Origin of the sequence: Streptomyces umbrinus, assembly GCF_030817415.1 — a bacterium.
In the GTDB taxonomy this organism is placed as follows: Bacteria; Actinomycetota; Actinomycetes; order Streptomycetales; family Streptomycetaceae; genus Streptomyces; species Streptomyces umbrinus_A.
Genome location: NZ_JAUSZI010000002.1, coordinates 3,780,548 through 4,703,293, shown reverse-complemented (window position 1 = coordinate 4,703,293; position 922,746 = coordinate 3,780,548). Strand labels below are relative to the sequence as shown.

Below are 922,746 nucleotides of genomic sequence, written 5' to 3'. Positions count from 1 at the left end.
ACCTGACGTCGTACGACGGTGAGGAAGCGGACGACGACGAGGACGAGGAGGACGAGGAGGACGCGGACGACGAGGAACTGGAGCGGCTCCTCGACGCGGTGGACGACGACACCCCCGGGCCGGTCCGCGAGGCCGTCCTCTACGGCGCTCCCTTCGACGGCGCCGAACTCGTGGTCGTCAGCGCTGACGAGGACCCGGACCAGCCGCCGCTCACGGAGTGGTCGACGGGACCGGTCCGGCCGTTGTCGCCGAGCGCGGGCATGAGACGGGTCGCCAAGGAGAAGGCCCGCGAGGAGCAGAACCGCCAACTGGAGGAACAGGCGAGGGAGTTGGTCGTCGACCGGCCGCCCGTCCCGGTCCGCCGCTGGCGTGCGGGCTGGCTCGACTGGGTGGCCGCGGCGCTGCTCGTGCTCTGGGGTGCCTGGTTCGTCACGATGTGGTTCTCCGAGTCCGGAGCGCCCCTGTGGAAACTGGCACTCCTCGGCGTACTCGGTCTCTACGGAGTCGTACGCGTCCCCGTGAAGCTCGCCTGGCGCATCACCGCCGACCGCTCGGGCCTGTGGGTCACCGGACTGCGCGGCCCCCGGCACGTCCCCTGGGACGACATCCGCTCCGTACGCCGTCAGTCCTTCGAACTGAAGCTCCGCTGGCGGGGCGACAACTGGTCGGTCGCCGCACCGCGCTGGGCGTGGTTCGAGCGGCGCCAGGGCCTGGTCCATCCCTACGACGCCCTGGCGGCCGAGCTCACGGCCATGCGTACGGATCCCGCGCTGCGGCCCACCGGAGAGAGCACCGCACCCGAACGGGGGCGCCCGCTCTGGCCGTTGGCCGTGGTGCTGGGGCTGGTGTGGGCTGCGGTTCTGGTGGTGTGGGGCTGAGGTGAGCGAGCGCGCGCGGCCCGTGCAACTGACGGGTCCGCGCGGCTCATGCCGCTCGTGTACGGCCGAAGTCGCCTGCGCGCGGCCGAAGTCGGTCATGCCCGACCGGCAACCTTCGCGGGAGTCGGCGGCGACCTGAGGGTGAAATCCCGTCCCCCACCAAGGGAGTTCACCGCGCACAGACACTTGGCGCGTCTGGTCACCGTTCTCGCCGCGCTGGTCGCGTTGGTCGCCTCGCCCCTCACGTCGGCGTCCCCGGCGAAGGCCGCCGACGTGTGGAACCCGCAACTACTCCCGCTGTCCGGGCGGCGCGGCCCGCCACTACGACCAGTCCCTCTGGCTCACCAAGGACTTCCAGGGCGGCGCCGGCGGCGACTGGGGCCAGCGCGTCGGCCAGGAGTACTTCACGGGCGCTCTGTCGCAGGAGAACATCCACCTGGGAACCGGAGGGTGCCCCGGCCTTCAGGCCGGGGGTGACTCCCGGTTCCCGCGTAGCGGGGCAGGAGAAGTCGTTACGCCTTCTGGGCGGAACGGCGTTCACCTTCCTCCACCGCACGCCGCACGAGCGACACCAGCCATGAGTTGAGGGAGCGGTCGTCTGCGGCGGCAAGTGCCTTGGTCCTGGCGTACAGGTCATCGGGAAGTCGAAGATTCAGCTTGATCATGCATCAATTCTGGCCCTAGGATGGGGCCATGTCCAGATTTCGTATGTACCCGACGCGTGCGCAGGAAGAGCAGATGCTCGAACACTGCGCGCACGCCCGGTACGTGTGGAACCTGGCCGTCGAGCAGCACTCGCACTGGTACAGGGGCCGCAAGGCCGCCCCCGGCTTCGCGGAACAGTGCCGCCAGCTCACCGAGGCCCGGCACGACAACGAATGGCTGCGCGCCGGGAACGCTGACGTCCAGCAGCAGGCACTCAAGGACTTCAACAAGGCCAAGGCCGCCCGCTTCGCATCCGGGTTCGGCGAGCCGACATGGCGCAAGAAGTTCGTGCACAACGGCTTCCGGGTCATCGGCACCGACCGCGTCCCGGAGCTCCAGGCGGACGGGTCACCGAAGCTCAACGCCAAGAGCAAGCAGGTCATGGGCCGCTCCGTCGTGGTGCAGAAGCTGAACCGGCACTGGGCGCAGGTGAAGGTACCCGGCTGCGGCTGGGTCCGCTTCCGCCTCACCCGAGGCGACCTGCCCACCGCGAAGACTTTCCGCGTCACCTGGCGCAACGGCCAGTGGCACATCGCCTTCGCGGTCATCCCCGCCCCCGTCCCCGCCCCCGGCACCGGCGAAGTCATCGGCATCGACAGGGGCGTGACGATCACCGCCGCACTGTCGGACGGCAGGAAACTGAACTGCCCGCAGCTCACCGTCAGGGAAGCTGCCCAGGTCCGCAAGCACCAGCGCCGCGCCGCTCGTGCACCCAGGGGCAGCGAGCGGAAGGCCGCCGGATACGCCGCCGTCGCACGGCTCAAGGCCCGCGAAGCGGACCGCCGCAAGGACTGGTGCGAGAAGAACAGCACGATGCTCTCCCGCACCTACGACGTGATCCGGTTCGAGAAGCTCAACATCAGGAACATGACCCGCTCGGCGAAAGGCACCGTCCAGGAGCCTGGCAGGAACGTGCGGCAGAAGAGCGGCCTGAACCGGGTCATCCTCGCCCAGGGCTGGGGCCTGCTCCGCCAGCGCACCGAGCACAAGGCCCTGGGCCGGGTCGAAGACGTCCCCGCCCCTTACACCAGCCTGCGATGCAGCGCCTGCGGATGGATCGACAAGAACTCGCGCAAGAGCCAAGCCGAATTCTGTTGCTCCTCCTGCGGTTTCACCTGCAACGCGGACACCAACGCAGCAACCAACGTCGCGGCAGGACAGGGCGGCATTCCCCGCCCCCGGAGCTCAGCCGGTGCCGGAGGGACGACACCGCCCACACAGCGGTCGAACGTCCGTGAACCTCAACCCACCCGGGTTGGAATCCCCCTCTTTTAAGAGGGGGAGGATGTCAAATCTACCTGCACGAGGTCGGCCACACCTTCGGCCTCGACGACTTCTACGACTGGACCCCGACCGGCCAGTGCTGCTTCCTCATGAAGGCGGGCAGCGCCGCTCAGATCACGGAGTTCGACAAGTGGATGTACCGGGACTTCTGGCGCCACTTGAAGAGCAGGTACGGCTTGTGACGCCTGGCTGCTGACAGGCGTGTCCGGCGGGGGCCGCGGTGGTAGGACCCGGCCCCCGTCGGGTATCCGTCCGGTCCTCAGATGCCCGCGGCCGCCGACAGGTCCCGCTTGATCGTCGTCAGGAGTTCCGTCGCCTTCGCGCGGGCCGCCGGGAGGTTGTCGTGGGTGCCCACCGGGACCACGACCTCCAGGTAGCACTTCAGCTTCGGCTCCGTACCGCTCGGGCGGACGATGACGCGGGCGCCGTCCAGCGTGTAGCGCAGGCCGTCGGTGGGCGGGAGCGTGTCCGTGCCCTTCGTCAGGTCCTCGGCCTTGGTGACGGACAGGCCCGCGAGCCGCGTGGGCGGCTGCTCGCGCAGACGGCGCATCGCGTCCGAGATGAGGGACAGGTCGTCCACGCGGACCGAGAGCTGGTCCGTGGCGTGCAGGCCGTGCTCGACCGCGAGGTCGTCGAGGAGGTCGAGGAGGGTGCGGCCCCCGGACTTGAGCTCCGAGGCCAGTTCCGTGATCAGGAGGGCCGCCGTGATGCCGTCCTTGTCCCGTACGCCCTCGGGGTCGACGCAGTAGCCCAGCGCCTCCTCGTAGCCGTACCGCAGGTCCTCCACGCGGGCGATCCACTTGAAGCCCGTCAGCGTCTCCTCGTACGGCAGGCCCGCCTTCTGGGCGATCCGGCCGAGGAGGGAGGACGAGACGATCGACTCCGCGAACGTGCCGCGTGCGCCCCTGCGGACGAGGTGCTCGGCGAGGAGCGCGCCCACCTCGTCGCCGCGCAGCATGCGCCAGTCCCCGCCGTCCTTGACGGCCGCCGCGCAGCGGTCCGCGTCCGGGTCGTTCGCGATGATCAGGTCCGGGTCCGTCTCGCGGGCCTTCGCGAAGGCCAGGTCCATCGCGCCGGGCTCTTCCGGGTTGGGGAAGGCGACGGTCGGGAAGTCCGGGTCGGGCTCGGCCTGTTCGGCGACGAGGACCGGTTCCGGGAAGCCGGCCCGGGCGAACGCCGCCAGGAGGGTCTCCTTGCCGACACCGTGCATCGCCGTGTAGACCGTGCGGGCCGTACGCGGGGAGCCGGCGGCCAGCACCTCGTCCGTACGGGCCAGATAGGCGTCCAGGACACCCTCGTCGAGGGTCTCCCAGCCGCTGTCCGGGCGGGGGACGTCGGCCAGGCTCGTGATCGCGGCGATCTCCGCGGCGATCTCGGCGTCCGCCGGGGGCACGATCTGGGAGCCGTCGCCGAGGTAGACCTTGTAGCCGTTGTCGCGCGGCGGGTTGTGGCTGGCCGTCACCTCGACGCCCGCCACCGCGCCCAAGTGCCTTATGGCGTAAGCCAGTACGGGGGTCGGGAGGGGGCGGGGGAGTACGGCTGCGCGCAGGCCCGCGCCCGTCATGACCGCCGCCGTGTCGCGGGCGAAGTCGGCGGACTTGTGGCGGGCGTCGTAGCCCACGACGACCAGGCCGCCGGTCCGGCCCTTCGCCTTGAGGTACGCGGCGAGCCCCGCGGCGGCGCGGATGACGACCGAGCGGTTCATCCGCATCGGGCCGGCGCCGAGTTCGCCGCGCAGGCCGGCCGTGCCGAACTGGAGGGTGCCGCTGAAGCGTGCGGTGAGCTCCGCCGTGTCCTCGGCGTCGATCAGCTTGGCGAGTTCCTCACGGGTTTCCGCGTCGGGGTCCTCGGCCAGCCATGCCTTGGCCCGTGCGGTGAGTCCGTCCTGCACGTCGGGTCAACCTCTCTCTTTGTCCTGGTGGCCTGTGGCGCCGCGTAGCCGTCCCGTTCCCGGGGGCTGCGTCCCCAGACCCCCTTTATCGGCCTGAACGGCCTCGTCCTCAAACGCCGGACGGGCTGAATGGGTCGGCCCGGGCCGCGAAGTCTTCAGCCCCTCCGGCGGTTGAGGAGCGGGGGTTCGGGGGCCGGCCCCCGAGTAAGTGACGGGAACTACAGCCGGTCCAGGACCTGGGTCAGCAGGGCACCCATGTGGGTGGCGGAGTCGCGGCCCGCCTGGAGGACCTCCTCGTGGTTGAGGGGCTCCCCGGTCATCCCGGCGGCGAGGTTGGTGACGAGGGAGATGCCGAGCACCTCCGCACCGGCCTCACGCGCCGCGATGGCCTCAAGAGTCGTCGACATCCCCACCAGGTCCGCCCCGATGACCCGCGCCATCCGAATCTCCGCGGGCGTCTCATAGTGCGGCCCGGGGAACTGCGCGTACACCCCCTCCTCAAGGGTCCCGTCGATCTCCTTGCACAGCGCGCGCAGCCGCGGCGAGTACAGATCCGTCAGATCGACGAAGTTCGCGCCGACGATCGGCGACGCCGCCGTCAGGTTGATGTGGTCGCTGATGAGGACCGGCTGCCCGGGCCGCATGCCCTCGCGCAGCCCCCCGCAGCCGTTGGTCAGCACGATTGTCTTGCAGCCGGCGGCCACGGCGGTACGGACGCCGTGCGCGACGGCGGCGACACCGCGGCCCTCGTAGAAGTGGGTGCGGCCCAGGAACACGAGCGCGCGCTTGTCGCCGATCTCGTACGAGCGGACCTTGCCGCCGTGTCCCTCGACCGCCGGCGGCGGGAAGCCGGGCAGCTCGGTGACCTGGAACTCGGCCGCGGGGTCGCCGAGGGCATCCACGGCCGGTGCCCAGCCGGAGCCCATCACGAGAGCGACGTCGTGGGTCTCGGCGCCCGTCAGTTCCCGTACGCGCACGGCGGCGGCGTCGGCGGCGGCGTACGGGTCGCCCTGGATGTCGTCCGGAAGAAGAGATGCGTTCACGCGCACGAGGGTAGCCGGTCCGGGCCTACGCGCGTAGATGGTGATGGTCACGGGATTGCGATCGTTGTCTTGTTGTTTCCGCCGAAGACCGCGAGGGCCGCCCGGGGACGGGCGCCCGTGCGGGAGCCGAACGCGGGGCCCGTGCGTCAGCAGGGACGCTTGCGCAGCTCCATCACGTAGTCGTGGGGGGCGCCCGCCGATTCCGCCGCGTCAGCGATCTCGCCGAGGTAGCGGGCCGAGGGGAGCCCTCCCTCGTAGCCGTTGAGGACGTAGACCCACGCGGCCTCCTCGCCCTCCAGCGTGTGGATCCGTACCCGCATCCGCCGGTAGACGTCCAGGCCGACGCCCTCCCAGCGGTCCATGGACTCCTCGTCCGGGGGTGCGATGTCGTACAGGGCGACGAAGACCTGCGAGCGCGGGGCCTCGACGATGGTGGCCAGCGCGCCCTCCCAGCCCATGTGCTCGCCGCCGAACGTCAGCCGCCAGCCGTTCAGCCACCCCGTGGCGCGCAGCGGCGAGTGCGGGGCGCGGCGCGTCATGAGCCGCGGGTCGAGATTGCCGGCGTACGCGGCGTAGAGCGACATGGATCGAGGGTACGGCAGCGAACGCTTACGCCTCTCCCGTAACCGGAGCACCCGGATTTCGTATCCGGGCCGTCGGGAGCCCGTACCCGCACCGCCCGGATCCCGTGATCCTCGTCCCGTCGGCGGCCCCCCGGGCGGAAGCACCTTGAAGCGTGCGGGACAATGGAGTACGTGACTCGGATCGTGATCATTGGTGGCGGACCCGGCGGATACGAGGCGGCCCTGGTGGCCGCCCAGCTCGGCGCGGAGGTGACCGTCGTCGACTGCGACGGTCTGGGCGGGGCGTCGGTGCTCACCGACTGCGTCCCGTCGAAGACCCTGATCGCGACGGCGGAGGTGATGACCACCTTCGACTCGTCGTACGAGGAGCTGGGGATCATCGTCGCCGATGACACTCCTCACATCGACACGCCCGCGCGGGTCGTCGGTGTCGACCTCGGGAAGGTCAACCGCCGTGTGAAGCGGCTCGCGCTCGCCCAGTCGCACGACATCACCGCCTCCGTGACGCGCGCCGGCGCCCGCGTCCTGCGCGGCCGCGGGCGGCTCGAGGGCATGCAGGCACTGGACGGCTCGCGCAAGGTCGTCGTACGGGCCGCCGACGGCAGCGAGGAGACGCTCGTCGCCGACGCCGTGCTCATCGCCACCGGCGGGCACCCCCGTGAGCTGCCCGACGCGCAGCCGGACGGGGAGCGGATCCTCAACTGGACGCAGGTCTACGACCTCGACGAGCTGCCCGAGGAGCTCATCGTCGTCGGGTCCGGTGTCACCGGTGCCGAGTTCGCCGGCGCCTACCAGGCCCTCGGCTCGCGGGTCACGCTCGTCTCCAGCCGCGACCGCGTGCTGCCGGGCGAGGACCCGGACGCGGCCGCCGTCCTGGAGGACGTGTTCCGCCGGCGCGGGATGAACGTCATGGCCCGCTCGCGCGCCGCGTCCGCCAAGCGTGTCGGCGACCGCGTCGAGGTGACGCTCGCCGACGGCCGGGTCATCACCGGCTCGCACTGTCTGATGGCCGTAGGCGCCATCCCCAACAGCCACGGCATGGGTCTCGAAGAAGCCGGGGTCAAGGTCCGGGAGTCCGGCCACATCTGGACCGACAGGGTCTCCAGGACCTCCGCCCCGGGCGTGTACGCCGCCGGTGACGTGACCGGCGTCTTCGCGCTCGCCTCCGTGGCCGCCATGCAGGGCCGAATCGCCATGTACCACTTCCTCGGCGACGCGGTCGCCCCGCTGAACCTCAAGACGGTCTCGTCGAACGTCTTCACCGACCCCGAGATCGCCACCGTCGGTTACTCCCAGGCGGATGTCGACGGCGGCGTGATCGACGCCCGGGTCGTCAAGCTGCCCCTGCTGCGCAACCCGCGCGCCAAGATGCAGGGCATCCGTGACGGCTTCGTCAAGATCTTCTGCCGCCCGGGCACCGGGATCGTCGTCGGCGGTGTCGTCGTCTCGCCGCGCGCCTCGGAACTCATCCACCCGATCTCGCTCGCGGTCGACAACAACCTGACCGTCGAACAGATCGCGAACGCCTTCACCGTGTACCCGTCCCTGTCGGGCTCGATCGCCGAGGTGGCCCGGCAGCTGCACACCCGGAAGACCGAGGGCGAATCCTGACGGCGAAAGACGGTTCCCCGCTGGTCACGGGGACCGTCGGCCCTTGGTGACGGTGAGTCGCGGCCCATTCGTACGGCATAGGCGCCGCGATTAGGCGCGTATACCACTTCGTGCCCTGCGGTGCGAACAACTTCTGTTATTCGGCGCAAACTGCTGAAAGCAGACGGTCGTTGGGGTTACTGTCAGTTTCGTGTTCGCTGCAGAACGTCGCCAATTGATCCTCGAAATGGTGCGAGCGAATGGGGCCGTGTCGCTCCGTGAGCTCGCCCGCGTCGTCCAGACCTCCGAAGTGACCGTACGGCGGGACGTGCGCGCACTGGAGGCAGAAGGACTCCTCGACCGCCGGCATGGCGGTGCGGTATTGCCGGGCGGGTTCACGCGGGAGTCCGGCTTTCCGCAGAAATCTCATCTCGCGACCGCCGAGAAGACGGCCATCGCCGATCTCGCCGCAAGTCTCGTCGAAGAGGGCGAGGCCATTGTGGTGGGGGCGGGAACCACGACACAGGAGCTGGCCCGCCGGCTCGCGCGGGTCCCCGGTCTGACCGTCGTCACCAACTCCCTGCTGGTGGCCCAGGCGCTGGCCCACGCCAACCGCGTGGAGGTCGTGATGACCGGCGGCACCCTGCGCGGTTCCAACTACGCCCTGGTCGGCAGCGGGGCCGAGCAGTCCCTCCAGGGGCTGCGGGTCTCCCGGGCCTTCCTGTCGGGGAGCGGACTGACCGCCGAGCGCGGCCTGTCCACCTCCAACATGCTGTCGGCGTCCGTCGACCGCGCGCTGGTGCAGGCGGCCGCCGAGGTCGTCGTCCTCGCCGACCACACCAAGCTCGGCACCGACACGATGTTCCAGACCGTGCCGACCGACGTGATCACCCGGCTCGTCACCGACGAGCCACCCGCCCACGACGACCGCGCGGGCACCGAACTGCAGGCCCTGGCGGATCAGGGCGTACAGATCGCGGTGGCCGGAGCCGGTGGTGCGGGCGGGGATACGGTCCCGGCGGGGCGTCAGCCGCCACGCCGGGACGTGCCGCTCCCCGGCCCCAGGCGTGGCCAGGTCCCCGGCGGAGGCCCGCAGTTGCGCAGTGCGGCCGCGGTGCTGGGGGAACGGGAACAGCCCCAGAGCGAGCGGGCGCGGGTCGCGGACCTGCGCCGACGCTGACGGGCAGCCGGCCGGCCCGGATCCTGACGGACGACGGTCCAGTTCGTACGTCAGGAAGCGCGGCCACGGTAGTGCGTGTGTTCGGTGTGCGGGGCGTCAGGACTTGAGGCCCTGCAGAGTCAGTGTCAGCAGGCGGTCGGCCAACTCCGGATCGTCCGGGGTCTCCTCGGCCGCCAGCGCGATGGCATTGGTCAGCTGGAGCAGGTCGCCGATGGAGACGTCGGAGCGCACGGCGCCCGCCCGCTGCGCCCGGACGAGCAGGGCGCTGCCCGCCTCACGCATCGGACCGCTGCACCGGGCGAGTTCCGAGGCGTCGTCGTGCGAGGCCGCCATGAGCGCCCGCGACAGACCGCGGTACTCACCCGCATGAGTGATGATGGCGCGCAGCCATGCCACGAGCGCCGTGCACGGCTGCGGGTCGTCCAGTAGTTCGCGCGAGAGGTCCAGGAGATCGCTCACCGCGTCCGAGAAGACCGAACTCAGCAGTGCGTGGCGGTTCGGGAAGTGCCGGTAGAGCGTGCCGATGCCCACTCCGGCCCTTCTGGCCACGTCTTCCAGGGAGGCGTCCGCGCCGAACTCCGCGAACGTGGTCCGCGCTTCGGAGACCAGCCGGTCGTGGTTGCGGCGTGCGTCGGCTCGCATGCGGGTGCCTGGCGGCGGCTTGGCCATGTGATTCACCCTCGCCTCTCTTGTGAGCGCAGGCCGGGATGTGGCTGTCCGAAGCCCTGCTCGTCTGCCCGATTGCTGTTGTTCCGGGGCTGCGGGTCGTGTGTGGCTGGTCGCGCAGTTCCCCGCGCCCCTTGAAAGGCCGAGGCGCCCGGCAGACAGGCTAAGCCTGTCTGCCGGGCGCCTCGGCCTGCGGAACTCACGTCGACCCGCACTATGCGAACCGGCCGCCACCCCCCAAGGGGCGCGGGGAACTGCGCGACCAGCCCCCACCGGGCTCGCAGACCGGACATGGGCGAACCACCCGCCCCCTGACGCGACTCAGGAGCCGAGGAGGTGGTCAGTCCTTGATCTCGCAGATGAGGGCGCCGGAGGTGACGGAGGCGCCGACTTCGGCGGACAGGGCCTTGACGGTGCCGGAGCGGTGGGCGTTGAGGGGCTGTTCCATCTTCATGGCTTCCAGGACGACGACGAGGTCGCCTTCCTTGACCTCCTGGCCCTCCTCGACGGCGACCTTGACGATGGTGCCCTGCATGGGGGAGGCGAGGGTGTCGCCGGAGGCGGCCGGGCCGGACTTCTTGGCCGCGCGGCGCTTGGGCTTGGCACCGGCCGCGAGGCCCGTACGGGCCAGGGACATGCCCAGGGAGACCGGCAGGGAGACTTCCAGGCGCTTGCCGCCGACCTCGACGACGACCGTCTCGCGGCCCGGCTCGTCCTCCACCTCGGTGTCCGCGGGAGCCGCGAACGGCTTGATCTCGTTGACGAACTCGGTCTCGATCCAGCGGGTGTGGACCGTGAACGGGTCGGCGGAGCCGGTCAGTTCGGGGGCGAACGCCGGGTCCTTCACCACCGCGCGGTGGAAGGGGATCGCGGTCGCCATGCCCTCGACGTTGAACTCGGCCAGCGCGCGGGCGGCCCGCTGCAGGGCCTGCTCGCGGGTGGCGCCGGTGACGATCAGCTTGGCGAGCAGGGAGTCCCAGGCCGGGCCGATGACCGAACCGCTCTCCACGCCCGCGTCCAGCCGCACACCCGGACCCGACGGCGGGGCGAACACCGTCACCGTGCCGGGGGCGGGCAGGAAGTTGCGGCCCGGGTCCTCGCCGTTGATGCGGAACTCGAAGGAGTGGCCGCGCAGTTCCGGGTCGCCGTAGCCGAGCTCCTCGCCGTCGGCGATGCGGAACATCTCGCGGACCAGGTCGATTCCGGCGACCTCCTCGGTCACCGGGTGCTCCACCTGCAGACGGGTGTTGACCTCCAGGAAGGAGATCGTGCCGTCCGTGCCGACCAGGAACTCGACGGTGCCGGCGCCGACGTAACCGGCCTCCTTGAGGATGGCCTTCGAGGAGGAGTACAGCTCGGCGACCTGCTCGTCGGAGAGGAACGGTGCGGGCGCCTCCTCGACCAGCTTCTGGTGCCGGCGCTGCAGCGAGCAGTCACGCGTCGACACGACGACCACGTTGCCGTGGCTGTCGGCCAGGCACTGGGTCTCCACGTGCCGCGGCTTGTCGAGGTAGCGCTCCACGAAGCACTCGCCGCGCCCGAAGGCGGCCACCGCCTCGCGGACGGCCGAGTCGTACAGCTCGGGGACTTCTTCCAGGGTGCGGGCGACCTTCAGGCCGCGACCCCCGCCGCCGAAGGCCGCCTTGATGGCGATCGGCAGGCCGTGCTGCTCGGCGAAGGCCACGACCTCCTCGGCGCCCGACACCGGGTCCGGGGTGCCGGCCACCAGCGGGGCACCGGCGCGCTGCGCGATGTGCCGGGCGGCGACCTTGTCACCCAGGTCGCGAATCGCCTGCGGCGGCGGGCCGATCCAGATCAGCCCGGCGTCCAGGACGGCCTGGGCGAAGTCGGCGTTCTCGGAAAGGAAGCCGTAGCCGGGGTGGATGGCGTCCGCGCCGGAGTCCTTGGCGGCCTGCAGCACCTTGGCCATGTCGAGGTAGCTGGTCGCGGGGGTGTCACCGCCCAGCGCGAACGCCTCGTCCGCGGCCCGCACATGCAGTGCGTCCCGGTCCGGCTCGGCGTACACCGCCACGCTCGCGATACCGGCGTCTCGGCACGCCCGGGCGACACGAACAGCGATTTCGCCACGGTTGGCGATCAACACCTTGCGCACGTTGGCTCCCTCTCCTTGAAACAAGCCGAGTTTAGGGACTGCCGACACGACGTATCGACCCGTCCCCGGTGGTGAGCTTGCCCACACGGAGCGTGATACGAGGCCCGCTCGTCCGCGAAATCCCTTGTCGCACCGCGGTACGCAGGGGGCTTCCCAAGAACCCTAGCCCTCCGATGTGGCCAAGGTCTCTGTGAGAGCGTGCTGCGCCCCACTCCGTTTCTTTGTGGAGTCCCTACGAATGGCCCAACGAATCTTTGCCCTCCGTAGATCCCTTGTCCCGCGGTTTACCCGTTAGTAGCGTGCAGGCTGCTGAAGAAAGCCTGTGGCCCGAAGGGCCCCGTTGAGGGGCGGTGGTCGGGCGGCTGGTGGGAGTACTTGAGGTAACAGCAGTTTTGGTCGAGCGGCAGTCGGAAGTGGGTGGGGACCGGTGGTGCGCAGACCGGTGGCATGGGTGACCGCGATCGTCCTCTTCGCGGAAGCGATAGGCATCGCGTTGGTCAACTGGTTCATGGGGATCGTCGTAGACCGGCAGGACATGTCCCTGGCGGGGCTCGACTCGGACGTGATGTCCACGTCCTCGAAAGTCGCCGGCCTGCTCTTCGGCCTCTACTTCGCGCTCTGCGGGGTCGTCGCGCTGCGCGTGGCCCTGCGCGACCGCGCCCCCGCCGGCGTCGGCCGCATCCTGCTGTTCAGCGCCGCGGTGGTGCACGCCCTGCTCGGCGCGTTCACGGTGGGCCTGGTGGGCTGGGGCGCGTTCGCCTTCATGATGGTGGTGCTCGGGCTGATCGTGCTCATCTTCATGACGTACGACCGTCGCGAGGGCACCGTCTCCGATGCCGGGCCGGACGACGCCAAGCCGGACGGCGGTACGACGGGCGGCGGCGCCGAGAGTGGCGGTAACGGGGGCGGAGGCGGGACGCCTGTCATCCCGCCTCCGGCGCCCTCGGCTTCCTGACGGCCTTACTCCCTCTTACTGCCCGACCGCTCGTCCCGCCCCGCGCGTCACTTCTCGCGCGGGGTCCACAACTCCGTGATGCCGACGCCCAGTTCGGCCAGCAGACGGCGTACCAACGGCAGCGAGATCCCGATGACGTTGCCGTGGTCGCCGTCGATGCCGTCGATGAACGGGGCGGAGCGGCCGTCGAGCGTGAACGCCCCCGCGACATGGAGGGGCTCGCCCGAGGCGACGTACGCGGCGATCTCGGCGTCGCTCGGCTCGCCGAAGCGGACCACGGTGGAGGCGACCCCCGAGGTGTGGCGCCCGGCCGTCGTGTCCCATACGCAGTGCCCGGTCTGGAGTGTGCCCGCGCGGCCGCGCATCGCCTTCCAGCGCGCGGTCGCCTCCTCGGCGTCGGCGGGCTTGCCGAGCGCCTCGCCGTCCAGGTCGAGCACCGAGTCGCAGCCGATCACCAGGGCACCCTTGACCTCCGGCCTCGCCGCCACCACGGACGCCTTCGCCTCGGCCAGCGCGAGTGCCAGTTCGGCGGGGGTCGGGGCGGTCACGGCGTCCTCGTCGACCCCGCTGACGATGACCTCGGGGGCGAGTCCGGCCTGCCGCAGCAGTCCGAGCCGGGCGGGGGACTGGGAGGCGAGGACGAGTCGGCGGCGTGGCTGATCAGTCATGCGGCCAGGGTATCGGCGGGGCCGGGGCGGCTCACATCACGCCGAGCACGATCATCGCGAGCACCGCGGCCAGCGCGAGGAGAACGCCCAGTCGCCGCAACATGTCCTGCATGTCGCGCAGTTCCTTGGGCGGCTCGTTCTCCGGGTCGGACCACAGCATGTAAACGATCGTGACTCCGCCGCGGGCGCGGGCGCCTGAGTACGCGTACTCATTTTGAGTAAAAGGTTCTGGGGTTCCATTAGGGCCCGCCTCCCTGCTACTGTTCCGGGCATCACTAAAGGGACTCTGATTCCATTAGGGAGCGGGTCCTGATCCTCTCAGGGAGGGATGTGCCGTGTTCACCACCGCCTGGACCGCCTCGCCCCAGCTGCCCAGCACGGGCTTCACGCCCAACTGGTCGCAGGAGGGCTTCTGGCGTCAGTCCCTGCGTCAGGTCGTCCGCCTCGGCGCGGGCGGCGACCGGATCCGTATCCGCCTCTCGAACGCGTACGGGACCTCGCCGCTCCGGATCGCGGGCGCGACGGTCGCCCGTACGGCCCGCGGAGCCGCCGTGCGAACGGACTCGGTCCGACGGCTCACCTTCGCGGGGTCCGACTCCGTCGCAGTGCCGGCGCGCGGGGAGATCATCGGCGACGCGGCCGAACTCGCCCTGGAGTCAGGCGAATCCGTGACGGTCACCCTCCATCTGGACGCCGTCACCGGGCCCGCCACCTTCCATGCGCAGGCCTTCGCCACCAGCTACCGGGGTGCGGGCGACCTCCTGGAGGACACCGGGGGCGAGGCCTTCGAAGAGGTCAGCGAGTCCTGGTACTTCCTGTCCGGCGTCGACGTCTCAGCGGGACGTACGGACGCCGTGGCCCTGTTCGGCGACTCGATCACCGACGGGTTCGGGTCCACGCCCGGTGCGAACCGGCGCTGGTCCGACGCCCTCGCCGAGCGCACGGGGCGGCCCGTCCTCAACGCGGGCATCGGCGGGAACCTGCTGCTCAACGACTCGGCCTGGTACGGGGAGAAGGGCGTCCGGCGCGTGGAGCGGGACGTGTTCGCGCTCGCGGGCGTCGACACGCTCGTCGTTCTGCTGGGGCTCAACGACATCGGCTTCAGCGAGACGGACGAGCAGCCGACGTATCGGCCCGCGCCGCTTGTGGAGGTGGGTGAACTCGTCGCGGGGCACCGGGAGTTGATACGGCTTGCTCGGGAGCGGGGGGTTCGGGCCGTGGGGGCGACCCTGCTTCCCTTCGGCGGGTCCGATCACTGGGGGGAGCGGGCGGCGAAGGTGAGTCATGAGGTGAACGAGTGGATTCGGTGCTCGGGGGAGTACGACGCGGTTGTCGATCTCCACCGGGCGCTGGGGGATCCTGACTCGCCGGATGTGCTGTGCGGTGCGTACGACTTCGGCGATCACCTGCACCCGAATGATGCCGGGTACGCGGTGATGGCCGAAGCCGTTGCTGTGGTTCTTTGACCGCGGCCCGGTGGGGGTTGATCGCGCAGTTCCCCGCGCCCCTGAAGGGGCGCGGCCGTCTAACCGGGCCAGAAGGTGCGGGCCCATGTTCGTGGCCCCGGTGTTGGCAGGCGCCTCTGGGCCACCCGGGACGGGTCGGACCATGCCGGGCGTTCCTGTGTCGCACCGGGCGGGGATGTTGCCGCCGCCGCGGCGCGGGCCTGGACCACCGCCAGTGCGGCGGCCAGCTCCTCGGGGGTCGGGTTGCCCCTTACGACCTTGATCATGAACGTTCCCGCTCTCGACTCGTCTGCTCTCGACCGGCGTCCTACAGGGGGATGTTGCCGTGCTTCTTCGGCGGCAGGGACTCCCGCTTGGACCGCAGCGACCGCAGGCCGCGTACGACGTGGGAGCGGGTGTCGGACGGCAGGATCACACCGTCGATGTACCCGCGCTCGGCAGCCGTGTAGGGGTTGAGGAGCGTGTCCTCGTACTCCTGGATCAGGCGGGCCCGGGTGGCCTCCTGCTCGTCGGCGGGGGCCGCGGCGATGGTGCGGCGGTGCAGGATGTTCACCGCGCCCTGCGCGCCCATCACGGCGATCTGGGCGGTCGGCCAGGCGAGGTTGAGGTCGGCACCCAGGTGCTTGGAGCCCATGACGTCGTACGCGCCGCCGAAGGCCTTGCGGGTGATGACCGTGATCAGCGGGACGGTGGCCTCCGCGTAGGCGTAGATCAGCTTCGCGCCGCGGCGGATGATGCCGTAGTGCTCCTGGTCCACGCCCGGGAGGAAGCCGGGGACGTCCACGAACGTGATGACGGGGACGTTGAAGGCGTCGCAGGTGCGGACGAAGCGGGCCGCCTTCTCGCTCGCGTCGATGTCGAGGCAGCCCGCGAACTGCATCGGCTGGTTGGCGACGATGCCCACCGGGTGGCCCTCGACCCGGCCGAAGCCGGTGAGGATGTTCGGCGCGAACAGCGGCTGGGTCTCGAAGAACTCGGCGTCGTCCAGGACGTGTTCGATCACCGTGTGCATGTCGTACGGCTGGTTCGCGCTGTCCGGGATCAGCGTGTCGAGCTCGCGGTCCTCGTCGGTCAGGGCCAGGTCCGCCTCCTCCGGGAAGGCGGGCGGCTCGCTGAGGTTGTTCGACGGGAGGTAGGACAGCAGCGACTTGACGTACTCGATCGCGTCCTTCTCGTCGCCCGCCATGTGATGGGCCACGCCCGACACCGCGTTGTGCGTGCGCGCGCCGCCCAGCTCCTCGAAGCCGACGTCCTCGCCGGTGACCGTCTTGATGACGTCGGGTCCTGTGATGAACATGTGCGAGGTCTGGTCGACCATCACCGTGAAGTCGGTGATCGCGGGGGAGTAGACCGCACCGCCCGCGCACGGGCCGACGACCAGGCTGATCTGCGGGATGACACCCGAGGCGTGGGTGTTGCGGCGGAAGATCTCGCCGTACATGCCGAGCGCCGAGACGCCCTCCTGGATACGGGCGCCGCCCGAGTCGTTGATGCCGATGACCGGACAGCCGGTCTTCAGCGCGAAGTCCATCACCTTCATGATCTTCTGGCCGTAGACCTCGCCGAGCGCGCCGCCGAAGACCGTGAAGTCCTGGGAGAACACGGCGACCGGGCGCCCGTCCACCGTGCCGTAGCCGGTCACGACCCCGTCGCCGTACGGGCGGTTGTTCTCCAGGCCGAAGTCCGTCGAGCGGTGCTGCGCGAACTCGTCGAACTCCACGAAGGAGCCCTCGTCCAGCAGCAGCTCGATCCGCTCACGAGCCGTCAACTTGCCCTTGGCGTGCTGCTTTTCGACGGCACGTGCCGAGCCGGCGTGCGTCGCCTCGTCGATGCGGCGCCGCAGATCCGCGAGCTTGCCCGCGGTGGTGTGGATGTCGATCTCATGCTGCTGTTCCGGCTCGGACATCGGGATGCGGCTCCCTGCCTGCTCAGTGGGGACGTGAGGGTGAGGTGACACGAGGTGCTTCGGACGTGCTGAACGCTGCTGGGTGGTGCTCAGAAGGGGGGTTGGCTACTCATCCGTAGCGTAGTGGCGCGCCTACCGTTCGGCAGTGCGGCGTTTACCACACTCCCCTCCCCTTCGCGTTGTACGATCAACGCGTCGCGGCGGGACACGCCGGAGGGGTGACATCACGAGAGTGATCGAGCGCCCGTGAACCTCAGCCCGTCAGGGCTGGAATCCGTCCCCTACTGCGGGACGGAGGATGTCAAACCTAGGGTGGGTTGCATGACGACGCCACCAGGTGCACAAGGAGACCCGTCCAACGAGCCGGGTGAGCCGAGGTCGGGCCGCTGGTCCGACCTCGGCCGGCCTCCTCTCAACGCCGCCTCCCTGCGCCGCGCACTCGTGCGGGACGGCGGGCTCTGGTCCGACTTTCAGTTGGTTGGCCGCACCGGCTCCACCAACTCCGACCTCGTCGCCTTGGCCACCGGGGGAAAGGCGGAAGAGGGGGCGATCCTCGTCGCCGAGGAACAGGACGCCGGGCGCGGGCGCCTCGACCGCCGGTGGACGGCACCTCCCCGCTCGGGCCTCTTCTTCTCCGTCCTGCTGAAACCGACCGGGGTGCCGGTCGAGCGCTGGGGCTGGCTGCCGCTGCTCGCCGGGGTCGCGACGGCCACCGCGCTGTCCCGCGCCGCCGGGGTCGACACGGCACTCAAGTGGCCCAACGACCTGCTGGTCACGGTGGACGGCCAGGAGCGCAAGACCGGCGGCATCCTCGCCGAGCGTGCCGGGCCCGACGCGGTCGTCGTCGGCATCGGCATCAACGTCACGCTCCGCGAGGACGAGCTGCCCGTGCCGGGCGCGGGTTCGCTGGTCCTCGCGGGAGCGACGACCACGGACCGTGACACGATCCTGCGGGCCGTGCTCCGGTCCCTCGGCCAGTGGTACGAGAAGTGGCGCAGCGTGGGCGGCGACCCGGCCAGGTCCGGCCTCCAGGACACGTACGCCGCCGGCTGCGCCACGCTCGGGCGGGTCGTACGGGCCGAACTGCCCGGCGACAAGTCGATCACCGGGGAGGCGGTGGCCGTGGACGGTGACGGACGGCTGGTCCTGGCCACGGCGGAGGGAGTGCAGCAGCCCGTGGGCGCGGGGGACATCGTGCATCTGCGGCCGGCGGGGGATCAGGGGGATACGGGAGACACGGGCGACCGGTGACGAACGTGCCCACAGGGGCGCGCGGGACACTTCGTGCCTGTCGTGCCTGGTGGTGAGCAAGGAGCGCGTACGAGCCGTACGAGTGGCAGTGGGCCGTCGGACCTACGCGGGAGGAGTGGGCCTGGGCCGTCCGGCCTCGGCGGTCGGGAGTGAGCCAGAGCACACCTGCCGTAGAGTTGAGGCCGGTCGATACCTGACCGCGGCAGATCGGAAGGGCAGCAGGCGTGACCGTCGACGACACGGGTTCCGGCACGGGTGACACCGCCTCCGACGGTGAGCCGGGGCGTACCACCGGGTCTGTCGCCGACACGGCGGCCGCACGCATCGATCGGGCCGAGGCGCACGCGCGGGTGGAGGAACAGGACCGAGTGGACGCGCAGGACGGCCGAACGGACCGGGCGGAAACGCCGGGCCGGACGGAGACGCCGGATGGGCCGCCGAGTGCGCCCGAGGCGTCGGATCAGACAGATCAGCAGACAGATCAGCAGGCAGATCAGGCAGAGGCGCCGGGTGGGACGTCGGCCGCGGGCCGGGCGGAGGGCTCGGGCCGGATGGAAACCTCCGGCCGGGCGGAGGGCTCGGGCCGGATGGAGACCTTGGGTCGGACGGACGGTGGCGGCCGGGGCGAGGTTGCGGGCCGGGGCGAGGGGTCGGACCGTGCGGAGGCGCAGGCCGCCGCCTCCGAGGAGGATCCGCTGGCCCTGCGGCTCGAACAGCTCATCCTCGGTGCCGAGCGCCGCTACACCCCCTTCCAGGCCGCCCGCAGCGCGGGCGTCTCCGTGGAGCTGGCCACCCGCTTCTGGCGGGCCATGGGCTTCGCGGACATCGGCCAGGCCAAGGCGCTCACGGAGGCCGACGTGCTGGCTCTGCGCCGGCTCTCCGGTCTGGTCGAGGCGGGGCTGCTCAGCGAGGCGATGGCGGTCCAGGTCGCCCGTTCGACCGGGCAGACCACCGCGCGGCTTGCCGAGTGGCAGATCGACTCCTTCCTGGAGGGTCTGACCGAGCCCCCGGAACCGGGCATGACGCGCACCGAGGTCACGTACCCCCTCGTCGAGCTGCTGCTGCCCGAGCTGGAGGAGTTCCTCGTCTACGTCTGGCGGCGCCAGCTCGCCGCCGCGACCGGCCGTGTCGTGCAGGCCGCGGACGACGAGGAGATGGTCGACCGTCGGCTCGCCGTCGGCTTCGCCGACCTCGTCGGCTTCACGCGACTGACCCGGCGCATGGAGGAGGAGGAACTCGGCGAACTCGTCGAGGCCTTCGAGACCACCGCGGCGGACCTGGTGGCCGCGCACGGTGGACGCCTGATCAAGACGTTGGGCGACGAGGTGCTGTACGCGGCCGACGACGCGGGCCTCGCCGCCGAGATCGCACTGCGCCTGATCGAGACCATGGCCGGCGACGAGACGATGCCCGAGCTGCGCGTCGGTATCGCCTTCGGCACGGTCACCACGCGGATGGGCGATGTCTTCGGTACGACCGTCAACCTCGCGTCCCGGCTGACCTCGATAGCTCCGAAGGACGCCGTCCTGGTCGACGGGGCGTTCGCCGAGGAACTCACCCGGACCGGCGACGCACCCGCCTCCGAGGCCGCTGCCGCCGACGAGGCCGCCGCCGCGGAGAAGGAGGGAGAGGAGCCGCCGTCGTACCGCTTCGCGCTTCAGCCGATGTGGCAGCGGGCGGTGCGGGGGCTGGGCGTGGTCGAGCCGTGGCAGCTCAGGCGTCGCAGTAACTAGCGACTAGCGGTGGGTGGTTTTTCCTTTTCCTACCTGTTGTTGCTGTCGTTTCCGTCGAAGCACAGGCCGACGACCGGGACGCACAGGCCTGTGCCCGGGCGGGCGGGGTTCTGTGGTGCACCGAGGGATGTCGGGGTCGGTGCCGGGGCTGTGGGTGTGGCGGCGGGAGGTCGGGCGGGTGGGGTGGTGGTGATGGGGACTGTGTCCTGGAGGTCGCCCGAGGGGTTGGGGGCCGGGTCGCGGGGGCCTGCCGGTCCTGTGGCTCCGCGCTGGGCTCCCGGGGCGGAGGCTCCGGGCGGCCCGTAGGACCCGTTGGGCTTGCTCGGCTCGTCCCGCCCGTTCAGCCTGTTCGGTTCGGAAGTTGACGTGGATCCCGAGGGTCCCGTGGTGGCCGTGGGTGAGGGGGATGCGCCGGTGGTGGGCGGTGCGGCGACGGGTACCGCCCCCGCGTCGTCCCGAGCCGGGTTGTCCGTCGAGCCGGCCGCGCTGGGGTCGATGTCCGTTGCCTCCATGCCGGTGTCTCCGCCGGTGGGCTGGGGTGCCATGCGGAGGAGGCTCAGGGCTCCTGCGGCGAGGGCGAGGCTTCCTACCGCGAAGAGGATGCGGCGGGGGCGGGGTTTGCGGTGGCGTCCTCGGGGGCGGGTGAGGGCCGGTTCCGGTGGTGTCGTCTCCGGTGTGACCGTTCCTGGCTTCGTTGCCGTGTCCGGCATGCAGTTCCCCTCCCCGACGCGAGGGCGCCCCCCGGCGCGCTGTCGCGGTGCGCAGGTTATGCGCGTGCTGGGGTGGTTGGGGGTGAGCCGGGTGCGCCATCACCCGAACGGGGTTTCTTCCGCCCCGCCGCCCCTACCCAATCCCGTCACTTACTCAGGGGCTTCGCCCCCGAACCCCCAAAAGACTGCGCAGTTCCCCGCGCCCCTAAAAAGGGGCGCGGGGAACTGCGCGATCAGCCACAACGCACCCGCACCCGACAACACACCCCACGGGGCCTGGGGCGAAGCCCCAGAACTACTCCCCGGGCCACTCCGGCCGGCGCTTCTCGTTGAAGGCTGCGACCCCCTCCGCCCGGTCGCCCGAGAAGGCGACCGAGCGCCACGCGGCGTCCTCGATCTCCAGACCCGCGCGGAGATCGAGCCCGTGCCCGAGCCGAAGCGCCCGCTTGGCGGCCCGCAGCCCGACGGGTGAGTTGACGGCGATACGGCCCGCAAGGGCCAGCCCCTCCGCATGCGCCTCGCCCGCGGGGACCAGGACGTCGATCAGCCCAAGGTCCGCCGCCTCCCCGGCCTCCACCCGCCGCGCCGAGAAGATCAGCTCGGCCGCCCGCGCGGCACCCACCCGCCGCGGCAGCAACTGCGTACCCCCGCCCCCGGGAATGACCCCGACGGACACCTCGGGCAGCCCCACCACGGCCGTACCGTCCGCCACGATCAGATCGCAGGCCAGGGCCAGCTCGAAGCCGCCGCCCAGCGCGAACCCGTGCACGGCGGCGACGGTGGGCATCGGCAGATCGAGTACGCCGGTGTACGCGGCCCGCGCCAGCGGACGCTGACGGACCAGCTCGGCGTCCGTGAGGGAGTTGCGCTCCTTGAGGTCGGCGCCGACGCAGAAGGCCCGCTCGTGGGTGGAGGTGAGGACGACCGCCCGGACGTCCCGGTCCGTGGCCAGCGCCTCGCACGCCGCGGCGATCGAGCGGGCCATGTCCGTCGACACGGCGTTCATGGCCTTGGGCCGGTCCAGGACGAGCTCGGCGACGTGCGACGACGTATGGCGTCGCACCACGACGTACTCCCCGAACCGCTGCTCCGCGCCTTGCTCGGACATGAGACTCTCCCGGTTCACGGTTTACGTTAACGGCGGTTAACTTCCCTGCGCCCCGATCATTCCAGCCACCCGCCTCGAGGGAAAGTCCCGCTCCGGACCCCTGTTCGCCGCATCAATGTCCCAAATCATTACAAACGTACCTAACCTGGAGTGATGGGCGGTGACGATGTGCGGTTGAGGGCCGTGGTGGCGCTGGCGCAGGGCATGGCCGCCGCGCACGCCCCGCGGGAGTCGTGGCGCGCGGCGGCGGCCGGAGCCTGCCGGGCGCTGGGCGGGAGCTTCGCCGCGCTGTCCGTGTGGGAGCGGGAGCTCGGGAGGCTGCGGGTCCTGGCGAACGTGGGGGAGCGGGCCCGGGACGAGGAGGAGTTCCCGGAGGACGAGGCCTACCCCGTGCACCAGTTCCCGGAGATCACGGAGTTCCTGCACGAACGCTGGGTCGGCGGCGGCGGACCCAACGCCTGGGTGGAGACGGCCGACGGACCCGCCACGGGGCACGCCGGGTACTGCCATCAGCGCGTCGCCGCCCTGCGCAGACGCGGCCGCGGGTGCTGTGTCGTGGCACCGATCGTCATGCACGGGCGCGCCTGGGGCGAGTTGTACGTCGCCCGCCCGGCCGGAGCCCCCGTCTTCGACCGCGCCGACGCCGACTTCGCGACCGTCCTCGCCTCCGTGGTCGCCGCCGGGATCGCGCAGACCGAACGCCTGGAGGAGGCCCGCCGCCTCGCCTTCACGGACGCCCTCACCGGCCTCGCGAACCGCCGTGCCGTGGACATGCGCCTGGACGAGGCCATCGAACGCCACCGAGCGGAAGGCGTGGTCGTGAGCCTCGTCGTGTGCGACCTCAACGGCCTCAAACGCGTCAACGACACCCGGGGCCACGCCGTCGGCGACCGGCTCCTGGAGCGCTTCGGGTCCGTCCTCTCGCTGTGCGGCGCGATGCTGCCCGGCACCCTCGCCGCCCGCCTCGGCGGCGACGAGTTCTGCCTGCTGGCCGTGGGTCCGGCCGCCGACGAGGTCGTACGCGTCGCCGACGAACTGTGCCGCCGCGCCGCCGAGTTGGAGCTCGGGGAGGGTGTGGCGTGCGGGGTCGCGTCGACCGAGGACCCGCTCGGGCCCGTCCGCTCCGCCCGGCGGCTCTTCCGCCTCGCCGACGCGGCCCAGTACCGCGCCAAGGCCATCCGCTCCGCGAAACCCGTCGTCGCGGGCCGCGAGGGGCCGGACGATCCGGTTGTCCGCCTCGCCGACGCGCCTCCGCCCGCGGCGGCCGAACGCCGGCGGTTCCGCGGCCGTCGGTAGGGTCGCCCCCGCCCGTCCGTCCCTGTGGGGTCCTGCGGGGTCCTGTGTGTAAGGACCCAACCCGCCACCCACTAGTGACACCAAGGCATTCACTGCGTACGCTCCTGAATATGGATATGCACACTGTGGTGGTGGGGACGACGGGTGTCACCGCGTCCGACGTTCTCGCCGTGGCGCGCGGCGGCGCCCGGGTCGAGCTCTCCGACGAGGCGGTGTCCGCGCTGGCCGCGGCCCGCGAGATCGTGGACGCGCTGGCGGCCAAGCCGGAGCCCGTGTACGGGGTCTCCACCGGCTTCGGAGCCCTCGCGACCCGGCACATCAGCCCGGAACTGCGCGCCCAGCTGCAGCGCAACATCGTGCGGTCGCACGCCGCCGGTATGGGCCCGCACGTCGAACGCGAGGTCGTCCGCGCCCTGATGTTCCTGCGGCTCAAGACCGTCTGCTCTGGCCGGACCGGCGTCCGCCCGTCCGTCGCGCAGACCATGGCCGACATCCTGAACGCCGGTATCACCCCGGTCGTCCACGAGTTCGGCTCCCTCGGCTGCTCCGGCGACCTCGCGCCGCTCTCCCACTGCGCCCTGACGCTCATGGGCGAGGGAGAGGCAAAGGGCCCGGACGGAACGATTCGCCCCGCCGGTGAACTCCTCGCCGCCCACGGCATCGAGCCCGTCGAACTGCGCGAGAAGGAGGGCCTGGCCCTCCTCAACGGCACCGACGGCATGCTCGGCATGCTGGTCATGGCCCTCGCCGACCTCGACACCCTCTACAAGTCCGCCGACATCACCGCGGCCCTCTCCCTCGAAGCCCTCCTCGGCACGGACCGGGTCCTCGCCCCCGAACTGCACGCCATCCGCCCCCACCCGGGCCAGGGCGCCAGCGCCGCCAACATGCTGGCCGTGCTGAAGGGTTCGGAGCTGACCGGCCACCACCAGGACGACGCCCCCCGCGTCCAGGACGCCTACTCCGTGCGCTGCGCCCCGCAGGTCGCGGGCGCCGGCCGCGACACCATGACCCACGCCCGGCTGGTCGCCGACCGTGAACTCGCCGCCGCCGTCGACAACCCCGTCGTCCTGCCCGACGGCCGCGTCGAGTCGAACGGCAACTTCCACGGTGCCCCGGTGGCGTACGTCCTGGACTTCCTCGCCATCGCCGCCGCCGACCTCGGCTCGATCACCGAGCGCCGCACGGACCGGCTCCTCGACAAGAACCGCTCGCACGGCCTGCCGCCGTTCCTCGCGGACGACGCCGGCGTCGACTCCGGCCTGATGATCGCCCAGTACACGCAGGCCGCCCTGGTCAGCGAGATGAAGCGGCTCGCCGTCCCGGCCTCCGCCGACTCCATCCCGTCCTCCGCCATGCAGGAGGACCACGTCTCGATGGGCTGGTCGGCCGCCCGCAAGCTCCGTACGGCCGTCGACAACCTGACCCGGATCGTCGCCATCGAGCTGTACGCCGCCACGCGCGCCATCGAACTGCGCACCGGGCTCACCCCCGCCCCCGCCTCGCAGGCCGCGATCTCCGCCGCCCGCGCCGCCGGTGTCGCGGGCCCGGGGCCCGACCGCTTCCTCTCGCCGGACCTGGCGGCCGCGGACGCGTTCGTGCGCGGCGGCCATCTGGTCGAGGCCGTGGAACCCGTAACGGGCCCACTGGCGTAAGGATTTCCGGGGTTCCTTCAGATGTGCGAGGTGGGGGCGCCGGGGCGTCGCGACGCCCCCACCGAAAACTGTGCTAGAGTTCCTAACGAAACGTTTTTGGTACCCATTAACTTTGTGCGCCTGAAAGGAATCCTCTCTCAGGCGCGTTTTGTTTTTCCGGTCATTTCCGGATGGGAGCCACCTATCTTGGAGAAATGACATGGCTACTGGCACCGTGAAGTGGTTCAACGCGGAAAAGGGCTTCGGCTTCATCGAGCAGGACGGCGGCGGCGCCGACGTCTTCGCCCACTACTCGAACATCGCCACCTCGGGCTTCCGTGAGCTGCAGGAGGGCCAGAAGGTCTCCTTCGACGTCACGCAGGGTCAGAAGGGCCCGCAGGCGGAGAACATCGTCCCCGCCTAATTCCGGGACGCGCATCACGCGAGCCGGGGCCCGCACCTTCGGGTGCGGGCCCCGGCTTGTGCTGTCCGTGTGTCCCTGAGCACGGGAAAACCGTGAGGCCCAGGAAGGAATTCCAGATCCAGCATGACTCGATCCGAACGTCCTGAACGACCCGCCGGCAAACGCCCGGCGAATTCCCGGGGTTCCCGTGGCTCTCGTGGCACACGCGGCGGAGCCCCTGCGGCTTCCGCCAACGGCGGCGCAAGGAACGTACGCAAGAAGCCGTCCCAGCAGTCGACGGCGCCGCGGGAGTTCACCCTGCCGCAGACGCTGACGCCCGCGCTGCCCGCCGTCGAGTCCTTCGACGCGCTGGACATGCCGGCCGCACTGACCAAGACCCTCACCGCCCAGGGGGTCATCGAGCCGTTCCCGATCCAGGGCGCGACGCTCCCCAACTCCCTCGCCGGGCGCGACATACTCGGCCGGGGCCGCACCGGCTCGGGCAAGACCCTCGCCTTCGGCCTCGCGCTGCTCGCCCGCACGGCCGGCCGGCGTGCCGAGCCCAAGGCGCCGCTCGCGCTCGTCCTCGTGCCCACGCGAGAGCTCGCGCAGCAGGTCACCGACGCGCTCACGCCGTACGCCACGGCCGTGAACCTGCGGCTCGCGACCGTCGTCGGCGGGCTCTCCATCGGCAAGCAGTCCGGTCTGCTGAGGCGCGGCGCCGAGGTGCTCGTGGCCACGCCCGGGCGGCTCAAGGACCTGATAGACCGCGGTGACTGCACCCTCGAGCGGGTGGGGATCACCGTCCTCGACGAGGCCGACCAGATGGCCGACATGGGCTTCATGCCCCAGGTCACGGCGCTCCTCAACCAGGTCGAGCCGGACGGGCAGCGCATGCTGTTCTCGGCGACCCTGGACAAGAACATCGACAAGCTCGTACGGATGTTCCTCACGGACCCCGTCGTGCACTCCGTCGACCCCTCCGCGGGCGCGGTGACGACGATGGAGCACCATGTGCTGCACGTGGCCGACGAGACCGACAAGAAGGCCGTCGCCATGCGGATCGCCGCGCGTGACGGGCGCGTGATTCTGTTCGTCGACACCAAGCGCGCCGCCGACCGCTTCGCCAAGCGGTTGCTGGCGAGTGGTGTGCGGGCCTCCGCGCTGCACGGCGGGCGGTCGCAGCCGCAGCGGAACCGGACGCTCGACCAGTTCAAGACCGGTCTCGTGACCGCGCTCGTCGCCACGAACGTCGCCGCTCGCGGGATTCACGTCGACGATCTCGACCTCGTCGTGAACGTCGATCCGCCGGTCGACCACAAGGACTATCTCCACCGGGGCGGGCGTACCGCTCGCGCGGGGGAGTCCGGGAGCGTCGTCACGCTCGTCCTTCCCGAGCAGAAGCGGGAGATGACCCGGCTGATGGCCGATGCCGGGATCAGTCCGCGGACGGCTCGGATCAAGTCGAGCGACGAGGAGCTCGTACGGATCACGGGGGCTCGGGAGCCGTCCGGGGTTCCTGTCGTCATTCCTGTGCCGGAGCCGGTTGCCGCGCAGGCTCAGCCGAAGTCGCAGCCGCGGGCTCGGCGGGGTGGGGGCGGGCGTGGGGCGCCCGCCGGGTCGCGGTCCGGCGCCGGTACCGGTGGGGGTTCGCGGGGGCGTGGTGGTGCGGGTTCTTCGCGTGCGCGTGGAGGTCAGGGAGGCGGGCGTCGGTCCGCCTGACAGCTCGGCGGGGGATGTCGGCTGGCGGCCGCGGGGCGGATGTGGCTTGTCGCGCCCGCGCGGCGGAGCCGCACAATGTCACAGCCCCGCGCCCCTTACAGGGCGCTGATTGCCACGTCGTTGGTGACGGTGAAGAAGTAGTGGGCCTGCACTGACTTGCCTGTTGGGGTGGTCAGCGTTGTGCCCGGGTGTTTCTCTGTGGGCTTGCGGTCGACGATGTCGTCGGTGACGCGGCCCACTCGGACGGGGGCGGCGGCTTCGGAGGGGCGCAGGAAGAGGTCCCACAGGGGCTTGTCCGCCTCGCTGGGGCGGGGCAGCGTCGTGATGCGGGCCCGGAACGTCCTTTCCCCGGTGGGTCTCGCGGGTGTGGTGAAGTTGTGGGCCTCGCCGTCGCGGGAGACGCCGAGCAGGACCGCGTCCTCGCCCAGGACCGCCCCGTGGAGCGTGCCTTCCACGGACAGTGAGTCGTCGTCGGTGCGCAGGGCGGTGGCTTCCGCGTGGGCCGGGCGGCGGAAGGTCCGCAGGGCCAGGTAGCCGTCCTTGGTCGCGTAGGGGATCCACCAGGCGAAGGCCCTGCCCGGGGTGGACGGCGTGGGTCTCGCCGTCAGCAGGCCGCGCTGCTCGACCAGTCCTGCCTTGAGGCGACGGCGTGCGCCGTCCTCCGCGCGTTCGACATGCAGGTCCCAACGGCCTTCCGCCAGGGCCAGTCGGGGGTGGGCCAGCTCCGTGGTCCAGGGCGACTTCGGGCCCGTCGGGGGATCCAGCGGGACGCGTTCCTCGTCGTCTCCGTGCCGGTGACGCAGGACCAGGGTGAGGCTCTCGCCGGACACGCCCGACGCGTTCACAGTGATCCGTACGCCGCCGGTGGAGTCGGTCGTGCAGCCGGCCTTCGGGCGCAGGGCGCGAGGCCGGTCGTCCGCGGCCGGTGGGGCGGCCGGGGGCGCCTCCTCGGGGCGGGGGCGTGAGCTCTGGGGCAGCAGCGCCCCGAGCGCGCGGCGCACCCGGCGCGTGACCTTCGTCGCCGTCGAGGTCCGGGCCTCGCGCAGTTCGCCGAACAGCCGCTCGTACTGATCCGCGATCAGGCGGGGAGCGAACCGCTGGACGGTCTCCCTGGCGGCCTCGCCCATGACCCGGCGCTGGTCCGCGTCCTCGATCAGCTTCAGCAGGCCCGCCGCGAAGGCGTCGGCGTCTCCCGGCGGTACGAGCAGTCCGTCGGAGCCGTCGGTGATGATCTCGCCGGGACCGTGCGGACAGTCGGTGGCCACCACCGGGACGCCGGCGTGCATGGCCTCCAGGATCGTCATGCCGAAGGACTCCCAGTCCGAACTCACGGCGGCGACGGAGGCCTTGGCCCACTCCGTCTCCATCTTCGGATGGGGTCCCATGAGGAAGACGTGGTCGTTGAGGCGGTGGGCGTCCACGGCGGCGCGCAGGGCCGCGCGCTCGGGGCCCTGGCCGTAGATCCGCAGCCGCCACTCCGGGCGTACGGCGACGACCCGGGCGAAGGCCTCGATCAGCAGGTCGTAGCGCTTGACCGGCATCAGCCGGCCCGCGGCGACGACCAACGGGGCCTGTACGTCGGAGCGCTCGGCCTTCGGCCGGGGCGCGGCGTTCGGGATGTCGGTGATCCGCGTCCGCAGCCCGGGCAGACGGTCGCGGTGGTCGGCCGCGTCCTGCGCGGAGACGGTGACGAAGGCGTCCAGGTGCCGGAAGGCCTCGTTCTGCGCGGTGCGTACGTCCGGGACGTGGTTGTCGTACGACAGGTGCTCCTGCCCGACGCGCAGATAGCGGCGTGAGCCGTGCCGGGCCAGGAAGACCACCAGTGCCGGGCGGGTGGCGACGACGACGTCCGCGTCCGTCTCGTCGAGGAAGCCGCGCAGCCGCTCGTCGGTGAGCTCGGTGTAGCGGTGGGCGAGGACCTCGGCGGGAGGTACGACCGTGGACGGGCGCGTCATGAGTGGGTTCTTCCCGTCGTACGTCGGCGCGCCGGGGCGCTCGTCGACGAGCGGGACGAGACGGACCTTGCGGTTCACTCCGAGCAGGGGTCTGTCCTCGCTGCGGAAGACCGAGACGATCTCCACCTCGTGCCGCGCGGCCAGTGCACCGGCGAGGTTGAGCGTCGAGCGCACCGTGCCGCCGATGGCATAGGCGTTGTGCAGCAGGAAGACGATCTTCACGTGAGCAACTCCCTGTTCACGCGGTACGGAGAAGCGACAGGGAGTGCGTGCGTGAACCCACGGACTGTAAACGGGTCCGCCCCTCTCTCGCCGGTCTTCCTTCGAGGATGACGCGAAATGGCTGAAAAGGGGGCGGATATCTCCACACCGGGCCGGGCGGGCACCCGGGCGGCAGGGAGACCTTCAGTACAAGGTCGTACGTTCCCGGCGTACGGAATACACCACGAACCCGGCGCCCAGGCTGAGGAACAGGGTGCCGCCGACCACGTACGGAGTCGTGTCGAAGCTTCCCGTGTCGGCCAGTTGGGTGCGGACGGCGGCCTTGGCCGCGCTCTCCTCGGACGTCTCGGCCTCGGCCTCGGCCTCGTCCCCGGCCTTGGTCTGCAGGGTCGTGGTCGTCGCTGTCTGTGTTCTGTGTTCTGCCGCCCCGTCCCCGGTCGCATTGGCGGACGGGACGAACCACAGGGCGCCCAGCAGGGTCCCCGCGGCGGTGGCGGTCAGCAACGATCGACGTGCGGACACGGAATATCGATCCCCTTGTGACGCTGGCGAATTGGCCGTGTGGGGAGATGTTAGTGAAAGGTGCGGGTCACGGGAAAGTCACGGTGGTGAAGAGCCTTACGCTCCGACGTATGAGCACACCTGAGACATCACGTTTTGTACGGTTGCGCGTCGAATTGGTCGTCGAGATCGACGACGAGGGCGCGCTCACCAAGGCGGCGCTGGGGCGCATCGCCGAGGACCCCGAGATCCCGGGCGACGAGCGGGCGCACGCCGAGAGCACAGTGACGGAAGACACTGCCGAGGCCCTCGCGTACCTCGTCGACCCGTTCGACCTGGTCAGCGAGGTCGTCGGGGTCGAACTCGCGCAGGCCTCCTGGAGCACCGAGCAGATCGACTACGACCCCGATTCGCCGGACTGGGACCTCGACGAGGATGATGAGGCCGGAGACGAGGAAGAGTTGGTCGGCTGAGGCGGCTTGGGAGAATCGTGACCCCGGGCGGCAACCGCCACCCGGGGTTCTGTCGTCTCAAGGGGCGCAGTGACCGACACCCGCACCAGTCGTAACAGCCGCACCGGTCGGATCGAGGACGATCCGGCGTGGGCCGAAATGGATCGACGTGGTGTGCCCCACACCTGGGAAGGGTGTGGAACGGGACGAACCGGTCGTAGCGTTTACAGGTGTTACGGGGACTCTCGGGGTTTTGGGGATTCGGCAACGATGGAGAAGCGTGTGATGACGGACAGTAAGCGGCGCAAGGGCCTCACGGTCGCGTCCGCACTGCTCGGCGGGGTGCTGGTGCTCTCTGCGTGCAGCGGAGGCGGCGACGACGACCCCAAGGGCGAAGGCGGTGACAGCACCTCGCAGGCCAAGGTCGACGAGGCGGCGGCCAAGAAGTCCTCCGAGGCCCAGATCAAGATCACACCCAAGGACGGCTCCGACAACGCCTCCATCAACAGTGCCGCGGCCGTCACTGTGACCAAGGGCACGCTGACCGACGTGACCATGAAGACGGCGGCCGGCACGGCTGTCGCGGGTGAGATATCCGCGGACAAGAAGAGCTGGAAGCCCAGCGCCCAGCTGGAGCGCGCCACTGCCTACAAGATCGCCGCGACGGCCAAGGACTCCGACGGCCGCGCCGCCCACGAGAACGCGTCGTTCACGACGGTCTCGCCGGCCAACAGCTTCATCGGCAACTTCACGCCCGAGGACGGTTCCACCGTCGGCGTCGGCATGCCGGTCTCGATCAACTTCGACAAGGCCATCACCAACAAGGCCGACGTGCAGAAGGGGATCACCGTCTCCTCCAGCAGCGGCCAGGAGGTCGTCGGCCACTGGTTCAACGCCAACCGGCTCGACTTCCGCCCCGAGGAGTACTGGAAGGGCAACTCGACCGTCACGCTCAAGCTGAACCTCGACGGTGTCGAGGGCGCCGACGGCGTCTACGGCGTGCAGCAGAAGACGGTCTCCTTCAAGATCGGCCGTAACCAGGTCTCGATCGTCGACGCGCAGACCAAGACCATGAAGGTCACGCAGGACGGCAAGACCATCCGGACGATCCCGATCTCCGCCGGTTCGCCCGAGAACAAGACGTACCAGGGCCAGATGGTGATCTCCGAGAAGTTCAAGGAGACCCGGATGAACGGCGCGACCGTGGGCTTCACGGACGACGACGGCAAGGGCGAGTACGACATCAAGGACGTCCCGAACGCGATGCGTCTGTCGAACTCCGGCACCTTCATCCACGGCAACTACTGGGGCGCCAAGTCCATCTTCGGCAGCGTCAACACCAGCCACGGCTGCGTCGGCCTGTCGGACACGAAGGGCGCCAACGACCCGAACACGCCGGGCGGCTGGTTCTTCAGCCACTCGATCGTCGGTGACGTCGTGGACGTGCGGAACACCGGTGACAAGACCATCGCCCCGGACAACGGCCTCAACGGCTGGAACCTGGACTGGGCGGCGTGGAAGGCCGGTTCGGCCGTCTGACCCGACCCGAACGTTTTCCGTCCCGAGGGCGGTTGTCCGTACGACTCGTACGGGCAACCGCCCTCGGCGTTCTCACAGGGTTCCGCGGCGGCGCACAGTGTTCTCATCCTTCTCTTATGCGGGCCTTATCCCGCCATCACGCGGTGTCCCTAGCTTTCGGCCATGTTCTTCGCCTACCTGAGGCGCGAACTGCGCCGCCGCAGAAAGGCGGCGCTCGTCGTCGCCTCCGGACTCGCCCTGGGCATCGCCCTGGTCATCGTGGTCAGTTCCGTGTCGTCCGGCATGGAGAAGGCGCAGGGTAAGGTCCTCCAGTCGCTCTACGGACTGGGTACGGACATGACGGTCACCAAGGCGGCCCAGGCACAGTCGAGCACGGGCGAGCGCCCGCGCTTCCAGTTCGACGCCCGGGGCAGCGACTCCGACGAAGAACAGAGCAGTGACCGCGTCATGGTGCAGGGCTTCCAGACCCTGGCCACGAGCACGGTCTCCAAGGTCGGCGCGCAGAAGGGTGTCTCGGACGTCGTCGGGGGGCTCAGCCTCCAAGTCGTCAAGGTCAGCGGCCAGTTCCGCCAGGGCCAGTTCCAGCAGGACCAGCAGAGCGGCGGCGGCAACCAGCAGGGCGGCGGTCAGCCCGGTGCCCAGCAGTCCCCCGAGGGCCGGGTCGAGGGCGGCGGCGCCGACTTCGACGTCAACAACTACTCCGTCTACGGCACGGACGTCACCAAGCCCGCGCTCGGCCCGCTGACCTCCTCGAAGATCACCAGCGGCCGGACCTTCAAGTCCTCCGAGACCAACGCCAAGGTCGTCGTCGCCGACAAGTCGTACGCCAAGGAGAAGAAGCTCGTCCTCGGTGACACGGTCACCATCAAGAGCGTCAAGTACAAGGTCATCGGCATCGCGACGCCGGACAGCGGTGACGCGGCGGCCAACCTCTACATCCCGCTCAAGCAGGCGCAGACGCTCAGCGACTCCAAGAACAAGGTCACCACGATCTACGTCAAGGCGTCCGACTCGCAGCAGATCAGCGCGGTCAAGTCGACCATCCAGAAGAACATCTCGGGTACGACCGTCACGACCTCCGCCGACCTCGCCGACACGGTCTCCGGCTCCCTCTCCACGGCCTCCGACCTCGCCTCCAACGTGGGCAAGTGGCTGTCGATCGCGGTGCTCGTGGCCGCGTTCCTGGTCGCGGGCCTGCTCACCTCCTCGGCCGTCTCCCGCCGCGTGAGGGAGTTCGGCACCCTCAAGGCGCTCGGCTGGAAGTCCGGCCGCGTCACCCGGCAGGTCGTCGGCGAGGCCGTCGTCAACGGCCTGGTCGGCGGCGCCCTCGGGATCGCGCTCGGCCTCGGCGGCGCCTACGTCGTCACCGCGATCAGCCCGACCCTCCAGGCCGAAGTCGGCTCCAGCGGCGGGGCAGCCGGCGGTCCCGGCGGCGGTGGCCCTGGCGGCGGCATGGGCGGACCCGCCCGTGAGACGGCGTCCAAGGCCCTCGACGTGGCACTGACCGCGCCCGTCGCGCTCAGCACGATCGCCCTCGCGGTCGGCCTCGCCGTCACCGGCGGCCTGATCGCGGGCGCCTTCGGCGGCTGGCGCGCCTCCCGGCTGCGACCGGCGGACGCCCTGCGCCGCGTGGAGTGACTCGGTGCCGTGCCGCGCCCCGTAAGGGACGCGGGGCCGCGTCGATTTGCGGCTCCGCCGCGTGGGCGCGCCCAGCCACGGACCACCCGCAGTTTGCGAACGGCGCTCCCGGCGGAGCCAACCCCCTTACGTATCCCAGGAGTTGCACCATGTACGAACTCAGAGGCGTCACCAAGCGCTACAAGCGGGGCAAGGAGTCCGTCGACGCGCTCGACGGGGTCGACCTGACCATCGGGGACGGTGACCGGCTGGTCATCCAGGGCCCCACCGGCGGTGGCAAGTCCACGCTGCTGCAGATGCTCGGCGGACTCGACCGGCCCACCGCCGGAAGCGTCGAACTCGACGGTACGGATCTTGCCAGACTGTCCGAGAGCAAACTCACCAAGGTCCGCAGCGAGAACATCGGGTTCGTCTTCCAGAGCTTCAACCTCATTCCCACGCTCACGGCCCAGGAGAACGTGGAAACCGCCCTCGTACCCCTGAAGCTGAAGGTCAAGGAACGGCGCGAACGGGCCGCGGCCGCACTGGATTCGGTGGGGCTCGCCGAGCGGCTCGGGCATCTGCCGGCCGAGCTGTCCGGCGGTCAGCAGCAGCGCGTCGCGATCGCCCGTGCCCTGGTCAAGCAGCCGAAGGTGCTCCTCGCCGACGAACCGACCGGAAACCTCGACGAGTCCATGCGCGACGAGATCATGGACGTACTCGAAACCATGTGGAAGGAGCACGGGCTCACTTTCATCATGGTTACGCACGATTCGGCGATCGCGAAGAAGGCCCCCCGGCTCGCCACGATCCGCAAGGGAAAGATCACCGTGAAGGAAAACGCGAACTCATAACAGCTGTCTCACTATTGAGCGCCTGTTCGCCTCCCGGCATACTGAGTATTCCGGGGGGTTACGCGCGAGCATGCGTACGGGACGTCCCCCGGCCGGATGAACGGGGATTCATCCCGGACCTGCATCTCCAGGGGGAGACTTGCGCAGACAAGTGAAAAGAGCGTGCGTGGCCACGATCGCCGCGGCGGCAGCCGTGGCCCTGGCGGCGGGCATGACCAGCCCGGCGTCGGCGGAGGCCAGGCCCACGGCCGCCGACTCGGCCGTGCCGACCACGCCCAAGCACCGCATCACCCTGATCACCGGCGACCGTGTGGTCGTCGACGCCAAGGGCCGCGTCGTCGGCCTGGAGCGGGCCAAGGGCCGCGAGGGGATACCCGTCCAGATCCGCACGGCCGGCGGCCACACGCTCGTCGTGCCGGCCGACGCCGCCCGCCTGATCGCCTCCGGCAAGCTCGACCAGCGGCTCTTCGACGTCACCGAGCTCAACAAGTCGGCCAACCGCAAGGCCCAGAAGCAGGGGCTCAAGCTGATCGTCGGCTACCGCGGCGCGGCCGCGGCGGCGAAGGCGGACGTCCGTGACGCCGGTGACACCAAGGTCCGCCGGACCCTCACGTCGCTGAACGCGGACGCGGTCCTGACACCGAAGGCCGACGCGACCGACCTCTGGGCCGCGGTCACCGACGCACAGGGCGGCAACGCGCGGACCGCGTCCGGGATCGCCCACGTGTGGCTCGACGGCGTCCGCAAGGCCAGCCTCGACAAGTCCGTCAAGCAGATCGGCGCCGACAAGGCCTGGGCCGCCGGGTTCGACGGCAAGGGCGTAAAGATCGCCGTCCTCGACACGGGTGTCGACACGACCCACCCGGACCTCAAGGACCAGGTCGTCGCCGAGAAGAACTTCTCCGCCGCTCCGGACGCGACCGACAAGTACGGCCACGGCACGCACGTGGCGTCCATCGCGGCCGGTACGGGCGCCAAGTCCGCGGGCAAGTACAAGGGCGTCGCACCGGGCGCCCAACTGCTCAACGGCAAGGTCCTCGACGACAACGGCTTCGGCGACGACTCCGGCATCCTCGCCGGCATGGACTGGGCGGCCGAGCAGGGCGCCGACGTCGTGAACCTCAGCCTGGGCGGCGGCGACACCGCGGAGATCGACCCGCTAGAGGCCCAGGTGAACAAGCTGTCGGCCGAGAAGGGCATCCTCTTCGCGATAGCCGCCGGCAACTCCGGCGAGTTCGGCGAGCAGACGGTCGGCTCCCCGGGCAGCGCGGCCGCCGCGCTCACCGTCGGCGCCGTCGACGACAGCGACAAACTGGCCGACTTCTCCAGCACCGGACCCGGCCTCGACGGCGCCATCAAGCCCGACGTGACCGCACCCGGCGTGGACACCACCGCCGCCTCGGCCAAGGGCAGCATCATCGCCCAGGAGGTCGGCGAGAAGCCCGCCGGATACGTCACCATCTCGGGTACGTCGATGGCGACCCCGCATGTCGCGGGCGCCGCCGCCATCCTCAAGCAGCAGCACCCGGACTGGAAGTACCCCGAGCTCAAAGCCGCGCTGACCGGCTCCACCAAGGGCGGCAAGTACACGCCGTTCCAGCAGGGTTCGGGCCGTATCCAGGTCGACAAGGCCATCAAGCAGACCGTGATCGCCGACCCGTCGTCCGTGAGCTTCGGCATCCAGCAGTGGCCGCACACCGACGACACCCCGGTCACGAAGAAGATCACGTACAAGAACCTCGGCACGGCCGACGTCACGCTGAGCCTCTCCGCGACCGCCACGAACCCGAAGGGCCAGGCAGCTCCGGCCGGCTTCTTCACCCTCGGCGCCAAGACGGTGACCGTCCCGGCGGGCGGCGGCACGGCCTCCGTCGACCTCACGGTCAACACCAAGCTGGGCGGCACGCTCGACGGTGGCTACTCCGCGTACGTGACCGCGACCGGCGGCGGCCAGAGCGTGCGCACGGCGGCGGCGGTGCAGCGGGAGGTGGAGTCGTACGACGTCACGCTCAAGATGATCGACCGTGACGGCAACCCGGCGAAGTACTACGACGCCAGCCTGACCGGTGTCTCCGGTACGGCCGCTGAGAAGTGGTTCTCGCCGTACGACGAGTCCGGCACGGTCAAGGTCCGGGTGCCCAAGGGCGGATTCATCCTCAACTCGGCGTTCTTCGCCGATCCGGAGGACTTCACCAAGGGTGCCGACTGGGTGGCCCAGCCGAAGCTGAGCATCACCAAGAACGTCACGATCACGGTGGACGCGCGGACCGCGAAGCCGGTGGACATCACCGTGCCCGACACGGCCGCCAAGTCGGAGTTCGCGTCGCCGGACTACATGGTGGAGGTGGGCAACAACGCCTACGGGTTCGGCTGGTGGCTGGACACGTACGCCAACTTCCGTACCGCGCACGCGGGTCCGGAGATCACCGACGGTTCGCTGTTCCAGCAGTGGGGCGGTCACTGGGCCAAGGACGGTGAGGAGTACAACACCGTCGCGGGCGGCAAGGTGAAGAAGCTCGCCACCGGCTACACCAAGCACTACAAGGCGAGCGAACTGGCCACCCTGAAGGTCGGCCTGGGCGCCTCGACGAGCGGCAAGAAGGGCGCGGTCAACACCACCGGCTGGCTGCCCGGAAGCTTCAGCGCCTCCTCGATCGGTGTCGCGCAGACGCTGCCCAGCACGCGGAAGGTGCACGTGAGCACCGCGGGCGGCGTGAAGTGGGAGCAGGACTTCGAGCAGCACGGCGGGATCGACCCGGACGGCTTCCCGATCACCGAGGCCTTCTACACGCTCGGCAGCGCCCAGACCTTCAAGGCGGGCAAGAGCTACGAGAAGATCTACAACACGGCGGTCTTCGGTCCGCGCGTCGGCTCCGGCTTCGGAATCCAGCGCGACGGCAACGAGATCTACGGCTACCTGCCGCTGTTCGCCGACGGCAGGACCCACGCCGGTTCCTCGCTCTTCTCGTCGGTCACCACGACGCTCTACCGCAACGGCACCAAGGTCGGCTCGAACGCCGACCCGCTGTTCGGCGAGGGAGTCTTCAAGGTCCCGGCCGGTGACGCCTCGTACAAGCTGACCACCTCGGTCAAGCGGAGCGTCAAGGTCGCGGCGGCCTCCACCCGCATCGACGCAAGCTGGACCTTCCGCTCCAAGAAGGTCACCAGTGCCGCGCTGCCCACCTCCTCGGTCCGCTTCAACGCGGCCGTCGGACTGGACAGCAGGGCACCGGCCGACAAGAAGGTCTCCATCCCGGTGACCGTCCAGGGTTCTGCCGCCGGCAAGAACCTCAAGTCGCTGTCGGTGTACGTGTCGTACGACTACGGCCAGACCTGGAAGAAGGTCACCGTCAAGAACGGCAAGATCGGCGTGACGAACCCGGCCAAGGGCAAGGGCATCTCGTTCCACGCGAAGATCACCGACAAGAAGAACAACAAGTCGACGATCTCGATCTACAACGCGTACTACGGGAAGTGAGCCGGCGGGGTCGGCCCGCAAGGCCGATCCCGTGGTTCGCTGAACGCTGACATACGCGAACGGCCCGACGGAAGTGCAGCTTCCGCGGGCCGTCCGTGTTTGTGTGGGGGCATGACAGCGCACACCGTTGAGTACATCCGGTACCGCATTCCCGAGCAGCAGTCGGCGGAGTTCCTCGCCGCCTACACCCGGGCCGCCGCCCAGCTCGCCGCGGCCCCGCAGTGTGTCGACTACGAACTGGCGCGCTGCGAGGAGGACTTCGAGCACTTCGTGCTCCGCATCACCTGGACCTCCACCGAGGATCACATCGAGGGCTTCCGCAAGTCCGAGCTCTTCGAGGAGTTCCTCGCCGAGATCCGGCCGTACATCAGCTCCATCGAGGAGATGCGGCACTACAAACCGACGACGGTACGGGGTACGGGGGCGTCCGTGCCCACGTTGTACGTCTGGGCGGGGGGTGCCGAGGCCTTCGACCGGCTCACCGAGGTCTTCTACGACAAGGTCCTCAAGGACGACGTCCTGGCGCCCGTCTTCGAGGGACTCGCTCCCGAGCACGCGTCGCATGTCGCGCTGTGGCTCGGGGAGGTGTTCGGGGGGCCGGCCGGGTACTCCGAGACGCAGGGCGGGCACGGGCACATGGTCGCGAAGCATCTCGGGAAGGGGATCACCGAGGTGCAGCGGCGGCGGTGGGTGAATCTGCTTCAGGACGCGGCGGACGATGCGGGGCTTCCCTCCGACGCCGAGTTCCGCTCCGCGTTCGTGGCGTACGCGGAGTGGGGGACTCGACTTGCCGTGTATTTCTCGGGCCCCGACGCGGTGCCTCCGGCGGAGCAGCCGGTTCCCAGGTGGACGTGGGGCTCGGCTCCGCCGTACCAGGGCTGACGCTCCGGTCGGGTTTTTCCTCGCCCCCGCCGCCCCTACCCGTCCCATCCCTGGGGGCTCCGCCCCCAGACCCGTATCGGCCTGAACGGCCTCGTCCTCAAACGCCGGACGGGCTGAAGATGTCGGCCCGGCCGCGAAAATCCAGCCCCTCCGGCGTTTGAGGAGCGGAGGTTCGGGGGCCGGCCCCCGAAAAGGGACGGGAATGGGTAGGGGCGGCGGGGGCGAGAAACCTACGCCTGCGGCGTCGACGTGCCCGCGCGGGTCGCGTCCCTGCCCCAGCTGGCCAGGAGCCGGAGGGCGTCGGACGAGGGGGAACCCGGTTCGGCGTGGTAGGTGATCATTGACTGTTCGTCGTCGTCGACGAGGCGGAAGGACTCGAAGGAGAGGGTCAGCTCGCCGACAAGGGGATGGTGCAGGCGCTTGACGCCGTGGCTCTTCTCCTTGACGTCGTGCGTCGCCCAGAGCCGACGGAACTCCTCGCTCTTCACGGACAGCTCGCCCACCAGGGCGGGACAGGCGCGGATCGTCGGGGTGGCACCCCGCGTCCATCCGCAGAAAGCTCACCATGTCGGACGCCTTCTGATCCCACTCCACGAACAGCTCGCGATACTCGGGCTTGAGAAACACCATCCGCGCCCAGTTCCGCTCCTGCGGCGGCACCTCCGACCAGTCCCCGAAGACGGCCGCTGCCATCCGGTTCCAGACGAGAATCTCCGACCGCCGCCCCACGACATACGCGGGCACCCCGTCGAACGTGTCGATCAGCTCCCGCAGAGCCACCCGCACCTGCTGCGGCCGGACCGACGGCTTCTTCTTGTGCTGCTTCGGCTTCGCGAGATGCGTGAGGTGCGCGTGCTCGGCCCCCGTCAGCCGCAGGGCGCGCGCGATCGAGTCGAGCACCTCCGCGGACACGTTCCGCCCATTGCCCTGCTCAAGGCGCGTGTAGTACGCCACGGACACCCCGGCCAGCTGCGCCAGCTCCTCGCGGCGCAGCCCGGGCACCCGGCGATGCCGCCCGAAGTCCGGCAGCCCTACGTCCTCGGGCTTCAGCCGGGCCCGGCGCGTGCGCAGGAACTCGCTGAGCTCGGCACGCCGGTCCAGCGGCCGCCCCGGCTCGTGTCCCGCCTGCCGTGCCTGTTCCGGCTGCCCGGCGGGCTCCTGAGAGGGCTGTTCATCCATACGTCCAGTATTCACGGTCGTACGCATACGAACCTGCCCCCATCAGTAGTAGGACCAGCGAACGTACGCAAAGCCGTGGTCTGGGTGACTTCCCGGACGAGGAGCAGGCTGGACGCCGTGCCCGGCCGGAAGGCAGGCCGGGCGCAGAACCCCTCCTTAGGAGAACCCCCGGCATGACCACTGTCGCCGCATACGCCGCTCCCGCCGCCAAGGCTCCGCTGGAGCGCACGACCATCGAGCGTCGCCCGGTCGGCGAGCACGACGTTCTGATCGAGATCAAGTTCGCCGGCATCTGTCACTCCGACATCCACCAGGCCCGCGAGGGCTGGGGCGAGGCCATCTTCCCGATGGTCCCCGGCCACGAGATCGCCGGCATCGTCACCGAGGTCGGCGCCGGTGTCACCAAGTTCGCGGCCGGCGACCGCGTGGGCGTGGGCTGCATGGTCGACTCCTGCCGCGAGTGCGAGAACTGCAAGGCGGGCCTGGAGCAGTACTGCACCCAGGGCAACGTCGGCACGTACAACGCCGTCGGCAAGGACGGCGAGCCCACCTACGGCGGCTACTCGACGCACATCGTCGTCGACGAGGCCTTCACCGTCCGTATCCCCGAGGGCCTGGCCCTCGACGAGGCCGCGCCGCTGCTGTGCGCCGGCATCACCACGTACTCCCCGCTCAAGCACTGGAACGCCGGCCCCGGCAAGAAGGTCGCCGTCCTCGGCATGGGCGGTCTCGGCCACATGGGCGTCAAGATCGCGCACGCCCTCGGTGCCGAGGTGACCGTACTTTCGCAGTCCCTGCGCAAGAAGGACGACGGGCTGAAGCTGGGCGCCGACCACTACTACGCGACCAGCGACCCGAAGACCTTCCAGGAACTGCGTGGTTCCTTCGACCTGATCCTGTCCACCGTGTCCGCCCCGCTGGACCTGGACGTCTTCCTCTCCCTCCTCAAGACGGACGGCGCCTTCGTGAACGTGGGCGCGCCCGAGGAGCCGGTCTCCCTGAACCTCTTCTCCGTGATCGGTGGCCGTAAGACCCTTGCCGGGTCCGGGATCGGTGGCATTCAGGAGACCCAGGAGATGCTGGACTTCTGTGCGGAGCACGGGTTTGGGGCGGAGATCGAGCTGATCAGTGCGAGTGAGATCAACGAGGCGTACGAGCGGGTGCTGAGCAGTGATGTGCGGTACCGGTTCGTGATCGACGCCGCGACGATTTAGTTCCACGACTTGGCTCCGCTGGGGGCGGGGTTCGGCTGCGGCTTCGTTGTGGCTTGTCGCGCAGTTCCCCGCGCCCCTAGAGGACGGGGCTTCGCCCCTGCCCTCTAGGGGCGCCGGCCAGGAGCCATAGCAAGTACGGGCCCCCACCAGCGCCGTCAGTGCCCCCACTGGGATTTCCAGTGGGGGCATCAGCGTGCGGGCCGCCAGGTCGGCCGTGATCAGTACGACCGCGCCCGTCAACGCCGACGTCGCCAGCGGGAGCTGGGGGGTGCGGGTCAGGCGGCGGGCCAGTTGGGGGGCCGTCAGGGCGATGAAGCCGATGGGGCCCGCCGCTCCCGTGGCGGTTGCCGCGAGGATCACGCCCAGGACGGTCAGGGCGAGCTGGGTCCGGTGTACGCGGACGCCCAGCGCGGCGGCCGTGTCGGGGTCCAGGCCGAGCGGGCGCAGGGCCCGGTTCGCCCACACCAGGGCGGGCAGGGAGAGGAGAAGGATCCAGGCGAGGGGTTCGGCCTGTTCCCAGCCGCGACCGTTGAGGCTGCCGGTCAGCCACAGCTTGACCTGCTCGGCCGCGCCGAGCTCGCTCTCCGTGAGATACAGCTGGACGACCGCGGAGAGGGCCACCCCGATGCCGACCCCGGTCAGCACGAACCGGCTGGGCTGCATGCCGTGCCGCCAGGCCAGTACGTACACGAGCGCCGCGGCCCCCAGACCGCCCGCGACGGAGACCGCCGGGAGCGCGCCGGGGGAGGCGACCGTGCCGGTGGCGAGGGCCAGGACCGTCGCGGCCGCCGCCCCGTGCCCGACGCCGATGACGTCCGGGCTGGCCAGCGGGTTGCGCGTCACGGTCTGCACGAGGGCTCCGGAGAGCCCGTACGCGGCGCCGACCAGCGCGCCGAGCACGATCCGCGGGACCCGCAGCTCCCCGACGATCAGGTCGTACGAACCGCCGTGGCCGCGCAGGACCCGCCAGACCTCGCCCGGCGACACGTACGTCTGCCCGACGCACGCCGAGAGCACCGTCACGCCGGCCAGGAGGAGCAGCAGTACGACGACCACTACCGCCGAGCGGCGGTGCAGGAGCAGCGAGAAGGAGCGGCGGCGGAGGACCGAGAGGCCCGCCGAGTGGGGGTAAGTGGGGTCCGCGGACGGTCTTGGGGGCGTCAGCCGCTCGGACGGGGGCCGGGATGTCGTCGTCACGAAGCCGCTCCCTTCCGGCGTACGAGAACGACCAGGACCGGCACGCCCACGAGGGCCGTCATCACCCCGGCCGGTACCTCCGCGGGCGCGCGGACCACCCGTCCCGCGACGTCCGCCGCGAGCAGCAGGGCCGCGCCGAGCAGGGCGGAGAGCGGCAGGGTCCAGCGGTGACCGCCCGAGACGAGGCGGCGGGCCAGGTGCGGTACGGCGAGACCGATGAAGGCGATCGGCCCGGCGGCGGCCACCGCGGCGGCGGTCAGGACGGTCGCGCCGAGCGCCGCGCAGACCCGTACGAGCTGGACCTTGTGCCCCAGCGCACGCGCGGCGTCGTCACCGAGGGCGAGCGCGTCCAGGCCGCGGGCGCAGCAGAGCACCAGCAGCGCGCCCGCGACGAGGAAGGGCAGCATCTGCCCGACCGTCCCCGCGTCGCGCCCGCTGAGCGCGCCCACCTGCCAGAACCTGAACTGGTCGAGCGTCGCCGAACTCGACGTCAGGACCACGGTGGTGGCCCCGCCGACCATCGCGGACAGCGCGGTTCCGGCGAGCGCGAGCTTGACCGGCGAGGCACCGCCCCGGCCGCGCGAGGCGACGGCGTACACCAGGCAGGCGGCGACGACCGCGCCCACGAAGGCGAACCAGACGTAGCCGCCGAAGCCGTTCGCCAGTCCGCCCGTGATCGCGAACACCACGCCGGCCGCGGCACCCTGGCTCAGCCCGAGGATCCCCGGATCGGCCAGCGGATTGCGGGTGACGGCCTGCAGCGCCGCCCCCGCGACGCCGAGCGCGGCCCCCGCGGTGAGCCCGACGGCGGTCCGGGGCAGCCGCAGCGACCGTACGACCAGCGCGTCCCGCGAGCCGCCGCCGTGCAGCAGCGCGTCGAGTACGGCGGACAGCGGCACCTGCCGGGTGCCGACGGCGAGGCTGAGGGCCACCGCGACGAGGGTGAGGAGGAGGGCGACCGCCAGCCAGGAGGTGCGTACGGTCGTGGTGCGCGTGGTCACGTGCTCGCGGACCTACTTGGCGAGTGACTCGGTGAGCTGCTTCACGACCAGGTCGGCCGCTGTGGGGCCCGCGTTGAGGTACCAGGGGTCGTCGTCGACCTTGACGGCGTGCCCGGCCTCGACGGCCTTCATCGACTTCCACAGCGGCCCGGCGAGGACGCTCCCGGCGTCGGTCTTGTCCTGCGCGCCCTGCACGGAGTAGAAGATCCAGTCGCCGTCCGCCACATCGATGCTCTCGGCGCCGATGTCCTCCGAAATGGCGTTGAACTGCTGGGACTTGGGCCGTCCGATCCCCATGTCGACGGCGATCGAACCGGTGAAGGAGGAGACGCCGAACATCCGGGTCCGGTCGGGCGTGAACCGCAGCATGGACACCGTGGTGTTCTTCCCGTCCACCTTCGTGCCCGCCGCGGCCGCCTCGTCCGCGTGCTCGTCGAGGAGCTTCCGCGCCTGCTCGCCCTTGCCGACGGCGTCGCCGACCAGCAGCAGGTCCCGCTTCCAGTTGATGCCGTTGCCCGCGGTGATCACGGTCGGGGCGATCTTCGACAGCTTGGGGTAGAGGTCGCCGAGCGAGTCGTTGGCGAGGATGAGGTCGGGCTCGGCGGTGGCCAGCGTTTCGAGGTTGGGCGCGGCCCGCGTGCCCGCGTCGGTCATCTTCGCGAGCTGCTTCTTGTACTGGGGGAAGGCGTCGGCGAGGTAGCCGGGTACGAGTCCGGCGTTGTCGGCGCGGGTGGTGGCGGCCGGTACGACTCCCAGGGTCAGTACGTCGTCGAGCTGCCCGGTGCTGAGCACGGCTATCCGCTTCGGCGCGGCCGCGATCTCCGTCCTGCCCTTGAAGTGGCTGACGGTACGGGGGAACTCGCCGTCGGCCGCCTTCGTACCCATGCCGGCGGCGAGGGCGCTGGGGGCGGCGGAGGGGCCCCTCGGAGGCGCCGGCGACGAGGTTGCGGTCGCTCTTGCCGCCGCCCTCGCTGCTCTTGCCGTTCTCCGACGACGCGCATCCGGCCATCAGTCCGCCGACCACGGACACGGCCAGGACGGCTTTGAATCCCGATGTGCGCACGACTCGCTCCGGTTTTTCGATCTATTAGGCAAGGCTTACCTTATCCCGCTTTCCGGAGTGGCCACTTCCGGGGCTGCGCACGCGTTGCGGGGGCGCCTAGCGTGGAAAGGGATACGCGAAGAAAGGGAGGAAAAGGCCGCCAGGAGGCAGGAAAAGGCCGCCGACGCCGAGCGGCACGCCAGGAACCATGACGAGCAACGCGCCAAGGAGGTACGCACGATGACCGTCGAGCTGAACCACACGATCGTCGCCGCCCACGACAAGAAGACCTCGGCCCGGTTCCTCGCCGACATCCTGGGCCTTGAGGTGAGCCCGCAGTACGGCCCGTTCATCCCGGTCCGGATCCCGAACGGTGTGACCCTCGACTACATGGACGCGACCGGGCCCATCCCGCCCCAGCACTACGCGTTCCTGGTTTCGGAGGACGACTTCGACACGATCTTCGCCCGCATCCGGGACGCGGGTCTGACGTACTGGGCGGACCCCTTCCACCGCCACGTCGACGAGATCAACACGAACGACGGCGGCCGCGGCACGTACTTCGACGACCCGAGCGGCCACAACCTGGAGATTCTTACGCGGCCTTATGGGAGCGGGAGTCAGGGGTAGGGGACATCAGTGGACGGTCTTCGCCGCCCACAGCACCGCGTCGCCGGACTTGATCACGACGTTGCCGTCGGCCTGGAGAACCAGGACCGCTCCCGGGTGGCCGAACGTCTGCGAGGCCCACACGGGTTTCCCGGCGCTGTTGTGGACCACCAGATTGCCGTCGTCCTGGAAGCGGGCGGTGTTGCCGGTGCCCGATGTCGCGGCGGCCCAGAGGGGGCGGTCCTTCTTGTCGGTGATCACGAGGTTGCCGTCCCGCTGCATGACCAGCTTCGTCTTGCTGGTCTGCACGGACTCTCCGACGCCCAGGTCGTACACGGCCTCGAGGATCCTGCGTACCGGGCTCGCCGGGTTCACCGGCTTCGTGGCCTCGGCCGACGCCGAGGGCCGTGTCTTCGCGCCGCCGGAGGAGTCGTCCGACGAATCGGAACCGGAGCCGCGCATACCGACGTATGCGGCGACCGAGACGGCGGTCACGGCGACGGCGGCCGCCGCGGCGACGGCGACGACCAGCCAGAGGGGGCGCCGACGTCTCCCGGGCGGGCCGCCCGGGACGGCCAGGACGGTGCTGTCCTGCGTCTGCCCGGCGGCCGGGTGCCCGGGACCGGGAGCCATGGAGTGGTGGGGCCGCGGATGGTACGCGGGGTGTGGCTGCACGTGGGTCTGTGCGCCGGGCAGCAGGTCGGGCGGGAGGTCGGGCCGCGGGTCGACGAGGGTGTGCGTCGGCTGCTCGTGCGCCGTCAGTTCCGTGGCGAGGGCAGGAGGACGGACGTCCGGCCAGTTGCCGGTACGGGCGCCGATCTGCTCCAGGCGCCTGCCCAGTTCGGCCGCGGTCGGACGGTCGCCCGGGGCCTTGGCCAGACATGAGGCGAGTACGGGGACCAGGGTCGGCGGAACGCCTTGGAGGTCGGGCGCCTCGTGGACGGCCCGGTAGACCAGGGCGGCCATGGCCACGTTCTCCTGCGGGCGCGCGAACGGGCCGTGGCCGGTGGCGGCGTACACCAGGACAGCGGCCAGCGAGAACACGTCGGCGGGCTCGGCCGGCACACCACCGACGGCCTGGTCCGGCGCGAGAAAGCCGGGCGAACCGAGAACTCCGCCGACCTGGGTGTGCCGGGGGTCGTCGGCGGCCCGCGCGATGCCGAAGTCGATCAGCCGCGGGCGGTCGCGTGCCAGCAGGACGTTGCCCGGCTTCACGTCCCGGTGCGTGAGGTCGGCCTGATGCACCGACTGCAGCGCGCCGCACAGTTCGGCGGCGAGCGAGAGGACTGCGGCCTGCGGCAGCGGGCCGTGGCGCGCGACCCATTCGTCGAGCGACGGCGCCGGTACGTACTCGGTGGCCAGCCACTGCGGACGCTGGCCCGGCGGGCTGTAGTCCACGACGGTCACCGTCCATGGCGAGCGCACCCGGTCGCTGTTGCGTATCTCGCGCGCGAACCGCTCCTCGAACCCCGGATCACTGCTGAGATCCTCACGGATCGTCTTCAGCGCCAGCAGACGCCCGGACGGCGTACGGGACAGGAACACCTGCCCCATGCCTCCCGCTCCGAGCCGGTTCAGAAGCGGGTAGCCGCCGATGGACGACGGATCCGAAGGCTGAAGGTTCTTCATGAAAGCTGCACCCCAGGGATCGGCCTCGCCGCTTCAACAGCGCGTCGCGGCCTGGTAGTTGAATCGAGGAGCAGCGTAGTTGGCGGGGCGCGTGCAGGTGGTCCGAGTGAGCGTGTTGGGCCGGGCCTGTGCCGCGGTTGTGTCGAGCTTGTGGCGTGTCGGGGCCGCTGCGGGGAGGTGAGCGGCCCAGTGGTGGGCCGTCGGTCGGCGTGGACTGGGGGCTCTTGGAAGGGCTAGGGCGCCTCGCGGGAGCCAGAGGCGGCCTCAACGGGCCTAGGGGCGGCCCACGATGCCCACGACCGGGGCCGGCAGGCGGAGCACCTCCGCGGTGAAGCCACCCGCTTCGAACGTGCCGGTGACCTTCGCGGTGAGCTCGTCGAGGCGTTCTTCCAGACGTCCGTCCAGTCGCCCGCCCGGCGGCTCGTAGAACGCGTGCAGGGCGCCGCCCGGGGCCAAGAGGTGGGCGGCGAGGGCCAGTTCGGCGCGGGCGGGGCCGGTCCAGAACAGGTTGACGTCGATCGCGAAGATCTTGTCGAAGCGTCGGCCGGCGAGACCCGCGGCCGACAGACCGGGCTCGGTGAAGGCGGCCGTGACGATCGTGGCCCGCCCGTCCCCGACCGGGCCCGCGTTGCGCCGTGCGGCCCGGGCCGTGGCCGTCGCGGAACGGTCGACGGCCGTGATCGTGCCCGTGGTCAGCAGCGCACAGACCAGCCCGACCGCGACCCCGCCGCCACAGCCGATCTCCAACAGCCGGTCGTCGGCTCGCACGTCCAGCGCGGCGACCGCCTGCCTGATCCGCTCCGGTACCGCTGAGCCTGTCACGGGCGACGAGTGTAGGGCCACAACTTGGGCTGAAATGCCCCGTACGGGCGGGGAGTTGTGTTCGATAGCCTGCCCGGGCCGACGGCCGGGCACTTGGGTGCTTGGGCGCGTGATCGTGCCGATGTGAGGTCGTGGCAGTTGAGCGGTCGTCATGGGGGCTTGGCATGCGAGCGGTCGTCGTGGGAGCGGGTATCGGGGGACTGGCGGCGACGTTGAGCCTGCGCCGGGCCGGTCATGAGGTCACGCTGGTCGAGCAGGCGGTGCGGTTCACCGAGATCGGTGCCGGGATCCAGCTCGCGCCCAACGCCACGCGTCTGCTGCGCCGGCTGGACCTCCTCGACGCGGTCGCCGCACAGGCCGCCCGCCCCTCCCACGTGAGCTTCCGCACCTGGTCCGACGGGGCCGAGATCTGCCGTTACGCGCTGGGGCGTGCGGCCGAGGACGTGTTCGGGGCGCCCTACCTGCTGCTCCACCGGGCCGATCTGCATCAGGCCCTGGCCGCCGCGGTGCCGCCCTCGTCGGTGCGCCTCAATACCGTTGTCGTGGGCATCGACCAGGACGACCGGTCCGCCTCCGTGACCACGGCGAGCGGCGAACGCCTGCGCGCGGACCTGGTCGTGGCCGCCGACGGGATACGGTCGGCCGCCCGCCAGTGGCTCTTCGGCGCGGACGAGGCGGTCTTCTCCAGGACCGTCGCCTACCGGGCGCTGCTCCCGGCCGGCGAGGTGGCCGATCTGGACCTGCCCGACCTCGGCATCTGGCTCGGTCCTGGCCGGCACTTCGTCCACTACTGGGTGCGTCGTGGGGAACTGCTCAACGTCGTGGCCGTCTTCACGGCCGAGGCGGCGACAGCCACGGAGTCGTGGACCGCCCGGGCGGAACCGGGCGAGCAACTGCGCGAGTTCGACGGCTGGGACTCCCGGGTGCTCGACGTCCTCGAACGCGCGGGGCAGGTGTTCCGCTACGGCATCCATACGCGGGTGCCGCTCGCGCGGTGGAACATCGGCCGGGTGACCCTGCTGGGCGACAGCGCCCACGCGATGGTCCCGTTCCAGGCCCAGGGCGCGGCACAGGCGATCATGGACGCGGCCGTACTCGGCGACGCCCTCACGGGTGCGACCCCGGCCGAGGTGCCCGACGCGCTCGACCGGTACGTACGCCGGCGTCTCGCGACCGCCACCAGCATGCAGGCCAACTCCGCGCGGGCGGGCGACGACTTCCACCTCCCGGACGGTCCCGAGGCCCAGGCACGGAACGCCCGCATGTCGGCGTACGCGGCCGGGCACGTCTTCCTGCCCCAGGCGACGGGGTGGGCGGTGGACGTCCTTGACGACCGACCACCATCGCGGGGCTAGGCCGTCGTCGTCGGCTTCATGACGTGCTGCTTGACGAGTTCGTACGACCGCAGCCGGTCGGCCAGTGCGTAGACGGGTGTTACGAGCATGAGTTCGTCCGCGCCGGTCAGGTCGACCAGGTCCGTCAGCTGCTTCGAGACGGTCTCGGGTGAGCCTTGGGCCTGGTGGGCGCGGAAGCCTGACAGGAGCTGCGCCTCTTGCGCGGTGAACGAGTGGGCAGCCGCCTCTTCGGGCGTGGGGAAGGGGATGCCGCCCTGTCCCTTGAGGAGTCCGGCCTTGATGATGTCCATCGGGCCGACGAGTCGGGCCGCCTCCTCGTCCGTCTCGGCGCAGACCGTTTCCACGCAGAGCAGCACGCGCGGGCTCGCGCACCAGCGGGACGGGGTGAAGTGCTCGCGGTAGTGGGCGAGCGCGGCCAGGGTGTTGTCGGGGCGGATGTGATGGGCGAAGGCGATCGGCAGTCCGAGTTCCGCGGCGAGCGCGGCACCGGCCGTGCTGGAGGACAGCAGCCATGGCTCCGGGAGCGGGTCGAGGCCGACCTCGTCCACCAGGAGCCGCAGCGTCGATGACACGTCGTCGCGGTACTCGTCGTCCGTCGTCGGACCGGCCCCGCGGCGCAGGGCCCGCGCCGTGGATTCGTCGAAGGTCCCCGGGCCCCGGCCGATGCCCAGGTCGATCCGGCCCCCGTGCAGCGCGGCCAGTGTGCCGAACTGCTCCGCCAGCATGATCGGGGCGTGGTTCGGAGCGAGAACGCCCCCCGAGCCCAGCCGGATGGACGCCGTCAACGCGGCCGCGTGGGCGGTCAGTACGACGGGCGGGAACGCTCCGATGGCCGGGGAATGGTGGTGCTCGGCGTACCAGAGCCGCTGGTAACCGAGTTCTTCGACGCGTCGGGCGAACTCGGTGGTGTCTCGCAACGTGTCCTCGGCCGGAGTACCCGTCTGGACCATGGCCACTTCGAGCGCGCTGAGCGGAACGGTGATCATTCGCTCAGTATAGAAATCGTCTGCTCCTTCCAACTTCCGCTGTACGTACGGTGGATCGGCCGCTGTGCCGGACGCCGGGGGCGAGGGCGGGGGCGGGGGCGGGGCTGGGCGTGGGAGCGTGGGGCGCGGTCGGTGCCGGTGGCCGGACGGCGCGAGCGTCGGACACCGCGTTGGTCAGGTGGACGGGGCGGCGAAGTAGTGGCCCTTGTCGAGGTCGTCGAGGAGCCCGGGCCCGGTCGGCTGCCACCCCAGCAGTTCACGGGTGTACGCACTGGAGACGGGGCTGTCCATGGCGAGGAAGGCGGCCAGCCAGGTGAAGTGCCCGGCCGCGTCGTCGGGGGAGACCGAGGCCACGGGCAGACCGAGGTGCCGCCCGATCACCTCGGCGACGGCACGTATCGGCACGCCCTGGTCCGCGATCGCGTGCAGCGTGGAGCCGGCCGGAGCGCTCTCCAGCGCGAGGCGGAAGAGGTGCGCGGCGTCGGACCGGTGCACGGCGGGCCAGCGGTTGGCGCCGTCGCCGATGTAGCCCGAGACGCCCTTCTCGCGGGCGACGGCCACCACGGTGGCGAGGAAGCCGTGGTCCCCGTCGCCGTGCACGGTCGGAGGAAGCCGTACGACGGACGAGCGGACGCCGCGGTCCGCGAGGGCGGCCGTGGCGTGCGCGTTGGCCAGCCGCTTGACGGGACCGGCGGCCCAGTGGCCGCCGAGCTGGCCGGCCGCCTGGCCGTCCCGCTCGGTGGCGACCTGCCCCGGCGCCAGCCCGAGAGTCCCGGACGCGATGACGAACGGGCGGTCGGATCCGGTGAGTGCCTCGCCGAACGTGTCGATGGCGCGCCGGTCCGCGTCGGCCGCGTCCTCGAAGCCGCCGCTGAACGCGATGTCGTGCTTGAAGGCGAGGTGGATCACGCCGTCGGACTCGGCGGCCGCGTCGCGCAGGGTGTCGAGATCGTCGAGCGTGCCGCGGCGCACCTCGGCGCCGGCTTCGGCGAGAGCGGCGGCCGAGGCGTCCGAGCGGGCGAGCCCGACGACATGGTGGCCGGCGCCGATGAGCTCCGGAACAACGGCTGAACCGATCCAGCCGGACGCGCCGGTGACGAACACACGCATGAGGAGAACCTCCGGGTAGGTCGACCGTCCTGGCCGTGGGCGCCCGTGCGCCCGGGCTACGGGCGCACGGAATGCATCGGATGCACGGAATGCATCGGATGCACGGATGCACGGAATGCACGGATGCATGCCTTGCGCGGCGGCGAACGAGCCGATGTCAGTGACTGACATCAACCGTAGCACCTGATGTCAGCCACTGTCATCGCGTACGATCAGGGCTATGAGTCGATGGGAGCCGGACGCGCGCGGGCGGCTTGAGAAGGCGGCGCTGGACCTCTACAGCGAGCGCGGGTACGAGCAGACGACCGCCGCACAGATCGCCGAGCGCGCGGGGCTGACCGAGCGGACGTTCTTCCGGCACTACGCCGACAAACGCGAGGTGCTCTTCGGGGGTTCGAGCCTGCTGGAGGAGTTCTTCGTGGACGCTCTCGCCGGCACCCCGGACACGGCCCCGCCGATCGACGCGATGGCCACGACGCTGGAGGCCGTCGCCGCACTCTTCCTGGAGCGCCACGAGCACTCCCGGCAGCGCCAGGCCGTCATCGTGGCCAACGCGGAGCTGCGCGAGCGCGAGCTGATCAAGCTCGCGTCCCTGTCCGCGGCACTCGCCGCCACGCTCCGCCGCCGCGGCGTCGAGGACCCGGCCGCGACCCTCACCGCGGAGGCCGGCATAACCGTCTTCAAGGTCGGCTTCGAACGCTGGGTCGGCGACAACGGCGACCGCCCCCTGGCGGACTTCCTGCGCGAGTCACTCAACGAACTCAAGGTGGTGACGGGGGGCGGGTAGCCGCGGGCAGGTATGGACGGTGACCGTGATCCGACTCGGCCGCCGCTAACCGGAGTTGGAGTGGCGAGTGCGGTCCTACTCCGTATCGCCTGAAGGCTCGGGCGCTCGCGCATGCTCGCGCTCACCGCGGCCGATCGTCATGGCCCACCGCACCGACGAGGGCGCCAGAACCGAGACGGTGCCCTTCTTCTCCGCTCCCGCGACGCCGATCTGGTTGTAGGTGGTGCTGGTGCTGGTGCTGGTGCTGGTGGCGGTGCTTGCTTCGCCATCGACGCATTCCAGCGGGAAGCCGACGTTCACCGGCTTCACGGAGACCTCGATCTCCCCTTTGCCCTGGCACCGGACGGCGATGATCAGGGGATCACCTTTCTCGCCCTCGCCGAACTCGAAGGTGCCGGCACCACGGGTCTCACCCTGACGTGCGACGACGGTCTCGGAGCCGTCCAACTCGGGTGGGGACTTAGCGGAGTCCGGGTCCGGGTCCGGGTCTGAGTCCTGTTCAGGGCGGGGAGAGGCGGCGGTTGCCGTCGTGCTGGGAGTAGCAGGCTCCGAAGCACGTGCGACGTCCGTCTCCTGATCGGACGTACAGGCAACTGCAAGCGCCAGCACTGCCGTCGCGAGGCCTGACGCAATCAGCGGCGAGGCCGCTCTTGGAGTTCGTATGACGGTTCCCCCTGATCGGACGGGTGGGGGGCAACCGGTCGTGATGCCCCCACCCGCGGTCACCTGATCTTGCGGCGTGTCACCTCGGCGGACAAGGTCCCGGCGAAAACGCTGAGGGGAACGTGAGATTCAGTTTCTGTCCGAGACGGCCCGCGCCACGTTTCATGCGTGAGGGGCGCGCCCTTGACCAGGGCGCGCCCCCTGCCCACCGCCTGCTGTCTACTCGGTGCCGTTGTCGGCGAACGTCCACACGGCGCGGCTGCCCGGGCCGACGATGAGGTTGGAGTGGCCGATCTGCTCCACGTGCCGGTCCTTGACGGGCCGGTTGAGCGAGAACTCGACCCGCTGCAGCCTCGCCTGGTCGCGCGGGACGGCGTCGAACCGAATCGTGGTCCCGCCACGCGTTGCGACGACGCCACCGTCGCCCAGGGTCCGGACGGCGAACCCGCCGGCCCGCAGCAGCGGCACGTTGTCGGCGAGGTCGCCTTCGGTGACCGCGAGGCGGACAGAGGTCACGTCACGCATCAGATGGGTGCGGTAGTCGTCGGACAGGTAGCGCTCCCTGCCGACGTCACCGGGGAAGCTCGCCGGCTCGGTCTTGCCGCGCGGGTCGGCGAAGTACTCCGGCCGGTACTCCATCGCCCAGGCCCCGAACGCGTCGTACTCGGTGGTGGTGAGGATGGCGTCGAACCACGGCACGGGGACACCGTCACCGAAGTCACGCGTCTGGAGGAACTCGACGGGGTCGGCGACGCCCTCGTCCTTCAGGCGCTCGGTGACCGCCACCAGGTCTCCCGCCCGCTCGGTCGAGAGTCCGAGCCCGGCGGAGCCGAGGGTGCCGTCCTGGCCGGCGATGTCACCGACTCCGAACAGTTCGAGGTAGGTCTGGCGGCCCATCAGATAGCGGCCGGTCCACGTCTGTCCGCCGGTACCGGTCGTCGTACGGACCTGGAAGTTGGCGAAGTCCCGCAGGTAGTCGGAGTGCTCGATGGCGTCGGCGGTCTCCCGGTCGAGGACACCGTAGGAGTGGTTGTAGAACAGCAACTGCCGATCGTGCGCCGACGGGCCGTTCCCCTCGGCCTGCGCGATCCCCACACCACCCCCGACCACACCGGCGAGGGTCACAGCGAGCACGATGATCATCCGTAATGTCCGGCGAATCAGCATGCGAGGGATCGTAGGACGGGGAGTACGCGAACGCTGTTCATTTCGAACGAGGCCGAATTGACCGAAGCGTGACCTCTGGCGAGGCGCCGCTTCCACGGCACCGGTGCCACCCCGAGCGACGGGGTCGCAGGTGCCGATCACGCTCGGGGTGCGCTCCACGTACGTAGCTCGACAGGCTCGCGTGGCGCAACGCCCACTCGAACAGTTGCTGGAGACCGGCGTCGGACTTCACGACGCGTAGTAGGTGGCGTACCAGGCCGAGTGCCGTGCGGCGGAGAAATCCTCGAAGTCCCCGGCCGCTTCACAGCGGAGCAGTCGTTGAAGCGCCGCTTCGGCTTCGGGGAGGTGTCGGCTCGACAGGTACGCCTTGGTCCTGGCCAGTCCGCTTCCGCACAGCAACTGGATGTCGATCGAGCAGCCGGCGTCCATACTCGCGGACTTGGCCCGCCAGATGAGGAGCACGTCTTCGAGGGTCCCGGCGTTGAACAACTGCACGCAGCACAGCTTCATGAGCTCCGTGTCACCGTCTCCCTGCGCGCGCTGCTCCCGCTGGGTTCGCGCGGCGAGCAGACCTCGAACCTCGTCGAGATTCGCGCCGGCGGGATGCAGCCCGTAGCGGTGCAGGCTCTCGTCCTCGTCCATCGCCATCCCTTCTCGGTGGGAGCGGGCCCGCGTCGCGGACCGGTCAGCGTTGAGCGTCGCTGCTGCCGTTGCTGTGCTCAGGGCGGCGGGTCCACAAAGACACATCACTGCTCGTCGCGACGGCGATGGTCTCTCCGGAGGGAGAGAATCCGAAGGCTCGAAATTCCGAGTACGTGGAGTGGAAGATGTGCCACCACCGTTCTCCGTGCGGGCCGGAGTGAGGGAGTCCGCCGTCGATCGAGAGCAGCACACGATCGTTGGGCCAGGCCGGGGTGACAACCTCCAGGGTCCAGCCGTCCCCGGTCGTGGTGTGCAACCCTCCGCCGAAGAGCCCTGCGATGTGTACGCGGCTGCCGGCGACCGGTCCCAGTCCGGGGCAGGACAGGTCAGCGACCGCGTCGGGGGTGCTGTCCTCGGGATCGGGGTCGCGGTCCCTGGCGATCTTCTCCCCGGTGACGGCGTCGAAGAGGCCATGACCGTCGCCGGAGACGACCATCACCAGGTCACGGCCGCTCTCGGGGTGCGACGCGAAGCCGATCCCGAGAAGTCCGCCGACAGGGACGCCGTACTCGTACTCGAAGACAGGCCGCCAGGGGTCGGGCGCGGGCATCACAGGGGCGGCGAGGAGCCGGTCCCGCAGGGCCTGTTGATACGCGGAAAGCGTCTGTTCACGAACGGGTTGCTCCGCCGGGTCCGCCTTCTTGAGCCGCTTCATCACCGGTTCACGATCTCGCATTGACGACTACCCTGCACAACCGGGTAGTTGAGAAGATCACGGCATGGCGGCTTCCGGCGAACATCCCCCCGACGGCTGGGCATTCCTCGGGATCGGCGACCCGCTCCTGGTCGTCCATGACGAGCGGCGCGGCCTTCTGGCGGTGGCAGGCACGGATGCGGACGCCGGAACCACGCCGGTCGCGGTCTACCAGAGCCGCTATTTCGCCCGCAGCGCGCTCATCCGCTCACGCTTCCCCGTCCACGCGATGGCCTTCCATCCCAGGCGTCCGCTGCTCGCGGTAGGCACCGGAAGGTACGACGGCGGCTACTTCTTCGAGGGCGAGCTACTACTTCTGCACCTCAAGACGGGCGCGGTCGTCTCTCTCATCGAGCACTGGCTCGGCCGTCAGGTTCTGGGCCTGGAGTGGCTCGACGAACAGTCACTCCGTGTCCTCATGGCACCCCCCGACGACTGGCAGGACGAAGCGGCACACGAGCACGGCCACGTCGCCGTGGCAAACCGGACCGACTGGACCACCGTCCCCGCACAATCGCTCACCGGCCAGGACCTGGCCGGCCCCCGGATCCCCGCCCCGCGCCCGAACCCCCACGACGAAGCGCAACGAGCGGTCGCCACACTGCGATCGGTCTGGGAAGCCCAACGCGCCGCCCCTTCGGAGGATCCCTGAGAGGCATCTCCCTCGGGGACATCGACCTCAACGCGATCGACCTCCACGCGATGGAAGGAGCGGCTCGGTTGCTGATTGAGCCTGTGGATGCTGCTTGGTGAGCCGGGTCAAGCCGCGCTCACAGACCGCATTCGGGGCAGTTGCTTCGGACGCAGCGGGCTCACACCGGCTACATCGACACCTTGTCCCATCGCGTGTCCACGCTCCATGCGGCCTCGCCTGAAGCGAAGTCAGCGAAGATCGTTGCTACTTGGTCCTTCTCGCTCAGTACGCACCGGTAGTGCCGGTCCGGCGAACCATCCCGGTGTTCGACAGCAAATCCGCCTGCGGACAGGCCCGCGTTCGGCCCTTGACCGACCTGGAGGTAGCGGCCCAGCCGCTTCTCCAGAATCAAGAACCAGTTCTCCGAGGACAAACGGCGTACGGCACGTTCGATCACATCAGGGTCCGGGTCCTCGACCTTCAGCCCGACGCACGGCTGAAGACTCAATCCATCTGCCCCGCGCAGCGCGGGCGGGAGGTGAAGCACCTCCGCCTGCGGGTCGAAACAGACCAGTCCATGGCGGCCGGCGAGGGCCACTACCTCGGGCGCCGTCTCACTGGCCCGACTCCACGACATGGGCATGAGCACATGAGCGGCAGAGACATCGAGGCCTGCCGTCCACGGCGACACCGCCACCTGTTGACAGTCGTCCCCGGCAGACGAGAGCTCCGGGAAATCCATGATCAGCGCCTGATGGAACGCAGATACGGCCTCGCTCGCGACGACTCCCGCCCCTGCGAGGTCGCTGCCACACAGCCGCTCATACTTCCCGGCGGCGTCAGAGGCCGAGACCCGCTCGGGCTCGAACCACACCGCAAGATCAAAACTCACGTCTTCCCATCCGCCGCTGCCTGCCTTCGAACGGGACTGAGCCTATGGCGGACCACTGACAACGCCAGCGCCCCTCAACTCGTGCTCACCGCTGCGCTGACCCGTTACTGGGCATCCGACCGGGAGGCTCACGTCAAGCCTCGCTCACAGCCCATCTCAGGGCTTGCACTCCGCGAGGCCAAGCCACGGTCGTGGTGGGAGTGATCGCCGTCACCGCCTGATCCGGTGGGCAGTACTCCACTCCAGCTCTAGCCTGGCCACCGTGAGCGGCAGTGACAGGCTGGCCGAGACATTCGTGGGCTGCGGCCGACCGGGCGAAGGGGATGCCTTTCCCCTCTGTGAGGGCCTACTGGTCGCTCTCAACGAGGAGCGGCGGCACGGCATGTACACCGAGTGTGACTTGGCCGTCCTGGCGAAAGGACTGACACGGTGGAGCTGGCCTTCGCAGGCCGGGTGGTCGAGTGGCGCGGGCCGTCGCCGTACTACTTCGTCCCTGTGCCGGATGAGGAGTCCGCAGACATCCGCGAGGTGGCCGCGATGGCTTCGTACGGCTGGGGGGTGATCCCGGTCGAGGCACGGATCGGCGAAGTCGCCTTCGAGACGTCGCTCTTCCCCAAGGACGGCCGCTACCTGCTGCCGCTCAAGGCCGCCGTACGCAAGCGACAGGGCATCTCGGCAGGGGACGACGTTGCCGTGGAGATCTCCGTCCGCCTCTAGCCCCAAACAGTGAGTGCTGCGGGTGGCAGGCGCTCCTTGGCGTCATCGATCCGGCAGTTCGCACGACCTGTGCTCGCAGGTGCCGCTGCCACCGCTTCCCAGCTGTGGAAAAGAGCTTGAACGCGGCTTGGTGATCCATGTCATGCGGTCGCCCTTCCACGCGGAGGGAAAGCGGTCCTCGCGTACGGAGGGCAGGCCGATTTCGGGGGCGTACGCCTGGTAGCCGGTGATCGTGGATTTCGAGTGGACTGCGCGGATCCGGCGGTGCGGTTCTTCCATGGCCCACAGCGTGGGGCCGGCCGGGTCTGGGCGGCCACCGATTTTCGACCGCATCGGCAACCGGACGGCCGACAGCCGTGTCGCCAGACCCAGTAGCGTCCTCTTGGTGAATCTTCGCCTCATCAACGATGTGCCCGACGGGCTGACCCGAAGAGCTCGGTCCTTTGTCAGTGCGCACGGCGTCAAGGTCGACGTCCGGCCGGTTGCGGAGCACAGGCAGTGGTGGCTTGATCGGGAAATCCCGGCTGCGGTGATCGACCGGATGGTGGCCTATCAAGAGCGGTGGGGCGGCCTGCTCTTGCCGCCCGCATCGCAGTACGACGGAGGACCCAAGTACTTCGATCCCGACTCGCCCGAAGGCTCTCCGTCCGAAGGGTGGTGGTTCGAGGCAGGCATGCAGCGGACCGCAGTCCCGTACTCATTCATGATCGGGCCGGACGGTGAGTTCGGGATCCATGCAGGTCGGTGGACGCCTCTCCACGCGACGGTCGAGGGATGGGTGGAGTCGATAGCGCTGACGTACCACGCGTCCATGTGGGCGAAGCACATCACGAAAGCCACTGGCGATGACATCGATCGCATCGCGCTGGACACCTACGAGCCGGGGCAAGAGGTTGAGGGGTTGGCCGACACCTGGTGGCGGGGAGGGGACTCGTTGGTGGCGATCTATTCCGGGGAGGCTGGAAGTCTCTCCTTCCCCAGCGGGCGCACAGCGCTCATCTACTCCGGCCTTGACGAGTGGGGCCTGCATGGGGGAGTCGGGCCGTAGCACCGTCTGATGTGCCAGTGCCAGTGCCACGGCCGTCCGCTCGACGTATCAGGGCTCGCGCCACCGGCTACTTCTGCCTTCGGCGCCGGCGCGATGCCCGTCGTGCAAGACGCCCCCAGTTCGTCCCGAACGGGGTGCTTGGCTTGCCCCCGCCTCGCCGCGTCTGCGATGCCGTGTGCCCCGGCAGCGACGGCCGGTTGGGCGGGTACGGAATCGCCCGGAACCCTCGCGCGTTGAGGACAGTGGGTAAGGGATGCCGGTGGTGTGCGAGCCGATGACCCCGAGTGACCGAGCTGACAGATACAGACATTGGAAGGGGCCGTGATGGCTGCGCAGACGCAGAGGGCCGTACTGGCGGGCGGATGCTTCTGGGGGATGGAGGAGCTGATCCGCCGACTCCCGGGCGTGACGGCGACCCGGGTGGGCTACACCGGGGGTGACGTGCCGAACGCGACGTACCGTAACCACGGCACGCACGCGGAGGCCATCGAGATCCTTTTCGACCCCGAGAAGACCGACTACCGCGCGCTCCTGGAGTTCTTCTTCCAGATCCACGACCCGAGCACCAAGAACCGCCAGGGCAACGACATCGGCCTCAGCTACCGCTCGGCGATCTACTACGTGGACGACGAGCAGAAGCGGGTCGCCGAGGACACGATCGCGGACGTGGACGCCTCCGGGCTGTGGCCGGACAAGGTCGTCACCGAGGTGGAGCCGGTCGGCCCCTTCTGGGAGGCCGAGCCCGAGCACCAGGACTACCTGCAGCGTTACCCGGACGGCTACACCTGCCACTTCCCCCGCCCGGGCTGGCGTCTGCCTGCCCGCACGGAGGGCTGACCGCAAGGCGGCCCGGCGGAAGGCGGAGGCCCCACTGGCCGAGGCTCCGTAGCCGGGCCCCGCTTTCCCCTCCGGGGCCGCGGGGCACCTGCTTCCCCTTCGGGGCGGCAGGTGCCCTGCCGTGCACGAAGGGCGCTGCGCTGAAGGCTCCCCGTGACCGGCCGGTCAGAGATCGGCGGGGTGGCTGGAGAGCCAGCCGATCCGCCTTCGCGACACCGGCCTGGCAGCACGCGCCGGCGTGGCGCCTGCCCGGGCAGTACCCGTTCAGGACTCTGCCGCTCGAAAGATACGGCTGGTGGCCGCCGCCGTCTGCGATATTCCCCGGGTCCACAAGACCAGAGACGGTCGGCCCGCTCAGTGCGGCAGCGTCGCCGGGCTCCCTCCGTTTGCCTCGTAGCCGCCCACTGCCAGGGCGCGGTACACGGCGTAGTCCGCTGCCGGGTCGGATGTCAGGGTCCAGGGGAGGGCTCCCACGTGGCCGTCGACGTGGACCAGCTGGGTCATTGCCTCCGACCAGCGTTCGCCGCGGACCAGGAAGCAGACCAGGAGGTGGCGGACGTGGGCGAGCATCGGGTCGTCGGGGCGGGCCGAGTGGACCGCGTAGAGGGCGCCGTGGACCGCCTTGGTCACGACCTCGCTCTGGTAGAAGCTGCTGACCAGGTTCACCTCGGGCAGGTGCTCGAACACTGCGAAGAGGGGCATCGCGGCCAGGAGCGAGCCCTGGGGCGCCCGGGCCGCCGCCGCCTCCGCGAAGGAGTACGCCACCTCGCGCGAACCGTGCCACTTCTCGCACCAGTAGTGCAGCGCCGCCAGATGCGCCCCCATGTGCGCGGGTGCGCGGTCCAGGATCTTCAGCCAGACCTTCTCGAACTCCGCCTGGGGGTAGGCGAGTCCGCGGCCCACGGAGAGCTCGATGACGTACGGGATCGGGTCGCCCGGAGACAGCAGCGCGGCCTCGCCGCAGGCCGCTCTCGCCTCCTCCATGATGATCCGGAACTCGTCCGTCCCCGGCGACGACGTACGCCACGCCTGCTGCACCAGGAACTCCGCGTGCACCGCGGCGCCGCCCGCGTCCTTGGGATTCTCGGCCCGCCACACCCGCAGCCACTGCCCGCCGGGGGAGTCGCTCACCCCGCCGGGGCGCTGCTGCAGCTCCAGCGACGCGGCGCCCGCGAAGGCCTGCACGCGCTGCCAGCGCCGCTCGCCCTCGATCTCGGTGCCGGCCAGGAGCTGCGACGCCGCCCGGTAGTCCTGGGTGCGCTGCACGAGGTCCAGGACCTCCAGCAGGTCCTGGTCGGGGCCGGGCATGCGGATGTCCAGCTCCTCCTGGCGAAGGAAGCCGTAGTTCGCCGGGTCGGCCGCGTCCGGGTCGCCCGGAGCGACCTGTTGGATACCACCGGCACGCCTGCGCAGAAGGTACGGCCAGAGGATGAGGCTCACCATGAGCATCGCCATCAGGACCCAGAGAATCTCCATGCCTCAAGCGAACCAGACTCGTCCGACAATTGGCGAACCTGGTCACCACTCCTGTGGAAAACGGTCGGCGCCTCCTGTGGAAAAACCCGGACGCATCCTGGTCCCAGGCCCGCACAAGGCCCGTACCAAGCCCGCCCTGCCCGCGCCCCCGCCCCGTACTCCCGCCCCGTACTCCCGCCCCCCACCGGCGCCCCATGCCGTCACTTTCCCCGCGGGCGCATTACCCTCGGTGCCCATGAGCGACAGGCACATCAGCCAGCACTTCGAAACCGTGGCGATCCACGCGGGCAACACCGCCGATCCCCTCACCGGCGCGGTCGTCCCGCCGATCTACCAGGTTTCGACCTACAAGCAGGACGGCGTCGGCGGTCTGCGCGGCGGCTACGAGTACAGCCGCAGCGCCAACCCCACCAGGACCGCCCTGGAGGAGAACCTCGCCGCCCTGGAGGGCGGGCGCCGCGGGCTCGCGTTCGCGTCCGGACTGGCGGCCGAGGACTGCCTGTTGCGTACGCTGCTCAGCCCGGGCGACCACGTGGTCATCCCCAATGACGCGTACGGCGGTACGTTCCGTCTCTTCGCGAAGGTCGTCTCCCGGTGGGGCGTGGAGTGGTCGGTCGCCGACACCAGCGACCCCGCGGCCGTACGGGCCGCCATCACCCCCAAGACCAAGGCCGTCTGGGTGGAGACACCCTCCAACCCCCTCCTCGGCATCACCGACATCGCCGCGCTCTCGCAGGTCGCGCGTGAGGCCGGCGCGAAGCTGGTCGTCGACAACACCTTCGCCAGCCCTTACCTCCAGCAGCCGCTCGCGCTCGGCGCGGACGTCGTCGTGCACTCGCTGACCAAGTACATGGGCGGCCACTCGGACGTCGTCGGCGGCGCGCTCGTGGTCGCCGACCAGGCGCTCGGCGAGGAGCTCGCCTACCACCAGAACGCGATGGGCGCGGTCGCCGGGCCCATGGACGCCTGGCTGGTGCTGCGCGGCATCAAGACGCTCGCCGTCCGCATGGACCGGCACAGCGAGAACGCCACGCAGGTCGCGGAGATGCTCACCCGGCACGCGCGCGTGACGCGCGTTCTGTACCCGGGCCTCCCGGAGCACCCCGGTCACGAGATCGCCGCCAAGCAGATGAAGTCGTTCGGCGGCATGGTCTCCTTCCAGGTCGAGGGCGGCGAGGAGGCGGCCGTCGAGGTCTGCAACCGCGCCAAGGTGTTCACGCTCGGCGAGTCGCTGGGCGGCGTCGAGTCCCTGATCGAGCACCCGGGACGCATGACGCACGCGTCCGTGGCCGGGTCCCTCCTGGAGGTCCCCGCCGATCTCGTACGCCTCTCCGTAGGCATCGAAAACATCGACGACCTCCTCCAGGACCTCAAGCAGGCCCTGGGCTAGTCACCGACGGGCTCACCGACCGGGCAACGGGACACCCCCGGCAACGGGTCACCCCCGGCAACGGGTCACCCCCGGCAACGGGCTCACCGGCCGCCACTGGGCTCACCAACCGGTCAGCGGTGGAGTCGTCTCCGACGGCGGCTCCACCCACGGCTGGGTCAGCGACGCCCACACCACGAAGGCCACGACCGCCGCGAACAGCAGCAGCCAGAACAGCCGCCTCGCCGCCCTCCTGCGGCGCAGCATCCGCCCGCCCCGGCGCAGCGCCTCCCCGTACAGATCGGGCGGTACGGACGGCTGCGGCTCCTCCAGGATCCGGCGGACGTCCGCCTCCCTGCGGCTCATCGAGCTCATGACGGGGCCACCTTCGCGATCACCGGAGCGGCCTCCCGCGGCGGGTGCAGCAGCGTCGCCATGGCCCGCGCGCAGATGGCCCGTACGCGCTCCGTGGGCAGCCCCAGCAGCGCCGCGGCCTGCTCCTCGGCGACGCCCTCGTACAGGCGCAGCACGAGGATCAGGCGCTCCTGTGGAGTGAGGCAGTACAGGACGCTGTCGAGTTTCCGGTGGCTCCGGGGGTGCGCCCAGCCCAGGCCGCCGTACTCATGCCACGCCCCGCGCGCGAAGCGCACGGCAAGCTGCTGCCGGGTCCGGTCGTACGGGTCCTCGCCGCGCAGCCGGTCCCAGGAGGCGTACGTATGGGCGAGGGCGGCCGTGAGCAGGCGCCGCGCGCGCGGGTTGTCGTCCGGGGGCTCAGCCGTGAGCAGTGTGGCGGCATGCAGCAGCCGCCCTGCCGCGCCCGCGACGAACGCCTCGAACTCCCGGGCCCGGCGGGCGTTCTGGGACGCCTGCCGCTCTCGCACCGCGCCTCCCGGCTGAGGGAAACCGGGCCCTTAAGACGTACGCCGAGGACAGCCGCGTACGACAGGACCCGGTCTCATATGAGGCCAGGCGCGGGTCCCTGGTCAAGAGGCCGGGGCCGATGCGGTGCGCGAGGGGTGTTTCAGGAGGGCTCCGGTGCCTCCGCGGAGGGGGATGCGGCCATGCGGGCGGAGAGCGCGAGGTTGAACCGGGTGAGCAGTGTGCAGAAGGCCTCGCGCTCCTCGGGGGCCCACTCCTGGGTCAGCTCTGCCATCAACTGGCGCCTTGAGGACCGCACTTCCTCCAGGCGGGAGAGCCCGCGCGGCGACAGCTGGAGCACCACGGCACGTCCGTCCTCCGGGTGGGAGGTGCGCTTGACGAGCCCGGTGTCGACGAGCGGGGCGACCTGCCGGGTGACCGTCGACGAGTCGATGCCCATGCTCGCGGCGAGTGCCTTGACGCCCATCGGCCCCTCCTTGTCGAGGCGGTTGAGCAGCAGGTATGCGGCACGGTCCATGGAGTTGCGCACCTGGCCGACCCCGCCGAGCCGGGTCTGTTCGGCACGGCGGGCGAACACCGCCACCTCGTGTTGCAGCGATTCGAGAAGACCGGTGTCACCGACGGTCGTCATGTCCATCGACATTTCAGGTGTTGTGGGCATGGCCGGAGGCTCTATTCATGCGTGGGGCTGGGTTGGGGGACAGAGTACGCGGACGAGGGGCGGGCCGTACCTGCGCTGAGCAAACCAGTCTCGGACGTTGGTCACAGCCGGTGTGGCGCCACGTGAACTGCGAGACTGGTGGTCATGAGCTACCGCACGGCTGACTCCTTGCCGCTGGTGACCCTCGACGATGTACGCGGCGCCCAGAAGATGCTCGCGGGCGTGGCGCGGATGACCGCCATGGAGGGCAGCAGGCACCTGTCCCGGCTGGTGGGCGCGCCGGTCCACTTCAAATGCGAGAACCTCCAGCGGACGGGTTCGTTCAAACTGCGCGGCGCGTACGTGCGGATCGCCGGGCTGCTTCCCGAGGAGCGGGCCGCGGGCGTGGTCGCGGCGAGCGCGGGGAACCACGCGCAGGGCGTCGCCCTCGCCTCTTCCCTGCTGGGTGTGCGCTCCACGGTGTTCATGCCCAAGGGCGCCCCGCTGCCGAAGGTCGCGGCGACCCGGCACTACGGCGCCGAGGTGCGCGCGCACGGCACGGTGGTGGACGAGACGCTGGCCGCCGCCCAGGAGTACGCGGCCGAGACGGGCGCCGTCTTCATCCACCCCTTCGACCATCCCGACATCATCGCCGGTCAGGGCACCGTCGGCCTGGAGATCCTGGAGCAGTGCCCCGAGGTGCGCACGATCGTCGTCGGGATCGGCGGCGGCGGTCTCGCCGCGGGCATCGCGGTCGCCGTGAAGGCGCTGCGGCCGGACGTACGGATCGTGGGGGTGCAGGCGGCGGGCGCGGCCGCGTACCCGCCCTCGCTGGCGGCCGGGCGCCCGCTGTCCATCGAGAACCCCGCGACGATGGCCGACGGCATCAAGGTCGGGCGGCCCGGCGACGTGCCGTTCGGGATCATCGGCGACCTGGTGGACGAGGTCCGTACGGTCTCCGAGAACGATCTGTCCAGCGCGCTGCTGCTCTGCCTGGAGCGGGCCAAGCTGGTCGTCGAGCCGGCCGGCGCGAGTCCCGTCGCGGCGCTGCTGAGCGAGCCGGAGGCCTTCGAGGGCCCGGTCGTGGCGCTGCTGTCCGGCGGGAACGTGGACCCGCTGCTGATGCAGCGCATCCTGCGCCACGGCATGGCCGCGGGCGGCCGCTACCTGGCGGTCACGCTGCGGCTGACCGATCGTCCCGGGGCTCTGGCCACACTTCTCGGGGTGTTGTCAGTGGTGGACGCTAACGTCCTCGATGTGAGCCACGTACGGACCGACCCACGGCTCGGGCTCACGGAGGTGGAGGTCGAGCTGCACCTGGAGACCAAGGGACCGGAGCACTGTGCCGAGGTGAACTCCGCGCTGCGGAAGGCGGGTTACACGGTCATCGACTGAGGTCGGGTCGGTGTTCGCTCCGGTTGGAAAATTCCATTGAGAAACGCGATACATCGCGTTATGGTGCGTCTCTGGTCACAGATCCGCCTCGTCGCCGACCCGCTCGTCGGACGTGGCAAACCTGAGAAAAATAGCCTCTTTCCGCAGGATCCCCAACCACTTTTCGGAGACTCATATGCCAGGCGCCATCTACGCCGAAGGCCTGGTGAAGACCTTCGGCGACGTAAGGGCTCTGGACGGCGTCGACCTCGATGTCCCGGAGGGCACCGTCCTCGGCCTGCTCGGGCCGAACGGCGCGGGAAAGACCACCACGGTCCGCTGCCTCACCACCCTGCTCCGGCCCGACAGCGGCAAGGCCGTCGTCGCAGGCATCGACGTGCTGAAGCAGCCGAACGAGGTGCGGCGCTCGATCGGCCTGTCCGGCCAGTTCGCCGCGGTCGACGAATACCTGACGGGCCGCGAGAACCTCCACATGGTCGGCCAGCTCTACCAGATGCGGGCGAAGCAGGCGAAGGTCCGCGCGGTCGAGCTCCTTGAGCAGTTCCACCTCACGGACGCCGCCGACCGCCCCGCCAAGACGTACTCCGGCGGTATGCGCCGCCGGCTCGACCTCGCGGCGGCGCTCGTCGTCTCGCCGCCGGTCATGTTCATGGACGAGCCGACGACCGGCCTCGACCCGCGCAACCGCCAGCAGTTGTGGGAGGTCATCAAGGACCTGGTCTCGGGCGGTACGACACTGCTGCTCACCACCCAGTACCTCGAAGAGGCCGACCACCTCGCGCACGAGATCGCCGTGGTCGACCACGGCCGCGTCATCGCCCGGGGAACCGCCGACCAGCTCAAGGCCCGCACCGGCGGCGAGCGAGTCGAGGTCGTCGTGCACGAGCGCGAGCACATCGAGACGGCGTCCGAGGTGCTGCGCGGCTTCGGCAAGGGCGACACCACCGTCGAGCAGCACACCCGCAAGCTGACCGTCCCCGTCACCGGTGGCGCGAAGCTCCTCGCGGAGGTCATCCGCGAGCTGGACACCCGCGGCATCGAGATCGACGACATCGGTCTGCGCCGCCCCACCCTCGACGACGTCTTCCTCTCGCTGACAGGCCACCACGCCGAGGCGGAGGAGCAGGAGAACGGCACGGACGAGGACGCCAAGGGCCGCAAGGACAAGAAGGAGGCCGCCAAGTGAGCGCCGTCACCGACGCCGTGCGGACCGCTGCCCCGGGAGGCTCGTTCGGCCAGTCCGTCCGGGACTCCCTGGTCGTGGCCAAGCGGAATCTGATCCGCATGACCCGTATCCCCGAAATGATCCTGTTCGGGCTGATCCAGCCAGTGATGTTCGTGGTGCTGTTCACGTACGTCTTCGGCGGCTCGATGCAGATCGGCGACACCACCAACCCGGACGTCTACAAGAACTTCCTGATGGCCGGCATCTTCGCGCAGACCGTCACCTTCGCCACCGCGGGCGCCGGTGCGGGCATCGCGGACGACATGCACAAGGGCCTCATCGACCGGTTCCGCTCGCTGCCCATGGCGCGTGGCGCGGTACTGACCGGCCGCACCGTCGCGGACCTCGTCCAGACGGCCCTGACGCTGCTCGTCCTCGCGATGGTCGCGCTGCTCGTGGGCTGGCGTCCCGGCTCCATGGAGCCGACCAACTTCGGGAAGATCATGGGCGGCTTCGGCCTGCTCCTGCTGCTCGGGTACGCGTTCACCTGGATCGGCGCGCTGATCGGCCTGTCCGTGCGCACACCGGAGGCGGCGACCTCGGGTGGTCTGATCTGGCTCTTTCCGGTGACGTTCCTGTCCAACGCGTTCGTGGACTCCAGCAAGATGACGCCCTGGCTGCGCCACATCGCCGACTGGAACCCGTTCAGCGCGACCGTTCAGGCCTGCCGCAAGCTCTTCGGCGACCCCGGCCTGTCCACGTCCGGCGCCTGGCCCATGCAGCACCCGGTCTGGGCCTCGCTCATCTACTCGATCCTGATCGTCGTCATCTTCCGGACGCTGGCGGTGCGGAAGTACCGCTCGGCGGCTGCCTGAGACGCGGCGGGCCCGCCCGGAGCATGAACATGGTGAGCCCCCGGAGCACGAACATGGTGAAGCCCCCGGACCATGGGCACCGGGGGCTTCACCAGGGGCGACGCGCTGGAAGGGTCGCGAGGCGCAGCCAGTGCGCGACGCGACGCGGGAGGAACTACGCGGCGTACGGCTTGGCCTCCAGGATCGTCACCGAGGCCAGCTTGCCGTTCGGCAGTTCGTACTCGGCGTCCTGGCCGATCTTCTTCCCGTTCACGCCGGAGCCCAGCGGGGACTGCGGCGAGTACGTCTCGATGCTCGCGCTCGCGTACTCACGCGAGGCGAGCAGGAACGTGAGCGTGTCGTCCTTGTCGCCGTCGAAGGCGATGGTCACGACCATGCCGGGCGCGACCGCGCCGTCGGCCGCCGGGGCCTCGCCGACCTTGGCGTTCTCCAGGAGCTGGGTCAGCTGGCGCACACGGAGCTCCTGCTTGCCCTGCTCCTCCTTGGCCGCGTGGTACCCGCCGTTCTCGCGCAGATCGCCCTCCTCGCGCGCAGCCGCGATCTTGGCGGCGATCTCCGTGCGCGCAGGACCAGACAGGTGATCCAGCTCGGCCTTGAGCTGGTTGTACGCCTCCTGGGTCAGCCAGGTGACGTTCTCGCTGGTCTGGGTCACAGGTGCTCCTCGTAGGTACTGGGAATACAAAGCATCGCCCTACCCAGAAGAATGTTCCTTCACGGGTGGGCGAAACCACGAGCCTAACAATTCACGGACCAAAGGGGGAGGACATAAGCCATCAGACATACGTCAACGCAGGTCAGCGGCTAGTTGTCCAGGGTGACATCCGTCAGCCGCGGGACGGGACTCAGTCCGCGTGGCAGCCGAGCAGTTCCGCGGTCGTGCCGGGGGCCGTCGTGCGGAGGGTGACGACCTTGTCGATGCGGGTGGAGTCCTGGTCGAAGCGGAAGTCCGCGCGGCCCACCTCGGCGCCGCTCTCGGCCTGTGAGCGGATCGTGCAGTAGCCGCTCGCGTCCGCGTCCTTGCGGACCTCCAGGTGCACCTTGACCGAGGTGTCCGCGAGGTCGTAGGTGATGATCTCGGCGCTGATCTTGTTGCCGCCGACGTAGTAGTACGCGAAATAGCCGACCAGGGCGAGCAGGGCCGCCCCCAGCACCGCACCGATGATCCTGAGCCTGCGGTCGGCGCGTCCGTCCGTGGAGCGGCCGTACCGGCCCTCGGGCAGCTGCACCGTACTCATGATCGTCCTCTCCGGGGCGAGCGGGCGGGGTTCGGGGCCCGGAATTATTAGCCCCCCGATTCGGTCACTATAGAAGCGCCGATCGCGCCGTTTCACACAGGGGCGCCGACTTACGAGGATTGAGTCTTGACTGACCAGCTGCGACTGATGGCCGTCCACGCCCACCCCGACGACGAGTCGTCGAAGGGCGCGGCCACCATGGCGAAGTACGTGTCCGAGGGGGTGGACGTGCTGGTCGTGACCTGCACGGGCGGGGAGCGCGGCTCCATCCTCAATCCGAAGCTTCAGGGGGACAAGTACGTCGAGGAGCACATCCACGAGGTACGCAAGAAGGAGATGGACGAGGCCCGCGAGATCCTCGGCGTCAAGCAGGAGTGGCTCGGCTTCGTGGACTCGGGCCTGCCCGAGGGCGACCCGCTGCCGCCGCTGCCCGAGGGCTGCTTCGCCCTGGAGGACGTCGACAAGGCGGCCGGCGAGCTGGTCCGCAAGATCCGCGCCTTCCGTCCGCAGGTGATCACCACCTACGACGAGAACGGCGGGTATCCGCACCCGGACCACATCATGACCCACAAGATCTCGATGGTGGCGTTCGAGGGCGCGGCGGACACCGAGAAGTACCCGGAGTCGGAGTTCGGCCCGGTCTTCCAGCCGCAGAAGCTCTACTACAACCAGGGCTTCAACCGCCCGCGCACCGAGGCGCTGCACAACGCGATGCTGGAGCGCGGCCTGGAGTCTCCGTACGGGGACTGGCTGAAGCGCTGGGACGAGTTCGAGCGCACCGAGCGGATCCTGACGACGCACGTCCCGTGCGCCGACTTCTACGAGATCCGCGACAAGGCCCTCATCGCCCACGCCACGCAGATCGACCCCGACGGCGGCTGGTTCCGGATCCCGATGGACCTCCAGCGGAAGGTCTGGCCGACGGAGGAGTACGAGCTCGCGAAGTCCCTCGTCGATACCTCCCTCCCCGAGGACGACCTCTTCGCGGGCATCCGCGACAATGCCTGACATGAGCGCAAGCCTGGCACTGACACACCTCGTCCCCCTCGCCAAGGAGGTCGACGAGAACAAGGTCACCCCCGGTGTCCTCGGCTTCATCGTCTTCGCGGTGATGGCCCTGGCCGTGTGGGGGCTGATGAAGTCCATGAACCGGCAGCTGGGAAGGGTCGACTTCACGGAGGAGGCGGACCCGAAGGCGGCCGCCTCCGAGCCGGAACCGGCCGGTCCGGCGGGTTCCGGGGGGAAGACCTCGCCCGCCAAGGGCTGAGGCCGACCGGGCCCGCATCGGGCCGAGGCCCTGATGCGGTGACATGCCACAGACGTCACCGCGTCAGGACCCTGCGTGTGCCTGCGTGCCTCACACCCGGCGCGGGCCCCTCACACCCGCCGGGCCGACACCGCCACCCCCATGACCTCCCGCGCATGCCGGTTCGGCACCATGCCCAGGCGCCATGCCTGCCAGCCGGCCTCCAGGTCGGCCCCCCGTTCCAGGAGCAGTTGGTACGCCTCGATGTAGTCGTCGAGCTTTCCGTCGCGGGTCGGGTGGCCGGTGCGGGAGAGCTGGGTCAGTTCCTCCTGGGCCACCGCCGTGCCGACCTCCACGCCGCCCGGGGAGGCGTACGGCAACAACGTGCAGCGCAGGAAGCGGGACCAGTCCTCGCCGCGGCGGTCGCCGTAGGAGGCGAAGAGGGACGCGGCCTCGTCGCAGAGGGTGAGGGCCGGCTGGGTACGGGCGTTGCCGGCGTCGACCACCGCCAGTTCCAGGCAGGTCCAGGCCTCGCCGTGGGCGACGCCGATCCGCTGGAAGTCGGCCCGTGCGTCGACCAGGAGCTGGCGGGCGAAGCCCGAGTTCCGCAGGGAGCCGGTCTGGGCGGCACGCTGGTCGCGGGTGACCCGGGCCGAGTGGTGGCGGGCGCAGGCGAGTCCGTACACGTCTCGGATGCGGGAGAACATCGTACGTGAGCGTTCCAGTTCACGGACCGCCTGATCGAGGTTGCCGGTCTCCTCCAGGGCCTGGCCGAGGTAGTAGACCGTCCAGGCCTCGCCCCGTGAGTCCTCGTTGTCGCGGTGGCGGGAGGCCGCCTGGCGCAGGCCGTCCACCGCCGAGGACGGGTCGCCGTCGACCAGGCGGGCCCGGGCGAGCTGGGTGAGGGCCCAGGCCTCGCCGCGGGCGTCGCGCGTGCGGCCGTACAGATCGAGGGCCTCGCGGAGCTCGGACTCGGCGCGCGGTACGTCGCCCATGCGCAGACCCAGCTGGCCGAGCTGGAAGTGGGCCCACGCCTCGCCGTGCACGGACTCGCCCTCGCGGTGCAGGACCAGGGCCTGGGTCAGGAGGTCGAGCGCCTCGCGCAGTCTCGCGCGGTCCCGTTCCACGGCCGCCAGCGCGTGCATCGTCCAGGCGCGGTCCGCCGAGAGCTCGGGGGAGGCCTGGAGGTCCATGGCCTCCTGGAGCTTCGCCGCCGCCTCCGTGAGATTGCCCTGGTGGTGGAGGGTGATCCCGAGCGAGCAGAGCGCCCGTGCCGCGCCCGCGTCGTGGTGCGCCTCGAAGTAGAGGTCGACCACGGAGGCCAGTTGCGTACGCGCCTTGTCCAGCTCGCCGAGCTGGCGGGCCGCGATGCCCGTGCGCCACTGGACCGAGCGCACCAGCAGTCCCTGGTCGACGGCCTGCGTCAACTCGCTGATCTCGCCCAGGCGGTAGAGGTCGCCGCGCAGCAGGCAGTAGTCGCACAGCGCGCCCAGGAGGTTGAGCACAGTCGCCTGGTTGACGCCCTCCGCGTGCCGCAGGGCCGCCGTGATGAAGCTCGACTCGTCGTCCAGCCAGCGCAGGGCCGCGTCCAGCGAGGTGAAGCCGTGCGGGCCGAACTGGTCGGCGCGGGTGGACGTCTTGCCGTCGACCAGGCGGATCACCGAGTCCGCGAGCTCGGCGTAGTTCGCGATGAGACGTTCCTGCGCGGCCGTGCGCTCGGACGGCTCCTCCTCGTCGAGGAGGCGGGCCTGCGCGAAGGCGCGTACGAGGTCGTGCAGGCGGTAGCGGCTGCCGCGTACATGGTCGATGAGGCCCGCGCGGGAGAGTGCCTCCAGGTGGCGGGTCGCCTCCGGCTCGTCCGTCGCGAGCAGGGCGGCCGCCGCGGCCGCGCCCAGCGAGGCGCGGCCCGCCAGCGCGAGCCGTCGCAGCAGCCGCCGCGCCGTGTCCGACTGGTCGGTGTAGCGCAGCCACAGCACCCGCTCGACCGGCTCGACCGGTCCGTACGCCGCCAGGTCGCCGGCGAGCCGGCTGGGTGTGCGCGGGCCGAGGGACGAGCCCGCGATGCGCAGCGCCAGCGGGAGGCCGCCGCACAACTCCCTCACCTGGTCGGTGGATTCGGCGTCGTACGGGGACGAGTCGTCCTGTGCCGCCGCCTTCAGGAGCTCCTCGGCGCCGGGCGCGGTCAGCGGTTCCACGGCCAACTGGTGCACCCAGGCGGGGAGATCGGCGGGCAGGTCGAGGGGTTTGCGGGCGGTGACCACGACGAGGCTGTCGGAGCGCTCGGGCACGAGCGTGCGCACCTGGTCCACATCGCTCGCGTCGTTGAGCACGATCGTGACCGGGAGGCCGGTCAGATGCTTGTGGTAGAGCTCGGCGAGCCGCCTGACCTGCTGGTCCTGCGAGGAACGCTCACGGAACAGCAGCTGCTCGCGGGGTGCGCCGAGACGGTTGAGCAGGTGCAGCAGAGCGTCGCGGGTCGTCAGCGGCGACTCCTCCGGGCTGTCGCCGCGCAGGTCCACCACGCACGCGCCGCGGAACTGGTCCTTCAGTTCGTGCGCCGCCCGGACGGCGAGGGTGCTGCGGCCGGAGCCGGGCGCGCCGTACAGCACGACCACCGTCGGTTTGGTCTCCGTGCTCGCCCGGGCCGCGTGCACCCACTGCGCGACGCGCAACAGCTCCTGCCGACGGCCCGCGAACGGACCGACCGGCTCGGGAAGTTGGCCGAACGACTGCTCCAGGACACTCCGTCTGCGGGCCGCCGCGCTCTTGTCCGTACGCCGTAGCTGGGGCGCCCCCTTCTTCGCGCCGGTGGACGCGATGAGGACGCGCTGCTGGTCGAAGAACGGCCGGATGCCGCGCACCTCCAGGGCGGTCAGCCACGCCAGGCGCAGCTGCTCCGGGCCGCCGGGCTGGCCGAGGGCCCCCGCCCGGCGGCTCGCGGCCGGCAGATGGGAGGCCGTCACCTTCGCCACCGTGGCCGCGGCGCCCGCGATGCCGACCACCGCGCCGGCGGCCACCGCAGTGCCTGTGCCGATGCCGAGCGCGAGGTCCGCGACGACGGCCGCGAGCGCGGCAACCGCGGCCACCAGCAGGGGAGTTCCGGCGCCCTCGCGGGCGTACCGCTGGCCGAAGGTGAGCCGGCCCACCTCCGCCTCGTCCAGCGCCGAGGTGAACGCCTCGTACTCCTCCGTGGCGGTCTGCTCCATCGTGTCCAGAGCGGCCCGTGCCCGCGACAGCAGCGCGCCCCCGTCGGCCCGCCCGCCCGAACGCCGGACCTCCTCCTCCACGGCCCGCACCAACAGCCGTTCGGCCTCCGCCCGATGGCTGTCCCGCATATCGCGTCCCCCTCCGCCGGTAACGGCTTTCTTGGTCAAGTGTCCTGCGGATGGGCGGGGAAGGCGAGAGAGTCAGCCTCTGTCATGACCACGCCCAACCGGATTGCGTCGGACCCATCACCTACCCCCGGCGCGCACGGGTGATCCGCATTGCCCACCGGGTACTGCGGCAGGATGGACCCCATGCCGAACCGACTGGCCCATGAGACGTCTCCCTACCTCCTCCAGCACGCCGACAACCCCGTTGACTGGTGGCCCTGGTCGGCCGACGCCTTCGAGGAGGCACGCAGGAGCGGCAAACCCGTGCTGCTGAGCGTCGGGTATTCGAGTTGCCACTGGTGCCACGTCATGGCGCACGAGTCCTTCGAGGACCAGGAGACCGCCGACTACCTCAACGCGCACTTCGTGAGCGTCAAGGTCGACCGGGAGGAGCGGCCCGACGTCGACGCCGTCTACATGGAGGCCGTGCAGGCGGCGACCGGGCAGGGCGGCTGGCCCATGACGGTCTTCCTCACACCCGACGCCGAGCCGTTCTACTTCGGCACCTACTTCCCGCCCGCGCCCCGGCAGGGGAGCCCCTCCTTCCGGCAGGTCCTCGAAGGTGTGCACAGCGCGTGGACCGACCGGCGGGACGAGGTCACGGAGGTCGCCGAGAAGATCGTGCGGGACCTGGCGGGCCGGGAGATCGCGTTCGGCGACACCCAGGTGCCCGGCGAGGAGGACCTGGCGGGGGCGCTGCTCGGCCTCACCCGGGACTACGACTCCGGCCACGGCGGCTTCGGCCGCGCGCCCAAGTTCCCGCCATCCATGGCCGTCGAGTTCCTGCTGCGGCATCACGCCCGCACAGGCTCCGAGGGCGCGCTGCAGATGGCCGCCGACACCTGCGAGCGGATGGCCCGCGGCGGCATCTACGACCAGCTCGGCGGCGGCTTCGCCCGCTACTCCGTCGACCGCGAGTGGGTCGTGCCGCACTTCGAGAAGATGCTGTACGACAACGCCCTGCTGTGCCGGGTGTACGCGCACCTGTGGCGGTCCACCGGGTCCGACCTCGCGCGCCGTGTCGCCCTGGAGACGGCCGACTTCATGGTCCGCGAACTCCGGACGAACGAGGGCGGGTTCGCCTCCGCCCTCGACGCCGACAGCGACGACGGGAACGGGAAGCACGTCGAGGGCGCGTACTACGTCTGGACGCCCGCGCAGCTCCGCGAGGTCCTCGGTGAGCAGGACGCCGAACTCGCCGCCGACTACTTCGGCGTGACCGAGGAGGGCACCTTCGAGGAGGGGGCCTCCGTCCTCCAGCTCCCGCAGAGCGAGGGCGTGTTCGACGCCGAGAGGATCGCCTCCATCCGTGCGCGGCTCCTCGAAGCACGCGGCGAACGCCCCGCCCCCGGCCGGGACGACAAGGTGGTCGCCGCCTGGAACGGTCTCGCCGTCGCGGCCCTCGCCGAGACCGGCGCGTACTTCGACCGCCCCGATCTGATCGAGGCGGCACTCGGCGCCGCCGACCTCCTCGTCCGGCTCCACCTGGACGAGCACGCCCGGCTCGCCCGTACCAGCAAGGACGGCCGCGTCGGCGCCAACGCGGGTGTGCTGGAGGACTACGCGGACGTCTCGGAGGGCTTCCTCGCGCTCGCCTCGGTGACCGGCGAGGGCGTCTGGCTGGAATTCGCCGGTTTCCTGCTCGACCACGTCCTCGTGCAGTTCACCGACGAGGAGTCAGGAACGCTGTACGACACGGCCGCCGACGCCGAGAAGCTCATCCGCCGCCCGCAGGATCCGACCGACAACGCCACGCCCTCCGGCTGGAGTGCGGCCGCCGGCGCTTTGCTGAGCTACGCGGCCCAGACCGGCGCCGAGCCCCACCGGGCCGCCGCGGAGCGGGCGTTGGGCGTCGTCAAGGCGCTCGGTCCGCGCGCCCCGCGCTTCATCGGCTGGGGTCTCGCCACGGCCGAGGCGCTGCTCGACGGGCCGCGTGAGGTCGCCGTGGTCGGACCGGTCGACGATCCGGCGACCAAGGAGCTCCACCGGGCGGCCCTCCTCGCCACCGCGCCCGGCGCGGTCGTCGCCGTGGGCGCTCCTGACAGTGACGAACTGCCTTTGCTCGCGGAACGATTGCTTGTGAGCGGTGAACCGACGGCGTATGTCTGCCGTAACTTCACTTGTGACGCTCCGACGACCGATGTCGACCGTCTCCGGGAGGCCCTCAAGCGCTGAGCGGTGAAAGCGCCTGCTCAGTGGGGGTTAATGTGCGCACGTGTTCGGATACGTCCTACAAGTCGACTGACCATTCCGAAACACGCTATTTATCAGAACACCTCCCGGACTTCACAGAACCCCCATAGTCTCTGTCCCGGACACGACAGGAGTGACTCGCTGTCGTGACAGGGGGTTATGGGGATCCTGGGGGGATCTGTTGCTTACGTCTGTGCTCATTGCTGCCGTTTCGCTTGCCCTTTTCGGGATGGCTGCCTTCACTTTGTGGTGGCAGATGCACGCGTGGCGTACGCCCGAAGTGCTCGCGTCCACCCGGTTCAGCAGTCCCGACGGGGGTGAACACCTGTCGTTCTCGCTGCTGCTGCCGGCGAGACACGAGCAGGCGGTGCTCGACCACACCATCCAGCGACTGCTGGAATCCAGCCACACCGACTTCGAGATCATCGTGATCGTCGGCCACGACGACCCGGAGACCACCGAGGTGGCCTGCGAGGCCGCGGAGCGCGACCCGCGCGTACGCGTCGTCGTCGACACCCACGAGAAGAAGAACAAACCGAGGGCCATGAACACGGCGTTGCCGCACTGTCGCGGTGACGTCGTCGGAGTCTTCGACGCCGAGGACCAGGTCCACCCGGAGCTCCTCGCGCACGTCGACCACGCCTTCCGGTCGACCGACGCCGACGTCGTCCAGGGCGGCGTCCAGCTGATCAACTTCAACTCCAGCTGGTACAGCCTGCGCAACTGCCTGGAGTACTTCTTCTGGTTCCGCTCGCGGCTTCACCTGCACGCGCAGAAGGGTTTCATTCCTCTCGGCGGCAACACCGTGTTCGTCCGCACGGACGTCCTGCGGGCCGCCGACGGCTGGGACCCCGACTGCCTCGCCGAGGACTGCGACCTGGGCGTGCGGCTCTCCAGCATCGGCAAGAAGGTCGTCGTCGCGTACGACTCCGACATGGTGACCAAGGAGGAGACCCCCGGCAGCCTGATGTCGCTGCTCAAGCAGCGCACCCGGTGGAACCAGGGCTTCCTGCAGGTCTACCGGAAGAAGGACTGGAAGCAGCTGCCCGGCTTCGGCCAGCGGCTGCTCGCCCGCTACACGCTGATGACGCCGTATCTCCAGGCGATCTCCGGCGTGATCATCCCGCTCAACGTGGCCGTGGCGCTCTTCCTCGACGTCCCGGTCGGCATCGCGTTCATCACCTTCCTCCCGGCCGTCACCGCCTTCGTCACCTTCGTCTTCGAGCTTGTCGGACTGCACGACTTCGGCAAGCAGTACGGGCTTCGCGTCCGATTCGTCCACTACCTCAAGCTCATCCTCGGCGGCCCCTTCTACCAGGTGCTCCTCGCCGGAGCGGCCGTCCGTGCCGTGTGGCGTGAGCAGCGGGGCCGCAACGACTGGGAGCTGACCAGCCATGTCGGCGCACATCTCACCGATATCGGGGCCGCCCGCGCCCTCGAAGCCACTGAAGCAACCGTTGCCGCGGCCGTAGCGTCCCGCGGGTCCCGAGAGGACGTTCCTGCGTGACCTCCACCCTTCCCGCGGTGACCACCCCAAAGGTCCCCGCGCAGCGGACACCTGTCCCCGAGGCCGGTTCGACTCCTCGAACGACCCCGCTCCCGTCCCGGCTGCGCACCTCGCGTGCCGACCTGATCCTGTGCGGCGTTCTCCTCGTGGTTGTCATGACCGTGCAGGGCTGGAACATCGCCGACTATCCCGCGCTCAGCGACGACGAGGGCACCTACCTCGCCCAGGCCTGGTCCGTGCAGCAGGGCAACGGCCTCGCCCACTACACCTACTGGTACGACCACCCGCCGCTCGGCTGGATACAGATAGCCCTGCTGACCTGGATACCGTCCCTGATCAGCCCCGAGTCGATGACGGTCGGCTCGATGCGGATCGTGATGCTCCTGGTCAGCGCCATCAGCGCGGTCCTCGTCTACGTACTGGCCCGCCGCCTGTGGCTGCCCCGCTGGGCGGCCGGGCTCGCGATGCTGCTCTTCGGGCTCTCGCCGCTGTCGGTCGTCCTCCAGCGGGAGATCTTCCTCGACAACATCGCGGTGATGTGGACGCTGGTGGCGTTCTGCCTCGCCGCCTCCCCGAGCCGCCACCTCTGGCACCACTTCGGGGCGGGCCTCGCGGCCGCTGCGGCCGTCCTCACCAAAGAGACGATGATCTTCGTGCTGCCCGCGGTGATGATCACCATGTGGCGCCACAGCCACCGGGACACCCGCAAGTTCGCCCTCACCGGCGCCATCACGGCCTGCGTGCTGATCGGCCTGTCGTACCCGCTCTTCGCCCTCCTCAAGGGCGAACTGTTCCCCGGCGGCGGACACGTCTCGCTGTGGGACGGCCTCGAATACCAGCTGACCAGGCCCGGTTCGGGATTCATCCTCGACCAGGGCTCCGGCTCGTACGGCGTCCTGCAGTCCTGGCTCTACTACGACCGCGTGCTGCCCCTCGGCGGCCTCGCGGGCGCCCTGCTCCTCCTGGTCACCTGGCGCTGGTCGGTGACCGCGCGAGCCCTGGCCGGACCCGCGTTCACCGTCGCCATCCTCGCGCTGGTCGCCCTGCGCCCGGCCGGCTACCTGCCCGCGATGTACGTCATCCAGGCCCTGCCGTTCCTCGCGCTCGTCCTCGCCGGAGGCGCCGCGAGCGTCGCGCACGGCGTGCTGCGCAGGTGGCGGAGCACCGACGAGAGGGAGTTCGTCACCCGCGCCCGGTACGCGGTCGCGGCACTGCTCGTCGCGGCCTCGGCGGCGTACGTCGTACCCCGCTGGTACGACGGCGACCGCACCGCCGTCACCGCCGACGCCAACGCCCCCTACCGGGCGGCCTCCAAGTGGCTGGCCACCGAGGTCGACCACCCCGAGGACACCCGCGTCCTCGTCGACGACGCGCTCTGGCTCGACCTCGTGCACGCGGGCTACGAGCCGGGCCTCGGCGTCATCTGGTTCTACAAGGCCGACCTCGACCCCGCGGTGACCAAGACGATGCCGCGCGGCTGGCGCGACATCGACTACGTCGTCGCCTCCCCGACCGTGCGGCGCGACGCGGCCGACCTGCCCAACGTCAAGCAGGCGATGAAGCACTCGACACCCGTCGCCACCTTTGGCAGGGGCCCGGACCGGATCGAGATCCGGCAGGTCAGGGGCGGCTCCACGGCAAGCACGACGGGCACGGACGACACCGCCGACGAGGCGACCACCGGAGGCGACCGATGACGTACGAGTCCACCGTCCCGGGGGAGTTGCACGACCCCGCCCTGAAAGCGGCCTCCTCCGTTCCCGAACCCGGCGCCGTCACCATCGTCGTGCCGACCTTCAACGAGTCCGTGAACATCCGGGAGTTGCTGCACCGGATCACCGAGTCGGTGCCCTCGCGGCTGCCCTGCGAGGTCGTCTTCGTGGACGACTCCACCGACGACACACCCGAAGTCATCCGGGACGCCGCGCGGGACTGCCCGTACCCGGTGACCGTGCTGCACCGCGAGACACCGGTCGGCGGGCTCGGCGGCGCGGTCGTCGAGGGCATCCGGGCCGCGAGCTCCGACTGGATCGTCGTCATGGACGGCGACCTCCAGCATCCCCCGTCCCTGGTACCGGAGTTGGTGGCCGCGGGCGAGCGCGAGCACGCCGGGCTCGTCGTCGCCTCCCGCTACATCAAGGGCGGCAGCCGGGCCGGACTCGCGGGCGGCTACCGCATCGCCGTCTCCCGCGGCGCGACCTTGCTGACGAAGACGCTGTTCCCGCGGCGGCTGCATGGCATCAGCGACCCGATGAGCGGCTTCTTCGCGATCCGCCGCAGCGCGGTCACGGCGGACGTCCTCAAGCCGCTCGGCTACAAGATCCTCCTCGAAATGGCCGTACGCGCCCGCCCGCGCCACGTCACCGAGGTGCCGTTCGTCTTCCAGGACCGGTTCGCGGGCGAGTCCAAGTCGACCGCGCAGGAGGGCATCCGCTTCCTGCGGCACCTCGCCGGGCTGCGCACCGCCTCGCCGGTCGCCCGCATGGTGGTGTTCGGGCTGATCGGCGCGACCGGCTTCCTGCCGAACCTCGCCGCGCTGTGGGCCCTCACCTCCGTCGGGATGCACTACCTGCCCGCCGAGATCGTCGCCAACCAGTTCGGCGTCGCCTGGAACTTCCTGCTCATCGAGCACCTCTGCTTCCGGGACCGCCGGCAGCACCGGCGCTGGTGGGACCGCTCGGGCCGGTTCGCGCTGCTGGCCAACGCCGACCTGGTGCTGCGCATCCCGCTCATCGCGCTGTTCGTGGGCCAGTTCGGGATGTCCGTCCTCGGCGCCACCGCACTCGCCTTGGTGACCACCTTCGTCCTGCGGTTCGCGGGGACGGAGGCCCTGGTCTATCTGCCGCGGAAGGGAGGGCGCGCAGGAAACACGACGGCCGCCGAGACGGGCCGTCACGCAGGGAGCCGCACAGCAAGGAGATCCAGCTGATGTTCAGTAGACCCGCTCCGAAGTTCAGAAGACCTGCCCGCTCCGGACGACCCGCCCGCCCTCGCCGCCGTACCGCCCTGCTGGCCGTGGGCGCCCTCACCTCGGGGCTGCTCCTCATCGCCCCGCAGCCCGCCTCGGCCGCCAACCTCGTGAAGAACCCCGGCTTCGAGACCGCAGGCACGGACGACATGCCGTACTGCTGGGAGAAGTCCGGCTGGGGCGACAACGACTTCACCTTCTCCACGGTCGGCGACGCCCACTCCGGCTCCAAGGCCATGAAGGTCGAGCTGACCCGCCGCACCGAGGGCGACCGCAAGGCGCTGATCACCGAGTCCGCCGAGTGCGCGCCGGTCGTCAGCGTCGGCAAGCAGTACGACCTCGGGCTCTGGTACAAGTCGACGACCCCGGACACTTCGCTCACGCTCTTCCGGCACGACGCGACCGCCGGCTGGCAGTACTGGACCGACCTCAAGACCCTGCCGATCAGCGGCAGTTGGGCCGAGGCCACGGTCCGTACGCCCGAGGTCCCCGCGGGCACCGACCGCATCACCTGGGGCGTCTCCGTCTACGGCACCGGAGCCGTGACCACCGACGACTACACGATGGACCAGGTCGCCGACCCGATCCCGGACCCCGTGTGCACCGGCACGGCCGAGGAGTGCGCCAACGGCAAGTGGGACGTGCTGCCCACGCAGAACCCGGTCCGCTCCATGCACTCCGTCGTCCTCAACAACGGCAAGGTGCTGCTGATCGCGGGCTCCGGCAACAGCGAGGAGATGTTCAAGGCGGGCACGTTCACCAGCGCGGTCTACGACCCGGTGAACGGCACGTACAAGCAGATCCCCACGCCGAAGGACATGTTCTGCGCCGGGCATGTGCAGTTGCAGGACGGCCGGGTCCTCGTGATGAGCGGCAACAAGGGCTACCCGTCTGCCGACGGCACGATCGGCTACCAGGGCTACAAGGACTCGTACACCTTCGACCCGGTCACCGAGACGTACAGCAAGACGAACGACATGAACGACGGGCACTGGTACCCGTCGGCGACGATCCTCGGCAACGGTGACGTGATCTCCTTCGGCGGGCTGAAGGAGGACTCCACGGGGTCCGTGACGGCCGAGCGCTGGTCGGCGGCCGAGAACAAGTGGCTGCCGCTGTGGCAGGTCAACCAGACCTGGTCGTACTGGGGTCTGTACCCGTCGATGGTCCTGATGCAGGACGGCCGCCTCTTCTACACGGGCAGCCACACCTTCGGCAACAACATCCCCGGCACGGGTTCGGCGATCTACGACTACGACGCCAACACCACGACCGAGGTGCCAGGCCTGCAGCGCAAGGACGAGCGCGACCAGTCGGCGAGCGTCCTGCTGCCCCCGGCCCAGGACCAGAAGGTCCTCACCGTCGGCGGCGGCAACATCGACTCGAACCCCGACGCGAACCGGCTCACGGACATCATCGACCTGAAGTCCGCCAACCCCGCGTACGTCGCCGGGCCGCCGCTCCCGCAGGGCACCGTCGACCTGGGCAACGGCAAGATCCCGCAGACCGGCAACCAGGGCAAGATGTACGTCTCCACCGTGCTTCTGCCCGACGGGAAGGTCCTGGAGACCGGCGGCGCCCTGCACAACCGCGCCAACCCCGTCTACGAGTCGTCGATCTTCGACCCGGCGACGGAGACCTTCGACCCGGTGGCCGCCGACCCCGAGGCCCGCGGCTACCACTCCTCCGCGTTCCTGCTGCCGGACGGCCGGGTGATGGCGACCGGCGACAACCCGGGCAACGGCTCCTGGAACCACAACGTGTCGATCTACACCCCGCCGTACCTTCTCAAGGGCGCCCGCCCGACGATCACTTCGGTGATCGACAACGAGTGGACGTACGGCGACACGCAGCGCATCACGGTCGACCGGCCCATCGCCAAGGCGGAGCTGATCCGCCCGGCCGCGGTGACGCACTCGTCCGACCCGAACCAGCGCTTCGTGGACCTGCCGCTCTCCGTCGACGGCAACAACGTCGACCTGAACGTGACGAGCAACCCCAACCTGGCCCCGCCCGGCTGGTACATGCTCTTCGCGGTCGACGCGAGCGGTGTGCCGTCGGTGGCGAAGTGGGTCCACCTCCAGGGCCCGTCGGCCATGGCGGCGGCCTCCGACACGCCCTCGGCGCACGAGCACTCCTTCGCGGACTCCCTCGAAGGCAAGGTCAAGAAGCCCGGCAAGAAGCGCTCCTCGGCCAAGGTCAGCCCGACCGTGGCCGGCTGCGACCGCCACTACGGCTCCGTCAACGTCTGCGTACCGACCGTCTTCCCGGACGAGGTCAAGAAGACGACGGCGGCCCGCTGCGCCTGGCTGAAGGAGAACGACTACGGCCGCCTCAAGATCAACGGCAAGGACGACCCGCTGCGTCTGGACCGCGACAAGGACGGGGTGGCGTGCGGGAAGGGTGACGTGACGAGGCGCTGAGCTCGCCTTGGTGAGTCGGTGAGTTCGTGAGACGGAGTTGCCCCCGCCCCTTCCAAGGGGCGGGGGCAACTGCCTTCTTCTGTTACTCGGTCCGTGGCGTGAGCCCGTGCTCCAGGACGTCCATGGCGCGGTCGACGAGGCCGGCGAAGTCATCCGCGTGGTCGTGCTGGGCCCAGTACAGGGACACCTCCATCAGACCGCCGATGAGGGACATCGCGAAGACGCGTACCTCGAAGCTGTCGGGGCCCCGGCCGGTGCGCTCGCCGATGACCTGGCAGAGCAGATGACTCGTGACCGACATGCTCTCCATCATCCGAGAACGCACCGCGGGCACTTCGGCCATCAGCCTGGTCCGCAGCCGGGTGACCTCGGCGTCCTCGGCCATCCCGAGACCCACGGCCTTCCCCAGTACGTGCCGGAGGGAGTCCATCGGCGGCTCGTCGGCCGGCCGTGCCCGCAGCTCCGCCTCCAGCAGCGGGTCGTACTCGTCCGTGAGGACGATGTCCTCCTTGGTCGGGAAGTAGCGGAAGACCGTGGACGGCGACACCTCGGCGAGCTCGGCGATCTGCTCGATCGTCGTGGCGTCGTACCCCTGCTCCTCGATCAGCCGGTAGGTCGCGTCACGGATCGCCGTCCGTGTCTTGATCTTCTTCCGCTCACGAAGTCCCAGCTGGGGGCGGTCGGCGGGGATGGAGCTGCGTGCGGCCGTCATGGGGGTCATTGTCGGCCATCGGCCGGGGCGGAGGCCATGTCCGGGGTCGCCTCCGGGGCCGGCTTCCCCTTCACGGGCCCCGTGACGTCCCGCGACCCGGTGCTCGACTCGGTGTTCGGCAGGAACGCCCCCGCGAGCAGCGCCGCCACCAGCGAGGCGATCCCGCACACCAGCAGGACGAGGCCCATGCCATGGACGTACGCCGAGTTCGCGGAGGTCACCAGGTCGGCGGCGCCCGCGCGGTCGCCGACGAGATGGGCCGCGACCACGGACTCCCGGGCCGTGTCCGCCGCCCCCTCGGGCAGCCCGGTCACATCGAGCCGGTCCCGGAACGCGCTCGCCAGCAGACTGCCGAGCAGCGCGATACCGATCGCCCCGCCGACCTGCCGCAGCGTCATGAGGAGCCCGGAGCCGCTGCCCGCCCGGTCGGCGGGGAGCGTGGCGAGCGCCCCGTCCATCGCGGGGACGACGGCGAAGCCGAAGCCGAGGCCCGCGATCGACAGCCACAGCGCGGTGAAGCCGTACCCGGACTCGACCGTCGTACGGCTGCCGAGGATCGCGGCGAAGGCCAGCACCACCAGACCGGCGCTCACCACGCCACGCGACCCGAACCGTTCGACGACCGGCTGGGCCGCCCTCGCCGCGACCATCAGCCCGCCCATCATCGGCAGCATGCGCACGCCCGTACCGAGGGCGTCGTTGCCGAGGACGGCCTGCAGATACTGCGGGAGCACGAACATCAGGCCGGACAGGACGAACATCACGAGCGTCGCCGCGACCGCGTTGAGCAGGAAGCCGCGGTGCGCGAGCAGCGACATGTCGAGCATGGGGCGTATGGACCGGCGCTCGCGCACCACCAGCGCGGCCAGCAGGACGACGGACCCGGCGATCAGGGCGAGCACGAGCGGGTCGCCCCAGCCGCGGTTCGGCGCCTCGATGATCGCGTAGATCAGCGCGCCGAGCCCGGCCGCGGTGAGCGCGGTGGAGACGGCGTCGACCTTGGGGGAGCTCGGGTCGCGGGTCTCCGGCAGCAGGAAGAGGCAGGCGGCGATGCCGATCGCGGCCATCGGGACGTTGATCAGGAAGACCGAGCCCCACCAGAAGTGGTCGAGCAGCCAGCCGCCGATGATCGGGCCGAGCGGCATGCCGAGCGCGGACGCGGCCGAGATGACGCCGACCGCCTTGGTGCGCTCGGTGGGCGGGAAGAGCGAGGGCAGGACGGACAGGGCGAGCGGCATCACCAGCGCGCCGCCCACGCCCATCACCGCACGGGCGACGACGACCCAGGTCACATCGCCGGCCAGGGCGCCGACCAGCGAACCGGCGAGGAAGACGCCGAGCCCGACCATCAGCATCCGGCGCCGGCCGAACCGGTCGCCGAGCAGCCCGGCCGGGAGCATCAGCGCCGCGAAGACGACGACGTACGCGTCCGCCATCCACTGCTGCTCACCGGTGCTCGCGCCGAGCTCCCCGGCCATCGTCGGGAGCGCCACATTGAGGATCGTCATGTCGAAGCCGAGTACGAGCATGCTCGCGACCAGGGCGCCGAGGGCCCACCAGCGACGGGGGTCGAGGTGTGTCTCGGGAGGTGGAGTGACGGTAGCCATGAAATGAGAGTAACTCTCAAAAGGGAGTTGCTGTCAATGTGAGGGCATGCAAAAGGGCCCCACCGCGCGATGCGGTGGGGCCCTTCGTCGAATGCCGGCTGCGGCGCTCCGGGGGTGTCTCTGCTGGTGCGGGGGCTATCCGTGCTGGTAGGCCACCATCGAGATGCCGACGTAGTGGGTGGCGAACGCCGCGAGCGTGAGGGAGTGGAACACCTCGTGGAAGCCGAACCAGCGCGGAGACGGGTTCGGGCGCTTGAGCGCGTAGATCACGCCGCCCGCGCTGTAGAGGAGCCCGCCCACGATCACCAGGACCAGCACGGCGATGCCGCCCGCCCGCATGAAGTCGGGCAGGAAGAAGACGGCCGCCCAGCCCATCGCGATGTAGCACGGGGTGTAGAGCCAGCGCGGTGCCCCGATCCAGAACACCCGGAAGGCGATGCCCGCGATCGCGGCGCCCCAGATGCCCCACAGCAGCCACTGCCCCTTGGCCTCGGGCAGCAGCAGCATCGTCAGCGGTGTGTACGAGCCCGCGATGATCAGGAAGATGTTCGAGTGGTCGAGTCTGCGCAGCACGCCGTCCATGCGTGGCGTCCAGGTGCCCCGGTGGTAGATCGCGCTGACGCCGAACAGCAGGCAGGCTGTGAGCGCGAAGATCCCGCAGGCGATACGGGCGCGGGTCGAGTCGGCGAGAGCGGTCAGGACGAGGCCGGAGACCAGTACGGCCGGGAACATCCCGGCGTGCAGCCAGCCTCGGAGCTTCGGCTTGACCGGATGCGGCAGGGAGAGCGCTTCGGCGACGCGGTCTACGACCGGCGTGTCCGAGGGCGCGTCGGGGACGGGCGCAGTCATGCAGGGCATCGTACCTACGGAACCGTAAGTTACGCATCAGTCCGACCGCATGAAGGGCGCGAAGTGGCCATGGTCTCACCGGCGTACGAGGCGGAGTTCCACCGGCGTGCGAGGTGAGCGGCTCGCGGGCGACCGGTGGGCCGGGAATGGCCCGGGTAAATGACCGGCAATAAGTGGTGATGCTCACGCTGCTCACGTGTGAGGCCCTCTGGACATATGCGCGGACCCGTCGGATGATCAAATGAGTGCGGTCGGCACCGGATGAGCGCCTAAGCGTCACCACGTGAAGCATCCGGGTCGCAGCCCCCACGGGGCATCAACAACCAAAACCCCTCATCTAGGAGCAATCGTGGCGCGCGACATCGCGGCTCCCTCAACCGTTCCCACCAATCACCAGGAACTGATCTCGTGGGTCAACGAGATCACCGAACTGACGCAGCCGGACAGCGTGGTCTGGTGTGACGGCTCAGAGGCCGAATACGAGCGACTGAGCGAGGAGCTCGTCCGCAAGGGCACCTTCAAGAAGCTCGACCCGATCAAGCGCCCCAACTCCTACTACGCCGCCTCGGACCCGACCGATGTCGCTCGGGTCGAGGACCGGACGTTCATCTGCTCCGAGAAGGAGCAGGACGCGGGCCCGACGAACCACTGGAAGGCCCCCGCGGAGATGCGGGAGATCTTCCAGGGCACGGGCACCGGCGCGGACGCCAAGGGCGGCGTCTTCCGCGGCTCGATGAAGGGCCGGACGATGTACGTCGTCCCGTTCTGCATGGGCCCGCTCGGCTCCGACCTCTCCGCCATCGGCGTCGAGATCACCGACTCGGCGTACGTCGCCGTGTCCATGCGCACCATGACCCGCATGGGTCAGCCTGTGCTGGACGAGCTCGGCTCCGACGGTTTCTTCGTGCGTGCTGTGCACACGCTCGGGGCGCCGCTGGAGGCGGGCGAGGCGGACGTGCCGTGGCCGTGCAACTCCACCAAGTACATCTCCCACTTCCCGGAGACCCGCGAGATCTGGTCGTACGGCTCCGGGTACGGCGGCAACGCGCTGCTCGGCAAGAAGTGCTACGCCCTGCGCATCGCGTCCGTGATGGCGCGTGACGAGGGCTGGCTCGCCGAGCACATGCTGATCCTCAAGCTCACGCCCCCGCAGGGCGAGTCGAAGTACGTGGCGGCGGCCTTCCCGTCGGCCTGCGGCAAGACCAACCTCGCGATGCTGGAGCCGACGGTCGGCGGCTGGACCGTCGAGACGATCGGCGACGACATCGCCTGGATGCGCTTCGGCGAGGACGGACGCCTCTACGCCATCAACCCCGAGGCGGGCTTCTTCGGCGTCGCCCCCGGCACCGGTGAGCACACCAACGCCAACGCGATGAAGACGCTGTGGGGCAACTCCGTCTTCACGAACGTCGCGCTGACCGACGACAACGACATCTGGTGGGAGGGCATGACGGAGGAGACTCCGGCCCACCTGACGGACTGGAAGGGCAACGACTGGACCCCGGAGTCAGGGACCCCGGCGGCCCACCCCAACGCCCGCTTCACCGTGCCGGCCGCGCAGTGCCCGATCATCGCGCCGGAGTGGGAGGACCCGAAGGGCGTGCCGATCTCGGCGATCCTCTTCGGCGGCCGTCGTGCCACGGCGGTCCCGCTGGTGACGGAGTCCTTCGACTGGAACCACGGTGTCTTCCTCGGCGCGAACGTGGCGTCGGAGAAGACGGCGGCGGCCGAGGGCAAGGTCGGCGAGCTGCGCCGCGACCCCTTCGCGATGCTCCCGTTCTGCGGCTACAACATGGGCGACTACATGGGCCACTGGGTGGACGTGGCCAAGGACAAGGACGCCTCCAAACTCCCGAAGATCTACTACGTCAACTGGTTCCGCAAGAACGACGAGGGCAAGTTCGTCTGGCCCGGCTTCGGTGAGAACAGCCGTGTCCTGAAGTGGATCGTGGACCGCCTCGACGGCAAGGCGGAGGGCGTCGAGACGCCCATCGGCATCCTGCCGACGAAGGAGTCCCTCGACACGAACGGTCTCGAACTTTCGGACTCCGACCTCGACTTCCTCCTCACGGTCGACAAGGAGGTCTGGCGCGAGGAGGCGGCGCTGGTTCCCGAGCACCTCAACACCTTCGGTGATCACACGCCGACGGAGCTGTGGGACGAGTACCGGGCCCTGGTGAAGCGCCTGGGCTGACGCCCCGCCGTATGAACTCCGCGGCCGGCCCCGAGTTGCCCTGACCTGCGACGTCGTTTGGGGCCGGCCGCGGTGGCATTTTTTCGCCCCCGCCGCCCCTACCCATTCCCGTCCCCTGGGGCTTCGCCCCAGACCCCGTGGGGTGGGTCGTCGGGTGGAGGTCGGCTGTGGCTGGCCGCGCAGTTCCCCGCGCCCCTAAAAACCTAGGGGTGCGGGGAACTGCGCAGTCTTTTGGGGGTTCGGGGGCGGAGCCCCTGAGTTAGTGACGGCGGCGGGGGCGAAAATAGCCCTACGAGCGGTCCTCCAAATAGCGGGTGTGGGATTCCTGGCGGCGGGCTTCCGCTTCGTGGAGGGTTGTTGCCAGGGACTGGGCCTCGCCGTGGAGTACGGAGAGCTGGCGCTCCAGGTGCCGTTCCGGCGGTTCCGTGCCCGGTGCCAGACGCGTCCACCACCTCGTCCGTACGAACGTGTCGACCGCCTCCGGGATGTCCTGCCGTACAGCCCGGGACACGGCGTGCACCCCCTCCGGGTCCTGGGCGAGGACCTCGGCGACCCAGCCGGGGTCCAGTAGGGCGGCCAGGAGGTCCGTCAGTTCGGTCAGGCGGCCTGCCGCGGCCGGTGGGGAGTTCGATGTCCGTGAGGTAGGCGCGCAGCTTGGCGAAGTCGCCTCGTAGTTCGTCCAGTTGGGCGGACGGGTCCGGGAAGTCCGGGAGCGGCGGCCGTTCAGGGGGAGCGACCAGTGCCCCCGCGCCGTACAGGCCCACGACAACCACCGGCCAGTACGGGCCCGCCACCCCCGCGAACGTCAGCGCCAGGCCGACGATCCCGCACGCGCTGCCGGTGAGGTTCTTGCGGGACTCCAGGTAACCCAGGAACTTATTGGTAGCCACGGATCTCCTCGAAGGCGCCGTCGAGCGAACCCTTCTGGGCGTCGAAGAGCCGGCCGCCGGTCAGCTCGGCGATGTGCTCCAGCTCGCCCCGGTCGGAGTCGCCGAAGAGGATCGGGAAGACCGGGATCTCCCGTTCGGCTTCCGGCAGTGCGCCGTAGAAACCGTCGAACGCCGCCGGGCTCGCCCCCGCCGTGTTCTCGCCGTCCGTCATCAGCACGATCGACGTGAACGCGTCGTCGTCGGCGCCCAGATGCTCGTACGCCTTCTCCAGCGAGGTGTAGATCGCGGTGTCCCCGTCGGCGGTGAGCGCCTCGGTGTCGCGGCGGATCCCGTCGAGCCCCGACTTCGGGTTCTCGGGCCGCACCACATGCGTCCGTACGCTCTTGACCGCCGAGCCGAACGGCATCAGCGTCACCTCCTCCCGGTCGCGGAAGTCGCTCGTCAGATCGGTGAGCGCCTTCTTCAGTCGGCCGAGCCGCCCGTCGTCGCCCATCGAGCCCGAGGTGTCCAGGACGTATACCGTGCGCGAGGGCCTGCGCAGTTTGTTCTCGTACGCGTCCAGGAGGCCGTCTGCCACTGAACGGCTGCCCGGGAAGGGGAGTTCGCGGCGGCGGGTGGTGTCCAGGCCCGTCGCGGGTGGGACCGAGGCGACCACCGGGCGGCGCAGGGTGCGGTCGGTGATCAGCCGCTGGGCCGCCGGTGCGCGCAGCGCCTCGGTGAGGCGGCGGACGTCGTCGCGGACCGCCTGGCTCGTGGACGCGAGCGAGGAGAGCGGATAGTCGGCGGTGACCACGCCGTCGCGCGGCCGGATCACCGTGAGGTCCTTGCGCGCCTTCAGCACCGACTCGTAGTTGAGCAGCGCGTCGACGTCGCCGCGCCGGTCGTACGCCTCCGCCAGCCAGCCCGACGAACCGGACGTCAGCTTCTGTCCCTTGAAGAACTCCGCCAGCCTGGGCGTCGCCTGCTGTACATCCTTGTCCGTCAGCGCGGACTGGGCGTCCGACAGGCCCGACGCCACCGAAACCAGGGTGGAGAAGCCGGAGTTGGAGCGGGACGGGTCGGTCATGCCGTACGTCAGATCGCCGTCCGCCACCGCCTTCTCGATGTCCGCCCAGGTGACGTTCTCCGGCTTCCAGCCCAGCTCTCGTACGGTGGCGTTCTTCACGCCGATGGCCACCGGGCTGGACATGACCGGGGTCTCCGACACGATCTGCTGCGCGGCGGTGGGGTTGAGGCGGAGGTAGTCGTTGGAGGAGAGCCAGATCGCGTCGTAGGTGCCCTTGGCCTTGTCCTTGCCCAGGAGGTTCACGGCGTCGAGGGTGCCCATGTAGGTGGGGCGGACCTTGATGCCGGTGTCCTGCTGGATCTGGGCCAGCACGGTCTTCATGTCTGAGAGTTCGCTGGAGGCGAGGATGCGTAGGGTGCCGGGTTCGGCCTTGTTGGAAGGGTCCGGCTCTTCCGTTGTTGATGTGCATCCTGCCGTCACCAGTGCCAGTGCGATGGCGGCTGCGGCCAGATGGGTGGGCACGGACGACAGGCGGCGGGCCTCGAAGTTGCCCCATCTCATGCGAGGCCCCCGTCCAGCGCCGCCCGCGAGCGGCTGCGGTCCAAGTACGCGCTCGCGTGCTGGAGTTCCGACGTCAGGGACTCCACCGTCGCCGCCATGGACTCCGTGGCCTGGGCCTTGTACGTGTCGATGGTGTCGAGGGTCCGGTAGATCTGCTGGAAGGCCGCGCGGAGGGTCTCCGCGCCGACGGCCGGGTCGGCGGCGATGCGCTGGATCTCGCCGGACTGTGTGGCGAGCATCTCCGCGTTGCCGCGGATGAGGTCCTCGGTCGTGCCGCGCAGGGCGTTGACCTGCTCGACGACCTTGCGCTGGTTGTCGAGGGCGGAGGCGAGCATCACGGAGATGCGCAGCGCGGAGACGGTCGTGGTGGCCGCGCGGTCGACGCCCTTGATCAGCTCGTCGTTGTTGCGCCGGACCACGTCCATCGCCAGATAGCCCTGGGCGCACACCGCGAGCTGGGTGAGCAGGTCCTGGTGCTTCTGGCGGACCGGGAAGAGGACGTCGGCGCGCAAGGTGTCCGCCTGGGCGGGGTCGGCCGCCTCCACGCCGGCTATGTGGCCCTCGACCGCCGCGTCCAGGGCCTCCGTCAGGACGACGTACTCCTGGAGCTTGCCCATGGAGTCCCAGAGTCGGACGCGTTCGGTCTGCAACGCGGCGTTGTCGCGGCGCAGTTCGTCCTGGCCGCCGCGGAGCGAGCCGACGATCTTGTTCAACGTGCCCTGCGCGGAGGCGTACTTGGCGACGTGGTCGCGGAGCTTGTTGCCGCCGGGGAGCCGGGACAGCAGCTTGCGGGCCTTGCCGCCGGGCAGGTCGCGCGGGTCCAGGTCCTCGACGGTGCGCCGCAGTTCGACGAGCGAGGACGAGACGCGGGACTGGGCGTCCTCGCCGTTGGCGGGCAGGCTGCGGATCGTGCGCTCCAGCATGCGGTTCGACTGGGCGGCGGCGCCGCGCATCTCACCGGAGCCGAGGCCGACGATCTCCCCGATCTTCCCCGCGAACTCGGGGGAGCGGGCGTCGAGCGCGGCGAGCCCGTCGACGTACTCGGCGGCCTTGCGCGCCATGTCGGTACGGACCGAGTCGTCGACCGGCACGAGTCCGCCGGCCTTCTCCTTCGGAACGGCCGCGACGGCCTGCGGAGGTGTCAGGACAAAAGTGTCTTCGGTGTTGCTCACTTGCTGTTCCCCCTAGCCCCGCGCCCGGCGCGCCATCTCGTGCAGCACCTTGGAGGCGGGCACGGGCGACTGCCGGACACCGGTCAGCTTCTGGTTGAGATACGTGGTGTGGGCGGCGGTGGCCGCCGTGAACTCGGCGCTCGTGCCCTGCGGCCGGAACCCGTGCCGTACCGCGAGCTTCCGCAACTCCTTGTCCGTGCTGAGGAGTTCACCGAGCGCCCGGCCCTCGTCCGTGAGGGGGACGACGGTGTGGTCGCTGTTCGCGGTGGTGTCGGGGTAGAGGACGGTCAGGTCGCCGACGTCCTGGCCCCGCGCGAGCAGCGAGGCGACCTGCGACTCGTACACGAGGACCAGCGGGTTGCCGACGCCGCTGATGAAGTCCCTGAACGCCGCGTCCGAACTGGTCTGCTGGGCGCCCTGGACGCTGATCAGCTTGCGCATCAGCGGAGCCGTGCGGTTCACCGCGGCGGTGCCGTCGGCGACCCGGCCGCCGTCGGCGACGTACGAGGCGGCGGCGAGGTAGAGCGCACCGGAGTTCGAACTGGTCGGATCCGTGGTGGAGATGAAGAGCGTGCCGCTCAACTCACCGTGCCGCCCTGCCCCCTTGAGCTGTTGCCAGGTGCGGTCGGCACCGGCGGCCTTGAGGTAGGCGGACATCCTGAACGTGCCGTTGCCCTTGGCCGGCAGAGTCGCGAGCCCGTTGTCGGCCAGCACCCCGGCGGCGCTTCGGTGCGCCACGACCACGAGGGGCGAGTAGAAGGGGCGCGGCAGGGGCTGCCGTACGCCGTACTTCGCGGCCAGTTCGTCGGCGGGGGCCTGGCTGGACGGGAAGGCGAAGTCGTACCCCTTGAGGTCGAGTCCCTCCATGGCCCAGGACCCGGAGGTCTCCGTCTTCAGGGTGTAGCCCTTGGCAGCGAGGGCCTTCACCACATCCGGATCGGCGAAGAACTCCGCCTTCTCCGAACCGATCACTCCCAGCACGGTCTTCGTTGCCGTGCTCTTGTCCTGCTTCTCGCGGCCCGCGACGACGGCTGCTGCAACTCCGCCGATCAGGAACACCGCCAGGACGATGGCGACTATTCGTCTCACACCCGGAGCCTGCTCCCGGAACCCAACATTCCGCACGGTTCCGGATGAACGCGGGGTGACGACCCCATCCCAGTACGCAACCGGATCAGCCTGTTCCGGGTGCCCCGTAAGGGGCGCGGGGAACTGCGCGATCAGCCCCCGCCGACCCGCAGATTCGTACCGGCGCCCAGCGGAGCGCAATGGCACCCGGCCCGCGCGTCACTGCGGGCGCACGCGGGCCGGGGCCGACCGGGGGAGCCCTGAGGGCTCAGTGGGTGGTGAGTGCGCGGCGGGCCTCGGTGGCCGCCGTGTGTACGTCCATGCGCTCGGCGGCCAGGATCGCGGCGGCCGTGTCGGCGCGGGACGCCGCGACGACGAGGGCGCGGCCCGCGAGGGCGTGCGCCCGCTCATGGAGCGCCGCGACCTGGGCGGACTCGGCAGTGGTACCGGCACCGGTCACCGACGCGCGGACCGGCGGACGGCCCCCGCGAAGACGCGTGACCTGCGCGGTCAGCCGGTCGGCGGCGACGTCGAGCTCGGCGGACGGTTCGATACCGCGCAGCTCGTCGGTCACGGCCAGCAGTGCCGCGAGGTGGCCGGCGAGCTGGATGTCCAGCTCCTCTTCGCGCGACCGATGGGGAAAGTCGGCGGTGCCGGCCATCGTGTGGACCGACTTGGTGCGGATCGGTTCGTACATGGGAGATGGCCTCCTGTGCTCTGACAGGAAACCATCCTAGCTTGGATTTCGTCTAAAGTTGAGTCGGTTCGGAAAAGCGGGCCGGTTGACCACGGAGCGTGACTGATCGAGCGTCAGGGCTGGCCGTATCCGTCCAGGAAGTTCCCGATCCGGGTCACGGCGTCCGTCAGATCCCGGGCCGTGGGCAGGGTGACGACCCGGAAGTGATCGGGCTCCGGCCAGTTGAAGCCCGTCCCCTGCACCACCATGATCTTCTCGGTCCGCAGCAGGTCCAGTACCATCTGCCGGTCGTCCTTGATCTTGAAGACCTTCGGGTCGAGGCGTGGGAAGAGATAGAGCGCGCCCTTCGGCTTCACGCACGTCACGCCGGGAATCTGCGTCAGCAGCGCGTGCGCCACGTCCCGCTGCTCCCGCAGCCGCCCGCCGGGAAGCACGAGCTCGTTGATCGTCTGCCGCCCGCTCAGCGCGGCGACCACGCCGTGCTGACCCGGCATGTTCGCGCACAGCCGCATGTTCGCGAGGATGGTCAGCCCCTCGATGTACGAGTCGGCGTGCGCCCGCGGCCCCGAGATCGACATCCACCCGACCCGGTACCCGGCCACGCGGTACGCCTTCGACATGCCGTTGAAGGTGAGCGTCAGCAGGTCGGGGGCGACCTTGGCGGTCGGTGTGTGCGTGGCCTCGTCGTACAGGATCTTGTCGTAGATCTCGTCCGAGCAGACCAGCAGGTTGTGGCGGCGGGCGATGTCGGTCAGCCCGCGCAGCATCGCCTCGTCGTAGACCGCGCCCGTCGGGTTGTTCGGGTTGATGATCACGATGGCCTTGGTGCGGTCGGTGACCTTCCGCTCCACGTCGGCCAGATCGGGCATCCAGTCGGACTGCTCGTCGCACCGGTAGTGCACGGCCGTACCGCCGGACAGTGACACGGCGGCGGTCCACAGGGGGTAGTCGGGCGCCGGTACGAGCACCTCGTCGCCGTCGTCCAGCAGCCCCTGCATCGCCATCACGATGAGCTCGGAGACGCCGTTGCCGATGAAGACGTGCTCGACGTCGGTCTCGATGCCGAGGGTCTGGTTGTGCATGACCACGGCCCGGCGCGCCGCCAGCAGGCCCTTCGCGTCGCCGTACCCGTGTGCCGACGAGACGTTGCGGAGGATGTCCTCCAGGATCTCGGGCGGACACTCGAACCCGAACGCGGCCGGATTCCCCGTGTTCAGCTTGAGAATGCGATGCCCAGCCGCTTCGAGCCGCATCGCCTCCTCGAGCACCGGGCCCCGGATCTCGTAACAGACGTTGGCGAGCTTGGTCGACTGGATCACCTGCATGTCCGTGAGCTTACGGCCGGGTAACGCTTCCCGCGGCGTGTTTTCCACCACGTGAGACGGGTGGTTTGAGTGGTTATCGTCGGTAGTTGTCCCGTCGGCCTCTCCCGTCCCTACAATGCGCGGCCATGTCGAGGCCACCTGAGAACGAAAACGGTGTGTCCGGCGCGAACGCCGCGAACAACGCGGCCGGCGCGCCGGCCGCCCATGGTGCGCAGCGGGAAGGCGACGAGCCCGTGGTCCCGCCGATCGTGTATCACCCGCAGGTCGAGGAGACCCCGGCGTACGACGAGTACGCCGACCCGGCGACTGCCCACGGCTGGCAGAACGCGTACGACGAGACCCGCGAGCTGCCACCCGTGGCAGCCGGAGCGGAAGATCGCCGCCGGGTCGGCGGCGGCCGTCGCTCCCGGCGGAAGCCCGGAGCCTTGCCGTCACGGCGTGTGGCGGTCGCCGCCGGGGCGGTGGGCGCGGTGTCCCTGGCCGCAGTGATGGCCGGGTTCTCCTTCGGGCCGTCGGACGGTGGAGCGCGAGGCAACGAGGACCGCACGAGCCCGACGGCCGGGGATCCCGCGTCGCCCACGGACGCCAAGTCCTCGGGCGGAGCCTCCGCCGCACGGTCGTCCGACGGCGGGGAGCCGTTTCGCACAGGGGACCCGAGCAGCTCGGCGAGCCCCGCCCCGACGGGCGACGAGACCGAGAAACCCGCGGCCAAGTCCCCCACCACCCCTTTGGCCTCCTCCACGCCCACCGCCATCACGAGCCCGAGGGGCCCGGGCAACTCCGACGGCAAGCCGGGGCGCGGCCAGGGTGGCACCAAGGGGCCCAAGTAACCGTCGCCCGGCTCAAGTAGCCGCCGCCCGGCCCGAGCAGCCCCCGAGCCGGCCAGACCGCCGCACGGCTCCCGGGGGGCGACCCCGTTCACGTTCACCGTGCCGGGGGATGGGCAGGAGCAGTCCGGGAATGCGAGGGAATCCGCCAACGCCGCGCCTGAAGCAGCTCCTTGCCCACACCCCCCTCTCACTTCACAATGTGCATGACAGACGTATGGGCGGCCGGAAATTCTCCGGCCGCCCGAGTCACAATGAGGGGACCCCCACATGAGAAAGCCTCTCGGCGCCGCGCTGTTCGCCCTGGTGATAGCCGGGGCGGGCGCGGCACCCGCGGTCGCGGCGCCCGACCCCCAGTCAGTGGGCGTCGTGGACACGGACACCGCCACCTCGGTGGTCAGAGACGCCGTCACGTCCACGACGGCGGCCGTGTCCAGGATCACCGCGCCGACCGTCCAGGCCGTCAACTTCGCCGGCACCGTCTCGCTCAGCAACTGCTCGGGCTCCGTCGTCCGCTTCCCGGACTCGGAGGACAACGACCCGGCGATGGTCATGTCCAACGGCCACTGTCTGGAGACCGGCTTCCCCGCGGCCGGTGAGGTCATCGTCGACCGGGCCTCCAGCCGCACCTTCGGCCTGCTCAACGCCGCGGGCAGCCGGGTCGCCACCCTGCGCGCCAGCAAGATCGCGTACGCGACGATGACCGACACGGACGTCTCGCTGTACCAGCTCACCACCACGTACGCGCAGATCAAGAGCTCGTACAACATCAGCCCGTTGACGATGAACGACACGCACCCGGTCGCCGGGACCGCCATCACGGTCGTCTCGGGCTACTGGAAGCGGACGTACGCCTGCAACGTCGACGGCTTCGCCTACCGCCTCAAGGAAGGCGCCTGGACCTGGAAGGACTCGGTCCGCTACACCTCGGCCTGCCAGACCATCGGCGGCACCTCGGGCTCGCCGGTCGTCGACAACGCCACCGGCAACGTCGTCGCCGTCAACAACACCGGCAACGAGGACGGCGGCCGCTGCACCGACAACAACCCCTGTGAGGTCGACGAGAGCGGCAACGTGACCGTCCGCGCGGGCATCAACTACGCCCAGGAGACCTACCAGATCCCGGCGTGCTTCGGCATCGACAACAAGCTCGACCTGAGCGCGAGCGGGTGCACCCTGCCCAAGCCGTGATCCCGCGGCGGGCGGTCACGGAGCAGTTCCGCGCACCGCCCGCCCCGCGAGCACATCCGTCCGGCGCCCGTCCTCCACGACGAACCGCCCGTCGATCAGGACGTACGGAATGCCCGTCGGAAGTACGCGAGGGTCCTCGAAGGTCGACCCCGCCGCCACCGTGGCCGGATCGAACAGCACCAGATCCGCCCGGTACCCCTCGCGGACCAGCCCCCGGTCGGGCAGCCGCAGCCGGGCCGCGGGCCGCGACGTCAGATGGGCGACGCACTCCTCCAGCCCGAGAACGCCCAACTCCCTCACATACCGGCCGAGATACTGCGGGAACGTGCCGTACGCGCGCGGGTGGGGCTTGTCGCCGCGCAGGATGCCGTCCGAGCCGCCGGTGTGGACGCGGTGCCGCATGATCGCCCGCACGTTCTCCTCGTGCCCGACGTGCTGGAGGATCGTCGAGCCGAGCCCGTCGTCGAGAAGCAGCCGCCGCGCGGTGACCCAGGGAGCCTCGCCACGAGCGTCGGCCGACTCCTGCACGGTCCGGCCCACATACTCCGCGAGCGCCGCATCAGCGACCCCCGAGATCTCAATGGTGTCCCACTCGATGGGAACGCCATGGCACCCGTCCGCACCCACCACTTCCATGTGATGGCGGATCTTCTCCGCGGTCTCGTCATCCTTCAACCGGGCGAGAATCGCCTCGGGACCACCCTCACTGGCCCAACTGGGCAGCATCGCCACAAGAGTCGTACAGCCGGGCGTGTACGGATACGTGTCCAGACTGATGTCGGCCCCGCCGGCCAGCGCGTCATCGACGAGCGCCAGCAACTCGGGCCCTCTGCCCTTGTTCACACCGAAGTTCATGGTGGCGTGGGCCAGATGAAGGGAGCAGCCCGCCTCGCGCGTCAGCTCCACCATCTCTCTGTACGCGTCCAGGGCACCGGCTCCGTACGACCGATGATGCGGGCAGTAGTAGCCGCCGAACTCCGCAACCACCCGGCACAACTCGGTGAGTTCGGAATCCTTGGCGTACATGCCCGGGGTGTACGTGAGCCCGGACGACATCCCGACCGCACCCTCCCGCATACCGTCCGCGACCAACTGCCGCATCCGGTCCAGTTCCCGTGGCGTCGCCTCACGATCGTCCCAGCCGACGGCGAGCATCCGCACCGAGCCCTGAGGAATCAGATAGGCGGCATTGACGGCGATGCCCTCACCGTCAAAACCATGATCCAGCCGGTCCAGATACTCGCCCACGGACCGCCAGCCGAAGTCGATGTCGTCCCCGTTGCCGTTCCACCCGGTGATCGCCCTGCGCACCTCGGCGAGGGTCCGGTCGTCGACCGGGGCGTACGACAGCCCGTCCTGCCCGATGACCTCCAGCGTCACGCCCTGCGCGACCTTCGCGCTGTGGTCGGGGTCCCGCAGCAGGGCCAGATCACTGTGGGCGTGCATGTCGATGAAGCCGGGGGAGAGGACGAGCCCCTCGGCGTCCAGCACCCGACGGGCGACGGGCCGCAGGCACCCAGCAGCAGCGGCCTCCTGGACCACGGCGGTGATCCTGCCGCCCTCGATGCCCACGTCGGCCCGGTAGGAGGGGCCTCCGCTCCCGTCGACAACCTCCACGTCACGCACTACGAGGTCCATCATGGCGGGCTCCTAGAAGTAGGTGCGGATGTAGTCGACGACCGTGCCGTCCTGCTCCACCACCGGAATCAGCTCCCACTTGTCGAAGGACGTACAGGGATGGGAGAGCCCCATACCCACCCAGTCACCGACCTGGAGCTCGACCCCTTCGTCCGTACGAATCCAGGCATGCTGATCGGACAGACCGGTGACCGCGACACCGTCGGCGGACCGCTCCCCCTCATCCGAGCGCAGCACCTGCACCTCGGGCAGATCAAGGTCATAGGCGGCATCCCGCTTGCCCGCGTTGACGAAGGCCTGCTCGGCAGAGGGCCGGGAAACAACCTGGGCCCAGAGCCGGAACGCGGGCTGGAGGGCACCCTCCTCGGGAACCCGGTTGAACGGAGTGATCTTCCGGTAGTGCCCGTCATCGTGCGAGACATAGGCACCGGACCGCAGCAACTTCAGCACAGGCAGCGACAGTTCAGGAATCCCGGCAAAGACATCGGCCACGGCGTCGAACCAGGCGCTGCCCCCCGCACTGACCACAATCTCTTCGACCCCGTCGAAACGACCGTCCTTGTCAAAGCCGACGGCCAACGCGACAAGCCGCCGCAGCCACCCCCGCACCCGCTCCGAGTCGGCGTCCGGCACCTCTCCCTCGTACCCCGCGACACCCACCAACCGCAGGGTGTCCACACCGGCGACGGCGTCGGCGACGGCGGCGCACTCTTCCTCCCTCCGCACCCCGGTCCGAGCACCTTCACCGGCAGCCAGCTCGACAACGACGTCCACGGGCCGACGACCACCCCGCAACGCGGAGTCCATCAACTCCACCCCGCGCACGGAGTCGACGTAACAGACAAAACGAAACCCGGGATCGGCGTCGAGCTGCGAGGAAACCCACTTCAGAGCAGCGGAATCCACCACTTCATTCGCCAGGAAGACCCGCTGGACCCCGAACGCCCGCGCAACCCGTACCTGATGAGGCACGGCCAGCGTGATCCCCCAGGCCCCACGCTCGATCTGACGCTGAAAAAGCTGGGGGGCCATGGAGGTCTTGCCGTGCGGGGCGAAGGCGAGCCCGTGCCGGACCGAATAGGTCTCCATGAGCCGCAGATTGTGATCGAGCCGCTCGGCGGACAGGGCGAGCACCGGAGTGGTGAACCCGCCACCGAACAGATTGCGGCGCTGAGCGGCCAGCTCGCCAACCGTGAGCCCGTCGGCATCGGGCGGGAGCCCCTTGAACCGGTGGTCGACACGTTCGTCCGCGAGCGCGGCAAGACGCTCCGCACCGGTGCCGGAATCGGCGGCCATGAAGCCTCCCAAATATTCGCCGTTGCACTCCTTGCAACAGTCATTGCGTGTCGCGCTTACTGCTGTCTAACATCTCGGCCAACGCCGGGTCAACGAAGCCGCCGAGACCCACAAAGGCCAAGGAGCCCAAGCCATCGTGACCCCCACCGGACCCGCCCCCACGGCCGCCGCGCCCGCCGTGGATGTCGTCACCCTCGGCGAGTCCATGGTCACGTTCCTCCCCTCCCGCCCGGGCCGCCTCGCGGACGTGCCGTCCTTCGACCGGGCGATCGGCGGTGCGGAGTCCAACGTGGCCTGCGCACTGGCAGCCGCCGGCCACACCGCGAAGTGGGTCAGCCGGGTGGGCGCCGACGGCTTCGGCGACCACCTGACCGAGGCGATCGGGGCGTACGGGGTCGACACCTCCGCCGTACAACGCGACCCCACCCGCCCCACCGGCATCTACTTCCGCACGGCGAGCGACCGTTCCACCGACGCCCACGAGGTGGCGTACTACCGCACAGGCTCCGCGGCCTCGGCCATGTCCAAGGCCACCGCAGACATGGCGGCCATCCACTCGGGCCGAATCCTCCACCTCTCCGGCATCACAGCGGCACTTTCCCCCGACTGCCGGACCCTCATGACCGCCCTCACGGCACCAGCCCCCCACCGCCCGCTGATCTCGTTCGACGTCAACTACCGCGCGGGCCTTTGGCCTACCCCGTCCAAAGCAGGGGCCACCCTCCTCACACTCGCCCGCGGAGCAGACCTCGTATTCGTCGGCGAGGACGAGGCGGAGGAGGCCTGGGGCATCACAGGCGGCCCCACCGCGATCCGCGCCGCACTCCCGGAACCCCGCGTACTGGTGGTCAAGGCCGGCAGCCAAGGCGCCACGGCCTTCGAGGCAGCGCCCCCCACGCACCCGCACCCGACCACGGACGGAAGGGGGCGTGTCGGGGGGTGTCCGCCCGCAGCGGATGGCGTGTCAACTCGTAGCCCTTCCAAGGCAACCGATTCCACGCCAGACCGAGGACGGATACCCCCCGGCGCGCACCCGGCCCACCCCCACGGCGAGGGCGAACGCACCACGGCGCGGCACCCGCACACCCCACGCCAGGGTGACCGAACCGCGGCGCCCCACCCGAGCGACACGATCACCTTCGTCCCCGCCCTCCAGGTGGACGTGGTCGCCCCCGTAGGAGCGGGCGACGCCTTCGCGGCAGGCTTCCTGTCGGCGACCCTCCGCGGACTCCCTCCCCGAGCCCGCCTCCGCCACGGCCACCTCATGGCCGCCGCCACGCTCACCGACCCCGGAGACCTGGGCGCACCCCCCGACCGCGACCACGCCGACCGCCTCGCCGCCCTGGACGACGACGCGTGGGGCACACTTCGACTCGGCCCCGGCTGGACGCACCCCGCAGACCGGGCCCAGGAGGAGGTACCCACCCCATGAGCCAGACCGTCGACAGAGCGCTGTCCATCCTGCCGCTCCTAGCCGAGGGCCCCGCCGACCTGGGCCAGGTCGCCGACCGCCTGGGCGTCCACAAGTCCACCGCCCTGCGCCTCCTGCGCACGCTCCACGAACACGGCCTCGTCTACCGCCAGTCCGACCAGCGCTACCGCCTGGGCGCCCGCCTCTTCGCGCTGGCCCAGGAGGCCGTGGAGAACCTGGACGTACGGGAGATCGCCCACCCCCACCTCGTACGCCTCAACGAGCAGTGCGGCCACACCGTCCACCTCGCCGTGCACGAGGAGGGCGAGGTCCTCTACATCGACAAGGTCGAGAGCCGCTACCCGGTCCGCATGTACTCCCGCATCGGCAAACCAGTGGCCATCACGGTCGCCGCGGTGGCGAAACTGCTCCTCGCCGACCTCCCGGAACCCGAGCGCCACACGTTCGCCGACAAACTCGACTACCCGATGTACACATCCCGCTCGACCCCCAACGCCCCGGCGTTCCTGAGGGAGTTGGAGAAGGTGAGAGACCAGGGCTGGGCCACGGACCTGGGCGGCCACGAAGAGTCCATCAACTGCGTGGCGGCCCCCATCCGAGGCACCGACGGCCGAGTCGTCGCAGCCATGTCCGTCTCCGCCCCGAACGTAGTCGTCACCGCCGACGAACTCCTCACACTGCTCCCACTGGTGCGCCGTACCGCGGCGGCCATCAGCGGAGAGTACTCAGGCAAGACCCCGACGAAGGAAACCAGCTCATGACCGACAAGATCGCCCTCACCCCCAAGACCCACACCACCCCGCCGGCCAGGTTCTCGCACGGCGTCAGGAAGGGGAACATCCTCCAGGTCGCGGGCCAGGTCGGCTTCCTGCCCGCGGTGGAGGGCGAGCCCCCCACGCCCGCAGGCCCGACCTTGCGGGAGCAGACCCTCCAGACCCTCGCCAACGTCAAGGCCATCCTCGAAGAGGGCGGCTCCTCCTGGGACGACGCGATGATGATCCGCGTCTACCTGACGGACGTGGACCACTTCGCCGAGATGAACGCGATCTACAACGCGTACTTCGAGGAGCAAGGCCTCACAACGCCCCCCGCAGCTCGCACAACGGTGTACGTGGGCCTCCCCGCAGGCTTGCTGATCGAAATCGACGCACTAGCAGTACTGGGCTAACAGCCCCGCAAGCCCCACAACGCGCCCCCCACAACGCGCCCCCCACAACGCGCCCCCCACAACGCGCCCCCCACAACGCGTCCCCCCCACAAGGCCCCCACCCCCCCCCACAACACCCGCACCCCGTAAGTAATCAAGGTCCGGCGCCCACCCCAGGGCGCCGCACCGCGATCCCCCCTGCCCGAAAGCTCCATGCCCTTAAGAAGAGGCCCCCCATGTCGTCCCTGCTCGCAGCCACACCCACCCCGGAAGCGCCACCCCACACAGGCGGCCTGCTCCTGCTCATCGACGGCACCGCAGGCCTGCTGACGGTCGCGGCCCTCGGCATAGTCCTGCTCCTGGTCCTGATCATCAAAGTCAGACTGCAGCCGTTCGTAGCGTTGCTCGCGGTGTCCATAGCCGTCGGCCTCTCGGCCGGCCTCTCCGTCACCGAACTCTTCGGCACGGTCCAGCGGTCGACCTCCGTCTCGATGATCGAGTCGGGCATGGGCGGCATCCTCGGCCACGTCGCGATCATCATCGGCCTCGGCACGATGCTCGGCGCGATCCTGGAGGTGTCGGGCGGCGCGGAGGCGCTCTCGGCCCGCCTGCTCAACCTGTTCGGCGAGAAGCGCGCCCCGCTCGCCATGGGCCTGACCGGCCTCATCTTCGGCATCCCGGTCTTCTTCGACGTAGGCATCTTCGTCCTGGCGCCGATCGTCTACGCGGCCGCCAAGCGCTCCGGCAAGTCGATCCTGCTCTACGCCATGCCGCTCCTCGCGGGCCTGTCGATGACGCACGCGTTCCTGCCGCCGCACCCCGGCCCGGTCGCCGCAGCCGGTCTGTTCAAGGTGGACCTGGGCTGGGTCATCCTGATGGGCGTCGTCGTCGGCATCCCCGCCGTACTCGCCGCGTGGGCGTACGCCGCCTGGATCGGCAAGCGCCTCTTCGTCCCCGTACCGCAGGACATGGTAGAGGCCGCGGACGAGGCGAAGGCGGCGGTGGCCGCGGAGCGCGCGGCGCGCCGGGCGGCGGTCGGGGGCCCCACGGACGGCGCAGGCACAGCCACGGGCAAGAGCACAGGCCCGGCCCAAAGCACAGGCACAGGCACAGGCGCGGGCTCCGGTTCGGTCGCCGTCGCCGAAGGCCCGTCCGAGGCCCCCGCGGAGCAGCCGCCCTCCCTCTCCACGGTCTTCCTCATCATCGGTACGCCGCTGCTGCTGATCCTCGCCGCGACGTTCTCCTCCATCGCCCTGGACCCGTCGACGTTCCGCTCGGTCATCGAGTTCTTCGGGCACCCCTTCGTGGCGCTGACGATCGCGCTGCTGATGGCGTACTACCTGCTGGGCATCCGGCGCGGCTGGTCGCGCAAGTCGCTGGAGACGGTGTCGACGGCGTCCCTGAAGCCGGTCGGCAACATCCTGCTGGTGGTCGGCGCGGGCGGCGTCTTCGGCGCCGTACTGAAGGGCTCGGGCATCGCGGACGCGCTGGCGGACACGTTCAACGACGTGGGCCTGCCGGTCGTCGTGCTGGCCTGGCTGATCTCCGTAGTGCTGCGGGTCGCCCAGGGTTCGGCGACGGTCGCCATCGTCACCACGGCCGGCATCGTCGTCCCGCTGGTCGAGGGACAGGACCTCTCGCAGGCCCATCTGGCGCTGATCATCATGGCGATCTCGGCCGGTTCGATCTTCGCCTCGCACGTCAACGACGGAGGCTTCTGGATCGTCGCCAAGTACTTCGGCATCTCCGAACGAGACACCCTCAAGTCCTGGACGGTCCTGGAAACGGTCCTGTCCGTGGCGGGCTTCGCGGTGGCGGCGCTGCTGAGCATCTTCATATAGCGGGACGAAGCGGAGGCCGACTGTTCTCGACACAGGATCGTCGACCATACTGCCCGCTGTGGAGCAGCGCATAGGACCCAACATCCAGCCCCTGCAAGGCGCCGCGGTCGACCCGGCGTTCGTGCCCGGCATCACGGGCCCGCGCCCCGCCGAGCCGAAGGACGCCGAGCCGACGGAGGCCGTCTCCGAGGAGACGGCCTCGGACGGGGAGACGGCCCCTGAGGAGGAGACGGCCCCCGAGAAGCGGACGCCTGCCAAGCAGACGAACCTCAAGAAGGAAGCCGCAGAGGAGGAACCCTCCGAAGACGAGCCCTCCAGCGACGAGCCCTCCGGCGAAGAACCATCCGGCGAGGAACCCTCCAGCGACGAGCCGGAGGAGCCCGAGGAGGCTCCCGAGGGCGGCCCCGTCTTCGAGGCCTCCGACCGTCGCGCGAAGATCGTCGCCGACCACAGCGGCGTACGGCTGCGCCTGGACGACCAGGAGGCCGAGTTCCGCTGGGAGGAGATCGGCGCGGTCGAGACCGAGTCACCGCGCTTCGGGAAGCGGTTCACCATCACGGTGCACACCCCCGACCGCCGCTGGTACCCGATCGAGATCGAGGCGTCGGCCAGGTCCCGCTTCAAGGAGTGGGAGACCCAGCTGGACGAGGTCCTGGACACGTACTTCGAGGACGCCGAAGAGGTTGAGGAGAGCGCCCCGTAAGGGGCGTGGGGAACTGCGCGACCAGCCACAACGGCCCCGCAGTTCCCCACGCACGTCACACCTCAAGCCTCAAGCCGCAAACCACCCGGCTCAACTGCAGTACTGCGCTTCCTTCCCGATGGACCGGTACATGCAGTCGGAGTTCTCCAACAACTGCAGCACCGCGTCCCGGTTCCGCGCGGTCTCCCGCTCGATCACCTCGTCGGGCGGGTAGAACCCGCCCCCGCCACTGGACCCCGGATACATCTCGAAGGTGTAGGCGAAGATCTTCTGACTGCCCCACAGGTAGTCGTCGATCGACCCGTCGGTGATGTAGAGGTCGCTGGACTGCTCGGGCGTGTAGCCGTTGCTGGCGGCCATCTTCTGCCCGACCGTGGCGAAGGCGTTGCGGTCGTCGACCGTCATACCGGTCGTGGTGTCCGCGTTGGTGTAGCCGAAGGGCCACAGCACCAGCTCGCTGTACGTGTGGAAGTCCACGCCGGCCCTGATCTGCTGCTTGCCGCCCACGACCCGGCTGCGTACGAAGTCGGCCACCACCTTCACCTCGGGCGCGGACTCGGCAGCGGTACCCCGGTAGGTCTCGGAGGACGTGGAGCCCGACGAGCCGCCGCAGCAGCCCCAGCGGTAGTTCCAGTTGCGGTTCATGTCCGTGCCGACGTACGAACTGCCGCTGTTGGGCTGGCGGTTCTTGCGCCACGAGCGGTAGGCGCCGGATGCGATGTCGTACTCGCCGCCGTCCGGGTTGAGGTCCGGGACGATCCAGATCTCGCGGTTGTTCACCATGTTCGTGACGCGGGAGTCGGAGCCGTACCCGGCGCCCAGCTCACGCAGCAGATAGAGCGCCATCTCCACGGTGAGGTGCTCGCGCGCGTGCTGGTGGTGGGTGAACAGGACCTCGGGCTCGGACTCGTCGGTCGCGACGTTGTCGCTGATCTTGATGGCGACGATGTCCCGGCCCTGGTACGACTTCCCGATCACGCGCTTGCTCATGATGCTCGGGTAGGCGGCCAGGCGCTGGTTGATCTCCGTGTTCATCTCGGCGTAGTTGTGATACCGCGAGTCGGCGGAGGGGAAGTCGAGGATGCCCACGTCCGCGGCGCTCGACCGGTCGGGGGCGGAGCCGAGGGCCGTGACCTCGTAGCCGAGCTGCCGCAGCTTCTTCGCCTGGGCCGCGCGTCCCGAGACGACGACGGTCTCCTCGTCGGCCTCGTCGATCGACACGCCCGTCTGGGAGATCGCCGTACGGGTGGCCGAGGTGCTGCCGTGGACATGGACCTCGTACTGACGGATGTCCTCCGTGTCGGAGGCGGGAGCCGCCCCGGAGGCGCTGTTCGCGCTGGTCGTGGCGGCGATGGGGGCCGCCAGAGCCAGAGCGAGCAGTGTGGCGAGGGCGGCCGTGCGTCGGCCGCGTCTGCCGGGTGAGGGGGGTGCGGCGGGTGTGCCGCCGCCTTTGATGCGAAGCCGCATTGATTCTCCTAGTTTCTCCAGAAATTCCGGGATCACCGGAAGTGTGGGGAGTGGAGCGGGGGGTGGATCGGTGCGACGTGCCGGGGCTGTCCGCCGAATGCGCCGACAGGAGCCCGTATGCGGGTGTGGCGCTCATCGTGGGGCTATGGCATGTCCGGGTCAAGACCAGACCGAAACCAGCCGTCGCGAACCGGCCGAAACGAGACGGTCGCCCCCGGCCCCGGGCCCCGTGCGCCGGTCGGTACGCGCGCACACCGACCCCGCCTCATCAGGGGCGCGGGGAACTGCGCGACAAGCCCCCACCGGCCCGCAGGCACTCAACAGCCCAAGCGGAGCGCCAGCGCACGCCGGGCGCCACAGGGCGCACAAGCCGGGCGCAATGCATATATGGGGCCCGGCAGTGTACGCGCCCACACCCCACACGTCGCGGACCCACTCAAAGTGCACCCACGGGTGTGACGCACGCGTGCGAAGCCGAGGCGCAGCCGGAAGACTGAGAACCGGCACAAGAGGAGCCACCCACTCCGGCTCCCGTCTCACACCCCAGAGGACTGGCTGATCATGGGCGGATCAGCGCCGCGAAGGGTCCATCAGCCACCGGTCGAGACGACCAGCTTCGTCGACCGACGGGACGAACTGGCCGAGGGGCGGCGGCTGTTGGCCACCGCACGACTGGTCACGCTGACCGGACCCGGCGGCGTCGGCAAGACGCGGCTGGCCGGGCGGATCGCCGCCCGGGTCGAGCGGGCGTTCCCCGACGGCGTGCGCTTCGCGCACCTCGCCTGCCTGCACGACCCGGCGCTCGTCCCGCTCGCCGCGGCCGACGCGCTCGGCCTGCACGACCACTCCGAACAGCCGCCCCTGGACACGCTGGTCGAGCGGCTGCGCGACCGCCGACTGCTCCTGGTCCTCGACAACTGCGAGCATCTGCTGTCCGCCTGCGCGGAGTTGGCGGCCGCGCTGCTGCACGGCACGACCGGCGTCCGCGTCCTCGCGACGAGCCGCCACCGCCTGGCCCTCACGGAGGAACACCTCCTGGACGTACGGCCCCTGCCGGTGCCCGACCCGGACTCGGACCTCTCGGCCGCCGCGACCTACCCGGCACTGGCGCTCTTCGCCGACCGGGCCGCCGCCGTCGCCCCCGGCTTCGAACTCACCCCCGACAACCGGGCCGCCGTGGCCCGCCTCTGCCGCCGCCTCGACGGCCTGCCCCTCGCCATCGAGCTCGCGGCCGTCCGGATGCGCGTCCTCGGCGTCGACCAGCTCGTCGCCCGGCTCGACGACCGCTACCGCCTCCTCACCACGGGCAGCCCGGCCGTTCTTCCCCGCCACCAGACGCTGCGCGCGGCGGTCGACTGGAGCCACGAACTCTGCACGGAGGCGGAGCAGTTGGTGTGGGCGCGGGCCTCGGTATTCGCGGGGAGCTTCGATCTGGAGGCGGCGGAGGCGGTATGCGCGGACGCGCACGCGCACGATGACGTGGACGAGGACGAGTGGGGGAACGGCGACCAGGGCGACGGTACGAGCCTCGGCGACGGCAAGAGCATCGACGTACATCCCCAGGACGTCCTCGAAGCCGTGGCCGGCCTGGTGGACAAATCCGTGCTGTGCAGAGAAGGCGGCCCCGGCACGGCCAGATACCGCCTGCTCGACACCCTGCGGCACTACGGGCTCGACAAGCTGCGGCAGTGGCCCGGGGAGGAGTCGGCGGCCCGGCGGCGGCAGCGGGACTGGGCCCAGGAGGTTGCCGCGGAGTGCGAGCGGAGGTGGTTCGGGCCGGGGCAGCGGGAGATCGTGGCCCGGCTGCGGGCCGACCAGGACAACCTGCGGGCCGCCCTGGAGTTCAGCCTCACCGTGCCGGGCGAGGCCCGGGCCGGACTCGGGCTCGCCGGAACCCTGTGGTTCTACTGGCACGCCTGCGGAGCACCCCGCGAGGGCCGGTACTGGCTGGACCGCGCGCTCGACGCGCACCCCGAGCCCACCCGGGAGCGCGCCAGGGCACTCTGGGTCGCGGGCCTGCTCGCCGGCTGCCCCGAGGACCTCACCCGGGGCCGCGACCGCGCCGAGGACGCCCGCGCGCTGGCCCGCCGCCTCGGCGACCCGGCCGAGGTCGCGCACGCGGAGTACCTGCTCGGCCTGATGGCCCTGTTCGGCGACGACCTCCCCGCCGCCCTTGAGCACTACGAGGCCGCCGTCGCCCGCAACCCCGTCGACGGCCAGCTCCCCAGCCTCGCCGTCCTCGACCAGGTCGAACTCGCCGCCAGCCTCGCCTTCCTGGGCCACACCGACCGGGCCGTCCAGGTCTGCGAGGACGCCCACCGCCTCTGCGAGGAGCACGGCGAGGAGTGGGTCCGCTCGTACGTCCTGCGGGTCCTCGCCCTCGCGTACGCGGAGCGGAAGGAGTGGGACCGCGCGGAGCCGCACGCCCGTGACGCCCTGCGCCGCAAGCTCGCCGTGCACGACGTCATCGGCATCGGCCTCACCCTCGACCTGCTGGTGGTCATCACCGCCGCCCGCGGCGCCCACGAACGCGCCGCCGTGCTGCTCGGCGGCGCCGACCGCGTCTGGGCCGGCATCGACGGCAACCGCTTCGGCTCCACGACGTACAACTCCGCGCGCAGGGAGAGCGAGACGCGGGTGCGGGCGGCCGTCGGACAGGGGGTCTTCGACCGGGCGTACCGGCGGGGTGGCGGGCTCGGGCTCACCGCGATCGTCTCGTACGCCCTCCAGGAAGCCGGGAAACCGGTCGTCCCCGGCCCCCGCCGGGCCGAAGGGAACCCGCACCCGGACTCCGTCAGGGCGGACCCCCGTCTCGCGTCGCTCACCCGGCGCGAGAGGGAGGTCGCCGAGCTCGTCGCCGAGGGGCTCGCCAACCAGCAGATCGCCGACCGCCTGGTGATCGCCCGCCGCACCGCGGAGGGCCACGTGGAACGCATCCTCGGCAAGCTCGGCTTCAGCAACCGCAGCCAGATCGCGGCGTGGGTCGCCGCACGCCGCTGAACCCCCGATCCCGGGGTCCCGATGGGCGAGGTGCCACAACGCCCGCCCACAGCCGGGAACGCCCGCCCACAGCCGGGCAGTTCGCCCACAGCCGGGCGGCCCGCCCACAACCAGGTGGATACGACAGAAGGGGAACCCTCGTGACTGCCGAACCAACCAGGCCGACCGAACCGACCAAGTCGGTCAAGCCCTCCCAGGCGGCTCAACCAGCCCCGCCCCCAGGGGCGTTCGACCACCGCATGGCGGTGTTCGACTCCGACGACGCGTTCGTCGCGGCCGCGCTCCCCTTCCTTGCGGAGGGTCTCGCCGCACCGGACGAACCACCGCCCGTGGCCATCGCCGACCCCGGCAGGCTCGCCGTCCTGCGGGACGCGCTGGGCACGGACGCCAAGAGCGTCACCTTCGTGCCCCACACCGAGTGGTACACGGGTTCGGCGGCCAACGCCGTCGCCCAGAGCGCCGGTTACCTCTCCGCGAACGCGGGACCCGGCGGCCGGATCCACCTCCTCATGGAGCCGCACTGGGCCGGCCGCGCCGGGCGCTCGACGCGCGAGACCACCGAGTGGATCCGCTACGAGTCGCTCGCCAACCTCCTCTTCGCGCCGTTCGCGACGACCGCCCTGTGCGCGTACGACACCCGCACCGCGGGCCCCGCCATCGTCGACGCCGCCCGCCGCGCGCACCCCGACACCCCGGCGTACGAGCAACCGGCCCGCCTGGTCCACGAGTTGGACTGGGTCCCCCTGCCCCCGCCGCCACCGGACGCCGAGCGCCTCACCGCCCCGGATCGCGACACCCTCCGCGAGCGGGCCCGGGCGCGCGGACTCACCCCCGCGGACGCAGACCTGTTCGCGACAGCGGTCACCGAGGCAACGACCCCGTACATCTCCTCGATCCCCGAGGCGGCGACCCCGTACGCACCCCTGATCCCCACCCCGTCCCTCCCCGAGGTCCTGCTGTGGGGCGAGGCGCCCGCCTGTGTCTGCGAGCTGCGCGTCCCCGAGCGGATCACGGACCCGCTCGCCGGCTTCGTCCCACCGCCCGCCGAGGGCCCGTCCCCCGGCCAGGGCCTTTGGTTCACCCGCCAGGTCTGCGCGTACGTGGACATCCGGGACGCGGAGTCGGGCGACGGCTCGCTGATCCGTGTCCAGTACGCGTAGGTGCACAGGTGCACCCGGCGCTGCACGGTCCCGGACGCCCCCGTACGGCGAAGGCACCCGCATGCCCCAAAACCGGTGCGAACGCATGTTTTCAGGTAGGTATTCAGGTAGTCCTCCCCGTGCCGACGAGCCGCGGGGAGCCGAAGCTTTGGACATGCTGGAACTCTCCGGAGGGCATCTTCCGGATCCCGACGCCGCGTACGGCTGGTACCCCCAACCACCCTTGGGAGCAGGCCACTCAAGTGTCGTGTACGACCCCCGCCCCGTCGCGGCGGCCGAGGCCCGCGCGGAGGTCAGGCGGCGGCTGGAGGGCTGGGGGCTCGCGGAACAGAGCGACACGGCGGAGCTCCTCGTCAGCGAACTCGTCACCAACTCCCTGATACACGCGGCGAGTCGCCTCCGCCTCACCCTCTCGGCCGCGCACGGAGTCCTGCGCTGCGAGGTCTCCGAGGCAGGCCGCCGCCCCGCGGAGGTGCCCGGGGCGGGCACCGCGGTGGGCGGCTGCGGGATGTTCCTGGTGGATGCGCTCGCGAGGCGCTGGGGCTGCCACCAGGACGGGCCGGGCCGGACCCTCTGGTTCGAGCTCGGCACGTGCGGGTCCGACGGCTGTGGTCGGCGACAGCCGTAGTGCCCCGCCAGTTCCGGACGAACCGTTGTCCACCTCCGGAACCACAGCCCGGGCCCCGGTGGCGCGCCCAGCCGCCGGGGCCCGCCCGAACGTCTTCTCCTCGGTGCGCACACTCCTCACCTGTGCACATCGGGTGGTGATCACCGCACGCCCTCTTGTGCCCCCGTTCTCTTTACGCTTTCTTGATCCGCATGGCTGACACCTCTGGGAACGCGGACACCACTGGAAGCACGGCCACGGGAGAGACGGGGAAGGCCGCCTCCGCTCCCCGCAAGTCCAGTTGGAAATACATCGGCCCCGGCATCGTGGTGGCCGCGACGGGCGTCGGCGCAGGCGACCTCGTCGCCACGCTCATCGCGGGCTCGAACTTCGGCTACACGCTCCTGTGGGCCGCCGTCATCGGCTGTCTCGTCAAGATCTCGCTGGCCGAGGCGGCGGGCCGCTGGCACCTGTCCACCGGCCGCACGCTCTTCGACGGCTGGGCGAGCCTGGGCCGCTGGACGTCGTGGTTCTTCGTCGTGTACGTCGTGATCTGGGGCTTCGTCTACGGAGCCGCGGCCATGTCCTCGTCGGGCCTGCCACTGCAGGCGCTCTTCCCGGACGTCATGGACCTGGAGTGGTGGGCCGTCCTGACCGGTCTGGTCGGCCTGGTCTTCGTCTGGTTCAACAAGTACGAGGTCTTCGAGAAGGTCATGACCGTCCTGGTGGGCGTGATGTTCGTCGTCACGGTCTACCTGGCGATCCGCGTCACCCCGAACCTCGGCGACGCCTTCGCGGGCCTGCTCCCGGTCCTCCCCGACGAGAAGGACTCGATCCTCAACACGCTGGGCCTGATCGGCGGTGTGGGCGGCACGATCACGCTGGCCGCGTACGGCTACTGGGTCAACGCGAAGGGCTGGACGAACACCGGCTGGATGAAGGTGATGCGCCTGGACAACCGCGTCGCGTACATCACCACCGGCATCTTCGTCATCTCGATGCTCTTCGTCGGCGCGGAACTCCTGCACTCCTCCAACGTGGCCATCGCGAGCGGCGACAAGGGCCTCATCCAGCTCGGCGACATCCTGGAGGACGAGTACGGCACGGCGACCGCCAAGTTCTTCCTCATCGGCTTCTTCGCCACGTCCTTCACGTCCCTGATCGGCGTCTGGCACGGCGTGAGCCTGATGTTCGCGGACTTCGTGGAGCGCTACCGCAAGGACAGGGCCGGCCGCGCGACCGGCGAAGGGGAGACCCCGGCCGGGAAGGCGACGTCCGGCGAGGGAACGACATCCGGCGAGGAGGTGGCCTCGGGCGCCCGCGAGCGCTCCTGGCCCTTCCGCGGCTACCTCCTGTGGCTGACCTTCCCGCCGATCGTCCTCCTCTTCCAGGGCGAGCCCTTCCGCCTGATCATCCTGTACGGAGTCCTGGGCGCCGCCTTCCTCCCCTTCCTCGCCCTCACCCTGGTCTGGCTCCTCAACTCCTCCCGCACCCCCGCGGAATGGCGCAACGGAATCCTCAGCAACTCCATGCTGACGATCGCGGGCCTGATCTTCATCGTCCTGTGCGTGAAGCAGATCTGGGACCAGCCGTGGTCGGAGTTCTTCTAGCCGCGGCCGTGATCCGGGCGGACACGCGGACACACGGAAGCGCCGCCGCCGGATCGGCGGCGGCGCTTGACCGTTGACGAGCCGTCCCTACGGGAGCCCGTGCACGTGCGGTCCCACCGCGTTCGACCAGGTGTTGCCGGCCGTCGCGTCCCAGTTCGTCGACCAGGTCATGGCGCCGCGCAGGTCCGGGTAGGTCCTGGAGGGCTTGAAGGAGCCGCAGTTGGTGCCCTTGGTGAGGCAGTCGAGGGCGTTGTTCACGATGCTGGGGGAGACGTAGCCGCTGCCCGCGCCCCTTGTCGAGGCCGGCAGGCCGAGGCCCACCTGGGACGGCGCGAGGCCGCCCTCCAGCTGGATGCAGGCGAGGGCGGTGAGGAAGTCCACCGAGCCCTGGGAGTACACCTTGCCGTCGCAGCCGAGCATCGAACCGCTGTTGTAGTACTGCATGTTGACGACGGTGAGGATGTCCTTGATGTTCAGGGCCGTCTGGAAGTAGCCGTTCGACGTGGACTGCATGTCGATCGTCTGCGGGGCCATCGTGATGATCAGCGAGGAGCCCGCCTTCGAGGACAGGGACCGCAGCGCCTGCGTCATGTACGTGGCGTTGAGGCCGTTCTCCAGGTCGATGTCGACGCCGTCGAAGCCGTACGTCTGCATCAGGGTGTAGACGGAGTTGGCGAAGTTCGTCGCCGAGACGGAGTCGTTCACGGCGACCGTGCCGCGCTCGCCGCCGATCGAGATGATCACCTTCTTGCCCGCGGCCTGCTTGGCCCGGACGTCCGCCTTGAACTGGTCGACGGTGTAGCCGCCGAGCCCGGCCGAGTCGAGGTTGAAGGTCACGGCGCCCGGTGTCGTCGTGGCATCGGCGAAGGACACCGCGATGATGTCGTACTGGGACTGGACGTCGGAGATCTTCTGGACGGCCGCGCCGTTGTTGAAGTTCTGCCAGTAACCCGTCACCGCGTGCTTGGGCAGCCCGGTCCCGCCGCCCGAGTTCGCCTTGGTCGTCCCGGTGACCGCCGTCGACTTCACCGACTCACCGGCCGAGTTCGTCGCGGTGACCTGGAAGGAGTACGACGTGGCGGCGGCGAGGCCGGTGACCGTCGCCGAGGTGCCCGTCACCGCGAGCACCTTCGTACCGGCGCGGTAGACGTTGTAGCCGGTCGCGTCCGACACCGTGTTCCAGGCGAGGGAGACGGAGGAGGAGGTCGTGGACGCCACGTTCAGGCCGGCCGGTGTCGACGGGACGACCGGATCGGGGTCGCCGCCTCCGCCCCCGTCGGGCCCGAACACGGACACGTCGTCGGCGAAGTAGGCCGCCTGTCCGTACCAGCCGTGCGTGTAGACGGTCACGGACGTCGTGGACGAGCCCGTCGTGAAGGACGTCGTCAGCTGCTTCCAGGAGGAGGAGTCCGGGGTCCAGGTGGACACGTCCGTCGTGCCCGTGCCGCTCGTCCCGAGGTACGCGTACCCGCCCTGCACCCACGCGCTCAGCGTGTACGTCGAGTTGGGCTTCACCGCCACGGTCTGGCTGCACCGGGCGTTGTCCTGCCCGGCGGGCGTGGCCTTGAGGGCGGACGCGCCGCCGTGCACGGGGGAGGAGACGGCGGCGCCGCTGCCCGCCGAGCAGGTCCAGTTGGAGAGCCCCGACTCGTAACCGGCGTTCTTGGTGTTGTTGACGTCGGCGGCCGAGGCCTGGCCGGCTCCGGCGAGGGAGAGGACGGACGCCGCGAGCGCGGTGGCGAGGGCTGCCGCCCAGGTCCGTCTGCGTCTGGGCATGCCTGGTACGCGGTCCACTGGGGCCTCCGGTGGGGGAGTGGGAGTCAAAAGTGGGGGACGACTACGGTGGCCACCGCTGGAGGACCAAGGTGGTCCAGACCAATCCGGTTGTCAAGACCTCTGACCGAGGTCAACGCCCTTGCCGTACCGTCGAGTTGAGGCATATGCGCCTCACTCTGTGTGGATCACCCACGCACCTTGTGTGAGGTGATCTCGCGGATCCGGTGTTGAGTGGCCCATGCCGTGGATAAGGTGCAGTTGCAGAAGGGCGCACAGTGACAAATTCGCGTTCTTCCGTGAAGGTTTGATGGCGAAGTCAGGGGCGATCTGAGGCGGTGGTTGACCACCCCGCCGCAGTGAACGGGGTGGTGTGCAGCGTGCCGACCGCGATAGCCGTCACCAGTTCCGACCTGGTGCTCCCACCGCACGACCGGCAGACCCCGCCCGCCGCCGTCCAGCCCCTCGAAAGCCTCGAAAGCTCCCTCACCGGGATGCACGCGCTCATCGAGCAGCACGGATACGTGATCGCGCTGTACCCGGCCTCCACATCGGGTGACGTCACCCGGCGGCTGCACGCCGTGCGCTCCGTCCTGGAGAGCGACCGCATCGCGCTGCTCGGCCTGGACCTGCCGCCGCTCGGACTTGCCCTGCTCGCCCAGCAGTTGCGCCAGCTCTCCGTCTGCGACTTCAGCCCCGGCGTGCTCGCCTCCTCCGCGCGGCTGCTCGCCCACTACATCTACGCGGGCGCCCTGCTCGGCTCGGTCGCCAAGCTGGACCGCATCCCCGTGTCCCTGAAGTCGCACGCCAAGTCATGGGTGCCGGGCGCCCAGTTCGCCGTACTGGCCAATCCGCGGCCCCAACTGGTCCGCGTCGGCCAGGAGGAGCTCACCGGGCCCGAGTTCGGGACACGGATGCTCGTCGCGGCCGGACAACTGCCCGCCGAGTGGCTCACCGGGACGCTCGCGCCCGCCTGGCGCGTCCAGGGCGTCACGACCGTGCCCCTGCCCGCCGAGTCCACACGCTGGTGGGGCACGGGCAAGGTCGCCGAGTTCGCCGCCGGGCTCTACGACGTGTCCGTGCTGTACCAACTCGTCTCGTCCGTGCGGCGCGAGGAGTGTCACTGGTGCGGTCTTGAACTCATCGGCGACCGCTGTGGATTCTGTGCGGCGCCTTTGCCACCGCCCCAGGAGCTTCCGAGGGCCACGGTGCGGGCAGCTTCTTCGGTACGTGCCCTGCCCCGAGGGGCTTCGTAAACCACGTAAGTCATGTACGTACACCTGAATAACGGTGCACAACAGGCACGTAGAACGAGATACGAGGCACACGCAGCACCACATATTTGGCACCAGGCACCAGCAATACGCACCCAGCACCAGGCACAACCGCTCGACCCCGCTGTCCCCGCCCTCCCCCGATCGAGGTTGTCCGCGTCATGAATTCACGCCAGCGCCGCGGCGTCATCCTGCTGGTCCTCTCGGCCCTGTGCGCCCTGGGCGCCTTCGCCGGAGTGCTCTCGGTGATCCGCGACGTGAACTCGAAGGTCGGCCCCGAGGTCGCGGCGTACCGCCTGAAGGACGACGTCGCGCCCTACCGGGAGCTGACGTCCGACCAGTTCGAGAAGGTCTCGATGCCCGAGCGGTGGCTGTCGTCCACCGCCGTCACCAATCTCTCCGAGATCCGCGGCAAGATCGCGGTCACCCGGCTGGAGAAGGGCTCGCTGCTCCAGAGGGACATGATCGTGGACCGGCCCGAACTGGAGGCCGGCCAGCAGGAGATCGCGATCATGATCGACGCGGCGACCGGTGTGGCGGGCAAGATCAACCCGGGCTCACGGGTCAACATCTACGCCACGTTCAAGGACGAGACCGACAACGGCAAGGACCAGTCGAAGGTCATCGTCGAGGACGCCCGCGTCATCGACGTCGGCAAGCTGACCGCCCTCGACCCGGGCCAGTCGAGCAACGACCGCCGCCGCACCGCGAACGAGGCGGTCCCGATCACCTTCGCCCTCGACACCGCCGACGCCCAACGCGTCGCGTACGCCGAGTCGTTCGCCGAACACGTCCGCCTGGCGCTGGTCGCGGGCGGCACCGACGCCACCGTCGCCCCCGGCGACCGCACGTACACCCTCGACGAGGACAAGTAGGAGGCCGTGATGCGCTCAGCCCCCACGTGGCCAGGCCGAGGGAACGGCGTGCCAGGCCGAGGCCGAGGGACCGGCCGATGACCATCCGCATCCTGCCCGCCGTCGGCGACATCGACTCGGCCCGCGCGCTCAGCACACTGCTGAGCCAGCTCGCCGACGCCGAGCCCGCGCCGCCAGTAGCGGACACCACGGCCCTGCTGGACACCCTGGCCCGCCTCGCCGCCGACTCCCTGGAGGAGCTGCCCGAGGTCGTCCTCGTCCACGAGCGGATCGGCCCGGTCCCGGCGCTCGACGTCATCCGCGACCTGGTGATGAGCTTCCCGGCCGTCGGTGTCGTCCTCATCACCGCCGACACGAGCACCAACGTGCTCACCGCCGCCATGGACTCCGGCGCCCGCGGCATCATCGGCCTGCCCCTCGGCTACGACGCCCTCGCCGAACGCGTCCACGCGGCCGCCGCCTGGTCCATGGGCATGCGGCGCCATCTCGGCAGCGGCACACCCGAGTTGTACACCGGACCCGGCGGCCGGGTCGTCACCGTCACCGGGGCGAAGGGTGGCGTGGGCGCCACCGTCGCCGCGGTCCAGCTCGCCCTGGCCGCCCAGGCGTCGGGCCGCTCCGTGGCCCTGCTCGACCTGGACCTCCAGTCGGGGGACGTGGCCTCGTACCTCGACGTGCAGTTCCGCCGCTCCATCGCCGACCTCGCCGGGATCAGCGACATCAACCCGCGCGTGCTCCAGGACGCCGTCTACACCCACGACACCGGACTCGGCCTCCTCCTCGCCCCCGCCGAGGGCGAACGCGGCGAGGAGATCACCGACCGGGTGGCCCGCCAGGTCCTCGCCGCCCTGCGCTCCCGCTACGAGGTCGTGGTCGTCGACTGCGGCGCCCAGCTGAACGCCGCGAACGCGGCGGCCGTCGAACTGGCCGACCAGGCGCTGCTGTTGGTGACCCCCGACGTGGTCGCCGTCCGCGCCGCCAAACGCATGGTCCGCATGTGGGACCGCCTCCAGATCCGCAAGGCCGAGGAGACCCTGACCGTCGTCAACCGCTTCTCCCGCGGTACGGAGATACAGCCCTCCCTCGTCGAACGCGTCACCGGCACGAAGGTCGCCCGTTCCACGGTGCCCGCCGCCTTCAAGGAGCTCCAGTCGGTGGTGGACGCCGGCCGCATGCAGGACCTGGACGCCCGCTCCACCGTCAAGCAGGCGCTGTGGGCCCTGGCGGGCGAGCTGGATCTGGTGGTCAAGCAGGAGGGCGGTGGCGGCGGCCGGCGTCGTAAGACGTCCTCGGACCGGGGGGCCCTCGCCCTGCGCCGCAAGGGCGGCGACCGAGGAGCGGTCACCCTCGAATTCGCCGGGATGTTCCCGATCCTGCTGGTCGTGATGACGATCCTGTGGCAGTGCGTGCTGTACGGCTACACGTACTCCCTCGCGGGGAACGCGGCGGACGAGGCGGCGCGGGCCGCGACGGCGGCGAACGCGGTGACTCCGGGGGCGTATGCCGGTGCCTGCGCGGAAGCGGGAAGCGAGCACCTCCCGGACTCCTGGCAGGGCGCGACCATCAACTGCGGCGAGGACGGCACGGTCATGCGGGCCACGGTCACCGCCCAGGTCCCGCTGTTCTTCCCGGGCTTCGACGCGGGCTGGGAGGTCCAGGCCGAGGCGGGCGCGGCCCTGGAAGGGGAGGACGACTGATGAGCGTGCTCCGCAGGATCTGGCGCAGGGCCCGGGACGACCGAGGCGTCTCCATGCTGGAGTTCGCCGGATTCCTGCCCATCCTGCTGCTCATCGGGATGGCCACCATCCAGCTGGGCCTCGTCGGATACGCCGCCAACCAGGCGGGCTCCGGCGCCCGGGCCGCCGCGCGGGTCGCCTCGCAGGACGGAGCGGGGGAGGCGGCCGGCCAAGCCGCCATGAGCGACTGGCTGGACGCGAACGTATCCGCACCCAAGGGCGGCGACACGACCACCGCCACCGTGACCGTGCAGGTCCCGCTCCTCCTCCCGTTCGTGGGCGAGGGCTGGACCGTGACCAAGCGCGCCACGATGCCCAATGACAACGACGACTGAACCCGTGCCGAACCGACCTCCCCCGGAAGGGAGTTGAAGACATGAGCCTCAGGGCCCGTATCGCCGCCCCCGAAGAGGGCGGATCAGGCCGCGAGGACGGCCACCTCGTCGCCGTCTACCGTGCCAAGCTGCTCGAAGAGATCGACCTCGCCGAGATGTCGAGCCTCGCGGCGGCCGAGCGGCGGATGCGTCTGGAGCGCGTGCTCGGGCACATCATCAGCCGCGAGGGCCCGGTCCTGTCGTCGGCCGAGCGCTCCCAGCTGATCAGAAGGGTCGTCGACGAGGCACTGGGCCTCGGCGTCCTCGAACCACTCCTCGCCGACGCGTCCATCACCGAGATCATGGTCAACGGACCGGACTCGATCTTCGTGGAGCGGGCGGGCCGCGTGGAGCAGCTCCCGCTCCGGTTCGCCTCGAACGAGCAGCTGATGCAGACCATCGAGCGCATAGTCTCCACGGTCAACCGCCGCGTGGACGAGTCGAATCCGATGGTCGACGCCCGCCTCCCCACCGGCGAGCGCGTCAACGTCATCATCCCGCCGCTCGCCCTCACCGGCCCGACCCTCACGATCCGCCGCTTCCCGCGCGCGTACACACTCCCGGAGCTGATCGGCCTCGGCTCGCTCGACGAGCAGATGCTGATGCTGCTCGCCGCGTTCGTCCGGGCCCGCTTCAACGTCATCGTCAGCGGCGGTACGGGCTCCGGCAAGACCACGCTCCTGAACGCGCTCTCCGGCCTCGTCCCGTCCCACGAGCGCATCATCACCATCGAGGACTCCGCCGAACTCCAGCTCCAGCAGGAGCATGTGATCCGCCTCGAATCCCGCCCCCCGAACGTGGAGGGCAAGGGCCAGATCACCATCCGCGACCTGGTCCGCAACTCGCTGCGAATGCGCCCCGACCGCATCATCGTCGGTGAGGTCCGCGGCGGCGAGACCCTCGACATGCTCCAGGCCATGTCGACGGGCCACGACGGCTCCCTCGCGACCGTCCACTCGAACTCCGCCGAGGACGCCCTGATGAGGCTCCAGACCCTCGGCTCGATGTCCGAGGTCCAGATCCCCTTCGAGGCGCTCAAGGACCAGATCAACTCCGCGGTCGACGTCATCGTCCAGCTCACCCGCCACGCCGACGGCTCCCGCAAGGTCACCGAGATCGCCCTGCTGGTCTCGCACGGCCGCGAACAGTTCCGCGTCGTCCCGGTCACCCGCTTCGTGCCGCGCCCGACGGGTCCCGACCGTGTCGTCCACGGCCACTTCGAACACCTGCCGCTGCCCCGCTCGGTCGCCGAGAAGCTGTACGTCGCCAACGAGCCCCTGCCGCCCGCCTTCGGGGTCGCCGAGGCCATCGACGTCCTCAACACGAGGCAGGCCATCGGATGACCGCCCGGACGCTCCGCCGGACGACCCCCACCACCGAGACCGACAAGACTGATGAGAGGAGCGAGCCGTGAACAACCAGGCCCTGCTCGCCCTCGGCGGCACCGTCCTGTGCGGCACACTCGCCGTCGCGGGCGTGCACACGTACGCGTCGGGCCGCGCCCAGCGCCAGGCCCTCGTCGACCGCCTCTCCGGCGGCGGCCCGCTGCGCACCGCGGCCGGCCGCGCCCGCCGCTTCGCCGCCGTCGACCGCCGGCTGCGCCGCACCCGCCTCGGCCGCACGATCCAGCTTCGTCTCTCGGCGACGGGACTCGACCTGACCGCGGGCGAGTTCTTCACGTACGTCGCCGCCGTGGTCGTCGGCCTCTGGCTGACCGCGGCCGCCGCCCTGGCCCCGTTCTTCGGCCCCATCGCGGGCCTGGCGGGCATCTGGAGCGCGGCGATCTTCCTCAACTGGCAGCGCCAGAAGCGCATCGAGGCCTTCATCAACCAACTCCCCGACGTGGCACGCCTGCTGGCCAACGCGGCGGCGGCCGGCCTCGCCCTGCGCACGGCCCTGGCGATGGCGGCGGAGGAGCTGGAGGCCCCGGCGGGCGAGGAACTGGCCCGGGTGGCCGACCAGTTGACCCTGGGCCGCTCGGTCGACGACGCCCTCGGCGAACTGGCCGAACGCCTTCCGTCCCGCGAACTGGTCGTCCTCGTCACGACCCTCGTCCTGTCCAACAAGGCGGGCGGCTCGGTCGTCAACTCCCTGCGGAACCTCACCCAGACCCTGGAGGACCGCAAGGAGACCCGCCGCGAGGTCCGCACCATGCTCTCCGAGGTCAACGCGACCGCCTTCACGGTCCCCCTCCTCGGCGTCGGCTCGCTCCTCCTCATCAACTCCTCGAACGAGGGCGCCCTGGCCAAGGTGACCGGCTCCCCGCTCGGCCAGACCCTGGTGCTCATCGCCATGGGCCTCTACACCATCGGCTTCTTCGTCATCCGCCGCCTCGGCAAGATCGAAGTATGAGGAGGAGGGGATTACGTTGCTGGCCTTGCTCCTTGCCGCACTGACCGGCCTCGCCGTCGGGGGCATGCTCCTCGGCATCCGCATGTACCGCGCGGAGGCCAAGCTCCCCGGCGACATGGCGCTGGCCCTGGAGGTTGGAGCCACCCGCGTCTCGAAGTCCGACTCGGCCGTCGACCGCCTCGGCATGCGGTTCGCCCCGCTCGTCCTGCGGCTGATGGGCCCCCGCCGCGTCGACGCCAAACGCCGCCGCATCGACATGGCGGGCAACCCCGGCGGCCTGACCCTGAACCGCTACGCGGCCCGTCGCGCGGTGTATGGGGTCTTCGGCGTCCTGCTCTTCCTGATCTTCCTCACCAACGGACAGCCGCTCTTCTCGCTGATGGCCCTGGCCTTCGGCCTGCTCGCCGCCGACGCCCTCATCTGGCAGGCCATCCGCGAACGCAAGGAGGTCATCGACCGCACCCTCCCTGACTTCCTGGACGTCCTGGCGGTCGTGGTGTCCGCGGGGCTCGGCTTCCGCCAGGCCCTGGACCGGGTCGCGGACCACTACGAGGGCCCGTGGGCGGACGAACTGCGCATCACGCTGCGCCAGATGGACATGGGCGTCAGCCGCCGCCAGGCCTTCGACGAACTGCGCAGGCGCAACTCCTCCGAACAGGTCGCCCAGTTCGTCTCGGCGCTCCAGCAGGGCGAGGAGCTGGGCTCCCCGATCGCGGACACCCTCATCCAGCTCGCCACGGACATGCGCCGCACCGACGCCCAGAACTCCCGCCGCCGGGCCGCCAAGACGATCCCCAAGGCCACCATGGTCACCCTGGTCTTCATGCTCCCCGCCACGATGATCCTCATCGCCACAGGCATGTTCCTGGGCTCCGGCTCGAACTTCGGCTCGATCCTGGGGCGCTGAGATGGCAGTGGACTGGGAACGCGTGCGCCGGGCAGCGCCCCGCAGGGGGCGCTGTCAGGGGCGCGGGGAACTGCGCGCCCAGCCACAACCGGCCCGCAGCCAACGCCCAACCCTTTCCCCGGGCGGCGGCCCCGCCAAGTGGGCCACAGGCTACTTCGCAGACGACGCGGCAGCCCCCGGCAGCGTCCGTCTCCAGCTCAACGCCCTCCAGGCCCTCTGCCGCCAGGCGTTCGCGGTCAGGCTCACCCTGATCGCGATCGGCGCCCCCTTCGCGACGGCCAACGCGACGGACGGCCCGCCCCGCTACGGCGTCCTCGCCGCGGCGGTCCTCGGCGTCATGGGCTCGTACGCCATGCTCAGGGACTGGGACCGCTTCGCCCCCCGCTTGCTGGCCCACCCCACCCTCATGGCGGTGGACCTGGTCTTCGGCGCGATACTCCTGCTGACCGCGTCCCCCGCCTCCCCCCTCGCGTACGCGGCCGTCTGCACCCCGCTCCTGGCGGGCCTGCTGTACGGCTGGCGCGGCTCCGGAGTCTTCACGGGGCTCCAACTCGTCGTGCTGCTCACGGTGTTCAGAGCCTGGGAACACCGTCCGGGCGCCGGCGCCAGTACCCTCCTGGTCGCCGGCTTCTGCATCGCGGCAGGGATCGTCGGGGTCACCCTCCGCAACCTGATGTTCCGCTTCGGCACGGCCAGCCAGGCCCTCGCCGAGGCCAACTCCCGGCTGGCCGTCGCGGAGGCGGTCGAGTCCGAACGGGCCCGGCTGGCCCGGGAGATGCACGACTCCGTGGCGAAGACCCTGCACGGCCTGGCCCTGGCCGCCGAGGCCCTCGCGGTCGCCGCCGACCACGACACGGACCCCCGCGCCCTCAAGTCCCAGGCCACGGCGGTGGCAGGCGCGGCCCGTCGCGCGGCGGCGGAGTCCCGCGACCTGCTGACGGACCTCCGCCACCACACCGCGATGTCGACGCCGCCCATGGACCTCGGCACGGAACTGACAGCGAGGGCGGCGGACTTCACCTCCCGCACAGGCATCACGGCGAGCGTCGACTACACGGCGCCCCTCACGCTCGTACTGCCGCCCGAGGCGTCCCGCCACCTTCTGGCGATCCTCTCGGAGGCACTGGAGAACACGCACCGCCACGCGACGGGGGCGACCCGGGTGGACGTGACCCTCGACGCCTCGCCCTCCTCCCTCCACCTGACCGTGCGGGACGACGGAACCGGCACGGCCGTATCCCTCGATGACGTACAACACCTGGCGAAATCCGGCCACTTCGGCCTGCTGGGCATGCTGGAGCGCGCGGCCTCGATGGGCGCGGGCCTCCGGCTGCACCGAGCCGAGCAGGGCGGCACGGAGGTCAAGGTCGACCTCCCGCTGGCCGCCGCCCTGCCGGTATCCCCCTCACACACTCCTCAAGAGGAGGCCGCACATGCCTGACCAGGCACTTCCCGGCCCGCCCCTACGAGTGCTCGTGGCCGACGACAACCCCGTCGTCCGGGCGGGCCTGGCGGCCCTGCTCGACGCCCACCCCGACATCCGGGTCACGGCCCGGGCGTCGAACGGTGCGGAGGCGCTCACGGCCGCGACCCGCCACCGCCCCGACGTGATCCTCCTTGACGTCCGCATGCCGGGCACGGACGGCCTCACGGCACTGCCTTCGCTGGCCGCGCTGGCTCCCGTGATGATGCTGACCTACAGCCGTGAACCCGAGGTGGTGGCACAGACGTTGAGCCTGGGAGCCGTCGGTTACCTCGTGCACGGCGAGTTCACGGCGGACGAACTGATCACCGCCGTCCGTGACTTGAGTGACGGAAGGGCCACCTTCACGGCCTCCGCCGCCGAGGCCGCCGCTGTGTCGAATTCACTCGGTGTTTCGTACGAACCGAACGAAATCTCTTCGCATCTGCAATCGGTTGTGGGACAGTCGTCGAAGGCTCGACCCGCCTCCGCGGCGGCGCTCCACCGTCGCGGCCGCAACCCACTGGAATTCGGGCTGAGTTCACGGGAGGTGGAGGTCATGGATCTCATCGCGGCCGGCATGAATAACCGGCAGATCGCCGCCACGTGCTTCATCAGCGAGAAGACCGTCAAGAACCACATCAATCGCATCTTCGCAAAGCTGCACAGTTCAACGCGCAGCGAAGCGATCGCCCACTGGCTGGGCACGGCCCACGGGGGGTGGAACCGGTGACTCCGAACTCGGGAAGTTGGGCCCCTGGACCCACCCGGAGTAGGCGTGTTCTCACGTACGGTGCGCGGGACGGTAGTGGTTTTGGGTGGGAGGGAAGGGATCACTGTGACCAAGAGCCTGCAGCCGGAGACGTCCATGAAGGCGAAGCGAGCGGTTCGGGGGTGGGTCCGCACCGTTGCCTCCCGAACGCGAGGACGGGACCGGGACGCGGGAGCGGGCTTCGTGGAGTACGCGGGCCTGATGATCCTGATCGCGGGAATCTTCACGCTGATCGACGGGCTCGGGCTCGACGGCCTGATCTCGGGAGCGATCCTGACAGCGGTCACCAGCGTCGTCGGAGGCTGATCACCGCACCTCTGCGAATTTCCGCACCTCTGCGAAGCGACCGAGGGTCGACTCTCCCCATCTACATCTGGCTGACGGGGATTCTGCTCTTCGCCGCGTTCGCGTTCTTCGCATTCGCTCAAGCGGCGTCCGCCCGGAATGGAGCTCAATCCGCGGCGGACGCCGCTGCGTTGGCGGCGGCGCAGGACGCCCGCGACGAGCTGATGGAAGGCCTCGGAGCCGCCATCGGCGCGGACGGCAATTGGCTGGACTGGCTCGACGGCGACCAGTTCGAGGGCGTCGGAGCCACGGCCGCGGCACAGCAACTGGCCGGCGAGAACGACTCGACCGTCCAGGGCGGTGCTCAACCGACCACCATTGGCGGCTTTCCCGGGTTCCGGGTGGCCATCGAGACGAACTACACGGTGGGCGACTCGATCATCCCGGGCACGGAGACCCAGCATGCCAACGCGCATGCCACGGCCGTCATCGAACCGCGGTGTGATCTCCCCGTGGACGCCGATCCCACGAAGCTCGTCACCCTCGACTGCGACGGCGAAGTGGTGAACATCGACCCCGAAGATTTCGATTTGGACGACCTTCCGGACGCGTCCGTGCTGTTCTCTGTGCAACTGGCCGAGTGAAAGGAAGCCGTACCGATGAACATTCGGCGCACCACGAAGGGCCGCACGGTAATGACCGCGGTGGCGATCACGACTGGGCTGGTCCTCACGGTGGCCGGCTGCGGCGGTGGGGGAGACGACGGCGCCTCGGACAAGAAGACGTCGTCCTCGTCGCCTGCGAAGAACGACGACGGGGACGACGACAAGCAGGAGTCCCAGGCCCCTCCCGCCAAGGAGACGCTGGCGGAGGTCAAGGCCGGCGGTCTGACCCTGGCCGTCACGTCGGCCGTCCGTGACGACGGCGGCTTCGTCACCGTCGAGGGAACGGTGACGAACGGCAGCGGCAAGCCGTGGGTCGCCGCGGACTGGCGGGGCGACGAGAGCGAACTGGCCAAGAACGGCGGGTCGATCGCCGGCGCCAGCCTGGTCGACCAGACGGGCAAGAAGAAGTACCTCGTCCTGCGCGACACGGAAGGGCGCTGCCTGTGCACCCGGTTCACCGGCGGTGTGCTGTCGGGCGCCACCACGGAGTGGTTCGCCCAGTTCCCCGCCCCACCCGAGGACACCACCAAGGTCTCCTTCCAGGTCGGCTCCATGCCCCCCGCCGCCGTCGAGCTCTCCGAGGGCGAGTGACCATGTCCCTCACCCTCCGCACCACCGCGATCACCTTCACCGCCCTCACCACGCTCGTTTTCCTGACACCGCTCACCCCGGCCCAGGCGGACGACGAGGACCCGAGTGCTCCGCCGGGCAGTGTGAGCAGTTCTCCACCTCCTGAAGTGGACGCGAACAGCCCGGGGCTGAAGCTCGCCGACGGCGCCACGCTCGCGCCCGCGCGGGTGCTGGACATCAAGTCGGTCGTCGAGGACCTCGGCGGCGAGGAACGCCGCGTGGACACCAACGAGGACGTGACGTTCGCGCTCCAGGCGGAGGTCCTCTTCCCGAAGGACAGCTCGAAGCTCAACCCCGAGGCACGGTCCCGCATCAAGGCGATCGCGGACGAGATCAAGGCCCAGAACGCCACGAACGTCCGCGTCTTCGGCTTCACCGACAACCTCGGCTCGTACGCCCACGGCCTGACCCTCTCCAAGAACCGCGCCGAGGTCGTCCACGAGGAACTCGCCTCCGCCCTCGGCGACACGAACGTCACCTTCGCGGTACGCGGCTACAGCGAGGACTACCCGATCGCCGACAACACCTCGGAACAGGGCCGCCGCAAGAACCGCCGCGTGGAGGTGACGTTCCCGAAGGGCGGCTAGTCCCCGTCACCCGCCTCCCGGGACTCGCGCCGCGTGGGTGCGCAATTCGTCGAAGTGCTCCCCGGTTTCCACGACCGGCCCCGAGGCATGGTGCCCCCATGTCGAGGCCCGACCGCACGGCAACACCGCCCACATCCGCGTACCCCCTCCCGGCTCCCGCGCCTCACCGAATCCCCAGTCGCCCTCGCAGGCCCGCACGACGCAGCCGAGCAGGCGCAACGACGCTCGGCGGCGGGTGTCGCAGGCGGCGGCGAGGCGGAGGTTGGTGTGGCGCGGGTGCCCGTCGTAGACGATGACGCGCAGGGCTCGGTCCCGAAGGCGGAGGGAGAGATAGACCTTGTCCGCGGGCGTGAACCGACACGCGACGGCGACCAGTTCGCCCACCGTCTGCTCGGCGGGGTCGACCAGCGCACCGAGCCCGTGCGCGACCAGTACGGTACGGGTCGCCGCCCGGGCGATCGCCGACGATCTGAGTGTGGCGGGCAGGGTGAGGCTGTACGCGAGGGATTCGGGCGCGGGGGCGGAGTGGTCGCCCTGGACGGCGCAGAGGGAAATGGGCATGCGGAACTCCCGTGCGGTGAGTCGAGGTACGTCGTGTCCGGTGACGCGACGATCACGGCGGCCAGTGGCTCGTCTCCCTGACGCGGGCCCGCCCCTCCCAGGGAAGGAGTACCGGGGCATGCTCGCGCGATGCACTGCCAACTGCCGTGTGTAGCGTGTGCGTTACTCAACGTAGAGCATGTGGGAGTACGTGTACTACATATCGACCGGAATTCACCCCGATCGTGGTGGACCCGTCTGCTCGCACGGAGGCAGACTTGCCCTGTCACGGGGCCGAACTGGAGGGGCGCATGCCGCCGAGGAGCACACCGACCGAGCGGCAGCGACGGCTCGGTGCGGAGCTGCGCAAACTGCGTGCTGCCGCAGGCATGACGACGGAGTACGCCGCAGGGCTGCTCGGCGTTCCGCGCACGAACGTGCCGAACATGGAGTCCGGCCGGTCCGGCATCAGCCCTGAACGCGTACGTACCCTCGCAGCCAACTACGGCTGCGCGGACGAGGCGCTTGTTGAGGCGCTGGCCGACATGGCCGCCGAGCGCGACAAAGGCTGGTGGGAGACGTACCGGGGTCAACTCCCGGCGAGCTTCGTGGACATCGCCGAGATGGAGTGGCGCGCCAAGCGCCTCCGCATCGCGCTGACCGTGCACCTGCCGGGACTGCTTCAGACCGAGGACCACGCCCGCGCGGTCTTCGAGGCGGTGATCCCCCGCCTGCCCGCCGCCGACGTCGCCGTACGCCTGGCGCACCGCATGGACCGGCAGCAGGTGCTCGACCGACCCGAACCGCCCGTCCTCGACGTCATCGTCCATGAGGCTGCCCTACGCATGGAGTTCGGCGGCACAGCCGTGGCGCGGCGGCAACTGGCGCACATCCTGTACCTGTCGGAGTGCGACCACACCACCGTGCGGGTCATCCCCTTCAAGGCAGGCGGCTTTCCTGGAGCCGGACAGTCGGTCGTGTACGCGGAATCCTCCGTCCCCACCCTCGACACCGTGGAACTCGACAGCACGCACGGACCGGAGTTCATCGACATCGAGATGCAGCTACATAAGTACCGGGCCCAGCTCGACGCGGCGGAGGCCGTGGCCCTGGCCCCCGACGCGTCACGCGATTTCATCCAGAAACTCGCAGCCGACCTCTAGGAGACACAGCCGTGCCGGACATCACCTGGGAACCCCCCTTCTGCGGAGAGGGCGCCAACTGCTTCCGCATAGGCACCGACACCTCCGGCAACGCCTACATCGCCCTCGCGGGAGCCGAGGACACGTATCTCACCGACACCCGCGAAGCCCTCCGCACGCTCATCCAGGACATCAAGGCAGGCAAGGCGGACCACCTCCTGTGACCCCCGCACCCCCACCCCCTGTCATCGTCCCCAACGCCCGCCGGATCGTGGCGATCATCGCCCCCGGGGCGTGGAACACCTGCTCCGCCGTGAACCGCAGCGCGCCCCGCACCTCGGCGCACTGCTGAAGGTCGTTGAAACGGGCGACATCGCGACGGTGGTCCTCGCGGCTGCCGTGATAGGCGTAGCCCTCGATCTCGACGGCGACGCCCTGTGCCCGGAACAGGAAGTCGGGGCGCAGCACGCGTCCGGTGAAGGTGACGACCTCGGCCTGCGTCTCGGGGTACAGGCCGGCGTCATACATCCGCAGCCGCGCCATCGTCTCCGCCGGTGAACCGCACGCCGGGTCGGCGAGTGCGAGCCACTCCCGGGCCCGGACGGCACCACGCCTCCGCTGCCCGAGTGCGGTGGCGACCGTGTCGAGACGGGTGAGCGGCGCCCGCCGGATCCGCCGCTCGCGCTCGCGGTCACCCACGCCGACCGAGCGGCGGGCGAGCGCCGAGTCGACGGCCACCACCGCTTCGTCCCGCGGCCCCGACAGCAACAGGTCGGCCAGCGTGCGGTCGACGCTCGTGATCCGCAACCCGTCACGCTCGACCACGTCACCAGCAGGCAGCGCACTGCGGTGCACCCGCACGCTCTTCCGCTTCCGTACCCCTTCGGGATCGGTGAACTCCGCCTCCACCCGCAGCAGTTCGATCCGCCAGAGCCAGGCTGCCGCCCGGTGACTGACGACGAACCCCGGAGCGGCGAACTGCACGGCCCTGAGCCTCGTGCGGAGATCCACTCCCACCCCCGGCTCCGCCCACGCACCCTCACCGAGCGCGGTCCACCCCTCCTCCTTCAGACACCGATAGAGCCCGGACCGAGACCACCCCTTGCCCAGAGCCCACGCCGTAACCAACACCCCACCCACAGCCACATCCCGCAACTCCCGCACCCCCCAACCTTCCCGCACCCCCTCTTCTCGGGCCCCGCCCTGTGGATAACCCCAGCGAGTCGAGGGAGTGGGGAGGCGAATGTCTTCCGAGTCCCAGACATCGACCGACGCAAGGGTCTCTGACCTGGGGTTACGAGGAAACGCTGACGAACCTCCTGGGACGGTGGGCCCAATTGCTCGCGCCCTTGTCCGGGGCGCGCTGATATCTGCGGAGCTTGAGGGCGTTGTGTGCCATGTGAGTGGTGGGTAGGAAGGCCCCATGACTGCACTAGGTGCCGTGTTCCGGCCTCAGCTGCCCCCAGAACGTCTGCGTGCGATGGTCCGTACGGCGGAGGATGCGGGGCTGGAGGAGTTGTGGTTGTGGGAGGACTGTTTTCTGGAAGGCGGGATCTCCGCGGCGGCGGCAGCGCTGGCCTGGACGGAACGGCTGCGGGTGGGAGTGGGGCTGTTGCCCGTGCCGTTGCGGAACGTTGCCGTGACGGCGATGGAGACCGCCACTCTGGACCGGCTCTTCCCGGGGCGGGCGATCGTCGGCGTCGGGCACGGCGTACAGGACTGGATGGGGCAGGTCGGGGCGCGGGCCGAGTCGCCCGTGACGCTGCTGCGTGAGTACCTCGTGGCGTTGCGCGCACTGCTGCGGGGCGAGCGCGTGACCACGGACGGCCGGTACGTGAAGCTCGACGGCGTCGCCCTCGACTGGCCCCCGCAGACACTGGTGGAGATCCTCGCGGGAGCCACCGGCCCGCGTACGCTCCGGCTCTCGGGCGAGTTCGCGGACGGCACCATCCTCACCTCAGGTACGTCCCCTGAGGGCGTACGCAAGGCGTGCCAACTCATCGACGAGGGGCGGAAGTCGGCCTCCCGCGACGGCAGGCACGAGGTCGTCGTCTACCTCCTCACCGCCACCGGCCCGGACGCCGCCGCGCGCCTCCGCGCCGAGCTGGAGGCGGACGGCGTGGCGTCGGTCCCAGACCTCGGGGTCGCCGGGGACGCGAAAGCGGTCGCGGAGGCCGTCCGTCGCCTCGCGGACGCCGGCGCCGACACCGTGATCCTCCAGCCGACCGCCGACGAACCGGACCCCGAGGGCTTCCTGCGCTTCACCGCCGAGGACGTACGCCCCCTCGTCCCGTAACGGCCCCGAGCCGCCACACGCACCCCGGCACGTACAGCCCGGAATTCGGTCGCGGCACACGAACCCCGCCTGTCACCATCGCCGGATGAGCCCGACCACTCCCTCCTTCGAAGAGCTCGTCGCCGAAGCCGAAGCCGTTCCCACCGAGGGCTGGGACTTCTCGTGGTTCGAGGGGCGGGCCACCGAGGAGCGGCCCTCCTGGGGATATGCGCGAGCCATGGGTGAGCGGCTGGCGACGGCGGAGGCGGCGCTCGACATCCAGACCGGTGGTGGCGAAGTGCTGGCGTCGGCGCGGGAGTTGCCGCGGCTGACCGTCGCCACCGAGGGCTGGCCGCCGAACGTCGCCAAGGCCACCGCCCTGCTCCACCCGCGCGGCGCGGTGGTCGTCGCCTCGCCGGAAGACGCCCCGCTGCCGTTCGGCGACGCGGCGTTCGACCTCGTCGTGAGCAGGCACCCGGTGACGGCGCACTGGACGGAGATCGCCCGCGTCCTCGTGCCCGGCGGCACCTACTTCGCCCAGCACGTGGGCCCCAGCAGCGCGTACGAACTCGTCGAGTACTTCCTCGGCCCGCAGCCGGAGGCCAACCGCAACGCCCGCCATCCGGACCACGAGCGCGCCGGAGCCGAGGCGGCCGGACTTGAGATCGTGGATCTGCGCGCGGAGCGGCTGCGGATGGAGTTCCACGACATCGGGGCGGTCGTGCACTTCCTGCGGAAGGTGGTGTGGATGGTGCCGGGCTTCACCGTGGACCAGTACCGGACCCGGCTCCTGGACCTGCACGAGCGGATCGTGGCCGAGGGCCCGTTCGTGGCCCACAGCTCCCGCCACCTCGTCGAGGCGCGCCGGCCGTAGAGCGCGCGGCGGGCATGTCGAGCGTGGCGCGAACAAGTCCCGGAGGGTTGGGCGGAGTTGACGTCCGACGGTTACGCGTGCGGGCCCGCCGTCACCTTTCCCACCACCAGCTCCGGTGTGGCCTCCAGGACTTCACCGACCCGCTCCACCTGTTCCCGCAGCTCCCGCTCCTGCGCCTTGGTGAACCGGCCCAGGGGCTCCACCGTCACCGTGGTCCGCCTGCCCTGCCGCCGCTGGTGCCAGACCCCGGCCACCACACCGTCGACGAGCAGCACGGGATAGTTCCCCGCCTGCCCGCCCGCCAGGGCCCGCTCGTACGCCGCGCCGGGGAACATCCGCTCGCGGGGCTGCGCGGCGATGGCGTACGCGTCGAAGTAGGGGAGCAGCCGCATCCCGCGTACGGCCCCCGTCGGGAAATCCGTGTCGCCCGCCACCACCCAGGCCGGCGCCCCCTCGAAGTCGACCTCCTCGATCCCGCCCGCGGAAGTCAGCGAGGTGAAGAGGTCGGCGGCCCAACCTCGGGGCGCGGCAGCCCACTTGGCGAAGTGCTGCGGCGTCGCGGGACCGTACGCGTGCAAATAGTGGTGCACGAGCGTGGCGAGCGCCTCGTCCGCGGGGAGCGGGGCGAAGTGCGGCGGGCGGGTGTAGGCGGCCTTGCGGCCGCGGTTGGGGGCGAAGCACAGCGCGCCCAGCTGGCCCGCGCGATGCATGACCTGCCGCCAGCGCGGCCACTTGCCCTGGAACGCCTCCATCACCAGGTCACCGGCCCACGGGCCGGTGCGGGCCACGACCTCCTCGGACAACTCGTCGATGGTCAGCTGCCGCCCGTCGAGGGCGTCACCGATCGCGGCGACGACCTGCTCCTCCTGCCCGGGCGTCATCCGCACGTCCGGCGGGGCGCCCGCGCCGCTCGGCACGGCGGTCAGCGCGGCGCTCCAGAAGGGGAGCTCGGCGGCGGCCAGGAGATGGATCGTGCCGCGCGGCCCGTACGTCTTCACCACACTCCGGTCGTCCCACAGCGCCGCGCGCACGTCCTGGCGGGTGGCGCCACCGAGCCTCAGGCCGACGGAGAGCTCGGCCGCCGACAGGACCTGCGCATGCGTGGCGAGCAGCGTGGAAACGACCTCGGCGACAGGTGTGCCGGCCGGCGCGGGCACTCCCAGCAGTTGCCGCTCGTAGCGCCGCGCGCTCGCCTCGGCCCATGTGATCCTCGATGTCATGGCGGCGACGGTAGACCGGAACCAGGTCAGATCCTGTCCGCTGCCCCGGTCTTGGGAGGAGTCGACCATGTCGAAGGGCAAGGGGCCCTACAGCTGTGGCCTGGACGCGGCCGTGGATGTCGTGGGCGGCAAGTGGAAGCCGATGATCCTCTGGGAGCTGCACGTGGGCGGCACCCTGCGCTTCGGGGAGCTGCGCCGGAACATCGGGGGCGGGCACTCCCCGGGAATCAGCGAGAAGGTGCTCAGCCGGCAGTTGCGCGAACTGGAGACCGACGGAGTGGTGCACCGGGAGGTGTACGGCGAGGTGCCACCCCGCGTGGAGTACTCGCTCACCGAGCTGGGCAAGGCACTGAACACCGCGCTCCTGCCGCTGGGCGAATGGGGTGATCTGCACATGAAGGAAATTGTCGCCCGTAAACACCCAGGTCTAAGCAAAGAGCCGCCGGTCGGCGCCCAGTCCGGGTGAGGGTCTTCACGAAAATCCCGGAACGCTCACAGGGTTTCCACATCGTTACCCCGGATGGTCCGTCGCACCTCCCCGGCTCACGTAAATTCGAAGCAAGGTAATTCGCGTGAGCAAAGCTGCGCGGGACGGTACCGCGCGGAGGAGGGGGCCGCGCGGTGCCCTGCCGAAAGCGCCCGGGGGCGCGTTCGGGAGTCCCGTACGGGGTTCCGGGTGCGGACGGAATCACGAAGCGGCCGCGGCCGCGAAACCATCCTTGGCGTCAAGTGGACGTTCCCGGGCCCTTCACCCTTGGGGCGTACGTCCGAGGCGGATGGCCCAATACCCCAGAACCGCTCGGAAACCCCCTGGTTCCCTCCGGATTCGCCTCCGCCGCCTTGGAATCCGCTGTGATTCGGCCATGTTCTGCCCTTGAATGAACGCTTCCGCACCCATCCAGGCGTTGCCGGGCGACTCCGGAGAGTAGTTGTGGCACGCCGATGCACGCAGCATCACTCACGAAGGGTTATGGTGGAAACCCCCCCTCGGGCCGGTCCGTCTCCCCCCCACGGACCGGCCCGTTTTTTGTGCGCTCACACGCCCCGGCGTACGCCCCTGAGGTGCCATCGCCCGTACCGACGTCGGTGCCGTCGCCTGTGCAGTCGTCCCGCACGGCCCGCCCTCGCCCCGTACCGCCCGGAGAGCAGAAGGCCTTGCACCCCAAGGGGGAGCGGCGCTTCAGCAGCGGTAGGGTGTCGCCCTCGGGGGACCGTTATCTGCACGGAGGGGCTGACGAAAACGTGAACCTGCGCGACAACCTGCGCCGCTTGCTGGTCAGGTTCTATGCACGCAGGGTGGAAGGCCACCTTGACCACGACCAGGTGCCCAAGCACATCGGGGTCATCATGGACGGCAACCGGCGCTGGGCGAAGGCGGCGGGCAACACCGCCGCCCAGGGACACCGGGCCGGCGCCGACAAGATCGAGGAATTCCTCGGCTGGTGCTCCGAGACCGACGTCGAGGTCGTCACCCTCTGGCTGTTGTCCACGGACAACTTCGACCGCCCGGAGGAAGAGCTCGTACCGCTGCTCGGCATCATCGAGAACGTCGTGAGCTCGCTCGCCGCCGACGGCCGCTGGCGTGTGCACCACGTCGGCACGCCGGACATCCTGCCCTCCCGGATGCAGACCGTCCTGAAGGAGGCCGAGGAGTCCACCGCGCACGTCGACGGAATACTCGTGAACTGCGCCATCGGCTACGGCGGCCGCCAGGAGATCGCCGACGCCGTGCGCTCGATGATCCTCGACCACGCCGAGAAGGGCACCTCGATGGAGGAGCTCGCCGACCAGGTCGACACCGACATGATCGGCAAGCACCTCTACACCAGCGCCCAGCCCGACCCCGACCTCGTGATCCGTACGAGCGGTGAGCAGCGGCTGTCCGGGTTCATGCTCTGGCAGACGGCCCACTCCGAGTACTACTTCTGTGAGGTCTTCTGGCCGGCCTTCCGCAAGGTCGACTTCCTGCGCGCGATGCGCGACTACGCGGCGCGACACCGCCGCTACGGAGGCTAGACGCTCCGCTGGTTGCGGGTTGTTCGCTGCGGGCCCGAGTGGGCTGGTCGCGCAGTTCCCCGCGCCCCTTACGGGGCGCAGCAGGTACGTACGTCATTTGGAGTTAACGAACGCGCCGCTTCGTGATCTGGCATGGCATCGCGCGTTCGAGGGCATAAGCCTTGCAGGTCGACACCCGAACCACGGGTGTCGTATCTCAGCGGACGGCACGGGGCCGTCCGCCCGGGAGGCCCTTTGCACCAGCCCGACCGTGCGGTCAGTACGGACGAAGCGGAGAGGGCCGGTAGTCGGCCCGTGCATCGCGGCCGGACACCGGTCCAGCTCTCCTCCGTCGCTCCCCGACCTCATCCGAGGGGGTACGTCCTTCCGTGGTGACCAGCACAAAGCGCCGTATGCCAGACCGGCGCACCTATGTTCTCGACACCAGCGTCCTGCTGGCCGACCCGCACGCCATGAACCGCTTCGACGAGCACGAAGTAGTGCTTCCGATCGTCGTGGTCACGGAATTGGAGGCCAAGCGGCACCATCCCGAACTCGGCTACTTCGCCCGGCAGGCCCTGCGCCTGCTGGACGACTACCGGGTGAAGTACGGCCGTCTCGATGCCCCCATCCCCACCGGGGAACTGGGCGGGACCGTACGTGTCGAGCTCAATCACTCGGACCCCAGCGTGCTGCCCAGCGGCTATCGCCTGGGGGACAACGACTCCCGCATCCTCGCGGTCGCCCGCAATCTGCAGGCCGAGGGGTTCGACGTCACAGTCGTGTCGAAGGACCTGCCGCTCAGGATCAAGGCCTCCTCGGTCGGGCTTCTCGCCGAGGAGTACCGCGCGGAGCTCGCCATCACGGGCTCCTCCGGCTGGACCGGAATGTCCGAACTGACGCTCTCCGGCGAGCAGGTGGACCTCCTCTTCGACCAGGAGACCCTGTACGTCCCCGAGGCGTCCGACTACCCGGTCCACACGGGCCTGATGATCCAGTCCGAGCGTGGCAAGGCCCTGGGGCGCGTGACGGCCGAGGGCAACGTCCGGCTCGTACGGGGTGATCGGGAGGCCTTCGGCATCAAGGGCCGCAGCGCGGAGCAGCGCATCGCGCTGGATCTGCTGCTCGACCCGGACGTCGGGATCGTCTCGATGGGCGGCCGGGCCGGCACCGGAAAGTCGGCGCTCGCCCTGTGCGCGGGCCTGGAGGCCGTGCTCGAGCGGCGCCAGCACCAGAAGGTGATGGTCTTCCGTCCGCTCTACGCGGTCGGCGGGCAGGAGCTCGGCTATCTGCCCGGCTCCGAGTCCGAGAAGATGGGCCCCTGGGCGCAGGCGGTCTTCGACACGCTCTCCGCGGTCACCAGCCGCGAAGTCATCGAAGAGGTCACCGCGCGCGGAATGCTGGAGGTCCTGCCGCTCACGCACATCCGCGGCCGCTCCCTCCACGACGCGTTCGTGATCGTGGACGAGGCCCAATCCCTGGAACGGAACGTCCTGTTGACCGTTCTGTCCCGAATCGGCGCGAATTCACGGGTGATCCTGACCCATGACGTGGCCCAGCGGGACAACCTCAGGGTCGGCCGGTACGACGGTGTCGTGGCCGTCGTGGAGAAGCTGAAGGGTCATCCGCTCTTCGCGCACGTCACACTCACCAGGTCCGAGCGGTCCCAGATTGCGGCGCTTGTGACCGAAATGCTGGAGGACGGGCACATCTGATCAAGGTCGCCCCACCCGTCCGGTCTGTCCAACGGGTGGTGGCTACACGGTAATTGACGCCGTCCGGCAAAGGCTGAAGAGCATAGCCGGGCGGCGTCCTGGCGTGTGCTCGTTTCCGAAAAACTCCTGGGCCAAACGAGGTGTGAGCTTTCACACCCGACACAGAATTGCCTTCCGTTGTCGGGGTGCGGCAGAGTCTCACTCCTGTCAGGCCCCGCATACGACACACCTGTGCCCCCAGCGGTACGGCACCACAGAAGTAACAGAACTCCATAAAGCCGTCGTATGCCGCCCGAGCACCACGCGGCGCTCCCTTCATGGGAGTTGCCCATCGGGCCCGCGCCTCCCGTGACCCCGCAGTTGGGAGGCCAGCGTCAAGGGCACGATTGCGTCCGCGAGGGTCACCTGTAGCGGGCGATGCTGGAAGGAAACCGTGTGAGCCGGATTTCGGTCCGGGGATTCGCAGTGGCCTCGGCCACCGCGGTCACCGCTGTCGGCGCTGTCACCGGTGTTGCCTCGGGCAACACCGCGTCCTCGAGCGACGACGCGGAGGCAACGGCAGCAGGCGCGACGCTTCTCGCGGACATACCCGCGGGTGCGCAGGCGCAGGTGCAGACCGCATCCCTGACTCAGCAGGCCGACTCGCAGGCCATCGCGGCCGACGCGACCGCCAAGAAGGACGCCGAGGAGTCTGCGCGCAAGCAGGCCGCCAAGGACGCCGTCGCCAAGCAGAAGGCCGCGGAGAAGGCCGAGCAGGAGGCGAAGGAGCGCAAGGAAGCCCTGAAGGCTGCCAGCCGTTCCGCCACGCGTGACGCCTCCAGTTTCCCGACGCAGTCCTCGTACAGCGTCGCGGAGATCCAGGCGATGGCGCGCCAGATCGTCCCGGCGGACCAGTTCCAGTGCTTCAGCACCATCGTGGACCACGAGTCCAGCTGGAACTACCGGGCGGACAACCCCACCTCGGACGCCTACGGTCTGATGCAGGCGCTGCCCGGCTCCAAGATGTCCTCCGCCGGCGCGGACTGGGCGACCAACCCGGCCACCCAGATCAAGTGGGGCCTCGGCTACATGAACGACCGGTACGGCAGCCCTTGCGGAGCCTGGGACTTCTGGCAGTCCAACAACTACTACTAGGCCGACAGCCACTCGGTCCTCTCAACCTTTTCAGAGCCCCTCACCGTCCTACGGTGAGGGGCTTCTGCCATGTACGGTCGATGCCGACGACTCCAGGGGGGAGTGGTGGGGCACGACGGGGAAAAGGGACGGATCATGTCGCGAGTGCCAGGGTGGCTCAGCCGGGTCGGCGCCGGACTCACCGAAATGGGAGACCGGTTGAGCGCACGCCGCGCGCAGGCCGAGGAGGACGACGACTTCGGCGGGGACGGCGACTTCGGCCGGAGCAACGGCATCGACCGGAGCGGCAAGGACAGCTCCGACGCCCGGGCCGCGTCCACCGAGACCGGCACGCCCCCTCCCTCCTACCCTCCCTCGGACACTCTCGTGGCAGCCCCGGCCCCCGCCGCTCGCCCCGATCCCGCCGCGGCCGTCCCCTGGGGCATGCGGGTCGCCGCCGAGGCCGGCTGGCGACTGCTCGTACTCGCGGGCACCGTCTGGGTGTTGATGCGCGTCATCAGCGCCGTGCAGCTCGTCGTCCTCGCCTTCGTCGCCGCGCTCCTCATCACCGCGCTGCTCCAGCCCACCGTGGCGCGACTGCGGCGGTACGGGGTGCCGCGCGGGCTCGCCACCGCGCTGACCGCGACCCTCGGCTTCGTGGTCATGGGGCTCGTCGGATGGTTCGTGGTCTGGCAGGTCATGGAGAACATCGACAACCTCTCCGACCAGATCCAGGACGGCATCGACGAGTTGCAGCGCTGGCTGCTCAACAGCCCGTTCCACGTCACCGAGGACCAGATCAAGGACATCGCCAAGAGCCTGCGCGAGGCCGTCGGCGCCAACACGGACGAGATCACGTCGGCGGGCCTGGAAGGCGTCACCGTCATCGTCGAGGCCCTCACCGGCATCCTCCTCACGATGTTCTCCACGCTCTTCCTCCTCTACGACGGCAAGCGCATCTGGCAGTGGACGCTCAAGCTCGTGCCCGCGGCGGCGCGGCCCGGGGTGGCGGGGGCCGGTCCGCGTGCCTGGCGCACGCTCACGGCCTATGTCCGCGGGACGGTGATAGTCGCGTTGATCGACGCCATCTTCATCGGCCTGGGCATCTTCTTCCTGGACGTCCCGATGGCTGTCCCGCTGGCCGTCTTCATCTTCCTGTTCGCGTTCATCCCGCTGGTCGGTGCCGTCGTCTCGGGTGCGCTGGCGGTGGTGGTCGCGCTGGTGACGCAGGGGGTCTTCACCGCGGTCATGGCGCTGCTCGTCGTGCTCGCCGTCCAGCAGATCGAGGGCCACATCCTCCAGCCGTTCATCCTCGGCCGGGCGGTTCGGGTCCATCCGCTCGCCGTCGTCCTTTCGGTGGCGGCGGGTGGGATGGTCGCGGGGATCGGCGGCGCGGTCGTCGCCGTCCCGCTCGTCGCCGTCACCAACACGGTGGTCGGCTACCTGCGTTCGTACTCCCAGGAGCCGGCGTTGCGTACGTCGCCGGTGCCGCGGGGGGCGACGGCGACGGGGGTGGCCCCGGTGGAACACCGGCCGCCGTCGTAGGGCGTCCCCGTCCCCTGGGGCTCCGCCCCAGACCCCGTGGGATGCGATCTCGGGTGCGGGCCCGGTAGGGGCTGGTCGCGCAGTTCCCCGCGCCCCTTTTCAGGGGCGCGGGGAACTGCGCAGCGGCGGGGGCGAAGAAGATCCGAAGCCCCGCCCACCGGCGGAGCTACTCCGCCAGTACCGCCTCCGAGTCCAGGGTGACTCCCACCGCCTGGACGACCGCCGCGATCTTGAACGCCTCCTGGACCGTCTCCCGGTCGACACCGGCCTTGCGGAGCACCTGTTCGTGGGAGTCGAGACACTCCCCGCACCCATTGATCGCGGACACGGCCAGCGACCACAGCTCGAAGTCGACCTTCTCCACACCCGGGTTGCCGATCACGTTCATACGGAGCCCGGCCCGCAGGGTCCCGTACGCCGGGTCGGAGAGCAGATGCCGCGTGCGGTGGAAGACGTTGTTCATCGCCATGACCGCCGCGGCGGACTTGGCCGCCGTGTACGCCTCGGGCGAGAGCTTCGCGTTGGCCTCCTCCTCCAGTTCACGGAGGACACGGGGAGACCGGGAGGCGATGGCGCAGACGAGTACCGTCCCCCACAGCTGCTGCTGCGTCAGCGCGGAGTTGCCGAGCACCGAACCGAGGTTCAGCCGGAGGTCCTTGGCGTAGTCCGGGATCGCGGACTTCAGCGCGTCGAGCGACATGGTTCACTCACCGGCCGGCGGTTCGAAGGCGGGCGGACGGTCACCTACGGCGAGCATGGGGCTCCTCTTGGGTGACGGAAGAGACCGCTACGCGGCCTTCCGTGCGGTTTGGACCCGCCAAGACTGCCATGGAGCAACTGGCCGGTGAAACAGGCCAGGTCGGGGCAAGCCGGATGATGACGTCGGCAACGGCTGCGCCCCTTCTTCTCGGGGGCGCAGCCGTGGGGCGTGCCGACAGGCGCGTTACTCCGTACGCAGCCCGTCCGGGCGCATCAGCCGCAGCAGCGGCGGCACACTGAGGGCCGTCACCACGAGGACGACCGCCGAGCCGATGCCCGTCATGGCCAGGACGCTCAGCCAGTCGACGGTCACCTTGGTGTCCGTCATCTTCAGCAGGACCGCGCCCAGGGTGAGGCCCACCACCGAGGCGAGGAGCAGGCCGAGGGCGACCGGGATCGCGGTCTGCCACAGCACTGACAGGCTCAGCGTGCGGCGCCGGGTGCCGAAGGCGACGAGGACCGACAGGAGCTTCTTGCGCTCGCGCAGCTGCTCCAGCTGTGAGACGAGCAGGCTCGCCCCGATCAGCGCGAGAACACAGGCCGCACCGACGAACAGTCCGGTGCGGATGGAGTCGAAGGTGTCGGAGCGCTCAGTCGCCGAGTACGACCAGGGGCTCGAGAGCGGGTCCACCTTCGCCGCGGTGTTGCGTACGAGTTCCTGCACGTCCGGGACCGCCATGTCGAGCTGCAGATAGATCTGCCCGTCGAGGGTCGAGGCCGCCGCGGTGGGCAGCGCGCTCGGGGTGAACAGGAAACCGCCCCGCTCCCAGCCCTTCGGGTCATTGCCCGGGGCGGCCTTCATGATGCCCCGCGGCACCGTCCAGGCGACCTCCTTGCCCTTCTCTTCCCCGCTGTAGGAGGGGTCGATGTAGAGCTTCCCGCCGGGTGCGGCGAGCTTCGGGGTGTCCGTGTCGTAATCGGCGCCGTGCACCGCGAAGACGTCACCCTCGCGGCACGAGGGCAGCTTCGCCACCTCGCGCAGGGAGGCGCAGTCGCCGACGGTCAGCTGCGTGGTCGTCTCGGGGTCCTTCCTGCCCGCGCCCAGCCAGCCGTCGGAGAGCGCCATGGCCTGGCGCACACCACGGGTCTCGGCGAGGGACTGCCGGGCCTCGGCGAGTGGGGCGGTCCTCGGTACGGACATCTGCATCTGGGCGCGCGAGAGGTCGTTGCCGGTGGACTCCGTGTAGTCGCCCTGGACTCCGGCGAACAGCATCTGCAGGGCGATCGCGCCGGCCACCGCCACCGCGATGCCGTTCACCATGCGGGCCGCCGTACCGCTGCTCAACTGGAGCCTGCGGACCGCCAGTTGCCAGGAGACCGAGCCCGAGTTCAGCCGGGCCACGACGGCCTCCACGATCCACGGCAGCAGCGCGGTGATGCCGACGAGGAGCAGGATGACGCCACCGGTCACCATGTACTCGTTGAAGTTCCCGTTCTCGGTGCCCTTCCCGATCATCGGGACGAGCAGCCCGATACCGCCCAGCGGCAGCAGCAGCCGCCACCACAGACGGCGTCGCGCGGGCCTGGCCGTGCGCACCACGCCGAGCGGCTCGATGACCACACCGCGCAGGGCGAGCAGCGTCACCGCGACCGCGGCCGCCGGGACCGCGACGGCGATCAGGACGGCGAGTACGGGCGTCGGGTTGAGGTAGCTCGGGAAGACGCTGAAGCCGAAGACCTCGACGGAGCCCGCGATCTGACGGCCGATCAGGAAGAAGCCGGTGCCGAAGAGCAGCCCGAGCACCGCGCCGGAGAGTGCCTCGCCCGCGGCGATCCGGCGGGTCATGCGGCTGTCGGCGCCGACCAGCCGCAGTGCCGCGAGCCTGCGGTCGCGCCGCTCGCCGCCGAAGCGTACGGCCGCGGCGATGAAGACGCCGACGGGCATCAGCAGCACCACGAAGACCGTGAGGACGAGCAGCAGCAGGACCGGGTCCATCTCCTCCGCGGGCTCCTCCTCCCCCTGGAAGGTGTTGATACGGGTGACGTTGGCGCCGCCGTGGTACCGGGCCAGGTTCTCGCCGCCCGCGTAGAAGGCGAGTTCGGCCGAACCGATGAGGCCCGGCTCGCTGATCGTGCCGGTGATCCGCTCCGGCAGCCGCTCATGCAGCAGCTTGGCGTCCTTGGACTCCAGCAGCTCCTTGAGCGCGGGCGACACGACCATCTCGCCCGGCGCGGGGAACTTCTTCAGCCCCGGCGGCAGCGGTGCCCGCAGGCCCTCGGGCTCTAGTTGGCGGCCGCGGATGTCGTGGCTGCGGAACTCGGTGTCGACGTTCGCGACGAGCACGGTGTTGTCGGCCTTGGGCGGCTCGGTCTCGCCGAACGTCATGTCCGTGCGCGCGTTCTCGCGGTCGGACCGTGCCTGCATCGCGCTCGGTATCGCGGTGGTGAGCAGCAGCAGCGCCACACCGAGACCGACTCCCACGCCCGTGAGCAGGACGCGGACCCAGCCCTCGCGGCCCCCGGTGAACGCGAACTTGGCGCCCATGGCCAGGTCCTTCGACCACTGGCGTGCACTCATACGACGCGCTCCATGTCCCGGGACTTGCCGTCGCGTACGACGATCTCGCGGTCCGAGTAGGCGGCGACGCGGGCCTCGTGGGTGACGAGGACGACGGCGGCGTTGGCGGAGCGGGCGGCGTCGGTGAGCAGCTCCATCACGCGTTCGCCGTTGAGGGAGTCGAGGGCGCCGGTGGGCTCGTCGGCGAACAGCACGCGCGGGTCGGTGACCAGGGCGCGGGCGACGGCGACGCGCTGGCCCTGGCCGCCGGAGACCTCGCCGGGCCGCTTGGCCTTGAGGTCGTCGACCTCCAGCTGCTCCATCCGCGCCAGGGCGGTGCGCTCGGCCTCCTTGCGGGAGGCGCCGTTGAGCCGCAGCGGCAGGGCCACGTTCTCGACGCAGGTCAGCTCCGGTACGAGCTGGCCGAACTGGAAGACGAAGCCGAACTGGGAGCGGCGCAGCGCGCTGCGCTGGGCGTCGTTCATGGTGGCCATTTCCTGGCCGCCGTACATGATCGAGCCCGAGTCGGGCGTCACGATGCCGGCGAGGCAGTGCAGGAGGGTCGACTTGCCGGAGCCCGAGGGGCCCATCACGGCGACGACCTCGCCCGGGTGGATGTTGAACCCGGCGCCGTCCAGGGCGTTGGTGGGGCCGTACGCCTTGCGCAGGTCGTGGGCCACGAGCAGGGAGCCTGCGGGGGTCATCGAGTCACCGCCTCTGCGAGCTTGCCGAGGCGCGCGGCGGTGAGTTCCAGCCAGCGCAGGTCGGCTTCGAGATGGAAGAGTGCGTGGTCGCAGATCAGCTGGTCGGCGAGATCGCCCTTGCGCTTGCGGTCGGTGAGCATCCGCATCATGCGCAGGTGCTCGGCGCGCTGGGTGTCGAGGATCCCGGACGCGTCGCGGTGCGTCAGGAGGGCGAGGACGACCTTCGTGTAGAGGGTCGACTGGAGGTAGGGCTCCGGCTTCTCCGGTGTGGCGAGCCACCGCTGGACGTCGGTGACGCCCGCCTCGGTGATCGCGTACCGCTTGCGCTCGGGGCCGTCGCCCGCCTCTATCCCGTCGACCTCCACGAGGCCGTTCTTCAGCAGCCGGGACATCGTCGAATAGACCTGGCCGTAGTGGAGCGGCCGGTCGTGACCGAACTTCTCGTCGAAGGCCCGCTTCAGGTCGTAACCGTGGCGGGGCCCGGACTCCAGGAGTCCTAGGAGCGTGTGACCGATGGACATGCGGAGCACTGTACACAGGGCGTATACACCGCGTGTATACGCACCGTGGACAGCCGCGTTCGAGGCGTACGGGTCCGCAGGTCAGGCTTGATTGTCACGGTTCTGTCACTGGGGTGACGGGTGGGGTGTCAGGACCTTTTCCGAACCCCCAAAAGCCTGTGCAGTTCCCCCCCGCGCCCCTAGGTCTTCAGGGGCGCGGGGAACTGCGCGACCAGCCACAACGCACCCGCAGGCACATCGCAGCCTGTCCGGCCGTCTAGTCCTCGGGCTCCCCGGAAAGGGGAGGCCGGCCACGGCGAGGTATCGGTCCAGCCCCGCCGGGAAGGCGCCCCGTTTCCGCCAGCGCCCTCCGCAGCAGGAACTCGATCTGCGCGTTGGCGGAGCGCAGCTCGTCGCCGGCCCACCGGGCAAGCGCCTCGTACACGAGCGGATCCAGCCGCAACAGCACCTGCTTGCGCTGCTGCGGCCGCCGCTGGGGGGAAGCCCCCTCGGAAGGTGAGGTCACTGGTAGAGGCACCCCGTGTTGAGGACGGGCTGCGGGGCGCGGTCCCCGCACAGGACCACCAACAGGTTCGACACCATCGCCGCCTTCCGCTCGGAGTCCAGCTCGACGATGTCCCTCCCCCAGCCTCGAACAGCCTCGGCCGGGGGGACCCCGATGGTGATCCGGGCGAGCGCGTCCTCGACCATGCCGACCGCACCGTCCACGATCTGCCGCCGCGCGGCGACGACCGCACCCGCCTGCTGCCGCTGGAGCATCGCCGAGGCGATCTCGGGAGCGTACGCGAGATGTGTGAAGCGGGACTCGATGATCTGGACACCCGCGGCCTCCACGCGCGCGTGCAGTTCGACGGCGAGCTTCTCGGTGATCTCCTCGGCGTTGCCCCGCAGCGACAGACCGTCCTCGTCATGGGCGTCGTACGGGTACTCGATGGCGATGTGACGCACCGCCGCCTCGGTCTGGGTGGCGACGAACTCCGGGAAGTCGTCCACCTCGAAGCTCGCCTGCGCGGTGTCCTCGACCTTCCACACCACGACCGCGGCGAGCTCGATCGGGTTGCCGTACGCGTCGTTGACCTTGAGGACGGCCGTCTCGTGATTGCGTACCCGCGTCGAGATCTTCGTACGGGACGAATGGGGGTCCCCCCGCTCGAGCGCAGTCGAGAGTGGGGGAGGGTTCACCCAGCGCAGGCCGTCCTCGCGGATCGTCCCCCGGCGGCGGCCGAAGAGCTGGACGACGCGGACCTCGCCCGGCGCCACCATGTTCAGACCGCACATGGCGATGAAGGCCGCGAGGCCGATCAGGATGCCGAACACGATCAGCGCGGCCTTGCCGCCGGTGGAGTCCACCGCGGTGGCGCTGACGATCATTCCGGCGCCCGCCGGCAGTCCGACCAGCCCGAGCAGCAGCGCGAGCCCGCCGCCGATGCTGTGCGCGACGGACTCCCGGACGCGCGGTGCGGGCATCTCGGGTACGTCGGCGGAGTGTGGAGTGTCGTGCGTGGACACGGGTGATCCCCCGTTTCGTGGTGCGGTGTCTCGCGGTGCCGCGGCTCGTCGCGCGAGCCCTTAGCTTGATGATAGCTAAGTGATAACACTTTACCCGCCACAGCAACCTTCTACTCATCCGAATCGTCGGTTCCATAGGGACACGTCGGGACAGGTGCTGATTGTCACGTCCGCAAAAGACGGGATCGAGCGTCCTATGTCCCCACGCGCGGTGTTAGTTTGCTGAGCTGACCTGAGCTGTGAACCTGTGAGACACGAGAGACGGAAGCGGAGCGGATCGGACCCATGGGACGAGCGGAAGAAAGACGAGCGCGGCAGCGCGGCGGTGGACACCGCGCAGCGCCGAAGCGCTCGTCCAGAGCCGGCGCCAAGGGTGGTGCCAAGGCCGGCGCGAAGAGTGGCATACGTCGCTTCTTCACCTGGAAGAAGCTCCTCGGTACGTTCTTCGGCCTCTGTCTGCTCGGGATGGCGGCCTTCGTCGCTCTGTACCTGATGATCGACGTTCCCAAGGGCAACGCCGCCGCGGTCCAGCAGAGCAACATCTACAAGTACAGCAACGGCGACACGCTCGCCCGCGACGGCGACGTCAACCGCGAGCTCGTCGACCTGGACCAGGTCTCCAAGGGCGTCCGGATGACCTTCGTCGCCGCCGAGAACAAGTCCTTCTACGAGGACGCCGGCGTCGACTTCAAGGGCACGGCCCGCGGTCTGCTCAACACCCTCTCCGGCAAGGGCAAGCAGGGTGGTTCGACGATCACCCAGCAGTACGTCAAGAACTACTACCTGACGCAGGACCAGACCGTCACGCGCAAGCTGAAGGAACTGGTCATCTCCCTGAAGGTGGACCGCCAGGAGTCCAAGGACGACATCCTCGCGGGCTACATGAACACCAGCTACTACGGCCGCAACGCGTGGGGCATCCAGGCCGCCGCGCAGGCCTACTACCGCGTCGACGCGGTGGACCTCGACGTCGCGCAGGGCGCGTACCTCGCCGCACTGCTCCAGGCGCCGAGCCAGTACGACTGGGCGGTCGCGAGCGACACCAGCAAGAAGCTGGTCACCGCCCGCTGGAACTACGTCCTGGACAACATGGTCGAGGAGGGCTGGCTCAGCTCCGCCAAGCGCGACGGCATGAAGTTCCCCGTGCCGAAGGACCCCAAGGGCGCGCCCGGTCTGCAGGGCCAGGCCGGCTACCTGGTGGAGGCCGCCGACACCGCGCTGAAGAAGCAGCTCGTCGCGCAGGGCACGGCCGCGGACATGGATGAGGCCGAGACCATGGTCAAGGCCGGCGGCTGGACGATCACCCTGAACATCGACAAGAAGAAGCAGGCCCAGCTGGAGAAGTCGGTCAAGAGCCAGCTGACCAGCAAGCTGGACGCCGAGAAGCGGAACATCGACGCCGACGTCCAGGCCGGTGCCGCGTCCGTCGACCCGAAGACCGGCAGGGTCCTCGCGATGTACGGCGGCGTGGACTACGTGAAGCACTACACGAACAACGCGACGCGCCGCGACTACCAGCCCGCCTCCACCTTCAAGCCGCTGATCCTGGCCGCGGCCGTCGACAAGGACGCCGAGACACAGGACGGCACGCCGGTCACGGCGAAGACCATCTACGACGGCACCAGCAAGCGTCCCGTCGTCGACGACGGCAAGAAGGTCGGCTTCGCCCCGCCGAACGAGGACGACGTCGACTACGGAGACGTCACCGTCCAGACCGCGATGAACAAGTCCATCAACTCCGTCTTCGCCCAGCTGGGCGTCGACGTCGGCATGGACCAGGTCATGAAGACCGCGGGCGACCTCGGCATGGACGTCGAGGGCGCCAAGTCGGTGCCCGCCCAGACCCTCGGCACGATGGGCGCGAGCCCGCTGGAGATGGCGGGCGTCTACGCGACGCTCGACAACCACGGCAAGAAGGTCACGCCGGCCCTCGTGAAGTCGGTCGAGCACAAGGACCGGGCGGTCAAGTTCCCGGACCCGATCGGCGACCAGGTCATCAGCCCCGAGGCCGCCGACACGGTCACCTCGGTGCTGACCGGCGTGGTCGACGACGGTACGGCCAAGACGTCCGTACGCGACAACCCGGCCCGTGACGGCCAGCAGGTCGCGGGCAAGACCGGTACGTCCGACTGCAACAAGTCGGCCTGGTTCACCGGCTACACGCCCAAGCTCGTCACCTCGGTGGGTGTCTTCGGCGAGGCGGCCAAGGCGGGCACGACCCGCTGCGGCAAGGACAAGCCGGTGAAGGTCAAGGCGTTCAGCCAGGTCACGCTGCAGGGCGCGGCCGGCGGCGGCCGGGTCAACGGCGGTGGCTTCCCGGCCCAGATATGGGCGACGTACACCTTCGGCGTGATGGGCAGTGTCTCCAAGTTCGACCTGGACACCGACCAGGGCGCGGCCGTCCAGCCGACGATCACGCCGACGGCCACTCAGCCGCCGACGACCCCGTCCGACGATCCGAGCACCGAGGATCCGACGACGAAGCCGCCGACCACCAGCCCGCCGCCGGAGAGCAGTCCCGAGGAGACCCCGACCGAGAGCGAGGATCCTCCGACGCCGACCACCAGCGCACCGTCACCACCGGACGGCATAGAACTGCCGACGGACCCGGACGACCCACAGTCGGATCAGTAGCGGCGCCCCGGCAAAAGAGGCGCCCCGTAAGGGGCGCGGGGAGCTGCGCGACCAGCCACGAACAACGCGCAGCTCACAGCGCGCAGTTCCCCGACGCCGCTTCAAAGACCGCTCACTGCGGAGCGACCTCGTGGGCGATCCGGTCACCGATTTCCTTGTCGATGTTCCGCCAGTACTGCAGCGCACGCTCCAGCACGGGCCGGGACACATCGGCCTGCAGATGCCCGCTGACGTTCGACACGAGCCGGTCCCGGGCGGCGTCGTCGAGGACCTGCCGGACCATCGTCCCGGCCTGCCCCCAGTCGTCGTCCTCCCGGTGCCGCTCGGTCGCCTCGCGCACCAGCTCCCCGAGGGTCTGCCAGCTCGCCGGATCGCCGAACCGCCCGTAGTCGGCCGCGGGCCCGCCGTAGGAGTTGGGCGCGTACGGGCGGGCCGCGTTGGACGCCTCGTACCGCATGGGGCCGTCCTTGGCGTACGAGTTGACCGGAGCGTGCGGCCGGTTGGGCGGCAGCTGCGCGTAGTTGGGGCCGATCCGGTACCGGTGGGTGTCCGGGTACGAGAACAGCCGGCCAAGGAGCATCTTGTCCGGCGAGGGGCCGATGCCCGGCACCAGGTTGGACGGCTCGAAGGCGGCCTGCTCGATGTGGATGAAGTAGTCCTCGGGGTTCCTGTCGAGGGTCATCCGGCCGACGTCGATGAGCGGGTAGTCGCCGTGCGGCCAGACCTTCGTCAGGTCGAACGGGTTGAAGCGGTAGTCCGCAGCGTCCTCGAACGGCATGATCTGGACCTTGAGCGTCCAGCTCGGCGCGTTCCCGGACTCGATCGACTCGTACAGGTCCCGGCGGTGCTTGTCCGCGTCCGAACCGGCGAGTTCGTCGGCCTCGTCCTGTGTGAGGAAGTCGATGCCCTGGTCGGTCTTGAAGTGGTACTTCACCCAGAACCGCTCACCGGCGCCGTTGATCCACATGTAGGTGTGGGACGAGTAGCCGTTCATGTGGCGGTACGTCTTCGGGATGCCGCGGTCGCCCATCAGCCAGGTCACCTGGTGTGCCGACTCGGGCGAGAGCGTCCAGAAGTCCCACTGCATGTCGTTGCTGCGCAGCCCGGTCGCCGGGTGGCGCTTCTGCGAGCGGATGAAGTCCTGGAACTTGATCGTGTCACGGACGAAGAAGACCGGCGTGTTGTTGCCCACGAGGTCGTAGTTGCCGTGCTCGGTATAGAACTTGAGCGCGAAACCGCGGGGGTCGCGCCAGGTGTCGGGCGAGCCCTGCTCACCGGCGACGGTCGAGAAGCGCGCCAGCATCTCCGTGCGCTTCCCGGGCTGGAACAGATCGGCCTTGGTGAACTGGCTGACGTCATTGGTGACTTCGAAGAATCCGTACGCGCCACTGCCCTTGGCGTGCACCACCCGCTCGGGGACCCGCTCCCGGTTGAACTGGGCCATCTTCTCGATGAGGTAGTGGTCCTGGAGCAGGATCGGGCCGTCGGGACCGACGGTGAGCGAGTGTTCGTCGCTCTCCACCGGAATTCCGACGTTGTTCGTGGTGTACGGAGCCTTCTGGGGTGCCTGCGTCACGAGCGTCCTCCCGTCAAGAAGAGAGTCGTTAGGTCGCTTCGGCCACCCCAGCAGTCAACTCCGCCGACGGGATGTCGGCAACATTTGGACGCGGTCCAATACCGGTTCGGGTCTCACTCGGCTGCCGGGGGGCGTCTCCCGTGGGTACCCCCCGATCAGGGATCGACTCGGCCGTCGTCCGACTCAGCCGTGGTTCAGCTCGAACCAGACCACCTTTCCCGTGCTGAGCCGGGTCGCGCCCCACCGCCTGGCCAGCTTGTTCACCAGGTAGAGCCCGCGGCCGCCCTCGTCCGTGGCCCGTGCCTGCCGCAGCCGCGGCAACTGCGGCACGTCGTCACCGACCTCGCAGCGCAGCACGTCCGTACGGAGCAGACGCAGCGTGACCGGCCGTGACGTGTAGCGCACGGCGTTCGTCACGACCTCACTGACGAGCAGCTCCAGGGAGTCCGTGAGCTCCTCCAGACCCCAACGGGAGAGCGCCTTGCGGGCCAGTCGGCGGGCCCGGCCGGGCGCCGCGTCCTCGGGGTCCAGATGCCAGAACGCGACGTCGCTCGGCGCGATCCCGTCGAAGCGGGCGGCGAGCAGCGCGATGTCGTCGTCCCGGTCGCCCGGGCCGAGCATGTCGAGCACCTCGTCGCACAGCGCCTCAAGGGGCGGCGGATGGTCGGCGCCGGTCAGCTGCGCGGTGGCGGCGAGCTTCTCGCGCAGCTGTTCTATACCGGTCCACACGTCACGCAGCCGCGACTCGACCAGGCCGTCGGTGTAGAGCAGCAGGGTGGCGCCGGCGGGCGCGTCCAGCTCGACCGCCTCGAAGTCCACCCCGCCGACACCGATCGGGGCGCCCGGCGGTACGCGCAGGACCTCGGCCCGGCCGCCCAGGTGGAGCAGGACGGGCGGGGGATGGCCCGCGTTGGCGATGGTGATGCGGTGCGCGACCGGGTCGTACACCGCGTACAGGCAGGTAGCCATGCGGTCGGTGCCGAGCCGCTGGGCCTGCTCGTCCAGGTGGTGCAGGACCTCCTGCGGCGGCAGGTCGAGCCCTGCGAGGGTCTGTGCGGTCGTCCGCAGTTGGCCCATGATCGCGGCCGAGGTCATGGAGTGGCCCATGACGTCACCGACGACGAGGGCGACCCGGCTGCCGGGCAGCGGGATCGCGTCGTACCAGTCGCCGCCGACCCTGGCCGTCTCCGCGGCAGGCAGATAGCGGGACGCCAGCCGCACGCCGGTCGGCCGGGGCAGCGTCTCGGGCAGCATCGTGCGCTGCAGCTCGTCCGCGATGTACGCCTCGCGCCCGTACAGCACGGCCTTGTCGATGCCGAGGGCGCTGTGCGTGGCGAGCTGGGCCGCGACGAGCAGATCGTCGGTCTCGAACGCGGGCCGGTCCGGGCGGCGCAGGAACAGCGCGGCGCCGATCACACGGCGGCGGCCCCTCAGCGGGGCGAGGATCGCCCGCTGGCCGCCGGGCACGGTCAGGTCCTCGCCGATCAGCTCGGGCAGCGCGGCCCGTGCGGCGGGCGCGTCCGCGAAGACGGGCCGGACACCGCGCAGCACCTCGTTCAGCGCGCCGCCGGGCCGTACGGTGCACAGCTCGGCGGTGATGCCGAGGTCGGGCTCGGGCTGGAGCGCGGGCAGCAGGAAGCCCTCGGTGTCCCGGTCCTCGGGGATCCGGTCCGTGCGCCGCAGCCGCAGCACGACGGGCCCGGTGGGCCGTTCGTCGCCGACGGGCAGCGGGTCGCGCAGATAGACGAGGATCGCGTCCGAGAAGGTCGGCACGGTGGCCCGGCACAGGCCCATCACGATCTCGTCGAGGTCGATGCCGCGGGCGATCCGCCGGGTGGCGGCCCCCACGAAGCGCAGCCGGTCGCCGTCCCGGCGCATGGGCATGGGAGTGCCCGGCGCGGTCCCCTGCCCCGTACGCCGCTCCTTGCCGCTCTGGACCGCGGCCGCCTCGGCACCCGACTGGGCCGGGATGGTCTCGGGCGCGGGCCGCGGGCGATGCGGGTCCGGCTCCGTGACGGACGGCTGGGAATGCTCGGATCCCGATCCGGCGGGAGCGTCCGTCGGGCCGTGACCGCCGGAGGGCGCGGGCGGGCCCTGGCTGTCGGCCGGGGTCCCGGACGCGGCGGGCGTGCCCGTGGCGGCGGCGAGGGCGCCCGGGGGCGTGGGGGAGCCGGTCGGGCCCTGGCCGTCGGAAGCGGGCGCGCCCGGGATCCCGGGCGAGGCGGGGGCCTCGGCCGGCCGTCCCTGTGCGGGTAAACCGGTGGAACCCTGCGCCGGCGGCTCCGGGGTACGCAGAAGCGCCCCGCGGGGGTCCGCGGGGGCGGTGGGCCGGGCAGCGCTTGGCTGGCGGCGCTCGTGGGAGGTGGGGTGCTCCGTCACGCGTGTCGAATCCATCCGTCCGGTGCTGCGCGCCGTGCGTGCAGTTCGTCCCGCAGAAATCCCGATACCCGGAATGCGTGCCCCGGGAACGGAATCACCGCGTGGTCAGACAGCCTCTCAGAAGAGGGACCGTCGGGCACCGGCGGGAACAGCCCGTCCGGCCGTCTCCTGACCGTACCGCTGTGGCCCTCGTGTCCCTCGCTCACGTCCTGCCGCCCCTCGGTGACGTTCGGTCAAGCCCAGCGTGTGCTCCGGGAGTTGTCGCCTCGCGCCCGCCCGCCACCCGACCACCACTCCTCAACGACGGTGCTGCGCACCGACCGTGACTGTTCGTTGCGGAGGACGATCCTACGGTTCTACCACGGGGGCACATCAAGGGTCTCATGTGGACACGTGCGCGGGCGTACGATCCCAGTCGTCCGGCAGTGACGGTACGGACCAGGACGGATCCGGGCGCCAGTGCTGCCAGCCGTCCGACAACGGCGGGCCCCAGGCGCGGATCACCTCCACCGCGGCCCGGCCGGCCTCCCGCACCCGCGCGGCCAGTCGGGCGTCCATCAGGCCGTCCCGCTGGGCCTGCGCGAACTCGTCCTCGTCGCGCCAGTCCCAAGTCCGGTCCGGGTTCACCGAGATGTCGAGGAAGTGGTCCTCGGAGTCCACCCCGCCGGCCCATCTGGCCAGCGGTTCCTCCAAGTTGACGTACCAGTTCTTGAACTGCCAGCCCGGCTCCCAGAACAGCCACACCGACCACGGCTCACCGGGCCGCGCCAGCTTCAGCACGCCGGTGCCGAACCAGTGGCCGCGCTGCACGGTCCTGGGCTTGGTGTAACGGGACTCCAGCGGCTCCACGTGCACGGGCGTCCCGTCGGCGAGGACGGGCTTCACGCACTCCGTCCCGGGGGCCAGCCACACGGCGAGCAGCTCCTCGTCGTCCCGCACGACGGTCACGGGGCGCACGATGTGGAAGCGTTCGCCGGCGTTCTCCCGGTAACGCCACAGGATCCGACTCCCGGGGTTCCAGTACGCCGCCGACCCGCCCGCTTCCACGTGTGTCACCGCTTCACCCTCTGCCATGAACAGATATTAGGTGCCCATGGCATACGACGCTGCGGCGCGCGTCACGGTTCGCGCGCCGGGCCGAATGACGTTACGGGCGCGTCATCCGCAGGACATCCAGGGCCTCGTCGAGCTGTTCCCGGGTGAGATCTCCCCGCTCGACGTACCCCGACTCCAGGACGACCTCACGGATGGTCCTCCGCTCGGCGAGGGCCTTCTTGGCGACCTTCGCGGCCTCCTCGTAGCCGATGTACTTGTTCAGCGGCGTCACGACGGACGGCGACGACTCGGCGTACTCGCGGGCCCGCTCGCGGTCGGCGGTGATCCCGTCGACGGTCCGGTCGGCGAGCAGCCGGGAGACGTTCGCGAGGAGCCGGATCGACTCCAGTACGTTCCTGGCGATTACCGGCAGCATCACGTTGAGCTCGAAGTTTCCGGAGGCTCCGGCAGTGGCGATCGTCGCGTCGTTGCCGGTCACCTGCGCGGCGACCATCAGTACGGCCTCGGGAATGACCGGATTGACCTTGCCCGGCATGATCGACGACCCGGGCTGGAGGTCGGGAAGACTGATCTCGGCCAGACCGGTCCGGGGCCCGGAGGCCATCCACCGAAGGTCATTCGAGATCTTCGTGAGCCCCACTGCGATGGTCCGCAGCTGCCCACTGGTCTCGACGATCCCGTCGCGCGCCCCCTGCGCCTCGAAGTGGTCGCGCGCCTCGGTGAGCGGCAGCCCGGTGCTCCGCGCGACCTCGGCGATCACGGCGGCGGAGAACCCGGGCGGGGTATTGATCCCGGTCCCCACCGCGGTCCCCCCGAGCGGCAGCTCGGCGAGCCGCGGCAGGGAGGCCTGAAGCCGCTCGACCCCGTACCGCACCTGGGCGGCATACCCGCCGAACTCCTGCCCGAGCGTCACGGGCGTCGCGTCCATCAGATGCGTACGCCCGGACTTCACGACGTCGGCGAACTCCTCGGACTTGCGGGTGAGCGCGTCCGCGAGGTGCTCCAGGGCGGGGACGAGATCGCGGGTGACGGCGGCGGTCGCGGCGATGTGGATGGACGAGGGGAAGACGTCGTTGCTGGACTGCGAGGCGTTCACATGGTCGTTCGGATGTACGTCCCTGCCGAGCCGTTCCGTCGCCAGCGTGGCGATGACCTCGTTCGTGTTCATGTTGGACGAGGTCCCGGAGCCTGTCTGAAAAACGTCCACGGGGAAGTGGTCGTCCCACTTCCCGTCCACGACCTCCGCGGCAGCTTCCTGGATGGCCTCCGACACGTCCTTGTCGAGCACCCCGAGCCCGGCGTTCACCTTGGCCGCGGCCGCCTTGATCCTGGCGAGGGCCTCGATGTGCGCCCGCTCGATCCGCTGCCCGGAGATGGGGAAGTTCTCGACGGCACGCTGGGTCTGCGCCCGCCATTTCGCGTCCGCGGGGACGCGGACCTCACCCATGGAGTCGTGTTCGATCCGGTAGTCGCTCATGAGACGTACAGCGCCCCCGCCGCCCCTACCCATTCCCGTCCCCTGGGGCTCCGCCCCAGACCCCGTGGGGTGCGTTGTCGGGTGCGGGCCCAGGTGTGGCTGATCGCGCAGTTCCCCGCGCCCCTTTTAGGGGCGCGGGGAACTGCGCAGTCTTTTGGGGGTTCGGGGGCGGAGCCCCTGAGTCAGGGACGGTGGGGGTCCCCCCGCTCGAGCGAAGCCGAGAGTGGGGGAGGGTAGGGGCGGCGGGGGCGAGGAAACCCCGCCGCGGCCACGGCTAACCCAGCCCAGGCCCCCGCACAGGAATGGACGTGAACGTAGGCGCCGGCGCCGGGTCCTTGAAGAAGTCGTTGCCCTTGTCATCGACGACGATGAACGCCGGGAAGTCCTCCACCTCGATCTTCCACACGGCCTCCATCCCGAGCTCCTCGTACTCGACGACCTCGACCTTCTTGATGCAGTCCTGCGCAAGCCGCGCGGCGGGGCCCCCGATGGAGCCGAGGTAGAAACCACCGTGCGCGTCACAGGCGTTGGTGACCTGCACGGACCGGTTCCCCTTGGCGAGCATCACCTTGGACCCACCCGCCGCCTGGAACTGCTCCACGTACGAGTCCATCCGCCCGGCCGTGGTGGGCCCGAACGACCCGGACGCGTACCCCTCGGGCGTCTTGGCCGGCCCCGCGTAGTACACGGGGTGGTCCTTCAGGTACTGCGGCATCTCCTCGCCCGCGTCCAACCGCTCCTTGATCTTGGCGTGCGCGATGTCCCGCGCCACGACGAGCGGCCCGGAGAGGGACAGCCGGGTCTTCACCGGGAACTTGGTGAGCTCGGCGAGGATGTCGTCCATGGGCTGGTTCAGGTCGATCTTGACGACGTCCGACGCCTCGTCGAGGTGCTCGCCCGTGGTCTCCGGCAGGAACCGCGCCGGGTCGGTCTCCAACTGCTCAAGGAAGACGCCCTCGGCGGTGATCTTCGCGACGGCCTGCCGGTCCGCGGAGCAGGACACGGCGATGGCGACCGGACAGGACGCCCCGTGCCGCGGCAGCCGCACCACACGCACGTCGTGACAGAAGTACTTGCCGCCGAACTGCGCCCCGATCCCGATCCGCTGCGTCAGCTCGAAGACCTTCTCCTCCAGCTCCTTGTCCCGGAAGCCGTGTCCGAGTTCGGAGCCCTCGGCCGGGATCTCGTCCAGGTAGTGCGCGGAGGCGTACTTCGCGGTCTTCAGGGCGTACTCGGCGCTCGTACCGCCGACGACGATCGCCAGGTGGTAGGGCGGGCAGGCCGCGGTACCCAGGGAGCGGATCTTCTCCTCCAGGAACTTCATCATGGAGGACTCGTTCAGAACGGCCTTCGTCTCCTGGTAGAGGAACGACTTGTTGGCCGAGCCGCCGCCCTTGGCCATGAAGAGGAACTTGTAGGCGCCGCCGTCCGTCGCGTACAGCTCGATCTGGGCGGGCAGGTTCGACCCGGTGTTCTTCTCGTCCCACATGGTGAGAGGGGCCATCTGCGAGTAGCGCAGGTTGAGGTTCAGGTAGGCGTCGTAGATTCCGCGGCTCAGCGCGGCCTCGTCGCCGCCCTCGGTGAGCACGTTCTGCCCGCGTTTGCCCATGACGATCGCCGTGCCGGTGTCCTGGCACATGGGCAGGACGCCCGCGGCGGCGATGTTCGCGTTCTTCAGGAGGTCCAGCGCGACGAACTTGTCGTTGCCCGACGCCTCGGGGTCGTCGATGATGCGCCGCAGCTGGGCGAGGTGCGCCGGCCGCAGATAGTGCTGGATGTCGTGGATGGCCTCGGCGGCGAGCGTGCGCAGAGCCTCCGGCTCCACCTTGAGGAACGTGCGCCCGTCGGCCTCGAAGGTGGAGACACCCTCGGAGGTCACCAGCCGGTAGGGGGTGGTGTCCTCTCCCTGGGGGAGCAGATCGGTGTACGCGAACGCCGGGCTGGGCGGGGGGGAATTATGCGGCATCTCGCCAAATCCTTCATCGACAGACAGCGGCCGGCCTCCGTTGGCGGGCGCACACCAGCGTAGAACCTGCTACCGACACCGAGCTTGTGAGGTAAGGCTCAGTTCGCCGTCCACACCCTCTAGTCGCGATCTATCGCGTTTGGGTACGCTGCTGTCGTGGACCTAGAGAAGCGCACCGCACCCGCACCCGACCTTCGGAAGCAGACCGACCTCCGGGCGTCCGACGCCGACCGCGACCGGACGGCGGACATCCTGCGCGAGGCCCTCGCCGAGGGCCGCCTCACCGCGGAGGAGCACTCCGAGCGGGTCGAGGACGTCTTCCGCGCGAAGACCGTCGGCGAGCTGGAACCACTCGTGGCGGACCTGCCGGTGGCCCATCGGTCCCACTCGGCGGCGACGTTCGCCCCGGCGCCGAACCGCCCCACCCCGGGCACGGTCCCCCCGGTCGCCGAGGAGAACGTGGTGGCGGTGTTCAGCGCCGCGGTCCGCAAGGGCCGCTGGCGCATCGGCCGCCGCACGCACGCGTACGCGATCTTCGGCAGCGTGGAGATAGACCTCAGCGAGGCGGTCTTCGAGCACCAGCAGGTCGTGATCAAGGCGATAGCGGTCTTCGGCAACGTCGAGATCCGCGTCCCGGAGAACGTGTCGTTGCGCGGCAACGGCGGCGGGGTCCTCGGCAACTTCGAGGTGGACACGCTCGATTCGGCGGACCACGACGCACCCGTGGTGTACGTGGACGGACTGGCCGTACTGGGAAATATCGAGGCAAAACCCAAGCGGGGCAAGCTGATCGAGGACATCCTCGACCGGGTCGGGGACCGGGTGAACGCCAAGTTGCGCAAACACCTCGGGCATTGACGGTCGCGAATTTCGCGGCCAGCGGAGGGTATTGGTCCAGTAGTGACGGTCCAGTGCCGGTCGGGATCTCCCGCGCTTCGGAACTGAGTGCATAGGCGCGCGTACAGCGGGTAGGCCTTGCTGCATCGTCTCTCGCTCGCGAAGCCGTCGTCAGGAGTAGACCGTGCTGCATCCGCCGCATCAGTCCCTGCAGGTCGCTGCCGTTCCGCCCCAGCCGGTGCCGGTGCGCGACAGGGACCAGGACGCCCCTTGGCACACGGAGGCCGTGTGCCGCCGGGACGAGGCCGGGCTGTTCTTCGCGCCCTCGAAAGAACCCACCGCGGCCCGGCTGTCCCGGGAGGAGGCGGCAAAGCGGGTCTGCGCACGCTGTCCGGTGATGGTCGAATGCCGCGAACACGCACTGCTGCAACCCGAGCCGTACGGAGTATGGGGCGGCCTCACCGCTGCCGAGCGCCGAGTGGTCCTGGCCCGGCGCCGCCGCCGCGACCTCGAACTGCAGAAGGCGGCCCGCGCCACAGGCCCGATAGCCGCCGCCGGCTGACTCGTACGGCGATGGGGCGCCCCTCCGCACAAGGGGCGCCCCATCACCGTACAAGAATCAGCCGTTGCCGTACAGCGCCGGCCAGGTTGCGCCCCTTCAGGGGCGCGGGGCTGTGACATTTTTCGGCTCCGCCGCGGGGCGCGACCAGCCCAGACGAACCCGCGCTACCGACGGCCCGCAGTGAACGGCGCAGCCGGCGAACCTACTTGGCGCGATCGAAGTCGATCGCGCTATAAGCCCGCAGCTTCGCCAACCGGTGCTCCGAGTTGATCTGCCGCACCGTCCCCGACTTCGACCGCATCACGATCGAGTCGGTCGTCGCGGTCTCGGGCCGATACCGAACCCCCCGCAGCAGCTCACCGTCGGTGATCCCGGTCGCGACGAAGAAGACGTTCTCGCCGGAGACCAGGTCGTCGGTGAACAGGACCCGGTCGAGGTCGTGGCCCGCGTCGACGGCCCGGGCGCGCTCCTCGTCGTCCTTGGGCCACAACTTGCCCTGGATCGTGCCGCCCAGGCACTTCACCGCACAGGCGGAGATGATGCCCTCGGGCGTACCGCCGATGCCGAGCAGCAGGTCGATACCGGTGCCCTCGCGCAGCGCCAGGATCGAGCCCGCGACATCGCCGTCGGAGATGAGCTTGATGCGGGCGCCGGTCTCCCGGATCTCCTTGATGATGCCGTCGTGGCGCGGCCGGTCGAGGATGACGACCGTGACGTCCTCGGGCGTGACGCGCTTGGCCTTGGCGACCCGGCGGATGTTCACGGACACGGGCGCGTTGATGTCGACGAAGTCGGCGGCCTCGGGGCCGGTGACCAGCTTGTCCATGTAGAAGACCGCGGACGGGTCGAACATGGTGCCGCGGTCGGCGGCGGCCAGCACCGCGATCGCGTTCGTCATGCCCTTCGCGGTGAGCGTGGTGCCGTCGATCGGGTCGACGGCGATGTCGCACTCGGGGCCCGTCCCGTCTCCGACGCGCTCCCCGTTGAAGAGCATCGGGGCCTCGTCCTTCTCGCCCTCCCCGATGACGACGACGCCGTTCATCGAGACGGTGGAGACGAGGGTCCGCATGGCCCGTACGGCCGCTCCGTCGGCGCCGTTCTTGTCGCCGCGGCCGACCCAGCGGCCCGCGGCCATGGCGGCGGCTTCGGTGACCCGGACGAGCTCAAGGGCGAGGTTTCGGTCGGGGGCCTCGGACGGGACCTCGAGTTCGGACGGCAAGTGATGCTCGGTCATCGGAGCGCACCTTTCTGATACGACGACGGCCGGATGAGGGTTCGGCCCGACTCTATCCTCAGTCCGACAAAATGAGCAGGGGGGCCCACGGATGAGCAGACCAGTACACCTGCGACGATGGGGACGTGGCAGGTATGAAAGGCAAGCAGTCGGTCCGGGACATGGTGTTGTCCCTGGGCCTGATCGGCATAGTCGCGGGCTTCATCTACGTCTTCATTCCCAATGACGACTCGGAGCCCCCTCTCAAGCGGGTCGACTACCGCGTGGAGCTCCTGACGGCCCGCCGCGCGGCCGCCTATCCGGTGGCGGCGCCCGAGGGCCTGGCCAAGGAGTGGAAGGCCACGTCGGTGCGGTTCCAGGGCGCCGACTTCGACGCGTGGCACCTCGGCTTCCACGACCCCGACGGTGAGTACGTGGCGATCGAGCAGTCGACTCAGAAGCCCGTCACGTTCATCGACGACGCGAGCCAGGGTGCCGAGGAGACGAACACGACGCAGCGCATCGGCGAGCGCTCCTGGGAGCGGTACGAGGGCGCGAAGTACGACGCCCTCGTCCTCCGGGAGAAGGGCTCGACGACGGTCGTGACCGGCACGGCGTCCTTCGCGCAGCTGACGAAGATGGCCCAAGCCCTGAAGACGGAGTAGGTCCCGTACGCATGACGACGGCCCCCGGCGTTCGTGCCGGGGGCCGTCGTCATGCGTACGGAGAGGTCAGACCGTCGTGATGACCTGGTCGGCCTCCAGGCGCGGGGAGCGAGGGAACCAGGCGTCCTCGGCGGGCCGGCCGATGTTGACCACCATCAGCGGGGTGTGGTCGCCGTCGAGGAACTCCTTCTGGACGCCCGCGAAGTCGAAGCCCGTCATCGGACCGGCGGCCAGACCGGCGGCGCGGACGCCGATGATGAAGTACGCGGCCTGCAGCGCGGCGTTGAGAGAGGCGGCACCCTCACGGGCCGGGCGCTCGGCGAAGAAGACGTCCTTGGCCTGCGGGAAGTGCGGGAACAGGTGCGGGAGTTCCTCGTGGAACTCGTTGTCCGCGGAGAGGATCGCGACGAGCGGGGCGGTGGCCGTCTTCGGCTGGTTGCCCTCGGCCATGTGCTGCACGAGGCGCTCGCGGGCCTCGGCGGAGCGGACCAGGGTGATGCGCAGCGGGGACTGGTTGAAGGCGGTCGGGCCGAACTTGACCAGGTCGTAGATCGCCTGCACCTGCTCCTCGGAGACGGGCTCGTCGGTGAAGGCGTTCGCGGTGCGGGCCTCGCGGAAGAGCAGGTCCTGGGCGGTGGGGTCAAGGACGAGGGACATGAATCAACCTTTTCGGGGAGTGCGTCGAACCCTGTGGGGGATCGCCTTGCACTTCCGAAGGTACGTCGATGAAGTTTAGGATTCAACTAAAACTGGAGCATGGTGATCCGATTCACAGGCCGTGGGGGTCGGTGAAGCGGGTGTGAACGTGAGCACGGAGGGTGTTTTTGGGAGGGGTTGCCCGTGCCTGACGGTCGTGACAGTCGTGCGTGACGGCCGTCAGGCACAGGCCCCTGAGCTACTCGGAGCCGGAGCCGGAGCCGGAGCCGGAGCCGGAGCCGGAGTCGCCAGACGCCTCCTCGGCTTCCTCTCCCGCTTCCGCCCCCGCCAGAGCCGCGTCGAGGCGGGCGCGGGCGCCGTCCAGCCACCGCCGGCACACCTTGGCCAACTCCTCGCCCCGCTCCCACAGGGCGAGCGACTCCTCAAGTGTCGTACCGCCCGCCTCCAGGCGTCGTACGACCTCGATGAGCTCGTCCCGTGCCTGCTCGTACCCGAGCGCCTCGTCCGTCCTGCTGGTCATGCGCCCACCCTAGGGTCTGTCTCGGACATCGACTCGTACCGTGAACTCGCCCTCGGCGACCCGCGCCCGCAGGGACTCGTCCCCCGTCACCTCGTCCGGGGACCGGACCGCGTGACCGTCGGACTTCTGCAGCACCGCGTACCCCCGCTTGAGGGTCGCGGCGGGGGAGAGGGCCACCACGCGCGCGTGCGTGTGCGTCAGCTCCGAGTCGGCGCGGTCGAGGAGGTGCCCGAGCGTGCGGCGGCCGCGGTCCAGCAGCGAGGCGACATGGTCCGCACGCTCGTCGACCATCCGGTGCGGATCCTCTATCGAGGGACGGGCCAGCGCGTGGGCGAGGCCTCTCTCCTCCCGGTCGATCAGGGACTGGACGCTGCGGCGGGCGCGGTCCCGCAGGAACTGGACGCGCTCGTACTCCTCACCGACGTCCGGGACGACCTTCTTCGCCGCGTCGGTGGGGGTGGAGGCGCGCAGGTCGGCCACGTGGTCGAGCAGCGGGTTGTCGGGTTCGTGCCCGATGGCCGACACGACCGGTGTACGGCAGGACGCGACCGCCCGTACGAGCTGCTCGTCCGAGAACGGGAGCAGGTCCTCCACGCTGCCGCCACCGCGCGCCACGATGATCACGTCCACGTCGTCGAGCCCGTCCAGCTCCTTCACGGCCTGGACGACCTGGGGGACCGCGTGGACGCCCTGCACGGCGACGTTGCGCACCTCGAAGCGGACGGCGGGCCAGCGGTGGCGCGCGTTCTCCAGCACGTCCCGCTCGGCGGCGGAGGCACGGCCGCAGACGAGCCCGATGAGCTGGGGCAGGAAGGGCAGCGGCTTCTTGCGCTCGGCCGCGAACAGCCCCTCACGTGCCAGGGACTTCTTCAACTGCTCAAGCCGGGCAAGCAGTTCGCCCACGCCCACCGGCTTTATCTCGCTGGCCCGCAACGACAGCTGCCCACGAGGCGCGTACCACTCGGGCTTCGCGAGTACGACGACACGGGCGCCCTCGCTCACCACGTCGGCGACCGCGTCGAACACCTGGCGGTAGCAGGTCACGCTCACCGAGATGTCGTGCGAGGGATCGCGCAGCGTCAGAAACACGACACCCGCGCCCGGCCGCCGCGACAGCTGAGTGATCTGCCCCTCCACCCACACCGCCCCGAGCCGGTCGATCCACCCCCCGATGAGCCGCGACACCTCACCGACGGGGATGGGGGCGTCCGAGGACGTGTTGAGAGCCATGCGGCGAGCGTAGCCGCAGGCTGTGACAGTGCCGCCCAGTCCCCCGCGCCCCTAAAAAGGCAAGCCGGGGCGCCAGCATGCCTTTAGGGGCGCGGGGAACTGCGCGACCAGCCCCCACGAACCCGCACACTCCCACGCACCGAGTCTCCCCAAGGGGGGTCAGGGGGCGCAGCCCCCAGGGACGGGGCGGGTAGGGGCGGCGGGGGCGAGAAAACCCCCGGTCAGCCCGCCGCAGACCCCCGCTGCGCCACCAACACCCCCACCCCGACAACCAGCCACACCGCCCCCACCACCTGCGCCGCCCCCGACGCCTCGAAGATCACGGCCACAGTGATCGCCGCCCCCACAACAGGCATCAGCACATGCCGCCACCACACCACCGCCCCACCCCGCCGCCGCACGGCGAACCAGCCCACCACGCTCGCGTGCAGCAGCGTGAACGCGGTCAACGCCCCGATGTCGACCACCGACACCAGATGGTCCATCCCGTCATCACGCCGAGCGGCCCACACCGCGGCCACCATCGTGATGACGGCCGCGCAGAGCAGAGCCACCCGCGGCACCCCGGAGTCCGTCCGGGACAGAACCCGCGGCAGCCGCCGGTCCCGGGACATGGCGAACAGCAGCCGCCCGGCCGCCGCCTGCCCGGCCAGCGCCGCGAAGGCCGCCCCGATGGCCTTGCTCACCGCCACCAGATCGTGCAGCCACGTCCCGACGGAGGCGTCCACGGCGTCGTAGAACGCCGACCCCTGCTTGCCCGGATCGGCGGCGAGCTGCGCGGACGACAGCGGTTCGAGCAGGGCGATGAGATACGTCTGAGCGATGAACAGCACACCGGCGAGGGCGAGGCAGAACAGCACCGCCCTGGCCACCTTCTCCGAACTCCCCGTCACCTCCTCGGCGAAGGAGGCGATCGCGTCGAAGCCGAGATAGGAGAGCACGGCGATCGAGACGGCCCCGACGACGGCGGACAACGCGAACGCCCCCTGGGAGCCGTCACCCGACAGCGGCGACAGCCACCCCCGCTCGGCCCCGTCGCGCGCGAGGACGACGACCGCCGACACGACGAAGACAAGGAGGACCACGATCTCCATCGCGAGCACCAGGAAACCGACACGCGCGGCGGCCCGTACGCCCCACAGGTTGAGCAGTGTCGTGACGACGACGGCGAGCGCCGTCCACACCCACCGCGAGACCTCCGGGACCAGGGAGTTCATCGCGATCCCGGAGAAGAGGTACGCCACCGCCGGGATGAGGAGGTAGTCCAGCATCGCCATCCAGCCGGCGATGAACCCCGCCTCTTTTCCGAGCGCCGCGCGCGCGTAGGCGAACACCGAACCCGCCTGGGGGACCACGCGCACCATCTGGGCGTAGCTGAAAGCGGTGAACGCCATCGCGACCGTGGCGACGACGTAGACCAGCGCGACCGCCCCGTGCGACTTGGCGTCGAGGGTCCCGAAGATGCCGACCGGCGCCATGGGGGCGATGAACAGCAGCCCGTAGACGACCAGATCGCGGAAGCCTAGATTCCGCCGTAGACCCTGCTCGTCGTCGGCCGTGCGGGCCGAGGTCTCCGTGCCGGACATCCGTACCTCCCGAGAGTCGCGCCTTGCCCCACCCCTCCCAGCTCCACAGCTCCCGACCAGTCTCCCCAAGGCGGCGATCTTTGACGCGCCGGGCGCGGCCTTACGATGGGATGCATGACTGCTTCGACTGGCCGCCGTGTCCTCCTCGCCGCCCCTCGTGGCTACTGCGCGGGAGTCGACCGTGCCGTGATCGCCGTCGAGAAGGCCCTGGAGCAGTACGGGGCCCCGATCTATGTCCGCCACGAAATCGTCCACAACAAGTACGTCGTGCGGACCCTGGAGAAGAAGGGTGCGATCTTCGTCGAGCAGACGGCGGAGGTCCCCGAGGGGTCCATCGTCATGTTCTCGGCGCACGGCGTCGCCCCGGTCGTCCACGACGAGGCCGCGGCGGGCAAGCTCGCCACCATCGACGCGACCTGCCCGCTGGTCACCAAGGTCCACAAGGAAGCCGTCCGCTTCGCCAAGGAGGACTACGACATCCTCCTGATCGGGCACGAGGGCCACGAGGAGGTCATCGGCACGTCCGGCGAGGCGCCCGAGCACATCACGCTGGTCGACGGCCCCGAGGACGTGGCCGAGGTCGAGGTGCGCGACCCCTCCAAGGTGGTCTGGCTCTCCCAGACCACGCTGTCGGTCGACGAGACCATGGAGACGGTCGACGCGCTCAAGGACAAGTTCCCGCAGCTCATCTCCCCGCCCAGTGACGACATCTGCTACGCCACGCAGAACCGCCAGATCGCGGTGAAGAAGCTCGCCGAGGACGCTCAGCTGGTGATCGTGGTGGGCTCGAAGAACTCCTCGAACTCGATCCGGATGGTCGAGGTCGCCCTGGACGCGGGCGCCTCCGCCGCACACCTGGTGGACTTCGCCGCCGAGATCGACGAGGCCTGGCTGGAGGGCGTCACCACGGTCGGTCTGACCTCCGGTGCCTCGGTCCCGGACGTACTGGTGGACGGCGTGCTGGAGTGGCTGGCCGAGCGTGGCTACGGGGACGTGGAGACGGTGAAGACGGCCGAGGAGTCCATCACGTTCTCGCTCCCCAAGGAACTGCGCCGTGACCTGCGCGCGGAGGCGGCGGCCCTGGTGGCGGACCGCACCGGTAGCACCCCCTCGGCGGAGTGACTGTCCGTCGTACGACGTAACGTAGAGCCATGCAGATCTTCGGTGTGGACATCGGCGGCTCAGGGATCAAGGGTGCGCCCGTGGACCTGGACCGCGGGGACCTGGCGGAGGAGCGCTACAAGGTGCTCACGCCGCACCCCGCGACGCCCGACGCGGTGGCGGACGGCGTGAAGGAGGTCGTCGGCCACTTCGGCTGGACGGGCCCGGTCGGGATCACCTTCCCGGGTGTGGTCACCGGCGGCGCCACCATCCGTACGGCCGCCAACGTGGACAAGGACTGGATCGACACGGACGCCCGCGCCCTGCTCGGCGACCGGCTGGGCGGACTGCCGGTGACGGTGCTGAACGACGCGGACGCGGCGGGCGTCGCAGAGATGCAGTTCGGCGCGGGCCGCGACCGCCAGGGCACGGTCATCCTCCTGACGTTCGGTACGGGGATCGGCAGCGCCGTCTTCGTGGACGGCGTCCTGGTGCCGAACACGGAGCTGGGCCACCTGGAGCTGAACGGCCACGACGCGGAGAAGCACGCGTCGACCAAGGCCAAGGAGGACCACGACCTCACGTGGGAGCACTGGGCCCGGCGCGTCCAGAAGTACCTCGCCCATGTGGAGATGCTCTTCTCGCCCGAGCTGTTCATCATCGGCGGCGGCGTCAGCCGCAAGTCCCAGAAGTTCCTGCCCCTGATCGAGGACATCAAGGCGGAGATCGTCCCGGCCCAGCTGCAGAACAACGCGGGGATCGTGGGCGCGGCGATGAGGGCGGCGAAGGCGAGCTAGCGACCACCGTCGGCGACGCCGGGCGCCGACCGCCCAGGGGGACGGAACCTCAGGCGGCTGTCCGGCGCCGCTGCGCCGCACGACGGCTCATCATCCGCACCTTGCGCACGGTGACGATGAGCCCGGCGACCAGCGTGCCCCCGTACAGCCATCCCGCGTGCAGCGCGAGAGCGGTGACCAGCCCCATCACCCGCCCGAAGAATCCCCCACTGCTGTCGGCGATCGGCAGGAGTCCGACGGCGAAGGCGATCGGCACGGCGACGACCGCAGTGACGAGGTCGGCCCGCCGCACCCACACCGCCGTCAACGCGCACACGGGCAGGAACAGCACCCCGTAGACGACGAGCGAGGACCCGAACAGCAGTGCGTCGAGACAGGCCAGCGCGAACATCGACGCGGCACAGAACAGTCCGCTGCCCAGCCCGGTGAGCCGGGGGTTGGGGAACCGGCGGACGGCCTGCACGAGCGGTGACACGGCCGGCGCGGTCCGCGGGACACCGGCCCCGGCCTGTCGGGTCGTGCGGGCTCCACCCCGTCCGGCCTGCGGGGGAAGGGGCGCGCCGCGCAGCGGCGGTGACTGAGGGGGACGAGTTCTGTGTTGCTCCACAGGTCCAACTTAGGTCGGGTTATGTGCGGAATGGCACCCGAGACACGCGCTTTGAATGACCTTGGCCAAGCGTTCGATACGTCGCCGGTACGGGGCGCGGAACGCCGTAGACTGGTGGATCGTCTGGATCGTCCTCCACCCTTACGTACGGGAAGTCGCAACGTGTCGCTCACGATCGGAATCGTCGGTCTGCCGAATGTCGGCAAGTCGACCCTGTTCAACGCCCTGACCAAGAACGACGTGCTGGCGGCCAACTACCCGTTCGCCACGATCGAGCCGAACGTCGGCGTGGTCGGCGTCCCCGACGCCAGGCTGACCAAGCTGGCGGAGATCTTCAGCTCCCAGAAGATCCTCCCGGCCACGGTCGACTTCGTGGATATCGCGGGCATCGTGCGCGGCGCGAGCGAGGGCGAGGGCCTCGGCAACAAGTTCCTCGCGAACATCCGTGAGTCCGACGCGATCTGCCAGGTCATCCGTGCCTTCAAGGACGAGAACGTCGTGCACGTGGACGGCAAGGTCTCGCCGAAGGACGACATCGAGACGATCAACACCGAGCTGATCCTCGCCGACCTGCAGACCATCGAGAAGGTCCTGCCGCGCCTCCAGAAGGAGTCGCGGATCAAGAAGGACGTCGTGGCGAAGGTGGCGGCGGTCGAGGCGGCCAAGGAGATCCTGGACGGCGGCCAGACCCTCTTCGCCGCGGGCATCAAGCAGGACTCGGAGCAGGAGGCACTCCTCCACGACCTGCACCTGCTCACCGTCAAGCCGTTCCTCTACGTCTTCAACGTCGACGAGGACGAGCTGACCGACGACGCCTTCAAGGCCGAGCAGAGCGCACTGGTCGCCCCCGCCGAGGCGATCTTCCTCAACGCCAAGCTGGAGGCGGACCTCGCCGAACTGGACGACGAGGAGGCCCTGGAACTCCTCCAGTCCGTCGGAGTGGAGGAGCCCGGCCTCGCCACGCTCGCCCACGTCGGCTTCAACACCCTCGGCCTGCAGACGTACCTCACCGCCGGCCCCAAGGAATCCCGAGCCTGGACCATCAAGAAGGGCGCCACCGCCCCCGAGGCCGCCGGAGTCATCCACACCGACTTCCAGAAGGGCTTCATCAAGGCGGAGGTCATCTCCTTCGAAGACCTCGTCGAAACAGGCTCAGTGGCCGAGGCCCGAGCCAAGGGCAAGGCCCGCATGGAGGGCAAGGAGTATGTGATGCAGGACGGGGATGTGGTGGAGTTCCGCTTCAACAACTGAACTCCACCACGTTGCTGATGTGGTGGAGTTCAACGCCAAAGTACAAGTGGTCGGCGCCGGGTCGGTTCATCCCGGTGCCGACCATTCGCTGCCGTCTTCCAGTGTCGGTCTCGAAAACGAGGCCGGCGCGGAAGGCTGCGAACCGTGCCGCTACGCCAGAGCCGCTGACGACTTCCGCAGATCGTCACGTGTGGCTGGTCGGTCAGTCGGCCGGCTCGGAGCCGTTGGCCGGCGCGGACCGCTGGATGTCGTCGTTGGTCGCGGCCCAGCTGGCCAGCAGGTTGAGAGCGTCCTGTGTGGGTGAGGCGGGCTCGGCGGTGTAGGTGAGGAGTACCTGGCTGGGGTCGGCGCCCAGTGGGAAGGTCTCGAAGGGCAGGTCGAGGTCGCCGACGACCGGGTGGTGGAGGAGCTTCACGCCGGTGGTGTGCATGCGGACGTTGTGGGCGGCCCAGCGGCGGCGGAATTCCTCGCTGCGGGTGGACAGCTCCCCGATCAGGTCCGTCAGCCGCCGGTCGTAGAGATCGCGGCCGGCCTCGGCGCGCAGCATGGCGACCGTGTCGCCTGCGACTTGGTCCCAGTCGCGGAAGAACTCGGTCGCGTGCGGGTCGAGAAAGACGAACCGGGCGTTGTTGGGTGGCCGCGCCGGGTCGGCGTAGACCGGGGAGAACAGGGCGCGCCCGAGAGGGTTTGCGGCCAGGATGTCCCCGCGTCCGCTGAGGATGAACGCTGGTGTGCCGCTCATCGAGTCCAGTACGCGCTGCACCGCGGGCCGCACGCGCTGTTGGACGGGTCGGCGGCGCGGCGGGCGCGTCGTGCCGGCGCCGCGCAGGAGGTCGAGCAGGTGGATTCGTTCGGCTTCGTCGAGCTGAAGTGCTTGCGCGATGCCGTCGATGACGCTCTCGGAGACGCCGGTGGCGTTGCCGCGCTCCAGTCGGGTGTAGTACTCGCTGGAGATGCCTGCGAGTAGGGCGACCTCCTCGCGGCGCAGCCCGGTGACCCGTCGGCGCTCCCCGCCGTAGACGGGCAGTCCGGCCTGCTCGGGGGTGACCTTGGCCCGTCGTGTGCCGAGGAATTCCCGGATCTCCGCGCGGAAATCGTCACGGATGTCGCGGTTGGTGCCGTTGGGGTTGTTTCTGCCTGCCATGCGCTTCACTCTACGAGCGCTTCCGCCGGGTTGGGGGTCCCTGGCAGTGACCCCCTCATCAGGGACTCCCACACGCCCGTGACACCCGGTTCTGTTGGCGGTGCACCGCCCACGGCGGTGTGAACGGCCCGGATACGGCGGCGCGCTTGTGCCGCCGGTCTCCAGCCCCTCTGCGGCGCAGTCGGCGCTGAACGCATCACCCCCCGCGCACACCGGGTGCCGGATACGGCGCCTGAAAGGACCCCCCATGAGCAAGGTCATTTTTGTCACCGGTGCCGGACGCGGTCTCGGCACGGACATCGCCCGCGAGGCCCTCGCCGCCGGCCACCAGGTCGTCGCCACCGGCCGCCGCCCCGAGGAGGTCGAGAAGACCCTGGGCGGGCCGCAGGACAACCTGCTGGTCACCAAGCTGGACGTCACCAGCCTGGAGGACGCCGAGGCCGCCGCGCAGGCCGCCGTCGACCGCTTCGGCCGTATCGACGTCCTGATCAACAACGCCGGGAACCTCTTCGCCGGCTACTTCGAGGAGATCTCGCCCGCGCAGATGCGCCAGCAGTTCGAGACCAACCTCTTCGGCCCGATGAACGTCACCCGCGCCGTCCTGCCCGTCCTGCGCAAGCAGCGCGCCGGCCACATCATCACCATCACCTCGACCGCCGGGCTGGTCGGCATGGAGTTCACCTCCGCCTACGCCGCCTCCAAGTTCGCGGAAGAGGGCTGGATGGAGTCCCTGCGCTACGACGTCGAGCCGTACGACATCCACACCACCATCGTGGAGCCCGGCTACTTCCGCACCGAACTCCTCGTGGACGGCTCCACCACCTGGCCCGAGCTGTCCATCGACGACTACGCCCCCCGCACCGCCCCGACGATCGAGGGCATGAAGAGCATGAACGGCCAGCAGCCCGGCGACCCCGCCAAGCTCGCCCGCGCCCTGCTCACCATCGCCGACCAGGACAAGCCGCTGCAGCGCTTCGTCGCCGGCGCGGACGCCATCGAGGCCGCCGAGGCCAAGGCGAGGGAACTCCTCGCCCAGGCCCAGGCATCCCGCGAGCTCGGCTGCGCCCTCGCCTACGACGAGGCCCACGCCTGAGCGATACGCCCGGCACTTCCGCCGAGGCGGAGGCCGGCCACCAGTGCATTTCCGACAGTTTGGAGAGAGGCGACATGCCACTCAAAGGCGAGTACGAGCCGAGCAAGGCGCAGTTTGTACGTGACCAAGTGGAGCTCTATGAAGGGTCCGGTGGTACGGAGGGAACGACGTTGCAGGACCTGCCCGTCGTCATCCTGACCACCCTGGGCGCGAAGAGCGGCAAGATCCGCAAGGTCCCGGTCATGCGGGTCGAGCACGAGGGCTCCTACGCCGTGGTCGCCTCCATGGCAGGAGCCCCCAGCCACCCGGTCTGGTACCACAACGCGGTCGCCGACTCCCGGGTCGAGCTTCAGGACGGCCCGGTGCGCCAGGACATGCTGGCACGCGAGGTGACCGGGGACGAGAAGGCCGTGTGGTGGGCCCGAGCCGTCGAGGTGTTCCCGGACTACGCCGAGTACCAGAAGAAGACGGCCCGCGAGATTCCGGTTCTCGTTCTGGAACCGGCAGCTCAGGAGCGCTGACGCGGCACAGGCCGGTTCAGCCTACGGACACGGCCCGCCGGCTGATGGCGCACCGCACTGGCTGGACGTCACCGCCCCGAAGCGGTCACCCATGGCCGGATCACCGTACGTGATCACCTGGGCGGCGCCTTCGCCGAGGCTGTCGTCGCGGAGTACCACATCGCGGAGTCCGTCCCCGCCCGTCTCAGCCCCGCGCTCCTGGAGCCCGCGCAGGAGAGGGGCGACCGACGCCCGGCGAATTCCTGATCCGTCACACCTGACCAATCCGTATCCGTTCACCCCTATCACTGATCACTGAAAAGGTTCCTCATCATGTCCAAGGTTCTCCTTGTCGTAGGCCATCCCGACCTGTCCCAGTCGAAGGCCAACGCGGCGCTCGTGGACGCCGTGCGCGATCTGGCCCATGTCACCGTGCACGACCTCTACGCCGCCTACCCCGACTTCCGGATCGACGCCGACGCCGAGCGGGCGCTGCTGGCCGAGCACGACGTGATCGTCTTCCAGCACCCGGTGTACTGGTACAACACCACCCCTCTGTTGAAGCAGTGGCAGGACAAGGTCTTCACCCTTGGCTGGGCCTTCACCATGGACGGCTCTCCCTCACAGCTGGCCGGCAAGAAGGCAGTCGTCGCCGTCACCGCCGGCGTCCCCGCCGAGCACTACACCCCCGAAGGCGCGAACCAGACCACCCTGGAGGCCCTCCTCAGCAGCTGGCACTCGACCCTGCGGCTCTGCCAGTTCGACATCCAGCCGATGGTCAAGCTGTACGGCACCGCCTTCGGCCTCTCGGACGAGGAACTGGCCACCGCCGCCAAGCAGTACAACGAACTGCTCGACTCCTTCGCCGCCTGACCGCGCATTCACCACAGCGGCCGCTCTCGTCGATCGCGACGCAGTGGTGATGGGTTCTACCGGTCTCCGGCCGCTCTTTGTCTGATCGGCGTCGAGCGGCCGGAGACCTGGCTGCGCGGAAAACCAGCGCCCTGCGCCGTAAGTGCTCTCATGGGCGGTCAGCACCGGGGTGAGCGGGGTGATCTGGTCGTGCGGAACGAAGCGGCAGCCGCACCAGCAGTGAACGATGCGCGCACCGGCCCGGCCCCCTTGTCCCTCGGCGTCCTGAGGACGAGACGGAACGTCACCACGTCGGCGACCTCGACGGCTACCTGCCGCCCGCATGGCCATCCGGCTTGCGTAGGCGCGTCGTCCTCGTTGCGGAAGGTGGGCGCCGCGCCGACATCGATGAGCGTCGGAGCCAGCCCGGAGAGATCCTCCGCACGGGCCGGGCCGGCGTACGGCGTCAGGGCGGCACGAGCGCTCTGACGCCCCGGTGTGGGGCCGATCGCCGCCACGATAGGCCGCGAAGCTGCCCGGCCACACCCCTGGCGGGACACCACCCCTGACGCTCCCCCAGTAACTGTCGGACGGAGAAATTCGCATACGCGGACTCTTTGCATCCGGCAAGGGAGAATTTCCTCCCCCTCACAGAACGGATATCCGGTGCGAGGCTGTGCGGCGTCAGCACTCTCCGCGGCCAGTCGCAGCCCGCTCCGGAAAGAGAACACCACCCCCATGTCACCCTGACCGACGACCGATCCGCCAAGCTGCCTTTCGTTGTCCTGGTGCTGGCAACCGGGACGTTTCTGATGGGCACCACCGAGTTCGTCATTGCGGGCCTGCTGCCCGAGATCGCGGATGATCTGGGCGTCAGTGTGTCTCACGCGGGGCTGCTGATCACGGCGTTCGCGGCAGGCATGATCGTCGGCGCTCCGGCGATGGCGATCGCGACGCTGCGCCTGCCGCGGCGGTTCACGCTGGTCCTCGCGCTCGTCGTCTTCGCCCTCGGCCATGCGGTCGCCGCCCTCAGTCCGTCCTTCGCGGTTGTGCTCGCGGCCCGTGTGGTGACCGCGCTGGCTACAGGTGCCTTCTGGTGCGTCGGCGCGGTCGTGGCGACGACCGCGGCAGGGCCGGCAGCGACGTCCCGGGCTCTGGGCATGCTGCTCGGGGGCATGACCGTGGCCAACGTCGCCGGTGTACCGCTGGGCGCGTGGCTGGGGCAGATGTCCAACTGGCGAGCACCGTTCTGGGTGCTGGCCACCTTGTCGGCCGGCGCCGCGGCGGTCATCGGCCGGTTCATTCCCGACGAGGAGCAGCGCGAAGTGCGTTCTGTGCGGGCCGAGTTGGCCGCGTTGCGCCAGGCCCGCGTCTGGCTGGCGCTGAGTGCCATCGCGTTGCTCCTGGGAGGTGTCCTGGCGACCTACACCTACATCTCGCCCCTGCTCACCGAGCGGGCCGGGATTCCCACCGCGGCCGTGCCCCTGGTCCTGACCGGCTACGGGGTGGGTGCCCTGCTGGGCACCACGGTCGGCGGGCGCCTGGGTGACCGTCGGCCGCTCGCCACCCTCATCACGGCCGCCACCGCGAGCACGCTGGTCCTGCTCTTGCTGGTGTTCTTCTCCACGAGCCTCGTGGCGACCGTTGTCCTGGTGACGGTGATGGGGGTGACCGGTTTCACCGCGACCCCAGTGCTCGGCGCGCTGGTCATGCGGTTCGCCGGTTCCGCGCCCACGCTCGCCTCCGCGCTGGCCAGTTCGTCGTCCAACGTGGGGATCGCCGTCGGCTCCTGGGCGGCAGGCATCGCCCTGGCCTCGCCACTGGGGCAGGCCGGGCCACCGCTGGTCGGCACGGCGACGGCCGCACTGACCCTCGTACCGCTGACCGCGCTCGCGCTGATGCGCGCCACCCGATCTGACCACCACCACGCCGCCGGCGGCCCCTCGCCCCGTGGTCGAGCCCGGGTGGGGTGACGAAGCAGCACCTGCAGATCCCCGTAGTGAGACTGCCGAGAGAGGCCATTGTGACCACTCCGCCCGAAGCCGCAGCCGACGGCATCATCCATCTCCGCGCAGCTGGTGTGAGCCTGGTACTCGACCTGCGGGGCAACGGTCTGCCCGCCGTTCTGCACTGGGGCGCCGACCTCGGTGACCTCAGCCGTCAGGACCTGGACCGGTTGGCCGAGGCCGTCACCATGCCGCCGATCGCGGGATTCCCCGACGCCGTACCGCGTGCCGCACTGCTGCCCGAGCACGGCACCGGCTGGCCCGGGCGGCCCGGGCTGACCGGTCACCGCCAAGGAGGCGACTGGTCACCCCTGTTCACCCGCGACTCGCTGGAACTGGATACCGCGGCACAATCCGTGAAGGTGCGGGCCACCGACGCCGCGGCCAGGCTCAGCCTGGTACTGGAGGCCGGACTCACCACGTCCGGCCTCGTGCGCATGCGAGCCGCCGTACGCAACGACGACCCGGGCCGCGACTACACCCTCGACGGCCTGCTGCTCGCCCTGCCGGTCCCCGACACTGCCACCGAACTGCTCGATCTCACCGGCCGGTGGTGCCGCGAACGCGCCCCGCAGCGCCGGCCCTTCACCCAGGGCACCTGGCTGCGCGAGACCCGCAGCGGACGCACCGGCCACGACGCCCCCCTCGTCCTGGCGGCCGGAACCGCGGGCTTCGGCTTCGGCACCGGCGAGGTATGGGGCCTGCACCTGGCCTGGAGCGGCAACCACCGCGTCCTGGCCGAGCGACTCCCCACCGGCCGTCCGGTCATCGCTGCCGGCGAACTGCTGCTGCCGGGCGAGCTGATGCTCGGCCCGGGCGAGGAGTACACCGGCCCGTGGCTGTACGCCTCCCACAGCGGCCAGGGGCTCGACGACCTTTCCGCCCGCTTCCACGACCACCTCCGTTTCCGTCCCGGCCACCCCAACCGCCCTCGCCCGGTGGTGCTCAACACCTGGGAGGCCGTCTACTTCGACCACGATCTCGACCGGCTCACCCACCTTGCCGACCGCGGCGCCGAGGTCGGCGTGGAGCGTTTCGTCCTGGACGACGGCTGGTTCCGCCACCGTCGCGACGACCGGGCAGGGCTTGGCGACTGGTACGTCGACGAGAAGGTCTGGCCGAACGGACTGCACCCCCTCATCAGCCACGTCCGGGGTCTTGGCATGGAGTTCGGCCTTTGGGTCGAACCGGAAATGATCAACCCCGACTCCGACCTGGCCCGGGCCCACCCCGAATGCATCCTGGCCACCGGTGGCCGCACCCCCGCCGACCGGCGCTTCCAGCAGGTCCTGGACCTCACCCACCCCGAGGCGTACGCCCACATCCTGCAGCGGCTCGACGCCCTGCTCAGCGAGTACGACATCGCCTACCTCAAGTGGGACCACAACCGCGAACTGGTCGACGCCGGCCACTCACCGGGCGGCGAGCCCGCCGTCCACGCCCAGACCCTTGCCGTCTACGCCCTGCTGGACGAACTGCGCCGACGCCACCCCGGGTTGGAGATCGAGTCCTGTGCCAGCGGAGGTGGACGCGTCGACCTCGCCATCCTGGAACGCACCGACCGCGTGTGGGCCAGCGACTGCAACGACGCCCTGGAACGCCAGTCCATCAACCGCTGGACCCAACTGCTCCTGCCGCCCGAACTGATCGGTTCGCACATCGGCGCCGCCCGCTCCCACACCACCGGCCGCACCCACGACCTCACCTTCCGGGCAGGGACCGCACTCTTCGGCCACCTCGGCATCGAATGGGACCTCACCCGCGCAACTGAGACCGAACGCACCGAACTGGCCCGCTGGATCGCCCTCCACAAGCAGCTGCGAGGGCTGCTGCACACCGGCCGCGTCGTACGCATCGACCACCCGGACCCGGCCCTGTGGGCACACGGCGTCGTCTCCCAGGACCGCACCGAAGCCATCTTCGCCCTCACCGCCGTGGCCACGCCGCTTGCCGCCCTCCCCGGCACGGTACGGCTGCGCGGGCTCGACCTGAACACCACCTACCGCCTGCGCCCGCTGCCGCCCGCGGACCGAGCGCCCGGCATGGAGCGCGGCACCCCCGCCTGGTGCACGAGAGTCGGCATCACCCTCCCCGGCAGCGTCCTGGCACGCGTCGGGATACAGATCCCCGCCCTCCACCCGGAACAGCTGCTCCTACTGCATCTGACGAAGGACTGAAGCTGCTTGGTCTCGGTCTCCACGATCGAATGTTGCGCACTTACGACCAGGACTTGTCCGGGCGATCACGTGCGGAGCCAGATGACCAGGGCTGCGGCGGTCGAGGTGCCGAGGAAGACGTAGCCGCGCTTGTCCTAGCGTGTGGCCACGGCCCGGGACTACTTCAGGCTGTTGATCGCGCGCTCGACGGTGTCGCGTACGAGCGCGCCGACGTGATTTCCCCGCGCCCGGCCCTGCTCGTCGCCGGCGAGAACGCGCATTCGCGCTACTTCAGCGAGGCCGCATATGCCAAGGCGGCCGAGCCGAAGGAGCTCTACATCGTTCCCAAGGCCACCCACGTGGACCTCTACGACCGGGTGAGGCTCATCCCGTGGGACAAGCTCGAATCCTTCTTCGACCGGCAACTCGCGAAATAGCCGTGCGGAGTCCCGGTCACTGCTGAGGTGTTACCTGGAGCCTGGTCACCCCAGCGGGCCCGCCAAGCCGTCCGGTAGTCGGTCCCCCCGTCCGGCTGCCGGGCCTCCAGGGCCGCCGTCGTGACGCTTCCCCGGCGTCGCGACGGCGGCCCACCCACAGGTCCGCATCATGGAGCGCCTGCTGCGCGGATGGCGCCGACAGCGTCGCGACGCAGGCCGCTTCGCAGGAAACGTGCCCGTGGACGGCTCCTGCGCTCGCGGACGGGAACGGCCAGAACGTGCTGCCGGGCTCGATCGTGCCGATCCCTCCCGTCGGGGCGGCTCGCGGGGTCAGGCCGGCGTTTGCGACGCGGACAGGTGCTGGTCGGCGGCCCAGGAGGAGAGGATGCGCAGCCGTTCGTGGGTGGGGGAGCCGGGGGCGGCGGTCCAGACGGTCAGGTGCTGGTCGGGGTCGGTGTTGGCGGTGAGGGTGTCCCAGTCCAGGACGAGTTCGCCGACGACCGGATGGTTGAGAGTCTTGGTGCCGACGGTGCGGGCGGCGACGTGGTGATCGCCCCACCATCGGGCGAACTGCTTGTCGCGCATGGACAGTTCACCGACCAGCTCGATCAGCCGGGGGTCCTCGGGATACTTCGCGGCTTCCATGCGCAGCTGGGCGACGGCGACGTGGGCGGAGGTCTCCCAGTCGGCGTACAGGGTGAGCATGGCCGGGTCGGTGAAGATGATCCGAGGGTAGTTGCGGTGCTTTTCCGGGATGCGGGAGAAGTCGGTGACCAGGGCGGCTGCGAGGGCGTTCCAGGCGAGGATGTCCCCGCGCCGGCCCTGCACGATGGCCGGGGTGGCCGTGAGGTCGTCCAGGACCCGCTGCAGCTGTGGCTGGACCTTCTGCCTGCTGCGGCGCCTCGTGCGGGTGGTGGTCTTGCCGGCGAGCTGGAAGAGGTAGCCGCGCTCGTCGTCGTCCAGGTGGAGTACGCGGGCGAGGACGTCCAGCACGGGCGCAGATGCCTGCATGCGGCCCTGTTCGAGGCGGGTGTAGTAGTCGGTGCTGATGCTGGCGAGCTGGGCGACCTCCTCGCGGCGCAGCCCGTCGACTCGGCGGGGCCGGCCGGTATCGGGCAGTCCGACCGTGCGCGGGCTCAGCTCCGAGCGGCGCTTCTTGAGGAATTCTCCTAGTTCATTGAGGGGGACGTTGGCGTTCATGCTTCCCAGCATGACACCGGTCGTACCTGGGGAAGGGGGGAGAATTTACTCCCAGGATGTTTCCCTCCCGGGATGGATTTCTCCGCTTTTCGCGCGTGCCCTCGCGTGTGAGGCTCGATATCGAGCAGCCGTTCCTGACCCCGGCTGCGGCACACCGACCCTCGCACCGAAGGAAGCACCCCCATGCGCGGAGCAGTCATTCACGCCCCCGGCGACGTGCGCTTCGAGACCTTGGACGACCCGAAGATCCTCCATCCGACCGACGCCGTCATCCGCACGGTCGCCACCTGTGTGTGCGGCTCGGACCTGTGGCCGTATCGCGGCGCGGAACCCGTCGACGAACCCCATCCGATGGGGCACGAGTACGTCGGGATCGTCGAGGAGGTGGGCAGCGAGGTCGCCAACGTCAAGCCGGGCCAGTTCGTGGTCGGCTCGTTCGCCACCTCGGACAACACCTGCGTGAACTGTCGTAACGGCTGGCAGTCGTCCTGCCTGCACCGCGAGTTCATGAGCACCTGTCAGGCCGACTACGTCCGCATTCCCAACGCGCACGGCACCCTGGTCGCCACGGACGAGCACCCGGACGGCGAGATGGTGCCCGGCCTGCTCGCCGTCTCCGACGTGATGGGCACCGGCTGGTACGCCGCCCTCGCCGCCGAAGTGCAGCCCGGCTCCACCGCTGTCGTGGTCGGCGACGGCGCGGTCGGCCTGTGCGGCGTGATCGCCGCCAAGGAGCTCGGCGCGGAGCGGATCATCGCCATGAGCCGACATGAATCCCGGCAGAAGCTCGCCCTCGAATTCGGCGCCACCGACATCGTCAGCGAGCGCGGCGAAGAAGGCATCGTCCGCGTGAAGGAGCTGACGAACGGCATCGGCGCCGACTCCGTGCTGGAGTGCGTCGGCACCCCGGAATCCATGCGGCAGGCCCTGTACTCCGCCAGGCCCGGCGGCAACGTCGGCTTCGTCGGCGTCCCGCACGACGTGGCGATCGACGGGCAGGAGCTGTTCTTCTCCCAGGTCGGCCTGCGTGGCGGCCCCGCCCCCGTGCGCCGCTACCTGCCCGATCTGATCGACCGGGTCCTCTCCGGCCGGATCAACCCGGGAAAGGTCTTCGACCTCACCCTGCCCCTGGACCAGGTCGCCGAGGGCTACAAGGCGATGGACGAGCGCCGCGCCATCAAGGCCCTCCTCAAGCCCTGACCGCACACGCGTCCACACCCGGGGCCGCACCCAAGCGGTGCGGCCCCGGGACGGGAACCACCCCGCTCACCCAAGGACTGTCCATGACGACCTTCGCCCTCGTCGGCGCGGGACCCGGCCTCGGCCTGGCCAGCGCCCGGCGCTTCGGAGCCGCCGGCCACACCGTCGCTCTTATCTCCCGCGATGCGGAGAAGCTGGACGGCCTGACCGCCGAACTCGCCCGTGACAACATCCAGGCCCGCGGCTTCACCGCCGACGTCCTCGACATCGAGTCCCTGACCACGGCCCTGCACGCAGCCGCGGTGGCCCTGGGGCCCATCGAGATCCTGCAGTACAGCCCGGTGCCGCGCGCCGACTTTATGAAGCCGGTCCTCGACACGAGCGCCGACGACCTCGACGCCCCGCTCGCCTTCTCCGTCAAGGGCACCGTCACCGCCGTGAACGCGGTCCTGCCCGGCATGCGCAACCTGGGCCGCGGCACCCTGCTGTTCGTCAACGGCTCCAGCGCCGTACGCCCCAACCCGAAGGTGGCCGGCACCTCGGTCGCCTTCGCCGCGGAGAGCGCGTACGTCGGCATGCTGCACGACGCCCTCGCCCCGGAGAACATCCACGCCGCGCAGCTGATCGTCCCCGGAGCCATCCGGCCCACTTCCGCACACAGCAGCCCTGACGTCCTGGCCCAGCGCCTGTTCGACATCCACCAGCAGCGGGACGGCTTCCGCCACTACTCCGAGCCCCTGCCCGACTGACCCCCGGGACGACACCCATGAACACGGCTACCCTCCGTGCCCTCGCCCGCGCCGCCACGGCCACCGCTGTCCTGCTGACCGTGGCGGCCTGCACCGACACCTCGCCTGCCTCCCCGCCTGCGACATCCTCCGCCCGGCAGCAGACACCGACGGCCGAGGCACCCACCGCACCCTCCGGCAGGAACGCCGCACCGTCCGACAGGAACACCGCCATGGACATCCGGGTCACCCTCGACGGCCGCCCCGTCGACGCCACCTTGAACGACAGCCCGGCCGCCCGTGACTTCGCCGGGCTGCTCCCGCTCACCCTGGACCTGGAGGACTTCCACCAGACGGAGCGGATCGCCGACCTGCCGCGCAGACTGACCACCTCCGGCGCTCCCGAGCCGGCCGCGCCCAAGGCCGGCGACCTGACCTACTACGCGCCCTGGGGCAACCTGGCCCTCTTCTACCGCGATGGCCCCTCCGCCTCCGCCGACCTGCTCATCCTCGGCCACATCGACGCCGACACCGACCGGCTTGCCGGGGCCGACCGCATCACCATCGAAGCCGCGTCCTGACCCGCCCGACCGCAGCACTCGCCACTCACGCGGACATCCACCCGAGAAGGGGGGAGAAGATCCTCCCCTTTTCACCCGGCTGGTTCCACGGAACCGTGAAGGACGTGGCCGCGCCGTCCGCAGCCCGCCGTGACGCCCCCGGCCGCCACCATGATCCGCCGATTTCCACTCAAGGAGAGAGCACACGTATGCCTTCCGCATCCGGGACCACCCCCGGCAGGCTCCCCTTCGTCGTCTGGGTGCTCGCCGCCGGCACGTTCCTGATGGGGACCACCGAGTTCGTCGTCGCCGGCCTGCTGCCGGAGCTGGCCGGTGACCTCGGAGTCAGCGTCTCCCACGCCGGCCTGCTGATCACCGCCTTCGCCATCGGCATGATCGTCGGCGCGCCGACCATGGCCATGGCGACCCTGCGCCTTCCTCCGCGCCGGACGCTGATCCTGGCCCTGTCCGTGTTCTGCCTCGGGCACCTCGTCGCCGCCCTCAGCACGTCCTTCACGATCGTCCTTGCCGCCCGCGTCGTCACCGCCCTGGCCACCGGAGCGTTCTGGTCCGTCGGCTTCGTCGTCGCCACCACCGCCGCCGGGCCGCGCAACGCCACCCGCGCCACGGGCGTCATGATCGGCGGCCTGACCCTGGCCAACGTCGTCGGCGTTCCGATCGGTTCCTTCGCCGGCCAGTTCACCGGCTGGCGCGGCCCCTTCTGGGCTCTCGCCGTCCTCTCCGGGCTTGCCGCCGTGTTCATCGGCCGCTTCATCCCGGCCCAGGAGCAGCGTGCCGAGGTGTCCCTCCGGGCCGAGGTCCGGGCTCTGCGGCAGGGCCGGCTGTGGTTGGCGCTCGGCGCCGCGATGCTGATCATGGGCGGTGTCCTGGCGACGTACACCTATGTCACCCCGCTGCTGACCGACCGCGCCGGGATCCCCGAGGGTGCCGTCCCGCTCGTCCTCATCGCCTTCGGTGTCGGCGCCCTGGGCGGCACGACCACCGGGGGCCGCCTGGGGGACCGCCGCCCGATGGCCACCACCATCACGGCCGCCGCGGCCACCGCCCTGGTCCTGCTCCTGCTGATCCCGCTGTCCGGCAACCCGGTGACGGCCACCCTTCTCGTCTTCCTCATGGGTCTGACCGGCTTCACGGTCAACCCGGTCGTCACCGCCCTCGCCATGCGCTTCGCGGGCGACGCCCCCACCCTCACCTCGGCGCTGACCACCTCCGCCTTCAACGTCGGCGTCGCCGCCGGCTCGGCGATCGCCGGTACGGCCCTGGACTCCTCCCTCGGCCTGACCGGCCCGCCCCTGGTCGGCACCGTCATCGCCGCCCTCACCCTGCTGCCCCTGATCGCCCTCGCCGTCCACGGCACCTCCCCCAAGGGCCGGATCGTGGCCCAGAGCAGCGCTCCCACGCACGTGCGACGCGACGAACCCGCGCAGGTGCCCTGGCAGCACTGACCCAAACCCGGATCCGCCTCCTGCCGATACGAACCCGCGGACGTACCAGCAAGCGGGAGGACTCCGCCCATGACCGTGAGCAGCGCGGCCTTCACCGGTAAGGCGGTCTTCGTGACCAGAGCCGGATCCGGAATCGGCCGCACCACCGCCGTCGCCTTCGCCACCAGCCACGCCCTGGTCGTCGACGGCGGCCAAACCGTCTGACGGCAGCTCGGCAATGCGTCGTGGCACCGCAGCTCAAGCAGCCCCAGTACCACTCGCACCGCCGCACCCAAGCGCTCGAAGGGACAACCACACGTGAATCCCAGCTACGACTTCACCGGCCAGGTCGCTCTCGTCACCGGGGCCGGCGCCGGTATGGGCCTGGCGACAGCCCGCGCGTTCGCCGAGTCCGGAGCAGCCGTCGCCCTCACGGACATCGACGAAGCAGCCCTGAACGCAGCCGCGAAGGAACTCACCGACGTCGGCCACCAGGTCCTCGCCCTCACCTGCGACGTCAGCGACGAGGACCAGGTCGCCGCCGCGGTCGACCGCACCGTGGAGACCTTCGGCCGCCTCGACATGGCCTACAACAACGCCGGGATTCAGATTCCGCCCAGCGACGCCGCCGACGAACCCGCCGAGAGGTTCGACCGCGTCAACGCCATCAACCTCCGTGGCGTGTGGGCCTGCATGAAGCACGAGCTGCGGCACATGCGTGCCCAGGGCAGCGGAGCCATCGTCAACTGTTCCTCCCTCGGCGGCCTCGTCGGACTCCCCGGCCGCGCCTCCTACCACGCCTCCAAGCACGGCGTGATCGGCCTGACCACCAGCGCGGCCCTCGAATACGCCCCCCGGGGCATCCGCGTCAACGCCATCTGCCCCGGCACCATCGACACCCCCATGGTCAGCGACATGATCGCGAAGGGGGAGCTCGACCGTGTCGAGGAGGAGGCCAACCAGCCCATCAACCGGCTCGGCACGGCCGAGGAGATCGCCCAGGCGGTCCTGTGGCTGTGCAGCCCCGGAGCGAGTTTCGTCGTCGGCGTCGCCCTGCCCGTCGACGGCGGCTACGTCGCCCGCTGAAGACAGCCCGGACGAGAGAGAGTTGAGAGACACCATGGAATTCATCAAGCAGCAGCCCAGCAGCAAGGCCCCGGCGGACTGGTTCACCGGCGACGTGTGGTGGGACGTCATCGTGGCCGGCCAGGAGCCGTCCCGGATGCGCGCCAACCTGGTCCGCTTCTCCCCGGGCGCCCGCACCAACTGGCACTCCCACGCCGTGGGCCAGACCCTGCACGTCGTTTCCGGCATCGCTCTGGTCGGCACCCGGGACGGCACCGTCTTCGAGGCACACCCGGGCGAGACCGTGGCCTGCCCGCCGAACGAGGAGCACTGGCACGGCGCCGTCCCCGACCGGTTCATGGAGCACATCGCCCTGTGGGAGGGCGGAGGCGACGGCACCCCCGAGACCACCTGGGCCGAGCCGGTCACCGACCAGCAGTACAACAGCCCCCGCACCCGTAATCAGTAACCCCGGCCAATCATCGATCACGCAACCCGGGCTCACTCAGGACGTCAGTCCGTACCGGACGATCAGTCCGCCACGCACAACGACGTGGTGAGCGGCGCGGACGCACCCCCACCGTGGAGGCAGCGCGGCTCCGTCCTGCCTCCACCCGCGCGAAAGTGCCCCCGATCATGTCGGCAAGCCGCTCCTGACAGAGGCTGAAGGGGGGAGGAAAGTCTCCCTGCCACGAGCGTTGCCGGTGGTGCGAGACTCCCGATGCGACCAGTTCACCGCTGCCAAGCCGCGCGGTGGCCCAGTTCCCTGCGGTGACGACGATTCAGTCTCCCGTTCCGCTGTTGAGTACGGCTGATCCGTCCGCGATACGAAGGCGTACGTATGTCCACTGAACTCCCTGAGTCTGCCGTTCCGCCCCCCACCGGAGCCGGCGAGTCCTCCCAGGCGCCCACTCGGCGCACTTTCATCGCCACCAGTACGGCGGTCGGTGGTGCGGTTGTCGCGGGCGGGGTGATCGGAGGATCGTTCCTCGCGGCTCCGGAGGAGGTGGCCGCCGCCGAGGCGCCGCCCTCCAGCCGTGTGTCCCTGACGGTCAACGGCACCCGGCGGACGGTGACGGTCGACAACCGCACGTCGCTGCTGGATCTGCTGCGCGAGCACCTCGGCCTCGCCGGCTCCAAGAAGGGCTGCAACGCCGGGGCCTGCGGTGCGTGCACGGTGCTGGTCGACGGCCGGCGGGTCAATGCCTGTCTGACGCTGGCCGTTCGCCTGGAGGGTGCCGAGGTCACCACGATCGAGGGCCTGGCCGAGGGCGACCGACTCCACCCGCTGCAGCAGGCGTTCATCGACGAGGACGCCTTCCAGTGCGGCTACTGCACACCCGGCCAGATCGTCTCCGGTGTCGGCTGCATCCAGGAAGGCCACACCGGCTCCCCGGAGGAGATCCGGGAGTGGATGAGCGGCAACATCTGCCGCTGCGGCTGCTACGTGAAAATCGTCCGCGCGGTCGACCAGACCGCCGCCCGCAAGTAAGGAGCGGCCGTCATGCATCCCTTCACCTACACCCGCGTGTCCGACACGCGGGAAGCCCTCAACGCCGGTCGCCGCGGCGGGCGTTACATCGCCGGCGGCACCACGTTGGTCGACCTGATGCGGGAGACCGTCGAGCGCCCCGAGACGTTGGTCGACATCAGCGGTCTGCCGCTGGACGAGATCACCGTCACCGAGCGCGGCGGGCTGCGTATCGGTGCGCTGGTGACCATGTCCGAGGCCGCCGCCCACCGCAAGGTGCGCACCCTGTTCCCGGTCATCTCCGAGGCGCTGGAGCTGAGCGCGTCGGCCCAGCTGCGGAACATGGCCACCATCGGCGGCAACATCATGCAGCGCACCCGCTGCACCTACTTCCGGGACGTGACCGCCGACTGCAACAAGCGCGAGCCCGGTTCCGGCTGCGCGGCGCTGGAAGGCGTCAACCGTACCCACGCCATCCTGGGCACCTCCGACGCCTGCGTGGCCACCCACCCCTCCGACGTCGCCGTGGCGTTCACGGCGCTTGAGGCGCAGGTGCGCCTGCTGGGCCCGGACGGGGAGCGCCAGGTCCCCTTCGCCGACTTCCTGTTGCGGCCGGGCAGCACTCCGAACCGTGAACAGGACCTCAGAAATGGTGAGTTGATTACCGCGGTGGAGATCCCCGCGGTGCCGCGTCCGCTGAAGTCGGGCTACCTGAAGGTGCGTGACCGGCAGTCCTACGAGTTCGCCCTGACCTCGGCGGCCGTCGCCCTGCATGTGCGCGGCGGGGTGATCCGCGAGGCGAGAGTGGCCGCCGGAGGGGTGGGCACGGTGCCGTGGAAGCTGCCGGCCGTCGAGCGGCACCTCGTCGGCGAGCGCCCCTCGGACGCGTTGTGGACGGCGGCTGCCGCCAAGGCGGCGGAAGGCGCCCGTCCCCTTCAACACAACCGGTTCAAGGTCGAGTTGCTGAAGCGGACCGTCGAACGCCAGCTGCGCATCGTAGGAGGTACCAAGTGAGCCCCCAGCCGCAGGCAGCCGTGGGTGCGCCGCTGTCCCGGGTGGACGGCCGGCTGAAGGTCACGGGCAAGGCGCGGTACGCCGCCGAGTTCGATGTCGATGGTGCGGTGCACGCCGTCATCGTGGACGCGAGCATCGGCCGCGGGCGTATCACCGGCATCGACACGGGCGCCGCCGAGGCCCAGCCGGGCGTGCTGCGGGTGATCCACCACGGCAACGCACCGAAGCTGCCGTACCGCGACAACGCCGGGTCGAACAACCCGCCGGGCCGGCGGCTGCGGGTCTTCCAGGACGACCGTGTCCGCTTCCACGGCCAGCCGGTCGCCGTCGTGGTCGCCACCACCCTGGAGGCAGCGCAGCACGGCGCGAGCCTGGTGAAGGTCGAGTACGACGCCGAACAGCCCTCGACCGACCTGCACGAGGCGGAGCGGGACAAGCCGACGAACTACGCGCGCGGCGATGCGGAAGCGGGCCTGCGCGGCGCTCCCGTACGGCTGGATCTGACGTACCAACTGGCGCGCAATCACCACAATCCGATGGAGCCGCACGCCACCATCGCCCGCTGGGACGGCGACAAGCTGACCGTGTGGGACAAGACGCAGTGGGTGATGGGCACGCACGACGAGCTCGCGGCCGTGTTCGACCTGCCCGCGGACTCGGTGCGCGTCATCAACCCGTTCGTCGGCGGCGGCTTCGGCAGCGGACTGCGCTGCTGGCCGCACAGCGTCGTCGCCGCCCTGGCCGCGCGGGAGACGAAGTGTCCGGTCAAGCTGGTGCTGAGCCGCAGACAGATGTACTTCGGCGTCGGCTTCCGGCCGTCGTACGAGTACCGGCTGCGCCTCGGCAGCGACCGGCGCGGCCGGCTGACCGCCGCGATCCACGACATCGACGCCGAGACCTCCTCGTACGAGACGTTCACCGAGGCCGTCATGGGCGCGGGGCAGATGCTCTACAGCATGCCGAACGTCAGCCAGGCGTACCGGACGGTCCCGCTGGACGTGAACACCCCGATCTGGATGCGTGGCCCCGGCTTCGCCTCGGCGTCGTTCGTGATCGAGTCGGCCATGGACGAACTCGCGCACAGGCTGGGCGTCGACCCGATCGAGCTGCGCCGGCGCAACGAACCGAACGAGGACGAGTCGAGCAACCTGCCGTTCTCCACCCGTCGGCTGCGCGAGTGCTACACCGTCGGCGCCCGCGAGTTCGGCTGGCAGCGCCGCAACCCCCGACCCCGTTCGAGGCGCGATGGCGACTGGCTGATCGGCCTGGGGATGGCCGCCGGTGTCTACGACCCCGGGCGTTACCCCGCACAGGCCCGGGCCCGCCTCGATGCCGACGGCACCGCTGTGGTCGAGGCGGCCACCAGTGACATGGGACCGGGCACCTACACCTCCCAGACCCAGGTCGCCGCCGACGCCCTCGGGCTGACCATGCGCACCGTCACCTTCCGGCTCGGCGACTCCCTCTACCCGCCGACCTCGCCGCACGGCGGCTCGGCGACCATGGCCAGCGTCGGCACCGCCGTCCACGACGCCTGCACCCAGGTGCGGCAGCAGGCGATCAAGCTGGCCGTCGAGGACCGCGAGTCACCGCTGTACGGGGTGAAGGCGGACGACGTGGTCGTACGCGGCGGCCGGCTGCACGTGCAGGGCAACCCGACCCGCGGCGAGACGTACCGGACGCTACTGGCCCGCAACGACCGCACCCACCTCGAAGCGGGCGGCTCCTACACCGGGCCGCCCAGTCCCGAGCGGCACTCCTACCACGCCTACAACGCCACCTTCGCCGAGGTCGCCGTCGACGCGACCCTGGGCCTCGTACGGGTCAGGCGCATGCTCGGCGTGTACGACGCGGGCCGCATCATCAGCCCCAAGCTCGCCGACAGCCAGGCGATCGGCGGCATCGTGGGCGGCATCGGCACGGCCCTGCTGGAACACACGGCCACCGACCACCGCGACGGCCGGATCGTCAACGCCAACCTCGCCGACTACCTCGTCCCCGTCAACGCCGACGTCCCCGACGTCAGGGCGATCTACCTGGACGGCGAGGACAACGACGGCAACGCGCTCGGCGTCAAGGGGCTCGGCGAGGTCGTCCAGGTGGGTGTGGCGGCCGCGATCGGCAACGCGGTCTTCAACGCCACGGGCCGCCGCGTCCGTGAACTGCCCATCACCGCCGAGGCGTTGCTCTGACCCGTGCGCTTCGGGCCGGTGCGGTGCACACCGCTCGTCCGGCGGCCCGCGCCCGTTCGGCCGCCGGACCTCCCAGGGCCGCCGCCGCATGACGCTTTCCCCGGCATCGTGGCGGCGGCCCGCTCACCTTCCGATCCTGTCCTGCCATGGAGAACCGCCATGCTCAACATCGCGGACACACTGCACCGCTGGTGCCGCGAGGCACGCCCCTTCGCCCTGGCCACCGTCGTCGACGTCACCGGCAGCGCACCCCTGCCGGTCGGTACGTCGGTCGCGGTGGACGAGGACGGCACCGCGGTCGGCAGCATCTCCGGCGGCTGCGTCGAGGGCGCGGTCTACGAACTGTGCCAACAGGTGCTCCGCGACCGGGGGGCTCCGCAACGGGCCTGGTTCGGCTACTCCGACGACGACGCCTTCGCCGTCGGCCTGACCTGCGGCGGCGAACTCGACGTCCTCGTCCAGCGCATCGATCCCGCGGCCCAGCCGCACCTGTCCACGGCCCTCTCCAAGATCGCTCAAGGGCGACCGGTCGCCGTGGCACAGGTCGTGGACGGGCCGGAGCGACTCCTCGGCTCCACGTTGAGCGTGCTCGGCGGTGACCATGCCGCCTACGGGCGCGTGGACGGCGGCCCGGCGGACCGGGCGGCGGCCGACCGGGCCAGGGCCCTGCTGCGGGCCGGCCGCACCGCCCGCGTCGACATCGGCGGAGAGGGAGACGGCTGCCCCGAACGGCTGTCCGTCCTCGTCCACGTCCATGCGTCCAGGCCGCGCCTGCTGGTCTTCGGCGCGGTCGACTTCGCCGCCGCCCTCAGCCAGGCCGGCCGCTTCCTCGGCTACCGGGTCACCGTCTGCGACGCCCGCCCCGTCTTCGCCACGACCGCACGCTTCCCCCACGCCGACGAGGTGGTGGTCGAATGGCCCCACCGCTACCTGGAACGCACCGAGGTGGACGAGCGCACCGCCGTATGCGTCCTCACCCACGACGCCAAGTTCGACGTCCCCCTGCTGCGCCTGGCACTCGACCTGCCCATCGCCTACGTGGGGGCCATGGGCTCCCGGCGCACCCACGACGAGCGCCTGCGCCTCCTGCGCGAGGAGGGCGTCAGGGAAGACCACCTGGCCCGGCTGCGTTCCCCGATCGGCCTCGACCTCGGAGCCCGCACACCCGAGGAGACAGCGGTCTCCATCACCGCGGAGATCATCGCTCAGGCCAACCAGGGCACGGGCCGGCCCCTGACCCGGATCACCGGCCCGATCCACCGGCCGCCGCCGAGGTTGATGAACTACCGGTAGGCAGTCCAGATCAAGCGCCGCCGCACCGACCACAAGACCGGGAAGACCACCGTCAAGGACGTTCTACGCCGTCACAGCCTGACCGCCGAGCAGGTCACCGTGGCCCAGCTCGCCCAACTCGTCCGCGACCACTGGAAGATCGAGGCCCTGCACCAACGGTGCCTCCACATGATCAGGTAGCCGCGCCTGTCTCTGCCTCGGCCAGCTCCGGCTCCTCTCGCGGGCCGGTCGTCGGAGGCCATCGGTTGCTAGACGGTGCGGATGACAGGGGCGGGTTTGATGTCCTGGGCGTCGATGAGGGTGCGGATGTCGTTCGGGTCTGAGGTCCAGATGATGGCGCCGAGGCTGGCTGCCATGGTCACGACGATGGCGTCGACGATGTCGGAGGTGCCCGCCTTGCCGCAGAGGATGCCTGCGGTTTTGGCGGATTCGAGGCCGACGGGTACGACGTGGCACCCGGCGAGGAACTTGCCGAGTCTGACCTGGCGGCGGGAGTCCCGCCATGCCTGGCTGACGACGACGGACGGGACGTGGATGTCCCGTCCGTCCTCCAGGGCCAGGCTGTGGCGGGCCCACATGCGTCGGTCGTCGTTGTCGATGGCGATGAGTACCCCGGAGTCGTACAGGTAGGGGATGTTCACGCGGCCGAGGCTCCCGAGCTGCTGAGGTACTCGGCGTCGGCGGCGGCCAGGTCCGCGCGGGCGGCAGCAAGCTCTTCCGGGGTGAAGGCGCCGTGTTCGGCCTGCCACTCCTGGATGACGGCGCGGCCGGCCCGCAGGCGCAGCTCGCGTTCGGCTGCTCCGGCGACGAGGCGGGAGAGCGGGATGCCTTCTTCCTCGGCGGCTCCGGCCAGGGCTTCGACCAGGGTTTCGTCGAGAGTGATAGTCACCTTCTTGGTAGCCATACATCAACCATAGCGCGGTATGGCCTTCGGTGCGGATACACGGATCACGTTGCGGCGAGCGCGGTGGGTGCGAGCGCATCCAGCGAGGAGGCCCCTCGCCGACTCGATGGCCCGCCGGGCTGCGGATGAGGCTGGGTCCGCATTCGCCGGACGCCATGCGCCCGGCGCGCGGCCGTAGCTCAGGGGAAGGGGACCTCGTACTGGTCCAGGGCCGTACTTGTTCCTCGCGCCCTGGCATCAAAACCCGAACGCCCAGCTGTTTGAGGTGCCCTCGTCAGTCAGTTCATTGCGGCATGCAAGGACGTTGCAGTCCGGCCAGGCCGAGCTCGGCCCGTCGTGGCGGGTCGGCTGTGGCAAGGAGCTGAGCGGTGACCATGTTGTGCTGGCTACAGGTTCGAGTCCTGGGCAGGGCGGTCACCGTCATGGGGCCGAGTGGCTCACGTGTACCACAACGGAGCCGGTCGTTCGGGGCGTGCAGGATGAACCGTCACCGTGCTGGATCATCTGGTATGTCGCCATCTGTTGTCATTTCTGGGTAGCCGCACCGTGCGCATCCCGGGATGGCTGGTTCTCTTGCCAGGATCAGCGGGGTTGGTCAGGCGCTCTGTGCCGGTGCGATGAGGGCGCGTAGTTCAGCTGCTTCCGTGCTTCCTGTCTGCTCAAGGATGACGAGAGCCTCCCGCCAGCAGGCCCTGGCCCGGTCGTCCTGCCCCAGAGCGGACAGGGCCCGCCCCAGGAGCGTCAGAACATGGCCCCGCATCCAGTCGCCCCCGATGCATCGCAGGGCGAGGGCCTGTTCGGCGTGTTGCGCCGCCTGGGCGGGGCGTCGCGCGGCCAGGTGGACCTCGGCGATGCGGAAGTGCGTCGTTCCCTCCCAGAGCCGTTGCCGGTGCTCGACGAAGATATCCAGGGCCTCGGTGAACTGGCCGAGAGCCTCGGCGTGACTGCCGGCCCTGTTCAAAGCGATGCCCACGGCGTAATGACCATTGGCGACGCGCACCGTCCGACCGAACTCGGCATGTGCCGCGAGGCCTCGCTGTGCGATCTCGACGGCCTTGGCGATGTTGCCCATGCGCAGGTGGGCCTGTGAGAGGTTGCACAGGCTGGTCGCTTCGAAGGGGAGGTTGCCGAGTGCATGGAACCCCTCGATGGCTTGGTCGAAGAAGGTCTTGCCCTCCCTGTACCGGCCCTGGTGAAGGCAGATGAGGCCCCGGATGTTGGCCACCCAGCTGATGGCGGTGGCATCCTGCGCGGGGCCCGCGAAGTCCATGGCGAGCTGCGCCTGCTCCTCCGCCTGCCGGACATGACCGGAGTCCAGGAGGACTTCGGTGAGGACCGTACGGGCTCTGCCCTCCGCACGGATGTCTCCGGCGGCCCGGGTGGCGTCGCACATGGCCCTCGCCGTCGTCTCGTACTGGTGGGAGATGGCCCCCGACTCGGCGAGGTCCCTGGCAGCCCACAGCAGATCCACCGCCCGCCGCAGCCGACCCGTCCCCGCGGCCTGCCGTGCACAGGCCAGCAGTGGAACCGCCTCCGAGTACAGCCAGTCCAGGGCCGCGGTCCCCTCGGAGAACCGCAGCCCCGCGTAGTCCGTGGGCTCCAGGTCGTCCACCAGCCGGTCTCCGGGCCGCTCGATCGCGTACACCCCGGCCGCTGTGGCCAGGTAGAAGTCGAGCAGCCGGGACATCGCCGCCTCACGCTCGCCCGGCGGCTGTTCGTCCCGTTCGGCACAGGCGCGCGCGTAGAGGCGTACGAGGTCGTGGAAGCGGTAGCGGCCGGGCGCCGCCGATTCCAGCAGGGACGTATCGACCAATGCCTCCAGCAGGTCCTCGGCGCCGTCGGCCGGGAGATCCAGTACGGCCGCGGCGGCGGCCAGGGAGATGTCCGGGCCGTCGGCCAGGCCCAGCAGCCGGAACGCCCGTGCCTGCGCCGGCTCCAACCGTCCGTAGCCCAGCTCGAAGGTCGCCTTCACGGCAAGGTCCCCGGCCTGGAGTTCGTCCAGACGACGGCGCGAGTCCGCGAGCTTCGCCGCCAGGACCGAGACCGTCCACGTACGACGTGCCGCCAGCCTCGACGCGGCGATTCTGATCGCCAGCGGCAGGAAACCGCACGCCGCCACCACGTCCAGCGCGGACTTCCTCTCCGAGGCCACCCGCTCCTCGCCCACGATCTTCGTGAACAGTTGGAGGGCCTCCTCGGGCGACATCACGTCCAGGTCGACCAGATGCGCCCCCGCCAGGTCCACCATCCGCGCCCGGGAGGTCACCAGGGCCGCGCACCCCTCAGTCCCGGGCAGCAGGGGCCGTACCTGGGCCGCGTCCCGGGCGTTGTCCAGCAGTACCAGCACCCGGCGGCCGTCCAGCGCGGCACGGTACAGCGCTGCCCGCTCCTCCAGAGTGTCCGGGATCGCGGAATCGACGGTTCCGAGGGCTCTCAAGAACGAGCCCAGCACCGTCTCCGGCTCGGCGGGCCGCGTCCCGGAGCCTTGCAGGTCCACGTACAACTGCCCGTCCGGGAACGCCGTTCGTGCCTGATGTGCGACATGGACCGCCAGCGTCGTCTTCCCCACGCCCCCGATCCCGGCAAGCGCCGACACCGCCATCACCCGCCCCTCGGCGGCGGAGGGCAGCACCTCGCTCAGCTCGGCCACGAGGCGTGTCCGACCCGTGAAGTCGGGCACTGTGGCCGGGAGTTGGGTCGGGCGCACGGGCGCGGCCGTCGGCTCCGCCACCGGTGCCGACGGTTCCGCCAGGCCTGGGTCCGCCTGCAGAATCCGCTGCTGGAGTTCCTTCAGGCCGGGGCGCGGGTCGACGCCGAGTTCGTCGGCCAGCAGGCGCCGCGTGTCCGCGTACACGGCGAGCGCCTCGGCCTGGCGTCCGCTGCGGTACAGGGCGAGCATGAGCAGTTCGCGGAGGCGTTCCCGCAGGGGGTGGGCTGCCGTGAGCGCCGTCAGTTCCGACACCGCCTCCGCGTGGGAGCCCTGTTCCAGGTCCATGTCCAGGCGGGACTCGACGAGTTGGAGGCGCCACTCGTTCAGCCGCTGTCGCTGCGCCTCCGCGTACGGACCCGGAACGCCCGTCAAGACCTCCCCGTCCCACAGGCTCAGCGCCTTGTTGAGCAGATCACGCGCGTGGAGCAGATCCCCGGCTTCCTTCGCCCTCTCCGCGTCCGCGGCCAACTCCTGGGCCATCGCCAGGTCCAGGGAGTCGCGCTCTGCGGAGAGCCGGATCGCGTAACCGCCCGACTCACTGACCAATACCTCGGAGGACAGGATTTTGCGCAGCCGGGACCCGTACGTCCGCACAGCCGCCAGTGCCTGGGAGGGCGGCTCGTCGCCCCACAGCGCGTCGATCAGCTCGCTCGCCGTGGCCGTACGGCCCTCGCGGAGCAGCAGTGCGGCCAGCAGGGCCCTTTGCTGTGGCGAGCCGGTGGGCAGCGAGTCAGCGCCGCGCCAGGCGCGCACCGGCCCGAGCACGCTGAAGCGCAGGTCCCCCGATTCTTCTGCCGCCCGCCACTGCGACGCAGGTGGCAGAGGTGACCGGTTCTCCGGCACTCTCGGGATCGGCTGAACGGCCGGTCCCGCGGTTGTCCCGGGTCGGACCGAAGGGGGTGGCGTCGGCGGCAAACGCGTCCGCACCGCAGCCACTCCTTGTTCGCCTTCGGAACGTTGCTCGCCCTCGGAACGTTGTGCCGCCGCGACAACCATGGCCTGAGCTCCGGCAAGCCGCCGCTCGTCGCCCAGAGCCCGCGCGGCCTCGAACTCCGTGGTCGCGAGGTTCTCCAGAGCGGAGAGGGACAAGGGATGGCGTGGCCCGAGCATCGCGGACGCCTTCTGCGCGGCGACGGCGAGTACGTCGGCCGCCCGCTCCCATCGTTCGCGGTCGTCCGCTGCCATCGCCGACCTGAACTCGGCCCGGGCCAGGGTGATCAGCGCCGAGAGGGACTGCGGATGGTCGCTGCCGAGAAGCCGTGCCAGCTGCCGTGCCGTGCGGGCGACACCATGCACCAGTTCGTCCGCTTCGGCGTGGCGTCCCTGTCGGCGGGCGGTCTCCGCCAGCACCGACCTCGCCAGCAGCTGGATTTCCAGTTGTTCTTGGCGGGAGCCGTCCGGGGTGCCGCCGCCCAGGACCTGTTCAGCCGTGCTCGTCGCTCCGGCGAGATCGCCCAGCCGGAGCTTGACCGCCGCCAGGTTGGCCAGGTTCCGGGTGGCGGCCCCGCCCCGGTCGTCCTTCGCCCCCAAGGCGACGGCCGGTGACAGGACGGTGACCGCGGCAGTGACAAAGCCGCGGTCCGCCAGGAGCACGGCCAACTCGTTCCTGACGTCGCCAGGCAGCGAGGGGGACTTCGGGTCCCAGTGAAGACGTGAGACCACGTGCTCCAGGAGCGCGCGTGATTCCTCGTTCAGACGGAGCGCTTCGAGCAGCGACGTCAGGTAGGCGAGATCCCTGCCGAGCGTCGGCCGCCGGAGCGGATCAGGGTCTTCGCGCAGTGCCACCGCGGCCTCTGACGCGGTCAGGCGGGCCGCGACGTTTCCACGGAGGGCGCGTTCGGCGCCGGCGATGGCCTGCTGCCAGAGATCGGTCATGCCCCGTCACCTCGCAGCTGACGCTCCATGACCGCTTTCGCGGCCGTGAACTTGAGTTCGGCGACCTGGGACGGATCGAGAACCTGGCGCTTCGCCCAATCGTCGATGAGACCGAACCACGACTCCGCCGCGGCGGCGGCCGCGTCCACGGTCAACTTCTCACTGTTCGCCGCCTGTTGGGGCGCTGCGGTCGCCGGGTGGAGCACATCCATCAGATGCCCCACATCGAACTGGTCGAAGCGGCGCATGGCCTCCCCGATGGTGGCGGCGAAGAGGACGTTGGCAGAGCGGCCGGCGGTGGCCCGGTCCGGGGCCTGCTCCAGAAGGATGCCCACGACCACGGTTTCACGCGCCTCTGGAACGCCCTTGACCACCGGCCCGCCGGAGTAACCCGAGTAGTCGCCCAGGTGCTGATGCGTTGTCAGTTGCAGCGCCTGGATGACCGCACCCCCCTCGCAGAGGTACTCCGCCCTGCCGCTGTCCACCTGCCCTCCGAGATGCACCTCGGACGCCGCGGGACGGTATGGGCTGTGCCAGTCGTCCCCACCGTGAGCGACGCCGGCCTGGGGTATCGGCAGCAGGACCTCGTACGTGGCGGAGATCATGATCAGGGCCAGGTCCGCGTCCTTCTCACGGCGGCACACCTGGCCCGGAAGCCGGCTGCCGTCGGCCAGGACGATGTCCACGTGCTCGTCCAGTGAGGTGAGACCCCGCAAACAGTGAAGTGCGGTCACCACATAGCGGCGCGTCAGCAGGAAACCACCGCCGAGGCGCTGTTCGGACTGGAAGAGCTCGACCCAGTAGCCCGCGCCGGTCATGGTGTCTCCGGGGCCCGCTCCACGGTGAGAGTGACCTCGAACGACGCCTCGGCCGACGCCTTGGACAGGATGACTCCCGCCTCTGCCGCCAGGGTGAGTCCGAAGGTGACGTCCATGCTCGATACCTGCCAGCCGTCCCGGCGAGGTACCTGGGAGAGGGACCGCTGGGCGATGGCCGAGGCCTGGACGATGGCTTCCTCCAGCTCGGCGGCACGGTCACCGAGGGAGGAACTGGACCGCGTACGACTGGAGATCTGGCGACTGCCGGCTGCGTCCAGAGGCACCGTCTCGACCCGAACTTCGGGCATGTGTCTCCCTGTTGGTGAGGCGCGGGTGGCACTGGTTCTCAGTCCCGTCGGAAGCGTAGCGAGCGACATGCCGAGCTCGCGACCCGTTCGGCACCTGCAAGATCCGGTCGGCGGGGCCCGGGAGGTCGTTGATCTGACGCAGGCGAAAGGCCAGTGGTCCATCAGCGATCAACCACTGGTCTGCTCGTCCCGGCGGCAGTACTCCGGGTCACGGCGGGCAAGAGGACACAGCTCACCGCTTCTACGAACGGCCTTCTAGGGCGCGGGTGCCGCCCGCCGGTGACCGAACAGCGGCGTGGCGTCGGCCGTCGCGGCCATACTGGTGGACCTGTCGCAGCGGGGGAGGCGTGCAGCACATGGGGTCCGGGACAGACCTGCCGGAGCGTATCGGCGTATACACCGTGGAACGGCGGTTGGGTGCGGGCGGCATGGGCACGGTCTACCTGGCCCGATCGCGTGGTGGCCGTGCTGTGGCCGTCAAGGTGGTACGCCCAGAGTTGGCCGCTGACCGGCAATTTCGTGAACGGTTCCGTGCCGAGGTGGATGCCGCCCGCAGAGTCGGCGGTTTCCACACAGCCCCGGTCGTGGGCGCCGACCCGGACGCGGAGACCCCGTGGCTGGCTACGGCGTACATCCCGGGTCCCACTCTGTCCGGGCTGCTCGCGGACCAAGGGCCGATGGGCGAACACCGTCTGAGGCTGTTGGGCGCCGCCCTGGCGGAAGCGCTGCAGGCCATCCACGGTTGCGGCCTCGTGCACCGCGACCTGAAGCCCGGAAACATCGTCATGGCCGAGGACGGTCCCCGGGTCCTCGACTTCGGCATCGCACGGGCGCTGGAGTCCACCCGGCTCACCGCTACCGGAGCTGCCTTCGGCACGCCCGGCTTCCTGGCCCCCGAGCAGGCGCAGGGCCTTGAAGTCAGCGGCGCCGCCGATGTGTTCGCACTCGGCGCGGTACTGGTTGCGGCGGCGGGCGGCAGCGCGTTCGGCACGGGCACGCCCATAGGGCTGATGTACCGCTCCGTGCACGAGCCCGCGGACCTGTCCGCCGTGCCGGAGGACTTGCGCTCCCTGGCAGCCGACTGTCTGTCCAAGGACCCGGCCCACCGGCCCACACCTGAGAGGCTCCTGGAGCTTTTCCTGCCTGGCCCGGCGACGTACACCCCCACTCTGGTCCCCCCAGGGACGGAGGCACCGACCCTGCCCGAGGATTCCCGGCCTCAAGCCGGGGAGGAAAGCGGTACGGACAGTCCTGAGACCGTCCTCATCGCTGCGGCCGGCCCGAGTGATGGTGGGACGCACGGCGACGCACTGACTCTCGGCTCCGGCAGCCAGGACATCCTGCCTGCCCGGGATGAGATCGGCACCGCCGGCCCACGTCGGCCCACCGGAGGCAAGCGTTCGCGTAGGCGCATCCTGATCATGGTGCTCGTGGCCACGGCCGCGACGGGCGCGCTCGTCGGCGGCGCCGTCTACCTCACGCAGCAGGGCGACCACACCGACGCTCCTTCCGCCTCCCCGTCGGGATCCCGGCAAGGATCTTCACCCTCGCCGGAACCCACCCCCGCGAACAGCGGGGGCACCGGCGTGCCCAAGGACGAGGTCACGGTGCTGATCAGCGGCGAGGACGGGCGGAGCTGGGTCTCGGCCAAGGACGCCGATGGCCAACTCCTGTTCGACGGAGTGCTCAACAAGGGCGAGACCAAGACCTTCACGGACAAGGAACGCATCGACCTCGTACTCGGCGATGCGGCCGCGGTCGGGCTCGTTGTCAACGGAAGGAAGGTCCGAAATGATTCTCCGCCCGGCCAGGTCGAGCGTCTGACTTACACGAGGAACGACTAGCGACCAGTCGCGTCGTTCGGCCGGACGACGCGACTGGTCTGTCGCAGGCCCGCGCGGCTCCCTGGTCGGACATTCCGGTCCCGTCGCTGGATCCCTGCTGGATCGCGTCCCGAGAACAGCGATATCCCCAGGTCATTGAACCGGCGCCAATATTCCGCTTCAACGTTCAGTTTCGCTTGGGATCGCCCCTGGTCTGCATTTGTGCAGGTCAGGGGGCTATTTGCTGCCTGGGTTCGCGCGTTGCGGCGGAACGTTCAAGGGCTGGGTCCACGAGATGCAGCAAGGTGTTTGCGCAGGTCAGGTTGGTGCCGTCCGGTAGTTGAATCCGGGCGGGGGTTCCGGTTGCTGGATTTTTGCCGGTTCGGTCGGGGTGGCCGGGAGGGGCCGGGTGGGCGGCAGTTTGGAGTCCCCCGATACCTGGGTCGGCCTTCGGCGGGTGCTCAGGTGCGGGCTGCGTCGGGGCGCACGGGGCTTTTGTCGTACAGGGCTGGGCGCGAGGGCAGGCCCGGGTTCCGCATCCGGTTGCGATGGCTTCGTGCATGCCGGGCGACTTGAACCTTATGCCCCGAACTCCGGCGTCCTTTGCACCCTGTTGTCGGGGACCTTCTCCAACTGCTTGGCCTCTTCTGGATCCGGCTCCGACGCGAGTATCTTCTCCGCGCGCTGGTCGATGGTGCGGGTGAGGGCGATCTGGGCCAGCCCGAAGACCACGGCACAGGCCACGACGTCGCGCCAGGATTCAGGAGCCTCGATCATCGGCAGCCATTCGGTGCCCACCAGAAGGAGCCCGATCACGGCAGTGAGTGCCCCGATGGGGAGCTTGATGAGTTCTTGGTAGAAGGGCAGGTTGTAGGGGTTCCAACTGCCGCCCATCTTCTGCAGCCGCCTGAGGGGCCACGAAGTTTCCGGACAGGTACCCAATAGGGTTGTCCTGAACAAGGAAACGAGGAAGAAGTGGCGCCACCCAGTAAGTACTCGCCGGAGTTCCGCGAGGAAGCCGTCCAGATCGCGTTGAGGTCGAGCAAGACGATCTCTGAAGTCGCCCGGGAGCTTGAGCTGAACTCGGAGACGCTACGCGGCTGGGTGAAGAAGCACCAGAAGCAGCAGGAACCGGCCCCCGATGCGGAACTGACGGTGAACGAGCGGGCGCGCCTGAAGGAACTCGAACGACGCAACCGCGAGCTGGAGATGGAAGTTACCTTCCTGAAAAAAGCCGCAGCGTACTTCGCGAAGGATCCCCGGTAGCAAGCAAGTACGAGTTCATCGACGAGATGCGGCTCGACACCGAGGAGTACGCCTACAGCGTCGAGTTCATGTGCGGCCGACTCGGCGTGTCCAGGTCCGGCTACTACGACTGGCGATCCCGCCCGGAATCCGCAACGGCCCAGCGGCGCGAAGAATTGAAACTGCTCATCAAGAAAGCCTTCGACATATCCGACAGCACCTACGGGCACCGGCGCATCCAGGCTCAACTGGATCGCTGGGGCGTCGCCGCGGGCATGGAGCTGGTCCGCTGCCTCATGCGTGAACTGGGCCTGGTGCCCTGCCAGCCAAGGCCGAAGAGGTTCGGCCTCACCCAGGCCGCAGCCGGCCAGGTACCGGATCTGGTGGGCCGTGACTTCACCGCAGATGCGCCTGGCGAAAAGCTCGTCGGTGACATCACCTACATCACGACCGGGGAAGGCTGGCTGTACCTCGCGACGGTCATCGACTGCTGCACGAAGGAAGTTATCGGTTACGCGATGGACGACCACTACCAAACCTCGCTGATATCCAGGGCGATCCGCAACGCGGCACGGAACAGAAGCCTCTCGGCGGGAGCGATATTTCACTCGGACCGCGGAAGCAACTACATGTCAGCCGAGTTCGGGAAGACGCTCAACCGGTTCGGACTGCGCAGGTCTTCCGGCCGTACCGGGATCTGTTTCGACAATGCCATGGCCGAATCGTTCTTCGGCGTGTTGAAGAACGAGCGCGTATCTCGGGTCACTTACCTGACCCGAGAGGCTGCCCGGCAGGACATCACTCGGTACATTGAATTCTGGTACAATCGCAAACGCCTCCACTCGGCGGTGGGTTACCGCCCTCCACGTGAAGTCCACGCCGAGTACGAAAAGTTGCGAATCGCCGCGTGAAATAGACAGTCAGACGCCTGTCCGGAAAGCACGTGGCCCCTCAGCCCCACCACATGAGTGGCCGCACCGAGCATGCCCAGAAGCATGACCAACCCGACTTCACGGAGGCCGGGGTCTGCCCCGCCGGGGCAGCCGCTCGTGCAGACGGGGATCGCTCCCGCATTGCGCCAGGCCACCACGACGGTCACCACAAGCAGTAGCGTCAGCACGCTGCCTGCTCGGATGAGTCGATTGCGGAAGTTGCGGCTACGCACGGCTCGTTCCTCCTGGACCGCGTAGGCCGCCTCCAGGAGGGCCGCGACAGCCCAAGGCACACGATTGTCCTGTGGCTTGCCCTTCTGTTTCAGCTGCTCGACGAGGGCAAGGCGGGGATCCATCTGGCAGAGCGGGCCTGCCAGGGCGAGCACCGCGTCGATCCGGGTCCACGCCCGGACGGGTTGGGACAGCGTGATGATCGCGACCTCGGCGGCGTGCAAGCATGAAAGGGTGCCTTCGTATGCCTGGCCGTTCCACCAACTGCCGAGCCTCCAGCTCGTTTTCTGGCTCTCGGCGGCCTGCTGCATGTGACGCTCGGCCGCGTCGAGGAGACAGTTCACGCCCGCCTTCAGCTCCGCTTGCCGGACCCCGTTGTGACACAGGCGATCAGGTTGCCCGCACGTGGCCTTGAGCTCGTATCGCAGTACACATAAACGTGTTTGCGCACGATGCAGCCACGTATTGGACCTGAGATGAGGAGGTCCTGCGGCAGCGGATGCCGATGAGGTGCCCTGTGCGGCAGTCCGTGTTGCTGCTCGGCGGGCGTGGGTTCTGTTCCGCCAGCCTTGGCGGCCTTGGGCGTTCATGATTTCCCCCGTTCCGTTGGCGGGGTCAGGGTGGCGGGCCCGCCCCGCCCTGCGAGGGGTGATAGCGGTTCAGCCACTGCCGGAAGTCCCAAGTGGCCAGGAACTGCTGTGCGGCGCTGCGGCCGTTGGTGTACAGCGTCTCGACCTGCTCCTGGGCAATGCGGAAGTCGGTCGACCGGACCTTGTCGGTGTCGACGAAGATGGTGCGGTCCTGCACGTGGCTCTGATCCACGTGGATCCGGTCGTGGGCGCTGGTCATGGTGGAGACCAGCCGCCTCGCCAACTCCACGGGATTTCGGGCCGGTTGCCATCCCTGGCTGGGAGTCCGCCGCATCGAGAGTTTGATGCCGATGGTCGGCCAGCGGGGCGGTGTCGAGTCCCGCCGGTCGAACAGGTCGACGGGGAAGTTGGACAGCAGGCCGCCGTCGACGAGCATCAGTCGTTGCGACTCCTGTGACGGGCCGGTACGGAACCTCACCGGCCGGAAGTAGAAGGGGATCGAGGCGGAGGCACGCACTGCGTCGGCGACCTTCGCGGTGTCGGGATCCACCCCACACAACGCCTGGTAGTCCTCGGGCAGGTGCAGCTCAAGCCCCCGGCTTATGTCGCTCACGACGACGGCCAGCTTGTAGGGCGGCGTGCCGGTATCGTCTCCTTCCTCCTGGCGGCGCAGTTGCTGGAAGGTGATGACGTTCTTGTCCGCCAGTCGCTCTTCGATCCAGGCATGCAGAGCATCGCCCTTGAAGACACCGTTGTGCAGCAGCACGGCCAATGCCGCCCCGACCTTCCCGAAATGACGCGCCGGCCCGTCCTGGAGCGAGGCGAAGTCCAGGCTCCGCATCTCCTGCTCCAACTCCGGGACGGTGTACCCGGCCGCCAGCAGTGCCGCGACGATGGCTCCCGCCGACGTACCGGCCACACGCTGCACGGTATGTGCCGCGCAGAGCTCCCTCAGCGCACCGACGAGAGCGATGCCTTTGACGCCGCCCCCCTCCAGAACCACGTCCACGTTCGTCCTGGTCGAAGCGCCGGTTACAGCGTTGCCGTCCATGATGATCGCCCCCGTAGCCGATGGGCGAGTCCGTCGATACGTCCTGCTCCATCACGCTTCCTGAAGCATGCTCCGGAAAGCGAACAACGTCCACCGCGACGGCACAGACATAATCCGCCCTCTACGGCGGAGCCGAGGGACAGTCGGCGTAGCGCACTCGCGAAGACGGCGCGGTTCGGCTTGCACTGGCCGGGCTGCGTAGCAGTAGGCGCTGCGACCCGATGTGCAACGGCGGGATTCACGCGGGAGCGGATGAGGACAGTGGCTGGGCTCGTTGTCTGCCATTCCGCGAACGTCGTTCTGATAGGGGTCTGTTGCAGACAATTGTGGCGAACTGTCGTCTGTGCTTCAGTGAGTCCAGGGAGCGCGAGCGCACAGGGCGTGGGGACGGGGCGGCGGCTCAGGTGGCGGATCAGCAGGTGATGGTGGGGCGGGAGCGGGAGCGCCTGCTGTTGGACGGCCTGCTGATCGCGGTCGCAGAGCGCGGTGCCGCGCTCGTGCTGCGGGGTGAGCCGGGAATGGGCAAGACCGCGCTGCTGAACTACGCAAGCGTCGGAGCCTCTGCCCGCGGCGCACGCGTGGTGCGGTTGTGCGGCGTCGAGTCGGAGTCGGTGCTGCCCTTTGCGGCGCTCGCCGATCTGATGACCCCCTTCCGCGTGGGGCTGGCGGACCTGCCGGAGGCCCAGCGCTCCGCGCTGGACGTGTGCCTGGCCTTGGCGGCCGGCCCGCCCCCGAACTCCCTCGCCGTCTGCGCGGGAACGCTGAACGTACTCGCGGCGGCCGCGGATGCCACCCCCCTGGTCGTGCTCGTGGACGACTTGCAGTGGGTGGACGCCTCGTCGCGGCAGGTGCTGCTCTTCGTGGCGCGGCGGCTGTCCAGCGAACGGGTGGCCATGGTGCTGGCCGTCCGGTCCGACGCCCCTGAGCCGACCGCCTCGGGGCTGCCGGGCGTCGACTTGGCCGGCCTCCCCGCCGACGTGTGTGCCGAGCTGTTGGCGGGCCGGGGCGTCGCTCCGTCGCCCCAGGTGCTGGCCGACCTGGTACGCGCCACCGGGGGCAACCCGCTGGCGCTGCTGGAGACGGCGGCGGGTCTGAGCGCGGGCCAATTATCAGGGATGCGGCCCATGCCGGAACTTCTTCCCATGGGACAGCAGCTCCACCGCGCGTGGACGGCCCGGCTGGACATGCTGCCGGAGCGCACCCGACGGGCGCTGGCCCTGCTCGCGGCGGGACGCTCCGCAGCCCCCGACGTACTGGCCAGGGCCTTCGCCTCGGTCGGTCTGTCTCCGGCGGATGTCGACCCGGCGCATGCCGCGGGCCTTGTGACGGTGACGGGCAAGGCCCTGGACCTGCGCCACCCGTTGCTGCGTCTGGTGGTGCTGGAAGGCCTCACTCCATCGGCCCGGCTCGACGTCTACCGGGTGCTGGCCGGGGCGTCCACCGGCGAGGTGCGGGTCTGGTACCGGGCCGCGGCGGCCTCCGGGCCGGACGAGGAGGTCGCTGCGGCACTGGACGCGGCAGCCGACCGGGCGCGGGAGCGCAGCGGATTCGGGGTGGCGGCGCGGGCGTTGCGGCGGGCAGCGGAGCTGACCTCGGACCGCCGACTCCGGGTGGAGCGGTTGCTGCGGGCTGCCGTGGATGCGCACCTGGGTGGACTGCCGCACGATGCCGCGGCGTGGTGCGACGCCGCCGCTGCGGAGACCACCGATCCGCTGCTGCGCGCGGACATAGCGCTGGTCCGCGGTCGTGTGCTGATCTGGATCGGACAGGTTGCGCGTGCCCACGATCAACTGCTCGACGCTGCCGATGCCGTCCGCACCATCGATCCGGCCCGGGCAGGCACACTCCTCGCCGAGGCGGCCTTGTCCGCGGCCATGTCCGGGAAGGGCAGCCTGGCTCTGAGGGATGCGGAAGAGGCCGCCCAGCTGGCGGCAGCCCCACCGTCGATGCGGGCCCCTGCCTCACCCTCTGACGGCCGACACCCCGCCGCGTCCGCCGGGCCTTCGGGGCCGGCGGTTCCGGACGGGCATGGCTCGGTGGAGGCACCGTCCGCGTTGGCGGGGCCCGGCGAAGGCGCCGAGCTGCCCCTGGAGATCTCCGCCTGCGCCTCGTTCGCTCTGGCCCTCACCGGGCAGGTGACAGCCGCCCGTCGGTGGCTGGAGTCGGCACGTACGGCTCTGGAATCGGCGGATGCCGTGGACACGCAGCAAACGCTCGTGCTGATCGGCCGGGTGTGCGGATGGCTGGAGGACGACGACACCGCCCGCAGGGTGCTCACCTCCGCGATCAACGCAGCGCGCCGGTCCGGGGCCCCAGCCACGCTCGCGTACGCCCTCGGCGCACGCGGCGAGCTGGATCGCTGGGCCGGGCTGTGGTCCGCTGCCTACGCCGACGCGACCGAGGCGCTGCGCTGGGCGGAGGAACTGCGCCAGATGGGCGCGATCGGCTACAGCCTGCTGAGCCTGGCCCGCCTCGACGCGGCCCGGGGCGAACGGGCGCTGTGTGAGGAACGCATCGAACGGACCCGGCGTGAGGTCGGACCGCTGGGCATCGGTTCCCTGGAGGTCTACGGATCCGGCACCCTCGGTCTGGTCGCGCTGGGCCACGGCGAACACAGCGTCGCCGTCGCGTATCTCGAACACGCTCGCGCGCTGGCCGCCGACGGTGGCCTCGGCAATCCCGTCATCGTGCCGTTCGCCGCCGACCTCGTCGAGGCCCACCTGCGCACCGGCGACCGCGACCGGGCCGAGACCGTCCTGGCGTGGTTGGAGGAGCGCGCCCGGTCCACCGGTCTGGCCTGGCCGGCCGCAGCCGCCGGGCGTGGCCGAGTGCTGCTCGCCGGCGACGGTGACGAGGCCGAGGCTTGCTACGCGGTGGCCGAAGTCGCGCACCGGCGTAGGGAGATGCCGTTCGAGGCCGCCCGCACCCAGCTGTGCCTGGGCGAGGTGTTGCGCCGTTGCCGCCGCCCGGCGGCGGCCCGGCTGCCCCTGCTGGCGGCTCACGCGACGTTCCAGTCGCTGGGCGCCCGGCCGTGGACGGCCAGGGCCGCGGTAGAGCTGGCCGCCGCGGGTGAGCGCCCGACGCCCGGTACTTCGGCCCCCGCGTTCGACCGGCTCACGCCGCAGGAGTTACAGGTCGCGCGGACCATCGCCGACGGGATGAACAACGTCGAGACGGCGGCCGCGCTGTTCATCTCGCACAAGACGGTCGAGGCCCACCTGACCCGCGTCTATCGCAAACTGGGCGTCCGCTCCCGCACCGAACTCACCCGCATCCTGATGTCCCACGGCCTGGTTCCTGCCCCGCCCGGCTAGCCGGATCGTTTCCGGCTCCTCCAGCACCGGGCGCCGCAGTCGGCGCCCATGATCGGGTGGACACGGCCTGGACCGCTACGCCGGGTCCGAGGGTTTTCCCCGATGCGCCCGTCGGCCGTCCCCGGTTGCCTGGGCGGCAGGCCGGGGAGTCCGGCTCTCACGAGGGGGAGGATCGCCGTGCCCGTTGATCTCACTGTTCCGCTGTCCTGGAAGGGCGCATCCGGCGACGCCGACGCGATGCTGGACGACCTGCAGTCGAACATCCTCAAGCCCTGCGTCCGGGAACACCTGCACATACTGCTGCTGGGGTTTACCGACAGCCCGGAGGGTGCCGCGGAGGCGCGGGCGTTCCTGAATGCGCTCGCATCAAAGGTGAAGCCGGTGCGCACGCACCTGCGCGAGGTGGACACGTTCAAGTCGGGCGGCGTCGGCGGCACGCCCTACGTCGGCGTGGGGCTGACACATGCCGGCTACGGCAAGCTGGGGCTGTCGGCCCAGGCGCCCGCCGACCCGTCGTTCAGGCGGGGGATGCGGGACGCGCAGACCCAGCAGGACCTCAGCGACCCGGCCGTCCCGGAGTGGGAGGAGCCGTACCGCGAGGAGATCCATGCGGTTGTGCTTGTCGGCGATGCCTCCGCCACCGCGGCGACGGCCGAGTACCAGTTGGTGAAGGCGTTGCTACCTCCCTCGGTCCGGCTGATCGGCGAGGAGACCGGTCTTGGCATGCGTAACGCGGACGGTGACGGAATCGAGCACTTCGGTTACGTCGACGGGCGCAGCCAGCCGCTGTTCCTCACCGAGGACGTCGACGACGAGCGGCGCAGCACGGACGGAACCTCCGTGTGGAACCCGGCCACCGCACTGGATCGCGTCCTGGTGGCGGATCCACCCGCGTCGGGGGAGGTCATCGGCAGCTATTTCGTGTTGCGCAAGCTGGAGCAGAACGTCCGGGTGTTCAGGCAGGCCGAGGAGGAGCTCGCCAATGAGCTGAAGCTGGTCGGCAGCGACCGCGACCGCGCGGGCGCGATGGTCGTCGGCCGTTTCCGGGACGGCACGCCGGTGACGCTGCAGAGCGCGGCCGGGCCGCACAGCCCGGTGATGAACAACTTCGACTACGCGAGCGACGATCAGGCCGTGAAGTGTCCATTCCAGGGCCACATCCGCAAGACCAACCCGCGCGGCTCGGGCGGTTTCGAACCGCCGGAGAACGAGCGCGAGCACCTGATGGCACGGCGCGGGCAGACCTACGGGGAGCGGAAGGACGATCCCGCGGGCCGTGACGTTCCGCTGAACTACCGGCCCACCGGGGGCGTCGGCCTGCTGTTCATGGCATTCAACTCCGACCTGGGCAACCAGTTCGAGTTCACGCAGCAGAGGTGGGCCAACGGCAGTGGCTTCCCGAGGGTCCCGACGGGTACCCCGGAGCCCGGCCTCGACCTCGTGATCGGCCAGGGCAGTCGTCCCGCGGCGGTATGGCCGCTCAACTGGGGCGAGCAGGGCACCGGTCCGGGGCTGGGTACCCCGGCGTTCCCGCAGGCCGTGACCATGAAGGGCGGCGAGTACTTCTTCATGCCGTTGCTCTCCTTCCTGCGCAGTCTCAGTCCAACAACAGCAAACACAGCAACAGGAATCTGACCGACGGACTCCGGCTCCACTCGATCCGACCCGAAAGGGACGTGCGATGCCGAACGTGTTCCGACCCGTGCCCGACTGGTTCTCCCACGAGAACCAGGGTGCCGGGGTCGCGGTGGCCGATCTCGACGGCGATGGCCGCAAGGACCTGCTCGTGTTCATGGTCGACGACCCGCCGGGGCAGAACCGCGGGCTGTTTCGGATCGGCCGGGGCTTGTCCGCCGACGGGACCGTCATGGGCCCCTGGACACCGTGGACCGATGTCCCCGACTGGTTCTCCCACGAGAACCAGGGCGCCGGAGTCACCCTGGCCGACCTCGACGCCAACGGCCGCCAGGACCTGGTCGTCGCCATGGTGGATGGCGCAGCGGGGCAGAACCGCGGACTGTTCCGGATCGGCCGGGGCCTGTCCGCCGACGGGACCGTGACCGGTGGCTGGACGCCCTGGACCGATGTCCCCGACTGGTTCTCCCACGAGAACCAGGGGGTGTCCGTCGCCGTGACGCCGCCGGACCCGCAGGGCGTCCGCGACCTGCTCGTTTTCATGATTGACAACGGGCCGGGGCAGAACCGGGGGCTGTACCGGATCGGCCACGGACTCGGGGCGGACGGTGCCGTGACCGGCGGCTGGACGCCGTGGCAGGACGTCCCCGACTGGTTCTCGTGGGAGAACGCGGCCTGCGGCGTCGCGGTCGCCGACCTCGACCGGGACGGTGGCCGCGACCTGATCGTCTTCCATGTCGACGACGCCGCCGACCAGAACCAGGCTTTCTACCGGATCGCCCGGGACCTTGGCCCGGACGGCCTGCCCGGCGGCGGGTGGGGAGAGTGGCGCGGCGTGCCGAACTGGTTCTCCTGGCAGAACCAGGGCGGCGGGATCGCGGTCGCGGAACTTGACGGGCGGCTGACGCTGATCGCGTCGATGGCCGACGCCCCACCGCAGCAGAACCAGGGCCTGTACGAGGTGCTGGAGCTGGAACCGGACCCGGCGCGGGAGGGGCGCTGGGAGCTGTTGCCGTTCCACTCGGGCGTCCTGGCGGTGCACGCCGCACTGCTGCCGAAGGGCGACGTGCTGTTCTTCGCCGGGTCGGGCAGCAGTGCGAAGCGGTTCGACAGCCCGCTCTTCGGCGACGAGGACGAGGGAGTCTTCACCAGCGTCGTCTGGGACCCGCCGGGCAACGCCTTCACTCACCCGGGGACCCTGCGTACGGCAGACGGCCGGCCCTTCGACATGTTCTGCGGCGGCGACGTCTTCCTCCCGGACGGCCGGATGCTGTCCGCCGGGGGCACGCTCGCCTACAACCCGTTCAAGGGCCGCAAGGACGTCGCGGTCTTCGCCCCGGGCAGCGGGAAGTGGTCGTTCGCTGCTTCGATGGCGCACGGGCGTTGGTACCCGACGCTGATCGCGCTCGGCGACGGGACGGTGCTGGCCACGACCGGACTCGACGAGTCCGGCGCGGGCCACAACCAGACACTGGAGACCTACTCGCCTGAGACGGACGACTGGCGGGAGACGGACCTGGAGCCCGGCTTCCCCGGACTGCCGCTGTACGCCCACCTGTTTCTGATGGCCGACGGCCGGGTCTTTTTCTCCGGCGGGCGGATGGACGACCCGCTCGACGTCGAGCCCGGCATACTCGACCTCGCTCACGACCCCGTTCAGGTGGTCGCGGTTCCGGACCTGCTCATGCCCGACATGCGCAACCAGTCCGCCAGCGTGATCCTCCCCCCGGCCCAGGATCAGCGGGTGATGGTCATCGGCGGTGGTCCGGTCGGCAAGCCCGACCGGACGGACGCGACGGACGCGGTCAGCGTCGTCGATCTCACCACCGGCGAGCCCCGCTACTCGGCGGCCGCGCCGCTGGGCCTGCCGCGGCTACACCTGAACGCCGTACTGCTGCCCGACCGCACGGTTTTCGTCGGCGGAGGCTCGCTGAAGCAGGAGGACGAGCCCCTGGCCCGGCACGAGGCGGAGATCTACGACCCCGCCTCGGACAGCTGGAGCCTGATGGCGGCTGCCACCGTGCCACGCCTGTACCACTCCACGGCTGTGTTGCTGCCGGACGGTCGGGTTGTCGCGGCGGGCGGTAACCCGGAGGGCGGCCAATCGGTCACCTTCGAGCCGCCGGACGAGAACGAGGAGATGCGGCTGGAGATCTTCAGCCCGCCCTACCTCTTCCGAGGAGGGCGCCCGACCATCGGCTCGGTTTCCGAAGAGTGGCAATACGGCGAGACAGTGACGGTCGTGACTCCGGACGCGGATTCCATCCGATGGGCCTCGCTGCTGCGGAACGGGGTCACGACGCACTCCTTCGACAGCAACCAGCGGCTTGTCGATCTGGTGATGGCGCGACAGGGTGGTGGGACGCTTGACGTGCGAGTGACGGAGAATCGCGACATCGCGCCGCCGGGTTGGTACATGCTCTTCCTCGTCGACGAGGAGGGTGTGCCCTCCATCGCAGAGTGGGTGCATCTGAGCTGACGGCGGCAGCAGCATGCATGTCGTGGCCAAGCTGTTCGGACCGGGTCAGTGTCCATGACCCGTCGCAACGGCAGCCCGGGCCGTTCCGCCGGTACAAGGACGTGCTGTCCACCTCGCCAACGGAGCAGTACCGGTAGGTGCTGCTCGCCGCGGCACGGCAGCATGGCCGGACCTGGGGCGGGCTCGCCCACCACGACCACCACTCCGGAATACGGGGTCCTGAGCGATCGGGCGTGGCCCGAGACCGAGGCCATCGGCGGCTGGTGGAACCGTCAGAACAACCCCGAGATCGATCTCGTCGGGGCAGACCGCGAGCCGGTGGCCCGGCAGGTGCACTTCGTCGGGTCGGTGAAGTGGCTGGAGACGCAGCCCTTCGGCCGCCATGACTACGACGCTCTGGTACGCGACATGCTCGCCGTCCCCGGAACCACGACGGACACCCCACTGGTCGCGGTCTCCCGCTGTGGGGTGTCCGATGGTCTGCCGCTCACCACGCACTGGGGGCCCGAGGACCTCGTACGGGCGTGGAGTACGGGTGTGCAGTAATGACGTGCCGTACTGATGTGGAGTACTAGCGCGGCGGGACCGGGCGGTCGTAGATGTTCTTCGGGGTCACGATTTCGGTGATCTTCTGGGCGAGGACCGAGGACGGCTCCTTGCCCTCGTAGGAGATGTCGGTGTTGAGGAGGACCACCAAGGTGGCCTTCTTCGACGGCAGGTAGACGGTCACGCTCTCGTATCCGGGGATGGAGCCGTTGTGGCCGATCCAGCCGTCGGACTCGAAGATGCCGAGGCCGTAGTTCGTGCCGGGGTAGCCGGTCGGCAGGGTCTTGAGCCGTTCCTTCTGGGTCTGCGGGCTGAGCAGTGTCCCGGTGGCGACGATCTTGGCCCAGCGGCGCAGGTCGTGCAGGTTCGAGATCATCGCCCCTGCCGCCCAGCCCCAGCTGGGGTTCCAGTCCGTGGAGTCCTCGACGTCGCCGCTCAGCGTCTGGTTGGTGTAGCCGCGCGGGTGCGGTTCGGGGAACTCGGCGTCCAGGGGGAACAGCGTGTGGCCCAGGTGGGCCGGGCGGAGCACCCGCTTGTCGATGAAGTCGACGAGGTTGTGCCCGCTGACCTTCTCGATCACCAGGCCGAGGAGGACGAGGTTGCTGTTGGAGTACTGGAACTGCTTCCCCGGCTTGAAGGTGTTCTTGTGCTTGAAGCCGTACGCGAGCACCTCCTGCGGGGTGAACGAACGGCTCGGGTCGCTCAGCAGGTCGTGCACGAAGCCCGGGTCGGCGCTGTACGGGAACAGGCCGCTGCGCATCTCGGCGAGATGACGCAGCGTGATCCGCTTGCCGCCCGGCACGCCGTGGATGTACTTGGAGATCGGGTCGTCCAGGCGGATCCGTCCGTCGTCGACGAGCTCGAGCAGCGCGGTGACCGTGAAGGTCTTGGTCTCGCTGCCGATCCGCATGTACGGGTCGGTGGTCATCGGCCGGCCGGTGGCGGTGTCGGCGACCCCGGTCGCGCGTACGTAGCTTCCCTTGCCCGGCATCCACAGTCCGACGATGACACCGGGGATGTCGGCATCCCGGCGGACGTCCGCGATGGCCTTGTCCAGCCGGGCGGTCAGCTTGGGACCGAGACCGTTCGGCGGGCACTCGTCCTTGTCATGCCGGTCGACGCCGTGCCGGCCGCCGCCGTGCTGGCCGCCGCCGTGCGGGGCGCCGCAGTGCCGGTTGCCGTCGTGCCGGTCGACGCCCGCGGCGTTGACCGCCGTGGCGGGAATCGCGGTCATCGGTGCCAGCACGGACGCCACGAGGAGCGCCGCGGTGAACAGCCGTCGGGAGGGGGTACGTCGCATGTCGGGGCGCCTCTTCCAGGTCAGGGGCTCGGACGGCAACGTCACCACCCGGACCCCGGGCGGAGGTCCCCGTCCGGTAATCGTTCCGGCGAGTCCACTCGTTCGGAGCCACCCGGGATTGCGGGGCGGCGGCACCCGCGCCGGTCAGGGTGGGGGAGCGGGCGCGGGTGAGGGCGTGGGCCGGCGTGGAGCAGGTGGCGTCGGGGGAGTGGACGGGGGAGGGGCCGGCTCGGCGAGGGTGTGGAGGATGGCTCTGCGGACCGCCGCGATCCTGGGGTCCCTGCGGTATCCGTTGTGCCGCTCCAGGGGCCAGAAGACGGGCTGGGCGCGGGTGCGGGCATGCGACCGCCCGGCGTCGGGGTCCATCGGCGCCACCCCGTCCTTCCACTCCTGGTCCACGCCGTCGACATGGGTCGGGCCGGCCAGCAGGTCGGTCTCGCGGTGGATGTTGACCCATGTCCTGAGCAGGCGAGTCCTGTCCGGGTCGCCGTCGGCCCCGTCTTCGTCCTCGTTGTGGACCAGGGCGTCGAGGGACTCGGCCGTGACATAGCCGGGGTAGTGGCGTGCGAACACGGCGCCGATCGGACTTCCCGTGGTCAACAGGCCGATCCGCGGACGCAGTTCGGGCGGGATCTGCCACAGCGCGGCCACGGCGATCACCGACCCCATGGACTGCGCGTGCAGCAGTATCCGCGTACGGCTGTCGGAGTCGAGCAGATGCTCGATGCGGTGCACGAGTTCGGGCACGGTCCGTACGGTCCAGGCCGCCGGGGCGAAAGGGTGCGCGGCGCGCGGCCAGAACACCCCGAAGGCCCAGGCGATGCCCGTGTTCCTGCGCATCTCGGGGCGGAGCGCGACGGCCCGTACCGCGAGCACCGCGACCGCCACGAGGGCGATCAGGGCGAGGGCGCCGAGGGTGGTGAGCTGCTTGACCGTGTCGTTCGTGGTCCGGCGGACGCTCGTCGTCAGGGAACCGTCGCCCACCCAGCTCGCCGGGTACAGGACGAGGACCAGGGCCACGATGAGCGAGGCCAGCGCGGCGAGGCCCTGGTCGTACCAGTTCAGGCCGTCCTCTCCCACGTTCCGTGCCCAGTTGATCTCGCTGCGGTGTTTCCTGTCCTCCTTCTCCTCCCCCGGGTGGGCCGGGGCTCCCGTCCTGCGCTTCCACAGTTTCCACAGGGCGTTGGCCCCGGCAGCGAGCCCGCCCAGCACCACCACCAGCGGGAAGGCCGCGGCGATCACCCGCACCGCCCTGGGGAGTTCGGTGGCGTACGGATCGCCGTCCGGGGTGAGCCAGCCCTGCGCCCACAGGGAGAACGCCGCCGTGTAGAGCCACCCGATGAAGCAGGCCACCACCGCGACCACGGGCCCCAACAGCCCGTACAGGGACGTCCTTCCGGCACGGTCTCGGTCCCTGAGGCACATCACCAGACAGGCGACGACCATCAGCAGCACGCCGACGCCCTGGGCGATCACGACGTCGTTGGCCTCCTCGCCCATTCCCGGCAGCATCCGGGAACTCCCGCGCGCCGCGAGCCAGTCCCGCTCGGGCAGCGCGCAGTAGAGCATGGCGGAGACCGTCACCCCGAGACACACGCCGAGGGTGGTGCGCCGGTGATTGGGCAGCCACCGCCTCGACCACGCCACACTTCTGAACCAGGGCCCGTCGGCGACCATCAGCGCCGCCAGCACCAGAATCAGCACGAACAGCACCAGCCCGACGACCGTGCCGTCCCGGCGCAGGTCGTACTGGAGCCCCGGCACGATCACCAGCATCGCGACGGTGAGCAGCCCCGCACACCGATGCTGTGAAGTGAGGCCCTCGGCCCGCCAGTTGTACTCCCAGAAACCGCGCACCTCCAGCGGCCGCCGCACCTTGCCGATCCCCCTGGCCTGCCGCTTGTCCTCCCGGTCCAGGCGCCGGTACTCCTCGCCCTCCACGGTCTTCAGGACCGGCCGGTACTCCTTCTTGGCGTCCCTCGCGCTGAACGCCATCACCGCTCCGACGAGCAGCGGCACCACGGCCGCGAGGGTCAGCCCGAGTCCCGTGCCCACGTCGCGCGCGGCCCCGACCAACGGGTTCTCCGCACCGCAGGCGGAGTGCGCGGGCGCCCCGCACTGCCACACGACCTGGTCCATGGCGGCCTGCCCGAACACGCCCACCAGCATCACCGTCAGCGACAGTCCGAGCAGCCGGGCCCCGAAGTCGTACAGCCAGCCCGACACCCTGCTGTGCCGCGGAAGTCTGGGCTGCATCCACGTCACCAGGTTGATCAGCAGAAAGGGCAGCAGGAGCAGCCACATCGCCCGGCCCGCGCCGCCGATCGTGAGCCGGTTCCAGTCGTACACCTGCCGTTCGACGACGGGCTCGGCGTCGTCCTCCTCCACCGCTCCGTACCAGCCGGCGGCCTCGTCCCCGCTGATCCGGTGGACGACCGGTGGCTCCAGCGCCTCCGTGCGGTCCACCGGACCGATACCGGGCACGACCAGCTCGACCAGGCGAGTCTCCCGGGCCTGTGATCCGTTGTCCATGGCAGATCACAGTGAGGGCCATGGGTGCCCGCTCACAATGCGTAAAAAGTACGAGACCGAGAGTGGTCACCGTGATTCCGCTTCGGCCGGCCACGGGGTGGGAACCGGGCCGAGCCGTCCGTACGTTGAGGGGTACACGAGGGAAGCCAGGAGGTTCTCATGGCGTACGGGCCGTACGGCGTGGCTGTTCCCGCGCCGGTGTCGCGCGGTGAGCGGGTCAAGAACGCGTCCCTGCTGGTGGGCGGCTGGGTCGCCCTGCTCTGGGTGCTCGAAGGCATCGACGTGGCGACCGGCCACGCCCTGGACACGTTCGGCATCACGCCGCGGGAGTTCGGCGAGCTGCGGGACATCGTGCCCGCCGCCTTCGTGCACTTCGGCTGGGACCATCTCGCGGCGAACAGCGTGCCGTTGCTGCTCCTCGGCTTCCTCGCCGCGCTGTCCGGGATCCGCCGCTTTCTCGCCGTCGTCACCGTGACGATCCTCGTCAGCGGCCTGGGCGTCTGGCTCACCGCGTCCGAACACTCCATAACCGCGGGCGCTTCCGGCGTCGTCTTCGGCCTCTTCGGTTATCTGCTGGTCCGCGGCTTCGTGGACCGCCGGATCGGTGACGTGGTCATAGGGCTCGTCGTCGGCGCGGTCTACGGCTCGATCCTGTGGGGAGTACTGCCGACGACGGCCGGAGTCAGCTGGCAGGGGCATCTCTTCGGCCTCATCGGCGGGGTGGCCTCGGCGTTCGTGTTCCGCCGTCCTCGCGAAGCCCGCGCATAGCGGAGGTGCCTCGGCGGACCGGGCGGGCGCTCGGCCCGTTCGTCGTCCGGCGCGACTGTCGGTCCCCCGTGGAAGGATGACCGCTCATCGCGGCGTACGGCACACAAGGGGCGTCATGGCGGAGGGTGAGGGGGCGGTCGACAGCCCCGTACCGGTGGGGCGGAGGACCCGTACGGTCGTCGGGCGGGCCGAGCGGTTGCGCGGGCTCGCACGAGGAGTGCTCGACGATCACGCGCGGGCCGTCGACCAGGTGCGTACGGCCCTCGCGCCGGTCCTCGCCGAGCTGGTCGCCCAGGAGCTGGAGGGCATCCCGGTCTCACGCCTGAAGGACGTCACCGAGGGGCGGCTCAGGCTCGGGGCGGTCGAGGCGGCGGGTCTCGGATCGGTGCGGGCCGTGTTCGACGCGAGCCGGTACGAGCTGCGGCAGATACCGGGCGTCGGAGCCCAGACCGCCGACCAGGCGCTCGCCGCCGCCCGGCAGATCGCCCGCGCTGTCGAGGAGACCGTGTCCGTACGGATCGACGTCGACCGCCCCGAACCGCGGACCACAGCCCTCGTCATCGCGCTGCGCCGGCTCGTCGAGGCCGGACCCGAACTGCGCCGGGCCGTGGACGCCGCCACGGAGCTCGACCGCAGGTTCAAGACGCTTCTCCCGGCGGCCCGTCCGGCCACCGGGCGGCTGCGGATGGCACTCACGGGCAGAGTCAGGCGTGAGAGCGCCCTCGCCGCCGTCGCGGAACTCCGCGCGCTGACGGGCGACGCGGTCGCCAAGGGCGTACCGATGCTGCTCACACAGGCATCCACCGACCTGCTGCGGGAGTCCGCGTCCGACGCCGAGGCGTGGGTGGACTTCGAGCTGCGGTCCCCGGAGTACTACAGCCAGCTCGCCGAGATCGCCGGGAGCGCGCCCGACGTCGAGGCCGCCGAGGGGTTCCTGCCGGCCGAGGTCGCGGACCGGGTGCACGCGCAGGGGCTCGACGACACGCACCGGCGGGTCTCGCTCCGCGGATACCAGTCCTTCGGCGCGCGGTTCGCGCTCGCCCAGCGCCGCGTGGTCCTCGGTGACGAGATGGGCCTCGGCAAGACCGTCCAGGCCATCGCCGTGCTCGCGCATCTCGCCGCCGACGGGCACAAGCACTTCATGGTGGTGTGCCCGGCGAGCGTACTGATCAACTGGACGCGCGAGATCCGCTCCCGCAGCACCCTGCGCGCGGTGCCCGTGCACGGACCCGACCGGCAGGACGCGTACGCCGAGTGGCGCGAGCGCGGCGGCGTCGCGGTGACCACGTTCGACGTGCTGCACAGCCTGCCGGACCCGGACCCGGACCCGGACCCGGACCCGGACCCGGACCCGGACCCGGACCCGGCGAAGGGTGCGCGGCGGGGTGCGAAGGGCCTGGCCGGGATCCCCGCCGCCGCACCCGCCGCACCCACCGTGCTCGTCGTCGACGAGGCCCACTACGTCAAGAACCCCGACGCCCGTCGCTCCCGGGCCGTCGCGCGCTGGACCGACCGGTGCGAGCGCGTCCTGTTCCTCACGGGTACGCCGATGGAGAACCGTGTCGAGGAGTTCCGCACCCTCGTCCGCTACCTCCAGCCCGAGCTGGTGCCGAAGATCCAGGGCAGCGACGCCGTCGCGGGCCCGCACACCTTCCGCAGGTCCGTCGCCCCCGCCTATCTGCGGCGCAACCAGCAGGACGTGCTCACCGAACTGCCCGCGCTCGTCCAGGTCGACGAGTGGGAGGAGTTCAGCGCCGCCGACCAGGACGCCTACCGCGAGGCCGTCGCCGCCGGGAACTTCATGGCGATGCGCAGAGCCGCGTACGCGCACGCCGAGAAGTCGGCGAAGCTCCAGCGGCTGCGCGAGCTCGTCGCGGAGGCCGCCGTGAACGACCTGAAGGTGGTCGTCTTCTCCTACTTCCGGGACGTCCTCGCCACCGTCCAACAGGTCGTCGGCGAAGGGGTGTTGGGGCCGCTGGCGGGTGGAGTGCCGGCCACCCGGCGGCAGCAGCTCGTCGACGAGTTCACGTCCGCGCCCGGGCATGCCGTGCTGCTCTGCCAGATCGAGGCCGGCGGTGTCGGACTCAACCTCCAGGCCGCATCCGTCGTGATCCTCTGCGAGCCGCAGGTCAAGCCGACCCTGGAGCACCAGGCCGTCGCCCGCGCCCACCGCATGGGCCAGGTCCGTTCGGTCCAGGTGCACCGGCTGCTCGCCACGGACAGCGTGGACGACCGGCTGTTGCGGATCCTGGAGAGCAAGTCCCGTCTCTTCGACGCGTATGCCCGGCGCAGCGATGTCGCCGAGGCGACGCCGGATGCGGTTGATGTGTCGGACGGGACGATTGCTCGGCGGATTGTGGAGGAGGAGCAGCAACGGTTGGCCGTCCCCGGCGGGGGCGCTCCGCGGGGGGAGTAGGGGGCGGATCCGTTCGTCGGCTGCTTGCCCGGTGGGGGTTGGTCGCGCAGTTCCCCACGCCCCCAAAAGATGAAAGACAGGGGCGCGGGGAACTGCGCGACCAACCCCCACCCACCCGCACCCGAGTCGCAACCCGAAACCCTACGAACGCGCGAGCCCTGTTTTCAGGCCCGCCCCGCACAGGGGTACGACAGCTGTGCGCGCCCCCAGCGCCCCCTCCCGTACAGCCGCCCAGCAGGCCACACCCGTCGATTCCACGTACAGGCCCTGTGAGGCCAGGTCTCTCTGGGCGTGGCGGAGTTGGTCCTCCGTGACGGTGAGGAAGGTGCCGCCGGACTCCCGGACCGTGCGCAGGATCTGCCGGGCCCGGGGCGGCCGGGGGATGGCGATGCCCTCGGCGAACGTGGGGGCCGCCGGGGTGACCCCGACCAGCTCGTCGGCGCCCTCGTGCCAGGCGTGGGCGAGCGGGGCGACGGCGGCGGACTGGACCGCGTACAGGGCGGGCCGGCGGTCGATCATTCCCGCCGCGTGCAGCTCGGCGATCGCGAGGGACGCGCCGAGCAGGAGCGTCCCGTTGCCGACGGGGACGACGATCACGTCGGGGAGCCGGCCGCCGAGGTCTTCCCACACCTCGTGGACGTACGTCTTCGTGCCGTGCAGGAAGTACGGGTTGAAGACGTGCGAGGCGTAGAACGTGCCGTCCTCGTCCGCCGCCTCCCGGGCCGCCCGTGCGGCCGCCTCCCGGTCGCCCGGGACGACTTCGAGGCGGGCCCCGTGCGCCCCGATCTGCTCCAGCTTCTTCGCGGACGTGCCGTCGGGTACGTAGACCGTGCAGGGCAGTTGGGCCCGGGCGCAGTACGCGGCGACCGCCGTGCCCGCGTTGCCGCTGCTGTCCGCGACCACCCGGCCCGGTCGCAGCCGCAGGGCCAGCTCGGCGAGCAGGACGGCCCCGCGGTCCTTGAAGGAGAGCGTCGGCATCAGGAAGTCCAGCTTGGCCGAGACGCCGTTTTTGAGCGGGACCAGTGGGGTGCGGCCCTCGCCGAGCGACACCGACGGGGACGACAGGGGCAGGCACTCCGCGTACCGCCAGAGGGAATTCACCCTGCCCGCCAGGGACTTGAGGGAGGCGGGCGTGGGTGCGAAGTCCAGGTCGAGCGGGCCGCGGCAGACCGGACAGCACCACGCGAGCGAACCCATGGGGACGCGCGTGCCGTCCACCGGGCAGAAACAATCCGGCAAGGGAGTCATGTCGGCAGGTTAGATGCCCCGATTGGTGACGGAGTGTCATGACTGGCATATGGCACCTGCGTTACGTCCGTGCAGGGCTCTTGTGCAATTCCTGGGGAAGCCGCAATCTTTCGGCTGAGCGCAGGGCCGAAGTGGCCAGTTCTTGACATGGCCCTGTCGTCTTTGCGTGCGTACGACCGCACCACCCCCCACCACCAGCGCACCACCGATGAGGAGGATCCTCAGATGGCAGTGATGCGTCATGCCCGGCGAAGACTCGCCGGTATCACCGGATTCACCGGTATCAGCCGATTCGCCGGTATCGCGGGCATCGGTACAGCAGCCCTCGTCGCCGGTCTCGTCTCCGCCCTCCCGGCGCAGGCGGCCGCGGGCCCCGAGGGCCGGATCCAGTACGCCGGCGCGCCCGACACGATCGCGAACAGCTACATCGTGACGCTCCACGCGGACGCCGCGAAGTCCGGCTCGGCGGAGGGCAGGGCCCTCGCGAAGGAGTACGGCGCCACGATCGAGCGTACGTACAGGAAGGCGCTGAACGGTTACGCCGTCGAGGCCACCGAGGCCGAGGCGAAGAGGTTCGCCGCAGACCCGGCCGTCGCCTCCGTCGTCCAGAACCGCGTCTTCTCCATCGAGACGACCCAGCCCAACCCGCCCTCCTGGGGCCTCGACCGCATCGACCAGGCGGCCCTCCCGCTCAACCAGAGCTACACCTACGACGACACCGCCGGTGAGGGCGTCACCGCCTACGTCATCGACACCGGTGTCCGCATCACCCACACCGACTTCGGCGGCCGGGCCTCCTACGGCTACGACGCCGTCGACAACGACAACACCGCCCAGGACGGCCACGGCCACGGCACGCACGTCGCGGGCACGGTCGCCGGGACGTCGTACGGCGTCGCCAAGAAGGCGAAGATCGTCGGCGTCCGCGTCCTCAACAACTCGGGCTCCGGCACCACCGCCCAGGTCGTCGCGGGCATCGACTGGGTGACGACCAACGCCGTCAAGCCGGCCGTCGCCAACATGAGCCTCGGCGGGACCGTCGACACGGCGATCGACACCGCCGTACGCAACTCCATCACCTCCGGTGTCACCTACGCCGTCGCGGCCGGCAACGAGACGACGAACGCCTCCACCCGCTCGCCCGCCCGCGTCACCGAGGCCATCACCGTCGGCGCCACCACCAGCACCGACGCCAAGGCCAGCTACTCCAACTACGGCACGGTCCTCGACCTGTTCGCCCCCGGCTCCTCCATCACCTCCGCCTGGGGCACGGGCGACACCGCGACCAACACGATCTCCGGTACGTCCATGGCGACCCCGCATGTCGCCGGGGCCGCCGCGCTCTATCTGGCCGACAACCCGACCGCGACGCCCGCCGCCGTCCAGACCGCGCTGGTCAACTCCGCCACCACCGGGGTCGTCACCAGCCCTGGTACGGGCTCGCCCAACCGTCTGCTGAACGTCGGTGGCGGTGGTACCACTCCGCCGCCCACGGGTGACCTCTTCGAGAACACCGCGGACTACGCGATCGCCGACAACTCCACCGTGAACTCGCCTGTCACGGTGAGCGGCGTCACCGGCAACGCGCCAGCCGCGCTGAGCGTGCCCGTGAACATCGTCCACACCTACATCGGTGACCTTCAGGTCCAGTTGATCGCTCCCGACGGGACGGCCTACACGCTGAAGGCGTACGGGACCGGGGGGTCGACGGACAACATCAACACCACGTACACGGTGAACGCCTCTTCCGAGGTCGCCAATGGGACGTGGACGCTGCGGGTGAGCGACAACGCTTCGCTCGACACCGGGTACATCAACTCTTGGGGGCTGCAGTTCTGATCCGCCCGACGGTCATGTGGCGGTAGCGGTTCGTCAGTAGCTCTCCTCGCCCTCGCGGCACGGCTTGCGGTCCTCGACCTGGGCCGCCGCGGGGGCGAGGCAAGTTGGATTTCGCCCCCGCCGCCCCTACCCTCCCCCACTCTCGGCTTCGCTCGAGCGGGGGGACCCCCATCGTCCCTTACTCAGGGGCTCCGCCCCCGAACCCCCGCCAAAAGATTGTGCAGTTCCCCGCGCCCCTGAAAGGGGCGCGGGGAACTGCGCGACAAGCCACAGCCGGACCCGCACCCGACAACACACCCCACGGGGCCTGGGGCGGAGCCCCAGAAGGACGATGGGGGTCCCCCCGCTCGAGCGAAGCCGAGAGTGGGGGAGGGTAGGGGCGGCGGGGGCGAAGAAATGTAGCCGCCGACCGAATCATCGGGATTGTTCCCTGTGTTCCGTCGCCGTCCGGGCCGCGCTTACGATGCGCCCTGTCGTACGTCAGTTCCGCACCACCCGGACACAGCACTCGGACGAGGAGCACGGTACTAGTGGAGATACCCCCGCCCTCCGGGCCCCAGCACCCGCAGGGGCAGCCTCAGGGGCAACCCCAGGGGCCGTACCCGCCGCCGGGCCAGCCGCAGGGCCCGTACGGCGCGTACCCGGGCGGGCCGCAAGGTCCGGGACCGGGTCCGTACGGCTATCAGCCCTGGGGGCAGGGCTACTCCCCGTACAACAGCCCGGCCCCGGTCAACGGCCTGGCCATCGCCGCACTCGTGCTCGGCATCCTGTGCTTCCTCCCCCTGGTCGGCCTGATTCTCGGGTTCTTCGCGCTGGCGCAGATCAGGAGGAAGGGCGAGCGCGGCAAGGGCATGGCGATCGCCGGGATGATCCTGTCGGGCATCGGCGCCGCGATCCTCGCCCTCGCGCTCGCCACCGGCGGAGCGGCCGAGTTCTGGGACGGCTTCCAGGAGGGAGCGCGCGAGGCGAGCGAGAACGGCGCGACCTTCTCCGTGGACGAGGGCGAGTGCTTCGATACGCCGGGCGGCTCGCTGGAAGGCATGGCGTACGACGTCGACACGGTGTCCTGCGACGAGGAGCACGACGGCGAGGTCTTCGCGAACTTCAGGATGGCGAGCGGCAGTTACCCCGGTGACAGCGAGATCACCGAGGCCGCCGACGAGAAGTGCTACACGCTCCAGTACGCCTACGCCATGGACACCTGGGCCATCCCGGACAACGTCGACATCTACTACTTCACACCGACCCGGGACAGCTGGAGCCTCGGCGACCGCGAGATCAGCTGCCTGTTCGGCAACGTGGACGAGAAGGGCAGCCTGACCGGCTCGCTGCGCCAGGACGAGACGACCCTCGACGCCGACCAGGTCACGTATCTCAAGGCGGCCCAGGTCCTCAACGAGGCCATGGACTCGGCGCCCGAGGAGGAGTACGTCGAGGACGATCTGCCCGGCCACAAGGAGTGGGCGACCAGGGTCTCGGCCGCCATCACCGAACAGCTCGGCATGCTGCGAGGCCACGACTGGCCCGCCGACGCGAAGGAGCCGGTCGCCGCGCTGGTCAAGGACCTGGACAAGGCGCAGGGGGAGTGGACGGCGGCGGCGAAGGCCACCGACGCGGACGTCTTCTACGAGCACTACGACAAGGCGCTGGAACTCACCGACGCCAAGAAGACGGTCACCACGCGCAAGGCTCTGGGCCTCGCCTCGGCGCCGCCGGAGTCGTACGAGGACGACGGCGGTGAGGACGCCGGTACGGGAGGCAGCTCAGGAGGCAGCGGCGCAGAGGTGTGACGGCGGCCGTAGTGGGGAGAAAGTGCCTGCGTAAAGCCTTGAGCGGGCGCAAGTCATCACATCGAGTGATTCTCTGGCCTTCGCTTGCCTGGCACAACCCACGGTTGCCACCCTGTAGCTGTCTGTACAACCTGACGGGAGTGGCCAGTGACATTCGGTGAGCAGCCGGCGTATCTGCGCGTCGCAGGTGATCTTCGCAAGAAGATCGTCGACGGATCGCTGCCACCGCACACACGGCTCCCGTCGCAGGCCAGAATCCGCGAGGAGTACGGCGTCTCGGACACGGTCGCGCTCGAGGCCCGCAAGGTCCTGATGGCCGAGGGGCTGGTCGAGGGCCGCTCCGGGTCCGGGACGTATGTGCGCGAACGTCCGGTGCCGCGCCGCGTCGCCCGCTCCGGGTACCGGCCGGACAGCGGGTCGACGCCGTTCCGCCAGGAGCAGGCCGACGTCTCCGCGCGCGGTACGTGGGAGTCGCACAGCGCTCAGGCCGAGGCGAGCGGTGCCATCGCCGAGCGGCTCGGCCTTCAGGCCGGCGACCGCGTGATGTGCACGAAGTACGTCTTCCGGGACGCGGGCGAGGCGATGATGCTCTCCACGTCCTGGGAGCCCCTCGCCGTCACGGGCCGCACACCGGTGATGCTTCCCGAGGAAGGTCCCCTGGGCGGCATGGGTGTCGTCGAGCGCATGGCCGCCATCGACGTGATCGTGGACAACGTCACGGAGGAGGTGGGCGCCCGGCCCGGCCTCGCCGAGGAGGTGTCGGCGCTGGGGGGTGTGCCCGGGCATGTGGTGGTCGTCATCCAGCGGACGTACTACGCGTCGGGGCGGCCGGTGGAGACGGCGGACGTGGTCGTGCCGGCGGACCGGTACCGGATCGCGTATCACCTGCCGGTGAAATAGGCCGTAGCTGCCGTTCATGACTTGGGTCGGTTGCTGGTAGTCGGCTGCCGGTTGTCGGCTGCTGGTTGGCGGGGCGGTGCGGTGGAATCCGGTCGTTCTCCTGGGGGTGTTCGGCGCGGTCTCTGCGCTGTCGGCGGGAGCCTGAGCGGGATGAGGGGGCGTGTCCGTGAGGATGCGCCCCCTCAGTGCTGGCCGATTGCGTACCTCTCGGGCATCTCGCGCATACCTCTTTGTGAAAAGCCGTATTCGCTGCGTGAAGGTTAGGCGTAGGCTCGGGCATATGCGGATTGCGGTTTCCTTATGTGGCGGGGCAGGACGCGAGCCGGGGGCGGGGAGCGGAGGGGCGCGATGAACGACGGCACCATCACACTTCCCTGGCTCGTCATACGACAGGACGACAACGGCAATCGCTACCGCGTCGGCAGGTACGCGACGAGGGCCGAGGCCCAGAAGATCGCGGACAGCCTCGACGACCGTGGGCACAAGCAGCTCTACTGGGTCGAGCGGATCGGGCAGAACGGCTCGAAGTGACGCGTGTGGGTGGGCCCGTGGGGCTCCCGTAGGCTCCGGCGCATGACCGAACGGATCGTGGTGGTGGGAGCCGCCGTGTTGAGCGACGGGTGTCTTCTTGCCGCGCGTCGTAGTGCGCCCGCGGAGTTGGCCGGGCGGTGGGAGTTGCCCGGGGGGAAGGTCGAGTCCTGGGAGACTTCCGAGGGGGCGCTCGTGCGGGAGCTTCGGGAGGAGCTCGGGGTTGAGGCGGAGGTGCTTGCGCGGGTTCCGGGCGAGTGGCCTCTGCGGTCGCCGTACACCCTCCAGGTGTGGACCGTTCGTCTTCTCCCCGACTCTCCTGCGCCCAAGCCGCTCCAGGATCACGACGAGCTCCGCTGGTTGACACCTGATGAGCTCTGGGACGTGGAGTGGCTGGAGCAGGACGTGGCGGCCGTGATGGAGGTCGCGCGGGGGGTTTGGGGGAGTGGGGCGGCTGCGGGGTAGGCCGGAGGGGCTGAAGATTTCGTGGCCAGGGCCGGCACACTCAGCCCGTCCGGCGTTTGAGGACGAGGCCGTTCAGGCCGATGGCGGGGGTCTGGGGGCGGAGCCCTCAGAAGGGACGGGAACGGGTAGGGGCGGCGGGGGCGAAGAAAAGGTGTGACCATCACAACTTCGCGCACTCGAGTCTGCGGGGTGCGGGACGCACACCGTACGTGGGACGCTCGGGCTCGCGAGGCGCATGTGGCGGCTGAGACGAGCGCCGAGTACGCCGTTCGCGCCACAGTGCGCCCTCGCGCACGGTACTCCGCCCGGGATATCGGGTATGTGCCCATTAACCCCATGAAACCGGACATGGTCCGCTTCTGGCCTGGGAGTGATCTGCGTGATCCACACCGAGGGCGATATCGCCGAGTGGACCTTTCCCGCGGATCCAGGCGCCGTCCGGACCGCCCGAACCGTCGTCCGGGGCCAGCTCCATGCCTGGGACCTCGACTCCCTCGGAGACGTGACCGCGCTGTTGGTCAGCGAACTGGTCACCAACTCCCTGCGGCACGCCACTGGTCCCATCGGGGTACGCCTCGTACGCCCCTCGGAACCGATGGACGTCCTGCTCGTCGAGGTCTCCGACCCCCTCCCGGATCCACCGCGGGAACGTGACGCGGAGCCCGAGGACGAAAGCGGCCGAGGTCTTCAGCTCGTGGCGAACTCCTCCCGCCGCTGGGGCACCCGGCCAGGCGGAAAGGGCAAGACGGTGTGGTTCGAACTGGCACTCCCGAGCTGACCGGCAGCCACTCCGCAGCCGACCGGTAGCCGATCGCGAGTCCGCCCGCAGCCGCTCGGCAGCCAACCACCGGCCGGCCCCGATCCGATCAGCAGCCGATCCCCAGCCGGCCAACAGCTGACCCCAAGCCAAGTCGCGGCTGCCTTCCAGCCGATCCGCCCCCCGCCCAGGCAGTCGATCCGCGGCCGCCGCCCAAGCCGATCCGCAGTCGGCCCGGAGCCGGCCAGGAGCCGATCCGCACGCGCCCCGCCCCCACCCTCCGGTCAACCCGCAGCCGTTCCCCAGCCAATCCCCAGCCTTCCCCCACCCGATCCCAAGCACCCCCCGAACAACCCCCGACCCCTCGGACACACGAGCCACCCCCCAAGTCCGTGGTTCGACGGGGTCCCACATGGTTAGAAGACTGGGAGTGTCTGTCGCGGGCGGTCCTAAAAGCATCGGGACCGTGCTGTGATCGTGAACACCGTGTTGTGCGGCACCGTAGTGCTGGATACTGCGGGCAGCCGCCTCCGGTGACCGGTGCCGGACGCGGTGAGCTGGAGGGGACGGTTCGCGTGAGCGAGATACCAGCGAAGGCCACGGAGTCCGAGGACCCGTCGGGCGGCGCGATGGCTGATGCGACGACAGGCGATGGCGCGTTGCCGATGCCGGACGAGGCGCGGGGCGCGGAGCACGGCGGAATATCCGGTGTGCCCGTCGAGGCGCCGGGCGAGGTGCCCGGCGAGGTCGTGTGGCAGAGCAGTCCGCCCGGATCGATCTACGACTACATCAAGGTCGCCTCGTTCTCCATCGGCCCCGACGGCCTCGTCGACCAGTGGAGTCTGCGCGCCGAGCAGCTCTTCGGCATCCCGACCGAGCGTGCGGTCGGCATGGACCCCATCGAGGCCTTCGTCGCCGAGGACAAGCGCGAGCTGGGCCAGCGGAAGATGGCCGAGGTCCTCGACGGCCGCGAGTGGACCGGTGTGGTCCCCTTCCGGCTGCCCGATCCCGAGGGCACCGGCCTGACCACCGAAGGACTCGCCGAGGTCTACGTCATGCCGACGCGGACCGAGGAGGGCGAGCGGGCCGCCGTGTGCATCGTCGTCGACGTACGCATTCTGCGCCGGATCGAGACCGATCTTGCCGCGTCGCAGGCCATTTTCGGCCAATCTCCTTTCGGTTTCCTGCTGATCGACCCGGACCTGCGCATCCGCCGTGCCAACGAGCGGTTCGCCTCGGTCTTCGGCGGCACGGTCGAAGACCATCGCGGACGCACCGTCAAGGACTATCTGTCACCGGGCGAGGCCGAGCGGGTCTCCGCGATTCTGCGGCGGGTCCTGGAGACCGGCGACATGGTCAACGAGCTGCTGGTCAGCGGCACCGTGCCCGGCTCGAGCGAGCGCCGCCACTGGTCCATCAACCTCTATCGCGTACACAGCGGTTCGGGCCGTCCGATCGGCATCGCCTGGCTGGGCACCGACATCACCGCACGCCGCGCCGCGGCCCGCGAGGCCGCGCAGGCACGGCGCAATCTCGCCCTTCTGAACGAGGCGGGCGCGCGCATAGGCAACTCGCTCGACCTGGAGACCACGGCCCGCGAACTCCTCGACGTGGCCGTCCCGGGCTTCTGCGACCTGGCCTCCGTCGACCTCTACCAAGGCCTCCTGGCCGGCGACGAGACCCCGCCGGGCCTCGCCGACGGCAGCGCCGAGCTGCGCCGCGTCGCCTACGCCAGCGCGGTCTCGGACGCGCCCTTCATCAGTGGCCCGGAGCCCGTGAACGTCGGCGCGGTCCATCACTACGCCTTCAACTCGCCCTTCGCGGACGCCCTGCGGACCGCCCGCCTGCAGAGCGTCGCCGCCGAGGAGGGCGGCCTGATCCAGTCCACGCTCGCGGTGCCGATGGTCGCCCACGACACGGTCGTCGGCCTGGTCCAGTTCTCGCGTACGAAGGGGAGCGAGCCGTTCGGGGAACGTGACAGCTCCCTCGCGTTCGAACTGGCCTCGCGCGCCGCGGTCTGTATCGACAACGCCCGCCTCTACCGGCGGGAGCACGAGCGCGCCCTGATACTGCAGCGCTCCCTGCTCCCCCCGGGCGACCCGGAGGCCTCCGGCCTGGACATCGCCTGCCGCTACCTTCCCGGAAACGCGGCCACGGAGGTCGGCGGCGACTGGTTCGACGTCATCGAACTCCCCGGCCACCGCACGGCGTTGGTCATCGGCGACGTGATGGGCCGCGGTCTGCGCGCGGCCGTCGCGATGGGCGAACTCCGCACGGCCGTACGCACCTTGGCGCTGCTCGACCTCGAACCGGCCGAGGTCCTCTCCGCCTTGGACGAGATCGCCCGCGGTCTGGGAACGCCCGGCGGGGTTCAGCAGTCTACGCGCGGTGCGCGCCAGTCCCGGGACGCCGACCTCTCCGAGGTCTACCTCGCCACCTGCGTGTACGCGGTCTACGACTCCGTCACCCGCCGCTGCACCTTCGCCAACGCGGGCCACCTCCCGCCGGTCATCGTGGAGCCGGGCGAGAGTGCGCTCATGCTCGACGTACCGCCTGGGATGCCGCTCGGCGTCGGCGGCGAGCCGTTCGAGGAGGTGGAGGTGGAGCTGCCGGAAGGCGCCCTTCTGGCGCTCTACACCGACGGACTGGTCGAATCCCGCGACCACCCCCTCGACGAGGGCCTACAGGCCTTCGTGGGCGCCCTCACGGACCCCTCCAGCCCTCTGGAGGACGTCTGCGACCACATTCTCAACACGCTCGACACACATCACGGCGAGGACGACATCGCCTTGCTGATGGCACGTGTCCAGGGGCTGCCGGCCGAGTCCGTCGGCGACTGGACGCTGCCGCGCGAGCCGCGCAGCGTGGGCCGCGCGCGGGAGTACGCCCGGGGCCAGCTCCTCAGCTGGGACCTCGAACCCCTCGTCGACACGGCCGAGTTGCTCGTCAGCGAACTCGTCACCAACGCCCTGCGCTACGGCGAGGGCGAGATCCGTCTGCGTCTCCTCCTCGACCGCACCCTGGTCTGCGAGGTCTGGGACGCCGGCCTGGTGCAGCCCCGCCGCCGCCGTGCCCGCGACACGGACGAGGGCGGCCGAGGCCTCCAGCTCGTCGGGCTCCTGAGCGATGCCTGGGGCTCCCGCCGCACACCCCGCGGCAAGACGGTCTGGTTCGAACTCCCCCTGCCCAACGGTGCGACAGGCCTCACGGACCCGGCAGAGGCTCTGCTGAGCCTGTTCTGACCCCGGCCGGGTCCCGCCCCGCCCCTACACCGCCCCGGACGGCCGCCTGCGGATCTTGTCGCCCAGCCACACCAGCGGATCGTACTTACGGTCGACAGCCCGTTCCTTCAAGGGAATCAGGGCGTTGTCCGTGATCTTGATGCCCTCAGGGCAGACCTCCGTGCAGCACTTGGTGATGTTGCAGTAGCCGAGGCCGTGCTCGTCCTGGGCGGTCTTCTTGCGGTCCAGGCCGCTCTCCTCGGCCGCGTCCAGGGGATGCATGTCCAGTTCGGCCACCCGCATCAGGAAACGCGGGCCGGCGAACGCGGTCTTGTTCTCCTCGTGGTCGCGCACCACATGGCAGGTGTCCTGGCACAGGAAGCACTCGATGCACTTGCGGAACTCCTGCGACCGGTCCACGTCCTCCTGCATCATCCGGTACTCACCGGGACCGAGGTCCTCCGGCGGCACGAACGCGGGCACCTCCCGCGCCTTCGTGTAGTTGAAGCCGACGTTCGTCACCAGGTCCCGTACGACCGGGAACGCCCGCAGCGGGGTCACGGTGATCGTTTCCTCGCGGGTGAACACCGACATCCGCGTCATGCACAACAGTCGCGGACGTCCGTTGATCTCCGCCGAGCACGAACCGCACTTGCCCGCCTTGCAGTTCCAGCGCACGGCCAGGTCGGGTGCCTGGGTCGCCTGGATGCGGTGGATGATGTCGAGCACCACCTCGCCGTCGTTGACCTCGATCCCGAAGTCCTCCAGGCCGCCGCCCTCGGCATCTCCGCGCCACACCTTGAAGCGGGCCTCATAGCTGCTCACTCGTAGAGCTCCTCTTCGGCGAGGTACTTGACCAGCTCCTCCTTGTCGAAGAGGGCGAGCAGGTCGGGGCGGATGGGTTCGGTGGTCTCCCGGACCAGGTCGATCTGCCCGCGCACGGGATCGGTCGCCGCCAACCCCCCGGAGGGATCGACCAGTTGGCAGAGCAGGTTCACGCGCCGCCACGCCCGGTCCATCGTCGGATGGTCCTCCCGCGTGTGGCCGCCCCGCGACTCCGTCCGCTCCAGCGCGGCCCGTGCCACGCACTCGCTGACGAGCAGCATGTTCCGCAGGTCCAGGGCGAGGTGCCAGCCGGGGTTGAACTGCCGGTGCCCCTCGACCCCGGCCCGCCTGGCCCGTACACGCAGGTCGGCGAGTTTCTCCAGGGCCGCCTCCATCTCCGCCTCACGACGGATGATGCCGACGAGGTCGTTCATCGTCTGCTGGAGTTCCTGGTGGAGGGTGTACGGGTTCTCCGGCGGCCGCCCGTTCTCGGCGCCGGGCTCGGGGCCCTCGGCGGAGAAGGGCCGCAGGGCTTCCGCGGCCGCCGTGTCCACCTGGACCTCGTCCACGAGGGGCCGTGCCCCGGTGAGTCCCGTGGCGTACTGCGCCGCGTGCAGCCCGGCCCGGCGTCCGAACACCAGCAGGTCGGAAAGCGAGTTGCCGCCGAGCCGGTTGGAGCCGTGCATGCCGCCGGCGACCTCCCCGGCCGCGAAGAGACCGGGCACGCCACGCGCGGACGCGCTGTCCGACTCGACCGCGATCCCGCCCATCACGTAGTGACAGGTGGGCCCGACCTCCATCGCCTCGGCGGTGATGTCGACGTCCGCGAGTTCCTTGAACTGGTGGTACATGGACGGCAGCCGGCGCCTGATGACCTCGGCGGGCATCCGGGTCGACACGTCCAGGAAGACGCCCCCGTGCGGGGAGCCGCGGCCGGCCTTCACCTCGGAGTTGATGGCCCGCGCCACCTCGTCCCGGGGGAGCAGCTCAGGGGGCCGTCGGTTGTGGTCCGGATCCTCGTACCACCGGTCGCCCTCCTCCTCCGACTGCGCGTACTTCTCCTTGAAGACATCGGGGATGTAGTCGAACATGAACCGCTTGCCCTCGGAGTTCCTCAGAACCCCGCCGTCCCCGCGCACGGACTCCGTGACGAGGATGCCCTTCACCGACGGCGGCCAGACCATGCCCGTCGGGTGGAACTGCACGAACTCCATGTTCAGCAGCGGCGCGCCCGCGAGCAGCGCCAGCGCGTGTCCGTCGCCCGTGTACTCCCACGAGTTCGACGTCACCTTGAAGGACTTGCCGATGCCGCCGGTGGAGACCACGACCGAGGGTGCTTCAAGCACGAAGAAACGGCCGGACTCGCGCTCGTAGCAGAAGGCCCCGGAAACCCGGCTGCCGTCCTTGAGGATCCGGGTGACCGTGCACTCCTGGTAGACCTTCAGGCGGGACTCGTAGTCCCCGGTCTCCTTGAAGTCCTCCTGCTGGAGGGACACGATCTTCTGCTGGAGGGTCCGGATCAGTTCCAGGCCCGTACGGTCGCCGACGTGCGCGAGCCGTGGGTATTCGTGCCCGCCGAAGTTGCGCTGCGAGATGCGCCCGTCCTTCGTGCGGTCGAAGAGGGCGCCCCAGGTCTCCAGCTCCCATACGCGGTCGGGGGCCTCCTGCGCGTGCAGCTCGGCCATCCGCCACTGGTTGAGGAACTTGCCGCCGCGCATGGTGTCACGGAAGTGGACCTGCCAGTTGTCGCCGGAGTTCACGTTGCCCATGGCCGCCGCGATGCCGCCCTCGGCCATCACCGTGTGTGCCTTGCCGAACAGCGACTTGCAGATCACGGCCGTACGGGCCCCGCGCTCACGTGCCTCGATGGCGGCCCGGAGGCCCGCGCCCCCGGCACCGACCACGACGACGTCCCACTCCTGCCGGTCGACCACGGACATCAGAAGAACCTCGGATCATCGAAAGCGCCGGAGGCGACCAGGTACACGTAGAAGTCGGCGAGCGCCACGCTGATCAACGACGCCCAGGCGAGCTGCATGTGACGGGCGTTCAGCTTGCCCACGAACTGCCAGGTCTTGTACCGGACCGGGTGCTTGGAGAAGTGCTTGAGCTTGCCGCCGACGATGTGCCGGCAGGAGTGGCAGGAGAGCGTGTACGCCCAGATCAGCGTGATGTTGACCAGGAACACGAGCGTGCCGAGCCCCATGTGGCCCCACTCGTAGTGCTCGTCACGGAAGGCGAGCACGGTGTCGTACGTGAGGATCCCGGCGACCGGCACCGCCGCGTAGAAGAAGTAGCGGTGGATGTTCTGGAAGATCAGCGGGAATCGGGTCTCGCCGGTGTACTTCTTGTGCGGCTCGGCGACCGCGCAGGCCGGCGGCGAGGCCCAGAAGCCGCGGTAGTAGGCCTTGCGGTAGTAGTAGCAGGTCAGCCGGAAGCCGAGCGGGAAGATCAGGATCAGCAGCGCGGGGGAGAGGCCCCACCAGCTTCCGAAGATCTCCCAGTTCGGACCGCTCCGCATCGGCTCGCAGTTCTCCGCCAGACAGGGCGAGTAGAACGGCGAGACGTACGGGGCCGCGTAGTAGTCGCTGTTCGCGAACGCCCGCCAGGTCGAGTAGACGACGAAGGCCAGCAGCCCGGCCGCGGTGGCGGCGGGCGCCAGCCACCAGCGGTCGGTCCGCAGATGCGGGGCGTCGATCGCGGCGCGCGTACGGGTCCGTACGCCGCCGCTGTTCATTTGGGGTTCCGTACCAGTGGCCAACTTCAGACGCACCTTCTTTTTTTGGCTCGGTTCGCGCGCCCCTTCGGCTCACTCGCCGCTCGGCCGGTGTGTTCATGGGGCGTGGCGGTCGCGGGCGCCGAGACCCTCGTCGTCGGAGTCCGTCCACAGGGTGTTGTCGTACGGGGTGTCGGGGATGGACACGAGGTCGGGGCGCCGCGGTTTGCCGAGGCCGGGTGCGGCCTCGCGGAGCAGCGCAACGCTCTCGCGGAGGTGGTCGGCGTCGGTGCGCACCCTGCGCATCTCCAGGCCGCCGCCACCCATTTGCTGTTCCAGACGCTTCACGGACCTCACCAGGTCGTCGAGACAGCGCTGGACTGACGTCAGGTCATCGTGCACGGACATGACTTGCCCTCACTTCCGCGGACCTCCGGCCCAAGGCGGCAACGTTCATGCGCCTGCGAGTGTCGCGCGTCACATCGGCCCCTGTGAAGGGATCTGCATGGATTACCGGATCGTGTCGCTCTCCGCACGCCCTGCGTGCGCCCCCGGCCGGGAGGGGGCGCGCCCGGTGGCGCGGAGCCATTGAGCCGCACGGGTGGGCTTCCGTGGGCCGGTCGCCGTGTCGCCGCCCGGAGGCGGCGACTCTCCCCTTCAGTGGGGCGATAGATCAGATCAACTCCATTATACCGCCAAAAGTGATCTACATCACAGTGCCTGACCTGGCCTGCCCTGTCCGTTCTGCTCCTCGTGATCAGCACCGCCCCGGAGGTACCAGTCATGTCCCACGACGGCGTCGGACCCCGCGCGGTGATGCGCTCGGTCGCGTTCCTCACGGCGGGCGTGCTCACGGTGCCCGCCCTGGCCGGATGCAGCGAGAAGGACCCGGCGGGCAAGCCCACCGCCGGTCAGGAGATCGCCCCCGCGGAGCGCGGACAGATCGCGGACGGCGGGACCCTGCACTGGGCCGTGGACGCCCTCCCGGAGACCCTCAACGCCTTCCAGGCCGACGCCGACGCCGCCACCTCCAAGGTCGCGGGTGCCGTGCTGCCCTCCATGTACCGGCTCGACGCGAACGGCCGGCCGCAGCGCAACCCCGACTACCTGGAGTCCGCGAAGATCGTCGACCGCGAGCCCAGGCAGGTCGTGCTCTACAAGCTCAACCAGCAGGCCGTCTGGAGCGACGGCCGGGAGATCGGCGCCGCCGACTTCGCCGCCCAGTGGCGCGCCCTGTCCGGCAAGGACACCGCGTACTGGACCGCCCGCAACGCCGGCTACGACCGCATCGAGAAGATCGAGCGCGGCGCCGACGACCTGGAGGTGCGGGTCACCTTCAGCAAGCCGTACGCCGACTGGCAGTCGCTGTTCTCGCCGCTGTACCCGAAGGAGGTCATGGGCACCCCGGACGCCTTCAACGACGGCGCCCGCCGCAAGCTGAAGGTCACCGCGGGTCCCTTCGCCCTCGACACCGTCGACAAGGACTCCGGCGAGGTCAGGCTGAAGCGCAACCCGCGCTGGTGGGGCCGCCCCGCCAAGCTCTCCGAGCTGGTCCTGCGCGCCGTACCGCGTGACAAGCGCACCGCCGCGCTCGCCGAGGGCAAGGTCGACCTGGCCGAGATCGACTCCTCCGAGGCCCACCGCATCACGCTCGCCGCCCGCGACAAGGGCAAGGGCAACGGGGCGCCGCTCGCCCACGGTCCCGGCGCCGCCCTCACGCCCGGCAAATCGCTGCGCTCCTGGGCGATCGCGCACGGCTCCGACGAGGAGGCGGCCGACGAGGAGATCCTGGCCCGCAAGAAGCGGGGCAAGGCCGTCGCGAAGTACGCGGACGAGCAGTCGTCCCTGCGCGGCTTCGAGGTCCGCAAGTCCCTCGAACCCGCCTTCACCCAGCTCGCGTTGAACGGCGAGGAGGGTCCGCTCGCCGACGAGCGCGTCCGCCGGGCCGTGGCCCGCGCCCTCGACCGGGAGGAGCTCGCCCGGGTCGTCCTGAGGCCGCTCGGCCTGCCCGCCGAGCCCGTCGGCAGCCATCTCGCGCTCTCCGGACAGCACGCGTACGCCGACAACAGCGGAGCGCTCGGCGGCCAGGACACCAAGGAGGCGCAGGCCCTGCTGGCCGACGCCGGGTGGGTGTCCGGCGGCCCCGTCAAGGAGGAGCAGAAGGAGAAGAAGGCCGCCGGCGCGGGGGCCTCCAAGGATCCGGCCGGCTCGGAGGCGTCGGGGACCCCCGCGGGCTCGGACTCGGGCTCGGAATCGGACTCGAACTCCGACTCCGACTCCGACGAAGGCTCGACAGGCTCCGAGGATTCCGGCAGCTCGGGCAGCTCCAGCAGTTCCGACGGCTCGGAGAGTTCCAGCAGTTCCGACGGCTCCGAGGGCTCCACGAGCTCCGACAGCGCCGACAGCTCGAACAGCGCCGGCAGCTCCGACAGCTCCGACAGCTCCGACAGCTCCGGGGACGACGGTACGTACATCGTCGGTGAGGACGGGAAGCCGGGCGACGGCAAGCCGGGCGAGAACCGTGCCCCGGCCCTGCTCGTGCCCGCGCCCCTGGCCGAACTGCAGCGGGTCGCACTCCTCGACCAGGCGTACGTCCTGGGCGTCCACGGCCAGATCGAGAAGGCGAAGAAGGGGAAGAAGCAGAAGGCCGGGAAGAAGCAGCGGGCCGGGAAGAAGCAGCAGGCCGAGACGGAGAAGAAGCAGAAGAAGGACGGGCCGGGCACGTCCGGCAAGGTGGAGAAGAACCTCGCCCGCGAAGGCCAGTCGCGGTTCCAGCACGGCGGGGCCCCCGGAGCGTACGCACCCAAGGGCACCGCCGCCCCGGGGCGTGCCGCGGCCGGGCCGCTGGCCAAGAACGGCAAGCCGCTGTCGCTGCGTTTCGTGCTCCCGTCCGGCCCCGGCTCCCAGTCGCTGCGGGCGGTGGGCGAGCGGATCGCGCGGATGCTGGAACGTATCGGCATCCGTACGGAGATCTCCAAGGTCGCCGACGAGAGCTACTTCAAGGACCACATCGCCTCGGGCCAGTACAACCTGGCGCTGTACTCCTGGCCCGCGTCCGCCTTCCCCGCGACCGACGCCCGCCCGATCTACTCCAAGCCGGTACCGGCAGCCGACGGGTCCCTGAACGTCGAGCAGAACTACACCCGCGTCGGCACGGACCAGGTCGACCAGCTCTTCGACCAGGCCATCGCCGAACTCGACCCGGGCGAGTCCCGCTCCCTGGTCCGCAAGGCGGACGCCCGCATCTGGGCCGCCGCCGGCTCGATCCCCCTCTACCAGCGCCCCCAGCTCACCGCAGCCCGAACCAACCTCGCCAACGCGGGCGCCTTCGGCTTCCAGACCCCGGTGTACGAGGACATGGGCTTCCTGAAAAAGGGCACAAAGCCGCAGGCGAGCCCATCGTCCTGAGCGGGTCCGCGGCCCCGTAAGGGGCGCGGGGAACTGCGCGACAAGCCCCCACCGATCCGCACTGTGAGGACTACCCCACCCAGCCCGCGGAGCCCCAGCGGCAGCGTGCACGTACGATGGGGTAAGGCCGTGGCACGTTTCAGCCCGGCAGGGCCCCGCGCAGCGGAGGCCGTTCACTCACTCCGGGAGAAGCGCCTCAATATGGCCACGCGCCACGACATCCGCAACGTCGCCATCGTCGCCCACGTCGACCATGGCAAGACCACCCTGGTCGACGCCATGCTCAAGCAGGCCGGTGCCTTCGCCGCGCACGCCGCCGAGTCGCTCGACGACCGCATGATGGACAGCAACGACCTGGAGCGTGAGAAGGGCATCACGATCCTGGCCAAGAACACGGCCGTGAAGTACCACCCGAAGGATGGCGGCGACGTCATCACGATCAACATCATCGACACCCCGGGCCACGCCGACTTCGGCGGCGAGGTCGAGCGCGGTCTGTCGATGGTCGACGCGGTCGTGCTGCTCGTCGACGCGTCCGAGGGCCCGCTGCCCCAGACCCGCTTCGTGCTGCGCAAGGCGCTCCAGCAGCGTCTGCCGGTCATCCTGTGCATCAACAAGACCGACCGCGCGGACTCCCGGATCGACGAGGTCGTCAACGAGACCTACGACCTCTTCCTGGACCTGGAGGCGGACGAGGAGCAGATCGAGTTCCCCATCGTCTACGCGTGTGCGCGTGACGGCGTGGCCTCGCTGACCAAGCCCGAGGACGGCACCGTCCCGGCCGACAGCGACAGCCTGGAGCCGTTCTTCTCCACGATCCTGTCCCACGTCCCGGCTCCGCAGTTCGACACCGAGGCCCCGCTCCAGGCGCACGTCACCAACCTGGACGCGGACAACTTCCTCGGCCGTATCGCGCTGCTCCGCGTCGAGCAGGGCGAGCTGCGCAAGGGCCAGACCGTCACGTGGATCAAGCGCGACGGCACGATGTCCAACGTGCGCATCACCGAGCTGCTGATGACCGAGGCGCTCACCCGCAAGCCGGCCGAGATGGCGGGTCCGGGTGACATCTGCGCCGTCGCCGGTATCCCGGACATCATGATCGGTGAGACCCTCGCCGACCCCGAGAACCCGATCGCGCTGCCGCTGATCACGGTCGACGAACCGGCGATCTCGATGACCATCGGTACGAACACCTCGCCGCTGGTCGGCCGTGGCGGCACCGGCAAGGGCGCCTCCGCGAAGGCCGCCGTCAAGGACCGCAAGGTCACCGCCCGCCAGGTCAAGGACCGTCTGGACCGCGAGCTGATCGGTAACGTCTCGCTGCGGGTCCTGGACACCGAGCGTCCCGACGCCTGGGAGGTCCAGGGCCGGGGTGAGCTCGCGCTCGCCATCCTGGTCGAGCAGATGCGCCGCGAGGGCTTCGAGCTGACCATCGGCAAGCCGCAGGTGGTCACGCAGGAGATCGACGGCAAGGTTCACGAGCCCGTCGAGCGCATGACGATCGACGTCCCCGAGGAGCACATGGGCGCGGTCACGCAGCTCATGGGTGTCCGCAAGGGCCGGATGGACAACATGTCCAACCACGGTTCGGGATGGGTGCGTCTGGAGTTCGTCGTACCGTCGCGCGGCCTCATCGGCTTCCGTACGGAGTTCCTGACCGGCACGCGTGGCACGGGCATCGCGCACTCCATCCACGAGGGTCACGAGCCCTGGTTCGGAGTGCTGACGACCCGCAACAACGGCTCGCTGGTCGCCGACCGCGCCGGTGCCGTCACCGCGTTCGCGATGACGAACCTCCAGGAGCGCGGCGTGCTGTTCACCGACCCCGGCACCGAGGTGTACGAGGGCATGATCGTCGGCGAGAACTCGCGCGCCGACGACATGGACGTGAACATCACCAAGGAGAAGAAGCTCACCAACATGCGGTCGGCCGCGGCCGACTCGTTCGAGGCGATCGTCCCGCCGCGCAAGCTCTCCCTGGAGCAGTCCCTGGAGTTCTGCCGCGACGACGAGTGCGTCGAGGTCACCCCGGAGTCGGTCCGCATCCGCAAGGTGAACCTGGACGCCCGCGAGCGCGCCCGTTCCGCGAGCCGCGCCAAGCACGGCTGACGCCCTCTCAGGGCTGCTGAACGCCCGGTTCTCCGCACAAAAGTGGGGAGCCGGGCCTTCGGCGTACCCGGACGCCGAAACCGTGTCAGTTCGGGCAACGGTGCAATGGAAGTGGCGGCGTTCGCATATCGGGCATTGCCCAATCAAGTTTCGGACACGTAAACGAAATTATCGTCAACAGTGTCCGTTTCGCCGGAATCTTATCTCACCTGTCAAGCGCGCGCAGGTGTCAATCTTTGCAATTTTTGCTCAAAATATGGACGGTAGGGAGATCCCTATGCCTTCCGCCCTTGACGCGCGTTGACCCACTTGGTGAAAGTTCCCTGAAACCACAGAACCTGCCGGTATCTGTGCTGCGCTCAACTCTCCATCCCCCGGGGGAAGAACAAAGATGACCAGTCCAACCAAGGCCGAGGGCTCCGGGCCGTCGGCGGCCTTGGACCCCGAGCTCGCGTCGAACACCGAGCCGGTCGAGGCGGAGAAGCTCGAAGGCCGCTCCCCCGGGCAGTTGATGTGGCATCGCTTCAAGCGAGACCGTACCGGAGTCATCTCCGCGTGCGTGGTGATTTTTTTCTTCGCGATCGCCGCACTGGCTCCGGTCATCTCGAGCCTGTACGGGAAGGATCCGTACACGCTCTACGCGCAGGAGCCCGACTACCCGTTCCTGCTCGACGACTTCGCCATGCCCACCGGCTCCTTCGGGGGGATGTCGGGTGACTTCTGGTTCGGAGTCGAGCCCAAGCTCGGGCGCGACGTGTTCACGATGCTGCTGTACGGCATGCGGACGTCGCTCTACATGGCTGTGATGGTCACGGTGTTCAGCGTTCTGACGGGCGTCGTCATCGGCATGGTCAGCGGCTACTTCGGCGGCAAGGTCGACTACTGGCTGGGCCGGGTCACCGACTTCTTCCTGGCGTTCCCGCAGCAGCTGTTCTTCATCGCCTTCATGCCCGTGGTCACGGCGCTGTTCGTCTCCCCGACGGACGAGACCCCGGTCTATCTGCGTGCCGTCGCGATCATCCTCGTGATGTGGTTCCTCGGCTGGATGGGCATGGCCCGCCTGGTGCGCAGCTCCGTACTCTCCCTGCGGGAGCGGGAGTTCGTCGAGGCGGCCAAGGTCTCGGGAGCCTCTCCGACGCGCATCGTGCGCAAGGAGATCCTGCCGAACATCGTCACGCCGATCCTCGTACAGGGCACCTACATGCTGCCCAGCTCGATCCTCTCCATCGCCTTCCTCTCGTACGTCGGTGTGGGCTTCGTCGAGCCGACGCCGGACTGGGGCCGGATGTTCGCCATCGGCTCCGAGATCTATGAGCAGGACCCGATGTTCATGTTCTTCCCGGGCGTGGCGATGGTGGTCTTCGTGCTCGCCTTCAATCTTCTCGGCGACTCCGTCCGGGACGCTTTCGACCCCAAGACCGGACGCTAACCGTCCATTGGTGGTGGGGGGACTGCCACCCCCGTTCCGGGTGACCGGACCGTCAGGCAGTACTCGTGGACAACTATCGACAGGTAGGTGCATCGGCATCATGAAGCCCATCAGAACGCGCACCGTGCGCGCTATAGCCGTCGCCATCACAGCGGGGTCGCTGGCGCTGACCGGCTGCTCCAGTGACAGCGGCAAGGACAACTCCAAGGACAACTCCAAGTCCAAGGAAGATGCCGCCTCGCAGTCGACGCCTGTCGCCTACGGTGATGCCCAGGCGTCGAACGGCCCGGCCGAAGCGGTGGCGGGGGCCAAGACCGGCGGCACCATCAACGTCTACCAGCAGTCCGACCTGACCCACATGGACCCGGGCCAGATCTACGTCAGCGACGCGGGCCAGTTCGCCAACCTGGTCCACCGCGGCCTGACGAACTTCCAGGAGGACGACAAGGGCAACCTGACGGTCGTCGGTGACGTCGCCACCGACTCCGGCAAGTCGTCCGAGGGCGGCAAGACCTGGACGTACACCCTCAAGGACGGCATCAAGGACGAGGACGGCAACGCCATCACGTCCGCCGACGTCCGCCACACCATCGAGCGGCAGTACGCCAAGTTCATCTTCGACGGCCCGACCTACGTCCAGAACTGGCTCTCGGGCGCCGAGTACCGCAAGGCGCTGCCGGACGGCCCGTACAAGGGCAAGCACCTGCCGGACTCCGTCCTCGAGACCCCTGACGCCAAGACCGTCGTCTTCCACTTCAAGACGGCCCAGCCGGACCTCCCGCAGGCCCTGGCCATGGCCGGCTACGCCATCGTGCCCGAGAAGCAGGACACGAAGGAGAAGTACGACAAGGCTCCGGCCTCGCTCGGCCCGTACAAGGTCTCCGAGTACAAGGCCGGCAAGTCGGTGACGCTGGTCAAGAACACCCAGTGGGACCCGAAGACGGACTCGGTGCGCCACCAGTACGTCGACGGCTACAACTTCAGCAACACCATCGACCAGGCCAGCCAGACCAAGCGCCTGCTCGCCGACCAGGGCGAGGCCAAGAACGCCATCCAGTTCACGGACTCGGTGGACCCGGCCCAGCTGTCCACGGTCATCGGCAACGCGGCGGCGAAGAAGCGCACCATCCAGGGCTACCAGCCCTACGTGTGGCAGCTCTCGTACAACCTCGACAGCGCCAAGATGAAGGACAAGAAGGTCCGCGACGCGATCACCTACGCGATCCCGAACCAGTCCATGGTCCAGGCGGACGGCGGCCGTTACGGCGGCGAGGTGGCCGGCGGTCTGATGGCGCCGACCCTGCCGGGCTTCGACCCGACGTACGACCCGTTCGGCAAGCTGAAGAAGCCCAACGGTGACCCGGCGAAGGCCAAGGAGCTGCTGAAGGAGGCGGGGGTCAAGGAGGGCACCAAGCTCAGCTACGCCTACTCCAACACCCCGCGTGGCCAGGCCCAGATGGTCATCATCAAGGACGCGCTGAACAAGCTCGGCTTCGACGTCCAGGCCAAGGAGATCGACCGCGCGACCTTCTACGAGCAGGTCGGCAAGCTGAAGAACCCGTACGACCTCTACATGACCGGCTGGGGCCAGGACTGGCCGTCCCCGGGCACGGTCATCACCCCGGTCTACGACGGCACGCAGGTCGCCGACGGTTCGCCGAACTACTCGCACATCAACGACAAGCAGGTCAACGCCCTCATCCAGAAGGCCGTGACGCAGGAGCCCGAGGAAGCCGCCAAGACCTGGGAGCAGGCTCACCACCGCATCGTGGAGGAGATCAACCCCGGTGCCCCGGTGTACTACTCGAAGCAGATCCAGCTCTACGGTTCGAACATCGGCGGTGCCCGGTACAGCACGGAGTCGAGCTACATCGACATCAACGACCTGTACCTGAAGAAGCCGTAATCCCTCAGCTCGGCTGATCCGTGGGGGTGTGCGCCAGGCGGAGCGCACCCCCGCGGACGGTATCCCCCTCCTGCCGCCGCGTTTCGAAGAGAGCACCCACCCGCCATGCTTCAGTTCCTCATCCGCAGGCTGAGCGGCGCCGTCGTGATCATGTTCCTGATCGGCGCCTTCACGTTCTTCCTGTTCTATACGATCCCCCAGGACTTCGCGCAGCTGTCCTGCGGCAAGAACTGTTCCCCCGAGAACATCGCGGTCATCCGTGAGAACCTCGGCCTCGACAAGCCCATCACCACCCAGTTCTGGGAATTCATGATGGGCATCGTGTCCGGCCGGGACTTCCCGCAGGGACACTGTGCCGCCCCGTGCCTGGGTGTCTCCTTCGACAGCGGCGACTTCGTCTGGGACTCCATCATGGACCGCTTCCCGCTGACGCTCTCGCTGACCGTCGGCGGCCTGGTGATCTTCCTGCTCTTCGGTCTCGGTACGGGTCTGCTCGCAGCCTGGAAGCGCGGTACCGCCGTGGACAAGGTGGTCAGCGGTTCCTCGATGGTGCTCAGCTCGTTCCAGATCTACTTCCTGGGTCCCATCGTCCTCAGCCTCCTCGTCTACAACACCGGCTGGCTGGAGAACCCCAAGTACGTGTCGTTCACGGACGACCCGGGCGGCTGGTTCATGGGCATGCTGATCCCCTGGGCCGTGATGGCCACGATCTTCACCGCCCAGTACACGCGTATGGCGCGCTCGACCATGATCGAGCAGCTGCAGGAGGAGCACGTCCGCACCGCCCGCGCCAAGGGCATGCGACAGCGGTACGTCTTCTTCCGCTACGCCTGGCGTGGTTCACTCATCCCGATCGTCACGATCATCGGCATGGACCTCAGCGCGCTGCTCTCGGGCGCGGTGGTCACGGAGTTCACCTTCGACCTCGCCGGTATCGGGCGTCTCGCGGTCGAGGGCTCGCTGACCAAGGACCTTCCGCTGACGATGGGCGTCATGCTGTTCGGGGCTTTCTTCATCCTGATCCTGAACATCATCGTGGACCTCGCCTACGCCTACATCGACCCGCGCGTGCGCCTCGCCTAGGAGAAATACCGTGACCACACTGACCAAGACCGAAGGCGAGAAGGCCCCGAGCGGGCCGGAGGCCTTCCTCTCGGTCCGCGACCTGCGGGTGCGGTTCTCCACCGAGGACGGCATCGTGAAGGCCGTCGACGGGCTCTCCTTCGACGTCGAACGAGGCAAGACGCTCGGCATCGTGGGCGAGTCGGGCTCCGGCAAGTCCGTCACCAACCTGACCGTCCTCGGCCTGCACAACCCGAAGACCTCCACCGTCGAGGGCGAGATCGTCCTGGACGGCAAGGAACTGGTCACCGCGACCGAGAAGGAGATGGAGAAGCTCCGCGGCAACAAGGTCGCGATGATCTTCCAGGACCCGCTGACCGCGCTCTCGCCGTACTACACGGTGGGCCGGCAGATCGCGGAACCGTTCATGAAGCACACCGGAGCCTCCAAGAAGGAGGCGAAGGCGCGGGCCATCGAGATGCTCGACAAGGTCGGCATCCCGCAGCCCGCCACGCGCTTCAACGACTATCCGCACCAGTTCTCCGGCGGTATGCGCCAGCGCGCGATGATCGCCATGGCGCTGATCTGCGACCCCGACCTGCTGATCGCGGACGAGCCGACCACGGCCCTGGACGTGACCGTCCAGGCGCAGATCCTCGACCTGCTCAAGGACCTCCAGCAGGAGTTCGGCTCGGCGATCATCTTCATCACCCACGACCTCGGCGTCATCTCCAACATGGCCGACGACCTGCTGGTGATGTACTCGGGCCGGGCCGTGGAACGCGGCACCGTCCGCGAAGTGCTGCGCAACCCCCAGCACCCCTACACCTGGGGCCTGCTGAGCTCCATGCCGCGACTCGGCGGCGACACCGCGCAGGCGCTCACGCCGATCCCCGGAACTCCGCCCAGCCTGCTGAACCCGCCGTCGGGCTGCCCCTTCCACCCGCGCTGCGGCTTCACCGCCGAGGTCGGCGGAACCCGCTGCACCGACGAGCGGCCGCAGCTGCCCGAGGGCCGGGGCTCCGCCTGCCACCTCGACGCGGCGCAGAAGTCGACCTTTTTCATCGAGCAGATCAAACCCCGGCTGGGCTAGGGAGAACGAGACATGAGCGACAAACTCACCCTGCCGAAGCCGCAGGGCCCCGTCGACGGAGTCGGCGAACCGCTGCTCTCCGTCGAGGGCCTGACCAAGCACTTCCCGATCTACGGCGGATTCCCGATCAAGCGCAAGGTCGGAGCCGTGCAGGCGGTGGACGGGGTCGACCTGACCGTCGGCGTCGGCGAGAGCGTCGGCCTGGTCGGCGAGTCCGGCTGCGGCAAGTCGACGACGGGCCGGCTCATCACCCGCCTCCTGGAGCCGACCGCCGGAAAGATCACGTACGCGGGGCAGGACATCACGCACGCCTCGCGCAGGCAGATCGCGCCCGTGCGGTCCGAGATCCAGATGATCTTCCAGGACCCGTACTCCTCGCTGAACCCGCGGCAGACCGTCGGCACGATCATCAAGTCGCCGATGGAGGTCAACGGGATCAAGCCCGCGGGCGGCGTCGAGAAGCGCGTGCGTGAGCTGCTGGAGCTCGTCGGTCTGAACCCCGAGCACTACAACCGCTTCCCGCACGAGTTCTCCGGCGGTCAGCGCCAGCGCATCGGTGTGGCCCGCGCGCTGGCCCTGAACCCGAAGCTGATCGTCGCGGACGAGCCGGTCTCCGCCCTGGACGTGTCGATCCAGGCGCAGGTGGTGAACCTTCTCCAGAAGGTCCAGGAAGAGATGGGCATCGCCTTCCTCTTCATCGCCCACGACCTGGCGATCGTGCGGCACTTCTCGCAGCGGCTCGCGGTGATGTACCTCGGCAAGGTGGTGGAGGTCGGGGACCGGGACTCCATCTACAACCGGCCGCGGCATCCCTACACGCACGCTCTGCTGTCGGCGGTTCCGGAGGTCGCCCTCGACGACGAGCCCCTCGACCGGGAGCGGATCCGGCTCTCCGGTGACGTGCCCTCGCCGATTCATCCGCCGAGCGGGTGCCGGTTCCGGACCCGTTGCTGGAAGGCTCAGGACAAGTGCGCCACGGAGGAGCCTCCGCTGGTGCAGATCTCCGGCAACCGTGAGGGGCACCTGACGGCGTGCCACTTCCCGGAGGATCCGACGACGGAGGCGCGGGACGAGGACGTCGTACTCGACCCGGCGCTGAAGGCGCTGGAGGACAGCGCCGGGGGAGAGGCTGTCGCCAAGGGCTGACACAGGTCAGCGAGCGGCTCGTCGTGCGACGGTGATGATTTCGGGACTGGCGAGGGCGAATGGCCTCCGCACCCAGTCCCCGAACCGCCGCCGTACGGCGAGTCCCGCACCGCTGAGGAAGCGGGCCAGGACGTCCGGAACAGTCAGCGGATGACGCGGCCGCGCAGGACGATGCGGCGGGGATGCCGCAGGACGCCGGGTTCGCGCCTCGGGTCGGCGGCGTAGACCGTGACGTCCGCGAGGCCGCCTTCGGTCAGGCCGCTCAGGCCCAGGAAGTCGCGCGCGGTCCAGCTCGCGGCGCCGACGGCGGCCTCGGTCGGCAGCCCGGCTGCGATGAGGTGCTCGACCTCGGTGGCCACGTTCCCGAAGGGCGCGGAGTCGGTGCCGGCCAGGACGGTGACCCCGGCGTCGTGGGCCTCGCGGACACGCCGGACCATCGTGCGGTGACCCTCCTGCCAGAGGGTTCCTCTGGGGCTGGGCTTGATCTTGGGCGCGCTCCGCGCGAAGGCGGTGAGCGTGGGGACGTACACGGTGCCGTGCGCGGCCATCAACCCGACGCACTCCTCGGGCATGCCCATCCCGTGCTCGACGGAGTCGACCCCGGCCCGTGCGGCGCCCAGCACACCCTCCGCGGACTGACAGTGCACCGCGACCCGCCCGCCGGCCGCGTGCACGGCCCCGACGACCGCCCGCAGCAGCTCGTACGGGACGGGTGCCGCCTCGAAGTCCCAGTCGCCCATGAGCTTGCACCAGCCGTCGTTGGCCTTCGTCTCCGCCACCGCGTACGCCACCAGGTCGTCGGTGACCGTATGGAACCCGGCACTCTTCGACAGTCCCGCCCAGGCCAGCCAGCGCCCCGCGGTGATCATCCGGGGCGAGTCCGGCGCCTCACGCGACGGGGCGGGTACCTCGCCCAGGAGTCCGGGGAAGCGTAGGGCCGTCGTACCCGCGTCACGGTGGGCGGCGACCTGCTCCGCGAAGAGGTCCGCGTCGAACCGCGGGGCGTCGGAGTCGTCGCCGCCCCCCGGGTGCGTGTGCACATCGACGAGTCCGGGCAGCAGAAAACCGCCATCGACGACGGTGTTGGCCGGGTCATGAGGGCGGTCGAAGGTGATCCGGTCGCCGAGTATCCAGAGATCGCGTACGGCCCCGCCGGGCAGGACGGTTCCGCGCAGGTGAAGGGCCATGACATGGCAGTCTGCCGCTGGGGCCGTGACAACGACAAGGCTGGTCCTGGTCGTTCGGCGGCCGAGCCGCCTTATTCGTTCGACAACGGAATCTGCGACAGGGATGCTTCGCCCCGATGACTCGAACAGATGCGCCTGGGCGCTGCTGCCCGGCGGAGCCTCCGGAAACAGGGGAGAGGACAGCCTGTTGAACCCCACGATCCGCCACCTCACGTTCGACTGCACGGGGGACCCGTACGACCTCGGGCTGTTCTGGAGCGAGCTCCTCGGACGGCCGCTGGCCGACGACGACAAGCCTGGAGACCCGGAGGCGTTGCTCCGTGATCCCGACGGCGGGCCGAGTCTGCTCTTCGTGCGGGTCCCGGAGGGCAAGTCGGCCAAGAACCGCATCCACTTCGACCTCCAGCCGAGTGGACGCACGCGGGCGGAGGAGGTCGAGCGGGCTCTCACCCTCGGCGCCCGCCAGCTCGCGGACCACACACGGCCGGACGGTGGAGGCTGGGTCATGATGGCCGATCCCGAAGGCAATGAATTCTGCGTGGAGCGCGGGGAGTTGGGCTGAGTGCCGGATCTCCGCCTGGAGAAGGTGACACCGGACAACGTCGACGCCGCGTGCCGCCTCGCGGTGCGCTCCGACCAGGAGCGGTTCGTGGCTCCGGTGGTGAAGTCGCTGGCCGAGGCCTATGTGCAGCCGGAGGTCGCCTGGCCTCGCCTGGTCTTCGCAGGCGAGGAACTCGTCGGCTTCGTGATGGCCTTCTTCGATGTCCGCTTCGACCCGGCGAACTCGGATGACCGTCCCCGTTCCGGCCTTTGGCGGCTGAACATCGCCGACGGCCAACAGGGGCGTGGGTACGGCCGCTTCGCCGTGGAGTCCGTGTGCGAGGAGATCCGCAGGCGTGGCCAGTCGCGCGTCACGGTGACCTGGGGGCAGGGGGCAGGGGGACCGGAGCGGTTCTACCTCAAGCTCGGATTCTGCCTCACCGGTGAGATGAGCGGAGACCAGGTCGTCGGTGAACTGGACCTGCCCACAAGCTGAGTGCGTCCGAGAGTGAAGGCCCGTGCATCTCTGGGGGCCCACGGGTCTTCGCTCTCGTCGACCTGACATTCGTGGGGCTCGGGAGCGAGACCGAGTGGGCCGCAGTCGTTCAGCAAGTCAGGTCGACGACGCGGGCAAAACGCTTCTCGTAGAGGCTGGGGCGGACAGTTGCGATGAACGGCTCCTCGTACTCCTCACCCACACGACGTGCCGCCTCGACGGCTGCGGCGAAGCCGAACGGCAATCCCTCGTGGTGCAGTTGGCAGCAGGTCAGAGTGGCGGGGTGGTCGAGGTCGACCGTAGCGATGCCGAGTTGCCCGATGTGGACGGCGATGCTGGGACGTTCGCGTTCGGCCTCGATGACGGAGAGTGCTGGCGTATGCAGGAACACGTCCGGTTCGAGCCGGGCCGCGTGGACGAGGCCGGAGACCTGCCGGTTCCCGCCCAGCGCCAGCAGGGTGTCGGTGTCAAGGATGTAGTGCTCTCGGATCACGCGGCACCCTGCTCGGCCGCGTGGTGGGCGACGACCTGGCCGCGCACCTTGCGCAGGACCTCGGCGCCGGCCTCGTCGGTGACGGTGACCCCGAAGTGTTCGGCGAGGTACTCGGCGGTGTGGGCGGCGCGTTCCTTCAGCTCGCTCGGGGTGAGAGTGCTCTCGGCGAACTGCTCGATGAGGTGGCGCATGGTCGTACCCCGGGCCTGCGCGAGGACGGCGAGACGGTCACGGGTCTTGGAGTCAACCTTGATCGTGGTGTCCATGGGGTGAGCATACCGACCGGAATACCCGATATCGGAGGGCTTGCCAGAGCTCATCACCGCGGCGCTCGCCGCGCTGCGCGGCAGGGTCAAGCCCGGTGATGTTCCCCAGAGTTGACCCCGTCGAGCGATGTCAGAGCAGCGTCGGCTTACCCGACCGGAAGTCCCGCAGGGAGTCGACCGGCAGGATGGCTACGTCCTGGCCCGCGGCACCCAGGGCGTCGCGGTAGGCGCACAGGTCGTCCGGGTCGGAGGTGAGGATGACGGCGCGTTCGTGGCGCGCGGCGACAACCGTCACGAGGGCGTCCACCGCGTCAGGGGCCTTCTTGGCGGGCAGGACAGCTCTCGCCGCCACGACGCCCGCGCGTTTGCCGTCGTCGACAGCATGACCCGCCTGGCACAGTCCGCACGTGCCGAGGTCCCGCTGCGCCGAGAACACCACGCATTCGGCCAGCGCCTTGGACAGAGGTGTCCAATGCCCGGGCTGCGGGCGCCAGACTTGTGCCAGGACGGGAATGAGCACGATGGGCGGGTGGAAGCCCTCGCGTGCGGCAAGCCGGGAATGGAAGCGTTGGGCTTCCGGATCTTTGCGCTCCAGGGCGATCAGCGCGCCGGTATCGTAGACGAAGACGCTCACGCGGCCGTGCTTCCGCGGGTGCCGAAGCCACCGTCGATGGCGTCCAGGTAGGCGTCCATGGCGGCATCGTCCTCGGGAGACGTGTCGGGCTGGACATCGGGCACGTTGTCTTCGGCGGCGCGACTGACCGCGTCCACCTCGGCGAACCGGTCGCGGACGCGTCGGCACCGTGCCACCTCGGCGAGTGCCGCGGTGCGCAGGAACGCGGACAGATCGAGGCCGTACTCGGCTGCGGCTTCGCGGATCGCGGCGTCCTCGCCGGGATCGAGGGTGAGGGTGATGCGGTTCTTCGCCATGAACCTACCGTAGGACGGCGTAGGACGTTCTTGCAACGAAGACTGCGCGGCGCCCACCCCTCCGTGTGCCGTCGCCGCGCACTTCCGTCAGTGTGACTTGGTCCCGGCTTTTCCGTAGCGGCGGAAACGGTCGGTCTCCACCGTCCACGGGCCGAACGGCACGGCGTCACCAAAGATGTGCGGGGCCTTGTCCTCGTAGCGGCCCTTGCACGGGGCGGACTGAACCTCAACGGTGCCCGTGCGCGGGTCGACGATCATGTAGTGGGCGATCCCCATGGCCGGGTACTCGGCGAGCTTCTCCCCGTAGTCGTTGTCAGGATTCGACGGCGAGACGATCTCGATGACCGCCAGCACCTGGCTCGCGTCGACGGCGAGGCCCTCCTCGTCGAGCACGTCCTCGGGGATGACGACCGCGTCGGGGCGCCGCATGCGGCCGATCGACGGGTGCTCGATCTCGGGACCGTTCTCGCAGATGTAGCCGGGGTGGGTGGCGGGGAGCTGCTTGTTGAGCTGGTTCCGGATGCGTCGGACCGCGCCCACGTGGCGCTTGGAGGGGCTCATCATGGCAAGGGACGGTCCGCAGGGCCCGATCTCGACGATCCACGCTCCCTCGAGGTGCTCGGCGTACTCCGTGAGCTCCTCGGCGATCACGCGCATCTTCGCGTAGTCCATGACGCCAGGGTAGGTGTCAGGCCGCGATCCCGGGGCCTTCGGAGGGCCGGGGCCCGGGGACCGTGTCCCTGGTCTCCGGGTAATGACAAGCCGTCAGATGCCCCACCCCGTTCCCCTCGACCCGCACCAGCGCAGGCGTCTCCGACGCGCACCTCTCCGTCGCCTTCCAGCAGCGGGTGCGGAAGCGGCAACCGGACGGCGGGTTGAGCGGGGAGGGCACGTCTCCGGTCAGGCGGATGCGTTCGCGGGCTGGGACGTCCGATGCCGTCGCCTCCGGAACCGCGGACAGGAGCGCCCGTGTGTACGGGTGCCGCGGATTCTCGTACAGGTCGTCGCGGTCGGCCGTCTCGACGATGCGGCCGAGGTACATCACGGCGACGCGCTGAGAGAAGTGGCGGACGATCGCCAGGTCGTGGGCGATGAAGACGAAGGCGATGCCCAGGTCCCTCTGCAGGGTCTGGAGGAGGTTCACCACCTGGGCCTGGATCGACACGTCCAGGGCGGAGACCGGTTCGTCCGCCACTATCAGCCTCGGCTGCAGTGCCAACGCCCTTGCCACGCCGATCCGTTGGCGCTGGCCGCCGGAGAACTCGTGCGGGAAGCGGTTGTAGTGCTCCGGGTTCAGACCGACGATCTCCAGGAGTTCGCGGGCGCGCCTCTCGTGGCCGCCCACCGGGTTGAGTCCGTTGATCTCCATGGGGCCGGAGACGATCTTCCCGACCGTGTGCCGCGGGTTCAGCGAGGCGTACGGGTCCTGGAAGATCATCTGGATCTCGGAGCGGACCGGGGCCAGTTCCCTGCGCGAGGCGTGCGTGATGTCCTGCCCCGCGTACGTGATCTTTCCGGCGGTCGGTTCCAGGAGGCGGGTGATGAGCCGGCCCGTGGTCGACTTGCCGCAGCCGGACTCGCCGACCAGGCCCAGGCTCTCGCCCTCGGCGACCCGGAGGTCGAGCCCGTCCACCGCCTGCACCGCGCCCACCGTGCGGCGGACGGGGAAGCCGCCCCGTACCGGGAAGTGCTTGGTGAGCCCGGTGACGTCCAGGAGGGAGTCGGAGTCCGTGCCGCTCATGATCGTTGAATACCTTCTTCCGGCTCTGGTACGTCAGTTGGGCTGGGGTGTCGCGTAGTCGACGAAGAACTCCCGGCGCTGCTCGGCGGTCAGGTGGCAGGCCGTGCCGCGGCCGCCGCCGTTGATCTCCAGCGGTGGGCTGTCCGTGGCGCACAGCCCGCCGTGGACCTTCTCCGCGAACGCGCACCGCGGGTGGAAGCGGCAGCCGGAGGGCGGGTTGAGCAGCGAGGGCGGCAGGCCGGGGATCGGTGACAGCGGCACGTCGACCGGCCCGTCGAGGCTCGGCATCGAGCCCAGCAGGCCCCAGGTGTACGGGTGCTGGGGTGTCCGCAGCACCTGGTTCCGCGTGCCCCGTTCCACACAGCGGCCGCCGTACATCACCAGCACGTCGTCGGCGATGTTCGCGATGACGCCCAGGTCGTGGGTGATGAAGACGATCGCCGTGCCGAACTCCTGCTGGAGGTCCTTGAGCAGGTCCATGATCTGGGCCTGGACCGTCACGTCGAGCGCGGTCGTCGGCTCGTCGGCGATCAGCAGCTCCGGGTCGCAGACCAGGGCCATGGCGATCATCGCGCGCTGGCGCATACCGCCCGAGAACTGGTGGGGATAGTCGTCCACGCGGAGGTCGGGCTGCGGGATGCCGACGCGCCGGAGCATCTCGACCGACCGCGCCCGGGCCTCGTGCCGGGACGCCCCGGTGTGTTTTCGGTACGTCTCGCCGATCTGCTTGCCGACCGTGTGGAAGGGCGAGAGCGAGGCCAGCGCGTCCTGGAAGATCATGGACATGGTGTTGCCGCGCAGCCGCTCCAGCTCCCGCTCGGTCGCCGTCAGCAGATCCTTGCCGTCGAGCAGGATCTCGCCGTCCACGTCCGTGTGTTCGCGGTCGTGCAGGCCGAGGATCGCCATGCTGGTGACGGACTTGCCCGAGCCGGACTCGCCCACGATGCCGAGCGTGCTGCCCTGGGCCAGGTCGAAGGAGAGCCCGTCGACGGCCCTGACGACGCCGTCCTCGGTGGAGAAGGCGACACGCAGATCGCGTACGGAGAGGAAGGGGGTGCTCATGAGGTCGTCCTCTCCTAGGCGAGCCGGATGCGCGGGTCGATGAGGGCGTAGACGGCGTCGACGACGATGTTGGCGACGACGATCGCGGCGGCCGCGGTGAGGACGACACCGAGCAGCAGCGGCAGGTCGTTGTCCCGTACGGCCTTGATGGACAGCGCGCCGATGCCGTGCAGCCCGAACGTCTCCTCGGTGATGATCGCGCCGCCGAGGAGATAGCCGATGTCGAGGCCGAGGATCGTGACGATCGGGCCCATGGCGCCCCGCCAGGCGAACCGGAAGAAGACCGTCCGGCGGGACAGGCCCTTGGCACGGGCCGTGCGTACGTAGTCCTCGCTGAGGCTCTCCACGAGCTGGGAGCGGGTCATCCGCGTGTAGTTGGCCGTGAAGATCAGCGCGAGGACCAGCCACGGCAGCAGCAGCCCCTTGAACCACCCGCCCGGATCCTGGGTGAACCCCGCGCTGTCCTGCGGCCGGGGGAGCAGATGCCACTCGTCGGAGAGGTAGTACATCGCGACCACGCCGACGATGTAGATCTGCAGCGACGAGCCGACCAGCGAGGCGGAGGACGCGATCTTGTCCAGCGCCTTGCCCTGCTTGACCGCCGCGATCATGCCCGTACCGACGCCGAAGACCACGAACACCAGCGCACTGCCGATGGAGAGCGAGAGCGTCGTCGGGAAACGGTCGGTGATCAGGCCGAGCACCGGCTCGTGGTTGGTGAACGAGTAGCCGAGGCAGGGCGCGGGACAGTGCCCGAGCCCGGTGTAGTCCCGGCCGGCGAACACGCCCACGAGCCAGTGCCAGTACTGGACCGGCAGCGGGTCGGAGATCCCGAGGTTGTGCCGGACCAGCGCGAGCGTCTGGGGAGTGCAGAGCTTGCCGCAGGCGGCGCGGGCCGGGTCGCGCGGGGCGACGTAGAAGAGCACGAAGGTGAGGGCGCTGATGATCAGCAGGATCAGCAGCGCGCCGAGCGTCCGACGGACGAGGAAGCGGAACATGGCGAGGCGATTCCCTGGTGGCCGGTGGTCTCAGGCCTTGGCGTACAGCTTGTAGAGGATGAACGCCGAGAACAGCGGGTCGAACTCGCTCCCGCCCACCTTGTCCCCGTACAGGTAGTAGCGGCGCTGGTACGTCTCGGGGATGATCGGCGCCTCCTTCTCCATGATCTGCCGGTCCAGCGCGGCCCAGGCGGCGTTGGCCTTGGTCGCGTCCGGGATGACGGCGTTTTTCTTGATCGCCGCGTTCACCCAGGGCACGTTCAGCTGGGAGACGTTGTTGGCGCCGTTGGCGATCGTGGTGCCGTCGAAGAGGGGCTGGAGGAGCGTGTAGCCGGTGGGCCAGTCGGGGGACCAGCCGAACCACATCACGTCGAACTGGTTGTCTATCTGCTGGACCTGGTCGTAGTAGCTGGTCGACTCGACGGGCTTCACGACCGGGTCGAAGCCGGCCTCCTTCAGGGCTGCGGCGATGACGACCTTGGTCTTGTCGTACGCGTCGCTCGCGCCCTGCGGATAGGTGTAGACGATCTTCTGGCCGAGCTTCCCGGCCTCCTTGAGCAGGGCCTTCGCCTTCGCCGTGTCGCCCTGCGGCTTGGTCAGCTTGCCGTAGATGTCGAACTTCACCCGGCCCGCGATGTCGGGAGAGAGGACGGTGGTCGCGTACTCGCCGGCGGACGGGCCGCCGTAGATCCGGCGGATCTGCTCCAGCGGCCAGGCGTAGTTGAGCGCCTGGCGCACCTTCACGTCGGTGATCCGCTTGCAGTTGATGGCGTAGTAGTAGAGGCCGGTCAGCAGGCCGTCGACGGTACGGGCCTTCAGGTCGGCCGTGCCGAGCACCTTCTGGATGCGCTCGGCCGGCACCCCGCTGTACGCCATGACCGCGAACTGGTCGTTCCCGGAGTCGGCGATCAGCCGGTCCGTGGCCTGGAGCCCCTCCGGACCGAACTCGAAGACGAAGGAGTCCGGGTAGGCGCTGCGGATCGGGTCCGTCGCCGGGTCCCAGTGCGTGTTGCGCACCAGCGTCAGGGACTTGTCGACCGAGTGCTGCTTGATCCGGTACGGACCGCAGGAGACCGGGTCCTTGTCGTACTTCTCCTTGGTGTCGTGCTTGACGGGCACGGCGCCGTAGGAGTGCATCGCCAGCGTCCAGTTGAGGTCCGGGCGTGCCGTCTTCAGATGGAAGGTGATGGTCTTCTTCGCGGTGTCCGTGACGACCGAGCTGAGGTGCTTGCCGCCGTACGGGCCCTTGTAGACCGAGCGGAAGTCGTTCGTGCCGGTCAGCGCGGACTGGAGGTAGGTCGCCCCCTCGGTGGTGAAGCTCGCGAAGCCGCGCTCGATGCCGTGGCGTACGTCCTCCACGGTGAGCTCGCTGCCGTCCTCCCACTTCAGCCCGTCCTTCAGGGTGAAGGTCCAGGTCTTGCCGTCGTCGGACATGGTGCCGGTGTCGGTGGCGAGGTCGCCGACCAGCTTCATGGCGCCGCCGGAGGCGATCTTGTAGCCGGTCAGACAGCGGATGTAGAGGTTGCCGACCGTGGAGTTCCACGAGTAGTAGATCCGCTGCGGATCGAGGTGCGAGAAGTCGTCCGGCCCGATCGGGTGGATCGTCCCGCCCTTGCGCGCACCGGCGACCGCGGGCGCGGGCCCGGTGGAGTCGTCCGCGGTGCCGATGGTGACGGCGGAGTACTTGGCGGTACTCGCCGTACCGCCACCCCCCGTACCGCCACCGCCCCCACCACTGCTGCAAGCAGAGAGCACCATGGAGCCGCCTGCCGCGACCGAGGTGGCGATGACGAAGTTTCTACGCGAGAGAGACATGCGTGTCCTGCCTGAATGAGGGAGAGGGGGCGCCCCTGTTCTTTAGGGGCGCGGGGAACTGCGCGACCGGCCACAACGAACCCGCAGGTTCAAACCGGCATGTCCAGCGGAGCTACCGGCGGCGGGTCTTCGGATCCAGCGCATCCCGAACGGAGTCACCAAGAAGGTTGAAGGCGATCACAAAGATCACCATCGTCAAGCCGGGAAAGAGCATGTAAGTGATGTCGTTCTGATAGACCTGCGCCCCGCGCTGGATCATCACGCCCCAGTCCGGCGTCGGATCACTGAGCCCCACGCCGAGGAAGGCGAGGGCGGCCTCCGTGGTGACGTACATCGGCAGCGCGAGGGTCGCCTGGATGAGGATCGGCGTCCACAGGTTCGGCAGCAGCTCCTTGAAGATGATCCGGGCCGGCGACGCCCCGGTCACCTTGGACGCCTCCACGAACTCCCGCTCGCGCAGGGCCAGTACCTCGCCGCGCAGCAGCCGGGCGATCGGCGCCCATCCGAACGCGGTCATCACCGAGATCAGGCTGACCACCGTGAGCCAGGTCGGGGTGGCGTCCTCCGGCGAGACGAGGATCGAGATCATCACGGGCCAGAAGGCGATGAAGAAGAGCGTGGAGGGGAAGGCCAGCAGGATGTCGATGACCCTGCCGACCAGGTAGTCGGTACGGCCGCCGAGATAGCCGGCCGTGAGCCCGACGACGATGCCGAGGAAGGTGACCAGCAGGGTCGTCACCGTGGCGATCAGCAGCGAGTTGCGGATGCCGTAGAGCAGCAGGGTGAAGACGTCCCGCCCGAGCTGCGGTTCGACGCCGAACCAGAAGCCGCCGCTGATGCCGCCGTTGGGCCGGACGGGGAAACCGAAGTCGTTGAGCAGACCCGCCGTGTTCTGGCCGTAGGTCGTGTACGGATCCTTGCCGTACGGCTTGGCGATCAGCGGGGCGCCGACTCCGGCGACGAAGAAGACCAGCACCACACAGGCCGAGACCACGCCCGTGCGGTCGCGCTTGAAGCGCAGCCAGGCGAGCCGGCCGGGGGAGCGGCTGTCACCGCCTCGGGGCGGCGTCTTCGGCGCCGTGGGTACGGCGTCTTCGGCCACCACCATGGGTGCGGTGGTGGCAGAGGGTGTAGGCGAGGTCACGGTGCTCCTGGCCCGAACTGTCGAGGGGTCTGCACGACGCGACCCATGGGCTGAGCGTCCACTGCGAAGTCCGGTGCGGTTCGGCAGCGCCCCGAAGGGGCGCGGGGAACTGCGCGACAAGCCACGACCCACCCGCAGGTGGCGTACCGGACTTCCAGCGGAGCGCTCAGCGCGACCATTTCAACGCCATTCAGGCAGCGTCAATGAAACGTTGACGGCTTTGATCTGGTCTTTTGTCGTTTGACCTGAGGCTGGCCGCCCGCTTGGCGTGGCTTGGTACTGCCATGACCAAAGCGAGGTCCGATATGCGGTTCGCCATGTTTCGGCATACGTGCATTCGGAGGGTGTTCCCACTCGTAAGAGTGGGACGAATGGGCGTCAAGTCTCTTATGCCCCGATATTGGGCGCTGAAGGCACAGCGCTCCCGCGCCGGAGCCACAGCGCACGGAAAGTGCACTGGAAGCGCACTGAAGAGGAGGCACTCCATGCGTGGAGCCACGCACGCCAGATGGGCCGCATGCGCGGCGGCGGTAGCTCTCGCCGCGACGGCCTGCGGGGACGACGGGGGCGGCGACAGCGGCGGCGGCGACGGCTCCGGCATCGTGAGCTCCTCGTGGGGCGACCCGCAGAATCCCCTGGAGCCGGCCAACACCAACGAGGTGCAGGGCGGCAAGGTCCTCGACATGCTCTTCCGCGGTCTCAAGCGCTACGACGCCAAGACCGGCAAGGCCAACGACATGCTCGCCGAGAAGATCGAGACCTCGGACTCGACGAACTTCACCGTCACCGTCAAGAGCGGCTGGAAGTTCAGCAACGGCGAGGCCGTCACCGCCAAGTCGTTCGTGGACGCCTGGAACTACGGCGCCAGCCTCAAGAACAACCAGAAGAACGCGTACTTCTTCGGGTACATCGACGGCTACGACAAGGTGCACCCGGAGGACGGCAGCAAGCAGACGACCGACACCCTCTCCGGCCTCAAGATCACCGGCGACAACACCTTCACGGTCAAGCTCAACCAGAAGTTCTCGACCTTCCCCGACACCCTGGGCTACTCGGCCTTCTCCCCGCTGCCGAAGGCGTTCTTCGACGACCACGCGGCCTGGCTGAACGAGCCGGTCGGCAACGGCCCGTACACCGTCGACTCGTACGCCAAGGGCTCGGTGATGAAGATGCGCGCGTGGGCGCAGTACCCGGGCGAGGACAAGGCGCAGAACGGCGGCGTGGACCTCAAGGTCTACACCGACAACAACACCGCCTACACGGACCTGATGGCCGGCAACCTCGACCTCGTCGACGACGTGCCCGCCTCCCAGCTCAAGAACGCCAAGAGCGACCTCGGCGACCGGTACATCAACACGCCCGCCGGCATCATCCAGACCCTCGCCTTCCCGTTCTACGACAAGGCCTGGGACAAGGACGGCATGGAGAAGGTCCGCACGGGCCTGTCCCGGGCCATCGACCGCGATCAGATCACCGAGACCATCTTCCAGAAGACGCGCACACCCGCGACCGACTGGACCTCGCCCGTCCTCGGCGAGGCCGGCGGCTTCAAGGAGGGGCTGTGCGGTGACGCCTGCGAGTACGACCCCGACGAGGCCAAGAAGCTGATCGAGGAGGGCGGCGGGCTGCCCGGCGGCCAGGTCAAGATCTCGTACAACGCGGACACCGGCTCCCACAAGGAGTGGGTGGACGCCGTCTGCAACTCCGTCAACAACGCGCTGGACAACGACAAGGCCTGCGTCGGCAACCCCATCGGCACCTTCGCCGACTTCCGCAACCAGATCACCCAGTCCAAGATGTCCGGCCCCTTCCGGGCCGGCTGGCAGATGGACTACCCGCTGATCCAGAACTTCCTGCAGCCGCTGTACTACACCAACGCCTCGTCCAACGACGGCAAGTGGACCAGCGCCGAGTTCGACAAGCTCGTGAACGAGGCCAACGCGGAGACCGACCAGGCCAAGGCCGTCGACCTCTTCCAGCAGGCCGAGGAGGTCCTGCGGGACGACATGGGCGCCATCCCGCTCTGGTACCAGAACGGCAGCGCCGGCTACTCGGAGCGGGTCTCCGACGTGGCGCTCAACCAGTTCAGCGTCCCCGTCTACAACGAGATCAAGGTCAGCTGAGCCGCGGGGGCACCCGTCGACACTCGGGTGCCCCCGCCTACCTCCGGAGCCCTCATGGGACGGTATGTGATCCGGCGTCTGCTGCAGATGATCCCGGTCTTCTTCGGCGCCACCCTGTTGATCTTCCTGATGGTGAACGTGATGGGCGACCCCATCGCGGGCCTGTGCGGCGACCGGCAGTGCGACCCCGCGACGGCCACCCAGCTGCGCAAGGAGTTCGGCCTCGACAAGCCCCTGTGGCAGCAATACGTGACGTACATGGGCAACGTCTTCACCGGCGACTTCGGCACCGCGTTCAACGGTCAGGAGGTCACCGAGCTGATGGCGAGCGCCTTCCCGGTCACCATCCGGCTCACGATCGTGGCGATCCTCTTCGAGATCGTCATCGGCATCACACTCGGCGTCGTCACCGGACTGCGCCGCGGCCGTCCCGTCGACACCGGCGTCCTGCTGGTCACCCTCGTCGTCATCTCCGTGCCGACCTTCGTCACCGGTCTGCTGCTCCAGCTGCTGCTGGGCGTCGAATGGGGCTGGATCAGTCCGTCCGTCTCCCCGGAGGCCCCCTTCGACGAGCTGATCGTGCCGGGCCTGGTGCTCGCGTCCGTCTCCCTCGCGTACGTGACCCGGCTGACCCGCACCTCCATCGCGGAGAACCGGCGCGCCGACTACGTCCGTACGGCCGTCGCCAAGGGGCTTCCCCGGCGGCGGGTCATCACCCGGCATCTGCTGCGCAACTCGCTGATCCCGGTCGTCACCTTCATCGGCACCGACATCGGCGCGCTGATGGGCGGCGCGATCGTCACCGAGCGCATCTTCAACATCCACGGCGTCGGCTTCCAGCTCTACCAGGGCATCCTGCGCCAGAACACCCAGACCGTCGTCGGTTTCGTGACCGTCCTGGTCCTCGTCTTCCTGGTGGCCAACCTGCTGGTCGACCTCCTGTACGCCGTACTCGACCCGAGGATCCGCTATGCCTGAACCGATGCCGCGGGAACCTCATCTGTCGGGCGGGGGCCGCGCCGCGGAGGACGGCGCCATCGCCGCGACGGGCATGGGCGGCGCGATGGACCTGGCCACGGCGGAGGCCACGACCCTGGAGAAGCGCCCGGGCGGCCCGGACGGCACGGACCCGTCCGAGCTGGATTCATCAGCCGCCTCCGGCGGACGGGCACGCTCCCTCTGGTCCGACGCCTGGCGCGACCTGCGCCGCAACCCCGTCTTCATCATCTCGGCGCTCATCATCCTGTTCCTGGTCTTCATCTCCCTGTGGCCGGGGGTGATCGCCACCCAGAACCCGCTCAAGTGCGACCTCGCCAAGGCCCAGGAGGGCTCCCAGCCCGGACACCCCTTCGGCTTCAACGGCCAGGGCTGCGACGTCTACACCCGCACGGTGTACGGGGCCCGGGTCTCCGTCACCGTCGGTGTGTGCGCCACGCTCGGGGTCGCGATCCTCGGCTCGGTGCTCGGCGGGCTCGCCGGGTTCTTCGGCGGGTCGGGGGACGCGGTCCTGTCCCGGATCACCGACATCTTCTTCGCGATCCCCGTCGTCCTCGGCGGTCTGGTGCTGCTGTCCGTCGTCACCAGCTCCACGGTCTGGCCGGTGATCGGGTTCATGGTGCTGCTGGGCTGGCCGCAGATCTCCCGTATCGCCCGGGGATCCGTCATCACCACCAAGCAGAACGACTACGTCCAGGCGGCCCGGGCGCTCGGCGCCTCCAACTCCCGGATGATGCTGCGGCACATCACGCCCAACGCCATCGCCCCGGTCATCGTCGTGGCGACCATCGCGCTCGGTACGTACATCTCGCTGGAGGCGACCCTCTCGTACCTCGGCGTCGGGCTGAAGCCGCCCACCGTGAGCTGGGGCATCGACATCTCCTCGGCGTCCCAGTACATCCGCACGGCGCCGCACGCGCTCCTGTGGCCGGCCGGGGCCCTCGCCGTCACCGTCCTCGCGTTCATCATGCTCGGCGACGCGGTGCGCGACGCCCTCGACCCGAAGCTGAGGTGACCGCCGTGCTGCTCGAAGTGCGCGATCTGCACGTGGAGTTCAGGACCAGGGACGGGGTGGCCAAGGCCGTCAACGGCGTCTCCTACAGCGTCGACGAGGGCGAGACGCTCGCCGTGCTCGGCGAGTCCGGCTCCGGCAAGTCCGTGACCGCCCAGGCGATCATGGGCATCCTCGACACACCGCCCGGGAAGATCACCGCGGGCGAGATCCTCTTCCAGGGCGAGGACCTCCTGAAGTTCAGGGAGGAGGAGCGGCGCAAGGTCCGCGGCGCCCGGATGGCGATGATCTTCCAGGACGCGCTGTCGTCCCTGAACCCGGTGCTCAGCGTCGGCGCCCAGCTCGGCGAGATGTTCACCGTCCACCAGGGCATGTCCAGGAAGGCCGCCAAGGCCAAGGCGATCGAGCTGATGGAGCGGGTGCGCATCCCGGCCGCGGCCGCCCGGGTCGGCGACTACCCTCACCAGTTCTCCGGCGGAATGCGCCAGCGCATCATGATCGCCATGGCGCTGGCCCTCGAACCGGACCTGATCATCGCCGACGAACCCACCACCGCCCTCGACGTCACCGTCCAGGCCCAGGTCATGGACCTCCTCGCCGAGCTCCAGCGCGAGCTCAACATGGGGCTCATCCTCATCACCCACGACCTCGGTGTGGTCGCGGACGTCGCCGACCGGATCGCCGTGATGTACGCGGGCCGGATCGTCGAGTCCGCCCCGGTCCACGACATCTACAAGGCCCCCGCGCACCCGTACACGAAGGGCCTCCTGGAGTCGATCCCGCGGCTCGACCAGAAGGGCAAGGAGCTGTACGCCATCAAGGGCCTGCCGCCGAACCTCATGCACATCCCGCCCGGCTGCGCCTTCAACCCGCGCTGCCCACTGGCCCAGGACGTCTGCCGGACCGACGTACCGCCGCTGTACGAGGTGACCGAGGCGGGCACGGACCGCGTGAGCGCCTGCCACTTCTGGCGGGAGTGCCTCCATGGCTGAGCCGATCCTCCAGGTGCGGGGCCTGGTCAAGCACTACCCGCTCACCCAGGGCATCGTCTTCAGGAAACAGATCGGCGCGGTGAAGGCCGTCGACGGCGTCGACTTCGAACTCGCCGCGGGCGAGACCCTCGGCATCGTCGGCGAGTCCGGCTGCGGCAAGTCCACGGTCGCCAAGATGCTGGTCAACCTGGAGAAGCCGACGGCCGGCGAGATCGCGTACAAGGGCGAGGACGTCACCAGGCTCTCCGGCCGCGCCCTGAAGGCCGTCCGCCGCAACATCCAGATGGTCTTCCAGGACCCGTACACCTCGCTCAACCCGCGCATGACCGTCGGCGACATCATCGGGGAGCCGTACGAGATCCACCCCGAGGTCGCGCCGAAGGGCGACCGGCGCCGGAAGGTCCAGGACCTGCTGGACGTGGTCGGGCTCAACCCGGAGTACATCAACCGCTATCCGCACCAGTTCTCCGGCGGCCAGCGCCAGCGCATCGGCATCGCGCGCGGACTGGCCCTGCGCCCCGAGATCATCGTCGCCGACGAGCCGGTGTCCGCCCTCGACGTGTCGGTGCAGGCCCAGGTCATCAACCTGATGGACCGGCTCCAGAGCGAGTTCGACCTGTCGTACGTGTTCATCGCGCACGACCTCTCGATCGTGCGGCACATCTCCGACCGGGTCGGGGTGATGTACCTCGGGCGGATCGTGGAGATCGGCAGGGACGCCGAGATCTACGACCACCCGACGCATCCTTATACACAGGCCCTGCTGTCCGCCGTGCCCGTCCCGGACCCGGAGGCCCGAGAGCACCGGGAGCGGATCATCCTCTTCGGCGACGTGCCGTCACCGGCGAACATCCCCTCCGGCTGCCGCTTCCGCACCCGCTGCTGGAAGGCCCAGGAGCGCTGCGCCCTGGAGGTGCCGCTGCTCGCGGTGCCCGCGGAGTTCCGGCACGAGGCGGCCGGTCCCGCGGCCCACGACTCGGCGTGCCACTTCGCGGAGGAGAAGCAGGTGGTCCCACCGGAGGAGCCGACGGACGAGAGCCCGAAGGGGCCCACGGACAAGATCCAGGACGAGCCCACGGACGACGTGAAATAGCATGACAAATGCGCATCAACTTCGTTAACACGCAGGCAACTTCACCGACCCGATACCGATATACGGACGCGTCAGTCTGAACAGCGTACGGCCGTGCGGGTGCCGTAGACCGGCCGGGGCGCGCCATGTCTCCCCGGCCGGTCGCACGCCCCCTTTGTGCCTGAACCGGCGCCGCTCTCGCGGACCTGGCTGGTGCTTCGTCGTGGTTCCTCAATGGATGGTTGCTGTGCTCGGTGGAGTATCGCTGTTCAGCCCAGTTTGAGAGCGCGCCGTAGGAAGTCCACCTGGAGCAGCAGGAGATTCTCCGCGACCTGCTCCTGCGGGGTCATGTGCGTGACCCCCGACAGCGGCAGCACCTCGTGCGGACGGCCCGCGGCCAGCAGTGCGGAGGACAGCCGCAGCGAGTGCGCGACCACCACGTTGTCGTCGGCGAGACCGTGCACGATCATCATCGGCCGGGCCGGTTCGGCCGCCCCCACCAGACCGTCGTCGTCGATCAGCGAGTTCGCCGCGTACACCTCCGGCTGGGTGTTGGGGTCGCCCAGATACCGCTCGGTGTAGTGGGTGTCGTACAGCCGCTGGTCCGTCACCGGCGCGCCCACCACGCCCGCGTGGAAGACGTCCGGGCGGCGCAGCACCGCGAGCCCCGCGAGATAGCCGCCGAACGACCAGCCGCGGATCGCCACCCGGTCCAGGTCCAGCGGGAAGCGTTCGGCGAGCGCCCGGAGCGCGTGGATCTGGTCGTCGAGGACGACCGCCGCGAGATCGTCCTTGATCGACTTCTCCCAGGCCGGTGAGCGGCCCGGCATGCCCCGCCCGTCCGCGACGATCACGGCGAACCCCTGGTCGGCGAACCACTGCGAGGTCAGATATGGGTTGTGCGCGGCCAGCACACGCTGCCCGTGCGGTCCGCCGTACGGGTCCATCAGCACCGGCAGCGGACCGTCGGTGTAGCCCGTGGGGAGCAGAACGGCGCACGGCACACGGCGCTCGCCCGCCTCCGTGAGCGTCACGCGCGGGCTCAGTCCGGGGTGTTCGGCGTACGACGTCACGGTCGCCGCGGACTTGCCGTCGCGCAGCACCTGTACCTGGGCGCCCGGCCGGTCGGGCACGGCCGACACGAGCACGGTCACACCGCCCGCGCGGACCGCCGAGTGGACGCCGGGTTCCTGCGAAATCCGTTCCACACCAAGGTCGTTGACCCGGTAGACGTGCACCTCGCCGATCTCCGGGGCGGCCGCCGCAGCACCGGCCGACGCGGAGACCAGCACGTCGTCGTCCGACACGTCGAGCACCGCTCGCACATGCAACTGCGGTCCCGTCAACGGGCGTTCGCCGACCGCGAGCACGCGCGCCCCGCCCTCGTCGGCGATCCGCACGAGCTGTCCGCTCGGGCTCCAGCTCGGTACCCCGGGGAAAAGATCAAGCCATTGTGGATCTTCGTCCGCGTGCACCATCCGGGTCGCCCCGGTGTCCGGGTCGACGGCCAGATAGAGCTGGCTCTTCTGGTCGCGCGTCTGGACGAGCAGCAGCGGCGCTCCGGCCGCGGACCAGTGCACCCGCGCGAGGTAGGGGTAGCGCGCCCGGTCCCACGCGACCTCCGTGCGCGCCCCTTCGAGTCCGATCACGAAGAGCCGCACCTCGGCGTTGTCCGTCCCGGCCGCCGGATAGGCGACCTGCTGCGGATCCCGCTCGGGATGCGCCGGATCGGAGATCCACCAGCGGCGTACGGGGGCGTCGTCGGCCCGGGCGACCAGCAGCCGGTCCGACTCCGGCGACCACCAGAAACCGCGCGAACGGCCCATCTCCTCGGCCGCGATGAACTCGGCGAGACCGTAGGCGACCGTGTCGGACTCCGGCTCCACGAGCGCCCTGTCGTCCTCCCCCTCGGCGCCGACGACCCTCAGGGCGCCCCCGGAGACGTACGCGACGAGCCGTCCGTCGGGGGACGGGCGGGGGTCCAGCACGGGCCCGGGAACCCGCAGTTCACGTGCCGTGCCCGCCCGCAGCTCCGCGGTGAACAGCCGTCCCGACAGGGCGAAGGACGCCAACTCCACGGCCGCGTCGGTGGCATAGCCGACGATGCCCGCCCCGCCCTCGCGGCTGCGCTCGCGCCGGGCCCGCTCGGCGGCCGACAGCCGCTCCGAGGAGCCTCCGAGCAGCGCCCCCGGATCGGCGGCGGGACGTTCCTCGCCGTCCGCCACGTCGAGAACCCACAGCTGGTTCGCCCGGTCCGTACCGGACGAGGACCGCAGGTACACGACACGGGAACCGTCGGGCGCCACGGTGAACGCACGGGGCGCGCCGAGCGTGAAGCGCAGGGTGCGCGCCTGCCGGCGGGGAAAGGAGAGAGGCTCGGTCGTCATGCTCCGACCATATTGGCCATGCGCCCCCTTGTGCGGCCGTGCGCCGATCAATGCGCACGTACGAATAGTTATGATCACTACTGCTGCGTGGGTATCAACCTGCTGGCCGTTGTACGGATTTACTGCCCCCATCATCCGACCCCCCGCGTCCCTGGGATCCTTGGAGGTGAGCCGCCGTGGCACTCTCGATTTCGGCGGTGGTGCTGCTGGCGATCATCGTCTTCATCCTGATCAAGAAATCAGGACTGAAGGCGCCTCACGCCATCGTGTGTGTCCTGTTCGGCTTCTACCTGGCCAGCTCGACGATCGCGCCCACGATCAACGATCTGACCACGAACATCGCGGGCATGATCGGAGACATCAAGTTCTGACCCGCCTCGTAGGGTGGGGTCCATGACGGAACTGCCCTCCCGGCGTCTTCTCCTGGTGCACGCGCACCCGGACGACGAGGCGATCAACAACGGCACGACCATGGCCAGGTACGCGGCCGAGGGCGCCCACGTCACGCTCGTGACCTGCACCCTTGGCCAGCGGGGCGAGGTCATCCCGCCCGGCCTCGCCCACCTGTCGGGCGAGGCCCTCGGCGATCACCGCCGGACCGAGCTCGCCGCGGCGATGCGCGAGCTCGGGGTGAGCGACTTCCGCTCCCTCGGCGGCCCGGGCCGCTACCACGACTCCGGAATGATGGGCCTGCCCGACAACGACGACCCGCGCTGCTTCTGGCAGGCGGACGTCGACGAGGCGGCCGCGGATCTCGTCCGTGTGATCCGCGAGGTGCGCCCCCAGGTGCTCGTGACGTACGACACGAACGGCGGCTACGGCCACCCGGACCACATCCAGGCCCACCGCGTCGCCATGCGCGCCGCCGACCTGGCCGCGGAGCCCGGCTTCGGTCCGGAGCTCGGCGAACCGTGGACGATCGCAAAGATCTACTGGAACCGCGTACCGCGCCCGGTCGCCGAGGAGGGCTTCGCCCGCCTCAAGGACGTCCTCGACGAACTGCCGTTCCCCGCCTCCGCGGCCGTCGACGACGTGCCGGGCGTGGTGGACGACTCCCTGATCACCACCGAGATCGACGGCACCCCCTTCGCCGCGGCCAAGGCCGCCGCGATGCGGGCGCACGCCACCCAGATCGAGGTCGTCGAGCCGTGGTTCGCGCTCTCCAACCAGCTCGCGCAGCCGCTGTTCGTCGTGGAGTACTACGAGTTGGTGCGCGGCGAGCACGAAGGCCCGGCGCGGGAGACGGACCTGTTCGCCGGGACGGTCGAAAAGGATGAGGGTGTCCGATGAGTCGTGTTGGATGTCCGACACGTAATGAAGTGAGTGGCTGATGAGTACGGCGAACAGGCCGGGTGCGGGCAGCATGCTCGCCGAGCCCCCGCGAGCGCCCTCGGCGGGACGGATCCTCGTCCACCTGGGGCTCTTCGTGCTGGGTGCCGTGGTCGGGGCGTCCGGCGGACTGGTCCAGTCGGGCCTGTTCCCGGGCGGGCTGCTGCTCGCGCTGGCCGGCGCGGCGGGGCTCTTCGTCGGCGGGGGACGGGCGACCGGTGGCCGGGGCGGGGCCGTCGCACCCGCCGCCGGCTGGATGATCGCCGTCGTCCTGCTCACCGCGAGCAGGCCGGAGGGGGACTTCCTTTTCGCCGCGGGAGCGGGCTCCTACCTCTTCCTGCTCGGCGGAATGGCCGTGGCTGTGATGTGCGCCACCCTTGGCCCGGGGCGGCAACCAGGTGGGCCCGCCGCCCGACTTGGCAAGTGACGTACCACTTCGCCACAGTGCGCAGGTGCAAGTCCGGTGTGGGTTTCCCCTACGGCCGAAGGTTGCGGGCGACAAGTGGCCAGTATGGTGGTGCGCGCCGCCGAGCCGCCCGAAGCGAGGTCGAGTACACGGGCGGTGGAGCCAACCAGGAGAACCTGCCTTGAGTCGTGAAACTGACAGTCCGTCCTCCGGGCCCAACGGGCGCGGCGGAACCGCATACCCGTCGGGGACTCCGCCGTACGGAACGCCCAAGGCTTCCGACGGCGCCGCCGACAATGGCCGTTCCGCCGGTGACCGGCCGGAGCAGCCCAAGACCGAGACCACGCTGACGACGCGGATCCGCATCAACATCCCCGGATCCCGGCCCATTCCGCCGGTGGTCGTGCGCACGCCCGTCGGAGGCGGTGAGACCTCCGACAGCACGAGTGTGCCCACACAGGCCCCTGTCGACACCGGGCCGAGCACCGGCGTGGGCGGGCCCGTGGACTCCGACACCGGATCCCACCCCATGCCCACGGCCGCCGCCGAGGACAAGACCAGCGACTGGTTCGCGCCACGCAAGTCCGGTGCGCCCAAGGGCGGTCCGGGCGGTGGCGGCACCAACGGCGCCGGGACGCCCGGCGCTTCGGGTGCGCCGGGCCCCGGTACGGGAGTTGGCGCTTCCGGTGCACCCGCTGCACGGCCCTCCGGCTCAGGTGCGCCCAACGGCGCCGGTGCCGGTGGTGCGGCCAGGCCCGGTGGCTCCCGGCCCGGCGGCACCAACGGCGCCGGGCTGCCCGGCGCGGGCGGTACCGGGCCCGTGGCGCCCGGCCACGGCGGCGGTACCGGTTCCTTCGACGTGTCCGCGGCACTGGCGGCGGGGCCGCTGGGCAACGGCCCCGGCAACTCGCCGTATCCGACGGACGGCACGGGCGACGGCGGCGGTGAGCCGCGGCGCGACGGGCTTCCCTACTTCTCCGGCGGCGGCCAGGGCGGACCTTCGGGCCCGACCGGCGGGCCGGCCACCGGCGACGGCCGCCTGACACCGCCCGGCGCTGTGCGCGGCGGAGTCCCGGGCGGGCCCGGCGGGCCCGGTGGCCCCGGTGGTCAGGGCGGCCCCGGTGCACCCGGCGGTCCGCGGGTCCGTGGTGGCATGGGCGACCAGAACGGTCAGGGTGCCGCCGCGTTCCACGGCGCTCCCGGCGGACCGGGTGGCGCCGGAGCACCGGACGGCTCGGGCTTCCCCGGCCCCAACGGCGCGCAGAACGGCTCCGGCTTCCCCGGCGGATCGGGTGGACCCGGAGCACCGGACGGCTCGGGCTTCCCCGGCCCCAACGGCGCCCAGCACGGCTCCGGTTTCCCCGGCGGACCTGGTGGTCCTGGCGGTCAGGGCGCCGGCCCCGGTGGTCCCGGCGGCTCGGGCTTCGCCGGTGGTCCCGGTGGCCCCGCTGGTCAGGGCGCCGGCCCCAGTGGTCCCGGCTTCCCCGGTGGCAAGGGCGCCCAGCACGGCTCGTCCTTCACCGGAGGACCCGGCGGCGGGATGAGCGACGACACCGCGATCCTCACCCCGCAGAAGCCCGCCCCCGAACCCGGTACGCCGGGCTACGGCGGCGCCGGTGAGAACGTCTCCGGACACACGCTGACCAGCGGCATCCCCGTCGTACCGCCCGCCCCGAACTCCTCGTTCGGACCGGGCGCGCACACCGACGGACCGCTGCCGCACCAGCCCCCGAAGCTGCCCGACCCGGTCTCGCCGGCGGCGCCCGCGGCCTCGCGGCCCAAGAAGAAAAAGGGCCGCAGCAAGCTCGTTCTGCTGGTCACCGGCGTGGTCACACTCGGCGGCATCGCGTACGGCGCCGGGCTGCTCATGAACCACTCCGACGTGCCCAAGGGCACCACCGTGCTCGGCGTCGACATCGGCGGCGGCACCCGTGACGAGGCCGTCAAGAAGCTCGACGACGCCTTCAAGACGCGGGCGGCCAAGCCGCTGCGGCTCTCGGTCGAGGGCGACACCGTCACCCTCAGGCCGGACCAGGCCGGTCTCCAGCTCGACAGCCAGGCGACGGTACGGTCCGCGGCGGGCAGCGACTACAACCCCGTCTCGGTGATCGGCTCGCTGTTCGGCAACCATCGCGTGGTCGACCCATCGATGCCCGTCGACGAGGAGAAGCTGACGGCCGCCCTGGAGCGCGCCGCGGGCGGCTCCGGCTCGGCGACCGAGGGCACGATCAAGTTCCAGTCGGGCAAGGCCGTCGCCGTCTACGGCAAGGCGGGCAAGGGCATCGACACCGGACAGTCGACGGAGGCCGTCGAGGAGGCGTACCGCGCGCAGGTGGAGACCGGCAAGGCGGCGACCGTCAAGGTTCCCACCACGACCAAGGAGCCCAAGGTCACCAAGGCCGAGGTCGACCGCATGATGAAGGCGTTCGCGCAGCCGGCGATGTCGGCCAACGTGACGGTCAAGGCCGGCGGGGTGGAGCTCCAGTTCAGCCCGGAGAACTCCCTGTGGAAGTTCCTCGGCGTCAAGGCCAACGCCCAGGGCAAGCTGGTCGAGTACTACGACCTGGAAGCGCTGAAGGAGCTGTACGGCAGCGCCTACGACGGCGTGCTGATCACCCGGGGCAACGGCAAGAAGACCCCCGTGACGCCCCAGGACGTGGTCGGCGCGATGCGCCCGGCGCTCCTCGGCAAGACGGCGGCGGACCGTGTCGGAGTGATCGAGACCAACCCCAGCTAGTCGCGCACTGGTTGAGCCGACTGGTTGAAGGGGGCACCCGGTGATGGCCGGGTGTCCCCTTGTCTCGTTCCGGCGTCCGGCTCATCGTGGCCCGAGTGGCCCGCGCCGGGCGGGTGCCGAAGGGGCGGGTGCCGTATGGGCTGGGAGTTCACGGACGACCGGGGGATCACGTTACGGCGCATCGGGCGGCCCGAGAGGGTGGCCGCGTACGTCCGCGCGGGCGCGGCACTGTGGGATCTGGGGGTGCGGCCCGTCGGGGTGTACGGATCAGGCCACGACGGCGACGAGCCCGACCGTGCCAAGTCCGGTGCCCTGGCCGACGTCCCGTACCTGGGCGCGGGCAAGGGACTCGACGACGGGGCCATACGTTCCGTACGGCCCGACATCGTCGTCGACGTCACGTACGACCGGGAGAAGCCGTACGCCGTCACGGAGGCGGCGGCGAAACGGGCCGGCGCACCCGTCCTCGCGCTCGCGGTCGGCGGCGACACCTCGCTGCCCGACATCCTGGGGCGCTTCGACCAACTGTCGGTGGCCCTCGGCGGCGAACCGGCGGGTGGGGACAGCGAGTTGGCCGCCGCGGAGGACGCCGTACGGGCCGCCGCCGCTCCGCTGAAGGTGCTCGCGCTGTCGGCCGCCGGAGCCCGCCAGGTGCATCTCGCCCGGCCCGGGACCTGGCCCGAACTGCGTCATCTGGCCGAGCTGGGCGTGGAGTTCGTCGAGCCGGGTGCCGGGGGCGCGAACTGGGCCACGACCACTTGGGAGCATGCCGTCGGCCTCGCCCCCGACCTGGTCCTCGCGGACGCCCGCGTGAACGCCGTACCGGCGGGGGAGTTGGAGTCCGTGCCCGCCTGGCACGCCCTCACCTCGACCGCGACCGTGGAGCCCTGGAACCCGGAACTGCCGTGCAGCGCCCACGCGTACGCCGCTTTTCTCCGGTCGGTGGCGGACGCGCTCGAGGTGCTCGGGGCCAAGAGGTGAGCTTCGCGTGACCCCCCTGACCGCCCGGGCCGGTCCCCTTTGCCGGTCGCCTCCGCGTACCCGCACATGACATCTGTCATCCGGGAGTCACGACGGCCGACACTGCCGGGCGGGGCCCGCCTCCCGCCACGCTGGGTCACATGACAGCGACTGCGACAGCGGAGGCCACCGGCTCGGTGGTCGGGTTCGATCAGGTGACCAAGACCTACGGAAGCGTACGGGCCGTGGACGGGCTCACGCTGGCCCTGCACCCGGGCGAGACCGTGGCCCTGCTGGGGCCGAACGGCGCCGGCAAGTCGACCACGCTCGACCTGCTGCTCGGCCTCAAGCACCCGGACAGCGGCTCGGTGCGGGTGTTCGGCGGCAGTCCGCGGGACGCCATCGTCGCCGGGCGCGTCGGCGCGATGCTGCAGAGCGGCGGGCTGATGGACGAGGTCACGGTCGGGGAACTGGTGCGGCTGGCCTGCGACCTGCACCCGAAGCCGTTTCCCGTGCAGGACGTGCTCGCCCGCGCGAGCCTCACACAGATGGCGGACCGCAAGGTCAACAAGCTCTCGGGCGGCCAGCAGCAGCGCGTGCGCTTCGCGCTCGCCACGGCCGGGGACAGCGACCTCATCGTCCTCGACGAGCCGACGACCGGCATGGACGTCTCCGCGCGCCAGGCATTCTGGGCCACCATGCGCGAGCAGGCCGACCAGGGGCGGACGGTCCTCTTCGCCACGCACTACCTGGAGGAGGCCGACACCATAGCCGACCGCGTGCTCGTCCTGCACCGGGGACGGCTGCTCGCGGACGGCACCGCCGCCGAGATCAAGGCGAAGGCCGGCGCCCGGCGGATCGCGTTCGACCTGGAGGGGCCGGTCGACGATCTCGCACTGCGCGACCTGCCCTTCCTCACCTCGCTCGACGTGTCGGGCCACACGGTCCGCATCCAGTCCTCCGACGCCGACGCGACTGTCCACGCCCTCTACGGACTAGGCGTCTACCCCCGCAACCTCGAAGTGGCCGGGCTCGGACTGGAGCAGGCCTTCGTCGCCATCACCGCCGCCGAGGAGGCGCGCACCTCATGAACGCCATGAACCCCATGAAGGCCGTGAACGGCATGTCCGGTATGAGCGGTCTGACAAAGCTGGAGATCATCCGCGCCCTGCGCAACCGCAAGTTCCTGTTCTTCTCGGTGATCTACCCCTCGGCCCTGTTCCTGCTGATCGCGGGCAGCGCCGACAGCACCACCAAGGTCGACGGCACCGGGCTCACCCTGCCGACCTTCTTCATGGTCTCCATGGCGTCCTTCGGCGCCCTGACAGCCGTCCTCATGGGCAACAGCGAGCGCATCGCCAAGGAGCGCGAGAGCGGCTGGGTACGGCAGTTGCGGCTCACCACCCTGCCCGGACGCGGCTACGTCTTCGCGAAGACCGCGAGCGCCGCCGTGATCAGCCTGCCGTCGATCGTCGTCGTCTTCGTGGTCGCCGCGGCCGTGAAGGACGTACGCCTGGACGTCTGGCAGTGGCTCGCGCTCACCGGCGCGATCTGGGCCGGCAGCCTCGTCTTCGCCGCGCTCGGCGTCGCCATCGGCTACCTGGCGAGCGGTGACGCGGTCCGCCCGATCACGATGATCGTGTACTTCGGCCTGTCCATGCTGGGCGGACTGTGGATGCCCACGACGACCTTCCCGGACTGGCTGCAGGACATCGCGAAGTGGCTGCCCACGCACGCGTACGCTGCCCTCGGGCAGGCCATCGAACAGAGCCGGGCCCCGCACGCGAAGGACCTCGCCATCCTCGCAGTCTCCTTCGTCCTGTTCGCGGGCGGCGCGGCCTGGCTGTACAGGAAGGACACGCTGAAGGCGTGAGCGGTGTGGAGATCGGCATCGGGCAGCGCCCCACGAACCGGAAGCAGCGGGCGGTCAAGCTCCTCTGGACCAGCATCTGGCTCGCCTACCTGAGCGCACCCGTGAGCGACCTGCTGCACGGCGGGCACAGCGACGGAGTCCGCGTCCTCGGCGTCCTCGGCCTGGTGGCCTTCGTCGTCTGGTACTTCGCCCTGATCTTCCGCGCCGGACGCGGTGAGACGAACGGTGTGGTGCTCGGCTCACTGGCCGTGCTCGCGGCCCAGTCCTCGATCCTCTCGCTCACCCTCGGCCGCGAGTGGCTCGTCCTGTTCGTGTACGTGTCGGTCGCGTCCGGCGCGGCACTGCCTCCGCGGCTGGCACGGCTGACCGTCCCGGGCGTGTCCGCGCTGATGACGGTGATCGCCCTCTCCGTACCGGAGGGGAACGAGTACCTGGCCTCGCTGCTCCTCCCGGCGCTCCTCGGCGGTTTCGCCATGGTCGGCGTCCGCACCCTGATCCGTACGACGATCGAGCTGCGTGAGGCGCGCGCCACCGTCGCCCAGCTCGCGGCCAACGAGGAACGGCTGCGGCTTGCCCGCGACCTGCACGACCTGCTCGGTCACTCGCTCTCGCTGATCACTCTGAAGAGCGAGCTCGCGGGCCGGATGCTGCCCGAGCACCCCGACAAGGCGGCCCAGCAGGTCGCCGACATCGAGAACGTCAGCCGGCAGGCCATGGTCGACGTCCGGGAGGCGGTCACCGGCTACCGGCGGCCCCGGCTGCCCGGCGAACTCGCGGGCGCGCGGGTCGCCCTCACGGCGGCGGGCATCACGGCCGAACTGCCTGCCGAACCGGACCTCACGGGCGTCGCCTCGGAGACCGAGTCCGCGCTGGCCTGGGCGCTGCGCGAGGCGATCACCAACGTCGTACGCCACAGCGGCGCCCGGCGCTGCGCGGTGGAGCTGGTGCGGCGCCAGACGCTGGACGGGCCGGTGCTGGAGCTGAGCGTGGAGGACGACGGGGGCGGCGCGGACAGCGGTCCGGGCAACGGGCTGACCGGACTGCGGGAACGGCTGGAGAAGGTGGGCGGAGAGCTGGAGGCGGGGGGCGGGCGGCGCGGGCGGCACGGGTTCCGGCTGCTGGCCCGCGTACCGGCGGACGCGGCGGCCGTAGGATCCGGGGCATGAGCCGAACGATCAAGGTCCTGCTCGCAGAGGACCAGTCGATGGTCCGCGAGGCACTCGCGGCTCTGCTCGGCCTCGAACCGGACATCGACGTGGTGGCACAGGTCGCCCGCGGCGACGAGGTGCTGGCCGCCGTACGCGGGCACGACGTGGACGTGGCGCTCCTGGACATCGAAATGCCGGGCGCCACCGGCATCGAGGCGGCGGCCGAGCTCCACCGGGAGTTCCCCGCGCTCAAGCTGGTCATCCTCACGACCTTCGGCCGCCCCGGCTACCTCCGCAGCGCCATGGAGGCGGGCGCCGACGCCTTCCTGGTGAAGGACGCGCCCGCCGCCCAACTCGCCGCGGCCGTACGCAAGGTCCTCACCGGCGAACGCGTCATCGACCCCGCCCTCGCCGCGGCCGCCCTGGCCGAGGGCGCCAACCCCCTGACCGACCGCGAACGCGAGATCCTCCGCGCGGCGGCCGACGGCTCCACCAACGCCGACCTGGCAACGACCCTCCACCTCTCCCAGGGCACGGTCCGCAACTACCTCTCCACAGCCATCCAAAAACTGGCGGCACGGAACAGGGCGGAGGCGGTCAGAATCGCAAGGGAGAAGGGCTGGCTGTAGGGCCCCGCCAAGGGGCCGCCCCTTCAGGGGCGCCCCGTAGGGGCGCGGGGCTGTGACATTTGCGGCTCCGCCGCGGGGCGCGACAAGCCACAACGCACCCGCAGCCGCGCTACAACAACAGCCCTACGGCGCCTGGGTGAATGATCCGCGAGCCTCAGTTGAGCATGGCCCGCGCGGCCCGAGCCTGCCGCCGAACCCGATCGGCCGCAGGCTCATCAACGGCGGCCACAACCTCCGCGTACGCATCGAGTTCCGTCGCCCCCGTGAGAAAGTCCCCCCGCTCAACGAGCAGTTGCGCCCGGTCGTACCGAAGCCGAGCAGGATGGGAGGGCAGCAGCAGGGAAAGCTCGACGGCCCAGAGCGCGACATCGGAGCGCTCCGGCCGGGCGGCGGCCCAGGCACGGACGTTGTTCAGGATGCGCAGCGCGACGTCCAGCGGATCCGCGGGCGACAGCATCGAAGGATCCAGCGGCGCCCCCGTCGCCCCGGCGACGAGCAACTCCGCATCGGTCCCGGTCAGCACCCGGCCCCCGTCGAAGGGATCGACGAGAACCTGCTGCTCCGGCGGCCCGAACCCCACGACGAAGTGCCCCGGCAGAGCAACCCCGTACACGGGAGCCCCGGCCCGCCTCGCGACCTCCATCCACACTACCGAGAGCAGGATGGGCAGCCCGCGCCGCCGCCGCAGCACCTCGTGCAGCAGCGAGGAGTCCAGCCGCTGATAGTCACCGGGCGTACCCCGGAACCCGCAGCGGCCGCCGAGGTGCTCGGCGAGCGCCGCGGCCCAGGACCGCGGCCCGCCGGGCCGGAACGGCAGCTCCCCGGCCAGCCGGTCCAGCTCGATCTGCGCCGCGTCGATCCCGGCCTCGTCCAGCTCCCCGTCCGCCTGGGCGCCCACCAGCAGACACAACGCCGACAGATCGGGCCGCTCGGCCCGCGCCTCGTCGCCGAACCGCCGCCGCCACTCGGCACTCCGCTCGGGCCCGGGAGGATGAAGAGGACGCATAGCTGCCTCGTGCCCTTTCACACCGATCGATACCGCTCTGTGGCTCCGCCACGAATGTCGCCGCCGGAACCGTGGCCGACCTGTTCGTCGGCGCCCGTGGAGCTCCCGCCGCCCGTTGCCTGGGTCCCGCGATAGTGGTGGTACGCGTGATGCGCCGCGAAGCCCATGCCCGCGTACAGGGCCCGGGCGCCCGCGTTGTCGGCCTCCACCTGGAGCCATGCCGCCGAGGCGCCCTCGGACAGCGCCCGGCGGGCCAGGGCCGTCATGACCGTGGTGGCGAGACCCTGGCGGCGCAGGGACGGATCGACCTCCACCGCCGCGAACCCGGCCCAGCGCCCGTCGATCACACAGCGGCCGATCGCCGCGGGTATGCCCGGCTCGGCGCCCGGCACGGTCGCGAACCACACCGAGGGCCCGCTGCCCAGCACCTCCAGAGCCACTTCGCTCACGCCCTTGCGCTGGTAGCGGCCGAGCCACGCCTCGTCCGCCTCGCGCGCCAGCACGACGGTCCGGTCCGGTCCGGGGTCCGGGAGATCACCGATCGGTGCCAGCGCGCCGATCCACATCTCCGCGGTCACCTCGCGCTCCCACCCCCGCGCCTCCAGCTCCGCGCACAGCAGCTCCTGCGTGCCCGCGGCTCCGGTCGCGGTCTGCACGTACGCGGGCAGCTCCCGGGCCGCGTACCACTCCCGTACGAGCGACAGCGCGTCGTCCAGCGGAACGCCGGGGTCGCCGATCGGCAGCACCGAGTTGGCCCGCCGGGTGAATCCCGCGGCGGCCCGCAGCTCCCACTCGCCGAGCCGCTCCCGCTCGACCGGCTGCCAGGCCCGGGCGGCGACCCGTGCCAGCTCCTCGTACGAGGCCGCCGGGCCCCTTCGCCGGGCCGGCGCGGACGGTACGACCTTGCCCGCCACCAGCGCCGATTCCGGAATACGGACGCTCTCCCCGGACCGTCGTGTGATCAGCAGCACACCGTCGTCCCATGATGTGAGAACGCCAACCGTGTCGGTGAACTTCTCACCCTCAGGAGGGTCTTCGCGCAACCGTCGTACCGAGACACGTTTCCCCACGTCAGCGGGGGTAACACGGACTTCGAGACGGAAGTGTGCGGAGAATTCCACAGCTCAGTCCAACCCTCCTGTTCGGATCATGCCCAAGAACGGAGATACTAGGTGCGGGCATCGACGACGCCGCGCTCCCGCGCGCCAGGTGGCGGAGCCTGAAGACGGCTCGCCAGCGCCCTATCGAGGAGGAACGACAGCGTGACCTACGTCATCGCGCAGCCTTGTGTCGACGTCAAGGACAAGGCGTGCATCGAGGAGTGCCCGGTCGACTGCATCTACGAGGGCTCCCGGTCCTTGTACATCCACCCGGACGAATGCGTCGACTGTGGTGCCTGTGAGCCGGTCTGCCCGGTCGAGGCGATCTTCTACGAAGACGACACTCCTGAGGAGTGGAAGGACTACTACAAGGCGAACGTCGAGTTCTTCGACGAGCTCGGCTCGCCCGGCGGTGCCAGCAAGCTGGGACTCATCGAGCGCGACCACCCCTTCGTCGCAGCGCTGCCGCCGCAGAACCAGTAAGCGGTACGTACGCCGGGGGCCCCGCCCAGCGACGCTGGGGCCCCGCCCGGCGGTAGAAGCGCCGCCTCGGTCCCGTACGGCCTGCCGCCGTACGGGACCGAGGCGTTTGCCGTACATGCCACCCGTCCGTACGGACGCCCCCGTCCGTACGAGAAAGTGAGCCAGAACCCGTGTCCGCAGTCTCCGACCGGCTTCCCACGTTCCCCTGGGACAAGCTGGAGCCCTTCAAGGCGACGGCCGCCGCTCACCCGGGCGGCATCGTCGACCTGTCCGTCGGCACCCCGGTCGACCCGGTGCCCGACCTGATCCAGAAAGCCCTGGTCGCGGCCGCCGACTCGCCCGGCTATCCCACGGTGTGGGGCACGCCGGAGCTGCGGGACGCCCTGGTGGGCTGGTGCGAGCGACGGCTGGGCGCACGGGACTTCACTCACCGCAACGTCCTGCCGGTGGTCGGCTCCAAGGAGCTGGTGGCCTGGCTGCCGACGCAGCTGGGCCTCGGCCCCGGCGACCGGGTCGCCTACCCGCGCCTGGCGTACCCGACGTACGAGGTCGGCGCGCGCCTGGCCCGCGCGGACCACGTGGCGTACGAGGACCCCACGGACCTGGACCCCACCGGCCTCGAGCTGCTGTGGCTCAACTCCCCGTCGAACCCGACGGGCCGGGTGCTCTCCCTCCCGGAGCTCACCCGGATCGTGGCCTGGGCGCGCGAGCACGGCATCCTCGTCTTCTCCGACGAGTGCTACATCGAGCTGGGCTGGGAGGCCGACCCGGTCTCGGTCCTGCACCCCGACGTGTGCGGCGGCTCGTACGAGGGGATCGTGTCGGTCCACTCGCTCTCGAAGCGGTCGAATCTGGCGGGCTACCGCTCGGCGTTCCTGGCCGGTGACTCCGCGGTCCTCGGCGACCTCCTCCAGATCCGCAAGCACGGCGGCATGATGACCTCCGCGCCCACCCAGGCCGCGACGGTCGCCGCCCTCTCGGACGACACCCACGTCCACGAACAGCGCGCCCGCTACACGGCCCGCCGCACCGCCCTCCGCGACGCCCTCCTGACCCACGGCTTCCGCATCGAACACAGCGAGGCCAGCCTCTACCTCTGGGCCACCAGGGACGAACCCTGCTGGGACACAGTGGCCCACCTCGCCGACCTCGGCATCCTGGTGGCGCCGGGCGACTTCTACGGCCCGGCGGGCGACAAGTTCGTCCGCGTGGCACTGACGGCAACAGACGAACGGGTTCAGGCGGCGGTAAACCGCCTGGCGCCCCTTTAGGGGCGGAGGGAACTGCGCGATCAGCCACAGCGCACCCGCACCCACCCACCGGGCACAAGCGAAGGGGTCCAGGGAGACTCCCTGGACCCCTTCGCCGTACAGCCCCCGGGGGGCTTAGCCGAGCGGCGGCCCCTGAAGCGGCAGCTGCTCCGCCCCAGGCAGCCCACCCTTGGCAACGGAATCGGTCGGCAACCCACTACCGGTGGCCCCCGCGGCGTCACCGAGCACGTCACCCGCGGTTCCGGCGACATCCCCGGCGGTCTTCTGCGCCGCGGGAGTCGTGGTCTTGACGGCCTTGCCGCCTGTCTTGCCCGCGGTCGGCACGGCCTTCTTGACGGCCTTGCCGCCTGTCTTGCCCGCGGTCGGCACGGCCTTCTTGACGGCCTTGCTGCCCGCGTCACCCGCGAGCCCGGTGGCGTTCTGCGCGGCGCCGTCGACGGTGGTGCCCGCGTTGTCCAGCGCGGTCAGCCCGCCGAGGTCGGGGGTGGCCGGCAGTTCGGCCGCGCTCGCGGAGCCGGCCGCACCGACCCCGGCTGCCGCTCCCGCTGCGACGAGCAGCGCGGCACGGGCGATCCGGCGGGTCAGGGTGAGGGACATGATGCTCCTTTGACGGAAGAGAACGGTGAAGTGTCGTGCCGTGCCCGGCAGTTGACCGACTGGCTGTCGGTCTTCCGTCGATCGACCGGCTGTTGATCGTTCCGGGCTCGGACGCAGTGACTACCGCTCGAAGTCCGCGAAGGTTGCGGTGGTCCAACGTAAAGAGTTGGTAATGCGTCGCATTATCGGCTGTGGAGAAACCCGGGCAAGAACGTCAGATGAGGAAGTCTGCCGAATCGCTACGGCCCTTTGACCCCAAGGGATTTGGCGGATTCGAGAGAGGCGCGGGAAGTGCCGGAGGAAATCCCCGGCGAGTCGTCGACATGCCGTGCCGGGCATGCCCCCAACGGGTGAAGGCCCGTACTACTGCCCGATGACGATTCGGACTTCGCCCGTGGAGTTCCGCGCACCCGAGTCGTCGCGCCACTCGCTCCGGGTGTTTCCGGCCGTCCACGCCCGGCCCGCGTACGAGACCCGCTCGACGTGCAGCGCCGACGAGTTGGCCACGGCCCAGTGCGCCAGGGCCCAGCCGCGCCGCCGCTCCCCGCCCTGCGCGGCCGGGGTCTTCGGGACGGTCACGGTCACGGTGCGCGTGCCGCCGGCGCCGTTCGGGGCGGTGGACGAGGTGGACGGTACGGCCGTCGGGGCCGACGGAGAGGGCGAGGGCGTGGCGGCCACTTCGGCGCCCGTCTCCTGGAACGCGTCGCGCCCGAAGTCCCGTACGAGCGCGGCACGCACCGCGTCCGGGCCCTCGGGCGGTGTGCTCGGGTGCCCCTCGCAGGTGAAGGTGGCGGCCGCGCGCCCGGTCAGGGCCGCGGCGAGGAGCGTGGCGTCCGGCTCGTGCTTCGCGTACGCCTCCGGGAAGCCGCTGCGCTGGACGCGCTGCGCGGCGACGGTGAGCGGCAGTTTCGTGTAGTCCGGCACCTTCTCCAGGTGCTCGTAGAACTCGCCGGCCGCGTATGCCGGGTCCAGGATCTCCTTCTCGGTGCCCCAGCCCTGTGACGGCCGCTGCTGGAACAGGCCCAGCGAATCACGGTCGCCGTGGCTGATATTGCGCAGGGCGGACTCCTGGAGGGCCGTCGCGAGGGCGATGGTGACGGCACGCTCGGGCACGCCGCGGTTGGTGCCGACGGCCGTGATCGTCGCCGCGTTCACCGCCTGTTCCGCCGTGAACTCGTACGACGCTCTGTCGCCGTTGCCGGAGACGACCGTGCACTTCGGTTCTCCGGTGCTCCCTGTCAGGTACTGCACGGCGAGATAGCCGGCGAGGGCGAGCAGCACGGCGAAGGCGGCTCCGGAGCGGAGGAGACGGCCACGGCGTACGGGTCTGGCGGAGGTGGGGGACGGCTCTGGCACGCGTACAAGGTACTGGAGAGTACTGTCCGCCATCTGTGGGACTGTGGACAAGCCGGTGACGGCAGAGGTATCAGGCCACCGACCGGGCCGGGACCCGCCTCGCGTTAGGGTCGACGGCATGGCCGACACCCAACTTGACCTCGTCCTGGACGCCGCCCGGCTCACCGCGCAGCTCGTCGACTTCCCCTCCGAGAGCGGCACCGAGAAGCCCCTCGCGGACGCGATCGAGGGCGTGCTGCGGTCCCTGCCGCACCTGACGGTCGAGCGGTACGGCAACAACGTCGTCGCGCGTACGAACCTGGGCCGGGCCGAGCGCGTGATCCTGGCAGGCCACATCGACACGGTCCCGATCGCCGACAACGTGCCCTCGCGCCTCGACGAGGACGGCGTGCTGTGGGGCTGCGGCACCTGCGACATGAAGTCGGGCGTCGCCGTCCAGCTGCGGATCGCGGCCACGGTCCCGGCCCCCAACCGCGACCTCACCTTCGTCTTCTACGACAACGAAGAGGTCGCCGCACACCTCAACGGGCTGAAGCATGTGTCCGAGGCGCACCCTGAGTGGCTGGAGGGCGACTTCGCGGTCCTCCTGGAGCCGTCCGACGGGCAGGTGGAGGGCGGCTGCCAGGGCACCCTGCGCGTCCTGCTGAGGACGAAGGGCGAGCGGGCGCACTCCGCGCGCGGCTGGATGGGCTCCAACGCCATCCACGCCGCCGCCCCGATCCTCGCGCGCCTCGCCGCCTACGAGCCGCGCTACCCGTTCATCGACGGCCTGGAGTACCGCGAGGGCCTCAACGCCGTCGGCATCTCGGGCGGGGTGGCGGGCAACGTCATCCCCGACGAGTGCGTGGTGACCGTCAACTTCCGCTACGCGCCCGACCGCACGGAGGCCGAGGCCCTGGCCCACGTCCACGAGGTCTTCGCCGACTGCGGCGTCGAGGAGTTCGTGGTCGACGACCACAGCGGAGCGGCGCTGCCGGGCCTCTCCCACCCCGCGGCCGCCGCCTTCATCGAGGCCGTCGGGGGCACCCCCCAGCCCAAGTACGGCTGGACGGACGTCTCCCGCTTCAGTGCGCTGGGCGTCCCGGCCGTCAACTACGGTCCCGGAAACCCGCATTTGGCACACAAGCGGGACGAAAGGGTGGAAACCGCGAAGATCCTCGCGGGCGAGGAGCGGCTGAGGGCGTGGCTGACCGCCTGACCCGTACCTGACGGCGGTTCATGGCGGACATGTCGGCGTCCCCCCTCCGTAACCCGCGTAGATCTACGCTGGGGTGGAACGACCCGCACGTGTGGAGGGAGCGGACATGGCTACTGGCAACCCGGAGGGCAAGAAGCGGCCACCGGAGGAGCAGCGGCTGGGCCCCGTGCTGCGCAGGCGGGGACAGGTGCAGGCGAGCACGACGGACCAGCGGCTGCTGGACGCGGGCGGGCCGTCGGACTGGGTCCACACCGATCCCTGGCGGGTGCTGCGCATCCAGTCGGAGTTCATCGAGGGCTTCGGCACGCTGGCCGAACTGCCGCCCGCGATCAGTGTGTTCGGCTCGGCGCGGACGCGGGCGGACTCTCCGGAGTACGAGGCGGGGGTCGCGCTCGGGCGCGGGCTGGTCGAGGCGGGCTTCGCAGTGATCACCGGCGGCGGCCCCGGTGCCATGGAGGCCGCCAACAAGGGGGCCTGCGAGGCGAAGGGCATCTCCGTCGGACTCGGCATCGAGCTGCCCTTCGAGCAGGGGCTCAACCAGTACGTCGACATCGGCCTCAACTTCCGCTACTTCTTCGTGCGGAAGATGATGTTCGTGAAGTACGCCCAGGGGTTCGTGGTCCTGCCCGGCGGCCTCGGCACCCTCGACGAACTCTTCGAGGCGCTCACCCTCGTCCAGACCCAGAAGGTCACCCGCTTCCCGATCGTCCTCTTCGGTACGGAGTACTGGGGCGGGTTGGTGGACTGGCTCAAGAACACCTTGATCGCCCAGGGCAAGGCCTCGGAGAAGGACCTGCTCCTGTTCCACCTCACGGACGACGTGGACGAGGCGGTGGCGCTGGTGTCGAAGGAGGCGGGGAGGTAGGGGCTTGTTCTTCGCCCCCGCCGCCCCTACCCGTCCCGTCCCTGGGGGCTGCCGCCCCCAGACCCCCGCATCGCGCTGCCGCGCTCGTCCTCAAACGCCGGAGGGGCTGAAAATCAGCCCCTCCGGCGTTTGAGGAGCGGGGGTTCGGGGGCGGAGCCCCTGAGGCAGGGACGGGAATGGGTCGGGGCGGCGGGGGCGAAAAAAGCCCTACGCCAGCCCCCGTCGGGCAACGGCCGGCGGACGGTGGCCGGCGATCGACGCGACCATGTCCAGGACCTGCCGCGTCTCGGCAACCTCGTGGACCCGGTACACCTGAGCCCCCAGCCAAGCCGACACCGCGGTGGTCGCGAGCGTCCCCACCACCCGCTCCTTCACCGGCCGATCGAGCGTCTCACCCACAAAGTCCTTGTTGGACAGGGACACCAGCACGGGCCAACCCGTATCCACCATCTCCCTGAGCCGCCGCGTCGCCTCAAGACTGTGCCGCGTGTTCTTCCCGAAGTCGTGCCCGGGATCGATGAGCACGGACTCCCGAGCCACCCCCACCTCCACGGCCCGCTCGGCCAGCGCCACAGTCACCCGCAGGATGTCGGCCATGACGTCGTCGTAGGCGATGCGGTGAGGACGGGTCCGGGGCTGGGTCTCACCGGCGTGCGTACACACGAGCCCCGCGCCGTACCGCCCGGCGACCTCCGCGAGCCGCGGATCGACCCCGCCCCACGCGTCGTTGAGCAGATCCGCACCCACGTCGCACACGGCCTCGCCCACCTCGTGCCGCCAGGTGTCGACACTGATGATCACGTCGGGGAAACGGCGCCGCACCTCGGCGACGAAGCCGACCGTCCGCCGCGCCTCCTCCTCGGCGGTGACCTCCTCGCCGGGCCCGGCCTTGACCCCGCCGATGTCGATGATGGCGGCGCCCTCGGACACCGCCTGCTCCACGCGCGCGAGCGCGGGCTCGTCGCGGAAGGTGGCGCCCTGGTCGTAGAAGGAGTCGGGGGTCCGGTTCACGATCGCCATGATCACCGGCTCGTGCGCCTCGAACTCGCGCCTGCCCAGCCTGAGCATCCGCTGTGACCTCTCCCAGTAGTTGGCAACGGATGTCGCCGTTCCGCCGCCTGCGACCCTAACTGTCAGAGTCGCATGGCACGATCGGAGCCTGATACTTTCCGCGCCGACGCGTCCGCGTCGGCACCAGAGTGTGGGGACCTCAGCGATGTTCATGTTCTTGTTCCTGGTCGTCGCCCTCGTCGTCGTGGTCGGCGCGGTGACTCTCTCCGTGGTGGGCGGCGGTGAGAGTGGCGCCCTTCCCGAGACCCCGCCGGAGCGCCTGCAGGACCCGCTGCCCCTTGACCGCCCCGTGCACCGCGGTGACGTGGAGGCACTGCGCTTCCCGCTCACGATGCGCGGCTACCGCATGGCGGACGTGGACGACGCCCTGGGCCGCCTCGGTGCCGAGCTGGCCGAGCGGGACGCCCGGATCTCCGACCTGGAGGCCGCGCTGGCCGGAGCGGCCCACGCGGCCCGGTCCACCTCCCTGGAGAAGCCCGCCGAGGAGGACCACCGATGAGCGACGCCCTGAAGGGCTCGGACGGCGCCCTGCGCTGCCCCTGGGCGCTGTCGACCGAGGACTACGTGACGTACCACGACGAGGAGTGGGGCCGCCCGGTCCACGGCGACGACGAGTTGTACGAGCGGCTGTGCCTGGAGGCCTTCCAGTCGGGCCTCTCCTGGATCACGATCCTGCGCCGCCGCGAGGGCTTCCGTACCGCCTTCGCGGGCTTCAAGATCTCCGAGGTCGCCACGTTCACGGACGCCGACAAGGAGCGCCTCCTCGCCGACCCCGGCATCATCCGCAACCGCGCCAAGATCGAGGCGACGGTGGCCAACGCGCGCGTACTCACGGAATGGGCACCGGGCGAGCTGGACGAACTGATCTGGTCCTTCGCCCCCGACCCGACGACCCGCCCGGCCCCGAAGGCCCTCGCCGACGTCCCTGCGGTCACCGACGAGTCGAAAGCCCTCTCCAAGGCCCTCAAGAAGCAAGGCATCCGCTTCGTGGGCCCCACCACGGCCTACGCCTTGATGCAGGCGTGCGGCTTGGTCAACGATCACCTGGCAGATTGCGTGGCCAGAGGCGCGACCCGTTAGGGGCGCGGGGAACTGCGCGACCAGCCCCCACCGGGCCGGCAGTCTCTGAACCGGCCCGATCCAGCGAAGCGTCACCGCCCCAGATACTTCGGCTTCTCCTTGTTGACGAACGCCTGCACAGCGATCACATGATCCTCGGAAGACCCGGCCCGAGTCTGCAACTCGTCCTCCTTCTCCAAGGTCTCCTCCAAGGAGTGGGTCAGCCCGTAAGCGAGAGACTCCTTCAACGCGGCATACGCCAGAGTCGGCCCCTCGGCCAGCCCCCGAGCCACCTTCACCGCCTCAGCCGCCAGCTCGGCACCCGGCACAACCCGATTGGCGATCCCCAGCTCGTACGCCTCCTGGGCGGTGATGCTGCGCGGAAACAGCAGCAGATCCGCGGCCCGCGAAGGCCCGACGACCCGGGGCAGCGTCCACGAGATCCCGGAGTCGGCGGTCAACGCGACCCCGGCGAACGACGTGTTGAAGGCGGCGGTGTCGGCGACGATGCGATAGTCCGCCGCGAGGGCGAAACCGAGGCCGGCACCGGCCGCGACCCCGTTGACGGCCGCCACGACCGGCTTCGCCGCCCTGGTCAGGGCCCGCACGATCGGGTTGTAGTGCTCCTGGACGGTGCTCATGACACCCCCGCCCGAGCCGGACTCGCGCGCCGCCATCAGCCCGCCGATGTGCTCCTTGAGGTCCTGGCCCACACAGAACGCCCGGTCGCCGGCGGCGGTGAGCAGGATGGCCCGTACGGAGTCGTCCGCCGCGGCCGCCTGTGCCGCCTCGCGGAAGGCGACCTTGGTCTCGATGTTCATCGCGTTCATCGCCTCGGGGCGGTTGAGCGTGATCGTCGCGAGTCCGTCGCTCACCTCGTAGAGCACGGTGTCGGCCATGGGGGTCCCCTCCGGTTCGCGGCTCCGTCGTACCCGTCGGTACGTTCTGGTCTGAGGACAGCATGGCGGAGATCACGAGCGGCGGCGGGGTTCGGACATGTGACCTGCGTCAAAGAATTCCGGCGTCCGAAAGTCCATGCAGCGGCGCGGCAGCGGCGCAGTATCGCAGCCACTTCGGCGAATTGAGTGGTTTTGCTCAAGCGCGTTGCGCAAGCGATGCCGACTGATGTTGGTCATCGGGTCCTGAGATGCGGGATAATGGCCTGGAAGCAATGTGTTCGATGCCGGTGACGCGTGTCCGACGAGAGGATGCGTGCCCTTCAGTGGGGCCGTCGGCGACGATGAGCTGGTTTCAGGAAGGGGAACGAGCATGGCGGCCATGAAGCCGCGGACGGGCGATGGCCCGCTCGAGGTGACCAAGGAGGGGCGGGGCATCGTCATGCGCGTTCCGCTCGAAGGCGGCGGTCGGCTCGTCGTCGAGCTGACCCCCGACGAGGCCGACGCGCTCGGCGACGCCCTCAAGAAGGTCGTCGGCTGACGCGGAACGCGACCATACCTGTCCACTGCCCCGGCATCCAAAGTGATGCCGGGGCAGTGGGTTTTCAGGGGTACGTCAGGGACGTATGCCATGCATGTTCGTGCAGGTCAGAAGGGGTTTAGCGGCGGTCCGGAGAGGGGCCGGATCAGCGTTTGACCGCACACAGCAGGCCGTCGCCGACCGGCAGGAGCGAGGGAATCAGCTCTTGGCTCTCGCGGACGGCGCGCAGCAGTTCGCGCAGCCGCAGGACCTCCGTGGGCTGCGGGCCCGACTCCACGGTCCGGCCGTTCGCGAAGACACCCTCGAAGACGACCAGGCCACCGGGCCTGAGCAGGCGCAACGATTCAGCGAGGTAGTCGAGGCTCTCGAGACGGTCGCCGTCGCAGAAGACGAGGTCGTAGCCGGCGTCCGCGAGCCGGGGCAGGACGTCCAGCGCGCGGCCCGGGATGAAGCGGGCCCGGTTGCTCGCGAAGCCGCACGCGCGGAAGGCCTGGCGGGCGAACTGCTGGTGCTCCGGCTCCGGATCCACGGTCGTCAGTACACCGTCCGGCCGCATGCCGTGCAGAAGATGCATTCCGGAGACTCCGGTGCCGGTCCCGATCTCCGCGACCGCCTTGGCGTCCACGGTGGCGGCGAGCAGTCGCAGCGCTGCGCCCGTGCCGGGCGACACAGAGCGCAGCCCTGCGTCCCGGGCCCGGTCCCGGGCCCAGTGCAGTGCTTCGTCCTCGGCGACAAAGGCGTCGGCGAACGCCCAGCTCGTCAGCCGGTTGCCGGTAATGGCCCTCTCCTGTCCCCGTGGTTGCCTGGGCGTGACTGTATCCGTTGCCGCCGGGAACCCGCAGATGGGACCGGGCGTTTAGAGGGGGTGGGGAACTACGCGGGGGTAGCAGATGGATCAGGACACCGAGCAAGTGCTGACGCAGCCATATGAGCGCGTATCAAATTCTCGTAAAACCGCTTATCCGGAGCTAACGGGCGAGGTGGCTATGGTAGGGGCTCCACCGGACACCACCAGAGCCGACAGGGGAGGTGCGGCTGCGCCTGTGGATCGGGGAGGGGTGCTGAGGCGCCTGCTCAGATCGGCGGGTGAGCCGAAATCTGTGAACGACACCGCTGACCGTTTCCGCACCGCTGACTCCGCTCAGACCGCGACCTTCACGTCCGACGCGGACTCGCAGGCGTGGACTCCGCCCACCTGGGAGGAGATCGTCAGCACGCACAGCGCCAGGGTCTACCGTCTCGCCTACCGCCTGACGGGCAACCAGCACGACGCCGAGGACCTGACCCAGGAAGTCTTCGTCCGGGTCTTCCGTTCCCTGTCGACGTACACGCCGGGCACCTTCGAGGGCTGGCTCCACCGCATCACCACCAACCTCTTCCTGGACATGGTCCGCCGCAAGCAGCGCATCCGCTTCGACGCCCTCGGTGACGACGCGGCCGAGCGCCTGCCCAGCCGCGAGCCCTCCCCGCAGCAGGTCTTCAACGACACGCACTTCGACGCGGACGTCCAGCAGGCCCTCGACACCCTCGCCCCGGAGTTCCGCGCCGCGGTCGTCCTGTGCGACATCGAAGGGCTTTCGTACGAGGAGATCGCCGCGACCCTGGGCGTCAAGCTCGGCACGGTCCGCAGCCGCATCCACCGCGGCCGCTCCCAGCTGCGCAAGGCGCTCGCCCACCGCTCGCCCGAGGCCCGTGCCGAGCGCCGCGGTTTCGCGGTCACCGGAGTGCCCGCTCTGGGAGGAGGGGGCGCGAGCGCGTGAGTGGATCACGGCTTAATCCTGCCGATCGGCCCCTTACCGAGCAGCACCTCGGAGACCGGCTCTCCGCCCTCGTGGACGGCGAGCTCGGTCACGAGGCGCGCGAGCGTGTCCTCGCGCACCTCGCCACGTGCGCGAAGTGCAAAGCCGAGGCCGACGAGCAGCGACGACTGAAGAACGTGTTCGCGGAGGTCGCTCCGCCACCCCCCTCCGAGAGCTTCCTGGCCCGTCTGCAGGGGCTCCCCGGAGGAGGTGACTCGGATGGCGACGGATCGCCGCTGGGCAGGGGAGGGTTCGGCACGTCCGGAGTCTTCGGCATGAAGCCGGACTCCTTCGGCTATGTGCCGTCCGGCCCCCACGCCGCCGTGCTGCCCTCCGAGCAGCGCGGGTTCCGCATCCATGACATAAGCCGGCGTGAGGCCGAGCGGTCGGCCTCACGGGGACTGCGCTTCGCGGCCGCCGCGGCCGGTGCCGTGTCGCTCGCCGCGATCGCGCTCGGCGGGGTGTCGACGGGCATGCCGACGGACACCACGGACGCGCGCGGCGGGTCGGGCTCCGGAAGCAACGTGACCCCGATGCGGACGGCGAACGTGGGCGGGGCGACCAACCCCGACTCGCAGCGCCGCCGGTCCCTCACACCGCTGCTCGCGCAGGGACAGCGCTCCTTCACCGCGGAGGGGGGCGCGCAGACCGAGATGTCGGCGCCGCTGCTGCCCGGGGTGCCCGCGCCCCTGACACCCTCGCCCGCCGAGCAGGACGCGCGCACGCTGCACGCGCTGACCACCCCCGTGGTGGCCGGTGCCGCGGCCATGTCCCCGCTCATACGCCCCTTCAGCCCGGCCCCACCGGTCGCGCTGACCGCGTTCTCGACGGCGTCGGAGCTGGAGACGTCCCTGCTGCCGCTGGTGCCGCAGTCCGACTCGTCCGCCTCACCTTCGCCTTCCTCCCCCGGCTGAACCGGCCCTCTGCGCGGCGGCCCGTGAACCTGGTTGAATCCAGGGATGGGCCGCGCCCGCGGTAGGAAATCGGGCTCGGAGTGGACAAACCGCGGTGACCGCCGATGTGCCGAGCCGCGGGTCAGGTGTGGGGAGAGCATGGACGAGGGGAAGCCCACGAAGCCGAAGTGGTGGAGCCGGCCCCGGACCGACGTGCCGGAATCCGCTCCGGCGGACCCGGCTTCCGCGGGGGACGGCGCGAGTGGGTTCCACGGGGGAGACATGGACGGCGACTTCGAGCTGGAGAAGCCCGCGGTCGCCGGTGCCGCAGGTGGCTCCGGTGGCGCGGGTATGACCGGCGGGGCTTCCACCGAGGCTCCGAGCCTGGTCCCGAGCCAGGTGCCGGCTGACGCGAGCGGTGGCGCAGACGTGCCCGGTGAGCGGCCCGAGCCTCTCGGGGAGCGGGAGCGCCCCAAGCCGCTGCACGACCCGGATCCCTACAGCACGCCGCCCTACGGCGGACCCGGCCCCTGGGCGCCCGCGCCCCCGGTCCAGCACCCGGCGACGACTCCCGCGCACGGGACGGCCGTCCATGCCGTGACTCCGCCCCAGGGCACCCCGGCAGGAGCTGGGCCCGAGGACTCCGTCCCGCGGCCGGCCGCCACCCAGGGCATCCTCGGACCGGCGCTGCCCTCCGGCTACCACCAGGCGGCGGCCCCCCTCCACGGCACTCCCGACCACGGCCCCACCGACCACGGCGCCCCCGCGCCGGCCCCGGCTCCCCACCCCTCGGCCCCCCACGTTCCGGCCGCCCACGCACCCGTGCCCCAGGCAGACGCTCAGACCCACCCCCAGACGCATCCTCAGCCCCATCACCCTCAGCCCCACCCCCAAGCACTCCACGCCCCCTGGCAGAACTACGACCCCTGGGCCGCCGCCCCCCTCCAGCAGAACGGGGCGGCCGTCGAGAGCACGACCGGGCGGCGTCGGCGTACGAGGCGGGCGCTGGTCCTGGGGGCCGCGCTCCTCGCCCTCGTGTCCGGCGGTGTCGGCGGGGCCGTAGGGGCGTATCTGGAGCGCAACGGCGGGATCGACGACGTCGAGCTGCCGCAGGCCGGGACCGAGGCCAAGGGACGGGCCGCGGACAGCGTGGCCGGGATCGCGGCCAGCGCGCTGCCCAGTGTGGTGACGCTGCATGTGAGCGGGTCGGAGTCGCAGGGCACCGGCACCGGGTTCGTGCTCGACCAGCGCGGCCACATCCTCACCAACAACCACGTGGTCGACCCGGCCGACGGCAGCGGCGAGATAACCGTGACCTTCAGCGGCGGCCAGACCGCCAAGGCCAAGGTCGTCGGTCACGACAGCGGCTACGACCTCGCCGTCGTGAAGGTGAGCGGTGTCAGAGGCCTCAAGCCCCTGGCCCTCGGCAACTCCGACAACGTCCAGGTCGGCGACCCGGTCGTGGCCATCGGCGCCCCCTTCGACCTGGAGAACACCGTCACCGCCGGCATCATCAGCGCCAAGGAGCGCCCCATCACGGCGGGCGGCGAGGAGGGCGACGGCAGCGACATCTCGTACGTGGACGCGCTGCAGACGGACGCCCCGATAAACCCCGGCAACTCGGGCGGCCCGCTGGTCGACTCCAAGGCCCGGGTCATCGGCATCAACAGCGCCATCCGCTCCGCCGACAGCGGCTCGGACCTGGAGGGCGGCCAGTCCGGCTCGATCGGCCTCGGGTTCGCCATCCCCATCAACCAGGGCAAGCGCGTCGCCGAGGAGCTCATCAACACCGGCAAGGCCACGCACCCGGTGATCGGCGTGACACTCGACATGGACTACAGCGGCGACGGCGCCCGCGTCGGCACCAAGGGCAACGACGGCAGCCCCCCGGTCAACCAGGACGGCCCTGGCGACCGGGCCGGCATCAAGCCCGGTGACGTCATCACCGAGGTCGACGGGCAGCGCGTGCACTCCGGCGAGGAGCTCATCGTCAAGACCCGGGCCCACCGCCCCGGCGACCGCCTGGAGCTGACGCTGGAGCGCGACGGCAAGGAGAAGAAGGTCACGCTCGTCCTCGGTTCGGCCGACGGCGACTGACGGAACGATTGCGCGGGGCAACCGACAGGAACTTCACAGGAAGCGGGCCGTACCCGGGCCCCATCAGGCAAACATCCTGGAAAACCCGGCGTGTACACGCGGTCGGAGGGCCCGGGACAGTACCGGACAGACAGGATCGCCGGGTACCGTGGACCCGGCCCGGACCACGGAAAGACCTGCCGAGGGCCGAGGACATCGCAAGGAGCTGAAGGTGTTCAATGACATAGGACCGCTCGAGCTCGTGACGCTCGTCGTCCTTGCCGTGCTCGTCTTCGGCCCGGAGAAGCTCCCGAAGATGATCCAGGACGTCACGCGCACCATCCGCAAGATCCGTGACTTCTCGGAGAGCGCCAAGGCGGACATCCGCGAGGAACTCGGCCCGGAGTTCAAGGACTTCGAGTTCGAGGACCTCAACCCCAAGACGTTCATCCGCAAGCAGCTGGACAACGACGAGCTGGGGCTCAAGGAGATCCGTAACGGCTTCGACCTGAAGAAGGAGATGGCCGACGTCACGGACGCGGTGCACGGCCGCGAGTCCGAGTCCTCCGCCTCGTCGTCCTCCTCGTCCGGGTCCACCGGCGGCACCGTCGACATGACGAAGAAGCGGGAGAAGCTCGATCAGGACGAGCGCCCTCCGTTCGACGCCGACGCGACCTGAGCCGGTCCCGGCCGCTCGGCCGACCGGCCCTGACCTGGTCCGACTCGGACCGCTCCGAACGGCCCGGGTCCAAGGCGTACGCCCGCGGCCCGTCGACGTGCGGCACGCCCGCCGTCCGGAACGCGCTTCGGCCGGGTCGCCGACACCCCTTTTCCCCGTACGCCGCCTGCGTTCTGCCTGCTCAAAGGGGGCCGGATGTGACGCCTACGCGACCCACGAGCCGACCGGTTTCCCGGGGCGCCGCGGACCTGTGGCTATCCTGCCTAGTTGTTGTGCGGACCGGAAGGACGCCCGAAGGGGGGCGGGCCGCCCGGTCCGACTAGAGCGAGGAGGCGTCCGGGCGATGGAGACGACAAGTCGGGTAGGCGCGCAGGCGCCGGCTGCGGAGGGCGGACAACAGGTCCCCTCCGCCCGGCGCACGGTCGACGGCTACCTGCTGGCGCCCTTCCCGTGGTACGGCCTCGACGAGGCCTTCACGGGACCGCGCTGGCTGATGCAGGTCGGTGCTTCGGCCGACGGAGCCATTGAGCACGGATCGATCGGGCACGGCGACGAGCCCTCGGTACGCGGCGAGACCACGGAGGACAAGGAGCGGTTCGCGGTCGTGGTGACCGTGGCGGCCAGCCCGGTGCGGCGCAGTGCCGACGGCACGGGGCTGTTGGAGGCCACCTCGGTGTCCTCGGCGGCCTGGCTCGCGGGGGTCGGGCTGCTGTCCTTCACCTGGCCCGGGCAGATGGACCACACGCTGCGGGACGACTGGCTGGACCAGCAGACCGAGACGGCGTGGGTCCTCGCGGACGATCTGGACGGCGCCGACTGGTCCACGCTCTCGCTTCCCGTGGACGGCGTTCCGACGCCGTTCCACTACCGCGAGTCCGAGTTCGGGTGGGTTCTTGCGGGGTCCACGCAGGAGGGGGTCCACCTGGGGGCGTACGGGCGGGGGATGAGCGCGTACGGGTTGGGCTTCGCCGTGATCAAGGACATCGCTACGTACGCCTAGGCGGCGGGCTGAGCGAGGAGGGCACCGTCTGCTGACGGTGCCCTCCTCGGTGTCGTTCGTCGCCCGCGGGTGCGTGGGGGCTGGTCGCGCAGTTCCCTGCGCCCCTGGAGGGGGTGGCTGAGGCCGGTGGGTACACGTGCGGGTTGTTCGTGGCTGAGCGCGCAGTTCCCCGCGCCCCTAAAAGCAGGCCCGTCTCTTTGAGGGGCGCGGGGAACTGCGCGACCAGCCCCCACCGGCCCGCAGCCGCCCCACAAGAAGCGGCCGCAGGGCATTGGGCGAAGTCCTAGAACTTGTTCCGCGGGGTGATGCCCAAGGACATGCCCGACAGACCCCGCTGACGGCCGCCCAGCTTGCCGGCGATGGCTCGCAGGGCGGACCCCGCGGGGGAGTCGGGGTCCGTCAGAACCACCGGCTTGCCCTCGTCGCCGCCCTCGCGGAGGCGGAGGTCGATGGGGATGGAGCCGAGCACCGGGACGGTGGCACCGGTGGTGCGGGTCAGGCCGTCGGCGACCGACTGGCCACCACCCGTGCCGAAGATGTCGACCATCTCGTCGCAGTGCGGGCACGGCATGCCCGACATGTTCTCGACGACGCCCACGATCTTCTGGTGGGTCTGGACGGCGATCGAGCCGGCCCGCTCGGCGACCTCGGCGGCGGCCTGCTGAGGCGTCGTCACGACCAGGATCTCCGCGTTCGGGACGAGCTGCGCGACGGAGATCGCGATGTCGCCCGTACCCGGCGGAAGGTCCAGGAGCAGGACGTCCAGGTCGCCCCAGTAGACGTCCGAGAGGAACTGCTGGAGGGCGCGGTGGAGCATCGGGCCGCGCCACACGACGGGCGCGTTGCCGGGGGTGAACATGCCGATCGAGATGACCTTCACGCCGTTCGCCGACGGCGGCATGATCATGTTCTCGACCTGGGTCGGGTGGCCGTCGGCGCCGAGCATGCGGGGCACGGAGTGGCCGTAGATGTCGGCGTCCACGACACCGACCTTGAGGCCGTCGGCGGCCATCGCCGCCGCGAGGTTGACCGTCACGGACGACTTGCCGACGCCGCCCTTGCCGGAGGCGACCGCGTACACACGCGTCAGCGAACCCGGCTTGGCGAACGGGACCTCCCGCTCGCCCTGGCCGCCGCGCAGCGCGGACGCCAGCTCCTTGCGCTGTTCGTCGCCCATCACGTCCAGCGTCACGTCGACACGGGTGACGCCCTCGACCGCCGCGACGGCGTCCGTGACGTTCTTCGTGATGGTCTCGCGCATCGGACAGCCGGAGACCGTGAGGTAGACGGTGACCGCGACAGCACCGTCCGCACCGATCTCCACCGACTTGACCATTCCGAGCTCGGTGATCGGACGATGGATCTCGGGGTCGTTCACTGTCGCCAGTGCTTCACGCACCGCGTCTTCCGTAGCCATAGGGTCGATGGTACGGCGCTTCCCACCGGCCCTGGAAAGCCTGTCACCGGTCGTCTACGTCACGTCCCCGAGGGTGTTCTGCCGGGAATACGACACGAGCGTCGCCGCGCGCCCCGGGACGCCGCTCGTCCAGCTCCTTGACCAGGTCCTCCAGCTCCGAGCGGATCCAGTCACGGGTGGCGACCTCGCCGAGGCCCATGCGCAGCGCGGCGATCTCCCGGGTCAGGTACTCGGTGTCCGCGATGGACCGCTCGTTCTGCTTGCGGTCCTGTTCGAGGTTGACCTTGTCGCGGTCGTCCTGCCGGTTCTGCGCGAGAAGGATCAGCGGGGCGGCGTACGAGGCCTGGAGCGAGAGCATCAGCGTCAGGAAGATGAACGGGTAGTTGTCGAAGCGCAGGTCACGCGGCGCGAACACATTCCACACCACCCACAGGATGATGACGAACGTCATCCAGACGATGAACCGCCCGGTGCCGAGGAAACGGGCGATCCGCTCGGACAGCCGGCCGAAGGCCTCCGGGTCGTACTCGGGCAGGAACCGGCGCCGCGGCGGCTGCGGCTGGTCGAGCCGGGTGCGCGGCCGGCCGGCGGCGGTCGCCCCGGTGGCGGCCCGTTCGCGGGAGGCCTCGCGCTCAGGAGCCATCAGAAGCCCCCTCACCGGCCGTCTCCGCCGGTGTCTCCCCGTCCAGGTGGAACTCCGTCTCGCGCCAGTCCTCGGGCAGCATGTGGTCGAGTACGTCGTCCACGGTGACCGCGCCCAGCAGCGAGCCGCTCTCGTCGACGACGGGCGCCGCGACCATGTCGTACGCCGCGAAGAAGCCCGCCACGACGGGCAGTACGGCCTCCGGGTCCAGCGGCTGCAGATCGTCGTCGATCATCGAGCCGACGAGCGTGTACGGCGGATCGCGCAGCAGCCGCTGGAAGTGGACCGTGCCCAGGTACTTGCCGGTCGGCGTCTCGTCCGGCGGGCGGCACACGTACACCTGGGCGGCCAGCGCGGGGGAGAGGTCGGGGTTGCGCACCCGCGCGAGCGCGTCCGCGACGGTCGCGTCGGGACGCAGCACGATCGGCTCGGTCGTCATCAGACCGCCCGCGGTGCGCTCCTCGTACGCCATCAGCCGCCGTACGTCCGCCGCGTCGTCCGGCCGCATCAGCGCCAGCAGACGCTCCTTGTCCTCCTCCGGCAGCTCACCGAGCAGGTCGGCCGCGTCGTCGGGGTCCATCGCCTCCAGGACGTCGGCGGCGCGCTCCTCCTTGAGCTTGCCGAGGATCTCGATCTGGTCGTCCTCGGGGAGCTCCTCCAGGACGTCCGCGAGCCGGTCGTCGTCCAGGGCGGCCGCGACCTCCGCGCGCCGCTTGGAGGACAGATGGTGCAGCACGTTCGCGAGGTCGGCGGGGCGCAGCTGCTCGAAGGTGGCGAGGAGGTTCTCGGCGCCCTGCCCGTGCTCCTCCAGCGAGAACCCGGTGACGGCCGACCACTCGACGGTCAGCGTCTCGCCCCTGGCCCGCCGGAAGGCGCTGCCCATGCGCCCCTTCCGTACGAAGACCCGGTCGATCTCCCAGTCGCGACGGGCGGGCAACTGCTGGATGGAGATGTCGAGGACGGTGACCTCCTCGTCCGTCTCGACGAGCGTGACCCGCCGGTCGAGCAGCTCCCCGATGACGAGCCGCTCGGTGGGCCGCTGCTCGAAGCGGCGGACGTTGAGGACGCCGGTGGTGATGACCTGACCCGACTCGATGCCGGTCACCCGGGTCATGGGCAGGAAGATGCGGCGGCGGGTGGACAGTTCGACGACGAGGCCGAGCAGCCGAGGGGGCCGCCTCCCGACGCGCAGCATGGCGACCAGGTCGCGCACCCGGCCCACCTGGTCGCCGCTCGGGTCGAAGACGGCGATGCCGGAGAGGTGTGAGACGAAGATCCTGGGGGCGCCTGCCGCCATGCCCGCGCCTCCTTCTTCGTACGGGCTTCGGTACGGGTGTTTTGGTGTGTCATGTCCGCTCGGGTGGGCTTCAGGCTAGCCCGTCCCGGTCGGATACGCCCTGGTGAGCGGTGCGGACGGACTGACTCCGAGTGGCGTAGGGGGCCCCGGTACGCTGCGGTACGCCGTTGAGGTCACCCGCATGAGAGGCAGCGCCACCTGTGACTGCGATTCCCCAGGGACGTACCCGTAGGGCCGCGTTGGCGAGCGCCGTGTGTGCGCTGGTCGTGACGGGGACAGGGGTGACGGGGTGCGGCGGTGACGACCCGGACGCGGGCACGAACGGGGTCGGGAAACTGCCCCCTGCCAAGATCCAGAGCAGAACGCAGTCGGCCGCCCAGGCCGCGGAGACGGTACGGCTGTCGGGCGCCGTGATCAGCGGCAAGCGCACCTACAAGCTGGACATGCAGCTGAAGGGTGACGGCGGCACCGGCTCGGTCACTTCGAAGGGAGTGACGTTCCAGCTCCTACGGGTCGACGAGCACCTCTTCATCAAGGCCGACGCGGACTTCTGGGACCACCAGGACGGCAAGAGCGACGACGGTACGTCCGACGCGACGGCCGCGGGCAAGCTCGAGGGCAAGTATGTGAAGGTCCCCAAGGGTGACCCCGCCTACAAGCAGCTCAGTGTCTTCACCGACAAGGACGTGCTCCTCGACGGCCTCCTCACCCTCCACGGTGAGCTGGCCACCGACGGCCACCATGAGCAGCGCGGGCTCCGCACGATCCGGATCACCGGTGACAAGGGCTCCGGCGGCGAGCTGGACGTCTCCCTGGAGGGCAAGCCGTACCCTCTCCTGCTCGTCCGCGCCGGCGGGGCGGGGACGCTCCGCCTGACGGACTGGGGCAAGGGGTTTGCCCTGGAGGCCCCGGACAAGGACGACACGGTCGACTATGGACAGCAGCTCCCGTCGTCCTGAGGGCTGGTGCAGGGTTGTGGGTCGGCTGCGGGTGCGTGGTGGCTTGTCGCGCAGTTCCCCGCGCCCCTGGAGGGGGTGGCTGAGGCCGGTGGATGCAAACGCGGGTTGTTCGTGGCTGAGCGCGCAGTTCCCCGCGCCCCTAAAGACAAAAGCAGGGGCGCAGCCACGCTTTTAGGGGCGCGGGGAACTGCGCGACCAGCCACGAACAACCCGCAGACGACAACGGCCCCCGCGGAGCGTTCAGCGGCGCTTGCGCTTCTTGAAAAGCAGCCGCGGCAACCCCGCCGGAATCGCCTGCCGCGTAGTCGCAGACGTAGGCAACGGCACCGCGGCGAGCGATCCGTCCGGCAGCGACGCGGTCGACCCCGTCGGCGCGAGCCGAACCACCCGGCACTCCCGGGCCCACCGCCCGGTCATGGCCTCGCCGTCGGGCGCGTTCAGCCGCTTGCCCTTCAGCTCGCCGACGGCCGCGTCCCACTCCTCGGACCCGGGAGCGAGCTCCACCACCTTCGCGGACCAGGAGACAAGGCGACCGCCCTTGTCCTTGCTGCGGACGGTGACGACGGCCTCGCCCCCGTCCACGAGCCCGGGCAACGGCTGCTCACCGGGCCCGTCCCCGACCAGACACACCGCCCCGTCGTGCCACACGTGCCACAGGGCCTGGGAGGACGCACCGTCCTTCTGGACGGAGACCCCGGCCCCCTGGGCGGGAAGCCCCCGCACCCAGACGAGTCCGGACTTCTTGGTGGCCTCCTCGACGAGGGCCTGATCGAGCAGCTGATCCGACATGGGGCCAGCCTAGTGCCGGGCCCCTCGGGGCAGGTCAGAGCCAGCCGTTGCGCTTCAGGGTGCGGTGGATGCCCAGGCAGAGCACCACGGTGATGCCCATGATCACCGGGTAGCCGTACTTCCAGTGCAGCTCCGGCATGTGGTCGAAGTTCATGCCGTACACACCGCACACCATCGTCGGCACGGCGATGATCGCCGCCCAGGAGGTGATCTTGCGCATGTCCTCGTTCTGCGCGACGGAGGCCTGCGCGAGGTTGGCCTGGAGGATCGAGTTGAGCAGTTCGTCGAAGCCGACGACCTGCTCCTGGACCCGCGCGAGGTGGTCGGCGACATCGCGGAAGTACTTCTGGATGTCGGGGTCGACCAGCCGCATCGGCCGCTCGCTGAGCAGCTGCATGGGCCGCATCAGCGGCGACACCGCGCGCTTGAACTCCAGCACCTCGCGCTTGAGCTGGTAGATCCGCGCCGAGTCGACACCGCGCGACACCCCGCCCCGGGGCCCGGGCGAGAACACCTCGGTCTCGACCTCGTCGACGTCGTCCTGAAGGGCGTCCGCGACGGCCACGTACCCGTCGACGACGTGGTCGGCGATGGCGTGCAGCACGGCCGAGGGGCCTTTGGTGAGCAGCTCGGGGTCGTCCTGCAGCCGGTGCCGCAGCGCCCGCAGCGAGCCCTGGCCGCCGTGCCGCACGGTGATGAAGAAGTCCCGTCCGGTGAAGCACATCACCTCGCCGGTCTCGACGACCTCGCTGGTGGCGGTGAGCTCGTCGTGCTCGACGTAGTGGATGGTCTTGAAGACGGCGAACAGTGTGTCGTCGTACCGCTCGAGCTTGGGGCGCTGGTGGGCGTGGACGGCGTCCTCGACGGCCAGCGGGTGCAGCCCGAACTCGGCGGCCACACCGGCGAATTCGGCCTCGGTCGGCTCGTGCAGACCGATCCAGGCGAACCCGCCGTCCCGCCGCGCCTGACGGATCGCCGCACGCGGGGTGAGGCCGTCGTCGGACGGGAGGCGGACGCCGTCGCGGTAGACCGCGCAGTCCACGACGGCCGAACTGGCCCCGGCCGCGCGGGTGGTGTCGTACGCGCCGCCGTCCTTGCGCAGCGAGGGACGGACCGCGGCACGCAGGTCACGAATCATCGACATGGCTGGCTCCTTCGCGGAACGAGAGCCGCCGGCAACGGTTGAGACTGCCCGGAATGGGGACGTCCTGACTGCGGATGTTTGGCACGTCCACAAAGCGGGGAGCACCGCACCGTCGCGGTGGCAGCTTCGCTACTGATACAGATCAGAAAATTCAGACAGATCAGGAAAAACGAAGTGCTCTTCCGTTGTGCACCGGAGGCCAGGACGCGAGAGCGAGAGGTGGCAGCCAGTAGAGCGTGAGCTCTGGAGCTGAGAGGGACTCAGCAGCCGGAAGAGCGGGTGGTACTGCACGGTCGACTTCGATCCATGGAGCCCCACCTCCTCCGGCCGGTCCCCCGTAGGGGAGGTCCATCCCCCGTAGGGGAGTCTCATGCGTCGAGACTGTCGAGACTTGGGTCGGGACTCGAGAGCGACGCTTCTGCGTGCTGCCCCGACCAGCGGCCAAGACTATCAGCCGACTGAAGTGTCAAGCCGTCGCTTTGCCCGTCACTGACGAGTTCTATGCTCGGCGCATGGCTGATGTTCTTCCTCTGGTCGAGACCCGGTTGCGTACCGCGCTGGGCGAACCGGACGCGCGCGCCGCGGTGACCTTCCTCGGCACGGACCGCATCGAGGTGCTCCGTTTCACGGACGGAACCGGCGGAGGAACGGACACGGGGATCGTCCGCTACGCCACGCTCGGCATGTCCGCCCAGCCGATGGCCGACCCCACGGCGGTCGTCGCAGACCCGGTCGCGGGTCCGCGCGCCGAGCTGGTCCTCTCCGTACGGGCCGGCGCCGCCGACACCGACAAGGTGCTCCGCCCGCTCGCCGTACTGGCCGCGTCCCCGCAGGTCGAGGGCCTGGTCGTGGCCCCGGGCGCCTCGCTCGACGTGGGTGAGCCCCTGTGGCCGGGCGCCCCCTTCACCTCCGTACTGGTCGCCGAGGCGGGCGGTCTGATCGAGGACCTGGAGCTCGACGCACCCCTCGATCCCGTACGTTTCCTGCCGCTGCTCCCCATGACGCCGAACGAGGCCGCGTGGAAGCGGGTGCACGGCGCGGGGGCCCTCCAGGAGCGCTGGCTGACGAGCGGAACGGACCTGCGCGATCCCTCACGCACGTCCGTCCCACTGGACTGATCCGGGCGGCCCGGGGGTGAGTAACGTCACCAACCCGTGGCCGAAATCCGTCAGTTGGCAAACACGGCCACACTGTCCTCGGTCGCGTGCCGGGTCTCGAGTTCCTCGGCCTCGTGTGCGAGCGACTTCCGGCGTACGAGGACGACGACCGCACCCAGTACCGCGGTGACCGTCGCGACCACGAACGGGATGTGGATGTCGGTCCACTCCTCGATCCTCGGCGCGAAGAAGGGCGCGGCGGCGGCCGCGAACCAGCGGACGAAGTTGTAGCCGGCGCTCGCCACCGGGCGCGGGGCGTCCGAGACGCCGAGCGCGAGCTCCGTGTAGACGGTGTTGTTCACGCCGATGAAGGCGCCGGAGAGGATCGTGCAGACGACGGCCGCGGTGTGGCTGCCGTAGCCGAGGACGAGCACGTCGGCCGCGAGCAGCACCAGTGAACCGCCGAGCACCTTCAGCGACCCGAACCGTGCCTGCAGTCGCGGCGCCACGAGCACCGAGAACACCGCGAGCAGCAGCCCCCAGGCGAAGAAGACCGCGCCGGACTTGTACGGGCTCATGTTCAGCACGAACGGCGTGAAGGCCAGCACGGTGAAGAACGTGTAGTTGTAGAAGAACGCGGAGGCGGCCGCCGAGGCGAGCCCGCCGTGGCCGAGCGCCTTGATCGGGTCGAGCAGGCCGGTCTTGCGCGCGGGCTTCGGCTGCTCCTTCAGGAACGCCGTGATGCACAGGAACCCGATCGCCATCAGGACCGCGGTGCCGAAGAACGGGTAGCGCCAGCTGGCGTCCCCGAGCAGTGCGCCCAGCAGGGGTCCGCAGGCCATGCCGAGGCCCAGGGCGGACTCGTACAGCAGGATCGCCGCGGCGCTGCCGCCGGCCGCCGCGCCGACGATGACCGCGAGGGCCGTCGAGACGAACAGCGCGTTGCCGAGCCCCCAGCCCGCGCGGAATCCGACGAGTTCGCCGACCGAACCGGACGTGCCGGACAGGCCCGCGAAGACCACGACCAGGGCGAGGCCGAGGAGCAGGGTCCTGCGGCCGCCGATGCGGCTGGAGACGAAGCCCGTGACCAGCATCGCGACGGCCGTGATCAGGAAGTAGGAGGTGAAGAGCAGCGAGACCTGGCCCGCGGTGGCGTCCAGGCCCTTGGCGATGGAGGGCAGGATCGGGTCGACGAGCCCGATGCCCATGAAGGCGACGACGGATGCCCCGGCGGTCGCCCAGACCGCCTTCGGCTGACGCAGGAGGCCGCCGGCCCCCGCGTCGAACGTGTCCCCTTCGGCGGGACCTCCTGTGTGCTCTGCCGTACCGCTGTTCATGCCGGCTCCTTCACTCCTCGCATCGGGATCGTTGGCGTATACACATAATAAGTTAGCTCGACTAATAAATGCAAGCTACATCTAGTTTTCCGAGGTGAGGGGAAGGTGACAGGCACACGCCGGACGGGTGATCGTCCTTGACGCAACCAAATACGGGGAGGACCGTTGGGCCCTATGAGGGGCGAACCCAGTTGCCCGAAGTGTGGTGGCCGGGTCAGGGCTCCCGGCCTCTTTGCCGACTCCTGGCAGTGCGATGTGCACGGCATCGTGCATCCGCTGCAGCCCGTGATCCCGCCCAGCGTCGAAGCCCTCGGCGTGGTCGTGCACCGTGCGCGCGTACCGGTGTGGATGCCGTGGCCGCTGCCCGTCGGCTGGCTCTTCACGGGCGCCGCGTTCGCCGGCGACGACCGCAGTGGCGGTCGCGCCACGGCGGTGGCCTGCTCCGGGCCGGGGCCGCTCGGTGGCATAGGGGAGCTGGTGCTCATCGCCGAGGAACTCGGGGTCGGGCTCGGCGCGCGGTACGCGGGGATCGACGGGCCCGATCCGGGGCCGTACATGAGCGTCGAGAAGCCCGCCCAGGCGAAGTTGCTCGCCGCGGGGCGGCCGACGCCGTTGTGGCATGTCGCCGGGACACCCGACGACCGGGCCGTCTTCGCGGGGGAGGCGCGGGGGTTGTGGCTGTGGGCCGTTGTGTGGCCCGAGCAGTCGGGGTTGCTGATGTATGACGAGCTGGTGCTCACGGATCTGCGGGATGCGGGGGCGGAAGTGGATCTGTTGCCTTGTGGGGCGTTGTCGCCGCGGATTCTTGAGCCGTAGTTTTTTGGGCGGCCACGGGGGTGGGGTGTCTGTGGTCTGCCGGGTGCGGGTGGTGTGTGGCTGGTCGCGCAGTTCCCCGCGCCCCTGAAAAGTGCGGGCGTGCTGCCACGGAGCTGTCCTCCTGCGCCCCTGAAAAGAACAAGCGCCCTGCCGCAGAGCCGTTTGTAGGGGGTGACCCCGTGCTTTGGGTGTGACAGGGGGCGTTCCTGGGGCCGTTATCCTTGAGCGGTCCGTCTTGTTCCGTTCGTGTCTGGAGTCTGTGTCGTGCGCATCGATCTGCACTGCCACTCCACGGCGTCCGACGGTACGGACACCCCCGCCGAGCTGGTGCGCAACGCCGGTGCCGCCGGGCTCGACGTCGTCGCGCTGACCGATCACGACACCACCCGCGGGTACGCGGAGGCCCTGGCGGCCCTGCCCGCCGGGCTCACGTTGGTGACGGGAGCCGAGCTCTCCTGCCGTCTCGACGGAGTGGGGCTGCACATGCTGGCGTACCTCTTCGATCCCGAGGAGCCCGAGCTGCTGAGCGAGCGCGAGCTCGTACGCGACGACCGGGTGCCGCGGGCCCAGGCGATGATCGCCAACCTCCAGGAGCTGGGCGTGCCGGTCACCTGGGAGCAGGTCGAGCGCATCGCGGCCGGCGGTTCCGTGGGGCGGCCGCACATCGCCACCGCGCTGGTCGAGCTGGGTGTCGTACGCAGCGTCTCCGACGCGTTCACGACCGAGTGGCTCGCCGACGGCGGGCGCGCCTACGTCGAGAAGCACGAGTCGGACCCCTTCGAGATGATCCGGCTCGTCAAGGCCGCGGGCGGCGTGACCGTCTTCGCGCATCCCGCCGCCTCCAAGCGTGGGCAGACCGTGCCGGAGTCCGCGATCGCGGAGCTCGCGGCGGCCGGGCTCGACGGGATCGAGGTCGACCACATGGACCACGAACCGGCCACCCGGGCCCGACTGCGCGGCCTCGCGGGCGAGTTGGGGCTGTTGCCGACCGGCTCCAGCGACTATCACGGCAGCCGCAAGACGTGTGTGCTCGGGGAGTTCACGACGGATCCCGAGATCTACGGGGAGATCACCCGGCGGGCCACCGGCGCGTTTCCCGTACCGGGCGCCGGCGGAGGCGCTGGGCGCTGAGCGGTCCCGCCGACCCCCGGCACGGTCTCGTTCGCTTCCTGCCCAGTTCCGCTCGGTTCCTGCCCGGTTCCCGCTCAGTCGCTTCCGAAGGCGGTCGCGCCCCGGGCCATGCCCACCGGTTGCCGGCTGTGCCCACCCCTCCCGGGCCGCGCAACGCCTGCCCACAGCGATGGGCGCTGCGCCGTCCTACGGCCCGTCCTCGCTGTTCCACTTCCTCGTCTCGTCCCTCTTCTCGCAAGGCTCACCGTGTTCGACCTCGCCGTCTTCGGCTCCCTCTTCCTGACCCTCTTCGTCATCATGGATCCCCCCGGGATCACCCCGATCTTCCTCGCGCTGACGGCCGGACGGCCGGCCAAGGTGCAGAAGCGGATGGCGTTCCAGGCCGTCTGCGTGGCCGGCGGAGTCATCGCCGTCTTCGGGCTGCTCGGGCACCAGATCCTCAACTACCTGCACGTGTCCGTCCCCGCGCTGATGATCGCGGGCGGGCTGCTGCTCCTGCTCATCGCGCTCGACCTGCTCACGGGCAAGACGGACGAGCCCAAGCAGACGAAGGACGTCAACGTCGCCCTCGTGCCGCTGGGCATGCCGTTGCTCGCCGGGCCGGGCGCGATCGTGTCCGTCATCCTCGCCGTGCAGAAGGCCGACGGCGTGGCGTCGCAGGTGTCGGTGTGGGCCGCGATCGTCGCGATCCATGTCGTGCTGTGGGTGGTGATGCGGTACTCGCTGCTGATCATCCGGGTCATCAAGGACGGCGGTGTCGTGCTGGTGACGCGGCTCGCGGGCATGATGCTCTCCGCGATCGCCGTGCAGCAGATCATCAACGGCGTCACGCAGGTCATCCAGAGCAGCTGAGCGCCTTTGCGCGCGCCCTCCGCGGTGCCGCGCAACGCAGAACCGCACCCTCCGAGGCGCCGGCCGCGCAACGCAGAACCCCCGTACGGCGTCGGTGCCGTACGGGGGTTCTGAAGTCTGTCTGTCCGTCAGTCAGTCTTCGTCTGTCGAGCGTCCGATGTTATGAGGCCGAGGTGTTGGCCGGGCGGATCCAGAGGCGCTGCCCGATGGCTGCGGCCTGCTGAACGATCCGGTTGACGGAGGCGGCGTCCACGACGGTGCTGTCCACGGGGGTTCCGTCGACGTCGTCAAGGCGCATGATTTCGAAGCGCACAGGCTTCTCCCTTCGTCTGGTCATCCTCCTGAGGAGAACTACTTGGTTACATAGGGATCCAACGGCATGCGTGTTACAAACATTCCCTACGCTAAAGAAATTTTTCGAACGGCTAACTACTGACTGGTATCCGACCGGTCTCCAAGCCGGCTTTCAGATCGATTTCCGGACCGGTTGTGTTCGTCCCGTGACCGCCTGCGACAATGAGGCGCATATGAATGACGACCTCGATCCAGCGGTGCTCGGTGCGCGTATCGACCGCACGAACGAGCTGCTCCTGCGCATGCTCGCCGAGGTGGCGAAGACGCCGTCGACTCATGCGATCTTCGTCGACGCGGGGTATCTCTACGCGGCCGCGGGCCGGCTCGTCGCCGGGACGGAGGACCGCCGGGCCTTCGATCTGGACGCCGAGGGACTCATCGAGGCGCTCATCGACCGGGCCCGCACGATCTTCGCGGACAGCAGGCTGCTGCGCGTCTACTGGTACGACGGGGCGCGGCGCCGCATCCACACCGCGGAGCAGCAGTCCATCGCCGAGCTGCCCGACGTGAAGGTCCGCCTCGGCAACCTCAACGCCAACAACCAGCAGAAGGGCGTCGACTCCCTGATCCGTACGGATCTGGAGTCGCTGGCCCGGCACCGCGCCATCAGCGACGCGGCGCTCATCGGCGGCGACGAGGACCTGGTCTCGGCGGTCGAGGCGGCGCAGGGGTACGGGGCCCGCGTGCACCTCTGGGGCATCGAGGCGCCGGAGGGGCGCAACCAGGCGGAGCCGCTGCTCTGGGAGGTCGACAGTCAGCGCACGTTCGACCTGGAGTTCTTCAAGCCGTACGTCGCCCGGCGGACCTCCGCCTCGTACGACACGTCGGCGGCGGGCCGGCCCACGCGCGAGGACGTGCGGTTCGTGGGCGCGCAGATCGCCGCGAAGTGGCTGGCCGCGCGGGGGCGCGAGGCGCTGGCGGAGCTGCTGCCCGGGCATCCCTATCTGCCAGGGCCTGTCGACCAGGATCTGCTCGTGGAGGCGGAGGGGCTGCTGCAGTACTCGCTGCGGGGGCAGGCGGATCTGCGAAGGTCCCTGCGGGACGGCTTCTGGGAGCACTTGCAGGGGCAGTACTAGCTCGTCTGCTGCTTCGGGCCGGCCCCATAAGGGGCGCGGGGAACTGCGCGCCCAGCCACGAACGGCCCGCAGCCGAAGAACTTGCGGGCAGAGCGTCAGCTCACCTGGTGCCAGAACGCCGCGAGCGCCTCCGCCGTCTCCCGCGGACGGTCCGAGTTGGGTGAGTGCTCGGCCCCGCCGACGATCGTGCGGTGCGCGTCGAGGCGTACGGCCATGTCGTCGAGGAGCGGCACAGGCCATGTGTCGTCGCGTTCGCCCGACAGGACATGGACGGGCAGTCCGACGGCGGCCAGCTCGGCCACCCGGTCGGGCTCCTCGCACAACTGCCGCCCCGCCGCGATGAGTTGGGCCGGGCTGTTGCCGAGCCAGCGCCGCTTCAGGTCGTCCTGGTCGTCCAGACCCGCGTCCAGGTCGCCCTCGGCGTCCTCCGGCGGCTCAAGCGCCTGGATGGCCTCCCACACCTGACCCAGGTCCATCACGGCGAGCGCGTCCCGCAGGAGCTTCACGCGCTGCTGCTGGGAGGGGGAGATCTCGGCGGGGCCCGACGCCATCAGGGTGAGCGACCGGAAACGGGACGGATCCAGCAGCACGGCCGCCCGGGCGACCTGCCCGCCGAAGGAGTGGCCCACGAGGTGGACGCGCTCCCGCGGGCCGTCGGTCGGACCGCCGGTCAGCGCGTCGATCTGGGCGAGGACGTCCTGCGCCAACTCGGCCTGCGCGTAAGGCGCTTCGTCGTTTGTCGGGCCCGGCGACTCGTACTGACCGCGCCCGTCCACGGCGACGGTCCGGTATCCGGCCGCGGCCAGCGGTTCGTGCAGCGAGATGAAGTCCTCCTTGCTGCCGGTGAACCCCGGCAGCAGGAGCGCGGTGCCCTTCTCGGGGCTGCCCGCCTCGATCACGGCGAACTCCCCGCGCGCGGTGGCGAGCCGATACGCGCGGGCTCCGGACGGCGGGACGAAAGTGGCGGGCCTGCTCATGAGGAGGAGGCTATCCGGGGAACCTTTCGAACGGCATGCCGGGCGGCGGCCGAGGGACGACGGGCCGGGGACACGGCCCACGACCGTGTGCGGGGACGCCGACGACGGCCTGTGGCCGTGTGCGGGAATGCCGCGATGGGCCGGCGGTCGCGCGGGACGCCGACGAGGGGCCCCGCGACCGTGTGCGGGAATGCCGGCGACGGCCTGCGACTGTGTGCGGGGATGCCGGCGACGGCCTGCGACTGTGTGCGGGAATGCCGACGACGGGCCTGCGACCGTGTGCGGGAACGTCGCGACAGACCCGCGACCGCGTGCGGGAACGCCGACGGCCCGGCCCCGCCGAAGGGGGACCGGGCCGTCAGGTGTGAGCGTCAGCTCTCCGTCGTCTCGGCGACCGCTGCCGTCTTGCGCGCACGGCGGCGGGGCTTGGCCTCGGGGGCGGCCTCCGCCGTGACAGCGTCCGCGACGGTGGCCGTGGCCGCCGTCTTGCGGGTGCGGCGCGGCTTGACCGGGGCCTCGGCCGGGGCGGCCTCGGTGGCCTGGGCCGGGATGTCGGCCTCGGCGACCGCGACCTTGCGGGTGGTGCGGCGGCGGGGCTTCGTCTCGGCAGCCTCGGTCGCCTCCGCGGTGTCCACGGCGGCCTCTGCGGCTGCCGCGGTCTTGTGGGTGCGGCGCGACTTCGTCGCCGCGGCCGCCGGTGCCTCGACTGTGGTGCCCTCAGCGGTGTCCACCGCTACCTCGGCGGCCTTGCGCGTACGCCGACGCGGCTTGGCCTCCGCGACGGGCGCCTCGTCCACCGGAGCGATCTCCGCGACAGTGGCGGCCGTGACGGCCTTGCGGGTGCGGCGGCCCGGCTTGGCCTCGGCCTCCTCGGCCACCTGGGCCGGGATGGCGGCTTCGACGGCTGCGGCGACCTCGTCGGAAGCGGCGGCCTTACGAGTACGGCGGCGCGGCTTGGCCTCCGCGGCCTCGGCGGTGTCCAGGGCGGCCTCCGCGGCCGCCGTGGTCGTCGCCTTGCGAGTGCGGCGCGGCTTGGCCTCGACGGCCTCCACCGGCTCGACAGCGGCTTCCACCACGGCCTCGGGGGCCTGGGCGGCCTTCCGCGTACGGCGGCGCGGCTTCGTCTCGGTGACCTCCGCCGCCTCGACGACCGTGCCCTCGGCGGTGTCCACCGCGGTCTCGGCGGCCGTGGCGGCCTTACGGGTCCGGCGGCGCGGCCTGGTCTCGGACGCCGGCTCGGACACCTCGACCGCCTCGGCGACGGGGGCCACGGGAGCCGTGGGTGCCTCCTCGACGACGGCGACCTCGGGCTGAGCGGCCTCCGCGGTCCGGCGCGAACGGCGGCGACGCGACCTGGGCTCCGCGGCGACCGGTTCGGCCGACGCGATCGGCCCGGCGGCGTCCGCCACCGTGCCCTCGGCCGTGGCGACGGCCGTCTCGGCGGCCTCCGACGCGCCACCGGAACGCGTACGACGACGGCGACGCGGCGTGCGCGGCTCCGTGGCCGCGGCGGCCGGCGCCGACTCCGTGGTCTCAGGGGTGGTCTGCTGCTCCGTGGCGTCGAGCGGCGTGCCGTTGCGGGTGCGGCGACGGCGACGCGGCGTACGGGCCGGGCGCTCGCGGTCGCGCTCGGCGACCGGGGCGGAGGCCGAGGCCGGGGCGCCGGAACGGCCACCGCGGCCGCGCGGGCCACGCCCGCCGGTCTCGCCGAGGTCCTCGACCACCTCGGCGGAGAGACCGGCGCGGGTGCGCTCGGCACGCGGCAGGACGCCCTTGGTGCCCGCCGGGATGCTCAGCTCCTCGTAGAGGCGCGGGGACGTGGAGTACGTCTCCGGCGGGTCGCTCAGACCGAGGTCCAGCGCCTTGTTGATGAGCTGCCAGCGCGGGATGTCGTCCCAGTCGACGAGGGTGATCGCGATGCCCTTGGCACCCGCGCGGCCCGTACGGCCGATGCGGTGCAGGTACGTCTTCTCGTCCTCGGGGGACTGGTAGTTGATGACGTGCGTGACGCCCTCGACGTCGATGCCGCGCGCGGCCACGTCGGTGCAGACGAGCACGTCCACCTTGCCGTTGCGGAAGGCGCGCAGCGCCTGCTCGCGGGCGCCCTGGCCGAGGTCGCCGTGGACCGCGCCGGAGGCGAAACCGCGCTGCTGCAACTGGTCGGCGAGATCCGCCGCCGTCCGCTTGGTGCGGCAGAAGACCATCACGAGACCGCGGCCGTCGGCCTGCAGTATCCGCGAGACCATCTCCGGCTTGTCCATGTTGTGCGCGCGGTAGACGAACTGCTTGGTGTTGCGGACCGTCTGGCCCTCGTCGTCCGGCGCCGTGGCGCGGATGTGTGTGGGCTGCGACATGTAGCGGCGCGCGAGACCGATGACCGCGCCCGGCATGGTCGCCGAGAACAGCATCGTTTGACGGCGGGCCGGCAGCATGTTGATGATCTTCTCGACGTCGGGCAGGAAGCCCAGGTCGAGCATCTCGTCGGCCTCGTCGAGGACGAGGGACTTGATGTGCTTGAGGTCGAGCTTCCGCTGGCCCGCCAGGTCCAGCAGCCGGCCCGGGGTGCCGACGATCACGTCGACGCCCTTCTTGAGGGCCTCGACCTGCGGCTCGTACGCCCGGCCGCCATAGATGGCCAGAACGCGTACGTTACGGACCTTGCCGGCGGTCAGCAGGTCGTTCGTGACCTGCGTGCACAGCTCGCGCGTCGGGACGACGACGAGGGCCTGCGGGGCGTCGGTGAGCTGCTCGGGCTGGGCCCGGCCCGCCTCGACGTCCGCGGGAACGGTCACGCGCTCCAGGAGCGGAAGGCCGAAGCCCAGCGTCTTGCCGGTGCCGGTCTTGGCCTGGCCGATGACGTCGGTGCCGGTCAGGGCAACGGGGAGCGTCATCTCCTGGATGGGGAAGGGACTCGTGATGCCGACCGCCTCAAGGGCCTCGGCAGTCTCGGGAAGGATCCCGAGGTCTCGGAAAGTAGTCAGGGTGCTGCCTCTTCTGTGTACGCGGTGCGAGGCGAGCGCGGGGGTCGTGTCGGGACCGTGCCGGGGACGTCGGCCGCTCTTGACCAGCGGGCCGGGTGGCATGGGACCACTGCCGACGCTCGAGCTCTCGTGCCGCTGAGGGTTCCCTCCGGGTGTCGTACGCAATGTGCCGTACCGACGTGGAGGGCTGTCTGGTCGGAGCCGATCGGGCCACCGACCGGGCATCCTCATTCGTGCGGCCCGTCGAGTTACGTAGATCAACTCAGCGAGCGCATTACCACCATACCCCGGAATCGCGCATATGCGATGGCCGATTTGGTCACGTAGTCGTCGTCACACTGATTGACCAGGGCCTTCCGTCGTACGGTGGGCGGGCTATTGTGCGCTTCATGACGACGCCTGACAACGCTTCCGACGCATCTGCCGCTCACACCGGAGTCGCCGCCCAGGACTGGGCCAAGGCCTCCGTCGACCCCCAGTACCGCGCCGCGGTCGTGGACCTGATCGGAGCGCTCGCGTACGGGGAGCTGGCGGCGTTCGAGCGCCTCGCGGAGGACGCGAAGCTGGCGCCGACGCTCGCGGACAAGGCGGAGCTGGCGAAGATGGCGTCGGCGGAGTTCCACCACTTCGAGCAGTTGCGGGACCGGCTCACGGAGATCGGGGCGGAGCCGACGCAGGCGATGGAGCCGTTCGTCGCCGCGCTCGACGGTTTCCACAAGCAGACCGCGCCCTCGGACTGGCTGGAGGGGCTCGTCAAGGCGTACGTCGGCGACTCGATCGCCAGTGACTTCTACCGGGAGGTCGCGGCCCGCCTCGACTCCGATACGCGGGGACTCGTACTGGCCGTGCTCGACGACACCGGGCACGCGTCGTTCGCCGTCGAGAAGGTGCGGGCCGCCATCGACGCGGATCCGCGTGTGGGCGGTCGACTCGCCCTGTGGGCGCGGCGGTTGATGGGTGAGGCGTTGTCGCAGTCCCAGCGGGTGGTTGCCGACCGGGACGCCCTGTCGACGATGCTCGTCGGTGGGGTGGCCGATGGGTTCGATCTCGCCGAGGTGGGGCGGATGTTCTCGCGGATCACCGAGGCGCACACGAAGCGGATGGCTGCGCTGGGCTTGGCCGCCTAGCCCTTTTTGGCGCCGGTTCGTTTTCTGGGCTCGTTTGTTTTCTGCGGGTGCGTGGGGGCTGGTCGCGCAGTTCCCCGCGCCCCTAAAGGGGCGCCTCAGTCGTCGTCTCTTACACCGTTGCCGAGTGGCGGCCGAGTCTTCCCGCGGGGCGCAGGAGCAGGGAGACGGAGGCTGCCGAGACCGCCACCGCGCCGAGCATTACGGGCAGGAAGCCGACGGAGCCCAGGGCGGTGTGGGTGAGGAAGGCGCCGAAAAGGCCTCCCGCGATGCCTGTCCCGAGGACGAGGCGGCGAGCGGGCAGGCGGTGCGGCAGGCGATACGCGGCAGCCCAGGCCAGTGCCAGACCGAGGATCGCGGAGCCGAGCGCTTCCAAGAACATCAGGGGGTCCCTCCCGCACGGCCGTGTGCACTTCGGTCGTAGCCCTGCATACCCGTGACCTGCGGAATGCAATCCTCCTCTGTGAGCGAGTTGTGCTCCATCCGTGAAGCACGGACACCTGGGGCGAGAGCATGGAAAAGGGGCTCGGCGGCAGTTGCCACCGAGCCCCTTCTCTTCGCCTTACAGCGCGCTGAAGCCCACCTTGCGGGTCGTCGGCTCGCCGAGCTCCACGTAGGCGAGGCGGTCCGCCGGAACCAGGACCTTGCGGCCGTGGTCGTCCACGAGGCTGAGCAGCTGCGACTTGCCGGCCAGCGCCTCGGACACCGCGCGCTCGACCTCTTCCGGGGTCTGACCGCTCTCCAGAACGATCTCGCGGGGCGCGTGCTGCACGCCGATCTTGACCTCCACGGCTATGTCCCTCCGACGGTCACTGATGTGCGCGTTCGTCCGCGCCGTACGCAGCACACATTAGCCCGGTGAGGGGACGTACATGCTCCGCCCGAGAACGCCAGGAGCGAACATCCGGTGGGAACAAAGTGGCGGTCAGTGGTGATCCCCCGTGGTGACCTCTGTGATCCCCGGGATCAGTGCTGCCGCGATCCCCGTGATCAGTGGTGCTCGCTGCCGTGCAGCGGGAAACCGGCGATGCCCCGCCATGCCAGCGAGGTCAGCAGCTGCACCGCCTGGTCGCGCGGCACGCTGCGGTCGCTGTGCAGCCAGGAGCGGGCCACCACCTGGGCGAGTCCGCCGAGACCCGAGGCCAGCAGCATCGACTCGGCCTTGGACAGACCGGTGTCCTCCGCGATGACCTCGCAGATCGCCTCCGCGCACTCGAACGTGACCTTGTCGACCCGCTCGCGCACGGCGGGTTCGTTCGTCAGGTCCGACTCGAAGACCAGGCGGAACGCGCCGCCGTCGTCCTCCACGTACGCGAAGTACGCGTCCATGGTCGCCCGCACCCGCAGCTTGTTGTCCGTGGTGGACGCCAGGGCGGCCCGCACGGCCTGCAGCAGTGACTCGCAGTGCTGGTCCAGCAGCGCGAGGTAGAGGTCGAGTTTGCCGGGAAAGTGCTGGTAGAGCACCGGCTTGCTGACGCCCGCGCGTTCGGCGATGTCGTCCATCGCGGCCGCGTGATACCCCTGCGCGACAAACACTTCCTGGGCAGCGCCGAGGAGCTGGTTGCGTCGGGCACGGCGCGGCAGGCGTGTGCCCCGCGGGCGCGCCGCCTCTGTCTGCTCGATGGCTGTCACGCCGCCTCCCAAAATCGTCCACATTGCGGTGAGCGCCGCGCGGCCATCGTACTTTTCGGTAACCGTGGTGTGCGCGGTGCGAGCGCAGAATTTCACGGACCGGACGCCGGTGAAAACCCTGCATAACGCTTGATGAAGGGGCATACCGGGCGGTCAGGTCTTCTCCGGCCCCGGCCAGGTTCGCCTCACCTCGGCTCAGCGGTAGTCGTCCTCGTCGAGTTCGACGACTCTCGCCTGTTCCGCGAGGTCCGCCTCGTCGGCGCTGTCCTTGTCCGCATCGGTCAGCGATTCGTCGCGGTGGGGTGCCAGGTCCGCGTGCTGTTCGGCCGCGTCGGCTTCGGGGGCCTCGACACCGATCTCGGTGTCGTCGGATTCCTCGATGGTCTCGGGGTCGGTGGGGTCGACGGTCATGTGTCCTCTTCCCGAGTGGGTGCGAGTGCGCTCTTGTGCGAGTAACGAGTGCCCTCGTCTATGAAGCGTATGAGAGTCGAGATCGGGACGCTATGCGATCGCGCCGCCGTCCGGTCGTAGTCCGTCGTGCGACACCGGGCCCTGTGACTGCGAACACACGATCCAGCGCGTGATCGTCTCGTAACATTGCCGCATGTCTTCGACCGAACTGCCGTCCGTACTGGCCACTTCAGTCGCTCCGAAGGTCGGGACCGTCAGGGTGGCCGCGGGGGAGCGGCTGCGCACGGTCGGGCTCCCCGGGATCACGCTGACGGTGCGGTCGAGACCGCCGGTGCGGGAGGGACTGCCGCCCGCGCTGTACGTGCACGGGCTGGGCGGTTCCTCGCAGAACTGGTCGGCGCTGATGCCCCTCATGGACGGCCTCGTGGACAGCGAGGCCGTCGATCTGCCGGGCTTCGGCGACTCGCCGCCGCCGGACGACGGCGACTACTCGGTGACCGGGCACGCGCGCGCGGTCATCCGTTTTCTCGACGCGGCCGAGCGCGGTCCCGTGCACCTTTTCGGGAACTCGCTGGGCGGCGCGGTCACCACGCGCGTCGCGGCCGTACGGCCCGATCTCGTGCGCACGCTGACCCTCGTCTCGCCGGCGCTCCCGGAGATCCGGGTGCAGCGCTCGGCCGTGCCGACAGCGCTGCTCGCCCTGCCCGGTGTCGCGGGCCTGTTCACCAGGTTCACCAAGGACTGGTCGGCCGAACAGCGCGTACGAGGGGTCACGGCGCTCTGTTACGGCGACCCCGGCATGGTCACGCCCGAGGGATTCCGCAACGCGGTCGAGGAGATGGAGCGGCGGCTCGCCCTCCCCTACTTCTGGGACGCCATGGCACGCTCGGCACGCGGCATCGTGAACGCGTACACACTGGGTGGCCAGCACGGACTGTGGCGCCAGGCCGAGCGGGTGCTCGCGCCGACACTCCTCGTCTACGGGGGTCGCGACCAGCTCGTCTCGTACCGTATGGCCCAGCGCGCGGCACGCGCCTTTCGCGACTCGCGGCTGCTGACGTTGCCTGACGCGGGACATGTGGCGATGATGGAGTACCCGGAGACCGTGGCCACGGCCTTCCGCGAACTCCTCGCGGACACCGGCGAGTTGGCCGACACCGGCCCTACCAGCGCGAGGAGCTGAGGCGGGACGTGGGACGTCACAGCCGCCGCGGGCCGGCCCCCAAGGGCGACACCGCCGACATACACGTGGTTCCCGCTGCCCGGTCGGAACCGGAGCCGGAGAAGAGGAAACGGGCCGGGCGCCGGCGGGGGTCTGCTGAGCAGCAGGCGACTCAGCCGCCGAGGGGCGGGCCGCCGGCCCAGGGTGTGCCCCGGCTGCCCGAGGGGTGGGCACCCCGAGGGCCCGAGGGCGTACAGGGGCAGGGAGCTCCGCGGGGCGGGATGCCTCCGGGCGGGGCCCCGGGATTCGCGGGTGGCGCGCCGACGGGGGGACCTTCGCGGTTCTCCGGCGGCCCGCCGACGGGAGGAGCGGCCGGTGGGGGAGCGCCCGCCGGGCGGCTTCCCGACGGCACACCCGCGTACGGGTTTCCGCGCCTTCCCGACGGAACTCCGGCTCACGGCTTTCCGCGGATGCAGGACGGGCGGCCGCAGGACGGGCGGATGCAGGACGGAACGCCCGCTCGTGGGGTTCCGCGCCCGCAGGACGGCACCCCTGCCCACGGCTTTCCGCGGTTGCCCGACGGGACTCCGGCGCACGGGTTTCCCGGGCTGCCCGACGGGGCTCCGGTCCGTGGCACGCCGCGTTACCCCGACGGAACCCCCGCTCACGGCGTACCGCGGGTCCGCGGTGGGCACCCCGAGCAGCGCGAAACCGGCGGTGCGTGGGGCGAGTTGAGGGGTGGGACGCGCGCGGGCGCCGGGTACGGCGGACCGCAGGCATCCCCGCAAGGGCCTCCCGGGGCAGTGCGGCCCGGGCCCGGACAAGGTCAGGGCGGGCCGCCCGGCCGGCCCGGCCCGACGGTTCCCCGGCAGCGGTTCGCGCCGCCCCGGTCGGGAGCCGGCGGTCCCCGGCAGGCGTACGTCGACGCCTTCGACCAGGGCGACGACTCCTTCGCGCCCCGTCCGGCCGCCACGGCGACGCTTCGCTCGGGCCCCTACGCCTCCGTCACCGTCTGGGACGACGAGGTCGAGCACAAGGTGGCCCCGGGCGATCAGGAACGCCCGGACGCGCGGCCCGAGAAGGCCAGGGGAGGCAAGGGCCGGGCCTTCACCGGTATCGCGGCCGCCGCCGTCACCACCGTGCTTGCCGTTGTCGTGGCCGGGCAGGTCACCGGCGGGCGCGAGGACGACTCCGTGCGCCCGCAGTCCGCGAGCGGCGCCGACCGGGAGGGCAAGGACTCGGCGTCGCGCACCGACAGCCGTCCGGTCCCGTCCGCGTCGGCGGGCGAGGGTGCGGTCACGCTGTCGTACTCCCAGCAGATGGCGAAGAAGTATCCCCTGGCGGCCGATCTCAAGGGCTCCGGGGAATTCGACGCGGTCCCCGGATTCGCCAAGGCGCCGGGGACCGGGCGGAAATACACCTACCGTGTCGACGTCGAGAAGGACCTCGGCCTCGACGGCGGGCTCTTCGCGGAGGCCGTGCAGAAGACCCTGAACGACGACCGGAGCTGGGCTCACGACGGCGGACGTACCTTCGAGCGGGTCTCGTCCGGGAAGCCCGACTTCGTCATCACCCTCGCGAGTCCTGGGACGACGGCGTTCTGGTGTGCCAAATCGGGCCTCGACACCACCGAGGACAACGTCTCCTGCGACTCGGCCGCCACCGAACGCGTGATGATCAACGCGTACCGCTGGGCCCAGGGTTCCGAGACGTACGGCGACAAGATGTACGCGTACCGCCAGATGCTGATCAACCACGAGATCGGCCACCGGCTCGGCTTCGGCCATGTGAGCTGCAGTGTGGACGGCGCGCTCGCCCCCGTCATGCAGCAGCAGACCAAGTTCCTCGACCACGACGGAATCCGCTGCCGGCCCAACCCCTGGGCGTTTTCCGGGAGCTGACGCCTTTCCCCGGGAACCGACGGCATTTCGCCGGAGACCGGCGGGCCGTGACATGACGAAACGTGTTCGGTTGATCTCTTAGCGCGACAGAACGCGACCCGCACGCGAAAGTTACGACCGTTCACCCCTTTTGGTGGCGCGATGGACAACCGTCCATCGCGCCACCGTCATGTCCGCATACGTTCGTCCCGCTGCGAGCCGCCGGGTCAACGGCGGCTCCCCATACGGGAGATCGGGGGTGCGCTCGTGCGCATCGGACTGCTTACGGAGGGTGGCTATCCGTATGTGAGCGGTGACGCCAGGCTCTGGTGCGACCGGCTCGTGCGCGGGCTCGGGCAGCACGAGTTCGACATCTACGCGCTCAGCCGCAGCGAGCAACAGGAGGACGAGGGCTGGATCGAGCTCCCGCCCCAGGTCAGCCGCGTACGCACCGCACCGCTGTGGACCGCCGACGACGACGGTGTCGGTTACGGGCGACGGGCGCGGCGGCGGTTCGCCGAGTGCTACGAGGAGTTGGCGGCGGCCGTGTGCGCCGGGGACGCGCCCGTGGGATCCGCCGCGTTCGAGGGGTCGGCCGGGTCTGCTGTGGCAGCCGGATCCGCGGAAACGGCTGAGGGCGGAGGAACGGCCGGGGGTGCCTCCGCGGCTGTGGCGGACCGTTTCGGCAATGCCCTGTACGGACTCGCGGAACTCGCCCGGGACGAGGGCGGACTGGTCGGCGCCCTGCGCTCCGAGACCGCTGTGCGCGCTCTGGAGTGCGCCTGCCGCGCGCCCGGCGCACTTCGTGCCGCCCGCGGCGCACGCGTACCGGATCTGCTCACCGTCGCCGCCCAGGTGGAGCGCACGCTGAGACCGCTGTCCCTCGACTGGTACGAGGACGACGGGCTCGGCTCGGTCGACCTGTGCCACGCAACCTCCGGCGGCGCGGCGGCCCTGCCCGGGCTGCTGGCGCGGCACTTCACGGGCGTGCCCCTGCTGGTCACCGAGTACGGCGTGCAGTTGCGGGCGCACTATCTGGGTGCGCGGGAGGACCTGGAGGGCCGTGCGGCCTCGTCCTCGGCGCGGGCGCTGCTCGCCGCGTTCCACGGCCGGCTCGCCGCCGAGGCGTACCGGCAGGCCGAGATCATCACGCCCGGCAACACACACGCCCGCCGCTGGCAGGAGCGCTGCGGCGCCGACCGCGCCAGGATCCGTACGGTCTATCCCGGCATGGAGGCGTCCCGCTTCTCGGACGTGGGCGAGAGCGCCGAGGCCGCCGACGCGGACACCCTGGTGTGGGTCGGGCGCATCGAGCCGGCCAAGGACCTGATCTCGCTGCTGCACGCCTTCGCCGAGATCCGCAAGGACGAGCCGAAGACGCGGTTGCGGATCGTCGGCGCGCCGGCCGAGGGGCTGGAGGGCGCGATCTATCTGTCGCACTGCAAGGCGCTCGCCGCGCAGCTCTTCCCCGACGAGGCGGACGGCGTCCACACCGTCGGCGACAACCCCGTCTCCTTCGAGGAGATCGGCGGACCGGAGGTACCGACCCTCCCCGAGGCGTACGAGGCGGGCGCCGTCGTCGTCCTGTCCAGCGTCGTCGAGGGCTTCCCGATCAGCCTCGTCGAGGCGATGTTCTGCGGACGCGCCACGGTGTCCACCGATGTCGGCGCGGTCGTGGAGGTCATCGGCGGTACGGGTCTCGTGGTGCCGCCGCGCAATCCGCGGGCGCTCGCCGAGGCATGCGTCTCCCTGCTGCGCGACTCGGAGCGTCGTGCACGCCTCGGCGCGGCGGCACGCGCGCGTGCGCTCGAACTGTTCACCGTCGAGCAGAACATCACGGCATTTCACGGCATTTACCTGGAGATCGTCGCGCGCTGTCCGGTCCGGCGGGTCCTCGTCGACGCCTCGGGCGAGCCCCTGCCGTTCGCCATACCGGCCGAGGTCCATGTGCCGGGGCGGTGGGCCGACTCCGGCACCCGACTGGTCGCGGGCAGACCCGGGCCGGGATGGGCCGCGGGACCACCCGTCCGGGGTGTCCCACTCGGGTCCGCCTCTGAGGCCGCTTCTGGTGAGCCCGTGCCCGCGGGGGAGGGGGCGCGGTGAACGGACGACGACGGACGGGGCGTGCGGACGCCACCCGGGCGCCGGGAAGCCCCGAGGCATGGGACGCAAGGTCCGAGGAGTGGCTGATGGGCGCCGAGGAGCCGAGGACGATCCCGGACGCCGAGGTGGGCGAGACGAGGGTGGTCGACGTCCAGCCGGGAGAAGTCCGCGTGGTGGATGTGCAGTTGGGGGAGTCGAGGGTGGCGGATGCCCGGCGCGAGGCGTCGAGCGTGGCGGATGCCCGGCGCGGGTGGGATGTCGCTGCCGGTGCCGGTGCCGGTGCCGGTGCCGCTTCCGGTGGCGGTGGCGGTGGCGATGGCGGTTTGGGTGCGGGTTTGGGTGCGGGCGTGGTTCCGGCTTCCGGCCGGAAGCCGTCGGCTCACGCGGGCGAGGCCGCTTCCGCCGCCCGCGGGGCTTCCGCCCACGGGAGCGAACCGGCCGACTCGGACCGCGAGGTGTCCGCCTTCGCCGGGGTAGGCGCTGCCGGGGACCGCAAGCCCTCCGCCCGGCGCGGTGCCGTCGACCCCGTGAAGGCCCTGATGCACCGCCACCGCGAACTGTGCGAGCGCGCGGTGGACCCGCTGGAGATCGCCGCGGGGCTGGAGGCCCACGGTGTGACCGACCGGACCGCCACGCGCTTCCGGCACCGGGACGTGTTCTCGCTCGCCGAGGAGATGTACGCGCGCGTGCCCCGCGCCGGTGACACGGCACCGCAGTCCGAGGCGCCCGACACACCCAGGGTGCGCGCCGACTGGGCCCTGCTCACCCTGCTGCCGGGCGCCCTCTGCGCGGCGACCGTGACCGGACTCCGGCTCACGGAGGGACGGCCGCGTCTCGCGGTGGCCGTCGTCGGCGTGTTCGCCATCTCCATGGGCCTGCGCGCGGCCGTACGCCGCGGCCCCCTGCGCGCCGCACGCGCGTGGCACCCGACCACGTCCACGCGTGCGTGGACGTGCGGGCTCCTCGCCTACGCACTCCTGGGCGACGGCCTGCTCGCCGCGGGCATCGAGGGCGGCCCCGCCGGACCGCCCACCGGAGGCTCCGACAGCCCCTGGCCGATAGCCCTCGCGTCCGTCCTCGCCCTCACCCTGGCCGTCGCCCCGGCGACCTGGTGCGCCCATCTCTTCGCTGTACGCGCCCGGCGCCGACTCGCCACCAGCCGGGGCCTGGAGGAGTTCGCCTCCTCCGTGAGGCCCCTGCTCCTGGGCGTGTTCGGACTGTTCCTCTGCGCCCTGGGCGGCCTGCTCGCCGGCAGCGGGGCATGGCTGGGCGAGCCTCCCGCGTACGCCGCGGCCGGTGCCCTCGGCGCGCTTCTGCTGCTCGCCCGGCTCCTCACCGTGCACGGTTTCACCCACGCTCCCGCCGTCATCCTCGCGGCCGCGGGCACGGCCGAGGCGCTGGCACTGGTGAGCGTCTTCGCCGGCCGCCTGCCCGGCTGCTCGCTCCTGGCCCGGCCCGTCGAGACCGTGGCCGCCGCCTGGGGGCCGGGATCCGTCCCCGCCCTCGTGTGCGGGGGCGCGGCACTCGTCCTCCTGATCCACGCGACCAGGACCCTCACCCGGGCCTCGGCCCACGCGGCACACGGCGACACACCGTGAACCGCCCCCGGCGCCCGGCCTCCGCGCCGAGCGCCCTTCCCGCGGGGCCGACACTGCGGGCCTTCCGTACGACCCACGGCAACACCCTGAAGGAGAACGCCAGATGATCACCCTCCGCATCGGAGAATCCGCCCCGGGAGCCGCCCGATGAGGGTGCTGCTGATCGGAGCCAACGGATACCTGGGCCGGTTCGTCGCCGACCGCCTCCTCGCCGACCCCGCCGTGCAGCTCACCGCGCTCGGCCGGGGCGACGACGCGGACGTGCGCTTCGACCTCGCCAGCGGCAGCCCGGGCGCGCTCACCCGCTTCCTGGACGCGGTGCACCCCGGCGTGGTCGTCAACTGCGCCGGAGCCACCCGTGGCGGCGCCCGCGAGCTGACCCGGCACAACACCGTCGCCGTCGCCACCGTCTGCGAAGCCCTGCGCCGCAGCGGCTGCGGAGCACGGCTCGTGCAGATCGGCTGCGGCGCGGAGTACGGCCCCAGCCAGCCCGGCTCCTCCACGGCCGAGGACGCCGTGCCCCGCCCCGGCGGCCCGTACGGCGTCAGCAAGCTCGCCGCCACCGAACTGGTCCTCGGGTCCGGCCTCGACGCCGTCGTCCTGCGGGTGTTCTCGCCCGCCGGACCCGGCACCCCGGCCGGTTCGCCCCTCGGCCGCCTCGCCGAGGCCATGCGCCGCGCGATGCAGTCCGGCGACGGCGAACTCAAACTCGGTGGCCTCGGCGTCCAACGCGACTTCATCGACGTACGCGACGTCGCCCGTGCCGTCCATGCCGCCTCCCTCTCCGCCGCACAGGGCGTCATCAACATCGGCTCCGGTCGTGCCGTACGCCTCCGCGACGCCGCCTCCGTCCTCGCACGCGTCGCCGGCTACGGCGGTGCTCTGCACGAACTCGACGGACCGCCCATCCCGGTCAGGCCGTCCATCGGCCACCCCCGCTCCGAGACGGAGCACACGGCCCCGGCTGCCGCCTACCCCTACCCGGACGGCTGCGGCAGCTGGCAGCAGGCCGACGTGCGCACCGCACGCGACCGGCTCGGCTGGCGCCCCCGGATCAACCTCGAGGAATCCCTCGCCGACATCTGGATGGAGGCGGCATGCCGCATCTGACCAGCACCGCAACGGGCACCGCGAGCACCGGCTTACGGGCCGGATTCGGTATCCCCGGCTATGCGCACCCCCTTGTCGCCCCGGTCGAATGGGGCGAACTCACCCGCCCCGGAACCCCCTTGCACTGGGTCGTCCTGAACGTCGCCGACGGCCCCGGCACCCGCCCCGACCCCCGCTGCCTGGAGGCGGCCGGACGCCTGCGCAACGCGGGCGTCCGTGTCCTCGGCCACCTGGATGTGACATACGGCGCACGAGCCTTCGGCGAGCTCGTCTCCGACGCACACCGCTATCGCGACTGGTACCAGGTCGACGGCTTCCTCCTGGACCGCTGTCCCACGGAGCGGACAGCGCTGCCCGAGATCCGGCGCACGGCCACCACCCTGCGCGCGCTCTTCGGCGCGGGCCGCGAGGGCCACATCGTCCTCGGCCACGGCACCCACCCGTATCCCGGATATGCCGAGGCCGCCGACCAGTTGGTGACCTTCGCCGGGCCCTGGAGCGATTACCGCTGGTCGCAGGTGGCCGAGTGGACCGCCGAGTACCCGCCCGAGCGCTTCTGCCACTTCGTGCACAGCGTGCCCCGCGGCCATCTCGACGAGGCGCTGCGCATCGCGCGCTGGCAGGGCGCCTCGACGATCTACTTCACCGACCGCACGGATCGCGGGGGTTCGGCCGACCCCTGGGAGAGCATGCCCGGCTACTGGGACGAAATCGTCTCGCGGATCGGAACGGGTGTCTCGGAATGAAGAAGGGCGTGGCAGTGTTACGGGGAGAACAACTGTAGTGATTGACCGACCAACGGAGTCCCCGTGTCGCTGCCACCCCTGGTCGAGCCAGCTGCTGAGCTCACCGTAGACGAGGTCCGCAGGTACTCCCGCCACCTGATCATCCCCGACGTGGGCATGGACGGGCAGAAGCGGCTGAAGAACGCCAAGGTGCTCTGTGTGGGCGCCGGCGGCCTGGGCTCGCCGGCGCTGATGTACCTGGCCGCCGCCGGCGTCGGCACGCTCGGCATCGTGGAGTTCGACGAGGTCGACGAGTCGAACCTGCAGCGCCAGATCATCCACAGCCAGGCGGACATCGGCCGCTCCAAGGCCGAGTCGGCTCGAGACAGCGTGCTGGGCATCAACCCGTACGTGAACGTGGTCCTTCACGAAGAGCGGCTCGAGGCCGAGAACGTGATGGACATCTTCAGCCAGTACGACCTGATCGTCGACGGCACGGACAACTTCGCGACCCGCTACCTGGTCAACGACGCGTGCGTGCTGCTCAACAAGCCGTACGTGTGGGGCTCGATCTACCGCTTCGACGGCCAGGCTTCCGTCTTCTGGTCCGAGCACGGCCCCTGCTACCGCTGCCTCTACCCGGAGCCCCCGCCGCCGGGCATGGTCCCCTCCTGCGCCGAGGGCGGCGTCCTGGGCGTGCTGTGCGCGTCCATCGGTTCCATCCAGGTCAACGAGGCCATCAAGCTTCTCGCGGGCATCGGCGAGCCGCTCCTCGGCCGCCTGATGATCTACGACGCCCTGGAGATGCAGTACCGCCAGGTCAAGGTCCGCAAGGACCCGAACTGCGCGGTCTGCGGCGAGAACCCCACCGTCACCGAGCTCATCGACTACGAGGCCTTCTGCGGCGTCGTCTCCGAGGAGGCCCAGGAGGCGGCCGCCGGCTCGACGATCACTCCCAAGCAGCTCAAGGAGTGGATCGACGACGGCGAGAACATCGAGATCATCGACGTCCGCGAGATCAACGAGTACGAGATCGTCTCGATCCCCGGCGCCAAGCTGATCCCGAAGAACGAGTTCCTCATGGGCACCGCCCTGGAGACCCTCCCGCAGGACAAGAAGATCGTCCTGCACTGCAAGACGGGTGTCCGCAGCGCGGAGGTCCTCGCGGTCCTCAAGTCGGCTGGTTTCGCGGACGCCGTGCATGTGGGCGGCGGCGTGATCGGCTGGGTCAACCAGATCGAGCCGGAGAAGCCCGTCTACTAGGAGCAGGCTTCGCAGGCACAGGCCTTGCGACGAGGGGCTCGGCACCAGGTGTGCCGGGCCCCTTTCCGTTGCCCCGGTCAGGACCGCCCCGGTCAGGACCGTCCCGTGCAGGATTGCTCCGGTCGGGACTGTCCCGGTCGGGATCGCTCCCGTCGAGACCGCCCGGGCCGCTACTCGCAGACCTTGCCGTCGTCCGGCACCTTCCCGTCCAGCAGGTAGTCGTTCACCGTGCTGTCGACACAGTCGCTCCCGCTCCCGTACGCCCCGTGTCCCTCGCCCTTCCAGGTGAGCTGCACACCGACGCCCTTGCCCAGCTCGTCGGCCATCTTGCGGGCGCCCTCGTACGGCGTCGCCGGGTCGCCGGTGTTGCCCACCACCAGGACGGGCTCCGCGCCGGGCGCGCTCACCTCCGCGGTCTCGTACTGGCCGGCCACCGGCCAGTCGTGGCACCAGCCCGCGGTGTCCCAGCCCATCGAATCGCCGAAGACGGGCGAGATCTTCCGGAACTCGGGGAGCAGCGCCTTCGCCTCCTCGGGCGTCGGCCGCTCCTTGTCGTCCAAGCACGATATGACCCGTTGTGAATGCGTCGTCGTGCCGTAGCGCCCCGACGCGTCACGGTCGTTGTAGCCGTCCGCCTGCGCGAGCAGCTCCGTACCGTCGCCGTCCTCGGCCGCTTCGAGCGCGCTGGTGAGCGCGGGCCAGGACGACTTGCTGTAGAGCGGGTAGATGACGCCCGTGAGGGCCAGCTGCTGGGTGAGGTCGCGGCCGCTCGCCGTCGGCAGCGGCTCGGAGTCGATCCGCTTCAGCAGATCCACGATCTTCTGGGAACCCTCCTGCGGGTCCTGGCCCGTCGACTTGAGGTAGTCCTCCAGGGCGCGCTGGAAGCCCTTGGCCTGGTTCTTGGCGTGGCCGACCGTGCCCGCGCTCGGGTCGACGACCGCGTCGAGGAGCAGACGCCCCACGTTCTTGGGGAACAAGTGGGCGTACACGCCGCCCAGTTCCGTGCCGTACGAGATGCCGAAGTAGTGCATCTTCTGGTCGCCGAGGACATGGCGCATCAGGTCCATGTCCCGGGCCGTGTCGGTCGTCGAGACGTGATCCATGAGCTTGCCCGCCGACTCCTGGCAGCCCTTGCCGAAGTCGGCCGCGTCCTTGAGGAACGTGGTCTCCTCGGCGGAGGTGTCCGGTGTGGTGTCGACCGACTCGGCCTTCTGGATCTCCTTGTTGTCGCGACAGCGCACGCCCTCGCTGGCCGCGACGCCACGCGGGTCCCAGCTCACCAGGTCGTACCGCTTGTGGAGCTCGGCGAACGTGGGCCCGTACGGCGGCAGATAGTCGACGCCCGAGCCGCCCGGGCCGCCGAAGTTGAACAACAGCGAGCCGATGCGCTCGTCCGAGGAGCCGCTCGACTCGCTGCGGATCAGCGCTATGCCGATGGTCTCGCCCGTCGGCTTCGACCAGTCCAGCGGCACCTTGAGCGTCGCGCACCTCCAGTCGCCGCCCGGCGCGGGGCCCGTCTCCGTGGCTTTGCAGCCCTCCCAGTCGAGCTTCTGCGAAGTGAGGGAAGCGGGCAGCCCGGTGGTGTCGGAGGGCGCCGCGGCAGGCGGCCTTCCGTCGTCCTTGCTCTCGTCCCCGTCGCTCCCGGACGAGCCGCTGCAGCCGGCCACCAGCAACGCGGCGGCGGCCGCAGCCGTCCACCGTGCGATACGCGCCATGAACACTTCCCCCCTCGCGGGCGTCGTCCGCCGGATGCCGCGGATGACAGTCAGGCAATAGTAGGCAGATGGCCGCGAGCGCCGTGAAGCCCTGTGGATAACCTTCTGACCTGCTGTTTCACGAGCAGACCTTGCCGGTCGGCGGGACCTTGCCGTTCAGCAGGTAGCCGTTCACGGCGTCGCGCACGCACTTGTTTCCGCTGTCGTACGACCCGTGCCCCTGGCCCTTGTACGTCAGCTCCACCCCGACGCCCTTGCCCAGCGAGTCCACCATCTTGCGGGCGCCCTCGTAAGGCGTCGCCGGGTCGCCGGTGTTCCCGACCACGAGGATCGGCGCCGAGCCGGGCGCGCTCACGTCCGGGTGGTCGGCGGCACCCGCCACGGCCCAGTCGGTGCAGCCGACCAGGCCCCACGCCAGATAGTCGCCGAAGAGGGGCGAGGCCTCGCGGAACTCCGGAAGCTTCGCCTGCACGTCGGCGGTGGTGTAGCGCGGCTTGTCGTCGGCGCAGTTGATGGAGACGTTGGCGGCGGCGATGTTGCTGTACTCGCCGTCCTGGTTGCGCCCGTTCATCGAGTCGGCCAGCAGCATCAACACCCTGCCGTCGCCGTCGTACGCCTGCTGGAGTCCCTCGGTGAGGTACTCCCAGAAGTCCTGCGAGTACAGGGACTGCGCGATGCCGCTGGTGGCGGCGGTCTGGGTCAGCTGACGGGGGAAGACGCCCGGGATGGGCTTGCTGTCGAGGTCCGTGAGCAGTTTGGCGATCCGGTCCTTGACGTCCTGGGCGCTGTCGCCGAGCGGGCAGTCCTCCGTCTTCGACGTGCAGTCCTCGGCGAAGTTGTCGAGCGCGAGCTGGAAGCCCTTGGCCTGCCCGAGCGACCCCTGCTCCGAGTTCTGCGTCGGGTCCACGACCGCGTCGAAGACGGCCCGCCCCACCTTCCTGGGGAACAAGTGGGCGTACACACCGCCCAGTTCCGTGCCGTACGAGATGCCGAAGTAGTGCATCTTGTCGTCGCCGAGGACCTGCCGCATCAGGTCCACGTCGCGGGCCGCGTCCGTGGTGCGTACGTACGGGAGGGTCTTGCCGGAGTTCTTCTCGCAGGCCGCGTTGAACTCCTTGGTGTCGTCCAGGAGCGTCTTCTGTTCGGCTGTGTCGTCGGGGGTGGCGTCCTGCTGGAAGTACTCGTCGAGCTGTTCGTTGTTCTCGCACTTCACGCCCGCGCTGCGGCCGACGCCCCGGGGGTCGAAGCTGACCAGGTCGTAGCGGGTGCGCAGTTGCTCGTAGTCCTGGCCGAACGCGGGGAGCGTGGTCACGCCCGAGCCGCCCGGGCCGCCGAAGTTGAAGATCAGTGAGCCGATGCGCTTGTCCTTGGCGCCGCTCGCCTCCGCGCGGATCAGCGCGAGCCCGATCGTGTCCCCTTTGGGCTTGTCCCAGTCGAGGGGCGCCTTGAGGGTCGCGCACTTCCACGTGTCACCGTCCGGCAGGGGCGACGGGGCGTCTCCGCCGCCCTCGGACTCGGAAGGCTCGGGGCAGTCCTTCCAGCTCAGCTTCTGCGCCGACAGGTCCTCGTCCTTGGAGTCACCGTCGCCGCCGCAGCCGGCGAGGCCCGCCGACAGCAGAACGGCGGTGGCGGTCAGGGCGGCGGCCCGCAGCGGGGAAGGGTTCGGCATGCTCCCATCCTGAGGTCGCCCAGGGCGGGACGCTCGGGGCACGGGCCGTGCGGGTGAGAGCCTCTACGTCCCTCTGTGGAGCGCGCTCTCGTGTCCCAGGGGCAGCTCAGGAGCAGCCCGGGGGCGCCTCAGGGTCAGAGCGCGCCCTTGCGTGTGAGGTGGTTGAAGAACAGCCACCCCGGCAGCACGGGCAGCCACAGAGTGAGCAGTCGGTACAGGAGGACGGCGGGCGCCGCGACCTCGCTGGGGAGCCCGACGGCGATCAGACCGACCGTCAGGGTCGCCTCGACCGCACCCACGCCACCCGGGGTCGGCGCCGCGGAGCCGAGCGCGTTTCCGGCGAGGAAGACCACGGCGACGCTGGCGATGCTCAGCGAGGGCATGCCCTCGGTCCCGAACGCCCGGACCGACGCGTCGAGGCACATCACGAAGCAGGCCGTCAGCAGAAGCATGCCGCCGATGCCGGTGAGGAGCTTCTGCGGCCGTTGCAGCACATCCAGCATGCGCGGCACGACTCCCGCGAACAGCGACCTCACGCGCGTGACGACGAATTTCCGCAGGAACGGCACCGACGTCACCACGAGGACGAGGACCGCGACCGTCAGCAGACCCGCGATGACGGTCCTGGACGGCGACAAGGAGGGCGTCTTCTCGGTACCCGTCAGATAGCCGAAGGAGAGCAGCATCAGGATGTGGCAGCCGAGTCCGAACAGCTGCGACGCGCCGACACTCGCCACCGCGAGCCCCGGCCGTACCCCCGAGCGCTGGAGGAACCGCGTGTTGAGGGCGACACCGCCCACCGCCGCGGGCGCCACGATCTTCACGAAGGACCCGGCGACCTGCGCGGCCACCGTCCGCATGAACGGCACCCGTTCGGGCACGAAGCCCAGCAGGCTCATGGCCGCCGCGAAGTAGCTCAGCATCGAGAAGAGCACGGCCGCGGCGACCCAGCCCCACTCGGCGTTGTCGAAGAGCGTGCCGAACTCGATGTGCGTGAGCTGCGTCAGCAGGAAGTACGCGCCGAACGCGCCCGCGATGAAACTGATCAGCGTGCGCGGCCGGATGCGCTCCAGACGGGCCGGTTCGACCGGTGCCTGCGGCCTGATCAGGAGCACCTGGTGACGGATCTGGGTGAGCAGATCCTCCTCGCGCGCCTCCTCAAGGGCGTCGTCGATGGCGCGCTTCTCGGCCCGTTGTTCGGCGCGTACGGCCTTCTTGTCGGGCTTCTCCAGGACGGGTCTGGTCGCCTCGGGGGTGTGCTCGTGCTCCTCGGCGCGGGCCAGTTTGGCCTGCCGGGAGGCCTCCAGGACGGCCTCGCGCTCGCGCTCCGACCGCTCCCGGGCCAGCTTCCGCAGCGTCGCGCGGTGGGAGCGGGTGAGCGCGATGGGCTGCAGCATGGGCAGACAGTCCGCGACCGCGTCCGGGCCGAGCACCCCGACGGCCGACGCCACCGCGCGCTCCGCGCCGACCCGCAGGCCGAGCGTGGTCACCAGCTGGGCGACGTCCATGCGCAGCAGCAGCTCACCGGCCGCGATCTCGCCGTTGCGCAGGTCCGTGAGGATCACGGTGCCGGAACGATCCACCAGGATGGCGTCGCCGGCGAGCCTGCGGTGCGCGATGCGCCGGGACTGCAGCGCCTGCACCTGGTGCCAGGTGTCCCGGAGCAGGTCGTCGGTGATGTCCTCGTCCGGCAGCGAGTCGAGCGTGCGACCACCGGTGTGCTCGTAGACCAGCATCACGGCGTCCGGGCCGAGCTCGGAGGTCGCGATCAGTTTGGGCGCGTTGGCTCCGGCCGCGATGGCCGCGTACGCGAGGAGGGCCTCCTGCTCCAGGGCCTGGCGCAGTGACTGGAGGCTGCGACGCGTGGTGATGCCGCGCAGCGTCAGACGGCGCCACACGCGGTAGAAGAAGCCCTGCGCCTGCTGCTCGCGGTCGACCACCGTGACGTCCAGCGGTGGACCGTCCTGGAGCGTCACGAAGTACCGGCGGCCACGGTCACCGTCCAGGGCCTCCGGAGTTTCGTCCCTGGCCGCGCTCACCGGGTGGAAGCCGACGTGCCGCAGGCCCGCCATCAGGGTCCGTCCCGTGGGCCGCACGTTCGGCGAGCCGACCGCGTACAGCGTCCCGTACGCCACGCTCCAGCCGATCAGCACGGTCAGGATGATCGAGAACGGGGTCGTGTAGCCGGTGACCAGCATGGAGAAGGCGTCGAGCATCAGCACGACCCACAGCACCGCGCGCCAGCGTGGCCGGCGCGACATGCCGACGGCCGTCATGTACGCGATGACCGGCGCGAGATAGCCGTGCACCGGGTCGGTGAGGGCTTGGATGTCGCCGGGGGAGGGCTGGGTGAGCGCCTTCTGGATCGAGTCCGGTGCCGCCTTGGCGACCCACAGATCGGTGGCGAGTGTCACTCCGTGTGCGAGGACGGCGGCCAGTACGCCGTCGGCGATGCGCAATCCGTCGCGTTTGATCAGCCGCTCGATGGCGAACGCGACCGGCACCAGGAGGATCGCGATGCTTGACGCGAGCCCCGCGATCTTGATCAGCAGGTCGGGTGCCTCGTCGGTGCCCTTGTTGATGTCCTGTGCCAGCCCTGACGTCGTGCCGTGCGCGAACGCGGCGATCGCCAGCAACAGGGCGATCGCGAGCACGCCCACCAGGAGACGCATCAGGTCGGAAGGGCGGTGCACGCGCGCGGGGAGCAGCGGTTCGTCGCCCTCGACCTCTTCGCTGTGGGCGTCGTCGTCGGCGCAGTCCGCCGCCTCGTCGCCCCTCTCCTTGTGCGCGTCCGCCTGTCCGTCGGCTCGACCGTCGGGGTCCGTGTTCTTGGTCGGACCGGCCTTCTCGGACGGGTTCTCGGGGCGCTCGTCCGAGTCGTCGCCGGTGTCCGGGCGCGACGAAACCTCAGAGGTACCCTCCGCGTCTTCGGGGTGCACGCCCTGCTGTTTCATCGTCTCTTCTTGATCTCGTATCACCAGTAACCGCCCGCACGATGGTGGCATGCCCCGCCGACACAGAGGGGCATCAGGGTGCAATGCGGGGTCGCACAGTCTGCCTGAAGCGCTGCTCCGGGGCGAGGGATACGCACAGTCGCCACCGCGTCACGATGTCGGTGCTCTGGGGCAGGATGGGCCGGATGAGCGAGCAGAGCCTTCCGGCGGACGCCCTGCCGGAGTACGCGGAGCGGGTCCTCGACGTCGCCGAGCTGATCCCGCCCGGGCGTGTCATGACGTACGGAGATGTCGCCGAGTGGCTGGAGGAGGGCGGACCCCGGCAGGTCGGCCGGGTCATGGCCCTCTACGGAGGAGCCGTTCCCTGGTGGCGGGTCATACGCGCGGACGGCAAGCTGCTCCCCGGCCACGAGCTGGAGGCGCTGGGGCACTACCGCGCCGAGGAAACGCCCCTGAAGGAGGCGAGCAGGGCCTCCGAGGGCCATCTCCCGCGGGTCGACATGAAACGGGCCCGGTGGGACGGCGGCGGGCGCACGGAGGGTCACACCTGACAGCATCCGGCATCGAGCTGTCAGGAGGGGGCGCGGTGGCCCGTACGGGGGAAGCGGGGCACATCCGTGACATGCCGTACGTTCGTGAGGCGGGAGACGCGTGTGCCTGGTGGGAACAAGAGGAAGCGCTGCTTCCACCACATCCACCGGCGTAGCGTCGACGGCGCACATCCCGTTCATCCCGCGGCCACCGCGCCTGACCGCGCGAGGGGCCCTCCACCCGTCGCCCCACGACCACCGCTGAATGACGGCGTTCCGCGTCGACAGAGACAGACCCAAGCACACCCACCAGGACCGGCGAACCACGTGAGCTCCTCTTTCTCCACCAGGCGCCTGTCGCACCCCCAGGGGCGACAGGGGGCCCGTGGCGCTTACCGACTGGTGCGTACCCCGCCGGCCAGGGTGGCTCCCCCTCTGCTGGACGCAGGGCAGCGTGCGGCGGTTGACCACGAGCACGGCCCGCTGCTCGTCCTCGCAGGTCCGGGCACCGGCAAGACGACCACACTCGTGGAGTCCGTCGCGGCGCGGATCGCGCGCGGCGCGGCCCCCGAGCGGATCCTGGTGCTCACGTTCAGCCGCAAGGCCGCCGTGGAACTGCGCGACCGCATGGCGCTGCGCATAGGAGCGGCCCGCGCGCCCCAGGCGACGACCTTCCACTCCTTCTGCTACGCCCTGGTCCGAGCCCACCAGGACAGCGACCTGTTCGTGGAGCCGCTGCGGCTGCTCTCCGGCCCCGAACAGGACGTGGCGGTACGGGAACTGCTCGCCGGCCAGCCGGGCCTGGAGCGGCTCGGCCTCGCCCATGTGCGCTGGCCGGACGAGCTCCGGGCAGGCCTGACCACGCGCGGCTTCGCCGACGAGGTCCGCGCGGTCCTCGCCCGCAGCCGCGAACTGGGCCTCGGTCCCGACGCCCTCCAGGCCTTCGCGCGGCACATCGGCCGCCCCGACTGGCTCGCCGCCTCCGCCTTCCTCGCCGAGTATCTCGACGTCCTCGACATGCAAGGAGTCCTCGACTACGCGGAACTGGTGCACCGAGCAGTGCTCCTCGCCCGGCGCCCCGAGGTCGCCGAGCGCCTCGCCGCCCAGTACGACGCCGTCTTCGTGGACGAGTACCAGGACACCGATCCGGCACAGGTACGGCTGCTGCACGCCCTCGCGGGCGGTGGCCGCACCCTCGTGGCCTTCGGCGACCCCGACCAGTCGATCTACACGTTCCGGGGCGCCGACGTGAACGGCATCCTCCAGTTCCCGGAGGCCTTCCCGCGCGCGGACGGTACATCGGCACCGATGGAGGTCCTGAGGACCTCACGCCGGTCCGGCGCCGGCCTCCTGGCGGCCACCCGGCTGCTGACCCAGCGCATGCCCCTGACGCGCCTGCCCGCGGAGAAGGTACGCGCCCACAGGGAACTGGCCCCCGTACGGGACGGCGGCAGCGTCGAGGTCCACACGTACCCGACGCCCGGCACGGAGCTGGACAACATCGCGGACATCCTGCGCCGCGCCCACCTGGAGGACGGCGTCCCCTGGAACGAGATGGCCGTTCTGGTGCGCGCGGGCTCCCGCACCATCCCGACGATCCGCCGCACCCTGACCGCGGCCGGCGTCCCCCTCGACATCGACGGCGACGACCTGGCACTGCGGCACGAACCGGCCGTGTCGCCGCTCCTGACGGCACTCAGGGCGGTGGCCGCGGCGGAGACCTCGGGGACTGTGGGGACCGCGGAGACCGCGGGAGCCGCGGGGGCCGCGGGCGCGGCGGCAGACGCACAGGCCGACGAGGGTGTACCGGCTGACGGGGATGTACGGGCCGACGACGATGCGGGTCTCAACGACGAGGTGCGTCTCGACGAGGGCGTACGAGTCGAGACGGATGAACCCGCGGAGGCGGACCACCAGGACGCACCCTCCGAAGGCGTCGGCGCGCCACCCGAAGAAGCCGGCGCGCCCGACGAGGAGCCCGATGGCGCCGTCGGCCCCTCCGAGGAATCCGCGCCGGAAGTGCCCTCGCCCGACAGGCCCTGGCTCGACACCGAGACCGCGCTCAGCCTCCTCGCGTCCCCGCTGGCAGGCATGGACGCCGCCGATCTGCGCCGCCTGGGCCGTGCCCTGCGCGAGGAGGAGCGCGCCGCGGGCAACCATGTGCCGCCGCCCTCCGACGAGTTGCTGGCGCGAGCCCTGGCCGAGCCGGAGCGGCTGGTGGCCCACGACCCGTCGTACGCGCGCGGAGCCCAGCGTCTGGGTGCTCTGCTGCGGAAGGCACGGGAGCGCCTCGCGGGCGGCGGTACGGCCGAGGAGGCGCTCTGGGAGCTGTGGGACGGCACGCCCTGGCCGCAGCGCCTGGAGCGGGCCGCCCGGCGCGGCGGCGCGGCCGGCCGCAACGCGGACCGTGACCTCGACGCCGTGTGCGCGCTGTTCGCCACGGCGTCCCGCGCGGAGGAACGCACCGGAGGCCGCGGCGCGCTCAACTTCCTGGAGGAGATCGACGCCGAGGACATCGCCGCCGACACGCTGACCCGCAGGGCCGTACGCCCCGACGCCGTACGTCTGATGACCGCGCACCGCTCCAAGGGCCTGGAGTGGCGCCTCGTGGTCGTCGCGGGCGTCCAGGAGGGTCTGTGGCCCGACCTGCGCCGCCGCGGTTCCCTCCTGGAGGCCGACCGCATCGGGCGCGACGGCCTCGCGGAGCCGCTGACCCCCGGAGCGCTCCTCTCCGAAGAGCGCCGCTTGTTCTATGTGGCCGCCACGCGTGCGCGTGAGCGCCTCGTCGTCACCGCCGTGAAGGCCCCGGCCGACGACGGCGACCAGCCCTCGCGCTTCCTCACCGAACTCGGCGTGGAGCCCAAGGACACGACGGGCCGTCCCCGCCGCCCCCTGTCCGTCGCCGCGCTCGTCGCCGAACTGCGCGCCACGACGGTCGACCCACGCGTCTCGGACCGGCTCAGGGAGGCCGCGGCCCGCCGGCTGGCCAGGCTCGCCGCGCTCGGCGACGAGGACGGCCGCCCTCTCGTGCCGTCCGCCCACCCCTACCGCTGGTGGGGCATGTACGAGCCGACCGAGAGCAAGGTGCCGCTGCGCGACCGCGACCATCCCGTGGTGCTGTCCGGGAGCGCCCTCGACCAACTCGCCAACACCTGCGCCCTGCAGTGGTTCCTGGGCCGCGAGGTGAAGGCCGACGCCCCCGCGACCGTCGCCCAGGGCTTCGGCAACGTGGTGCACGTCCTGGCCGACGAGGTCGCCTCCGGCCGCACCCCCGCGGACCTCGCCGTCCTCATGGAGCGCCTCGACTCCGTGTGGGACGCGCTCGCCTTCGACGCACCCTGGAAGTCGGCGCAGGAGAAGGAGCACGCGCGCGTGGCGCTCGAACGTTTCCTGAAGTGGCACGTCATGGACCGCACGGGCCGCACGCCGGTGGCGAGCGAGCACGACTTCGACGTCACCCTCGAAGCGGGCTCCTACGAAGTACGCATCCGCGGCTCCATGGACCGCGTCGAGCAGGACGCCGAAGGCCGCGCCTACGTAGTCGACTTCAAGACCGGCAAACAGGCACCGAGCGCGGCCGACGTGGCCCACCACCCGCAGCTCGCCGTCTACCAGCTCGCAGTCCGTGAAGGCGCGGTCGACGAGGCCTTCGAGGGCGAGCGCCCCGACGCGGGCGGCGCCGAACTCGTCCAACTCCGGCAGGGCGCACCCAAGAAGGACGGCGGCGAGACCCTGCCCAAGGTGCAGGCACAGGAGCCGCTGGAGGGGGAGTGGGTCGGCGACCTCCTTGCCACCGCGGCGGGCAAGGTCCTCGACGAACGGTTCACGCCGACGACCGGACAGCACTGCACGCACTGCGCGTTCCGGGCCTCGTGCAGCGCGCGGCCGGAGGGGCGGCAGGTGATCGAGTGAGCCGGAAGGGCGGCAAGTGGTCGGGTCGGGTGATGGCCACGGTCGAGTGACAGGGCGCGGGCTGCTCCTGGAGGGCGTGCGGACATCCGCCGTACCGGAGGCTCCGCCGTTCGAAGGGCCCCTGCCGTACGCGAAGTGACGTACGGCACCACGGGTGCTGACCAGCGCATCCTCCGGCCCGGCCACCGATTCGGCACCGGCTGTCAGTGGGCGCGGCTAGCCTCTCTGACGTGCCAGCCCGTATCTCTGACCCCGAGCAGCTCAAGGAGCTCCTCGGCATCCCGTTCACCCCGGAGCAGACGGCCTGCATCACCGCACCGCCAGCCCCGCAGGTGATCGTGGCCGGCGCAGGCTCCGGCAAGACCACGGTGATGGCCGCGCGCGTGGTGTGGCTGGTCGGCACCGGACAGGTCGCCCCCGAACAGGTCCTCGGACTGACGTTCACCAACAAGGCGGCGGGCGAACTCGCCGAGCGCGTACGGAAAGCCCTCATCAAGGCGGGCGTCACCGATCCGGACGTGATCGATCCGGACAACCCGCCCGGCGAGCCGGTCATCTCCACCTACCACGCCTTCGCGGGCCGCCTGCTGACCGACCACGGACTGCGCATCGGGCTCGAACCCACCGCGCGTCTCCTCGCCGACGCGACCCGCTACCAGCTCGCCGCACGCGTCCTTAGGGAGGCACCGGGGCCCTACCCCGCGCTCACCCGCTCCTTTCCCGACCTGGTCAGCGACCTTCTCACGCTCGACGCCGAGCTCGCCGAACACCTCGTACACCCCCAGGACCTGCGCGCCTACGACGCCGCGCTGCTGCGCGACCTGGCGAGCGTCAAGCTCACCAACGCCGACCTGCGCAAGGTCCCCGAGACGGCCGCCGCCCGGCGTGAACTGGCCGAACTGGTGAGCCGCTACAGGGCCGCCAAACGCGAGCGCGACCTCCTCGACTTCGGTGACCAGATCGCCCTCTCTGCGACGCTCGCCAGCACGCGCCCCGAGGTCGGCGGCATCCTGCGCGACGAGTTCCGAGTGGTCCTGCTCGACGAGTACCAGGACACCTCCGTGGCCCAGCGCATCCTCCTGGCGGGCCTGTTCGGCAGCGGCACGGGCCACCCGGTGACCGCCGTCGGCGACCCCTGCCAGGCGATCTACGGCTGGCGCGGCGCCTCCGTGGCCAACCTCGACGACTTCCCCGAGCACTTCGCCCACGCCGACGGCCGTCCCGCGACCCGCCAGTCGCTCAGCGAGAACCGCCGCAGCGGCGGCCGCCTCCTCGACCTCGCCAACGGCCTCGCCGAACCCCTGCGCGCCCTGCACGCGGGCGTGGAGGCCCTCCGCCCGGCCCCGGGCGCCGAGCGGGACGGCATGGTCCGCTGCGCCCTGCTGCGCACCCACGCCGAGGAGATGGACTGGCTCGCCGACTCCATCGCCCATCTCGTACGCACCGGAAAGGCGCCCGGCGAGATCGCCGTCCTGTGCCGTACAGCGACCGATTTCGCCGAGATCCAGGGCGCTCTCGTGGCCCGCGACATCCCCGTCGAGGTCGTCGGCCTCTCCGGGCTGCTGCACCTGCCCGAGGTCGCCGACCTGGTCGCCGTCTGCGAGGTCCTCCAGGACCCGGGCGCCAACGCCTCGCTGGTCCGCCTGCTCACCGGCCCGCGCTGGCGCATCGGCGCCCGCGACCTCGCCCTCCTGGGACGCCGGGCCCGTCTTCTCGTGTCGCACGCGCGCGTGGGGGCCGACGACGACCCCGACCGGCGGCTCGCCGCCGCCGTCGAGGGCATCGACCCGGCCGAGATCATCTCGCTCGCGGACGCCCTCGACACGTTCCTGGAGACACCCCTCGGAGGCCACGGGGACGACGACGGACTGCCCTTCTCCGCCGACGCCCGCGTACGGTTCGCACGCCTCGCCACCGAACTGCGCGACCTGCGCCGCTCGCTCTCCGACCCGCTCATGGACGTCCTGCACCGGGTCCTCGCCACCACCGGCCTGGAGGTGGAGCTCTCCGCGTCCCCGCACGCCCTGGCCGCCCGCCGCCGCGAGACCCTCTCCAACTTCCTGGACATCGCCGCGTCCTTCGCCGCCAACGAAGGCGAGGCCAGCCTCCTCGCCTTCCTCGGCTTCCTGCGCACCGCCGTCCAGTACGAGAAGGGCCTCGACAACGCCCTGCCGGGCGGCGAGAACACCGTCAAGGTGCTCACCGCGCACAAGTCCAAGGGCCTGGAGTGGGACGTCGTCGCGGTCCCCGGGCTAGTCACCGGCACCTTCCCCAGCAGCCAGGGCCGCGAGAAATGGACGGCCCAGGGCAAGGTCCTGCCGCACGAGCTCCGCGGTGACGCCGACACCCTGCCGGACATCGGCGCCTGGGACTCCCGCAGCATGAAGGCCTTCCACGAGGCCATGAAGGAGCACCAGCACACCGAGGAACTCCGCCTCGGCTACGTCACGTTCACCCGCCCCCGCTCCCTGCTGCTCGGCTCGGGCCACTGGTGGGGCCCCTCCCAGAAGAAGCCCCGCGGACCTTCCGACTTCCTGCACGAGCTGTACGCGCACTGCGAGGCCGGGCACGGCGAGATCGAGGCCTGGGCGGACGAACCCGAGGAGACCGAGGAGAACCCCGCGCTGCACGAGGCCCGCGGCGACCACGCCTGGCCGCTCCCGCTCGACGACGCGGCCATGGCCCGCCGACGCGCGGCCGCCCAGACGGTCCTGGCCCACCTGGAGTCCGGCCACTCCCACGAGACGGCCCATCCCTCGTCCCACGACGCCCCGGACTCGTACGACGACCCGGACTGGCCGCCTCCGCCCGAGGACGACGAACCGCCTTACGACGAGCCCCCTTACGGGGAGGACGACTTCCCCGATGAGCTTCCCTACGGGGACGACCTCCACGAAGAGACCGACTTCACAGACGAGGCGGCCCGCGGAGACTGGGACTCGTGGACCACGAACCGTCCCAGGGTTCCGCACCCCACCCAGTCTCCGGACGCGCACCCCATCCGCTCACCGGACGCGCGCCCACACCCTACGGAGACGCCGCGCCCCGTCTCCGAGACCAGGCACCTCACCCCGGAGGAAGCCCGCACCATCGCCTCCTGGGACCGCGACCTGGACGCCCTCACCGGAGAGCTCCTGCGGGCCCGCGAACGCGTCACGGACGTCACTCTGCCGGCCTCCCTGACCGCCTCCCAGCTGCTGCGCCTTGCCGCCGACCCGGACGACTTCGCACAGGAACTGGCGCGCCCCATGCCGCGCCCGCCCCAGCCGGCCGCCCGCCGAGGCACCCGCTTCCACGCCTGGGTCGAGGCCCGCTTCGAAGAGCTGCGACTGCCGATGCTGGAACCGGAGGAACTGCCCGGCAGCGAGGCCGAGATCGCCGACGAACGCGACCTGGAAGCCCTCAAGGACGCCTTCGAACGCACCCCGTACGCCCACCGCACCCCCTACCGCGTCGAGGCACCCTTCCAGCTCGCGATCGCCGGACGCGTCGTACGGGGCCGCATCGACGCCGTCTACAAAGAAGACGACGGCAACGGGACGACGTACGAGATCGTCGACTGGAAGACCAGCCGCGCCCGCAACGCCGACCCCCTCCAGCTCGCCCTCTACCGGCTCGCCTGGGCCGAGCAGCACGGCGTACCCCTGGAATCAGTACGGGCCGCCTTCCTGTACGTGCGCAGCGGCGAGGTCGTACGTCCCGGGAGCCTGCCCGACCGGGCCGCACTGGAGCGGCTCCTCCTCGAAGAACCACCCGATGGGGTCCCCGAGGAACCGCCGGACCAGCACGCGCGCGTGGACGGCTAGGCTCGTGACCATGAGCAAGACTCCGGACAGCGCCGTCCGCGCGTACATCGAGCAGCACCGCGCCGCCTTCCTCGACGACCTCGCCGAGTGGCTGCGCATCCCGTCCGTGTCGGCCCAGCCCGAACACGCCGCGGATGTACGGCGCAGCGCCGACTGGCTCGCCGCCAAACTCCAGGAGACCGGCTTCCCGACCTGCGAGGTCTGGGCGACACCAGGTGCCCCGGCCGTCTTCGCCGAATGGCCCTCCGACGACCCGCAGGCACCCACGGTCCTCGTCTACGGACATCACGACGTCCAGCCCGCGGCTCGTGAGGACGGCTGGGACAGCGACCCCTTCGAGCCCGTCGTCCGCGGAAACCGCCTCCACGCGCGCGGGGCGGCCGACGACAAGGGCCAGGTGTTCTTCCACACACTCGGCGTCCGCGCACACCTCGCCGCCACCGGCCGCACCGCCCCCGCCGTCCATCTGAAGCTGCTCATCGAGGGCGAGGAGGAGTCCGGCTCCCCGCACTTCCGCGCACTCGTCGAAGAGCGGCAGGACCGCCTCGCCGCCGACGCCGTGATCGTCTCCGACACCAGCATGTGGTCCGAGGACACCCCCACCGTGTGCACCGGCATGCGCGGTCTCGCCGAATGCGAGATCGAGCTTCACGGGCCCGACCAGGACATCCACTCCGGCGCCTTCGGCGGCGCCGTACCCAATCCGGCCACCGCCGCGGCACGCCTCGTCGCGGACCTGCACGACGAGCACGCGCGCGTGGCCGTCCCCGGCTTCTACGAAGGCGTCACCGAACTCACCGACCGCGAGCGCGAACTCTTCGCCGAACTGCCCTTCGACGAGCAGGAGTGGCTGCGCACCGCCAGGTCGACGGCCACCCACGGAGAGGCCGGACGGACCACCCTGGAGCGGATCTGGGCCCGGCCGACCGCAGAGGTCAACGGCATCGGAGGCGGCTACCAAGGCCCCGGCAGCAAGACGATCATCCCCTCATCGGCGATGGTGAAGCTCTCCTTCCGGCTCGTCGCCGGACAGGACCCCGACCACATCGAGAAGATCGTCCGGGCCTGGACCGCAGAGCGGATACCCGCCGGAATTCGCCACGAGATCACCTTCGCCGCCGCCACGCGCCCGTGCCTCACACCGCTCGACCACCCGGCACTGCAGTCCGTCGCACGCGCCATGGGCCGCGCCTTCGAGCAGGAGATCCGCTTCACCCGCGAGGGAGGATCAGGGCCCGCCGCGGACCTCCAGGACGTCCTCGTCGCACCCGTGCTGTTCCTCGGCATCTCCGTACCGTCCGACGGCTGGCACGCACCCAACGAGAAGGTCGAACTCGACCTGCTTCTCAAGGGCGTCGAAACCACCGCCTACCTGTGGGGCGACCTGGCCGAGAACTGGCGCGATGCACACTGAAAAAGCCCCGTCGCACACGTCCTGCCGTACAGCCGCTGAACCACCCGCCGAAACAACCGTTCCACCGGGGGAGTTGGAAGCACCCGTGACCACCTGGACCGACCACACCGCCGACCGTCCCATCTCGCTCACCGCCCCGAGCGGCATCGACCGGGCCGCCCACCACCGGCTCGACGAGGCCTGGCTCGCCGCGGCGTGGAGCCACCCCACCACCCGCGCCTTCGTGGTCTCCGGCGGCCAGGTCCTCATCGACGAGACGGCGGACGGCACCACCGAGCTCGTCATGACCCCGTCCTTCGAAGCGCCCCTCACCGAAGCACACCGCTACTTCCTGGGCACCGACGACGACGGCGTCAGCTACTTCGCACTCCAGAAGGACGCCCTTCCGGGCCGTATGGACCAGTCCGCGCGCGCGGCAGGCCTGCGCGAAGCCGGCCTGCTCCTCTCACAGCGCGACGCCGGCCTGATGGTGCACGCGGTCGCCCTGGAGAACTGGCAGCGCCTGCACCGCTTCTGCTCCCGCTGCGGCGAACGTACGGTGATCGCGGCGGCCGGTCACATCCGCCGCTGCCCCGCCTGCGGCGCCGAGCACTACCCGCGCACGGACCCCGCTGTGATCATGGCCGTCACCGACCATGAGGACCGCATCCTCCTCGGCCGGCAGGTCCACTGGCCCGAAGGGCGCTTCTCCACCCTTGCCGGATTCGTCGAGCCCGGTGAGTCCATCGAGCAGTCGGTCCGGCGCGAGGTCTTCGAGGAGGCCGGGGTCACCGTCGGAGAGGTCGAGTACATCGCCAGCCAGCCCTGGCCCTTCCCCTCCAGCCTCATGCTGGGCTTCATGGCCCGCGCCACCTCGGCGGAGATCAACGTCGACGGCGAGGAGATCCAGGAAGCCCGCTGGTTCTCCCGCGAAGACCTGCGGGCCGCCTTCGAGTCCGGGGAGGTCCTGCCTCCGTACGGCATCTCGATTGCGGCCCGCCTGATCGAGCTCTGGTACGGCAAGCCCCTGCCGACGCGCGGAACGGCCGCCTGAGGCACGTACCGACTACGCGCCGATCTTCTGCTTGACCTGCGCCAGCGAAGGGTTCGTCAGCGTCGAACCGTCCGGGAAGAGGACGGTGGGAACCGTCTGGTTCCCGCCGTTCGCCTTCTCCACGAAGGCCGCGGACGCCGGGTCCTGCTCGATGTTGATCTCGTTGTACGTGATGCCCTCGCGGTCCATCTGGCCCTTCAACCGGCGGCAGTAGCCACACCACGTGGTGCTGTACATCGTCACAGTGCCCAGCATGTCTCTCATGCTCCTTCGCTGCAGGGAGTGCGTGTTCGCAGTGATGGAACGTACGCGACCTGGCCGCCATTCCCATACGGGGCAGGGGAGAGAGCCGGTCCACACGGCGGAGGACGGCTCCGGCGAAAGGCGCGCTGACGCTGGTGCCGAACCGAGCGACTGCCGCATTAGTACGACTGCGAGCGCCTCCCTGTGGACAACCGGCGCACCCGTCTCCGCCGACCTGGCAGCATGGCGGGGTGACAGCAGCAACGCATTCCACCCTCTTCCCGCAGGCCCCTGACACGGCCGACGCGGTACTGGAAGGGCTCGACCCCGAGCAGCGCGAGGTCGCCACCGCCCTGCACGGCCCGGTGTGCGTGCTGGCGGGAGCCGGTACGGGCAAGACCCGCGCCATCACCCACCGCATCGCCTACGGAGTGCGCGCGGGGATCCTCCAGCCCTCCAGCGTGCTCGCCGTCACCTTCACCAACCGCGCCGCCGGAGAGATGCGCGGCCGGCTCCGCCAGCTCGGCGCCTCCGGAGTCCAGGCCCGCACCTTCCACTCCGCCGCCCTGCGTCAGCTCCAGTACTTCTGGCCGAAAGCCGTCGGAGGCAGCCTGCCGCGGATCGTCGACCGCAAGATCCAGCTCGTCGCCGACGCCGCGGCCACCTGCCGCGTGCGCCTCGACCGCGGCGAGCTGCGGGACGTCACCGCCGAGATCGAATGGTCCAAGGTCACCCAGACCGTCCCCTCCGACTACGCCGCCGCCGCGGCCAAGGCCGGCCGCGAGGCCCCCCGCGACCGCGCCGAGATCGCCCAGCTCTACGCCGCGTACGAGGATCTCAAGCGCGACCGCAGCGTCATCGACTTCGAGGACGTCCTGCTGCTGACCGTCGCCATCCTCCAGGACCAGCACGACATCGCCGAGGCGGTCCGCGCCCAGTACCAGCACTTCGTGGTCGACGAGTACCAGGACGTCAGCCCCCTCCAGCAGCGCCTCCTCGAACTGTGGCTCGGCGAGCGCGACAGCCTCTGTGTCGTCGGCGACGCCAGCCAGACCATCTACTCCTTCACCGGCGCGACCCCCGACCACCTCCTCGACTTCCGCACCCGCCACCCCGGAGCCACGGTCGTCAAACTCGTCCGGGACTACCGCTCCACCCCCCAGGTCGTCCACCTCGCCAACGGCCTGCTCGCCCAGGCCCGCGGCCGCGCCGCCGACCACCGCCTGGAGCTGATCTCCCAGCGCACCGCGGGCCCCGAACCCGGCTACGCCGAATACACCGACGAGCCCGCCGAGGCCGAAGGAGCCGCCCGCCGCATCCGCGACCTCATCGCCTCCGGCATCCCCGCGAGCGAGATCGCGATCCTCTTCCGTACGAACTCGCAGTCCGAGATCTACGAACAGGCCCTAGCCGACGTCGCGGTGCCCTACCAACTGCGCGGAGCCGAGCGCTTCTTCGACCGGCCCGAGGTGAAGAGAGCCATCCACGCCCTGCGCGGTGCGGCCCGCTTCGGGGGCAACGACTCACTCCTCGACGACGCCCCGGACCTGCCCTCGCAGGTGCGAGCCGTCCTCTCAGGAGACGGCTGGACCCACCAGCCCCCCGCGGGCTCCGGGGCCGTCAGAGAGCGCTGGGAGTCCCTCGCCGCCCTCGCCCACCTGGCCCAGGACTTCGCCGCCGCCAAGCCCGACGCCACCCTCGGCGACCTCGTGGCCGAACTCGACGAACGCGCCGGCGCCCAGCACGCCCCGACCGTCCAGGGCGTCACCCTGGCCTCCCTCCACTCCGCCAAGGGCCTGGAGTGGGACGTCGTGTTCCTGGTCGGCGTCGCCGAAGGCATGATGCCGATCACCTACGCGAAGACCGAGGAACAGATCGAGGAGGAGCGCCGCCTCCTCTACGTCGGCGTCACCCGGGCCAGAGAGCACCTCTCCGTCTCCTGGGCGCTGTCCCGCTCACCCGGCGGCCGGCCCAACCGGCGCCCCAGCCGCTTCCTCGACGGACTGCGCCCCGGCTCCGTCACCACGGCGAACCGCGGCGGCGCGGCAGGCCCCCTCGGCTCGGGCGGCATCGAGCGCGGCGCTCCCGGCAGCGCTCCGGGCGTCACCCGACGGGCGAACCGCACCCCCGCCCGCTGCCGGGTCTGCGGCCGCACCCTCAACGAGGCCGGCGAGATGAAACTGATGCGCTGCGAGGACTGCCCGTCCGACATGGACGAAGGCCTCTACGAGCGGTTGCGCGACTGGCGGGCGGTCCAGGCGGAGCGCAGCGGGCAGCCGGACTTCTGCGTCTTCACGGACAAGACCCTGATGGCCATCGCGGAAGCGGTGCCGTCCACTCCGGTCGAGCTGTCCCGCATCCCGGGGGTCCGCGCCCGCAAGCTCAACCGCTACGGGGCCGACGTACTCGCCATCTGCGCAGGTCAGGAACTTGAGGATGGTGCAGACGAGGACTGATTCAAACTCGTCGAGAAAATAGTTTGCGCATGCCCCAGCAATCCCCATAGGTTCTAAAGCACGGAAACGGCGGCCTTCTCGAAGGCCCTGGTTCCGTGCTGTACTTAATAACCGTCGGACCGGCTCGCCCGGTCCCAGAGACGCCGAGAGGAGGCGATTCCAGTGATCAGCATCAACAGCAGCTCCGTCAGCACCGCCAAATTGACCGATCGCTCGGTCGTCTCCACGTGCCTGCTCGGCTTCTCGAACCTGGGCACCGGTCTGTCCGGCATTCCTGCCGTCCGGCCGGCGTCCTCCGTGTCTCTCTCGGGTCTCCCTGTCCGTGAGCGCAATGAGCGACCGATGAAGGCACTGGAAGCAGTAGAGGCACAGGCGCAGGCCTATGCCTTTGCGGCCACCGGTGCCGGAGCCGCCAAGCAGACGCACCACACGATGTGGGCCTTCCGTGGGCCTGAACCCTGGAGTGATCCAGCCTGATCGACGATCAGGCCGGCGCCTTCAGGGCCGCGGAACCCCACCCGGGATCCGCGGCCCTTCTGTTTGTCCCCGAACAGGGACGACAGAGCGAAGGGGCCTCGGGACAAGAAAAGAACCCGGTACCAGCCGCCAACCGGCCGACCCGGCCGGCACGACCAGACGAGGAAGACCAACCGTGCAACTCGAAGCGCACGCCCCGTCCGTACCGCCTTCCGAAACGATCCCCCCGCCCGGCCTCACGGAGGACTCCACCTTGATCCCGCTCACTGCGCTCACCGCGCTCGACGACGCCATCGAGAACCTCGGCGTACCCGTCCCCTGCCGCTCCTACGACCCGGAGGTCTTCTTCGCCGAGTCGCCGGCCGACGTCGAGTACGCCAAGTCCCTCTGCCGCACCTGCCCGCTGATCGAGGCCTGCCTCGCCGGCGCCAAGGAGCGGCGTGAGCCCTGGGGCGTCTGGGGTGGCGAGCTCTTCGTCCAGGGTGTCGTTGTCGCCCGGAAGCGGCCGCGTGGCCGCCCGCGCAAGAACCCGGTTTCGGCATGAACACCCTAGGAACGATCGATCGCCCCCTGACGCACGACCCCAAGAAGCAGGTCCCGATGAAGCCGTCCACCAGCGAGCCCGCCGGCTCCGCGACCCCAGACTTCACCTCCACCGGCGCGAACGACACGCGCCAGAACAGGACCCGAGAGATGCAACTCATCCCAGAAGCCCTGGCTCGTGCGCATATGCACGACCGGCTGCATGAGGCGGAGCAGGAACGCCGGGCGATGCGCCTGGTGACCGCCCGCCGCATGCAGCGCCGTGCCGAGCGCGCCTCACGCCGCGCCCGCCGCGCACTGGCCATGGCGGTCATGCAGTAGAGCCGTTTTCGCAACGGCGACAGAAGCAACAGCTGATGCGGGGGCCGGTCCGAACGGACCGGCCCCCGCGGTGCGTTGTGCCTCACCAACCGTGGATCCCGGAGTTATCGTCACCACGTGACGAGTCTTCCCGGGGACAGTGACAGCGGCGGCTCCACCCCGGAGCCCCGGCCCATCGCGTGCGCCCGCTGCGGCGCGACGGCGGAGGAACCGCCACTCACCTGGACCTTCTCCGTGGAGAACGGCACCCGCCACTACATCTGCGACGGCTGCGCCCGGGCCAACCTCAGAGCGATCGAGGGCCGACTGGACTCGACTTGGTGGTGAGCTCCGGAGTCCCAAGCTCACGCCCCAGCCGCTGAGTCCTCCTCCGTCAGTGTCTGGTCGTCGTCCAGGACGAATCCCGGCAGCCACTCCTCCAGCTCGTCCCGCAGTCGTACTGTCGCTCCCAGCTGGCACAGCACGCCGATGGTGCTCAAGGTCACTCGGTGTATCAGCAGGTACGCCGGGGGCAGGTTGAGTTGTTTGCCGAGTTGGTGGGCGGGGGAGCGGGGGTCGGCGATGCGGGCCGCCTGGCTGCGCATCCAGCCGCGGGTGAAGGTGAACTCGTCGGCCTGGGCCGGCTCGATGATGGGGAGCAGGTAGTCCAGTACGGCGTCCGGGTCGAGCTCTATGGACTCCTTGACGAAGCCCTCCTCGCGGAGCAGGTCGTAGACCGCCTCGGCGTCGCCGTCGAGGGTCATGCGGAGCGAGTCGCCGATCGTCGCAGGAAGGCCGCCCGGCAGGCGGTCCACCGTGCCGAAGTCCAGGACGCCGAGCCGCCAGCCGCCCTTGCCGCCGGAGCCCTCGGCGTCTTCGGCGACTTCGGCGTCCTCGGGGTCGTCCGGCAGGAGACGGAAGTTGCCCGGGTGAGGGTCGGCGTGCAGCAGGCCGGTGCGGGACGGGCCCGAGAAGAGGAAGCGGGCCAGGAGCTGGCCTGCCCGGTCCCGCTGCTCCTGCGTACCGTCGGTGATCACCTCGGACAGGGGGATCCCGTCGATCCACTCCGTCACCAGGACCTGCTCGCACTGATGGACCACCGCCGGCACGAGGACGTCCGGGTCGTCCGCGAACTCCTCCGCGTGCGCCCGCTGTGCCTGTGCCTCCAGGGCGTAGTCGAGCTCCTCGGACACCCGGTCGCGCAGCTCCGCGATGAGCGGCTTGATGTCCATGCCGGGAATCAGCGGTCCCAGGAGGCGGGCAAAACGTCTCAATTGGTTCAGATCGGACAGTAGAGCCTCACCCGCCCCGGGGTACTGCACCTTGACCGCGACCTCCCGGCCGTCGTGCCACACCGCCCGGTGCACCTGGCCGATCGAGGCCGCCGCGGCGGGCGTGTCCTCGAACTCCAGGAACAGGTCGTGCCAGTCCTCGCCGAGCCGCTCCGCCAGCACGGAGTGCACCGTGCGGGTCGGCATCGGCGGAGCCGCTTCCTGGAGTTTCGTCAGCGCCGCGCGGTAGGGACCCGCGACCTCCTCGGGCAGCGCCGATTCGAAGACGGACATGGCCTGCCCGAACTTCATGGCGCCGCCCTTGAGCTCGCCGAGCACCTTGAAAAGCTGCTCCGCCGTGCGCTGTTGCAGCTCGCGACCCACGAGCTCGGCGGACTTGCCGCCGATTCGTTTGCCGAGTCCCCAGGTCGCCCGCCCGGCGAAGCCGAGCGGTAGTGCGGCGAGCTTGGCGGTTCGGGTGACCGCCTTCCGGGGAAGATCAGACATGCGCCCTCCAAGTACCGGACAGCCGTGCCGCGTGCGGCTGTTGCCCGGCCATTGTCTCGTGCGGCCCTTCGTCGTCCGAGGTCTGCTCCCCCTTACCTTTCTCCGCGGCCCCGCAACGGCATGCGGGATGCTCCCACACCGGCGTCGAGTGCCAGTCGAAACCAGGCACCGAGACCTCCCAGCGGGCCCCCGCACTCGACGGCAGTTCCCCGTCCAGAAAAGCGAGGGCATGCCCCGCGGCCAGACCGGCGACCGCCGTGGACAGCGCCAGATCACACGCCTGTACGTGACGGGACTGGGCGGAACGCCACTGCGCCAGCAGGCGTGGCCAGGTCGGGTCCCGGTCGGTGCGTCCCAGATCCAGGCAGCCCGCGCAGGCCGTGTCGCCCGGCAGGACGAGCGGGCCGACGACTCCCGTGCCCTCCACCACCCCGGCGTACAGATGGGGTGTTCCGGAGCCGATCAGCGGCTCGGTGGCCGACGGGTCGGGCGCGTGGACGGCGAGACCGTCCCGGGGGGTGACGATCACGAGGGAGAGGCCCGGATCCTCTTCTTCGGCGGCCGGGCGTGCGCTGCCGCGCCGGGGCGGGCGGTTCGGTGCCGCACGGCGCACCGCACGGCGTGCGGCCTCGTCCCTGCGCTCGCCGATGGATTCGACGGGCAGCCCGCCCGGAGCCACGTCCCACGGCTCGACGCAGCCGCCGTCCTGCACGTCGACCTGGCCCACGCCGGCTCCCGCCAGCGCCGCGGCCAGTACCACTCCCACCCGGCCCGCGCCCCGTACCTGTACGCGCAGCGAGCGGCGGGCCGCCAGTCGGCGCATGGCCTCGCCCGGTCCGGGAGTGACCAGGGAGAGCGATGCGACGTCGGGCCGCAGCCGGTCCAGGACCGCCGGTTTCTTGCGCAAAGCGTCGGCGGCCGCGCCGCCGCCCGTCGCGTCGTCCAGCAGTCCCGCCTGGGCCAGCCGCTCCACCAGACCGTCGACATGGCCGTCGGGCAGACCCATGCGGCGCCCCTCGTCGCGTAACAGCGGCAGTCCGCGGGTGCCGTCGAACAAGGTCAGGAGGCTGCCCGTCGCCGTGTCCATCGGGCCGAGCACCATCGCGTGTGCGGGTGCCATCCCGAACTGCACGGTGTTGAGATCCCGCCAACCGCGCCGCAGCGCGGGTTTCACCATCGGATGCATGACCGACCCCCGTACGTCCCCGTTGTGCCGACGGCTGTTCGTCCTGCTCCGCCGGTCGGATGTCAGCATGCCCGCATTGCCCGGCGCGTGCCGAAAGTTGTCCACAGGCGGTGGATATTCGTCGTACAAATCGAGCGCGTGGGGTGCGGTTCGGCATCGATGCGTCCCGGAGGCGGGACTTCCCCCGTGTGCAACGGGTAACGTCGGGGCGTGCCCGCCGACCCACTGCACCGCGCCGGAAACCCACAGCGCAGCACGACGAGCCAGCCGCCAAGCGGCTCGGGGGCGAGCGCGATCGAGGTCCGCAGGAGCGCGCGACGGCGCAGAACGGTCTCCGCGTACCGTGAAGGCGATCGCACCGTCGTGCTCATCCCCGCCCGCATGTCCGAGGCGGAGGAGCAGCGCTGGGTGAGCGTCATGCTCGACAAGCTGGCCGCCCAGGAGAACAAGCGGGTCCTCGGCGACACGGAGCTGTCCGAGCGGGCCGCGCGCCTCTCCGATCTGTACTTCGACGGCCGGGCCCGGCCCACTTCGGTCCGCTGGGTCACCAATCAGAACACCCGCTGGGGCTCGTGCACCCCCGCCGAGGGCAGTATCCGTCTTTCGCACCGGCTGCAGGGCATGCCCGAATACGTCGTCGACTACGTCCTCGTCCATGAACTCGCGCATCTGCTCGTTCCCGGCCACGGCCCCGATTTCTGGCGGCTCCTGGAGGCCTATCCGCGGACCGAGCGGGCCCGCGGCTACCTCGAAGGGGTTGTCGCCGCCGACCGGCTGCCCCACCTGCCCGCCACCCGGGGCGAGTGACGTCGGCCTGACGCCCGTCCGCGCCGAAACCCTGCCAGGACCGCTCGAAGCAGGGATTCTGTACCGGGTCTGTACCGGCTTCGTCCGCGGCCGGATTTTGCCGTTAGCCTGACGCGACGCACTCGTATCGGGATGGGGGACGGTCGTTACGCATGGCCAGGGAATTCCAACGCGGCCACAAGGCCAAGATCAGTGACCTCACCGCGGGCACCGATCTGTACGTGGGTGTGCAGATCACCGGCCCCGGACTGAGCTTCGACATCAGCTGCTTCGGTCTCGACGCCGACGAACAGCTTTCGGACGACCGGTTCTTCGTCTTCTTCAACCAGCCGAAGACCCCCGAAGAGTCCATCCAGCTTCTCGGTGCGCAGGCGGGTGACACGGAGTCCTTCCGCGTCACGCTCGACAGGATCCCGTCGCAGATCCAGAAGCTGTCCTTCACGGCGACGATCGACGGCGCCGGACAGATGTCGCAGGTTGCCCCCGGGTACCTCCGCATCGTCGCGGGCGGCGAGGAGGTGGCCCGCTACTCGTTCAACGGTGGCGAGTTCTCCACCGAACGCGCCGTGATGCTGGGCGACTTCTACCTCAAGGACGTATGGCGGTTCGCCGCGGTCGGACAGGGCTTCGACGGCGGGCTCGACGCGCTGCTGAAGAACTTCGGCGGCGAGGTCGCCGAGGAGGAGCCTGCGGCTCCGGCACCGGGGGCCGCCGCGCCCTCGTTCGCGCCGCCCGCCCAGGGCGCCGCACCGCCCGCGTTCGGCGCCCCGGCAGGCCCCGCCGTGCCGGCTCCAACACCTGCTCCGCAGCCTGCCGCCCAGGGTTTCGCACCGCCCCAGGGAGCCACGCCACCGCCGGCCCCCGCGCCGTCGGTACACGCGGCGCCGACCATCATCGCGCCCATGACCCCGCCCGGCGGCGCCCCGGTACCGCCTCCGGCTCCCGCCCCGGCGCCCTACGGGCAGCCCGGCCAGCAGCAGCCTCCGTACGGCCAGGCCCCCGGCCAGACCGCACCCCTGCCGCCCGGCTACGGCCAGCCCCAGGCACCTCAGGCACCCGCCCCGCCCCCGGGCTACGGCCAGCCGACCCCGCCTCCGGGCTACGGTCAGCAGCCGCCGTTCGGCCACGTGCCCGGTCAGCCCGGCGCGCCGGGTGCGCCCACCGCCTACGGAGTCCCTCAAGGCGCTCCCCAGGGAGGCGCCGGTGTCACCGCGGCGCTGCAGGCGTACAAGGAGACGCCCACCGGGCAGCGCTGGACCCAGCAGAACAAGAAGATGGTCCGTGTCGACCTCGGCATGGGCGGCGACCAGGCCGTGCTGGCCCGCCAGGGCAGCATGGTGCTCTACCAGGGCAAGGTCGACTTCAGCTACAAGGGCGCCGGATTCTCCGGGCGGATCGTGGGCAACGCGACCGGCCAGGAGATGCAGCTCATGCGCTGTTCGGGCCGCGGCCAGGTCTTCCTCGCGGAGAACGGCGCCATGCTGCACCCCATCGAGCTGCAAGGAGACGCCGTCTGTGTCTCCGCGGAGAACGTCCTGGCCTTCGACGAGACGCTGCAGTACGAGGTGCGTCGCGTCGAAGGACACGGCATCCCCGGCGGAGCTCTGTTCACGATGCAGTTCCAGGGCACCGGCACGGTCGTCGTGAAGACGCGTGGCGTGCCCGTGGTCCTGCCCGTGACGCCGACGACGTTCGCCGACTGCAACGCCGTCGTCGCGTGGTCCGCAGCCTCCCAGGTGATCGTCTCCAGCCAGGTGAGGATGCGCAGGAACGCCTACCCGGGCGACACCGGCGAGAGCGTGAACCTCCAGTTCCGCGGCGCGCCCGGCAATTTCATCGTCGTCCAGCCGTACGAGGTCTGAGGGAGCCCGTCCTAATGAACCAGCAGCTCGCGGGCTTCGCCCCGGCACCCGTTGCCGCACGCATGGAGAACCACGGCAACCACATGCTCAAGGTCGCCATGCAGACCGGAAACGACCTCCTCGCGCGCGTGGGGTCGATGGTCGCCTACGAAGGCTTCGTCCAGTACGAGCCGAATCCGCCGGCCGTGCGCCAGATCGCCAAGGACTGGATGACCGGCGAGGGCGCACCCCTGATGAAGTGCTCCGGAGACGGTCTGCTGTACCTCTCCGACTACGGGGCGAACGTCGTCGTCATCAACCTCAACGGCGACGCGATCTCCGTCAACGCCACCAACCTGCTCGCCTTCGACGCGCACCTCACCTGGGGCGTCGAGCGCGTCAAGGGGCTGGCGAAGTTCGCCGGACAGGGCCTGTGGAACACCAAGATCTCCGGGCAGGGCTGGGTCGCCCTGACCTCCCGGGGCAAGCCCATCGTCGTCGACTGCGGCGGCGGCGAGGACGAGACGTACGTCGACCCGGACGCGCTCGTCGCCTGGTCCCCGAACCTCAAGGTGAAGGGCAAGCGCAGCTTCAAGGCGCAGTCCCTGATCGGGCGGGGCAGCGGCGAGGCCTTCCAGATGGCCTTCTCCGGACAGGGCATCGTCGTCGTCCAGCCCAGCGAGGACAGCACCGACCGCCTCCGGGTACGGGGCTGAGGGGGAGCACACACACCATGCAGAGCCCGCTTTTCGCCTACAACGACCAGCAGTCCCAGGAGCGCTACAGCCTGCAGAACAAGCAGATGCTGCGCGTCGTCCTGGAGGGCCACGACGACATGCTGGCCCGCAAGGGCACCATGGTCGCCTACCAGGGCCTTGTGGAGTTCGACGCCGAGTACCAGAACTCCGGTCAGCAGCGTTCACGCGCGCACACCGGAGAGGGCCTCGACCTGATGCGCTGCCACGGGCAGGGCACCGTCTACCTGGCCAACCTCGCCCAGCACATCCATGTGGTGGACGTGGACCAGGACGGCCTCACCGTGGACAGCAGCTACGTCCTCGCGATGGACTCCTCGCTGCACCACGAGGTGATCGCCGTGGACAGCCAGTACGGGATCTCCGGCTCCGGCAAGTACCAGCTCAACATCACCGGGCGCGGCAAGGTCGCCCTGATGACGTCGGGCATGCCGCTGATGCTTCAGGTCACGCCGGACCGGTACGTCAACTGCGACGCCGACGCGATCGTCGCCTGGTCGACGAGTCTGCGCGTACAGATGCAGGCCCAGACCCACTCCTCCGGCGTGTTCCGGCGCCGCGGCAACACCGGTGAGGGCTGGGAGCTCAGTTTCATGGGCCAGGGGTACGCGCTCGTCCAGCCCAGTGAGATGCTGCCGCCGCAGAACGCGGCGATCGGGTCGGGCCTTTCTGCCCAGTACGGGATGGGGCAGCAGGGGGCCCGGGGGCAGAACCAGGGCAACGCCTGGAGTTAGGACCTTTCGCCCGGCACTCTTCGGAGTGCCCCGCGAAAGCTCCGGGGCCGGGGGTTGGCCGCGGGTCCGCCGTGGCTGGGCGCGCAGTTCCCCGCGCCCTTGTCAGCGTGTGTGTAAGGGGCGGCCGCTATTGCGGCCGCCCCTTACACATGCCTCTTCAGAGCCTTGCTCGTGTTGCACTCAGCAGGCGTACGACCGAGTCGTCCGCCACCTTCGCCACCTCGTCGTACGGGAACCAGCGCAGGTCGAGGGACTCGTCGCTGATCTCCTGGACGGCGCCCGGCTCGGCCACGACCGCGTACTGGACGTCGAAGTGGCAGTGGCAGGGCGGCGGGATGGGGTGCCGGTCCAGTCGTACGGGACCGCCCGGGAGCAGGGTCAGGCCCGCGATGCCCGACTCCTCCGTGGCCTCGCGCAGGGCCGCGGCCTCCAGCGTGGCGTCACCGGGCTCGCAGTGGCCACCCATCTGGAGCCACATCCGCAGCTTTTTGTGAAGCGTCAGCAGCACCCTGCCGTGCCCGGGATCGATCACCAGGGCGCTCGCGGTGACGTGCCCGGCCGTGCAGGCCTTCCACATACCGTCCGGATGCGCCTCCAGATGGTCGAGATAGGCCTGGCGCAGCTCCTCCTGGCCCTCGATGCCCTTCAGGACCAGGACGGCGTCGTCGTACAGGCTCACTTGTCGTCGTCGCCCTTTTCCTCGCCCTTTTCGTCGTCCCTGGGCTCGTCCTTCGTGAGGTTCGGCTTCTCGGAGGGGCCGCTCGCGGCCTCGCCGAGCATCTTGTCGAGCTCGGAGAAGTCCAGCTGCTCGCGGTGCACGAAGCCGTCCGGGTCGTCCAGGTCGGAGGCGGTCGGCAGCATGTCCGGGTGCGCCCACAGGCCGTCGCGGCCGTCGACACCGCGCGCGTCCGTGAGCGAGGCCCACAGGCGCGAGGCGTCCCGCAGGCGGCGCGGGCGCAGCTCCAGGCCGATCAGTGTGGCGAAGGTCTGCTCGGCGGGGCCGCCCGTGGCACGGCGGCGGCGCAGCGTCTCCCGCAGCGCGTCGGCGGACGACAGACGCGGCTTCGCGGCCGAGTGGACCACCGCGTCCACCCAGCCCTCGACGAGCGCGAGCGCCGTCTCCAGGCGGGCCAGGGCGGCCTTCTGCTCGGGCGTGTCCTCCGGCTGGAACATGCCCTGCTGGAGTGCCTGCTGCAGCTCCTCCGGGTTCTGCGGGTCGAACTGGCCGACCACGTCCTCCAGCTTCGCCGTGTCGACCTTGATCCCGCGCGCGTACCCCTCGACCGCGCCGAACAGGTGCGAGCGCAGCCACGGCACGTGGGCGAAGAGCCGCTGGTGGGCGGCCTCGCGCAGGGCGAGGTAGAGCCGCACCTCCTCCTGGGGGACGCTCAGGTCCTTGCCGAACGACTCGATGTTCAGCGGCAGCAGCGCGGCCTTGCCGACCGGGCCGAGCGGCAGGCCGATGTCGGTCGAGCCGACGACCTCGCCCGCGAGCACGCCGACAGCCTGCCCGATCTGCGTGCCGAACATGGCCCCGCCCATGGAGCGCATCATCCCGAGGAGCGGGCCCGCCATGGCCTGCATCTCCTCGGGCAGTACGTCGCCCATGGCCGCGCCGACCCGCTCGGCGACCGGGTCGACGAGCTCCTTCCACACCGGCAGGGTCGCCTCGACCCACTCCGCGCGGCTCCAGGCCACAGCGGAGCCGGCGCCGGACGGCAGCGACGTCGCGTCGTCCAGCCACAGGTCGGCCAGGCGCACCGCCTCGTCGACCTGGGTGCGCTCGGCGGGGCCGATGCTCGCGTCCTTGGTGCCGTCGGGAGTGCCCTGGGACACCGTCTGGCGGGCGATCTGCTTGGCCATGTCCCAGTTCACCGGCCCGCCCTCGTACGAGAGCATCTGGCCGAGCTGCTGGAACGCGGCGCCCAGGTCGTTGGGGTTCAGCGAACCGAACATGGCTGCGAGCGGGTTGTCGCCACCCGGTCCTCCGGGCCCGAAACCGAACGGGTTGGCAGGTCCCTGACCACCACCGCTCTGCTGGTCCTTCTTCTTGCCCTCGTCGCCGTCGTCCGGCTCCTCCGGCGGAAGGCCGAATCCGAATGGGGTGTCACTCACGGGATTCCTCGGCTGTTAAGGCCGCCGGTTCGCTCCGACGGCGGCTGCCCTACATCACCACCCAGCGTAGACACCACAACCGGTTCGGGCCTCGGTGCTTCGCCGACTCAGCGGCTGCGGCAGGATGGATGCCACCTGGTACGTACGCGTCACGCGCGTTCTTACTGAAGACAACCGCTGGAGACGCCCGGTGAGTTCCCCAGATCCACAGGTTCGCGCAGCGCGAAACCCTTCAACCAATCCGGCCCTACGCGGCCCAGTCGTCGCGATCACCGGCGCCGCGGCCGGAATCGGCGCGATGCTCACCGAGCGGCTCGCCGCCAGCGACGAGATCAAGCAGGTCATCGCCATCGACGAGCGGCGCGGGGAGTGCGCCGCCGCGCAGTGGCACATCCTGGATGTCCGGGATCCGGCGATCGCCGAGAAGCTGCGCGGCGCGGACGTCGTGGTGCACCTCGCGCTCGATCTCGACCTGGAGACGGATCCGGCCGCACGTACGGCCTACAACGTGCGGGGGACACAGACCGTGCTGACGGCCGCCGCCGCGGCCGGGGTGCACCGTGTCGTGCTGTGCACCTCGGCGATGGTCTACGGAGCCCTGCCCGACAACGAACTGCCCCTCTCCGAAGACGCCGAACTGCAGGCGACCGCGGAGGCCACAGGCGTGGGGGACCTCCTGGAGGTCGAGCGGCTCGCGCGGCGGGCGCCGCGTGCGCATCCCGGGCTCAACGTCACCGTCGTACGGCCTGCCGTGCTGGTCGGAGGCACCGACACGGCGCTCACCCGGTACTTCGAGTCGCCCCGGCTGCTGGTCGTCGCCGGGTCCCGGCCCGCCTGGCAGTTCTGCCATGTCGAGGATCTGTGCGGGGCTCTGGAGTACGCCGTTCTGGAGAAGGTCGAAGGGGAGCTGGCCGTCGGGTGCGAGGGGTGGCTGGAGCAGGAGGAGGTCGAGGAGCTCAGCGGGATCCGGCGGATGGAGTTGCCGTCGGCCGTCGCGCTGGGGGCCGCGGCTCGGCTGCACCGGATCGGGCTCACGCCGTCTCCGGCGGGGGATCTCGCCTACACGATGTATCCCTGGGTGGTGAGCGGGAGCCGGCTGCATGATGCCGGGTGGCGGCCGCAGTGGACCAATGAGGAGGTCCTTGCGGAGCTTCTGGAGGAGGTTGCCGGGCGGCACACGCTGGCCGGGCGGCGGCTCGGGCGGAAGGATGCCACTGCCGCGGGGGCCGCGGGGGCGACTGTTGCTCTGTTGGGTACGGCTGCGTTGGTGCGGCGGGCTCGGAAGGCTCGGCGGCGGATCTGAGACGGTGGGGTTGTCGGCGTGGGGGTTTTTCGCCCCCGCCGCCCCTTCCCATTCCCGTCCCTTTCTGGGGGCTCCGCCCCCAGGCCCCCGTATCGCGCTGAACGCGCTCGTCCTCAAACGCCGGACGGGCTGAGCCCCTGTAGGAGGCTCCAATCGTGCACGCGCGTGTGCGGGAGGAAATCCGTATTCCGTGGGGTTGGCGGAGTGGGGCACGATGGGGGTATGGCACCCATGAATGATCATCCCGGTGAGCAGGCCGCTCAGGAGCCCATCAAGCTGCTGGCGATTCGGGAGACCGCTCTCTCCTTGGACGAGGTTTTCCGGGCTGTCGGGGACGATGCCTCCGGGGGAACCGCGCTGTTCGTGGGGACCGTGCGGAATCATGACGGGGGAGCCGATGTCGACGCGCTCGGCTACTCGTGCCATCCGAGTGCCGAGGCGGAGATGCGGCGGGTCGCCGAGAAGGTCGTCGCCGAGTATCCGGTGCGGGCGCTCGCCGCGGTGCACCGAATCGGTGACCTTCGGGTGGGTGATCTCGCGGTGGTCGTCGCCGTTTCCTGTCCGCATCGGGGCGAGGCGTTCGAGGCCTGCCGGAAGCTGATCGACGATCTCAAGCACGAGGTACCGATCTGGAAACACCAGACGTTTTCCGACGGTACGGAGGAGTGGGTCGGGGCCTGTTGAGGTCACACTGGTCACCTGAGACGCAGGTGCCACTTCTGTCCGTCGTTCCGGTTGCGTAACCCGACCCCTGCCGTGAGCGTTGAACATGCGGATGGTTAATCTGCTGATCAGTCAGTTGCGGTCGCTCATGGGGTTGGGAGGTCGGCATGGCGGCGCTCGCCTGGTTGCTGATTCCGCTTTTGGCCGCGATCGGCGCCGGACTGTGGGGCAGTTGGGCCGGACGGAACCGAAAGACCCTCGGAGACGGCAGCGAGCTCGCGGGCTACACACGCTTCCGCGAGGCCATGGAGAAGTCGGAGAACCCGGAGAAGTCGGAGCAATTGCGCACGGATGCCTGACCGGCCCGGATTCCCCGGACGGACGGCCCTGACGGTGCGCTGACAGACCGGTCCCGTACTGTCGTTCCATGCCACGCCGCACCGCGACGATGCTCGCCTCCACCCTGATGCTGATCGCGCTCCTGTGCGCGGGAGTCTTCATCAATGTGCCGTATTCGGAGATGTCACCGGGTCCGACGGTGAACACGCTCGGTGAGCACGACGGCGAGCCGGTGCTCCAGATCTCAGGTCGCAAGACCTACGCGACGACCGGGCATCTGAACATGACCACCGTCCGGGTCACCAGCGCCGACTACAAGATGAACCTCGTCGAGGCCGTGTACGGGTGGCTGGCCCACGACAACAAGGTCGTTCCGCACGACACCCTCTATCCGAACGGCAAGACGGAGGAGCAGTCGACACAGGAGAACGCCGAGGAGTTCAGCCAGTCCCAGGAGAGCGCCAAGGTGGCGGCCCTCAAGGAACTGAAGATCCCGGTGAAGTCCTGGGTGATCGTCTCCACCGTCGTCAAGGACACCCCCGCCGAGGGCAGGCTGCACGCCGGTGACGTCATCAAGGCCGTCGACGGTACGACGGTGAAGGCGCCCGACGACGTCGCGAAGCTGGTCACCAAGCACAAGCCCGGTGAGAAGGTCGTCTTCACGATCGTGCCTGCCAAGGAACAGGCCGCCGCCGAGAAGGAGAACCGGACGGCGACCAAAACCGAGGAGATCACGATCACCACCGCCAAGTCCGACGACACCGGCGAGCAGCGTGCGATCGTCGGCATCTCGGCCGGGACCGACCACACGCTTCCGTTCGCCATCGACATCAAGCTCGCCGACGTAGGCGGCCCGAGTGCCGGCCTGATGTTCGCCCTCGGCATCGTCGACAAGCTGACGCCGGGCAACCTCACCGGCGGCAAGTTCGTCGCCGGCACTGGCATGATCACCGACGACGGCAAGGTCGGACCGATCGGCGGCATCGAGATGAAGACTGTCGGCGCCCGCGACAAGGGCGCCCAGTACTTCCTGACGCCCAAGGACAACTGCGCGGCCGCCTCCCGTGACGTCCCCGAGGGGCTCACCCTCGTCAAGGTCGACACCATCGACGACGCGATGAGCGCCCTGAAGGACATCCGCGGCGGCAAGACGGCCGACCTGCCGAATTGCACCAAGAGCTAGGGCCTGTCTGGCAATTCCCTCCCCCCAGCCTCCGGCCGGGAGGTGCCCCCAGCCTCGCGACGCCATGCATGCACTCTCGCCGCACCGGGCGCAGACCCAAGTACGTCCAGTACGAGGATCTACGCCCGGCGCACCGAGAGCACGCACCTGACGCCGCCAGGCCGCCCTCCGGGCGACGACGGGAATTGCCGGACAGGCCCTACCGCACCCGGCGGGCCGGCCCGCTCCGCGCTACTCCGCGAACGTCGCCGTCAGGGCGTCGGCCAGGCCCGGCACGAGGTCGGAGCCGGTGAGCACGTCCGTCGCCGCGTCCTTCTCGCGCAGCCGCAGCGCCGACTCGCGCTTCCCGCCGCGCAGCACCGCGACGGTCATCCGGACCTCCTGGCGCTCCGGGTGCTCGGCGACCCACTTCGCCAGCCGCTTCTCGTCGAGGCCGTCCGGTACGGACGCCTCCGCGGACGGCGGGAGCATCAGCCGCTCCACGGACAGGGCGCAGCCGACCACAGCGTCCGGCCAGGCGATGGTGCCGAGGAACTCGTCCAGCGGGCTGCCCGCGGGGAGTTCGTCCTGCTCAATCGGGGTAAGGGTGCCCTCTGGGGCGTCTTCGGTCAGGCCGAGGCGCTCGGCGAGCCCCGGTTCCTGGGAGCGCAGCCGGCCGGTGTCGACCAGGGCGAAGAGGCGGGCGGGCTGGTCCCAGCCGAGCCCCGCTACGTACTCGTCGATCTCGAGGACGGCACGGGTGAGGGGCCCGGCCGCCATGGGTGTGCCTGAGGAGGCGGTGTTGGACATGGTCACAATCCTGCCTCGTTCGGCCCCCGAAGCGGGAACCGAGTAAAGCATCAGTAAGTTGCATAGATGTGGCCCGGCGTTTGCGGGGCCCCCAGATACCAACAGCGAACTTCGAGGTGCGCACCTTGGCTTTCCAGATGCCGGACCGCGGCGGAGGCCCGACGGGGCCACGGATCAGAGTGGGCCGACCGTCCCGGCGCGTCCGGACCCTGCTCATGACACTGGGTGTACTGGCCGTGCTGGCCATGGCCTTCGTCATGTTCGCGGGGTTCTGGACGGACTGGCTCTGGTATCGATCGGTCAAGTATTCGTCCGTCTTCACGACCACCCTGTGGACCAAGATCGGCCTGTTCTTCGTCTTCGGACTGCTGATGGCCACGGCCGTCGGTGTGAACATCTGGCTGGCCCACAGGTTGCGGCCGCCACTGAGCGCCATGTCGATGGAGCAACAGAGCCTCGACCGCTACCGCATGGGCGTGGCCCCGTACAAGAAGTGGATTCTTCTCGGGATCACCGCCCTGGTCGGGCTGATCGCGGGCGCCTCCGCGGCGGGCCAGTGGCGTACGTGGCTGCTCTGGGTGAACGGAGTGCCCTTCAACCAGAAGGACCCCCAGTTCCACCTGGACATCGCCTTCTACGCCTTCGATCTGCCCTGGTACCGCTTCCTGCTGGGCTTCGGATTCGCTGCCGCGATCCTTTCGGTGATCGCCGCCGCGCTGACCCACTACCTGTACGGCGGGCTGCGCATCACCAGCCCCGGAGCGCGCGCCACGGCCGCGGCCACCGGGCATCTCTCCGTGCTGCTCGGTCTCTTCGTCGCCCTGAAGGCGGTCGCGTACTGGCTCGACCGGTACGGCCTCGCGGTGAAGTCCAGTGACTTCAAGGCGACGGACAACTGGACGGGCCTCAGGTACGTCGACGCGAACGCGTATCTGCCCGCCAAGACGATCCTGTTCTGCATCGCCGTCATCTGCGCCCTGCTGTTCTTCGCCACCCTGTGGCGGCGCACCTGGCAGCTGCCCGTCATCGGCTTCGGCCTGATGGTGCTCTCGGCGATCCTGATCGGCGGTCTGTACCCGGCGATCGTCCAGAAGTTCCAGGTCCAGCCGAACGAGCAGGCCAAGGAAGCGCCGTACGTCGACAAGAACATCAAGGCGACGCGCGAGGCCTACGGCATCGACGACGCCAAGGTGACGGACTACTCCGGCAAGGGCGGCACGGAGAACGCGGAGCAGATCCGCAAGGACGCCGAGTCGGCGGCCAGTTACCGGCTGATCGACCCGAACGTCGTCTCGCCCGCCTTCCAGCAGCTCCAGCAGGAGCGCAAGTACTACCAGTTCCCCTCCACGCTCGATGTCGACCGGTACACGGACGCCAACGGCAAGGAGCAGGACACCGTCATCGGTCTGCGCGAGCTGAACCTGAACGGCATCCCGAAGAGCAACTGGATCAACGACCACTTCACGTACACCCACGGCTACGGCGCGGTCGCGGCCAGGGGCACGGCGACCGGTTCCGATCCGCCGGGTTCTCCGGACTTCTCCGAGTCGGGGCTGCCGACCACCGGTGACCTCGGCAAGTACGAGCAGCGGATCTACTACGGGGAGAAGACCGAGCAGTACTCCATCGTGGGCGGCCCGCAGAAGGAGCTCGACTACGAGGAGAACGGCGAGAAGACCACCAGCTACAAGGGCAAGAGCGGCGTCAACCTCGCCAACCCGATCAACCGCGCCGCGTACGCGGTCGCGTTCGGCGAGCCGCAGATGTTCTACTCGGGCGCGATCGGCGAGGGTTCCCGAATCCTCTACAACCGCACGCCCAAGGAGCGCGTCGAGGCCGTGGCCCCGTGGCTGACCATCGACGGCGACGCCTATCCGGCGATCGTGGACGGCAAGATCCAGTGGATCGTCGACGCCTACACGACGACCAACGGGTACCCCTACGCCTCCCGTACGACGCTGGGGGACACCACGGCGGACTCGCTGACCGACAACCAGCGGGCGGTGGTGGCGCAGCAGAACCGCGTCAACTACATCCGCAACTCGGTGAAGGCGACCGTCGACGCGTACGACGGCTCGGTCAAGCTCTACCAGTGGGACACCAAGGACCCGGTCCTCAAGACCTGGATGAAGGCGTTCCCCGACACGGTGAAGCCGAAGACCGACATCAGCGACTCGCTGATGGAGCACCTGCGCTACCCGCAGGACCTGTTCAAGGTCCAGCGCGAGCTGCTCACCCGCTACCACGTCACCGACGCCGCCCAGTTCTACAGCGGCAGTGACGCCTGGCAGGTGCCGGACGACCCGACCAACAAGGACAGCAGTGCGGTCCCGCCGTACTACCTGAGCCTGAAGATGCCGGGGCAGAACGCGCAGCAGTTCTCGCTGACCACGACCTTCACGCCCAACGGGCGCCCGAACCTAGGGGCGTTCATGGCGGTGGACGCCGACGCGGCCAGTAAGGACTACGGCACGATAAGGCTGTTGAGAGTGACCTCCACGGTGAGAGGTCCACAACAGGTGCAGAGCGAGCTCAACAGCAACGCCGACGTCGCCGAGTTCGTCCGCAACCTCAGAGGTACGGACTCCGACATCGAGTACGGAAACCTGCTGACCGTGCCACTCAACGGCGGGTTCCTGTACATCGAGCCGGTGTACGCGCGCGGCGGCACGTCCAACTACCCGCTGCTGAGGAAGGTGGGCGTCGCCTACGGCGACCAGACCGTCTTCAAGGACACCCTCGCCGAAGGGCTGAACACGGTCTTCGGAGTGGACGGCGAGGACACCACCGAGCCACCACCCAAGGACGGTGAGACCCCGAAGCCACCGACGACGGGCGACACCGACCTGGCGAAGGCCATCGCCGACGCCGAGGACGCCTACACGGCCGGCGAGGAAGCGCTCAAGAAGGGCGACTGGGAGGCGTACGGCAAGGCCCAGGAGGACCTTCAGGACGCGCTCCAGCGCGCCTCCGAGGCCGAGCAGAAGGCCAGCTCGGCCAGTGGTGCCAACGGCGACGCCGACAAGGAAAAGAGCGGTCAACAGGACGGTGACCAGGGCAGTTGAGTAGTCCCACCCCGCGCCGTGGTACGGTTGCAACACAACGGCGCGGGGTGGAGCAGCTCGGTAGCTCGCTGGGCTCATAACCCAGAGGTCGCAGGTTCAAATCCTGTCCCCGCTACTGAAATAGAAGGACCCGGATCCTCAAAGGATCCGGGTCCTTCTACGTGTGCGGACCGTGCCGGGATCGCGTGCGTGCGCCCATCGCTCATCAGTGCTGCTGCGACGAAGGCTGCGCCATCCGCCTGGAGTTAGGAATTCTGTGTTTCACTTGTCTCTCTGTGGGCATGTCGACAAAACGCTGAAGTGACCTCACTGGCTGCGGTATACCAGGTGTACCCAGGTTGCAGGTGGTGCGACGATGGACGTTATGGGGGACAAGGCAACTCTGTTGGAGACAGGGCGGTTTGTGCAGCCTTCCGACCGGGACGAGACCGGCGAGGCTGCGGAGGAGGCGCGCCGACGACTCGCCGCGGAGGCGGGCGACGTCGAGGCGATGAGCGTTCTCGGAGCCATGCTGCTCCGCCGCGGTGATCTCGACGGGGCCGAGCCTCAGCTCCGCGCTGCCACGGCGGCCGGTGACCGGGCCGCCGCCAACAACCTGGGTGTCCTCCTGCACCAGCGCGGCTACGCCGAGGAGGCGGCCGGCTGGTGGCGGATCGCCGCCGTCGCCGGATCCGCGGCCGCCGCGCACGCGCTTGGCCGCCACCACCGCGAGCGCGGGGACGAGCCCGCCGCCGAGTACTGGCTGCGCCAGTCCGCCGAGCAGGGCCACGCCCTCGGTGCGTACGCGCTCGCCGACCTCCTGGAGCACCGCGGCGACGCCGGTGCCGTGGACTGGATGCGGGCTGCCGCCGAGCGGGGGCACCGCGAGGCGGCGTACCGGCTCGCGCGAACACTGGACCGCAAGGCCGTGCAGGCGGGCGAGGACGAGGGTGACAACGGTGTCGCGGCGACCGTCGCGGCGCAGGCCGAGCAGTGGTACCGGCAGGCGGCCGCGCGCGGTCACCGCCGTGCCGCGCTGCACCTCGGAGCGATCCTGGAGAGGCGCGGGGAGCTCAAGGAGGCCGGGCGCTGGTATCTGACCTCCGCCAAGGACGGCGAGGCGCGGGCCGCCTGCGCGCTCGGGTTCCTGCTGCGGGACGCCGGCGACACCGAGAGCGCCGCCGTGTGGTGGCTGCGGGCCGCCCAGGACGGCGACGGGAACGCCGCCAACGCGCTCGGCGCGCTGCATGCCGAGCGGGGCGAGACCCAGACCGCCGAGCGGTGGTACCGGGCCGCGATGGACGCGGGCGATGTGAACGGTGCGTACAACCTCGGGCTGCTCTGCGCCGAGCAGGCGCGGACCGCGCAGGCCGAGCAGTGGTACCGGCGTGCGGCGTACGCGGGGCACCGGGAGGCCGCGAACGCGCTGGCCATTCTGCTGCTGCAGGTCGGTGACGCGTCCGGGGCCGAGCCGTGGTTCTCCAAGGCCGCGGAGGCCGGGAGTGTGGACGCCGCCTTCAACCTCGGGATCCTGCACGCCGGGCGGGGCGAGGACGCGGCGGCGCTGCGGTGGTACGAGCGGGCCGCTGCCGCCGGGCACACCGAGGCCGCGCTGCAGGTGGGGATCGCGCGTCTTCGGGACGGGGACGAGCGGGCTGCCGAGCGGCACCTTCGGTGTGCCGCGGGTGGGGGTAGCGCTGAGGCCGCCTATCGGCTGGCCACCGTGCTCGACGCGCGGCGGCCGCCTGCGCCCGCGCACGAGTTGGGGGAACCGGCTACCGAGAAGAGTGAGTGCGAGGGAGTGGTACGAGCGGGCCGCTTCCCAGGGGCATCGGCGGGCTCAGGTTCGGGTGGGGATGCTTGCCTCCGCGCGCGGGGATGTCGTGGATGCGGCTCGGTGGTACCGGGAGGCCGCGGAGGCGGGGTCTCGGAACGGGGCGTTCAATCTTGGGCTGTTGCTCGCCCGGGAGGGGAGTGAGCCGGAGGCTGCCCTGTGGTGGACTCGGGCCGCTGATGCGGGGCATGGGCGGGCGGCGTTGCGGCTTGCTCTCGTCTACGCGCGTCGTGGTGAGCTGGCGGAGGGGCAGCGGTGGGCTGATCGGGCCGTGTCGCTCGGGCCCGAGGAGGTTTCTGAGCGGGCGGCTCGGTTGCGGGATGCGTTGCGGCAGGAGTTGTCGGCCTGACGGGGTGGCGGGGGTGGGTTTTTCGCCCCCGCCGCCCTTACCCTCCCCCACTCTCGGCTTCGCTCGAGCGGGGGGACCCCCATCGTCCCTTTCAGGGGCTCCGCCCCCGAACCCCCGTATCGCGCTGCCGCGCTCGTCCTCAAGCGCCGGACGGGCTGGGTGGGTGCGGGCTGGCGTGGGTGGGTGGGTTGACCGGGGTGGGTGGGAAGTCGGCCTGGCGGCCTCGTCCTCAAGCGCCGGACGGGCTGAAGGTGTCGGCCCGGGCTGCGAAGGCGCCGCATTCAGGGGCGCGGGGAACTGATTTGCACTGGTCGGCGCCGGTGACGTACTGTTCAGACATCGCCGCGGGGTGGAGCAGCTCGGTAGCTCGCTGGGCTCATAACCCAGAGGTCGCAGGTTCAAATCCTGTCCCCGCTACTGAAGGCCGAAGGCCCGGAACCAATGGTTCCGGGCCTTCGGTGTGTTCGGGGGTAAGGGGTAGAGGGGTCGGGATGTTGAAAGCCCCGGCCTTCTTGTGGCCGGGGCTTCGGGGGTGTGTGGGGCCGGTCGTCAGGCCGCCGCGCAGTTCGGGCATACGCCGCGGTACGTGACCTCGACGCCCGAGACCGTGAAGCCGAAGCGCTCGGAGTCGGGGAGGTCCGCCAGCGGGTTGCCGCCCGGGTGGACGTCCTTGATCGCGCCGCACTGGGCGCAGACCAGGTGGTGGTGCGGACTGTGCGCGTTCGGGTCGTACCGCTTCGCGCGCTTGTCCGTGGCGACTTCCAGCACCTCGCCGAGCGAGACCAGCTCACCCAGCGTGTTGTAGACGGTCGCCCTGGAGATCTCGGGCAGCTTGGCCACGGCCCTCGCGTGGACCTCGTCGGCCGTCAGGTGGACGTGATCGCCGTCGAGGACCTCGGCCACGACACGCCGTTGCGCGGTCATGCGCCAGCCGCGTCCGCGCAGTCGTTCCAACAGGTCGCTCATACCACCAAGCCTAGCAGCAGGTAGGCCCAGTTTCCGAACAGGTGTGACTTTGGAGCATTCCTTGACTTAGACATTGTCTATTGTAGGATCGAGTTCGGCCTTGGCTGAGGGACAGGAACGGCCAGGATCAGCAAGGAATGACGCAGGAGGCGTGCGTGACTCAGGGACCGCTTACGACGGAGGCCGGCGCGCCGGTGGCCGACAACCAGAACAGCGAGACCGCGGGCATCGGCGGCCCTGTTCTCGTCCAGGACCAGCTCCTCCTGGAGAAGCTCGCGCACTTCAACCGGGAGCGCATCCCGGAGCGTGTGGTGCACGCCCGTGGCGCCGGCGCCTACGGCACCTTCACCGTCACCGCGGACGTCAGCCGGTACACGCGCGCCCACTTCCTCTCCGAGGTCGGCAAGCAGACCGAGACGTTCCTGCGCTTCTCCACCGTGGCCGGCAACCTCGGTTCGGCCGACGCCGTCCGTGACCCGCGCGGCTGGGCGCTGAAGTTCTATACCGAGGAGGGCAACTACGACCTCGTCGGCAACAACACTCCGGTGTTCTTCATCAAGGACGCCATCAAGTTCCCCGACTTCATCCACACGCAGAAGCGCGACCCGTACACGGGCTCCCAGGAGGCCGACAACGTCTGGGACTTCTGGGGGCTCAGCCCGGAGAGCACCCACCAGGTGACCTGGCTCTTCGGCGACCGCGGCATCCCCGCCTCGTACCGCCACATGAACGGGTACGGCTCGCACACCTACCAGTGGAGCAACGAGGCCGGCGAGGTCTTCTGGGTCAAGTACCACTTCAAGACCGACCAGGGCATCAAGAACCTGACATCGGCAGAGGCCGCGAGGATCGCCGGTGAGGACGCCGACTCGCACCAGCGCGATCTGCGCGAGTCGATCGAGCGCGGCGACTTCCCGACCTGGACCGTGCAGGTGCAGATCATGCCGGCGGCCGACGCGGCGACGTACCGCTTCAATCCGTTCGACCTCACCAAGGTGTGGCCGCACGAGGACTACCCGCCGATCGAGATCGGCAGGCTGGAGCTCAACCGCAATCCGGAGAACGTCTTCGCGGAGGTCGAGCAGAGCGTCTTCTCGCCCGCGCACTTCGTGCCCGGCATCGGACCCTCGCCCGACAAGATGCTCCAGGGCCGCCTGTTCGCGTACGGCGACGCCCACCGCTACCGCGTCGGCGTCAACGCCGACCACCTGCCGGTGAACCGTCCGCACGCCACCGAGGCGCGTACGCACTCCCGTGACGGTTTCCTGTACGACGGCCGCCACAAGGGTGCCAGGAACTACGAGCCGAACAGCTTCGGCGGCCCGTTCCAGACCGAGCGGCCGCTGTGGCAGTCGACCGCGAACTTCACGGCCGGCACCGGCAACCACGAGGCCCCGGTCCACTCCGAGGACGACGACTTCGTGCAGGCGGGCAACCTCTACCGCCTGATGTCCGAGGACGAGAAGGGCCGTCTGATCGACAACCTCGCGGGCTTCATCGCCAAGGTCTCGCGCGACGACATCGCCGAGCGCGCGATCGACAACTTCCGTCAGGCCGACGGAGACTTCGGCAAGCGGCTGGAAGCCGCGGTCCAGGCCCTGCGCGGCTGACGCCAGCACTGGAACGCTTGTCGTCGAAGAGCGGGCCGGATCTCCCGTACCGGAGATCCGGCCCGTTCGCTTTCCGGGTCGGTTACGTGCAGAGCCGTGCTCAGGCGGAGCTGCGCTCAGGCCGGGGCGTGCTGTCGCAGCGGTGCCCAGCAGCGGATGATGTCGCGGACCGAGACGATGCCGACCGGCTCGCCGCGGTCGAGGACGACGAGGTGGCGGAAACCGCCGTGGGTCATGGCGAGCGACGCCTCCTCCAGCGTCCAGGTCGGGGCGGCGAACACCACGTCGGTGGTCGTGTGGGCGTGGGCCCGCTCGGCGTCCGGGCTCTGGCCCAGGCCTACGGAGTTGAGGATGTCGCGCTCGGTGAGAATGCCGAGCCCGCCTTCGTCGGGATCGAGAACCACGGCCGCGCCGACGCGGCGTGCGGACATCAGCGCGGCGGCCTGCCGGAGGGTGTGAGCGGGTCCGATGGTGAGGACCACCGTGCTCATGGCGTCGCGGACGAGCATGGACGGAGCCACCTCCTACGAATCCGTTAGTTAACGGATTCACAAGTTCACAAGTGGGGGGACTCTCAGAGTCGCAGTTAAAGAGACGGTCAACAAGAGGGCGCGTGCAGGCGATATTTGGGGCGCTTTCCCACCTGTCAGTGCCTCAACTGCCCCCAGGCGCCTCAGTAGCGCTGGTTCAGATAACCCAGCAGCTCGTCGTGGAGGATGCCGTTCGACGCGGCCGCGTTGCCGCTGTGCGGGCCCGGGCGGCCGTCGAGGCCCGTGAAGGAGCCGCCCGCCTCGGTCACGATGATCGCGGTCGCCGCCATGTCCCACAGCGACAGTTCGGGCTCCGCGCAGATGTCGACCGCGCCCTCGGCGACCATCATGTACGGCCAGAAGTCGCCGTACGCGCGCGTGCGCCACACCTCGCGGGTCAGGTCGAGGAAGCCGTCGAGCAGGCTGCGCTCCTCCCAGCCGCCCAGGGAGGAGTACGCGAAGGACGCGTCCTTCATGCGCGAGACCTGCGAGACCTTGAGCCGGGACGCGGACGACAGGCTGCGGCCGGTGAACGCGCCGTGGCTCTTCGCCGCCCACCAGCGGCGGCTCAGCGCGGGCGCGGAGACCACGCCGACGACCGGCTGGTAACCGCCCTCGCTCGCCTCCATCAGCGCGATGAGCGTGGCCCAGACGGGTACGCCGCGTACGTAGTTCTTGGTGCCGTCGATCGGGTCGATCACCCAGCGGCGGGGGCCGGTGCCCTCGACGCCGTACTCCTCGCCGAGGATCGCGTCCCGCGGCCGTGCCCGTTGGAGGTGGCCGCGGATCAGCTCCTCGGCGGCCTTGTCGGCCTCGCTCACCGGGGTCATGTCCGGCTTGGTCTCGACCTTGAGGTCGAGCGCCTTGAACCGGTCCATCGTCGCGGCGTCGGCGGCGTCCGCCAGGACATGGGCGAGGCGCAGGTCATCGCGATAGTCGGGCATGAGCGAACCGTATCTTCCGGGTCGCTCCGCGGGGAACGGGGGGAGACCGGGGGTTGTGTTACAGGTGCGGGTCGGATGTAGCCGGTCGCACTCCGCCGCAGCCGGTCGCGCCCCGCGACGGGCCGCGGTTCGGCACAGCCGCGCGCCCCTTGGCGGCGCTTGGCGCCCCCGGGTCATGCCGCGAACCCTTGACAGTGCCTCCGTGCGCGTCAACTCTGAAGCGCAGAGCCGATCGCCCCAGGGAGGCGACGATGCCTGCAGCGCGGGAATCCCTACTGGACGCCGCCTCCACGGCGCTCGGACGCCGTCCGTGGTCCGCCGTGCGGATGGTCGACGTGGCCGCCGCGGCCGGGGTTTCCCGGCAGACCCTCTACAACGAGTTCGGGAGCAAGGAGGGGCTTGCGCGTGCGCTCGTACGGCGGGAGGCCGATGCGTATCTCGCGGGGGTCGAGCGGGCTCTGGTGAGCCGTGCGGAGCCTCGGGAGCGGTTGGCCGCGGCGGCGGAGTGGACGGTGTCGGCGGCCCGGGGGAACGCGCTGGTGCGGGCGATGCTCACGGGGTGCTGGGCGGAGCGGCTGCCCTCGCCCACCCTGTCCGCGGTGCCGTCCTCGTCGGCCGTGCCCGCTCAGCGGAGGGCCGATGGGCCGTTGCCGTCGCCGGGGGACTTCGTGGGGTTGGTACGGGACCGGGCCGTCGCCTCGCTGACCGTGCCGGGTGTGTCGAAGTCCGAGGCCGCGGAGCTGGCCCGGGCCTGTGAGCTCGTGGTGCGGTTGGGGGTGTCGTGCGTGCTGGCCCCTGCCGGGGAGGGGGGTACGGCGGGGATGGTTCGGGACGCTTTGACGACTGTGCGATCCGTGAGTTGATGCGGCTGCGGGTGGGTGGGCACAAACCAAGGACCGGTGAGCGGTGGCCAGTGACCGGTGGCCAGTGACCGGTGGCCAGTGACCGGTGGTCAGTGACCGGCGGTCCTAGTGGGACGAGCCCGACAGCTGCAGGCCGATGACTCCTATGATCACCAGGGAGATCGAGATGATCTTCAGGGTCGAGACCAGGTCGTCGAGGAAGATCATGCCGTAGATGGCGGTGCCGGCGGCCCCGATGCCTGTCCAGACCGCGTACGCGGGTCCCACGTCGAGCTTCTTGAGGGACAGGGTGAGGAGGCCGAAGCTGCCCAGGGCGAAGATACAGAAGGCCACTGTGGGCCAGAGTCTCGTGAAGCCGTGGGAGAGCTTGAGGCAGACGGCGAAACCCGTCTCCAGGAGCCCCGCGACGACAACCAGCAGCCACGCCATGTGATGCCCTCCCACGCTCCGTGACCGCTTCGTCTCGCTTGCATCCCGCTTGGTGCGATTATGCCTTTACCGTCGCAGCGGGGATGCAAACAACACTGAGGTCAAACGAAGATCGGTCGGAGATCGGCTGGAGATCAGCCGCAGATCAGTCCCCCTCGCGCCGTTCGCGCGTGGAGAGCAGCCGGCGCAGCGAGTAGAGGCGGGCCGGGTCCGCGTGCCCCTCGGCCACCCAGGCGTCCAGTGCGCAGTCCGGTTCGTCGTGGCTGCACGCGCGCGGACAGCCCTCGGTGCCGGGTTCCAGGTCGGGGAAGGCCTTGATGACGCGGGACGGGTCCACATGGTGCAGGCCGAAGGACCGTACGCCCGGCGTGTCGACGACCCAGCCGTCGTTGTCGGGCAGGGGGATCGCCCGCGCCGATGTCGTGGTGTGCCTGCCTCGGCCGGTGACCGCGTTGACCACGCCCGTCGAGCGTCGTCGCTCCCGCGACACGAGCGCGTTGACGAGTGTCGTCTTGCCGACGCCCGAGTGGCCCACGAACGCTGTGATCTTGCCGTCCAGTTGCTTGTGCACGCGGTCCAGTGCCTCGCCGCTCTCCAGCTCCTGACGGCTCGTCACGATGTACGGGACGCCCAACGCCCCGTACATCTCCAGGAGTTCGTCGGGCGGGGCCAGGTCCGACTTCGTCAGGACCAGCAGGGGGTCCAGACCGCCGTCGTACGCCGCCACCAGGCAGCGGTCGATGAGGCGCGGGCGGGGCTCGGGGTCGGCCAGGGCCGTGACGATGGCCAGCTGGTCGGCGTTGGCGACGACCACACGCTCGTACGGATCGTCGTCGTCGGCCGTGCGGCGCAGCACGGAGGTGCGCGGCTCGATGCGGACGATGCGGGCCAGGGTGTCCTTCTCGCCGGACAGGTCGCCGACGATGGCCACCCGGTCGCCGACGACCGCGGCCTTGCGGCCCAGTTCGCGGGCCTTCATCGCCATGACGACCCGGTCGTCCACCAGGCAGGTCAGGCGGCCCCGGTCGACGGTGAGGACCATGCCCTCGACCGCCTCCTCGTGCTTGGGGCGGATGTTCGTACGAGGCCGGTTGCCCTTGCGGTTCGGGCGCTGGCGGATGTCGTCCTCGTCGGTGTGCTTGCCGTAACGGCGCATGATCCCGGTCCGCCCGTCAGTTCCCGAGCATTCCGGTCCACAGATCGGGGAAGTCCGGCAGGGTCTTCGCCGTCGTCGCCACGTTCTCGATCTGTACGTCGTCGACCGCGAGGCCGATGATCGCGCCCGCGGTGGCCATGCGGTGGTCGTCGTACGTGTGGAAGACCCCGCCGTGCAGCCGGCGCGGGCGGATGTGGAGGCCGTCGGCGGTCTCGGTGACGTCGCCGCCCAGTTCGTTGATCTCCTTGGTGAGCGCGGCCAGCCGGTCCGTCTCGTGCAGACGCAGATGGGCCACGCCGCGGAGGGTGGAGGGGGAGTCGGCGAGGGCCGCGACCGCCGCGATGCCCGGCGTCAGTTCGCCGACCTCGCCGAGGTCCACGTCGATGCCGTGGATCGAGCCGGAGCCGGTGAACTCCAGGCCCCGGTCGGTCAGTTCGCAGGAACCGCCCATCTCGGTGAAGATCTCACGCAGCTTGTCACCGGGCTGGGTGGTGCGCAGCGGCCAGTCCGGGATGACGACCCTGCCGCCGGTGACCAGGGCGGACGCAAGGAAGGGCTGGGCGTTCGACAGGTCCGGCTCGACGGTGAGGTCGCGGCCGAGGAGCGCGCCCGGTGTGACCCGCCAGACGTTCGGCTCGCCGCCCGACTCCGGGGTGTCCACCTGGGCACCGATCGAGCGCAGCATGTCGACGGTCATCCGGATGTGCGGCATGGAGGGGAGCCTCGAACCGGTGTGCCGGACCTCCACGCCCTGGTTGAAGCGCGGGCCGGACAGCAGGAGCGCCGACACGAACTGGGACGACGAGGACGCGTCGATCTCCACCGGGCCGCCCTCCAGCGCCCCGGAGCCGTGCACGGTCAGCGGCAGCGCGCCGCGGCTGTCGTCGTCGATACGGGCGCCGAGGGCGCGCAGCGCGTCGATCACTCCGTGCAGGGGGCGCTCGTACGAACGCGGGTCGCCGTCGAACCGGATGGGGCCGTCCGCGAGGGCGGCGACCGGGGGCAGGAACCGCATCACCGTGCCGGCGTTGCCGACGTCGACCGTCGCCGGGCCGTGCAGGCCCGAGGGGATGACACGCCAGGCCTCGCCGGAGCCGTCGGGGCCGACGCCCTCCTCGATGCCCACGCCCATCGCACGCAGGGCGCCGGCCATCAGGAGGGTGTCGCGGGAGCGGAGGGGGCGGCGCAGCCAGCCGGGCTCCGCCGCGAGGGCGGCGAGGACGAGGGCGCGGTTGGTGACCGACTTGGACCCGGGCACGTGGACCGTCGCGTCGACGGCTCCGCTCGCGTGCGGGGCGGGCCAGAGGGCGGTGTGGGCGGCGTTAACGGGCATGCCCTCACTTTAGTGGGGGTTCGCTCTGCTGGGTTTGGCCGGGAACGTGGGTCGTGGGTTGGCTGCGGGCGCGTTGTGGCTGGTCGCGCCCACGCGGCGGAGCCGCATATCGATACAGCCCCCCACGGGGCGCGGCTCACAACCCCAGCAGCCACCTGCCCCCGCCCAGCAGTGAGCACAGTGACACCGCGTGGAACAGGAACAGCCATACGCCCGCCGGGACGTGGGTCAGGCGGGAGAGCTGGTCGGCGTCGGAGTCGCCGGCTCCGCCGCGGCTGCGCTTCATCTGGAGTTCGAAGGCCGGGCGGACGCCGCCGAGGAGGAGGAACCAGACGACGGCGTAGGCGAAGGCGGCCTGGACCTGGGGGCCGGCCAGCCAGGAGACCACCACGAACGTGCCGCCGGTGAGGAGGACCGTGAGGGCGCCGTACGCGTTGCGGATCATCACCAGCATCGCCACGAGGAGCAGCGTGGCCAGCCACAACAGGGCCGTGATGTGCCCCGCAGCCAGAAGCGCGGCGCCGCCGAGGCCGAGCAGTGGGGGAGCGGTGTAGCCGGAGGCCGCCGTGAGGATCATGCCGAGGCCGGTCGGCTTGCCGCGGCTGACGGTGAGGCCGCTGGTGTCGGAGTGCAGCCGGATGCCGCTGAGGCTGCGGCCCGTGAGCAGCGCCACCAGACCGTGGCCGCCCTCGTGCGCGATGGTGATGGCGTTGCGCGAGAGCCGCCAGACGTTGTGCGGGACGATCACGGCCAGTGCCGCGACCATCGTGGCTATGACCACCCAGGTGTCCGGGTCGGGCTGGCTCCCGAAAACCTCGTCCCAGAGGGAGGCCAGCGAGGTGGCGGCGATGCTGTCCATTGTGGGGTTGGGCTCCCTCGGGTCGTGGTCAACAGGGGTTTGCGCGTAGCGCAATCGTTGAGGGGTGGTGGTCGGGCGACGGGCGGGCCTGGCAGTCTGGCACGTATGTGCGGACGGTATGCAGCGAGTCGTGGACCCGAGGATCTCGCAGGAATCTTTGAGATCGAGAAGTGGGAGCCGGAGGAGGCTCTGGCCCCCGATTTCAACGTGGCTCCCACCAAAGAGGTCTACGCGGTCCTGGACCGTCCTCTTAAGGACGCGGGAGACCCGAAGCCGGTTCGGCAGCTGCGCACGCTCAAGTGGGGGCTCGTCCCGTCCTGGTCGAAGACCCCCGAGGGCGGCGCCCGGATGATCAACGCCCGGGCCGAGACCGTCCACGAGAAGCCCTCGTACCGGCGGGCCTTCGCCACCCGGCGCTGCATCATCCCCGCCGACGGCTACTACGAGTGGGTGACCGGGACCGGTGAGCGCGAGCTGGAGGTCGAGGGCAAGAAGAAGCGGCCGCGCAAGCAGCCCTACTTCGTGCTCCCCGCCGACGGGTCCGTCTTCGCGATGGCCGGGCTGTACGAGTTCTGGCGTGACAAGACGCTGCCCGACGACCATCCGCGGGCCTGGTGGGTGACGTGCTCCGTCATCACCACGGAGGCCGAGACCTCGCCGCTCGCCGTCGGACCGGAGGAGGGGCCGCGCGCGCTGGCCGACATCCACCCGCGCATGCCGCTCATGCTCACCCCGGACCGCTGGGACTCCTGGCTCGACCCGTCCCGTACGGATGTCGAGGACCTGCGCTCCCTGCTCGCGCCGCCCCCGGAGGGGCTGATGCGGGCCTACCCCGTCTCCACGGCCGTGAGCAATGTCCGCAACAACGGGCCGGAGCTGCTGAAGGAGCTGGAGGGGCCCGAAGAGGGCACACTCTTCTGACGTGACGGATCATGTGACGGAGATCATCGAGACCATCGACACCGACGCGGGTACGGCCCGCGTCACCTGGCACCGGGCGAGGAAGGCGCGGCTGGTGCTGGCCGTCAGCCATGGCGCCGGCGGCGGGACCGAGGCGCGGGACCTCCGGGCGCTCGCCGCGGAGCTGCCCGCCCACGGTGTGAGCGTGGCCCGCGTCGAGCAGCCCTGGCGGGTGGCGGGCAAGAAGCTCGCGCCCGCGCCGAAGACGCTGGACGTGGGATGGCGGGGCATCTGGCCCGCCCTGGTGAAGCCCGGGCTGCCGGTGATCGCGGGCGGCCGCAGCGCCGGAGCCCGCGTCGCCTGCCGCACGGCCACCGAACTCGGCGCCCACGCCGTCCTCGCGCTCAGCTTCCCCCTCCACCCGCCGGGCAAGCCGGAGAAGTCCCGCGCCGACGAACTGCTCGGGGCCGGAGTGCCCACGCTGGTCGTCCAGGGCGGCAACGACCCGTTCGGCAGGCCGGAGGAGTTCCCGGAGGGCGCGTACGAGATGGTCGAGGTGCCGTACGGCGATCATGGCTTCGCCGTGCCGAAGCGTGCCCCGATCGACCAGGACCAGGCCCTGAAGATCATCACCGATGGCGTACTGAAGTGGACCTCCTCACTCGGGTGACCCCCGGGAATGCTGAGCCCCGGGCCACTGTTGTGCGGATCAGACAGCACGACACGTGCTGTGAGAAGTCGCATGAGAGGAAGTCCGCCGCATGGGTTCGACCATCTGCCCGAGCCGTAGCAGCAGCGCTGACCTGGAGTGGTCGGTTCTGCATGCGGCAAAGACCACCCCTATTCGGGCGGCGGCCGGGCCGGATCGTCGTCTATCCTCCGATTCTGGTGGGACCGGTTTCGGTCCTGCCCAGACTCTGGAGGAGGTGGGTCCGGTCACAGGGACCGACGCAGGGACCGAAAACGGCCAGGCGGAGCAGCCCGAGGGCCCGGGCAGCGGCGAGTCGACCGCCGAGCGCAGTGCGCGCTTCGAGCGGGACGCGCTGGAGTTCCTCGACCAGATGTACTCGGCCGCGCTGCGCATGACGCGGAACCCGGCCGACGCCGAGGACCTGGTGCAGGAGACGTACGCGAAGGCGTACGCGTCCTTCCACCAGTTCCGTGAGGGCACCAACCTCAAGGCGTGGCTGTACAGGATCCTCACCAACACCTTCATCAACTCGTACCGCAAGAAGCAGCGCGAGCCCCAGCGGTCCGCCGCCGAGGAGATCGAGGACTGGCAGCTCGCGCGCGCCGAGTCGCACATGTCGACCGGTCTGCGCTCCGCCGAGTCGCAGGCGCTCGACCACCTGCCCGACTCGGACGTCAAGTCCGCGCTGCAGGCGATCCCCGAGGAATTCCGCATCGCCGTCTATCTCGCTGACGTAGAGGGCTTTGCGTACAAGGAGATCGCGGACATCATGGGGACACCCATCGGTACGGTGATGTCCCGGCTGCACCGGGGCCGCCGCCAGCTGCGCGGCATGCTCGAGGACTACGCGAAGGACCGCGGCCTGGTCCCGGCGGGCGCCGGGGAGTCGGACGGAACGAAAGGCTCGGGCTCATGAGCTGCGGAGAGCCGCACGAGACGGACTGCAGTGAAGTACTCGATCATCTCTACGAGTTCCTCGACCGGGAGATGCCGGATGCCGACTGCACCAAGTTCGAGGTGCACTTCGAGGAGTGCTCCCCGTGCCTGGAGAAGTACGGCCTCGAGCAGGCCGTGAAGAAGCTGGTCAAGCGGTGCTGCGGCCATGACGACGTGCCGACGGACCTGCGGGCCAAGGTCATGGGCCGTATCGAGCTGATCCGCTCCGGCGAGACCGTGCCCGAGCACGACGTCACCGTCGCCGACGTCCGCGGCGCGGCCACCGAGGGCTGAGCGCCCCGGTCCCTGCTCTTCGCGCTGCCGGTCCTGAGACCGGCCCCGGTCGCCAAGCTGCCCGCGGCCGGACCGGGTTGACCGGTCCGGCCGCGGGCAGCGGCGTCTGACCTGCGACGTCCGGGGGCGTTTCAGATCTCCAGGCCGTTCTCGATCCGCTTCAGGCTGTGCCGGGCCAGTGCCAGGTTGCTGCGGGAGCGGTCGAGCGCGAGGTAGAGGAAGAGCGTGCCGCTGCTGCTGCCGAGCGGGCGGATCAGGTGGTACTGCTTGCCCAGCGTGATCAGGATGTCCTCGATGGTGTCGTCCATGGCCAGCGACGCCAGCGTGCGCATCTTCGAGCGCACCACCTCGGTGTTGCCCGCGGCGGCGAGTTCGAGGTCGAGCGACGGTCCGCCGCCGAGCGTGCCGAGCGACATTCCGCTTTCGTAGTCGACGAGGGCGATGCCGATGGCCCCGTCCACGGTCATGGCTTCCTTGAGTGCGGTCTCGATGTTCACGTTGCCCCAATTCCTCAGTGACGCTGACGGTCGTTGCTCGTACAACTACGATCGAACACACGTGGCTTGTGCGTCACAAAACATCAAATTTGTTACCTGTTGCGTTAGTTGATGTTCAAAGTACTGTGCGACGTTCGGACGTGAAGGGGGAAACGGGGAAATGACGACGGCCGTTGAAGCCTCCCTGGCCCGGCTCCTCGAATCCCCCGGGGTCACCGGTGTCGCCCTGGTCGACGCGGTCACGGGCCTCACCTACGGGGTGGCCGGGGACTCCGAGGAGGCCGCGGGTGGCGCGGAGTGCGCAGAACTCGCCGCGCTCATCGTCGAACGGCTCGGACAGGCGGGCGCCGAGGGGGAGTTGGAGAGCGTGATCACGACCAGCGCCCGGCGCCACCAGGTGCTGCTCGCGGTGACACGGCCGGCCGGCGACCCCCTGCTGCTGGCGGCGGGCATGGACCGGGAGCGGGCCAACCTGGCGCTCGCCACGCGGAGTCTGGGCGACCGCGTCGCAGAGGTGCTCGCATGACGGGAGCCCCGGCGCGCAATCTGCCCGCGCTTCTGCAGGAGCTGTACGAGGAGGGCTTCACCGGCACGGTGCGGGTCTCCGGCGCCCCGGGCGGAACGATTCATCTGAGGGACGGTCTGATCGGCGCGGTCGAGACACCGGGCGCGCCCACCGCCACATCGGTCCTGCTCACACCGGGCCGCATCGACGACGAGGCCTGGCTGGCCGCGTGTGCGGCGGAGCGTGACATGGACCGGCTGGGCGGGCAGTTGGTGGCCGCGGGCCTGATCGGCGCCGCCGAACTGGAGGTCGTGTGCACCGCGGCCGTGTTCGACGCGGCCTTCGCCATGGCGCTCGGTCCGCCCGGCAGTTGGACGCTGAGCGACCCCGAGCCCACCCTCCTCGCCGTGCCGGGTGTGGAACCGCGGCGGCTGACCGAGGAGACCACGCGGCGCATGGTGCAGTTGTCCGGTCCGTGGGGGGCGCCGGGAGAACTCGCGCGTGTGCGGCCCACCCCGGTTCCGGGACCCGGGCCGGGCCGCTGGCTGCCGCACCGACATCAGTCCGTGCTGAACACCGTCAACGGGCGCCGTACGGCCCGGGACATCGCCTTCACGCTCGGCCGCGGCCTGTACGCGGTCATGCTCGACCTGACCCGCCTGGAGGCACTGGAACTCGTCCGGTGGGACGCGGGCAGGGAACCCGGCGGCAGGCCGAGCACCGCGCCGCGTGTACTGCCCGAACGGCGTTCCGCGACACCGCAGCCGTCGAGGTCGGGCGCCGGGTCAGGGGCAGCGTCCGGGTTCGGGTCACAGTCCATGGCCGAACCGCTGCCGAGGCGCAGGCCCGGCGGTGCGTCGAGGGTGGGAGAAGGGCCGGCACGGGAGGGTCCCGCGGGCCAACGGCCCGCGGGGGGAAGCAATGCTTTTGCCGCAGGGAAGGACGGGGGGACGGGGGGGTAGTGAGTTCACGCAGACGTCGGGCAGCGATGCGCCGACGGAGCACGGAGGCCGAAGCGAGGCGGGCCGCGAAACGGCGGACACGAGGACCGGACGCGGACGCCCCACAGGCGCGGCCCGGGCACTCCGCCGGACCCGCCACTCCACCGCAGGTTCCCCAGGCACCGCAGGGCCAGGAGCCGCCGCAGGTGCAACAGGTCCCGCAGGTACAACAGGCGCCGCCGGCGCGGCCGTTATCCCCGGTCGGCAGACCGCCGCTGCCCGTGCGGGGCGCCGCGGCCTCGTCGTCCGGGGCCGACGGGGACACCGCCGGTGAGTCTCCGGGGGCGCAGCCGTTCGTACTCCCCATGCTCTCGCCCGAGGACCTGGCCGCCGACCAACCCTCCATCGACATGCTGCGACGTGTCCGCCGGGGCCTGACGGGACTGCCGGAATCCGACTGACCGCTTGGACCGTACCAGTTGGACCGTACCAGGATTGCATATGCCTTTAGCAAGGAGCTCGTCATGAGTGAACAGCCGCCGCCCAGTCCCCTGACGGAGATCCTGACCTCGCTGCGGGACCGGGTGATGGGGATATCCCAGAGCGTTCTGTCCACGGCGGACGGCCTCCTCGTCGTCCACGACTCGGACTCCGTCCACCCCGAGTCCGTCGCCGCGCTGGCCGCCGCGACGCTCGGCGTGGGGCGGCGGATGGCGGACCAGGCGGGCGTCGGCGCGCTCCGCGAGGTGGTGGCGAGGTGCGGCTCCGGACACGTCATCGTGATGGCGGTCGGCGACCGGGCACTGCTGACCGTCATGGGGGACGACGGCCTCGACATCCCCGCGTTCCAGCGCGAGTCACCGGCGACGGTGGAGCAGCTGACCCGGGCGCTCGCGGCCGATGTGGCGCACTGACGGCTTCGACGAGGCTCTGACGACGTTCTGACGAATCTCTGACCACGCAGCACCCCGCGCCCACCCGGCTCACTCGAACGGGCGAATCTGCCTCCTGGGCCCGTCGAATCGTTCCATGCCTCCCCCGAGCCGTGCCCGGCCGCCCTATCGTCCATGTCCCAAGGCCTGTACGGGGCTTGTGCCGGAGCCGCCCCGCCCGGTCGGCCGACAGGGGCCGGGCCACAGGGAAGGGGACGCCATGCGGCCGGTTTCGCCGTGGGCGCGTGTCTACGTCGTCTGCACCGCGCTCGGAGCGGCGTGCTGCGCCCTCCCGCTGCCGGCCACGCACGCCCCGTGGGGTGCGGTGCTGCTCTTCGCGGCGCTCTGCGCGGGGTGCGAAGGGCTCGCCGGAAGCCGGTTCGGGGCGGGCCGCACGCCCGAGGGCGCGGGGGTGGCCGGGGAACCGGGCGGTTCCCCCAGGTGGCACACGCCCGTGATCCTCGCCGCGGCCTTTCTGCTGCCGCCTCCGGCCGCGGCGCTCGTGGCCCTGCCGGGGGCGCTGCTGACCCGGGTCGAGCAGCGGCCGCGATGGCTGCGCCGGGTGTGGCGGGCCGGACAGCTCGCACTCGCGGCATGGGCCGCCTCGTGGGTGCACTGGGCGATGGACGGGCGGGACGCGGTCCTCTCGTCCCACTTCCCCTACGTCCTCGTGACCGCCGGCGCGGCCGTCGTGGCGTTCTGCCTGGTGCTGACCGTGCTCGACGGCGGAATCCTGGTCCTCGCCGAGCGCGTGCCGGTACGGAGTGCCTGGCGCGGCCTCTTCCTCCGCTCGCTCGCGCCCGTCGCCGTGCACGGGCTCGCCGGGCTGATGATGGCGGTGCTCTGGCGCAGTCCGTACGGGCCGGTCTCCGCGCTGCTCGTGCTGTTGCCGATGTACGTGTCGTGGTGGGTGTTCGCCCAGTACCACCGGGAACGGGCCGCCCACCAGGCGACCATCCGGGCGCTCGTGCAGGCCGTCGACATCAAGGACGGATACACGCGCGGGCACAGCGAGCGGGTGGGGCAGGCGTCGATGGTGATCGCGCGCGAACTGGGCATGGACGACGAGCGGGCCGAGGTGCTCAGGTTCGCCGGGATCCTCCACGACGTCGGCAAACTCGGGGTCCCCACGCGGCTGTTGCGCAAGGACGGGCCGCTGACGCCCGAGGAGCGGCGGGTGATCGAACTGCATCCCGAGTACGGGCACGAGATGGTGCGCGGGATCGGGTTTTTTTCTGGGGGAGGCCAGGTCGGCGATCCTGCACCACCACGAGCGGCTGGACGGGAGCGGGTATCCGTACGGGCTCAAGGGGGGCCAGATTCCGGAGTTCGCGCGGGTGGTGGCGGTCGCGGACGCCTTCGACGCGATGACGTCCACCCGGTCGTACCGGCGGGCGCGGCCTGTTGCGGCCGCGCTGGAGGAGTTGGAGCGGTGTGCGGGGGCGCAGTTCGATCCGCGGATGGTGGAGGCGCTGGTGCGGGGGCTTGCCCGCAGGGGGTGGCATCCCGTCGTGACGGCCGACGAGACGCCGCTGCGCGGCGATCCTTACCCACCCGCTCCGCCCGTTTCCAGCACACCAGGTGAACGCAAAAGCCTCGACGGAACCAGACCGTGAGGGCCCCCACGCCCTCCTTCGGCGTGCCCCGCTCCAGAGCCACAGCCCGCCGGAGGTCCCCGTGAACCCCTCGCGCCCCCTGTCCGTGCTCACCCTCGCGCGCCTCACCGCCGCCCTTCTCGCGGTCGTCGCCCTCGTCGCGACCCTCTGGCACGGACTTGACGAACGCGGTGTCGCGCTCGCCTTCGGGGTGCTGATCGCCGTTGGGGAGCTGGCTCGGTGGGGTGGGGCGGAGCAGCGGGAGTCGGCGCCGCTCGGGGCGGCCGGGGCGCTCGCGTACGCGCTGCTCGGGGAGAACGGCGGGCAGAGCACCCACCACGGGGTTCTGCAGACCGTCGCCGTCGTCGTGGCGGCCTCGCTGGTGGGGTGCGTGCCTCACGTGGCCAAGGGGCACGGGCCCACCGCCGACCACCTCACGCGGCGCGTCCTGACCGTCGCCTTCGCCGCCGTCTGCTTCCAACCCCTCTACAACCAGGGCAGGTTGAGGGAGTGGGCCGAGGACGGACCCACGTACGCGGCCCTCGTCGTCGCGCTGCTCGTGCTGAGCGCGCTGTGGGACGCCGTCCTGGCCGCCGCCATGGCGCACGCGCGGACGCGCTGGCCGTTCGGGCCGCTGCTGCGGGACGAGCTGCGGGGCACGCTCGGCATCGGGTCGGCGGTCTGCGCGACCGGTGCCGTGATGGCGCTCGCGGTCGCCGTCGCCGGCCTGTGGGCGCTGCCCGTGTTCTCTCTGCCGCTGCTGCTCACCCAGCTGTCCTTCCGGCGGTACGCGGCCGTGCGGACCACCTACCGTCAGACCATCGCCTCCCTCGCCCGGGCCACCGAGATCGCCGGCTACACCCCGGCGGGGCATGCCAGACGCGTGGCCGCGCTCAGCCGGGCCGTCGGCCGTGAGCTGGGGCTTTCCGAGCCCGAGCTGACCGTTCTGGAGTACGCGGCCCTGATGCACGACATCGGTCAGCTGTCCCTCGTCGACCCCGTTCCCGCGGGGGCCACCGCCTCCCTCGCCCCCGACGACCAGCGGCGCATCGCCCTGCTCGGCGGCGCCGTGGTGCGCCGGACCGGGGTGGACGCCGAGGTCGCCGTGGTGGTGGAGCGCCAGGCGGACCCGTACCGCGAACAGCCGGTCAGCGCCAGAATCGTACGGGCGGTCAACGCGTACGAGGAGAAAGCCAGGGAAGCAGGTCCCGGCGGGCCCCTCAAGGCGTTGGAGGAGCTGAGGCTCGGCACCGCCCGGGACTTTCAGCCCGAGGTGGTGGAGTCGCTGGCCAGGGTGCTGGCGAGGGGCAGTCTTATGCTGCCCCTGGCTGGGTAACCCATGGGTAATGAGCGCCCGTCCGACCGTCCGTGGTTGGATGCGAGGAAGAGGACATCAGGGGGCACAGTCCAGCCCGAGGCTGCACGCTCTTCAACGAACTGGCAGGCGGGAATCGTGAGGATCTTCGGCAAGGGACGGCACCGGCCCTCCGCCTCATGGCGGCAGGCCACCGACCGTGCGTTCACGCTGATCGGAGACGGCCGGTACGAGGACGCGGGCGCGCTGCTGACGCGCGCCGCGGACCTGGAGCCCTGGCTGTCCGAGTCGTGGTTCAACCTCGCGCTGCTGCACAAGTTCCGGCACGACTGGGAGCAGGCGCGGGCGGCCGGTCTGAGGGCCGTGGCACTGCTCGACCGGGAGACCGGGGCCCCTGATTGGTGGAACGTCGGCATCGCGGCCACCGCCCTGCAGGACTGGCCGCTCGCGCGGCGGGCCTGGCAGGCCTACGGGCTGCGGGTGCCCGGCGGCGCAACCGCCTCGGGCGAACCGGTGGGCATGGACCTCGGCAGCGCGGCTGTACGGCTCTCGCCCGAGGGCGAGGCCGAGGTCGTGTGGGGGCGGCGGCTCGACCCCGCCCGCATCGAGGTCCTCTCCATCCCGCTGCCGTCCTCCGGGCGGCGCTGGGGCGAGGTCGTGCTGCACGACGGGGTTCCGCACGGTGAGCGGACGACCGCCGCGGGCCACTCCTATCCCGTGTTCGACGAGATCGAGCTGTGGGCGCCCTCTCCCGTGCCGACCTGGGTGGTGCTCCTGGAGGCGGAGACCGAGGACGACCGGAACGCCCTGGAGCGGCTGGCCGCCGACGCGGGGTTCGCCGCGGAGGACTGGTCGTCGTCGGTCCGGCTGCTCTGTCGGATGTGTTCGGAGTCCCGGATGCCGTCCGACGAGGGGGACGGGGAGCATCTCGATCCGCACGATCACAGTGAGCCGGGGCATCCGGGGCCGCTCGGGCACCGGACGGATGGGCAGCTGTGGGTGCCCGAGCGGGAGTGTGGGCTTGCCGCCCCCGCCTCGTTGGTGCGGGGGTTGCTGGACGGGTGGGTTGCCGACAGCCCGGATTCCAGGGACTGGCGGGATCTCGAAGAGGTTTGTTAGGGGCTGCGTGGGCGGTTCGTAGGCTGCGGGCCGTCCCTGGCTGGTCGCGCAGTTCCCCGCGCCCCTTTCAGGGGCGTGCCACCCGTACCCTGTTCAGCATCACAACCCTGTTTTCCGAGGAAGGCTTACGTCGGTCATGGCGCAGCAGGACACCGATCAGCAGCACGTGGGCGTGCTCCCCGTGGACGACGAGGGCTTCGTCATCGACAGCGAGGACGACGCGGGGGAGCGTGAGGCGGCCTATCGCGGGCGCGGTTCCTCGCGGCCCATCACGGTCGTGGGAAATCCCGTACTGCACAAGGAGTGCAAGGACGTCACGGAGTTCGGCGACGACCTCGCCAAGCTGGTCGACGACATGTTCGCCAGCCAGCACACCGCCGAGGGTGTGGGCCTGGCCGCCAACCAGGTCGGCGTCGACCTGAAGGTCTTCGTCTACGACTGCCCGGACGACGAGGGCAAGCGGCACGTGGGCGTGGTCTGCAACCCCGTGCTCGTCGAGCTGCCCGCCGAGCGGCGCCAGCTGGACGAGAGCAACGAGGGCTGCCTGTCGGTGCCGACGGCGTACGCGCCGCTCGCCCGGCCCGACTACGCCGAGGTCACCGGGCAGGACGAGAAGGGCAACCCGATCAAGGTGCGCGGCACCGGCTACTTCGCGCGCTGCCTCCAGCACGAGACGGACCACCTGTACGGGTACCTCTACATCGACCGGCTCTCCAAGCGCGAGCGCAAGGACGCGCTGCGGCAGATGGCCGAGAACGAGCCGCGGTACCCCGTCGTCGCGAACGACTGAACCCTCGCTGCCGAGCGGTGCCCTGCCGAGCGTGCGGCGCGCGTTCAGGCGGCCTGTGTGCCCCTGAACGTGCGCCGGTACGCGTTCGGGGTCGTCCCGAGCGAGCGGACGAACTGGTGGCGCAGCGCGGCCGCGGTCCCGAACCCCGTGCGGTCCGCGATGAAGTCCATGGTCTCGTCCGTGGCCTCCAGCAACTCCTGGGCCAGCAGCACCCGTTGACGCAGCAGCCAGCGGTACGGGGTCGTGCCCGTCTCCTGCTGGAAGCGGCGGGCGAACGTGCGCGGGGACATGAGCGCGCGAGCGGCGAGCTGTTCGACGGTCACCTCCTCGTCGAGGTGGCGCTCCATCCAGGCGAGCACCTCGCCGACCGTGTCGCACTGCGAGCGCGGCAGCGGCCGCTCGACGTACTGGGCCTGGCCGCCGTCGCGGTGCGGGGGTACCACCATGCGGCGGGCGATTGCGTTGGCGACCTCGGGGCCCTGCTCCTTGCGGACGATGTGCAGACAGGCGTCGATGCCGGCCGCGGTGCCCGCGGAGGTGATCACCGGGTCCTCGTCCACGTACAGCACGTCCGGCTCGACCCTCGCCCGCGGGTACTGCCGGGCCAGCGTGTCCACGTGCTGCCAGTGCACGGCGCAGCGCCGCTCGTCCAGGAGCCCGGCGGCACCGAGCACGAAGACTCCGGAGCAGACGCTCAGGACCCGGGCCCCGCGGTCCACGGCCCGGCGCAGCGCATCGAGCATCTCGGGCGGATACTCGCGTACGGCATAGGTGCTTCCGGCGGGTACGACGACCAGGTCGGCCTCTTCCAGCCGGTCGAGGCCGTACGGAGTGGCGACCGTGAACCCGGCGACATGGGTGCTGAGGCTCGCGCCCGGAGCCTCGGCCGAGACCACCGCGAAGTCGTACACCGGCAGCCCCTCGTCGCTGCGGTCGAGGCCGAACACCTCGCAGACCACACCGAGTTCGAAAGGATGCACACCGTCGAGCAGGACGACGGCCACGTTGTTCAGCATGCTGCCAGTGTGCACCCGATCTGGCAGGAAATCGAGGGTGTGCGGCAGTCCTGCCACTCACGGTAAGGAGCAATCGGCGCGACAGTGGTGTCCATGGAAACGACACAGCTGGAAGGCCTGATCTCAATGCTCTTCGTCCTCGGAATCCTGGTCCTGCTCGTCCTCCCCTCGGTGATCGGCATCGTGCGCGACCGGCGCATCGACCGTCAGCTCAGGGAGGCCGAGCAGGGACACCGCAAGGATCAGAAGTCCTCGTCGAAGCCGACCGAACCCTCCACGGCCACCTGGTACGCCGAAGGCCGGCGCTCGAAGAAGTTGGTCAGCTCCTGAACGCCCTGCAGCTCCATGAACGAGAAGGGGTTCTCGGAGCCGTACACCGGAGCGAAGCCGAGGCGCGTCAGGCGCTGGTCGGCGACACACTCCAGGTACTGCCTCATCGAGTCGGTGTTCATGCCCGGAAGGCCGTCACCGCACAGGTCGCGCGCGAACTGCAGCTCGGCCTCGACGGCCTCCCGGAGCATGTCGGTGACCTGCTCCTGGAGCAGGTCGTCGAAGAGCTCCGGCTCCTCCTTGCGGACGGTGTCCACGACCTCGAAGGCGAAGCTCATGTGCATCGTCTCGTCGCGGAACACCCAGTTGGTGCCCGTCGCCAGACCGTGCAGCAGACCCCGGCTGCGGAACCAGTAGACGTACGCGAAGGCACCGTAGAAGAACAGCCCCTCGATGCACGCGGCGAAGCAGATGAGGTTGAGCAGGAAACGGCGGCGGTCGGCCTGGGTCTGCAGGCTGTCCAGCTTCTCGACCTCGTTGATCCACTTGAAGCAGAACTCGGCCTTCTCGCGGATGGAGGGGATGCTCTCCACCGCGTCGAAGGCGGCCGCCCTGTCCTCCGGGTCGGGGAGGTAGGTGTCCAGCAGCGTCAGATAGAACTGGACGTGCACGGCCTCCTCGAAGAGCTGACGGCTCAAGTACAGCCGCGCCTCGGGGGAGTTGATGTGCTTGTAGAGCGTCAGTACCAGGTTGTTCGACACGATCGAGTCGCCCGTCGCGAAGAACGCGACCAGCCGGCCGATCATGTGCTGCTCGCCCGCTGACAGCTTCGCCAGGTCGGTGACGTCCGAGTGGAGGTCGACCTCCTCGACGGTCCAGGTGTTCTTGATCGCGTCCCGGTAGCGCTCGTAGAAGTCCGGGTAGCGCATGGGGCGCAGGGTCAGTTCGAAGCCCGGGTCGAGCAGGTTCTTCTGGATCTTTTCGGTCTTCTCTGTGTTCTCGGGAGCGGTGGTCATTACTGGCAGGCCTCGCAGGACTCGGGGTTCTCAAGGGAGCAGGCGACGGCGTCCTCGTCGGGAGTCGCCTGTACGGGAACGGCGGCGGCCGCGGCCGTGGAGGAACCCGCGGCACGGGCGATGCGCGTCGCCGGGCGCGAGCGCAGGTAGTACGTCGTCTTCAGCCCCGACTTCCAGGCGTACGCGTACATCGAGGAGAGCTTGCCGATGGTCGGCGTCTCCAGGAACAGGTTCAGCGACTGGGACTGGTCCAGGAACGGGGTCCGGGCGGCGGCCATGTCGATCAGGTCGCGCTGAGGGATCTCCCACGCCGTGCGGTACAGATCGCGCACGTCCTGCGGCACCCAGGTGAAGCCCTGCACCGAGCCGTTCGACTCGCGCAGCGCCTCCCGGGTCTGCGCGTCCCACACGCCGAGCTTCTTCAGCTCCGCCACCAGGTAGGAGTTGACCTGGAGGAACTCGCCGGAGAGGGTCTCGCGCTTGAAGAGGTTGGAGACCTGCGGCTCGATGCACTCGTAGACGCCCGCGATGGACGCGATCGTCGCGGTGGGCGCGATCGCGAGCAGCAGCGAGTTGCGCATGCCGACCGAGGTGATCCGCTCCCGCAGCGCCGCCCAGCGCTCCGGCCAGTTCAGCTCCACGTCGTAGTGGTCGGGGTGCAGCACGCCCTGCGCGGTACGGGTCTTCTCCCAGGCGGGCAGCGGGCCGTTGCGCTCGGCGAGATCGGCAGACGCCTCGTACGCGGCGAGCATGACGCGCTCGGCGATACGGGTGGAGAGTGCCTTGGCCTCGGCGGAGTCGAAGGGCAGCCGCAGCTTGAAGAAGACGTCCTGCAGACCCATCGCTCCCAGGCCCACCGGCCGCCACTTGGCGTTGGAGCGGCCCGCCTGCTCGGTCGGATAGAAGTTGATGTCGACGACCCGGTCGAGGAAGGTGACGGCCGTACGGACGGTCGCGTCCAGCCGCTCCCAGTCGATGACGTCGGTGGCCCCGGGGTCCGTGTCCACGAACGCGCCGAGGTTGACCGATCCGAGGTTGCAGACCGCCGTCTCGCCGTCGTCCGTGACCTCCAGGATCTCCGTGCAGAGGTTGGAGGAGTGGACCGTGTGGCCCGGCAGCGCGGTCTGGTTGGCCGTGCGGTTGGCGGCGTCCTTGAAGGTCATCCAGCCGTTGCCGGTCTGCGCGAGGGTGCGCATCATGCGGCCGTACAGATCGCGGGCCGGGATCGTCTTCTTGGCGAGGCCCCGGTCCTCCGCCTTGCGGTAGGCGGCGTCGAACTCCTCGCCCCACAGGTCGACCAGCTCAGGCACGTCGGCCGGCGAGAACAGCGACCACACGCGGTCCTCGTTCACCCGCCGCATGAACTCGTCCGGGATCCAGTGCGCGAGGTTCAGGTTGTGCGTACGCCGGGCGTCCTCACCGGTGTTGTCGCGCAGCTCCAGGAACTCCTCGATGTCGGAGTGCCAGGTCTCCAGGTAGACCGCGGCCGCGCCCTTGCGCCGGCCGCCCTGGTTCACGGCGGCGACCGAGGCGTCGAGCGTCTTGAGGAACGGGACGATGCCGTTCGAGTGCCCGTTCGTCCCGCGGATCAGGGAACCGCGCGAGCGCACACGGGAGTACGCGATGCCGATGCCGCCCGCGTGCTTCGAGAGACGGGCCACCTGGTGGTAGCGGTCGTAGATGGAGTCCAGCTCGTCCAGCGGGGAGTCGAGGAGGTAGCAGGACGACATCTGAGGGTGCCGCGTACCGGAGTTGAAGAGCGTGGGGGAGGACGGCAGGTAGTCGAGGCGGCTCATCAGCCGGTACAGGGCGGCCACTTCGTCGACGGACCTGGCCGAGTCGTCCTCGGCCAGCCCGCTCGCCACGCGCAGCATGAAGTGCTGGGGCGTCTCGATGACGGACCGCGTGATCGGGTGCCGCAGCAGATACCGGCTGTGCAGCGTGCGCAGGCCGAAGTAGCCGAAGCGGTCGTCGCCCTCGAGGTCGATCAGCGCGTCCAGACGGGCCGCGTGGGTCCGTACGAACTCGGCGGTGCGGTCGGCGATCAGGCCCTCGCGGTGGCCGACCGCGACGGACTCGGAGAAGGACCTGACCCCCTGCGAGGCGGCCTCCTCGGCGATGCCGATCGTCAGCAGGCGGGCGGCCAGCTTCGAGTACACGGGGTCCTCGGAGATCAGGCCCGCGGCCGCCTCAGTGGCCAGCTCGCGCAGCTCCGCGGTGATCCCGTCGGCCCCCACGGAGGACCGGCCGCGCAGCGCGGCGGCGGCGACCCTGCCGGGATCGGCGTCGGGAAGGTCGGCGGTGAGGTCGGTCAGGGTCCGCAGCAACACGGTTCCCGGTCCGTCGGCCTCGGCCCTGTCCTGCTGGTACTGGGGCGCTTTCGCTGAGACCGGATCGGCTGGCGCGATGGTCACGTGGGGCTCTCCCTCGCTCGGCACGGGGCCTGCGGGGAGGGGGGTTCGGGGCACACGGGGGTACACGCTCTGCGCAGCGGTACGCCGCGTCCACCGGCCCACTCCGCGAGGCCCGGACGTCATGGCACCCGGGCCGGGTGGCCTGGGCACGCTGTCGGCAGGTCCTCGGACTGACCAGGCGCACGGCTCTCCTCCGGGGACAGACATGCACAAGTACACCGTTGCGGGACAGTTCCGGATTCGCACCGGATTCCCCTGCGGCGACAGCGAGCATGAGCATACATCTTGTGCCGGGCTCGGGAAGCACCCCCACATGTTGTGTCGTGTCGGCTTCGGAGGGTGTCAGAGTGTCAACTCGTAGGTGAGCAGCATGATGTCGTCGAGGTCCGGGATCGGGTTCCAGTCGCGGTCGGGGGCGCGGGTGAAGCCGAGGCGTCCGTAGATGCGATGGGCGCTGTGCATGGTGCGCTGGGTGGACAGCACGACGCGTACGCAGCCGTCCGTGGCCCGGGCGCGGTCGACGCAGGCGCGTACGAGGGCCTCGCCCGCCCCGTGCCCGCGGGCCTCCTTGGCGACCGCCAGCATCCGTATCTCGGCCTCACCCTCGCGCGCGATGTCGGCCATCGGCCCGCCGGACGGGACGAAGGTCACGCCGCCGACGACCCGCTCGCCCGCTCCTGCCCCCACGACGGCCACCAGCACGTCGGCGGCCGCGGCCCGCTTCGCGACGTCCCGCAGCTCGCCCAGATACTCGTCGCTCTCCCCGAAGTCGAGGAGCCCGTCCCCGAGATAGGCCTGCGCGGTTATCTCTCCCACAGCCTCGTACTCCTCGGGCCTCGCCCGCCTGATCAGGATGTCCATGCTCGGCAGTGTGCCCGAGGGGTACGGCGCGGGGCTGCCGAGTTTTTCCCGCACCGGTTGCCCGGGGGCGTCGCGCCGGTGCCAGGGACGTCCGAGGGGGCGGGCTCAGGCCATGGCCGGCCACTGCGGCAGGGTCGTGACGAAGTCCTTCGTGAAGTCGCGCGGGCCCGGGCCGAGGGCCACGCGGCCCGTGTGGCGGGTGCGGGCGGTCAGGGCGGGCGACTCGGTGTAGTAGTTCCGCTCGGCGGCCGAGGGGACGAACACGGTCTGGCCGCGGGTGAGTTCGCTGGAGCACTCGACCACGACGGCTCCCTCCGCGAGCGTCACGAACGACTCGTCCGCGCACACGCCCACGGCGAGCGGGTCGTGCAACGGGCAGGAGTCGCCTCCGCCGTGGCGGCGGTAGGAGTCGGTGTAGACCCGCAGCAGCCGGGCCGCGAGCGCCGCACCCGCTCCCGCCGCCTCCAGCGCGGCGAGGTCGGCGGGGCCGAAGAGCCAGCGGTGCGAGGCGTCCAGATCGACCATGGTGAACGGGATGCCGGAGGAGAGCACCACCTCGGCGGCGTCCGGGTCCGCCCACATGTTGAACTCGGCGACCGGGGTGATGTTGCCCGGCACCTGCGCGTTGCCGCCCATGAACACGAACTTCTTCACGCGCCGGGCGAAGACCGGGTCCTCCAGGAGCGCGATGGCCACGTTGGTGAGCGGGCCGGTGGCGCAGACGGTCAACTCGCCCTCGTGCTCCCGGGAGAGGCGCAGCAGCGCCTGTGCGGAGGACTCCGTCAGGTGCGCGGCGGTCGAGTCGGGCAGCATTTCGTGGCCGAGGCCCGCGGGGCCGTGGAAGTGGGCGGCGGCCGCGTACGGGAGGCGGGTGAGGGGGCGGGCCGCTCCGCGGTGGACCGGGACGTCGGTGTCGATGCGGAGGGCTCTCGCCAGGGCGCGGGCGTTGCGGTAGGTCTGCTCGGCGGGGAGGTTGCCGCCCACCGAGGTGTAGGCCCTGAGGTCCCACCTGCCTGTGCCGAGCAGGTACTGGAGGGCCACGGCGTCGTCTATGCCGGGATCACTGTCGAGGACGATCGGTGAGCGAACGGTCACACTGGCCAGCGTAACCGCGAACTTTCGCGTGACCAGGGGCAGTTGGCGTGTGCGGCTGCGTTGTGGCTGGTCGCGCGGTTCCCCGCGCCCCTTCTAGGGGCGCGGGGAACCGCGCAGCGGGGGTTCGGGGGCGGAGCCCCCGAGTCAGTGGCTGGCCCCCGCCGTCGCCGGCGGCAGCTCGACCTGGACGCCCTTGTCGCCCGCGTCCGCCGTGTAGTCCTCGGGGGACGTCTCGTCGATGCCGTCGGGGGCCTTGAAGGCCCTGAGGGCGAAGGTCAGGACGACCGTGACGACCACGTTCAGGACGAACGCCGTCAGACCGATGTACCCGATCTCCCCGATCCCGGGAATCTCCTTCGCGGAACCACCGAAGTGCTTCTGCGTCGGCGAGGCGACACCGTACGCGGCGATCGTCCCGTACAGCATGCCGACCGCCCAGCCCGCGAGCAGCGCCCACCGGTGGAACCACCGGGTGAACAGCCCACCGACCAGCGCCGGGAACGTCTGCAGGATCCAGATCCCGCCCAACAGCTGGAAGTTGATGGCCACCGTCTTGTCCATGGTGAGGACGAAGACCAGCGCACCCACCTTCACGAGCAGCGAGACCAGCTTGGAGACCTTGGTCTCCTGGGCCGGCGTCGCGTCGGGCCGGATGAAGTCCTTGTAGATGTTGCGGGTGAAGAGGTTCGCCGCAGCGATGGACATGATCGCCGCGGGCACCAGCGCACCGATACCGATCGCCGCGAAGGCCACCCCCGCGAACCACGCCGGGAACATGTCCTCGAAGAGCTGCGGGATCGCCAACTGCCCGTTGCTGACCTTGACTCCGGCCGCGATCGCCATGAACCCGAGCAGCGCGAGCAGGCCCAGCATCAGCGAGTACAGCGGCAGGATCGTGGTGTTGCGCCGGATCACCTCACGGCTGCGCGACGACAGCGTGGCCGTGATCGAGTGCGGGTACATGAAGAGTGCCAGGGCGGAGCCCAACGCCAGCGTGGCGTACGTCCATTGGCCCGCCTCGCCCGGTGCCAGCGCACCGCGCGGCGCGCCCGTCGCCGGGTTGGTCTGGCTGTACGCCTCGCCCGCCTTGGCGAAGATCTCGTCGAAGCCGCCCAGCTTGATCGGGATGTAGATGATCGCCACCGCGATGACGATGTAGATCAGCGTGTCCTTCACGAACGCGATCAGGGCGGGCGCGCGCAGACCGGACGAGTACGTGTACGCGGCCAGCACGCCGAAGGCGATGAGCAGCGGCAGGTCCTTGACGAACCAGTTGGTGTCCTCGCCGCCGCCGACGCCCATCACGTCCAGGACGGCCTGGATGCCGACCAGTTGGAGCGCGATGTACGGCATCGTCGCGAGGATGCCCGTCACCGCGACGGCCAGCGACAGGCCCTTCGAGCCGAAGCGTCCGCGCACGAAGTCCGACGTCGTCACGTACCCGTGCTTGTGCGAGACCGACCACAGGCGGGGCAGGAACGTGAAGATCAGCGGATAGACGAGGATCGTGTACGGCACGGCGAAGAAGCCGGCCGCGCCCGCCGCGTAGATCGCCGCCGGGACCGCCACGAACGTATACGCCGTGTAGAGGTCGCCGCCGAGCAGGAACCAGGTGACCCAGGTGCCGAACGACCGTCCGCCCAGGCCCCATTCGTCGAGACTGTCGGTCTCGGCCCGGCGCCAGCGCGCGGCCAGGAAGCCCATGACCGTGACGGCCACGAAGAAGAAGATGAAGACGGCGAGTGCCACGCCGTTCACGCCGTCGTTCATGCGGACGCGCCCTCCTTCTGGGACTTGCGGGCGCGCTGGTCACGGTTCCAGAGCTTGTACGCGACCATCGTGAGCGCGGTCGAGATGAACACCCAGAGCATCTGGTACCAGTAGAAGAACGGGATGCCGATGAAGGCCGGGTCGACCTTCGCGTACGAGCCCACCCAGAGCATCGCCACGAACGGCGCGATCAGACAGACGGCGATCACCGCACGGACCGGTGTGACGACAGGCGGTGTCACGACCGGCGGGGTCTCCACCGGCGGTTTCCCTTCGGGCGCTCTTGGCGCATCCGGCGCTTCAGACATACGGCGGCTCCGTCCCCTCACTGATCACCTGTGCAACGCGCAGGAAATCTAAGGGACGGTTCCGCTTTATGGAACCCCTGTCCGTATAACGGATACGACGTTCCGCTCACTGCTGCTCACCGCCGCTCGCTGCCGAGCGCGGGGGCCCGACAGCGAGCGGACATCGCGCTCAGCAGCAGCGGAAGCCCTGCCGGGGATCCTCCTCCTGACGGTCCGTACGCATCCGCTCGAACTCCCGCCGCGACGGCACGGCCGCGTCCGGGTGCCCCTTGCGTAGGTGTGCGACATAGCGGTCGTACGCCGACTCGTCGGTGAGCTCCCGTACGTACCAGCGCACGCCCCTGACCGCCCGGCTAGCCGCCCGGTGCAGCGCCGACCGCATCGCGTTCCTCCTCCTTCTCCTCCTTGGTCGGGATCAGCCCGGCCGGAGCGACGATCTTCGACTCGACGTACGGCGACTCGCTGAGCGTGGAGAGCGCGGGGCGGCGTACGTGCCGGATGCACACCCTCGTGGCGTCCGCGATCACGACCACGATGAGCAGGGCGAGAGCCGCCGTGAGGACGCCGTCGACTGTGGAGTTCGTGACGATCGTGTGCATGTCGTCCATGCTCTTGGCGGGTGCGATGAGCTCGCCCCTGTCGATGCCGTCCTGGTAGACCGAGCGCTGCTTGAAGAAGCCGACGCGCGGGTCGCTGGAGAACACCTTCTGCCAGCTCGCGGTCAGCGTCACCGTGGCGTCCCAGACGAGCGGAATCCCCGTGATCCAGGCCCACTTGAGGCGTCCGGACTTCACCAGCAGGGTCGTGCAGACGGCCAGGGCGACCGCCGCGAGGAGCTGGTTGGAGATGCCGAAGATCGGGAAGAGCTGGTTGATCCCGCCGAGTGGTTCATGGACGCCGACCCACAGGAAGTAGCCCCAGAGACCGCAGACGATGGCGCTCGTGATGACCAGCCCGGGCTTCCAGCTCACATTCTTGAAGGGTTTGTAGAGATTGCCGAGCGTGTCCTGGAGCATGAAGCGGCCCACGCGGGTGCCCGCGTCGAGCGCGGTCAGGATGAACAGCGCCTCGAACATGATGGCGAAGTGATACCAGAACGCGCGCAGACTGCCCCCGGTGACCTCGGAGAAGATCTCCGAGACGCCGATCGCGAGGGTGGGCGCGCCACCGGTCCGCGACAGCAGGGATGCCTCCTCGACGTTCTTCGCCGCGGCCGCCAGGTCCTCGGGGGATATCTGGTACCCCCAGCTCCCCACCACCTGCGAGGCGTTCTGGACGGTGTCCCCGATGACACCGGCCGGCGCGTTCATCGCGAAGTACAGGCCCGGGTCGATGATGGACGCCGCGATCAGCGCCATCACGGCGACGGACGACTCCATGAGCATGGAGCCGTACCCGATCATCCGGACCTGCGTCTCCTTCTGGATCATCTTCGGCGTCGTACCGGAGGAGATGAGGGAGTGGAAGCCGGACAGGGCCCCGCACGCGATGGTGATGAAGACGAACGGGAAGAGCGAACCGGCGAAGACCGGCCCGTCGCCGCGCGTGGCGAAGTCCGTGACCGGGTCCATCTTCAGCGTCGGCATCGAGACGACGACGCCGATCGCGAGCAGTGCGATGGTGCCGATCTTCATGAAGGTGGAGAGGTAGTCGCGGGGCGCCAGCAGCATCCACACCGGCAGGATCGACGCGATGAAGCCGTACGCCACCAGCCAGATCACCAGCGTCGAGGGCGCGAGCGTGAACGTGCCGGCCCACGACGACTCGGCGACCCAACGGCCCGCGACCAGCGCGAGCAGCAGCAGGGCGACACCGATCAGCGAGACCTCGCTGACCCGGCCGGGCCGCAGGACCCGCAGGTAGAAGCCCATCAGCAGGGCGATCGGGATCGTCATCGCGATGGAGAAGGTGCCCCACGGCGACTGGGCGAGCGCGTTCACGATGACCAGCGCGAGCACCCCGAGCAGGATGATCATGATGGCGAAGGCGGCGAGCAGGGCGGCCGCGCCGCCGAACGGGCCGATCTCCTCGCGTGCCATCTGCCCGAGGGACCGGCCGTCCCGGCGGGTGGAGAAGAACAGGACGACCATGTCCTGGACCGCCCCCGCGAAGATCACGCCGACGATGATCCAGATGGTGCCCGGCAGATATCCCATCTGCGCGGCCAGTACGGGCCCGACCAGGGGGCCCGCCCCCGCGATCGCCGCGAAGTGGTGGCCGAGCAGGACGCGCCGGTCGGTGGGGTGGAAGTCGATGCCGTTGTTGAGCCGCTCGGCGGGCGTGGCCCGGGTCTTGTCGACCTTCAGGACCTTGTAGGCGATGAACTTCGAGTAGAAGCGATAGGCGATGGCGTACGAGCCGAGGGCGGCGGCCACCATCCAGACGGCCGACACCTCCTCGCCCCGGGACAGCGCGAGGACCGACCAACCGGCCGCGCACACCAGCGCGACGACGGTCCAGATGACGATGGTTTGCGGACTTGCCTTGCGAGGGCCTTGAGGGGATGCCGTCTGTGGGCTGTCGGTGCGCACGGGTCGTCCTCCCGTCCATGGGTGACGGGAGGACCGTAGAACAGGAAGAGGACCAGCGCTACACCATGCGCACCAGTCGGTGTGCGCTATGTGAACTGCCTTGCCCTGGCGGGAGCTTGGGCCGGTGGACATTGTGCGGGCCCGGTGGGGGCTGGTCGCGCAGTTCCCCGCGCCCCTGAAGACGAAAGGCCGGGCGCAACCCCCTGCTTTTAGGGGCGCGGGGAACTGCGCGACCAGCCACGACGCACCCGCAGCCGCCCACCCACCCCCACACCCCTATTCCACGGGCCTCTTGAGACGCGCAACGAACTTGTACCGGTCCCCCCGGTACACCGACCGCACCCACTCCACCGGCAGCCCGCCCCTGTCCAGCGAGTGCCGGGACAGCATCAGCATCGGCAGTCCCACATCCGTACCGAGAAGGCCGGCCTCCCGAGGAGTCGCCAGCGACGTCTCGATCGTCTCCTCGGCCTCGGCGAGATGAACGTCGTACACCTCGGCCAACGCCGTGTACAGCGAGGTGTACTTCACGAGCGACCGCCGCAACGCGGGAAACCGCTTCGCGGACAGATGCGTCGTCTCGATCGCCATCGGTTCCCCGCTCGCGAGCCGCAGCCGCTCGATGCGCAGAACGCGTCCGCCGGCGGTGATGTCGAGCAGCCCGGCGAGCGTCTCGTCGGCGGTGATGTAGCCGATGTCCAGGAGCTGCGAGGTGGGTTCGAGGCCCTGGGCCCTCATGTCCTCGGTGTACGAGGTGAGTTGGAGCGCCTGCGAGACCTTCGGCTTGGCGACGAACGTGCCCTTGCCCTGGATGCGCTCCAGGCGCCCCTCGACGACCAGCTCCTGAAGGGCCTGGCGCACGGTCGTGCGCGAGGTGTCGAACTCTGCGGCGAGGGTGCGCTCGGGCGGTACCGGTGTGCCGGGCGGCAGTGTCTCCGTCATGTCGAGCAGATGCTTCTTGAGGCGGTAGTACTTGGGCACGCGCGCGGTACGGATGGGGGCCCCACCCTCGTTCTCCGCACTGCTGACGTCGGTGCTCATACTCTGCCTTCCCGGCTCCAGGTGCCGATGGGCCGACGTGCGCGTCGGCCGCGGCTCACATCGTGGCACGGCTTGCCGTGCGAGTGTCCCCCCGCACGCTGCGTGATCCCCTCTATATACCGTCGGGGTCTCTTTTGGTCTAGTCCACAGCGCTGGAGAGCGGTTGCTGCGGTGCCCTGTCGGGGCCGGTGGGGCGCCCGTCGGAGCATGCCCGTTCTGTTCCCCGTGTAGTGAAAGGTCCCTGCATATGTAGGTCGCGTAACGGACGGCCGGGAGCGGCTTTTCGGCCCTTGACACCCCTCTAGGTCTAGGCCAAGCTCCCCCCTACTGGTCTAAACCATTGAGGACCAGGTCCCAGCCCCACGGGCAGTACTCGTCGTAAGTCACGCGGTGGGCAGGGGGGTTGCTGGCATCCCTGAGGAGGGTGACGTGAAGCGCAAGCTCATTGCGGCTGTCGGTGTCGCGGGCATGTTGATGTCTGTCGCGGCGTGTGGCGGCGACGACGGTGACGGTGGCGAGAAGACGGGGGCCGACGGTTTCAAGGGCCAGACCCTGACCGTCTGGGCCATGGACGGCTCCACGCCGCCCGGCTGGACCAAGGACCTCACGGCCGCCTTCGAGAAGAAGACGAAGGCCAAGCTGAAGTTCGAGACCCAGCAGTGGAACGGCATCCAGCAGAAGATCACCACCTCGCTCTCCGAGGACAACCCGCCGGACGTCCTGGAGGTCGGCAACACCCAGACCCCGGCGTACGCGGCCACCGGCGGTCTCGCCGACCTGTCGGACCTCAAGTCGGAGATAGGCGCCGACTGGACCGAGGCCCTCAACGAGTCCTCCGTCTTCGACGGCAAGCAGTACGCGGCCCCGTGGTACTTCGCCAACCGTGTCGTCGTCTACAACAAGAAGGTCTGGGCCGAGGCGGGCATCAAGGACACCCCCAAGACGAGGGCCGAGTTCTTCGAGGACCTGAAGGCCATCGACAAGAAGACCGACGCCGAGCCGCTCTACCTGCCCGGCCAGAACTGGTACTTCTTCGACGGTCTGACCATCGGCCAGGGCGCCGACCTGGTGAAGAAGGACGGCGACAAGTACGTCTCCAACCTCGCGGACCCGAAGGTCGGCAAGGCCATGGAGATCTACAAGGAGTACCAGGCCTTCTCCAAGGCACCCAAGGACAAGGACGAGGCGACCCCGCAGCAGGCCGAGGTCTTCGCCAAGGGCAACGTCGGCGCCTTCATCGGCATGGGCTGGGAGGCCGGCACGGCCATCGCCGCCAACAAGAAGATCGAGAAGGACATCGGCTACTTCACCATCCCCGGTGAGACGGCCGACAAGCCCGAGGGTGTCTTCCTCGGCGGCTCCAACTTCGCGGTCGCCGCGGGCAGCAAGAAGCAGGAGCTCGCCAAGGAGTTCCTGAAGATCGCGCTGTCGGACAAGTTCGAGGGCGCGCTCGCCAAGGAGAACGGCGTCATCCCGAACAAGGAGTCGCTGCAGACCAACCTGTCGGCCAACCCCGCCGCGGTGGCCGCCGCCCCGGCCGCGGCCGGCGGTGGCACCACGCCGCTGATCCCCGAGTGGGCCGCCGTGGAGAACGACCCGAACCCGATCAAGAGCTACATGACCGCGGTTCTGAAGGGCAAGTCGCCCGCCGAGGCCGCCAAGCAGGTCGAGGCGGAGATCAACAAGCGGCTCGCACAGAGCAGCTGATCACCTTCGCGCCGGGGGCGGCCCTGTCCGTCCCCGGCGCGTCGGCGCATCGAACGATCTGCGACTCCCGAACCTGGAAGAGATGGCGAGCATGTCAGTGCAGACCGAACGCACGGACACAGGCACGGCCGCGGCGCCCGGTGTCCGTAAAACCGACGTAACCCCGCCCGGCGACACGGGCCCGGCGAGAAGACGCGGCGGCGCGTCCGCCCCGTATCTGCTTCTGCTGCCCGCCCTGCTCGCCACGGTGATCCTGCTCGGCTGGCCGCTGGTCAAGAACGGCGTGCTGTCGTTCCAGAACCTCAACCCGCGCCAGCTGATCCTGCACCTCACCGAGTGGCGGGGGTTCGACAACTACACGGACGTCCTGAGCGGTTCGGACTTCTGGAAGGTCGTCCAGCGGACGGTCGTCTTCACCGCCGTGAACGTCGCCCTCATCATGCTGCTCGGCACGCTCGTCGGCCTGCTCCTCGCCCGCCTCGGCAAGCGCATGCGGCTGCTGCTGATGCTCGGTCTGGTGCTGGCCTGGGCGATGCCGGTGATCGCCGCGACCACGGTCTACCAGTGGCTGTTCGCCCAGCGCTTCGGCGTCGTCAACTGGCTGCTCGCCAAGGCGGGCTGGACGTCGATGGCCGACTACAACTGGTTCGGCACCCAGCTCTCCACCTTCTCCGTGATCACCCTGCTGATCGTCTGGCAGTCGATCCCGTTCGTGGCGATCAACCTGTACGCCGCCACCACCACCATCCCGAAAGAGCTGTACGAGGCCGCCTCGATCGACGGGGCCGGCACGTGGAAGAGCTTCACCCACGTGACCTTTCCCTTCATGCGGCCGTTCCTGTGGGCGACGACCTTCCTCGAGGTCATCTGGGTCTTCAAGGCGTTCCCGCAGATCTTCGCCATGAACAGGGGCGGTCCCGACCGGCTCACCGAGACCCTGCCGATCTACGCGTTCGTCGAGGGCCCCGGCAACCAGCACTACGGGATGGGAGCGGCGATCTCGTTCCTGACGATCCTCATCCTGCTCGGCCTGACGGCCTACTACCTGCGTACCGTTCTCAAGCAAGAGGAGGACGAGCTGTGAAGCGCTCCCTGATGGCCCGGCTGTGGCCCAACGCGACGGCCCTCGTGCTCTTCGTGGTCTTCGCGTTCCCCGTCTACTGGATGTTCGCGACCTCGCTGAAGCCGGCCGGCGACATCATCGCCGACGACCCGGTCTTCCTGCCGACCGACATCACGTTCGACCACTTCCAGAAGGCGCTCGACGCCGACCACTTCTGGACGCTCGTCGGCAACTCCCTGACGGTGACCGTCCTCGCGGTGGTCTTCTCCCTCGTCATCGCGCTGCTCGCGTCCTTCGCGCTGGCCCGGATGCGGTTCAAGGGCCGTCGCGGATTCATCCTGACCTTCATGATCGCGCAGATGGCGCCCTGGGAGGTCATGGTCATCGCGATCTACATCATCGTGCGTGACGCCGACCTGCTGAACAGCCTCGTCCCGCTCACCGTCTTCTACATGATCATGGTGCTGCCCTTCACCGTCCTGACGCTGCGCGGATACGTTGCCGCCGTGCCGAAGGAACTGGAGGAGTCGGCGATGGTGGACGGCTGCACCCGCAGGCAGGCCTTCGTGAAGGTCATCCTCCCGCTGCTCGCCCCGGGACTGATGGCGACCTCGCTCTTCGGCTTCATCACGGCGTGGAACGAGTTCCCGCTGGTCCTGATCCTCAACAAGGACGCCGAGAAGCAGACGCTCCCGCTGTGGCTCTCCAGCTTCCAGACGACGTTCGGCGACGACTGGGGGGCCACCATGGCGGCGGCCTCGCTCTTCGCCGTCCCGATCCTGGTCCTCTTCGTCTTCCTCCAGCGCAAGGCCGTCAGCGGACTCACCTCCGGCGCGGTGAAGGGATAACGCCCCCCGATGACCACCATCGCCTCCGGCACGGACACGCTGACCCGTGACGCCCTTGCCGTCCTGCAGCCCGGTTTCACCGGGACCTCGGCTCCCTCCTGGCTGCTGCGGCGGCTGGGCGAAGGCCTCGCCTCCGTCGGCCTGTTCGGCCGCAACATCGCCACCTCCGCCCAAGTGGCCGCCCTGACGTCCCAGTTGCGCGCGGAACGCGACGACGTGCTGGTCGCCATCGACGAGGAGGGCGGTGACGTGACCCGCCTGGAGGTCCGTACGGGATCCTCCTTCCCCGGCAACCACGCGCTGGGCGCGGTCGACGACACCGCACTGACCGAGGCGGTCGCCCACGAGCTGGGCCGCCGGCTGGCCGCCTGCGGAGTGAACCTCAACTGGGCGCCGTCCGCCGACATCAACTCCAACGTCGACAACCCCGTGATCGGCGTACGGTCCTTCGGCGCCGACACCTCACTGGTGGCCCGGCACACGGCCGCGTACGTCTCCGGACTGCAGTCCGCCGGGGTCGCCGCCTGCACCAAGCACTTCCCGGGGCACGGCGACACGGCGGTCGACTCGCACCACGCGATGCCGCGCATCGACGCGGAGCTCCCGGTCCTGGAGTCCCGCGAACTGATGCCGTTCCGCGCGGCCATCGAGGCGGGCACGCGTGCCGTGATGAGCGCGCACATCCTGGTCCCGGCCCTGGACCCCGTCCACCCCGCGACCCTCTCGCGCCGCATCCTCACCGGGCTGCTCCGCGAGGAACTGGGCTACGACGGCCTGATCGTCACCGACGGCATGGAGATGCAGGCCATCTCGGCGACCTACGGCATCGAACGGGGCAGCGTCCTCGCGATCGCCGCCGGCGCCGACGCCATCTGCGTGGGCGGAGGCCTCTCCGACGAGCCGACGGTCCTGCGCCTGCGCGACGCCCTGGTCGCGGCTGTCCGCTCGGGCGAACTCCCCGAGGAACGCCTGGCGGACGCGGCGGCCCGCGTCAGGGCACTGGCGGCCTGGACGGCTTCGACGCAGACGACGACTCCCTCGCCTTCGGTGAACGGGGGCGCGCCGGGCGGGACTTCAGGGCCGGGCTCGTCCTCCGGAGCAGGTTCCGCAGCGGGGTCCCATGCCGGGTCCGCTGCGAGCACCGACGTCGGGCTGGTGGCGGCCCGGCGCGCGCTGACGGTCACGCGCGGAGCGCACTTCGCGCCGGTCACCGAGGCTCCGTACGTCGCCGCCCTCACCCCCGTCGCCAACATCGCCGTCGGTGACGAGACCCCGTGGGGCGTCGCCGCCGAACTGCGGAGGATGCTGCCGGGCACGGAGACCGGGAGCTTCACGGGGGAGCGGGCCGGGGCCGAGGCCCTCGCGGCGGCCGGCTCCCGCCGCGTGGTCGCGGTGGTCCGTGACGCCCACCGCCACACCTGGATGGCCGAGGCCCTCGACATCCTGCTCGCCGCCCGCCCCGACACGGTCGTGGTCGAGATGGGCGTGCCCCAGTCACCGCCCCGGGGCGCCCTCCACATCGCCACGCACGGCGCGGCCCGCGTCTGCGGCCTCGCGGCGGCGGAGGCCATCGCGGGGGCGTAGGCCGACGGGACGAAAACGCAGGTCACCGCGCCAGGGTGCAGGTCACCGCGCCAGGGCGCGGGGCGACGCAAGGATGAAGATGCCGGGTTCACCACGAGGGGACCCGGCATCTTCGCGTCGTGGAGCGGGTCGCCTAAATGCCCTGCCAGTCCGGCTTGTTGGCGTACGTGTGCCGGAAGTAGTCCGCGAGCTTCAGCTTGGACGCGGCCGCCTCGTCCACGACGACCGTGGCATGCGGATGCAACTGGAGCGCCGACGCGGGGCACACCGCGGCGATGGGCCCCTCGACCGTCGCCGCCACGGCATCGGCCTTGCCCTCACCCGTGGCGAGCAGCACCAGATGCCGTGCCTCCAGGATCGTCCCGATCCCCTGGGTGATCACGTGATGCGGCACCTGCTCGATGTCGCCCTCGAAGAACCGAGCGTTGTCCACCCGCGTCTGCTCGGTGAGGGTCTTGATCCGTGTGCGCGAGGCGAGCGACGAGCACGGCTCGTTGAACCCTATGTGCCCGTCGGTCCCGATCCCGAGGAGCTGGAGATCGACCCCGCCCGCCTCGGCGAGCGCCTTGTCGTACGCCTCGCACGCGGCCCGCACGTCCTCGGCGGTCCCGTCCGGCCCCATGAATGAGTCGACGTTCAGCCCCAACGGCTCCAGCACCTCGCGCCGCAGCACCGACCGGTACGACTCGGGATGCTCGGCCGGCAGTCCCACGTACTCGTCGAGCTGCGCCACCCGCGCCCGCGAGGCGTCCACGGCCCCGGAAAGCACCTTCGCCGCCAGCGCCTCATAGATGGGCAGCGGCGTCGAGCCGGTGGCCACCCCGAGCAGCGCGTCGGGCTTGTGCCGGAGCAGCTCCGCCATGGCCTCGGCAATGAGCTCGCCACCCGCCTTGGCGTCCGAAACGATGACAACTTCCACGCTGGGCCTGCCGTTCTGAAAGGTGAAGGGGACACAACCGAACATGTGGTATAGACCAATCTAGCAGAACGGCTCTCCCCGGTCGCCCCTCACTTGCCCTCGGCCGCCCCGACCCAGGGCGCCCGGTCGACGGCACACGAGCGACACCTCGATCGACCGCACCCGAGAGGCGCGTCGACGAGCCGCGTCGGGAAGCACGTCAAGGAGCCACGCCCGAGTGGCCCCCCGACCGACGGCTCCGACCGACGCCCCTGACCGCCACCCACCCCCGAGCGGGCGCCGCGCGCCCCGGGGGAGTGGAATGGAACCTGCGCACGCGCAATCAAGCCCCGCCCCCCTCCCGCGGACGCAGCTCCGCCCGCCACGCAACAGCCCCAGGAGGAAACGCCATGACCGCCACCCCGCCGGACCCCCAGCCCGACGCGCAGCCGGTACCCGCCGAGTCCGACCGCCCGGGCCGGATCATGGCCCGCGAGATGGCCGAGCAGCCCGCCGTCCTGCGGCGGATCCTGGAGGAGGGAGCCCCGCGCATCCAGGACGTGGCCCAGCGGGTGGCCGCCCGCAAGCCCCGATTCGTACTGCTCACCGCCCGGGGGACCTCCGACAACGCCGCCCTCTACGCCAAGTACCTCCTGGAGATCCGCCTCGGCCTGCCGTGCGGCCTCACCTCCATGTCGACCACGACGGCCTACGGCGCCCGCCCCGACCTCACCGACGTCCTGGTGATCACGGTCAGCCAGTCCGGCGGCTCCCCGGACCTGGTGGCCTCGACCCGGGCCGCCCGCGAGGCCGGCGCCATCACGCTCGCGGTGACCAACAACCCGGACTCACCCCTGGCCGCCGTCTCCGAGTACCACCTTGACATCATGGCCGGGCCGGAGAAGGCGCTCCCCGCGACCAAGACCTACACCGCCTCCCTCCTCGCCCTCTATCTCTTCGTCGAAGGACTGCGCGGCGGTGACGGCGCCCAGGCCAAGGTGCTCCCCGACCTCGCCGAGCACCTGCTGGCCCGCCAGGACGAGATCCGCACCCTCGCCTCGCGCTACCGCTTCGCCGAGCGCATGGTCATCACCTCTCGCGGCTACGGCTACCCCACCGCCAAGGAAGCCGCCCTCAAACTGATGGAGACCAGCTACATCCCCGCCCTCTCCTACTCCGGCGCGGACCTGCTGCACGGCCCGCTCGCCATGGTCGACAACATCTCCCCGGTCATCGCGGTCGTCACCGACGGCAGGGGCGGCGCGGCACTCCAGCCCGTGCTCGACCGGCTGCGCGGACGCGGCGCCGACCTCGTCGTCATCGGCCCCCGCCCCCAGGTCGAACTGGCCTCCGCCGGCTTCGTCCTGCCCACCGAGGGCGTGGCCGAGGAGGTCCAGCCGATCCTGGAGATCCTCCCGCTCCAACTCCTCGCCTACGAGGTGACCATCGCCCGCGGCCAGGACCCGGACGCGCCCCGCGCCCTCGCGAAGGTCACGGAAACCCGCTGATCCCGAGCCGTCCCGCCGATCCCGCCGGGCCGAAGCCGTCCTGCCGGGCCGAAGGTGCCCCGCCGGGCCCGGGGCGCCCCGGCGGCCGAGGGCTCAGGTCAGCGAACCTCCCGTCGCGTCCATCCAGTGCCCGGTCACCCACCGCCCCTGGTCCGAGGCGAGGAAGGCCACCGCGTCGGCGATGTCGGCGGTCTCGCCCACCCGGCCGAGCGCCGATATCGCCGCGGCCTTCGCCCACCCGTCGGTAGTGCCGTACAGCAGCTCGGCCGTGTTGTCGGTGTCGACGATGCCCGGCGCCAGCGAGTTCACGGTGATGCCGCGGGCGCCCAGCACCTTGGACAGGTCCCGGGAGAAGACGTCCAGGGCGCCCTTCGTCATCGCGTAGGCGATCAGGTGGGGGAAGGCCGCAGCCCGTGCCAGCCCCGAGGAGATGTTGACGACCCGGCCGCCGTCGCGCAGGCGCTCCAGGCCGTGCCTGACGATGAAGAACGGCGCCTTCACATTCACCGCGAAGACCTGGTCGTACGTCTCCTCGTCGATCTCCTCGATCGGTGGCGTCGTACCGATCCCGGCGTTGTTCACCAGGATGTCCACCCCGTCCGCGTGCCGGTCGAACTCCTCCCACAGGGCCGCCGCGTCCCTCGGCGCCCCGAGCTCCGCGTGGATCGCGAACGCCGAGCCGCCGGCCGCCTCGATCGTCGCCACCGTCTCCTTCGCGGCCGCCTCGCTCCTGCCGTAGTGCACCCCGACCCGCGCCCCGTCGCGGCCGAGCCGCTCGGCGATCCCGCGTCCGATACCCCTGCTCGCCCCGGTGACGAGTGCCGTCCTGCCCGTGAGCACGCCCATGCCGGCGCCCCCTTCTCATTTGTCTAGTGGTCGCTACAAAAAGACCGTACAACGAGCCGCGGACATTTCTCTAGCACCCGCTATACAATTCACTCCATGGTGAGCAGCCACGACATCAAGGACGTCGCCGGCCAGGCCTCGAAGCCTCGCGGCCGCCCCCGCTCCTTCGACCGCGAGACCGCGCTGGAGAAGGCGATCCTCGCCTTCTGGGAGCACGGCTACGAGGCGACCTCCGTCTCGGACCTCACTCAGGTCATGGGCATCGGCGCCCCCAGCCTCTACGCGGCCTTCGGTGACAAGCGCTCGCTCTTCGACGAGGTCGTACGGGAGTACGGCGAGAGGTACGGCTCGTTCGGCGACCGGGCCTTCGCCGAGGAGCCGACGGCCCGGGCCGGGGTCGAGCGGATGCTGCGCGAGGCCGCGGCCGAGTACACCGAGCCGGGCCGCCCGCATGGCTGCCTGATCGTCCACGCGGCCACCAACTGCACGACCTCGGAGGTGGAGGAGTCCCTCCGTGAGCGGCGCAACGCGAACATCGCCGCCATCGAGAGCCGCATCAGGTCCGGCGTCGCCGCAGGTGAGCTGCCTGCGGACACCGACGCGGCGGCCCTGGCCCGGCACGCCGGCGCCATGATCCAGGGCATGTCCCAGCAGGCCCGCGACGGCGCCACCAAGGAAGAGCTGGAGGCGCTCGCCGAACTTGCCATGCGAATCTGGCCCCGCTCGTGAACCGCTCGGGGATAGGCTGCGTGGTGGATGTAGGACGTGAGTTGTTGGATAAAGAGACAACAACAAACATCCGCCAACGCATGGACAGTCGAGAGTGGTCTAGTCCACAATCGTACAAAGCTTGAGAATGCAACTTGATGATCAAGCCGTCCGTATGACCAAGCCTCCGTCTTCCCCGCACAGGAAGACGGACCGAGGAGCCGGCGCTCTCTGCCCTGACTGCACCGGATCCTCGTCTTCGGCCGAACGGGACCGCACACCCCGCGGCCGATGTTGCTCCGGGCTGCGGTGCCGGGAGGGTTGAGGGTCCCTCCCAGGCGCCGCGGCCCGCGGGTGTTTCCGGGCCCGTGCGGGTGGCCGATATCGGAGCATGTCGCACCCGGCGGGTACGCTCGCACACGTGCCCTCCATGAACGACCTCGTCCGCCAGCACACCGCCCTCGGTGACTCCGACCTCGAGTGGCTGCACCTGCTGGTCTCGGAGTGGCAGCTGCTCTCCGACCTCTCCTTCGCGGACCTCGTCCTGTGGGTTCCCACCCGTGACGGCACCCGCTATGTCTCGGTCGCCCAGATGAGGCCCAACACCGGCCCCACCTCGTACCAGGACGACATGGTCGGCCACCTCGTCCCGCGCGGCCGCCGCCCCATGCTGGACGCGGCCCTGGACGAGGGCCGGATCGTGCGCGAGGGCGACCCGGAGTGGCGCGAGGAGGTTCCCGTCCGGGTCGAGTCGATCCCCGTGCGCAGGGAGGGGCGCGTCCTGGGCGTCATCGCCCGCAACACCAACCTCCTCACCGTGCGCACGCCCTCGCGGCTCGAACTCACCTATCTGCAGAGCGCGTCCGACCTCGCACAGATGATCGCGGCCGGCTCCTTCCCGTTCCCCAACCAGCAGGTCGACATGGACGCCTCGCCGCGGGTGGGTGACGGCCTGATCCGGCTGGACGCGGAGGGCATCGTCCAGTACGCGTCACCGAACGCGCTGTCGGCGTACCACCGTCTCGGTCTCGCCGCCGACCTGGTCGGCCACCACCTCGGCAAGACCACGGCCGAACTCGCCCCGTCCCGCGGCCCGGTGGACGAGGCGCTGGCCAAGGTCGCCAGCGGCTGGGCGCCCCGCGAGTTCGAGATCGAGAGCGCCGACGGCGTGATCCAGCTGCGCGCCATCCCGCTCAAACCCAAGGGCACGCGGGTGGGTTCGCTCGTACTCCTGCGTGATGTGACCGAACTGCGGCGCCGCGAGCGGGAGTTGATCACCAAGGACGCGACCATCCGGGAGATCCACCACCGCGTGAAGAACAACCTCCAGACGGTCGCGGCCCTGCTCCGCCTCCAGGCCCGCCGTATCGAGTCCGACCGGGGCCGTGAGGCGCTCGAAGAGGCCGTGCGCCGGGTCGGATCGATCGCCATCGTGCACGAGACTCTCTCCCAGAATCTGGACGAGCGCGTGGAGTTCGACGAGATCGCCGACCGAGTGCTCGCCATGGTCGCCGAGATCTCCCCGGGCAAGGTCGTCGGCCGGCGCACCGGACGCTTCGGCATACTCGACGCCGAGGTCGCGACCCCGCTCTCCATGGTCCTCACGGAGATCCTGCAGAACGCGCTGGAGCACGGCTTCCGGGAGGGCGACCGCGGCACGGTCGAGGTGTCCGCGGTCCGCGGCGGCAGCACCAAGGAGGCCCGCCTCCTGGTCACCGTCCAGGACGACGGCATCGGTCTGCCCGAGGGCTTCGACCCGCACCGCTCGGGCAACCTGGGCCTGCAGATCGTACGGACGCTGGTGGAGGGGGAGTTGGGCGGAACCTTCGACATGGTCCGCGCCCCCGAGCGCGGAACGCAGGTCGTCCTGGACATTCCCGTGGTGCCCCACAAGTGACGCACAGGCAATCCGCACCATTACTCCACGCGCACGCTGCGTAATCATCACGAGTTGCCGGGAGCGGCCGGCGGTCGCCGGGCACCCCACGAAGACGCAGCCGCAAACAGCAATGAGCCCCGGACCGTTTTCCGGTCCGGGGCTCATCGTGCTCGTTGCTATCTGCGCATCGGGGGTACTGCGCGCTGCGGCTCGGGGGCGGGAGAAGCGTACTCGCTGTACGCGCCGCCAAGCTCAGGGCCGTGTGGGGTGGGTTGTCAGGCGGATGCCTGGCGGGCCCGGTTGCGGGCGGCGCGGCGCTTCATGGCGCGGCGCTCGTCCTCGCTGAGACCACCCCAGACGCCGGAGTCCTGGCCGGACTCGAGCGCCCACTGCAGGCACTGCTCCATGACGGGGCAGCGACGGCAGACGGCCTTGGCTTCCTCGATCTGCAGCAGCGCAGGACCGGTGTTGCCGATGGGGAAGAAGAGCTCGGGGTCTTCCTCGCGGCAAACGGCGTTGTGACGCCAGTCCATGGCTGCTACCTCTCCTTGGTATTACATGCACGTTGCTTGTGAATGTGAACGCTTTCACGAATCCCTCAACAAGTGAAGGGCCGACCACCAGACGGACTGGTGTGGTCCTGTGAATTGAGGAGGGGTTCCGGCGCTCTGTGGGGGCGATGTTGCGGCCCGTCCCGAGCGCCACAAAGAGACTCGCAAACCTCAGCGGCGGATACAACCCCTACCGGAAAGTTTTTTTTGATTCCTCGGTGTCGACTAGGTCACAGCCGTACTTCCATGGGGTGGATCCTGGCCTAAACGTTCGAGTGGAAGGACTTTAGCCCGTTCCGCTCACACAATCACACGCAGTGCACGGCGAACGCCTGTGAACGTCACGCTCGTACGCAGTCCGAGGTGGTCGCCGTCCATCTGGAGGGGGAGTGGGACCTTCGAATGCAAGGTGAAGTCGGTCAGGTCGTGCAGGGACACTGCGTGCTTCCCATGGGGTCCGCGCTCGGGGGACGAAGTGAGCAACTGGGTGCCATACCGGGCAACCGCGGTCGTCGACATGCGGCTGAGACCGAGTACGTCGAGCCCGGTATCGAACGAGGCCTTAGGCGACGCGTACACCGGGCGATTGCCCAGATACGTCCACGGAGAGGTGTTGCAGACTATCGACAGCACCAAATCGGTCACCGGGTCCGCGCCGGGCCGATCCAGCGTGATCGTGCCGTGGCGGCGGTGGGTCTCCCCGAAGAACTGGCGCATCGCCTGGCGCAGGTAGAGGGAGTGCGTGGAACGCTTGCCGCGCTCGCGGTGCTGTTCGACGCGGCCGACCACGCCGGCGTCGAAGCCGAGGCCCGCGTTGAAGGTGAACCAGCGGGCGGGGACGCCTTCGTCCTCGCTGCCCGGGGTGCCCGCGGCGAGGCCCAGGCCCACCGTGCGCTGCCGGCCCTCGCGCAGCGCGTCGAGGAGGGCGCCGGTGGCCTCCACGGGCTCGTTCGGCAGGCCGAGGGCGCGCGCGAAGACATTGGTGGAGCCGCCGGGGACGACGGCGAGGCCGGGCAGCCGGTCCGGGTCGGGGCCGCCGTGCAGCAGGCCGTTCACGACCTCGTTGACCGTGCCGTCGCCGCCGAGGGCCACGACCAGTTCTATGTCCTTGCTCTCCGCGGCCTGCCGGCCGAGGTCCCTGGCGTGCCCGCGGTACTCGGTGGTGACCGCTTCGAGCTTCATCTCGCTCGCCAACGCGTGGATCAAGACGTCACGCGTGCGTGCGCTTGTGGTGGTTGCTGCCGGATTGACCACGAGAAGTGCACGCATGCGATGCAGCGTACCTACCGCGTGGTACTCGGCCCATACCGAGGTAGGGATCAGGTGTGAGGGGCACCACACAGCGGGTTCCCGGGGGTGCCCCGGGGCCGTTGGCGGGTACGGGGTGAGAGCTACTCTTCAGGGGTGAGTTCTGAGCAGAAATCGACCCCGGACACCTCCGACGCCGAACCCCGTCCCACGCGGCTGACCGTCGCGGCGGCGCTGGCCGCGCTGGAGGGGCTCGCTCTTGTGGTCGGCGGCGGCTACATGCTGGTGATGGGTCTCACGGGGCACCCGGACGACCGGAGTCAGGCCGTCACCGGGGGCGTGACGCTGATCGTGCTCGCGCTGCTTCCGCTGCTGGCCGCGCGCGGGCTGATGCTGCGGCGCGGGTGGAGCCGGGGGCCGACGATCATCACGCAGATCATGGCGCTGCCCGTCGCGTACAACCTGCTTCAGGCCGACAGTCTCGCCATTCCCGGGGGGATCGCCCTGGCGGTGGTGGCTGTCGCGGCGCTGGTGCTGATCGTGAATCCGGAGACGACCAGGGCCCTGGGGATCACCGGGCCGGGTGGCGTACGGGAGTCGAAGTAGGCCGGGGTGGGCTGAGGGCGTACCGAGTCTGCGGGCCCGCTGATCGCGCAGTTCCCCGCGCCCCGTGAAAAGCCATGCGTCCCCGTGTCCCTGGGGGAGCGCAGTTGCCCGTTCCGCCGAGAACCGCATGGTGCCCGCGCCCCGCAGAGGGGCGCGGTCTGTTACTCCTCCACCAGGAGCTTTTCCCGTAGCTGGGCCAGGGTGCGGGCCAGCAGGCGGGAGACGTGCATCTGGGAAATGCCCACCTCCTGGGCGATCTGGGACTGGGTCATGTTGGCGAAGAAGCGCAGGAGGAGGATCCGCTTCTCGCGCGGTGGAAGGTCCTCAAGGAGGGGCTTGAGGGACTCGCGGTACTCGACGCCCTCCAGGGCCTCGTCGTACGCGCCCAGGGTGTCCGCGACCGCCGGGGACTCGTCGTCCGTGTCGGGGACGTCCAGGGACAGCGTGGAGTACGCGTTGGCCGACTCCAGGCCCTCCAGGACCTCCTCCTCCGAGATGCCCAGCTTCTCGGCCAGCTCGTGGACCGTGGGTGAGCGGCCGTGCCGCTGCGAGAGCTCCGCGGTCGCCGTGGTGAGAGCGAGCCGCAACTCCTGCAGCCGGCGCGGCACCCGCACTGCCCAGCCCTTGTCGCGGAAGTGCCGCTTGATCTCGCCGACCACCGTCGGAGTCGCGTACGTCGAGAACTCGACACCGCGCTCCGGGTCGAAGCGGTCAACCGACTTGATCAGGCCGATGGTGGCGACCTGTGTGAGGTCGTCCAGCGGCTCGCCGCGGTTGCGGAAGCGGCGCGCGAGGTGCTCCACGAGCGGCAGATGCATCCGGACCAGCCGGTTGCGCAGCTCCGCGTACTCCGGGCTGCTGGGGTCCAGCTTGCGCAGCTCGATGAACCTGGCCCGCGCCCCGGCGCGGTCGTGGGGGTCGTGCTGCGTACCCGACGCGCCGCTGTCGGCATTTCGTTCGTGCTCGTGCTGCTCGCTCATGATCCCGCCCGTCACCCGCCGCCGCCCTTCCGAGGACGTCCCCCCAGACTCCGTCCGGGGGGACCCCCTCTGCGCGGCAACGTCTGGATCCTGTCGCCCGTCACTGTCGGAGAGCGCCTCGCGCCCGTCCTTGTCGATCGGCTCTTCCCGCTGAGGCGCTTCTTCGGCCGCCGCGGAGGCGATGTCCTCCGGATGCGGCCGGGCCTGCTGCTCGGGGATGCCGTCGACACCTTCCGCCGGACGCCGAGGCCCGGTCGGGCCGTCCTCGCCCTTGCCGGGAAGTTCCCGTGTGCCGCGCTCTTCGTCCCGCACCGGCCCGTCCCCGTTCCTCACGCCGGCCCGGGTCCCGCGCCGCGCTGTTTGTAGAGGCTGATCGAAACGGTTTTGTCGTCGGCCACCGAGGAGGACACCTTGCCTGCGAGGGCCGACAGCACGGTCCAGGCGAAGGTGTCCCGCGCGGGGGCATGGCCGTCGGTGGTCGGGGCCGAGACGGTCACCTCGAGCGAGTCGTCGATCAGGCGGAAGACACAGCTGAGCACGGAGCCCGGCACCGCCTGTTGCAACAGGATCGCGCACGCCTCGTCCACGGCGATGCGCAAGTCCTCGATCTCGTCGAGGGTGAAGTCCAAACGCGCCGCGAGGCCGGCTGTGGCCGTGCGCAGCACCGACAGGTAGGCACCCGCAGCCGGCAGCCGGACTTCCACGAAGTCCTGGGTCGCGGGCTCGCCTGCGATCTGGGACACCCTCACCTCCAAGGTGGTACAAGCTCTTTCGGGGGCCGAGGGTCGCCCCCCGGGGTAACGCGCAACGTGGTTCAGCGGTGACGCTATCGCGCTCTCAGGTTTCCTGTCCCCGGGACCCCAACCCCTTGCTGTCACTCATAGTAAACCTATGGATACGCACAGTGGCTAGGGGTCTGCGGGCCCAATTGGGAAGAGCGCGCGCCGGGTTGACGTACCCAACGGTCAGAGGGTCGAACCGTCCGGATCCCTCGTCACACGAGTACGTGGTCGACGAAGCACCAGCGCCAGTTCTCTCCGGGCTCGAACGTGCGCATGATCGGGTGTCCCGTCTCCTTGAAGTGCTCCGTCGCGTGCCGCAGCGGCGACGAGTCGCAGCAGCCCACGTCTCCGCAGATGAGACACAGTCGCAACTGCACGGGGTGCGAGCCGGCCGCCAGACACTCCAGGCAGGTCTCGCTCAGCGGCTCGGGTTCTGGATGCGGCAGCGCGTCGGCGTGCGTGCACTGTTTCATGATTGCCAGATTACGTCGGGCGTGCGGGAATCCGCGCGGAAACGAAGGTGGGCCGAAGCCGATGCACGTGATGCCCCTCCTCCTGCTGGTCGCGGGCAGCGCCGTGGTCGCCGGCGCGGCCCGCCGTACCCCGGTGCCCGCGCCGCTGCTGCTGGTCACCGCGGGCCTGATCGTCTCGTACCTGCCCGGGGTCCCCGAATACACCCTCGACCCCGACGTGGTGCTCCCGCTGGTGCTGCCCCCGCTGCTCTACACGGCGGCCACGGACAGCTCGTACCTCGATCTGCGGGCGCAGCTCAGGCCGGTCGCGCTGTTGTCGGTCGGGTACGTGCTCTTCGCGACGCTCGTCGTCGGCTGGGCCGCGTACATGATCGTGCCGGATTTGTCGCTGACGGCGGCGCTCGTGCTGGGCGCGGTCGTGGCGCCCCCGGACGCGGTGGCGGCCACGGCTGTGGCGCGCCGGGTAGGGCTGCCCTCCAGGGTCACCACGATCCTGCAGGGCGAGTCCCTGGTGAACGACGCGACCGCGATCACCGCCTACCGGGTGGCAATCGCCGCTGCCGTCGGTGAGGGCGCGACCTGGGCGGGCGGCATCGGCGAGTTCCTGCTCGCGGCGATCGGCGGCATCGGCATCGGAGTCGTCCTGATGGTGCCGCTCCACTGGCTGCGCACGCACCTGAAGGAGGCGCTCCTCCAGAACTCCCTGTCCCTGCTGATCCCGTTCTTCGCGTACGCGGTCGCCGAGCAGGTGCACGCCTCCGGAGTGCTCGCCGTGGTCGTCGTCGCGCTCTACCTCGGGCACCGCAACTGGGAGGTCGACTTCGCGACCCGGCTGCAGGAGGAGGCGGTGTGGAAGATGGTCGCGTTCATCCTGGAGTCGGCGGTCTTCGCGCTGATCGGCCTGCAGCTCCCGATCGTCCTCAAGGGCCTCGACGAGTACGAGGGAGTGAGCGCCGCCTGGTACGCGGTGGCCGTCTTCCTGGTCGTCGTGGTGTCCCGCTTCGTGTGGGTGTATCCCGCGACTTTCCTGCCACACATCCTGTCCAAGCGGATCCGGGAACGGGAGGACAACCCCACCTGGAAGGGGCCCTTCATCATCAGCTGGGCCGGGATGAGAGGCGTGGTCTCGCTCGCCATCGCCTTCTCGATCCCGCTCACCGCTGAGGGCGGGGAGGACTTCCCGGGCCGCAATCTGATCCTCTTCCTGACCTTCACGACGGTGATCGGCACGCTGGTGGTCCAAGGGCTGACACTGCCCCCGCTGGTCCGGCTGCTGAAGCTGCCCGAGCGGGACCGGCAGGCCGAGACACTCGCCGAGGCGAACGCCCAGGCGCAGGCGTCCCGGACCGCGGAACGCCGCCTGGACGAACTCCTCGACGACGAGCGCAACGCGCTGCCGCCGCCGCTCGCCGACCGGCTCCGCTCGGTCCTGGAGCGTCGCCGCAACGCCGTGTGGGAGCGGCTCGGGACGGTGAACCCCGTGACCGGGGAGACCGCCGACGACACGTACCGGCGGCTGTCGCGCGAGATGATCGGCGCCGAGCGGGCGATGTTCGTGAGACTCCGGGACGGCCGTTACATCGACGACGAGATGCTCCGGACGCTGCTGCGACGCCTGGACCTGGAGGAGGCGGCGGCGTTCCGCGAGGCGACGTAGGGCCTAGACCTTGTCGGCGGTTCGGAGGTGGGGGCTGCCGGTGACGACCGCCGCGATCGTCGTCCCGCGCGCGAACGCGCCCTCCTCGGCGAGGGCGACAAGTCCGTACAGCAACTTGGCGACATAGAGACGCTCCACGGGCAGCTCGTGGCGCTGCTCGAAGTCGGCGGCGAACGCGTCGAGTTCGGGTGGCGTGCGGGCGTAACCGCCGAAGTGGAAGCGGTCGTCGAGCGACCAGTCGCCGCGCGGGCCGCCGAAGGCCTCGTCCTGGAGCGTACGTATCTCCGCGTCGAGGAAGCCGCCCTTGAGGACGGGTATGCCGAGGGCGCGCCGGCCCGGGCCGAGGCCGGCGGCCAGGCCCGCGAAGGTGCCGCCCGTGCCGCAGGCGACCGCGGCCACGTCGACACCGCCGTGGTCGCGCAGTTCCTCGCCGAGGGCTCGGCAGCCCTGAACGGCAAGGGAGTTGCTGCCGCCCTCCGGGATCACGTACGCGTCCTCGGCGGCGCACGCGCGAAGGAGGGCGGCCAGCGTCTTCGGCTCGCTCTTGCGGCGGTACGTCGATCTGTCGATGAAGTGGAACCGCATGCCGTCGGCCGCGCACTGGGCCAGGGACGGGTTGAGCGGTCGGTCGGCGAGCTCCTGGCCGCGGACCACGCCGACGGTGGGCAGGCCCAGGAGGCGGCCCGCGGCGGCGGTGGCCCGCAGATGGTTCGAGTACGCGCCGCCGAAGGTGAGGACAGTGCGGCCCGCCGCCGCTCGCAGGTTCGGGGCGAGCTTGCGCCACTTGTTGCCGACCAGCTCCGGGTGGATCAGATCGTCCCGCTTGAGCAGCAGCCGGACACCGCGCCGCGCGAACCGCTCGTCCACGGCCTCTCGCACCGGGGACGGCAGCCGTGGCCGCAGGGCGCCCAGGCCGAGCGCTTCGGGGGTCTCGGGGCTGATCACCCACCCATTGTCGGACACGCGTCCGAGCGGGGCAGGGCCACGGCGGCACGGGCCCGCCACCAGGGCGCTACTTCAGTCGTTCGTGGATGCGATCCCGCATGGCCGCCATCGTGAAGCCGCGGGGGTCGATCTTGCCCGGCTGCCATTCGAGGTGGCCGATGACCGAGCGGGCCGTCCAGCCGTGGTGGCGGCAGACCGCTGCCGCTGCGCGCTCGATGGCGTCGAGCTGGGCTTCGGGCCAGGGATCCTCGCCGTCGCCGAGGTTCTCGCACTCGAAGCCGTAGAAGTGGCGGTTGCCGTCGGTGTTCGCCTCGTTGTCCGGCGGGAGGGCCTTCTCCGCGATGACCGCGCGCAGGACGTCGTCGTCGCCCAGGCCCGCGTGGTTGGAACGGCCGTAGCCGACGAGGTGGACTCTGCCGTCCTTGGTGATGACGCCGTGGCACAGCGGGCCGGGCAGACCGCTGTAGCCGTCACGGCAGATCTCGACCGTGCGCCGGCTCCCCGATGTCACCGTGTGGTGGATCATCACGCCGTGGACCGGGCCCCACGGGCCCTTGTGATTGCGGTTGTGATGCTCCCAGTCGCCGACCTCGACGACGGTGAGCCCTTCCGCCTTGAGCCGGCTCAGAAAGCTGCCCGCGGACATGGGTGGGGCCATGACCGCCTCCTTGCAGGGCCGCGACGGCCACCCTTCGTGGCCGTCTCGTACCGCTGCTTGTACCCGGTCTCCCCGGTCGGGACCACTTGTTCGCACGGCGTGCGAGCCGATCCGGTCAGCGGTACGCGCGGACCGCCTCAGGCGCGCAGAAAGCCGTCCCCGTGCGTCGCGATGTGGCTTTCCACGGCCTGGAGAGCCTGCTGTGTGGCCTGCGGAGAGCCGCTGCCGCGCCGCTCCGCGAGGTAGGCCGCGCCCAGGCTCTTCAGCAGATCGCCGCCCGCCCGCTGTGCCTGGACGTCGTCGAGCTTCTGCTTGCCCTGCGTGAGGCCGCGCTGTGCTTGTTCCTTGGCGCGGTCCAGGAAGCCTGCCATTGCCGTCTCCTCATGGTTCGTCCGTGTTGCCGGTTGAACGGGCGGCCCGATCTTGAAGTTCCCGATCGGGAAGTGACCGGGAAACGATCGAGAAGATCCACCTCGCCGGGCCGGCCGGTCGCCCGGACCTGTCGGCCCGGGCGGGGGTCCTCCGTTATGCCCTGCTTTCGAAGATCCATTCCCCCTCTTTCGTGTAATAGCACCGGCACGGTCCGTGATGGAAGTGTTCTCGGCGCAGCTCATTGCACGATGGGGAGGGCAATTTCATGTCGGTAGGCGAAGAGATCCGCGCGGACCAGGATCAGCCGCAGAAGAGTCTCGGCACATCCGCGGCGCGGAACCTGGCCACCACCACCAAGTCCGCGCCACAGATGCAGGAGATCAGCTCACGATGGCTGCTGCGCATGCTGCCGTGGGTGAACGTGCAGGGCGGCACATACCGCGTGAACCGCAGGCTCAGCTACTCGGTGGGCGACGGTCGCGTGACGTTCGTGAAGACCGGTGACCGCGTTCAGGTCATCCCCGCGGAGCTCGGCGAACTGCCGGCACTGCGCACCTACGAGGACCCGGAGGTGCTCGCCGAGCTCGCACAGCGCTGCCAGCAGCGGGAGTTCGACCCGGGCGACGTGCTCGCCTCCTTCGGCAGCCAGGCCGACGAGGTGTTCCTGCTCGCGCACGGCAAGGTCGAGAAGATCGGCACGGGCCCGTACGGGGACGACGCGGTCCTCGGCGTCCTGGCCGACGGCGCCTACTTCGGCGAGCAGGCGATCACCGACCCGGAGGCGATCTGGGAGTACACGGCCCGCGCGGTCACGGCCTGCACGGTGCTCGCGCTGCCCCGCCAGGACCTCGACCAGATCGCCGAGCGCTCCGAGTCCCTGCGCGAGCACCTTCAGCAACTGCGCGCGATTCCCACGCAGCGCGCCAACAACTACGGCGAGAAGGAGATCGACCTCGCCGCCGGTCACACCGGAGAACAGGCCATCCCGGGGACGTACGTCGACTACGACGCGGCACCGCGCGAGTACGAACTCAGCGTCGCCCAGACCGTGCTGCGCATCCACACGCGCGTGGCCGACCTCTACAACCAGCCGATGAACCAGACCGAGCAGCAGTTGCGGCTCACGGTCGAGGCGTTGAAGGAGCGCCAGGAGCACGAGCTCATCAACAACCGGGAGTTCGGGCTGCTCAACAACTGCGAGTACGACCAGCGGCTGCAGCCGCACGACGGCGTACCCAGCCCGGACGACCTGGACGAGCTGCTCACCAGGCGGCGCGGCACCAAGCTGCTGCTCGCCCACCCGCGCGCGATCTCCGCGTTCGGCCGCGAGCTCAACAAGCGGGGGCTCGTCCCGGAGACCATCGACATGGGCGGCAACCGCATTCCCACCTGGCGCGGTGTGCCGATGTTCCCGTGCAACAAGATCCCGGTCACCGAGGCCCGCACGACCTCGATCATCGCCATGCGTACGGGCGAGGCCGACCAGGGCGTCATCGGACTCCAGCAGGCCGGCATCCCGGACGAGATCGAGCCGAGCCTGTCCGTGCGGTTCATGGGCATCAGTGAGCAGGCGATCATGTCCTACCTGGTGACGACGTACTACTCGGCCGCGGTCCTGGTGCCTGATGCGCTCGGGGTCCTGGAGAACGTCGAGATCGGCCGCTGGAGGTGACGTCCCGTACGGCGCGCGCCGTGTCCCCGTCCGCCGGTGGGGGCGGACCGAGGGGGTACGCGCCCGTCGCCGGCGGAGCCGCCACCGTCCACGCACTCTGCGAGGCGGATCCATGGGTGAGCTCATGACGGAGACGCAACAGAGCCCGCTGCCGGCCGTGGAAGGACCGGAAGCGCGGGGAGGGCCGGTGCCGGGTGGCGTGCCCGGCGGGCGACGGGGGTCGCCCGAAGGGCAGGAGGCCGCCGGGATCCTGGAGCGGTCCCGGGCGTCGGTCGACCCCGAACTGCGCCGGGCCGTCGAGTCGTTGCCCGGCCCGTTGCGCCGGATCGCGCTCTACCACTTCGGGTGGGAGCACGCGGACGGCAGCCCTGCGGCGGGGAACTCGGGCAAGGCGATCCGGCCCGCGCTCGTGCTGGCCGCGGTCCGGGCGCTCGGCGGAGAGCAGGAGACGGCCGTACGGGCGGCCGCCGCGGTGGAGCTCGTGCACAACTTCACCCTGCTGCACGACGACGTGATGGACCGGGACACCACCCGCAGGCACCGGCCCACCGCGTGGGCGGTGTTCGGGGACGCCGACGCGGTCCTTGCCGGGGACTCCCTGCAGGCACTGGCCCACCAGTTGCTCGCCGAGGATCCGCGTCCGGCGTCCTCGGCTGCGGCCGCGCGGCTCGCGAGCTGTGTCGTCGAACTGTGCGCGGGCCAGCACACGGACACCGTCATGGAGCGCCGCGGCCCCGACGACGTCACGCTCGAAGAGGTGCTCACCATGGCCGAGGCCAAGACGGGGGCGCTGCTCGGCTGCGCGTGCGCGCTCGGGGCGCTGTACGCGGGGGCCGGAGAGGAGGACGTCGACGCTCTCGACGCGTTCGGTCGGGAGGCCGGGCTCGCCTTCCAGCTCATCGACGACGTGATCGGCATCTGGGGGGACCCGAGCCGCACCGGCAAGCCGGCCGGGGCGGACCTGATGGCCCGCAAGAAGTCCCTCCCCGTGGTCGCCGCGCTCGCCTCGGGCACACCGGCCGCGGCCGAACTGGCCGAGCTGTACCGGGTTCCGTACCGCGACGGCGATCTGGAGCGTACGGTCCTCGCCGTCGAGCGGGCGGGTGGGCGTGACTGGGCCCAGGTCCAGGCCGCCGACCGGATGGCCAGGGCCCTGCGGCACCTGTCCCGGGCCGTCCCGGATCCGGAAGCGGCGGGAGGGCTTCTGTCGCTGGCGGAGTTCGTGACGCGGCGGAGCACGTGAGTTCGGGACGCGGATGGGAGCGGCGAGTGAGCCGGGTGAGACGGGTGCGACGAGTGAAGAGTGATCGAAGGGCGGCGCGTATGTAGAGATCAGGAGGCCGATGCCGTGCGGTGCCCGCGGGGACGCGGCAGCCGAAGCCGCACGGCGTCGGAAGCGGGGGGCAGAGGAGGGGCGGGTGCGGAAGGGACAAGGGGTGGGGACAGTTGAGGAGGGCTGAGGAAGGCTGACGGGGACGTGCGGGCGGGCGGCGCTGCCCGGGTGGGATGGCTCGGCTGGGCGCGGTGGATGAGGCCGTGTGGCGGGTGGGCTGTCGGTGCCTGGGGGTGGGTGGGGCTCCGACCCGGCTCGACGGACCTCGACCCGATCCGGCACGACCCGATCCGGCTCGGTGCGGCGGAGCGGGATGGTGCTGCCTGGTCGGTCTGGCCGGCCCGACTCGGTTCGGCGTGGCGGGGTGCGGTGCTGCCCGGTCGGTTTGGCTGGGCCCGACTCGGTTCGGCGTGGCGGGGTGCGGTGCCGCCTGGTCGGTTTGGCTGGGCCCGACTCGGTTCGGCGTGGCGGGGTGCGGTGCCGCCTGGTCGGTTTGGCTGGGCCCGACTCGGTTCGGTGCGGCGGGGCGTGGTGCTGCCCGGTCGGTCTGGCTCGGTCCGACTCGATTCGGTTCGGGGCGGCACGCCGGGCCGGGCGGTATGCGCCTCGCTCCAGCCCGCCCCGCTTTGAGCCCGCCCGGCTTCCAGGCCCGCCCGCCTCCAGTTCGCCCCGCATCCACACCGCCCGCCTACGCCCCGCCTCCACCCTCACTTCACTTCTGCCACTCCTCCCTGAGCGGTGCGGCGTTCGTCGGCCGTAATGGGTACGAGACTCCGGGGCCCTCTTCGCCGCGCGGTGCCTGACAACGCGGTGAGGCGGAGGGGTTCCGGTTCCGGCGGGCCCCGCGCATCCCCACGGTGTGCGGGGCTCGTCGCCTTCTGCCGAAGTGATCGCTAGGCTGCAACGGCCGAGTGGGCATGGGCAGTTGAGGCAAAGGGGCGGGCTATGGGCGTGGCGATCCGCAGAGCGGGCGAGGACGACCGGGAGGCCGTGATACGGCTCCTCGACGAGGCCTTCCAGAGCGACCCGGTGAGCAGTTGGGTCTTTCCCGACGCGGAACACCGGCGGCTCAGGCATCCGTTGCTGATGGGTGCTTTCGTCGACGCCGTGCTCGCCGAGGGGTACGTGGATGTCACGGAGGACGGTTCGGCCTGTGCGCTGTGGCTTTCGGTGCCGGCGGAGCCCGCCGGGGAGGACGACGAGGACGGGCCCGCCCAACTGCGCGAGAACGTCGACCCCGAGAACGAACGGGTCGAGCTGATAAGCCGGTTGACCGCCGGGATCCACCCGGAGGGGCAGGCCCACGAGTACCTCTGGATGATCGGCGTCACGCCCGGCCGGCAGGGGGAGGGGCTCGGCGCCGCGCTTGTCCAGCATGTGCTGGACCGGTGCGACGGTGAAGGTGTGGCCGCGTATCTGGAGGCGAGCAGTGCGCGCAGCCGGGGGCTCTACGAGCGGCTCGGGTTCGAATTCACGGGAAGCGCGCTTGAGCTTCCGGCCGGGCCGTTGATGTGGCCCATGTGGCGTGAGCCCGTCCGTGAGCCGCTCCGCGGGGAGGCCGGTTCGTAGTCCGCGGGTCGGCGGGGGCTGGGCGCGCAGTTCCCCGCGCCCCTGATGGGGCGCCCCCGTCAGCTCAGTCGCCCCGCTCCGGCACGATCGTCGCGACGATCCGTTCCACCAGCCCGTCCGGGACGGTGACTCCCGGCAGTACGCCCTCCAGGACGCCCGGCAGGGTCAGGTGTTCCAGGATCAGGCCGAGCATGGCGAGGTACAGGACCGTCACCGTCTCGTCGCCGCCGGGGAGGCCTGCCCCGCGGTGGAACTCCATGCCGTATTCGAGGTCGGCGCGGATCGTCTTCGTGTAGGAGGCGCGGAGTTCGGGGCGGCGCGTGGCCTCCAGGCGCATCTCCAGCAGGGCCAGATAGCCCGTGCGGTCCCGTTGGGCGCGGGCCATGAGGTCGTGCATGAACGCCGTGACCAGGGTGCGGTCCTTGGGGGCCTTCATGAGTTCGGCCAGGACCTCGGGGTCCGGGGCGAGGCGTTCGTGGAGGTGGGCGTCGATCTGGCGGAGCAGGTCGTCGCGGCCGCCGAAGTAGTTCGAGGCCGTGCCCACCGGCACCCCGGCCTCACCGTCCACCGCGCGGAACGTCAGCCCGCGTGCCCCCTCGCGCGCCAGCACCTCCACACCGGCGTCGACCAGGGCGGCCCGGCGCTCCGGATTGCTCGCCATGCGGAATCCCCTCTCTTACTTGAGTCCCGTACGGGAGATCCTCGGAAATCCCCTTGCAACCACTACAGATGAAGCACTATGAATGGAGTGGTTCACGCATCCTACGGAAAGAGACCGGCTTGCGAAAGCTCACGTATTTCATCGCCTGCTCGATCGACGGCTTCATCGGCGACCCGAGCGGCGACGCACAGATGATGGTGGAGATGGTCGACGAGGAGTTCTTCGACTTCCTCAGGACCGAGTACCCGGAGACGTTGCCGACCCACGGCCGTCGGGCGACGGGCACGGATCACCTGGCGAACCAGAAGTTCGACACGATCATCCAGGGCCGTGCCAGCTACGACATCGCGCTGGAGCTCGGCGTCACCAGCCCGTACGCCCACATGCGCGAGTACGTCGCCTCGCGCAGCCTGGAGGAGTCGCCCGACCCGCACGTCGAGATCATCTCCGACGACCTGGTCGGCAAGGTCCGCGAGCTCAAGGCGGAGGACGGTGATCTCGGGATCTACCTGTGCGGCGGCTCGCGGCTCGCGGGTGAGCTGGTCGACGAGATCGACGAGCTCATCGTCAAGACGTACCCGATCGTGCTCGGCTCCGGCATGCCGATGTTCGGCTCCGGGTTCGCCGTCGGCGAGTTCACGCTCGGCGAGGTGCGCACGTTCAAGAACGGGGCGGTCGTGCGGACGTACAGCAGGAAGCGCTGATTCCGGGGTGGCGCCGTCGTCCGCCTGTCGGCGCGCCGCCTCCCGCAATACCCTGGGGACATGACCAGTGATGAGTATGTCTGTCCGGTCTGCAAGCAGACCGTGGACACGGTCGTGCGTCGGCACAAGACCCTCGGGGTCTTTGTGCCCCTGTGGGGCGCGGGCCCCTGCCGGAACCCCCAGTGCGCGGAGTACGAGGAGGGGGAGGCCGAGAAGACCGAGGCGGAGTCGGACCGCGTCCTGGCGAGCGAGCCCGGGCCGCCCGAGGCACCTCAGGCGGCCGCCGGTCAGACACCTGCGGACCAGGCGTCCGTGGAGCGGGATTCCTGAGTGCGGCGGCCCGCGAGGAAACGCGGGAAAGTTTTTTTCGCGCTCTTGTAGAGAACCGCGGCCCGGCTCCGACGTCCCCTGTGAGAGCCACCCACTGCGGGCGGCCCGAACCGAAGGAGCGGACTCATGAAGTACCTCGTGATGATCCAGGGCACGCAGGCCGACTACGAGGCGCAGAGCGGCAAGGGCTCCGCCGACGCGCCCGTCTGGACCGAGAAGGACGTCCAGACCATGTACGCGCACATGGGCGCGATCAACAACGACCTCGCCGAGACCGGGGAGATTGTCGACGCCAACGGTCTGTCGGAGCCCGCGAAGGCCAGGTTCGTCGAGCGGGGCCCGGACGGGAAGCCCGTGATCACCGACGGGCCGTACAGCGAGACGAAGGAAGTGCTCGCCGGGTACTGGGTCCTGGACTGCGCCAGCCTGGAACGGGTCACGGAGATCGCTGCCCGGGTGCTCGAATGCCCCGTCCCCGAGGGCACGAAGCAGTACCCGCTGGTCATCCGCGCGATTCCCGACTTCGACGGCGGCGGGGACGTGTGAGCCGTCCCCCCAGACGCCCCTCGGGACGTACGACCGAGGTCGAGGACCTGCTGCGCCGCCACGCGCCGCAGGTCCTCGGCGCGCTCGTGCGCCGGTACGGGCACTTCGACGCCGCCGAGGACGCCGTACAGGAGGCGCTCCTCGCGGCGGCCGGGCAGTGGCCGGAGGCCGGGGTGCCCGACAACCCGCGCGGCTGGCTGATCAAGGTCGCCTCGCGGCGGCTCACGGACGTGCTGCGCAGCGAGGAGGCGCGCCGGCTGCGCGAGGAGCGGGCGGCGGCGCTCACTCCGCGCGACGCGTTCACGGCTCCGCCGCCCGGCGCCGACCGCGCGCCGTCCGAGGACGACACCCTCACCCTGCTCTTCCTCTGCTGCCACCCCGAACTGCCCCAGCCCGCGCGGATCGCGCTCACGCTGCGGGCGGTCGGCGGTCTGACGACGGCCGAGATCGCCCGTGCGCATCTGATGCCCGAGGCGAGCATGGCGCAGCGGATCAGCCGGGCCAAGCAGAAGGTGAAGGGCACGAGCTTCGGCCGCCCCGAGAACTGGGAGGAGCGGCTGCCGGCGGTCCTGCACGTCCTGTACCTGATCTTCAACGAGGGGTACACGGCCACGTCCGGCGCGGCGCTCCAGCGGGCCGAACTCGCGGGCGAGGCCATCCGCTTGACCCGTACGGTGCACGCGCTGCTGCCAGGCCACTGCGAGGTGACGGGTCTGCTGGCGCTCATGCTCCTCACCGACGCCCGCCGCGCCGCGCGCACCGGGCCGCACGGCGAACTGGTGCCGCTCGACGAGCAGGACCGTGCGCTGTGGGACAAGACGGCGATCGACGAGGGTGTGGCCCTCGTGACACGGGCGCTGGCCCAACCGCGGCTGGGTCCCTACCAGTTGAGGGCCGCGATCGCCGCCGTCCACGACGAGGCGGCCTCGCCCGACGACACCGACTGGCAGGAGATTCTCGGCCTCTACGACATCCTCGTCCGGCTGGTCCCCGGTCCCATGGAACGCCTCAACCGCACGGTGGCCGTCGCGATGGTCCACGGCCCGGAGGCCGGTCTCGCCGAACTCGACTCCCTGGAAGATGAGTTGTCGACGGGCCACCGCCTCGACGCGGTCCGCGCGCACCTCCTGGAACGGGCCGGCGACACCGAGGCCGCCCGCACCGCCTACGAGTCGGCCGCCGCCAAGACCCTCAGCCGCCCGGAACAGCGCTACCTACGGGCGCGCGCGTCCCGCCTGGTGACCTGAAGCGTGCGCTGCCCTCAGGACGGGGGCTCGGACGCCCGGACGCGCGTGGGCCGGGTGTACATCTTCGCCACGCAGGCCGGGATCGCCGCCCCCTCGTCGTGCGGCCGGGCCCGGTACGCGCTCGGCGACTCGCCCACCAGCTCGGTGAAACGGGAGCTGAACGACCCCAGTGACGTACACCCGACCGCTATGCAGACCTCCGTCACCGTCAGATCGCCGCGCCGCAGCAGCGCCTTCGCGCGCTCGATGCGGCGCGTCATGAGATAGCTGTACGGAGTCTCGCCGAAGGCCGACCGGAAGCTGCGCTGGAAGTGGCCCGCCGACATCAGCGCCGTACGCGCGAGCGCGGGCACGTCCAGCGGCTCGGCGTACTCACGGTCCATCCGGTCGCGCGCCTTGCGCAGCCGGACCAGATCTTCCGGATTCATGCCCTTCAGCATGCCACGGCCCACCGACAGCGGGCCCACCCACAGCGGGCCCACCGACAGGGAAACGAGGAAGGGGCCCGGCCAAAGGTATTGGCCGGGCCCCTCCACCGCGAAAACGGAAGGCGTTGGGTCACGCCTTCTTGGTCTCCCAGAAGATCTTGTCGATCTGGGCGATGTAGTCCAGCGCCTTCTGGCCCGTGGCCGGGTCGGTCGAGCCCTTGGCGGCCGAGAGGGCCTTGAGGGCGTCGTTGACCAGCTGGTGCAGCTCCGGGTACTTCTCGAAGTGCGGGGGCTTGAAGTAGTCGCTCCAGAGCACCGAGACGTGGTGCTTGGCGAGCTCGGCGCGCTGCTCCTTGATGACGGTGGCGCGAGCCTGGAAGTGCGGGTCGTCGTTGGCGGCCATCTTTTCCTGCACGGCCTTCACCGACTCCGCCTCGATGCGGGCCTGGGCCGGGTCGTACACACCGCAGGGCAGGTCGCAGTGTGCGCTGACCTTGACCTTGGGGGCAAACAGGCGGGAGAGCATTGAGCTGTCCTTCCTCGTGATCGTCTTCTCAGGTGGGACATTACTCCGTGAGGGACGGGTTTTCGCGAGTGCCCCCATGGGCTTAGGACAAAAGTCCAGGGTGAGACTGGGACTCGTGGAGGATAGGACCGGGGAGGTGCCGGTGATGCCGGAGCTGTCGCAGGAGACCGAGCGTGGAAGGGCCGCCCTGCCCTTCGGTACGGCCGAGGTGACGGGGCCGTCCATGGTGCCCACACTGCAGCACGGGGATCTCCTCGTCGTGCAGTACGGGGCCCGGGTCAGGCCTGGTGACGTGGTCGTACTGCGTCATCCGTTCCAGCAGGACCTGCTGGTCGTCAAGCGCGCGGCCGAGCGGCGCGAGGGCGGCTGGTGGGTGCTCGGCGACAACGCGTACGCGGGTGGGGACAGTACCGACTACGGGACCGTGCCCGAGGAGCTCGTCCTCGGGAAGGTGCGGTTCCGGTACCGGCCGCTCAAAAAGGATCAGCGCTCGCCGTTCGCGGTCGCGCGCTGGCTGCTGTCGGCCGCCAGGCCGGTGCTCTCCGACCGGTCCGCCTCCAGGCGTTTGCGGGCCCGGTAGGCGGCGACGTTCGCCCGGGTCGCGCAGCGGTCCGAGCAGTAGCGCCGGGAGCGGTTCGTCGAGGTGTCGAGGTAGGCGTTGCGGCACGGCGCTGCCTCGCACAGGCCCAGGCGGTCCACGCCGTACTCGGTGAGGTGGAAGGCCAGGCCCATCGCGGCGGTCGCGGCATACCCCGCGGTCGCGTTCGACGGGTGGTCCGCAAGGTGCATGTGCCACAGCGGGCGGCCGTTGTCGTCCCGGAAGTCGTGGCCCGAGATCTGCGGGCTCACCGGGAACTCCAGCAGCAGCGAGTTCAGCAGGTCCACGGCGAGGGTCTCGTCACCGCCGTCTGCCGCCTCGAAGACCGCGCGCAGCCTGGCCCGCACGCCGCGGAAGCGGGTCACGTCCGCGTCCGTGGCGCGGCGGGCCGCCGAGGAGTTGCCGCCGAAGAGGTCGCGGACGGCCTCGACCGAGGTGAGCGCGTCCTTGCCCCGGGCCGGTTCCTCGCTGTTGACGAGTCGCACGGCGTAATCCGAGTAATAGGCCAGTTCCACTTGTAGTCCTTACGGAGGCACTCTATCGTCGTGGTGCGGACAGGTAATGGCTAATTGCACTTCCAGGGTATTACATGCTGGAGGGGAGAGGGGTATCCATGACGACCGACATCGGAGCCGACTGGGCTGCCTGGCAGGAGAGCTGGGACCGGCAGCAGGAGTGGTACATGCCGGACCGCGAGGAGCGCTTCCGGGTCATGCTCGACATGGTCGAGGCCCTCGTGGGCCCCGAGCCGCGCGTCCTGGACCTCGCGTGCGGTACGGGAAGTATCACGGCCCGCCTCTTCGAAAGGTTCCCGAAGGCGGTCAGTACCGGCGTCGACCTCGACCCCGCGCTCCTGACCATCGCCGAGGGCACCTTCCGGGGCGACGACCGGGTCACCTTCGTCACGGCCGACCTCAAGGACCCCGACTGGCCGGCGAGGCTGCCGTACGACTCGTACGACGCCGTCCTCACGGCCACCGCTCTCCACTGGCTGCACAGGGAACCCCTCGCGGTCCTCTACGGTCAGGTCGCCGAACTCGTCCGCGACGGTGGTGTGTTCATGAACGCGGATCACATGATCGACGAGACGACTCCGCGGATCAATGCGGCGGACCGGGCCCAGCGGCATGCGCGCATGGACCAGGCCAAGGCCGCCGGTGTTCTCGACTGGGCCGACTGGTGGCAGCTCGCCGGCCAGGATCCCGTCCTCGCCGAGCCCACGGCCCGCCGCTTCGAGATCTACGGTGAGCACGCGGAGGGGGATACGCCGTCCGCGGAGTGGCACGCGCGCATGCTGCGCGACAAGGGCTTCGCGGAGGCCCGCGAGGTGTGGCGCTCCCCATCGGACGGCCTGGTACTGGCTCTCAAGTAGCCAGAGTTTCCCGCCCCCGCCACCCCTACCCATTCCCGTCCCCTGGGGGCTCCGCCACCGGACCCCCGGTATCGCGCTCCGCGCTCGTCCTCAAACGCCGGACGGGCTGGAGTATGCGGGACCGGGCTGAGAAGTGCGCCCTTTCAGGGCGCGGGGAACTGCGCGCTCAGCCCCCACCGGCCCGCAGACGAGACACCGCCCGGCGTCGGCCGAACACGAAGGGGCGGTACGGAGAATCCGTACCGCCCCTTCGAACACCTGCCGAACCGCCGGAGGCTAAAGCACCTTCGACAGGAACGACTGCGTCCGCTCGTGCTGCGGATTAGTCAGTACGTCCCGCGGGTTGCCGGACTCGACCACCACACCCTCGTCCATGAAGACCAGCGAGTCGCCGACCTCCCGGGCGAAGCCCATCTCGTGGGTGACGACGATCATCGTCATACCGGACTCGGCGAGGTCGCGCATCACGTCGAGGACGTCGCCGACGAGCTCCGGGTCGAGGGCCGAGGTCGGCTCGTCGAACAGCATCAGCTTCGGGTCCATGGCGAGGGCCCGGGCGATGGCGACCCGCTGCTGCTGGCCACCGGAGAGCTGCGAGGGGTAGTTGCCCGCCTTGTCGGCGAGACCGACCCGATCGAGGAGCTGCGCCGCACGCTCCCGCGCCTGCGCCTTGCTGACGCCCTTGACCTGGATCGGCGCCTCCATGACGTTCTCCGTCGCCGTCATGTGCGGGAACAGGTTGAAGCGCTGGAACACCATGCCGATGTCCCGCCGCTTGCGCGCGACCTCGCTGTCCTTGAGCTCGTACAGCTTGTCGCCCCGCTGGCGGTAGCCGACCAGCTCCCCGTCCACGTACAGGCGCCCGGCGTTGACCTTCTCCAGGTGGTTGATGCACCGCAGGAACGTCGACTTGCCGGAGCCGGAGGGGCCGATGAGGCAGAAGACCTCGCTGGGCTTGACTTCGAGGTCGATGCCCTTGAGGACCTCGACCGGACCGAACGACTTGTGGACGCCTTCGGCCTTCACCATGGGCGTACCGGAGCCCGCCGTGGTCGCGTTCTTGGTGACGTCGGCGCTCATGAGTTGGCCCCTCCCCCCGAGCGGTTGGACAGTGACAGCATGTTCGCCTTGATCTTCTGGAACGGTGTGGCCGGCAGCGAACGGCTCGAACCGCGGGCGTAGTACCGCTCGATGTAGTACTGCCCGACGCTGAGCACCGAGGTCAGGACCAGGTACCAGGCGGCGGCCAGGAAGTACATCTCCACCGGTGCGCCCGAGGACTGGCCGATGTCCTGGGCGTACCGGAACAGTTCGGCGAACTGGACCACCGACACCAGTGAGGTCGTCTTCAGCATGTTGATGACCTCGTTGCCCGTGGGGGGCACGATCACGCGCATCGCCTGCGGGATCACGATCCGCCGCAGGGTCTTGCTGTGGCTCATGCCCAGGGCGTGCGAGGCCTCGGTCTGGCCCTCGTCGACCGACAGGAGACCCGCGCGGCAGATCTCCGCCATGTACGCGGCCTCGTTCAGACCGAGTCCCAGGAGCGCCGTCAGCAGCGGCGTCATGAAGCTCGACCAGTAGTCCTTGTAGATCGGACCGAGGTTGATGTACTCGAAGACCAGGCCCAGGTTGAACCAGACGACGAGCTGCACCAGGACCGGGGTGCCGCGGAAGAACCAGATGTAGAACCACGCGATCGACGAGGTCACCGGGTTCCTCGACAGGCGCATCACCGCGAGGAGGATGCCGCCCGCGATGCCGATCACCATCGAGAGGACGGTGAGGAGCATCGTCTGGCCGACGCCCTTGAGGATCCGGTCGTCGAGGAAGTAGTCCGGTACGGCGCCCCAGTTGATCTTGCCCTGGGCGAACGCGTAGATGATCGAGACGAAGATCGCGATCGCGATGACGGCCGAGACGTACCGCCCGTAGTGACGGACCGGAATGGCCTTGATGGCCTCCGGTCCGCCCGGGGGGGTGTCCTGGGGGCCGGCCGTCTTGTCGATGTCAACAGTCACGGATGTTGCCTTTCAGTGCCGCTGGGAACGCGGTCACTTGCCGCCGTTGAGGGTGGCTTCCTTGACGGCGCCGGCCTCGACGCCCCACTTCGCGATGATCTTGTCGTACTCGCCGTTCTTGATGATCGCGTCGAGCGCGGCCTTCAGGGCGTCCCGCAGCTCGGTGTTCGACTTGGCGATCGCGATGCCGTACGGAGCGGCCTCGACCTGCTCGCCGACGACCTCGAAGTCCTTGCCGCCACCGGAGGTCTTCGCCGCGTACGCCGCGACGGGGAAGTCCGAGGAACCGGCGTCGGCGCCGCCGGCGCGCAGCCGGGTCTGGGCCTGCTGGTCGTTGTCGAAGGCCTCGATGGAGAGCTTCTTGCCGGCCGGGCACTTCTCGGCCTGGGCCTTGGCAAGGTCGTTCGAGACGGTGTTGCGCTGCACCACGATCTTCTTGCCGCAGAGGTCGTCCCAGGTCTTGATGCCCTGGTCGTCACCCTGCTTGGTGTAGATCGAGACGCCCGCGGTGAAGTAGTCGAGGAAGTCGACGCCCTCGCCGACCTTCTTGCCGGTGTCGGCGTCGATGCCCTCCTGGCGGTCCTTGGTGTCCGTCATCGCCGACATCGCGATGTCGTACCGCTTGGAGCGCAGGCCGGTGAGCAGGGTGTCGAACGTGCCGTTCTCGAACTCGAACTTCACGCCGAGCTGCTTGCCCATGGCGTCGGCGAGGTCGGGGTCGATGCCCACGGTCTTGCCGGAGTCGTCCTTGAACTCGACGGGTGCGTACGCGATGTCCGAGCCGACCTTGATGACGCCCTTGTCGCGGATGGCCGCGGGCAGCTGGTCGGCGAGCGGGGCGGCGCTGGAGTCAGCGGTCTCCGAGCTGCCGCTGTCCTTGTCCTTGGTCTGGTCACCGCAGCCGGTCAGCAGCAGGGCGCCTGCGACCGCGATCGCACCGACCGCGGCTATCCGGGACTGCGCGGCGGTCGTACGACGGGTGGAGCTTGCGGTCATGGTGGGTTCCTCCGGCGGGTGGGTGGAGTTGCCGATGGGTCGGCAGTAGCCGATGGGTCGACGAGAACACACACCTTCGGGTGTCGCGACCTCGTGTGATTACGGCATCTTGCCATTCGGACTCGCGCCTTCAGGGTGCCCGCCATGTCAAAATCGGATAACGGGTGACCCCCGAACCGGACCGAGCCGGTCCGTCGAAGCCGGATCTTGTGCGGAATACCCCCCGTCACGACCGGAAGATCTTCGGTGCACTGGGCGAAACGGGCGACCGCTTCTCCGCGTACGTGGTGCTTCGGTGCGCATCGGAGGATTGTTCGCCAAATGGGCGCCTTCGGTACATTCGGTCATGAGTCATGTCACCGGTATGTGACCTTCGCTCTCCGGTATTCGGCCTGTATTCGGCCTGTATCCGGCTCACGGTCCTCCGATATGTGACCTTCCGCCGTCGACGTGTGACCTTCGCGCCATGGACTCGTCTGCGATGCGGTCCGTCGGGTAAGAAGGTTCCTTACACCCCTCATCCGGGGCTCAGGGCGCGTGTGCGGCGCGCCCGTCGCGTATGACCCGTACGTATGCGTACGTAACCGTCATCTGGGACATATGCGGTGCCCGCCTGCTCCTCACCCGGAGCGGAGACCCTCAACCATTAAGACTTAAGGGGTAAAACAAAGTGGCAGCGGAGATCGTCAATCCTCGCAGCGACAGCAGTACGGATCAGGAAGGCGGGGCCGAGCCCCTCGATTCCTTCGATCCGGCATTCGCGCTGCACCGCGGCGGCAAGATGGCCGTGCAGGCCACGGTGCCCGTCCGTGACAAGGACGACCTGTCCCTGGCGTACACGCCCGGCGTCGCGAAGGTCTGCACGGCCATCGCGGAGAAGCCGGAACTCGTCCACGACTACACGTGGAAGTCGTCCGTGGTCGCCGTCGTGACCGACGGCACCGCCGTGCTTGGGCTCGGTGACATCGGGCCCGAGGCCTCCCTCCCCGTGATGGAGGGCAAGGCGATCCTGTTCAAGCAGTTCGGCGGGGTCGACGCCGTGCCGATCGCGCTCGCCTGCACCGGCGTCGACGAGATCGTCGAGACCGTGGTGCGGCTCGCGCCGTCCTTCGGCGGCGTGAACCTGGAGGACATCTCGGCGCCCCGGTGCTTCGAGATCGAGCGGCAGCTGCAGGAGCGGCTCGACATTCCCGTCTTCCACGACGACCAGCACGGCACGGCCGTCGTCACGCTGGCGGCCCTGCGGAACGCCGCGCGGCTGACCGGGCGGAGCCTCGGGCAGCTCCGGGCCGTCATCTCGGGCGCGGGTGCGGCCGGGGTCGCCATCGCCAAGTTCCTGCTTGAGGCGGGGCTCGGGGATGTCGCGGTCGCCGACCGCAAGGGCATCGTGTCGACGGACCGGGACGACCTGACGCCGGTCAAGCGGGAACTGGCCGCCATGACCAACAAGGCGGGGCTGTCGGGCTCGCTGGAGTCCGCGCTCGCCGGGGCCGACGTCTTCATCGGCGTTTCCGGCGGTACGGTGCCGGAGCCGGCCGTGGCCTCCATGGCCGAGGGTGCGTTCGTCTTCGCCATGGCGAACCCGACTCCCGAGGTGCATCCCGATGTCGCCCACAAGTACGCGGCGGTCGTCGCCACCGGGCGGTCGGACTATCCGAACCAGATCAACAACGTGCTGGCGTTCCCCGGGATCTTCGCGGGGGCGCTTCAGGTGCGGGCCTCTCGGATCACCGAGGGGATGAAGATCGCCGCTGCGGAGGCGTTGGCTTCTGTCGTCGGGGACGACCTTGCCGCGGACTATGTGATTCCGTCGCCGTTCGACGAGCGGGTTGCTCCCGCGGTCACGGCCGCGGTGGCCGCGGCTGCCCGGGCTGAGGGTGTGGCTCGGCGGTAGGTCGTTTGTCGCTCGTCGTTCTGCTTGAGGTTCGGGTCCCGTCCTGGTGGGCGGGGCCCGGATTTTTGTGCGTGAATTTTTTACTTGAGGGTTCGGCTGGGTGGGTGGGTGCGGGCCGGTGGGGGCTGGTCGCGCAGTTCCCCGCGCCCCTAAAGACAAAAGACCGTGCGCACCCCCCGCTTTCAGGGGCGCGGGGAACTGCGCGCTCAGCCCCCACCGAACCCGCACCCACACATTCGGCCCAAACCCACCCACCCGGCGGGACACGCGTCACAGGGGGACGTGGTTCCGTCGGGAGGCCGGTGGAGCCTAGGGTCGAGGACATGTTCGCTGCCTACGCTGCTCGTATTGACCGGGACCAGCCGTTGAACGGCCTCGAGTTGGGGGAGCGGCCCGCTCCCGCGGCCCGGGACGGCTGGACGACCGTGAACGTCAAGGCCGCCTCCCTGAACCACCACGACCTCTGGTCGCTGCGCGGCGTGGGGCTCGCCGAGGACAAGCTGCCGATGATCCTCGGATGCGATGCCGCCGGCGTCGACGAGGACGGCAACGAGGTCGTACTGCACTCCGTCATCGGGCAGACGGGACACGGCGTCGGCCCCAAGGAGCCGCGCTCCATCCTCACCGAGCGGTACCAGGGCACCTTTGCCGAGCAGGTTTCCGTGCCCTCGTGGAACGTCCTGCCCAAGCCCGAGGAGCTCTCCTTCGAAGAGGCGGCCTGTCTGCCCACCGCGTGGCTGACGGCGTACCGCATGCTCTTCACCAACGCCGGTGTACGCCCCGGTGACTCCGTTCTCGTGCAGGGCGCCGGAGGCGGTGTCGCCACCGCCGCGATCGCGCTCGGGAAGGCGGCGGGGCTGCGGGTCTTCGCGACCAGCCGCGACGAGGCCAAGCGCAAGCGGGCCCTCGAACTGGGCGCCGTGGACGCCGTGGAGTCCGGCGCGCGGCTGCCGCAGCGCGTGGACGCCGTCATCGAGACCGTCGGCGCCGCCACCTGGTCCCACTCGGTCAAGTCCCTCAAGCCGGGCGGCACGCTGGTCATCTCGGGTGCCACCAGCGGCGACCGCCCCTCGCACGCCGAACTGACCCGGATCTTCTTCCTCGAACTCAAGGTCGTCGGCTCCACGATGGGCACGAAGGACGAGCTGGAGGACCTGCTCTCCTTCTGCGCCGCCACCGGTGTCCGTCCCGTCATCGACGAGGTCCTTCCGCTGGACCGGGCCCGCGAGGGCTTCGAGCGGATGGAGTCCGGTGAACTCTTCGGCAAGGTCGTTCTGACCACTCCCTGATGCCGTTCCGGACCTTGGTGCCGGTCTTGCGCAGGTCTCGCGCGCCCTTGTGTGTCAACTACGGTTGACATTCGAGGGCGTGTCAATCTAAGTTGACATCATGACCGAAGCAACGGATCTCGCCGAGCGCGCGGGCGACCGCGATCCGCGGATCGGGCTGCGGGCCGTCTCCGCGTTGCGGCGGCTGCTTGAGCAGCTCGAAGCGGTTCAGGTGCGCAGTGCGCGCAATCAGGGTTGGTCGTGGCAGGAGATCGCCGCGGAACTGGGTGTCAGCAGGCAGGCCGTGCACAAGAAGTACGGGAGGCAGTGATGTTCGAACGGTTCACCAAGGACGCCCGGGCGGTGGTGCTCGGCGCGGTCGATCACGCCGAGCGGCTGCACGCGGAGACGGTCGAGGAACAGCACGTGCTGCTGGCGCTGCTCGACCGTGAAGCCAGCCGCGCGTCGTTCGCCCTCATGTCGCTGGGGCTCGCGGAGCGCAAGGAGTCCGCAGAGCAGGCACTGGCTGAGGCGCGGCGTCGGGGCGGTCTCTCCCGCGCCGACACGGACGCGCTCTCCGGGCTGGGCATCGACGTCTCGGAGATCGTCTCCCGGGTCGAAGAAGCCCACGGCGAGGGCGCGCTGCGGTCCGGCAGGGCCGGCGCCGGGCGGGGCAGGGGTTGGTGGTCCGGGCTTGTCGGCGGGCATCGACCTTTCGCTCAGGGGGCCAAGGACCTTCTCACGGAGTCCCTGCGGATGGCTCTCGCCCAGCGGGACCGGTACATCGGCGACGAACACCTACTCCTCGCCCTGGCCGCCCGCCCCGGCGTCCCCGCGGAGGTCCTGGCCGACCACGGGGTGACGTACGCGTCGCTGCGGCGGGTGCTGTACGGCGGGGGAGAGGCGAAGGCGGGCTGAGGGGGGCTGGCCTTCGCTGTCGGCCGGGCGGGCCGCCACCGGATGGGTCCAGCGCGGGGCTACCACGGTTGGCCCGGGTCAGCCCGGTCGACCGTGGTGGCCCGGGCTGGGGCGACCCGGTCGGCCGGGCCCGTCGTAGGGGTCGGCGGCGGTGGGGCCGCCGCCGAGCTGACCATGCTGGGGCCGGTGCCGAACCGGCCATGGCGGGCCCGGTGCGGGGCGACCATGGTGGGCCCCGCCCGTCGTAGGAGCCGGTGGTGGCAGTGGGCCCACCGTCGGAGCCTGCCGGGGCGGGGCGCCCTGGAGTCGATGGGCGCCCCCCCCGGCCGGCCTCCGCTCCTCAGCCCCTGGGCGTCCGCAGTGCCGCCCCTATGTGCGCCGCCGCCGTCGACAAGTGGCGTCGGGCGTCGCGCAGTTGCTCCTCCGTGACCCCGTGGTCGCGGGCCGCGTCGCGGATGTCGTCGCGGAAGCGGTCCAGGAGGCGGTCGAGATCGCGGGCGGGGTCGCCCGTGGAGTCCTCGTGGGCCCAGGAGGGTTCGTACTCGGCGGGGAAGTCCTCGGGGGTGACGGTGTAGTCGGGCTCCCTTGTCCGGGCCCCAGCGCCAGCCCCAGTCCCGGCGGCCCCGGCGCCTGCTCCCGTCCCCGCCCCCTTTCCTGTTCCGGGTCGGCCGAAGCCGAAGTCCTTACCGAACTCCTTGCCGAAGTCCTTTCCGAACTCGCCGAATTCCTTGGCCAGTTCGGTGATGCCCTCGCGCACGCCCGTCGGCCAGTCGCCCCGGGTGAAGTGGTCCTGCACCTGGTCCTGGACGCGCTTGGCGATGCGCTGGAGCTCCTCCTGGGCCTGCGCGCGCGCCCGCTCCTGCGCCTCCTTGGCCTGGTGGCGTGCCCGCTGGGCATCCTCGCGGGCCCGCCGGCTCTCGTCCTTGGCCCGCCGGGCCTGCTCCTTCCACTCCTGCTTGACGCGGCGCATCTCCTCCTTCGCGATGCGCCACGCCTCCTTGTCGCCGTAGTCCGTGAAGTCCCCGTGGGCACCCTCGTGTTCGGCGCGCTCCCCCTTGGCGCCCGTTCCCGTGGAACTCCGCCGTGCCTCGCTCGCCGCCGCCCGCATCTCCCGGCGCAGATCACCTGCCGCGCCGCGCACATCGGCACGGATCTCGGCGGCGAGCTCGGCGACCGACTCGCGGATCTCCAGCTCCAGATCGGCCAGTTCACCGCTGCGGTCGGCCAGCTCGGCCCGGCCCGCGTCCGTGATCGCGTACACCTTCCGGCCGCCCTCGCTGGTGTGGGTGACCAGGCCCTCGGCCTCCAGCTTGGACAGCCGGGGGTACACGGTGCCCGCCGACGGCGCGTACAGCCCCTGGAAGCGCTCCTCCAGGAGGCGGATCACCTCGTAACCGTGGCGCGGTGCCTCGTCCAGGAGCTTCAGCAGGTAGAGCCGCAGGCGGCCATGGGCAAAGACGGGAGCCATGTCAGAGCCCCTTCTCGTGGGTCGGGTCGTCGGTGACGCCGGCGTCGGAATGCTCGGTGGGGCCGGAGGCGGGACCGGAATCGGGGCCCGCGTCGGAGGCCGCGCCGGGGGTCGGGGACTCGGCGGGACCGTCCGGCGGCGGGGCGCCCGGTCCGGCACCGTCCTGACCGCCGGACACCGTGTCCTCGGGCACCGCACTGTGCCTCTTGCCGTGCTCGGACCCGGCCCCAACAGGAACCGCGTCCTCCGGCTCATCCTCCCCGAAGTCCGTCCCCTTCTTGAAATCCACTCCCTCGTCCCATGGTTCGTCCTCCGAAGGGGGGCGTCGCAGCAGGGCGATGGAGCCCGAGACGGTGGTCGCCTTCAGTCGGCCGTTCCCGGCGCCCAGCCTGCCCGTGATCTTCTTGGCGCCCCACTGGCCGCCGACCCGCAGGTCCTCGAAGGCGCTGGAGACCGTGCCGCTCGCCGAGTCCACCTGGACCTCCGCGTCGGCCGGATGCGGCAGGCGGATCGCGATCTCGCCCGAGATGCTGGTCAGGCTGATGTCGCTGGGCCGCCCCGCCGGGTCGAGGTCGACGATCACGGAACCGCTGACCGACTCGACCCGCACGGAGGGGCTCGATCCCTCGATGACGGTCAGGTCGCCCGAGACGGAGTTGAGCCGGAGGTCGCCGGTGAGGGCCTGCGCCTCCACGTTCCCCGACACCGTGTCCGCGCGCACCGGTCCGGAGAGCCCCACGAGTGTCGTGTCGCCGGAGATGCCCTTCACCACCGCGCGCCCGTCGACCCCGGAGATCACGGCGGTGGCGCTGACCACGCCGACCTCGACGCGCGTGCGCGCCGGAACGGCCAGGGAGACCACCGCGCTGCGGCGCCAGCCCTTGCGGTCGAGCCATTTGAGGAAGCCCTTCCAGGGCAGGTCCTCGTAGGCGACCGTGAGTGTGCCGTTCTCCTGGGTCACCATCAGTGGTGGTCCCTCTATCGAGGACACTTCGAGCCTGGTGGAACCCTCGTCGACCCCCACGACGTTCACCGTTCCATTGGCGATGCGCACATGGAGGGCCGACACCGGTTCGTCGAACGTGAGCTTGCCGGGCTCTGTGACGGACCACTCGGACATGGTGCTGACCTCCTCGGCCGGGGCGGGACGCGACACGCCATATCGCGTCTTCCAATAGACACGATATATCGCGGATCCGCGAAGTCAAGGCACTCGTTCTGGTGATCCAGGGAGCATTAATCAGCCTAAAACCTAATAATCTGGGCGCATGTCGCCCCATGAACCGGAGATTCCGCAGGCGCCCGCGCCTCCCGACCGGGCGGCCGGTGCCCTGCTGCTCTGCCGCGCGGAACCCGAGGCCGTCGGCCCCGTCGCCCGGCTGCTGCGCGAGCGCATGCTGCTCGCCCGGGCCGGCCCGCGGTGGAGTGTGCTGGTTCCCGAGGGGAAGCCCTGGCTGCACGGCGGCGAACCGGTCGGCCGCGTCCTCACCGGCTGGGCCACCGCCCTGGCCGTCGGCGCCCCCTGGCCCGTACTCGCCCTGTGGTGGGACGCCGACCACGGCGGCTGCATCCTCGCCGCCGGTTTCCGCCGCCCGGTCGGTTACGAGTGGCTCGCCAACGGCACACCCGTGGGTGAGGCCGAGGCCATGCGCGCCCTCGCCGCGCGCCTGGGCCTCGACCCGGTCCTGGACCTGCAGTCCCTCGACGGCCTCACGAAACCCGACTCCGATGCCGACGCCCGAGCCCGTCTGCTTGGCCTGCTCGCCGTCCTCACGCGCGCGGGTGTCGCCCTCCCCGCCGGGCTCACCCCGGGCGAACCCGCCGACCGCCTCCGCGAGGCGGCCCGCGCCCGGACCGACGCACAGCCCCTCGAATGGTCCGGGTGGCGTCACGCCGTCCGCGCGGAACTCGATGCCGTGGAGCGGGGATCACTCGGCCCCTGGCTGCCCTGGGCCGGCACCCCCAGGGCCCGCGCCCTGGCACTCGCCCAGGTGACGGCGGGCCTGCCGCTCACCGCCTGGGGCGTGCACCGACGCAGCGGCGGCTGGATCACGGCGGGGGCGCTCCTGGTGGCGCACGGGGCGCTCGGACTGGCGTACGACCTCATGCGCCCGCGCGACTGACAGGGGGCGGGGGCCGGAGGCCCGAGCTCGCCGGACAGCCGAGCAAGCTCGAGGAGGAGGGCGGGAGGGTGAGAAGGCTCGGGGGCAGAAGGGCGAGGGAGCTCTCCGGAGAGGGCGGGCGGCTTCGCCAGAAAGGCTGAGCGAGCCCGCCAGAAAGGCTGAGCGAGCCCGCCGGGATGGCTGATCGAGCCCGCTGGGAAGGTTGAGCGGACCCGCCGCAGACGTTGAACTGGCCCGCCAGCCCGCCAGCCCGCCAGCCCGCCAGCCCGCCAGCCCGCCAGCCCGCCAGCCCGCCAGCCCGCCAGCCCGCCAGCCCGCCAGCCCGCCAGCCCGCCAGCCCGCCAGCCCGCCAGCCCGCCAGCCCGCCAGCCGGACGTCAGCCCGGATGGAAGCCGACCGTGCCGAGCGGTCACGCCCGGCGAAGCCGGGCGCAGCCCGCACCCGCCCGCACCCGCCAGGTGCCCGCACCCGCCCGCACCCGCCAGGTGCCCGCACCCGCCCGCACCCGCCAGGTGCCCGCACCCGCCCGCACCCGCCAGGTGCCCGCAGCCGTGGACCGGAGCCCCGGGCCTGCCGCCTACTCCTCGTCCTCGTCGTCCAGTCGTGCCAGCCAGGTTGCCAGGCGCTCGACCGGGACCTCGAAGTCCGGGTTGAGGTCGACGAACGTACGCAGCTGCTCGGCGAGCCACTCGAAGGTGACCTCTTCCTGGCCGCGCCGCTTCTCCAGTTCCTCGATGCCGCGGTCGGTGAAGTACATGGGGTGTTCTCCTGCGTGCGTCCGTGTTCCGTTTCCGCTCACAGCCTATGTACTGCCCGCCGGATCCGGTCTCCGGGAGCCGCCACCGACAGGTGCCCCTCGCGCAGGTGCCCCTCGCACATGTCCCAGGTCGGGAGTTAGCCTTCTCCTCCCCTGCGGTAGGGGGAGCTTCACAGCTGGCAGAGGGAAACCGGCAGCGAACGGACGGGGGCGCCGTGGGTGGAGGGATCGAACGGATACGGCTCGACGACGGGACCGTCGTATGGGCGAGGGTCAGTGCGGCGGACGAGGCCGCGCTGGACGGGGACGGATATCAGGACACCGGGGTCGGGGACCGGATCGTCGACATGGCGGGCGGACTGGCCGACGCGGTCGGTGGCGTCGTGCGCTCCCTGCGCGCCGGTCTGGACACCCCGGCGCCCGTCGAGGTGGCCGTGAGCTTCGGCATCGAACTGTCGGCGCAGGCAGGCAGGATCGTAGGGGCCATCGCGGGAGGCGGTGGCCAGGCTTCCCTTTCCGTGTCCCTGACCTGGACCGAGCCCGCGGGGCAGGCGGGCGCGGCGGGTGCGGGGCAGGGAGACGGCGGCGACGGGCAGCCCGGACCCTCGGCCTCCGGCACCGGATGAGCGCCCTTGAGGAGATGGTGCGCCCCTCGCTCGCGCGCATCGTGGCACCGGGCGACGGGTATGCACCGGACCGTGAGGAGTACTGGGGCAGCGGTTTCTTCATAGCACCCGGCTGGCTGCTGACCTGCGCCCATGTCGTGGGAAAGGGGGGAGCGGCCGTGTGGCGAAGTGGCAACGCCGTCGGCGTGACCTGGCAGGGCGGCAAGACCACCGGCGAGGTGGTGCTCGCCAAACCGCGGCCCGAGGAGCCCGACGGGGCCCGCGGCAGCTGGCGGTTCCCGGACATCGCGCTCGTCAGGGTGCGGGGCGCGGACGACGCGCCGTGCGTCTGGCTGAGCGACCGGGAGCCGACCATCCCCGCCCCGGTCAGTCTGCACGGCTGGTCACGGCAGACCGGCGACCTCGGTATGCGGCACGGCATCGGAGAGGCGTCGGCCCTGGACGGCAAGGCGCTGCTCCTCACCGGCCAGACGCCGGTCGAGGGAGTCTCGGGCGGGCCCGTGGTCGACCTGCGGCACGGCGCCGTCATCGGCATGAACAAGGGGCGCGGCCGGCACGAGGGGGCCGCCGTCCCCATCACCGCGCTGCGCGAGCTGTACGACGTGCGGGGCGGCGAGATCCTGCACACCGTCATGGGGGAGCACGACCTCCATCACCTCGACCGCTTCAACGACCCGGCGGCGGGCGCGGACTGGACCAGGACCCAGACCCGGCTGCGCGGTCCCGGTGCCCACGGTCTCGCCCCGGTACTGCGTGTGCGTCTCTACGGCCACTTCGCCCATCTCCCGCCGCCCGGCGGCCCGGGCGAGGTCATGCACCTCGTCCACGAGGTCAAGTCCCGTGTGGTGCAGGAGGACTACCGCTCGCCCATCGAGCACGACCCGCGCACCTGGCGCGAGGGCGCCGGACTCCTGCACGGCCTGCGGGACCCGGGCGACCACGGCGGCAGACCCGAACTCGCCCTCGACGCCGTCCTGTTGTACGCGGCCAAGGTGGCCAGGCACACCGCCCTCGACCACCCCGCCGACGTGGACCGCGACCGGCTGCGCGACTTCACCGCCTGGATCACCGAGCAGGCGACCCTCTACGCGCGCCAGGCCATCCGCGAGGACATCGACGCCCTCCTGGACCGCCTGTCCGAGGAGACCCTCCGGACACCGGCGACCGTCGCCGCTCCGGCCCGGACAGCGTCCCGCGCCCGGGCCGACGTCCTCGTCGACGTCGGGGAGCCCGTCTACGGAGAGCGGTATCCCCTGAGCGTCAAGCTCCTCTACGACGGCCAGGACGTCACCCCGCTCTACAGCAACGACCACGGCGTGCGCCGCGACGAACTGCACCAGTACCTGAGGGAGCCGCTGGCGGAGGCCCTGCGCCTGGGCGACCGCGGCGAACACCTGGCCGCGGTCGAGGCCTTCCTGCCGCGCCGGCTGTTCGACGTACCGCTCGACGACTGGCGGCTCAGCGCCGACGACGCCTGGGACGACGCCGATCTCTTCGACGAACAGTCCATGCCGCTCGGACTGCGCAGGGTCGTCGTCATTCGAGACCGCCGGCGCAACGCCCGGCCGGCCAGCCCCGAATGGCGCCGCAGATGGGCGGGCGTGGCGAGCCGGCCGCTGTCCGCCGGGCCGCTGAGGGGTGAGGCGACGGCTCAGGGGCACCCGGAGGCGGGACGCCCGGAGGGCAGGATGGCGGCGTACGGCCGGCTCTCGGGCATGGACGAGGCGTGCGTTCCCGTCCACTGCGGTCCGGTCGGCAGCGGTCCCGGCCTCGACGCGATGGCGGCCGCGCTCGCCGCCGGGCATCCTCTGGTCCTGTGGCGCAGGGACGGCCACGACCATGAGGAGTGCCGCGGGTTCCACTCGCAGGCCGGGCAGTTGCTGGGTCTGGCGGGCGGGGCCGAGGGTCTGCACCGGCAGGTGCGCGAGCTCAGGATCCGGGTGTCGGATCCCGACACGGCGGAGGGTCTCGTGGGCGACATCGCTGTACTGTTCGATCCGCCGGATCGTCCGCCGCACGGAACGGAACCCATGCAACCGCCCCTCATGGCAGCCCCCGACACGTGAATCGACTCCCAACTCCCTTGCCTCGCACGGATGTTCGCTGACCGGATTCGATACCGGACGAACAGGAAGCTCGGCAGGCCCGGCGCACCGGCGGTAACGTCGTACATCGAACAGCCGGGTCCCGCTGCATGATCACCAGAGCCGGGAGGAGCCCATGGTGAACGACTGGCGGATCTACCGCGGGGTGGGTCAGCCGCACGACGGTGTGCGGCAGTTACCCCCGCCGCCCCCTTGGCGGGACTTCGCGGCGGCACCCGACCGACCCGAGTCCGGACCGGACGACCCCAGCAGCGCCCGCCGGCTCGGCGTACGACGGCGCCTCGTGGAGAACTACGCGCCCCGGCCCGCCGAGGTCGACGCCGTGAACGCGGCCCTGTATCTGCGCCGCCCCCTCCTCGTCACCGGCAACCCGGGCACCGGCAAGTCCACCCTCGCCTACGCGGTGGCACACGAGCTGGGCCTCGGCCGCGTACTGCGCTGGCCCGTCGTCAGCCGCACCACACTCCAGGACGGCCTGTACCGCTACGACGCCATCGGCCGCCTCCAGGACGTCCAGCTGGAGCGGGCCCAGGGCGCCACCGCGGCGCCCGCGGCAGCCCCGTCCGGCATCGGATCGTACGTACGACTCGGTCCCCTCGGCACCGCGCTGCTGCCCGCCGAGGTGCCCCGCGTCCTGCTGATCGACGAGCTCGACAAGAGCGACCTCGACCTGCCCAACGACCTGCTGAACACGCTGGAGGAAGGCGAGTTCGCCGTCCCCGAGCTGGAGCGCGTGGCCGACCGCGAACCCGTCGTCGAGGTGCTCACCCACGACGGCCGCCGCGTGCCCGTGCACGGCGGACGCGTCGCCTGCACCGCCTTCCCGCTCATCATCCTGACGTCCAACGGAGAACGGGACTTCCCGGCTCCCCTTCTGCGGCGCTGCATCCAGCTGGAGCTCGAACCGCCCGGCGAGGAACAGCTCACCGCCATGGTCGAGGCACACCTCGGCGGCGAGAGCGTCGAGCAGGGCCGCGATCTCATCGACCGCTACCTCGACCGGGAGCCCGGCGAGGTCGTCGCCGCGGACCAACTGCTCAACGCCCTCTTCCTCACCCAGCACGCCCCCCACGCGGAGCGCCTCACCCGCGAGCGGATCGCGGACCTGCTCATGCACCCACTCGACCGCTCGCGGTGAGCCGGATGCACGGGATGCATCTGGAGGACCTGATCGGCAGGCTGCGCCGGGGCGGTCTCGACCCCACCGCCGAAGAGGTGGCCGACGCCGTCTGGCTGTCCCGGTGGCTCGACCCGGCGCCGCCCCGTGCCGAGCGGGACCGCAGGCCGGCCGACCCGTCCGCCCCGCCGGAGAACGGGACGGGGCCGGCGAGCCGCCCACCGGCGGACCACACCCCCGGGACCGGCCAGGAACCCGGCACGGACACCTCGCTCGGCGCCGTCCCCCTGCACACGGCGGGCGGCGGCGCCGGTCCGGGGACCGACGGCGTCCGGCAGGTCTTCCCGGTGCGCGCCCCGGCGGCCACCGCGCTGCCGGGCCTGCTGGGCCTCGAACAGGCGCTGCGCGCCCTGGGCCGCTACCGGGGACCCGCCGCCCCGCCCCGCGACGGGGCGATCGACGAGGAGGCGACCGCCGACCACGCGGCCGCCAGCGGAGTCCTGGTGCCCGTCCGCCGCCCGGGCCGCCGCCGGCGCTGCGACATCCAGCTCCTGATGGACACCGGCCCCGCGATGGCCGTCTGGGGGCAACTGGTCGAGGAACTGCGGCAGGCCTGCCAGCAGTCCGGGGCCTTCGGCAGCGTCCGGGTCCACCACCTGTACGCGGGCGACGGCGGCATCCCGCTCATCGGCACCACCGCGGGGCCCCGCCACCACACCCGGCTGCGCTCGGCCGACGAGTTCCACGACCCCACGGGTCGCTGGCTCACCCTCGTGATCAGCGACTGCGTGGGACCCCTGTGGCAGAACGGCAGCGCACAGCGGCTCCTGCACGGCTGGCCCCGCACCTCGCCGCTCGCCGTCGTCCAGCCGCTGCCGCCCCGGCTCTGGGGCCGCACCGCACTGCCCGCCGAACCGGGGCTCCTGGTCAGGCAGGCGGAGACCGGCGGACGCACCACCTTCCTGCCCGACGAGGAACCCTGGGACGTGCCGGCCGCCGGAGCCCGCCCCGTGCCGGTGCTCCAGCCGACCCCAGAGGCATTCGAGGCCTTCTCCCGCCTTCTGTCCGGCACCGGCCCCACCAGCGAACGGGCCTGGGCCGCCTGGACCACCCCCGCCCCCGCCCCGGCGGAGAACGTGCCCGCAGGGCCGCCCGCCCCACGCGGCGACGACGAACTCCTGCGCGCCTTCCGCGCCGGCGCCTCCCCTGGCGCGGTCCGCCTGGCCGTGTACCTCGCCGCGGCCCCGCTCACCCTGCCCGTCATGCAACTCGTCCAGCGGGCCATGCTCCCCGACACCGGACCCATGGAACTGGCCGAAGTCCTCCTGGGCGGCCTGCTCAGGCAACTGCCCGGCACCGAACGGCAGCCCTGCTTCGTCTACCCCGGCCGCGTCCAGGACCTGCTGCTCAGCTCGCTCGACCAGGACACCGCCGGGCTGGTCCTCAAACACTGCTCCGCCTACGTGGAACGCCACTTCGGCAAGGGCACCCGCAACTTCGCCGCGTTCGCCGCCGCCCGGCTCGCCGACCACGGCACGACCGTCACCGCGACCGGCGTCACCGACGGCGAGCGACAGCAGGACGACCGCGGCGATGTCGAGGCCGAGCTGTTCGCCCGCATCCCCGCCCGCGTCCTGCGCTTCTACCTGCCCGACCTGGAGACGCCCGTCCCCCTCGCCGAGGCCGAGCGGCTCCTCGGCCAGTGGCAGGCCCTGGCCGACCCGACCGTCCTGCGCCGCGCGAAGGAACAGGCCGAAGCAGCCGTACGCCAGGGCGGCGCCGCCCTCCCCGACGCCGTACGCGCCCATGTGCTCCTGGGCCGCGTCCTGCGGGCGGAGGCCGGCACCGCGGCCGCGCGCACCGGCGACCGCCGCGCGGAACTCCTCAACGCCGCCGTCGCCGAGTTCGCCCGCGCCCACCGCACGGCACCGGCCGGCAGCACCCACCGCAGCGAGGCCGCACTGGAACTCGCCGCGTCCCGCCACGAGTTGTGGCGCCTCACCGCGGACACCGCACACCTCACCGCTGCACTCGACGTCCTCGGCGTCCCGTCGGACCCGGACGCCCACTGGCCCGCACCCCTGCGCCGGGCGCGGCTGCTGCGCCGCGGACGCCTGCTGCTCGACCTGGACCGGCCCGGCGAGGCGGTCCCCGAACTCCGCGAAGGATGCGCCCTGTTGGACAGCGAGGGCGCCCCCGACGCCGTACGCGGACCGGCCCTGCTGGATCTCGCCCGCGCCCTGCACGCCTCCGGGGCCGACGGATCCGAGGCGCACGACGCCCTCGTACGCGCCGAACGCGCCGCGGCCGACGACCCGGCCCTGCGCCTGTCCTGCCTCGCCGCCCGGGCCGCCTTCCACGACGCCGCGGGCGACCACCCGGCGGCCGACGAGGCGTACGAGACGGCTGCCATGCTCGCCCCGCCGGACAGTGTCCGGCGCTGCGAACTCCTCACCGCCTGGGGCGAGTCACTGCTCCGGCGCGCCTCCCGTCCGGACGGCGCCGGCATCGTCGACCGCGCCGAGAACGTCCTGCGCGAGGCACTCAAGGCCCTGCCCGCCCGGTCCGCCCAGCGAGGCAGACTCCAGGGACTCATCGGGAGCGCGCTCGCACAACGGTTCCGGCATCTGGGCTTCCTGCCGGACCTGTACGAGAGCCGGCATCTGCTGGGCCAGGCGGTCCGGGCTGCCGTCTCCGACGGCGTACAGGCCGAGTCCTGGCTCCAGTTGGGCCGGGTGCGCCTCGAACTGTGGCACCGCGCCGGGGCGCCCGTCCTGGCCGACGCGCTCCAGGCGTACGAGGCCGCGGAGCGCGAGGCCCGGCGGGCCCACGGCGACGACCCCGGCTCGGTGACGGCCGCCCGCGCGCTGCACGGCCGCGCCGCGGTCCTCGCCCTCATGGGACGCCCCGCCGCGGCCGGCGAGGCCTACCGGGCGGCCCGCGACCAGTGGCAGCGGCTCGTCGGTGCGCTCACCGAAGTCGACTGGGACGACGTCGAGTCGACCCGCGGAGCGGCGGAGGAACTCGCCGCGCAGACGGCCCCGCCGAGCGGGCGGCGACCACTGCCGGACGACGAGTGGAGCCGCGCCTCGCCGCCCTGGTACCCCTGGTCCGAGGAGCGGCTCAACCACGCGGCGCATGACCGGAGTTGATCGGTAAGGGTTTCTGATTCCCACGCGTCGGGAAGAACTGGGCAGCCGTTGCGGCCGTGCGGGGCGGGCGTCGGCAGGGAGGAGCCGAGGGTGGGGGAGCAGAGGAATCGGGCGGCCGACCCTGGCCGGGACACCGGACGGACGGTGGCCCTGCCCGACCTCACCGACGTCGACCTGCGGACATTGCGTGCCATGGATGATCCGGGGCTCGTCGCGGCTGTCGATCAAGTGCTGAAGAGTTCCCGCGAGTTCGGGCAGATCTGGTACGTGGGCAGCGAAGGCGGCCAGCGAACGTTTCCGGTCACTGGCGGCTTACCGAGCGAGGAAGGCCAGGGATGACCCTGGCCGCCGTCCCCTTGGAGGTCTTCACGGAACTCGCGCGGACCCGGCCCCACCCGGCGGTCACCGCGGCACTGCGTGCCGTACTCCACGCGCGTCGCCTGCTGCTTCTCAAATCCCTCCTTGTCCTGGTCGAACAGCGCCGGGCCCGGCTGGCCCCCGAGGCGCGCCGGCGCTTCGAGCGGGACTGGATACTGCTGGAGCGGGCGGAGCGGACGGACCCCGCCGCCGTCCGTGACGTCGTCGACTACCCGATGACCGGGGCGTGGCTCACCGAGACGCTCGCGGCGGCCGAAGGCCCTGCCTTCGAGAGACACCTGGCGCACCTGGGCGGCGTGGCCGTCGCCGCCGCCGTCCGCGCGGGCTGCCAGGTCGACGGCACGCTCACCCAGCCGTCGGGCTCCTTGGTGCTGCCCGGACTCGGCGCGCTGTACTGTCCGTCAGGCAGCGTCCGGCTGAGCGGCGGGGCAGGACTGGTACGCCTCACGGACGGCGCGGGCGCGAGCGATGTGGTGCTGAGCCGCCCCTTGGCCCGGGCGGAGCCCGGCACACGGCGTCCGGTCGGCAGCGGGACCGGCTGGGCCGCCCTGCGCACCCTGCCCGGCAGCACGGTCGTCCTCGACGACCTCGACCCCTACCGGGTGCCGCCCCGGGGGATCGGTCCCAAGGCCCTGGCGGCGGCCCGGCGCCCGCACTCCGCCCATCGGCTGTGGGCCCGGTCGTGGAGTGAGGCGCAGGCGCTCCTGTCGGCGACTGACGCCGGGCGCGGGGCGGAGACGGGCGTGGTGCTGCGCGCCGTGGTGCCGCTCATGCCGCTGGTGGGCGACGGAGGCACCACGATGAGCGCCACCCTCCGGTCCGCTCCGGGCGCCGTGCTGTCCCAACTGCCCGCCGACGCGAGGGAGCTGGCGGAGTCCCTGGTGCACGAGTCCCACCACACCAAGCTGGCCGCCCTGCATGAGTTCGAGCCCCTGTACCGACCGAGCGGTGGGACCCTGCACCGAGTGGCGTGGCGGCGCGACCCGCGCCCCCTTTCGGGCGTGCTCCAAGGTGCGTACGCGCATCTGGCGCTCACCGATCTCTGGTGGCGGGCACGGGCCGGGCCCGCCACTCCCGAGGCCTGGCGACACAAGGCCACACAGCGGTTCGAGACGTATCGGGAACAGGTCGGGGAAGCCTTGTCCATTCTCCTCGAATCCGATGAACTTACCTTTGCTGGAAGGGAGTTCGTCCAGGAAATGAGCAGGCACCACGAGAGTCTCGGCGTGGCGACCCGAAATCCTGGGTGACACTGGGTGCAAGATCAGTTGCGTCGTGTGCGGGCGGATGAGCGTTCGCATCCGGCGGGCAGGTGTGACGGACGTGGGAGCAGGGAGCGTGTGATGGCGGAACAACGGGGGACGGGCCGTGACACTGCGGCGGCACCCGAGCATTTCCTCGTGGTCTTCCCCGGATACCACCGTTCGTGGGCGGCATGGATCGCCCAGTGCCTGGAGCGGCACGGTCACCGCGCCACCCAGCAGCGCTGGGACCCGCCCCGCGAGGTCTCGCTGGAGGACTCGCTCGGCGACCTCCTGCTGTCGAGCGGGCGTGTACTCCTCGTCCTCAACGACTGGTTCTTCGAACTCGGTCCGCGCCCCGCAGGTGAGTGGAACGACGCCCTGCGCGGTTTCGTCGCAGCGCACGCCGACCGCTTCGCCGCCGTCAACCTCACCAACCGGCCGCTGCTCCCGGCCACCGCGGTCCTCGAACCGGCCAGTCTGTGGGGCCTGAGCGAGGAGGGGGCGGAGGAACGCCTGCTGAGCAGGCTCGGCCTGGAGCGCCGCCGCACCCCGAGGACACTCCCCACCCAACTCCGCTACCCCGAGACGCGCGCCGAGATCTGGGGCGAGATCCCGCGCCGCAACCCGAGGTTCACCGGCCGCGACGACCTGCTCACCGACCTCCACCAGCGTCTTTCCGACGCCGAGCAGGGCGCCGCCGCCTGCACCCTGCTCGGCATGTCCGGCATCGGCAAGACCCAGCTCGCCGCCGAGTACGCACACCGCTTCAGCCCCGACTACGACATGGTGTGGTGGATCAACTCCGACGACCGCAACATCCAGCGTGACCGCTTCGGCGAACTCGCCGTGGAACTGGATCTGCGCAGCGGCAGTGAGCCGGGCGAGCGTATCCGAGCCGTGCGGGACGCCCTGCGCCGCGGGGACCCGCACTCCCGCTGGCTGCTGATCTTCGACGGCTGGGACGACACCGAAGGCATCGACGTACTGCTCCCGCAGGGCCCGGGACACGTCCTGGTCACCTCCCGAAACCGCGGCTGGAGCGAGCACACGGAGGTCCTGGAGATCCCCGCCTTCCTGCGCGCGGAGTCCACCGCCTATCTGATGCGCCGAGCCCCACACATCACCGCGGACCAGGCCGACGAGGTCGCTGTCGAGTTCGGCGACGTACCCCTGCCGCTCGTCCAGGCCGCGTCCTGGCTCGGTGAGTCGGGAATGGAGGCCCCCGAGTACCTGCGTATGGTGCGCGAGCGCAAGCTCACGACCGTCGACGAACCCACCACGGGCGAGGGCTTCCCCCAGTCGTCCATGACGTCCTGGTCGATACTGCTCAACCGGCTCCGGCGCTCGCAGCCGCAGGCCATCGACGTCCTCAGCCTGAGTACGTCCTTCGCACCCGGACGCATCCCGCTCGGCCTCATCCGTGCCTATCCGCAGGCGGAACTCCCCGAGGAGCTGCGGTGGATGTCCAGCGACCTGCCCGCTTGGACCCGGGCCCTGGACACGCTGGTCAACTACTCGGTGCTCACCCGCGAGACCCGCGGACCAGCGGGCGCGGAGATGGGCCCGCACCAGGAGTCCGTGCACATGCACCGTCTCGTCCACGACATCGTCTCCAAGCTGACCAGCGAGGAGAGCCGCGCCACCCACCGCAAGGCGGTCCGCAGCCTCCTCGCCGAGGCCGACCCCGGTAACCCCGTGGACACCAGGAACTGGCCTCGATACGCCGAACTGCTCCCGCACCTGGAACCCTCCGGCGCGCTGGACAGCACCCGGGCACGGGTCCAGGGGGCGGTCCTGAACTGCCTGCGGTACTGCTTCCGCAGCGGCGAGTACAAGGGCGGCCTGGAACTCGCGCAGCAGATCCGCGACCGCTGGTCCCGGAATCTGGAGCCGCTCGCCCGGCCCATGCTCGACCTCACCACCCAGGAGAGCAACATCCTGCGGGCCAGCGGCCGGTTCCGGGACGCGTACGAACTCGACAACGGCGTTCTCGAGAGGCTGCGGGCCGCCCCACAGCGCCAGGAGCAGGGCGAGCTGCGCACCAAGGCAGCCATGGCCAACAGCCTGCTCCACCTCGGCCGGTACGAGGAGGCGCACACCTTGCAGCAGGAGGTCCTCGTCGGCAACGACCGCCTGCTCGGCCCGAACGAGACCGCCACCCTGATCGCCCGGCACAACCTCGGCGTCGGCCTGCGTCTCCTCGGCCGCTACGCGGAGGCGTACGAACTGGACCTGGAGACGCTCTCGCTGCGGGAGAGCGTGCTCCGCGCCCGGCACATCAGCACGCTCAACTCGGGCAGCGCGGTCGTTCACGACCTGCGTCTCCTCGGGCGCTACCGCGACGCGCTGTCCCGCCAGGAGCCGGTCGTCAGGCTCCATGTGCAGGTGCTCGGTCCACTGCATCCGCAGACCCTGGAGGCACGCGTCCAGCTGGCCCTGTGCCGCCGTCGCGAGGGCGGTTACACACAGGACGTGGGGCCCTCCATGGCCAGTCTCCTGGAACAGCTGGGCCAGCTGCACGGCCGGGAGCACTACCGCACGCTGTCCTTCCTCACGAACTACGGCAACTTCCTGCGGGAGCACGGCGACCTGAGCCAGGCACGCGATCTGATCGCGGAGGCGGAAGCCGGCTACCGGGCCCTCCTCGGCCCCGCGCACCCCGTCGCGACCGGCATGCTCACCAACACCGGCCTGGTCATGCAGGCCGCCGGCGAACGCGCCGAAGCCATGTCGATGTTCGAGTCCGCGATGGCCGGTCTCACCGCCACGCTCGGCCCCGACCACCCCTGGGTGCTGGGCTGTGCGCTGAACGCCGCGAGCGCGCGCAACTTCAACGGCCGTATCTCGGACGCCGTCGAACTGAGCCGCGACACCCTCCGCCGCGCCCGGCACTCGCTGGGGGAGGAGCACCCGCTCACCCTCTCCTGCCAGGTGGCCCTCTCCGCGGACCTGCGTGCGGCCCGGGAGCAGGAGGAGGCCGGGAAGCTGGAGGAGGACGGCCTTCTCTCCCTCACCCGCACCCTGGGCGCCCAGCACCCGCACACCATCTCGGCCCGCCAGCGCACCCGGCCCTACTGGGACTTCGAGCCCTACCTGGGCTAGACGGGACGTACGAAAGGGGTCGGCCCCGAGTCCTGAGGACTCGGGGCCGACCCCTTTCACATGCCGTGGGACGAGGCCTAGGCCTCGAACACCTCCCGAACCAACTGCTCCTGCTCAGCCTGGTGCCGCTTCGCCGAGCCGACCGCCGGTGAAGAGGACGCCGGACGGGAGATCCGCCGCAGCCGCTCCCCGTGAGGAACGTCCGCGCCGACCGCCAGGTCCAGGTGGTCGATCAGGTTGAGGGCGATGAACGGCCAGGCACCCTGGTTCGCCGGCTCCTCCTGGGCCCACAGGTACTTCTCGGCGTTCGGGTACTTGGCGATCTCCGCCTGGAGCTCGGCACCCGGGAGCGGGTACAGGCGCTCGATGCGGATGATGGCCGTGTCCGTCGAGCCGCGCTTGGTGCGCTCCGCGTCGAGGTCGTAGTAGACCTTGCCCGCGGTGAAGACGACCTTGCGGACGGCGGACGGGTCCACGGACGCGTCGCCGATGACCGGACGGAAGCCGCCCGTCGTGAACTCCTCCGCCTTCGACGCGGCCGCCTTGAGGCGGAGCATCGACTTCGGGGTGAAGACCACCAGCGGCTTGTGGTGCGGGTTGTGCACCTGCCACCGCAGGAGGTGGAAGTAGTTCGACGGGAGGGTCGGCATCGCGACCGTCATGTTGTTCTGCGCGCAGATCTGGAGGAAGCGCTCGGGACGCGCGGACGAGTGGTCCGGGCCCTGGCCCTCGTAGCCGTGGGGGAGCAGGAGCGTGACGCCGGACGTCTGGCCCCACTTCTGCTCCGCCGACGAGATGAACTCGTCCACGACCGTCTGGGCGCCGTTGACGAAGTCGCCGAACTGCGCCTCCCACATGACCAGGGACTCGGGCCTCGCGAGCGAGTAGCCGTACTCGAAGCCCATCGCCGCGTACTCGCTCAGGAGCGAGTCGTAGATGTTGTAACGGGCCTGGTCCTCGGACATGTACTGGAGCGGGGTGAAGTCCTCGCCCGTCTCCCGGTCGATCAGCACCGCGTGGCGCTGGCCGAACGTGCCGCGGCGGGAGTCCTGGCCCGAGAGGCGCACCGGGGTGCCCTCAAGGAGCAGGGAGCCGATGGCCAGCGTCTCGCCCATGCCCCAGTCGATCGTGCCGTCCTCGACCATGGCCGCGCGGCGCTGCAGCTGGGGCAGCAGACGCGGGTGGACGGTGACGCGCTCGGGGATGTTGACCTGGGACTCGGCGATGCGCTTGACGACCTCCTGGGAGACCGCCGTGGTGACGGTCACCGGGAACTCGGGCTGCGCGTCCGGGACATGGGCCTCGGCCGGCGTGTTGGTCGCCTCGCGGACCTCCGTGAAGACCTTCTCCAGCTGGCCCTGGTAGTCCTGCAGGGCCTGCTCGGCCTCTTCCAGCGTGATGTCGCCGCGACCGATGAGCGACTCGGTGTAGAGCTTGCGCACCGAGCGCTTCTTGTCGATCAGGTCGTACATCAGGGGCTGGGTGAAGGCCGGGTTGTCCGACTCGTTGTGACCGCGGCGGCGGTAGCAGATGAGGTCGATCACCACGTCCTTGTTGAACGCCTGGCGGAACTCGAAGGCCAGCCGCGCGACGCGGACCACGGCCTCCGGGTCGTCGCCGTTCACGTGGAAGATCGGGGCCTCGATCATGCGGGCCACGTCGGTCGAGTACATGGAGGAGCGCGAGGACTCGGGCGCCGCCGTGAAACCGACCTGGTTGTTGATGACCACGTGGACCGTGCCGCCGGTGCGGTAGCCCCGTAGCTGCGACATGTTCAGGGTCTCCGCGACCACGCCCTGGCCCGCGAAGGCCGCGTCGCCGTGCAGGGCCACCGGCAGGACCGTGAAGTCCGTGCCGCCCTTGTTGATGACGTCCTGCTTGGCGCGGACGACACCCTCCAGGACCGGGTCGACCGCCTCCAGGTGCGAGGGGTTGGCGGCCAGCGAGACCTTGATCTGCTCGCCGTCCAGACCGGTGAACACGCCCTCGGCGCCCAGGTGGTACTTCACGTCGCCGGAGCCGTGCATCGACTTCGGGTCGAGGTTGCCCTCGAACTCGCGGAAGATCTGCGCGTACGACTTGCCGACGATGTTCGCCAGCACGTTCAGGCGGCCGCGGTGGGCCATGCCGATGACGACCTCGTCGAGACGGGACTCCGCCGCGCTGTCGAGCACCGCGTCGAGCAGCGGGATGACGGACTCGCCGCCCTCCAGGGAGAACCGCTTCTGGCCGACGTACTTCGTCTGCAGGAAGGTCTCGAAGGCCTCCGCCGCGTTCAGCCGGCGCAGGATGCGCAGCTGCTCCTCGCGCTCCGGCTTGGTGTTCGAGCGCTCGATGCGGTCCTGGATCCACTTGCGCTGCTTCGGGTCCTGGATGTGCATGAACTCGACGCCGGTGGTGCGGCAGTACGAGTCGCGCAGGACGCCGAGGATGTCGCGCAGCTTCATCATCGACTTGCCGGCGAAGCCGCCGACGGCGAACTCGCGCTCCAGGTCCCACAGGGTGAGCCCGTGCTCGGTGATGTCCAGGTCGGGGTGCTTGCGCTGCTTGTACTCCAGCGGGTCGGTGTCGGCCATGACGTGGCCGCGGACCCGGTAGGAGTGGATCAGCTCGAAGACACGCGCGGCCTTCGTGACGTCGTCGTCGTGCGAGGCGTCGATGTCCTTGAGCCAGCGGACCGGCTCGTACGGAATGCGCAGGGCCTCGAAGATCTCGTCGTAGAAGCCGTTCTCGCCGAGGAGGTAGTTCGCGACGATGCGGAGGAACTCGCCAGAGGCGGCGCCCTGGATCACCCGGTGGTCGTAGGTCGACGTGAGCGTCATGACCTTCGAGATGCCGAGCTTGTTCAGGGTGTCCTGGGAGGTGCCCTGGAACTCCGCCGGGTAGTCCATCGAGCCGACGCCCATGATGACCGACTGACCGGGCATCAGACGCGGGACCGAGTGGACGGTGCCGAGGCCGCCGGGGTTGGTCAGCGAGACCGTGACACCGGTGAAGTCGTCCATCGTCAGCTTGCCGTCACGGGCGCGGCGGACGATGTCCTCGTAGGCCTGCCAGAACTCGAAGAAGTTCAGCGTCTCGGCCTTCTTGATGCCCGCGACGACCAGCTGGCGGTCGCCGTTGGGCTTCACCAGGTCGATGGCGAGGCCGAAGTTGATGTGCTCCGGCTTGACCAGCGTCGGCTTGCCGTCCTTCTCGACGAACGAGTAGTTCATCGACGGCATGGCCTTGATGGCCTGCACCATCGCGTAGCCGATGAGGTGGGTGAAGGAGATCTTCCCGCCCCGGGCACGCTTCAGGTGGTTGTTGATGACGATGCGGTTGTCGAAGAGCAGCTTCACCGGGACGGCGCGCACGGACGTGGCCGTGGGCAGCTCCAGCGAGGCGTTCATGTTCTTCGCGACCGCGGCGCTCGGTCCGCGCAGCGTCACGTACTCCGGACCCGCGGCGGACTCCGACGCGGGCGCGGCCTTCGCCGCGGCCGGCTTGGCCGCGGCGGGCTTCGCCGGAGCCGCGGCAGGAGCAGCGGCGGCGGGCTTCGCCGGCGCGGCGGCTGCCGGCTTCGGCGCCGCGGGTGCGGCCTGGGCCGGAGCGGCCTGGGCCGGAGCCGCGGGCGCCGCAGGGGCGGCCGGAGCGACCGTGGTGGTCCCCGCGGCCCCCGCGGCCGCGGTACCCGACGGGGCCGAGGCGGCGACGCCGCCCGGCTTGTAGTCGGCGAAGAAGTCCCACCAGGCTCGGTCTACCGAATTCGGGTCCTGGAGGTACTGCTGATAGATCTCGTCGACGAGCCACTCATTGGGACCGAACGCAGCAGCGGGGTTCTTCCCGGCTTGGTCCTCGGTCGAGGTGCTCGAGTTACTGGGGGACTGTGGCGACACGGCGGCAACCGCCCTCTTCCGCTTCACAAGGTGATGGACAGCGGGAATAAAGGCTACGCCTCCCGGACCGCGTAGGTCAGGCCGGGCCTGGTCATCGTCGCGTAAGTCACATCGAAAAGCGTGTTTCGGTGGTGGAAATGGCGGGAAACAAGCGAGGTTCCGATGCGGAACCGACACGTCGGGTCAGGACTGCGACCCCGAAAGGCCGAGCCTCCGTACGAGGACCGCGCGATGACACGTGTCCTGCTGCCCGATCACACGATTCACTCATGGATCTTAGGCTCTGGATTTGAACCCTACGTCAATCTGTCAAGGGAAGGCACGCCCGGAAGGGTGACCTGGATCCGGCAGCCACGCGGGGATTCGGCCACACCGATCCGGCCGCCGTGCAGATCCACCGCCCAGCGGGCGATCGCGAGCCCGAGGCCCGTACCGCCGTCGCTGCCGGGACCGTGCGGGGCGACCACGCCGCCGCGGTTGAACCGCTCGAAGACCCGGTGCCACTCCGAGCGCGGGATGCCAGGACCCTCGTCCAGGACCTCCAGGTCCAGCGACTCGTGTCCCTCGCCGCGCCGGGCCTTCACCGTGACGCGGCCGTGCGGCGGGCTGTGCTTGACCGCGTTGTCGATGAGGTTGGCGACGACCTGGTGTATCCGCTCCGGGTCCGCGTGAGCGGTCAGCTCGGGCGGCGACACGTCCAGGTGCAGATGGACGTCCGTACGCGTGTGACTGCCGGAGCCGGAAGCGATGCCCGCGCGCGCCGAGGCCACCATGTTGGCCTCCTTCAGTACGCCGGACAGGTACGGCCACACCTCGAAGCGCCGCTTGCGCAGCGGTACGACGCCGTTGTCCAGGCGTGAGAGGTCCAGCAGCGTCTCCACGAGCCGCCCCAGCCGCTCCGTCTGCTTCAGGGCCGTACGCATCGTCTCGGGGTCGGCGGCGGAGACGCCGTCCACCACGTTCTCCAGGACCGCGCGCAGGCCGGCGATGGGGGTGCGCAGCTCGTGGGAGACGTTCGCCACGAGTTCCTTGCGCTGGCGCTCCTGGGCCTCCAGGTCGTCCGCCATACGGTTGATCGTCTGGGCCAGGTCGCCCAGCTCGTCGCGGCGGTCGGCGCCCCTGACCCGGCGGGTGTAGTCACCGTGCGAGATACCCCGCGCCACGGTGTTCATCTCGTCCAGCGGGGATGTCAGCGAGTGCGCCACGAACTGGGTGATCAGCAGGGTCGCGATCACCGAGAAGACCGTGATGAAGCGCAGCTCCGTCTCGGTGCGCACCGCGATCATCAGCAGACCGGTGGTGATGAAGACCGAGACGACGACCAGAGCGCCGAGCTTCGTCTTGATCGAGAAGGGCCGCACCTCGCCCCAGGAGCCCGTGGCCGATCCCACCGCGGAGGCGGTACCGGCGGCCGACGTCATCGCGGAAGCGGGGGCCGTTCCGGAAACCGCTGCCGATCCGGACGCCGCACTCGAACCGGGCGCCGGACTCAGTCCGGACACCGAGCCCGAACCGGTACCGGCATCGATACCGGTACCAGGACCGGTATGGAGCGGTGAATCCGAACCGGGGCCGACGAACGCACCCGTACCCGAGTCGGCGAGCGGTCCCGCGTCCGAGCCGGTGTGCGACCTCGCACCCGAGCGCCTGCCCGAGCGCGGGCGCCTGCCGAAAAGCGAACGGGAACCCGCACCCGCCAGCACGCTCTTGCGCCACGCACCGATACCGCTCATCACTTCCGCCCCCTCAACCAGGGTGCCCGACTCTAGGGCGTCGGGGTCTCCAGCGCGTAGCCCACGCCATGAACCGTACGGATGCGCTCGGCGCCGATCTTCCGGCGCAGCGCCTTGATGTGGCTGTCCACGGTGCGGGTGCCGGACGCGTCGGCCCAGTCCCACACCTCGGCCAGCAACTGCTCGCGCGAGAGCACCGCGCGCGGCGTGTTCGCCAGGCAGACCAGCAGGTCGAACTCCGTGGGCGTGAGATGCACGTCCTCGGAGCGCACCCGGACCCTGCGCTGCGCGTGGTCGATCTCCAGCTCGCCGAGCCGCAAAATGCCCGAGCGCGGCGTCGACGCGGCCAGCGCGGCGCGCTCCACGCGTCGTAGCAGTACGTGCACGCGCGCGGCCAGCTCGCGCATCGAGAACGGCTTCGTCATGTAGTCGTCGGCGCCCACGCCGAGCCCGACCAGCATGTCCGTCTCGTCGTCGCGCGCGGTGAGCATCAGCACCGGCACCGGACGCGCCGCCTGTACCCGACGACAGACCTCCAGGCCGTCGAAGCCGGGCAGCATGATGTCGAGGATCAGCAGGTCGGGCTGCCATGCCTCGGCCGTATCCACGGCGGCCGGCCCGTCACCCGCCGTTTGCACGAGGAATCCCTCGGCACGCAGGCGGGCGGCGATGGCGTCCACGATCGTCGGATCGTCCTCGATCACCAGCACCCGGCGCTGAGCGCCCGGCGTGGCCGCCGTGCCGTTCTGGGAGGTGTGTGTCTGCTCCATCGCCCGCCCCTGAGTGTGCTTTCCGGAACCAGTGGGGTGATTCCATGACTGCGCTTGACGCTTGAATGATCGGCGTCAGGTCAGCAGGGTACGGGCAGTGACCGCCGCTCGGCTATCCAGGCCCGATCGCGAGATGCACGACGTCCGGAACGCCCCGGGCAACCGGGATCTCTTCGGTACGCACCTGTCGGAACCCGGCATTCCCCAAGGTTCTTGCGAAATCAGGCGAGGGTTGGGCGGACCACACGGCCAGTACCCCGCCGGGCCTCAACACCCTTGCGCACGCGGCGAGTCCGGCCGTCGAGTAGAGGTTTTCGTTGCCCTCCGTGACGGTCCACTCGGGTCCGTTGTCGATGTCGAGGCACAGCGCGTCGTACGTGTCGGACGTCTCATTGACGTATGCGACGAGATCCGCCTCGATGATCTCCGTGCGCGGATCCGCGAGCGCCCGCGACGAAAGGGCGGCGAGCGGCCCGGCTCGGTGCCAGTCGATGATGGCCCGCTCCCGTTCGACGACGGCGATCCGGCCCCAGCGCGGCTCGGCGGCCGCGTGTGCGAGCGAGAAGCCGACGCCCAGGCCGCCGATCAGGACGTCGGGCCCCGGCCGGCCGTCCAGCGCGCCGAGCGCGGCCTCGACCAGCCGTCTCTCCGAGCGTCCGTCGGAGGTGTCCATGAGGAAGCAGCCGTTGGCGATGATCTGCAGCAGCCCGCCGTGCCGGCGGAGTACAACCTCGCCGTACGGCCCCTCGCGACGGTCGATGACTTCAGGAGTGCCGTGGGAAGCGTCGTAAGTGGTGTTGTAGGGGGCGTCGTGCGAGGTGGTCATGCGGCCATCCTGGCAAGTTCCCTCGGTACGAGCAGCTGAATTGCGCCGGGCCGACGGTTGTCACCTTCTCGGCCGTGAACGGCCGAGCTTGTGCACTCGGTCGTTCACACCTTGTCGCGCTCCCGACTGCCCCCTACGACGGGACGGTCACGGGTCGCATCTCCCCACGGTCCGGCCCGTTCAGGCCGGTGCGGAGACGGGTGTGGTGACGAACACTCACGCCGAGCGTGCGCGGTTGCGCACGTTGACCCCGGCGACGACATCGGCGGGCCCAGCGAGGCCGCACCGACGACAGGAAAAGTGGTCCCGTGTGGACCGGTTGGCCCGCTCGGTGTGCCCGCAGCGCGGGCAGCGCTGCGAGGTGTAGGCCGCATCCACCTCCAGGAACGGCACCCCGGCCCGGCGGGCCTTGTAGGCGAGATGCTGTCCGAGCTGGTGGAACGGCCAGGAGGAGAGCGTGGCCCGCTGGTCGCGACGAAGCCGTACCCGCTCGCGGATCCCGTCGAGCTGCTCGACTGCGATCCCACGACCGGTGCGTTTGGCGACGGACACGATCTCCTTGCTGATCCGATGGTTCACATCCGTGGCATGACGCTGCTCCTTCTTCGCACGAGCACCCAGACGGCGGGTGGCCGAACGGGTGCGCCTGGCCTGGAGTGCGGCACGTTTGCGGGCCTTCCAGCGCCGGTAACGGTTCAGACGGCGGCCCTGGTAATTGCTGCCGTCGCTGGTGGTAGCGAGGTTGACGATGCCCCGGTCCACACCGATCCAGTCAGCCGGCTCGTAGACCTCCGGATCGGGCAGGTCGCAGGTCGCGATCAGAAACCACTTCCCGCCCCGCCGGACCAGGTCACTCTCGCCCCTGCGGTACTCGGCCAGGGTCTTGAGCTGGTCCGGTGAGCCGGTGTATCGAATGCCCCGCATCCGCCCGTCCACCGTCCAGATGGACACCGTGCGCCCGTCCGTCTGCCAGGACAGGCACCGGTCGTCGAACGGCTGCGCGGCCTCCGGCCGGAAGCCGACCGGCGAACCGACGGCGCTGCGGTACCGCTTGGACCCCGGACCGCCCAGCCGCCCGGCTTTCAGGCCGGCCGCGAGCGCGCTGTAGGCGTCGACGACCTTCTTCACCACCCGCACCGCGGGCTGCGCCGACAGCCCGAACGTGGCCTTGACATCCGCGTAGACCAGCTTCTGCAGGCCGTTGCGATCCTTCACACCGGATCCGAACGCAACCTGCGAGACGTGGTCGGCGGCCCGGTTGCAGGCACCCAGGGTCGCCAACAGCGCCGCCGCCTGCTCCGGTGACGGCAACAGCTTCACCTGCACCACCAGCTTCATGACATCGGACCGTAGTACGACCACCACACACACGAACGCCCACCGCCGACGAATCACCACCACCAGCGACCAATCGATCAGTTGTTCACATCTCCTGGCCCCGTCGGGCAGCCGTGCGAGCACTCCGCGCCCGGCATGGAACAGGTGCGGCGATGCTCCGCATCGCGATCACGAGAGGCGATTCCTCCCCGGCGTGAACGCCAGGGCATCCTCGCCAGAAGCAGGTGAATCGGCCCTTCGGTGGCGCCCGTCACAGACAGCCAGGCTGTGCGAAGCTGAGGGTGGGGGTGACGGAAGGAGCCTCCACCGTGAAAAGGCCTGTGACGAGCGGCGCGGAGAAGACGACCCCCGCTGCACCCTCCGTCTCCACCGCCGATCCTTACGCCGTTCGCGCCACCGATCCGGGCGCCGCTCCCGCCGCCGGGCTCGACGGCATCCCGCGGCAGCGGCCTCTCGCCGTCGAGAGCGCGCACGTCGCTGTCGCCGTCCGTGCGCCCGCCGTCGTCGAGAGCACGCCCGCCGCTGCCGGGGGCGTCCGGCCCCGGCCCGCGCCCCTTCGCCGTGTCCGGCCCTGGCGGCTGTTCCCCACACCCACCGGGACCCCCTTCACCTTCGGGTACGCGGTCGTCCTCGCGGTGACCTCTCTCGTCGCCGAGTACGCGGACCCGGACCTGGTGGACCGGGTGCTTCAGACGTCCAGTACCGACGTGGCCCATCTGGCGCAGTCGCCGGTGCGTGTGCTGGTCGCCAGCGCGCTGTGGATCGCGGGCGGCCTCACGTCGGCGTACGTGATCGCCTTTCTGCTGGTGCTGACCGCGTTGGAGCGGCGGATCGGCGGGTGGCGTACGGCGGGCGTTTTCCTCCTGGGCCATGGCCTGGCGACGCTGGCCACCGAGATACCCGTCGGCCTCTCCGTCCTCGCCGGGCATCTCCCCGAGAGCTCGCTGCACCGCTACGACTACGGCATCAGCTTCGGTGTCGCCACGAGCGCCGGCGCGCTGGCCGGGCTGCTGAGGCCCTGGCTGCGCTGGACCGTGCTCGCGGTGTTCGGCTGGATGGTCATCGGCGACCTGATCGCGTTCACGGATCCGATGACGAACTGGGGACACACGATGGCGCTGGCCATAGGGGTGGCCACCTGGCCGCTGTTGCGCCGGGTCAGCTCGCCGGGTCAGCTCCAGGACGACGACCGGGACCACGGAGACCCTTCGTAAGGCACGGGCCTGCCCGTGAACGCGTCGAGGAGCATGCGGTCGCCGACCGGCCGGTCCAGTTTCACGGTCACCTTCTTCATGCGCATGTCCGACGTGCAGGGGCCGTCGGAGGGGTTGCGGATCCAGGCGGAGAACACCACGTTGTCCGCGCTCTCCAGCACGTCGACGCCGGGGCCGTCGTCGCAGGACCCGTGGTGGGCGCGCAGCACGACGGTCCGGCCGTCCCGCGACACCGTGTCCAGTCCGGCGAGCTCCCACAGGTCATCCGTCAGGTCCGGTACGGGCTTGACCGGGGGCTTCGGAAGCTTCGAGGCGACGACCGCGACGCGCTTGAGCGGCGAGTCGTAGCCCTTGATCGTGAAGTGCCAGGCGGGGACCGTCGCCGTCCCCCGGCTGGTGTGGATCGTCATCTCCCCGAGCTTCGCACCGGTCACGGTGAGCCGGGGCCCCGGACCGGCCGCACCGGAACCCCCGCCGATCTGCTCGTACGCCGCCCGCGCGGAGACGACCGGAACGGCCAGCGAGCCGCCGCCGCGCCAGCGGATCTCCTCCTTCTCCGGCGGGGCGCCGGGGAGCGAGCCGCGGATCTCGAAGTTCTGACTCTGGTACGCCTGCTTGTCGGCGTCGTTGTGGAACGCCCCCTCGGGCAGCTGGACCGGATCCCCCAGCGGGAAGTAGCCCTCACGCCACACCCGCGCCGCCGCCGAGCCCTCCCAGGCGTCGGAGACCTGACGCGCGCGTTCCGCGGTACGAGCCGGGTCGTGTGTACCGGCATCGCCGTACTTGTCTCCGCAGGAGGTGACTCCGACGGCCGCAGTGGCGAACAGGCTTAGGCCGACGAGCAACCGACGCAGTTGTGCGGTCCGCATGATGCCCCCGAGGCAGACGACTGGAACGGACAAGGAATCCGACGCCGCACCTGTGACGCAGCGGCCGGGCGAGACGTTCACCGGCGTTCGGCGACCCGATCGCTCACAGCGAACAGCGCCTGGGGAACAATTGAAGGCTCACATGCATTGAGTCGGCATAGCTCAACTTGAATGCCGAAGGGGAGATCATGACTCTGACGTCCGAACCGCTCACTCTGCCCGTGCTGCCGCTCGACGACGAGGTCGTGCTGCCCGGCATGGTGGTGCCCCTGGACCTCAACGACGCCGACGTACGCGCCGCGGTGGAGGCCGCACAGGCCGCCGCGCGGTCCAGTGGAGGAAGCAAGCCGAGGGTGCTGCTTGTTCCGCGGATCGACGGGACGTACGCGAACACGGGTGTGCTGGGCACGGTCGAGCAGGTCGGACGCCTCGCCGACGGAGACCCCGGCGCCCTGATCCGCGGGCGCGGCCGGGTGCGCGTGGGCGCCGGTACGACCGGCCCCGGAGCCGCTCTGTGGGTGGAGGGCGTCCAGGTCGAGGAGACCGTGCCCGACCCGCTGCCCGGTGCCGTGACCGAGCTGGTCAAGGAGTACAAGGCGCTGGCCACCAACTGGCTGAAGAAGCGTGCCGCCTGGCAGGTCGTGGACCGTGTCCAGGCCATCGACGACGTGTCCGCGCTCGCCGACAACTCCGGATACTCGCCGTTCCTGACGACCGCCCAGAAGGTCGAGCTGCTTGAGACCGCCGACCCGGTGGCCCGCCTGAAGCTCGCCACAGAGCAGCTGCGCGAGCACCTCGCCGAGCAGGATGTCGCCGAGTCCATCGCCAAGGACGTACAGGAAGGCGTGGACAAGCAGCAGCGGGAGTTCCTGCTGCGGCGCCAGCTGGAGGCCGTCCGCAAGGAGCTGCGCGAGCTGAACGGCGAGGCGGAGGGCGAGGAGTCCGACGACTACCGGACCCGCGTCGAGGCCGCCGACCTCCCCGAGAAGGTCCGCGAGGCCGCACTCAAGGAGGTCGAGAAGCTGGAGCGCTCCAGCGACCAGTCGCCCGAGGGCTCCTGGATCCGCACCTGGCTCGACACCGTGCTCGAACTGCCGTGGAACGAGCGGACCGAGGACGAGTACGACATCCAGGGCGCCAAGGCGATCCTGGACGCCGAGCACGCCGGTCTGGAGGACGTGAAGGAGCGGATCACCGAGTACCTGGCCGTGCGCAAGCGGCGCAACGACCGGGGCCTGGGTGTCGTGGGCGGCCGCCGCGGCGGTGCCGTGCTCGCGCTCGTCGGACCTCCCGGCGTCGGCAAGACCAGCCTCGGCGAGTCCGTCGCGCACGCCATGGGCCGCAAGTTCGTCCGGGTCGCCCTCGGCGGCGTACGGGACGAGGCGGAGATCCGCGGCCACCGGCGTACGTACGTCGGCGCGCTGCCCGGCCGTGTCGTGCGGGCCATCAAGGAGGCCGGGTCCATGAACCCGGTGGTCCTGCTGGACGAGATCGACAAGGTGGGCTCCGACTTCCGCGGCGACCCGGCCGCGGCCCTGCTCGAAGTCCTCGACCCGGCGCAGAACCACACCTTCCGGGACCACTACCTGGAGGTCGAACTCGACCTGAGCGACGTGGTGTTCCTCGCCACGGCCAACGTGCTCGAAGCCATCCCGGAGGCACTGCTCGACCGTATGGAGCTGGTGCGCCTGGACGGCTACACCGAGGACGAGAAGGTCGTCATCGCCCGGGACCACCTGCTGCCGCGTCAGCTGGAGCGGGCCGGTCTGGAGAAGGCCGAAGTCACCCTGGACGAGAGTGCGTTGCGCAAGCTGGCCGGCGAGTACACGCGGGAGGCGGGCGTACGCAACCTGGAGCGGTCCGTCGCACGGCTGCTCCGCAAGGTCGCGGCACAGCACGAACTCGGCGAGCGGGAACTGCCGTTCACGGTTGGCGCCGACGATCTGCGCGCGCTGATCGGACGGCCGCACCACGTGCCCGAGTCCGCCACGGACCCGGCCGAGCGCCGCACCGCGGTGCCCGGCGTGGCGACAGGCCTCGCGGTCACGGGTGCGGGCGGTGACGTCCTCTTCGTGGAGGCGTCGCTGGCCGACCCCGAGACGGGCGCGTCGGGTCTGACCCTCACCGGTCAGCTCGGTGACGTCATGAAGGAGTCGGCGCAGATCGCGCTCTCCTTCCTGCGGAGTCACGGAGCCGAACTCGAACTGCCCGTGGGTGACCTGAAGGACCGGGGTGCGCACATCCACTTCCCGGCCGGCGCGGTCCCCAAGGACGGCCCGAGCGCCGGTGTCACGATGACGACGGCCCTCGCCTCGCTCCTGTCGGGCCGGCTGGTCCGTACGGACGTGGCCATGACGGGTGAGGTCTCGCTCACCGGCCGGGTGCTCCCGATCGGCGGCGTGAAGCAGAAGCTGCTCGCCGCGCACCGGGCCGGGGTCACGACCGTGATCATCCCGAAGCGCAACGAGGCCGACCTGGACGACGTCCCGGCCGAGGTCCTGGAGAAGCTCGACGTCCACGCGGTCACGGACGTCCGCCAGGTCCTCGAACTGGCGCTCGCCCCGGCGACGAACGGCGCGGCGACGGAGGTTCCGGTGGCGGCGTGACGGGCGTCCACCGGTAACGCAAGGCCCGGGTCCCTCTTTATGAGGGGCTCGGGCCTTCCGCGTATCCCTGTACGCGCGGATCGTGGGTGGGTTCGGTGTCTGTGGGTGCGGGTCAGCCGTTGGCCAGGGCCACCACCCGGTCCAGGGCCCCGTTGCTGTGTCTTCCCGGGGGACAACCCCCGGACCCCCGGCCGGGAGCGCTGTTCACGTTAGCCATTTGCCAGGGCCACCACCCGGTCCAGGGCGCCGTTGAACTTGTCGTGGTCGCCGACCGTCGGGCCGGAGGAGGTGTACTGCCACATCGTGTAGTAGCTCCAGCCCGCCGGGAGTGTGCCCACCGCCGAGGCGTAGCGCGCGATCCAGAGCGGGTTGGCGGAAGCGAAGCCGGCGTAGTTGCCGGTGCACTCGGTCCACCAGCTGGTGGCCGTGTAGATGACGGCGTCGCGGCCGGTACGGGCCTTGTACTGGTTCAGGAAGTCGCGGATCCAGGTGACCATCGCGCTCTGCGTCTTGCCGAAGCAGGCCGCGCCGTACGGGTTCCACTCGATGTCGAGGGCGCCCGGCAGCGTCCTGCCGTCCTTGGACCAGCCGCCGCCGTGGTCGACGAAGTAGTTGGCCTGGGCGGCGCCGCCGGTCGTGTCGGGGGTCGCGAAGTGGTACGCGCCACGGATCATGCCGACGTTGTACGAGCCGTTGTACTGCTGGGCGAAGTAGGGGTTCGTGTAGTACGTCCCCTCGGTGGCCTTGACGTAGGCCCACTTGACCCCGCTGGTCCACAGGGTCGACCAGGCGACGTTGCCCTGGTGGCTGCTGACGTCCACGCCCTCCGTCTGCGTGGCGTCACCGGGGGTCGGCAGACCGCCCTGGCCGTCGTGCGGGATGACGCCCATTCCCATGTGGGCGGAGCCCCGGGGCGGGACGTCGGCCGCCTGGGCCGGGAGCGGGATCGTGAGGAGGAGAGAGGCGAGGGAGAAGAGGGCTGCGAGCAGTAATCGGGATCTGTGCACGGGCATTGCGTGCCTCCGAAGGCTCGGCGTGCTCGAAGGTGCGGGAACGTGCTCGAAGAGTGGGCTCGACGAGTGGGCTCGAAGAGTGCTCGATGTGGGTAGTGGCGTGGGCATGCCATTGAGTGCCTCTCAGCGAAGCTACGCGCCCCGGCGACCGGGCGGAAAGAGGGGCCGGAGGCTGCCGTTGGTCTATTCCTGCGAAATACTGGCCCAGCTGCGGCAATGGCGGTCTTTGGCGGAAACTTTCACGATCGGGAAACCGGGTCATGGGTGCTGACGTGCACGAGGGCGGAAACGGCGAAGGGCACCGGACGAAATCCGGTGCTCCGGCGAGTGGTGTGGACCAGGGCGGGGTGGACCAGGAGTTCCTGGCGCTGGAACGCGAGCTGACCGTCCTGCTGCGGCGTGCCCGCGCCTCCTCCGGCGAGATGGTCCGCGAGGTCCATCCCGACCTGGAGTCCTCCGCGTACGGCCTGCTCGTGCGGCTGGAGGAACTGGGGCGGCAGCGGGCGACGGAGCTTGCCGCCTATATCGGTGTCGGCAAGGCCACGATGTCGCGGCAGTTGCGGGCGCTGGAGGAGATGGGCGTCGTCGCCCGGGAGCCGGATCCCGCGGATGGGCGGGCCTGGCTCGTTCATCTCACGGAGGAGGGGCGGGTGCGGTTTCGTGCCGTGCGGGATGCCCGGCGGGCGCGGTACGTACGGGAGCTTGCCAGCTGGGACCGGAAGGAAGTGGCTGAGCTGGCTCGGTTGTTGCATCGGCTGAACCGGGGGGTTGAGAGCTGAGCGGGTTCCCTCCCGGGGTTGTTCGTCGGCTGCCGGCCGGTTGTGGCTGGTCGCGCAGTTCCCCGCGCCCCTGAAGGGGCGCGCCCTGGTGGTCGCGAGCCTGAAGGGGCAGCCCCGATCGGCTCACAACCTCGCGCAGACCACTGCCGGTTGACCGGCCCCCCGCGCAGACCACTGCCGGTTGACCGGCCCCCCGCGCAGACCACTGCCGGTTGACCGGCCCCCCGCGCAGACCACCGCCGATTGGCCGACACTCCGCGCAGCCCACCGTCGATCGGCCTACAACTCCACGTACGCCACCGTCGCGTCGTCATGCTGCTTTGAGCGGCCCAGGAACTTGCGCTCCACATCTGCCAGTTCCAGGGCTCGTACGCGGTCTATCAACGCCTGGCCGCCCTCCTTTCTTACGAGGGCGAACAAGTCCGTCCAGTCGCCCTCGTGGAACTTGTCCGTCCAGCGGGTCGCGCCGTCCGTGAGGGCGGCCAGGGCGCGGACGTCGGAGCGGGGGAGGGTTCCCGTCACCGCTCGGGACGCCACCGAGGGATCCGCCGCCGCTGTGAAGAAGCCGCCCTCCTTGTTGCGGAGGGTGGCGTCCGTGGCGGTGTGGGAGGTCAGGGTGGCGCGGGGGACTCGGGAGAGGCGGTCGTCGAGGAGCGGGGTGACCTCGCCGGCGGGGGATTCCACGAGGAGGGCCGAGTCCGAGAGGACCAGGTACTCGACGGATTCCGGGGACCAGCGGGCCAGTACGACGGTTGCCTGTGGGGTGCGCGGGTGAGAAAGGTCACAGGTGGCGCGATGGGCGTCGGCGGTACGCAGGATGGCTTGCGCGAGCACCTCGGTCAGCGTCAGATCTCGCCGTGAAACGGACAGTTCGTGCAGGGATCCGCCGAGGCGGGCTGTGAACCAGGGGACGGAATGCAGACAGGCGTAGTCGGTGGCCGGTGGCGTCACACCGTCCAGGACGACGAGCGAACCCCCCTGTCCGGAGGCGGGAAGTCCGAGCGACGCGTAGTCCTCGTCGGGGCGGGCAGGGTCACCGGGGACCGAGATCAGTTCCGAGCGCATTCGGCCAGTCTGCACGAGGCCTTCACAAGCTTCGCCAAAGGCTGGCAACCGTCCTCGAATCGCCCCCGACAGGCAGGTCAGACGCCTGTTTTGAGGTGGAATCACCGACTCCGCTGAAGCGTGGCAGCGCATCTTGCCACCGGTCGCTGTGGACGTCCAACCGGCCCGCCGCGCAAGGGTGTCGCACGCGCCACGGGAACTTGCCGGTCCGCTCCTCGGGGATGTTCACTCCTTCGTGTGGCGGGTCAGGCGATGCACGACCACTGCCCACCGGCACTGGGAGGGTCGGGAGCCGTACCGGGACGAAACGCGAGTTGACGGATCGTCACCCGGGCCCATGGGGACACGAGTCAAGAATGCGAGCACCGGTGCAGAAAATGCGGCCTCGGCGCAAAGGCAGGCAGTCGGCCTCGGGTGAAGCCTCCGGGCACACGCCGAACTCGCCGACCGCACAGAACACCCCGGACCCCGCGGGCCGCGGTCGCCCCGCGCACGTACGCAGTCGGCTGATCATCGCCGTCGCCGTCGTGGCCGCCGCGATCGCCGGAGCCGGCGCCCCGTCCGTGATCGCCGCGTCGAGCGAGCTGAACGACTCCCAGAACCTGGTGACGCTCGCCGGACGCACGCAGGACGCGCTGGCCCTCGCCCACTCGCTCTCCGACGAACGCGACGAGGTCACCTCCTACATCGCGGCCGGCCGCCCCGACGGCAAGGGCCCCTCCGAGAACCGCGGCGCCCGCGTCGACCGGCAGGTCGACGAACTCCGCGCGGAAGCCGTCGAGGCCGACGCCCCCGCGGCGTTCCGCGAGACCCTCGACAACATCGCCACCGTGCGCCGAGCGGCTCTCACCGGGAAGAACACCGCTCTCGAAGCGCACCAGGCGTACTCCGCCGCCCTCACCGAACTCCACGGCCTCGCCGAGGAACTGGCCGAGCAGCTCCCGCCCCGCGCGGGCGCCGGCGCGCACGCCCTCGCCGAGCTCGACACCGCGGTCCAGCAGGCCGCAGCGACCCGCGGCCTCCTCCTCGCGGCCCTGAACGTCCCCACCTCCACGCAGACCGAGACCGACCCGATCACGGGTCTGCCCACGACGAGCACCACGTCGACCGCCGCGGACACCAAGCAGCGCAACGCGCTCTCGGCCGCCGCCATGCAGTCCAACGTTCGTGAGCAGGCGGCGATCGCCGGCTTCCGCGAGACCGCGCCGAAGACCGACCGTGCCTCGTACGACTCCACGGTGACCGGCGCCGAGGTCAACACCGCCGACAAGTACCTCGCGAGCCTGGCGACCCGGCCCACCCTCTCCGACTCCCAACTCGGCACCGACGCCAAGAAGCTGGACGCCGCGCTCTCCGCCCGCGTCGAGCAGATGCGCGGTGTCGAGGCCTCTCTCAACACCCAACGGGCCAAGGAACTCGCCCAGTTGAGGGACGACGACGTCACCGCGCTGGAGATCCGGATCGCGATCCTCGGCGCCCTGATGCTGCTCGCCGTCGGCGTCGCCACGGGCATGGCCCGCTCGCTCACCCGCCCGCTCGCCGTCCTGCGCCTCGGCTCGGCGCGCCTCGCCGCCGAACCGGCGACCCAGGAACCGGTCAAGTTCACCGGCCGCAACGACGAGTTCGCCCAGGTCGTACGCTCCGTCAACACGCTCCACGCGCACGCCCTCGCGGCCCACGAGCGGCTGGCGACCCTGGAGGACGACCGCAAGCACCTCATCGGCAAGCGCCAGAAGATGGCCGACGAGCGCGACCGGCTCCGCTCCGAACTCGCGGACGCCGTGGCGCACTTGGAGCAGGTCCGCAGCAGCATCCACGGCACCTTCGTCAACCTCGCCCTGCGCACCCTCGGCCTCGTCGAGCGCCAACTCGGCGTCATCGAGGGCCTGGAGGAGCGCGAGCAGGACCCCGACCGCCTCGCCACCCTCTTCCGGCTCGACCACTTCGCCACCGTCATGCGCCGCCACAGCGAGAACCTGCTGGTCCTCGCGGGCGCCGACCACGGCCACCAGCACCCCGGCCCGGTCCCGCTCGTCGACGTCGTACGCGCCGCAGTCAGCGAGATCGAGCGGTACGAGCGGGTACGGATCGCCGCGCTGCCGCCGCACGCGCACCTCGCCGGGTTCGCCGCGGACGACATCAGCCACCTGGTGGCCGAACTCCTGGAGAACGCCTCGTCGTTCTCGCCGCCGGACATGCCCGTCGAGGTCTCCGGCTGGCTCCTGGAGAGCGGCGAGGTCATGCTCTCCGTCCAGGACGAGGGCATCGGCATGACCGGCGACAGGCTCACCCAGCTCAACGCCCGCCTCTCGGACTTCGACCCCGAGGACGCGTACGACCAGGAGACCGGCGAAGGACTCGGTCTCGGCCTGTACGTGGTGGCCCGGCTCGCCCACCGGCACGGCGTACGGGTGCAGTTGCGCGAGCAGAGGCAGGGCGGCATCACGGCGGTCGTCGTCCTGCCCAAGTCCCTGCTCGCCGCCGCGCCCGCGGTCGCCGTCCCCTCGGCGACCACCGCCCGTACGGCGGGCGGCGCCCCCGCGCTCTCCCTCCCGGGCGCGGACGCCGAGGTCAACTCCAATGTCCTGTACGCCCGTTCGGACCGCGACCCGCTGATCGCGGCCGCGGAGGAGTCGCTGCGGGACGCCGGCGAGGCGCCCCTCGTCGACAGTCCCGTACGCGAGGACGACGCGGACGACACGGGCGACGAAGCCCACGAGGACGCGAGCCCGCAGGCCGGCACCCAGGAGGAGCGGTCCACCGAGCCCGTCGCCACCGGCCCCGAGACGACCATGGTGCTCATGGCGCCGGTACCCCCGGCCGAGGGCCTCTCCGAACCCGCCGAGCCCGCCGAGGCCGAGGCCCGCGAACCCGAGGCCGCCACCCCGTCCATCACGCTCCCCACCCAGAAGAGCACCGACCCGTACGCCATCGGCCCGGACGCCCACGACCGCGTCCCCGACGCGCCGCACCAGCCGCAGCCGGCGTACGAACCGCAGACAGCGCACGAACCGCACGCACCGCAGGAATCGCACACACCGCAGGAACCGGACGAGCCGGTCACCGACAAGGGGCTGCCCAAGCGGACCCCCAGGATCTCCGCGCCCGCCCCGGCGGCGAGGCCGCGCAACGCGTCCGTGGACGCCGAGGCCCTGCGCCGCAGGCTCGGCGGCTTCCACCGGGGCGCGAACCACGGCCGCCGTGACGTCGAAGCGGAGATCGCCGAACAGACGTCGGGGCTGCAGCAGCCCGCCGCACATGCCGTAGAAACCAAGGGGGACACAGTCGAGGAGGCAAGCAGTTGACCGCGCCCAGTACCTTCGGACTGAGCAGTGAAGCCCGCAATCTGCACTGGCTGCTGACGAACCTCGTCGAGGAGGTGCCGGGGCTCCTGTCCGTCGCGGTGGTCTCCTCCGACGGCCTGCTGCTGCTCTCCTCCGACCCCGGGAGAAACGCCCAGGCACGTCGCACCACGGACAAGCGCACGAGCCCCAGGGGCTCCGCGGCGGACCTGGCGACCATCGTGTCCGGCATCGGCAGCCTCGCCATCGGCGCCGCCAAGCTGATGGACGGCGGCGGCGTCAAGCAGACGATGGTCGCGATGGAGGACGGCGGCCTGTTCGTCATGTCGATCAGCGACGGCTCGCTGCTCGGTGTGCACGGCGCCCCGGACTGCGACATGAGCGTCGTCGCGTACCACATGGCGCTCTTCGTGGGCCGTGCCGGGCACGTCCTGACCCCCGAACTCCGCAGCGAGCTGCGGCAGTCGATCGAGGCCACGACGATGGAGGCGGCCAAGTGAACGACGTGAGCGGCACGCCCAGACTCCCGGTCCGCGGCGGCGACAGGAAACCCGCCCGCGTACGCCCGTACTCGCTCACCGGCGGCCGTACGCGCTTCGGGCACGTCCTGCTCGTCGAGACGTTCGTGGCGGCGCTCGAAGCCCCGCCGGAGCGCCCGGAACTGGAGAATGGTTCACTCTCCACCCGGGTGATGCCGGAGATGCGGGCCATCGTCGAACTCTGCCGCCGGATGCGTACGGTGGCCGAGGTCGCCGCCCTGCTGAAGATGCCGCTCGGTGTGGTCCGGGTGCTCCTCAGCGACCTGGCGGACCAGGGAAAGATCCGTGTGTACGGAACAGGTCACGGCCCGGGACAGCCGGACCGCGCTCTGCTGGAAAGGGTGCTGAGTGGACTCCGTCGTCTCTGACGCCTCCCGCGTCGCAGATGCCTCGCGATACACGCAATTCGCAAAGGATCCTCAACTCCTCGAGCCTGACGATGAGTTGAAGGCCTGGCAGAAGGACCGTACGCGCGCCCCGATCGCCACGAAGATAGTGGTGGCCGGCGGCTTCGGCGTCGGCAAGACCACCCTCGTCACCGCCGTCTCGGAGATCACGCCTCTCCAGACGGAGGCGTTGATGACCGAGGCGAGCGAGGACACCGACGACCTCAGCTCGACCCCGGAGAAGCTGACCACCACCGTGGCCATGGACTTCGGCCGCATCACGCTCGACGACGACCTGGTCCTGTACCTGTTCGGCACGCCGGGGCAGCAGCGGTTCTGGTTCATGTGGGACGACCTGGTGCGCGGGGCGATCGGCGCGGTGGTCCTCGCCGACACCCGCCGCCTGAAGGACTGCTTCCCGGCGCTCGACTACTTCGAGAGCTGCGGGCTGCCGTACGTCGTCGCCGTCAACCACTTCGACGGCAGCGAGAAGTACGAGCCGGAGGACGTACGCGAGGCCCTCACGATTCCCCCGCACATTCCTGTCATGATCATGGACGCGCGCAGCAGGTTCTCGGCGATCGAGACCCTGCTGGCCCTCGTGGGCCACGCACTCGAAGTCAGCCCGGAATAACCGGAATAAGACGCCGGAACAACCGGATCAAGACACCGGAACAAGACGTACGCAGAGAAGGACAGGCATGCGGAAGATACTCGTCGTCGGAGCCGGCCAGTCCGGACTCCAGCTCGCCCTCGGACTCCAGTCGAACGGGTACGAGGTCACCCTGATGTCCAACCGCACGGCGGACGAGATCCGTACCGGCCGCGTCATGTCGACGCAGTGCATGTTCCACACGGCGTTGCAGCACGAGCGCGATCTCCAGGTGAACTTCTGGGAGTCCCAGGCCCCGAAGGTCGAAGGACTCGGCGTCTCGGTCGCCGCCCCCGGCTCGCACGACCCCGGCCCGACCCAGCGCGTGATCGACTGGGTCGGCAGGCTCGACGGGTACGCACAGTCCGTCGACCAGCGCGTCAAGATGGCCGGCTGGATGGAGACGTTCGCCCAGCGCGGCGGTCAACTGGTCATCCACGGCGCGGCGGTCGGCGACCTCGACTACTTCGCCCGAACGTACGACCTGGTCCTCGTCTCGGCAGGCAAGGGCGAACTGGTGTCGATGTTCGGCCGCGACGCCTCCCGCTCTCCGTACACGGAGCCGCAGCGCGCACTGGCCGTCGTGTACGTCCACGGCCTCGGCCCGCGCCCGGAGCACCCGGACTACGACGCGGTGCGCTGCAACCTCGTCCCCGGCGTGGGTGAACTCTTCGTCATGCCCACCCTCACCACCTCCGGCCGGGCGGACATCCTCTTCTGGGAGGGCATACCCGGCGGCCCGCTGGACGCCTTCCAGGGTGTCAAGGACCCGGCCGAACACCTCTCCCTGACCCTGGAACTCATGGAGCGGTTCACGCCGTGGGAGTACGCGCGGGCCACCAAGGTCGAACTCACCGACGTCGGCGGCACGTTGTCCGGACGCTACGCGCCCACGGTCCGCAACCCCATCGGCCGGCTGCCCGGCGGTGGCCTGGTCCTCGGCGTCGCCGATGTGATCGTCGCCAACGACCCGATCACCGGCCAGGGCTCCAACTCGGCCTCGAAGTGCGCCGCTTCGTACCTCGACTCGATCCTCTCGCACGGCGAGAAGGAGTTCGACGAGACGTGGATGCGGGACACGTTCGAGCGGTACTGGGAGACGGCCCAGCACGTGACCAAGTGGACGAACGCGATGCTCGGCGCACCGCCGGAGCACGTCCTCAACCTGATCGGCGCGGCGGGCCAACTCCCCCCGGTCGCCGACCGCTTCGCGAACGGCTTCAACGACCCGTCGGACTTCGAGAACTTCTTCTACGACCCGGAGAAGACGGGCGCCTACCTGGCTTCGGTCACCGGAGCCTGACAGGACAGTCGCGCTGCCCCTCGACGCGTGCGTGCTTGCCCAGCTACCAGCGCAACTCCCCGTTCTCGTCCTGGAGAGTTCCTGTGGGGCCGTCCGCGTCGAGGGTTGCCAGGCGCACCACAGTTCTGGCGCTCTCTTCCACCGGCCTTCCGATTCCGAGGGCCGCGGTCATGTCGGTGGCGGTGGTGCCGGGCTCAAGGGCATTGAACTTGATGCCCGGCTGGGACTTTGCGTACTGCACCGTGAGCATGGTCGCGGCTGACTTGGACGCGGAGTAGAGCGCCAATGGCACGTTGAACTCCGGCCGGTCGGGGTTGTTCACCGCCCAGAACGACCCGAGGCTGCTCGAAACGTTGACCACGGTGGGGTTCGAGGAGTTGCGCAACAGGGGAAGGGCCGCCTCCGTGACGCGCACGACTCCCACCGTGTTGGTGTCGAATACCCGCACTGCCTCGGGACCGTTGATGACGTCACTCCCGAGGATTCCGGCGTTGTTCACGAGAACGTCGAGCCGGCCCTCGGCCGAATCGATCGTCGCCAGCGCGCTGCTCACCGATGCCTCGTCGGTCACATCGAGCTGCACGAACTGTGCGCCGAGCTCCGCGGCGGCCTTCTTGCCCCGCTCGACGTCACGCGCTCCTATGTAGACGACGTGGCCCAGCTCCAGAAGTTGTCTGGCTGTCTCGAAGCCGATGCCCTTGTTGGCCCCGGTGATCAGTGTGACGGTCATGCCTTTCCTCCAGAATCAAGTGGCCCGAGTGGGCCGATATCGGTGTCCGGACAGTTCTCTGCGTTGCTGACGCCGATCCGGGAGATCAACCGGTCAACTGACGGCGCATTTCACCGGCGTCGTGCAGAGCGGTCATATGCACGAACCGCCCGTCGCGGACCTGGTAGATGGCGTATTCGACGATCTCGAACGAGGCGCCGGTGGGGGCCACGCCGAGCCATTCCTTCACCGGAGTGCCCGTGTTGATCAGACGGGCGGCCAGCCGGTCACCGTCGAAGAGCAGTTCCTTGAGCTCCCAGTGGAGGTCCGGAACCGCGTCCACGGCCTGCCTCTGAACCGAGAGAACGTCGTTCCGGGTGACGGGCACACCGTTCAACGTGGTCCGGTCGTCGATGAATTCGTCCATACCGTCGAACTTGTGGGCGTTGAGCTGCTCGATATAGCGCAGGTAGAAAGCGCGCAGATCGCTGTCGGACATGGAATGACCTCCGGATGCGCGGTCATGGAACTCAGATCTGGTTCAGACCGCCGTCGACGTACAGGCTCGAACCGGTGATGAAGCTGCTCTGGTCGGAGGCGAGGAAGGCCACCGCGGCGGCGACCTCCTCCGGGCGCCCGAGCCGGCCCAGCGGCACACGTGCCGCCAGTTGCCGCTGGAACCGCTCCGGGTCGGGAGTGAGGGCCGACAGGGCGGGGGTGTCGGTCGGGCCGGGCGTAACGGTGTTGACCCGGATGCCGCGCCCCTTGAGTTCGTTGGCCCAGGTCCGGGCGAATGATCGAGTGGCGGCCTTGGTCGCCGCGTACACGCCGAGCGCCTCATCGCCGACGTCCACGTTGGTGGAGCCGTTCAGGATCACCGAGGCGCCGTCGTTGAGCAGGGGCAGCGCCTTCTTGACGGTGAACAGCGTGCCCCGGACGTTGATGCCGAAGAGGGTGTCGAAGTGCTCCTCGGTGACCTCCTCGAGCGTCACGAGCTCGGCGACGGAGGCGTTCGCGAACAGTACGTCCAGACCTCGTCCCCGGCTGCGGATCGTCTCGTAGAGCCGGTCCAGGTCGGCCAGGTCCGAGATGTCGCCGGTCACCGCGGTGGCGGCTGAACCGATCGCTTCCACGGCCGCGTCGAGTTCGGTCTTGCGGCGGCCGGTGATGAACACATGCGCACCCTCGGCCGCCAGTCGCACGGCGCCGGCCAGGCCGATTCCGGTGCTGCCCCCGGTGACGAGAGCGGTCTTCCCCTCGAGCAACCCCACGTGAACAGCCTCCTTCGACTTCTGCAGCGATCTCTGCAGAAGTCGAACGATAGCACTTCCGCATCGATCGATGCGGAAGAGGTAGACTGCGCGGGTGGAGACGAAACAGAGCGGCCCCATCGGCCGACCGCGAGGGTTCGACGCCGACGAGGCTCTCGAACGGGCCATGCTGGTCTTCTGGGAGCACGGCTACGAGGGGGCCAGCCTGGCCTGCCTGACGAATGCCATGGGCATCTCCACCACCAGCATGTACGCGGCCTTCGGCAACAAGGAGGCGCTGTTCCGCAAGGCCCTGGAGCGGTACACCGAAGGCCCGAGCGCCTACGTGCCCCGGGCCCTGGAAGAGCCGACCGCCCTCGGCGTCGCCACCGCGATCCTGGCCGGCACCATTCGGACCACCACCCGCCCGGCCCATCCCAACGGCTGCCTGGGCGTCCAGAGCGCCCTGACCGTCAGTGACTCCGGGCGGGAGGTCCGTGACCTTCTCGTCGCCTGGCGTGACGACGGCTACACCCTCATCCGAGAGCGGTTCCAGCGGGCCGTCGACGACGGCGACCTGCCTCCGGAGACGGACCCGGGGCTACTGGCCCGCTACCTCACCGCCTTGGGGTACGGCATCGCCGTGCAGGCCGCGAGCGGTGTGGGCCGCGACGAACTCCAGGAGATGGCCGACGCCGCTCTGCGCAACTGGCCGCTCTCCTGAGCTCTCACCTCGGGTGCGGATCGGTCGTGGCTGATTGCGCAGTTCCCAGCGCCCCTGGGTGGGAAGTGGTGCTGTAGCCCTCGTCCGAACCGTCCGTCGCGCCCTCCGGGAGCTCCGGCGGGGTGTAGGTCTGCAGGGGCTCTCCGTCTGGGTCCGGCCGAACGGCACCCAGTACGGGATTGGCGGCGATGGGGGACACCTTGACCGTCGCCCCAGGCCTCGGAGCCTGGACGACCATGCCATCACCCAGGTACATGGCGACATGGGTGGCCTCGGGGAAGTAGACGACCAGGTCCCCCGGACGCAGCTCGTTCAGCTCCACGCGAGGCAGTTGGGCCCACTGCTCCTGGCTGGTACGGGGAATGGCGCGGCCCGCGCTGCCCCAGGCCTCCGAGGTGAGACCGGAGCAGTCGTACGTGTCCGGTCCCTCGGCGCCCCACTCGTACGGCTTGCCGATCTGGTCCACGGCATGGCGCAGCGCCTCGTCGCCTTCACGGGAGGGCGGCCGCGCACTGCTCAGCGCACCCGAGGTCACGAGCTCGTCCTGCGCCTCGGCCACGCCCGACTTCTCCAACTCGGCGACCCGGGCGAGCTGTTCGGCGCTCAGTGAGACGAGCAGCTCCTCGACGTCCTTCAGCCGCTTGCCCACGAGGTCGCGGTCCTTCTTCTGCCGTTCGGCGAGGGTGAGTTGCTCGTCGAGCGCGCGGCGGGCCTCCCGCGCCAGCCTGTCGCTCCTCCGCTCGTCCACCGCCAGCCGGTCGACCGTTCCGGCGCGCTCCAGCGAGACCTGCCGGATCACCTGGCCCTGGTCGAGCGCGTGCTGAGGATCGCGGGCGAGCAGCAGCCGTACGTACGAGGAGATCTCGCTCGTGCCCTGGTACTGCTGCCGGGCGAGCCGTCCGGCGGCGCCGCGGCTGCCCTGGAGCGAGAGCCTGGCCGCGGAGAGGCGCCCGTTGAGCCTGGCGACCTCGGTCCGCTGCCGCTTCAGCTTCTCCTCGGTCGCGTTGTACGTCTCGGTCGCCTCCTCGGCCTCCCGGTACAGCCGCTGGAGGTCGGTCAGCAACTCGGCGACGGACGGCTCGCCCTCCGGTACGGAATCCGGTGCAAGGCTCTCACCGGGCTCGGCCACCGGACTCTCACCGGGCTCGGGCACCGCCGCCGCGGGCCCGGGTGCGAGGACGGCGCCGGCCGCGATCGCCGCCGTACAGACCAGCCGCAGAAGCCTTCCTGACACGTCATCACCTCCGGTGCGGGGCGCGGCCCTTCCGCTCCTCCGCACCACGAGCGTCAGACGCGCGCGCGAGCCCCGCGCGGCGAGCGTGGGCGATCCGGCCCAACAAGGTCACTCGTCGGTGTCGTCCGACTTGCCGTCCGGCGTGGCGTCTGGCTTGATGACCGGCTTGGACCACGGCCACCGGAGCCTGCCGCCGCTCGTGTCCGCGCCCCCTTCACCTTCGGCGGAGTACTGGTACTTCCATCCCTGATGCAGCGCGAGCCGCCTGCTGGTCCCCGACTGCACGCGCCGGTAGACGAGCACGGTCGGCGGGCCACCGGCGTTGTCCGGGACCGGGACCCGGTACACCTTCGGCGGGTGTCCGGTCGGACCGAGCAGGACCGGCAGCACCCGGCCGTCCAGGGGGCCGCCTTCGAAGGGGGTGTCTTCGCTCTTCACGCAGCCAGTGTCACAGCAGGTGGGCCGCGTCGCTCACGACGGGCAGCACCGCCCGGGCGAACGTGCCCATCGGGCCGTCCGCGGGCTCCATCGCGAGCGCGGCCCGTACGGCACCGGCGGCCTGGGCGTCGCGCCCCGCGGTCGCCACGAGACACGCGACGAACTGCTCGACGAGCCAGTCCCGCAGCTCGTCCAGCGGCGGTTCCTTCTCTTCATCCAGCCAGATCAGGGAGGCGGCCTCGACCGCCGTGATCCACATCCGGACGGTCATCCGGAGCCGGGGTGCCGGCTCCTCGACCTCCAGATGAACCAGGATGTGCTCGGCGGCGGCCCGTCGCACGCCGTCCACGATGGCCGTGGTCCGTGACGTCTCGACGACACTTCCGCCCTGCAACAGCGCGCTGAATCCGGCGTCGTGCTCGTCAACGAAGGCGAGGTAGCGGTCGAGGGCGTTGGAGAGCCGCTGGGTGAGCGGGCCCTCCGGGGGTTCGGCGAAACAGTGCTCCAGCTCTTCGGCGGCGGACCTCAGTGCGGCTTCGTACAACTGCTGCTTGCCGCCGGGGAAGTACCGGTACACCAGGGGGCGCGATACGCCGGCCGCTTCCGCGACATCGTCCAGGGAGACGTCCTCGGGGGCCCGGGCCGCGAACAACGACAGCGCCGCGTCGAGCAGTTGGCTCCGCCGCTCCTCGACACTGAGCCGCCGATACGCGCGTGTGGGAACCTCCGAGGTCATGTCCCGCAGCGTAACCTTTCTCGCCCCCGCCGCCCCTACCCGTCCCATCCCTGGGGGCTGCCGCCCCCAGACCCCCGCTCATCGGCCTGAACGGCCTTGTCCTCAAACGCCGGACGGGCTGGGTGGTGCCGGGCTGGCGGGGTGGGTTGGCTGGCCGTGGGTGGGTGGGGCATCGGCCTGGCGGCCTCGTCCTCAAACGCCGGACGGGCTGAGTGGGGCGGGGCTGATGGGAGCGGCTGCGCGCCGCGCGGCTCCTGGTCGAGCGGGTGGTTCGAGAGCCGGCCACGGACGCTGCGCCGCCCGGGGCGATGGTCAACGATTTTCGCGTCGGCCGCGGATGCTGAGGGCGATGGCGGAGACGAGGAACCAGAAGGCGCCGAAGGCGGAGTATCCGGCGAGGGTGGACAGGCTGCTCGTCGCAGAGGAGGACATGGCGGCGAAGGAGGCACCGGCGAGGACGGACAGGCCGCCGCTGATGACCATGGGCCACTGGGCACCGAGGGTGCGCCGGCGCCGGATCGCCACGACGAGCTGGACCGCTCCGGAAAGGAGGGCCCAGATGCCGAACACGAGCAGGGTCGTCCCGATGGTGGAGAAGACGGCGATGAGCATCCCGGCGGTGGTGGCCAGGCCGAGAGCCATGTTGACCGTACCGACGCGGTCCGTGGAGCCGGTGGCGGCGGCCATGCGACGTTCGACGAGCGTGGCGATGGCGTCCCACAGGGGGTAGACGACGAGCAGCACGGCCGCAGCCACGGTGGGCTTGTCCGTCGACACCAGCGAGGCGGAGGTCGCGGTGACGAGTGCCACCCAGACCAGGGAGAAGGCGACCCGGATCAGGTAGAGCGATCGGAGCCCGGAGAGCGTCGTCGAGGTCGTGGTCGTGCTCGGATTCACAGTGGTCTGAGTCATCGGGTGTCCCGTTTTGTGATCGTGATGGTGTGAGACGGTCGCCTCGACGAGGAGTCTCGGCGGCCTCGGGTGGGACCGCGTACTTCGAACGAAGTAGTTCTGCCATCCACTTCGGATCGAACGATTTCCGCCGTCCCCCACCGCACCCGGACCGGGCCCGCCGTGTACTTCATTCGAAGTACACGGCCGCGGCACACGTGGACGAGAATCAAGCCATGGCCAAGGCGCACAACAACCACGACGAGCCCGTGGCACCCCTGTGGGTCCGCCGCCCCGAGGCCCTGCACCTCATCGCCTATTCCCTGGCCGCCCTGGTCTTCACCGGCCAGATCGTGGCAGCGATCCTGCGAGGGTCGGACTGGCCGACGGCCCTCTCCGTGCTCCTCGCCGGTGGCGGCGTCGCCCTCTCCTGGCGGAGCCCGTGGGCAGGACTGGTCGTGACGAGCGCCGCGTCCTTCGCCGTCACAGCGGTGGGCCACGACCCCCTGTCGGTGTGGATGATGGCGGTGCTCGTACTGTTCTCGGTCACCGTCAGGGGGAAGCAGCCGCTCGTCGGAACCGGCATCGTGGCGGCGTCCTTCCTGGGGGCGTTCATGACGCTGGGAGGATTCCGTGGCGGCGCGATCGTGGGAGCCGCCGCACTCTTCTCGGCCATGGCGGGAGGCGCGACAGGGGCCGCGCTGCGCATCCATCGCGAGCACTGGCGCACCCTGGAGGAACGGGCCGAGAGCGCCATCGCCACCCGCGAGATCGAAGCCACCCGACGGGTGACCGAGGAACGGCTCCGCATCGCCCGGGACCTCCACGACGTCATCGGTCACCAGGTCGCGATGCTGAGCATGCATCTCGGTGCCGCGGAGATCGGGCTGCCCGAAGACGCCGAGTCCTCCCGGCAGGCCCTCGTCTCGGCCAGGTCCAGCGCCCGTACCGTCGTCGTCGAAACACAACGGATCCTCGCGCTCCTCCGCCTCGGAGACGACACTGCCGACGACGAGGCGCTCCGGCCGACCCCGGCGCTCAGCGGCCTGGAAGGCCTCATCGCCTCTTTCGAGAGCATCGGCCTCGACGTCCGTCCCTCCATCGACATCCCGGCCGGTTTCGTGGAGCCCAGCGTCGGCGTGACGGTCTACCGGGTCGTTCAGGAAGCACTCACGAATGCGTACCGGCATGGAGAGGGGACGGCAACAGTGGACGTGCGCGAGCGCGACGGCAGGATCTGCGTGACCGTGGAGAACCGCGTCGGTCACACACAGCGCGGCTCGGGCAGCGGACTCGGCCTCCTGGGCATGCGCGAACGCGTCGAGTCCTCCAGCGGTCGCCTGACGATCGACAGTGACGACGGGCGATTCCGCGTCCACGCGGAGTTCAGCCCCTTGGGAGCCACCGTCCGATGACACGGATTCTGATCGTCGACGACCAGGAAGAGATCAGGGCCGGCATCAAAGCGATGCTCAGGCTCGACCCCGGTCTTGTCGTCACGGGCGATCTCTCCGACGGACTCCAGGTCGTCCCCTACCTCCGGGACCACCCCGTCGACCTCGTCCTGATGGACATCCGGATGCCCGGCATCGACGGTGTCGAGGCCACCCGCCGGATCCGCAAGGAACACCCACCCGAAGAGCTGCGGGTGATCGTGCTGACCACCTTCGACCAGGACGACATCGTTCTCGCCGCCCTCCGCGCGGGTGCCAACGGCTTCCTGAGCAAGACCGTGAGCCCCGCCGAACTCGTAGCCGGAATCACCGAGGTCGTAGGCGGCGGCGGTGCACTGTCGGCCGCCGCGACGGCCGCGCTCATCGGCCACATGACCGACAGCCCGCCCCCGCTGATCGACCAGGAACTGCTACGACGCTTCGACGCCCTGACACCCAGGGAGCGGGACGTGATCGTCCTCGTCGCGAGCGGCCTAGGCAACGACGAGATCGCGGCCCAGCTCTCCGTGTCGCCCTTCACCGTGAAAACGCATGCAGTGCGGGCCATGACAAAGGTCGGCGCCCGCGACCGAGCCCAACTCGTCTCGTTCACCTTCCGCGCCGGCCTCTACCCCTGAACCCCGAGCGGCGGTGCCTGAACCTCCCGCGGATGCGTGCCGCAGCGAAGGAGCGAGGCCGGTCGTGCCCGCAGCCGGCATCGTGCCGGAGGGGATGGGGCGGGGGTGTCCGCCCGCAGCGGATGGCGTGTCAACTCGGGCGCCCTTGAAGGCAACCTATTTCGCGCCAGACCGAGGACGGATACCCCCGGCCCGTCCCCGCCCCCACGACAACGGACGCAAAAAACAACCCGCACCTTGCAACCGGACCGCACCCCCACCGACCCAGGGGCGCGAGGCGGTGACATTTGCGGCTCCGCCGCAGGGCGCGACCAGCCCCACACAACCCGCACCCGACCCCCGTCCCCTCAGGCCAGCAACCCCGAAGACCTCCAGAGCCGCCGCCCCACACCCCGCAACACCCCAATGTCATCCAGGAAGTCGGTCAACCGCTTAGAACCCGTCTGCATAACCTCCCGCCGATGCCCACTCGCCTTCACCTGAGCCATCGCCTCCCGCCGGTCGAGCCCCACGTTCTCGTACACATCGGGATTGACGAAAGCCACCGAGAACACCCGAGCGAACTCCCCGGACGTAACCCGCGTGAACTCCTGCGACCACCGAGGCGCGGTAACCATCTGCCGACGGAGTTCCTCCCGCGCGTACCGCACATGCCGGGCCTCCTCCACCACATGGATCCGCGTCACACCCCGGACCAACGTCTGCACCCGCTCGTCAGGGAAGGTCAGCCGCTGCATCCAGTCGAGCACCTCCTCACCGAGCAACGTCGCCGTGAACGACCCCGGCGTGGTCGACACCGTCTTGAAGAACCGCCCGAGGTTCTGATGGGCCCGGCTCACCGGATACCAGGGCGTCCCACCGGACGCGATCAGCCGCGCGAACATCTTCGAGTGTCGGCACTCGTCCTCGATCTCGGTCAGCGCATAGCGCACATGCGCACTCGTCGCCGCCTTGTCATAGATGTGCCGCACGAGCAGCTGCATCAGGATGATCTCGAACCAGATCCCCAGCGAGGCCAGCGCGGCGGCCTCGTGCCGCGACAGCAGAATCCGCTGCTCCTCACTCATCCGCTTCCACAGCGGGGTGTCGTACAGCGACACCAGCTCCGGCGGCCAGAACCACTTCCCCTCCTCGAAGGGCGCGTCCCAGTCCAGCTCCTTGTCCGGGTCGAAGGAGTGCTTCGCGGAGGAGTCGAGCAGCCGCTCGGCCACCTGCTCCCGGTCCTTGAGCAGACCGAGCGCATCGCGCAGCACCTCGGCCTCCGTAACGGTCGTCATGGCTGTGCCCACCTCGTCGTACGGGAAGAAACCTGGGGTTACCGCCGGTCACTCCTTATGAGACTGCTTGTCAGCAAGCCCGTCAATCCCTCGCGCGCAACTTGTTGACCCGTCGTCTACTACGTGTGAGCCTGCGAGACATGTCCACCTACGACCTGTACGCCAAGGACCCCGGAGCCCCCCTCTGGCAGGTGCCCGCGACCGGCGCGGCACGGTTCAGCTGGGAGTACGACGAAGGACGCGAACGCTTGCTCGCCCTGTACCAGAAGGGCAAGGACAAGCAGTGGGACGGCCGGAAGCGGATCGACTGGGACCTGGAAGTGGACCCGTATGATCCGCTCGGCACCCCCGACGAGTCGATCTCGATCTACGGCACGCCCTACTGGGCGAGGATGAACGACCGCGACAAGGGCGAACTCCGCAAGCACTTCGCCTCATGGCAGTTCAGCCAGTTCCTGCACGGCGAGCAGGGAGCCATGGTCTGCGCGGCCCGCATCGTCGAATCGGTCCCCGACCTGGACGCCAAGCTCTACTCCGCGACCCAGACCATGGACGAGGCCCGGCACGCGGAGATCTACGCCCGCTTCCTCCACGAGAAGATCGGGATGCTGTACCCGGTCAACGACAACCTCCAGTCGCTGCTGGGGGACACCCTCCGCGACTCCCGCTGGGACATGCCCTACCTCGGCATGCAGGTGCTCATCGAGGGCCTGGCGCTGGCCGCGTTCGGCATGATCAGGGACACCACGGACAAGCCGCTGCCCAAGCAGATCCTCGCGTACGTGATGCAGGACGAGGCCCGCCATGTGGCCTTCGGCCGGATGGCGCTGCGCGACTACTACAAGCAGCTCACCGACGCCGAGCTCCGCGAACGCGAGGAGTTCGTCATCGAGGGCTGCTACCTGATGCGCGACCGGCTGCGCGGCGTGGAGGTCCTGGAGAACTTCGGCATCCCCAAGGCGGAGGCGGAGGAGTACAGCGAGCGGTCCGAATTCCTCGCGCTGTTCCGCCAGTTGCTGTTTCTCCCGGATCGTCCCGTGCGTCAAGGACATCGGCCTGTGGGGCAAGCGCCTCCAGCAAGCCTACGTCGACATGGGCGTCTTCGACATGGGCAACTCCAACCTCGACCTCCTCATGGCCCAGGACGAGGAACTGGCCGAAAAACTGGACGCGGAACGCTTCGCCGCCGAGGAGAAGGCCCGGGTCGCAGAAGTGGAGGAGGCCATCGAGGCCGGCGCGGAATCCTAGACAGGGCACTCCACGTCGGGACTACACAGGGCACTCCACGTCGGGACTAGACAGGGCACTCCACATCGGGAAGGGCCCGAGTCTCCTCGGACAGGGCCGTCGGCGCAGCCTCCCCGGCCGGGAACGACGTCCGCAGCGTGAACGCGTACGCGGTCGCCCCGTGCGCCCGCAGATGCAGCAGCCGCTCCTCCGCCTCGGCGACCGTCGGCCGGTGCCCGGCCGGCACCCACCACAGAGCCGTCATCGCCTCCTGGATCCGCTCGAACCATTCATTGCGGCGGGTGAGCAGCTCACGGTGCTGTCCCTGGTACATGAACGCGGTCAGGGCGTTGGTGTCCCGCCACACCGTCAGGTTGATGATCAGCCAGTCGTCGCCGAAGACGGACGTGTCCGTCGCGTTGCCGGAGTCGCTCTGCAGACGCCAGACGAAACCGTCCGCGGCGTCGGCGACGGCGTTCACCGGATCGAGGGCGTCGACGAAGTCCTTCAACTGCGGGGAGTCCAACGGGGCTTTGAGCCGGGAGATGTTCACCTGGGCGAGTTCGTACGCGGCTGCGGGCTGAGTCATGAACCGAACGGTAGGTCGGGAGACGGGAGCGCAACACCCCCCGTCTCACGGAGTGAGCACCGCCTCCATCACATCCCGAGCGATCGGCGCCGCGTCCCCGCCCCCGCTGATGTCCCCCCGGTCGGCCTCCGCGTCCTCGACGACGACCGCGACGGCCACGGCCGGCTCCATCGCGTCGTCGGCCTTCGCCCAGGAGATGAACCAGGCATACGGCGTACCGGAGTTGTGGATGCCGTGCTGGGCGGTGCCGGACTTGCCGCCGACGGTGGCGCCGGGGATGGCGGCGTTCTTGCCGGTGCCCCGCTCCACCACGTCCGTCATCAGCTCGCGCAGCTGTACGGCGGTGGCGGGGTTCATGGCCTGGCGGAGGGTGCGCTGCCCGGTGGCCGACACCGTGTCGCCGTCGTCGGTGGTCGTCCGCTCCACCAGATGGGGCGTACGCACCGAGCCGTTGTTCGCGACGGCCCCGGCGACCATCGCCATCTGCAGCGGCGTCGCCCGGGTGTTGTACTGGCCGATGGAGGAGAGCGCGAGCTGCGCCTGGTCCACCCGGGTGTCGAAGGTGCTGGGGGAGACCCGGAAGGGGATCCTCAACTGCCGTTCGTTGAAGCCGAATCCGGCAGCCCCCGCCCGCATGCGGACCACCCCGACGTCCACGCCCAGCTTGGCGAAGACGGTGTTGCAGGACCAGGTGAAGGCGTACCGCAGGGACGCGTCCGCGCAGCCCTCGACCTCGTTCGTCAGCCGGACCGAGCTGCCCGGCAGCCGGTAGGGGGCGGGGGACTTCGTGGGCTCGTCGAGGTCCTCCACCACGCCCGCGTCGAGGGCCGCCGCCGCGGTGACCACCTTGAAGGTCGAGCCGGGCGGATAGGTCTGCCGCACGGCCCGGTTGAGCATCGGCTTGTTGGCCGCCTGGTTCAGCCGCGTCCAGGCCCGGGCCACCGCCGAGTCCGTCCCGGAGAGCTCCTCGGGGTTGTAGGAGGGGGTGGAGACCAGCGCCAGGATCCGTCCCGTGGACGGTTCGAGCGCGGCCACCGCGCCACGCCGGTCGCCGAGCCCCGCGAACGCCGCCTCCTGCGCGGCCGGGTCGAGGGTCGTGACGACATGGCCGCCGGGGTTGCGGGCCCGGGTGAGGTCGTTCCACAGGGGGAGCGGCGACAGCAGTGGGTCGGTGCCCGCCAGGATGTCGTCCTCGGCGCCCTCCAGCAGATTCGTCCCGTACACCTGCGAGGAGAAGCCGGTGACGGGTGCGTACAACGGGCCGTTCCTGTAGGTCCGTTCGTAGCGGAACTGCTCCCCGGAGTCCTTGGAACCGGTGACAGGCTTGCCGCCGACGAGGATGTCGCCGCGCGGCTGGCCGTAACGGGCGATGGTGTGGCGGCGGTTGGCCGGGTTCTCGTCGTACGAGCGGGCCTGGACGAGCTGGATGCGGGTGGCGTTGACGAGGAGGGCGATCAGGAGCAGGGCACAGAAGGCGGCGGCGTGCCGGATGTAACGGGTCATGGGGCGGCCGTTCCCGGTCATGGCGTGGCTCCTCCTCTGACTCCCTCGATTCCCTCGGCCGTCGCCGTCCCCGACCGGTCGCGTGCCGAGTCGCTGAGGCGCATCAGCAGGGCCACGATGATCCAGTTGGTGACGACCGACGAACCGCCCTGCGCCAGGAAGGGCATCGCCATTCCGGTCAGGGGGATCAGCCCCGTCACCCCGCCCGCGATCACGAAGACCTGGAGGGCGACGATCGAGGCGAGTCCGACCGCGAGCAGCCGGCCGAAGGGGTCGCGCAGGGCGAGGCCCGCCCGGTAGCCGCGCTCGACCAGCAGCCCGTACAGCAGGAAGATCGCGGAGAGGCCGGCCAGACCCAGTTCCTCGCCCGCCGTGGCCAGGATGAAGTCCGACTTGGCGGCGAAGCCGATGAGGATGGAGTGGCCGAGGCCGAGTCCCGTGCCCAGCATCCCCCCGGCGGCGAACGAGAAGAGCGACTGGGCGAGTTGGTTCGGACCCAGGCCCGCCTCGATCGACGCGAACGGGTGCAGCCAGTCCTCGACCCTGCTGTGCACATGCGGTTCGAGCCAGCCGACGGCGACGGCCCCGCACACCGCGAGCAGCAGGCCCACCGCGATCCAGCCGGTGCGGCCCGTGGCGACGTACAGCAGGATCACGAACAGGCCGAAGAAGAGCAGCGAGGTGCCGAGGTCCCGTTCCAGGACCAGGACGCCGACGCTCAGCAGCCAGATCGCGAGGATCGGGCCGAGGACGCGCCCGGTGGGCAGTTGGAGCCGCCAGACGCGACGGCCGGTGTACGCGAGGGCGTTGCGGTTCGCCGCGAGGTAGCCGGCGAAGAACACCGCGAGCAGGACCTTCGCGAACTCGCCGGGCTGGATGGAGAATCCGGCGACCCTGACCCAGATCCGGGCGCCGTTCACGGAGGGGAAGAAGATGGGCAGGACGAGCAGGACGAGCGCGCTCACGACGGACACGTACGTGTAGCGCTGGAGCACCCGGTGGTCGCGCAGCAGCACCATGACCGCGATGAACAGGCCCATGCCCAGCGTCGACCAGACGAGCTGCGTCGGGGCCGCCGGGTCGTCCGGGGTCTCCAGGTCGAGCCGGTAGATGAGCACCAGGCCCAGTCCGTTGAGCAGGACGCCGATCGGCAGCAGCAGCGGATCGGCGTACGGGGCCCGCAGACGCACCGCGAGATGCGCGAGGAGCGCGAGTACGCCGAGCCCGGCGCCGTAGCCGACGGCGCCGGGCGGGACCGATCCGGTCCGGGCGATGCCCACGTCGCAGTAGCCGTACACGGAGAGCAGGACGGCCAGGACGATGAGGGTGAACTCGATGCCACGGCGCCGGGGGAGGGGGACGACGGGAGTGGGCGGGTCCGCCTGCGCTGTCGTTCCGGGCGAGAGCATGTCCGGAACGTAGCAAGCGAAACAGTCCATGTCCCGCTATAGAGGGTCAAACGGGCTTCTCGGGTGCAGCTCGGTCGCCCCTTCAGGGGCGCCGGGCTTTCAGCACCAGCGGGGCGCCGGACCGATGTTCTCGATGAAGCGGGCCGTCGCCCAGGCCCAGGTGCCGTCCGCGAGGAGGTACCAGAGGTGGTTGCCCTGGACGTTCTCGCCGCTCGTCTTGCAGAAGATGGAGACCTTCTGGTTGTAGCCGACGAAGCCGACGATGGCGCTGCCGCGGGTCGGCCTGTCGCGGAGGTTCAGTCCGCCGGGCGCGGTGACGACGCCTTTGTAGAGCTTGTGGTGACTGCCGTTGTTGTGGTGGCCCCAGTCGTCGTTCGCGAGAGCGGGGCTTGCGGCTCCGACGACGAGGGCGCCGCCGGCGGCGGCTATGCCGATGCGGGTGAGAGCGGTACGCAGTGACATTGCTGGCTCCTCCAGAAGGGGGCAGAGCTGACTAATCGCCACATTATGAGCGCTCTGCGTGGCGCGCCCGCCATGCTGGGCCATCAGAGACAAGCAACCGCTCAGCCCAAGCCCCGTCAGGGCGCGAGGAACGGCGTGACCAGCCACAACGCACCCGCAGAGGCCGGATCACGCGCACCCCCGAGCTCTGCCGCCTTCCTGTCCCCGGGGCTCAGCGGAGCGAAAGCGACGCGACAGCCCCACCATCCGCCGCGTTCGCGAACAGGAGCCGCGCCCCCAACACCCCCGCCTGCCCCAGCGCGATGGTCAGCCCCAGCCCGTGCCCCTTGGAGCCCCCCTCCGTCCGGAACCGCTGCGGCCCGTGCTCGACGAGGTACGCCGGAAAGCCGTCACCGTGGTCCCGCACGGTGACGAGATGTCCGTCGACCGTCAGCGACACCGGCGCCCGCCCGTGCTTGTGCGCGTTGGCGACGAGATTGCCCAACACCCGCTCCAGGCGCCGCCGGTCGGTCTCCACGACCGCGTCCCGTACGACCAGGACCTCCGTGTCCGTGCCGGACGCCCGGACCACCCGCTCGGCCACTTCCGCGAGCCGCACCGCGTCCACGTCCAGCCGCTCGCTGCGTGTGTCGAGCCGGGAGATCTCCAACAGGTCCTCGGTGAGCGTGCGCAGCGCGGCGACCCGGTCGCGGACCAGCTCGGTCGGGCGGCCCGGCGGCAGCAGCTCCGCCGCCGCGTGCAGCCCGGTCAGCGGGGTCCGCAGCTCGTGGGCGACGTCCGCCGTGAAGCGCTGCTCGCTCTGCAGCTTGCCCTGCAGCGAGGACGCCATCGTGTCCAGCGCGCCCGCGACCGCGGCCACCTCGTCCTGGGGGCGTGTCGGGTCCTCGGCCCGCGGATCGTTCACCCGCGCGTCCAGGTCGCCCGCGCTGATCCGCCGCGCCACCTGGGCCGTACCGTGCAGCCGCCGCGTCACGCGCGTCACCGCGAACGCGCCCACGAGCAGCGTCACGCCGATCGCCAGCGCCGAGGAGCCGAGGATCGCCCGGTCGAGGCCGTCGATCGTGCGGACCCCTTGCGAGTAGTCGACCCGCACGGCGAGCGCGCGCCCGCCGCTCGCGGGGCCGGCCGCCCACATCGTGGGGTGCGGGTCGTCGCTGCCGACCATCGTGCCGCGGTCCCCGGCCGCGGCGAGCGTGCGCAGTTCGACGGGCAGGCCCGCCAGGCCGACGCCCGCGCCGTGCGGCAGCCGGTCGCCCGCCTCGTACGCCTCCGTCGCCTCGGCGAGCCGGTCGAGCGCGCGGTCGCGGGCCTCGCCGACGGTCTGGTTGGTCACCGAGACGTGCACGAGGGTGCCGAGGAGCGCGGCCAGCCCGCAGCACATCACGGCGATGAAGGCGGCGGCCTTCCAGGTGAGGGTGGCCGTCCAGTGGCGCAGGCGCCGCATCCCGGTGGGCGGCCCGGCCGGCCGCGGGCGCCTCACCGGGTGTCCGCGGCCGGGGAACGCGAGGGGGCGGGGCCGCTGGGCGTGGCGCTCGACCCCACCCGCAGGATCTCGTCCTTCGCCGCGAGCATCGCCTTCTGGCGGCGGTCCCAGGACCACACCGTGCGGTACTCGTAGCCCGCCAGCGTCGACGGCGAACGGATGATCACGTCATGGTCCGCGATCTGGACGCTGAGCGTGCTGTCCGTCGTGGCCATGACCTCGACCAGCCGGTGACCGATGAAGGTGTACGCGCGCACGCCCAGCTGGTTCTCGGGCATCCGCACGCCGAGCACCATGTCGTCCCGGCCGTCGCCGGTGATGTCCCGGAAGTACGGGCGCAGGACCGGGCACTTCCGGCCAGGCTCGCCCTTCTTGCCGCACTCCTTCGTCCGCTGGGCCGTCTCCGCGTACGAGGCCCCGTCGTCGGTGTAGAGATCCGGGTGGCGGGCGATCTCCGCGCGGAAGACGGTGGCCGGGTCGACCTTGTGGATGTCGTCGCCCGGCGCGGTGACGCCCTGGACGGTCTCGGTGTCCGCCTCGCCGTAGTCGAGGGCGGGCGAGGCGGCTGGCGGAACCTCCGGCCACAGCCGGGTCGGGCCCACGGCGGTGGACGTCGGGCCCGACCCGCGCAGATCGCCCGGATCGCCGCAGCCCGCGAGCAGCAGGGCGGCGACGGGCAGCGCGAGCGCCGCGCGCGCGAGGCGGCGGGAGCCCGCGGGGCGGTTGTGGATCACTGCGCTCCTGCGTCAGGGCCACTCGCCCGGTGCGAGATCGGCGTGGACCGGGGTGGTGCCGGGGTGGTGCCGCGATCACCGGCCATGGCCGATAACCGCCGCCCGTACACCCTATTCGTACGGAAGTCCTTTTTGTTCACCGGCGCTGTTTCCCCGCGCTGTTCACCGGCCGGAACGGGCTACTCGGCGAGCTCTTCGAGGAACCGGACCGTGTCGAGCCCGGTGTGCAGGTACTCCACGAACAACTCGTTGTGCAGCGCCCACGGGGAACGGCGTGAGCGGATCAGACGGATCGCGTCCTCGGCGGTGCTGCCCGCGCGGACCAGGGCGTGGGCGACGACCAGGCCCGAGCGGTTGTAGCCGTGGTAGCAGCGGACCAGGACACGCCGGCCGGCGTCCCGCGCCTCGTCCGCGGTCCGCGCGAGCCGCATCACACCGGCCAGCTGGGTGCCGTCCAGCGGTCCGTCGGGGATCGGCCACACATGGTGTTCCACGCCCGGGTCGGGGCCGTGGCCGGGTAGTCGCAGCAGGGTCAGTACCAGGTCGAACTCGTCTCGTACGACGGCGAACTCCGGTTGTCCCGACCGGCCCGTGTACTCGTGCCCGCCCATCCACAGGCCGGGCACGATCTCGCTCCACGGGCTGTCCGGGGCCGGCGCATTGGATTGCTTCCCGCGATCCCGCAACGGCGCCTCCCCCTCCACTGTCCCCAAAGGTAACCGGCTTCTTGCCCCTGGAGCACCCCGCCTGTTCCCATGGTCGTGGGGTGATGGTGCATGAGCGGACTGCGCGTCATACCGACCTGGCGCCACGGCCAGGAGCGGCTTTACGTCTGTCTCACCGACGGCAGGAACGTCGCCTGGTACGACAGGGAGGCGGCCAGGGTCAACCTGCTCAGCGAGGAGCGGCGCGAGGACGTGCTCGACGTGCTCGGGCCGTTCCTGACCGGCGAGGTGACGGTGGGTCCGCCACCCGTGCCCACGCCCGCGGAGCTCGCGCGGCTGTCCCTCCACCCGGACGACGACCTCGCGCCGAACCGGCCCGGCGAGGCACTCCAGATCGCCCTCGACCGCGAACCGGCCGCCCCACGCCGCATGCGCCCCGATCCACGCCGGCGCGCGCTCGCGGCGGAGCAGGCGGTGGGGGAGGCCCTGGACCGGCTGGACGGGGCGGGCTGGCACACCCTGCACTCGGTCCCGCTCCCGGGCGGCGACCGCATCCACCATCTCGTCATCGGCCCCGGCGGACTCTTCGCCGTACGCGCCCTCTACGCCCGCAAACAGCGGGTCCTGGTGGCCGACCCGATGGTCACGGTCGGCCGCCGCGAGCCGCACCCACTGCTCCGCGCCGTACGCGCCGACGCCGCCCGCGCCTCGTACGCCCTGACCGCGGAGGTCCGCCCGGTCCTGGCCGTCTTCGCCCCCTCCGCCCTCGACATCACCGCCCCCCTGCGGGAGGCCCGCGTGCTCACCGACACGGACCTCCCGACGCTGACCCGCCTCGGCGGAACCCTGAAACCGGCGGACGTCGAGGCACTGCACGCGGTGGCCCGCGACCGGCACACGTGGACGCGGGTGTGAGGGCCTCAGGACCGGCGCGGCGGCTCGAACCACGCCGATCAGGGCAGCGGCGCGAAGTGGTGGTCGAGTGCCCAGTTGCCGATGTGCCGGCCGATCCGGTTGCCGAGGACGTCGGCGGTGCGGAAGTGGATCCCGCTCCAGATCCGGGCGTTGATCACATCACGGTTGTAGTCGGCCGACCGCGTGTACGTACGGGTGGTGCCCGTCACCGCCGACGAGACGCGGAGGTCGATGTCACCGCCGGTCAGCCGGTCCAGTACGGCCATGACAGCCCCGTCGTTGGCGCAGTGGCCGCCGATGTACTCCGGGTACGGGGGTGTGTTGAGCAGCGGCTCCCAGGACGGGTCGGCCTCGGTGGCGGGGTTGCCGTCGGTGTCGGCCAGCCGGATCGCGGTGATCGGACGCCACAGGGCGTGGGTGAACTTGGAGTTCCACGTGGTGATCGTCGCGTCGGCACTTGCCGTGTTGGCGGCGGCGAACAACCGGGCCGCCTCGACGATGTCCATTCCGTGCCGTGCCGTGTGGTCGCGGTAGGCGGCCTGGAGCTGCTGCGGCAGGGGGTCGGAGAAGAAGCGCGCGGTCTCCGTCTGCCGGGCCGTCCGCCCAGGGCTGTTCCTCGCGCCCATCGACTTCACCTCGGCGAAGTCCCGGGCGTACCTCTTCGACGTCAGCGCGGGCGGCGGCCCTGGCATGAACCGGTCCGGCGAGTCGAAGAGCATCGGCCGCAGCTTCCCGAGCCACGGGTTCACGAAGGGCCTGAAGCCGGGCGGGGTCGGGCGCCAGACGCCGGGGGCGGGCTCCTTGTCGTACGTCACCGGGTTGTCGCGCCCGTCGTTCTCACGCAGCTCGACGATCCGCGCGGCGGCGCGCTCCCCGAAGCGGACGCCCAGGTCCTCGGCCTTTCCGTCGGGGATCCTCGCGAGCGACGCGGTGTAGGCGGTGTCGATCCGGGCCTTCGAGGCGGGGAAGTACGTCAGGAGGACCCGGCGGGCGGCAGCCGCCGCGGCCGCCTCGGACGAGGCGGCGCGAGGACCGCGTACGTGCCACTTGTACGGGGTGTAGCGGCCCTCGATGCCGACGACCGCGTTGTAGACGGCGGCCGAGACGAAGCCGTACCAGAGGAACGGTTCGGCCGTCGGGCGCGCGGCGTCCACGCTGACCACGGCGGCGGCGGTCTCGCTCCACTCGGTGATCACCTTGGCGCCCGGGACCTGTGCCGAGGCCCGGTCCGGGGAGGCCGTGGCGGCCGAGGGTGCCCAGGGCAGGGCGCCGAGGGCGAGAGCCGTCAGCCCGATGACGAGTGAGCGGCGGACGGTACGGGAGGGCGGTGGTGCTTGCATGGTGCTCCTTTGTTGTGAGGTGGTCCCCCCTCGTCTTGGGTGTGAGCCCCGCCCTCGGCCCGCCGTGCTCAGGGCAGCGGGCCCGCGTGCCGCGGATCGAGCAGCGGGGCCAGCAGGTCGCCGTGGTTCCGCAGCCGCTGCGCGATGTCCGGGGCCAGGAAGGTGAGCGGGCGGGCGGACCGGCACTCCTCGACCTCGGCCCACGTCACCGGCGCCGACACCGTCGGCTCTGCCCGGGCCCGCAGGGTGTAGGGGGTGGCGGTCGTCTTCCGGGCCGCGTTCTGGCTCCAGTCGACGAAGACCTTGCCCGGCCGCAGGCTGCGCGTCATCCGGTGCACGACGAGCCGCGGCAGCGCCTTCTCCGCCTCCATCGCGAGCTCCTTGGCGTACTCCGTCGTCCGGCCGGAGGGCGTCGGTCGCAGCGCCGCCAGCAGATGCAGCCCCTTCGACCCCGACGTCTTGGCGTACGCCTCGATCCCGTCCGCCGCGAGCCGCTCCCGCAGCCAGAGCGCGACCTCACAGCACTCGACGACGGTCGCGGGCGCCCCCGGGTCGAGGTCGAAGACGAGCCGGTCGGCCTCGCCCGGGGCGTCGATCAGCCACTGGGGCGTGTGGAACTCGGTCACGAGGTTCGCCGCCCACACGAGGCTCGCGAGGTCCTGGACCAGCACCATGCGGGCCGGTCCCTCCGACCTCGGCACCTCGGCCGTGGTGACCCACTCGGGCGTACCCGGCGGCACGTTCTTGGCGAAGAAGACCTGGCCGTCAGGCCCGTCCGGGTAGCGCAGGAAGGACAGCGGCCGGTCGCGGAGGTGGGGCAGCAGGACCTCGGCGGTCGTCGCGTAGTAGTGCAGCAGCTCGCCCTTGGTGAAGCCGGTCGCCGGATGGAGGACCTTCTCCAGATTGCTCAGCGCGAGCCTTCGCCCCTCCACCTCCGTGATCGGCGTCATAGGATGACAATCCCACGATTTCACAATGAATCCCCGGAATTCATCCCAAACCGATCGGAAAGGTGCTGCACGTGCGATCCATATGGAACGGCGCCATCTCCTTCGGCCTGGTCAGCATCCCGATCAAGCTCGTGAACGCCACCGAGAGCCACTCGATCTCCTTCCGCCAGATCCACCTGGAGGACGGCGGCCGCATTCGCTACCGCAAGGTGTGCGAGCTGGAGGAGCGCGAGGTGTCGTCGCCGGAGATCGGCAAGGCGTACGAGGACGCGGACGGGTCGATGATCCCGATCACGGACGAGGACCTGGCGTCCCTGCCCATCCCGACCGCCCGGACGATCGAGATCGTGGCCTTCGTGCCGGCCGACCGGATCGATCCGCTCCAGATGGACACGGCGTACTACCTGGCGGCGAACGGGGTGCCGGCGGCCAAGCCGTACACGTTGCTGCGGGAGGCGCTGAAGCGCAGCCAGAAGGTCGCCATCGCGAAGTTCGCCCTGCGCGGGCGTGAGCGGCTCGGGATGCTGCGTGTCGTCGACGACGTCATCGCGATGCACGGGCTTCTGTGGCCGGACGAGATCCGTACGCCCGAGAGTGTCGCCCCCGACTCCAGTGTCACCGTCCGGGACAAGGAACTCGATCTCGCGGACGCGTTGATGGACACCCTTGGTGAGGTCGACCTCAACGACCTTCACGACGACTATCGCGAGGCCGTGGAGGAACTCATCGCGGCGAAGGCCTCCGGCGAGAAGGTGCCGGCCGCGCCTTCCGGCGAGAAGGGCGGTGGCAAGGTCATCGACCTCATGGCCGCGCTGGAGAGCAGTGTGCGGCAGGCCAAGGTGGCCCGCGGCGAGGACGCCGCCGACTCCGCCGCCGACGTCAAGCCCCTCCGCAAGGGTCCCGCCCGCAAGGCCTCCCCCAAGCCGGCGTCCGGCAAGAAGCCGACGGCCAAGAAGACGGCCGCCAAGAAAACGGCGGCAACCAAGAAAACGACGGCGGACGCCACGAAGAAGACAGCCGCGAAGAAGACCCCGGCCAAGAAGACACCCCCACGCAAGCGGGCCTCGGCCTGACAGGCCGCCGGGGGTGGGTGGGGGATCGGGGTGGTTGGGCGGCTGCGGGCCCGTTCCGGCTGATCGCGCAGTTCCCCGCGCCCCTGAAAACCCGTGGCCTAGGCCCGCTCACCACGTGCCGGTCCGCTCTGGTTGCTCGCGCAGTTCCCCGCGCCCCCGAAGACGCCGGTGCCTAGGTCGGATCACCACGTGCCGGTTCGTTCCGGTTGCTCGCGCAGTTCCCCGCGCCCCTAGCGGGGGACCGGCCGGAGGGGACGTGGCGGGATGTGTGGCCGCAGCTTACGAAGAGACTGGGTTGCGGTCACCGTGCGGCAACGGGCCGTACGTCCTCCGCTGCGGACGGACATCCCGACGCGTCCCCGCACCTGACAGACGAGCCGAAACCCCCAACCACCCAGGGGCGCGGGGAACTGCGCAATCTTTTAGGGGCGCGGGGAACGGCGCGACCAGCCCCCACCCACCCGCAGGCAAACAAACAACCCTCACCGCACCCCGTGCCGCATCTCCCGAGGACTGACCCCGAACCGTTGCTTGAACGCCGTGCTCAGCGCACTCGCCGACGAGAACCCCGACGCATACGCCAGATCCGTGATCGTCATGTGCTCACACTCCCCGCACTGAAGCCGATCCCGCACAAGCCGCAACCGCTCCTCACGGATCAACTCCCGCGGCGTGGTCCCCACCCGCTGCAACGCCAGCTGAATCTGCCGCAACGACCACCCGAGCGCCCGCGCCATCGACGTCCCGGTGAGCCCGGGATCCGCCGCGTGCTCCCGCACATGACGGCGTACCACCGCCTCGACCTCCGTCAGATGCCCGGACGAGTCGGGCCGGTCGTCCCCGACAGTGATCATGCACAGCAGCTCGACGATCCGGTCGGACACGGCGTTGAACTCGGTCGTCGTCAGACTGTCCCGCTCCGCCGACAGGCTCTCGATCATGGCGCCGACGACCCGCCCCAGCCCGGTCGTCAGATCGATACCGGTCGCCAACGGCGACTTCCGGTTCAGCGGCCCGTCGATCTCACGGGCCGGTATGGAGAAGATGATCCCCCGCAACGACGCGTCGTGGAGCAACTGGAACGGCGCCCCCAGCGTCATCAGACTCCCCGCACCGGGCGTGAGCCGCGCCTCCTGGTCGTCCTGCCGCAGCACCAGCTCCCCGGAGAGCGGGAGCAGAAACCGGTAGTCGGGATCGGGCTCCTGCCGCACGAGCCGCGGCGTACGGACGTACTCGATCTTGTCGCAACTCCAGTCGACGATCTGGTACGTGTCGGTGCCCTGCCGGACCATCTCGCCGCGGAATGTCTCGGGACTCGCGTATCTGAAGTCCATCCGGGTCTGGTAGGACCCGACATGCTCGCTCCAGAAGTCGGTCCGCTCACGCGGATCCATCTCACCGGTCGTCTGCGACTCCACGATGTAGGTTCCCGCGGGCAATGCACTTCCTCCGCCCAGAGTGTGCCCGGCCGTAGCCGACGTGCCTGATCAACTGGCCTTCTGGCCACGGCAGTTACGACTCGTAAGCGTAGTGCACACATTCCGTTTGTGCGGTCCGAGCGGAACATGTGAATGGCAGACGGCACCCGCACGTACTCAGTGGCGTGCGAAGCCATCCGTGCGCCCCGCGTGCGACGGTGCGCCTCACGGCAACTTCCTTGCGCGCGCGGGAAAGTGCGCGCGCCCGCTCGCGACTACCGTCGGGCGCCGCGTCCCCCACCTCCCCACGCCCCTCATCCCCTACACCCACCACACTCACCCCGCTCGCCACACCCACCCCTCAATCACCAACCTCTCCGCCTTTGAGAACTTCGAGGACTTCATGAAGGAACAGATACCGGAGGCGGTGTTCTGGTGCGTGGCCGTCGGCCTGCTCGCCGTCACCGTGCTGCTGGTGCGCCAGCGCGGAATCACCGCGCGGCTGCGCCGACGCACCACCGAGCTGGCCGAGGACGTGCGCACCCGGGAGGACGAGGTACGGCACCTGGTCGCCGTACGCCTCCCCGCGCTTGAGGACCACGGCCCCCAGCAGCCGCTCGCCGGCGTGGGCCTGCTCGACGCCAGACTCTCCGGCAGCGGCTTCGCGAAGTCCCTCGACCACGTCCTGGAGCGGTTCGCCACCGCCGTGGAGCACGCCCAGGCCCGCGCCGACCAGTCCGCGAAGGCCGCCCTGAAGTCGTCGATGCGCTCGATCCAGGCGCTGGCCAACGAGCAGCAGGTCGCCATCTCCGACATGCAGGACCGCCACGACCGCCCCGACGTCCTGCGCGACCTGCTCGAAATCGACCACGCCAACGCCCAGTTCGGCCGCCGCGCCCAGGCCATCGCCGTACTGTGCGGATCCTGGCCGGGCCGCCAGCGCTCCACTTCCGCGCTGATCGAGGTCGTCCGCGGTGCCACCTCCCGCATCCGCGACTACCGGCGTGTACAGATCCACGGCCAGGCCGACATCGCCGTCGAGAGCCGGGCCGTCGAGCCCGTCGTACTCACCATCGCCGAGCTGCTCGACAACGCGGCCCGCCACTCGCAGCCCAACACCAAGGTCGAGGTCAACGTCCAGTCCGTGCACAACGGCGCCTGCGTGATCATCGACGACGCGGGGGTCGGCATGGACGCCCACGCGACCGAGCGGGCCGCCGCCCTGCTGTCCGGACGGCACGCGGTGGACGTCACCCGGCTCGACGACCCGCCCCAGTTCGGGTTCGCCGTCATCGGCGTGCTCGCCGCGCGTTACGGGTTCAGCGTCTCCGCCGACACCCGCTCCCCGTACGGAGGCGTCCGTGCCGTCGTGTTCCTGCCGTCCGCCCTGCTCACGCACCGGGACATCGCGGAGGAGCTGCCGCCCGTGACCGCCGCACCGCCCGCCCGCGCCGCCTCCTCCCGTACGCCGGCCGCGTCGGCCCGTACGACCGAGTCCGCCCGTACCACCGAGTCCGCCCGTACCACCGAGCCCGGTCGTACGCCCGTGTCCGCCGAAACGTCCGAAGCGGCGCTCGCGCCGTCCTCCGGCTCCGCTTCCGTGTCTCCTTCCGCCTCCGCCTCCGCCGACGAGCCGGTGGCCGGCCGGTCCGCCGGGCTGCCGTTGCCCGCGGAGACGGCGTCCGCGGCCGCCACGGCGACCACGGCCGGTGGACTGCCCAAGCGTCGCCGGCGGGCCCAGGCGCAGGCGGAGCCCGCCGCCGGAACGCAGGAGCCGCCCGCGCCCCTCGACGATCCCGGCGACCGCTCGGCCGAGGAGACCGCCCGCCGCATGGGTGCGTTCGCCCGCGGCACGCTCCACGGCCGTGCCGCCCAGGACACCACCCCCCACGAAGACGAAGGGAACATCCAAGGATGATCGAGCCCACCACGAACAACGAGTTGGGCTGGATGCTCGATGAGGTCCTGAAGGTCCCCGAGGCGCGGCACGCGATCCTGCTCTCGGCCGACGGCATGCTCCGCGCCCACTCCGCGGACATCGGCAGGGACGACGCCGAACGGCTCGCCGCGGGGCTCTCCGGCGTCCAGTCGATCAGCCGCAGCACCGCCGAGTTCTGCGGCAGCCCGCACACCCCCTGGCGGCAGACCCTGATCGAGTTCGCGCACGGCTACGTCTTCCTCGTGGCCGCCGGCGAGGGCGCCTACCTCGCGGTGTCCACCACCGAGCACGTGGACATGGAGGCCGTCACGTACCGCATGCACAAGCTCGTCGACCGGCTCGGCAAGGAACTGACCAGCCCGGCGCGGCGGGACGCCGGCAGCCCGGCATGACACCGCCCAGGCGTCCCGGAGGGAAGCTGGTGCGGCCGTACGTCGTCACCGACGGCCGCTCCCACCCGACCCGCAACACCCTGGACCTGGTCACGCTGCTGATCGCCGCCGACGATCTGCCGCTGACCGGACTGAGCCCGGAGAAGCGGGCGTTGATGGAGCTGTGCCGGCCCGGCGCGCTGTCCGTCGCCGAGGTGGCCGGACATCTGGCGCTGCCGGTCAGCGTCACCAAGGTGCTGATCGCCGACCTCATGGACAGCGGCCACGTCGTCACCCGCGCCCCCATCCCGTCCGCCCGGCCGTCCGAGGCCCGCATCCTCCAGGAGGTCCTCGATGGGCTCCGCGCCCGCCTCTGAAGACAGCCCCGCCGGGGGCGTCTACCTGCCGAGCGGTGTGCAGACCGCCGTCAAGGTCCTGATCGTGGGGCACTTCGCGGTCGGCAAGACCACCTTCGTCGGCGCGCTGTCCGAGATCCGGCCGCTGCGCACGGAGGAGGTCATGACCCAGGCCGGCGCGCTCGTCGACGACCTCGCGGGCACGAAGGACAAGACGACCACCACCGTCGCCCTCGACTTCGGCCGCCTCACCCTCAACGACTCCCTCGTGCTGTACCTCTTCGGCACCCCCGGCCAGCAGCGCTTCACCGAGCTGTGGCAGGACATGACCCGCGGCGCGCTCGGCGCGCTCGTCCTCGCCGACACGCGCCGCCTCGGCCAGTCCTTCGACGTCATGGGCGTCCTGGAGGAACTGGGCCTGCCGTACGCCGTCGCCCTCAACGACTTCGACGACGCCTCCGCCGAGCACGACCTGGAAGAGGTCCGCGAGGCCCTCGACCTGCTCCCCGAAACACCCCTCGTACGGTGCGACGCCCGCGACCGGATCTCCTCCACGCACGCGCTGATCGCCCTCGTCGAGTACCTCCTCACCCGCAATGCCGGCAGCGCCGACGACAGTGCCGGTACTGTCGGCAGCGCCGGCGACAGTGAACTGGAGCACGCGTGACCTCCCCCGAAGCCCCCGGCCCCGTCTCCGCGCCACCTGAGGGCTGCCCCTTCCACCACCCCATGTACGGCCCCGAGTTCGCCGCCGACCCTGGTGCCCTCTACGGGAAGCTGCGGGCGCACGGCAACACCGCGCCCGTCGAACTCGCGCCCGGCGTGCGCGCCACCCTCGTCACCGGGTACGAGGCCGCGCTGCACGTCCTGCGCAGCCCGGAGACCTTCTCCAAGGACCCGCGCCGCTGGCGCGACCTGGCCGACGGCACGGTCGCGCCGGACAGCCCGGTCGTGCCGATGATGATGTACCGGCCGAACGCGCTGTTCACCGACGGCGAGGAGCACCGCAGGCTCCGCGGCGCCATCACCGACAGCCTGGCCCGCGTCGAGCCCAACACCCTGCGCGGATACGTCGAGCGCAGCGCCGACACGCTGATCGACCTGATCGCGCCGCGCGGCGAGGCGGACCTGCTCGGTGAGTACGCCCAGGTCTTGCCGCTGCTCGTCTTCAACCGGCTCTTCGGGTGCCCGCCCGACCTCGGTGAGCGGCTGGTCGAGGGCATGTCCGGGATCTTCGACGGCGTGGACGCGGAGAAGGCCAACGAGCTGCTCACCGTGACCCTGCTCGACCTCATCGCGCTCAAGCGGGCCCGGCCGGGGCAGGACATGACGTCCTGGATGATGGCCCACCCGGCCGCCCTCACCGACGAGGAGATGATCCACGAGCTCGTCGTCCTCATGGGCGCGGGCACCGAGCCCCAGCAGAACCTGATCTCCAACGGTCTGCGGCTGCTGCTCTCCGACGACCGGTTCGCGGGCAGCCTCGGCGGTGGGAGCCTGCCGGTGGAGGATGCTCTCGACGAGGTCCTGTGGACCGATCCGCCGATGGCCAACTACGCGGTGCACTATCCGGTTCGGGACGTCGTGTACGAGGGGACGCTGCTGCGGGCCGGTGATCCGGTCGTCATCAGTCTCGCGGCCGCGAACACGGATCCGGCGCTGACGAATGATCAGCGTGCGGGGAATCGCGCCCACCTGGCGTGGAGCGCCGGGCCGCACAACTGCCCCGCGCAGAGCCCTGCCCGGTTGATCGCGGCGGTGGCGGTCGAGAAGCTGCTCGACCGGTTGCCTGATGTGGAGCTCGCGGTGCCGGTGGGGGAGCTGGAGTGGCGGCCGGGGCCGTTCCACCGGGCGTTGGCTTCGTTGCCTGTGCGGTTTCCTGTGGCGCCGGTCAGTGGGGAGACGGTGGCTGGTCGGGAGGGTGGGCGGCCCGCACTGCCCGCGTTCGCCGGGCAGCCGGAGGCGCCGGCGCCCCCGCCAGTCCGCCCGGAGGGCGCGTGGGCGCGGCTGCGGGCGTGGTGGCGGGGGGAGTAGGGGGGCTGGTTCGTGTTCGTCCACGGGTGCGTGGGGGCTGATCGCGCAGTTCCCCGCGCCCCTGGGGTGGGTGGGGGCTGACGTCCGTCGTCCGGGTGCGGGGCCGCGCCGGAATGTCCGCCCGCAGCGGAGGCCGCAACCCCCGCTTGCCAGGTGTCCGCCTCCCCGTCTCCTCGTAAGCTGCGGCCACACATCCCGCCACGTCCCCTCCGCCCCGTGGGACCACCGGGGCCCCGCCAGGGCGCGGGCAATGGAGGGGGCCGCCCCTTTAGGGTCGCGAGGACCGGCGGGGGCGCCCCTTCAGGGGCGCGGGGAACGGCGCGAGCAACGACGACGGACCGGCACGTGGCGAACCGGCCCAGGCACCGGTGTCTTTAGGGGCGCGGGGAACGGCGCGAGCAACCACGACGGACCCGCACGTGATGAACCGGCCCAGGCCACGGGCTTTTAGGGGCGCGGGGAACTGCGCGACCGGCCCCCACCGGCCCGCAGCGTGGCCCCCGGCCGAACCCGTCACCCGGCCGGGTTCAGCCGTACCGGCAGGGAGCGGTGACCGTTGGAGATGAAGGAGGCCACCGGAGCCAAGTCCTGGTCAGGAACGGCCAGTTCGAGGTCGGGGTAGCGCTCGAAGAGGGCAGGGAGCGCGATGCGGGCCTCCATGCGGCCCAGCGGCGCGCCGAGGCAGAAGTGGACGCCATGGCCGAAGGCCAGGTGCTCCTTGCCGAGGCGCGTGACGTCGAACCGGTCGGCGTCCACCCCGTGGTCGACGGGGTTACGCCCGGCGGCGGCGTACGCCGCGAGGATCGCCTCACCCTTGGCGATCACCACACCTTCGGGCCCGCCCAGTTCACCGACCGCCAGGTCCTCCACGGCGTACCGCAACGGCAGGCTGGCCACCGGCGCCTGCACCCGCAGGGTCTCCTCGATCACGTCGTCCCACGTGGCACGCCCCGCCCGGACGTGCGCCAGCTGGTCGGGATGGGTCAGCAGAGCGTGAATCGCGTTGTCGATGAGATTGACCGTCGTCTCATGCCCCGCGCTGATCATCAACACCAGCGTGTCGAGCAGCTCCTGCTCGCTCAGCCGCGTGTCACCCTCGTCGTCACGCGCGGCGATGAGCGCGGAGGTGAGGTCGTCGCCGGGCGACTCCCGCTTGGCCGCGACGAGTTCGCCGAGGGCCGCGTACAGCCTCGTATAGATGTCCGTGACCTCCTCCGGCGTGGCGGCGGTGTTGAAGATGCCGTCCACGACGGCCCGCAGCTCCGCGCCCTTCTCCTCGGGCAGTCCGAACAGCTCGCTGATCACCTGGATCGGCAGCGGATAGCAGAGCTCCTCGCGCAGATCGACGACCTCGCTCCGCCGCCCGGCCTCGTCGATACGGTCGAGCAGGGACTTGGTGATCTCCTCGACACGCGGCTGGAGCGCGGCCGTCCGGCGGGCGGTGAACGCCTTCGCCACCAGGGTCCGCAGGCGTTTGTGCTCTCCGCCGTACGCCGTGAACATGTTCTGCACGGCGACCCAGGTGAACAGCGGCCACTCCGGGGAGATCTCCCCGTTGATCCACAGCGGCCAGTGCTGACGCGGGTCCTTCGAGACCCGTGGGTCGGTGAGCAGCTTCTTCAGCAGGTCCGTACTGCTGACCGCCCAGGCCTCCACACCGTCGGGGAGCTCGACTCGGGTCACCGGACCGCGCTCCCGTATCCGTGTCGCCTCGCCGTGGATGTCGCGACCGGACGGGTCGATGACGATGGAGCCCTGCTCTGACATGGGAGCCTCCCAGTATCTGAAACGCGAACTGCTCGAACACCAATACGGCGAGTGACGTTACGCGGCCGTAGGGTTCGCGAACGAGAGCGCGTGGGACGTGCTGCGCATGTCGACAAGTTCCCTACGCGTACTGGCAAGTTGGTGAACCGGGTCCGCCCTAGGGTCGTGCTCCCGTGCGAGAGGCGGTGAGTTCCGGACCATGCCCAGCAGCGATGTCCCCAGGTGGCTGCGTCCCCTCGGACCGGACGTGCGGACCCTGCCGGCCGGCGAGTGGTGGGACGCGGTGCGGGTTCCGCTGGCCACAGGCCTGAGCATCCTCGAACACCTCGGGCCGCGCACGGGAGCCGTCATCGAGGACGGCTACGGCGGCAGCGGCATCCTCTACTGGCTCGTCCCGCCCGGCGAGGCCGCCGACTGGGACCTCCCTCCGGCCCAGATCCTCGGCCCCGGCTCCCATGTGGCCATCCCACCGCGCCACCGTACGTACGCTCCTGGCCTGCACTGGCGGGTGCCGCCGACCAGGACCCGGCACTGGACGGACCCGGCCGGCCTCCACGCCGCCCTGCGCGCCTCGCTGTCCTGACCGGCTCGGGGAGTCCCCGGCCGGACTCCCGGCCTGGTCGCGACCTCACCCGCACTGCCTTGCCGCAGAGATCTTGACGGCTTGAGTTACCGGTAACATCATGGTTCTCGTAGCGCTGCCGCCGGCGTCCGGGCCGGCTCGTCGCCCACGGGAGCGTGGGCCGTCCACTGGAGTCCCGCGTGAGTGACCACGTGACAGGTCAGACGACCGCGCAACCGGTCGCGAGCGTCCCGAAGCATGCCCAAGTGGCCCCGGACAAGCCCGTGTTCAGCCGGGCGGAGGTCGTCGCCTCCTGTGTCGGCTTCGTCCTCATCGGTGCGCTCCAGGCGCTGTACGGTCCCGCGATCCCCGCCTTCCGCGAGGAGTTCGGGCTTTCGCCCTCGGCCGCCGGACTGGGGCTGAGCGCCCACTTCGTCGGCGGGGTCGCGGGGGTCCTCCTCTTCGACCGGCTGTACGGGCGGCTCGGCAACCGGCAGATCCTCGGCGCCTCGTATCTGCTGATGGGCGTCGGCGCGGCCGGCTTCGCGCTGGCGCCGAACTGGCCGCTCGCCCTGGCCGCGGCCCTGCTCGCGGGGCTGGGTTTCGGCGGCATCGACTACGGGCTCAACCAGTTGTTCGCCGTCGGCTTCGGCCATCGCTCGACCGCCATGCTCAACATCCTCAACGCACACTTCGGTATCGGCGCGATCCTCGGCCCGGCCGTGATCGGCCTGATCGGCTCCGAGCACTATCCGGCGGTCTTCCTCGTCTTCGCCGCCGCCAACCTGCCGCTGCTGCTCTGCCTCAGGGGCGTACGCGACCATGTGCCGCATCCCGCCACCGGCGAACCGGCGGGGGAGCGGGGCGGACGGCGGGTGCTCGGCCGCAGCCTCGGGTCCGTACTCGCCGTCTTCGTCACCCTCTACGTCCTGCACGTGGGCATCGAGGCGGGCGTCGGCGGCTGGGAGCCCACCCATCTGGAGACCGTCGGTTACGGCGCCGGGGCCGCCGCCACCGCAACCTCCGTGTACTGGCTGATGATGACCGTCGGCCGTTTCCTCGTGGCACCGGTCGCGCTCCGGTACTCGGCTCAGACCATCATCACGGTCTCGTGCGCGGGGATGACGGTCTGCCTGCTGCTGGCCGCCGTACCGGGGCTCGCCCCCTACGCGTACGCCGGTGTCGGGCTGTTCATCGCGCCGATCTTCCCCACCGGGCTGCCCTGGCTCAACAGGGCCGCCCCGAAGGCCCGTAGGGCCGGAGCGGTGGTCATCGCCGCGTCCATGGTCGGCGGAGTCGCGGCCGGACCCGCACTCGGCAAGGCCATCGAGTGGTCCGGCGTCCGTGCGGTGCCCCTCCTGCTGTGCGCGGTCTCGGCACTGTGCCTGACGGCGACGGTGTGGCTGATCCGTGCGACGCGGCCTGTCGACGCCGACGTCGGCTGACGAGGACTCCCCGCCCGGCTCGGCCGGTCCCGCCCCGAACTCCGTTGAACCGAAAGGAAGTTCCCGCATGTCCGCTCTGACGACGTCGTCCGACGGTTTCCTCCTCCACGGCGAGCCGTTCCGCATCATCTCCGGCGCGATGCACTACTTCCGCATCCACCCCGACCAGTGGACCGACCGGCTCCGCAAGGCCCGTCTGATGGGGCTCAACACGGTGGAGACGTACGTACCGTGGAACCTCCACCAGCCGGAGCCCGGCACCCTCGTCCTCGACGGCTTCCTCGACCTGCCGCGCTTTCTGCGCCTCGCCCGCTCCGAGGGACTGCACGTCCTGCTGCGCCCCGGCCCGTACATCTGCGCCGAGTGGGACGGCGGCGGCCTGCCCTCGTGGCTGACCACCGACCCCGACATCCGGCTGCGCTCCAGCGACCCCCGCTTCACGGACGCGCTCGACCGCTACCTCGACCTGCTGCTGCCCCCGATCGTGCCCCAACTGGCCGCGAACGGCGGCCCGGTGATCGCCGTACAGGTGGAGAACGAGTACGGGGCGTACGGCGACGACACCGCGTATCTCGAACACCTCGCCCAGTCCCTGCGCTCGCGCGGCATCGACGAACTCCTCTTCACCTGCGACCAGGCCAACCCCGAGCACCTGGCGGCCGGCAGCCTGCCCGGTGTCCTCAGCACCGGCACCTTCGGCAGCAGAGTCGAGTCCTCCCTGCAGCAGCTGCGCGCACACCAGCCCGAAGGGCCCCTGATGTGCGCGGAGTTCTGGATCGGCTGGTTCGACCACTGGGGCGAGCCGCACCATGTGAGGGATGCCGATGACGCCGCCGCCGATCTCGACCGGCTGCTCACGGCGGGCGCGTCCGTGAACATCTACATGTTCCACGGCGGCACCAACTTCGCCTTCACCAACGGCGCGAACCACGACCACGCGTACGAGCCGATCGTGACCTCGTACGACTACGACGCCGCCCTCACCGAGTCCGGCGACCCCGGCCCCAAATACCACGCCTTCCGCGAGGTGATCGCCCGCCACGCCCCCGTCCCCGACGAGCCGGTCCCGGCACCTTCCCGCAAACTCCCGCTCACCACAGTGGAGTTGGACCGCCGGGCCGCGCTGCTCCCGCACGCGACCGCCCTGGCCAAGCCCGTACGTGTCGACGCGGACCCGGTGACCGCGGAGGAGCTGGGCCTGCGGTCGGGTTACGTCCTCTACCGCACCACGGTCCCGGTCCACGGTGACGGACTCCTGCACTTCTCGGGCGGCGTCGGCGACCGCGCCCAGGTCTTCGTGGACGGCGCCCCCGTCGGCGTACTCGAACGTGAACGCCACGAGGAGGCCCTGCCCGTGCGCGTTCCGCGGGCCGGCGCCTCGCTCGACGTGCTCGTGGAGAACATGGGCGGCGTCAACTACGGCCCGCGCATCGGTGCGCCGAAGGGGCTGCTCGGCCCGGTCACCTTCAAGGGCACGGCCCTGCAGGGTTGGGACTGCCATCCGCTGTCCCTGGACAACCTGGGCGCGGTGCCCTTCGCCCCGGCGTCCGAAGCGCCCTCGGACGCCGGTCCCGCCTTCCACCACGGCACCTTCGAGGTCCACGCACCCGCCGACACGTTCCTCTCCCTGCCCGGCTGGACCAAGGGCCAGGCCTGGGTCAACGGCTTCCACCTCGGCCGCTACTGGAACCGCGGCCCGCAGCGCACGCTGTACGTCCCGGCACCCGTACTGCGCCGCGGCACCAACGAACTGGTCCTGCTGGAGCTCCAGGCCACGACCGGCCCGCGCGCGCTGCTCACCGACACGCCCGACCTCGGCCCGGTGAAGCCCTGATGCCCCACCACTTGCGCGTTCCCGCGCCCGCCGCACCCCCGTTAGCAGGCCATCTCCCCTTCACCGACGCCACCGGCGTCCCCGACCCGATCGAGGTCACCAGCCGCTACCTCACCCGCGGGGGCCGCCCCTGGTTCCCGGTCTCCGGCGAGTTCCACTACACCCGTTACCCGGCCCGGGAATGGGAGGAGGAACTCCTGAAGATGAAGGCGGGCGGGGTGACCGCCGTCGCCAGCTACGTCATCTGGATCCACCACGAGGAGGCCGAGGGCCGCATCCGCTTCGACGGCGACAGGGACCTGCGGCGTTTCGCCGAACTCTGTGGCCGCCACGGGCTGGACTTCATCCCTCGTATCGGTCCCTGGTCCCACGCGGAGGTGCGCAACGGCGGCCTCCCCGACTGGCTGCTCGCCCGCGCCTGCACCCCGCGCACGGACGATCCGGCCTACCTGGCCCCCGTACGCACCTGGTTCGAGGCGATCGCCGGGCAGCTGCGCGGGCTCGACCGCGCGCACGGCGGCCCGATCGTCGCGATCCAGATCGAGAACGAGCTCTACGACCGGCCCGGCCATCTGCTGACGCTGAAGCGCATGGCACAGGAGGCCGGGCTGAGCGCTCCGCTCTGGACGTCGACGGCGTGGGGCGGGGTCCAGCTCCCGCCCGACGAACTGCTTCCGCTCTACGGCGGCTACCCCGAGACCTTCTGGACGGAGGCGGACGGCGGCTGGCCCGACACCTGCCGCAAGCACTTCTTCTTCACCCACCAGCGCGACGACGAGGGCATCGGCGCGGACCTGCGGCCGACCGTCGTACGCGGTGGCGATCCTGCGTCCACGGACCGATTCCCGTGGGCCACCTGCGAGTTGGGCGGCGGAATGGCGGTCGCCTATCACCGCCGCCCGTACGTCGACACGGCCGACGTGGGCGCCCTCGGCCTCACCAAGATCGGCTGCGGCTCGGTGTGGCAGGGCTACTACATGTTCCACGGCGGTACGAATCCGCCGGGCGAGCTGACGCCCCTTCAGGAGTCCCACGCCACCGGCTATCCCAACGACCTGCCGGTCCTCACGTACGACTTCCAGGCCCCGCTGGGGGAGTACGGCCAGTACCGGCCCTCGTACGACGCACTCCGGCTCCAGCACCTGATGCTGGCCGACTTCGGTCATCTGATCGCGCCCATGGAGTCCGTGCTTCCCGAGCGGGGGCCGGCCGGGCAGTACGACCGGGAGACGCTCCGGTGGGCGGTCCGCGCGGACGGGCAGTCCGGGTTCCTCTTCGTCAACAACCATCAGCCGCACGAACCGCTGCCGGACCATCCGGACACGCAGTTCACGGTGGAGTTCCCGGACGCCGGTGAACTGACGTTTCCGAGCACACCGGTGACGGTCCATCAAGGAGCCTATTTCTGCTGGCCGTTACGGCTCGACGTGGCCGGACTGCGGCTCGACTGGGCCACCGCCCAGCCCGTCTGCACGGTCGACGCGGACGGTCGTACGGTCCTGGTGCTGGCCGCCGTCGACGGGATCGCCCCCGAACTCGCCCTGGACGCAAGCACGTTGAGGTCGGTCTACGCGCCGACGCGGCGGGTCTCCTCGGCCGGCGGCCGCGTCCTGATCACCGGGCTGCGGCCCGGCACCGACGCCCTCGTCGAGGTCGTCACGACGGACGGCAACCGGGTGGGCCTCCTGGTCCTGGACGCGGCGACGGCCCGTACCGCCTACCGGGGTGTCGCCTGGGGAGCGGAGCGGCTGGTGCTCTGCGCCGATGGTGTCGTCTTCGACGAGCAGGCGGGGGACGGCCGAGGGCAGGGAGATGGGCAGGGAGATGGGCAGGAGGATGGTCAGGGGCGGGGCGAGGTGCGGGTGCACAGCCGGCTGGCCGGGGAACCGTCGTTCGCGGTGCTGCCTGCGCCGGAGCGGGCGCCGGTGGTGACGGAGGCGAGTGGGGTGGGGGTGACCGGGGCCGTTGTTCGGGAGGCGGCGGACGGGGTGCTCACGCGCTACACCGTGCAGGGCGGCGGCCTCCACACCGTCGTGGAGGCGTCGGCCACGCTGATCCGGGCCGCCACGGGACCGGCGCCCGAGCCGGTGACGGGCGTCCTGGGCCGGGCGAGCGCGCCGGCGGACAAGTACTTCGACACGGCGGCGGCCGCCGAGTACGCCGTCGCCCTGCCGGACGGTCTTCCGATCCCGGGCACCCTCCTGCGCGTCCACTGGACCGGAGACGTGGCGCGGGCGTACGTGGGGGACACGCTCGTGGCGGACCAGTTCGCCGCGGGGCGGGTCTGGGACATCGCCCTGGACCGCCTCCCCGCGGACGCCCTTCGCGAGGAGGGCCTGCGGCTGCGGGTCCTGCCCCGGCACGCGGACGCCCGGGTGTACGTGGCGGCGGAGGCGGGCGGCACTGGGGGAGCGGAGACGAGCGGAGACGGGGAAGCGGTGGTGGCGGAGACGAGCGGAGACGGGGAAGCGGTGGTGGCGCGGACGAGCGGAGACGGGGAAGCGGTGGCGGCGCGGACGAGCGGGGACGGGGGAGCGGTGGCGGCGCGGATCGGGCGTGTCGAGTGGGTGACGGGCCGCACGTGGGTGATGCGCGCGGGCTGAGCCCCCGAGGCCCGGCCGCCGGGGCCCGCTCCCTCCCGGCGGCCTATCCTGTGGGCCAGCCGGGCGGGGCACGACCGCCGGGACGAACCCGAAGGACATCACCCGTCATGACCCGAAGTGCCGGTGACGGCGCGCCGCCCCAAGGCCCTCCCAAGGGTCGCAGCCGACGCAACTTCGCGGGGGCGCGGCCGGTGATGGACGACGTGGCGCGCCTGGCCGGTGTCTCCAAGCAGACCGTCTCCCGCGTACTGAACGACAACCCGTCCGTCCGCCCCGAGACCCGCGAGGCGGTCCGGACGGCCATGCGTACGCTCGGCTACCGCCCGAGCCGCAGCGCACGCTCCCTGGCGAGCGGCAGGACGCGCATGCTGGGCGTGATCTCCTTCGACGCGGCGCGGTTCGGTCCCGCCTCGATCTTGACCGCGATCAACACGGCGGCCCAGGAGGCCGGTTACCTGGTAAGTTCCATCGCTCTGGACACGGCGGACCGGGCCACCGTCGTACGGGCCGTGGACACGCTGTCGGCCGAGGGCGCGGACGGTGTGATAGCCATCGCCCCGCAGCGCTGGGTGGGCAGGGCGCTGGCGGAGGCACAGCTGGACACCCCGCTGATGGTGCTGGAGAACGACCTGGGCAAGGACGCGTCCTTCGTCACGGCGGACAACCGGGCGGGCGCGCGCAAGGCCACGGAACACCTGCTGGCGCTGGGCCACACGACGGTCTGGCACATCGCGGGCCCCACGGGCTGGCTGTCGGCGGACAGAAGGGTGGAGGCATGGCGGGCCACGCTGGAGGCGGCGGGGGCCGAGGTCCCCGAGCCCCTCATCGGTGACTGGAGCGCCGACTCGGGCTACGAACTGGGCCGCCGACTGGCTGCCCGGCCCGAGGTCACGGCGATCTTCGCCTCCAACGACCAGATGGCGCTGGGCCTGCTGCGGGCCCTGTATGAGGCGGGACGCCGCGTCCCCGACGATGTCAGCGTCGTCGGCTACGACGACATCCCCGAGGCCGCGCACCTGCTGCCTCCGCTGACCACGGTCCGCACCGACTTCCCCGAGATCGGCACCCGTTCCCTGCACCTGCTCCTGTCCCAGCTGGACGGCCCGCCCGAACCGGCCGTCGGCCGCGTCGTACCGGTCGAACTGATCGTCCGGAGGAGTACGGGACCGGCGCCGGGCCGTTGACCTGGACCCGGGCTCCCCGGGCACGGCCGAGCGCTGCCGGGCCGTCGACCTCGTACGCAGGTCATGGAGCTCGTACGCAGGTCATGGAGAAGGAAAATCTGTGCCGATCAGGTGAGTGGCCGGGCACCTCGGCGGGATACAAAGGACACATGCCGGAGCACGAGACCCCCGCCGGGGCCATGGACGATGTCGACGCGGTGACCCATGCGGTACTGACCGCCTCCCGCCTTCTCGTCGCGGTCTCGGCGCGCTCGCTCGCCGAGGTCGAGGAGCGCGTGACGCTGCCGCAGGTCCGGATGCTGATGGTGCTCGCCACGCGCGGCGCCACCAAACTGGTCACGCTCGCCGATCTGCTCCAGGTCGCGCCCTCCACCGCCATGCGCATGATCGACCGGCTCATCGCCGCCGGGCTGGCCGACCGCCGGACCAACCCCACCAACCGCCGCGAGACCCTGCTGCAGCTCACGGAGGAGGGGCGGCACGCGGTCGCCAACGTGACCGCCCGCCGGCGCGCCGAGATCTCCGCGATCGTCGAACGGCTCACCCCGAAACAGCGTGAGGCACTGGTCGACGCGCTGACGGCGTTCAACGAGGCGGGCGGCGAGCCTCTGGCCCCGGCGCTGGACGACGCGGAGCCGTACCCCCTGGGCTGGGTGGACGTGCCGGCGACGCACGACGCCTGAGCCCTTCCTTCCGGAGGCGCTCGGGGTCACCCGGCGCTGGGGCTGGGAGCGGGCGTCGGGGAACTCGTGTTCACATCCAGCCCCGGGGGCCTGTTGAGTACGAGAACGGGCGAGCCGGGCTGCGGTGCGGGCGGCGTCATCTCGTCCTTGGGGAGCTTCGGCGGGGTGGTCTGCTGGAAGTTGACCTGGTCGTAGTTGACGAGGTCGGTCTTCTCCAGCACGGTGATGTGGTCGAGGACGGTGTCGTTGGCCAGGTCGGCGAGCTGCCGGATCATGCTGTTCTGGGTACTGGCCCGGATCTTGGCGATGGTCGGGAAGATCTGCCCGTGCGTCACCCGCATGATGTTCACCGCGGTCGTGTCGAACTGCTTGCCGGTACTTCCGTCCACGGTCGCCACGAACTGCTGCTGTTGCGGGCTGGCCTGGTTGGGCAGGGTGATGCCCAGCTCGGGAGCGATGTTCCGGCACATCTCGTCGAGCCCGGAGTGCCCCGCGACCAGATGCTCCCCGGCCTCCTTCATCTCCGGGGTCGTCCCCCGCTCCATGGCCATCAGCCCCAACGGGTGCTCCCACAGCCCCGCCGCCCGAACCTTGATGACGAAGTCCCGGTCCGCCTCCGTCAACGGCCCGTACCGGGTGTTGGCGATGATCCGTGCCTGGTCGGTCGTCGTCTTCTCTACCCCGACGAGGGCGGGGTAGGCCAGCGCGGTGAGCGTCACGGCCAGCCCACCGATCACGAATACGGTTCCTGCCGTGCGTTGCGTTACGCGCATTAGTGCCTCCTGGGTGAACGGCTCGGTCCACAGGGGGTACGGACGAGAAGCACAATGCAATCATTGCTCAGTATAAATTTTGCACTCTGCCCCTCCTGTCGCTCCTGCGGCTCCCTCGGCTCGTCCCGTCCTCCCGCCGACGGGTCATACCCTCCAGTACGCCCCTAGGGTGGTCGGGCATGGGAACGGCCCGCACCATCTCTGCTCGGGGGAGGGCGCCATGCCACGTCCGCGCCATGCCAGGTGGTCGATTTTCCTGATCATGACGTTGGTCGCCGCGATTCAACTGGGGTCAATACCCAGCGCTTCGGGTCACGGTGACCACCGCGGTGAAGGCCGCGTCGTCGAGCCGCGCAAGAAGATGGACGGACTGACCGGACGCGATGCCATGGGGGAGGGCTGGTACCGGACGTTCACCCTGCCCGCGGCGGAGAATCCGTGGTTCGAGAAGGGCGAACGGTGCGTGAAGCTCGGACGCACCGGAAAGGTTCTCCTGGCCATCGGAAACGGCCCTCCGCAGAACTGCACCGTGAAGGAAGGAACAGCGGTGTTCGTCCTCGGAATCACGACCGTCTGCGACGACGTCGAGGAGCCTCCGTACTACGCGGTCGGCGAAGCCGCCCAACGCAGGTGCGCCTGGGCCGACCTCCGTGCCACCACCGAGTCGGTGCGGCTCACTGTCGACGGCGGCAAGGCCATCGATCTCCAGAAGCGACGCTTCGCCGTATGCGCACCGCAGCAGGCGGTTCAACTGCGGCCGGACAACTTCCTGAACGTACCCGCGCAGCCCGCGACCTTCACCGCTTGCGGGTGGGTGGCATGGCTGACGGACCTCGCACCGGGCCGGCACGTCCTCCGCTCGGAAGCGACCTACTTCGACGGCTCCGCGCCGCATGTATGGGCCCCCGTCATCAACGTGGTCCGCAAGAACCACCACTGAGGACCGTCGCCGAGTTCGTCGTACTCCGAGATCCGCGACCTGTCAGTGGCCCATGGCACGATCGCGAACATGAGATCGATCGACGACCCGCTCATGCTGGAGACGGCCGCCAAGTATGGCGTTCCGGGCCCCGTCGCACAGGATCTGTCTGCAGTCCGCGCTGGCGCCTCTTACGTCGTCTGGGACGGAACGACGTCAGCGCCTGGACCGCTGGCAGCAGGCCGGAGTCTTCGACCAGCTGCACCACATCCTGCTCGCCGAACTCAACACAGCCGGCGAACTCGACTGGTCCCGGGCCTACGTGGACGGCTCCCACATCCGCGCGAAAAATGGGGGCACCGACACCGGTCCGTCGCCGTCAACTGTCGGAAGGCAGGCAGCAACACCACCTGATCTGCGACGGACGGCTCACCACGCTCAAAGTCGACACCGCCGCCGCCAACGTCAATGACGTCACGCAGATCCTCGCCCTCGTCGACGGCATCCCACCTGTCGTGGGACGGTCCGGCCGACCGTGCCGCCGACCCGACTCGCTTCTCGGCGACAAGGCCTACGACTCCAAACCCAACCGCGAAGAGCTCCGCAAACGCCGGATCCTGCCCGTCATCTCCCGCAAGGATGCCCTCAACATCAAAGGCCTGGGGAAGCTCCGCTATGTCGTCGAGCAGACATTCATGTTAATCCCCGGTTCAAGCGTCTGGCTGTCCGCTGGGTACGCCGTACCGAATTCCACGACGCGTTCGTCTCCCTCGCCTGCGGGCTCATCTGCTGGAGACGACTCAAGAAGGCCCGCTCATGATCCCGTTACGAACTCTTACGGGTCGATCGAGCGAAGATGATACGAACTCCCCAGTAGGGCGCTAGTGTGATGCGCCAGAAATCCTGATGGTTAGTTTTGCTCGGTTTTCTGGCCGGTGGTTCCGACCTTGGTGAGGTAGTCGGCGAGAGAGTTGAGGATCTCGTCGGCTGTCTTGGTCCAGGTGAAGGGCCGCGGGTTCTGGTTCCAGGTGTCGATCCATGCGGTGATGTCGTCCTCCAGCGCCTTCACGGAGGTGTGGACGCTGCGGCGGATGAGCTTGTCGGTCAGCAGGCCGAACCACCGCTCTACCTGGTTCATCCACGAGGAGCCGGTGGGGGTGAAGTGGACGTGGAAGCGTGGGTGTCTGCCGAGCCATGTCCTGATGTCGGCGGTGTTGTGGGTGGCGTAGTTGTCGCAGACGAGGTGCACGTCGAGCCCGGCGGGCACCGCCTTGTCTATCGTGACCAGGAACTTCTTGAACTCGATCGCCCGGTGGCGGCGGTGCAGTGCTGATATGACGGTGCCGTCGGCGATGTTGAAGGCGGCGAACAGGCTGGTGATGCCGTGCCTCAGATAGTCGTGGGTGCGGCGTTCGGGCATGCCCGGCATCATCGGCAGCACCGGCTGCGAGCGGTCCAGCGCCTGGATCTGGCTCTTCTCGTCCACGCAGAGCACGACCGCCTTCTCGGGCGGGTGGTGGTACAGGCCGACAACGTCGACGACCTTGGCGACGAACTGCGGGTCGGTGGAGAGCTTGAAGGAGTCCTGCAGGTGGGGCTTGAGGTCGAACCGCTTCCAGATTCGCCCGATGGTCGATTTCGACAGGCCGGTGCGCTGGGCCATCGAGGCCCGTGACCAGTGCGTGTCCTGGCCCGGGACCGACTCCAGGGTGGCCACGACGACCTCCTCGACCTGGTCGAGGAGGATCGAAGGCGGTCGGCCCGAGCGGGGCTCGTCCTGCAGACCCTCGAGGCGTTTCGCGATGAACCGGGCCCGCCAGCGGTCCACGGTCGACCTGTCGATGCCGAGGTCGGCCGCGGCCTGCTGGTTCGTCCCGCCCTCCGCGCAGCGCAGCACGATCTTGGCCCGCAACGCGAGGAATTGGGCGGTCTTGGCCTGCCGAGCCCACTGCTGGAGCTGTCTGCGCTCGGCATCGTCGAGGATCAGGTCGGCCTTCGGCCGGCCAATCCAGCCGGCGTCTTCCAGCCCGGCCATCCGCTCTGCGGCGAATGCCCGACGCCACTTGCCGACCGTCTTGGCCTGGACACCGACGAGCCGTGCGACACCCGCGTTTGACATGCCGTCAGCACACGCCAGGATGATGCGGGCCTTCTCGGCCGAGCGCCGGTGCGGCAATTCCGTCCGGCGCACCAACTCGGCACGCTCCGTCTCGGACAACGTGATCGCCACAGCAGAAGGCCCCGAATGCGACATGCCAACAGGGTAGTAACTAACCATCAGGATTTCTGGCGCATCACACTAGCATCCAGCTTCGGGCTCGATAGGGTCATGCGGTGCGTCGACTTGACGGTCACCCATGCCCCACTCCGACTAGTGTTTGAGAGCAATGGCGTCAGCTGATTCAAATGTGTCTCGGGATGCGTAAGTTGTAGTTGCTGAGTCGACGCGGACATATTTCAAGCAAGGGGGGGGCAATGCCTCACTGGAAAGCCTTGCCGGAGGAACTTGACCCGATGGTCAGGGAGTTCGCGAGTCAGCTGCGCGCGCTGGTGGACGACAGTGGGATGAGTATCAAGTCTGTGGCAGACAGCACGGACTACTCCAAGACGTCCTGGCAGCGATATTTAAACGGCCGATTGCTCGCGCCCAAGGGTGCGGTGGTGGCGCTGGCTGAGATCACCGGCGCCGACCTGATCTCTCTCACGACTATGTGGGAACTCGCGGAACGCTCCTGGAGTCGATCCGAGATGCGACACGACATAACCGCGGAGGCCATTCGGATCTCCCGAGCGCGTGCGGCACTCGGCGAGTTCGGACCGGCGTCGGCTGACGCACTCAGCGATTTCGCACCGGCATTGGTTCCTGAAACCGCACCCACCTCTCCAGGCAGGAAACGGTCCAAGAGGCGCGGCACGAGACCCAGCGCGAAGCGCATTCTGCTCCCCATCGCCCTAATGTTCGCCGCTGTGGGGTACGGCCTCCTTCTATGGAATGGCCCATGGTGGATCGATGGCGCTCACCTCCGCACGAAGAACCTTCAGCCCGCCGACGGCGTCGTCATCACCGGCTTCCGCACCATGCTTGTTGCTCTCGGGGCTGGGGTCGTTGCGGGCTTCGGACTCTGGTATACGCACAAGTCTCACCAGCACACGGAATTGCTGTTCCAGCACACTCGGAAGAAGGACCGCGAGCAGGCAGAGCTGGCTCGCGAGGGCCAGGTGACCGAGCGCTATGTCGAGGCCATCAAGCTCCTGTCGTCGGACAGCCTCACCCAGAGGCTCGGGGGTATCTACTCACTCGAACGCATCATGAGGGACTCCGATAAGGATCATGCGACCGTCATCGACGTATTGGTGTCCTTCATACGGCAGCATGCCGGCGTGGATTCGGATGACCCACCCGACAACGGAAATGCCAAGCCTCGTGAGGATGTCCAGGCCGCTCTGACCGTCCTAGGGCGAAGGCCCAACCGCAGCGCAGGCCGAGTGCATATCAACCTCCGGCGTACTGACCTCCGCGGAGCGGACATGAGTGACGGTATGTTCAATCACGTCGATTTGCGGAACGCCTGGATCCAGAACGTTAACCTTGCTCGGTCGTCTTTACTGAATGCGCTCTTTCAGGGCGCCGCGCTCCAGAAGGCGGACCTCATGTTCGCACACCTCGGCGGTGCAACGTTCCATGAGGCGAATATGGAGGAGGCCACGTTTAGGTTGGCAGATGCGAGGGGAGCCAATTTCTCCCACGCCAACTTGGAGCGGGTCAGCTTTCGCCAAGCTAAACTCCAGAACGCCGAATTCCTCCAGTCCCGCCTGTCTTCCGCCGATTTCCGTGACGCCATGCTGGAGAGCGCCGATCTTTCACAGGCCAAGGGGCTGAGGGCCGAACAAATCTCCGCAGCCCGACTGCACCGGAGCACGAAACTGCCCCCTGGCATGAAGCTCGGCGCATACCAGAGCCGTGCCAGTAACGGAGACCGCGAATAGGTAAACTGAAAGCCTACTCCAGTCAGAACTTTTAGGCTTGACCTGGGGAAAAGGGGTCAGGATCTGTCGAAGCATGGGCTGAGGATGCCAGGTGGGCAGAGCTGAAAGAGGCCAGTCAGCTGACCTTGCGCTACGAACCAGCTGGAAGGTCAGGGCGTGTCGCGTGTATCGCAGATAGTGCGCGAACAGTGAGAGACAACGAGAAAGAGCGGGAGTCAGTGAGACTGACTCCCGCTCTCTCATCTAGGCATCCGCCCAGCTCAGTGCTTGATTTAGGCTGGCTGTGTGGTGAGTGCCCCGGCAGGATTCGAACCTGCGCACACGGCTCCGGAGGGATAGTTCCCACAGGTTTTGGCAGGCCAGTGGCTTATCTGACTGGCCGTCAAGCCCGCCGTCCCGCACATGTCCCGCGAATGTGAAATGACCTGTTTGGTCGTCTTGTGGCGAACTTCAGTCTGATGCTCGTCGGTTCCGCCGTATGGGGAGGCGTGTCGGGGCGCGCGGGCAGGTCCTACGGCTTCTCGTTTTCTCGTTCTGATGGCCGGGGCGTGTGCCTATACCGAGGTTCCGGCTTCCGGGGGCCGATGGCTCAAGGCTGGCCCGGCTGTATGTAGGTGTGGGCATCGTAATTGATCAGGCGGGCGGTGTGCGCTCAGATCTTGATGACGGTGACGCGCCCACGGCAGAGCGCGGCGAGGTCCTCGGGGTCAGAGGTGAGAACGGTGACGGGTCGGGGGGCGACCAGTGCCGTGGCGCTGAGCATGGCGTCGATGGCGCACTTGTGGCCGTGCAGGCCGACGTCGGCGAGGAGGGCGGCGGCGTGACGGGCGAGGGGCTCGGTGACCGGTTCGATGACAAGGCGGGACAGGGTCCATTCCAGCGCTGGGCGATTGATCCGTGGGTGGATCACTTCCACGAGGGTGGCTGCGGAAGTGATCACCCGCAGGTCGTCGGCGCGGGCGAGAGCGAGCCAGCCGGTGACAGTACGGTCGCGCAGGACGGCCTTGGCCAGCCCTTCGCTGTCGAGAACCAGGGTGCCGCCGGGGGCGGCGGGGGAGGGGGTCACGCGGCGTTCGCCCCGCCTTGGGTCTGCTGCTCTCGGGCTTGGTGGAGTTGGTCGCGCAGAGCCTGAACCTCTTCGTCGGTGATGGGGCCGTGTTCGGCCTCCGCCACCGTGATGAGCTCGTTGAGGTTGTCCCGCTCGATCTGGCGGGCGACGGCTGCGGCGACGTAGGCGGACAGGCCGGAGGGGCCACTGCGGGCCTTGGCGGCTTCGGCGATATCGCGCGGCATGGTGATCGAGTACTTGCCGGTAGGCTCACTCATGCTACCTATCCTACCTTTCATCCTCCCTTGATCGAATGGGGCTGGCAGAGACAGCCGCGAGGTGCAGGTCCGATCCGCGCTCGAATCTGGGTTTGGGTGTACGACGGGACTCCAGGGGGCGTTGTTGCTGCCGGGCTTTGGCTGAGACCGTCGACCAGGTCGACCCGCGGGTGGTCGCCAACTCGAGCCAGGCACGTTCCCTGTTGTGCGCGGTCTCCTACGTCGGCGGTTACCGGCGGGCGCGTGGACGGCGGTTGGTAGGGCTGTTCGCCGGGATGTACTACGCCGGGCTGCGCCCCGCCGAAGCGGTCGGGGTGTCTCTGCTCAACTGCGTGTCTGCGCGGAGGGCTGGGGCCAGGTGACTGTGCACCGCACACTGCCGCTGGCGGGCAAGCGGTGGACCGACACCGGAAGAGCCCACGACGAACGCGGTCTCAAGGGCCGTCCAGCCGACGACACCCGGCCCGTACCACTGCCACCCGAACTGGTAGCGCTTTGGCGAGAGACCTTCGGCACCTTCGGCACCTTCGGCACCTTCGGCACCTTCGGCACCGTGGACGACGGGCGGCTGTTCTTCAACGAGCGCGGTGGCATCGTCGGATCCAGTACCTACGACCGTGCCTGGCACGAGGCCCGTGAACGCGGCCTTCCTCCGGATCTGGTGTGCTCTCTGCTCGCGGCCCGCCCTTACGATCTGCGCCACTCGGCACTGTCCACCTGGCTCAACGCCGGCGTCGACCCGACCGAGATGGCCGAGCGCGCCGGTAACAGCGTCAAGGTGCTCATGACCACCTACGCCAAGTGTCTGTATGGGCGGCAGGAGATCGCCAACCAGCGCATCGACAAACTTCTGCGCGAATACGAGTAGCGCTCGCAGGCGCCTGATTCCGGCGAGGCGGTTGACGGTGCACACGATGCACACGCGTCCTGGCGTGCACCCCGACCCATCCGTCGGAATCTGGTCTCGAAGAACTGAACGGGTGTGTGGTGCGGGTCGGTCGATGCCTTCCTGATGACGCATTATGTGGAGTGTGTGGCGATCCTCGATCCTGCCGGAAGGGCCGCTGACCTGTGGTTTCGGTGAGTGTGCAAGATGTGCGTCGTGTGCGCTATGGGCGATACCTTGACGGTGAAGTGACGCTTTCGGAGGTGTCCCGACGCTCGCCCTGATGGGGTGTCAGAAGTATTGGGATGCTGCTCAAGTTGCCTGTTGCGGCGGAGGGGACGGGTTGCTCTTCAGTGAAAGGAGCCCCCAACGTTGCCCGGTGGTCGCGCCAGCGTCGCCGCTCGGGGGCCGTCGACGCCCGCCATCATCCGGGGCCAGCCACCTCATGGTCACCGATGTCACCAACGGCGGGTGGAGCGCCGTACCAGACGTCGGCCACGTCCCGGCTTTAGGCGGCCGGGACAGGCGCAGCGATGCCAGGATCAGCGCCCGCTCCTCCGGCCTCGCCCTGCGGGTCAGCCACATCAGCGTGGCGTGCGGCCCGGCGGTCTGGACGAGCATCAGCCCCGCGGCGACGAAGGTCCGACGGCGCCGGAGTGCAAGTCCCTCTGGGGCGACGGCAACGTGACGCCTTCGCCGACAGCGTCTTTTGGGGACTGTGAAGGACTGGCGCGGCGGGCCGACCCCGCCACGTTAGAGCCCTGGACAACGACGTCACCCCCTGAAGTCAAGAGGCCCAAGAGTCTCCAATGGCCCGACCGGTGAGCTGATGGACGTCCATCCTGGGTGCATGACTCAGTCCGACCCCTCCCCGGCACCGCACAACACGCCGAAGATCACGACGGTGACGCGACGCGACATCTTTGACTACCTGCGCGGCGAGGGCGGCCCCTGGTGGGGACGGCTCGACGAGACGGACTTCCTGGAGGGCCTGTACGACCTGGACGGACTGGCGTCGACGGACCGCCGGTTCACGACGGCGCGTGGCGACGTCGTCCAGCATCGGATCAACAACCCATTGGACTGGCTCGACGACTGGGTCTTTGAGGACCCACGTTTCCAACTGCTCGATGGCCCCGATGAAGTGCTTCTCGCCTTCCTGGCACGGCTCGTTCATCCAGAAGTACAGCCCGACGTCGACCAGTCATCCCAACGTGTCGAGGAGCTGAACCGCCTCCTGGGGCCGGACGGCTGGACCCTCCGCGCCTTCGAGTTCTTGTCGGGCCGGCCGCTCTACACGCCGGTCCCCACGCAGGCCACCGGCCCGCTGGTCTCGCTGCCCCTCGATGACGACGACACCGGCAAACTCGACCTCGTTCTCGGCCAGACCTACGGCCTCCTCGACCACGATGGCGAGGAGGCCGCCCGCGACCTGCTCCGCCCGACCGTCCTCACGCTGCGCCGTGACGGCGGCTTCTACCACCCCATGCCTGGTGACGGATGGACGGCCGCCACGTACAAGGCCGTCCTCACCGTGGATCGCGTGCTCCTACCCGCGTTCACAAAAGCGGTCACCGACGCGATCTGGCAGCGGCTGGAATCCGTGCTCACCCGGCTCCAGCGCGAAGATGTTCAGTCCCTCGTGATCGAAGGTGACATCGGGCCGCTGCCAGCCGTCCCACCGGACTGGAGGAACCAGACGGTCGAGCCCGATGCCCCGGTCGTTCGGCGCCTCCGCATCGACTTCCCGTCCACAGAGTTCGATGTCACACAGCAGGACTTCTCCGACCTTGAGATCCGCGGCCACGGATTCCCCTACTTCTACGACGCCCGCACGGGTCGGAAGATCACCGACTTCCTCCTCGATGACAGGCCGCTGGTGGCAACGCTGTGCCACGTCGCCCTCATCAACAAGGACGGCGCCCTCTCACCCAGGATCAAACTGTGGAAGAAGGACAAGACCAAGGCCGTGAGGACAGCGGCCATGGAGGCGATACCCGGCACCGAGGCCACTCAGATAATCAAGGCGCTCGTCGACACCAGCGATGTCCACGAGAACTTCTGGAAGGTCATCAGCTTTCTCCAGAGTTGCGTCGGGTTGGACATCCCTGGGAGCAGCCTGCGGTTGGTCGTCGGCGACGAAGCCGAGTTGGCTCGGTTGCTCGCCGACCAGGATCGGACGACGCTCCTCGAAGCCGTCAGGACCGCCATCGGCGGCGCCCTCACGGAAGAGGACATTCGGCGAATCAGCAACCGCAAGTCGCAACTCCAACGGTTCAAGAAGCTGTTGACCGACCCGGAGTTCTTCGAGCGGGAGCGCGGCCGGGTGGCAGGGTCGGAGGCGGTCTGGCAGGGATTCTTCGAGGAGAATCCGTGGATCTTCGGGTACGGCCTCAACCTCGTCGCCTGTGAACCCCTCGACGACGGCAAGCTGGAGCGCATCACGACTGGCGCCAACATCTTTACAGGGGCGGGTAAGCGCAGTGACGCCGTCATGCGTTCCAAGGGCTTCATCAGCAGCCTGCTGCTCTGCGAGATCAAGACCCACGTGACACCCCTGCTGGCCCGCGCGCCGTACCGGCCCCCGGACGTCTACCAGGTCTCCAAGGATGTTGTCGGCGCCGTGGCGCAGGTGCAGAAGACCGCCCACAAGGCCCTACGGCTGGTCACCGGCGAACTGCACCGGCTCTATCGGGACGACGGTGTTCCGACCGACATCGAAATCTCCACCGTTCGCCCGCGACAGGTGCTGGTGATCGGAAGCCTCAGCGAGTTCACCGACCGTGGCGCGACGAACCCGGAGAAGATCACCTCCTTCGAGCAGTACAGGCGATCTATCCAGGACGTCGAAGTCATCACGTTCGACGAGCTCTATGAACGGGCCTGCTTCATTGTGGAGGACCGGTGAGGCGCACTCGACCGCGCCAAGGCGGGACCCTGGTCGCCCCTGGCCCCGGCTTTGGCCGCCGTAATGGTGCGCCCGTCTGGGCGGTCAGCGGACTCAGCGGACATGCGGCATACCGCTGTCGGGCGGACGCGAACGCCTTCGCGAGACTGTGCCGAAACGCTGGCACGACAACTGGACGCGCTCGGCCTGGAGTCAGACTTTCCCGGTCTCAGCGCTGACGTGAACGTCTTCGGCGAAGGCCTTGTGAGCCAGGGCTCGATCCGACCGGAAGCGGCAGTACTCCTGGCTGAGTTGATCGCGTCAGGACTGGCTGTGGAGATGACCGAGGTGCGGCTCCCACACCAGGCGAGCATGAACACTGGAACGCTCCGGTGGCCTGAGAACTGATGCCGCCCTTAACCTCCGGTCCGCTGCGGTCGATAGAGACTCCCCTCTCGCAGCGGACCGGACCCTGCCCTGTGCGCCGGCTGCCTCCGCCACGGCAACCGGCGCACAGGGCTTTGACGTGACGGTGCACGTTTCGTGCACGGCGGTCGCGCCCGTCCGCCCGGCCGGGACCGGCGCCCCAGTGCCGCAGCCCGGACGGCACGGCGGGACGACCGCCCACGCGTGCGGGACTGCTCAGCGGCGAGCGTCTGAATCCTCATTCTCACGTCGGGCCGCTCCTCAGCGGCAAACCCCACCGCACTCGGGTTGCCTCTACCTCCGGCATAGGGAACTCACGGTCAGCTCTATTCTGCCGAGAACCTCCACCATTTGTGATCTCTGGCTCCGCCAGACGTCCGCTACGTAGCAGTGGGTCGGTTCAGCTGCCACTGGGCGAATCCTGTGCGCACAGCGCTGGTGAAGGCATCCCCCCACTCTGGGGCGCCGTGGATGCGCCAGAGGTCAGAGTCCCGCTGCAAGCGGTGCACAAGCAGCTTGGCGTCATCGGCGGAATGGAACAGCCGCTTCCTTTCGGCGGCTACTGGGAGTACCTGAGCGACCGTGCCGAAGTCGATGACGTTGGCGCCCGGTGCCGTGAAGAAAACGAGACGGTTGAACGTCAGCACGAGCACGCCGTGTATCCATCCCCTACCCGACGCGTGCGCCATGCAGATGATGTACTCGTCGGCCGGAAGCTGCTGCGCTATCTGGCCGACGAGCTGTGCGTAGGGCTCCTGCCGTAGTTCTTGAGCATCTTGGGCAGGCATCTGCTCCAAGAGTTCTTCAAGGTCTTTTCTCACGCTTCCCCCTCGTGCGGCAGCGAGTGTGCACCTCCTTCTCATCGTGGCAGGAAGCGCGCAATACGCCTCCTGTGAGGCATGCGCAGATCCTCTGGTTCGCCGAAAACAGCAGAAGCAGCATGCACCGTTCCAACCGCTCGGAACGGTGAACCCTCAGCTTGGGAAGCTGCGATCATTTGGGACTGATTCCGGCGCTGACCTGGGTGAACGGCTGGGCTGCGCCCTAGTCAGGCCCGACCGCTTTCCCCGTGGTCCCCCGTTGTTCCCCGCTCGATCTGGTGCGGTTGCTGTGCGGGCTTAGCGGAGCACCGCCGAGGGACACCATGGCCATAGGGTGGCTTGCCAGGAAAGCATGTCCGCTCAACTTTCGCTGTCGGTCGGTCTCGTGCACCCTCGCAAGGCCAGGCACGGCCCAGCGATCAACTCGACTGTTCCTGGACTGGCCCAGCGAACGGATCACTCACCAGCCGGTCCTTGGCCTCAACGGGTAGGGCCAAGGACCGGGACGGAACCTCGGCGGCAAGCCGCGTCTGTTGGAAGAGCCGCCACAGCGCGCGGTTGCCCGCCTATCCTGACCTTATGGGGACTGAGTGGGGGGATGTTCCAACATGGGTTGGCGCGATCACCACGAGCGGCACTCTCTTGCTCGGAATGATGATCCTGACACGCGGTCAGGAACGACAGCGCAGCGAATTAATCAGTCAAGTCTCTTACTGGGCTCGCGTAGGTCTCGATGGCAAGGTGTATGCCTACCTTGACAACAAGGGGCCACTGCCTGTAAAGGTGATTATGGAGGGTCGCGAGAATTTCACTCCTCTTTCCATCCGTTGGGGTCGCGCAGCAGTCGAGGAACCCCTCACTCTTCAAGTATCACACCTTTACTTCGTTCCGCCCGGAAGTGGATTCAAAGTATCTTTCCAGCAAGCGCGGGAAGGGGGTGACGTTTCAACAAGACGTCAGAACGGAGGTGCAATTCCCTACGACCCGCTAGGCCTCACAGTTGTTGATAATCGGTCTCTGACATGGACTTCTACTCCAAGCGGCTGGAAGAGAGTAAAAATCACTGCGGCAATTAGGCGAGTCCTGGCGGGCAGATCGCTTCCTCCAGGGAGCGCCGGTTATTGATACTTGACGGCGCGCCATCGTTGAAAATATTCCCCCGCAACGATATTTAGACCGCCATCTTTCGAGTGAGATCGCCACCGTATGGAGTGAGACATGGGGTTAAATATCGCCGCACTCGCTATATCTGTCGTGGCATTGCTTTTCTCTAGCGTGATTGCATACGGTCAACTGCGCTCAACGCAAAAAGCGAACGCATTGGCAATGGTGTTCGACGGGTTCCGGGAGGGGCGCTCACCAGAGTTTCGGAAGTCGATGGAATACGTGCTCTATCACCTCAAAGAAGAGTTTCCGGAATCTATCTCTTACCTAGAACTTCCCGAGGGGCCCAAGGAGTGTGTGCGTCGCGTTGCTTTCTTTTTCGAGGAATTGGGAAAGCTTGTGGTGCACGGGGTCGTTGATCAAGATTTGATCATCGGATCCTATGGCCTGAGTATGCATCGAGCCTGGGTCGTCGTGGCTCCCTACGTATACCGGGAGCGTGAGATTCGGCAGAGGGTCGTGCTGCCGTACTTTGAGCATATGGCTGCAGTAACAAGCGAGATCACAGCGGCAGATGTGCATCGAAAGATGAAATTAAGGATCTATCCTCCAACATCATGACAAAGTCGCCCTGATTTCAGGCACTGGCCTGGACGCCGTGCGCGTTCGCGGTCGAGTATGCAGACGCCCGCGGGGCGACACTCGTGGTCACCGCCAACCAGCCGCATCCGAGCAACTGGTTCGGACGTGAGGTCAATCCGTACTGCTATCCGACGTCGCTCACGCCATCGAGTTTGCCCTAGGCGAGGGACGGACCCCAACAGAATCCTGGCTCCCCGTTCTGCCCGCTGGCTTCGCGCCCTCACCCTGAGCGGAGCAGATGGTGAACGCCGCTTTAGGAGTTCGATCGGGAGTCCTATGCGGAGCCCAGCTCCCTGTACCGGGACGCTGCTTGGGGCTGTCCAAGGTTGCTTCTGTCCGCAGCCGTTGATGTCAACTGGTGATGTCAGGAGTGGGGGCGTTCCTCACGTGTGCCACGTGCGCCCGCATCGCTGTGCGTAGGACTTCGAGTTCGGTTCGGGGAAACGGACGGCCCCACTGGGCAACGTAAGCCTCTTCACCGAGTTCGTGAGTGACCTGATCGAAGGCGCGGACGGCCGACCGGGCCAGTGCCGCAAGCGTGTGGCGACCTGACCAGAGGATGGTTCCCGAACTCTCCGGTGCTTGGTCGTCATCGGCCACGACGAGACGGATGTCGACCTCGGATCCGTCCCGACGGAAAAGCCATCGGTAGACCTGAGGCTCCCCCTCCAACTCGGCGCGCGTCTCTCGATCCCCCAGCACTAGTCTGGCAACCGCATACAAGAACTGCTCGGGCCCGTCAGTGAGCCCTTTTCAAGCTGGCGGCGCTGACCGCGAGTTGGACTGTCCTGCACAACGACGAAGCTCCTGGTAGACGGGTTCTCGACCAAGATCACCCGTGTCCGCCAGGAGCTTCGCGTGCTTGTCTACCCGTCCTCGATTGATCTGTCCAGCCGCACCTTGCGGTTCCTGACCGGGCAACTGACAGCCCGGCGGCAGGAGATCGGAACGCGGTGGCGGCGCCTTCCTGCCGGACGTCAGGCCCTGCTCGCCCTGGCCCACCTGCGGTGCGGTGACACTTACGCCCAGCTCGCCGCCGGGTTCGGCATCGGGATCGCGACCGCGTACCGCTACATACGTGAAGCCGTCGAGGCCCTGGCCGCCCTTGCGCCGTCCCTGGACGAGGCGATGACGACTATCCGGGCGAAGGCGTTCGTCATCCTCGACGGCACCTTGCTGCCGATCGACCGCATCGCCGCCGACGCCCCGTACTACTCAGGGAAACATAAACGCCATGGCATGAACGTCCAGGTCCTCACCGATCCCTTCGGACGACTGCTCTGGGCCTCGCCGGCTCTGCCCGGCTCGACTCACGACCTGACCGCCGCGCGGCAGCACGGGATCATCGAAGCCCTCGCCGATGCGGGGCTCAATTGCTGGGCGGACAAGGCGTATCAAGGCGCCGGCGGATCCGTCCGGGTTCCGTTTCGGGGCCGCCGCCTCAAGCGATGGAAGCGTCGCCACAACACCAGCCACGCCAAGATCCGCTGCCTCGGCGAGCGGGCCATGGCCACCATCAAGGGCTGGCGCCTCCTGCGGAAGCTCCGCTGCAGCACCAACCGAATCACCGACGTGGTGAAGGCCGTCCTCGTCCTTCACCACGCATCAGCGTGAGGTTGGAAAAGGCTCACTGCAACCGGGCGACACTTCTCTATTGACAAGAAGGTTTCCACCTACGCCTGGGCCTACGACGTCGCCTTGAGGCGAATCAGCGGAGATAGTGGCCCGGTCATACGTGACACCCCATGACGCAGGTCGGTGGAGCGGCTTTGGGCTGGAGCTGCTTTGGCGCGAGTGATCATGGCCCCGTAAGCTTCCGGCGCGTCGGGCAGTCTGTGGACCTGCCCGTTAAGGCACGACGTTGGGGCCATGATCTTCGAGGCTCGCGCCAAAGTGGCTGCGTAAAGCCGCGGAGCCGACCGCCCCAGCCACGAGGTACCCCTTCTCTCATTTCAAGTGGCTGATTGCTATGAGCGCGGCTCGGACATCGGCCGGGCTGGAGCGGGGCGGAGACAGGAGCGCAGGCACGGCCGGGGGCGTGGCCTGGTCCACTTCCATGCCGTGATCCGCCTCGATGGGCCGGACGGACCGACCTCGGTCCCGCCCGGCTGGGTGACAAACGGATCTCCTGGCGGAGGCGGTGCGGGTGGTCGTCGTACGGGTGCGGCTCGTAGCTCCCGGCGCGGAGGTCGTCGGTCCTCGCGTGCTGAGGTTCGGCGAACAGGTCGACGTGCGGCCCATCGCGTCGTTAGGTGCGGGGGAGCGGCTGACCTCGGCTGCCGTCGCGGGCTACATAGCCAAGTACGCAGCCAAAGGAGCGGAGTCCGCCGGCGCGGTGGACGGCCGGGTTCACCACGCACGGGACCTGGTCATGCTGCCCGTACGGGCTCACGTACTCCGCCTGATCAGTACCTGCTGGTGGCTCGGCGGCCTGCCCCCGTTCGAACCTCTCGGGTTGCGACGCTGGGCGCACATGCTCGGCTACGGCGGCCACTTCTCCACGAAGTCACGCCGCTACTCCACCACCCTGACCGCACTCCGTCAGGCCCGTGCAGAACACCGTGCGGAGGAACAGCGCACGGCCCTCGGTATCGGCGCGCGGCCAACCGTCACGGTCGGCCAGTGGCGCTACGCCGGGCGCGGCTACTCGCCTGAGGCGGCACTCTCCTGGCCGCCTCGGTGCGGGAGGGCGGTGGTCCTCATGGCGCGTGAGAAAGCGGCCGAACTGCTCACCGTGCGGCAGGTAATCGAGGAACTGGGCGGGATCTCCCGGCGCACCTTCTACCGCTGGCGGGAACTGCGCATTGCCCCTCGCTGCATCCGGTTACCGAACGGGGAGCTTCGGGTCCGGCGGGACGTGCTCAACGACTGGTTGGAGAAGCGTGCGGAGGGGGCCGCGTCGTGAAGTCGTACAAGGTCGTCATCTGGAAGCTCAGTATCAACCGGTCGGCGAAGAAACCGACGTACCTCGTGCGCTGGTCCGTTGACGGCGAGCCGTTCCACGAGTCGCACAAGACGAAGGCGCTGGCCGACCGCTTCCGCGCGAAGCTGCTCCGGGCGGCGGACCAGGGCGAGCCCTTCGACACTGTGACTGGTCTGCCGGACTCGCTCCGGGGTGGCAAGGCGGCGCTGTCGTTCCTGGAGCTGGCACTCAAGTACATCGATGGCCGGTGGGCGGAGGCGTCGGCGAAGCAACGGGACAGCGTGACCGACTCGTTGGCAACGGTTGTGCCCGCACTGGTCAAGCCGGGACGTGGGCGGCCCACTGCCGAGATCCTGCGGCGGGCGCTGCGCTCGTACCTGCTGCCTCCGCCTCGTACGGAGAGGGAGCGGCCCGAGGAGATCGCTTCCGCAGTGCGCTGGATTGAGAAAGCGTCGCTTCCGGTTGCGGAGTTGCAGGAGATCGCGCGGGTTCATGAGCTGATCGGCGCACTCGGCCGGAAGCTGGATGGCAAGCCCGCGGCGACGCAGACGTACCGGCGACGGCGCGCGGTGGTCTTCAACTCCCTTGAGTTCGCTGTGGAGTTGGAGGCTCTGCCGTCCAATCCGCTGAGCCGGGTGCGGCGCAAGAGGGGTAAGCGGCCAGTGCAGGAGGTCGACCGGCGGGTGGTGGTCAACCTTCGACAGGCGCGTGAGTTGCTGACGGCGGTGACGTACGTGGGCGGCTACGAGCGGGCCAGCGGTCGACGACTGCGGGCGTTCTTCGGATGCTTGTACTACGCAGCCGTGCGGCCCGGTGAGGCGCTGGGCCTGCGTCGCTCGGATTGCACGCTCCCGGCGAAGGGCTGGGGCGCATCGAACTGGCTGAGACCCGGCCGACGGCGGGCAAGGCATGGACCGACTCCGGCGAGGCGCACGATCGGAGAGGTCTCAAGCAGCGGGCAGAGGGAGAGGGAGAGGTACGGATCGTGCCCATCCCACCTCCGTTGGTGCGGCTGCTTCGTGAACACCTGAAGGAGTTCGGCACAGCGAAGGACGGTCGGCTCTTCGCGAGCGAGCGGGGCAATGTCGTGGCCGCGTCGTCGTACTCCCGTGTGTGGAAGCAGACGCGGGAACTGGCGCTCCTGCCGGAACAGGTCTCCTCGGTCCTGGCCTTCCGGCCGTACGACCTTCGCCACGCGGGCGTCTCTCAGTGGCTCAACTCCGGAGTGCCCGCGCCGGAGGTGGCCGCTCGCGCCGGCCACTCGGTCGACGTCCTTCTGAAGATCTACGCCAAGTGCATCGATGGCCAGGAACAGGAGATGAACTACCGGATCTCGGCGGGCCTGGGAGAGGGGGACGGCACCAAAGACTGAAGGGCCCACACGCCCCTCACGCGAGCCCCGGAGTGATCCGGGGCTTTCGTCGTGTCGGAGGTGTGTCGGAAAGCTACGCTCAAGGGGACGACAAACAGCCGTTGACCTGCCGGAAGGGTCGCCAAGATCATTACGTCGTCATTACGTGATCACTGGCAAACGACTGCTTTCGGCGGCATCCGCCTGCACACACGCCAAGACCCCGTCCTCAGCTAAAGCGCTGATGGCGGGGTCTTCGGGCACCTCATAAAGGGTGCCCCCGGCAGGATTCGAACCTGCGCACACGGCTCCGGAGGCCGTTGCTCTATCCCCTGAGCTACGGGGGCGTGTCGGGCGCGGTGTTTGCGGCGACGGGTAGAACCCTACCAGCTCTTTCGGGGTCGTCATGAACGGGTTTTGGGGGTCGGGGAGGGGGTGTCGGGGGGCGTTCCGATCTTGGGCGGCGGGTGGGTTACGGGTGGGTTCGGGATCGCTCGCGCGGGGTGGAAGTGGGGAAAAGCCGGACGCGGCCCCACGTGCCGACCTACTCTCGAGTTGTGCCAGGCGCGTCGGGTCGGGTGCTTGTTGTGGACGACAACAAGGTCATCCGGCAACTGATCAGGGTCAATCTCGAGCTGGAGGGTCTCGAGGTCGTGACCGCGGCCGACGGTGTCGAGTGTCTGGACGTCATCCACCAGGTCAGGCCCGATGTGGTCACCCTCGACGTGGTCATGCCCCGGCTCGACGGATTGCGTACCGCCGCCCGGCTCCGCGCCGATCCGCGGACCCGCAACCTCCCCCTCGCCATCGTGAGCGCCTGCAACCAGTACGAGGTCGAGAACGGCCTCGAAGTCGGCGTCGACGCCTTCCTCGCCAAGCCCTTCGAGCCCGCCGAACTCGTCCGACTCGTACGCCAGTTGCTTGAGCGGCGGGAGACTCCGGCCACCAGTGCCTCCTTCGAAGGCGCCGACAGCATCTACGGCTCCGGCGAGACCGAGCGAGCCGGCCGCACCGGCAGCTGAGGCGACCACCTAGGTCGAGCGCCCGAGACCGGTTAGCCCCACCCACCCGCGGGCGCCCACCCACCCGCGGGCGCCCGACCGCCGCAGAGGTCGTGGCGACGTGTCCGCCCGCAGTGGATGGCGCGTCCCCGCCGGGTTCCCTGCGATGCAATCCCACTTCATCGCGCCCGACCGCGGTCGGACACGTCACCACGTCCCCGACCCCACCACGGCGACCCGGCGACCCGGCGACCGGACGACCGGGCGCAGCAACCCCCCACCGGCCCGCACCCCACCCCCGCGCCCGTCCCAACCTCACCCACCGTCCACATCCCGGACCCTCCCCCAAACCAGTTCGCCTACCCACCCCCCTCCTCCCCTACGCTTGTCCCGTGACCCCCGTCGAGCTCTCCCGTACCGTCCTGCGTGCAGTGCGCCGCGCGGTGGACGTGGGCGAGCTTGTCGTGCCCGTGCCGGAGAGTGTCCAGGTCGCGGCCCCGGGGCCCGGCGGCCGCGGCGATTACGCCACGAACGTAGCCCTGAAGCTGGCCCGTCCCGCCGGCCGCCCGTCTCACGAGGTCGCCGAGATCCTGCGGTCGCACCTCGCGGACGCGGAAGGCGTGACCGGCGTCGACATCACCGGGCCCGGCTTCCTCAACATCACCCTCGACGGGAGCGGAGAGCAGGCCCTTGTCGCCGAGATTCTGAGGTGCGGCGCGCGGTACGGGTTCGTCGACGAGCCCACCGGGGAGCTCGTACAGCTCCACCACCCCCGCGAAGTACGCGCCGCCGTCACCGCTCAAGCAGTCGCCCGGATCCTTCGCTCCCAGGGCGCCCTCGTCCGTACTTCCTGCGAGGACGAGCCCGACCCCGCCTGGGCGGCCGTCCTCGGTGTCAGCGTCGACGCCCACGGCACCCCCGCCGCGCCGGCACCTCTCAAGGTCAACGTCCGGCCCGTACCGGCCGGCCAGGACCCCACCCCGCTCGGCCGCGACGCCGCCCGCTGGGCCCTGCTGCACCCCGCGTCGCACGACCACCCCCGCATCACCGCGGACCACCTCGTCCAGCGCGAGACCAACCCCCTCTTCAGGGTCCGGTACGCCCACGCCCGCACCCGGGCCCTCAGCCGCAACGCCGCCGCCCTCGGCTTCACCAGCGCCCCCGGCGACGTACAGGGCGACACAGCACACCTCGTCGACGCCCTCGCCGCACACCCCCACACCCTCGCCACCGCGGCCCGCCACCGTGCGCCCGACCGTCTCGCCCGGCATCTCGTCACCACCGCCGACGCGATGCTCGCCTTCCAGCACACCGTGCTTCCGCTGGGTGACGAGAAACCCTCGGCCGCCCACCGTGCCCGGCTCGCGCGTGCCGAAGCCGCCGGGACGGTGCTGGCCGGCGGCCTGTCCCTGCTCGGCATCGACGCCCCAGAACATCTCTAGAACTTCTCTGAGGAAGCCCAACAGACATGAGCCGTTCCGCACACCCCGCCGGGCCCCGTCACGCTGATGTCTGGCCCGAGGGCCACTACTCCGCCCCGCCCGCCGACCTGAACGCCCTCGACCCGAAGGTCTGGGCCCAGACCGTCACGCGTACGGACACCGGTGAGGTCAGCGTCGGGGGGATCGGCGTCGCGGCGCTCGCCGAGGAGTTCGGCACCCCCGCCTACTTCGTCGACGAGACCGATTTCCGGGCCCGCGCCCGCGCGTGGCGTACCGCCTTCGGGCACGACGCCGATGTGTTCTATGCCGGCAAGGCGTTCCTGTCCCGAGCCATCGTGCGCTGGCTGCACGAGGAAGGGTTGAACCTCGACGTCTGCTCCGGCGGCGAGCTCACCACCGCCCTCTCCGCCGGAATGCCCGCCGACCGCATCGCCTTCCACGGCAACAACAAGTCGACGGATGAGATCACTCAGGCCATTGAGGCCGGTGTCGGGCGGATCGTTCTCGACTCCTTCCAGGAGATCGTGCGCGTTGCCCACATCGCGCAGTCGCTCGGCACGCGGCAGCGCGTGCAGATCCGGGTGACCGTCGGCGTCGAGGCCCACACGCACGAGTTCATCGCCACCGCGCACGAGGACCAGAAGTTCGGCATCGCGCTCGCGGACGGGCAGGCCGCCGAGGCCGTACGGCGCGCGCTGACCCTCGACGGGCTCGAACTGATCGGCATCCACTCCCACATCGGGTCGCAGATCTTCGACATGGCGGGGTTCGAAGTCGCCGCCCGTCGTGTCGTGGCACTCCTCGCCGCCGTCCGTGACGAGCACGGCGTCGAGCTTCCCGAGATCGACCTCGGTGGTGGCCTCGGCATCGCCTACACCAGCGACGACGACCCGCGTGAGCCGCACGAGATCGCCAAGGCGCTCGGCGAGATCGTCACGCGTGAGTGCGAGGCCGCCAAGCTGCGGACGCCCCGGATCTCGGTCGAGCCCGGGCGCGCCATCGTCGGGCCCACCGCTCTCACCCTCTACGAGGTCGGCACCATCAAGCCCCTCGAAGGACTGCGCACGTACGTCTCCGTCGACGGCGGCATGTCCGACAACATCCGCACCGCGCTGTACGACGCCGAGTACAGCGTCGCGCTCGTCTCCCGTACGAGCGACGCCGAACCCATGCTCGTACGCGTCGTCGGCAAGCACTGCGAGAGCGGCGACATCGTCGTGAAGGACGCCTTCCTGCCCTCCGACCTCGCGCCCGGCGACCTCATCGCGGTGCCGGCCACCGGCGCGTACTGCCGCTCGATGGCGAGCAACTACAACCACGCCCTGCGCCCGCCGGTCGTCGCGGTCCGCGACGGCGAGGCGCGCGTGATCGTCCGCCGCGAGACGGAGGAGGACCTCCTGCGTCTCGACGTCGGCTGACAGGAATGACGGCACAATGCTGAGCAGGGCGGAAGATCTCCCGTCTGCCGCCCTCGCACAAATGAAATAGACATCTCACGATCCGGACGAGGGATAGAAACCCCCGTCCGGTGAGTGAGACTGGTCCCACCGTGACGGTATGAGGAAACGAGGTCGGATGATGCGTACGCGTCCGCTGAAGGTGGCGCTGCTGGGCTGTGGGGTTGTCGGCTCAGAGGTGGCGCGCATCATGACGACGCACGCCGACGATCTCGCCGCGCGCATCGGCGCCCCCGTCGAACTTGCGGGTGTGGCGGTACGCCGGCCCTCCAAGGTGCGTGAGGGCATCGACCCCGCCCTCGTCACCACCGACGCCACCGCGCTCGTCAAGAGCGGGGACATCGACGTCGTCGTCGAGGTCATCGGCGGTATCGAGCCCGCCCGCACGCTCATCACCACCGCCTTCGAGCACGGCGCGTCCGTCGTCTCCGCGAACAAGGCGCTCCTCGCCCAGGACGGTGCCGCGCTGCACGCCCTCGCCGAGGAGCAGGGCAGGGACCTCTATTACGAGGCCGCCGTCGCCGGTGCCATCCCGCTGATCCGGCCGCTGCGCGAGTCCCTCGCCGGCGACAAGGTCAACCGGGTGCTGGGCATCGTCAACGGCACCACCAACTTCATCCTCGACAAGATGGACTCCACGGGGGCCGGCTACCAGGAGGCCCTCGACGAGGCCACCGCCCTGGGGTACGCCGAGGCCGACCCGACCGCCGACGTCGAGGGGTTCGACGCCGCCGCCAAGGCCGCCATCCTCGCCGGGATCGCCTTCCACACGCGCGTGCGTCTCGACGACGTCTACCGCGAGGGCATGACCGAGGTCACCGCCGCCGACTTCGCCTCGGCGAGGCGGATGGGCTGCACCATCAAGCTGCTCGCCATCTGTGAGCGGGCCGCCGACGGGGGATCGGTCACCGCGCGCGTGCACCCCGCCATGATTCCGCTGAGCCACCCGCTCGCCTCCGTGCGCGGCGCGTACAACGCCGTGTTCGTCGAGTCGGACGCCGCCGGGCAGCTCATGTTCTACGGGCCGGGCGCCGGTGGTGCGCCGACCGCCTCCGCCGTTCTCGGCGACCTCGTCGCCGTCTGTCGCAACAAGCTCAGCGGCGCGACCGGGCCCGGCGACTCGGCGTACACCCAGCTGCCCGTGAGCCCCATGGGTGAGGTCGTGACCCGCTATCACATCAGCCTCGATGTGGCGGACAAACCGGGTGTTCTCGCCCAGGTTGCGACCGTTTTCGCCGAGCACGGTGTCTCGATCGATACCGTTCGGCAGCAAGGCCGACAGGACGGAGGCGGCGAGGCCTCTCTCGTCGTCGTCACGCACCGCGCGTCCGACGCGTCCCTCAACGGGACAGTCGAGGCGTTGCGCAACCTCGACACCGTGCGGGGTGTCGCCAGCATCATGCGGGTTGAAGGAGAGTAACGAGCAATGACCCACCAGTGGCGCGGAATCATCGAGGAGTACCGGGACCGGCTGCCGGTATCCGACACCACGCCGGTCGTGACGCTGCGCGAGGGCGGTACGCCGCTCGTGCCGGCGCAGGTGCTCTCCGAGCGCACGGGCTGCGAGGTCCACCTCAAGGTCGAGGGTGCCAACCCCACCGGGTCCTTCAAGGACCGCGGCATGACCATGGCCATCACGCGGGCCAAGGAGGAGGGCGCGAAGGCCGTCATCTGTGCCTCGACGGGCAATACGTCGGCGTCCGCCGCCGCGTATGCCGTACGGGCCGGAATGGTCTGTGCCGTTCTTGTACCGCAGGGCAAGATCGCGCTCGGCAAGATGGGCCAGGCCCTCGTGCACGGCGCGAAGATCCTCCAGGTCGACGGCAACTTCGACGACTGCCTCACGCTGGCGCGCAGCCTCTCCGACAACTACCCGGTGGCGCTGGTCAATTCGGTGAACCCGGTGCGTATCGAGGGGCAGAAGACCGCCGCCTTCGAGATCGTGGACATGCTGGGTGACGCACCCGACATCCACGTCCTTCCGGTGGGCAACGCGGGCAACATCACCGCGTACTGGAAGGGGTACACCGAATACGCCGCCGACGGGATCGCCAAGCAGACCCCGCGCATGTGGGGCTTCCAGGCGTCCGGTTCCGCGCCCATCGTGCGCGGCGAGGTCGTCAAGGACCCCTCGACGATCGCCACCGCGATCCGCATCGGCAACCCGGCCTCGTGGAAGTTCGCGCTGGCCGCGCGGGACGAGTCGGGCGGCTTCATCGACGAGGTGACGGACCGTGAGATCCTGCGCGCCTACCGCTTGTTGGCCGCTCAGGAGGGCGTCTTCGTGGAGCCCGCCTCCGCGGCCTCGGTCGCCGGTCTGCTCAAGGCCGCCGAGCAGGGCAAGGTCGACCCGGGCCAGCGCATCGTCTGCACGGTGACCGGAAACGGCCTCAAGGACCCCGACTGGGCCGTCGCGGGCGCACCGCAGCCGGTCACGGTCCCGGTCGACGCGGCAACGGCCGCAGAGCGCCTCGGCCTGGCGTAACACGGGAGCTCAGCCTGGCATAGCCCCACACCAGCGCCGGGCCCCCAACAGCGAGTGAGCCGAAGGGGCGCGCCTGTGTTGAGAGGCCGAGCGCGCGGAGGCCCGACGAAGGAGGGTCGAGCACGCTCGGCCTCTCAACACAGGCTTTGGCGCCCCGGAGGCGAACCGAGCTTTGAAAAAAAGGGGGGGTGCACGAGGGGCTTACGACACGCATCGTGCGCCTCCTGTGCGCCCTATGTCGCCACAGAACCTTCCTTCGATAGGCTGTACCGAACCCGCCCGCCGCATATGCCGCGGTGCCGCGCCGTCCCTGCGGCCTCCGGGTCTTCCGCATTTTCCGTATGTCTCGCAGGATTTCGAGAATCTCGCAGCTCAAGCTCAAGGAGAGTCATCGAGCGATGGCCGGTCCAGCGTTCCGCGCCGCCGCCGTCCGGGTGCGCGTCCCCGCCACCAGTGCCAACCTCGGCCCGGGCTTCGACGCCTTCGGTCTGTCACTGGGGTTGTACGACGACGTGGTCGTCCGGGTGGCCGACTCCGGACTGAACATCGACATCGCAGGCGAGGGCAGCGAGACGCTCCCACGCGACGAGAGCCACCTGCTCGTACGCTCCCTGCGCACCGCCTTCGATCTGCTCGGCGGACAGCCGCGCGGTCTCGAGATCGTCTGCGCCAACCGCATCCCGCACGGCAGGGGCCTCGGCTCCTCGTCCGCAGCCATCTGCGCGGGCATCGTCGCTGCACGCGCAGTGACCATAGGCGGCGACAGCAAGCTCGACGACGAGGCACTTCTGGAGCTCGCGACGGAGATCGAGGGCCACCCCGACAACGTCGCGGCCTGTCTGCTCGGCGGGTTCACACTGTCCTGGCTGGAGGGCGGATCCGCGCGCGCCATCAGGATGGAACCCGCCGATTCCATCGTTCCGGTGGTTTTCGTACCGGCGAAACCGGTCCTCACCGAGACCGCCCGGGGACTGCTCCCACGCGCCGTTCCGCATGTGGACGCCGCAGCCAACGCGGGCCGCGCCGCACTGCTTGTCGAGGCCCTGACCAGGCGCCCCGAGCTGCTGCTGCCCGCCACCGAGGACCGACTGCACCAGGAGTACCGCGCCCCGGCCATGCCGGAGAGCGCGGCTCTGGTGGAGCGGCTGCGGGCCGACGGAATTCCCGCGGTGATCTCCGGCGCCGGGCCCACCGTGCTCGCGCTCGCCGCCGACACCGCGGCCGACAAGGTCGCACGACTGGCGGGCGAGGGCTGGGCGGCCAACCGGCTGGGCCTCGACGCCACGGGGGCGAGCGTGCTGCCGCTGGCTCCGTGACACACGGTCGCCGGATTTCGAGAGGGGGAATGTTTGTTGGATCCGGTAGTGTTAACCTCAAGTCTGCACCCGACCCCACCATGGCGAGGTGCTTCACGTCCCCGTCCGGGACAACCATTCTTCCGGGAGCCCCCCAAATCGCTTTGTGCCATGCATTGGGTGCTACGCGCTGAGCGGTGCTGAGCACGCTCCGGAACCGGCGTGACCGAGCCGATGGACACGGAACCTCAGTGCCCCGGCCCCGGGAATCGCCATCCCAGAAATTCCCTCCGCCTTTTGGCGGACCACCGCCCCGGCACGGTCCACACAGCAAGGACCACTGCCGGACAGCACAACCGGTCGCCGAGCCAGACAGGCCGACGTCCGCTCCAGGGAAGGACCCTTCGTGAGCGACACCACCGATCTGATGGGCGCACGTGTCGAGGAGACCGCTGCCGCGCCCGCCACGGACGCCTCCGCGCCTGCCACCGGTGCCGGCTCCCGTCGGCGCCGCGGTACCGGCCTCGAGGGCATGGTGCTGGCCGAGCTGCAGCAGGTCGCATCCGGCCTCGGCATCAGGGGCACCGCGCGGATGCGCAAGAGCCAGCTGATCGAGGTCATCAAGGAGGCGCAGGCGGGCGGGGGTGCTCCGGCCAAGGCCGAGACCGCCACCGAGACCAAGCCGAAGCGCCGGGCCACCTCGAAGGCCCGTACGGGCGACGACGCCGCTCCCGCCGACAAGAAGGCGGAGGCCAAGGCCGAGAAGGCCGTGGCACAGCAGCAGATCGAGATCCCCGGCCAGCCCGCGAGTGACGACGCCCCGGCCGAGCGCCGCCGGCGCCGCGCGACCTCCGAGGCCGGCAGCCCCGAGACGGTCACAGCCGAGGCGAAGAGCGAGCCGAAGGCCGAGACGCCCGCCCAGTCCCAGGGCGAGGCCAAGGGCGACGCCGGTGACGGTGGCGAGGGCCGTCAGGGCCGCCGCGACCGCCGTGACCGTGGCGAGCGCGGCGACCGTGACCGCGGAGGCCGCGGCGACCGCGACCGCCGTGGCAAGGGCGACGAGCAGCAGGGCGGCCAGGGTGGCCAGGGCGGCGGCAACCAGCAGCGCCAGGACCGTCAGGGCGGCCAGCAGCAGGGCGGCGGCCGTCAGGACCGCCAGGACCGTCAGCGTGACAACGGGCCCCAGGACGACGACGACTTCGAGGGTGGCCGCCGCGGCCGCCGCGGTCGTTACCGGGACCGCCGTGGCCGGCGTGGCCGCGACGAGTTCGGCCCCAACGAGCCGCAGGTCGCCGACGACGACGTCCTGATTCCCGTCGCGGGAATTCTGGACATCCTCGACAACTACGCGTTCATTCGTACGTCGGGCTACCTGCCCGGCCCGAACGACGTGTACGTCTCCCTCGCCCAGGTCCGCAAGAACGGTCTGCGCAAGGGTGACCACGTCACCGGTGCGGTCCGTCAGCCCAAGGACGGCGAGCGCCGCGAGAAGTTCAACGCGCTGGTCCGCCTGGACTCCGCGAACGGCATGGCTGCCGAATCCGGCCGCGGCCGCCCGGAGTTCAACAAGCTGACGCCCCTTTACCCGCAGGACCGGCTCCGTCTGGAGACCGACCCGGGCGTGCTGACCACCCGCATCATCGACCTCGTCGCGCCGATCGGTAAGGGCCAGCGCGGTCTGATCGTGGCCCCGCCGAAGACCGGCAAGACCATGATCATGCAGGCGATCGCCAACGCGATCACGCACAACAACCCCGAGTGCCACCTGATGGTCGTCCTGGTCGACGAGCGTCCGGAAGAGGTCACCGACATGCAGCGGTCGGTGAAGGGCGAGGTCATCTCCTCGACCTTCGACCGTCCGGCCGAGGACCACACCACGGTCGCCGAGCTCGCCATCGAGCGTGCGAAGCGCCTGGTTGAGCTGGGTCACGACGTCGTCGTACTGCTCGACTCGATCACGCGCCTGGGCCGTGCGTACAACCTTGCCGCCCCGGCCTCCGGCCGCATCCTGTCCGGTGGTGTCGACTCGACCGCGCTCTACCCGCCGAAGCGCTTCTTCGGTGCCGCGCGCAACATCGAGGACGGCGGCTCGCTGACCATCCTGGCCACCGCGCTCGTCGACACCGGCTCGCGCATGGACGAGGTCATCTTCGAGGAGTTCAAGGGCACCGGCAACGCCGAGCTCAAGCTCGACCGGAAGCTCGCCGACAAGCGCGTCTTCCCGGCGGTGGACGTCGACGCGTCCGGTACCCGTAAGGAAGAGCTGCTGCTCGGCAGCGACGAGCTCGCCATCACCTGGAAGCTGCGCCGCGTGCTGCACGCGCTCGACCAGCAGCAGGCGATCGAGCTGCTGCTGGACAAGATGAAGCAGACGAAGTCGAACGCCGAGTTCCTGCTGCAGATCCAGAAGACGACGCCGATGCCGGGCAACGGCAACGACTGAGGCAGCACGGCCGGCCATGCCGGTACCGCGAAGGGCCACCCCGTGTACGTAACGGGGTGGCCCTTCGCGTGGGCCTTTGCGTGGGCCTTTTCGAGTTGCAGGAGCCCCGGTGAAATGGGCTGTGAAGAGACCTTCGCCACAGATGTGAGGAGCGCCACGTGCTCGCGGAAGCACGCCGTCCGCCATCGAAAGCCCAGGTGAGCGCTCGACGGTCCGTCCCGACCTTCACACAGCGTGCTCATTGATCCACAGCGCGGTCACAGCGCGTCGTGCAACCCTTTTTCCGGTTTCAACGTCTGACCGGACGGGTCCTGACAGAGACGTCGCGGCAGATGACCACGCCTGACCCTGACTGCAGGGGGTAACCGAACGTACGAGGACTGAGGAGCACATGTCTGCCGAGAGCATGCCGGAACCCGGCACACCGGAGGATTCCGGTTCGAGCGCCCCGCGCCGCCGCGGCAAGGGCAGCCGCCGCAAGCCGCGGAGTACGCGCCACAAGGCGCTCGTCATCACGGCCTGGGCCGCCGCGGGCGTCGTCGTGCTGGGCGGTACCGGCCTCGGGTTCATGTACTTCAAGCTCAACGACAACATCAAGAGCGTCGACATCAACCAGGCACTCGGCACCGACCGGCCCCTGGACGTCGACAACGGCTCGCAGGACATCCTCGTACTCGGCTCCGACACCCGCTCCGGCGGCAACAAGGAGCTGGGCGGCGGCGTCGACGACGGCAGTGCCCGCTCGGACACCGCGATGATCGTGCACGTCTACGAGGGCCACAAGAAGGCCAGCGTGGTCTCCATACCCCGTGACACCCTCGTGGACCGGCCCGAGTGCACCGACAGCAAGGGCGTCGAGCACGACGCCGGGTCCCAGGTGATGTTCAACTCCGCGTACTCGACCGGCGGCGCCGCCTGTGCCGTGAAGACCGTCGAGTCGATGACCGGCATCCGCATGGACCACTACATCGAGGTCGACTTCAGCGGTTTCCAGAAGCTCATCGACGAACTCGGCGGCGTGGAGGTCACCACGACCAAGAGCATCCGGGACGAGGAGAGCCACCTCGATCTCAAGGCCGGCACGCACCAGCTCACCGGCAAGCAGGCGCTCGGTCTGGTCCGCACCAGGCACGGTGTCGGCGACGGCTCCGACCTCGGCCGGATCCAGCTCCAGCAGGCGTTCATCAAGGCCCTGGTCGAGCAGGTCAAGGACATCGGAGTGCTGACCAGCCCGAAGAAGCTGTTCGACCTCGCCGACACCGCGACCAAGACCGTCACCACCGACACCGACCTCGACACGGTCAAGGACCTGGCCTCGTTCGCCAACGGCCTCAAGGGCATCAGCCCCTCGAACATGAACATGGTGACGATGCCGGTCCAGTACGACCCGGCCGACGGCAACCGTGTCCTCGTCCTCAAGGCCAAGTCCCAGCAGGTCTGGGACGCCCTGAAGAACGACCGCCCGATCCCTAAGTCGGCGACCAAGGGGGCGGCGACGGGTGCGGCGAAGGGTGTTGTGAGCTAGGCGCTCCGCTGGGGCGGTTGATTGGCTGCGGGCCCGGTGGGGGTCGCTCGCGCAGTTCCCCGCGCCCCTGAAAGGCGGGGCTGCGCCCCTGCCTTTCGTCTTTTGGGGGCGCGGGGAACTGCGCGCCAAGCCCCCACCGGGCCCGCGGGGAATACACAACGCGAACCCCCGGTTTTGGGGGATGGCCCCAGTCCTGGCAGACTGGTACGTCGGCCCCGGTTCACGCTCCGCAGCCCGCGGCAGCGACCCGGCGCCCTCCCGAAACTAGGAGACACCTTGAAGCGCGACATCCACCCCGAGTACGTCGAGACGCAGGTCAGCTGCACCTGTGGCGCGTCGTTCACCACCCGCAGCACGATCTCCAGCGGCGCCGTCCGCGCCGAGGTCTGCTCCGAGTGCCACCCGTTCTACACGGGCAAGCAGAAGATCCTCGACACCGGTGGCCGCGTGGCCCGCTTCGAGGCCCGCTTCGGCAAGGCCAAGGCTGCCGCTGACAACAAGTAGCGAGCCCACAGCGCCGGTCTTCGGTGCCTCCGTCCAGGGGGCGCTGGGACCGGCGCTTTGCGGTGCAGCCCCCATTCGTCGTACCTACGTCCCGCGCCCGTCATGGAGCGGGGGACAGCCCATTGGAGCCGGAGATGTTCGAGGCGGTCGAGGAACTGATCGGCGAGCACGCCGATCTGGAGAAGAAGCTCGCTGACCCGTCGGTCCACGCCGACCAGGCCAACGCGCGCAAGCTCAACAAGCGCTACGCCGAGCTCACCCCGATCGTCGCGACGTACCGCTCCTGGAAGCAGACCGGGGACGACATCGAGACGGCGAAGGAGTTCGTCGCCGACGACCCGGACTTCGCGGCCGAGGTCAAGGAGCTGGAGAAGCAGCGCGAGGAACTGACGGAGAAGCTGCGGCTGCTCCTCGTCCCGCGCGACCCCAGCGACGACAAGGACGTCATCCTGGAGATCAAGGCGGGAGCGGGCGGCGACGAGTCGGCCCTGTTCGCCGGTGACCTGCTGCGCATGTATCTCCGGTACGCCGAGCGCGTCGGCTGGAAGACCGAGATCATCGACTCCACCGAGTCCGAGCTGGGCGGCTACAAGGACGTCCAGGTCGCCGTGAAGACCAAGGGCGGCCAGGGCGCCACCGAGCCCGGCCAGGGGGTCTGGGCCCGGATGAAGTACGAGGGCGGGGTGCACCGCGTGCAGCGGGTGCCCTCGACCGAGTCGCAGGGCCGTATCCACACCTCCGCCGCCGGTGTGCTCGTCACGCCCGAGGCCGAGGAGGTCGACGTCGAGATCCTCGCGAACGACCTGCGGATCGACGTCTACCGCTCCTCCGGTCCCGGCGGCCAGTCCGTCAACACGACCGACTCCGCCGTGCGCATCACGCACATTCCCACCGGAGTCGTTGCCTCCTGCCAGAACGAGAAGAGCCAGCTGCAGAACAAGGAGCAGGCGATGCGTATCCTGCGCTCCAGGCTGCTGGCCGCGGCGCAGGAGGAGGCGGAGAGCAAGGCCGCGGACGCCCGCCGCAGCCAGGTCCGTACCGTCGACCGCTCCGAGAAGATCCGTACGTACAACTTCCCGGAGAACCGCATCTCGGACCACCGGGTCGGCTTCAAGGCGTACAACTTGGACCAGGTGCTCGACGGTGATCTGGACGCGGTGATCCAGGCGTGCGTCGACGCGGACTCGGCCGCCAAGCTCGCCGCGGCGTAGGGCACGTACAAGTACACAGCGCAGTACACATCCGCTCGACGGACAACAGCACAGCTCCCGGAGGACCAGCGTGAACCTGCTGCTCGCGGAAGTGGCCCAGGCCACCCAGCGGCTGGCCGACGCCGGCGTGCCCTCGCCGCGCAACGACGCCGAGGAACTCGCCGCGTTCGTGCACGGCGTGAAGCGGGGCGAGCTGCACACCGTCAAGGACGCGGACTTCGACGCCCGGTACTGGGAGGTGATCGCGCGCCGCGAGGCCCGCGAGCCGCTCCAGCACATCACCGGGCGGGCCTACTTCCGCTATCTGGAACTCCAGGTCGGGCCGGGCGTGTTCGTGCCCCGGCCCGAGACGGAGTCCGTGGTCGGCTGGGCCATAGACGCCGTCCGCGCGATGGACGTCGTCGAGCCGCTGATCGTCGACCTGTGCACCGGCTCGGGCGCGATCGCGCTCGCCCTCGCGCAGGAGGTGCCCCGCTCGCGCGTCCACGCCGTCGAACTGTCCGAGGATGCCCTGCGGTGGACCCGTAAGAACGTCGAGGGATCCAGGGTCGACCTGCGGCAGGGCAACGCCCTGGACGCGTTCCGCGACCTCGACGGCCAGGTCGACCTCGTCATCTCCAACCCGCCGTACATCCCGCTGACCGAATGGGAGTACGTCGCTCCGGAGGCCCGGGACTACGATCCCGAACTCGCCCTGTTCTCGGGGGAGGACGGTCTCGACCTCATCCGCGGTCTGGAGCGCACCGCGCACCGGCTGCTGCGGCCCGGCGGTGTCGTCGTCATCGAGCACGCCGACACCCAGGGCGGGCAGGTGCCGTGGATCTTCACGGAGGAGCGGGGCTGGGCCGACGCCGCGGACCATCCCGACCTCAACAACCGGCCGCGGTTCGCGACCGCCCGCAGGGCGACGCCATGACAGCGGCGACTTCTTGCGTGGACGACGTGGAAATCGTTAGATGCGCGGCCAACGGGGCCCGCGTGTTCGAGGAGGCTTGCTGATATGGCACGGCGATACGACACCAACGACGCGACCGACCGCTCGACGGGTCTGCGCGAGGCCGCGTCCGCCGTCCGCCGCGGCGAGCTCGTGGTGCTGCCGACCGACACCGTGTACGGGATCGGCGCCGACGCGTTCAGCTCGGAGGCCGTGACCGACCTGCTGGAGGCCAAGGGCCGCGGCCGGAACATGCCCACGCCCGTCCTCATCGGCTCCCCGAACACGCTGCACGGCCTGGTCACCGACTTCTCCGAGATGGCGTGGGAGCTCGTCGACGCGTTCTGGCCGGGCGCGCTCACGCTCGTCGCCAAGCACCAGCCGTCCCTCCAGTGGGACCTGGGCGACACCCGTGGCACGGTCGCCGTACGTATGCCGCTGCACCCGGTCGCCATCGAGCTGCTGACCGAGGTCGGTCCGATGGCCGTCTCCTCCGCGAACCTGACCGGCCACCCGGCTCCCGAGGACTGTGACGCCGCGCAGGAGATGCTCGGCGACTCCGTCTCCGTGTACCTGGACGGCGGGCCGACCCCCGGCAACGTCCCGTCGTCGATCGTCGACGTCACGGGCAAGGTGCCGGTGCTCCTGCGGGCGGGAGCCCTGTCCGCGGAGGAGCTGCGCAAGGTCGTCCCCGACCTCGAGGTGGCGAATTGACAGCCCCTGACGCGGGGCGTGGCATAGGGACGGGGACGGGGTACACGGGGGCTTACGGCGACGGGGCCTCGGGGGACTCCTCTTTTCGCATCCTCCACGTCAGCACCGGCAATGTGTGCCGCTCGCCGATCACCGAGCGGCTGACCCGTCATGCCCTGGCGGACCGGCTCGGCGACCCCCTGTGGGGCGGCCTGATCGTGGAGAGCGCCGGTACCTGGGGTCATGAGGGCGCGCCCATGGAGGCCAACGCGGAGGCGGTCCTCGCGGACTTCGGCGCGGACGCCTCCGGCTTCGTCGGCCGTGAGCTGCTGGACGAGCACGTCATCAGGGCGGACCTCGTCCTCACGGCCACCCGCGACCACCGCGCCCAGGTCATCTCCATGGGCCACTCGGCGGGCCTGCGCACCTTCACCCTGAAGGAGTTCACCCGCCTGGTCCGCGCCATAGACCCCGCCACCCTCCCTCCCCTGGACGACGGCATGGTCGAACGCGCCCGAGCCCTGGTCCGCGCGGCAGCGGCTCTACGCGGGTGGCTCCTGGCCCCGACAGCGGAGGCGGACGAGGTGTACGACCCGTACGGCGCCCCTCTCCCGTTCTTCCGGTCAGTGGGCGATGAGATCAATCAGGCGCTGGATCCGGTGGTCACGGCGTTGACGGGTGTGCCCGCACGCGCCTGACCCGGGCGAGAGACGTGTCAAGGAGGGGCCCCGCTCGGGCGTAACACCGGGCGCAGCAGGGGTCACGGTTCTACATTGGACTTAGCGTCCCCCCCCGTCGAGGTCCGGAGTCCGCCATGCCGGTCGCACACACGCTTGAAGGTCCGCTGTCGGTCGACGTGCTCGGCCGGCAGGATCCGGAGCTGGCCGAGATCCTGCTTGGAGAGCTGGCGCGGCAGTCGACGACGCTGCAGCTCATCGCCGCCGAGAACTTCACCTCGCCGGCCGTGCTGGCGGCGCTGGGCTCGCCGCTCGCGAACAAGTACGCCGAGGGATATCCCGGCGCCCGGCACCACGGCGGCTGCGAGATCGTCGACGTGGCCGAGCGCATCGCCGTGGAGCGCGCCAAGGCCCTGTTCGGCGCCGATCACGCCAACGTGCAGTCCCACTCCGGGAGTTCGGCCGTCCTGGCCGCGTACGCCGCCCTGCTGCGTCCGGGAGACACCGTCCTCGCGATGGGTCTGCCGCACGGCGGCCACCTCACGCACGGGTCGCCCGCGAACTTCTCCGGCCGCTGGTTCGACTTCGTCGGCTACGGCGTCGACCCCGAGAGCGGGCTCATCGACCACGAGCAGGTGCGCACCCTGGCCCGTACGCACCGGCCGAAGGCCATCGTGTGCGGGTCGATCTCGTATCCCCGGCACATCGACTACGCCGCCTTCCGCGAGGTCGCGGACGAGGTCGGGGCCTATCTCATCGCGGACGCCGCCCATCCGATCGGGCTCGTCGCCGGGGGAGCGGCGCCCAGTCCGGTCCCGTACGCCGATGTGGTGTGCGCGACCACGCACAAGGTGCTGCGCGGCCCGCGTGGCGGCATGCTGCTGTGCGGGAGCGAACTGGCCGAGCGGGTGGACCGGGCGGTGTTCCCCTTCACACAGGGCGGCGCGCAGATGCACACCATCGCCGCCAAGGCCGTCGCGTTCGGCGAGGCGGCAACACCGGCGTTCACCGCGTACGCCCATCAGGTGGTGGCGAATGCGCGGGTACTGGCGCAGGGCCTGGCCGCCGAGGGACTCGCGGTCACCACCGGCGGCACCGACACCCATCTGCTCACCGTCGACCCGGCACCGCTCGGGGTGGACGGCCGCACCGCCCGCGGCCGTCTCGCAGCCGCCGGAATGGTCCTCGACACCTGTGCCCTGCCCCATCCCGACGTGCGAGGACTGCGTCTGGGCACGGCCGCCCTGACCACTCAGGGGATGGGCGAGGCCGAGACCGCACGCATCGCGGTGCTGTTCGCGACGGCCCTGCGGGACGAGTCCGCCGGGCGTGGAGTGCGTGAAGAAGTGCGGGATCTGACCGGAAGATTTCCGCCCTATCCCGCCCAGTGAGGGGTGGACGATCACCGGTGCACAGCCACTCGTGCAACCATCGGCTCTACCCGGAAGTCCCCAACCGTATGCGCACGAAGCTAGGGTGTGGGGCTGAGATGGCCAGCGAGATCTGTGGGGAAGCCTGTGCGTGAATACCTCCTGACGCTCTGCATCACGGCCGCGGTGACGTACCTGCTGACCGGGCCGGTGCGGAAGTTCGCGATCGTGGCCGGAGCGATGCCGGAGATCCGGGCACGTGACGTGCACCGGGAACCCACACCGCGCCTGGGCGGCATCGCGATGTTCTTCGGGCTGTGCGCCGGCCTGCTGGTCGCCGACCACCTGACGAACCTCAGTGAGGTCTTCGAGAACTCCAACGAGCCGCGTGCCCTGCTCTCCGGCGCGGCCCTGATCTGGCTGATCGGCGTACTGGACGACAAGTTCGAGATCGACGCCCTCATCAAGCTCGGCGGCCAGATGATCGCCGCGGGCGTCATGGTCATGCAGGGTCTGACGATCCTGTGGCTGCCGATCCCCGGCGTCGGCTCGGTCTCCCTGACCCAGTGGCAGGGCACGCTGCTGACCGTCGCGCTCGTCGTGATCACCATCAACGCCGTGAACTTCGCCGACGGCCTCGACGGCCTCGCCGCCGGCATGGTGTGCATCGCGTCCGCCGCGTTCTTCATGTACGGCTACCGCATCTGGTACGGCTACGGCCTTGAGTCCGCCGCCCCCGCCACCCTCTTCTCCGCGCTCCTCATGGGCATGTGCCTCGGCTTCCTGCCGCACAACATGCACCCCGCGCGGATCTTCATGGGCGACTCGGGCTCGATGCTCATCGGCCTGGTGCTGGCGGCCGGTGCCATCTCCATCACCGGGCAGGTCGACCCGGACGCGATGAACCTCTTCGCCGGGTCCGAGAAGGAGGCCGTGCACCAGACGGTGCCGGTCTACATCCCGCTGCTGCTGCCGCTGACGATCATCGCGGTCCCGGCGGCCGACCTGGTGCTCGCCATCGTGCGGCGCACCTGGCGCGGTCAGTCGCCGTTCGCCGCCGACCGCGGCCACCTGCACCACCGTCTCCTCGAGATCGGCCACTCGCACAGCCGGGCCGTGCTCATCATGTACTTCTGGTCGGCGCTCATCGCCTTCGGAGCCCTGGCCTACTCGGTGAACTCCGGGGCCATGTGGATCGTGCTCGGCATCATGGCGCTCAGCGCGGTGGGCCTGGTCCTGCTCCTGCTGCCGCGCTTCACGCCGCGCGCCCCGCGCTGGGCCGAGCACTTCGTGCCGCCGCGCTACCGCCGCCGCAGGGCCGCGCAGCTGTCGGCGGAGGCTTCGACGGCAGTCGCGTACGCCGCGGGTGACGGGACGCACGGCCGGGCACCCGTCGGAGCCGGCGACGGGGTCGGCGACGGCACTGACGACGACGGCGACGGTGAGCGTGAGGAACACCGCACTCCGGTTGTCGCCGGTGTCTCAGGAGTCAACGGGGCGACGGCTGTTGGCCCCCGTTCGCGCCTCCTGGACGGGCGCAAAGCCGGAACGTCGCGCTGACGCGAGGTAAGAATCGTGCAAGAACCACCGATACGACGGCATCCGTAAACCGCCCCAATACCAGACAAGTTGGTCGCCTGAGTGCACAGACGTGCAGTTTCACTCTCATGTGTGACGCCGAGCACACCAACCAGGTAAAGACCTCATCAAATAGTTTGTGATACGGTTCACGAGAACCCGGGACAGAGCCGAAGGGTCGCAGTGCGACGGTCCATTGGCGGTGAGGTTCTCTCTCTGTCCGGGACTACGCTCGTCCATGACGACACCTGCCCCCTTGAGCAAGCGGAGTTGCCGCCATGCCGTCCAATGACGTCCGGATCCTTCTCCAGGCCGCTGTGCCCACAGCTGCCGTCGGCGCGATCGCCGCCGTCGTCAGTGGTGTGGTCGCCGGTGGCAAGGGAGCGATCGGGGCGGGCTTCGCGACGCTGGTCGTGATCCTCTTCATGGGCATCGGGCTGTACGTCCTGCAGCGCACCGCCAAATCGCTTCCGCACCTTTTCCAGGCGATGGGTCTGATGCTCTATACGGCACAGATTCTGCTGCTGTTCATCTTCGTCGCCGCCTTCAAGAACACGACGCTGTTCAACCCCAAGGCTTTCGCGATCACGCTGGTCGCCACCACGCTCGCGTGGATCGGCGCCCAGGCGCGTGCCCACATGAAGGCCAAGATCCTCTATGTCGAACCCGACTCCTCGAAGGGCGACAAGCCCGAAAAGACGGGGCACTCGTCGTGAGGGGTAGGGCCGGGATAAGCGCGGGTGGGAGATCCTGCTATCGTCCGGTGCCAACTGCGGCATCGCGGGCGCGGGCATATGAGCTGACGCCTGCTCCAGCGCGAGGCTCGATGCCCTCCAGCCGCCCCCACATCCGTAACACCAGTCCAGTGCCGAACCGCGGCTGCTCGCCGCGCCGACACAACGAGGTTGCCGTACCCATGCGTCACGCTGAAGGAGCCCGCGGTGAGTGCTGACCCGACGCAGGTGCTCGCCTTCGAGACCGACTGCCACATCTTCGACGGCTGTGGATTCCCGGCTCCCGGCCTGCACTCGTTCATGTTCGAGCCCCTGGTGGGCGATGCGGACAGCAGCATCTATTTCAACAAGACGATGTTGCTGGCGCTGCTCGGCTCCGTCATCATCATCGGTTTCTTCTGGGCCGCCTTCCGCAAGCCGCAGGTCGTCCCGGGGAAGCTGCAGATGGTGGCCGAGGCGGGCTACGACTTCATCCGTCGCGGCATCGTCTACGAGACGATCGGCAAGAAGGAAGGCGAGAAGTACGTTCCACTCATCGTCTCGCTGTTCTTCTTCGTCTGGATGATGAACCTCTGGTCGATCATTCCGCTCGCCCAGTTCCCGGTGACGTCGATCATCTCGTACCCGCTGGTGCTAGCCCTGATCGTCTACGTTCTGTGGGTTTCGCTGACGTTCAAGCGACACGGTTTCGTCGGTGCCTTCAAAAACATCACGGGTTACGACAAGTCGCTCGGCCCGGTGCTGCCGCTGGCCATGACCATCGAGTTCTTCTCGAACCTGCTGGTCCGGCCGTTCACGCACGCCGTGCGACTCTTCGCGAACATGTTCGCGGGGCACACCCTGCTCCTGCTCTTCACGATCGCGAGCTGGTACCTGCTCAACGGCGTCGGGATCGCCTATGCCGGCGTCTCGTTCGTGATGGTCATCGTGATGACCGCCTTCGAGCTCTTCATCCAAGCGCTGCAGGCTTACGTCTTCGTGCTTCTGACCTGCACCTACATTCAGGGCGCGCTCGCCGAGCACCACTGAGCCACTCCCTGTAAAACCCCTTAAGCGTCCGGTGGTCAACCCCCGCCGGTCCGTACAGAGAAGGAAGAATCAGCATGGCTGCCACTGAGACCCTCGCCGCCGTCACCGGTTCGCTCGGCTCCATCGGCTACGGCCTCGCCGCGATCGGCCCCGGCGTCGGCGTCGGCATCATCTTCGGCAACGGCACCCAGGCCCTCGCCCGTCAGCCCGAGGCTGCCGGCCTGATCCGCGCCAACCAGATCCTCGGCTTCGCCTTCTGTGAGGCGCTCGCCCTCATCGGTCTGGTCATGCCGTTCGTCTACGGCAAGTGATCTGACGATCCACGACCAGCCGACTAGACGAAAGGCACTGACATGAGCCAGCTGCTCATTCTGGCGGCCGAGGAGGCGGAGAACCCTCTCGTCCCGCCGATTCCCGAGCTCGTCATCGGCCTGATCGCCTTTGTCATCGTCTTCGGGCTTCTCGCCAAGAAGCTTCTTCCGAACATCAACAAGGTTCTGGAGCAGCGTCGCGAGGCCATCGAGGGCGGTATCGAGAAGGCCGAGGCCGCTCAGACCGAAGCCCAGAGCGTGCTGGAGCAGTACAAGGCTCAGCTCGCCGAGGCCCGGCACGAGGCCGCGCGTCTGCGCCAGGAGGCGCAGGAGCAGGGCGCCACGCTCATCGCCGAGATGCGTGCGGAAGGCCAGCGGCAGCGCGAGGAGATCATCGCCGCCGGTCACTCGCAGATCGCGGCCGACCGCAAGGCCGCGTCGTCGGCGCTGCGTCAGGACGTGGGCCAGCTGGCCACCGAACTGGCCGGCAAGCTCGTCGGTGAGTCCCTCGAGGACCACGCCCGGCAGAGCCGCACGATCGACCGGTTCCTCGACGGTCTCGACGAGTCCGCTTCGAAGGCCGAGGCGTCGCGATGAACGGAGCGAGCCGCGAGGCCCTGGCCGCCGCACGAGAGCGTCTCGACGCGCTGACGGACAACACGTCCGTGGACGCGACGCTGCTCGCCGACGAGCTGGCCGCCGTCACCGCGCTGCTCGACCGCGAGGTGTCACTGCGTCGGGTCCTCACCGACCCGGCGCAGGCCGGAGAGGCGAAGGCCGAACTGGCCGGGCGTCTGTTCGGCGGCCAGGTCGGCGGCACGACCGCCGATCTGGTGGCCGGTCTGGTGCGCTCCCGCTGGTCGCGCTCGCGTGACCTGGTCGACTCCATCGAGGAGCTGGCCGACACCGCCGACCTCACGGCGGCGCAGCAGGCGGGCACGCTTGACGAGGTCGAGGACGAGCTGTTCCGGTTCGGCCGGATCGTCTCTTCGAACACCGGGCTGCGTGCCGCACTGACCGACCGCGGCGCCACGACCGCGGCCAAGAGCGAGCTGCTGCGCAGCCTGCTCGGCGGCCGGGCCAGGGCGACGACCGAGCGTCTGGTCACGCGCCTTGTGACCGCGCCCCGGGGACGTAGCCTGGAGTCGGGACTCGAGTCCCTGTCCAAGCTCGCCGCCGAGCGTCGTAGCCGCATGGTCGCCGTCGTCACCTCGGCGGTTCCGCTGAGCGACCCGCAGAAGCAGCGCCTGGGTGCCGCCCTCGCGAAGCTCTACGGCCGCCAGATGCACCTCAACCTCGACGTGGACCCCGAGGTCCTCGGCGGGATCCGGGTGCAGGTCGGCGACGAGGTCATCAACGGCTCCATCGCGGACCGGCTGGAGGACGTCGGCCGCCGCATGGCGAGCTAGCGACAGCAACTCAATACACGTACGTAAACAGTTACACGCGGTAATACGGCCCTGGTTGGGCCGTGCAGAGGATTCCTGGGGGCTGACCCCAGACCCCCCAAGAAAACTTCGGGCCCAACAAGGAGAGCAGGGAACCCAGATGGCGGAGCTCACGATCCGGCCGGAGGAGATCCGGGATGCGCTGGAGAACTTTGTCCAGTCGTACAAGCCGGACGCGGCCTCGCGCGAGGAGGTCGGTACGGTCACCCTTGCCGGCGACGGCATCGCGAAGGTCGAGGGCCTTCCCTCGGCCATGGCCAACGAACTGCTGAAGTTCGAGGACGGCACCCTCGGCCTCGCGCTCAACCTGGAAGAGCGCGAGATCGGCGCCATCGTCCTCGGTGAGTTCAGCGGCATCGAGGAGGGGCAGCCGGTCACCCGTACCGGCGAGGTCCTGTCCGTGGCCGTCGGCGAGGGCTACCTCGGCCGCGTTGTCGACCCGCTCGGCACCCCGATCGACGGTCTCGGCGAGATCGAGACGTCCGGCCGCCGCGCCCTCGAGCTGCAGGCCCCGGGCGTCATGGCCCGTAAGTCGGTGCACGAGCCGATGGAGACCGGCTACAAGGCCGTCGACGCGATGACCCCGATCGGCCGTGGCCAGCGTCAGCTGATCATCGGTGACCGCCAGACCGGCAAGACCGCCCTGGCCGTCGACACGATCATCAACCAGCGCGACAACTGGCGCACCGGCGACCCGAACAAGCAGGTCCGCTGCGTGTACGTCGCCATCGGCCAGAAGGGCTCGACCATCGCCTCCGTGCGTGGCGCCCTCGAAGAGGCCGGCGCGCTGGAGTACACGACCATCGTCGCCGCCCCGGCGTCCGACCCGGCCGGCTTCAAGTACCTTGCGCCGTACACCGGTTCGGCCATCGGCCAGCAGTGGATGTACGAGGGCAAGCACGTCCTCATCATCTTCGACGACCTCTCGAAGCAGGCCGACGCCTACCGCGCCGTGTCCCTGCTGCTCCGCCGTCCGCCAGGGCGCGAGGCCTACCCCGGTGATGTCTTCTACCTGCACTCCCGTCTGCTGGAGCGCTGCGCGAAGCTCTCCGACGAGATGGGCGCGGGCTCGATGACCGGTCTGCCGATCGTCGAGACGAAGGCCAACGACGTCTCGGCGTTCATCCCGACCAACGTCATCTCCATCACCGACGGCCAGTGCTTCCTGGAGTCGGACCTGTTCAACGCCGGTCAGCGCCCCGCGCTGAACGTCGGTATCTCCGTCTCCCGAGTCGGTGGCAGCGCGCAGCACAAGGCGATGCGCCAGGTGTCCGGCCGACTGCGCGTGGACCTCGCCCAGTTCCGTGAGCTGGAGGCGTTCGCCGCCTTCGGTTCCGACCTGGACGCCGCGTCGAAGTCGCAGCTGGAGCGCGGTCAGCGGATGGTCGAGCTGCTCAAGCAGGCTCAGTACCAGCCGATGGCCACCGAGGACCAGGTCGTCTCCATCTGGGCCGGCACCACCGGCAAGATGGACGAGGTGCCGGTGAACGACGTCCGCCGCTTCGAGAAGGAGCTCCTGGAGTACCTGCACCGCAAGGAGCAGGGCCTCATGACCTCCATCAAGGAGGGCGGCAAGATGTCGGACGACACCCTGCAGGCCATCGCCGACGCGATCGCGGACTTCAAGAAGCAGTTCGAGACGTCGGACGGCAAGCTGCTCGGCGAGGACACCCCTGCCGCTGCGGGCAAGTGACGACGGAAGGGACCTGACTCATGGGAGCCCAGCTCCGGGTCTACAAGCGTCGCATCAAATCCGTCACCGCGACCAAGAAGATCACCAAGGCGATGGAGATGATCGCCGCCTCGCGCGTCGTCAAGGCGCAGCGCAAGGTGGCGGCCTCCACGCCGTACGCGACCGAGCTCACCCGGGCGGTCACGGCGGTCGGCACGGGCTCGAACACCCACCACCCGCTGACCACCGAGGCCGAGGCGCCGACGCGTTCCGCCGTGCTGCTCCTGTCGAGCGACCGCGGCCTCGCCGGCGCGTTCAACTCCAACGCCATCAAGGCGGCGGAGCAGCTGACCGCGCGTCTTGAGGCGGAGGGCAAGGAGGTCGACACGTACATCGTCGGCCGCCGCGGTCTGGCCCACTACAACTTCCGTGAGCGCAAGGTCTCGGAGTCGTGGTCGGGCTTCACCGACGAGCCCACGTACGCGGACGCCAAGAAGGTCGCCGTTCCGCTGATCGAGGCCATCGAGAAGGAGACGGCGGACGGCGGCGTGGACGAACTCCACATCGTCTACACCGAGTTCGTCTCGATGATGACGCAGACGGCGGTCGACAGCCGACTGCTGCCGCTCAGCCTCGAAGAGGTCGCGGAGGAGTCCACGTCCAAGGGCGAGATCCTTCCGCTGTACGACTTCGAGCCGTCGGCGGAGGACGTCCTCGACGCCCTTCTGCCCCGGTACGTCGAGAGCCGTATCTACAATGCGCTGCTCCAGTCGGCCGCCTCCAAGCACGCGGCCACCCGCCGCGCGATGAAGTCGGCGACCGACAACGCGGGAGACCTGATCACTTCACTCTCCCGACTTGCCAACGCGGCCCGCCAGGCCGAAATCACCCAGGAAATCAGCGAGATCGTCGGTGGCACCGCAGCCCTGGCCGACGCGACCGCGGGGAGTGACAGGTAAATGACGACGACAGTTGAGACGGCCGTTGCCACGGGCCGCGTCGCCCGGGTCATCGGCCCGGTCGTCGACGTGGAATTCCCCGTCGACGCCATGCCGGAGATCTACAACGCCCTTCACGTCGAGGTGGCCGACCCGGCCAACGCCGGCGAGAAGAAGATTCTGACCCCTGGAGGTCGCCCAGCACCTGGGTGACGGCCTGGTCCGCACCATCTCGATGCAGCCCACCGACGGTCTGGTCCGCCAGGCCGCGGTGACCGACACGGGCTCGGGCATCAGCGTCCCCGTCGGTGACTTCACCAAGGGCAAGGTGTTCAACACCCTCGGTGAGGTCCTGAACACCGACGAGCAGTACGAGGGCGAGCGCTGGACCATCCACCGCAAGGCCCCCGCGTTCGACCAGCTCGAGTCGAAGACCGAGATGTTCGAGACGGGCCTGAAGGTCGTCGACCTTCTCACCCCGTACGTCAAGGGCGGCAAGATCGGTCTGTTCGGTGGTGCCGGTGTCGGCAAGACCGTGCTGATCCAGGAAATGATCATGCGTGTCGCCAACCTCCACGAGGGCGTCTCCGTCTTCGCGGGCGTCGGTGAGCGCACCCGTGAGGGCAACGACCTCATCGCGGAGATGGAAGAGAGCGGCGTTCTCGACAAGACCGCCCTTGTCTTCGGTCAGATGGACGAGCCCCCGGGCACCCGTCTGCGCGTGGCCCTCGCCGGTCTGACCATGGCGGAGTACTTCCGCGATGTGCAGAAGCAGGACGTGCTGTTCTTCATCGACAACATCTTCCGCTTCACCCAGGCCGGTTCCGAGGTGTCGACCCTGCTCGGCCGTATGCCCTCCGCGGTGGGTTACCAGCCGACCCTGGCCGACGAGATGGGCCTCCTCCAGGAGCGCATCACCTCGACGCGTGGTCACTCGATCACCTCGATGCAGGCGATCTACGTCCCCGCGGACGACCTGACCGACCCGGCCCCGGCCACCACGTTCGCCCACCTCGACGCGACGACGGTTCTCTCCCGTCCGATCTCCGAGAAGGGCATCTACCCGGCCGTGGACCCGCTGGACTCCACGTCCCGCATCCTGGACCCGCGGTACATCGCGCAGGACCACTACGACGCCGCCATGCGCGTCAAGACGATCCTGCAGAAGAACAAGGACCTCCAGGACATCATCGCGATCCTCGGTATCGACGAGCTCGGCGAGGAGGACAAGCTCGTCGTCCACCGTGCCCGTCGCGTGGAGCGCTTCCTGTCCCAGAACACCCACGCCGCCAAGCAGTTCACCGGCGTGGACGGTTCGGACGTTCCGCTGGAGGAGTCGATCGCGGCCTTCAACTCGATCTGCGACGGCGAGTACGACCACTTCCCGGAGCAGGCGTTCTTCATGTGCGGTGGCCTGGAGGACCTCAAGGCCAAGGCCAAGGAGCTCGGCGTCTCCTGAACCAGCGCTTCTGATCGAGCACTGCTTCACGAAGAGGGGCGGGTGCGTCCCGCCCCTCTTCGTACGCCCACGCAGCATCTCCCGGGGGCCAACCCCCGGACCCCCGGCCGAGAGGCGGGGCGGGGCCCGGCACTTCCGTACTCGGCGCCCTACTAGACTTAGACCCAACACCCGGCGGCAAAAGCCGGGTGGTGACCCGAGGAGCCCACCTTGGCTGCTGAGCTGCACGTCGAGCTCGTCGCCGCGGACCGCAGTGTCTGGTCCGGCGAGGCCACCCTGGTCGTCGCGCGTACCGCGTCCGGCGACATCGGCGTCATGCCCGGCCACCAGCCGCTGCTCGGTGTGCTGGAGTCGGGCCCGGTGACCATCCGTACGAGTGATGGTGGAACTGTCGTCGCCGCGGTGCACGGCGGTTTCATCTCGTTCGCGGACAACAAGCTGTCGCTGCTGGCCGAGATCGCCGAGCTGTCGGACGAGATCGATGTCCAGCGTGCGGAGCGGGAGCTCGAGCGCGCGAAGGCGGAGGGCGACGCCTCCGCCGAGCGTCGCGCGGACGTCCGTCTGCGAGCGGCGTCGACGCACTGAAACCAGCGCGCGACGAGATGTGACTCAGCCGCGGCCAGGACCGGAGCTTGCTCCGGACCGGGTCGCGGCTGAGGCGATGCGGGTGCTTTTTTCCTTTCCGTTACCTAGGAGACGAGGAGGTCGGTGTCGATGGTCCTCGCTCTGACTGTGTGCGGGTTGGTAGTCGTGCTGGTGGCGGTGGCACTCTTCGTGTTCCATCTGCGCCGCCGGCTGATCCAGCGCTCCGGAGGTACGTTCGACTGCAGTCTCCGCTGGGACGCCCCGGAGAAGAGCGACACCAGCGGCAAAGGCTGGGGCTACGGCATCGCCCGCTACAACGGCGACCGCATCGAGTGGTTCCGCATCTTCTCGTACGCTCCCCGCCCGCGCCGTGTCCTTGAGCGCTCGTCGATCGAAGTGGCCGGCCGCCGCACCCCGGACGGCGAGGAGGAGCTGGCGCTGCTCGCCGACCAGATCATCCTCGCCTGCGTCCATCGCGGTACGCGCCTTGAGCTGGCCATGAGCGAGGACGCGCTGACCGGTTTCCTCGCGTGGCTTGAAGCAGCCCCGCCCGGACAGCGAGTGAACGTGGCGTAGCCACGTTCACTCGCTGGTTGGGGGTCCCCCCGGACGAAGTCTGGGGGAGCGTCAATGTCGCTTGATGGTGCTTGATCTCATCCGTTGGTGCTGACGGTCCTTAGTTCAGGCCGCCGTTGATCGCGCTCACCAGTTCTCCGTTGCTGGTGTCGCCGCTGAACTCCCAGAAGAACGCGCCGCCCAGGCCCTGGTTCTTGGCCCAGGTCATCTTCGAGCCGATGGTGGCCGGGGTGTCGTAGCTCCACCAGTTGTTGCCGCAGTAGGCGTAGGCGGTGCCGGCGATGGTGCCGGTGGCCGGGCAGGAGTTCTTGAGGACCTTGTAGTCCTCGATTCCCGCCTCGTACGTGCCGGGTGCCGCGCCGGTCGCCGAGCCGCCGGGAGTGGACTGGGTCACGCCGGTCCAGCCGCGCCCGTAGAAGCCGATACCGAGCAGCAGCTTCTTGGCGGGTACGCCCTTGCTCTTGAGCTTGGCGATCGCGTCGGCCGAGTTGAAGCCGGCCGCAGGAATGCCCGCGTACGAGGTCAGCGGCGAGTGCGGGGCGGTCGGACCGTCCGCGTCGAAGGCGCCGAAGTAGTCGTACGTCATCACGTTGTACCAGTCGAGGGACGCCGAGGCGCCGCCGTAGTCGGCCGCGTCGATCTTGCCGCCGGAGGAGCCGTCGGCGGTGATGGCCGCGGTGACCAGGTAGTTGGAGCCGAACTCGGTGCGCAGCGCCTGGCTGAGCGTCTTGAACGAGCTGAAGCCGGACGTGTCGCAGGTCAGGCCGCAGGCGTTCGGGTACTCCCAGTCGATGTCGATGCCGTCGAAGACGTCGGCCCAGCGCGGGTCCTCGACAACCGCCTTGCAGGAGGCGGCGAACGCGGCCGGGTTGGCGGCGGCCTGCGTGAAGCCGCCGGAGTAGGTCCAGCCGCCGAAGGAGTACAGCACCTTGATGTGCGGGTACTTGGCCTTCAGCTGGCGGAGCTGGTTGAAGTTGCCGCGCAGCGGCTGGTCCCAGGTGTCGGCGGTGCCGCTGACGGACTGGTCGGCGGTGTACGCCTTGTCGTAGGCGGCGTAGGTGTCGTCGACGACGCACTTGCCGTCCTTGACGTTGCCGAACGCGTAGTTGATGTGCGTGATCTTCGACGCGGAGCCGGAGGTCACCAGGTTCTTGACGTGGTAGTTGCGGCCGTAGACGCCCCACTCGGTGAAGTAGCCGAGCTTGACCTTGTCGCCGGTGGGCGGCTCGGTGGTGCCGCCGGTGGTGCGCACGGCGACCGCTCCACTGGCCGGACCTGTCTGGTCGGCGGTGTCACGGGCCTGGACGGTGTACGAGTAGTCGGTGCCGGCGGTCAGACCGGTGTTCGTGTACGAGGTGGTCGTGACGGTGGCGACCTTCGCGCCGTCGCGCAGGACGTCGTAGTTCTTGATGCCCTTGTCGTCGGTGGCCGCGCTCCAGGACAGCTTCACCGAGGTGTTGGTGACGGCGGAGGCCGTGGGGGTGCCGGGAGCCGAGGGGGCGGCGTCGCCGGGGACACTGCCGCCGTCACAACTGCCGCCGTTCAGCTTGCAGTTGGCGGGGGAGCCGGTGCCGGAGCCGTTGAAGCCGAAGGAGACGGAGGCGCCGGGGGCGAGGCTGCCGTTCCAGGACTTGTTCTTGGCGGTCCAGTGGGTGCCGGAGTTCGTGACGTCGGCGTCCCAGGCGGAGGTGACCGCGGTGCCCGAGGGGAAGTCCCACTCGACGTTCCAGGAACTGATGGCCGTGGTGCCGGTGTTCTTGACGGTCCACTTGCCTTCGAAGCCGGATCCCCAGTCCTGGGTCTTGGCGTAGGTGGCGGTCGCCGACGTGGCGGCGGAGGCGGGGCTCGCGAGCCCGACCAGGGCGGCGAACGGCAACAACAGGGTGGTGAGCCCTGCCACGGCTCTCTGTCCGAGTCTGTGTCTGAGGCGCATCCGCGTCTCCTATGGGGAGTTTGATGAGGTGCGCAGGACAATAGAAAGGTCTGGACCATAGGTCAATAGGTCCAGACCACTGCGGGGGTGTCGAGCGGCTACTTGTTACAAGCGCCGGCCGATGTACGCCGCGACTCGTAACGTCCCGCCCGCTACACGCCCAACTCCTGTGCCAGGACCGCCGCTTGGACCCGGCTGCGCAGTTCGAGCTTTCCCAGCAGGCGGCTGACGTGCGTCTTCACGGTCGCCTCCGCCATGTCGAGACGTACGCCGATCTCCGCGTTGGGCAGGCCCTCCCCGAGGCAGGAGAGCACCTCCCGCTCCCGCCGAGTCAGCGAGTCGAGGACGGACGGATCGGCCGACGGTTCGCGTACGGGCTTCGCCGCGAACTCGGAGATCAGCCGGCGGGTCACCGCGGGCGCGATCAGACCCTCACCCCGCGCCACCGTCCGTACCGCGTCGAGGAGTTGACGTGCCTCGGTGTTCTTCAGCAGGAAGCCGGCGGCGCCCGCGCGCAGCGCGCCGAAGACGTACTCGTCCAGGTCGAACGTGGTCAGTACGAGCACGTCGGCGAGGCGCTCGGCGACGACCTGGCGGGTGGCGGAAACACCGTCGAGGCGGGGCATCTGAATGTCCATCAGGACGAGGTCGGGTCGCAGTTCCCGGGCCAGGGCCACCGCCTGCTCGCCGTCCGCGGCCTCGCCGACCACCTCGATGTCGGGGGCGCTGCGCAGGATGAGGACGAGACCGGCGCGTACGGCGGACTGGTCCTCGGCGACGAGCACACGGATCATTCGGTTTCTCCTTCGGTGATCGGGAGGGTGGCGCGTACGGTCCAGGCCTTGCCGTCGGCGGAGGCCGGGTCCCCGACCGGTCCGGCCTCGAACGTGCCGTGCAGCAGGGCGACCCGCTCGCGCATCCCTATCAGGCCGGCGCCCGAGCCGGGCGCGCGCGGGCCGTCGTCCCGGGCACCGCCGTACGGGCTGGTCACCCGCACGTCGAAGGAGTGGTCGCGCTGGGCGAGGGTGACGGTGACCCGGCCGGGGGAGGCGTGCTTGAGGGCGTTGGTCAGGCACTCCTGCACGATGCGGTAGGCGGCCAGCTCGACCGGGGCGGGGAGCGCCGTGTGTGTGCAGTCCAGGTCGACGTCGAGGCCGTTGGCGCGGGCCTGGTTCACCAGCGCGCCGAGTCCGTCGAGGGTGGGCGCGGCCACCGCCTCCGTGTCGCCGCTACTGTCGCGCAGGATGCCGATGAGACGGCGCATCTCGGCGAGCCCTTCGACGCTGTTCTCGCGGATGACACCGAGGGCCTGCTTCGAGGTGTCGGGGTCGTCGAGCGAGAGCGCGGCCGTGGAGTGGATGGCGATCGCGGAGAGGTGGTTGGCGACCATGTCGTGCAACTCGCGTGCCATGCGCGCCCGTTCGGCGGTGACGGCCTGGGTGCGGTCCATCTCGGCGAGGAGGGCGGTCTGTTCGGCGCGGAGCCTTGCGGCTTCGGCGGCGTCGCGGTGGTTGCGGACGATCCAGCCGGTGGCGGCGGGTGCCAGCGCCACGACGCCGACGCCCACGCCGATCAGCAGGACCTCCGGCTCACGCCAGATCGCCACGGGCGCGATCGTTCCGGCCACCGTGAGCAGCCCGGTGATCCACGGGATGCGCCGGGCGGAGGCCGGTGGCCCGTACAGCACCGCCGCGTACACGAGGTCGGTGAACATCACGACGGTGGCCAGGCTGCCTCGTGTGAACAGGTCCGCGACCACCGCGACCGTGCCGAGGAGCAGGGCCGTGCGCGGCATGGTCCGGCGCAGCAGCTCGCAGCCCGTCATCACGACGAGCGGGATCAGCAGTGCCCGGCTGTCGGACCACAGGACGATCGGCTCGTCGGCCGGCCGGGTGCCCAGCCCGACCGCGTACAGGAAGAGCCCGCCGAGCAGTCCCGCGGCCGCGATGCGCACGTCGTCTCGGTGGGGGCGGGGGAGTCGTACGGCCATGGCTCCATCCAACACGGAGTGCCCGGCCGACGCCTGATCCCCGGGGACGGTCCTCGGCTACATCGAAGGATGCAGTGCCGTTTCGTCACTGGTGACGACGATCGGGGCTCGGGGCGCCGGGAGCCTGGAAGGGTGACCGAGAGGAGCGAGTCGTGATCGTCACGCTGATCGTCCTGTGCGAGGTCGGCTTCTGGGTGCTGCTGGCCGCGGGCCTCGCCTTCCGCTATCTGTTCAAGATGCCCCGTACGGGGCTGGCCCTGCTGTTGTGCGAGCCGCTGCTGGAGGTCGTGCTGCTGGTCGTCACCGCGATGGACCTCAAGGACGGGGCGGAGCCGAGCTGGAAGCACGGGCTGGCCGCGCTGTACATCGGCTACACCGTGGGGCATGGCCACCGGACGGTGAAGTGGCTCGACGGGCATGCGGCCCATCGGTTCGGGGGTGCGGCCCGGCCCGTCGGGCCGCCGCGGTACGGGATGGCTCGTGCGCGGCACGAGGGCAAGGTGTGGATGGGGTCCGTGGTGGCCGCGGCCGTCGCGACCGGGTTGTTGCAGGTCGCCATCTGGTACGTCGGGGATTCCGGGAGTACGGGGTCGTTGGAGAGCTGGCGGTATGTGGTTTGGCGGGCCGTTGGGATTCATGGGGTGATCGCGTTGACTTACCTGATCTGGCCCAAGAAGGCCCCGGAGCGCTCCGCTGGGGAGGGGGCTTCGGAGGAGCGGAGCCTCACCAAGAAGTGAGGCTCCGCCGGGGGTGAGGGGTGAGGGATGGTGCGTTTGTAGCTGCGGGTGCGCCGTGGCTGGTCGCGCAGTTCCCCGCGCCCCTAAAAGCCAAAAGCCAAAAGCCAAAAGACTGCGCAGTTCCCCGCGCCCCCTGAAGCGTCCCCGGCGACCCCGAATCCGTTCTCAGCGTTCGCCGCCCGGGACCCAGAGGACGTCGCCCGTCTCCTTGTTCGCCGTCCTTGCCAGGATGAAGAGGAGGTCGGAGAGGCGGTTGAGGTAGGTCGCCGTCAGGGGGTTCATCACCTCCTCGTGCACCTCCAGGGCCGCCCATGTCGAGCGCTCGGCACGGCGGACCACCGTGCACGCCTGGTGGAGGAGGGCCGCGCCCGGGGTGCCGCCGGGGAGGATGAAGGAGCGGAGCTTCTCCAGCTGTTCGTTGAAGTGGTCGCAGTCCGCCTCCAGCTTGTCGATGTAGAACTGCTCGACCCGCAGGGGAGGGAACTCGGGGTTCTCGGCGACCGGCGTGGAGAGGTCCGCGCCCACGTCGAACAGGTCGTTCTGGACGCGGGTGAGGACCTTGACGATCTCCTCGCCGAGGGCGCCGAGGGCGATCGCCGTGCCGATGGCCGCGTTCGCCTCGTTGGCGTCGGCGTACGCCGAGATCCGCGGGTCGGTCTTGGCGACCCGGCTCATGTCGCCCAGGTTCGTCGTGCCCCGGTCGCCGGTCCTGGTGTAGATGCGCGTCAGATTGACCATGCGGCCAGCGTAGTTACGCCCCGGCCTTCCGGAACACTCGTGTGCCCACCGTCACGGCGAGTCCCGCGAGGCCGACGGCCACCAGGACGCCGTACGCCATGGAGGCGGTCGCGTACGAGCCGACGTACGCGTCCCGCATCGCGTCCACCAGATAGCGGAAGGGCATGACGTGCGAGAGGGCGTCCAGCCAGCCGGGTGCCAGCGACATGGGGAGCATGAGGCCGGACAGGAGCATGGACGGCATGGTCAGGGCGTTGATCGTCGGGCCGAACGCCGCGGGCGTACTGATCCTCATGGCCAGCGCGTACGACAGCGAGGCCAGCGAGACGGTCAGCAGCGCGACGAACGCGAAGCCGATCAGGATGCCTGCCAGCGGTGCGCGCAGACCCATCACCACGGCGGCCAGGACCAGCAGGACCGCCTGGAAGACGAAGACCGCCGTGTCGCGCAGCACCCGGCCGAGCAGGAGCGCGAGCCGGCTGACCGGGGTGACGCGCATCCGCTCCACGACCCCGTGGCTCTTCTCGACGATGATCATGAAACCGGCGAACACGGCCCCGAACAGGCCGAGTTGGAGCAGCAGTCCGGGGACCAGGACCTGCCAGGAACTCCCGCCGCCGCCCAGCGGCAGATCGGTGAGCAGCGGGCCGAAGAAGAGCAGGTACAGCAGCGGCATCAGTACGCCGAAGAGCATCGCGAACCTGGAGCGCAGGGTCTGGCGCATGTAGCGCCCGAAGATCAGCGCGGTGTCCTGGAGAAGCATGTCGGTCACTTCCTGGAGGGTCAGACGGCTACGGGGGTGGCGTCGGTCGGCGTGGGGGCGCGGCCGGTGATGGCGAGGAAGGTGTCCTGGAGCGTCGCGTCGATCGACCCTCCGTGCTGGAGCTTGAGCGCGCTCGGCGTGCCCTCCGCCACCACGACGCCCTGGTCGACGATCACCAGCCGGTCGGCGAGCGCGTCCGCCTCGTCGAGGTAGTGCGTGGTCAGGAAGACGGTCGTGCCGTGGTCGTCGCGCAGGCGTCGGACCAGGTCCCAGAGGTCCGCCCTGCTCGCCGGGTCGAGGCCCGTGGTCGGCTCGTCGAGGAACAGCACCTTCGGGCGGTGGGTGAGGCCGAGCGCGATGTCGAGACGGCGGCGCTGACCGCCGGAGAGCGCCGACGTCTTCCGGTCGAGGAGGCCGGTCAGGTCCAGGTCGCGCGCCAACTCCTCGGCGCGCTGCACCGCCTGATCCTTGGTCAGGCGGTAGAGCCGTCCCTGCGTGACCAGTTCCTCGCGTACGGAGATCTGGGGGTCGACCCCGCCCGACTGCGCCACGTATCCGCTCGCGAGGCGGACGCCCTCCGGATCGGTGGCCAGGTCGTGGCCCGCGACGGTGGCGGCGCCGCCGGTCGGGGCCAGCAGGGTCGTGAGCATCCGGAGCGTGGTCGTCTTGCCCGCTCCGTTCGGGCCGAGGAAGCCGAGGATCTCGCCCGCCCCGACGGTGAGGTCGATGCCGCGGACCGCCTCGACGGGGCCGCTTTTGGTCTGGAAGGTCCGGGCGAGGCCGGCCGTGCTGATGATGGGCATGTGCCAAGAAAAACAGAGTGACTTAAAGTTTGCAATGCCACCAAAATTTCAGAGAGACCAGAAATCATCGGTCCGGCCTACGATGAAGCCATGGCAGAGGGGCTCAGGGAGCGGAAGAAGCGCGAGACCAGGCAGCGCATCTCGGACATCGCCACGGGACTGTTCCTGGAGCACGGCTTCGTGACGGTGACCATGGCCGAGGTCGCGGACGCGGCCGACGTCTCCGTGAACACCGTCTACAACTACTTCCCGGCCAAGGAGGACCTCTTCTTCGACTGCAGCCGGGGTGTCGTCGACCGGCTCTCGCGCTGGGTGCGCGGCCGCCGCGTCGGCGAGTCGGCCGCCGTCGCCGTCCTGCGCGAGCTGCGCGAGGAGGTCGAGGCGGTCTCGCCCCGGGTCGGACTGATGGAGGGGTACGACCGCTTCATGCGGGTCATCCATGACGCGCCCGCCCTCCGGTCCCGCCTGTGGAGCCTCCAGCAGGAGGTCCACGACGACCTGGAGGCGGCGCTGCGCGAGGAGACGGGCGCCGATCCGGACGATCCGACACCGGGTCTGATGGCCGGGCAGATCGGCTGGCTCCACCAGACGGTCATGAGCAACATCAGCCGCGAGATGATGGCGTGCCGCGATCCGGCCGAGGTGTCCCGGGAAGTGCTGGCCCTCCTCGACGGCATGGAGGACCTTTTGAGCGAGAAGGTCCTCAACTACGCCGTACGGGCGGCGGAATGAGCCGCTCGGTGTGATGTCCGTCCTATGAGACGTGACGCGCGTTACTTACCGGTCACACAGCGCCTCACGAGCGCTAGGGTCCGCCGAAGAGGCAACTCAACAGCGTGTTACTCGGGGTTGTCTCGCGATGGTCAACGCCGGGAAAACGCAGCAGGGGAGTCGGACAGTGGCACGGAAGCTCGCCGTCATCGGGGCCGGACTCATGGGTTCAGGTATCGCCCAGGTCTCCGCACAGGCCGGCTGGGACGTCGTCCTGCGCGATGTCACCGACGAGGCGTTGACCCGTGGCACCGACGGCATCAAGGCCTCGTACGACAAGTTCGTGAGCAAGGGCAGGCTGGACGCCGGCGCGGCCGAGCAGGCGTTGGGCCGCATCACCACGACCACCGATCTGGACGCGGTCGCCGACGCCGACATCGTCGTCGAGGCCGTCTTCGAGAAGCTGGAAGTCAAGCACGAGATCTTCCGTACGCTCGACAAGCTGGTGAAGGACGAGACCGTACTCGCCTCCAACACCTCCGCCATCCCGATCACCAAGATCGCGGCGGCCACCGAGCGCCCGGAGCGGGTCGTAGGCGTCCACTTCTTCTCGCCGGTCCCGATGATGCAGCTCTGCGAACTGGTCCGCGGCTACAAGACGAGCGACGAAACACTCGCCACCGCGCGGGAGTTCGCCGAGTCGGTCGGCAAGACCTGCATCGTCGTCAACCGCGACGTGGCCGGCTTCGTGACCACCCGGCTCATCTCGGCGCTCGTCGTCGAGGCGGCCAAGCTGTACGAGTCGGGGGTGGCGACCGCCGAGGACATCGACCTCGCCTGCAAGCTGGGCTTCGGTCACGCGATGGGTCCTCTCGCCACCGCCGACCTCACGGGCGTCGACATCCTTCTGCACGCGACCAGCAACATCTACACCGAGTCCCAGGACGAGAAGTTCGCCCCGCCGGAGCTGATGCGCCGGATGGTTGACGCCGGTGACATCGGCCGTAAGAGCGGGCAAGGCTTCTACACGTACTGACACACGTACTGACTCTGTGGCGATCTTCGACCGGTCACTCCTCGGAGTGAATTCAGTATCGGTTCGCTTACAGAGGGCAACTTCTGGCCCGGTACGGCAGTCAGTCCTGGCAACACAGGACACGACGAAGACGCAGCGTACGAAACGCACTCTCGGGGAGCGCATATGTACATCAGGGGCGACCACGCCGAGCTGGTCGTCGGGGGCCGCCTCGACGTCCGCAGCGCGGCGGACGCCCGTACGGTCCTGCACTCGGCAGTCGACGACGGCGTCGGCGACCTGGTGCTCGACCTGTCAGAGCTGGACTCCTGGGACGCCACCGGGCTCGGTGTCATCATGGGGGCCCACCGGCGGGCGGGGCGGTGCGGCCGGAGGCTTGTGCTGCGCGGCGTCCCGCCGCAGATGCAGCGACTGCTGGTAGCCACCCGGCTCCACCGGATCCTGGCGATCGAGGGCGGCATCGGCGTCGAGTCGCTGCCCCGGGTGTGACCCCGCGCACCTTCCGGACCTGACCCCCGCTTGACGCGACCCGGCGCCGCTCCTGGATGTGACTCGGCGTCACTGTCGCAAACGGCGAAGATCGGGTAGGAAGCGATCGTACGAAACGTATGTCGCGAACAATCCTCACGAAGCTGTGACGTCTCGGACGGCGCGGTACCCCGTGTGTTCGTAGATACTGTGCGAAGGTTTAGGGTTCGGCTGCCCGCGTCTTGACGAACCCGTGAGCGGGCACCGGACCAGAAGCGACAGCGCAGTGTGCAGCAAGGCCGGGAGGGGCTCGGCACACCACGCTTTTGGGGGGCTTGGACCTATGGACCCGATGAACCGGGGACCCGAAGAGTACGGCCACGACGACGACGGCTCGGCGCCACGACAGCGCCCGCCGCGCGATCCTCTGACGTCCGACTTCGGTCAGCACACGCCAGCACTGGCCCGCACCGTCCAACTCGTGTCGGGCGACCATCTGCTCACCGTCAATCCCGTCGACGGCAGCGAGATCGAGCTCTGCCCGCCGGGCGAGCGACCGCCGCGGCCCACGAAGTACAGCGCAGCCGACCGGGCCGAGCTGGCCCGCTCGACACGACCTCCCGTACCACCCGGGGCCTCGCTGCCCAGACTGCCGCTCCTGGAGCGGCAGGAGGAGCGTGAGCGGCTTGTGCGCCTGCTCGCGCGCGGGCGCTCCGTGCGGCTCACCGGGCCCTCGGGTTCGGGCCGCACCGTGCTTCTGGACGCCGTCGCCGACGACTGCGCGGACCTCGCTCCGGACGGTGTGGTGCGCCTCAGCGGCCACCGCCGTACCCCGGACGATCTCCTGCACGACCTCTTCGCGGCCGTCTTCAACGCTCCGCTGCACCGGCCGGAGCGGGAGGAACTGCTCGCATTCGTCCACGAGATCGGCGCGGTCGTCGTCCTGGACGACGTGGAGTTCGGCGGTACCGCGCTCGACGAACTGCTCGACGCGACCCCCGAGTGCGCCTTCCTGATCTCCGCGACACCGGACGTTCCCGCGCCGTCGACCGACTCGCTCCTCGAAGAGGTCTTCCTCGGCGGCCTCGGCCGCGGCGGAGGTCTCGAACTGCTGGAGCGCGCCGTGGGCCGCGTCCTGACCGAGGACGAGGCGAACTGGGCGGGCGACCTCTGGTTCGAGTCCGAGGGGCTGCCGCTGCGCTTCGTACAGGCCGGTGCGCTGCTGCGGCAGCGCGACCAGCTCCGCGCCGACCCGAACGCCTTCGACGAGTTCGGCTACTACGAGGACGCGCCCGTGGACGCGCCCTTCGACGCCGAGGACGGCCACGACGTACCGCTGCCGTCGCTCGCCGAGGGCGCCGCCCCGGCCGCGCTGCTCGCGACCCGGCTCAGCGAGTCGGCGCGCGCCACGCTGCGCTTCGCCGTCGCGCTGGGCGGCGAGGTGCCGCACCAGGCGCATCTGCCCGCCCTGGTGGGGGACACGCACGCGGACGCCGCGCTCGCCGAGCTCGTCGGCTGCGCGCTCGTCACCCCGGTCGGCTCGCACTACCGGCTCGCGGCCGGCGTACAGACCCAGCTGGAGGCCGTCGGGTACGCGTCCGACGCCGAGGAGAAGGCGCGCGCCGCCGCCGAGCACTACGCCTGGTGGGCGGGACATCCGTCGGTCACCCCGGAGCGGGTCGTCGCCGAGGTGGACGCCGTGCTCGCCGCGCTGACCGCTCTGGCGCCCCTCACGGCGCCGCCGGCCGAGGACGAGGAGAGCGCCACCGCGGTACGGCTGGGGCGCACGGCCGCGCCCGCGTTCGCCGCGGGGCTGCACTGGAGTGCCTGGGAGCGTGCGCTGCGCTCGGGCGCCGAGGCGGCCCGGCTGTCCGGCGAGGTCTCGGATCAAGCCTATTTCCACCACGAGCTGGGCATCCTCGCGGTCTGCGCCGGGCAGTTCGACCGGGCCCGCGCCGAACTGGAGGCGTCCATCGGGCTGCGCGGCGCCCTCGCCGAGAAGCGCGGCACCGTCGCCGGCCGCCGCGCACTGGCGCTGGTCGCGGACCGCACCGGCACCACACCGCCGGCCGGGATCAGTGCGACGGCGGGCGAGGAGGTGCCCGACGCGCGGTACGAGGAGTCGGCGTCGCCGCCCGGTGGCGTACCGGCCGGGTTCACGCCCGTCCCGTCGCTCCAGCCGCCGGGCGAGCCCGCGACGGTCATCAGCCGCAGCGGTTCCGCCTCCGCGGCGAAGCCGGGCCGCGTCAAGGGCCTGGTCAACGGCACCCGGCGCAACCTCGCGGCCGCGGGTGCGGGCGCGCTCCTGGCCGCCGTGCTCGGCACGGTGGTGACGCTCGGCGCGACGTCCAACCCCGACGACAACGTCCCGTCGGAGCGGGTCGGCCCCAACCCGTCGGCCAGCGCCGGTGACGAGGGCGACGGACTCGGCGCGGACCGGCCGCAGAAGGGCAGCGGCGACGCGGACTCGACGAGCCGTCCCACCGATCCGGGCGACGACGGGATCATCGGGACCTCGGACGACCCGGCGCCCTCTTCGAGCACGGAGCCCTCGGACGATCCGACCGGGACCAAGGACCCGAGCACGAACAAGCCCACGACGAAGCCGCCGTCCTCGACCAAGCCGCCGACTTCGCCGAAGCCGCCGACCAGCCCGACGCCGACACCCACGCCGACTCCGACACCGACCGACCCCGATCCGACCGGTGAGCCGAGCGAGACTCCGCCGACCACGCCGGAGACCTCCGACTCGGCCAGCGGCCCGGCCTCCAGCCCGGCCGAGAGCAGCAGCGCCGCGAGCAGCCCGGCGGACAGCGACTCGCCGACGATCTGACACCCGGGGTACGACACCCGCGTAAGCCACCACGGCATGACAGTGGGCCGGGTCCTCTCACAGGACCCGGCCCACTGTCATGCCGTACGGAAGAACCTCGTGGCCGTCAGAACAGCCGCAGCTTGTCGTCCTCGATGCCGCGCAGCGCGTTGTAGTCGAGGACCGCGCAGCCGATGCCCCGGTCGGTGGCGAGGACGCGGGCCTGGGGCTTGATCTCCTGGGCCGCGAAGATGCCGCGGACCGGCGCGAGGTGCGGGTCGCGGTTCAACAGCTCCAGATAGCGCGTCAGTTGCTCCACGCCGTCGATCTCGCCACGCCGCTTGATCTCCACGGCGACGGTCTGGCCGGCGCCGTCACGGCACAGGATGTCGACCGGGCCGATGGCCGTCATGTACTCGCGGCGGATCAGCGAGTAGCCCTCGCCGAGGGTGTCGATGCGGTCGGCGAGGAGCTCCTGGAGGTGCGCCTCCACGCCGTCCTTGATCAGGCCGGGGTCCACGCCGAGTTCGTGCGAGGAGTCGTGGAGGACCTCCTCCATCGTGATGATGAGCTTCTCGCCCGCCTTGTTGATGACGGTCCAGACACCCTCGTCGTCCCCCGAACCCTCCTTCAGCGTGCAGGGCGGCGACATCCAGTTGAGGGGCTTGTAGGCCCTGTCGTCCGCATGGATCGAGACACTGCCGTCGGCCTTCACAAGGATCAGGCGGGGGGCCGACGGGAGATGGGCGGTGAGCCGGCCCGCGTAGTCAACGGAGCAGCGGGCAATGACGAGACGCATGGTCCGCAACGCTACTCGACACCCGTGGGTGCACGCGATTCGCTCTGCTCACAGCCCACACGAATGTTCACTGTCCGACGGAACATGCCAGTGGCAACTGTTCGTTTTTGGCTGATTGTGTGCCCACTGGGGGCCCTCTGTGTACGCGTTCTCCTGGTGCGGTCACGGTCCGTTGCTTACCGTATAAGCGGGAGGTCGCGACGCGTGTACTCAGCGTGTTCGGCGTCGCGGTCTCCTTCCCTGTCCGTCAACCCCCTCTGCCGAGGGGGTGCGAGAGGAGAACCCATGTCGCTGGACGTCTCACCGGCCCTACTCGAAAAGGCCGAGCGAGGCGAGGTCGACGAAGCGGAATTCGTCGACTGCGTCCGGATTTCCCTGCCCTACGCATGGGAGATGATCAGCTCCCTGGTGGCTCAGCTGAAGGTGGACGGCGGCAACTTCGCCGACAACCAGACGCCTCCGCCGGACGAGCAGGCGCGCGGCCAGCTGCTGCGTGCGCTCGCGAGTGACGCGATACGCGGTGCGCTGCAGCGGCACTTCGGGGTGCGCCTGGCCTTCCAGAACTGCCACCGCGTGGCGGTGTTCCCGCTGGACGGCTCGGTGGACGACACCTTGACCCGCTTCACCTCGGTGCGCAGCCAGCTGCTGAACCAGTCGCCGGAGTTCCGGGACTGCTGAGGCGGTGATGCTGCACGGCTTGCCGCTCCGTACGCGGGAGGTGCTTTTGTACTGGGGCGGCAAGCTCCCCGCGGCGCACACCGGTTGGGCCCGGACAGGGATCTGTTCCGGTCGGATAGGGCCCGTTGCGACCGGACGCGGCCCCATCACCGGTAGGCGTACGCCAGTTCGGCCCGGACGGAGTCGGGCTCGGCCCGGACCCACTCCGGTTCGGCCGGGGCCTGCTTCGGTTCGGCCCGGACCCACTCCGGTTCCGTCCGGACGCACCCCGGTTCCGTCCGGACGCACCCCGGTTCGGCTCGGACGCCCCCAGGCTCGGCCCGGTCGCATCCCGGCTCGGCCGGGACGCGGTTTCCTTCGGCTCGGCCCCGGCGGGGCCGAGCTCACCGCAGCCGCGGCAGCACCTCGTCCCCCAGCCGCCGTACGTTGTCCTCGGTCGCCGCCAGGTCGCCCGAGCCCTCCGTGAGAAGCGCGAAGCGCGTGATCCCCGTGCGCTCGGACGTCGCCGCGAGGCGGTCGGCGCACAGGCGGGGCGTGCCCACCGGGTGCAGACCGCAGAGCAGTTCGGTGTAGGCCACCGGATCCCGCATCGGGCGGGCCCGGCCGTCCACGGTCACATGGGCGTCGAGACCCTGCTTCAGCCAGCCCGGCATGGCCTTCAGGAGCATCTCGACCGCGTCCGTGCGCCGGTCCGCGACCTGGGCGATGCCGGCCGAGACATGGGCCGCGTCCGCGATCGCCTCGGGTGAGTACCCCGCGTCGCGCGCGCACGTACGCCACAGCGCGACCATCTCCGCCTTCTCCTCGTCCCCGACATGCATCCCGAGGAGCATCGGCAGCCCGCGCTCGGCGGCCAGCCGGACGCTCGCCGGTGAGGTGCAGGCGACGACGACCTCGGGGCTCTCACCGCCCGTCAGGGCCTCCGACGGCCTTGGCACGACGGGGACTTCACGGAAGGCGAAGCGCTCCGAACCGCCCGCGACGGACGGCTCACGCAGCCACCGCACCAGCAGATCGAGTGATTCCGGGAACCCCTTCTCGTACGCGTCGAGGCCCGTCCCGAAGACCTCCAGGTCCACCCACGGTCCGCCGCGCCCCAGCCCGAGCGAGAAGCGCCCGCCGGACGTCACGTGCAGCAGCGCGGCCTGCTCGCCGAGCGCCACGGGGTGCACGGTGGGCAGCACGCTGACCGCCGTGCCGACCCGGATCCGACGGGTGCGGCCGAGCAGTAACGCCGCGAGCGTGATGGCCGACGGGCACGTCCCGTACGGCACGAAGTGGTGCTCGGCCAGCCATACGGCGTCGAGCCCCGCCTCCTCGGCGACCTCGGCGGACCGCACCGCGCGGTGCAGTGCCTCCCCCTGGCCCTGGCCCGGGAACTGGGCCGCCAGTACAAAACTTCCTACGCGCATCGCACTCCTGCCTCCTTGTGCCGACGCGGCTCCCCCACCTCGCATAACCGTCTGACACGTGCCAAGGACACGGCTTGGCGGGGAGATTGGCGGATTGTCTGCAGAATGAGCCGGCCGTGCGGGGGATCTGTGGGGGTTGGTGACGTACGCGTACCCCTGGGTGCTCCGCGTAGGCTGGACACAGCCCGTGCTCCCTGTATAGCTCCGTGAGGTGTCCTGTGTCCCCGCGTCGCAACCGTCCCAAGGGTGCCGGTGACTCCGGCCGGAGCCCGGACGGGGATCCGTCCGACCGTTACGGGGGCTGGCAGTCGACGGAGAGCTGGCAGGGCGAGGCGTGGAGCGTGCGGCACGTGGCGGGCGCGAGTGCCCAGGGCAAGACGTATCGCTGCCCTGGCTGCGACCAGCAGATTCCCTCCGGCATCCCGCACGTGGTGGCCTGGCCCGAGCACTCCGGTGTGGACGAGCGGCGGCACTGGCACAGGGCCTGCTGGAACGCGAAGGACCGCCGCACCACACGGGTGCAGCGGTCCCGGAACGCCCCGAGGTTCTAGACCTTCGAACGATTTTGCGTAGGTCGTCTATGCCCTAGACGTCCCGCTTCTCCAGCAGCGCGTAGGCCCCGGCGATCGCCGCCGCGGTCACGCCCACGAGGAGGAGGAGCTGGGAACTGCCGTTCCCGTTGTCGGAGTCGAGCTGGAAGATCCGGGCGAGCGCGTTCGGAGCGTTGTACTCCATCATCTTCTCGCCGATCGTCCGCATGCTCTCGGACATCAGCAGGAACGCGGGCAGGATCGCGGGCACCAGCACCACACCGAGCATCGTGGTGATCGCGCCGGCGGAGTGCCGCAGCATCGAGCCCACGGCGAGCGCGAGCACGCCGAGCAGCGACACGTACAGCGCGCCCATCAGGACGGTCCCGCCCCACTCGTTGTCCGACGATCCGCCGTGCATGCCCGACGTGATCAGGCCGACCACTCCGATGGAGAGGGCCGACACGACGAACGCGACGACGAAGAAGATCATCAGCTTGGCGGTGAGCACCCGGTAGCGCTGGGGCGACGCCGTGAAGGTCGTACGGATCATGCCCGTGCCGTACTCCGACGAGACCACGAGCACGCCCAGCGTGATCAGGCAGATCTGCCCGAGGATCAGGCCGAAGAAGGCGGGGACCGTGTACGGGACGTCCGCGAAGTCCTCGTTGGTGGTCTGGGCGGCGACCAGGAAGCCGATGCCGACGACCAGCAGCACGAAGACACCGAGCGTCCACATCGTGGAGCGCACCGACTTGATCTTCGTCCACTCGGAGGCGAGCGCGTGACCGAGGTGCGTACGCGTGATCGGAATCGGCGAGGTGTACGAAGTCCCGGGCGCGCCCTGCCAGTTGGGGGCAGGGGCAGCCTGCTGCTGCATCTGGTGCTGGGGCGTGCTCATCGGGCGTCCTCGGGCTTGGTCGGGTCGGGCGCGGCGGAGGAGGGCTGCGCGGGGGCGGGCTGTGCGGGAGCGGCGGCCACAGGCGCGGTGCCGGCGGGCTGGGCGTACGGGTTGGGTTCCCCGGCTCCGGGCGCGGCCGGAGCGCCGTACGGGCCCGTGGGCGCCTGCGGCTGAGCCTGCGGCATCGCGAACGGCTGGCCGCCCTGCTGGGGCGGCGGCGGGGCGTACCAGCCCGGCTGGCCCTGACCCGGCACCGGCATCTGCGGTGGCGGCATCGCGCCCGGCGGCAGCTCCTGCTGCAGGCCCGCGCGCTGGTCGATGGTGGAGCGGTAGTCGACGGCGCCCTGCGTCATCCGCATGTACGCCTCCTCCAGCGAGGCCTGGTGCGGGGAGAGCTCCCACAGGCGTACGTCGGCGCTGTGCGCGAGATCGCTGATCCGGGGGAGCGGCAGGCCCATGACACGCAACGCGCCGTCCTGCTCGGGCAGCACCTGGCCGCCGGCCTCGGTCAGCGCCGCCGTCAGCTTCTCGCGCTGCTGGGGCTCGGTGTCGGGCGTGCGTACGCGGGCGAAGTCGGCGGAGTTGTGCGAGATGAAGTCGCGGACGCTCATGTCGGCGAGCAGCTGGCCGCGGCCGATCACGATGAGGTGGTCGGCGGTGACGGCCATCTCGCTCATGAGGTGGGAGGAGACGAAGACGGTCCGGCCCTCCGCGGCCAGCGACTTCATCAGGTTCCGCACCCAGAGGATGCCCTCGGGGTCGAGGCCGTTGACCGGCTCGTCGAAGAGCAGCACCTGCGGGTCGCCGAGGAGCGCGGCGGCGATGCCGAGCCGCTGGCCCATGCCGAGCGAGAAGCCCTTGGAGCGCTTTTTCGCCACGTCCTGGAGGCCGACGACGCCCAGTACCTCGTCCACGCGGCGGGCCGGGATGCCGGAGAGCTGGGCGAGGCACAGGAGGTGGTTGCGGGCGTGCCGGCCACCGTGCACGGCCTTGGCGTCGAGGAGCGCGCCGACCTGGCGGGGGGCGTTGGGCAGCTTGCGGTAGGGGTAGCCGCCGATCGTGACCTGACCGGAGCTGGGGTTGTCGAGCCCGAGGATCATGCGCATGGTCGTCGACTTGCCCGACCCGTTGGGCCCGAGGAAACCGGTGACGGAACCCGGCCTTACCTGGAAGGAAAGGTTGTACACGGCTGTCTTGTCGCCATAGCGCTTCGTCAGGCCGACTGCCTCGATCATTCTCCGCACCCATCGAATGGTTCAGGACGTCGGGGCACACGCCCCCGTAAGGGTTAGGAGGATAGCCGGGCGCTGACGGTTCCCCCCAAAGCTGAGCAAAATCGTGAGCCCTACGCGTCCCTCTTCTTCAGCAGCACATATCCGCCCACCACCGCCACCAGCACCCACAGGACCATGATTCCCAGGCCGCCCCAGGGGCCGTACGGCACATCGTCGTCGATCGGGGTGACGACCTGCATGATCTTGCTGCCCGCCTGGTCCGGGAGGTACTGGCCGACCTTCTTGGTGGCGTCGACGTTGCCGAGGATGGCGGAGATCAGGAAGAAGAAGGGCATCAGGATGCCGAGGGAGAGCATCGGGCTGCGCAGCATCGTGGCGACGCCCATCGAGAAGAGGGCGATGAGGGTCATGTAGAGGCCGCCGCCGATGACCGCGCGCAGGACACCCGGGTCGCCGATCGAGGCCCGGTGCGAGCCCAGCATCGCCTGGCCGAGGAAGAAGGCGACGAAGCTGGTGGCGAGGGCGACGACGAAGGCGAGTCCGGTCGCCACCGCGATCTTGCTGAAGAGGAACGTGCCGCGCTGCGGAACCGCGGCGAGCGAGGTGCGGATCATGCCGGTGCTGTACTCGTTGGAGACCACCAGCACACCGAACACGATCATCGCCAGCTGACCGAGGCTCATCCCCGCGAAGCTGATGAACGTCGGGTCGAAGGAGAGCTGGTCCTTCGTGCTCAGATCGTCGAACTCGTTCTTGGACAGCAGCGAGATGAGCACGCCGAGCGCGACGGTGACCACCGCGGCGAGAGAGAGCGTCCACACCGTGGACGCCACCGACCGGATCTTGGTCCACTCGGACCGGACGACCTGGGTCGCGGCCATGGATTCAGCCCTTCTTCCAGTCGTTGCCCCACTGGGGCGCCTGCGGCTGACCGGTGGGTGCGACGGCGGTCGGCACGGTGCCGGCGAGCCCCGGGTCCGAGTGCGCGTGGTACTCCACCGACTCCGCCGTCAGCTGCATGAACGCCTCTTCCAGCGAGGCCTGTTGAGGGCTCAGCTCATGCAGCACGATCTGGTGCTGAGCCGCGAGCTCCCCGATGTGCTCCGACTTCGAGCCGTCCACTTCGAGCGCCTCGCCGCCCGCCTCGACGACGGTGACCCCGGCCCCGTGCAGCACGTCGAGCAGCCGCTCCCGCTGGGGCGACCGGATCCGTACGTACGAGCGTGAGTTCTGCCGGATGAAGTCGGCCATGGAGGTGTCGGCGAGCAGCCGGCCCTGGCCGATCACGACGAGGTGGTCGGCGGTCAGCGCCATCTCGCTCATCAGATGCGAGGAGACGAAGACCGTACGGCCCTGGGCGGCCAGGGACTTCATCAGGTTGCGGATCCAGTGGATGCCCTCGGGGTCGAGCCCGTTGACCGGCTCGTCGAACATCAGGATCCGGGGGTCGCCGAGGAGCGCGCCCGCGATACCGAGCCGCTGCCCCATACCGAGCGAGAAGCCTTTGGCCTTCTTCTTCGCCACCGCCGTGAGGCCCACCGTGTCGAGGACCTCGTGCACCCGCGCCCGCGGAATCCCGTTGCTCTGCGCGAGGCACAGAAGATGGTTGAAGGCGCTGCGTCCGCCGTGCATGGCCTTGGCGTCGAGCAGGGCACCGATGTACTTCAGCGGATCCTTGAGATGGTCGTAGTGCTGCCCGTCGATCCGCACATCACCCGCGGTCGGCCGGTCGAGCCCGAGCAGCATCCGCATCGTCGTGGACTTCCCGGCCCCGTTCGGCCCCAGAAACCCGGTCACGATCCCCGGCCGCACGGTGAACGTCAGATGATTCACCGCCATTTTCTCGCCGTACCGCTTGGTAAGCCCTTCAAGCTCGATCATGGGGCCCACGCTAAAACGCGACAAAGCCCCCTGCCACTTCAGTGACAGGGGGCTCTATGTCTCTTAGCGGCCGCGCCCCGTCAAGGGGCGCGGGGAACTGCGCGACCAGCCACAACCGGCCCGCAGCTCTCCCGCAACCCATCCCTACCGGGACTGCTGCGCCGGCACCCCACGAGAGATCGGCTCGTCCTCGGCCGGCGACCCGGCGGCAGCCACAGCCGCACCGGTCAGCGTCGCGAGCATCTCGCGGACATTCGTCAGCTGAGCGTTGATCGAGTCGCGACGGTTCGTAAGAGCCGCCAGCTCCCGCTCGGATTCGGAACGGATCCGGTCCGCCTTGGCGTTCGCGTCGGCCACGATGTCCTCGGCCTGGCGCTGAGCCGTCTCCACCGTCTGACGGGCGCGGCGCTCCGCGTCCGTACGCAGCTTCTCGGCCTCCAGGCGGAGCTGCTCCGCGCGGTGCTCGATCTCCGCGAGACGCTTCTCGGCCTTGGCCTGACGCGAGGCCAGGTCGCGCTCGGACTGCTCCCGGCGCTTGGCGAGGTTCGTCTCGAAGTCGGCGGCGGCCTGAGCGGCCTTCGCACGGGTCTCCTCGAAGAGGGCGTCCGCCTCCTCACGCTTGGACTGCGCGTCCTTCTGAGCCTCGGTACGCAGCTGAGAAGCGTCGGACTTGGCCTTCTCGACGATCCGGACGCCCTCGTCCTCCGCCTTGGCCTTGCGGTCCGCAGCGAACGATTCTGCGTCGTTACGCACCTGCTGGGCCGCCGACTCGGCGAGCTCACGGTGCTGTTCCGCCGCGCGACGGGCCTCTTCGCGCAGGTCCTTCGCCTCCTCCTCGGCGAGGCGGAGGATCTTCTCGACGCGCGCGCCGAGGCCGGCGTACGACGGCTCGGCGTCGCTGACCTGGGCCTGGGCGTTCTGCGTTTCGAGATGGAGCTCCTCGATGCGCTTTTCCAGAGCAGTGATACGGGCCAGAGCGCTGTCACGGTCGGAGACGAGCTTCGAAATGCGTTCGTCCACCTGAGCGCGGTCGTACCCACGCCGCACAAGCTCGAAGCCGTAGGGGGAAGTGTCGCTCATGGGGTTCCTGTCGAATGAGACCGGTGAGGTGATAGGTGGAATCCTAGGGGTCAAGACGGTGTGTCATCGAGCAGTAGCCCGATTGATATGGAGAATGACACCCTTTTTGGTGGCTAACAGCCGGACCGCTTGCCAGAGACGATGCCGAAGGCCTCTGGCAAGCACGGAAGTTGGCCATTTGGCTAGCCCTCCGACGGCTTGCCACCCGAACGAGTCGCACCGGCCGCAGCGGCAGCCTTGACGCCACCGTCCTTGCCACTCGACGGGGCCTCAAACGACTCCAACGCCTCAAGGACATCCTGGACACGGGAGATCTCGGCATTGATGTCCTCGCGGCGCCGGACCAGCACCTCCAGCTCGCGCTTGCCCTCCTCGACCGCGGCCCGCGCCTCGCGCACCGCCTCGGACCTGATCGCCTCGGCCTCGGAGATGAGTGCGGCCTTCTTCTGCTCGGCCTCCTTGAGGAGCCCCTCTGCCTTCTTCACGGCGGCGATCCGGACCTTGCCCGCCTCGGAGTTGGCCTCCGACACCAGGTCCTTGGCCTTCGACTCGGCTTCCCTCAGCTGGTCCTCGGCGGCCTTGATGAGCGCGTCGCAGCGGTCGCCCGCCGCCTTCATCGTCTCCGCGGACTCCCGGCGGGCCCGGTCGTGCAGATCCTCGATCTCGCCGGTGATCCGGTCACGCAGCTCCTCCGCCCGCTCTCTTATGGCGGTGGCGTCCCGGCGCGCGCCGACCAGCAGCTCGTCCGCGTCCGTCCGGGCCCGCTCCACCAGCGAGTTGCCCTCGACGGTCGCCTCGGAGACCAGCCGCTCCGCCTCGTTGCGGGCGGCGCCGACCATCGTGTCGGCATGGCCCTCGGCGTCCGCGGTGGTCTTGTGTGCCGTCTGCTGGGCCTCGGTGATCAGCTTGTCGGCCTCGGCGGCCGTCTCCGAGATCAGCGTGTCGACCTGCTCGGCCGCCTCGGAGCGCCGCTTGTTGGCCTCCTTGCGCGCCTTGTCGAGCGTGTCGTCGGCCTCGTCGCGTGCGTTCGACATGAGCCGGTCCGCCTCGGCGGCCGCCTCGTTCTTGACGCGCGCCGCCTCCGACCTGACCCGCTCGGCGTGCTGCTGCGCGGAACCGACCGTCTCGGCCGCCTCGGCGCGCAGCCGCTCCGCGTCGGCCGTCGCGTCCGCGATCAGCTTCTCGGCCTTCGCCACCGACTCCGAACGGACCCGCTCCGCCTCCGCGTTGGTCTCCGCCGTGAGCCGCTCCGCCTCCGAGGTCACCTCGGTGATGAGGGTGTCGGCCTGCGTCGCCGCGTCCGACCGGATGCGGTTGGCGTCCTCGCGGGCCTCGGCCCGCGCCCGTGAGGCGTCCTGCTCGGCCGACGCGACGGTGTCCGAAGCCTCCGTACGGGCCCGCTGGACGAACTCCGAGGCATCCGAGCGCAGCCGCTCGGACTCGGTGATCGCCTCCGAAACCGTGCGCTCCGCAAGGGACTTGGCGGCCTCCGACTCCTGGTGCGCCTCGCGCCGGAGGCGGTTGCCGTCCTCGGCGGCCCGCTCCCGCTCCGCGTACGCGTCGGCGCGGACCCGGTCGGCCTCCTGCTGCGCCTCCGTACGCGTGCGCTCCGCCGAGTGCTCGGCGGCGCTGCGCAGGCCCGTGATCTCCTCCTGGGCCTGCTCGTGCAGCCCGGCGACGGAGTCCCGTACCTGCTGTGCGGTCTGCTCGGCGGCCGACACCATCTCGGTCGCCCGGCGGTCAGCCTCCTCGACCAGCCGTACGGCCTCGGTCTGGGCCTCGTCCACGCGGTTGCGCGCCGACGCCAGCAGCTCCTCGCTCTGCTCGCGAGCCCGCTCCCGCTCCTGGTCGGCCTCCTGCCGGGCGGCGCCGAGGAGCTCCTCGGCCTCGCGGCGGCGCCTGGCGGCCTCCTCCTGGGCGGCGGACAGCGCCTCGGCCGCCTCCGTGGCGAGCCGCTCGGCGGCGGCCTGCGCCTCGGACCGTACGCGGTCCGCGGTGTCCTGAGCCTCCGACTTCAGCCGCTCGGCCTCCGCCGCGGCCTCCGAACGCAGCCGTACGGCGATGGACTCGCCCTCGGCACGCGACGCGGACGCGTCGGAAGCGGCCTCGTCGCGCAGCCGCTCGGCCTCCGCCTCGGCCTGCGCCTGGAGTGTCCGGATCCGCTCGGCGGCCTCGCCGCGCAGCCGGTCGATCTCCTCGGCGGCCTCACGACGGATCCGCTCGCCCTCCGCGCGCGCGTCGGTCAGCGCCTCCTCGGCGGACGCGAGGCGCTCCTCGGCCTCCGTGTGCAGCCGGGTCAGCCCCTCGGCGGCCTCGGCCTGGCGGGCCGCTATGGCCCGCTCGGTGTCCTCGTGCAGTTCACGGGCGGCGCGCTCGGCCTCCGCGATGATGCCCTCGGACTGCTCGACGGCCTCCGCCCGGTGCCGCTCGGCCTCCGCGCGGGTGCGCTCCAGGGTCTCCTCGGCCTGCCGGCGCAGCGTCGTGGCGCGCTCGATGGCCTCGGTGCGGACCCGCTGGCTCTCCGTCGTCGCGTTCGACCGCTGGTCGTCCGCGTCGGCCTTCGCCTTGGCGAGCAGCTCCTCGGCGGTCTTGGCCGCCTCCTCGATCTGCTGGACGGCCTCGCGCCGGGCCTCGGAACGGATCCGCTCGCCCTCGGCGTTGGCGTCCGCGCGCAGCTGCTCGGCGTCGCCGCGCAGCCGGCGCGCCTCCTCCTGCAGCTCGACCGTCTTGGCGCGGTACTCCTTGGTGTCGTCCTTCGCCGTGCCCTTGAGCTGCTCGGCGATGTCGTGCGCCTCGGCACGCAGCCGGTCCGCCTCCGCCTCGGCCCCGGCGCGGATCCGCTCGGCCTCCTCGGAGGCGGCCTTGGTGGTCGACTTGGCTTCCTCGGACGCCTTGTTCAGGACGTCCTCGGCCGTACGGGCCGCCTTGGCGAGCTGGGAGGCGGTCTCCTCGGCGGTGAGGCTGCGCGCGTTCTCCTCGGCCTCCGCGACGATCTTCTCGGCGGCGGTCTTGGCGTCCGCGACGACCTGCTCGGCCTCGGCCTTGGTGGTCTCGGCCTCCTTGGTGGCCTCGCTGACCAGCCGGGCGACCTGCTCCTTCGCCGTACGCGTGCGCTGCTCGTTCGCCGACTCCGCGCCGGCGAGCGCCTTGGCCGCGGCCTCCTTCGCCTCGGCGAGGACCTTCTCCGCCTCGGCCCGCGCCTCGCGCAGCGCAGACTCGGCCTCGCTTATGCGCTGCTCGGCGGCCCGGCTCAGCTCGCCGGCCTGACGGCGCGCGCTGTCCGACTCGGTGGCGGTCGAACTGCGCAGCTGTTCGGCGTGGTCGGTGGCCTCCTGGGCCTGCGTCGACGCCGCGTTCAGCAGCCGCTCGGCGTCGGTACGGGCCCGGCGCAGCAGCGCCTCGGCCTCCGCACGCGCCTGCTCCGCGTCGCTCTGCAGCCGCTGACGGGCCTCCGCGGCGACCCGCTCGGCCTCCGCGCGGGCGGCGGCCAGGGCCTGCTCCGCCTCACCACGGGACTCGTCGACCAGCCGGCGGGCCTGCTGCTCGCTGCGGGCCCGCAGCTGCTCGGCCCACGCCACGTTCTCGTTGACGTGCGACTCGACGCTCTGCCGGCGCTCGGAGAGCTCCTGATCGAGCTGCTGGCGACGGGTGACCGCCTCCTGGTGCAGCTCCGCCTGGAGGCGGGCGGCCTGCTCGGCATGCTCCTGGAGGATCCGCTGAGTCTGTGCGCGGGCCTGGCTCAGCTCCCGCTCGGCGTCCTGGCGCAGCTGGTCGGCCTGGATCTGCGCGTTACGGAGCATCTGCTCGGCCTGATAGCCGATGTCGGCGCTGTCGTAGGCAGGCCGGGTCGCCAGACTGCGGCGCGCCTCGTGCAGCTTGGCGCGCAGCACCTCGACCTGATAGCCGAGGTCCTCGGCGTGCTGGACGGCCTTCTCCCGCTCGGTCTTCAGCCGTTCCATCTCGGCCTCGAACCGAGAGAGGTGGTCGACGTCAGCCGCCGGCTCTCGCTCCTGGCGTTCGTAGCCCCGCACTGCGCGGTCCCATCCGTCCCCTGGTCGCAAGTCTCTCCAAACGAGCACCGTCCATCCGCCGAACGGGGCCCCCGGGGAATGGTGTCAGATCAACGGCGGAGCACACGCTGCTGCCCCGCCACTCGCCCCCGAAACCTGGACCCCGGCCCTCGGATCCTGACGATGAGGACCCGGACCGCCCCGAAGAAGCGGCGGCCGTCCCCAACCCTACCGGCCCTTATGTACGCGGGTCAGTGCTCAGGTGACTCAACGGGCGCCGATGTGACCAGTTCTGTCAGGACCCCATGGCAATCCTTGGGGTGCAGAAAGGTGATGCGCGACCCCATCGAACCCCTGCGCGGCTCGTCGTACAGCACGCGTACGCCCTTGTCGCCGATGGCGGCCGCGTCCGCGTCCACATCCGCCGTACCGAAAGCGATGTGGTGCACGCCCTCACCGTTCTTGGCCAGCCATTTCCCGACGGCGGAGTCCTCGCGGGTGGGTTCCAGGAGCTGGAGATAGGAGGCGCCCCCGTCGGATGTCTCATTGATCTTGAGCATGGCCTCACGCACGCCCTGCTCCTCGTTGACCTCGGTGTGGAAGACCTCGAAGCCGTACGTCGCACGGTAGAACTCGACAGTCGTGTCGAGGTCGAAACAGGCGATCCCGATGTGGTCGATTCGCGTCAGCATGGTGTCAGTGCAGCGCTCCTGAAGCGGTTACGCAACGTGCGCGCGATCACACACCGCGCCGGATGACGCGTGGCGTACCGGTCAGTACATTTCAAGTAAACCCTCGTTCACTCCTCAGCTGTGCAAGCTGGAAGGGGATCGCTCATCATGTCTGGAACGAACAGCACCACCTCCGTCATCGTCGCGGGTGCCCGCACCCCGATGGGACGGCTGCTCGGCTCTCTCAAGTCCTTCTCCGGAGCCGACCTCGGTGGTTTCGCGATCAAGGCCGCCCTCGACCGTGCGGGCATCGGCGGCGACCAGGTGCAGTACGTGATCATGGGTCAGGTGCTCCAGGCCGGGGCAGGGCAGATCCCGGCACGCCAGGCCGCGGTCAAGGCGGGCATCCCGATGAGCGTCCCGGCGCTCACGATCAACAAGGTCTGTCTGTCGGGCCTCGACGCCGTCGCGCTCGCCGACCAGTTGATCCGCGCCGGCGAGTTCGACGTGATCGTGGCGGGCGGTCAGGAGTCCATGACCAACGCTCCCCACCTGCTCCCGAAGTCCCGGGAGGGCTACAAGTACGGCGCGATCGAGATGCTCGACGCGATGGCGTACGACGGGCTCACCGACGCCTTCGAGAACATCGCCATGGGTGAGTCGACCGAGAAGCACAACACGCGCCTCGGCATCCTGCGGCCCGAGCAGGACGATTTCTCCGCTCTCTCGCACCAGCGGGCCGCCGCCGCGCAGAAGAACGGCCTCTTCGAGGCCGAGATCACCCCGGTCGAGATTCCGCAGCGCAAGGGCGAGCCCGTCGTCTTCAGCAAGGACGAGGGCATCCGCGGCGAGACGACCACCGAGTCGCTCGGCAAGCTGCGGCCCGCGTTCGCGAAGGACGGGACGATCACCGCCGGCTCGGCCTCGCAGATCTCCGACGGGGCGGCCGCCGTCGTCGTCATGAGCAAGGCCAAGGCCCTGGAGCTCGGCCTGGACTGGATCGCGGAGATCGGCGCCCACGGAAACGTCGCGGGACCGGACAACTCTTTGCAGTCGCAGCCGTCGAACGCGATCCAGCACGCCCTCAAGAAGGAGGGCATCGGCGTCGAGGATCTTGACCTGATCGAGATCAACGAAGCCTTCGCCGCCGTCGCGGTCCAGTCAATGAAGGACCTCGGGGTGTCCACGGAAAAGGTGAACGTCAACGGCGGTGCCATCGCCCTCGGTCACCCGATCGGCATGTCCGGCGCCCGGCTCGTACTGCACCTCGCCCTCGAACTGAAGCGGCGGGGCGGCGGAGTGGGCGCGGCGGCGCTGTGCGGTGGCGGCGGGCAGGGTGACGCGCTGATCGTGCGGGTACCCAAGGTCTGACGCGCGTTTCCCGCCCGATGAACGGAGCTGTGATGCAGGACGTCGCCTCGCTGGTGACCCAGGCCAGGGAAGGCCGGCCGCGGGCCGTGGCCCGGTTGATCTCCCTGGTGGAGGGGGCGTCCCCGCAGCTCCGCGAGGTCATGGCCGCACTGGCGCCGCTCGCGGGCAACGCGTACGTCGTGGGGCTCACGGGCTCGCCCGGTGTCGGTAAGTCGACGTGCACGTCGGCGCTCGTGACGGCCTACCGGCGGCAGGGCCGGCGAGTCGGTGTCCTCGCCGTCGACCCGTCCTCGCCCTTCTCGGGCGGTGCGCTCCTCGGGGACCGGGTGCGGATGTCGGAGCATGCCTCGGATCCCGGCGTCTACATCCGCTCCATGGCGACACGGGGGCATCTCGGCGGGCTCGCCTGGGCCGCCCCGCAGGCCATCCGGGTGCTGGACGCGGCCGGGTGCGACATCGTCCTCGTGGAGACCGTCGGCGTCGGGCAGTCCGAGGTCGAGATCGCGTCGCAGGCCGACACGAGTGTGGTGCTGCTGGCTCCCGGCATGGGCGACGGCATCCAGGCCGCCAAGGCGGGGATCCTGGAGATCGGTGACGTGTACGTGGTCAACAAGGCCGACCGGGACGGGGCGGACGCGACCGCCCGCGAGCTGAACCACATGCTGGGGCTCGGGGAGTCCCGGGGGCCGGGGGACTGGCGGCCGCCGATCGTGAAGACGGTCGCTGCGCGGGAGGAAGGGATCGACGAGGTCGTCGAGGCGCTCGAGAAGCACCGGGCGTGGATGGAGGAGCGGGGGGTGCTCTTGGAGCGGCGTCTCGCTCGGGCCTCCCGTGAGGTCGAGACGATCGCCGTCACGGCCCTCCGCGAACGGATCGCCGACCTCCATGGCGACCGCCGCCTCAGCGCCCTCGCCGAGCGAATCGTCGCGGGCGACCTGGACCCGTACCGGGCGGCGGACTCCCTGGTGGAGGGCCTGACAGAGGGCTGACCCTGGGGCTTCGCCCCAGACCCCGTGGGGTTGTGATTTCGGGTGCGGGCCGGCTGTGGCTGATCGCGCAGTTCCCCGCGCCCCTAAAAACCTAGGGGCGCGGGGAACTGCGCAGTCTTTTGGGGGTTCGGGGGCGGAGCCCCTGAGTAAGGGACGATGGGGGTCCCCCCGCTCGAGCGAAGCCGAGAGTGGGGGAGGGTAGGGGCGGCGGGGGCGAGAAAAGGCCTGTTGGTCGCCCGGGGGCGCTGGTAACTTCAGGGGCGTGTTCCTCCTCTTGGCATAGGGCCCGTCCCGGCCCGCGATCGGCAGCGCGGTAGGCGCAGCCGTCGCGGAGCACAGGCGTCCCCGCTGCCCGGGCGCACGCCCACCCAGGCGGCGCCCTCTTTCTGAGGAACCCTTCGCATGTCTGCGTCTTCAACGCGGCCCTCGTACGCCGCGGTACTACGCACGCCCCACGCCACCCGCACCTTCACAGCCGCCCTCGTCGGCAGGCTCTCGTACGGCATGGTCTCGCTGGCCGTGATGCTGGCGGTGAGCCGCGCCACCGGCTCGTACGCCGTGGCCGGCATCGTCATGGCGCTCTTCGGCGCCGCGAGCGTGTTTCTGTCGCCCCTGAGGGCGGCCCTGGTGGACCGGCACGGCCCGCGCCGCGCACTGCTGCCGATGGCCGCGCTGTACGCGGGCCTGCTCGGCACACTCGCCGCGGCGACCTGGCGCCCCGGTGCACCCGCGCCGCTCCTCGGCACGGTCGCCGTCGCGGCGGGCGCGTGCACCCCGCCCCTCGGCCCCACCATGCGGGCCGTCTGGGGTGAACTCGTCACCGACCGACGGCTGTTGCAGCGCGCGTACAGCCTGGACGGCGTCGCCGAGGAGCTGCTGTTCGTCTCGGGGCCGCTGCTGGTGGGAGTGGTCGTGGGGTTCGCGCCCCCGGCCGCGGGGGTCGCCGTCAGCGCCCTGCTGGTGGGCATCGGCACCCTGGCGTTCGTCACCTCGCCCGTGGTGAAGAGCGTCGCCGTACGGGCCTCCCGCGTCCGGGCCCGGACGCGGATCGAGCGCGGGCTCGTCCGGCCCGTCGTCGTGGCCGCGGGCGTCGGGCTCGCGCTCGGCGGCGTCGACCTTCTCGTGCTGGCCTTCGCCGGGCAGCGGGGCCACGGGGACGACACCGTGGCGTGGATCTTCGCCGCGCTGTCGGCCGGGAGCGCGGTGGGCGGGCTGCTGTACGGCGCGGTCGAGTGGCGCGCCGGAACCCGGGTGCGCCTGCCGGCGCTGACGGCGGGCCTCGGCCTCGCCCTGGCCGTCGCCGGGTTCGCCCCGGGCCTCGCCACGCTCACCGCCGCCGTCGTGTGTGCCGGGTTCTTCGTCGCCCCGGCGCTCACCACCGCGTATCTGGTGGCCGACGAGTCCGCCGCGCCGGGCGCCCGGGTCCAGGCCGGTGCCTGGGTCAACACCGCGGTGAACGCGGGCATTTCGACGGGTGCGGCGGCCGCGGGACTACTGGTGGGCCGTCTGCCCCTGGAGGCGGGATTCGCCCTGGCCGGCGGGGCGGCGCTGCTCGCGGCCGTCGCCGTCGGCGTGGGAACCCGGTACCCCCGCGCACTGCCTCAGGAGCGGAAGCAGGAGCAGGAGCACGAGGAGGAGCAGAAGGCGGAGACGGAGGCCGGCGCGGCGGAACAGGCCCGCGAACGCCGGTAAGGGCACCCGGTGCCGGGTGCCCCTACCTGTGGTCCCTGGGGTGGGAGGAGGAGACGTCAGTCGTTCGAGCGGTCAGCCGTGACCTTGCCGGAGTCGGGGTCGACCCTCCAGTCGCTGCCGGTGCCGTTCGCGGCGGTGGTGTCGACCTCCCAGGCCTTGTCCGTGCTCTCCTCGTCGAGGTCGACGGAGGTCACCGTGCCCTTGGCGGCGCCGGCCTCCGCGGCCTCGGCGGCGGTGACGGAGCTGCCCTTCAGAGCGGCACGGATCTGGGCGGTCTCGGCGGCGTCGTCACCGTCGTCGTCCCGGTCGACGTGGGAGCCGACGACCTTGCCGTTGGCGGGGTCGACCTGGACGCTGTGCCAGGTGCCGCCGTCGGTGAGGACGTCCACGTCCCACACGTGCTTCGTGCCCTCGTCGTCCAGGTCGGCCGAGACCGCCGTACCGGCCGTGTTCTTCAGAGCCGCCTTGATCGCGTCGGCGGCGTCGACCTTCGCGACCTTGGCGTCGGTGGCGTTCTCGGCCTTGTCCTCGGCGTCCTCGCCGGTGTCCTTCGCGGCCTGGTCCTCGGCAGCGTCGGCCTTGTCCTCCGCCTTGTCGTCCGCGTCGTTGTCGTCGGTGTCGTTCACATTGGCGTCGTCGTCGCGGCCGGTGTCGTCGTTCGACACCTGCACGTTGGACTTCTTCGCCGGCGCCTCTTCGTCACCCGAGACCGCTAGGGCGGTCGCGGTGCCGCCGCCGATCAGGGCCGCGGCCGCGATGGTGGCGATGACGATGTTGCGCTTCATGGGATCCTCCGAATTTCGACTGGTTGCAACCAGTAACGGATGTTGTCGCCGGTTGCAGTGGCTTGTCCGCCTCGTCTGCTGTCGACGGGAACCAATCTGGCCGACCGACGCTGAAGCGGACCTGAAGCCTCCTGAAGGCTTCTTCAGGTTCGGTTTGCGATTCTTGGCCCATGCGCCTGTTGATCGTGGAGGACGAAAAGCGGCTCGCCCTGTCGCTCGCCAAGGGCCTGACGGCCGAGGGCTACGCCGTGGACGTGGTCCACGACGGCCTGGAGGGGCTGCACCTGGCCGGCGAGGGCTCGTACGACCTCGTCGTCCTCGACATCATGCTGCCCGGGATGAACGGCTACCGCGTGTGCGGCGCCCTGCGCGCCGCGGGACACGACGTGCCGATCCTGATGCTCACCGCCAAGGACGGCGAGTACGACGAGGCCGAGGGCCTCGACACGGGCGCCGACGACTATCTGACCAAGCCGTTCTCCTACGTCGTCCTCGTCGCCCGGGTGAAGGCGCTCCTGCGGCGGCGCGGCCCGTCGGGCGGGGCCTCGCCCGTGTACGAGTTCGGGCACCTGAAGGTCGACACCGCCGCCCGGCGCGTGTACCTCGCGGACGACGAGATCACCCTGACCACCAAGGAGTTCTCCGTCCTCGAGCAGCTCGTCGTGCGGGCCGGGGAGGTCGTGTCGAAGGCCGACATCCTGGAGCACGTCTGGGACTTCGCATACGAGGGCGACCCGAACATCGTCGAGGTCTACATCAGCACCCTGCGCCGCAAGCTCGGCCCGGAGCTGATCAGGACCGTACGCGGGGCCGGATACAGACTGGAGGCACGGGCGTGAGGCGGCGAATGCGATCGGTACGGGCCCGCGCCACGCTCGCCGCGACCCTCGTCGTCGCCATAGCCCTGGTCGCCGCGGGAGCCGCCGTGCTGCTCGCGCTGCGGGCCAGCCTCATCGGCCAGGCGGACACCGAGGCCGACTCGGTGGCCCGCAACGCCGCCTCGGCACTGTCGAACGGGCTCGCGTACAACGATCTCGACCTGCCGGACGGCGACGAGAACCCTGTCGAGGTCCTGGACCGGAAGGGGAAGGCCGTCGCCTTCGGCGAGGACGTCGAGGGCATGAGCGTGGCCGCCAGGGCCTCGGATCGACTGAACTCCGTCGCCAATGACGACGCCGGTGACACGGACGAGGGGCTGGCCGACGAGGAGGACGCTCTCGAAGCCGGCGACATCGCCGACGAGACCTGGTACGGCCAGGGCACCGCGACCGTCGAGGGGGAGACGGCCGACTACCGGTTCGCCGGGGTCGACGTGGTCACGAAGGGAGGTGTCCCGCTCACCGTCTACGCGGGCGCTCCGCTCTCCGCCGAACAGGGCGCCGTCGGCACGGCGTTGACGGCCATGCTGATCGGCCTGCCCCTGCTGCTGGTCACGGTCAGCGGGGTGACGTACGTCGTCACCAGGCGGGCCCTGCGCCCCGTTGAGGGGATCCGTGCCGAGATGGCCGCCATCACGGCCTCCGAGGATCTCTCGCGGCGCGTCCCCGAGCCCGCCACCCACGACGAGGTCGCACGCCTGGCCCGTACGACGAACGAGACGCTCGCCGCTCTGGAGGCCTCGGTGGAGCGCCAGCGCGCGTTCGTCGCCGACGCCTCGCACGAACTGCGCAGCCCCATCGCCTCACTGCGCACCCAGCTCGAAGTGGGCGCCGCGCACCCGGAGTTGCTGGACGTGGACGGGGCCGTCGAGGACACCGTACGGCTGCAGCGGCTGGCGGCCGACCTGCTGCTGCTCGCCCGGCTGGACGCGGGGGAGCGGTCGGCGGACGCGCCCCTGGACCTGGCGGCGTTCGTCCGCGAGGAGGCGGGCCAGCGGGTCGGGGACCGGGTCGAGGTGTCCGTGGACGCCGAGTCCGTCGAGGTGGCAGGGTCGCGCGGGCAGCTGGCGCGCGTGCTGGGCAATCTGCTGGACAACGCGCAGCGGCACACGCGGACCTCGGTCGCCGTGACCGTGCGGCGCTCGGGGGAGTGGGCGGTCCTCGGGGTCGCGGACGACGGCGAGGGCGTGCCCGCAGACGAGCGCGAGCGGGTCTTCGAGCGGTTCGTACGGCTCGACGAGGCCCGTACCCGCGACGACGGCGGAGCCGGTCTCGGCCTCGCCATCGCCCGCGACGTCGCCGTCCGGCACGGTGGATCACTCACCGTCCGGGACGCGCCGACAGGCGGAGCCCTGTTCGAACTCCGCCTGCCCTTGGACCGGTCGGCCCGACCCACTCAGCCGGTCTAGCCGGCCGAGTCAGCCGGTCTGCTCGGCCGGTCTACTCGGCCGCCAGGTCGGTCCGGTCGATCAGGTCGTACGTCACGAACGTCCCCGCTGCCCCCGCAGGTGCTCCGCGATGGGGGTCAGGGACTTGTGGAGCTCTTCCAGGGCCTCCGGCGAGAGGAGGTCGATGAAGTGCCGCCGCACGGACGCCACATGATGAGGCGCGACCTTCTTCATCGTCTCCATGCCGTGGTCCGTGAGCACGGCGTACAGCCCACGGCGGTCGGACTCGCAGTTCTCGCGCCTGACCAGGTCCGCGTTCTCCATGCGGGTGATCTGGTGGGAGAGGCGGCTCTTGGACTGGAGGGTGGCGGACGCGAGGTCGCTCATCCGCATCCGTACGCCCTCCGACTCGGAGAGGTTCACCAGGATCTCGTAGTCGTTCATCGTCAGGCCGAACGGTTGGAGGTCCTTTTCGAGCTGATACGTCAACAGCCTGTTGACCTCCAGGTGGGTGCGCCAGGCGCACTGCTCCGCATCGGTCAGCCAGCGAGTGGCCGTCTCGGTCTCCATGTATGAATTCTACCTAAGATGTTGAAAAGGGAACTAGTGAGGGTTGCGTGACGGCGCGCACATGTTCGACGTCACACTCCGCAGACTACCGCTCACAGCCCGAAGCGACGCTGGAGGTCTCCCAGCTGTCCGGGAAGGCGCGGTGCGCCGGCTTGCTGTCCCTGGTGGCCGGGTGCCCCGCCACCACCCGGCACTCCAGCCTGGTTCGGGACCGCGCCCGCGGCCTGCTCCGCCATCAGGGCCTCGCTGGACTGGAGCAGCACCGTGCCGGCTCCCACGAACTCGAACTGGTGCTCCTCCCCGGAGGCCCCTCCCATGCCCGTCAGTGCACGTAGACCGCCCATCAGGCCTGTCATGTACCCGTGGTCGTAATGGTGGCACGGCGAGGGGCAGTCGGCCCAGCCGACCAGGGCCTGCGGGTCGACCCGGATCGGGGGTTCCATGAACACCACGGGACCGTTCGACGCGGCCACGAACTTGCCCGTCCCGATCAGCGTGAGGAAGCCCGGCACGATCGACTGCTTGAGCGCGAGACTTGGCTGAAAAGCGAGGAGGTTGCCCGAGCGAATGGTCAGATTGCCCTCCTCCAGGTCGAAGGAGTTCACGTCGAAGGCCCGGTCGGCGAGGAGCATCTTGCCCGAGCCGGAGGCCACGACCCAGTCGCTCGCGTGCAACGGCGAATGAAAACTCGTCCGCACCAGCCGGTCGAGACGACCGTGCCCGATGCCGTTGAACTCCATCGAGCCGTAGTAGGCGATCATCTTGCCCTTCTGCAGGAACCACTCGCTCCCCTTGAGCTCCACGCAGAAGGTGTACGCGTTCACGTTGTCGTCGACCGGCAGTGTCGACGGGTCGTGGATCACGGGGCCCGTGCCCGGGTAGGTGGTCACAGCTTCTCCTCCGACGCCTGCACGTACACCGCACCACTCCCGCTGAGCTCCAGCTGGAACGCCTCGCCCGAGCCGCGGCCCACCAGATCGCGCAGACCGAGCGCGCTGGAGAGCTTGTTGCGTACGTCCCCGTGGTGGGCGACGTACGCCTGCGGATCGACATGGACCGGGCGCTGCGGGCTGATCGGCACCTCGATGACCCCGCCGTGCGCCATGACGGCGACGCTGCCGTGCCCCTTGAGGGTCGTGGTGAACAGCCCCTGACCCGTCATCTGGCCGCGCACCATGCCCATGACCCCGCCCTGCGAGCCCATGAACATCGTGCCCTGCTCCAGGGTGCCGTCGAAGGCCAGCAGCCGGTCCGCCTCCACGTACAGGGTCTCGCCCGTGAGGCTGATCACCTGGATGTGGTGGCCGCCGTGCCCGAACAGGACGGTGCCGGAGCCCTCGACGGTCATCAGCGGAGTCGCCTCGTCGGCCACCCGCCGTCCGATCATCGACATGAGGCCGCCCTGGCCGCCCTGCATGTTGGGGGTGAAGGACACCTCGCCCTTGTAGGCGAGCATCGCGCCGCGCTGGCTGAACAGCCGCTGCCCCGGCATGACCGTGGCCTCGATCATCTTCGAGTTGATCTCACGGAAGGGCATGTCACACATCTCCCGCGATCGAGTTGCGCTCACTGGGCTGCACGTACACGACGCCGTCGCCCTCGAAGCGGATCTGGAAGGCCTCGCCGCCGCCCTCGCCCATGAACGTGCGGAACGTCACACCGGACTGGAAGGACTGCCGCAGATTGCCCTGATGGGCGATGTACGCCCCCGGGTCCACGGTCAGCGGGTACTGCGAGCTGACCCGCAGCACCACGGCCGGCCCGTCCGACATGATCGCCGCCTGGCCGTGCCCCTCGATGGTCGTCGTGAAGAGCCCGTTGCCCTGCGAGGCGCCCCTGAGTCCCGTGAAGGACGTGCCCGTGCGCAGGCCGGAGTCGGTCGCGAGCAGATTGCTCGACTCGACGAAGAGTTTGTCGCCCTGGAGGTTCACGAGGTTGATCTCGCTTGCCCGGTCGGCGAACCAGCAGGTCCCCTGTCCCTTCACCTCCATGAGGGTCATCTGCTCACCGGTGATCCGGCGCGTCACCATGCCGCGGATACCCTCGCCACCGCCGCTGAGCTTCTTGAAGGCCATCTGACCGTCGTACGCCACCATCGACCCGTTCTTCGCCTTCACGGCGTCGCCGGTCATGTCGACGGCCAGCACCTTGCTGCCTTGGAGTCGGAACATCGCCACGGTGATGACGGTAGCCGTCGGGCCTGGTCGCCGAACAGATCCTTCGGGATGATCCGTCCCTGAAGACACCTCGGGGTCCGGTCTGTCAGGTGCCGCCTGCCCGGACCCCGCGGCCGGGCGGCCGGGGCCCGGATGCTTCAATGGGAAAGCTTGTGCGTGCGTTCACAAAGCATCGGCGCGGCACCGGCACCCCTTCCGAATCCACCCCAGACTCCTCCCACCGAAGGTGACTCGTGGACATCAAGACCGCCTCCGCCCTCCGTCGTCTCCGTCTGGTCTCGGCTCCCGAGGCCGTTTCCTTCCTCCTCCTGCTGGTCTGCTCGGTGCTGAAGCGGACGACGGACTTCAACGCGGTACCCGTGATGGGCATGGTCCACGGCGTCCTCTTCATCCTGTACCTGATCTTCTGGGCCGACGCCTGGAACCGCGCCAAGTGGGACCTGAAGACCGCGGCCCTCTACTTCGTCCTCTCCGTGCTGCCGGCCGGCGGCTTCTTCGCCGAGCGCAAGCTCAAGCGCGAGGCGGAGAACGCGCTCATCGCGTCCCGCGCCCGCAACGAGGGGATCGTCAGCGCATGATCGTCGCTTTCTCCGTGACGCCGCTGGGTGTCGGTGAGGACGTGGGCGAGTACGTCGCCGACGCCGTGCGGGTCGTGCGGGAGTCGGGGCTGCCCAATCGCACCGACGCGATGTTTACCTCGATCGAGGGGGAGTGGGACGAAGTGATGGCCGTCGTGAAGCGTGCCGTCGCTGTGGTGGAGGAGCGGGCGCCACGTGTGTCCGTCGTCCTCAAGGCGGACATCAGGCCCGGTGTCACCGACGGACTGACGTCCAAGGTCGACACGGTGGAGCGACACCTGTCGGTGTAGCCGCTCTGCCTTGCCCTGTCGCTTCCGCGGGGCTGTGTGGTGGGTGCGGGCCGGTGGGGGCTTGTCGCGCAGTTCCCCGCGCCCCTGAGAACGGTGGCCGAGGTTGCTTCGTCGCGTGCCGGTCGTCGTGGGCTGGTCGCGCAGTTCCCCGCACCCCTGAAAGAACCGGTGCTCGGGCCTGGTTGTCGCGTGACCGCCGTCTTGGGTTGCTCGCGCAGTTCCCCGCGCCCCCAACCCCCTAAGGGGCGCGGGGAACTGCGCAGTCTTTTAGGGGCGCGAGGAACTGCGCGAGCAACCCCCACCCGCCCGCAGGTGGATCGACAACGCCTCGCCCCCCTACCCCCCAACTGGACCCCCTCCGTTCGACACGCCGACCAAAAGCCACTTTTGTGTGGGTATCGGCTCGTTCGATCACTGGAGGGCGCTGTGCGGCCGGAGGGCTACGACTACGACACCCACAGCCAACTGGCCGGACCGCTCGCGGAGCCGTCCGGCACCGCGTACCGGGTGCAGTACACAAAGCTCCTGTCGCGCGAGCCACACCGAATACGAGCCGTCCTGCTCATGACGCTCGCCCCGCTGCTCACGGGGCTGCTCCTCGTCTACCTGGTCTGGCCGACCCACTGGGTCGTCAGAGAGGGCGGCACCCGCTGGCTGGTCGGCCTCGACATCGCGATGCTCATATCCATCGGCCTGATCGAGCTGTTCATGGTCGTCAACGTGGTCTCCATCGCCCACGCGACCATGGTGGCGAGGGACCCGATACCCGTCTTCCCGGAGCCCGGCACCAGGGTCGCCTTCCTCACCACGTACGTCCCGGGCAAGGAACCGCTCTCGATGGTCCGCGCCACTCTGGAAGGCGCCGTCCGCGTCACCCACCCCGGCCCCCACGGCGTCGACGTATGGCTCCTGGACGAGGGCGACGACGAACAGGCCAAGGCCCTCTGTGTCGAACTGGGCGTACGGCACTTCACCCGCCACGGCGTCCCCGAGTGGAACAGGGTCAAGGGCGTCCACAAGGCCCGTACGAAGCACGGCAACTACAACGCGTGGATCGCGATGCACGGCGGCGAGTACGACTTCTTCGCCTCCGTCGACACCGACCACGTCCCGCTCCCCGAGTTCCTGGAGCGGATGATGGGCTACTTCCGCGACCCGGACGTCGCGTTCGTCGTCGGCCCGCAGGTGTACGGCAACTACACCACTCCGGTCACCAAGGCGGCCGAGTCCCAGCAGTTCCTGTTCCACGCGCTGATCCAGCGGGCCGGCAACCGCTACCGCGCCCCCATGTTCGTCGGCACCAACAACGTCGTACGGATCGCGGCCGTCCGGCAGGTCGGCGGGCTGTACGACTCCATCACCGAGGACATGGCCACCGGGTTCGAGCTGCACCGGCACAAGAACCCGAGGACCGGCCACCACTGGCAGTCGGTCTACACACCCGACGTGCTGGCCGTGGGCGAGGGCCCCGAGTCCTGGACCGACTTCTTCACCCAGCAGATGCGCTGGTCGCGCGGTACGTACGAGACGCTGTTCAAGCAGTACTGGAAGGCACCCTTCACGATGCCGCCCGGCCGGCTGTTCTCGTACACGATGATGCTCGTCTACTACCCGATGACGGCCGTCAACTGGCTGCTGGGCATCCTCAGTTGCGTCCTGTTCCTGTGGTTCGGCGCGTCCGGCACCCAGGTCGCCGCCTCCATGTGGCTGATGCTCTACAGCGACGCCGCCGCCCTCCAGATCGGCCTCTATCTCTGGAACCGGCGGCACAACGTCTCCCCGCACGAACCGGAAGGCTCGGGCGGCCTCGCCGGCATGGCGATGTCGGCCCTGTCCGCGCCGATCTACCTCAAGTCGCTCGGCGCGGCCGTGGTCCGCCGCCCCAGCCGTTTCGTGGTCACCCCGAAGGGCGGCGGCGCCAGCCCCGATCGGGTGCTGACCTTCCGGATCCACCTGTTCTGGGCGGCAGTCCTGACGGCCTCGCTGGTGGCGTCGTTCGTCCTAGGGCACACGCACGCGGCCATGCGCACCTGGGCCGTCCTCGCCCTGGCGATCTCCCTCGCTCCGGTCGGCGTGTGGCTGGGCACCCGGTTCCAGGAACGCCGGGCCCGGCAGCGCGTCGCCACCCCGGCCGTCGCCCGGATCCCGGACGGCGAGCCCGCACCCGCGCCGGCCTTCAGCGCCGGCGGCACGCTTCCCAGCGGCTCGCTCCCCAGCGGCTCGCTCCCCAGCGGGACGGTCTCCAGCGGGACGGTCTCCAGCGGTACGACAGGAGGTAACTAGGCCATGGCCTACCGCCCTTCGAAGAAGACCCAGAAGAGGCTGCTCGGCATAGGCGGCGTCGCGCTGCTCGCCGGACTCAACGCCCCGGCCGCGATCGGCTTCGCCTCGGAGCAGTACTACGAGTACAAGATCGCCCAGCCGGGCTACAAGGCGAAGTACGGCTCCTGGAAGCATCTGGACATTCCGAAGGAGTTCCGCACCAACGCCATCCACGCGGCGCTCCTGCACACCGGCAAGGTGCTGATCGTCGCGGGCTCCGGCAACGAGCAGAAGAAGTTCGACAAGGGCTCCTTCGACACCGTCCTGTGGGACCCGAGGAACGACACCTTCAAGAAGATCCCCACCCCGGACGACTTCTTCTGCGCCGGACACGCCCAACTCCCCAGCGGCAGGATGCTGGTGGCCGGCGGCACGGCGCGTTACGAGCTGCTCGACGGCGAGGTCGACCGGGCCGGCGGCGGCATGCGCGTGAAGAACGAGAACCCCGACAGGCCGGTCGTCCTCAAGAAGGGCACCCGGTTCCGTTCGCCGACCGGGGTGGAGTACGTCAGCAGGTTCGACGTCACCGTCCCCAAGGCCAAGCGCACGCAGGAGATCACGTACAACAGGGCCGGTGTGATGCAGCCCTGGAAGACGAAGGTCACCGCGAGCGAGGCCCGGGTCTTCGTCGAGGCCGCCGAGTTGGGGCAGCGGTCGGTCGCGGGCAAGCAGGCCCAGTACGAGATTCTCGGCCTGAAGGGGAAGGAGGCGGCCAATACATATGGCCTCTCCGAGAAGATCACCATGGACAAGCAGGACTTCCAGGGGATCAAGGCCGCGTACGAGTTCGACCCGACGGCGGAGAAGTACGTGCCCGTCGCGCCGATGGGCAAGGCCCGCTGGTATCCGACGCTGGTCGGTCTGGAGGACGGGCGGGTGCTAGCGGTCTCCGGGCTCGACGACGTCGGGGTGATCGACCCGGGCGACAACGAGATCTACGACCCGAAGACCAAGAAGTGGACCCCGGGCCCCAAGCACTACTTCCCGACCTATCCCGCCCTCTTCCTCACCAAGGGCGGCAAGCTCTTCTACCCGGCCTCGAACGCCGGTTACGGGCCCGCCACCATGGGGCGCGAACCCGGCCTGTGGGATCTGAAGACCAACAAGTTCGAGAAGGTGCCGGGGCTGAGCGACACCGACCAGACGGAGACGTCGGCGTCCCTGCTGCTGCCCCCGGCCCAGGACCAGAAGGTGATGATCCTCGGCGGCGGAGGCGTCGGCGAGTCCAAGAAGGCGACCTCGCGCACCGCGGTCATCGACCTCAAGAAGGACAACCCCGTCTTCGAGGACGGCCCCGACCTGCCGCAGGGCACCCGCTACCTGAACAGCGTGATCATGCCGGACGACTCGGTGTTCACATCCAACGGCTCCTCGGACTACCGCGGGCGCAGCGCCAGCAACATCCTCAAGGCGCAGTTCTACGACCCCAGGTCCAACTCCTTCCGTTCGGCGGCCTCGCCCAGGGTCGGCCGCAACTACCACTCGGAGGCGCTGCTGCTGCCCGACGGCCGGGTCGCCACGTTCGGCTCCGACCCGCTCTTCGACGACCAGCAGAACACCAAGCTCGGCCACTTCGAGCAGCGCATGGAGATCTACACCCCGCCCACCCTGCACAAGAACGCCAAGACCCGTCCCGTACTCGGCGACGGTCCGCAGGAGGTCGACGGCGAGGGCCGCGCGACCTTCGCGACCCGGCATCCGGACCGGATCGTGAACGCCCGTCTGATGCGGCCGAGCGCGGTCACCCACACCACCGACGTCGAGCAGCGGTCCATCGCGCTCGGGGTCACGAAGACGGAGGACTCGGTCACCGTGGACGTACCGAAGGACCGGACGCTGGTGCCGCCCGGCTGGTACATGCTGTTCGTGACGGACGCGGACGGGACGCCGTCGGAGGCGAAGTGGGTCCAGGTGCGGTGACGCTCCGCTTGGTTGCCCGTTTGTGTCTGCGGGTTGTTCGTGGCTGGTCGCGCAGTTCCCCGCGCCCCTTATGGGGCGCTGGAGTTGCGGGCCAGAGCCAGGGCGTAGTCCGCCCACCATTGACCCGCCGACGGTCCGCCGCGGCACTGTCCGTCCGACTCCCCGGGGCGCTTGATCCACAGGTAGGCGTCCACGAGGGGGTCGCCGGTTTCCTTGGTGGGCGGGGTGCCCAGCGCGCGGCCCGGCGGGTTGCACCAGGCCTGGGAGGGGTCGCCGTCCAGCGGGCCGTTGCCGTTGCGGCTGGTGTCCACGACGAAGTGCTTGCCGCCGAGGTCCTCCGAGAGGCGGCGGCCGTACTCCTTCGTCGTCTCGTCCGTCTGGAAGTTGGAGACGTTCAGGGCGAAGCCGTCGGCGTTCGCGACGCCCGCGCGCCTGAGAGGCTCGACCAGCTTCCACGACTCCCGGATCCAGGCCGGATTGCCCGCGTCGAGGTACACCTTCGTCCGCGGCTGCCGCTTCAGCCGCACGATCGCCTCGGTGAGCATCTGCTCGCGCTCGGCGTGGTACTCGCCCGGGGTGCAGCCGTCCACGATGTGCGCGACCGCGTCCGGCTCCAGCACGACCAGGGCCTCGCTGTCGCCGATGGCCCGCGCGAACCGGTCGATCCAGTCCCGGTAGGCGTCCGCGCCGTACGCCCCGCCCGCCGAGTGCTGTCCGCAGTCGCGGTGCGGGATGTCGTACGCGACGAAGACCGCGGTACGCCCCTCCCGGGCCGCCGCCGCGGTCGCCTCCTTGATCTTCGGCTCGGGGCGCTCGGCGGAGGGCCAGATCGCGGCGGGCCGGTCCGCGATGAGCTTCAGGAGCCGGGCGTCGCGCTCGCGCCCCTGCTGCTCCCACCGCTGCACCTGCTGGGCCGCGGGGCTCGCCGGGTCGACCCAGAACGGGGAACCGGCGGCGGGGCTCGCCAGCGGGGACGTCTCACGGGCGGCGGTGTCCGTGTCGGCCTCGGGCGCGGACGAGCAGCCCGCCACGAGTCCGAGCACGGCGAGCGCCGCGAGGGTACGGGTACGGGTCTGCCGGAACATCCTGCCCCCTTGGGCGAAGGTGACGGTCAGTGACGATGTCCGACTATCGTGGCATAACGGACTTGACCGGCAGGGGTGCGACACCGTGGGCGGCCGCCTCCGGTAGGGCTGCTGTCGGGGCGTCAGGCGCCGCCCGACGCCAGTGCGATGCCCAGCGGCGTCCTCTCGTACAGCACCTGGTGTCCGTACCGGCGCGAGACGAGCAGACCCGCGTCGCGTAGCGCCGACAGATGCGCCGACACCGACGAGGGCGCGAGGCCGAGGCGGTGCGCGAGGCCCGTCGTGGTGGCGGGGTCGTCGAGCGCGGTCAGGACGGCGGCGCGGCCGCGGCCGAGGATCCGTTCCAGCGCCTCGGGCGTGCGGTCGGACGGCTCGGCCCACAGGCCCGCGATGCCGCGCGCCGGGTAGACCAGCGTCGGCTGCCAGGGCGGATCGAAGCCGCTCACCACATTCGGCCAGGAGAAGACGCTGGGCATCAACACCAGGCCCTGGCCGCCGAGTTCGCGGACGTGGTCGCCCTTGACGTCGATCGTGAGCGTGCCGGCGTCCCAGGCGAGCCGCCGGTCCAGCTCGGACAGCAGCCCGCCCAGGCCCACCTCGGCCAGGCGCCGCGAGTGGAAGACCACATCGGCCTCCAGGAGGGCGCGCAGCCTCGGCCAGTCGGGCTCGACGAGGGCGCGCCAGGCCGCCGCCAGCAGGTCGGTCAGCTCCTGGATCATGCGGACCGGGTCGGCCAGCAGGGCGCGCCCGCGCGGGGATTCGAGGGCGCCCGGGGTGTCCGCGAGCGCCAGTGCGGTGTCCTCGCGGGCCGCCTCGGGATCGGCACCGCGAACCGCCGCGATCTCCTCGTCGAACGTGGCCGAGGGGCCGAGCGGCGGAGGCCCCAGCCAGTCCGGGGTGTGCCCGCGCTGGGGCATCAACAGCCACAGAGACGTCAGATCGAGCTCCGCGGCCGCCGAACGCGTACGACGGAGCCAGTGCGCGTGATACCCGTGCCGCTCGGGGCGGTTGAGGGTACGGACCGCCTCCTGGGTCTCCCACAGCGGGGACACCGCGAAGCGGCACCTGAGGAGGTCGTCCTCGCCGAAGTGCAGATGGAACGGCATGGACCCTCCCGCCGGGGTCGATCACGAAGATTCGGCTGACACCGAAACTCTACGGCGGGCGGCCCGTGCACAGGCACGCTGCGGGACATGCCGGAAGAGAACAGGGGCACGTCGACGCTGCCCACCCCCGAGAAGACCGGTTACGGTCCCGTCTTCGCCGTACGCGAGTTCCGTGCCGTGTTCCTCGCACACGCCCTGTCGCTGCTCGGCGTCGTCGTCAGCGAGATCGCGCTGACCGTGCTCGTGTACGGGCTCACGGGGTCGCCGCTGCTCAGCGCCCTGGTGTTCGCGCTGGGCTTCCTCCCCTACCTCGTCGGCGGCACGCTGCTGTCCGGGGTGGCCGACCGGTTCCCGCCGCGGCGGGTGCTCGTCGTCTGCGACCTGGTGTGCGCCGGGTGCGCGGCGCTGATGGCCCTGCCGGCCACACCCGTCGCCGCACTGCTCGTGCTGCGGTGCGTCATCGCGGCCGTGTCACCGGTGTTCAGCGGGACACGGATGGCCACGCTGACCGACATCCTCGGCGACGGCGACCTGTTCGTGCTCGGCCGGTCCCTGCTGCGGATCGTGTCGCAGAGCGCCGTGCTCGTGGGCTTCGGCCTCGGCGGTGTCCTGCTCACCGTGGTCCCGCCGCGCGGGGCACTGGCCGTCACGCTGGGCACCTTCCTCGCCTCGGCGCTGCTTTTGCGGTTGGGCACGCGCCGCCGACCGGCCCGTGCCGGGGGCGGGGCGCTCGTGCGGTACTCGCTCTCCGGCGCACGGCAGGTTCTCGCCGACCGCCGGATCCGGGCGCTGCTGCTTCTCCTGTGGGTGCCGCCCATGTTCGTCGTGGCACCCGAGGCGCTGGCCGCCGCGTACGCGGACGAGATCGGGGTCGGCACGGCCTGGATCGGACTGCTGATGTGCGCGATGCCGGTCGGGACGATCGCGGGGGAGCTGTACGCCGGCGCCGCCCTGTCGCCCGCGGCCCGCTCCCGGATCGTGCTGCCCCTGGCGGGCGGCGGACTGCTGCCGCTCCTCCTCTACCCCTTCCACCCGGGCCTCGGCTGGATCCTGCTCGTGCTGGTGTTCGCCGGGTCGGCGGGCGCGTACACCCTCGGGCTCGACCGCTGGTTCGTGGACGCCGTTCCCGAGGAACTGCGCGGGCGGGCCATGACCGTGCACACCGCCGGGCTGATGACGATCCAGGGCGTGGGCATGGCGCTCGCCGGTGCGGCCGCCGAGTTCTGGGCGGTCAGCACGGTCGTGGGCGGCGTCGGCGTGGTGGGGACCGTGTGCTGCGTGCTCCTGGCGGTGGAGGTACGGCGTACGGGAGGGGCCCGGGAAGGCGAGGGGAAGGCGCCGGCGAAGGGGCGGGGAGTGAGGGCGGCAAAGGGGGCGAATATCGATACGCGAGACGGGGCTGACCACGATATGACCGGCCGGTAGGGTCTTTGCCGTGCCGAAGCCGCTCAGTCTTGCCTTCGATCCCATCGCCCGTGCCGACGAGCACTGGAAGCAACGCTGGGGATCCGTGCCGTCCATGGGCGCGATCACCTCCATCATGCGCGCGCACCAGATCCTCCTCGCCGAGGTCGACGCGGTCGTCAAGCCGTACGAGCTGACGTTCGCGCGCTACGAGGCCCTGGTGCTGCTCACCTTCTCCAAGGCCGGCGAGCTGCCGATGTCCAAGATCGGCGAACGGCTGATGGTGCACCCGACGTCGGTGACCAACACCGTGGACCGGCTCGCCCGGTCAGGACTGGTCGACAAGCGCCCCAACCCCAACGACGGCCGCGGCACCCTCGCCTCCATCACCGACAAGGGCCGCGAGGTCTGCGACGCCGCCACCCGCGACCTGATGTCGATGGAGTTCGGTCTCGGCGTGTACGACGCCGAGGAGTGCCGGGAGATCTTCGCGATGCTGCGTCCGCTGAGGGTGGCGGCGCACGACTTCGACGAGTAGCTCCGCCGGGTGCGGTTCGTCGACAGCGGGGTTGGCGGGGGCTGGTCGCGCCCACGCGGCGGAGCCGCATGATGTCCCGCCCCGCGCCGCTTGTGGGGCCCGTTGCCGGCCTCCGACGACGGGCGGGGGTGCCCGAAGATCGTGCGAAACCGGTGGTTACGCTCGTAGCCATGAAAAAGAGCGTGCTGACCCGCTACCGCGTCATGGCCTACGTCACCGGTGTCCTGCTGGTCCTGTTGGTCCTCGGGATGATCGGCAAGTACGTGCTCGACCTGGACGGCGCCGCGGACTTCACGCGTGTCGTCAGCGTCGCGCACGGCTGGCTGTACGTCGTCTACCTGGTCTTCGCCTTCGACCTGGGCTCCAAGGCCAAGTGGCCGGTCCCGAAGCTGCTGTGGGTGCTGCTCGCGGGCACCGTCCCCACGGCCGCCTTCTTCGTGGAGCGCAAGGTCAGCCGCGAGCTGGAGTCCAAGGTCACGGAGGACGCGGGCGCGGTCGCAAAGGCGTGACGGACTGACTGACGGGCTGGGAGCCACCACCGCCACGGGTGTGATCTGTGGCGGTTTGCCGTCGACGATTACTAGGACGTCCTAGTAACTTTGATGGTATGGACGCTGATGCCATCGAGGAGGGCCGCCGTCGCTGGCAGGCCCGGTACGACACCTCGCACAAGCGGGAAGCCGCCGGGGGTTTGGGGGCGAAGCCCCCAAGGGATTGGACACGCACGACGCTCTCCGGTGATGCGGTGGAGCCCGTGTACGGGCCTCGGCCCGGGGACGCGTACGCCGGGTTCGAGCGGATCGGCTGGCCGGGGGAGTACCCCTTCACGCGCGGGCTCTACTCGACCGGCTACCGCGGGCGGACGTGGACCATCCGGCAGTTCGCGGGTTTCGGGAACGCCGAGCAGACCAACGAGCGGTACAAGAAGATCCTCGCCGACGGCGGGGGCGGGCTCTCCGTGGCCTTCGACATGCCCACGCTCATGGGGCGCGACTCCGACGATCCGCGTTCGCTCGGCGAGGTCGGCCACTGCGGGGTCGCGATCGATTCCGCGGCCGACATGGAGGTCCTGTTCAAGGACATCCCGCTGGGCGACGTGACGACGTCGATGACGATCAGCGGACCGGCCGTCCCGGTCTTCTGCATGTACCTGGTGGCCGCCGAGCGGCAGGGCGTCGACCCGCCTGTGCTGAACGGCACGCTCCAGACCGACATCTTCAAGGAGTACATCGCGCAGAAGGAGTGGCTCTTCCAGCCGGAGCCGCATCTGCGCCTCATCGGCGACCTGATGGAGCACTGCGCCTCGTCGATCCCCGCGTACAAGCCGCTGTCCGTCTCCGGCTACCACATCCGCGAGGCCGGCTCCACGGCCGCGCAGGAACTGGCGTACACGCTGGCGGACGGGTTCGGGTACGTGGAGCTGGGGCTGTCGCGCGGGCTCGACGTCGACGTCTTCGCGCCGGGGCTGTCCTTCTTCTTCGACGCGCACGTCGACTTCTTCGAGGAGATCGCCAAGTTCCGGGCCGCGCGGCGGATCTGGGCGCGGTGGATGCGGGACGTGTACGGGGCGCGGTCCGAGAAGGCGCAGTGGCTGCGCTTCCACACGCAGACGGCGGGCGTCTCGCTGACGGCCCAGCAGCCGTACAACAACGTCGTCCGTACGGCGGTCGAGGCGCTCGCGGCGGTGCTGGGCGGCACGAACTCCCTCCACACGAACGCGCTCGACGAGACGCTCGCCCTGCCGTCCGAGCAGGCCGCGGAGATCGCCCTGCGTACGCAGCAGGTGCTGATGGAGGAGACCGGTGTCGCCAACGTCGCGGATCCGCTGGGCGGTTCCTGGTACGTCGAGCAGCTGACGGACCGGATCGAGGCGGATGCGGAGCGGATCTTCGAGCAGATCAGGGAACGGGGGGAGCGGGCGCATCCCGACGGGGTGCATCCGATCGGGCCCGTCACGTCCGGGATTCTGCGGGGGATCGAGGACGGGTGGTTCACCGGGGAGATCGCGGAGTCGGCGTTCCGGTACCAGCGGGCTGTGGAGAAGGGGGAGAAGCGGGTTGTGGGTGTCAACGTCCACCACGGCTCTGTCACTGGTGACTTGGAGATTCTGCGGGTCGGGCATGAGGTGGAGCGGGAGCAGGTTCGGGTGCTCTCGGGGCGGCGGGCGGGTCGGTCGGAGTCGGCTGTGCATGGGGCCATTGCCGCGATGCTCGCCGCCGCGCGGGACGGGTCGAACATGATCGTGCCGATGCTCGCCGCGGTGCGGGCCGAGGCGACCCTCGGCGAGATTTGCGATGCCCTCCGGGAAGAGTGGGGCGAGTACACGGAACCGGCGGGGTTCTAGCCGTTTTTTTCGCCCCCGCCGCCTCTACCCTCCCCCACTCTCGGCTTCGCTCGAGCGGGGGGACCCCCATCGTCCCTTTCTGGGGGCTCCGCCCCCAGGCCCCCGGAATCGCGCTGAACGCGCTCGTCCTCAAACGCCGGACAGGCTGAAAGACAGGGGCGCAGCCCCGTCTTTCAGGGGCGCGGGGAACTGCGCGACCAGCCACACACCACCCGCACCCGACTAACGGGGGTTCGGGGGCGGAGCCCCTGAGCTAGTGACGGGAATGGGTAGGGGCGGCGGGGGCGACAAAAGGGTTCAAGCCTCCGGCGTTGCCGCACCCGACAAGCCCAGTAGCAGGACCCGGGTGAAGTCGTGGACCCACGTCGGGGTGACCGGTTCGGCGCAGACCAGGGTGCGGTGGACCACCGCACCGGCGACCATGTCGAAGATGAGATCGACCGTGCGGGCCGCGGCCGAGGGGTCGGACTCCGGAGGGAGTTCACCACGGACCTGGGCCCGCCGCCGCCCTTCAACCACCAACCGCTTCTGACGGTCGACGACAGACGCCCGGATCCGCTCCCGCAGCGCGTCGTCCCGCGTGGACTCGGCGAGGACCGCCATCAACCCGCTCTTCGCCTCCGGGCGCGCGAGGATCGCCGCGAACTGGAGCACCACACCCTCGATGTCCGCCGAGAGGCTCCCCCGGTCGGGCAGCTCCAGCTCGTCGAAGAGCGCCGCCACCGCGTCGACCACGAGCTCGTTCTTGCCCGCCCAGCGACGGTAGAGGGTCGTTTTGGCCACCCCGGCACGTGTCGCCACGTCCCCCAGCGTCAGCTTGGACCAGCCCAGTTCGACCAGAGCCGCACGCGTCGCCGCCAGGATCGCGGCGTCCGCGGCGGCGCTGCGGGGACGCCCGGTGCGGGGGGCGGAGGTGCGGCTCTGCATGCCGGTGACCATATCCGGGGACTCTGAGTAAGGGGATTCCGTGGAGCCGTGAGGGAGATCACCGGAATGCGCCTGACGCGATTCCCCGGAGAGAGTTACGCTACGACCCGTAGCGAAAGCTCGTGTGCGAGCGACAACCGCGCGGCGCCAGGTGGGGACCCGGCGCCAGGACCGACGTCGACCAGTACTGGACCACGTAATCGACCAGCTTTCACAACGCTTTTCACAGAGGCGCGCGGAGGGGGGAGGATAGACGCATGCAGCCACGGAACATGTCCATGAGCGGAGTCGTCGACCTCGCCGCGGTGAAGGCGGCCCAAGAGGCCAAGGCGAAGGCGGAGCAGGCGCGTGCGGAAGCGGCGCGGCAGGGCGGCGGAGCCGTCTCCGCGGTGTCGCCGTCGAGTCTCGTCATCGACGTCGACGAGGCGGGTTTTGAGCGGGACGTCCTGCAGCGCTCCACCGAGGTGCCGGTCGTCATCGACTTCTGGGCCGAGTGGTGCGAGCCGTGCAAGCAGCTCAGCCCGCTCCTGGAGCGGCTCACCGCCGAGTACAACGGCCGGTTCGTCCTCGCCAAGATCGACGTCGACGCGAATCAGATGCTGATGCAGCAGTTCGGGATCCAGGGGATCCCGGCGGTGTTCGCGGTGGTGGCCGGTCAGGCCCTGCCGCTCTTCCAGGGGGCCGCCCCCGAGGCCCAGATCCGGGGCACCCTCGACCAGCTCGTGCAGGTCGCCGAGGAGCGCTTCGGCCTGACGGGTCTGACCGTCGACCCGGACGGCGAGCAGGGTGCGCAGAGCGGGCAGCCCGTGGAGGCCCAGGTCCCGGCCGGTCCGTACGACGCGCTGCTCGAAGCCGCCGTACAGGCCCTGGATGCGGGCGACTTCGGCGGCGCGGTGCAGGCGTACAAGAACGTGCTGAGTGACGACCCGGGCAACACGGAGGCCAAGCTGGGCCTGGCCCAGGCCGAGTTGCTCCAGCGCGTGCAGGGCGCCGACCCGCAGCAGGTGCGCAAGGAAGCCGCCGACAACCCCGGTGACGTACCGGCGCAGATCGCCGCCGCCGACCTGGACCTGGTGGGCGGCCATGTCGAGGACGCCTTCGGGCGGCTCGTCGACGCGGTGGCGCGTACGGCGGGTGACGACCGGGACGCGGCGCGCGTACGGCTTCTTGAGCTCTTCGAGGTAGTGGGCGCCGACGACCCGCGTGTCGCCGCGGCGCGCCGGGCGCTGGCCCGGGCCCTGTTCTGACCAGTCGCTAAACGTCGGGACCCGTGGTGCCCGAGTGAAGAATTTGGCGACAGAGCGGTACTGCGGCCGCGTTTTACCAAAACTTGGTAAACGCGGCCGCTGTTACTGCGAGTAAGTCAGGGGCGGTGATCTGTCGGATTCCGTCCAAGGTTCGATCACTTTGTCACCGCCCTTGGTGCCACCCAGAGTTGTCGGCCGATACCGACGGGTCGTTGTTCGGTTATCCGGCCGTTACTAGCCAGTAACGAACCCCCTTGTGCGGGCGGCGAGAATGCACCACGATCGGCGACGCTCGGTCCATTCCCCTTCCCCGACAGCCAATCGGGTCAGCGGGTTTCCTTGGGTCCCCACCGAGTAGGGACGGCGGCAGTGGCGCCGTCCCTTGGGCAGGGGGGTCTTCGCCGTTCGGTGGAGCCTGTCCAGCAGGTTGTGCGTGAAGTGTTCAGGCGCGACCAGTGGTTGTCGCTCGGGGGTGATCGCCGGTGATTCGGGTGCGTTCCGCGCCTCCGGGTTGGGGCGCTCTCCTTCCCGAGGACGTAGCACTTCTCCCATCCCTGCCCGGCTGAGCCGCCGTCTGGGGGCAGCCAGGGCCGGAGATGTACGTCCGAGAAGGAGGAAATATGGAGTCCCAGGTGCGTGGCGGGACCAGATGGAAGCGGTTCGCGGTAGTCATGGTGCCCAGCGTGGCCGCGACCGCCGCGATAGGTGTCGCCCTGGCTCAGGGTGCTCTCGCCGCGTCGTTCAGCGTGTCGGGTCAGTCGTTCAAGGTGACGGCGGACCGGCTCGACGGTGTTGGCTTCTCGCAGTACGGGGCCATCGACCAGGGCTACACGCTCAAGGGTGAGAAGACGGCGCACCCGGTTGCGGTGTCGGCGTTCAAGAGCGCCAAGATCACCAACATGTGCCAGTCCGTGGTCACCCCGGACATCCCGTTGATCGGTTCCGTCAGCCTGACGCTGAAGGCCGGTGGCGGCAGCACGCCGGTCGAGGCCGAGAACCTCTACATCGACGTCGAGGATCTGCAGGCCAACGCGACCTTCCGCAACATCGACATCGGTGTTGCCGCCGGGAACGCCGACAAGGGCCCCGGTATGAAGGGCGGCAAGGAGCAGGCGAACCCCTACGGTTTCGCCCAGCAGGCCGACTCGGCCACGCTGACCGACGTGAAGCAGACGGCGTGGGCGACCACCGCCGGCACCTTCAAGCTCAGCGGCCTGAAGATGTCGCTGTCCAAGGGTGTCAAGGAGTGCTACTAGGCACTCCGTGGGCGGGTGAGGGAGCCTGCGCTGCCTCGCCCGCCCGTCCCTTTTCGTAGTACGTGAAAACCCTCAGCAACGCCGTTCCAGGGAGCTGTTTTCCATGAGCGCCGAGACTCCTGCCGCGCGCGGTCAATTCCACATCTGGCGGCTGCGGTTCCGTGCCTGGCGGGGCGGCCGGCCGTTCTGGGCTGGCCTGTTCATCCTGATCGCCGGATTCCCGATCGCATACCTTCCGTACGCGAACCTGCAGATCGGGCATCTCACGCTGGCCATGGCGACGACCGCGGGTGCGGGGTCTCTCATCATCGGCGTGCTCCTGGGTGTTCTCGGAATCAGCCTCTGGTACCAGAAGCACATCCGGACCTTCGCCGGTGTCGCGGCGATCCTGCTGGGCCTGGTGTCGCTGCCGGTGTCCAACTTCGGAGGCTTCTTCGTCGGCTTCCTGCTGGCCCTCGTGGGCGGCGGAATGGCCGTGGCCTGGGCCCCGGGCGAGGAGCCCGCCGCGCGCCCGGCCGAGACGGACCGTACGGACAAGGGTGACGCCCCGGAGGCCGCACTGGCCAACGGCGCGAGCGAGCCGAACGATCTGTCAGGAACGAGCCCGACCAACGGGGCGAACGGGAGGCACAGTGCCGGCTGACGAGGTCCAATACGCGGGCCCCGCGGGGGAGTCCCGTGAGAGAACCGGGCCGCGGCACGCAGCCCCCAAGAAGCCGTTGTTCACCAGGTTGCACGTGCCCGCGGGCAAGGCGATAGCCATCGCGTCGATGCCGACGGCCATCCTCATGGGGATGGGCTTCACGCCGACGCTCGCCCGGGCCGAGGACAAGCCGTCGGCGAAGAACCTGACGATCGACGAGTACAAGGACTGCGTCGACGCGCTGGAGGAGGAGACCGAAGAGGCCAAGGACGACGCGTCCCCCACGCCGTCGCCGTCCGCCTCGACGAGCACCCCCGCGGACGACGAGAAGGAGCCGAGCGCCTCGGACCCGTCGGGTTCGGACACGCCGGGCTCGGGCTCTTCGTCGGATTCAGGTTCCGACGACAAGCCCGAACCGACGCCGTCCGCCTCGGAGTCCAAGGCGCCCGCCGAGAACACCGAGCCGACACCGACGCCCACCCCCTCGGCGTCCGAGTCGAAGAACCCGCTCGACCCCCTGGGTCTCGGCGAGGCGATCAAGGACATCTTCACCCCCGACGAGGAGACGGCCACCCCGACCCCGACTCCCTCCGCGTCGACCCCCGCGGCCGAGAAGCCCGCCGAGACGTCGGCGGACAAGGCCGAGGACCCGGTCAAGGACACGGTGGACAAGGCCGAGGACACGGTCAAGGACGTCACCGACGCGGCGACCGATGCTGCCGAGGACACCGCGGACAAGGCGGAGGAGGCGGCCGACGACGCCACCGCGTCCCCGACCCCCAGCCCGTCCGCGAGCTCCTCGACCGACCCGGACGACTGCCCGGCCGCCACGGACGACGAGGGCGGTGTCGAGCAGGGCATTCCCGCCCTGGCCGACGACCCCTGGCAGCTGGAGGCCAGTTCGCTCCTGCTCAAGGGCGCCGACTACCAGGGCATCGTCAAGGTGAAGACGGCCAGCGGCAAGGTCAAGGAGGTCCTCAAGTACGTGATCTCCGACGGCACCGACATCGGTGACCTGCACCAGACGGTCACCGACAAGCAGGCCGGCAAGACCTACCACGTGCAGGCGGGCAAGGGCACCACGTCCACCATCCGCGACGGTAAGACGGTCATGTACACGGAGAGCATCTCCGGCAACCTGCTCGGTCTGATCCCGATCACGTTCGACCCGGAGCACCCGCCGCCGCTGAACATCCCGCTGATCTACTTCACGAAGGTGAAGGTCGTGCAGGCCGCCCAGTTCGGCGGGACGCTGACCGTCCCCGGCATGCACCAGTTCACGACGGACTGACCCGGACGCGACGGACGGGCCGTACGCGGCCCTCCGGGCGCCCACCGGAGCCAACCGACCTCCGGGAGCCGCAAAACACGCTGAGGGCGCCCCCTGCGCGGCAGGGGGCGCCCTCAGCGGCGTACAGGCGGCCGTACGGACCACAAGCGGGGCCGTACGGCCGCTTCTTGGCGGCCGTACGGGCCGGATCAGCCGCCCAGGTGGTGCACGCGGACCATGTTGGTGGTGCCGGGGACGCCGGGGGGAGAGCCGGCGGTCATCACGACGATGTCGCCCTCGGTGAAGCGGTTGAGCTTGCGCAGCTCGTTGTCGACCAGGTCGACCATCTCGTCGGTGCTGTGCACGAACGGCACGACGTAGGACTCGACGCCCCAGCTCAGCGCGAGCTGGTTGCGGGTGCCCTCCTCCGTGGTGAAGGCCACGATCGGCTGCTCGGCGCGGTAGCGGGACAGCCGGCGGGCCGTGTCACCGGACTTGGTGAAGGCCACCAGGCCCTTGCCGCCCAGGAAGTCCGCGATCTCGCACGCGGCACGGGCCACCGAACCACCCTGCGTACGCGGCTTCTTGCCGGGCACGAGCGGCTGCAGGCCCTTGGAGAGCAGCTCCTGCTCGGCCGCGACGACGATCTTCGACATCGTCTTCACGGTCTCGATCGGATACGCGCCCACGCTCGACTCGGCCGACAGCATGACCGCGTCCGCCCCGTCCAGGATCGCGTTGGCGACGTCGGACGCCTCGGCGCGCGTGGGGCGGGAGTTGGTGATCATCGACTCCATCATCTGGGTCGCCACGATCACCGGCTTGGCGTTGCGCCGGCACAGCTCCACGAGGCGCTTCTGCACCATCGGGACCTTTTCCAGGGGGTACTCGACGGCGAGGTCGCCACGGGCCACCATCACACCGTCGAAGGCCGCGACGACGGCGTCCATGTTCTCGACCGCCTGGGGCTTCTCCACCTTGGCGATGACGGGGACCCGGCGGCCCTCCTCGTCCATGATCTTGTGCACGTCGTTCACATCGTGGGCGTCGCGCACGAAGGACAGCGCCACCAGGTCGCAGCCCATCCTCAGGGCGAAGCGCAGGTCCTCGACGTCCTTCTCGGACAGTGCCGGCACGTTCACGGCCGTGCCGGGCAGGTTGATGCCCTTGTGGTCCGAGATGACACCGCCCTCGATGACGATCGTCCTGACCTGGGGGCCCTCGACCTCGACGACCCGCAGCTCGACGTTGCCGTCGTTGATCAGGACCTGGTCGCCCTTGGAGACATCGCCCGGCAGACCCTTGTACGTGGTGCCGCAGACCGACTTGTCGCCCGGGACGTCCTCGGTCGTGATGGTGAACTCGTCACCCCGCTCCAGCTCCACGGGACCCTCGGCGAAGGTCTCCAGCCGGATCTTGGGGCCCTGCAGGTCGGCGAGCACGCCGATGGCGCGGCCCGTCTCCTGGGCGGCGGCCCGGACCCGCTCGTAGCGGCCCTGGTGCTCGGCGTGGGAGCCGTGGCTGAAGTTGAAACGGGCCACGCTCATGCCGGCCTCGATCAGCGAGACGAGCTGCTCGTGGGAGTCGACGGCGGGGCCCAGTGTGCAGACGATTTTGGAACGGCGCATGGGGCGATCCTATCGGTTTGTTTCGCTACGGAATATTCCGTCTGGTGGAAGATACAAATGGGCGGGTACGCGCTCAGGCGTGGGCCTGGCCGGCTTCCTCGGCGCTCTCCTGGAGCGGCTCGTCGGCCGCTCCCCGGCTGCTCCTCAGGCGTTCCCGTTCCTCACGAGTGCGTAGGTCTGGTCGGCGATCTCCAGTTCCTCGTCGGTCGGTACGACGGCCACCGCGACCCGCGCGCCCTCGGGCGAGATCAGGCGCGGCTCGCCGGACCGTACGGCGTTCAGTTCGCCGTCGACCGCCAGGCCCAGCGCCTCCAGGCCCGCGATCGCGGCCTCGCGCACAGGGGCGGCGTTCTCGCCGACGCCCGCCGTGAAGGCCACCGCGTCGACCCGGCCGAGCACCGCGTAGTACGCGCCGATGTACTTCTTGAGTCTGTGTATGTAGATGTCGAAGGCGAGTCGGGCCTGTGCGGCGTCCTCGGCACCTTCGTCGATGCGGCGGCGGATCTCCCGCATGTCGTTGTCGCCGCACAGGCCGATCAGACCGCTCTTCTTGTTGAGAAGAGTGTCGATCTCGTCCGTGGACATCCCGCCAACACGCATCAAATGGAAGATGACTGCGGGATCCATGTCACCGGACCGCGTACCCATCACGAGCCCCTCCAAGGGCGTCAGTCCCATGGAGGTGTCCACACACCGGCCCCTCTCGACCGCCGACGCCGAGGCGCCGTTGCCGAGGTGCAGCACGATGACGTTCACCTCCTCCGGCGCCTTGCCGAGCAGCTCGGCGGTCGCGCGGGACACGTACGCGTGCGAGGTGCCGTGGAAGCCGTACCGGCGGATGCGGTGCTCGTCGGCGGTCTTCACGTCGATCGCGTAGCGGGCCGCGGCCTCCGGCATCGTCGTGTGGAAGGCCGTGTCGAAGACGGCGACCTGCGGGAGGTCCGGGCGCAGTGCCTGTGCGGTACGGATTCCGGTGAGGTTGGCCGGGTTGTGCAGGGGCGCCACCGGGATGAGGCGCTCGATCTCGGCGAGCACGGCGTCGTCGACGACGGTCGGCTCGGTGAAGGTCTTGCCGCCGTGCACGACCCGGTGGCCGATCGCGGCCAGCTCGGGGGAGTCGAGGCCGAGCCCGTCCTTGGCCAGCTCCTCGGCGACGGCCTTCAGGGCGGCTTCGTGGTCGGCGATCGGCCCGTTCGTCTCGCGGGACTCGCCGGTGGCGAGGGGCGTGTGCTTCAGCCGGGAGGTCTCCTCGCCGATGCGCTCGACGAGCCCCACCGCCAGCCGGCTGCTGTCGCTCATGTCGAGCAGCTGGTACTTCACCGACGAGGAGCCGGAGTTGAGGACGAGGACGCGGGTGGCTGTCACTGGGCGGAGGCCTTCTGGGTCGGGTACGCGGACGGGGAGGAGGCGGCCGAGGGGTCCTGCCGGGCGGCCTGGGCCTGGATCGCCGTGATGGCGACGGTGTTCACGATGTCCCCGACCAGGGCGCCGCGGGACAGGTCGTTGACCGGCTTGCGCAGGCCCTGCAGAACGGGCCCGACGGCGATCGCGCCGGCCGAACGCTGAACGGCCTTGTACGTGTTGTTGCCGGTGTTGAGGTCCGGGAAGATCAGCACGGACGCCTGTCCCGCGACCTCCGACCCCGGCAGCTTGGTGGCCGCGACGGTCGGCTCGACGGCGGCGTCGTACTGGATCGGCCCCTCGATCTTCAGGTCGTCGCGGCGCGAGCGGACCAGCTCGGTGGCCGTGCGCACCTTGTCGACGTCCGCGCCCGAGCCGGACGTGCCGGTCGAGTACGAAAGCATCGCGATCCGCGCCTCGACCCCGAACTGCTCGGCGGTGGCGGCCGACTGGATGGCGATGTCGGCCAACTGCTCCGCGTTCGGGTCGGGGTTGACCGCGCAGTCGCCGTACACGAGGACCTTGTCGGCGAGACACATGAAGAAGACCGAGGAGACGATCGAGGCTTCCGGCTTCGTCTTGATGATCTCGAATGCCGGGCGGATGGTGGCCGCCGTGGAGTGCACGGACCCGGACACCATGCCGTCGGCCAGGCCCTCCTCGACCATCAGCGTGCCGAAGTAGTTCACGTCCGACACGACGTCGTACGCGAGCTCGACGGATACGCCCTTGTGGGCCCGGAGCTGGGCGTACTTCTCGGCGAACCGGTCGCGCAGCTCGGAGGTCTGCGGGTCGATCAGCTGGGCGCCGCCGAGGTCGATGCCGAGGTCGGCGGCCTTCTTGCGGATCTGGTCGACCGGGCCGAGCAGCGTGAGGTCGCAGACACCGCGGCGCAGCAGCACCTCGGCGGCGTGCAGGACGCGGGCCTCGGTGCCCTCGGGCAGCACGACGCGCCGCTTGTCGGAGCGGGCCTGCTCCAGCAGCTTGTGCTCGAACATCATCGGCGTGACCCGGCCGCTGCTGGGCGCCGAGACCCGCTTCAGCAGGCCGCCCGTGTCCACGTACCGCTCGAAGAGACCGAGGGCCGTCTCCGCCTTGCGGGGCGTCGTCGCGTTCAACTTCCCCTCCATGCCGAAGAGTTCGGACGCCGTGAGGAAGGAGCCGGTCTCGACCGCGACCACCGGCGTGCCGGGGGCGAGACGGGCGGCGAGGGTGAGAACGAGGTCGCTGGGACGCTCGTTCAGGGTCAGCAGGACGCCCGCGATGGGCGGGGTGCCGGCGCTGTGCGCGGCGAGGGCGCCCACCACGAGGTCGGCGCGGTCGCCGGGCGTGACGACCATGCAGCCGGGGGTCAGCGCGCCCAGGAAGTTCGGCAGCATGGCGCCGCCGAAGACGAAGTTCAGCGCGTCGCGCGCGAGCCCCGAGTCGTCGCCGAGGAGCACCTTGCCGCCGAGGGCATGGGTGATCTGGGCGACCGTCGGCGCGGAGAGCGCGGGCTCGTCCGGCAGCACGTAACACGGCACGGGGAGGCGGTTGTCGAGCCGCGCGTGTATCTCGGCGCGGTCGGCCGGGCTGACCCGGTTCACCACCATCGCGAGTACGTCGCAGCCGAGGCCGTCGTAGGCGCGGAACGCGTTGCGGGTCTCCGCGAGCACAGACTCCGAGGTCTGGTTGCGGCCGCCCACGACCGGGATCACGGCGGCGCCGAACTCGTTCGCCAGCCGGGCGTTGAGCGCGAGCTCGTCGGGGAACTGGGTGTCCGCGTAGTCCGTGCCGAGCACGAGGACGACGTCGTAGTCGCGGGCCACCCGGTGGAAGCGGTCGACGAGCTGCGAGACCAGCTCGTCGGAGCCCTGTTCGGCCTGGAGCGCGGACGCCTCGTGGTAGTCCATGCCGTAGACCGTCGCCGGGTCCTGGGCCAGCCGGTAGCGGGCCCGCAGCAGCTCGAAGAGACGGTCGGGCCCGTCGTGGACGAGGGGGCGGAACACCCCCACCCGGTCCACCTGGCGGGTCAGGAGCTCCATGACTCCCAGCTCGATGACCTGGCGGCCGTCTCCTCGGTCGATCCCGGTCACGTACACGCTGCGCGTCACGCGTGCTCTCCGTTTCCTCCGATAGCGGTAAAAAGACAGCCGTTATCATCGGCTGTGCCCTCTTGACAATACCTCCGGGCATGGTTAGGGCGCCCGTCACGGCAGGGGGCGGACGGCGGCTCCGCCGAGGGGGAGCGGGGGCTTGAGGGGCGCGCCTGGGGCGTGCGCAGGCGCGAAGGGCGCGGACAGCGCCCCCCTGTCGCCCATGAAACAATCGGACTGGCTCTCAGGTACCACAGGAGAAACAGCCCAACAGCGAGCAGGAGACACAGCACGATGCGCATCGGAGTTCTCACCGCAGGCGGCGACTGCCCGGGGCTGAACGCAGTGATCCGGTCGGTCGTGCACCGAGCCGTCACGAACTACGGCGACGAGGTCATCGGCTTCGAGGACGGCTACGCCGGACTGCTCGAAGGCCACTACCGGGGCCTCGACCTCGACGCCGTCAGCGGCATCCTCGCCCGCGGCGGCACCATCCTCGGCTCCTCCCGCCTCCAGCGCGACCGCCTCCGCGAGGCCTGCGAGAACGCGCAGGACATGGCCCGCGAGTTCGGCATCGACGTGCTGATCCCGATCGGCGGCGAGGGCACCCTGACGGCGGCGCGCATGCTGTCGGACGCGGGCCTGCCGGTGGTCGGCGTCCCCAAGACGATCGACAACGACATCTCGTCGACGGACCGCACCTTCGGTTTCGACACCGCGGTCGGTGTCGCCACCGAGGCGATGGACCGCCTCAAGACGACCGCCGAGTCCCACCAGCGGGTGATGGTCGTCGAGGTCATGGGCCGGCACGCCGGCTGGATCGCCCTGGAGTCCGGCATGGCCGCCGGCGCCCACGGCATCTGCCTGCCCGAGCGGGCCTTCGACCCGGCCGACCTGGTCAAGATGGTCGAGGAACGCTTCGCGCGCGGCAAGAAGTTCGCCGTCGTCTGCGTCGCCGAGGGTGCCCATCCCGCCGAGGGCACCATGGACTACGGCCACGGAGCGATCGACCAGTTCGGCCACGAGCGCTTCCAGGGCATCGGCACGGCGCTCGCCTACGAACTGGAGCGCCGCCTCGGCAAGGAGGCCAAGCCGGTCATCCTCGGCCACATCCAGCGCGGCGGCACGCCGACCGCGTACGACCGGGTGCTGGCGACGCGCTTCGGATGGCACGCGGTCGAGGCCGCGCACCGGTCCGACTTCGGCCGGATGACCGCGCTGCGCGGCACGGACGTCGTGATGGTGCCGCTGGCGGAGGCGACCACCGAGCTCAAGACGGTCCCGAAGGACCGGATGGACGAGGCGGAGTCGGTCTTCTAGAAGATCGGCTTCCAGAAGACCGGTTGTTCAGAAGACCGGTTGTTCAGGGGGCGTCGCGGGCCGGCCCGAGCGGTCGCTACGGGCCTGCCCTGCCGGTCCGGGGCTTCTCGGCAACCCCTGTCAACCGCTGTCAGACGCTGTTGCGCTGGACCACCGACCAGAAGCGGTCGACGATCCGGTCCAGGAAGTCCCGGCCCGCGTCGTCGGCCTCACCGGCGGCCGCCCCGCCGCTCCAGCTCAGCGTGGCCACCATCTGGCCCTGGTACTCGGTGTGCAGCGCCCGCAGCACATCACCCACGAGGCGCCGGTCCAGCGGCAGCAGCTTGCCCACCGGGCGTACGTACGCCTGCCAGCGGGTCGTCACGGCGTTGCGCAGCATCTCCGCCAGCTTCGTCTCGTGGCCCGTGACCGTGACGAGGTCCGCCAGGGAGAGGTCGAGCACCTCGGAGAGCGCCGAGGACTGACGCTCGTTGCCGCGCCACTCGTCGGCCTCCTCCATCCCTACGTACACGAGGAGTTCGAGCCCGACGGCGCGCGCGACGTCCTCGGCCGCGAGACCGCGCGCGATGCGGTGCTCGCGCAACGTCCGCGGCGCGCCGATGAGATCGCCCGGCGAGCACCACAACACGCCCGCGAGCGCGGTGAGTTCGGTATTGCTCGGTGCGGCTATGCCCCGCTCCCAGGCGACGACCAGGTCCGGGGTGACATAGGGCAGTCCGAACGAGGCCTGCATGCCGTACGCGACATGCTCGGGCCCCATGCGCAGGGCGAGGCGCAGTTTGCGGGCGGCCGGGGCGTCGAAGGGCGGGGTGGGCTGTTGGGCCGACGGTTGGTGCACGCGCACAACGTATGGGTGCGGGGCTGCGGTGACTACGGTCTGTTCGGCCAGGAATACGGATCGTGTGAACCTACGGTTTCGGATGTCTGTCCGAGGCCTGTTCGGGGTGGCCGAAGATCAGCTGGTGGCCGGGCCGTGTGGAGATCAGGATGTCGGGCAGGGGCTCGTGCGGACGAGTCGGACGGACGGATCGAAGGTGGCAAGCGCCGTGAGCAGGATCGAAGGGCATATTCGCGAGCGACTGCTGGCGCCGAACTTCTGGCATCTGGCGACCGTGGGCGCGGACGGATCACCGCAGGTGTCGCCCATGTGGGCGGACCTCGAAGGCGAGTACGTCATGGTCAACACGTCGATGGGCCGCGTGAAGGAGGAGAATCTTCGGCGCAATCCGTTCGTTTCCCTGTCCCATCACGACACCGAGAACCCCTATGACCGGGTGGAGATCCGGGGGCAGGTCGTCCGCTTCGTCGAGGGCGAGGTGGCCGAGCGGGCCATGGACCGGCTCACTCTGAAGTACATCGGCGAGGACCGGTATCCGTGGCTGCTGCCGGGAGAGCGGCGCGTGATGATCCTGATCGAGCCGACGCGGGTGCGGCATGTGGTGGGCGTGGAGAAGTTCCGTCCCGGGGTGCTTCCGGAGGCTTCCGAACCCGCCGAGTGATGTCGGGCCGCCTTCCCGAGTGAGGCCGGCCCGGCTCCCCGCCCGTCCCGTTGTCGGTGCCGACTGACAGGATCTGAGGCCAAGTCGGCCCAGACGAAGGCGGGTTCAATGAAGGTGCTTGTCGATGACGAGGTGCGTGTCGACTACGGGCAGATCTTCGTGGAGAGCGGCGAGGACGAATGCGACCTGCATGACGCCTTCGCCGGGCAGGAGGGTGTCGGGCTCTGCGGGGGCGGGACGGACGGGACGCTGCTTCTGCTGACCGGTCTGTGGATCGGCGGCGTCGACCTGACCGCCGAGCTGCATGACAGCCGGCCCGAGCTGGACGAGACGTGGGAGGAGATCGTGGAGGTCCCGTTCCGGCCGGTGTCGCAGGAGACGAAGTTGCGGCAGTGGAACGGGAAGGACTGGTGGGAGCTGGGCCTGGAGGAGCGCGACTACCGCGTGCGGTACTGCGCCTCCGGCATGGACGACGGCCGGAGCAAGAACGTCCGGGAGGACGACGAGCCCCAGACGGACGACCGCTACCTCCTCCAGTTCTGGCCCGCCTCGCCCGGACCGGCCCGGCTGCTCAAGCAGACCAGCCGCACAGCCGCGACCTGGCACGACTTCGCCACTTCGCCCGTGGGTTGACGGCCTCAAGGGGCGGGGTAACCCTGTCCCCTTCATGCCCCCTCACCCCTTGACCGCCCCACCCAGCGCGAACCCTCCGCCCAGCCGCCTCGCCACCAGCACGTACAGCAGGACCACCGGCGTCGAGTAGATGATCGAGAACGCGGCCAGTTGCCCGTACACCACCGTTCCGCGGTTTCCGAAGAAGTCGTTGATGCTCACCGATGCCGGCATCTGGTCCGGGGTCAGCAGGAGCATGAAGGGGACGAAGAAGTTGCCCCACATCATCACGAACGAGAAGACGGTGACCACGGCCACGCCGGGGCCCATCAGTGGCAGCACGATCCGCAGGAGGGACTGGAACGAGGACGCGCCGTCCGTCCAGGCCGCCTCCTCCAGTTCCTTCGGTACGCCGTCCATGAAGTTCTTCATCAGCCAGATGGCAAAGGGCAGTTGGGACGCGGCGAAGAAGAAGATCGTGCCCTGCATCGTGTCGATCAGGTCCACCTGAACGAACAGCGCGTACACGGGAACCATGATCGCCGTGATCGGCAGGCTCGTCGCGAAGAGGATCGTCAGGAGGAAGGGGCGGTTGAGGCGGGAGCGGAACCGGGACAGCGGGTAGGCGGCCAGGGCCGCGCACACCACCGTCAGCAGCGTCGCCCCGCCGCACAGAATCAGGCTGTTGAGGAGGGGCGTGAACGTGATGTCCGGCTTCAGGACCGCGTCGAAGTTGTCGAGGGTGACGCCGTCGGGGACCTTCACCAACAGGTCGGCCTTCGGGTCCACCGACGAGAGGAGGACCCAGGCGAGGGGGAGGACGAACGCGGCCGCCACGAAGAGAAGGCCCGCGTCGGCGGCGTAGCGGCGGCTGTTGCGGCGGGACACGAGGGTCGTACTGCCGGGCATGTCAGACCTCCGTCCGCAGCAGGCGCATATAGACCAGGGAGAAGAGCGAGCCGACCACCAGAAGGAGCAGGGCCACGGCCGTTCCGTAGCCGATCATGCTCTTCTGGAAGGCCTGTTCGTACATGAAGAGCGGGAGCGTCTGGCTGCGGTTTCCCGGGCCGCCTCTCGTCATCACCCAGATCAGACCGAAGACCGAGAGGGTCTGGAGGGTGTTCAGCATCAGGTTCGTACCGATGGAACGGCGGATCATCGGCAGCGTGATGTGCCACATCCGCCGCCAGCCGCCGGCGCCGTCGACCTCCGCCGCCTCCGTGATCTCCTTCGGGATCTCGTTCAGGGCCGCCGAGTAGACCAGCATCGAGAAAGCCGTTCCCCGCCAGACGTTCGCGAAGGACACCGCGAGGATCGGCAGCGTGAACAGCCAGTTCTGGGACGGGAGATGGAGCCAGTCCAGGACGGCGTTCAGCGTGCCCTCCCGGCGGAAGAAGGCGTAGAGCAGGAATCCCGCCACGACCTCCGGCAGCACCCAGGCGGCGATGACGATGCCGCCGGTGACCGTACGGACCGGCTTCGACGCGCGCTGCATCAGTACGGCCAGGCTCAGGCCGAGCGTGTTCTGACCGATCAGGGAACTCAGCACCGTGAACACCAGCGTCAGCCATACGGCGTTGAGGAACGCGTCGTCCTTGAACGCGGCCCGGAAGTTGTCGAAGCCGATGAACGACGACTCGGCCTGACCGGTGAGCTGGAGATCCGTGAAGGCGATGTACACGCAGTACGCGATGGGCCCGGCGAGGAAGAGAAGCAGCAGGACGACGGCGGGAGAGAGGGGCAGCGCCCGCGTCAGGACACGGCGGACATCGCGGCGGCCGCCGGGCGTGGACGGTGGGGCGGTCGGGCCCGGCGCGGTCTTCACCACGCCGGGGCCCGCCGGAGGTGCGGAGGTCATGAGCGGCTGATCATTTCTCACTCATCCTCTGGTGCGGCCGGTCGTCTTCCGGCGCGGGCGGGCCGGGACCCGGCTCCGGTGCTTCCGAACCCCGGTCATTTCTTGATGACCTGGTTGTCCGTGGCCGTCTTCAGCTCCTCGTCGTACCCCTTCGCCGCCTCCGCGACCGAGCTGTCGCCCGTCGTCACGCCCTCCATCGCCTCCTGGATGGCCGTCGAGACCTTCGGGTACGCGGGATACGCGGGGCGGTAGTGCGTGCTGGCCACCAGGTCCGTGAAGAACTTGATGCCGGGCTGCGCCTTCACGTACGCCGGGTCCTCGGCCACGTCCGTGCGCACGGAGATGCCGGAGTTGGCGATGTACCACTTCTGGGCGTTCGCCTTCGTCTGCATCGTCTTGATGAACTCGAAGGCCAGGTCGGGGTTGCCGGCCTTGCTCGGGATCGCCCAGGTCCAGCCGCCCGACATGCTCACCTTGCTCGGCGCCTGGCCGGTCTGCGTCGGCATGTACGCGAGGCCCAGCTTCTCGGACCACTCCGGCCATTCGTGGCCGCTGCCCTCCAGCCAGTCCTGGGGGAGCCAGGAGCCGTCGAGGTTGATGCCGAGCTTGCCCTTGGGGAGGAACTCGCCGCGGACCCTGGTCGCGATGTTCGGGTCGAGGGCGTCCGAGACGTCCGGGCCGAGCTTCTCCTTGAAGACCGTCTCGACGAATTCGAGAGAGTCCTTGAAGCCCTGGCTACCCGTGATCCACTTCTTGGACGCCGGGTCGTAGAGGGGGCTCTCGTTGGCCCCGCTGGCCGTCCCGTAGAGGAGCATCTCGAAGCCCTGCATGGTGGCCGCTTCACCCGCGGGCTTGCCCGTGTAGATGTTCATGGGGATGACGCCGGGGACCTTCGCCTTGATCGCGCGGGCCGCGTCGAGGATGTCCGCCCAGTTCGTCGGCTGCCAGTCGGCGGGGAGCCCGGCCTTCTTGAATATCGCCTTGTCGAACCAGAGGCCCCGGGTGTCGGTTCCGTCGGGCACGCCGTACGTCTTCCCGTCCTGGGCCTGCGCCGCCTCCTTCGCCGTGTCGATGAACTGGCTCCAGTCGTCCCACTTGGCGAGATACGGGTCCAGAGGCTTGAGGTATCCGCTCGTGATGTCGGAGTTGATGAGGAACGTGTCCTCGTAGACCAGGTCCGGGGCCGTCTTCGGCGAGCGGAGCACCTGCTGGAGCTTCGTGTAGTACTCCGAGTCCGGGGCCTTGATCGGGACGAGCTCCACTCTCTTGCCCGGGTTGGCCTTCTCGAACTGCTCCTTGATGTCGGCGAGATACGTGTCCATCACCTTGATGGAGTTGTCCGTCGACTGTTTGAAGGAGATCTTCACCGTGTCCGGATCACTTCCGGATTCGCTGCCGCAGGCACTGAGCGCGGTGGCGGTGAGCAGGGTGGCGAGGAGAAGTGGAACGGCTGTGGGGCGCACGGGTACAACCTCCTGCTGGCCGACATCTTTGTGGCCGGGTTGGGCTGCACGAGAACCTAAGAGGACTGGTCCAGCCAGGTCAATGACTTTGCATGATCAGTCCGACACAGTGCGTGTGGTCGCGCGCACTCAAGGTACTGCCGAGCCGCCCTCGCGGCGGGGTGTCGGGCGTCCTGAAGGGAGCGCGAAATGCCGGAACAGGACGTGACCGCCGTGGCCGCCGCCTCGGCACAGGCCGGAGAGACCTCCATGCTGCCGGCGCTTCCGCCCGTGTGCGTCGTGCTCGGGTGGACCCACCTCGTGAACGACGAGAAGATCTCGGCGATCGGGGCGTATGTACGGGGCGACTTGAGCCCCCGGCCGGCCGACCTCGCGCAGATCGAGCGATCGGCGGCCTTCGGCTGGGAGGCCGCCCACCGCGCCGACACCCGTCGCACATCACGGAAGGCGATCCAGTGCGGGGTCGATCTACTGGCCTTCTGCGTCGTGCCGTTGGCGGGACTCGTCGTGTACTGGGCCGGCGGGCAGGTCGGCCGGGGGCTGCAGGTGCTGTCCGTGATCGAGGCGCTGGTGGTGGTGGGGCCGGCGGTCCAAGTCGTGTTGTACGCCGGGGTGTTCGGCCCGGGACGGCGATGACCGACGTACCTCTCGGGTACGAAGACCCCGTCCGGCTAGCCCTTCACCCACCGGTACTGCAGCTCAGGTCTCCCCACCTGACCGTACTGAGGACTGCGCCCCGCTCTCCCCGCGTCCACCAGGTGCTCCAGATAGCGCCGGGCCGTGATCCGGGAGATGCCGACGGCCTCGGCGACGCCTGTCGCGGTCAGGCCCTCGTCGGAGTCGCGCAGGGCGCGGGTCACGCGCTCCAGCGTGGGGGCGCTGAGCCCTTTGGGCAGGGCCGCCGGACCGGGAGCCCGGAGGGTGGCGAGGGCGCGGTCGACCTCGTCCTGCCCGCTGGCCTCGCCGGCCGCCGCGTGGAACTCGGCGTAGCGCACGAGGCGGTCACGGAGGGTGGCGAAGGTGAACGGTTTCAGTACGTACTGCACCACTCCCAGCGACACCCCCTCCCGCACCACCGTCAGGTCGCGCGCCGAGGTCACCGCGATGACGTCCGCGTGGTGGCCGGCGGCGCGCAGCGAGCGGGCCAGCTGCAGGCCGTGCACGTCCGGCAGGTGGAGGTCCAGGAGGAGCAGGTCCACGGGCATGCGGTCCAGCGCCCGGCGGGCCTCCGCGCCCGTGTGCGCCTTGCCGACGGCCGTGAAGCCGGGCACCCGGCCCACGTACAGGACATGCGCGTCCGCCGCGACGGGGTCGTCCTCGACGACCAGGACGCGGATGTCCCGCGAGGGGGAAGGCGTGCTCATACGGTGCCTCCGTGCGGCGTCGGCTCGGGCGCGGGCTCGTGCGTGAGCCCAGGACCGCCGCCGGACCCGTCCCCGGACCCGTCCACGGCCCCTGACCCGGACTCGGGCCCGGCGTGGACCTTAGTCCTCCCACGCCCCGCCGTCGGCAGCGGCAGCCGTACCTCGAAGGACGCCCCGCCGCCCGGGGCCTGGGTCACGGTCAGTGTCCCGTCGTGCCGGGCCACCGCCTGCCGTACGAGGGCCAGGCCCAGCCCCCGCCCGCCGGGCCCCGCGGGCTTGGTGGACCAGCCGCGCTGGAAGACCGCCTCCGCGTGGGCCGGGTCCACGCCCGTACCGGTGTCGACGACCCACAGGACCAGCCCGTCGGCGTCCGCGATCGCCGTGACCGTGACCCGGGCGCCGACCGAGCCCTGCGCCGCGTCCACGGCGTTGTCGATCAGGTTGCCGAGGACCGTCACCAGGTCACGGGAGGGCAGGGACTCCGGGAGCAGGCCGTCGTCGATGCTGCTGTCCTCGGAGACCAGCAGCTCGACGCCGCGCTCGTTCGCCTGGGCCGTCTTGCCCAGGAGCAGCGCGGCCAGCACCGGCTCGCTGACCGCCGCGACGACCTGGTCGGTCAGCGCCTGGGCCAGTTCCAGCTCGGCCGTGGCGAAGTCGACGGCCTCCTCGGCCCGGTCCAGCTCGATGAGGGAGACGACGGTGTGGAGGCGGTTCGCGGCCTCGTGCGCCTGCGAGCGCAGGGCCGTGGTGAAGCCCCGCTCGGAGTCCAACTCGCCCATCAGGGACTGCAGTTCGGTCACGTCGCGCAGTGTCACGACGGTGCCCCGGCGTTCGCCGCCCGACACCGGCGAGGTGTTCACGACGAGCACCCGCGAGTCGGTCAGATGCACCTCGTCCACCCGCGGCTCCCCGGACAGCAGCGCCCCCGTCAGCGGCGTCGGCAGGCCGATGTCCGCCACCGAGCGGCCCACCACGTCGTCGGTCACGTCGAGCAGCTCGCGCCCGCCGTCGTTGATCAGCGCCACCCGGAACTGCCCGTCCAGCATCAGCAGTCCCTCGCGCACGGCGTGCAGCGCTGCCTCGTGGTAGTCGTGCATCCGGCTGAGCTCGGCCGCGTTCATCCCGTGGGTGGAGCGGCGCAGCCGGGCGTTGATGACGTACGTGCCGACGGCACCCAGGGCCAGGGCGGCCGCCGCGACGCCGATCAGGGCCTGCACCTGGCCCTCGACCCGCTGACTGATCTCGTCGACCTTGATGCCCGCGCTGACCAGGCCGACGATGCGGCCGTTGTCGTATATCGGCGTGACGGCCCGCACGGACTCGCCGAGGGTGCCCGTGTACGTCTCGGTGAAGGGATGCCCGAGGAGCGCCGACTGCGTGTTGCCGAGGAAGTGCTTGCCGATCAGGTCCTTGTTGGGGTGCGTCCAGCGGATGCCCTCGGGGTTCATGATCGTGACGAAGTCGACCTGGGCGTCGCGCTGCACCGACGTCGCGTACGGCTGGAGCGTCTTCGTCGGATCGTCCGTACGTATGGCCTCCCGTACGGACGGGGAGTCCGCGACCGACCGGGCCACCGCCATGGCCTGCCGTCCCGCCGCGTCCTCGGCCTGGCTGCGGTCACTGATGTAGGTGAAGAGCGCACAGCCCGCGACCACGACAGCGACAAGCACGGCCTGCATGGCAAAGAGCTGACCAGCCAGGCTGCGGGGACGTGGAGCACGAGGGAGGCGCATGGAAACAGTGTGCCTCGCTCCTGCCTGCTGCCCGTCCTCCGCGGACCCGCCCGCGGATAAGCGCGAACTGATTGGCCTCTCCCCACTTCGAAAAGGGGGATCTCCGACTCTGCGCCGTTACACGGCGCTCCTTCGGAGCTTTCCTGCTTCAGCGCCGGTCGCCCGCCCGGAAGATCTCCGTTGAGGTCTTACACCGGCTCCACAGGCCGACACCGCCGGCCCGGCGGCCAGAATGTTCTTCGCCGCGTTCTCGTCCCGGTCGTGGATCGCTCCGCACGCGGCGCAGGTCCATTCCCGGGTGTTCAGCGGCAGTTTCGCGACCAGGCGGCCGCAGGACGAGCAGGTCTTGCTCGATGGATACCAGCGGTCCACCGCAATGAGTTCTCGGCCGTACCACTGAGCCTTGTACTCCAGCATGGAGCGCAGTCCGGTCCAGGACGCGTCGGAGATCGCACGGGCGAGCGTGTGATTCTTCGGCATGTTGCGGACGGTGAGGTCCTCGATCACGATCGTTTGGTTCTCACGAACGAGCCGCGTGGACAGTTTGTGCAGGAAGTCCCGGCGCCGGTCGGCAATCCGGGCATGGATACGGGCGACTCGGCGGCGCGCCTTGTCGCGGTTCTTGGAATCCTTCTGCTTGCGGGACAACTCGCGCTGGGCGCGGGCGAGCCTTGCCCGGTCCTTCTTCTCGAACTTCGGGTTGGTGATCTTCTCCCCGGTCGACAGGGTCACCAGCGAAGTGATGCCCGCGTCGACACCCACGGCCGTGCCGGTGGCCGGGAACACCCTCACCGTGGCGTCCTGGCACAGCATCGAGACGAACCAGCGTCCCGCGGCGTCCTGCGACACCGTCACTGTCGACGGCACCTGACCCTCGGGCAGAGGCCGGGACCAGACGATGTCCAGCGGCTCCCGCATCCTCGCCAGTGTCATTCGCCCGTCGCGGTAGGTGAAGGCCGAGCGGGTGTACTCCGCGCTGTTGCGTGACTTCTTGCGGGACTTGAAGCGCGGATAGGCGGAGCGCCGCTCGAAGAAGTTGGTGAACGCACATTGCAGATGCCGCAGCGTCTGCTGCGGGGGAACCGACGAGACCTCGGCCAGGAAGGCGTACTCCTCGGCCTTCTTCCACTCGGTCAGAAGTGCGGAGGTCTGGACGCAGTTGATCCGGCGGTGCTCGGAGAACCAGGCGGCGGTGCGGGCCTGCAGAGCCAGGTTGTAGACCTTGCGCACGCAACCGAACGTACGCGTCGTGTGAGGCCCTGGGAGTCCGCCTCCTTGTGAACGAAATGAACGGAAGGGTGACCGGCCTCACAAGGCGGGAGATAGTCACCGACAACCCCCGGACGTGAGCCGCACGCCGGATGATGCCGACGACGTCGTCAAGGAGGGCAGCCGTGACCAGTACATCGAATACGGCACCTGCCGCTCCCGCTGCCAAGCGGGACCGCACCCACTACCTGTACATCGCGGTGATCGCCGCCGTGGCCGCCGGCATCGCCGTGGGCCTGATCGCTCCCGACTTCGCGGTCGAGCTGAAGCCCATCGGTACCGGCTTCGTGAACCTGATCAAGATGATGATCTCGCCGATCATCTTCTGCACGATCGTGCTGGGCATCGGCTCGGTACGGAAGGCCGCCAAGGTCGGCGCGGTGGGTGGCATCGCGCTCGGCTACTTCGTGGTCATGTCGTTCGTCGCCCTCGCCATCGGCCTGGTCGTCGGCAACATCCTGGAGCCCGGCACGGGCCTCGCGGTGACCGACGCGATCAAGGACGCCGGTCAGGGCCAGGTCACCGAGGCCAAGAACACCGAGGAGTTCCTGCTCGGGATCATCCCGACGACGATCGTCTCCGCCTTCACCGGCGGCGAGGTCCTGCAGACCCTGCTCGTCGCGCTGCTCGCCGGGTTCGCGCTCCAGGCCATGGGCTCGTCCGGTGCGCCGATCCTGCGCGGCGTGGAGCACATCCAGCGCCTGGTCTTCCGCATCCTCGCCATGGTGATGTGGGCGGCGCCCATCGGTGCGTTCGGCGCGATGGCGGCGGTCACCGGCTCAGCGGGTCTGGACGCACTCAAGAGCCTCGCCGTCCTGATGCTCGGCTTCTACGTCACCTGTTTCCTCTTCGTCTTCATCGTGCTCGGCACGATGCTGCGGGTCGTCGCGGGTCTCAACATCCTCACGCTCTTCAAGTACCTGGGCCGTGAGTTCCTGCTGATCCTGTCGACCTCCTCCTCCGAGTCCGCCCTGCCGCGGCTCATCGCGAAGATGGAGCACCTGGGCGTCAGCAAGCCGGTGGTCGGCATCACCGTCCCGACCGGTTACTCCTTCAACCTCGACGGCACCATGATCTACATGACCATGGCCTCGCTGTTCATCGCCGACGCCATGGGTACGCCGATGTCGGTGGGCGAGCAGATTCCGCTGCTCCTCTTCCTGCTGGTCGCCTCCAAGGGCGCGGCGGGTGTCACCGGAGCGGGTCTGGCCACCCTGGCGGGCGGCCTCGCGTCCCACAAGCCCGCGCTGGTGGACGGCATCGGTCTGATCGTCGGCATCGACCGCTTCATGAGCGAGGCCCGCGCCCTGACGAACTTCGCCGGCAACGCGGTCGCCACGGTTCTGATCGGTACGTGGACCAAGGAGATCGACAAGGGCCGCGTCGACCAGGTGCTCGCGGGGCAACTCCCCTTCGACGAGACGACCCTCCTGGACGACGGCCACGGTTCCGCTCCCGCCGCGGCGGAGGTCCCGGACCAGCCGGAGGACAAGACGCTGGCCAAGGCCTGACCCCAGGCCCGGGCCCCGTCCCAGAACTCCGGGCGGCTGGGTGCATCCCCCGTCGCTCAGCCGCCCGGTCACTCCCCTCACCCCGCACTTCCCCGGCCACCGGCCGGTGGCCCCGGTCCTCCCCGACCGGGCCCACCGGCCGGTGGCTTTTGGGCGGGCGGGCGTGTTCGCCAGGGTGCGGGCGCGTCGTGGCCGAGCGCGCAGTCCCCCGCGCCCCCAAAAAGCACCGATGGCCCAGGCAAGCCCCGTCAGGGGCGCGGGGAACGGCGCGATCAACCCACGACGACCGGAGGCATACGCACCGGCCTGGGCGCCCCCTCAGGGGCGCGGGGAACGGCGCGACCAGCCCACCACGGCCCCAGCCATGCCCACCGGCCCCCGCACCTCCGGACCGACTCCCCGGCGGCGCAAGCCGGTTCCCGTGGGGTTACCCACTTACCTTCCGCTCAGTACCTGACCAAATAGTGCGTACTTGTGGGGAGTTGGGCCCGATACCAGCATGGTCGGCATGACAGATGACCTTGAAAAGACCCCCGTCACCGTCCTGGGAATGGGCGCCATGGGCCAGGCCCTCGCCACCGCGTTCCTGAAGGCGGGCCACCCCACCACCATCTGGAACCGTTCCCCCGGCAAGGGCGACGACCTGGTCGCAAGGGGCGCCGCAAGGGCGACCAGCGCCCGCGAAGCCGTACGCGCCGCCGACCTGGTCGTCATCTGCGTGGTCGACCACAACGCGGCTGGCGCCGTCCTCGACTCGGTCGCGGACGAGCTGCCCGGCCGGGTACTGGTCAACCTGACCTCGGACACCCCGGAACGCGCCCGTACGACAGGAGCCTGGGCCCAGGAACGCGGCATCGACTACCTGGACGGCTCGATCATGGTGCCGGTAGACCTGATCGGACAGCCGCCTGCCCTGATCTTCTACAGCGGGCCGCGGGCCGCGTACGACAAGCACGAGACGGCACTGAAGGCGCTGGGCGGCAAGCCCGCCCACCTCGGCGAGGACCAGGGCCTGGCCGCCGTCTACGACCTGGCGCTGCTCGACTACTTCTACGGCTCGATCTCCGGCCTGCTGCACGCGTACGCGCTCGCCGGTGCCGACGGGGTGCGCGCGGCGGATCTCGCCCCCTACCTGGACACCATCACCGCCTTCATGCCGTCCCTGGCCGCCGAGGCCGCTCAGCACGTCGACGCGGGCAGCCACCCGGGCGAGGCGGCCAACCTCGGCATGATGGCGTCCGGCGTGGGCCACATCCTGGAGTGGGCCGAACACCGCGGCCTCGACGTGAGCACCCTCCGCCCGATCAAGGAGGTCTACGACAAGGCCGTCGCCCTCGGCCACGCCGCCGACAGCTGGACGAGCACGATCGAAGTCGTACGCGGCGACGCAGGCATGCCACGCGGCGACCGAGCGAGCCGAACCGTGTGACGCGCCCGCGAGTTCGTGCCCGTTGGCCCCCCTTCGGGCCGGGCCCCTGGACGGAGCACGGCTCGACACGCCCTCAGGAACCCACCCCCGCCTCCAGCCGCGCCACCTCCTCCGGCGTCAGCTCCAGATCCGCCGCGCCCGCCGAGTCCCGTATCGTCCCGGGCCGGCTGGCGCCCGGGATCGGGATGACCACGGGCGAGCGGGCCAACAGCCAGGCCAGACAGACCTGTTGAGGACTGACACCCCGCTCACGAGCCACCGCGTGGAAGGCGCCGAGACCATTGCCGTGGCTCGGGCCGGTGGAGTGGCCGGTGTCTTCGGGCGGCAGCCGCCGCGACGGCCCGTCCAGCGAGCTCCGCGATATCCCGCCCAGCGGACTCCACGGCAGGAAGGCCAGTCCCAGCTCGGCGCAGAGCCGTAGTTCGGGCTCGCTGTCCCGGACGGCGGGGGAGTAGCGGTTCTGGACCGAGACCAGCCGGTCGCCGAGGAGGGCGTGGGCCCGGCGGATCCGGCCTACGTCCGTGTTGGAGATGCCGGCGTAGCGGATCTTGCCCTCGTCGAGCAGGTCGCGCAGGGCGCCCACCGACTCCTCGAAGGGGACGGCGGGGTCGGGCTTGTGGAGCTGGTAAAGGCCGATCGCCTCGACGCCCAGCCGCTTGAGCGAGGCCTCCGCGGCCGACTTCAGATGCCGGGGAGACCCCGTCACCGTCCAGCTCCCGTCGGCCGGTCTGCCGCGCCCGCCCTTCGTGGTCACCAGGACGCCGGCCGGGTCGCCGCCGTACGTGGCGAGGGCACGGGCCACGAGACGCTCGTTGTGCCCGGGCTCGTCCCCGGGCAGGTGGTAGGAGTCCGCCGTGTCCAGGAGCGTGACGCCCGCGTCCAGGGCGGCGTGCACCGTGGCCATGGCCCGCCCCTCGTCCGGCCGGCCCTCGATGGACAACGGCATGGCACCGAGCCCGACGGCACTCACCCGCAGGCCGCCAACTGCGCGGTATCGCATGTCAGTTGACCTTCGCCCCGAGCGTCTCCGTCACGGCATGCGGCAGCCATTCCCGTGCCTTCCCGAAGGAGAACCCGAGCCGCGTGGCCCGCGCGTTGTCCATCCCGTACGAACGCGCGAAGGAGAACGGCGAGAACTCCCCGACCTCGACGGCCCGGAACACGGCCTGGAACATGGTCCTTCCGCCGGGGAGGTGTTCGGTCAGCGCCTCGCACAACTCCCCGGTGGTGAGCACCCCGTGGGACGCGGCGTTCACCGGCCCGGTGAACTCCTCGCCCGCCGCCCACATCAGGAAGTCGGCGATCTCCTCCACGTGGATGTATGTCGCGGGGTGGTTCGTTGCGGGGACGGCGATCGCCTCGCCCGCGCGGATCCGCTCGGCGTAGTGGTCGAGCCGGCCCGTGAAGTCGTCGTCCCCGCCCAGCACATGGGCGACCCGCACGGTCACGTACGGAAACCCGGGGTCGGCCGCGAAGACCGCCTCCGCCTGCCGCTTGCCCTCGCCGTAGTGGGTGTCGAGGAACTCCGGGTCGTCCCAGGGGAGTTCGAGATCGACGGCGACCGTACGCGGGTTCACGGCGTCTTCGCGTACGAGCTGCGCCGAGTCCTCGTACTCGTACACCTCGACCGTCGAGGTCATCACGTATCGCCGGGTGCGTACCGCGAAGACCCGGCGGGCGATCTCCGCCTGCCTGGGTGTGTAGCAGACCTGGTCGACGACGACGTCGAAAGTCCGTGAACCGAGCGCTTTCTCAAGGGAATTCTCGTCGTTGCGGTCGGCGACGAGATGAATCGTTCCCGGGGGAGGCGGCGACGAGCCGCGATTGATGACGGTGACCCTGTCTCCCGCGGCCATCAGCCTGGCTATCAGCCTCTTGCCGAAATACCGGTTACCGCCAATGACACACACCTCGCGCACGGCGCCCCTCCCGTAATGCCCTTCACCGCGGTCCTGTTCCGTGGACCCTGTGGTCATAATTCTTCCGGCGTACGAGTGAGGTCTGAAGGGGGAGTCATGGGAGATCCGGCCGCGGTACCGAAAGAACCACGGCATCTGCGAGCCGCCGCCAACGAAACGTCGGCGGCCTTCGACGCCCTGGACCGGCAGATCCTGGAGCTGCTCCAGAGCGACGGCCGGATCAGGCTCAGCGAGCTGGGCCGCCGGGTCCGGCTGTCCCCGGCCGCGGTCGCCGAACGCGTCCGCCGGCTGGAGTCCGTCGGTGCCGTCACCGGCTACGGCGCCCATGTCTCGCCGTCCCGCCTCGGCTACGGCATGCAGGCCTTCATCCGCGTCAACCCGCACGGCGGCTACACGCTGAAGCACCCGAGGACCCTGGAGCTGCTCGCCCGCCCCGAGATCACCGAAGCCCACCACGTCGTCGGTGAGGACTGCTGGATCCTCAAGGTCGCGGTCGAGGACACCCTCCACCTGGAGGAGGTCCTGGAACAGACCTCGGCACTCGGCCGTACGACGACGTCGATCCTCCTGTCGTCCCCGGTGGAGCGGAAGCCGCTGCTGCCGCCGGCGTTGCCTTGACGCCAGGGTCAAGGATTACGTTCGTACGCATGCGAATCGGCGAGCTGGCGGCGCGGGCCGGGACCACCACGCGGACCCTCAGGTACTACGAGTCGCGGGGGCTGCTGCCCGCGCGGCGGGGGAGCAACGGGTACCGCACCTACGACGAGGACGACTTGAAGCTTCTGCGGCAGATCAGGACGCTGCAGGACTTCGGGTTCGACCTGGAGGAGACGCGGCCCTTCGTGGAGTGTCTGCGGGCCGGGCATCCGGAGGGCGACTCCTGCCCGGCGTCACTCGCCGTGTACCGGCGCAAGCTGGGCGAACTCGACGCGCTGATCGGTGAGTTGCAGGCCGTACGCGCGCACGTCGGCGGGCAGTTGGCGCGGGCCGAGGCGTCGAGGGACGAGCTGGCGGCCGGGGCGGAGGTTCCGGGCGGTCCGGAGCCCGTGTGCGAACTGGGAGGGACCTTCAAGTGATCAGAGCAGCGGGTGTGGCCGAAGTGACGGACGCGGACTTCGAGGCCGAGGTGATCGGGGCGGAGCTGCCCGTGCTGGTGGAGTTCACCGCCGACTGGTGCCCGCCGTGCCGGCAGATCGCGCCGGTGCTGAGCGCCGTCGCCGCCGAGCAGGGCGACCGGCTCAAGGTGGTGCAACTGGACGTGGACACGAACCCGGAGACCACGAACGCGTACGGAGTGCTGTCGATGCCCACGCTCATCGTGTTCCGCGACGGGCAGCCGGTGAAGTCGATGGTGGGCGCCCGGCCCAAGCGGCGGCTGCTGGAGGAACTGGCCGACGTGCTGTAGCCGGCGCAAACAACAAATCCCCCGCGGTCAATTGCCTGCGGGGGATTTCTCTGCGTATATTGAATGGTTCGCGACTTCAAGGAAGTTGGTCGCGAAGAAGTTCACTAGGCGCAGTATATCCGGCCAGGAGCGGAATTGTCAAACAGGGGATCACACACAGAATTCACCGACGATGAATTGAGGCACGAGCAGGAATTCATCGACGGTCTGTACGCGCGCGTGGACGCCCTGCGCGGCGGCACCGAGGCCTCGGTGGCGGACGCGCTCGCGCAGGGCAGCGCACCACAGCAGGCCCGACTGGAGCGGGACATCCTCGTCGCCGAGCGCTCCGGCCTGCTCGCCGCGCTCAACGCGGTGGACGGCTCGCTCTGCTTCGGCCGCATCGACCTGACCACGGGCCTCACCCACCACATCGGCCGCATCGGCATCCGCGCCGACGACACCGAGCACACCCCGATCCTGATCGACTGGCGGGCCCCGGTCGCCCGCCCCTTCTACCTCGCCACCGGCCACACCCCGATGGGCCTGCGCCGCCGTCGGCACATCACCACCGAGGGCCGCTCGGTCGCCGCCCTGCACGACGAGATCCTCGACCTGGGGGACCAGCAGCGCACCGGGCACGAGGACCCGACCGGCGACGCCGTGCTGCTCGCCGCCCTCAACTCCGCGCGCACCGGCCGCATGAGCGACATCGTGCAGACCATCCAGGCCGAGCAGGACCGCATCATCCGCGCCCCACACCGCGGTGTGCTGGTGGTGGAGGGCGGCCCGGGCACCGGCAAGACCGCCGTGGCACTCCACCGGGCGGCCTATCTCCTCTACGAACACCGGGAGCTGCTCGCCAAGCGTGCCGTCCTGATCGTCGGCCCGAACCCCGCCTTCCTCGGCTACATCGGCGAGGTCCTGCCCTCGCTCGGCGAGACGGGCGTGCTGCTCGCGACCGTCGGCGAGCTGTACCCCGGAGTGAAGGCGACCGCGTCCGACACCCCCGAGGCCGCCGCCGTGAAGGGCCGCGCCGAGATGGCCGACGTCCTGGCCGCCGTCGTACGCGACCGCCAGGCGCTGCCCGACCCGGTGATCGCCATCGAGCACGACCGGGACATCCTGATGCTCGACGCCGGTCTCGTACGCGTCGCCCGTGACCGCACCCGCGAGGTGAACCTGCCGCACAACGCGGCCCGTGAGCACTTCGAGGGCCACATCCTCAACACCCTCACCGACATGCTCGCCGAGCGGATCGGCACGGACCCCTTCGACGGCACGAACCTGCTCGACCCGAGCGACGTCACCCAGATCCGCGACGAGCTGGCCGAGAACCGCGAAGTCTGGGCCGCCATCGACCAGTTGTGGCCGCGCGTCACCCCGCGGCGGCTGATCGCGGACTTCCTCGCCGAACCCGACGCGTACGTCTGTGAAGCCGACGCGAACGCCATCCGCCGTACGGTGACCCGGGCCTGGACCACCGCCGACGTCCCCCTGCTCGACGAGGCCGCCGAACTCCTGGGCGAGGACGACCGGTTGGCGAGGGCGGCCGCGGAGCGGGAACGCAACCAGCAGGTCGCCTACGCCCAGGGCGTGCTGGACGTCTCCTACGCCTCCAGGACGTACGAGTTCGAGGACAAGGAGGACAGTGACCCGGACGCCGCCGAGGTTCTCTCCGCGCACGACATCATCGACGCCGAGCGGATGGCCGAGCGTCACGAGGAGGACGACCACCGCAGCGCCGCCGAACGGGCCGCGGCCGACCGGACCTGGGCGTTCGGGCACATCATCGTCGACGAGGCGCAGGAGCTGTCGCCGATGGCGTGGCGCCTGCTGATGCGCCGTAGCCCCACGCGGTCCATGACGCTCGTCGGCGACCCCGCGCAGACGGCCGACGCGGCGGGTGTCGGCTCCTGGTCGGACATCCTCCAGCCCTATGTCGAGGACCGTTGGGAGCACACCCGTCTCGCGGTCAACTACCGCACGCCGTCCGAGATCATGGACGTGGCGGCGGCCGTCCCGCGCGCCGAACACCCGGACTTCGAGCCGCCGAGTTCGGTCCGCTCGACCGGCGTACGCCCCTGGGTGCGCGAGGCCGCCGACGCCGCCGAGCTGCCCGGCGCCGTGGAGAAGGCCGTCGCGGAGCTGGCTCCCGCGGAGGGGCGGCTCGCGGTGATCGCGCCGCGGGACCTGCACGTGGCGCTGGCCGCGCGGCTCGACGGGGTCACGGCCGGGGCGGATCCCGACCTGACCCGTGCGGTCGTGCTCCTTGACCCCCGTCAGTCGAAGGGCCTGGAGTTCGACGCGGTACTCGTCGTCGAGCCGGCCCGCTACGGCACGAGTGACCTGTATGTGGCCCTGACGCGGGCCACGCAGGCGTTGGGGATCGTCCACGCGGGGGAGCTGCCGCTGCCCCTGGCGAAGGCGCTGGCCCGCTAAGCCTGTTTTCGCCCCCGCCGCCCCTACCCATTCCCGTCACTACTCGGGGGCTCCGCCCCCGAACCCCCGCTGCGCAGTTCCCCGCGCCTCTAAAAGGGGCGCGGGGAACTGCGCGATCAGCCACAGCCGGCCCGCACCCGACAACACACCCCACGGGGCCTGGGGCGGAGCCCCAGAAAAGGGACGGGAATGGGTAGGGGCGGCGGGGGCGAGAAAGGCCATGCCGCTATGCCGGGCGGAGCCACACCGTTGCCAGGGGTGGCAAGGTGAGGCGGATGCTGGCCGGGCGGCCGTGCCAGGGCTGGGCGTCGGGCTTGACGGGGTCGGGGTTCGTGACGTCGGCCCCGCCGTAGCGGCCGACGTCCGTGTTCAGGACCTCGTGCCAGGCGGGCACGTCATCCGGAACACCGAGCCGGTACTCGTGCCGTACAACCGGCGAGAAGTTGGACACCGCCAGCAACGGCGACCCGTCCGCCGCGTGGCGGAGGAACGCGAAGACGTTGTCCTCGACCGCGTCCCCCGCGATCCAGGCGAACCCGGAGGGATCGATGTCCCGCTCCCAGAGCGCAGGAGCATGCCGGTACACAGTGTTCAGGTCCCGGACGAGGTCCCGCACACCCTGATGGTCCGCGGCGGCCCCGTACGACGGATCGAGCAGCCACCAGTCGGGCCCGTGCGCCTCGGACCACTCGGCGCCCTGCGCGAACTCCTGTCCCATGAAGAGGAGTTGCTTGCCGGGGTGCGCCCACATGAAGCCCAGATACGCCCGCAGCGTGGCCCGCTGCTGCCACCAGTCACCCGGCATCTTCGACACCAACGACCGCTTCCCGTGCACGACTTCGTCGTGGGAGATCGGCAGGACGTAGTTCTCGCTGTACGCGTACACCATCGAGAACGTCATCTCGTGGTGGTGGTACTTGCGATGGACCGGCTCGTGCGCGACGTAGCCGAGCGAGTCGTGCATCCAGCCCATGTTCCACTTCAGACCGAAGCCGAGCCCCCCGAAGCCGCCCGGCCCGATGTGGTGGGTGGCCCGCGTGACGCCGTCCCAGGCCGTCGACTCCTCGGCGATCGTGACGACCCCGGGCTCGCGCCGGTACAGGGTCGCGTTCATCTCCTGGAGGAAGGCCACCGCGTCGAGGTTCTCCCGCCCGCCGTGGGCGTTCGGCGTCCACTGCCCGGGCTCGCGCGAGTAGTCCAGGTAGAGCATGGAGGCCACCGCGTCGACCCGCAGGCCGTCGATGTGGAACTCCTCGCACCAGTACACCGCGTTGGCGACCAGGAAGTTGCGCACCTCCCGGCGCCCGTAGTCGAACTCCAGGGTTCCCCAGTCGGGGTGCGCGGCCCGCAGCGGATCCTCGTGCTCGTACAGCGGCCGGCCGTCGAACTCGGCCAGCGCCCAGTCGTCCCGAGGGAAGTGCGCGGGCACCCAGTCCATGATCACGCCGATGCCGGCCCGGTGCAGCGCGTCGACGAGGTACTTGAAGTCGTCCGGCGTGCCGAGCCTGGCCGTGGGCGCGTAGAAACCCGTGACCTGATAGCCCCACGAACCGCCGAAGGGATGCTCCGCCACCGGCATCAGCTCCACATGCGTGAAGCCCAGGTCCGAGACGTAGACCGGCAGTTGCTCGGCGAGCTGACGGTACGTCAACCCCGGTCGCCAGGACGCCAGATGGACCTCGTACACCGAGAAGGGCGCCTCATGGGCCGGCGGGTCGGAGGCCCGCCGCGCCATCCACTCCCCGTCCTGCCACTCGTGACGCGAGGCGTGCACGACGGAGGAGGTGGCGGGCGGGATCTCCGTACGCCGTGCCATCGGGTCGGCCCGCATCGTCTTGGAACCGTCGGGCCGGGTGATCTCGAACTTGTAGAGCTCGCCCTCGCCGATCCCGGGAATGAACAGCTCCCACACCCCGGAGGAGCCGAGCGACCGCATCGGGAAGGCCGTGGCGTCCCAGAAGTTGAAGGTCCCGGCGACCCGCACGCCACGGGCATTGGGCGCCCACACGGTGAAACGGGTGCCGCTCACCCCCTCGTGCACCATCGGCTCGGCACCGAGCGCCTTCCACAGCTGCTCGTGCCGCCCCTCGCCGAACAGATGCAGATCGAACTCGCCGATCGTCGGCAGGAACCGGTACGCGTCCTCGGTGTCCTGAACCGTCCCCTCGTACTCCACGAGCAGCCGGTACGCGGGCACCTCCCGCAACGGCAGCACAGCGGAGAAGAACCCCTCGCCGTCGTCCTGCAGTTCGGCCCGCAGCTCCTCGGTGACGACCGTCACGGACAGTGCGTACGGCCGCAGCACCCGGAAGACCACACCGCCGGGCACGGGATGGGCCCCGAGCACGGAGTGCGGCTCGTGATGCGCGCCCCCGAGCAGCCGCTCCCGGTCACCCCGGTCCAGCACGGCCAACGGCCGCACATCCGGCACGGCCGGCTCCGCATCCCGTACGGGCGGCTCCACGTCACGTACGGGCTCCGCGTCCTGCACGGCCGGCTCCACATCGCTTACCGGCTCCGCGGGATCCGCGACCGCGGGGTCGGTCTTCGCCTTCGCCTTGGCGGCGGGCTTGCCGTTGCCGGCCTTGTCCTTCGCGCTCTTCGGCTTCTTGGCGGGCGGGTTCGGGCGGGGCGTCACGGGTGGAGCCTCCTCGGCGGAGTCGACGGTGGTGAGAGGGAGGGCAAGGACGTACCGGCGCCTACGGCGATCCGGAGAGGGCCAGGCGGCGGACCGCCTCCATCGGCACGGGCAGCCAGTCGGGCCGGTGCCGCGCCTCGTACACGACCTCGTAGATCGCCTTGTCGGTCTCGTACGCGCGCAGCAGCACCGGATCCGTACGCGGATCACGCCCGCCCGCCTCCGCGTACCCGGAGCAGTAGGCCGCGCGGCAGGCGTCGGCCCAGCCGGGCACGACGGGCGCGTGCGAGTGCGCCGCGTAGTCGAAGGAGCGGAGCATCCCGGCCACGTCCCGCGCGGTCGGCTGCGGCATCCGCCGCTCGGCGAGCGGCTTGGACGGTTCGCCCTCGAAGTCGATCAGCGACCATTCACCGGACGGCGACCGCAGACACTGCCCGAGGTGCAGATCCCCGTGGACCCGCTGTGCCGTCCACGTCTCGCCCTCGCCCGCCAGATCGGCGAGCGCCTCGAAGGCGGTGTGCAGCCCGGGCGCGTACGGCCGCAGTGCGGGCACCGCCTGGGCGGCCGCCTCCAGCCGCTCGGTCATAGCGTCCACGAGCAGTTCCATCTGCCCGCGTGCCATGGTCACCGTGGGCAGTGCCCGCGCCAGTGCCGTGTGCACCTCGGCGGTGGCCCGCCCCAGCGCCCGCGCCTCACCGCTGAAGTCCTCGCCCTTGGCGAGCTCCCGCAGCGCGAGCTCCCAGCCGTCCGCCGCACCCTGGACGAAGGGCTGCAGCACACCCAGTACGTACGTCTCGTCGGCCAGGTCCGCGAGCAGCCACCCGGCGGGCGCCGGAACCCGGGGGCAGCCCTCGCGGGACAGCACCAGCGGCAGCTCCAGGTCGGGGTTGTCCCCCGGCACGATCCGCCGCAGCAGCTTCAGGATGAACGTATCTCCGTAGACGATCGAGGAGTTCGACTGCTCGGCCGTCACCAGCCGCGGCACCAGACCGTCCCGGATCTCCTGCCGCATGTCCCGCTCGAAGCGCAGGTCGCCGACGCGCGCCCGCGACCGCATCGCCTCCAGGAGCACATCGGCGGGCCGCGCGTCGTGCAGAGCCTCGTACACGGTCCGCCCGGCCAGTGGTCCCTCGGTCGGACGACCGATCAGCGCGGGCGCCAGCCGTGGCGGCAGCGTCTCGCGCACACCGATCAGGAGCTGGTAGCAGTCGGCCGGATGCGTGGCGGCACTCTGTGTCGGTACGAGCGGCTGATGCGCCCGCACGAGCAGATGCAGCAGTCCCAGCTTCGCGTCCCACGGCAGCACCTCGGTCGCCGCCACCAGCGAGAACCCGGTGACGGGACGGCCCTTACCCGCGAACCACCGCTGCCGTGGCAGCCACTCGCGAAGCAGCGGATCGAGGGACGCAAGGAGGCCTGGACTCGTCGAAGCGGAGTGCACGGAACGGGTGACGGCTTCCGACATGGCGTCGCGTCCTTTCCCCAGGACCCGGAAACCGGGTGAGTCGGGGTGTTACTGATGCGTGCCCAGGGCGGGGCGGGGGAAACCGCCCCGCCCCGTTCTACTCCTACCTGCTTCTTCTCCCTGTTTCTAGGCCATGTCCTTGCGGAGTCGGAACCAGTAGAAGCCGTGTCCGGCGAGGGTGAGGAGGTAGGGGAGTTCGCCGATGGCGGGGAAGCGGACGCCGCCGATGAGTTCGACGGGGTGGCGTCCGTTGAAGGCTTGGAGGTCGAGTTCGGTGGGCTGGGCGAAGCGGGAGAAGTTGTGGACGCACAGGACGAGGTCGTCGCCGTGTTCGCGCAGGAAGGCGATGACGGCGGGGTTGGAGGAGGGCAGTTCGGTGTAGGAGCCCAGGCCGAAGGCGGGGTTCTGTTTGCGGATCTCGATCATGCGTCGGGTCCAGTGCAACAGGCTGGAGGGGGAGCTCATGGAGGCTTCGACGTTGGTGACCTGGTAGCCGTAGACCGGGTCCATGATCGTGGGCAGGTAGAGGCGTCCGGGGTCGCAGGAGGAGAAGCCGGCGTTGCGGTCGGGGGTCCATTGCATGGGGGTGCGGACGGCGTCGCGGTCGCCGAGCCAGATGTTGTCGCCCATGCCGATCTCGTCGCCGTAGTAGAGGATCGGGCTGCCGGGCAGGGAGAGCAGCAGGGCGGTGAAGAGTTCGATCTGGTTGCGGTCGTTGTCCAGCAGGGTGGCGAGCCGGCGGCGGATGCCGATGTTGGCGCGCATCCGCGGGTCTTTGGCGTATTCCGCGTACATGTAGTCGCGTTCCTCGTCGGTGACCATTTCCAGGGTGAGCTCGTCGTGGTTGCGCAGGAAGATGCCCCACTGGCAGCCGGACGGGATCGCGGGGGTCTTGGCGAGGATTTCGGAGACCGGGTAGCGGGATTCGCGGCGGACGGCCATGAAGATGCGGGGCATGACGGGGAAGTGGAAGGCCATGTGGCATTCGTCGCCGCCGGCGCTGTAGTCGCCGAAGTAGTCGACGACGTCCTCGGGCCATTGGTTGGCCTCGGCGAGCAGGACGGTGTCGGGGTAGTGGGCGTCGATCTCGGCGCGCACCCGTTTGAGGACCTCGTGGGTGGCGGGGAGGTTCTCGCAGTCGGTGCCCTCCTCCGCGAAGAGGTAGGGCACGGCGTCGAGGCGGAAGCCGTCGATGCCCAGGTCGAGCCAGAACCGCAGCGCGGAGACGATTTCTTCCTGGACGGCGGGGTTTTCGAAGTTGAGGTCGGGCTGGTGGGAGAAGAAGCGGTGCCAGTAGTACTGCTTGCGGACGGGGTCGAAGGTCCAGTTGGAGGCTTCGGTGTCGACGAAGATGATGCGGGCGTCGGGGTATTGCTTGTCGTCGTCGGCCCACATGTAGTAGTCGCCGTAGGGGCCGGTGGGGTCGTTGCGGGACTGCTGGAACCAGGGGTGCTGGTCGCTGGTGTGGTTCATGACGAAGTCGATGATGACGCGCATGCCGCGTTGGTGGGCGGCGTCGACGAATTCGACGAAGTCGGCGAGGTCACCGAATTCGGGGAGGACGGCGGTGTAGTCGGAGACGTCGTAGCCGCCGTCGCGTAGCGGGGATTTGAAGAAGGGGGGGAGCCAGAGGCAGTCGACGCCGAGCCATTGCAGGTAGTCGAGTTTGGCGGTGAGGCCTTTGAGGTCGCCGATGCCGTCGCCGTTGCTGTCCTGGAAGGAGCGGACGAGGACTTCGTAGAAGACGGCGCGTTTGAACCATTCGGGGTCCCGGTCTTTTTGCGGGGTGTCTTCGAAGGTGTCCGGGACGGGCTCGTTGACGATCATGGTGTGGGTGACCCTCCGGTTGGCGGTGAGGACGGTCGCAGGACGGTCAGTACGTGCGCGGGCCGGTGCCCGGGCGCAAGGCGTACGTAGTTGGTCCTGCCCCAGTGGTAGGTCTCGCCGGTGAGCTCGTCGCGCACCGGCATCGACTCGTGCCAGTCGAGGCCGAGTCGTGGCATGTCCAACGAGACCGTGGCCTCCTGGGTGTGGTGAGGGTCGAGGTTCACGACCACCAGAACCGTGTTCGATCCGCTGCGTTTCGAGTACGCGATCACCGCCTCTTGGTCCGCCTGGTGGAAGTGCAGGTCGCGCAGTTGCCTCAGGGCCGGACTGCGGCGCCTGACCGCGTTGAGTTCGGCAATCAGAGGGGCGATGCTACGACCCTCGCGTTCCGCCGACTCCCAGTCTCGCGGACGTAGTTGGTATTTCTCCGAGTCCAGGTATTCTTCGCTCCCGTCCCGCACCGGGACGTTCTCGCACAGCTCGAATCCGCTGTAGACACCCCAGGCCGGCGACAGTGTCGCGGCGAGCACGGCCCGCAGTTCGAAGGCCGGCCGGCCGCCCTGCTGGAGAAACTCGTGCAGGATGTCGGGGGTGTTGGCGAAGAAGTTGGGCCGCATATAGGCGGCAGCCTCGCCCGACAGCTCGGTGAGGTACTCGGTCAGTTCTTCCTTGGTGTTGCGCCAGGTGAAATACGTGTACGACTGCTGGAAACCGATCGCGCCGAGCGTGTGCATCATCGCCGGGCGGGTGAACGCCTCGGCCAGGAAGATGACATCGGGGTCCGTGCGGTTGATGTCGTCGATCACCTGCTCCCAGAAGATGACCGGTTTTGTATGGGGGTTGTCCACGCGGAAGATCCGCACCCCGTGACTCATCCAGAACCGCAGAACCCTGAGCGTCTCCTGGACCAGACCCGGCATGTCCTTGTCGAAGGCGATCGGGTAGATGTCCTGGTACTTCTTCGGCGGATTCTCCGCGTACGCGATCGTGCCGTCCGAGCGGTGGTGGAACCACTCCGGGTGCTTCTCCACCCATGGGTGGTCCGGTGAGCACTGGAGCGCGAAGTCCAGGGCGATCTCCATGCCCAGGCTCTCGGCCCGGCGTACGAAGGCGTCGAAGTCGTCGATCGTGCCGAGGTCGGGGTGGACGGCGTCGTGCCCGCCCTCCGGTGAGCCGATCGCCCAGGGGACCCCGACGTCGTGCGGGGACGCGTCGAGCGTGTTGTTGGGGCCCTTGCGGAAGGTCGCGCCGATGGGGTGGATCGGTGGCAGGTACACCACGTCGAAGCCCATCTCCGCGATCGTCGGCAGCCGCCGCGCGGCGGTCCGGAAGGTGCCGCTGACCGGCGGCTTGTCCGGCTCGACCACCGCGCCCTCCGAGCGCGGGAAGAACTCGTACCAGGAGCCGTACAGCGCCCGCTCCCGCTCCACCAGCAGGGTCAGCCGCTCGGCGGACGAGACCAGTTCGCGCAGGGGGTGGCGCGCGAGGACGTGGTCCACGTCGGGCGTGAGAGCGGCGGCCAGGCGGGCCGCGGCGGGCCGGTCGGTGTCGCGCAGGGCCTCCACGGCCGCGAGGATCGCGTCACGGCGGCCCTTGCTCTTCGGTATGCCGGTCGCGGCACGCTCGTACAGCAGCGCGCCCTCCTCCAGGACCAGCTCGGTGTCCATGCCCGCCGGGATCTTGATCTGCGCGTGGTGGCGCCAGGTGGTGATCGGGTCGCCCCAGGCCTCCACGGTGTAGGTCCAGCGGCCCGTCCTCGGTACGGAGACGGTGGCGCCCCAGCGGTCGGTGCCGGGGGCCAGTTCGCGCATCGGGGTCCAGGGGCCCGAGTGGCCGTCCTGATCGCGCAGGACGACGTTCGCGGCGACCGCGTCGTGGCCCTCGCGGAAGACCGTCGCGGAGATCTCGAAGGGCTCGCCCACCACGGCCTTGGCGGGACGACGCCCGCCCTGCACGAGAGGGCGCACGTCCAGGACGGGGATGCGCCCGATCAGGGGGCCGCTTCCCGGGACGGGCGTGGGGGCGGGGGTGAGGCGGGTGGTGCTCTTCCGGGTGGTCGTCGACGGCCGCGACTGCTTGGACGGCTTGGACGGTTTCTTCGACTCCGCCGGTTTCGCCGACTCTGCCGGGTGCACTGATTCTGCCGGTTTCGCCGACTCCTCCGGTTTCGCAGACTCGGCGGGTTTCGCCGACTGTGCCGGCTTGGAAGCCTTGGGCGTCTTGGGAGTCGTGGCCGGCTTGTTGGCCGGCTCGACGGTCCTTGCCTTCGGCGGCTGTGGCCGGTCGGCCTTCTCTCCCTGGTCGGGGGGTTCGGTGGTGCTGGGCGTCGGGGGTGGTGACGGCTGGTGGTGCATGGCGGGCATGACCGCTCCTGTCCGCGTCAACGTGGGTGGGCGGATGAGGGTGTGGGGAGGTTGGTCCTGCTGGGCGTACCGGTGGAGCCTTCCCACTCTTTTCGGGTGGGCAATCCGGCACTTTGTTAACTACTCGCGCGTATGTCTACACACAAGACCGGCCTCGTCCGATGAGAATCCGCCAAGGATCCGTAAAGGATCGGTTGGGGATTCGCGGGACGAGGCCGGTCGGTGAATGCGCAAATACTTAGGGGTTGTCGACTTGCAGGAGCTTGTTCGGTGAGCCGAGCCCGGCGTTGGACATCTTCCCGGAAGCGGCCTGCTCGACAAGAGTCTTGCTGACGTCGGCGGGTGTCGCCCAGGCGTGGTCGGCCAGATACAGAGCGGCCGCACCTGCCGCGTGCGGCGACGCCATCGACGTACCGGAGAAGGTCGCCCTGCCCGTGTCGCTCGCGTTGGAGGCGGAGGTGACGTCCACGCCGGGGGCGAACAGATCGAGTCGCGCGCCCCAGTTGGAGAAGTCCGCCCTCGCGTCCTTCTTGTCGCTCGCGCCGACCGTGATCGCCTCCTTGACACGGGCCGGTGAGTAGAGGCTCGCCGGGAGGCCGTCGTTGCCGGCGGCGACCGCGTAGGTGACCCCGGACGCGATGGAGTTGCGGACCGCGGCGTCCAGTTGCGGGTCCGCGAGCCCGCCCAGGCTCATATTGGCGACCGCGGGCTTCCGGGCGTTCTTGGTCACCCAGTCGATGCCCGCGATGACCTGCGAGAGCGTGCCGGCTCCGTTGTCGTCGAGCACGCGGACGGCGACGACCTTCGCCTGTTTCGCGACGCCGTACGTCGTGCCCGCGATCGTGCCCGCCACGTGCGTGCCGTGGCCCTGGCCGTCCTGGGCGGTGGCGTCGTTGTCGACGAAGTCCCAGCCGTAGCTCGCCCGGCCGCCGAAGTCCTTGTGGGTGATGCGTACGCCGGTGTCGATGACGTACGCCGTCACGCCCTGGCCCGCGGACTCGGGCCAGGTGTAGCTGCTGTCCAGCGGCAGGTCCTGCTGGTCGATGCGGTCGAGGCCCCACGGCGGGTCCGACTGCCGGTGCTCGACGGCCACGGTGGCGTCCCGCGAGACCGAGGCCACGCGGGAGTCGGCGGCGAGGCGCCTGGCCTGCCTCTCATCGACCTTCACCGCATAGCCGTTGAGCGCGGTGCTGTAGGTGTGGCTTATTTTCGCCCCGTACTTGATGGCGACGGCCTTGCCCGCCTTCGACGGAGCCTTCGTTCCCCCTTCGAGCGTCACGATGTAGCTGCCGCTGACGGACCCCGCTCCGCCCGCGCCGGATATCTGCCCCTCGGGGGCGGCGTGTGCGGGCAGGGTGATGGCCGAAAGCACCGCGGCCGTCATGACCGCGGTCAGGCCTCCCGCCCAGTGCAGCCGCCGCTTGCGCGTCACTGCCATGGTGTGAGTTCCCCTCCTCAACTCGGCGTACTCCGGCCGGTGGCGCGCGCGGGCCCGATGGGGCTCTGGCAGGCCAGGCAAGTCCCTGTACGGGTCCTGCGAGGCCGTGGCCGGATCGCCACTTGGCAGCCTCTCGTGCGGTGTGAAGCGCCACAAGGCCGCCCGACGGGACGGAATCGGCCATATCGCCCGTGGCGGACATGTAAAGGTTGCGGCGATTTCCGGCCCTTCCGCAGGGGGCGCGGGTTTCCGGTGCCGGAGGCTCCGCCGCGCGGGCGTGATCAGTGACGATCGGCCTCCGGTCGCAGTACGGCACATCCCGCGGAGCACTTCGCGCCGTAGTTGCGGAGGCACCCTCGCCGCTACCGTCATGAGTGACAAAGTGCGCACAGCGACGTGCGTTCCCTGGGTCGCCCCGATCCGTCTACCCATCGCAACGCCGATACGCCGTCCTGGTACGTCCTCCGTGAAGGTGGAAGCTCGTGAAGGCCATCCGCAGATTCACCGTGCGTCCCGTACTCCCCGAAGCCCTTCACCCCCTCAGCGACCTGGCGCGCAATCTGCGCTGGTCCTGGCACGCCGAGACCCGTGACCTCTTCCAGTCCGTGGACCCCGAGCACTGGGCCGCCTCCGAATGCGATCCCGTACGCCTCCTCGGGAGCGTCTCGTCCGCACGGCTGGCCGAGCTGGCCGAGGACCGGCGCTTCCTGCGGCGGCTCGCCGCGGCCGCCGACGATCTGAAGGACTATGTGGGCGGGGACCGCTGGTACCAGTCCCAGCCCTCCGGACTCCCCGCCGCCATCGCCTACTTCTCACCCGAGTTCGGCATCACGGCCGCGCTGCCGCAGTACTCCGGCGGCCTCGGCATCCTCGCCGGGGACCATCTGAAGGCGGCCAGCGACCTCGGCGTACCCCTGATCGGTGTCGGACTCCTCTACCGGCACGGCTACTTCCGGCAGTCGTTGTCCCGGGACGGCTGGCAGCAGGAGCACTATCCGGTCCTGGACCCGAACGAACTGCCCGTCTCCCTGCTGCGCGAGCCCGACGGCACCCCCTCGCAGGTGTCCCTGGCCCTCCCCGGCGGGAAATCCCTCCACGCCCGTGTCTGGCTGGCCCAGGTCGGCCGGGTCCCGTTGCTGATGCTCGACTCGGACATAGAGGAGAACGACCTCGGCGAGCGGGGCGTGACGGACCGGCTCTACGGCGGCGGCAGCGAGCACCGGCTGCTCCAGGAGATGCTGCTCGGCATCGGCGGGGTGCGTGCCGTGCGTACGTACTGCCGGCTGACGGGGCACGCGCAGCCCGAGGTGTTCCATACGAACGAGGGGCACGCGGGATTTCTTGGCCTGGAACGAATTCACGAACTGTCTTATGAGGACCTGGATTTCGACGCCTCTCTCGAAGCGGTCCGGGCCGGCACGGTCTTCACGACCCACACCCCCGTGCCCGCCGGAATCGACCGCTTCGACCGGGAGCTGGTGGCCCGGCACTTCGGCCCGGACGCGGAACTCCCGCGTATCGACGTCGAACGCATTCTGCAATTGGGAATGGAGACCTATCCGGGCGGCGAACCGAACCTCTTCAATATGGCGGTGATGGGCCTGAGGCTGGGCCAACGTGCCAACGGGGTGTCATTGCTGCACGGACAGGTCAGCCGGGAGATGTTCTCCGGGCTCTGGCCGGGCTTCGACCCGGACGAGGTCCCGATCACCTCCGTCACGAACGGCGTGCACGCGCCGACCTGGGTGGCCCCCGAGGTCTTCCGCCTCGGCGCCCGTCAGATCGGCGCGCAGCGCACGGAGGACGCGATGACGGTCGGTGGTTCCGAACGCTGGGACGCCGTGGCCGAGATCCCCGACCAGGACATCTTTGACCTGCGCCGCGTGCTGCGCGAGCAGTTGGTGACGGAGGTGCGGGAGCGGATGCGCGCGTCCTGGCGGCAGCGCGGCGCGGGCACGGCCGAACTGGGCTGGATCGACGGCGTGCTGGACCCGGACGTCCTGACGATCGGCTTCGCGCGCAGGGTCCCCTCCTACAAGCGCCTGACGCTGATGCTGAGGGACAGGGACCGGCTGATGGACCTGCTCCTGCACTCCGAACGGCCGATCCAGATCGTGGTGGCGGGCAAGGCCCACCCGGCGGACGACGGGGGCAAGCGCCTTGTCCAGGAACTGGTCCGCTTCGCCGACGACCCACGCGTACGCCACCGGATCGTCTTCCTCCCCGACTACGGCATGGCGATGGCGCAGAAGCTGTATCCCGGCTGCGACATCTGGCTCAACAACCCTCTGCGCCCGCTGGAGGCATGCGGCACCTCCGGCATGAAGGCGGCGCTGAACGGCTGCCTCAACCTCTCGGTCCTGGACGGCTGGTGGGACGAGTGGTTCCAGTCGGACTTCGGCTGGGCGATCCCCACGGCGGACGGCACGGCGGTGGACGACGACCGCCGGGACGAGCTGGAGGCGTCGGCGCTCTACGAGCTGCTGGAACAGCGGGTGGCCCCGCGCTTCTACGAACGCGGCCAGGCCGGCCTGCCCGACCGCTGGATCGAGATGGTCCGCCAGACCCTGACCCACCTCGGTCCGAAGGTCCTGGCCGGCCGCATGGTCCGCGAGTACGTGGAACGCCTCTACACCCCGGCGGCCCACGCCCACCGCGCCATGTCCCCTTCCTCCGCAAGGGAGTTGGCGGTCTGGAAGTCCCGGGTCCGCGCGGCCTGGCCGCACGTCACGGTCGACCACGTGGAGACCTCGGCGGGAACCCCGACGGCCGAACTCGGCACCACGCTCTCCCTGCGCGTCCGCGTAGGCCTGGGCGACCTGGCCCCGGACGACGTCGAGGTCCAGGCGGTCTCGGGCCGCGTCGACTCGGAGGACGGCATCACGGACGGCACGGCAGCCCCACTGAAACCGGCGGGCGGCCCCGACCTGGAGGGCCGCTGGCTCTACGAGGGGCCCCTGTCCCTGGACCGCACGGGCCCCTTCGGTTACACGGTCCGCATCCTGCCTACGCACCGATTGCTGGCATCGAGTGCGGAGTTGGGGTTGGTGGCGGTTCCTTCGGAGGAGTTGGGGGAGGGGGCGGGGGTTTTGATGCGGTGAGGTGTGCGGCGGGCGGGTCTGCTGGTGTCTGTGCTTCAGGGTGCGATGGTTTGGATGCGGTAAGTGACCAGAGGGTGGTCAGTTCCGTCTGAGATTGGCGGAATCTGTCCGGTCTGGCTGTCTGATCCTGTTGGGTGCCACCGCGATCGCTCAGGGCGGCGGACTTGTTTGTGGCCAGGAGGTTGCTCCTGGCCACGTCCGCTCGCCACCGCCGTTACTGCTTAAACATTGGACAGTGCCATGTGCGGAGAGTGGCGAAATTCATGCGATGCATTCTCTTTCGTCCGCTACGGAGCGTGATTTTTTTTCCGGTGGGGCGGACTTCGCGCACATCGGACATGCTGTGTCATTTCCGCAGGTCAGGGTTTCACAGTCATCGAATTTTGATGTCAAATACGCCTTGCCGTAAGGAACTGGTGCCGCGTTAACTCACTCCACCTTTGAAGATTCTGTGACTCTGGGGTGGGGACTGTGGGGTTGGGGCGCGGGAGTCGGTATGGCCATGCGCGGGGTCGGTCACGCCGTGTAGTCGGCGGGGTGGCAGCAGTGGCAACGCTGTTGTCCCTGCTGCCGATGGTGACGTTCGCGGCGTCGACCGACGCTCAGGCCGCGCCACAACTGTCCGAAGTCAACGAGCAGTCGGCCTCGCAGCAGGCGGCTGCGTCCGGCGAACCGGTCGAGGTGACGTCGGCGCGGACTGAGTACACAACGACCGTCGCGAACCCTGACGGAACGTTCGCCCTCACCCAGTCGACAGAGCCACAGCGAGCCAGGGCTGAAGACGGTTCGTGGCAGGACATCGATGTCACGCTGGAGAAGCGTTCGAACGGCACAGTTGGACCGAAGTCCGCGGTGGTGGATCTGGCGTTCTCGGGCGGCGGCAGCGGCTCGGGCATGCTGCGGCTCGGTCATGACGGGCAGGCGGTGAAGCTGGGCTGGCCCGCTTCGCTGCCCGTGCCGACCCTCGACGGGGCAACGGCCACCTACACCGACGTCCCGATCAGCGGCGTGGATCTCCAACTCACCGCGACGGCTGAGGGCTATCGCGAGGTGCTGGTGGTCAAGACAGCCGACGCCGCGGCCAGTTCGGAACTGGAGCAGGTGAAGCTCACTGCCACCGGTGAGGGACTGAGCCTGGTGCCGGGAGCGGGGGGTGGTCTGCGTGCGGTGGATGCCGACGGCAACGCGGTGTTCCGCGGCCCCGCTGGGCAGATGTGGGATTCGGCGGGGGATGACGAGCCCACTGAGGTGCAGCCGCAGTTGATGTCGGCTGAGCGAATGGAGGCGCAAGCGGAGGAACGTGTTGCGGCCGATCCGGCGCATCCTGGCGAGGGCGATGCCACCGCGGAGCTGCCGGTCTCGGTGGGCGAGGGCACGGTCTCGGTGAAGCCGGACCTGGATCTGCTGCGCGGACAGAAGACGGTGTACCCGGTCTTCATAGACCCTTCCGTCGGCCTGGGCGCCTCCGAGTGGACCAAGCTGTCGTCGGACGGCGACAAGTTCTGGAAGTTCAGCGAGCCCAAGGGCGTGGGCCGTTGTGGTGTCGCGGACGGGTTCGCCTGCAGTACGGGCGGTTACACCGACCGGATGTACTTCGAGTTCGGCGCCGGGAAACTGGCCGGCAAGCAGGTGCTGGACGCGACGTTCCGCGCGTACGAGACCTGGTCGTTCAACTGCACGCCCTACTGGGTGGATCTCGAGCGCACGGACAACATCTCCGAAGGCACGCGGTGGCCGGGCCCCAAGCAACTCGACCAGATGGGCGACCGCTACGTGTCGGCGGGCCGAGGGGACCTCTGCACTCCTGACCAGCCCAACTCCTGGGTCGAGTTCAACGACAACCCCGATGAGCCGGACGAGAATCTGACCTCAACGGTACGAGCCTTCGCCGATGGCAAGATCTCCCGGCTGACGCTGATGCTCCGCGCGAAGGACGAGGGTGAGCCGCGAGCCTGGAAGCGGTTCGACTCCAATGCCGAGCTGAAGGTCTGGTACGTGCACAGGCCAGGGGTGCCCACCTCGGTCGGTGCGATCCCCGGTACTGGTGACACGGCCGTCTGCCGTCCTTCGTCGGACCCGCTCACCGTCACGGTGGACACCCCCACGGTGCAGGCTCGCGTTCAGACGAAGGTCCAGCCGAGTTCGGGTGAGGAAAAGGGCTCTCTGCAGGCCGAGTTCGTGATGCAGCGCTCCAGTACGGACACGACGTCAGGTACGTGGGCGCAGGTGTGGAGTGACTACAAACCGGATGAAGGTTGGCACACGGACGGCACTCTGGAGAAGACGGTGACCGACAAGCGGGCAGATGGCGGCCTGTATCGGTTCAGGGCCCGAACTCAGTCCCATTGGAGCTACAACGGCAAGTCGGGTGACCTGTTCTCGCCGTACTCGTCGTGGTGCTACCTGCGGATCGACTCGACGGCGCCGAAGGTGCCGACCATCGCCTCCGGCGGCCCGTACACCGAGTGCCTCACCGACGACTGCGCGCCTCATGGCGGCCCAGGTGTGCCAGGAAGCTTCACCTTCGGGCCGAACGCGGCCGACACCGACGTCAAGGCGTATCGCTGGAGGTTCCTGACCAGCAGCGCCGATGCCACCAAGACGGTGAACGCGAGTACGACGAATACTCCTGTGACCGTCACTGATGTGAAGCCAGGTCTGTCGGGTACGCAGACGCTGTCGGTCGAGGCCAGCGATCTGAAGCTGGACAAGGACGGCCGGAAGCGCTGGGGACCGCCCGCATATTTCTACGTCAATGTGTCACTGCCTCCGGGCGCGACCGGTCGGTGGCGATTCGAAGACATCAAGCCGGGCTCCGGCACCATGACGGCGACGGACACCGCCACTGAGGGCCCCCGCCACAACGCGACCCTCGTGGGAGAGGCAGGCACAGGCGGGTCGACCAGGGCGCGCCGTGGCGCGGGTGACTACTCCTTGCGCTTGAACGACAACGTCTCGGACGCCGCCCAGCAGGTCGGCCATGCGGCGACGGCATCGCCCGCGGTCAACACTCAGGGTTCCTTCACCGTCTCGGCCTGGGTGTACCTGACCGACGCGTCCGCGAATCGGATGGTGCTCTCGGAACCGGGTTCGAAGAGCAGCGCGTTCGCCCTGTACTACTCGTCCGCGTACCAGAAGTGGATCTTCAACCGCACGGACAAGGATCAGGCGAGTCCCGTCTACATCCGTTCCTTCTCCAACGAAGCCAATCCGCAGTTGAAGGTCTGGACCCATCTGGCCGGGGTCTTCAACACCCAGAACGACGCGGACAAGAACAACGACACCATTCAGCTGTTCGTCAACGGGCAGCCCCAGGGCGATCCTGTCGGACTCGCGGCCTCGGCATCGACGTACGAACCGTGGGCAGCGACCGGAGGGCTGCAGTTCGGCCGTTCCCTGAAGGGCAGCACCGGCGGCGAGTACTTCTTCGGCCTGCTGGACGAGCCGGCTGTCTGGCAGGACGCCCGCACGGCCGATCAGATCCGCGAGGAGAGCAGGCTGGACCGGGACGGCACACCGACCAATGAACTGGTCGCCCACTGGGACGCCACCATCTCGTCCGGGAGCCAGGTGGGGGAGAGCCCGGAGGATCCAGACGACCCGGCCAGCACGTCCTTCCCCTACCGCCGCGGTGGCCTGACCCTCTCTGGTTCGGGAGCGGCGCTGGCGGGTGAGGATGCCACGGCGCTGGTGCTGAACGGCACCACCGGGTACGCCTCCGCGACCGGCCCGGTGGTCGACGAGACCGGTTCGTTCACGGTGTCTGCCCGAGTACGGCTGAACAAGGCGCTGCTGGCAGCGAAGCCGGTCGGTTACCGGGGACTTGTGGCCGGACAGGCCACGCCTGTGGGCAAGGAGTCCTCGTGGGCGCTGTGGGTGGAGAAGCCTGAGGACGGCGTCTACCAGTGGAGGTTCGGGCGTACCGCCGTCGACTCCACCGGCAAGGTGATCGACACCGCGCTGGCTCCGGCCGAGACGCCGGTCGGTGAGAAGGAATGGGATACGTGGGTCGACGTCTCCGGTGTCTTCGACGCGACGAAGGACTTTACCGCCGACGACGGTACGCAGCGCTTCGGCGTGGCCGAGCTGTACGTGGGTCAGTTCGTTCAGCGGGGCGAGGGCGATCCCGGGCTGTCCGTGCCGCAGCAGGGCAGCGGAGTCCTCTCGGCAGGACGCGGATCGGCGAGCGGTGCGACGGGGCACTACCTGCCCGGCGACCTGGCAAAGGTGCGCGTGTGGACCGGAGCGATGACCGCCGAACAGGTCAGCGGTCAGATCGCGCAGCCATCGGTGTAGGCGCCGCCTGCTCAACTCCCGTTCTCTGAACCCTTCTTGCTTCTTCTTGTAGACCTTCGACGGCGTGCGGCGGCCCGGATTCCGGTAGCCGCACGCGAGGAGACGTGTGATGAACCCCTTCGCCGCCCGCCCGGCGGGATCCGGCAGCGCTGCGAGACGCCCCTGGTCTCGGCTGATGGCCGTCGCAGTCGGTTTCGCCCTGGTGCCGGGGTTGCTGACGCCTGTGGCGTTCGCCGACGAGGCGGATCCGCTGGGCAAGCCGGATCTGAAGCCGCCCAGGTCGGCGAAGGTCACCCCGTTCACCGACAAGGTGAACAAGAAGAACGCCGCCGCTGTGGCGGAGTCCGCTGCGGCGGACCGCGCCGCGGCCGACCGCGCCCGGGACAACCAGAGCCGGAGCGTCACGTGGCCCAAGGGCGGCAAGGGGACTCTGCAGCTGTCCGGGTCGGGGACTGCCGAGGCGGATCCGGGCGCCCTGCCGGTGACTCTCTCCGCTGCCAAGAGCACCAAGGGGAAGAAGGCGACGCAAACCGCTGATGCGGTGGAGATACAGGTCCTGGATCAGAAGGCCACCAACAAGCTCGGCATCAAGGGTGTGGTACTGGCTGTCACCGGACCCAAGGACGGAGGCCAGGCACGCCTGGGCATCGGCTACGGAGCCTTTGCCACGGCGTACGGAGGCGACTGGGCCGGACGACTGAGAGTTCTCAAGTTCCCCGCATGCCTCCTCAGCGATGCGGCAGAGGCCGAGTGCCGTACGTCCGAAACGCTCGAGTCGAGCAACGACCGTGGCGCCGAGCGCCTTTCGACGACACTTGCGTTCAACAACGCTTCCTCTGCGGTCGCGTCCAACTCCAGCGCCGCAGAGACGATTGTCCTGGCCGTGGCGGCGGGCACGCAGTCCGGCAGCGGCGACTACAAGGCCACGCCCCTTGCGGCGTCCTCCACCTGGGAGGCGGGCGGCTCATCAGGAACCTTCACCTGGTCCTACCCCCTCCGTACCCCTCCGGCCGCGGCGGGCCCGGCACCGGACCTCAACATCTCCTACGACTCCGGCAGCGTGGACGGCCGCACCGCCTCAACCAACAACCAGGGCAGCCAGATCGGCGAGGGATTCGACCTGACCTCCTCGTACATCGAGCGCAAGTACGGCTCGTGCGACGACGACGGCCAGGACGGCAAGTACGACCTCTGCTGGAAGTACGACAACGCCTCGCTGGTCCTCAACGGCAAGGCGACCGAACTGGTCAAGGACGACATCAGCGGCATCTGGCGGCTGAAGAACGACGATGCATCCACCGTCACCCACCACACCGGGGCGGACAACGGCGACGACAACGGCGAGTACTGGACCGTCACCACGGGCAACGGCACCACCTACACCTTCGGCCTGAACAAGCTCGACGGTGCGGGCGCGAACGACCGAACCGACTCGGTGTGGACCGTCCCGGTCTTCGGCGACGACGAGGGCGAGTTCGGGTACGACGACGGCGCGGGCTTCTCCGGCCGGGACAGGAAGCAGGCCTGGCGCTGGAACCTCGACTACGTCGAGGACACCCACAGCAACGCCGTGAGCTACTGGTATGCGGCCGAGCACAATAACTACGACAAGCTCGGCGACGACACGACCGGTACCGACTACACCCGTGGCGGCTATCTCAAGGAGATCCGCTACGGCCAGCGCGCCGGCGCTCTGTTCTCCGCCACCCCCGCGGCCTCCAACAAAGTCACCTTCAGCTACGACGAGCGCTGTATCGCCACCAATTGCGGTTCCTTGACCGAGGACACCCGCGACAACTGGCCGGATGTTCCGTTCGACGCGATCTGTAAGGAGGGCGACAAGTGCACCGGCAACAACGGGCCGTCCTTCTTCACCCGTAAGCGACTGACGGGTATCTCCACCTATGCATGGAACGCGTCCGCCGCCACACCGGACTACGCAGCCGTGGACGCGTGGGTGTTGAAGCAGCTCTACCTCGATCCCGGGGAAACCGGTGATTCCACCTCAGAGTCACTGTGGTTGGACGAGATCAAGCACACCGGCAAGCGCGGCACCGATCTCGCCCTGGACCCGGTGAAGTTCACGCACGTCCTCCTGCCCAACCGCGTCGACGGCCCGGCCGACAACATCCTCTCGCTCGACAAACCGCGCCTGCGGACGGTGACTTCGGAGACTGGCGCCGCGACGATCGTCTCCTACAAAGAGGCCGACTGCGTCTACGGGCAGACCATGCCCAAGGTCGACGAGAACACCAAGCTCTGCTACCCGGTCTACTGGTCACCCAACGGCGAGAAGACCCCGACGCTCGACTGGTTCCAGAAGTACCCGGTCACGTCGGTGTCCACATCGGCCCCGCACGGTGGTTCGGAAGCCGTCCAGCACACCTACCAGTACTCGGGCGGCGGTGCCTGGCACTACAACGAAGACCCGATGACCCCGGCCAAGGAACGCACCTGGTCGATGTGGCGGGGCTTCGGCAGGGTCACCCACCTCAGCGGTGACAACGACAGCAAGCAGCTGAAGACCACCACGGTCTACCTGCGAGGCATGAACGGCGACCGCGTCCTCGGCTCGGACGGCAAGACCCCCGACCGCGACGCGCGCAGGACCGCCGAGGTGACCGGCATCAAGGCCGCGAAGATCACCGACTCCGACCGGTACGCGGGCATCACCCGCGAATCGGTCACCTACAACGGCGACACCGAGGTCTCCGGCACCGTCAACGACCCCTGGTCCAAGAAGACGGCCACCCAGCACAAGTCGTACGCCGACACCGAGGCGTACTACGTCCGCACGGAAGCCACCCACGCCCGCACAAACATCACCAGCGGCATCACCCCTCGTGACAGGGTGCGCACCACCACGACCACGTATGACGACTACGGCATGGCCGCGACCGTCCGGGACGGTGGCGACGACGCCGTCACCGGTGACGAGACCTGCACCCGCACCTGGTACGCCCGCAACGACGACAAGGGCATCAACTCCCTGGTATCCCGCACCCGTACGGTCGCCAAGACCTGTACGGCGACAGACGCGAGCCTGGACCTGCCGGCCGATTCTTCGCGCCCGGGCGACGTCATATCCGACACTGCTGTGGTCTTCGACGACACCGGCGCCACAGCCTGGTCCGCCTCCCAGAAGCCGACCAAGGGCGAGGCCGTGTGGTCCGGCCGCGCCAAGTCCTACGGGAGCGATGACGCCCCGTCCTGGCAGAAGGTCGCGACGACCACGTACGACACGCTCGGCCGCCCGCTGGTTGTGAAGGACACCAACGGTCTGGCTGCCGCCAGTACGGCGTACACACCGGCAGCGGCGGGACCGCTGACGTCGACCGCGGTCACCAACGCCAAGTCGCACAAGACCACCACCACGCTGGACTTCGCGACCGGCGCCGCGGTCAAGGTCGCCGACCCCAACGACAAGATCACGGTGTCCGAGTACGACAGCCTCGGACGAGTCACCAAGGTATGGCTGCCGAATCGTTTCCAGTCGCTGAACCAGACGCCGAACTACGTCTACGAATACAAGGTCACCAGCTCGGACATGTCCTGGGTATCGACGGGAACCCTCAAGGGCACCGGCTCCGGCTACAACACCACGTACGAGTTCTACGACTCCCTGCTCCGAAGCCGACAGATCCAGACGCCGAGTCCGGTCGGCGGACGCCTCATCTCCCTGACTCTGTACGACGACCGCGGCCTGGCGGTGAGCCAGCAGGGCGACACATGGGACAACACCTCCGCACCTTCCAGCACTCCGGTGCAGACCGAGGGCAGCCAGGCTCCGGTCCAGAACGACACGACGTACGACGGTGCGGGCCGTGCCACCAGGACGGTGACGAAGAACCATGGCGTAACCCGATGGACCATCGACACGAGCTACACCGGTGACACGGTCGCCACCTCCGCCCCCACGGGTGGCCAGGCCACAACTGTCGTCACCAACGCCCTCGGCCAGACGACCGAGCGACGCGAGTACGGCGGCCTCAGGCCGACCGGAACCGACTTCAACACGACCGCGTACACGTACACGCCTGCCGGACAGCAGAAGGCCATCACCGGCCCGGACCAGTCCAAGTGGTCCTATGGCTACGACCTGTTCGGCCGTCAGGTGACGGCCAGCGACCCGGACAAGGGGACGAGCAGCACCGACTACGACAGCCTCGATCGCGTCACGAGCACCACGGCGAACAACGACGAGTCCAAGAAGCTGCTGTACGAGTACGACGAGCTGAGCCGCAGGACGGGCATGTGGCAGGCGAGCAAGACGGACGGAAACAAGCTCGCGGCCTGGACCTTCGACAGCCTGGACAAGGGACAGCAGGACACCGCCGTGCGCTACGACGGCGGGGTGAACGGCAAGGCCTACACCCAGAAGGTCAACGACTACAGCAACCTCTACCAGGTCACCGACAGTCAGCTCACTCTGCCCGACAATGATCCCTTGGTCGCCGCAGGAGTGCCCAAGACACTCTCGTCCACCACCGGCTACCGCCCGGACGGCACGATCGGCCAGTACTCCCAGCCTGCTGTCGGAGGCCTGGCCTCCGAGACGATCTCCTATGGCTACAACGCCACAGGCCAGCAACTCACAGCTTCCGGGACCAGCGGCTACCTGCAAGGCGCCGCCTACTTGCCCCAGGGCGACTTGCAGGGGCTCACGCTGGGCACGAGCGGCGACGACTCGGCGAAAAAGGCCTACCTGACCTACGAGTACGAGGCCGGCACCCGCCGACTGGTCCGCTCCTTCGTCAGGGACGACGTCCACAGCTACATGACGCAGGACCTGAGGTTCACTCAGGACGACGCGGGCAATGTCATGTCGGTCTTCGACGGCACGACGCAGGGCGGTACGAGCAAGGCCGATTACCAGTGCTTCGCGTATGACGGTTACAGCCGCCTGACCGAGTCCTGGACCCCGAAGACGGGGGACTGCGCGGCCTCGGGTCGCACGGCGGGCAACATCGACGGCGCAGCGCCGTACTGGACGTCGTACACCTACAACGACGCGGGTCAGCGCAAGACGGAGACCGCGCACGGCGTAGGCATCCGCCAGGGCCAGAACACAGAGCGCAAGTACTCCTACCCCGCGTCGGGGGAGGCCCAGCCGCACGCCTTGGACGAGGTCTCCACGACCGGCGACGGCTCGCGCACCGAGAACTTCGACTACGACAAGAGCGGCAACACCACCAAGCGCACCACCACGACGTCCCACCAGTTCTTCCGCGCCGGCTGGAAGCTCACCTCCGGTGAAGAGGTCCGCTCCCAGCGTGCCCGCCTGGTCATGCGCGAGGACGGCGACCTGGCTCTGTACGACCGAGAGACGGGAAAGATCGCCTGGCACACGGACACCGCCGGTCACGCGGGTGCCTGGGCCACGATGCAGGAGGACGGCAACTTCGTCGTCTACGACAAGGACAACAAGCCCCTGTGGGACTCGAAGACCTGGGGCTCCGGCTACTTCGCCACGCTCCAGGACACCGGGGTCCTCGTCGTCTACAACAAGGACTGGGAACCGCAGTGGAGCGCTGGGGTGTGGCTGGGCTCCGAGCCGGTCACGTCCGGCTCCCAGCAACACACGTGGAACAGCGAGGGCAAGCTCGCGACGACCACGAACGCCAAGGGCGCGCAGACCAGCTACCTGTACGACGCGAGCGGCGAGTTGCTGATCCGCCGGGCCGCGGGTGACGGCGACACGATCCTCTACCTCGGCGGCACCGAGGTCCGCCTGACGACGAAGGGCGCAACGAAAACCCTCTCCGGCAGCCGCTACTACTCGGCCGCCGGCCAGACGATCGCGGTCCGCACGGCGACATCGGGGGTCTCGGGCACGAAGCTCAGCTTCCTCGCTGCTGACCATCACGGCACGTCGAGCCTCGCGATGGACGCCACGACGTATGCGGTGACGAAGCGGTACACGACACCGTTCGGTGCTTCGCGGGGCGAGAAGGCGGCGAACTGGCCGGATGACAAGGCGTTCCTGGGCAAGTCGGCTGACGATTCCACGGGCCTGACACATATCGGTGCGCGTGAATACGACCCGGCCATCGGTCAGTTCATCAGCGTTGACCCGCTGCTTGAACTTGACAAGCACCAGACCCTCAACGGATACAACTACAGCGTCAACAACCCTCTAACCTTCTCCGACCCCACAGGACTTGGCTTGGCCTGCGGCAAGGGCTTCGCCGAAGGCTGCGGAAACGGTGTCGTCACGCGCGGCGACGGCAGTCTCTCCAAGAATGGGAATGCGACGGGTGGGGGCGTTGCGACTGGTTGGGTCCGCACTGACGGAACCTCCCACACCGGCAGTAACGGCCAAACTATGCAGAATAGCCAGGGCGAGGTTTTGGCCTGCGCTTACGGGCGCTGCTGGGGGAATGTCGGCCCGGGCGATGTCGATAAGAATGTCGGCAGCTTCTTCCAGAATCTGATCCCGGACGGCCCGCTTGCCTCTCTACTTGCAGGTGACTTCGACGAGGCGTGGGGCAGGCTGGATCACGAAGATAAATGCCCCCCAGGGCCCGTCGTGTGCGATGCGCCGCTTATGGGAACTTTTGACGCGGGTTTCGGCGGATCCCTCCTGTTCAGAGAAGCAACCAAGGCGACGTCAAGGAAACTGGCTAAAGAAGTTGAAGCCCTTTTCGCGAAGGGAATCGCAGGAAAAAAGCGGTCAGCTTTGGCGGGAGAGCTACGGCTGGAAGGAGGATCTCCGCAGATCCTGCTTGCGACAAGTGGAAGGCACGAACAAACTGGCCTGGTGCCTGTTGTGGGTGGCGGAGGAAATCCTGCACGTTTCACGGCGACTTCTACAGGAAATAACTCGCGCGTAAATGATACTGAATACAAGATGCTCACGTATATAGCTAACCAAATAGGGAAGCCGTCAAGCATTAAGGGGAGTTTGACCCTGCACTCGTCGCAGCAAGCCTGTTCGTCATGTACGCCGGTCATTGGGAAATTTCATGATGCCTTCCCGAATATTCGAATAAACTACACTTCTGGTAGAGAGTGAGTCGAGGTGGCGTAGACCTCCAGCTCTGGAGGTCTACGCCACCTCGTATACAATGGGGGCGTGACTGTGGAAATCGAGAACTTGTGGAGCCCTGTTCACCAGGCAATTGAGGATGGTGACGCGGCCGAGTTGGCCCGTCTTTTGGATTCTGGAGCTAACCCCAATGAGCTTAGTTGCGGGCTGACTCTATTGTCTCATGCCGTAGACTATGAGGCTGACTCGGCAATTCAATCTGATGGTGAGATGGGTGTAACCTTGATTGCGCTACTGCTTGCGTACGGGGCGTCTCCGCTAGCCAACCCCGTACCCGGCAAGACGCCACTCGAGATGGCTGATGAATATCAACATGCTATGGCTAAGAGGCTCCTCCTTCGATTCACCCAAGGGTCATCTATTGGCTCTGAAGATCTCGAACCAGGCTGCTGAGGGCATAGCGAAATTATCGGACGATCCGGTCACTCGCGATCATCGCAAGGCCGACTCCGCTGCTTTTCGGTGGCCGAAGCGGCTGCGGTGCACTTCGTCGTAGGGGAGACGAGGGTCTTGCAGGACGGTCAGACCGCTGGTTCGGGTGCGCTGGGCCCGCTGGTTCACGTCCAGCTACAGCAACTACCAAGGGGGGAATTGCGTCGAGGTTGCCGATCTCGCCTCGACCTCCTTCGCAAGCGTGGCCGTTCGCGACTCCAAGGCACCTGACGGGCTCGCGCTTCTGATGGGTCCGTCAGTGTTCGGGGTCTTTGTTCGGGCCCTCAGGTGAGGCGGTACCCGGACTGTCAGGACTGGTTCTCCCGCGTCAAGACGCCCTCCTCGTCGTAGAGTTCGAGGTCGAACGGCAGGCAGAGGCGTGTGAGCAGGGTCGCGAGTTCGTCGAACCGGCCTGGATCGACGACGCCGTTCAGCAGGACGGCGGAGTCGCCGGTGGGCTCGACCTCGAACTGGCACCAGGTGGTTTCGAGCTCGTAGGCATGCCACGAGGTGGACTTCGACTGCCAGCCTGCTCGTACGAGGCGCTCGGCCACGGACGAGGCGTGAGGGCCTGACCGCATCAGACCGCACACGTTGTTGGCGATCTCCAGCAACACGGGGTCGAGGCGCGGGCCTTCATGGGATATGTCCACGGTCGGATCGTCCCCCAACCTGGACCGAGGGGCCACGCATAATTGCGGACCATGGACTTGCGCCCGGAGTTGCTTCCGCCGTCTGTTGGCCGACATCGCCTGGACGAGATGTGCGAGGAGATCGAGCGGATCGCGGGTCTGATCAGTCTCGGTGGGGCAGCCGCTTCCGCGGCTGTCGCCGCCTTCAATGAGCGGACGGGACACGAGTACTCGTTCATCGACTTCACCGAGTACGACGGTTGGCGCAGCCTGCAGGAGTTCGCCACGGAAGCGGCCCGACCCGCATGGCCCAAGGTGCCCGACATCACGCGCGACGAGCTTGTTGAAATCGTGTCCAGGGTCTTGGCGGACGACGCCGAGACCGAGTACTACTTGCAGCTTCTTGAGGTCAACGTGGCGTATCCGCAGGTGTATGGCCTCATATTCCATCCTCCGGCCGAGTTGGAGGACGCCTCGGCCGAGGCGATCGTCGACGCGGTGTTGAGATATCGGCCGATCGCGTTGTGACGTGTTCGGACCATGCGGCCTAAGGTCAGTCCACCATGACCGAATACACCACCTACGGCACCCGCACTCACAGCGCGAGCGAGCTGGCTCAGGTTGTCACCAGCAGCCTTGGGCTGGCCTTCGTCGAACGCGACAGTGACTACCGCGGCGTCTACTACAAGGCCGACCGCCCCGATGGGCGCGTGGAGATCCAGCCGAACCTCATTCCCGGTGATGACGGGGAAGACGACCTCTACGCGTCAGAACACCCGACGGTGGGTGTGCTCCTGCTGACCAAGAACTCGGCTCCTGACCCGGTGCTGCAGGCACGCCTGGAGTCAATCGACGGGCTCGTCCTCCTGGATCGCAAGTCCTGGTGAACCGACGTATATCTGCGCCACGCTCCGACGGGGCGGCATCCCATGATCTTCATCCGCGCTCCGCGCTGCCCGGTCGGGTGTCACGGCCGCCGCGTTTCCTCCTGGTCGGGATGTCGGCGTTGCTAGCCGTCGTTGCTCTCAGCGATCTGTTCGCCGTCTATGCCGGCGTCCGGCTGTACACGCTTATCGACGAGGACGGGGGCTTCGCCTTCACGCCGCGGCAGGCGATAGATGATGCCGAGGCGCTCTACCGGACGGCAGGACAGGTCCAGGGCGCCACGTTCCTCGCCTGTGCGATCGGGTTCATCGTCTGGTTCTTCTGGATGCGTCGCTGCGCCGGGGTACTTGGGCCGGACCGGTTCCGTAACGGTCCCGGCTGGGCGGTCGGGTGCTGGTTCGTTCCGGTGGTGAATCTCTGGATGCCCTACCGGGTCGCAGTCGACATGTGGGGAGCCAGTACGCGGCTGCCGGGCGATGGTGAGCCGTACAAGGTCTCCTTCTGGCCGGTGAACCTGTGGTGGGGTCTGTTCGTCACGACGACCCTGTTCCAGCGGTATGCCGGGCAGCGTTACGAGAACGCCGACGCCCTCTCGGAGATCCGGGACGCCGTGCTCCAGGTGATCGTCGGCGACATTCTGGAAGTCGCCGCCGCGGCGGCCGCGGTGTACTTCGCCTTCCGGCTGACGGCCATGCAGCGGCTGAAGGCTGCCGAGGGGCCGTACGTCTCGGGTTGAGAGCCGACCGGGGGGCGCATGGCGCGTGCGACTGATTCCGCATGAGTCCGCTTCGGCGGAACCGGCCGCGCTCGGCTACGCCAGGAAATCGCCTTTGGGGTCCTCGCACATCCTCCGCAGCACCACCCCGCACCGCCGCGCATACGCATGCTGCAACCCCCGCGTAGCCGCCCCGCCCGCCTTCGCATACCACTTCGCCGGGCGGCTGAAGGCGGTTATCGTCAGCCAGACCGTGCCGTCGCCCGTGCGGTCGACGACGAAGGCTTCCTCGCCGGATTCGGGGTGGCCGGGGAGGGTGCCGTAGGCCCAGCCGGCCCGGCGGGGTTCTTCGACCGTCCAGACGATGCGGCAGGGGGCCTGGAGCAGGCCCAGGCCGACCGTCACGTCCACGCCGGGGGCGGCCTGCGGGGCGTCCGTCGTGATCTTGACGCCCACCGCTCTGTGGAGGTCCCAGGTCAGGACCGCCTGGGATGCGGATTTGAAGACCTCCTGGCCCTCGCCGATGCGGCTGCGGACGTGCAGGGGATGGAAGCCGGGTGGGCACCGGCCGTCGCGGGTCGCACCCACGTCCTCGTACGTGTAGGGCATGGGAACCAAGAGTAGGGCGGTACCCGGGAATGCCTTCGTTCCGGGTACCGCCCACGCTCAACTATTCGGCCGTCAGGCCACGTTGACCGCGGACCAGGCCGCCGCCACCGCCTTGTACTCCGCGCTCGCCGTGCCGCCGTACAGTGCCGACGCCGCGTTCAGCGTCGCCGTACGGGCGCCCGCGTACTTCGTCGTGGACGTCATGTACTCGGTGAGCGCCTTGTACCAGATCTTGACCGCCTTGTCGCGGCCGATGCCGGTGACCGTCGAGCCGTTGGAGGTCGGGGAGTTGTAGCTGACGCCGTTGATCGTCTTGGCGCCGCTGCCCTCCGAGAGGAGGTAGAAGAAGTGGTTCGCCGGGCCCGAGGAGTAGTGGACGTCGATGCCGCCCAGGCTGGACGACCAGCTGTCCTTGGACGCGCCGTCCTTGCTCGGCTTGTCCATGTAGCGCAGCGGAGTGCCGTTGCCGTTGATGTCGATCTTCTCGCCGATGAGGTAGTCGCCGACGTCGGACGCGTTGGCCGCGTAGAACTCCACCGCCGTGCCGAAGATGTCGGAGGTGGCCTCGTTCAGGCCGCCCGACTCACCGCTGTAGTTGAGGCCCGCGGTGTTCGACGTGACGCCGTGCGTCATCTCGTGGCCCGCCACGTCGAGGGACGTCAGCGGCTTGCTGTTGCCCGAGCCGTCGCCGTACGTCATGCAGAAGCAGCTGTCGTCCCAGAAGGCGTTCACGTACGCGTTGCCGTAGTGGACGCGGGAGTAGGCGGCCTTGCCGTCGTTCTTGATGCCGCTGCGGCCGAGGACGTTCTTGTAGAAGTCCCAGGTGGCCTGGGCGCCGAAGTGCGCGTCGACCGCGGCGGTCTGGGTGTTCGAGGCCGCGCCCGTGCCCCAGGTGTCGTCCGCGTCGGTGAAGAGGGTGCCGGTGCCGGACGTACCCCGGTTGAGGTTGTACGTCTTGTGGGCGCCGCGGGACGTGTCGTTCAGCTGGTACGTCGAGCCCGACAGCGAGGTGCCGATGGTGACCTTGCCGGAGTACTGGCTGTTGCCGGTGCCGGTCTGGATCGCCTCCCACTCGTACAGCTTCTTGCCCGTCCGCGCGTCGGTGACGACATGCAGCTGCTGCGGGGTGCCGTCGTGCTGGAAGCCGCCGACGACCGTCTCGTAGGCCAGGGCCGGCTTGCCGTCGGCCGCCCAGACGACCTTGCGGGGGGCCTTGTCGGCCGCCGACTTCTTGCTGCCCTCGGCCTGCGCCGCCTTCAACGCCTGCTTCTCGGCAGTGGACTTGGCGATGTCCGGGGTGACGTCGGAGACCTTGATGGCGGCCTTCGTCGCCTTGGTCACGCCCTGGGTCCTGCCGGCCTTGGTCTCGTGGACGACCAGGTCGCCGCCGAGGACCGGGAGTCCGGCGTACGTGCGCTCGTACCGGGTGTGCGTCGTGCCGTCGGCGTCCTTGACGACGTCTCTGACGACCAGCTTCTCCTTGGCACCGAGACCTATCTCGTCGGCCGTGTCCGCCGTGGCGGCGTCGGCCTTCTGGATGAGGCTCGTACGTGCTGCCGCGGTCAGCTGGACCGGCGCCGCGGCGAGGGTCGTCCCGCCGGACTGCTCGGCCGGGGACTGGGCGGAGGCACCGGTGGTCAGACCGGTGGTGAGCAGGGCTCCGGCCGCGACAGCGGTGGCGATGGCCAGAGTGGTGCGCTTGTGACGCGCGTAGAGGGGGGTCACACAAGCTCCTTCGTGGGGGGTGTCCGACTGGCATGGGGGGACCGGTCGGGCGGTTGTGAAGTTGCGGTGCGGGTGTGCCGTAAGCGGTGATGCGAGGTGAACGTTGCCAGTTGAGTCCTGTACATGTCAGCGGGGCGAATAAAGGTTGGCCGGAAATCGTCCGCTGCCCGAAGATCCGCGTACGGATTGCGGACTTGATCGCGGGCAAAGGCCTGGCAAAGGGTGGGAAAGGGCGTCGTAAGGCGGCGGCAATGCCGTGGCAAAAACGGCGCCGCCCCGGGGAGTTGGATCCCCGGGGCGGCGCCTCGTGTGTGCGTGCCTGAGCGAGCCCGTGCGGCTGGGACTCACCCGCGTCGGCTACGCCTGCGGGAAGGTGATCTTCCAGCCATTGATCCTTCCGGTGTCCTGCGCCGCCTGGTCCTGGACCTTCAACTGCCAGGTGCCGTTGGCGACTTCGGAGGACGCGTTCACCGTGTACGGCTCGGTGACGTTGTCCGCCGAGTCCGAGGAGCTGAAGGGCTTGAGGCGGTAGCTCGTGCCGTCCGGCGCCACCAGGTCGACCACCAGGTCACCGCGCCACGTGTGCGTGATGTTCGGGGTGACGACCAGGTTGGCGGGGGCGTTGCCGGCCTGGCCGGTGACCGTGATCGACGACGTCACCGCCGCTCCGTTGTCCGGAATCGATACGGCCGTCGTGCTCTCGAACGACGTGCCGCCGCCCCCGCCACCGGGCCGGATGCCGACGTTGATGCCGGCCCACGCGTTCTGCACCGCCGTGTACTCGGCGCTCGTGGTGCCGTACAGCTCACCCGCGACCGCGAGCGTGCCGGTGCGGGCCGCCGCGTAGTTGGTCGTCGAGGTGAACTTCGTGGTGAGCGCCTTGAACCAGATCAGCGCGGCCTTCTCGCGGCCGATCCCGGTCACCGGCAGACCGTCGGAGGTCGGCGAGTCGTACGAGACGCCGTTGACGGTCTTGGTGCCGCTGCCCTCCGAGAGGAGGTAGAAGAAGTGGTTCGCCGGACCCGAGGAGTAGTGGACGTCGATCGAGCCGATGCCCGAGTACCAACTGTCCTTGGACGAGCCGTCCTTGCTCGGCTTGTCCATGTAACGCAGCGGCGTCCCGTTGCCGTTGATGTCGATCTTCTCGCCGACCAGGTAGTCGCCGACGTCCTGCGAGTTGCCGGCGTAGAACTCGACGGCCGCCGCGAAGATGTCGGAGGTCGCCTCGTTCAACCCGCCCGACTCACCGCTGTAGTTGAGGCCCGCGGTGTTGGAGGTGACGCCGTGCGTCATCTCGTGCGCGGCCACGTCGATCGACGTGAGCGGCTTGGCGTTGCCCGAGCCGTCGCCGTACGTCATGCAGAAGCAGGAGTCCTGCCAGAAGGCGTTGACGTAGTTGTTGCCGTAGTGGACGCGGGAGTACGCGCCGACCCCGTCACCGCGGATACCGCTGCGGCCCTGCACGTTCTTGTAGTAGTCCCAGGTCAGCGCGGCCCCGTAGTGGGCGTCCGCGCCCGCCGTCTCCAGGTTCGACGCGGCTCCGTTGCCCCAGACGTCGTCGGCGCCGGAGAAGAGCGTGCCGGTGCCCGACGTACCGCGGTTCAGGTTGTTCGTCTTGTGGTTGCCGCGCGTCGTGTCCGTGAGGTTGTACGTCGACCCGGACTGGGCGCTGCCGAGCGTCACTGAGCCGCTGTACTGGGTGTTGCCGGTGCCGGTCTCGACGCCCTGGTACTCGAAGAGCTTCTTGCCGGTGGCCGCGTCCGTGATGACGTGCAGCTCGTTCGGGGTGCCGTCGTGCTGCAGCCCCCCGACGACCGTCTCGTACGCGAGGCTCGGCGTGCCGTCGGCCGCCCAGATCACCTTGCGTGCGCCGTCCGCCTCGGTCTTCTTCGAGCCCTCCGCCGAGGCGGCCTTCAGGGCCTGCTTCTCGGCGACGGCGGGCTTCACCGCCGCGCTGGTGGTGATGCCCTTGAGCTGGGCCTTCACCGCGCGCGTAACGCCTTCGGTCTTCCCCGACTTGGCGGTGTCGACGACCAGGTCGCCGCCGAGGACCGGGAGTCCGGCGTACGTACGCTCGTAGCGCGTGTGCACCGTACCGTCGGCGTCCTTGACGACGTCGCGGACGACGAGCTTCTCCTGGGCGCCCAGACCGAGTTCCTTCGCCGTGTCCGCCTTCGCCGAGTCGGCGTCACGGATCAGCGCCGCGCGCTGGGCGGGGGAGAGCTTGACGGCCAGCGAGCCCTTGTCGAGCTTGCCCGGGGCGGGTTTGGTGTCGGCGGTGGCGGCGCCCGTCTGGACGGCCGCGGCGAGCAGGGCGGCGACGGCGACGAGCGCGCCGGCGGCGGCCTTGCGCCGGGTGGAACGGGAGGCGAACGAGGAACGGGAGTTACCCACGGTCTGAGCAGTGCCTGCGGTGTGGGAGGTGCGTCTGTGGGAGGTGCGTCTCAACACGGACTCCTTCTGCGTGGCCGCGGATCGCGGATCGCGCGGCCAGGGGGGACCGGACGGTTGGGATCCGTCCGGGCAGAACAAGGCGGAACGCGGAACCACTTGCATGGGGCACGTGCGGGCGTGCGTGGGGGGTCCACCACGGCACAGCGGTTCTTGTGGGGTTGCTGTGGAGTGGTCGTGGGAAGAGTGGCAGGAGATTGCGCTCTCTGTCAGGTGCGCATCAAGAAGTTGGCTGGAAACGGTTCGTTGTCCGGGTAGTCATGTTCGGTATACGGACTCGTTGCCAGGTGGACGGCCCACGCAGGCTCAGGCTCACCAAGAGCCGGGCTCATGAAGGCCGTTGGCCGGGAAGCCCCGGCCGCTCCCCGTGCCACGAGTGCCACAGGGACGCGTACGCACCGTCGGCGGCCACCAGGCTGTCGTGGGTGCCCAGTTCGGTCAGGCGGCCGTCCTCCATCACGGCGACCCGGTCCGCGTCGTGGGCGGTGTGCAGGCGGTGGGCGATGGCGATGACGGTGCGGCCTTCGAGGACGGCGGCGAGCGCTCGCTCGGTGTGGCGGGCGGTCGCCGGGTCAAGGAGGGCCGTGGCCTCGTCGAGGATCAGGGTGTGAGGGTCTGCCAACACGACCCGGGCCAGGGCCAGTTGCTGGGCCCGGGAGCCGTCCGCGCGGTGGGGGCTGTCGGGCCCGAGCTCCGTGTCGAGGCCGTCCGGCAGCTCCTGGACCCAGTCTTCGGCGCCGACCGCCGCGAGGGCCGCCCACAACTCGGCGTCACCGGCGGAGGGTTCGGCGATGAGCAGGTTGTCGCGGACCGTGCCGAGGAACACGTGGTGCTCCTGGGTGACGAGGACGACCTGCCGCCGCAGCTGCTCCGGGTCGAGGTCGACGATCGGCACCCCGCCCACCGTCACCGATCCGGAGCGCGGCGCGTCGATGCCCGCCAGCAGCCGGCTCAGGGTGGTCTTCCCGGCGCCGGAGGGTCCGACCACGGCCAGCCGTTCGCCGGGGCGCACGGTCAGGTCCACCCCGCGCAGGACCTCGCCCCCGCGGTCGTACGAGTAGCGCACATCCGTCACGTCGATCCGGTCGTCCGCCGGGGCCGGGGAACCGGACGGAACGGCCCGCGGCGCCCGGCCGAGGCCCTCCACGCGGGCGAACGAGGCGCTGCTGGCCTGCAGTTGCTCCACCCGCATCAGGACCTGGTCCAGCGGCGATTCGAGCTGCCGCAGATACAGGGCGGCCGCGACCACGGCACCCAGGCTCACCGTGCCCCGTTCGTGCAGGGCTCCGCCGACCAGCAGCACGACGGCCACCGGGAGCACGAACGAGATCTCCACGGTCACGAAGAACACGGTCCGCAGGTACAGCGTGTACAACCGGGTGCGCCGGGACGTCTCCAGGGCGTCCCGGCTCGCGGCGATCCGCCGCCGCTGGAGTCCGAACGCCTCGACCGTGCGCCCGCCGGACGCGGTCGCCGTGAGGATCTCGGCGACCTCCGACGTGGCGGCCCCCTCGGCGAGATAGCCGGTGCGCGCCCGGCGCAGATACCAGCGCAGCGCGAGCCAGATACCGGCCTGCGCGAGCACCGCGCACGCGCCGAGCAGTGGGTCGAGCGCGAAGACCGCGCCGAGGAGGAACAGACACTGGACCGAGGAGATCAGCAGCTCCGGGCCGGCGTCGCGCAGGGTCGTACCCACCGCGGAGACGTCCGCGGTGCCCCGGGCCGTCAGATCGCCCGTGCCCGCCCGCTCCACGACCGAGGCGGGCAGGGTCAGCGTCCGCTCGACGAACTCCTCGCGCACCCGCGCCAGCGTCCGCTCCCCGAACCGGTACCCCACGTACCGGGCGCCGCGCGCCAGCAGCAACTGCCCCAGCGCGCACACCAGGATGACCAGTGCGAGGCGGTCCACGACGGCCACGCCGCCACCGGCCCGGACCTCGTCGATGATGCGGCCGAGCAGCCACGGACCGACCAGACCGGCAGCGGCGGCCAGCGCGTTCAGGACGAGCACGACGGCGAAGGCGCGGCCGTCCGCGCGGATCAGCCGGCCCGCGGCCCTGCGTACGTCGGCCGGTTCGGCGACCGGCAGCTGCGCGGTCATCGCACGGCCTCCTCTGCGTCCAGATCCGATGCCGCGGTCAGGTCCGACTCGTCGGCGTCCGTGTCGTCCACACTGTCCACACCGTCCACACCGTCCGGGTCGTCCGGGTCGTCCGCGTCGCGGGCCACCAGCGCGCGGTATCCCGGCTCCCCGTCGAGGAGTTCCTGGTGGCCGCCGACGGCCGCGACCTTGCCGTCGACCAGGTAGTACACGGTGTCCACCTGGTCGAGCACGAGCGGCGAGGTGCTGGTCACGACCGTCGTGCGGCCCGAGCGCGCCGCACGCAGCCGCGCCGCGACGGCGGCCTCGGTGTGCGCGTCCAGCGCCGAGGTGGGCTCGACCGCGAGCAGCACCTCGGGGTCGGCGAGCAGCGCCCGCACCAGGCGTACGCGCTGCCGCTGGCCTCCGGAGAGACTGCGGCCCTGCGCGTCGACGGCCGAGTCGAGCCCCTCCGGCAGCCCGAGCACGACGTCGTCCGCCACGGCCGCGTGCACCGCCCCGGCGACGGTCTCCTCGTCGGGGTCCCCGCGGCCGGAGACCAGGTCGCGCAGGGTGCCCGCGAACAGGTCGGCCTCGTTGTCCGCGACCAGGATGCGTGCCCGGACCTGTGGCAGGGCGATCGCGTCGAGGCGTACGCCGCCCCAGGTCGCCGCCGACGCGGTGTACCGGCCGAGCCGGTCGACCACGGCGGCGGACTCCGCCGGACGGGCGCCGACCAGCGCGGTCAGCCTGCCGGGCGCCACCCGCACGCCGGACCGCGGATCGTGCAGTACGGAGGGTTCGGCGGGCGCGTCCACGGAGGTGCGGCCCGTCTCCATCGGCTCCAGGGACAGGAACCGTACGACGCGCCGGGCGGCCACCACACCCCGGCTGAGCTGATAGCCGCACTCGACGAAGAAGGCCACCGGCGCCACCAGGACCGCGACATAGCCGTACACGGACACCAACTCGCCGATCGTGATGGACCCTTGAGCGGCGAGCCGGGCCGCCAGCCACGTAACGACGGCCAGGAACACGGTCGGCAGCCCGACGCCGAGCGCCTGGATCCAGCTCGTCACCGACCCGACCCGGTACCCCTGCACCCGCAGCCGCTGCGAGTCACGGCGGAAGGCGTCGGCGAACAGCCCTTTGCCACCAAGGCCGTTGAGGACCCGCAGCCCGCCCGCGAGATCGCCGATCCGCGCCGTCAGCACGCTCTGCCGCTCGCGGTACTCCGTCTCCGCGCCCCGCAACCGCCCCATCAGCGGACCGACGAGTACGACTATCACCGGCACCCCGAGCAGCACCACCGCGGCCAGCGGCAGCGAGACCGACAGCAGCATTCCGGCCACGACGGCGTAGGCGACGGTCGCGCCCACGCCCGGGCCGACCACCGTCAGGGACTGGCTGATCGTCTGCACGTCACCGACGCCGATGGTGACGACCTCCCCGGCCGCTGTCCGGCGCGACAGCGTGGCGCCCAGCCGGGTCGCCTGTCCCACCACGAGCTTGACCGACCGGAAGTTGGCGTCCATCCGGAGCCTGGTCATCGTGCGGTGCCGCATGATGCTCACCCAGGAGTTGAACACCCCGACACCCAGCAGCGCGGCGGACCAGCCGGCCAGCACCGCCTGGTCGCCCGGTTCGAGGCCGTCGTCGATCGCGCGGGACAGCAGATACGGCGTCAGCGCCATCAGCACCATCCAGACGGTGCCAAGCAGCGCCCCCGCGGCGGCCCGGCCCGGCTGCCTGGCGACCAGCCACCAGAGATACCGCGCTCCACCGCGACAGTCGGGCGTGCCCGGATCCTCGTACGCGTCAACCATTGGCCCCATCCCGTGCCGTGCCCGTGCGCCCGTCCGGGCGTCGCAGATGTCGCCCACCACCCCGCCGTGCGAGGCTGTCCCGCCTACACGAGGCTGTCCCGCCACGCCTGATGCAGATCCGCGAACCTGCCCGTGTCCGCGACGAGTTGGGCCGGGCTGCCGTCCTCGACGATGCGGCCGTGCTCCATGACCAGCACCCGGTCGGCGATCTCGACGGTCGACAGACGGTGGGCGATGACGACCGCCGTCCGGCCGCGCAGGACCGTGTCCATCGCGCGCTGCACCGCCCGCTCGCCCGGCACGTCCAGCGAACTGGTGGCCTCGTCCAGGATCAGGACCGCCGGATCGGCGAGCAACGCCCGTGCGAACGCCACGAGTTGCCGCTGACCGGCCGAGATGCGGCCACCCCTCTTGCGTACGTCCGTGTCGTAGCCGTCCGGCAGGGCGCTGATGAAGTCGTGGGCGCCGATGGCCTTCGCGGCCCGCTCGATGTCCTCGCGGGAGGCATCCGGGCGGCCGATGGCGATGTTCTCCGCGACCGTGCCGGAGAAGAGAAAGGCCTCCTGCGTCACCATCACCACCCCGCGGCGCAGTTCGCGGACAGAGAGCTCGCGCAGGTCGACGCCGTCGAGGAGGACCCGGCCGTCCGTGGGGTCGTAGAAGCGGGCCAGCAGCTTGGCGAGTGTCGACTTGCCCGCGCCCGTGGAGCCGACCACGGCGACGGTCTGGCCCGCCGGAAGGGTCAGCGAGAAGGACGGGAGCACCTCGCCGCCGGTGCGGTACGCGAAGCGGACGTCGATGAACTCGACCTCGCGGCCAGGGTGTTCGGAGACGAGCTCCGGCAGCGCACGCGCCCGTGCGGGCTCCGGCACCGAGGGGACCTGGGCCAGCAGACCCGCGATCTTCTCCAGTGACGCGGCCGCCGACTGGTACGAGTTGAGGAACATGCCGAGCCGGTCTATCGGGTCGTACAGCCGGCGCAGGTACAGCACCGCGGCGGCCAGTACACCCAGCGCGAGCGAGCCCGACGCCACCCGGTAGGCGCCCCACAGCACGATCCCCGCGACCGCCGTGTTGGCGACGAGCCGGGAGCCGATGACATAGCGGGCCATCTCCAGGATGGCGTCGCCGTTGATGCGTTCGTGGCGGCTGTTGAGTACGTGGAAGTCCGCGTCGTTGACGGCCTCGCGGCGGAACGCGCGCACCGGCCGGATGCCGTTCATCGTCTCCGCGAACTTCACGATGACGGCGGCGATGGCGGTCGAGCGGATGCTGTAGATCCGTCCGGCGCGGCGCCGGTAGAGCCGGATGAGGAGGTACAGCGGCACGAACGAGGCCACGGCGACCGCGCCGAGGCCCAGGTCCAGCCAGAGCAGCAGCGCCGAGATGTAGACGAACGACAGGATGACGGTGATGAGCTCCTGGAGTCCCTCGCTGAGCAGTTCGCGCAGCGACTCGACGTCCGTCGTGGAGCGCGAGATGAGCCGGCCCGAGGTGTAGCGCTCGTGGAAGTCGACGCTGAGCGCCTGCGCGTGCCGGAAGATCCGGCCGCGCAGGTCGAGCAGGACGTCCTGGTTGACGCGGGCGGAGGTCAGGACGAAGCCGTACTGGAGCGTGCCGGCCGCCACCGACGCCAGGACGTAGGCGACCGCCACGGCGATCAGCGGACCGTGGTCGTCGCCGCGGAAGGCCGGTACGGCACGGTCGATGGCGTACGCCACGAGCAGCGGGCCCGCCTGCACGGCGGCCTGCTGGAGCAGCAGCAGGACCGCGGCGAGGACGACGCGGGCCTTCATCGGCGCGAGCAGGGAGCGCAGAAGGCCGGCCGTCGCGCGCGGGGGAGCGGGGAGGGAGTCGCGGTCGAAGGGGTCGCCGTTCCTGTGCGGAGGTGCCGGCCGGTCCTCTTCGTCGGTCGGCGCGGTGGTCGTGGGCGCCGTCATCGGTTGTCCCCCTCGCTCGTCGCTGTCGCTGTCTCTGCCGTCCCGGACATCAGCCAGGCGTACTCCGCGCTCGTACGCAGCAGTTCGTGGTGCGTGCCGACGGCGGTGATACGGCCCTCGGAGAGCAGGGCCACCCGGTCGGCGAGCATGACCGTGGACGGGCGGTGGGCCACGACCAGCGCGGTCGTGTCGGCGAGGACGCGGCGCAGGGCCGCCTCGACCAGGGCCTCCGTGTGTACGTCCAGGGCCGACAGGGGGTCGTCCAGGACGAGGAAGCGGGGTCTGCCGACCACGGCCCGGGCCAGGGCGAGGCGCTGGCGCTGGCCGCCGGAGAGGCTGAGGCCCTGCTCGCCGACCTGGGTGTCCGTGTCCCCGGGGAGCGCGTGGACGAAGTCCGCCTGCGCGACGGCCAGGGCGCGGTTCAGCTCGGTCTCGCCCGCGTGGGCCCCGGCGCCCATGAGGACGTTCTCCCCCACGCTCGCCGAGAAGAGGGTCGGCTCCTCGAAGGCGACCGCCACGAGTGCGCGCAGCGTTTCCCGGGGCATCTCGGTGATGTCCTGGCCGTCCAGGGTGATCCGGCCCGCCGTGACCTCGTGCAGCCGGGGGACGAGCGCGGTGAGCGTCGTCTTCCCGGTGCCGGTGCCGCCCACGAGGGCCATGGTCTCGCCGGGGCGGATGTGGAGGTCGATGCGGTCGAGTACGGGAGCGGAGCCGGCCGGGGCGTCCGGGTAGCGGAACTGGACGGCGTGGAAACGGAGTCCGCCGGTGGCGGTGGCGGTGGCGGAGACCGTGCCGGTGCCCACGGCCGCGCCCGTCTTCGCCCCCGCCTCTGCGGCCACGGCGTGCCGAGGCGGGACGACCAGGCCGGACTCCGGTTCCGCGTCCATCACCTCGAAGTACCGCTCCGTCGCGGTCGCCGCCTCCTGGCTCATCGCCAGCAGGAAGCCGATCGACTCGAGGGGCCAGCGCAGCGCGAGAGCCGTGGACAGGAAGGCGACCAGCGTGCCGGTGGACAGCTCGCCGTCGGCCACCTGCACCGTCCCGAGCACGAGCGCCGCACCGATGGCGAGTTCGGGCAGGATCGTGATCGCGGCGAAGATCCAGGCGAGCAGCCGTGCCTTGGCGAGCTCCGTGCCGCGCAGGGTGCGGGAGAGGTCCCGGAAGGCGAGGGCCTGACTGCGGTGGCGCCCGAAGCCCTTGATGATCCGGATGCCGAGCACACTCTCCTCGACGAGCGTCGTCAGATCGCCGACCTGGTCCTGCGCCCGCCGCGCCACCTTCGAGTACCGCTTCTCGAAGAGCCAGCAGACGATCATCACGGGCACGGCGGGCGCGAGCAGCACCAGCCCGAGCGTCCACTCCTGGGCCAGCATGATGACGAAGCCCACCAGGATCGTCACGCCGTTGACCAGCAGGAACGTCAGCGGGAAGGCGAGGAACATCCGCAGCAGCATCAGATCCGTAGTGCCGCGCGACAGCAACTGCCCGGAGGGCCAGCGGTCGTGGAACACCACCGGCAGCCGCTGCAGATGCCGGTACAGATCCGCCCGCATCGACGCCTCGACCCCGGCGAGCGGCCGGGCCACCAGCCACCGCCGCAGCCCGAACAGCACCGCCTCGGCAAGCCCGAGCAGCAGCAGGTACAGCGCCCCGAGCCACACCCCGCCCGTGTCCCGGTCGGCCACAGGACCGTCCACGATCCACTTCAGTACGAGCGGAATCACCAGCCCCGTACACGAGGCGAGGACCGCGACGACGGCCGCCGTGAAGAGCCGCGTGCGCACGGGCCGCACGTACGGCCACAGGCGCAGCAGGCTTCGTACGGCGGAACGGCTCCTGGCCGGTTCGGTTTCCGGGGCTTCCTCGGCAGGGGTGTCGGCGGCGGGCGCGGGTGTAGTGGGCATCAACGCGAGCCTACGGACCGGCACTGACAACGCCCACCGAGTTTTGGCCGGTCCCGGATCCGCCGCTGGTCCTACGACCTGCGTGTTCGACGGGTCGTACGCACGATGCCGCCGGGTCGTACGACGGCATCAACCGATCGGTTGATGCGCGTTCGAGCGCGACGGCCGATGTGGCGGACCCCGCCCCGGCGGGACGCTCGGAGCATGTCATCCACACCCATGATCGAAGTCACCGATCTGCGCAAGTCCTACGGCGGCTGGCCCGCCGTCGACCGCGTCTCCTTCACCGTCGAGGAGGGCGAGATTTTCGGCGTCCTCGGCCCGAACGGAGCCGGCAAGACCACCACCGTCGAATGCGTCGAGGGCCTGCGCGTACCCGACGCGGGCCGTGTCCGGGTGACCGGCCTCGACCCCGTCACCGAGCACGCGGCCACCCGCCGAGTGCTCGGCGCACAGCTCCAGGAGAGCGAGCTGCAGGCCAAACTCACCGTCCGCGAGGCCCTGGAGCTGTACGCCGCCTTCTACACCGGCCCGCTCGACTGGCGGCCCCTCGCCGAACGCCTCGGCCTCACCGACAAGCTCACCACCCGGTTCGCCAAGCTCTCGGGCGGCCAGAAACAGCGCCTGTTCATCGCGCTCGCCCTCATCGGCAACCCCCGGATCGTCGTCCTCGACGAGCTGACCACCGGCCTCGACCCGCGGGCCCGCCGCGACACCTGGGAGCTCATCGAGGACATCCGCGCGAACGGCGTCACCGTCCTGCTCGTCACGCACTTCATGGAGGAGGCGCAACGGCTCTGCGACCGGATCGCCGTGATCGACAAGGGCCGGGTGGCCGCGCTCGACACCCCGGCCGGTCTGATCCGCCGCTCGGCGGGCGCCACCGTCATCAGCTTCACCCCGTCCGCCCAGCTGGACGACCGCGACCTGAACGCGCTCCCGGGGCTCGCGTCGATCGAGTACAAGGACGGCCGCGTCACCCTGTCCGGCACCGACGAGACCGTCAACGCCGTCGTCACCCTCCTCGCCCGCACCCACGTCACGGCCCACCAGCTCCGCGTCACCGACGCCACGCTGGACGACGCGTTCCTCGACCTCACGAAGAACGTCACCACGGACGCCACCAAGGACTCGACCACGGACGCCCCGAGCGACGCCACGAAGGAGGCAGCGGCATGAGCACGGCCCTGGGCAACGCCGCCCTCGGAAAGACGGCCCTCGTCAACCCCGCCGTACTGAAGAGCGAGGTCCGTCTCTTCCGCAGGGAACCCGGCAGCCTCTTCTGGATCCTCGGCTTCCCGACCCTCCTGCTGGTGATCCTCGGCTCGATCCCCGCCTTCCGGGACGCCGACCCGGACTTCGGCGGGCTGCGCCCGGTCGACGCCTACGTCCCGGTGAGCGTGCTGCTCGGCCTGACCGTCGGCGGTCTGCAGGCGATGCCGCAGACCCTCACCGGCTACCGCGAGCGCGGCATCCTGCGCCGGATGTCCACCACCCCGGTCCGGCCCGCCGCCCTGCTGTCCGCGCAGATGCTGCTGTACGGCGGGGCCGCCCTGACGTCGTCCCTGCTCGCCCTCGCGGTCGGCCGCCTCGCCTTCGACGTACGACTGCCCGAGCAGCCCTTCGGATACGCGCTGGCCCTGGTTCTGGCCGTGCTTGCGGCCCTCGCCCTGGGCGCGGTGATCTCGGCGCTGTCCCGGACGACGAAGATCGCGGGCGCCATCGGGTCCGCCGTGTTCTTCCCGGCGATGTTCTGCGCGGGTGTGTGGATGCCGGTGCAGACCATGCCCGACGTACTGGCCCGGATCGTCGGCTGCACACCGTTCGGCGCGGCCGCCGAGGCGCTCAACCAGGCGGCGGCGGGCGACTGGCCGGGCTGGGGCCACCTGGGCGTGCTCGTGGCCTGGACGGTGCTGCTGACGGCCGCGGCGTCACGCTGGTTCCGGTGGGAGTAGGAGAGAGCCCGTGCAGACTGGGGAGATGACCGAGGCGGATCAGCGGATCGAGCACCGTTGGGACCAGCTCCACACCTGGGGTCCCTACGGGCTGCTTCTTGTCTCCACCGTCCTTTCGGTCCTCGCCGGCGAGCTCATGGAGGGTCCCGCCGAGTGGTACGCGGCCGGGGCGCTGGTGGTCGCCGCGGTGGCGCTCCAGCTGTGGCACGGGCCCCGCCGTGGCCGCCGGACCCCGTCCCGCGGCGGGACCCTCTACTACGTCCTGCGCTGGGTGATCTCCTTCGCCCTCACCTGGCTGAACCCGTTCTTCGCCTTCTACGCGTCCACCGGCTACTTCGACACCGACGAACTGATGTCCGGAACGCGCCGGCAACGGCTCGGCCTCTTCGCCACCGTCGTCGTGGTGGCGGGCGCGCAGGCCGGCGGGCTGCCGTTCCACAGCCCGGTCCAGTGGGTGCTGTTCGGCGTGATGATCGTCGCGAACAGCGCCCTGCTGATGGCGGTCGGTCATCTCAACCAGCAGGAGGAGCAGCGCTCCCGCGAGCGGGCCGGGACCATCGCCGAACTCGAACGCACCAACACCGCCCTGCAACAGGCCCTCGACGAGAACGCCGCCTTGCACGCCCAACTCCTCGTCCAGGCGAGGGAGGCCGGGGTCGCCGACGAACGCCGACGCCTCGCCGCGGAGATCCACGACACCATCGCCCAGGGCCTGACCGGCATCATCGCCCAGCTCCAGGTCGTCGCGAGCGCCCCCGACCTGCCCTCCGCCCGCACCCATCTCGACCGCGCCTCCACCCTCGCGCGCCACAGTCTCGGCGAGGCCCGCCGCTCCGTGCAGAACCTCGCCCCCGTGGCCCTGGAGAACGACGGACTGCCCGAGGCCCTGAAGAAGACGGTCGCCGAGTGGGGTGAACGGACGGGCGTACGCGCCGAGTTCACCGTCACCGGCACCGCCGAGCAACTCCACGAGGAGATCTCGGCGACCCTCCTGCGCATCGCCCAGGAGGCCCTGTCCAACGCCTCCCGGCACGCCCACGCCACCCGCCTCGGCCTCACCCTGACCTTCCTCGGCGACGAGGTGATCCTGGACATCCGCGACGACGGCCGCGGCTTCGACCCGCTCGCGGTCCCCGCCCGCTCCACCGCCGCCGGCTTCGGCCTCGACGGCATGCGCGCCCGCGCCGAACGCGTCGCCGGATCCCTCGCCGTCGAGTCCGAGCCGGGACACGGCACGGCCCTCTCAGCTCGCGTACCGTTGGTACGCCATGACAGCTGACGCGACAGACGACCCCACGGTGGAGGGGACGATCTCCCTCCTCGTCGTGGACGACCACCCCGTCGTACGGGACGGTCTGCGCGGCATGTTCGAGTCCGCGCCCGGTTTCCGCGTACTGGGAGAGGCGTCGAACGGCGTCGAGGCGGTCGAGCGGGCCGCCGCGCTCGACCCCGACGTGATCCTGATGGACCTGCGCATGCCGGGCGGCGGCGGTGTCGAGGCCATCGCGCACCTCACCCGCGCGGGCGCCCGCGCCAAGGTCCTCGTCCTGACGACGTACGACACCGACTCCGACACGATCCCCGCGATCGAGGCGGGCGCGACGGGCTACCTCCTCAAGGACGCACCCCGCGACGAGCTGTTCACCGCCGTACGCGCGGCCGCCCAGGGCCGTACGGTCCTCTCCCCGGCCGTGGCCTCCCGCCTGGTCTCCGCGGTCCGCACGCCCAGGGCCCCCGGCAACGAGCCCCTCTCCGCCCGCGAACGCGAAGTCCTCACCCTGGTGGCCAAGGGCACGTCCAACCGCGAGATCGCCCGCGAACTCTTCATCAGCGAGGCCACGGTCAAGACCCACCTGACCCACCTGTACACGAAGCTGGGCGTCAAGGACCGAGCGGCGGCGGTGGCCACGGCGTACGACCGGGGGATCCTGGGCTGACCCGCCCGACCGCGCAGCCCGACCGCGCAGCCCGACTACGCGGTCGGGTACGGGAGCAGGCCGTCCGCGATCTTCTCCCACGACGCCTTCAGCTCGGCCAGCAACTCCGGCCTGTCCGGGGCGAGGTCGGCCTGCCCGCCCGGCGTCCGGCCCGGACAGCGCCCCGTGTAGAGGCTGAACCGGGTCGGAGAGCAGGTCGCGGACCCCGAATACGCGTCGGTGAACCGCACCCCCTGCCGGGCCAGCCGGTCCAGGTTCGGCGTCTTGATGTGCGGGGCGCCGTAGGAGGAGAGATCGGCCCGGCCGAGGTCGTCGCCGAGGATGACCAGGAGGTTGGGGCGGCGGGCGGACGCGGAGCCGCCCGGGCGGGCCTTGAACGGGCGTTCGGCGGGGGCCGCCTCGGCGGCGGTGGCCGTACTGGCGACGGCGGTCACGGCACCACCACCGATAAGACCACCGAAGGTGCGACGGGATATTTCGGGCATGCGTGATCCTCGGGGCAGAGCGGTCCCATGGCGGGACGCGCGGCGGGAAAGCCGGGAAGGGACTCCGGAAACCGGGACGGCGCTCAGGAAGGCTGCTCAGGAAAGGTGGGGGAGAAGGTCAGGAAGAGAGCGTGGCGATCGCGGGCTCAGCGACAGATGGCGCTGGACTGCCGGCACAGATCGACATGGCGCCGCTCCACGAGCGCGACGCACACGCACGGGTGATCAGCGGACAGCTTCATGAGAAGGGACGTTGCCAGCGGGCAGGTCGGGACGTCAAGAACGTGTCCGGATCGCGGAAGGCACCTCTCAGCCCACCTTCAGCAACATCACCGCCCGCGCCGGCACAGTGATCGCAGCCCCCGCCCGGTGCACCACCCCGGGCGTATCCCCCTGCTCCTCCTGCGACGTGTCGACGACGACCTCGTAATGGTCCGCCCACGGCGCCCCGGGCAGGACGAAGCTCGCGGGCCGGTCACCCGCGTGGAGGACGGCCAGGAAGCTGTCGTCCGTGACCGGTACGCCACGCGCGTCCCGGCCGGGGATGTCCCGCCCGGACAGGTACATGCCGAGCGTCGCCGCGGGCGCGTACCAGTCCCGTTCCGTCATCTCCGCGCCGCGGGCCGTGAACCACGCCAGGTCGCGCAGCCCGTCGGCCGAGTGGGCACGGCCGGAGAAGAAGGCCCGCCGCCGCAGCACGGGATGGGCGTGGCGGAGGGCGATCACACGGGCGGTCAGGTCGAAGAGGGCCCGCCAGTCGGGGTCGTCGAGCAGGGTCCAGTCGATCCAGCTGATCTCGTTGTCCTGGCAGTACGCGTTGTTGTTGCCCCCCTGGGTCCGCCCCAGCTCGTCCCCCGCGACCAGCATCGGCACGCCCGTGGACAGCAGCAGCGTGGTGAGGAGGTTGCGCAGCTGACGGCGCCGCAGGCCCCGTACGCGGGCGTCCTCCGTCTCGCCCTCCGTCCCGCAGTTCCAGGCGCGGTTGTCGTCCGTGCCGTCCCGGTTGCCCTCTCCGTTGGCCTCGTTGTGCTTGCGCTCGTACGACACCAGATCCCGCAGGGTGAAACCGTCGTGGGCCGTCACGAAGTTCACCGAGGCGTACGGCCGCCGCCCGCCCCACGCGTACAGGTCGCTCGACCCCGACAGCCGGTACCCGAGATCCCGTACGTCCGGCAGCGCGCCCCGCCAGAAGTCCCGTACGGCGTTGCGGTAGCGGTCGTTCCACTCGGTCCACAGGGGAGGGAAGGCCCCCACCTGGTAGCCGCCGGAGCCGACGTCCCACGGCTCGGCGATCAGCTTCACCCGGCGCAGTACCGGGTCCTGCGCGATGACCGCCAGGAACGGGGACAGCATGTCGACGTCGTGCATGGAGCGGGCCAGCGCGGCCGCCAGGTCGAACCGGAAGCCGTCCACCCCCATCTCCGTCACCCAGTAGCGCAGCGAGTCCGTGATCAGGCGCAGCACGTGCGGCTGTACGACGTGCAGGGTGTTGCCGCAGCCCGTGTAGTCCGTGTACCGCCGGGCGTCGCTCTGCAGCCGGTAGTAGCCGCGGTTGTCGATGCCGCGCAGCGACAGCGTGGGGCCCAGCTCGCCCGCCTCCGCCGTGTGGTTGTAGACCACGTCGAGGATGACCTCGATACCGGCGGCGTGCAGCGCGCGCACCATGCTCTTGAACTCGCCGACCTGCTGGCCGGTCGTCCCCGAGGCCGCGTACCCGGCGTGCGGCGCGAAATAGCCGATCGAGTTGTAGCCCCAGTAGTTCTTCATGCCCCGGCGCAGCAGATGGTCCTCGTGCGCGAACTGGTGCACCGGCAGCAGCTCCACCGCCGTCACACCCAGCCTGGTCAGGTGCTCGATCGCCGCCGGATGCGCCAACCCCGCGTACGTGCCCCGCAGTTCCTCCGGGATGTCCGGGTGCAGCTTCGTGAAGCCCCGCACGTGCAGCTCGTAGATGACCGAGTCCGCCCAGGGCGTCTTCGGACGGCGGTCGTCCGTCCATTCGTCGTCGGGCGCGTCGTCGTGGACGACGACACCCTTGGGGACGTAGGGAGCGGAGTCCCGGTCGTCGCGCACGGTGTCCGCGACCTGCTGCTGGGGCCAGTCGCGCACATGCCCGTACACCTCCGGCGGCAGCGTGAAGTCGCCGTCCACGGCACGGGCGTACGGATCGAGGAGCAGCTTCGCCGGGTTCCATCGGGCGCCGGTCCACGGGTCCCAGCGGCCGTGCACCCGGAAGCCGTACCGCTGCCCGGGCCGCACGCCGGGCACGAAGCCGTGCCAGATCTCGTGGGTCAGCTCGGTGAGGGGCACCCGGATCTCGGTGCCCTCGCCGCCCGAGCCTTCGGAGTCCCCGGCGTCGCCGAACAGGCACAGCTCGACGGACTCGGCACCGCCCGCCCACAGCGCGAAGTTGGTGCCCGAGACACCGTCGGGACCGGTCCGGAAGCGCGCCCCGAGCGGGGTCGGCGCACCGGGCCACACGGGGACGGCCGGCGCGACGCGCGGACTGCCGTTCAGCACGGGGGCGGGCTGCGCGGGCAGCCCGGCGCCCGGGGCGCGCCCCTCCTGCACTGCCTCCTGCTCGGCTGCGCTCGACACCTCACGGCCTCCTGCGGCTCGATGGGAGCGGCGCGCGGAGATGCCCATGGCGTCCCGGCCACGGCTCCCCGTCGCGTCGTCCTTCCCACTGTTCTGCCCAGCGCCGGGCTCGCACTCACGTTTCCCCAGGAGAGGGCTGACCGGCCCCGGGCGGATGAGACGTCCCCCACTTCCCCGGGGCCGGTTCGTCGTTGGGCCCCACGTGATGCACGCACAGACGCGCGCGGCGCGCGCAGGGGCCGCGCTGGCCGCCGTACTGACATGGGCAGGGCTGCTGGCCGGAGCCGCGGGATGCACCTCGCACGGTGTGGACAGGGTGCTCGGCAAGCCCCGTTCGCCCGAGAACACGATCCGCGTCTCACCGGACGACGGCAGCAAGGCCGTACGCCCCGACGAGAGCCTGCGGGTACGGGTGCCGGCCGGGCGCCTGGAGTCGGTGAAGGTCGTCAGGTCCCAGGACGCGCAGGACTTCCCGGTGCCTGGCCGGATCGCCGAGGACGGCATGACCTGGCGTCCGGACGAGCCCCGACTGGCCCTGGCCGCCAAGTACTCCGTCGACGTGGTCGCGCTCGACGGCCACGGCCGGCGGGTGGCCCGGCACTCGACGTTCACGACGTCCGTCCCCGACGAGCGCTTCATCGGATACGTCATGCCCGAGAACCGCTCCACGGTCGGCACCGGAATGATCGTCTCGCTGGACTTCAACCGCGTGATCGAGAACCGCGCGGCGGTCGAGCGCGCCGTCCGTGTGACCTCCGTGCCGGCGGTGGAGATCGCCCCGCACTGGTTCGGCGAGAAGCGGCTGGACTTCCGGCCCGAGGAGTACTGGAAGCCGGGCACGAAGGTCACCGTCGCACTGCGGCTGCGCGACGTCGAGGCGGCCCCGGGCGTGTACGGACTGCAGTACAAGACCTTCTCGTTCACGGTCGGCCGCAGCCAGGTCAGCCTCGTCGACGCCGCCGATCACACCATGGAGGTGCGCCGCGACGGCGAGGTCCTCTCCACCGTGCCGATCACCGCGGGCGCCCCCAAGAGCACGACGTACAACGGGAAGATGGTGGTCACCGAGATGCTGGAGGTGACCCGGATGAACGGCGCGACGGTCGGCTTCACCGACGCCGACGGCAAGGGCGAGTACGACATCCCCGACGTGCCGCACGCACTGCGCCTGACCACCTCCGGGACCTTCCTGCACGGCAACTACTGGGCGCAGGGCGTCTTCGGCACCGCCAATGTCAGCCACGGCTGCGTGGGCCTGCGCGATGTGAAGGGCGGCAGCTCCGCGACCCCGGCGGGCTGGTTCTTCGACCGCAGCCTCATCGGTGACGTCGTCGAGGTCGTCAACAGCAATGACAAGAAGGTCGCTCCTGACAACGGCCTCGGCGGGTGGAACATGGGATGGAAGGCCTGGAAAGCGGGCTCCGCGGTGAAGTAGACCGACAAAGGGGTACGCACAAGACGTGCGCCGACAGCCCCGCGGGCTGTTGAAGTTGGGACTGAACGGTGACAATCCCAGGAGGTCAACGCTCCTGGCGGTGTGATTAATTAGCGCGATACACGCGTGGGACGCGGCTGTGAGCTGCGGGCTCCCGCCATGGGCCCAGGCGTCACGGGGCGACCAACGATGGGTAGTGCGGGCCTTGATCAGGCCGTGCGAGGGGAGAACGAACTTGAACGGGCGACCGATATCGGGGGCGTCGGTTGGCGCGCGGACACGGCGTGGAAAGGGGGCTCTGGCGCTCGCGTTGGGGACCCTGATGCTCGTCGTGACCGCATGCGGCGGGGGAGGGGACTCGGACTCCGGGTCCGGCTCGGGGAAGGGCGGGGACAAGGATTCCGGCCAGGCGGACACCAAGGTCTCGCAGGCGGTCGTGACCGTGGCCCCGAAGGACGGCGCCGACGGTGTGAAGACCAGCGGCGCGCTCAAGGTGACGGCGGCCAAGGGCAAGCTGACCGAGGTCGAGGTCGAGGACACCAAGGGCAACCCGGTCGAGGGGAAGATCACCGACGGGGGCGCGACCTGGACGCCCGACACGCATCTCGCCGCGTCCACCAAGTACAAGGTCCACGCGGTGGCCAAGGACTCCGAGGGCCGTGAGGCCGCGGAGGAGTCGGCGTTCACCACGCTGACCCCGAAGAACACGTTCGTCGGCATCTTCACGCCCGAGGACGGCTCGAAGGTCGGCGTCGGGACGACCTTCTCGGTCAACTTCACGCGGGGGATCACGCACCCCGAGGACGTCGAGAAGGCGATAGACATCAAGACCGAGCCGGCGGTCGACGTCGAGGGCCACTGGTTCGGCAACGACCGCCTCGACTTCCGCCCCGAGAAGTACTGGAAGCCCGGTACGAAGGTCACCGTGAAGCTCAACCTCGACGGCGTCGAGGGCAGGCCCGGTGTCTACGGCGAGCAGGCCAAGACCGTGAAGTTCACGATAGGCCGCAGCCAGGTCTCCACCGTCGACGTCAAGACCAAGAAGATGACCGTCAGGCGCGACGGCAAGGTCATCAAGACCATCCCGGTCACGACGGGCAAGCCCGGCTACGAGACCTGGAACGGCCAGATGGTCATCACCGAGCGCCTCCGGGTGACCCGGATGAACGGCGAGACGGTCGGCTACGGCGGCGAGTACGACATCAAGGACGTGCCGGACGCGATGCGGCTGACCACGTCGGGCACCTTCATCCACGGCAACTACTGGGGCGGCGACGCCTTCGGCAACTACAACGCCAGCCACGGCTGCATAGGCCTGCGCGACCAGCGCGGCGGCGGCGACCGCGGCGCACCGGCCGCGTGGTTCTTCGACCGCTCGATCGTCGGTGACGTGGTGGTCGTGAAGAACTCCAACGACCGGATCGTGGACCCGGACAACGGGCTCAACGGCTGGAACATGTCGTGGCAGAAGTGGAAGGCGTGACGGCCCGGGGGCGCTGACCACGCCCCTCCGGCCCTGAGGTCCTCGGACTTTCGGCTGTACGGCCCCGGTGTGCTCCTCTGTGACGCGGTGCACCGGGGCCGTCGGCGTGTGACGGCCACATCGGCCGAGGCCTGTGACGGAGCACACCGGGGCCGTCGCCGTTAGCCCCCGTTAACCTGCCTTCATGACTGTGCATCTCGAAGTCGCCGAAGGTGTCGGCACGATCCGTCTCGACCGCCCGCCCATGAACGCGCTGGACGTCGCCACGCAGGACCGCCTCAAGGAGCTCGCCGAGGAGGCCACGCGCCGCGAGGACGTGCGCGCGGTGATCCTCTACGGCGGCGAGAAGGTGTTCGCGGCGGGCGCGGACATCAAGGAGATGCAGGCCATGGACCACGCGGCGATGGTCGTACGGTCCCGTGCCCTGCAGGACTCCTTCACCGCCGTGACCCGCATCCCCAAGCCGGTCGTCGCCGCGGTCACGGGTTACGCGCTGGGCGGGGGCTGCGAGTTGGCGCTCTGTGCCGACTTCCGCATCGCCGCGGACAACGCCAAGCTGGGCCAGCCCGAGATCCTGCTCGGACTGATCCCGGGCGCGGGCGGCACCCAGCGCCTGTCCCGCCTGATCGGCCCCTCCAAGGCCAAGGACCTCATCTTCACCGGCCGCATGGTCAAGGCCGACGAGGCCCTGTCGCTCGGCCTGGTCGACCGGGTCGTACCGGCCGACGAGGTGTACGCCGAGGCGCACGCGTGGGCCGCGAAACTGGCCCAGGGGCCGGCGCTCGCGCTGCGTGCCGCCAAGGAGTCGGTCGACGCGGGTCTGGAGACGGACATCGAGACCGGACTCGCCATCGAACGCAACTGGTTCGCGGGGCTGTTCGCCACCGAGGACCGGGAGCGGGGCATGAAGAGCTTCGTGGAGGAGGGCCCGGGCAAGGCGAAGTTCCTCTGACGGAGGTCTGCGACGAGGGCCGGTGGCAAGGGGTTGTGGGTGCCGTGAAAGTCACCCGCCGAATTCCGCTGATCCACTTGCAGTTGACGCGATGTCTTACCCGCGTCCCTCGAAGGGGCGGTTTATCCGAGCCTTAAGGCAATCTTAAGGCTTCCTTGTCGGGTGCGGCGGGCGATTGCCCCGAACGAGGCTGTTCCCGCAGGTCAGGCGGGCTGTGGTCACTACCGAACTGCCGCTGGCATATGCCGATCGAATCGGGCGGAATGGGGGGTTCCGGGGGGCGTATTCCTCCGGAACGCCCCCGACGGGGCCTCTGGGCGGCCATGATGGGGGCATGGCGGGGCTGGAGGGTATCGAACAGCCGCGGCGGCACGGGAGTGCGACCGCGGCGCGCTGGTCGCCCGCGGTCGAGGACGAACACGCGCTCAAGGCGCTGGAGTTGTTCGGCAATCCGACCGAGGGGGAGGTGCCGTTGCCCTCCCGGCCCGAGTCCGCGGCCACCGCGCGTCGGCTGACCCAGGTCGTGGTTCTGCGTCACTGGGGGCTCTCGCCGAAGATGACCGAGGATGCGGTCCTACTGGTCTCGGAGTTGGTGGGCAATGCCGTGCGGCACACCGGCGCGAGGGTGTTCGGGCTCCGTATGCGCCGCCGCCGGGGCTGGATCCGGATCGAGGTCCGTGACCCCTCCCGTGGCCTCCCCTGCCTCATGCCGGTCCAGGAAATGGACGTGAGCGGCCGGGGCCTGTTCCTCGTCGACAAACTCTCCGACCGCTGGGGCGTGGACCTCCTGCCTCGCGGCAAGACGACATGGTTCGAAATGAGAGTGGCGGACCGTTAGGGTTTTCGCCCCCGCCGCCCTTACCCATTCCCGTCACTTACTCAGAGGCTCCGCCCCCGCCCCCCCCGAAAGACTGCGCAGTTCCCCGCGCCCCTTTCAGGGGCGCGGGGAACTGCGCGACCAGCCACAACGAACCCGCACGCATCCCACTCCGCAAACCCCCACACCCCCCAGCCCGTCCGGCGTTTGAGGACGAGCGCGGCAGCGCGATACGGGGGGCTGGGGGCGGAGCCCCCAGGGGACGGGAATGGGTAGGGGGGCGGGGGCGAAACCAACGACGCTGAGACGGCCGAGGCAACGCCCGTCGGCGGCACGCCGCCGTACGAGTGAAGATCCACGGCCCGCCCCCGCAGAACCGAGATCGTGCTCCTCATGATCACAACTCGCCTGCGGCGGCGGGCCGCCGCCGTCGTCCTGTCCCTCTCGGCCGTCTTCGCGACGTCCGCGGCGACGCTCCCCGCCGACACCACGACGAAGGCACCCACGGCCTTCGCCGCGAAGGCCGCCGCCCCCACCTGTCCCCAGTTCGCCGACCCGGTCCACGCCGCCGCGGACCACCGCGTGGAGGTCGACCGCATCACGCCCGAGCCGGTCTGGCGCAAGACCTGCGGCACGCTCTACCGCAGCGACGGTCGCGGCCCCTCGGTCGTCTTCGAGCAGGGCCTCCACCCGCGGGACGTCATCAACGGCCAGTACGACATCGAGCGGTACGTCCTGGTCAACCAGCCCTCCCCGTACGTCTCCACGACCTACGACCACGACCTCTACAAGACGTGGTGGAAGAGCGGCTACAACTACTACATCGACGCCCCCGGCGGTGTGGACGTCAACAAGACCATCGGCGACACTCACAAGTGGGCCGACCAGGTCGAGGTCGCCTTCCCCGGCGGTATCGCGCGGAAGTACATCATCGGCGTCTGCCCGGTCGACAAGAAGACCAAGACCGAGATCATGAGCGACTGCGAGAGCAACCCGTACTACGAGCCCTGGCACTGAGCCCCGGCCTCCGGCCCGACACCGACTCGCCGCTCGCTCCCTAGCGGGCGATCAGCAGTGCCTCCGCCCCGACCGGGCGGAACCCGGCCGCCTGGAAGGCCCGTACGCTGCGGGCGTTCCCGGCGGCCTGCTGCGCCCAGACCGGCTCACCCCCGCCCAGATGCCGGGCGGCCACGGCGAGCGCACGCCCCAGACCCCGGTGCCGTACCCCCTCGGCCACCTCGATCGCGGCCTCCAGCCGCCCCGCGACCCCACGCCCCAGGACGAGTACGCCCCCGTCGGCGGCCCACACCCGCACGTCGTCCCGCCGCTTGCGGGCCCGGGCGACCCGTGGATGACCGGGATCGTCGAGTTCCGTCAGCCCCAGCGGCGGCGGGCCCGGCAGCGGCGCCGCGACCGTCAGCAGGTCGATCGTGTCCGTCGTACGCCCCGTACGCTCCATGAACGCCGCCAGGAACCGCGGGTTCATCGTCGCGGCGAGCGGATCGCAGTCGGCGGCGGCCAGCGTTTCGCGGACCCAGCCCTCCCCCTCGTCGGTGAAGACGACGGAGTGCGCGGTGAAGGCGATGACCCCGGCATCCCGGTGGGCGTGCTGCGGCACGACCGTCGTACCGCCGTCCGGCGGCGGGAAGACTCCTCGCGCCGCCGCGTCGAGAATGTCCCGCAGAGTGCCGGCCACCGCGCCGCCCCTTCCCTCGCCCATCGCTTGAGTCTCCACCCACTGGAAGGCCCAGACTCCACCCCATGATCGACGACGGCACCGGGCTGCTCACCATCGGGCAGCTCTCCCGGAGCACCGGACTGCCGGTGCGCACCATCCGCTACTGGTCGGACGCGGGCGCCCTGCCGCCCGTGACCCGCTCCGGGGGCGGCTACCGGCTGTACGACGCCGGGTCCGTGGCCCGCCTCGAACTCATCCGTACGCTGCGGGAACTGGGCCTCGGCCTGGACGACGTACGCCGGGTGGTGGCCGGCGAGACGACGGTCGCGGAGGTGGCGGCCACGCATGTGGCGGCCCTCGACGCGCAGATCCGGTCGCTCAAGGTGACCCGGGCGGTGCTGTCGACCGTGGCGCGACGCGGCTCGACCGCGGAGGAGACGACCCTCATGAACAGACTGGCGCGGCTGTCGGCCGCGGAGCGCAAGCACATCGTCGACGACTTCATGGCGGAGACCTTCGACGGCCTCGACACCGCGGACCCCGACATCCGCACCCGGCTGCGCTTCGGCGTGCCCGACCTGCCCGACGACCCCACGACCGCGCAGGTGGACGCGTGGGTCGAGCTCGCCGAGCTGCTGCAGGACGCGGGCTTTCGCGCGCGGATGCGGAGGATGGTCGAGTTCAACGCCGCGGACCGGGGGCCCGACGTGCCGGCCGGTACGTCCCTGTGGCTGATGAGCCGCCTGGTGCAGCTGGCCGGTGAGGCACGGGAGCGGGGCCTCGCGCCGGACGCCCCGGAGGCCGCCACGGTCCTGACCGAGGTGCTCGGCGCCGCCGACAGGGCCGCCGTACTGGAGCGCATGACGTCGGCGAGCCAGACCGAACTCGCCCGCTTCCGGGAACTGCTGGCACTTGTACGGGGGACCGAGCCGCTGCCCACGCACCGGGAGGCGTTCGCGTGGGTGGTCGCCGCGCTCCACGCTCAGCTCGGCAGCTAATCTGACCTCGGTAAGTACGGCACATCAGAAGGGGCGGGTCCGGTGGCGGACATCGAGGAAGCACGCAAGGCGTTCGAGCGCATCGACGTGGACGGGGACGGCTACGTCACCGCCGCCGAGTTCAAGAAGGCCCTGGCCCAGGGCGGCGACTGGAACGTCACCGAGTCGGTGGCCGAGGCCGTGATCGCCTCCCAGGACCTCAACGGCGACAAGCTGCTGTCGTTCGACGAGTTCTGGTCGCACCTGAACAAGTAGCCGAACGCGAGAATCGCGAGGGGCGCTCCCGCCGGACGGGCGGGGCGCCCCTTCGTCATGCGGTGCGTGACCGCTGTCCCATGCGATGGTCGGGACAGCGGTTTCCGGACGTTCGAAACGCTGTGCGGCCTTTCGGGTGATGGCCCGGAATAGCCCGCTTGCCCCGGAGGTTGGTGCTCCACATCGGAGTCATCGACCCCCGGAAGGACGCGCGAGTCATGAAGATCGGCATCATCGGAGCGGGCAACATCGGCGGCAACCTCACCCGGCGGCTCACGGCCCTCGGCCACGACGTCTCCGTCGCCAACTCCCGAGGTCCGGCGACCCTCACCGCACTGGCCGAGGAGACGGGTGCGACGCCCGTCCCGGTCGAGGAGGCGGCACGCGGCGCCGAACTCGTCGTCGTCACGGTCCCCCTGAAGGCGGTCCCGGGCCTGCCGTCCGGGCTCTTCGACGAGGCCGCCGACGGAGCCGTCGTCGTCGACACCGGCAACTACTACCCGCGGCAGCGGGACGGCAAGATCGCCGGGATCGAGGACGAGGGCCTGACGGAGAGCCGCTGGACGGCCCGGCAACTCGGCCACACGGTCGTCAAGGCCTTCAACGGCACGTACGCCCAGGACCTCCTCGACCGCCACCGCCCCGCCGGAGCCCCGGACCGCATCGCCCTCCCGGTGGCCGCCGACGACGCGTCCGCCAAGCAGGTCGTCCGCGACCTCATCGACGAACTCGGCTTCGACACGGTCGACGCGGGCTCCCTCGACGACTCCTGGCGCCAGCAGCCCGGCACCCCGGTCTACGGCCTCCAGGAAGGCGTGGACGCGGTGACCAAGGCCCTGGCGGAGGCACCGCGGGAGCGCTCGGCTGACTTCCGGGCGTAGGGGCTATGGCGTTCCGGGTGTAGGGCTACGACGGCAGCACTCCGGCGCCCCGCTCAGACGATCTCCAGGGGCCTGTGCGGCCCGTCCGGCAACTCGACCTCGACCGGGTCACCGGGCCGCACCACGCCACCCGTGACGACGACACTCATGATCCCGGCCCGGAACCGGACGCTCCCTTCCTCGTCCCGCCAGACGACCTGCTTCATCAGCCCCTTCTGGAACCCGTCGATCTGCGCACAGGGATTCCGCAGCCCGGTGACCTCGACGACGGCCTCGTCCCCGACGCGCAGCAGTGTCCCGGCCGGCAGCCCCAGCAGATCGATCCCCCGGGTGGTGACGTTCTCGCCGAGCTGCCCGGCCGCGACCTCGAACCCGGCCTCCCGCACCTCGTCGAACAACTCCTCGTGAATGAGGTGCACCTGCCGCAGATTGACCTGAGAAGGATCCTTCTCCATCCGGAACCGATGCTTCACCGTCACCCCGGCATGCACATCCCCCTCCACCCCGAGCCCGGCAAGCAACGTAATACCGTCCCGATTCGGCTTGGAGAACGAATACTTACCGCTGCTGCTGACTGCAGCGACACTCCCACCCATGCTGTGAAGCTCCCCTCTTCCTCACGCTTGCTGTCCGATACCCCTCGACGAGGCCCGTGGAATCTCCAATTCCGACGGACGGGCGCGTTACGCCTGTTCGACTTCCCCGTTGATCGGATGGTACGTCAACCGAACTGTTCGACCGGGGGCTTGAACGAGAGGCTGCGAAGCGAGTGGGAACGGCTGGGCCTGCGGCCGGTCTTCCGAACGGTTTCCGCTCACGAAGGGATTGTGCAGAACCCACTGCATGCAGCATCGGAGGGGGAGAGGGCTGGCTCCGATCAACGTTGGACGGGCAGTCGCCGATATCCGGTTGTGTGAGTTCGGCGGATGCGGCAGAGCGGTTTCCGCCAGAGGACTGTGTTGCGCTCACTACCAGCAGAGAACCAAGGGGCAGCCGCTTTCACCGCTACGGAAGAAGCGGGGAAACGGTGCCTTCCGCGAGATGGTCGAGCGTGGAATCGTCGAATGTCTCGGATGCGGTGAGGACAAGCCGCTGGCGGAGTATTCGATCCTCAACGCTTCGGGAGCACCGCGACCGTACTGCAGACCGTGCAATGCCGAGCGCGTCCGCCTCGGCCAGTACACGTGACCAGAGGATTCGTCGATCAACTCCTGAGGCTCCAACAGGGTAGTTGTGCCGTTTGCGCAAGAGCTCACACAGGCGGCAGAGCCATGGATATTGATCACGACCACGCTTGTTGCCCCGGCTCCGGCAGTTGCGGTGACTGCGTGCGAGGGCTCGTCTGCAACAACTGCAACATGCATGGCCTTGGGTGGTACGAAGCTCTCCCGCCCGAGCTTCGTACCTTCGATCTGCTCAACGAGTACCTCGCCGACCCGCCGGCGAAGCGGCTTCGCGCAGAACTGGTCCTGTCCGTCCGCTGGATGCGTCAGGCGTTCTCGGCCCATTCGCGCAGAGCGGCCTTGCTGGAGAAGTCCGCCACGTTCTTGTCCAGCGGATCGTCGGTGTACTGGTGAAAGCGCCACTTGGCCTGGATCCGCGGTTTGCCCGCCGTGACGTAGTCGGCGATCCATAGACCGTCACCTGCGTACGAGGTGTCGTCGACGTTCAACCAGTAGTTCCTGTTCGCGTAGAGAACGACCCGGTTGTTCGGTCGGAGTTCCTTCACCTTGCGGATGAAGCGGTCCTTTTCGGCGTTGGACGCGTGGGTGCCGTCGCCTGTTGTCTCCCAGTCGACGGCGAGGATGTCGCCGGCCTTTTCGGGGGCCTTGCCGACGAAGTACTCGGCCTGGGCCGTGAGGTTGCCCGGCCAGAGGAAGTGGTAGAAGCCGACGACGCAGCCGGCGTCACGGGCCCGTTTCGTCTGCGCGCTCAGCTTCGGATTGACGTACGTGCGGCCCTCGGTGGCCTTGACGAAGACGAAGGACACGCCTTCGGTGCTGTACGAGGACGACTGGTAGGCGCTGACATCGATGCCGCGCAGCATGTGGTTCCTCCGTGCGGTGGGGGGACGGGTGCCGGTGTTGCCTGTGGGGGACAACTTCCTTTGCTCTTCCCCCACTTCGCCCGTCCCACCCTCAGCACTCGATGATGTTCACAGCCAGCCCGCCCCGTGCCGTCTCCTTGTACTTGACGCTCATGTCCGCGCCCGTTTCCTTCATCGTCTTGATGACCTTGTCGAGGGACACCTTGTGGGAGCCGTCGCCGCGCATGGCCATCCTGGCCGCCGTGACGGCCTTGACCGCGGCCATGCCGTTGCGTTCGATGCAGGGGATCTGGACGAGGCCGCCGACCGGGTCGCAGGTGAGGCCGAGGTTGTGTTCCATGCCGATCTCCGCGGCGTTCTCGACCTGTTCGGGAGAGCCGCCGAGGACCTCCGCCAGCGCGCCCGCCGCCATCGAGCAGGCCGAGCCGACCTCGCCCTGGCAGCCGACCTCGGCGCCGGAGATGGAGGCGTTCTCCTTGAAGAGCATGCCGATCGCGCCGGCCGCGAGCATGAAGCGGACCACGCCGTCCTCGTCCGCGCCTGGCACGAAGTTGATGTAGTAGTGCAGGACCGCCGGGATGATGCCGGCCGCGCCGTTCGTCGGGGCGGTCACGACGCGGCCGCCCGCCGCGTTCTCCTCGTTCACCGCCATCGCGTACAGCGTGATCCACTCCATCGCGTGGGCCAACGGGTCGCCCTCGGCGCGCAGTTGGCGGGCCGACATGGCCGCGCGGCGCCGGACCCTGAGACCGCCGGGCAGGATGCCCTCGCGGGACATGCCGCGCGAGACGCACGCCTGCATCACCCGCCAGATCGCGAGCAGCCCCTCGCGGATCTCGTCCTCGGTGCGCCAGGCCCGCTCGTTCTCCAGCATCAGGGCGGAGATCGACAGGCCCGTCTCGCGGGTGAGGCGCAGCAGCTCGTCGCCCGTGCGGAAGGGGTACTTGAGGACCGTGTCGTCCAGCTTGATGCGGTCCGCGCCCACCGCGTCCTCGTCGACGACGAACCCGCCGCCCACTGAGTAGTACGTCTTCGAGAGCAGCTCGGCGCCCGAGGCGTCGTGCGCCCAGAGCGTCATGCCGTTGGCGTGGTACGGCAGTGTCTTGCGGCGGTGCAGGACCAGATCGTCGTCGAAGGAGAAGTCGATCTCGTGCTCGTCGAGCAGGTTGATCCGCCCCGAGGACTTGATGCCCTCCACCCGGTCGTCGGCCCCCTCCACGTCCACCGTGCGCGGCGAGGCGCCCTCCAGGCCGAGCAGCACCGCCTTGGGGGTGCCGTGGCCGTGTCCGGTCGCGCCCAGTGAGCCGTACAGCTCGGCGCGTACCGAGGTCACGGAGGACAGGACGTCCTCGGTGCGCAGCCGGCGGGCGAACATCCGCGCGGCGCGCATCGGGCCGACCGTGTGGGAGCTGGACGGGCCGATGCCGATCGAGAACAGGTCGAAGACCGAGATGGCCACGGGAACTCCTCAAAACGGGGGTGGTGCAGAAGAACGAAAGGCGCGAAGCGCCGCGACCGGGGCGGTGGTGGTGGGTGTCGGGCGGGCGGGGCACCGCGCACACCTCCCAGTGTGCGCGGTGCGCCGGTGAAACGGGACTACTGGCCCAGACCGGGGTACAGCGGGTGCTTCTCCGCCAGTGCGGACACCCGGGCCTTCAGCGCCTGGGCGTCGGCCTCCCCGAAGGTCGAGGGGGCCTTCAGCGTTTCGGCGATGACGTCCGCGACCTCGGCGAAGTCCTCGGCCGTGAAGCCGCGGGTGGCGAGGGCGGGCGTGCCGATCCGCAGGCCCGAGGTGACCATCGGCGGGCGCGGGTCGTTCGGGACGGCGTTGCGGTTGACCGTGATGCCGACCTCGTGGAGGCGGTCCTCGGCCTGCTGGCCGTCGAGCTCCGAGTCGCGCAGGTCGACCAGGATCAGGTGGACGTCCGTACCGCCGGACAGCACGTTCACGCCGGACGCGCGGGCGTCGGGCGCGGTGAGCCGCTCGGCGAGGATCCGGGCGCCCTCGACCGTTCGGCGCTGGCGCTCCTTGAAGTCCTCCGAAGCCGCGACCTTGAAGGAGACGGCCTTGGCCGCGATCACGTGCTCCAGGGGGCCGCCCTGGAAGCCCGGGAAGACGGACGAGTTGAGCTTCTTCGCGAAGGCCTTCTTGGCGAGGATGATCCCGCCGCGGGGCCCGCCCAGCGTCTTGTGGGTGGTGGAGGTGACCACGTCCGCGTGCTCCACCGGGTTCGGGTGGAGCCCGGCCGCGACCAGACCCGCGAAGTGCGCCATGTCGACCCACAGATAGGCCTCGACCTCGTCCGCGATACGGCGGAACTCGGCGAAGTCGAGCTGCCGCGGGTACGCTGACCAGCCCGCGATGATCACCTTCGGGCGGTGCTCCTTGGCGAGCCGCTCGACCTCGGCCATGTCGACCAGGCCGGCCTCGTCCACGTGGTAGGCGACCACGTTGAACTGCTTGCCGGAGAAGTTGAGCCGCATCCCGTGGGTCAGGTGGCCGCCGTGGGCCAGGTCCAGGCCGAGGATGGTGTCGCCGGGCTGGGCCAGCGCGAAGAGCGCGGCCTGGTTGGCGGAGGCGCCCGAGTGGGGCTGCACGTTGGCGTACTCGGCGCCGAACAGCTCCTTGACCCGGTCGATGGCGATCTGCTCGGCGACGTCGACGTGCTCGCAGCCGCCGTAGTAGCGGCGGCCCGGATAGCCCTCGGCGTACTTGTTGGTGAGGACCGAGCCCTGGGCCTCCATGACGGCGACCGGGGCGAAGTTCTCCGAGGCGATCATTTCGAGGGTGGACTGCTGACGGTTCAGCTCGGCGTCGACGGCGGCGGCGATGTCCGGGTCGAGCTCGTGGAGGGACTGGTTCAGAAGCGACATCGGTCAGGAGTCCTTAGCTGCCGGAGAATTCGGTGTACTCGTCCGCGGAGAGCAGGTCCTTCGGCTCCTCCGCGACCCGTACCTTGAACAGCCAGCCACCCTCGAACGGGGCGGTGTTCACCAGCGCGGGGTCGTCCACGACGTCCTGGTTGATCTCGGTGATCTCACCGGAGACGGGCGAGTACAGATCGCTCACGGACTTGGTCGACTCCAGCTCGCCGCAGGTCTCGCCCGCGGTCACCGTGTCACCGACCTCCGGGAGCTGGACGTACACGACATCGCCGAGCGCGTTGGCCGCGTGCTCCGTGATGCCGACCGTCGAGACGCCGTCCTCGGCGCCCGACAGCCACTCGTGCTCCTTGCTGTAGCGCAGCTGCTGGGGGTTGCTCATGGCCTGAATTCTCCTGTACGCGGGGGAGTGCTGATGCAGGGGGACTGGGGTGACCTGGGCGGATGTGCTCCGGGTCACTTCATGACGCTCGCGGACCAGGGTTCACTGTCCGGCGCTCGCTGGACCAGGATCTACTTCTGGCGCTTGTAGAAGGGCAGCGCCACGACCTCGTACGGCTCGTGGCTGCCCCGGATGTCCACGCCGACACCGGGCGTGCCGGGTGCGGAGTGCGCGGCGTCGACGTATGCCATCGCGATCGGCTTTCCCAGGGTGGGCGAGGGGGCGCCGGAGGTGACCTCGCCGACGACCTTGCCGTCGGCGACGACCGGGTATCCGGCGCGCGGCACACGGCGGCCCTCGGCGATCAGGCCGACGAGGACGCGCGGGGGCTGCGACTCGGCCCGGGCGGCGGCCTCGGTCAGCGCCTCGCGCCCCACGAAGTCGCCCTCCTTCTCGAACTTCACGACCCGGCCGAGCCCCGCGTCGAAGGGGGTGAGCGCGGTGCTCAGCTCGTGCCCGTACAGCGGCATGCCCGCCTCCAGGCGCAGGGTGTCCCGGCAGGAGAGGCCGCAGGGGACGAGCCCGACGGGGGTGCCCGCGTCGGTCAGCGCCTGCCACAGCTTCTCGGCGTCGGCCGGGGCCACGAACAGCTCGAAGCCGTCCTCGCCGGTGTAGCCGGTGCGCGCGATCAGCGCCGGGACGCCGGCGACCGTACCGGGCAGGCCGGCGTAGTACTTCAGGCCGTCCAGGTCGGCGTCGGTGAGGGACTTGAGGATGCCGGGGGACTCGGGTCCCTGGATCGCGAGCAGGGCGTACGCGTCACGGTCGTCGCGGACCTCGGCGTCGAAGCCCCCGGCCCGCTCCACGAGCGCGTCCAGGACGGTCCGGGCGTTGGAGGCGTTGGCGACGACCATGTACGTGGTCTCCGCGAGCCGGTACACGATCAGGTCGTCGAGGATGCCGCCGTCGGCCCGGCAGATCATGGTGTAGCGGGCCCGGCCGGGCTTCACGCCCCCGATGTTGCCGACCAGCGCGAAGTCGAGCAGCGCGGCCGCCTGCGGCCCCGTCACGGTGATCTCCCCCATGTGGGAGAGGTCGAAGAGACCGGCCTTCGTCCGTACGGCGAGGTGCTCGTCGCGCTCGGAGCCGTAGCGCAGGGGCATGTCCCAGCCGGCGAAATCGGTCATCGTCGCGCCGAGCGAACGATGGAGGGCGTCGAGCGCTGTATGGCGCGGTTCAACGGGGGCGTTACTGCTCACGGTGGGGCTCCCAAGGCATGACGGCGAGGTCGTTCCTCCCCATCTGTCATCGGAACCTGAGAGGTTCGCCGTGACCCCCGGTCGTACGGGACGGTCACTGACTTGCACCTTGGGTGGAGCCGACGCCCCGGTGACAGGGAGAAGGCCCGCTTTTCAGATGTGCCTCGCCCGCGCGGTAACGGGGCCTGAGAGATTCAAGGGAGGGACTTGCTCCTTCGGCGCCCGGACCACGTACGCAAAAACGTGTCCGGAACTCTCCCGCGCGGATTCAAGCGGCCGGTATGCAGTTGGCGGGCACATCATTGCACGCATCGGAGCGGCGCGGCAGGGGACTCTTCGCGAGGGGGCGGTGCAGCGTCGCGGCCGGCCCGCACGGCGTCCGCACAGGGTCCACAGGCATCCACAGTGATCTGTGACGGGGCTGTGGCAGGACGGGAACAGAAATGAGGGGACCAGCGCATTACCTTCTCTTTACACTCGACGGGGATGGGTCTCCCGACCCCATGGGGAGGACGATCAGGGTGAACAGGACCACGGCGTACGCCACGAGCGCGGCCATCGCGCTGCCCAAGCAGCCCACTGCCCCGGCCGGGGAGGCGTGCGGCCCGCTTCCGGCGCCCGTCGTCCGCGATCTGCGGGAGCGCGCGGGACACAGCCCGCACGGCCTGCGCTTCGGCACGTCCGACCTGGTGGTGGTCACGGGCCTGCCCGGCAGCGGCAAGTCGACCCTGATGCGCCGGGCGGTGGCGGGCCGCCGCATCGACTCCCAGGACACCCGCGACCGCTGGGACGGCAGGCTGGCCCGCTTCCTGCCGTACGCGGTCTACCGGCCCCTGGTCCGCGCCGCGCACTACGCGGGCCTGCGCCGGGCCCTGCGGTCCGGCGAGGGGGTCGTGGTGCACGACTGCGGGACGCAGGCCTGGGTGCGCAGCTGGCTGGCCCGGGACGCCCGGCGGCGCGGCGGCGCCCTGCACCTGCTGCTGCTCGACGTGGACCCCGGTACGGCCCTGGACGGCCAGCGCGAGCGCGGCCGCGGAGTCTCGCGGTACGCGTTCGCGCGTCACCGCGGCGCGTTCGGCCGGCTGCTGCGTTCCGTTGAGAAGGGCGACCTGCCGGAGGGCTGCGGTTCGGCGGTGCTCATCGACCGGGCGGCGGCGGACGTGCTGCGGCGGGTCGACTTCGGCGACTGAGGTCCCGGTGACCGGACGGACCGAGGTCCCGGTGAGCCGGACGGACTGCGGCGGGGGAGGGCGCGTACGCGTAATCTCGACAGCCGCAGACGGCGGTTCGAGCAGGCGGTAGAGAGATGGACTTCCCGGCACAGGACATTCCGGTGCAAGCGCACCCACACCCCCATGTCGGCTGGCCCGGCAACGAGTTGGAGGCGGTACTGGCCGCCTCCCTCGGCGCGGCCTCGCCTTCGGCGGGCGCCCGGATCGTGGAGGTCATGGGCCGCAGCTTCCTCTGGGTGCCGCTGCCCGAGGGCGGCGGCCCGCACAGCGGCCCGCTCGACCTGCCCACGATGGAGTTCGGCGGACAGGCGTACGTGCCGGTCTTCAGCTCGGAGCAGCAGTTCCGCCAGGTCGTCGGCGACCACATGTCGTACACGGTGGCGCCCGCCGTCGAGTTCGCGCGCGGTCTGCCGCCCCAGGTGGGCATCGTGGTGAACCCGGACGGCACGGTCGGGGTGCCGCTGCCGCCGCTCGCCGTGGCCGAGCTGTGCCGGGCCGGGCGTACGGAGCTGGACGGGCAGGCGAGCGGCGGCCGGGTGCGGCTGTTCCAGCCGGACTGGCAGCACGACCCGGTGGACTTCCTGGCCGCCGCCTCCGCCGAGTTCGCCGCGACCGGCGTCGTCCTGAGCGCCCGCCGCTGTCTGGCGAGCATCGAGGGCGCCGACCCCGTGATGTTCGTCGGCGTCGAGCTGGCCCACTGGCACGACGACGCCCGCACCCTCCCCCTGGACGCCGTGGGCCGCGCCCTCGGCCAGGTCCCCGTGCCCCACCCGGTGAACCTCGTCTTCCTGGACGTGGCCCAGGACCCGGTGGGCGACTGGCTGCGGTCCCAGGTACGGCCCTTCTACACCCGGGCTCACTGAGGCGCCCCGAAGGGGCGCGGGGAACGGCGCGCTCAGCCACCCCCGACCCGCAGGCAGCAGAAAACGGAAAGTCCCGAGCTCTCAACACCAAACCCAGCGGAGCGCAACGGTGCTGTCGGGATCGCCACTTAAGCTGGTTTCATGGCTCGGTCGGGGTGATGCCATGCTCAAGCGAGCACGGCGCCCCGTCGAATGGACCTGTATGTCAGGGATGTCACGAAGGGGCGGTAGAAGGTGAGCGCGTCGGGCACGGCTGCGGCCGGGCAGGTCGAGCACATGCTGCGCCAAGTGACGCCCGGGCGTTACGACGCCTACGAGGCGCTGCTGCGCGCCCTCGCGACCCCGTCGTCCGGCCAGGTATGGATGCTGCTCTGGCACGGCCAGTCGGGCTCGCCCGACGCCCAGTACGGGAACATGGAGGTCGACGGCTTCGGCTACGCGCCCTGTGTGACCTCCGCCCAGGAGCTCTCGGCGAGCGGCTGGAACCGTTCGTACGAGGTGGTCGACGGGCTCGACGTGGCCCGCACCCTCTACCCCGACCACTATGGCCTGTGGCTGAACCCGCACGCGCCGGGCGGCGGCGTCGGCATCCCCTGGCTGGATCTGCGCCGTATCGCGACCGGCCTGGAGCGGCAGCCCGCGGGCCCGCTGCGGCTGTCCGAACCGGGCATCGAGATCCCGCAGTTCTACGCCCTGCTCACGCAGAACGCGCACCGGACCACCGCCGTCAGATCGCTCCGCCGCGCCTGGGTGCAGCCCGCGCTCGGGGCGCCGTACCTCGCCATCGGGCTCGATGTGTACGACACCAGCCCGCCCGCGGTGGACTCGGTGCGGGCGATGATGCAGCAGTCCATCGGCGCGGTGCCGGACGGTCTGCCGGTGTCGACGGTCGCGATGTCCGACGAGTACGACCCGGTGGCCCTGTGGCTGCGGATCAACGCGCGGCCGTTCTACGATCGTGAGGCCCACGCGGCGCCCGCCCAGGCACCGGCGGCCGGCGGATACGGATTCCCGGGCACCTACTGAGACGAATCGAAGCACCTGAGACGATCGGGTCGAAGTGCCCGGGCGAAGTACCTGAGACGATCCGGGTCCGGTCGAGTCCAACCTGTGGAGCATCGGCTCCCTCTCCCGCATCACCCCTGGGTGGAATGTCCCGATCTACGCGGGTAAATGGGCTGCGAGGCCCCTTTCGTACCAAAACTCCCGCGTCCGACCCCCGTTACCCGGCGTTCGGATAACGGAACCCTCCTGACAGCATCACGTTTGCGCATCCATTCACCGTCAGGTCTGGCAACAGATCGCCGAGGCGTTGAAGACTCCCGGTCCAGGGGGTTTATCCCCCGTGTACGACGGACTGATCACGCCGCTACAGCGGCAAGTGTGGGCCGGCTACCGCCGGTTGAGAGGGGTCCCTGCCACGATGACGGCACCATTGCACGAGCCGACGGCCGAAGCCGCCCCGAGCGCGGCCGAGGAGGCGGCGCTCGTAGCCGGCTCCGCCGAGGCGAAGGCGGTACAGGGTCGTTCCCTCGGCCGCATCGCCTGGGAGCGCCTGAAGCGGGACAAGCTCGCCCTGACGGGCGGCGTCATCGTCCTCGTGCTGATCGCGATCGCGCTGCTCGCTCCCGTGATCACGAACCTGGTCGGGCAGGACCCCGAGTCACATCACGAGGACCTGATCGATCCGCTCTTCTCGACCCCCACCGGGTCCTTCGGTGGAATCAGCGGAGACCACCTTCTCGGCGTCGAACCGGTCAGCGGCCGCGACATCTTCGCCCGGATCGTCTACGGCGCCCGCATCTCGCTGCTCGTCGGCTTCCTGTCGGCCCTGGTGGCCGTGGTGCTCGGCACCGTGCTCGGCGTTCTCGCCGGCTACTTCGGCGGCTGGGTCGACGCCTTCATCAGCCGCGTGATGGACGGCCTGCTGGCCTTCCCGCAGCTCCTCTTCATCATCGCGCTGGTCTCGGTCATGCCGAACGAGATGCTGGGTCTGACGGGAACGGGCGTGCGCCTGTTCGTCATGATCCTGGTGATCGGCTTCTTCGGCTGGCCCTATGTGGGACGCGTGGTGCGCGGTCAGACGCTGTCCCTGCGTGAGCGCGAGTACGTGGAGGCCGCGCGCAGCCTCGGGGCCGGGCGGTTCTACATCCTGTTCAAGGAGCTGCTGCCCAACCTCGTCGCGCCCATCATCGTGTACACGACGATGATGATCCCGACCAACATCCTCACCGAGGCGGCGCTCAGCTTCCTGGGTGTGGGCGTCAAGCCGCCCACCGCCTCCTGGGGACAGATGCTCTCCTCCGCGATCGACTACTACGACTCGGACCCCATGTACATGGTGATCCCGGGTGTAGCGATCTTCATCACCGTGCTCTCCTTCAACCTCTTCGGCGACGGCGTACGCGATGCGCTCGACCCGAAGGGTTCCCGCTGAACTGCCGTACCCCCAGGGCCCCGTCATCTGTCGACGGGCCGCTACATATCGGAGGATCCGAGTGAGTACCCAACGCACCACAGGGCGGCGCAAGCAGGCCGCGGCCGCCGCAGCCGTGGTCGCTGCGCTGCTGTCCACGGCGGCGTGCGGCGGCGGCGGCAACGACGACGACGGCGGCTCGAAGAACGGCGCGGCCGGCTTCAACGCAGCCAACAACAAGGTCGCCCAGGCCTCCCTCGCCAAGAAGGGCGGCGAGCTGAAGTTCGCGGGCGCCCAGGACGCCGACTCGTGGGACACCACGCGTGGCTACTACGGCTTCGCCTGGAACTTCATGCGGTACTACAGCCGCACGCTGGTGACCGGCAAGGCGGAGCCCGGAGCCAAGGGCGCCGAGGTCACCCCCGACCTCGCCACCAGCACGGCGAAGATCTCCGACGACGGCAAGACCTACACGTACACGCTGCGTGACGGGGTCACCTGGGAGGATGGCAAGCCCATCACCTCCAAGGACGTCAAGTACGGCATCGAGCGCGTCTGGGCGCAGGACGTCCTGTCCGGCGGTCCGGTCTACCTGAAGGACGTGCTCGACCCCAAGGGCGAGTACAAGGGCCCGTACAAGGACAAGTCCAAGGACAAGCTCGGTCTGAAGGCGATCGAGACGCCGGACGACAAGACCGTCATCTTCAAGCTGCCCGAGGCCAACTCGGACTTCGAGGACATCCTCGGCCTGACCTCGGCTTCCCCGGTCCGCCAGGACAAGGACACCAAGTCGAAGTACGGCCTGAAGCCCTTCTCCTCCGGCCCGTACAAGTTCCAGTCGTACACGCCGAACAAGAAGCTGGTCCTGGTCCGCAACGAGAACTGGAAGCAGTCCTCGGACCCGGTCCGCAAGGCGTACCCGGACAAGATCTCGCTGACGCTGTTCACCAACGCCAATGACATGGACCAGCGTCTGATCAACGGCGACTACGACCTGGACATCGGCCAGACCGGTCTGTCCCCGCAGGGCCGCACCACCGCCCTGAAGCAGCACAAGGCCAACCTGGACAACCCGGTCTCCGGCTACATCCGCTACGCGGTCTTCCCGCAGAGCGTCAAGCCGTTCGACAACGAGCACTGCCGCAAGGCCGTGATCTACGGCGCCGACCACGAGTCGCTGCAGACCGCTCGTGGTGGCCCGGTCGCCGGTGGCGACATCGGCACCAACATGCTGCCGCCGTCCGTCCCCGGTTCCGAGGGCCAGAAGTACGACCCGTACGAGGCGGCCACGACGAACAAGAACGGCAACGTCGCCAAGGCCAAGGAAGAGCTCAAGGCCTGCGGTCAGCCGAACGGCTTCAAGACCACCATCGCGGTCCGTAACAACAAGCCGGTCGAGGTTGCCACCGCCGAGTCCCTCCAGGCCTCGCTGAAGAAGGTCGGCATCACCGTCGACATCGACCAGTTCGACGGTGCCCAGACCACCGGCATCATCGGTAGCCCCGAGAACGTGAAGAAGAAGGGCTACGGCATCATCATCATGGGCTGGGGCCCGGACTTCCCGACCGTCCAGGGTTACGGCATGCCGCTGTGGGACAGCAAGTACATCCTTGAGAGCGGCAACAACAACTTCGCCCTGATCAAGGACAAGACGATCGACGGCCTCTTCGACGACTACGTCAAGGAGCTCGACGAGGCGAAGAAGGTCGAGATCTCCACGGAGATCAACCACAAGGTCTCGGAGGGCGCGTACTACCTGCCCTTCGTCTTCGAGAAGTTCATCAACTGGCGCTCCAGCCGTCTCGCGAACGTCTACACGACCGACAACTACAGCGGTCAGTACGACTTCGTGAACCTCGGCCTCAAGAAGTAACACCGACCGGCGCACCCGCCATACGGCACGAAAGGCAGGTGAAGGCCGGCGCGGCGTGACCCGCGGGCCACCGGAAGACCTCCGGTGGCCCGCGGCACCGCCGCCGGGCCGAGAGCAGTGCTCGCATACCTCATCAGGCGGCTCTTCGCCGCCGCAGTGATGCTGGTGGTCATCATTCTGGTGGTCTTCGGCATCTTCTTCCTCGTCCCCCGCTGGGCGGGCGTGGACCCGGCCACGATGTTCGTGGGCAAGCAGGCCGACCCCGCGGCGATCGAGGCCGTGCGGCAGAAGCTCGGTCTGGCAGACCCGATCTTCGCCCAGGTCTGGGAGTTCTTCAAAGGCCTCTTCGTCGGGCGCACCTATGCGGCCGGCGGCGACGTGACGAACTGCGCGGCGCCCTGCTTCGGCTACTCCTTCCGCAACGAGCAGGCCATCTGGCCGGTACTCACCGACCGCTTCCCAGTGACCCTGGCTCTCGCGCTCGGTGCCGCCTTCCTGTGGTTGATCTTCGGTGTCGCGGCGGGTGTGCTCTCAGCGCTCAAGCGCGGTTCCCTCTGGGACCGTGGCGCGATGATCGTCGCCCTCGGCGGCGTCTCGCTCCCCATCTACTTCACCGGCCTGCTGTCCCTGGCGATCTTCAGCTACGGACTGGGCTGGATCGACGCACAGTACGTGCCCATCGAGGAGAGCTTCACCGGCTGGTTCGGCGGCATGATCCTGCCCTGGGTCACGCTGGCCTTCCTCTATGCGGCGATGTACGCCCGGATCACCAGAGCCACCATGCTGGAGGTCCTGGGCGAGGACTACATCCGCACCGCCCGCGCCAAGGGCCTGACCGAACCCGTCGTCATCGGCAAGCACGCGATGCGCTCCACCATGACGCCGATCCTCACCATGCTCGGCATGGACCTCGGCGCCCTGATCGGCGGCGCGATCCTCACCGAGACCACGTTCAGCCTTCCCGGCCTCGGGCAGGCGGTTCTCAAGGCGATCAGCGACAAGGACCTGCCCGTCATCCTGGGCGTCACGCTGATCACCTCGCTCGCGGTGATCGTCGCGAACCTCCTGGTGGACCTGCTGTACGCCGTGATCGACCCCCGCGTGAGGCTCTCATGACCGAACTCAGCAAGAGCGGAGCCGCGGTGGGCGAGCCCGTAAAGGACTCGCCCACCCCCTCCGCCTTCCTCGAAGTCCGCGACCTGAAGGTGCACTTCCCGACCGACGACGGCCTGGTCAAGTCCGTCGACGGGCTCAGCTTCACGCTGGAGAAGGGCAAGACCCTCGGCATCGTGGGCGAGTCGGGCTCCGGCAAGTCGGTGACCTCGCTCGGCATCATGGGCCTGCACACCGCGGGCCAGTACGGCAAGCGCAAGGCGCAGATCTCCGGCGAGATCTGGCTCGACGGCACGGAACTGCTCTCCGCCGACCCCGACTACGTGCGCAAGCTGCGTGGCCGCGAGATGGCGATGATCTTCCAGGACCCGCTGTCGGCGCTGCACCCGTACTACACGATCGGCCAGCAGATCGTGGAGGCGTACCGGATCCACCACAAGGTGGACAAGAAGGTGGCGCGCAGGCGCGCCGTCGAGATGCTCGACCGGGTCGGCATCCCTCAGCCGGACAAGCGGGTCGACAGCTATCCGCACGAGTTCTCCGGCGGTATGCGCCAGCGCGCGATGATCGCGATGTCGCTGGTCAACAACCCCGAGCTGCTGATCGCGGACGAGCCGACGACCGCCCTGGACGTGACCGTCCAGGCGCAGATCCTCGACCTCATCCGGGACCTGCAGCAGGAGTTCGGCTCCGCGGTCATCATCATCACCCACGACCTGGGCGTCGTCGCCGAGCTCTCCGACGACATCCTGGTGATGTACGGCGGCCGCTGCATCGAGCGGGGCCCGGCCGAGAAGGTCTTCTACGAGCCCAGGCACCCGTACACCTGGGGCCTGCTCGGCTCCATGCCCCGCCTGGACCGTGACCAGACCGAGCGGCTGATCCCGGTCAAGGGTTCCCCGCCCTCGCTGATCAACATCCCGTCGGGCTGCGCCTTCAACCCGCGCTGCTCGTACGCGGACGTCCCCAAGGACAACGTCACCCGCACGGTCCGCCCCGAGCTGACCGAGGTCGGCAGCCAGCACTGGGCCGCCTGCCACATGACGCAGGAGCAGCGGGAACGGATCTGGACCGAAGAGATTGCGCCGAAGCTGTGAGTGACAAAGCAGAGGACAAACCCGTGGTCATCCCCGCGCAGAGCGACGGCGTGGCGACCCTCACCAAGGACGCCGCCCCCGGCGAGACGCTCCTGAAGGTGACCGGCCTGCAGAAGCACTTCCCGATCCGCAAGGGCCTGCTCCAGCGGCAGGTCGGCGCGGTGCGGGCGGTCGACGGCATCGACTTCGAGGTCAGGTCCGGCGAGACGCTCGGTGTCGTGGGCGAGTCGGGCTGCGGCAAGTCGACGATGGGCCGGCTGATCACGCGGCTGCTCGAACCGACGGCGGGCAAGGTCGAGTTCGAGGGCAAGGACATCACGCACCTCAGCGTCGCCGGCATGCGCCCGATGCGCCGTGACGTCCAGATGATCTTCCAGGACCCGTACTCGTCGCTGAACCCGCGCCACACGATCGGCACGATCATCAGCGCCCCCTTCAAGCTCCAGGGCGTCATGCCCGAGGGCGGCATCAAGAAGGAGGTCCAGCGGCTGCTGTCGGTGGTCGGTCTCAACCCCGAGCACTACAACCGCTACCCGCACGAGTTCTCCGGCGGTCAGCGCCAGCGCATCGGCATCGCCCGCGCGCTCGCGCTCAACCCGAAGATGGTCGTGGCGGACGAGCCGGTCTCCGCGCTCGACGTGTCGATCCAGGCGCAGGTGGTGAACCTGCTGGACGACCTCCAGCAGGAGCTCGGCCTCACGTACGTGATCATCGCGCACGACCTGTCCGTCGTACGCCATGTCTCGGACCGTATCGCCGTGATGTACCTCGGCAAGATCGTCGAGCTGGCCGACCGTGAGTCGCTGTACAAGGCGCCGATGCACCCGTACACCAAGGCGCTGATGTCGGCGGTGCCGATTCCGGACCCCCGGCGCAAGTCGGCCAAGAGCGAGCGCATCCTGCTCAAGGGCGACGTGCCCTCGCCGATCTCGCCGCCGAGCGGGTGCCGCTTCCACACGCGGTGCTGGAAGGCCACGCAGATCTGCACGACGACCGAGCCGCCGCTCCTGGAGCTGAAGCCCGGTCAGCAGGTGGCCTGCCACCACCCGGAGAACTTCGAGGACCAGGCCCCGCAGGACACCGTGCTGCTGACCGCCGCGAAGGAGGCGGCGGAGCTGGTGGCCGACGAGGTGCTCGCGGAGTCCGCGGCCACGTCGGCGGCGGTCGCGGCCGAGGTGGCGGCTGCCACGGAGACACCGGCGGTCACGGAGACGTCGGTCGCCAAGGAGTCCCCGGCGGTCTCCAAGGAGGCTCCGGCTTCCGCGGAGGCACCGGCGAAGGACGCTGCCGCCGAGGCCGCCTCCGAAGCCGACGAAGCCTCCGAGGGTGACGCTCCCGCCAAGGAGTAGTAAGTATCACCGAGCCCCTGCCTTGCAATGGAAGGCAGGGGCTCTGTGCTGGGTGAGAATGTTCGGGTGATCCAGGAACTCTTCACCCCGTCCGTCCAGCACACACTCGACCTGGTCGGCATCTTCGTCTTCGCGATCTCCGGTGCCCTGCTGGCCGTCCGCAAGAACTTCGACGTCTTCGGCATCGCGGTCCTCGCCGAGGTCACCGCGCTGGGCGGCGGGCTGTTCCGGGATCTGGTCATCGGAGCCGTGCCGCCCGCGGCCTTCACGGATCTGGGGTACTTCCTCACTCCGCTGCTCGCCGCCCTGCTGGTCTTCTTCCTCCACCCCGAGGTGGAGCGGATCCAGCTCGGCGTGAACATCTTCGACGCGGCCGGACTCGGCCTCTTCTGCGTCGCGGGCACGACGAAGGCGTACGAGTACGGACTCGGCCTCACCGCCTCGGCGACCCTCGGACTCGCGACCGCGGTCGGCGGAGGTGTGCTGCGGGACGTCCTCGCCAACGAGGTCCCCTCGCTGCTGCGCTGGGACCGCGATCTCTACGCCGTGCCCGCCATCGTCGGCAGCACGATGGTCGCCCTGTGCATCCGCTACGACGCCCTGAACACCTTCACCTCCGCGCTCGCCGTCGTCACGACCTTCATGCTGCGGCTGCTCGCGATGCGGTACCACTGGCGCGCGCCCCGGGCGTGGCACCGGCGCTCGACGGCGGTCGAGGTGGCGGAGTAAGGGTGAGGACGAGGTTGTCGGAGTGAGGCGGGCCACGGGGCGTTTCACGAGATCGAAACAGAAAAAGCTACTGCTTAGTAATTACCTGTTGTACCGTTCAGGCATGTCAGAAGCAGCTTCCGTGCACGCGGTACGGGCCAGGATCGGCGACAGCGAGTTCGACCGCGACACCGCGGTCACCCGTCGCGCACCCGGCGTCTACGACATCGACCTGTCCGCCGGGTGGACGATCATCAGCGCCGTCAACGGCGGCTACCTGCTCGCCGTTCTGGGCCGCGCGCTCGCCGACGCCCTGCCGCACGCCGACCCGTTCACGATCTCCGCGCACTACCTCACCGCGTCCCAGCCGGGCCCGGCGGTCGTCCGCACCGACGTCGTCCGCACCGGCCGCACCCTCTCCACCGGCCAGGCGTCCCTGTTCCAGTACGACGACCAGGGCCGCGAGGTCGAGCGGATCCGCGTGCTCGCCTCCTACGGGGACCTCGACAGCCTCCCCGACGACGTCCGTACGACGGCCAGGCCGCCCGCGATTCCGCCCATGGACCAGTGCTTCGGACCCGAGGACGGGCCCGCCCCCGTCTCCGGCAGCTCCGCGATCACCGACCGGCTGATGCTCAAGCTCGACCCCGCCACCCTGGGCTGGGCCCTCGGATCGCCGTCCGGCAAGGGCGAGATGCGCTCCTGGTTCGGCCTCGCCGACGGCCGCGACCCGGACCCCCTCTCGCTGCTCCTCGCGGTGGACGCGCTGCCTCCGACCGCCTTCGAACTCGGCCTGTCCGGCTGGGTGCCGACCGTCGAGCTGACCGTGCACGTGCGCTGCCGTCCGGCGCCGGGCCCCCTGCGCGTCTCCATCACCACCCGCAACCTCGCCGGCGGCTTCCTGGAGGAGGACGCCGAGGTCTGGGACAGCGAGGACCGCCTCGTCGCCCAGTCGCGTCAGCTGGCAAGGGTGCGGCTCGGCTGATCCGTACGCGGTCGGCCGCCTCCTGTCTTCTGTCACGGACCTGTACCAGCGGGGGAGTTGGGGCGAGCGGGCGTAAGCGCAGGTCAGGGCGGGTTTGTTGAGGTGTTCTTTGCGTGGGCCACAGGCGGGCCACAGCGCGGGCCCAAGCTGGGCCCAGGGGCGGTTGGTTGCATGCGGCTCTCAGATTCCGCTCATCCAAACGGGAGTTGCCCTCATGAAGCCTGTCCGCATGACGCGCGTACGTCACGTCCCCGCCATCGCCCTGCTGGCGCTGTCGCCGCTCCTGTTGACGGCCTGCGGCTCTGACGACTCCTCGTCGTCCTCGGGCAATGGCAACGGCAACGGCGGCTCGGGGCAGCAGAGTTGCCAGGCGCCGTCGGGCGCGCCGAGTGGTGCCCCGTCGGGGATGCCGAGCGGAGCTCCGTCCGGGGCGCCTTCGGGAGCACCCTCGGGGGCGCCGTCCGGTGCCGCCACGGGGAAGGCCCCGTCGGGCGCGCCTTCCGGGATGCCGTCGGGGGCGGCCGGCGGAGGCCCCGGTGGCGGGCAGGGTGGCGGCCCGGGCGGAGGCTGCGGAACCGGCGGCCAGCAGGGGCAGGGGCAGCAGACCCAGGGCTGACCCGCTCGCGGCTGGTGGTGAAGGGCGCGAAGGGCGCGTACGACACTATCGTACGCGCCCTTCGCGCGTGCGGGCCGAGTCGTATCGCGGGCTGTCAGCCCAGCCAGTGGCGGCGGCCGATGCTGATCAGCCGCATCCGGCGGGTGGCCACCCGGGCCACCTGGTCCTGTTCCTCGGGGGCCGCCTCCAGGAACGTACTGGCGGTCATCAGCATCTGGTCGACATACAGGCCGGCGAGCATCAGCAGGTCGTCGTCGCTCCAGCCGGCGGACTCGGGCTGCTTGGCCAGTTCGGCCTTCACCTCGTCGGCGAACCGGGCCATCTGCTCGGCGATCGCGGAGCGGACCTTCTGTACGCCGCCGTTGCGCTCGCGGGCGATGAACCGGATGTGCGCGGGGTGCTCGCGCACGTGACGGGCGATCAGGGCGACGGCGCGGTCTATGCGTTCGTCGCTGTCGCCGGACGCCGACACCGTGCCGGCGATCATCGGGTGCAGACTGCCCAACGCCTCCTCGACCAGGGCGACTCCGAGATCCGCGGTCGAGTGGAAGTGCCGGTAGAAGGCGGTAGGGGCGACACCGACGGCCCGGGTGACCTCGCGCAGACCCAGACTGCTGAGGCTCTGCTCCTCCAGCAGGCTCAACGCGGCGTCCAGGAACGCCTGTCGGGTCTTCTGCTTCTGGGCCTGCCGGATGCCGAGGGTGTGACTCATGCCATGTAGTTAACAACTGTTCTCTGTAATGGGAAAGTCGTACGACGCGCTAGACTCTGAAGTCAGTGAACAACTGTAACCACAAGCGTTCACCGAGTTGTCGAGTCCCGGAAACATCCGGGGGTATCCGGACCGTACGGAGCTGTGCGGAGCGGACACGGCGGCTCGCCGGACTCACCACGAGAGGCATCTCATGCTGTTCCTCGTCGCAGCGCTCCTGCTGCTGGGCCTCATGCTCGGCACCGTGGCCCACGCCCCGCTGTCCTTCAGTCTCGTCGCCGCCGCCGTCATCGGCGTGTGGCTGGCCGTCTTCGCGGTCCGCGAGCGCCACGGCCGGCGCCGCGGGACGTCGAGCTGAACCGGCCGAACCCCTCAGCCACCCACGCGCAACCACCCACGATCACGCAACCACCCACGATCACCTGACTGTTCGACTGCCTGTTGGGAGCAGACACATGGAACTCACCACCGCAGCCCCGCGGCGCCGGAGCACCGTCCGTGACGCCGACGGCATGGCCGTCGCGTCGTTCATCCTCGGTCTCGTCGGCCTGCTGGCCCTGAACATCTTCCTCGGCCCCATCTCCATCGCCCTCGCCTCGGCGGCCCTCTACCGGGGCACCACCCGCCGCGGCCGCGCCCTCCTCGGCCTCGGCCTGGGAATCGCCGACCTCCTGGTCCTGCTGGCGTTCATGTCGGCGGACAGCACGCTGTCGTGGAGCTTCTGAGGCTGACACCGGCACCGGGGGTGCCCTCGCTGCAGGGGGCGCGACCGGCCGCCGTGCTACCTCTGTGGGCAGGCGTTCCGCAGGGCGATGGGGGTCCCCCCGCTCGAGCGAAGCCGAGAGTGGGGGAGGGTGGGCACAGCCAATGGCGCCGGGTGCCCGGTAAGAGGGGCTGAGCAACAGCGCCGGTGGGCGCACCCCGGCTTGGGCCCAGCAGACCCCCCGCCCGACCAGCCCATCACATAGCGGGCCCTAGAATCGGGCCTACCATGGCATACCTCGACCACGCCGCGACCACCCCGATGCTCCCGGAGGCGGTCGAGGCAATGACCGCGCAGTTCTCCGTCACCGGCAACGCATCCTCCCTGCACGCCGCCGGCCGCCGCGCCCGCCGGACGGTCGAGGAAGGCCGCGAAACCCTCGCGGACGCCCTGGGCGCCCGCCCGAGCGAGGTGGTCTTCACCTCCGGCGGCACCGAGGCCGACAACCTCGCCGTGAAGGGCCTGTACTGGTCCCGCCGCGACGCCGACCCGGCCCGCACCCGGGTCCTCGCGAGCCCCGTGGAGCACCACGCCGTCCTCGACGCGGTCCACTGGCTGGGCGAGCACGAGGGCGCCACGGTCGAGTACCTCCCCGTCGACCGGTACGGCCGCGTCGACCCCGAGGCCCTCCGCGAGGCCGTCGCGCGCAACCCCGACGACGTCGCCCTCGCGACCGTCATGTGGGCGAACAACGAGATCGGCACGGTCATGCCGGTCCGCGAACTGGCCGACGTGGCAGGGGAGTTCGACATCCCGCTGCACGCCGACGCCGTCCAGGCCTTCGGTCAGGTCCCCGTCGACTTCGGCGCCTCGGGCCTCGCCGCGATGACCGTCTCGGGCCACAAGATCGGCGGCCCGTACGGCATCGGGGCGCTGCTGCTGGGCCGTGAGTACAGCCCCGTCCCGGTCCTGCACGGCGGGGGCCAGGAGCGGCACGTACGCTCCGGGACGCTGGACGTGCCGGCCGTCGCCGCGTTCGCCGTGGCGGGCCGAACCGCCGCCGAGCAGCGCGAGTGGTTCGTCCGCGAGATCGGCGGGCTGCGCGACGACCTGGTGGACGCCGTACTCCAGGCCGTGCCGGACGCGATCCTCGGCGGCGACCCGGCGAGCGGGGGCCGCCTGCCGGCCAACGCCCACTTCACGTTCCCCGGCTGCGAGGGGGACTCGCTGCTCCTGCTGCTCGACGCGCAGGGCATCGAGTGCTCCACGGGCTCCGCGTGCACGGCGGGCGTGGCCCAGCCGAGCCACGTACTCCTCGCCACGGGCACGGACCCCGACCTCGCCCGCGGCACCCTGCGCTTCTCCCTCGGCCACACCTCGACGGAGACGGACGTCGAGGCGGTCGCGAAGGCGATCGGGCCGGCGGTGGAGAGGGCGCGGACGGCGGGGCTGAGCTGAGCGCTCTGCTGGATGTGCGGTTTAGGCGCGGGCCGTTCGTAGCTGCGGGCCGGTGGGGGCTGGTCGCGCCCACGCGGCGGAGCCGCACAATGCCACCGTCCCGCGCCCCTGACGGGGCGCGCGCCAGCCGTCCGCGCGCGTCTACGCGCCGCGCGCGGACGGCTCCGCCGACGGGGAGGCCGACCGCTCGGCTGCCTCGCGCACCAGGGGTATGTATCTCTTCCAGTCCCAGTGCGGGCCCGGGTCCGTGTGGTCCGTGCCCGGTACCTCGACGTGGCCGATGATGTGCTCCCGGTCGACCGGGATGTCGTACCGGGCGCAGATACGGGCCGTCAGACGGGCCGAGGCCTCGTACATCGCGTCCGTGAAGTCCTTCGGGCGGTCCACGAAGCCCTCGTGCTCGATGCCGACGCTCCGCTCGTTGAAATCGCGGTTGCCCGCGTGGAAGGCGACGTCCAGCTCGCGGATCATCTGTGTGACGCGGCCGTCCTGGCGGACGATGTAGTGCGTGGCGGCGCCGTGCGCGGGGTTCTGGAAGACCTTCACCGCGCTCGCGTAACTGCCCTGTGTGACATGGATGATCACGCGGTCTATGCCGAAGTCGTCGGGCCGGTCGGCCATACGCCAGTTCGACGAGGACGCCGCCACCCAGCGCGCGCCCCGGAAGTCGACCGCACCCTCCTTGCGCGGCTTCTCCACGCTCGGCAGCCGCCACCACATGCGTCTCAGATCGTCCTGGGCCAGCACGGCGGTGCCAACGGCGGCCACGGCCCCGCCGATGAGCAGCGCACGGCGTCCGATCCGCCGGTCCGTGTCCTTCGCCGTATCCCCACCCTGATCGTGCATGTCTAGTCGAACGGATACTCGTGGGCTCCGGTTCCCACGGACCCGTACCCTGGAAGGGTTATGACTGAGACCTCGCAGCGCCCCCTTCGCGTACTGGCCGCCATGTCCGGTGGTGTGGACTCCGCCGTCGCCGCCGCCCGTGCCGCGGAAGCAGGGCATGACGTGACCGGAGTCCACCTCGCCCTCTCGGCGAACCCGCAATCGTTCCGCACGGGCGCGCGTGGCTGTTGCACCATCGAGGATTCGCGCGACGCCCGCCGCGCCGCGGACGTCATCGGCATCCCGTTCTACGTGTGGGACCTCGCCGAGCGCTTCCGCGAGGACGTGGTCGAGGACTTCGTCGCGGAGTACGAGGCCGGCCGCACCCCGAACCCCTGCCTGCGCTGCAACGAGAAGATCAAGTTCGCGGCCCTGCTCGACAAGGCCCTCGCCCTCGGCTTCGACGCGGTCTGCACCGGCCACTACGCCCAGGTGATCGTGAACGACGACGGCACGCGCGAGCTGCACCGCGCCTCGGACATGGCCAAGGACCAGTCGTACGTCCTCGGTGTGCTGGACGACCGTCAGCTCGCGCACGCGCTCTTTCCGCTCGGCGACACGGTCACCACGAAGGACGAGATCCGCGCGGAGGCCGAGCAGCGGGGCCTCGCCGTCGCCAAGAAGCCGGACTCGCACGACATCTGCTTCATCGCCGACGGCGACACCCAGGGCTTCCTCGCGAACCGCCTGGGCAAGGCGGAGGGCGACATCGTCGACGAGTCCGGCACGGTTCTCGGCAGCCACGAGGGCGCGTTCGGCTTCACGATCGGCCAGCGCAAGGGCCTGCGCATCGGCCACCCGGCCCCCGACGGCAAGCCGCGGTACGTGCTCGACATCTCGCCCGTGGACAACACCGTGACGGTCGGCCCGGCGGCCGCCCTGGACGTCTCCGCCCTGACGGCCGTCAAGCCCCGCTGGTGCGGTGCCGCTCCGGCCGGCCCGGGCACGTACACGGCCCAGCTCCGCGCCCACGGCGGCGAGACCACGGTCACCGCGGAAGTCGTCGACGGCGAGCTCCAGGTGCGCTTCGCCGAGCCCGTCCGCGGCGTCGCCCCCGGCCAGGCGATCGTCCTCTACGACGACACCCGCGTGGTGGGCTCGGCGACGATCGCGACGACCACGCGCGCGGCGACCGCACTGGCCTGAGACGGCCAGTACCGGCCGGCCCGAGTCGGTCCCGTACCGCGCTGCACGGTGGCGCGGCCGTACGGCTACACAGCGAAGAACTTCGCCAGCGCCGGTGCCAGGACGCCGGGATCCACCATGTGAGTCTGGCCCTCCAGCACGCGGTACGTCCCGTCCGGCGCCGCCTCCGCGGTGGCCCGGGCGGACTCGCGCATCCACTCGGGGCTCGCGCCGCCCGCCAGGGCCAGCACGGGCACGGGGACGGAGGCGAGGCGCTTGCGGGGCACCAGTCCGTCGCCCATCACGGCGTTGTCGTACGCGAGGGTCGGGGCGACCGCCTCCAGGGCCGGCCACACCGCGGAGTGCCGCATGCCCCTGATGACCTCGGGGGGCGCCCCGGTCAGGGCGATGAACAGCTCCACCGCGTCTCCGCGCCTGTCCTGCGCCAGCAGTTGGGCGAGGCGCTCGGTGTACTCCGCGCGCTGTTTCCCGCCCCCTTCGTAGACGGCGAACGGCGGTTCGTAGACGGCCACTTTGCCGACCGGCAGCCCGCTCGCCGCCGCCTCCAGGACCAGTGCGGCGCCCGACGACATGCCGTACAGGCCCGCGCTGCCGTCGCCCGTGACCTCGATGAGAGCCGCGATGTCCTCGACTTCCCGGGCCACCGCGAAGGGCTGTGTGTCACCGCTCTCGCCTCGGCCCCTGCGGTCGTACACGATCGCGCTGAACCGGTCCGACAGGAGCGAGGCCAGGGGCGCGTCGGAAGCGCCCGTGGCCATCGCCCCGGTCACGAAGATGACCGCCGGGCCCTCACCACTGACTTCGTACGCGATGGGAGTGCCATCGCGCGAGATCGTCTTCTTCTCCATGCCTGTGAGGACTGCCGGGCGGCCCGGAACTCATCGGTGAGATATGGATCCGTTCGGAGACGGGGTCAGACGGCTTCTACTTCGTAGAAGCACAGGTGGTCCTTGATCTCGGCGACCTCCGGCTTGGGGTCGGGGTAGCTCCAGACGAGGTCGGGAGCGTCCGGCAGCGACCAGTAGGACGCGTCACCCTTGAAGGGGCAGTGGGTGCGGGTCTCCGACGGGGTCAGCAGATCGAGGCGTACGTCCTCCGCGGGGAGGTAGTAGCGCACGGGCAGGCCCGTCTCGCGCAGCAGCAGCGGGCGGGTGCTCTCCGCGAGCACCTTGCCGTCGTGCACGACACGGACGTGCTCGGTGCCCTGCTCGATGGTGATGCGGTGGCCTTGGGTCACGGCTTTTCGGCCTCCTCAGGTAGCGGTCTCGTCCGGTACAGCGCAGGCTGCTGTCGTGTTCTTCCCCTTCGACCCCGGCTTTTCGTCCGTCTCTTCTCCTTGGCTTCTCTCCGGCGGAGGTCCTCATGGGAGCCACGCGCCTGACCCGCAACCGCACGACCCTCGCCCACCAGGTGCGATACGCCCTGCGGTATCCCGAGAGGGTCCCCGCGCACGCGCGCAGGGCCACGCGTGACGCCTGGCTGCGACTGCGGTACGGCCGCGACCACATCGCGTACTACCGGGCGGTGATGGCCTCGGACGCCGCGCGCGGTGCCGAGTCGGCGGTCGGGCACAACCCGTCACGCGACCGGTGGACGCAGATCGGCCGGATGCAGTTCGACTACCTGGTGGGGCACGGGCTGAAGCCCGACCACCGGATGCTGGAGATCGGCTGCGGGAACCTGCGCGCCGGGCGGCTGTTCATCGACTACCTGGAGAGCGGCCACTACTACGGGATCGACATCTCGCCGGACATCCTCATCGCGGCCCAGGACACCCTCGTACGGGAGGGGCTGCAGGACCGGCTGCCGCATCTGACGCTCACCGACGACCTGACGTTCGCGTTCCTGCCGGACGCGCACTTCGACGTGGTGCACGCGCACAGCGTGTTCTCGCACTCGCCGCCGCACGTCATCGAGGAGTGCTTCGCGCACGTCGGCCGGATCCTGGCGCCCGGCGGCTTCTTCGACTTCACCTTCGACCGGACCGAGGGCAGGGAACACCAGGTCCTGCACGAGGACTTCTACTACCGCACGGAGACCCTCGTCGGGCTCGCCGCGCCCCACGGCCTGTCGGCCCGCTTCCTGGAGGACTGGGAGACCCTGCCGCACCGCCAGTCGAGGATGAGGGTGACAGCGATGTCGGATCCGGGCCGTGATGTCGGAGCCGGGTCGTAGCGTGGAGCCATGAATATCTGCGTCTTCCTCTCGGCCGCCGACCTCGACGAGCGCTACACCCGCCCTGCCCGCGAGTTCGCCGAACTGCTCGGCAAGGGCGAGCACACTCTGGTGTGGGGCGGTTCGGACGTCGGGCTCATGAAGGTGGTAGCCGACGGCGTGCAGGAGGCCGGAGGACGGCTGCTGGGCGTCTCCGTGGAGTTCCTGGCGGCCAAGGCGCGCCCGGGCGCCGACGAGATGGTCATCGCGGGCGACCTCGCCGAGCGCAAGGCGCTGCTCCTGGAGAAGGCCGACGCCGTCGTGATCATGGTCGGCGGCACGGGCACGCTCGACGAGGCGACGGAGATCCTGGAGCTGAAGAAGCACGGGCACACCGACAAGCCCGTCGTCCTGCTCAACACCGCGGGCTTCTACGACGGCCTGAAGGAGCAGTTCCGCCGTATGGAGGACGAGGGCTTCCTGCCGTTGCCCCTCACGGAGCTCGTGTTCTTCGCCGAGGAGCCCGTCGGGGCGCTGGCCTACCTGGAGGAGAGCCAGGGCACACAGTGAGCCGTCGGCAGCGGCCACAGTGCCCGGCGGGGGAGGGGCATGCGCGTGCGAGCATGGCGGGCATGCCTACTCATCTGATCACCGGGGCCGGTTCCGGCATCGGCGCGGCCGTCGCCCGCCGCCTCCACGCGCGCGGGGACGAACTCGTCCTGCACGCGCGCGACGCGGGCCGCGCGAAGGAGCTGGCCGCCGAGTTCCCCGGGTCCCGGACCCTCGTCGGCGACCTCGCGGACCCGGGCCGGCTCTCCTGGGCGTTCTCGCACCAGACGCTGCCCGACCGCGTGGACTCGCTCCTGCACGTGGCGGGTGTGGTCGACCTCGGGCCGGTCGGCGAGCTGACCCCCAAGACGTGGCGCCACCAGCTCGACGTGAACCTGATCGCGCCCGCCGAGCTGACCCGTCACTTCCTGCCCCAACTCCGCGTCACCCAGGGCCATGTGATCTTCGTCAACTCCGGCGCCGGCCTCAGCGCCTCCGCCGGCTGGTCCGCGTACGCGGCCTCCAAGCACGGTCTGAAGGCCCTCGCCGACTCCCTGCGCAACGAGGAGCACGCGAACGGCGTCCGCGTCACGACCGTCTATCCCGGCCGCACCGCGAGCCCCATGCAGGCCAAGGTCCACCAGCAGGAGGGCAAGGAGTACGACGCCTCGAAGTGGATCGACCCCGAGTCCGTCGCGACGAGCATCCTCATGGCCCTCGACCTGCCCCGGGACGCGGAGATCAACGACATGACGGTACGTCCCGGCCGCTGACGGGGAGCCGAATCCGGACCCGCGCCCGGACCCGCACCTGGACCCGAGCCCGGACACGGACTGTGGCGTCCCGTTCCGCGGGCATTCCGTAGGCTGCCCGGGTGAGCGAAAACAGCGAGTTCAGGCCCGGCCCCGCGACCGGTGTCGGGTCGATGCCGGGCGGGGACGCCCGGGAGGCTGCCAAGACAGTGGCCGGGACCTTCGAGGGCCCCGAGACGGGCATGCCATTCCTGGCGGAACTGCCCGCCCGGGGCCCCGGCGCCGACATGATCGGGCGGACCGCCGGGATGCTCGCCGAGCTGTACGCGCGCGTGGAGCCCAGCGGCTGGCGGCTCGGGGACCGGCCGGGGCGGGACACCAAGCGGGCCAGGTCCTGGCTGGGCGAAGACCTCGACGCCCTGGAGGAGTTCACCCAGGGCTACCAGGGCCCGCTCAAGGTCCAGGCGGTCGGCCCCTGGACGCTCGCCGCCGCGCTGGAACTGCGCAACGGCGAGGTGGCGCTCTCCGACCCCGGCGCCTGCCGCGACCTCGCCGGATCGCTCGCCGAGGGACTGCGGGAACACCTCGCCGAGGTACGCCGTCGCGTGCCCGGTGCCGATGTCGTCCTGCAGCTCGACGAGCCGTCCCTCTTCGCCGTACTGAGCGGCCGGGTGAGGTCCGCGAGCGGCTACCGCACCCACCGTGCCGTCGACCGGCAGCTCGTCGAGGCCACGCTGCGGGACGTCGTCTCAGTACAGGCCGGCGGCCCGGTCGTCGTGCACTCGTGCGCGCCCGACGTCCCGTTCGCGCTGCTGCGCAGAGCCGGAGCGACCGCCGTCTCCTTCGACTTCGCTCTCCTCACCGAGCGTGACGACGACACGATCGGGGAAGCGGTGGAAGGGAGGACCAAGCTCTTCGCCGGTGTCGTCCCCGGGACGGATGCCCCATTGTCAGACCCTGCCGGTAGCGTCATGGGTGTCAGGACGCTGTGGCGCAGGCTGGGGCTGAATCCGGGGCTTCTCACGGACGCGGTCACACTCACCCCGTCGTGCGGACTCGCGGGCGCTTCCCCCGAGTACGCGCGCCGGGCACTCGCCCACTGCGCCCGGGCGGCGAGATCCCTCGCGGACAACCCAGAGTAACGGGAGGACGAAACGGTGGCCGGCGACAAGGACGCACAATTGGCCTCGGCTGCGGGGCCCGTGCCCGCCGAGGCTCGGGAGAAGCACGCGCAGCTCGCTGAGCAGATCGAGGAGCACCGCTTCCGGTACTACGTGAAGGACGCGCCGGTCGTCAGCGACGCCGACTTCGACAAACTCCTGCGCGCTCTTGAGGCGTTGGAGGACGAGCATCCCGAGCTGCGCACCCCCGACTCACCGACCCAGAAGGTCGCGGGGGCGTACGAGACGGAGTTCACGGCCGTCCAGCACCGCTCGCGCATGCTCTCCCTCGACAACGCCTTCGACGACGAGGAGCTGGCCGGCTGGGCGGACCGCGTCGCCAAGGAGGTCGGCACCTCCGACCACCACTTCCTGTGCGAGCTGAAGGTCGACGGCCTCGCGGTCAACCTCACGTACGAGCACGGCCGTCTCACCCGCGCGGCGACCCGCGGCGACGGCCGCACGGGCGAGGACATCACGCCCAACGTCCGTACGATCACGGAGATCCCCGACCGTCTCCACGGCGACCGCATCCCGGACCTCGTGGAGATCCGCGGCGAGGTCTACTTCCCGATGGAGAAGTTCGAGGAGCTCAACGCCCGTCTGGTGGAGGCGGGTGACAAGCCCTTCGCCAACCCGCGCAACGCGGCGGCGGGTTCACTCCGTCAGAAGGACCCCCGCATCACGGCGACCCGGCCGCTGCACATGGTCGTCCACGGCATCGGCGCCCTTGAGGGCTTCGACGGCATGAGCCGCCTCTCCCAGGCGTACGACCTGCTGCACGCGTGGGGCCTGCCGACGACCCGCTACGGCAAGGTGGTCGACGACCTCGACGGTGTACGGGAGTTCATCGCCTTCTACGGAGAGAACCGCCACTCCGTGGAGCACGAGATCGACGGCGTGGTCGTCAAGCTCGACGAGATCCCCCTCCAGGGCCGCCTCGGTTCGACCTCCCGCGCGCCCCGCTGGGCGATCGCCTGGAAGTACGCGCCGGAGGAGGTCAACACCAAGCTGGTCAACATCCGCGTGGGCGTGGGCCGCACGGGCCGCGTCACTCCGTACGCGCAGGTGGAGCCGGTCACGGTGGCCGGCTCCGAGGTCGAGTTCGCCACGCTGCACAACCAGGACGTGGTGAAGGCCAAGGGCGTCCTCATCGGCGACACCGTGGTGCTCCGCAAGGCCGGTGACGTCATCCCGGAGATCCTCGGCCCGGTCGTCGACCTGCGGGACGGCAGCGAGCGGGAGTTCGTGATGCCGGCCGAGTGCCCCGAGTGCGGCACACCGCTGGCGCCCGCCAAGGAGGGCGACATCGACCTCCGCTGCCCGAACGGCCAGACCTGCCCGGCCCAGTTGCGCGAGCGCCTCTTCTACCTCGGCGGCCGCAAGTGCCTGGACATCGAGAACTTCGGTTACGTCGCCGCCGCCGCGCTCACCAAGCCCCTGGAGCCCGCCGAGCCGCCGCTGAGGGACGAGGGCGACCTCTTCGACCTCACCATCGAGCAGTTGCTGCCCATCAAGGCGTACGTCCTCGACCAGGACAGCGGACTGCCCAAGCGGGACCCGAAGACCGGCGAGGAGAAGATCGCCACGGTCTTCGCCAACCAGGAGGGCGCCCCGAAGAAGAACGCGCTCGCGATGCTGGACTTCATCGCGGCCGCCAAGGAGCGTCCGCTGGCCCGGATCATCACCGGCCTGTCCATCCGGCACGTGGGGCCGGTCGCGGCCGAGGCCCTGGCCCGCGAGTTCCGCTCGATCGACCGCATTCAGCAGGCCACGGAGGAGGAGCTGGCCGCCGTCGAGGGCGTCGGGCCCACCATTGCCGCCTCGCTGAAGCAGTGGTTCACGGTGGACTGGCACCAGGAGATCCTCCGCAAGTGGAAGGCCGCGGGCGTCCGCATGGAGGAGGAGAGCTCCGGCGAGGACGAGGGACCCCGCCCGCTCGAAGGGCTCACGGTCGTCGTGACCGGCACCCTGGAACATCACACCCGCGACGGAGCGAAAGAAGCACTCCAGAGCCGGGGAGCGAAAGTGACCGGTTCTGTTTCGAAGAAGACGGCTTTTGTTGTCGTGGGTGACAATCCTGGATCGAAGTATGACAAGGCAATGCAGCTCAAAGTGCCGGTTCTGAACGAGGAGGGCTTCGCCGTCCTGCTCGAACAAGGACCGGAGGCAGCGGCCGAAGTCGCGCTTCCGATCGAGGAGTAGCGGTTGAAGACCACCCGTTCGGCGCATACCAGATGCATACGGGTGGCCGGGTCGCATTCGGGCAACCGTCGACGACCGCTGCCCGTGGAAGCCTTCTGCGGCCTACTGTTGAGGTGTGCGCCTGCCGTGCCCAGCTGCGGTTGGGGCATCCCCTGCTCTTCGGGAGCCTGGGGAAGGGTTATCAGACGCGGTGCCGTTGAGGGTTAGTCGGGCCGCGTGGCGTGGGCACCGCCGGCTGTGAGAGGGACGGGAATGGAACCGACCGAGAGCGCCGCCCCGGACTCACGGCTGCGCCCGCGCTGGGTGACCGGCGTGCGGCGATGGGGGCACCCCTTGCTGGAGCGAAGCCGGGAGTTCGGAGCGGGCCTCAGGGTCGCGCGGCCGGCAGGGCGTCCGGGCGGGCAGGTGCGCGCCGCCGGACAGTACAGCGCGGCGGCCGGGAACGGCCCGGGCCGCCTCACCTCCGTCCCCGGATCCCCGTCCCACGTGCCGGGCCACGAGTCCGAGAAGCAGATGTCCTGGCCCGCGCTGCCCGCGGCGGTCGTCACGTCGGCCGCGTTCGTCCTGGGCGCGGGCTTCTACCGGGCGTTCACCGGGAACCACGCGCTCTTTCCGTCCGGCTCCACCGGCTGGGCGCTCGCGGTCCTGGTCGGCATCATCGTCGGCCACCTGGTCGCGCTCGGCCGTTCCCGCTGGTGGGGCGGCACGGGCTCCGGCGCGGCCCTCACCCTCGCCGTCCTGCTGCTGTACGGCTGGGTGCCCGCCGGAATGGTCAGCCTCACGGTCGTCGTCCTCGTCGGCATAGCCCGTCGTCACCGCTGGCGGCAGGGTCTGCTGCACGGCGCGGTGGACATCCTCGGCATCGGCGCCGGGGCGCTGGTGCTCGCCGTGTTCGGCCGGGTGCCGTCCGTCGAGACGCCCTGGAAACCGGAGACTTGGACTGTTTATACGGCTCCTTCGGTGGTGTTGGTGGCCGGGGCGTATCTCGTGGTCTCCCGCGCGCTGCTCTGGTACCTCCACGCGCCGCGCACGGCCGGACTGCCGACCGTGGCCCGAACGGCCCTGGTCAGACAGGGGCTGGTCGCCGTCGCGTTGCTCGGCATCGCCCCGCTGATCTGCGTCGTCGCGATCGCCCTCCCCGTCCTGCTGCCGCTCTTCTCGGTCCCGCTCATCGCTCTCGACTCCACGCTCTGGATAGCGCGGGCGCGGGCCGAGGAGCAACTGCGTGACCCCCTCACCGGACTGCCCAACCGGCAGTGGCTACTCGAACGGACCTGGCGGGCGCTGGACGACGCCGAACGAATCGGTGCACGCTCCGCACTGATGCTGATCGATCTCGATCGCTTCAGGGCCGTGAATGACACGCTCGGCCACCTCGCTGGAGACCGCCTGCTGTTGCAGATAGCGGACCGGCTGCGGGTGGCGCTGCCGCGCGGGGCGGAGGCCGCGCGGCTCGGCGGGGACGAGTTCGCCGTCTTACTGCCCATCGTCGACTCGACGACGTCCGCGGCGCGGGTCGCCCGCAATCTCGTGGCCGCGCTCGGGTCACCGCTCGACCTCGACGGGCTCACGCTCGTCCTGGAGGCCAGCGCCGGGCTCGCCGTCTTCCCCGACCACGCGCTGGACGCGGAGGGGCTGCTGAGGCGGGCGGACGTCGCGATGTACCAGGCGAAGCGCGACCGTACGGGCGTGGAGGTGTACGAGTCCAAGCGGGACTCCAACACCCCCGACCGGCTCGGACTGCTGGGGGACCTGCGGCGGGCGCTCGACGCGGGAGACGTCGAGCTGCACTACCAGCCCAAGGTCCGCTTCGACGGACAGGTGGCAGGCCTTGAGGCGCTCGTGCGGTGGGTGCATCCCGAGCGCGGGAAGGTGCCGCCGGACGAGTTCATAGCCATCGCCGAGTCGTCCGGGCTGATGCCGCATCTCACCGAGTACGTGCTGGAGACGGCGCTCGCCCAGGTGGCGAGCTGGCGGGCCCGGGGGCTGCGGGTTCCGGTCGCCGTCAATGTGTCACCGCGGGACGTGCACACGCCCGGGTTCGCCGGGTCGGTCGCCGCACGGCTCGCTCGGCACGGAGTTCCCGCGGGGTCGCTTCAGCTGGAGATAACGGAACACGTGCTGCTCGAGGACCCGCAGCGCGCCGCGGACACCCTGGCGGGGCTGACCGGGCACGGCGTGAAGATGTCGCTCGACGACTTCGGGACCGGGTATTCGTCGCTGGTGCATCTGCGGCGGCTGCCCGTGAGCGAGCTGAAGATCGACCGGTCGTTCGTGGCGCGGCTCGCCGTGGACACCGAGGATGCCGAGATCGTGCGGTGCACCATCGATCTCGCCCACTCGCTCGGGCTGGTGGTCGTCGCCGAGGGCGTCGAGGACGACGAGACGTGGGAGCGGCTCAGGGATCTCGGGTGCGACGCGGTCCAGGGGTGGCTCGTGGCGGCGGCCATGCCTCCGGAGGAGGCCACGGCCTGGCTGCTCGCGCGGGGGTCTCGGGGGTGGCAGCGGCCCAAGGCGGCCCTGCCCGCGGCGTTGCCTGCGGCAGCTGAGGAGTAGTTCCTCGGGTGCGGGTCGGTGGGTCTTCGTCTCCCGCCCGCACCGCCCGTTACTGGTACCTGAGACGTGAAGGTCTCCCGTGGGGCGTCCTCGCCGTCGGCGCACGTCCGGCCGTCTTGCGGCGGTCCGGGCCGTCGTGCGGCGCGTGAGACCCGTACGGCCCATACCGCCCGCATGCGTCCCCCACCGAGCCGTGCCCGGGAAACCGATGTACGGGGATGCCCGTGCGACCCATAGGATTGGGCCAAACCACACTCACTCACCCCTGAGGATCGCTGCATGCCTGGCATCACGCGCGAGGAGGTCGCCCACCTCGCCCGGCTGGCGCGTCTGGAGCTGAAGGGCGAAGAGCTCGACCACTTCGCCGGCCAGCTCGACGACATCATCGGCGCGGTCGCCCGCGTCAGCGAGGTCGCCGACCAAGACGTACCGCCGACCTCCCACCCGCTGCCGTTGACGAACGTCATGCGCGCGGACGAGGTCCGTCCGTCGCTCACCCCCGAGCAGGCGCTCTCCGGCGCCCCGGCCCAGGAGCAGCAGCGTTTCAAGGTGCCGCAGATCCTGGGGGAGGACTAATCACCATGACGGACAGCAACGTCAACATCATCAAGCTCACCGCCGCGGAGATCGCCTCCAGGATCGCCGCCGGCGAGCTCACCGCCGTCGAGGTCACCGAGGCGCACCTCGCGCGCATCGAGGCCGTCGACGAGAAGGTGCACGCCTTCCTGCACGTCGACCGGGACGGGGCGCTCGCCCAGGCCCGTGCCGTCGACGAGAAGCGCGCGAAGGGCGAGAAGCTCGGCCCGCTTGCCGGCGTCCCCCTCGCGCTCAAGGACATCTTCACCACCGAGGGCATCCCGACGACCGTCGGCTCGAAGATCCTCGAAGGCTGGATCCCGCCGTACGACGCGACGCTCACCAAGCGGCTCAAGGCCGCCGACGTCGTCATTCTCGGCAAGACCAACATGGACGAGTTCGCCATGGGGTCCAGCACCGAGAACAGCGCATACGGGCCGACCGGGAACCCGTGGGACCTCACCCGCATCCCCGGCGGCTCCGGCGGCGGTTCGTCCGCCGCGCTCGCCTCTTACCAGGCGCCCCTCGCCATCGGCACGGACACCGGCGGCTCGATCCGGCAGCCCGCCTCCGTCACCGGCACGGTCGGCGTGAAGCCGACGTACGGCGCCGTCTCGCGGTACGGAATGGTCGCGTTCTCGTCCTCCCTCGACCAGGGCGGGCCCTGCGCCCGTACGGTCCTCGACGCCGCCCTCCTGCACGAGGTCATCGCCGGGCACGACCCCCTCGACTCCACCTCCATCGACGCGCCCGTCCCGGCCGTCGTCGAGGCCGCCCGCAACGGCAGCGTCGAAGGCATGCGCGTCGGTGTCGTCAAGCAGTTCCGCGGCGAGGGCTACCAGGCCGGTGTCGTGCAGCGCTTCGACGAGTCCGTCTCGCTCCTCAAGGAGTTGGGCGCCGAGATCGTCGAGCTGGACTGCCCGTCCTTCGACCTCGCCCTTTCGGCTTACTACCTGATCGCCCCGTCCGAGTGTTCGAGCAACCTCGCCCGCTTCGACGGCCTGCGCTACGGCCTGCGCACCGGCGACGACGGCACGCACTCCGCCGAGGAGGTCACCGCCCTCACCCGTGAGGCGGGCTTCGGTGACGAGGTCAAGCGCCGCATCATGCTCGGCACGTACGCGCTCAGCTCCGGCTACTACGACGCGTACTACGGCAGCGCCCAGAAGGTCCGTACGCTCATCACGCGCGACTTCGAGAAGGCGTTCGAGCAGGTGGACGTGATCGTGTCGCCCACGACGCCGACCACCGCCTTCCCGATCGGCGAGCGCGCCGACGACCCGATGGCGATGTACCTCGCCGACCTGTGCACCATCCCGACGAACCTCGCGGGCAACGCCGCGATGTCACTGCCCTGCGGTCTCGCGCCGGAGGACAACCTGCCCGTGGGCCTGCAGATCATCGCCCCCGCGATGCAGGACGACCGCCTCTACAAGGTCGGTGCTGCTGTCGAGGCCGCGTTCGTGGAACGCTGGGGGCACCCGCTGATCGAGGAGGCTCCGTCGTTGTGAGTGCCACGGCCAACAAGGCAAAGAACTTCAAGAAGTCGAAGAAGGGGCTGTACCTGTCGCTCGGCAGTACAGCGTTCGGCGCGATCAGTGTTGCCAAGCAGGCCAAGCTGGCCCGCAGTGACGGGGACACCCTGAGGCTCATCGACGCCGCCGTATCCGCCGCCGCCATCGTCACCGGCCTTGCGATCATCTACCGGGAGCTCAAGCGCCTCGGTGACGACGACGTCCTGCTGGGCTGAGAGGGAAAGTTTCACCGTGACTGTCACGACTGACCTGGTGTCGTACGAGGACGCGCTGGCGTCGTACGACCCCGTCATGGGCCTCGAAGTCCATGTCGAACTCGGCACCAAGACCAAGATGTTCTGCGGCTGTTCCACCGAGCTGGGCGCCGAGCCCAACTCGCAGGCCTGCCCGACCTGCCTCGGCATGCCCGGCGCGCTGCCGGTCGTCAACGCGGTCGGCGTCGAGTCCGCGATCAAGATCGGTCTCGCGCTGCACTGCGAGATCGCCGAGTGGTGCCGCTTCGCCCGGAAGAACTACTTCTATCCGGACATGCCGAAGAACTTCCAGACCTCCCAGTACGACGAGCCGATCGCCTTCAACGGCTATCTGGACGTCCAGCTGGAGGACGGCGAGGTCTTCCGCGTGGAGATCGAGCGCGCCCACATGGAGGAGGACACCGGCAAGTCGCTGCACGTCGGCGGCGCGACCGGCCGTATCCACGGCGCCTCGCACTCGCTCCTCGACTACAACCGCGCCGGCATCCCCCTCATCGAGATCGTCACCAAGCCGATCGAGGGCGCCGGCGAGCGCGCTCCCGAGGTCGCCAAGGCGTACGTCGCCGAGCTGCGCGAGCTCATCAAGGCGCTCGGTGTCTCGGAAGCCCGCATGGAGCAGGGCCAGATGCGCTGCGACGTGAACCTGTCGCTGCGCCCGCACGGCCGCGAGAAGTTCGGCACCCGGAGCGAGACCAAGAACGTCAACTCGCTGCGGTCCGTCGAGCGCGCCGCCCGCTTCGAGATCCAGCGGCACGCCGCGGTTCTCGGCAGCGGCGGAACGATCATCCAGGAGACCCGCCACTTCCACGAGGACACCGGGTCCACGACCTCGGGCCGCGTGAAGGAGGAGGCGGAGGACTACCGCTACTTCCCCGAGCCGGACCTCGTGCCGGTCGCCCCGTCCCGCGAGTGGGTCGAGGAGCTGCGCGCGGGCCTGCCCGAGCAGCCGCTGGCCCGGCGCAACCGGCTGCGCGAGGAGTGGGGCATCACCGCCCACGACATGCAGTCGATCCTCAACGCCGGTGCCATCGACTCCATCGTCGCCACGATCGCGGCGGGCGCCGACGCGGCCTCCGCCCGCAAGTGGTGGATGGGCGAACTGGCGCGTACGGCCAACGAGTCGGGTGTGTCCCTGGACGCCCTGGCCATCACGCCCGAGCAGGTCGCCCGGGTGACCGCCCTGGTCAACGAGGGCTCCCTCAACGACAAGCTGGCCCGCCAGGTCATCGAGGGCGTCCTCAAGGGCGAGGGCACCCCGGACGAGGTCGTCGAGAAGCGCGGTCTGAAGGTCGTCTCCGACGAGGGCGCCCTGACGACGGCCGTCGAGGAGGCCATCGCCGGCAACGCGGCCATCGCGGACAAGATCCGTGGGGGCAAGGTCGCCGCCGTGGGCGCCCTGGTGGGCGCGGTCATGAAGGCCACGCGGGGGCAGGCCGACGCGGCCCGCGTCAAGGAGTTGATCCTGGAGAAGCTGGGCGTCGAGGGCTGAGCCCTCGGTCTTTGCCTTGCGGAGGGGGCGTGCACCTGAGTTCTCAGGTGCACGCCCCCTCCGGCGTTCCGTCCTGGGGGCTGCGCCCCCAGACCCCGCCCCTATTGGTTCACTGCGGGAGTGTGCCTGTGCGGGCCGTCCGTGGCTGGGCGCGCAGTTCCCCGCGCCCCTGACGGGGCGCGGGGAGGGGACGAGCTGAACGCCGTCGAGGTCTCGTGCGTACATGTCTCTGAGGCCGCTCACTCCTACCGCGTGTAGGGCGATCGGGGGTGCATCGGGACCGATGTACCCCCCATTGGCGTGTCTGCGGACGCCGCGTGGGGCGACAGAGTTCATTGGATTGTCGTGTGAACTGCCTCGCACTCCTGTGAGTAAACCCACGAATGCGGCTAACGATCACTTTCGGCTGCAAGAGTGATAACGAATTGGTCATGCGTTCTTTGCGGGCAGTTCCCGATAAAGATCCACAAAACACCCAGGGGAGCTCGTCCGTGGCAGCTCTAGCACGTTGGTGTGTCCAGCACCGCCTCGTCGCCGTACTGCTCTGGCTCCTCGCCTTCGGCGGGATCACCGCCGCCGCTGCCGTCACCGGAACCGCGTACTCGAACGACTACGAGGCGCCGGGCACCGAATCGGGCCGCGCCAGCCAGCTCCTCCAGGACGGTTTCCCCGGCCTCGGCGGCGACAACGACACCGTTGTCTGGCACACCACCGCCGGCACGGTCCGTGCCGCGGACGTCGAGCAGACCATGAGCCACACCCTCGACGAGATCGCCGACCTGCCCGGGGTGGCCGCGGTCGACAGCCCGTACAAGGGCCACGGCGCGGGCCAGATCAGCGGCGACGGACGTACGGCCTACGCCACCGTGACCTTCGACGACCCGGCCGAGGACATCGACCAGGGCGAGGCCACGGCCGTCGTCGACACCGCGAAGGCCGCCGGGACGGACGGACTCCAGGTGGAGATGGGCGGCCAGGCCGTCGCCCTCACCGAGTCGTCGGGTGGCCACATAGCCGAGGTCGTCGGGGTGATCGTCGCCGCGGTGGTCCTCTTCCTCGCCTTCGGCTCCCTCGCCGCCTCGCTGCTGCCCATCGCCACGGCCCTGGTCAGCGTGGGCACGGCGTACGCCGGGATCGCGCTCCTCGGGCACGCGATGACCGTCGCCGACTTCGCGCCGATGCTCGGCATGCTGATCGGACTCGGCGTGGGCATCGACTACGCGCTGTTCATCGTGACCAGGCACCGACGCGGCCTGAAACGCGGACTCTCCGTCGAGGAGGCCGCACGGAACGCGGTGGCCACCACCGGGCGCGCGGTCGTCTTCGCGGGCGCCACCGTCTGTATCGCCCTGCTCGGCATGCTCATACTGCGGCTCGGCTTCCTCAACGGCGTCGCGATCGCCGCGTCCCTCACCGTGGTCCTCACCGTCGCGGCCTCCGTGACCCTGCTGCCCGCGCTCCTCTCCTTCATCGGCATGCGCGCCCTCAGCCGCCGTGAGCGCCGCCGCCTGGACGAGCACGGCCCCCAGCCGGAGATCCCCACCGGGCTCGCCGCCCGCTGGTCCGCTTTCGTCGAGAAGCACCCCAAGCTCCTCGGCGGCGTCGCCCTGGCCGTCATGGCCCTGCTCGCGATCCCGACCTTCTCCCTGCACCTGGGCACCTCCGACCAGGGCAACAACCCGGAGACGGCCACCACACGGCAGGCGTACGACCTGCTCGCTGGGGGCACCTCCCGCTCGGAGAGTGGGGGAGGCTTCGGGCCCGGACTTAACGGGCCGCTGACCCTCGTCACACACGTCGGCGGGGCCCAGGACCGGGTCGCCCTCGACAACCTCGACGCCACACTCAGGGCGACCGAGGGCGTCCGGACGGCGACCCCGGTGACGTACAACAACGCCGGCGACACCGCCTATCTCAGCGTCGTACCGACGTCCTCGCCGCAGTCCGAGCGGACCAGCGACCTCGTCGACCGGCTGCGCGACGACGTGCTGCCGCAGGCCGAGACGGGGACCACGCTCGACCTCCAGGTCGGCGGCATGACCGCCTCGTACGACGACTTCGCCGACGTCATCGTCGGCAAACTGCCCCTCTTCGTGGGCGTCGTCATCGGCCTCGGCTGTGTCCTGCTGCTGCTCGCCTTCCGCTCCATCGGCATCCCCCTGAAGGCCGCCGCGATGAACATCGCGGCCGTCACCGCCTCCTTCGGAGTCGTCGTCGCGATCTTCCAGTGGGGCTGGGGCAGCGAACTGCTGGGCCTCGGCCGCGCCGGCCCGATCGAGCCCTTCCTGCCCGTGATCATGGTCTCCGTGCTCTTCGGGCTCTCCATGGACTACCAGGTGTTCCTGGTCAGCAGGATGCACGAGGAGTGGCTGGAGACCGGTGACAACCGGCGAGCCGTCCGCGTGGGCCTCGCCGAGACCGGCCGGGTGATCAACTCCGCCGCCGTGATCATGATCTCGGTCTTCCTGGCCTTCGTGCTCAGCGGTGACCGCGTCATCGCGATGTTCGGCATAGCGCTCGCCGCGGCCGTCGCCCTCGACGCCTTCGTGCTGCGTACGCTCCTGGTCCCGGCCCTGATGCACATGTTGGGCGGCGCCAACTGGTGGCTGCCCCGCTGGCTCGACCGGCGCCTGCCGCGCATCAGCATCGAGCCGCCGGAAACCCGTACCGTCGACGCGGAGGGCCGTGCGAGGATCCCGGGGGCGCGCGAGGACGCGCTCGTGGAGGTACTCGTGAAGGAGCAGCAGCAGGATGTACGCGATATCCCTGGGTGACGACGGCGCCGAACTGCGGCCCCTGGAGCCGTGGCACGCGGAGGAGTTCCTGGCGCACCTCGACCGGGGGCGCGAGTTCATAGGGCAGCACATTCCGTTCGGGACCAAGGCCGTCGACGTCGACTCCGCGAGGGAACTCCTCCAGGCGTTCGCCGACAAGCGCGCCACCGACACCGGCAGCCTGCACGGGCTGTGGCTGGAGGGGAAGCTGGTCGGCGGTGTGTTGTTCCTCCACTTCGACGCCGAGCGGGGCACCTGCGAGGTCGGCTGCTGGCTGGAGCCGGCCGGCGCGGGACGCGGACTGGTCACGCGCGCCATGCGGATCCTCATCGACTGGGCGGTCGAGGAGCGGGGCATCCACCGCGTGGAGTGGCAGGCGTCGTCCGCCAACGAACCGAGCATCAACGTGGCGCGGCGGCTCGGTATGAACCGCGACGGGGTGCTCAGGGAGAGCTTCCCGTACCGGGGCGTACGCCAGGACACGGAAGTGTGGTCGGTGCTCGCGCCCGAGTGGCGTGCCGCACGCGCGCGTGCCTGGAAGTGACGTCCCGACCGTGCTCGGGGCGGTGGCGTACGGGCGCCGAGTAGGGCGAAAAGCCGCCCGGCGCGTGAGGATCTTGGGATCTTAAAGAAATTCTCAGACAGCGTCCGTACGGTGCGGAGCATGGGAACCAAGACAGAGGACGAAGCCGGAGCCAAGACCGGCACCGAGGCACAGCGCGACGAGGAGGCCGTGAAGCTCAGCAAGGGCGACGAGACGGCCGCGATCGGGGAGGTCGAGGAGGCCGAGGCCGCCGAGGCGGCTGACGACCAGGCCGACTCCGAGGTCCTCGGCGAGGACGAGGACGAGGACGACGAGGCCCTGGTCGCGGCCGAGCGCGGTTCCGGCGTGGGCCTGGGTGCCGCCGCCGTCGTATCCGCCGGACTCGGCGTCGTCTCGCTGACCGGCAGCTGGGTCGGCACCATCGCGCAGGCGCGCGATGGGCTGTTCGGCCAGCTGGAGACCGCGCAGAGCGCCGGTGTGGCCGAGCAGATCAAGCAGGTCTACTCCGACTCCTGGAACGCCAACGCGCTGGTCGCCGGGTTCTTCGCGCTGACCGCGCTGATCGTCGGCGTCGTGGTGCTGGCCCGGCCCGCGTTCGGCAACCCCGACCGGATTCCGGCGCAGGCCCCGTGGGTCAAGTCGGTCGCCTGGGCGGGTGTCTCGCTCGGTGTCATCGGCCTCCTGCTGGCCGCGCTCAAGTACTCAAACATCCTGCTCGACATGCCGTCCCCGAGCTGAAAACCGCACGTCTGAGGGGCCTTAGGCCCGCCGTAGGCCATCCACGGCGGAACTAAGGCCCTTCCTGCGCTCAAGATGCGGAACTCTCCCGATGTGGCGCACCCCCCTTGGAGACGAAGGTTGAGGCATCGCAACAGAGCGAAGCCGGAAACAACACTTCACGAGGGGTACGAGATGTTCGAGTACGAGCTCCAGCAGATCCGCACCGCGGAGATGATCCGCGAGGCCGACAACTACCGACTGGTCCGCGAGGCCGTCCGCAGCCGCCGCGCCGCCCGGCGCGAGGCCGCGCGATCCGGCCGCGACGACACCGAGGGGCGGGTGCATAGCCGGCACCACCGCAGGTCCCGGTCCGCACGCGTCGCGTGAGCGCCGGAGCGGGTGAGGGTGGCCGCACGGGGGTCGGCCGCCCTCACCGGGACGGCACCACCGTGACCGCCCTCCCGGCCATCAACACCACCTCCGGGACCACGGGCCCGTCCGCCGCCGCGGGCGGGCCCGCGGTCTTGAGCGGGGCTGATGCGGTGCGTGGGCCCGCGGTGGTGAGTGCGCCTGAGGCCGTGGGCAAGCCCGAGGCCGTGGGGAGGTCCGCAGCCGTGGGGAGGTCCGAAGCCGTGGACGAGCGTGAGGTTGTGGGCAGGCTTGAGGGCGCGGGCAGGTTCGGAGTGGTGGGGGAGCCCGAGGTCGCGGGCAGGCTCGTGGCCGTGGGCAGGTCCGAGGCTGTAGGCGGGAACGCAGCCGTGCGCGCCGAAGCCGCGGGCACGTCCGAGGTTGTGGGCGGGCCCGCGGTCATGGGCAGGCTCGAAGCGGCGGGTGAGCCCGAGGTCGCGGGCAGGCTCGTGGCCGTGGGCAGGTCCGAGGCTGTGGGTGGGACGGCAGCCGGGGGCAGGTCCCAGGTCCTCGGTGGGCTCGCGGGCGGGCGCAGGTCCGAGGTTCCGGACCGGTCCGAAGGCGTGGGTCGGCCCGCGATAACCAGTGCCGTTGTGTCAGAGCCCTGTGCGATGCTCGGCGTTGTGGAGACCAGATCCGTCAGTCCGGTCTTCGTCGGCAGGGCCGACGAACTGGGCGTGCTGAACGACGCACTCGCCCGTGCCGCCACGGGCGAGCCGCAGGCGTTGCTCCTCGGCGGTGAGGCGGGCGTCGGAAAGACCCGGCTCATCGAGGAGTTCGCCACCGCGGCCTGTCGCGAGGGGGCCGTCGTGGCGCTCGGCGGCTGTGTCGAGATCGGGGCCGACGGCCTGCCCTTCGCACCCTTCTCCACCGCACTGCGCGCCCTGCGCCGCCACCTGCCCGACGAGCTGGCCGCCGCGGCCGCGGGGCAGGAGGAGGAGCTGGCCCGGCTGTTGCCCGAGCTGGGCGACACCTCACGCGGGCGGCACGACGAGGACGGCATGGCCCGCCTCTTCGAACTCACCGTCCGGCTGCTGGAGCGCGTCGCCGCCGACCGCCCGGCCGTCGTCCTCCTGGAGGACCTGCACTGGGCCGACGCCTCGACCCGCCACCTCCTCGCCTACCTCTTCCGTACGCTCCGCAGCGGCCGCCTCCTCGTCGTCGCCACCTACCGCGCCGACGACATCCACCGCCGCCACCCGCTGCGCCCACTGCTCGCCGAACTCGACCGGCTGCGCACCGTCCGCCGTATCGAACTCGGCCGTTTCAGCCGTGCCGAGGTCGGCCGCCAGATCGCCGGAATCATCGCCACCGAACCCGACCCGACCAGGGTTGACGAGATCTTCACGCGCTCCGACGGCAACGCGTTCTTCGTCGAGGAACTGGCCGTGGCCGCCAACGACGGCTGCCGCACCGGCCTGACCGACTCCCTGCGCGATCTGCTCCTCGTCCGCGTCGAGAGCCTGCCCGAGGGGTCCCAGCGGGTCGCCCGGATCGTCGCCGAGGGCGGCTCCACCGTGGAGTACCGGCTGCTCGCCGCCGTCGCCCGGCTCTCCGAGGACGACCTCATCGAGGCACTGCGGGCCGCTGTCGGCGCCAACATCCTGCTCGCGACTCCCGACGGGGACGGCTACCGCTTCCGCCACTCCCTGGTGCGCGAGGCCGTCGGCGACGACCTGCTGCCCGGCGAGCGCTCCCGCCTCAACCGCCGGTACGCGGAAGCGCTGGAGGCCGACCCCACGCTCGTCCCGGCCGACGAGCGCGCCGCCCGCCTGGCCAGCCACTGGTACCACGCGCACGACGCGGCCAAGGCCCTGCCCGCCGTCCTCGACGCCTCCGTCGCGGCCCGCCGCCGGCACGCCTACTCGGAACAACTGCGGCTCCTGGAGCGCGCGATGGAGCTCTGGGACACGGCCCCCGACTCCGTACGCGCCGAACTGCGGCCCGTCGACTACACCGAGGTCTATCCTCCCTGCGGCTGCGACCCGGCCACCACGCCGCTGCGCTACCTCGACCTGATGGCCGAGGCCGCCGTCGCGGGCCGGTTCTGCGGGGAGCGCGAGCGTGCCCTGAAGATCACCAAGCGGGCCCTGCACCTCCTGGAGGAGGAGGACGATCCGCTGCGCGCGGCCTGGTTCTGGATCCAGCGCTCCCGTCTCATCGAGGCGGTGGCCCGCGGCGACGGGTGGAAGGAACTCGCCACCGCCCAGGAGCTGGTGCGCGGGCTGCCGCCGTCCGAGGTGCACGCCGACGTCCTCGCCCATGTCGCCAACTGGTCGATGATGCACAGGCCGGGACCGGAAGCCCTCCAGGCCGCCGAGCGCGCCGTGGAGTACGCCCGGATGGTGGGCGCCCGCGACATCGAGCTGAACGCGCGGCTCACCCTGGGCGGCCTCCTCGTCGAGTCGGGCGACATCGAGGCGGGGCTCGCCGAGGTGCACGAGGTCAAGGAGCGGGCGGGGAAGGTAGGTGCCGCCTATGTGGTGGGCCGCGCCCATGTGAACCTGCCCTCCCATCTGGAGGGCATCGGCCGCTCCCAGGACGCTGTCCGGATCCTTGAGGAAGGGGTCGAACTCGCCCGCAGACTCGGTCTGTTGGACACCGAGGCCTGGGTGTGGGGCAATCTCGCCGAGTCCCTCTTCTCCCTGGGCCGCTGGGACGAGGCCGGTGCGGCCGGGTTCAACTCGGACCGCGTCGGCCAGAGCGCCAAGCCCCGTGGCTTCCGCACCACCCTCCACGCCCATCTCGCGCGCGCCCGGGGCGACCTGCCCGAGGCCGGCCGCCAACTGGCCGCCGCGCGGGAGCACTTCGGCACCCACGACACCGTGCCCCAGCACGCGCTGCCGCTGACCACCCTCGCGATCGGCATAGCCGCCGCCGAGGGCCGCCTCCTCGATGCCCGTGCCGAACTGGACGAGGCCCTGAGCACCGGCTTCCCGCCGGGCACCCAGCGCTACGCCTGGCCCCTACTGCTCGCCGCCGCGACCGCGGAGGCCGACGCCCGCGGACTGCCCGTCGCCGAACAGGGCCGCGCCGACGTCCTGGAAAGCCTGCGCAAGGCCGCCAAGTCCCTCGCCACGAACGTGCCCGTCTGGCAGGCCCACGAGCACTGGGTGCGAGCCGAACTGCTGCGCGCCGAGGGCCGGGACACTCCGGACGAGTGGTCCGAGGCGGTCACCGCCTTCGAGCCCCTCGAGCGCCCGTACGAACTCGCCCGGGTGCGGCACCGGCTCGCGGAGTCCCTGCTGGCCTCCGGAGGCGGTGAGGAGGAACGGGGCCGCGCCACGGAACTGCTGCGGCTGGCCCGTGCCGTAGCCGACCACCTCGGCGCACGTCCGCTCGCCGATGCCGTCGCCCTGCTCGCCCAGCGCGCCCGCCTCACCCTCGCCCGCGCCTCCGAGCGGTCCGCCCCCGCTCCCGCCGACCCGGTCGAGGCACTCGGTCTGACCAGCCGCGAGCGCGACGTCCTCCGACTGGTCGCCGCCGGGCGCAGCAACCGCCAGATCGCCGAGGAGCTCTTCATCTCCCCCAAGACGGCCAGCGTCCACGTCTCCAACATCCTCGGCAAGCTCAACGTCTCCGGCCGCGGCGAGGCGGCCGCGCTCGCGCACCGGATGCGGCTGTTCCCGCCACACCAGGCCGGCGCCCGGACGGCCGGGTGAGATCCACGCGGACAGATCGACGTGGACAGATCCACCCAGTGGGACCCACGCCGTGAGGTCTACGCTGTAAGAGACCCCGGGTCGAGGGAGGCACCGTGTTCAACATGATCGAGGAGCTCTTCGCACCAGGCCGCAAGCACACCGACGAGGAACGCAAGCGGCTGGAGCTGACCCGCGTCGACCTGAACGACGGGGACCCCGGACGAGGCCCGATAGACCTCGCCTCCGGCAAGGTGGTCGTCCGCCTGCCGACGCAGCCCGGGGACGAGACCGAGCCCGAGTCGGACCCGGCTGCCACTCCGGACCAGGCTCAGCCCCCGACTCGGGACCAGGCCCCGGCTCCGGACCACTCTTCACCTGGAGGGCAGGCCTCAGCTCCAGAGCAGGCCCCGGCCCAGGCCCAGGCTCCAGCTCCGAACCAGGCCCCCGCCCCAGTCCCGGACCCAGCCCCCGCCCCCGAGGAAGCTCCCGAATAGCTGCCCCCGCTGCGGGCGTCCTACGTGACCTCCAGTTCCAGAATCTTGTCGTCGCCCGACTCCGGGGTTCCCCGGCCGTCCGTCTCGCTCGTCATCAGCCACAGCTTGTTGCCGCCCGCCGAGACCACCGTGCGCAGGCGGCCGTAGTCGCCCTCCAGGAAGGCCTGGGGGTCTGCCGACTCCTCCGTGCCGTTGAGCGGGATGCGCCACAGCCGCTTGCCGCGCAGCCCCGCCATCCAGATCGAGCCCTCCGCGTAGGCGATACCGCTGGGGGAGGCCTCGTCGGTGCTCCACTGGTCGATCGGGTTGTGGTACTTGGAGTCGTCGGACTGGCCCTCCGCCTCCGGCCAGCCGTAGTTGTCGCCCGGCTTGATGTGGTTCAGCTCGTCCCAGGTGTCCTGGCCGAACTCGGAGGCGAACAGCCGCTGCTTGGAGTCCCAGGCGAGACCCTGCACATTGCGGTGGCCGTACGAGTAGACCGGTGAGTTGAACGGGTTGCCCGGGGCCGGCTCGCCCTCCGGGGTCAGCCGGAGGATCTTGCCGCCGGTGGACTTCTTGTCCTGGGCGAGCTCGGTGACGTAGGTCTCGCCCGTGCCCACGTACAGCATCTTGTCCGGGCCGAAGGCGATCCGGCCGCCGTTGTGGTTGGTGCCCTTGGGGATGCCCCTGAACACCGTGTCGGGCGCGCCCAGTTGCTGACCGGCCGGCTTCTTCGCGTCGTACAGCATGCGCACGATGCGGTTGTCCGAGTCCGAGGTGAAGTACGCGTAGACCATGTGGTCCGACGCGTACGAAGGAGAGAGGGCCAGGCCCATCAGGCCGCCCTCGCCGGCGGGGGCGACTCCGGGCACGGAGCCCAGCTCGGTCTTCTTGCCGGTCTTCTCGTCGACCCGGGTGATCGTCCCCTCGTCCCGCGAGGACACCAGGAGGCCGCCTTCGGGCAGTGGCGCCAGGCCCCAGGGGCTCTTCAGACCCTCGGTGACGGTCCGCACGACCTTCACGGAACCCTTGGCGGGCGGGGTCTCCTCGGCCGTCCGCCCGGAGGCCGGGGCCGAGGCGCCGGGCTGAGAGCTGCCCGGAGACGTGCTCCCGCCGCCGCCCGACTCCTCCCCGTCCCCCGAGGAGCACCCGGCCGTCACCAGGAGCGTGGCCGCGGCCAACATGGCCGTCACAGCTCGACGTTGCACGATCTGGATCCCTTCGACGCGGCAGGTTCTACTTTTCATACACCGCGAGTGCTCCGCAGGTTCCCACTTGGACGGATCACGGTGTCTTCCCGGCTGGGGGTCCGGGGGCCGTTCCCCGGGAAACGCAGTCGCCGCTCGCGCCTCATGGGTTCCGATCACCGAACCCCGAAGCGACGAACTCCGAAACGCAGGGCTCGCGCGAACCGTGCCATTGGGTCCCAAGGGCCCGATCGGTGCCGGGCGGGACCCTCTCAGTCCCAGGATCCCCGTGCCGAAGGCAGTCCCGCCACCTCCGCGAGATCCTCCGTCGTCAGACGGAGTCCGGCCGCCCCCGCGTTCTCCGCGGCCCAGCGCTCCCGCTTGGTCCCCGGCACCGGCACCACGTGCCGCCCCCGCCCGAGCACCCACGCGAGCGCCACCTGCGCGGGAGTGACCTCCGCTCCCTGCGCAGTGTGCCGGGCGGCTATGCGCCGCAGCCCGGCGACTATCGGCTGGTTCGCGGCCATCATCTCGGCGGTGAAGCGGGGGTGCCGGGCCCGTACGTCGTCGGGTTCGAAGCCCTCGCCGGGGGTGAGCGTCCCGGTCAGGAAGCCGTTGCCGAGCGGCATCGCCGCCAGGAAGCCGACGCCGCGGGCCTCGCACCACGGCAGCAGACCCTCCAGAGCCTCCGGCGACCACACCGACAGCTCGGCCTCCACCGTGCTCACCGGGAAGACCTGCTGCACCCGCTCCAACTGGCGGATCGTTCCGTCGTGCAGCCGGGCTCCCGAACGGCGATGGGAACGCGCACCCACCGCGCACAGCCCGAGCGCCCGCACCTTGCCTGCCGAGACGAGCTCGGCCATCGCGCCCCATGTCTCCTCGACCGGTATCTCCGGGTCCGCGCGGTGCAACTGGTACAGGTCGATGACGTCCGTCTGGAGGCGGCGCAAAGAGGCGTCGCACGCCCGCTTCACATAGCCGGGGCGGCCGTTGGCCACGATGTGCTGTTCGCCCACCAGGAGGCCGACCTTGGTCGACACGAAGGCCTCGGAACGCCGCTCCTTCAGTGCACGCCCCACCAACAGCTCGTTGGTGAACGGCCCGTACATGTCGGCGGTGTCCAGGAGCGTCGCGCCCCGGTCGAGGGCCGCGTGCACGGTCCGCAGCGACTCGTCGCCCCGCTGCCGCGAACCCGAGTACGCCCAGCTCATGGGCATGCACCCGAGGCCGACAGCCCCCACCTCGAGCGCCGCCGCCCCGATCGTCCTGCGCTCCACCTGGCCGTGCCCTCCCTTTCCTGGCACCCCAAACTAACCTCTGCGTCCCCAGGTGCTTCGCATAGCCTCCTGACCATGACGTACGAAGTGTGGCTTCCGTTTCACGCAGACGACCTCGACGGTCTCCCCGAAGGCCCCAACTACCGCTTCTGGAACGGTGAGCAGGACTTTCCCGCCGATCCCGCCGACTGCTCTTTCTATGTCGTGCCCTACATGAAGGGCAGCGACATCTCGGTGCGCCCCCTGGCCGAAATGACGTCCGTCCAGGTCGTGCAGACCCTGTCCGCCGGCATCGACCACGTAGAGCCGGGCCTGCAACTGCTCCCCGAGGGCGTGAAGTTGTGCAACGCGCGCGGGGTGCACGACGCGAGCACCGCCGAACTCACCCTCACCCTGATCCTCTCCTCGCTGCGAGGCATCCCCGACTTCGTGCGGGGGCAGGACAGCGAGGAGTGGCGGTCCGGATTCCGTCCCGCGCTCGCGGACAAGTCCGTACTGATCGTCGGCTACGGAGCGGTCGGTTCGGCCATCGAGGACCGGCTCGTTCCCTTCGAGCTCGCGCGGGTGGCGCGCGTCGCGCGCTCCGCACGCGAGACGGCGCGCGGTCCCGTGCATCCGATCACCGCCCTGCCCGAACTACTCCCGGAGGCCGATGTGGTGGTGCTCATCACGCCCCTCACCGAGCAGACGAAAGGCCTGGCAGGGGCCGAGTTCCTGGCCCGGATGAAGGACGGCGCCCTGCTCGTGAACGTCTCCCGCGGCGGAGTCGTCGACACCAAGGCGCTCCTCGCCGAGCTGGAGAGCGGCCGGATCACAGCCGCCCTGGATGTCACCGATCCCGAGCCGCTGCCCCCGGGGCACCCCTTGTGGCATGCGCCGGGCGTCCTCATCAGCCCCCACGTGGGCGGCCCGACCTCCGCGTTCTTCCCGCGCGCCAAGCGGCTCCTGGGCGACCAGTTGAACCGTTTTGTGAACCGGGAGCCGCTGCGGAACGTGGTCCTTACGACGGGCTCCTAGTCCTCCTCCACCCTCGGCCGCACCCGGGCGGGGACTCCGCCGGGCACCCTCCGCAGTCTTCCGAATGCGGGCCGTGCCCGCATTCCCGCTGGTCGTCACGGAGCGTAGAGAGACTATGTCCCTGAGTGACGAGACTGGTGTATCGTCCCGACAGGGGCTGCGCCGTGCACCGTTCGGCGCCGGGGAGCGAGAGACAGCAAGAGCGAGGGGGGCGACGGGCGATGCACGGTCTATGGGCCAACGATCCGACGCGGCGGGGCCGCCGACGACGACCCTGGCGCGTACCGACGCACAGACGCGGTCACAGCGGCCATCACCACCGAAGGCCCGGCGGTCGCAGGAGGCACGCACATCCGGCACGCCGGGACCAGAGGGACTCGGGGGCGGCACGGTCCGGAGAGACACAGTGAGCTCCCCGCCGGCGCTGCTCGCCCGTCGTCCGGTCCCCGGGGGCGGAGTGGGTGTCGTACCGCAACTCGTGCTGGCCCTGGTGTGCGCGGGATACGCCGTCGGTTCCGCGTTCGGCTGGGGATCACCACGACTCGCCCTGATCATGGGCGACTTCGGGCTGAGTGCGGCGGCCGCCACCGCGGCCGTCTCCTGCTTCCTCTGCGCCCGTACCCGTCGCAGTCGCTTTCGACCGGCATGGCTGCTCTTCGCGCTCTCCTCCGCCATGGCGGCGGCGGGCAACCTCGTCTGGGGCTGGTACGAGGTCGTACTGGAAGCCCCGGTGCCCAGCCCGAGCTACGCCGACCTGTTCTTCCTGTGCTTCGCGCCACCGGCCATCGTGGGACTGCTCGTGCTCGCCAAACGGCCGGTGAGCACGGCCGGCTGGGTCTGTCTGGGCCTGGACGCCTGGCTGATCGGCGGCTCGCTGCTCACGCTCTCCTGGAGCCTCGCGCTCGCCCAGGCGGCGAAGGCGGAGGGTCCGAGCGTCCCGCACACCGCGCTGTCGCTCGCGTATCCGCTGCTGGACATCGCTCTGGTGAGCATGGTGCTCGCACTGCACTTCAGGCGCTCGGCCGTGAACCGCTCCGCGGTGAACACCGCGATCGGCGCCCTGGCCCTGACGGTCATGTGCGACGCCCTGTTCACCTCACCCCTGATGCACAACGACTACCGCTCCGGGCAACTGCTCGACGCGGGCTGGTTCGCCGGATCACTACTGCTCGCGTACGCCCCCTGGGTGGGGCAACGACGCGGACACACGGAAGAAGAGGGGCACACGCGCGTGGTGTACGGCTACGTGCCCGGGCCCCAACAGGGACAAGCGGCACACGTGCCCCTCCAGGAAGGAGGTCACAGTCGGTATCCGGCCAGCCGGCCCATCAGCAGTTCACTGGCGGCACTCACTCCCTACCTGGCCGCCGCCGTCTGCACACTGGGCATCCTCTACAACGTGCTCAACGGCCGCAGCGTCGACCGCGTGGTGCTCGTCACCGGCGGCACGGTCGTGCTCGCCCTCGTCGTGCGCCAGGGCATCATGCTCCTCGACAACATCACCCTCACCCAGGAACTGGCCCAGAAGGAGAACCACTTCCGCTCCCTGGTGCAGGGTTCCAGCGACGTCATCATGATCGCCGCTCCGAACGGCATCCTCCGGTACGTCAGCCCGGCCGCGGCCGGGGTCTACGGACGGCCCGCCGAGGAACTCGTCGGTTCCGAGCTCGCCTCGCTGATCCACCCGGAGGACCTGGGCTGCGTGGTGCACGAGGTGCGCCGCTTCCTCGCGGCCAGCCCCGGCGAGGAACCCACCACGCGCATCGAGTGCCGCTTCAAGTTCGGCGACGACGGCTGGCTCAACGTCGAGTCGACCGTCAACCGTCACCACGGCGGCCTCATCTTCAACAGCCGGGACGTGACCGAACGGGTCCGCCTCCAGGCACAGCTGCAGCACAACGCCGAGCACGACCCGCTCACCGACCTGCCCAACCGCGCCCTGTTCACCAAGCGCGTCGGACAGGCGCTTTCCGGCCGCCGTTCCTCCGACCGCGGCACCGCCGTCCTCTTCATCGACCTCGACGGCTTCAAGGCCGTCAACGACACCATCGGACACCAGGCCGGCGACGAACTGCTCGTCCAGGCCGCCCGCAGACTCCAGGACGCCGTCCGGCAGAGCGACACCGCCTCCCGCCTCGGCGGCGACGAGTTCGCGGCCCTGATCGTCGGTGACGGCGGCCGCGACCGCACCGCGCGCGAGCACCAGATCTTCGAACTCGCCGACCGGCTGCGCGTGACCCTCTCGCAGCCGTACACCATCGACGGCAACGATGTCCGGGTCGCCGCCTCCATCGGTGTCGCCTTCTCCGAGCCCGGCCTCGGCGCGGGCGAGCTGCTGCGCAACGCCGACCTCGCGATGTACCGCGCGAAGGCCGCGGGCAAGGGCCGCGTCGAGCTGTACGCGCCACAGATGCAGCAGGACGTCGTACGGAAGGCCCAGCTCGCCACCCGGCTGCGGGCCGCCCTGCACGACGGCGAGTTCGCGCTGCTGCACCAGCCCGTGGTGTCCCTCGACACCGGACGGATCACGGCGGTCGCGGCCCAGGCGCGCTGGCGCTCGGCCCAGGGCGTGCTGTTCACCCCCGCCGAGTTCCTGCGCGTCGCCGAGGACAGCGACCGCACCGCCGAGCTGGGCCGCTGGATGCTGGAGGAGGCCGTCGAGCAGGCCGCCGAGCGTGCCGCCACGGGGCTCGCCGTGCCCGTCGCCGTCCGGATGACCGCCCGTCGGCTTCTCGACCGGTCCATGCCCCTGGGTTCCGTCGAGGCCCTGTTGACCCGGCACGGCCTGCCGTCCGGTGCCCTCATCGTCGAACTGGCCGAAACCGATCCCAAGATCTCCCTCGACGAGCTGGAGCGCCGCCTCAACGCACTCAGGCGGCTGGGCGTCCGGATCGCCCTGGACGGCTTCGGCAACGGCTACGCCACGATCACCGCACTGCGCCGCCTCCCCGTCGACGTACTGAAACTGGACCGCGGTCTGGTGGAAGGTGTCGTCGAGTCCGCCCGGCTCCACAAGATCACCAGCGGGCTGCTGCGTATCGCGAACGACCTGGGCCTGCAGACCGTGGCCGCCGGAGTGGACCTGCCCGAGCAGGTCATCGCCCTGCGCTCGATGGGCTGCACCCACGGACAGGGCAACGCGTTCTCCGGACCGCTGGACGAGTACCGACTGCGCCGCGCCCTCGCGGCCGGCGCCTACCCCGTGCCCCACGGCCCCGTCGAACCGATCTTCGTGGGAGGTGGCAGCAGCGGTGTCTACGCAGGTGGGAGTACGAGTGCGTACGTGGCCGGAGTGTCCTCGGCCGCGTACGGAACCGGTACGGCCCTCCGCTCACATGATGAGACTCCCGTCCCACCCACTTGACACGCACTGCGTGCCGGGGGGAGGGTCTGTGCCATGCGCACCCGAATTCTCGTACTTGGAAAGCGCGTCGGCTGAGCTGGGAAGCACCGGATCGATGATCCGGAACTCCCAGCGACCGCACCCGGCGCGCTCCCCTCGCTTGCCTCACGGCACGAGGGGTTTTTTGTTGCACGGGCGCCTGTCGAGCAGCAACTGAACACCGCACAAACCTCGCAAAAACCCTCAGCATCGAGAAGAGAATGCCGATGACCGAGCAGGCCACCGGGGCCCACCACCCGCAGCCGCGGCCCCGTTCCGGAGGACAGCAGTCCGCCCCCGAGCAGGTGACGGGAGCGCAGTCCCTCATCCGTTCTCTCGAGGAGGTCGGGGCCGAGACGGTATTCGGCATTCCCGGCGGTGCGATCCTTCCGGCCTACGACCCGCTGATGGACTCCCGGCGGGTGCGCCACGTGCTCGTCCGCCACGAGCAGGGCGCGGGCCACGCGGCCACCGGCTATGCGCAGGCCACCGGCAAGGTCGGCGTCTGCATGGCGACCAGCGGCCCCGGCGCCACCAACCTGGTGACGCCGATCGCCGACGCGCACATGGACTCGGTGCCGCTCGTGGCGATCACCGGCCAGGTCGCGTCCAAGGCGATCGGTACGGACGCCTTCCAGGAGGCGGACATCGTGGGCATCACGATGCCCATCACCAAGCACAACTTCCTCGTCACCAAGGCCGAGGACATCCCGCGGACGATCGCGGAGGCCTTCCACATCGCCTCCACCGGCCGCCCGGGCCCCGTCCTCGTCGACATCGCCAAGGACGCCCTTCAGGCGCGCACCACCTTCCAGTGGCCGCCCGCCCAGGACCTGCCCGGCTACCGCCCGGTGACCAAGCCGCACGCCAAGCAGATCCGCGAGGCCGCCCGGCTGATCACCCAGGCCAAGCGACCCGTCCTGTACGTCGGCGGCGGCGTCCTCAAGGCCGGTGCCACCGCCGAGCTGAAGGTCCTCGCAGAACTCACCGGAGCGCCCGTCACCACCACCCTGATGGCGCTCGGCGCATTCCCCGACAGTCACGAGCTGCACGTGGGAATGCCGGGCATGCACGGTGCGGTCACCGCCGTCACCGCGCTGCAGAAGGCCGACCTGATCGTCGCCCTCGGAGCCCGCTTCGACGACCGCGTCACCGGCAAGCTGGACAGCTTCGCCCCGTACGCGAAGATCGTCCACGCCGACATCGACCCGGCCGAGATCGGCAAGAACCGTGCCGCCGACGTGCCGATCGTCGGTGACGCCCGCGAGGTCCTCGCCGACCTGGTGCAGGCGGTGCAGAAGGAGCACAGCGAGGGACACCGGGGCGACTACACCGCCTGGTGGAAGGACCTCAACCGCTGGCGCGAGACGTACCCCCTGGGCTACGACCAGCCGGACAACGGCTCGCTCTCGCCCCAGCAGGTCATCGAGCGTGTCGGACAGCTCGCCCCCGAGGGCACGATCTTCGCGGCGGGCGTCGGCCAGCACCAGATGTGGGCCGCGCACTACATCCAGTACGAGAAGCCCGCGACCTGGCTGAACTCGGGCGGCGCCGGGACGATGGGCTACGCGGTCCCGGCCGCGATGGGTGCCAAGGCCGGCGCCCCGGACCGTACGGTCTGGGCGATCGACGGCGACGGCTGCTTCCAGATGACCAATCAGGAGCTCACCACCTGCGCCCTGAACAACATCCCGATCAAGGTCGCCATCATCAACAACGGCGCTCTCGGGATGGTCCGCCAGTGGCAGACCCTCTTCTACAACCAGCGGTACTCCAACACCGTGCTGCACTCCGGCCCCGACGCCGACGGCAAGCAGCCGAGCGCCGGCACCCGCGTCCCCGACTTCGTCAAGCTGTCGGAGGCCATGGGCTGCTACGCGATCCGCTGCGAGTCCGCGGACGACCTGGACAAGGTCATCGAAGAGGCGAACTCGATCAACGACCGGCCCGTCGTGATCGACTTCATCGTCCACGAGGACGCCATGGTGTGGCCGATGGTCGCCGCCGGCACCTCGAACGACGAGATCCTGGCCGCCCGGGACGTCCGCCCCGACTTCGGCGACAACGAAGACGACTGAGAGCCGTAGGTAAAGGAAGCAGACCCATGTCCAAGCACACGCTCTCCGTCCTGGTGGAGAACAAGCCCGGTGTCCTCGCCCGGATCACGGCCCTGTTCTCCCGGCGCGGCTTCAACATCGACTCGCTCGCCGTCGGCGTCACCGAGCACCCCGACATCTCGCGCATCACGATCGTGGTGAACGTGATCGAGGAACTGCCGCTCGAACAGGTCACCAAGCAGCTCAACAAGCTCGTCAACGTCCTGAAGATCGTCGAGCTGGAGCCGTCGGCGGCCGTTCAGCGCGAACTCGTTCTGGTGAAGGTGCGCGCCGACAACGAGACGCGCTCCCAGATCGTCGAGATCGTCCAGCTGTTCCGCGCCAAGACCGTGGACGTCTCCCCGGAGGCCGTCACCATCGAGGCCACCGGCGGCAGCGAGAAGCTGGAGGCCATGCTCAAGATGCTGGAGCCGTTCGGCATCAAGGAGCTCGTCCAGTCCGGCACGATCGCCATCGGCCGCGGCGCCCGGTCGATCACCGACCGTTCGCTGCGCGCCCTCGACCGATCCGCGTAGGACTCCTACACGACGTCGCATACGCGAAGTCGTACGCGCCCGTATTCCGAGACCCCGAAACCTCCCTTTCCCCTCCCGCCGTACGGTGGGACGCAACACCCAGCACACATAGGAGAGAACCCAGTGGCCGAGCTGTTCTACGACGACGACGCCGACCTGTCCATCATCCAGGGCCGCAAGGTCGCGGTCATCGGCTACGGCAGCCAGGGCCACGCCCACGCGCTGTCGCTCCGTGACTCGGGTGTCGACGTCCGGGTCGGTCTGCACGAGGGCTCCAAGTCCAAGGCGAAGGCCGAGGAGCAGGGCCTGCGCGTGGTGACCCCGTCGGAGGCCGCCGCCGAGGCCGACGTCATCATGATCCTCGTCCCGGACCCGATCCAGGCCCAGGTGTACGAGGAGTCCATCAAGGACAATCTCAACGACGGCGACGCGCTGTTCTTCGGCCACGGCCTGAACATCCGCTTCGGCTTCATCAAGCCCCCGGCCGGCATCGACGTCTGCATGGTCGCCCCGAAGGGCCCGGGCCACCTGGTCCGCCGCCAGTACGAGGAGGGCCGCGGCGTTCCGTGTATCGCGGCCGTCGAGCAGGACGCGACCGGCAACGGCTTCCCACTGGCGCTCTCGTACGCCAAGGGCATCGGTGGCACGCGTGCGGGCGTCATCAAGACGACCTTCACCGAGGAGACCGAGACCGACCTGTTCGGTGAGCAGGCCGTTCTCTGCGGTGGTACGGCCGCGCTGGTCAAGGCCGGTTTCGAGACGCTGACCGAGGCCGGCTACCAGCCGGAGATCGCGTACTTCGAGTGCCTCCACGAGCTGAAGCTGATCGTGGACCTCATGTACGAGGGCGGCCTGGAGAAGATGCGCTGGTCGGTCTCCGAGACCGCCGAGTGGGGCGACTACATCACCGGTCCCCGCATCATCACGGACGCCACCAAGGCCGAGATGAAGAAGGTCCTGGGCGAGATCCAGGACGGTACGTTCGCCCAGCAGTGGATGGACGAGTACCACGGCGGTCTGAAGAAGTACAACGAGTACAAGCAGCAGGACGCCGAGTCTCTCCTGGAGACGACCGGCAAGGAGCTGCGCAAGCTCATGTCGTGGGTCAACGACGACGAGTGACTCCGTCGGTCGGGCCGTGGGCCGGGGTTGCCCGGTACCACGGCCCGACCGTCTGCCTCGGGCAACGCCTCGGGGCTCCGCCCCGGACCCCGCTCCTCAAACTCCCCCACTGCCTCAAGGGTGTGGGGGGACCCCCAGGGGCTGGATTATCCACGTGCGGGTGATCCTTCTGCGGAGGCGTAAGAACAGCACCGCGCCGCCACTAGACTGCTCCACTAAATACGCGTCGGGCCCACAGCGTCGTGCGTCTTCCACGCGGCAATCGCGACACCGAGGAGTTTCAGCCACGTCCCCGCGCCGCCCGGCACGCACTCTCGCTGCACCGGCCAAAGGCCCAAGTAGCTCCGCTACGAGGACCTTCGCCCGGCACACCGAGAGCACGCACCGAACGACGCGGGAACGCACCCGGAACTCCCCGGCGCCGCTCCCTCCACCGCATGCGGCCGTCGGGACGGCCGTCCGCATTGGACCTGTGAGGACTCACGTGAGCTCGAAACCTGTCGTACTCATCGCTGAAGAGCTGTCGCCCGCGACCGTCGACGCCCTGGGCCCGGACTTCGAGATCCGGCATGCGAACGGCGCGGACCGCGCCGAACTGCTGCCCGCCATCGCCGACGTCGACGCGATCCTGATCCGTTCCGCGACGAAGGTCGATGCCGAGGCCATCGCCGCCGCGAGCAAGCTGAAGGTCGTCGCACGAGCCGGCGTCGGCCTGGACAACGTCGATGTGTCCGCCGCCACCAAGGCCGGCGTGATGGTCGTCAACGCCCCCACCTCGAACATCGTGACCGCCGCCGAGCTGGCCTGTGGTCTGCTCCTGGCCTCCGCGCGTCACATCCCGCAGGCCAACACCGCCCTCAAGAACGGTGAGTGGAAGCGCTCCAAGTACACCGGTGTCGAGCTCGCGGAGAAGACCCTCGGTGTCGTGGGTCTGGGCCGCATCGGCGCGCTGGTCGCCCAGCGCATGTCGGCCTTCGGCATGAAGGTCGTCGCCTACGACCCGTACGTACAGCCCGCCCGGGCCGCGCAGATGGGCGTCAAGGTCCTGTCGCTGGACGAGCTGCTCGAGGTCTCCGACTTCATCACCGTGCACCTGCCCAAGACGCCCGAGACCGTCGGTCTCATCGGCGACGAGGCGCTGCACAAGGTCAAGCCGTCGGTGCGGATCGTCAACGCCGCGCGCGGCGGGATCGTCGACGAGGCCGCGCTGTACTCCGCGCTCAAGGAGGGCCGCGTCGCCGGCGCCGGCCTCGACGTGTACGCGAAGGAGCCCTGCACGGACTCCCCGCTCTTCGAGCTCGACGAGGTCGTCTGCACCCCGCACCTCGGTGCCTCCACGGACGAGGCGCAGGAGAAGGCCGGTATCTCCGTCGCCCGCTCGGTGCGCCTCGCGCTCGCCGGTGAGCTGGTCCCGGACGCGGTGAACGTCCAGGGCGGCGTCATCGCCGAGGACGTCAAGCCGGGTCTGCCGCTCGCCGAGAAGCTCGGCCGCATCTTCACCGCCCTCGCGGGCGAGGTCGCGGTCCGCCTCGATGTCGAGGTGTACGGCGAGATCACCCAGCACGACGTCAAGGTGCTCGAACTCTCCGCGCTCAAGGGCGTGTTCGAGGACGTCGTCGACGAGACCGTGTCGTACGTGAACGCTCCGCTGTTCGCGCAGGAGCGTGGCGTCGAGGTGCGGCTGACCACGAGCTCGGAGTCCTCGGACCACCGGAACGTGGTGACCGTGCGCGGCACGCTCGGTGACGGCCAGGAGGTGTCGGTCTCCGGCACGCTCGCCGGGCCCAAGCACCACCAGAAGATCGTCGCGGTCGGCGAGTACGACGTGGATCTGGCGCTCGCCGACCACATGGTCGTCCTCAACTACACCGACCGTCCCGGTGTCGTCGGCACCCTCGGCCGGATCCTGGGCGAGGCGGGCATCAACATCGCGGGTATGCAGGTCGCCCGTGCGGACGTGGGTGGCGAGGCGCTTGCTGTGCTGACCGTGGATGACACGGTTCCGCAGACTGTGCTTACTGAGCTGGCGGAGGAGATCGGAGCCACTCAGGCTCGGTCGGTCAACCTGGTCTGAGGCTGCCCGGCCCACTGGGGGCTGCCGCCCCCAGGCCCCCGCATCGCGCTGACGCGCTCGTCCTCAAACGCCGGACGGGCTGAGAGGTTTTTGGCTGCGGGTTGTGTGTGGCTGGTCGCGCAGTTCCCCGCGCCCCTGAAAAGGGGCGCGGGGAACTGCGCAATCTTTTTGCGGGGGTTCGGGGGCGGAGCCCCTGAGGCAGGGACGGTGGGGGTCCCCCCGCTCGAGCGAAGCCGAGAGTGGGGGAGGGTAGGGGCGGCGGGGGCGACCCTGTTGTTCAGACGCAGACCTTTTCCGGCTCGGCGGGGTCCGTCTCTCGGACGCGCACCCGGCGCAGGGTCACCGCCGCCAGTACCGCCGCCCCCAGCAGAAGCAGCGCGCCCGCGACCGCGGCGGCCTGCATCCCGCTGGTGAAGGCCTCGCGGGCCGCGGTCACCAGGGCTTCGCCCGCGCGGCCCGGGAGTTGCTGGGCGACCGCGAGGGCCGCGCCGAGGGTTTCGTGGGCCGCGGCGGGAGCCGCGTCCGGGATGTCGTGGCGGTACACCGCGGTGCCGATGGAACCGAGGAGCGCCATGCCCAGCGCGCCGCCGAACTCCGCGCCGGTCTCCAGGACCGAGGACGCGGTGCCCGCCTTCTCCACCGGTACGGTGCCCAGCGCCAGGTCCATCATCTGGGACATCACGGTGACGATCCCGGCGGCGATGACTCCGGCCCCGGCGAGGACCAACCAGAGAGAATCCGTACCGGCCGCCGTCAGCATTCCGTAGCCGCAGGCCGCCAGGACGAAGCCGCCGGAGACGACGTACGCCCGGTTGACTCCCCGCTGGACCAGTTGTGCGGCGACCGGTGCGGCCACGCCGACCAGCACGGTGGGCAGCAGGCCCCACAGCGCGGCCTCCATGGAGCTCTTGCCGAGCACCGACTGCAGGTACTGCGTGGTGAAGAGCGCCGAACCCATCATCCCGAACGAGGACAGCAGGTTCAGCGAGACGGCCGGTGCGAAACCGCGGCCGCGGAACAGCGAGGGCGGGATCATCGGCGACTCGATCGTGCGCTGGCGGTGGACGAAGAGCGCGGCGAAGAGCAGACCGATGGTCACCGACAGGACGTAGCGGACGTTCCAGCCCCTCCGAGGGGATCTCCTTGAGGCCGTAGATCACCGGCAGGACGGCGGCCAAGGACAGCGGCACGCTCAGCAGGTCGAAGCGGCCCGGCGCCGGGTTCTTCGACTCGGGGAGCAGGATCGGGCCGAGGACCAGCAGGAGCACCATCGCGGGCAGGTTCACCAGGAAGACCGAGCCCCACCAGAAGTGCTCCACGAGGACGCCGCTCATGACCGAGCCGAGCGCGACGCCGGCCGTCATCACGCCGGACCACAGGCCGATCGCCTTGGAGCGCTGGGCCTGGTCCGTGAAGAGCGTGCGGATGATCGCCAGTGTGGACGGCATCAGGGTCGCGCCGCCGATGCCGAGCACCGCGCGGGCCGCGATGAGCGTCTCGGCGCTGTCGGCGTACGCCGCGACCAGCGAGGCCGCGCCGAAGGCTGCGGCGCCGACCAGGAGCAGCCTGCGGCGGCCGATGCGGTCGCCGAGCGAGCCCATCGTCATCAGCAGCCCGGCGAGCACGAACGCGTACATGTCGAAGATCCACAGCTGCTGGGTGCCGGTCGGCTCCAGGTCCGCGCTGATCTGCGGGATCGCGAAGTAGAGGACCGAGACATCCATGGAAACCAGGAGCAGCGGCAGCATCAGGACGCCGAGTGCGGTCCATTCGCGGCGTCCGGCACGGGTGGGAGCGCCCGGGGTGCCGGAGGTGCCCGAACCGGACGGAGTAGGCGGAGGGACCGGGTTGGGCGCGCTGGGATTCGTCACGCCGAGGAATGTACGGGCGTCTTAAACATCTGTCTAGTACGTGCGTATAAAACTGTTGTCCAATACGTTCGTCTTACACGCCGGTCTGGGACGCTTGTCTGTCGCGGAGGTACGCTGAGCCGCATGGGACATCGTGAGGATCTGCTCGAAGGCGCCAAGCGCTGCCTGCTGGAGAAGGGCTTCGTGCGCACGACGGCCCGCGACATCGTCAAGGAGTCGGGGACGAACCTGGCGTCGATCGGCTACCACTACGGGTCGAAGGACGCGCTGCTCGCGGAGGCCTACGTCTCCATCGTCGAGGGGCTGTCCGACGACTTCGACGCGGGCGGGAGCGCCACGGCGAGCACGGAGCCGGGGTCCCTGGAGCGGTTCCAGGAGGTGTGGTCGAACGTCATCGGGACCATGCAGGGGCCCGGTTCGGTGTGGCATCTCAGCATGGAGATCGTGGTCATGGGCGACAAGGTGCCCGGCGTGCGCGATCACTTGGCCAAGGCCCAGCGCGAAGGGGCACGCGGCATCATCCCGCTGCTGATGGGCGGGCTGGAGGAGGACGTGCCGGAGAGGGACGTCGACACCCTGGGCAAGTTCTACATGACCCTGATGATGGGGCTCATCGCGCAGTGGACCTTCGACCCCGAGACCGCGGCCAGTGCGGAGGAACTCACCGAGGGGTTGCGGCGGGTGATCGCGGCGGGGACGGGGGCGCTGCCGGAGTCGTCCTGACGATCCTGCCCTCGCGCATCTCCGCGACGCGGTCGCAGAAGTGGCGTACGAGTGCCAGGTCGTGGCAGATGAACAGGTAGCCGAGGTCCAGGCGTTCCTGCAGCTCGGCCAGGAGGTTGAGGACCCCCGCACGCAGGGACGGGTCGAGTGCGGAGACCGGTTCGTCGAGCACCAGGAGCTTCGGCTCGCAGGCCAACGCACGGGCGATTCCGGCGCGTTGGCACTGACCGCCGGAGAGTTCGTGCGGGCGCCGGTCGCCGAGTGACAGGTCGAGGCCGACCTGCTCCAGCAGCTCGGCCACGCGCGCGGGGCCGGTCGTCCGGTCCCAACTCCCCTGTACGCGCAGGGGTTCCGCGATGGCGTCGCGGATGCGGTGGCGGGGGCCGAGCGATCCGTACGGGTCCTGGAACACGGGCTGCATCGCCGGTCTGAGCGGGCGCAGCTGCTTCTCGTTCAGTGAGGTCAACTCGTGGCCGTCGAACCATACTTCGCCGCCGGCCGGGCGGCGCAGTTGCAGTACGGCCATGGCTGTGGACGACTTGCCGCAGCCCGAGGGGCCGACCAGGCCGAGGGTTTCGCCGGGGGCGACGTCGAAGGATATGTGGTCCACGGTGGTGCGGGGGCCGTGGCGCACGACCAGGTCGCGTACGTCCAGCAGAGGGTTCACACCGACTCCAGGAACAACTCGGCGGGGTTGGCGGGGAGTTCGCGCCAGTGGTGGCAGGCCACGGTGCGGTTGTTGTGCGTCTCCGGCTCGGGGTGGGCCGTAGCGCACCGGGTCGCGTCCGCGAGGGGGCAGCGGGGGGCGAAGGCGCAGCCTGGGGGGAGGGCGGTGGGGTTGGGTGGGGTGCCTGGGATTGAGGGGAGTCTGCGTCTGCGGGTTCGTTGTGGCCGGTCGCGCCCCGCGGCGGAGCCGCAAGTCGGCACAGCCCCGCGCCCCTGAAGGGGCGCCGATGCCAGCAAGCCCGCCGTGTACGGCGCTCGGGGGTGGGTGAACACCTCCTCCACCGGGCCCTCCTCGGCCAGGCGGCCCGCGTACATGACCAGTACTCGGTCGGCGTGTTCGCGGACCATGGGGAGGTCGTGGGTGATCAGGACCAGGGTCGTGCCTGTGGCCTCGCTGCGGTGGGTCAGGAGGTCGAGGAGCCGGCGTTGGGTCTCCGGGTCCTGGGCCGTGGTCGGTTCGTCGGCGATCACGAGGGCGGGGGAGTGGAGCAACGCCATGGCGATGACGGCCCGTTGGCGCATGCCGCCCGAGAACTCGTGCGGGTAGGCCCGGGTCCGGTCCGCGGGGATGCCCACCTCCTCCAGCGCGGTCATCGCCCGGGCCTGCGCCTCGTTGCGGGAGACCCCGTCCACGGACCGTACGGCGGCGGCGAGTTGGTCGGAGACCCGGTGCACGGGGGAGAGCGCCGAGAGTGCGTCCTGCGGGACCAGGGCGAGTTGGCGGCCCCAGAGGGCGGCGCGTACGGAACGAGGGGCGCCCACCAGCTCGTACGGCTCCATCCGCACGCTGCCCGTCACCGTCGCCCGCTGTGGTGGCATGCCGAGCAGTGCTCGGGCCGTCAGGGACTTGCCCGCGCCCGACTCGCCCACCACGGCGAGGACTTCACCCTTGCGCACGTCGAAGGAGAGGCCGCGCACGGCTTCCACCGCGCCGATGGAGACGTGCAGGTCCCGGACGGAGAGGAGGACTTCGGGGTTCAACGGGTCGGCTCCTTGCGGGGGCGGAGAGTGGAGACGGCGGCACGGGAGATGGCGCGGAGGCGGGGGCCGGAGCTGGGTTGCGTGGCTGTTCTGCTGCGGCCGCCCTCCGCGTATGCCGCCGATGACACCGCGAGGCCCGCCAGCAGGGCCAGGGCGACCGCCGGGGCCAGGGCAGCCCACGGGGCGCGTTCCACGTAGGCCCGTGACTCGTCCAGGAGGAGGCCCCACTCCGGTGCGGGCGGCTGGGCGCCGAGGCCGAGGAAGCCGAGGGAGGCCAGGGCCAGGGCGATGCCGGGGAGGCGCAGGAGGGCGTGGCGGGCGACCGGGGCCGCCACCGAGGGCAGGACGTGGCGGGTGAGGATCCACGACGGGCTTGCCCCGATGGCTCGTTGGGCCAGCAGGAACGTCGACGCACGGACTTCCTGCACCAACGCCGCCGCGTGCGACGACAGGGCGGGCCAGGAGAGCAGGGCCACGGCGAGCGCGGCCCCGCCCGTGCCGGGGCCCACGACGGCCGCGACCAGGATTCCGGCGATGACGGGCGGCAGCGCGTTGGCGATGTCCGAGGCGCCCGACGCCACGGCCGGCAGGAAACCGAGGGCGAGCGCGAGGACGAGGCCGGCCAGACAGACCGCGGTCGCCGTGCCGATCGTCGACGCCGCGCCGTGCCCGAGCCGCGCCAGCACGTCGCGGCCGAGCCCGTCCGTGCCGAGTGGATACGCCCAGGAGGGCGCTTGGAGGCGGGAGTTGGTGTCCACCGTGTACGGGTCGCGCAGCAGGCCCCAGCCGACGCAGGTCAGCAGCGTGATCCCGAGCGTCAGCGGGACGGCCGGGTGCGCGCGAACAGGGCGGGCCGCGGGCAGCGTCAACCCCGCGTCGCGAAGGGCGGGGCCCAGCAGTCGGCGTCGTACGAGGGCCGCCGCCGCGCCCGTGACGAGGCCGAGGGCGAGCAGCGCGAGGACCGACCCCTGAAGGAGCGGCAGGTCCTGCGACTTGGCCGCCCCCAGCGCCGTACGTCCGATGCCCGGCACCGCGAACACCGTTTCCACGGCGACCGCCCCGCCGGTCAGTCCGACGGCGACCATTCCGAACTGCGGTACCAGCGGCGGGAGTACGCGACGCAGGGCGGCGGCCGAGATGCGTGCCCTGCTGACCCCGGCACCGCGCCACAGCTCCACCCAGCGCTCGTCGAGGACGGGCGGCAGCGCGTCCGCGACCAGCCTGCCGAGCAGTCCGCCCGCGGGAACGCCGAGGGCGACGGCGGGCAGCACCATGTACTGCGGGCCCTGCCAGCCGGAGGTCGGCAGCACGCCCAGCCACACCCCGCACACCAGCAACGCGACCGTGGCCAGCAGGAATTCGGGCAGTGCGGCGAGCATCGCAGCGAACGCGCCGGCCGACCCCCTGCCTCGTACGAGTACGGGAGCGACCACCGCGCAGGTCACCAGAAGGGCGACCCCGAGCGCCGCGCCCATCAGGGCGAGCGACACCTGGAGTCCGGAGACGACCGACGGGAGGACGTCGGTGCCCGACACCCAGGACGTGCCGAGGTCGCCGCGCGGCAGGCCGGAGAGCCAACTCCCCAGCAGGGAAAGGGGACCCGCGTCCAGGCCGAGATCGGCTCGAATCGCGGCGAGGGCCTCCGGCGTGCCCTCCTGCTCGGCCGAGCGGGCGCGCAGGACGGTGAGGGCGGGGTCGCGGCCCGAGAGCCAGGGGAGCAGGCCGACGGCGGCGAGAACCGCGGCGAGGCAGCCGAGCCGGGTGAGCGCGGCCCGGCCGCCAGGTGTGAACTGGTGTGCCATGAACGTCACTTGACGTACGTGTCCGCGGTGATCAGAGCACGCTCGCGCGGGTCGTGCTCGACGTTCACGACACCGGCCGCGTCGCCCTGGATGACACGCTCGTGGAGCATCGGGATCGCGGCGTCGGTGGCCAGCACCGCGGCCTCCGCGTCGATGACGGCCCGGCGGCGCGCGTCACCGGTCTTCGTCCCGGCGGCCCTCTCCAGTGCGGCGTCGACCTTCTTGTCGGAGAGCTGCGAGATGTTGAAGGAACCCTTCGAACCGAAGTCGCTGTAGAGGTACGCGGCCGGGTCGCCCGAGTCGAGGACGGTCGCCCGGGACAGGATGAACGCGTCGAACTCGCCTGCCAGCGCGTCGGATTCGATGTTCGCGTACTCGCGCACGTCCAGCTTCACCTTGAACCCGGCCCGCTGGAGCTGCTGTTGCAGCGTCTGGGCGACCTCGGGGAGTTCGGCGCGGTCGGTGAACGTACCGATCGTGATCGTCCTGCCGTTCGGGTCACCGGACTTGGCGCGCTCGACCGGCTTCCGCAGGTCGGCGGCCCAGGGGAGGGCCGGGCCCAGCAGGCCCTTCGCGACGTCCGCGCGGCCCTCGTACACGCCCTTGACGATCGACTCGGCGTCGAGGCCTTCGCGGGCGGCGGCCCTGAGGGAGGCGTCCTTGAAGGGGCCGCTCCCGGTGTTCAGGTACAGGGTGTTGGTGCGCGGCATCGGCACCTCGGTGACCAGGTCCTTGTCGAGCAGCGCGGCCTGCGACACCGGTACCGCCTCGACGACGTCGGCCTCGCCGCTGCGCAGGGTGGCCGCGCGCGCGGTGCCGTCGGGCACGAACTTCACATCGATACCGGGGGACTTGGCCGTGCCGCCCCAGTAGTCGTCGTAGCGGTCGAGGGTCGCGGACGACGTGCCGTTCACCTTCGTCAGTTCGAAGGGGCCGGTGCCCGCGCCGACCGGGCTGACGGTTTTCCCGCGGTACGCCTTCGCCGCCAGGATCGACAGCTGCGGCGAGCTCAGCCGCTGCGGAACGAGCGGGTCCTCGGTGCCGGTGGTGACGGCGACCGAGTCGCCGTCGGCCTTCACCGTCAGGTCCACGCCGTCGAGGATGCGCGGCTTGGGGGAGGCGGTCGCGGCCTTCGTGAGCGACCGGACGACGGACTCGGCGGTGAGCTTCGTACCGTCGTGGAAGGTGACGCCGTCCCGTATCTCGAACGTCCAGGTCCGGCCGTTCCGCTGCCACTTGGTGGCGAGGGCGGGCTCGGCGTCGCCGTCCGCGTCGAGCGTCACCAGCGTCTCGGCGGTCGACCAGCGCGACAGCTTGAACGCGTCGTCGGACAGCGGCGACAGCCCGGAGCGCGGCGGATTCATCATCGCCACGCGTACGCGCTTGCCGTCGCCGCCCGCGGAGTCGCCCGCGGAACCGTCCGAGGCGGATTCCGAGAAACACCCGGTGAGCAGCAGGGCGGAGGCCGCGGTGACCGCGGAGAGGGGGAGAAGGCGGGCGGGCAGGCGCACGGAGCACTCCGGGTAAAGGGATGGTCAATGGAGACGTGGCGCCGACCGTAGCATGATGACAATCGTTTTCAGTAATGGCCCCCGCTGTTGCGGTGCCCGCCGACGACGTGGTCGAGGGCGGATGCGACGTCGTCGGTGATGTGCGTAGGCCTGAACGTCTCGTCGGCCCATGGCCGGCCGCCCGACACCCACACGCTCCGGACACCGTCGAGTCCGTTCGCGCCGCCGATGTCGGCGTGCGCCGAGTCCCCGATCACCCAGGCCCCGCGCAGGGGCGCCCCCACGGCGGCCGCCGCCGCACGGAAGATCTCCGGCGCGGGCTTCTTCCACCCGACCGCCTCGGAGATCACTCATCCGTGGACGATCCCGTCGAGCCCGGTGCCCCGGATCTTCGCCTCCTGTTGCGCGACACGGCCGTTGGTGACGATCACACACGTCCATCCGGTGTCGACGGCTCGGTCGAGCGCGTCGCGAGCGGCCCCCGTCAGTTCGACACGATCGGCCGCGCCCCGGTCGAGGAAGTCCCGGACGGTGGCCCCGGGGACGGCCGCCGCGTACCGCTCGGACAGGGCCCGGGCGACATCGTGCCTCGGCGTATGGCCACTGGCGTCGACGGACATCAGCCACGCGAGGTCATCGACGGGGAGCGAGTTCTCGACGAGGAAGACCGACGCCGCCTCCCGGAAGGCGGTGTCGCGGTCGACCAGAGTGTTGTCGAGGTCGATCATCAGGAGAGGCATGGTCAGGAGTGTGGCTTGGCTCAGATCCAAGAGTTCAAAGATCCAAAGGGTCCAACGTGAGCAGAAGGAGCTCGACATGTCCGTGGCGGACGCCGAGGTGGACGTACTGATCGTCGGTGGCGGGCCGGTCGGGCTCACCGCTTGCGCGCTGCTGGAGCGTTGGGGCGTGCGGGTGTCGCTGGTCGAGAAGCACGGCGAGCTGTCCCCCTTCCCGCGGTCGCGGCTGGTCAACGTGCGCTCGATGGAGATCTACCGCGGGCTCGGGCTCGCCGGTGAGATCGCGGCCGGCGCCTTCGGGCCGGAGTACGGCCGTATCCGCTTCCGGGACACTCTGCACGAGCGCAACTTCGCCACAGCGGCGATGGTCGGGATCAACGCGCCGATTCCCGAAAGCCCCGTGACCGGCGTCGTCACCTCGCAGGATCGGCTGGAACCCACCCTGCTCGCCGCGGCAGGCGCACGAATGAGGTTCGGTGCCGAGCTCGTCGGCCTCACCGAGGAAGCCGACGGCGTTGTGGCCGTACTCGTCGACCACCGGAGCGGGGAGGAGACCCGCGTCCGCGCCCGCCATGTTCTCGCCGCCGACGGCGCGCACTCCACCGTCCGGCAGCTGCTGGGAATCGGCACCACCGGTCCCGGAGTGCTGGCGGCCGTCACCACCGTCGTGTTCGAGGCCGACCTCGACGGCTGGTGCGCCGACCAGCCCGCCGGGGTCTACTTCACCGCGCACGGATCCTTCCTCCCGCTCTACCCCGAAGGCGGCTGGGCCTGGCTCGGCCCCACCCCCGAAGACGCCGAGCGCACCGACTGGCCCGGGCTCGTCTCGCGTGCCCTCGGACCCGACGCGGGCGTACGAGCCGATGTGTCGCGGGTTCAGCACTGGGTGATGAACGCGTTCGTCGCCGAGCGTTTCCGGCACGGCCGGATCCTGCTGGCCGGTGATGCCGCGCACGCGATCCCGATCGTCGGCGGCCTGGGCTTGAACACTGGCATCGCCGATGTCCACAACCTGTGCTGGAAGCTGGCGGCGTTCTCCAGGGGTGGGCCGGGCCAAGCCTGTTGGACACGTACGAGACGGAGCGGCAGCCCGTCGCCCACCGGACCCTCCAGCAAGCGGTGGCCAACAGCAAGCTCATGTTCGAAGCGCAGAGTCTGCGCCACGAGCAGTTGCAGACCGGTGGAGCGGCGCCGGCCCGGGTCGACCTTCCCTGGTCCGACCGTTACTTCGCCCAGCTCGGTCTCGTGCTCGGCGTCGCCTACCGCTCCGACACCGGCACGGACTACGTCCCCACCGCGGAGCCCGGCCATCGCATGCCGCACCTCTGGCTCACACCCGACCGCTCCACGCTCGACACCTTCGGTGAATGGTTCACCCTGCTCACCCCGGACCCCGCCACCTGGGAGCAACAAGCAACCACACCAGGGGTGTTGCGCATCGAGTGCCTTCCCGACGAGCACGCAGATCTCTGTGGCCTGGGCCCTCAGGGAGCACTGCTCGTCCGACCCGACGGACACATCGGTGCCCGCTGGTTCGACCGCCCACCGAGCGACACCGCTCTCCATCACGCCCTCACCGCGATCGGTGATTCTCCACGATCGAGTCGGTGACAACGGGGGTCTGTCAGACCGCTGTTGCAGACTGACGGTCATGAACGCACTTGACGAATACCGGGCTGCGGCTCGCAAGCGGGGCGTGCCAGAGGATCTCCTCGACAGGGCGCTGCGGCTTGCCCGCCCGCGTCTGGAGTTGCGGTCTGCGGAGGGCTCCGACGCTCTTGTCGTCGGACAGTATGGAGGCCATCCCCAGCTTCCCCCGGACGTCGAATGGAGCGGCTTCCCGGCATTCGTCGCGTCGGTCGACTGTGCCGCCGTTCCGGTCGGCGAACTGGATGTCCAGTTGCCGGAGGACGGGCACTTACTGTTCTTCGCCAACAACAGCGAGCCGAGTTACGTCCCGGGGCCCACGCAGGAAGGCCGGGTGGTGTACGTCCCGGCCGGAACGGCGGCGACGGAACGGGTTCCGTCCGACGAGGACGCGCCCTACACGTTCGAGCCGTACCCCCTCCGAGGCCGGCTCGACCGGTTCATGCCGGACACCAACCACGACATCGCCGACAAGGAAACCGTGCGGCTCATCCACCCGTACCTGTCGGACTACTGGGAAGAGACCACGAACGGCGAACTCACCCTCGGCGGATACGCGTCCGTGATACATCACGACCCGGCACCCTGGCCCGTCACCGACGACGAAGCGTTCGTCATGCTGGCGCGCGCGGATTTCACGTTCGTGGACACGCCCCTCAGTTGCGCCGCGTCCTGGCTGATCCGCCCCCGGGATTTGGCGGAACGAAACTTCGAGAACGTGCGGCTCGATTTCCAGTCGTACATGTGACCGAGGCGCTGCGCCTAGAGCCGCCGCGCCTTGAGCCCCATGTGCAGGAGCAGGCGGTCCTCGCCGTCGGCCAGGTCGAGGCCGGTGAGCTGTTCGACGCGGGAGAGACGGTAGTAGAGGGTCTGGCGGTGGATGCCCAGTTCGGCGGCGGTGCGGCCGGCCTGGCCCGCGCAGTCGAGGAACACCTCGGCGGTGTGGGCGAGTTCGCGATGGGCGGGGACCAGGAGCGGGCGTACGGCGGGGTCGTGGGAGGCGGTCGGCGGCAGCGTCGTCAGCAGGCGGTACGGGCCGATGGACGACCACTGCGCGACCGGGCCCAGCCGCGGCTCGGCCAGCGCCGCGCGGGCGGCGGCCGACGCCTCCTGCCAGGCGGTGCCGAGGCCGGCGAGACCGGAGTGGGGCACGGCGATCCCGGCCACGACCGGGCCGGGGCGGGGGCCGTGCGGTTCCGGCGCGTGTCCGGCAGCCCGCCCCGCTCCCTCTGTCCGCCCCGCTGCCCCTGTCCGTCCCGCTCCCTCTGTCCGTCCGGCTCCCGCCGCCCCGTCGCCCGCCCGCGCGGCCTCCGCCTCGCCCGGACGGTCCGGTGGCTGGGGCGTCTCGGCGTCGATGTCCTGGCCCTGTCCGCCCTTGTTCGGCGGCCGGGTCGGACCCCGGCCCTGGGTGCCACCGGTCTGCTGGTGAGCCGCAGCGGGGCCGGGCTCGGCCGGGGAGGAACGGGGCCGCACAGATCCCCGTACCCCCTCCGCCCTCTCCAGCAGGCGGGCCGCCGCCGTTGTCGCCGGAGTGAGGACCTCCGGTGAGCGCAGGCGGACCAGCAGGGCCAGGCTCTGGGCGGTGGGGCCCCAGGGGAGGGCGCAGACGGCGGTGGCGGACGGGATGGTGCGGACCGACGGGGCGTCGTCGGGGTGGGACGAGGGCCAGGGGGCCACGCAGACCATCGTGTGGAGGCCCTCGCCGCGGGCGCCGAGTTCCGTGTGGAGTTCGGCCAGGGCCATGTCGCGCTGCCAGCCGCTCTCGGCGGTGAGGACCGCGCGGAGCTCCCGGCTGAGGTCCGCGCCCGCCTGGGCCTCGTCCGCCAGGAGGGCGCCGATGCGCGGGGTGACCTCCATCGCCGCGGAGAGCTGCTGGTCGGTGGGACCCGGATCGTCCGACAGCAGCCACACGTACCCGAGGACCACACCCCGATGGCGTACGGGGAGGCAGACGCGGCCCCGGTGGACACCGGCCTCGGGGGTCGGCGGGATACGGACCGGCTCCGTGGCGCGGGCGATGCCGAAGCCCTCGAACCAGGTGCGGACCGCCGAGGTCGAGCGGCGCGTGAGGATCGAGCGGGCGCGTACGGGATCCAGCGCGGAGGCGTCCAGCTCGCCCTCGCTGTCGTACGCGCCGAAGGCGATCAGCTCGAAGTCGCGGTTCTCCAGCGTCGCGGGGGCGCCGAGCAGCTCCGAGATCTCGTCCACCAGCTCCTGGTATTCGCCCTTGGGATCCGATGTCACCCGGGCATTCTCCATCATTTCCCCGCGCCTTCATACATCTGTCTGAGATCCAGGGCACGGATGCGTGACAGCTGTCGATGGCCGACGATCGGAGGGATCCTTAGGTTTCACGGTGGTTCTCCGTGTCGTACCGGAACGCCGCCGGGCGGCGGCGGGTACGGCCTTCCGCCGGCCTTGTTGTGGAGGTGCCCTGTGCTGGGTCCCGTGATTCTCGCCGCGTCGCGCAGCGACCGGATGCGTCGTCTGATCTCGGCGGCCCCGGTGACCAAGCCGGTCGTCGACCGCTTCATCCCCGGCGAGTCCGTCGACCAGGTCGTACCGATCATCCAGGACCTCACGGCCAAGGGCCTGGAGGTCACCATGGACGTGGTCGGCGAGGACATCACCACGCCGGAGCAGGCCACACTCGCCCGTGACGCGTACCTGGAGCTGATCGACCGCCTCAAGCGGCTGGAGCTCGGAGAGCGTGCCGAGATGTCGGTGAAGCTGTCCCTCTTCGGGCAGGCGCTCCCCGGTGGCCACGAGATCGCCCTCGCCAACGTCCGCCCGGTCGTCGAGGCCGCCGCCGCCATCGGTACGACCGTCACGCTCGACGCCGAGGACCACACCACCCTCGACTCGATGTTCGCCATCCACGAGGAGCTGCGGAAGGACTTCCCGGAGACCGGCTGCGTCATCCAGGCCTATCTCTTCCGCACCGAGGCCGACGCCCGCCGTCTCGCCGACAGCGGCAGCCGGGTACGGCTCGTGAAGGGCGCGTACAAGGAGCCCGCCGAGGTCGCGTACCAGCAGAAGGCCGAGACCGACAAGGCGTACGTCCGCATCCTGCGCATCCTGATGGAGGGCGAGGGGTACCCGATGATCGGGTCCCACGACCCGCGCCTCATCTCCATCGCCCAGGAGCTGGCCCGGCGCGCCGGCCGCAAGCCCGACGAGTACGAGTTCCAGATGCTGTACGGGATCAGGAGCGACGAGCATCTGCGGCTCGCCGCCGAAGGCCACCGCATGCGCGTCTACACCGCGTACGGCACCGACTGGTACGGCTACTTCATGCGGCGCCTCGCCGAGAAGCCGGCCAACCTCCTCTTCTTCGGCCGCTCGATCCTCACCAAGAGCTGAGAACAAGAACCGAGCACCAGAACCGAGAGCCAGGGCTTGAGCCCCGAAAACACCGCTCACTAAGGAGTTACGGACACCATGGACGCCGTCACCCAGGTCCCCACCCCCGTCAACGAGCCGGTGCACGGCTATGCCCCCGGCTCTCCCGAGCGCGCCCGCCTGGAGTCCAGGCTCAAGGAGCTCGCCGAGAACCCGGTCGACCTGCCGATGACCATCGGCGGCGAGAAGCGGATGGGCGGCGGCGACCGCTTCGACGTCGTGCAGCCGCACAACCACAAGGCCCGCCTCGGCACGTACGCGAACGCCACCCAGCAGGACGCCCAGGACGCGATCGACGCGGCCCTCGCCGCCGCGCCAGCCTGGCGCGCGATGTCCTTCGACGACCGCGCCGCGATCATCCTGCGCGCCGCCGAGCTGCTGGCAGGACCGTGGCGCGAGACGCTCGCCGCCTCGACGATGCTCGGCCAGTCGAAGACCGCCCAGCAGGCCGAGATCGACTGTCCCTGTGAGCTGGTCGACTTCTGGCGCTTCAACGTCAAGTACGCCCGTGACCTGCTCGCCGAGCAGCCGCCGGCCAACTCGCCGGGTGTCTGGAACCGTCTCGACCACCGCCCGCTCGAAGGCTTCGTCTACGCGATCACGCCCTTCAACTTCACGGCGATCGCGGGCAACCTGCCGACGGCGCCCGCGCTGATGGGCAACGTGGTCGTGTGGAAGCCGTCGCCGACGCAGACCCACGCGGCCGTTCTGCTCATGCAACTGCTGGAGGAGGCGGGTCTCCCCAAGGGCGTCATCAACCTCGTCACCGGCGACGGCATCGCGGTCTCCGAGGTCGCCCTGGAGCACCGCGACCTCGCCGGTATCCACTTCACCGGCTCGACCAAGACCTTCCAGTACCTGTGGAAGACGGTCGGCAACAACATCGAGAAGTACCGCACCTACCCGCGCATGGTGGGCGAGACCGGCGGCAAGGACTTCGTCGTCGCGCACCCGAGCGCCGACCCCGCGGTCCTGAAGACGGCCCTGACCCGCGGCTCCTTCGAGTACCAGGGCCAGAAGTGCAGCGCCTCCTCGCGCGCGTACGTCCCGGCCTCCATCTGGAACTCCGGCTTCAAGGAGGAGTTCGCGGCCGAGATCGACGGCATCACCATGGGTGACGTCACCGATCTGTCGAACTTCATCGGCGCCGTCATCGACGAGCGCTCCTTCGCCAAGAACAAGGCGGCGATCGACCGGGCGCACGCCGACCCGTCCTGCACGGTCGTCGCGGGCGGCACCTACGACGACTCGGTCGGCTACTTCGTCCGCCCGACCGTCGTCGAGTGCACGGACCCGGCGAACGAGGTCTTCACGACGGAGTACTTCGGCCCGTTCCTCGCGGTGCACGTGTACGACGACAGCACGGCCGACGGGTACGACGAGATGCTGGCCCAGATGGAGTCGGTGTCCGACTACGCGCTCACCGGCTCGGTCATCGCGGGCGACCGCGCGGCCGCCGCGTACACGATGGAGAAGCTCCGCTACGCCGCGGGCAACTTCTACATCAACGACAAGTCGACCGGCGCCGTCGTCGGCCAGCAGCCCTTCGGCGGCGGCCGCGCTTCGGGTACGAACGACAAGGCGGGCGCCCCGCAGAACCTGATGCGCTGGACCCTGACCCGCGCCATCAAGGAGACGCTGGTCCCGCCGACCGACTACCCGTACCCGCACATGGGCTGAGATCTGTCCCCTTCCCGCTCGGGCTGGGATCTGCCCCCACTCGGGCCGAGACCTGCCCGCACCCCGACCGGGACGTCCCCGCACACGGGCCGGCGTCCCGCTGAACCGCCCCCGCCCCGGAAGTATCCCCTCCGGGCCGGGGGCGGCGTGCGCTGTGCCGACGTGCCGTGGCCCTGCCTCCGTGCGGAGACAGGGCCAGGGTCCACGGCAGGGACGTGCGGTGTCAGCGGTCGCAGCTCGTGCGGCCCGGATACCAGTGGCAGGCCAGCGCGGCGAAGCCGCCGTCCGCCACGACCGGCACGGTGAGCGAGGCGCCGCCGCGGACGACGTGCGGTGCGCGGACCAGGCCCGAGGGGCCGTCGGTCACGGTCTCGACCAGCCATGTGCCCGCGCCCAGACGCATGGGTACGTCCACGCTCCGGGCCGCTCCCGCGAACGTGCCGCCGATGAACCAGCGGCCGTCGGGCGCACGGCGGGCCATGACCGCGGAGCGGCCGGGATCGCCGGTCAGCAGCCTGGTCTCCTCCCAGCCGGTGGGCAGTTGCTCCAGGTAGCGACGGGCCTCCGGACGGGCCTCGTACGACTCCGGGGTGCCGGCGAGGTTCTGGATGCCGGACTCGTAGAGGACGGTCAGGCCCAACTCGCCTGCGTCCGAGCCGACGTTGGGGCGGAAGGGGCGGTGGAAGGCGCCCGGGGTGAAGTCCATGGAGCCGATGACGTTGCGGGTGTAGGGGAGCGCGGCCAGCTGCTCGGGCGTGTTGTTGCGCTTCTCCTCGCCGCCGACGCCCTCCAGCGTCATGACGTGCGGCCAGGTGCGCTGGATGCCCTTGGGGATCGTGGAGCCGTGGAAGTTGACCATCAGGTGGTGCTTCGCGGTGGCCGGCAGGATCTCGTCGTACCAGGCCATCCGCTCCTGGGACTCCGAGTCCATGAAGTCGATCTTCACGCCCTTGACGCCCCAACGCTCCAGCGTGGACAGCCACTTCTCCCGTTCGACTGGGTCGACGAGGAGCGAGTAGTGGAGCCAGACCTGGATCTCGACGCCGCGTTCCTTGCCGTAACGCACCAGCTCCGGCATCCAGTTGTTCGTCTGCCAGTCGGGGTCGATGACGTCCCACTCGCCGGGCTTGTAGTACCAGCCCGCGTCGACGACCTCGTACGGCCAGTCCCGCTCGGCCGCGTAGTCGACGTACTTCTTCTGCGCCTCCAGGCTCTGCCCGGCCTCCTTGCCGCCGGCGAGCCAGGTCCACAGGGCCGGGCCCGGTTTGATCCAGGAGGTGTCGCGGACACGGGACTTGGGGGCGAGGTCGTCGGTGAACGTCGACTCCGTGACCGTCGACAGATCGCCGGTGACGACCGCGCGCCAGGGTGTGGTGAGTTTGCCGGACACCTGGACCGGCTCGTCGTTCCACGGACTCACGCCGAACGTGGGGGAGCCGGCGGTGTGCGTGAGGTGGGAGCCGGCGTAGCTGCCGGTCAGGTCCGACTCGGCGACGAGCGCGTAGCCGCCGCCCGTCTTGAAGAGGGCCTGCATCGAGTACGTGCCCGCCGGTACCGCGGCCGCGGACTCGTAGCGGACGAACGGGAGTTCGTTGTCCTTGCGATAGGCACTGATGACGGGCTCGGCGGTGGCGGGGAAGGTGAACGCGGACGCCTCGCGTACGACGTCGCCGTGATCGTCCGGCAGGACGTAGCGATACGCGACGCCGTCCGCGGCGACGCGGGTCAACAGGTCGATACGCGCGCCGTCCGCCGTACGGAAGCGGAAACGGGACTCGGTCATCCGGACAACCCGCTTGTGCGACTTGCCCGTCGGGACGGTGTAGCGCTCCGAGATCGTGCGGTCGGAGCGGCCGGTGAGGGTCAGGTCCCGGGAGAAGTCGGCCTGTTCGGTGACGAGGCCGACGGGGGACGGTTCGAGGACCGTACGGCCGGCGCGTCTGACCGCCAGGGCCGGGCTGCCGTCGGCCGGGTCGAGGGAGACCACGGCCGTGGGGGAGCCGTGCGGACCGCGCACCTCCCAGGTCGTGTGCGGGGCGGGTGCCGCGGGCGCCTCGGCACGGGCCGGGAGCGTCGCCGCGGTGCTGGCGAGGAGTGCGGAACAGAGCGTCAACACGATGGTGCGGGCCCGGGGTTGGACCGCCATGTGGAACCCCTCCTGTCGCAGTCATCCGATGACTGGTCGATAAATGTGAGAGTGGAGGGGGTATTGGGGCATGTCAAGGAATCTGACAGCATCAGACATCGGATTGCTGATGCGTCATTCAGTAAGAGAGGATCACTCGGGGCGGTACGAGGTTCACTCCGGAAGGCTGAGGACGATCTTGCCCTTGGTGTGTCCCGCCTCCCCGAGTTCATGGGCCTTCGCCGCCTCCGCGAACGGCAGGACCGCGTCCACGTGGATCCGTACCCGGCCGCCCGCCAGCAGTGAGGCGATCTTCGCCAGACGCATGCCGGACGGTTCCACCCGCACGACCGCGAAACGCATCCCGCGCGCCTCGACGTCCTCGGCCGACAGACCCGTGTCCCCGGGGAGGGCGGACAGCAACAGTCCTCCCGGGCGCAGGGTGTTGAGGGTACGCGGACCGTAGTCGCCGCCGATCAGGTCGAGGGCGACGTCCATGTCCCGTACGGCCGTGGCGAAGTCCGTGGCCGTGTGGTCGACCGGCTCGTCCACGCCCAGGTCGCGCAGGAACTCGTGCTTGTCGGCGCGGGCCGTACCGACGACGTACGCGCCCTCCGCCTTGGCGATCTGCACCGCCGCGTGACCGACCCCGCCCCCTGCCGCATGGACCAGAACCCGGGTGCCCGGGCCTACTCGGGCGAGGTCGACCAGCGCCTGCCAGGCGGTGAGGGTAGCGGTGGGAGCGGCCGCCGCGTGGACGTGGTCCAGGGTCGACGGCTTCGCCGCGAACTGGTCGGCGGGGGCCGCCACGTGTTCCGCGTACCCGCCGCCCAGGACCTTGCCGAAGACCTCGTCACCGGGCCGGAACCCGGTGACGCCCGCCCCGGCCGCCTCCACCACCCCGGAGACGTCGTTGCCGAGGACGAACGGCGGTTCCCCGAAGAGCGGCGCGGCGCCCGAACGCACCAGCCGGTCAACGGCGTTGACACCCGCCGCGCGCACCCGCAGCAGAACCTCCCCCGGGCCGGCGACGGGCCGCTCCCGTTCCTCGACCTCCAGAACCTCAGGACCGCCGAAGCGGTACTGGGTGATCACACGCGTACGCGGAAGTGCGGTGGTCATCGGGTCTCCCTCCCGAAGCCGGCTTCACGGACCGCTCGGCCCCCATCGTGCTCCCGCGGCCCGTCTTCCGCAGCCCGTGGAATCAGCGCGAATAGCGGAATCAGGACGAATTCTGGGGCGATGGCCGTCCGATACTGATGCGATGACCATCCGACTGCGCACCGCCCACACGGCGGACCTCGCCCCCGCCGAACTCCGCGCCGTCCGCACCCTCCTGGACGACGCGTTCGAGGGCGATTTCTCCGACGAGGACTGGGACCACGGGCTCGGCGGGATGCACGCCCTCGTGCACGACGGGTCCGGACTCGCCGCCCACGGCTCGGTGGTCATGCGGCGGGTGCTGCACCGGGGCCGCTCCCTGCGCACGGGATACGTCGAGGCGGTCGCCGTCCGTGCGGACGTACGCCGGACCGGCCTCGGCGGGCAGATCATGGCCGCCCTGGAAGAGGTCGTCGACCGGGCGTACGCCCTCGGTGCGCTCTCCGCCAGCGACGAGGGCGCCGCCCTCTACACGGCCCGCGGCTGGCAGGTCTGGCGGGGCCGGATCTCCGCCCTCGGCCCGGACGGCATCGTGCCCCTTCCCGACGAGGAGGGCACTACATTCATCCGCCCCGCCTCCGCAGGCCCCCTCGACCCGTCCCGCGGTCTCACCTTCGACTGGCGCGACGGCGATGTCCTGTAGAGGGGGCCGGCGTCCCATGCGCCCCATGGGGCCCGCTTTCGAAGGAGCCCGCCCTCAGAGACCGTTCCCGGTCCGCCTCACGATCATCTTGCCCGTGTTGCCGCCCCGCAGCATCGAGACGAACGCGTCCACGATCTCCTCGAAGCCGTCGACCACCGTCTCGTCGGGCGTGAGGCGGCCGTCGAGCAGATGCGGTACGGCGAACTCGTACAACTCCTCCTGCAGCCCGCGGTGGTTGCTCACGAGGAAGCCCTCGATGCGCAGGCTCTTCTCGACGACGTCGGCATGGTTGAAGAGGACGGGCGGGGCGTCCCGGGTGTTGTACTGGCCGACCGTGCCGATGCGCACCACCCGGCCGTGCTCGCGCAGGGCGCCGATCGCCGCGCCGAGGTGGTCGCCGCCGACGTTGTCGACGAACACGTCGATGCCGTCCGGTGCCGCCTTCGCCAACTGCTCGGCGACGGGGCCCTCGTGGTGGTCGAAGGCCTCGTCGTAGCCGACGTGTTCCTTGAGGTGTGCGACCTTGGCCGCCGAACCCGCGCTGCCCACCAGCAGTCCCGCGCCCATGAGCCGGGCGAAGCGTCCGGTGGCCGTGCCGACCCCGCCCGCCGCCGCGGAGACGAACAGGTCGTCCCCCTCGCGGAGCCGGGCGATGCGTGTCAGACCGACGTACGCGGTCAGGCCGGTACCGCCGAGCACGCTCAGATGGGCGGAGAGGGGTACGCCGTCGTGGTGCGGGAGCAGTCTTGTCTCCTCCGGGCGTACGACGGAGTGGGTGCGCCAGCCGTGGCGGTGGAACACGATCTCCCCCTCGGGGAGCGCCGGGTCGCGCGACTCGACGATCCGGCCGAGCGTGCGGCCCTCCAGCGGGGCGTTCAACTCGAAGTCCCCGTCCATCATCTCGCGGTGGTACGGGTCGACGGACCAGTAGAGGTTCTCCACGAGGGCCGTGCCCGGCGAGGGCTCGGGCACGGGCGACTCGGCGAAGCGGAAGTGGTCCGGGGAGGGGAAGCCGGTCGGGCGGGCGGTCTGCTGCACGGTGAGCGCGATGTCGTTCATGGAACGGGACCGTAGGAAGGAATGTGCCGCTCGGGCAGAGGGTTGCGCTCATGGTACGGCCGCATCCATGAGCCGTGCTCATAGCGCCAGGTGGGAGCCCCGATGACCGCAGCCACACCCGCACCCTCACCCTCACCTGCAGCCGCACCCGAACCCGCACCCACCCCCGATCTCGCCCCGCAGGAACTGCGCACCCTCGTGGCTGTGGCGGGAGAGGGAGGCTTCTCGGCGGCAGCCGTGGCGCTCGGCACGTCCCAGTCCGCGATGTCCCACGCGGTGCGCGGCATCGAACGCAAGCTCGGCGTCGTCCTCTTCGTACGTGGCCGGCACGGCGCCCGTCCCACCCTCGCGGGGGCCCGGGCCGTGGCACACGCACGGCGGGTCCTGCGCATGCTGGACACGCTCGCCGCCGAGACACGGGGCGTCGGAGCGGGCCCGGGCGGCGGCGACACCGTCGCCGGACCGCTGCGCATCGCCGCGTTCCGCAGCGCGGCCCTGCACCTTCTGCCGCCCGCGCTGGAACGGCTGACCGCACGCCACCCTGCGATCGACCCGACCGTGCGGGTCGTACGGGAGATCGGACCCGGCACGGCGGGGGAGGTGGCCGATGGCCGGGCGGACATCGGGATCGCCACGCTCGGGACGAGCGCTCCCGTACCGCCGGAACTGATCGGCGACGTCCTCCTGGAGGAGCCGTACTCCCTGGTCCATCCGGCCGGTCATCCGGACCCGCGCTCCTTGCCGCTGGTCGACTGGCAGGAGAACTGCTCGTCGTACACCCGGGCATGGTGGGCCGCGCAGGACTGGATCCCGTGCGCGACGGTCCGCGCCGAGGACGACGGAGCGGTGCTCTCGATGGTGAGCAGCGGTCTCGGAATGGCCATCATGCCCGCGCTGTCGCTCACGAGCGCACCGCTCACAACAGAGATCACCGATCTCGGTCCCGACCGCCCGACCCGGTCCGTGGGCTACGTCACCACGCCCGAACTCGCCACGACGGTCGCCGTTCGTGCGCTGATCAGGGAACTGCGGGCCCTTCACCCGCGGATACGGAAAGCGCAGGTCAGCGCGGTGTGACCCGATCCGTCGTCTCAGATAGTAGGAAGTCCGACTAACTGTGGAGACAGATGCGCGGTCCTCGCCTAGCTTTGTAGGAGCCGAACGTCTCGCTAGACCAAGCGAATGGCGGTCGTGAGCCGGAGCCCTGGCAGGCAACCCCTGCGGCACCGCTCCCCGCCCCACCCGGCGTCTCGTAATCCCTCATCGCACTTCCGGCGGCCGCTGCCGGAGGCAAGGAGTCGATTCATCATGGCCGAGACGACCGCCCGCCGAGTCCGTCACGTCTCCCGTTCGAGCGAGTCCGACCGCAAGAACGCCGCCGCCGCGCTCCAGCGCGCCCTCGACCGCAGGGACAACGGCGGCTCGACCGGGCACTGAGCCCGGTCCTGCCTCATTTGCACGCCTCACCTGCACGCTTCACTTTCACGCCTCACCGATGGAAGCCGGGAGCCGCGCCCGCACGAGGTGCGGCGCGGGGCCTCACGCCCCGCGCCGCACCTCGAAGTGGTCGATGCGTTCGCCGCTCTGCGCCAGCGCCGACACCTTGAGCTTCGGAGCCGCTCCCGCCTGCGCCTCCACGGAGAGGAAGGAGTAGCCGGTGTACCGCACCCTCGACCACTCCACGGTGTCGGGGTTCTGGTCCCGCGACTTCGTCCAGTGGTACGTCTTCACGGACTCGCGGTCGGCGATCTTCCCCTCGTAGCTGTCCTTCACCCCGGCGGGGAAGTGGTAGAGGCTCTTGCCCGCCCCGCCCGCCGTGACGTACACGATCCCGTCCTTCGTCGGATCCGTCGACGCGCCGACGGGTACCCGCCTGCCCACCTTGCCGCCCTTGATGGCGTCGGTCCGTTCGTAGACGTGGTTGTGCCCGTTGATCACCAGGTCCACCTGGTGCTTGGTGAACAGCGGCAGCCAGGCGTCGCGCACGCCGCCGTCCGAGGCGTGGGTCGACGTCGAGTACGTGCAGTGGTGGAAGAAGACCACGATGAAGTCGACCTGCCCCCGCAGTTCACCGAGCCGCCTGTCGAGCCAGGCGGTCTGCTTACCGTCCGAGTAGCTCTTGTTGGCGGGGATCTCGTACGACACGTCGTTCGCGTCCAGCGCCACCACCCCGACATTGCCGTACGTGAATGAATAGACGCCCGGGGAGTTCTTCGCGTCGAAGCCGTTGTCCGGGAGGGCCCAGCGCGCGGACTGCCCGCCGTACCCGTTCGGTGAGTACCACGCCTCCATGTCGTGGTTGCCGGTCGTCACCATCCACGGGACGGACCTGGCCACCGGCTCGGTCTGCTTGAGGAACAGGTCCCAGGTGGTGGGGGCGTAGTAGTCCGACTTCTCGCCGTGTCCCGTGTCGTCGGCGTAGCAGATGTCCCCCGCGTGCAGATGGAAGGACGGCTGCCGGCCGAGGATCAGCCGGTCGTTGGCGAGCGCGTCCGCGGTGACGCCCTGGTCGCCGAACGCGGTGAACACGAACGTCTCGGGGCGGGCGGGCGCCGTGGTGAACGAGCCGACCGTGGAATGCCGTTCCCTGGACGCCGGGTCGAAGCCCTCGTGACCGACGCCGTAGTAGTACGTCGTGCCGGGGCGCAGGCCGTCGAGCGCCGCGTGCAGGTAGTACTGCTCCACCGCGAGCCGCTGCCCCTCCACCTCAGGGGTGTGCAGGTCGCGGACCTCGGCCTCGATCTTCCGGCTCAGTTCCCACGGCTTCAGCCCCACACGCACGTACGGCTTCTTGACCGGGAGCGGCACCTGCCACGAGATCCGCATCTGGGTCTTCGGGTCCGCGCCGAAGGCGAGGTGGCGGCCGAAGGGGGTGACGACCGAGCCGTTCACCCGCCCTGTGCCGGTGGGCGTGGACGTGGCGGACAGGGGTGAGGCCGTCCGGCTCGCCGTGTCCGTACCGGAGCCCGAGCCGGAGCAGCCGGTCAGCAGCCCGCCGGCCACCGCGCCCGCGGTCACCAGGGCGCGGCGCCGCGAGTACTTCGTCCGCAGGTACTCGTACTGCTCCGCCATGCTCATCCGGCGTGCGAGCTGCGGCGGGATGCCGACGTCGGGAGTGTCCATGTCCCTGAACTTCCCAGCGTGTCCCAACAACCGCCATACGTACGGGTGAACGGGAGCCGACAGATTGATGCGCGGCCATCCGGTGGTGTCCGTATCGCGGACTCCCCATGTCATCCCGTGGGACGAGGAGTAGGGTGCCGACATGTCTCGCAGCCTCAATCTCGCAGTGATCCCCGGTGACGGCATCGGCCAGGAAGTCGTGGCCCAAGGCCTGAAGGTCCTCTCGGCCGTCCTCCCGCAGGATGTGAAGCTGGAGACCAAGGAGTTCGACTTCGGCGCCAAGCGCTACCACGCGACCGGTGAGACCCTCACCGAGGCCGACCTGGACGCCCTGAAGAAGCACGACGCCATCCTGCTCGGCGCGATCGGCGACCCGAGCGTGCCGTCCGGTGTGCTGGAGCGCGGTTTCCTGCTCAAGCTCCGCTTCGCCTTCGACCACCACGTCAACCTGCGTCCGTCGAAGCTCCTTCCGGGTGTCGCCACCCCGCTCGCCGGCCAGCCGGAGATCGACTTCGTCGTGGTCCGCGAGGGCACCGAGGGCCCGTACACGGGCAACGGCGGCACCATCCGCAAGGGCACCGAGCACGAGGTCGCCACCGAGGTCTCCGTGAACACGGCCTTCGGTGTGGAGCGCGTCGTCCGTGACGCGTTCGCCCGCGCCCAGGCCCGCCCGCGCAAGAAGCTCACGCTGGTCCACAAGAACAACGTGCTGACCTTCGCGGGTCACCTGTGGACGAACGTCTTCAACAAGGTGGCCGAGGAGTTCCCCGAGGTCGCCACGGACTACATCCACGTGGACGCCGCGACGATCTACCTCGTCACGGACCCCGCCCGCTTCGACGTGATCGTCACCGACAACCTCTTCGGCGACATCATCACCGACCTCGCCGCGGCCGTCTCCGGCGGCATCGGTGTCGCCGCCTCCGGCAACATCAACCCGAGCGGCGAGTTCCCGTCCATGTTCGAGCCCGTCCACGGCTCGGCCCCGGACATCGCGGGCCAGGGCAAGGCCGACCCCAGCGCCACCGTCCTGTCCGTCGCCCTCCTGCTGCGCCACCTCGGCCACGAGTCCGAGGCCGCGCGCATCGAGGCGGCCGTCTCCGCCGACCTCGCGGAGCGCGTCGGCAAGCCCGCCCGCAGCACCGAGGAAATCGGCGACGCGCTCGCCGTACGAGTAGCCGGCTGACCCTCCCCCACAGCTTTAAGGCGCGGGGGGACCCCCAGCGCCACTCGAAACTCTCGAAGCCGCCGGGTCACGCAAACACCCGGCGGCTTTTCTATGTCCCCGCCGGGTGTCACCATCATCCTCTGGGTCGCATTCACGCCCTTTTCGTCCATGGCCCCGCACGCGCGATAATCGAACGCGGAGCCGCGGAATGAGGGAATGCTCGGACGTCCTAACACCGGCCACTGGCAGGTACAGGCGTGAGCGCGGCCCGTCACACACAACCGGTGAAGGACAACCATTCATGACGACGCCCACGATCGAGCTCAAGCCCTCGGCCTCGCCACTTTCCGGCGCGGAGCGCGAGGCCATCCTCGCCAACCCCGGGTTCGGCCGCCACTTCACCGACCACATGGTGACGATCAAGTGGACCGAGGGCCGCGGCTGGCACGACGGCCAGCTCACGCCGTACGGACCGCTCTCCCTGGACCCTGCGACCAACGTCCTGCACTACGCGCAGGAGATCTTCGAGGGTCTGAAGGCCTACCGGCAGCCCGACGGCTCCGTCGCCACCTTCCGCCCGGACCGCAACGCCCTGCGCTTCCAGTCCTCCGCCCGTCGCCTGGCCATGCCCGAGCTGCCCGTCGAGACGTTCATCGAGGCGTGCGACGCTCTGGTCCAGCAGGACAAGGCATGGGTGCCCGCGCACGGCGGCGAGGAGTCGCTCTACCTGCGCCCGTTCATGATCGCGAGCGAGGTCGGCCTGGGCGTGAAGCCCGCCAACGAGTACCTCTTCCTGGTCATCGCGTCCCCGGCCGGCGCGTACTTCCCGGGCGGCGTGAAGCCCGTCTCGATCTGGCTCTCCGAGGACCGCGTGCGCGCCGTCCCCGGCGGCATGGGCGACGCCAAGACCGGCGGCAACTACGCCGCGTCCCTGCTCGCCCAGGCCGAGGCCGCCTCGAAGGGCTGCGACCAGGTCTGCTACCTCGACGCCGTCGAGCACAAGTGGGTCGAGGAACTGGGCGGCATGAACCTGTACTTCGTGTACGGGGACAAGATCGTCACGCCCACGCTGACGGGCTCCATCCTGGAGGGCGTCACCCGCGACTCGCTCCTCTCGGTCGCCCGTGACCTCGGTTACGAGTCCGAGGAGGCCCGCGTCTCCATCGACCAGTGGCAGCGCGACGCCGAGAACGGCACCCTGACCGAGGTCTTCGCCTGCGGCACGGCGGCCGTCATCACCCCCGTCGGCACGGTCAAGCGCTCCTCCGCCGAGTGGCAGCAGTCCGGCGGCGAGCCCGGCGAGGTCACCATCAAGCTGCGTCAGGCCCTCCTCGACATCCAGCGGGGCGTGACGAAGGACCAGCACGGCTGGATGCACAACCTGGGCTGAGGCTCCGGCTCCGCCGCCGCTCCGGCTCGGCGGTTACGTTGCCGTCCGGGCTCAGTGGTTACGTTGCGTGAGGCCCGCCCCCTGTGCCGGGGGCGGGCCTTCCGTATTCAGCGGTTATTTCCCTCCCCTCCGCACGTTCGCCGTGGCATGGTGAATACGCCTGCGCGCAGGCGTTCGGGCGGGGGGTGCGCGGATGAAAGTGCTCAACTTCCAGGTGGAGATCGGCGCGGGCGGACCGCAGGGCTACGAGGTGACGCTCCGTGGTCCCGACGGCGCGGAGACCGCCGCACTGAGCAAGCTCCCACTGCGCCCCGACGAACTCCGGCGCCTCGCCGCCAGGGTGCCCGACGCGGTCCTCTCCTCCTCCGCACAGCTACGGCGGACCGTGTCCGCCGAGGAGAGGCCGGTCCAGGAGCTCGGCCGGCTCCTCTTCGACGCCCTGCTGCCCGGCGACGGCCGAGCCCTGTTCGCCGCGGCCCGCCACCGCGCCGCCCAGGAGGAGCGGCAACTGCGCATGGTGCTGCGCGTGCGGCCGCCCGAACTGGCCGGACTGCCCTGGGAGTTCCTCTACGACGACGGTCAGGGAAGTTACGTCTGCCCCACCACCCCGCTGGTCAGACACCCCCAGGTTGCCGCGCCCCAGCGCCCGTTACGGGTGGCCCCGCCCCTGCGGGTGCTGTGCATGGCGGCCCGCCCCGACGACCTGGAGCCGCTCGCGCTGAGCACGGAACGGCAGCGGCTGCACAGCGCGCTGGCGGGGCTGGAGCAGGAGGGGCTGATCGAACTCGGCTGGACGGCCGGGGAGACCTGGCGCGATCTGCGTACCGCGTTGCGGCGCACCGGCGAAGGTCAGTGGCACGTCTTCCACTTCATCGGCCACGGCGGTTTCGACGCCACCGCCCAGGAGGGCACGCTGGCCCTCGCCGACGAGGAGGGCGGCACGTACCACCTGGGCGCGGAGAACCTCACCATGGTCCTGGAGAGCATGCCCTCGCTGCGGCTGGTGGTGCTCAACGCCTGTGAGACCGGGCGCTCCAGTGCCCTGGACCCGTTCTCCAGTGTCGCGGGCGCGCTGATGCGGCGCGGTGTGCCGGCCGCGCTCGCCATGCAGTTCCCGATCTCCGACCGGGCCGCGGTCGAGTTCAGCCGCACCTTCTACGAGGGCCTCGCGCACCGCCTCCCCGTCGACGCGGCGGTGACGGAGGCACGGCAGGCGATCCGGCTGACGCTGCCCGGGACGCTGGAGTGGGGCACCCCCGTCCTCTACATGCGTTCCCTCGACGGTCTGCTCTTCGACCTGCGCGACAGCCCCAAGGCGGAGGCCCGGGAGCAGGCCCAGGCCGACAGCCGGGAACTGCACGATCTGTACGTCCAGGGGCTCGCCGCGCTCTACACCAGGCGCTGGGACGACGCGGTCGCCGCGTTCCGCGCGGTGGTCGCCCAGGACGGGACGTACAAGGACAGCCGGGCCAGGCTGGCCGAGGTGCTGCGCAGCCGGCGCCTCGAGGCGCTGTTCGCCGCGGGCACGGGGGCCGCGGAGTTCGGCCACTGGGCCGCGGCCGTCGAACACCTTGAGGCGGTCGTGGCGGCGGAGCCCGACTACCGCGACGCGCGCAGGCGGCTGGAGGAAGCCCGGCAGCAGCTGGCCCGGACGGCCCTGCGCGCCGAGATCGCCGACCTCCACCGTGCCGGCCAGTGGGAGGCCGTACTGGCGGTCGGCGAACGGCTGGCCCGGCTGTCACCGCAGGACGCGGACCCGGACGGGCTGGTGACCAGGGCGGCCCGGGAACTGGGCGCGGTCGCGAGTGACCGGGAGACCGGCGAGGAGAAGCCGGGTACGAGGCACGGCGAGCGGGACGAGGCTGGGGCCCAGGCCCAGGCCCCGGACGCGGACGCCCAGGCCACGGTCGTGATGCCGGGGTCCGTCCCCGTGGAGCCTCCGGACAGGAATCTGCTCCCGGGTGTCGGAGACGAACCCGCGCGCTGGGTACGTGGATTCGAGCCGGAACCCGGCCAGGTCAGGGGTGCCCCGGCCCGGCCGGGAGCGAGCCGTGCGGAGGACTCGCGCCGGGTCGGCGCGGCCCGTGGCGAACCGGCCACGAAGCCGGACGAGCCGGTTCGGTCACCGCAACCGCAACCGCAACCGCAACGGAAGCCCCAGCCTCAGCGCCAACCGCAACAGAAACCGCAAGCCGCGCCCGGCGGTTCGGGGTCGGGCCCGCAGGACGTGGTGCTCTCCGAGTGGCCGCGTCCGACGGCGTTCGCGTTCAGCCGGGACGGCAGCCGGGTCGCGGTGGGGTACGAGGGCCGCAGAGCCGTCGTGGCGGACCTGGGCGGAAACCTCCTGGCACATGTGAGGCACCCCGTCGCCTGGCAGAGCGCCTTCGCCACCGCGAAACGGGCGGGCGCACCGGTGACCGGCGTCGCCCTGACACCTGACGGCAACCACCTGGCCACGGCCGTCGGACCGGTCGTACGCATCTGGAGCGTGGCGCGGGAAGCCGAGCTGCAGCAGCTGAAGTTCGACGACGAGGTGCGGGCGATGGTGTTCAGCCCGAGCGGCCACCGCGTGGTGTTCGCCACCGCTTCCGGCACCGCCTACGTCTGGAACACCAGGACGGCGAGCACCCAGGTCCGGATGGACCTCGGCACCTGCCCGTACCGGATGAGCTGTGCGCCGGGAGGCCTCCGGCTGGTGACCGCCGGAGCCGACGGCGCGCGGGTGTGGAACATCGCGTCCGGCGAACGGCTGGCCGAGATCGCCTCCGGCACCGAGGTGCTCGACGCGGTCTTCAGCCCCGACGGAACGACGCTGGCCACGGGCGGGGCCGACAGCGGAGCCGGGATCTTCGACACCAGGTCCGGTGCGGAGGTGCTGCGGCTCACCGGCACGGGCAGCGTGTCGCGGGTGGCGTACGACCGGGAGGGCGCGCGTCTGCTCACGGTCGTGGGCCTGACCGTGCGCATGTGGGACACGACGACCGGCGAAGCGCTGGCCGGGCACCGCTACACCCCGGACTGGTTCGTGCACGCCGTGGCGTTCGGACCGGACCGGCAGGCCAGAGCCCTCGCCCGGACCGGGGACGCGCTCTGGCTGCGACGCGTCGGCGACGGAGGGCGGGACGCCCACTGGCCGTCGCGCACGGACGACGGAGGACGGGAGACCTCATGGCCGTCACGCTCGGACGACGAAGGAGAGGTCAGCCATGACTGACGGGCCGAGCGAAACGGCGCCCGACGGCGCGGCACCGCACGCGGATGTCTTCGTCCCGCCGCGTGCCGTGTCCGGTGCGGAGTCCCCGGTCGTCGACCTTCTCACCGGTCTGGGGTGGGACGTGTCCGTGAAGTCCTGGCCCGCGCTGCGGGCCGGCGATCAGCTGTCCTGGCTGTTCCTGGTGGCCCTGCCTGTGCAGGCGTTCCTCGGCGGCATGGGAGCCAAGCTGGCGGACGACGCGTACCGCAGGCTGAAAGCGCTCGTCGGCCGGACCCCGCAGCCCGCCGCGGACGGGGCACCCGTCGTGCTGCAGGACACCGCGACCGGAGTCCGTATCCTCCTCGGCCCGGAACTGGACGAGGAGGCCTACCGCAGGCTCCGCGCCCTGGACCTCACCCGGTCCCGCAACGACACCCTGCGCTACGACGTCACCGAGGCCCGCTGGGTGTCCGTCCCCGACGGCTCGGAGGGCACCGGCGGCTGAGGTGCACGTGTCCGCGCCGTCAGGGCCAGATACGCGGTGCCTCCGACCAGCCCCGACAGCAGGAAACTGCAGTCCACCCCGCCGGTCGGCGTCAGCAGCGGGCCCTCGTACGACGGCAGTGACACCGCGAGCAGGCCGGTGACGGCGCCCAGGGTCCACGACACCGTGGCCGGGATGTTCCAGCCGGCCGAGTACCAGTAGATCCCGCCCCGGGAACGGCGGTTGAAGACCTGGAGGGCGTCCCGGTCGTACATGCCGCGGCAGCGTACGAAGCCGATGAGTGTGATGACCGCCCATGGAGTGCCGATCGCGGTCAGCAGCAGCACGAAGGACGTCATCGCGTCCTGGGCGCTCGACGCGTAGTGGCCGACGAAGACGCAGGCCGTGGCGACGACGGCGACCGTGTACGTGGCCCGGGTGCGGGAGGCGCGCGGGAGGATCGCGTCGAGGTCGAGCCCCATCGAGTAGAGCATCAGACCCGCGTTGCCGACGGATCCGGCGGAGGCGGCGAGCAGGAGCGGGACCAGGTACCAGCCGGGGGCGGCGGAGACCAGCGGGCCCGCGTAGTCGAGGGCCGCGCCGGCCGCGTACGCCGTGAAGGTGCCGAAGAGCTGGGGGACCAGGAGCCCGGCGGTCAGGCCCAGCCAGGTCGCGCGCAGGACCGTACGGGAGGAGTGCCGGGCGGGTGAGATGTAGCGCGTGTAGTCGCCGAGCAGCGTGATGAACGCGACCGGGCCCGAGAGGCCCGCGGCCACCGCCGCCAGCAGCCACGTCGGCCAGAAGCCGCCGAGCAGATAGCCGCCCGCCTCCGGCAGCGCGGAGGTCGTGAAGTGCGGCGCGTACGCGAACGCCCCGAGGACCAGCAGGGCCGTCATGCCCACGGCCAGGATCCGGGACATGCGGAGCAGCACGCGGTAGCCGTACACCGCGCCCGCCACGGTGGCCGCCGAGAGCAGGGCGTAGACCAGCGCGTACGAGAGGTCCGAGGCCGGCAGTCCGAACAGGCGGTGCAGTACGCCGACCATCACGTCGCCGCCGATCCACACGGTCAGGGCCGTGTAGCCGAGGGCGAGCAGGAGCCCGACGACCGAGCCGACGAGCCGGCCGCGGACGCCGAACTGGGCGCCGGACGACGTCGAGAGGTTCGTCGCCGTGCGCAGGGAGACCAGCGCGAGCGGAGCCGTGAGCGCCGTGCCGGCCAGCGTGCCCACGACGACCGACGTGACGGACGACCACCAGTCAAGCCCGAACGACGGCGGCAGCCAGCCGAAGATGATCACGCCGAGGCAGAGGTTCGAGCCGAGCAGGATCGAGACCAGGTCCCGGGGACCGCTTGTCCGCTCCTCCTCGGGGATGGTGTCGACTCCGTGTTGTTCCACCGGCATGGCAGGTCCCTTCGATCGGCCCCTTGCGCCCCGCACCTTAGAGCGACGTTCAATGTGCCGGGTTCGGATTCGTCCGTCAATGGTTTCTTTCCACGGGTGGCATGGTTAGAGTGATGCTCCAAAATCTGTGGAAGCAAGGAGGTGTCGCGGCGTGAGACTGACCCCCACGGAACGTGACCGGCTGCTCCTGTTCGGGGCCGCCGAGCTGGCCCGTGCCCGCCAGGCGCGCGGCCTCAGGCTCAACGTGCCGGAGGCGACCGCGCTCATCGCGGACACCGTCTGCGAGGCCGCGCGCGACGGGCGACGGCTCGCCGAGGCCATCGAGGCGGCCCGGGCGGTGCTCGGCCCGGACGACGTCCTGCCGGGTGTCGCCGACGTCGTGACCGAGGTGCATGTCGAGGCCGTCTTCGACGACGGATCGCGGCTCGCGGTCGTGGCCGACCCCATCGGCGGCGGGCTGGGGGAGCGGGCCCCCGGGGCGTTGCTGCCCGGGCCCGTGCACGCCCAGCCCGAGGCGGTCGTGCGGCTCGCGGTCACCAACACCGCCACCGTGCCCGTCTCCGTCACCTCCCACTTCCACTTCTTCGAGGCCAATCCGCGGCTCGACTTCCCGCGTGCGGACGCCTACGGGATGCGGCTCGCCGTGCCCGCGGGGTCGTCGGTGCGGTTCGGACCGGGCGAACGCGTCGAGGTCGGGCTCGTGCCCGTCGGGGGTGAGCGGATCGCGATCGGGTTCGCGGGGCTCGTCGACGGGCCGCTGGACGCGCCGGGCGCGAAGGAGGAGGCCCTGCACAGGGCCGCCGCCTGTGGATATCTGGGAGCCGTGGCTCCAGGGGACGAGCCTCAGGGGCAGGGAGCGACACGATGAATCCGTACGAGTACGCCGCCACCCACGGCCCCCGGGCCGGCGACTGCGTCCGCCTCGGCGACTCGGGGCTCACGATCCGCGTCGAGTCCGACGCCCAGAAGTACGGCGACGAGTTCCTCGCCGGGTTCGGCAAGACCGCGCGCGACGGGCTGCACCTCAAGGCCGCCGCCGTCCGCGAGACCTGTGACGTCGTCATCAGCAACGTGGTGGTCATCGACGCGGCGCAGGGGATCCGGAAGGTCTCCATCGGCATCCGCGAGGGGCGGATCTGCTCCATCGGCCGGGCCGGGAACCCCGACACCCTCGACGGTGTCGACGTCGTGGTCGGCACGGGTACGTCCATCGTCTCCGGGGAGGGGCTGATCGCCACCGCCGGAGCCGTCGACACACACGTCCACCTGCTCTCGCCGCGCGTCATGGAGGCCTCGCTGGCGTCCGGCGTGACGACGATCGTCGGGCAGGAGTTCGGGCCGGTGTGGGGCGTCGGCGTCAACTCACCCTGGGCGCTGGGGCACGCGTTCAACGCGTTCGACGCGTGGCCGGTCAACATCGGCTTCCTGGGCCGGGGTTCGTCTTCCCACGAGGCGCCGCTCGTCGAGGCCCTGGCCGAGGGCGGGGCGTCCGGCTTCAAGGTCCACGAGGACATGGGCGCCCACACCCGCGCGCTCGACACGGCACTTCGGGTCGCCGAGGAGTACGACGTCCAAGTCGCCCTGCACAGCGACGGGTTGAACGAGTGTCTGTCCGTCGAGGACACCCTGCGCGTCCTCGAAGGCCGCACCATCCACGCCTTCCACATCGAGGGCTGCGGCGGCGGTCACGTACCGAATGTGCTGAAAATGGCGGGAGTTCCGAACGTCATCGGCTCCTCCACCAACCCCACCCTGCCCTTCGGCCGGGACGCGGTCGCCGAGCACTACGGGATGATCGTCTCCGTCCACGACCTCAAGACCGACCTGCCCGGCGACGCGGCGATGGCCCGCGACCGGATACGGGCCGGGACGATGGGCGCCGAGGACGTCCTGCACGACCTGGGCGCGATCGGCATCACCTCGTCGGACGCGCAGGGGATGGGGCGGGCGGGGGAGACCGTGCGCCGGACGTTCGCGATGGCCGGGAAGATGAAGGCGGAGCTGGGGCCACTGGACGGGGATCACTCCGGGGGCTCGGGCGGCTCGGCCGGCTTCGGGGGTTCCGGCGACTCGGGCGACTCGGGCGACGACAACGCGCGCGTCCTGCGCTACATCGCCAAGCTCACCATCAACCCCGCCATCGCGCACGGCCTCGCCCACGAGGTCGGCTCCATCGAGACCGGCAAGCTCGCCGACATCGTGCTGTGGCGCCCCGAGTTCTTCGGCGCGAAGCCGCAGCTCGTGCTCAAGTCCGGCTTCCCGGCGTACGGAGTCGTGGGCGACCCGAACGCGGCGACCGACACCTGTGAACCCCTGGTCCTCGGACCGCAGTTCGGGGCGCACGGGAGCACCCCCGCGGACCTCTCCGTCGCCTTCGTGGCGCAGGCCGCGCTCGACCAGGGCAACGACGGCATGCCAACACGCCGTCGTCGCGTGGCGGTTCGGGGCACCCGCGGCATCGGTCCGGCCGACCTGCGCCTCAACTCCCGTACCGGCACGGTCGATGTGGACCAGCGCACCGGCCTGGTCACCCTCGACGGCGAACCGCTGCGCTCCGAACCGGCCGACTCGGTCTCCCTGAACCGCCTGTACTTCTTGTGAGAAACCCGATGAGGACCCCGAGGACCCGATGAGGACCCCGATGAACAAGGCTGCCGCCGACGGCTTCCGAATGCCCGCCGAGTGGACCCCGCACGAGCGCACCTGGATGGCGTGGCCGGGCCCCAACGTCACCTTCCACGACCCGGACGACCTCGCCGGGTCGCGCGCGGCGTGGGCGGCGGTGGCCCGTACGGTCCGGCGCTTCGAACCGGTGACCGTGGTGTGCGGGCCGGGGCAGTCCATGGCGGCCCGGGAGCTCCTCGGCCCGGACATCGACACCGTCGAGCGGGAACTCGACGACGCCTGGATGCGCGACATCGGCCCCACCTTCCTCACCGACGGGAAGGGCGAACTCGCCGCCGTGGACTGGACGTTCAACGGCTGGGGCGCCCAGGACTGGGCCCGCTGGGAACACGATGCCAAGATCGGGGCGTACGTGTCGGACCTGGCCGGGGCACGGACGTACACCTCGAAGCTCGTCAACGAGGGCGGTGCGATCCATGTGGACGGCGAGGGCACGGTGCTGCTCACCGAGACCGTGCAGCTCGGGCCCGAGCGCAACCCGGGCTGGACGAGGGAACAGGTGGAGGCGGAGATCCACGCCCAGCTCGGCACCCGCAGGGCGATCTGGCTGCCGCGCGGACTGACGGGCGACTATCCCCCGCACGGCTACGGGACGCTCGGCCACGTCGACATCGTCGCCGCCTTCGCCCGGCCCGGAGTCGTCGTCGCGCACTCCCAGCCGGACCCGGCACACCCCGACCACGAGGTGTCGAAGGAGATCATCGGGCTGCTCAGGGCGCAGACCGACGCCCGGGGCCGCCGGATCGAGGTCGTCGAGGTCCCCGCCCCTACGGTCCTGGAGGCGGACGGCCACTGGGCCGACTACTCCTACATCAACCACTACCTCTGCAACGGCGGAGTCGTGCTCTGCGGCTTCGACGACCCGCGCGACGAGATCGCGGCCGGGATCTTCCGGCGGCTGTTCCCCGACCGGACGGTCACGCTGGTGGACGCCCGGGCGATCTTCGCGGGCGGCGGCGGCATCCACTGCATCACGCAACAGCAGCCGAGGGCCTGATGGCGACAGGAGTGGTGCGACCGGATCACTGCGAACCGGGCCTCACATTCGCGGACCGTGGACACGATGCGCGCCGCCGGGCCGTGGAGCGAGCGTGGGCGACCAGTGTGTCCGGCACCGTTCGGGGCACGCGGCCGAGCACGGGTTCTGGCAACAGGACCACTCCCGCTCTGTCCTTGGGAACGGTCAGGTAGAACGTACGGGTGAACGTACTGTTTTGTGCCGCCTGCGGGCGCCGGCTGACCGAGCCTGTCCGGCCGCTCGACGAGATGCCCGAGTACCCCGGCTGGGACGGCAAGCCCGACGCGGAGGGGCGGCGGCACGGTCCGGCGAGCGTCCCGCGCGGCACGTATGTGGTCGATCCGCAGCCGTTCGGGGCGCCCTTCGAACCGTACGAGGGAGACGAGGGCGCGTACGACGGGATCGTGCCCGGCGGGATGTGGATGTCCGACGAGCGGGGCTCGCTCGTGTCCGCCGGGCCGCGCGGCACCTACGTCCTGCACCCGCTGGACGTCGTCGAGCTGGACTTCCACCCCGACATGTCCCGCTTGGGCGGCTGCTGCGGCGCGAGCCCCTTCGAGGGTGTCAACCGCGTCTGCTCCTGCGGTGCCGAGATCGCTGTCGCGGCCAGTGACTGCTCGGGTGGCTACGAGACCCGGCTCGTCCCGGACGCCGTCCGAGTGGAGGCCGTCGCGTGACGACCCGTCGGCGCAACACCGCCCCGCCCCGCGAGGACGTCCTCGCCGTGGCGATGGACATGATCGCCGAAAGCGGTCTGGAGAAGCTCACCATGGCGGCGCTCGGCCGTGAGGTGGGCATGAGCAGCGGTCACCTCCTCTACTACTTCCACTCCAAGGACGAGCTGCTGCTGCGCACCCTGGAGTGGAGCGAGGGGCGGCTCGGCGCGGAGCGCGGCCGGCTGCTCACCCGGGCGGCCCCGGCGCGCGAGCGTCTCGACGCGTACGTGGACCTGTACGTGCCCGACGGCCATCGCGACCCGCACTGGACCCTCTGGCTGGAGGTCTGGAACCGCTCGCAGAACGCCGACGAGGACGCCCGCGAGCGACAGGCCGCGATCGAGGGCGCCTGGCACCGCGACCTGGTGGCGCTGCTGGCGGAGGGCGTGTCGCGCGGGGAGTTCCGTCCGGTGGACCCGGACCGTTTCGCGTCCCGGCTGAGGGCCCTCCTCGACGGCTTCTCCATCCACGTGGCGATCGGGCTGCGGGGCACGGACCGGGAGCAGATCCTCGGCCACGTACGGGAGTTCCTGGACGAGTCGCTGGCGCGCTCGGACGCCTGAGTGCCCGTCCAGGTTGTACTCAATTCGACTGATTGACCCCGTGTCAGTGGTGAGCTTGTATCCCTGTGGGCCCCTGGCATCGGGCCGGGGGAGATGCGACCAACGGGACACACGGGGGAACCATGACCAATGCAAGGAGACTCGCGCTCTGCGCCGCCCTGGCCGCCGCACTGACCGGCGTGGCACTACCGGCCACCGCGTCCGCCGCTCCGCCCGCTCCGGGCACCGAGAAGGTCAGCGTGGCGCCGGACGGGGCCGACGGCGACCGCGGATCGGGCGTCAGCGGCCTGAGTGCGAACGGCCGCTATGTGGCTTTCCGCTCGCAGGCCGCCAACCTCGTGGCCGGCGACACCAACGGCGCGACCGACGCCTTCGTGCGCGATCTCAGGACCGGCGTCACCAGCAGGGTCAGCACCGCCGCCGACGGAAGTCAGGGCGACGGGGATGTCGAACACGTCTCGCTGAGCGCCGACGGCCGCTATCTGGCGTTCAGTTCGACCGCGACCAACCTGGCGCCCGGAGACACCGGTGGCCGCTCGCACGTCTATGTGAAGGACCTCCGCACCGGTGCCGTCGAGCGTCTCGATGACAAGCAGGCACCCGGCTACGACACCGGAGGTCAGCCCGCGATCAGTGCGGACGGCCGCTATGTCGCCTTCGCCGCGAGCCGTTCGGAGGGCTCCTCGGAGCACGACCAGCACGCCCGGGTCTACCGCGTCGACCGCAGGACAGGCACTGCTGTGAGGGTCAGCCAGGCGCCCGATCCCGGGCGGTGGCGATCGGTCACGAACCTGTCGATCAGTGCGGACGGCACGCGCGTCGGCTACCAGTTCTTCGTCCCGTTCCCGACGAGCGGGGACTGGAGCGACATCTACGTCCGCGACGTACCCAGCGGCGAGCTCTGGCAGGCGGACAGGTCACCGGACGGTGTCGTCCCGGATGCCCAGTCGGAGTACCCGAGTGTCAGCGCCGACGGCCGTTACGTCCTCTTCCGCTCGCTCGACTCCCGGCTCACCCCGGACGACACCAACAACGGCCAGAACATGTTCATCCGCGACCTGAGGACCGGATCGATCCGCCGGATCGACGCCGCCGACCCGGCCGCGTCCACCGTGTCCGGCGCGCTCAGCGCAGACAACCGCCACCTCGCCTTCGGCTCGGCCGACCCGGGGGACCCCGACCACACACAGCGTGTGTACGTACGAGACCTGCGCACCGGCGCCACCACTCTCGCCAGCGTCGACACCGCCGGGGGCAAGAACGACGAGTCCGCGACCGATCCGGTGATCGACGCGCAGGGCCGCAGTGTCGCCTTCGACTCCTACTCGGCCGACCTGGTGCCGGGCGACACCTGGGACAGCCGGCACACGTTCGTACGCCACCTGCGGTGATCAACCGAGTGCTCGCATCCTGAGACGGACGGTGAGCACGGGGGCGGTATGTGCCAGACTGCCTCCGTGCTCTCGTTCGCCATGATTATTGGCAGCAGGCGCGCCGGTCCGCAGTGACCGCACCGTACGACCACGTACGGGCGGCCACCGTCGTCCTGACCCGCGCGCAGACCTCTCGCACCCGCGAGAGGTTTTTCTGTTTCCTGGCCCACCTTCAGCCGGGACCGGAGCGCGAGAGACCATGGACGGTGGAGCCGGTCATTCCGGTAGACCGAATCCGATACAGGAGCCTCAAGAGATGACGGACGCAACCGACGAGAATCGCGACCCCTCCCGTCGCGGCCCCTCCCGAGTCGACGACGCCTTCCACGTCTTCGACACGACGCTGCGCGACGGTGCGCAGCGAGAGGGCATCAACCTCACCGTCGCGGACAAGCTGGCCATCGCACGGCACCTGGACGACTTCGGCGTGGGCTTCATCGAGGGCGGCTGGCCGGGGGCCAACCCGCGCGACACCGAGTTCTTCGCCCGCGCCCAGGAGGAGATCGACTTCAGGCACGCCCAGCTCGTGGCCTTCGGCGCCACCCGCCGGGCGGGCGGCAAGGCGAGCGAGGACCCGCAGGTCAAGGCGCTCGTCGAGTCCGGCGCGCCCGTCGTCACGCTCGTCGCCAAGTCCCACGACCGGCATGTCGAACTGGCGCTGCGCACCACCCTCGAAGAGAACCTGGAGATGGTCCGCGACACCGTCTCCTACCTCCGCTCCCAGGACCGGCGCGTCTTCGTCGACTGCGAGCACTTCTTCGACGGCTACCGGGCGAACCCGCAGTACGCGAAGGCGGTCGTCCGGGCCGCCTCGGAGGCCGGCGCCGACGTGGTGGTGCTGTGCGACACCAACGGCGGCATGCTGCCCGCCCAGGTCCAGGCCGTCGTCGCCACCGTCCTGGCCGACACCGGCGCACGCCTCGGCATCCACGCCCAGGACGACACCGGCTGCGCCGTCGCCAACACCCTCGCCGCCGTCGACGCGGGCGCGACCCACGTCCAGTGCACGGCGAACGGCTACGGCGAGCGCGTCGGCAACTCCAACCTGTTCCCCGTGGTCGCCGCGCTTGAGCTCAAGTACGGCATGAAGGTCCTCCCCGAGGGCGCGCTGTCCGAGATGACCCGCATCTCGCACGCGATCGCCGAGGTCGTGAACCTGACCCCGTCCACGCACCAGCCGTACGTAGGTGTCTCGGCCTTCGCCCACAAGGGCGGCCTGCACGCGTCGGCCATCAAGGTCGACCCGGCCCTCTACCAGCACATCGACCCCGAGCAGGTCGGCAACACCATGCGGATGCTCGTCTCGGACATGGCCGGCCGGGCCTCGATCGAGCTCAAGGGCAAGGAGCTCGGGGTGGACCTGGGCGGTGACCGCGAGCTGATCGGCCGGGTCGTCGAGCGGGTCAAGGCGCGCGAGCTCAGGGGCTACACGTACGAGGCCGCGGACGCCTCCTTCGAGCTGATGCTCCGGGAGGAGATCGAGGGCAAGGCCCGCAAGTACTTCGAGGTCGAGTCCTGGCGCGCCATCGTCGAGGACCGCCCCGACGGCAGCCACGCCAACGAGGCCACGGTCAAGCTCTTCGCCAAGGGCGAGCGCATCGTCGCCACGGCCGAGGGCAACGGCCCGGTCAACGCCCTGGACCGCGCCCTGCGCGTCGGCCTGGAGCGGATCTACCCCCAGCTCGCCAAGCTGGAGCTCGTCGACTACAAGGTCCGCATCCTGGAGGGCAAGCACGGCACCCAGTCCACGACCCGGGTCCTCATCTCCACCTCCGACGGCACGGGGGAGTGGTCGACGGTGGGGGTCGCCGAGAACGTGATCGCGGCGTCTTGGCAGGCGCTGGAGGACGCGTACACGTACGGACTGCTCCGCGCGGGCGTGGAACCGGCGGAGTAGCCACCCCAGGGTTTCTCGCCCCCGCCGCCCCTACCCGTCCCGTCCCTGGGGGCTGCCGCCCCCAGACCCCCGCTTCGGCCTGAACGGCCTCGTCCTCAAACGCCGGACGGGCTGAAAATCAGCCCCTCCGGCGTTTGAGGAGCGGGGGTTCGGGGGCGGAGCCCCCGAGAGAAAAGGTCCCGCGGCCCCCTACCCCAGCTGCCACTTCTGGTTGGCAGCCCCCGTGCACGACCAGATCTGCGCCCGCGCCCCGTTCGCGGACGAGTTGTCGCTCACGTCCAGGCACTTGTTCGCGGCCGTGTTGACGAGGTCACCGGTCGAGGCGTTGTACGACCAGCGTTGCGCGCCCGAGCCGTTGCAGTCGTAGAGCTGGACCTTCGCACCGTCGGCGACGGACGCGCCGGTGACGTCGAGGCACTTCCCGAGGGAACGGACCGAACCGTCCGCGGCGACCGTCCAGTTCTGCGCGGCCGAGCCGTTGCAGTCGTAGAGCTGTACCGCCGTGCCGTTGGCCGACGAACCGCCCGCCACGTCGAGGCACTTGCCCGCGAGCCCCACGAACGACCCCGCCTGCTCGCCGCCGCCCGACTGGGTTCCGGACCAGGTGAAGGTCGCCGACGTCTTGCCGGGGAGCGAGTAAGTGGCGTGCTGCGAGCCCCAGTTGATCGTCACGGTCTTCGCCGCGCTCGCGTCGTTGTACGCGATCAGCGCCTTCGAACCGTCCGTGTTGCGCCACGCCACGTTCGGCACCGACGAGCTCGCCGTGGAGGCGATGCGCTGGGCTCCGGGACGTACGAACTTCGTCAGGTGGCCCATCGTGTAGTACTCGACCGTGTAGTCGACCTGGCCGTGCCGGGAGTCGCCGTTGTGCACGGTGACCAGACCGTCGCAGGTCCCGCAGCCGCCGTTGTGCGGGCCGCGGTTCTGGTCCACGGCCAGCGACCACTTGGTCACCGACTTCGCCCAGTTACGGGTGTAGTCGATGATGTTCATCATGTCCTCGCGCTGCTGGTTGGCGATCCAGGTGCCGCCCGAGTGCTCGGTACCGAAGGCGTCCAGCTGCGGATACTGGTTGTGCACGGTGGTCTGCTTGGCGACGTCGCCCCCGTAGCCGTGCCAGGCGATCCCGCCGAAGTTCGGGTGCGAGCGCACCGCCGCGTCGTCGACGGTCTGGGCGGCGTACGCGTCGTACGTGTCCCAGTTCCAGTCGTGCGCCAGCACCTTCGTGGACAGGCCCGCGCCCTGCAGCTTGGGCAGCAGCTCGCTCTTGGTGAAGTACGCGAGGCCCGAGCCGTTCCAGCTCATGGAGGGGTAGCCGGAGCAACAGGTCGGCTCGTTCTGGGCGGTGACGTAGTCGACGGGAACCCCGTGGTCGCGCACGTCTGGAGGTACTCCACCTGATTCTTGCGAGGATGCTCCGGCGTTCACGCCGGGGAGGAATCGCATCGTGTGATGGCGACGCGGAGCGTCGCCGTGTCCGGTCTTTTGGGGCGCGGAGCGCCCGCGAAGCCGCCGACGGAGCCGAAAAGCGAACGGGTGTGCCTGTGTTCGCTGGGTGGGGTGGCTTTGCCGTAGTGGGGGTACGGGTGTGCGCATGTCGCACGTACGGTCTCTTCATGGAAGCTGGGGCGATCGGGCGGGGGCGTGGGAGGGGGATGTCGTGTCGGTGGTGAAGGGGGCCGGGGACGCCGGGCATGCCCGGCGGACGTTCCGGCTGCGTGTGTCGTCGACCGCCGAGCGTGGACTGGTGGCGGAGTGGGACCGGTGCCGGTGGATCTGGAACGAGTCCGTCGCCAAGTCCAAGCAGACCGACCTCTGGAACAAGAACCGCGCCGAAGACACGGACAAGGCGACGTGCGGTCCGGCCCGGCTCGACACGATGCTGACCGAGGCCCGCGCGAAGACGCTGTGGCTGCGTGAGGGCTCATCGGTTCCCCAGCAGCAGATCATCCGCGACTTCGGCAAGTCCCGTGCGAAGGCGCAGAAGGACATCCGTGAACGTCTGCCGCAGCATCGCCGGGCCGGGATGCCGAGGTACAAGAAGAAGCGTGAGGCTGACCCGAGCCTGAACTACACCAGGCGCGGCTTCCGGCTGAAGGACGGCCGTCTGCACCTCGCCGGGAACATCGCCCTGATGGTCGTGTGGTCGGGGGACCTTCCCGCCGAGCCGTCCTCGGTGCGTGTGTACCGCGACAGCCTCGGGCACTGGTACGCCTCGTTCGTCGTGCCGGCCGAAGTCCAGCCGCTGCCCGAAACCGGCCAGGTGATCGGGATCGACTGGGGGGTCAGGGAGACCGCGACCACCACCAGCGACACCCACGACCTCCCCCACGCCCGGCACGGGAAGAAGGCCCAGGCGAAGCTGTCGCGGTACGACCGCATGATGGCCCGCCGCAAACCCGCCAAGGGGCAGGCGGCCTCCCAGAGCTACCGCGAAGCGAAGAAGCTGCGGGCCAAGGCGTACAAGAAGGTGTCCCGGCAACGCCAGGACACCGGCCGCAAGTGGGCCAAGCGTGTGGTGGCCGACCACGACGCCATCGCCGTGGAGGACTTCCGCCCGAAGTTCCTCGCGAAGTCGACCATGGCGAGGAAGGCCGCCGATGCCGCCATCGGGGCCACCAAGAAGGCCCTGTTGGAAATGGCCCGCAAGCACGGCAGGATCGTGCACCTGGTCCATCCCGCGCACACCACGATGGACTGCGCGCAGTGCGGAGCGAGAACCAAGCACGCACTACCGCTTTCGGAACGAACCTACGCCTGCGCCGCGTGCGGAACCGTCTCGCCCAGAGACAAGAACTCCGCCCGCGTGATGCTGGCCCGGGCTGGTCTCCACCCGGCTGGTGCTGATGGTGCAAGACCTGGCGGGACGCTGTTCCGCCAGGCGGCCTGAGCCAGGAATCCCCCTCGTTTACGAGGGGGAGGATTCAACTACCGCACGGACTACCAGCCCCCCGTCGGAGGCCTCGACCAGGTCCTCGGCCTCACCGGGATGTGGGGGGACGCGCTCACGCTCCCGGTCGGCGCCGAGGACCGATTCGCCATGGACGGCGTGGAGTTGTACGGCAAGGCCGACCAGGCGCTGCGCGCCAACGTCGTCACCGACGCCGCCGTGTACCCCGTCGAGGAGGGCCGCTCCGCCGCCGTGAAGATCACGGTCGCCACCACCGGTTCCGCTCCCATCGAGGAGCCCGTCACCGTCGCGTACGAGACGGCCGGCGGCCGCGGTTCCAGATCCCGCTCATCTACGGCGTGGACGCGGTGCACGGCCACAACAACCTCGTCGGCGCCACGATCATGCCGCACAACATCGGCATCGGTGCGACGCGCGATCCCCAAGTCGCCTACGAGACGGGGAAGGTGACCGCCGCCGAGGTCCGAGCCACCGGCATCCCGTGGGACTTCGCGCCCTGCCTGTGCGTCACGCGCGACGAGCGCTGGGGGCGGACCTACGAGTCGTTCGGTGAGGACCCGGCGCTCGTCGAGTCCATGGAGACCGTCATCCAGGGCCTCCAAGGAGCGCCCAGTGGCAAGGACTTGAAGAGGAACGACAAGGTCCTCGCCACCGCCAAGCACTTCGTCGGCGACGGCGGCACGGAGTACGGCTCGTCCACGACCGGCACGTACACCATCGACCAGGGCATCACCAAGGTCACCCGGCGGGAGCTCGAAGCCGTTCACCTCGCGCCCTACCAGGACGCCGTGGACCGGGGCGTCGGCACGGTCATGCCCTCGTACTCCTCGCTCGACATCCTCGGCGACTCCGAGGGCCCGGTGAAGATGCACGCGGACGCCGTGATGATCAACGGTGTGCTCAAGGACCGCATGGGCTTCGACGGCTTCGTGATCAGCGACTGGCAGGCCATCGACCAGATCCCCGGCGACTACGCGAGCGACGTCCGTACGTCGGTCAACGCGGGCCTCGACATGATCATGGTCCCGTACGCGTACAAGGACTTCCACAGGACGCTGTCGGACGAGGTGACCGCCGGCCGGATCTCCGGGAAGCGGATCGACGACGCCGTGTCCCGCATCCTCACGCAGAAGTTCAAGCTGGGGCTCTTCGAGAAGCCGTACGCCGACACGAGCGGTGCCTCGGCGATCGGCTCGGCGAAGCACCGGGCCGTGGCCCGCGAGGCGGCCGCCGAGTCCCAGGTCCTGCTGAAGAACGCGGGCGGCGTGCTGCCGCTGAAGAAGTCGCAGAAGGTGTACGTCGCCGGCTCCAACGCCGACGACATCGGCAACCAGACCGGCGGCTGGACCATCACCTGGCAGGGCTCCTCCGGGAAGATCACCGACGGGACGACGATTCTGGAGGGCATGCGGAAGACCGGGAGCGTGGTCACGTACTCCAAGGACGCGTCGGCGCCGACGGACGGCCATGACGTGGGTGTCGTGGTCGTCGGCGAGACCCCGTACGCCGAGGGCGTCGGCGATGTCGGCAACGGCAACGACCTGGTGCTCTCCGCCGCCGACCGGGCCGCCGTGGACAAGGTGTGCGGCGCCATGAAGTGCGCGGTGCTGATCGTCTCCGGGCGGCCGCAGCTCGTCGGCGACCAGCTCGGCGGCATCGACGCGCTGGTCGCGTCCTGGCTGCCGGGCACCGAGGGCGACGGCGTCGCGGACGTGCTGTATGGGAAGCGGGCCTTCACCGGTCAGCTCCCGCTCACCTGGCCGAAGACGGAGGCCCAGCTGCCGATCAACGTCGGCGACTCCTCGTACGATCCGCAGTTCCCCTACGGATGGGGGCTGACCACGCTGACCTCCGTGCCGGGCGGTGGCACCAGCGCCCTGAAGGCACTCGCCGTCGCGGCCGCCGTGGCCGAGAAGGCCGGGTCCGAGACCGCCGGGCGCGCGATCGTCACCAAGGCGCGGCTGCTCGTCCAGCAGAAGATGGGGCAGACGATCACGGCGGCGAGCGCGAAGCCCTTCGCCGACGCCGATCACCTGCTGCTGACCCGCCGCTACGGGCAGGCGGTGGCGAAACTGACGGAGGCGTACCGGGCGGTCTGACCCCGCTGGACCGATACATGTCAGGTCCGGTGGGCGGCGAATGCGCCGCCCACCGGACCTGAGGTTCGTTTTCGGTCACTCAGGAGTAGCTTCGAAGGTATGAAGGCCGCACAGACCCTCAGGCTAGGACTCTCCGTACTCCTGATCGCTTTCGCGGCCTTGGCGGTGCTGTCCGTCGGGGCCACGGGCGCTCACGCGGCGACGGACGTCTCGACGGTCGCCGACGCCCTGAAGAAGAGCCCCGTGTACGTCGACCCGTCCATGTCGGGGCAACTGTCGTCGGCCGACGCCGACGCCCTCGCCGAGAAGATCGAGAGGGCCGACAAGCCGGTCTTCGTCGCCGTGCTCCCCGCGGACTTCCCGAAGCAGGACGTCTTCCAGAACCTGCGCACCGCGACCGGCATCACGGGCCTGTACGCGATCCGGCTCGGCGACGCGTTCGACGCGAAGGCCGACTCCTCGGTCCTGTCGCAGGACGGCGTGAAGAACCTCGTCACCAGTGTCCAGGGCGAGGACACCAAGACCCAGCTCGACAACTTCACCGACCGGGCCCTCGCCAACGTCGGCGGCTCCGCGCCCAGCGGCTGGAGCGAGGGCGGGGGCGGCGTGGACACGGGTGCCCTGATCGGGGCCGGCGCGGTGATCGTGGCGGGCGGAGCCGGCGCGTACACCCTTGTGCGCCGCAACCGCCGCAGGAAGGAAGCGGAGCGACAGGCCGCGCTCGACAAGCTGCGCGTCGTCGTCGACGAGGACATCACCGCCTTCGGCGAGGAGCTCGACCGGCTCGACTTCCACCCCGCGGAGGCGGGCGCGGACGACGCGATGCGCGCCGACTACGAGCGCGCCCTCGACTCCTACGACAAGGCGAAGTCCTTCATGGCCGCGGCCACCCGCCCCGAGGAGGTGCGCGCCGTCACCCAGTCCCTGGAGGACGGGCGCTTCTCGCTCGCCGTGCTCGCCGCGCGCCGCGAGCACCGGCCCGTCCCCGAGCGCCGGGCCCCCTGCTTCTTCGACCCGCGCCACGGCCCGTCGGTCGCCGACGTCACCTGGACGCCGTCGGGCGGGGCAACCCGCGAGGTGCCGGTCTGCGCCGCCGACCAGGTCCGGCTCGCCGAGGGCCACGACCCAGCCGTCCGTGAGGTCGACACCGACTACGGCCGCCGCCCCTACTGGGAGGCGGGCCCGGCGTACGGCCCCTGGGCGGGCGGCTACTTCGGCGGCGGCATTCTGCCCGGCCTCCTCGTCGGCACCCTGCTCGGCTCCATGATGGCCAGCCCGTCGTACGCGGCCGACTACGGCTCCGGGTACGGGGACTTCGGCGGCGGAGGGTACGAGGGCGGGGACGTGTCCGGCGCCGACTTCGACTCCGGTGACTTCGGCGGCGGCTTCGGAGGCGGTGACTTCGGGGGCGGCGGGGACTTCGGAGGGGGTTTCTGAACCCCGTCGGCTTCCGCTGAGAACGGTGGCTTCCGGCCGCTGAAGGGGGCGAGGGGACGGGAACGGGCATGGGCCCGGCGCTTTGCGGCACCGGGCCCATGGACCTCGTACGGGAGATGAGGCGGACGTCAGAGAGTCGACGCCGCCGAGGCGATGGCCGACGCGAACGTCGAGACCTCGCTGTAGACGCCGGGGGCGTTGGGCCGGGCACAGCCTATGCCCCAGCTGACGATGCCGACCTGGATCCAGGCGCCGGCCGCGTCCCTGCGGAACATCGGGCCGCCGGAGTCGCCCTGGCAGGTGTCGACGCCGCCCGCGGTGAAGCCGGCGCAGATCTCCTCGCTCGCGACGAGACCGCTGTAGCCGCTGTAGGAACGGCAGGTGGCGTCGCTGACGAACGGCACGGTGGCCTTGAGCATGTAGCGCTGCTGCGCGCCGCCCTCGCTGGCCGCACCCCATCCGGCGACGGTGAAGTTGCCGGTGTTGTACTGCGTGGTCGTGGCGATCTTCAGCGTCGGCAGGTTGATCGGCTGGGCGAGCTTGATGAGCGCCCAGTCCTTGCCGGTGCCGTTGTAGCCGGGGGCCTGCAGGACCTTGGTGGACCTGACCTGGACCCGGCCGCTGGTGTTCTGGAGGTCCACGACTCCGGCGGTGGCCGTGATGCTGGTGTTGTTGCCGGAGCCGCTCACACAGTGCGCGGCGGTGAGCACGATCTGCTGGGTGTACAGCGCGCCGCCACAGCCCATGGACAGCCGGACCATGAACGGGAACTCGCCCTGCGCGGCGCGGGTTCCGCCGACCACGGGCGCGGGGGCGGCCTGGGCGTTGGAGACGGGCTGAAGGCTGACGACCGCGAGGGCGGCCGCACCGGCGACCGCGCATCTCTTGAGGGCCTTGAGGAGGTTCTTCAACGTGATGCCTTCCGTGGGGGGTTGACATGCGAGCTGGTGGAACCGGATGCGGGTGCGACAGAAATGGCAGGCACATGCCAAGGAAAGCGACAAATATCCGCGTCTGCTGGCATGAGCCGGTCAATTTCTGTTGAGGGATTATGCGAACGCTGTGAGCGCTGCCACAAGGGGTGAAATTCGGCCGCCCCTATCCGGTCAGGCCGAGTCCGATGCTCCGGTCAGGCCGAGCTCCCCGCCCCCGGCACGACCAGACCCGTTTCGTACGCCATGACCACCGCCTGGGTCCGGTCGCGCAGTCCGAGCTTCGAGAGCACCCGGCTGACGTGCGTCTTCACCGTCTCCTCGCCCACGTGCAGACGCCCGGCGAGCTCGGGATTGGACAGCCCCTCGGCGAGCAGCCGCAGTACCTCCGACTCACGCGGGGTGAGGACCGCGAGCGCGTCCCGGCGCGGCGCCCTGGGCTTCAGCCGGGCGAACTCCGCGATCAGCCGGCGCGTGACCCCGGGCGCCAGCAGGGCCTCCCCGGCGGCGACGACCCGTACCGCGTCGAAGAGCCGCTCCGCGGTGACGTCCTTGAGGAGGAACCCGCTCGCTCCCGCGATGAGGGCGTCGTACACGTGCTCGTCGAGGTCGAAGGTGGTGAGGATCAGCACGCGGGGCGGGTGCGCGGGCCCGGCGTCGCCCATCAGTTCCGCGGTCGCCTGGATGCCGTCCGACACCGGCATCCGTACGTCCATCAGCACCACGTCGGGCCGCTGTTCCCTGCATACCCGGACCGCCTCCGCGCCGTCCCGCGCGGTGCCCACGACGGTGAAGTCCGGCTGGGTGGCGAGGAGTCCGGCGTATCCGGCGCGGACGACCTCGTGGTCGTCGGCGACGACTATGCGGACGGGGCGGGGTCCGGTGGGTACGCCGGCCGCCGCCTCGGCGTTCGTCTCGGCGACCGCTTCGGGTGCGGCTTCGGGGGGTGTCATGCGAGAGCCTCCGCCCGTACGGGAAGGCGGGCCTCGACCAGGAAGCCGCCGCCGGGTGCGGGGCCGGTGCGGAGGGTGCCGCCCACGGTGGCCGCGCGTTCGTGCATGCCGAGGATGCCGTGCCCGACGCGGTCACGGTCGGCCGGGTGTCCGGGGGTCGACCCCGGAAGCAGGTCCGGGTCCAGGCCCCGGTCCGTTGTCGCGTACGCGGAGCTCCAAGTCGTCCGTTCCGTAACGGAGTTCCACGTCGACGGCGGCGCCCGGAGCGTGTCGGCGGGTGTTCGTCAGGGCCTCCTGGACGATGCGGTAGGCGGTGACCTCGATGCCCGGGTCGAGCGGGGCGACCGTGCCGCTGACGATCAGCCGGGTACGGGAACCCGCGGCGTCCCGGGAGTCGTCGATCAGCTCCATCAGCTGGCGCAGCCCCGGCTGGGGGCGCCGGGTGACCCCCACGTCCGCGTCCTCGCGCAGCACTCCGAGCAGTCGCCGCATCTCCGTCAGCGCGGCCCGCGCGGTGTCCCCGATGGCGAGCAGCCGGGTGGCTCCGTCGGCCGGCAGCCCCTGGGTGGTCAGCCGGGCGGTCTCGGCCTGCACGGCGATCATCGAGATGTGGTGGGCGACGACATCGTGCAACTCCCTGGCGATACGGGCCCGTTCACCCCGTGCCGCGTGTTCGAGCAGGGTGTCGGCGAAGGCCCGTTCCGTGGCGCTGTGTGCCTGTGCCGCCGTCCGGACGTGCCGGGTGATGCCCGTGGCCGCCGCCGCGGAGGCGAGCGTGGCGACCAGGACGGCCACGACGCGGACGGTGGAGTCGGCGGGGTCGCCTGCCGCGGCCAGCGCGAGTCCGACGTACGGCAGCACGAGCAGGCCGCTGAGCAGGGGTGTTCCCGCCCGGCCCAGCGCATGGACGGTGATCAGCTGGGCCGCCGTCCCGGCGAGGGTGAGGGCCCGGAAGGGCTCCAGGGCCAGGACGCAGGTGGTCGTGAGCGCGATGGCCGCGGTGCCGCGGACGGGCGCCCCGCGCTCCGGCGCGAGGACGAACCCCACGGGCAGAGTGGTGCACAGCGCGAGCAGCAGGGCGAGCGCGAGATTCCCGCGCAGTCCGGCGGCGCGGACCAGGATCTCGACGGCGGCGAGGACCGCGAGACCGACGGAGAGCACGACGGGGGAGAGGGGCCCGGTACCGGCGGCCCTGACCGCACCGGCGGAGAACAGGGCCGAGGAGCGAGTGTGTGACGCGGGGGAGAGGCGTCGCATCGCTCGGCCGAGAGCGCGTACGCCACGGCCGGGGGCGCGTGTGCCGTGGTCGACGGCCCGTACGCCGTGGTCGAGGGCGTCTGCGCCGCCGTGGTCGAAGATGTCTGCGCCGCCGCGGTCGCGCGAGCGCATGTCGGCGCGGGAGGCGGCGGCCCGGCGCAGTCCCAACGGCCAAGGTCGACCCAGCCCGAACGGCCAGGATCGGCGCAGCCCCGACGGCCAGGATCGGCGCAGCCCCGACGGCCGGGGTCGGTGCAGCCCCACCGGCCAAGCCGCACAAGGGTGTTCCGCGGGTCGGGAGACCGCCCACCCCGTCGTCACCTTGTCCGCGTCGCCCGCCTCGTCCACGTCCGCCATTCTGCCGCCGCCCGCGCCGGACCGCGTCCCCCAGGTCAGCAGTGCCGTATCCCTCGCGCGGGGGATGCCGTCCCCCGGGCCGGGGGCGGCGAAGACTGCTCCCGGGCGGGACGACGCCGAGCGCCGGGGTCCCTAGCCTCGCTGGACATGGACGCAACCATCGAAGTCCGGGACCTCCGCAAGAGGTTCGGGCAGACCGTCGCCGTGGACGGACTCTCCTTCACGGTCGAACCGGGCCAGGTCACCGGCTTCGTCGGCCCCAACGGGGCAGGCAAGTCGACGACCATGCGGACCGTACTCGGCCTGGACGCCCCCGACACGGGCCACGCCCTCATCGGCGGGCGCCCCTACCACGCCCTGCGCACCCCGCTGTTGGAGGTCGGCGCACTGCTCGACGCCGCCGCGCTGCACCCGGCCCGCCGCGGTCGCGACCATTTGCGCTGGCTGGCCCACTCGCACGGCCTGCCCATGCGCCGGGTCGACGAGGTCCTCGAACAGGTCGGCATGGAACAGCCGGCCCGGCGCAGGGCGGGCGGCTACTCGCTCGGCATGCGCCAGCGCCTCGGCATCGCCGCCGCGCTCCTCGGCGACCCGCCCGTGCTCCTCTTCGACGAACCGGTCAACGGCCTCGACCCCGAGGGCATCCAGTGGATCCGCGGCCTGCTGCGCCGACTGGCCGCCGAGGGCCGGGCGATCCTCGTCTCCAGCCATCTCATGAGCGAACTCGAGGACACCGCCGACCACTTGGTCGTCATCGGCCGGGGCCGTCTGATCGCCGACACGGCCGTCGCCGACCTGCTGGCCGCCGCGTCCGGCGACCGCGTGGCCCTGCGTACGAGTGCGCGTACGGAGGCGATGGAACTGCTCGCCCACAAGGGCGGCACGGTCGCGGTGACCGGCCGCGACACCCTCACCGTCACCGGTCTGCCGCCGGAGCGGATCGTGGCGCTCCTCACCGAGGCCGGGATCGCGTTCGCGGAGGTGGGCTCCCACCGGGCCACCCTGGAAGAGGCGTACATGGAACTGACCCGGGACTCCACGGAGTTCGTCTCCGCGGTGGACGGCGAGGTCGCGCGATGACGTCCTCCCCGACACCACCCTCCCTCACTCCCCCGACACCCGCGCCCAGCACCCCGTACAGGTCACAACTCCAGCCAGGGCGGGACGGGTTCGTACGGCTGGTGCGCGCGGAGTGGAGCAAGTTCTGGACCGTACGGAGCTGGCTGCTGGTCCTCGTGCTGGCCGCCGCCGCCACGGTCGTGATCTCGCAACTCGGCGCGAGCGGCTCCGTGAACGACTCCAACGGCCGGGTCCGTATCGTCTCCGCCCCCGACGGCACCCGCGTGGACGACACCTTCCGCTTCGTCCACCGGCCGCTCACCGGGGACGGCAGCGTCACGGTCCGGGTGTCCGGCATCGAGGGACGCGAGGGCAGGTCCCCGGAGCCCTGGGCGAAGGCCGGCGTCATGGTCAAGTCGAGCACGAAGCCCGGCAGTTCGTACGTGGCCCTGATGGTGACCCCGGACCACGGCGTCCGTATGCAGTGGGACTTCACCCACGACGAGCAGGGCTCGTCTGCAGGTGCGCGCTGGCTCCGGCTGACCCGCTCGGGCCAGGAGCTGACGGGCTACGAGTCGCCGGACGGCCGCGAGTGGACGAAGATCGCGACCGTCCGCCCGGCGGACCTGCCGAAGACCGCCCGGGCGGGTCTCTTCGCCGCCACCCCGGCGCACACCACCCTGCGCCGCTCCTTCGGCGGGACCTCGGCGACCGCGGGCATCGCGACCGCGACGGCGGACTTCGACCACGTGGAACTGCGCGGCGACAGCGCCCGCCCCTCCTGGACCAGCACCGACGTGGGCGCCCCCGATCCGGACGACCCGGACCTCCCGGCGTCGGGCCCGGCCCGGCCGATCCCCGGCAGCACGGAGGCCACCGGCGCCAGCGCCTTCAGGGTCACCGGCCAGGGCGACATCGCCCCGGACCAGACCGGCGGCGACACCGTCCAGATGAGCTTCCAGGGCGTCTCCGTGGGCGTCCTGTTCATGGTGGCGCTCGGCGCGCTCTTCATCACCGCCGAGTACAAGCGCGGCATGATCCGTACGACGTTCACGGCGAGTCCGCGCCGGGAACAGGTACTGGCGGCGAAGGTCCTGGTGATCGGGGGAGTGACGTTCGCCGCGGGGCTCGTGGCGACGGCCCTGGCGTTCCCGCTCGCCCAGGAAACCCTGCGCTCCAATGGCTTCAAGCCACCCGCGTTCCCGGATCTTTCGATGCTGGAGGGGGCCGTTCCGCAGGCGGTCGTCGGCAGCGCGCTCCTGCTGTCCCTGGTCGCGGTCCTGGCCCTGGCCGTGGGCGCGCTGCTCCGCAGCAGCGCGGGCGCGATCACGGCGGTGGTGGTCCTGGTGATCCTGCCGCAGATCCTGGCGTTCGCCCTCCCGCTGCCGGCCGCCGAGTGGCTGCTGCGGCTGACCCCGGCGGCGGCCTTCGCGATCCAGCAGGGGGTCACCCGCTATCCGCAGGTGGACCACAACTGCCTGCCGGAGAGCGGCTGTTACCCGATGGCCCCCTGGAACGGCCTGGCGGTGCTGGGCGCGTACGTGGCGGTGGCGCTCGCCCTCGCGGTCTGGCGCCTGCGCAGGAGGGACGCGTGAGTCGCTCGATGGCGCTCCGGCCGCTGCACGCCGAGTGGACGAAACTCCGTACGCTGCACAGCAGTTGGTGGCTTCTGGCGGCGACCGCGGTCCTCACGGTCGTGGTCGGCGCGGCCGCGGTGTCCGCCGTCGGCACCGGCGCGTGCCCGTCGGCGGCCGACTGCCACGAGGACACGGTGAAACTGAGCCTGACGGGCGTCTGGCTGGGCCAGGCGACGGCCCTCGTCCTCGGCGCGCTGTCGATGGGAGCGGAGTACGGCACGGGCACGATCCGCACGACACTGACGGCGATGCCGCACCGGGTGTCGCTGCTGGTGTCGAAGGCGGCGGTCCTGGCCGCCATGACGGCGGCCGCGGGAACGGCTGCGATTCTCGGTTCCCTCTACGCGGGCCGGCTGATCCTCCCCGGCAACGGCTTCACTCCGGAGGCCGGCTACCCGCTCCCGTCCCTGGCCGACGGCCCCACGCTCCGCGCCGCCTTCGGGTCGGTCCTCTGCCTGACCCTGACAGCCCTGCTCGGCCTCGGCCTCGCGGCCCTGCTGCGGGACAGCACGGGCGCGATCACGATGGGCCTCGGCCTGCTGTACGCGGTCCCGCTCCTGGCCGGCGTCCTGGGCGACCCGAGCTGGCGGGACCGTCTCGAACGCTGGGCCCCGATGCCGGCGGGCCTCGCCGTCCAGGCCACGCGTGACCTCTCCCGCCTCCCGATCGGCCCCTGGCCGGGCCTCGGCGTACTGGCGGCGTACGCACTCGGGTTGCTGCTGGTGGCGGGCGCGGCCTTCAGGGTGCGGGACGCGTAGGGGCCCCTTCCCTTTGGGAGGGGCCCCATTCGTATGTGTGTGACTGCGGGTGGGCGGGGGCTGGTCGCGCAGTTCCCCGCGCCCCTGAAAGGCAAAAGCTCGCGTGCACCCGTGCTTTTGAGGGGCGCGGGGAACTGCGCGAGCAACCACGATGCACCCGCGGCCGACACGCATACGAATGGCCCCCGACGGCTCAGCGAGCCGGACCCGGCAGCGCCAGCCATTCCTTCCAGGACAGGTCCCGCCCGATGAACCGCGGCCGCTCGAAGGGCCACGCCTCACCGATCCACCGCGGCACGAGCGCGTCGAGATCCCGCTCCAGAGCGGTCCCCACCTGCTCGTCGACGACCCACCAGGAGATCTCGGCATCGGCACCGGCCTTCTCCGGCGGATCGATGTAGACGCACCCGTACTCGACGCTCTCCGCCGCGTCGAACAACACGTAGTTGAACGACTCGTGAGCGGCGATCTCGGCCTCGTGCCGCTCCAGGTCCGCCAGGTTCGCCTCGTACGTGATCGTGGCGGCGGGCCATCCCCAGGCCTCCCCGAAAATGGACCACAGCCGTTCCCGGGACGCCATCACCGTCGGGTAGTCGATCGCTGCGTCGCCCCCGGTGATCGGCCGCAGATGGTGCCCACCGGGCACGTCGACACGCAGCGGATGGACGAAGTCAGCGGGCAGCCAGGTCATGCCCGGAGGCTAACCGCCTGCCCGTCGACCCGCACCGGGTTATTCCATGGGCTGTCCGAGGGGCCGCCCGCCGTCGTCGGAGCGGACACCGTCTGCGTAAGCACCGTCCGCGTGGGCGCCGCCGCTCACGCGGACCGTGAGGGCCCCTGTCCGCCGCGCGGCCCCACCCACCATCAGGGCGAGCCCCACCAGCACGACACTCACCCACACCGGCGAGCGGTACCCGAGACCCGCCCCGATCGCGAGCCCGCCCAGCCATGGCCCGAGCGCCCCGCCCACGTTGAACGCGGCCGTGGCGAAACCGCCCGCCAGGGTGGGCGCGCCGGCCGCCTCGTACAGCACCCGGGAGATCAGCGTGGACCCGACGCCGAACGACAACACGCCCTGTACGAAGGCGAGTACGACCGCCGCCACCGGGTTCCCGGCGGTCAGGCCGAGGAAAGCCCACCCGACGAGCAGGGCCACTCCGCCCCCGACGAGGACCCGTCCGGGCCGGGCGTCGGCGATCCGCCCGGCGACGGCGACCCCGACGAACGACCCGCACCCGAAGAGCGCGAGCACGAGAGGCACCCAGGCCTCTCCCAGCCGGGCGACGGAGGTGATGAGCGGTGCGAGATAGGTGAAGGTGCAGAAGGTGGCACCGTTCACCAACGCCCCGAGAAGCAGGGCCACTTGAAGCCGGGGCGCGCGAAGTGCCCGCACCTCGCCGCGCACACTCGCGCGAGCGGCCTCGGGCACCCCGCCCGGCACGGACCGCACGATCGCGAAAAGCGCGGGCACGGACAGGACGACCACGGCCCAGAAGGCGGCCCGCCACCCCCACAACTGCCCGAGAACGGCACCTCCCGGCACCCCCGCCACACAGGCGACGGTGACCCCGCCGAGCAGCACGGACATGGCCCGCCCCTTGGCATCGGCGTCGACCATCGCCACGGCCGTCACGACGGCGACCGCGAGGAAACCGGCGTTGGCGAGCGCGCCCACGACCCGGGTGACCAGCAGCACGGTGAAGCTGTCGGTGACCGCACCGACGACATGGACAACGAGGAAGGCGCCCAGAAACCCGAGCAGCGCCGCACGCCGGGACCAGCGCCGCGCCAGGACGGCCATGAGCGGCGCCCCCACCACCATCCCCGCGGCGAACGCCGAGGTCAGCGCCCCGGCCGCCGGTACTGACACCCCCATCTCCCGCGCGATGTCCGGCACCAGCCCGGACAACATGAACTCGGAAGTCCCCTGAGCGAAGACAGCGAGCCCCAACAGATACAGACCGAACGGCATGACAGAACTCCGCACACCCGAAAACGAACATGACAGGCTGCACGGCGTTCCGGTGACGGGCACGGTGACGGTGACGACAGCGACAACGGCAGGAGCGTGTACGCGCTTGACCGCGACGCTTCAGCCGGACATCCCGAGCAGCCACCGGAAAGCCGGTGGCCGGAGTCTTGACGCCTCGGGGCTGGACATGGGGGCAGGCTAGCGACGCCCGACTTCCCCGGTCCACTCAATTGCCGGCGAACCTCTCCGCGAGGTCGCGATGCCAGTCCGCGGTCTGCTTCGCCTGAGTGCCGCTGATGGTCGATCCGGGCATGAGGCCCAGGCGTTCGACCATCTCCGCGAGCCGCAGATGCTCGCGCCGCGCGTGCTCACGGCAGGCGAGGCAGGTGACGCTGTCCGGACGAGGCGAGGTCATCGCGTACGGCACCCGCAGCCCGCACCCCGTGTCGACAGCGCTCGGCAGGTCACCGGCCAGACCGAACGTGGACGCCAGCACATTGCGGGCAGCGGCGTCATCCCGGGCGACTTTCGCCTCGACATGGATGTGCGGATCATGACCGTGCTCGTCCATATGTCCTCCTCACGACATGTCTTCCTCACGACCCTGCCGAAGCCGGCTCGTCGAAGATCCAGCGTCCCGAGTGCCCCGGCGGCAGGGCCAGATCGTTGCGCACCGCGGAGTAGTACCGCTCCCGGGCCGCCCGTTGGCGGGCCGGCAGCGTCGACCAGGCCTCGGGGTCGTGGGTGCGGGCGTCCAGGAAGCGTTCCATCTCGATGACCAGGACGACCCACTCGCGTGCCCGTTCCACCACGTCCGGCGAGCCGAGCATCAGGAGCGCCTCGCCGACCGGATCGCGGGCTTCGAGGGCCGAGGCCAGTTGGGGCGCCGCATCCGCGGGGGAAAGGGGGTGCGGGTGCGGGTCGTTGCCAAGGTGGGCGGAGACCGGGTAGGTCAGGGTGACGCTCTTCTTCAGGACGCGGGCGTAGTCGGAGTACACGGTGAGGCGCCGTTCCTCCCAGCGCGCCGTCTGCTCGCGCCGGAACCGGACCTGGTCCCCGCGCACGATCGCCAGATACGAGCCGAGGGCACCGACGACCACGCCTGTCAGGGCGGGGAGTTGCTGTGTGAACGCGGACACCGGCGCACAGTAACGTCAGAGTCCCGTACGGCCAACCGGCCCTTGTAGGACGGAAACTGTCCTAGTCCCGTCCTACTGTCTCCTCATGGACGAGACCTCCGGCACCCCCACCGACACCTCCGGTGCCACCAGCACTCCCGAAGGCGCCGACACCCTCGGCGGCAAGGAGATCAGGGCCTTCACGGACGCGGCGGACCTCGAAGCCTGGATGTCCGCCCATCCCGGGCTCCGCGCCGGCGTCTGGCTGAAGATCGCCAAGAAGGGGTCCGGCCTGCCCTCGATCACCATCGCGGAGGCCCTCGACGTGGCCCTCTGCCACGGCTGGATCGACGGTCAGCGGCGGGGCCTCGACGACTCGTACTACCTGCAGAAGTACACCCCGCGCAGGCCCGGCAGCCTCTGGTCGATGGTCAACGTGCGCAAGGTCGAGGCCCTCGCCGCGGCCGGCCGGATGCGGCCCCCGGGGCTTGCGGAGGTCGCGGCGGCCAAGGCGGACGGCCGCTGGGAGGCGGCGTACGAGTCCCAGCGGAACGCCACGGTCCCGGACGACCTGGCCGCCGCCCTGGACCGCAGCCCGCGCGCGAAGGCCTTCTTCGAGGGGCTCGGCAGGACGGACCAGTACCTGGTCGTCCTGGGCCTGCTGAAGGCGAGGACCCCGGAGGTGAGGGCGGCCCGGCTGGAGAAGGCGGTCAAGGGGCTGGAGTCGGGGCGCCGGGCACGGTGACGTGCCGACAGGCACTAGGCCCCGGGCTCCCCACCTCCGGGCCGGAAGAGCTCGTTGAGGTCCGTCTGGGAGATCTGGTCGTCGGCGTACGAGAACGTGCCGTGGTCGGCCAACTCCCGGGCGGCGCGCAGCAGATGGCGGTACATCGTGCGGGCGATGCTGCCGCCGACCGTGACCCGCCGCACTCCGAGCGCGCGCAGGTCGTCCAGCGAGAGCGCGTTGCCGGTGAGCCCCATGACCACGTTGAGCGGGCCGCCCAGTTCGCGTACCAGCGTGCCGATGGTCGCTGCGTCACCGGCACCCGGCACGAACGCGCAGTCCGCGCCGGCCGCCAGATACGCGTTGGCCCGCCGCACGCACTCGTCGAGCGAACCGCCGACCAGCAGCGCGTCGGTCCGGCCGACCAGGACGAACGGCTCGCCACCGGCGTCGACGGCGGCCCTGGCGGCGCGGATACGGTCCACCCCGAGCGCCGTGTCGTAGAGCGGCCGGGCGCGCTCGCCGGTGAAGTCCTCGATGTTGCCGCCCGCGGCCCCGGCCCTGAGCGCCATCGAGATCGTGGTCGCCACGGTCTCGGGCGCCTCGCCGTACCCGTCCTCCAGGTCCGCGCTCAGCGGCACCCCGACCTCGTCGGCGATCTCGCGGACCCGGCGCATCATCGTCTCGCGGTCGACGCGGCCCTCCTCCGGCGCCTGCTCGGCGAAGAAGTCGTGGTCAGGGCGTCCGAGGGAGAACGCGACCCCCGCGCTCGTGGTCGCCACGGCGGGAAAGCCGGCCGACTCCAGGATCCGCGCGCTTCCCACGTCCCACGCGTTGGGGAGCAGGAAGCAGCCCTCCCGATGCAACTCGACGAAGCGTTTTGCCCGTTCGCGCCTGACGCTGTCCACGCGGCCCTTCCCCGTTGTTCCTCCGGCGATCCATGACCGCCCGGCCGGCCGGGCGTCCGCCGGGCGGCTGATCGCCTTCCGTCGGCCGAAGAAGAACGTACGACTCGGGAGCCATGAACCGAAACCCCCGTCGCGCCCCGTCGCGCCCTGACACAGCCGAGCGCCCGCCTCCCGCTCCCAGGGGATACCGGGGGAGCCGGACGACGGGCGCGCTCGGAGAACGATCGGAGGTCGAATCAGTGGGGAAACAGAACCCCGAACCCGATCAGGCGGCGTTCTTGATCGCCGAGATGTCGAAGTTCAGCTTGATCTTGTCGGAGACGAGCACGCCGCCGGTCTCCAGCGCGGCGTTCCAGGTGAGGCCCCACTCGGAGCGCAGGATCTCCGCCTTGCCCTCGAAACCGACGCGCTCGTTGCCGAACGGGTCCTTCGCGGAGCCGTTGAACTCAAGGTCGATGGCGAGCTGCCGGGTGGTGCCGAGAATCGTCAGGTCACCGGTGATGCGGTAGTCGTCGCCACCGAGGGCCTCGGCCTTGGTGGAGCGGAACGTCATCGTCGGGAACTCGTCCGTCTTGAAGAAGTCCGCGCTCTTCAGGTGACCGTCACGGTCGGCGGAACCGGTGCTGATGCTGTCCATCTTGACGTCGAGGGAAGCCGTCGACTGCGACGGGTCGGCGCCGTCCAGGTGCAGGCTGCCGGTGAAGTCCTGGAAACCGCCCTTGACGTTCGTCACCATGGCGTGACGGGCGACGAAGCCGAGCGTCGAGTGGGACGGGTCGATCGTGTAGTCGCCGGTGAGAGCGGCAAGGTCGGGGTTCACGGCGGCGGGCGCCGCGGTGGTGGTGTCGGTCTTGTCCTTGCTGCCGAAGAGGCCCATGACTAACTCCTTGGGGGACGAGCCCGGCCTTGCGCCGAAGCTGTTTAACGTTCAACGACATCGACCATAGACCTATTCCTTACGGGTTTCAACTGAACGCATGGTGTGTTGCACCGATTACTCCTGGTTGCCATTGGTCTACTCCTAAGATCACCCGTTGCCCCTCTGGTGAGCACACGGACACCTCGGGCACCATCGCCAGTCATGACCCCCACCCGCCGTACGTTCCTCCTGGCAGCGGCGCTCACGGCGAGCCCGGCGCTCATGCCGACCACGTCCGCCCATGCGGCCCGCGACGAAGACGAGTACGACACCCTGCGTCTTCGCTGGCTGGAGATCGCCCTCGGAGCGGGCTACGACCCGACCGCCGAGCCGTACGCCGCCCGCCTCGCCGAGACCGGCGAACTGGCGCGGGGCTTCCGGCAGACCATGGCCCCGACCGCGACCTCCCTCTGGCCCGGTTACCCCTATGACCCGCCGACAGGCATCACCCAGAGCTACAGCCGGCTGTGGACGATGACGCAGGCGTACGTCCAGGAGGGCACGGGGTCCACCGGCGACGCGGGCCTGCGCACGGACATCCTCCGCGGCCTCGACCACCTCTCCGCCACCGTCTACAACCCCTCCACCACCCGCTACGGCAACTGGTGGGAGTGGCAGATCGGCAGCCCCCGCCTCCTCATGGACATCGTGGCCGCCCTCCACGGCGAACTCACGGCCGACCGGGTCGCCGCCGCCTGCGCGGCCGTCGACCACTTCATCCCCGACTCGATGCTCCGCGACTACTCCGGCACCTCGACCGGCGCCAACCGCGTCGACCTGTGCCGCTCCGTCGCCCTGCGCGGCATCCTCGGCCGCGCCCCCGAGAAGACCGCACTCGCCCGGGACGCGCTCTCACCGGTCTTCCCGTATGTCACGAAGGGGGACGGGCTGTACGCCGACGGGTCGTTCGTCCAGCACACCTGGGTCGCGTACTCGGGAACGTACGGGCAGGTCCTGCTCGACGGACTCGGCCGCCTCTTCGCGCTGCTGGCCGGTTCGACGTGGGCGGTGACCGACTCCAACAGACAGATCGTCCTGGACAGCGTGGAGGGTTCCTACGCGCCCCTGATCCACGACGGGCTGATGATGGACAGCGTCAACGGGCGTGCCATCAGCCGCGGATACCTCAAGAGCGACGACCGCCACATCATGCGCAGCGACCACTTCCACGGGCAGGGGCTGATCGCCGCGATCGCGCTCCTCGCCCAGGGTGCGAGCGCGGCGGAGCGCGAGCGCTGGCACGCGAGCGTCAAGGGATGGATCGAACGGGACACCGTCACACCGCTCCTGACGGCACCCCAGTTCGGCGTCGGCGACCTGGCCCGGCTGCACGCGGTCGCGGACTCGGCGGTCGAGGCCGCGCCCGAACCGGTCGGCCACCGCCTCTTCGCCGCCATGGACCGGGCCGTCCACCGCCGCCCCGGCTTCACCGCGAACATCGCCATGGCCAGCGACCGGATCGCGTACTACGAGTGCGGCAACGGCGAGAACCCGCGCGGCTGGCACACGGGCGCCGGAATGCTCTATTGGTGGGCCGACGGCATCGGAGCTCGGTCCGATCAGTACACCGACTGGTACTGGCCGACCGTCGACTGGTACCGGCTCCCCGGCACGACCGTGTCCACCAAGCGGCTCGCGGACAGGGCGGGCGGGGAGTGGGGCGAGCCCAAGCCCGCCGTGCGCTGGGTCGGCGGCGTCACGGACGGGGAGTTCGCGGCCGTCGGACAGCACCTGGTGGGCCTCGGGTCGACCCTGGAGGCCCGCAAGTCCTGGTTCTGCCTCGCGGACACCATCGTCTGCCTGGGCGCGGGCATCACGGCCACCGACGGCGTCCCGGTCGAGACGGTCGTCGACAACCGCAACCTGGGGGAGGGCGGCACCCAGCCCCTCGTACGGGGCCCGGGGTGGGCTCACCTCGAAGGCCACGGCGGCTGGGTGGTCCTGGACCGGTCCGCCCTGCGCACCCTCCGCGAGGACCGCACCGGCGCCTGGTCCGACATCAACACCACCAGCACCACCGAGGCCCGGACCCGCCGCTGGCAGACCCTCTGGCTCGACCACGGCACCGATCCGGTGGACGCCTCGTACGCGTACGCCGTCCTGCCCGGAGCCTCGCGCCGCACGGTCGCCGCCCGTGCGGCGGACCCCCGCCGGCTGTCGGTCCTCGCCAACGACTCCGGCCGGCAGGCCGTGTCCGTGCCCTCCCTGGGCCTGACCGCCGCCAACTTCTGGCGGGCGGGCCGGGCGGGCCCGCTCACCGCCTCGGCCCCCGCGAGCGTGCTCGTACGCCGCCGCGGCCGCACCGCTACCCTCTCCGTCAGCGAACCGCCGCGCACCGGAGAGGCCCTGGAGATCGTCTGGGACCGTCCCGTACGCCGGGTCGTGCATGCCGGTCCCGGCGTCGAGGTGCTCGCCACCGGACGCCGTCTGAGGGTGCGTGTCACTCCGGGGATGGCATGCGCCACGCATGAATGTGAGGTGACTCTCAGCTGACGGCTTTGTGCGACCCCTACAAGCCACACGCCCTCTGAGCAGTCGGATCGCCTGCATGCGGTCATGGTTCTGTTCAGGGGTACCAGTAAAACGGGCCGGAGACTGTACGGAGTCGACGGCCCGCTTTCCTTGGTGGGCTTCGTAAGGTCGCTACATGACCGTTTTGGACGAGACCGGATCCTCGGCAGGCGAACCCACCGACGCCCGCGGGCGCGTGGCCGAACTGCACGCGATCCGTGCGGAGGCTCTTCGCGGACCCAGTGACAAGGCGACCGCGGCGCAGCACGCCAAGGGCAAGCTGACCTCCCGGGAGCGGATCGAGCTTCTGCTGGACGCCGGCTCGTTCAACGAGGTCGAGCAGCTGCGCCGCCACCGGGCGACCGGCTTCGGCCTGGAGGCCAAGAAGCCGTACACGGACGGTGTGATCACCGGCTGGGGCACGGTCGAGGGCCGCACGGTCTTCGTGTACGCGCACGACTTCCGGATCTTCGGCGGCGCGCTGGGCGAGGCCCACGCCACGAAGATCCACAAGATCATGGACATGGCCATCGCGGCCGGTGCCCCGCTGGTCTCGCTGAACGACGGCGCGGGCGCCCGGATCCAGGAGGGCGTCAGCGCGCTCGCCGGTTACGGCGGCATCTTCCAGCGCAACACCCGCGCCTCGGGCGTCATCCCGCAGATCTCCGTGATGCTCGGCCCGTGCGCGGGCGGCGCGGCCTACAGCCCGGCCCTGACGGACTTCGTCTTCATGGTCCGCGAGACCTCGCAGATGTTCATCACCGGCCCTGACGTCGTCAAGGCGGTCACCGGCGAGGAGATCACCCAGAACGGCCTGGGCGGCGCCGACGTGCACGCCGAGACCTCGGGCGTCGCGCACTTCGCGTACGACGACGAGGAGACCTGCATCCACGAGGTGCGCTACCTCCTGTCGATGCTCCCGCAGAACAACCGCGAGAACCCGCCCCACGCCGACTCCGAGGACCCCGCCGAGCGGCGCTCGGACGTGCTCCTCGACCTGGTCCCGGCGGACGGCAACCGTCCGTACGACATGACCAAGGTCATCGAGGAGCTCGTCGACGACGGCGACTACCTGGAGGTCCACGAGCGCTGGGCCCGCAACATCATCTGCGCTCTCGCCCGCCTCGACGGCCAGGTGGTGGGCATCGTCGCCAACCAGCCGCAGAGCCTGGCCGGGGTGCTGGACATCGAGGCGTCGGAGAAAGCTGCGCGTTTTGTCCAGATGTGCGACGCTTTTAACATCCCGATTATCACGCTGCTGGATGTCCCCGGGTTCCTCCCGGGCGTCGACCAGGAGCACGGCGGCATCATCCGCCACGGCGCGAAGCTCCTCTACGCCTACTGCAACGCGACCGTGCCGCGGATCTCACTGATCCTCAGGAAGGCCTACGGCGGCGCGTACATCGTCATGGACAGCCAGTCCATCGGTGCCGACCTCACCTACGCGTGGCCCACCAACGAGATCGCCGTGATGGGCGCCGAGGGCGCCGCCAACGTCATCTTCCGTCGGCAGATCGCCGACGCCGAGGACCCCGAGGCGATGCGTGTACGCATGGTCAAGGAGTACAAGGCCGAGCTGATGCACCCCTACTACGCGGCCGAACGCGGTCTGGTCGACGACGTCATCGACCCCGCCGAGACCCGCGAGGTACTCATCCGCTCCCTCGCGATGCTGCGCACGAAGCACGCCGACCTGCCCTCCCGCAAGCACGGAAACCCGCCGCAGTAGTAACTCGACGGACCCACCGCGGCAACCCCGCGGACCCCTCTCTCACGGAGACTCACCCACATGGACATCCCTGATATTCGCGTCGAGAAGGGCCACGCCGAGCCCGAGGAAGTCGCCGCCATCACGGCCATCCTCCTGGCCCGCGCCGCCTCCGCCCCGGCCGCGGCCCCGACCCACCGAGGCCGCGCGAAGGCCGGCTGGCGCCGACTGGAGCGCGAGCCGGGGTTCCGCGCCCCGCACAGCTGGCACTGAGCCTTTGAATGGGCCCCCTCCTACGCGGAGGGGGCCCATTCGTATGTGCTGTCGGCTGCGGGCACGTCGTGGTTGCTCGCGCAGTTCCCCGCGCCCCTGAAAGACAGAAGCTCGCCTGCACCCCGTGCTTTTAAGGGGCGCGGGGAACTGCGCGACCAGCCCCCACCCACCCGCAGCCGAACACGAAGAAGTCCCCACCCCGACACAGAAAGGGGCCCCTCCCGAAGGAAGGGGCCCCTTTCGTACGGCTGAGCGCCGCAGGCCTACCGCAGGCGGGCCATCAAGGCGTGCTCCACCAGCGTGATGAGCGCCGACTTGGCGTCCGCGCGGTGGCGGGCGTCCGTGGTGATGATCGGCGTGTCGGGCCCGATCTGGAGCGCCTCCCGGACCTCGTCCGGGTTGTACGGCTGGTTGCCGTCGAAGCCGTTCAGCGCGATGACGAACGGCAGCCCGCTGTTCTCGAAGTAGTCGACCGCGGGGAAGCAGTCGGCGAGACGGCGGGTGTCGACCAGCACGATCGCGCCGATCGCGCCGCGTACCAGGTCGTCCCACATGAACCAGAAACGGTCCTGGCCGGGCGTACCGAACAGGTACAGGATCAGGTCCTGGTCCAGGGTGATACGACCGAAGTCCATCGCCACCGTGGTGGTGGTCTTGTCCCCCGTGTGGGTGAGGTCGTCGATGCCCGCCGAGGCGGACGTCATGACGGCCTCGGTACGCAGCGGGTTGATCTCCGAGACGGCCCCGACGAACGTGGTCTTGCCCACGCCGAAGCCGCCCGCCACCACGATCTTCGCGGACGTGGTGGAGCGGGAAGGCCCTCCGCTAGAGCTTGCGAAGTCCACTGAGCACCCTTTCGAGCAAAGTCACGTCTGGCTGACCGCCGGCGTTCTCGTCGCCGCCGGGCTGATGGATGGCGACCAGGCCCGCCTCCGCCAAGTCGGCGACGAGGATCCTGGCCACGCCGAGAGGGATCGTCAGGAGGGCCGAGATTTCGGCCACCGACTTGATCTCCCGGCAGAGGTTGCAGATCCGCTGATGCTCGGGCAGCTGGCCCTGCATCTGGTGCGGCTGCGCGGTGGTGTGCACCAGTGCCTCGATGGCGAGCTGATACCGGGGCCTGGTGCGGCCGCCCGTCATGGCGTAGGGGCGGACCAGCGGGTTGCTGGCGCCCCCCGCGGGCGACGGTTCGGGGGAGCGGCGCTGCGGCTGCACGGGCTGGATGCGCGGCGCAGGCGGCTGGTCGTACGGAGAGGGGCCCGGGCCCTGGGGTGCGTAGGGCTGCTGGCGCCGCGGGGACGGTGCGGAGGGGAAGTTGTACCGGTTCGGCGAGTCGTTGCCGCCCTGACCCTGGCCAGGGCCATAGGACCAGTTGCCCGAAGACGAACCGCCTGGGGGTGTTGCCACTTTCTCCTCCTCCGACCGTGCCGGGCCCATCAGTGTGGAGCCGTGTCCGAAACCTTACGGCCACGGGACGCCAAAACGCATCGCTTGTCTGCTAGTTGAGAAGGCTCCCCTGGAGCTCTGCACGCAGATCTGGCGTCAGAACCGTACCGGCACGGTCCACCAGAAGGGCCATCTCGTACCCGACGAGACCGATGTCCGCTTCCGGATGTGCGAGTACTGCGAGCGACGATCCATCGGAAATGGACATGAGGAAGAGAAATCCCCGCTCCATCTCCACAACCGTCTGATTCACGCTCCCGCCCTCGAAGATGCGGGACGCGCCCGCGGTCAGCGAGGTGAGACCCGACGCGACGGCCGCCAGCTGGTCGGCACGGTCACGCGGGAACCCGTCGGACATCGCCAGAAGGAGTCCGTCGGCGGAGACCACCACCGTGTGGGACACCCCGGGGGTGTTGTCCACGAAGTTGGTGATCAACCAGTTCAGGTTCTGTGCCGCCTGGCTCATCGGGCTCACACTAACGCTCCTGGTTGTAGGTGCTGTCAGGACCGAAGCCCTGGCCGTTCGTTTCGCTTCCTGCGTTACGCCCCCTCTGGACCCCACGGCGCAGGTTGCTCAGCCTGCCCCGTACGTCCTCGGGAGCGCGGGAGACCGAGGGGCCGCCCTGTGGGGTCGATTCCGCGGTGCCCTCGACCAGATTGGCCTTGGGCACACGCCTCGGCAGGCCGGAGGAGGTGACCCCGCCCGCCTTGGGCTTCTTCAGCTGCTCGGCGCGCTGCCACATCTGGTCGTTGTTCGACCGCCAGTCGCCCTTGCCGGAGCCGTTGCCGCCGCTTGAGTTGCTGTCGTTGCCGCCGCCGAAGGGAGCCGGCGATTCCTGGCCCACGGACTGCTGGCCGCCCGCGCTCGCGGTGGAGCCGCGGCGGGGGAGCCCGGCGTCGGTGGATCCGCGGCGCGGAAGCCCGGCGTCGGTCAGCGCGTGGGCGGCGGGAGAGGCCGTTCCCGGACGCTCGAAGCCTACGCGGTCCTGCTCGGCCACGTCAGCGGCCTGTACGGCTTCCGCTTCGGGAGCGTACTCGGACCGGTAGCCGTTCTGGTACGAGTCCTGCTGCGGCCAGTCGTCCTGGTAGGACTGCTCTTCGAAGGCCGAGAAGGTGTCCCGCGCCGGAGCGTGGGCCGGCTGGGGCTCCTCCTGGACCGGCTCCGGATAGGAGGGTTCCGGGTATCCGCCGCCTGCCGGGAAGTACGTCTCGTCGTACGACGCCTGCTGCGGCTCCTCGTACGGCGTCTGCTGGTCGTACGCGGGCGCCTCGCTGTACGCGGCCGCTCCGGTGTCGTAGGCCGCCGCGCCGTTGTCGAAGGCCTGCTGACCGTTGTCGTAGCCCTGCTGCGGGTCGAACTCGCCGTTGAACGACGGGGATCCGCCCTCCAGCTCGCCGTGCGTCTGGGCCTCCAGGGCCGCCCTGCGCTCCTCACGCATCAGCGAACGGCCCACGGGGTCCAGCTCGCGTATGTCGTCCGGGACCTCGGTGTAGCGGCTGTCGTCGAAGCCCAGCTCCGCGGCCGTACGCATCGGCTGGCCGCCGCTCTGGAACTCCTCGCCGCCGAAGGGCTGCTGCTCCGGGATGATCTGCGAGACGGTGAACTCGTCGCGCTGCGGTGCCGTCTCGCCGCCACCACCGTGCGTGATGATGTCGGGCAGCATGACGAGCGAGGTCGTACCGGCCTGCTCGCCCGAGGGGCGCAGCTGGACGCGGATGCCGTGCCGGTCGGACAGCCGGCCGACCACGAACAGACCCATGCGCTGCGAGATCGCGGCGTCGACGGTCGGCGGGTTGGCCAGCTTGTGGTTGATGTCCGCGAAGTCCTCGGCGGTGAGACCGATGCCCTTGTCGTGGATCTCGACCATGATGCGGCCGTCCGGGAGACGGGTCGCGGTGACGCGGACCTTGGTCTGCGGCGAGGAGAACGTCGTCGCGTTCTCCAGGAGCTCGGCGAGCAGGTGCACGAGGTCGGTGACCGCGCGGCCGTGGATCTCGGCCTCCGGTACGCCCGACAGCTCGACGCGCTCGTACTGCTCCACCTCGGAGGAGGCGGCGCGCAGCACGTCGACCAGCGGGACCGGCTGGTCCCAGCGGCGGCCCGGCTCCTCGCCGGCGAGGACCAGGAGGTTCTCGCCGTTGCGGCGCATACGGGTCGCGAGGTGGTCCAGGCGGAAGAGGTTCTCCAGCTGGTCCGGGTCGGCCTCGTTGTTCTCCAGGTCGGTGATGAGGGTCAGCTGGCCCTCGATCAGGGACTGGTTGCGGCGCGACAGGTTGGTGAAGATCGCGTTGATGTTTCCACGGAGCAGGGCCTGCTCGGCGGCCAGTCGTACGGCCTCGCGGTGGACCTGGTCGAAGGCGCGGGCGACTTCGCCGATCTCGTCCGTGGTGGTGATCGGGATGGGGGTGACCCGGGTGTCGACCCGGCCCGGGTCGGTGCGCGAGAGCTGGTCGACCAGCATCGGCAGGCGCTGCTCGGCGACACCGAAGGCCGCGTTGCGCAGCTGGCGCATCGAGCGGCTCATCTGGCGGGCCATGAGGCCGGCGATGATGAAGGCGGCGAGCAGGGCGACGATGACGATGGCGCCGTTCACGAACGCGTCGCGCTGGGCGTCGGTGGCGATGTCGCCCGCTTCGTCGACCGCCCGGTTGATGAGCTCTTCCTCGACCTCGCCGTAGCCGTCGAACTTGAGGGTGGAGGCCGCCATCCAGGTCTCGGGCGTGATGCCCTGCTGGGCCAGGTCGGTGGGTGAGGCACCGCTGCCGATGGCCTGGATCATGCCGGTCATGGAGGGCGGGGCCTTGTAGGTCCCGCCGGCCGCCTCGGTCTTGTTCTTCGCTTCGGCGGCCAGCTTCGCGCCCTGGGCGGTCTTCTCCGCCATCACCTGCTTGAGGCGCGCGGCGTCCGCCTCCGTGCCACCGGAGACGTACTCCTGGACGGCTATGTTCTCCAGGTACGCGTACGACGTGAACGCGGTGACCTGCTGCCTGAAGACCTTCTCGTTCGAGCTGGGCTTCACCAGGAGGTGCATGCCGATCGAGCGCTGCAGGGACTCGGCGCCCTTGGCCAGCGTGACGGCGTACACGGTGCGGCCGTAGCTCGTGATGTTGCCGGTACCGAGGCCCAGCTCGTTCGAGAACTCCGCCAAGAGGTGCTCGACGGTGACGTAGCCCTCTTCGGTCTTCGTCGGGTCCATCGCGGTGGTGTACGCGGCCTTGCGCAGCTGGCCCAGCGTGGGCTCGGCGTCCTCCACCAGCTTCAGCCGGCGCTCGAGGCCCTGACCGGCCGGCATCCCGACGACCTCGTCGTGGAACGCGTCGGCCTTCTGGTCCGTGAGAGCACGGGCCTGCTTGACCGTGGCGTTGTTCCGGTCGCCCTCCAGCAGCGGTTGCGCGGAGATGTCGCGCTCGTTGAGGAGCGCCTCGGCGTACTGCCCGGCCGCGTCGACGATCTTGGCGACCTTCTCCGCGTCCTGAGCCTCCTGCCAGGTGTCGATGGAGCTCTTCACCTGGAAGCCGCCCATGACGAGCCCGACGATCACGGGTATGAGGAGAATGGCGTTCAGCCTGGTCGGCACACGCCAGTTGCGCGGGGACAGACGGCCGCCGCTCTTCGCGGGTGGGGCCGCCGGCTCCGAGCCGGACACATGTGCGGGTGCCGCTCCGCGCGGCGGCGGGGTGAAGTTGCCCCGTGCCGACGGCTCGGGACCGTTCTTGCTACGCCTCACTCGACCAACAACCTCTCGGCGTGTGCACCTTCGTCGTGCCGCGTGTGTCTTCCGGCCCTTACTACTGGGCAGTTCTGGCATTCCAGCACGTCAGGGTGTGCTCGTCCAAACACTCGGAACCAAGGATTCCGAGTGATGTAAGCCCTAGATAAAACGGTCATAAAGAGCGAGCCCCGCCAAAAGGCGGGGCCTTTGTGAGCACAGCGGCATCAGACGACCGCGACGCGTGTCGGTACCACTCGATATCTCTGTCGAAACGTTATGAACACCAAGGCCGACCGTGTCAAACGACACAGCCGGCTCCAGTGCGTCTACGACAACTGCCGTACGGCGTTGCCAACTTGTGTGCCAGGCCCGCCAGGACATAGCCCGCTGCACGATCCCTAGCGGAGACGAGCCATCAGAGCGTGCTCGACCAGGGTGATCAACGCGCTCTTGGCGTCCGCGCGATGACGGGCGTCCGTCGTGATGATCGGCGCGTCCGGCCCGATCTGCAGGGCCTCCCGGACCTCGTCGGGCGTGTACGGCTGGTGCCCGTCGAAGCCGTTCAGGGCTATGACGAACGGCAGGCCGCTGTTCTCGAAGTAGTCGACCGCGGGGAAGCAGTCGGCGAGACGACGGGTGTCCACGAGCACGACGGCGCCGATCGCGCCGCGTACGAGGTCGTCCCACATGAACCAGAAACGGTCCTGGCCGGGCGTACCGAACAGGTACAGGATCAGGTCCTGGTCCAGGGTGATACGGCCGAAGTCCATGGCGACGGTGGTCGTCGTCTTGTCCCCGGTGTGGGTGAGGTCGTCGATGCCCGCCGAGGCGGACGTCATGACGGCCTCGGTGCGCAGCGGGTTGATCTCGGAGACGGCACCCACGAACGTGGTCTTGCCGACGCCGAAGCCACCCGCCACCACGATCTTCGCGGAGGTGGTCGCCCGACCTCCGTCAGAGCTTGCGAAGTCCACTGAGCACCCTTTCGAGCAGTGTCACGTCCGGGGCGCCGCCATTGCTCTCGTCGCCACCGGGCTGGTGGATCGCGACGAGTCCGGCCTCCGCGAGGTCCGCGACGAGAATCCGTGCCACGCCCAGGGGCATGGACAGCAGGGCCGACACCTCGGCCACCGACTTCACCTCACGGCAGAGGTGGCAGATCCGCTGGTGCTCCGGGAGGAGCCCCATCAGCTGCGCCGGGTCGGCCGTGGTGCTGATCAGTGCCTCTATGGCGAGCTGGTAGCGCGGCCGGGTCCGGCCGCCGGTCATCGCGTACGGACGTACCAGCGGCTGGTCGCCCTCATCCTCGTACGGCTGTGCGTACGGATCATGAGAGGCGGTGGGCGGGGTCATTGATCCTCCGGGCGGGACAGCAGGTCGGTCAGTCGTGCCGTCTGACGGGGCCGGTGGGGGGAGGGCGGCCGACGGATTGTGCGGACGTTCGGTGAAATTCGGACGTACGTAAAACCTGACTAATGGAGCAGGCTGCCCTGGAGCTCGGCCCGCAGATCCGGCGTGAGCACCGCACCCGCACGGTCGACGAGCAGAGCCATCTCGTATCCGACAAGGCCGATGTCGCAGTCCGGGTGGGAGAGGACCGCGAGGGACGAGCCGTCCGAGACGGACATCAGGAAAAGGAAGCCGCGTTCCATCTCGACGACCGTCTGGGCGACGGTGCCACCCTCGAAGATCCGGGAGGCACCGGCCGTGAGTGAAGTGAGTCCGGAGGCGACGGCCGCGAGCTGGTCGGCGCGGTCGCGCGGAAAGCCCTCGGACATCGCCAGAAGGAGTCCGTCGGCGGAAACGACGACGGTGTGGGACACCCCGGGGGTGTTGTCAACGAAGTTGGTGATCAACCAGTTGAGGTTCTGTGCCGCCTGGCTCATCTGGCTCAACTAACGCTCCTGCTGGTGAGTGGGGCTGGGGAAGCTGCCGGTCTGGCCGGTACCGGCCTGCCGACCTTGCTGGATGCCCCTACGAAGATTGGTCAGCCGGCCGCGTACGTCATCGGGCGCACGCGAGACCTGCGGACCGGTTTGGTGCTGTTGCTGCTGAGCCGTCCCCGCGACGAGGTTCGCGCGGGGGACCCGGCGCGGCAGACCCGAGACGGTCACGCCACCCGCGGAGGGCTGGCGTACCCGCTCGGCCTGCCGGCCGAGTTCGTCATTGGGGGTGGCCCGCCAGGAGGCGGACCCGGATGCGGCGGGCGCCGGACGCTGCGGGGCCGCGGGAGCCTGTGCGGGCTCCTGCGGTGCCTGCTCGCCGTTGCCGGCCTGGGCCTGGTTGAACCAGTTGGTCTCCAGGGTGTCGTACAGCGGCGTACGCCCGTCACCGGGACCCGTCGCCGGCGGCAGTGCCTCGGGCTCCGGGGGGAGCGCGGGACGCCGACGCGACTGCGGGCGCTGGGGGCGGGAGCCGTTGGTGCCGTTCGTGCCATTGGCGCCGGGACGCTCGAACTGCCCGGTGCCGCCGCCCTGCCGCTCGCCGTGGTTCGGCGCCGGGAACTGGCCGGTGTGGTTCTGCTGAACACCCTGACCCGGCGCCGCGTACTGACCGGTGGAGCCGGCGTCGTAGCCGGGCATCGAGAACTGGCCGGTGGAGGCGGGGTCCTGGCGGTTGTACTGGCCGCCCGCGGACGGGTTCTGGCCGGCGCCGGAAGGATTCGGCGTACCGAAGACGTCCGGGCGGACGAACTGTCCGTTGCTCTGCGGCGCACCCGCGCCGGAACGCTGGGCGTCGTAGTCCGGCCGCGGGTACTCGCCCGTGGAGCCGGCACCCTGACGGTCGTCGATCCGCGGGAACTCCGACGTGGACGCCGGGCCCTGACGGTCGTCGATCCGCGGCATCTGCGAGGTGGCGTCCGGCTCCTCGTGGCCACGCGGGGCGTCCATCGAGGAACGCGGCACCGGCGGCTGCGCGTTGTCGTCGCTCCAGCTGGGCACCCGCGGCTGCGGGTTGCCGCCGGGCAGCTCGGCACGCGGACCACCGCGCGGCGGCAGCTGCGGCTGCTGAGGCGTCCGACGGCCCTGGTCGCCACCGGTCGGACGCTGCTGGGGCTGCGGGGGCACGGGGCCGCGGTTGTTGCCGCCCATCGTGTCCTGCCGGCCGCCGCCGAACGCGTCCTGCCGACCGGAGTCGTTGCTGTCGAAACCGTTGAAGGCCTGCGGGGCACCGGCACCGGCCGGTGCCGGCCTGCCCTGCGGGGGCTGCTGGGGACCGCGTGATCCGCCCTGTCCGCCCGGGCGGCCGCCCGCGTCCGGCCTGGGCAGCGCGGCGCGCGCTCCGGTGCCGGCACCGACCTGGCCGCGCTGCGGACCGGGGTTGAGCCGTCCGCCGTTGCCGCCGGTGGGAGCACCCGCACCGAGGGCGGGACCGCCTCCGGCACCGCCCCGACGGGCCGCCGCGACACCGGCCGCGGCCTGCGCGGCGGCGGGGCCGCCGCTGTTGGGAACACCCTGGCCCTGCTTGTTGCCCGGAACCTTCTTGCCGCCCTGGGCGACATCGACGGGCAGCATGACCAGCGCGGTCGTACCACCGGAGTCGGACGGGCGGAGCTGGATGCGGATGCCGTGGCGCTGGGACAGCCGGCCGACCACGAACAGACCCATGCGTCGGGAGACCGACACGTCCACCGTGGGCGGCGATGCGAGCCGCTCGTTGATCGCCGCGAGGTCCTCGGGCGAGAGGCCGATACCAGTGTCGTGGATCTCGATCAGTACGCGGCCGTCGGGCAGCGCGTGACCGGTGACCTTGACCTTGGTCTGCGGGGAGGAGAACGACGTGGCGTTCTCCAGCAGCTCGGCGAGCAGGTGCACGAGGTCGTTGACCACGCGGCCGGCGACCTCCGTCGTCGGCACGGCGGCCAGTTCGATGCGCTCGTACTGCTCCACCTCGGAGGCGGCGGCACGGAGCACGTCGACCAGCGGGACCGGGCGGGTCCAGCGGCGGCCGGGCTCTTCACCGGCGAGAACGAGGAGGTTCTCGCCGTTACGGCGCATGCGGGTCGCGAGGTGGTCGAGCTTGAACAGCGAGGACAGCTGGTCCGGGTCGGCCTCGCGGGACTCCAGTTCGGAGATGAGCGAGAGCTGACGCTGGATGAGGCCCTGGGAGCGGCGCGAGAGGTTGGTGAACATCGCGTTGACGTTGCCTCGCAGGAGGGCCTGCTCGGCGGCGAGTCGTACGGCCTCGCGGTGCACGTCGTCGAAGGCCGCGGCCACCTGGCCGATCTCGTCCTTGGAGTGCACACCGACCGACTCGACGGACGTGTCGACGTCCTGCGGGTCGGACTCGGAGAGCTGCTTGACCAGCTCGGGCAGCCGGTCCTGGGCGACCTTCGTCGCGGTGTCCTGGAGGCGGCGCAGCGAGCGGATCATGGAGCGGGCGACCACGAAGGCGCCGACCAGCGAGACACCGAGCACCAGCAGGATCAGCGCACCGGAGATGATCGCTTCCTGCTCGGCCTCGTTGCGCAGCTCGCGGGCCTTCTGCTCCATTTCGTTGAGCAGCGTGAGCTCGATCTTGTTCATTTCCAGGATCTTGGAGGAATCTGCGTCCACCCAGTCCAGGTACGAGCGCTTGTCGCGCAGCTGCAGACCGTTCTCACGCCCGAGCACACGCTCCGCGTAGGTGTCGGCCGCCTTGATGGTCGGGCTCGGCTCGTCGAGCGGCTTCGTCAGCTGGCGCGAGTTGCCCTCGTAGATGCTGGCGAAGCTGGTGAGCTCGGCCTTCTGGTTCTCGAAGGCCGAGAGGCCGTACTGCCGGTCGTTCTCGGAGAGATCGCCGTACGTGGCATTGGTGGCCGGCAGGGCCGCGGCGATGACCGCGCGCTGGATGGACGCGTACTCCTTGGCGGTCGAGAAGGCCGCCAGGGCGCGCGTGCGCTGGATCATCTCCGGGTTGCTGGTCGCCTCGGCCATGTCCTGGGAGAGGCCGAGCAGCCGCTCGATGAGGCGGTGGTACGACTCGATCGACTGGGAGGAGTTCTCCTCGTCCTGGAAGGCGTTGTTGCGAATGCCGCTCAGGGTGTTCAGCTGGGTGGCGATGGCCACCACGTTGTCCCGGACGCCGTCGAGGTTCTCGTTGTTGCCCGCGTCGTCGAGCTCGTGGGTGCCCTCCATGAAGGCGGCACGCGCACGGTCGGTCTTGTCGCGGACGCCCTTGACGGTGAAGTCGGTCGCCTTCGTGCCGTTGGCGAGCGGACCGGCCGACTTGTCGCGCTCCTCCTGGAGCGCGACGGCGAGCTCGGTCGCCTGCTTCGTCATGTCGGTCAGCAGCTTCATGTTCTCGAGCTGCTGGATCTCGTCCATCGTGTCGCTGATGCGCAGGGCGCCCAGCGAGGTGGCGGCGACCACGGGCAGCGCGAGCAGTGACACCAGGCGCGTGGAGATGCGCCAGTTGCGCAGAGCTATTCGCGAGCCGGGGCCAGTGGGGTTCTTCGCCGTGGGCGGCGCGGCGGGCGGTGCGCCGGGGCCACCGGTCACCGCGTTCGGACCGCCCTTGCCCTGGGCACCCTTGGGCGCACCTGGGCGCGAGGAGCGGTCACCTCCGTCGCCGGCCCCTGCCGGTCCTTGGTTCTGGGCGTGCTGGGGCGAGGAACCGGTGCCGGTCCCGCCGTGCGGCTCCGGCTCCGCCGAAGCGCTGCCATCCCTCTTGAAACGTCCCTGCACTAGCGTCGCAACCTCTGGACCAGGCGCCTCTCCGCGTGAACGGCGAGACGGTGTCGGCGTCTACGGGAGCGCCCTGAACGCGCTCCCATGTGTGGTCGTGAGTGACCGGCGCAGGCCCCCCTTCCCGCCGCCACTCGGCGCTGCGTTCGCGCCCCTTGCGCGCCGGTTCGATCCCGCGGCGGTTCCGTGGAATTCCAGCACAGTGCCGGATCTCCAACAAGGCCCATGGGTCATGCTGTGACCATCGTGACACCTAGTGAAGGCGGTGTTACGGCACGTGGAATGCGATTGTGTCGATAACGGACGCAGGTGCACGAGTCATGCGCGTACAAGCGCTGTCCCAGTCGCCATGATCGGGAGCGGAATAGGGGCTTCAGTGGAGCAATGTCCGTTTCGGTAGGGGGAGTTGAAGGTCCGAATTGACCGGATTGCCTACGAGTGAGTGAGGAAACTCACACGACGATCACGTCGCCTTCACGCGTTCCACAGGGAATCGCATGTTTAGCCTGGCGCTTTACAGGGATGGCAAATCCGACAACCCGCGCTCACGCGGCGGTTCTTGAAGCCGCCCGGCGCCCGTACCGACAGGGTCCGAAACCGCAGATGAAGACGACGATGATGTTCCTCAACATAGCCAACCCGCGACGCACGACACTGGCGCACCTCGAGGACGCCGAAGAGCTGCGTACGCCGGAGCAGCAGGAGCACTCCGTCGAGCTCCCCGCCCAGACCGCCAACCCCCGCCGCACGATCCTGATGGACGTCCCGGTCGCGGGCATGGCGGCGGAGTAGAGCCTCCCACGCCCACCACACAGCAGTTCCGCGAGGTCGCGCCCCTGAGGGGTGTCCCGAGGATCCAGGCCGGGCTCCCGGCGCCTGGCACGCGCATCTGCGGCGTTGTCGTCGGTCGCCGACTCCCCCACGCTCGGCTTCGCTCGCGCGGGGGGACCCCCATCGCGTCGGCTCCCTCCTCCGCCGTGCAGCTGCACGCACCAGGCGCCGCTCGCTGATCCGGCCTGGATCCTCGGGACACCCTCCCCGCGCTAGCCTGGAGCCTCAGACTCCAGCCAGCTCAGTGAGGGGCGCAGGCATCTCGTGCGCATCGCCAGGTTCTCCATCGACGGCAACGTCGCGTTCGGCGCGGTCGAGGGCGAGAGCCCTCCTGGGTCGACCGACGGGCTCGTGCTCGACATCATCAAGGGCCATCCGTTCACGGACTTCGAGCTCTCCGGCACGAAGGTCCCGCTGAGCAAGGTCCGGCTCCTGCCGCCCATGCTCCCCAACAAGGTCGTGGCCTTCGGCCGCAACTACGCGGAGCACGCCAGGGAGATGGGCAACGAGGTGCCCGACGCCCCGTTCGCCTTCTTCAAGCCGTCCACCTCGGTGATCGGCCCCGGCGACGAGATCGCGTACCCCTCCTTCTCGAACGAGGTGCACCACGAGGCCGAGCTGGCCGTCGTGATCGGCCGGATGTGCCGCGAGGTCCCGCGCGAGCGCGTCAAGGACGTCATCCTCGGCTACACCTGCGCCAACGACGTCACCGCACGCGACGTCCAGAAGCGCGAGAAGCAGTGGGCCAGGGCCAAGGGCTTCGACTCCTCCTGCCCGCTCGGCCCCTGGGTGGAGACGGACCTCGACCCGTCCGACCTGACCATCATGTGCACGGTCAACGGCCAACAGCGCCAGCTGGGCCGGACCAGCGAGATGATCCACTCCGTGGAGGATCTGATCGTCAACATCACCGAGGCCATGACGCTGCTCCCCGGCGACGTGATCCTCACGGGCACCCCCGCAGGGGTCGGCCCGCTCACTGTCGGCGACGAGGTCGCCGTCACCATCGAAGGCATCGGCACTCTCACCAACAAGGTGATCAAGCGTGGCTAACGCGACCGTCCGCGTACGTTTCTGTCCGTCCCCGACCGGCAACCCCCACGTGGGCCTGGTTCGGACGGCCCTGTTCAACTGGGCGTTCGCCCGGCACAACGAAGGCAGCGGCGCCAAATTCGTATTCCGTATTGAGGACACCGACGCGGCCCGCGACTCCGAGGAGTCGTACGGCCAGCTGCTCGACTCGATGCGCTGGCTGGGCTTCGACTGGGACGAGGGCCCCGAGGTCGGCGGCCCGCACGAGCCGTACCGCCAGTCGCAGAGGATGGACATCTACCGCGATGTGGCCGCCAAGCTCCTGGAAGCGGGCCACGCCTACCACTGCTACTGCTCCACGGAGGAGCTGGACGCCCGCCGCGAGGCCGCCCGCGCCGCCGGCAAGCCGTCCGGCTACGACGGCCACTGCCGCGAGCTGACCGCCGAGCAGAAGGCCGCGTACGAGGCAGAGGGCCGGACCCCCATCGTCCGCTTCCGTATGCCGGACGAGACGATCACCTTCACGGACGTGGTCCGCGGCGAACTGACCTTCACACCGGAGAACGTGCCGGACTACGGGATCGTACGAGCCAACGGAGCCCCGCTCTACACGCTCGTGAACCCGGTCGACGACGCCCTGATGGAGATCACCCACGTCCTGCGCGGCGAGGACCTGCTCTCCTCCACCCCGCGCCAGATCGCCCTCTACAAGGCGCTCACCGAGCTGGGCATCGCCAAGCAGATCCCCGCCTTCGGACACCTGCCGTACGTGATGGGCGAGGGCAACAAGAAGCTCTCCAAGCGCGACCCGCAGGCGTCGCTGAACCTCTACCGGGAGCGCGGCTTCCTCCCCGAGGGCCTGCTCAACTACCTCTCCCTGCTCGGCTGGTCGCTCTCCGCCGACCAGGACATCTTCACGATGGACGAGATGGTCGCGGCCTTCGACGTGACGGACGTGAACCCGAACCCGGCCCGCTTCGACCTCAAGAAGGCCGAGGCGATCAACGCCGACCACATCCGCCTCCTGGATGTGAAGGACTTCGCCGAGCGCTGCGCCCCCTGGCTGAAGGCCCCCTTCGCGCCCTGGGCGCCGGAGGACTTCGACCAGGCCGCGTGGGACGCGATCGCCCCGCACGCCCAGACCCGCCTCAAGGTCCTCTCCGAGATCACGGACAACGTCGACTTCCTGTTCCTGGCGGAGCCGGCCATCGACGAGGCGTCCTGGACGAAGGCCATGAAGGAGGGCAGCGACGCCCTGCTCCGTACGGCCCGCGAGAAGCTGGACGCGGCCGACTGGTCTTCGCCCGACTCCCTCAAGGAGGCCGTCCTGGCCGCCGGCGAGGCCCACGGCCTCAAGCTCGGCAAGGCCCAGGCCCCGGTCCGCGTCGCCGTCACCGGCCGCACGATCGGTCTGCCGCTCTTCGAGTCCCTGGAGATCCTGGGCAAGGAGAAGACGCTGGCCCGTATCGACGCGGCGCTGGCGAAGCTGACCGCCTAGGCGCACAGCGCACACACAGAGGGGCGGCGTCCGGTTCGGACGCCGCCCCTCTCGCGTACACGGAGTCGACACCCGGAGTTCACCCCTCCGGCCAACTCCCGCTCTCCCGGCGGACATTGGATGTTTCGGGCGCACATGATGCGCGTGTTCACCATGTTTCAGGGGAGGGGAACGTGACCCGTTCACGAAGACGTTCACGAAGACTTGTGGGAATCGCTCTTGGCGGGGCGATGGCGTTGTCGGGGGCCGTACTGACCGTGCCGGCCGAGGCCGCGCCGAACGCCGACACCCCGGTCGCCACCACGCAGTTGAACCACATCAATCCCGTAGAGGTCCGGTACCGGTGGGTGGGGACCTCCGGATTCCAGTACGAGCTGGGCAACCAGGCCAACCCGCAGTGGGCCGACTTCCCGGGCGTCACACCGCCGGTGCACGCGGGCCCCGAAGACCTGGCCACCGGCACCGACGTCCAGACCACCGGGAACACGGGCACCGTCACCCAGAAGCACCGCTCCACCGGCGCGACCGCCACCGTCACGATCCCGGCGGACCACAGATTCCGGGCCGCGTCCGGCTGGAGCGTGCTCACCCAGGACGCCGCGGACGCCCTGCACGTCCTGCGGGCCGGCCCCGACGGCACGACCACCGACCTCCCGGTCACCGGCCTGCCGCCCGGCGCCCAGCCCACCAACACCTATGCGACCGGCGGCTCGGTCCGCCGCCTCGCCGTCGTCCACGCCGTGGACGGCATCTCCTCGGTGGGCCTCGTCGACCTCGCGGACGGCACCTTCCGCACGTACGTCACGGGCATCGGCACCGGCCGGTCGATCACCTTCAACGACAGCTGGCTCGTGGTGAACGGCAAGGCGATCCGGGTGGACGCGGCGCCCGGCACCGAACCCGCCACGGTCGGCTTCCCCGCCAGGCCCCTTGCGGTCGTCGGCGACCAACTCCTCAGCGGCGACCCGGACTTCGTCTCCTCGCCCGACGACGAGGTGCTTACCGCAACGTCGCTCGTCACCGGCGCCAGGCGCACGGTCCTCACCGACGCCGACGGCGCCTTCCGCGCCACCCCGGACGGCGGCCTGCTCGCCACGGCCGGCCCTTCGGGCAGTGACTTCCACGTGTACCGCGTCCTGCCCACCGGCGACGGGAACGTCTCGGCCCAGCCGGTCTTCACCGTGCCGCCGACCAGGGCCACGGTCGACGGCCTGATGATCGCGGGCGGCGAACTCCTGATGTTCGGCAACGCCACTGTCAACGCCGGCTGGGACGCCGCGTACGCCGTGCCGCTGGACCCCACGGGCAAGCCCACCGGAACCCAGGTCCGCCGCAGCCCGTACGTGGGCTCCTCGCCGTGCCTCGGCGGCGACGCCGCCTGCCCCCAGCTGGAGGCCCTCGGCGACGGCCGCTTCGCCTACCTGTACACCGGCACGGACGGCAAGGAGTCCGTGCACGTCGCCGGGCTCGGCACCGACACCTACAGCGCCGAGCCCACCGGCTCATCCGGCGGCCGCATCGGCACGGGCACCGGCCGCTACGTCCTCTACAACGGCGGAACCCCCGCCACCCAGAAGATCGCCGACTTCCCCCGCGGAGCCGACGGCGAGACCGCGCTCGACCGCACCCGCACCGCCGCCGCGATCTGGGGCCAGCGACTGTGGACCCCCGGCACCACCCAGGGCAGCGTGGTCGCGTACGACCTCAAGGCCGAGCGGAACGTCGCCACCGTGAACACCGGCGCACCCTGCACCCCCAGCGAGATCCAGGCCGTCAACACCTGGCTCTACTGGAGCTGCGGCAGCGCCGGACCCGCCGGTGTCCACGACCGGGCCACGGGCCGGAACATCACGGTCCCGGCCGGCCCCTCCCGGCTCGCCGACGGCTACCTCGTCCGGGAGAACCGCACCACCCACGAGCTGCTGCTCACGGACTTCCACACCGGTACGGCGACCACCCGGACCGCGGCCGTGCTGCCCACCGCGGACCAGAACACCGGCGGCAACACCGGCCGCTGGGCCCTCGACCGCTTCGGCGGCAACGTCGCGTACCTCACCGCTCAGGGTCAGGTGGCGATCGTCACCGCGGGCGTCCCCACCTCGCCGCTCGCGCAGATGGAGGCCCAGACCGACGCCGCCGCGGGCCCCACGACCCAGGACCCCTGGCAGCCCGTGTGGCAGTTGAGCAAGCCCTCGACGTGGACCCTGACCCTGACCAACGCGAGCGGCAACGTCGTGCGCAACCTCACCGGCGATTCCAGGGCCGCCGCCGTCCGCGCCTCCTGGGACGGCCGCTGGGGCGACGGCAACCGGGTCGCGGGAACGTACACCTGGCGCCTGACCGCCAAGGCCCGCGACGGCCAGGGCGCAGACCTGGCACTGACCGGCACGACCACGGTGAACTGAGAGACGCGCCCACCGGCACCGGGTTACGGTCGAATCATGACGATCAGGGCCGTGGTCTGGGATGTGGACGACACCATTTTCGACTACACCACGGCCGACCGGGCCGGCATGCGCGGACATCTCGCGGCCGAGTGCCTGCTCGACGGGTACGCATCCGTCGAGCAGGCCCTCGACCACTGGCGCGACCTCACCGACCAGCAGTGGGCGAGGTACGCGGCGGGGGAGGTGAACTGGGAGGAGGGGCGCCGGGACCGGGTGCGGGCCTTTCTGGGCAAGCCCCTTACCGACCCCGAGGCGGAGGACTGGTTTCTCCGGTACCTCGGGCACTACGAGTCGGCCTGGGCGCTCTTCCCGGACGTCCTGCCCGTCCTCGACACCCTGGCGGGCAGCCACCGTCACTCCGTGCTGTCCAACTCCAGCATCCGGGTCCAGGACCACAAGCTGCGCGTTCTCGGCGTACGGGACAGGTTCGAGTCCGTGCTGTGCGCGGCCGAGCTGGGTGTCTCCAAGCCGGCGGCGGAGGCGTTCCACGCGGCCTGCGAGGCCCTGGAGCTGCCGCCGCACGAGGTCGCGTATGTCGGGGACCACCCGGAGATCGACGGACAGGGCGCGGCCGACGCGGGAATGTTCTCGGTCTGGATCGACCGCGGGGGAGTGAGGGCCGTCACGGCCCCGGACCCCGACGCCGCACCGGGCGGGGTGCCGGATCGGCTCACCGGCCTGCGCCGGATCGCCTCGCTGGCCGAACTCCCTGCGATCCTCGGGCCCGATACCCGTTTTGGAGCGCCGTCCACCTTCAGGTAATGTTCTTCCTGCGCCGCCGGAGAGCGGGCCGAAAGGCCGGACCGGAGGCGCACGCTAAAGCAGGATCCCTGCGGGGGTTTGTGTTTCAGTGGCCTATGGTGTAATTGGCAGCACGACGGTTTCTGGTTCCGTTAGTCTAGGTTCGAGTCCTGGTAGGCCAGCTCGCAGAGCTCATCTGCAACCGCGGAGATCAACTCCGCAAAGCCCCCGTTGTGTAGCGGCCTAGCACGCTGCCCTCTCAAGGCAGTAGCGCCGGTTCGAATCCGGTCGGGGGTACAGATCCTTCCCAGGGAGACAGTCCGGGTCGCACCCACTGATTCTCATGCAGGATCGCTAGGGCCCCCGTTGTGTAGCGGCCTAGCACGCCGCCCTCTCAAGGCGGTAGCGCCGGTTCGAATCCGGTCGGGGGTACGAACTGGTATGAACCACATTGGTCTATGGTGTAATTGGCAACACTACGGTTTCTGGTACCGTCATTCTAGGTTCGAGTCCTGGTAGACCAGCTCGGATCTGCGGAAACGCAAGATCCTGGCCCCCGTTGTGTAGCGGCCTAGCACGCCGCCCTCTCAAGGCGGTAGCGCCGGTTCGAATCCGGTCGGGGGTACGTCATTGAAGAAGCCCTCCCCATCATGGGGAGGGCTTCTTCGTGTTGAGCGCCGGGTGGACGTCAACTCCGGTCGGTCGCTGCGGCGTTGAAGCGACCGGTGGGAGGAAGTCGGATCGGGTGTCGGTCTGCGATGCACGTCAGCCGGTGCGGCGCAGAGCCTCCGAGAGGCGGGTGGCCGCGTCGATGATCGCCTGGGCGTGCATCCGGCCGGGATGACGTGTGAGGCGCTCGATCGGTCCGGAGACCGAGACGGCGGCGACCACGCGGTTCGACGGACCACGCACGGGGGCCGAGACGGACGCGACGCCCGGCTCGCGCTCGCCGATCGACTGGGCCCAGCCTCGGCGCCGTACCCCCGACAGGGCCGTCGCCGTGAAGCGGGCGCCCTGGAGGCCGCGGTGCAGACGCTCCGGCTCCTCCCAGGCCATCAGGATCTGGGCCGAGGAGCCCGCCTTCATGGTGAGCGTGGAGCCGACCGGGACCGTGTCCCTGAGGCCCGACAGACGCTCGGCCGCGGCGACGCAGATGCGCATGTCGCCCTGGCGGCGGTAGAGCTGCGCGCTCTCGCCCGTGATGTCGCGGAGGTGGGTGAGCACCGGGCCCGCCGTCGCGAGGAGACGGTCCTCGCCCGCGGCCGCGGCCAGCTCGGCGAGGCGGGGGCCGAGAATGAAGCGGCCCTGCATGTCGCGCGCCACCATCCGGTGGTGTTCAAGTGCCACGGCGAGGCGATGTGCCGTGGGTCGTGCCAGCCCGGTTGCCGCGACCAGCCCTGCGAGGGTGGCCGGACCGGACTCCAGGGCGCTCAGGACAAGGGCTGCCTTGTCCAGAACGCCGACGCCGCTACTGTTGTCCATGAAACGATACTCGCGTCTCACTCTGTGAAACGCAAGTTCAATTTTCCGTGGAACGCGCCACCCTGGTAGATACAGCGGCCCGCGGACCAACGGGCCCGGCGGAGGGCGCCCGGTACGAGGGGTACGGGCGCGCCGCATCGGAAATCTCTAGTTGGGCCGGCGCCACACAGGCCGGCCGGAGGGAAAGCGATGGGTAGGACACTCGCGGAGAAGGTCTGGGACGACCACGTCGTCCGGCGCGCGGAGGGCGAGCCCGACCTTCTCTTCATCGATCTGCACCTGCTGCACGAGGTGACCAGCCCCCAGGCCTTCGACGGTCTCCGTCAGGCGGGGCGCCCCGTGCGCCGTCTCGACCTCACCATCGCGACCGAGGATCACAACACCCCGACCCTCGACATCGACAAGCCCATCGCGGACCCGGTCTCCCGCGTCCAGCTCGAGACGCTGCGCAAGAACGCCGCCGAGTTCGGCGTGCGCCTGCACTCGCTGGGCGACGTCGAGCAGGGTGTCGTGCACGTCGTGGGCCCGCAGCTGGGCCTGACCCAGCCCGGCACCACGGTCGTGTGCGGTGACTCCCACACCTCCACGCACGGCGCCTTCGGCGCGCTCGCGTTCGGCATCGGCACCTCCCAGGTCGAGCATGTGCTGGCCACCCAGACGCTGCCGCTGGCCCGCCCCAAGACCATGGCCATCACGGTCGACGGCGAACTGCCCGAGGACGTCACGGCCAAGGACCTGATCCTGGCGATCATCACCAAGATCGGTACGGGCGGCGGCCAGGGCTACATCCTGGAGTACCGCGGCTCCGCCATCGAGAAACTCTCGATGGAGGCCCGCATGACCATCTGCAACATGTCGATCGAGGCCGGCGCCCGCGCGGGCATGATCGCCCCGGACGAGACCACCTTCGCGTACATCAAGGGCCGCGCCCACGCCCCCGAGGGCGAGGACTGGGACGCCGCCGTCGCGTACTGGAAGACCCTGAAGACGGACGACGACGCGGAATTCGACGCCGAGGTCGTCATCGACGGCGCCTCCCTCGCGCCGTTCGTCACCTGGGGCACCAACCCCGGCCAGGGAGCGCCCCTTTCGGCATCCGTCCCCGATCCTGCTTCGTACGAGGACGCTTCGGAGCGCCACGCCGCCGAAAAGGCCCTGGAATACATGGGGTTGGAGGCCGGACAGCCGCTGCGCGACATCAAGGTCGACACCGTCTTCGTAGGTTCGTGCACCAACGGCCGTATCGAGGACCTGCGCGCGGCCGCCTCGATCGTCGAGGGCCGCAAAGTCGCCGACGGCGTACGGATGCTGGTGGTCCCCGGCTCCGCGCGTGTCGGTCTGCAGGCCGTATCCGAGGGTCTGGACCTGGTCTTCAAGGAGGCCGGCGCCGAATGGCGGCACGCGGGCTGCTCGATGTGTCTGGGCATGAACCCCGACCAGCTGGCCCCCGGCGAGCGTTCCGCATCCACCTCCAACCGCAACTTCGAGGGCAGGCAGGGCAAGGGAGGCCGTACGCACCTGGTCTCGCCGCAGGTCGCCGCCGCCACCGCCGTGCTGGGCCATCTGGCCTCTCCCGCCGACCTGTCCGACGCCCCTGTGCCCGCTGGAGTCCGATAGCCATGGAAGCATTCACCACGCACACCGGCCGGGCCGTCCCGCTGCGCCGCAGCAACGTGGACACCGACCAGATCATCCCTGCTCACTGGCTCAAGAAGGTGACCAGGGACGGTTTTGAGGACGGGCTCTTCGAGGCCTGGCGCAAGGACTCCTCCTTCGTCCTCAACCAGCCCGAGCGCACGGGCGCCACGGTCCTGATCGCCGGACCCGACTTCGGTACGGGCTCTTCGCGCGAGCACGCCGTCTGGGCGCTGCAGAACTACGGCTTCAAGGCCGTCATCTCGTCCCGCTTCGCGGACATCTTCCGCGGCAACTCGCTCAAGAACGGCCTGCTCACAGTGGTTCTGGAGCAGAAGATCGTGGACGCGCTGCAGGAGCTCACCGAGAAGGACCCGAAGGCCGAGGTCACGGTCGACCTGGAGGCCCGTGAGGTGCGCGCCGAGGGCAGCACGGCCGCCTTCGAGCTCGACGAGAACGCCCGCTGGCGGCTGCTGAACGGGCTGGACGACATCTCCATCACCCTGCAGAACGAGGCGGACATCTCCGCGTACGAGTCCAAGCGGCCCTCCCACAAGCCGCGGACCGTTCAGGTGTGATCGCCTTCGGGGCTCCGAACCCCTTCGGATCCGATCGGAGTCGCACCCCACAAGGCTGATTCCAGCCAGCGCAACAGGCCTCTGTACCCCCAATCGTGGACGGTTGGGGGTACATCTGTGTCTGCCTCCGGAAGGGGTGTTCAGGACTTTGCGATTGGCCTCAACTACCCTTGTTTCAAGGGGCTTTGATGGGGTAGCCGAGTCTCGGCAGAGCCTTGTGGGGAGGTGCGCAGGAGGCTCTCGGGAGGCGGTAGTTACCCCCTGCGCAGGCGACAACTCGCCCCAGATGACACAATCTGTGCATGGAACACGACGGCCAACTCGAGCTCTATGCGGCAGTCGCGTCCCAACTCAAGGAAGCGCACACAAGGGTGCGCGCACTGCAAGTCCCGGAAGGCGTACGGATGGCGCTGACCCGGAAGCTGCTGGTCATTACGGCCGTGGCCAAGCACGATCTCGCCGACGCGACAAGGCGGCTGGAGCGGTTCACGACGGACCTCGACGAGGGCCGAATCCCCGAAGAGGAACGCTGAGGAACTTCGCAACAGCCCCAGTTCGTTGCGGCACAAGGGTGATTAGCCCGTTTCGTGTTTGATTTGCGGTATATATCTGCCTAACGTGCGAAAAAGCTTGAACACTTTCGTTCTGGCAATGTCTCCGAAGGGGAAGACGTGAACAAGGCGCAGCTCGTAGAAGCGATTGCCGACAAGGTCGGCGGGCGTCAGCAGGCCGCGGAAGCGGTCGACGCCGTACTGGACGCCATCGTGCGTGCAGTTGTCAGCGGGGACCGGGTGTCGGTCACCGGCTTCGGTTCCTTCGAGAAGGTGGACCGTCCGGCCCGTTACGCCCGCAACCCGCAGACCGGGGAGCGCGTTCGGGTCAAGAAGACCTCCGTGCCGCGCTTCCGTGCGGGCCAGGGCTTCAAGGACCTGGTGAGCGGCTCGAAGAAGCTGCCGCGCGGTGGCGAGGTCGCGGTCAAGAAGGCCCCGAAGGGCAGCCTGTCCGGCGGTGCTTCCGCGACGGTCAGGAAGGCCGCCGCCAAGAAGGCCACCGCGAAGAAGGCCGCGGCGAAGAAGACCACCGCCAAGAGGACCGTCGCGAAGAAGACGACGGCCAAGAAGACCACGGCGACGGCCAAGAAGACGACCGCCAAGAAGACCTCGGCGGCCGCCAAGAAGACCACGGCCAAGAAGACCACCGCCAAGAAGGCGGCGGCGAAGAAGGCCCCGGCGAAGAAGGCGGCGGCGAAGAAGGCGCCGGCCAAGAAGTCCGCGGCCCGCAAGACCACCGCCAAGAAGGCCACCGCCCGCAGGTAGACAGGGGCGCTGGGATACTCACGCGCCGGGCCGGGCTCCCCAGAGGGAGCCCGGCCCGCGGCGTGTTCAGAACGTTTGCAGCGTGATGAGTGTGATGTGCCGGGACTTGCCCTCGCCGTCCCCGCCCTCGACCTCGATCCGCACACGTTGACCCGGGCGGAGCAGTCGGAGGCCGCCCCTGTCGAACGCCGGGGCGTCGAAGGGGACGGGGGTGCCGTCGTCCAGCAGTACCTGGCCTGTGCGGGTTTCTGGGTCGTATGTGTACGCGGTCGCCTGCATGGGGGAAGGGTATGCGGTTTGTTCGGGGGTGGGGCTCTTGGGTCGGAGGGGACGTGCGGGTCGGTGGGGGTTGATCGCGCCCACGCGGCGGAGCCGCATATCGACACAGCCCCGCGCCCCTAACGGGGGCGCGCCCCGTCTGAAGGCGGCTGAGCGGTTCAGGCTGCTTTCAGGCGCTCCACTGCCGTTGCCGTGCGCGGGCCCACCCCAAGCGCCAATGCCGCTCGGAGGTCCGCGCCCGTGTCCACGTCCTGGCGTACGGAAGGTACGTCGGGCAGGAGGAGTTCCGCGGCGCCCGAGGCGCGGTGGCGGGAGCGGGAATCGGGGCCGAATGCGGGGAGCAATTCGCGGTTCGGGGACGCGGCCAGGAGAGTGGTGCCGATTCCGGCGGCATCCGGGAGGAAAGCGCGGGGGAATTCGGAGGCCGCGTCGAGGACCCGGGCCAATTCAAGAGGGCGCAGGGCGGGCAGATCGGCGTTCAGAGCCGCCAGCGGACTTCGCGGGCTTCTGGTGCGTACGACCGAGGCGGCGTGCGCCAGAGCGGCGTTGAGGCCGCCCCCGGGCTCGTCCGGGACGATGCGGGCGCCCAGGGCGGCCAGCTCGCGTCCGGCCAGCACATCGCCCGTGACTACGGCCACATCCACGACCGCCGGGCAGGCCAGTGCCGCGGCCACCGTGTCCTGCGCGAACGCCAGGGCGAGCCCCGGACGCAGGCCGTCGGCCGCGGTGTCCGCGAGCCTGCTCTTCGCCCGCGACAGGGCTTTCAGGGGTATGACCAAGGTCCACTGCACGCGCGCTCCGTCCCTCCCTCGTCGCGCCCATTGTGACCCGGGCACCCTGGCGGGCCGGTGGCCGGGGCGTACGGTGTTCTCGACAGACAGGCGGCCTGGAGCGACACTTGTGCGGCCCCCCAGGCACAGAAGGAAGGTGTACGCGTGTCCCGCCGCAGAATCGGCTTCTGGTACCGCTTCGCAGCGGTTCTCTGCAAACCGCCGCTGATGGTTCTGATCAAGCGGGAGTGGCGCGGAATGGAGAACATTCCTGCCGAGGGCGGATTTATCACCGCGGTGAACCACAATTCCCACGTGGATCCGTTCGCGTACGGGCACTTTCAGTACAACACGGGCCGGGTTCCGCGATTCCTCGCCAAGAGCGGTCTTTTCAAGAAGGGCTTCGTCGGGGCGGCCATGCGCGGGACCGGGCAGATCCCGGTGTACCGCGAGAGCACCGACGCGCTCAGCGCCTATCGTGCCGCGATCGACGCCGTGGAGCGCGGGGAGTGCGTCGCGTTCTATCCCGAGGCCACCCTGACCCGCGACCCCGACCTGTGGCCGATGACCGGCAAGACGGGTGCCGCGCGGGTCGCGCTGCAGACCAGGTGCCCGGTGATTCCGGTGGCCCAGTGGGGCGCCAACCACCTGCTGGCCCCGTACGCCAAGAAGCCCGACCTTCTGCCGCGCAAGACGCATCAGGTGCTCGCGGGCCCGCCCGTGGACCTCTCGCGCTTCTACGACAAGGAGATGACCCCCGACCTCCTGAAGGAGGCGACCGAGGTCATCATGGCCGCGATCACCGCGCAGCTGGAGTTGATCCGCGGCGAGAAGGCGCCCGCGACGCCGTACGACCCGCGCCAGGTGCGTATCGAGCAGCGGCGCAGGACGCGGGGCAAGGAAGAGACGCACGGGCAGGAAGAGCAGGAAACCGCTGTGCAGGAGAAGACGGCGCAGGGGAACACCGCGCCGGAGAAGGCCGTGCGGGAAATGACCGAGGTTGAGCACGAAAAGGGGCACGGCAAGTGACGACATCCGGCAAGCCCGTCAAGGCGGCCGTCTTCGGGACCGGATCGTGGGGCACGGCCTTCGGCATGGTGCTCGCCGACGCCGGGTGCGACGTGACGCTGTGGGGACGGCGGGCCGGGCTCGCCGAAGCGGTCAACTCCACCCACACGAACCCCGACTACCTGCCGGGCATCGAGCTCCCGGAGAACCTGCGGGCCACCACGGACGCCGCCGAGGCCGCGCACGACGCCGACTTCACGGTGCTCGCCGTGCCCTCCCAGACGCTGCGCGGGAACCTCGCGGACTGGGCGCCGCTGCTCGCCCCCGGCACGGTCCTCGTCTCCCTCATGAAGGGCGTCGAACTCGGCTCCGCCATGCGGATGAGCGAGGTGATCGAGGACGTGTCGAAGGTCGGTGCCGACCGGATCGCCGTGGTCACCGGGCCCAACCTCGCCCGTGAGATCGCCGCCCGCATGCCGGCCGCCGCGGTGGTCGCGTGCAGCGACGAGGCGGTGGCCCAGCGACTTCAGGCGGCCTGCCACACGCCGTACTTCCGCCCCTACACGAACACCGACGTGGTCGGCTGCGAACTGGGCGGCGCTGTCAAGAACGTCATCGGTCTCGCCGTCGGCATCGCGGACGGCATGGGGCTCGGTGACAACGCCAAGGGGTCCCTGATCACACGGGGGTTGGCGGAGACGACCCGGCTCGGTCTCGCCATGGGCGCCGACCCGCTGACGTTCTCCGGGCTCGCGGGCCTGGGCGACCTCGTCGCGACCTGCTCCTCGCCGCTCTCGCGCAACCACACCTTCGGCACCAACCTCGGCAAGGGCATGACCCTCCAGGAGACCATCGCGGTCACCAAGCAGACCGCCGAGGGCGTCAAGTCCTGTGAATCCGTACTGGACTTGGCGCGCCGGCACGGCGTCGACATGCCCATCACGGAGACCGTCGTCGACATCGTCCACGACGGTAAGCCCCCGGTCGTCGCCCTCAAGGAAATGATGTCGCGCAGCGCCAAGCCGGAGCGACGCTGAGCACCCCCTTTTCAGCGCTCGGTTCGCCTCCGGGGCGCTGAAGCCGGTGTCGGGAGCCCGACCGTGCTCGACCCTCCTCCGTCGGGCCTCCGCGCTCCCCCACTCTCGGCTGCGCTCGAGCGGGGGACCCCCATGGGCTCCCGACACCGGCGCGCCCCTTCGGCTCACTCGCGGGCCGGGGCACGCTGACTCAGGGCCTTACCAACGGGTACTCTCAACGCGATATGAGCACTGAGAACCTTCCCCAGAGCCCTGAGCAGCAGCCGCCTCGCAAGCCGCGCGTGGCCGTCGTCTTCGGCGGGCGCAGCTCCGAACACGGGATCTCCATGGTCACCGCCGGAGCCGTACTGCGGGCCATCGACCGGACCAAGTACGACGTCCTGCCGATCGGAATCACCCGGGAAGGCCGCTGGGTGCTCACCGCGGACGAACCGGAGCGCATGGCGATCACCGAGCGTCGTACGCCCGACGTCGAGGAACTCGTCGAGTCGAGCGAGGGCGGCGTGATCCTGCCCGTCGACCCCGCCAACCGCGAAGTCGTCTACAGCGAGCCCGGCTCGGTCCCCAAGGCGCTCGGCGAGGTCGACGTCGTCTTCCCGATGCTGCACGGCCCGTACGGCGAGGACGGCACCCTCCAGGGCCTCCTGGAGCTCTCCGGTGTCCCGTACGTCGGCTCGGGCGTGCTCGCCTCGGCCGTCGGCCAGGACAAGGAGTACATGAAGCGGGTGTTCATCTCCTTCGGGCTGCCGGTCGGCCCGTACGTGGTGATCCGCCCCCGCGAGTGGGAGCTCGACGAGTCGACGGCCCGCAAGAAGATCATCGACTTCGCCGGGGAGCACGGCTGGCCGCTCTTCGTGAAGCCCGCGCGCGCGGGGTCCTCGATCGGCATCACCAAGGTCGACGACCTGTCCGGCCTCGACGAGGCGATCGCGGCGGCCCGGCAGCACGACCCGAAGTTCCTCGTGGAGGCGCTGCTGCGCGGCCGCGAGATCGAGTGCGGGGTCCTGGAGTTCGAGGACGGCCCGCGGGCCTCCGTACCGGCCGAGATCCCGCCGGTGCAGTCGCACGACTACTACGACTTCGAGGCGAAGTACATCGACTCGACGCCCGGTCTCGTGCCCGCCCCGCTGACCCCCGAGCAGACCGCCGAGGTCAGGCGCCTGGCCGTCGAGGCCTTCGACGCCGCCTCCTGCGAGGGCCTGGTCCGCGCGGACTTCTTCCTCACCGAGGACGGCACCTTCGTCATCAACGAGATCAACACCATGCCCGGCTTCACGCCCATCTCCATGTACCCCCAGATGTGGGAGGCGACGGGAGTGCCCTATCCGGAACTGGTCGACCGCCTGATCGAGGCGGCACTGCGCAGGCCCACGGGTCTGCGCTAGACCGCGCTCCCCCTTTCCCGAGGGTGCGGGGGGCTTTTAGGGGCGCGGGGAACTGCGCGACCAGCCACGACGCACCCGCAGCCGACGAACAACCGAGGCCGTCTCAGTCAGCAATCCCCTTGGGGATCGCCTTCTTGATGGCCCCGGCCAAGTCGACAAGCACAGAGGCGGTGTCCCGCCCCTCCGGCACGGTCACCTCGACATACGCCAGACGCTGAGCGGAGGTGAAGCGGGTCGCCCCGTCGTCCCGCTTCTCCATCAGCCAGCCCACCCCGTTCACCCCACCGCCGACCGCGTCGGGGTCACCGCCCTCGGCGACCTTGGGGTCGACCATCTTGGGCGGCCGCTGTACACCACAGCGCAGTATGATCGCCGGGCTTCCCCAGCCCGCGGTCAGCGCGGACCGGGGCTCGGGATCCTCCCGGTCGAGTCCGTCCACCTTCGCCGGCAGCGACTTGTCCAGGTTCTGACACAGCTCGGTGGCCTTCGTGCCCGGACTGGGAACCGCGGTCCGGGTGTTGTCGTCTGCTGAGGAGCAGCCTGTGGCCGCGATCAGCAGAACGAGGGCGGGCAGCCCGGGATAAGAGAGGCGCCGGTGACGGAAGAAGTCCACCGGCCAAGGGTAGACGGGGGCTACAGGTGCACGACCGGGCAGGTCAGCGTACGCGTGATGCCGTCCACTTGCTGGACCTTCGCGACCACCATGCGGCCGAGATCGTCCACTGTGTCGGCTTGGGCCCGCACGATCACGTCGTACGGTCCTGTCACATCCTCGGCCTGGATCACCCCTTGTATCTTGCTGATCATTTCGGCGACGGTCGACGCTTTGCCGACCTCCGTCTGGATCAGGATGTACGCCTGTACCACGGAACCTCCAGGGCGGCCACGAGGATCATGTGGGGAAAAGGAACGCCACGGTATCGCGTCGTCGCGCGCCGCGGGGAGACCCGCGGGGGCAGGGGCCCCCGCGAAGGGGTGCACGGACCGCACAGGTTGACGGTCGAATCGACCGTACCCAGGCCGGAGGCGGCCCGCGACCGGGCGGACGCAGCAACAAAAGGAGACGTACAACGATGAAGGGCACCGTGGGCGAGTTGGGGGAGTTCGGGCTCATCAAGGAGCTCACCTCACGGCTCACCACCACTCCGGCGGTACGCGTCGGGCCGGGCGACGACGCCGCCGTGGTGGCCGCCCCCGACCGCAGGGTCGTGGCGAGCACCGACATCCTCCTGGAGGGCCGGCACTTCCGTCGCGACTGGTCCACGGCGTACGACGTCGGTCGCAAGGCGGCCGCGCAGAACCTCGCGGACATCGCAGCGATGGGCGCCGTGCCGACCGCGCTGCTGCTCGGTCTGGTCGTCCCGGCCGAACTTCCGGCCACCTGGCCGTCCGAGCTGATGGACGGCATCCGCGACGAGTGCCAGGTCGCCGGCGCGGCCGTGGTCGGCGGCGATGTCGTACGCGGCGACACGATCACCGTGGCGATCACCGCGCTCGGCGATCTGCGCAACCACGAGCCGGTCACACGCTCGGGTGCCCAGCCCGGTGACGTGGTGGCCGTGACGGGCTGGCTGGGCTGGTCCGCGGCCGGGCACGCCGTGCTCTCCCGTGGCTTCCGCTCGCCGCGCGCGTTCGTCGAGGCACACCGGCGCCCGGAACCGCCGTACCACGCGGGCCCCGCGGCCGCCGGGCTCGGCGCGACCTCGATGACGGACGTCAGCGACGGGCTGATCGCCGACCTCGGGCACATCGCCGAGGCCAGCAAGGTACGCATCGACGTGCGCTCCGGAGCCGTCGACATCCCCTCGCAGATGAACGACATCGGTCAGGCCGTCGGCGTCGATCCGCTCCAGTGGGTGCTCACCGGGGGCGAGGACCACGCGATCGTGGCGACCTTCCCGCCGGACGTGAAGCTGCCCGCTCGCTGGAAGGTGATCGGCGAGGTCCTCAACCCGTCTGCGCTGCCGCAGGTCACGGTCGACGGGGCGCCGTGGACCAGCAAGGGCGGCTGGGACCACTTCGCGGACATCGAGTCATGAGTGCCTCGTCCCGCGCGAGTGCCCCGCCCAGGGTGCTGACGATCGCGGGTTCCGACTCCGGTGGCGGCGCCGGGATCCAGGCCGACCTGAAGACGATGCTCGCGCTCGGCGTGCACGGCATGAGCGTGCTCACCGCCGTCACCGCGCAGAACTCCCTCGGCGTACAAGGCGCTTGGGAACTGCCGGTGGAGGCGGTGCGCGCGCAGTACCGCAGCGTGGTCGACGACATCGGCGTCGACGCGGTGAAGACCGGCATGCTCCCCTCGGCCGAACTCGTCGAGACCGTCGCCGAGTTGATCGGCGGCACGGCCGTGCCCTCCGTCGTCGACCCGGTCGGCGTCTCCAAGCACGGCGACTCTCTGCTCGCCGCGTCCGCGCTGGATTCCGTACGCACGAAGCTGCTGCCCGTCGCCACGGTCGCGACGCCGAACCTCGACGAGGTGGCCCAGCTGACCGGCCTGAGGGTCGAGTCGGAGGACGGGATGCGGCGCGCGGCGACGGCCGTGCTGTCGTACGGGCCGACGTGGGTGCTGATCAAGGGCGGTCACCCTCAGCGGCGACGCCGTTGATTTCCTCACGGACGGCTCGGAGGAGCACTGGCTGCGGGCGCCCCGGTTCGACAACCGGCACACGCACGGGACGGGGTGCACCCTCGCGAGCGCCATCGCTTCGGGGCTCGCGAAGGGGCAGACGGTGCCGGAGGCGGTCGCGGCGGCGAAGGAGTATGTCACCGGGGCGATCGCGGCCGGCTTCGCGCTCGGCGGCGGGATCGGGCCGGTGGATCATGGATGGCGCTTCGGGGCGGGCGGCGCGTAAACGCTTGCGCAATCGTTTACGTCGTCACGTCGTTACCTCGCTCACGCGGGCGGGCCACGCAGTCCTGTGCCTGCCCGCGGACACAGCAAAAAGCCGGTCCACCGTGAAGTGGACCGGCTTTGAGCAGCGAACCAGCAGTGGCCGCGCGCTAGCAGAGCGTCAGCGCGAGACCTTGCCGGCCTTGATGCACGAGGTGCAAGCGTTCACGCGCTTCGGCGTCCCGCCCACCACGGTACGGACGCGCTGGATGTTCGGGTTCCAGCGACGGGGCGTACGGCGGTGAGAGTGCGAGATGTTGTTGCCGAAGCCCGGCCCCTTGCCGCAGACGTCGCAGTTGGCAGCCACGGGTCACTCCAAAGACTTCAGATGCTCTTACGGATGATCCCGGCATGCCGGGATCAAGATCTAGGATCTGAGTGGCGGTGCCAGGAGGAAGGCCCGATCGGATCGGGCAACCGGAGCAGCATACAACGACTGCGTCCGTACAACGAAACTACCATGGCCGGCCCGGGGACCTGGCCCGGCCCTCTTCCGGTGGAGACCTGACCGGGGTCTACGCTGCGTCGGACGTTCGGCTGTTCAAGGAGGCGCAGGTGCCGCAGGTGCCGCAGAGACTGGACGCGTCCGCGGTACGTGCATGGTGCGGCCTCGCGCTGCGGGCACTCGGCCGCGCGCGCGAGGAGATCGACGCGATCAACGTGTATCCCGTGGCGGACGGGGACACCGGCACCAATCTGTACCTGACCGTGGAGTCGGCGGCCGCGGCGGTCGAGGCCGTCTTCGCGGGTCATGCCGCACTTGCGGGCGGCAAGGAACCCCTCGACGGCCAGGAACCCTTCGACGGCCGGGAAGCCCTGGACGGGCACGAAGCCGTCGCCGGGCAGGGTGTCTCCCCCGGCCGGGCGCCGGAGGGGCCCGCCCTCGCCGACGCGGTGCACGCGATGGCGCACGGCGCGCTCATAGGGGCCCGGGGGAACTCCGGGACGATCCTCGCGCAGCTCCTGAGGGGCATGGCCCAGGTGCTCGCCGCCGACAGTGACGCGACACACACCGACGAGCAGGGCCTGCGGCTCGCCCTCCGGCGTGCGGCCGACTCGGCCCGGCAGGCCGTCGTGCACCCGGTCGAGGGCACCGTCCTCACGGTCGCCTCGGCCGCCGCCGACGCGGCCACGGACGCCGAGGGCGACTGCGGGGCGGTCGCGCGTGCGGCGTACGAGGGCGCGCGGGCGGCGCTCGCGGCGACTCCCGGGCAGCTGGCGGTCCTGGAGCGGGCCGGGGTGGTCGACGCGGGCGGACGCGGGCTCGTGGCCGTACTGGGCGCACTGGTGGAGACGTTCACGGGCGAGGCGCCCGCCGCGTCGGCGGTGCCGGTTCTCGCGGGGCACGCGCGCGTGGGGGCCGGTTCGGACCCGACAGCGCCCCACGCACGTGTGGACGCCGCGGTGACGGAACCCCTCGGAGAGGTGGGGGAGTGCGCGGACGGAACCCCCGCTCCCGACGAGGGCGGTCCGGCCTTCGAGGTCATCTACCTCCTGGAGGCGGAGGACGCGGCGGTGACGCGGCTGCGGGACCGGCTCGACGCACTCGGCGACTCGCTCGTGGTGGTCGGCGGGGACGGCCTGTGGAACGTCCACGTGCACGTCGACGACGCGGGCGCGGCCGTGGAGGCGGGCGTCGAGGCCGGGCGGCCGTACCGGATCCGGATCACGCACTTCGGGCTGGACGACGCACACACGACGGGTGCCGGAAGCCGGCCGGTCCGGGAACGGGCCCAGCGCGCGGTCGTCGCCGTCGTCCCCGGAGAGGGCCTCGCGGGGCTCTACACCGAGGCCGGGGCCACCACCGTCCTGGCGCGCCCCGGGGAGCCGCCCGCCAGCGGTGAGCTCGTCGAGGCCGTGCGGCGGGCCCACGCGCGCGAGGTGGTGCTGTTGCCGAACGACGCAGAGCTGCGCCACACGGCGGCCGCGGCGGCCGAGCAGGCCCGCACCGAGGGCGTCAGGGTCGCGCTGATCCCCACCCGGTCCGCGGTGCAGGGCATCGCGGCGCTGGCAGTGCACGAGCCTGGCCGGCGCTTCGACGAGGACGTCGTCGCGATGACCTCGGCCGCCGGTGCGACCCGGTACGCCGAGGTCGAGGTCGCGGAACGCCAGTCCTGGACCATGGCCGGCATCTGCCAGGCCGGCGACATCCTCGGCCTCATCGAGGGCGACGTCGCCGTGATCGGCTCCGACGTCACGGCCACCGCCGAGGCGGTCCTGAACCGCATGCTCGCGGCGGGCGGCGAGATGGTCACCCTGGTCCTCGGCGACGAGGCCCCCGACACGATCGCGGCCCACCTCGAATCCCGCGTCCGCGAGTCCTACCTGGCCGTGGACACGGTCGTGTACCGCGGCGGCCGCCAGGGGGCGCTGCTGCTGATCGGCGTGGAGTAGCCGGCTCGGTCGCGCCCCGAAAGGGGCGCGGGGCTCCGACATATGCGGCTCCGCCGCGTGGGCGCGACCAGCCACTGCGGGCCCGCAGACAAGAACCGGCCCCCAAGCGGAGCGCTACGCGCTCGACTCCGTCGCCCGCAGCAGCCGCTCCGCCTCACCACGCCGGGCCACCACCGTCTCATCCGAGGCGTCCCCATCCGCGTACGCAGCGAGCACCTCACGTGCGCGTGCGGCCGCCCAGTCGGGATGCTCCAGGTCCGCCTCCAGCCAGCCCGCGGCGAGTTGGGCGCCGGTGCGGCTGTGCAGGGCGTCCTCGCCGAGGGAGAGGAAGCCCGCGACGGCCAGCGTGACGTGGGCCAGGGCCTCCTCGAACAGGGCGTAGATCAGCTCGTCGTCGGCGTCGTCGGGCGCGGAGCGGGCGACCAGGTCGCCGAACTGCCGGTGCGTCTGCGCGAGTTCGGCGACGAGCTGTTCGCGCGCCTCCTCGTCCTCGGGCACCTCGTCCTGGCACGCGCGGACCGCCTCGCCCATCAACTCGCGTGCCGTGTCGAGCCCCGGGCCCTCCTCGCGGACCGCGAGCCACGCGCGCGCCCGCAGGGAGCGGATCAGCCCGTGGACGTTGCCGAGGGACCGCCAGAGGTCACCCGCGCGCGCGTAGGCCTGCTCCGCCTCCGGGAGCAGCTCCGCGTGGCCGAGGGCCTCCGCGGCGAGATGCGCGAGCATTGCGTGGTCGCGCTGCTCGGGCCACCGCCGGGCGATCTCGGCCGCCTGGAGCCAGTGTTCGGCGGCCTCGCGGTGTTCGCCGAGCTCGGTGAGACAGTCGCCGAGCCACCAGTGGGTCTGCACGATCGCCCCGTCGCCGTGCGTCTGCGCGCTCAGCTCCGGCAGTGCCGACTCCAGGACCTCCGCGGCCTCGGCCCAGCTCCCCCGACGCAGCAGGAAGCCACCGAGCTGATGTCTGGCCCAGGCGCCGAGAGTGGGCCCCTCGCCGCCCTCGTCGGCCCAGTGCGACGCCTCCAGGGCGTGGTCGGCGGCGGGACCGAACTGTCCGGTGGCGCCGAGTATCTCGGCCAGCTGGAGGTGCAGTTGGGCGTGACCGGTCGGCTCCAGGAAATCCGCGCCGTGCTCCAGCGCCGCCCGGGCCGCGCGCGCGGCCGCCTCGGCGTCGCCCAGGTGGCGCGCGATTCCGGTGAGCCGGGCCTCGTACTCCACCGCGAACCACGGCAGCCCGGCCGCCACGAACGCCTCCGAGGCCCGTGTGAGCAGCTCCGCGGCCCTCTCCGCGTCCCCGGCGTGCGCGGCGAGCTCTCCGAGCGTGGCCTGCGCCTCCGCGGCCCGGGAGGCGACCAGGACGTCGTTCCCGGCCTCCGGCTCGGCGAGGGCCAGCAGCTCCCGTGCGGCGGTCTCCGCGGCTGCCAGGGCCGCGGAGCCGTCCCCCGCCCCGTTCGTCTCCGCCGCCTCGTGCACCCGCTGCAGCAGGATGCGTGCCCGTCCCACCAGCACCGAGGCGGCCTGCTGGACACCGGTCCCGCCCTCCGCGAAGAGGGCGAGCACCCGCTCGTACGGCTCCGAGACCGCGGCCAGCGCCTCGCGGGTCCGGCCGGAGAGGGCCAGTACGTACGCTCCACGCGCGCGTGCCGCCAGGGCCTCGCCCGGGTCGCCCGCCGCCTCGTACAGCTCGGCGGCGCGGGCGAACAGCTCCACGCCCTCGGGGCCGAGGCCCATCGCCTCGTGGTCGGTCAGCTCCGCGCGGTCGCGGGGAGTCAGCTGCTCGTCGTCGGCCGCCTCCGCGACCGCGGCCCACGCCGCGACGGAGTCCGGGTGCAGGGCGGCCGAGAGCCGGCGGGCCTCGGCGAGCAGCGCGGCCAGGTCCGGCTCGCCGTCGGCAGTGGGATCCGCGGAAGGGGCGGGTGCGGGCCGCACGGGAGCGGCCACGGTCGGCGTCGCGCGTACGCCCAAGGGCAGTCGCTCCACCAACGGCAACTGATCCATGCGCTCCCGGACGCGTCCGCTCACGTACGCCGTGCCGTTGCGCTCGTCGAAGCGGCCCGCCAGCGAAAGGGCCTCCGCGCGCGCGTGGGCGGCGAGTTCGGCCGCGGTCCAGGTGCGGCCGGCCGGTCCCGGCACGGTCTGTGAGCCGAGCCCGAGCGAGGTCAGCCGGTCCGTGAGCAGGGCGACCACGGCCAGGAAGTCCATCCGGCTGCGCGGTTCCCCGGCGTCCGTGAAGTAGGCGGGACGTTCCGCCAGCAGCTCCAGGGCCCGTGCCTCGTTGCCGGTGAGCGCGCAGAACTCCACATGGTCCGCGTACGCGCCGCGCATGCTCTCCATGGGGCGTACGAGCCGGAAGCCGCGCAGATGGTGGGCCCGCGCCTCGTCCAGGCGGCCCAGCCGCAGCAGGGGCAGCAGCGAGGACGCGAGGACCGCGTGCGGCTCGTGGGCGCACGTGTACTCGCCCTCCAGGACGGGCCGCCACAGCTCCAGGGCCTCGGCGTCGGCGCCCCGCTCGGCCAGCCACCAGCCCTGGTCGTGCAGTTCGCAGGCGTGGCAGTCGGCCATGCTGTCCCGGTCGGCGGCCAGCCACGCGGTGTACGCCCGTTCGGCCCGCCCCAGGTCCCCGATGGACCGCGCGACCGTGAACTCGGTGCTGCGGACGGCCCGTTCGGAGTGACCGGCGAGCCGGTAGCGGTGCTCCATCTCGCCGAGCCACTTCTCGATGGAGGCGAGCGGAACGTGCGGCTGGCCGACCATTCCGGAGGACACCCACTTGAAGACCCAGTGCAGGGAGTGGGTCTCGTACTCGTCGAAGTCCTCGGGGTGTTCGTCCCACATGCGCAGCAGGCGCGCGAAGGGGACGAACATCCTGTCCTTCTCGGAGCTGTAGTTGTAGACCTTCAGCTGGTGGCCGAGCGCCTCGATCACGGCGAGCGGGATGTTCAGCTTCTCTGCCTCGGCGAGCAGGAGTTCCGCGCGCGCGTTGCGGGCCGGGCCCTCCGGCTGCTCGTAGTTCTCCTGCATCGCCCGGCGCAGCGCGTCGAAGTCCATGTTTTCACCGGTCCGGCTCATCGGTGGCCCTCCTCCGGGGAGTCGCTGTGGGTGGCCCACTCCAGGAGGCCGATGAACGCCCGGTTCAGGAGCGCCGAGTCCGCCGGTCGCAGCGGCCGCTGCGCCATCAGCAGGGCCTGACCGTAGAGCGACTCCGTCGCCGTCCCGATCAGCTCCCGGTCGTCGAGCGAACTGATCTTCCGGATCAGCGGGTTGAGGTGGTTGAGCACCAGCCGCGCGCGCGGGGCGCTGCCCCGCAGCGAGCCGAGGATGCCCGCCCACAGGTCGTCGGCCTGTTCCTCGGCCTCCGCGCGCGCCTGCTCGTGGCGGGCCGCCCGGTCGTCCAGGTGCAGCGCGGGAACGGAGAGGGGATGGAAGGCCCGCAGGACCACATCGCACCCCAGGGGGTCGAGTCTGGCCCGCGCGGCCCCCAGGAAGGCCGACAGGGCCAGCTCCACCGCCGGGTCGACCGAGTCCAGGTGCGCGGTCACCGTGTCGGCGTCCAGCTGCGCCACGACCGTCCCGGGCCGCACCGAGGGCAGCGCCTCGACCAGCTCGCTGTCGTACGTGTAGCCGCCGTTGACGACACCCACGCCCTGCGCGGACGCGATCGGCGCGACCTGGCGGTACTCCTCCACGGTCCGTGTGAAGTGCACCACCGGGTGCCGCTGGGCGAACTCCTCCAGGGAGAGCTGCCCGTCGGTCGTCTCGAAGGGCAGCCACGGCAGCATCGTGCGCAGCATCTCGCTGTCGTGCCGCGCCAGGGACTTCACGCCCAGGTGGTGCACCGACAGGAAGGCCGCGAGACGCTCGGGATCACCGGCCGCGAGCCCCGTCAGCCAGACCCTGATCCGCTCGCCCAGCGCCTCCCGTACTCCCGCCAGGGCCTCGTCCTCGTACAGCGCCTCGCGGGACGCGGTGGGCCGCAGGCTGTCCGTGTCGAGGACGCAGCGAACGAAGAACGCCCAGTCGGGCAGCAGCTGTTCGGCGCGCTCGGTGAGCAGCATGCCCTTCAGGTGCACGCGATGACCGGCGCGCTGGGCGGGACTGACCGCGGACGGCAGCACGTACGCCACCCCGCGTATCCCGGCGAGCGGCACGTCCAGGTCGATGGAGTCCAGCGGCGTGAACCCGAACAGGTCGTGGCAGTGCCGCCCCAGGGCCACCCTTCGGGAGGCGGGGCTCGGATACGCGCGGTCCCAGGGCGCCGGAAGGTCCGTGACCGCCTCGTCGCCCATCCGTACGTCGTAGGGCAGCAGCGAGCCGAAGTCCCGGGCCAGCGAGAGGACCCGCTCCTCGGACAGCCAGTCGGCGGCGCCCGGACGCGCCACCAGGTACACGGTCGTACCCGGCTCGGGGCGGGCCTCGTGAGGCAGCGTACGGACCGTGTACGAGCCGTCGTCGGCCGCCGTCCACTCCACGGGCGGTGCGTCCGGCGTACGTGCACTGCGGCTGACCACCCGGATGCGCTCGGCGACCACGAAGCAGGCGAGCAGGCCGATGCCGAACTGACCGAGGAAGTCGGAGCGTGCCGACTCCAGGCCCTCCGCCCGCTTGGAGCTGCGGCCGATGGTCGCCAGGAGGCTGTGCACGTCCGTCTCGGTGAGCCCGATCCCGGAGTCCTCCACACGAAGGGCACCGCCCGAGCCGCCCTCGACGAACAGCCGCACCAGGGCAGGCGCGTCGGGCTGCTCGGCACGCCGGGCCGTGATCGCGTCCACGGAGTTCTGCAGCAGTTCGCGCAGATAGACCTTGGGGCTGGAGTAGAGGTGGTGGGAGAGAAGGTCCACGAGGCCGCGCAGGTCGACCTGGAACGTATGGGGTGACTGGGATGCCTGAGCTGACTGTGAGATCTGGGAGTCCATCGTCGCTGCGCCGGTGGGGGGACGTGCGACGGCGCGGGGTCGGGCGGTCCCAAGACGAGGTGACCGCGAACAGGGCCGGAGCCGGACATCCTAGGCCCCGAACCAGCCGTCTGACCAGCGGATTTCCGGGACGTATACGGCATTGTCAGTGCGGTGGTGTGCAATGGATCTCGTGCCCGTGCTCGAAGAACCACTGAAGAAGGTGCTCGGACCCGCCACCGCGAAGGTGATGGCCGAGCACCTCGGCCTGCACACCGTCGGCGACCTGCTGCACCACTATCCCCGCAGGTACGAGGAGCGCGGCCAGCTCACCCACCTCGCCGACCTCCCCATGGACGAGCACGTCACGGTGGTCGCCCAGGTCGCCGACGCCCGCCTGCTCACCTTCTCCTCGCCCAAGGCTCCCCGGGGCAAGGGCCAGCGCCTCGAAGTGACCATCACGGACGGCAGCGGCCGGCTCAAGCTGGTCTTCTTCGGCAACGGCGTGCACAAGCCCCACAAGGAGCTCCTGCCCGGCACGCGCGCGTTGTTCGCGGGCAAGGTCTCCGTCTTCAACCGCCGCCTCCAGCTGGCCCACCCGGCGTACGAGCTGCTGCGCGGCGAGGACGTGTCCGAGACGGTGGACACCTGGGCGGGCGCCCTCATCCCGCTCTATCCGGCCACCGCCAAGCTGGAGTCCTGGAAGATCGCCAAGTCGGTCCAGACGGTGCTGCCGAGCGCCCAGGAGGCCACCGACCCACTGCCGGAGTCCCTGCGGGCCGGCCGCGGTCTGGTCCCCCTCCCCGAGGCCCTGCTGAAGATCCACCGCCCGCACACCAAGGCGGACATCGAGAACGCCCGCTCCCGCCTCAAGTGGGACGAGGCCTTCGTCCTCCAGGTGGCCCTGGCCCGCCGCCGTCACGCGGACGCCCAACTGCCCGCCGTGGCCCGCAGGCCCAAGAAGGACGGCCTCCTGTCCGCCTTCGACGCCAAGCTGCCCTTCACCCTCACCGAGGGCCAGCAGAAGGTCACCAAGGAGATCTTCGACGACCTGGCCACCGAACATCCGATGCACCGGCTGCTGCAGGGCGAGGTGGGCAGCGGGAAGACGATGGTGGCCCTGCGCGCCATGCTCGCCGTCGTCGACGCGGGCGGTCAGGCGGCGATGCTCGCGCCCACCGAGGTGCTCGCCCAGCAGCACCACCGGTCGATCACGGAGATGATGGGGGAGCTGGCCGAGGGCGGCATGCTCGGCGGGGCCGAGGACTCCACGAAGGTGGTGCTCCTCACCGGCTCCATGGGGACGGCCACCCGTCGCCAGGCGCTGCTGGACCTGGTCACCGGCGAGGCAGGGCTCGTCATCGGGACGCATGCGCTGATCGAGGACAAGGTGCAGTTCCACGACCTGGGCCTGGTCGTCGTGGACGAGCAGCACCGGTTCGGCGTCGAGCAGCGCGACGCCCTGCGCGGCAAGGGCAAACAGCCCCCGCACCTCCTCGTGATGACCGCCACGCCGATCCCGCGCACGGTCGCCATGACCGTCTTCGGCGACCTGGAGACGTCCGTCCTGGACCAGCTCCCCGCCGGCCGCTCGCCCATCGCCAGCCACGTCGTCCCGGCCGCCGACAAACCCCACTTCCTCTCGCGCGCGTGGGAGCGCGTGCGAGAGGAGGTGTCCAACGGCCATCAGGCGTACGTGGTCTGCCCGCGCATCGGCGACGAGGACGACGACCCGAAGAAGTCCAAGAAGAAGCCGTCCCCTGAGGACGAGGCCGAGAAGCGCCCGCCTCTCGCGGTCCTCGACGTCGCCGACCAGCTGGCCAGGGGCCCGCTCCAGGGCCTCAAGGTCGAGGTCCTGCACGGCCGTATGCCCCCGGACGACAAGGACGCCGTGATGCGCCGCTTTGCCGCGGGCGAGACGGACGTGCTGGTCGCCACGACGGTCATCGAGGTCGGGGTGAACGTCCCGAACGCCACCGCGATGGTGATCATGGACGCCGACCGCTTCGGCGTCTCCCAGCTCCACCAGCTGCGCGGCCGCGTCGGCCGTGGCTCCGCCGCGGGCCTGTGTCTCCTGGTCACCGAGATGCCCGAGGCCGGCCCGGCCCGCCAGCGGCTGACCGCGGTCGCCTCCACCCTCGACGGCTTCGAGCTCTCCCGCATCGACCTCGAACAGCGCCGCGAGGGCGATGTCCTCGGCCAGGCCCAGTCCGGCGCCCGCACCTCACTGCGGATGCTCGCCGTCATCGACGACGAGGAGATCATCGCCGAGGCCCGCGACGAGGCGACCGCGGTCGTCGCGTCCGACCCGGACCTGGAACACCTCCCCGGCCTGCGCACAGCACTCCAGGCCCTGCTGGACGAGGAGAGGGAGCAGTACCTGGAGAAGGGCTGAGGACAGGCGCGCCCCCTTCAGGGGCGCCCCCAAGGGGCGCGGGGAACTGCGCGATCAGCCCCCACGAACCCGCAGCCGCCCTCAACGCAGAGCCCCCACCCCCGTAGCCCAGAAAACGCACCCGCCACCCCCGCCTGCCAGACTGGGGCCGTGACCATCCCCACCCGCAAGGACCCCAGATGACCCGCGTGATCGCCGGCACGGCCGGTGGACGACGCCTGGCAGTCCCCCCGGGCACCGGCACAAGGCCCACCTCCGACCGGGCCCGCGAGGGACTCTTCTCCACCTGGCAGTCCCTGCTCGGCGGCCCCCTGGAAGGCGACCGCGTCCTCGACCTGTACGCCGGCTCCGGCGCCGTCGGCCTGGAGGCGCTGAGCCGCGGCGCCGGACACACCCTCCTCGTGGAGGCGGACGCCCGCGCGGCCCGCACGATCCGGGAGAACGTGAAGGCGCTGGGCCTCCCCGGCGCCGAGGTCAGGCCCGGCAAAGCGGAACAGATCATCCGCACGGCGGCGCCGGCAGCACCGTACGACCTCGTCTTCCTCGATCCGCCGTACGCCGTCACGGACGACGATCTTCGCGAGATCCTGCTCACACTCCGCTCCGGGGGCTGGCTCGCGGGCGAAGCGCTCGTCACCGTTGAACGCAGTACCAGAGGCGGCGAATTCCGGTGGCCCGACGGCTTCGAGGCATTGAGGTCCCGTCGCTACGGCGAGGGAACGTTTTGGTACGGTCGCGCCGCCTCTACGTGCGAAGACGCACGATGACCGGACCGGAGAGCGAGGGATCTCAAGTGCGCCGCGCCGTCTGTCCCGGGTCGTTCGACCCGATTACCAACGGACATCTCGACATCATCGCCCGAGCCTCCAAGCTGTACGACGTCGTGCACGTCGCGGTGATGATCAACCAGTCCAAGAGGGGCCTGTTCGAGATCGAGGAGCGGATCGACCTGATCCGCCAGGTCACCGCGGAGTTCGGCAACGTCGAGGTGGAGTCCTTCCACGGCCTCCTCGTCGACTTCTGCAAGGAGCGCGACATCCCGGCCATCGTCAAGGGCCTGCGCGCGGTCAGCGACTTCGACTACGAGCTGCAGATGGCCCAGATGAACAACGGCCTCTCCGGCGTCGAGACCCTCTTCGTCCCGACCAACCCCACCTACAGCTTCCTGTCCTCCTCGCTGGTCAAGGAGGTCGCGACCTGGGGCGGCGACGTCGCCCACCTGGTCCCGCCGGTGGTCCTGGAAGCCCTCAGGGAGCGTCTGAAGAAGGACTGACGGAGCCCCAGAAACCTGACAGTGCGTCACCCGGTGTCGGGAGGGGCGGGAGTGGTCGTACAGTCGATGCGTCCGTCTCCATCACAGCTGTAGAGAGTGGCGAGCACACGGTGGACGTGCAGAAGAAGCTCGATGAGATCGTCTCGGCGGTCGGCAGCGCCCGTTCCATGCCCATGTCGGCCTCGTGCGTGGTCAACCGCGCCGAGCTCCTCTCCCTGCTCGAAGAGGTGCGCCAGGCACTGCCCGGCTCCCTCGCCCAGGCCCAGGAGCTGATCGGCGGCCGCGAGCAGATGGTCGAGCAGGCCCGCCTGGAGGCCGAGCGGATCGTCGAGTCCGCGCACGCCGAGCGCGGCAGCCTGATCTCCGACACCGAGGTCGCCCGCCGCTCGCAGAACGAGGCGGACCGTATCCTCTCCGAGGCCCGCAAGGAGGCCGAGGACGTCCGCGCCGAGGCCGACGAGTACGTCGACTCCAAGCTCGCCAACTTCGAGGTCGTCCTCACCAAGACCCTCGGCTCCGTCGGCCGCGGCCGCGAGAAGCTCCTCGGCACGGGCCCCGGCACCGACGAGCAGGGCTACGAGGACGAGGACGCTCCCGAGCGCAGCCACGACCCGGAGACCCTGCGCCGCAACGCCGACGAGTACGTCGACGTCAAGCTCGGTGCCTTCGAGGCCGTGCTCGCCAAGACCCTGGACGCCGTCGGCCGCGGCCGGCAGAAGCTGCACGGCCGGATCGCCAGCGACGACCTCGGCGACCTGGGCGGCTTCGCCGAGGACGGCAACGCGCAGCACACCACCGACGCCGAGTACCTGGACGGCCTCTCGGACCTCTCCGAGCGGCCCGCCCAGCCGGCCGCCCCGCCCCAGGCCCCGGCGGTCCCGGCCCAGCAGCAGTACGCCCAGCAGGACGCGTACGCATATCAGCAGCAGACCGCCGATCCCTACGGGTACCAGCAGCAGTACGCGCAGCAGGACGGGTACGGCTATCAGCAGCAGACCGCCGACCCCTACGCCGCCTATCCGCAGCAGCAGGGCTACGACCAGCAGGCGGCGTACGACCCGAACCTGCAGCAGGCGTACGGCCAGTCCCCGCAGGCTCCCCAGCCGCAGCAGGCGCAGGCGCAGGCCAACGCCCTCGACGAGACCAGTCTCTTCGACACCACCATGATCAGCGCGGAGCAGCTGAGGGCGTACGAACAGGGGCGCTGAGGCCGGATTGGGCCGAGAGCGAAAGGTCCAGTACCCTGGTTCTTCGGTCGCGTGTACGTCCGCGATCAACGCTGCCCGGGAAGCACCGAAGGGCGGTGCCCCACAGAGTTTCAAGATCGAAAGCAGGAATGGCCCTGAACGCCCGCCTCGACCACCGCAACCCTCTCGTGTTCGACACACACGAGCTGGGGCGGCGTCCTGGCGCGCTGCAGCGCCTGACCCGTGAGATCGACGCTCCCAAGGATTTCGGTATCCAGGGAGTCATCGGAGTGCCGGAAGGCGCCCCGGTGAAGCTCGGCCTCCGCCTGGAGTCGGTCATGGAAGGTGTGCTTGTCACAGGCACCGCCCGTGCACAGGCCAAGGGGGAGTGCGTAAGGTGTCTGGAGCCGGTCGAGCAGCAGCTCGAAGCGGATTTCCAGGAGATGTTCTCGTACCCTGACGCCGACGACCGGGGCCGTGTGAAAGCGGAGCCGGCCGACGACGCCGAGGACGACGAGGACACGCTCTTCATCGAGGACGGCCTGTTCGACCTCGAACCCGTGCTGCGTGATGCGGTGGTGCTCGCACTGCCGATGCAGCCGGTGTGCCAGGACGACTGCCCCGGCCTGTGCTCCCAGTGCGGAGCCCGGCTCGCGGACGACCCGGACCACCACCACGACGCCGTCGACATCCGTTGGGCGGCACTGCAGGGACTCGCCGGTTCACTCGAAGATGGCGAGAAGGACGAGATGAGTGGCGAAGCGCCTCGATCGGCGCGCGCCAACGAGAAGCAGGAGAAGTAGCCGTGGCTGTTCCGAAGCGGAAGATGTCGCGCAGCAACACGCGCCACCGCCGGTCGCAGTGGAAGGCTGCGGTCCCCACCCTGGTTGCGTGCGAGCGCTGCCACGAGCCCAAGCAGCAGCACATCGCCTGCCCTGCTTGCGGCACCTACAACAAGCGCCAGGTCCTCGAGGTCTGAGCGGCTGGTGAGAGGCTTCATGTCTGACGCCAAGGCGGACGTAAACGCCAAGAAAAAGGCGGACAACACAGCCTCGTCCCACACGCTTCTGGAAGGGCGGCTCGGGTACAAGCTCGAGTCCGCCCTTCTGGTGCGTGCACTGACCCACCGTTCGTACGCGTACGAGAACGGCGGTCTGCCCACGAACGAGCGCCTGGAGTTCCTCGGGGACTCCGTGCTCGGCCTCGTGGTCACGGACACGCTGTACCGAACCCACCCCGACCTGCCTGAAGGCCAACTGGCCAAGCTGCGGGCCGCGGTGGTCAACTCGCGTGCGCTTGCGGAGGTGGGCCGCGGGCTCGAACTCGGCTCCTTCATCCGGCTCGGCCGGGGCGAAGAGGGCACGGGCGGCCGGGACAAGGCGTCCATCCTCGCCGACACCCTTGAAGCGGTGATCGGCGCTGTCTATCTCGACCAGGGTCTCGACGCGGCGGGCGAACTCGTCCACCGCCTCTTCGACCCGCTGATCGAGAAATCCTCGAATCTGGGAGCGGGCCTGGACTGGAAGACCAGTCTCCAGGAGCTCACGGCGACCGAGGGGCTCGGCGTGCCCGAGTACCTGGTCACCGAGACCGGCCCGGACCACGAGAAGACCTTCACTGCTGCTGCCCGCGTCGGAGGCGTCTCGTACGGCACCGGCACCGGCCGCAGCAAGAAGGAGGCGGAGCAGCAGGCCGCGGAGTCCGCGTGGCGTGCGATCCGCTCCGCCGCGGACGAACGCGCGAAGGTGGCGAAGGCCGCGAAGGAAGCCGAGGCGTCCGCAGCGGCCAAGGCCGCCGTGGAGGCCGAGGCATCCGCGGCAGCCGAAGCGTCCGCGGCAGTTGAGGAAGTCGTGGCGGCCGAGGAGGCCGTCGAGGCCCCCTCGACGGCGGCATCCGACGCCGCTTCCGCCTGACCGATCCGCAGTTCAGTGCTGTGACCGATCGCCCGTCCCCTGTTCGAGGGGGCGGGCGATCGTGTTCGGGGGCGCCGGCGGTACGCTGCGGACGCGCGGCCCGAGTCGGGGGCGCCCGAGTCATCGGCCCACGCATCCGGAGGAGAAGCCGTGCCCGAACTGCCCGAGGTCGAGGTCGTACGACGGGGCCTCGAGCGCTGGGTCAGCGGACGGATCGTCGCCGACGTCCAGGTGCTGCATCCGCGTGCGGTGCGCCGGCACATCGCGGGCGGTGAGGACTTCGGGGCCCGGCTCAAGGGGCACCGGATCGGGCTGCCCCAGCGTCGCGGCAAGTACCTCTGGCTGCCGCTCGCGGACTCCCCGAGCGCCGTTCTCGCGCACCTCGGGATGAGCGGGCAGCTCCTCGTCCAGCCGCAGGACGCCGCCGACGAGAAGCATCTGCGCATCCGGGTCCGGTTCGAGGACGCCCTCCACACCGAACTCCGCTTCGTCGACCAACGGACCTTCGGCGGGCTGTCGTTGCACGAGACGACGCCAGACGGGCTGCCCGACGTCATCGCGCACATCGCCCGTGATCCCCTGGACCCGCTGTTCGACGACGACGCGTTCCACGAGGCGCTGCGGCGTCGGCGTACGACCGTCAAACGCGCCCTGCTGGACCAGTCGTTGATCAGCGGCGTCGGCAACATCTATGCGGACGAGGCGCTTTGGCGTGCGCGGTTGCACTACGAGCGTCCCACCACCGGGTTCACGCGCCCGCGCACGGCCGAACTCCTGGGCCACGTACGGGATGTGATGAACGCCGCCCTCGCCGTCGGCGGCACCAGCTTCGACAGCCTCTACGTCAACGTGAACGGGGAGTCGGGCTACTTCGACCGCTCGCTCGACGCGTACGGCAGGGAGGGCGAGCCGTGCCGGCGCTGCGGCACCCTGATGCGGCGCAGGCCCTGGATGAACCGGTCCAGCTACTTCTGCCCGCGTTGTCAGCGTCCCCCGCGCGCCGTGTCGTAACGTTCGCGCGCTCCCAGTACGTCGTCCATGCGCCCCTGCACGAAGTGGATGAGGGACAGCAGCCGCTCGGCGACCTCGCGGCCCAGCGGCGTCAGCTCGTAGTCCACCCGCGGGGGATTCGTCGGCTGGGCCTCGCGGTGCACCAGGCCGTCGCGCTCCAGCGCGTGGAGGGTCTGGGACAGCATCTTCTCGCTGACGCCGTCCACGCGCCGGCGCAGTTCGTTGAAACGGAACGAACCCTCGTACAGCGCCCCCAGCGTGAGCGCGCCCCAGCGCCCCGTGACGTGCTCCAGCGTGCCCCGGGACGGGCACGCCTTGGAGAACACGTCGAACTCGAAGGTCGGCTGTTCCGTCAGGTCCATGCGCCCAGAATACTCGCCGCAGCGCAAACCGAAGAGGGGGCGCTAACTTTTAGCTAGCGCCCCCTCCGAGGTTCTACGTGGCTAATAGCCGAAGTCCTGCGTCCACCAGGGGCCGCCCGACGCGAAGTGCGCGCCGACGCCCAGGGTCTTGAAGTCGCAGTTCAGGATGTTCGCGCGGTGGCCGGGGCTGTTCATCCAGGCCTCCATCACCGCGGCGGCGTCGGCCTGGCCGCGGGCGATGTTCTCCCCGCCGAGGTTCGCGATGCCGAGCTTCTCGGCGCGGTCCCAGGGGGAGGCCCCGCTCGGGTCCGTGTGGTCGAAGAAGCCCCGCGCGGCCATGTCCTCGCTGAAGGACTCGGCCAGCGCGGCCAGCGTGCTGGAAGCGGTCACCGGGCTGCAGCCGGCCTTCGCCCGCTCCTCGTTGACCAGCGACAACACCTCGGCCTCGGCCTTGGACGCGGTGGACACCGCCTTCGACGGAGCCGTCTCGGGTGCCTTCTTCTCCGGCGCCTTCGTGGTCGGCTCGGTCTTCGGCTTCTCCTTGACCGGAGCCTTCGTCGACGGCTTCGCGGAGGGAGTCTTCTTCTCGGTCTTCTCCGGGGCCTTCGTCGGCGAGACCGTCGGAGACGCGGAGCGCTCCAGGTCACGGCTCGTGCCCGAGTCCTCGCGGTCGTCCGTGGTGCCGTCCGTGCCGCCCTGGGTCTGCACGTCGCTCGGTGAGTCCTGGGCGCGGACCTTGTCCGCGTTGCCGCCGCCGATCGAGAGGCTGTCGCTGCCCGGGATCAGCCCGGAGGCGACCGCGACGGCACCCATCGCGACGGCGGCCGAGACACCGAGCAGACCGGTGCGTACGGGCGTCACGTTCTTCTTGCGGCGGCGGTGGCCGCGGCCGGCGCCGCCGTCCGGCGCGTAGCCGGTCGTGGCGTGGGCGGCGGGATCCGCGGCGAAGAGGTAGGTGTCGCTCTTCGAGTAGAGGTCGCCGGTCTCGTGAATGCCGCCCGGCGAGTCGTACATGCCCGCGGTCGCGTAGGGGCTGCCGTTCAGGTAGTCCCCGGCGGTCAGGTGGTCACCCGCGGTCGCGTAGTCGCCTTCACCTGCGTAATCACCCGAGTCTGCCGCCGCGTAACCGCCCGCGTATGTATCGTACGTTTGTGTGACCCCGGTGGCGCGGCCTGTGGCGGCGCGGCCGGCGGCGGAGCGTCGGTGGCGTCCCATCTCCTGGCCTTCCTCATCCTTGCGGTCAACGTTCCTCACCCGAACGAGTGAGGCTCATTGGGTCGGGACGGTACCCCATGGCGCAAGGGGAGGAAGTGCTCCGAGAGCATTTGGCCGGTTAGCGTGCAGCCATGAGCGAGGATGTAAGGCTGGTCGCGTGGGTACGCGGACGGGTCCAAGGTGTGGGTTTCCGCTGGTACACACGGGCTAAGGCGCTGGAGATCGGCGGCCTGAGTGGTTTTGCTCTCAATTTGGGGGACGGACGGGTCCAGGTGGTCTCCGAGGGCCCTCGGGCCGGATGTCAGCGACTCCTCGACTGGCTCCAGGGGGACGACACGCCGGGCCGCGTCGACGGAGTCACTGAGATTTGGGACACGCCCCGCGGCGGCTACGACGGCTTCGCCATCCGGTGAGATCCACTCCGCTCCACCGGTTGCAACACCCCTGGCAGCGGGCGCGGGGCGTGCGCCGGGCACCTGCCACAGGCAGAAAGCGCCTGGTGGTTGCCAAGAATCGCTTGTCGTGGCAGGCTCCGCGAGTAAGGATGATCTCTACGCCCCCAGGGCCCCGAAACAGTGGCCGCGCCGCCCGTTCTGAAGCCGCGCGCCCCGGGTTGGCCCCCAATACGGGGCGTGATCGTGTTGACCGTCAAACTTTTTGGTGAGACGCTGAAAGTCCCCGCGCACCTTAGCTGTTTGGCATGTAAGAGCGGCAGCAAAAACTCGTCAGTGCCAAGCATCGCGGGTGCGATTCCCTCACGACCCACACCGCTTCGGTCGGTCACTCAGTGTGGAGGACCATCCATCATGGCAAAGGCGCTTCTCGGTTACGTCGGCGGTTCCGACCCGCGACTCATTGCCGAGATGCGACGGCTCCAGCAGCGCGTCCAGGATCTGGAATCCGAGCTCGTACGGATCCAGGCCGAGAACGACGCGCTCGCGGCTGCCGCTTCTCACGACTCGCTTCTCGAAAGCATCGACGTACCCCAGGCGGAGCCTGCGCTCACCTGATCACTGAATCGCATCGTCGCCACCAGTGAACAGGCTGCCCGTGTCAGCCGCTGACAGAGTTGCAAGGGACGCTTCGGCGTCCCTTCTTTCTTGCCCCCGCGCACTCTTTCACTGTCTTTAACGTTTGGTGTGCCCTGCACGTTCAAGGGTGAAACCGCGCGTTCATGGAGTGAGACCCACCCGGAAGGTAGAGTCCGGCTGCGTGCACCTCAAGGCCCTGACCCTGCGCGGGTTCAAATCGTTCGCCTCGGCGACCACGCTGCGGTTCGAGCCGGGCATCACCTGTGTCGTGGGCCCCAACGGCTCGGGCAAGTCCAATGTCGTGGACGCCCTCAGCTGGGTCATGGGCGAGCAGGGCGCCAAGTCCCTGCGCGGCGGCAAGATGGAGGACGTCATCTTCGCCGGCACCACCGGGCGGCCCCCGCTCGGCCGCGCCGAAGTGTCCCTGACCATCGACAACTCCGACGGCGCGCTGCCCATCGAGTACGCCGAGGTCACCATCACGCGGATCATGTTCCGCAACGGCGGCAGCGAGTACCAGATCAACGGCGACACCTGCCGTTTGCTGGACATCCAGGAGCTGTTGTCCGACTCCGGCATCGGCCGCGAGATGCACGTCATCGTCGGACAGGGCCAGCTCGACTCCGTCCTGCACGCCGATCCGATGGGCCGCCGTGCCTTCATCGAGGAGGCCGCCGGCGTTCTCAAGCACCGCAAGCGCAAGGAGAAGGCGCTGCGGAAGCTGGACGCGATGCAGGCCAACCTCGCGCGCGTGCAGGACCTCACCGACGAACTCCGGCGCCAGTTGAAGCCGCTGGGCCGGCAGGCCGCCGTCGCCCGCCGGGCCGCCGTCATCCAGGCCGACCTCCGCGACGCCCGCCTCCGGCTGCTCGCCGACGATCTCGTACGGCTCCGGGGAGCGCTCCAGGCCGAGGTCGCCGACGAGGCCGCGCTCAAGGAGCGCAAGGAGTCGGCCGAGGCCGACCTGAAGAAGGCGCTCCAGCGCGAGGCGATGCTGGAGGACGAGGTACGGCGGCTCACCCCGCGCCTGCAGCGAGCACAGCAGACCTGGTACGAGCTGTCGCAGCTGGCCGAGCGGGTGCGCGGCACGGTCTCCCTGGCGGACGCGCGGGTCAAGAGCGCGACCGCCCAGCCGCCGGAGGAGCGGCGCGGGCGGGACCCCGAGGACATGGAGCGCGAGGCCGCGCGGATCCGTGAGCAGGAGGCCGAGCTCGAAGCGGCCCTGGAGGCGGCCGAGCGGGCCCTGGAGGACACCGTCTCCCACCGGGCCGACCTCGAGCGCGAACTGGCGGTGGAGGAGCGGCGTCTGAAGGACGTGGCCCGCGCCATCGCGGACCGCCGCGAAGGCCTGGCCCGGCTGAACGGGCAGGTCAACGCGGCCCGTTCGCGCGCCGCCTCCGCCCAGGCGGAGATCGACCGGCTCGCCTCCGCCCGCGACGAGGCGCAGGAACGGGCGGTCACCGCCCAGGAGGAGTACGAGCAGCTCAAGGCCGAGGTCGACGGCCTGGACGCGGGCGACGAGGAAATCGCCGGACGGCACGAGACGGCCAAGCATGCCCTCGCCGACGCAGAGTCCGCCCTGACCGAGGCCCGCGAGGCGGCCACCGCGGCCGAACGCAAGCGCGCCGCCACGCAGGCCCGCCACGAGGCCCTGTCCCTGGGGCTGCGCCGGAAGGACGGCACAGGGGCGCTGCTCGTGGCGAAGGACCGGCTGACAGGTCTGCTGGGTCCGGCGGCGGAACTGCTCTCCGTCACACCCGGCCACGAGGTCCCGGTCGCGGCCGCCTTCGGCGCGGCGGCGGATGCCATCGCGGTGACCAGCCCGTCCGCGGCGGCGGACGCCATCCGCCTGCTGCGCAAGCAGGACGGGGGGCGGGCGGCGCTGCTGCTGGCGGGGGCACCGGACGCTCCCGCTGCCGGGGGAGCGTTCGGCAACACCGGCGACGTAATCGGCGCGCAGTCCGCGCAGTCCGGCGTGGGCGTCGGCGGGACGTCCTCCGGGGGAGATCCGGAGCGTGGTGGTCCCGAGCGTGGTGGTCCGACGTTCGCCGCCGATCTCGTCCGCGGGCCCTCCGATCTCATGCCTGCCGTACGGCGGCTGCTGCGGGGCATCGTCGTGGTCGGGACGCTGGAGGACGCCGAGGATCTCGTCTACTCCCGGCCCGAGCTCACCGCGGTGACCGCCGAGGGAGACCTGCTCGGGGCGCACTTCGCCCAGGGAGGTTCCGCCGGGGCGCCGAGTCTGCTCGAAGTACAGGCGTCGGTCGACGAGGCGGCGGCCGAGCTGGAAGAACTGGGCGTGCTGTGCGAGGAGTTGACCGAGGAACAGCACCGGGCCGCCGAGCTGCGCAAGGAACGGACCGCTCTCGTAGAGGAGTTGGGCGAGCGTCGGCGGGCCGGTGAGCGGGAGAAGTCCCAGGTCGCCCAGCAGCTCGGGCGGTTGGCCGGGCAGGCGCGGGGCGCCGCCGGAGAGGCCGAGCGGAGCACCGCGGCGGCCGCACGCGCACAGGAAGCCCTCGAACGTGCCGTCCAGGAGGCGGAGGAGCTCGCCGAACGGCTCGCCGTCGCCGAGGAGATGCCGTTCGAGGAGGAACCCGACACCTCCGTACGGGACCGGCTCGCGGCCGACGGGGCCAACGCTCGGCAGACCGAGATGGAGGCCCGGCTCCAGACGCGTACGCACGAGGAACGGGTCAAGGGGCTTGCCGGGCGGGCCGATTCGCTGGACCGGGCCGCGCGGGCCGAACGTGAGGCACGCGCGCGTGCCGAGCAGCGCAAGGCACGGCTGCGGCACGAGGCCGCTGTCGCCGGGGCCGTCGCCTCCGGCGCGCGGCAACTGCTCGCGCACGTCGAGGTCTCGCTCGCCCGGGCGGACGAGGAGCGTACGGCCGCCGAGCGCGCCAAGGCGCGGCGGGAGCAGGACCTCGTCGTCGCCCGCAACGAGGGCCGCGACCTCAAGGCCGAACTCGACAAGCTCACGGACTCGGTGCACCGCGGCGAGGTCCTCGGGGCCGAGAAGCGGATGCGGATCGAGCAGTTGGAGGCGAAGGCGCTGGAGGAGCTGGGGGTCGAACCGGCCGGGCTGATCGCGGACTTCGGGCCTGACCAGCTCGTGCCGCCCTCCCTCCCCGCCGAGGGCGAGGAGCTGCCGGAGGATCCGGAGCATCCGCGCAACCAGCCCCGGCGCTTCCACCGTGCCGAGCAGGAGAAGCGGCTCAAGTCCGCCGAACGGGCCTACCAGCAGCTGGGCAAGGTCAACCCGCTGGCCCTGGAGGAGTTCTCCGCGCTGGAGGAGCGCCACAAGTTCCTCAGCGAGCAGCTGGAGGACCTGAAGAAGACGCGTGCCGATCTTCTTCAGGTGGTGAAGGAGGTCGACGAGCGCGTCGAGCAGGTCTTCACCCAGGCGTTCTGGGACACGGCGCGGGAGTTCGAAGGGGTCTTCAGCCGGCTGTTCCCGGGTGGGGAGGGGCGGCTGATCCTCACCGATCCCGACAACATGCTCACCACGGGTGTCGATGTGGAGGCGCGGCCGCCCGGGAAGAAGGTCAAGAGGCTGTCGCTGCTGTCCGGTGGCGAGCGGTCGCTGACCGCCGTGGCCATGCTCGTGTCGATCTTCAAGGCGCGGCCCAGTCCGTTCTATGTGATGGACGAGGTCGAGGCGGCGCTGGACGACACGAATCTTCAGCGGTTGATCCGGATCATGCAGGAGCTGCAGGAGGCTTCGCAGTTGATCGTGATCACGCATCAGAAGCGGACGATGGAAGTTGCTGACGCGTTGTATGGCGTGTCCATGCAGGGGGACGGTGTTTCCAAGGTGATCAGCCAGAGGCTGCGCTAGCAGCGGACGATCGCCTTTCGGGTGCGGGTTCGTTGGGGCTGGTCGCGCAGTTCCCCGCGCCCCTTGAAGGGGCGCCCATGGCCAGGCAGTTTTGACGGTTCACCTCTACTTCTTCAAGAGTTGAACACACCTTCGCCATCTCGGGTCTCATTGGTCACAGCTACGCCCTATTGACTTCGAAACTTGAAGGCATAAGGTCGACGGCGTTGCTTTTACCTTCAGATGGTGGGTGGCGTAAACGTGTGCGCCACTGGAAACACCGTCCTGATGGGCTCGCCCCCACCCCCGGCAGTGAGGCCGGTGGCCCGAGGAGTTACACGTGACCAGCTCAGCGCAGCCGCTCAAGTCAGGAGCCCGTGAGGCTCACCCCGAACATCTCGGGCACGTCATCTTCATCGCGGCGGCGGCCGCGATGGGCGGTTTCCTCTTCGGCTACGACAGTGCCGTGATCAACGGCGCCGTCGAGGCCATCCGGCACCGGTACGACATCGGCTCCGCGGCCCTGGCCCAGGTCATCGCCGTCGCGCTGATCGGCTGTGCGATCGGTGCCGCCACCGCGGGCCGGATCGCCGACCGCATCGGCCGTATCCGCTGCATGCAGATCTCGGCCGTGCTGTTCACCGTCAGCGCCGTCGGCTCCGCGTTGCCCTTCGCCCTGTACGACCTGGCCTTCTGGCGGGTCGTCGGCGGCTTCGCCATCGGTATGGCCTCCGTCATCGGCCCGGCCTACATCGCCGAGGTCGCCCCCGCCGCGTACCGCGGACGGCTCGGCTCCTTCCAGCAGGCCGCGATCGTCATCGGCATCGCCATCTCGCAGCTGGTCAACTGGGGCATCCTGAACGCCGCCGGCGGCGACCAGCGCGGCGAGATCATGGGCCTGGAGGCCTGGCAGGTCATGCTCGGCGTCATGGTCATTCCGGCCGTGCTGTACGGGCTGCTCTCCTTCGCGATCCCGGAGTCGCCCCGTTTCCTGATCTCCGCAGGCAAGGACGAGCGCGCCCGTGAGGTGCTGCGCGAGGTCGAGGGCGACAACGTCGACCTGGACGCCCGCGTCGCCGAGATCGAGCACGCCATGAAGAGCGAGCACAAGTCGGTCTTCAAGGACCTGCTCGGCGGGACCTTCTTCTTCAAGCCGATCGTCTGGATCGGCATCGGCCTCTCGGTCTTCCAGCAGTTCGTCGGCATCAACGTCGCGTTCTACTACTCCTCGACGCTGTGGCAGTCGGTCGGCGTCGACCCGTCCGAGTCGTTCTTCTACTCGTTCACGACGTCGATCATCAACATCGTCGGCACCGTGATCGCCATGATCTTCGTCGACCGGATCGGCCGTAAGCCGCTCGCGCTCATCGGCTCCGTGGGCATGGTCATCGGGCTCGGTCTGGAGGCCTGGGCCTTCTCCTTCGACCTCGTCGACGGCAAGCTGCCGGCCACCCAGGGCTGGGTCGCCCTGATCGCCGCCCATGTGTTCGTGCTCTTCTTCGCCCTCTCCTGGGGTGTCGTCGTCTGGGTCTTCCTCGGTGAGATGTTCCCGAACAAGATCCGCGCCGCCGCCCTCGGTGTCGCCGCCTCGGCGCAGTGGATCGCCAACTGGGCCATCACCGCGAGCTTCCCGTCGCTGGCCGACTGGAACCTCTCCCTGACCTACGTGATCTACACGGTCTTCGCCGCGCTCTCCATCCCGTTCGTGCTCAAGTTCGTGACGGAGACGAAGGGCAAGACCCTGGAGGAGATGGGCTAGCCCGTCCGGCCGCCGCGGCTCGCGCGAGCCCCGGCGGCCCCCCGAATTCGGGGGGAAGGGCCAAGTCCCCGCTGCCCCTCTCCCCGTTACCCGTAGGACGTACTGCCTCGGCCCGGCCCTCGAAGATCCGTCCCAGGATCTAGAGGCTCTTGAGCCGGGGCAGTACGTTCTCGCAGAACAGGTGCATGCTGCGCCAGCCCTCGTCGAGCGGCATCCCGCCGGACAGCGGATGCAGTACGTAGCTGTCGAGGCCCTGCGCCAGACACTCGTCCGGCGTCACGATCCGGTAGACGCCCTCGGCGCGCAGCTCGTCGACCGTCGTGGCCGCCGACCGCACCGCCGAGCGGATGTCGGACGACTGCCAGGAGGCGTACGTCCTCGCCTCGTGCAGGAAGTGCTCGCCGTGCTCGGCCCACACGCGGTCCGGGTCCTCGGCCAGGTGCAGGAGCGGGGTGACCGCCGAGGGCATCATGGTCCAGCCCTGCGTGCCGTACTCGACCAGCCGCTCCTTGTAGTAGGCCTCCAGCTCCGGCAGATGCGCGCTCGGGAAGAACGGCAGGCCGAGCCGGGCCGCGCGCCGGGCCGCCGCCTTGGAGGAGCCGCCGACCAGCAGCAGGGGGTGCGGATCCGAGAAGGGGCGCGGTGTGACCCGTACCGTACGGCCCTGGTACTCGAACTCCTCGCCGGTCCACGCCTTCAGCAGCGTCTCAAGGAGCTCGTCCTGGAGACGGCCGCGCCGCTTCCACTCCACGTCGAAGATCGCGTACTCCTCGGGCCGGTAGCCGATGCCCGCGACCGTGATCAGCCGGCCGCCGCTCAGCAGGTCGAGTACGGCGATGTCCTCGGCCAGCCGCAGTGGATCGTGCAGCGGGCCGATGATCGCCGAGACGGTGACCGCGATGCGCCGGGTCGCGCCGAAGACCGCGCCCGCGAAGGTGAACGGCGAGGGCAGCCAGTTGTTCTCGACGCCGTGGTGCTCCTCGGTCTGCACGGTGGTCATCCCGCGGTCGTCGGCGTAAGTCGCCATCTCCAGGGCTGCCTTGTAGCGGGCGCTGAGCGAGGCGGGTGTCGCGCCGGGCTCAACGAGGTTGAAACGTACGACCGTTGCGGGCATGGGAAAGTCCCCCTTCGCCGAGCCGGGTGGGGTGCCGGTGATGTCGGTGCAGGGGGACCGTAGCTGACGGATCGTCAGACAGCCAGAGTGGCGGGCTTCTTGTCCGGCTCCGGCTCGGGAACGGTCACCGCGGGCTTCGGCAGCAGCACGTACAGGAGGAAGGAGACGACGATCGTGGCCACCCAGCCGAGGCCGTACTCGCCGACCGGGTTGCCGGCGGCCAGCGGTCCGGTGAACCAGTCGGACGTGGTGAAGAGCAGTCCCGCACCGAGGCCGAGGCCCCAGGCGGCCACCGCGGCCGGGGCGAAGCCGCCGCGGTACCAGTAGGCGCTGGTGCGCGTGGTGTCGAGCAGTGCCTTCGCGTCGTACTCCCTGCGGCGCAGCATGTCCGCCCCGAAGACGCCGACCCAGGCGGAGAACGCGACCGCGAGCATCGACAGGAACGCGATGAACGAGCCCATGAAACTGGTCGCGACGAGCATCAGGACGCCGCCGAGGACCAGCGAGATCACGGCGTTCACCGACACCGCCCAGTGGCGCGGCACCCTGAAGCCGAGGGTCTGCGCGGTGAAGCCCGCCGAGTACATCGACATCGCGTTGATCAGCAGCATGCCGACCAGGGCGATGAGCAGATACGGGACCGCGATCCACAGCGGCAGGATCTCGCCGAGGAACGAGACCGGATCGGCGGCCGAGGCCAGGTCGGGCGTCGAGACCGCCATCACCGCACCCATGAGGATCATGGGGAGCACGACGATGCCGGCGCCGCCGACCGAGTGCCCCACGATCGCCTTCGAGGACGCCGTGCGCGGCAGATACCGGGTGAAGTCGGGGGAGGACGGCACCCAGCTGATCCCACCCGCGGCGATCAGACCGACGCCCGTGATCATCAGGGGCGTCGGGCCCGCGCCCTGCCCGAAGACCTTCCCCCAGTCGGTCTCGACGAGCAGATAACCGAGGACGAGGACGGAGAAGCCGCCGAAGAGGTAGGTCGCGTACTTGTTGCACGTCCGCACGGCGTTGATGCCGAGACCCGAGATCGCGAACGTGGTGACGACGAAGAGCAGCAGCGTCACGATGACCAGGGGCGTGCTGCGGCCGATGCCGAAGAGGATGTCCACCACGGTGAGCAGGGCGTACGCGCCGGTCACCGCGTTGATCGTCTCCCAGCCCCAGCGGGCGACCCAGATCAGCGAACCCGGCAGCAGATTGCCGCGCTGCCCGAAGACCGCCCGGGACAGCATCATGCCGGGCGCGCCGCCGCGCTTCCCGGCGATACCGATCAGCCCGACCAGGCCGTACGACACGATCGGCGCGGCCGTCGCCACGACCAGCTGATGGCGAGGGCGTGTCACGGCCCACCTCATGGGCCGTGACACGCCCTGGGGACGCTGTGCGTACCCTGCGCATCCGATACTGGGTGCGTTGTGACTCCGCCCCTGAGGGGCTTCCGGCCGACGCAGGGTCGGGCGGCGGGCCAGCCCGGCCCGTGGGGCATACACCCCACGTCGGCAACGAACGGCCGGGCGGGAGGTCACGCCATACTGGAGCTGTTATGGAAATCGTCATCCTTGCTGTAGTCATCGCCGTGGTCGTGATCGGCGCGCTCGGCGGGCTCGTCATCGGCAGCCGCAGGCGCAAGCAGCTGCCTCCGTCGCCCCCCGCCGCCCCCGACATCACCGCTCCGCCGGCCGAGCCGCATATCGGCGACGAGGCCGAGACGCCGCGCGACGAACCGCGCCGCACGATAGAGGAGGTGGATCTTCCGGACGCCTCGGCGGCCGCGCCGGTCGCCGTCGACGAGCCCGCACCGGTGGTCGAAGCGCCCCCGGTCGAGGTCCCGGAGCCGACCGCGGGCCGCCTGGTCCGCCTGCGCGCCCGCCTCTCCCGCTCGCAGAACGCGCTCGGCAAGGGGCTGCTCACGCTCCTCTCGCGCGAGCACCTCGACGAGGACACCTGGGAGGAGATCGAGGACACGCTGCTCACCGCCGATGTCGGCGTGCAGCCCACCCAGGAGCTGGTCGAGCGGCTGCGCGAGCGGGTGCGGGTGCTCGGCACGCGGACCCCCGACGAGCTGCGGACCCTGCTGCGGGAGGAGCTGCTCACCCTCCTCGTGCCCGACTTCGACCGCACCGTGAACACCGAGTCCGGTCTGGACACCCCGGGCATCGTGATGGTCGTCGGGGTCAACGGCACCGGCAAGACCACCACCACCGGCAAGCTCGCGCGGGTGCTCGTCGCCGACGGCAAGCACGTGGTGCTCGGCGCGGCCGACACCTTCCGTGCCGCCGCCGCCGACCAGCTGCAGACCTGGGGCGAGCGCGTCGGCGCCCGCACCGTGCGCGGCCCCGAGGGCGGCGACCCCGCGTCCATCGCCTTCGACGCCGTCAAGGAGGGCATCCAGGAGGGCGCGGACGTCGTCCTCATCGACACCGCGGGCCGGCTGCACACCAAGACCGGTCTCATGGACGAGCTCGGCAAGGTCAAGCGCGTCGTCGAGAAGCACGCCCCGCTGGACGAGGTGCTGCTGGTCCTGGACGCCACCACCGGCCAGAACGGCCTGGTCCAGGCCCGGGTCTTCGCCGAGGTCGTCGACATCACCGGCATCGTCCTGACCAAGCTCGACGGCACGGCCAAGGGCGGCATCGTCATCGCCGTCCAGCGCGAACTGGGCGTTCCCGTCAAGCTCGTCGGCCTCGGCGAGGGCGCGGACGACCTGGCCCCGTTCGAGCCGGAGGCGTTCGTGGATGCCCTTATCGGAGAGTGACGTCCCGTACGAGAGGTACGTACGCGAGGAAGGGCCCCACCGCATGGTGCAGATGCGATGGGGCCCTGCTTTCTTTGCGCCTGAACCGGCGCCGCTCTCGCGGACGTGGCTGCTCGCCGTCGTGGTTCCTCAACTGATGGCCGCGCGGCCGGGGTGGTGAAAGAAGGGCTTCGCCACATGGTGCAGATGCGGTGAGGCCCTTCGCTTCAGCCCTCCTGGCCGGGGCTACGCGCGCGAGCGGTGTGCCACGTACGCCAGCGTCCCCAGCAACAGCCGTGCCGCGGGCGGCTTTGTGGCCGAGTCGAGGGCGGGGGAGCGGAGCCAGTGGACCGGGCCGAGGCCGGCGCGGTCGGAGGGCGGGGCCGTGATGTACGTGCCGGGGCCCAGGCCGTGCAGGTCGAGCGCGGCGTCGTCCCAGCCCATGCGGTAGAGCAGCTCGGGCAGTTCGGCCGCGGCGCCGGGGGCGACGAAGAAGTGGGCGCGGCCGTCCGGGGTGGCGGCCACGGGGCCAACCGGGAGCCCCATGCGTTCGAGCCGGACCAGGGCACGGCGGCCGGCCGGCTCGGCGACCTCGATGATGTCGAAGGCGCGGCCCACGGGAAGCATCACCGCGGCGCCGGGGAACTCGCCCCAGGCCTGCGTCACCTCGTCGAGCGTGGCACCGGCCGGGACGACGGGGGCGAAGTCCAGGGGATGCGCGCCGGGCGCCGGACAGTCGGCCCGGCCGCACGAGCAGGTCCCGGCGGCGGTCCGGGCGCCGGGCGCCACGTCCCAGCCCCACAGTCCGGTGAACTCGGCCACGGCCGTGCACTCCGAGGAGCGGCCGCGGCGACGAGAACCGGACCGGATTTCGCGGATGCCGCCGATCGTGAAGCCCATGCCCCCTCCAACGGGTCCAGCGCGCAGGTGGTTACGTGACGGAACGGAACCGTAACTCTGCGTTCCCAACGCTGTGCGGTTCATGCGGCGCCCGGTGGTGTCACGGGTGGTGCGTCCGGCTTCGCGCGCCCCGATGTGCATCGCTCCGCCCACTCCCGGCCGTCATGTGTCAAGTGAATCGCGTACAGGCCGCCGGGAGTTCATTCGAAGGGGTGGCGAATGGTGGCGTTTCCGGGATCGCCATGGCTGGAGGGGTGATCGTAGGATTACCGTGAGTGCACGGTCCTGGGGACGCATGCACTCGTGGGTATGCCGGAGGCAACTCGGCCTCTCGTTCGATGGGTGAGAACCACCGGACGGACGACCATATGTACCGGCATTCTGGTAGGGCTTGGCGCACACAGCGCACAGCACAAGTGGGTTCAGGGATGGGGGCGTTCCAGTGGGCGGCAACGGCGGAGGCGGGACGACTGCTGACAAGCGCCCCAATGAGCTGTTGGGCTCGTGGTTCGTGCGCAGCGGTTGGTCCAAGGGCGAGCTGGCGCGTCAAGTGAACCGCAGAGCGCGCCAGTTGGGAGCCAACCACATCTCGACGGACACCTCGCGTGTGCGCCGCTGGCTGGACGGCGAGAATCCCCGCGAGCCCATCCCGCGCATCCTCTCCGAGCTGTTCTCCGAGCGCTTCGGCTGTGTCGTCGCCGTCGAGGATCTGGGCCTGCGCGCCGCTCACCAGTCACCGTCCGTGTCCGGCGTCGACCTGCCCTGGACGGGTCCGCAGACCGTCGCCCTGATCGGTGAGTTCTCGCGCAGCGACCTGATGCTGGCGCGGCGCGGATTCCTCGGCACGTCACTGGCGCTCTCCGCGGGCCCCTCGCTGATCGAGCCCATGCAGCGCTGGCTGGTGCCCAGCCCCGTCACTCCCCGTGAGCAGCCGGAGTCCGCCGCCGCCTCGCGCCGCCCCGGCCGGCTCTCCCAGCCCGAGCTGGACCTCCTCGAATCCACCACGGTCATGTTCCGCCAGTGGGACGCCCAGTGCGGCGGCGGTCTGCGCCGCAAGGCGGTCGTCGGCCAGCTGCACGAGGTGACGGACCTCCTCCAGGAGCCGCAGCCCGAGGCCACCACCAGGCGCCTGTTCAAGGTCGCCGCCGAGCTGGCCGAGCTGGCGGGCTGGATGAGCTACGACGTCGGTCTCCAGCCGACCGCCCAGAAGTACTTCGTCCTCGCCCTGCACGCCGCCAAGGAAGCCGCCGACAAGCCGCTCGGCTCGTACGTGCTCTCCAGCATGAGCCGCCAGATGATCCACCTCGGCCGGCCCGACGACGCTCTGGAACTGATCCACCTCGCGCAGTACGGAAGCCGCGACTGCGCGAGCCCCCGGACCCAGTCCATGCTGTATGCGATGGAGGCCCGGGCCTACGCCAACATGGGGCAGCCCGGAAAGTGCAAGCGAGCCGTCCGGATGGCCGAGGACACGTTCGGTGACGCGCTCGAGTTCGACGAGCCCGAGTCCGACTGGATCCGCTTCTTCTCCGAGGCCGAGCTGCACGGCGAGAACTCCCACTCCTTCCGCGACCTCGCCTACGTCGCGGGCCGCAGCCCCACATACGCCTCGCTGGCCGAGCCCGTCATGCAGAAGGCCGTGGACCTCTTCGAGAAGGACACCGAGCACCAGCGTTCGTACGCACTCAACCTCGTCGGGATGGGCACGGTGCACCTGCTCCGGCGGGAGCCCGAGCAGAGCACTGTCGTGGTGCGCGAGGCCCTCAGGATCGCCAAGAAGGTGCGCTCCGAGAGGGTCAACACTCGTATCCGAAAAACCGTCGACACGGCTGTACGCGATTTCGGGGATCTCGCCGCCGTGGTGGACCTGACCGAGCAGCTCGCCATCGATCTGCCCGAGACCGCCGAGGCGGTCTGACCCCAGTACCCCGGCCGCGGCCGCCGTCCTTAACAGCCCGACTCGGCTCCCCCATGCCAGGTCATCGGACGGCCGACCGCGGCCGGTTCCATACCTTCGATGAAGGTTGCGCCACGATAACGATCGCGTGGACCGACATCAGCCAGTTCATCGAGGCGTAACACACAGGACCTCTTCGTCACTGCGGCGAAACATCGAGGGGTGCCGGTCGAAACCGCGCTGCGCCAATCTCTGGCGCATAACCGGCCCACCCCTCATAACCGCTCATGGCTTCGCCCGCACGGGGCCGTACCAAACGACGAGGAGACGCCGATGGCACCAGCCATCACGCTTGCCGCAGACGCTCCCACGCTGTCTGCCGCCAACACCGGGTTCATGCTCATCTGTTCCGCCCTGGTGCTGATCATGACTCCCGGACTCGCCTTCTTCTACGGAGGCATGGTCCGGGTCAAGAGCACCCTGAACATGTTGATGATGAGCTTCATCAGCATGGGGATCGTCACCATCCTGTGGGTGCTCTACGGCTTCTCGCTCGCCTTCGGCACCGACTCGGGCGGCATCATCGGCTGGTCCTCGGACTACGTGGGCCTCAGCGGAATCGGCATCACGCAGCTCTGGGACGGCTACACCATCCCGATCTACGTCTTCGCCGTCTTCCAGCTGATGTTCGCGATCATCACGCCCGCCCTGATCAGCGGTGCCGTCGCGGACCGTGTGAAGTTCACGGGCTGGGCGCTGTTCGTCGCCCTGTGGGCCACGGTCGTCTACTTCCCGGTCGCGCACTGGGTCTGGGGCGCCGGTGGCTGGGCCTTCGAGCTCGGCGTCATCGACTTCGCCGGTGGTACGGCGGTCCACATCAACGCGGGTGCCGCGGCACTCGGTGTGATCCTCGTGATCGGCAAGCGCGTCGGCTTCAAGAGGGACCCGATGCGCCCGCACAGCCTGCCGCTGGTCATGCTCGGCGCCGGTCTGCTGTGGTTCGGCTGGTTCGGATTCAACGCCGGCTCCTGGCTCGGCAACGATGACGGCGTCGGCGCGCTGATGTTCATCAACACGCAGATCGCCACCGCCGCTGCCATGCTGGCCTGGCTCGCGTACGAGAAGATCCGCCACGGCGCGTTCACCACGCTGGGTGCCGCCTCCGGTGCGGTGGCCGGTCTGGTCGCCATCACCCCGTCGGGTGGTGCCGTGTCCCCGCTCGGCGCGATCGCCGTCGGTGTCGTCGCCGGTCTGCTCTGCGCCATGGCCGTGGGCCTGAAGTACAAGTTCGGCTACGACGACTCGCTCGACGTCGTCGGTGTCCACCTCGTCGGCGGTGTCGTCGGCTCCCTGCTGATCGGCTTCCTCGCCACCGGCGGCGGCCAGTCCGACGTCGCGGGCCTCTTCTACGGCGGCGGCCTCGACCAGTTCTGGAAGCAGTGCGCCGGTGTCTTCGCGGTCCTCGCCTACTCCCTCGTGGCCTCCGCGGTGCTCGCCTTCCTGATCGACAAGACGATCGGGATGCGCGTCTCCGAGGACGACGAGATCGCGGGCATCGACCAGGCCGAGCACGCCGAGACCGCATACGACTTCAGCGGTGGCGGCGGCGGCGCGTCCTTCAGCGCCGCACCGTCCCCGGCCCAGGGCACTCCGGCCAAGAAGGTGGACGCATGAAGCTCATCACCGCCGTCGTGAAGCCCCACCGGCTCGACGAGATCAAGGAGGCTCTCCAGGCCTTCGGCGTTCACGGTCTGACGGTCACCGAGGCGAGCGGCTACGGTCGTCAGCGGGGTCACACCGAGGTCTACCGCGGTGCCGAGTACACCGTCGACCTCGTCCCCAAGATCCGCATCGAGGTGCTGGTCGAGGACGACGACGCCGAGCAGCTGCTCGACGTCATCGTGAAGGCGGCCCGTACGGGCAAGATCGGAGACGGCAAGGTCTGGTCCGTCCCGGTCGACACGGCGGTCCGGGTCCGGACCGGCGAGCGCGGACCCGACGCGCTGTAGGCAGAACAAGAACAGGAGCCACTGGGTGACGAGTACGGACGTGCGTACGGAAGCAGAGGACTCGGGACCCAGCGGCTATGCGGCGGCCCGGCTGCGCCTCCTCCAGGAGGGGGCGCGGTCCGGGCCGCCGCGCCGTGCGGCCCTCGCCGAACTGACCGACGACTGGCTGACCGGTCTGTTCGACGCGGGCGCCGACAAGCTGCGCGGCATCTCGCTCGTCGCCGTCGGCGGCTACGGCCGCGGAGAGCTCTCCCCGCGCAGCGACCTCGACCTGCTGCTCCTGCACGACGGCAGCGCCGACCCCGGCGCGGTGGCCTCCCTCGCCGACCGCATCTGGTACCCGGTCTGGGACCTCGGCCTCGACCTCGACCACTCCGTCCGTACGCCCGCCGAAGCACGCAAGGTTGCGGGCGAGGACCTCAAGGTCCAGCTCGGCCTGCTGGACGCCCGGCACCTCGCCGGCGACCTCGGCCTCACCGCCGGACTGCGCACGGCCGTCCTCGCCGACTGGCGGAACCAGGCGCCGAAACGTCTCCCCGAACTCCAGGAACTCTGCGCCGAGCGTGCCGAACGCCAGGGCGAGCTGCAGTTCCTCCTCGAACCCGATCTCAAGGAGGCCCGCGGCGGCCTGCGCGACGCCACCGCGCTGCGCGCCGTCGCCGCCTCCTGGCTCGCCGACGCCCCGCGCGAGGGCCTCGCCGACGCCCGCAGGCGCCTCCTCGACGTCCGTGACGCCCTGCACCTCGCCACCGGCCGCGCCACCGACCGCCTCTCCCTCCAGGAGCAGGACCAGGTCGCCGCCGAACTCGGCCTGCTCGACGCCGACACACTCCTGCGCCAGGTGTACGAGGCCGCCCGCGTCGTCTCGTACGCCAGTGATGTCACCTGGCGCGAGGTGGGGCGCGTGCTGCGGTCGCGCGCCGTCCGTCCGCGACTGCGCGCCATGCTGGGCGGCGGCAAACCGACCGCCGAGCGCTCACCGCTGGCCGAGGGCGTCGTCGAGCAGGACGGCGAGGTCGTCCTCGCCCGCGCCGCCCGCCCCGACCGCGACCCCGTACTTCCCCTGCGTGCCGCCGCCGCGGCCGCCCAGGCGGGCCTGCCCCTCTCCCTGCACGCCGTGCGCCGCATGGCCGCCGGGGTCCGCCCGCTGCCCACGCCCTGGCCCGCCGAGGCCCGTGAGCAGCTCGTCACGCTGCTCGGCTCGGGTCCCTCGACCATCGAGGTCTGGGAGGCCCTGGAGGCGGAGGGCCTGATCACCCGGCTGCTGCCCGACTGGGAGCGCGTCCGCTGCCGCCCGCAGCGCAACGCCGTCCACATCTGGACCGTCGACCGTCATCTGATCGAGACGGCCGTCCGCGCCGCGGAGTTCACCCGCCGCGTCCACCGCCCCGACCTGCTGCTGGTCTCCGCCCTGCTGCACGACATCGGCAAGGGCTGGCCCGGCGACCACTCCGTGGCCGGCGAGATCATCGCGCGGGACGTGGCCGCCCGGATCGGCTTCGACCGCTCGGACGTGGCCGTGCTCGCCACCCTCGTACGCCACCACCTGCTGCTCGTCGAGACGGCGACCCGGCGCGACCTGGAGGACCCGGCGACCGTTCGCTCGGTCGCCGAGGCGGTCGGCTCGCAGGGCACGCTGGAACTGCTGCACGCGCTGACCGAGGCGGACGCGCTGGCCACCGGGCCCGCCGCCTGGTCCTCGTGGCGCGCCTCCCTCGTCGCCGACCTGGTCAAGCGGGTCTCCGCCGTGCTCGCCGGGGACACCCCCGAGGAGCCCGAGGCCGTCGCGCCCACCGCCGAGCAGGAGCGGCTCGCCATCGAGGCGGCCCGCACCGGCGGCCCCGTGCTCGCGCTGCGCGCCCAGACCGAGCCGCCCACCGAGGAGCCGTCCGGCGACCCGGAGCCCCTCGGTGTGGAACTGCTCATCGCGGTGCCGGACCAGGAAGGCGTCCTGCCGGCTGTCGCGGGCGTCCTCGCCATGCACCGGCTCACCGTGCGGACGGCGGAGCTGCGGGCGCTGGACCTGCCCGACGGTGTCTCCGGCTCCGTGCTGCTCCTCGACTGGCGGGTCGCCGCCGAGTACGGCTCACTGCCGCAGGCCGCCCGCCTGCGCGCCGATCTCGTACGTGCCCTCGACGGCTCCCTCGACATCGCGGGGCGCCTCGCCGAGCGCGACGCCGCGTATCCGCGTCGGCGGGGCATCGTGGCGCCGCCGGCCCGGGTGTCCGTGGCCGCCGCGGCGTCCCGGCTCGCCACGGTCATCGAGGTGCGTGCGCATGACGCGCCTGGGCTGCTGCACCGGATCGGGCGGGCGCTGGAGGAGGCGCAGGTGCGGGTGCGTAGCGCGCACGTTTCCACGCTGGGGGCGAATGCGGTGGATGCGTTCTATGTGACTGGGGCTGAGGGAGCACCGTTGCCCGGGGAGCAGGCGGCTTCGGTTGCCCGGGCGTTGGAAGACACATTGCGGGAGTGAGTGTTGTGCGGGAAGGTCGTTCGATGCTTGCGGGCCGCCAGTGGCTGATCGCGCAGTTCCCCGCGCCCCTGAAGGGGCGCGGGCCCGGATCCCTGTGACGGGGTGGAGACCCTTCCTGGCGCGGGCAGATACCCTGGAGGGCGGACCTGCCCCCCTGCCCCCTACTTGAGGATTCGCGACCGCCGTGTTCGACACTCTCTCCGATCGCCTCGCAGCGACATTCAAGAACCTTCGCGGCAAGGGGCGCCTGTCCGAGGCGGACATCGACGCCACCGCGCGCGAGATCCGTATCGCCCTGCTGGAAGCGGATGTCGCGCTGCCGGTCGTGCGGGCCTTCATCAAGCAGGTCAAGGAGAGGGCCCTCGGGGCCGAGGTGTCGCAGGCACTGAACCCCGCCCAGCAGGTCATCAAGATCGTCAACGAGGAGCTCGTCGGCATCCTCGGCGGCGAGACCCGTCGGCTGCGCTTCGCCAAGCAGCCGCCGACCGTGATCATGCTCGCGGGGCTGCAGGGTGCCGGTAAGACCACGCTCGCCGGAAAGCTCGGCAAGTGGCTCCAGGGCCAGGGGCACGCCCCGCTGCTGGTCGCCTGCGACCTCCAGCGCCCGAACGCGGTGACCCAGCTGAGCGTCGTCGCCGAGCGCGCCGGGGTCGGCGTCTACGCCCCCCAGCCGGGCAACGGCGTCGGTGACCCGGTCCAGGTCGCCAAGGACTCCATCGAGTACGCGAAGCAGAAGCAGCACGACGTCGTCATCGTCGACACCGCCGGCCGCCTCGGTATCGACCAGGAGCTGATGCAGCAGGCCGCGGACATCCGCGACGCGGTCTCGCCGGACGAGATCCTGTTCGTCGTCGACGCGATGGTCGGTCAGGACGCGGTCAACACCGCCGAGGCCTTCCGTGACGGCGTCGGCTTCGACGGCGTGGTCCTCTCGAAGCTCGACGGCGACGCCCGTGGTGGTGCCGCGCTCTCCATCGCGCACGTCACCGGCCGCCAGGTCATGTTCGCCTCGAACGGCGAGAAGCTGGACGACTTCGACGCGTTCCACCCGGACCGCATGGCGTCCCGCATCCTCGGCATGGGCGACATGCTCACGCTGATCGAGAAGGCCGAGCAGACCTTCTCGCAGCAAGAGGCCGAGCAGATGGCCGAGAAGCTGGCCTCCAAGAAGGGCCAGGACTTCACGCTCGACGACTTCCTGGCCCAGATGGAGCAGGTCAGGAAGATGGGCTCCATCTCCAAGCTGCTCGGCATGCTCCCCGGCATGGGCCAGATCAAGGACCAGATCAACAACCTCGACGAGCGTGACGTCGACCGCACGGCCGCCATCATCAAGTCGATGACCCCGGGCGAGCGCCAGGAGCCGACGATCATCAACGGCTCGCGCCGTGCCCGTATCGCCAAGGGTTCCGGTGTCGAGGTCAGCGCGGTCAAGGGCCTGGTCGAGCGGTTCTTCGAGGCCCGCAAGATGATGTCCCGCATGGCCCAGGGCGGCGGCATGCCGGGAATGCCCGGGATGCCGGGCACGGGTGGCGGCCCCGGCCGGGCGAAGAAGCAGCCCAAGAAGGCCAAGGGCAAGCAGCGCTCCGGCAACCCGATGAAGCGCAAGCAGCAGGAGGAGGAGGCCGCCGCGCGCCGCGAGGCCGCGGGCCAGGCAGGCGGCGCCTTCGGCCTCCCGGGCGGCCAGCAGCCGCAGGACTTCGAGCTCCCGGACGAGTTCAAGAAGTTCATGGGCTGACGAATTTTCGGTACGAGGCTGGGGGTGCCCTCTTTGGGGGGCGCCCCCAGCCTCGTTCGTGCCGGGTGCCGGGTGCCGGGTGCCGGGTGCCGGGTGCCGGGCCTTGGGCCTCGGGTCCTGGGCCTCGGGTGTCGGCGTCTGCTCTCTGTGCGCGTGCTGGTGTGGCCTTCGTGTCGTAACGTCCGGATATGAGCAACCCTGTGCCGCCGCGCAAGGCCCCCGACCGGCCGTGGCGCTCCGAGGGCACTCCGGAGGAGGAGCCGCCGAAGCCGTCGCCCGGTGGCGGGAGGCGGATGCGCGGCGGCTGGTGGGGCCTGGCCCTCGCCGCCCTGGTCGTCTTCCTCATCGCCTACCTCGTGCTGTCCTTCTTCAACGAGGGCGACGAACCGACGATCTCGTACACGGAGTTCAGCAAGCAGGTCGACGACGGCAACGTCACCAAGATCTACTCCAAGGGCGACGCCATCCAGGGCCAGCTCAAGAAGGCGCAGGACAACCCCGGGGACGACGGGAAGTACACCAAGTTCAAGACCCAGCGCCCGGTCTTCGCGGACGACGAGCTCTGGGAACAGCTGGACAAGCACGACGTCACCGTGACGGCCGAGCCGGTGGTCCAGCAGCGCAGCCTCCTGGCGAACCTGCTGATCTCGCTGGCGCCGATGGTGCTGCTGGTCGTCCTGTGGATCTTCATCGCCCGGCGGATGAGGACGGGCCTCGGCGGCGCCGGCGGCATGCTCGGCCGCAAGGCACCGCCCAAGCCGGTCGAACTGCAGCCCGGTGCCGAGCGCACGACGTTCGCGGACGTGGCCGGTATCGACGAGGTCGAGGGCGAGCTCAACGACGTGGTCGACTTCCTGAAGAACCCGGACGCCTACCGCAGGATGGGCGCGAAGATGCCGCGCGGGGTGCTGCTCGCGGGTGCGCCCGGCACGGGTAAGACGCTGCTCGCGCGGGCGGTCGCGGGGGAGGCGGGCGTGCCGTTCTTCTCGGCCTCCGCCTCGGAGTTCATCGAGATGATCGTGGGCGTCGGCGCCTCCCGCGTACGGGAGTTGTTCGCGGAGGCCCGCAAGGTGGCTCCTTCGATCATCTTCATCGACGAGATCGACACCATCGGGCGGGCGCGGGGCGCCGGTTCCGGCATGGGCGGCCATGACGAGCGCGAGCAGACGCTGAACCAGATCCTCACCGAGATGGACGGCTTCTCCGGCTCCGAGGGCGTGATCGTCATCGCGGCGACCAACCGGGCAGACGTCCTGGACCCCGCGCTGACCCGGCCCGGCCGCTTCGACCGGGTCGTGAACGTCTCACCTCCCGACCGGGCCGGCCGCGAGGCGATCCTGGAGATCCACACCCGGGAGATCCCACTCGCGCCCGATGTCGACCTCGGCCAGATCGCCCGTACGACGCCGGGGATGACCGGTGCTGAGCTGGCCAACCTGGCGAACGAGGGGGCGCTCCTTGCGGTGAAGCGCAAGCAGTCCCAGGTCACCCGGAGCGACCTGTCAGAGGCGCTGGAGAAGGTGCAGTTGGGCGCGGAACGGCCGCTGGTCATGCCGGAGGAGGAACGCCGCCGCACCGCCTACCACGAGAGCGGGCACGCGCTCCTCGGCATGCTGCAGCCGGGCGCCGATCCGGTCCGCAAGGTCACCATCGTGCCGCGCGGGCGGGCGCTGGGGGTCACGCTCTCCACCCCTGACGCCGACCGGTACGCGTACACGGAGGAGTATCTGCGCGGGCGGATCATCGGGGCGCTGGGTGGCATGGCGGCGGAGCGTGTCGTCTTCGACGTGGTCACCACCGGTGCCGAGAACGACCTGGAACAGGTCACCAATATCGCCCGGGGCATGGTCGCGCGCTGGGGCATGAGCGAACGCGTCGGCCGTCTCTCCGCGCTTCCCGGTGACGCCCAGCAGGCGTACGGACTCTCCGCCGCGCCGGAGACCCTCGACACGATCGAGCACGAGATGCGGCGGATCGTGGACGAGTGCTACGAGGAGGCGTGCGGCAAGCTCCGCGCCCATCGCCCCCAGCTGGACGCCCTCGCGGCGGCGCTCCTGGAGAACGAGACGCTGGAGGAGACGGACGCGTACCGGGTGGCGGGGGTCACCCGCCTGACGAAGGCCGACTGAGGGCCTACTTTCCTCGCCCCGCCGCCCCCTACCTGTCCCGTCCCTGGGGCTCCGCCCCCCGAACCCCCGATCGTCGAGTGTCGGGTGCGAGTGGTGTGTGGCTGGTCGCGCAGTTCCCCGCGCCCCTGGAAGGCGGGGCTGCGCCCCCCGCCTTCCAGCCCGTCCGGCGTTTGAGGACGAGGCCGTTCAGGCCGATGGCGGGGGTCTGGGGGCGGCAGCCCCCAGGGACGGGACGGGTAAGGGCGGCGGGGGCGAGGAAAGATCGTGTCAGGGGGTGCGGGCGATCAGGTAGCGGAAGATGTTCGGCATCCATACCGTGCCGTCCCGCCGCTGATGGGGATGCAGGGCCTCGCGGAGCTCCTTGTCGACCTGAGCCTGATCCGTGGCGGCGACGGCAGCATCGAACAGCCCCGTAGAGACCAACCCCCGCACCGCGTTGTCCACATCGGCGTACCCGAAGGGACAGGCAACCCGCCCCGACCCGTCGGGCCGAAGCCCGGCACGCTGGGCGACCTCCTCCAGATCGTCCCGAAGGGCAGGCCGCCAGCTCCCCGCCCCCCGAAGCGGATCCGCCAGCTTCGTGGCGACCCGCAGCACAGAGGCGGTAGCGCACCGCTCCGGCGGCCCCCACCCCGCGATCACCACGGGAACCCCCCGCCCCACAAGGGGACGCGCCCCCGCCAGCAACTCACCCAGCCCTTCGGAGTCCCCGCCCACACACCCGATCGGCTCGAAGGCCGTCACCAGGTTGTACGCGGACGGCCCCGGGCCAATCGCGTCGGACGCGAGGTCCGCCGGTGCTCCGTCGACCAGCCGAGTCCCGGCACGCGCACGCGTGCCCCACGCCTGGGGCAGTAACCGCTCCCGCGCGAGAGTCAGCCGCTCGGGCGCGCCGGCATCGACACCGGTGACCCCGGCGCCTCGGGAGGCCGCCATGAGCAGCGCGAGACCGGACCCGCAGCCGAGCCCCAACAACCGGGTGGCGGAGCCCACTTCGAGCCGCTGGTACACGGCCTCGTAGAGCGGGACGAGCATCCGCTCCTGAATCTCGGCCCAGTCACGCGCGCGTGCCCACGGATCCACCCGGGGCACAGTCCCCGCGTGAGGTTGGTGATGCCGCACGAGCGTAGGTGTCATCGAAAGCGCCCCAATCCGCCGAGAGTTGCTTCTTGTGCCCCGTTTCTCCGCCCCCGTGCAGTGCGCGCGCACTCCGCCCCCCGTATGCCAGGAAACTCCGCGCTCGTCGTGGCGTCCAGGGGTTACGGAGCCCGGTTTGCGTGCCATCGGCGCGCGCCGTAAAAATTCACATACCGGCAACATGTGCCCGTACCATCGCGCCATGGCAAAGGCACCTGTTCTCACGCCTCGGGCGGACGATTTCCCGCGCTGGTACCAGGACCTGATCAGCAAGGCCGAGCTGGCCGACAACGGTCCGGTGCGCGGCACGATGGTCATCCGGCCGTACGGCTACGGGCTGTGGGAGCGGATGCAGCAGGAGATGGACGCCCGGATCAAGGAGGCGGGCGCCCAGAACGCGTACTTCCCGCTCTTCATCCCGCAGTCGTACCTGACGAAGGAGGCCGAGCATGTCGAGGGTTTCGCGCCCGAGCTCGCCGTCGTCACGCACGCCGGCGGCAAGGAGCTGGAGGAGCCGGTCGTCGTCCGCCCCACCTCCGAGACGATCGTCAACGACTACTTCTCCAAGTGGGTCCAGAGCTACCGCGACCTCCCGCTGCTGATCAACCAGTGGGCGAACGTGGTCCGTTGGGAGATGCGCCCGCGCGTGTTCCTCCGTACGACGGAATTCCTGTGGCAGGAGGGACACACGGCCCACGCCACGTACGAGGACGCCCGGGACTACGCCGCGCACATCCACGAGAAGGTGTACGCCGACTTCATGGTGAACGTCCTGGGCATCGATGTGGTGCTGGGGCGGAAGACGCCGGGTGAGCGGTTCGCGGGCGCCGTCAACACCCTCACGCTCGAAGCGATGATGGGTGACGGCAAGGCCCTGCAGATGGGCACCAGCCATGAGTTGGGCCAGAACTTCGCCAGGGCCTTCAACACCCGGTATCTGTCCAGGGACGGCCGCCAGGAGCTCGTCTGGCAGACCTCCTGGGGGTCCTCGACCCGCATGGTGGGTGGCCTGATCATGTCGCACGGCGATGACAGTGGGTTGCGGGTGCCCCCGCGCCTCGCCCCCGTACAGGCCGTGGTCCTCGCCATCAAGGGCGACGATGCGGTTCTGGCCAAGGTCCACGAGATCGGCGACCGGCTGAAGGCTGCGGGCGTACGGGTCCGGGTCGACGATCGCACGGACGTCCCGTTCGGCCGCCGCGCCGTCGACTGGGAACTCAAGGGCGTGCCCGTACGTATCGAGATCGGCCCCCGTGACCTGGAGAACGGCACCGCGATGCTGGCCCGCCGCATCCCCGGAGGCAAGGAGCCGGTGGTGATCGACTCCCTCGTACGGCTGCTGCCCGCCGTTCTCGAAGAGGACCAGGCCCTGCTGCTGACGCAGTCGCGCGAGCGGCGGGAGTCCCGGACGTCCGAGGTGTCGACGATCGGGGAGGCCGTCGAGGCCGCCGTCGCCGGCGGCTGGGCGCGCATCCCCTGGGCCGCCCTGGGCGAAGAGGGCGAGGCCGAGCTCGCGGCGCACGCGGTGACCGTACGCTGTCTGGTCGCGGAAGACGGGTCGGTGCCCGGGAGCGACGACGCACCCGGTAACGTCGCCGTCGTGGCCCGCGCCTACTGAGCCCCGGCATTCCGCCGCGAGAAGGACCGAAACGCCTCTTGCGCATCTGATGACCGCAGGTGCCCCGGCGCGCGGACACCGTCTACAGGCCGGGGCGTACGAGTCACTACGTACCGGCTAGGTGTGAACTGTGAGGCTTCTCCGCAGATCAGCGCACCCGCCCTCGTCAGGACGCATCAGCGGCAACTGACGGGTACGTGCAAATTATTTGGGATGCCCCGGAATAGGAACACAGAGGCACCCCGGCTCGTTGTCATTACGTGAGCACGACACCACCTGTTCTCGCCGCAGAGCTGGCAGGGGCGTGGGCCGACATTCAGCGGCACCACACCGAGCTGCCCGATCTTGCCGCGCCAGAGTCCCTGATCGGAGAGTCGTCGTCCGCCTGCGGGCACGAGCTCTCCTTCGAACGACTGCTTCACGAGGCAGTCCACGGCATCGCCGCCGCCCGAGGTGTCCGAGACACCTCCCGCGCCGGCCGGTACCACAACCGCAGATTCCTCGCGATCGCCGAGGAGTTGGGCCTGGACCACCCCGAGGAGCCGCATCCCAGCAGTGGCTTCTCGCTGGTCACGCTCAACCCCGAGGCGAAGCGGCGCTATCGCCCGACGATCGAGCGGCTGCAGCGCGCCCTCAAGGCGCACACGGTCGCGACCGCCGCGGACACGGCCCGCAGCTTCCGGGGCCCGGCCGCCCGGCACGGCTCCTCCGGAGGAGGCGTGCGGGTGAAGGCCGTGTGCGACTGCGGGCGCAACGTCCGCGTCGTCCCGTCGGTCCTCGCCCAGGCGCCGATCGTGTGCGGAGGGTGCGGGAAGCCGTTCCGTATCCCGGAGGTGGTCGGCGCCGCAGCGGGGTGAGCGGACAGTCGTCGTAGCGGCGGGCCGTCGTGCCGCCGGGGTGTGCGGGAGAGCGTAGTGGCATCTCGTGGGTGCCGGATTGCGCAGCGGCCCACCTCGACGGCGACACCCGTGTGGGGCCCGATCGTGCCGCGGGCCGGTCATGCGCTGCCCGGGTCGAGGCCCCGGTCAGGGTGTGGCAGAATGGCCAGCTGTACTCGACAGCCGCACAGGACCCCTCTCTCCTCCGGCTGACGCGTCCATCGGGCACTCGGGTACCGCAACCCCACGCGGCAATTTCGTCGTGCCCAACCACGTCAAGACCAGGAGACACCACTCCAGTGGCAGTCAAGATCAAGCTGAAGCGTCTGGGCAAGATCCGTTCGCCTCACTACCGCATCGTCGTCGCCGACTCCCGTACCCGCCGTGACGGCAGGGCCATCGAGGAGATCGGTCTGTACCACCCGGTGCAGAACCCCTCGCGCATCGAGGTCGACTCCGAGCGTGCGCAGTACTGGCTGGGTGTCGGCGCGCAGCCGACCGAGCCCGTTCTCGCCATTCTCAAGCTGACCGGCGACTGGCAGAAGTACAAGGGCGAGCCCGCCCCGGCGCCGCTGCTCGTGGCCGAGCCGAAGGCCGCGCGCCCGTCGTTCGACGCCCTGGGCGGCGACGACGAGGGCAAGGGTGAGGCCATCACCCAGAAGAAGAAGGCTGAGAAGAAGGACGAGGCTTCCGCCGAGTCCGCGTCGACCGAGGCCTGAGCATGCTCGAGGAGGCTCTCGAGCACCTCGTGAAGGGCATCGTCGACAACCCGGACGATGTGCAGGTCGCCTCGCGCAACCTGCGTCGCGGACGCGTTCTCGAGGTCCGGGTGCACCCCGACGACCTCGGTAAGGTGATCGGCCGCAACGGCCGCACCGCACGCGCCCTGCGCACCGTCGTGGGCGCCATCGGCGGCCGCGGCGTCCGTGTCGACCTCGTCGACGTGGACCACGTCCGCTGACGTAAAACGCAGCACCGGCTCGGGCCGGGGAGGGCCATTGGGCCGTCCCCGGCCCGTAGTCGTCTTACGCGGCCATGCCGTAGCCACACGACAGGAGATCAGGCAAGTGCAGCTGGTAGTCGCGCGGGTGGGCCGCGCCCATGGCATCAAGGGCGAGGTCACCGTCGAGGTACGTACCGACGAGCCGGAGCTGCGGCTCGCGCCCGGCGCCGTCCTGGCCACGGACCCCGCCTCGGCCGGTCCGCTGACCATCGAGACGGGGCGGGTGCACAGCGGCCGCCTCCTGCTGCGCTTCGAGGGCGTGAGCGACCGCAACGGCGCCGAGGCGCTGCGCAACACGCTGCTGATCGCCGAGGTCGACCCGGACGACAAGCCCGAGGACCCGGACGAGTACTACGACCACCAGCTCATGGACCTGGACGTCGTCCTGAAGGACGGCACGGAGGTCGGGCGGATCACCGAGATCTCGCACCTGCCCTCGCAGGACCTCTTCGTGGTGGAGCGGGCCGACGGGACCGAGGTGCTGATCCCCTTCGTCGAGGAGATCGTCGTCGAGATCGACCTGGAGACGCAGCGGGCGGTCATCGACCCGCCGCCCGGGCTGATCGACGACCGGGCGGAGATCGCCTCCTCCAGGGACGCCGAGAACACCTCCGCGGGAGAAGACGAGAACACCTCCGCGGGAGAAGACGAGAACACCTCCGCGGGAGACGAGGCGTGATGCGGCTCGACGTCCTCACGATCTTCCCCGAGTACCTGGAACCCCTGAACGTCTCGCTCGTCGGCAAGGCACGCGCGCGTGGACAGCTGAATGTGCACGTGCATGATCTTCGGCAGTGGACGTACGACCGGCACAACACGGTCGACGGCACCCCGTACGGCGGCGGCCCCGGCATGGTCATGAAGACCGATCCCTGGGGCGACGCGCTGGACTCAGTCCTCTCGGAGGGCTACGAGACGGGCTCCCACGGGCCCGTCCTGGTCGTCCCCACACCCAGCGGACGCCCGTTTGACCAGGAGCTCGCCGTCGAGCTCTCCGAGCGCCCCTGGCTGGTCTTCACGCCCGCCCGCTACGAGGGCATCGACCGGCGCGTCATCGACGAGTACGCGACCCGGATGCCCGTGTACGAGGTGTCCATCGGCGACTACGTGCTGGCCGGCGGCGAGGCGGCCGTCCTCGTCGTCACGGAGGCCGTGGCCCGGCTGCTGCCCGGTGTCCTCGGCAACGCCGAGTCGCACCGGGACGACTCCTTCGCGCCGGGAGCCATGGCCAACCTCCTGGAGGGGCCCGTCTACACGAAGCCGCCCCAGTGGCGCGGCCGCGGGATCCCGGACGTGCTGCTCAGCGGCCACCACGGGAAGATCGCCCGCTGGCGGCGGGACGAGGCCCTGAAGCGCACGACGGCCAACAGGCCGGACCTCATCGAGCGTTGCGACCCCGCGGCCTTCGACAAGAAGGACCGCGAGATGCTCTCCGTCCTCGGCTGGCAGCCCGGCTCCGACGGCCGATTTTGGCGCAGGCCAGAGGCCGTGGAAGAATAGGCGGCTGCTGTACGTCGTCCGGCGTGCGCCCCTGCCACAGGGGGACACGACGCCCGCCCCGACTCGCACGGCCTCCCTTTTTGGAACACCGACTTCCGTTGATGACCTGTGGCATCGGCGAAGAAAGCAGACGATCATGTCTCACCTGCTCGACTCAGTCGACTCCGCGTCGCTGCGCAGCGACGTCCCGGCCTTCCGCCCGGGAGACACCGTCAACGTCCACGTCCGCGTCATCGAGGGCAACCGCTCCCGTGTGCAGCAGTTCAAGGGCGTAGTCATCCGTCGCCAGGGCGCCGGTGTCCGCGAGACCTTCACGGTCCGCAAGGTCTCGTTCTCCGTCGGCGTCGAGCGCACCTTCCCGGTGCACACCCCGATCGTCGAGAAGATCGAGCTCGTCACCCGCGGTGACGTGCGTCGCGCGAAGCTGTACTACCTCCGTGACCTGCGCGGCAAGGCCGCGAAGATCAAGGAGAAGCGCGACAACTGAGCACTCGCGCCGGGCTCTGTTTGAGGGCTGGATAGCATCTGGCCCCGATGGACGCCGAAGCACAGCACACGGAGCGCGACCGCTCCTCCCACCCCGCCGGATCCGAGGAGATCTCGGACACAGAGGGGACGGAGGGACGGTCGCGTTTCGCGTTGGTGGACCGGGCCGCGGACCGGCTGCCCGGCGGCCGGATCACCCTGACCGTGCTGTTCTGTCTGTTTTCTCTGCTGCTGCTCAGCCGCTTCGTAATCCAGCCGTTCCAGATTCCCAGTGGCTCGATGGAGCCCGGATTGAGGATCGGGGACCGCGTTCTCGTAAATAAGTTGGCGTACCGTTTCGGTGCTGAGCCGAGGCGCGGTGACGTCGTCGTGTTCGACGGCACCGGTTACTTCGGCGACGCCGACTACATCAAGCGTGTCGTCGGCGTGGGGGGAGACCATGTGGTCTGCTGCGACAGGCAGGGGAGGATCGAGGTGAACGGCCGGTCGGTCGACGAGTCGACGTTTCTGTTCCCGGGCGACAAGCCGTCAGAGGTGTCCTTCGACGTCGCGGTGCCCGACGGCGCTCTGTTCGTCCTCGGCGACCACCGCGGTGACTCCAGCGACTCCCGCGACCACCTGGGCTCCCCGGGCGGCGGCATGATCCCCGTCGACGACGTGATCGGCAGAGCCGACTGGATCGCCTGGCCCCTCGGCCACTGGACCTGCCTGGAGCGCGCCGACGACTACGCGCGCGTGCCCGCCGCCACAGGACGCAGCGCCCCGGCGGCGAGCGGGCCGAGCACCGCGGACGGTGTCCGGCCGAGCACCGCGGACGGTGTCCATGGGTAACCGCGGCAAGCCCCGCAGCGCCCGCAGTGCCGCCGAGGACCTCCTGCCCACCGGTAGCCGGCGTACCGGAGGCCCCGTCCTGCCCGGCCGCGCCGAGCGGCGCAAGCTCGCCCGCAGGGTCAAGCGGCGCAGACAGCGCTCGGCGATCAAGGAGATACCCTTTCTGATAGGGGTCGCCCTGCTCATAGCGCTCGTCCTGAAGACGTTCCTCGTCCAGGCCTTCGTGATCCCGTCGGGCTCCATGGAACAGACGATCCGGATCGGCGACCGTGTCCTGGTCGACAAGCTCACGCCGTGGTTCGGCTCGAAGCCCGAGCGCGGCGACGTCGTCGTGTTCAAGGACCCCGGCGGATGGCTGGAGGACGAACAGCCGGTGGCGAAGGCGGACGACCCCATCGTCGTCAAGCAGGTCAAGGAGGTGCTGACCTTCATCGGCCTGCTGCCCTCCGACAACGAACGGGACCTGATCAAGCGGGTCGTCGCGGTCGGCGGCGACACCGTCAAGTGCTGTGACACTCAGGGCCGCGTGACCGTCAACGGCATGCCGCTCAACGAGCCCTACATCAACCCCGGCGACAAACCCTCCTCGCTCAACTTCGAGGTCAAGGTGCCCGAGGGGCGCCTGTGGGTCATGGGCGACCACCGCTCCAACTCCGCCGACTCCCGCTACCACCGCACCGAGAAGTACAACGGCACCATCTCCGAGGACGTCGTGGGCCGCGCCATGGTCATCGCCTGGCCCATCGGTCACTGGAGCCGGCTCAACGAGCCGGAAACGTATGCCTCCGTGCCCGACGCGCCCGGTGGGGCGGGCGTTGTGCTCGGCGCGTCGCATAGGGTGGCCACCGCGGATCGATACGGATTGATCCCGCTCCCGACCCCTGCGGAACTCCCGCTCGTTATGGGAGTGGTGGGCCTGCGTCGCATCCGTCGCAGGCGGCGGCACGGAGTGAGGAGTGGATGTGGGGGATTTGGCGGTCGGCGCACGGTCCGGACACGAGGGCCCCGAGGAGCGACCGGAACGATCCGAAGAGTCGGTCCCCCCGGCCGCAGAGGACGACGTGACCGTCGGCGGTGACGACGGTGGTGACTCCGGTGGTGATGGAGGCAGAGAGGCGCGGGACGGCGACGGCGCCGCCCCGCAGCCGAAGAAACCGCGGTCCTTCTGGAAAGAACTCCCGCTGCTCATCGGCATCGCGCTGGTTCTCGCGCTGCTGATCAAGACCTTCCTGGTGCAGGCGTTCTCGATCCCCTCGGACTCGATGCAGAACACCCTTCAGCAGGGTGACCGCGTCCTGGTCGACAAGTTGACTCCGTGGTTCGGCTCGAAGCCCGAGCGCGGCGAGGTCGTCGTCTTCCACGACCCCGCCAAGTGGCTGGCGGGCGAGCCGACCCCGAACCCGAACGCGATCCAGAAGGGCCTCAGTTGGATCGGCCTGATGCCGTCCGCCGAGGAGAAGGACCTCATCAAGCGTGTCATCGGCGTCGCCGGCGACACGGTCGAGTGCAAGGGCACCGGCCCGCTGAAGGTCAACGGCAAGGCGCTGAACGAGACTTCCTACGTGTACCCGGGGAACACGCCGTGCACCGTGGACGACCTCGGCGGGCAGTTCAGGGTGAAGGTGCCCGAAGGCAAAATCTGGGTCATGGGTGACCACCGGCAGAACTCGCTGGACTCCCGTTACCACCAGCAGGACAAGTACAAGGGCTTCGTGCCCGTGGACAACGTCGTGGGCCGCGCCATCGTCGTCGCCTGGCCGCCCACCCGCTGGTCGACGCTGCCGGTGCCGGACACCTTCGACCAGAACCTCAGCGCCGCCGCTCCGGGCGCGCTCGGGCTCGCGGGCGCGGTGCCGCTGGTGCTGTGGCGCAGGCGCCGTCTCACCGTCGGGAACACCAGGGTTTCTGGGCCGGGTACCGCCGGGTAGGGTGCCGTCCCAGATCGCCGATCTTCCGCGGCCGCACCTGGGCCGCGGGGTCGATTCTCCGAGTTGGGGGAGCACTGGGATGAGCGGGACAAGTCGTACGGACGAGGGCCGTGGACGGCTCGGCAGCAAGCTGTCGGGATTCGCCATGGCCCTCGGCTGTGTGCTCTTCCTCGGCGGCTTCGCCTGGGGCGCGGTCGTCTACCAGCCCTACACCGTTCCGACCGACTCGATGTCGCCGACCATCACGGCCGGCGACCGGGTGCTCGCCGAGCGGATCGACGGCTCCGACGTCGCGCGCGGTGACGTCGTCGTCTTCAAGCAGGCCAGCTGGGGCAACATGCCCATGGTCAAGCGCGTCGTCGCGGTGGGCGGGGACACCGTCGCCTGCTGCACGCAGAACAAGCTGACCGTCAACGGCAAGAAGATCGACGAACCGTATCTCCCCAAGGGCAGCGCGGCCGAGGCGACCACGATCCCGGCCATCAAGGTTCCCGAGGGCAGGCTCTTCCTGCTCGGCGACGAGCGCAGCGGCTCCCTCGACTCCACCGCCCACCTCACGGAGGCCGGCAGCGGCACGGTTCCGCGCAGCGCGGTGGACGCCCGCGTCGACGCCGTGGCCTGGCCCATGAACGGCATGCTGGCCCGGCCCACCAACTTCGAGACCCTCGGCGCCATCTCCGAGCCGGGGCCCCTGCGCCTGGTCCTCACGGCGATCGTGGTCGGCGCGGTACTCGTCCTCGGCGGCGGGGCGTACGGTCCGATCGCCAAGCGGGCGGAGCGCCGGCGCAGCCGCACGGGGACGAGGGAGCAGGCCCTTGCGGGCTGAGGCGCCGCAGGGAGCGGGCGAGCGGTCGGCCTCGGCCTCGGCCGCGGATTCCGGAAGCGCGGGCGAGCCGTCGGCCGCCGAGTCCGGAAGCGGGGGCGGACAGCCGGTTCCCGGGCCCGGAAGCACGGGCGAGCGGGCGGTCGCCGACTCCGGAAGCACGGGCGAGCGGGCGGTTCCCGGGCCCGACGAACTCGGGGAGCTGCGGAAGGTCGCCCGGGTGGTGCTGCTCGACCCGCAGGACCGCATCCTGCTGCTCCACGGCCACGAACCCGACGACCCGTCGGACAACTGGTGGTTCACACCGGGCGGCGGCGTGGAGGGCGACGAGACGCGGGAAGAGGCCGCCCGCCGGGAACTCGTGGAGGAGACCGGCATCACCGAGGTCGAGCTGGGCCCGGTGCTGTGGCGGCGGACCTGTTCGTTCCCGTTCGCGGGGCGCCGCTGGGACCAGGAGGAGTGGTACTACCTGGCCCGTACGACACAGACGGCGACCGAGGCCACGGGACTGACCGAGCTGGAACGGCGCAGTGTCGCCGGAGCGCGCTGGTGGACGTGCCAGGAACTTAACCAGGCACATGAGACGGTGTATCCGACCAGACTCGCCGAGCTGCTGCGCAGGCTGCTCGACGAAGGGCCCCCGGCCGGTCCCGAGACCCTCGACACGGAAATCGTCTAGGGGCTCGCGGGGCTGGCGCACAATAGGGGGACGCACGGCTGAAGGGGAACATGCCATGAGCGCCGAGGACCTCGAGAAGTACGAGACCGAGATGGAGCTGAAGCTCTACCGGGAGTACCGCGATGTCGTCGGTCTGTTCAAATACGTGATCGAGACCGAACGGCGCTTCTACCTCACCAACGACTACGAGATGCAGGTGCACTCGGTCCAGGGCGAGGTGTTTTTCGAGGTGTCCATGGCGGATGCCTGGGTGTGGGACATGTACCGGCCCGCTCGGTTCGTGAAGCAGGTACGCGTCCTCACATTCAAGGACGTGAACATCGAGGAGCTCAACAAGAGCGATCTCGAGCTGCCGAGCAGCTGAGGGATCACGGTCGCCGGGCGACCGGAAGGCGGGGACGGCCACTCGTGCGGGTGACTGAGTTGTCCACAGTCGAGTGGTCGTCCACCAAGATCCACTAGCGGGCCGCGGCGGGCTCAGTGTGGGTGCCGGAGGTGGTGCCCACATGAAGACGTCCAAGGCACGCAACGCACTGGGAAAGTACGGCGAGGACCTGGCCGTACGACGGCTGACCGATTCGGGAATGACGGTCCTGCAGCGCAACTGGCGCTCGGGCAGGGCCGGCGAGATCGACATCGTGGCCCGGGACGGCGACGCGCTGGTCGTCTGCGAGGTCAAGACCCGCCGCACGGGAACCTTCGAGCACCCGATGGCCGCCGTCACCCCCGTCAAGGCGCAGCGGCTGCGCGGCCTCGCCGAGCGATGGCTGCAGGAACACGGAGGAGCCCCACCCGGCGGCGTCCGCATCGACGTCGTCGGCGTCCTGCTGCCCGACCGCGGTGCCGCCGTCGTGGAGCACGTGCGGGGGGTGGCCTGATGGGATTCGCGCGTACGTGCTCGGTGGCCCTCGTCGGAGTGGAGGGCGTCGTCGTCGAGGTCCAGGCGGACCTGGAGCCCGGGGTCGCGGCGTTCACCCTGGTCGGCCTGCCCGACAAGAGCCTGACGGAGAGCAAGGACCGGGTGCGGGCGGCCGTGGTCAACTCCGGCGGCGAGTGGCCGCAGAAGAAGCTCACGGTGGGCCTCAGCCCGGCCTCGGTGCCCAAGAGCGGCAGCGGATTCGATCTCGCGATCGCCTGTGCGGCGCTGGGAGCCTCCGAGCGGATCGACCCACGGGCGCTCTCCGACATCGTGATGATCGGCGAGCTGGGGCTGGACGGGCGGGTCCGGCCCGTCCGAGGTGTGCTGCCGGCCGTGCTCGCCGCCGCGGACGCGGGATACGAGCAGGTGGTGGTGCCGGAATGCGCCGCCGCCGAGGCCTCGCTGGTGCCCGGGGTGTCCGTGCTCGGCGTCCGCAGCCTCCGGCAGCTGATCGCCGTCCTCACGGACGAACCGGTGCCTGACGAGGAGCCCGACGAGCAGGGCCGCCCGGATCCGCTGCTCGCGGGCCTGCGCATGCCGGGGACGGGCGCGGCCACGGGCATGCACAGCATGGGCGCCATGCAGCACGACCACGGGCACGACCTCGCCGACGTCGTCGGCCAGCACTCGGCACGGACCGCGGTGGAGGTCGCCGCGGCCGGCGGACACCACCTGTTCCTGGAAGGTCCACCGGGGGCGGGCAAGACGATGCTGGCCGAGCGACTTCCGGCCATCCTGCCGAGGCTCAGCCGCGGCGAGTCCCTGGAGGTCACAGCCGTCCACTCGGTCGCGGGCCTGCTGCCACCGGGCAAGCCCCTGGTCGACGTCGCGCCCTACTGCGCACCGCACCACTCGGCGACCATGCAGGCGCTCGTGGGAGGCGGCCAGGGAATCGCACGGCCGGGCGCGGCGTCGCTCTCCCACCGGGGAGTGCTCTTCCTCGACGAGACACCAGAATTCAGCAGCCACGCCCTCGACGCCCTGCGCCAGCCCTTGGAATCGGGGCACGTGGTGATCGCGCGCAGCGCCGGAGTCGTGCGCTTCCCTGCCCGGTTCCTCATGGTGCTCGCGGCGAACCCCTGCCCGTGTGGCCGCTTCTCGCAGCGGGACAGCCTGTGCGAGTGCCCGTCCTCGGCGATCCGCCGCTACCAGGCACGGCTCTCCGGACCTCTGCTCGACCGGGTCGATCTGCGGGTCGAGGTGGACCGCGTCACCCGGTCCGAACTCACGGAGCGGGGTGCGCGGGGCGAATCCACCGAGACGGTCGCCGACCGGGTGCGGGCGGCCAGGGACCGGGCCGCGGCGCGGCTGACGGACACTCCCTGGCGGACCAACAGCGAAGTGCCGGGGCGGGAGCTGCGCAGCCGTTGGTACGCCTCGCCGGGAGCCATGGACGACGCCGAGCGCAGTCTGGAGCGCGGCGTGCTCACCGCACGCGGTCTCGACCGTGTCCTGCGCGTCGCCTGGACCGTCGCGGACCTGGTGGGACACGACCGGCCCGACGCGACGGACGTGGCCCTCGCCCTGCAACTGCGCACCGGCGTCCCTCGGGGGGTGCCCATGGCGATCGGAGCGCTGTCATGAGCGGGGCCAGCAGCGGTGGAGGGGGCAGCGGGGAGAGTGAATACCGCAGGGACGGCAGGGACGGTGGGGACGACGCGCGGCTCCACCGGGCCTTCCTCGCCCGCGTCGTCGAACCGGGGGACGAGGTCTGCGGACGGTGGCTCCGCGAGATCGGGGCCGCGGAGGTGGTCCGGCGGCTCACTGGAGACGGGCAGCAGCTGCCGGGTGTCACGGACAAGCGATGGGCGGGGCTGAGGGCCCGGGCCGAGCGGGCGGACCCGGAGCGGGACCTCGCCGTGGCACGGGACGCCGGGACGCGGTTCGTGTGCCCGGGGGACGCCGAATGGCCCGCACAGCTGGACGACCTCGGGGACGCGCGGCCCACCGGTCTGTGGGTGCGAGGGCGGCCCAGCCTGCGGATATGGGCGCTGCGCTCGGTGGCGGTCGTGGGGGCACGGGCCTGCACCGAGTACGGCGCGCACATGGCGTCCGTACTAGGCGCGGGGCTCGCCGAGCGGGGATGGGTCGTGGTGTCCGGGGGTGCCTACGGGGTGGACGGCGCGACACACCGCGGTGCGCTCGGCGCGGGCGGGGCCACCGTCGCCGTACTCGCCTGCGGGGTGGACCGGCCCTATCCGCGCGGGCACACACAACTGATCACCCGCATCGCCGAACAGGGGCTGGTCGTGGGCGAGTTGCCGCCCGGCGACCATCCGACACCGAGCAGGTTCATCCTGCGCAACAGGGTCATCGCGGCGTTGACCCGCGGCACGGTGGTCGTCGAGGCGGCGTACCGGAGCGGCGCTCTGGTCACGGCCCGGGCCGCTCAGCGGTTGGGCCGGTACGCGATAGGGGTACCGGGCCCGGCCACCAGCGCGCTCTCGGCAGGGGTGCACGAACTGCTGCGCGGGGACGCGGTGCTGGTCACGGACGCCGCGGAAGTGGCGGAGCTGGTCTGCGACATGGGCGAGCTGGCGCCGGACAGGCGTGGGCCGGTGCTGCCGCGCGACCTCCTGGACCCCGCCGCCGCCCGTGTGCTGGCCGCCCTGCCGGCCCATGGGACCGCATCGCCGCAGGACACCGCCAGGAGCGCCGGCACGACGGCGGACGACGCGGTCGCGAGACTGTACGAACTCCGCTCACTTGGGTTCGTCGAACGACACGGCGACGGCTGGAAGTTGACACGCCAGGCCACTATCTCCGTCGACACGGATCGGGGGCGATGCTGACCGAGAGTGTTCGGCCGTCCGGGCGACCCCCCGAAACCCTTGGCAGTTCCCGTAGTTGGCGCTCCACGGCGATTACACACGGCGACGGTCGTGCCCCTGAGGGGCGCCCAGCGGAACGTATCTGCGCACGGTGGATCCCTCGCCCTTCGCACACTGCGACGCTCCAGTCACGCTACGCTCACGAGGATTCCGACTCAGACAGGCAACTCGACATCAGAGCGACAGCTCACTCAGGCACCCCCAGTTCACGGCAGAACGGCACAAGGCGACGAATGCCCCAGCACACCTCCGGGTCTGACCGGGCGGCTGTTCCCCCCGCTGCCCGCGGCGGCGTGCGGCCGCCCGCCCCCTCGACGCTCGACGAGCTGTGGAGGTCGTACAAGACCACGGGCGACGAGCGACTGCGCGAGCAGCTGATCCTCCACTACTCGCCGCTGGTGAAGTACGTCGCGGGCCGGGTGAGTGTGGGCCTGCCGCCCAACGTGGAGCAGGCGGACTTCGTCTCGTCGGGTGTGTTCGGGCTGATCGACGCCATCGAGAAGTTCGACATCGAGCGGGAGATCAAGTTCGAGACGTACGCGATCACGCGGATCCGGGGCGCGATGATCGACGAGCTGAGGGCGCTGGACTGGATCCCGCGTTCCGTGCGGCAGAAGGCGCGCAATGTCGAGCGGGCCTACGCGACGCTGGAGGCACGGCTGCGGCGTACGCCGTCGGAGTGCGAGGTGGCCGGCGAGATGGGCATCCCGGTTGACGAACTGCATGCGGTGTTCAGCCAGTTGTCGCTGGCGAACGTGGTCGCCCTGGAGGAACTGCTGCATGTCGGCGGTGAGGGCGGCGACCGGCTGAGCCTGATGGACACCCTTGAGGACACCGCGGCTGACAACCCCGTGGAGGTCGCCGAGGACCGGGAACTGCGGCGCTTCCTGGCACGTGCCATCAACACGCTGCCCGAGCGCGAGAAGACCGTCGTCACGCTCTACTACTACGAGGGACTCACACTCGCAGAGATCGGCAACGTCCTGGGTGTGACGGAGAGCCGGGTCAGCCAGATCCACACCAAGTCCGTCCTCCAGCTCCGCGCCAAGCTGGCGAGCTTCGGACGCTGACCTCGTTTCCTCGGCAACGCCTCTGAAGTGGGACTTCTTTCGGCCTGGGGCCCAAGGATCAAGCCCTGACGGACGAGAGTCTCCCGTCTTGGGCGGGGCATCCGTAAAGTGGGAGCGTGCCAAGGATTCGAGCGGCCTCCGTGGCCGAGCACCGGTCGATGCAGCGAGCCGCCCTGCTGGACGCGGCACGGTCACTGCTGTCCGAGGGCGGGACGGAGGCGCTGACGTTCCCGGCACTGGCCGAGCGGACGGGTCTGGCGCGGTCCTCCGTGTACGAGTACTTCCGGTCGCGGGCAGCCGTCGTCGAAGAGCTCTGTGAGGTCGACTTCCCGGTATGGGCGGCCGAGGTCGAGGCGGCGATGGCGCTGGCCGGGACGCCCGAGGGCAAGGTCGAGGCGTACGTCCGCCAGCAGCTCGGCCTCGTCGGCGACCGGCGTCACCGGGCCGTCGTGGCGATCTCCGCGAGCGAGCTCGACGCGGGTGCGCGCGAGAAGATCCGCGCGGCTCACGGCGGACTCGTCGCGATGATCGTGGAAGCGCTGCGGGACATCGGCCACGAGCAGCCCCGGATGGCCGCGATGCTCCTCCAGGGGATCGTGGACGCGGCCGTGCGCAGGATCGAGATCGGTGCGGCCGAGGATCCCGATGTGATCACCGACGCCGCGGTGGCGATGGCCCTGCGGGGCGTCCAGGGCTGAGTACCTCCTGCGTCGGCCGGGTCGGGATCCCTCCGGTGTCGGACGGGCGGTGTCGTTCCGGCGTCTGTCGGTCGGGGTGCCTTACAGGTGTGTCGGTCGGTGTCGATTCGGTGGGATGCCGTTCGTATGGGGGTGGAGGACCCCTCCCACTGGGAGGGTGGCGCCCCTTTCGAAACGCCCGCCCGGAGGTTGTCATGTCGTTCACCGATGAAGAGATCGCCTACATGCGGTCACAGCCGCTCGCCCGCGTCGCGACGCTGTCTCCCGACGGCCGGCAGCCCGACGTGGTCCCGCTCGCCTTCGAGTACGACGGCACGCACTTCTGGGTCGGCGGCAGCGGCTCGTCGGTCGCCGGGACCCGCAAGTTCCGCAACATCCGGGCCGGCCACCACGAGGTGGCCCTCGTCATCGACGATCTGGTGTCCCTGAACCCGTTCATCGCGCGAGGCGTACGGGTCTACGGCACCGCCGAAGAACCCGTCGAGCGTGTGGGGATGGTCGGCCCGGGGCTCTACATGCGCATCACGCCGACCGTCTCCTGGAGCTGGAACATGGCGGGCCGTCCGGTGGGCGCGGAGTGGTACCCGTCGCGGCGGTCGGTCCATGAGGTGCCGCCGAGCGGTCGGCCGGACCTGAGCCAGGGCCAGGGCTTAGGGCACGGCACGTACCTCGGACTCGGGAACCCCGATGACCGGCAGCAGCCGTGACGGACCCCGGCCGAGCAGCCACGGCGGGAGCAGGGACAGGGGATCCAGGTAGGTGTCGGCCCTGCGCAGTCCCCAGTGCAGGCAGGACGCCGGACAGTGCGACCCCGTCGGTTCCAGTACGCCGATCACCTCGCCCGCCGCCACCACCGCGCCCTTCTTCGCCGTCGCCCGCACCGGCTCGTAGGTCGTGCGCAGGGGAGGGTCGCCCGTGCCGTTCAGTTCCACCGAGACGACTCCACGGCCCGCCACCCGGCCCGCGAAGGAGACACGGCCCGGAGCCACGGCGCGGACCGGGGTGCCGGGGTTCGCGGCGAGGTCGACCCCGCGATGGCCCCGGCCGTAGGTGGTGGCCGGGGGTTCCCAGCCGCGTATCACCGATGGACGCAGGCCCACCGGCCAGGCGCGGCCGACGGCGGGCACCGGTGTGTCGGCGGGTGGAGCCGGGACGGCGGGTGGAGCCGGGGGCGAACTGCCGCCGGGGCCGCCGCTTGGGCCACCGCCGGGACCGCCGTCGAGGGCGGTCGCCGTGGGGAGAGCAGCACCCAAGGCACCCACGGCGGCCACCATCAGGGCCACGGTCAAGGCAGGCAGCAGCGTCAGCCACGTACGCGTCGATTGGTCTTCTCGCATGCGAGAACGGTCCCGTGCGGGACGGAAAAAAGTGGATCATGGCCAGGATCTGTGGAGTACCGGCCGGTTGTGGACAGCGGCGTCACCCGGCACCTCGTGGGTCCCGTACACTTCTGGTGGCGATCCGGGTCACCGGGTCGACTTCGCACGCCCCGACACGAGGCCCTCAAACAGCCGGTGTCAGCGCCTCTCGGTCCCTAGCGGGCAAGGCGCATCGCGGGCGTCAGGCGCGAGTGCCGTCCGGCACGCGCGGCACAACCGAGAAACTCAAGGAGAACGGCCATGGCCGTCGTCACGATGCGGGAGCTGCTGGAAAGCGGCGTCCACTTCGGTCACCAGACCCGTCGTTGGAACCCGAAGATGAAGCGATTCATCTTCACGGAGCGCAACGGCATCTACATCATCGACCTGCTCCAGTCGCTGTCGTACATCGACCGCGCCTACGAGTTCGTCAAGGAGACCGTCGCCCACGGCGGCACGGTCATGTTCGTCGGCACGAAGAAGCAGGCGCAGGAGGCGATCGCCGAGCAGGCGACCCGCGTCGGCATGCCCTACGTCAACCAGCGCTGGCTGGGCGGCATGCTCACCAACTTCTCCACCGTCTACAAGCGTCTGCAGCGCCTCAAGGAGCTTGAGCAGATCGACTTCGAGGACGTCGCCGCGTCCGGTCTGACCAAGAAGGAGCTTCTCGTGCTCTCGCGCGAGAAGGCCAAGCTTGAGAAGACCCTCGGTGGTATCCGCGAGATGTCCAAGGTTCCCAGCGCCGTCTGGATCGTGGACACCAAGAAGGAGCACATCGCGGTCGGTGAGGCCCGGAAGCTCAACATTCCGGTCGTCGCCATCCTCGACACGAACTGCGACCCCGACGAGGTCGACTACAAGATCCCGGGCAACGACGACGCGATCCGCTCCGTCACCCTGCTCACCCGCGTGATCGCCGACGCGGTCGCCGAGGGCCTCATCTCCCGTTCCGGTGCCGGCAAGGCCGCCGAGGGTGACAAGGCCGCGGGCGAGCCGCTCGCCGCGTGGGAGCGCGACCTGCTCGAGGGCGGCGAGAAGAAGGCCGATGAGGCTCCCGCCGAGGCGCCTGCTGCTGAGGCCCCTGCCGCCGAGGAGGCCCCCGCGGCCGCCGAGGCCGAGGCTCCGGCCGCTCCCGAGGCTCCCGTCGCCGAGGCCCCCGCCGCTGCTGAGGAGGCCGAGGCCGAGAAGCCGGCCGAGGCCGCCGAGCAGGCCTGACGAACCAGCGTCACGGTTGAGTGACGGCGGGCGGTGCCAAGGGCGCCGCCCGCCGTTCACCCCCAGCCCGTAGATCTTCGGTGGACGCCCGCCCGATCAGCGGCGGACGCCGACTTCGAGACTTCGAACTCCGAGAAGAGATTCACAGATCATGGCGAACTACACCGCCGCTGACGTCAAGAAGCTCCGTGAGCTCACCGGCGCCGGCATGATGGACTGCAAGAAGGCGCTCGACGAGGCCGACGGCAACGTCGACAAGGCCGTCGAGGCGCTGCGCATCAAGGGCCAGAAGGGCGTCGCCAAGCGCGAGGGCCGCTCCGCCGAGAACGGCGCCGTGGTCTCCATCATCGCCGACGACAACACCTCCGGCGTCCTGGTCGAGCTGAAGTGCGAGACGGACTTCGTCGCCAAGGGCGAGAGGTTCCAGGCCGTCGCCAACACGATCGCCGAGCACGTCACCAAGACCTCCCCGGCCGACCTCGAGGCGCTGCTCGCGTCCGAGATCGAGGCCGGCAAGACGGTCCAGGCGTACGTCGACGAGGCCAACGCCAACCTGGGCGAGAAGATCGTCCTGGACCGCTTCGCGCAGTTCTCCGGCGCCTACGTCGGCTCGTACATGCACCGCACCATGCCCGACCTGCCCCCGCAGATCGGTGTCCTGGTCGAGCTGGACAAGGCCGACGCCGACCTCGCCAAGGGCATCGCGCAGCACATCGCCGCCTTCGCGCCGAAGTACCTCTCCCGTGAGGACGTTCCGGCCGAGGTCGTCGAGTCCGAGCGTCGCGTCGCCGAGGAGACCACCCGCGCCGAGGGCAAGCCCGAGGCGGCCCTCCCGAAGATCGTCGAGGGTCGGGTCAACGGCTTCTTCAAGGAAGCCACCCTTCTCGGTCAGCCGTACGCGCTCGACCAGAAGAAGTCCGTCCAGAAGATCCTGGACGAGGCCGGTGTCACCCTGAAGCGTTTCGTACGCATCAAGGTCGGCATCTGAGTCCGTACCGCGATCGACGCGCGACCCCGATAGGGTCGACAGCAGTCGTCCGTGTTGGTTGCGTATGCCGCCACGCGCGCGCGTGACGGTCGACAGCAGATCTGACGAGGAGGCCATTGCCGCGCATGGGTTGCCACCAACACCCCACCGGCAATGGCCTTCTTTGTATGTGCGACACGTAGAAGAGGCGAGATCTCCATGACCACCACCAAGGCCGACAAGGACGAAAAGAGCGACACCGGCAAGGGCGCCGGCCGCTTCCTGCTGAAGCTTTCCGGCGAGGCTTTCGCCGGTGGCGGGGCACTCGGCGTCGACCCCGACGTGGTGCACAAAATGGCCCGGGAGATCGCCGCGGTGGTCCGCGGCGGTGCCCAGATCGCCGTCGTCATCGGCGGCGGCAACTTCTTCCGCGGCGCCGAACTCCAGCAGCGCGGCATGGACCGGGCCCGCTCCGACTACATGGGCATGCTCGGCACCGTCATGAACTGCCTGGCCCTTCAGGACTTCCTGGAGAAGGAGGGCATCGACTCACGCGTGCAGACCGCCATCACCATGGGGCAGGTCGCCGAGCCGTACATCCCGCTGCGGGCCGTGCGGCACCTGGAGAAGGGCCGTGTGGTCATCTTCGGCGCGGGCATGGGCATGCCGTACTTCTCCACCGACACCACCGCCGCCCAGCGCGCCCTGGAGATCGACGCCGAGGCCCTGCTGATGGGCAAGAACGGTGTGGACGGGGTCTACGACTCCGACCCGAAGACCAACCCCGAAGCGGTCAAGTTCGACTCGCTCAGCTACGGCGAGGTCATCACCCGCGACCTCAAGGTCGCCGACATGACCGCGATCACCCTGTGCCGCGACAACAAGCTCCCGATCCTCGTCTTCGAGCTTCTGGCCGAGGGCAATATCGCGCGGGCCGTCAAGGGTGAGAAGATCGGCACGCTTGTGGGTGACCAGGGCAGTCGGGCCTGACCGGGGGATGGACAATGTCCTGCCGGTCGGGAACCGTGCAGGAATAAGACGCGACGCAGCCGGCCGCCTACCCGCCAAGGAACCGCAGCCGGGCCTACTCAAGACACGCAGGAGCAAGTGGTGATCGAAGAGACCCTCCTCGAGGCCGAGGAGAAGATGGAGAAGGCCGTCGTGGTCGCCAAGGAGGACTTCGCCGCGATCCGCACCGGCCGTGCGCACCCGGCGATGTTCAACAAGATCGTGGCGGACTACTACGGCGCGCTGACGCCGATCAACCAACTGGCCTCGTTCTCGGTGCCCGAGCCGCGCATGGCCGTGGTGACCCCGTTCGACAAGAGCGCGCTGCGCAACATCGAGCAGGCGATCCGTGACTCCGACCTCGGCGTCAACCCGAGCAACGACGGCAATATCATCCGGGTGGTGTTCCCCGAGCTGACGGAGGAGCGCCGCAAGGACTACATCAAGGTCGCCCGCACCAAGGCCGAGGACTCCAAGATCTCGATCCGCTCCGTGCGCCGCAAGGCCAAGGACGGCATCGACAAGATGATCAAGGACGGCGAGGTCGGCGAGGACGAGGGCCGCCGTGCGGAGAAGGAGCTCGACGACACCACCGCGAAGTACGTCGCTCAGGTGGACGAGCTGCTCAAGCACAAGGAAGCAGAGCTGCTCGAGGTCTGATGAACGACTCTTCCTGGGGGGCGCCGCCACAAGCCGGGTACTGGGGGCCGTCCGACCAGGGGCCTGTCCAGGGGGCTGCCCCGGCGGGTCCCGCCTACGATGCGCACAACGCGCAGCAGACTCGCCCCATGCCCATCGTGCCCGACGTACCCGCGCATGGCGGAGACCAGGATGACGACCGAGGGGCTGCTCGGACGGGCGGCCCCCTGTTCCGCGACGAGACGCCTCGGACGCCGCCGCACCAGGATCCGTCCTCTCAGGGGCCGTCCCATCGGTCGCAGAATCCGCAGGAGCCCATGTCCAGCGCCGCACAGCCCGCACCCGCGCCGCCGAAGAAGAGCGCGGGCCGCGACCTGGGCGCTGCCATAGGGGTCGGGGTCGCGCTCGGTGCGGTGATCGTCGCGTCGCTGTTCGTCGTCAAGGCCGCCTTCGTCGGGGTGATAGCGATCGCCGTCGTGGTCGGCCTGTGGGAACTCACGTCGCGGCTCGCGGAACAGAAGGGCATCAAGGCGCCGCTCGTGCCGCTGGCGATCGGCGGTGCCGCGATGGTCGTCGCCGGATACGTCCGGGGTGCCGAGGGTGCCTGGGTGGCGATGGCGCTCACCGCGCTCGCGGTCCTGGTCTGGCGGATGACCGAACCGCCCGAGGGATACCTCAAGGACGTCACCGCGGGGGTCTTCGCGGCCTTCTACATCCCGTTCCTCGCCACGTTCGTGGCGATGATGCTCACCGCGGACGACGGTGCGCGGCGGGTGCTCACGTTCCTGCTGCTGGCCGTGGTCAGCGACACGGGCGCGTACGCCGTCGGCTGGCGCTTCGGCAAGCACAAGCTCGCCCCGCGCATCAGCCCCGGCAAGACCCGCGAGGGCCTGCTGGGCGCGCTGGCCTTCGCCATGGTGGGGGGCGCGCTGTGCATGCAGTTCCTCATCGACGACGGCACCTGGTGGCAAGGCCTGATCGTCGGCCTCGCGGTCGCGGCCAGCGCCACGCTCGGCGACCTCGGCGAGTCGATGATCAAGCGCGACCTGGGCATCAAGGACATGGGCACCTTGCTGCCGGGTCACGGCGGCATCATGGACCGCCTGGACTCGTTGCTGCCTACGGCTCCGGTGGTGTGGCTGCTGCTGGTGCTGTTCGTCGGGAGCTGACACCGGGGCTCAGGGTCTGCGGTCTGCGGTCTGCGGTCTGCGGTTTTCGCGGTACGAGGGGCTCGTCGTCCAACTGGACGGCGAGCCCCTGACGCGTGTCCGGGCCGCTGTCGGGCCGTGCCGTAGCTGTCAGTCCGTGCCGTATTCGTGCGGTCGGCCGTCCTGCCAGTCCACCCAGTGCGGATCGTCCAGGAGCTCCCACGCGTCCGGGAGGCCCGCGCGGCGCAGGAACTCGATCAGATCGGCGTCGCTGTGCGCGAGGCCGGCGACCCGGGCGCGGATCGACACCCGGCGGCCGCTGGTGCCCGCCGCGCGGTGCACGACGATGGGCGCGGTGCTCTCGCCTTCGGGTGGCGACTGTCCGCGGTTCACAGTGCACCGCGGGCGGTGTCTGTATCGGTGTCGGGCGTGGGGGTGGCGGAGGTGGGGGCGGCGGCGCTGGTGTCGTCGGTGCGGCGCAGCCGCCGGACCAGCCGATCGCGGTCGCTGCGCCGATGATCCGGGCGAGACACATATTCGTACACGAGTTCGATTGTAGGTCCACGTGTGACCGTTGGGACAGTGCCCGACGTCCTGCGGCATCGGACTTGGGCCCGTCGGCAGCCCACGGCCACCCGCCTGCCCGAGGCTGTGGCCTGCGGGATGGGTAGGTTTGTCGCACCGCTCAAGGAGATGTGCGATGCCGGACCGCCGTAGGGCTCTGTACGTGACCGATCTCGCCTACCAGGCGCGGGGGCGGCGCTACTGCGACGAGGACATCTTCCTGACCTCCCGACTGCGTGACGCCTTCGACGTCGCCCTGTGCCACCCGCTGGATGCCGCCGCGCTGATGGACGCCTTCGATGTGGTCGTGGTCCGCAACAGCGGGCCAGTGCTGCACTACCAGAAGGAGTACGACGCCTTCCGGGAGCGGGCGACGGCCGGCGGCATCCGGGTCTACAACCCGCTGTCCGGCCGGGGCGACATGGCCGGCAAGCAGTACCTGCTGGACCTGACCGCCGCCGGATACCCGGTCATCCCCACCATCGACCGGCCCGAGGACCTGCACCTGCTGCCCGAGGCCGGCCAGTACGCGGTCAAGCCGAAAGCGGGCGCGGACTCCATCGGCCTGACCTTCTTGCCCCGAGAGCAGCTGAGCGACCTGGCCTACGGTGACATCCTGGTCCAGCCGCGCATCGACTTCCGCTACGAGGTGTCCTTCTACTACGTCGACGACGCCTTCCAGTACGCCCTTCACGCCCCCGATCCCGAGCGGCGCTGGGTCCTTGAGCCCTACGAGCCCACCGACGCCGACCTGGTCTTCGCCCGGCCCTTCATCGACTGGAACACCCTCGACCACGGCATCCAGCGCGTGGACGCCTGCCGCACCCAGGAAGGCGAGCTACTCCTCGTAGAGCTGGAGGACCTCAACCCGTACCTGTCCCTGGAACTGGTCTCCGACCGGACCCGTGACTCGTTCGTGGCGAGCATGACGGAATCGGTCCACCGGTTCCTGGACGCGCGGCCCCGCGGCTGAGACTGCCGGGGGCACAAGTCACACGAATCGATCTGCGACACTGGTACAGCCATGCCTAAGCCCGGAGAACTCACTTTCGTTGCCCCCCGCGGAGCCAAGAAGCCGCCGCGGCACCTTGCTGATCTCACGCCTGCCGAGCGTAAAGAGGCGGTTGCCGCGATCGGTGAGAAGCCGTTTCGTGCCAAGCAGCTCTCGCAGCACTACTTCGCGCGGTACGCGCACGACCCGGAGCAGTGGACAGACATCCCCGCGGGATCGCGCGCCAAGCTGCAGGAAGCGCTGCTGCCCGAGCTGATGACGGTCGTGCGGCATCTCTCCACGGATGAGAACACCACCCGCAAGACCCTCTGGCGGCTCTTCGACGGCACGCTCGTCGAGTCCGTGCTGATGCGGTACCCGGACCGGGTCACCATGTGCATCAGCTCGCAGGCGGGCTGCGGGATGAACTGCCCGTTCTGTGCGACCGGGCAGGCCGGTCTCGACCGGAATCTGTCCAGCGCCGAGATCGTGCACCAGATCGTGGACGGGATGCGGGCGCTGCGGGACGGCGAGATTCCCGGTGGGCCGGCTCGGCTCAGCAACATCGTCTTCATGGGCATGGGCGAGCCGCTGGCCAACTACAAGCGGGTCGTCCAGTCCATCCGGGCCCTCACCGACCCCGAGCCGGACGGGCTCGGGCTGTCGCAGCGGGGGATCACCGTCTCCACGGTCGGTCTCGTCCCCGCCATCAACCGGTTCGCCGACGAGGGCTTCAAGTGCCGTCTCGCCATCTCCCTGCACGCACCGGACGACGAGCTGCGTGACACGCTCGTGCCCGTGAACACGCGGTGGAAGGTTCGGGAAGTGCTGGACGCCGGGTGGGAGTACGCGGCGAAGTCGGGGCGTCGGCTCTCCATCGAGTACGCGCTCATCCGGGACATCAACGACCAGGCGTGGCGCGGTGACCGGCTCGGGCGGCTGCTCAAGGGCAAGCCGGTGCACGTGAACCTGATTCCGCTGAACCCGACACCCGGCTCCAAGTGGACTGCCTCGCGGCCCGAGGACGAGAAGGCGTTCGTCGAGGCGATCGCCGCCCATGGTGTGCCCGTCACCGTCCGGGACACCCGTGGCCAGGAGATCGACGGGGCCTGCGGGCAGCTCGCGGCCACCGAGCGGTAGTCTGACGGACGTACGTACATCTTCATATTCCGACAGGGGAGCGCCACAGCGCTGAGAGTGCGGGACAGCCCGCAGACCCTCTGAACCTTGCCCAGGTCATTCTGGGTAGGAAGTTCGGTCACTACTCAAGCTGTTGCGCCCTGCCCGGGATCCGACCGAGGTCCCGGGCAGGGCCGCGTCTCTTCCTGGTCACCCCCAGGAGGAATTCAGTGAGCACCACCACCAGGAAGTTCACGGCCGTGGTCGCGGTCACCGGGCTCGGCCTCGTCACGCTCGCCGCGTGCGGGTCGTCCGACTCCGGCGACGAAGGCTCCGGGTCCAAGACCGTCACCCTCGTCAGCCATGACTCCTTCGCCTACACCAAGGCCGTACTGAAGGACTTCGAGAAGGCGTCCGGCTACAAGGTGAAGGTCCTCAAGGACGGCGACGCCGGTACGGCCGTCAACAAGGCCATCCTCACCAAGGACAACCCGCAGGGCGACGTCTTCTTCGGCGTCGACAACACGCTGCTGTCGCGGGCGCTCGACAACGGGCTGTTCCAGTCGTACCAGGCCAAGGGCTCGGACCTGATCCTGCCGCAGTACCGGGTCGACCAGGACAAGCACCGCGTCACGCCCATCGACTCCGGTGACATCTGCGTCAACTACGACAAGGCCTACTTCAGCAAGCACAAGCTGGCCCCGCCGACGTCCTTCGACGACCTGATCAAGCCCGAGTACAAGAACCTGCTGGTCACCGAGAACGCCTCGACGTCCTCGCCCGGCCTCGGCTTCCTGCTCGGGACGGCCGCCAAGTACGGGGACGACGGCTGGCAGGACTACTGGAAGAAGCTCAAGGCCAACGGCGTGAAGGTGGTCGACGGCTGGGAGCAGGCCTACAACGTGGAGTTCTCCGGGTCCGCCGGCGGCAAGGAGGCCAAGGGCGACCGGCCGCTCGTCGTCTCGTACGCCTCGTCGCCGCCCGCCGAGGTCATCTACGCCGACCCGAAGCCGAAGACCGCGCCGACCGGCGTCGCGGACGGCACCTGCTTCCGCCAGGTCGAGTACGCGGGCCTGCTCAGCAACGCGAAGAACACCAAGGGCGGCAAGGCGCTCATCGACTTCCTGATCACCAAGAAGTTCCAGGACGACATGCCGCTCAACATGTTCGTGTACCCGGTCCGTGAGGTCGCCGAGGTGCCCCGGGAGTTCCGGAAATTCGGTCCGCAGGCCGAGAACCCCGAGACCCTCGAACCCGCCAAGATCGCCGACAACCGTGACGAGTGGGTCAAGTCATGGACCTCGCTCGTACTGAAGTAGAGCCTCGCGCCGAGGCGGAGCCGCCCGCGAGCCGGCGTCCGCGTCTCCGTCCGCGCCCCCGCACGCGCCCGCGTACGGGGAGTGCGGCGCGGCTCGCTCTCATGGCCGTGCCCGTCGCGTTCTTCGGGCTCTTCTTCGCCTACCCGGTCGCGGCGATCACGGCCCGTGGGCTCAGGATCGACGGGGTCTGGCGGTTCGGGCGGATCGGCGATGTGCTCGCGCAGTCCGACATCCGGCACGTCCTGTGGTTCACGACCTGGCAGGCGCTCGCCTCGACCGCGCTCACGCTGCTGATCGCGCTCCCCGGCGCGTACGTGTTCGCACGCTTCGATTTCAGGGGCAAGCAGGTCCTGCGGGCCGTAGTCACCGTGCCGTTCGTGCTGCCGACCGTGGTCGTCGGCACGGCGTTCCTGGCGCTGCTCGGCCGCGGTGGGCTTCTGGACGAGCTGTGGGGCGTACGGCTCGACACGACCGTGTGGGCGATCCTGCTCGCGCACGTCTTCTTCAACTACGCCGTCGTCGTCCGCACGGTCGGCGGCCTCTGGTCGCAGCTCGATCCGCGTCAGGAGGAGGCCGCGCGGGTGCTCGGCGCCTCACGGTTCGCCGCCTGGCGCCGGGTGACGCTTCCGGCGCTCGGGCCGGCGGTCGCGGCCGCCGCGCTCATGGTCTTCCTCTTCACCTTCACCTCGTTCGGCGTGGTGCAGATCCTCGGCGGCCCCACCTTCTCGACGCTCGAAGTCGAGATCTACCGGCAGACCTCGGAGATCTTCGACCTCTCGACGGCCGCCGTCCTCACCCTCGTCCAGTTCGTGGCGGTCGGCGCGATCCTCGCCGTCCACGCGTGGACGGTACGGCGGCGGGAGACCGCCCTGCGCCTGGTCGACGCGTCCGTGACGGCACGACGGCCGCGCGGCGCCGGGCAGTGGGCACTGCTCGCCGGTGTCCTCGTCACCATCGCCGTCCTGCTGGTGCTGCCGCTGGCCGTGCTGGTCGAACGGTCCCTCGACGCCCCCGGATTCGGCTACTACAAGGCGCTGACCAGCGACGAGGGCGGCATTTTCCTCGTCCCGCCGATCGAGGCCATCGGCAACTCGCTGCAGTACGCGCTCGCTGCCACCGCCATTGCCCTGCTGATCGGCGGACTAGCGGCCGCCGCCCTCACCCGCCGGGACGCCGGCCGTCTCGTACGGGGCTTCGACGCCCTGCTGATGCTGCCGCTCGGCGTCTCCGCCGTGACCGTCGGGTTCGGCTTCCTCATCGCGCTCGACGAGCCGCCGCTGGACCTCCGGAGCACCTGGATCCTCGTGCCGCTCGCGCAGGCGCTGGTGGGCGTCCCCTTCGTCGTACGGACCATGCTGCCCGTGCTGCGGGCGGTGGACGGACGCCTGCGCGAGGCGGCGGCGGTGCTCGGGGCCTCGCCGTGGCGGGTGTGGCGCGAGGTCGATCTGCCGATGGTGCGGCGGGCGCTGCTGATCGCGGCCGGGTTCGCCTTCGCCGTGTCGCTGGGTGAGTTCGGCGCGACCGTCTTCATCGCGCGGCCCGACAACCCGACACTGCCGGTCGCCGTGGCACGGCTGCTCGGGCGGGCCGGAGAGCTCAACTACGGGCAGGCCATGGCACTTTCGACGATCTTGATGGTGGTGTGCGCGGTGGCGCTGCTCGTTCTCGAACGCCTTCGCACCGACCGGACCGGGGAGTTCTGACCATGCGCGACGCAAAGCTCGAACTCGTCGGTGCGACCGTACGTTTCGGTGGGCGGGCCGTGCTCGACTCCGTCGGGCTCGATGTCGCCGAGCACGAGATCGTGTGCGTGCTCGGGCCCAGCGGCAGCGGCAAGTCGACCCTGCTGCGGGCGGTCGCGGGGCTCCAACCTCTGGACGAGGGACGGGTGTTCCTGGACGGCCGCGACCTCCACGGCGTGCCCGCGCACAAGCGGGGTGTCGGCCTGATGTTCCAGGACCACCAGCTGTTCCCGCAGCGCGACGTGGGCGGCAATGTGACCTTCGGGCTGCGGATGCACGGCGAGTCGAAGGACCAACAGGCCGTACGTGTGCGGGAGTTGCTGGATCTGGTGGGGTTGCCCGGAGCCCGTGAGCGGGCCGTCGCCTCCCTCTCCGGTGGTGAACAGCAGCGCGTCGCGCTCGCCCGGGCCCTCGCGCCCCGCCCCCGGCTGCTCATGCTCGACGAACCCCTCGGCCAGCTGGACCGCTCGCTGCGTGAGCGGCTGGTGGTCGAACTCCGGGAGCTGTTCGGTGAGTTGGGTACGACCGTGCTCGCGGTGACCCACGACCAGGGTGAGGCGTTCGCGCTCGCCGACCGGGTCGTCGTGATGCGGGACGGCCGGATCGCCCAGTCCGGTACGCCACTTGAGGTCTGGCAGCGCCCGGCCGACGCGTTCGTGGCCCGCTTCCTCGGCTTCGAGAACGTGACCGCGGCGACCGTCAGCGGGGAGGCCGCGGACACGCCCTGGGGCAAGCTGCCGGTGCCCTCGGACGCGCCACAGGGCGAGGCCGACCTGCTCGTCAGGCCCGGGGGCGTACGCCTCGTACCGGCGGCCGATGGGCTGCGCTGCACGGTGGCCGCGCGGACGTTCCGAGGCACCCATGTCGCCGTACGCCTGCAGCCCGAGGGCGCGCCGTGGCTGGAGGCGGCGTGTGCGCTGCGGGACGCGCCGGAGGCGGGGGACGAGGTCGGGGTGGCGTTCGACGCGGCGGAAATTGTCGTACTTGGGGGACCCTGGGGAGCCTAGGGTGCGGCTTATGACGCAACTCGGGCACGACCGCTACTGCGGCGAAATCGTCGGGCAGACCGCGCTGTTGAGGTCGCATCTCGCCGGAGTCGATCTCGGCGCGACCGTACCGACCTGTCCTGACTGGACGCTGCGGCAGCTCGCCGTGCATGTGGGCGAGGCGCATCGCTGGGCCGAGCACATCGTGCGGACGCGGGCGACGAAGAGCGTGCCGATCGAGGACGTGGCCGACGTCGGGGGGCCGGAGGGCGACGACCCCGCCGCGCTGGACGCCTGGCTCGCGGAGGGTGCCGAGCAGGCCGCCGAGACCTTTCGCACCGCCGGGGCCGACGCCGCCGCCTGGTCCTGGGCCTGGGAGCACACGGCCGGGTTCTGGGCGCGGCGCATGACCCACGAGACGGTGGTCCATCGGGCCGACGCGGCGATCGCCGTCGGCGTGACGTACGAGGTGGCGCCGGCGTTCGCCGCCGACGCGATCGACGAGTGGCTGCAGATCGTGCGGTTCGCGCAGGAGAAGTACCCCAGCGATGCCGCGCGGGAGCTGCGCGGGGTGGGGCGCAGTATCCATCTCCACGCCACCGACGCCGAGCCCGGGCTGGATGCCGAGTGGCTCATCGAGTTCGAGGACGAGGGGATCGACTGGCGGCGTGGGCACGAGAAGGCGACGGTTGCGTTGCGGGGGCCGCTCACCGAGGTGATGCTTGCCTTTTATCGCCGGATGGCGCCGGACGGTGGGGGGTTGGAGGTTCTGGGGGAGCGGGAGTTGCTGGACTTCTGGCTGGAGCGGGCCACGTTCGGTTAGTCGGCGGATTTGTGCGTCTGCGGGCCGGTGGGGGCTGGTCGCGCAGTTCCCCGCGCCCCTGAAAGCGGTGCCGGCCACCGTTGCTACGTGCCGGCGCCCGCCTTGGGTTGCTCGCGCAGTTCCCCGCGCCCCTGAAGGGCGGTGGCCCGCCTCCTCACGAGGGGGCGGGCCACGCCTGGTGGAACCGGGTGGTGCTCAGCGGCCGTTCGTCGCGCCGCGGCGGCGGAGGGCGAACATGACGCCGGCGCCGGCCGCCACGAGCGCGGCCGCTATGCCGGCGATCGCGCCGGTGTTGGAGCTGGAGCCGGTCTCGGCGAGGTTCGAGTCGCCGCCCGCGGGGGACGGGGTGCTGCCGCCGGCCGAGGCGGGCGGGGTGCTCTCCGACTCCGAGGGCGCCGGGGACTCGGGCTTCGCGGTGACCGGCGAGGAGGGCTCGTCGGACGGGGACGGGGTGGCCGAAGGCGTCGACGGCTCCTTGGACTTGCAGGCCTCGGACGGGGTGACGAGGTTCGGCTTGATGTCCTCGTCGACCTGCTTGCCGGCCTTGACGTGGATCCGGTACTCCGCGTTCGGCTTCCAGTCCTCCGAGAAGTCGATGGTCACGCCCTCGCGGGAGCCCTTGACCTCCTGGGTGCCGACGAGCTTCTCGTCCGCGCCGTTGGACTCGAGGAAGACCGTGACCGTGGCTGCGACGCCGGTCGGGTCCTTGTCGGTGACGCTGATGACACCCTTGGCGCCGTCGCACTTGGCGACGGCCGAGAACTCACTGATGTTGCAGGCGAGCGCGTTGCCGGCGAGGCCGAGCGTGAGCGCGGCCGAGGCGGAGGCAACTCCGAGAATGCGCACGGAACGTGCGGTACGGCGAGATATGGACACGATTGCCCTTCACGGGATGCACAAACGAGGGGGGTGGGGGATTGGCTGCGAAGAAACAGCAATCCCAGACGCCTCACAGGTTTATTGGCCCACGTCTCGGGTTGTCAATCCGTCTGTCCGTCTTGACCCTCGGCTTTAGCTTTCATTTACATGCGCCAAGCGGATGAGCGCCTCCGGTGCCTCCTCGATCCGGTCCACCAGCGCGATCCGGGACTCCATCGAGCGGTCGCGGGCGAGCGCCTGGAGCAGGGGCCAGGTGGGCAGTCGCTCCGTCCAGTGCGCGCGGTTCACCAGCACCATCGGGGTGGGTTCGCCGCGGGACTCGTAGTAGTTGGGGGTCGCGTTGTCGAAGATCTCCTGGACCGTGCCGGCGGCTCCGGGCAGGAACACCACACCCGCGTTCGAACGGGCCAGCAGGCCGTCCTCGCGAGTGGCGTTGGCGAAGTACTTGGCGATGTGGGAGGCGAAGGCGTTCGGCGGCTCGTGCCCGTAGAACCAAGTGGGGATGCCGACAGAGGTGTTGCCCTTCGGCCAGCGCGTGCGCACCTCGAAGGCGGCGCGCGCCCAGTCGGTCACCGACGGCACGAACGACGGTGACTTCGCGAGGAGTTCGCACGCCTCGTGCAGCATGGTGTCGTCGTACGGGGCCGCGTACGCGCCGAGGTTCGCCGCCTCCATCGCGCCGGGGCCGCCGCCCGTCGCCACCGTGAACCCGCCGCGCGCGAGCGCGCGCCCGAGCCGGACCGCGCCGGTGTAGGCCTCCGTGCCGCGCCCGAGTGCGTGGCCGCCCATCACGCCCACCACCCGCGTGCCGCGCAGGAGTTCGTCGAGGGCGTCGGAGATCGCGTCGTCGTGGACGGAGCGCAGCATCGACGCGTAGATGTCGCCGTCGGTCTTCGTCTGCTGGAACCAGGCGTACGCGAGAGCGTCCGGCGTCTCCTCGTACCCCTTGTCGAGCGAGGCGAACAACTCGTCGGGACGGTAGAGGTGACCGCGGTACGGGTCGAAGGGCAGACCGGGGAGCGGCGGGAAGACCAGGGCGCCGTCGGCGCGGACCTTCGCCGCGGCGTTCTCCCGCATCGGGCAGCCGAGAAAGACGGCGCCGGTGGCGTCGCTCGCCAGCAACTCCCTTGTACGGTCCGTCAGATCGACGCACTGGACACGGAAGCCGGCGAGGGTGCCGCGGGACGAGACGACTGCGTCGAACTCCTCCAGCGTCTCGATCTCACGGTCGTTGTGGTGGGCCGCATGGGCGGGGCTCGTCTGCACCCGCCCATGCTAGGCACGGTCGGTTCAGCCCTGAACGGCCGCCGGGTCCATCCACAGGACCTCCCAGGTGTGGCCGTCCGGGTCGTCGAAGGCGCGGCCGTACATCTGGCCGTAGTCCTGGGTCTCGCCGCTCGCCGAGCCGCCCGACGCGATCGCCTTGTCGACGAGCTCGTCCACCTTCTCGCGGCTCTCGGCGCTCAGACAGATCAGCACCTCGCTGGTCTTCGTCGAGTCCGCGATCTCCTTCTTCGTGAAGTCCGCGTAGCGCTGCTTGTTCAGCAGCATCGCGACGATCGTGTCGCTGATCACGACGGACGCGCAGTTCTCGTCCGAGAACTGCGGGTTGATCGTGTAGCCGAGCTCCGTGAAGAACTTCTTGGAGGCGTCGACGTCGTTCACAGCCAGGTTCACGAAGATCATCTGCTGGTACATGTCCGGTCTCTCCCGTCGCGTGATGTGCTGTTCGGAGGGGTAGACCGGGGGGCCGTCGAAAAGTCATCGGCGTTCCGCGAACTTTTTCGGGCGAGCTGTAGATCGAGAGTCGTGAGCCGTCAGCGGGTCAGTGGCAGTGCGGCCAGCTCCGCGACCGCCCAGGTCAGCGGGCCGAAGACGGCGAGCAGGGCGCCCGTGCGGAGGGCGGCGGCGCTGCGCAGCGCCGTGGCCGGGGCCCCGAGCCGCAGCAGGGCGGCCGTGGTGTCGGCGCGCGCGTTCCTCGCCTCCACCGCGGCGGTCATGAGCGTCGCGACGGCGCATCCCGCGACGAGCAGCGCGCCCAGGGTGGTGAGCGGCCCCACGTCGGGGCGCGCGCGGCCGTAGAGCACGGCCATGGCGTACGCCCCCGACGCCACCGCGCACACCACACCGAGCGGGCGTCCGATGCGGGCCGCCTCCTCCATGAGCACGCGTCCCGCGAGCAGCCGCAGGGCGCCCGGCCGCACGGCCTGGAGCAGCCTGCCGCAGAGGTGTGTGATCGCGGGCCCGGCCAGCGCGAGCCCGAACGCGGTGAGCGCCCAGCCGACCAGCACACCGAGGGGCCCGACGTTGAAGCCGCCTGGCAGGTCGGGTCCCGCGAGGGCCGGGGACGTACGGCCGGCGTACGTCTCCACGGCGAGCCCGGCCGCGAGGACCGCGGCGCCCCAGGGGAGGCCGGAGGGGGTGGGGAGGGGGGCCGGGGGGTGCTGGGGGTCCAGCGGGTCCAGTGGGTGGCTGGTGCGACCGGGACGGCCGGTGAGCCCGGGGCTGGTGTTGCTGCCATGGCTGTCGTGACTGTCGGGGTGCTGTGAGGCGGCGCGGGGGTCGGCTGCGTGGTGGCCGCCGCGACTGTCGTGGCCGTTGTGCGCGGGCGCGTCGGCGGTGGTGTGGGTGGCGGAGAGCTGCTCGCCGCCGGGGTGGGCCTCGACCCTCGCGCGGGCGCGCGCGCCGGAGCGGCGGGGCACGTCGAGCGCCGCGGCACTGGTGGAGGCCTCGGGGCTGCCGTGCTCGGCGCGCCCGGTGTGGCCGGTGGTGTCCTGCCCGGAGCCGCCCCGGCCCGCAGAACCCTCCCGGCCCGCGGAACCCTCCCGGTTCCCGGAACCGTCCTGGCTCTCGGAGCGCGGGCCCGCCTTCGCCTCCGTACGTGACTCCGTACGCGTCCCGAAGCGCCCGTACGCGCCGAAGCCGACGCGTTCGACGGAGCGGCCGTATCCGCCGAAGCCGCTCAGCCGGCCCGGCCGTCCGCCCGTCGTGAGGCTGGGCCTCGGGCCCCGCGGCCGGAGCACCGCCGCGCTGGCCGCCGAGGCGATGAGCGGTACGAGGGCCAGCAGGGTGAGCGCGGCCGGGAGGGGCAGTGGCTCGTCCGCGGCGAGGAGGTCGGCGGCGTCGCCGTCGAAGGGGAGGCCGGTCAGGTCGCCGCGCAGATGCAGGAAGAAGAGCAGGGCGATCATCGAACCGAGCGTGCAGGACACGGCGGTGGAGATCGCCGCGAGGACCGTCAGGCGGGCGGGGCCGAGGCCGAGCGCCGACAGCCCCTGCCGGGGACGGGTGGCCGGGTCGGTCCGGGCGACCGCCACCGCGAACTGCACGGTCGCGGCGAGCGGCGCCACGCACCAGGCCAGCCGCAGCACGGCCGCACCGGACGCGTCCGGGTGCCCCATCGCGTACCCCAGAGTGCACAGGAGCAGGAAGCCCGTGCCCGCCGACGCCGCCGCGACCAGGAGCCTGCGGAGCTGGACGGCGGGCCGGGCCCCGCGCGCTAGACGGAGAGCGAGCACGCGGCCCGGCCTTCCACGCTGTCGGCCACCGGCGGCAGATGGACGGTGTTCACGCGCCGCCCGTCGAGCAGCGACACCGTGCGGTCGGCGAGGGCCGCGGTGTCCGCGTCGTGCGTGGCCAGTACGACGGTGATCCCGTGCGACCGGGCCGCCGTCGTGAGCGTACGCAGCACCTGGGCCCGGTCGGCGCGGTGCAGCGGGGCAGTGGGCTCGTCGGCGAAGAGCACGGTCGGCGCGGGGGCCAGCGCGCGGGCGATGGCCACGCGCTGCCGCTCGGCGTGCAGAAGCGCGTACGGGCGTTTGCGGGCGCAGCCGCCGATGTCGAGGCGGTCCAGCCACTCCAGGGCGGCGGTCTTGGCGCGGCGGCGCGAGACACCGCGCAGCATCAGGGGCAGGGCCGCGTTCTCCCAGGCGTTCAGTTCGGGGACCAGGACCGGCGTCGGGTCGATCCAGGCGAACCGGTCGCGGCGCAGCCGCTCGCGGGTCAGCGGACCCATGGTGTGCACGGGCGTGCTGTTGAACCAGACCTCGCCCTGTTGCGCCCGCAACTGCCCGGACAGGCACTGGAGCAGGGTCGTCTTGCCGCTGCCACGCGGGCCGCCGACGGCCAGGATCTCGCCCTCGCGAACCCCGAGCGAGACGCCGGTGAGCGCGGGCGAGCCGTTGTGCTTGACGTGCAGGGCGCGTGCCCACAGCACGTCGTTGTCCGGCGGAGCCACCATGGCGTACACCTCGGTTCAGATCAGAAATGCCGTGCGAAGTCCCCCTTCCGGGGGAACGAAGGCAGGGCCGATCGGTCACTGGGCACGCTAGGTAGTCGGGGCCGGGAGGCCGGACAGCACGCGGCCCCGGAGCGCCCATTCTCACTCGAACGGGCGGCACCGGGGCCGGTGTTGATCACAGATTCAGCTCATCGGAGCCCCTGGGGGCCGGCGGGGTCAGAGCTTCGCCCACGCCTCGGTCAGCACCTGGCGGACGATCCCCTCGATCTCGTCGAAGGTCGACTGGTCGGAGATCAGCGGCGGCGAGAGCTGGATGACCGGGTCACCGCGGTCGTCGGCGCGGCAGTAGAGGCCGTACTCGAAGAGCTTCTTGGAGACGAAGCCGTAGAGCACGCGCTCCGACTCCTCGTCCGTGAAGGTCTCCTTGGTGGCCTTGTCCTTCACCAGCTCGATGCCGTAGAAGAAGCCGTTGCCGCGGACGTCGCCGACGATCGGCAGGTCGTGCAGCTTCTGGAGAGTGGAGAGGAACGCCCCCTCGTTGTCCAGCACGTGCTGCGTGAGATTCTCCCGCTCGAACAGGTCGAGGTTGGCGAGACCCACGGCCGCCGACACCGGGTGGCCGCCGAAGGTGTAGCCGTGCAGGAAGGTGTTGTCGCCCTTGTAGAACGGCTCGGCGAGCCGGTCCGAGATGATGCACGCGCCGATCGGGGAGTAGCCCGAGGTCATGCCCTTGGCGCAGGTGATCATGTCCGGTACGTAGTCGAACTTGTCACAGGCGAACATCGTGCCCAGGCGGCCGAAGGCGCAGATGACCTCGTCGGAGACGAGCAGCACGTCGTACTGGTCGCAGATCTCGCGGACGCGCTGGAAGTAGCCGGGCGGCGGCGGGAAGCAGCCGCCGGCGTTCTGCACGGGCTCCAGGAAGACGGCGGCGACCGTCTCCGGGCCCTCGAAGAGGATCTGCTCCTCGATCTGGTCGGCGGCCCAGCGGCCGAAGGCCTCGGGGGAGATGCCGGACCCCTGGTCGAGGAAGGCGGGCGCGCGGTAGATGTTGGTGTTCGGGACCTTGTGGGCGCCCGGGACCAGCGGCTCGAACGGGGCCTTCAGGGCCGGCAGGCCCGTGATGGACAGGGCGCCCTGCGGGGTGCCGTGGTAGGCGACCGCGCGCGAGATGACCTTGTACTTGGTCGGCTTGCCCTGCAGCTTGAAGTACTGCTTGGCGAGCTTCCAGGCGGTCTCGACGGCCTCGCCGCCACCCGTGGTGAAGAAGACCTTGTTCAGGTCGCCCGGCGCGTAGTTCGCGAGGCGCTCCGCGAGCTCGACGGCCTTCGGGTGGGCGTAGGACCAGATCGGGAAGAAAGCCAGCTCCTGCGCCTGCTTGAACGCCGTCTCGGCCAGCTCCCGGCGGCCGTGGCCCGCCTGGACCACGAACAGCCCCGCGAGACCGTCGAGGTAGCGCTTGCCCTTGTCGTCGTAGATGTAGGTGCCCTCGCCACGGACGATCGTGGGGACGGGAGCGTTCTCGTACGAGGACATGCGGGTGAAGTGCATCCACAGGTGGTCGTACGCGGTTCGGCTGAGGTCCTTGGTGGTCACGGCTATCGGGTTCCCCACATGTAGGTCTGCTTCTTGAGCTTGAGGTAGACGAAGCTCTCGGTGGAGCGCACGCCGGGCAGGGCCCGGATGCGTTTGTTGATGACGTCCAGCAGGTGGTCGTCGTCCTCGCAGACGATCTCGGCGAGGATGTCGAACGAGCCCGCGGTCATCACCACGTACTCGACTTCCGGCATGGCGGTCAGCGCGTCCGCCACCGGTTCCAGGTCGCCGTCGACGTTGAGGCCCACCATCGCCTGCCTGCGGAAACCCACGGTGAGCGGGTCCGTGACGGCGACGATCTGCATCACGCCCTGGTCGAGCAGCTTCTGGACGCGCTGGCGCACGGCCGCCTCGGAGAGGCCGACGGCCTTGCCGATCGCGGCGTACGGCCTGCGGCCGTCTTCCTGGAGTTGCTCGATGATGGCGAGGGAGACGCTGTCCAGCGGGGGAGTGGTGTTCCCCGACCGGGTGTCTCGGGAGCCCTTCGGCTCTGCGCTGCGACTGGACACGTGCTCACTGTGCATGAGGCATCAGCAGTTCCGCAAGAGTTGATTGATGAAATTCGTTGTCTGCGAGGCCCACATGTGCGGATTTCGCAGTTCTGGGGCGATCGGGGGTGTTGAAAACGTGGGACGCGGGACTAGGGTGGATGTCTCAGTGATTGGACATCTGACTGGAGGGCCGGCAGTGAGCACCGAGCTGCGTCGTCTGCGCAATTACATCGACGGAGAATTCCGCGATGCCGCCGATGGACGGACCACCGACGTGGTCAACCCCGCGACGGGCGAGGCCTACGCCACCGCGCCGCTGTCCGGACAGGCCGACGTCGACGCCGCGATGGCAGCGGCCGCCGCGGCCTTCCCGGCCTGGCGCGACCAGACCCCGGCCGAGCGCCAGAAGGCCCTGCTCAAGATCGCGGACGCCTTCGAGGAGCGTGCCGAGGAGCTGATCGCGGCCGAGGTCGAGAACACCGGCAAGCCCATCGGTCTCACCCGGTCCGAGGAAATCCCGCCCATGGTCGACCAGATCCGCTTCTTCGCGGGCGCGGCGCGCATGCTGGAGGGCCGCGCGGCCGGTGAGTACATGGAGGGGCTGACCTCGATCGTCCGCCGTGAGCCGGTCGGCGTCTGCGCGCAGGTCGCGCCGTGGAACTACCCGATGATGATGGCCGTGTGGAAGTTCGCCCCCGCGCTCGCGGCCGGCAACACGGTCGTCCTCAAGCCGTCGGACACCACTCCCGCCTCCACGGTCCTGATCGCCGAGATCATCGGCTCGATCGTCCCCAAGGGCGTCTTCAACGTCATCTGCGGCGACCGTGACAGCGGCCGTGCGATGGTCGAGCACCCGGTGCCCGCCATGGCGTCGATCACCGGCTCCGTACGCGCGGGCATCTCCGTCGCCGAGTCCGCTGCCAAGGATGTGAAGCGCGTTCACCTGGAGCTGGGCGGCAAGGCGCCGGTCGTCGTCTTCGAGGACACCGACATGGCCAAGGCCGTCGAGGACATCTCGGTCGCGGGCTTCTTCAACGCGGGCCAGGACTGTACGGCCGCCACCCGCGTCCTCGTCCAGGAGTCCATCCACGACGAGTTCGTGGCCGCGCTCGCCAAGGCCGCCGCAGACACGAAGACCGGCATGCCGGACGACGAGGACGTGCTGTACGGCCCGCTCAACAACCCGAACCAGCTCAAGCAGGTCACCGGCTTCATCGAGCGCCTGCCCGCCCACGCCAAGGTCGAGGCGGGCGGCCACCGCGTCGGCGAGAAGGGCTACTTCTACGCTCCGACCGTGGTGTCGGGGCTGAAGCAGGACGACGAGATCATCCAGAACGAGGTCTTCGGCCCGGTCATCACCGTCCAGTCCTTCTCGGACGAGGCGCAGGCCGTCGACTGGGCGAACGGCGTCGAGTACGCCCTCGCCTCCTCCGTCTGGACCAAGGACCACTCGCGCGCGATGCGCATGGCCAAGGTCCTCGACTTCGGCTGCGTCTGGATCAACACCCACATCCCGCTCGTCGCGGAGATGCCGCACGGCGGCTTCAAGAAGTCCGGCTACGGCAAGGACCTTTCGGCGTACGGGTTCGACGACTACACGCGGATCAAGCACGTGATGACGTCCATCGAGGGCTGACGATCCTCGGCTGACCGCGTGAACGGCACGGCCCCGGGCGGGAGTTGATCCGCTCGGGGCCGTGCCGTGTCGGTCACCAGAGTGGCTGGGCGCGTACGAGTCAGGCGGTCCCCGTGAGTACGAGTCCGGCGACGCTCAGCTCTGCGTCGGACCCCTTCCCGCTCTTGTCGCCCTTCTCGTTCCTGTGCTCCTCGCGGCCGCCGCAGTCCGGGGGCCAGGGCCGGTCGCCCTTGCCGGGCGGCTCGTCCGGCGGGACCGGGAAGTCGACGCCGATGTCGTCCAGGATGTGCTTGCAGGCCTTCACGGCCTTCCGGAACTCCTTCGAGACCGGGTCGGGACGGCTCGTCCGTTCGCCCGCGTCGATCCGTACGCGTACGCCGTCGCCGTCGTCCGCCGTGTGGATGACGATGTCGGGGAAGTCCTCCAGGCCGTTGTCGCGCACACACTCGGTGAACTCGCGGGAGGCCTCGTCCTGGCGCTTCCAGTCGGTCGAACCGTCCGGGTCGTCGTCCTTCGGGGGCTCCGACGACGACCCGCCGCTCGACGGGGCGGACGGGTCGGCCGCGACGGCCTGGCCCGCGTACACCCCGCCGAGCGTGACGGCGGTGATCAGGGCGCAGGCCGCGGCCAGCCGGCGGTGCCCTTTCGTCGTGCTTCGCATGTGGATCCTCCTGGGTGCGTCTCTGGAGTTCTCTGGAGCGGATCTCCTCGAATTACCTCAGCGCGTGGGCGGTTACGGCACGGGAACGGTTGCTCTTACCGCCCTGTTACCGCCCGGCGGGCAGGCTGGCCGCAGGGTTCGCAGCAGCCGGAGACGCAGCCGGAGATGCCGATGCGCGTATTGGTGGTCGACGACCACGAGGAGCTCGCCGAGACCGTCGCGGCGGGACTGCGCAGAGAGGGTATGGCCGTCGACATCGCGCTGGACGGCCATGCGGCGCTGGAGCGGGCCACGGTCAACGGCTACGACGTCGTCGTACTCGACCGTGATCTGCCCGGGCTGCACGGAGACCGGGTCTGCCGGGCCCTGGCCGAGGGGGGCAGCCGGGCGCGGGTACTGATGCTGACCGCGTCCGGCACGGTCGCCGACCGGGTCGCGGGGCTCGGGATGGGCGCCGACGACTATCTGCCGAAGCCGTTCGCGTTCACCGAACTCGTCGCGCGGATACGGGCGTTGGGGCGCCGTGCCCAACCGGCGCTGCCGCCGGTTCTGGTCCACGGCGATCTGCGGCTCGACCCCGCCCGACGGGTGGCGTCCCGCGACGGCCGCCAACTCCCGCTCAGCCCGAAGGAGTTCGCGGTCCTGGAGCTGCTGATGGGGGCGGGCGGGGCCGTGGTCTCCGCCGAGGAACTGCTGGAGCGGGCCTGGGACGAGGCCGCCGACCCGTTCACGCAGACCGTGAAGGTGACGGTCAGCCGACTGCGGCGCAAGCTCGGGGAACCGCCGTTGATCGAGACGGTGGCGCAGGCCGGGTACCGGGTATGAGAGCGCGTCTCGGGCTCCCCGCGGTGTTGCGGATCCGCGGGCCGAAGCGCATGTGTGGACCGAAGAGCCTGCACGGGCTGCGGGGCATCAGGGGGCCACAGAGCATCCGGTGGCGGCTGACGTTGCTCTACAGCGGGTTGTTCGTGGTGGCGGGCGCGGTGCTCCTGGCTCTCACGTACGCCCTCATGTCCGAGCGCGGCGAACAGGTGTCGGTGACCAGGCCCGATGTGCCTCCGAGGGGAGCGGGGGCGCCCGCGGTCCAGGGATACGTACGTGAGCAGTTGGTCGCCCAGCGCAGCGACCAGCTCCATCAGCTCTTCGTCGAGTCGGGGGTCGCGCTCGGCGTCATGGCGCTCGCCTCGCTCGTGCTCGGGTGGCTGGTGGCCGGGCGGGTGCTCGCGCCTCTGCGGAGAATGACCGGGGCGGTGCGGCGGATCTCCGCGGACGCTCTGCACCGGCGGCTCGCGGTGGCCGGGCCGGCCGACGAACTCAAGGATCTCGCCGACACGTTCGACGATCTGCTCGCCCGTTTGGAAGGCGCCTTCGAGGCGCAGCGGCGGTTCGTGGCCAACGCGTCGCACGAGTTGCGTACGCCGCTCACGCTTCAGCAGGCCGTCATCGATGTGGCGCTCGCCGATCCCGGGGCCGATGCCGGGACCCTGCGGGCCGCCTGTCTTCGGATGCGGGCCGCCGGGCAGGAGCAGGAGCGGTTGATCGAGGCGTTGTTGACGTTGGCGCTCAGTCAACGGGGGGTGCCGGAGCGGGAGTTCGTGGACCTGTCCGTGGTGGCGGGCGAGCTGTTGCCCGATGGCGGGCCCCGCGTGTCCGCCGAGCTCTCGCCCGCGGCGCTTGTCGGGGACCCGCAGCTGATCGGGCGGCTGGTGAGCAACCTCGTCGAGAACGCCGTGCGCCACAACGTGCCGCCGGGGGAGGGGGGTTGGGTCTCCGTCTGGACCGGGGTCGTCGACGGGTGTGCCTCCTTGCGGGTGGTGAACAGTGGGCCTGTGGTGCCGGGGGATCAGGTGGGCGTGCTGTTCGAACCGTTTCGGAGGGTGGGGGCCGAGCGGGTTCGGGCTCGGGACCGAGCCCGGGAGGGTTCCGGGCTGGGCTTGTCGATCGTGGCGGCGATCGCTGCGGCCCACGGGGGTGTGGTGGAGGCGCGGGCCCGGGGGGAGGGCGGGTTGTGGGTCGAGGTGGTGTTTCCGCCCCCGCCGCCCCTACCCATTCCCGTCCCTGACTCAGGGGCTCCGCCCCCGAACCCCCGGTCGTCGAGTGTCGGGTGCGGATCGCCTGTGGTTGGTCGCGCAGTTCCCCGCGCCCCTGAAAGGCGGGGCTGCGCCCCTACTTCCAGCCCGTCCGGCGATTGAGGACGAGCGCGTCAGCGCGATGCGGGGGTCTGGGGGGCGTAGCCCCCCAGAAAGGGACGGGAATGGGTAAGGGCGGCGGGGGCGACACTCTGTCGTCCCCGGGCCGGACGGCTCGACGCAGCGTCCATTGCCCGCCCGGCAGGGCAAGCGGCATGCTGCCCACGTGCCAGCGAACCCGAACCAGAGAACGCGAATCTCCCGCCGCACCCTGCTGCGCACCCTCGGCACGGGCGCAGCCACCGCACTGGCCGCCGGCTGCGGCGTACCGGCGGCGTACGTCGCGCCCTCGGACCGGTCGAGAAGCGACCTGTCGGCCACCGACAAGCGCCTGACCTGGGCCAACTGGCCCCTCTACATCGACACGGACGACGAGGACGAGTCGAGGCGCCCCACCCTGGACGCCTTCGAGAAGCGCACCGGGATCCAGGTCACGTACACCGAGGAGATCAACGACAACGACGAGTTCTTCGGCAAGGTCAGCCCCTCCCTGATGAACCATCAGGAGACCGGCCGGGACCTGATGGTGATCAGCGACTGGATGTGCGCGCGGTTCGTACGCCTGGGCTGGGTCCAGGAGATGGACAGATCCAGGCAGCCCAACGTCACCAAGTACCTGGACCCGCAACTGCGTTCACCGGCCTTCGACCCGGGCCGGGGGCACACCGTGCCGTGGCAGTCGGGGATCACAGGCATCGCGTACAACCGCCGCAGGGTCGGCCGCGAGATCCGGCACGTCTCCGACCTGTGGGCGGACGACCTCAAGGGCCGCGTCACGCTCCTCTCCGGTCTCGACGAGGCGTTCGCGCTGCTCATGCAGGGCAACGGCGTCGACATCACCAAGTGGACCGCCGACGACTTCCACACGATGTGCGACCAGGTCGACCAACTCGTCCGCACGGACCACATCCGCCGCTTCACCGGCAACGACTACATCAAGGACCTGTCGAGCGGCGACGTACTGGCCTGCCAGGCGTACAGCGGTGACGTGATCCAGCTCCAGGCCGACGACCCCGACATCGAGTTCGTCGTCCCGGAGGAGGGCGCCGAACTCTGGTCCGAGTCCCTGATGATCCCGAACCTCGCCCGCCACAAGGCGAACGCGGAGACCCTCGTCGACTACTACTACGAGCCGTCCGTCGCCGCCGAACTCGCCGCGTGGGTCAACTACGTCTGCCCCGTCCCGGCCGCCCAGGACGTCCTTGCCTCCGCCAAGGACGAGGAGACCGCCGCCCTCGCCGAGGACCCGCTCATCTTCCCCGACACCGCCATGCGCAAGCGCCTCGCCATCGCACGCGACATCACGTCGAAGGAACGCACGGACTTCGCGAAGCGATGGAACGCGATCGCGGGGCTGTAGACGGGCTGTAGACGGCCGCGCGATCGATCAAGCGTGACGAGGAAACCGAGGAAACCGAGGAAACTTCCTACGGGCCTCGACCGAAGCAGCTCAACGCAGCAGTTCACCGAGGTCGTTCACCGAGGTGGTTCACCAAGGTGTTCAGAGGCCCGCACGCGTGAACGTCACATGCGTCACTCCACTGGGCGAGGAAGTGGCCTCGACCTCGTAATCCTTCTCGGGGCCCTCCAGTCCGTCCCAGAGGCGTACGCCTCGGCCCAGGAGAATCGGGGCGACCACGACGTGCAGGCGGTCGATGAGCCCGGCGGCAAAGAAGTCGCGGACCACGGTGGGGCCACCGCCGATGCGTACGTCCTGGCCGTCCGCCGCCTCGCGGGCCGTATCGAGCGCCTCGGCGGGTGAGGTGTCGAGGAAGTGGAACGTCGTGCCGCCCTCCATCTCGATCGACGGGCGCGGGTGATGGGTGAGGACGAAGGTCGGTGTGTGGAACGGCGGGTTGGGCCCCCACCACCCCTTCCAGTCCGGGTCCTCGTGCCATCCGGGGTAGCCGAACTTGCCGGCGCCCATGATCTCGGCGCCGATCCCGGGCTCGAACTGCCGCGCGAAGGCGTCGTCGAGGCCGGCGGTTCCGCCGGAACGGCCGGTCATCTCGTGCCAGAACCGGGTGGTGAACATCCACTGGTGCAGCCTTTCGCCGGCGTGGCCGAAGGGCGCGTCACGGCTCATGCCCTCACCGGTGCCGAAGCCGTCGAGTGAGATGGAGAAGTTGTGGACGCGGGCGAGTGACATGGTCGGCGACACCTTTCCCTTGTTCCAGCGATCGATGGTGGTCGCCATGGTGGCGGACGACCGACGCCAAACCCTTCCAGGTCGCATAGATCATCTCAATCCATGCCGAACCTGACTCACCTCAACTGTGCCGCGCCGGGCCCACGAACGCCCCAACTTCCTTTGTGGAAAAGGGCATTGACATCGCAGCGCACTGTGTAGACCGTGTGATGACACGCGTCTCATTGTGTGTGAGTCCGCCTCGGGTGAGGCATGGACACGGGGGTGTCATGGGGAACGCACGCAGGCTGCCCATGCTGGTGGCGGTCGTGGTGGGGCTGGTGCTCCTCGTTGCCGTCGGCGTGGTGGTGAACGCGGCCGTCGGCGGTTCGGACGACGACTGCGACGTACGGCTTGAGGTGAACTCCTCGACGGAGAAGGGCGATCTGCTCTCCGACCTGGCCGAGGACTACAACGACTCCGGGCGTGAGCTCGCGGGCGGGAAGTGCGCCCGAGTGGCCGTGTCGGAGACGAGTTCCGGCGTCGCCAAGGACGCACTGGCCCAGGGGTGGGACGAGCGGCGCGACGGCGCGCCCGAACCACAGGTGTGGACGCCGTCCTCCTCGCTGTGGCTGACACTGCTCCAGCGCGACGCGACCGCCGCCGACCGCAAACTGCTCACCGACGAGAAGCCGCAGTCCCTTGCCACCAGCCCGCTGGCGATCGGCATGCCCCGGCCGATGGCGGAGGCACTCGGCTGGCCGGAGAAGAAGATCGGCTGGCGGGATGTGCTGTCGCTGACGGAGAAGGGCTGGGCCTCGAAGGGGCGGCCCGAGTGGGGCCGCTTCAGCCTGGGCAAGGACAACCCGCACACCTCCACCTCGGGCCTCGGCGCGACCGTGGCCACCTTCTACGCCGCCACCGGCCGCTCCAGCGACCTCACCGTGAAAGAGGTCGAGGACCCCAAGACCCGGCGGTTCGTGGCCGGGGTCGAGGCGGGTGTCCTGCACTACGCCTCCGACGCGACCGCGTACATGGCCAACCTCGCCGAGGCGGACGCCGACGGACAGGCCCTGTCGTACGCCAGCGCCATCGCCGTACAGGAACAGCTGATCCACCTCTACAACCAGGGCAGCCCCACGGGCGAGACCGAGCGGATCGGCAAGGGCAAGAAGCCGCAGGTGCCTCTGGTGGCCGTGCACCCGGCCGACGGCACGCTCATGTTCGACCACCCCTTCGCGGTGCTGCCCACGGCGTCCAAGGACCAGCGGGCCGCGGCGGCCGATTTCCGTGCGTTCCTGCTGGAGGACGCCCAGCAGCGCCGCTTCCAGCAGACCGGATTCCGCGACCACGAGGGCAACGCGGGCAGCGAACTCGCCCGCTCGGTCAGCCTGTCCGAGCAGACCCAGGGGAACCTGTCGCTGATCGACCCGCCCGCGGCCGACGTGCTGGCGGCGGTCCTGGACAGCTGGGACGAGCTGCGCAAGAAGGCCCGGGTGCTGCTCGTCATGGACGTCTCCGGCTCGATGAACCAGAGCGCGGGCGGCGGACAGAGCCGGATGGAGGCGGCCAAGAAGGCCGCCGCCGACACGCTCGACCTCTACCACCCCGACGACGAGGTCGGCCTGTGGGCGTTCTCCACCGAGACCGACGACCACCCCGAGCCGTACCGGGAGATCGTGCCGCCCCGTCCCGTCCGCGAGAACGAACAGCGGCTCACCGAGGCCGTCAACGGGCTCAACGCAGAGGGCGGCACCGCCCTCTACACCACCGTGCGCGCCGCCCAGAAGGAGATGCTGGCCGACCTGGACACCGACCGCATCAACGCCGTCGTCGTCCTGACCGACGGACGGAACGAGTACCCGGCCGACAACGACCTCGACTCACTTCTGCGCGACCTCGACGCCAGTCGACTGGAGCGCTCCGTACGCGTCTTCACCGTCGCCTTCAGCGGCCAGGCCGACTTCGGCACGCTCACGAAGATCGCCACCGCCACCAAGGCCACCTCCTACGACGCCCGCGACCCGGCGGTCATCGACAAGGTGATGGTCTCCGTCATCAGCAACTTCTGACCCGGCACAGCACGTGAAGCACAGCACGTGAAGACGGGCTCGACCCCATGGGCGGTACCGACAGACCACATCCCATGGGCAGTACAGACGGAACAGAGAGGACACGATGGGCAGCCGTCTCCTTCCCGCCGCCGCGGTCGCGCTGTTCGCCGTCGCGGGCAGCGTCACGGCTCTCCTCGCCGGTGCCCCGGCCGCCGCCGCCCTGCCGGTCGGTGCGGGCGTCGGCGGCCTCGTATGGGGGACGCACGCCCTCACCGGCCGTCTCACCCGCCCCGCGGCGTCGGTATCCGCGAGGCCCGCGACCGGCCGGGCGGACGCCCGGGGCGCGGATCGGCCGACGGGCACGCTGTCCGACCCGCTTTCCGAACCGTCGTCCGAACCGCCCGCAGACGCCGCCCGATGGCTGACCCGCGCGTCGGCGGCCGCCGACCGGCTGCAGCACCAGTGCAGGCAGAGCCCCAACGCCTCGCTCTGGCCGACGCTGGCGACGGCGGCGACCGCCGTGCGGGCCGCGGCCGACCGGCTGACGGCGGCGGCCGAGGCGGTCCGCGTCATCGACATCAGTGGTACCAGCGGCACACCCGCCGACCACGAGGTCCTGCGGCGTGACCAGGAGCGCCTGGAGGGAGAGGCCCGGGCCCTTCCCGACGGCCCGCTGCGGCGGGCCAAGGAGGACGCCGCGCGCGCCACGGGCGAACGCGCCGCCACCCTGAAGCGCCTGGCCGAACTGCGCCAGCTCCTGATCACCACCATGGAGGCCACCGCACTGCGCCTGGAAGCCGCGGCGGAGCGTGGGGCCATGCTGCTGTCCCTCCAGGCCGCGACGGACGCCTCGGCCGCCCCTCCGGACCTGACCGCCCTCGACCACGAGCTCGACGCCGTACAGACCGGACTCGACACGCTCGACGAGATCACCCGCTCCCTGCACGGCACGGTCGAGGACCGGCCGGAGTGAGGGGGTCGCGCCTGCGCGGACGAGGGCGCCTCACCTTCACGATGACGTGGTCCCTGGTCGTCGTACCGACCCTGGTCGTCCTGGCGTCCCGCAGCTACGGAACGTCATGGGTGGCGGTGTTCGTCCTCCTCGCCATCGTCTCGGGCGCCACGGGTCTGGCGATCGGCCATTCCTGGGTCCACGCGTACATGGCGGACGCCGCGCCGCGAGAGCTCCTGACCGCGGCGCCCGGGCTCACGGCAGCCGCTCTGATCTTCACCGCGCCGGGGCTGGCTTCCCTGGGCCTTCCACGAGCTGGCCGGGCAGTCGGCGCAGGTCCGCGTCATCGAGGCCGAGCCCGTCACCGACGACTACGGCGAGGACACCGGGCTCACCTACTACCGCATCGCGGACGCGGCGACCGAGCGTGACCTCGGCCGCATGCGGTTCGGCCCGCGGGCACGCGTACCCGCCGGCGCCGTCATCACCGCCTCCGTGATCCGGGACGGCTGGTCGCCGCCCATCGCCACCGAACGCCTGAAGGACGCCGACGCCCTCGCCACCACATTCACTGTCCTCGTCGCCGTTCATGTCCTTGCCTGCGCCGCCACAGCGGTGGCCTGGCCGCGCGAGACCCAGAGCTGAGGGCCCCGGGCCGCCCCGGCCGGATCCTCAGCTCCCCGTTCCGAACGCCGCCCCCACGATCCGCTCCGCCACCGGATTCATCTCCTCGCTCTTCGCGTCGGTCGCGTTCACCGAGTACACGAGGGTGCGGGACAGATTGCGTGTGGCGGCGATCGCGGTGCTGTAGCCGGGCCTGGCGCCGGATTTGGCCCAGATGACTGTGTCGTCGTCGAGCTTGAACTGCTGGAGACCGGCGCTCATCGTCGCGTTCGGCACGTCCGGGAGCGTGAACATCTCCTTGTCCAGGAGGGGTTGGGGGACCAGGCGGCCGCGGAACAGCGCGAAGAGCAGGCGCTCCAGGTCCTGAGTCGTGGAGATCATGTCGCCCGCGGCCCACCGGTCCGACATGTTCCACTCGGTGGCGTCCACCAGCCTGCCGTCCGCCAGGATCTGGTAGCCGCGGTTGTGCGGGCCGTGGATACGGGGGTCGTGCCCGCCGGGGAAGGACGTGTGACGCATCCCGGCCGGCCGCAGGACCCGTACGGCCGCCTGGTGCTCGTAGGTGTCGCGGGTGACCTTCTCGATGATCAGGCCGAGCACGGTGTAGTCGATGTTGGCGTACTTCTGCCGCTCGCCCGGGCAGAAGGCGGGGCCGGCGGCGACGGACGAGGCCACGACCGCCTCCGGGGTCAGCGTCTCGAACCGCCGCTCGTACCCCTCACCGTTCACGTCACCCAGCGTCGCTCCCGGCTTCAGCCCGCTGGTGAAGGTCAGCAACTGCCGTACGGTGATGGGCTTGAAGGCCTTCGAGAGGAGGCCGGGGAGGTAGGTCTGGACGTGTCCGTCCAGGTCGATCCTGCCTTCGGCGGCGAGCTGCAGCACGACGGCCGCGGTGACCACCTTGGTGGTCGAACCGGCCCTGAAACGCCCGTGTTCCAGAGCCTTGCGGCCACTCCCCAGGTCGTGCACCCCGGCGCTGCCCCGCCAGGTGCCGGCCTTGCCCCCGACGCGTACGAGCGCTGCCGTCGTGTCCTTGTCCGGAATTCCCTTCAGCGCCTCGCGTAAGGCCTTGTCGGTCTTCGGACTCACGGTCTTCGGACTCACGGTCTCCCGTACGACCGCCGTGGGCGAGGGGGCGGCGAGCGCGGTCCCGGCCAGGGGCCCCGCGGTGAGGCCCAGGAACACGACGGCGGCACAGGCGGTACGGATACGGAGATGCATCGGCTGACTCCAAGGGGTGGTCGGTGACCTTCATCCTCCGGTCGTACGCCGTTGCCGCGGATCCTCTCCGAGGAGGGCACCGACCCTGGCCGCGACCCTCATCAACTGCCGTGCGGGACAAGGGTGTTGTCAGGGGTTGCCCCTAGGGCGACGCATGCCTTCACGAGAAAAACTGTTATCCCGGAAGCCTCTCCTCCGTCTCCTGTGCACACGCACCACACGCACCACACACAGCGCGTGCAACACACAGCGCACACGCCCCTCCATCCGCACAGGAGTTATTCGTGGCAGAGCACAACAAGCACCGCATCAGCCGCCGCAGCGCCCTCCAGATCGCCGGTGGTGTCGCCGCCGCGGGAGCCGTCGGCGGTATCGCGGTCTCGTTGGGCGGTGGTGACTCGGCCGACGCGGCGCAGACCGGTGCCTCCCCGTCGCCCGGCGAGTCCGCCGGGAGGCCGGTCTTCGCGCACCCCGGAATGCTGCACAACGCGGGCGACCTCAACCGGGCCAAGGTGCGCGTCGCCGCCCGCCGGGAACCCTGGACGGCGGGCTGGCAGCGGCTGACCGCCAACCGGCACTCCGCGAGTACCTGGGCCCCCAGGCCGCAGGCCACGGTCGTCCGCGGCGGCACCGGCCAGAACTACGTGTCCCTCTACAACGACATCCACGCCGCCTACCAGAACGCCCTGCGCTGGAAGATCGCGGGCACGAAGGAGAACGCCGAGGCGGCCGTCGCGATCCTCAACGCCTGGTCGGCCACGCTCACCACGGTCACCGGCAACGCCGACCGGTTCCTGGCCGCCGGGCTCTACGGCTACCAGTTCGCCAACGCCGCCGAGCTGGTGCGCGACCACGACGGCTTCGACCTGGCCCGCTTCCAGAAGATGATGCTCAAGGTCTTCCACCCCATGAACGAGGACTTCCTCACCCACCACAACGGCGCCGTCATCACCAACTACTGGGCCAACTGGGACCTGTGCAACGTGGCTTCGGTCATGGCGATCGGTATCCTCTGCGACGACAGGGCCCTGTTCGACCGCGCGGTGGACTACTTCAAGAAGGGCGCGGGCAACGGCTCGATCGGGAACGCCATCCCCTTCGTCCACGAGTCCGACGACCTCGCCCAGTGGCAGGAGTCCGGCCGCGACCAGGGGCACACCGCGATGGGCGTGGGCCAGATGGGCGCGATCTGCGAGATGGCCTGGAACCAGGGCGTCGACCTCTACGGCTACGACGACAGCCGGTTCATGAAGGGCGCCGAGTACGTCGCCAGGTACAACCTCGGTGGCGACGTGCCCTTCACCAAGTACACCTGGCGCAGCGGCACCGGGAGGGGCAAGTACAACGAGCAGTCTGTGATCTCCGGCATAGCGCGTGGAGAGACTCGTCCCGTTTGGGAGATCCTGCACTACCACTACGCGCGCCGCCGTCGGCTCTCCGTTCCGAACATCACGGCCATGGCTGAGAAGGTGCGTGCGGAAGGCGGAGGCGGTGACTACGGCCCGAACAGCGGCGGCTTCGACCAGCTCGGCTTCGGGACGCTGCTCTACGCCAAGTGACACCTCTCCGGAAAGGGACGTACGTGAATAATGGGACGTACGTGGAAGGGACGTACGTGAACGGGCGGCAGTGGCGTACGACGATCGCGGCGGCGCAGGCCGGTGACCGGCGCGCGCTCGACGAACTCGTCGAGGGCTGGCTGCCGCTGGTCTACAACATCGTCGGCCGCGCGCTGAACGGTCACGCGGACGTCGACGACGTCGTGCAGGAGACCATGCTGCGGGCCGTCGACAACCTCGGCACCCTGCGTGACCCGGACAGCTTCCGCTCCTGGCTGGTCGCCATCGCCATGCGGCAGATACGCGACCGGGCCAGACGCCGGACCTCCGAGTCACTGGCCGACGACGCGGCCCAGGAAGCCACCGACTTCGCCGAACTCACCGTGCTGCGGCTCCAGTTGGAGGGCCAGCGGCGCGAGGTCGCGGAGGCGGTGCGCTGGCTCGACGACGAGGACCGGCAACTGCTGTCCCTGTGGTGGCTGGAGGTCGCGGGCGAACTCACCCGGCGCGAACTGGCGGCGGCCGTCGGCATCAGCCGCCAGCACACCGCCGTACGTGTCCAGCGGATGAAGGCCCGCCTGGAGGCCGCGCGCGGCATCGTGCGGGCCCTCGACTCGTCCTGCCCCGAACTGCGTGAGCTGACCGCCCGCTGGGACGGCCGCCCCGACTCGGTGTGGCGCAAACGGCTGGCCCGGCACATCCGCGGCTGCCGCCACTGCGCCGCGCCCGGCGAGGCGGTCGTACCGGCCGAACGGCTGCTCGTCGGGCTCGCGCTCGTCCCGATCCCGGTCGGCTTCACGCTCTCGCTCGCCCTCGGCGGCAAGACGGCGGTCGCCGCGACGACCGCCGCCACGGGGGTCGGCTGGTCCGCCAAGGTCGTCGCCGCGCTCACCAAGCCCGCCGTCGCCATGACGGCCGGGGCGACCATCGTCGCGGGCGGCGCGTACGTCGTCACCCAGCCGGACTCGGCCCCGCCCAAGGCCGCCGCCCCGCCCACGGCGGCGAGCACTTCGCGCCCGAAGGCACCGAGCCCCACCGCGACGCCCAGCCCGTCACCGTCCCCCAGCAGAACCCGTAAGGACCTGTACGGCACGGTCGTCGACGCCCTCGACAGGGCCCCGGACCCGAACGCGCGGCCCGCGGACCTGCCGCGCCGCCCCGAGTCCGGGCTCACCAGCACCGGCGGACCCAAGGCCGTGATGCAGCACCGCGGGGACAGCGTGACGCTCACCGGCCAGGGCTATGTGCTGGTGCGCTGGCAGATCTCCCCCAAGTCGCGGCCCGGCGCCCTGGTCATGCCGGCCTGGACCGGCCTCAAGGGGAAGCTGTTCCACGTGGCCTCGGGCGGCGGCCGCCGGATGGACGACACCTTCGCGGAGAACGCCGACGGCTACACCTCCGGCATGGGCGGACCACGTGTCGGATACACCGTCCTGCCGACCGGCACCCAGCAGATGTGGCAGAACGAGTACTTCTACGTCGACGGCACCGTCACCCTCACCCAGAACGAGCGGGGCGCCGACTACGGGCTGATCGTCTTCCCGTCGAACCGGGACGCCGTGACCAAGGACGTCATGACCGGCCCCGCCCAGGGCGCCATCCGCTACGGCCTGGTCCGCGACACCGGAAAGGACACGGCACCGATTCCCCAGTACGTCACGCGCTCGACCCCGGCCGATGCGGCGACGGTCCGTCAGAAGTCGCGGGTGACGGGCTAGTTGCCCGGTCCTGGGCCGCCATCACCTCGTCGCCGTGGTCGAAGGCCCACGCCCCGAACGCCTCGATGGGGTCGAGCAACGTCCGCCCCAGTGCGGTGAGTTCGTACTCCACCCGGGGCGGCGACCCGGCGTACGCGCGCCGCACGACCAGACCGTTGAACTCCAGCCGCCGAAGGGTCTCCGTCAGGACCTTCTGGCTGATCCCGCCGATGTGTTCACGCAGTTCGCCCGGCCGCCGGGGCCCGTGCCGCAGCGCCCAGAGGACCACGGCGTTCCAGGTGTTGGAGAGCAGGTCGAAGGCGAGCCTGGCGCGGCAGTCTGCGAGGAAGAACGGTTCGGTGCTCACATACCGAATGGTGCCCGAACGGCTTCCTACTGTCGTGGGAGATCGACCCACGGACCGGAGGCAGGGGCGTATGCGGATAGGGATTCTCGGCACGGGCGGTATGGCGGACGCGCTCGGCACGCAGTGGCGGCGGGCCGGACACGAGGTGCTCGCGGGAAGCCGGTCGGGCGGGTTGAGGGAGGCGGCGGAGTTCGGCACGGACGCGGTGCTGCTGGCGCTGCCGTACACGGCGGTGGTCGATGTGGTCGCCGGTCTTGAGGACGTCCTCCGCGGGCGCGTGCTGATCGACTGCACCAACCCGGTGGGCCCGGGCTTCGCCCTGCTCACCGCGGGCGGGCCCGCGGCGGCCGAACGGATCGCCTCCGTCGCCCCGGCCGCGCCCGTGGTCAAGGCCTTCAACCTCTGCCACGTGGACGTCTGGCGGCTGACCCCGCCGGTCTTCGACGGCCGCCCGCTGGCGGTCCCGTTGTGCGGCGACGACGAGGCCGCGCTGACCGTCGTACGCCGGCTCGTACGCGACCTGGGCTGCGAGCCGTTGAACGCGGGCGGCCTGGACCGGACCGGGCTGCTGGAGGCGACGGCGGCGCTGCTGATCGGGCTGTGGGTGGGCGAGGGGGCGGACGCCCAGGCGATCGCCCCGCCACTGGAGTTCGCGCGGCCCGCGCTCTAGCCCTTTGGGCCCTTGCGCAGGGAGCACAGTGTGTCGATGCGGTTCGTGGTGATCGAGTCGACACCCGCGTCGAGGAGGCGCCGCATGGAGCGGCGGGTGTCGGGCGTCCACACCGACACCAGATACCCGTCGCGGTGCGTACGGGCGATCACGTCGCGATTGGCAAGCCCGAAGCGGTAGTTGAGCCACCGGGGCCGCACCGCGTCGAGCAGCGCGGGCCGCGGGGGCGCGAGGGTCGTCCAGGTGAGGGCGATCTCCGCCGCGGGATCGGCGGCGCGGACGGCGAGCATGACGTCGGCGCCCGCGCAGTAGTACACGCGCTCCTCGGCCCCGAGGTCATGGATGACGCCGACGATCCGGCGGACGGCACGCGCGTCCGCCGGACCCGGCAGATCGACCATGAACCGGCCGTCGTCCGTCGACTTGAGGGCCTCCTCCAGCGTGGGAACACCGCCGAAGGTCAGGCCCCTCACCTCGTCCGAGGAGAGCGACACCAACGGCCGGTCCTGCTCCCACAACCGCTTCAGCGTGCTGTCGTGCAGCAGCACGGGCACGCCGTCGCGGGTGAGCCGGACGTCGATCTCCACCGCGTCCGCGCCCCGTTGGAGCGCGGAACGCAGGGAGCCGATCGTGTTCTCGCGGACGCGGTAGGGGTCGCCGCGATGGGCCACGGCAGTCACGGTACGCATGGGCCCATTGTGCTGGCTCAGGGAGCCAGCCAGGCAGAGGTGTACGTGTCGATCTCCTCGGTGAGCTTCGCCTTGCCGGCGTCCTCGAGGAAGGAGACCTCGACGGCGTTCTTGGCGAGCGCGGCGAGACCCCGCTCATCCAGGTCGAGGAGGCGGGCGGCCACCGCGTACTCGTTGTTGAGGTCGGTGCCGAACATCGGCGGGTCGTCGGAGTTGATCGTGACGACGACTCCGGCCCGGACGAACTCCTTTATGGGGTGCTCGTCGAGGGTGCGGACCGCGCGGGTGGCGATGTTGGAGGTGGGGCAGACCTCCAGCGGGATCCTGTGCTCGGCGAGGTGCGCGAGGAGCTTCGGGTCCCGGGCGGAGCTGGTGCCGTGCCCGATGCGCTCGGCGCGCAGATCGGTCAGCGCGTCCCAGATAGTCTCCGGTCCCGTCGTCTCACCCGCGTGCGGTACGGAGTGCAGGCCGGCCGCGATCGCACGGTCGAAGTACGGCTTGAACTGCGGCCGGGGCACGCCGATCTCGGGCCCGCCGAGCCCGAAGGAGACGAGGCCCTCCGGGCGGAGCTTGTCGGTGGTGGCGAGCCGGACCGTCTCCTCGGCGGATTCGAGTCCCGCCTCGCCCGGAATGTCGAAGCACCACCGCAGTACGGTCCCGAAGTCGGCCTCGGCGGCCGTGCGCGCGTCCTCGATCGCCTCCATGAAGGCGCGCTCGTCGATACCGCGACGGGTCGACGAGAACGGCGTGATCGTCAGCTCGGCGTAGCGGATCTGCTGGCGGGCCATGTCACGCGCCACCTCGTACGTCAGCAGGCGTACGTCCTCGGGGGTGCGGATCAGGTCGACGACGGACAGGTACACGTCGATGAAGTGGGCGAAGTCCGTGAAGGTGAAGAAGTCGGCCAGGGCCTCGGGGTCCGACGGCACCTTGGAGTCGGGGTGGCGGGCTGCCAGTTCGGAGACGATACGGGGGGAGGCTGAGCCGACGTGGTGGACGTGGAGTTCGGCCTTGGGCAGTCCGGCGATGAAGGCGTGCAGGTCGTGGTGGTCGGTCAAGGGTTCCTCCCCGGGAACGGCGCCCGGCCGTGTGTCCGGCGGACGCGGGTGATCGGCTGATCGATGGTTCAGGGATCATCGTAGGACGCGGTCCGTGCGGGGGAGGCCCGGGCCGTAGCATGACGCTACGTACGACAGAGGGGACTCCGCGCATGTCCGACGACGCGCAGACGCCGGGTGCGGCGGCCGGCGACGAATCGGGGGCCCGCCCCGAGGACGCGGCTCCCGCGGCGAAGGTCCCGCTGAGCAAGCCGTCCGCCGAGCCGAACCCCTGGGCTCCACCGGTGGACGCGGCCCCTGGAGACGGGTCCGGCCCGACGCCGCCTTCGGTGCACGACCAGCAGACGGTGACGTCGCTGCCGGGCGGGACGCCGCAGGTTCCGGGTGCGGGTGCGGGTGCGGGTGCGGCTCCCGGCCCGGGTGCGGGTCCGGCCACTCCGGTGCCGCCCGGCTCGACCCCCTCAGGCCCTCCGCCCTGGGCCAACCCGTTCGCGCCTCCGGCCGGGGCGCCCCACCCGTACGCGCCTCCGGCCGGACCCCACCTCCACCCCACTCCCGGCTCCTCCGTCCCCCCGCCTCCCATCGCGCCCGAGGGCCCCGGGCAGATGCCGTACGGGTACGGCGGCTACCCGGGCTATCCCGCCTACGGTGGCCCCGGTGGGGGGCCCGGCTACGGCTGGCCGGGGATGCCCATGGCGCCCAGCAACGGGCTGGGCACGGCCGGGCTCGTGCTCGGCATCATCGCTGCGGTCGGCTTCTGCCTGTGGCCGGTCGCACTCGCCTGCGGGATCCTCGCGGTGATCTTCGGTGCGATCGGGCGCGGGAAGGCTCGCCGGGGCGAGGCCACGAATCCCGGCCAGGCCCTGGCCGGGATCATCTGCGGTGCCGTCGGAATAGCC

The 922,746-nt window shown here is 70.1% G+C and carries 783 protein-coding genes, 8 tRNA genes, 18 pseudogenes and 3 riboswitches (2 of these 812 only partly in view); of the genes and pseudogenes, 486 read left to right on the top strand and 323 right to left on the bottom strand.

The window, feature by feature from the left end:
* Nucleotides 1–878 carry the 3' portion of a hypothetical protein gene (locus QF035_RS20515; RefSeq protein WP_307521888.1) on the top strand. It extends 778 nt beyond the left edge of the window, so 878 of the gene's 1,656 nt are visible here — the last part of the coding sequence; its start codon lies beyond the left edge, outside the window; it ends in the stop codon at nt 876–878.
* A gap of 512 nt (nt 879–1,390) precedes the next feature.
* Here the strand turns inward: QF035_RS20515 and QF035_RS20510 are convergent.
* Complete coding sequence (locus QF035_RS20510) at nt 1,391–1,543, bottom strand: toxin-antitoxin system HicB family antitoxin (protein WP_307521887.1); 153 nt, start codon at nt 1,541–1,543, stop codon at nt 1,391–1,393.
* Between the two features lie 28 nt (nt 1,544–1,571).
* On the opposite strand from QF035_RS20510, the gene QF035_RS20505 reads away from it, so the two are divergent.
* Nucleotides 1,572–2,858: an RNA-guided endonuclease InsQ/TnpB family protein gene (locus QF035_RS20505; protein WP_307521886.1), complete on the top strand. Its 1,287-nt coding sequence runs from the start codon at nt 1,572–1,574 to the stop codon at nt 2,856–2,858.
* 268 nt (nt 2,859–3,126) lie between these two features.
* Here QF035_RS20505 and QF035_RS20500 read toward each other — a convergent pair whose 3' ends face one another.
* The 3 genes from QF035_RS20500 to QF035_RS20490 all read right to left on the bottom strand — a co-directional run bounded on the left by QF035_RS20500 (nt 3,127) and on the right by QF035_RS20490 (nt 6,385).
* The gene (locus tag QF035_RS20500; RefSeq protein ID WP_307521885.1) at nt 3,127–4,758 is read right to left on the bottom strand and encodes a phospho-sugar mutase; all 1,632 of its coding nucleotides are present in this window, start codon (nt 4,756–4,758) and stop codon (nt 3,127–3,129) included.
* Between the two features lie 218 nt (nt 4,759–4,976).
* Nucleotides 4,977–5,801, bottom strand: coding sequence for a purine-nucleoside phosphorylase (locus tag QF035_RS20495; protein WP_307521884.1), 825 nt, complete (start codon nt 5,799–5,801; stop codon nt 4,977–4,979).
* A 146-nt stretch (nt 5,802–5,947) separates the two neighbouring features.
* Nucleotides 5,948–6,385, bottom strand: coding sequence for a gamma-glutamylcyclotransferase (locus tag QF035_RS20490; RefSeq protein WP_055615596.1), 438 nt, complete (start codon nt 6,383–6,385; stop codon nt 5,948–5,950).
* Between the two features lie 162 nt (nt 6,386–6,547).
* On the opposite strand from QF035_RS20490, the gene QF035_RS20485 reads away from it, so the two are divergent.
* Complete coding sequence (locus QF035_RS20485; RefSeq protein WP_307521882.1) at nt 6,548–7,996, top strand: NAD(P)H-quinone dehydrogenase; 1,449 nt, start codon at nt 6,548–6,550, stop codon at nt 7,994–7,996.
* 190 nt (nt 7,997–8,186) lie between these two features.
* Nucleotides 8,187–9,155, top strand: coding sequence for a DeoR/GlpR family DNA-binding transcription regulator (locus QF035_RS20480; protein WP_307521881.1), 969 nt, complete (start codon nt 8,187–8,189; stop codon nt 9,153–9,155).
* Nucleotides 9,156–9,251: 96 nt separating this feature from the next.
* Here the strand turns inward: QF035_RS20480 and QF035_RS20475 are convergent, their stop codons facing one another.
* Both QF035_RS20475 and QF035_RS20470 read right to left on the bottom strand, forming a co-directional pair.
* Entirely contained in the window at nt 9,252–9,824 is a 573-nt protein-coding gene (locus QF035_RS20475; RefSeq protein WP_307521880.1) for a TetR/AcrR family transcriptional regulator, read from the bottom strand.
* Between the two features lie 337 nt (nt 9,825–10,161).
* Nucleotides 10,162–11,934 carry an acetyl/propionyl/methylcrotonyl-CoA carboxylase subunit alpha gene (locus QF035_RS20470; protein WP_307521879.1) on the bottom strand — a complete coding sequence of 591 codons (1,773 nt, stop codon included), beginning with the start codon at nt 11,932–11,934 and terminating at the stop codon, nt 10,162–10,164.
* A gap of 427 nt (nt 11,935–12,361) precedes the next feature.
* On the opposite strand from QF035_RS20470, the gene QF035_RS20465 reads away from it, so the two are divergent.
* A complete protein-coding gene (locus tag QF035_RS20465) occupies nt 12,362–12,889 on the top strand; it encodes a hypothetical protein (RefSeq protein WP_307521877.1) in 528 nt (175 codons plus the stop codon).
* 47 nt (nt 12,890–12,936) lie between these two features.
* On the opposite strand, the gene QF035_RS20460 is transcribed toward QF035_RS20465, so the two are convergent.
* Both QF035_RS20460 and mmpB read right to left on the bottom strand, forming a co-directional pair.
* Nucleotides 12,937–13,557 carry a Maf family protein gene (locus tag QF035_RS20460; protein ID WP_190229618.1) on the bottom strand — a complete coding sequence of 207 codons (621 nt, stop codon included), beginning with the start codon at nt 13,555–13,557 and terminating at the stop codon, nt 12,937–12,939.
* A gap of 31 nt (nt 13,558–13,588) precedes the next feature.
* A complete protein-coding gene (mmpB, locus tag QF035_RS20455) occupies nt 13,589–13,717 on the bottom strand; it encodes a morphogenic membrane protein MmpB (RefSeq protein WP_143636837.1) in 129 nt (42 codons plus the stop codon).
* A 175-nt stretch (nt 13,718–13,892) separates the two neighbouring features.
* On the opposite strand from mmpB, the gene QF035_RS20450 reads away from it, so the two are divergent.
* Nucleotides 13,893–15,023 carry an SGNH/GDSL hydrolase family protein gene (locus QF035_RS20450; RefSeq protein WP_307521874.1) on the top strand — a complete coding sequence of 377 codons (1,131 nt, stop codon included), beginning with the start codon at nt 13,893–13,895 and terminating at the stop codon, nt 15,021–15,023.
* Nucleotides 15,024–15,082: 59 nt separating this feature from the next.
* Here QF035_RS20450 and QF035_RS20445 read toward each other — a convergent pair whose 3' ends face one another.
* Together QF035_RS20445 and QF035_RS20440 are read right to left on the bottom strand one after the other, a co-directional pair.
* Entirely contained in the window at nt 15,083–15,289 is a 207-nt protein-coding gene (locus QF035_RS20445) for an acyl-CoA carboxylase epsilon subunit (protein WP_307521873.1), read from the bottom strand.
* Between the two features lie 41 nt (nt 15,290–15,330).
* Complete coding sequence (locus QF035_RS20440) at nt 15,331–16,929, bottom strand: acyl-CoA carboxylase subunit beta (RefSeq protein ID WP_307521872.1); 1,599 nt, start codon at nt 16,927–16,929, stop codon at nt 15,331–15,333.
* 321 nt (nt 16,930–17,250) lie between these two features.
* On the opposite strand from QF035_RS20440, the gene QF035_RS20435 reads away from it, so the two are divergent.
* Together QF035_RS20435 and QF035_RS20430 are read left to right on the top strand one after the other, a co-directional pair.
* Nucleotides 17,251–18,180: a biotin--[acetyl-CoA-carboxylase] ligase gene (locus QF035_RS20435; protein WP_307521871.1), complete on the top strand. Its 930-nt coding sequence runs from the start codon at nt 17,251–17,253 to the stop codon at nt 18,178–18,180.
* 587 nt (nt 18,181–18,767) lie between these two features.
* On the top strand, nt 18,768–19,913 hold the full coding sequence (locus QF035_RS20430; RefSeq protein WP_373466965.1) for an adenylate/guanylate cyclase domain-containing protein: 1,146 nt from the start codon (nt 18,768–18,770) through the stop codon (nt 19,911–19,913).
* Between the two features lie 29 nt (nt 19,914–19,942).
* Here QF035_RS20430 and QF035_RS20425 read toward each other — a convergent pair whose 3' ends face one another.
* The gene (locus QF035_RS20425; RefSeq protein WP_307521870.1) at nt 19,943–20,623 is read right to left on the bottom strand and encodes a hypothetical protein; all 681 of its coding nucleotides are present in this window, start codon (nt 20,621–20,623) and stop codon (nt 19,943–19,945) included.
* A gap of 295 nt (nt 20,624–20,918) precedes the next feature.
* Nucleotides 20,919–21,731, bottom strand: coding sequence for an enoyl-CoA hydratase/isomerase family protein (locus QF035_RS20420; protein ID WP_307521869.1), 813 nt, complete (start codon nt 21,729–21,731; stop codon nt 20,919–20,921).
* 153 nt (nt 21,732–21,884) lie between these two features.
* Between QF035_RS20420 and QF035_RS20415 the strand changes: the two genes are divergently transcribed.
* The 4 genes from QF035_RS20415 to QF035_RS20400 all read left to right on the top strand — a co-directional run bounded on the left by QF035_RS20415 (nt 21,885) and on the right by QF035_RS20400 (nt 26,786).
* Nucleotides 21,885–23,027 carry a GGDEF domain-containing protein gene (locus QF035_RS20415; RefSeq protein ID WP_307521868.1) on the top strand — a complete coding sequence of 381 codons (1,143 nt, stop codon included), beginning with the start codon at nt 21,885–21,887 and terminating at the stop codon, nt 23,025–23,027.
* Between the two features lie 116 nt (nt 23,028–23,143).
* Nucleotides 23,144–24,682, top strand: coding sequence for a histidine ammonia-lyase (gene hutH, locus QF035_RS20410; RefSeq protein WP_307531254.1), 1,539 nt, complete (start codon nt 23,144–23,146; stop codon nt 24,680–24,682).
* A 199-nt stretch (nt 24,683–24,881) separates the two neighbouring features.
* Entirely contained in the window at nt 24,882–25,085 is a 204-nt protein-coding gene (locus QF035_RS20405) for a cold-shock protein (protein WP_053661143.1), read from the top strand.
* Nucleotides 25,086–25,208: 123 nt separating this feature from the next.
* A complete protein-coding gene (locus QF035_RS20400; protein ID WP_307521867.1) occupies nt 25,209–26,786 on the top strand; it encodes a DEAD/DEAH box helicase in 1,578 nt (525 codons plus the stop codon).
* Between the two features lie 95 nt (nt 26,787–26,881).
* On the opposite strand, the gene QF035_RS20395 is transcribed toward QF035_RS20400, so the two are convergent.
* Together QF035_RS20395 and QF035_RS20390 are read right to left on the bottom strand one after the other, a co-directional pair.
* Nucleotides 26,882–28,963: a glycosyltransferase family 4 protein gene (locus QF035_RS20395; RefSeq protein ID WP_307521865.1), complete on the bottom strand. Its 2,082-nt coding sequence runs from the start codon at nt 28,961–28,963 to the stop codon at nt 26,882–26,884.
* Nucleotides 28,964–29,146: 183 nt separating this feature from the next.
* Nucleotides 29,147–29,485 carry an LPXTG cell wall anchor domain-containing protein gene (locus QF035_RS20390; RefSeq protein WP_307521864.1) on the bottom strand — a complete coding sequence of 113 codons (339 nt, stop codon included), beginning with the start codon at nt 29,483–29,485 and terminating at the stop codon, nt 29,147–29,149.
* Between the two features lie 110 nt (nt 29,486–29,595).
* Here QF035_RS20390 and QF035_RS20385 point away from each other — a divergent pair, with 110 nt between their 5' ends.
* From QF035_RS20385 to QF035_RS20360, 6 genes are all read left to right on the top strand, one after another.
* The gene (locus QF035_RS20385; protein WP_307521863.1) at nt 29,596–29,937 is read left to right on the top strand and encodes a hypothetical protein; all 342 of its coding nucleotides are present in this window, start codon (nt 29,596–29,598) and stop codon (nt 29,935–29,937) included.
* Between the two features lie 249 nt (nt 29,938–30,186).
* The gene (locus QF035_RS20380; RefSeq protein ID WP_307521862.1) at nt 30,187–31,455 is read left to right on the top strand and encodes a L,D-transpeptidase; all 1,269 of its coding nucleotides are present in this window, start codon (nt 30,187–30,189) and stop codon (nt 31,453–31,455) included.
* Nucleotides 31,456–31,617: 162 nt separating this feature from the next.
* Entirely contained in the window at nt 31,618–33,093 is a 1,476-nt protein-coding gene (locus QF035_RS20375) for an ABC transporter permease (RefSeq protein ID WP_307521861.1), read from the top strand.
* Between the two features lie 149 nt (nt 33,094–33,242).
* Nucleotides 33,243–33,926: an ABC transporter ATP-binding protein gene (locus QF035_RS20370; RefSeq protein WP_307521860.1), complete on the top strand. Its 684-nt coding sequence runs from the start codon at nt 33,243–33,245 to the stop codon at nt 33,924–33,926.
* Nucleotides 33,927–34,137: 211 nt separating this feature from the next.
* The gene (locus QF035_RS20365; RefSeq protein ID WP_373466964.1) at nt 34,138–37,404 is read left to right on the top strand and encodes a S8 family peptidase; all 3,267 of its coding nucleotides are present in this window, start codon (nt 34,138–34,140) and stop codon (nt 37,402–37,404) included.
* 111 nt (nt 37,405–37,515) lie between these two features.
* Complete coding sequence (locus QF035_RS20360) at nt 37,516–38,286, top strand: group II truncated hemoglobin (RefSeq protein WP_307521859.1); 771 nt, start codon at nt 37,516–37,518, stop codon at nt 38,284–38,286.
* A 230-nt stretch (nt 38,287–38,516) separates the two neighbouring features.
* On the opposite strand, the pseudogene QF035_RS20355 reads toward QF035_RS20360, so the two are convergent.
* Nucleotides 38,517–39,465 (bottom strand): annotated as a pseudogene (locus QF035_RS20355) (helix-turn-helix transcriptional regulator).
* A 173-nt stretch (nt 39,466–39,638) separates the two neighbouring features.
* Here QF035_RS20355 and QF035_RS20350 point away from each other — a divergent pair.
* Complete coding sequence (locus QF035_RS20350) at nt 39,639–40,679, top strand: NAD(P)-dependent alcohol dehydrogenase (protein WP_307521858.1); 1,041 nt, start codon at nt 39,639–39,641, stop codon at nt 40,677–40,679.
* Nucleotides 40,680–40,755: 76 nt separating this feature from the next.
* On the opposite strand, the pseudogene QF035_RS20345 reads toward QF035_RS20350, so the two are convergent.
* The 3 genes and pseudogenes from QF035_RS20345 to QF035_RS20335 all read right to left on the bottom strand — a co-directional run bounded on the left by QF035_RS20345 (nt 40,756) and on the right by QF035_RS20335 (nt 43,762).
* Nucleotides 40,756–41,843, bottom strand: a pseudogene (locus tag QF035_RS20345) (FecCD family ABC transporter permease).
* Between the two features lie 29 nt (nt 41,844–41,872).
* Nucleotides 41,873–42,877: a FecCD family ABC transporter permease gene (locus QF035_RS20340; protein WP_307521856.1), complete on the bottom strand. Its 1,005-nt coding sequence runs from the start codon at nt 42,875–42,877 to the stop codon at nt 41,873–41,875.
* Between the two features lie 12 nt (nt 42,878–42,889).
* Nucleotides 42,890–43,762 (bottom strand): iron-siderophore ABC transporter substrate-binding protein, encoded by an 873-nt coding sequence (locus QF035_RS20335; protein ID WP_307521855.1) that lies wholly within the window; start codon nt 43,760–43,762, stop codon nt 42,890–42,892.
* Between the two features lie 397 nt (nt 43,763–44,159).
* Between QF035_RS20335 and QF035_RS20330 the strand changes: the two genes are divergently transcribed.
* Nucleotides 44,160–44,549, top strand: a complete 390-nt coding sequence (locus QF035_RS20330; RefSeq protein ID WP_307521854.1) for a VOC family protein — start codon at nt 44,160–44,162, stop codon at nt 44,547–44,549.
* Between the two features lie 6 nt (nt 44,550–44,555).
* On the opposite strand, the gene QF035_RS20325 is transcribed toward QF035_RS20330, so the two are convergent.
* Together QF035_RS20325 and QF035_RS20320 are read right to left on the bottom strand one after the other, a co-directional pair.
* Nucleotides 44,556–46,157 (bottom strand): protein kinase domain-containing protein, encoded by a 1,602-nt coding sequence (locus QF035_RS20325; RefSeq protein ID WP_307521853.1) that lies wholly within the window; start codon nt 46,155–46,157, stop codon nt 44,556–44,558.
* A gap of 273 nt (nt 46,158–46,430) precedes the next feature.
* On the bottom strand, nt 46,431–46,979 hold the full coding sequence (locus tag QF035_RS20320; protein WP_307521852.1) for a methyltransferase: 549 nt from the start codon (nt 46,977–46,979) through the stop codon (nt 46,431–46,433).
* A 164-nt stretch (nt 46,980–47,143) separates the two neighbouring features.
* Between QF035_RS20320 and QF035_RS20315 the strand changes: the two genes are divergently transcribed.
* Complete coding sequence (locus QF035_RS20315) at nt 47,144–48,334, top strand: FAD-dependent monooxygenase (RefSeq protein ID WP_307521851.1); 1,191 nt, start codon at nt 47,144–47,146, stop codon at nt 48,332–48,334.
* Here the strand turns inward: QF035_RS20315 and QF035_RS20310 are convergent.
* Together QF035_RS20310 and QF035_RS20305 are read right to left on the bottom strand one after the other, a co-directional pair.
* Nucleotides 48,331–49,320 carry an LLM class flavin-dependent oxidoreductase gene (locus tag QF035_RS20310; RefSeq protein ID WP_307521850.1) on the bottom strand — a complete coding sequence of 330 codons (990 nt, stop codon included), beginning with the start codon at nt 49,318–49,320 and terminating at the stop codon, nt 48,331–48,333. The two genes, QF035_RS20315 and QF035_RS20310, sit on opposite strands and share 4 nt — an antisense overlap.
* Before the next feature lie 174 nt (nt 49,321–49,494).
* Nucleotides 49,495–50,430 carry an SDR family oxidoreductase gene (locus QF035_RS20305; RefSeq protein WP_307521849.1) on the bottom strand — a complete coding sequence of 312 codons (936 nt, stop codon included), beginning with the start codon at nt 50,428–50,430 and terminating at the stop codon, nt 49,495–49,497.
* A 220-nt stretch (nt 50,431–50,650) separates the two neighbouring features.
* Here QF035_RS20305 and QF035_RS20300 point away from each other — a divergent pair, with 220 nt between their 5' ends.
* A complete protein-coding gene (locus QF035_RS20300; protein ID WP_307521848.1) occupies nt 50,651–51,217 on the top strand; it encodes a TetR/AcrR family transcriptional regulator in 567 nt (188 codons plus the stop codon).
* A 75-nt stretch (nt 51,218–51,292) separates the two neighbouring features.
* On the opposite strand, the gene QF035_RS20295 is transcribed toward QF035_RS20300, so the two are convergent.
* The 4 genes from QF035_RS20295 to QF035_RS20280 form a co-directional block, all read right to left on the bottom strand.
* A complete protein-coding gene (locus QF035_RS20295; protein ID WP_307521847.1) occupies nt 51,293–51,664 on the bottom strand; it encodes a hypothetical protein in 372 nt (123 codons plus the stop codon).
* Between the two features lie 435 nt (nt 51,665–52,099).
* Nucleotides 52,100–53,023: a DUF5829 family protein gene (locus QF035_RS20290; protein ID WP_307521846.1), complete on the bottom strand. Its 924-nt coding sequence runs from the start codon at nt 53,021–53,023 to the stop codon at nt 52,100–52,102.
* Nucleotides 53,024–53,275: 252 nt separating this feature from the next.
* Nucleotides 53,276–53,689 carry a hypothetical protein gene (locus QF035_RS20285; protein ID WP_307521845.1) on the bottom strand — a complete coding sequence of 138 codons (414 nt, stop codon included), beginning with the start codon at nt 53,687–53,689 and terminating at the stop codon, nt 53,276–53,278.
* A gap of 43 nt (nt 53,690–53,732) precedes the next feature.
* Nucleotides 53,733–54,404, bottom strand: coding sequence for a hypothetical protein (locus tag QF035_RS20280; protein ID WP_307531250.1), 672 nt, complete (start codon nt 54,402–54,404; stop codon nt 53,733–53,735).
* 64 nt (nt 54,405–54,468) lie between these two features.
* On the opposite strand from QF035_RS20280, the gene QF035_RS20275 reads away from it, so the two are divergent.
* Entirely contained in the window at nt 54,469–55,095 is a 627-nt protein-coding gene (locus tag QF035_RS20275) for a hypothetical protein (protein ID WP_307521844.1), read from the top strand.
* Between the two features lie 169 nt (nt 55,096–55,264).
* Here the strand turns inward: QF035_RS20275 and QF035_RS20270 are convergent, their stop codons facing one another.
* Nucleotides 55,265–55,951 (bottom strand): hypothetical protein, encoded by a 687-nt coding sequence (locus QF035_RS20270; RefSeq protein WP_307521843.1) that lies wholly within the window; start codon nt 55,949–55,951, stop codon nt 55,265–55,267.
* A 447-nt stretch (nt 55,952–56,398) separates the two neighbouring features.
* Between QF035_RS20270 and QF035_RS20265 the strand changes: the two genes are divergently transcribed.
* The gene (locus QF035_RS20265) at nt 56,399–56,686 is read left to right on the top strand and encodes a DUF1905 domain-containing protein (protein ID WP_307521841.1); all 288 of its coding nucleotides are present in this window, start codon (nt 56,399–56,401) and stop codon (nt 56,684–56,686) included.
* A gap of 42 nt (nt 56,687–56,728) precedes the next feature.
* Here the strand turns inward: QF035_RS20265 and QF035_RS20260 are convergent, their stop codons facing one another.
* A complete protein-coding gene (locus QF035_RS20260; RefSeq protein ID WP_373466688.1) occupies nt 56,729–56,965 on the bottom strand; it encodes a DUF4291 family protein in 237 nt (78 codons plus the stop codon).
* Between the two features lie 106 nt (nt 56,966–57,071).
* Between QF035_RS20260 and QF035_RS20255 the strand changes: the two genes are divergently transcribed.
* Nucleotides 57,072–57,734 (top strand): hypothetical protein, encoded by a 663-nt coding sequence (locus tag QF035_RS20255; RefSeq protein WP_373466963.1) that lies wholly within the window; start codon nt 57,072–57,074, stop codon nt 57,732–57,734.
* A 324-nt stretch (nt 57,735–58,058) separates the two neighbouring features.
* A complete protein-coding gene (gene msrA, locus QF035_RS20250) occupies nt 58,059–58,571 on the top strand; it encodes a peptide-methionine (S)-S-oxide reductase MsrA (RefSeq protein WP_269652665.1) in 513 nt (170 codons plus the stop codon).
* Between the two features lie 354 nt (nt 58,572–58,925).
* Here msrA and QF035_RS20245 read toward each other — a convergent pair whose 3' ends face one another.
* Nucleotides 58,926–60,047 carry a hypothetical protein gene (locus tag QF035_RS20245; RefSeq protein WP_307521839.1) on the bottom strand — a complete coding sequence of 374 codons (1,122 nt, stop codon included), beginning with the start codon at nt 60,045–60,047 and terminating at the stop codon, nt 58,926–58,928.
* 235 nt (nt 60,048–60,282) lie between these two features.
* On the opposite strand from QF035_RS20245, the gene QF035_RS20240 reads away from it, so the two are divergent.
* Entirely contained in the window at nt 60,283–61,437 is a 1,155-nt protein-coding gene (locus tag QF035_RS20240; protein ID WP_055614169.1) for a cystathionine gamma-synthase, read from the top strand.
* 102 nt (nt 61,438–61,539) lie between these two features.
* Here QF035_RS20240 and QF035_RS20235 read toward each other — a convergent pair whose 3' ends face one another.
* The 3 genes from QF035_RS20235 to QF035_RS20225 form a co-directional block, all read right to left on the bottom strand.
* Nucleotides 61,540–61,791, bottom strand: a complete 252-nt coding sequence (locus tag QF035_RS20235) for a hypothetical protein (protein WP_373466687.1) — start codon at nt 61,789–61,791, stop codon at nt 61,540–61,542.
* Nucleotides 61,788–62,297, bottom strand: coding sequence for a sigma factor-like helix-turn-helix DNA-binding protein (locus tag QF035_RS20230; RefSeq protein ID WP_307521838.1), 510 nt, complete (start codon nt 62,295–62,297; stop codon nt 61,788–61,790). The genes QF035_RS20235 and QF035_RS20230 overlap by 4 nt, the downstream gene beginning before the upstream one ends.
* 140 nt (nt 62,298–62,437) lie before the next feature.
* Nucleotides 62,438–62,938, bottom strand: a complete 501-nt coding sequence (locus tag QF035_RS20225) for a MarR family winged helix-turn-helix transcriptional regulator (protein ID WP_189838420.1) — start codon at nt 62,936–62,938, stop codon at nt 62,438–62,440.
* 162 nt (nt 62,939–63,100) lie between these two features.
* Here QF035_RS20225 and ilvA point away from each other — a divergent pair, with 162 nt between their 5' ends.
* From ilvA to QF035_RS20210, 3 genes are all read left to right on the top strand, one after another.
* Nucleotides 63,101–64,330: a threonine ammonia-lyase gene (gene ilvA, locus QF035_RS20220; RefSeq protein ID WP_307521837.1), complete on the top strand. Its 1,230-nt coding sequence runs from the start codon at nt 63,101–63,103 to the stop codon at nt 64,328–64,330.
* 175 nt (nt 64,331–64,505) lie between these two features.
* On the top strand, nt 64,506–65,516 hold the full coding sequence (locus tag QF035_RS20215) for an ATP-binding cassette domain-containing protein (protein ID WP_307521836.1): 1,011 nt from the start codon (nt 64,506–64,508) through the stop codon (nt 65,514–65,516).
* Nucleotides 65,513–66,370: an ABC transporter permease gene (locus QF035_RS20210; RefSeq protein ID WP_055614166.1), complete on the top strand. Its 858-nt coding sequence runs from the start codon at nt 65,513–65,515 to the stop codon at nt 66,368–66,370. The genes QF035_RS20215 and QF035_RS20210 overlap by 4 nt, the downstream gene beginning before the upstream one ends.
* 154 nt (nt 66,371–66,524) lie before the next feature.
* On the opposite strand, the gene greA is transcribed toward QF035_RS20210, so the two are convergent.
* On the bottom strand, nt 66,525–67,022 hold the full coding sequence (gene greA, locus QF035_RS20205) for a transcription elongation factor GreA (protein WP_307521834.1): 498 nt from the start codon (nt 67,020–67,022) through the stop codon (nt 66,525–66,527).
* Between the two features lie 190 nt (nt 67,023–67,212).
* Nucleotides 67,213–67,605 (bottom strand): DUF4307 domain-containing protein, encoded by a 393-nt coding sequence (locus QF035_RS20200; RefSeq protein ID WP_307521833.1) that lies wholly within the window; start codon nt 67,603–67,605, stop codon nt 67,213–67,215.
* Between the two features lie 126 nt (nt 67,606–67,731).
* Between QF035_RS20200 and mca the strand changes: the two genes are divergently transcribed.
* Together mca and QF035_RS20190 are read left to right on the top strand one after the other, a co-directional pair.
* The gene (mca, locus tag QF035_RS20195; protein ID WP_307521832.1) at nt 67,732–68,613 is read left to right on the top strand and encodes a mycothiol conjugate amidase Mca; all 882 of its coding nucleotides are present in this window, start codon (nt 67,732–67,734) and stop codon (nt 68,611–68,613) included.
* Nucleotides 68,606–68,872 carry a hypothetical protein gene (locus QF035_RS20190; protein WP_307521831.1) on the top strand — a complete coding sequence of 89 codons (267 nt, stop codon included), beginning with the start codon at nt 68,606–68,608 and terminating at the stop codon, nt 68,870–68,872. The genes mca and QF035_RS20190 overlap by 8 nt, the downstream gene beginning before the upstream one ends.
* Before the next feature lie 110 nt (nt 68,873–68,982).
* Here QF035_RS20190 and QF035_RS20185 read toward each other — a convergent pair whose 3' ends face one another.
* Entirely contained in the window at nt 68,983–72,186 is a 3,204-nt protein-coding gene (locus QF035_RS20185) for a tetratricopeptide repeat protein (protein WP_307521830.1), read from the bottom strand.
* 183 nt (nt 72,187–72,369) lie between these two features.
* Here QF035_RS20185 and QF035_RS20180 point away from each other — a divergent pair, with 183 nt between their 5' ends.
* The 5 genes from QF035_RS20180 (at nt 72,370) to QF035_RS20160 (ending at nt 81,316) form a co-directional block, all read left to right on the top strand.
* Nucleotides 72,370–74,400 (top strand): thioredoxin domain-containing protein, encoded by a 2,031-nt coding sequence (locus QF035_RS20180; protein ID WP_307521829.1) that lies wholly within the window; start codon nt 72,370–72,372, stop codon nt 74,398–74,400.
* A gap of 199 nt (nt 74,401–74,599) precedes the next feature.
* Complete coding sequence (locus QF035_RS20175) at nt 74,600–75,925, top strand: glycosyltransferase (protein WP_307521827.1); 1,326 nt, start codon at nt 74,600–74,602, stop codon at nt 75,923–75,925.
* Nucleotides 75,922–77,622 carry an ArnT family glycosyltransferase gene (locus QF035_RS20170; RefSeq protein ID WP_307521826.1) on the top strand — a complete coding sequence of 567 codons (1,701 nt, stop codon included), beginning with the start codon at nt 75,922–75,924 and terminating at the stop codon, nt 77,620–77,622. The genes QF035_RS20175 and QF035_RS20170 overlap by 4 nt, the downstream gene beginning before the upstream one ends.
* A complete protein-coding gene (locus QF035_RS20165) occupies nt 77,619–78,854 on the top strand; it encodes a glycosyltransferase (protein ID WP_307521825.1) in 1,236 nt (411 codons plus the stop codon). Before QF035_RS20170 ends, QF035_RS20165 begins: the two co-directional genes overlap by 4 nt.
* Nucleotides 78,854–81,316: a galactose oxidase-like domain-containing protein gene (locus tag QF035_RS20160; RefSeq protein ID WP_307521824.1), complete on the top strand. Its 2,463-nt coding sequence runs from the start codon at nt 78,854–78,856 to the stop codon at nt 81,314–81,316. The genes QF035_RS20165 and QF035_RS20160 overlap by 1 nt, the downstream gene beginning before the upstream one ends.
* Nucleotides 81,317–81,398: 82 nt before the next feature.
* On the opposite strand, the gene QF035_RS20155 is transcribed toward QF035_RS20160, so the two are convergent.
* The 3 genes from QF035_RS20155 to trhA all read right to left on the bottom strand — a co-directional run bounded on the left by QF035_RS20155 (nt 81,399) and on the right by trhA (nt 84,484).
* The gene (locus tag QF035_RS20155; protein WP_307521822.1) at nt 81,399–82,028 is read right to left on the bottom strand and encodes a TetR/AcrR family transcriptional regulator; all 630 of its coding nucleotides are present in this window, start codon (nt 82,026–82,028) and stop codon (nt 81,399–81,401) included.
* Nucleotides 82,029–82,033: 5 nt separating this feature from the next.
* Nucleotides 82,034–83,635 carry a DHA2 family efflux MFS transporter permease subunit gene (locus QF035_RS20150; RefSeq protein WP_307521821.1) on the bottom strand — a complete coding sequence of 534 codons (1,602 nt, stop codon included), beginning with the start codon at nt 83,633–83,635 and terminating at the stop codon, nt 82,034–82,036.
* 135 nt (nt 83,636–83,770) lie between these two features.
* Nucleotides 83,771–84,484, bottom strand: coding sequence for a PAQR family membrane homeostasis protein TrhA (gene trhA, locus QF035_RS20145; protein ID WP_307521819.1), 714 nt, complete (start codon nt 84,482–84,484; stop codon nt 83,771–83,773).
* A 349-nt stretch (nt 84,485–84,833) separates the two neighbouring features.
* Here trhA and QF035_RS20140 point away from each other — a divergent pair, with 349 nt between their 5' ends.
* On the top strand, nt 84,834–86,678 hold the full coding sequence (locus QF035_RS20140) for a phosphoenolpyruvate carboxykinase (GTP) (RefSeq protein ID WP_307521817.1): 1,845 nt from the start codon (nt 84,834–84,836) through the stop codon (nt 86,676–86,678).
* A 289-nt stretch (nt 86,679–86,967) separates the two neighbouring features.
* Here the strand turns inward: QF035_RS20140 and QF035_RS20135 are convergent.
* From QF035_RS20135 to QF035_RS20110, 6 genes and pseudogenes are all read right to left on the bottom strand, one after another.
* Nucleotides 86,968–87,550 (bottom strand): annotated as a pseudogene (locus QF035_RS20135) (hypothetical protein).
* Nucleotides 87,551–87,554: 4 nt separating this feature from the next.
* On the bottom strand, nt 87,555–89,135 hold the full coding sequence (locus tag QF035_RS20130; RefSeq protein WP_307521816.1) for a substrate-binding and vWA domain-containing protein: 1,581 nt from the start codon (nt 89,133–89,135) through the stop codon (nt 87,555–87,557).
* Nucleotides 89,132–90,307, bottom strand: a complete 1,176-nt coding sequence (locus tag QF035_RS20125; protein ID WP_307521814.1) for a toxic anion resistance protein — start codon at nt 90,305–90,307, stop codon at nt 89,132–89,134. Before QF035_RS20125 ends, QF035_RS20130 begins: the two co-directional genes overlap by 4 nt.
* A 12-nt stretch (nt 90,308–90,319) precedes the next feature.
* Complete coding sequence (locus tag QF035_RS20120; RefSeq protein WP_307521813.1) at nt 90,320–91,396, bottom strand: substrate-binding domain-containing protein; 1,077 nt, start codon at nt 91,394–91,396, stop codon at nt 90,320–90,322.
* A gap of 247 nt (nt 91,397–91,643) precedes the next feature.
* Nucleotides 91,644–92,072 (bottom strand): SCO4983 family protein, encoded by a 429-nt coding sequence (locus tag QF035_RS20115; RefSeq protein ID WP_307521812.1) that lies wholly within the window; start codon nt 92,070–92,072, stop codon nt 91,644–91,646.
* Between the two features lie 113 nt (nt 92,073–92,185).
* Nucleotides 92,186–93,397, bottom strand: coding sequence for a pyridoxal phosphate-dependent aminotransferase (locus QF035_RS20110; RefSeq protein ID WP_055614150.1), 1,212 nt, complete (start codon nt 93,395–93,397; stop codon nt 92,186–92,188).
* A gap of 125 nt (nt 93,398–93,522) precedes the next feature.
* Between QF035_RS20110 and QF035_RS20105 the strand changes: the two genes are divergently transcribed.
* Both QF035_RS20105 and QF035_RS20100 read left to right on the top strand, forming a co-directional pair.
* Entirely contained in the window at nt 93,523–94,227 is a 705-nt protein-coding gene (locus QF035_RS20105) for a hypothetical protein (RefSeq protein WP_307521811.1), read from the top strand.
* A gap of 267 nt (nt 94,228–94,494) precedes the next feature.
* Nucleotides 94,495–95,415 carry a S1 family peptidase gene (locus QF035_RS20100; protein WP_307521810.1) on the top strand — a complete coding sequence of 307 codons (921 nt, stop codon included), beginning with the start codon at nt 94,495–94,497 and terminating at the stop codon, nt 95,413–95,415.
* A gap of 15 nt (nt 95,416–95,430) precedes the next feature.
* On the opposite strand, the gene QF035_RS20095 is transcribed toward QF035_RS20100, so the two are convergent.
* Both QF035_RS20095 and QF035_RS20090 read right to left on the bottom strand, forming a co-directional pair.
* Nucleotides 95,431–97,056 carry an N-acyl-D-amino-acid deacylase family protein gene (locus tag QF035_RS20095; RefSeq protein WP_307521809.1) on the bottom strand — a complete coding sequence of 542 codons (1,626 nt, stop codon included), beginning with the start codon at nt 97,054–97,056 and terminating at the stop codon, nt 95,431–95,433.
* Between the two features lie 9 nt (nt 97,057–97,065).
* The gene (locus QF035_RS20090; protein WP_307521808.1) at nt 97,066–98,349 is read right to left on the bottom strand and encodes an amino acid deaminase; all 1,284 of its coding nucleotides are present in this window, start codon (nt 98,347–98,349) and stop codon (nt 97,066–97,068) included.
* Between the two features lie 205 nt (nt 98,350–98,554).
* Here QF035_RS20090 and QF035_RS20085 point away from each other — a divergent pair, with 205 nt between their 5' ends.
* The 5 genes from QF035_RS20085 (at nt 98,555) to QF035_RS20065 (ending at nt 103,472) form a co-directional block, all read left to right on the top strand.
* Entirely contained in the window at nt 98,555–99,781 is a 1,227-nt protein-coding gene (locus QF035_RS20085) for a sugar kinase (RefSeq protein WP_373466961.1), read from the top strand.
* Nucleotides 99,778–100,542 carry an IclR family transcriptional regulator gene (locus tag QF035_RS20080; protein ID WP_055618584.1) on the top strand — a complete coding sequence of 255 codons (765 nt, stop codon included), beginning with the start codon at nt 99,778–99,780 and terminating at the stop codon, nt 100,540–100,542. The genes QF035_RS20085 and QF035_RS20080 overlap by 4 nt, the downstream gene beginning before the upstream one ends.
* A complete protein-coding gene (locus QF035_RS20075; RefSeq protein WP_307521806.1) occupies nt 100,539–100,949 on the top strand; it encodes a RidA family protein in 411 nt (136 codons plus the stop codon). The genes QF035_RS20080 and QF035_RS20075 overlap by 4 nt, the downstream gene beginning before the upstream one ends.
* Nucleotides 100,950–101,164: 215 nt before the next feature.
* Complete coding sequence (locus QF035_RS20070; RefSeq protein WP_307521805.1) at nt 101,165–102,769, top strand: GntP family permease; 1,605 nt, start codon at nt 101,165–101,167, stop codon at nt 102,767–102,769.
* A gap of 58 nt (nt 102,770–102,827) precedes the next feature.
* Nucleotides 102,828–103,472 (top strand): hypothetical protein, encoded by a 645-nt coding sequence (locus tag QF035_RS20065; RefSeq protein WP_307521804.1) that lies wholly within the window; start codon nt 102,828–102,830, stop codon nt 103,470–103,472.
* A 90-nt stretch (nt 103,473–103,562) separates the two neighbouring features.
* Here the strand turns inward: QF035_RS20065 and QF035_RS20060 are convergent, their stop codons facing one another.
* Complete coding sequence (locus QF035_RS20060; protein ID WP_307521803.1) at nt 103,563–104,939, bottom strand: M14 family metallopeptidase; 1,377 nt, start codon at nt 104,937–104,939, stop codon at nt 103,563–103,565.
* A 561-nt stretch (nt 104,940–105,500) separates the two neighbouring features.
* Here QF035_RS20060 and QF035_RS20055 point away from each other — a divergent pair.
* From QF035_RS20055 to QF035_RS20040, 4 genes are all read left to right on the top strand, one after another.
* Nucleotides 105,501–107,939 (top strand): ATP-binding protein, encoded by a 2,439-nt coding sequence (locus tag QF035_RS20055; RefSeq protein WP_307521801.1) that lies wholly within the window; start codon nt 105,501–105,503, stop codon nt 107,937–107,939.
* Between the two features lie 140 nt (nt 107,940–108,079).
* Nucleotides 108,080–109,099 carry an MEDS domain-containing protein gene (locus QF035_RS20050; protein WP_307521800.1) on the top strand — a complete coding sequence of 340 codons (1,020 nt, stop codon included), beginning with the start codon at nt 108,080–108,082 and terminating at the stop codon, nt 109,097–109,099.
* A 154-nt stretch (nt 109,100–109,253) separates the two neighbouring features.
* Nucleotides 109,254–109,727, top strand: a complete 474-nt coding sequence (locus QF035_RS20045) for an ATP-binding protein (RefSeq protein ID WP_269653613.1) — start codon at nt 109,254–109,256, stop codon at nt 109,725–109,727.
* A gap of 191 nt (nt 109,728–109,918) precedes the next feature.
* Nucleotides 109,919–111,316, top strand: a complete 1,398-nt coding sequence (locus QF035_RS20040) for an Nramp family divalent metal transporter (RefSeq protein ID WP_307521799.1) — start codon at nt 109,919–109,921, stop codon at nt 111,314–111,316.
* Between the two features lie 87 nt (nt 111,317–111,403).
* On the opposite strand, the gene QF035_RS20035 is transcribed toward QF035_RS20040, so the two are convergent.
* Complete coding sequence (locus tag QF035_RS20035; protein ID WP_307521798.1) at nt 111,404–113,092, bottom strand: chitinase; 1,689 nt, start codon at nt 113,090–113,092, stop codon at nt 111,404–111,406.
* A 377-nt stretch (nt 113,093–113,469) separates the two neighbouring features.
* Here QF035_RS20035 and QF035_RS20030 point away from each other — a divergent pair, with 377 nt between their 5' ends.
* From QF035_RS20030 to QF035_RS19970, 13 genes are all read left to right on the top strand, one after another.
* Complete coding sequence (locus QF035_RS20030) at nt 113,470–114,345, top strand: hypothetical protein (protein ID WP_307521796.1); 876 nt, start codon at nt 113,470–113,472, stop codon at nt 114,343–114,345.
* Between the two features lie 179 nt (nt 114,346–114,524).
* Nucleotides 114,525–115,238, top strand: coding sequence for a Flp pilus assembly protein CpaB (cpaB, locus tag QF035_RS20025; RefSeq protein WP_307521795.1), 714 nt, complete (start codon nt 114,525–114,527; stop codon nt 115,236–115,238).
* A gap of 77 nt (nt 115,239–115,315) precedes the next feature.
* Complete coding sequence (locus QF035_RS20020) at nt 115,316–116,935, top strand: AAA family ATPase (protein ID WP_307521794.1); 1,620 nt, start codon at nt 115,316–115,318, stop codon at nt 116,933–116,935.
* Nucleotides 116,935–117,309 carry a TadE/TadG family type IV pilus assembly protein gene (locus QF035_RS20015; RefSeq protein WP_055614463.1) on the top strand — a complete coding sequence of 125 codons (375 nt, stop codon included), beginning with the start codon at nt 116,935–116,937 and terminating at the stop codon, nt 117,307–117,309. Before QF035_RS20020 ends, QF035_RS20015 begins: the two co-directional genes overlap by 1 nt.
* 41 nt (nt 117,310–117,350) lie before the next feature.
* Entirely contained in the window at nt 117,351–118,691 is a 1,341-nt protein-coding gene (locus tag QF035_RS20010; RefSeq protein WP_307521792.1) for a CpaF family protein, read from the top strand.
* 67 nt (nt 118,692–118,758) lie between these two features.
* Nucleotides 118,759–119,700 (top strand): type II secretion system F family protein, encoded by a 942-nt coding sequence (locus QF035_RS20005; RefSeq protein ID WP_307521790.1) that lies wholly within the window; start codon nt 118,759–118,761, stop codon nt 119,698–119,700.
* Between the two features lie 16 nt (nt 119,701–119,716).
* On the top strand, nt 119,717–120,607 hold the full coding sequence (locus tag QF035_RS20000) for a DUF5936 domain-containing protein (RefSeq protein ID WP_307521789.1): 891 nt from the start codon (nt 119,717–119,719) through the stop codon (nt 120,605–120,607).
* Nucleotide 120,608: 1 nt separating this feature from the next.
* A complete protein-coding gene (locus QF035_RS19995; RefSeq protein ID WP_307521788.1) occupies nt 120,609–122,048 on the top strand; it encodes a sensor histidine kinase in 1,440 nt (479 codons plus the stop codon).
* Nucleotides 122,041–122,802, top strand: a complete 762-nt coding sequence (locus QF035_RS19990; protein WP_307521787.1) for a response regulator transcription factor — start codon at nt 122,041–122,043, stop codon at nt 122,800–122,802. The genes QF035_RS19995 and QF035_RS19990 overlap by 8 nt, the downstream gene beginning before the upstream one ends.
* Nucleotides 122,803–122,937: 135 nt before the next feature.
* Nucleotides 122,938–123,147: a hypothetical protein gene (locus QF035_RS19985; protein WP_307531245.1), complete on the top strand. Its 210-nt coding sequence runs from the start codon at nt 122,938–122,940 to the stop codon at nt 123,145–123,147.
* Nucleotides 123,144–123,770: a pilus assembly protein TadG-related protein gene (locus QF035_RS19980; RefSeq protein WP_307531244.1), complete on the top strand. Its 627-nt coding sequence runs from the start codon at nt 123,144–123,146 to the stop codon at nt 123,768–123,770. Before QF035_RS19985 ends, QF035_RS19980 begins: the two co-directional genes overlap by 4 nt.
* Nucleotides 123,771–123,785: 15 nt before the next feature.
* A complete protein-coding gene (locus QF035_RS19975) occupies nt 123,786–124,382 on the top strand; it encodes a hypothetical protein (RefSeq protein ID WP_307521786.1) in 597 nt (198 codons plus the stop codon).
* Between the two features lie 2 nt (nt 124,383–124,384).
* The gene (locus tag QF035_RS19970; RefSeq protein WP_307521784.1) at nt 124,385–125,008 is read left to right on the top strand and encodes an OmpA family protein; all 624 of its coding nucleotides are present in this window, start codon (nt 124,385–124,387) and stop codon (nt 125,006–125,008) included.
* A 6-nt stretch (nt 125,009–125,014) separates the two neighbouring features.
* Here QF035_RS19970 and QF035_RS19965 read toward each other — a convergent pair whose 3' ends face one another.
* On the bottom strand, nt 125,015–125,569 hold the full coding sequence (locus QF035_RS19965) for an ATP-binding protein (protein ID WP_307521783.1): 555 nt from the start codon (nt 125,567–125,569) through the stop codon (nt 125,015–125,017).
* Between the two features lie 257 nt (nt 125,570–125,826).
* Here QF035_RS19965 and QF035_RS19960 point away from each other — a divergent pair, with 257 nt between their 5' ends.
* Both QF035_RS19960 and QF035_RS19955 read left to right on the top strand, forming a co-directional pair.
* The gene (locus QF035_RS19960) at nt 125,827–126,711 is read left to right on the top strand and encodes a helix-turn-helix domain-containing protein (protein WP_307521782.1); all 885 of its coding nucleotides are present in this window, start codon (nt 125,827–125,829) and stop codon (nt 126,709–126,711) included.
* An 11-nt stretch (nt 126,712–126,722) separates the two neighbouring features.
* A complete protein-coding gene (locus tag QF035_RS19955) occupies nt 126,723–126,914 on the top strand; it encodes a hypothetical protein (protein ID WP_307521781.1) in 192 nt (63 codons plus the stop codon).
* Here the strand turns inward: QF035_RS19955 and QF035_RS19950 are convergent.
* On the bottom strand, nt 126,883–127,707 hold the full coding sequence (locus QF035_RS19950) for a hypothetical protein (RefSeq protein WP_307521780.1): 825 nt from the start codon (nt 127,705–127,707) through the stop codon (nt 126,883–126,885). The two genes, QF035_RS19955 and QF035_RS19950, sit on opposite strands and share 32 nt — an antisense overlap.
* A 406-nt stretch (nt 127,708–128,113) precedes the next feature.
* On the opposite strand from QF035_RS19950, the gene QF035_RS19945 reads away from it, so the two are divergent.
* Together QF035_RS19945 and QF035_RS19940 are read left to right on the top strand one after the other, a co-directional pair.
* Entirely contained in the window at nt 128,114–128,986 is an 873-nt protein-coding gene (locus tag QF035_RS19945; RefSeq protein WP_307521779.1) for an LLM class flavin-dependent oxidoreductase, read from the top strand.
* An 85-nt stretch (nt 128,987–129,071) separates the two neighbouring features.
* Nucleotides 129,072–129,839, top strand: a complete 768-nt coding sequence (locus tag QF035_RS19940) for a class I SAM-dependent methyltransferase (RefSeq protein ID WP_307521777.1) — start codon at nt 129,072–129,074, stop codon at nt 129,837–129,839.
* A gap of 71 nt (nt 129,840–129,910) precedes the next feature.
* On the opposite strand, the gene QF035_RS19935 is transcribed toward QF035_RS19940, so the two are convergent.
* Nucleotides 129,911–131,059 carry a winged helix DNA-binding domain-containing protein gene (locus QF035_RS19935; RefSeq protein WP_307521776.1) on the bottom strand — a complete coding sequence of 383 codons (1,149 nt, stop codon included), beginning with the start codon at nt 131,057–131,059 and terminating at the stop codon, nt 129,911–129,913.
* A gap of 67 nt (nt 131,060–131,126) precedes the next feature.
* Between QF035_RS19935 and QF035_RS19930 the strand changes: the two genes are divergently transcribed.
* The 5 genes from QF035_RS19930 (at nt 131,127) to QF035_RS19910 (ending at nt 137,427) form a co-directional block, all read left to right on the top strand.
* Nucleotides 131,127–131,525 (top strand): winged helix-turn-helix transcriptional regulator, encoded by a 399-nt coding sequence (locus tag QF035_RS19930; protein ID WP_307521775.1) that lies wholly within the window; start codon nt 131,127–131,129, stop codon nt 131,523–131,525.
* Nucleotides 131,526–132,301: 776 nt separating this feature from the next.
* Nucleotides 132,302–133,075, top strand: a complete 774-nt coding sequence (locus tag QF035_RS19925; RefSeq protein ID WP_307521773.1) for an isoprenyl transferase — start codon at nt 132,302–132,304, stop codon at nt 133,073–133,075.
* A 368-nt stretch (nt 133,076–133,443) separates the two neighbouring features.
* Nucleotides 133,444–134,769: a PhoH family protein gene (locus tag QF035_RS19920; protein ID WP_307521772.1), complete on the top strand. Its 1,326-nt coding sequence runs from the start codon at nt 133,444–133,446 to the stop codon at nt 134,767–134,769.
* Between the two features lie 417 nt (nt 134,770–135,186).
* The gene (locus QF035_RS19915) at nt 135,187–135,903 is read left to right on the top strand and encodes a transglycosylase SLT domain-containing protein (RefSeq protein WP_307521771.1); all 717 of its coding nucleotides are present in this window, start codon (nt 135,187–135,189) and stop codon (nt 135,901–135,903) included.
* Nucleotides 135,904–136,038: 135 nt separating this feature from the next.
* On the top strand, nt 136,039–137,427 hold the full coding sequence (locus QF035_RS19910; protein ID WP_307521770.1) for an AI-2E family transporter: 1,389 nt from the start codon (nt 136,039–136,041) through the stop codon (nt 137,425–137,427).
* A gap of 166 nt (nt 137,428–137,593) precedes the next feature.
* Here QF035_RS19910 and QF035_RS19905 read toward each other — a convergent pair whose 3' ends face one another.
* The 6 genes from QF035_RS19905 to QF035_RS19880 form a co-directional block, all read right to left on the bottom strand.
* Complete coding sequence (locus QF035_RS19905) at nt 137,594–138,127, bottom strand: alkyl hydroperoxide reductase (RefSeq protein ID WP_307521769.1); 534 nt, start codon at nt 138,125–138,127, stop codon at nt 137,594–137,596.
* A gap of 243 nt (nt 138,128–138,370) precedes the next feature.
* Entirely contained in the window at nt 138,371–140,704 is a 2,334-nt protein-coding gene (locus tag QF035_RS19900) for an ABC transporter permease (RefSeq protein WP_307521768.1), read from the bottom strand.
* Nucleotides 140,701–141,387: an ABC transporter ATP-binding protein gene (locus tag QF035_RS19895; protein WP_189837409.1), complete on the bottom strand. Its 687-nt coding sequence runs from the start codon at nt 141,385–141,387 to the stop codon at nt 140,701–140,703. The genes QF035_RS19900 and QF035_RS19895 overlap by 4 nt, the downstream gene beginning before the upstream one ends.
* Nucleotides 141,384–141,908 carry a PadR family transcriptional regulator gene (locus QF035_RS19890; RefSeq protein WP_143636691.1) on the bottom strand — a complete coding sequence of 175 codons (525 nt, stop codon included), beginning with the start codon at nt 141,906–141,908 and terminating at the stop codon, nt 141,384–141,386. Before QF035_RS19890 ends, QF035_RS19895 begins: the two co-directional genes overlap by 4 nt.
* A 256-nt stretch (nt 141,909–142,164) precedes the next feature.
* Nucleotides 142,165–142,464: a hypothetical protein gene (locus QF035_RS19885; protein WP_373466684.1), complete on the bottom strand. Its 300-nt coding sequence runs from the start codon at nt 142,462–142,464 to the stop codon at nt 142,165–142,167.
* Nucleotides 142,410–143,417 carry an SPFH domain-containing protein gene (locus QF035_RS19880; RefSeq protein ID WP_307521764.1) on the bottom strand — a complete coding sequence of 336 codons (1,008 nt, stop codon included), beginning with the start codon at nt 143,415–143,417 and terminating at the stop codon, nt 142,410–142,412. The genes QF035_RS19885 and QF035_RS19880 overlap by 55 nt, the downstream gene beginning before the upstream one ends.
* 285 nt (nt 143,418–143,702) lie before the next feature.
* Here QF035_RS19880 and QF035_RS19875 point away from each other — a divergent pair, with 285 nt between their 5' ends.
* On the top strand, nt 143,703–146,051 hold the full coding sequence (locus QF035_RS19875; protein ID WP_307521762.1) for a transglycosylase domain-containing protein: 2,349 nt from the start codon (nt 143,703–143,705) through the stop codon (nt 146,049–146,051).
* Between the two features lie 112 nt (nt 146,052–146,163).
* Here the strand turns inward: QF035_RS19875 and QF035_RS19870 are convergent, their stop codons facing one another.
* The 5 genes from QF035_RS19870 to QF035_RS19850 all read right to left on the bottom strand — a co-directional run bounded on the left by QF035_RS19870 (nt 146,164) and on the right by QF035_RS19850 (nt 154,505).
* Nucleotides 146,164–147,627, bottom strand: coding sequence for a catalase (locus QF035_RS19870; RefSeq protein ID WP_307521761.1), 1,464 nt, complete (start codon nt 147,625–147,627; stop codon nt 146,164–146,166).
* A gap of 183 nt (nt 147,628–147,810) precedes the next feature.
* Entirely contained in the window at nt 147,811–150,021 is a 2,211-nt protein-coding gene (locus QF035_RS19865) for an ATP-binding SpoIIE family protein phosphatase (RefSeq protein WP_373466683.1), read from the bottom strand.
* A gap of 366 nt (nt 150,022–150,387) precedes the next feature.
* Nucleotides 150,388–151,080, bottom strand: coding sequence for a cytidylyl-2-hydroxypropylphosphonate hydrolase (fomD, locus tag QF035_RS19860; RefSeq protein WP_307521758.1), 693 nt, complete (start codon nt 151,078–151,080; stop codon nt 150,388–150,390).
* 73 nt (nt 151,081–151,153) lie between these two features.
* Nucleotides 151,154–152,539 (bottom strand): class II fumarate hydratase, encoded by a 1,386-nt coding sequence (locus tag QF035_RS19855; protein WP_307521757.1) that lies wholly within the window; start codon nt 152,537–152,539, stop codon nt 151,154–151,156.
* 274 nt (nt 152,540–152,813) lie between these two features.
* Complete coding sequence (locus QF035_RS19850; RefSeq protein WP_307521756.1) at nt 152,814–154,505, bottom strand: fumarate hydratase; 1,692 nt, start codon at nt 154,503–154,505, stop codon at nt 152,814–152,816.
* 156 nt (nt 154,506–154,661) lie between these two features.
* Here QF035_RS19850 and QF035_RS19845 point away from each other — a divergent pair, with 156 nt between their 5' ends.
* Both QF035_RS19845 and QF035_RS19840 read left to right on the top strand, forming a co-directional pair.
* A complete protein-coding gene (locus tag QF035_RS19845; protein WP_307521755.1) occupies nt 154,662–155,363 on the top strand; it encodes a DUF1707 SHOCT-like domain-containing protein in 702 nt (233 codons plus the stop codon).
* Nucleotides 155,364–155,526: 163 nt separating this feature from the next.
* The gene (locus QF035_RS19840) at nt 155,527–155,904 is read left to right on the top strand and encodes a WhiB family transcriptional regulator (protein WP_307521754.1); all 378 of its coding nucleotides are present in this window, start codon (nt 155,527–155,529) and stop codon (nt 155,902–155,904) included.
* A gap of 202 nt (nt 155,905–156,106) precedes the next feature.
* On the opposite strand, the gene glpX is transcribed toward QF035_RS19840, so the two are convergent.
* Complete coding sequence (glpX, locus tag QF035_RS19835) at nt 156,107–157,138, bottom strand: class II fructose-bisphosphatase (RefSeq protein WP_055615017.1); 1,032 nt, start codon at nt 157,136–157,138, stop codon at nt 156,107–156,109.
* Between the two features lie 125 nt (nt 157,139–157,263).
* Here glpX and QF035_RS19830 point away from each other — a divergent pair, with 125 nt between their 5' ends.
* On the top strand, nt 157,264–157,782 hold the full coding sequence (locus tag QF035_RS19830) for a DUF4245 domain-containing protein (RefSeq protein WP_307521753.1): 519 nt from the start codon (nt 157,264–157,266) through the stop codon (nt 157,780–157,782).
* A gap of 66 nt (nt 157,783–157,848) precedes the next feature.
* On the opposite strand, the gene QF035_RS19825 is transcribed toward QF035_RS19830, so the two are convergent.
* The 4 genes from QF035_RS19825 to QF035_RS19810 all read right to left on the bottom strand — a co-directional run bounded on the left by QF035_RS19825 (nt 157,849) and on the right by QF035_RS19810 (nt 161,775).
* Nucleotides 157,849–158,439, bottom strand: coding sequence for a malonic semialdehyde reductase (locus QF035_RS19825; protein ID WP_143636673.1), 591 nt, complete (start codon nt 158,437–158,439; stop codon nt 157,849–157,851).
* A gap of 238 nt (nt 158,440–158,677) precedes the next feature.
* Nucleotides 158,678–158,959 (bottom strand): exodeoxyribonuclease VII small subunit, encoded by a 282-nt coding sequence (locus QF035_RS19820; RefSeq protein ID WP_307521752.1) that lies wholly within the window; start codon nt 158,957–158,959, stop codon nt 158,678–158,680.
* A gap of 9 nt (nt 158,960–158,968) precedes the next feature.
* Entirely contained in the window at nt 158,969–160,189 is a 1,221-nt protein-coding gene (xseA, locus tag QF035_RS19815; RefSeq protein ID WP_307521751.1) for an exodeoxyribonuclease VII large subunit, read from the bottom strand.
* 221 nt (nt 160,190–160,410) lie between these two features.
* A complete protein-coding gene (locus QF035_RS19810; RefSeq protein WP_307521749.1) occupies nt 160,411–161,775 on the bottom strand; it encodes an APC family permease in 1,365 nt (454 codons plus the stop codon).
* Nucleotides 161,776–161,880: 105 nt separating this feature from the next.
* Between QF035_RS19810 and QF035_RS19805 the strand changes: the two genes are divergently transcribed.
* A complete protein-coding gene (locus tag QF035_RS19805) occupies nt 161,881–162,897 on the top strand; it encodes a 4-hydroxy-3-methylbut-2-enyl diphosphate reductase (protein WP_307521748.1) in 1,017 nt (338 codons plus the stop codon).
* 29 nt (nt 162,898–162,926) lie between these two features.
* Nucleotides 162,927–163,673, top strand: a complete 747-nt coding sequence (gene ppgK, locus QF035_RS19800; protein WP_307521747.1) for a polyphosphate--glucose phosphotransferase — start codon at nt 162,927–162,929, stop codon at nt 163,671–163,673.
* 49 nt (nt 163,674–163,722) lie between these two features.
* Here the strand turns inward: ppgK and QF035_RS19795 are convergent, their stop codons facing one another.
* Entirely contained in the window at nt 163,723–164,148 is a 426-nt protein-coding gene (locus QF035_RS19795) for a DUF6542 domain-containing protein (RefSeq protein WP_373466682.1), read from the bottom strand.
* Between the two features lie 294 nt (nt 164,149–164,442).
* Between QF035_RS19795 and ychF the strand changes: the two genes are divergently transcribed.
* Nucleotides 164,443–165,531: a redox-regulated ATPase YchF gene (gene ychF / locus QF035_RS19790; RefSeq protein WP_307521744.1), complete on the top strand. Its 1,089-nt coding sequence runs from the start codon at nt 164,443–164,445 to the stop codon at nt 165,529–165,531.
* Between the two features lie 202 nt (nt 165,532–165,733).
* Here ychF and QF035_RS19785 read toward each other — a convergent pair whose 3' ends face one another.
* Nucleotides 165,734–166,675: a helix-turn-helix transcriptional regulator gene (locus tag QF035_RS19785; protein ID WP_307521743.1), complete on the bottom strand. Its 942-nt coding sequence runs from the start codon at nt 166,673–166,675 to the stop codon at nt 165,734–165,736.
* Nucleotides 166,676–166,922: 247 nt separating this feature from the next.
* Between QF035_RS19785 and QF035_RS19780 the strand changes: the two genes are divergently transcribed.
* The 6 genes from QF035_RS19780 to QF035_RS19755 all read left to right on the top strand — a co-directional run bounded on the left by QF035_RS19780 (nt 166,923) and on the right by QF035_RS19755 (nt 173,719).
* The gene (locus QF035_RS19780) at nt 166,923–167,768 is read left to right on the top strand and encodes an SDR family oxidoreductase (RefSeq protein WP_307521741.1); all 846 of its coding nucleotides are present in this window, start codon (nt 166,923–166,925) and stop codon (nt 167,766–167,768) included.
* 74 nt (nt 167,769–167,842) lie between these two features.
* Nucleotides 167,843–168,289, top strand: coding sequence for a nitroreductase family deazaflavin-dependent oxidoreductase (locus QF035_RS19775; protein WP_307521739.1), 447 nt, complete (start codon nt 167,843–167,845; stop codon nt 168,287–168,289).
* Between the two features lie 312 nt (nt 168,290–168,601).
* Nucleotides 168,602–169,141, top strand: coding sequence for an NAD(P)H-dependent oxidoreductase (locus tag QF035_RS19770; RefSeq protein WP_307521738.1), 540 nt, complete (start codon nt 168,602–168,604; stop codon nt 169,139–169,141).
* Nucleotides 169,142–169,932: 791 nt separating this feature from the next.
* Nucleotides 169,933–171,093: an MFS transporter gene (locus QF035_RS19765; RefSeq protein WP_373466681.1), complete on the top strand. Its 1,161-nt coding sequence runs from the start codon at nt 169,933–169,935 to the stop codon at nt 171,091–171,093.
* A gap of 47 nt (nt 171,094–171,140) precedes the next feature.
* Complete coding sequence (locus QF035_RS19760; RefSeq protein ID WP_373466960.1) at nt 171,141–173,303, top strand: alpha-galactosidase; 2,163 nt, start codon at nt 171,141–171,143, stop codon at nt 173,301–173,303.
* Between the two features lie 212 nt (nt 173,304–173,515).
* Complete coding sequence (locus tag QF035_RS19755) at nt 173,516–173,719, top strand: alpha/beta hydrolase (RefSeq protein WP_307521732.1); 204 nt, start codon at nt 173,516–173,518, stop codon at nt 173,717–173,719.
* 330 nt (nt 173,720–174,049) lie between these two features.
* On the opposite strand, the gene QF035_RS19750 is transcribed toward QF035_RS19755, so the two are convergent.
* Nucleotides 174,050–174,931, bottom strand: coding sequence for a helix-turn-helix domain-containing protein (locus QF035_RS19750; protein WP_307521731.1), 882 nt, complete (start codon nt 174,929–174,931; stop codon nt 174,050–174,052).
* Between the two features lie 171 nt (nt 174,932–175,102).
* Here QF035_RS19750 and QF035_RS19745 point away from each other — a divergent pair, with 171 nt between their 5' ends.
* The 11 genes from QF035_RS19745 (at nt 175,103) to QF035_RS19695 (ending at nt 185,887) form a co-directional block, all read left to right on the top strand.
* Complete coding sequence (locus QF035_RS19745) at nt 175,103–176,119, top strand: zinc-dependent alcohol dehydrogenase family protein (RefSeq protein WP_307521730.1); 1,017 nt, start codon at nt 175,103–175,105, stop codon at nt 176,117–176,119.
* An 83-nt stretch (nt 176,120–176,202) separates the two neighbouring features.
* Entirely contained in the window at nt 176,203–176,868 is a 666-nt protein-coding gene (locus QF035_RS19740) for an SDR family oxidoreductase (RefSeq protein WP_307521728.1), read from the top strand.
* Nucleotides 176,869–176,885: 17 nt separating this feature from the next.
* Nucleotides 176,886–177,428, top strand: a complete 543-nt coding sequence (locus tag QF035_RS19735; RefSeq protein WP_307521726.1) for a cyclophilin-like fold protein — start codon at nt 176,886–176,888, stop codon at nt 177,426–177,428.
* Nucleotides 177,429–177,616: 188 nt separating this feature from the next.
* Nucleotides 177,617–178,873 carry an MFS transporter gene (locus QF035_RS19730; RefSeq protein WP_307521724.1) on the top strand — a complete coding sequence of 419 codons (1,257 nt, stop codon included), beginning with the start codon at nt 177,617–177,619 and terminating at the stop codon, nt 178,871–178,873.
* Between the two features lie 69 nt (nt 178,874–178,942).
* Nucleotides 178,943–179,077: a hypothetical protein gene (locus QF035_RS19725; RefSeq protein ID WP_307521723.1), complete on the top strand. Its 135-nt coding sequence runs from the start codon at nt 178,943–178,945 to the stop codon at nt 179,075–179,077.
* 93 nt (nt 179,078–179,170) lie between these two features.
* Nucleotides 179,171–179,938, top strand: a complete 768-nt coding sequence (locus QF035_RS19720) for an SDR family NAD(P)-dependent oxidoreductase (protein ID WP_307521722.1) — start codon at nt 179,171–179,173, stop codon at nt 179,936–179,938.
* A 34-nt stretch (nt 179,939–179,972) separates the two neighbouring features.
* Nucleotides 179,973–180,386 carry a (R)-mandelonitrile lyase gene (locus QF035_RS19715; RefSeq protein WP_307521721.1) on the top strand — a complete coding sequence of 138 codons (414 nt, stop codon included), beginning with the start codon at nt 179,973–179,975 and terminating at the stop codon, nt 180,384–180,386.
* A gap of 372 nt (nt 180,387–180,758) precedes the next feature.
* The gene (locus QF035_RS19710) at nt 180,759–181,409 is read left to right on the top strand and encodes a (2Fe-2S)-binding protein (RefSeq protein WP_307521720.1); all 651 of its coding nucleotides are present in this window, start codon (nt 180,759–180,761) and stop codon (nt 181,407–181,409) included.
* Between the two features lie 12 nt (nt 181,410–181,421).
* Nucleotides 181,422–182,402: an FAD binding domain-containing protein gene (locus QF035_RS19705; protein WP_307521719.1), complete on the top strand. Its 981-nt coding sequence runs from the start codon at nt 181,422–181,424 to the stop codon at nt 182,400–182,402.
* Complete coding sequence (locus tag QF035_RS19700; RefSeq protein WP_307521717.1) at nt 182,399–184,594, top strand: xanthine dehydrogenase family protein molybdopterin-binding subunit; 2,196 nt, start codon at nt 182,399–182,401, stop codon at nt 184,592–184,594. The genes QF035_RS19705 and QF035_RS19700 overlap by 4 nt, the downstream gene beginning before the upstream one ends.
* A 159-nt stretch (nt 184,595–184,753) precedes the next feature.
* Nucleotides 184,754–185,887: an XdhC family protein gene (locus QF035_RS19695; RefSeq protein ID WP_307521716.1), complete on the top strand. Its 1,134-nt coding sequence runs from the start codon at nt 184,754–184,756 to the stop codon at nt 185,885–185,887.
* 248 nt (nt 185,888–186,135) lie between these two features.
* On the opposite strand, the gene QF035_RS19690 is transcribed toward QF035_RS19695, so the two are convergent.
* The 5 genes from QF035_RS19690 to QF035_RS19670 all read right to left on the bottom strand — a co-directional run bounded on the left by QF035_RS19690 (nt 186,136) and on the right by QF035_RS19670 (nt 192,502).
* Nucleotides 186,136–186,528 carry a type II toxin-antitoxin system VapC family toxin gene (locus tag QF035_RS19690; RefSeq protein WP_307521714.1) on the bottom strand — a complete coding sequence of 131 codons (393 nt, stop codon included), beginning with the start codon at nt 186,526–186,528 and terminating at the stop codon, nt 186,136–186,138.
* Nucleotides 186,525–186,791: a hypothetical protein gene (locus QF035_RS19685; protein WP_043443528.1), complete on the bottom strand. Its 267-nt coding sequence runs from the start codon at nt 186,789–186,791 to the stop codon at nt 186,525–186,527. Before QF035_RS19685 ends, QF035_RS19690 begins: the two co-directional genes overlap by 4 nt.
* A 595-nt stretch (nt 186,792–187,386) precedes the next feature.
* Nucleotides 187,387–190,353 carry an AfsR/SARP family transcriptional regulator gene (locus QF035_RS19680; protein WP_373466959.1) on the bottom strand — a complete coding sequence of 989 codons (2,967 nt, stop codon included), beginning with the start codon at nt 190,351–190,353 and terminating at the stop codon, nt 187,387–187,389.
* 1,019 nt (nt 190,354–191,372) lie between these two features.
* The gene (locus QF035_RS19675; protein ID WP_307521712.1) at nt 191,373–192,194 is read right to left on the bottom strand and encodes a trypsin-like peptidase domain-containing protein; all 822 of its coding nucleotides are present in this window, start codon (nt 192,192–192,194) and stop codon (nt 191,373–191,375) included.
* Nucleotides 192,191–192,502: a CU044_2847 family protein gene (locus QF035_RS19670; RefSeq protein ID WP_307521711.1), complete on the bottom strand. Its 312-nt coding sequence runs from the start codon at nt 192,500–192,502 to the stop codon at nt 192,191–192,193. Before QF035_RS19670 ends, QF035_RS19675 begins: the two co-directional genes overlap by 4 nt.
* 356 nt (nt 192,503–192,858) lie before the next feature.
* Between QF035_RS19670 and QF035_RS19665 the strand changes: the two genes are divergently transcribed.
* On the top strand, nt 192,859–194,346 hold the full coding sequence (locus QF035_RS19665; RefSeq protein WP_307521709.1) for a RodZ domain-containing protein: 1,488 nt from the start codon (nt 192,859–192,861) through the stop codon (nt 194,344–194,346).
* Between the two features lie 558 nt (nt 194,347–194,904).
* On the opposite strand, the gene QF035_RS19660 is transcribed toward QF035_RS19665, so the two are convergent.
* Nucleotides 194,905–195,219, bottom strand: a complete 315-nt coding sequence (locus QF035_RS19660; RefSeq protein WP_307521707.1) for a hypothetical protein — start codon at nt 195,217–195,219, stop codon at nt 194,905–194,907.
* Between the two features lie 81 nt (nt 195,220–195,300).
* Between QF035_RS19660 and QF035_RS19655 the strand changes: the two genes are divergently transcribed.
* Nucleotides 195,301–196,481 (top strand): IS3 family transposase gene (locus tag QF035_RS19655; RefSeq protein ID WP_307517772.1). Its coding sequence is split into 2 segments (ribosomal slippage): nt 195,301–195,565 and nt 195,565–196,481, totalling 1,182 coding nucleotides; the frame shifts between segments, so codons are not numbered across the junction.
* Here QF035_RS19655 and QF035_RS19650 read toward each other — a convergent pair.
* Together QF035_RS19650 and QF035_RS19645 are read right to left on the bottom strand one after the other, a co-directional pair.
* Entirely contained in the window at nt 196,424–197,077 is a 654-nt protein-coding gene (locus tag QF035_RS19650) for a hypothetical protein (RefSeq protein WP_307521706.1), read from the bottom strand. The genes QF035_RS19655 and QF035_RS19650 overlap by 58 nt on opposite strands.
* A gap of 271 nt (nt 197,078–197,348) precedes the next feature.
* Nucleotides 197,349–198,374 (bottom strand): patatin-like phospholipase family protein, encoded by a 1,026-nt coding sequence (locus QF035_RS19645; protein ID WP_307521704.1) that lies wholly within the window; start codon nt 198,372–198,374, stop codon nt 197,349–197,351.
* A gap of 404 nt (nt 198,375–198,778) precedes the next feature.
* On the opposite strand from QF035_RS19645, the gene QF035_RS19640 reads away from it, so the two are divergent.
* The 4 genes from QF035_RS19640 to QF035_RS19625 all read left to right on the top strand — a co-directional run bounded on the left by QF035_RS19640 (nt 198,779) and on the right by QF035_RS19625 (nt 206,348).
* Nucleotides 198,779–201,688, top strand: coding sequence for a helix-turn-helix transcriptional regulator (locus QF035_RS19640; protein ID WP_307521703.1), 2,910 nt, complete (start codon nt 198,779–198,781; stop codon nt 201,686–201,688).
* A gap of 177 nt (nt 201,689–201,865) precedes the next feature.
* Complete coding sequence (locus QF035_RS19635; RefSeq protein ID WP_307521702.1) at nt 201,866–203,323, top strand: Dyp-type peroxidase; 1,458 nt, start codon at nt 201,866–201,868, stop codon at nt 203,321–203,323.
* A 46-nt stretch (nt 203,324–203,369) separates the two neighbouring features.
* Nucleotides 203,370–205,802 carry a galactose oxidase-like domain-containing protein gene (locus QF035_RS19630; protein ID WP_307521701.1) on the top strand — a complete coding sequence of 811 codons (2,433 nt, stop codon included), beginning with the start codon at nt 203,370–203,372 and terminating at the stop codon, nt 205,800–205,802.
* A 162-nt stretch (nt 205,803–205,964) separates the two neighbouring features.
* The gene (locus QF035_RS19625) at nt 205,965–206,348 is read left to right on the top strand and encodes a hypothetical protein (protein WP_373466680.1); all 384 of its coding nucleotides are present in this window, start codon (nt 205,965–205,967) and stop codon (nt 206,346–206,348) included.
* Between the two features lie 25 nt (nt 206,349–206,373).
* Here QF035_RS19625 and QF035_RS19620 read toward each other — a convergent pair whose 3' ends face one another.
* Both QF035_RS19620 and QF035_RS19615 read right to left on the bottom strand, forming a co-directional pair.
* Nucleotides 206,374–207,648, bottom strand: coding sequence for a serine hydrolase domain-containing protein (locus QF035_RS19620; protein ID WP_307521700.1), 1,275 nt, complete (start codon nt 207,646–207,648; stop codon nt 206,374–206,376).
* Nucleotides 207,649–207,792: 144 nt separating this feature from the next.
* On the bottom strand, nt 207,793–210,180 hold the full coding sequence (locus tag QF035_RS19615; protein WP_307521699.1) for a hypothetical protein: 2,388 nt from the start codon (nt 210,178–210,180) through the stop codon (nt 207,793–207,795).
* Nucleotides 210,181–210,339: 159 nt separating this feature from the next.
* Here QF035_RS19615 and QF035_RS19610 point away from each other — a divergent pair, with 159 nt between their 5' ends.
* Nucleotides 210,340–210,948, top strand: a complete 609-nt coding sequence (locus QF035_RS19610; RefSeq protein ID WP_307521698.1) for a rhomboid family intramembrane serine protease — start codon at nt 210,340–210,342, stop codon at nt 210,946–210,948.
* 115 nt (nt 210,949–211,063) lie between these two features.
* Complete coding sequence (locus QF035_RS19605; protein ID WP_307521696.1) at nt 211,064–213,364, top strand: DEAD/DEAH box helicase; 2,301 nt, start codon at nt 211,064–211,066, stop codon at nt 213,362–213,364.
* 141 nt (nt 213,365–213,505) lie between these two features.
* Here the strand turns inward: QF035_RS19605 and QF035_RS19600 are convergent, their stop codons facing one another.
* On the bottom strand, nt 213,506–214,612 hold the full coding sequence (locus tag QF035_RS19600) for a threonine synthase (protein ID WP_307521695.1): 1,107 nt from the start codon (nt 214,610–214,612) through the stop codon (nt 213,506–213,508).
* Nucleotides 214,613–214,837: 225 nt separating this feature from the next.
* Here QF035_RS19600 and QF035_RS19595 point away from each other — a divergent pair, with 225 nt between their 5' ends.
* The 7 genes from QF035_RS19595 (at nt 214,838) to QF035_RS19565 (ending at nt 224,133) form a co-directional block, all read left to right on the top strand.
* Nucleotides 214,838–216,451, top strand: coding sequence for a S8 family peptidase (locus tag QF035_RS19595; RefSeq protein ID WP_307521694.1), 1,614 nt, complete (start codon nt 214,838–214,840; stop codon nt 216,449–216,451).
* 530 nt (nt 216,452–216,981) lie between these two features.
* Complete coding sequence (locus QF035_RS19590; RefSeq protein WP_307521693.1) at nt 216,982–218,241, top strand: DUF4190 domain-containing protein; 1,260 nt, start codon at nt 216,982–216,984, stop codon at nt 218,239–218,241.
* Nucleotides 218,242–218,388: 147 nt separating this feature from the next.
* Nucleotides 218,389–219,141, top strand: a complete 753-nt coding sequence (locus tag QF035_RS19585; protein ID WP_307521692.1) for a GntR family transcriptional regulator — start codon at nt 218,389–218,391, stop codon at nt 219,139–219,141.
* A gap of 348 nt (nt 219,142–219,489) precedes the next feature.
* Nucleotides 219,490–219,672 carry an SPOR domain-containing protein gene (locus QF035_RS19580; protein ID WP_055618615.1) on the top strand — a complete coding sequence of 61 codons (183 nt, stop codon included), beginning with the start codon at nt 219,490–219,492 and terminating at the stop codon, nt 219,670–219,672.
* Nucleotides 219,673–219,714: 42 nt separating this feature from the next.
* Nucleotides 219,715–220,134: a (deoxy)nucleoside triphosphate pyrophosphohydrolase gene (locus tag QF035_RS19575; protein WP_307521691.1), complete on the top strand. Its 420-nt coding sequence runs from the start codon at nt 219,715–219,717 to the stop codon at nt 220,132–220,134.
* A 370-nt stretch (nt 220,135–220,504) separates the two neighbouring features.
* Entirely contained in the window at nt 220,505–220,912 is a 408-nt protein-coding gene (locus QF035_RS19570) for an ATP-binding protein (protein WP_307521690.1), read from the top strand.
* A 554-nt stretch (nt 220,913–221,466) separates the two neighbouring features.
* Entirely contained in the window at nt 221,467–224,133 is a 2,667-nt protein-coding gene (locus tag QF035_RS19565; protein ID WP_307521689.1) for a SpoIIE family protein phosphatase, read from the top strand.
* 24 nt (nt 224,134–224,157) lie between these two features.
* Here QF035_RS19565 and QF035_RS19560 read toward each other — a convergent pair whose 3' ends face one another.
* From QF035_RS19560 to QF035_RS19545, 4 genes are all read right to left on the bottom strand, one after another.
* Complete coding sequence (locus tag QF035_RS19560; protein WP_307521688.1) at nt 224,158–224,937, bottom strand: succinate dehydrogenase/fumarate reductase iron-sulfur subunit; 780 nt, start codon at nt 224,935–224,937, stop codon at nt 224,158–224,160.
* Nucleotides 224,934–226,877 carry a fumarate reductase/succinate dehydrogenase flavoprotein subunit gene (locus tag QF035_RS19555; protein ID WP_307521687.1) on the bottom strand — a complete coding sequence of 648 codons (1,944 nt, stop codon included), beginning with the start codon at nt 226,875–226,877 and terminating at the stop codon, nt 224,934–224,936. Before QF035_RS19555 ends, QF035_RS19560 begins: the two co-directional genes overlap by 4 nt.
* Complete coding sequence (locus QF035_RS19550) at nt 226,877–227,698, bottom strand: hypothetical protein (RefSeq protein ID WP_307521686.1); 822 nt, start codon at nt 227,696–227,698, stop codon at nt 226,877–226,879. The genes QF035_RS19555 and QF035_RS19550 overlap by 1 nt, the downstream gene beginning before the upstream one ends.
* A gap of 72 nt (nt 227,699–227,770) precedes the next feature.
* Nucleotides 227,771–228,061 (bottom strand): hypothetical protein, encoded by a 291-nt coding sequence (locus tag QF035_RS19545; RefSeq protein WP_055615711.1) that lies wholly within the window; start codon nt 228,059–228,061, stop codon nt 227,771–227,773.
* A 375-nt stretch (nt 228,062–228,436) separates the two neighbouring features.
* Here QF035_RS19545 and QF035_RS19540 point away from each other — a divergent pair, with 375 nt between their 5' ends.
* The 7 genes from QF035_RS19540 (at nt 228,437) to QF035_RS19510 (ending at nt 239,806) form a co-directional block, all read left to right on the top strand.
* On the top strand, nt 228,437–231,061 hold the full coding sequence (locus QF035_RS19540) for an ABC transporter substrate-binding protein (RefSeq protein WP_307521684.1): 2,625 nt from the start codon (nt 228,437–228,439) through the stop codon (nt 231,059–231,061).
* Nucleotides 231,062–231,262: 201 nt separating this feature from the next.
* Complete coding sequence (gene typA, locus QF035_RS19535) at nt 231,263–233,170, top strand: translational GTPase TypA (RefSeq protein WP_307521683.1); 1,908 nt, start codon at nt 231,263–231,265, stop codon at nt 233,168–233,170.
* Between the two features lie 391 nt (nt 233,171–233,561).
* On the top strand, nt 233,562–234,599 hold the full coding sequence (locus tag QF035_RS19530; RefSeq protein ID WP_307521682.1) for an ABC transporter permease: 1,038 nt from the start codon (nt 233,562–233,564) through the stop codon (nt 234,597–234,599).
* Between the two features lie 100 nt (nt 234,600–234,699).
* The gene (locus QF035_RS19525; RefSeq protein ID WP_307521681.1) at nt 234,700–236,505 is read left to right on the top strand and encodes an ABC transporter substrate-binding protein; all 1,806 of its coding nucleotides are present in this window, start codon (nt 234,700–234,702) and stop codon (nt 236,503–236,505) included.
* Between the two features lie 105 nt (nt 236,506–236,610).
* Nucleotides 236,611–237,588: an ABC transporter permease gene (locus QF035_RS19520; protein WP_307521680.1), complete on the top strand. Its 978-nt coding sequence runs from the start codon at nt 236,611–236,613 to the stop codon at nt 237,586–237,588.
* A 10-nt stretch (nt 237,589–237,598) separates the two neighbouring features.
* A complete protein-coding gene (locus tag QF035_RS19515) occupies nt 237,599–238,660 on the top strand; it encodes an ABC transporter ATP-binding protein (RefSeq protein ID WP_307521679.1) in 1,062 nt (353 codons plus the stop codon).
* A 12-nt stretch (nt 238,661–238,672) separates the two neighbouring features.
* The gene (locus tag QF035_RS19510; protein WP_307521678.1) at nt 238,673–239,806 is read left to right on the top strand and encodes an ABC transporter ATP-binding protein; all 1,134 of its coding nucleotides are present in this window, start codon (nt 238,673–238,675) and stop codon (nt 239,804–239,806) included.
* 143 nt (nt 239,807–239,949) lie between these two features.
* On the opposite strand, the gene QF035_RS19505 is transcribed toward QF035_RS19510, so the two are convergent.
* Complete coding sequence (locus QF035_RS19505) at nt 239,950–240,993, bottom strand: amidohydrolase family protein (protein WP_307521677.1); 1,044 nt, start codon at nt 240,991–240,993, stop codon at nt 239,950–239,952.
* Nucleotides 240,994–241,177: 184 nt separating this feature from the next.
* Here QF035_RS19505 and QF035_RS19500 point away from each other — a divergent pair, with 184 nt between their 5' ends.
* Together QF035_RS19500 and QF035_RS19495 are read left to right on the top strand one after the other, a co-directional pair.
* A complete protein-coding gene (locus QF035_RS19500; RefSeq protein WP_307531239.1) occupies nt 241,178–241,555 on the top strand; it encodes a VOC family protein in 378 nt (125 codons plus the stop codon).
* Complete coding sequence (locus QF035_RS19495) at nt 241,556–242,029, top strand: GNAT family N-acetyltransferase (RefSeq protein WP_307521676.1); 474 nt, start codon at nt 241,556–241,558, stop codon at nt 242,027–242,029.
* A 109-nt stretch (nt 242,030–242,138) separates the two neighbouring features.
* Here the strand turns inward: QF035_RS19495 and QF035_RS19490 are convergent, their stop codons facing one another.
* The 10 genes from QF035_RS19490 to QF035_RS19445 all read right to left on the bottom strand — a co-directional run bounded on the left by QF035_RS19490 (nt 242,139) and on the right by QF035_RS19445 (nt 250,442).
* A complete protein-coding gene (locus QF035_RS19490; protein WP_307521675.1) occupies nt 242,139–242,522 on the bottom strand; it encodes a hypothetical protein in 384 nt (127 codons plus the stop codon).
* A complete protein-coding gene (locus QF035_RS19485) occupies nt 242,519–242,788 on the bottom strand; it encodes a hypothetical protein (RefSeq protein ID WP_307521673.1) in 270 nt (89 codons plus the stop codon). Before QF035_RS19485 ends, QF035_RS19490 begins: the two co-directional genes overlap by 4 nt.
* A gap of 130 nt (nt 242,789–242,918) precedes the next feature.
* A complete protein-coding gene (locus QF035_RS19480) occupies nt 242,919–243,422 on the bottom strand; it encodes a hypothetical protein (RefSeq protein WP_307521672.1) in 504 nt (167 codons plus the stop codon).
* Entirely contained in the window at nt 243,419–243,718 is a 300-nt protein-coding gene (locus QF035_RS19475) for a hypothetical protein (protein WP_307521671.1), read from the bottom strand. Before QF035_RS19475 ends, QF035_RS19480 begins: the two co-directional genes overlap by 4 nt.
* An 87-nt stretch (nt 243,719–243,805) precedes the next feature.
* A complete protein-coding gene (locus QF035_RS19470) occupies nt 243,806–244,390 on the bottom strand; it encodes a Uma2 family endonuclease (RefSeq protein WP_307521670.1) in 585 nt (194 codons plus the stop codon).
* A 16-nt stretch (nt 244,391–244,406) separates the two neighbouring features.
* Nucleotides 244,407–245,459, bottom strand: a complete 1,053-nt coding sequence (locus tag QF035_RS19465) for an ABC transporter ATP-binding protein (protein ID WP_307521669.1) — start codon at nt 245,457–245,459, stop codon at nt 244,407–244,409.
* A 33-nt stretch (nt 245,460–245,492) separates the two neighbouring features.
* Nucleotides 245,493–246,521, bottom strand: coding sequence for an ABC transporter ATP-binding protein (locus tag QF035_RS19460; RefSeq protein ID WP_307521668.1), 1,029 nt, complete (start codon nt 246,519–246,521; stop codon nt 245,493–245,495).
* 14 nt (nt 246,522–246,535) lie between these two features.
* Nucleotides 246,536–247,519: an ABC transporter permease gene (locus tag QF035_RS19455; RefSeq protein ID WP_307521667.1), complete on the bottom strand. Its 984-nt coding sequence runs from the start codon at nt 247,517–247,519 to the stop codon at nt 246,536–246,538.
* 30 nt (nt 247,520–247,549) lie between these two features.
* On the bottom strand, nt 247,550–249,334 hold the full coding sequence (locus tag QF035_RS19450) for an ABC transporter substrate-binding protein (protein WP_307521666.1): 1,785 nt from the start codon (nt 249,332–249,334) through the stop codon (nt 247,550–247,552).
* Between the two features lie 112 nt (nt 249,335–249,446).
* Entirely contained in the window at nt 249,447–250,442 is a 996-nt protein-coding gene (locus QF035_RS19445) for an ABC transporter permease (protein ID WP_307521664.1), read from the bottom strand.
* A gap of 521 nt (nt 250,443–250,963) precedes the next feature.
* On the opposite strand from QF035_RS19445, the gene QF035_RS19440 reads away from it, so the two are divergent.
* From QF035_RS19440 to QF035_RS19420, 5 genes are read left to right on the top strand one after another with little or no spacing between them, the layout of a single operon-like run.
* Nucleotides 250,964–252,601: a peptide ABC transporter substrate-binding protein gene (locus QF035_RS19440; RefSeq protein WP_307521663.1), complete on the top strand. Its 1,638-nt coding sequence runs from the start codon at nt 250,964–250,966 to the stop codon at nt 252,599–252,601.
* Between the two features lie 54 nt (nt 252,602–252,655).
* Nucleotides 252,656–253,579, top strand: a complete 924-nt coding sequence (locus QF035_RS19435; protein ID WP_307521662.1) for an ABC transporter permease — start codon at nt 252,656–252,658, stop codon at nt 253,577–253,579.
* Nucleotides 253,572–254,612 carry an ABC transporter permease gene (locus tag QF035_RS19430; protein WP_307521661.1) on the top strand — a complete coding sequence of 347 codons (1,041 nt, stop codon included), beginning with the start codon at nt 253,572–253,574 and terminating at the stop codon, nt 254,610–254,612. The genes QF035_RS19435 and QF035_RS19430 overlap by 8 nt, the downstream gene beginning before the upstream one ends.
* Nucleotides 254,613–254,617: 5 nt before the next feature.
* Complete coding sequence (locus QF035_RS19425) at nt 254,618–255,601, top strand: ABC transporter ATP-binding protein (protein WP_307521659.1); 984 nt, start codon at nt 254,618–254,620, stop codon at nt 255,599–255,601.
* Entirely contained in the window at nt 255,594–256,694 is a 1,101-nt protein-coding gene (locus tag QF035_RS19420; RefSeq protein ID WP_307521658.1) for an ABC transporter ATP-binding protein, read from the top strand. The genes QF035_RS19425 and QF035_RS19420 overlap by 8 nt, the downstream gene beginning before the upstream one ends.
* Nucleotides 256,695–256,942: 248 nt before the next feature.
* Here the strand turns inward: QF035_RS19420 and QF035_RS19415 are convergent, their stop codons facing one another.
* Nucleotides 256,943–259,060 (bottom strand): S9 family peptidase, encoded by a 2,118-nt coding sequence (locus QF035_RS19415; RefSeq protein ID WP_307521657.1) that lies wholly within the window; start codon nt 259,058–259,060, stop codon nt 256,943–256,945.
* A 176-nt stretch (nt 259,061–259,236) separates the two neighbouring features.
* Here QF035_RS19415 and QF035_RS19410 point away from each other — a divergent pair, with 176 nt between their 5' ends.
* The 9 genes from QF035_RS19410 (at nt 259,237) to QF035_RS19370 (ending at nt 268,142) form a co-directional block, all read left to right on the top strand.
* Entirely contained in the window at nt 259,237–259,431 is a 195-nt protein-coding gene (locus QF035_RS19410; RefSeq protein WP_055611106.1) for a hypothetical protein, read from the top strand.
* A 22-nt stretch (nt 259,432–259,453) separates the two neighbouring features.
* On the top strand, nt 259,454–260,350 hold the full coding sequence (gene mshB / locus QF035_RS19405; RefSeq protein ID WP_307521656.1) for an N-acetyl-1-D-myo-inositol-2-amino-2-deoxy-alpha-D-glucopyranoside deacetylase: 897 nt from the start codon (nt 259,454–259,456) through the stop codon (nt 260,348–260,350).
* Nucleotides 260,351–260,390: 40 nt separating this feature from the next.
* On the top strand, nt 260,391–260,816 hold the full coding sequence (locus QF035_RS19400) for a DUF6113 family protein (RefSeq protein ID WP_307521654.1): 426 nt from the start codon (nt 260,391–260,393) through the stop codon (nt 260,814–260,816).
* A gap of 160 nt (nt 260,817–260,976) precedes the next feature.
* On the top strand, nt 260,977–263,532 hold the full coding sequence (locus QF035_RS19395) for a hypothetical protein (RefSeq protein ID WP_307521653.1): 2,556 nt from the start codon (nt 260,977–260,979) through the stop codon (nt 263,530–263,532).
* Nucleotides 263,533–263,667: 135 nt separating this feature from the next.
* The gene (locus QF035_RS19390; RefSeq protein WP_307521652.1) at nt 263,668–264,513 is read left to right on the top strand and encodes an ABC transporter substrate-binding protein; all 846 of its coding nucleotides are present in this window, start codon (nt 263,668–263,670) and stop codon (nt 264,511–264,513) included.
* Nucleotides 264,514–264,653: 140 nt separating this feature from the next.
* Complete coding sequence (locus QF035_RS19385; protein WP_307521651.1) at nt 264,654–265,583, top strand: ABC transporter ATP-binding protein; 930 nt, start codon at nt 264,654–264,656, stop codon at nt 265,581–265,583.
* Between the two features lie 41 nt (nt 265,584–265,624).
* Nucleotides 265,625–266,365: an ABC transporter permease gene (locus tag QF035_RS19380; protein WP_307531237.1), complete on the top strand. Its 741-nt coding sequence runs from the start codon at nt 265,625–265,627 to the stop codon at nt 266,363–266,365.
* Complete coding sequence (locus QF035_RS19375) at nt 266,362–267,531, top strand: sensor histidine kinase (protein WP_307521649.1); 1,170 nt, start codon at nt 266,362–266,364, stop codon at nt 267,529–267,531. The genes QF035_RS19380 and QF035_RS19375 overlap by 4 nt, the downstream gene beginning before the upstream one ends.
* Nucleotides 267,528–268,142: a response regulator transcription factor gene (locus QF035_RS19370; protein WP_307521648.1), complete on the top strand. Its 615-nt coding sequence runs from the start codon at nt 267,528–267,530 to the stop codon at nt 268,140–268,142. Before QF035_RS19375 ends, QF035_RS19370 begins: the two co-directional genes overlap by 4 nt.
* Before the next feature lie 154 nt (nt 268,143–268,296).
* Here QF035_RS19370 and QF035_RS19365 read toward each other — a convergent pair whose 3' ends face one another.
* Both QF035_RS19365 and QF035_RS19360 read right to left on the bottom strand, forming a co-directional pair.
* Nucleotides 268,297–269,148: a transglutaminase-like domain-containing protein gene (locus QF035_RS19365; protein WP_307521647.1), complete on the bottom strand. Its 852-nt coding sequence runs from the start codon at nt 269,146–269,148 to the stop codon at nt 268,297–268,299.
* A gap of 17 nt (nt 269,149–269,165) precedes the next feature.
* Nucleotides 269,166–270,269, bottom strand: coding sequence for a GNAT family N-acetyltransferase (locus QF035_RS19360; protein ID WP_307521645.1), 1,104 nt, complete (start codon nt 270,267–270,269; stop codon nt 269,166–269,168).
* Nucleotides 270,270–270,410: 141 nt separating this feature from the next.
* On the opposite strand from QF035_RS19360, the gene fdxA reads away from it, so the two are divergent.
* Both fdxA and QF035_RS19350 read left to right on the top strand, forming a co-directional pair.
* The gene (gene fdxA, locus QF035_RS19355) at nt 270,411–270,731 is read left to right on the top strand and encodes a ferredoxin (RefSeq protein WP_019058397.1); all 321 of its coding nucleotides are present in this window, start codon (nt 270,411–270,413) and stop codon (nt 270,729–270,731) included.
* 170 nt (nt 270,732–270,901) lie between these two features.
* Entirely contained in the window at nt 270,902–272,002 is a 1,101-nt protein-coding gene (locus QF035_RS19350) for a bifunctional succinyldiaminopimelate transaminase/glutamate-prephenate aminotransferase (RefSeq protein WP_307521644.1), read from the top strand.
* Nucleotides 272,003–272,116: 114 nt separating this feature from the next.
* On the opposite strand, the gene QF035_RS19345 is transcribed toward QF035_RS19350, so the two are convergent.
* Both QF035_RS19345 and QF035_RS19340 read right to left on the bottom strand, forming a co-directional pair.
* Nucleotides 272,117–272,599 (bottom strand): ATP-binding protein, encoded by a 483-nt coding sequence (locus QF035_RS19345; RefSeq protein WP_307521643.1) that lies wholly within the window; start codon nt 272,597–272,599, stop codon nt 272,117–272,119.
* A 363-nt stretch (nt 272,600–272,962) separates the two neighbouring features.
* Entirely contained in the window at nt 272,963–273,955 is a 993-nt protein-coding gene (locus QF035_RS19340) for a heavy metal transporter (protein WP_307531235.1), read from the bottom strand.
* Between the two features lie 118 nt (nt 273,956–274,073).
* Here QF035_RS19340 and dapE point away from each other — a divergent pair, with 118 nt between their 5' ends.
* Both dapE and QF035_RS19330 read left to right on the top strand, forming a co-directional pair.
* Nucleotides 274,074–275,153 carry a succinyl-diaminopimelate desuccinylase gene (dapE, locus tag QF035_RS19335; protein WP_307521642.1) on the top strand — a complete coding sequence of 360 codons (1,080 nt, stop codon included), beginning with the start codon at nt 274,074–274,076 and terminating at the stop codon, nt 275,151–275,153.
* Between the two features lie 106 nt (nt 275,154–275,259).
* Nucleotides 275,260–276,018 carry an LOG family protein gene (locus QF035_RS19330; RefSeq protein ID WP_307521641.1) on the top strand — a complete coding sequence of 253 codons (759 nt, stop codon included), beginning with the start codon at nt 275,260–275,262 and terminating at the stop codon, nt 276,016–276,018.
* 207 nt (nt 276,019–276,225) lie between these two features.
* Here the strand turns inward: QF035_RS19330 and folP are convergent, their stop codons facing one another.
* Nucleotides 276,226–277,086, bottom strand: a complete 861-nt coding sequence (gene folP / locus QF035_RS19325; RefSeq protein WP_307521639.1) for a dihydropteroate synthase — start codon at nt 277,084–277,086, stop codon at nt 276,226–276,228.
* A 148-nt stretch (nt 277,087–277,234) separates the two neighbouring features.
* Between folP and QF035_RS19320 the strand changes: the two genes are divergently transcribed.
* A complete protein-coding gene (locus tag QF035_RS19320; RefSeq protein ID WP_055614046.1) occupies nt 277,235–277,588 on the top strand; it encodes a DivIVA domain-containing protein in 354 nt (117 codons plus the stop codon).
* The gene (locus QF035_RS19315) at nt 277,585–278,169 is read left to right on the top strand and encodes a DNA-3-methyladenine glycosylase I (protein WP_307521638.1); all 585 of its coding nucleotides are present in this window, start codon (nt 277,585–277,587) and stop codon (nt 278,167–278,169) included. Before QF035_RS19320 ends, QF035_RS19315 begins: the two co-directional genes overlap by 4 nt.
* Before the next feature lie 71 nt (nt 278,170–278,240).
* Here the strand turns inward: QF035_RS19315 and QF035_RS19310 are convergent, their stop codons facing one another.
* Nucleotides 278,241–279,047 carry an enoyl-CoA hydratase/isomerase family protein gene (locus tag QF035_RS19310; protein ID WP_307521637.1) on the bottom strand — a complete coding sequence of 269 codons (807 nt, stop codon included), beginning with the start codon at nt 279,045–279,047 and terminating at the stop codon, nt 278,241–278,243.
* A gap of 370 nt (nt 279,048–279,417) precedes the next feature.
* On the opposite strand from QF035_RS19310, the gene QF035_RS19305 reads away from it, so the two are divergent.
* Nucleotides 279,418–279,585 carry a DUF3117 domain-containing protein gene (locus tag QF035_RS19305; protein ID WP_003966491.1) on the top strand — a complete coding sequence of 56 codons (168 nt, stop codon included), beginning with the start codon at nt 279,418–279,420 and terminating at the stop codon, nt 279,583–279,585.
* A 145-nt stretch (nt 279,586–279,730) separates the two neighbouring features.
* Here QF035_RS19305 and QF035_RS19300 read toward each other — a convergent pair whose 3' ends face one another.
* Entirely contained in the window at nt 279,731–280,429 is a 699-nt protein-coding gene (locus QF035_RS19300) for an O-methyltransferase (RefSeq protein ID WP_269654385.1), read from the bottom strand.
* A gap of 214 nt (nt 280,430–280,643) precedes the next feature.
* Between QF035_RS19300 and sigE the strand changes: the two genes are divergently transcribed.
* From sigE to QF035_RS19275, 5 genes are all read left to right on the top strand, one after another.
* Nucleotides 280,644–281,345, top strand: a complete 702-nt coding sequence (gene sigE / locus QF035_RS19295; protein WP_055614050.1) for an RNA polymerase sigma factor SigE — start codon at nt 280,644–280,646, stop codon at nt 281,343–281,345.
* Nucleotides 281,342–282,298 carry an anti-sigma factor family protein gene (locus tag QF035_RS19290; RefSeq protein ID WP_307521636.1) on the top strand — a complete coding sequence of 319 codons (957 nt, stop codon included), beginning with the start codon at nt 281,342–281,344 and terminating at the stop codon, nt 282,296–282,298. The genes sigE and QF035_RS19290 overlap by 4 nt, the downstream gene beginning before the upstream one ends.
* A 138-nt stretch (nt 282,299–282,436) precedes the next feature.
* On the top strand, nt 282,437–284,374 hold the full coding sequence (locus QF035_RS19285; RefSeq protein ID WP_307521635.1) for a S1C family serine protease: 1,938 nt from the start codon (nt 282,437–282,439) through the stop codon (nt 284,372–284,374).
* Nucleotides 284,375–284,585: 211 nt separating this feature from the next.
* A complete protein-coding gene (locus QF035_RS19280; protein ID WP_307521634.1) occupies nt 284,586–285,032 on the top strand; it encodes a sec-independent translocase in 447 nt (148 codons plus the stop codon).
* 343 nt (nt 285,033–285,375) lie between these two features.
* Nucleotides 285,376–286,032, top strand: coding sequence for a hypothetical protein (locus QF035_RS19275; protein WP_143636559.1), 657 nt, complete (start codon nt 285,376–285,378; stop codon nt 286,030–286,032).
* Nucleotides 286,033–286,315: 283 nt separating this feature from the next.
* Here the strand turns inward: QF035_RS19275 and QF035_RS19270 are convergent, their stop codons facing one another.
* From QF035_RS19270 to QF035_RS19260, 3 genes are read right to left on the bottom strand one after another with little or no spacing between them, the layout of a single operon-like run.
* A complete protein-coding gene (locus QF035_RS19270) occupies nt 286,316–287,449 on the bottom strand; it encodes an Mrp/NBP35 family ATP-binding protein (protein ID WP_307521633.1) in 1,134 nt (377 codons plus the stop codon).
* Nucleotides 287,450–287,492: 43 nt separating this feature from the next.
* Nucleotides 287,493–288,092 (bottom strand): DUF1003 domain-containing protein, encoded by a 600-nt coding sequence (locus QF035_RS19265; protein WP_307521632.1) that lies wholly within the window; start codon nt 288,090–288,092, stop codon nt 287,493–287,495.
* On the bottom strand, nt 288,082–289,389 hold the full coding sequence (locus tag QF035_RS19260; protein WP_307521631.1) for a magnesium transporter MgtE N-terminal domain-containing protein: 1,308 nt from the start codon (nt 289,387–289,389) through the stop codon (nt 288,082–288,084). Before QF035_RS19260 ends, QF035_RS19265 begins: the two co-directional genes overlap by 11 nt.
* A 200-nt stretch (nt 289,390–289,589) precedes the next feature.
* Here QF035_RS19260 and QF035_RS19255 point away from each other — a divergent pair, with 200 nt between their 5' ends.
* Nucleotides 289,590–290,348 carry a hypothetical protein gene (locus QF035_RS19255; protein ID WP_307521630.1) on the top strand — a complete coding sequence of 253 codons (759 nt, stop codon included), beginning with the start codon at nt 289,590–289,592 and terminating at the stop codon, nt 290,346–290,348.
* A 240-nt stretch (nt 290,349–290,588) separates the two neighbouring features.
* Here QF035_RS19255 and QF035_RS19250 read toward each other — a convergent pair whose 3' ends face one another.
* Both QF035_RS19250 and QF035_RS19245 read right to left on the bottom strand, forming a co-directional pair.
* Nucleotides 290,589–291,137 (bottom strand): hypothetical protein, encoded by a 549-nt coding sequence (locus tag QF035_RS19250; RefSeq protein ID WP_307521629.1) that lies wholly within the window; start codon nt 291,135–291,137, stop codon nt 290,589–290,591.
* Nucleotides 291,138–291,171: 34 nt separating this feature from the next.
* Nucleotides 291,172–292,281: a magnesium and cobalt transport protein CorA gene (locus tag QF035_RS19245; RefSeq protein WP_055610556.1), complete on the bottom strand. Its 1,110-nt coding sequence runs from the start codon at nt 292,279–292,281 to the stop codon at nt 291,172–291,174.
* A 512-nt stretch (nt 292,282–292,793) separates the two neighbouring features.
* On the opposite strand from QF035_RS19245, the gene QF035_RS19240 reads away from it, so the two are divergent.
* Nucleotides 292,794–293,399, top strand: a complete 606-nt coding sequence (locus QF035_RS19240) for a suppressor of fused domain protein (protein ID WP_307521628.1) — start codon at nt 292,794–292,796, stop codon at nt 293,397–293,399.
* 50 nt (nt 293,400–293,449) lie between these two features.
* On the opposite strand, the gene QF035_RS19235 is transcribed toward QF035_RS19240, so the two are convergent.
* Nucleotides 293,450–294,715, bottom strand: a complete 1,266-nt coding sequence (locus QF035_RS19235) for an MFS transporter (protein ID WP_307521627.1) — start codon at nt 294,713–294,715, stop codon at nt 293,450–293,452.
* 174 nt (nt 294,716–294,889) lie between these two features.
* On the opposite strand from QF035_RS19235, the gene QF035_RS19230 reads away from it, so the two are divergent.
* The 3 genes from QF035_RS19230 to QF035_RS19220 all read left to right on the top strand — a co-directional run bounded on the left by QF035_RS19230 (nt 294,890) and on the right by QF035_RS19220 (nt 297,514).
* A complete protein-coding gene (locus QF035_RS19230; protein WP_055610553.1) occupies nt 294,890–295,531 on the top strand; it encodes a DUF6758 family protein in 642 nt (213 codons plus the stop codon).
* A gap of 264 nt (nt 295,532–295,795) precedes the next feature.
* Nucleotides 295,796–296,662, top strand: a complete 867-nt coding sequence (locus tag QF035_RS19225; RefSeq protein WP_307521626.1) for a PHP domain-containing protein — start codon at nt 295,796–295,798, stop codon at nt 296,660–296,662.
* 246 nt (nt 296,663–296,908) lie between these two features.
* Entirely contained in the window at nt 296,909–297,514 is a 606-nt protein-coding gene (locus QF035_RS19220; protein ID WP_189837492.1) for a MarC family protein, read from the top strand.
* 160 nt (nt 297,515–297,674) lie between these two features.
* Here QF035_RS19220 and QF035_RS19215 read toward each other — a convergent pair whose 3' ends face one another.
* Nucleotides 297,675–297,827, bottom strand: a complete 153-nt coding sequence (locus QF035_RS19215; RefSeq protein ID WP_107102274.1) for a hypothetical protein — start codon at nt 297,825–297,827, stop codon at nt 297,675–297,677.
* A 214-nt stretch (nt 297,828–298,041) separates the two neighbouring features.
* Here QF035_RS19215 and QF035_RS19210 point away from each other — a divergent pair, with 214 nt between their 5' ends.
* Complete coding sequence (locus QF035_RS19210; RefSeq protein ID WP_307521625.1) at nt 298,042–298,944, top strand: NYN domain-containing protein; 903 nt, start codon at nt 298,042–298,044, stop codon at nt 298,942–298,944.
* 95 nt (nt 298,945–299,039) lie between these two features.
* Here the strand turns inward: QF035_RS19210 and QF035_RS19205 are convergent, their stop codons facing one another.
* Nucleotides 299,040–299,921, bottom strand: coding sequence for an alpha/beta fold hydrolase (locus QF035_RS19205; protein WP_307521624.1), 882 nt, complete (start codon nt 299,919–299,921; stop codon nt 299,040–299,042).
* A gap of 371 nt (nt 299,922–300,292) precedes the next feature.
* The gene (locus QF035_RS19200) at nt 300,293–302,812 is read right to left on the bottom strand and encodes a DEAD/DEAH box helicase (RefSeq protein ID WP_307521622.1); all 2,520 of its coding nucleotides are present in this window, start codon (nt 302,810–302,812) and stop codon (nt 300,293–300,295) included.
* A 479-nt stretch (nt 302,813–303,291) separates the two neighbouring features.
* Between QF035_RS19200 and QF035_RS19195 the strand changes: the two genes are divergently transcribed.
* On the top strand, nt 303,292–304,029 hold the full coding sequence (locus QF035_RS19195) for a ferritin-like fold-containing protein (protein WP_079052748.1): 738 nt from the start codon (nt 303,292–303,294) through the stop codon (nt 304,027–304,029).
* Between the two features lie 109 nt (nt 304,030–304,138).
* Here QF035_RS19195 and QF035_RS19190 read toward each other — a convergent pair whose 3' ends face one another.
* The 4 genes from QF035_RS19190 to QF035_RS19175 form a co-directional block, all read right to left on the bottom strand.
* On the bottom strand, nt 304,139–304,408 hold the full coding sequence (locus QF035_RS19190) for a hypothetical protein (RefSeq protein ID WP_189837497.1): 270 nt from the start codon (nt 304,406–304,408) through the stop codon (nt 304,139–304,141).
* A gap of 180 nt (nt 304,409–304,588) precedes the next feature.
* Nucleotides 304,589–304,816, bottom strand: coding sequence for a DUF3107 domain-containing protein (locus QF035_RS19185; protein ID WP_055610545.1), 228 nt, complete (start codon nt 304,814–304,816; stop codon nt 304,589–304,591).
* 200 nt (nt 304,817–305,016) lie between these two features.
* Nucleotides 305,017–305,658, bottom strand: a complete 642-nt coding sequence (locus QF035_RS19180) for a TetR/AcrR family transcriptional regulator (protein WP_143636525.1) — start codon at nt 305,656–305,658, stop codon at nt 305,017–305,019.
* A gap of 195 nt (nt 305,659–305,853) precedes the next feature.
* Entirely contained in the window at nt 305,854–306,069 is a 216-nt protein-coding gene (locus tag QF035_RS19175) for a hypothetical protein (RefSeq protein WP_307521621.1), read from the bottom strand.
* A gap of 193 nt (nt 306,070–306,262) precedes the next feature.
* On the opposite strand from QF035_RS19175, the gene QF035_RS19170 reads away from it, so the two are divergent.
* The 7 genes from QF035_RS19170 (at nt 306,263) to moeZ (ending at nt 315,910) form a co-directional block, all read left to right on the top strand.
* Nucleotides 306,263–307,252: an alpha/beta fold hydrolase gene (locus tag QF035_RS19170; protein WP_269654531.1), complete on the top strand. Its 990-nt coding sequence runs from the start codon at nt 306,263–306,265 to the stop codon at nt 307,250–307,252.
* Nucleotides 307,253–307,731: 479 nt separating this feature from the next.
* Nucleotides 307,732–309,132 (top strand): DUF3152 domain-containing protein, encoded by a 1,401-nt coding sequence (locus QF035_RS19165; protein WP_307521620.1) that lies wholly within the window; start codon nt 307,732–307,734, stop codon nt 309,130–309,132.
* 246 nt (nt 309,133–309,378) lie between these two features.
* Complete coding sequence (locus QF035_RS19160) at nt 309,379–311,214, top strand: DUF3492 domain-containing protein (RefSeq protein ID WP_307521619.1); 1,836 nt, start codon at nt 309,379–309,381, stop codon at nt 311,212–311,214.
* Nucleotides 311,211–312,812 carry a hypothetical protein gene (locus QF035_RS19155; RefSeq protein ID WP_307521617.1) on the top strand — a complete coding sequence of 534 codons (1,602 nt, stop codon included), beginning with the start codon at nt 311,211–311,213 and terminating at the stop codon, nt 312,810–312,812. The genes QF035_RS19160 and QF035_RS19155 overlap by 4 nt, the downstream gene beginning before the upstream one ends.
* 147 nt (nt 312,813–312,959) lie before the next feature.
* Nucleotides 312,960–313,922 (top strand): NAD-dependent epimerase/dehydratase family protein, encoded by a 963-nt coding sequence (locus tag QF035_RS19150; protein WP_307521616.1) that lies wholly within the window; start codon nt 312,960–312,962, stop codon nt 313,920–313,922.
* Entirely contained in the window at nt 313,910–314,668 is a 759-nt protein-coding gene (locus tag QF035_RS19145; RefSeq protein ID WP_307521614.1) for a spherulation-specific family 4 protein, read from the top strand. The genes QF035_RS19150 and QF035_RS19145 overlap by 13 nt, the downstream gene beginning before the upstream one ends.
* A gap of 63 nt (nt 314,669–314,731) precedes the next feature.
* The gene (moeZ, locus tag QF035_RS19140) at nt 314,732–315,910 is read left to right on the top strand and encodes an adenylyltransferase/sulfurtransferase MoeZ (RefSeq protein ID WP_307521613.1); all 1,179 of its coding nucleotides are present in this window, start codon (nt 314,732–314,734) and stop codon (nt 315,908–315,910) included.
* Nucleotides 315,911–316,080: 170 nt separating this feature from the next.
* On the opposite strand, the gene QF035_RS19135 is transcribed toward moeZ, so the two are convergent.
* The 3 genes from QF035_RS19135 to QF035_RS19125 form a co-directional block, all read right to left on the bottom strand.
* Nucleotides 316,081–317,625 (bottom strand): alpha/beta hydrolase, encoded by a 1,545-nt coding sequence (locus QF035_RS19135; RefSeq protein WP_307521611.1) that lies wholly within the window; start codon nt 317,623–317,625, stop codon nt 316,081–316,083.
* A 118-nt stretch (nt 317,626–317,743) separates the two neighbouring features.
* Nucleotides 317,744–319,294: an alpha/beta hydrolase gene (locus QF035_RS19130; protein WP_307521610.1), complete on the bottom strand. Its 1,551-nt coding sequence runs from the start codon at nt 319,292–319,294 to the stop codon at nt 317,744–317,746.
* A gap of 134 nt (nt 319,295–319,428) precedes the next feature.
* Nucleotides 319,429–322,248, bottom strand: a complete 2,820-nt coding sequence (locus QF035_RS19125) for a lysylphosphatidylglycerol synthase transmembrane domain-containing protein (protein ID WP_307521608.1) — start codon at nt 322,246–322,248, stop codon at nt 319,429–319,431.
* Nucleotides 322,249–322,433: 185 nt separating this feature from the next.
* On the opposite strand from QF035_RS19125, the gene QF035_RS19120 reads away from it, so the two are divergent.
* From QF035_RS19120 to nudC, 5 genes are all read left to right on the top strand, one after another.
* Nucleotides 322,434–322,799, top strand: coding sequence for an MGMT family protein (locus QF035_RS19120; RefSeq protein WP_307521607.1), 366 nt, complete (start codon nt 322,434–322,436; stop codon nt 322,797–322,799).
* 306 nt (nt 322,800–323,105) lie between these two features.
* Nucleotides 323,106–326,690 (top strand): ATP-dependent helicase, encoded by a 3,585-nt coding sequence (locus QF035_RS19115; RefSeq protein ID WP_307521606.1) that lies wholly within the window; start codon nt 323,106–323,108, stop codon nt 326,688–326,690.
* A 230-nt stretch (nt 326,691–326,920) separates the two neighbouring features.
* Nucleotides 326,921–330,496 carry an ATP-dependent DNA helicase gene (locus QF035_RS19110; protein WP_307521605.1) on the top strand — a complete coding sequence of 1,192 codons (3,576 nt, stop codon included), beginning with the start codon at nt 326,921–326,923 and terminating at the stop codon, nt 330,494–330,496.
* 10 nt (nt 330,497–330,506) lie between these two features.
* A complete protein-coding gene (locus tag QF035_RS19105) occupies nt 330,507–331,910 on the top strand; it encodes a dipeptidase (protein WP_307521604.1) in 1,404 nt (467 codons plus the stop codon).
* 85 nt (nt 331,911–331,995) lie between these two features.
* A complete protein-coding gene (gene nudC / locus QF035_RS19100) occupies nt 331,996–332,943 on the top strand; it encodes an NAD(+) diphosphatase (protein ID WP_307521603.1) in 948 nt (315 codons plus the stop codon).
* A 12-nt stretch (nt 332,944–332,955) separates the two neighbouring features.
* On the opposite strand, the gene QF035_RS19095 is transcribed toward nudC, so the two are convergent.
* Nucleotides 332,956–333,198, bottom strand: coding sequence for a mycoredoxin (locus tag QF035_RS19095; protein WP_055610529.1), 243 nt, complete (start codon nt 333,196–333,198; stop codon nt 332,956–332,958).
* A gap of 239 nt (nt 333,199–333,437) precedes the next feature.
* On the opposite strand from QF035_RS19095, the gene QF035_RS19090 reads away from it, so the two are divergent.
* The 5 genes from QF035_RS19090 to QF035_RS19070 all read left to right on the top strand — a co-directional run bounded on the left by QF035_RS19090 (nt 333,438) and on the right by QF035_RS19070 (nt 337,310).
* On the top strand, nt 333,438–335,642 hold the full coding sequence (locus tag QF035_RS19090) for an ATP-dependent DNA helicase UvrD2 (protein WP_307521602.1): 2,205 nt from the start codon (nt 333,438–333,440) through the stop codon (nt 335,640–335,642).
* A 162-nt stretch (nt 335,643–335,804) separates the two neighbouring features.
* A complete protein-coding gene (locus QF035_RS19085; RefSeq protein ID WP_307521600.1) occupies nt 335,805–336,119 on the top strand; it encodes a hypothetical protein in 315 nt (104 codons plus the stop codon).
* Nucleotides 336,120–336,294: 175 nt separating this feature from the next.
* Nucleotides 336,295–336,663, top strand: coding sequence for a WhiB family transcriptional regulator (locus tag QF035_RS19080; RefSeq protein ID WP_055610526.1), 369 nt, complete (start codon nt 336,295–336,297; stop codon nt 336,661–336,663).
* On the top strand, nt 336,660–336,983 hold the full coding sequence (locus tag QF035_RS19075) for a hypothetical protein (protein WP_307521599.1): 324 nt from the start codon (nt 336,660–336,662) through the stop codon (nt 336,981–336,983). The genes QF035_RS19080 and QF035_RS19075 overlap by 4 nt, the downstream gene beginning before the upstream one ends.
* 117 nt (nt 336,984–337,100) lie before the next feature.
* Nucleotides 337,101–337,310, top strand: a complete 210-nt coding sequence (locus QF035_RS19070) for a hypothetical protein (RefSeq protein ID WP_307521597.1) — start codon at nt 337,101–337,103, stop codon at nt 337,308–337,310.
* Between the two features lie 17 nt (nt 337,311–337,327).
* Here QF035_RS19070 and QF035_RS19065 read toward each other — a convergent pair whose 3' ends face one another.
* Nucleotides 337,328–338,740, bottom strand: coding sequence for an ABC1 kinase family protein (locus QF035_RS19065; protein ID WP_307521596.1), 1,413 nt, complete (start codon nt 338,738–338,740; stop codon nt 337,328–337,330).
* Complete coding sequence (locus QF035_RS19060; RefSeq protein WP_307531232.1) at nt 338,733–339,926, bottom strand: ThiF family adenylyltransferase; 1,194 nt, start codon at nt 339,924–339,926, stop codon at nt 338,733–338,735. The genes QF035_RS19065 and QF035_RS19060 overlap by 8 nt, the downstream gene beginning before the upstream one ends.
* 210 nt (nt 339,927–340,136) lie before the next feature.
* On the opposite strand from QF035_RS19060, the gene QF035_RS19055 reads away from it, so the two are divergent.
* The 4 genes from QF035_RS19055 to QF035_RS19040 all read left to right on the top strand — a co-directional run bounded on the left by QF035_RS19055 (nt 340,137) and on the right by QF035_RS19040 (nt 344,063).
* Complete coding sequence (locus tag QF035_RS19055; protein WP_190229728.1) at nt 340,137–340,733, top strand: M48 metallopeptidase family protein; 597 nt, start codon at nt 340,137–340,139, stop codon at nt 340,731–340,733.
* Between the two features lie 152 nt (nt 340,734–340,885).
* A complete protein-coding gene (locus QF035_RS19050; protein ID WP_307521594.1) occupies nt 340,886–342,595 on the top strand; it encodes a TerD family protein in 1,710 nt (569 codons plus the stop codon).
* Nucleotides 342,596–342,609: 14 nt separating this feature from the next.
* The gene (locus QF035_RS19045; protein WP_055610520.1) at nt 342,610–343,290 is read left to right on the top strand and encodes an AIM24 family protein; all 681 of its coding nucleotides are present in this window, start codon (nt 342,610–342,612) and stop codon (nt 343,288–343,290) included.
* 17 nt (nt 343,291–343,307) lie between these two features.
* On the top strand, nt 343,308–344,063 hold the full coding sequence (locus QF035_RS19040; protein WP_307521592.1) for an AIM24 family protein: 756 nt from the start codon (nt 343,308–343,310) through the stop codon (nt 344,061–344,063).
* A 157-nt stretch (nt 344,064–344,220) separates the two neighbouring features.
* On the opposite strand, the gene QF035_RS19035 is transcribed toward QF035_RS19040, so the two are convergent.
* On the bottom strand, nt 344,221–344,742 hold the full coding sequence (locus tag QF035_RS19035; RefSeq protein ID WP_307521591.1) for an NUDIX hydrolase: 522 nt from the start codon (nt 344,740–344,742) through the stop codon (nt 344,221–344,223).
* Nucleotides 344,739–346,178 carry a zinc-dependent metalloprotease gene (locus QF035_RS19030; protein ID WP_307521590.1) on the bottom strand — a complete coding sequence of 480 codons (1,440 nt, stop codon included), beginning with the start codon at nt 346,176–346,178 and terminating at the stop codon, nt 344,739–344,741. Before QF035_RS19030 ends, QF035_RS19035 begins: the two co-directional genes overlap by 4 nt.
* Nucleotides 346,179–346,368: 190 nt before the next feature.
* Between QF035_RS19030 and QF035_RS19025 the strand changes: the two genes are divergently transcribed.
* The 4 genes from QF035_RS19025 (at nt 346,369) to QF035_RS19010 (ending at nt 349,666) form a co-directional block, all read left to right on the top strand.
* Complete coding sequence (locus QF035_RS19025) at nt 346,369–347,481, top strand: SDR family oxidoreductase (RefSeq protein WP_307521588.1); 1,113 nt, start codon at nt 346,369–346,371, stop codon at nt 347,479–347,481.
* A gap of 222 nt (nt 347,482–347,703) precedes the next feature.
* Entirely contained in the window at nt 347,704–348,165 is a 462-nt protein-coding gene (locus QF035_RS19020; RefSeq protein WP_143636469.1) for a molybdenum cofactor biosynthesis protein MoaE, read from the top strand.
* A 146-nt stretch (nt 348,166–348,311) separates the two neighbouring features.
* Nucleotides 348,312–348,503, top strand: coding sequence for a hypothetical protein (locus QF035_RS19015; RefSeq protein WP_307521586.1), 192 nt, complete (start codon nt 348,312–348,314; stop codon nt 348,501–348,503).
* A 68-nt stretch (nt 348,504–348,571) separates the two neighbouring features.
* Nucleotides 348,572–349,666: a YlbL family protein gene (locus QF035_RS19010; RefSeq protein ID WP_307521585.1), complete on the top strand. Its 1,095-nt coding sequence runs from the start codon at nt 348,572–348,574 to the stop codon at nt 349,664–349,666.
* Nucleotides 349,667–349,897: 231 nt separating this feature from the next.
* Here the strand turns inward: QF035_RS19010 and QF035_RS19005 are convergent, their stop codons facing one another.
* Nucleotides 349,898–350,455: a PPA1309 family protein gene (locus tag QF035_RS19005; RefSeq protein WP_189837526.1), complete on the bottom strand. Its 558-nt coding sequence runs from the start codon at nt 350,453–350,455 to the stop codon at nt 349,898–349,900.
* Between the two features lie 137 nt (nt 350,456–350,592).
* Between QF035_RS19005 and QF035_RS19000 the strand changes: the two genes are divergently transcribed.
* The 4 genes and pseudogenes from QF035_RS19000 (at nt 350,593) to QF035_RS18985 (ending at nt 356,099) form a co-directional block, all read left to right on the top strand.
* The gene (locus tag QF035_RS19000) at nt 350,593–353,520 is read left to right on the top strand and encodes a UPF0182 family membrane protein (protein WP_307531230.1); all 2,928 of its coding nucleotides are present in this window, start codon (nt 350,593–350,595) and stop codon (nt 353,518–353,520) included.
* 41 nt (nt 353,521–353,561) lie between these two features.
* Nucleotides 353,562–353,635 (top strand) — tRNA-Met (locus QF035_RS18995).
* 240 nt (nt 353,636–353,875) lie between these two features.
* A pseudogene (locus QF035_RS18990) lies at nt 353,876–355,682 on the top strand (sel1 repeat family protein).
* Nucleotides 355,683–356,025: 343 nt separating this feature from the next.
* Nucleotides 356,026–356,099: transfer RNA gene (locus QF035_RS18985), tRNA-Met, on the top strand.
* Nucleotides 356,100–356,231: 132 nt separating this feature from the next.
* Here QF035_RS18985 and QF035_RS18980 read toward each other — a convergent pair.
* The gene (locus tag QF035_RS18980; protein ID WP_307521584.1) at nt 356,232–356,648 is read right to left on the bottom strand and encodes a Fur family transcriptional regulator; all 417 of its coding nucleotides are present in this window, start codon (nt 356,646–356,648) and stop codon (nt 356,232–356,234) included.
* A gap of 137 nt (nt 356,649–356,785) precedes the next feature.
* Here QF035_RS18980 and QF035_RS18975 point away from each other — a divergent pair, with 137 nt between their 5' ends.
* Nucleotides 356,786–358,258, top strand: a complete 1,473-nt coding sequence (locus QF035_RS18975; protein ID WP_307521583.1) for a catalase — start codon at nt 356,786–356,788, stop codon at nt 358,256–358,258.
* A gap of 116 nt (nt 358,259–358,374) precedes the next feature.
* Here QF035_RS18975 and QF035_RS18970 read toward each other — a convergent pair whose 3' ends face one another.
* Together QF035_RS18970 and hisN are read right to left on the bottom strand one after the other, a co-directional pair.
* On the bottom strand, nt 358,375–358,767 hold the full coding sequence (locus QF035_RS18970; protein WP_055617015.1) for a CBS domain-containing protein: 393 nt from the start codon (nt 358,765–358,767) through the stop codon (nt 358,375–358,377).
* A gap of 164 nt (nt 358,768–358,931) precedes the next feature.
* Complete coding sequence (hisN, locus tag QF035_RS18965; protein WP_307521582.1) at nt 358,932–359,732, bottom strand: histidinol-phosphatase; 801 nt, start codon at nt 359,730–359,732, stop codon at nt 358,932–358,934.
* 251 nt (nt 359,733–359,983) lie between these two features.
* Between hisN and QF035_RS18960 the strand changes: the two genes are divergently transcribed.
* Entirely contained in the window at nt 359,984–360,595 is a 612-nt protein-coding gene (locus QF035_RS18960; protein WP_307521580.1) for a TetR/AcrR family transcriptional regulator, read from the top strand.
* A gap of 105 nt (nt 360,596–360,700) precedes the next feature.
* Here QF035_RS18960 and QF035_RS18955 read toward each other — a convergent pair whose 3' ends face one another.
* The 4 genes from QF035_RS18955 to QF035_RS18940 all read right to left on the bottom strand — a co-directional run bounded on the left by QF035_RS18955 (nt 360,701) and on the right by QF035_RS18940 (nt 364,372).
* A complete protein-coding gene (locus tag QF035_RS18955) occupies nt 360,701–361,024 on the bottom strand; it encodes a DMT family transporter (protein ID WP_189837529.1) in 324 nt (107 codons plus the stop codon).
* A gap of 145 nt (nt 361,025–361,169) precedes the next feature.
* Nucleotides 361,170–362,180 carry a ribosome small subunit-dependent GTPase A gene (gene rsgA, locus QF035_RS18950; protein ID WP_307521579.1) on the bottom strand — a complete coding sequence of 337 codons (1,011 nt, stop codon included), beginning with the start codon at nt 362,178–362,180 and terminating at the stop codon, nt 361,170–361,172.
* 16 nt (nt 362,181–362,196) lie between these two features.
* The gene (gene aroA, locus QF035_RS18945) at nt 362,197–363,513 is read right to left on the bottom strand and encodes a 3-phosphoshikimate 1-carboxyvinyltransferase (protein WP_307521578.1); all 1,317 of its coding nucleotides are present in this window, start codon (nt 363,511–363,513) and stop codon (nt 362,197–362,199) included.
* Between the two features lie 136 nt (nt 363,514–363,649).
* The gene (locus QF035_RS18940) at nt 363,650–364,372 is read right to left on the bottom strand and encodes a M50 family metallopeptidase (protein ID WP_307521576.1); all 723 of its coding nucleotides are present in this window, start codon (nt 364,370–364,372) and stop codon (nt 363,650–363,652) included.
* A gap of 105 nt (nt 364,373–364,477) precedes the next feature.
* Between QF035_RS18940 and QF035_RS18935 the strand changes: the two genes are divergently transcribed.
* The 4 genes from QF035_RS18935 (at nt 364,478) to rsrA (ending at nt 367,193) form a co-directional block, all read left to right on the top strand.
* Nucleotides 364,478–365,293: an SOS response-associated peptidase gene (locus tag QF035_RS18935; RefSeq protein WP_307521575.1), complete on the top strand. Its 816-nt coding sequence runs from the start codon at nt 364,478–364,480 to the stop codon at nt 365,291–365,293.
* Nucleotide 365,294: 1 nt separating this feature from the next.
* Nucleotides 365,295–365,942: an alpha/beta hydrolase family protein gene (locus tag QF035_RS18930; RefSeq protein ID WP_373466678.1), complete on the top strand. Its 648-nt coding sequence runs from the start codon at nt 365,295–365,297 to the stop codon at nt 365,940–365,942.
* Nucleotides 365,943–366,198: 256 nt separating this feature from the next.
* Nucleotides 366,199–366,879, top strand: coding sequence for an RNA polymerase sigma factor SigR (gene sigR, locus QF035_RS18925; RefSeq protein ID WP_055617007.1), 681 nt, complete (start codon nt 366,199–366,201; stop codon nt 366,877–366,879).
* A complete protein-coding gene (rsrA, locus tag QF035_RS18920) occupies nt 366,876–367,193 on the top strand; it encodes a mycothiol system anti-sigma-R factor (protein WP_269650356.1) in 318 nt (105 codons plus the stop codon). The genes sigR and rsrA overlap by 4 nt, the downstream gene beginning before the upstream one ends.
* Before the next feature lie 131 nt (nt 367,194–367,324).
* On the opposite strand, the gene QF035_RS18915 is transcribed toward rsrA, so the two are convergent.
* Nucleotides 367,325–367,690, bottom strand: a complete 366-nt coding sequence (locus QF035_RS18915) for a hypothetical protein (protein ID WP_055617005.1) — start codon at nt 367,688–367,690, stop codon at nt 367,325–367,327.
* A 160-nt stretch (nt 367,691–367,850) separates the two neighbouring features.
* Here QF035_RS18915 and QF035_RS18910 point away from each other — a divergent pair, with 160 nt between their 5' ends.
* From QF035_RS18910 to def, 8 genes and pseudogenes are all read left to right on the top strand, one after another.
* Nucleotides 367,851–368,216, top strand: a complete 366-nt coding sequence (locus QF035_RS18910) for a hypothetical protein (protein ID WP_307521572.1) — start codon at nt 367,851–367,853, stop codon at nt 368,214–368,216.
* Nucleotides 368,213–369,157, top strand: a complete 945-nt coding sequence (locus QF035_RS18905; RefSeq protein ID WP_307521571.1) for a DUF4388 domain-containing protein — start codon at nt 368,213–368,215, stop codon at nt 369,155–369,157. Before QF035_RS18910 ends, QF035_RS18905 begins: the two co-directional genes overlap by 4 nt.
* 185 nt (nt 369,158–369,342) lie before the next feature.
* Nucleotides 369,343–369,597: a hypothetical protein gene (locus tag QF035_RS18900; RefSeq protein ID WP_307521570.1), complete on the top strand. Its 255-nt coding sequence runs from the start codon at nt 369,343–369,345 to the stop codon at nt 369,595–369,597.
* 63 nt (nt 369,598–369,660) lie between these two features.
* Nucleotides 369,661–370,050: a roadblock/LC7 domain-containing protein gene (locus QF035_RS18895; protein ID WP_143636407.1), complete on the top strand. Its 390-nt coding sequence runs from the start codon at nt 369,661–369,663 to the stop codon at nt 370,048–370,050.
* Between the two features lie 238 nt (nt 370,051–370,288).
* Nucleotides 370,289–371,684: pseudogene (locus QF035_RS18890) on the top strand (HD-GYP domain-containing protein).
* A 61-nt stretch (nt 371,685–371,745) separates the two neighbouring features.
* Nucleotides 371,746–372,999: an HD-GYP domain-containing protein gene (locus QF035_RS18885; protein ID WP_307521568.1), complete on the top strand. Its 1,254-nt coding sequence runs from the start codon at nt 371,746–371,748 to the stop codon at nt 372,997–372,999.
* Between the two features lie 117 nt (nt 373,000–373,116).
* Nucleotides 373,117–374,097, top strand: a complete 981-nt coding sequence (locus tag QF035_RS18880; protein ID WP_055617768.1) for a tetratricopeptide repeat protein — start codon at nt 373,117–373,119, stop codon at nt 374,095–374,097.
* A gap of 136 nt (nt 374,098–374,233) precedes the next feature.
* Complete coding sequence (gene def / locus QF035_RS18875) at nt 374,234–374,887, top strand: peptide deformylase (RefSeq protein ID WP_055617767.1); 654 nt, start codon at nt 374,234–374,236, stop codon at nt 374,885–374,887.
* Between the two features lie 44 nt (nt 374,888–374,931).
* Here def and QF035_RS18870 read toward each other — a convergent pair whose 3' ends face one another.
* Entirely contained in the window at nt 374,932–375,903 is a 972-nt protein-coding gene (locus QF035_RS18870; RefSeq protein WP_307521565.1) for a helix-turn-helix domain-containing protein, read from the bottom strand.
* A gap of 93 nt (nt 375,904–375,996) precedes the next feature.
* Here QF035_RS18870 and QF035_RS18865 point away from each other — a divergent pair, with 93 nt between their 5' ends.
* Entirely contained in the window at nt 375,997–376,233 is a 237-nt protein-coding gene (locus tag QF035_RS18865; protein ID WP_189837538.1) for a hypothetical protein, read from the top strand.
* Here the strand turns inward: QF035_RS18865 and QF035_RS18860 are convergent.
* The 9 genes from QF035_RS18860 to QF035_RS18820 form a co-directional block, all read right to left on the bottom strand.
* Nucleotides 376,146–377,189 (bottom strand): ribonucleotide-diphosphate reductase subunit beta, encoded by a 1,044-nt coding sequence (locus tag QF035_RS18860; protein WP_307521564.1) that lies wholly within the window; start codon nt 377,187–377,189, stop codon nt 376,146–376,148. The genes QF035_RS18865 and QF035_RS18860 overlap by 88 nt on opposite strands.
* A complete protein-coding gene (locus tag QF035_RS18855; protein ID WP_307521562.1) occupies nt 377,189–379,603 on the bottom strand; it encodes a ribonucleoside-diphosphate reductase subunit alpha in 2,415 nt (804 codons plus the stop codon). Before QF035_RS18855 ends, QF035_RS18860 begins: the two co-directional genes overlap by 1 nt.
* A 139-nt stretch (nt 379,604–379,742) precedes the next feature.
* A riboswitch (cobalamin riboswitch) is annotated at nt 379,743–379,883 on the bottom strand.
* Between the two features lie 62 nt (nt 379,884–379,945).
* Complete coding sequence (locus tag QF035_RS18850; RefSeq protein WP_307521560.1) at nt 379,946–380,464, bottom strand: GNAT family N-acetyltransferase; 519 nt, start codon at nt 380,462–380,464, stop codon at nt 379,946–379,948.
* A 105-nt stretch (nt 380,465–380,569) separates the two neighbouring features.
* Nucleotides 380,570–381,559 (bottom strand): nucleoside hydrolase, encoded by a 990-nt coding sequence (locus QF035_RS18845; protein WP_307521558.1) that lies wholly within the window; start codon nt 381,557–381,559, stop codon nt 380,570–380,572.
* 144 nt (nt 381,560–381,703) lie between these two features.
* Nucleotides 381,704–383,329 carry a monocarboxylate uptake permease MctP gene (gene mctP / locus QF035_RS18840; protein WP_307521557.1) on the bottom strand — a complete coding sequence of 542 codons (1,626 nt, stop codon included), beginning with the start codon at nt 383,327–383,329 and terminating at the stop codon, nt 381,704–381,706.
* On the bottom strand, nt 383,326–383,637 hold the full coding sequence (locus tag QF035_RS18835) for a DUF3311 domain-containing protein (RefSeq protein WP_373466677.1): 312 nt from the start codon (nt 383,635–383,637) through the stop codon (nt 383,326–383,328). Before QF035_RS18835 ends, mctP begins: the two co-directional genes overlap by 4 nt.
* 169 nt (nt 383,638–383,806) lie before the next feature.
* Complete coding sequence (locus tag QF035_RS18830; protein ID WP_307521554.1) at nt 383,807–384,019, bottom strand: YbdD/YjiX family protein; 213 nt, start codon at nt 384,017–384,019, stop codon at nt 383,807–383,809.
* The gene (locus tag QF035_RS18825) at nt 383,991–386,168 is read right to left on the bottom strand and encodes a carbon starvation CstA family protein (RefSeq protein WP_307521553.1); all 2,178 of its coding nucleotides are present in this window, start codon (nt 386,166–386,168) and stop codon (nt 383,991–383,993) included. Before QF035_RS18825 ends, QF035_RS18830 begins: the two co-directional genes overlap by 29 nt.
* A 276-nt stretch (nt 386,169–386,444) precedes the next feature.
* The gene (locus tag QF035_RS18820) at nt 386,445–387,209 is read right to left on the bottom strand and encodes a GntR family transcriptional regulator (RefSeq protein WP_055613737.1); all 765 of its coding nucleotides are present in this window, start codon (nt 387,207–387,209) and stop codon (nt 386,445–386,447) included.
* A 429-nt stretch (nt 387,210–387,638) separates the two neighbouring features.
* Here QF035_RS18820 and QF035_RS18815 point away from each other — a divergent pair, with 429 nt between their 5' ends.
* From QF035_RS18815 to QF035_RS18800, 4 genes are all read left to right on the top strand, one after another.
* Complete coding sequence (locus tag QF035_RS18815) at nt 387,639–388,916, top strand: extracellular solute-binding protein (RefSeq protein WP_307521552.1); 1,278 nt, start codon at nt 387,639–387,641, stop codon at nt 388,914–388,916.
* 91 nt (nt 388,917–389,007) lie between these two features.
* Nucleotides 389,008–390,000 carry a carbohydrate ABC transporter permease gene (locus QF035_RS18810; protein WP_307521551.1) on the top strand — a complete coding sequence of 331 codons (993 nt, stop codon included), beginning with the start codon at nt 389,008–389,010 and terminating at the stop codon, nt 389,998–390,000.
* Complete coding sequence (locus QF035_RS18805) at nt 389,997–390,827, top strand: carbohydrate ABC transporter permease (RefSeq protein ID WP_307521550.1); 831 nt, start codon at nt 389,997–389,999, stop codon at nt 390,825–390,827. Before QF035_RS18810 ends, QF035_RS18805 begins: the two co-directional genes overlap by 4 nt.
* Nucleotides 390,828–390,836: 9 nt before the next feature.
* A complete protein-coding gene (locus QF035_RS18800) occupies nt 390,837–392,411 on the top strand; it encodes a glycoside hydrolase family 3 protein (protein ID WP_307521549.1) in 1,575 nt (524 codons plus the stop codon).
* A gap of 133 nt (nt 392,412–392,544) precedes the next feature.
* Here the strand turns inward: QF035_RS18800 and nagB are convergent, their stop codons facing one another.
* Nucleotides 392,545–393,330, bottom strand: coding sequence for a glucosamine-6-phosphate deaminase (gene nagB, locus QF035_RS18795; protein ID WP_307521547.1), 786 nt, complete (start codon nt 393,328–393,330; stop codon nt 392,545–392,547).
* Nucleotides 393,331–393,719: 389 nt separating this feature from the next.
* On the opposite strand from nagB, the gene QF035_RS18790 reads away from it, so the two are divergent.
* A complete protein-coding gene (locus QF035_RS18790; protein ID WP_307521545.1) occupies nt 393,720–394,817 on the top strand; it encodes an SIS domain-containing protein in 1,098 nt (365 codons plus the stop codon).
* A 93-nt stretch (nt 394,818–394,910) separates the two neighbouring features.
* Here QF035_RS18790 and QF035_RS18785 read toward each other — a convergent pair whose 3' ends face one another.
* Entirely contained in the window at nt 394,911–395,663 is a 753-nt protein-coding gene (locus QF035_RS18785) for an SDR family oxidoreductase (protein WP_307521543.1), read from the bottom strand.
* A 96-nt stretch (nt 395,664–395,759) separates the two neighbouring features.
* Here QF035_RS18785 and QF035_RS18780 point away from each other — a divergent pair, with 96 nt between their 5' ends.
* Both QF035_RS18780 and QF035_RS18775 read left to right on the top strand, forming a co-directional pair.
* Nucleotides 395,760–396,392: a TetR/AcrR family transcriptional regulator gene (locus tag QF035_RS18780; RefSeq protein WP_307521542.1), complete on the top strand. Its 633-nt coding sequence runs from the start codon at nt 395,760–395,762 to the stop codon at nt 396,390–396,392.
* A 400-nt stretch (nt 396,393–396,792) separates the two neighbouring features.
* The gene (locus tag QF035_RS18775; RefSeq protein WP_269648447.1) at nt 396,793–398,268 is read left to right on the top strand and encodes a sensor histidine kinase; all 1,476 of its coding nucleotides are present in this window, start codon (nt 396,793–396,795) and stop codon (nt 398,266–398,268) included.
* Nucleotides 398,269–398,525: 257 nt separating this feature from the next.
* Here the strand turns inward: QF035_RS18775 and QF035_RS18770 are convergent, their stop codons facing one another.
* A complete protein-coding gene (locus QF035_RS18770) occupies nt 398,526–398,783 on the bottom strand; it encodes a WhiB family transcriptional regulator (RefSeq protein ID WP_016639615.1) in 258 nt (85 codons plus the stop codon).
* Nucleotides 398,784–399,101: 318 nt separating this feature from the next.
* The gene (locus QF035_RS18765) at nt 399,102–400,070 is read right to left on the bottom strand and encodes a diacylglycerol/lipid kinase family protein (RefSeq protein ID WP_269648448.1); all 969 of its coding nucleotides are present in this window, start codon (nt 400,068–400,070) and stop codon (nt 399,102–399,104) included.
* Nucleotides 400,071–400,205: 135 nt separating this feature from the next.
* Here QF035_RS18765 and QF035_RS18760 point away from each other — a divergent pair, with 135 nt between their 5' ends.
* Entirely contained in the window at nt 400,206–400,655 is a 450-nt protein-coding gene (locus QF035_RS18760) for a hypothetical protein (RefSeq protein ID WP_307521541.1), read from the top strand.
* Between the two features lie 161 nt (nt 400,656–400,816).
* Here QF035_RS18760 and QF035_RS18755 read toward each other — a convergent pair whose 3' ends face one another.
* The 3 genes from QF035_RS18755 to QF035_RS18745 form a co-directional block, all read right to left on the bottom strand.
* The gene (locus QF035_RS18755; protein ID WP_307521540.1) at nt 400,817–401,968 is read right to left on the bottom strand and encodes an RNA polymerase sigma factor SigF; all 1,152 of its coding nucleotides are present in this window, start codon (nt 401,966–401,968) and stop codon (nt 400,817–400,819) included.
* A complete protein-coding gene (locus QF035_RS18750; RefSeq protein WP_055512819.1) occupies nt 401,965–402,378 on the bottom strand; it encodes an anti-sigma regulatory factor in 414 nt (137 codons plus the stop codon). The genes QF035_RS18755 and QF035_RS18750 overlap by 4 nt, the downstream gene beginning before the upstream one ends.
* A 251-nt stretch (nt 402,379–402,629) precedes the next feature.
* Nucleotides 402,630–402,890 (bottom strand): UBP-type zinc finger domain-containing protein, encoded by a 261-nt coding sequence (locus QF035_RS18745; protein WP_307521539.1) that lies wholly within the window; start codon nt 402,888–402,890, stop codon nt 402,630–402,632.
* A gap of 61 nt (nt 402,891–402,951) precedes the next feature.
* Between QF035_RS18745 and QF035_RS18740 the strand changes: the two genes are divergently transcribed.
* Nucleotides 402,952–404,547 carry a Na+/H+ antiporter gene (locus tag QF035_RS18740; RefSeq protein ID WP_307521538.1) on the top strand — a complete coding sequence of 532 codons (1,596 nt, stop codon included), beginning with the start codon at nt 402,952–402,954 and terminating at the stop codon, nt 404,545–404,547.
* 3 nt (nt 404,548–404,550) lie between these two features.
* Here the strand turns inward: QF035_RS18740 and QF035_RS18735 are convergent, their stop codons facing one another.
* The 3 genes from QF035_RS18735 to QF035_RS18725 form a co-directional block, all read right to left on the bottom strand.
* The gene (locus QF035_RS18735) at nt 404,551–405,489 is read right to left on the bottom strand and encodes a 1-aminocyclopropane-1-carboxylate deaminase/D-cysteine desulfhydrase (protein WP_373466957.1); all 939 of its coding nucleotides are present in this window, start codon (nt 405,487–405,489) and stop codon (nt 404,551–404,553) included.
* Between the two features lie 70 nt (nt 405,490–405,559).
* Nucleotides 405,560–406,150 carry an N-acetylmuramoyl-L-alanine amidase gene (locus QF035_RS18730; protein WP_307521535.1) on the bottom strand — a complete coding sequence of 197 codons (591 nt, stop codon included), beginning with the start codon at nt 406,148–406,150 and terminating at the stop codon, nt 405,560–405,562.
* Nucleotides 406,151–406,287: 137 nt separating this feature from the next.
* Nucleotides 406,288–406,521 carry a hypothetical protein gene (locus tag QF035_RS18725; RefSeq protein ID WP_189837561.1) on the bottom strand — a complete coding sequence of 78 codons (234 nt, stop codon included), beginning with the start codon at nt 406,519–406,521 and terminating at the stop codon, nt 406,288–406,290.
* Between the two features lie 266 nt (nt 406,522–406,787).
* Between QF035_RS18725 and QF035_RS18720 the strand changes: the two genes are divergently transcribed.
* The 3 genes from QF035_RS18720 (at nt 406,788) to QF035_RS18710 (ending at nt 411,096) form a co-directional block, all read left to right on the top strand.
* On the top strand, nt 406,788–408,194 hold the full coding sequence (locus tag QF035_RS18720; RefSeq protein ID WP_307521533.1) for a family 2B encapsulin nanocompartment shell protein: 1,407 nt from the start codon (nt 406,788–406,790) through the stop codon (nt 408,192–408,194).
* A 112-nt stretch (nt 408,195–408,306) separates the two neighbouring features.
* The gene (locus QF035_RS18715; protein ID WP_307521532.1) at nt 408,307–409,437 is read left to right on the top strand and encodes a family 2 encapsulin nanocompartment cargo protein polyprenyl transferase; all 1,131 of its coding nucleotides are present in this window, start codon (nt 408,307–408,309) and stop codon (nt 409,435–409,437) included.
* 1,035 nt (nt 409,438–410,472) lie between these two features.
* Nucleotides 410,473–411,096: a GNAT family N-acetyltransferase gene (locus QF035_RS18710; RefSeq protein ID WP_307521531.1), complete on the top strand. Its 624-nt coding sequence runs from the start codon at nt 410,473–410,475 to the stop codon at nt 411,094–411,096.
* Nucleotides 411,097–411,160: 64 nt separating this feature from the next.
* On the opposite strand, the gene QF035_RS18705 is transcribed toward QF035_RS18710, so the two are convergent.
* A complete protein-coding gene (locus QF035_RS18705; RefSeq protein WP_269652535.1) occupies nt 411,161–411,757 on the bottom strand; it encodes a TetR/AcrR family transcriptional regulator in 597 nt (198 codons plus the stop codon).
* Between the two features lie 119 nt (nt 411,758–411,876).
* Here QF035_RS18705 and QF035_RS18700 point away from each other — a divergent pair, with 119 nt between their 5' ends.
* The 4 genes from QF035_RS18700 (at nt 411,877) to QF035_RS18685 (ending at nt 414,584) form a co-directional block, all read left to right on the top strand.
* Nucleotides 411,877–412,461: a dihydrofolate reductase family protein gene (locus QF035_RS18700; protein WP_307521529.1), complete on the top strand. Its 585-nt coding sequence runs from the start codon at nt 411,877–411,879 to the stop codon at nt 412,459–412,461.
* 60 nt (nt 412,462–412,521) lie between these two features.
* Nucleotides 412,522–412,791 (top strand): hypothetical protein, encoded by a 270-nt coding sequence (locus QF035_RS18695; RefSeq protein ID WP_307521527.1) that lies wholly within the window; start codon nt 412,522–412,524, stop codon nt 412,789–412,791.
* 126 nt (nt 412,792–412,917) lie between these two features.
* Entirely contained in the window at nt 412,918–413,337 is a 420-nt protein-coding gene (locus QF035_RS18690; RefSeq protein ID WP_307521526.1) for a YciI family protein, read from the top strand.
* A complete protein-coding gene (locus QF035_RS18685) occupies nt 413,334–414,584 on the top strand; it encodes an RNA polymerase sigma factor (protein WP_307521524.1) in 1,251 nt (416 codons plus the stop codon). The genes QF035_RS18690 and QF035_RS18685 overlap by 4 nt, the downstream gene beginning before the upstream one ends.
* A gap of 14 nt (nt 414,585–414,598) precedes the next feature.
* Here QF035_RS18685 and QF035_RS18680 read toward each other — a convergent pair whose 3' ends face one another.
* The gene (locus QF035_RS18680; protein ID WP_269652530.1) at nt 414,599–415,012 is read right to left on the bottom strand and encodes a helix-turn-helix transcriptional regulator; all 414 of its coding nucleotides are present in this window, start codon (nt 415,010–415,012) and stop codon (nt 414,599–414,601) included.
* Between the two features lie 130 nt (nt 415,013–415,142).
* The gene (sodN, locus tag QF035_RS18675) at nt 415,143–415,538 is read right to left on the bottom strand and encodes a superoxide dismutase, Ni (RefSeq protein WP_007491258.1); all 396 of its coding nucleotides are present in this window, start codon (nt 415,536–415,538) and stop codon (nt 415,143–415,145) included.
* A gap of 145 nt (nt 415,539–415,683) precedes the next feature.
* Between sodN and sodX the strand changes: the two genes are divergently transcribed.
* Entirely contained in the window at nt 415,684–416,118 is a 435-nt protein-coding gene (sodX, locus tag QF035_RS18670; protein ID WP_307531227.1) for a nickel-type superoxide dismutase maturation protease, read from the top strand.
* Here the strand turns inward: sodX and QF035_RS18665 are convergent.
* A complete protein-coding gene (locus QF035_RS18665; protein WP_307521522.1) occupies nt 416,022–416,651 on the bottom strand; it encodes a CGNR zinc finger domain-containing protein in 630 nt (209 codons plus the stop codon). The two genes, sodX and QF035_RS18665, sit on opposite strands and share 97 nt — an antisense overlap.
* 98 nt (nt 416,652–416,749) lie before the next feature.
* Here QF035_RS18665 and QF035_RS18660 point away from each other — a divergent pair, with 98 nt between their 5' ends.
* A complete protein-coding gene (locus tag QF035_RS18660) occupies nt 416,750–417,508 on the top strand; it encodes a class I SAM-dependent methyltransferase (RefSeq protein ID WP_307521521.1) in 759 nt (252 codons plus the stop codon).
* Between the two features lie 276 nt (nt 417,509–417,784).
* Here QF035_RS18660 and QF035_RS18655 read toward each other — a convergent pair whose 3' ends face one another.
* The 3 genes from QF035_RS18655 to QF035_RS18645 are packed head-to-tail and all read right to left on the bottom strand — an operon-like array spanning nt 417,785 to nt 420,525.
* On the bottom strand, nt 417,785–418,537 hold the full coding sequence (locus QF035_RS18655) for an amino acid ABC transporter ATP-binding protein (protein WP_307531224.1): 753 nt from the start codon (nt 418,535–418,537) through the stop codon (nt 417,785–417,787).
* 47 nt (nt 418,538–418,584) lie between these two features.
* Entirely contained in the window at nt 418,585–419,529 is a 945-nt protein-coding gene (locus tag QF035_RS18650) for an amino acid ABC transporter permease (RefSeq protein ID WP_307521520.1), read from the bottom strand.
* Between the two features lie 33 nt (nt 419,530–419,562).
* On the bottom strand, nt 419,563–420,525 hold the full coding sequence (locus QF035_RS18645) for an ABC transporter substrate-binding protein (RefSeq protein WP_307521519.1): 963 nt from the start codon (nt 420,523–420,525) through the stop codon (nt 419,563–419,565).
* A 670-nt stretch (nt 420,526–421,195) separates the two neighbouring features.
* Here QF035_RS18645 and QF035_RS18640 point away from each other — a divergent pair.
* From QF035_RS18640 to QF035_RS18625, 4 genes are all read left to right on the top strand, one after another.
* Nucleotides 421,196–422,419 carry an NAD(P)-dependent malic enzyme gene (locus tag QF035_RS18640; protein ID WP_307521518.1) on the top strand — a complete coding sequence of 408 codons (1,224 nt, stop codon included), beginning with the start codon at nt 421,196–421,198 and terminating at the stop codon, nt 422,417–422,419.
* Between the two features lie 323 nt (nt 422,420–422,742).
* Entirely contained in the window at nt 422,743–423,708 is a 966-nt protein-coding gene (locus QF035_RS18635; RefSeq protein ID WP_307521517.1) for a zinc-binding dehydrogenase, read from the top strand.
* Between the two features lie 100 nt (nt 423,709–423,808).
* The gene (locus QF035_RS18630) at nt 423,809–424,018 is read left to right on the top strand and encodes a helix-turn-helix domain-containing protein (RefSeq protein WP_010984411.1); all 210 of its coding nucleotides are present in this window, start codon (nt 423,809–423,811) and stop codon (nt 424,016–424,018) included.
* On the top strand, nt 424,018–424,605 hold the full coding sequence (locus tag QF035_RS18625) for a Clp protease N-terminal domain-containing protein (RefSeq protein ID WP_307521516.1): 588 nt from the start codon (nt 424,018–424,020) through the stop codon (nt 424,603–424,605). The genes QF035_RS18630 and QF035_RS18625 overlap by 1 nt, the downstream gene beginning before the upstream one ends.
* A gap of 340 nt (nt 424,606–424,945) precedes the next feature.
* Here QF035_RS18625 and QF035_RS18620 read toward each other — a convergent pair whose 3' ends face one another.
* Both QF035_RS18620 and QF035_RS18615 read right to left on the bottom strand, forming a co-directional pair.
* Nucleotides 424,946–426,073 (bottom strand): PadR family transcriptional regulator, encoded by a 1,128-nt coding sequence (locus QF035_RS18620; protein ID WP_307521514.1) that lies wholly within the window; start codon nt 426,071–426,073, stop codon nt 424,946–424,948.
* A 1-nt stretch (nt 426,074) separates the two neighbouring features.
* Nucleotides 426,075–427,193, bottom strand: a complete 1,119-nt coding sequence (locus QF035_RS18615) for a DUF4097 family beta strand repeat-containing protein (RefSeq protein WP_307521512.1) — start codon at nt 427,191–427,193, stop codon at nt 426,075–426,077.
* A 148-nt stretch (nt 427,194–427,341) separates the two neighbouring features.
* Between QF035_RS18615 and QF035_RS18610 the strand changes: the two genes are divergently transcribed.
* Entirely contained in the window at nt 427,342–428,196 is an 855-nt protein-coding gene (locus QF035_RS18610; protein ID WP_307521510.1) for a hypothetical protein, read from the top strand.
* Nucleotides 428,197–428,773: 577 nt separating this feature from the next.
* On the opposite strand, the gene QF035_RS18605 is transcribed toward QF035_RS18610, so the two are convergent.
* On the bottom strand, nt 428,774–428,953 hold the full coding sequence (locus QF035_RS18605; RefSeq protein WP_307521508.1) for a DUF6104 family protein: 180 nt from the start codon (nt 428,951–428,953) through the stop codon (nt 428,774–428,776).
* Nucleotides 428,954–429,168: 215 nt separating this feature from the next.
* On the opposite strand from QF035_RS18605, the gene QF035_RS18600 reads away from it, so the two are divergent.
* The 7 genes from QF035_RS18600 to fxsT all read left to right on the top strand — a co-directional run bounded on the left by QF035_RS18600 (nt 429,169) and on the right by fxsT (nt 440,677).
* Nucleotides 429,169–429,579 (top strand): CU044_2847 family protein, encoded by a 411-nt coding sequence (locus QF035_RS18600; protein WP_307521506.1) that lies wholly within the window; start codon nt 429,169–429,171, stop codon nt 429,577–429,579.
* Complete coding sequence (locus QF035_RS18595) at nt 429,576–431,645, top strand: VMAP-C domain-containing protein (RefSeq protein ID WP_307521504.1); 2,070 nt, start codon at nt 429,576–429,578, stop codon at nt 431,643–431,645. Before QF035_RS18600 ends, QF035_RS18595 begins: the two co-directional genes overlap by 4 nt.
* A 157-nt stretch (nt 431,646–431,802) precedes the next feature.
* Nucleotides 431,803–432,822 carry an AAA family ATPase gene (locus tag QF035_RS18590; protein WP_307531222.1) on the top strand — a complete coding sequence of 340 codons (1,020 nt, stop codon included), beginning with the start codon at nt 431,803–431,805 and terminating at the stop codon, nt 432,820–432,822.
* A gap of 5 nt (nt 432,823–432,827) precedes the next feature.
* Nucleotides 432,828–435,953 (top strand): SAV_2336 N-terminal domain-related protein, encoded by a 3,126-nt coding sequence (locus QF035_RS18585; RefSeq protein WP_307521503.1) that lies wholly within the window; start codon nt 432,828–432,830, stop codon nt 435,951–435,953.
* Nucleotides 435,954–436,097: 144 nt separating this feature from the next.
* A complete protein-coding gene (locus QF035_RS18580; RefSeq protein WP_307521502.1) occupies nt 436,098–436,292 on the top strand; it encodes a hypothetical protein in 195 nt (64 codons plus the stop codon).
* A complete protein-coding gene (locus tag QF035_RS18575) occupies nt 436,289–437,581 on the top strand; it encodes an aKG-HExxH-type peptide beta-hydroxylase (protein ID WP_307521500.1) in 1,293 nt (430 codons plus the stop codon). Before QF035_RS18580 ends, QF035_RS18575 begins: the two co-directional genes overlap by 4 nt.
* 93 nt (nt 437,582–437,674) lie before the next feature.
* Nucleotides 437,675–440,677, top strand: a complete 3,003-nt coding sequence (fxsT, locus tag QF035_RS18570; protein ID WP_307521499.1) for an FxSxx-COOH system tetratricopeptide repeat protein — start codon at nt 437,675–437,677, stop codon at nt 440,675–440,677.
* 77 nt (nt 440,678–440,754) lie between these two features.
* Here fxsT and QF035_RS18565 read toward each other — a convergent pair whose 3' ends face one another.
* From QF035_RS18565 to QF035_RS18545, 5 genes are all read right to left on the bottom strand, one after another.
* A complete protein-coding gene (locus QF035_RS18565) occupies nt 440,755–444,555 on the bottom strand; it encodes a multifunctional oxoglutarate decarboxylase/oxoglutarate dehydrogenase thiamine pyrophosphate-binding subunit/dihydrolipoyllysine-residue succinyltransferase subunit (protein WP_307521496.1) in 3,801 nt (1,266 codons plus the stop codon).
* 296 nt (nt 444,556–444,851) lie between these two features.
* The gene (locus tag QF035_RS18560; RefSeq protein WP_307521494.1) at nt 444,852–445,976 is read right to left on the bottom strand and encodes a HAMP domain-containing sensor histidine kinase; all 1,125 of its coding nucleotides are present in this window, start codon (nt 445,974–445,976) and stop codon (nt 444,852–444,854) included.
* A 344-nt stretch (nt 445,977–446,320) separates the two neighbouring features.
* Nucleotides 446,321–447,058 carry a response regulator transcription factor gene (locus QF035_RS18555; protein ID WP_055617694.1) on the bottom strand — a complete coding sequence of 246 codons (738 nt, stop codon included), beginning with the start codon at nt 447,056–447,058 and terminating at the stop codon, nt 446,321–446,323.
* A gap of 112 nt (nt 447,059–447,170) precedes the next feature.
* On the bottom strand, nt 447,171–447,884 hold the full coding sequence (locus QF035_RS18550) for a spermidine synthase (RefSeq protein ID WP_307521491.1): 714 nt from the start codon (nt 447,882–447,884) through the stop codon (nt 447,171–447,173).
* A 216-nt stretch (nt 447,885–448,100) separates the two neighbouring features.
* On the bottom strand, nt 448,101–449,222 hold the full coding sequence (locus QF035_RS18545) for an RNA-guided endonuclease InsQ/TnpB family protein (protein WP_307521489.1): 1,122 nt from the start codon (nt 449,220–449,222) through the stop codon (nt 448,101–448,103).
* Nucleotides 449,223–449,530: 308 nt separating this feature from the next.
* Here QF035_RS18545 and QF035_RS18540 point away from each other — a divergent pair, with 308 nt between their 5' ends.
* Nucleotides 449,531–450,436, top strand: a complete 906-nt coding sequence (locus QF035_RS18540; RefSeq protein ID WP_307521487.1) for a rhomboid-like protein — start codon at nt 449,531–449,533, stop codon at nt 450,434–450,436.
* On the opposite strand, the gene QF035_RS18535 is transcribed toward QF035_RS18540, so the two are convergent.
* A complete protein-coding gene (locus tag QF035_RS18535) occupies nt 450,394–451,305 on the bottom strand; it encodes a hypothetical protein (protein WP_307521485.1) in 912 nt (303 codons plus the stop codon). The genes QF035_RS18540 and QF035_RS18535 overlap by 43 nt on opposite strands.
* 188 nt (nt 451,306–451,493) lie before the next feature.
* Between QF035_RS18535 and lon the strand changes: the two genes are divergently transcribed.
* The gene (lon, locus tag QF035_RS18530) at nt 451,494–453,911 is read left to right on the top strand and encodes an endopeptidase La (RefSeq protein WP_307521483.1); all 2,418 of its coding nucleotides are present in this window, start codon (nt 451,494–451,496) and stop codon (nt 453,909–453,911) included.
* Between the two features lie 209 nt (nt 453,912–454,120).
* Here lon and QF035_RS18525 read toward each other — a convergent pair whose 3' ends face one another.
* Complete coding sequence (locus QF035_RS18525; RefSeq protein ID WP_307521481.1) at nt 454,121–454,924, bottom strand: lysozyme; 804 nt, start codon at nt 454,922–454,924, stop codon at nt 454,121–454,123.
* 272 nt (nt 454,925–455,196) lie between these two features.
* Here QF035_RS18525 and QF035_RS18520 point away from each other — a divergent pair, with 272 nt between their 5' ends.
* Entirely contained in the window at nt 455,197–455,703 is a 507-nt protein-coding gene (locus tag QF035_RS18520; RefSeq protein ID WP_307531221.1) for a MarR family winged helix-turn-helix transcriptional regulator, read from the top strand.
* 279 nt (nt 455,704–455,982) lie between these two features.
* On the opposite strand, the gene QF035_RS18515 is transcribed toward QF035_RS18520, so the two are convergent.
* The gene (locus tag QF035_RS18515; protein ID WP_307521480.1) at nt 455,983–456,768 is read right to left on the bottom strand and encodes a protein phosphatase 2C domain-containing protein; all 786 of its coding nucleotides are present in this window, start codon (nt 456,766–456,768) and stop codon (nt 455,983–455,985) included.
* A 377-nt stretch (nt 456,769–457,145) separates the two neighbouring features.
* Here QF035_RS18515 and QF035_RS18510 point away from each other — a divergent pair, with 377 nt between their 5' ends.
* From QF035_RS18510 to QF035_RS18490, 5 genes are all read left to right on the top strand, one after another.
* The gene (locus QF035_RS18510) at nt 457,146–460,073 is read left to right on the top strand and encodes a sensor histidine kinase (protein ID WP_373466676.1); all 2,928 of its coding nucleotides are present in this window, start codon (nt 457,146–457,148) and stop codon (nt 460,071–460,073) included.
* On the top strand, nt 460,070–460,570 hold the full coding sequence (locus tag QF035_RS18505; protein WP_307521479.1) for a roadblock/LC7 domain-containing protein: 501 nt from the start codon (nt 460,070–460,072) through the stop codon (nt 460,568–460,570). Before QF035_RS18510 ends, QF035_RS18505 begins: the two co-directional genes overlap by 4 nt.
* Before the next feature lie 5 nt (nt 460,571–460,575).
* Entirely contained in the window at nt 460,576–460,977 is a 402-nt protein-coding gene (locus tag QF035_RS18500) for a DUF742 domain-containing protein (RefSeq protein WP_186001158.1), read from the top strand.
* A gap of 76 nt (nt 460,978–461,053) precedes the next feature.
* Nucleotides 461,054–461,629 carry a GTP-binding protein gene (locus QF035_RS18495; RefSeq protein WP_307521478.1) on the top strand — a complete coding sequence of 192 codons (576 nt, stop codon included), beginning with the start codon at nt 461,054–461,056 and terminating at the stop codon, nt 461,627–461,629.
* Between the two features lie 67 nt (nt 461,630–461,696).
* Nucleotides 461,697–462,950, top strand: a complete 1,254-nt coding sequence (locus QF035_RS18490; protein WP_307521476.1) for a styrene monooxygenase/indole monooxygenase family protein — start codon at nt 461,697–461,699, stop codon at nt 462,948–462,950.
* Between the two features lie 43 nt (nt 462,951–462,993).
* Here QF035_RS18490 and QF035_RS18485 read toward each other — a convergent pair whose 3' ends face one another.
* From QF035_RS18485 to QF035_RS18475, 3 genes are all read right to left on the bottom strand, one after another.
* Nucleotides 462,994–463,680, bottom strand: a complete 687-nt coding sequence (locus QF035_RS18485; protein WP_307521474.1) for an SDR family NAD(P)-dependent oxidoreductase — start codon at nt 463,678–463,680, stop codon at nt 462,994–462,996.
* Between the two features lie 85 nt (nt 463,681–463,765).
* Nucleotides 463,766–464,158 carry an ester cyclase gene (locus tag QF035_RS18480; protein ID WP_307521473.1) on the bottom strand — a complete coding sequence of 131 codons (393 nt, stop codon included), beginning with the start codon at nt 464,156–464,158 and terminating at the stop codon, nt 463,766–463,768.
* Nucleotides 464,159–464,189: 31 nt separating this feature from the next.
* Nucleotides 464,190–464,930, bottom strand: a complete 741-nt coding sequence (locus QF035_RS18475; protein ID WP_307521471.1) for an SDR family NAD(P)-dependent oxidoreductase — start codon at nt 464,928–464,930, stop codon at nt 464,190–464,192.
* A gap of 94 nt (nt 464,931–465,024) precedes the next feature.
* Here QF035_RS18475 and QF035_RS18470 point away from each other — a divergent pair, with 94 nt between their 5' ends.
* Nucleotides 465,025–465,633, top strand: a complete 609-nt coding sequence (locus QF035_RS18470; protein WP_307521470.1) for a TetR/AcrR family transcriptional regulator — start codon at nt 465,025–465,027, stop codon at nt 465,631–465,633.
* A gap of 4 nt (nt 465,634–465,637) precedes the next feature.
* Here QF035_RS18470 and QF035_RS18465 read toward each other — a convergent pair whose 3' ends face one another.
* The 4 genes from QF035_RS18465 to QF035_RS18450 form a co-directional block, all read right to left on the bottom strand.
* Nucleotides 465,638–466,867 carry a C40 family peptidase gene (locus QF035_RS18465; RefSeq protein ID WP_307521468.1) on the bottom strand — a complete coding sequence of 410 codons (1,230 nt, stop codon included), beginning with the start codon at nt 466,865–466,867 and terminating at the stop codon, nt 465,638–465,640.
* 108 nt (nt 466,868–466,975) lie between these two features.
* Nucleotides 466,976–467,305 carry a hypothetical protein gene (locus QF035_RS18460; RefSeq protein ID WP_307521467.1) on the bottom strand — a complete coding sequence of 110 codons (330 nt, stop codon included), beginning with the start codon at nt 467,303–467,305 and terminating at the stop codon, nt 466,976–466,978.
* Between the two features lie 10 nt (nt 467,306–467,315).
* Entirely contained in the window at nt 467,316–468,041 is a 726-nt protein-coding gene (locus QF035_RS18455) for a TetR/AcrR family transcriptional regulator (protein ID WP_307521465.1), read from the bottom strand.
* 312 nt (nt 468,042–468,353) lie between these two features.
* Nucleotides 468,354–468,953: a DUF308 domain-containing protein gene (locus QF035_RS18450; protein WP_307521463.1), complete on the bottom strand. Its 600-nt coding sequence runs from the start codon at nt 468,951–468,953 to the stop codon at nt 468,354–468,356.
* Between the two features lie 215 nt (nt 468,954–469,168).
* Between QF035_RS18450 and QF035_RS18445 the strand changes: the two genes are divergently transcribed.
* A complete protein-coding gene (locus QF035_RS18445; RefSeq protein WP_307521461.1) occupies nt 469,169–470,347 on the top strand; it encodes a sensor histidine kinase in 1,179 nt (392 codons plus the stop codon).
* Nucleotides 470,344–471,003, top strand: coding sequence for a response regulator transcription factor (locus QF035_RS18440; protein ID WP_307521459.1), 660 nt, complete (start codon nt 470,344–470,346; stop codon nt 471,001–471,003). The genes QF035_RS18445 and QF035_RS18440 overlap by 4 nt, the downstream gene beginning before the upstream one ends.
* Nucleotides 471,004–471,350: 347 nt before the next feature.
* Here QF035_RS18440 and QF035_RS18435 read toward each other — a convergent pair whose 3' ends face one another.
* The gene (locus QF035_RS18435) at nt 471,351–472,280 is read right to left on the bottom strand and encodes an AurF N-oxygenase family protein (RefSeq protein ID WP_307521457.1); all 930 of its coding nucleotides are present in this window, start codon (nt 472,278–472,280) and stop codon (nt 471,351–471,353) included.
* 140 nt (nt 472,281–472,420) lie between these two features.
* Here QF035_RS18435 and QF035_RS18430 point away from each other — a divergent pair.
* Nucleotides 472,421–473,528, top strand: a pseudogene (locus QF035_RS18430) (ferritin-like domain-containing protein).
* Nucleotides 473,529–473,574: 46 nt separating this feature from the next.
* On the opposite strand, the gene QF035_RS18425 reads toward QF035_RS18430, so the two are convergent.
* From QF035_RS18425 to QF035_RS18395, 7 genes are all read right to left on the bottom strand, one after another.
* Complete coding sequence (locus QF035_RS18425) at nt 473,575–474,096, bottom strand: DUF3291 domain-containing protein (protein WP_307521456.1); 522 nt, start codon at nt 474,094–474,096, stop codon at nt 473,575–473,577.
* 45 nt (nt 474,097–474,141) lie between these two features.
* Nucleotides 474,142–475,599: a peptidoglycan D,D-transpeptidase FtsI family protein gene (locus tag QF035_RS18420; protein ID WP_307531216.1), complete on the bottom strand. Its 1,458-nt coding sequence runs from the start codon at nt 475,597–475,599 to the stop codon at nt 474,142–474,144.
* Nucleotides 475,600–475,616: 17 nt separating this feature from the next.
* Complete coding sequence (locus QF035_RS18415; RefSeq protein ID WP_307521455.1) at nt 475,617–477,008, bottom strand: FtsW/RodA/SpoVE family cell cycle protein; 1,392 nt, start codon at nt 477,006–477,008, stop codon at nt 475,617–475,619.
* A gap of 99 nt (nt 477,009–477,107) precedes the next feature.
* Nucleotides 477,108–477,470, bottom strand: a complete 363-nt coding sequence (locus tag QF035_RS18410) for an SH3 domain-containing protein (RefSeq protein WP_189837604.1) — start codon at nt 477,468–477,470, stop codon at nt 477,108–477,110.
* 211 nt (nt 477,471–477,681) lie between these two features.
* A complete protein-coding gene (locus QF035_RS18405; protein WP_307531215.1) occupies nt 477,682–478,914 on the bottom strand; it encodes an ATP-binding protein in 1,233 nt (410 codons plus the stop codon).
* A gap of 32 nt (nt 478,915–478,946) precedes the next feature.
* Nucleotides 478,947–479,687, bottom strand: a complete 741-nt coding sequence (locus tag QF035_RS18400; RefSeq protein WP_307521452.1) for a hypothetical protein — start codon at nt 479,685–479,687, stop codon at nt 478,947–478,949.
* A gap of 179 nt (nt 479,688–479,866) precedes the next feature.
* Nucleotides 479,867–480,373 carry a protein-tyrosine phosphatase family protein gene (locus QF035_RS18395; protein ID WP_307521451.1) on the bottom strand — a complete coding sequence of 169 codons (507 nt, stop codon included), beginning with the start codon at nt 480,371–480,373 and terminating at the stop codon, nt 479,867–479,869.
* A gap of 90 nt (nt 480,374–480,463) precedes the next feature.
* Here QF035_RS18395 and QF035_RS18390 point away from each other — a divergent pair, with 90 nt between their 5' ends.
* Nucleotides 480,464–481,267 (top strand): nuclease-related domain-containing protein, encoded by an 804-nt coding sequence (locus QF035_RS18390; RefSeq protein ID WP_307521450.1) that lies wholly within the window; start codon nt 480,464–480,466, stop codon nt 481,265–481,267.
* Nucleotides 481,268–481,305: 38 nt separating this feature from the next.
* On the opposite strand, the gene QF035_RS18385 is transcribed toward QF035_RS18390, so the two are convergent.
* Complete coding sequence (locus QF035_RS18385) at nt 481,306–482,607, bottom strand: vanadium-dependent haloperoxidase (RefSeq protein ID WP_307521449.1); 1,302 nt, start codon at nt 482,605–482,607, stop codon at nt 481,306–481,308.
* Nucleotides 482,608–482,675: 68 nt separating this feature from the next.
* The gene (gene ligD, locus QF035_RS18380; RefSeq protein ID WP_307521447.1) at nt 482,676–483,557 is read right to left on the bottom strand and encodes a non-homologous end-joining DNA ligase; all 882 of its coding nucleotides are present in this window, start codon (nt 483,555–483,557) and stop codon (nt 482,676–482,678) included.
* Between the two features lie 71 nt (nt 483,558–483,628).
* On the opposite strand from ligD, the gene ku reads away from it, so the two are divergent.
* Nucleotides 483,629–484,630 (top strand): non-homologous end joining protein Ku, encoded by a 1,002-nt coding sequence (gene ku, locus QF035_RS18375; protein WP_307521446.1) that lies wholly within the window; start codon nt 483,629–483,631, stop codon nt 484,628–484,630.
* 482 nt (nt 484,631–485,112) lie between these two features.
* On the opposite strand, the gene QF035_RS18370 is transcribed toward ku, so the two are convergent.
* Nucleotides 485,113–486,069, bottom strand: coding sequence for an AraC family transcriptional regulator (locus QF035_RS18370; RefSeq protein WP_307521444.1), 957 nt, complete (start codon nt 486,067–486,069; stop codon nt 485,113–485,115).
* A gap of 382 nt (nt 486,070–486,451) precedes the next feature.
* Between QF035_RS18370 and QF035_RS18365 the strand changes: the two genes are divergently transcribed.
* The 5 genes from QF035_RS18365 (at nt 486,452) to QF035_RS18345 (ending at nt 490,748) form a co-directional block, all read left to right on the top strand.
* Nucleotides 486,452–487,966 carry an ATP-binding protein gene (locus tag QF035_RS18365; protein WP_307521443.1) on the top strand — a complete coding sequence of 505 codons (1,515 nt, stop codon included), beginning with the start codon at nt 486,452–486,454 and terminating at the stop codon, nt 487,964–487,966.
* Complete coding sequence (locus tag QF035_RS18360) at nt 487,963–488,379, top strand: roadblock/LC7 domain-containing protein (protein ID WP_055616679.1); 417 nt, start codon at nt 487,963–487,965, stop codon at nt 488,377–488,379. The genes QF035_RS18365 and QF035_RS18360 overlap by 4 nt, the downstream gene beginning before the upstream one ends.
* Nucleotides 488,376–488,735, top strand: a complete 360-nt coding sequence (locus QF035_RS18355; RefSeq protein WP_307521442.1) for a DUF742 domain-containing protein — start codon at nt 488,376–488,378, stop codon at nt 488,733–488,735. The genes QF035_RS18360 and QF035_RS18355 overlap by 4 nt, the downstream gene beginning before the upstream one ends.
* Nucleotides 488,713–489,381, top strand: coding sequence for a GTP-binding protein (locus tag QF035_RS18350; RefSeq protein ID WP_307521441.1), 669 nt, complete (start codon nt 488,713–488,715; stop codon nt 489,379–489,381). Before QF035_RS18355 ends, QF035_RS18350 begins: the two co-directional genes overlap by 23 nt.
* Before the next feature lie 62 nt (nt 489,382–489,443).
* On the top strand, nt 489,444–490,748 hold the full coding sequence (locus QF035_RS18345; protein ID WP_307531212.1) for a cytochrome P450: 1,305 nt from the start codon (nt 489,444–489,446) through the stop codon (nt 490,746–490,748).
* Between the two features lie 513 nt (nt 490,749–491,261).
* Here the strand turns inward: QF035_RS18345 and QF035_RS18340 are convergent.
* On the bottom strand, nt 491,262–492,515 hold the full coding sequence (locus QF035_RS18340) for a cytochrome P450 family protein (protein WP_307521440.1): 1,254 nt from the start codon (nt 492,513–492,515) through the stop codon (nt 491,262–491,264).
* Nucleotides 492,516–492,714: 199 nt separating this feature from the next.
* On the opposite strand from QF035_RS18340, the gene QF035_RS18335 reads away from it, so the two are divergent.
* From QF035_RS18335 to QF035_RS18310, 6 genes are all read left to right on the top strand, one after another.
* Nucleotides 492,715–493,098, top strand: coding sequence for a hypothetical protein (locus tag QF035_RS18335; protein ID WP_307521439.1), 384 nt, complete (start codon nt 492,715–492,717; stop codon nt 493,096–493,098).
* 263 nt (nt 493,099–493,361) lie between these two features.
* The gene (locus tag QF035_RS18330; protein ID WP_307531210.1) at nt 493,362–494,522 is read left to right on the top strand and encodes an MFS transporter; all 1,161 of its coding nucleotides are present in this window, start codon (nt 493,362–493,364) and stop codon (nt 494,520–494,522) included.
* A gap of 67 nt (nt 494,523–494,589) precedes the next feature.
* Entirely contained in the window at nt 494,590–496,356 is a 1,767-nt protein-coding gene (locus tag QF035_RS18325) for a glycoside hydrolase family 35 protein (RefSeq protein ID WP_307521438.1), read from the top strand.
* A complete protein-coding gene (locus tag QF035_RS18320) occupies nt 496,356–498,959 on the top strand; it encodes a beta-galactosidase (protein ID WP_307521437.1) in 2,604 nt (867 codons plus the stop codon). Before QF035_RS18325 ends, QF035_RS18320 begins: the two co-directional genes overlap by 1 nt.
* Nucleotides 498,960–499,066: 107 nt before the next feature.
* Entirely contained in the window at nt 499,067–500,143 is a 1,077-nt protein-coding gene (locus QF035_RS18315; RefSeq protein ID WP_307521435.1) for a LacI family DNA-binding transcriptional regulator, read from the top strand.
* Between the two features lie 149 nt (nt 500,144–500,292).
* Nucleotides 500,293–500,826, top strand: coding sequence for a MarR family winged helix-turn-helix transcriptional regulator (locus tag QF035_RS18310; protein WP_307521434.1), 534 nt, complete (start codon nt 500,293–500,295; stop codon nt 500,824–500,826).
* 26 nt (nt 500,827–500,852) lie between these two features.
* Here QF035_RS18310 and QF035_RS18305 read toward each other — a convergent pair whose 3' ends face one another.
* The gene (locus QF035_RS18305; RefSeq protein ID WP_307521433.1) at nt 500,853–501,599 is read right to left on the bottom strand and encodes a DUF4142 domain-containing protein; all 747 of its coding nucleotides are present in this window, start codon (nt 501,597–501,599) and stop codon (nt 500,853–500,855) included.
* 262 nt (nt 501,600–501,861) lie between these two features.
* On the opposite strand from QF035_RS18305, the gene QF035_RS18300 reads away from it, so the two are divergent.
* A complete protein-coding gene (locus tag QF035_RS18300) occupies nt 501,862–502,539 on the top strand; it encodes a hypothetical protein (protein WP_307521432.1) in 678 nt (225 codons plus the stop codon).
* A gap of 329 nt (nt 502,540–502,868) precedes the next feature.
* Nucleotides 502,869–503,378 (top strand): transposase, encoded by a 510-nt coding sequence (locus tag QF035_RS18295; RefSeq protein WP_307521431.1) that lies wholly within the window; start codon nt 502,869–502,871, stop codon nt 503,376–503,378.
* 50 nt (nt 503,379–503,428) lie between these two features.
* On the opposite strand, the gene QF035_RS18290 is transcribed toward QF035_RS18295, so the two are convergent.
* Complete coding sequence (locus tag QF035_RS18290; RefSeq protein ID WP_307521428.1) at nt 503,429–504,772, bottom strand: IS630 family transposase; 1,344 nt, start codon at nt 504,770–504,772, stop codon at nt 503,429–503,431.
* Nucleotides 504,773–504,993: 221 nt separating this feature from the next.
* Here QF035_RS18290 and QF035_RS18285 point away from each other — a divergent pair, with 221 nt between their 5' ends.
* Nucleotides 504,994–506,505, top strand: coding sequence for a pentapeptide repeat-containing protein (locus QF035_RS18285; protein ID WP_307521426.1), 1,512 nt, complete (start codon nt 504,994–504,996; stop codon nt 506,503–506,505).
* Between the two features lie 652 nt (nt 506,506–507,157).
* On the opposite strand, the gene QF035_RS18280 is transcribed toward QF035_RS18285, so the two are convergent.
* On the bottom strand, nt 507,158–507,571 hold the full coding sequence (locus QF035_RS18280; protein WP_307521425.1) for a DNA-binding protein: 414 nt from the start codon (nt 507,569–507,571) through the stop codon (nt 507,158–507,160).
* Entirely contained in the window at nt 507,568–507,831 is a 264-nt protein-coding gene (locus QF035_RS18275; RefSeq protein ID WP_307521424.1) for a CopG family transcriptional regulator, read from the bottom strand. Before QF035_RS18275 ends, QF035_RS18280 begins: the two co-directional genes overlap by 4 nt.
* 155 nt (nt 507,832–507,986) lie before the next feature.
* Here QF035_RS18275 and QF035_RS18270 point away from each other — a divergent pair.
* Together QF035_RS18270 and QF035_RS18265 are read left to right on the top strand one after the other, a co-directional pair.
* Nucleotides 507,987–508,699 (top strand): annotated as a pseudogene (locus QF035_RS18270) (tyrosine-type recombinase/integrase); the annotation flags it as partial.
* Nucleotides 508,700–509,567: 868 nt separating this feature from the next.
* Nucleotides 509,568–511,625 carry a Shedu anti-phage system protein SduA domain-containing protein gene (locus QF035_RS18265; protein WP_307521423.1) on the top strand — a complete coding sequence of 686 codons (2,058 nt, stop codon included), beginning with the start codon at nt 509,568–509,570 and terminating at the stop codon, nt 511,623–511,625.
* A 785-nt stretch (nt 511,626–512,410) separates the two neighbouring features.
* Here QF035_RS18265 and QF035_RS18260 read toward each other — a convergent pair.
* Complete coding sequence (locus QF035_RS18260) at nt 512,411–512,851, bottom strand: hypothetical protein (protein ID WP_307521421.1); 441 nt, start codon at nt 512,849–512,851, stop codon at nt 512,411–512,413.
* A 1,218-nt stretch (nt 512,852–514,069) separates the two neighbouring features.
* Between QF035_RS18260 and QF035_RS18255 the strand changes: the two genes are divergently transcribed.
* From QF035_RS18255 to QF035_RS18235, 5 genes and pseudogenes are all read left to right on the top strand, one after another.
* Nucleotides 514,070–514,576, top strand: coding sequence for a DUF4760 domain-containing protein (locus QF035_RS18255; protein ID WP_307521420.1), 507 nt, complete (start codon nt 514,070–514,072; stop codon nt 514,574–514,576).
* A gap of 879 nt (nt 514,577–515,455) precedes the next feature.
* Nucleotides 515,456–516,211 carry a transposase family protein gene (locus tag QF035_RS18250; RefSeq protein WP_307521419.1) on the top strand — a complete coding sequence of 252 codons (756 nt, stop codon included), beginning with the start codon at nt 515,456–515,458 and terminating at the stop codon, nt 516,209–516,211.
* A 423-nt stretch (nt 516,212–516,634) separates the two neighbouring features.
* A pseudogene (locus tag QF035_RS18245) lies at nt 516,635–517,309 on the top strand (replication initiator); the annotation flags it as partial.
* Entirely contained in the window at nt 517,299–517,502 is a 204-nt protein-coding gene (locus QF035_RS18240; protein ID WP_307521417.1) for a helix-turn-helix transcriptional regulator, read from the top strand. The pseudogene QF035_RS18245 and the gene QF035_RS18240, both read left to right, overlap by 11 nt.
* Nucleotides 517,499–518,892, top strand: a pseudogene (locus tag QF035_RS18235) (tyrosine-type recombinase/integrase). The gene QF035_RS18240 and the pseudogene QF035_RS18235 overlap by 4 nt, the downstream one beginning before the upstream one ends.
* Before the next feature lie 254 nt (nt 518,893–519,146).
* On the opposite strand, the gene QF035_RS18230 reads toward QF035_RS18235, so the two are convergent.
* Nucleotides 519,147–519,218: transfer RNA gene (locus QF035_RS18230), tRNA-Arg, on the bottom strand.
* Nucleotides 519,219–519,374: 156 nt separating this feature from the next.
* Here QF035_RS18230 and QF035_RS18225 point away from each other — a divergent pair.
* The 25 genes and pseudogenes from QF035_RS18225 to QF035_RS18105 all read left to right on the top strand — a co-directional run bounded on the left by QF035_RS18225 (nt 519,375) and on the right by QF035_RS18105 (nt 546,238).
* Complete coding sequence (locus tag QF035_RS18225) at nt 519,375–519,893, top strand: response regulator (protein ID WP_307521416.1); 519 nt, start codon at nt 519,375–519,377, stop codon at nt 519,891–519,893.
* Between the two features lie 371 nt (nt 519,894–520,264).
* A complete protein-coding gene (gene nrtL / locus QF035_RS18220) occupies nt 520,265–521,314 on the top strand; it encodes an ArgS-related anticodon-binding protein NrtL (RefSeq protein ID WP_307521415.1) in 1,050 nt (349 codons plus the stop codon).
* Nucleotides 521,315–521,340: 26 nt separating this feature from the next.
* Nucleotides 521,341–522,732: a diaminopimelate decarboxylase gene (lysA, locus tag QF035_RS18215; RefSeq protein ID WP_307521414.1), complete on the top strand. Its 1,392-nt coding sequence runs from the start codon at nt 521,341–521,343 to the stop codon at nt 522,730–522,732.
* Between the two features lie 160 nt (nt 522,733–522,892).
* Entirely contained in the window at nt 522,893–524,191 is a 1,299-nt protein-coding gene (locus QF035_RS18210; protein ID WP_307531208.1) for a homoserine dehydrogenase, read from the top strand.
* 6 nt (nt 524,192–524,197) lie between these two features.
* Nucleotides 524,198–525,256: a threonine synthase gene (gene thrC / locus QF035_RS18205; protein WP_307521413.1), complete on the top strand. Its 1,059-nt coding sequence runs from the start codon at nt 524,198–524,200 to the stop codon at nt 525,254–525,256.
* Between the two features lie 398 nt (nt 525,257–525,654).
* Nucleotides 525,655–526,572, top strand: a complete 918-nt coding sequence (thrB, locus tag QF035_RS18200; protein WP_307521412.1) for a homoserine kinase — start codon at nt 525,655–525,657, stop codon at nt 526,570–526,572.
* 385 nt (nt 526,573–526,957) lie between these two features.
* Nucleotides 526,958–528,994 carry a transcription termination factor Rho gene (gene rho, locus QF035_RS18195; protein ID WP_307521411.1) on the top strand — a complete coding sequence of 679 codons (2,037 nt, stop codon included), beginning with the start codon at nt 526,958–526,960 and terminating at the stop codon, nt 528,992–528,994.
* A 391-nt stretch (nt 528,995–529,385) separates the two neighbouring features.
* Nucleotides 529,386–530,519, top strand: a complete 1,134-nt coding sequence (locus QF035_RS18190) for an LCP family protein (RefSeq protein WP_307521410.1) — start codon at nt 529,386–529,388, stop codon at nt 530,517–530,519.
* Between the two features lie 276 nt (nt 530,520–530,795).
* A complete protein-coding gene (rpmE, locus tag QF035_RS18185) occupies nt 530,796–531,023 on the top strand; it encodes a 50S ribosomal protein L31 (protein ID WP_307521409.1) in 228 nt (75 codons plus the stop codon).
* A gap of 134 nt (nt 531,024–531,157) precedes the next feature.
* A complete protein-coding gene (gene prfA, locus QF035_RS18180; RefSeq protein ID WP_143636225.1) occupies nt 531,158–532,234 on the top strand; it encodes a peptide chain release factor 1 in 1,077 nt (358 codons plus the stop codon).
* A 70-nt stretch (nt 532,235–532,304) separates the two neighbouring features.
* A complete protein-coding gene (gene prmC / locus QF035_RS18175) occupies nt 532,305–533,150 on the top strand; it encodes a peptide chain release factor N(5)-glutamine methyltransferase (protein ID WP_055614409.1) in 846 nt (281 codons plus the stop codon).
* Between the two features lie 84 nt (nt 533,151–533,234).
* A complete protein-coding gene (locus tag QF035_RS18170; protein ID WP_055614410.1) occupies nt 533,235–533,882 on the top strand; it encodes an L-threonylcarbamoyladenylate synthase in 648 nt (215 codons plus the stop codon).
* The gene (locus tag QF035_RS18165; protein ID WP_373466174.1) at nt 533,879–534,559 is read left to right on the top strand and encodes an arsenate reductase/protein-tyrosine-phosphatase family protein; all 681 of its coding nucleotides are present in this window, start codon (nt 533,879–533,881) and stop codon (nt 534,557–534,559) included. Before QF035_RS18170 ends, QF035_RS18165 begins: the two co-directional genes overlap by 4 nt.
* Before the next feature lie 116 nt (nt 534,560–534,675).
* Nucleotides 534,676–535,929 carry a serine hydroxymethyltransferase gene (gene glyA, locus QF035_RS18160; RefSeq protein WP_307521408.1) on the top strand — a complete coding sequence of 418 codons (1,254 nt, stop codon included), beginning with the start codon at nt 534,676–534,678 and terminating at the stop codon, nt 535,927–535,929.
* A 126-nt stretch (nt 535,930–536,055) separates the two neighbouring features.
* On the top strand, nt 536,056–537,468 hold the full coding sequence (locus QF035_RS18155; RefSeq protein ID WP_307521406.1) for an MraY family glycosyltransferase: 1,413 nt from the start codon (nt 536,056–536,058) through the stop codon (nt 537,466–537,468).
* A gap of 296 nt (nt 537,469–537,764) precedes the next feature.
* Nucleotides 537,765–538,202, top strand: coding sequence for a hypothetical protein (locus tag QF035_RS18150; RefSeq protein ID WP_055614414.1), 438 nt, complete (start codon nt 537,765–537,767; stop codon nt 538,200–538,202).
* A 225-nt stretch (nt 538,203–538,427) separates the two neighbouring features.
* Nucleotides 538,428–539,249 carry a F0F1 ATP synthase subunit A gene (gene atpB, locus QF035_RS18145; protein ID WP_307521405.1) on the top strand — a complete coding sequence of 274 codons (822 nt, stop codon included), beginning with the start codon at nt 538,428–538,430 and terminating at the stop codon, nt 539,247–539,249.
* Between the two features lie 74 nt (nt 539,250–539,323).
* On the top strand, nt 539,324–539,560 hold the full coding sequence (locus QF035_RS18140) for a F0F1 ATP synthase subunit C (RefSeq protein ID WP_307521404.1): 237 nt from the start codon (nt 539,324–539,326) through the stop codon (nt 539,558–539,560).
* Between the two features lie 42 nt (nt 539,561–539,602).
* Entirely contained in the window at nt 539,603–540,157 is a 555-nt protein-coding gene (locus QF035_RS18135; protein WP_307521403.1) for a F0F1 ATP synthase subunit B, read from the top strand.
* On the top strand, nt 540,154–540,969 hold the full coding sequence (locus tag QF035_RS18130; protein ID WP_307521402.1) for a F0F1 ATP synthase subunit delta: 816 nt from the start codon (nt 540,154–540,156) through the stop codon (nt 540,967–540,969). The genes QF035_RS18135 and QF035_RS18130 overlap by 4 nt, the downstream gene beginning before the upstream one ends.
* Before the next feature lie 139 nt (nt 540,970–541,108).
* Entirely contained in the window at nt 541,109–542,701 is a 1,593-nt protein-coding gene (gene atpA / locus QF035_RS18125) for a F0F1 ATP synthase subunit alpha (RefSeq protein WP_269648740.1), read from the top strand.
* Nucleotides 542,702–542,721: 20 nt separating this feature from the next.
* Nucleotides 542,722–543,639 carry a F0F1 ATP synthase subunit gamma gene (locus QF035_RS18120; protein ID WP_307521401.1) on the top strand — a complete coding sequence of 306 codons (918 nt, stop codon included), beginning with the start codon at nt 542,722–542,724 and terminating at the stop codon, nt 543,637–543,639.
* A pseudogene (atpD, locus tag QF035_RS18115) lies at nt 543,640–545,077 on the top strand (F0F1 ATP synthase subunit beta). It abuts the gene before it with no gap.
* A 210-nt stretch (nt 545,078–545,287) separates the two neighbouring features.
* Nucleotides 545,288–545,662, top strand: coding sequence for a F0F1 ATP synthase subunit epsilon (locus tag QF035_RS18110; RefSeq protein ID WP_190232148.1), 375 nt, complete (start codon nt 545,288–545,290; stop codon nt 545,660–545,662).
* A gap of 129 nt (nt 545,663–545,791) precedes the next feature.
* Nucleotides 545,792–546,238 carry a DUF2550 domain-containing protein gene (locus QF035_RS18105; RefSeq protein ID WP_307521400.1) on the top strand — a complete coding sequence of 149 codons (447 nt, stop codon included), beginning with the start codon at nt 545,792–545,794 and terminating at the stop codon, nt 546,236–546,238.
* 100 nt (nt 546,239–546,338) lie between these two features.
* Here the strand turns inward: QF035_RS18105 and QF035_RS18100 are convergent, their stop codons facing one another.
* The 3 genes from QF035_RS18100 to QF035_RS18090 all read right to left on the bottom strand — a co-directional run bounded on the left by QF035_RS18100 (nt 546,339) and on the right by QF035_RS18090 (nt 550,161).
* Complete coding sequence (locus QF035_RS18100; RefSeq protein WP_307521399.1) at nt 546,339–548,171, bottom strand: glycoside hydrolase family 18 chitinase; 1,833 nt, start codon at nt 548,169–548,171, stop codon at nt 546,339–546,341.
* Nucleotides 548,172–548,323: 152 nt separating this feature from the next.
* A complete protein-coding gene (locus QF035_RS18095) occupies nt 548,324–548,965 on the bottom strand; it encodes a response regulator (protein ID WP_307521398.1) in 642 nt (213 codons plus the stop codon).
* Nucleotides 548,962–550,161 carry a sensor histidine kinase gene (locus QF035_RS18090; protein WP_307521397.1) on the bottom strand — a complete coding sequence of 400 codons (1,200 nt, stop codon included), beginning with the start codon at nt 550,159–550,161 and terminating at the stop codon, nt 548,962–548,964. Before QF035_RS18090 ends, QF035_RS18095 begins: the two co-directional genes overlap by 4 nt.
* A 152-nt stretch (nt 550,162–550,313) precedes the next feature.
* Between QF035_RS18090 and QF035_RS18085 the strand changes: the two genes are divergently transcribed.
* Nucleotides 550,314–550,898 carry a hypothetical protein gene (locus tag QF035_RS18085; RefSeq protein WP_307521396.1) on the top strand — a complete coding sequence of 195 codons (585 nt, stop codon included), beginning with the start codon at nt 550,314–550,316 and terminating at the stop codon, nt 550,896–550,898.
* 165 nt (nt 550,899–551,063) lie between these two features.
* Here QF035_RS18085 and QF035_RS18080 read toward each other — a convergent pair whose 3' ends face one another.
* The 3 genes from QF035_RS18080 to QF035_RS18070 are packed head-to-tail and all read right to left on the bottom strand — an operon-like array spanning nt 551,064 to nt 553,202.
* The gene (locus QF035_RS18080) at nt 551,064–551,636 is read right to left on the bottom strand and encodes a cob(I)yrinic acid a,c-diamide adenosyltransferase (protein ID WP_307521394.1); all 573 of its coding nucleotides are present in this window, start codon (nt 551,634–551,636) and stop codon (nt 551,064–551,066) included.
* 13 nt (nt 551,637–551,649) lie between these two features.
* Nucleotides 551,650–552,399: an ABC transporter permease gene (locus tag QF035_RS18075; protein WP_307531205.1), complete on the bottom strand. Its 750-nt coding sequence runs from the start codon at nt 552,397–552,399 to the stop codon at nt 551,650–551,652.
* Nucleotides 552,400–552,419: 20 nt separating this feature from the next.
* Nucleotides 552,420–553,202: an ABC transporter ATP-binding protein gene (locus QF035_RS18070; RefSeq protein ID WP_307521392.1), complete on the bottom strand. Its 783-nt coding sequence runs from the start codon at nt 553,200–553,202 to the stop codon at nt 552,420–552,422.
* Nucleotides 553,203–553,292: 90 nt separating this feature from the next.
* Between QF035_RS18070 and QF035_RS18065 the strand changes: the two genes are divergently transcribed.
* From QF035_RS18065 to QF035_RS18050, 4 genes are all read left to right on the top strand, one after another.
* Nucleotides 553,293–553,934 carry a TetR/AcrR family transcriptional regulator gene (locus QF035_RS18065; RefSeq protein ID WP_307521390.1) on the top strand — a complete coding sequence of 214 codons (642 nt, stop codon included), beginning with the start codon at nt 553,293–553,295 and terminating at the stop codon, nt 553,932–553,934.
* 166 nt (nt 553,935–554,100) lie between these two features.
* Entirely contained in the window at nt 554,101–554,949 is an 849-nt protein-coding gene (locus tag QF035_RS18060; protein ID WP_307521388.1) for a 3-hydroxyacyl-CoA dehydrogenase family protein, read from the top strand.
* A gap of 165 nt (nt 554,950–555,114) precedes the next feature.
* A complete protein-coding gene (locus QF035_RS18055; protein ID WP_030672301.1) occupies nt 555,115–555,438 on the top strand; it encodes an STAS domain-containing protein in 324 nt (107 codons plus the stop codon).
* A 322-nt stretch (nt 555,439–555,760) separates the two neighbouring features.
* The gene (locus QF035_RS18050) at nt 555,761–558,250 is read left to right on the top strand and encodes an ATP-binding protein (protein ID WP_307521386.1); all 2,490 of its coding nucleotides are present in this window, start codon (nt 555,761–555,763) and stop codon (nt 558,248–558,250) included.
* A gap of 106 nt (nt 558,251–558,356) precedes the next feature.
* Here QF035_RS18050 and nucS read toward each other — a convergent pair whose 3' ends face one another.
* Complete coding sequence (gene nucS / locus QF035_RS18045) at nt 558,357–559,028, bottom strand: endonuclease NucS (RefSeq protein ID WP_307521384.1); 672 nt, start codon at nt 559,026–559,028, stop codon at nt 558,357–558,359.
* Nucleotides 559,029–559,313: 285 nt separating this feature from the next.
* On the opposite strand from nucS, the gene QF035_RS18040 reads away from it, so the two are divergent.
* Nucleotides 559,314–559,706, top strand: a complete 393-nt coding sequence (locus QF035_RS18040) for an SCO5389 family protein (RefSeq protein ID WP_055617795.1) — start codon at nt 559,314–559,316, stop codon at nt 559,704–559,706.
* 383 nt (nt 559,707–560,089) lie between these two features.
* On the opposite strand, the gene QF035_RS18035 is transcribed toward QF035_RS18040, so the two are convergent.
* Entirely contained in the window at nt 560,090–561,118 is a 1,029-nt protein-coding gene (locus tag QF035_RS18035; RefSeq protein ID WP_307521381.1) for an LLM class flavin-dependent oxidoreductase, read from the bottom strand.
* A gap of 218 nt (nt 561,119–561,336) precedes the next feature.
* Between QF035_RS18035 and QF035_RS18030 the strand changes: the two genes are divergently transcribed.
* Complete coding sequence (locus QF035_RS18030; protein WP_307521379.1) at nt 561,337–561,669, top strand: ATP/GTP-binding protein; 333 nt, start codon at nt 561,337–561,339, stop codon at nt 561,667–561,669.
* Nucleotides 561,670–561,703: 34 nt separating this feature from the next.
* Here QF035_RS18030 and QF035_RS18025 read toward each other — a convergent pair whose 3' ends face one another.
* The 7 genes from QF035_RS18025 to mce all read right to left on the bottom strand — a co-directional run bounded on the left by QF035_RS18025 (nt 561,704) and on the right by mce (nt 571,447).
* Complete coding sequence (locus tag QF035_RS18025) at nt 561,704–562,549, bottom strand: ABC transporter permease (protein ID WP_373466675.1); 846 nt, start codon at nt 562,547–562,549, stop codon at nt 561,704–561,706.
* Nucleotides 562,546–563,784, bottom strand: coding sequence for an ABC transporter ATP-binding protein (locus QF035_RS18020; protein WP_307521378.1), 1,239 nt, complete (start codon nt 563,782–563,784; stop codon nt 562,546–562,548). The genes QF035_RS18025 and QF035_RS18020 overlap by 4 nt, the downstream gene beginning before the upstream one ends.
* A 110-nt stretch (nt 563,785–563,894) precedes the next feature.
* The gene (locus QF035_RS18015) at nt 563,895–564,665 is read right to left on the bottom strand and encodes an ABC transporter permease (RefSeq protein WP_307521377.1); all 771 of its coding nucleotides are present in this window, start codon (nt 564,663–564,665) and stop codon (nt 563,895–563,897) included.
* Between the two features lie 4 nt (nt 564,666–564,669).
* The gene (locus tag QF035_RS18010) at nt 564,670–565,665 is read right to left on the bottom strand and encodes an ABC transporter ATP-binding protein (RefSeq protein ID WP_269654316.1); all 996 of its coding nucleotides are present in this window, start codon (nt 565,663–565,665) and stop codon (nt 564,670–564,672) included.
* A gap of 144 nt (nt 565,666–565,809) precedes the next feature.
* Complete coding sequence (locus tag QF035_RS18005) at nt 565,810–566,745, bottom strand: hypothetical protein (RefSeq protein WP_055617802.1); 936 nt, start codon at nt 566,743–566,745, stop codon at nt 565,810–565,812.
* A 182-nt stretch (nt 566,746–566,927) separates the two neighbouring features.
* Nucleotides 566,928–570,776: a polarized growth protein Scy gene (scy, locus tag QF035_RS18000; protein ID WP_307521375.1), complete on the bottom strand. Its 3,849-nt coding sequence runs from the start codon at nt 570,774–570,776 to the stop codon at nt 566,928–566,930.
* Between the two features lie 230 nt (nt 570,777–571,006).
* A complete protein-coding gene (mce, locus tag QF035_RS17995) occupies nt 571,007–571,447 on the bottom strand; it encodes a methylmalonyl-CoA epimerase (RefSeq protein ID WP_190232135.1) in 441 nt (146 codons plus the stop codon).
* A 147-nt stretch (nt 571,448–571,594) separates the two neighbouring features.
* On the opposite strand from mce, the gene QF035_RS17990 reads away from it, so the two are divergent.
* The 3 genes from QF035_RS17990 (at nt 571,595) to QF035_RS17980 (ending at nt 575,478) form a co-directional block, all read left to right on the top strand.
* Entirely contained in the window at nt 571,595–572,797 is a 1,203-nt protein-coding gene (locus QF035_RS17990) for an acetyl-CoA C-acetyltransferase (RefSeq protein WP_307521373.1), read from the top strand.
* A 32-nt stretch (nt 572,798–572,829) separates the two neighbouring features.
* Complete coding sequence (gene meaB, locus QF035_RS17985) at nt 572,830–573,786, top strand: methylmalonyl Co-A mutase-associated GTPase MeaB (protein ID WP_307521372.1); 957 nt, start codon at nt 572,830–572,832, stop codon at nt 573,784–573,786.
* Nucleotides 573,787–574,188: 402 nt separating this feature from the next.
* Nucleotides 574,189–575,478, top strand: coding sequence for an MFS transporter (locus QF035_RS17980; protein WP_307521370.1), 1,290 nt, complete (start codon nt 574,189–574,191; stop codon nt 575,476–575,478).
* 56 nt (nt 575,479–575,534) lie between these two features.
* Here the strand turns inward: QF035_RS17980 and QF035_RS17975 are convergent, their stop codons facing one another.
* A complete protein-coding gene (locus tag QF035_RS17975) occupies nt 575,535–576,263 on the bottom strand; it encodes a PepSY domain-containing protein (RefSeq protein WP_307521369.1) in 729 nt (242 codons plus the stop codon).
* A gap of 170 nt (nt 576,264–576,433) precedes the next feature.
* On the opposite strand from QF035_RS17975, the gene QF035_RS17970 reads away from it, so the two are divergent.
* Together QF035_RS17970 and QF035_RS17965 are read left to right on the top strand one after the other, a co-directional pair.
* The gene (locus QF035_RS17970) at nt 576,434–577,102 is read left to right on the top strand and encodes a response regulator transcription factor (RefSeq protein WP_307521368.1); all 669 of its coding nucleotides are present in this window, start codon (nt 576,434–576,436) and stop codon (nt 577,100–577,102) included.
* On the top strand, nt 577,099–578,550 hold the full coding sequence (locus QF035_RS17965) for a sensor histidine kinase (protein ID WP_307521367.1): 1,452 nt from the start codon (nt 577,099–577,101) through the stop codon (nt 578,548–578,550). Before QF035_RS17970 ends, QF035_RS17965 begins: the two co-directional genes overlap by 4 nt.
* 72 nt (nt 578,551–578,622) lie before the next feature.
* Here the strand turns inward: QF035_RS17965 and QF035_RS17960 are convergent, their stop codons facing one another.
* From QF035_RS17960 to QF035_RS17945, 4 genes are all read right to left on the bottom strand, one after another.
* On the bottom strand, nt 578,623–579,099 hold the full coding sequence (locus tag QF035_RS17960) for a MarR family winged helix-turn-helix transcriptional regulator (protein ID WP_307521365.1): 477 nt from the start codon (nt 579,097–579,099) through the stop codon (nt 578,623–578,625).
* A gap of 92 nt (nt 579,100–579,191) precedes the next feature.
* Nucleotides 579,192–579,989, bottom strand: coding sequence for an AIM24 family protein (locus tag QF035_RS17955; RefSeq protein WP_055617943.1), 798 nt, complete (start codon nt 579,987–579,989; stop codon nt 579,192–579,194).
* On the bottom strand, nt 579,986–580,636 hold the full coding sequence (locus tag QF035_RS17950) for an AIM24 family protein (protein WP_307521363.1): 651 nt from the start codon (nt 580,634–580,636) through the stop codon (nt 579,986–579,988). Before QF035_RS17950 ends, QF035_RS17955 begins: the two co-directional genes overlap by 4 nt.
* 1 nt (nt 580,637) lies before the next feature.
* Entirely contained in the window at nt 580,638–581,270 is a 633-nt protein-coding gene (locus tag QF035_RS17945) for an AIM24 family protein (RefSeq protein ID WP_055617945.1), read from the bottom strand.
* A gap of 239 nt (nt 581,271–581,509) precedes the next feature.
* Here QF035_RS17945 and QF035_RS17940 point away from each other — a divergent pair, with 239 nt between their 5' ends.
* The 4 genes from QF035_RS17940 (at nt 581,510) to QF035_RS17925 (ending at nt 586,386) form a co-directional block, all read left to right on the top strand.
* Nucleotides 581,510–581,854 (top strand): DUF3817 domain-containing protein, encoded by a 345-nt coding sequence (locus QF035_RS17940; RefSeq protein ID WP_307521362.1) that lies wholly within the window; start codon nt 581,510–581,512, stop codon nt 581,852–581,854.
* Nucleotides 581,851–582,144, top strand: a complete 294-nt coding sequence (locus QF035_RS17935; protein ID WP_307521361.1) for an MTH1187 family thiamine-binding protein — start codon at nt 581,851–581,853, stop codon at nt 582,142–582,144. Before QF035_RS17940 ends, QF035_RS17935 begins: the two co-directional genes overlap by 4 nt.
* 426 nt (nt 582,145–582,570) lie before the next feature.
* Nucleotides 582,571–584,427: a glycosyltransferase family 2 protein gene (locus QF035_RS17930; RefSeq protein ID WP_307521360.1), complete on the top strand. Its 1,857-nt coding sequence runs from the start codon at nt 582,571–582,573 to the stop codon at nt 584,425–584,427.
* A gap of 3 nt (nt 584,428–584,430) precedes the next feature.
* Entirely contained in the window at nt 584,431–586,386 is a 1,956-nt protein-coding gene (locus QF035_RS17925; protein WP_307521359.1) for a kelch motif-containing protein, read from the top strand.
* Nucleotides 586,387–586,454: 68 nt separating this feature from the next.
* Here QF035_RS17925 and QF035_RS17920 read toward each other — a convergent pair whose 3' ends face one another.
* Complete coding sequence (locus QF035_RS17920; RefSeq protein WP_307521357.1) at nt 586,455–587,471, bottom strand: glycoside hydrolase family 6 protein; 1,017 nt, start codon at nt 587,469–587,471, stop codon at nt 586,455–586,457.
* A gap of 122 nt (nt 587,472–587,593) precedes the next feature.
* Nucleotides 587,594–588,577, bottom strand: coding sequence for an ArsR/SmtB family transcription factor (locus QF035_RS17915; protein ID WP_307521356.1), 984 nt, complete (start codon nt 588,575–588,577; stop codon nt 587,594–587,596).
* Nucleotides 588,578–588,664: 87 nt separating this feature from the next.
* On the opposite strand from QF035_RS17915, the gene QF035_RS17910 reads away from it, so the two are divergent.
* From QF035_RS17910 to QF035_RS17895, 4 genes are all read left to right on the top strand, one after another.
* Complete coding sequence (locus QF035_RS17910; protein WP_307521355.1) at nt 588,665–590,002, top strand: MFS transporter; 1,338 nt, start codon at nt 588,665–588,667, stop codon at nt 590,000–590,002.
* A 10-nt stretch (nt 590,003–590,012) separates the two neighbouring features.
* A complete protein-coding gene (locus tag QF035_RS17905; protein WP_307521353.1) occupies nt 590,013–590,519 on the top strand; it encodes a MarR family winged helix-turn-helix transcriptional regulator in 507 nt (168 codons plus the stop codon).
* Nucleotides 590,520–590,689: 170 nt separating this feature from the next.
* Nucleotides 590,690–591,028, top strand: coding sequence for a DUF3817 domain-containing protein (locus QF035_RS17900; RefSeq protein ID WP_189845567.1), 339 nt, complete (start codon nt 590,690–590,692; stop codon nt 591,026–591,028).
* Nucleotides 591,029–591,126: 98 nt separating this feature from the next.
* Nucleotides 591,127–592,863 carry an acyl-CoA mutase large subunit family protein gene (locus QF035_RS17895; protein WP_307521352.1) on the top strand — a complete coding sequence of 579 codons (1,737 nt, stop codon included), beginning with the start codon at nt 591,127–591,129 and terminating at the stop codon, nt 592,861–592,863.
* Between the two features lie 297 nt (nt 592,864–593,160).
* Here the strand turns inward: QF035_RS17895 and QF035_RS17890 are convergent, their stop codons facing one another.
* Nucleotides 593,161–593,790, bottom strand: coding sequence for a TetR/AcrR family transcriptional regulator (locus QF035_RS17890; protein ID WP_307521351.1), 630 nt, complete (start codon nt 593,788–593,790; stop codon nt 593,161–593,163).
* Between the two features lie 257 nt (nt 593,791–594,047).
* Here QF035_RS17890 and QF035_RS17885 point away from each other — a divergent pair, with 257 nt between their 5' ends.
* The 4 genes from QF035_RS17885 to QF035_RS17870 all read left to right on the top strand — a co-directional run bounded on the left by QF035_RS17885 (nt 594,048) and on the right by QF035_RS17870 (nt 598,227).
* Nucleotides 594,048–595,037 carry a tetratricopeptide repeat protein gene (locus QF035_RS17885; RefSeq protein ID WP_307521350.1) on the top strand — a complete coding sequence of 330 codons (990 nt, stop codon included), beginning with the start codon at nt 594,048–594,050 and terminating at the stop codon, nt 595,035–595,037.
* A gap of 620 nt (nt 595,038–595,657) precedes the next feature.
* Nucleotides 595,658–596,293: a DUF6230 family protein gene (locus QF035_RS17880; protein ID WP_143636135.1), complete on the top strand. Its 636-nt coding sequence runs from the start codon at nt 595,658–595,660 to the stop codon at nt 596,291–596,293.
* A gap of 103 nt (nt 596,294–596,396) precedes the next feature.
* Nucleotides 596,397–596,936, top strand: a complete 540-nt coding sequence (locus QF035_RS17875; protein ID WP_307521349.1) for a DUF6114 domain-containing protein — start codon at nt 596,397–596,399, stop codon at nt 596,934–596,936.
* Entirely contained in the window at nt 596,926–598,227 is a 1,302-nt protein-coding gene (locus QF035_RS17870; protein ID WP_307521348.1) for a hypothetical protein, read from the top strand. Before QF035_RS17875 ends, QF035_RS17870 begins: the two co-directional genes overlap by 11 nt.
* Before the next feature lie 188 nt (nt 598,228–598,415).
* Here the strand turns inward: QF035_RS17870 and pyk are convergent, their stop codons facing one another.
* From pyk to pta, 3 genes are all read right to left on the bottom strand, one after another.
* Nucleotides 598,416–599,834, bottom strand: a complete 1,419-nt coding sequence (gene pyk, locus QF035_RS17865) for a pyruvate kinase (protein ID WP_307521347.1) — start codon at nt 599,832–599,834, stop codon at nt 598,416–598,418.
* Nucleotides 599,835–599,978: 144 nt separating this feature from the next.
* Nucleotides 599,979–601,199: an acetate kinase gene (locus tag QF035_RS17860; protein WP_307521346.1), complete on the bottom strand. Its 1,221-nt coding sequence runs from the start codon at nt 601,197–601,199 to the stop codon at nt 599,979–599,981.
* Complete coding sequence (gene pta / locus QF035_RS17855; RefSeq protein WP_307521345.1) at nt 601,196–603,328, bottom strand: phosphate acetyltransferase; 2,133 nt, start codon at nt 603,326–603,328, stop codon at nt 601,196–601,198. The genes QF035_RS17860 and pta overlap by 4 nt, the downstream gene beginning before the upstream one ends.
* Before the next feature lie 276 nt (nt 603,329–603,604).
* On the opposite strand from pta, the gene QF035_RS17850 reads away from it, so the two are divergent.
* A complete protein-coding gene (locus tag QF035_RS17850; RefSeq protein ID WP_055614533.1) occupies nt 603,605–604,630 on the top strand; it encodes an ATP-dependent 6-phosphofructokinase in 1,026 nt (341 codons plus the stop codon).
* 130 nt (nt 604,631–604,760) lie between these two features.
* Here QF035_RS17850 and QF035_RS17845 read toward each other — a convergent pair whose 3' ends face one another.
* Entirely contained in the window at nt 604,761–605,474 is a 714-nt protein-coding gene (locus QF035_RS17845) for an XRE family transcriptional regulator (RefSeq protein WP_373466674.1), read from the bottom strand.
* Nucleotides 605,475–605,676: 202 nt separating this feature from the next.
* On the opposite strand from QF035_RS17845, the gene QF035_RS17840 reads away from it, so the two are divergent.
* On the top strand, nt 605,677–606,129 hold the full coding sequence (locus QF035_RS17840) for a PPOX class F420-dependent oxidoreductase (RefSeq protein WP_307521343.1): 453 nt from the start codon (nt 605,677–605,679) through the stop codon (nt 606,127–606,129).
* Between the two features lie 108 nt (nt 606,130–606,237).
* Nucleotides 606,238–606,762 carry a hypothetical protein gene (locus QF035_RS17835; protein WP_307521342.1) on the top strand — a complete coding sequence of 175 codons (525 nt, stop codon included), beginning with the start codon at nt 606,238–606,240 and terminating at the stop codon, nt 606,760–606,762.
* Nucleotides 606,763–606,804: 42 nt separating this feature from the next.
* On the opposite strand, the gene QF035_RS17830 is transcribed toward QF035_RS17835, so the two are convergent.
* The 3 genes from QF035_RS17830 to QF035_RS17820 all read right to left on the bottom strand — a co-directional run bounded on the left by QF035_RS17830 (nt 606,805) and on the right by QF035_RS17820 (nt 610,062).
* Nucleotides 606,805–607,650, bottom strand: a complete 846-nt coding sequence (locus tag QF035_RS17830; RefSeq protein WP_307521341.1) for a carbohydrate ABC transporter permease — start codon at nt 607,648–607,650, stop codon at nt 606,805–606,807.
* A gap of 1 nt (nt 607,651) precedes the next feature.
* Nucleotides 607,652–608,599: a carbohydrate ABC transporter permease gene (locus QF035_RS17825; RefSeq protein ID WP_307521339.1), complete on the bottom strand. Its 948-nt coding sequence runs from the start codon at nt 608,597–608,599 to the stop codon at nt 607,652–607,654.
* Nucleotides 608,600–608,694: 95 nt separating this feature from the next.
* Nucleotides 608,695–610,062 carry an extracellular solute-binding protein gene (locus QF035_RS17820; RefSeq protein WP_307521337.1) on the bottom strand — a complete coding sequence of 456 codons (1,368 nt, stop codon included), beginning with the start codon at nt 610,060–610,062 and terminating at the stop codon, nt 608,695–608,697.
* Nucleotides 610,063–610,251: 189 nt separating this feature from the next.
* Between QF035_RS17820 and QF035_RS17815 the strand changes: the two genes are divergently transcribed.
* Entirely contained in the window at nt 610,252–610,698 is a 447-nt protein-coding gene (locus tag QF035_RS17815; protein WP_307521335.1) for a hypothetical protein, read from the top strand.
* Nucleotides 610,699–610,733: 35 nt separating this feature from the next.
* Here QF035_RS17815 and QF035_RS17810 read toward each other — a convergent pair whose 3' ends face one another.
* The 3 genes and pseudogenes from QF035_RS17810 to QF035_RS17800 form a co-directional block, all read right to left on the bottom strand.
* The gene (locus QF035_RS17810; protein ID WP_189845582.1) at nt 610,734–611,426 is read right to left on the bottom strand and encodes a response regulator; all 693 of its coding nucleotides are present in this window, start codon (nt 611,424–611,426) and stop codon (nt 610,734–610,736) included.
* On the bottom strand, nt 611,423–613,159 hold the full coding sequence (locus QF035_RS17805; protein WP_307521334.1) for a sensor histidine kinase: 1,737 nt from the start codon (nt 613,157–613,159) through the stop codon (nt 611,423–611,425). Before QF035_RS17805 ends, QF035_RS17810 begins: the two co-directional genes overlap by 4 nt.
* A gap of 140 nt (nt 613,160–613,299) precedes the next feature.
* A pseudogene (locus tag QF035_RS17800) lies at nt 613,300–614,407 on the bottom strand (RNA-guided endonuclease InsQ/TnpB family protein); the annotation flags it as partial.
* A 146-nt stretch (nt 614,408–614,553) separates the two neighbouring features.
* On the opposite strand from QF035_RS17800, the gene QF035_RS17795 reads away from it, so the two are divergent.
* Nucleotides 614,554–615,939 carry a cation:dicarboxylate symporter family transporter gene (locus QF035_RS17795; RefSeq protein ID WP_307521331.1) on the top strand — a complete coding sequence of 462 codons (1,386 nt, stop codon included), beginning with the start codon at nt 614,554–614,556 and terminating at the stop codon, nt 615,937–615,939.
* Between the two features lie 508 nt (nt 615,940–616,447).
* Nucleotides 616,448–617,368, top strand: a complete 921-nt coding sequence (locus QF035_RS17790) for an NAD(P)-dependent oxidoreductase (protein ID WP_307521329.1) — start codon at nt 616,448–616,450, stop codon at nt 617,366–617,368.
* A gap of 73 nt (nt 617,369–617,441) precedes the next feature.
* Here QF035_RS17790 and QF035_RS17785 read toward each other — a convergent pair whose 3' ends face one another.
* Complete coding sequence (locus tag QF035_RS17785; RefSeq protein ID WP_307521327.1) at nt 617,442–618,368, bottom strand: aldo/keto reductase; 927 nt, start codon at nt 618,366–618,368, stop codon at nt 617,442–617,444.
* Nucleotide 618,369: 1 nt separating this feature from the next.
* A complete protein-coding gene (locus tag QF035_RS17780) occupies nt 618,370–619,224 on the bottom strand; it encodes a reductase (protein ID WP_373466673.1) in 855 nt (284 codons plus the stop codon).
* A 159-nt stretch (nt 619,225–619,383) separates the two neighbouring features.
* On the opposite strand from QF035_RS17780, the gene QF035_RS17775 reads away from it, so the two are divergent.
* The 4 genes from QF035_RS17775 to QF035_RS17760 all read left to right on the top strand — a co-directional run bounded on the left by QF035_RS17775 (nt 619,384) and on the right by QF035_RS17760 (nt 623,113).
* Entirely contained in the window at nt 619,384–619,905 is a 522-nt protein-coding gene (locus QF035_RS17775; RefSeq protein WP_307521323.1) for an Lrp/AsnC family transcriptional regulator, read from the top strand.
* Between the two features lie 29 nt (nt 619,906–619,934).
* Entirely contained in the window at nt 619,935–620,363 is a 429-nt protein-coding gene (locus QF035_RS17770; RefSeq protein WP_307521322.1) for a MerR family transcriptional regulator, read from the top strand.
* Nucleotides 620,360–620,692, top strand: a complete 333-nt coding sequence (gene trxA / locus QF035_RS17765; protein ID WP_307521320.1) for a thioredoxin — start codon at nt 620,360–620,362, stop codon at nt 620,690–620,692. Before QF035_RS17770 ends, trxA begins: the two co-directional genes overlap by 4 nt.
* Before the next feature lie 177 nt (nt 620,693–620,869).
* The gene (locus tag QF035_RS17760) at nt 620,870–623,113 is read left to right on the top strand and encodes a HelD family protein (RefSeq protein WP_307521318.1); all 2,244 of its coding nucleotides are present in this window, start codon (nt 620,870–620,872) and stop codon (nt 623,111–623,113) included.
* Between the two features lie 226 nt (nt 623,114–623,339).
* Here the strand turns inward: QF035_RS17760 and glgB are convergent, their stop codons facing one another.
* From glgB to QF035_RS17735, 5 genes are all read right to left on the bottom strand, one after another.
* Nucleotides 623,340–625,751 carry a 1,4-alpha-glucan branching enzyme gene (gene glgB, locus QF035_RS17755; RefSeq protein ID WP_307521317.1) on the bottom strand — a complete coding sequence of 804 codons (2,412 nt, stop codon included), beginning with the start codon at nt 625,749–625,751 and terminating at the stop codon, nt 623,340–623,342.
* A 61-nt stretch (nt 625,752–625,812) separates the two neighbouring features.
* Nucleotides 625,813–627,216, bottom strand: a complete 1,404-nt coding sequence (locus tag QF035_RS17750; protein WP_307521316.1) for a maltokinase N-terminal cap-like domain-containing protein — start codon at nt 627,214–627,216, stop codon at nt 625,813–625,815.
* Nucleotides 627,217–627,342: 126 nt separating this feature from the next.
* Nucleotides 627,343–629,043 carry a maltose alpha-D-glucosyltransferase gene (gene treS, locus QF035_RS17745; RefSeq protein WP_307521315.1) on the bottom strand — a complete coding sequence of 567 codons (1,701 nt, stop codon included), beginning with the start codon at nt 629,041–629,043 and terminating at the stop codon, nt 627,343–627,345.
* Nucleotides 629,040–631,406, bottom strand: coding sequence for an alpha-1,4-glucan--maltose-1-phosphate maltosyltransferase (locus QF035_RS17740; protein ID WP_307521314.1), 2,367 nt, complete (start codon nt 631,404–631,406; stop codon nt 629,040–629,042). Before QF035_RS17740 ends, treS begins: the two co-directional genes overlap by 4 nt.
* A gap of 238 nt (nt 631,407–631,644) precedes the next feature.
* Complete coding sequence (locus tag QF035_RS17735; protein WP_307521313.1) at nt 631,645–632,844, bottom strand: S8 family peptidase; 1,200 nt, start codon at nt 632,842–632,844, stop codon at nt 631,645–631,647.
* Between the two features lie 482 nt (nt 632,845–633,326).
* Between QF035_RS17735 and QF035_RS17730 the strand changes: the two genes are divergently transcribed.
* The 4 genes from QF035_RS17730 (at nt 633,327) to QF035_RS17715 (ending at nt 648,013) form a co-directional block, all read left to right on the top strand.
* Nucleotides 633,327–635,945 carry a glycosyltransferase family 1 protein gene (locus QF035_RS17730; RefSeq protein ID WP_307521312.1) on the top strand — a complete coding sequence of 873 codons (2,619 nt, stop codon included), beginning with the start codon at nt 633,327–633,329 and terminating at the stop codon, nt 635,943–635,945.
* Between the two features lie 573 nt (nt 635,946–636,518).
* A complete protein-coding gene (locus QF035_RS17725) occupies nt 636,519–640,241 on the top strand; it encodes a LamG domain-containing protein (protein WP_307531197.1) in 3,723 nt (1,240 codons plus the stop codon).
* Nucleotides 640,242–640,416: 175 nt separating this feature from the next.
* Entirely contained in the window at nt 640,417–647,256 is a 6,840-nt protein-coding gene (locus QF035_RS17720) for an RHS repeat-associated core domain-containing protein (RefSeq protein ID WP_307521311.1), read from the top strand.
* 571 nt (nt 647,257–647,827) lie between these two features.
* Complete coding sequence (locus QF035_RS17715) at nt 647,828–648,013, top strand: DUF397 domain-containing protein (RefSeq protein ID WP_307521310.1); 186 nt, start codon at nt 647,828–647,830, stop codon at nt 648,011–648,013.
* 16 nt (nt 648,014–648,029) lie between these two features.
* Here the strand turns inward: QF035_RS17715 and QF035_RS17710 are convergent, their stop codons facing one another.
* Nucleotides 648,030–648,374 carry a hypothetical protein gene (locus QF035_RS17710; protein ID WP_307521309.1) on the bottom strand — a complete coding sequence of 115 codons (345 nt, stop codon included), beginning with the start codon at nt 648,372–648,374 and terminating at the stop codon, nt 648,030–648,032.
* Between the two features lie 51 nt (nt 648,375–648,425).
* Here QF035_RS17710 and QF035_RS17705 point away from each other — a divergent pair, with 51 nt between their 5' ends.
* The 3 genes from QF035_RS17705 to QF035_RS17695 all read left to right on the top strand — a co-directional run bounded on the left by QF035_RS17705 (nt 648,426) and on the right by QF035_RS17695 (nt 649,974).
* The gene (locus QF035_RS17705; protein WP_307521308.1) at nt 648,426–648,881 is read left to right on the top strand and encodes a hypothetical protein; all 456 of its coding nucleotides are present in this window, start codon (nt 648,426–648,428) and stop codon (nt 648,879–648,881) included.
* A gap of 35 nt (nt 648,882–648,916) precedes the next feature.
* Complete coding sequence (locus QF035_RS17700; protein WP_307521307.1) at nt 648,917–649,240, top strand: hypothetical protein; 324 nt, start codon at nt 648,917–648,919, stop codon at nt 649,238–649,240.
* Between the two features lie 110 nt (nt 649,241–649,350).
* Nucleotides 649,351–649,974 (top strand): DUF4328 domain-containing protein, encoded by a 624-nt coding sequence (locus tag QF035_RS17695; RefSeq protein ID WP_307521306.1) that lies wholly within the window; start codon nt 649,351–649,353, stop codon nt 649,972–649,974.
* A 75-nt stretch (nt 649,975–650,049) separates the two neighbouring features.
* Here QF035_RS17695 and QF035_RS17690 read toward each other — a convergent pair whose 3' ends face one another.
* From QF035_RS17690 to QF035_RS17660, 7 genes are all read right to left on the bottom strand, one after another.
* A complete protein-coding gene (locus QF035_RS17690; RefSeq protein WP_307521305.1) occupies nt 650,050–650,562 on the bottom strand; it encodes a DUF1990 family protein in 513 nt (170 codons plus the stop codon).
* Nucleotides 650,563–650,634: 72 nt separating this feature from the next.
* Nucleotides 650,635–652,287: a M4 family metallopeptidase gene (locus QF035_RS17685; protein ID WP_307521303.1), complete on the bottom strand. Its 1,653-nt coding sequence runs from the start codon at nt 652,285–652,287 to the stop codon at nt 650,635–650,637.
* Between the two features lie 357 nt (nt 652,288–652,644).
* Nucleotides 652,645–654,681 carry a M4 family metallopeptidase gene (locus QF035_RS17680; RefSeq protein ID WP_307521302.1) on the bottom strand — a complete coding sequence of 679 codons (2,037 nt, stop codon included), beginning with the start codon at nt 654,679–654,681 and terminating at the stop codon, nt 652,645–652,647.
* Between the two features lie 385 nt (nt 654,682–655,066).
* Nucleotides 655,067–656,839, bottom strand: coding sequence for an ABC transporter ATP-binding protein (locus tag QF035_RS17675; RefSeq protein ID WP_307521301.1), 1,773 nt, complete (start codon nt 656,837–656,839; stop codon nt 655,067–655,069).
* A complete protein-coding gene (locus tag QF035_RS17670) occupies nt 656,836–658,644 on the bottom strand; it encodes an ABC transporter transmembrane domain-containing protein (RefSeq protein ID WP_307521300.1) in 1,809 nt (602 codons plus the stop codon). The genes QF035_RS17675 and QF035_RS17670 overlap by 4 nt, the downstream gene beginning before the upstream one ends.
* A gap of 83 nt (nt 658,645–658,727) precedes the next feature.
* Nucleotides 658,728–660,584, bottom strand: coding sequence for an ABC transporter ATP-binding protein (locus tag QF035_RS17665; RefSeq protein ID WP_307521298.1), 1,857 nt, complete (start codon nt 660,582–660,584; stop codon nt 658,728–658,730).
* Entirely contained in the window at nt 660,581–662,488 is a 1,908-nt protein-coding gene (locus QF035_RS17660) for an ABC transporter ATP-binding protein (protein ID WP_307521297.1), read from the bottom strand. The genes QF035_RS17665 and QF035_RS17660 overlap by 4 nt, the downstream gene beginning before the upstream one ends.
* A 204-nt stretch (nt 662,489–662,692) precedes the next feature.
* Here QF035_RS17660 and QF035_RS17655 point away from each other — a divergent pair, with 204 nt between their 5' ends.
* Genes QF035_RS17655 through QF035_RS17640 form a run of 4 tightly spaced genes read left to right on the top strand, consistent with a single transcriptional unit; the run spans nt 662,693 to nt 666,380 of the window.
* Entirely contained in the window at nt 662,693–663,667 is a 975-nt protein-coding gene (locus QF035_RS17655; RefSeq protein WP_307521296.1) for an ABC transporter ATP-binding protein, read from the top strand.
* The gene (locus QF035_RS17650; protein WP_307521294.1) at nt 663,664–664,443 is read left to right on the top strand and encodes an ABC transporter permease; all 780 of its coding nucleotides are present in this window, start codon (nt 663,664–663,666) and stop codon (nt 664,441–664,443) included. Before QF035_RS17655 ends, QF035_RS17650 begins: the two co-directional genes overlap by 4 nt.
* A 25-nt stretch (nt 664,444–664,468) precedes the next feature.
* Nucleotides 664,469–665,722 (top strand): sensor histidine kinase, encoded by a 1,254-nt coding sequence (locus tag QF035_RS17645; protein WP_307521293.1) that lies wholly within the window; start codon nt 664,469–664,471, stop codon nt 665,720–665,722.
* Nucleotides 665,712–666,380, top strand: a complete 669-nt coding sequence (locus QF035_RS17640; RefSeq protein WP_307521291.1) for a response regulator — start codon at nt 665,712–665,714, stop codon at nt 666,378–666,380. The genes QF035_RS17645 and QF035_RS17640 overlap by 11 nt, the downstream gene beginning before the upstream one ends.
* An 86-nt stretch (nt 666,381–666,466) precedes the next feature.
* Here QF035_RS17640 and QF035_RS17635 read toward each other — a convergent pair.
* The 3 genes and pseudogenes from QF035_RS17635 to glgX form a co-directional block, all read right to left on the bottom strand.
* Nucleotides 666,467–666,865 (bottom strand): annotated as a pseudogene (locus tag QF035_RS17635) (sulfatase family protein); the annotation flags it as partial.
* Between the two features lie 146 nt (nt 666,866–667,011).
* A complete protein-coding gene (locus tag QF035_RS55790) occupies nt 667,012–667,107 on the bottom strand; it encodes a putative leader peptide (protein WP_373466672.1) in 96 nt (31 codons plus the stop codon).
* Nucleotides 667,108–667,174: 67 nt separating this feature from the next.
* Nucleotides 667,175–669,463: a glycogen debranching protein GlgX gene (glgX, locus tag QF035_RS17630; RefSeq protein ID WP_307521290.1), complete on the bottom strand. Its 2,289-nt coding sequence runs from the start codon at nt 669,461–669,463 to the stop codon at nt 667,175–667,177.
* 202 nt (nt 669,464–669,665) lie between these two features.
* Here glgX and QF035_RS17625 point away from each other — a divergent pair, with 202 nt between their 5' ends.
* The 5 genes from QF035_RS17625 (at nt 669,666) to QF035_RS17605 (ending at nt 675,167) form a co-directional block, all read left to right on the top strand.
* The gene (locus QF035_RS17625; protein WP_307521289.1) at nt 669,666–670,898 is read left to right on the top strand and encodes a L,D-transpeptidase; all 1,233 of its coding nucleotides are present in this window, start codon (nt 669,666–669,668) and stop codon (nt 670,896–670,898) included.
* 235 nt (nt 670,899–671,133) lie between these two features.
* Entirely contained in the window at nt 671,134–672,381 is a 1,248-nt protein-coding gene (locus QF035_RS17620; RefSeq protein ID WP_307521288.1) for a L,D-transpeptidase, read from the top strand.
* A 184-nt stretch (nt 672,382–672,565) separates the two neighbouring features.
* Nucleotides 672,566–673,333 carry an enoyl-CoA hydratase/isomerase family protein gene (locus tag QF035_RS17615; RefSeq protein ID WP_307521286.1) on the top strand — a complete coding sequence of 256 codons (768 nt, stop codon included), beginning with the start codon at nt 672,566–672,568 and terminating at the stop codon, nt 673,331–673,333.
* 229 nt (nt 673,334–673,562) lie between these two features.
* A complete protein-coding gene (locus QF035_RS17610) occupies nt 673,563–674,171 on the top strand; it encodes an ATP-binding protein (RefSeq protein ID WP_307531195.1) in 609 nt (202 codons plus the stop codon).
* Between the two features lie 372 nt (nt 674,172–674,543).
* Nucleotides 674,544–675,167 (top strand): ADP-ribosyltransferase, encoded by a 624-nt coding sequence (locus tag QF035_RS17605; RefSeq protein ID WP_307521285.1) that lies wholly within the window; start codon nt 674,544–674,546, stop codon nt 675,165–675,167.
* A 40-nt stretch (nt 675,168–675,207) separates the two neighbouring features.
* On the opposite strand, the gene QF035_RS17600 is transcribed toward QF035_RS17605, so the two are convergent.
* A complete protein-coding gene (locus QF035_RS17600; protein WP_307521284.1) occupies nt 675,208–675,870 on the bottom strand; it encodes a GNAT family N-acetyltransferase in 663 nt (220 codons plus the stop codon).
* A gap of 41 nt (nt 675,871–675,911) precedes the next feature.
* Between QF035_RS17600 and QF035_RS17595 the strand changes: the two genes are divergently transcribed.
* The 3 genes from QF035_RS17595 (at nt 675,912) to QF035_RS17585 (ending at nt 677,962) form a co-directional block, all read left to right on the top strand.
* Nucleotides 675,912–676,826: a helix-turn-helix domain-containing protein gene (locus tag QF035_RS17595; RefSeq protein WP_307521282.1), complete on the top strand. Its 915-nt coding sequence runs from the start codon at nt 675,912–675,914 to the stop codon at nt 676,824–676,826.
* Between the two features lie 42 nt (nt 676,827–676,868).
* Entirely contained in the window at nt 676,869–677,081 is a 213-nt protein-coding gene (locus QF035_RS17590; RefSeq protein ID WP_189843688.1) for an EF-hand domain-containing protein, read from the top strand.
* Nucleotides 677,082–677,299: 218 nt separating this feature from the next.
* Nucleotides 677,300–677,962 carry an NADPH-dependent F420 reductase gene (locus QF035_RS17585; protein WP_373466671.1) on the top strand — a complete coding sequence of 221 codons (663 nt, stop codon included), beginning with the start codon at nt 677,300–677,302 and terminating at the stop codon, nt 677,960–677,962.
* Nucleotides 677,963–678,015: 53 nt separating this feature from the next.
* Here QF035_RS17585 and QF035_RS17580 read toward each other — a convergent pair whose 3' ends face one another.
* On the bottom strand, nt 678,016–678,558 hold the full coding sequence (locus QF035_RS17580) for an MOSC domain-containing protein (protein WP_307521280.1): 543 nt from the start codon (nt 678,556–678,558) through the stop codon (nt 678,016–678,018).
* Nucleotides 678,559–679,110: 552 nt separating this feature from the next.
* On the opposite strand from QF035_RS17580, the gene QF035_RS55785 reads away from it, so the two are divergent.
* On the top strand, nt 679,111–679,539 hold the full coding sequence (locus QF035_RS55785) for an endonuclease domain-containing protein (RefSeq protein ID WP_373466670.1): 429 nt from the start codon (nt 679,111–679,113) through the stop codon (nt 679,537–679,539).
* On the opposite strand, the gene QF035_RS17575 is transcribed toward QF035_RS55785, so the two are convergent.
* The 5 genes from QF035_RS17575 to gcvT all read right to left on the bottom strand — a co-directional run bounded on the left by QF035_RS17575 (nt 679,452) and on the right by gcvT (nt 684,533).
* Nucleotides 679,452–680,009: a glycoside hydrolase family 25 protein gene (locus tag QF035_RS17575; protein ID WP_307521279.1), complete on the bottom strand. Its 558-nt coding sequence runs from the start codon at nt 680,007–680,009 to the stop codon at nt 679,452–679,454. The two genes, QF035_RS55785 and QF035_RS17575, sit on opposite strands and share 88 nt — an antisense overlap.
* Nucleotides 680,010–680,100: 91 nt before the next feature.
* A complete protein-coding gene (locus tag QF035_RS17570) occupies nt 680,101–681,468 on the bottom strand; it encodes an L-serine ammonia-lyase (protein WP_307521277.1) in 1,368 nt (455 codons plus the stop codon).
* Nucleotides 681,469–681,605: 137 nt separating this feature from the next.
* On the bottom strand, nt 681,606–682,883 hold the full coding sequence (gene glyA / locus QF035_RS17565) for a serine hydroxymethyltransferase (RefSeq protein ID WP_307521276.1): 1,278 nt from the start codon (nt 682,881–682,883) through the stop codon (nt 681,606–681,608).
* A 13-nt stretch (nt 682,884–682,896) separates the two neighbouring features.
* Nucleotides 682,897–683,274, bottom strand: coding sequence for a glycine cleavage system protein GcvH (gcvH, locus tag QF035_RS17560; RefSeq protein WP_143640549.1), 378 nt, complete (start codon nt 683,272–683,274; stop codon nt 682,897–682,899).
* Between the two features lie 131 nt (nt 683,275–683,405).
* Complete coding sequence (gene gcvT, locus QF035_RS17555; RefSeq protein WP_307521275.1) at nt 683,406–684,533, bottom strand: glycine cleavage system aminomethyltransferase GcvT; 1,128 nt, start codon at nt 684,531–684,533, stop codon at nt 683,406–683,408.
* A 33-nt stretch (nt 684,534–684,566) separates the two neighbouring features.
* A riboswitch (glycine riboswitch) is annotated at nt 684,567–684,696 on the bottom strand.
* Nucleotides 684,697–684,804, bottom strand: a riboswitch (glycine riboswitch).
* Nucleotides 684,805–685,036: 232 nt separating this feature from the next.
* Here gcvT and QF035_RS17550 point away from each other — a divergent pair.
* The 10 genes from QF035_RS17550 (at nt 685,037) to QF035_RS17505 (ending at nt 696,169) form a co-directional block, all read left to right on the top strand.
* Complete coding sequence (locus QF035_RS17550) at nt 685,037–685,723, top strand: AAA family ATPase (protein ID WP_307521274.1); 687 nt, start codon at nt 685,037–685,039, stop codon at nt 685,721–685,723.
* Between the two features lie 116 nt (nt 685,724–685,839).
* On the top strand, nt 685,840–686,628 hold the full coding sequence (locus tag QF035_RS17545) for an enhanced serine sensitivity protein SseB (RefSeq protein ID WP_307521273.1): 789 nt from the start codon (nt 685,840–685,842) through the stop codon (nt 686,626–686,628).
* 234 nt (nt 686,629–686,862) lie between these two features.
* Nucleotides 686,863–687,654 carry an enhanced serine sensitivity protein SseB C-terminal domain-containing protein gene (locus QF035_RS17540; RefSeq protein WP_055614841.1) on the top strand — a complete coding sequence of 264 codons (792 nt, stop codon included), beginning with the start codon at nt 686,863–686,865 and terminating at the stop codon, nt 687,652–687,654.
* A 397-nt stretch (nt 687,655–688,051) separates the two neighbouring features.
* Nucleotides 688,052–689,065 carry an ABC transporter permease gene (locus QF035_RS17535; protein ID WP_055614840.1) on the top strand — a complete coding sequence of 338 codons (1,014 nt, stop codon included), beginning with the start codon at nt 688,052–688,054 and terminating at the stop codon, nt 689,063–689,065.
* A gap of 61 nt (nt 689,066–689,126) precedes the next feature.
* Nucleotides 689,127–690,917 (top strand): ABC transporter substrate-binding protein, encoded by a 1,791-nt coding sequence (locus QF035_RS17530; protein WP_307521271.1) that lies wholly within the window; start codon nt 689,127–689,129, stop codon nt 690,915–690,917.
* A gap of 117 nt (nt 690,918–691,034) precedes the next feature.
* Nucleotides 691,035–692,033: an ABC transporter permease gene (locus QF035_RS17525; protein ID WP_055614848.1), complete on the top strand. Its 999-nt coding sequence runs from the start codon at nt 691,035–691,037 to the stop codon at nt 692,031–692,033.
* The gene (locus QF035_RS17520; RefSeq protein ID WP_307521270.1) at nt 692,030–693,127 is read left to right on the top strand and encodes an ABC transporter ATP-binding protein; all 1,098 of its coding nucleotides are present in this window, start codon (nt 692,030–692,032) and stop codon (nt 693,125–693,127) included. Before QF035_RS17525 ends, QF035_RS17520 begins: the two co-directional genes overlap by 4 nt.
* A gap of 23 nt (nt 693,128–693,150) precedes the next feature.
* On the top strand, nt 693,151–694,476 hold the full coding sequence (locus QF035_RS17515; protein WP_373466955.1) for an ABC transporter ATP-binding protein: 1,326 nt from the start codon (nt 693,151–693,153) through the stop codon (nt 694,474–694,476).
* A gap of 27 nt (nt 694,477–694,503) precedes the next feature.
* Nucleotides 694,504–695,205, top strand: a complete 702-nt coding sequence (locus QF035_RS17510; protein WP_373466669.1) for a trimeric intracellular cation channel family protein — start codon at nt 694,504–694,506, stop codon at nt 695,203–695,205.
* A gap of 103 nt (nt 695,206–695,308) precedes the next feature.
* The gene (locus QF035_RS17505; protein ID WP_307521267.1) at nt 695,309–696,169 is read left to right on the top strand and encodes a thioesterase family protein; all 861 of its coding nucleotides are present in this window, start codon (nt 695,309–695,311) and stop codon (nt 696,167–696,169) included.
* Between the two features lie 243 nt (nt 696,170–696,412).
* On the opposite strand, the gene QF035_RS17500 is transcribed toward QF035_RS17505, so the two are convergent.
* A complete protein-coding gene (locus QF035_RS17500) occupies nt 696,413–696,643 on the bottom strand; it encodes a hypothetical protein (protein WP_307521266.1) in 231 nt (76 codons plus the stop codon).
* A 236-nt stretch (nt 696,644–696,879) separates the two neighbouring features.
* On the bottom strand, nt 696,880–697,497 hold the full coding sequence (locus tag QF035_RS17495; protein ID WP_190232232.1) for a TetR family transcriptional regulator: 618 nt from the start codon (nt 697,495–697,497) through the stop codon (nt 696,880–696,882).
* Between the two features lie 193 nt (nt 697,498–697,690).
* On the opposite strand from QF035_RS17495, the gene QF035_RS17490 reads away from it, so the two are divergent.
* The 3 genes from QF035_RS17490 to QF035_RS17480 all read left to right on the top strand — a co-directional run bounded on the left by QF035_RS17490 (nt 697,691) and on the right by QF035_RS17480 (nt 699,658).
* Nucleotides 697,691–697,855, top strand: coding sequence for a hypothetical protein (locus QF035_RS17490; RefSeq protein WP_307521264.1), 165 nt, complete (start codon nt 697,691–697,693; stop codon nt 697,853–697,855).
* Nucleotides 697,856–697,952: 97 nt separating this feature from the next.
* On the top strand, nt 697,953–698,222 hold the full coding sequence (locus QF035_RS17485) for a DUF4190 domain-containing protein (RefSeq protein ID WP_307521262.1): 270 nt from the start codon (nt 697,953–697,955) through the stop codon (nt 698,220–698,222).
* Between the two features lie 266 nt (nt 698,223–698,488).
* Entirely contained in the window at nt 698,489–699,658 is a 1,170-nt protein-coding gene (locus tag QF035_RS17480) for a cysteine desulfurase family protein (protein WP_307521260.1), read from the top strand.
* Between the two features lie 141 nt (nt 699,659–699,799).
* Here QF035_RS17480 and QF035_RS17475 read toward each other — a convergent pair whose 3' ends face one another.
* A complete protein-coding gene (locus tag QF035_RS17475) occupies nt 699,800–700,504 on the bottom strand; it encodes an N-acetylmuramoyl-L-alanine amidase (RefSeq protein ID WP_307521259.1) in 705 nt (234 codons plus the stop codon).
* Between the two features lie 60 nt (nt 700,505–700,564).
* Here QF035_RS17475 and mnmA point away from each other — a divergent pair, with 60 nt between their 5' ends.
* Complete coding sequence (gene mnmA, locus QF035_RS17470) at nt 700,565–701,689, top strand: tRNA 2-thiouridine(34) synthase MnmA (protein WP_307521257.1); 1,125 nt, start codon at nt 700,565–700,567, stop codon at nt 701,687–701,689.
* Nucleotides 701,690–701,754: 65 nt separating this feature from the next.
* Here the strand turns inward: mnmA and QF035_RS17465 are convergent, their stop codons facing one another.
* Nucleotides 701,755–702,537 (bottom strand): alpha/beta fold hydrolase, encoded by a 783-nt coding sequence (locus QF035_RS17465; RefSeq protein ID WP_307521256.1) that lies wholly within the window; start codon nt 702,535–702,537, stop codon nt 701,755–701,757.
* 65 nt (nt 702,538–702,602) lie between these two features.
* Nucleotides 702,603–702,926, bottom strand: a complete 324-nt coding sequence (locus tag QF035_RS17460; protein ID WP_307521255.1) for a DUF427 domain-containing protein — start codon at nt 702,924–702,926, stop codon at nt 702,603–702,605.
* Nucleotides 702,927–703,051: 125 nt separating this feature from the next.
* On the opposite strand from QF035_RS17460, the gene QF035_RS17455 reads away from it, so the two are divergent.
* The 16 genes from QF035_RS17455 (at nt 703,052) to QF035_RS17380 (ending at nt 723,503) form a co-directional block, all read left to right on the top strand.
* A complete protein-coding gene (locus QF035_RS17455) occupies nt 703,052–703,864 on the top strand; it encodes a class I SAM-dependent DNA methyltransferase (protein WP_307521254.1) in 813 nt (270 codons plus the stop codon).
* Nucleotides 703,865–703,873: 9 nt separating this feature from the next.
* The gene (locus QF035_RS17450) at nt 703,874–704,413 is read left to right on the top strand and encodes an LOG family protein (protein WP_307521253.1); all 540 of its coding nucleotides are present in this window, start codon (nt 703,874–703,876) and stop codon (nt 704,411–704,413) included.
* 53 nt (nt 704,414–704,466) lie between these two features.
* Entirely contained in the window at nt 704,467–705,165 is a 699-nt protein-coding gene (locus QF035_RS17445) for an SDR family oxidoreductase (protein WP_307521252.1), read from the top strand.
* Nucleotides 705,166–705,317: 152 nt separating this feature from the next.
* Entirely contained in the window at nt 705,318–706,286 is a 969-nt protein-coding gene (locus QF035_RS17440; RefSeq protein ID WP_373466954.1) for a methionine synthase, read from the top strand.
* Between the two features lie 15 nt (nt 706,287–706,301).
* The gene (gene ligA / locus QF035_RS17435) at nt 706,302–708,509 is read left to right on the top strand and encodes an NAD-dependent DNA ligase LigA (RefSeq protein WP_307521249.1); all 2,208 of its coding nucleotides are present in this window, start codon (nt 706,302–706,304) and stop codon (nt 708,507–708,509) included.
* Between the two features lie 252 nt (nt 708,510–708,761).
* Nucleotides 708,762–711,065, top strand: a complete 2,304-nt coding sequence (locus tag QF035_RS17430) for a putative bifunctional diguanylate cyclase/phosphodiesterase (protein WP_307521248.1) — start codon at nt 708,762–708,764, stop codon at nt 711,063–711,065.
* 279 nt (nt 711,066–711,344) lie between these two features.
* Nucleotides 711,345–711,641 (top strand): Asp-tRNA(Asn)/Glu-tRNA(Gln) amidotransferase subunit GatC, encoded by a 297-nt coding sequence (gatC, locus tag QF035_RS17425; protein ID WP_015036350.1) that lies wholly within the window; start codon nt 711,345–711,347, stop codon nt 711,639–711,641.
* Between the two features lie 5 nt (nt 711,642–711,646).
* Nucleotides 711,647–713,152 (top strand): Asp-tRNA(Asn)/Glu-tRNA(Gln) amidotransferase subunit GatA, encoded by a 1,506-nt coding sequence (gene gatA / locus QF035_RS17420; RefSeq protein ID WP_269648460.1) that lies wholly within the window; start codon nt 711,647–711,649, stop codon nt 713,150–713,152.
* Entirely contained in the window at nt 713,149–713,391 is a 243-nt protein-coding gene (locus tag QF035_RS17415) for a hypothetical protein (RefSeq protein WP_055614821.1), read from the top strand. The genes gatA and QF035_RS17415 overlap by 4 nt, the downstream gene beginning before the upstream one ends.
* A 16-nt stretch (nt 713,392–713,407) precedes the next feature.
* Nucleotides 713,408–714,919 (top strand): Asp-tRNA(Asn)/Glu-tRNA(Gln) amidotransferase subunit GatB, encoded by a 1,512-nt coding sequence (gene gatB / locus QF035_RS17410; protein WP_307521245.1) that lies wholly within the window; start codon nt 713,408–713,410, stop codon nt 714,917–714,919.
* A gap of 491 nt (nt 714,920–715,410) precedes the next feature.
* Nucleotides 715,411–717,693 carry an MMPL family transporter gene (locus tag QF035_RS17405; protein WP_307521244.1) on the top strand — a complete coding sequence of 761 codons (2,283 nt, stop codon included), beginning with the start codon at nt 715,411–715,413 and terminating at the stop codon, nt 717,691–717,693.
* Nucleotides 717,671–718,237 (top strand): GNAT family N-acetyltransferase, encoded by a 567-nt coding sequence (locus QF035_RS17400; RefSeq protein WP_307521243.1) that lies wholly within the window; start codon nt 717,671–717,673, stop codon nt 718,235–718,237. The genes QF035_RS17405 and QF035_RS17400 overlap by 23 nt, the downstream gene beginning before the upstream one ends.
* Before the next feature lie 120 nt (nt 718,238–718,357).
* Nucleotides 718,358–718,975, top strand: coding sequence for a hypothetical protein (locus QF035_RS17395; protein WP_307521242.1), 618 nt, complete (start codon nt 718,358–718,360; stop codon nt 718,973–718,975).
* Nucleotides 718,976–719,149: 174 nt separating this feature from the next.
* Complete coding sequence (locus QF035_RS17390) at nt 719,150–719,344, top strand: hypothetical protein (protein ID WP_307521241.1); 195 nt, start codon at nt 719,150–719,152, stop codon at nt 719,342–719,344.
* 632 nt (nt 719,345–719,976) lie between these two features.
* Nucleotides 719,977–723,027 carry a helix-turn-helix transcriptional regulator gene (locus QF035_RS17385; protein ID WP_307531190.1) on the top strand — a complete coding sequence of 1,017 codons (3,051 nt, stop codon included), beginning with the start codon at nt 719,977–719,979 and terminating at the stop codon, nt 723,025–723,027.
* A gap of 104 nt (nt 723,028–723,131) precedes the next feature.
* A complete protein-coding gene (locus QF035_RS17380; protein WP_373466953.1) occupies nt 723,132–723,503 on the top strand; it encodes a DUF6191 domain-containing protein in 372 nt (123 codons plus the stop codon).
* A gap of 20 nt (nt 723,504–723,523) precedes the next feature.
* On the opposite strand, the gene QF035_RS17375 is transcribed toward QF035_RS17380, so the two are convergent.
* A complete protein-coding gene (locus tag QF035_RS17375) occupies nt 723,524–724,666 on the bottom strand; it encodes a PQQ-dependent sugar dehydrogenase (protein ID WP_373466952.1) in 1,143 nt (380 codons plus the stop codon).
* 275 nt (nt 724,667–724,941) lie between these two features.
* Nucleotides 724,942–725,949 carry an aldo/keto reductase gene (locus QF035_RS17370; RefSeq protein WP_307521236.1) on the bottom strand — a complete coding sequence of 336 codons (1,008 nt, stop codon included), beginning with the start codon at nt 725,947–725,949 and terminating at the stop codon, nt 724,942–724,944.
* Between the two features lie 75 nt (nt 725,950–726,024).
* On the opposite strand from QF035_RS17370, the gene QF035_RS17365 reads away from it, so the two are divergent.
* From QF035_RS17365 to serA, 6 genes are all read left to right on the top strand, one after another.
* Entirely contained in the window at nt 726,025–726,966 is a 942-nt protein-coding gene (locus QF035_RS17365; protein WP_307521235.1) for a 2-hydroxyacid dehydrogenase, read from the top strand.
* Nucleotides 726,967–727,372: 406 nt separating this feature from the next.
* On the top strand, nt 727,373–730,330 hold the full coding sequence (locus QF035_RS17360; RefSeq protein ID WP_373466668.1) for a putative bifunctional diguanylate cyclase/phosphodiesterase: 2,958 nt from the start codon (nt 727,373–727,375) through the stop codon (nt 730,328–730,330).
* A 239-nt stretch (nt 730,331–730,569) separates the two neighbouring features.
* Nucleotides 730,570–732,426 carry an acetolactate synthase large subunit gene (locus QF035_RS17355; RefSeq protein WP_307521233.1) on the top strand — a complete coding sequence of 619 codons (1,857 nt, stop codon included), beginning with the start codon at nt 730,570–730,572 and terminating at the stop codon, nt 732,424–732,426.
* Between the two features lie 26 nt (nt 732,427–732,452).
* Entirely contained in the window at nt 732,453–732,980 is a 528-nt protein-coding gene (gene ilvN, locus QF035_RS17350) for an acetolactate synthase small subunit (protein WP_200395719.1), read from the top strand.
* Between the two features lie 123 nt (nt 732,981–733,103).
* On the top strand, nt 733,104–734,102 hold the full coding sequence (gene ilvC, locus QF035_RS17345) for a ketol-acid reductoisomerase (protein ID WP_143640586.1): 999 nt from the start codon (nt 733,104–733,106) through the stop codon (nt 734,100–734,102).
* A gap of 484 nt (nt 734,103–734,586) precedes the next feature.
* Nucleotides 734,587–736,176: a phosphoglycerate dehydrogenase gene (gene serA, locus QF035_RS17340; protein WP_189843650.1), complete on the top strand. Its 1,590-nt coding sequence runs from the start codon at nt 734,587–734,589 to the stop codon at nt 736,174–736,176.
* A 277-nt stretch (nt 736,177–736,453) separates the two neighbouring features.
* On the opposite strand, the pseudogene QF035_RS17335 reads toward serA, so the two are convergent.
* Nucleotides 736,454–737,924: pseudogene (locus QF035_RS17335) on the bottom strand (MFS transporter).
* Nucleotides 737,925–738,170: 246 nt separating this feature from the next.
* Here QF035_RS17335 and QF035_RS17330 point away from each other — a divergent pair.
* Entirely contained in the window at nt 738,171–738,770 is a 600-nt protein-coding gene (locus tag QF035_RS17330) for a TetR/AcrR family transcriptional regulator (RefSeq protein ID WP_307521232.1), read from the top strand.
* Here QF035_RS17330 and QF035_RS17325 read toward each other — a convergent pair.
* From QF035_RS17325 to QF035_RS17300, 6 genes are all read right to left on the bottom strand, one after another.
* Nucleotides 738,709–739,437, bottom strand: a complete 729-nt coding sequence (locus QF035_RS17325) for an ATP-binding cassette domain-containing protein (RefSeq protein ID WP_307521231.1) — start codon at nt 739,435–739,437, stop codon at nt 738,709–738,711. The genes QF035_RS17330 and QF035_RS17325 overlap by 62 nt on opposite strands.
* Nucleotides 739,434–740,477, bottom strand: coding sequence for an ABC transporter ATP-binding protein (locus tag QF035_RS17320; protein ID WP_307521229.1), 1,044 nt, complete (start codon nt 740,475–740,477; stop codon nt 739,434–739,436). The genes QF035_RS17325 and QF035_RS17320 overlap by 4 nt, the downstream gene beginning before the upstream one ends.
* Nucleotides 740,474–742,279, bottom strand: coding sequence for an ABC transporter permease subunit (locus tag QF035_RS17315; RefSeq protein WP_307521227.1), 1,806 nt, complete (start codon nt 742,277–742,279; stop codon nt 740,474–740,476). Before QF035_RS17315 ends, QF035_RS17320 begins: the two co-directional genes overlap by 4 nt.
* A gap of 5 nt (nt 742,280–742,284) precedes the next feature.
* Entirely contained in the window at nt 742,285–743,790 is a 1,506-nt protein-coding gene (locus QF035_RS17310) for an ABC transporter substrate-binding protein (protein ID WP_307521226.1), read from the bottom strand.
* Between the two features lie 68 nt (nt 743,791–743,858).
* Entirely contained in the window at nt 743,859–744,140 is a 282-nt protein-coding gene (locus QF035_RS17305) for an HAD family hydrolase (RefSeq protein WP_307521224.1), read from the bottom strand.
* A complete protein-coding gene (locus QF035_RS17300; RefSeq protein WP_307521223.1) occupies nt 744,141–744,530 on the bottom strand; it encodes a hypothetical protein in 390 nt (129 codons plus the stop codon).
* Between QF035_RS17300 and QF035_RS17295 the strand changes: the two are divergent.
* The 3 genes and pseudogenes from QF035_RS17295 to QF035_RS17285 all read left to right on the top strand — a co-directional run.
* Nucleotides 744,529–745,586, top strand: a pseudogene (locus QF035_RS17295) (FAD-dependent monooxygenase); the annotation flags it as partial. The gene QF035_RS17300 and the pseudogene QF035_RS17295 sit on opposite strands and share 2 nt — an antisense overlap.
* Nucleotides 745,587–745,589: 3 nt before the next feature.
* Nucleotides 745,590–746,138, top strand: a complete 549-nt coding sequence (locus tag QF035_RS17290; protein ID WP_307531188.1) for an aromatic-ring hydroxylase C-terminal domain-containing protein — start codon at nt 745,590–745,592, stop codon at nt 746,136–746,138.
* Between the two features lie 40 nt (nt 746,139–746,178).
* Nucleotides 746,179–746,922 (top strand): DUF1963 domain-containing protein, encoded by a 744-nt coding sequence (locus QF035_RS17285; RefSeq protein ID WP_307531187.1) that lies wholly within the window; start codon nt 746,179–746,181, stop codon nt 746,920–746,922.
* A gap of 14 nt (nt 746,923–746,936) precedes the next feature.
* Here the strand turns inward: QF035_RS17285 and QF035_RS17280 are convergent, their stop codons facing one another.
* Nucleotides 746,937–748,418, bottom strand: a complete 1,482-nt coding sequence (locus tag QF035_RS17280; RefSeq protein WP_307521221.1) for a helix-turn-helix domain-containing protein — start codon at nt 748,416–748,418, stop codon at nt 746,937–746,939.
* Nucleotides 748,419–748,610: 192 nt separating this feature from the next.
* Here QF035_RS17280 and QF035_RS17275 point away from each other — a divergent pair, with 192 nt between their 5' ends.
* Nucleotides 748,611–749,537: a proline dehydrogenase family protein gene (locus QF035_RS17275; protein ID WP_307521220.1), complete on the top strand. Its 927-nt coding sequence runs from the start codon at nt 748,611–748,613 to the stop codon at nt 749,535–749,537.
* A gap of 78 nt (nt 749,538–749,615) precedes the next feature.
* Nucleotides 749,616–751,256, top strand: coding sequence for an L-glutamate gamma-semialdehyde dehydrogenase (gene pruA, locus QF035_RS17270; protein ID WP_307521219.1), 1,641 nt, complete (start codon nt 749,616–749,618; stop codon nt 751,254–751,256).
* A gap of 223 nt (nt 751,257–751,479) precedes the next feature.
* Here the strand turns inward: pruA and QF035_RS17265 are convergent, their stop codons facing one another.
* Nucleotides 751,480–753,402 carry a glycoside hydrolase family 97 catalytic domain-containing protein gene (locus QF035_RS17265; protein WP_307521218.1) on the bottom strand — a complete coding sequence of 641 codons (1,923 nt, stop codon included), beginning with the start codon at nt 753,400–753,402 and terminating at the stop codon, nt 751,480–751,482.
* 153 nt (nt 753,403–753,555) lie between these two features.
* Nucleotides 753,556–754,503: an NADP-dependent oxidoreductase gene (locus QF035_RS17260; RefSeq protein WP_307521216.1), complete on the bottom strand. Its 948-nt coding sequence runs from the start codon at nt 754,501–754,503 to the stop codon at nt 753,556–753,558.
* A gap of 142 nt (nt 754,504–754,645) precedes the next feature.
* On the opposite strand from QF035_RS17260, the gene QF035_RS17255 reads away from it, so the two are divergent.
* Nucleotides 754,646–755,185, top strand: coding sequence for a GNAT family N-acetyltransferase (locus QF035_RS17255; protein WP_307521215.1), 540 nt, complete (start codon nt 754,646–754,648; stop codon nt 755,183–755,185).
* A gap of 54 nt (nt 755,186–755,239) precedes the next feature.
* On the opposite strand, the gene QF035_RS17250 is transcribed toward QF035_RS17255, so the two are convergent.
* Nucleotides 755,240–756,244 carry an NADP-dependent oxidoreductase gene (locus QF035_RS17250; protein WP_307521214.1) on the bottom strand — a complete coding sequence of 335 codons (1,005 nt, stop codon included), beginning with the start codon at nt 756,242–756,244 and terminating at the stop codon, nt 755,240–755,242.
* A 102-nt stretch (nt 756,245–756,346) separates the two neighbouring features.
* Here QF035_RS17250 and QF035_RS17245 point away from each other — a divergent pair, with 102 nt between their 5' ends.
* Entirely contained in the window at nt 756,347–757,321 is a 975-nt protein-coding gene (locus QF035_RS17245) for a LysR family transcriptional regulator (RefSeq protein ID WP_307521213.1), read from the top strand.
* 231 nt (nt 757,322–757,552) lie between these two features.
* Nucleotides 757,553–757,681 carry a hypothetical protein gene (locus QF035_RS17240; RefSeq protein WP_260695433.1) on the top strand — a complete coding sequence of 43 codons (129 nt, stop codon included), beginning with the start codon at nt 757,553–757,555 and terminating at the stop codon, nt 757,679–757,681.
* A 102-nt stretch (nt 757,682–757,783) separates the two neighbouring features.
* Here the strand turns inward: QF035_RS17240 and QF035_RS17235 are convergent, their stop codons facing one another.
* On the bottom strand, nt 757,784–759,367 hold the full coding sequence (locus QF035_RS17235) for a purple acid phosphatase family protein (RefSeq protein WP_307521212.1): 1,584 nt from the start codon (nt 759,365–759,367) through the stop codon (nt 757,784–757,786).
* Nucleotides 759,368–759,509: 142 nt separating this feature from the next.
* On the opposite strand from QF035_RS17235, the gene QF035_RS17230 reads away from it, so the two are divergent.
* The 4 genes from QF035_RS17230 to QF035_RS17215 all read left to right on the top strand — a co-directional run bounded on the left by QF035_RS17230 (nt 759,510) and on the right by QF035_RS17215 (nt 765,623).
* Nucleotides 759,510–760,553 carry a 3-isopropylmalate dehydrogenase gene (locus QF035_RS17230; RefSeq protein ID WP_307521211.1) on the top strand — a complete coding sequence of 348 codons (1,044 nt, stop codon included), beginning with the start codon at nt 759,510–759,512 and terminating at the stop codon, nt 760,551–760,553.
* A gap of 283 nt (nt 760,554–760,836) precedes the next feature.
* Nucleotides 760,837–761,925 (top strand): branched-chain amino acid aminotransferase, encoded by a 1,089-nt coding sequence (locus tag QF035_RS17225; RefSeq protein WP_307521210.1) that lies wholly within the window; start codon nt 760,837–760,839, stop codon nt 761,923–761,925.
* 193 nt (nt 761,926–762,118) lie between these two features.
* Nucleotides 762,119–765,139 carry a CHAT domain-containing protein gene (locus QF035_RS17220; RefSeq protein WP_307521209.1) on the top strand — a complete coding sequence of 1,007 codons (3,021 nt, stop codon included), beginning with the start codon at nt 762,119–762,121 and terminating at the stop codon, nt 765,137–765,139.
* Nucleotides 765,132–765,623: a hypothetical protein gene (locus QF035_RS17215; protein ID WP_307521208.1), complete on the top strand. Its 492-nt coding sequence runs from the start codon at nt 765,132–765,134 to the stop codon at nt 765,621–765,623. The genes QF035_RS17220 and QF035_RS17215 overlap by 8 nt, the downstream gene beginning before the upstream one ends.
* On the opposite strand, the gene QF035_RS17210 is transcribed toward QF035_RS17215, so the two are convergent.
* Nucleotides 765,560–767,008, bottom strand: coding sequence for a cytosine permease (locus QF035_RS17210; RefSeq protein ID WP_307521207.1), 1,449 nt, complete (start codon nt 767,006–767,008; stop codon nt 765,560–765,562). The genes QF035_RS17215 and QF035_RS17210 overlap by 64 nt on opposite strands.
* Before the next feature lie 151 nt (nt 767,009–767,159).
* Here QF035_RS17210 and ureA point away from each other — a divergent pair, with 151 nt between their 5' ends.
* The 7 genes from ureA (at nt 767,160) to cimA (ending at nt 775,320) form a co-directional block, all read left to right on the top strand.
* Nucleotides 767,160–767,876, top strand: coding sequence for an urease subunit gamma (gene ureA / locus QF035_RS17205; RefSeq protein WP_307521206.1), 717 nt, complete (start codon nt 767,160–767,162; stop codon nt 767,874–767,876).
* Entirely contained in the window at nt 767,873–769,609 is a 1,737-nt protein-coding gene (locus tag QF035_RS17200; RefSeq protein ID WP_307521204.1) for an urease subunit alpha, read from the top strand. The genes ureA and QF035_RS17200 overlap by 4 nt, the downstream gene beginning before the upstream one ends.
* Before the next feature lie 40 nt (nt 769,610–769,649).
* Nucleotides 769,650–770,690 (top strand): agmatine deiminase family protein, encoded by a 1,041-nt coding sequence (locus tag QF035_RS17195; protein WP_307521203.1) that lies wholly within the window; start codon nt 769,650–769,652, stop codon nt 770,688–770,690.
* 203 nt (nt 770,691–770,893) lie between these two features.
* The gene (locus QF035_RS17190) at nt 770,894–771,388 is read left to right on the top strand and encodes a hypothetical protein (protein ID WP_307521202.1); all 495 of its coding nucleotides are present in this window, start codon (nt 770,894–770,896) and stop codon (nt 771,386–771,388) included.
* Between the two features lie 53 nt (nt 771,389–771,441).
* A complete protein-coding gene (locus QF035_RS17185) occupies nt 771,442–771,990 on the top strand; it encodes a TetR/AcrR family transcriptional regulator (RefSeq protein WP_307531184.1) in 549 nt (182 codons plus the stop codon).
* Between the two features lie 122 nt (nt 771,991–772,112).
* The gene (locus QF035_RS17180; protein ID WP_307521201.1) at nt 772,113–773,381 is read left to right on the top strand and encodes a hypothetical protein; all 1,269 of its coding nucleotides are present in this window, start codon (nt 772,113–772,115) and stop codon (nt 773,379–773,381) included.
* Between the two features lie 298 nt (nt 773,382–773,679).
* Nucleotides 773,680–775,320: a citramalate synthase gene (cimA, locus tag QF035_RS17175; RefSeq protein ID WP_307521200.1), complete on the top strand. Its 1,641-nt coding sequence runs from the start codon at nt 773,680–773,682 to the stop codon at nt 775,318–775,320.
* Between the two features lie 189 nt (nt 775,321–775,509).
* On the opposite strand, the pseudogene QF035_RS17170 reads toward cimA, so the two are convergent.
* Nucleotides 775,510–776,697, bottom strand: a pseudogene (locus tag QF035_RS17170) (ricin-type beta-trefoil lectin domain protein); the annotation flags it as partial.
* Nucleotides 776,698–776,980: 283 nt separating this feature from the next.
* Between QF035_RS17170 and QF035_RS17165 the strand changes: the two are divergent.
* The 3 genes and pseudogenes from QF035_RS17165 (at nt 776,981) to QF035_RS17155 (ending at nt 781,767) form a co-directional block, all read left to right on the top strand.
* Nucleotides 776,981–778,210 carry an RNA-guided endonuclease InsQ/TnpB family protein gene (locus tag QF035_RS17165; RefSeq protein ID WP_307521199.1) on the top strand — a complete coding sequence of 410 codons (1,230 nt, stop codon included), beginning with the start codon at nt 776,981–776,983 and terminating at the stop codon, nt 778,208–778,210.
* A 33-nt stretch (nt 778,211–778,243) separates the two neighbouring features.
* Nucleotides 778,244–780,330: pseudogene (locus QF035_RS17160) on the top strand (glycoside hydrolase family 3 N-terminal domain-containing protein); the annotation flags it as partial.
* Nucleotides 780,331–780,429: 99 nt separating this feature from the next.
* Nucleotides 780,430–781,767, top strand: a complete 1,338-nt coding sequence (locus tag QF035_RS17155; RefSeq protein WP_307521198.1) for a hypothetical protein — start codon at nt 780,430–780,432, stop codon at nt 781,765–781,767.
* A 128-nt stretch (nt 781,768–781,895) separates the two neighbouring features.
* Here the strand turns inward: QF035_RS17155 and QF035_RS17150 are convergent, their stop codons facing one another.
* From QF035_RS17150 to QF035_RS17140, 3 genes are all read right to left on the bottom strand, one after another.
* On the bottom strand, nt 781,896–782,678 hold the full coding sequence (locus tag QF035_RS17150; RefSeq protein ID WP_307521196.1) for a serine protease: 783 nt from the start codon (nt 782,676–782,678) through the stop codon (nt 781,896–781,898).
* Nucleotides 782,679–782,896: 218 nt separating this feature from the next.
* A complete protein-coding gene (locus QF035_RS17145) occupies nt 782,897–783,652 on the bottom strand; it encodes a response regulator (protein ID WP_307521195.1) in 756 nt (251 codons plus the stop codon).
* 132 nt (nt 783,653–783,784) lie between these two features.
* Nucleotides 783,785–785,077 carry a sensor histidine kinase gene (locus QF035_RS17140; protein WP_307521193.1) on the bottom strand — a complete coding sequence of 431 codons (1,293 nt, stop codon included), beginning with the start codon at nt 785,075–785,077 and terminating at the stop codon, nt 783,785–783,787.
* A 336-nt stretch (nt 785,078–785,413) separates the two neighbouring features.
* On the opposite strand from QF035_RS17140, the gene QF035_RS17135 reads away from it, so the two are divergent.
* The 3 genes from QF035_RS17135 to QF035_RS17125 are packed head-to-tail and all read left to right on the top strand — an operon-like array spanning nt 785,414 to nt 788,720.
* Entirely contained in the window at nt 785,414–786,346 is a 933-nt protein-coding gene (locus QF035_RS17135; protein ID WP_307521192.1) for an ABC transporter ATP-binding protein, read from the top strand.
* Nucleotides 786,343–787,920: an ABC transporter permease subunit gene (locus tag QF035_RS17130; protein WP_307521191.1), complete on the top strand. Its 1,578-nt coding sequence runs from the start codon at nt 786,343–786,345 to the stop codon at nt 787,918–787,920. The genes QF035_RS17135 and QF035_RS17130 overlap by 4 nt, the downstream gene beginning before the upstream one ends.
* Nucleotides 787,917–788,720 (top strand): ABC transporter permease subunit, encoded by an 804-nt coding sequence (locus QF035_RS17125; RefSeq protein ID WP_307521189.1) that lies wholly within the window; start codon nt 787,917–787,919, stop codon nt 788,718–788,720. Before QF035_RS17130 ends, QF035_RS17125 begins: the two co-directional genes overlap by 4 nt.
* Nucleotides 788,721–788,913: 193 nt before the next feature.
* Here the strand turns inward: QF035_RS17125 and QF035_RS17120 are convergent, their stop codons facing one another.
* The 4 genes from QF035_RS17120 to QF035_RS17105 all read right to left on the bottom strand — a co-directional run bounded on the left by QF035_RS17120 (nt 788,914) and on the right by QF035_RS17105 (nt 791,831).
* The gene (locus QF035_RS17120; protein ID WP_307521188.1) at nt 788,914–789,411 is read right to left on the bottom strand and encodes an N-acetyltransferase; all 498 of its coding nucleotides are present in this window, start codon (nt 789,409–789,411) and stop codon (nt 788,914–788,916) included.
* A gap of 39 nt (nt 789,412–789,450) precedes the next feature.
* Complete coding sequence (locus tag QF035_RS17115; protein ID WP_307521187.1) at nt 789,451–790,692, bottom strand: Cmx/CmrA family chloramphenicol efflux MFS transporter; 1,242 nt, start codon at nt 790,690–790,692, stop codon at nt 789,451–789,453.
* A 226-nt stretch (nt 790,693–790,918) separates the two neighbouring features.
* Nucleotides 790,919–791,263, bottom strand: coding sequence for a hypothetical protein (locus QF035_RS17110; RefSeq protein ID WP_307521186.1), 345 nt, complete (start codon nt 791,261–791,263; stop codon nt 790,919–790,921).
* Between the two features lie 25 nt (nt 791,264–791,288).
* Entirely contained in the window at nt 791,289–791,831 is a 543-nt protein-coding gene (locus QF035_RS17105) for a hypothetical protein (RefSeq protein ID WP_307521184.1), read from the bottom strand.
* 85 nt (nt 791,832–791,916) lie between these two features.
* On the opposite strand from QF035_RS17105, the gene QF035_RS17100 reads away from it, so the two are divergent.
* Nucleotides 791,917–792,555: a YdeI/OmpD-associated family protein gene (locus QF035_RS17100; protein WP_307521183.1), complete on the top strand. Its 639-nt coding sequence runs from the start codon at nt 791,917–791,919 to the stop codon at nt 792,553–792,555.
* A gap of 14 nt (nt 792,556–792,569) precedes the next feature.
* Here QF035_RS17100 and QF035_RS17095 read toward each other — a convergent pair whose 3' ends face one another.
* Nucleotides 792,570–793,442, bottom strand: coding sequence for an isocitrate lyase/PEP mutase family protein (locus QF035_RS17095; RefSeq protein WP_307521182.1), 873 nt, complete (start codon nt 793,440–793,442; stop codon nt 792,570–792,572).
* A 265-nt stretch (nt 793,443–793,707) separates the two neighbouring features.
* Nucleotides 793,708–794,319 (bottom strand): YceI family protein, encoded by a 612-nt coding sequence (locus QF035_RS17090; RefSeq protein WP_307521181.1) that lies wholly within the window; start codon nt 794,317–794,319, stop codon nt 793,708–793,710.
* 204 nt (nt 794,320–794,523) lie between these two features.
* On the opposite strand from QF035_RS17090, the gene QF035_RS17085 reads away from it, so the two are divergent.
* The 3 genes from QF035_RS17085 (at nt 794,524) to QF035_RS17075 (ending at nt 798,853) form a co-directional block, all read left to right on the top strand.
* A complete protein-coding gene (locus QF035_RS17085; protein ID WP_307521180.1) occupies nt 794,524–796,854 on the top strand; it encodes a polysaccharide lyase 8 family protein in 2,331 nt (776 codons plus the stop codon).
* 154 nt (nt 796,855–797,008) lie between these two features.
* Nucleotides 797,009–798,601 carry an acyl-CoA carboxylase subunit beta gene (locus QF035_RS17080; protein WP_307521179.1) on the top strand — a complete coding sequence of 531 codons (1,593 nt, stop codon included), beginning with the start codon at nt 797,009–797,011 and terminating at the stop codon, nt 798,599–798,601.
* A 60-nt stretch (nt 798,602–798,661) separates the two neighbouring features.
* Nucleotides 798,662–798,853 (top strand): acyl-CoA carboxylase subunit epsilon, encoded by a 192-nt coding sequence (locus QF035_RS17075; RefSeq protein WP_055614000.1) that lies wholly within the window; start codon nt 798,662–798,664, stop codon nt 798,851–798,853.
* 263 nt (nt 798,854–799,116) lie between these two features.
* Here QF035_RS17075 and QF035_RS17070 read toward each other — a convergent pair whose 3' ends face one another.
* The 8 genes from QF035_RS17070 to QF035_RS17035 all read right to left on the bottom strand — a co-directional run bounded on the left by QF035_RS17070 (nt 799,117) and on the right by QF035_RS17035 (nt 809,678).
* Nucleotides 799,117–799,698: a GTP-binding protein gene (locus tag QF035_RS17070; protein WP_026248371.1), complete on the bottom strand. Its 582-nt coding sequence runs from the start codon at nt 799,696–799,698 to the stop codon at nt 799,117–799,119.
* Entirely contained in the window at nt 799,679–800,260 is a 582-nt protein-coding gene (locus tag QF035_RS17065) for a DUF742 domain-containing protein (RefSeq protein ID WP_055614001.1), read from the bottom strand. The genes QF035_RS17070 and QF035_RS17065 overlap by 20 nt, the downstream gene beginning before the upstream one ends.
* Nucleotides 800,261–800,351: 91 nt before the next feature.
* Nucleotides 800,352–800,765 (bottom strand): roadblock/LC7 domain-containing protein, encoded by a 414-nt coding sequence (locus QF035_RS17060; RefSeq protein ID WP_055614026.1) that lies wholly within the window; start codon nt 800,763–800,765, stop codon nt 800,352–800,354.
* A gap of 10 nt (nt 800,766–800,775) precedes the next feature.
* Entirely contained in the window at nt 800,776–804,027 is a 3,252-nt protein-coding gene (locus tag QF035_RS17055; RefSeq protein WP_307521178.1) for a sensor histidine kinase, read from the bottom strand.
* 383 nt (nt 804,028–804,410) lie between these two features.
* On the bottom strand, nt 804,411–804,986 hold the full coding sequence (locus QF035_RS17050) for a GTP-binding protein (protein WP_055614002.1): 576 nt from the start codon (nt 804,984–804,986) through the stop codon (nt 804,411–804,413).
* Entirely contained in the window at nt 804,967–805,365 is a 399-nt protein-coding gene (locus tag QF035_RS17045) for a DUF742 domain-containing protein (RefSeq protein ID WP_055614003.1), read from the bottom strand. The genes QF035_RS17050 and QF035_RS17045 overlap by 20 nt, the downstream gene beginning before the upstream one ends.
* 119 nt (nt 805,366–805,484) lie before the next feature.
* Nucleotides 805,485–805,898 carry a roadblock/LC7 domain-containing protein gene (locus QF035_RS17040; RefSeq protein ID WP_044471908.1) on the bottom strand — a complete coding sequence of 138 codons (414 nt, stop codon included), beginning with the start codon at nt 805,896–805,898 and terminating at the stop codon, nt 805,485–805,487.
* A gap of 9 nt (nt 805,899–805,907) precedes the next feature.
* Nucleotides 805,908–809,678 (bottom strand): sensor histidine kinase, encoded by a 3,771-nt coding sequence (locus QF035_RS17035; RefSeq protein ID WP_307521177.1) that lies wholly within the window; start codon nt 809,676–809,678, stop codon nt 805,908–805,910.
* A 603-nt stretch (nt 809,679–810,281) separates the two neighbouring features.
* Here QF035_RS17035 and QF035_RS17030 point away from each other — a divergent pair.
* From QF035_RS17030 to QF035_RS16985, 10 genes are all read left to right on the top strand, one after another.
* On the top strand, nt 810,282–810,470 hold the full coding sequence (locus tag QF035_RS17030) for a hypothetical protein (RefSeq protein ID WP_307521176.1): 189 nt from the start codon (nt 810,282–810,284) through the stop codon (nt 810,468–810,470).
* Between the two features lie 303 nt (nt 810,471–810,773).
* Nucleotides 810,774–811,562: a fumarylacetoacetate hydrolase family protein gene (locus QF035_RS17025; RefSeq protein WP_307521175.1), complete on the top strand. Its 789-nt coding sequence runs from the start codon at nt 810,774–810,776 to the stop codon at nt 811,560–811,562.
* The gene (gene gltX, locus QF035_RS17020) at nt 811,555–813,039 is read left to right on the top strand and encodes a glutamate--tRNA ligase (protein WP_307521174.1); all 1,485 of its coding nucleotides are present in this window, start codon (nt 811,555–811,557) and stop codon (nt 813,037–813,039) included. The genes QF035_RS17025 and gltX overlap by 8 nt, the downstream gene beginning before the upstream one ends.
* A 206-nt stretch (nt 813,040–813,245) precedes the next feature.
* The gene (locus QF035_RS17015) at nt 813,246–815,444 is read left to right on the top strand and encodes a FlgD immunoglobulin-like domain containing protein (RefSeq protein WP_307521173.1); all 2,199 of its coding nucleotides are present in this window, start codon (nt 813,246–813,248) and stop codon (nt 815,442–815,444) included.
* Between the two features lie 36 nt (nt 815,445–815,480).
* On the top strand, nt 815,481–816,248 hold the full coding sequence (locus QF035_RS17010) for an HAD family hydrolase (protein ID WP_307521172.1): 768 nt from the start codon (nt 815,481–815,483) through the stop codon (nt 816,246–816,248).
* Between the two features lie 89 nt (nt 816,249–816,337).
* Nucleotides 816,338–816,409: transfer RNA gene (locus QF035_RS17005), tRNA-Gln, on the top strand.
* Nucleotides 816,410–816,451: 42 nt separating this feature from the next.
* A tRNA-Glu gene (locus QF035_RS17000) sits at nt 816,452–816,524 on the top strand.
* Nucleotides 816,525–816,586: 62 nt separating this feature from the next.
* Nucleotides 816,587–816,659, top strand: a tRNA-Glu gene (locus QF035_RS16995).
* 20 nt (nt 816,660–816,679) lie between these two features.
* Nucleotides 816,680–816,751, top strand: a tRNA-Gln gene (locus QF035_RS16990).
* A gap of 28 nt (nt 816,752–816,779) precedes the next feature.
* Nucleotides 816,780–816,852, top strand: a tRNA-Glu gene (locus tag QF035_RS16985).
* 140 nt (nt 816,853–816,992) lie between these two features.
* Here QF035_RS16985 and ndgR read toward each other — a convergent pair.
* Complete coding sequence (gene ndgR, locus QF035_RS16980; RefSeq protein ID WP_189843598.1) at nt 816,993–817,709, bottom strand: IclR family transcriptional regulator NdgR; 717 nt, start codon at nt 817,707–817,709, stop codon at nt 816,993–816,995.
* Nucleotides 817,710–817,898: 189 nt separating this feature from the next.
* Here ndgR and leuC point away from each other — a divergent pair, with 189 nt between their 5' ends.
* The 4 genes from leuC to QF035_RS16960 all read left to right on the top strand — a co-directional run bounded on the left by leuC (nt 817,899) and on the right by QF035_RS16960 (nt 821,238).
* The gene (leuC, locus tag QF035_RS16975) at nt 817,899–819,326 is read left to right on the top strand and encodes a 3-isopropylmalate dehydratase large subunit (RefSeq protein ID WP_307521171.1); all 1,428 of its coding nucleotides are present in this window, start codon (nt 817,899–817,901) and stop codon (nt 819,324–819,326) included.
* Between the two features lie 2 nt (nt 819,327–819,328).
* Nucleotides 819,329–819,922 (top strand): 3-isopropylmalate dehydratase small subunit, encoded by a 594-nt coding sequence (gene leuD, locus QF035_RS16970; protein ID WP_307521170.1) that lies wholly within the window; start codon nt 819,329–819,331, stop codon nt 819,920–819,922.
* A gap of 302 nt (nt 819,923–820,224) precedes the next feature.
* Entirely contained in the window at nt 820,225–820,455 is a 231-nt protein-coding gene (locus QF035_RS16965) for a hypothetical protein (RefSeq protein ID WP_055614012.1), read from the top strand.
* 138 nt (nt 820,456–820,593) lie between these two features.
* Complete coding sequence (locus tag QF035_RS16960) at nt 820,594–821,238, top strand: HU family DNA-binding protein (protein ID WP_307521169.1); 645 nt, start codon at nt 820,594–820,596, stop codon at nt 821,236–821,238.
* 66 nt (nt 821,239–821,304) lie between these two features.
* Here the strand turns inward: QF035_RS16960 and QF035_RS16955 are convergent, their stop codons facing one another.
* Nucleotides 821,305–821,517 carry a hypothetical protein gene (locus QF035_RS16955; RefSeq protein WP_307521168.1) on the bottom strand — a complete coding sequence of 71 codons (213 nt, stop codon included), beginning with the start codon at nt 821,515–821,517 and terminating at the stop codon, nt 821,305–821,307.
* 158 nt (nt 821,518–821,675) lie between these two features.
* Complete coding sequence (gene cofC, locus QF035_RS16950) at nt 821,676–822,308, bottom strand: 2-phospho-L-lactate guanylyltransferase (RefSeq protein ID WP_307521167.1); 633 nt, start codon at nt 822,306–822,308, stop codon at nt 821,676–821,678.
* A gap of 144 nt (nt 822,309–822,452) precedes the next feature.
* Here cofC and QF035_RS16945 point away from each other — a divergent pair, with 144 nt between their 5' ends.
* From QF035_RS16945 to QF035_RS16935, 3 genes are all read left to right on the top strand, one after another.
* Complete coding sequence (locus tag QF035_RS16945; RefSeq protein WP_307521166.1) at nt 822,453–823,316, top strand: lysophospholipid acyltransferase family protein; 864 nt, start codon at nt 822,453–822,455, stop codon at nt 823,314–823,316.
* Entirely contained in the window at nt 823,313–824,332 is a 1,020-nt protein-coding gene (locus tag QF035_RS16940; RefSeq protein WP_079053170.1) for an NAD(P)H-dependent glycerol-3-phosphate dehydrogenase, read from the top strand. Before QF035_RS16945 ends, QF035_RS16940 begins: the two co-directional genes overlap by 4 nt.
* Before the next feature lie 224 nt (nt 824,333–824,556).
* Nucleotides 824,557–825,717: a D-alanine--D-alanine ligase family protein gene (locus tag QF035_RS16935; protein ID WP_307521165.1), complete on the top strand. Its 1,161-nt coding sequence runs from the start codon at nt 824,557–824,559 to the stop codon at nt 825,715–825,717.
* Between the two features lie 103 nt (nt 825,718–825,820).
* Here the strand turns inward: QF035_RS16935 and QF035_RS16930 are convergent, their stop codons facing one another.
* Both QF035_RS16930 and QF035_RS16925 read right to left on the bottom strand, forming a co-directional pair.
* Nucleotides 825,821–826,330 carry a DUF3515 domain-containing protein gene (locus tag QF035_RS16930; protein WP_307521164.1) on the bottom strand — a complete coding sequence of 170 codons (510 nt, stop codon included), beginning with the start codon at nt 826,328–826,330 and terminating at the stop codon, nt 825,821–825,823.
* A 20-nt stretch (nt 826,331–826,350) separates the two neighbouring features.
* Complete coding sequence (locus QF035_RS16925; protein WP_055614017.1) at nt 826,351–826,584, bottom strand: Lrp/AsnC ligand binding domain-containing protein; 234 nt, start codon at nt 826,582–826,584, stop codon at nt 826,351–826,353.
* Nucleotides 826,585–826,790: 206 nt separating this feature from the next.
* Between QF035_RS16925 and QF035_RS16920 the strand changes: the two genes are divergently transcribed.
* Together QF035_RS16920 and thiD are read left to right on the top strand one after the other, a co-directional pair.
* On the top strand, nt 826,791–827,756 hold the full coding sequence (locus tag QF035_RS16920) for a thiamine-phosphate kinase (RefSeq protein ID WP_307521163.1): 966 nt from the start codon (nt 826,791–826,793) through the stop codon (nt 827,754–827,756).
* Nucleotides 827,753–828,572: pseudogene (gene thiD / locus QF035_RS16915) on the top strand (bifunctional hydroxymethylpyrimidine kinase/phosphomethylpyrimidine kinase). Before QF035_RS16920 ends, thiD begins: the two are co-directional and overlap by 4 nt.
* A gap of 159 nt (nt 828,573–828,731) precedes the next feature.
* Here thiD and rpmB read toward each other — a convergent pair.
* A complete protein-coding gene (gene rpmB, locus QF035_RS16910; protein WP_004924906.1) occupies nt 828,732–828,917 on the bottom strand; it encodes a 50S ribosomal protein L28 in 186 nt (61 codons plus the stop codon).
* 248 nt (nt 828,918–829,165) lie between these two features.
* Between rpmB and QF035_RS16905 the strand changes: the two genes are divergently transcribed.
* Nucleotides 829,166–831,004, top strand: a complete 1,839-nt coding sequence (locus tag QF035_RS16905; RefSeq protein WP_307521161.1) for a DAK2 domain-containing protein — start codon at nt 829,166–829,168, stop codon at nt 831,002–831,004.
* Nucleotides 831,005–831,118: 114 nt separating this feature from the next.
* On the opposite strand, the gene QF035_RS16900 is transcribed toward QF035_RS16905, so the two are convergent.
* Nucleotides 831,119–834,067, bottom strand: coding sequence for a tetratricopeptide repeat protein (locus QF035_RS16900; RefSeq protein WP_307521160.1), 2,949 nt, complete (start codon nt 834,065–834,067; stop codon nt 831,119–831,121).
* Nucleotides 834,064–835,911, bottom strand: coding sequence for an HSP90 family protein (locus tag QF035_RS16895; protein WP_307521159.1), 1,848 nt, complete (start codon nt 835,909–835,911; stop codon nt 834,064–834,066). Before QF035_RS16895 ends, QF035_RS16900 begins: the two co-directional genes overlap by 4 nt.
* A gap of 163 nt (nt 835,912–836,074) precedes the next feature.
* On the opposite strand from QF035_RS16895, the gene recG reads away from it, so the two are divergent.
* The 8 genes from recG (at nt 836,075) to mutM (ending at nt 843,669) form a co-directional block, all read left to right on the top strand.
* Nucleotides 836,075–838,285: an ATP-dependent DNA helicase RecG gene (gene recG / locus QF035_RS16890; RefSeq protein WP_307521157.1), complete on the top strand. Its 2,211-nt coding sequence runs from the start codon at nt 836,075–836,077 to the stop codon at nt 838,283–838,285.
* Nucleotides 838,286–838,464: 179 nt separating this feature from the next.
* Nucleotides 838,465–839,052, top strand: coding sequence for a 16S rRNA (guanine(966)-N(2))-methyltransferase RsmD (gene rsmD / locus QF035_RS16885; protein WP_189843586.1), 588 nt, complete (start codon nt 838,465–838,467; stop codon nt 839,050–839,052).
* Nucleotides 839,053–839,078: 26 nt separating this feature from the next.
* Nucleotides 839,079–839,558: a pantetheine-phosphate adenylyltransferase gene (gene coaD / locus QF035_RS16880; RefSeq protein ID WP_055616180.1), complete on the top strand. Its 480-nt coding sequence runs from the start codon at nt 839,079–839,081 to the stop codon at nt 839,556–839,558.
* 110 nt (nt 839,559–839,668) lie between these two features.
* Nucleotides 839,669–840,766 carry a cell division initiation protein gene (locus tag QF035_RS16875; protein ID WP_307521156.1) on the top strand — a complete coding sequence of 366 codons (1,098 nt, stop codon included), beginning with the start codon at nt 839,669–839,671 and terminating at the stop codon, nt 840,764–840,766.
* 128 nt (nt 840,767–840,894) lie between these two features.
* Nucleotides 840,895–841,548, top strand: a complete 654-nt coding sequence (locus QF035_RS16870) for a YceD family protein (protein WP_307521155.1) — start codon at nt 840,895–840,897, stop codon at nt 841,546–841,548.
* 2 nt (nt 841,549–841,550) lie between these two features.
* Nucleotides 841,551–841,724, top strand: a complete 174-nt coding sequence (gene rpmF / locus QF035_RS16865; RefSeq protein WP_028802425.1) for a 50S ribosomal protein L32 — start codon at nt 841,551–841,553, stop codon at nt 841,722–841,724.
* Between the two features lie 19 nt (nt 841,725–841,743).
* A complete protein-coding gene (gene rnc, locus QF035_RS16860) occupies nt 841,744–842,658 on the top strand; it encodes a ribonuclease III (RefSeq protein ID WP_307521152.1) in 915 nt (304 codons plus the stop codon).
* 150 nt (nt 842,659–842,808) lie between these two features.
* Nucleotides 842,809–843,669 (top strand): bifunctional DNA-formamidopyrimidine glycosylase/DNA-(apurinic or apyrimidinic site) lyase, encoded by an 861-nt coding sequence (gene mutM, locus QF035_RS16855; protein WP_189843582.1) that lies wholly within the window; start codon nt 842,809–842,811, stop codon nt 843,667–843,669.
* Here mutM and QF035_RS16850 read toward each other — a convergent pair.
* Nucleotides 843,642–844,031 carry a winged helix-turn-helix transcriptional regulator gene (locus tag QF035_RS16850; protein WP_307521151.1) on the bottom strand — a complete coding sequence of 130 codons (390 nt, stop codon included), beginning with the start codon at nt 844,029–844,031 and terminating at the stop codon, nt 843,642–843,644. The genes mutM and QF035_RS16850 overlap by 28 nt on opposite strands.
* Before the next feature lie 81 nt (nt 844,032–844,112).
* Entirely contained in the window at nt 844,113–845,246 is a 1,134-nt protein-coding gene (locus tag QF035_RS16845; RefSeq protein ID WP_307521150.1) for a CAP domain-containing protein, read from the bottom strand.
* Nucleotides 845,247–845,377: 131 nt separating this feature from the next.
* Here QF035_RS16845 and QF035_RS16840 point away from each other — a divergent pair, with 131 nt between their 5' ends.
* The 4 genes from QF035_RS16840 to QF035_RS16825 all read left to right on the top strand — a co-directional run bounded on the left by QF035_RS16840 (nt 845,378) and on the right by QF035_RS16825 (nt 851,853).
* The gene (locus QF035_RS16840) at nt 845,378–845,659 is read left to right on the top strand and encodes an acylphosphatase (RefSeq protein WP_143640652.1); all 282 of its coding nucleotides are present in this window, start codon (nt 845,378–845,380) and stop codon (nt 845,657–845,659) included.
* Between the two features lie 393 nt (nt 845,660–846,052).
* Nucleotides 846,053–846,256, top strand: a complete 204-nt coding sequence (locus QF035_RS16835) for a hypothetical protein (RefSeq protein WP_028802434.1) — start codon at nt 846,053–846,055, stop codon at nt 846,254–846,256.
* 202 nt (nt 846,257–846,458) lie between these two features.
* Entirely contained in the window at nt 846,459–850,115 is a 3,657-nt protein-coding gene (locus QF035_RS16830) for an AAA family ATPase (RefSeq protein ID WP_307521149.1), read from the top strand.
* Nucleotides 850,116–850,434: 319 nt separating this feature from the next.
* Entirely contained in the window at nt 850,435–851,853 is a 1,419-nt protein-coding gene (locus QF035_RS16825; RefSeq protein WP_307521148.1) for a sugar porter family MFS transporter, read from the top strand.
* A gap of 139 nt (nt 851,854–851,992) precedes the next feature.
* On the opposite strand, the gene QF035_RS16820 is transcribed toward QF035_RS16825, so the two are convergent.
* Both QF035_RS16820 and QF035_RS16815 read right to left on the bottom strand, forming a co-directional pair.
* Nucleotides 851,993–852,967, bottom strand: coding sequence for an LLM class flavin-dependent oxidoreductase (locus QF035_RS16820; protein ID WP_269654865.1), 975 nt, complete (start codon nt 852,965–852,967; stop codon nt 851,993–851,995).
* Nucleotides 852,968–853,041: 74 nt separating this feature from the next.
* The gene (locus QF035_RS16815) at nt 853,042–854,322 is read right to left on the bottom strand and encodes a cytosine permease (RefSeq protein WP_307521147.1); all 1,281 of its coding nucleotides are present in this window, start codon (nt 854,320–854,322) and stop codon (nt 853,042–853,044) included.
* A gap of 200 nt (nt 854,323–854,522) precedes the next feature.
* Between QF035_RS16815 and ftsY the strand changes: the two genes are divergently transcribed.
* Nucleotides 854,523–855,734 carry a signal recognition particle-docking protein FtsY gene (gene ftsY, locus QF035_RS16810; RefSeq protein WP_307521146.1) on the top strand — a complete coding sequence of 404 codons (1,212 nt, stop codon included), beginning with the start codon at nt 854,523–854,525 and terminating at the stop codon, nt 855,732–855,734.
* 225 nt (nt 855,735–855,959) lie between these two features.
* On the opposite strand, the gene QF035_RS16805 is transcribed toward ftsY, so the two are convergent.
* A complete protein-coding gene (locus QF035_RS16805; protein ID WP_189843573.1) occupies nt 855,960–856,613 on the bottom strand; it encodes a bifunctional DNA primase/polymerase in 654 nt (217 codons plus the stop codon).
* Nucleotides 856,614–857,055: 442 nt separating this feature from the next.
* On the opposite strand from QF035_RS16805, the gene nsdA reads away from it, so the two are divergent.
* From nsdA to ftsH, 6 genes are all read left to right on the top strand, one after another.
* Nucleotides 857,056–858,531: a transcriptional repressor NsdA gene (nsdA, locus tag QF035_RS16800; protein ID WP_307521145.1), complete on the top strand. Its 1,476-nt coding sequence runs from the start codon at nt 857,056–857,058 to the stop codon at nt 858,529–858,531.
* A 312-nt stretch (nt 858,532–858,843) separates the two neighbouring features.
* A complete protein-coding gene (locus QF035_RS16795; RefSeq protein WP_307521144.1) occupies nt 858,844–860,184 on the top strand; it encodes an ammonium transporter in 1,341 nt (446 codons plus the stop codon).
* Complete coding sequence (locus QF035_RS16790) at nt 860,181–860,519, top strand: P-II family nitrogen regulator (RefSeq protein ID WP_143640660.1); 339 nt, start codon at nt 860,181–860,183, stop codon at nt 860,517–860,519. The genes QF035_RS16795 and QF035_RS16790 overlap by 4 nt, the downstream gene beginning before the upstream one ends.
* A 25-nt stretch (nt 860,520–860,544) precedes the next feature.
* Nucleotides 860,545–862,992, top strand: coding sequence for a [protein-PII] uridylyltransferase (locus QF035_RS16785; RefSeq protein WP_307521143.1), 2,448 nt, complete (start codon nt 860,545–860,547; stop codon nt 862,990–862,992).
* Between the two features lie 184 nt (nt 862,993–863,176).
* Nucleotides 863,177–864,730 (top strand): signal recognition particle protein, encoded by a 1,554-nt coding sequence (gene ffh, locus QF035_RS16780; RefSeq protein WP_266754200.1) that lies wholly within the window; start codon nt 863,177–863,179, stop codon nt 864,728–864,730.
* A 188-nt stretch (nt 864,731–864,918) separates the two neighbouring features.
* Entirely contained in the window at nt 864,919–866,859 is a 1,941-nt protein-coding gene (gene ftsH, locus QF035_RS16775; RefSeq protein ID WP_307521142.1) for an ATP-dependent zinc metalloprotease FtsH, read from the top strand.
* 267 nt (nt 866,860–867,126) lie between these two features.
* On the opposite strand, the gene QF035_RS16770 is transcribed toward ftsH, so the two are convergent.
* Nucleotides 867,127–867,996 (bottom strand): SAM-dependent methyltransferase, encoded by an 870-nt coding sequence (locus QF035_RS16770; protein ID WP_307521141.1) that lies wholly within the window; start codon nt 867,994–867,996, stop codon nt 867,127–867,129.
* 202 nt (nt 867,997–868,198) lie between these two features.
* Here QF035_RS16770 and proS point away from each other — a divergent pair, with 202 nt between their 5' ends.
* The 19 genes from proS (at nt 868,199) to QF035_RS16675 (ending at nt 883,967) form a co-directional block, all read left to right on the top strand.
* Nucleotides 868,199–869,614, top strand: a complete 1,416-nt coding sequence (gene proS / locus QF035_RS16765) for a proline--tRNA ligase (protein ID WP_307521140.1) — start codon at nt 868,199–868,201, stop codon at nt 869,612–869,614.
* A 260-nt stretch (nt 869,615–869,874) separates the two neighbouring features.
* Nucleotides 869,875–870,471, top strand: a complete 597-nt coding sequence (locus tag QF035_RS16760) for a hypothetical protein (protein WP_269649597.1) — start codon at nt 869,875–869,877, stop codon at nt 870,469–870,471.
* 320 nt (nt 870,472–870,791) lie between these two features.
* On the top strand, nt 870,792–871,211 hold the full coding sequence (gene rpsP, locus QF035_RS16755; RefSeq protein ID WP_200395637.1) for a 30S ribosomal protein S16: 420 nt from the start codon (nt 870,792–870,794) through the stop codon (nt 871,209–871,211).
* Nucleotides 871,212–871,213: 2 nt separating this feature from the next.
* Entirely contained in the window at nt 871,214–871,453 is a 240-nt protein-coding gene (locus tag QF035_RS16750) for an RNA-binding protein (RefSeq protein WP_003973401.1), read from the top strand.
* Between the two features lie 106 nt (nt 871,454–871,559).
* Complete coding sequence (rimM, locus tag QF035_RS16745) at nt 871,560–872,174, top strand: ribosome maturation factor RimM (RefSeq protein ID WP_307521139.1); 615 nt, start codon at nt 871,560–871,562, stop codon at nt 872,172–872,174.
* Nucleotides 872,174–872,995: a tRNA (guanosine(37)-N1)-methyltransferase TrmD gene (trmD, locus tag QF035_RS16740; protein WP_307531182.1), complete on the top strand. Its 822-nt coding sequence runs from the start codon at nt 872,174–872,176 to the stop codon at nt 872,993–872,995. The genes rimM and trmD overlap by 1 nt, the downstream gene beginning before the upstream one ends.
* A gap of 136 nt (nt 872,996–873,131) precedes the next feature.
* A complete protein-coding gene (rplS, locus tag QF035_RS16735) occupies nt 873,132–873,482 on the top strand; it encodes a 50S ribosomal protein L19 (protein WP_067026952.1) in 351 nt (116 codons plus the stop codon).
* 47 nt (nt 873,483–873,529) lie between these two features.
* Nucleotides 873,530–874,312 carry a signal peptidase I gene (gene lepB / locus QF035_RS16730; protein ID WP_307521138.1) on the top strand — a complete coding sequence of 261 codons (783 nt, stop codon included), beginning with the start codon at nt 873,530–873,532 and terminating at the stop codon, nt 874,310–874,312.
* Nucleotides 874,305–875,390, top strand: coding sequence for a signal peptidase I (gene lepB, locus QF035_RS16725; RefSeq protein ID WP_307521137.1), 1,086 nt, complete (start codon nt 874,305–874,307; stop codon nt 875,388–875,390). The genes lepB (QF035_RS16730) and lepB (QF035_RS16725) overlap by 8 nt, the downstream gene beginning before the upstream one ends.
* Entirely contained in the window at nt 875,275–876,240 is a 966-nt protein-coding gene (gene lepB, locus QF035_RS16720; RefSeq protein WP_307521136.1) for a signal peptidase I, read from the top strand. Before lepB (QF035_RS16725) ends, lepB (QF035_RS16720) begins: the two co-directional genes overlap by 116 nt.
* 79 nt (nt 876,241–876,319) lie before the next feature.
* Nucleotides 876,320–877,066 carry a signal peptidase I gene (gene lepB, locus QF035_RS16715; RefSeq protein WP_307521135.1) on the top strand — a complete coding sequence of 249 codons (747 nt, stop codon included), beginning with the start codon at nt 876,320–876,322 and terminating at the stop codon, nt 877,064–877,066.
* 199 nt (nt 877,067–877,265) lie between these two features.
* Nucleotides 877,266–877,742: an NUDIX hydrolase gene (locus QF035_RS16710; protein WP_307531180.1), complete on the top strand. Its 477-nt coding sequence runs from the start codon at nt 877,266–877,268 to the stop codon at nt 877,740–877,742.
* A 55-nt stretch (nt 877,743–877,797) separates the two neighbouring features.
* Nucleotides 877,798–878,106: a DUF2469 domain-containing protein gene (locus tag QF035_RS16705; protein ID WP_055510545.1), complete on the top strand. Its 309-nt coding sequence runs from the start codon at nt 877,798–877,800 to the stop codon at nt 878,104–878,106.
* 142 nt (nt 878,107–878,248) lie between these two features.
* Nucleotides 878,249–878,620, top strand: coding sequence for a YraN family protein (locus QF035_RS16700; protein WP_307521134.1), 372 nt, complete (start codon nt 878,249–878,251; stop codon nt 878,618–878,620).
* Entirely contained in the window at nt 878,620–880,245 is a 1,626-nt protein-coding gene (locus tag QF035_RS16695) for a YifB family Mg chelatase-like AAA ATPase (RefSeq protein ID WP_307521133.1), read from the top strand. The genes QF035_RS16700 and QF035_RS16695 overlap by 1 nt, the downstream gene beginning before the upstream one ends.
* Entirely contained in the window at nt 880,242–881,453 is a 1,212-nt protein-coding gene (gene dprA / locus QF035_RS16690) for a DNA-processing protein DprA (protein WP_307521132.1), read from the top strand. The genes QF035_RS16695 and dprA overlap by 4 nt, the downstream gene beginning before the upstream one ends.
* 272 nt (nt 881,454–881,725) lie before the next feature.
* Nucleotides 881,726–882,562, top strand: a complete 837-nt coding sequence (gene whiG / locus QF035_RS16685) for an RNA polymerase sigma factor WhiG (RefSeq protein ID WP_269649606.1) — start codon at nt 881,726–881,728, stop codon at nt 882,560–882,562.
* Nucleotides 882,563–882,702: 140 nt separating this feature from the next.
* A complete protein-coding gene (locus tag QF035_RS16680) occupies nt 882,703–883,260 on the top strand; it encodes a TetR/AcrR family transcriptional regulator (RefSeq protein WP_307531178.1) in 558 nt (185 codons plus the stop codon).
* A gap of 194 nt (nt 883,261–883,454) precedes the next feature.
* Nucleotides 883,455–883,967: a PPOX class F420-dependent oxidoreductase gene (locus tag QF035_RS16675; protein ID WP_307521131.1), complete on the top strand. Its 513-nt coding sequence runs from the start codon at nt 883,455–883,457 to the stop codon at nt 883,965–883,967.
* Here the strand turns inward: QF035_RS16675 and QF035_RS16670 are convergent.
* Nucleotides 883,911–884,597 (bottom strand): murein hydrolase activator EnvC family protein, encoded by a 687-nt coding sequence (locus tag QF035_RS16670; RefSeq protein WP_307521130.1) that lies wholly within the window; start codon nt 884,595–884,597, stop codon nt 883,911–883,913. The two genes, QF035_RS16675 and QF035_RS16670, sit on opposite strands and share 57 nt — an antisense overlap.
* Before the next feature lie 282 nt (nt 884,598–884,879).
* Here QF035_RS16670 and rpsB point away from each other — a divergent pair, with 282 nt between their 5' ends.
* The 5 genes from rpsB to QF035_RS16645 all read left to right on the top strand — a co-directional run bounded on the left by rpsB (nt 884,880) and on the right by QF035_RS16645 (nt 889,616).
* Nucleotides 884,880–885,833, top strand: a complete 954-nt coding sequence (rpsB, locus tag QF035_RS16665; RefSeq protein WP_307521129.1) for a 30S ribosomal protein S2 — start codon at nt 884,880–884,882, stop codon at nt 885,831–885,833.
* A gap of 151 nt (nt 885,834–885,984) precedes the next feature.
* Nucleotides 885,985–886,821 carry a translation elongation factor Ts gene (gene tsf, locus QF035_RS16660; protein ID WP_143640679.1) on the top strand — a complete coding sequence of 279 codons (837 nt, stop codon included), beginning with the start codon at nt 885,985–885,987 and terminating at the stop codon, nt 886,819–886,821.
* Between the two features lie 198 nt (nt 886,822–887,019).
* The gene (pyrH, locus tag QF035_RS16655) at nt 887,020–887,790 is read left to right on the top strand and encodes a UMP kinase (protein WP_055614582.1); all 771 of its coding nucleotides are present in this window, start codon (nt 887,020–887,022) and stop codon (nt 887,788–887,790) included.
* Between the two features lie 120 nt (nt 887,791–887,910).
* Entirely contained in the window at nt 887,911–888,468 is a 558-nt protein-coding gene (gene frr / locus QF035_RS16650) for a ribosome recycling factor (protein ID WP_055614581.1), read from the top strand.
* Nucleotides 888,468–889,616: a phosphatidate cytidylyltransferase gene (locus tag QF035_RS16645; RefSeq protein WP_307521127.1), complete on the top strand. Its 1,149-nt coding sequence runs from the start codon at nt 888,468–888,470 to the stop codon at nt 889,614–889,616. Before frr ends, QF035_RS16645 begins: the two co-directional genes overlap by 1 nt.
* A 129-nt stretch (nt 889,617–889,745) precedes the next feature.
* Here QF035_RS16645 and QF035_RS16640 read toward each other — a convergent pair whose 3' ends face one another.
* Nucleotides 889,746–889,988, bottom strand: a complete 243-nt coding sequence (locus tag QF035_RS16640) for a hypothetical protein (protein ID WP_307521126.1) — start codon at nt 889,986–889,988, stop codon at nt 889,746–889,748.
* A complete protein-coding gene (locus QF035_RS16635; RefSeq protein ID WP_307521125.1) occupies nt 889,985–890,140 on the bottom strand; it encodes a hypothetical protein in 156 nt (51 codons plus the stop codon). The genes QF035_RS16640 and QF035_RS16635 overlap by 4 nt, the downstream gene beginning before the upstream one ends.
* Before the next feature lie 155 nt (nt 890,141–890,295).
* On the opposite strand from QF035_RS16635, the gene QF035_RS16630 reads away from it, so the two are divergent.
* From QF035_RS16630 to QF035_RS16605, 6 genes are all read left to right on the top strand, one after another.
* Nucleotides 890,296–891,132 carry a hypothetical protein gene (locus QF035_RS16630; RefSeq protein ID WP_307521124.1) on the top strand — a complete coding sequence of 279 codons (837 nt, stop codon included), beginning with the start codon at nt 890,296–890,298 and terminating at the stop codon, nt 891,130–891,132.
* 51 nt (nt 891,133–891,183) lie between these two features.
* The gene (gene rlmN, locus QF035_RS16625; protein WP_269653371.1) at nt 891,184–892,290 is read left to right on the top strand and encodes a 23S rRNA (adenine(2503)-C(2))-methyltransferase RlmN; all 1,107 of its coding nucleotides are present in this window, start codon (nt 891,184–891,186) and stop codon (nt 892,288–892,290) included.
* Between the two features lie 209 nt (nt 892,291–892,499).
* Nucleotides 892,500–893,588, top strand: a complete 1,089-nt coding sequence (locus tag QF035_RS16620; protein ID WP_307521123.1) for a thiamine ABC transporter substrate-binding protein — start codon at nt 892,500–892,502, stop codon at nt 893,586–893,588.
* On the top strand, nt 893,564–895,291 hold the full coding sequence (locus QF035_RS16615) for an ABC transporter permease (RefSeq protein ID WP_373466667.1): 1,728 nt from the start codon (nt 893,564–893,566) through the stop codon (nt 895,289–895,291). The genes QF035_RS16620 and QF035_RS16615 overlap by 25 nt, the downstream gene beginning before the upstream one ends.
* Before the next feature lie 2 nt (nt 895,292–895,293).
* Nucleotides 895,294–896,337 (top strand): ABC transporter ATP-binding protein, encoded by a 1,044-nt coding sequence (locus QF035_RS16610; RefSeq protein WP_307521121.1) that lies wholly within the window; start codon nt 895,294–895,296, stop codon nt 896,335–896,337.
* Nucleotides 896,338–896,347: 10 nt separating this feature from the next.
* Entirely contained in the window at nt 896,348–897,139 is a 792-nt protein-coding gene (locus QF035_RS16605; RefSeq protein WP_307521120.1) for a maleylpyruvate isomerase family mycothiol-dependent enzyme, read from the top strand.
* A gap of 195 nt (nt 897,140–897,334) precedes the next feature.
* On the opposite strand, the gene QF035_RS16600 is transcribed toward QF035_RS16605, so the two are convergent.
* From QF035_RS16600 to QF035_RS16570, 7 genes are all read right to left on the bottom strand, one after another.
* Nucleotides 897,335–897,985, bottom strand: a complete 651-nt coding sequence (locus tag QF035_RS16600; RefSeq protein ID WP_307521119.1) for an LAETG motif-containing sortase-dependent surface protein — start codon at nt 897,983–897,985, stop codon at nt 897,335–897,337.
* 165 nt (nt 897,986–898,150) lie between these two features.
* On the bottom strand, nt 898,151–899,284 hold the full coding sequence (locus tag QF035_RS16595; protein WP_307521118.1) for an LOG family protein: 1,134 nt from the start codon (nt 899,282–899,284) through the stop codon (nt 898,151–898,153).
* A gap of 24 nt (nt 899,285–899,308) precedes the next feature.
* Nucleotides 899,309–899,716: a VOC family protein gene (locus tag QF035_RS16590; RefSeq protein WP_307521117.1), complete on the bottom strand. Its 408-nt coding sequence runs from the start codon at nt 899,714–899,716 to the stop codon at nt 899,309–899,311.
* A gap of 119 nt (nt 899,717–899,835) precedes the next feature.
* Complete coding sequence (locus QF035_RS16585) at nt 899,836–901,533, bottom strand: hypothetical protein (protein ID WP_307521116.1); 1,698 nt, start codon at nt 901,531–901,533, stop codon at nt 899,836–899,838.
* A complete protein-coding gene (locus tag QF035_RS16580) occupies nt 901,515–902,255 on the bottom strand; it encodes an ABC transporter ATP-binding protein (RefSeq protein WP_307521115.1) in 741 nt (246 codons plus the stop codon). Before QF035_RS16580 ends, QF035_RS16585 begins: the two co-directional genes overlap by 19 nt.
* A 216-nt stretch (nt 902,256–902,471) precedes the next feature.
* Entirely contained in the window at nt 902,472–903,869 is a 1,398-nt protein-coding gene (locus QF035_RS16575) for an aspartate aminotransferase family protein (RefSeq protein ID WP_307521114.1), read from the bottom strand.
* The gene (locus tag QF035_RS16570; RefSeq protein ID WP_307521113.1) at nt 903,854–904,375 is read right to left on the bottom strand and encodes an Lrp/AsnC family transcriptional regulator; all 522 of its coding nucleotides are present in this window, start codon (nt 904,373–904,375) and stop codon (nt 903,854–903,856) included. Before QF035_RS16570 ends, QF035_RS16575 begins: the two co-directional genes overlap by 16 nt.
* A gap of 163 nt (nt 904,376–904,538) precedes the next feature.
* Between QF035_RS16570 and QF035_RS16565 the strand changes: the two genes are divergently transcribed.
* Nucleotides 904,539–905,978 carry a gamma-aminobutyraldehyde dehydrogenase gene (locus tag QF035_RS16565; RefSeq protein ID WP_307521112.1) on the top strand — a complete coding sequence of 480 codons (1,440 nt, stop codon included), beginning with the start codon at nt 904,539–904,541 and terminating at the stop codon, nt 905,976–905,978.
* 100 nt (nt 905,979–906,078) lie between these two features.
* Here QF035_RS16565 and QF035_RS16560 read toward each other — a convergent pair whose 3' ends face one another.
* Nucleotides 906,079–906,639 carry a hypothetical protein gene (locus QF035_RS16560; RefSeq protein WP_307521111.1) on the bottom strand — a complete coding sequence of 187 codons (561 nt, stop codon included), beginning with the start codon at nt 906,637–906,639 and terminating at the stop codon, nt 906,079–906,081.
* A 171-nt stretch (nt 906,640–906,810) separates the two neighbouring features.
* Here QF035_RS16560 and QF035_RS16555 point away from each other — a divergent pair, with 171 nt between their 5' ends.
* From QF035_RS16555 to QF035_RS16545, 3 genes are all read left to right on the top strand, one after another.
* On the top strand, nt 906,811–907,464 hold the full coding sequence (locus tag QF035_RS16555) for a response regulator transcription factor (RefSeq protein WP_055615118.1): 654 nt from the start codon (nt 906,811–906,813) through the stop codon (nt 907,462–907,464).
* The gene (locus QF035_RS16550; protein ID WP_307521109.1) at nt 907,461–908,831 is read left to right on the top strand and encodes a sensor histidine kinase; all 1,371 of its coding nucleotides are present in this window, start codon (nt 907,461–907,463) and stop codon (nt 908,829–908,831) included. Before QF035_RS16555 ends, QF035_RS16550 begins: the two co-directional genes overlap by 4 nt.
* A gap of 193 nt (nt 908,832–909,024) precedes the next feature.
* A complete protein-coding gene (locus tag QF035_RS16545; RefSeq protein ID WP_307531175.1) occupies nt 909,025–910,188 on the top strand; it encodes a polyamine ABC transporter substrate-binding protein in 1,164 nt (387 codons plus the stop codon).
* Between the two features lie 141 nt (nt 910,189–910,329).
* Here QF035_RS16545 and QF035_RS16540 read toward each other — a convergent pair whose 3' ends face one another.
* Nucleotides 910,330–910,977 (bottom strand): dihydrofolate reductase family protein, encoded by a 648-nt coding sequence (locus tag QF035_RS16540; RefSeq protein WP_307531173.1) that lies wholly within the window; start codon nt 910,975–910,977, stop codon nt 910,330–910,332.
* A gap of 269 nt (nt 910,978–911,246) precedes the next feature.
* Here QF035_RS16540 and QF035_RS16535 point away from each other — a divergent pair, with 269 nt between their 5' ends.
* From QF035_RS16535 to QF035_RS16525, 3 genes are all read left to right on the top strand, one after another.
* Entirely contained in the window at nt 911,247–913,028 is a 1,782-nt protein-coding gene (locus QF035_RS16535) for a vWA domain-containing protein (protein ID WP_307521108.1), read from the top strand.
* Between the two features lie 106 nt (nt 913,029–913,134).
* A complete protein-coding gene (locus QF035_RS16530) occupies nt 913,135–913,983 on the top strand; it encodes a hypothetical protein (protein WP_307521107.1) in 849 nt (282 codons plus the stop codon).
* Between the two features lie 420 nt (nt 913,984–914,403).
* Complete coding sequence (locus tag QF035_RS16525) at nt 914,404–914,607, top strand: hypothetical protein (protein ID WP_307521106.1); 204 nt, start codon at nt 914,404–914,406, stop codon at nt 914,605–914,607.
* Between the two features lie 27 nt (nt 914,608–914,634).
* On the opposite strand, the gene QF035_RS16520 is transcribed toward QF035_RS16525, so the two are convergent.
* Nucleotides 914,635–915,807 carry a serine hydrolase domain-containing protein gene (locus QF035_RS16520; protein ID WP_307521104.1) on the bottom strand — a complete coding sequence of 391 codons (1,173 nt, stop codon included), beginning with the start codon at nt 915,805–915,807 and terminating at the stop codon, nt 914,635–914,637.
* Nucleotides 915,808–916,091: 284 nt separating this feature from the next.
* Here QF035_RS16520 and QF035_RS16515 point away from each other — a divergent pair, with 284 nt between their 5' ends.
* Together QF035_RS16515 and QF035_RS16510 are read left to right on the top strand one after the other, a co-directional pair.
* Nucleotides 916,092–917,366 carry an alginate lyase family protein gene (locus QF035_RS16515; protein WP_307521103.1) on the top strand — a complete coding sequence of 425 codons (1,275 nt, stop codon included), beginning with the start codon at nt 916,092–916,094 and terminating at the stop codon, nt 917,364–917,366.
* Between the two features lie 23 nt (nt 917,367–917,389).
* Nucleotides 917,390–919,084 carry an RNA polymerase sigma factor gene (locus QF035_RS16510; protein ID WP_373466665.1) on the top strand — a complete coding sequence of 565 codons (1,695 nt, stop codon included), beginning with the start codon at nt 917,390–917,392 and terminating at the stop codon, nt 919,082–919,084.
* On the opposite strand, the gene QF035_RS16505 is transcribed toward QF035_RS16510, so the two are convergent.
* Nucleotides 919,023–919,430, bottom strand: coding sequence for a winged helix-turn-helix transcriptional regulator (locus QF035_RS16505; RefSeq protein ID WP_307521102.1), 408 nt, complete (start codon nt 919,428–919,430; stop codon nt 919,023–919,025). The genes QF035_RS16510 and QF035_RS16505 overlap by 62 nt on opposite strands.
* A 70-nt stretch (nt 919,431–919,500) precedes the next feature.
* Between QF035_RS16505 and QF035_RS16500 the strand changes: the two genes are divergently transcribed.
* On the top strand, nt 919,501–920,100 hold the full coding sequence (locus QF035_RS16500; protein ID WP_307521100.1) for an NADPH-dependent F420 reductase: 600 nt from the start codon (nt 919,501–919,503) through the stop codon (nt 920,098–920,100).
* Here the strand turns inward: QF035_RS16500 and QF035_RS16495 are convergent.
* Both QF035_RS16495 and QF035_RS16490 read right to left on the bottom strand, forming a co-directional pair.
* Nucleotides 920,097–920,789 (bottom strand): glycerophosphodiester phosphodiesterase, encoded by a 693-nt coding sequence (locus QF035_RS16495; RefSeq protein ID WP_307521099.1) that lies wholly within the window; start codon nt 920,787–920,789, stop codon nt 920,097–920,099. The two genes, QF035_RS16500 and QF035_RS16495, sit on opposite strands and share 4 nt — an antisense overlap.
* Before the next feature lie 17 nt (nt 920,790–920,806).
* A pseudogene (locus QF035_RS16490) lies at nt 920,807–921,900 on the bottom strand (adenosine deaminase).
* A 99-nt stretch (nt 921,901–921,999) separates the two neighbouring features.
* On the opposite strand from QF035_RS16490, the gene QF035_RS16485 reads away from it, so the two are divergent.
* Nucleotides 922,000–922,746 carry the 5' portion of a DUF4190 domain-containing protein gene (locus QF035_RS16485; protein WP_307521097.1) on the top strand. Its footprint extends 108 nt past the window's final position, so only the first 747 of its 855 coding nucleotides appear in the window; the start codon lies at nt 922,000–922,002; its stop codon lies beyond the right edge, outside the window.

Excerpts from the sequence above, each read along its gene's own strand:
- QF035_RS20510 (WP_307521887.1), bottom strand. The coding sequence starts at position 1,543 with ATGATCAAGCTGAATCTTCGACTTCCCGATGACCTGTACGCCAGGACC.
- QF035_RS20505 (WP_307521886.1), top strand. The coding sequence starts at position 1,572 with ATGTCCAGATTTCGTATGTACCCGACGCGTGCGCAGGAAGAGCAGATG.
- QF035_RS20490 (WP_055615596.1), bottom strand. The coding sequence starts at position 6,385 with ATGTCGCTCTACGCCGCGTACGCCGGCAATCTCGACCCGCGGCTCATG.
- QF035_RS20485 (WP_307521882.1), top strand. The coding sequence starts at position 6,548 with ATGGAGTACGTGACTCGGATCGTGATCATTGGTGGCGGACCCGGCGGA.
- QF035_RS20475 (WP_307521880.1), bottom strand. The coding sequence starts at position 9,824 with ATGGCCAAGCCGCCGCCAGGCACCCGCATGCGAGCCGACGCACGCCGC.
- QF035_RS20460 (WP_190229618.1), bottom strand. The coding sequence starts at position 13,557 with ATGACTGATCAGCCACGCCGCCGACTCGTCCTCGCCTCCCAGTCCCCC.
- mmpB (WP_143636837.1), bottom strand. The coding sequence starts at position 13,717 with ATGCTGTGGTCCGACCCGGAGAACGAGCCGCCCAAGGAACTGCGCGAC.
- QF035_RS20445 (WP_307521873.1), bottom strand. The coding sequence starts at position 15,289 with ATGATCAAGGTCGTAAGGGGCAACCCGACCCCCGAGGAGCTGGCCGCC.
- QF035_RS20440 (WP_307521872.1), bottom strand. The coding sequence starts at position 16,929 with ATGTCCGAGCCGGAACAGCAGCATGAGATCGACATCCACACCACCGCG.
- QF035_RS20435 (WP_307521871.1), top strand. The coding sequence starts at position 17,251 with ATGACGACGCCACCAGGTGCACAAGGAGACCCGTCCAACGAGCCGGGT.
- QF035_RS20430 (WP_373466965.1), top strand. The coding sequence starts at position 18,768 with ATGGAGACCTTGGGTCGGACGGACGGTGGCGGCCGGGGCGAGGTTGCG.
- QF035_RS20425 (WP_307521870.1), bottom strand. The coding sequence starts at position 20,623 with ATGCCGGACACGGCAACGAAGCCAGGAACGGTCACACCGGAGACGACA.
- QF035_RS20420 (WP_307521869.1), bottom strand. The coding sequence starts at position 21,731 with ATGTCCGAGCAAGGCGCGGAGCAGCGGTTCGGGGAGTACGTCGTGGTG.
- QF035_RS20415 (WP_307521868.1), top strand. The coding sequence starts at position 21,885 with ATGGGCGGTGACGATGTGCGGTTGAGGGCCGTGGTGGCGCTGGCGCAG.
- hutH (WP_307531254.1), top strand. The coding sequence starts at position 23,144 with ATGCACACTGTGGTGGTGGGGACGACGGGTGTCACCGCGTCCGACGTT.
- QF035_RS20405 (WP_053661143.1), top strand. The coding sequence starts at position 24,882 with ATGGCTACTGGCACCGTGAAGTGGTTCAACGCGGAAAAGGGCTTCGGC.
- QF035_RS20400 (WP_307521867.1), top strand. The coding sequence starts at position 25,209 with ATGACTCGATCCGAACGTCCTGAACGACCCGCCGGCAAACGCCCGGCG.
- QF035_RS20385 (WP_307521863.1), top strand. The coding sequence starts at position 29,596 with ATGAGCACACCTGAGACATCACGTTTTGTACGGTTGCGCGTCGAATTG.
- QF035_RS20380 (WP_307521862.1), top strand. The coding sequence starts at position 30,187 with ATGGAGAAGCGTGTGATGACGGACAGTAAGCGGCGCAAGGGCCTCACG.
- QF035_RS20375 (WP_307521861.1), top strand. The coding sequence starts at position 31,618 with ATGTTCTTCGCCTACCTGAGGCGCGAACTGCGCCGCCGCAGAAAGGCG.
- QF035_RS20370 (WP_307521860.1), top strand. The coding sequence starts at position 33,243 with ATGTACGAACTCAGAGGCGTCACCAAGCGCTACAAGCGGGGCAAGGAG.
- QF035_RS20365 (WP_373466964.1), top strand. The coding sequence starts at position 34,138 with ATGACCAGCCCGGCGTCGGCGGAGGCCAGGCCCACGGCCGCCGACTCG.
- QF035_RS20360 (WP_307521859.1), top strand. The coding sequence starts at position 37,516 with ATGACAGCGCACACCGTTGAGTACATCCGGTACCGCATTCCCGAGCAG.
- QF035_RS20350 (WP_307521858.1), top strand. The coding sequence starts at position 39,639 with ATGACCACTGTCGCCGCATACGCCGCTCCCGCCGCCAAGGCTCCGCTG.
- QF035_RS20335 (WP_307521855.1), bottom strand. The coding sequence starts at position 43,762 with ATGGGTACGAAGGCGGCCGACGGCGAGTTCCCCCGTACCGTCAGCCAC.
- QF035_RS20330 (WP_307521854.1), top strand. The coding sequence starts at position 44,160 with ATGACCGTCGAGCTGAACCACACGATCGTCGCCGCCCACGACAAGAAG.
- QF035_RS20325 (WP_307521853.1), bottom strand. The coding sequence starts at position 46,157 with ATGAAGAACCTTCAGCCTTCGGATCCGTCGTCCATCGGCGGCTACCCG.
- QF035_RS20315 (WP_307521851.1), top strand. The coding sequence starts at position 47,144 with ATGCGAGCGGTCGTCGTGGGAGCGGGTATCGGGGGACTGGCGGCGACG.
- QF035_RS20310 (WP_307521850.1), bottom strand. The coding sequence starts at position 49,320 with ATGATCACCGTTCCGCTCAGCGCGCTCGAAGTGGCCATGGTCCAGACG.
- QF035_RS20305 (WP_307521849.1), bottom strand. The coding sequence starts at position 50,430 with ATGCGTGTGTTCGTCACCGGCGCGTCCGGCTGGATCGGTTCAGCCGTT.
- QF035_RS20300 (WP_307521848.1), top strand. The coding sequence starts at position 50,651 with ATGAGTCGATGGGAGCCGGACGCGCGCGGGCGGCTTGAGAAGGCGGCG.
- QF035_RS20290 (WP_307521846.1), bottom strand. The coding sequence starts at position 53,023 with ATGATCATCGTGCTCGCTGTGACCCTCGCCGGTGTGGTCGGGGGTGGT.
- QF035_RS20285 (WP_307521845.1), bottom strand. The coding sequence starts at position 53,689 with ATGGACGAGGACGAGAGCCTGCACCGCTACGGGCTGCATCCCGCCGGC.
- QF035_RS20280 (WP_307531250.1), bottom strand. The coding sequence starts at position 54,404 with ATGAAGCGGCTCAAGAAGGCGGACCCGGCGGAGCAACCCGTTCGTGAA.
- QF035_RS20275 (WP_307521844.1), top strand. The coding sequence starts at position 54,469 with ATGGCGGCTTCCGGCGAACATCCCCCCGACGGCTGGGCATTCCTCGGG.
- QF035_RS20260 (WP_373466688.1), bottom strand. The coding sequence starts at position 56,965 with ATGGAAGAACCGCACCGCCGGATCCGCGCAGTCCACTCGAAATCCACG.
- msrA (WP_269652665.1), top strand. The coding sequence starts at position 58,059 with ATGGCTGCGCAGACGCAGAGGGCCGTACTGGCGGGCGGATGCTTCTGG.
- QF035_RS20245 (WP_307521839.1), bottom strand. The coding sequence starts at position 60,047 with ATGGAGATTCTCTGGGTCCTGATGGCGATGCTCATGGTGAGCCTCATC.
- QF035_RS20240 (WP_055614169.1), top strand. The coding sequence starts at position 60,283 with ATGAGCGACAGGCACATCAGCCAGCACTTCGAAACCGTGGCGATCCAC.
- QF035_RS20235 (WP_373466687.1), bottom strand. The coding sequence starts at position 61,791 with ATGAGCTCGATGAGCCGCAGGGAGGCGGACGTCCGCCGGATCCTGGAG.
- QF035_RS20225 (WP_189838420.1), bottom strand. The coding sequence starts at position 62,938 with ATGTCGATGGACATGACGACCGTCGGTGACACCGGTCTTCTCGAATCG.
- ilvA (WP_307521837.1), top strand. The coding sequence starts at position 63,101 with ATGAGCTACCGCACGGCTGACTCCTTGCCGCTGGTGACCCTCGACGAT.
- QF035_RS20215 (WP_307521836.1), top strand. The coding sequence starts at position 64,506 with ATGCCAGGCGCCATCTACGCCGAAGGCCTGGTGAAGACCTTCGGCGAC.
- QF035_RS20200 (WP_307521833.1), bottom strand. The coding sequence starts at position 67,605 with ATGAGTACGGTGCAGCTGCCCGAGGGCCGGTACGGCCGCTCCACGGAC.
- QF035_RS20190 (WP_307521831.1), top strand. The coding sequence starts at position 68,606 with ATGCCTGACATGAGCGCAAGCCTGGCACTGACACACCTCGTCCCCCTC.
- QF035_RS20185 (WP_307521830.1), bottom strand. The coding sequence starts at position 72,186 with ATGCGGGACAGCCATCGGGCGGAGGCCGAACGGCTGTTGGTGCGGGCC.
- QF035_RS20180 (WP_307521829.1), top strand. The coding sequence starts at position 72,370 with ATGCCGAACCGACTGGCCCATGAGACGTCTCCCTACCTCCTCCAGCAC.
- QF035_RS20165 (WP_307521825.1), top strand. The coding sequence starts at position 77,619 with ATGACGTACGAGTCCACCGTCCCGGGGGAGTTGCACGACCCCGCCCTG.
- QF035_RS20160 (WP_307521824.1), top strand. The coding sequence starts at position 78,854 with ATGTTCAGTAGACCCGCTCCGAAGTTCAGAAGACCTGCCCGCTCCGGA.
- QF035_RS20155 (WP_307521822.1), bottom strand. The coding sequence starts at position 82,028 with ATGACGGCCGCACGCAGCTCCATCCCCGCCGACCGCCCCCAGCTGGGA.
- QF035_RS20150 (WP_307521821.1), bottom strand. The coding sequence starts at position 83,635 with ATGGCTACCGTCACTCCACCTCCCGAGACACACCTCGACCCCCGTCGC.
- trhA (WP_307521819.1), bottom strand. The coding sequence starts at position 84,484 with ATGACTGCGCCCGTCCCCGACGCGCCCTCGGACACGCCGGTCGTAGAC.
- QF035_RS20130 (WP_307521816.1), bottom strand. The coding sequence starts at position 89,135 with ATGAGATGGGGCAACTTCGAGGCCCGCCGCCTGTCGTCCGTGCCCACC.
- QF035_RS20115 (WP_307521812.1), bottom strand. The coding sequence starts at position 92,072 with ATGTACGAACCGATCCGCACCAAGTCGGTCCACACGATGGCCGGCACC.
- QF035_RS20110 (WP_055614150.1), bottom strand. The coding sequence starts at position 93,397 with ATGCAGGTGATCCAGTCGACCAAGCTCGCCAACGTCTGTTACGAGATC.
- QF035_RS20105 (WP_307521811.1), top strand. The coding sequence starts at position 93,523 with ATGTCGAGGCCACCTGAGAACGAAAACGGTGTGTCCGGCGCGAACGCC.
- QF035_RS20100 (WP_307521810.1), top strand. The coding sequence starts at position 94,495 with ATGAGAAAGCCTCTCGGCGCCGCGCTGTTCGCCCTGGTGATAGCCGGG.
- QF035_RS20095 (WP_307521809.1), bottom strand. The coding sequence starts at position 97,056 with ATGATGGACCTCGTAGTGCGTGACGTGGAGGTTGTCGACGGGAGCGGA.
- QF035_RS20090 (WP_307521808.1), bottom strand. The coding sequence starts at position 98,349 with ATGGCCGCCGATTCCGGCACCGGTGCGGAGCGTCTTGCCGCGCTCGCG.
- QF035_RS20085 (WP_373466961.1), top strand. The coding sequence starts at position 98,555 with ATGGTCACGTTCCTCCCCTCCCGCCCGGGCCGCCTCGCGGACGTGCCG.
- QF035_RS20080 (WP_055618584.1), top strand. The coding sequence starts at position 99,778 with ATGAGCCAGACCGTCGACAGAGCGCTGTCCATCCTGCCGCTCCTAGCC.
- QF035_RS20075 (WP_307521806.1), top strand. The coding sequence starts at position 100,539 with ATGACCGACAAGATCGCCCTCACCCCCAAGACCCACACCACCCCGCCG.
- QF035_RS20070 (WP_307521805.1), top strand. The coding sequence starts at position 101,165 with ATGTCGTCCCTGCTCGCAGCCACACCCACCCCGGAAGCGCCACCCCAC.
- QF035_RS20060 (WP_307521803.1), bottom strand. The coding sequence starts at position 104,939 with ATGCGGCTTCGCATCAAAGGCGGCGGCACACCCGCCGCACCCCCCTCA.
- QF035_RS20055 (WP_307521801.1), top strand. The coding sequence starts at position 105,501 with ATGGGCGGATCAGCGCCGCGAAGGGTCCATCAGCCACCGGTCGAGACG.
- QF035_RS20045 (WP_269653613.1), top strand. The coding sequence starts at position 109,254 with ATGCTGGAACTCTCCGGAGGGCATCTTCCGGATCCCGACGCCGCGTAC.
- QF035_RS20040 (WP_307521799.1), top strand. The coding sequence starts at position 109,919 with ATGGCTGACACCTCTGGGAACGCGGACACCACTGGAAGCACGGCCACG.
- QF035_RS20035 (WP_307521798.1), bottom strand. The coding sequence starts at position 113,092 with ATGCCCAGACGCAGACGGACCTGGGCGGCAGCCCTCGCCACCGCGCTC.
- cpaB (WP_307521795.1), top strand. The coding sequence starts at position 114,525 with ATGAATTCACGCCAGCGCCGCGGCGTCATCCTGCTGGTCCTCTCGGCC.
- QF035_RS20020 (WP_307521794.1), top strand. The coding sequence starts at position 115,316 with ATGACCATCCGCATCCTGCCCGCCGTCGGCGACATCGACTCGGCCCGC.
- QF035_RS20015 (WP_055614463.1), top strand. The coding sequence starts at position 116,935 with ATGAGCGTGCTCCGCAGGATCTGGCGCAGGGCCCGGGACGACCGAGGC.
- QF035_RS20010 (WP_307521792.1), top strand. The coding sequence starts at position 117,351 with ATGAGCCTCAGGGCCCGTATCGCCGCCCCCGAAGAGGGCGGATCAGGC.
- QF035_RS19995 (WP_307521788.1), top strand. The coding sequence starts at position 120,609 with ATGGCAGTGGACTGGGAACGCGTGCGCCGGGCAGCGCCCCGCAGGGGG.
- QF035_RS19990 (WP_307521787.1), top strand. The coding sequence starts at position 122,041 with ATGCCTGACCAGGCACTTCCCGGCCCGCCCCTACGAGTGCTCGTGGCC.
- QF035_RS19985 (WP_307531245.1), top strand. The coding sequence starts at position 122,938 with ATGAAGGCGAAGCGAGCGGTTCGGGGGTGGGTCCGCACCGTTGCCTCC.
- QF035_RS19975 (WP_307521786.1), top strand. The coding sequence starts at position 123,786 with ATGAACATTCGGCGCACCACGAAGGGCCGCACGGTAATGACCGCGGTG.
- QF035_RS19970 (WP_307521784.1), top strand. The coding sequence starts at position 124,385 with ATGTCCCTCACCCTCCGCACCACCGCGATCACCTTCACCGCCCTCACC.
- QF035_RS19965 (WP_307521783.1), bottom strand. The coding sequence starts at position 125,569 with ATGCCCATTTCCCTCTGCGCCGTCCAGGGCGACCACTCCGCCCCCGCG.
- QF035_RS19945 (WP_307521779.1), top strand. The coding sequence starts at position 128,114 with ATGACTGCACTAGGTGCCGTGTTCCGGCCTCAGCTGCCCCCAGAACGT.
- QF035_RS19940 (WP_307521777.1), top strand. The coding sequence starts at position 129,072 with ATGAGCCCGACCACTCCCTCCTTCGAAGAGCTCGTCGCCGAAGCCGAA.
- QF035_RS19935 (WP_307521776.1), bottom strand. The coding sequence starts at position 131,059 with ATGACATCGAGGATCACATGGGCCGAGGCGAGCGCGCGGCGCTACGAG.
- QF035_RS19930 (WP_307521775.1), top strand. The coding sequence starts at position 131,127 with ATGTCGAAGGGCAAGGGGCCCTACAGCTGTGGCCTGGACGCGGCCGTG.
- QF035_RS19915 (WP_307521771.1), top strand. The coding sequence starts at position 135,187 with ATGCTGGAAGGAAACCGTGTGAGCCGGATTTCGGTCCGGGGATTCGCA.
- QF035_RS19910 (WP_307521770.1), top strand. The coding sequence starts at position 136,039 with ATGTCGCGAGTGCCAGGGTGGCTCAGCCGGGTCGGCGCCGGACTCACC.
- QF035_RS19905 (WP_307521769.1), bottom strand. The coding sequence starts at position 138,127 with ATGTCGCTCGACGCGCTGAAGTCCGCGATCCCGGACTACGCCAAGGAC.
- QF035_RS19900 (WP_307521768.1), bottom strand. The coding sequence starts at position 140,704 with ATGAGTGCACGCCAGTGGTCGAAGGACCTGGCCATGGGCGCCAAGTTC.
- QF035_RS19895 (WP_189837409.1), bottom strand. The coding sequence starts at position 141,387 with ATGACCCCCGCAGGCTCCCTGCTCGTGGCCCACGACCTGCGCAAGGCG.
- QF035_RS19890 (WP_143636691.1), bottom strand. The coding sequence starts at position 141,908 with ATGTCCATCGGTCACACGCTCCTAGGACTCCTGGAGTCCGGGCCCCGC.
- QF035_RS19875 (WP_307521762.1), top strand. The coding sequence starts at position 143,703 with ATGGGACGAGCGGAAGAAAGACGAGCGCGGCAGCGCGGCGGTGGACAC.
- QF035_RS19865 (WP_373466683.1), bottom strand. The coding sequence starts at position 150,021 with ATGGATTCGACACGCGTGACGGAGCACCCCACCTCCCACGAGCGCCGC.
- fomD (WP_307521758.1), bottom strand. The coding sequence starts at position 151,080 with ATGGCAGAGGGTGAAGCGGTGACACACGTGGAAGCGGGCGGGTCGGCG.
- QF035_RS19855 (WP_307521757.1), bottom strand. The coding sequence starts at position 152,539 with ATGAGCGACTACCGGATCGAACACGACTCCATGGGTGAGGTCCGCGTC.
- QF035_RS19850 (WP_307521756.1), bottom strand. The coding sequence starts at position 154,505 with ATGCCGCATAATTCCCCCCCGCCCAGCCCGGCGTTCGCGTACACCGAT.
- glpX (WP_055615017.1), bottom strand. The coding sequence starts at position 157,138 with ATGACCGAGCATCACTTGCCGTCCGAACTCGAGGTCCCGTCCGAGGCC.
- QF035_RS19825 (WP_143636673.1), bottom strand. The coding sequence starts at position 158,439 with ATGTCCCTCGTCCTTGACCCCACCGCCCAGGACCTGCTCTTCCGCGAG.
- QF035_RS19820 (WP_307521752.1), bottom strand. The coding sequence starts at position 158,959 with ATGACCAGCAGGACGGACGAGGCGCTCGGGTACGAGCAGGCACGGGAC.
- xseA (WP_307521751.1), bottom strand. The coding sequence starts at position 160,189 with ATGGCTCTCAACACGTCCTCGGACGCCCCCATCCCCGTCGGTGAGGTG.
- QF035_RS19810 (WP_307521749.1), bottom strand. The coding sequence starts at position 161,775 with ATGTCCGGCACGGAGACCTCGGCCCGCACGGCCGACGACGAGCAGGGT.
- QF035_RS19805 (WP_307521748.1), top strand. The coding sequence starts at position 161,881 with ATGGGATGCATGACTGCTTCGACTGGCCGCCGTGTCCTCCTCGCCGCC.
- ppgK (WP_307521747.1), top strand. The coding sequence starts at position 162,927 with ATGCAGATCTTCGGTGTGGACATCGGCGGCTCAGGGATCAAGGGTGCG.
- QF035_RS19785 (WP_307521743.1), bottom strand. The coding sequence starts at position 166,675 with ATGGCAGGCAGAAACAACCCCAACGGCACCAACCGCGACATCCGTGAC.
- QF035_RS19780 (WP_307521741.1), top strand. The coding sequence starts at position 166,923 with ATGAGCAAGGTCATTTTTGTCACCGGTGCCGGACGCGGTCTCGGCACG.
- QF035_RS19775 (WP_307521739.1), top strand. The coding sequence starts at position 167,843 with ATGCCACTCAAAGGCGAGTACGAGCCGAGCAAGGCGCAGTTTGTACGT.
- QF035_RS19770 (WP_307521738.1), top strand. The coding sequence starts at position 168,602 with ATGTCCAAGGTTCTCCTTGTCGTAGGCCATCCCGACCTGTCCCAGTCG.
- QF035_RS19765 (WP_373466681.1), top strand. The coding sequence starts at position 169,933 with ATGGGCACCACCGAGTTCGTCATTGCGGGCCTGCTGCCCGAGATCGCG.
- QF035_RS19750 (WP_307521731.1), bottom strand. The coding sequence starts at position 174,931 with ATGCTGGGAAGCATGAACGCCAACGTCCCCCTCAATGAACTAGGAGAA.
- QF035_RS19745 (WP_307521730.1), top strand. The coding sequence starts at position 175,103 with ATGCGCGGAGCAGTCATTCACGCCCCCGGCGACGTGCGCTTCGAGACC.
- QF035_RS19740 (WP_307521728.1), top strand. The coding sequence starts at position 176,203 with ATGACGACCTTCGCCCTCGTCGGCGCGGGACCCGGCCTCGGCCTGGCC.
- QF035_RS19735 (WP_307521726.1), top strand. The coding sequence starts at position 176,886 with ATGAACACGGCTACCCTCCGTGCCCTCGCCCGCGCCGCCACGGCCACC.
- QF035_RS19730 (WP_307521724.1), top strand. The coding sequence starts at position 177,617 with ATGCCTTCCGCATCCGGGACCACCCCCGGCAGGCTCCCCTTCGTCGTC.
- QF035_RS19725 (WP_307521723.1), top strand. The coding sequence starts at position 178,943 with ATGACCGTGAGCAGCGCGGCCTTCACCGGTAAGGCGGTCTTCGTGACC.
- QF035_RS19715 (WP_307521721.1), top strand. The coding sequence starts at position 179,973 with ATGGAATTCATCAAGCAGCAGCCCAGCAGCAAGGCCCCGGCGGACTGG.
- QF035_RS19710 (WP_307521720.1), top strand. The coding sequence starts at position 180,759 with ATGTCCACTGAACTCCCTGAGTCTGCCGTTCCGCCCCCCACCGGAGCC.
- QF035_RS19705 (WP_307521719.1), top strand. The coding sequence starts at position 181,422 with ATGCATCCCTTCACCTACACCCGCGTGTCCGACACGCGGGAAGCCCTC.
- QF035_RS19695 (WP_307521716.1), top strand. The coding sequence starts at position 184,754 with ATGCTCAACATCGCGGACACACTGCACCGCTGGTGCCGCGAGGCACGC.
- QF035_RS19685 (WP_043443528.1), bottom strand. The coding sequence starts at position 186,791 with ATGGCTACCAAGAAGGTGACTATCACTCTCGACGAAACCCTGGTCGAA.
- QF035_RS19675 (WP_307521712.1), bottom strand. The coding sequence starts at position 192,194 with ATGACCGGCGCGGGCTACTGGGTCGAGCTCTTCCAGTCCGAACAGCGC.
- QF035_RS19670 (WP_307521711.1), bottom strand. The coding sequence starts at position 192,502 with ATGCCCGAAGTTCGGGTCGAGACGGTGCCTCTGGACGCAGCCGGCAGT.
- QF035_RS19665 (WP_307521709.1), top strand. The coding sequence starts at position 192,859 with ATGGGGTCCGGGACAGACCTGCCGGAGCGTATCGGCGTATACACCGTG.
- QF035_RS19660 (WP_307521707.1), bottom strand. The coding sequence starts at position 195,219 with ATGGGCGGCAGTTGGAACCCCTACAACCTGCCCTTCTACCAAGAACTC.
- QF035_RS19645 (WP_307521704.1), bottom strand. The coding sequence starts at position 198,374 with ATGGACGGCAACGCTGTAACCGGCGCTTCGACCAGGACGAACGTGGAC.
- QF035_RS19630 (WP_307521701.1), top strand. The coding sequence starts at position 203,370 with ATGCCGAACGTGTTCCGACCCGTGCCCGACTGGTTCTCCCACGAGAAC.
- QF035_RS19625 (WP_373466680.1), top strand. The coding sequence starts at position 205,965 with ATGGCCGGACCTGGGGCGGGCTCGCCCACCACGACCACCACTCCGGAA.
- QF035_RS19620 (WP_307521700.1), bottom strand. The coding sequence starts at position 207,648 with ATGCGACGTACCCCCTCCCGACGGCTGTTCACCGCGGCGCTCCTCGTG.
- QF035_RS19615 (WP_307521699.1), bottom strand. The coding sequence starts at position 210,180 with ATGGACAACGGATCACAGGCCCGGGAGACTCGCCTGGTCGAGCTGGTC.
- QF035_RS19610 (WP_307521698.1), top strand. The coding sequence starts at position 210,340 with ATGGCGTACGGGCCGTACGGCGTGGCTGTTCCCGCGCCGGTGTCGCGC.
- QF035_RS19605 (WP_307521696.1), top strand. The coding sequence starts at position 211,064 with ATGGCGGAGGGTGAGGGGGCGGTCGACAGCCCCGTACCGGTGGGGCGG.
- QF035_RS19600 (WP_307521695.1), bottom strand. The coding sequence starts at position 214,612 with ATGACTCCCTTGCCGGATTGTTTCTGCCCGGTGGACGGCACGCGCGTC.
- QF035_RS19595 (WP_307521694.1), top strand. The coding sequence starts at position 214,838 with ATGGCAGTGATGCGTCATGCCCGGCGAAGACTCGCCGGTATCACCGGA.
- QF035_RS19580 (WP_055618615.1), top strand. The coding sequence starts at position 219,490 with ATGAACGACGGCACCATCACACTTCCCTGGCTCGTCATACGACAGGAC.
- QF035_RS19575 (WP_307521691.1), top strand. The coding sequence starts at position 219,715 with ATGACCGAACGGATCGTGGTGGTGGGAGCCGCCGTGTTGAGCGACGGG.
- QF035_RS19555 (WP_307521687.1), bottom strand. The coding sequence starts at position 226,877 with ATGTCCGTGGTCGACCGGCAGGAGTGGGACGTCGTCGTGGTCGGTGCC.
- QF035_RS19545 (WP_055615711.1), bottom strand. The coding sequence starts at position 228,061 with ATGTCCGTGCACGATGACCTGACGTCAGTCCAGCGCTGTCTCGACGAC.
- QF035_RS19540 (WP_307521684.1), top strand. The coding sequence starts at position 228,437 with ATGTCCCACGACGGCGTCGGACCCCGCGCGGTGATGCGCTCGGTCGCG.
- typA (WP_307521683.1), top strand. The coding sequence starts at position 231,263 with ATGGCCACGCGCCACGACATCCGCAACGTCGCCATCGTCGCCCACGTC.
- QF035_RS19530 (WP_307521682.1), top strand. The coding sequence starts at position 233,562 with ATGACCAGTCCAACCAAGGCCGAGGGCTCCGGGCCGTCGGCGGCCTTG.
- QF035_RS19525 (WP_307521681.1), top strand. The coding sequence starts at position 234,700 with ATGAAGCCCATCAGAACGCGCACCGTGCGCGCTATAGCCGTCGCCATC.
- QF035_RS19520 (WP_307521680.1), top strand. The coding sequence starts at position 236,611 with ATGCTTCAGTTCCTCATCCGCAGGCTGAGCGGCGCCGTCGTGATCATG.
- QF035_RS19510 (WP_307521678.1), top strand. The coding sequence starts at position 238,673 with ATGAGCGACAAACTCACCCTGCCGAAGCCGCAGGGCCCCGTCGACGGA.
- QF035_RS19505 (WP_307521677.1), bottom strand. The coding sequence starts at position 240,993 with ATGGCCCTTCACCTGCGCGGAACCGTCCTGCCCGGCGGGGCCGTACGC.
- QF035_RS19485 (WP_307521673.1), bottom strand. The coding sequence starts at position 242,788 with ATGGACACCACGATCAAGGTTGACTCCAAGACCCGTGACCGTCTCGCC.
- QF035_RS19475 (WP_307521671.1), bottom strand. The coding sequence starts at position 243,718 with ATGGCGAAGAACCGCATCACCCTCACCCTCGATCCCGGCGAGGACGCC.
- QF035_RS19470 (WP_307521670.1), bottom strand. The coding sequence starts at position 244,390 with ATGGACTACGCGAAGATGCGCGTGATCGCCGAGGAGCTCACGGAGTAC.
- QF035_RS19465 (WP_307521669.1), bottom strand. The coding sequence starts at position 245,459 with ATGAGCGGCACGGACTCCGACTCCCTCCTGGACGTCACCGGGCTCACC.
- QF035_RS19460 (WP_307521668.1), bottom strand. The coding sequence starts at position 246,521 with ATGAGCACCCCCTTCCTCTCCGTACGCGATCTGCGTGTCGCCTTCTCC.
- QF035_RS19455 (WP_307521667.1), bottom strand. The coding sequence starts at position 247,519 with ATGTTCCGCTTCCTCGTCCGTCGGACGCTCGGCGCGCTGCTGATCCTG.
- QF035_RS19450 (WP_307521666.1), bottom strand. The coding sequence starts at position 249,334 with ATGTCTCTCTCGCGTAGAAACTTCGTCATCGCCACCTCGGTCGCGGCA.
- QF035_RS19445 (WP_307521664.1), bottom strand. The coding sequence starts at position 250,442 with ATGGTGGTGGCCGAAGACGCCGTACCCACGGCGCCGAAGACGCCGCCC.
- QF035_RS19440 (WP_307521663.1), top strand. The coding sequence starts at position 250,964 with ATGCGTGGAGCCACGCACGCCAGATGGGCCGCATGCGCGGCGGCGGTA.
- QF035_RS19435 (WP_307521662.1), top strand. The coding sequence starts at position 252,656 with ATGGGACGGTATGTGATCCGGCGTCTGCTGCAGATGATCCCGGTCTTC.
- QF035_RS19430 (WP_307521661.1), top strand. The coding sequence starts at position 253,572 with ATGCCTGAACCGATGCCGCGGGAACCTCATCTGTCGGGCGGGGGCCGC.
- QF035_RS19420 (WP_307521658.1), top strand. The coding sequence starts at position 255,594 with ATGGCTGAGCCGATCCTCCAGGTGCGGGGCCTGGTCAAGCACTACCCG.
- QF035_RS19415 (WP_307521657.1), bottom strand. The coding sequence starts at position 259,060 with ATGACGACCGAGCCTCTCTCCTTTCCCCGCCGGCAGGCGCGCACCCTG.
- mshB (WP_307521656.1), top strand. The coding sequence starts at position 259,454 with ATGACGGAACTGCCCTCCCGGCGTCTTCTCCTGGTGCACGCGCACCCG.
- QF035_RS19400 (WP_307521654.1), top strand. The coding sequence starts at position 260,391 with ATGAGTACGGCGAACAGGCCGGGTGCGGGCAGCATGCTCGCCGAGCCC.
- QF035_RS19390 (WP_307521652.1), top strand. The coding sequence starts at position 263,668 with ATGGGCTGGGAGTTCACGGACGACCGGGGGATCACGTTACGGCGCATC.
- QF035_RS19385 (WP_307521651.1), top strand. The coding sequence starts at position 264,654 with ATGACAGCGACTGCGACAGCGGAGGCCACCGGCTCGGTGGTCGGGTTC.
- QF035_RS19380 (WP_307531237.1), top strand. The coding sequence starts at position 265,625 with ATGAGCGGTCTGACAAAGCTGGAGATCATCCGCGCCCTGCGCAACCGC.
- QF035_RS19370 (WP_307521648.1), top strand. The coding sequence starts at position 267,528 with ATGAGCCGAACGATCAAGGTCCTGCTCGCAGAGGACCAGTCGATGGTC.
- QF035_RS19365 (WP_307521647.1), bottom strand. The coding sequence starts at position 269,148 with ATGCGTCCTCTTCATCCTCCCGGGCCCGAGCGGAGTGCCGAGTGGCGG.
- QF035_RS19345 (WP_307521643.1), bottom strand. The coding sequence starts at position 272,599 with ATGTCCCTCACCCTGACCCGCCGGATCGCCCGTGCCGCGCTGCTCGTC.
- dapE (WP_307521642.1), top strand. The coding sequence starts at position 274,074 with ATGGCCGACACCCAACTTGACCTCGTCCTGGACGCCGCCCGGCTCACC.
- QF035_RS19330 (WP_307521641.1), top strand. The coding sequence starts at position 275,260 with ATGGCTACTGGCAACCCGGAGGGCAAGAAGCGGCCACCGGAGGAGCAG.
- folP (WP_307521639.1), bottom strand. The coding sequence starts at position 277,086 with ATGCTCAGGCTGGGCAGGCGCGAGTTCGAGGCGCACGAGCCGGTGATC.
- QF035_RS19320 (WP_055614046.1), top strand. The coding sequence starts at position 277,235 with ATGTTCATGTTCTTGTTCCTGGTCGTCGCCCTCGTCGTCGTGGTCGGC.
- QF035_RS19315 (WP_307521638.1), top strand. The coding sequence starts at position 277,585 with ATGAGCGACGCCCTGAAGGGCTCGGACGGCGCCCTGCGCTGCCCCTGG.
- QF035_RS19310 (WP_307521637.1), bottom strand. The coding sequence starts at position 279,047 with ATGGCCGACACCGTGCTCTACGAGGTGAGCGACGGACTCGCGACGATC.
- QF035_RS19305 (WP_003966491.1), top strand. The coding sequence starts at position 279,418 with ATGGCGGCCATGAAGCCGCGGACGGGCGATGGCCCGCTCGAGGTGACC.
- QF035_RS19285 (WP_307521635.1), top strand. The coding sequence starts at position 282,437 with ATGGACGAGGGGAAGCCCACGAAGCCGAAGTGGTGGAGCCGGCCCCGG.
- QF035_RS19275 (WP_143636559.1), top strand. The coding sequence starts at position 285,376 with ATGGAGACGACAAGTCGGGTAGGCGCGCAGGCGCCGGCTGCGGAGGGC.
- QF035_RS19270 (WP_307521633.1), bottom strand. The coding sequence starts at position 287,449 with ATGGCTACGGAAGACGCGGTGCGTGAAGCACTGGCGACAGTGAACGAC.
- QF035_RS19265 (WP_307521632.1), bottom strand. The coding sequence starts at position 288,092 with ATGGCTCCTGAGCGCGAGGCCTCCCGCGAACGGGCCGCCACCGGGGCG.
- QF035_RS19260 (WP_307521631.1), bottom strand. The coding sequence starts at position 289,389 with ATGGCGGCAGGCGCCCCCAGGATCTTCGTCTCACACCTCTCCGGCATC.
- QF035_RS19250 (WP_307521629.1), bottom strand. The coding sequence starts at position 291,137 with ATGTCGGATCAGCTGCTCGATCAGGCCCTCGTCGAGGAGGCCACCAAG.
- QF035_RS19245 (WP_055610556.1), bottom strand. The coding sequence starts at position 292,281 with ATGTCGATGATTCGTGACCTGCGTGCCGCGGTCCGTCCCTCGCTGCGC.
- QF035_RS19240 (WP_307521628.1), top strand. The coding sequence starts at position 292,794 with ATGGCTGATGTTCTTCCTCTGGTCGAGACCCGGTTGCGTACCGCGCTG.
- QF035_RS19235 (WP_307521627.1), bottom strand. The coding sequence starts at position 294,715 with ATGAACAGCGGTACGGCAGAGCACACAGGAGGTCCCGCCGAAGGGGAC.
- QF035_RS19230 (WP_055610553.1), top strand. The coding sequence starts at position 294,890 with ATGAGGGGCGAACCCAGTTGCCCGAAGTGTGGTGGCCGGGTCAGGGCT.
- QF035_RS19210 (WP_307521625.1), top strand. The coding sequence starts at position 298,042 with ATGAATGACGACCTCGATCCAGCGGTGCTCGGTGCGCGTATCGACCGC.
- QF035_RS19205 (WP_307521624.1), bottom strand. The coding sequence starts at position 299,921 with ATGAGCAGGCCCGCCACTTTCGTCCCGCCGTCCGGAGCCCGCGCGTAT.
- QF035_RS19200 (WP_307521622.1), bottom strand. The coding sequence starts at position 302,812 with ATGACGCTCCCCGTTGCCCTGACCGGCACCGACGTCATCGGCCAGGCC.
- QF035_RS19195 (WP_079052748.1), top strand. The coding sequence starts at position 303,292 with ATGACGACGCCTGACAACGCTTCCGACGCATCTGCCGCTCACACCGGA.
- QF035_RS19190 (WP_189837497.1), bottom strand. The coding sequence starts at position 304,408 with ATGTTCTTGGAAGCGCTCGGCTCCGCGATCCTCGGTCTGGCACTGGCC.
- QF035_RS19175 (WP_307521621.1), bottom strand. The coding sequence starts at position 306,069 with ATGACCGTCGACCCCACCGACCCCGAGACCATCGAGGAATCCGACGAC.
- QF035_RS19170 (WP_269654531.1), top strand. The coding sequence starts at position 306,263 with ATGTCTTCGACCGAACTGCCGTCCGTACTGGCCACTTCAGTCGCTCCG.
- QF035_RS19165 (WP_307521620.1), top strand. The coding sequence starts at position 307,732 with ATGCAGGACGGAACGCCCGCTCGTGGGGTTCCGCGCCCGCAGGACGGC.
- QF035_RS19150 (WP_307521616.1), top strand. The coding sequence starts at position 312,960 with ATGAGGGTGCTGCTGATCGGAGCCAACGGATACCTGGGCCGGTTCGTC.
- QF035_RS19145 (WP_307521614.1), top strand. The coding sequence starts at position 313,910 with ATGCCGCATCTGACCAGCACCGCAACGGGCACCGCGAGCACCGGCTTA.
- QF035_RS19135 (WP_307521611.1), bottom strand. The coding sequence starts at position 317,625 with ATGGCGCGTATCGCACGGTGGACGGCTGCGGCCGCCGCCGCGTTGCTG.
- QF035_RS19130 (WP_307521610.1), bottom strand. The coding sequence starts at position 319,294 with ATGCCGAACCCTTCCCCGCTGCGGGCCGCCGCCCTGACCGCCACCGCC.
- QF035_RS19125 (WP_307521608.1), bottom strand. The coding sequence starts at position 322,248 with ATGAAACAGCAGGGCGTGCACCCCGAAGACGCGGAGGGTACCTCTGAG.
- QF035_RS19120 (WP_307521607.1), top strand. The coding sequence starts at position 322,434 with ATGAGCGAGCAGAGCCTTCCGGCGGACGCCCTGCCGGAGTACGCGGAG.
- QF035_RS19105 (WP_307521604.1), top strand. The coding sequence starts at position 330,507 with ATGAGCAAGACTCCGGACAGCGCCGTCCGCGCGTACATCGAGCAGCAC.
- QF035_RS19095 (WP_055610529.1), bottom strand. The coding sequence starts at position 333,198 with ATGCTGGGCACTGTGACGATGTACAGCACCACGTGGTGTGGCTACTGC.
- QF035_RS19075 (WP_307521599.1), top strand. The coding sequence starts at position 336,660 with ATGAACACCCTAGGAACGATCGATCGCCCCCTGACGCACGACCCCAAG.
- QF035_RS19065 (WP_307521596.1), bottom strand. The coding sequence starts at position 338,740 with ATGTCTGATCTTCCCCGGAAGGCGGTCACCCGAACCGCCAAGCTCGCC.
- QF035_RS19060 (WP_307531232.1), bottom strand. The coding sequence starts at position 339,926 with ATGCATCCGATGGTGAAACCCGCGCTGCGGCGCGGTTGGCGGGATCTC.
- QF035_RS19050 (WP_307521594.1), top strand. The coding sequence starts at position 340,886 with ATGGCCAGGGAATTCCAACGCGGCCACAAGGCCAAGATCAGTGACCTC.
- QF035_RS19045 (WP_055610520.1), top strand. The coding sequence starts at position 342,610 with ATGAACCAGCAGCTCGCGGGCTTCGCCCCGGCACCCGTTGCCGCACGC.
- QF035_RS19040 (WP_307521592.1), top strand. The coding sequence starts at position 343,308 with ATGCAGAGCCCGCTTTTCGCCTACAACGACCAGCAGTCCCAGGAGCGC.
- QF035_RS19020 (WP_143636469.1), top strand. The coding sequence starts at position 347,704 with ATGGCACCCATGAATGATCATCCCGGTGAGCAGGCCGCTCAGGAGCCC.
- QF035_RS19015 (WP_307521586.1), top strand. The coding sequence starts at position 348,312 with ATGGCGGCGCTCGCCTGGTTGCTGATTCCGCTTTTGGCCGCGATCGGC.
- QF035_RS19010 (WP_307521585.1), top strand. The coding sequence starts at position 348,572 with ATGCCACGCCGCACCGCGACGATGCTCGCCTCCACCCTGATGCTGATC.
- QF035_RS19005 (WP_189837526.1), bottom strand. The coding sequence starts at position 350,455 with ATGTCCAACACCGCCTCCTCAGGCACACCCATGGCGGCCGGGCCCCTC.
- QF035_RS19000 (WP_307531230.1), top strand. The coding sequence starts at position 350,593 with ATGCCGGACCGCGGCGGAGGCCCGACGGGGCCACGGATCAGAGTGGGC.
- QF035_RS18980 (WP_307521584.1), bottom strand. The coding sequence starts at position 356,648 with ATGAGCGACCTGTTGGAACGACTGCGCGGACGCGGCTGGCGCATGACC.
- QF035_RS18975 (WP_307521583.1), top strand. The coding sequence starts at position 356,786 with ATGACGCAGGAGGCGTGCGTGACTCAGGGACCGCTTACGACGGAGGCC.
- QF035_RS18970 (WP_055617015.1), bottom strand. The coding sequence starts at position 358,767 with ATGCTCGTCCGCGACGCCATGAGCACGGTGGTCCTCACCATCGGACCC.
- hisN (WP_307521582.1), bottom strand. The coding sequence starts at position 359,732 with ATGCCCGACTATCGCGATGACCTGCGCCTCGCCCATGTCCTGGCGGAC.
- QF035_RS18960 (WP_307521580.1), top strand. The coding sequence starts at position 359,984 with ATGCCTGCAGCGCGGGAATCCCTACTGGACGCCGCCTCCACGGCGCTC.
- QF035_RS18955 (WP_189837529.1), bottom strand. The coding sequence starts at position 361,024 with ATGGCGTGGCTGCTGGTTGTCGTCGCGGGGCTCCTGGAGACGGGTTTC.
- rsgA (WP_307521579.1), bottom strand. The coding sequence starts at position 362,180 with ATGCGCCGTTACGGCAAGCACACCGACGAGGACGACATCCGCCAGCGC.
- aroA (WP_307521578.1), bottom strand. The coding sequence starts at position 363,513 with ATGCCCGTTAACGCCGCCCACACCGCCCTCTGGCCCGCCCCGCACGCG.
- QF035_RS18940 (WP_307521576.1), bottom strand. The coding sequence starts at position 364,372 with ATGGACAGCATCGCCGCCACCTCGCTGGCCTCCCTCTGGGACGAGGTT.
- QF035_RS18935 (WP_307521575.1), top strand. The coding sequence starts at position 364,478 with ATGTGCGGACGGTATGCAGCGAGTCGTGGACCCGAGGATCTCGCAGGA.
- rsrA (WP_269650356.1), top strand. The coding sequence starts at position 366,876 with ATGAGCTGCGGAGAGCCGCACGAGACGGACTGCAGTGAAGTACTCGAT.
- QF035_RS18910 (WP_307521572.1), top strand. The coding sequence starts at position 367,851 with ATGACGACGGCCGTTGAAGCCTCCCTGGCCCGGCTCCTCGAATCCCCC.
- QF035_RS18905 (WP_307521571.1), top strand. The coding sequence starts at position 368,213 with ATGACGGGAGCCCCGGCGCGCAATCTGCCCGCGCTTCTGCAGGAGCTG.
- QF035_RS18895 (WP_143636407.1), top strand. The coding sequence starts at position 369,661 with ATGAGTGAACAGCCGCCGCCCAGTCCCCTGACGGAGATCCTGACCTCG.
- def (WP_055617767.1), top strand. The coding sequence starts at position 374,234 with ATGGCGCAGCAGGACACCGATCAGCAGCACGTGGGCGTGCTCCCCGTG.
- QF035_RS18870 (WP_307521565.1), bottom strand. The coding sequence starts at position 375,903 with ATGCTGAACAACGTGGCCGTCGTCCTGCTCGACGGTGTGCATCCTTTC.
- QF035_RS18865 (WP_189837538.1), top strand. The coding sequence starts at position 375,997 with ATGGAAACGACACAGCTGGAAGGCCTGATCTCAATGCTCTTCGTCCTC.
- QF035_RS18860 (WP_307521564.1), bottom strand. The coding sequence starts at position 377,189 with ATGACCACCGCTCCCGAGAACACAGAGAAGACCGAAAAGATCCAGAAG.
- QF035_RS18850 (WP_307521560.1), bottom strand. The coding sequence starts at position 380,464 with ATGGACATCCTGATCAGGCGGGCGAGGCCCGAGGAGTACGAGGCTGTG.
- mctP (WP_307521557.1), bottom strand. The coding sequence starts at position 383,329 with ATGAACGACGGCGTGAACGGCGTGGCACTCGCCGTCTTCATCTTCTTC.
- QF035_RS18835 (WP_373466677.1), bottom strand. The coding sequence starts at position 383,637 with ATGTCTGAAGCGCCGGATGCGCCAAGAGCGCCCGAAGGGAAACCGCCG.
- QF035_RS18830 (WP_307521554.1), bottom strand. The coding sequence starts at position 384,019 with ATGCGGTCGGCGCTGCACCGGGCGGCTAGCCGGGCGGTCAGGGGCGTG.
- QF035_RS18820 (WP_055613737.1), bottom strand. The coding sequence starts at position 387,209 with ATGAGCACCGACGTCAGCAGTGCGGAGAACGAGGGTGGGGCCCCCATC.
- QF035_RS18810 (WP_307521551.1), top strand. The coding sequence starts at position 389,008 with ATGTCAGTGCAGACCGAACGCACGGACACAGGCACGGCCGCGGCGCCC.
- QF035_RS18800 (WP_307521549.1), top strand. The coding sequence starts at position 390,837 with ATGACCACCATCGCCTCCGGCACGGACACGCTGACCCGTGACGCCCTT.
- QF035_RS18790 (WP_307521545.1), top strand. The coding sequence starts at position 393,720 with ATGACCGCCACCCCGCCGGACCCCCAGCCCGACGCGCAGCCGGTACCC.
- QF035_RS18785 (WP_307521543.1), bottom strand. The coding sequence starts at position 395,663 with ATGGGCGTGCTCACGGGCAGGACGGCACTCGTCACCGGGGCGAGCAGG.
- QF035_RS18780 (WP_307521542.1), top strand. The coding sequence starts at position 395,760 with ATGGTGAGCAGCCACGACATCAAGGACGTCGCCGGCCAGGCCTCGAAG.
- QF035_RS18770 (WP_016639615.1), bottom strand. The coding sequence starts at position 398,783 with ATGGACTGGCGTCACAACGCCGTTTGCCGCGAGGAAGACCCCGAGCTC.
- QF035_RS18765 (WP_269648448.1), bottom strand. The coding sequence starts at position 400,070 with ATGCGTGCACTTCTCGTGGTCAATCCGGCAGCAACCACCACAAGCGCA.
- QF035_RS18745 (WP_307521539.1), bottom strand. The coding sequence starts at position 402,890 with ATGAAACAGTGCACGCACGCCGACGCGCTGCCGCATCCAGAACCCGAG.
- QF035_RS18740 (WP_307521538.1), top strand. The coding sequence starts at position 402,952 with ATGCACGTGATGCCCCTCCTCCTGCTGGTCGCGGGCAGCGCCGTGGTC.
- QF035_RS18730 (WP_307521535.1), bottom strand. The coding sequence starts at position 406,150 with ATGGCCCCACCCATGTCCGCGGGCAGCTTTCTGAGCCGGCTCAAGGCG.
- QF035_RS18725 (WP_189837561.1), bottom strand. The coding sequence starts at position 406,521 with ATGGCAGGCTTCCTGGACCGCGCCAAGGAACAAGCACAGCGCGGCCTC.
- QF035_RS18720 (WP_307521533.1), top strand. The coding sequence starts at position 406,788 with ATGTCGGTAGGCGAAGAGATCCGCGCGGACCAGGATCAGCCGCAGAAG.
- QF035_RS18715 (WP_307521532.1), top strand. The coding sequence starts at position 408,307 with ATGGGTGAGCTCATGACGGAGACGCAACAGAGCCCGCTGCCGGCCGTG.
- QF035_RS18710 (WP_307521531.1), top strand. The coding sequence starts at position 410,473 with ATGGGCGTGGCGATCCGCAGAGCGGGCGAGGACGACCGGGAGGCCGTG.
- QF035_RS18705 (WP_269652535.1), bottom strand. The coding sequence starts at position 411,757 with ATGGCGAGCAATCCGGAGCGCCGGGCCGCCCTGGTCGACGCCGGTGTG.
- QF035_RS18695 (WP_307521527.1), top strand. The coding sequence starts at position 412,522 with ATGACCAGTGATGAGTATGTCTGTCCGGTCTGCAAGCAGACCGTGGAC.
- QF035_RS18690 (WP_307521526.1), top strand. The coding sequence starts at position 412,918 with ATGAAGTACCTCGTGATGATCCAGGGCACGCAGGCCGACTACGAGGCG.
- QF035_RS18680 (WP_269652530.1), bottom strand. The coding sequence starts at position 415,012 with ATGAATCCGGAAGATCTGGTCCGGCTGCGCAAGGCGCGCGACCGGATG.
- sodN (WP_007491258.1), bottom strand. The coding sequence starts at position 415,538 with ATGCTCTCCCGCCTGTTTGCCCCCAAGGTCAAGGTCAGCGCACACTGC.
- sodX (WP_307531227.1), top strand. The coding sequence starts at position 415,684 with ATGCCGGAGCTGTCGCAGGAGACCGAGCGTGGAAGGGCCGCCCTGCCC.
- QF035_RS18660 (WP_307521521.1), top strand. The coding sequence starts at position 416,750 with ATGACGACCGACATCGGAGCCGACTGGGCTGCCTGGCAGGAGAGCTGG.
- QF035_RS18655 (WP_307531224.1), bottom strand. The coding sequence starts at position 418,537 with ATGGTGAAGGCCGAAGGCGTCCACAAGTCGTTCGGTCCGGTCGAGGTC.
- QF035_RS18645 (WP_307521519.1), bottom strand. The coding sequence starts at position 420,525 with ATGACCGCAAGCTCCACCCGTCGTACGACCGCCGCGCAGTCCCGGATA.
- QF035_RS18635 (WP_307521517.1), top strand. The coding sequence starts at position 422,743 with ATGTTCGCTGCCTACGCTGCTCGTATTGACCGGGACCAGCCGTTGAAC.
- QF035_RS18630 (WP_010984411.1), top strand. The coding sequence starts at position 423,809 with ATGACCGAAGCAACGGATCTCGCCGAGCGCGCGGGCGACCGCGATCCG.
- QF035_RS18625 (WP_307521516.1), top strand. The coding sequence starts at position 424,018 with ATGTTCGAACGGTTCACCAAGGACGCCCGGGCGGTGGTGCTCGGCGCG.
- QF035_RS18620 (WP_307521514.1), bottom strand. The coding sequence starts at position 426,073 with ATGGCTCCCGTCTTTGCCCATGGCCGCCTGCGGCTCTACCTGCTGAAG.
- QF035_RS18615 (WP_307521512.1), bottom strand. The coding sequence starts at position 427,193 with ATGTCCGAGTGGTCCGTCACAGAGCCCGGCAAGCTCACGTTCGACGAA.
- QF035_RS18610 (WP_307521510.1), top strand. The coding sequence starts at position 427,342 with ATGTCGCCCCATGAACCGGAGATTCCGCAGGCGCCCGCGCCTCCCGAC.
- QF035_RS18605 (WP_307521508.1), bottom strand. The coding sequence starts at position 428,953 with ATGTACTTCACCGACCGCGGCATCGAGGAACTGGAGAAGCGGCGCGGC.
- QF035_RS18595 (WP_307521504.1), top strand. The coding sequence starts at position 429,576 with ATGAGCGCCCTTGAGGAGATGGTGCGCCCCTCGCTCGCGCGCATCGTG.
- QF035_RS18585 (WP_307521503.1), top strand. The coding sequence starts at position 432,828 with ATGCACGGGATGCATCTGGAGGACCTGATCGGCAGGCTGCGCCGGGGC.
- QF035_RS18575 (WP_307521500.1), top strand. The coding sequence starts at position 436,289 with ATGACCCTGGCCGCCGTCCCCTTGGAGGTCTTCACGGAACTCGCGCGG.
- fxsT (WP_307521499.1), top strand. The coding sequence starts at position 437,675 with ATGGCGGAACAACGGGGGACGGGCCGTGACACTGCGGCGGCACCCGAG.
- QF035_RS18560 (WP_307521494.1), bottom strand. The coding sequence starts at position 445,976 with ATGACGTCGGCCGCCGGTACCGCCTCCGCGGTGGGATCGGCCACGGGC.
- QF035_RS18555 (WP_055617694.1), bottom strand. The coding sequence starts at position 447,058 with ATGGAGCAGACACACACCTCCCAGAACGGCACGGCGGCCACGCCGGGC.
- QF035_RS18550 (WP_307521491.1), bottom strand. The coding sequence starts at position 447,884 with ATGACCACCTCGCACGACGCCCCCTACAACACCACTTACGACGCTTCC.
- QF035_RS18545 (WP_307521489.1), bottom strand. The coding sequence starts at position 449,222 with ATGAAGCTGGTGGTGCAGGTGAAGCTGTTGCCGTCACCGGAGCAGGCG.
- QF035_RS18535 (WP_307521485.1), bottom strand. The coding sequence starts at position 451,305 with ATGCGGACCGCACAACTGCGTCGGTTGCTCGTCGGCCTAAGCCTGTTC.
- lon (WP_307521483.1), top strand. The coding sequence starts at position 451,494 with ATGACTCTGACGTCCGAACCGCTCACTCTGCCCGTGCTGCCGCTCGAC.
- QF035_RS18525 (WP_307521481.1), bottom strand. The coding sequence starts at position 454,924 with ATGCCCGTGCACAGATCCCGATTACTGCTCGCAGCCCTCTTCTCCCTC.
- QF035_RS18515 (WP_307521480.1), bottom strand. The coding sequence starts at position 456,768 with ATGCGCTCGGAACTGATCTCGGTCCCCGGTGACCCTGCCCGCCCCGAC.
- QF035_RS18510 (WP_373466676.1), top strand. The coding sequence starts at position 457,146 with ATGCGGCCTCGGCGCAAAGGCAGGCAGTCGGCCTCGGGTGAAGCCTCC.
- QF035_RS18490 (WP_307521476.1), top strand. The coding sequence starts at position 461,697 with ATGCGGAAGATACTCGTCGTCGGAGCCGGCCAGTCCGGACTCCAGCTC.
- QF035_RS18485 (WP_307521474.1), bottom strand. The coding sequence starts at position 463,680 with ATGACCGTCACACTGATCACCGGGGCCAACAAGGGCATCGGCTTCGAG.
- QF035_RS18480 (WP_307521473.1), bottom strand. The coding sequence starts at position 464,158 with ATGTCCGACAGCGATCTGCGCGCTTTCTACCTGCGCTATATCGAGCAG.
- QF035_RS18455 (WP_307521465.1), bottom strand. The coding sequence starts at position 468,041 with ATGACCTCGGAGGTTCCCACACGCGCGTATCGGCGGCTCAGTGTCGAG.
- QF035_RS18450 (WP_307521463.1), bottom strand. The coding sequence starts at position 468,953 with ATGACTCAGACCACTGTGAATCCGAGCACGACCACGACCTCGACGACG.
- QF035_RS18445 (WP_307521461.1), top strand. The coding sequence starts at position 469,169 with ATGGCCAAGGCGCACAACAACCACGACGAGCCCGTGGCACCCCTGTGG.
- QF035_RS18440 (WP_307521459.1), top strand. The coding sequence starts at position 470,344 with ATGACACGGATTCTGATCGTCGACGACCAGGAAGAGATCAGGGCCGGC.
- QF035_RS18435 (WP_307521457.1), bottom strand. The coding sequence starts at position 472,280 with ATGACGACCGTTACGGAGGCCGAGGTGCTGCGCGATGCGCTCGGTCTG.
- QF035_RS18425 (WP_307521456.1), bottom strand. The coding sequence starts at position 474,096 with ATGACTCAGCCCGCAGCCGCGTACGAACTCGCCCAGGTGAACATCTCC.
- QF035_RS18420 (WP_307531216.1), bottom strand. The coding sequence starts at position 475,599 with ATGACCCGTTACATCCGGCACGCCGCCGCCTTCTGTGCCCTGCTCCTG.
- QF035_RS18415 (WP_307521455.1), bottom strand. The coding sequence starts at position 477,008 with ATGCTCTCGCCCGGAACGACAGCGCAGGCGGACCCGCCCACTCCCGTC.
- QF035_RS18410 (WP_189837604.1), bottom strand. The coding sequence starts at position 477,470 with ATGTCACTGCGTACCGCTCTCACCCGCATCGGCATAGCCGCCGCCGGC.
- QF035_RS18405 (WP_307531215.1), bottom strand. The coding sequence starts at position 478,914 with ATGCGGCGCCTGCGCCACTGGACGGCCACCCTCACCTGGAAGGCCGCC.
- QF035_RS18390 (WP_307521450.1), top strand. The coding sequence starts at position 480,464 with ATGAGCGGACTGCGCGTCATACCGACCTGGCGCCACGGCCAGGAGCGG.
- QF035_RS18385 (WP_307521449.1), bottom strand. The coding sequence starts at position 482,607 with ATGCAAGCACCACCGCCCTCCCGTACCGTCCGCCGCTCACTCGTCATC.
- ligD (WP_307521447.1), bottom strand. The coding sequence starts at position 483,557 with ATGACGCCGATCACGGAGGTGGAGGGGCGAAGGCTCGCGCTGAGCAAT.
- QF035_RS18365 (WP_307521443.1), top strand. The coding sequence starts at position 486,452 with ATGAAGGAACAGATACCGGAGGCGGTGTTCTGGTGCGTGGCCGTCGGC.
- QF035_RS18360 (WP_055616679.1), top strand. The coding sequence starts at position 487,963 with ATGATCGAGCCCACCACGAACAACGAGTTGGGCTGGATGCTCGATGAG.
- QF035_RS18355 (WP_307521442.1), top strand. The coding sequence starts at position 488,376 with ATGACACCGCCCAGGCGTCCCGGAGGGAAGCTGGTGCGGCCGTACGTC.
- QF035_RS18350 (WP_307521441.1), top strand. The coding sequence starts at position 488,713 with ATGGGCTCCGCGCCCGCCTCTGAAGACAGCCCCGCCGGGGGCGTCTAC.
- QF035_RS18345 (WP_307531212.1), top strand. The coding sequence starts at position 489,444 with ATGTACGGCCCCGAGTTCGCCGCCGACCCTGGTGCCCTCTACGGGAAG.
- QF035_RS18340 (WP_307521440.1), bottom strand. The coding sequence starts at position 492,515 with ATGTCAGAGCAGGGCTCCATCGTCATCGACCCGTCCGGTCGCGACATC.
- QF035_RS18335 (WP_307521439.1), top strand. The coding sequence starts at position 492,715 with ATGCCCAGCAGCGATGTCCCCAGGTGGCTGCGTCCCCTCGGACCGGAC.
- QF035_RS18325 (WP_307521438.1), top strand. The coding sequence starts at position 494,590 with ATGTCCGCTCTGACGACGTCGTCCGACGGTTTCCTCCTCCACGGCGAG.
- QF035_RS18320 (WP_307521437.1), top strand. The coding sequence starts at position 496,356 with ATGCCCCACCACTTGCGCGTTCCCGCGCCCGCCGCACCCCCGTTAGCA.
- QF035_RS18315 (WP_307521435.1), top strand. The coding sequence starts at position 499,067 with ATGACCCGAAGTGCCGGTGACGGCGCGCCGCCCCAAGGCCCTCCCAAG.
- QF035_RS18310 (WP_307521434.1), top strand. The coding sequence starts at position 500,293 with ATGCCGGAGCACGAGACCCCCGCCGGGGCCATGGACGATGTCGACGCG.
- QF035_RS18305 (WP_307521433.1), bottom strand. The coding sequence starts at position 501,599 with ATGCGCGTAACGCAACGCACGGCAGGAACCGTATTCGTGATCGGTGGG.
- QF035_RS18300 (WP_307521432.1), top strand. The coding sequence starts at position 501,862 with ATGACGTTGGTCGCCGCGATTCAACTGGGGTCAATACCCAGCGCTTCG.
- QF035_RS18295 (WP_307521431.1), top strand. The coding sequence starts at position 502,869 with ATGGGGGCACCGACACCGGTCCGTCGCCGTCAACTGTCGGAAGGCAGG.
- QF035_RS18290 (WP_307521428.1), bottom strand. The coding sequence starts at position 504,772 with ATGTCGCATTCGGGGCCTTCTGCTGTGGCGATCACGTTGTCCGAGACG.
- QF035_RS18285 (WP_307521426.1), top strand. The coding sequence starts at position 504,994 with ATGCCTCACTGGAAAGCCTTGCCGGAGGAACTTGACCCGATGGTCAGG.
- QF035_RS18275 (WP_307521424.1), bottom strand. The coding sequence starts at position 507,831 with ATGAGTGAGCCTACCGGCAAGTACTCGATCACCATGCCGCGCGATATC.
- QF035_RS18265 (WP_307521423.1), top strand. The coding sequence starts at position 509,568 with ATGACTCAGTCCGACCCCTCCCCGGCACCGCACAACACGCCGAAGATC.
- QF035_RS18255 (WP_307521420.1), top strand. The coding sequence starts at position 514,070 with ATGGGGTTAAATATCGCCGCACTCGCTATATCTGTCGTGGCATTGCTT.
- QF035_RS18240 (WP_307521417.1), top strand. The coding sequence starts at position 517,299 with ATGGCGCGTGAGAAAGCGGCCGAACTGCTCACCGTGCGGCAGGTAATC.
- lysA (WP_307521414.1), top strand. The coding sequence starts at position 521,341 with ATGAGCCGTTCCGCACACCCCGCCGGGCCCCGTCACGCTGATGTCTGG.
- QF035_RS18210 (WP_307531208.1), top strand. The coding sequence starts at position 522,893 with ATGCGTACGCGTCCGCTGAAGGTGGCGCTGCTGGGCTGTGGGGTTGTC.
- thrC (WP_307521413.1), top strand. The coding sequence starts at position 524,198 with ATGACCCACCAGTGGCGCGGAATCATCGAGGAGTACCGGGACCGGCTG.
- thrB (WP_307521412.1), top strand. The coding sequence starts at position 525,655 with ATGGCCGGTCCAGCGTTCCGCGCCGCCGCCGTCCGGGTGCGCGTCCCC.
- QF035_RS18190 (WP_307521410.1), top strand. The coding sequence starts at position 529,386 with ATGTCTGCCGAGAGCATGCCGGAACCCGGCACACCGGAGGATTCCGGT.
- prfA (WP_143636225.1), top strand. The coding sequence starts at position 531,158 with ATGTTCGAGGCGGTCGAGGAACTGATCGGCGAGCACGCCGATCTGGAG.
- QF035_RS18170 (WP_055614410.1), top strand. The coding sequence starts at position 533,235 with ATGGCACGGCGATACGACACCAACGACGCGACCGACCGCTCGACGGGT.
- glyA (WP_307521408.1), top strand. The coding sequence starts at position 534,676 with ATGCCGGTCGCACACACGCTTGAAGGTCCGCTGTCGGTCGACGTGCTC.
- QF035_RS18150 (WP_055614414.1), top strand. The coding sequence starts at position 537,765 with ATGCCGTCCAATGACGTCCGGATCCTTCTCCAGGCCGCTGTGCCCACA.
- QF035_RS18140 (WP_307521404.1), top strand. The coding sequence starts at position 539,324 with ATGGCTGCCACTGAGACCCTCGCCGCCGTCACCGGTTCGCTCGGCTCC.
- QF035_RS18135 (WP_307521403.1), top strand. The coding sequence starts at position 539,603 with ATGAGCCAGCTGCTCATTCTGGCGGCCGAGGAGGCGGAGAACCCTCTC.
- QF035_RS18130 (WP_307521402.1), top strand. The coding sequence starts at position 540,154 with ATGAACGGAGCGAGCCGCGAGGCCCTGGCCGCCGCACGAGAGCGTCTC.
- atpA (WP_269648740.1), top strand. The coding sequence starts at position 541,109 with ATGGCGGAGCTCACGATCCGGCCGGAGGAGATCCGGGATGCGCTGGAG.
- QF035_RS18120 (WP_307521401.1), top strand. The coding sequence starts at position 542,722 with ATGGGAGCCCAGCTCCGGGTCTACAAGCGTCGCATCAAATCCGTCACC.
- QF035_RS18105 (WP_307521400.1), top strand. The coding sequence starts at position 545,792 with ATGGTCCTCGCTCTGACTGTGTGCGGGTTGGTAGTCGTGCTGGTGGCG.
- QF035_RS18100 (WP_307521399.1), bottom strand. The coding sequence starts at position 548,171 with ATGCGCCTCAGACACAGACTCGGACAGAGAGCCGTGGCAGGGCTCACC.
- QF035_RS18095 (WP_307521398.1), bottom strand. The coding sequence starts at position 548,965 with ATGATCCGTGTGCTCGTCGCCGAGGACCAGTCCGCCGTACGCGCCGGT.
- QF035_RS18090 (WP_307521397.1), bottom strand. The coding sequence starts at position 550,161 with ATGGCCGTACGACTCCCCCGCCCCCACCGAGACGACGTGCGCATCGCG.
- QF035_RS18080 (WP_307521394.1), bottom strand. The coding sequence starts at position 551,636 with ATGGTCAATCTGACGCGCATCTACACCAGGACCGGCGACCGGGGCACG.
- QF035_RS18075 (WP_307531205.1), bottom strand. The coding sequence starts at position 552,399 with ATGCTTCTCCAGGACACCGCGCTGATCTTCGGGCGCTACATGCGCCAG.
- QF035_RS18070 (WP_307521392.1), bottom strand. The coding sequence starts at position 553,202 with ATGCCCATCATCAGCACGGCCGGCCTCGCCCGGACCTTCCAGACCAAA.
- QF035_RS18065 (WP_307521390.1), top strand. The coding sequence starts at position 553,293 with ATGGCAGAGGGGCTCAGGGAGCGGAAGAAGCGCGAGACCAGGCAGCGC.
- QF035_RS18055 (WP_030672301.1), top strand. The coding sequence starts at position 555,115 with ATGTACATCAGGGGCGACCACGCCGAGCTGGTCGTCGGGGGCCGCCTC.
- QF035_RS18050 (WP_307521386.1), top strand. The coding sequence starts at position 555,761 with ATGGACCCGATGAACCGGGGACCCGAAGAGTACGGCCACGACGACGAC.
- nucS (WP_307521384.1), bottom strand. The coding sequence starts at position 559,028 with ATGCGTCTCGTCATTGCCCGCTGCTCCGTTGACTACGCGGGCCGGCTC.
- QF035_RS18040 (WP_055617795.1), top strand. The coding sequence starts at position 559,314 with ATGTCGCTGGACGTCTCACCGGCCCTACTCGAAAAGGCCGAGCGAGGC.
- QF035_RS18035 (WP_307521381.1), bottom strand. The coding sequence starts at position 561,118 with ATGCGCGTAGGAAGTTTTGTACTGGCGGCCCAGTTCCCGGGCCAGGGC.
- QF035_RS18025 (WP_373466675.1), bottom strand. The coding sequence starts at position 562,549 with ATGAGCACGCCCCAGCACCAGATGCAGCAGCAGGCTGCCCCTGCCCCC.
- QF035_RS18020 (WP_307521378.1), bottom strand. The coding sequence starts at position 563,784 with ATGATCGAGGCAGTCGGCCTGACGAAGCGCTATGGCGACAAGACAGCC.
- QF035_RS18015 (WP_307521377.1), bottom strand. The coding sequence starts at position 564,665 with ATGGCCGCGACCCAGGTCGTCCGGTCCGAGTGGACCAAGATCCGGTCG.
- QF035_RS18010 (WP_269654316.1), bottom strand. The coding sequence starts at position 565,665 with ATGATCGAGCTTGAAGGGCTTACCAAGCGGTACGGCGAGAAAATGGCG.
- QF035_RS18005 (WP_055617802.1), bottom strand. The coding sequence starts at position 566,745 with ATGAGCGACACTTCCCCCTACGGCTTCGAGCTTGTGCGGCGTGGGTAC.
- mce (WP_190232135.1), bottom strand. The coding sequence starts at position 571,447 with ATGCTGACGCGAATCGACCACATCGGGATCGCCTGTTTCGACCTCGAC.
- QF035_RS17990 (WP_307521373.1), top strand. The coding sequence starts at position 571,595 with ATGTCTGGAACGAACAGCACCACCTCCGTCATCGTCGCGGGTGCCCGC.
- meaB (WP_307521372.1), top strand. The coding sequence starts at position 572,830 with ATGCAGGACGTCGCCTCGCTGGTGACCCAGGCCAGGGAAGGCCGGCCG.
- QF035_RS17980 (WP_307521370.1), top strand. The coding sequence starts at position 574,189 with ATGTCTGCGTCTTCAACGCGGCCCTCGTACGCCGCGGTACTACGCACG.
- QF035_RS17975 (WP_307521369.1), bottom strand. The coding sequence starts at position 576,263 with ATGAAGCGCAACATCGTCATCGCCACCATCGCGGCCGCGGCCCTGATC.
- QF035_RS17970 (WP_307521368.1), top strand. The coding sequence starts at position 576,434 with ATGCGCCTGTTGATCGTGGAGGACGAAAAGCGGCTCGCCCTGTCGCTC.
- QF035_RS17960 (WP_307521365.1), bottom strand. The coding sequence starts at position 579,099 with ATGGAGACCGAGACGGCCACTCGCTGGCTGACCGATGCGGAGCAGTGC.
- QF035_RS17950 (WP_307521363.1), bottom strand. The coding sequence starts at position 580,636 with ATGCCCTTCCGTGAGATCAACTCGAAGATGATCGAGGCCACGGTCATG.
- QF035_RS17945 (WP_055617945.1), bottom strand. The coding sequence starts at position 581,270 with ATGTTCCGACTCCAAGGCAGCAAGGTGCTGGCCGTCGACATGACCGGC.
- QF035_RS17935 (WP_307521361.1), top strand. The coding sequence starts at position 581,851 with ATGATCGTCGCTTTCTCCGTGACGCCGCTGGGTGTCGGTGAGGACGTG.
- QF035_RS17925 (WP_307521359.1), top strand. The coding sequence starts at position 584,431 with ATGGCCTACCGCCCTTCGAAGAAGACCCAGAAGAGGCTGCTCGGCATA.
- QF035_RS17920 (WP_307521357.1), bottom strand. The coding sequence starts at position 587,471 with ATGTTCCGGCAGACCCGTACCCGTACCCTCGCGGCGCTCGCCGTGCTC.
- QF035_RS17915 (WP_307521356.1), bottom strand. The coding sequence starts at position 588,577 with ATGCCGTTCCATCTGCACTTCGGCGAGGACGACCTCCTCAGGTGCCGC.
- QF035_RS17910 (WP_307521355.1), top strand. The coding sequence starts at position 588,665 with ATGCCGGAAGAGAACAGGGGCACGTCGACGCTGCCCACCCCCGAGAAG.
- QF035_RS17900 (WP_189845567.1), top strand. The coding sequence starts at position 590,690 with ATGAAAAAGAGCGTGCTGACCCGCTACCGCGTCATGGCCTACGTCACC.
- QF035_RS17895 (WP_307521352.1), top strand. The coding sequence starts at position 591,127 with ATGGACGCTGATGCCATCGAGGAGGGCCGCCGTCGCTGGCAGGCCCGG.
- QF035_RS17890 (WP_307521351.1), bottom strand. The coding sequence starts at position 593,790 with ATGCAGAGCCGCACCTCCGCCCCCCGCACCGGGCGTCCCCGCAGCGCC.
- QF035_RS17885 (WP_307521350.1), top strand. The coding sequence starts at position 594,048 with ATGCAGCCACGGAACATGTCCATGAGCGGAGTCGTCGACCTCGCCGCG.
- QF035_RS17880 (WP_143636135.1), top strand. The coding sequence starts at position 595,658 with ATGGAGTCCCAGGTGCGTGGCGGGACCAGATGGAAGCGGTTCGCGGTA.
- QF035_RS17875 (WP_307521349.1), top strand. The coding sequence starts at position 596,397 with ATGAGCGCCGAGACTCCTGCCGCGCGCGGTCAATTCCACATCTGGCGG.
- pyk (WP_307521347.1), bottom strand. The coding sequence starts at position 599,834 with ATGCGCCGTTCCAAAATCGTCTGCACACTGGGCCCCGCCGTCGACTCC.
- QF035_RS17850 (WP_055614533.1), top strand. The coding sequence starts at position 603,605 with ATGCGCATCGGAGTTCTCACCGCAGGCGGCGACTGCCCGGGGCTGAAC.
- QF035_RS17835 (WP_307521342.1), top strand. The coding sequence starts at position 606,238 with ATGAAGGTGCTTGTCGATGACGAGGTGCGTGTCGACTACGGGCAGATC.
- QF035_RS17830 (WP_307521341.1), bottom strand. The coding sequence starts at position 607,650 with ATGCCCGGCAGTACGACCCTCGTGTCCCGCCGCAACAGCCGCCGCTAC.
- QF035_RS17825 (WP_307521339.1), bottom strand. The coding sequence starts at position 608,599 with ATGACCTCCGCACCTCCGGCGGGCCCCGGCGTGGTGAAGACCGCGCCG.
- QF035_RS17815 (WP_307521335.1), top strand. The coding sequence starts at position 610,252 with ATGCCGGAACAGGACGTGACCGCCGTGGCCGCCGCCTCGGCACAGGCC.
- QF035_RS17810 (WP_189845582.1), bottom strand. The coding sequence starts at position 611,426 with ATGAGCACGCCTTCCCCCTCGCGGGACATCCGCGTCCTGGTCGTCGAG.
- QF035_RS17805 (WP_307521334.1), bottom strand. The coding sequence starts at position 613,159 with ATGCGCCTCCCTCGTGCTCCACGTCCCCGCAGCCTGGCTGGTCAGCTC.
- QF035_RS17790 (WP_307521329.1), top strand. The coding sequence starts at position 616,448 with ATGACAGATGACCTTGAAAAGACCCCCGTCACCGTCCTGGGAATGGGC.
- QF035_RS17785 (WP_307521327.1), bottom strand. The coding sequence starts at position 618,368 with ATGCGATACCGCGCAGTTGGCGGCCTGCGGGTGAGTGCCGTCGGGCTC.
- QF035_RS17780 (WP_373466673.1), bottom strand. The coding sequence starts at position 619,224 with ATGGCCGCGGGAGACAGGGTCACCGTCATCAATCGCGGCTCGTCGCCG.
- QF035_RS17775 (WP_307521323.1), top strand. The coding sequence starts at position 619,384 with ATGGGAGATCCGGCCGCGGTACCGAAAGAACCACGGCATCTGCGAGCC.
- QF035_RS17770 (WP_307521322.1), top strand. The coding sequence starts at position 619,935 with ATGCGAATCGGCGAGCTGGCGGCGCGGGCCGGGACCACCACGCGGACC.
- QF035_RS17750 (WP_307521316.1), bottom strand. The coding sequence starts at position 627,216 with ATGTCGGAAGCCGTCACCCGTTCCGTGCACTCCGCTTCGACGAGTCCA.
- treS (WP_307521315.1), bottom strand. The coding sequence starts at position 629,043 with ATGATCGTCAACGAGCCCGTCCCGGACACCTTCGAAGACACCCCGCAA.
- QF035_RS17740 (WP_307521314.1), bottom strand. The coding sequence starts at position 631,406 with ATGCCCGCCATGCACCACCAGCCGTCACCACCCCCGACGCCCAGCACC.
- QF035_RS17735 (WP_307521313.1), bottom strand. The coding sequence starts at position 632,844 with ATGGCAGTGACGCGCAAGCGGCGGCTGCACTGGGCGGGAGGCCTGACC.
- QF035_RS17725 (WP_307531197.1), top strand. The coding sequence starts at position 636,519 with ATGGTGACGTTCGCGGCGTCGACCGACGCTCAGGCCGCGCCACAACTG.
- QF035_RS17720 (WP_307521311.1), top strand. The coding sequence starts at position 640,417 with ATGGCCGTCGCAGTCGGTTTCGCCCTGGTGCCGGGGTTGCTGACGCCT.
- QF035_RS17705 (WP_307521308.1), top strand. The coding sequence starts at position 648,426 with ATGGACTTGCGCCCGGAGTTGCTTCCGCCGTCTGTTGGCCGACATCGC.
- QF035_RS17700 (WP_307521307.1), top strand. The coding sequence starts at position 648,917 with ATGACCGAATACACCACCTACGGCACCCGCACTCACAGCGCGAGCGAG.
- QF035_RS17695 (WP_307521306.1), top strand. The coding sequence starts at position 649,351 with ATGTCGGCGTTGCTAGCCGTCGTTGCTCTCAGCGATCTGTTCGCCGTC.
- QF035_RS17690 (WP_307521305.1), bottom strand. The coding sequence starts at position 650,562 with ATGCCCTACACGTACGAGGACGTGGGTGCGACCCGCGACGGCCGGTGC.
- QF035_RS17675 (WP_307521301.1), bottom strand. The coding sequence starts at position 656,839 with ATGACCGCGCAGCTGCCGGTCGCCGAACCGGCCGACGTACGCAGGGCC.
- QF035_RS17670 (WP_307521300.1), bottom strand. The coding sequence starts at position 658,644 with ATGGTTGACGCGTACGAGGATCCGGGCACGCCCGACTGTCGCGGTGGA.
- QF035_RS17665 (WP_307521298.1), bottom strand. The coding sequence starts at position 660,584 with ATGACGGCGCCCACGACCACCGCGCCGACCGACGAAGAGGACCGGCCG.
- QF035_RS17660 (WP_307521297.1), bottom strand. The coding sequence starts at position 662,488 with ATGCCCACTACACCCGCGCCCGCCGCCGACACCCCTGCCGAGGAAGCC.
- QF035_RS17655 (WP_307521296.1), top strand. The coding sequence starts at position 662,693 with ATGTCATCCACACCCATGATCGAAGTCACCGATCTGCGCAAGTCCTAC.
- QF035_RS17650 (WP_307521294.1), top strand. The coding sequence starts at position 663,664 with ATGAGCACGGCCCTGGGCAACGCCGCCCTCGGAAAGACGGCCCTCGTC.
- QF035_RS17645 (WP_307521293.1), top strand. The coding sequence starts at position 664,469 with ATGACCGAGGCGGATCAGCGGATCGAGCACCGTTGGGACCAGCTCCAC.
- QF035_RS17640 (WP_307521291.1), top strand. The coding sequence starts at position 665,712 with ATGACAGCTGACGCGACAGACGACCCCACGGTGGAGGGGACGATCTCC.
- QF035_RS55790 (WP_373466672.1), bottom strand. The coding sequence starts at position 667,107 with ATGAAGCTGTCCGCTGATCACCCGTGCGTGTGCGTCGCGCTCGTGGAG.
- QF035_RS17615 (WP_307521286.1), top strand. The coding sequence starts at position 672,566 with ATGACTGTGCATCTCGAAGTCGCCGAAGGTGTCGGCACGATCCGTCTC.
- QF035_RS17605 (WP_307521285.1), top strand. The coding sequence starts at position 674,544 with ATGATCACAACTCGCCTGCGGCGGCGGGCCGCCGCCGTCGTCCTGTCC.
- QF035_RS17600 (WP_307521284.1), bottom strand. The coding sequence starts at position 675,870 with ATGGGCGAGGGAAGGGGCGGCGCGGTGGCCGGCACTCTGCGGGACATT.
- QF035_RS17595 (WP_307521282.1), top strand. The coding sequence starts at position 675,912 with ATGATCGACGACGGCACCGGGCTGCTCACCATCGGGCAGCTCTCCCGG.
- QF035_RS17585 (WP_373466671.1), top strand. The coding sequence starts at position 677,300 with ATGAAGATCGGCATCATCGGAGCGGGCAACATCGGCGGCAACCTCACC.
- QF035_RS17580 (WP_307521280.1), bottom strand. The coding sequence starts at position 678,558 with ATGGGTGGGAGTGTCGCTGCAGTCAGCAGCAGCGGTAAGTATTCGTTC.
- QF035_RS17575 (WP_307521279.1), bottom strand. The coding sequence starts at position 680,009 with ATGCTGCGCGGCATCGATGTCAGCGCCTACCAGTCGTCCTCGTACAGC.
- glyA (WP_307521276.1), bottom strand. The coding sequence starts at position 682,883 with ATGTCGCTTCTGAACCAGTCCCTCCACGAGCTCGACCCGGACATCGCC.
- gcvH (WP_143640549.1), bottom strand. The coding sequence starts at position 683,274 with ATGAGCAACCCCCAGCAGCTGCGCTACAGCAAGGAGCACGAGTGGCTG.
- QF035_RS17550 (WP_307521274.1), top strand. The coding sequence starts at position 685,037 with ATGGGGAGGACGATCAGGGTGAACAGGACCACGGCGTACGCCACGAGC.
- QF035_RS17545 (WP_307521273.1), top strand. The coding sequence starts at position 685,840 with ATGGACTTCCCGGCACAGGACATTCCGGTGCAAGCGCACCCACACCCC.
- QF035_RS17535 (WP_055614840.1), top strand. The coding sequence starts at position 688,052 with ATGACGGCACCATTGCACGAGCCGACGGCCGAAGCCGCCCCGAGCGCG.
- QF035_RS17520 (WP_307521270.1), top strand. The coding sequence starts at position 692,030 with ATGACCGAACTCAGCAAGAGCGGAGCCGCGGTGGGCGAGCCCGTAAAG.
- QF035_RS17510 (WP_373466669.1), top strand. The coding sequence starts at position 694,504 with ATGGAAGGCAGGGGCTCTGTGCTGGGTGAGAATGTTCGGGTGATCCAG.
- QF035_RS17505 (WP_307521267.1), top strand. The coding sequence starts at position 695,309 with ATGTCAGAAGCAGCTTCCGTGCACGCGGTACGGGCCAGGATCGGCGAC.
- QF035_RS17495 (WP_190232232.1), bottom strand. The coding sequence starts at position 697,497 with ATGAGTCACACCCTCGGCATCCGGCAGGCCCAGAAGCAGAAGACCCGA.
- QF035_RS17490 (WP_307521264.1), top strand. The coding sequence starts at position 697,691 with ATGCTGTTCCTCGTCGCAGCGCTCCTGCTGCTGGGCCTCATGCTCGGC.
- QF035_RS17485 (WP_307521262.1), top strand. The coding sequence starts at position 697,953 with ATGGAACTCACCACCGCAGCCCCGCGGCGCCGGAGCACCGTCCGTGAC.
- QF035_RS17480 (WP_307521260.1), top strand. The coding sequence starts at position 698,489 with ATGGCATACCTCGACCACGCCGCGACCACCCCGATGCTCCCGGAGGCG.
- QF035_RS17475 (WP_307521259.1), bottom strand. The coding sequence starts at position 700,504 with ATGCACGATCAGGGTGGGGATACGGCGAAGGACACGGACCGGCGGATC.
- mnmA (WP_307521257.1), top strand. The coding sequence starts at position 700,565 with ATGACTGAGACCTCGCAGCGCCCCCTTCGCGTACTGGCCGCCATGTCC.
- QF035_RS17465 (WP_307521256.1), bottom strand. The coding sequence starts at position 702,537 with ATGGAGAAGAAGACGATCTCGCGCGATGGCACTCCCATCGCGTACGAA.
- QF035_RS17455 (WP_307521254.1), top strand. The coding sequence starts at position 703,052 with ATGGGAGCCACGCGCCTGACCCGCAACCGCACGACCCTCGCCCACCAG.
- QF035_RS17450 (WP_307521253.1), top strand. The coding sequence starts at position 703,874 with ATGAATATCTGCGTCTTCCTCTCGGCCGCCGACCTCGACGAGCGCTAC.
- QF035_RS17445 (WP_307521252.1), top strand. The coding sequence starts at position 704,467 with ATGGCGGGCATGCCTACTCATCTGATCACCGGGGCCGGTTCCGGCATC.
- QF035_RS17440 (WP_373466954.1), top strand. The coding sequence starts at position 705,318 with ATGCCGGGCGGGGACGCCCGGGAGGCTGCCAAGACAGTGGCCGGGACC.
- QF035_RS17430 (WP_307521248.1), top strand. The coding sequence starts at position 708,762 with ATGGAACCGACCGAGAGCGCCGCCCCGGACTCACGGCTGCGCCCGCGC.
- gatC (WP_015036350.1), top strand. The coding sequence starts at position 711,345 with ATGCCTGGCATCACGCGCGAGGAGGTCGCCCACCTCGCCCGGCTGGCG.
- gatA (WP_269648460.1), top strand. The coding sequence starts at position 711,647 with ATGACGGACAGCAACGTCAACATCATCAAGCTCACCGCCGCGGAGATC.
- QF035_RS17400 (WP_307521243.1), top strand. The coding sequence starts at position 717,671 with ATGTACGCGATATCCCTGGGTGACGACGGCGCCGAACTGCGGCCCCTG.
- QF035_RS17395 (WP_307521242.1), top strand. The coding sequence starts at position 718,358 with ATGGGAACCAAGACAGAGGACGAAGCCGGAGCCAAGACCGGCACCGAG.
- QF035_RS17390 (WP_307521241.1), top strand. The coding sequence starts at position 719,150 with ATGTTCGAGTACGAGCTCCAGCAGATCCGCACCGCGGAGATGATCCGC.
- QF035_RS17385 (WP_307531190.1), top strand. The coding sequence starts at position 719,977 with ATGCTCGGCGTTGTGGAGACCAGATCCGTCAGTCCGGTCTTCGTCGGC.
- QF035_RS17380 (WP_373466953.1), top strand. The coding sequence starts at position 723,132 with ATGATCGAGGAGCTCTTCGCACCAGGCCGCAAGCACACCGACGAGGAA.
- QF035_RS17375 (WP_373466952.1), bottom strand. The coding sequence starts at position 724,666 with ATGTTGGCCGCGGCCACGCTCCTGGTGACGGCCGGGTGCTCCTCGGGG.
- QF035_RS17365 (WP_307521235.1), top strand. The coding sequence starts at position 726,025 with ATGACGTACGAAGTGTGGCTTCCGTTTCACGCAGACGACCTCGACGGT.
- QF035_RS17355 (WP_307521233.1), top strand. The coding sequence starts at position 730,570 with ATGCCGATGACCGAGCAGGCCACCGGGGCCCACCACCCGCAGCCGCGG.
- ilvN (WP_200395719.1), top strand. The coding sequence starts at position 732,453 with ATGTCCAAGCACACGCTCTCCGTCCTGGTGGAGAACAAGCCCGGTGTC.
- QF035_RS17330 (WP_307521232.1), top strand. The coding sequence starts at position 738,171 with ATGGGACATCGTGAGGATCTGCTCGAAGGCGCCAAGCGCTGCCTGCTG.
- QF035_RS17315 (WP_307521227.1), bottom strand. The coding sequence starts at position 742,279 with ATGGCACACCAGTTCACACCTGGCGGCCGGGCCGCGCTCACCCGGCTC.
- QF035_RS17300 (WP_307521223.1), bottom strand. The coding sequence starts at position 744,530 with ATGCCTCTCCTGATGATCGACCTCGACAACACTCTGGTCGACCGCGAC.
- QF035_RS17285 (WP_307531187.1), top strand. The coding sequence starts at position 746,179 with ATGAACGCACTTGACGAATACCGGGCTGCGGCTCGCAAGCGGGGCGTG.
- pruA (WP_307521219.1), top strand. The coding sequence starts at position 749,616 with ATGGACGCCGTCACCCAGGTCCCCACCCCCGTCAACGAGCCGGTGCAC.
- QF035_RS17265 (WP_307521218.1), bottom strand. The coding sequence starts at position 753,402 with ATGGCGGTCCAACCCCGGGCCCGCACCATCGTGTTGACGCTCTGTTCC.
- QF035_RS17260 (WP_307521216.1), bottom strand. The coding sequence starts at position 754,503 with ATGACCACCGCACTTCCGCGTACGCGTGTGATCACCCAGTACCGCTTC.
- QF035_RS17255 (WP_307521215.1), top strand. The coding sequence starts at position 754,646 with ATGACCATCCGACTGCGCACCGCCCACACGGCGGACCTCGCCCCCGCC.
- QF035_RS17250 (WP_307521214.1), bottom strand. The coding sequence starts at position 756,244 with ATGAACGACATCGCGCTCACCGTGCAGCAGACCGCCCGCCCGACCGGC.
- QF035_RS17245 (WP_307521213.1), top strand. The coding sequence starts at position 756,347 with ATGACCGCAGCCACACCCGCACCCTCACCCTCACCTGCAGCCGCACCC.
- QF035_RS17240 (WP_260695433.1), top strand. The coding sequence starts at position 757,553 with ATGGCCGAGACGACCGCCCGCCGAGTCCGTCACGTCTCCCGTTCGAGC.
- QF035_RS17235 (WP_307521212.1), bottom strand. The coding sequence starts at position 759,367 with ATGGACACTCCCGACGTCGGCATCCCGCCGCAGCTCGCACGCCGGATG.
- QF035_RS17230 (WP_307521211.1), top strand. The coding sequence starts at position 759,510 with ATGTCTCGCAGCCTCAATCTCGCAGTGATCCCCGGTGACGGCATCGGC.
- QF035_RS17225 (WP_307521210.1), top strand. The coding sequence starts at position 760,837 with ATGACGACGCCCACGATCGAGCTCAAGCCCTCGGCCTCGCCACTTTCC.
- QF035_RS17220 (WP_307521209.1), top strand. The coding sequence starts at position 762,119 with ATGAAAGTGCTCAACTTCCAGGTGGAGATCGGCGCGGGCGGACCGCAG.
- QF035_RS17215 (WP_307521208.1), top strand. The coding sequence starts at position 765,132 with ATGACTGACGGGCCGAGCGAAACGGCGCCCGACGGCGCGGCACCGCAC.
- QF035_RS17210 (WP_307521207.1), bottom strand. The coding sequence starts at position 767,008 with ATGCCGGTGGAACAACACGGAGTCGACACCATCCCCGAGGAGGAGCGG.
- QF035_RS17200 (WP_307521204.1), top strand. The coding sequence starts at position 767,873 with ATGAATCCGTACGAGTACGCCGCCACCCACGGCCCCCGGGCCGGCGAC.
- QF035_RS17195 (WP_307521203.1), top strand. The coding sequence starts at position 769,650 with ATGAACAAGGCTGCCGCCGACGGCTTCCGAATGCCCGCCGAGTGGACC.
- QF035_RS17185 (WP_307531184.1), top strand. The coding sequence starts at position 771,442 with ATGGACATGATCGCCGAAAGCGGTCTGGAGAAGCTCACCATGGCGGCG.
- QF035_RS17180 (WP_307521201.1), top strand. The coding sequence starts at position 772,113 with ATGACCAATGCAAGGAGACTCGCGCTCTGCGCCGCCCTGGCCGCCGCA.
- cimA (WP_307521200.1), top strand. The coding sequence starts at position 773,680 with ATGACGGACGCAACCGACGAGAATCGCGACCCCTCCCGTCGCGGCCCC.
- QF035_RS17155 (WP_307521198.1), top strand. The coding sequence starts at position 780,430 with ATGAAGGCCGCACAGACCCTCAGGCTAGGACTCTCCGTACTCCTGATC.
- QF035_RS17145 (WP_307521195.1), bottom strand. The coding sequence starts at position 783,652 with ATGACACCCCCCGAAGCCGCACCCGAAGCGGTCGCCGAGACGAACGCC.
- QF035_RS17135 (WP_307521192.1), top strand. The coding sequence starts at position 785,414 with ATGGACGCAACCATCGAAGTCCGGGACCTCCGCAAGAGGTTCGGGCAG.
- QF035_RS17130 (WP_307521191.1), top strand. The coding sequence starts at position 786,343 with ATGACGTCCTCCCCGACACCACCCTCCCTCACTCCCCCGACACCCGCG.
- QF035_RS17120 (WP_307521188.1), bottom strand. The coding sequence starts at position 789,411 with ATGACCTGGCTGCCCGCTGACTTCGTCCATCCGCTGCGTGTCGACGTG.
- QF035_RS17115 (WP_307521187.1), bottom strand. The coding sequence starts at position 790,692 with ATGCCGTTCGGTCTGTATCTGTTGGGGCTCGCTGTCTTCGCTCAGGGG.
- QF035_RS17110 (WP_307521186.1), bottom strand. The coding sequence starts at position 791,263 with ATGGACGAGCACGGTCATGATCCGCACATCCATGTCGAGGCGAAAGTC.
- QF035_RS17100 (WP_307521183.1), top strand. The coding sequence starts at position 791,917 with ATGGACGAGACCTCCGGCACCCCCACCGACACCTCCGGTGCCACCAGC.
- QF035_RS17090 (WP_307521181.1), bottom strand. The coding sequence starts at position 794,319 with ATGGGCCTCTTCGGCAGCAAGGACAAGACCGACACCACCACCGCGGCG.
- QF035_RS17085 (WP_307521180.1), top strand. The coding sequence starts at position 794,524 with ATGACCCCCACCCGCCGTACGTTCCTCCTGGCAGCGGCGCTCACGGCG.
- QF035_RS17080 (WP_307521179.1), top strand. The coding sequence starts at position 797,009 with ATGACCGTTTTGGACGAGACCGGATCCTCGGCAGGCGAACCCACCGAC.
- QF035_RS17075 (WP_055614000.1), top strand. The coding sequence starts at position 798,662 with ATGGACATCCCTGATATTCGCGTCGAGAAGGGCCACGCCGAGCCCGAG.
- QF035_RS17060 (WP_055614026.1), bottom strand. The coding sequence starts at position 800,765 with ATGAGCCAGGCGGCACAGAACCTGAACTGGTTGATCACCAACTTCGTG.
- QF035_RS17045 (WP_055614003.1), bottom strand. The coding sequence starts at position 805,365 with ATGACCCCGCCCACCGCCTCTCATGATCCGTACGCACAGCCGTACGAG.
- QF035_RS17040 (WP_044471908.1), bottom strand. The coding sequence starts at position 805,898 with ATGAGCCAGGCGGCACAGAACCTCAACTGGTTGATCACCAACTTCGTT.
- QF035_RS17030 (WP_307521176.1), top strand. The coding sequence starts at position 810,282 with ATGAAGACGACGATGATGTTCCTCAACATAGCCAACCCGCGACGCACG.
- QF035_RS17010 (WP_307521172.1), top strand. The coding sequence starts at position 815,481 with ATGACGATCAGGGCCGTGGTCTGGGATGTGGACGACACCATTTTCGAC.
- ndgR (WP_189843598.1), bottom strand. The coding sequence starts at position 817,709 with ATGGACAACAGTAGCGGCGTCGGCGTTCTGGACAAGGCAGCCCTTGTC.
- leuC (WP_307521171.1), top strand. The coding sequence starts at position 817,899 with ATGGGTAGGACACTCGCGGAGAAGGTCTGGGACGACCACGTCGTCCGG.
- leuD (WP_307521170.1), top strand. The coding sequence starts at position 819,329 with ATGGAAGCATTCACCACGCACACCGGCCGGGCCGTCCCGCTGCGCCGC.
- QF035_RS16965 (WP_055614012.1), top strand. The coding sequence starts at position 820,225 with ATGGAACACGACGGCCAACTCGAGCTCTATGCGGCAGTCGCGTCCCAA.
- QF035_RS16955 (WP_307521168.1), bottom strand. The coding sequence starts at position 821,517 with ATGCAGGCGACCGCGTACACATACGACCCAGAAACCCGCACAGGCCAG.
- QF035_RS16935 (WP_307521165.1), top strand. The coding sequence starts at position 824,557 with ATGAGCACTGAGAACCTTCCCCAGAGCCCTGAGCAGCAGCCGCCTCGC.
- QF035_RS16920 (WP_307521163.1), top strand. The coding sequence starts at position 826,791 with ATGAAGGGCACCGTGGGCGAGTTGGGGGAGTTCGGGCTCATCAAGGAG.
- QF035_RS16900 (WP_307521160.1), bottom strand. The coding sequence starts at position 834,067 with ATGAGCCGGACCGGTGAAAACATGGACTTCGACGCGCTGCGCCGGGCG.
- QF035_RS16895 (WP_307521159.1), bottom strand. The coding sequence starts at position 835,911 with ATGGACTCCCAGATCTCACAGTCAGCTCAGGCATCCCAGTCACCCCAT.
- recG (WP_307521157.1), top strand. The coding sequence starts at position 836,075 with ATGGATCTCGTGCCCGTGCTCGAAGAACCACTGAAGAAGGTGCTCGGA.
- rsmD (WP_189843586.1), top strand. The coding sequence starts at position 838,465 with ATGACCCGCGTGATCGCCGGCACGGCCGGTGGACGACGCCTGGCAGTC.
- QF035_RS16870 (WP_307521155.1), top strand. The coding sequence starts at position 840,895 with ATGGCCCTGAACGCCCGCCTCGACCACCGCAACCCTCTCGTGTTCGAC.
- rnc (WP_307521152.1), top strand. The coding sequence starts at position 841,744 with ATGTCTGACGCCAAGGCGGACGTAAACGCCAAGAAAAAGGCGGACAAC.
- QF035_RS16850 (WP_307521151.1), bottom strand. The coding sequence starts at position 844,031 with ATGGACCTGACGGAACAGCCGACCTTCGAGTTCGACGTGTTCTCCAAG.
- QF035_RS16845 (WP_307521150.1), bottom strand. The coding sequence starts at position 845,246 with ATGGGACGCCACCGACGCTCCGCCGCCGGCCGCGCCGCCACAGGCCGC.
- QF035_RS16840 (WP_143640652.1), top strand. The coding sequence starts at position 845,378 with ATGAGCGAGGATGTAAGGCTGGTCGCGTGGGTACGCGGACGGGTCCAA.
- QF035_RS16835 (WP_028802434.1), top strand. The coding sequence starts at position 846,053 with ATGGCAAAGGCGCTTCTCGGTTACGTCGGCGGTTCCGACCCGCGACTC.
- QF035_RS16820 (WP_269654865.1), bottom strand. The coding sequence starts at position 852,967 with ATGCCCGCAACGGTCGTACGTTTCAACCTCGTTGAGCCCGGCGCGACA.
- ftsY (WP_307521146.1), top strand. The coding sequence starts at position 854,523 with ATGGAAATCGTCATCCTTGCTGTAGTCATCGCCGTGGTCGTGATCGGC.
- QF035_RS16805 (WP_189843573.1), bottom strand. The coding sequence starts at position 856,613 with ATGGGCTTCACGATCGGCGGCATCCGCGAAATCCGGTCCGGTTCTCGT.
- QF035_RS16795 (WP_307521144.1), top strand. The coding sequence starts at position 858,844 with ATGGCACCAGCCATCACGCTTGCCGCAGACGCTCCCACGCTGTCTGCC.
- QF035_RS16790 (WP_143640660.1), top strand. The coding sequence starts at position 860,181 with ATGAAGCTCATCACCGCCGTCGTGAAGCCCCACCGGCTCGACGAGATC.
- ftsH (WP_307521142.1), top strand. The coding sequence starts at position 864,919 with ATGAGCAACCCTGTGCCGCCGCGCAAGGCCCCCGACCGGCCGTGGCGC.
- QF035_RS16770 (WP_307521141.1), bottom strand. The coding sequence starts at position 867,996 with ATGACACCTACGCTCGTGCGGCATCACCAACCTCACGCGGGGACTGTG.
- proS (WP_307521140.1), top strand. The coding sequence starts at position 868,199 with ATGGCAAAGGCACCTGTTCTCACGCCTCGGGCGGACGATTTCCCGCGC.
- QF035_RS16750 (WP_003973401.1), top strand. The coding sequence starts at position 871,214 with ATGCTCGAGGAGGCTCTCGAGCACCTCGTGAAGGGCATCGTCGACAAC.
- trmD (WP_307531182.1), top strand. The coding sequence starts at position 872,174 with ATGCGGCTCGACGTCCTCACGATCTTCCCCGAGTACCTGGAACCCCTG.
- rplS (WP_067026952.1), top strand. The coding sequence starts at position 873,132 with ATGTCTCACCTGCTCGACTCAGTCGACTCCGCGTCGCTGCGCAGCGAC.
- lepB (WP_307521138.1), top strand. The coding sequence starts at position 873,530 with ATGGACGCCGAAGCACAGCACACGGAGCGCGACCGCTCCTCCCACCCC.
- lepB (WP_307521137.1), top strand. The coding sequence starts at position 874,305 with ATGGGTAACCGCGGCAAGCCCCGCAGCGCCCGCAGTGCCGCCGAGGAC.
- lepB (WP_307521135.1), top strand. The coding sequence starts at position 876,320 with ATGAGCGGGACAAGTCGTACGGACGAGGGCCGTGGACGGCTCGGCAGC.
- QF035_RS16705 (WP_055510545.1), top strand. The coding sequence starts at position 877,798 with ATGAGCGCCGAGGACCTCGAGAAGTACGAGACCGAGATGGAGCTGAAG.
- QF035_RS16700 (WP_307521134.1), top strand. The coding sequence starts at position 878,249 with ATGAAGACGTCCAAGGCACGCAACGCACTGGGAAAGTACGGCGAGGAC.
- QF035_RS16695 (WP_307521133.1), top strand. The coding sequence starts at position 878,620 with ATGGGATTCGCGCGTACGTGCTCGGTGGCCCTCGTCGGAGTGGAGGGC.
- dprA (WP_307521132.1), top strand. The coding sequence starts at position 880,242 with ATGAGCGGGGCCAGCAGCGGTGGAGGGGGCAGCGGGGAGAGTGAATAC.
- whiG (WP_269649606.1), top strand. The coding sequence starts at position 881,726 with ATGCCCCAGCACACCTCCGGGTCTGACCGGGCGGCTGTTCCCCCCGCT.
- QF035_RS16675 (WP_307521131.1), top strand. The coding sequence starts at position 883,455 with ATGTCGTTCACCGATGAAGAGATCGCCTACATGCGGTCACAGCCGCTC.
- QF035_RS16670 (WP_307521130.1), bottom strand. The coding sequence starts at position 884,597 with ATGCGAGAAGACCAATCGACGCGTACGTGGCTGACGCTGCTGCCTGCC.
- rpsB (WP_307521129.1), top strand. The coding sequence starts at position 884,880 with ATGGCCGTCGTCACGATGCGGGAGCTGCTGGAAAGCGGCGTCCACTTC.
- tsf (WP_143640679.1), top strand. The coding sequence starts at position 885,985 with ATGGCGAACTACACCGCCGCTGACGTCAAGAAGCTCCGTGAGCTCACC.
- pyrH (WP_055614582.1), top strand. The coding sequence starts at position 887,020 with ATGACCACCACCAAGGCCGACAAGGACGAAAAGAGCGACACCGGCAAG.
- QF035_RS16645 (WP_307521127.1), top strand. The coding sequence starts at position 888,468 with ATGAACGACTCTTCCTGGGGGGCGCCGCCACAAGCCGGGTACTGGGGG.
- QF035_RS16630 (WP_307521124.1), top strand. The coding sequence starts at position 890,296 with ATGCCGGACCGCCGTAGGGCTCTGTACGTGACCGATCTCGCCTACCAG.
- rlmN (WP_269653371.1), top strand. The coding sequence starts at position 891,184 with ATGCCTAAGCCCGGAGAACTCACTTTCGTTGCCCCCCGCGGAGCCAAG.
- QF035_RS16615 (WP_373466667.1), top strand. The coding sequence starts at position 893,564 with ATGGACCTCGCTCGTACTGAAGTAGAGCCTCGCGCCGAGGCGGAGCCG.
- QF035_RS16610 (WP_307521121.1), top strand. The coding sequence starts at position 895,294 with ATGCGCGACGCAAAGCTCGAACTCGTCGGTGCGACCGTACGTTTCGGT.
- QF035_RS16605 (WP_307521120.1), top strand. The coding sequence starts at position 896,348 with ATGACGCAACTCGGGCACGACCGCTACTGCGGCGAAATCGTCGGGCAG.
- QF035_RS16590 (WP_307521117.1), bottom strand. The coding sequence starts at position 899,716 with ATGTACCAGCAGATGATCTTCGTGAACCTGGCTGTGAACGACGTCGAC.
- QF035_RS16580 (WP_307521115.1), bottom strand. The coding sequence starts at position 902,255 with ATGGTGGCTCCGCCGGACAACGACGTGCTGTGGGCACGCGCCCTGCAC.
- QF035_RS16570 (WP_307521113.1), bottom strand. The coding sequence starts at position 904,375 with ATGCACAGTGAGCACGTGTCCAGTCGCAGCGCAGAGCCGAAGGGCTCC.
- QF035_RS16560 (WP_307521111.1), bottom strand. The coding sequence starts at position 906,639 with ATGCGAAGCACGACGAAAGGGCACCGCCGGCTGGCCGCGGCCTGCGCC.
- QF035_RS16555 (WP_055615118.1), top strand. The coding sequence starts at position 906,811 with ATGCGCGTATTGGTGGTCGACGACCACGAGGAGCTCGCCGAGACCGTC.
- QF035_RS16550 (WP_307521109.1), top strand. The coding sequence starts at position 907,461 with ATGAGAGCGCGTCTCGGGCTCCCCGCGGTGTTGCGGATCCGCGGGCCG.
- QF035_RS16540 (WP_307531173.1), bottom strand. The coding sequence starts at position 910,977 with ATGTCACTCGCCCGCGTCCACAACTTCTCCATCTCACTCGACGGCTTC.
- QF035_RS16535 (WP_307521108.1), top strand. The coding sequence starts at position 911,247 with ATGGGGAACGCACGCAGGCTGCCCATGCTGGTGGCGGTCGTGGTGGGG.
- QF035_RS16530 (WP_307521107.1), top strand. The coding sequence starts at position 913,135 with ATGGGCAGCCGTCTCCTTCCCGCCGCCGCGGTCGCGCTGTTCGCCGTC.
- QF035_RS16525 (WP_307521106.1), top strand. The coding sequence starts at position 914,404 with ATGCGGTTCGGCCCGCGGGCACGCGTACCCGCCGGCGCCGTCATCACC.
- QF035_RS16520 (WP_307521104.1), bottom strand. The coding sequence starts at position 915,807 with ATGCATCTCCGTATCCGTACCGCCTGTGCCGCCGTCGTGTTCCTGGGC.
- QF035_RS16500 (WP_307521100.1), top strand. The coding sequence starts at position 919,501 with ATGCGGATAGGGATTCTCGGCACGGGCGGTATGGCGGACGCGCTCGGC.
- QF035_RS16495 (WP_307521099.1), bottom strand. The coding sequence starts at position 920,789 with ATGCGTACCGTGACTGCCGTGGCCCATCGCGGCGACCCCTACCGCGTC.